This is a genomic window from Micromonospora sp. WMMD708, assembly GCF_049315245.1.
GTDB classification, from domain to species: Bacteria; Actinomycetota; Actinomycetes; order Mycobacteriales; family Micromonosporaceae; genus Micromonospora; species Micromonospora wenchangensis.
On the sequence record NZ_CP186060.1, the window covers coordinates 5,424,202 to 6,346,947 of the forward strand.

828 protein-coding genes, 6 tRNA genes, 1 other RNA gene, 6 pseudogenes and 1 riboswitch (2 of these 842 cut by a window edge) are annotated in these 922,746 nt (G+C 72.8%); of the genes and pseudogenes, 327 read left to right on the top strand and 514 right to left on the bottom strand.

What is annotated here, in order from left to right; translation table 11 throughout:
* The 9 genes from rdgB to ACN260_RS23875 form a co-directional block, all read right to left on the bottom strand.
* Nucleotides 1–185: the beginning of an RdgB/HAM1 family non-canonical purine NTP pyrophosphatase gene (gene rdgB / locus ACN260_RS23835; RefSeq protein ID WP_422753135.1), read on the bottom strand. Its footprint begins 430 nt before the window's first position; only the first 185 of its 615 coding nucleotides appear in the window; its start codon is at nt 183–185; the stop codon falls past the left edge of the window.
* The gene (gene rph / locus ACN260_RS23840) at nt 182–910 is read right to left on the bottom strand and encodes a ribonuclease PH (protein ID WP_422753136.1); all 729 of its coding nucleotides are present in this window, start codon (nt 908–910) and stop codon (nt 182–184) included. Before rph ends, rdgB begins: the two co-directional genes overlap by 4 nt.
* A gap of 46 nt (nt 911–956) precedes the next feature.
* The gene (locus tag ACN260_RS23845; protein ID WP_088641778.1) at nt 957–1,703 is read right to left on the bottom strand and encodes an MBL fold metallo-hydrolase; all 747 of its coding nucleotides are present in this window, start codon (nt 1,701–1,703) and stop codon (nt 957–959) included.
* A 194-nt stretch (nt 1,704–1,897) separates the two neighbouring features.
* The gene (locus ACN260_RS23850) at nt 1,898–2,863 is read right to left on the bottom strand and encodes a PLP-dependent cysteine synthase family protein (protein WP_204927212.1); all 966 of its coding nucleotides are present in this window, start codon (nt 2,861–2,863) and stop codon (nt 1,898–1,900) included.
* An 11-nt stretch (nt 2,864–2,874) separates the two neighbouring features.
* A complete protein-coding gene (locus ACN260_RS23855) occupies nt 2,875–3,240 on the bottom strand; it encodes a MoaD/ThiS family protein (RefSeq protein ID WP_204956644.1) in 366 nt (121 codons plus the stop codon).
* A gap of 61 nt (nt 3,241–3,301) precedes the next feature.
* Nucleotides 3,302–3,790, bottom strand: coding sequence for a Mov34/MPN/PAD-1 family protein (locus ACN260_RS23860; protein WP_421485893.1), 489 nt, complete (start codon nt 3,788–3,790; stop codon nt 3,302–3,304).
* Between the two features lie 55 nt (nt 3,791–3,845).
* Nucleotides 3,846–4,346 (bottom strand): DUF2017 domain-containing protein, encoded by a 501-nt coding sequence (locus ACN260_RS23865; RefSeq protein ID WP_372444630.1) that lies wholly within the window; start codon nt 4,344–4,346, stop codon nt 3,846–3,848.
* A gap of 55 nt (nt 4,347–4,401) precedes the next feature.
* The gene (gene clpS / locus ACN260_RS23870) at nt 4,402–4,692 is read right to left on the bottom strand and encodes an ATP-dependent Clp protease adapter ClpS (protein ID WP_422753137.1); all 291 of its coding nucleotides are present in this window, start codon (nt 4,690–4,692) and stop codon (nt 4,402–4,404) included.
* Nucleotides 4,693–4,822: 130 nt separating this feature from the next.
* On the bottom strand, nt 4,823–6,388 hold the full coding sequence (locus tag ACN260_RS23875; RefSeq protein WP_422753138.1) for a hypothetical protein: 1,566 nt from the start codon (nt 6,386–6,388) through the stop codon (nt 4,823–4,825).
* A 197-nt stretch (nt 6,389–6,585) separates the two neighbouring features.
* On the opposite strand from ACN260_RS23875, the gene ACN260_RS23880 reads away from it, so the two are divergent.
* The 4 genes from ACN260_RS23880 to ACN260_RS23895 all read left to right on the top strand — a co-directional run bounded on the left by ACN260_RS23880 (nt 6,586) and on the right by ACN260_RS23895 (nt 12,507).
* Nucleotides 6,586–9,264, top strand: a complete 2,679-nt coding sequence (locus tag ACN260_RS23880) for a LuxR C-terminal-related transcriptional regulator (RefSeq protein WP_422753139.1) — start codon at nt 6,586–6,588, stop codon at nt 9,262–9,264.
* Between the two features lie 16 nt (nt 9,265–9,280).
* On the top strand, nt 9,281–10,567 hold the full coding sequence (locus ACN260_RS23885; RefSeq protein WP_422753140.1) for a nicotinate phosphoribosyltransferase: 1,287 nt from the start codon (nt 9,281–9,283) through the stop codon (nt 10,565–10,567).
* A 67-nt stretch (nt 10,568–10,634) separates the two neighbouring features.
* Nucleotides 10,635–11,216 carry an isochorismatase family protein gene (locus ACN260_RS23890; protein WP_204927218.1) on the top strand — a complete coding sequence of 194 codons (582 nt, stop codon included), beginning with the start codon at nt 10,635–10,637 and terminating at the stop codon, nt 11,214–11,216.
* Between the two features lie 64 nt (nt 11,217–11,280).
* On the top strand, nt 11,281–12,507 hold the full coding sequence (locus ACN260_RS23895) for an MFS transporter (RefSeq protein WP_422753141.1): 1,227 nt from the start codon (nt 11,281–11,283) through the stop codon (nt 12,505–12,507).
* A gap of 511 nt (nt 12,508–13,018) precedes the next feature.
* On the opposite strand, the gene ctaD is transcribed toward ACN260_RS23895, so the two are convergent.
* Together ctaD and ACN260_RS23905 are read right to left on the bottom strand one after the other, a co-directional pair.
* Complete coding sequence (gene ctaD / locus ACN260_RS23900; protein WP_422753142.1) at nt 13,019–14,776, bottom strand: cytochrome c oxidase subunit I; 1,758 nt, start codon at nt 14,774–14,776, stop codon at nt 13,019–13,021.
* Nucleotides 14,777–14,913: 137 nt separating this feature from the next.
* On the bottom strand, nt 14,914–16,020 hold the full coding sequence (locus tag ACN260_RS23905; RefSeq protein ID WP_422753143.1) for an FAD-dependent monooxygenase: 1,107 nt from the start codon (nt 16,018–16,020) through the stop codon (nt 14,914–14,916).
* Nucleotides 16,021–16,216: 196 nt separating this feature from the next.
* Here ACN260_RS23905 and ACN260_RS23910 point away from each other — a divergent pair, with 196 nt between their 5' ends.
* Both ACN260_RS23910 and ACN260_RS23915 read left to right on the top strand, forming a co-directional pair.
* Nucleotides 16,217–16,996: an IclR family transcriptional regulator gene (locus ACN260_RS23910; RefSeq protein ID WP_422753144.1), complete on the top strand. Its 780-nt coding sequence runs from the start codon at nt 16,217–16,219 to the stop codon at nt 16,994–16,996.
* 155 nt (nt 16,997–17,151) lie between these two features.
* Entirely contained in the window at nt 17,152–18,279 is a 1,128-nt protein-coding gene (locus ACN260_RS23915) for a GH12 family glycosyl hydrolase domain-containing protein (protein WP_422753145.1), read from the top strand.
* Between the two features lie 66 nt (nt 18,280–18,345).
* Here ACN260_RS23915 and ACN260_RS23920 read toward each other — a convergent pair whose 3' ends face one another.
* Entirely contained in the window at nt 18,346–19,128 is a 783-nt protein-coding gene (locus ACN260_RS23920) for an aldo/keto reductase (RefSeq protein ID WP_204927224.1), read from the bottom strand.
* A 115-nt stretch (nt 19,129–19,243) separates the two neighbouring features.
* On the opposite strand from ACN260_RS23920, the gene ACN260_RS23925 reads away from it, so the two are divergent.
* Nucleotides 19,244–20,431: a threonine synthase gene (locus ACN260_RS23925; RefSeq protein WP_422753146.1), complete on the top strand. Its 1,188-nt coding sequence runs from the start codon at nt 19,244–19,246 to the stop codon at nt 20,429–20,431.
* Between the two features lie 68 nt (nt 20,432–20,499).
* Here the strand turns inward: ACN260_RS23925 and ACN260_RS23930 are convergent, their stop codons facing one another.
* Both ACN260_RS23930 and ACN260_RS23935 read right to left on the bottom strand, forming a co-directional pair.
* Complete coding sequence (locus ACN260_RS23930) at nt 20,500–20,892, bottom strand: cupin domain-containing protein (protein WP_422753147.1); 393 nt, start codon at nt 20,890–20,892, stop codon at nt 20,500–20,502.
* A gap of 250 nt (nt 20,893–21,142) precedes the next feature.
* Nucleotides 21,143–21,550 (bottom strand): hypothetical protein, encoded by a 408-nt coding sequence (locus ACN260_RS23935; protein WP_422753148.1) that lies wholly within the window; start codon nt 21,548–21,550, stop codon nt 21,143–21,145.
* A 273-nt stretch (nt 21,551–21,823) separates the two neighbouring features.
* Here ACN260_RS23935 and ACN260_RS23940 point away from each other — a divergent pair, with 273 nt between their 5' ends.
* Nucleotides 21,824–22,513 (top strand): response regulator transcription factor, encoded by a 690-nt coding sequence (locus tag ACN260_RS23940; protein WP_422753149.1) that lies wholly within the window; start codon nt 21,824–21,826, stop codon nt 22,511–22,513.
* 62 nt (nt 22,514–22,575) lie between these two features.
* On the opposite strand, the gene ACN260_RS23945 is transcribed toward ACN260_RS23940, so the two are convergent.
* Entirely contained in the window at nt 22,576–23,913 is a 1,338-nt protein-coding gene (locus ACN260_RS23945; RefSeq protein WP_422753150.1) for a cellulose binding domain-containing protein, read from the bottom strand.
* 217 nt (nt 23,914–24,130) lie between these two features.
* On the opposite strand from ACN260_RS23945, the gene ACN260_RS23950 reads away from it, so the two are divergent.
* Nucleotides 24,131–25,240, top strand: coding sequence for a beta family protein (locus ACN260_RS23950; protein ID WP_422753151.1), 1,110 nt, complete (start codon nt 24,131–24,133; stop codon nt 25,238–25,240).
* 72 nt (nt 25,241–25,312) lie between these two features.
* Here the strand turns inward: ACN260_RS23950 and ACN260_RS23955 are convergent, their stop codons facing one another.
* The 3 genes from ACN260_RS23955 to ACN260_RS23965 form a co-directional block, all read right to left on the bottom strand.
* Nucleotides 25,313–25,717, bottom strand: coding sequence for a hypothetical protein (locus ACN260_RS23955; protein ID WP_422753152.1), 405 nt, complete (start codon nt 25,715–25,717; stop codon nt 25,313–25,315).
* A complete protein-coding gene (locus ACN260_RS23960; protein WP_422753153.1) occupies nt 25,714–26,028 on the bottom strand; it encodes a hypothetical protein in 315 nt (104 codons plus the stop codon). Before ACN260_RS23960 ends, ACN260_RS23955 begins: the two co-directional genes overlap by 4 nt.
* A gap of 97 nt (nt 26,029–26,125) precedes the next feature.
* On the bottom strand, nt 26,126–26,407 hold the full coding sequence (locus tag ACN260_RS23965) for an adhesin (RefSeq protein WP_088641796.1): 282 nt from the start codon (nt 26,405–26,407) through the stop codon (nt 26,126–26,128).
* A 215-nt stretch (nt 26,408–26,622) separates the two neighbouring features.
* On the opposite strand from ACN260_RS23965, the gene ACN260_RS23970 reads away from it, so the two are divergent.
* On the top strand, nt 26,623–27,348 hold the full coding sequence (locus ACN260_RS23970; protein ID WP_422753154.1) for an MIP/aquaporin family protein: 726 nt from the start codon (nt 26,623–26,625) through the stop codon (nt 27,346–27,348).
* A 98-nt stretch (nt 27,349–27,446) separates the two neighbouring features.
* Nucleotides 27,447–29,030: a D-alanyl-D-alanine carboxypeptidase/D-alanyl-D-alanine endopeptidase gene (gene dacB, locus ACN260_RS23975; RefSeq protein WP_422753155.1), complete on the top strand. Its 1,584-nt coding sequence runs from the start codon at nt 27,447–27,449 to the stop codon at nt 29,028–29,030.
* Nucleotides 29,031–29,045: 15 nt separating this feature from the next.
* Here dacB and ACN260_RS23980 read toward each other — a convergent pair whose 3' ends face one another.
* The 3 genes from ACN260_RS23980 to ACN260_RS23990 all read right to left on the bottom strand — a co-directional run bounded on the left by ACN260_RS23980 (nt 29,046) and on the right by ACN260_RS23990 (nt 31,278).
* Complete coding sequence (locus tag ACN260_RS23980) at nt 29,046–29,483, bottom strand: nitroreductase family deazaflavin-dependent oxidoreductase (RefSeq protein WP_422753156.1); 438 nt, start codon at nt 29,481–29,483, stop codon at nt 29,046–29,048.
* Nucleotides 29,484–29,558: 75 nt separating this feature from the next.
* On the bottom strand, nt 29,559–30,461 hold the full coding sequence (locus ACN260_RS23985; RefSeq protein WP_422753157.1) for a hypothetical protein: 903 nt from the start codon (nt 30,459–30,461) through the stop codon (nt 29,559–29,561).
* Between the two features lie 223 nt (nt 30,462–30,684).
* Entirely contained in the window at nt 30,685–31,278 is a 594-nt protein-coding gene (locus ACN260_RS23990) for a pentapeptide repeat-containing protein (protein ID WP_422753158.1), read from the bottom strand.
* Nucleotides 31,279–31,355: 77 nt separating this feature from the next.
* On the opposite strand from ACN260_RS23990, the gene ACN260_RS23995 reads away from it, so the two are divergent.
* Nucleotides 31,356–32,588, top strand: a complete 1,233-nt coding sequence (locus ACN260_RS23995) for a serine hydrolase domain-containing protein (RefSeq protein WP_422753159.1) — start codon at nt 31,356–31,358, stop codon at nt 32,586–32,588.
* A 43-nt stretch (nt 32,589–32,631) separates the two neighbouring features.
* Here the strand turns inward: ACN260_RS23995 and ACN260_RS24000 are convergent, their stop codons facing one another.
* From ACN260_RS24000 to ACN260_RS24010, 3 genes are read right to left on the bottom strand one after another with little or no spacing between them, the layout of a single operon-like run.
* Nucleotides 32,632–33,228: a hypothetical protein gene (locus ACN260_RS24000; RefSeq protein WP_422753160.1), complete on the bottom strand. Its 597-nt coding sequence runs from the start codon at nt 33,226–33,228 to the stop codon at nt 32,632–32,634.
* 7 nt (nt 33,229–33,235) lie between these two features.
* A complete protein-coding gene (locus ACN260_RS24005; protein ID WP_422753161.1) occupies nt 33,236–33,421 on the bottom strand; it encodes a hypothetical protein in 186 nt (61 codons plus the stop codon).
* Between the two features lie 57 nt (nt 33,422–33,478).
* A complete protein-coding gene (locus ACN260_RS24010) occupies nt 33,479–33,688 on the bottom strand; it encodes a hypothetical protein (protein WP_422753162.1) in 210 nt (69 codons plus the stop codon).
* Nucleotides 33,689–33,815: 127 nt separating this feature from the next.
* Between ACN260_RS24010 and ACN260_RS24015 the strand changes: the two genes are divergently transcribed.
* Nucleotides 33,816–34,457: an NAD(P)-dependent oxidoreductase gene (locus tag ACN260_RS24015; protein ID WP_422753163.1), complete on the top strand. Its 642-nt coding sequence runs from the start codon at nt 33,816–33,818 to the stop codon at nt 34,455–34,457.
* Nucleotides 34,458–34,495: 38 nt separating this feature from the next.
* On the opposite strand, the gene ACN260_RS24020 is transcribed toward ACN260_RS24015, so the two are convergent.
* Nucleotides 34,496–34,960 (bottom strand): PPOX class F420-dependent oxidoreductase, encoded by a 465-nt coding sequence (locus ACN260_RS24020; protein ID WP_422753164.1) that lies wholly within the window; start codon nt 34,958–34,960, stop codon nt 34,496–34,498.
* Nucleotides 34,961–34,988: 28 nt separating this feature from the next.
* Nucleotides 34,989–35,624 carry a DUF6642 family protein gene (locus tag ACN260_RS24025; protein ID WP_421485859.1) on the bottom strand — a complete coding sequence of 212 codons (636 nt, stop codon included), beginning with the start codon at nt 35,622–35,624 and terminating at the stop codon, nt 34,989–34,991.
* Between the two features lie 317 nt (nt 35,625–35,941).
* On the opposite strand from ACN260_RS24025, the gene ACN260_RS24030 reads away from it, so the two are divergent.
* Nucleotides 35,942–36,721, top strand: a complete 780-nt coding sequence (locus tag ACN260_RS24030) for a D-Ala-D-Ala carboxypeptidase family metallohydrolase (RefSeq protein WP_422753165.1) — start codon at nt 35,942–35,944, stop codon at nt 36,719–36,721.
* 62 nt (nt 36,722–36,783) lie between these two features.
* On the opposite strand, the gene ACN260_RS24035 is transcribed toward ACN260_RS24030, so the two are convergent.
* From ACN260_RS24035 to ACN260_RS24050, 4 genes are all read right to left on the bottom strand, one after another.
* Nucleotides 36,784–37,275, bottom strand: coding sequence for a hypothetical protein (locus ACN260_RS24035; RefSeq protein WP_422753166.1), 492 nt, complete (start codon nt 37,273–37,275; stop codon nt 36,784–36,786).
* A gap of 88 nt (nt 37,276–37,363) precedes the next feature.
* Nucleotides 37,364–38,245, bottom strand: coding sequence for an ATP-binding protein (locus tag ACN260_RS24040; protein WP_422753167.1), 882 nt, complete (start codon nt 38,243–38,245; stop codon nt 37,364–37,366).
* Nucleotides 38,246–38,694: 449 nt separating this feature from the next.
* Nucleotides 38,695–39,378 (bottom strand): response regulator, encoded by a 684-nt coding sequence (locus ACN260_RS24045; protein WP_422753168.1) that lies wholly within the window; start codon nt 39,376–39,378, stop codon nt 38,695–38,697.
* Between the two features lie 52 nt (nt 39,379–39,430).
* On the bottom strand, nt 39,431–40,672 hold the full coding sequence (locus tag ACN260_RS24050) for a sensor histidine kinase (protein ID WP_422753169.1): 1,242 nt from the start codon (nt 40,670–40,672) through the stop codon (nt 39,431–39,433).
* A 133-nt stretch (nt 40,673–40,805) separates the two neighbouring features.
* Between ACN260_RS24050 and ACN260_RS24055 the strand changes: the two genes are divergently transcribed.
* Genes ACN260_RS24055 through ACN260_RS24065 form a run of 3 tightly spaced genes read left to right on the top strand, consistent with a single transcriptional unit; the run spans nt 40,806 to nt 43,206 of the window.
* The gene (locus ACN260_RS24055; protein ID WP_422753170.1) at nt 40,806–41,705 is read left to right on the top strand and encodes an ABC transporter ATP-binding protein; all 900 of its coding nucleotides are present in this window, start codon (nt 40,806–40,808) and stop codon (nt 41,703–41,705) included.
* 5 nt (nt 41,706–41,710) lie between these two features.
* Nucleotides 41,711–42,484, top strand: coding sequence for an ABC transporter permease (locus ACN260_RS24060; RefSeq protein ID WP_422756812.1), 774 nt, complete (start codon nt 41,711–41,713; stop codon nt 42,482–42,484).
* Between the two features lie 2 nt (nt 42,485–42,486).
* Nucleotides 42,487–43,206, top strand: a complete 720-nt coding sequence (locus ACN260_RS24065; protein WP_422753171.1) for a YqeB family protein — start codon at nt 42,487–42,489, stop codon at nt 43,204–43,206.
* 56 nt (nt 43,207–43,262) lie between these two features.
* Here ACN260_RS24065 and ACN260_RS24070 read toward each other — a convergent pair whose 3' ends face one another.
* A complete protein-coding gene (locus tag ACN260_RS24070) occupies nt 43,263–44,435 on the bottom strand; it encodes a hypothetical protein (RefSeq protein WP_422753172.1) in 1,173 nt (390 codons plus the stop codon).
* A 59-nt stretch (nt 44,436–44,494) separates the two neighbouring features.
* Here ACN260_RS24070 and ACN260_RS24075 point away from each other — a divergent pair, with 59 nt between their 5' ends.
* From ACN260_RS24075 to ACN260_RS24100, 6 genes are all read left to right on the top strand, one after another.
* Nucleotides 44,495–45,427 carry a ParA family protein gene (locus ACN260_RS24075; RefSeq protein ID WP_422753173.1) on the top strand — a complete coding sequence of 311 codons (933 nt, stop codon included), beginning with the start codon at nt 44,495–44,497 and terminating at the stop codon, nt 45,425–45,427.
* Nucleotides 45,424–45,834 (top strand): hypothetical protein, encoded by a 411-nt coding sequence (locus ACN260_RS24080; RefSeq protein WP_422753174.1) that lies wholly within the window; start codon nt 45,424–45,426, stop codon nt 45,832–45,834. Before ACN260_RS24075 ends, ACN260_RS24080 begins: the two co-directional genes overlap by 4 nt.
* Nucleotides 45,835–45,945: 111 nt before the next feature.
* Nucleotides 45,946–46,167: a TM2 domain-containing protein gene (locus ACN260_RS24085; RefSeq protein ID WP_422753175.1), complete on the top strand. Its 222-nt coding sequence runs from the start codon at nt 45,946–45,948 to the stop codon at nt 46,165–46,167.
* Nucleotides 46,168–46,317: 150 nt separating this feature from the next.
* Nucleotides 46,318–47,511 carry an endonuclease gene (locus ACN260_RS24090; RefSeq protein ID WP_422753176.1) on the top strand — a complete coding sequence of 398 codons (1,194 nt, stop codon included), beginning with the start codon at nt 46,318–46,320 and terminating at the stop codon, nt 47,509–47,511.
* A 69-nt stretch (nt 47,512–47,580) separates the two neighbouring features.
* Entirely contained in the window at nt 47,581–48,432 is an 852-nt protein-coding gene (locus ACN260_RS24095) for an aldo/keto reductase (protein WP_422753177.1), read from the top strand.
* Nucleotides 48,433–48,637: 205 nt separating this feature from the next.
* Nucleotides 48,638–49,516, top strand: a complete 879-nt coding sequence (locus tag ACN260_RS24100) for a cellulose binding domain-containing protein (protein ID WP_422753178.1) — start codon at nt 48,638–48,640, stop codon at nt 49,514–49,516.
* 6 nt (nt 49,517–49,522) lie between these two features.
* Here the strand turns inward: ACN260_RS24100 and ACN260_RS24105 are convergent, their stop codons facing one another.
* Together ACN260_RS24105 and ACN260_RS24110 are read right to left on the bottom strand one after the other, a co-directional pair.
* A complete protein-coding gene (locus ACN260_RS24105; RefSeq protein ID WP_422753179.1) occupies nt 49,523–49,885 on the bottom strand; it encodes a globin in 363 nt (120 codons plus the stop codon).
* 33 nt (nt 49,886–49,918) lie between these two features.
* Entirely contained in the window at nt 49,919–51,247 is a 1,329-nt protein-coding gene (locus tag ACN260_RS24110) for an AAA family ATPase (RefSeq protein ID WP_422753180.1), read from the bottom strand.
* 104 nt (nt 51,248–51,351) lie between these two features.
* On the opposite strand from ACN260_RS24110, the gene ACN260_RS24115 reads away from it, so the two are divergent.
* Complete coding sequence (locus ACN260_RS24115) at nt 51,352–51,822, top strand: macro domain-containing protein (protein WP_281900209.1); 471 nt, start codon at nt 51,352–51,354, stop codon at nt 51,820–51,822.
* A 28-nt stretch (nt 51,823–51,850) separates the two neighbouring features.
* On the opposite strand, the gene ACN260_RS24120 is transcribed toward ACN260_RS24115, so the two are convergent.
* Both ACN260_RS24120 and ACN260_RS24125 read right to left on the bottom strand, forming a co-directional pair.
* The gene (locus ACN260_RS24120; protein WP_422753181.1) at nt 51,851–52,810 is read right to left on the bottom strand and encodes an FAD-binding oxidoreductase; all 960 of its coding nucleotides are present in this window, start codon (nt 52,808–52,810) and stop codon (nt 51,851–51,853) included.
* Complete coding sequence (locus ACN260_RS24125) at nt 52,807–53,085, bottom strand: hypothetical protein (protein WP_422753182.1); 279 nt, start codon at nt 53,083–53,085, stop codon at nt 52,807–52,809. The genes ACN260_RS24120 and ACN260_RS24125 overlap by 4 nt, the downstream gene beginning before the upstream one ends.
* Before the next feature lie 425 nt (nt 53,086–53,510).
* On the opposite strand from ACN260_RS24125, the gene ACN260_RS24130 reads away from it, so the two are divergent.
* Nucleotides 53,511–54,272, top strand: coding sequence for a DUF5919 domain-containing protein (locus ACN260_RS24130; protein ID WP_422753183.1), 762 nt, complete (start codon nt 53,511–53,513; stop codon nt 54,270–54,272).
* Entirely contained in the window at nt 54,269–55,117 is an 849-nt protein-coding gene (locus ACN260_RS24135) for an inositol monophosphatase family protein (RefSeq protein ID WP_422753184.1), read from the top strand. Before ACN260_RS24130 ends, ACN260_RS24135 begins: the two co-directional genes overlap by 4 nt.
* Nucleotides 55,118–55,267: 150 nt before the next feature.
* Here the strand turns inward: ACN260_RS24135 and ACN260_RS24140 are convergent, their stop codons facing one another.
* Nucleotides 55,268–56,401, bottom strand: a complete 1,134-nt coding sequence (locus ACN260_RS24140) for a hypothetical protein (RefSeq protein WP_422753185.1) — start codon at nt 56,399–56,401, stop codon at nt 55,268–55,270.
* Between the two features lie 211 nt (nt 56,402–56,612).
* Here ACN260_RS24140 and ACN260_RS24145 point away from each other — a divergent pair, with 211 nt between their 5' ends.
* Nucleotides 56,613–59,675: a DUF3427 domain-containing protein gene (locus ACN260_RS24145; protein WP_422753186.1), complete on the top strand. Its 3,063-nt coding sequence runs from the start codon at nt 56,613–56,615 to the stop codon at nt 59,673–59,675.
* Between the two features lie 127 nt (nt 59,676–59,802).
* Here the strand turns inward: ACN260_RS24145 and ACN260_RS24150 are convergent, their stop codons facing one another.
* The 5 genes from ACN260_RS24150 to ACN260_RS24170 all read right to left on the bottom strand — a co-directional run bounded on the left by ACN260_RS24150 (nt 59,803) and on the right by ACN260_RS24170 (nt 67,774).
* Nucleotides 59,803–60,807, bottom strand: coding sequence for a trypsin-like serine peptidase (locus ACN260_RS24150; protein ID WP_422753187.1), 1,005 nt, complete (start codon nt 60,805–60,807; stop codon nt 59,803–59,805).
* 161 nt (nt 60,808–60,968) lie between these two features.
* Entirely contained in the window at nt 60,969–61,268 is a 300-nt protein-coding gene (locus tag ACN260_RS24155) for a helix-turn-helix domain-containing protein (protein WP_422753188.1), read from the bottom strand.
* A gap of 195 nt (nt 61,269–61,463) precedes the next feature.
* Entirely contained in the window at nt 61,464–65,765 is a 4,302-nt protein-coding gene (locus ACN260_RS24160) for an AAA domain-containing protein (RefSeq protein ID WP_422753189.1), read from the bottom strand.
* 96 nt (nt 65,766–65,861) lie between these two features.
* Nucleotides 65,862–67,022: a phosphotransferase family protein gene (locus ACN260_RS24165; protein ID WP_422753190.1), complete on the bottom strand. Its 1,161-nt coding sequence runs from the start codon at nt 67,020–67,022 to the stop codon at nt 65,862–65,864.
* 50 nt (nt 67,023–67,072) lie between these two features.
* The gene (locus ACN260_RS24170; RefSeq protein ID WP_422753191.1) at nt 67,073–67,774 is read right to left on the bottom strand and encodes a TetR/AcrR family transcriptional regulator C-terminal domain-containing protein; all 702 of its coding nucleotides are present in this window, start codon (nt 67,772–67,774) and stop codon (nt 67,073–67,075) included.
* Nucleotides 67,775–67,890: 116 nt separating this feature from the next.
* Between ACN260_RS24170 and ACN260_RS24175 the strand changes: the two genes are divergently transcribed.
* Nucleotides 67,891–68,109 (top strand): hypothetical protein, encoded by a 219-nt coding sequence (locus tag ACN260_RS24175; RefSeq protein WP_232378507.1) that lies wholly within the window; start codon nt 67,891–67,893, stop codon nt 68,107–68,109.
* A 15-nt stretch (nt 68,110–68,124) separates the two neighbouring features.
* On the opposite strand, the gene yidD is transcribed toward ACN260_RS24175, so the two are convergent.
* Both yidD and ACN260_RS24185 read right to left on the bottom strand, forming a co-directional pair.
* Nucleotides 68,125–68,511: a membrane protein insertion efficiency factor YidD gene (yidD, locus tag ACN260_RS24180; protein WP_422753192.1), complete on the bottom strand. Its 387-nt coding sequence runs from the start codon at nt 68,509–68,511 to the stop codon at nt 68,125–68,127.
* Between the two features lie 109 nt (nt 68,512–68,620).
* Nucleotides 68,621–69,718, bottom strand: coding sequence for a hypothetical protein (locus ACN260_RS24185; protein WP_422753193.1), 1,098 nt, complete (start codon nt 69,716–69,718; stop codon nt 68,621–68,623).
* 242 nt (nt 69,719–69,960) lie between these two features.
* Here ACN260_RS24185 and ACN260_RS24190 point away from each other — a divergent pair, with 242 nt between their 5' ends.
* The gene (locus ACN260_RS24190) at nt 69,961–71,514 is read left to right on the top strand and encodes a gluconokinase (protein ID WP_422753194.1); all 1,554 of its coding nucleotides are present in this window, start codon (nt 69,961–69,963) and stop codon (nt 71,512–71,514) included.
* A gap of 48 nt (nt 71,515–71,562) precedes the next feature.
* Nucleotides 71,563–73,128 (top strand): SLC13 family permease, encoded by a 1,566-nt coding sequence (locus ACN260_RS24195; RefSeq protein ID WP_422756813.1) that lies wholly within the window; start codon nt 71,563–71,565, stop codon nt 73,126–73,128.
* 184 nt (nt 73,129–73,312) lie between these two features.
* Here ACN260_RS24195 and ACN260_RS24200 read toward each other — a convergent pair whose 3' ends face one another.
* From ACN260_RS24200 to ACN260_RS24245, 10 genes are all read right to left on the bottom strand, one after another.
* Entirely contained in the window at nt 73,313–74,092 is a 780-nt protein-coding gene (locus ACN260_RS24200; protein WP_422753195.1) for a hypothetical protein, read from the bottom strand.
* Nucleotides 74,093–74,212: 120 nt separating this feature from the next.
* Complete coding sequence (locus ACN260_RS24205; RefSeq protein WP_204956596.1) at nt 74,213–74,497, bottom strand: putative quinol monooxygenase; 285 nt, start codon at nt 74,495–74,497, stop codon at nt 74,213–74,215.
* A 63-nt stretch (nt 74,498–74,560) separates the two neighbouring features.
* A complete protein-coding gene (locus ACN260_RS24210) occupies nt 74,561–75,319 on the bottom strand; it encodes a MerR family transcriptional regulator (RefSeq protein WP_422753196.1) in 759 nt (252 codons plus the stop codon).
* Nucleotides 75,320–75,449: 130 nt separating this feature from the next.
* Complete coding sequence (locus ACN260_RS24215; RefSeq protein ID WP_422753197.1) at nt 75,450–77,756, bottom strand: putative bifunctional diguanylate cyclase/phosphodiesterase; 2,307 nt, start codon at nt 77,754–77,756, stop codon at nt 75,450–75,452.
* Between the two features lie 83 nt (nt 77,757–77,839).
* Nucleotides 77,840–79,336, bottom strand: a complete 1,497-nt coding sequence (locus ACN260_RS24220) for a hypothetical protein (protein ID WP_422753198.1) — start codon at nt 79,334–79,336, stop codon at nt 77,840–77,842.
* A complete protein-coding gene (locus ACN260_RS24225; protein ID WP_422753199.1) occupies nt 79,333–80,421 on the bottom strand; it encodes a hypothetical protein in 1,089 nt (362 codons plus the stop codon). Before ACN260_RS24225 ends, ACN260_RS24220 begins: the two co-directional genes overlap by 4 nt.
* 246 nt (nt 80,422–80,667) lie before the next feature.
* Nucleotides 80,668–80,901: a zinc-ribbon domain-containing protein gene (locus tag ACN260_RS24230; protein WP_422753200.1), complete on the bottom strand. Its 234-nt coding sequence runs from the start codon at nt 80,899–80,901 to the stop codon at nt 80,668–80,670.
* A 71-nt stretch (nt 80,902–80,972) separates the two neighbouring features.
* Complete coding sequence (locus ACN260_RS24235; RefSeq protein ID WP_422753201.1) at nt 80,973–81,863, bottom strand: S1C family serine protease; 891 nt, start codon at nt 81,861–81,863, stop codon at nt 80,973–80,975.
* Nucleotides 81,864–82,082: 219 nt separating this feature from the next.
* On the bottom strand, nt 82,083–83,420 hold the full coding sequence (locus ACN260_RS24240; protein WP_422753202.1) for a class I SAM-dependent methyltransferase: 1,338 nt from the start codon (nt 83,418–83,420) through the stop codon (nt 82,083–82,085).
* Complete coding sequence (locus ACN260_RS24245; protein ID WP_422753203.1) at nt 83,417–84,799, bottom strand: FAD-binding oxidoreductase; 1,383 nt, start codon at nt 84,797–84,799, stop codon at nt 83,417–83,419. Before ACN260_RS24245 ends, ACN260_RS24240 begins: the two co-directional genes overlap by 4 nt.
* A gap of 191 nt (nt 84,800–84,990) precedes the next feature.
* Here ACN260_RS24245 and ACN260_RS24250 point away from each other — a divergent pair, with 191 nt between their 5' ends.
* Both ACN260_RS24250 and ACN260_RS24255 read left to right on the top strand, forming a co-directional pair.
* Nucleotides 84,991–85,275 (top strand): DUF427 domain-containing protein, encoded by a 285-nt coding sequence (locus ACN260_RS24250; RefSeq protein WP_422753204.1) that lies wholly within the window; start codon nt 84,991–84,993, stop codon nt 85,273–85,275.
* A 58-nt stretch (nt 85,276–85,333) separates the two neighbouring features.
* Nucleotides 85,334–86,053: an RICIN domain-containing protein gene (locus ACN260_RS24255; protein WP_422753205.1), complete on the top strand. Its 720-nt coding sequence runs from the start codon at nt 85,334–85,336 to the stop codon at nt 86,051–86,053.
* 25 nt (nt 86,054–86,078) lie between these two features.
* Here ACN260_RS24255 and ACN260_RS24260 read toward each other — a convergent pair whose 3' ends face one another.
* Nucleotides 86,079–87,377 carry an MFS transporter gene (locus ACN260_RS24260; protein ID WP_422753206.1) on the bottom strand — a complete coding sequence of 433 codons (1,299 nt, stop codon included), beginning with the start codon at nt 87,375–87,377 and terminating at the stop codon, nt 86,079–86,081.
* 70 nt (nt 87,378–87,447) lie between these two features.
* Between ACN260_RS24260 and ACN260_RS24265 the strand changes: the two genes are divergently transcribed.
* Nucleotides 87,448–88,500 carry a GlxA family transcriptional regulator gene (locus ACN260_RS24265; RefSeq protein ID WP_422753207.1) on the top strand — a complete coding sequence of 351 codons (1,053 nt, stop codon included), beginning with the start codon at nt 87,448–87,450 and terminating at the stop codon, nt 88,498–88,500.
* Here ACN260_RS24265 and ACN260_RS24270 read toward each other — a convergent pair.
* From ACN260_RS24270 to ACN260_RS24285, 4 genes are all read right to left on the bottom strand, one after another.
* Complete coding sequence (locus tag ACN260_RS24270) at nt 88,465–88,944, bottom strand: hypothetical protein (protein ID WP_422753208.1); 480 nt, start codon at nt 88,942–88,944, stop codon at nt 88,465–88,467. The two genes, ACN260_RS24265 and ACN260_RS24270, sit on opposite strands and share 36 nt — an antisense overlap.
* Before the next feature lie 82 nt (nt 88,945–89,026).
* A complete protein-coding gene (locus tag ACN260_RS24275) occupies nt 89,027–90,982 on the bottom strand; it encodes a VWA domain-containing protein (RefSeq protein WP_422753209.1) in 1,956 nt (651 codons plus the stop codon).
* 2 nt (nt 90,983–90,984) lie between these two features.
* Nucleotides 90,985–92,475, bottom strand: coding sequence for a magnesium chelatase (locus ACN260_RS24280; RefSeq protein WP_422753210.1), 1,491 nt, complete (start codon nt 92,473–92,475; stop codon nt 90,985–90,987).
* A 65-nt stretch (nt 92,476–92,540) separates the two neighbouring features.
* A complete protein-coding gene (locus tag ACN260_RS24285) occupies nt 92,541–93,038 on the bottom strand; it encodes a hemerythrin domain-containing protein (RefSeq protein WP_422753211.1) in 498 nt (165 codons plus the stop codon).
* 164 nt (nt 93,039–93,202) lie between these two features.
* Between ACN260_RS24285 and mgrA the strand changes: the two genes are divergently transcribed.
* On the top strand, nt 93,203–94,192 hold the full coding sequence (gene mgrA, locus ACN260_RS24290) for an L-glyceraldehyde 3-phosphate reductase (RefSeq protein ID WP_422753212.1): 990 nt from the start codon (nt 93,203–93,205) through the stop codon (nt 94,190–94,192).
* A 172-nt stretch (nt 94,193–94,364) separates the two neighbouring features.
* Here the strand turns inward: mgrA and ACN260_RS24295 are convergent, their stop codons facing one another.
* Nucleotides 94,365–95,345 (bottom strand): lytic polysaccharide monooxygenase auxiliary activity family 9 protein, encoded by a 981-nt coding sequence (locus tag ACN260_RS24295; protein ID WP_422753213.1) that lies wholly within the window; start codon nt 95,343–95,345, stop codon nt 94,365–94,367.
* Nucleotides 95,346–95,470: 125 nt separating this feature from the next.
* Here ACN260_RS24295 and ACN260_RS24300 point away from each other — a divergent pair, with 125 nt between their 5' ends.
* Nucleotides 95,471–97,726, top strand: coding sequence for a DUF4153 domain-containing protein (locus tag ACN260_RS24300; RefSeq protein ID WP_422753214.1), 2,256 nt, complete (start codon nt 95,471–95,473; stop codon nt 97,724–97,726).
* 87 nt (nt 97,727–97,813) lie between these two features.
* On the opposite strand, the gene ACN260_RS24305 is transcribed toward ACN260_RS24300, so the two are convergent.
* The 9 genes from ACN260_RS24305 to ACN260_RS24345 form a co-directional block, all read right to left on the bottom strand.
* Nucleotides 97,814–99,508, bottom strand: a complete 1,695-nt coding sequence (locus ACN260_RS24305) for a condensation domain-containing protein (RefSeq protein WP_422753215.1) — start codon at nt 99,506–99,508, stop codon at nt 97,814–97,816.
* A gap of 44 nt (nt 99,509–99,552) precedes the next feature.
* Complete coding sequence (locus ACN260_RS24310) at nt 99,553–100,860, bottom strand: MFS transporter (protein WP_422753216.1); 1,308 nt, start codon at nt 100,858–100,860, stop codon at nt 99,553–99,555.
* Nucleotides 100,861–102,063, bottom strand: coding sequence for a cytochrome P450 (locus ACN260_RS24315; protein WP_422753217.1), 1,203 nt, complete (start codon nt 102,061–102,063; stop codon nt 100,861–100,863).
* On the bottom strand, nt 102,044–105,451 hold the full coding sequence (locus tag ACN260_RS24320; RefSeq protein WP_422753218.1) for an amino acid adenylation domain-containing protein: 3,408 nt from the start codon (nt 105,449–105,451) through the stop codon (nt 102,044–102,046). The genes ACN260_RS24315 and ACN260_RS24320 overlap by 20 nt, the downstream gene beginning before the upstream one ends.
* Complete coding sequence (locus tag ACN260_RS24325) at nt 105,448–107,220, bottom strand: carbamoyltransferase (protein WP_422753219.1); 1,773 nt, start codon at nt 107,218–107,220, stop codon at nt 105,448–105,450. The genes ACN260_RS24320 and ACN260_RS24325 overlap by 4 nt, the downstream gene beginning before the upstream one ends.
* Nucleotides 107,221–107,292: 72 nt before the next feature.
* A complete protein-coding gene (locus ACN260_RS24330) occupies nt 107,293–115,059 on the bottom strand; it encodes an amino acid adenylation domain-containing protein (RefSeq protein WP_422753220.1) in 7,767 nt (2,588 codons plus the stop codon).
* Complete coding sequence (locus ACN260_RS24335; protein WP_422753221.1) at nt 115,056–123,185, bottom strand: amino acid adenylation domain-containing protein; 8,130 nt, start codon at nt 123,183–123,185, stop codon at nt 115,056–115,058. Before ACN260_RS24335 ends, ACN260_RS24330 begins: the two co-directional genes overlap by 4 nt.
* A gap of 54 nt (nt 123,186–123,239) precedes the next feature.
* On the bottom strand, nt 123,240–123,473 hold the full coding sequence (locus ACN260_RS24340; RefSeq protein WP_204927302.1) for an MbtH family protein: 234 nt from the start codon (nt 123,471–123,473) through the stop codon (nt 123,240–123,242).
* A 206-nt stretch (nt 123,474–123,679) separates the two neighbouring features.
* A complete protein-coding gene (locus ACN260_RS24345) occupies nt 123,680–124,492 on the bottom strand; it encodes a helix-turn-helix domain-containing protein (protein WP_422753222.1) in 813 nt (270 codons plus the stop codon).
* A gap of 782 nt (nt 124,493–125,274) precedes the next feature.
* On the opposite strand from ACN260_RS24345, the gene ACN260_RS24350 reads away from it, so the two are divergent.
* Entirely contained in the window at nt 125,275–129,369 is a 4,095-nt protein-coding gene (locus ACN260_RS24350) for an Ig-like domain-containing protein (protein WP_422753223.1), read from the top strand.
* A 218-nt stretch (nt 129,370–129,587) separates the two neighbouring features.
* The gene (locus tag ACN260_RS24355) at nt 129,588–130,301 is read left to right on the top strand and encodes an EcsC family protein (protein WP_422753224.1); all 714 of its coding nucleotides are present in this window, start codon (nt 129,588–129,590) and stop codon (nt 130,299–130,301) included.
* Between the two features lie 234 nt (nt 130,302–130,535).
* On the opposite strand, the gene ACN260_RS24360 is transcribed toward ACN260_RS24355, so the two are convergent.
* Genes ACN260_RS24360 through ACN260_RS24375 form a run of 4 tightly spaced genes read right to left on the bottom strand, consistent with a single transcriptional unit; the run spans nt 130,536 to nt 134,112 of the window.
* Nucleotides 130,536–131,381, bottom strand: coding sequence for an ABC transporter ATP-binding protein (locus tag ACN260_RS24360; protein ID WP_357931359.1), 846 nt, complete (start codon nt 131,379–131,381; stop codon nt 130,536–130,538).
* Nucleotides 131,382–131,404: 23 nt separating this feature from the next.
* The gene (locus ACN260_RS24365; protein ID WP_145918042.1) at nt 131,405–132,247 is read right to left on the bottom strand and encodes an ABC transporter permease; all 843 of its coding nucleotides are present in this window, start codon (nt 132,245–132,247) and stop codon (nt 131,405–131,407) included.
* Nucleotides 132,244–133,095, bottom strand: coding sequence for an ABC transporter permease (locus ACN260_RS24370; RefSeq protein ID WP_357757954.1), 852 nt, complete (start codon nt 133,093–133,095; stop codon nt 132,244–132,246). The genes ACN260_RS24365 and ACN260_RS24370 overlap by 4 nt, the downstream gene beginning before the upstream one ends.
* A 51-nt stretch (nt 133,096–133,146) precedes the next feature.
* The gene (locus tag ACN260_RS24375; RefSeq protein WP_422753225.1) at nt 133,147–134,112 is read right to left on the bottom strand and encodes an ABC transporter substrate-binding protein; all 966 of its coding nucleotides are present in this window, start codon (nt 134,110–134,112) and stop codon (nt 133,147–133,149) included.
* 523 nt (nt 134,113–134,635) lie between these two features.
* Between ACN260_RS24375 and ACN260_RS24380 the strand changes: the two genes are divergently transcribed.
* Nucleotides 134,636–134,764, top strand: coding sequence for a hypothetical protein (locus ACN260_RS24380; RefSeq protein ID WP_255553766.1), 129 nt, complete (start codon nt 134,636–134,638; stop codon nt 134,762–134,764).
* Between the two features lie 443 nt (nt 134,765–135,207).
* Here ACN260_RS24380 and ACN260_RS24385 read toward each other — a convergent pair.
* Together ACN260_RS24385 and ACN260_RS24390 are read right to left on the bottom strand one after the other, a co-directional pair.
* Nucleotides 135,208–135,280 (bottom strand) — tRNA-Ala (locus ACN260_RS24385).
* 85 nt (nt 135,281–135,365) lie between these two features.
* Nucleotides 135,366–135,965 carry a YqgE/AlgH family protein gene (locus ACN260_RS24390; protein ID WP_088642982.1) on the bottom strand — a complete coding sequence of 200 codons (600 nt, stop codon included), beginning with the start codon at nt 135,963–135,965 and terminating at the stop codon, nt 135,366–135,368.
* A gap of 141 nt (nt 135,966–136,106) precedes the next feature.
* On the opposite strand from ACN260_RS24390, the gene ACN260_RS24395 reads away from it, so the two are divergent.
* Both ACN260_RS24395 and mdlC read left to right on the top strand, forming a co-directional pair.
* On the top strand, nt 136,107–136,910 hold the full coding sequence (locus ACN260_RS24395; protein ID WP_422753226.1) for an S-methyl-5'-thioadenosine phosphorylase: 804 nt from the start codon (nt 136,107–136,109) through the stop codon (nt 136,908–136,910).
* Between the two features lie 154 nt (nt 136,911–137,064).
* Nucleotides 137,065–138,660: a benzoylformate decarboxylase gene (gene mdlC / locus ACN260_RS24400; RefSeq protein ID WP_422753227.1), complete on the top strand. Its 1,596-nt coding sequence runs from the start codon at nt 137,065–137,067 to the stop codon at nt 138,658–138,660.
* A 176-nt stretch (nt 138,661–138,836) separates the two neighbouring features.
* On the opposite strand, the gene ACN260_RS24405 is transcribed toward mdlC, so the two are convergent.
* The 8 genes from ACN260_RS24405 to pruA all read right to left on the bottom strand — a co-directional run bounded on the left by ACN260_RS24405 (nt 138,837) and on the right by pruA (nt 146,563).
* Nucleotides 138,837–139,847: a hypothetical protein gene (locus ACN260_RS24405; protein ID WP_422753228.1), complete on the bottom strand. Its 1,011-nt coding sequence runs from the start codon at nt 139,845–139,847 to the stop codon at nt 138,837–138,839.
* Between the two features lie 325 nt (nt 139,848–140,172).
* Nucleotides 140,173–140,548: a transfer-messenger RNA gene (gene ssrA, locus ACN260_RS24410) on the bottom strand.
* Between the two features lie 105 nt (nt 140,549–140,653).
* Nucleotides 140,654–141,133, bottom strand: coding sequence for an SsrA-binding protein SmpB (gene smpB, locus ACN260_RS24415; RefSeq protein WP_067306250.1), 480 nt, complete (start codon nt 141,131–141,133; stop codon nt 140,654–140,656).
* A gap of 135 nt (nt 141,134–141,268) precedes the next feature.
* Nucleotides 141,269–142,144 carry a permease-like cell division protein FtsX gene (ftsX, locus tag ACN260_RS24420; RefSeq protein WP_204956570.1) on the bottom strand — a complete coding sequence of 292 codons (876 nt, stop codon included), beginning with the start codon at nt 142,142–142,144 and terminating at the stop codon, nt 141,269–141,271.
* Between the two features lie 70 nt (nt 142,145–142,214).
* Nucleotides 142,215–142,895, bottom strand: a complete 681-nt coding sequence (gene ftsE / locus ACN260_RS24425) for a cell division ATP-binding protein FtsE (RefSeq protein ID WP_088642977.1) — start codon at nt 142,893–142,895, stop codon at nt 142,215–142,217.
* A gap of 118 nt (nt 142,896–143,013) precedes the next feature.
* Nucleotides 143,014–144,135 carry a peptide chain release factor 2 gene (gene prfB / locus ACN260_RS24430; RefSeq protein WP_422753229.1) on the bottom strand — a complete coding sequence of 374 codons (1,122 nt, stop codon included), beginning with the start codon at nt 144,133–144,135 and terminating at the stop codon, nt 143,014–143,016.
* A 64-nt stretch (nt 144,136–144,199) separates the two neighbouring features.
* Entirely contained in the window at nt 144,200–144,715 is a 516-nt protein-coding gene (locus ACN260_RS24435) for a PadR family transcriptional regulator (protein ID WP_067306179.1), read from the bottom strand.
* Nucleotides 144,716–144,934: 219 nt separating this feature from the next.
* Nucleotides 144,935–146,563 carry an L-glutamate gamma-semialdehyde dehydrogenase gene (gene pruA / locus ACN260_RS24440; protein WP_422753230.1) on the bottom strand — a complete coding sequence of 543 codons (1,629 nt, stop codon included), beginning with the start codon at nt 146,561–146,563 and terminating at the stop codon, nt 144,935–144,937.
* 494 nt (nt 146,564–147,057) lie between these two features.
* Between pruA and ACN260_RS24445 the strand changes: the two genes are divergently transcribed.
* Nucleotides 147,058–148,044, top strand: coding sequence for a hypothetical protein (locus tag ACN260_RS24445; protein WP_422753231.1), 987 nt, complete (start codon nt 147,058–147,060; stop codon nt 148,042–148,044).
* A gap of 11 nt (nt 148,045–148,055) precedes the next feature.
* On the opposite strand, the gene ACN260_RS24450 is transcribed toward ACN260_RS24445, so the two are convergent.
* A complete protein-coding gene (locus ACN260_RS24450) occupies nt 148,056–148,565 on the bottom strand; it encodes a DUF6912 family protein (protein ID WP_422753232.1) in 510 nt (169 codons plus the stop codon).
* Between the two features lie 195 nt (nt 148,566–148,760).
* Here ACN260_RS24450 and ACN260_RS24455 point away from each other — a divergent pair, with 195 nt between their 5' ends.
* Entirely contained in the window at nt 148,761–148,988 is a 228-nt protein-coding gene (locus ACN260_RS24455; RefSeq protein ID WP_422753233.1) for a helix-turn-helix domain-containing protein, read from the top strand.
* 103 nt (nt 148,989–149,091) lie between these two features.
* Nucleotides 149,092–149,673, top strand: coding sequence for an Rv3235 family protein (locus tag ACN260_RS24460; RefSeq protein ID WP_422753234.1), 582 nt, complete (start codon nt 149,092–149,094; stop codon nt 149,671–149,673).
* 211 nt (nt 149,674–149,884) lie between these two features.
* Here ACN260_RS24460 and secA read toward each other — a convergent pair whose 3' ends face one another.
* Nucleotides 149,885–152,812, bottom strand: coding sequence for a preprotein translocase subunit SecA (gene secA / locus ACN260_RS24465; RefSeq protein ID WP_421485719.1), 2,928 nt, complete (start codon nt 152,810–152,812; stop codon nt 149,885–149,887).
* A gap of 170 nt (nt 152,813–152,982) precedes the next feature.
* On the opposite strand from secA, the gene ACN260_RS24470 reads away from it, so the two are divergent.
* Nucleotides 152,983–154,137 (top strand): GNAT family N-acetyltransferase, encoded by a 1,155-nt coding sequence (locus tag ACN260_RS24470; protein ID WP_422753235.1) that lies wholly within the window; start codon nt 152,983–152,985, stop codon nt 154,135–154,137.
* Nucleotides 154,134–155,267 carry a GNAT family N-acetyltransferase gene (locus tag ACN260_RS24475; protein ID WP_422753236.1) on the top strand — a complete coding sequence of 378 codons (1,134 nt, stop codon included), beginning with the start codon at nt 154,134–154,136 and terminating at the stop codon, nt 155,265–155,267. Before ACN260_RS24470 ends, ACN260_RS24475 begins: the two co-directional genes overlap by 4 nt.
* Nucleotides 155,268–155,357: 90 nt before the next feature.
* Here ACN260_RS24475 and hpf read toward each other — a convergent pair whose 3' ends face one another.
* The 5 genes from hpf to mtrA form a co-directional block, all read right to left on the bottom strand.
* Nucleotides 155,358–155,978 carry a ribosome hibernation-promoting factor, HPF/YfiA family gene (gene hpf, locus ACN260_RS24480; protein ID WP_421485712.1) on the bottom strand — a complete coding sequence of 207 codons (621 nt, stop codon included), beginning with the start codon at nt 155,976–155,978 and terminating at the stop codon, nt 155,358–155,360.
* Between the two features lie 257 nt (nt 155,979–156,235).
* Nucleotides 156,236–156,937, bottom strand: coding sequence for a ComF family protein (locus ACN260_RS24485; RefSeq protein WP_422753237.1), 702 nt, complete (start codon nt 156,935–156,937; stop codon nt 156,236–156,238).
* A gap of 7 nt (nt 156,938–156,944) precedes the next feature.
* A complete protein-coding gene (locus ACN260_RS24490; RefSeq protein WP_422753238.1) occupies nt 156,945–158,768 on the bottom strand; it encodes an LpqB family beta-propeller domain-containing protein in 1,824 nt (607 codons plus the stop codon).
* The gene (mtrB, locus tag ACN260_RS24495) at nt 158,765–160,447 is read right to left on the bottom strand and encodes an MtrAB system histidine kinase MtrB (protein WP_422756814.1); all 1,683 of its coding nucleotides are present in this window, start codon (nt 160,445–160,447) and stop codon (nt 158,765–158,767) included. Before mtrB ends, ACN260_RS24490 begins: the two co-directional genes overlap by 4 nt.
* Nucleotides 160,448–160,535: 88 nt before the next feature.
* The gene (mtrA, locus tag ACN260_RS24500; RefSeq protein ID WP_067306208.1) at nt 160,536–161,225 is read right to left on the bottom strand and encodes an MtrAB system response regulator MtrA; all 690 of its coding nucleotides are present in this window, start codon (nt 161,223–161,225) and stop codon (nt 160,536–160,538) included.
* A gap of 215 nt (nt 161,226–161,440) precedes the next feature.
* Here mtrA and ACN260_RS24505 point away from each other — a divergent pair, with 215 nt between their 5' ends.
* Genes ACN260_RS24505 through ACN260_RS24525 form a run of 5 tightly spaced genes read left to right on the top strand, consistent with a single transcriptional unit; the run spans nt 161,441 to nt 166,584 of the window.
* Nucleotides 161,441–162,286 carry a hypothetical protein gene (locus tag ACN260_RS24505; protein ID WP_422753239.1) on the top strand — a complete coding sequence of 282 codons (846 nt, stop codon included), beginning with the start codon at nt 161,441–161,443 and terminating at the stop codon, nt 162,284–162,286.
* Nucleotides 162,283–162,867: a DUF4129 domain-containing protein gene (locus ACN260_RS24510; RefSeq protein WP_422753240.1), complete on the top strand. Its 585-nt coding sequence runs from the start codon at nt 162,283–162,285 to the stop codon at nt 162,865–162,867. Before ACN260_RS24505 ends, ACN260_RS24510 begins: the two co-directional genes overlap by 4 nt.
* Nucleotides 162,864–164,291 carry a DUF4350 domain-containing protein gene (locus ACN260_RS24515; protein ID WP_422753241.1) on the top strand — a complete coding sequence of 476 codons (1,428 nt, stop codon included), beginning with the start codon at nt 162,864–162,866 and terminating at the stop codon, nt 164,289–164,291. The genes ACN260_RS24510 and ACN260_RS24515 overlap by 4 nt, the downstream gene beginning before the upstream one ends.
* Entirely contained in the window at nt 164,288–165,277 is a 990-nt protein-coding gene (locus tag ACN260_RS24520; protein WP_422753242.1) for an AAA family ATPase, read from the top strand. Before ACN260_RS24515 ends, ACN260_RS24520 begins: the two co-directional genes overlap by 4 nt.
* Nucleotides 165,274–166,584, top strand: a complete 1,311-nt coding sequence (locus tag ACN260_RS24525) for a DUF58 domain-containing protein (RefSeq protein WP_422753243.1) — start codon at nt 165,274–165,276, stop codon at nt 166,582–166,584. The genes ACN260_RS24520 and ACN260_RS24525 overlap by 4 nt, the downstream gene beginning before the upstream one ends.
* A gap of 212 nt (nt 166,585–166,796) precedes the next feature.
* Here the strand turns inward: ACN260_RS24525 and ACN260_RS24530 are convergent, their stop codons facing one another.
* Nucleotides 166,797–167,870: a stage II sporulation protein M gene (locus ACN260_RS24530; protein ID WP_422753244.1), complete on the bottom strand. Its 1,074-nt coding sequence runs from the start codon at nt 167,868–167,870 to the stop codon at nt 166,797–166,799.
* Nucleotides 167,871–167,911: 41 nt separating this feature from the next.
* Between ACN260_RS24530 and ACN260_RS24535 the strand changes: the two genes are divergently transcribed.
* Nucleotides 167,912–168,892 (top strand): RDD family protein, encoded by a 981-nt coding sequence (locus tag ACN260_RS24535; protein WP_422753245.1) that lies wholly within the window; start codon nt 167,912–167,914, stop codon nt 168,890–168,892.
* Between the two features lie 12 nt (nt 168,893–168,904).
* Here the strand turns inward: ACN260_RS24535 and efeB are convergent, their stop codons facing one another.
* The 3 genes from efeB to efeU are packed head-to-tail and all read right to left on the bottom strand — an operon-like array spanning nt 168,905 to nt 172,383.
* Nucleotides 168,905–170,206, bottom strand: a complete 1,302-nt coding sequence (gene efeB, locus ACN260_RS24540; protein ID WP_422753246.1) for an iron uptake transporter deferrochelatase/peroxidase subunit — start codon at nt 170,204–170,206, stop codon at nt 168,905–168,907.
* Between the two features lie 49 nt (nt 170,207–170,255).
* Nucleotides 170,256–171,389: an iron uptake system protein EfeO gene (efeO, locus tag ACN260_RS24545; RefSeq protein ID WP_422753247.1), complete on the bottom strand. Its 1,134-nt coding sequence runs from the start codon at nt 171,387–171,389 to the stop codon at nt 170,256–170,258.
* 31 nt (nt 171,390–171,420) lie between these two features.
* The gene (efeU, locus tag ACN260_RS24550) at nt 171,421–172,383 is read right to left on the bottom strand and encodes an iron uptake transporter permease EfeU (protein ID WP_422753248.1); all 963 of its coding nucleotides are present in this window, start codon (nt 172,381–172,383) and stop codon (nt 171,421–171,423) included.
* A gap of 300 nt (nt 172,384–172,683) precedes the next feature.
* Here efeU and ACN260_RS24555 point away from each other — a divergent pair, with 300 nt between their 5' ends.
* Nucleotides 172,684–172,842, top strand: a complete 159-nt coding sequence (locus ACN260_RS24555) for a hypothetical protein (protein WP_204928231.1) — start codon at nt 172,684–172,686, stop codon at nt 172,840–172,842.
* Between the two features lie 100 nt (nt 172,843–172,942).
* On the opposite strand, the gene ahcY is transcribed toward ACN260_RS24555, so the two are convergent.
* From ahcY to ACN260_RS24620, 13 genes are all read right to left on the bottom strand, one after another.
* Nucleotides 172,943–174,430, bottom strand: coding sequence for an adenosylhomocysteinase (ahcY, locus tag ACN260_RS24560; RefSeq protein WP_422753249.1), 1,488 nt, complete (start codon nt 174,428–174,430; stop codon nt 172,943–172,945).
* Nucleotides 174,431–174,715: 285 nt separating this feature from the next.
* A complete protein-coding gene (manA, locus tag ACN260_RS24565) occupies nt 174,716–175,951 on the bottom strand; it encodes a mannose-6-phosphate isomerase, class I (protein WP_422753250.1) in 1,236 nt (411 codons plus the stop codon).
* Nucleotides 175,952–175,953: 2 nt separating this feature from the next.
* Nucleotides 175,954–176,958, bottom strand: a complete 1,005-nt coding sequence (locus tag ACN260_RS24570) for a cation diffusion facilitator family transporter (protein WP_422753251.1) — start codon at nt 176,956–176,958, stop codon at nt 175,954–175,956.
* Nucleotides 176,955–178,151 carry an SIS domain-containing protein gene (locus ACN260_RS24575; protein ID WP_422753252.1) on the bottom strand — a complete coding sequence of 399 codons (1,197 nt, stop codon included), beginning with the start codon at nt 178,149–178,151 and terminating at the stop codon, nt 176,955–176,957. Before ACN260_RS24575 ends, ACN260_RS24570 begins: the two co-directional genes overlap by 4 nt.
* The gene (locus tag ACN260_RS24580) at nt 178,148–178,333 is read right to left on the bottom strand and encodes a Trm112 family protein (RefSeq protein WP_088642951.1); all 186 of its coding nucleotides are present in this window, start codon (nt 178,331–178,333) and stop codon (nt 178,148–178,150) included. The genes ACN260_RS24575 and ACN260_RS24580 overlap by 4 nt, the downstream gene beginning before the upstream one ends.
* Before the next feature lie 63 nt (nt 178,334–178,396).
* Nucleotides 178,397–179,779: a phosphomannomutase/phosphoglucomutase gene (locus tag ACN260_RS24585; RefSeq protein ID WP_422753253.1), complete on the bottom strand. Its 1,383-nt coding sequence runs from the start codon at nt 179,777–179,779 to the stop codon at nt 178,397–178,399.
* A gap of 69 nt (nt 179,780–179,848) precedes the next feature.
* The gene (locus ACN260_RS24590) at nt 179,849–181,099 is read right to left on the bottom strand and encodes a hypothetical protein (protein ID WP_422753254.1); all 1,251 of its coding nucleotides are present in this window, start codon (nt 181,097–181,099) and stop codon (nt 179,849–179,851) included.
* Nucleotides 181,100–181,240: 141 nt separating this feature from the next.
* On the bottom strand, nt 181,241–181,912 hold the full coding sequence (locus ACN260_RS24595; protein ID WP_422756815.1) for an endonuclease V: 672 nt from the start codon (nt 181,910–181,912) through the stop codon (nt 181,241–181,243).
* 43 nt (nt 181,913–181,955) lie between these two features.
* Nucleotides 181,956–182,153 (bottom strand): hypothetical protein, encoded by a 198-nt coding sequence (locus ACN260_RS24600; RefSeq protein WP_422753255.1) that lies wholly within the window; start codon nt 182,151–182,153, stop codon nt 181,956–181,958.
* Nucleotides 182,154–182,215: 62 nt separating this feature from the next.
* The gene (locus tag ACN260_RS24605; RefSeq protein ID WP_422753256.1) at nt 182,216–182,653 is read right to left on the bottom strand and encodes a hypothetical protein; all 438 of its coding nucleotides are present in this window, start codon (nt 182,651–182,653) and stop codon (nt 182,216–182,218) included.
* Nucleotides 182,653–187,002 carry a toxin glutamine deamidase domain-containing protein gene (locus tag ACN260_RS24610; protein ID WP_422753257.1) on the bottom strand — a complete coding sequence of 1,450 codons (4,350 nt, stop codon included), beginning with the start codon at nt 187,000–187,002 and terminating at the stop codon, nt 182,653–182,655. The genes ACN260_RS24605 and ACN260_RS24610 overlap by 1 nt, the downstream gene beginning before the upstream one ends.
* 21 nt (nt 187,003–187,023) lie before the next feature.
* The gene (locus ACN260_RS24615; protein WP_422753258.1) at nt 187,024–187,368 is read right to left on the bottom strand and encodes a hypothetical protein; all 345 of its coding nucleotides are present in this window, start codon (nt 187,366–187,368) and stop codon (nt 187,024–187,026) included.
* Nucleotides 187,361–187,786, bottom strand: coding sequence for a YbaB/EbfC family nucleoid-associated protein (locus tag ACN260_RS24620; protein ID WP_422753259.1), 426 nt, complete (start codon nt 187,784–187,786; stop codon nt 187,361–187,363). The genes ACN260_RS24615 and ACN260_RS24620 overlap by 8 nt, the downstream gene beginning before the upstream one ends.
* 79 nt (nt 187,787–187,865) lie before the next feature.
* On the opposite strand from ACN260_RS24620, the gene ACN260_RS24625 reads away from it, so the two are divergent.
* From ACN260_RS24625 to gabT, 3 genes are all read left to right on the top strand, one after another.
* Nucleotides 187,866–189,089: an SUKH-3 domain-containing protein gene (locus tag ACN260_RS24625; protein ID WP_422753260.1), complete on the top strand. Its 1,224-nt coding sequence runs from the start codon at nt 187,866–187,868 to the stop codon at nt 189,087–189,089.
* A 307-nt stretch (nt 189,090–189,396) separates the two neighbouring features.
* Nucleotides 189,397–190,833, top strand: coding sequence for a gamma-aminobutyraldehyde dehydrogenase (locus tag ACN260_RS24630; protein WP_422753261.1), 1,437 nt, complete (start codon nt 189,397–189,399; stop codon nt 190,831–190,833).
* A gap of 88 nt (nt 190,834–190,921) precedes the next feature.
* Nucleotides 190,922–192,229: a 4-aminobutyrate--2-oxoglutarate transaminase gene (gabT, locus tag ACN260_RS24635; protein WP_422753262.1), complete on the top strand. Its 1,308-nt coding sequence runs from the start codon at nt 190,922–190,924 to the stop codon at nt 192,227–192,229.
* A 56-nt stretch (nt 192,230–192,285) separates the two neighbouring features.
* Here gabT and ACN260_RS24640 read toward each other — a convergent pair whose 3' ends face one another.
* The 7 genes from ACN260_RS24640 to ACN260_RS24670 all read right to left on the bottom strand — a co-directional run bounded on the left by ACN260_RS24640 (nt 192,286) and on the right by ACN260_RS24670 (nt 198,760).
* Nucleotides 192,286–192,981, bottom strand: a complete 696-nt coding sequence (locus tag ACN260_RS24640) for a hypothetical protein (protein WP_422753263.1) — start codon at nt 192,979–192,981, stop codon at nt 192,286–192,288.
* Nucleotides 192,982–193,269: 288 nt separating this feature from the next.
* Complete coding sequence (locus tag ACN260_RS24645) at nt 193,270–194,472, bottom strand: saccharopine dehydrogenase C-terminal domain-containing protein (RefSeq protein ID WP_422753264.1); 1,203 nt, start codon at nt 194,470–194,472, stop codon at nt 193,270–193,272.
* Nucleotides 194,472–194,675 carry a hypothetical protein gene (locus ACN260_RS24650; protein WP_422753265.1) on the bottom strand — a complete coding sequence of 68 codons (204 nt, stop codon included), beginning with the start codon at nt 194,673–194,675 and terminating at the stop codon, nt 194,472–194,474. The genes ACN260_RS24645 and ACN260_RS24650 overlap by 1 nt, the downstream gene beginning before the upstream one ends.
* On the bottom strand, nt 194,672–195,514 hold the full coding sequence (locus ACN260_RS24655) for an ABC transporter permease (RefSeq protein ID WP_422753266.1): 843 nt from the start codon (nt 195,512–195,514) through the stop codon (nt 194,672–194,674). Before ACN260_RS24655 ends, ACN260_RS24650 begins: the two co-directional genes overlap by 4 nt.
* A complete protein-coding gene (locus tag ACN260_RS24660) occupies nt 195,511–196,413 on the bottom strand; it encodes an ABC transporter permease (protein ID WP_422756816.1) in 903 nt (300 codons plus the stop codon). Before ACN260_RS24660 ends, ACN260_RS24655 begins: the two co-directional genes overlap by 4 nt.
* Before the next feature lie 5 nt (nt 196,414–196,418).
* Nucleotides 196,419–197,570, bottom strand: a complete 1,152-nt coding sequence (locus ACN260_RS24665; protein WP_422756817.1) for an ABC transporter ATP-binding protein — start codon at nt 197,568–197,570, stop codon at nt 196,419–196,421.
* 5 nt (nt 197,571–197,575) lie between these two features.
* Complete coding sequence (locus ACN260_RS24670; protein WP_422753267.1) at nt 197,576–198,760, bottom strand: polyamine ABC transporter substrate-binding protein; 1,185 nt, start codon at nt 198,758–198,760, stop codon at nt 197,576–197,578.
* A 210-nt stretch (nt 198,761–198,970) separates the two neighbouring features.
* Between ACN260_RS24670 and ACN260_RS24675 the strand changes: the two genes are divergently transcribed.
* A complete protein-coding gene (locus ACN260_RS24675) occupies nt 198,971–199,483 on the top strand; it encodes an Lrp/AsnC family transcriptional regulator (RefSeq protein ID WP_422753268.1) in 513 nt (170 codons plus the stop codon).
* 184 nt (nt 199,484–199,667) lie between these two features.
* On the opposite strand, the gene ACN260_RS24680 is transcribed toward ACN260_RS24675, so the two are convergent.
* The gene (locus ACN260_RS24680; protein ID WP_422753269.1) at nt 199,668–199,853 is read right to left on the bottom strand and encodes a DUF397 domain-containing protein; all 186 of its coding nucleotides are present in this window, start codon (nt 199,851–199,853) and stop codon (nt 199,668–199,670) included.
* The gene (locus tag ACN260_RS24685) at nt 199,844–200,608 is read right to left on the bottom strand and encodes a Scr1 family TA system antitoxin-like transcriptional regulator (protein ID WP_422753270.1); all 765 of its coding nucleotides are present in this window, start codon (nt 200,606–200,608) and stop codon (nt 199,844–199,846) included. Before ACN260_RS24685 ends, ACN260_RS24680 begins: the two co-directional genes overlap by 10 nt.
* A gap of 579 nt (nt 200,609–201,187) precedes the next feature.
* Here ACN260_RS24685 and ACN260_RS24690 point away from each other — a divergent pair.
* Together ACN260_RS24690 and ACN260_RS24695 are read left to right on the top strand one after the other, a co-directional pair.
* Nucleotides 201,188–202,537, top strand: a complete 1,350-nt coding sequence (locus tag ACN260_RS24690; RefSeq protein WP_422753271.1) for an aspartate aminotransferase family protein — start codon at nt 201,188–201,190, stop codon at nt 202,535–202,537.
* Between the two features lie 29 nt (nt 202,538–202,566).
* The gene (locus ACN260_RS24695) at nt 202,567–203,943 is read left to right on the top strand and encodes an NAD(P)/FAD-dependent oxidoreductase (RefSeq protein WP_422753272.1); all 1,377 of its coding nucleotides are present in this window, start codon (nt 202,567–202,569) and stop codon (nt 203,941–203,943) included.
* Nucleotides 203,944–204,106: 163 nt separating this feature from the next.
* On the opposite strand, the gene ACN260_RS24700 is transcribed toward ACN260_RS24695, so the two are convergent.
* Nucleotides 204,107–204,487, bottom strand: a complete 381-nt coding sequence (locus tag ACN260_RS24700) for a DUF3499 domain-containing protein (RefSeq protein ID WP_422753273.1) — start codon at nt 204,485–204,487, stop codon at nt 204,107–204,109.
* Nucleotides 204,488–204,641: 154 nt separating this feature from the next.
* Here ACN260_RS24700 and ACN260_RS24705 point away from each other — a divergent pair, with 154 nt between their 5' ends.
* On the top strand, nt 204,642–205,091 hold the full coding sequence (locus ACN260_RS24705; RefSeq protein ID WP_088642935.1) for a metallopeptidase family protein: 450 nt from the start codon (nt 204,642–204,644) through the stop codon (nt 205,089–205,091).
* A gap of 114 nt (nt 205,092–205,205) precedes the next feature.
* Here ACN260_RS24705 and ACN260_RS24710 read toward each other — a convergent pair whose 3' ends face one another.
* The 6 genes from ACN260_RS24710 to ACN260_RS24735 all read right to left on the bottom strand — a co-directional run bounded on the left by ACN260_RS24710 (nt 205,206) and on the right by ACN260_RS24735 (nt 211,867).
* Nucleotides 205,206–205,463 (bottom strand): WhiB family transcriptional regulator, encoded by a 258-nt coding sequence (locus ACN260_RS24710; RefSeq protein WP_007455784.1) that lies wholly within the window; start codon nt 205,461–205,463, stop codon nt 205,206–205,208.
* Nucleotides 205,464–205,938: 475 nt separating this feature from the next.
* Complete coding sequence (locus tag ACN260_RS24715) at nt 205,939–206,232, bottom strand: phospholipase (RefSeq protein WP_088642993.1); 294 nt, start codon at nt 206,230–206,232, stop codon at nt 205,939–205,941.
* Between the two features lie 82 nt (nt 206,233–206,314).
* The gene (locus tag ACN260_RS24720) at nt 206,315–207,712 is read right to left on the bottom strand and encodes a DUF4331 domain-containing protein (protein ID WP_422753274.1); all 1,398 of its coding nucleotides are present in this window, start codon (nt 207,710–207,712) and stop codon (nt 206,315–206,317) included.
* A 197-nt stretch (nt 207,713–207,909) separates the two neighbouring features.
* Nucleotides 207,910–208,188: a hypothetical protein gene (locus ACN260_RS24725; RefSeq protein ID WP_088642933.1), complete on the bottom strand. Its 279-nt coding sequence runs from the start codon at nt 208,186–208,188 to the stop codon at nt 207,910–207,912.
* 126 nt (nt 208,189–208,314) lie between these two features.
* Nucleotides 208,315–210,837: a bifunctional FO biosynthesis protein CofGH gene (locus ACN260_RS24730; protein WP_422753275.1), complete on the bottom strand. Its 2,523-nt coding sequence runs from the start codon at nt 210,835–210,837 to the stop codon at nt 208,315–208,317.
* A 121-nt stretch (nt 210,838–210,958) separates the two neighbouring features.
* A complete protein-coding gene (locus ACN260_RS24735) occupies nt 210,959–211,867 on the bottom strand; it encodes a hypothetical protein (protein ID WP_422753276.1) in 909 nt (302 codons plus the stop codon).
* Between the two features lie 98 nt (nt 211,868–211,965).
* Between ACN260_RS24735 and cofD the strand changes: the two genes are divergently transcribed.
* On the top strand, nt 211,966–212,913 hold the full coding sequence (gene cofD / locus ACN260_RS24740) for a 2-phospho-L-lactate transferase (RefSeq protein WP_422753277.1): 948 nt from the start codon (nt 211,966–211,968) through the stop codon (nt 212,911–212,913).
* Entirely contained in the window at nt 212,910–214,103 is a 1,194-nt protein-coding gene (locus ACN260_RS24745) for a coenzyme F420-0:L-glutamate ligase (RefSeq protein WP_422753278.1), read from the top strand. The genes cofD and ACN260_RS24745 overlap by 4 nt, the downstream gene beginning before the upstream one ends.
* A 142-nt stretch (nt 214,104–214,245) precedes the next feature.
* Here the strand turns inward: ACN260_RS24745 and ACN260_RS24750 are convergent, their stop codons facing one another.
* Both ACN260_RS24750 and ACN260_RS24755 read right to left on the bottom strand, forming a co-directional pair.
* On the bottom strand, nt 214,246–215,247 hold the full coding sequence (locus ACN260_RS24750; protein WP_422753279.1) for an ArsR/SmtB family transcription factor: 1,002 nt from the start codon (nt 215,245–215,247) through the stop codon (nt 214,246–214,248).
* A gap of 279 nt (nt 215,248–215,526) precedes the next feature.
* The gene (locus tag ACN260_RS24755) at nt 215,527–216,564 is read right to left on the bottom strand and encodes a hypothetical protein (protein ID WP_422753280.1); all 1,038 of its coding nucleotides are present in this window, start codon (nt 216,562–216,564) and stop codon (nt 215,527–215,529) included.
* Between the two features lie 39 nt (nt 216,565–216,603).
* Between ACN260_RS24755 and ACN260_RS24760 the strand changes: the two genes are divergently transcribed.
* Nucleotides 216,604–217,236 carry an NUDIX hydrolase gene (locus tag ACN260_RS24760; protein ID WP_422753281.1) on the top strand — a complete coding sequence of 211 codons (633 nt, stop codon included), beginning with the start codon at nt 216,604–216,606 and terminating at the stop codon, nt 217,234–217,236.
* Nucleotides 217,237–217,384: 148 nt separating this feature from the next.
* Here the strand turns inward: ACN260_RS24760 and ACN260_RS24765 are convergent, their stop codons facing one another.
* Both ACN260_RS24765 and ACN260_RS24770 read right to left on the bottom strand, forming a co-directional pair.
* Complete coding sequence (locus ACN260_RS24765; protein WP_422753282.1) at nt 217,385–218,476, bottom strand: mannose-1-phosphate guanylyltransferase; 1,092 nt, start codon at nt 218,474–218,476, stop codon at nt 217,385–217,387.
* 63 nt (nt 218,477–218,539) lie between these two features.
* Nucleotides 218,540–219,685 (bottom strand): glycosyltransferase family 4 protein, encoded by a 1,146-nt coding sequence (locus tag ACN260_RS24770; RefSeq protein WP_422753283.1) that lies wholly within the window; start codon nt 219,683–219,685, stop codon nt 218,540–218,542.
* 151 nt (nt 219,686–219,836) lie between these two features.
* On the opposite strand from ACN260_RS24770, the gene ACN260_RS24775 reads away from it, so the two are divergent.
* The gene (locus ACN260_RS24775) at nt 219,837–220,526 is read left to right on the top strand and encodes a TIGR03089 family protein (RefSeq protein ID WP_422753284.1); all 690 of its coding nucleotides are present in this window, start codon (nt 219,837–219,839) and stop codon (nt 220,524–220,526) included.
* Nucleotides 220,527–220,845: 319 nt separating this feature from the next.
* Here the strand turns inward: ACN260_RS24775 and ACN260_RS24780 are convergent, their stop codons facing one another.
* Together ACN260_RS24780 and ACN260_RS24785 are read right to left on the bottom strand one after the other, a co-directional pair.
* Nucleotides 220,846–222,822, bottom strand: coding sequence for an acetoacetate--CoA ligase (locus tag ACN260_RS24780; protein ID WP_422753285.1), 1,977 nt, complete (start codon nt 222,820–222,822; stop codon nt 220,846–220,848).
* A 744-nt stretch (nt 222,823–223,566) separates the two neighbouring features.
* Nucleotides 223,567–224,082 carry an acyl-CoA thioesterase gene (locus ACN260_RS24785; RefSeq protein WP_422753286.1) on the bottom strand — a complete coding sequence of 172 codons (516 nt, stop codon included), beginning with the start codon at nt 224,080–224,082 and terminating at the stop codon, nt 223,567–223,569.
* A 23-nt stretch (nt 224,083–224,105) separates the two neighbouring features.
* Here ACN260_RS24785 and ACN260_RS24790 point away from each other — a divergent pair, with 23 nt between their 5' ends.
* Nucleotides 224,106–224,777 (top strand): hypothetical protein, encoded by a 672-nt coding sequence (locus ACN260_RS24790; RefSeq protein WP_422753287.1) that lies wholly within the window; start codon nt 224,106–224,108, stop codon nt 224,775–224,777.
* Between the two features lie 82 nt (nt 224,778–224,859).
* Here the strand turns inward: ACN260_RS24790 and ACN260_RS24795 are convergent, their stop codons facing one another.
* Nucleotides 224,860–225,636 carry a GntR family transcriptional regulator gene (locus tag ACN260_RS24795; RefSeq protein ID WP_422753288.1) on the bottom strand — a complete coding sequence of 259 codons (777 nt, stop codon included), beginning with the start codon at nt 225,634–225,636 and terminating at the stop codon, nt 224,860–224,862.
* A 231-nt stretch (nt 225,637–225,867) separates the two neighbouring features.
* Here ACN260_RS24795 and ACN260_RS24800 point away from each other — a divergent pair, with 231 nt between their 5' ends.
* Nucleotides 225,868–226,008 (top strand): hypothetical protein, encoded by a 141-nt coding sequence (locus ACN260_RS24800; RefSeq protein ID WP_422753289.1) that lies wholly within the window; start codon nt 225,868–225,870, stop codon nt 226,006–226,008.
* A complete protein-coding gene (locus ACN260_RS24805) occupies nt 226,005–227,153 on the top strand; it encodes a helix-turn-helix domain-containing protein (protein WP_422753290.1) in 1,149 nt (382 codons plus the stop codon). Before ACN260_RS24800 ends, ACN260_RS24805 begins: the two co-directional genes overlap by 4 nt.
* Before the next feature lie 12 nt (nt 227,154–227,165).
* Here the strand turns inward: ACN260_RS24805 and ACN260_RS24810 are convergent, their stop codons facing one another.
* Complete coding sequence (locus ACN260_RS24810) at nt 227,166–228,329, bottom strand: acyl-CoA dehydrogenase family protein (RefSeq protein WP_422753291.1); 1,164 nt, start codon at nt 228,327–228,329, stop codon at nt 227,166–227,168.
* Nucleotides 228,330–228,578: 249 nt separating this feature from the next.
* Between ACN260_RS24810 and ACN260_RS24815 the strand changes: the two genes are divergently transcribed.
* Nucleotides 228,579–230,006: a UDP-glucose dehydrogenase family protein gene (locus ACN260_RS24815; protein ID WP_422753292.1), complete on the top strand. Its 1,428-nt coding sequence runs from the start codon at nt 228,579–228,581 to the stop codon at nt 230,004–230,006.
* Between the two features lie 156 nt (nt 230,007–230,162).
* Nucleotides 230,163–235,064, top strand: a complete 4,902-nt coding sequence (locus ACN260_RS24820) for an SCO7613 C-terminal domain-containing membrane protein (protein WP_422753293.1) — start codon at nt 230,163–230,165, stop codon at nt 235,062–235,064.
* Between the two features lie 218 nt (nt 235,065–235,282).
* Here the strand turns inward: ACN260_RS24820 and purE are convergent, their stop codons facing one another.
* The 3 genes from purE to ACN260_RS24835 all read right to left on the bottom strand — a co-directional run bounded on the left by purE (nt 235,283) and on the right by ACN260_RS24835 (nt 239,084).
* Nucleotides 235,283–235,774 (bottom strand): 5-(carboxyamino)imidazole ribonucleotide mutase, encoded by a 492-nt coding sequence (gene purE / locus ACN260_RS24825; protein WP_204956508.1) that lies wholly within the window; start codon nt 235,772–235,774, stop codon nt 235,283–235,285.
* Nucleotides 235,771–236,931, bottom strand: a complete 1,161-nt coding sequence (locus ACN260_RS24830) for a 5-(carboxyamino)imidazole ribonucleotide synthase (RefSeq protein WP_422753294.1) — start codon at nt 236,929–236,931, stop codon at nt 235,771–235,773. The genes purE and ACN260_RS24830 overlap by 4 nt, the downstream gene beginning before the upstream one ends.
* Before the next feature lie 65 nt (nt 236,932–236,996).
* Entirely contained in the window at nt 236,997–239,084 is a 2,088-nt protein-coding gene (locus tag ACN260_RS24835) for a thioredoxin domain-containing protein (RefSeq protein WP_422753295.1), read from the bottom strand.
* A 135-nt stretch (nt 239,085–239,219) separates the two neighbouring features.
* Between ACN260_RS24835 and ACN260_RS24840 the strand changes: the two genes are divergently transcribed.
* Entirely contained in the window at nt 239,220–240,254 is a 1,035-nt protein-coding gene (locus ACN260_RS24840) for a phosphatidylinositol-specific phospholipase C domain-containing protein (protein WP_422753296.1), read from the top strand.
* Between the two features lie 174 nt (nt 240,255–240,428).
* Here the strand turns inward: ACN260_RS24840 and ACN260_RS24845 are convergent, their stop codons facing one another.
* The 3 genes from ACN260_RS24845 to mca form a co-directional block, all read right to left on the bottom strand.
* Nucleotides 240,429–242,903: a putative bifunctional diguanylate cyclase/phosphodiesterase gene (locus ACN260_RS24845; RefSeq protein ID WP_422756818.1), complete on the bottom strand. Its 2,475-nt coding sequence runs from the start codon at nt 242,901–242,903 to the stop codon at nt 240,429–240,431.
* A 241-nt stretch (nt 242,904–243,144) separates the two neighbouring features.
* Nucleotides 243,145–243,420 carry a hypothetical protein gene (locus tag ACN260_RS24850; protein ID WP_422753297.1) on the bottom strand — a complete coding sequence of 92 codons (276 nt, stop codon included), beginning with the start codon at nt 243,418–243,420 and terminating at the stop codon, nt 243,145–243,147.
* Between the two features lie 50 nt (nt 243,421–243,470).
* Nucleotides 243,471–244,352 carry a mycothiol conjugate amidase Mca gene (gene mca / locus ACN260_RS24855; RefSeq protein ID WP_422753298.1) on the bottom strand — a complete coding sequence of 294 codons (882 nt, stop codon included), beginning with the start codon at nt 244,350–244,352 and terminating at the stop codon, nt 243,471–243,473.
* Between the two features lie 179 nt (nt 244,353–244,531).
* Here mca and ACN260_RS24860 point away from each other — a divergent pair, with 179 nt between their 5' ends.
* Together ACN260_RS24860 and greA are read left to right on the top strand one after the other, a co-directional pair.
* The gene (locus tag ACN260_RS24860; RefSeq protein ID WP_422753299.1) at nt 244,532–244,966 is read left to right on the top strand and encodes a DUF4307 domain-containing protein; all 435 of its coding nucleotides are present in this window, start codon (nt 244,532–244,534) and stop codon (nt 244,964–244,966) included.
* Nucleotides 244,967–245,107: 141 nt separating this feature from the next.
* Nucleotides 245,108–245,608, top strand: a complete 501-nt coding sequence (gene greA / locus ACN260_RS24865; RefSeq protein ID WP_204928278.1) for a transcription elongation factor GreA — start codon at nt 245,108–245,110, stop codon at nt 245,606–245,608.
* Nucleotides 245,609–245,670: 62 nt separating this feature from the next.
* Here greA and ilvA read toward each other — a convergent pair whose 3' ends face one another.
* The 3 genes from ilvA to ACN260_RS24880 are packed head-to-tail and all read right to left on the bottom strand — an operon-like array spanning nt 245,671 to nt 249,481.
* Nucleotides 245,671–246,891 carry a threonine ammonia-lyase gene (gene ilvA, locus ACN260_RS24870; RefSeq protein ID WP_422753300.1) on the bottom strand — a complete coding sequence of 407 codons (1,221 nt, stop codon included), beginning with the start codon at nt 246,889–246,891 and terminating at the stop codon, nt 245,671–245,673.
* The gene (locus ACN260_RS24875) at nt 246,888–248,324 is read right to left on the bottom strand and encodes an amidase (RefSeq protein WP_422753301.1); all 1,437 of its coding nucleotides are present in this window, start codon (nt 248,322–248,324) and stop codon (nt 246,888–246,890) included. The genes ilvA and ACN260_RS24875 overlap by 4 nt, the downstream gene beginning before the upstream one ends.
* Nucleotides 248,325–248,341: 17 nt before the next feature.
* Nucleotides 248,342–249,481 (bottom strand): cystathionine gamma-synthase, encoded by a 1,140-nt coding sequence (locus ACN260_RS24880; RefSeq protein WP_422753302.1) that lies wholly within the window; start codon nt 249,479–249,481, stop codon nt 248,342–248,344.
* A gap of 113 nt (nt 249,482–249,594) precedes the next feature.
* Between ACN260_RS24880 and ACN260_RS24885 the strand changes: the two genes are divergently transcribed.
* From ACN260_RS24885 to ACN260_RS24920, 8 genes and pseudogenes are all read left to right on the top strand, one after another.
* Nucleotides 249,595–250,008 carry an HIT family protein gene (locus tag ACN260_RS24885; RefSeq protein ID WP_422753303.1) on the top strand — a complete coding sequence of 138 codons (414 nt, stop codon included), beginning with the start codon at nt 249,595–249,597 and terminating at the stop codon, nt 250,006–250,008.
* A 109-nt stretch (nt 250,009–250,117) separates the two neighbouring features.
* Nucleotides 250,118–250,777, top strand: a complete 660-nt coding sequence (gene msrA, locus ACN260_RS24890) for a peptide-methionine (S)-S-oxide reductase MsrA (RefSeq protein WP_422753304.1) — start codon at nt 250,118–250,120, stop codon at nt 250,775–250,777.
* Nucleotides 250,778–250,875: 98 nt separating this feature from the next.
* Entirely contained in the window at nt 250,876–251,160 is a 285-nt protein-coding gene (locus ACN260_RS24895) for a type II toxin-antitoxin system Phd/YefM family antitoxin (protein WP_422753305.1), read from the top strand.
* Entirely contained in the window at nt 251,157–251,447 is a 291-nt protein-coding gene (locus ACN260_RS24900; protein WP_422753306.1) for a type II toxin-antitoxin system RelE family toxin, read from the top strand. Before ACN260_RS24895 ends, ACN260_RS24900 begins: the two co-directional genes overlap by 4 nt.
* Before the next feature lie 44 nt (nt 251,448–251,491).
* A pseudogene (locus tag ACN260_RS24905) lies at nt 251,492–251,566 on the top strand (peptide-methionine (S)-S-oxide reductase); the annotation flags it as partial.
* A 237-nt stretch (nt 251,567–251,803) separates the two neighbouring features.
* A complete protein-coding gene (locus ACN260_RS24910; protein WP_422753307.1) occupies nt 251,804–253,594 on the top strand; it encodes an N-acetylglutaminylglutamine amidotransferase in 1,791 nt (596 codons plus the stop codon).
* Between the two features lie 2 nt (nt 253,595–253,596).
* On the top strand, nt 253,597–255,426 hold the full coding sequence (gene ngg, locus ACN260_RS24915) for an N-acetylglutaminylglutamine synthetase (RefSeq protein ID WP_422753308.1): 1,830 nt from the start codon (nt 253,597–253,599) through the stop codon (nt 255,424–255,426).
* The gene (locus tag ACN260_RS24920) at nt 255,423–256,598 is read left to right on the top strand and encodes an osmoprotectant NAGGN system M42 family peptidase (protein WP_363654202.1); all 1,176 of its coding nucleotides are present in this window, start codon (nt 255,423–255,425) and stop codon (nt 256,596–256,598) included. Before ngg ends, ACN260_RS24920 begins: the two co-directional genes overlap by 4 nt.
* A gap of 117 nt (nt 256,599–256,715) precedes the next feature.
* Here ACN260_RS24920 and ACN260_RS24925 read toward each other — a convergent pair whose 3' ends face one another.
* The gene (locus ACN260_RS24925; RefSeq protein ID WP_422753309.1) at nt 256,716–258,431 is read right to left on the bottom strand and encodes an alpha/beta hydrolase domain-containing protein; all 1,716 of its coding nucleotides are present in this window, start codon (nt 258,429–258,431) and stop codon (nt 256,716–256,718) included.
* Between the two features lie 474 nt (nt 258,432–258,905).
* On the opposite strand from ACN260_RS24925, the gene ACN260_RS24930 reads away from it, so the two are divergent.
* Nucleotides 258,906–259,835, top strand: coding sequence for a ribonuclease Z (locus ACN260_RS24930; protein WP_422753310.1), 930 nt, complete (start codon nt 258,906–258,908; stop codon nt 259,833–259,835).
* The gene (locus ACN260_RS24935; protein ID WP_422753311.1) at nt 259,832–260,350 is read left to right on the top strand and encodes a GNAT family N-acetyltransferase; all 519 of its coding nucleotides are present in this window, start codon (nt 259,832–259,834) and stop codon (nt 260,348–260,350) included. Before ACN260_RS24930 ends, ACN260_RS24935 begins: the two co-directional genes overlap by 4 nt.
* 3 nt (nt 260,351–260,353) lie before the next feature.
* On the opposite strand, the gene ACN260_RS24940 is transcribed toward ACN260_RS24935, so the two are convergent.
* From ACN260_RS24940 to ACN260_RS24950, 3 genes are all read right to left on the bottom strand, one after another.
* On the bottom strand, nt 260,354–261,289 hold the full coding sequence (locus ACN260_RS24940; RefSeq protein ID WP_422753312.1) for a hypothetical protein: 936 nt from the start codon (nt 261,287–261,289) through the stop codon (nt 260,354–260,356).
* A 159-nt stretch (nt 261,290–261,448) separates the two neighbouring features.
* Complete coding sequence (locus ACN260_RS24945) at nt 261,449–262,819, bottom strand: cystathionine beta-synthase (protein ID WP_422753313.1); 1,371 nt, start codon at nt 262,817–262,819, stop codon at nt 261,449–261,451.
* A gap of 75 nt (nt 262,820–262,894) precedes the next feature.
* Nucleotides 262,895–263,251, bottom strand: a complete 357-nt coding sequence (locus ACN260_RS24950; protein WP_422753314.1) for a YkvA family protein — start codon at nt 263,249–263,251, stop codon at nt 262,895–262,897.
* Between the two features lie 182 nt (nt 263,252–263,433).
* On the opposite strand from ACN260_RS24950, the gene ACN260_RS24955 reads away from it, so the two are divergent.
* The 3 genes from ACN260_RS24955 to ACN260_RS24965 all read left to right on the top strand — a co-directional run bounded on the left by ACN260_RS24955 (nt 263,434) and on the right by ACN260_RS24965 (nt 266,768).
* Nucleotides 263,434–264,483, top strand: a complete 1,050-nt coding sequence (locus ACN260_RS24955; protein WP_422753315.1) for an SGNH/GDSL hydrolase family protein — start codon at nt 263,434–263,436, stop codon at nt 264,481–264,483.
* 85 nt (nt 264,484–264,568) lie between these two features.
* A complete protein-coding gene (locus ACN260_RS24960) occupies nt 264,569–265,372 on the top strand; it encodes an SGNH/GDSL hydrolase family protein (RefSeq protein ID WP_204928294.1) in 804 nt (267 codons plus the stop codon).
* A 133-nt stretch (nt 265,373–265,505) separates the two neighbouring features.
* The gene (locus ACN260_RS24965) at nt 265,506–266,768 is read left to right on the top strand and encodes an acetyl-CoA C-acetyltransferase (RefSeq protein ID WP_422753316.1); all 1,263 of its coding nucleotides are present in this window, start codon (nt 265,506–265,508) and stop codon (nt 266,766–266,768) included.
* A 3-nt stretch (nt 266,769–266,771) separates the two neighbouring features.
* On the opposite strand, the gene ACN260_RS24970 is transcribed toward ACN260_RS24965, so the two are convergent.
* The 18 genes from ACN260_RS24970 to ACN260_RS25055 form a co-directional block, all read right to left on the bottom strand.
* Nucleotides 266,772–267,092, bottom strand: coding sequence for a hypothetical protein (locus ACN260_RS24970; protein WP_422753317.1), 321 nt, complete (start codon nt 267,090–267,092; stop codon nt 266,772–266,774).
* 103 nt (nt 267,093–267,195) lie between these two features.
* Nucleotides 267,196–268,017 carry a Bax inhibitor-1/YccA family protein gene (locus ACN260_RS24975; RefSeq protein ID WP_422753318.1) on the bottom strand — a complete coding sequence of 274 codons (822 nt, stop codon included), beginning with the start codon at nt 268,015–268,017 and terminating at the stop codon, nt 267,196–267,198.
* A 108-nt stretch (nt 268,018–268,125) separates the two neighbouring features.
* Nucleotides 268,126–268,209 (bottom strand) — tRNA-Leu (locus ACN260_RS24980).
* A 149-nt stretch (nt 268,210–268,358) separates the two neighbouring features.
* Complete coding sequence (locus ACN260_RS24985; protein WP_422753319.1) at nt 268,359–269,696, bottom strand: NAD(P)/FAD-dependent oxidoreductase; 1,338 nt, start codon at nt 269,694–269,696, stop codon at nt 268,359–268,361.
* Nucleotides 269,697–269,787: 91 nt separating this feature from the next.
* The gene (locus ACN260_RS24990) at nt 269,788–270,348 is read right to left on the bottom strand and encodes a hypothetical protein (protein WP_422756819.1); all 561 of its coding nucleotides are present in this window, start codon (nt 270,346–270,348) and stop codon (nt 269,788–269,790) included.
* A gap of 5 nt (nt 270,349–270,353) precedes the next feature.
* Nucleotides 270,354–271,718, bottom strand: coding sequence for a DUF58 domain-containing protein (locus ACN260_RS24995; protein WP_422753320.1), 1,365 nt, complete (start codon nt 271,716–271,718; stop codon nt 270,354–270,356).
* 5 nt (nt 271,719–271,723) lie between these two features.
* A complete protein-coding gene (locus tag ACN260_RS25000) occupies nt 271,724–272,731 on the bottom strand; it encodes an AAA family ATPase (protein ID WP_422753321.1) in 1,008 nt (335 codons plus the stop codon).
* A complete protein-coding gene (locus tag ACN260_RS25005; RefSeq protein WP_422753322.1) occupies nt 272,731–273,318 on the bottom strand; it encodes a hypothetical protein in 588 nt (195 codons plus the stop codon). The genes ACN260_RS25000 and ACN260_RS25005 overlap by 1 nt, the downstream gene beginning before the upstream one ends.
* A gap of 34 nt (nt 273,319–273,352) precedes the next feature.
* Nucleotides 273,353–274,090: a DUF4129 domain-containing protein gene (locus ACN260_RS25010; protein ID WP_422756820.1), complete on the bottom strand. Its 738-nt coding sequence runs from the start codon at nt 274,088–274,090 to the stop codon at nt 273,353–273,355.
* A gap of 19 nt (nt 274,091–274,109) precedes the next feature.
* Complete coding sequence (locus ACN260_RS25015; RefSeq protein ID WP_357931838.1) at nt 274,110–274,883, bottom strand: uracil-DNA glycosylase; 774 nt, start codon at nt 274,881–274,883, stop codon at nt 274,110–274,112.
* A gap of 19 nt (nt 274,884–274,902) precedes the next feature.
* On the bottom strand, nt 274,903–275,589 hold the full coding sequence (locus ACN260_RS25020) for a dienelactone hydrolase family protein (RefSeq protein ID WP_422756821.1): 687 nt from the start codon (nt 275,587–275,589) through the stop codon (nt 274,903–274,905).
* A gap of 229 nt (nt 275,590–275,818) precedes the next feature.
* On the bottom strand, nt 275,819–276,310 hold the full coding sequence (locus ACN260_RS25025) for an LppU/SCO3897 family protein (protein WP_422753323.1): 492 nt from the start codon (nt 276,308–276,310) through the stop codon (nt 275,819–275,821).
* A gap of 108 nt (nt 276,311–276,418) precedes the next feature.
* Nucleotides 276,419–277,495 (bottom strand): HAAS signaling domain-containing protein, encoded by a 1,077-nt coding sequence (locus tag ACN260_RS25030; RefSeq protein ID WP_422753324.1) that lies wholly within the window; start codon nt 277,493–277,495, stop codon nt 276,419–276,421.
* Nucleotides 277,492–277,824 carry a PadR family transcriptional regulator gene (locus ACN260_RS25035; protein ID WP_422753325.1) on the bottom strand — a complete coding sequence of 111 codons (333 nt, stop codon included), beginning with the start codon at nt 277,822–277,824 and terminating at the stop codon, nt 277,492–277,494. Before ACN260_RS25035 ends, ACN260_RS25030 begins: the two co-directional genes overlap by 4 nt.
* Before the next feature lie 247 nt (nt 277,825–278,071).
* Complete coding sequence (locus ACN260_RS25040) at nt 278,072–278,521, bottom strand: SUKH-3 domain-containing protein (RefSeq protein WP_422753326.1); 450 nt, start codon at nt 278,519–278,521, stop codon at nt 278,072–278,074.
* Between the two features lie 566 nt (nt 278,522–279,087).
* Nucleotides 279,088–279,585, bottom strand: coding sequence for an SMI1/KNR4 family protein (locus ACN260_RS25045; protein WP_422753327.1), 498 nt, complete (start codon nt 279,583–279,585; stop codon nt 279,088–279,090).
* 251 nt (nt 279,586–279,836) lie between these two features.
* Nucleotides 279,837–280,184 carry a hypothetical protein gene (locus ACN260_RS25050; protein WP_422753328.1) on the bottom strand — a complete coding sequence of 116 codons (348 nt, stop codon included), beginning with the start codon at nt 280,182–280,184 and terminating at the stop codon, nt 279,837–279,839.
* A 6-nt stretch (nt 280,185–280,190) separates the two neighbouring features.
* Nucleotides 280,191–286,946, bottom strand: coding sequence for a polymorphic toxin-type HINT domain-containing protein (locus ACN260_RS25055; RefSeq protein ID WP_422753329.1), 6,756 nt, complete (start codon nt 286,944–286,946; stop codon nt 280,191–280,193).
* Between the two features lie 352 nt (nt 286,947–287,298).
* Between ACN260_RS25055 and ACN260_RS25060 the strand changes: the two genes are divergently transcribed.
* A complete protein-coding gene (locus ACN260_RS25060; protein WP_422753330.1) occupies nt 287,299–290,787 on the top strand; it encodes an FG-GAP-like repeat-containing protein in 3,489 nt (1,162 codons plus the stop codon).
* A gap of 52 nt (nt 290,788–290,839) precedes the next feature.
* Here the strand turns inward: ACN260_RS25060 and ACN260_RS25065 are convergent, their stop codons facing one another.
* The 6 genes from ACN260_RS25065 to eno all read right to left on the bottom strand — a co-directional run bounded on the left by ACN260_RS25065 (nt 290,840) and on the right by eno (nt 296,176).
* Nucleotides 290,840–291,775, bottom strand: a complete 936-nt coding sequence (locus ACN260_RS25065) for an exopolyphosphatase (protein WP_422756822.1) — start codon at nt 291,773–291,775, stop codon at nt 290,840–290,842.
* Nucleotides 291,776–291,847: 72 nt separating this feature from the next.
* Complete coding sequence (locus ACN260_RS25070) at nt 291,848–293,089, bottom strand: hypothetical protein (protein ID WP_422753331.1); 1,242 nt, start codon at nt 293,087–293,089, stop codon at nt 291,848–291,850.
* Nucleotides 293,090–293,135: 46 nt separating this feature from the next.
* Nucleotides 293,136–293,642 (bottom strand): amino-acid N-acetyltransferase, encoded by a 507-nt coding sequence (locus tag ACN260_RS25075; RefSeq protein WP_422753332.1) that lies wholly within the window; start codon nt 293,640–293,642, stop codon nt 293,136–293,138.
* The gene (locus tag ACN260_RS25080; RefSeq protein WP_422756823.1) at nt 293,639–294,202 is read right to left on the bottom strand and encodes a DUF501 domain-containing protein; all 564 of its coding nucleotides are present in this window, start codon (nt 294,200–294,202) and stop codon (nt 293,639–293,641) included. The genes ACN260_RS25075 and ACN260_RS25080 overlap by 4 nt, the downstream gene beginning before the upstream one ends.
* Before the next feature lie 34 nt (nt 294,203–294,236).
* Nucleotides 294,237–294,860, bottom strand: coding sequence for a septum formation initiator family protein (locus ACN260_RS25085; RefSeq protein ID WP_422753333.1), 624 nt, complete (start codon nt 294,858–294,860; stop codon nt 294,237–294,239).
* Between the two features lie 32 nt (nt 294,861–294,892).
* Entirely contained in the window at nt 294,893–296,176 is a 1,284-nt protein-coding gene (gene eno, locus ACN260_RS25090; protein ID WP_194821928.1) for a phosphopyruvate hydratase, read from the bottom strand.
* Between the two features lie 223 nt (nt 296,177–296,399).
* Between eno and ACN260_RS25095 the strand changes: the two genes are divergently transcribed.
* The gene (locus ACN260_RS25095) at nt 296,400–297,092 is read left to right on the top strand and encodes a hypothetical protein (protein WP_422753334.1); all 693 of its coding nucleotides are present in this window, start codon (nt 296,400–296,402) and stop codon (nt 297,090–297,092) included.
* Nucleotides 297,089–297,919, top strand: a complete 831-nt coding sequence (nudC, locus tag ACN260_RS25100) for an NAD(+) diphosphatase (RefSeq protein ID WP_422753335.1) — start codon at nt 297,089–297,091, stop codon at nt 297,917–297,919. The genes ACN260_RS25095 and nudC overlap by 4 nt, the downstream gene beginning before the upstream one ends.
* A 16-nt stretch (nt 297,920–297,935) precedes the next feature.
* Here the strand turns inward: nudC and ACN260_RS25105 are convergent, their stop codons facing one another.
* The 5 genes from ACN260_RS25105 to ACN260_RS25125 form a co-directional block, all read right to left on the bottom strand.
* Complete coding sequence (locus tag ACN260_RS25105) at nt 297,936–299,555, bottom strand: DUF885 domain-containing protein (protein WP_422753336.1); 1,620 nt, start codon at nt 299,553–299,555, stop codon at nt 297,936–297,938.
* 106 nt (nt 299,556–299,661) lie between these two features.
* Nucleotides 299,662–300,645, bottom strand: coding sequence for a nucleoside triphosphate pyrophosphohydrolase (locus tag ACN260_RS25110; protein ID WP_422753337.1), 984 nt, complete (start codon nt 300,643–300,645; stop codon nt 299,662–299,664).
* A gap of 2 nt (nt 300,646–300,647) precedes the next feature.
* Complete coding sequence (locus ACN260_RS25115; protein WP_422753338.1) at nt 300,648–301,433, bottom strand: hypothetical protein; 786 nt, start codon at nt 301,431–301,433, stop codon at nt 300,648–300,650.
* Nucleotides 301,434–301,529: 96 nt separating this feature from the next.
* Nucleotides 301,530–305,183, bottom strand: a complete 3,654-nt coding sequence (gene mfd, locus ACN260_RS25120) for a transcription-repair coupling factor (RefSeq protein WP_422753339.1) — start codon at nt 305,181–305,183, stop codon at nt 301,530–301,532.
* 224 nt (nt 305,184–305,407) lie between these two features.
* Nucleotides 305,408–305,752, bottom strand: a complete 345-nt coding sequence (locus tag ACN260_RS25125; protein WP_422753340.1) for a hypothetical protein — start codon at nt 305,750–305,752, stop codon at nt 305,408–305,410.
* 204 nt (nt 305,753–305,956) lie between these two features.
* Here ACN260_RS25125 and ACN260_RS25130 point away from each other — a divergent pair, with 204 nt between their 5' ends.
* The gene (locus ACN260_RS25130; protein WP_145917936.1) at nt 305,957–306,181 is read left to right on the top strand and encodes a FadR/GntR family transcriptional regulator; all 225 of its coding nucleotides are present in this window, start codon (nt 305,957–305,959) and stop codon (nt 306,179–306,181) included.
* Here the strand turns inward: ACN260_RS25130 and ACN260_RS25135 are convergent.
* Nucleotides 306,175–307,215, bottom strand: coding sequence for a S66 family peptidase (locus tag ACN260_RS25135; protein ID WP_422753341.1), 1,041 nt, complete (start codon nt 307,213–307,215; stop codon nt 306,175–306,177). The two genes, ACN260_RS25130 and ACN260_RS25135, sit on opposite strands and share 7 nt — an antisense overlap.
* Before the next feature lie 82 nt (nt 307,216–307,297).
* Here ACN260_RS25135 and ACN260_RS25140 point away from each other — a divergent pair, with 82 nt between their 5' ends.
* Complete coding sequence (locus ACN260_RS25140; protein ID WP_422753342.1) at nt 307,298–308,308, top strand: hypothetical protein; 1,011 nt, start codon at nt 307,298–307,300, stop codon at nt 308,306–308,308.
* A gap of 108 nt (nt 308,309–308,416) precedes the next feature.
* The gene (gene ppc, locus ACN260_RS25145; RefSeq protein WP_422753343.1) at nt 308,417–311,203 is read left to right on the top strand and encodes a phosphoenolpyruvate carboxylase; all 2,787 of its coding nucleotides are present in this window, start codon (nt 308,417–308,419) and stop codon (nt 311,201–311,203) included.
* Nucleotides 311,204–311,350: 147 nt separating this feature from the next.
* Here ppc and ACN260_RS25150 read toward each other — a convergent pair whose 3' ends face one another.
* On the bottom strand, nt 311,351–312,145 hold the full coding sequence (locus ACN260_RS25150; RefSeq protein WP_422753344.1) for a hypothetical protein: 795 nt from the start codon (nt 312,143–312,145) through the stop codon (nt 311,351–311,353).
* 53 nt (nt 312,146–312,198) lie between these two features.
* Between ACN260_RS25150 and ACN260_RS25155 the strand changes: the two genes are divergently transcribed.
* On the top strand, nt 312,199–313,350 hold the full coding sequence (locus tag ACN260_RS25155; RefSeq protein ID WP_422753345.1) for a DNA recombination protein RmuC: 1,152 nt from the start codon (nt 312,199–312,201) through the stop codon (nt 313,348–313,350).
* Nucleotides 313,351–313,512: 162 nt separating this feature from the next.
* On the opposite strand, the gene ACN260_RS25160 is transcribed toward ACN260_RS25155, so the two are convergent.
* Entirely contained in the window at nt 313,513–313,974 is a 462-nt protein-coding gene (locus tag ACN260_RS25160; RefSeq protein ID WP_422753346.1) for a hypothetical protein, read from the bottom strand.
* Between the two features lie 69 nt (nt 313,975–314,043).
* The gene (locus ACN260_RS25165) at nt 314,044–315,027 is read right to left on the bottom strand and encodes a 4-hydroxy-3-methylbut-2-enyl diphosphate reductase (RefSeq protein WP_422753347.1); all 984 of its coding nucleotides are present in this window, start codon (nt 315,025–315,027) and stop codon (nt 314,044–314,046) included.
* A gap of 125 nt (nt 315,028–315,152) precedes the next feature.
* Between ACN260_RS25165 and xseA the strand changes: the two genes are divergently transcribed.
* Entirely contained in the window at nt 315,153–316,367 is a 1,215-nt protein-coding gene (gene xseA / locus ACN260_RS25170; RefSeq protein WP_422753348.1) for an exodeoxyribonuclease VII large subunit, read from the top strand.
* Nucleotides 316,368–316,377: 10 nt separating this feature from the next.
* Nucleotides 316,378–316,590, top strand: coding sequence for an exodeoxyribonuclease VII small subunit (locus ACN260_RS25175; RefSeq protein WP_422753349.1), 213 nt, complete (start codon nt 316,378–316,380; stop codon nt 316,588–316,590).
* 6 nt (nt 316,591–316,596) lie between these two features.
* Here ACN260_RS25175 and ACN260_RS25180 read toward each other — a convergent pair whose 3' ends face one another.
* Both ACN260_RS25180 and ACN260_RS25185 read right to left on the bottom strand, forming a co-directional pair.
* On the bottom strand, nt 316,597–317,334 hold the full coding sequence (locus ACN260_RS25180; RefSeq protein WP_422753350.1) for an alanyl-tRNA editing protein: 738 nt from the start codon (nt 317,332–317,334) through the stop codon (nt 316,597–316,599).
* Between the two features lie 39 nt (nt 317,335–317,373).
* Nucleotides 317,374–318,792 carry a PLP-dependent aminotransferase family protein gene (locus ACN260_RS25185; protein WP_422753351.1) on the bottom strand — a complete coding sequence of 473 codons (1,419 nt, stop codon included), beginning with the start codon at nt 318,790–318,792 and terminating at the stop codon, nt 317,374–317,376.
* A 219-nt stretch (nt 318,793–319,011) separates the two neighbouring features.
* Here ACN260_RS25185 and ACN260_RS25190 point away from each other — a divergent pair, with 219 nt between their 5' ends.
* The 3 genes from ACN260_RS25190 to ACN260_RS25200 are packed head-to-tail and all read left to right on the top strand — an operon-like array spanning nt 319,012 to nt 322,405.
* Complete coding sequence (locus tag ACN260_RS25190; RefSeq protein WP_422753352.1) at nt 319,012–320,073, top strand: serine O-acetyltransferase; 1,062 nt, start codon at nt 319,012–319,014, stop codon at nt 320,071–320,073.
* 12 nt (nt 320,074–320,085) lie between these two features.
* A complete protein-coding gene (locus ACN260_RS25195; protein WP_422753353.1) occupies nt 320,086–321,489 on the top strand; it encodes an EamA family transporter in 1,404 nt (467 codons plus the stop codon).
* Nucleotide 321,490: 1 nt separating this feature from the next.
* Nucleotides 321,491–322,405, top strand: a complete 915-nt coding sequence (locus ACN260_RS25200) for a PLP-dependent cysteine synthase family protein (RefSeq protein ID WP_422753354.1) — start codon at nt 321,491–321,493, stop codon at nt 322,403–322,405.
* Nucleotides 322,406–322,486: 81 nt separating this feature from the next.
* Here ACN260_RS25200 and ACN260_RS25205 read toward each other — a convergent pair whose 3' ends face one another.
* Complete coding sequence (locus ACN260_RS25205) at nt 322,487–323,332, bottom strand: hypothetical protein (RefSeq protein WP_422753355.1); 846 nt, start codon at nt 323,330–323,332, stop codon at nt 322,487–322,489.
* Between the two features lie 183 nt (nt 323,333–323,515).
* The gene (locus tag ACN260_RS25210) at nt 323,516–324,298 is read right to left on the bottom strand and encodes a DUF4245 family protein (protein ID WP_422753356.1); all 783 of its coding nucleotides are present in this window, start codon (nt 324,296–324,298) and stop codon (nt 323,516–323,518) included.
* Nucleotides 324,299–324,456: 158 nt separating this feature from the next.
* Here ACN260_RS25210 and glpX point away from each other — a divergent pair, with 158 nt between their 5' ends.
* A complete protein-coding gene (gene glpX, locus ACN260_RS25215; protein ID WP_422753357.1) occupies nt 324,457–325,488 on the top strand; it encodes a class II fructose-bisphosphatase in 1,032 nt (343 codons plus the stop codon).
* A complete protein-coding gene (locus tag ACN260_RS25220; RefSeq protein ID WP_422753358.1) occupies nt 325,485–326,456 on the top strand; it encodes a DMT family transporter in 972 nt (323 codons plus the stop codon). Before glpX ends, ACN260_RS25220 begins: the two co-directional genes overlap by 4 nt.
* 54 nt (nt 326,457–326,510) lie before the next feature.
* Here the strand turns inward: ACN260_RS25220 and ACN260_RS25225 are convergent, their stop codons facing one another.
* Complete coding sequence (locus tag ACN260_RS25225) at nt 326,511–327,464, bottom strand: NAD-dependent epimerase/dehydratase family protein (protein ID WP_422753359.1); 954 nt, start codon at nt 327,462–327,464, stop codon at nt 326,511–326,513.
* 142 nt (nt 327,465–327,606) lie between these two features.
* On the opposite strand from ACN260_RS25225, the gene ACN260_RS25230 reads away from it, so the two are divergent.
* Nucleotides 327,607–328,293 carry a TetR/AcrR family transcriptional regulator gene (locus tag ACN260_RS25230; RefSeq protein WP_422753360.1) on the top strand — a complete coding sequence of 229 codons (687 nt, stop codon included), beginning with the start codon at nt 327,607–327,609 and terminating at the stop codon, nt 328,291–328,293.
* Nucleotides 328,294–328,367: 74 nt separating this feature from the next.
* Here ACN260_RS25230 and ACN260_RS25235 read toward each other — a convergent pair whose 3' ends face one another.
* The 6 genes from ACN260_RS25235 to ACN260_RS25260 all read right to left on the bottom strand — a co-directional run bounded on the left by ACN260_RS25235 (nt 328,368) and on the right by ACN260_RS25260 (nt 333,704).
* Nucleotides 328,368–329,336: an NAD(P)/FAD-dependent oxidoreductase gene (locus tag ACN260_RS25235; protein WP_422753361.1), complete on the bottom strand. Its 969-nt coding sequence runs from the start codon at nt 329,334–329,336 to the stop codon at nt 328,368–328,370.
* Nucleotides 329,337–329,477: 141 nt separating this feature from the next.
* Nucleotides 329,478–330,131, bottom strand: a complete 654-nt coding sequence (locus ACN260_RS25240) for a rhomboid family intramembrane serine protease (RefSeq protein ID WP_422753362.1) — start codon at nt 330,129–330,131, stop codon at nt 329,478–329,480.
* A 115-nt stretch (nt 330,132–330,246) separates the two neighbouring features.
* Nucleotides 330,247–330,942 carry a transglycosylase SLT domain-containing protein gene (locus ACN260_RS25245; protein ID WP_422753363.1) on the bottom strand — a complete coding sequence of 232 codons (696 nt, stop codon included), beginning with the start codon at nt 330,940–330,942 and terminating at the stop codon, nt 330,247–330,249.
* A 286-nt stretch (nt 330,943–331,228) separates the two neighbouring features.
* A complete protein-coding gene (locus ACN260_RS25250; protein ID WP_422753364.1) occupies nt 331,229–332,644 on the bottom strand; it encodes a PhoH family protein in 1,416 nt (471 codons plus the stop codon).
* A 342-nt stretch (nt 332,645–332,986) separates the two neighbouring features.
* Nucleotides 332,987–333,328, bottom strand: a complete 342-nt coding sequence (locus ACN260_RS25255) for a hypothetical protein (protein WP_422753365.1) — start codon at nt 333,326–333,328, stop codon at nt 332,987–332,989.
* Between the two features lie 31 nt (nt 333,329–333,359).
* Complete coding sequence (locus ACN260_RS25260) at nt 333,360–333,704, bottom strand: hypothetical protein (protein WP_088643976.1); 345 nt, start codon at nt 333,702–333,704, stop codon at nt 333,360–333,362.
* Between the two features lie 265 nt (nt 333,705–333,969).
* On the opposite strand from ACN260_RS25260, the gene ACN260_RS25265 reads away from it, so the two are divergent.
* The 3 genes from ACN260_RS25265 to otsB all read left to right on the top strand — a co-directional run bounded on the left by ACN260_RS25265 (nt 333,970) and on the right by otsB (nt 335,841).
* Nucleotides 333,970–334,410 carry an XRE family transcriptional regulator gene (locus ACN260_RS25265; RefSeq protein WP_422753366.1) on the top strand — a complete coding sequence of 147 codons (441 nt, stop codon included), beginning with the start codon at nt 333,970–333,972 and terminating at the stop codon, nt 334,408–334,410.
* 162 nt (nt 334,411–334,572) lie between these two features.
* Nucleotides 334,573–334,926: a hypothetical protein gene (locus ACN260_RS25270; protein WP_422753367.1), complete on the top strand. Its 354-nt coding sequence runs from the start codon at nt 334,573–334,575 to the stop codon at nt 334,924–334,926.
* 90 nt (nt 334,927–335,016) lie between these two features.
* Entirely contained in the window at nt 335,017–335,841 is an 825-nt protein-coding gene (gene otsB, locus ACN260_RS25275; RefSeq protein WP_204927483.1) for a trehalose-phosphatase, read from the top strand.
* A 41-nt stretch (nt 335,842–335,882) separates the two neighbouring features.
* On the opposite strand, the gene ACN260_RS25280 is transcribed toward otsB, so the two are convergent.
* The 3 genes from ACN260_RS25280 to ACN260_RS25290 form a co-directional block, all read right to left on the bottom strand.
* Nucleotides 335,883–336,653 carry an isoprenyl transferase gene (locus tag ACN260_RS25280; RefSeq protein WP_422753368.1) on the bottom strand — a complete coding sequence of 257 codons (771 nt, stop codon included), beginning with the start codon at nt 336,651–336,653 and terminating at the stop codon, nt 335,883–335,885.
* Between the two features lie 142 nt (nt 336,654–336,795).
* Nucleotides 336,796–337,662, bottom strand: coding sequence for a hypothetical protein (locus ACN260_RS25285; protein WP_422753369.1), 867 nt, complete (start codon nt 337,660–337,662; stop codon nt 336,796–336,798).
* Between the two features lie 40 nt (nt 337,663–337,702).
* A complete protein-coding gene (locus tag ACN260_RS25290; RefSeq protein ID WP_422753370.1) occupies nt 337,703–339,544 on the bottom strand; it encodes a phosphoenolpyruvate carboxykinase (GTP) in 1,842 nt (613 codons plus the stop codon).
* Between the two features lie 139 nt (nt 339,545–339,683).
* On the opposite strand from ACN260_RS25290, the gene ACN260_RS25295 reads away from it, so the two are divergent.
* Both ACN260_RS25295 and ACN260_RS25300 read left to right on the top strand, forming a co-directional pair.
* Nucleotides 339,684–340,439 (top strand): GtrA family protein, encoded by a 756-nt coding sequence (locus ACN260_RS25295; RefSeq protein ID WP_422753371.1) that lies wholly within the window; start codon nt 339,684–339,686, stop codon nt 340,437–340,439.
* A 62-nt stretch (nt 340,440–340,501) separates the two neighbouring features.
* A complete protein-coding gene (locus ACN260_RS25300) occupies nt 340,502–341,227 on the top strand; it encodes a GtrA family protein (protein WP_422753372.1) in 726 nt (241 codons plus the stop codon).
* Nucleotides 341,228–341,268: 41 nt separating this feature from the next.
* Here ACN260_RS25300 and ACN260_RS25305 read toward each other — a convergent pair whose 3' ends face one another.
* Both ACN260_RS25305 and ACN260_RS25310 read right to left on the bottom strand, forming a co-directional pair.
* Nucleotides 341,269–341,841, bottom strand: coding sequence for a PH domain-containing protein (locus ACN260_RS25305; RefSeq protein ID WP_422753373.1), 573 nt, complete (start codon nt 341,839–341,841; stop codon nt 341,269–341,271).
* 116 nt (nt 341,842–341,957) lie between these two features.
* The gene (locus tag ACN260_RS25310; protein ID WP_422753374.1) at nt 341,958–342,833 is read right to left on the bottom strand and encodes a biotin--[acetyl-CoA-carboxylase] ligase; all 876 of its coding nucleotides are present in this window, start codon (nt 342,831–342,833) and stop codon (nt 341,958–341,960) included.
* A 110-nt stretch (nt 342,834–342,943) separates the two neighbouring features.
* On the opposite strand from ACN260_RS25310, the gene ACN260_RS25315 reads away from it, so the two are divergent.
* On the top strand, nt 342,944–344,524 hold the full coding sequence (locus ACN260_RS25315) for an acyl-CoA carboxylase subunit beta (protein ID WP_422753375.1): 1,581 nt from the start codon (nt 342,944–342,946) through the stop codon (nt 344,522–344,524).
* A gap of 36 nt (nt 344,525–344,560) precedes the next feature.
* Here ACN260_RS25315 and ACN260_RS25320 read toward each other — a convergent pair whose 3' ends face one another.
* From ACN260_RS25320 to ACN260_RS25335, 4 genes are all read right to left on the bottom strand, one after another.
* Complete coding sequence (locus tag ACN260_RS25320; RefSeq protein ID WP_422753376.1) at nt 344,561–345,469, bottom strand: hypothetical protein; 909 nt, start codon at nt 345,467–345,469, stop codon at nt 344,561–344,563.
* Nucleotides 345,466–345,963, bottom strand: coding sequence for a SigE family RNA polymerase sigma factor (locus ACN260_RS25325; protein WP_145917901.1), 498 nt, complete (start codon nt 345,961–345,963; stop codon nt 345,466–345,468). Before ACN260_RS25325 ends, ACN260_RS25320 begins: the two co-directional genes overlap by 4 nt.
* Before the next feature lie 72 nt (nt 345,964–346,035).
* Nucleotides 346,036–347,028, bottom strand: coding sequence for a ketopantoate reductase family protein (locus ACN260_RS25330; protein ID WP_422753377.1), 993 nt, complete (start codon nt 347,026–347,028; stop codon nt 346,036–346,038).
* A 125-nt stretch (nt 347,029–347,153) separates the two neighbouring features.
* Nucleotides 347,154–347,897, bottom strand: coding sequence for a M50 family metallopeptidase (locus ACN260_RS25335; RefSeq protein WP_422753378.1), 744 nt, complete (start codon nt 347,895–347,897; stop codon nt 347,154–347,156).
* Between the two features lie 100 nt (nt 347,898–347,997).
* Between ACN260_RS25335 and ACN260_RS25340 the strand changes: the two genes are divergently transcribed.
* Nucleotides 347,998–348,543: a Uma2 family endonuclease gene (locus ACN260_RS25340; protein WP_422753379.1), complete on the top strand. Its 546-nt coding sequence runs from the start codon at nt 347,998–348,000 to the stop codon at nt 348,541–348,543.
* Between the two features lie 163 nt (nt 348,544–348,706).
* A complete protein-coding gene (locus ACN260_RS25345) occupies nt 348,707–349,459 on the top strand; it encodes a GH25 family lysozyme (protein WP_422753380.1) in 753 nt (250 codons plus the stop codon).
* 99 nt (nt 349,460–349,558) lie between these two features.
* Here ACN260_RS25345 and ACN260_RS25350 read toward each other — a convergent pair whose 3' ends face one another.
* Nucleotides 349,559–349,792 (bottom strand): hypothetical protein, encoded by a 234-nt coding sequence (locus tag ACN260_RS25350; RefSeq protein ID WP_422753381.1) that lies wholly within the window; start codon nt 349,790–349,792, stop codon nt 349,559–349,561.
* A 92-nt stretch (nt 349,793–349,884) separates the two neighbouring features.
* Entirely contained in the window at nt 349,885–352,035 is a 2,151-nt protein-coding gene (locus ACN260_RS25355; protein ID WP_422753382.1) for a protein kinase domain-containing protein, read from the bottom strand.
* Nucleotides 352,036–352,126: 91 nt separating this feature from the next.
* On the opposite strand from ACN260_RS25355, the gene ACN260_RS25360 reads away from it, so the two are divergent.
* From ACN260_RS25360 to ACN260_RS25380, 5 genes are all read left to right on the top strand, one after another.
* Entirely contained in the window at nt 352,127–352,339 is a 213-nt protein-coding gene (locus ACN260_RS25360) for an acyl-CoA carboxylase subunit epsilon (protein WP_422753383.1), read from the top strand.
* A gap of 125 nt (nt 352,340–352,464) precedes the next feature.
* A complete protein-coding gene (locus ACN260_RS25365; protein WP_422753384.1) occupies nt 352,465–352,935 on the top strand; it encodes a hypothetical protein in 471 nt (156 codons plus the stop codon).
* Between the two features lie 1,411 nt (nt 352,936–354,346).
* Nucleotides 354,347–355,441 carry a S8 family serine peptidase gene (locus ACN260_RS25370; protein WP_422753385.1) on the top strand — a complete coding sequence of 365 codons (1,095 nt, stop codon included), beginning with the start codon at nt 354,347–354,349 and terminating at the stop codon, nt 355,439–355,441.
* A 10-nt stretch (nt 355,442–355,451) separates the two neighbouring features.
* Nucleotides 355,452–356,108: a Maf family protein gene (locus tag ACN260_RS25375; RefSeq protein ID WP_422753386.1), complete on the top strand. Its 657-nt coding sequence runs from the start codon at nt 355,452–355,454 to the stop codon at nt 356,106–356,108.
* A gap of 9 nt (nt 356,109–356,117) precedes the next feature.
* Nucleotides 356,118–356,771, top strand: a complete 654-nt coding sequence (locus ACN260_RS25380) for an O-methyltransferase (RefSeq protein WP_422753387.1) — start codon at nt 356,118–356,120, stop codon at nt 356,769–356,771.
* A 171-nt stretch (nt 356,772–356,942) separates the two neighbouring features.
* Here ACN260_RS25380 and ACN260_RS25385 read toward each other — a convergent pair whose 3' ends face one another.
* The 3 genes from ACN260_RS25385 to ACN260_RS25395 all read right to left on the bottom strand — a co-directional run bounded on the left by ACN260_RS25385 (nt 356,943) and on the right by ACN260_RS25395 (nt 359,436).
* Nucleotides 356,943–357,698: an ABC transporter permease gene (locus tag ACN260_RS25385; protein ID WP_145917889.1), complete on the bottom strand. Its 756-nt coding sequence runs from the start codon at nt 357,696–357,698 to the stop codon at nt 356,943–356,945.
* 17 nt (nt 357,699–357,715) lie between these two features.
* A complete protein-coding gene (locus tag ACN260_RS25390; protein ID WP_422753388.1) occupies nt 357,716–358,675 on the bottom strand; it encodes an ATP-binding cassette domain-containing protein in 960 nt (319 codons plus the stop codon).
* A 116-nt stretch (nt 358,676–358,791) separates the two neighbouring features.
* Nucleotides 358,792–359,436, bottom strand: a complete 645-nt coding sequence (locus ACN260_RS25395) for a PadR family transcriptional regulator (protein WP_422756824.1) — start codon at nt 359,434–359,436, stop codon at nt 358,792–358,794.
* Nucleotides 359,437–359,581: 145 nt separating this feature from the next.
* Here ACN260_RS25395 and ACN260_RS25400 point away from each other — a divergent pair, with 145 nt between their 5' ends.
* Nucleotides 359,582–361,333, top strand: coding sequence for an acetyl/propionyl/methylcrotonyl-CoA carboxylase subunit alpha (locus ACN260_RS25400; RefSeq protein WP_421485498.1), 1,752 nt, complete (start codon nt 359,582–359,584; stop codon nt 361,331–361,333).
* 80 nt (nt 361,334–361,413) lie between these two features.
* Nucleotides 361,414–362,853, top strand: a complete 1,440-nt coding sequence (locus ACN260_RS25405) for a GuaB1 family IMP dehydrogenase-related protein (protein WP_422753389.1) — start codon at nt 361,414–361,416, stop codon at nt 362,851–362,853.
* A gap of 243 nt (nt 362,854–363,096) precedes the next feature.
* Here the strand turns inward: ACN260_RS25405 and ACN260_RS25410 are convergent, their stop codons facing one another.
* A complete protein-coding gene (locus ACN260_RS25410; RefSeq protein WP_422753390.1) occupies nt 363,097–363,666 on the bottom strand; it encodes a TetR/AcrR family transcriptional regulator in 570 nt (189 codons plus the stop codon).
* A gap of 85 nt (nt 363,667–363,751) precedes the next feature.
* Here ACN260_RS25410 and ACN260_RS25415 point away from each other — a divergent pair, with 85 nt between their 5' ends.
* From ACN260_RS25415 to ACN260_RS25430, 4 genes are read left to right on the top strand one after another with little or no spacing between them, the layout of a single operon-like run.
* Nucleotides 363,752–364,198 (top strand): DoxX family protein, encoded by a 447-nt coding sequence (locus ACN260_RS25415; protein ID WP_422753391.1) that lies wholly within the window; start codon nt 363,752–363,754, stop codon nt 364,196–364,198.
* A gap of 25 nt (nt 364,199–364,223) precedes the next feature.
* Nucleotides 364,224–364,754, top strand: coding sequence for a MarR family winged helix-turn-helix transcriptional regulator (locus tag ACN260_RS25420; RefSeq protein ID WP_422753392.1), 531 nt, complete (start codon nt 364,224–364,226; stop codon nt 364,752–364,754).
* Nucleotides 364,748–366,481 (top strand): ABC transporter ATP-binding protein, encoded by a 1,734-nt coding sequence (locus ACN260_RS25425; protein ID WP_422753393.1) that lies wholly within the window; start codon nt 364,748–364,750, stop codon nt 366,479–366,481. The genes ACN260_RS25420 and ACN260_RS25425 overlap by 7 nt, the downstream gene beginning before the upstream one ends.
* Entirely contained in the window at nt 366,478–368,496 is a 2,019-nt protein-coding gene (locus ACN260_RS25430) for an ABC transporter ATP-binding protein (RefSeq protein ID WP_422753394.1), read from the top strand. The genes ACN260_RS25425 and ACN260_RS25430 overlap by 4 nt, the downstream gene beginning before the upstream one ends.
* Nucleotides 368,497–368,541: 45 nt before the next feature.
* Here ACN260_RS25430 and thrS read toward each other — a convergent pair whose 3' ends face one another.
* Both thrS and ACN260_RS25440 read right to left on the bottom strand, forming a co-directional pair.
* Nucleotides 368,542–369,756, bottom strand: a complete 1,215-nt coding sequence (gene thrS / locus ACN260_RS25435) for a threonine--tRNA ligase (RefSeq protein WP_422753395.1) — start codon at nt 369,754–369,756, stop codon at nt 368,542–368,544.
* 564 nt (nt 369,757–370,320) lie between these two features.
* Complete coding sequence (locus ACN260_RS25440) at nt 370,321–371,724, bottom strand: NAD(P)H-quinone dehydrogenase (protein ID WP_422753396.1); 1,404 nt, start codon at nt 371,722–371,724, stop codon at nt 370,321–370,323.
* Between the two features lie 106 nt (nt 371,725–371,830).
* Between ACN260_RS25440 and ACN260_RS25445 the strand changes: the two genes are divergently transcribed.
* Nucleotides 371,831–372,286, top strand: coding sequence for a gamma-glutamylcyclotransferase (locus ACN260_RS25445; protein WP_422753397.1), 456 nt, complete (start codon nt 371,831–371,833; stop codon nt 372,284–372,286).
* A 123-nt stretch (nt 372,287–372,409) separates the two neighbouring features.
* Here the strand turns inward: ACN260_RS25445 and ACN260_RS25450 are convergent, their stop codons facing one another.
* The 4 genes from ACN260_RS25450 to ACN260_RS25465 all read right to left on the bottom strand — a co-directional run bounded on the left by ACN260_RS25450 (nt 372,410) and on the right by ACN260_RS25465 (nt 375,831).
* On the bottom strand, nt 372,410–373,366 hold the full coding sequence (locus tag ACN260_RS25450; RefSeq protein ID WP_422753398.1) for a GNAT family N-acetyltransferase: 957 nt from the start codon (nt 373,364–373,366) through the stop codon (nt 372,410–372,412).
* A gap of 79 nt (nt 373,367–373,445) precedes the next feature.
* Nucleotides 373,446–374,195 (bottom strand): SCO6745 family protein, encoded by a 750-nt coding sequence (locus ACN260_RS25455; protein ID WP_422753399.1) that lies wholly within the window; start codon nt 374,193–374,195, stop codon nt 373,446–373,448.
* A 31-nt stretch (nt 374,196–374,226) separates the two neighbouring features.
* Nucleotides 374,227–375,198, bottom strand: coding sequence for a hypothetical protein (locus ACN260_RS25460; protein ID WP_422753400.1), 972 nt, complete (start codon nt 375,196–375,198; stop codon nt 374,227–374,229).
* A 3-nt stretch (nt 375,199–375,201) separates the two neighbouring features.
* Nucleotides 375,202–375,831 (bottom strand): MBL fold metallo-hydrolase, encoded by a 630-nt coding sequence (locus tag ACN260_RS25465; protein WP_422753401.1) that lies wholly within the window; start codon nt 375,829–375,831, stop codon nt 375,202–375,204.
* Between the two features lie 121 nt (nt 375,832–375,952).
* On the opposite strand from ACN260_RS25465, the gene ACN260_RS25470 reads away from it, so the two are divergent.
* Nucleotides 375,953–376,972, top strand: a complete 1,020-nt coding sequence (locus ACN260_RS25470; protein WP_422753402.1) for a DUF4349 domain-containing protein — start codon at nt 375,953–375,955, stop codon at nt 376,970–376,972.
* Here the strand turns inward: ACN260_RS25470 and ACN260_RS25475 are convergent.
* Both ACN260_RS25475 and ACN260_RS25480 read right to left on the bottom strand, forming a co-directional pair.
* The gene (locus tag ACN260_RS25475) at nt 376,929–378,191 is read right to left on the bottom strand and encodes an amidohydrolase (protein WP_422753403.1); all 1,263 of its coding nucleotides are present in this window, start codon (nt 378,189–378,191) and stop codon (nt 376,929–376,931) included. The two genes, ACN260_RS25470 and ACN260_RS25475, sit on opposite strands and share 44 nt — an antisense overlap.
* Nucleotides 378,192–378,889: 698 nt before the next feature.
* Nucleotides 378,890–380,473, bottom strand: coding sequence for an acyl-CoA mutase large subunit family protein (locus ACN260_RS25480; protein ID WP_422753404.1), 1,584 nt, complete (start codon nt 380,471–380,473; stop codon nt 378,890–378,892).
* A gap of 230 nt (nt 380,474–380,703) precedes the next feature.
* Between ACN260_RS25480 and ACN260_RS25485 the strand changes: the two genes are divergently transcribed.
* The 5 genes from ACN260_RS25485 (at nt 380,704) to ACN260_RS25505 (ending at nt 386,508) form a co-directional block, all read left to right on the top strand.
* A complete protein-coding gene (locus ACN260_RS25485) occupies nt 380,704–382,893 on the top strand; it encodes a protein kinase domain-containing protein (RefSeq protein ID WP_422753405.1) in 2,190 nt (729 codons plus the stop codon).
* Between the two features lie 86 nt (nt 382,894–382,979).
* Nucleotides 382,980–384,656 carry a phospho-sugar mutase gene (locus tag ACN260_RS25490; protein ID WP_422753406.1) on the top strand — a complete coding sequence of 559 codons (1,677 nt, stop codon included), beginning with the start codon at nt 382,980–382,982 and terminating at the stop codon, nt 384,654–384,656.
* Nucleotides 384,657–385,199: 543 nt separating this feature from the next.
* Nucleotides 385,200–386,060 carry a helix-turn-helix domain-containing protein gene (locus tag ACN260_RS25495; RefSeq protein ID WP_422753407.1) on the top strand — a complete coding sequence of 287 codons (861 nt, stop codon included), beginning with the start codon at nt 385,200–385,202 and terminating at the stop codon, nt 386,058–386,060.
* The gene (locus ACN260_RS25500) at nt 386,053–386,256 is read left to right on the top strand and encodes a DUF397 domain-containing protein (RefSeq protein ID WP_422753408.1); all 204 of its coding nucleotides are present in this window, start codon (nt 386,053–386,055) and stop codon (nt 386,254–386,256) included. The genes ACN260_RS25495 and ACN260_RS25500 overlap by 8 nt, the downstream gene beginning before the upstream one ends.
* Before the next feature lie 48 nt (nt 386,257–386,304).
* On the top strand, nt 386,305–386,508 hold the full coding sequence (locus tag ACN260_RS25505) for a DUF397 domain-containing protein (protein ID WP_422753409.1): 204 nt from the start codon (nt 386,305–386,307) through the stop codon (nt 386,506–386,508).
* Between the two features lie 51 nt (nt 386,509–386,559).
* On the opposite strand, the gene ACN260_RS25510 is transcribed toward ACN260_RS25505, so the two are convergent.
* Both ACN260_RS25510 and upp read right to left on the bottom strand, forming a co-directional pair.
* Entirely contained in the window at nt 386,560–387,243 is a 684-nt protein-coding gene (locus ACN260_RS25510; RefSeq protein WP_422753410.1) for a GOLPH3/VPS74 family protein, read from the bottom strand.
* Between the two features lie 169 nt (nt 387,244–387,412).
* Entirely contained in the window at nt 387,413–388,045 is a 633-nt protein-coding gene (gene upp, locus ACN260_RS25515) for a uracil phosphoribosyltransferase (protein WP_208568623.1), read from the bottom strand.
* A 150-nt stretch (nt 388,046–388,195) separates the two neighbouring features.
* Here upp and deoC point away from each other — a divergent pair, with 150 nt between their 5' ends.
* From deoC to ACN260_RS25565, 10 genes are all read left to right on the top strand, one after another.
* The gene (gene deoC, locus ACN260_RS25520) at nt 388,196–389,155 is read left to right on the top strand and encodes a deoxyribose-phosphate aldolase (RefSeq protein WP_422753411.1); all 960 of its coding nucleotides are present in this window, start codon (nt 388,196–388,198) and stop codon (nt 389,153–389,155) included.
* Between the two features lie 5 nt (nt 389,156–389,160).
* Entirely contained in the window at nt 389,161–390,585 is a 1,425-nt protein-coding gene (locus tag ACN260_RS25525) for an aldehyde dehydrogenase family protein (protein ID WP_422756825.1), read from the top strand.
* Complete coding sequence (locus ACN260_RS25530; protein ID WP_422753412.1) at nt 390,578–391,402, top strand: aldehyde dehydrogenase family protein; 825 nt, start codon at nt 390,578–390,580, stop codon at nt 391,400–391,402. Before ACN260_RS25525 ends, ACN260_RS25530 begins: the two co-directional genes overlap by 8 nt.
* A 53-nt stretch (nt 391,403–391,455) precedes the next feature.
* The gene (locus tag ACN260_RS25535) at nt 391,456–391,938 is read left to right on the top strand and encodes a BlaI/MecI/CopY family transcriptional regulator (protein WP_422753413.1); all 483 of its coding nucleotides are present in this window, start codon (nt 391,456–391,458) and stop codon (nt 391,936–391,938) included.
* 10 nt (nt 391,939–391,948) lie between these two features.
* Nucleotides 391,949–392,854, top strand: coding sequence for a M56 family metallopeptidase (locus ACN260_RS25540; protein ID WP_422753414.1), 906 nt, complete (start codon nt 391,949–391,951; stop codon nt 392,852–392,854).
* 97 nt (nt 392,855–392,951) lie between these two features.
* Complete coding sequence (locus tag ACN260_RS25545; RefSeq protein WP_422753415.1) at nt 392,952–394,202, top strand: cytochrome ubiquinol oxidase subunit I; 1,251 nt, start codon at nt 392,952–392,954, stop codon at nt 394,200–394,202.
* 12 nt (nt 394,203–394,214) lie between these two features.
* Nucleotides 394,215–395,222, top strand: coding sequence for a cytochrome d ubiquinol oxidase subunit II (locus ACN260_RS25550; protein WP_422753416.1), 1,008 nt, complete (start codon nt 394,215–394,217; stop codon nt 395,220–395,222).
* Nucleotides 395,219–396,904, top strand: coding sequence for a thiol reductant ABC exporter subunit CydD (gene cydD, locus ACN260_RS25555; protein ID WP_422753417.1), 1,686 nt, complete (start codon nt 395,219–395,221; stop codon nt 396,902–396,904). Before ACN260_RS25550 ends, cydD begins: the two co-directional genes overlap by 4 nt.
* Nucleotides 396,901–398,778, top strand: coding sequence for a thiol reductant ABC exporter subunit CydC (gene cydC, locus ACN260_RS25560; RefSeq protein WP_422753418.1), 1,878 nt, complete (start codon nt 396,901–396,903; stop codon nt 398,776–398,778). Before cydD ends, cydC begins: the two co-directional genes overlap by 4 nt.
* A gap of 89 nt (nt 398,779–398,867) precedes the next feature.
* The gene (locus ACN260_RS25565) at nt 398,868–399,536 is read left to right on the top strand and encodes a permease prefix domain 1-containing protein (protein WP_422753419.1); all 669 of its coding nucleotides are present in this window, start codon (nt 398,868–398,870) and stop codon (nt 399,534–399,536) included.
* A 39-nt stretch (nt 399,537–399,575) separates the two neighbouring features.
* Here ACN260_RS25565 and ACN260_RS25570 read toward each other — a convergent pair whose 3' ends face one another.
* Nucleotides 399,576–399,917 carry a PadR family transcriptional regulator gene (locus ACN260_RS25570; RefSeq protein ID WP_357765831.1) on the bottom strand — a complete coding sequence of 114 codons (342 nt, stop codon included), beginning with the start codon at nt 399,915–399,917 and terminating at the stop codon, nt 399,576–399,578.
* 151 nt (nt 399,918–400,068) lie between these two features.
* Between ACN260_RS25570 and ACN260_RS25575 the strand changes: the two genes are divergently transcribed.
* The 3 genes and pseudogenes from ACN260_RS25575 to ACN260_RS25585 form a co-directional block, all read left to right on the top strand.
* The gene (locus ACN260_RS25575) at nt 400,069–401,115 is read left to right on the top strand and encodes a DNA primase (RefSeq protein WP_422753420.1); all 1,047 of its coding nucleotides are present in this window, start codon (nt 400,069–400,071) and stop codon (nt 401,113–401,115) included.
* Between the two features lie 41 nt (nt 401,116–401,156).
* Nucleotides 401,157–402,372: pseudogene (locus tag ACN260_RS25580) on the top strand (transposase); the annotation flags it as partial.
* Nucleotides 402,373–403,214: 842 nt separating this feature from the next.
* Nucleotides 403,215–403,733 (top strand): annotated as a pseudogene (locus tag ACN260_RS25585) (transposase); the annotation flags it as partial.
* Nucleotides 403,734–404,084: 351 nt separating this feature from the next.
* Here the strand turns inward: ACN260_RS25585 and ACN260_RS25590 are convergent.
* From ACN260_RS25590 to ACN260_RS25605, 4 genes are all read right to left on the bottom strand, one after another.
* Entirely contained in the window at nt 404,085–404,678 is a 594-nt protein-coding gene (locus ACN260_RS25590) for a GTP-binding protein (RefSeq protein WP_088643912.1), read from the bottom strand.
* Between the two features lies 1 nt (nt 404,679).
* Complete coding sequence (locus ACN260_RS25595) at nt 404,680–405,057, bottom strand: DUF742 domain-containing protein (protein ID WP_088643989.1); 378 nt, start codon at nt 405,055–405,057, stop codon at nt 404,680–404,682.
* A 93-nt stretch (nt 405,058–405,150) separates the two neighbouring features.
* Nucleotides 405,151–405,555, bottom strand: a complete 405-nt coding sequence (locus tag ACN260_RS25600; RefSeq protein ID WP_067304724.1) for a roadblock/LC7 domain-containing protein — start codon at nt 405,553–405,555, stop codon at nt 405,151–405,153.
* Nucleotides 405,552–409,211, bottom strand: a complete 3,660-nt coding sequence (locus ACN260_RS25605) for a nitrate- and nitrite sensing domain-containing protein (protein WP_422753421.1) — start codon at nt 409,209–409,211, stop codon at nt 405,552–405,554. Before ACN260_RS25605 ends, ACN260_RS25600 begins: the two co-directional genes overlap by 4 nt.
* A gap of 322 nt (nt 409,212–409,533) precedes the next feature.
* Between ACN260_RS25605 and ACN260_RS25610 the strand changes: the two genes are divergently transcribed.
* Complete coding sequence (locus ACN260_RS25610) at nt 409,534–410,007, top strand: ATP-binding protein (RefSeq protein WP_422753422.1); 474 nt, start codon at nt 409,534–409,536, stop codon at nt 410,005–410,007.
* A gap of 1 nt (nt 410,008) precedes the next feature.
* Here ACN260_RS25610 and ACN260_RS25615 read toward each other — a convergent pair whose 3' ends face one another.
* Nucleotides 410,009–411,085, bottom strand: a complete 1,077-nt coding sequence (locus ACN260_RS25615; protein ID WP_422753423.1) for an adenosine deaminase — start codon at nt 411,083–411,085, stop codon at nt 410,009–410,011.
* Nucleotides 411,086–411,365: 280 nt separating this feature from the next.
* Here ACN260_RS25615 and ACN260_RS25620 point away from each other — a divergent pair, with 280 nt between their 5' ends.
* A complete protein-coding gene (locus tag ACN260_RS25620) occupies nt 411,366–412,430 on the top strand; it encodes a putative RNA methyltransferase (RefSeq protein WP_422756826.1) in 1,065 nt (354 codons plus the stop codon).
* Between the two features lie 50 nt (nt 412,431–412,480).
* Here the strand turns inward: ACN260_RS25620 and ACN260_RS25625 are convergent, their stop codons facing one another.
* From ACN260_RS25625 to ACN260_RS25680, 12 genes are all read right to left on the bottom strand, one after another.
* Nucleotides 412,481–413,161, bottom strand: a complete 681-nt coding sequence (locus tag ACN260_RS25625; RefSeq protein WP_422753424.1) for a DUF4272 domain-containing protein — start codon at nt 413,159–413,161, stop codon at nt 412,481–412,483.
* Between the two features lie 135 nt (nt 413,162–413,296).
* Nucleotides 413,297–414,577, bottom strand: a complete 1,281-nt coding sequence (locus ACN260_RS25630; protein ID WP_422753425.1) for a thymidine phosphorylase — start codon at nt 414,575–414,577, stop codon at nt 413,297–413,299.
* 52 nt (nt 414,578–414,629) lie between these two features.
* Nucleotides 414,630–415,340, bottom strand: a complete 711-nt coding sequence (locus ACN260_RS25635; RefSeq protein ID WP_088643905.1) for a cytidine deaminase — start codon at nt 415,338–415,340, stop codon at nt 414,630–414,632.
* A 163-nt stretch (nt 415,341–415,503) separates the two neighbouring features.
* Nucleotides 415,504–416,784, bottom strand: coding sequence for an ABC transporter permease (locus tag ACN260_RS25640; RefSeq protein ID WP_422753426.1), 1,281 nt, complete (start codon nt 416,782–416,784; stop codon nt 415,504–415,506).
* A gap of 3 nt (nt 416,785–416,787) precedes the next feature.
* Nucleotides 416,788–418,113: an ABC transporter permease gene (locus tag ACN260_RS25645; RefSeq protein WP_422753427.1), complete on the bottom strand. Its 1,326-nt coding sequence runs from the start codon at nt 418,111–418,113 to the stop codon at nt 416,788–416,790.
* On the bottom strand, nt 418,110–419,729 hold the full coding sequence (locus ACN260_RS25650) for an ABC transporter ATP-binding protein (protein ID WP_422756827.1): 1,620 nt from the start codon (nt 419,727–419,729) through the stop codon (nt 418,110–418,112). The genes ACN260_RS25645 and ACN260_RS25650 overlap by 4 nt, the downstream gene beginning before the upstream one ends.
* A gap of 199 nt (nt 419,730–419,928) precedes the next feature.
* Complete coding sequence (locus ACN260_RS25655) at nt 419,929–420,999, bottom strand: BMP family lipoprotein (RefSeq protein ID WP_422756828.1); 1,071 nt, start codon at nt 420,997–420,999, stop codon at nt 419,929–419,931.
* A gap of 262 nt (nt 421,000–421,261) precedes the next feature.
* Complete coding sequence (locus tag ACN260_RS25660) at nt 421,262–421,603, bottom strand: hypothetical protein (RefSeq protein ID WP_145917841.1); 342 nt, start codon at nt 421,601–421,603, stop codon at nt 421,262–421,264.
* A 92-nt stretch (nt 421,604–421,695) separates the two neighbouring features.
* Entirely contained in the window at nt 421,696–423,561 is a 1,866-nt protein-coding gene (locus ACN260_RS25665; RefSeq protein WP_422753428.1) for a glycoside hydrolase family 13 protein, read from the bottom strand.
* Nucleotides 423,562–423,577: 16 nt separating this feature from the next.
* Nucleotides 423,578–424,456 carry a sugar ABC transporter permease gene (locus ACN260_RS25670; protein ID WP_422753429.1) on the bottom strand — a complete coding sequence of 293 codons (879 nt, stop codon included), beginning with the start codon at nt 424,454–424,456 and terminating at the stop codon, nt 423,578–423,580.
* The gene (locus ACN260_RS25675) at nt 424,453–426,090 is read right to left on the bottom strand and encodes an ABC transporter permease subunit (RefSeq protein ID WP_422753430.1); all 1,638 of its coding nucleotides are present in this window, start codon (nt 426,088–426,090) and stop codon (nt 424,453–424,455) included. Before ACN260_RS25675 ends, ACN260_RS25670 begins: the two co-directional genes overlap by 4 nt.
* The gene (locus ACN260_RS25680) at nt 426,090–427,343 is read right to left on the bottom strand and encodes a sugar ABC transporter substrate-binding protein (RefSeq protein WP_422753431.1); all 1,254 of its coding nucleotides are present in this window, start codon (nt 427,341–427,343) and stop codon (nt 426,090–426,092) included. Before ACN260_RS25680 ends, ACN260_RS25675 begins: the two co-directional genes overlap by 1 nt.
* Before the next feature lie 198 nt (nt 427,344–427,541).
* Between ACN260_RS25680 and ACN260_RS25685 the strand changes: the two genes are divergently transcribed.
* Together ACN260_RS25685 and ACN260_RS25690 are read left to right on the top strand one after the other, a co-directional pair.
* Nucleotides 427,542–428,606 carry a LacI family DNA-binding transcriptional regulator gene (locus tag ACN260_RS25685; protein ID WP_422753432.1) on the top strand — a complete coding sequence of 355 codons (1,065 nt, stop codon included), beginning with the start codon at nt 427,542–427,544 and terminating at the stop codon, nt 428,604–428,606.
* 226 nt (nt 428,607–428,832) lie between these two features.
* Complete coding sequence (locus ACN260_RS25690) at nt 428,833–430,467, top strand: glycoside hydrolase family 13 protein (protein WP_422753433.1); 1,635 nt, start codon at nt 428,833–428,835, stop codon at nt 430,465–430,467.
* A 163-nt stretch (nt 430,468–430,630) separates the two neighbouring features.
* Here the strand turns inward: ACN260_RS25690 and ACN260_RS25695 are convergent, their stop codons facing one another.
* The 6 genes from ACN260_RS25695 to ACN260_RS25720 all read right to left on the bottom strand — a co-directional run bounded on the left by ACN260_RS25695 (nt 430,631) and on the right by ACN260_RS25720 (nt 435,416).
* Nucleotides 430,631–431,086 carry a hypothetical protein gene (locus ACN260_RS25695; protein ID WP_422753434.1) on the bottom strand — a complete coding sequence of 152 codons (456 nt, stop codon included), beginning with the start codon at nt 431,084–431,086 and terminating at the stop codon, nt 430,631–430,633.
* Nucleotides 431,087–431,252: 166 nt separating this feature from the next.
* The gene (locus tag ACN260_RS25700; RefSeq protein ID WP_422753435.1) at nt 431,253–431,621 is read right to left on the bottom strand and encodes a GntR family transcriptional regulator; all 369 of its coding nucleotides are present in this window, start codon (nt 431,619–431,621) and stop codon (nt 431,253–431,255) included.
* Nucleotides 431,621–432,532: a YihY/virulence factor BrkB family protein gene (locus ACN260_RS25705; protein ID WP_422756829.1), complete on the bottom strand. Its 912-nt coding sequence runs from the start codon at nt 432,530–432,532 to the stop codon at nt 431,621–431,623. Before ACN260_RS25705 ends, ACN260_RS25700 begins: the two co-directional genes overlap by 1 nt.
* Before the next feature lie 164 nt (nt 432,533–432,696).
* On the bottom strand, nt 432,697–433,266 hold the full coding sequence (locus ACN260_RS25710) for a 2'-5' RNA ligase family protein (RefSeq protein WP_204927411.1): 570 nt from the start codon (nt 433,264–433,266) through the stop codon (nt 432,697–432,699).
* A 32-nt stretch (nt 433,267–433,298) separates the two neighbouring features.
* Entirely contained in the window at nt 433,299–434,324 is a 1,026-nt protein-coding gene (gene trpS / locus ACN260_RS25715) for a tryptophan--tRNA ligase (protein WP_422753436.1), read from the bottom strand.
* A gap of 33 nt (nt 434,325–434,357) precedes the next feature.
* Nucleotides 434,358–435,416, bottom strand: a complete 1,059-nt coding sequence (locus tag ACN260_RS25720) for a hemolysin family protein (protein ID WP_422753437.1) — start codon at nt 435,414–435,416, stop codon at nt 434,358–434,360.
* A gap of 227 nt (nt 435,417–435,643) precedes the next feature.
* Here ACN260_RS25720 and galE point away from each other — a divergent pair, with 227 nt between their 5' ends.
* The gene (gene galE / locus ACN260_RS25725) at nt 435,644–436,573 is read left to right on the top strand and encodes a UDP-glucose 4-epimerase GalE (protein WP_422756830.1); all 930 of its coding nucleotides are present in this window, start codon (nt 435,644–435,646) and stop codon (nt 436,571–436,573) included.
* Nucleotides 436,570–437,736 carry a galactokinase gene (galK, locus tag ACN260_RS25730; protein ID WP_422753438.1) on the top strand — a complete coding sequence of 389 codons (1,167 nt, stop codon included), beginning with the start codon at nt 436,570–436,572 and terminating at the stop codon, nt 437,734–437,736. The genes galE and galK overlap by 4 nt, the downstream gene beginning before the upstream one ends.
* A gap of 203 nt (nt 437,737–437,939) precedes the next feature.
* Here galK and cysN read toward each other — a convergent pair whose 3' ends face one another.
* The 9 genes from cysN to ACN260_RS25775 all read right to left on the bottom strand — a co-directional run bounded on the left by cysN (nt 437,940) and on the right by ACN260_RS25775 (nt 446,365).
* Nucleotides 437,940–439,235, bottom strand: a complete 1,296-nt coding sequence (cysN, locus tag ACN260_RS25735) for a sulfate adenylyltransferase subunit CysN (protein ID WP_422753439.1) — start codon at nt 439,233–439,235, stop codon at nt 437,940–437,942.
* Nucleotides 439,235–440,149, bottom strand: a complete 915-nt coding sequence (cysD, locus tag ACN260_RS25740; RefSeq protein WP_204927405.1) for a sulfate adenylyltransferase subunit CysD — start codon at nt 440,147–440,149, stop codon at nt 439,235–439,237. Before cysD ends, cysN begins: the two co-directional genes overlap by 1 nt.
* 78 nt (nt 440,150–440,227) lie before the next feature.
* Entirely contained in the window at nt 440,228–441,031 is an 804-nt protein-coding gene (locus ACN260_RS25745; RefSeq protein ID WP_204927528.1) for a 3'(2'),5'-bisphosphate nucleotidase CysQ, read from the bottom strand.
* Nucleotides 441,032–441,151: 120 nt separating this feature from the next.
* Nucleotides 441,152–441,742 carry an aminoacyl-tRNA hydrolase gene (gene pth, locus ACN260_RS25750; RefSeq protein WP_422753440.1) on the bottom strand — a complete coding sequence of 197 codons (591 nt, stop codon included), beginning with the start codon at nt 441,740–441,742 and terminating at the stop codon, nt 441,152–441,154.
* A gap of 99 nt (nt 441,743–441,841) precedes the next feature.
* Entirely contained in the window at nt 441,842–442,531 is a 690-nt protein-coding gene (locus ACN260_RS25755) for a 50S ribosomal protein L25/general stress protein Ctc (RefSeq protein ID WP_088647400.1), read from the bottom strand.
* A 301-nt stretch (nt 442,532–442,832) separates the two neighbouring features.
* Nucleotides 442,833–443,813: a ribose-phosphate diphosphokinase gene (locus ACN260_RS25760; protein ID WP_363657353.1), complete on the bottom strand. Its 981-nt coding sequence runs from the start codon at nt 443,811–443,813 to the stop codon at nt 442,833–442,835.
* 87 nt (nt 443,814–443,900) lie between these two features.
* Nucleotides 443,901–445,400 (bottom strand): bifunctional UDP-N-acetylglucosamine diphosphorylase/glucosamine-1-phosphate N-acetyltransferase GlmU, encoded by a 1,500-nt coding sequence (glmU, locus tag ACN260_RS25765; RefSeq protein ID WP_422753441.1) that lies wholly within the window; start codon nt 445,398–445,400, stop codon nt 443,901–443,903.
* A gap of 74 nt (nt 445,401–445,474) precedes the next feature.
* Nucleotides 445,475–445,545: transfer RNA gene (locus ACN260_RS25770), tRNA-Gln, on the bottom strand.
* A 46-nt stretch (nt 445,546–445,591) separates the two neighbouring features.
* Complete coding sequence (locus ACN260_RS25775; protein ID WP_422753442.1) at nt 445,592–446,365, bottom strand: resolvase; 774 nt, start codon at nt 446,363–446,365, stop codon at nt 445,592–445,594.
* Between the two features lie 120 nt (nt 446,366–446,485).
* Here ACN260_RS25775 and ACN260_RS25780 point away from each other — a divergent pair, with 120 nt between their 5' ends.
* On the top strand, nt 446,486–447,445 hold the full coding sequence (locus tag ACN260_RS25780; protein ID WP_422753443.1) for an acyl-CoA desaturase: 960 nt from the start codon (nt 446,486–446,488) through the stop codon (nt 447,443–447,445).
* A gap of 113 nt (nt 447,446–447,558) precedes the next feature.
* Nucleotides 447,559–448,248, top strand: coding sequence for a TetR family transcriptional regulator (locus tag ACN260_RS25785; protein ID WP_422753444.1), 690 nt, complete (start codon nt 447,559–447,561; stop codon nt 448,246–448,248).
* Nucleotides 448,249–448,256: 8 nt separating this feature from the next.
* On the opposite strand, the gene ACN260_RS25790 is transcribed toward ACN260_RS25785, so the two are convergent.
* The 7 genes from ACN260_RS25790 to ACN260_RS25820 all read right to left on the bottom strand — a co-directional run bounded on the left by ACN260_RS25790 (nt 448,257) and on the right by ACN260_RS25820 (nt 454,317).
* Complete coding sequence (locus ACN260_RS25790) at nt 448,257–448,718, bottom strand: DUF4383 domain-containing protein (RefSeq protein WP_422753445.1); 462 nt, start codon at nt 448,716–448,718, stop codon at nt 448,257–448,259.
* 113 nt (nt 448,719–448,831) lie between these two features.
* A complete protein-coding gene (locus tag ACN260_RS25795) occupies nt 448,832–449,287 on the bottom strand; it encodes a DUF4383 domain-containing protein (RefSeq protein ID WP_422753446.1) in 456 nt (151 codons plus the stop codon).
* Between the two features lie 90 nt (nt 449,288–449,377).
* A complete protein-coding gene (locus ACN260_RS25800; RefSeq protein ID WP_422753447.1) occupies nt 449,378–451,180 on the bottom strand; it encodes an ABC-F family ATP-binding cassette domain-containing protein in 1,803 nt (600 codons plus the stop codon).
* A gap of 235 nt (nt 451,181–451,415) precedes the next feature.
* Nucleotides 451,416–452,369: a 4-(cytidine 5'-diphospho)-2-C-methyl-D-erythritol kinase gene (locus ACN260_RS25805; protein WP_422753448.1), complete on the bottom strand. Its 954-nt coding sequence runs from the start codon at nt 452,367–452,369 to the stop codon at nt 451,416–451,418.
* The gene (locus ACN260_RS25810) at nt 452,366–452,506 is read right to left on the bottom strand and encodes a hypothetical protein (RefSeq protein WP_158224271.1); all 141 of its coding nucleotides are present in this window, start codon (nt 452,504–452,506) and stop codon (nt 452,366–452,368) included. Before ACN260_RS25810 ends, ACN260_RS25805 begins: the two co-directional genes overlap by 4 nt.
* Nucleotides 452,507–452,515: 9 nt before the next feature.
* A complete protein-coding gene (gene rsmA, locus ACN260_RS25815; RefSeq protein ID WP_422753449.1) occupies nt 452,516–453,385 on the bottom strand; it encodes a 16S rRNA (adenine(1518)-N(6)/adenine(1519)-N(6))-dimethyltransferase RsmA in 870 nt (289 codons plus the stop codon).
* Between the two features lie 32 nt (nt 453,386–453,417).
* Complete coding sequence (locus ACN260_RS25820; RefSeq protein WP_422753450.1) at nt 453,418–454,317, bottom strand: TatD family hydrolase; 900 nt, start codon at nt 454,315–454,317, stop codon at nt 453,418–453,420.
* A gap of 107 nt (nt 454,318–454,424) precedes the next feature.
* On the opposite strand from ACN260_RS25820, the gene ACN260_RS25825 reads away from it, so the two are divergent.
* Together ACN260_RS25825 and ACN260_RS25830 are read left to right on the top strand one after the other, a co-directional pair.
* On the top strand, nt 454,425–455,669 hold the full coding sequence (locus ACN260_RS25825) for a hypothetical protein (RefSeq protein ID WP_422753451.1): 1,245 nt from the start codon (nt 454,425–454,427) through the stop codon (nt 455,667–455,669).
* A 65-nt stretch (nt 455,670–455,734) separates the two neighbouring features.
* The gene (locus ACN260_RS25830) at nt 455,735–456,586 is read left to right on the top strand and encodes an alpha/beta fold hydrolase (RefSeq protein WP_422753452.1); all 852 of its coding nucleotides are present in this window, start codon (nt 455,735–455,737) and stop codon (nt 456,584–456,586) included.
* Between the two features lie 62 nt (nt 456,587–456,648).
* Here ACN260_RS25830 and metG read toward each other — a convergent pair whose 3' ends face one another.
* On the bottom strand, nt 456,649–458,451 hold the full coding sequence (gene metG, locus ACN260_RS25835; protein ID WP_422753453.1) for a methionine--tRNA ligase: 1,803 nt from the start codon (nt 458,449–458,451) through the stop codon (nt 456,649–456,651).
* Nucleotides 458,452–458,744: 293 nt separating this feature from the next.
* Between metG and ACN260_RS25840 the strand changes: the two genes are divergently transcribed.
* The gene (locus ACN260_RS25840) at nt 458,745–459,458 is read left to right on the top strand and encodes a hypothetical protein (protein ID WP_422753454.1); all 714 of its coding nucleotides are present in this window, start codon (nt 458,745–458,747) and stop codon (nt 459,456–459,458) included.
* A gap of 13 nt (nt 459,459–459,471) precedes the next feature.
* Here ACN260_RS25840 and rsmI read toward each other — a convergent pair whose 3' ends face one another.
* Entirely contained in the window at nt 459,472–460,311 is an 840-nt protein-coding gene (rsmI, locus tag ACN260_RS25845; RefSeq protein WP_422753455.1) for a 16S rRNA (cytidine(1402)-2'-O)-methyltransferase, read from the bottom strand.
* Nucleotides 460,312–460,403: 92 nt separating this feature from the next.
* Between rsmI and ACN260_RS25850 the strand changes: the two genes are divergently transcribed.
* The 6 genes from ACN260_RS25850 (at nt 460,404) to ACN260_RS25875 (ending at nt 467,698) form a co-directional block, all read left to right on the top strand.
* Entirely contained in the window at nt 460,404–462,185 is a 1,782-nt protein-coding gene (locus tag ACN260_RS25850; protein ID WP_422753456.1) for a dolichyl-phosphate-mannose--protein mannosyltransferase, read from the top strand.
* Between the two features lie 564 nt (nt 462,186–462,749).
* Nucleotides 462,750–464,030, top strand: a complete 1,281-nt coding sequence (locus ACN260_RS25855; protein WP_422753457.1) for a VWA domain-containing protein — start codon at nt 462,750–462,752, stop codon at nt 464,028–464,030.
* Nucleotides 464,030–464,803 carry a peptidase gene (locus ACN260_RS25860; protein ID WP_422756831.1) on the top strand — a complete coding sequence of 258 codons (774 nt, stop codon included), beginning with the start codon at nt 464,030–464,032 and terminating at the stop codon, nt 464,801–464,803. The genes ACN260_RS25855 and ACN260_RS25860 overlap by 1 nt, the downstream gene beginning before the upstream one ends.
* 178 nt (nt 464,804–464,981) lie before the next feature.
* Nucleotides 464,982–465,638 carry a 4'-phosphopantetheinyl transferase family protein gene (locus ACN260_RS25865; protein ID WP_422753458.1) on the top strand — a complete coding sequence of 219 codons (657 nt, stop codon included), beginning with the start codon at nt 464,982–464,984 and terminating at the stop codon, nt 465,636–465,638.
* Nucleotides 465,639–465,691: 53 nt separating this feature from the next.
* The gene (locus ACN260_RS25870) at nt 465,692–466,672 is read left to right on the top strand and encodes a hypothetical protein (protein ID WP_422753459.1); all 981 of its coding nucleotides are present in this window, start codon (nt 465,692–465,694) and stop codon (nt 466,670–466,672) included.
* A 150-nt stretch (nt 466,673–466,822) separates the two neighbouring features.
* Nucleotides 466,823–467,698: a S1 family peptidase gene (locus tag ACN260_RS25875; protein ID WP_422753460.1), complete on the top strand. Its 876-nt coding sequence runs from the start codon at nt 466,823–466,825 to the stop codon at nt 467,696–467,698.
* A 76-nt stretch (nt 467,699–467,774) separates the two neighbouring features.
* On the opposite strand, the gene ACN260_RS25880 is transcribed toward ACN260_RS25875, so the two are convergent.
* The 6 genes from ACN260_RS25880 to ACN260_RS25905 form a co-directional block, all read right to left on the bottom strand.
* Nucleotides 467,775–467,851, bottom strand: a tRNA-Ala gene (locus tag ACN260_RS25880).
* A 223-nt stretch (nt 467,852–468,074) separates the two neighbouring features.
* Nucleotides 468,075–468,872, bottom strand: coding sequence for a hypothetical protein (locus ACN260_RS25885; RefSeq protein WP_422753461.1), 798 nt, complete (start codon nt 468,870–468,872; stop codon nt 468,075–468,077).
* 184 nt (nt 468,873–469,056) lie between these two features.
* Entirely contained in the window at nt 469,057–469,659 is a 603-nt protein-coding gene (locus ACN260_RS25890; protein ID WP_088647614.1) for a GNAT family N-acetyltransferase, read from the bottom strand.
* Nucleotides 469,660–469,750: 91 nt separating this feature from the next.
* Nucleotides 469,751–471,043, bottom strand: a complete 1,293-nt coding sequence (glp, locus tag ACN260_RS25895; RefSeq protein ID WP_204927381.1) for a gephyrin-like molybdotransferase Glp — start codon at nt 471,041–471,043, stop codon at nt 469,751–469,753.
* On the bottom strand, nt 471,040–472,041 hold the full coding sequence (locus tag ACN260_RS25900) for a UTP--glucose-1-phosphate uridylyltransferase (RefSeq protein ID WP_422753462.1): 1,002 nt from the start codon (nt 472,039–472,041) through the stop codon (nt 471,040–471,042). The genes glp and ACN260_RS25900 overlap by 4 nt, the downstream gene beginning before the upstream one ends.
* Nucleotides 472,042–472,050: 9 nt before the next feature.
* Complete coding sequence (locus ACN260_RS25905; RefSeq protein WP_422753463.1) at nt 472,051–474,312, bottom strand: diguanylate cyclase; 2,262 nt, start codon at nt 474,310–474,312, stop codon at nt 472,051–472,053.
* 85 nt (nt 474,313–474,397) lie between these two features.
* Here ACN260_RS25905 and ACN260_RS25910 point away from each other — a divergent pair, with 85 nt between their 5' ends.
* The 3 genes from ACN260_RS25910 to ACN260_RS25920 all read left to right on the top strand — a co-directional run bounded on the left by ACN260_RS25910 (nt 474,398) and on the right by ACN260_RS25920 (nt 476,438).
* Nucleotides 474,398–475,042, top strand: coding sequence for a 5-formyltetrahydrofolate cyclo-ligase (locus tag ACN260_RS25910; protein WP_422753464.1), 645 nt, complete (start codon nt 474,398–474,400; stop codon nt 475,040–475,042).
* A gap of 76 nt (nt 475,043–475,118) precedes the next feature.
* Nucleotides 475,119–475,580: an FmdB family zinc ribbon protein gene (locus ACN260_RS25915; protein WP_422753465.1), complete on the top strand. Its 462-nt coding sequence runs from the start codon at nt 475,119–475,121 to the stop codon at nt 475,578–475,580.
* Nucleotides 475,581–475,889: 309 nt separating this feature from the next.
* Nucleotides 475,890–476,438: a flagellar biosynthesis protein FlgA gene (locus ACN260_RS25920; protein ID WP_422753466.1), complete on the top strand. Its 549-nt coding sequence runs from the start codon at nt 475,890–475,892 to the stop codon at nt 476,436–476,438.
* A gap of 108 nt (nt 476,439–476,546) precedes the next feature.
* Here the strand turns inward: ACN260_RS25920 and ACN260_RS25925 are convergent, their stop codons facing one another.
* Nucleotides 476,547–476,738, bottom strand: coding sequence for a hypothetical protein (locus ACN260_RS25925; RefSeq protein ID WP_372444632.1), 192 nt, complete (start codon nt 476,736–476,738; stop codon nt 476,547–476,549).
* An 846-nt stretch (nt 476,739–477,584) separates the two neighbouring features.
* On the opposite strand from ACN260_RS25925, the gene ACN260_RS25930 reads away from it, so the two are divergent.
* A complete protein-coding gene (locus ACN260_RS25930; RefSeq protein ID WP_422753467.1) occupies nt 477,585–477,713 on the top strand; it encodes a hypothetical protein in 129 nt (42 codons plus the stop codon).
* A 23-nt stretch (nt 477,714–477,736) separates the two neighbouring features.
* On the opposite strand, the gene ACN260_RS25935 is transcribed toward ACN260_RS25930, so the two are convergent.
* The gene (locus ACN260_RS25935; RefSeq protein WP_422753468.1) at nt 477,737–478,219 is read right to left on the bottom strand and encodes a DUF2231 domain-containing protein; all 483 of its coding nucleotides are present in this window, start codon (nt 478,217–478,219) and stop codon (nt 477,737–477,739) included.
* Between the two features lie 166 nt (nt 478,220–478,385).
* On the opposite strand from ACN260_RS25935, the gene ACN260_RS25940 reads away from it, so the two are divergent.
* Nucleotides 478,386–479,243: an oxygenase MpaB family protein gene (locus tag ACN260_RS25940; RefSeq protein WP_422753469.1), complete on the top strand. Its 858-nt coding sequence runs from the start codon at nt 478,386–478,388 to the stop codon at nt 479,241–479,243.
* A 37-nt stretch (nt 479,244–479,280) separates the two neighbouring features.
* On the opposite strand, the gene ACN260_RS25945 is transcribed toward ACN260_RS25940, so the two are convergent.
* From ACN260_RS25945 to ACN260_RS25990, 10 genes are all read right to left on the bottom strand, one after another.
* Nucleotides 479,281–480,117: a RecB family exonuclease gene (locus tag ACN260_RS25945; RefSeq protein ID WP_422756832.1), complete on the bottom strand. Its 837-nt coding sequence runs from the start codon at nt 480,115–480,117 to the stop codon at nt 479,281–479,283.
* 126 nt (nt 480,118–480,243) lie between these two features.
* Nucleotides 480,244–480,858, bottom strand: coding sequence for a MarC family protein (locus ACN260_RS25950; RefSeq protein WP_204927375.1), 615 nt, complete (start codon nt 480,856–480,858; stop codon nt 480,244–480,246).
* A gap of 40 nt (nt 480,859–480,898) precedes the next feature.
* The gene (locus ACN260_RS25955) at nt 480,899–481,765 is read right to left on the bottom strand and encodes a PHP domain-containing protein (RefSeq protein ID WP_422753470.1); all 867 of its coding nucleotides are present in this window, start codon (nt 481,763–481,765) and stop codon (nt 480,899–480,901) included.
* Nucleotides 481,766–481,788: 23 nt separating this feature from the next.
* Nucleotides 481,789–482,979: a hypothetical protein gene (locus ACN260_RS25960; protein ID WP_422753471.1), complete on the bottom strand. Its 1,191-nt coding sequence runs from the start codon at nt 482,977–482,979 to the stop codon at nt 481,789–481,791.
* Between the two features lie 56 nt (nt 482,980–483,035).
* A complete protein-coding gene (locus ACN260_RS25965; RefSeq protein WP_422753472.1) occupies nt 483,036–483,743 on the bottom strand; it encodes a SigE family RNA polymerase sigma factor in 708 nt (235 codons plus the stop codon).
* A 103-nt stretch (nt 483,744–483,846) separates the two neighbouring features.
* Nucleotides 483,847–484,713, bottom strand: a complete 867-nt coding sequence (locus ACN260_RS25970; RefSeq protein ID WP_422753473.1) for a PH domain-containing protein — start codon at nt 484,711–484,713, stop codon at nt 483,847–483,849.
* A 6-nt stretch (nt 484,714–484,719) separates the two neighbouring features.
* Nucleotides 484,720–484,878 (bottom strand): hypothetical protein, encoded by a 159-nt coding sequence (locus ACN260_RS25975; RefSeq protein ID WP_165942702.1) that lies wholly within the window; start codon nt 484,876–484,878, stop codon nt 484,720–484,722.
* 116 nt (nt 484,879–484,994) lie between these two features.
* Nucleotides 484,995–485,696 carry a DUF6758 family protein gene (locus ACN260_RS25980; protein ID WP_422753474.1) on the bottom strand — a complete coding sequence of 234 codons (702 nt, stop codon included), beginning with the start codon at nt 485,694–485,696 and terminating at the stop codon, nt 484,995–484,997.
* A gap of 143 nt (nt 485,697–485,839) precedes the next feature.
* On the bottom strand, nt 485,840–486,463 hold the full coding sequence (locus ACN260_RS25985; RefSeq protein ID WP_422753475.1) for a TrmH family RNA methyltransferase: 624 nt from the start codon (nt 486,461–486,463) through the stop codon (nt 485,840–485,842).
* A gap of 97 nt (nt 486,464–486,560) precedes the next feature.
* A complete protein-coding gene (locus ACN260_RS25990) occupies nt 486,561–487,052 on the bottom strand; it encodes a hypothetical protein (RefSeq protein WP_422753476.1) in 492 nt (163 codons plus the stop codon).
* Nucleotides 487,053–487,719: 667 nt separating this feature from the next.
* On the opposite strand from ACN260_RS25990, the gene trxA reads away from it, so the two are divergent.
* The 4 genes from trxA (at nt 487,720) to ACN260_RS26010 (ending at nt 490,395) form a co-directional block, all read left to right on the top strand.
* Nucleotides 487,720–488,082 carry a thioredoxin gene (trxA, locus tag ACN260_RS25995; protein ID WP_422753477.1) on the top strand — a complete coding sequence of 121 codons (363 nt, stop codon included), beginning with the start codon at nt 487,720–487,722 and terminating at the stop codon, nt 488,080–488,082.
* An 84-nt stretch (nt 488,083–488,166) separates the two neighbouring features.
* A complete protein-coding gene (locus tag ACN260_RS26000; RefSeq protein ID WP_422753478.1) occupies nt 488,167–489,213 on the top strand; it encodes an Rv2578c family radical SAM protein in 1,047 nt (348 codons plus the stop codon).
* A gap of 76 nt (nt 489,214–489,289) precedes the next feature.
* A complete protein-coding gene (locus ACN260_RS26005) occupies nt 489,290–489,697 on the top strand; it encodes a CoA-binding protein (protein WP_422753479.1) in 408 nt (135 codons plus the stop codon).
* A 464-nt stretch (nt 489,698–490,161) separates the two neighbouring features.
* Nucleotides 490,162–490,395 carry a DUF4190 domain-containing protein gene (locus tag ACN260_RS26010; RefSeq protein WP_307821489.1) on the top strand — a complete coding sequence of 78 codons (234 nt, stop codon included), beginning with the start codon at nt 490,162–490,164 and terminating at the stop codon, nt 490,393–490,395.
* Here the strand turns inward: ACN260_RS26010 and ACN260_RS26015 are convergent, their stop codons facing one another.
* Nucleotides 490,396–491,232 carry an SDR family NAD(P)-dependent oxidoreductase gene (locus ACN260_RS26015; protein WP_422756833.1) on the bottom strand — a complete coding sequence of 279 codons (837 nt, stop codon included), beginning with the start codon at nt 491,230–491,232 and terminating at the stop codon, nt 490,396–490,398.
* Between the two features lie 185 nt (nt 491,233–491,417).
* Here ACN260_RS26015 and ACN260_RS26020 point away from each other — a divergent pair, with 185 nt between their 5' ends.
* The gene (locus ACN260_RS26020) at nt 491,418–491,978 is read left to right on the top strand and encodes a DUF4190 domain-containing protein (protein ID WP_422753480.1); all 561 of its coding nucleotides are present in this window, start codon (nt 491,418–491,420) and stop codon (nt 491,976–491,978) included.
* 126 nt (nt 491,979–492,104) lie between these two features.
* Entirely contained in the window at nt 492,105–492,929 is an 825-nt protein-coding gene (locus ACN260_RS26025) for an SDR family NAD(P)-dependent oxidoreductase (RefSeq protein ID WP_422753481.1), read from the top strand.
* An 86-nt stretch (nt 492,930–493,015) separates the two neighbouring features.
* On the opposite strand, the gene ACN260_RS26030 is transcribed toward ACN260_RS26025, so the two are convergent.
* The gene (locus ACN260_RS26030) at nt 493,016–494,164 is read right to left on the bottom strand and encodes a helix-turn-helix domain-containing protein (RefSeq protein WP_422756834.1); all 1,149 of its coding nucleotides are present in this window, start codon (nt 494,162–494,164) and stop codon (nt 493,016–493,018) included.
* 409 nt (nt 494,165–494,573) lie between these two features.
* Between ACN260_RS26030 and ACN260_RS26035 the strand changes: the two genes are divergently transcribed.
* A complete protein-coding gene (locus tag ACN260_RS26035; protein ID WP_357928933.1) occupies nt 494,574–494,795 on the top strand; it encodes a FadR/GntR family transcriptional regulator in 222 nt (73 codons plus the stop codon).
* 192 nt (nt 494,796–494,987) lie between these two features.
* On the top strand, nt 494,988–495,155 hold the full coding sequence (locus ACN260_RS26040) for a hypothetical protein (RefSeq protein ID WP_422753482.1): 168 nt from the start codon (nt 494,988–494,990) through the stop codon (nt 495,153–495,155).
* An 82-nt stretch (nt 495,156–495,237) separates the two neighbouring features.
* On the opposite strand, the gene ACN260_RS26045 is transcribed toward ACN260_RS26040, so the two are convergent.
* The 4 genes from ACN260_RS26045 to ACN260_RS26060 form a co-directional block, all read right to left on the bottom strand.
* The gene (locus tag ACN260_RS26045) at nt 495,238–497,451 is read right to left on the bottom strand and encodes an APC family permease (protein WP_422753483.1); all 2,214 of its coding nucleotides are present in this window, start codon (nt 497,449–497,451) and stop codon (nt 495,238–495,240) included.
* 105 nt (nt 497,452–497,556) lie between these two features.
* Nucleotides 497,557–498,519: a DMT family transporter gene (locus tag ACN260_RS26050; RefSeq protein ID WP_422753484.1), complete on the bottom strand. Its 963-nt coding sequence runs from the start codon at nt 498,517–498,519 to the stop codon at nt 497,557–497,559.
* Nucleotides 498,520–498,636: 117 nt separating this feature from the next.
* Entirely contained in the window at nt 498,637–499,170 is a 534-nt protein-coding gene (locus ACN260_RS26055; RefSeq protein WP_422756835.1) for a hypothetical protein, read from the bottom strand.
* Between the two features lie 61 nt (nt 499,171–499,231).
* Nucleotides 499,232–500,101, bottom strand: coding sequence for a PhzF family phenazine biosynthesis protein (locus tag ACN260_RS26060; RefSeq protein WP_422753485.1), 870 nt, complete (start codon nt 500,099–500,101; stop codon nt 499,232–499,234).
* A gap of 33 nt (nt 500,102–500,134) precedes the next feature.
* Here ACN260_RS26060 and ACN260_RS26065 point away from each other — a divergent pair, with 33 nt between their 5' ends.
* The 3 genes from ACN260_RS26065 (at nt 500,135) to ACN260_RS26075 (ending at nt 503,338) form a co-directional block, all read left to right on the top strand.
* Nucleotides 500,135–501,439: a magnesium transporter MgtE N-terminal domain-containing protein gene (locus tag ACN260_RS26065; RefSeq protein WP_422753486.1), complete on the top strand. Its 1,305-nt coding sequence runs from the start codon at nt 500,135–500,137 to the stop codon at nt 501,437–501,439.
* A complete protein-coding gene (locus ACN260_RS26070; RefSeq protein ID WP_422753487.1) occupies nt 501,432–502,055 on the top strand; it encodes a DUF1003 domain-containing protein in 624 nt (207 codons plus the stop codon). The genes ACN260_RS26065 and ACN260_RS26070 overlap by 8 nt, the downstream gene beginning before the upstream one ends.
* Nucleotides 502,056–502,189: 134 nt before the next feature.
* Nucleotides 502,190–503,338 (top strand): Mrp/NBP35 family ATP-binding protein, encoded by a 1,149-nt coding sequence (locus tag ACN260_RS26075; RefSeq protein WP_422753488.1) that lies wholly within the window; start codon nt 502,190–502,192, stop codon nt 503,336–503,338.
* 130 nt (nt 503,339–503,468) lie between these two features.
* Here the strand turns inward: ACN260_RS26075 and ACN260_RS26080 are convergent, their stop codons facing one another.
* Together ACN260_RS26080 and ACN260_RS26085 are read right to left on the bottom strand one after the other, a co-directional pair.
* Nucleotides 503,469–503,894: a preprotein translocase subunit TatB gene (locus ACN260_RS26080; RefSeq protein WP_204927356.1), complete on the bottom strand. Its 426-nt coding sequence runs from the start codon at nt 503,892–503,894 to the stop codon at nt 503,469–503,471.
* Between the two features lie 73 nt (nt 503,895–503,967).
* Nucleotides 503,968–505,317 carry a S1C family serine protease gene (locus ACN260_RS26085; RefSeq protein WP_422756836.1) on the bottom strand — a complete coding sequence of 450 codons (1,350 nt, stop codon included), beginning with the start codon at nt 505,315–505,317 and terminating at the stop codon, nt 503,968–503,970.
* 325 nt (nt 505,318–505,642) lie between these two features.
* Between ACN260_RS26085 and ACN260_RS26090 the strand changes: the two genes are divergently transcribed.
* Entirely contained in the window at nt 505,643–506,251 is a 609-nt protein-coding gene (locus ACN260_RS26090) for an O-methyltransferase (RefSeq protein WP_204927355.1), read from the top strand.
* Nucleotides 506,252–506,346: 95 nt separating this feature from the next.
* Here the strand turns inward: ACN260_RS26090 and ACN260_RS26095 are convergent, their stop codons facing one another.
* Both ACN260_RS26095 and ACN260_RS26100 read right to left on the bottom strand, forming a co-directional pair.
* The gene (locus tag ACN260_RS26095) at nt 506,347–507,816 is read right to left on the bottom strand and encodes a leucyl aminopeptidase family protein (RefSeq protein WP_422753489.1); all 1,470 of its coding nucleotides are present in this window, start codon (nt 507,814–507,816) and stop codon (nt 506,347–506,349) included.
* A 143-nt stretch (nt 507,817–507,959) separates the two neighbouring features.
* A complete protein-coding gene (locus ACN260_RS26100) occupies nt 507,960–508,127 on the bottom strand; it encodes a DUF3117 domain-containing protein (protein ID WP_007455245.1) in 168 nt (55 codons plus the stop codon).
* Between the two features lie 191 nt (nt 508,128–508,318).
* Here ACN260_RS26100 and ACN260_RS26105 point away from each other — a divergent pair, with 191 nt between their 5' ends.
* Nucleotides 508,319–509,137: a PaaX family transcriptional regulator C-terminal domain-containing protein gene (locus ACN260_RS26105; protein WP_088647021.1), complete on the top strand. Its 819-nt coding sequence runs from the start codon at nt 508,319–508,321 to the stop codon at nt 509,135–509,137.
* A 4-nt stretch (nt 509,138–509,141) separates the two neighbouring features.
* Entirely contained in the window at nt 509,142–509,933 is a 792-nt protein-coding gene (locus ACN260_RS26110; RefSeq protein ID WP_422753490.1) for an enoyl-CoA hydratase/isomerase family protein, read from the top strand.
* A 40-nt stretch (nt 509,934–509,973) separates the two neighbouring features.
* Here the strand turns inward: ACN260_RS26110 and ACN260_RS26115 are convergent, their stop codons facing one another.
* The 5 genes from ACN260_RS26115 to ACN260_RS26135 all read right to left on the bottom strand — a co-directional run bounded on the left by ACN260_RS26115 (nt 509,974) and on the right by ACN260_RS26135 (nt 513,160).
* On the bottom strand, nt 509,974–510,726 hold the full coding sequence (locus ACN260_RS26115) for an SDR family NAD(P)-dependent oxidoreductase (protein WP_422753491.1): 753 nt from the start codon (nt 510,724–510,726) through the stop codon (nt 509,974–509,976).
* Nucleotides 510,727–510,790: 64 nt separating this feature from the next.
* Nucleotides 510,791–511,375: a hypothetical protein gene (locus ACN260_RS26120; protein ID WP_422753492.1), complete on the bottom strand. Its 585-nt coding sequence runs from the start codon at nt 511,373–511,375 to the stop codon at nt 510,791–510,793.
* Nucleotides 511,372–511,968, bottom strand: coding sequence for a DNA-3-methyladenine glycosylase I (locus ACN260_RS26125; RefSeq protein WP_422753493.1), 597 nt, complete (start codon nt 511,966–511,968; stop codon nt 511,372–511,374). The genes ACN260_RS26120 and ACN260_RS26125 overlap by 4 nt, the downstream gene beginning before the upstream one ends.
* 71 nt (nt 511,969–512,039) lie before the next feature.
* Entirely contained in the window at nt 512,040–512,555 is a 516-nt protein-coding gene (locus ACN260_RS26130) for an SRPBCC family protein (RefSeq protein WP_422753494.1), read from the bottom strand.
* Entirely contained in the window at nt 512,552–513,160 is a 609-nt protein-coding gene (locus ACN260_RS26135) for a DivIVA domain-containing protein (protein WP_422753495.1), read from the bottom strand. Before ACN260_RS26135 ends, ACN260_RS26130 begins: the two co-directional genes overlap by 4 nt.
* A gap of 189 nt (nt 513,161–513,349) precedes the next feature.
* Here ACN260_RS26135 and folP point away from each other — a divergent pair, with 189 nt between their 5' ends.
* Nucleotides 513,350–514,219 (top strand): dihydropteroate synthase, encoded by an 870-nt coding sequence (gene folP, locus ACN260_RS26140; protein WP_422753496.1) that lies wholly within the window; start codon nt 513,350–513,352, stop codon nt 514,217–514,219.
* Nucleotides 514,220–514,286: 67 nt separating this feature from the next.
* On the opposite strand, the gene ndhC is transcribed toward folP, so the two are convergent.
* Nucleotides 514,287–514,664, bottom strand: coding sequence for an NADH-quinone oxidoreductase subunit A (gene ndhC / locus ACN260_RS26145; RefSeq protein WP_088647014.1), 378 nt, complete (start codon nt 514,662–514,664; stop codon nt 514,287–514,289).
* 142 nt (nt 514,665–514,806) lie between these two features.
* Here ndhC and ACN260_RS26150 point away from each other — a divergent pair, with 142 nt between their 5' ends.
* The 3 genes from ACN260_RS26150 to ACN260_RS26160 all read left to right on the top strand — a co-directional run bounded on the left by ACN260_RS26150 (nt 514,807) and on the right by ACN260_RS26160 (nt 519,385).
* Entirely contained in the window at nt 514,807–516,204 is a 1,398-nt protein-coding gene (locus tag ACN260_RS26150; RefSeq protein ID WP_422753497.1) for a hypothetical protein, read from the top strand.
* Between the two features lie 306 nt (nt 516,205–516,510).
* Nucleotides 516,511–518,358, top strand: coding sequence for a 2-oxoacid:acceptor oxidoreductase subunit alpha (locus ACN260_RS26155; RefSeq protein WP_422753498.1), 1,848 nt, complete (start codon nt 516,511–516,513; stop codon nt 518,356–518,358).
* The gene (locus tag ACN260_RS26160) at nt 518,351–519,385 is read left to right on the top strand and encodes a 2-oxoacid:ferredoxin oxidoreductase subunit beta (RefSeq protein ID WP_422753499.1); all 1,035 of its coding nucleotides are present in this window, start codon (nt 518,351–518,353) and stop codon (nt 519,383–519,385) included. Before ACN260_RS26155 ends, ACN260_RS26160 begins: the two co-directional genes overlap by 8 nt.
* Nucleotides 519,386–519,495: 110 nt before the next feature.
* Here ACN260_RS26160 and ACN260_RS26165 read toward each other — a convergent pair whose 3' ends face one another.
* The gene (locus ACN260_RS26165; RefSeq protein WP_422753500.1) at nt 519,496–520,512 is read right to left on the bottom strand and encodes a potassium channel family protein; all 1,017 of its coding nucleotides are present in this window, start codon (nt 520,510–520,512) and stop codon (nt 519,496–519,498) included.
* 184 nt (nt 520,513–520,696) lie between these two features.
* On the opposite strand from ACN260_RS26165, the gene ACN260_RS26170 reads away from it, so the two are divergent.
* Together ACN260_RS26170 and ACN260_RS26175 are read left to right on the top strand one after the other, a co-directional pair.
* Nucleotides 520,697–521,224, top strand: coding sequence for a helix-turn-helix domain-containing protein (locus ACN260_RS26170; RefSeq protein WP_422753501.1), 528 nt, complete (start codon nt 520,697–520,699; stop codon nt 521,222–521,224).
* A 142-nt stretch (nt 521,225–521,366) separates the two neighbouring features.
* Nucleotides 521,367–521,963 carry an ATP-dependent Clp protease proteolytic subunit gene (locus ACN260_RS26175; RefSeq protein WP_204928582.1) on the top strand — a complete coding sequence of 199 codons (597 nt, stop codon included), beginning with the start codon at nt 521,367–521,369 and terminating at the stop codon, nt 521,961–521,963.
* A gap of 301 nt (nt 521,964–522,264) precedes the next feature.
* Here ACN260_RS26175 and ACN260_RS26180 read toward each other — a convergent pair whose 3' ends face one another.
* Nucleotides 522,265–523,248, bottom strand: coding sequence for a zinc-binding dehydrogenase (locus ACN260_RS26180; protein ID WP_422753502.1), 984 nt, complete (start codon nt 523,246–523,248; stop codon nt 522,265–522,267).
* A gap of 365 nt (nt 523,249–523,613) precedes the next feature.
* Here ACN260_RS26180 and ACN260_RS26185 point away from each other — a divergent pair, with 365 nt between their 5' ends.
* The 3 genes from ACN260_RS26185 to ACN260_RS26195 all read left to right on the top strand — a co-directional run bounded on the left by ACN260_RS26185 (nt 523,614) and on the right by ACN260_RS26195 (nt 528,115).
* Nucleotides 523,614–525,734, top strand: a complete 2,121-nt coding sequence (locus ACN260_RS26185) for a hypothetical protein (protein WP_422753503.1) — start codon at nt 523,614–523,616, stop codon at nt 525,732–525,734.
* Nucleotides 525,731–526,810: a MupA/Atu3671 family FMN-dependent luciferase-like monooxygenase gene (locus ACN260_RS26190; RefSeq protein ID WP_422753504.1), complete on the top strand. Its 1,080-nt coding sequence runs from the start codon at nt 525,731–525,733 to the stop codon at nt 526,808–526,810. The genes ACN260_RS26185 and ACN260_RS26190 overlap by 4 nt, the downstream gene beginning before the upstream one ends.
* A 111-nt stretch (nt 526,811–526,921) precedes the next feature.
* The gene (locus tag ACN260_RS26195) at nt 526,922–528,115 is read left to right on the top strand and encodes a cytochrome P450 (RefSeq protein WP_422753505.1); all 1,194 of its coding nucleotides are present in this window, start codon (nt 526,922–526,924) and stop codon (nt 528,113–528,115) included.
* A 46-nt stretch (nt 528,116–528,161) separates the two neighbouring features.
* On the opposite strand, the gene ACN260_RS26200 is transcribed toward ACN260_RS26195, so the two are convergent.
* Nucleotides 528,162–528,788, bottom strand: coding sequence for a helix-turn-helix transcriptional regulator (locus ACN260_RS26200; RefSeq protein WP_088647552.1), 627 nt, complete (start codon nt 528,786–528,788; stop codon nt 528,162–528,164).
* 382 nt (nt 528,789–529,170) lie between these two features.
* Between ACN260_RS26200 and ACN260_RS26205 the strand changes: the two genes are divergently transcribed.
* Together ACN260_RS26205 and ACN260_RS26210 are read left to right on the top strand one after the other, a co-directional pair.
* Nucleotides 529,171–529,320 (top strand): hypothetical protein, encoded by a 150-nt coding sequence (locus ACN260_RS26205; RefSeq protein WP_422753506.1) that lies wholly within the window; start codon nt 529,171–529,173, stop codon nt 529,318–529,320.
* Complete coding sequence (locus ACN260_RS26210) at nt 529,317–532,799, top strand: BTAD domain-containing putative transcriptional regulator (RefSeq protein WP_422753507.1); 3,483 nt, start codon at nt 529,317–529,319, stop codon at nt 532,797–532,799. Before ACN260_RS26205 ends, ACN260_RS26210 begins: the two co-directional genes overlap by 4 nt.
* On the opposite strand, the gene ACN260_RS26215 is transcribed toward ACN260_RS26210, so the two are convergent.
* From ACN260_RS26215 to ACN260_RS26290, 16 genes are all read right to left on the bottom strand, one after another.
* Nucleotides 532,789–534,210, bottom strand: coding sequence for a hypothetical protein (locus ACN260_RS26215; RefSeq protein ID WP_422753508.1), 1,422 nt, complete (start codon nt 534,208–534,210; stop codon nt 532,789–532,791). The genes ACN260_RS26210 and ACN260_RS26215 overlap by 11 nt on opposite strands.
* Nucleotides 534,211–534,222: 12 nt before the next feature.
* On the bottom strand, nt 534,223–535,545 hold the full coding sequence (locus ACN260_RS26220) for a hypothetical protein (RefSeq protein WP_422753509.1): 1,323 nt from the start codon (nt 535,543–535,545) through the stop codon (nt 534,223–534,225).
* Nucleotides 535,546–535,671: 126 nt separating this feature from the next.
* Entirely contained in the window at nt 535,672–536,433 is a 762-nt protein-coding gene (locus tag ACN260_RS26225) for a hypothetical protein (RefSeq protein WP_422753510.1), read from the bottom strand.
* Between the two features lie 14 nt (nt 536,434–536,447).
* Nucleotides 536,448–537,869 (bottom strand): hypothetical protein, encoded by a 1,422-nt coding sequence (locus ACN260_RS26230; protein WP_422753511.1) that lies wholly within the window; start codon nt 537,867–537,869, stop codon nt 536,448–536,450.
* Nucleotides 537,870–537,981: 112 nt separating this feature from the next.
* Nucleotides 537,982–539,934 carry an NADase-type glycan-binding domain-containing protein gene (locus tag ACN260_RS26235; RefSeq protein WP_422753512.1) on the bottom strand — a complete coding sequence of 651 codons (1,953 nt, stop codon included), beginning with the start codon at nt 539,932–539,934 and terminating at the stop codon, nt 537,982–537,984.
* Nucleotides 539,918–540,466, bottom strand: coding sequence for a phage tail protein (locus ACN260_RS26240; protein ID WP_422753513.1), 549 nt, complete (start codon nt 540,464–540,466; stop codon nt 539,918–539,920). Before ACN260_RS26240 ends, ACN260_RS26235 begins: the two co-directional genes overlap by 17 nt.
* Nucleotides 540,466–542,406 carry a putative baseplate assembly protein gene (locus tag ACN260_RS26245; protein ID WP_422753514.1) on the bottom strand — a complete coding sequence of 647 codons (1,941 nt, stop codon included), beginning with the start codon at nt 542,404–542,406 and terminating at the stop codon, nt 540,466–540,468. The genes ACN260_RS26240 and ACN260_RS26245 overlap by 1 nt, the downstream gene beginning before the upstream one ends.
* A complete protein-coding gene (locus ACN260_RS26250; protein WP_088643773.1) occupies nt 542,406–542,834 on the bottom strand; it encodes a GPW/gp25 family protein in 429 nt (142 codons plus the stop codon). The genes ACN260_RS26245 and ACN260_RS26250 overlap by 1 nt, the downstream gene beginning before the upstream one ends.
* Nucleotides 542,835–542,842: 8 nt before the next feature.
* Complete coding sequence (locus ACN260_RS26255) at nt 542,843–544,771, bottom strand: phage baseplate assembly protein V (protein ID WP_422753515.1); 1,929 nt, start codon at nt 544,769–544,771, stop codon at nt 542,843–542,845.
* 13 nt (nt 544,772–544,784) lie between these two features.
* On the bottom strand, nt 544,785–545,915 hold the full coding sequence (locus ACN260_RS26260; protein WP_422753516.1) for a phage tail protein: 1,131 nt from the start codon (nt 545,913–545,915) through the stop codon (nt 544,785–544,787).
* Nucleotides 545,915–546,400 carry a phage tail protein gene (locus tag ACN260_RS26265; RefSeq protein WP_088643770.1) on the bottom strand — a complete coding sequence of 162 codons (486 nt, stop codon included), beginning with the start codon at nt 546,398–546,400 and terminating at the stop codon, nt 545,915–545,917. The genes ACN260_RS26260 and ACN260_RS26265 overlap by 1 nt, the downstream gene beginning before the upstream one ends.
* Nucleotides 546,401–546,520: 120 nt before the next feature.
* Complete coding sequence (locus ACN260_RS26270; RefSeq protein ID WP_422753517.1) at nt 546,521–548,866, bottom strand: eCIS core domain-containing protein; 2,346 nt, start codon at nt 548,864–548,866, stop codon at nt 546,521–546,523.
* Between the two features lie 280 nt (nt 548,867–549,146).
* Nucleotides 549,147–549,338 carry a hypothetical protein gene (locus ACN260_RS26275; protein WP_422753518.1) on the bottom strand — a complete coding sequence of 64 codons (192 nt, stop codon included), beginning with the start codon at nt 549,336–549,338 and terminating at the stop codon, nt 549,147–549,149.
* 439 nt (nt 549,339–549,777) lie between these two features.
* On the bottom strand, nt 549,778–550,194 hold the full coding sequence (locus ACN260_RS26280; RefSeq protein ID WP_422753519.1) for a hypothetical protein: 417 nt from the start codon (nt 550,192–550,194) through the stop codon (nt 549,778–549,780).
* Nucleotides 550,181–550,663 (bottom strand): phage tail protein, encoded by a 483-nt coding sequence (locus tag ACN260_RS26285; protein ID WP_088643766.1) that lies wholly within the window; start codon nt 550,661–550,663, stop codon nt 550,181–550,183. The genes ACN260_RS26280 and ACN260_RS26285 overlap by 14 nt, the downstream gene beginning before the upstream one ends.
* A gap of 56 nt (nt 550,664–550,719) precedes the next feature.
* Nucleotides 550,720–552,285 carry a phage tail sheath family protein gene (locus ACN260_RS26290; protein ID WP_422753520.1) on the bottom strand — a complete coding sequence of 522 codons (1,566 nt, stop codon included), beginning with the start codon at nt 552,283–552,285 and terminating at the stop codon, nt 550,720–550,722.
* A 179-nt stretch (nt 552,286–552,464) separates the two neighbouring features.
* On the opposite strand from ACN260_RS26290, the gene ACN260_RS26295 reads away from it, so the two are divergent.
* The 4 genes from ACN260_RS26295 to ACN260_RS26310 all read left to right on the top strand — a co-directional run bounded on the left by ACN260_RS26295 (nt 552,465) and on the right by ACN260_RS26310 (nt 555,747).
* Nucleotides 552,465–553,082: a Pvc16 family protein gene (locus ACN260_RS26295; RefSeq protein ID WP_422753521.1), complete on the top strand. Its 618-nt coding sequence runs from the start codon at nt 552,465–552,467 to the stop codon at nt 553,080–553,082.
* 113 nt (nt 553,083–553,195) lie between these two features.
* Nucleotides 553,196–554,557 carry a hypothetical protein gene (locus ACN260_RS26300; RefSeq protein WP_422753522.1) on the top strand — a complete coding sequence of 454 codons (1,362 nt, stop codon included), beginning with the start codon at nt 553,196–553,198 and terminating at the stop codon, nt 554,555–554,557.
* Entirely contained in the window at nt 554,554–555,321 is a 768-nt protein-coding gene (locus ACN260_RS26305) for a helix-turn-helix transcriptional regulator (protein ID WP_422753523.1), read from the top strand. Before ACN260_RS26300 ends, ACN260_RS26305 begins: the two co-directional genes overlap by 4 nt.
* 33 nt (nt 555,322–555,354) lie before the next feature.
* Nucleotides 555,355–555,747: a PAAR domain-containing protein gene (locus tag ACN260_RS26310; protein WP_422753524.1), complete on the top strand. Its 393-nt coding sequence runs from the start codon at nt 555,355–555,357 to the stop codon at nt 555,745–555,747.
* A gap of 123 nt (nt 555,748–555,870) precedes the next feature.
* On the opposite strand, the gene ACN260_RS26315 is transcribed toward ACN260_RS26310, so the two are convergent.
* Together ACN260_RS26315 and ACN260_RS26320 are read right to left on the bottom strand one after the other, a co-directional pair.
* Nucleotides 555,871–557,562 (bottom strand): choice-of-anchor D domain-containing protein, encoded by a 1,692-nt coding sequence (locus ACN260_RS26315; RefSeq protein WP_422753525.1) that lies wholly within the window; start codon nt 557,560–557,562, stop codon nt 555,871–555,873.
* A 112-nt stretch (nt 557,563–557,674) separates the two neighbouring features.
* Nucleotides 557,675–558,913, bottom strand: a complete 1,239-nt coding sequence (locus ACN260_RS26320) for a hypothetical protein (RefSeq protein WP_422753526.1) — start codon at nt 558,911–558,913, stop codon at nt 557,675–557,677.
* 265 nt (nt 558,914–559,178) lie between these two features.
* Between ACN260_RS26320 and ACN260_RS26325 the strand changes: the two genes are divergently transcribed.
* A complete protein-coding gene (locus ACN260_RS26325; protein ID WP_422753527.1) occupies nt 559,179–559,757 on the top strand; it encodes a hypothetical protein in 579 nt (192 codons plus the stop codon).
* A 52-nt stretch (nt 559,758–559,809) separates the two neighbouring features.
* Here the strand turns inward: ACN260_RS26325 and ACN260_RS26330 are convergent, their stop codons facing one another.
* Both ACN260_RS26330 and ACN260_RS26335 read right to left on the bottom strand, forming a co-directional pair.
* Nucleotides 559,810–560,772 carry a transporter gene (locus ACN260_RS26330; RefSeq protein ID WP_422753528.1) on the bottom strand — a complete coding sequence of 321 codons (963 nt, stop codon included), beginning with the start codon at nt 560,770–560,772 and terminating at the stop codon, nt 559,810–559,812.
* Nucleotides 560,769–561,104 (bottom strand): hypothetical protein, encoded by a 336-nt coding sequence (locus tag ACN260_RS26335; protein WP_422753529.1) that lies wholly within the window; start codon nt 561,102–561,104, stop codon nt 560,769–560,771. Before ACN260_RS26335 ends, ACN260_RS26330 begins: the two co-directional genes overlap by 4 nt.
* Before the next feature lie 245 nt (nt 561,105–561,349).
* Between ACN260_RS26335 and ACN260_RS26340 the strand changes: the two genes are divergently transcribed.
* From ACN260_RS26340 to ACN260_RS26350, 3 genes are all read left to right on the top strand, one after another.
* On the top strand, nt 561,350–562,351 hold the full coding sequence (locus tag ACN260_RS26340) for an NAD-dependent epimerase/dehydratase family protein (RefSeq protein ID WP_422753530.1): 1,002 nt from the start codon (nt 561,350–561,352) through the stop codon (nt 562,349–562,351).
* Between the two features lie 40 nt (nt 562,352–562,391).
* Entirely contained in the window at nt 562,392–563,216 is an 825-nt protein-coding gene (locus ACN260_RS26345; protein WP_422753531.1) for an enoyl-CoA hydratase/isomerase family protein, read from the top strand.
* A gap of 77 nt (nt 563,217–563,293) precedes the next feature.
* A complete protein-coding gene (locus ACN260_RS26350; protein WP_422753532.1) occupies nt 563,294–563,887 on the top strand; it encodes a TetR/AcrR family transcriptional regulator in 594 nt (197 codons plus the stop codon).
* Between the two features lie 50 nt (nt 563,888–563,937).
* Here the strand turns inward: ACN260_RS26350 and ACN260_RS26355 are convergent, their stop codons facing one another.
* Nucleotides 563,938–564,684 (bottom strand): phosphotransferase family protein, encoded by a 747-nt coding sequence (locus ACN260_RS26355; protein WP_422753533.1) that lies wholly within the window; start codon nt 564,682–564,684, stop codon nt 563,938–563,940.
* A gap of 444 nt (nt 564,685–565,128) precedes the next feature.
* The gene (locus tag ACN260_RS26360) at nt 565,129–566,391 is read right to left on the bottom strand and encodes an ATP-binding protein (protein ID WP_422753534.1); all 1,263 of its coding nucleotides are present in this window, start codon (nt 566,389–566,391) and stop codon (nt 565,129–565,131) included.
* A 199-nt stretch (nt 566,392–566,590) separates the two neighbouring features.
* Here ACN260_RS26360 and ACN260_RS26365 point away from each other — a divergent pair.
* Nucleotides 566,591–567,000, top strand: a pseudogene (locus tag ACN260_RS26365) (transposase); the annotation flags it as partial.
* Between the two features lie 402 nt (nt 567,001–567,402).
* Here ACN260_RS26365 and ACN260_RS26370 read toward each other — a convergent pair.
* The 3 genes from ACN260_RS26370 to ACN260_RS26380 all read right to left on the bottom strand — a co-directional run bounded on the left by ACN260_RS26370 (nt 567,403) and on the right by ACN260_RS26380 (nt 571,064).
* Nucleotides 567,403–568,050 (bottom strand): nucleotidyl transferase AbiEii/AbiGii toxin family protein, encoded by a 648-nt coding sequence (locus ACN260_RS26370; protein WP_422753535.1) that lies wholly within the window; start codon nt 568,048–568,050, stop codon nt 567,403–567,405.
* 2 nt (nt 568,051–568,052) lie between these two features.
* Entirely contained in the window at nt 568,053–568,619 is a 567-nt protein-coding gene (locus ACN260_RS26375) for a hypothetical protein (protein ID WP_422753536.1), read from the bottom strand.
* Nucleotides 568,620–568,715: 96 nt separating this feature from the next.
* Nucleotides 568,716–571,064 (bottom strand): TOTE conflict system archaeo-eukaryotic primase domain-containing protein, encoded by a 2,349-nt coding sequence (locus ACN260_RS26380; protein ID WP_422753537.1) that lies wholly within the window; start codon nt 571,062–571,064, stop codon nt 568,716–568,718.
* Between the two features lie 61 nt (nt 571,065–571,125).
* Here ACN260_RS26380 and ACN260_RS26385 point away from each other — a divergent pair, with 61 nt between their 5' ends.
* From ACN260_RS26385 to ACN260_RS26415, 7 genes are all read left to right on the top strand, one after another.
* Nucleotides 571,126–571,437, top strand: a complete 312-nt coding sequence (locus ACN260_RS26385) for a hypothetical protein (protein ID WP_422753538.1) — start codon at nt 571,126–571,128, stop codon at nt 571,435–571,437.
* 6 nt (nt 571,438–571,443) lie between these two features.
* Nucleotides 571,444–572,595, top strand: coding sequence for a hypothetical protein (locus ACN260_RS26390; RefSeq protein ID WP_422753539.1), 1,152 nt, complete (start codon nt 571,444–571,446; stop codon nt 572,593–572,595).
* A 229-nt stretch (nt 572,596–572,824) separates the two neighbouring features.
* A complete protein-coding gene (locus tag ACN260_RS26395; protein ID WP_422753540.1) occupies nt 572,825–573,310 on the top strand; it encodes a DUF6244 family protein in 486 nt (161 codons plus the stop codon).
* A gap of 209 nt (nt 573,311–573,519) precedes the next feature.
* On the top strand, nt 573,520–573,906 hold the full coding sequence (locus tag ACN260_RS26400) for a hypothetical protein (protein ID WP_235437300.1): 387 nt from the start codon (nt 573,520–573,522) through the stop codon (nt 573,904–573,906).
* A 13-nt stretch (nt 573,907–573,919) separates the two neighbouring features.
* Nucleotides 573,920–574,369 carry a SitI3 family protein gene (locus tag ACN260_RS26405; RefSeq protein ID WP_422753541.1) on the top strand — a complete coding sequence of 150 codons (450 nt, stop codon included), beginning with the start codon at nt 573,920–573,922 and terminating at the stop codon, nt 574,367–574,369.
* Nucleotides 574,370–574,530: 161 nt separating this feature from the next.
* On the top strand, nt 574,531–574,986 hold the full coding sequence (locus ACN260_RS26410) for a SitI3 family protein (protein ID WP_422753542.1): 456 nt from the start codon (nt 574,531–574,533) through the stop codon (nt 574,984–574,986).
* Between the two features lie 421 nt (nt 574,987–575,407).
* Nucleotides 575,408–575,480: transfer RNA gene (locus ACN260_RS26415), tRNA-Arg, on the top strand.
* Between the two features lie 159 nt (nt 575,481–575,639).
* Here ACN260_RS26415 and ACN260_RS26420 read toward each other — a convergent pair.
* From ACN260_RS26420 to ACN260_RS26465, 10 genes are all read right to left on the bottom strand, one after another.
* On the bottom strand, nt 575,640–575,969 hold the full coding sequence (locus ACN260_RS26420) for a hypothetical protein (RefSeq protein WP_422753543.1): 330 nt from the start codon (nt 575,967–575,969) through the stop codon (nt 575,640–575,642).
* Nucleotides 575,970–576,015: 46 nt separating this feature from the next.
* Nucleotides 576,016–577,404: a tyrosine-type recombinase/integrase gene (locus ACN260_RS26425; protein WP_422753544.1), complete on the bottom strand. Its 1,389-nt coding sequence runs from the start codon at nt 577,402–577,404 to the stop codon at nt 576,016–576,018.
* Nucleotides 577,401–577,586 carry a helix-turn-helix transcriptional regulator gene (locus ACN260_RS26430; RefSeq protein WP_074474991.1) on the bottom strand — a complete coding sequence of 62 codons (186 nt, stop codon included), beginning with the start codon at nt 577,584–577,586 and terminating at the stop codon, nt 577,401–577,403. The genes ACN260_RS26425 and ACN260_RS26430 overlap by 4 nt, the downstream gene beginning before the upstream one ends.
* A 23-nt stretch (nt 577,587–577,609) precedes the next feature.
* Nucleotides 577,610–579,322 (bottom strand): replication initiator, encoded by a 1,713-nt coding sequence (locus ACN260_RS26435; RefSeq protein ID WP_422756837.1) that lies wholly within the window; start codon nt 579,320–579,322, stop codon nt 577,610–577,612.
* Nucleotides 579,323–579,402: 80 nt separating this feature from the next.
* A complete protein-coding gene (locus tag ACN260_RS26440; RefSeq protein WP_422753545.1) occupies nt 579,403–580,026 on the bottom strand; it encodes a DUF2637 domain-containing protein in 624 nt (207 codons plus the stop codon).
* Nucleotides 580,023–581,399 (bottom strand): FtsK/SpoIIIE domain-containing protein, encoded by a 1,377-nt coding sequence (locus ACN260_RS26445; RefSeq protein WP_422753546.1) that lies wholly within the window; start codon nt 581,397–581,399, stop codon nt 580,023–580,025. The genes ACN260_RS26440 and ACN260_RS26445 overlap by 4 nt, the downstream gene beginning before the upstream one ends.
* Nucleotides 581,400–581,437: 38 nt before the next feature.
* Nucleotides 581,438–581,731 carry a hypothetical protein gene (locus ACN260_RS26450; protein WP_422753547.1) on the bottom strand — a complete coding sequence of 98 codons (294 nt, stop codon included), beginning with the start codon at nt 581,729–581,731 and terminating at the stop codon, nt 581,438–581,440.
* A 97-nt stretch (nt 581,732–581,828) separates the two neighbouring features.
* Nucleotides 581,829–582,257, bottom strand: coding sequence for a hypothetical protein (locus tag ACN260_RS26455; RefSeq protein ID WP_194823255.1), 429 nt, complete (start codon nt 582,255–582,257; stop codon nt 581,829–581,831).
* Nucleotides 582,258–582,371: 114 nt separating this feature from the next.
* Entirely contained in the window at nt 582,372–583,103 is a 732-nt protein-coding gene (locus ACN260_RS26460) for a GntR family transcriptional regulator (protein WP_422753548.1), read from the bottom strand.
* A 76-nt stretch (nt 583,104–583,179) separates the two neighbouring features.
* A complete protein-coding gene (locus tag ACN260_RS26465) occupies nt 583,180–583,395 on the bottom strand; it encodes a DivIVA domain-containing protein (RefSeq protein WP_363656759.1) in 216 nt (71 codons plus the stop codon).
* Nucleotides 583,396–584,443: 1,048 nt separating this feature from the next.
* Here ACN260_RS26465 and ACN260_RS26470 point away from each other — a divergent pair.
* From ACN260_RS26470 to ACN260_RS26485, 4 genes are all read left to right on the top strand, one after another.
* Complete coding sequence (locus ACN260_RS26470) at nt 584,444–585,724, top strand: hypothetical protein (RefSeq protein ID WP_422753549.1); 1,281 nt, start codon at nt 584,444–584,446, stop codon at nt 585,722–585,724.
* Between the two features lie 14 nt (nt 585,725–585,738).
* Nucleotides 585,739–586,284, top strand: coding sequence for a GNAT family N-acetyltransferase (locus tag ACN260_RS26475; protein WP_422753550.1), 546 nt, complete (start codon nt 585,739–585,741; stop codon nt 586,282–586,284).
* 53 nt (nt 586,285–586,337) lie between these two features.
* Entirely contained in the window at nt 586,338–586,706 is a 369-nt protein-coding gene (locus ACN260_RS26480) for a hypothetical protein (protein WP_422753551.1), read from the top strand.
* 77 nt (nt 586,707–586,783) lie between these two features.
* Entirely contained in the window at nt 586,784–587,665 is an 882-nt protein-coding gene (locus ACN260_RS26485; protein ID WP_422753552.1) for a pentapeptide repeat-containing protein, read from the top strand.
* Nucleotides 587,666–588,225: 560 nt separating this feature from the next.
* On the opposite strand, the gene ACN260_RS26490 is transcribed toward ACN260_RS26485, so the two are convergent.
* The 3 genes from ACN260_RS26490 to ACN260_RS26500 form a co-directional block, all read right to left on the bottom strand.
* Nucleotides 588,226–590,673 (bottom strand): DEAD/DEAH box helicase, encoded by a 2,448-nt coding sequence (locus tag ACN260_RS26490; protein WP_422753553.1) that lies wholly within the window; start codon nt 590,671–590,673, stop codon nt 588,226–588,228.
* Nucleotides 590,670–592,253, bottom strand: a complete 1,584-nt coding sequence (locus ACN260_RS26495; RefSeq protein WP_422753554.1) for a site-specific DNA-methyltransferase — start codon at nt 592,251–592,253, stop codon at nt 590,670–590,672. The genes ACN260_RS26490 and ACN260_RS26495 overlap by 4 nt, the downstream gene beginning before the upstream one ends.
* Nucleotides 592,254–593,015: 762 nt before the next feature.
* Nucleotides 593,016–593,378: an AMP-binding enzyme gene (locus ACN260_RS26500; RefSeq protein ID WP_422753555.1), complete on the bottom strand. Its 363-nt coding sequence runs from the start codon at nt 593,376–593,378 to the stop codon at nt 593,016–593,018.
* 224 nt (nt 593,379–593,602) lie between these two features.
* On the opposite strand from ACN260_RS26500, the gene ACN260_RS26505 reads away from it, so the two are divergent.
* The 3 genes from ACN260_RS26505 (at nt 593,603) to ACN260_RS26515 (ending at nt 596,093) form a co-directional block, all read left to right on the top strand.
* Nucleotides 593,603–594,019: a hypothetical protein gene (locus ACN260_RS26505; protein ID WP_422753556.1), complete on the top strand. Its 417-nt coding sequence runs from the start codon at nt 593,603–593,605 to the stop codon at nt 594,017–594,019.
* A gap of 88 nt (nt 594,020–594,107) precedes the next feature.
* Entirely contained in the window at nt 594,108–595,433 is a 1,326-nt protein-coding gene (locus ACN260_RS26510; RefSeq protein WP_422753557.1) for a sensor domain-containing protein, read from the top strand.
* Between the two features lie 15 nt (nt 595,434–595,448).
* Nucleotides 595,449–596,093 (top strand): LuxR C-terminal-related transcriptional regulator, encoded by a 645-nt coding sequence (locus ACN260_RS26515; RefSeq protein ID WP_422753558.1) that lies wholly within the window; start codon nt 595,449–595,451, stop codon nt 596,091–596,093.
* A 107-nt stretch (nt 596,094–596,200) separates the two neighbouring features.
* On the opposite strand, the gene ACN260_RS26520 is transcribed toward ACN260_RS26515, so the two are convergent.
* Nucleotides 596,201–597,508, bottom strand: a complete 1,308-nt coding sequence (locus ACN260_RS26520) for an alpha/beta hydrolase family protein (protein ID WP_422753559.1) — start codon at nt 597,506–597,508, stop codon at nt 596,201–596,203.
* A gap of 170 nt (nt 597,509–597,678) precedes the next feature.
* Between ACN260_RS26520 and ACN260_RS26525 the strand changes: the two genes are divergently transcribed.
* Both ACN260_RS26525 and ACN260_RS26530 read left to right on the top strand, forming a co-directional pair.
* On the top strand, nt 597,679–598,533 hold the full coding sequence (locus ACN260_RS26525; protein ID WP_422753560.1) for a helix-turn-helix domain-containing protein: 855 nt from the start codon (nt 597,679–597,681) through the stop codon (nt 598,531–598,533).
* A 115-nt stretch (nt 598,534–598,648) separates the two neighbouring features.
* The gene (locus ACN260_RS26530) at nt 598,649–599,593 is read left to right on the top strand and encodes an NADP-dependent oxidoreductase (RefSeq protein ID WP_422753561.1); all 945 of its coding nucleotides are present in this window, start codon (nt 598,649–598,651) and stop codon (nt 599,591–599,593) included.
* 197 nt (nt 599,594–599,790) lie between these two features.
* Here the strand turns inward: ACN260_RS26530 and ACN260_RS26535 are convergent, their stop codons facing one another.
* From ACN260_RS26535 to ACN260_RS26545, 3 genes are all read right to left on the bottom strand, one after another.
* Nucleotides 599,791–601,152 carry a glycoside hydrolase family 6 protein gene (locus ACN260_RS26535; RefSeq protein WP_422753562.1) on the bottom strand — a complete coding sequence of 454 codons (1,362 nt, stop codon included), beginning with the start codon at nt 601,150–601,152 and terminating at the stop codon, nt 599,791–599,793.
* Between the two features lie 235 nt (nt 601,153–601,387).
* Entirely contained in the window at nt 601,388–601,780 is a 393-nt protein-coding gene (locus tag ACN260_RS26540; RefSeq protein ID WP_422753563.1) for a PPOX class F420-dependent oxidoreductase, read from the bottom strand.
* 11 nt (nt 601,781–601,791) lie between these two features.
* Nucleotides 601,792–602,424: a TetR/AcrR family transcriptional regulator gene (locus ACN260_RS26545; protein ID WP_422753564.1), complete on the bottom strand. Its 633-nt coding sequence runs from the start codon at nt 602,422–602,424 to the stop codon at nt 601,792–601,794.
* 107 nt (nt 602,425–602,531) lie between these two features.
* Here ACN260_RS26545 and ACN260_RS26550 point away from each other — a divergent pair, with 107 nt between their 5' ends.
* Nucleotides 602,532–603,707, top strand: coding sequence for an epoxide hydrolase family protein (locus tag ACN260_RS26550; protein ID WP_422753565.1), 1,176 nt, complete (start codon nt 602,532–602,534; stop codon nt 603,705–603,707).
* A 137-nt stretch (nt 603,708–603,844) separates the two neighbouring features.
* On the opposite strand, the gene ACN260_RS26555 is transcribed toward ACN260_RS26550, so the two are convergent.
* The 13 genes from ACN260_RS26555 to ACN260_RS26615 all read right to left on the bottom strand — a co-directional run bounded on the left by ACN260_RS26555 (nt 603,845) and on the right by ACN260_RS26615 (nt 617,361).
* Nucleotides 603,845–605,086, bottom strand: coding sequence for a hypothetical protein (locus ACN260_RS26555; protein ID WP_422753566.1), 1,242 nt, complete (start codon nt 605,084–605,086; stop codon nt 603,845–603,847).
* A complete protein-coding gene (locus ACN260_RS26560) occupies nt 605,073–605,606 on the bottom strand; it encodes a SigE family RNA polymerase sigma factor (protein WP_422753567.1) in 534 nt (177 codons plus the stop codon). Before ACN260_RS26560 ends, ACN260_RS26555 begins: the two co-directional genes overlap by 14 nt.
* 144 nt (nt 605,607–605,750) lie before the next feature.
* Nucleotides 605,751–606,479: an ABC transporter ATP-binding protein gene (locus ACN260_RS26565; RefSeq protein ID WP_422753568.1), complete on the bottom strand. Its 729-nt coding sequence runs from the start codon at nt 606,477–606,479 to the stop codon at nt 605,751–605,753.
* On the bottom strand, nt 606,476–607,483 hold the full coding sequence (locus ACN260_RS26570; RefSeq protein ID WP_422753569.1) for an ABC transporter ATP-binding protein: 1,008 nt from the start codon (nt 607,481–607,483) through the stop codon (nt 606,476–606,478). The genes ACN260_RS26565 and ACN260_RS26570 overlap by 4 nt, the downstream gene beginning before the upstream one ends.
* On the bottom strand, nt 607,480–608,379 hold the full coding sequence (locus ACN260_RS26575; protein WP_422753570.1) for an ABC transporter permease: 900 nt from the start codon (nt 608,377–608,379) through the stop codon (nt 607,480–607,482). Before ACN260_RS26575 ends, ACN260_RS26570 begins: the two co-directional genes overlap by 4 nt.
* On the bottom strand, nt 608,372–609,385 hold the full coding sequence (locus tag ACN260_RS26580) for an ABC transporter permease (RefSeq protein WP_422753571.1): 1,014 nt from the start codon (nt 609,383–609,385) through the stop codon (nt 608,372–608,374). The genes ACN260_RS26575 and ACN260_RS26580 overlap by 8 nt, the downstream gene beginning before the upstream one ends.
* Nucleotides 609,382–610,977 carry an ABC transporter substrate-binding protein gene (locus tag ACN260_RS26585; protein ID WP_422753572.1) on the bottom strand — a complete coding sequence of 532 codons (1,596 nt, stop codon included), beginning with the start codon at nt 610,975–610,977 and terminating at the stop codon, nt 609,382–609,384. The genes ACN260_RS26580 and ACN260_RS26585 overlap by 4 nt, the downstream gene beginning before the upstream one ends.
* 77 nt (nt 610,978–611,054) lie before the next feature.
* Nucleotides 611,055–611,312 carry a superoxide dismutase gene (locus ACN260_RS26590; protein ID WP_422753573.1) on the bottom strand — a complete coding sequence of 86 codons (258 nt, stop codon included), beginning with the start codon at nt 611,310–611,312 and terminating at the stop codon, nt 611,055–611,057.
* A gap of 5 nt (nt 611,313–611,317) precedes the next feature.
* Nucleotides 611,318–611,932: a superoxide dismutase gene (locus ACN260_RS26595; RefSeq protein ID WP_204958983.1), complete on the bottom strand. Its 615-nt coding sequence runs from the start codon at nt 611,930–611,932 to the stop codon at nt 611,318–611,320.
* A 226-nt stretch (nt 611,933–612,158) separates the two neighbouring features.
* Nucleotides 612,159–613,478 (bottom strand): cellulose binding domain-containing protein, encoded by a 1,320-nt coding sequence (locus ACN260_RS26600; protein WP_422753574.1) that lies wholly within the window; start codon nt 613,476–613,478, stop codon nt 612,159–612,161.
* Nucleotides 613,479–614,171: 693 nt separating this feature from the next.
* Nucleotides 614,172–615,431 (bottom strand): ABC transporter permease, encoded by a 1,260-nt coding sequence (locus ACN260_RS26605; protein WP_422753575.1) that lies wholly within the window; start codon nt 615,429–615,431, stop codon nt 614,172–614,174.
* Nucleotides 615,428–616,084: an ABC transporter ATP-binding protein gene (locus tag ACN260_RS26610; protein WP_145922537.1), complete on the bottom strand. Its 657-nt coding sequence runs from the start codon at nt 616,082–616,084 to the stop codon at nt 615,428–615,430. Before ACN260_RS26610 ends, ACN260_RS26605 begins: the two co-directional genes overlap by 4 nt.
* 26 nt (nt 616,085–616,110) lie before the next feature.
* On the bottom strand, nt 616,111–617,361 hold the full coding sequence (locus tag ACN260_RS26615; protein WP_422753576.1) for a hypothetical protein: 1,251 nt from the start codon (nt 617,359–617,361) through the stop codon (nt 616,111–616,113).
* An 89-nt stretch (nt 617,362–617,450) separates the two neighbouring features.
* On the opposite strand from ACN260_RS26615, the gene ACN260_RS26620 reads away from it, so the two are divergent.
* The 3 genes from ACN260_RS26620 to ACN260_RS26630 all read left to right on the top strand — a co-directional run bounded on the left by ACN260_RS26620 (nt 617,451) and on the right by ACN260_RS26630 (nt 620,013).
* Nucleotides 617,451–618,017 (top strand): hypothetical protein, encoded by a 567-nt coding sequence (locus tag ACN260_RS26620; protein ID WP_422753577.1) that lies wholly within the window; start codon nt 617,451–617,453, stop codon nt 618,015–618,017.
* Nucleotides 618,018–618,102: 85 nt separating this feature from the next.
* Nucleotides 618,103–618,654 (top strand): hypothetical protein, encoded by a 552-nt coding sequence (locus ACN260_RS26625; protein WP_422753578.1) that lies wholly within the window; start codon nt 618,103–618,105, stop codon nt 618,652–618,654.
* Nucleotides 618,655–618,765: 111 nt separating this feature from the next.
* Nucleotides 618,766–620,013 (top strand): PP2C family protein-serine/threonine phosphatase, encoded by a 1,248-nt coding sequence (locus ACN260_RS26630; protein ID WP_422753579.1) that lies wholly within the window; start codon nt 618,766–618,768, stop codon nt 620,011–620,013.
* Nucleotides 620,014–620,020: 7 nt separating this feature from the next.
* Here ACN260_RS26630 and ACN260_RS26635 read toward each other — a convergent pair whose 3' ends face one another.
* Entirely contained in the window at nt 620,021–620,368 is a 348-nt protein-coding gene (locus ACN260_RS26635; protein ID WP_422753580.1) for an STAS domain-containing protein, read from the bottom strand.
* Nucleotides 620,369–620,704: 336 nt separating this feature from the next.
* Between ACN260_RS26635 and ACN260_RS26640 the strand changes: the two genes are divergently transcribed.
* A complete protein-coding gene (locus ACN260_RS26640) occupies nt 620,705–623,254 on the top strand; it encodes an FIMAH domain-containing protein (protein WP_422753581.1) in 2,550 nt (849 codons plus the stop codon).
* 214 nt (nt 623,255–623,468) lie between these two features.
* On the opposite strand, the gene ACN260_RS26645 is transcribed toward ACN260_RS26640, so the two are convergent.
* Nucleotides 623,469–624,140 (bottom strand): DUF305 domain-containing protein, encoded by a 672-nt coding sequence (locus ACN260_RS26645; RefSeq protein WP_422753582.1) that lies wholly within the window; start codon nt 624,138–624,140, stop codon nt 623,469–623,471.
* Between the two features lie 260 nt (nt 624,141–624,400).
* On the opposite strand from ACN260_RS26645, the gene ACN260_RS26650 reads away from it, so the two are divergent.
* A complete protein-coding gene (locus ACN260_RS26650; RefSeq protein ID WP_422753583.1) occupies nt 624,401–627,394 on the top strand; it encodes a family 16 glycoside hydrolase in 2,994 nt (997 codons plus the stop codon).
* Between the two features lie 85 nt (nt 627,395–627,479).
* Here the strand turns inward: ACN260_RS26650 and ACN260_RS26655 are convergent, their stop codons facing one another.
* Entirely contained in the window at nt 627,480–630,257 is a 2,778-nt protein-coding gene (locus ACN260_RS26655) for an ATP-binding protein (protein ID WP_422753584.1), read from the bottom strand.
* 413 nt (nt 630,258–630,670) lie between these two features.
* On the opposite strand from ACN260_RS26655, the gene ACN260_RS26660 reads away from it, so the two are divergent.
* On the top strand, nt 630,671–631,819 hold the full coding sequence (locus ACN260_RS26660) for a hypothetical protein (RefSeq protein ID WP_422753585.1): 1,149 nt from the start codon (nt 630,671–630,673) through the stop codon (nt 631,817–631,819).
* Between the two features lie 328 nt (nt 631,820–632,147).
* On the opposite strand, the gene ACN260_RS26665 is transcribed toward ACN260_RS26660, so the two are convergent.
* The 3 genes from ACN260_RS26665 to ACN260_RS26675 all read right to left on the bottom strand — a co-directional run bounded on the left by ACN260_RS26665 (nt 632,148) and on the right by ACN260_RS26675 (nt 637,061).
* A complete protein-coding gene (locus ACN260_RS26665; protein ID WP_422753586.1) occupies nt 632,148–634,277 on the bottom strand; it encodes an NB-ARC domain-containing protein in 2,130 nt (709 codons plus the stop codon).
* A gap of 79 nt (nt 634,278–634,356) precedes the next feature.
* On the bottom strand, nt 634,357–634,737 hold the full coding sequence (locus tag ACN260_RS26670) for a hypothetical protein (protein WP_422753587.1): 381 nt from the start codon (nt 634,735–634,737) through the stop codon (nt 634,357–634,359).
* Between the two features lie 1,109 nt (nt 634,738–635,846).
* Complete coding sequence (locus ACN260_RS26675; RefSeq protein WP_422753588.1) at nt 635,847–637,061, bottom strand: PP2C family protein-serine/threonine phosphatase; 1,215 nt, start codon at nt 637,059–637,061, stop codon at nt 635,847–635,849.
* Between the two features lie 136 nt (nt 637,062–637,197).
* Between ACN260_RS26675 and ACN260_RS26680 the strand changes: the two genes are divergently transcribed.
* Together ACN260_RS26680 and ACN260_RS26685 are read left to right on the top strand one after the other, a co-directional pair.
* Nucleotides 637,198–637,587: a DUF1304 domain-containing protein gene (locus ACN260_RS26680; RefSeq protein WP_422753589.1), complete on the top strand. Its 390-nt coding sequence runs from the start codon at nt 637,198–637,200 to the stop codon at nt 637,585–637,587.
* Between the two features lie 228 nt (nt 637,588–637,815).
* Nucleotides 637,816–638,370, top strand: a complete 555-nt coding sequence (locus ACN260_RS26685; protein WP_422753590.1) for a hypothetical protein — start codon at nt 637,816–637,818, stop codon at nt 638,368–638,370.
* Nucleotides 638,371–638,386: 16 nt separating this feature from the next.
* Here ACN260_RS26685 and ACN260_RS26690 read toward each other — a convergent pair whose 3' ends face one another.
* Nucleotides 638,387–639,070 carry a response regulator gene (locus tag ACN260_RS26690; RefSeq protein WP_422753591.1) on the bottom strand — a complete coding sequence of 228 codons (684 nt, stop codon included), beginning with the start codon at nt 639,068–639,070 and terminating at the stop codon, nt 638,387–638,389.
* Nucleotides 639,071–639,181: 111 nt separating this feature from the next.
* Nucleotides 639,182–640,717 carry a glycosyltransferase gene (locus ACN260_RS26695; protein ID WP_422753592.1) on the bottom strand — a complete coding sequence of 512 codons (1,536 nt, stop codon included), beginning with the start codon at nt 640,715–640,717 and terminating at the stop codon, nt 639,182–639,184.
* Between the two features lie 328 nt (nt 640,718–641,045).
* On the opposite strand from ACN260_RS26695, the gene ACN260_RS26700 reads away from it, so the two are divergent.
* A complete protein-coding gene (locus tag ACN260_RS26700; protein ID WP_422753593.1) occupies nt 641,046–641,474 on the top strand; it encodes an ATP-binding protein in 429 nt (142 codons plus the stop codon).
* 154 nt (nt 641,475–641,628) lie between these two features.
* Here ACN260_RS26700 and ACN260_RS26705 read toward each other — a convergent pair whose 3' ends face one another.
* Nucleotides 641,629–642,519: a DUF3152 domain-containing protein gene (locus ACN260_RS26705; protein WP_422753594.1), complete on the bottom strand. Its 891-nt coding sequence runs from the start codon at nt 642,517–642,519 to the stop codon at nt 641,629–641,631.
* Between the two features lie 168 nt (nt 642,520–642,687).
* Here ACN260_RS26705 and ACN260_RS26710 point away from each other — a divergent pair, with 168 nt between their 5' ends.
* A complete protein-coding gene (locus ACN260_RS26710; RefSeq protein ID WP_422753595.1) occupies nt 642,688–643,956 on the top strand; it encodes a DUF2786 domain-containing protein in 1,269 nt (422 codons plus the stop codon).
* A gap of 33 nt (nt 643,957–643,989) precedes the next feature.
* Here ACN260_RS26710 and ACN260_RS26715 read toward each other — a convergent pair whose 3' ends face one another.
* The 5 genes from ACN260_RS26715 to ACN260_RS26735 all read right to left on the bottom strand — a co-directional run bounded on the left by ACN260_RS26715 (nt 643,990) and on the right by ACN260_RS26735 (nt 647,697).
* The gene (locus ACN260_RS26715; RefSeq protein ID WP_422753596.1) at nt 643,990–644,499 is read right to left on the bottom strand and encodes a hypothetical protein; all 510 of its coding nucleotides are present in this window, start codon (nt 644,497–644,499) and stop codon (nt 643,990–643,992) included.
* Between the two features lie 143 nt (nt 644,500–644,642).
* The gene (locus ACN260_RS26720) at nt 644,643–644,816 is read right to left on the bottom strand and encodes a CsbD family protein (RefSeq protein WP_088643694.1); all 174 of its coding nucleotides are present in this window, start codon (nt 644,814–644,816) and stop codon (nt 644,643–644,645) included.
* A gap of 145 nt (nt 644,817–644,961) precedes the next feature.
* Nucleotides 644,962–647,238 carry a heavy metal translocating P-type ATPase gene (locus ACN260_RS26725; protein ID WP_422753597.1) on the bottom strand — a complete coding sequence of 759 codons (2,277 nt, stop codon included), beginning with the start codon at nt 647,236–647,238 and terminating at the stop codon, nt 644,962–644,964.
* Nucleotides 647,239–647,252: 14 nt separating this feature from the next.
* On the bottom strand, nt 647,253–647,474 hold the full coding sequence (locus ACN260_RS26730) for a hypothetical protein (RefSeq protein ID WP_422753598.1): 222 nt from the start codon (nt 647,472–647,474) through the stop codon (nt 647,253–647,255).
* Nucleotides 647,475–647,490: 16 nt separating this feature from the next.
* Nucleotides 647,491–647,697: a heavy-metal-associated domain-containing protein gene (locus tag ACN260_RS26735; RefSeq protein ID WP_422753599.1), complete on the bottom strand. Its 207-nt coding sequence runs from the start codon at nt 647,695–647,697 to the stop codon at nt 647,491–647,493.
* A 93-nt stretch (nt 647,698–647,790) separates the two neighbouring features.
* Between ACN260_RS26735 and ACN260_RS26740 the strand changes: the two genes are divergently transcribed.
* The 3 genes from ACN260_RS26740 (at nt 647,791) to ACN260_RS26750 (ending at nt 650,981) form a co-directional block, all read left to right on the top strand.
* Nucleotides 647,791–648,090 (top strand): metal-sensitive transcriptional regulator, encoded by a 300-nt coding sequence (locus ACN260_RS26740; RefSeq protein WP_422753600.1) that lies wholly within the window; start codon nt 647,791–647,793, stop codon nt 648,088–648,090.
* A 220-nt stretch (nt 648,091–648,310) separates the two neighbouring features.
* Nucleotides 648,311–649,654, top strand: coding sequence for a YibE/F family protein (locus tag ACN260_RS26745; RefSeq protein WP_422753601.1), 1,344 nt, complete (start codon nt 648,311–648,313; stop codon nt 649,652–649,654).
* A gap of 166 nt (nt 649,655–649,820) precedes the next feature.
* Nucleotides 649,821–649,952: riboswitch (cyclic di-AMP (ydaO/yuaA leader) on the top strand.
* 3 nt (nt 649,953–649,955) lie between these two features.
* Nucleotides 649,956–650,981: a coiled-coil domain-containing protein gene (locus tag ACN260_RS26750; RefSeq protein ID WP_422753602.1), complete on the top strand. Its 1,026-nt coding sequence runs from the start codon at nt 649,956–649,958 to the stop codon at nt 650,979–650,981.
* A gap of 88 nt (nt 650,982–651,069) precedes the next feature.
* Here ACN260_RS26750 and ACN260_RS26755 read toward each other — a convergent pair whose 3' ends face one another.
* Complete coding sequence (locus tag ACN260_RS26755) at nt 651,070–651,762, bottom strand: carbonic anhydrase (protein WP_422753603.1); 693 nt, start codon at nt 651,760–651,762, stop codon at nt 651,070–651,072.
* Nucleotides 651,763–652,006: 244 nt separating this feature from the next.
* Here ACN260_RS26755 and ACN260_RS26760 point away from each other — a divergent pair, with 244 nt between their 5' ends.
* Nucleotides 652,007–652,333 carry a helix-turn-helix transcriptional regulator gene (locus ACN260_RS26760; RefSeq protein ID WP_422753604.1) on the top strand — a complete coding sequence of 109 codons (327 nt, stop codon included), beginning with the start codon at nt 652,007–652,009 and terminating at the stop codon, nt 652,331–652,333.
* Nucleotides 652,334–652,430: 97 nt separating this feature from the next.
* Here the strand turns inward: ACN260_RS26760 and ACN260_RS26765 are convergent, their stop codons facing one another.
* Nucleotides 652,431–653,033, bottom strand: a complete 603-nt coding sequence (locus ACN260_RS26765) for a lipocalin family protein (RefSeq protein WP_422753605.1) — start codon at nt 653,031–653,033, stop codon at nt 652,431–652,433.
* Nucleotides 653,034–653,272: 239 nt separating this feature from the next.
* On the opposite strand from ACN260_RS26765, the gene ACN260_RS26770 reads away from it, so the two are divergent.
* From ACN260_RS26770 to ACN260_RS26790, 5 genes are all read left to right on the top strand, one after another.
* Entirely contained in the window at nt 653,273–653,644 is a 372-nt protein-coding gene (locus ACN260_RS26770) for a hypothetical protein (RefSeq protein ID WP_422753606.1), read from the top strand.
* A gap of 264 nt (nt 653,645–653,908) precedes the next feature.
* Nucleotides 653,909–654,706: a hypothetical protein gene (locus ACN260_RS26775; RefSeq protein WP_422753607.1), complete on the top strand. Its 798-nt coding sequence runs from the start codon at nt 653,909–653,911 to the stop codon at nt 654,704–654,706.
* Nucleotides 654,707–654,822: 116 nt separating this feature from the next.
* Complete coding sequence (locus tag ACN260_RS26780; RefSeq protein WP_422753608.1) at nt 654,823–655,173, top strand: hypothetical protein; 351 nt, start codon at nt 654,823–654,825, stop codon at nt 655,171–655,173.
* A gap of 46 nt (nt 655,174–655,219) precedes the next feature.
* Complete coding sequence (locus ACN260_RS26785; RefSeq protein WP_422753609.1) at nt 655,220–655,645, top strand: TIGR03618 family F420-dependent PPOX class oxidoreductase; 426 nt, start codon at nt 655,220–655,222, stop codon at nt 655,643–655,645.
* A 146-nt stretch (nt 655,646–655,791) separates the two neighbouring features.
* On the top strand, nt 655,792–656,394 hold the full coding sequence (locus tag ACN260_RS26790) for a hemerythrin domain-containing protein (RefSeq protein ID WP_422753610.1): 603 nt from the start codon (nt 655,792–655,794) through the stop codon (nt 656,392–656,394).
* A 54-nt stretch (nt 656,395–656,448) separates the two neighbouring features.
* Here ACN260_RS26790 and ACN260_RS26795 read toward each other — a convergent pair whose 3' ends face one another.
* The 3 genes from ACN260_RS26795 to ACN260_RS26805 form a co-directional block, all read right to left on the bottom strand.
* Complete coding sequence (locus tag ACN260_RS26795; protein ID WP_422753611.1) at nt 656,449–656,682, bottom strand: ferredoxin; 234 nt, start codon at nt 656,680–656,682, stop codon at nt 656,449–656,451.
* Nucleotides 656,683–656,702: 20 nt separating this feature from the next.
* Complete coding sequence (locus ACN260_RS26800) at nt 656,703–657,911, bottom strand: cytochrome P450 (RefSeq protein WP_422753612.1); 1,209 nt, start codon at nt 657,909–657,911, stop codon at nt 656,703–656,705.
* Nucleotides 657,912–658,097: 186 nt separating this feature from the next.
* Nucleotides 658,098–658,280 carry an antitoxin gene (locus tag ACN260_RS26805; RefSeq protein ID WP_422753613.1) on the bottom strand — a complete coding sequence of 61 codons (183 nt, stop codon included), beginning with the start codon at nt 658,278–658,280 and terminating at the stop codon, nt 658,098–658,100.
* Nucleotides 658,281–658,502: 222 nt separating this feature from the next.
* Between ACN260_RS26805 and ACN260_RS26810 the strand changes: the two genes are divergently transcribed.
* Nucleotides 658,503–659,669: an AI-2E family transporter gene (locus ACN260_RS26810; RefSeq protein WP_422753614.1), complete on the top strand. Its 1,167-nt coding sequence runs from the start codon at nt 658,503–658,505 to the stop codon at nt 659,667–659,669.
* Nucleotides 659,670–659,786: 117 nt separating this feature from the next.
* Here ACN260_RS26810 and ACN260_RS26815 read toward each other — a convergent pair whose 3' ends face one another.
* The gene (locus ACN260_RS26815; protein WP_422753615.1) at nt 659,787–660,443 is read right to left on the bottom strand and encodes a dienelactone hydrolase family protein; all 657 of its coding nucleotides are present in this window, start codon (nt 660,441–660,443) and stop codon (nt 659,787–659,789) included.
* Between the two features lie 126 nt (nt 660,444–660,569).
* Between ACN260_RS26815 and ACN260_RS26820 the strand changes: the two genes are divergently transcribed.
* The 3 genes from ACN260_RS26820 (at nt 660,570) to ACN260_RS26830 (ending at nt 661,556) form a co-directional block, all read left to right on the top strand.
* Complete coding sequence (locus ACN260_RS26820) at nt 660,570–660,962, top strand: MerR family transcriptional regulator (protein ID WP_422756838.1); 393 nt, start codon at nt 660,570–660,572, stop codon at nt 660,960–660,962.
* Nucleotides 660,932–661,279, top strand: coding sequence for a thioredoxin family protein (locus tag ACN260_RS26825; RefSeq protein WP_422753616.1), 348 nt, complete (start codon nt 660,932–660,934; stop codon nt 661,277–661,279). The genes ACN260_RS26820 and ACN260_RS26825 overlap by 31 nt, the downstream gene beginning before the upstream one ends.
* 97 nt (nt 661,280–661,376) lie before the next feature.
* Nucleotides 661,377–661,556 (top strand): hypothetical protein, encoded by a 180-nt coding sequence (locus tag ACN260_RS26830; RefSeq protein ID WP_422753617.1) that lies wholly within the window; start codon nt 661,377–661,379, stop codon nt 661,554–661,556.
* A gap of 63 nt (nt 661,557–661,619) precedes the next feature.
* On the opposite strand, the gene ACN260_RS26835 is transcribed toward ACN260_RS26830, so the two are convergent.
* The 9 genes from ACN260_RS26835 to ACN260_RS26875 form a co-directional block, all read right to left on the bottom strand.
* Nucleotides 661,620–663,992 (bottom strand): glycoside hydrolase family 65 protein, encoded by a 2,373-nt coding sequence (locus ACN260_RS26835; RefSeq protein WP_422753618.1) that lies wholly within the window; start codon nt 663,990–663,992, stop codon nt 661,620–661,622.
* Nucleotides 663,989–664,738 carry a beta-phosphoglucomutase family hydrolase gene (locus ACN260_RS26840; RefSeq protein WP_422753619.1) on the bottom strand — a complete coding sequence of 250 codons (750 nt, stop codon included), beginning with the start codon at nt 664,736–664,738 and terminating at the stop codon, nt 663,989–663,991. The genes ACN260_RS26835 and ACN260_RS26840 overlap by 4 nt, the downstream gene beginning before the upstream one ends.
* A 59-nt stretch (nt 664,739–664,797) precedes the next feature.
* Nucleotides 664,798–665,265, bottom strand: coding sequence for a DUF4442 domain-containing protein (locus ACN260_RS26845; protein ID WP_422753620.1), 468 nt, complete (start codon nt 665,263–665,265; stop codon nt 664,798–664,800).
* A 135-nt stretch (nt 665,266–665,400) separates the two neighbouring features.
* Complete coding sequence (locus ACN260_RS26850; RefSeq protein WP_422753621.1) at nt 665,401–666,705, bottom strand: ABC transporter ATP-binding protein; 1,305 nt, start codon at nt 666,703–666,705, stop codon at nt 665,401–665,403.
* 135 nt (nt 666,706–666,840) lie between these two features.
* On the bottom strand, nt 666,841–669,015 hold the full coding sequence (locus ACN260_RS26855; RefSeq protein ID WP_422753622.1) for a bifunctional glycosyltransferase/CDP-glycerol:glycerophosphate glycerophosphotransferase: 2,175 nt from the start codon (nt 669,013–669,015) through the stop codon (nt 666,841–666,843).
* Between the two features lie 17 nt (nt 669,016–669,032).
* The gene (locus tag ACN260_RS26860) at nt 669,033–670,997 is read right to left on the bottom strand and encodes a DUF5941 domain-containing protein (RefSeq protein WP_422753623.1); all 1,965 of its coding nucleotides are present in this window, start codon (nt 670,995–670,997) and stop codon (nt 669,033–669,035) included.
* Complete coding sequence (locus tag ACN260_RS26865) at nt 670,994–671,734, bottom strand: ABC transporter ATP-binding protein (RefSeq protein ID WP_422753624.1); 741 nt, start codon at nt 671,732–671,734, stop codon at nt 670,994–670,996. Before ACN260_RS26865 ends, ACN260_RS26860 begins: the two co-directional genes overlap by 4 nt.
* Nucleotides 671,735–672,562 carry an ABC transporter permease gene (locus ACN260_RS26870; RefSeq protein ID WP_422753625.1) on the bottom strand — a complete coding sequence of 276 codons (828 nt, stop codon included), beginning with the start codon at nt 672,560–672,562 and terminating at the stop codon, nt 671,735–671,737.
* Nucleotides 672,563–672,621: 59 nt separating this feature from the next.
* Complete coding sequence (locus tag ACN260_RS26875; RefSeq protein ID WP_422753626.1) at nt 672,622–673,992, bottom strand: L-serine ammonia-lyase; 1,371 nt, start codon at nt 673,990–673,992, stop codon at nt 672,622–672,624.
* A gap of 311 nt (nt 673,993–674,303) precedes the next feature.
* Between ACN260_RS26875 and ACN260_RS26880 the strand changes: the two genes are divergently transcribed.
* Complete coding sequence (locus ACN260_RS26880; RefSeq protein WP_204925876.1) at nt 674,304–674,510, top strand: PspC domain-containing protein; 207 nt, start codon at nt 674,304–674,306, stop codon at nt 674,508–674,510.
* A 183-nt stretch (nt 674,511–674,693) separates the two neighbouring features.
* Here the strand turns inward: ACN260_RS26880 and ACN260_RS26885 are convergent, their stop codons facing one another.
* The 7 genes from ACN260_RS26885 to pdxH all read right to left on the bottom strand — a co-directional run bounded on the left by ACN260_RS26885 (nt 674,694) and on the right by pdxH (nt 680,755).
* A complete protein-coding gene (locus ACN260_RS26885; RefSeq protein ID WP_422753627.1) occupies nt 674,694–675,461 on the bottom strand; it encodes a DUF4230 domain-containing protein in 768 nt (255 codons plus the stop codon).
* A gap of 101 nt (nt 675,462–675,562) precedes the next feature.
* Nucleotides 675,563–676,726 (bottom strand): acyl-CoA dehydrogenase family protein, encoded by a 1,164-nt coding sequence (locus tag ACN260_RS26890; RefSeq protein ID WP_422753628.1) that lies wholly within the window; start codon nt 676,724–676,726, stop codon nt 675,563–675,565.
* 32 nt (nt 676,727–676,758) lie between these two features.
* Nucleotides 676,759–677,064, bottom strand: coding sequence for a type II toxin-antitoxin system VapB family antitoxin (locus tag ACN260_RS26895; RefSeq protein ID WP_145917627.1), 306 nt, complete (start codon nt 677,062–677,064; stop codon nt 676,759–676,761).
* A 179-nt stretch (nt 677,065–677,243) separates the two neighbouring features.
* A complete protein-coding gene (locus ACN260_RS26900) occupies nt 677,244–677,846 on the bottom strand; it encodes a nitroreductase family protein (protein ID WP_422753629.1) in 603 nt (200 codons plus the stop codon).
* A 2-nt stretch (nt 677,847–677,848) separates the two neighbouring features.
* Nucleotides 677,849–678,778, bottom strand: a complete 930-nt coding sequence (locus ACN260_RS26905) for an aldose 1-epimerase family protein (RefSeq protein ID WP_422753630.1) — start codon at nt 678,776–678,778, stop codon at nt 677,849–677,851.
* Between the two features lie 58 nt (nt 678,779–678,836).
* Nucleotides 678,837–680,129, bottom strand: coding sequence for an MFS transporter (locus tag ACN260_RS26910; RefSeq protein ID WP_422753631.1), 1,293 nt, complete (start codon nt 680,127–680,129; stop codon nt 678,837–678,839).
* Nucleotides 680,126–680,755, bottom strand: coding sequence for a pyridoxamine 5'-phosphate oxidase (gene pdxH / locus ACN260_RS26915; protein ID WP_422756839.1), 630 nt, complete (start codon nt 680,753–680,755; stop codon nt 680,126–680,128). Before pdxH ends, ACN260_RS26910 begins: the two co-directional genes overlap by 4 nt.
* A 270-nt stretch (nt 680,756–681,025) precedes the next feature.
* Between pdxH and ACN260_RS26920 the strand changes: the two genes are divergently transcribed.
* The 4 genes from ACN260_RS26920 to ACN260_RS26935 all read left to right on the top strand — a co-directional run bounded on the left by ACN260_RS26920 (nt 681,026) and on the right by ACN260_RS26935 (nt 685,840).
* Nucleotides 681,026–682,132, top strand: a complete 1,107-nt coding sequence (locus ACN260_RS26920) for a citrate synthase 2 (protein ID WP_145917623.1) — start codon at nt 681,026–681,028, stop codon at nt 682,130–682,132.
* Between the two features lie 262 nt (nt 682,133–682,394).
* Entirely contained in the window at nt 682,395–683,522 is a 1,128-nt protein-coding gene (gene serC / locus ACN260_RS26925) for a phosphoserine transaminase (RefSeq protein ID WP_422753632.1), read from the top strand.
* Between the two features lie 188 nt (nt 683,523–683,710).
* Nucleotides 683,711–684,793, top strand: a complete 1,083-nt coding sequence (gene sepH / locus ACN260_RS26930) for a septation protein SepH (protein ID WP_402893600.1) — start codon at nt 683,711–683,713, stop codon at nt 684,791–684,793.
* A 60-nt stretch (nt 684,794–684,853) separates the two neighbouring features.
* A complete protein-coding gene (locus ACN260_RS26935) occupies nt 684,854–685,840 on the top strand; it encodes an aldo/keto reductase (RefSeq protein WP_422753633.1) in 987 nt (328 codons plus the stop codon).
* Nucleotides 685,841–686,017: 177 nt separating this feature from the next.
* Here the strand turns inward: ACN260_RS26935 and thpR are convergent, their stop codons facing one another.
* The 5 genes from thpR to ACN260_RS26960 all read right to left on the bottom strand — a co-directional run bounded on the left by thpR (nt 686,018) and on the right by ACN260_RS26960 (nt 690,620).
* Entirely contained in the window at nt 686,018–686,590 is a 573-nt protein-coding gene (gene thpR, locus ACN260_RS26940) for an RNA 2',3'-cyclic phosphodiesterase (protein ID WP_422753634.1), read from the bottom strand.
* Nucleotides 686,587–687,102, bottom strand: coding sequence for a hypothetical protein (locus ACN260_RS26945; protein WP_422753635.1), 516 nt, complete (start codon nt 687,100–687,102; stop codon nt 686,587–686,589). The genes thpR and ACN260_RS26945 overlap by 4 nt, the downstream gene beginning before the upstream one ends.
* A gap of 92 nt (nt 687,103–687,194) precedes the next feature.
* Nucleotides 687,195–688,499 (bottom strand): MFS transporter, encoded by a 1,305-nt coding sequence (locus ACN260_RS26950; RefSeq protein WP_422753636.1) that lies wholly within the window; start codon nt 688,497–688,499, stop codon nt 687,195–687,197.
* Nucleotides 688,500–688,565: 66 nt separating this feature from the next.
* The gene (locus ACN260_RS26955) at nt 688,566–689,015 is read right to left on the bottom strand and encodes a MarR family winged helix-turn-helix transcriptional regulator (RefSeq protein ID WP_204925864.1); all 450 of its coding nucleotides are present in this window, start codon (nt 689,013–689,015) and stop codon (nt 688,566–688,568) included.
* Nucleotides 689,016–689,141: 126 nt separating this feature from the next.
* Nucleotides 689,142–690,620 carry an NCS2 family permease gene (locus ACN260_RS26960; protein WP_422753637.1) on the bottom strand — a complete coding sequence of 493 codons (1,479 nt, stop codon included), beginning with the start codon at nt 690,618–690,620 and terminating at the stop codon, nt 689,142–689,144.
* An 89-nt stretch (nt 690,621–690,709) separates the two neighbouring features.
* Here ACN260_RS26960 and ACN260_RS26965 point away from each other — a divergent pair, with 89 nt between their 5' ends.
* A complete protein-coding gene (locus tag ACN260_RS26965) occupies nt 690,710–690,967 on the top strand; it encodes a DUF2530 domain-containing protein (protein WP_422753638.1) in 258 nt (85 codons plus the stop codon).
* A gap of 12 nt (nt 690,968–690,979) precedes the next feature.
* Here ACN260_RS26965 and ACN260_RS26970 read toward each other — a convergent pair whose 3' ends face one another.
* Nucleotides 690,980–691,816, bottom strand: coding sequence for a DUF3027 domain-containing protein (locus ACN260_RS26970; protein ID WP_422753639.1), 837 nt, complete (start codon nt 691,814–691,816; stop codon nt 690,980–690,982).
* An 86-nt stretch (nt 691,817–691,902) separates the two neighbouring features.
* Between ACN260_RS26970 and ACN260_RS26975 the strand changes: the two genes are divergently transcribed.
* Both ACN260_RS26975 and ACN260_RS26980 read left to right on the top strand, forming a co-directional pair.
* On the top strand, nt 691,903–693,600 hold the full coding sequence (locus ACN260_RS26975) for an MFS transporter (protein ID WP_422753640.1): 1,698 nt from the start codon (nt 691,903–691,905) through the stop codon (nt 693,598–693,600).
* Nucleotides 693,597–694,247: a futalosine hydrolase gene (locus ACN260_RS26980; protein WP_422753641.1), complete on the top strand. Its 651-nt coding sequence runs from the start codon at nt 693,597–693,599 to the stop codon at nt 694,245–694,247. Before ACN260_RS26975 ends, ACN260_RS26980 begins: the two co-directional genes overlap by 4 nt.
* Nucleotides 694,248–694,301: 54 nt before the next feature.
* On the opposite strand, the gene ACN260_RS26985 is transcribed toward ACN260_RS26980, so the two are convergent.
* Nucleotides 694,302–695,228, bottom strand: coding sequence for a GNAT family N-acetyltransferase (locus tag ACN260_RS26985; RefSeq protein WP_422753642.1), 927 nt, complete (start codon nt 695,226–695,228; stop codon nt 694,302–694,304).
* 712 nt (nt 695,229–695,940) lie between these two features.
* Here ACN260_RS26985 and ACN260_RS26990 point away from each other — a divergent pair.
* Entirely contained in the window at nt 695,941–696,777 is an 837-nt protein-coding gene (locus ACN260_RS26990; protein WP_422753643.1) for a 1,4-dihydroxy-6-naphthoate synthase, read from the top strand.
* Here ACN260_RS26990 and ACN260_RS26995 read toward each other — a convergent pair.
* Both ACN260_RS26995 and ACN260_RS27000 read right to left on the bottom strand, forming a co-directional pair.
* Entirely contained in the window at nt 696,738–697,124 is a 387-nt protein-coding gene (locus tag ACN260_RS26995; RefSeq protein ID WP_088643517.1) for a cold-shock protein, read from the bottom strand. The two genes, ACN260_RS26990 and ACN260_RS26995, sit on opposite strands and share 40 nt — an antisense overlap.
* A 29-nt stretch (nt 697,125–697,153) precedes the next feature.
* On the bottom strand, nt 697,154–697,777 hold the full coding sequence (locus tag ACN260_RS27000; protein ID WP_422753644.1) for an HAD family hydrolase: 624 nt from the start codon (nt 697,775–697,777) through the stop codon (nt 697,154–697,156).
* Between the two features lie 83 nt (nt 697,778–697,860).
* Here ACN260_RS27000 and ACN260_RS27005 point away from each other — a divergent pair, with 83 nt between their 5' ends.
* Complete coding sequence (locus ACN260_RS27005; RefSeq protein WP_422753645.1) at nt 697,861–700,323, top strand: helicase-associated domain-containing protein; 2,463 nt, start codon at nt 697,861–697,863, stop codon at nt 700,321–700,323.
* A gap of 28 nt (nt 700,324–700,351) precedes the next feature.
* Here the strand turns inward: ACN260_RS27005 and ACN260_RS27010 are convergent, their stop codons facing one another.
* Both ACN260_RS27010 and ACN260_RS27015 read right to left on the bottom strand, forming a co-directional pair.
* The gene (locus tag ACN260_RS27010) at nt 700,352–700,585 is read right to left on the bottom strand and encodes a hypothetical protein (protein ID WP_422756840.1); all 234 of its coding nucleotides are present in this window, start codon (nt 700,583–700,585) and stop codon (nt 700,352–700,354) included.
* A gap of 161 nt (nt 700,586–700,746) precedes the next feature.
* Entirely contained in the window at nt 700,747–701,634 is an 888-nt protein-coding gene (locus ACN260_RS27015; RefSeq protein ID WP_422753646.1) for a L,D-transpeptidase family protein, read from the bottom strand.
* A 172-nt stretch (nt 701,635–701,806) separates the two neighbouring features.
* On the opposite strand from ACN260_RS27015, the gene ACN260_RS27020 reads away from it, so the two are divergent.
* Both ACN260_RS27020 and ACN260_RS27025 read left to right on the top strand, forming a co-directional pair.
* The gene (locus ACN260_RS27020) at nt 701,807–703,486 is read left to right on the top strand and encodes a DNA repair helicase XPB (protein WP_422753647.1); all 1,680 of its coding nucleotides are present in this window, start codon (nt 701,807–701,809) and stop codon (nt 703,484–703,486) included.
* Between the two features lie 200 nt (nt 703,487–703,686).
* Complete coding sequence (locus tag ACN260_RS27025) at nt 703,687–703,983, top strand: hypothetical protein (RefSeq protein WP_422753648.1); 297 nt, start codon at nt 703,687–703,689, stop codon at nt 703,981–703,983.
* A gap of 536 nt (nt 703,984–704,519) precedes the next feature.
* On the opposite strand, the gene ACN260_RS27030 is transcribed toward ACN260_RS27025, so the two are convergent.
* Nucleotides 704,520–705,275, bottom strand: a complete 756-nt coding sequence (locus tag ACN260_RS27030; RefSeq protein WP_422753649.1) for a TIGR03089 family protein — start codon at nt 705,273–705,275, stop codon at nt 704,520–704,522.
* Between the two features lie 242 nt (nt 705,276–705,517).
* Here ACN260_RS27030 and ACN260_RS27035 point away from each other — a divergent pair, with 242 nt between their 5' ends.
* The 3 genes from ACN260_RS27035 (at nt 705,518) to ACN260_RS27045 (ending at nt 708,793) form a co-directional block, all read left to right on the top strand.
* On the top strand, nt 705,518–705,781 hold the full coding sequence (locus tag ACN260_RS27035) for a hypothetical protein (protein WP_422753650.1): 264 nt from the start codon (nt 705,518–705,520) through the stop codon (nt 705,779–705,781).
* A gap of 191 nt (nt 705,782–705,972) precedes the next feature.
* Nucleotides 705,973–706,254 carry an SCO0607 family lipoprotein gene (locus ACN260_RS27040; protein WP_422753651.1) on the top strand — a complete coding sequence of 94 codons (282 nt, stop codon included), beginning with the start codon at nt 705,973–705,975 and terminating at the stop codon, nt 706,252–706,254.
* 193 nt (nt 706,255–706,447) lie between these two features.
* On the top strand, nt 706,448–708,793 hold the full coding sequence (locus ACN260_RS27045; RefSeq protein ID WP_422753652.1) for an esterase-like activity of phytase family protein: 2,346 nt from the start codon (nt 706,448–706,450) through the stop codon (nt 708,791–708,793).
* Between the two features lie 70 nt (nt 708,794–708,863).
* Here the strand turns inward: ACN260_RS27045 and ligD (ACN260_RS27050) are convergent, their stop codons facing one another.
* Together ligD (ACN260_RS27050) and ligD (ACN260_RS27055) are read right to left on the bottom strand one after the other, a co-directional pair.
* Nucleotides 708,864–709,775: a non-homologous end-joining DNA ligase gene (gene ligD / locus ACN260_RS27050; protein ID WP_422753653.1), complete on the bottom strand. Its 912-nt coding sequence runs from the start codon at nt 709,773–709,775 to the stop codon at nt 708,864–708,866.
* The gene (gene ligD, locus ACN260_RS27055) at nt 709,768–710,706 is read right to left on the bottom strand and encodes a non-homologous end-joining DNA ligase (protein ID WP_422753654.1); all 939 of its coding nucleotides are present in this window, start codon (nt 710,704–710,706) and stop codon (nt 709,768–709,770) included. The genes ligD (ACN260_RS27050) and ligD (ACN260_RS27055) overlap by 8 nt, the downstream gene beginning before the upstream one ends.
* A gap of 86 nt (nt 710,707–710,792) precedes the next feature.
* Here ligD (ACN260_RS27055) and ACN260_RS27060 point away from each other — a divergent pair, with 86 nt between their 5' ends.
* On the top strand, nt 710,793–711,800 hold the full coding sequence (locus ACN260_RS27060) for a Ku protein (RefSeq protein WP_422753655.1): 1,008 nt from the start codon (nt 710,793–710,795) through the stop codon (nt 711,798–711,800).
* A gap of 64 nt (nt 711,801–711,864) precedes the next feature.
* Here ACN260_RS27060 and ACN260_RS27065 read toward each other — a convergent pair whose 3' ends face one another.
* Nucleotides 711,865–712,257, bottom strand: a complete 393-nt coding sequence (locus ACN260_RS27065) for a PPOX class F420-dependent oxidoreductase (RefSeq protein ID WP_422753656.1) — start codon at nt 712,255–712,257, stop codon at nt 711,865–711,867.
* A gap of 189 nt (nt 712,258–712,446) precedes the next feature.
* Between ACN260_RS27065 and ACN260_RS27070 the strand changes: the two genes are divergently transcribed.
* The 7 genes from ACN260_RS27070 (at nt 712,447) to ACN260_RS27100 (ending at nt 724,337) form a co-directional block, all read left to right on the top strand.
* Nucleotides 712,447–713,094 carry an FKBP-type peptidyl-prolyl cis-trans isomerase gene (locus tag ACN260_RS27070; RefSeq protein ID WP_422753657.1) on the top strand — a complete coding sequence of 216 codons (648 nt, stop codon included), beginning with the start codon at nt 712,447–712,449 and terminating at the stop codon, nt 713,092–713,094.
* A 140-nt stretch (nt 713,095–713,234) separates the two neighbouring features.
* Nucleotides 713,235–714,059, top strand: coding sequence for an SCO6745 family protein (locus tag ACN260_RS27075; RefSeq protein ID WP_422756841.1), 825 nt, complete (start codon nt 713,235–713,237; stop codon nt 714,057–714,059).
* A 318-nt stretch (nt 714,060–714,377) separates the two neighbouring features.
* Nucleotides 714,378–716,165 (top strand): hypothetical protein, encoded by a 1,788-nt coding sequence (locus ACN260_RS27080; RefSeq protein WP_422753658.1) that lies wholly within the window; start codon nt 714,378–714,380, stop codon nt 716,163–716,165.
* On the top strand, nt 716,162–719,644 hold the full coding sequence (locus tag ACN260_RS27085; RefSeq protein WP_422753659.1) for an AMP-binding protein: 3,483 nt from the start codon (nt 716,162–716,164) through the stop codon (nt 719,642–719,644). The genes ACN260_RS27080 and ACN260_RS27085 overlap by 4 nt, the downstream gene beginning before the upstream one ends.
* Nucleotides 719,641–720,615, top strand: a complete 975-nt coding sequence (locus tag ACN260_RS27090) for a hypothetical protein (protein ID WP_422753660.1) — start codon at nt 719,641–719,643, stop codon at nt 720,613–720,615. The genes ACN260_RS27085 and ACN260_RS27090 overlap by 4 nt, the downstream gene beginning before the upstream one ends.
* 5 nt (nt 720,616–720,620) lie before the next feature.
* Nucleotides 720,621–722,546, top strand: a complete 1,926-nt coding sequence (locus tag ACN260_RS27095) for an ABC transporter ATP-binding protein (RefSeq protein ID WP_422753661.1) — start codon at nt 720,621–720,623, stop codon at nt 722,544–722,546.
* 3 nt (nt 722,547–722,549) lie between these two features.
* Nucleotides 722,550–724,337, top strand: a complete 1,788-nt coding sequence (locus ACN260_RS27100) for an ABC transporter ATP-binding protein (RefSeq protein WP_422753662.1) — start codon at nt 722,550–722,552, stop codon at nt 724,335–724,337.
* On the opposite strand, the gene ACN260_RS27105 is transcribed toward ACN260_RS27100, so the two are convergent.
* On the bottom strand, nt 724,328–724,612 hold the full coding sequence (locus ACN260_RS27105; RefSeq protein WP_422753663.1) for a hypothetical protein: 285 nt from the start codon (nt 724,610–724,612) through the stop codon (nt 724,328–724,330). The genes ACN260_RS27100 and ACN260_RS27105 overlap by 10 nt on opposite strands.
* A 423-nt stretch (nt 724,613–725,035) precedes the next feature.
* On the opposite strand from ACN260_RS27105, the gene ACN260_RS27110 reads away from it, so the two are divergent.
* The 5 genes from ACN260_RS27110 to ACN260_RS27130 all read left to right on the top strand — a co-directional run bounded on the left by ACN260_RS27110 (nt 725,036) and on the right by ACN260_RS27130 (nt 728,409).
* Nucleotides 725,036–725,227, top strand: a complete 192-nt coding sequence (locus tag ACN260_RS27110) for a hypothetical protein (protein WP_204925832.1) — start codon at nt 725,036–725,038, stop codon at nt 725,225–725,227.
* A gap of 59 nt (nt 725,228–725,286) precedes the next feature.
* Nucleotides 725,287–725,481: an AlpA family phage regulatory protein gene (locus ACN260_RS27115; protein WP_194821874.1), complete on the top strand. Its 195-nt coding sequence runs from the start codon at nt 725,287–725,289 to the stop codon at nt 725,479–725,481.
* A 68-nt stretch (nt 725,482–725,549) separates the two neighbouring features.
* Nucleotides 725,550–726,206, top strand: a complete 657-nt coding sequence (locus ACN260_RS27120) for an HAD family hydrolase (RefSeq protein WP_421485155.1) — start codon at nt 725,550–725,552, stop codon at nt 726,204–726,206.
* Nucleotides 726,207–726,248: 42 nt separating this feature from the next.
* Entirely contained in the window at nt 726,249–727,385 is a 1,137-nt protein-coding gene (locus ACN260_RS27125; protein WP_422753664.1) for a glutathione-independent formaldehyde dehydrogenase, read from the top strand.
* Nucleotides 727,386–727,395: 10 nt separating this feature from the next.
* Nucleotides 727,396–728,409, top strand: a complete 1,014-nt coding sequence (locus ACN260_RS27130) for an NADPH:quinone reductase (RefSeq protein WP_422753665.1) — start codon at nt 727,396–727,398, stop codon at nt 728,407–728,409.
* A gap of 204 nt (nt 728,410–728,613) precedes the next feature.
* On the opposite strand, the gene ACN260_RS27135 is transcribed toward ACN260_RS27130, so the two are convergent.
* The gene (locus ACN260_RS27135; protein ID WP_422753666.1) at nt 728,614–730,263 is read right to left on the bottom strand and encodes a fatty acid--CoA ligase; all 1,650 of its coding nucleotides are present in this window, start codon (nt 730,261–730,263) and stop codon (nt 728,614–728,616) included.
* Between the two features lie 84 nt (nt 730,264–730,347).
* Here ACN260_RS27135 and ACN260_RS27140 point away from each other — a divergent pair, with 84 nt between their 5' ends.
* Complete coding sequence (locus ACN260_RS27140) at nt 730,348–730,839, top strand: NUDIX domain-containing protein (protein WP_145917586.1); 492 nt, start codon at nt 730,348–730,350, stop codon at nt 730,837–730,839.
* A gap of 191 nt (nt 730,840–731,030) precedes the next feature.
* On the opposite strand, the gene ACN260_RS27145 is transcribed toward ACN260_RS27140, so the two are convergent.
* The gene (locus tag ACN260_RS27145) at nt 731,031–732,704 is read right to left on the bottom strand and encodes an MDR family MFS transporter (protein WP_422753667.1); all 1,674 of its coding nucleotides are present in this window, start codon (nt 732,702–732,704) and stop codon (nt 731,031–731,033) included.
* A gap of 110 nt (nt 732,705–732,814) precedes the next feature.
* On the bottom strand, nt 732,815–733,363 hold the full coding sequence (locus ACN260_RS27150) for a type 1 glutamine amidotransferase domain-containing protein (protein WP_422753668.1): 549 nt from the start codon (nt 733,361–733,363) through the stop codon (nt 732,815–732,817).
* A gap of 122 nt (nt 733,364–733,485) precedes the next feature.
* On the opposite strand from ACN260_RS27150, the gene rfaE2 reads away from it, so the two are divergent.
* A complete protein-coding gene (gene rfaE2 / locus ACN260_RS27155; RefSeq protein ID WP_422753669.1) occupies nt 733,486–735,378 on the top strand; it encodes a D-glycero-beta-D-manno-heptose 1-phosphate adenylyltransferase in 1,893 nt (630 codons plus the stop codon).
* The gene (locus ACN260_RS27160) at nt 735,375–736,247 is read left to right on the top strand and encodes a glycosyltransferase family 2 protein (RefSeq protein ID WP_422753670.1); all 873 of its coding nucleotides are present in this window, start codon (nt 735,375–735,377) and stop codon (nt 736,245–736,247) included. Before rfaE2 ends, ACN260_RS27160 begins: the two co-directional genes overlap by 4 nt.
* A gap of 125 nt (nt 736,248–736,372) precedes the next feature.
* Here ACN260_RS27160 and ACN260_RS27165 read toward each other — a convergent pair whose 3' ends face one another.
* The 3 genes from ACN260_RS27165 to ACN260_RS27175 are packed head-to-tail and all read right to left on the bottom strand — an operon-like array spanning nt 736,373 to nt 738,551.
* A complete protein-coding gene (locus tag ACN260_RS27165) occupies nt 736,373–737,500 on the bottom strand; it encodes a glycosyltransferase family 9 protein (protein ID WP_422753671.1) in 1,128 nt (375 codons plus the stop codon).
* Between the two features lie 8 nt (nt 737,501–737,508).
* Nucleotides 737,509–737,994, bottom strand: a complete 486-nt coding sequence (locus ACN260_RS27170; RefSeq protein WP_422756842.1) for an Hsp20/alpha crystallin family protein — start codon at nt 737,992–737,994, stop codon at nt 737,509–737,511.
* Between the two features lie 50 nt (nt 737,995–738,044).
* Nucleotides 738,045–738,551 carry a DUF2231 domain-containing protein gene (locus ACN260_RS27175; protein WP_422753672.1) on the bottom strand — a complete coding sequence of 169 codons (507 nt, stop codon included), beginning with the start codon at nt 738,549–738,551 and terminating at the stop codon, nt 738,045–738,047.
* A gap of 150 nt (nt 738,552–738,701) precedes the next feature.
* Between ACN260_RS27175 and ACN260_RS27180 the strand changes: the two genes are divergently transcribed.
* Nucleotides 738,702–739,322, top strand: coding sequence for a pyridoxamine 5'-phosphate oxidase family protein (locus ACN260_RS27180; RefSeq protein ID WP_422753673.1), 621 nt, complete (start codon nt 738,702–738,704; stop codon nt 739,320–739,322).
* A 22-nt stretch (nt 739,323–739,344) separates the two neighbouring features.
* Here the strand turns inward: ACN260_RS27180 and ACN260_RS27185 are convergent, their stop codons facing one another.
* The 7 genes from ACN260_RS27185 to ACN260_RS27215 all read right to left on the bottom strand — a co-directional run bounded on the left by ACN260_RS27185 (nt 739,345) and on the right by ACN260_RS27215 (nt 743,287).
* Nucleotides 739,345–739,932, bottom strand: a complete 588-nt coding sequence (locus ACN260_RS27185) for an HAD family hydrolase (RefSeq protein ID WP_422753674.1) — start codon at nt 739,930–739,932, stop codon at nt 739,345–739,347.
* A gap of 149 nt (nt 739,933–740,081) precedes the next feature.
* A complete protein-coding gene (locus tag ACN260_RS27190) occupies nt 740,082–740,234 on the bottom strand; it encodes a hypothetical protein (RefSeq protein ID WP_168222372.1) in 153 nt (50 codons plus the stop codon).
* A gap of 228 nt (nt 740,235–740,462) precedes the next feature.
* Nucleotides 740,463–741,224: an ABC transporter permease gene (locus ACN260_RS27195; protein WP_422753675.1), complete on the bottom strand. Its 762-nt coding sequence runs from the start codon at nt 741,222–741,224 to the stop codon at nt 740,463–740,465.
* Between the two features lie 2 nt (nt 741,225–741,226).
* A complete protein-coding gene (locus ACN260_RS27200) occupies nt 741,227–741,988 on the bottom strand; it encodes an ABC transporter ATP-binding protein (protein ID WP_422753676.1) in 762 nt (253 codons plus the stop codon).
* Between the two features lie 312 nt (nt 741,989–742,300).
* On the bottom strand, nt 742,301–742,606 hold the full coding sequence (locus tag ACN260_RS27205) for a DUF1048 domain-containing protein (RefSeq protein ID WP_422753677.1): 306 nt from the start codon (nt 742,604–742,606) through the stop codon (nt 742,301–742,303).
* 1 nt (nt 742,607) lies between these two features.
* A complete protein-coding gene (locus tag ACN260_RS27210) occupies nt 742,608–742,964 on the bottom strand; it encodes a DUF1048 domain-containing protein (RefSeq protein WP_422753678.1) in 357 nt (118 codons plus the stop codon).
* The gene (locus ACN260_RS27215) at nt 742,961–743,287 is read right to left on the bottom strand and encodes a PadR family transcriptional regulator (protein WP_364316837.1); all 327 of its coding nucleotides are present in this window, start codon (nt 743,285–743,287) and stop codon (nt 742,961–742,963) included. The genes ACN260_RS27210 and ACN260_RS27215 overlap by 4 nt, the downstream gene beginning before the upstream one ends.
* A gap of 252 nt (nt 743,288–743,539) precedes the next feature.
* Between ACN260_RS27215 and ACN260_RS27220 the strand changes: the two genes are divergently transcribed.
* Nucleotides 743,540–743,740, top strand: coding sequence for a hypothetical protein (locus ACN260_RS27220; RefSeq protein ID WP_422753679.1), 201 nt, complete (start codon nt 743,540–743,542; stop codon nt 743,738–743,740).
* Between the two features lie 130 nt (nt 743,741–743,870).
* Here the strand turns inward: ACN260_RS27220 and ACN260_RS27225 are convergent.
* A tRNA-Thr gene (locus tag ACN260_RS27225) sits at nt 743,871–743,944 on the bottom strand.
* A gap of 204 nt (nt 743,945–744,148) precedes the next feature.
* Here ACN260_RS27225 and ACN260_RS27230 point away from each other — a divergent pair.
* Nucleotides 744,149–745,819 carry a metallophosphoesterase family protein gene (locus ACN260_RS27230; RefSeq protein ID WP_422756843.1) on the top strand — a complete coding sequence of 557 codons (1,671 nt, stop codon included), beginning with the start codon at nt 744,149–744,151 and terminating at the stop codon, nt 745,817–745,819.
* Nucleotides 745,820–745,969: 150 nt separating this feature from the next.
* Here ACN260_RS27230 and ACN260_RS27235 read toward each other — a convergent pair whose 3' ends face one another.
* The 6 genes from ACN260_RS27235 to tmk all read right to left on the bottom strand — a co-directional run bounded on the left by ACN260_RS27235 (nt 745,970) and on the right by tmk (nt 751,699).
* Nucleotides 745,970–746,830, bottom strand: coding sequence for a PSP1 domain-containing protein (locus ACN260_RS27235; protein WP_422753680.1), 861 nt, complete (start codon nt 746,828–746,830; stop codon nt 745,970–745,972).
* A 73-nt stretch (nt 746,831–746,903) separates the two neighbouring features.
* Nucleotides 746,904–747,560, bottom strand: coding sequence for a hypothetical protein (locus ACN260_RS27240; protein WP_422753681.1), 657 nt, complete (start codon nt 747,558–747,560; stop codon nt 746,904–746,906).
* The gene (locus ACN260_RS27245; protein ID WP_402893497.1) at nt 747,560–747,865 is read right to left on the bottom strand and encodes a hypothetical protein; all 306 of its coding nucleotides are present in this window, start codon (nt 747,863–747,865) and stop codon (nt 747,560–747,562) included. The genes ACN260_RS27240 and ACN260_RS27245 overlap by 1 nt, the downstream gene beginning before the upstream one ends.
* A gap of 1 nt (nt 747,866) precedes the next feature.
* Nucleotides 747,867–748,196 carry a YbaB/EbfC family nucleoid-associated protein gene (locus ACN260_RS27250; RefSeq protein ID WP_088643476.1) on the bottom strand — a complete coding sequence of 110 codons (330 nt, stop codon included), beginning with the start codon at nt 748,194–748,196 and terminating at the stop codon, nt 747,867–747,869.
* 108 nt (nt 748,197–748,304) lie between these two features.
* Nucleotides 748,305–749,588 carry a DNA polymerase III subunit delta' gene (locus tag ACN260_RS27255; protein ID WP_422753682.1) on the bottom strand — a complete coding sequence of 428 codons (1,284 nt, stop codon included), beginning with the start codon at nt 749,586–749,588 and terminating at the stop codon, nt 748,305–748,307.
* The gene (tmk, locus tag ACN260_RS27260) at nt 749,588–751,699 is read right to left on the bottom strand and encodes a dTMP kinase (protein WP_422756844.1); all 2,112 of its coding nucleotides are present in this window, start codon (nt 751,697–751,699) and stop codon (nt 749,588–749,590) included. The genes ACN260_RS27255 and tmk overlap by 1 nt, the downstream gene beginning before the upstream one ends.
* A 277-nt stretch (nt 751,700–751,976) precedes the next feature.
* On the opposite strand from tmk, the gene ACN260_RS27265 reads away from it, so the two are divergent.
* Nucleotides 751,977–753,185, top strand: coding sequence for an amino acid deaminase/aldolase (locus tag ACN260_RS27265; protein ID WP_422753683.1), 1,209 nt, complete (start codon nt 751,977–751,979; stop codon nt 753,183–753,185).
* Between the two features lie 93 nt (nt 753,186–753,278).
* On the opposite strand, the gene ACN260_RS27270 is transcribed toward ACN260_RS27265, so the two are convergent.
* Complete coding sequence (locus ACN260_RS27270; RefSeq protein WP_204925808.1) at nt 753,279–753,854, bottom strand: TetR/AcrR family transcriptional regulator; 576 nt, start codon at nt 753,852–753,854, stop codon at nt 753,279–753,281.
* 225 nt (nt 753,855–754,079) lie between these two features.
* Between ACN260_RS27270 and ACN260_RS27275 the strand changes: the two genes are divergently transcribed.
* Nucleotides 754,080–755,387, top strand: a complete 1,308-nt coding sequence (locus tag ACN260_RS27275; protein WP_422753684.1) for a D-arabinono-1,4-lactone oxidase — start codon at nt 754,080–754,082, stop codon at nt 755,385–755,387.
* 56 nt (nt 755,388–755,443) lie between these two features.
* Nucleotides 755,444–756,367: a hypothetical protein gene (locus ACN260_RS27280; protein ID WP_422753685.1), complete on the top strand. Its 924-nt coding sequence runs from the start codon at nt 755,444–755,446 to the stop codon at nt 756,365–756,367.
* 61 nt (nt 756,368–756,428) lie between these two features.
* On the opposite strand, the gene ACN260_RS27285 is transcribed toward ACN260_RS27280, so the two are convergent.
* From ACN260_RS27285 to ACN260_RS27335, 11 genes are all read right to left on the bottom strand, one after another.
* Nucleotides 756,429–757,460 (bottom strand): NlpC/P60 family protein, encoded by a 1,032-nt coding sequence (locus ACN260_RS27285; protein WP_422753686.1) that lies wholly within the window; start codon nt 757,458–757,460, stop codon nt 756,429–756,431.
* Between the two features lie 29 nt (nt 757,461–757,489).
* A complete protein-coding gene (locus tag ACN260_RS27290) occupies nt 757,490–757,972 on the bottom strand; it encodes a poly-gamma-glutamate biosynthesis protein PgsC/CapC (RefSeq protein WP_204958716.1) in 483 nt (160 codons plus the stop codon).
* On the bottom strand, nt 757,969–759,630 hold the full coding sequence (gene pgsB / locus ACN260_RS27295; protein WP_422753687.1) for a poly-gamma-glutamate synthase PgsB: 1,662 nt from the start codon (nt 759,628–759,630) through the stop codon (nt 757,969–757,971). The genes ACN260_RS27290 and pgsB overlap by 4 nt, the downstream gene beginning before the upstream one ends.
* A gap of 1 nt (nt 759,631) precedes the next feature.
* The gene (locus ACN260_RS27300; RefSeq protein ID WP_422753688.1) at nt 759,632–761,893 is read right to left on the bottom strand and encodes a hypothetical protein; all 2,262 of its coding nucleotides are present in this window, start codon (nt 761,891–761,893) and stop codon (nt 759,632–759,634) included.
* A 144-nt stretch (nt 761,894–762,037) separates the two neighbouring features.
* A complete protein-coding gene (locus ACN260_RS27305) occupies nt 762,038–763,330 on the bottom strand; it encodes a CapA family protein (protein WP_422753689.1) in 1,293 nt (430 codons plus the stop codon).
* A 50-nt stretch (nt 763,331–763,380) separates the two neighbouring features.
* A complete protein-coding gene (gene topA / locus ACN260_RS27310) occupies nt 763,381–766,236 on the bottom strand; it encodes a type I DNA topoisomerase (protein WP_422753690.1) in 2,856 nt (951 codons plus the stop codon).
* Between the two features lie 445 nt (nt 766,237–766,681).
* Nucleotides 766,682–767,284 (bottom strand): hypothetical protein, encoded by a 603-nt coding sequence (locus ACN260_RS27315; RefSeq protein WP_422753691.1) that lies wholly within the window; start codon nt 767,282–767,284, stop codon nt 766,682–766,684.
* Nucleotides 767,275–767,817 carry a hypothetical protein gene (locus ACN260_RS27320; protein WP_422753692.1) on the bottom strand — a complete coding sequence of 181 codons (543 nt, stop codon included), beginning with the start codon at nt 767,815–767,817 and terminating at the stop codon, nt 767,275–767,277. Before ACN260_RS27320 ends, ACN260_RS27315 begins: the two co-directional genes overlap by 10 nt.
* Before the next feature lie 96 nt (nt 767,818–767,913).
* Nucleotides 767,914–770,274, bottom strand: a complete 2,361-nt coding sequence (locus tag ACN260_RS27325; protein WP_422753693.1) for a sodium-translocating pyrophosphatase — start codon at nt 770,272–770,274, stop codon at nt 767,914–767,916.
* Nucleotides 770,275–770,589: 315 nt separating this feature from the next.
* The gene (locus ACN260_RS27330) at nt 770,590–771,024 is read right to left on the bottom strand and encodes an ATP-binding protein (protein ID WP_422756845.1); all 435 of its coding nucleotides are present in this window, start codon (nt 771,022–771,024) and stop codon (nt 770,590–770,592) included.
* Complete coding sequence (locus tag ACN260_RS27335; protein ID WP_204925803.1) at nt 771,024–771,380, bottom strand: STAS domain-containing protein; 357 nt, start codon at nt 771,378–771,380, stop codon at nt 771,024–771,026. Before ACN260_RS27335 ends, ACN260_RS27330 begins: the two co-directional genes overlap by 1 nt.
* A 132-nt stretch (nt 771,381–771,512) precedes the next feature.
* Here ACN260_RS27335 and ACN260_RS27340 point away from each other — a divergent pair, with 132 nt between their 5' ends.
* The 3 genes from ACN260_RS27340 to ACN260_RS27350 all read left to right on the top strand — a co-directional run bounded on the left by ACN260_RS27340 (nt 771,513) and on the right by ACN260_RS27350 (nt 775,001).
* Complete coding sequence (locus tag ACN260_RS27340; RefSeq protein ID WP_422753694.1) at nt 771,513–773,921, top strand: DEAD/DEAH box helicase; 2,409 nt, start codon at nt 771,513–771,515, stop codon at nt 773,919–773,921.
* A 168-nt stretch (nt 773,922–774,089) separates the two neighbouring features.
* Nucleotides 774,090–774,293: a hypothetical protein gene (locus tag ACN260_RS27345; RefSeq protein ID WP_088643464.1), complete on the top strand. Its 204-nt coding sequence runs from the start codon at nt 774,090–774,092 to the stop codon at nt 774,291–774,293.
* Between the two features lie 129 nt (nt 774,294–774,422).
* Nucleotides 774,423–775,001: a hypothetical protein gene (locus tag ACN260_RS27350; RefSeq protein ID WP_422753695.1), complete on the top strand. Its 579-nt coding sequence runs from the start codon at nt 774,423–774,425 to the stop codon at nt 774,999–775,001.
* Nucleotides 775,002–775,047: 46 nt separating this feature from the next.
* Here ACN260_RS27350 and ACN260_RS27355 read toward each other — a convergent pair whose 3' ends face one another.
* The 7 genes and pseudogenes from ACN260_RS27355 to ssd all read right to left on the bottom strand — a co-directional run bounded on the left by ACN260_RS27355 (nt 775,048) and on the right by ssd (nt 780,107).
* The gene (locus ACN260_RS27355; protein WP_422753696.1) at nt 775,048–775,425 is read right to left on the bottom strand and encodes an Rv3654c family TadE-like protein; all 378 of its coding nucleotides are present in this window, start codon (nt 775,423–775,425) and stop codon (nt 775,048–775,050) included.
* Between the two features lie 305 nt (nt 775,426–775,730).
* Nucleotides 775,731–776,075, bottom strand: a pseudogene (locus ACN260_RS27360) (TadE family type IV pilus minor pilin); the annotation flags it as partial.
* Nucleotides 776,072–776,239 (bottom strand): DUF4244 domain-containing protein, encoded by a 168-nt coding sequence (locus tag ACN260_RS27365; protein ID WP_204925799.1) that lies wholly within the window; start codon nt 776,237–776,239, stop codon nt 776,072–776,074. The gene ACN260_RS27365 and the pseudogene ACN260_RS27360, both read right to left, overlap by 4 nt.
* 25 nt (nt 776,240–776,264) lie before the next feature.
* Nucleotides 776,265–776,990, bottom strand: coding sequence for a type II secretion system F family protein (locus ACN260_RS27370; protein WP_422753697.1), 726 nt, complete (start codon nt 776,988–776,990; stop codon nt 776,265–776,267).
* Nucleotides 776,990–777,805: a type II secretion system F family protein gene (locus tag ACN260_RS27375; protein WP_422753698.1), complete on the bottom strand. Its 816-nt coding sequence runs from the start codon at nt 777,803–777,805 to the stop codon at nt 776,990–776,992. The genes ACN260_RS27370 and ACN260_RS27375 overlap by 1 nt, the downstream gene beginning before the upstream one ends.
* Nucleotides 777,802–779,007, bottom strand: a complete 1,206-nt coding sequence (locus tag ACN260_RS27380) for a TadA family conjugal transfer-associated ATPase (protein WP_422753699.1) — start codon at nt 779,005–779,007, stop codon at nt 777,802–777,804. Before ACN260_RS27380 ends, ACN260_RS27375 begins: the two co-directional genes overlap by 4 nt.
* A complete protein-coding gene (ssd, locus tag ACN260_RS27385) occupies nt 779,004–780,107 on the bottom strand; it encodes a septum site-determining protein Ssd (RefSeq protein WP_422753700.1) in 1,104 nt (367 codons plus the stop codon). The genes ACN260_RS27380 and ssd overlap by 4 nt, the downstream gene beginning before the upstream one ends.
* 431 nt (nt 780,108–780,538) lie before the next feature.
* On the opposite strand from ssd, the gene ACN260_RS27390 reads away from it, so the two are divergent.
* The 5 genes from ACN260_RS27390 (at nt 780,539) to ACN260_RS27410 (ending at nt 785,795) form a co-directional block, all read left to right on the top strand.
* The gene (locus ACN260_RS27390) at nt 780,539–781,381 is read left to right on the top strand and encodes a hypothetical protein (protein ID WP_422753701.1); all 843 of its coding nucleotides are present in this window, start codon (nt 780,539–780,541) and stop codon (nt 781,379–781,381) included.
* 601 nt (nt 781,382–781,982) lie between these two features.
* A complete protein-coding gene (locus tag ACN260_RS27395; RefSeq protein WP_422753702.1) occupies nt 781,983–782,795 on the top strand; it encodes an HAD family hydrolase in 813 nt (270 codons plus the stop codon).
* A 221-nt stretch (nt 782,796–783,016) separates the two neighbouring features.
* Nucleotides 783,017–783,910: a hypothetical protein gene (locus tag ACN260_RS27400; protein ID WP_422753703.1), complete on the top strand. Its 894-nt coding sequence runs from the start codon at nt 783,017–783,019 to the stop codon at nt 783,908–783,910.
* Nucleotides 783,907–785,268, top strand: coding sequence for a methyltransferase (locus ACN260_RS27405; protein WP_422753704.1), 1,362 nt, complete (start codon nt 783,907–783,909; stop codon nt 785,266–785,268). The genes ACN260_RS27400 and ACN260_RS27405 overlap by 4 nt, the downstream gene beginning before the upstream one ends.
* Nucleotides 785,163–785,795, top strand: coding sequence for a TetR/AcrR family transcriptional regulator (locus ACN260_RS27410; protein WP_422753705.1), 633 nt, complete (start codon nt 785,163–785,165; stop codon nt 785,793–785,795). The genes ACN260_RS27405 and ACN260_RS27410 overlap by 106 nt, the downstream gene beginning before the upstream one ends.
* 37 nt (nt 785,796–785,832) lie before the next feature.
* Here the strand turns inward: ACN260_RS27410 and ACN260_RS27415 are convergent, their stop codons facing one another.
* Nucleotides 785,833–786,579, bottom strand: coding sequence for an oxidoreductase (locus tag ACN260_RS27415; RefSeq protein ID WP_422753706.1), 747 nt, complete (start codon nt 786,577–786,579; stop codon nt 785,833–785,835).
* A gap of 214 nt (nt 786,580–786,793) precedes the next feature.
* Here ACN260_RS27415 and acs point away from each other — a divergent pair, with 214 nt between their 5' ends.
* The 5 genes from acs to ACN260_RS27440 all read left to right on the top strand — a co-directional run bounded on the left by acs (nt 786,794) and on the right by ACN260_RS27440 (nt 796,151).
* Nucleotides 786,794–788,758: an acetate--CoA ligase gene (gene acs / locus ACN260_RS27420; protein WP_422753707.1), complete on the top strand. Its 1,965-nt coding sequence runs from the start codon at nt 786,794–786,796 to the stop codon at nt 788,756–788,758.
* Between the two features lie 227 nt (nt 788,759–788,985).
* On the top strand, nt 788,986–791,781 hold the full coding sequence (locus ACN260_RS27425) for an immune inhibitor A domain-containing protein (protein WP_422753708.1): 2,796 nt from the start codon (nt 788,986–788,988) through the stop codon (nt 791,779–791,781).
* 372 nt (nt 791,782–792,153) lie between these two features.
* On the top strand, nt 792,154–794,547 hold the full coding sequence (locus ACN260_RS27430) for an immune inhibitor A domain-containing protein (protein ID WP_422756846.1): 2,394 nt from the start codon (nt 792,154–792,156) through the stop codon (nt 794,545–794,547).
* 160 nt (nt 794,548–794,707) lie between these two features.
* Complete coding sequence (locus ACN260_RS27435) at nt 794,708–795,121, top strand: hypothetical protein (protein WP_422753709.1); 414 nt, start codon at nt 794,708–794,710, stop codon at nt 795,119–795,121.
* A gap of 97 nt (nt 795,122–795,218) precedes the next feature.
* Nucleotides 795,219–796,151, top strand: a complete 933-nt coding sequence (locus tag ACN260_RS27440; protein WP_422753710.1) for an alpha/beta fold hydrolase — start codon at nt 795,219–795,221, stop codon at nt 796,149–796,151.
* Nucleotides 796,152–796,242: 91 nt separating this feature from the next.
* On the opposite strand, the gene ACN260_RS27445 is transcribed toward ACN260_RS27440, so the two are convergent.
* Together ACN260_RS27445 and ACN260_RS27450 are read right to left on the bottom strand one after the other, a co-directional pair.
* Nucleotides 796,243–796,608: a hypothetical protein gene (locus tag ACN260_RS27445; RefSeq protein WP_357757219.1), complete on the bottom strand. Its 366-nt coding sequence runs from the start codon at nt 796,606–796,608 to the stop codon at nt 796,243–796,245.
* Complete coding sequence (locus ACN260_RS27450) at nt 796,605–800,021, bottom strand: SseB family protein (protein WP_422753711.1); 3,417 nt, start codon at nt 800,019–800,021, stop codon at nt 796,605–796,607. The genes ACN260_RS27445 and ACN260_RS27450 overlap by 4 nt, the downstream gene beginning before the upstream one ends.
* Nucleotides 800,022–800,174: 153 nt before the next feature.
* Here ACN260_RS27450 and mycP point away from each other — a divergent pair, with 153 nt between their 5' ends.
* Entirely contained in the window at nt 800,175–801,386 is a 1,212-nt protein-coding gene (gene mycP / locus ACN260_RS27455; RefSeq protein WP_422753712.1) for a type VII secretion-associated serine protease mycosin, read from the top strand.
* Nucleotides 801,387–801,500: 114 nt separating this feature from the next.
* On the opposite strand, the gene ACN260_RS27460 is transcribed toward mycP, so the two are convergent.
* Both ACN260_RS27460 and ACN260_RS27465 read right to left on the bottom strand, forming a co-directional pair.
* Complete coding sequence (locus ACN260_RS27460) at nt 801,501–801,794, bottom strand: WXG100 family type VII secretion target (protein ID WP_088646135.1); 294 nt, start codon at nt 801,792–801,794, stop codon at nt 801,501–801,503.
* Between the two features lie 26 nt (nt 801,795–801,820).
* On the bottom strand, nt 801,821–802,138 hold the full coding sequence (locus ACN260_RS27465) for a WXG100 family type VII secretion target (RefSeq protein WP_422753713.1): 318 nt from the start codon (nt 802,136–802,138) through the stop codon (nt 801,821–801,823).
* Nucleotides 802,139–802,443: 305 nt separating this feature from the next.
* On the opposite strand from ACN260_RS27465, the gene eccE reads away from it, so the two are divergent.
* From eccE to rarD, 3 genes are all read left to right on the top strand, one after another.
* The gene (gene eccE / locus ACN260_RS27470; protein WP_422753714.1) at nt 802,444–804,225 is read left to right on the top strand and encodes a type VII secretion protein EccE; all 1,782 of its coding nucleotides are present in this window, start codon (nt 802,444–802,446) and stop codon (nt 804,223–804,225) included.
* 56 nt (nt 804,226–804,281) lie between these two features.
* Entirely contained in the window at nt 804,282–804,668 is a 387-nt protein-coding gene (locus ACN260_RS27475; protein WP_422753715.1) for a phage holin family protein, read from the top strand.
* Nucleotides 804,669–804,894: 226 nt separating this feature from the next.
* Nucleotides 804,895–805,818: an EamA family transporter RarD gene (rarD, locus tag ACN260_RS27480; RefSeq protein ID WP_422753716.1), complete on the top strand. Its 924-nt coding sequence runs from the start codon at nt 804,895–804,897 to the stop codon at nt 805,816–805,818.
* A 29-nt stretch (nt 805,819–805,847) separates the two neighbouring features.
* Here the strand turns inward: rarD and ACN260_RS27485 are convergent, their stop codons facing one another.
* Nucleotides 805,848–806,549 carry an anti-sigma factor family protein gene (locus tag ACN260_RS27485; RefSeq protein ID WP_422753717.1) on the bottom strand — a complete coding sequence of 234 codons (702 nt, stop codon included), beginning with the start codon at nt 806,547–806,549 and terminating at the stop codon, nt 805,848–805,850.
* Nucleotides 806,546–807,040 (bottom strand): sigma-70 family RNA polymerase sigma factor, encoded by a 495-nt coding sequence (locus ACN260_RS27490; RefSeq protein ID WP_228543438.1) that lies wholly within the window; start codon nt 807,038–807,040, stop codon nt 806,546–806,548. Before ACN260_RS27490 ends, ACN260_RS27485 begins: the two co-directional genes overlap by 4 nt.
* A gap of 237 nt (nt 807,041–807,277) precedes the next feature.
* On the opposite strand from ACN260_RS27490, the gene ACN260_RS27495 reads away from it, so the two are divergent.
* The gene (locus tag ACN260_RS27495) at nt 807,278–809,404 is read left to right on the top strand and encodes a PhoX family protein (protein WP_422753718.1); all 2,127 of its coding nucleotides are present in this window, start codon (nt 807,278–807,280) and stop codon (nt 809,402–809,404) included.
* Nucleotides 809,405–809,591: 187 nt separating this feature from the next.
* On the opposite strand, the gene ACN260_RS27500 is transcribed toward ACN260_RS27495, so the two are convergent.
* Entirely contained in the window at nt 809,592–810,374 is a 783-nt protein-coding gene (locus tag ACN260_RS27500; RefSeq protein WP_422753719.1) for an IclR family transcriptional regulator, read from the bottom strand.
* 158 nt (nt 810,375–810,532) lie between these two features.
* Between ACN260_RS27500 and ACN260_RS27505 the strand changes: the two genes are divergently transcribed.
* Complete coding sequence (locus ACN260_RS27505) at nt 810,533–811,714, top strand: MFS transporter (RefSeq protein WP_422753721.1); 1,182 nt, start codon at nt 810,533–810,535, stop codon at nt 811,712–811,714.
* A 31-nt stretch (nt 811,715–811,745) separates the two neighbouring features.
* On the opposite strand, the gene ACN260_RS27510 is transcribed toward ACN260_RS27505, so the two are convergent.
* From ACN260_RS27510 to mqnC, 20 genes are all read right to left on the bottom strand, one after another.
* Nucleotides 811,746–812,828 carry a polyprenyl synthetase family protein gene (locus ACN260_RS27510; protein WP_422753722.1) on the bottom strand — a complete coding sequence of 361 codons (1,083 nt, stop codon included), beginning with the start codon at nt 812,826–812,828 and terminating at the stop codon, nt 811,746–811,748.
* Between the two features lie 90 nt (nt 812,829–812,918).
* Complete coding sequence (gene nuoN / locus ACN260_RS27515; protein ID WP_204925777.1) at nt 812,919–814,472, bottom strand: NADH-quinone oxidoreductase subunit NuoN; 1,554 nt, start codon at nt 814,470–814,472, stop codon at nt 812,919–812,921.
* A 34-nt stretch (nt 814,473–814,506) separates the two neighbouring features.
* Entirely contained in the window at nt 814,507–816,039 is a 1,533-nt protein-coding gene (locus ACN260_RS27520) for an NADH-quinone oxidoreductase subunit M (RefSeq protein WP_422753723.1), read from the bottom strand.
* A 64-nt stretch (nt 816,040–816,103) separates the two neighbouring features.
* Nucleotides 816,104–818,062: an NADH-quinone oxidoreductase subunit L gene (gene nuoL, locus ACN260_RS27525; protein ID WP_422753724.1), complete on the bottom strand. Its 1,959-nt coding sequence runs from the start codon at nt 818,060–818,062 to the stop codon at nt 816,104–816,106.
* 12 nt (nt 818,063–818,074) lie between these two features.
* Complete coding sequence (gene nuoK / locus ACN260_RS27530) at nt 818,075–818,374, bottom strand: NADH-quinone oxidoreductase subunit NuoK (RefSeq protein ID WP_067300503.1); 300 nt, start codon at nt 818,372–818,374, stop codon at nt 818,075–818,077.
* Between the two features lie 115 nt (nt 818,375–818,489).
* Nucleotides 818,490–819,260 (bottom strand): NADH-quinone oxidoreductase subunit J, encoded by a 771-nt coding sequence (locus ACN260_RS27535; RefSeq protein ID WP_088646150.1) that lies wholly within the window; start codon nt 819,258–819,260, stop codon nt 818,490–818,492.
* Nucleotides 819,257–819,895 carry an NADH-quinone oxidoreductase subunit NuoI gene (gene nuoI / locus ACN260_RS27540; RefSeq protein WP_088646151.1) on the bottom strand — a complete coding sequence of 213 codons (639 nt, stop codon included), beginning with the start codon at nt 819,893–819,895 and terminating at the stop codon, nt 819,257–819,259. The genes ACN260_RS27535 and nuoI overlap by 4 nt, the downstream gene beginning before the upstream one ends.
* 1 nt (nt 819,896) lies before the next feature.
* Nucleotides 819,897–821,246 carry an NADH-quinone oxidoreductase subunit NuoH gene (nuoH, locus tag ACN260_RS27545; RefSeq protein ID WP_088646152.1) on the bottom strand — a complete coding sequence of 450 codons (1,350 nt, stop codon included), beginning with the start codon at nt 821,244–821,246 and terminating at the stop codon, nt 819,897–819,899.
* Complete coding sequence (locus tag ACN260_RS27550) at nt 821,243–823,669, bottom strand: NADH-quinone oxidoreductase subunit G (protein ID WP_422753725.1); 2,427 nt, start codon at nt 823,667–823,669, stop codon at nt 821,243–821,245. Before ACN260_RS27550 ends, nuoH begins: the two co-directional genes overlap by 4 nt.
* Nucleotides 823,669–824,985 (bottom strand): NADH-quinone oxidoreductase subunit NuoF, encoded by a 1,317-nt coding sequence (gene nuoF, locus ACN260_RS27555; protein ID WP_422753726.1) that lies wholly within the window; start codon nt 824,983–824,985, stop codon nt 823,669–823,671. Before nuoF ends, ACN260_RS27550 begins: the two co-directional genes overlap by 1 nt.
* Nucleotides 824,982–826,082, bottom strand: coding sequence for an NADH-quinone oxidoreductase subunit NuoE (gene nuoE / locus ACN260_RS27560; RefSeq protein WP_422753727.1), 1,101 nt, complete (start codon nt 826,080–826,082; stop codon nt 824,982–824,984). Before nuoE ends, nuoF begins: the two co-directional genes overlap by 4 nt.
* A 52-nt stretch (nt 826,083–826,134) precedes the next feature.
* Entirely contained in the window at nt 826,135–827,460 is a 1,326-nt protein-coding gene (locus ACN260_RS27565; protein WP_422753728.1) for an NADH-quinone oxidoreductase subunit D, read from the bottom strand.
* Nucleotides 827,457–828,188 (bottom strand): NADH-quinone oxidoreductase subunit C, encoded by a 732-nt coding sequence (locus ACN260_RS27570; protein ID WP_422753729.1) that lies wholly within the window; start codon nt 828,186–828,188, stop codon nt 827,457–827,459. Before ACN260_RS27570 ends, ACN260_RS27565 begins: the two co-directional genes overlap by 4 nt.
* Nucleotides 828,185–828,862, bottom strand: a complete 678-nt coding sequence (locus ACN260_RS27575) for a NuoB/complex I 20 kDa subunit family protein (RefSeq protein WP_422753730.1) — start codon at nt 828,860–828,862, stop codon at nt 828,185–828,187. The genes ACN260_RS27570 and ACN260_RS27575 overlap by 4 nt, the downstream gene beginning before the upstream one ends.
* 14 nt (nt 828,863–828,876) lie before the next feature.
* Nucleotides 828,877–829,242 (bottom strand): NADH-quinone oxidoreductase subunit A, encoded by a 366-nt coding sequence (locus tag ACN260_RS27580; protein WP_067300536.1) that lies wholly within the window; start codon nt 829,240–829,242, stop codon nt 828,877–828,879.
* A 136-nt stretch (nt 829,243–829,378) separates the two neighbouring features.
* Nucleotides 829,379–830,653, bottom strand: a complete 1,275-nt coding sequence (locus ACN260_RS27585; RefSeq protein ID WP_422753731.1) for a geranylgeranyl reductase family protein — start codon at nt 830,651–830,653, stop codon at nt 829,379–829,381.
* Nucleotides 830,654–830,788: 135 nt separating this feature from the next.
* On the bottom strand, nt 830,789–831,010 hold the full coding sequence (locus ACN260_RS27590) for a hypothetical protein (RefSeq protein WP_422753732.1): 222 nt from the start codon (nt 831,008–831,010) through the stop codon (nt 830,789–830,791).
* Between the two features lie 67 nt (nt 831,011–831,077).
* On the bottom strand, nt 831,078–831,788 hold the full coding sequence (locus tag ACN260_RS27595; protein WP_422753733.1) for a demethylmenaquinone methyltransferase: 711 nt from the start codon (nt 831,786–831,788) through the stop codon (nt 831,078–831,080).
* A 122-nt stretch (nt 831,789–831,910) separates the two neighbouring features.
* Nucleotides 831,911–833,170 carry an LPXTG cell wall anchor domain-containing protein gene (locus ACN260_RS27600; RefSeq protein WP_422753734.1) on the bottom strand — a complete coding sequence of 420 codons (1,260 nt, stop codon included), beginning with the start codon at nt 833,168–833,170 and terminating at the stop codon, nt 831,911–831,913.
* 490 nt (nt 833,171–833,660) lie between these two features.
* Nucleotides 833,661–834,851 carry a cyclic dehypoxanthinyl futalosine synthase gene (mqnC, locus tag ACN260_RS27605; protein ID WP_422753735.1) on the bottom strand — a complete coding sequence of 397 codons (1,191 nt, stop codon included), beginning with the start codon at nt 834,849–834,851 and terminating at the stop codon, nt 833,661–833,663.
* A 291-nt stretch (nt 834,852–835,142) separates the two neighbouring features.
* Here mqnC and ACN260_RS27610 point away from each other — a divergent pair, with 291 nt between their 5' ends.
* Together ACN260_RS27610 and ACN260_RS27615 are read left to right on the top strand one after the other, a co-directional pair.
* Nucleotides 835,143–835,430, top strand: coding sequence for a hypothetical protein (locus ACN260_RS27610; RefSeq protein WP_204958658.1), 288 nt, complete (start codon nt 835,143–835,145; stop codon nt 835,428–835,430).
* Between the two features lie 43 nt (nt 835,431–835,473).
* Nucleotides 835,474–835,983: a hypothetical protein gene (locus ACN260_RS27615; RefSeq protein ID WP_422753736.1), complete on the top strand. Its 510-nt coding sequence runs from the start codon at nt 835,474–835,476 to the stop codon at nt 835,981–835,983.
* Nucleotides 835,984–836,342: 359 nt separating this feature from the next.
* Here ACN260_RS27615 and paaE read toward each other — a convergent pair whose 3' ends face one another.
* The 5 genes from paaE to paaA are packed head-to-tail and all read right to left on the bottom strand — an operon-like array spanning nt 836,343 to nt 840,063.
* Entirely contained in the window at nt 836,343–837,449 is a 1,107-nt protein-coding gene (gene paaE, locus ACN260_RS27620; protein WP_422753737.1) for a 1,2-phenylacetyl-CoA epoxidase subunit PaaE, read from the bottom strand.
* Complete coding sequence (gene paaD, locus ACN260_RS27625) at nt 837,446–837,922, bottom strand: 1,2-phenylacetyl-CoA epoxidase subunit PaaD (RefSeq protein ID WP_422753738.1); 477 nt, start codon at nt 837,920–837,922, stop codon at nt 837,446–837,448. The genes paaE and paaD overlap by 4 nt, the downstream gene beginning before the upstream one ends.
* Before the next feature lie 25 nt (nt 837,923–837,947).
* Nucleotides 837,948–838,673: a 1,2-phenylacetyl-CoA epoxidase subunit PaaC gene (gene paaC / locus ACN260_RS27630; RefSeq protein ID WP_422753739.1), complete on the bottom strand. Its 726-nt coding sequence runs from the start codon at nt 838,671–838,673 to the stop codon at nt 837,948–837,950.
* Nucleotides 838,670–838,981, bottom strand: coding sequence for a 1,2-phenylacetyl-CoA epoxidase subunit PaaB (paaB, locus tag ACN260_RS27635; protein WP_422753740.1), 312 nt, complete (start codon nt 838,979–838,981; stop codon nt 838,670–838,672). The genes paaC and paaB overlap by 4 nt, the downstream gene beginning before the upstream one ends.
* On the bottom strand, nt 838,978–840,063 hold the full coding sequence (gene paaA, locus ACN260_RS27640) for a 1,2-phenylacetyl-CoA epoxidase subunit PaaA (protein WP_422753741.1): 1,086 nt from the start codon (nt 840,061–840,063) through the stop codon (nt 838,978–838,980). The genes paaB and paaA overlap by 4 nt, the downstream gene beginning before the upstream one ends.
* Nucleotides 840,064–840,431: 368 nt before the next feature.
* Here paaA and ACN260_RS27645 point away from each other — a divergent pair, with 368 nt between their 5' ends.
* The gene (locus ACN260_RS27645) at nt 840,432–841,415 is read left to right on the top strand and encodes a hypothetical protein (RefSeq protein ID WP_422753742.1); all 984 of its coding nucleotides are present in this window, start codon (nt 840,432–840,434) and stop codon (nt 841,413–841,415) included.
* Nucleotides 841,415–842,365 (top strand): hypothetical protein, encoded by a 951-nt coding sequence (locus ACN260_RS27650; protein ID WP_422753743.1) that lies wholly within the window; start codon nt 841,415–841,417, stop codon nt 842,363–842,365. Before ACN260_RS27645 ends, ACN260_RS27650 begins: the two co-directional genes overlap by 1 nt.
* A 96-nt stretch (nt 842,366–842,461) precedes the next feature.
* Here ACN260_RS27650 and ACN260_RS27655 read toward each other — a convergent pair whose 3' ends face one another.
* On the bottom strand, nt 842,462–843,313 hold the full coding sequence (locus tag ACN260_RS27655; protein WP_422753744.1) for a menaquinone biosynthetic enzyme MqnA/MqnD family protein: 852 nt from the start codon (nt 843,311–843,313) through the stop codon (nt 842,462–842,464).
* Between the two features lie 110 nt (nt 843,314–843,423).
* On the bottom strand, nt 843,424–843,969 hold the full coding sequence (locus tag ACN260_RS27660; protein WP_422753745.1) for a Uma2 family endonuclease: 546 nt from the start codon (nt 843,967–843,969) through the stop codon (nt 843,424–843,426).
* A 222-nt stretch (nt 843,970–844,191) separates the two neighbouring features.
* On the opposite strand from ACN260_RS27660, the gene ACN260_RS27665 reads away from it, so the two are divergent.
* The 6 genes from ACN260_RS27665 (at nt 844,192) to ACN260_RS27690 (ending at nt 849,922) form a co-directional block, all read left to right on the top strand.
* On the top strand, nt 844,192–846,366 hold the full coding sequence (locus ACN260_RS27665; RefSeq protein WP_422756847.1) for a HelD family protein: 2,175 nt from the start codon (nt 844,192–844,194) through the stop codon (nt 846,364–846,366).
* A gap of 106 nt (nt 846,367–846,472) precedes the next feature.
* A complete protein-coding gene (locus ACN260_RS27670) occupies nt 846,473–847,099 on the top strand; it encodes a transporter (RefSeq protein WP_422753746.1) in 627 nt (208 codons plus the stop codon).
* Complete coding sequence (locus ACN260_RS27675; RefSeq protein ID WP_422753747.1) at nt 847,096–847,407, top strand: transcriptional regulator; 312 nt, start codon at nt 847,096–847,098, stop codon at nt 847,405–847,407. Before ACN260_RS27670 ends, ACN260_RS27675 begins: the two co-directional genes overlap by 4 nt.
* Nucleotides 847,404–848,318: an ABC transporter ATP-binding protein gene (locus tag ACN260_RS27680; protein WP_422753748.1), complete on the top strand. Its 915-nt coding sequence runs from the start codon at nt 847,404–847,406 to the stop codon at nt 848,316–848,318. The genes ACN260_RS27675 and ACN260_RS27680 overlap by 4 nt, the downstream gene beginning before the upstream one ends.
* A gap of 12 nt (nt 848,319–848,330) precedes the next feature.
* Nucleotides 848,331–849,068 carry an ABC transporter permease gene (locus ACN260_RS27685; protein ID WP_422753749.1) on the top strand — a complete coding sequence of 246 codons (738 nt, stop codon included), beginning with the start codon at nt 848,331–848,333 and terminating at the stop codon, nt 849,066–849,068.
* Nucleotides 849,069–849,160: 92 nt separating this feature from the next.
* Nucleotides 849,161–849,922, top strand: a complete 762-nt coding sequence (locus tag ACN260_RS27690; protein WP_422753750.1) for a VOC family protein — start codon at nt 849,161–849,163, stop codon at nt 849,920–849,922.
* Nucleotides 849,923–849,940: 18 nt separating this feature from the next.
* On the opposite strand, the gene ACN260_RS27695 is transcribed toward ACN260_RS27690, so the two are convergent.
* The 4 genes and pseudogenes from ACN260_RS27695 to ACN260_RS27710 all read right to left on the bottom strand — a co-directional run.
* The gene (locus ACN260_RS27695; RefSeq protein WP_422756848.1) at nt 849,941–850,732 is read right to left on the bottom strand and encodes an ABC transporter ATP-binding protein; all 792 of its coding nucleotides are present in this window, start codon (nt 850,730–850,732) and stop codon (nt 849,941–849,943) included.
* A gap of 8 nt (nt 850,733–850,740) precedes the next feature.
* Nucleotides 850,741–851,775, bottom strand: coding sequence for a FecCD family ABC transporter permease (locus ACN260_RS27700; protein WP_422756849.1), 1,035 nt, complete (start codon nt 851,773–851,775; stop codon nt 850,741–850,743).
* A 97-nt stretch (nt 851,776–851,872) separates the two neighbouring features.
* Complete coding sequence (locus ACN260_RS27705; protein ID WP_422753751.1) at nt 851,873–852,814, bottom strand: ABC transporter substrate-binding protein; 942 nt, start codon at nt 852,812–852,814, stop codon at nt 851,873–851,875.
* Nucleotides 852,815–853,172: 358 nt separating this feature from the next.
* Nucleotides 853,173–854,480 (bottom strand): annotated as a pseudogene (locus tag ACN260_RS27710) (M14 family zinc carboxypeptidase); the annotation flags it as partial.
* A 205-nt stretch (nt 854,481–854,685) separates the two neighbouring features.
* On the opposite strand from ACN260_RS27710, the gene ACN260_RS27715 reads away from it, so the two are divergent.
* Entirely contained in the window at nt 854,686–856,062 is a 1,377-nt protein-coding gene (locus ACN260_RS27715; protein WP_422753752.1) for a C39 family peptidase, read from the top strand.
* Nucleotides 856,063–856,437: 375 nt separating this feature from the next.
* Here ACN260_RS27715 and ACN260_RS27720 read toward each other — a convergent pair whose 3' ends face one another.
* From ACN260_RS27720 to mqnE, 3 genes are all read right to left on the bottom strand, one after another.
* On the bottom strand, nt 856,438–856,710 hold the full coding sequence (locus ACN260_RS27720; RefSeq protein WP_088642075.1) for a DUF4229 domain-containing protein: 273 nt from the start codon (nt 856,708–856,710) through the stop codon (nt 856,438–856,440).
* Nucleotides 856,711–856,926: 216 nt separating this feature from the next.
* Nucleotides 856,927–857,367, bottom strand: coding sequence for a hypothetical protein (locus ACN260_RS27725; protein ID WP_422753753.1), 441 nt, complete (start codon nt 857,365–857,367; stop codon nt 856,927–856,929).
* Nucleotides 857,368–857,390: 23 nt separating this feature from the next.
* The gene (gene mqnE / locus ACN260_RS27730) at nt 857,391–858,560 is read right to left on the bottom strand and encodes an aminofutalosine synthase MqnE (RefSeq protein ID WP_422753754.1); all 1,170 of its coding nucleotides are present in this window, start codon (nt 858,558–858,560) and stop codon (nt 857,391–857,393) included.
* 247 nt (nt 858,561–858,807) lie between these two features.
* On the opposite strand from mqnE, the gene ACN260_RS27735 reads away from it, so the two are divergent.
* From ACN260_RS27735 to ACN260_RS27760, 6 genes are all read left to right on the top strand, one after another.
* Nucleotides 858,808–860,385: an NlpC/P60 family protein gene (locus ACN260_RS27735; RefSeq protein WP_422753755.1), complete on the top strand. Its 1,578-nt coding sequence runs from the start codon at nt 858,808–858,810 to the stop codon at nt 860,383–860,385.
* A 132-nt stretch (nt 860,386–860,517) separates the two neighbouring features.
* Nucleotides 860,518–862,362: a hypothetical protein gene (locus ACN260_RS27740; RefSeq protein ID WP_422753756.1), complete on the top strand. Its 1,845-nt coding sequence runs from the start codon at nt 860,518–860,520 to the stop codon at nt 862,360–862,362.
* A gap of 243 nt (nt 862,363–862,605) precedes the next feature.
* Nucleotides 862,606–864,516, top strand: coding sequence for a DEAD/DEAH box helicase (locus tag ACN260_RS27745; protein WP_422753757.1), 1,911 nt, complete (start codon nt 862,606–862,608; stop codon nt 864,514–864,516).
* 127 nt (nt 864,517–864,643) lie between these two features.
* Nucleotides 864,644–865,264, top strand: coding sequence for a putative glycolipid-binding domain-containing protein (locus ACN260_RS27750; protein ID WP_422753758.1), 621 nt, complete (start codon nt 864,644–864,646; stop codon nt 865,262–865,264).
* Between the two features lie 293 nt (nt 865,265–865,557).
* The gene (locus ACN260_RS27755; protein WP_422753759.1) at nt 865,558–866,214 is read left to right on the top strand and encodes a DUF6232 family protein; all 657 of its coding nucleotides are present in this window, start codon (nt 865,558–865,560) and stop codon (nt 866,212–866,214) included.
* The gene (locus ACN260_RS27760; RefSeq protein ID WP_422753760.1) at nt 866,207–866,503 is read left to right on the top strand and encodes a hypothetical protein; all 297 of its coding nucleotides are present in this window, start codon (nt 866,207–866,209) and stop codon (nt 866,501–866,503) included. The genes ACN260_RS27755 and ACN260_RS27760 overlap by 8 nt, the downstream gene beginning before the upstream one ends.
* Nucleotides 866,504–866,511: 8 nt before the next feature.
* Here ACN260_RS27760 and ACN260_RS27765 read toward each other — a convergent pair whose 3' ends face one another.
* Together ACN260_RS27765 and ACN260_RS27770 are read right to left on the bottom strand one after the other, a co-directional pair.
* Nucleotides 866,512–867,603 (bottom strand): PLP-dependent cysteine synthase family protein, encoded by a 1,092-nt coding sequence (locus tag ACN260_RS27765; protein ID WP_302739960.1) that lies wholly within the window; start codon nt 867,601–867,603, stop codon nt 866,512–866,514.
* Nucleotides 867,604–867,685: 82 nt separating this feature from the next.
* Nucleotides 867,686–868,144, bottom strand: a complete 459-nt coding sequence (locus ACN260_RS27770; RefSeq protein ID WP_088642067.1) for an Lrp/AsnC family transcriptional regulator — start codon at nt 868,142–868,144, stop codon at nt 867,686–867,688.
* Between the two features lie 268 nt (nt 868,145–868,412).
* Between ACN260_RS27770 and ACN260_RS27775 the strand changes: the two genes are divergently transcribed.
* Entirely contained in the window at nt 868,413–868,679 is a 267-nt protein-coding gene (locus tag ACN260_RS27775; protein ID WP_084261470.1) for a BldC family transcriptional regulator, read from the top strand.
* Between the two features lie 159 nt (nt 868,680–868,838).
* Here the strand turns inward: ACN260_RS27775 and ACN260_RS27780 are convergent, their stop codons facing one another.
* Nucleotides 868,839–869,465 (bottom strand): UbiX family flavin prenyltransferase, encoded by a 627-nt coding sequence (locus ACN260_RS27780; protein WP_204925733.1) that lies wholly within the window; start codon nt 869,463–869,465, stop codon nt 868,839–868,841.
* A gap of 204 nt (nt 869,466–869,669) precedes the next feature.
* Between ACN260_RS27780 and ACN260_RS27785 the strand changes: the two genes are divergently transcribed.
* Nucleotides 869,670–870,635 carry a terpene synthase family protein gene (locus tag ACN260_RS27785; RefSeq protein WP_422753761.1) on the top strand — a complete coding sequence of 322 codons (966 nt, stop codon included), beginning with the start codon at nt 869,670–869,672 and terminating at the stop codon, nt 870,633–870,635.
* A 217-nt stretch (nt 870,636–870,852) separates the two neighbouring features.
* Here the strand turns inward: ACN260_RS27785 and mqnP are convergent, their stop codons facing one another.
* Together mqnP and ACN260_RS27795 are read right to left on the bottom strand one after the other, a co-directional pair.
* Nucleotides 870,853–871,764 carry a menaquinone biosynthesis prenyltransferase MqnP gene (gene mqnP / locus ACN260_RS27790; RefSeq protein WP_422753762.1) on the bottom strand — a complete coding sequence of 304 codons (912 nt, stop codon included), beginning with the start codon at nt 871,762–871,764 and terminating at the stop codon, nt 870,853–870,855.
* Complete coding sequence (locus ACN260_RS27795; protein ID WP_422753763.1) at nt 871,764–873,224, bottom strand: menaquinone biosynthesis decarboxylase; 1,461 nt, start codon at nt 873,222–873,224, stop codon at nt 871,764–871,766. Before ACN260_RS27795 ends, mqnP begins: the two co-directional genes overlap by 1 nt.
* A gap of 367 nt (nt 873,225–873,591) precedes the next feature.
* Between ACN260_RS27795 and ACN260_RS27800 the strand changes: the two genes are divergently transcribed.
* The gene (locus ACN260_RS27800) at nt 873,592–874,017 is read left to right on the top strand and encodes an alpha/beta fold hydrolase (RefSeq protein ID WP_422753764.1); all 426 of its coding nucleotides are present in this window, start codon (nt 873,592–873,594) and stop codon (nt 874,015–874,017) included.
* A 71-nt stretch (nt 874,018–874,088) separates the two neighbouring features.
* Here the strand turns inward: ACN260_RS27800 and ACN260_RS27805 are convergent, their stop codons facing one another.
* Together ACN260_RS27805 and ACN260_RS27810 are read right to left on the bottom strand one after the other, a co-directional pair.
* The gene (locus ACN260_RS27805; RefSeq protein ID WP_363650076.1) at nt 874,089–874,445 is read right to left on the bottom strand and encodes a ribbon-helix-helix protein, CopG family; all 357 of its coding nucleotides are present in this window, start codon (nt 874,443–874,445) and stop codon (nt 874,089–874,091) included.
* Between the two features lie 235 nt (nt 874,446–874,680).
* Nucleotides 874,681–875,271 carry a carboxymuconolactone decarboxylase family protein gene (locus ACN260_RS27810; RefSeq protein WP_422753765.1) on the bottom strand — a complete coding sequence of 197 codons (591 nt, stop codon included), beginning with the start codon at nt 875,269–875,271 and terminating at the stop codon, nt 874,681–874,683.
* 35 nt (nt 875,272–875,306) lie between these two features.
* On the opposite strand from ACN260_RS27810, the gene ACN260_RS27815 reads away from it, so the two are divergent.
* Nucleotides 875,307–875,783: a MarR family winged helix-turn-helix transcriptional regulator gene (locus ACN260_RS27815; RefSeq protein ID WP_357757107.1), complete on the top strand. Its 477-nt coding sequence runs from the start codon at nt 875,307–875,309 to the stop codon at nt 875,781–875,783.
* Between the two features lie 110 nt (nt 875,784–875,893).
* Here ACN260_RS27815 and ACN260_RS27820 read toward each other — a convergent pair whose 3' ends face one another.
* Nucleotides 875,894–876,082, bottom strand: coding sequence for a DUF397 domain-containing protein (locus ACN260_RS27820; RefSeq protein ID WP_422753766.1), 189 nt, complete (start codon nt 876,080–876,082; stop codon nt 875,894–875,896).
* A complete protein-coding gene (locus tag ACN260_RS27825; RefSeq protein WP_422753767.1) occupies nt 876,073–876,879 on the bottom strand; it encodes a helix-turn-helix domain-containing protein in 807 nt (268 codons plus the stop codon). Before ACN260_RS27825 ends, ACN260_RS27820 begins: the two co-directional genes overlap by 10 nt.
* Nucleotides 876,880–877,177: 298 nt before the next feature.
* Here ACN260_RS27825 and ACN260_RS27830 point away from each other — a divergent pair, with 298 nt between their 5' ends.
* Nucleotides 877,178–877,399, top strand: coding sequence for a hypothetical protein (locus tag ACN260_RS27830; RefSeq protein WP_421489653.1), 222 nt, complete (start codon nt 877,178–877,180; stop codon nt 877,397–877,399).
* Here ACN260_RS27830 and ccsB read toward each other — a convergent pair.
* From ccsB to hemL, 6 genes are read right to left on the bottom strand one after another with little or no spacing between them, the layout of a single operon-like run.
* Nucleotides 877,365–878,378, bottom strand: a complete 1,014-nt coding sequence (gene ccsB / locus ACN260_RS27835) for a c-type cytochrome biogenesis protein CcsB (RefSeq protein WP_422753768.1) — start codon at nt 878,376–878,378, stop codon at nt 877,365–877,367. The genes ACN260_RS27830 and ccsB overlap by 35 nt on opposite strands.
* Nucleotides 878,378–879,994 (bottom strand): cytochrome c biogenesis protein ResB, encoded by a 1,617-nt coding sequence (resB, locus tag ACN260_RS27840; protein ID WP_422753769.1) that lies wholly within the window; start codon nt 879,992–879,994, stop codon nt 878,378–878,380. Before resB ends, ccsB begins: the two co-directional genes overlap by 1 nt.
* Nucleotides 879,994–880,854: a cytochrome c biogenesis CcdA family protein gene (locus ACN260_RS27845; protein WP_422753770.1), complete on the bottom strand. Its 861-nt coding sequence runs from the start codon at nt 880,852–880,854 to the stop codon at nt 879,994–879,996. The genes resB and ACN260_RS27845 overlap by 1 nt, the downstream gene beginning before the upstream one ends.
* A complete protein-coding gene (locus ACN260_RS27850) occupies nt 880,854–881,429 on the bottom strand; it encodes a TlpA family protein disulfide reductase (protein WP_422753771.1) in 576 nt (191 codons plus the stop codon). The genes ACN260_RS27845 and ACN260_RS27850 overlap by 1 nt, the downstream gene beginning before the upstream one ends.
* Nucleotide 881,430: 1 nt before the next feature.
* The gene (locus ACN260_RS27855) at nt 881,431–882,078 is read right to left on the bottom strand and encodes a histidine phosphatase family protein (RefSeq protein WP_088642050.1); all 648 of its coding nucleotides are present in this window, start codon (nt 882,076–882,078) and stop codon (nt 881,431–881,433) included.
* A 7-nt stretch (nt 882,079–882,085) separates the two neighbouring features.
* The gene (gene hemL / locus ACN260_RS27860) at nt 882,086–883,420 is read right to left on the bottom strand and encodes a glutamate-1-semialdehyde 2,1-aminomutase (protein WP_422753772.1); all 1,335 of its coding nucleotides are present in this window, start codon (nt 883,418–883,420) and stop codon (nt 882,086–882,088) included.
* A 170-nt stretch (nt 883,421–883,590) separates the two neighbouring features.
* Here hemL and ACN260_RS27865 point away from each other — a divergent pair, with 170 nt between their 5' ends.
* Nucleotides 883,591–883,926: an STAS domain-containing protein gene (locus ACN260_RS27865; RefSeq protein ID WP_145917415.1), complete on the top strand. Its 336-nt coding sequence runs from the start codon at nt 883,591–883,593 to the stop codon at nt 883,924–883,926.
* 4 nt (nt 883,927–883,930) lie between these two features.
* Here the strand turns inward: ACN260_RS27865 and ACN260_RS27870 are convergent, their stop codons facing one another.
* Complete coding sequence (locus tag ACN260_RS27870) at nt 883,931–885,523, bottom strand: ABC transporter permease (protein ID WP_422753773.1); 1,593 nt, start codon at nt 885,521–885,523, stop codon at nt 883,931–883,933.
* Nucleotides 885,520–886,455 (bottom strand): ATP-binding cassette domain-containing protein, encoded by a 936-nt coding sequence (locus ACN260_RS27875; RefSeq protein ID WP_422753774.1) that lies wholly within the window; start codon nt 886,453–886,455, stop codon nt 885,520–885,522. The genes ACN260_RS27870 and ACN260_RS27875 overlap by 4 nt, the downstream gene beginning before the upstream one ends.
* A 96-nt stretch (nt 886,456–886,551) precedes the next feature.
* On the opposite strand from ACN260_RS27875, the gene ACN260_RS27880 reads away from it, so the two are divergent.
* On the top strand, nt 886,552–887,058 hold the full coding sequence (locus ACN260_RS27880; protein ID WP_422753775.1) for a GbsR/MarR family transcriptional regulator: 507 nt from the start codon (nt 886,552–886,554) through the stop codon (nt 887,056–887,058).
* Nucleotides 887,059–887,061: 3 nt separating this feature from the next.
* Here the strand turns inward: ACN260_RS27880 and ACN260_RS27885 are convergent, their stop codons facing one another.
* Nucleotides 887,062–887,619, bottom strand: a complete 558-nt coding sequence (locus tag ACN260_RS27885) for a response regulator (RefSeq protein ID WP_422753776.1) — start codon at nt 887,617–887,619, stop codon at nt 887,062–887,064.
* Nucleotides 887,616–891,983, bottom strand: a complete 4,368-nt coding sequence (locus ACN260_RS27890; protein ID WP_422753777.1) for a HAMP domain-containing protein — start codon at nt 891,981–891,983, stop codon at nt 887,616–887,618. Before ACN260_RS27890 ends, ACN260_RS27885 begins: the two co-directional genes overlap by 4 nt.
* Before the next feature lie 255 nt (nt 891,984–892,238).
* Here ACN260_RS27890 and ACN260_RS27895 point away from each other — a divergent pair, with 255 nt between their 5' ends.
* Nucleotides 892,239–894,302: a SpoIIE family protein phosphatase gene (locus ACN260_RS27895; RefSeq protein WP_422753778.1), complete on the top strand. Its 2,064-nt coding sequence runs from the start codon at nt 892,239–892,241 to the stop codon at nt 894,300–894,302.
* A 22-nt stretch (nt 894,303–894,324) separates the two neighbouring features.
* On the opposite strand, the gene ACN260_RS27900 is transcribed toward ACN260_RS27895, so the two are convergent.
* Nucleotides 894,325–895,752: an FAD-binding oxidoreductase gene (locus ACN260_RS27900; protein ID WP_422753779.1), complete on the bottom strand. Its 1,428-nt coding sequence runs from the start codon at nt 895,750–895,752 to the stop codon at nt 894,325–894,327.
* 83 nt (nt 895,753–895,835) lie between these two features.
* Here ACN260_RS27900 and ACN260_RS27905 point away from each other — a divergent pair, with 83 nt between their 5' ends.
* Nucleotides 895,836–897,932 (top strand): S9 family peptidase, encoded by a 2,097-nt coding sequence (locus ACN260_RS27905; protein ID WP_422753780.1) that lies wholly within the window; start codon nt 895,836–895,838, stop codon nt 897,930–897,932.
* A 37-nt stretch (nt 897,933–897,969) separates the two neighbouring features.
* On the opposite strand, the gene ACN260_RS27910 is transcribed toward ACN260_RS27905, so the two are convergent.
* From ACN260_RS27910 to ACN260_RS27925, 4 genes are all read right to left on the bottom strand, one after another.
* Nucleotides 897,970–899,481, bottom strand: coding sequence for an FtsX-like permease family protein (locus tag ACN260_RS27910; RefSeq protein ID WP_422753781.1), 1,512 nt, complete (start codon nt 899,479–899,481; stop codon nt 897,970–897,972).
* Nucleotides 899,478–900,203: an ABC transporter ATP-binding protein gene (locus ACN260_RS27915; protein ID WP_422753782.1), complete on the bottom strand. Its 726-nt coding sequence runs from the start codon at nt 900,201–900,203 to the stop codon at nt 899,478–899,480. The genes ACN260_RS27910 and ACN260_RS27915 overlap by 4 nt, the downstream gene beginning before the upstream one ends.
* On the bottom strand, nt 900,200–900,736 hold the full coding sequence (locus ACN260_RS27920) for a PadR family transcriptional regulator (RefSeq protein WP_422753783.1): 537 nt from the start codon (nt 900,734–900,736) through the stop codon (nt 900,200–900,202). The genes ACN260_RS27915 and ACN260_RS27920 overlap by 4 nt, the downstream gene beginning before the upstream one ends.
* A gap of 79 nt (nt 900,737–900,815) precedes the next feature.
* Nucleotides 900,816–901,385: a TIGR03086 family metal-binding protein gene (locus tag ACN260_RS27925; RefSeq protein ID WP_422753784.1), complete on the bottom strand. Its 570-nt coding sequence runs from the start codon at nt 901,383–901,385 to the stop codon at nt 900,816–900,818.
* Nucleotides 901,386–901,416: 31 nt separating this feature from the next.
* Between ACN260_RS27925 and ACN260_RS27930 the strand changes: the two genes are divergently transcribed.
* A complete protein-coding gene (locus ACN260_RS27930; RefSeq protein ID WP_422753785.1) occupies nt 901,417–902,220 on the top strand; it encodes an AraC family transcriptional regulator in 804 nt (267 codons plus the stop codon).
* Nucleotides 902,221–902,406: 186 nt separating this feature from the next.
* On the opposite strand, the gene ACN260_RS27935 is transcribed toward ACN260_RS27930, so the two are convergent.
* From ACN260_RS27935 to ACN260_RS27960, 6 genes are read right to left on the bottom strand one after another with little or no spacing between them, the layout of a single operon-like run.
* Nucleotides 902,407–903,945, bottom strand: a complete 1,539-nt coding sequence (locus ACN260_RS27935; protein ID WP_422753786.1) for a SpoIIE family protein phosphatase — start codon at nt 903,943–903,945, stop codon at nt 902,407–902,409.
* Between the two features lies 1 nt (nt 903,946).
* On the bottom strand, nt 903,947–905,272 hold the full coding sequence (locus tag ACN260_RS27940) for an ATP-binding protein (RefSeq protein ID WP_422756850.1): 1,326 nt from the start codon (nt 905,270–905,272) through the stop codon (nt 903,947–903,949).
* Nucleotides 905,273–905,295: 23 nt separating this feature from the next.
* Nucleotides 905,296–906,312, bottom strand: a complete 1,017-nt coding sequence (locus tag ACN260_RS27945) for a SpoIIE family protein phosphatase (protein ID WP_422753787.1) — start codon at nt 906,310–906,312, stop codon at nt 905,296–905,298.
* Nucleotides 906,309–906,725, bottom strand: a complete 417-nt coding sequence (locus ACN260_RS27950; protein ID WP_422753788.1) for an ATP-binding protein — start codon at nt 906,723–906,725, stop codon at nt 906,309–906,311. The genes ACN260_RS27945 and ACN260_RS27950 overlap by 4 nt, the downstream gene beginning before the upstream one ends.
* The gene (locus ACN260_RS27955; RefSeq protein ID WP_088642033.1) at nt 906,722–907,141 is read right to left on the bottom strand and encodes an STAS domain-containing protein; all 420 of its coding nucleotides are present in this window, start codon (nt 907,139–907,141) and stop codon (nt 906,722–906,724) included. The genes ACN260_RS27950 and ACN260_RS27955 overlap by 4 nt, the downstream gene beginning before the upstream one ends.
* Nucleotides 907,141–908,001 carry an STAS domain-containing protein gene (locus ACN260_RS27960; protein WP_422753789.1) on the bottom strand — a complete coding sequence of 287 codons (861 nt, stop codon included), beginning with the start codon at nt 907,999–908,001 and terminating at the stop codon, nt 907,141–907,143. Before ACN260_RS27960 ends, ACN260_RS27955 begins: the two co-directional genes overlap by 1 nt.
* 158 nt (nt 908,002–908,159) lie before the next feature.
* Between ACN260_RS27960 and ACN260_RS27965 the strand changes: the two genes are divergently transcribed.
* The gene (locus tag ACN260_RS27965; protein ID WP_067310147.1) at nt 908,160–908,516 is read left to right on the top strand and encodes an STAS domain-containing protein; all 357 of its coding nucleotides are present in this window, start codon (nt 908,160–908,162) and stop codon (nt 908,514–908,516) included.
* A 9-nt stretch (nt 908,517–908,525) separates the two neighbouring features.
* On the opposite strand, the gene ACN260_RS27970 is transcribed toward ACN260_RS27965, so the two are convergent.
* Nucleotides 908,526–909,680, bottom strand: a complete 1,155-nt coding sequence (locus tag ACN260_RS27970; RefSeq protein ID WP_422756851.1) for an MFS transporter — start codon at nt 909,678–909,680, stop codon at nt 908,526–908,528.
* A gap of 157 nt (nt 909,681–909,837) precedes the next feature.
* Between ACN260_RS27970 and ACN260_RS27975 the strand changes: the two genes are divergently transcribed.
* From ACN260_RS27975 to ACN260_RS27990, 4 genes are all read left to right on the top strand, one after another.
* On the top strand, nt 909,838–910,521 hold the full coding sequence (locus ACN260_RS27975) for a FadR/GntR family transcriptional regulator (protein ID WP_422753790.1): 684 nt from the start codon (nt 909,838–909,840) through the stop codon (nt 910,519–910,521).
* 39 nt (nt 910,522–910,560) lie between these two features.
* Complete coding sequence (mscL, locus tag ACN260_RS27980; protein ID WP_422753791.1) at nt 910,561–911,031, top strand: large conductance mechanosensitive channel protein MscL; 471 nt, start codon at nt 910,561–910,563, stop codon at nt 911,029–911,031.
* 80 nt (nt 911,032–911,111) lie between these two features.
* Nucleotides 911,112–911,360, top strand: coding sequence for a hypothetical protein (locus ACN260_RS27985; RefSeq protein ID WP_088642027.1), 249 nt, complete (start codon nt 911,112–911,114; stop codon nt 911,358–911,360).
* A gap of 44 nt (nt 911,361–911,404) precedes the next feature.
* A complete protein-coding gene (locus ACN260_RS27990; protein WP_422753792.1) occupies nt 911,405–911,764 on the top strand; it encodes a hypothetical protein in 360 nt (119 codons plus the stop codon).
* A 737-nt stretch (nt 911,765–912,501) separates the two neighbouring features.
* Here ACN260_RS27990 and ACN260_RS27995 read toward each other — a convergent pair.
* The gene (locus tag ACN260_RS27995; RefSeq protein WP_422753793.1) at nt 912,502–913,863 is read right to left on the bottom strand and encodes a benzoate/H(+) symporter BenE family transporter; all 1,362 of its coding nucleotides are present in this window, start codon (nt 913,861–913,863) and stop codon (nt 912,502–912,504) included.
* Between the two features lie 70 nt (nt 913,864–913,933).
* Between ACN260_RS27995 and ACN260_RS28000 the strand changes: the two genes are divergently transcribed.
* Entirely contained in the window at nt 913,934–914,494 is a 561-nt protein-coding gene (locus ACN260_RS28000) for a helix-turn-helix domain-containing protein (RefSeq protein ID WP_422753794.1), read from the top strand.
* Here the strand turns inward: ACN260_RS28000 and ACN260_RS28005 are convergent.
* Nucleotides 914,479–915,513, bottom strand: a complete 1,035-nt coding sequence (locus tag ACN260_RS28005) for an AAA family ATPase (RefSeq protein ID WP_422753795.1) — start codon at nt 915,511–915,513, stop codon at nt 914,479–914,481. The genes ACN260_RS28000 and ACN260_RS28005 overlap by 16 nt on opposite strands.
* Nucleotides 915,514–915,576: 63 nt before the next feature.
* Here ACN260_RS28005 and ACN260_RS28010 point away from each other — a divergent pair, with 63 nt between their 5' ends.
* From ACN260_RS28010 to ACN260_RS28020, 3 genes are all read left to right on the top strand, one after another.
* Entirely contained in the window at nt 915,577–916,296 is a 720-nt protein-coding gene (locus ACN260_RS28010; RefSeq protein WP_422753796.1) for a PP2C family protein-serine/threonine phosphatase, read from the top strand.
* Between the two features lie 50 nt (nt 916,297–916,346).
* The gene (locus ACN260_RS28015; protein WP_422753797.1) at nt 916,347–917,555 is read left to right on the top strand and encodes a GNAT family N-acetyltransferase; all 1,209 of its coding nucleotides are present in this window, start codon (nt 916,347–916,349) and stop codon (nt 917,553–917,555) included.
* Nucleotides 917,556–917,622: 67 nt separating this feature from the next.
* Complete coding sequence (locus ACN260_RS28020) at nt 917,623–918,372, top strand: ZIP family metal transporter (RefSeq protein WP_422753798.1); 750 nt, start codon at nt 917,623–917,625, stop codon at nt 918,370–918,372.
* Nucleotides 918,373–918,396: 24 nt separating this feature from the next.
* Here the strand turns inward: ACN260_RS28020 and ACN260_RS28025 are convergent, their stop codons facing one another.
* Both ACN260_RS28025 and ACN260_RS28030 read right to left on the bottom strand, forming a co-directional pair.
* Nucleotides 918,397–919,479 (bottom strand): NAD-dependent epimerase/dehydratase family protein, encoded by a 1,083-nt coding sequence (locus tag ACN260_RS28025; RefSeq protein WP_422753799.1) that lies wholly within the window; start codon nt 919,477–919,479, stop codon nt 918,397–918,399.
* 55 nt (nt 919,480–919,534) lie between these two features.
* Nucleotides 919,535–920,242, bottom strand: coding sequence for a hypothetical protein (locus tag ACN260_RS28030; protein WP_422753800.1), 708 nt, complete (start codon nt 920,240–920,242; stop codon nt 919,535–919,537).
* 504 nt (nt 920,243–920,746) lie between these two features.
* On the opposite strand from ACN260_RS28030, the gene ACN260_RS28035 reads away from it, so the two are divergent.
* Nucleotides 920,747–922,746, top strand: the 5' portion of a protein-coding gene (locus tag ACN260_RS28035) for a nitrate- and nitrite sensing domain-containing protein (protein WP_422753801.1). The gene runs 409 nt beyond the window's last position; the window shows 2,000 of its 2,409 coding nt (coding positions 1–2,000); its start codon is at nt 920,747–920,749; its stop codon lies off the right edge, out of view.

The following is a 922,746-nucleotide window of genomic DNA, read 5'->3' on the forward strand; positions in this document are numbered from 1 at the left end:
CCCTCCCGCGCCTTGATCAGGGCGTTCTCGCCGAAGGTGAGGCCGGTCTCGGGCAGCTCCGGGTACTCCTCGACGTCGTCGAGACCGAGCAGGGCGATCCGGTGCGCGCCGAGCGCGCCGTCGAGGATGCGCTGCAACTCCACCAGCTTCTTACGGTTGCGGGTGGCCAGCAGGACCTTGTTCATGATGCGAGAGCCTTCCGCTGCGCCTCGGCCAGTTCCAGACAGCCCAACGACGCGACGTCCAGCAACGCGTCGAGCTGTGCCCGGGAGAAGACGCCGTCCTCGCCCGTGCCCTGCACCTCGACGAAATCGCCGTCGCCGGTGCATACGACGTTCATGTCCACCTCGGCGGCCACGTCCTCGACGTAGCAGAGGTCGAGCAGCGGCTCGCCCGCGACGATCCCGACGCTGACCGCGGCCACCGACCGGTGCATCACCTTCTCCGGCTTGCCGGCCAACGACTTGCGGCCGGCAAGCCAGCTCACCGCGTCGTAGAGGGCCACGTACGCGCCGGTGATGGAGGCGGTACGGGTGCCGCCGTCGGCCTGGAGCACGTCGCAGTCGAGCACGATCGAGTTCTCGCCGAGCGCCTTGAGGTCGACGCAGGCGCGCAGGCTGCGGCCGATCAGCCGGGAGATCTCGTGGGTCCGCCCACCGATCTTGCCGCGCACGCTCTCCCGGTCGGAGCGGGTGTTGGTGGCCCGGGGCAGCATCGCGTACTCGGCGGTCACCCAACCGAGCCCGGAACCCTTGCGCCAGCGGGGCACGCCCTCGGTGACGCTCGCCGTGCAGAGCACCCGGGTGCCGCCGAACTCGACGAGCACCGAGCCCTCCGGGTGGGTGCTCCAGCCCCTGGTCAACGTCACCGGTCGGAGTTGGTCGGGCCGCCGCCCGTCAGGTCGTGCCATCCCTGCACCCTATGCGGTCGCATGATCGGCGCATGCCCGGGTGGGCTCAGACGTCGTAGCTGGCGCCGGCCCGCACCACTTCCAGCGGCCCGGTGAACGCCCCGGCCGCCGAGGCGACGGTGTGCGACTCGCTGCCCCAGGCCGCCACCAGGTGGGTCAGCAGCAGCCGACCCACCCCCGCCTTGGTGGCCGTCTCGCCCGCCTCCCGGCCGGTCAGGTGCAGGTCCGGTGGGTTGTCCACCCCGTCGAGGTAGCTGGCCTCGCAGAGGAAGACGTCGGCGTCCTGGGCGAGGCGCAGCAGCGCGTCACACGGTGCGGTGTCCGAGGAGTAGCAGAGCACCCGACCCTCGTGCTCCAGCCGCACCCCGTACGTCTCGATCGGATGGTTGACCCGGTCGACGGTGACGGTGAACGGGCCGATCGGGAAGGTGCCCGGCTGGAGTCCGTAGAACTGGTAGACGTCCTCCACGGTGCTGTCGTCCTGGCCGTAGGCGGTGGCGAGCCGGTCCGGGGCGCCCGGCGGCGCGTAGACCGGCAGCGGCGGGTAGGGGCCGTCCGGGGCGTACCGGCGGACCACGACGTACGACGCGGCGTCGAGGATGTGGTCGCAGTGCAGGTGGGTCAGCAGGATGGCGTCGGGGGCGTGCAGGCCGGCGTACCGCTGGAGGGTGGACAGCGAGCCCGGCCCGAAGTCGACGAGCAGCCGGAAACCCTGCGCCTCGATGAGGTAGGCGGAGCAGGGGGATTCGGGGCCGGGGAAGCTTCCCGCACAGCCCAGGACGGTCAGCCGCATCCGGTCGCCCCACGATTACAGTAAGTAGTCGACACGCCGGAGTCAGCACCGATTATGATCTCTACCGACGCGTACGCCACGGTGGGCAGCCTACGCGCAGCGACCGCAGGGCAAGAATCATCTTCTGGAAGTTGTCATCAACGTGACACCCGCGGGGGCCGATCGACGCCTCCGCCGACCGGCCCCACGAAGGGTCAGGCCCAGAGCTGCCCCTCCAGGGCGCTCTCGGCGTCGGCGAGGGTGCCGCCGTACGCCCCGGTGGAGAGGTACTTCCAGCCGCCGTCGCAGACCACGAAGGCGACGTCGGCCCGCCGGCCGTCCCGGACCGCCTCGTGCGCCACCGACAGGGCGGCGTGCAGGATCGCCCCGGTGGAGAAACCGGCGAAGATCCCCTCCACCTCCACCAACTGCCGGGTGCGCAGCACCGCGTCCCTGGTGCCGACGGAGAAGCGCCGGGTGAGCACCGACGCGTCGTACAACTCGGGGACGTAACCCTCGTCGATGTTGCGCAGGCCGTAGACGAGTTCGCCGTAACGCGGCTCGGCGGCCACGACCTGGATGCCCTCGACCTTCTCCCGCAGGAACCGCCCGGTACCCATCAGGGTGCCGGTGGTGCCCAGGCCCGCCACGAAGTGCGTGATGGTGGGCAGGTCGTGCAGCAGTTCCGGGCCGGTGGTCTCGTAGTGGGCGCGGGCGTTGGCCTCGTTGCCGTACTGGTAGAGCATCACCCAGTCCGGGTGGTCGACCGCGATCTGCTTGGCGGTGGCGACCGCCTGGTTGGAGCCGCCCGCCGCCGGCGAGAAGATGATCTCCGCGCCGTACATCCGGAGCAGTTGGACCCGCTCGGTGGAGACGTTCTCCGGCATCACGCAGACCAGCCGGTAGCCGCGCAGCTTGGCCACCATGGCCAGCGAGATACCGGTGTTGCCGCTGGTCGGCTCCAGGATCGTGTCCCCGGGCCGGAGCCGGCCGGACTGCTCCGCCGCGCGGACCATGAACAGGGCCGCGCGGTCCTTGATGCTGCCGGTCGGGTTCCGGTCCTCCAGCTTGGCCCACAGCCGCACCGGCGGTGCCCCGTCGGGCACCGTCGGCGAGAGCCGCGGCAACCCCACCAGGGGGGTGCCGCCGCAGGCGTCGAGCAGGCTGTCGTACCGCGCCATGACGCCCGCCCTCAGCGGGGGGCGACGGCCGCGCGCCGTGCCGCCACCGCCGCGGTCGCCGCCCGGTGCTGGCTGATCGCCGCCGCGGCGGCGAAGCCGAACGCCCCACCGGCGACGGCCGGCAGGACGGTGACGCTGTCGCCGTCGTTGAGCTTGGCGTCCAGCGCGCCCAGGAAACGGACGTCCTCGTCGTTGACGTAGACGTTGACGAAGCGGTGCAGCGCACCGGCGTCGGTGACCAGCCGGGCCTTCAGGCCGGCGTGCCGGGTGTCCAGGTCGGTGAGCAGGTCGCCCAGGGTGTCCCCGGTGCCCTCGACGACCTTCGCGCCGCCGGTGTAGCTGCGCAGGATGGTGGGGATGCGAACCTCGATGGCCATGACGTACTCCTTGGTCGGGTGTGCCTCGGTGCCGGACGGAACAGGGTGTGCGGAGCTGGGGTCAGCTGCCGGAACACTCGTAGTCGACCGTCGCCGGGCTCTGCCCGAACATGTAGGACTGGACCGCGTGCGGATCCACCCCGGCGTCCACGATCCGCACCGGCTCCTCGGTCACCACACCGTCGACGATCCGGAACGAGCGGATCTCCTCGGTGTCCGGGTCGCGGGTCGAGACCAGCAGGTAGTGCGCGCCCGGCTCACCGGCGAAGGCGACGTCCGTGCGGGACGGGTACGCCTCGGTGGCGGTGTGTGAGTGGTAGATGACGACGGGTTCCTCGTCGCGGTCGTCCATCTCCCGCCACACCCGCAGGTGCTCCATCGAGTCGAACTCGTAGAAGGTCATCGAGCGGGCCGCGTTGTCCATCGGGATGTGCCGGGTCGGGGTGTCGCCGCCCACGGGTCCGGCGACCACCCCACACGCCTCGTCCGGGTGGTCCCGGCGCGCGTGGGCGACGATCGCGTCGACGATCGACCGGTCGATGCTCAGCACGTCGACCAGCCTAGCGCCCACCCGCCGCGCCCGGCGAGGCGGTGACCGTCACAGTTCAGTCGATCATGGCGTTGAGCAGGGATTCCTGCAGATAACCCAGATAGGCGTAGACCGACAGTTGGAACACCCTTGACGACGTGGGGTCGTCGGCGACCGCGTCGTCGAGCTCCTCACCCAGGTCGGTGCCGTCCTTGATCTCCAGCCGGACACCCATCGCCAGCCGCGCGTCGTTGAGCGCCCGCAACCACGCCTCGGCCGCCTCGGCGTCCAGCCGCACCTCCCCGCCGGCCGACTCGGGCAACGCGGCCAGCACCGCGCCCGCCTGGTCGATCTTGGCGGTCTTCAGGTCACCCTCGGTGTACCGGCGGAACTCCGCCGTACCGGCCGGATCGTCCGGGTAGGCGTCGGGGAAGAGCCGCCCGACGACCGGGTCGGTGTGGTCGAACCCGTCGGTGAGCAGGCCGACCACCTCGGTGGCGACCTTGCGCAGCACCCGGACCTCGTCGACGGCGAAGGTCGCCACGTAACAGCCGCCCTGGCGGCGGAACATGCTCACCCCGTCAACCTCCATCGCCACCGCCGGAACCGCAAACCCGGCTCACTCCTCGCGCTCACGAACGGTCCACCGTTGCCCAGAGGCCGTAGGCGTGCAACTGCGACGCGTCGTGCTCCATCCGCTCCCGGGCGCCGCTGGAGACCACTGCCCGGCCCTTGTGGTGCACGTCCAGCATCAGCTTCTCGGCCTTCTCCCGGCTGTACCCGAACAACTTCTGGAAGACCCAGGTCACGTACGTCATGAGGTTGACCGGGTCGTCCCAGACGATCGTCACCCACTGCCGGTCCTCGCCCGGCACCTCGTCGGTGTCCGGCGTCTCGACCGGGGCAACCTGTGGAGCGGCCATGCCCCCCATCGTGCCACCGGAAGTGGCGATCCGATGAACCGGAACGCCGGGGCGGCCCCGATCACCCTCCCGGGCTGCGGAAACCGGGCGGGCTGCGGACACGGCGGGGACAGGCACCGGAACGCTCGGTTCAGGCGAGCAGGATGCCGTGGTCGAGGGCGTCGGTGAGGACCGCGTCGAGCGCGAGCCGGAACGCCTCGAACCGCCGGGACACCTCGCGGGACAACTCCAGCTCGACCTCGCGCAGCGCCCGTTGCACCCAGGAGCGGGCCGCGTTCGGGTCGTCGTTGCCGGGGCTGCGCCAGTGCTGCCAGCACCCGCCGGACAGGGCGACCCCGATCCGGGGCAGCACCTCGGCGCGGGGCGCGCCGGGATGACCGAGCAGGGCGTCCAGGGCACCGGCCCCGGGCAGCACCGCCACCCCGGCGGTGCCGGTGACCAGGAGCACCCGGTCCAGTTCCTGACCGGACGGGTGGTCGGCCAACCCCCACCGGACGGCCGCGCCGATGCGCTGGCGCACCCCCTCGGCCAGCGGTGCGCCGAAGATCCGGGCGGTGGCCCCGTCGAGGATCTCCCGTACGGCCCGGTCCTGCTGCTCGGTCGCGAGCAGGGAGAGCGCCTCCAGCTCCCGGTCGAGCAGTTGCGGCAGGCCCGCGCAGCCCACCCCGAAGACGATCTCCTGGACGGTCCGCAGGTGGATGTTGGCCAGTTCCAGCGCGAGCTGCTGACGGATGCCGCGGGCGCAGAGCCGGCTCCGCCGCTCCAACCCGTCGACCCAGTCGTCCCCGGGCGCACCGGGGGCCACCGGCACCCGCCCGTACGCGCCGGGCGGCACGGGTGGCCGGGAACTCGCCCGGCGCAGCCCCTCGATGGCCGACCAGCCGACCAACGCCCGACGCAGGTCCGGGTGCTCGGCCCGGTGCACGGGATACCAGTCGGCCTCGGCCAGCCCCGGCACCGCGGCCAGCAACGTGGCCCGGTGCGCCGCGACGGTCACCGCCACCGGGTCGACCGGGCCGCCGGCCGGCGGCCCGTCGGGCGGGGACGGGAGCGCCACCCCGGTGTCGTCGGTCGCGGCCGGCTCCGCCGCCGCCCAACCTCCCGCGCCGGGGGTCACCACGAAGAAGACCCGCACCCGGGTACGCGCGACCTCGGTGAGCAGGTGCAGGTCGGCGGCGGTGAAGGTCTGGTCGGCGCCGATCACGAACAGCAGCGCGCCGGAGCGGACGACCGCGTCGAGCAGGACCCGGGCGCCGGCCACGCCGAGGGTGTCGGTGTCCGGGGTGTCGAGCACGGCGAAGTGCCGCAGCAGCCGCTCCGGCAGGCTCAGCTCGACCCGGCGTGGCGCACGGGCCAGCGCCGGGCCGGCGGCGGCCTGGTCCGCGCCGTAGGAGTGCGGCTGCCGGTAGCCCGGCACGAACGCCGCCCGGGTGGCCATCCGGGCGTGCCGGACCAGCAGGTGGCTGCCGGCGGGGGCGACGAGCATCCCGGCGGGGACCCTGAGCAGCGCGGCGAGCACCTCGCGGCGGGCCGCCCCGGCGGGGCCGGCGGCCACCACGGCGAGCGGCTCGTCGGGGTCGACCTCGGCGGCCCGCGGGTGGGCCGGGAGCGGGCCCCGGGGCGGCAGCCCGACGGCGTCGGGATGGTCGGACGGGTCGTCGGTCATGTCGACCCCGGGGAGTGGACCGGGCTTCATTCGGCCTCCGCTCGACGCGGGCGACTGGCTACACCCGCGGTAGGACGTCCGATCGGTGACGATGGGCTTCGGGAAGGTTACGGGCAGCAGCCGGCTTCACCGGAACATCTCGGGTACTCAGCAGTAACTACGACATTACTCAACTTCACAGCGTCACCGGGTGTCTCCGGACCGATTTACATCGATATGCTGCTCGGATGAGTCGGTGGAGTTTCGTCGGCCGAACGGATGAACTCAACCGTCTGTTGGCAGCGGTGCACGAGGGTCAGGGGAACGGGCTCTTCTTCAGTGGCAGTGCGGGCGTCGGCAAGAGCCGGTTGCTCCGCGAGGCGGTGGCCGCCCTGCCTCCCGAGCGGTACGCGCTGTCGTTCGTCGCGGCCAGCACGGCCACCGCGGCGCTGCCGTTCGGCGGGCTCGCCCCGGTGCTGCCGGCCGAGCAGCCACCCGGGCTCTCCCCCGCCGGGGTGCTGCGCTGGGGCGTCGACGTGCTCCAGGAGCAGGCGGCCGGGCGGCGCATCGTGCTCGCCATCGACGACGCCCATCTGCTCGACCCGCCCTCGGCGGCGCTGGTCCACCTGCTCGCCCGCGCCGAGAACACCACCGTGCTGGGCACCCTGCGCAGCGGCGAGCAGATCCCGCTGCCGATCCGGGCACTGTGGACCGACGACCTGGTCGCGCACGCCGAGCTGGCCCCGCTCGGCCCGGGTGAGACCACCGGCCTGCTCGCCGCCCTGCTGGACGGGCCGGTCGACGCCAGCTCCGCCGAGCGGCTGTTCCGGCTCTCCGCCGGCAACCCGCTGCTGCTGCGGGAGCTGGTGCTGGCCGCCACCACCGGGGGCGAACTGGTCCGCCCCTACGGGGTGTGGCGGTGGACCGGCCGGCTGGAGCTGGCCCCCAGCCTCACCGACCTGATCGACACCCGGATCGGCCGGTTGGACCCGGAGGTCCGGGCGGTGGTGGAGCTGGTCGCCTTCGGCGAGCCGCTCGGCCTGCGCCTGCTCGACCGGGCCGCCGACCCGGCCGCCGTGGAGGCCGCCGAGGAACGCGGCCTGATCACCGTCGTACCCGACGACCGGCGGACCGACGTTCGGCTCGCCCATCCGCTGTACGGCGAGGTGATCCGCCGTCGCTGCCCGGTCAGCCGGACCCGCCGCCTGAAAGCCCAGCTCGCCGAGCGGGTGGAGTCCGCCGGCGCCCGCCGCCGGGGCGACCTGCTCCGGGTGGCGGTGTGGCGGCTCGACTCCGGTACCGCCCAGGACCCGGCCCTGCTGCTGCACGCGGCCGTCCAGGCGTTCACCCGGTACGACGTGCCGTTGGCCACCCGGCTGGCCCGGGCCGCGCTCGACGCCGACGGCGGCTACGACGCCGCCGAACTGCTCGCCACCATCCTGATGTTCGGCGACCGGCCGGCCGAGGCGATCGGGGTGCTCGACGCGGTGGCCGACGACATCGTCTGCGAACACCGACGCGGTCGCTGGCTCACCGTACGTGGGATGGTCAGCTACTGGGGACTCAGCGACCGGTCCACCGTGGACAGCCTCGCGGCGGCCGGGCACGCCCTGACCGACCCCGGGCACCAGGCCCGGGTGCGCGCCTTCGAGGCGATCATGCGGTTGCACGGCCTGGAGGTCGACACCGCCCTGCGACTCGGCCGGTCGGTGCTGGACCGGCCGGCGGCCAGCGTCGCCGCCCGCGAGCTGGCCCGGTGCACCATCGCCCACGCCGACGCGGTGCGCGGCCGGTTCCGGGCCAGCGCTGCGGCGATCGACCGGGTGCAGGCGGAGGCGGCGAACTGGCGGGCCGACATGCCGTACCTGCAACTGGCCATGGAACTGGCCCGGGGCACCCGGCTGGCGCTCTGCGGGGACCTGGCCGGCATCGACGCCATCGTGGCCGACGAGTTCGCCGACCAGGCCGGTGCCGGGGACTTCCGGCTCGGCACCGGCTACCTGTCCATCCTCCAGGCGTACGCGGCACGGCTGCGCGGTCGTGGTGACGACGCGCTCAAGGCCAGCCTCGGCGCGTGCGCGGTGCTCGCCACCAGCCGGGTCTTCGCGGGACTGGCGCACGCCGAACGGGCCCAGGCGGCGGTGCTGCGCGGCGACCCGGCCACCGCCGTGGAGGCGATGGCGGAGGCCGACCGGACCCAGGCCCCCGGCATGGCGGTGCTCCAACCGTGGCTGGAGCAGGCGCGGGCCGCGGTGCTGGCCGCCGGGGGTGACCTGGCCGGGGCGGCGCGGCACCTCGGCACGCTGGTCGACCGGTTGCGCGCCGACGGGTTCGCCGGCCACGAGGTGCTGGTGCTGCACGACCTGGTCCGGCTCGGCCGGGCCACCGCCCCGGTCGGGCCGACCTGCACCGACGGCAGCCGGCGTACGGTGGCACAGCGGTTGACCGAACTCTCCGAGACCGTCGACGGGGCGCTGACCCCGTTGCTCGCCCGGTACGCGCGGGCCGCCGCCGCCCGCGACGGGGAGGCCCTGCTGGAGGTGGCGGACGGCCTCACGAAGCTGGACCTGACGGTCTGGGCGGTCGACGCCACGGCGACGGCGCTGCACGGCTGGCGACGGGACCGCTCGACGTCGGCCGCCGCCGCACACGAACGGCTCGCCGCCCTGCTCACCCGCTGCGACCAGATCCGTACCCCGGCGCTCACCGCGTTGCGGCCCACGCTCAGCGGCCGGGAGTTGGAGGTCGCCGCGCTCGCCGCCGCCGGGGTGACCAGCCGGGCCATCGCGGGCCGGCTGTTCCTGTCGCCCCGGACGGTGGAGAACCATCTCCAGCGGGTCTACAGCAAGCTCGGCATCTCCGGCCGGGCCGAGCTGGGTGCGGCGCTGCGGGCGATCCCGGGCCACGGCGACGCTCCGACCGGCTGAACTCTAGGCTGGGCTGGTGAGCCACCTTCGCCCCGCGCTGCTGACCGACCACTACGAGCTGACCATGGTCAGTGCCGCCCTGCGCGACGGCACCGCCGACCGCCGGTGCACCTTCGAGGTGTTCAGCCGACGCCTGCCCACCGGACGCCGGTACGGGGTGGTCGCGGGGACCGGCCGCCTGATCGACATGGTCAGGGAGTTCCGGTTCGCCCCGGAGGAGGTCGAGTTCCTGCTCCGCACCGGGGTGGTCGACGAGCCGGCCGCCCGCTGGCTGGCCGGCTACCGGTTCACCGGCGACATCGACGGGTACGCCGAGGGCGAGCTGTTCTTCCCCGGCTCCCCGATCCTCACCATCTCCGGCGGTTTCGCCGAGTGCGTGGTGCTGGAGACGCTGGTGCTGTCGGTGCTCAACCACGACTGCGCGGTGGCCGCGGCGGCCGCCCGGATGGTCACCGCGGCCCGGGGCCGGGCGCTGATCGAGATGGGTTCCCGGCGGGCCCACGAGGAGGCGGCGGTGGCCGCCGCGCGGGCGGCGTACCTGGCCGGGTTCCGGTTCACCTCCAACCTCGCCGCCGGCCAGCGGTACGGCATCCCCACCGCCGGGACCGCCGCGCACGCGTTCACCCTGCTGCACGACGACGAGCGGACGGCGTTCGCCTCGCAGGTCGCCACGCTGGGCCGGGACACCACGCTGCTGGTCGACACGTACGACATCAGCCAGGGCATCCGGACCGCCATCGAGGTGGCCGGGCCGCAACTACGGGCCGTGCGGATCGACTCCGGCGACCTCGCGGTCATCGCCCAGCAGTCCCGGGAACTGCTCGACTCGCTCGGGGCCACCGAGACGAAGATCATCGTCTCGGGGGATCTCGACGAGTACGCCATCGCCGCGCTCGCCGCCGAACCCGTCGACATGTACGGCGCGGGCACCGCCGTGGTCACCGGTTCCGGAGCGCCCACCGCCAGCCTGGTCTACAAGCTGGTCGAGGTGGACGGGCGGCCGGTGGTCAAGCGTTCCGAGAACAAGGGCACCATCGGGGGCCGGAAGGTCGCGGTGCGCCGGCACAAGCCCACCGGCACCGCCACCGAGGAGGTCGTCGTCTCGCAGGGCGTACCGGACCGGCAGGCCAACGACCGGCTGCTCCAGCACTCGTACGTGGTCGACGGCGAGCCGGTCGACCTGCCGGGCATCGAGCAGTCCCGCGAGCACCTGAGGGAATGCCTGATCTCGATCCCGTGGGAGGGGTTGAAGCTCTCCGCCGGTGATCCGGCGATCCCGGTCACGGTCGTACCGGCCGGTTGAGCCGCCGGGGCAGACTGGGTCGTGCCGCAGGTGGATCACCGGCGGAGAGCGGAGAGGAAGGGCACCGATGGCCAACGCGCTGATCATCGTGGACGTGCAGAACGACTTCTGTGAGGGCGGTTCCCTCGCCGTCACCGGGGGCGCGGGCGTCGCCGCCGGCATCTCCGGTCTGCTGGCCGGGGAACCGCGCCGGTGGGACCACGTGGTCGCCACCAAGGACTACCACGTCGACCCGGGGGCGCACTTCGGCGACCCGCCGGACTACGTCGAGTCGTGGCCCCGGCACTGCGTGGTCGGCACCCCAGGCAGCGAATTCCACCCCGACCTGGTGACCGACCGGGTCGAGGCGGTCTTCCACAAGGGTGAACACGCTGCCGCGTACTCCGGGTTCGAGGGGCACGCCGACGACGGCGAGTGCCTGGCCGACTGGCTGCGCCGGCACGACGTGGACCGGGTCGACGTGGTCGGCATCGCCACCGACCACTGCGTGCGGGCCACCGCCCTGGACGCCGCCCGGGAGGGCTTCGCCACCACCGTGCTGCTCGACCTGACCGCAGCGGTCGCGCCGGCGACGCTGGACGTGGCGCTGCGCGCGATGGACGGCGCCGGGGTGACCCTGCGCGGGGAGCCGGTGATCAGCGCCGCATGAGCCGGTAATCGCTTGCCGATGTCGTACCCCCGGTCCAGGATGACCGCCGGAGGTACGGAGCATCATGACGTTGACGCCTTACCGGCAGGCCCTGGCCCAGCCCGGCCTGCGGGCCCTGCTGTTGGTGGCGGTGCTGGCCCGCATCCCGCTCACCGCGACGGGGGTGACGCTCACCTTCTACGTGGTGCTGGAGCTGGGCCGGGGTTACGGTGCCGCCGGCCTGGTCGGTGCCGCGTCGGTCGCCGGGGCGGCCATCGGCGCGCCCCTGCTGGGCCGGTTGGTCGACAGGCATGGTCTGCGTCCGGTGGTCGCGGTCACCACCGTCGTCGAGGCGGCCTTCTGGGCGAGCGCCCCGACGTTGAGCCTGCCGCTGCTGCTGCCCGCCGCGTTCGTGGCCGGGCTGTTCGCGCTGCCGGTCTTCTCGGTGGTCCGGCAGTCGATCGCCGCGCTGGTGCCGGTCCAGCGCCGCCGACCCGCGTACGCGCTGGACTCGATGTCGATGGAGCTGTCCTTCATGATCGGGCCGGCGCTGGCCGTGGCGTTGGCCACCGCCGTCTCGCCCCGGGTCACGCTGTGGGCGGTGGGCGCGGGCATCGTCGGCGCGGGCATCGTCCTCTGGCTGCTCGATCCGCCCACCCGCAGCGCCGACGAGCCGGTCGGCCCGCAGCCCCGGGTGCCCCGGCGGCAGTGGCTGACCGGCCGCCTGCTCGCCGTGTTCGCGGTGAGCGCCGCCGCGACCCTGGTGCTCGGCGGCACCGACGTGGCGGTGGTGGCGGTGCTGCGGGCCGGCGGCGAGGTCGGCTGGACGGGCGCGGTGCTCACCGCCTGGGCGATCGCCTCGCTGGTCGGTGGCTTCGCGTACGGTGCCGTCCGCCGTTCCTTCTCCCCGCTGACCCTGGCCGCCCTGCTCAGCCTCTGCACCATCCCGGTCGGGTTGGGCGGCGGCCACTGGTGGCTGCTCTGCCTGACTCTGCTGCCGGCCGGCGCGCTCTGCGCCCCCACCATCGCCGCCACCGCCGACGCGGTCAGCCGGCTAGCCCCCGCCGGGGTACGCGGCGAGGCGATGGGCCTGCACGGCTCCGCCACCACGGTCGGCATCGCGCTCGGCGCTCCGCTGGCCGGCGCGGTGATCGACGCCTCGGTGCCGCTGTGGGGGTTCGTGGTCACCGGGGCGGTGGGGCTGCTGGTGACCCTGGTGGTCCTGCCGACGGAGCTGCGTCACCGCCGCCCGCCCACCGCCCCGGCATCCACCCTGTCCACGCCGGCACCAGAACCGGCACCGGCCGCCTGAGCCACCGCCTGCCGACCCACCCGGAGCCGCGTCCCCGTAGCCACGTCACGACCGGCGCCGCGCGGGTGGGTCGGCGACGCGCGGTGCCGGCGGTGTCCGGCCGCCGTGGGTGCGGTGGCCAGCGGTTCGCGGTGGTCGGTGGTGCGCGTGGCCGTAGGTGCGTTGCGGGCGTCACGCGCCCCGGCCCGTCGGCGGGGTGCCATGGGTGGCGGGCACACCCGGAGGTCCGCCGCCGCCCGGGCACATACCTTCACCGTTGAGCGGTATGCCTCAGAGTCATAACTATGACTCTGAGGCATACCGCTCAACCGGGAGTGGGTCACCCCGGCCGGTTCACACCAGTGGGAGGCGCGACCGGAGCATGAGCTCCGCCCGGCTCCCCCGGTCCGTCACCGCGAGGAACAGCGGAGGGCCAGGGACGACGGAAGGCTGGAACAGCGGAGGGCGGGGAATGACGAAGGGCACCGCGCCCCGGTGGGGTGCGGTGCCCTTCGGTGGTTCGGGCCGGGCGTCAGCGCTGGTCGAGGTTACCGGAGGTGTCCTCCTGGTAGCTGGCACCGCCGTTGACCTCGCTGGTCAGCGGCTTGGCGCCACCCTCGGGCGGGCCGGCGAGGCTCTGCCCGGCGGCCAGTTCGGGGAACTTCGCGTCGAACGCCGGGCGCTCGGAACGGATCCGGGGCATCCGGTCGAAGTTACGCAGCGGCGGCGGGGAGCTGGTCGCCCACTCCAGCGAGTTGCCGTGGCCCCACGGGTCGTCCACCTCGACGACCGGCCCGGTCTTGTACGACTTCCAGCAGTTCCAGATGAACGGCAGGGTCGAGACACCGGTGATGAACGCGCCGATCGTGGAGATCATGTTGAGCGTGGTGAAGCCGTCGCCGGGCAGGTAGTCGGCGTACCGGCGGGGCATGCCCTCGGCGCCGAGCCAGTGCTGCACCAGGAAGGTGGTGTGGAAGCCGATCATCGTGAGCCAGAAGTGGATCTTGCCCAGGCGCTCGTCGAGCATCCGGCCGAACATCTTCGGGAACCAGAAGTAGATGCCACCGAAGACGGCGAACACGATGGTGCCGAAGAGCACGTAGTGGAAGTGCGCCACGACGAAGTAGTTGTCGTGCAGGTGGAAGTCGAGCGGCGGGCTGGCCAGCAGCACCCCGGTCAGACCGCCGAAGAGGAAGGTCACCAGGAAGCCGATGGCGAACAGCATCGGCGTCTCGAAGGTGATCTGGCCCCGCCACATCGTGCCGATCCAGTTGAAGAACTTCATGCCGGTCGGCACCGCGATCAGGTAGCTGAGGAAGCTGAAGAACGGCAGCAGCACCTGGCCGGTGGCGAACATGTGGTGCGCCCAGACGCTCATCGACAGGGCGGCGATGGCGATGGTGGCGGCGACGAGGCCCTTGTAACCGAAGATCGGCTTCCGGGAGAAGACCGGGATGATCTCGGTGATGATGCCGAAGAACGGCAGCGCGATGATGTACACCTCGGGGTGACCGAAGAACCAGAAGAGGTGCTGCCACAGCATCGGGCCGCCGGTGGCCGGGTCGTAGACGTGCGCACCGAGCAGCCGGTCCGCGGCCAACGCGAAGAGCGCGGCGGCCAGCAGCGGGAAGACCAGGATCGCCAGCAGGCTGGTGACCAGCATGTTCCACGTGAAGATCGGCATCCGGAACATGGTCATGCCGGGGGCGCGCAGGGTCAGGATCGTGGTGATCAGGTTGACCGCACCGAGGATGGTGCCCAGACCCGAGATGGCCAGGCCGACGACCCACATGTTCGCGCCGACGCCGGGCGAGTGCTCGATGCTGCTCAGCGGGGTGTAGGCGGTCCAGCCGAAGTCGGCGGCGCCACCCGGGCTGAGGAAACCGGCGGTCGCCATCGTGCCGCCGAACAGGTACAGCCAGTAGGCGAAGGCGTTCAGCCGGGGGAACGAGACGTCGGGGGCACCGATCTGCAACGGCACGACGTAGTTGGCGAACGCGAACACGATCGGCGTCGCGAAGAACAGCAGCATGATCGTGCCGTGCATGGTGAACAGCTGGTTGTACTGCTCCGGCGACAGGAACTGCATGCCCGGCCGCGCCAACTCGGCTCGCATGATCAGGGCCATCAGGCCACCGATCATGAAGAACACGAACGCGGTGACCATGTACATGATCCCGATCTGCTTCGCGTCCGTGGTGCGCAGCAGCCGCGCGATGGCCGACCCCTTGACCGGCTCTCGGACCGGCCATGGCCGGGTCACGACCGGCTTGGGTGCGACGGTGGTCACGAATGGCCTCCGGTTCTCGGTTGTCCCGCTCGGCACGCCTCGTCAACTGCGGGCCGTCATCCGAAAGGATGTTAGTCCCCGGCAGGTGGCAGCACCGCTCGGGGTGCTCTGGCACCATGTCCGGTCACCCGGCGCACCTACAGCGGGCCGACCAGGAGCCGGTAGTGCTCGCCGAAGATCCGCCCGCCCCGCCCGCGCAGCAACGGGTCGCGCAGCGCCGGCGGCACGTCCCGGGTGCGGTTGCGGTCGCGGGTCCGGTCCCGCACCCATCGGGTACGCGGACGGCGGCGGCTCTCGTACGCGACCAGGGCGGCCTCGACGCTGCCGGCGGCGCGCAGCGACTCGGCGAGGACCACCGCGTCCTCCAGCGCCATCGCGATCCCCTGGGACAGGGTGGGCGCGGTGGCGTGCGCGGCGTCGCCGACCAGCAGCACCCGGCCCCGGTGCCAGCGGCCCAGCTCGACCTCGTCGGTGAGCCCGACCTGCACGTCGCGCCAGGCGGCCAGCACCGCCGGGACCGGCCCGCCGTAGCCGCCGAAGAGTTCGTCCAGCCGGGCCACCGGATCGGCCGGGGCGACGGTGCCCGCCTCGTCGGCGTAGCAGTAGAGCCGGCCCGCGCCGAGCGGCACCACCAGGAAGCCGGCCCGCCGGCCGAGCAGCGCCGTCCAGTCGGCCACGTCCGGGCCGTCGCGCACCACGCCCCGGTAGACCACCTGACCGGCGGGGCGGGGCGGGCCGCCGAGCGCGGCCAGGGAGCGGACCGCCGAACGGGGGCCGTCGGCACCGATCACCAGGTCGTACTCGCCGCCGGTGCCGTCGGTGAAGGTGACCGCCACCCCGGCGGGCAGCAGCTCGACGGTGCTCACCTCGGCGCCGTGCCGCACGGCGCCCCCGGCACCGCTGAGCAGCACCTGGTAGAGGTCGCGGCGGGGCAGCGCCCGGCACTCCCCCACCTCGGCCCAGAGCGTGTCGAGGTCCACCTCACAGAGCGGGTCACCGGCGGCGTCGAGGAACCGTTGGCGGTGGATCACCTGGCCGAGCGGGCGGACCGGGCCGTCGAGGTCGAGCCGGCGCAACGCACGGGCGGCGTTGCCGGGCAAATAGAGGCCGGTGTCGGCCAGTTCGTTCGGGGGGAGTTTCTCGGTGACGTCCGGCCGGAAGCCGGCCAACCGCAGGGCGCGGGCGACGGCCAGACCGGCGATGCCCGCGCCGACGACGAGGATGCGCAGGGGGGAGCCACGCATGGTGGTGTACGCCTCCGGAGGGGATCGGTACGCGGTGAAGGCAAGACACTACTCCGCGCGATCGGCGCACACCAGAGCCGATGATCCCCCATCCGGCACGCTCCGAACCGGACAGAAAGTTGTCCAGCCCACTGAACGGGGTTCGATCGAAGAATACCCATCGGCCTGATGTCGCTCGTCTCACTACAGTGACCGCGTGACAACGGACGAGTCATACCGCTCGGTCAAGTCGGCGGGTCGGGCACTGGACGTGCTGGAGGCGCTCGCCACCCCGGACGGCCCCCGTTCACCGGTGGAGTTGAGCCGGGCGCTGGGCATCCCCAAGAGCAGTCTGCACGCCATCCTGCGGACCCTGCTGGACCGCGAGTGGGTGGCCGCCGACCCGACCGGTACCCGGTTCTCGGTGGGGTTGCGGGCGCTGGAGGTCGGCGCGACGTTCCTGGCCGGCGCGGACGTCGCCGCCCTGCACGAGGTGACCCTGGACCGGTTGGCCGAGTTCTCCGGCGAGACGGTGCAGCTCTACCGGCTCGACCGGGGCGCGGTGGTGCTGCTGGCGCGGCGGGACTCGGCGCACGTGGTGCGGCCGGTCTGTGCGGTGGGTCGTCGGCTGCCCGCGCACGCCACCGCGGCCGGCAAGGCGCTGCTTGCCGCACGGTCCGACGAGGAGGTGGACCGGCTGTTGCAGTGGCCGCTGCCGGCGGTCACCGGGCGGACGGTCACCACGCCGGAGGCGCTGCGCGCCGAGTTGGCCGCGGTGCGGCGGCGGGGCTGGGCCGAGGAGTGGGAGGAGTGCGGTCCGGGGCTGGCGGCGGTGGCGGTGGCCGTACCGCTGCGGGAGCCTGCGGTGGACGCGATCGCGGTGGCCGCGCCGGTGGACCGGCTGGGGCCCGAGGTACGGACGCGGTTGGCGGCGGTGCTGCGGGAGGCGGCGGGGCAGGTTCGGACGGCGCGCACGCTGCTCGCGCCCAACCTGTAGAACACGGTTCACGTCCGGGGACGAGATCGGCCGCCCACTTAACCGGTTCAGTTGCACAGCAGTTTCAAGTATGTAAATGTGTTCGGGACCGTGGGAGCGCTCCCGGTCATGTCCGACACACCTCCGGCGCCCCCGCGCCGCAGCCTAGGAGCATCATGAAGCGTCCATTGCGGGCCCTCGCCGCCGCCGGCCTCCTGGCCGTCGGCACGATCGTGGCCGTCGCCGTCGGCGGCACCGCCTCCGCCGACACCCAGATCTGCGAGCAGTACGGCTCCACCGTCATCGGCGGCCGGTACGTGGTCCAGAACAACCGCTGGGGCACCACCGCCCAGCAGTGCATCAACGTCACCGGCAGCGGCTTCAGCATCACCAGCCAGCAGGGTTCCGCGCCGACCAACGGGGCCCCGGTGTCGTACCCGTCGATCTTCGTCGGCTGCCACTACACCAACTGCTCGCCGGGCACCAACCTGCCGGCCCAGGTGAAGTCGATCAGCAGCGCGCCCGGCAGCATCTCCTTCAACTACGTCGGCGGGGCGATCTACGACGCCGCCTACGACATCTGGCTCGACCCGTCGCCCAAGCGGGACGGGGTCAACGCCATGGAGATCATGATCTGGTTCAACCGGCAGGGCAGCATCCAGCCGATCGGCTCCCCGGTGGGCAACACGAACATCGCGGGCCGCAGCTGGGAGGTGTGGCGCGGCAACAACGGCGGCAACAACGTCATCTCGTACGTCGCCCCGTCGGCGATCCCGAGCATGAGCTTCAACGTGCTGGACTTCATCGCCGACACCCGCAACCGGGGCGCGATCACCAACGACTGGTACCTGACCAGCATCCAGGCCGGTTTCGAGCCCTGGCAGGGCGGCGCCGGGCTGGCCGTCACCAACTTCTCCCAGACCGTCAACACCGGCGGCAACCCGCCGCCCACCACCGCCCCGCCGACCACGCCCCCGCCCACGGGCGGCGGCTGCGCGGTGAAGTACACCTCCAACTCGTGGAACAACGGCTTCACCGCCGACGTGACCATCACCAACCGGGGCACAAGCGCCATCAACGGCTGGACGCTCACCTACAACCTGCCCAGCGGGCAGCAGGTCACCAGCTCGTGGAACGCCACCGTCAGCCAGAGCGGGTCGACGGTCACCGCACGCAACGCCGCGCACAACGGCAGCATCTCCCCCGGTGGCACCGCCAGCTTCGGCTACCAGGGCTCGCTGAGCGGGACGTACTCGGCGCCGACCAGCTTCTCGCTCAACGGCGTCGCCTGCGCCCGCGCCTGACCCCACACCACCCACCACCACGCGGGGGCGTGACCTGCCGGTCACGCCCCCGCACCCAGTCCGGGCTCAGCCGCCCAGGGCGTCGATGTCGCGCATCTCCTCGGCGGTCAGCGAGAAGTTCCAGATGTCGACGTTGGCGCGGATGCGTTCCGGGGTGACCGACTTGGGGATCACCACGATCTCGTGGTCGACGTGCCAGCGCAGCACCACCTGCGCCGGGGAGACGTCGTGCGCGGCGGCGATCCGGGTGAGCACCGGATCGGCCAGGTCGCTGGCCTTGAACGGGCTGTAACCCTCCAGCACGATCCCCCGGTCCCGGTGCTCGGCGTGCCGCTGCCGGTCGTACAGCGACGGGCTCCACCGGATCTGGTTGACCGCCGGGTTCTCCTCGGTCGCCTGGATCAGCTCGTCGAGCTGGGCGGTGGCGTAGTTGCTCACCCCCACCGCTCGGGTGAGGTCCGCGTCCCGGGCGGCCAGCAGCTCCCGCCAGACCGGAATGCTGTCCGCCGGCGACGACGGCGGCCAGTGGATCAACCAGAGGTCGACGTGGTCGGTGCCCAGCGCCCGCAGGCTCGCCTCGATCGTCTCCCGCTCCCGGCCGACCCGGTCCGGCGGCAGCTTGGTGGTGATGAAGACGTCCTCGCGGCGCAGTCCGCTCTCCCGCACCGCCCGGCCCACCTCCTCCTCGTTGCCGTACATGGTGGCGGTGTCGATGTGCCGGTAGCCGGCGTCCAACGCGGCCAGCACGGCGTCGTAGCCGGCCCGGCCGGTCGCCTGCCAGGTGCCGAACCCGAGCAGCGGCATGCGGACGTCACCGGGGAGCAGGACGGTGGGTTGGTCGAGATCCATGCCGACGGTTCTACCCGTGATCGGCGCGGGCATGCCGGGCGAGCGGCGAACCCGGGCCGATTGCCGGAGAATGCCGGTGTGCCGAGCACCGACCGGGCCGACGGCGAGGAGCATCGTGTACCTGACCCATCTGGAGTGTCCCCGCTGCGGCCGGGAGCACGACGCCCACCGGCTCACCAACCTGTGCGACTGCGGGTCACCGCTGCTGGCCCGCTACGACCTGGCGGCGGTGGCCGCCGCCGTGACGCCCGAACGGTTCGGGCTGCGCCCGGCCGACCTGTGGCGCTACCGGGAGTTGCTGCCGGTCGCCGACGAGCGGCACGTCACCACGTTGGGTGAGGGCTGGACGCCGCTGTGGCGCGCGCCGGCGTACGGCCACGAGATCGGCGTGGCCGACCTGATCGTCAAGGACGAGGGGCTCACCCCGACCGGGTCGTTCAAGGCCCGGGGTGCCGCCGTCGGCGTGAGCCGGGCCCGGGAGCTGGGCGTACGGCGGTTCGCCATGCCCACCAACGGCAACGCCGGAGCGGCCTGGGCGACGTACGCGGCGCGGGCCGGGATGGCGGCGACCATCGTGATGCCGCTGGACGCCCCGACCATCTGCCGTCGCGAGTGCGTGGCCGCCGGTGCCGACCTGCGCCTGGTGGACGGGTTGATCAGCGACGCCGGACGCCGGGTGGCCGAGCTGGTGGCCGACGCGGACGGGGCGGTCTTCGACGCCGGGACGCTGCGCGAGCCCTACCGGCTGGAGGGCAAGAAGACGATGGGGTACGAGATCGTCGAGCAGCTCGGCTGGCAGGTGCCCGACGTGATCATCTATCCGACCGGCGGCGGGGTGGGCCTGATCGGCATCCACAAGGCCCTGCACGAGCTGCGGGAACTCGGCTGGGTGAGCGACCGGTTGCCCCGGCTGGTGGCGGTGCAGTCGACCGGCTGCGCGCCGATCGTCCGGGCGTTCGCCGCCGGTGAGGAGCGGGCCCGGCCCTGGGACGACGCGCACACCGTGGCGTTCGGGATCACCGTGCCGGCCCCGCTGGGCGACGAGCTGATCCTGACCGCGCTGCGGGAGAGCGGCGGGACGGCGGTCGCCGTCGACGACGCGGAGATCCTCACCGACCTGCGGGAGTTCGCCGCCCGGGAGGGGTTGCTGCTCTGCCCGGAGGGGGCGGCCTGCCTCACCGCCGCCCGGCACCTGCGGGCCGGGGGCTGGATCCGCCCCGACGAGCGGGTGGTGGTGCTGAACACGGGGTCGGGGCTGAAGTATCCGGAGACGGTGGACGTCTCCGCCGTACCCGTGGGCTGACCGCCGCCGGCCGGCGTCCCGGTGCGCGGGACGCCGGCCGGCGGCGGCTGCGGTTCAGGGGCCGGCGGTCAGGACGTCGGCGGTTCGTCCTCGCCGGCGGCCTCCGCCGCGTCGGCCTCCTCCTTGGTGTGGTGCACCACCTGGTCGGCGTGCTCCGGCGGGCCGTAGACCGTGTAGAGGACCAGCGGGTTGGGCCCGGTGTTGACGAAGTTGTGCTTCGTGCCGGCCGGCACCACCACCAGGTCGCCCTGGGCGACGTCCCGGGTCTCCCCGCCGACCCGGGCCTCCCCGGCACCGCTGACGAAGGTCAGGATCTGGTCGATCCCGTCGTGGACCTCCTCGCCGATCTCCCCGCCCGGCGGAATGGTCATGATCACCAATTGGGTCTTCTCGCCGGTCCACAGCACCCGGCGGAAGTCCGGGCTCTTCTCGGCGACCGTCGCGATCGTGAAATGCTCCATGTGCCGCTCATACCCGCAACGGCAACGGATCACGCCGGGCTGTGCAGATGAGGCAATTCCCGGCCCTGGGCAGGTTTGACCGCCGTCAGATCGGGCAACGAGCACCCCAGACCGGAGCGGGGGACCGCACCGGTCGCACCAGGTCCCCGCTGGCGTACCGCCGGAATGGCTGCGGTGGTGGGAGACGGTCGGAGCGCGGCGACGGACGGCCGGTGTGCCGTACGGCGCCGTGCGCCCGTATCCGCCGACCTCAGGCCAGGACCGCCAGGTGGAACGGGCGGTCCGAGACACTGCCGTCGGTGGCGAACGTCTTGACGAACACCCCGTTCGGGATTCCCGTCCGGCCGACCACGCTGATCCCGCCGGGCGGCGCGAGCCCGGCGCTACCGGCCAGCCCGATCGTGCCCACGTAGCCGGCGGTGCTCACGTCCTGGTCGAAGACGACCTGGTACATGCCGGAGGCGAGCCGGGTGGCCGACGCCGCACCGAGACCACGGGCCAGGGTGCCGTTGGCGTGCACCACGGCGTAGAGCATCCGGGCCGAGGCGGGCAGGCCCACCCGCCGGTCACCGGCCAGTTGGGAATCGGCCAGGGCCAGATCGTTGCGGCAGGGTACGGGCTGGTTGACCGGGCGACGCCGGGAACCGGTGCTGGACATCGTGGTGCTCCTGCCTGCCGACCACCTGCTCGGGCCGGGAGCGATGGGGGATGGTGATCCGCGCCGACGAGCGGATCCGTACTTCGAAAGTATGTCGGTTACACCTTTTGCGACCACTCGCCCGACTGTCCGTTACCTGACATTCAACCCTCGTGAGCTGCGAAAACGTGCCCGAACGGGCCGCCGCCCACCGACGGCCGGGGTGGCACCGTCCGATCGGCCGGCCCCGCCCGGACGACGGCCGGGGCCACCGACCGGGGCTAGCCTGCTGGGGTGGCCCGCCTGCTGCTCGTCGAGGACGACCTGACCATCCGCGCCCCGCTGGCCCGCGCGCTGCGCGAACGGGGGCACGCGGTGGCCGCCGCGTCGACCGCGATGGAGGGGCTGCGGCACACCCTCGACGACCGGCCCGACCTCGTCGTGCTCGACCTCGGCCTGCCCGACCTCGACGGCGGCGAGCTGCTGCGGATGCTGCGCGCGGTCAGCGCCGTGCCGGTGATCGTGGCCACCGCCCGCGACGACGAACGGGAGATCGTCCGGCTGCTCGACGCCGGGGCGGACGACTACCTGGTCAAGCCGTTCACCGCCGCCCAGCTCGACGCCCGGGTCCGGGCGGTGCTGCGCCGGGGCGGGGCCGAGCGGCCCGACGGCGAGCCCGTGCTGGTGGTCGGCGGGCTACGCATCGATCCGCGCGCCCGCCAGGTCACCCTGGACGGCACGCCGGTGGAGCTGACCCCGCGCGAGTTCGACCTGCTGCACCACCTCGCCGCCCGCCCCGGCGCGGTGGTGACCAAACGGGAACTGCTCACCGAGGTCTGGCAGATCCCCTACGGCGGCGCGGACAAGACCGTCGACGTGCACCTGTCCTGGCTGCGCCGCAAGCTCGGGGAGAGCGCCCAGCAACCCCGCTACCTGCACACCGTGCGCGGGGTCGGGGTGCGACTCACCGCGCCCGGGACGTAGCCGGGTTGCCGTACCACCGGTTGACCGGCCCGCCGCCACGGGCGGACCGGCCAACCGGTGGTTCACCGCACGGCGCAGGTCGCCACCGTCGGCGGTTGGTTGTCGCCGGTGACGACCATCCCCCAACTGGTGGTCGCCCCGGGGATCAGGCTCCCGTTGTACGCCGCGTTGGTCGCGGTGACCTGCCGACCGGACTGGCTGACCGTGGCGCTCCACGACGAGGCGACCTGCTGGGTTCCGGCGAAGGTCAGCGTGGTGGTCCAGCCGGTGATCGCGCTGACGCCGAGGTTGCGCACGGTGACCTCCGCCTGGAAGCCGCCCGACCACGAGCCGGTCACCCGGTAGGCGGCCGAACAACCGGACATCGGGGCCGGGGTGGGCGTCGCGGTGGGGGTGACCGGCGGCGTCCCGGTGGGCGTGGCCGTGGGCGTGCCGGTCGGGGCCGGGGTGGGCCCGTCGGAGGTGGTGTAGTCGACCCGGGTGTACGCCGCCGAACACGTCCCGCCGCAGGAGGCGGGCAGGGCGAACCGGTAGACCCGACCGTTGTTGATCAACGCGCCGGCCGCGTCGCGGACCCGGATCTGGAAGTCGGTGCCCCCGACGGCGGTCGCCCCGATCACGTACGACTGTCCCATGTCGCTGTTCATCGTGGCGGCCGTCCACACCCCACCGGCCAGGTACTCCACCCCGTGGATGCCGTTGGCCAGGTGCGAGACGGCGATCGCCGGCCAGTACCGCTGGGCGCCCTTCATGAAGCCGATCCGGATGTCGCCGGAGTAGTTCGGGGCGGGCACGAACGACCAGGAGACGTGCCGGTTGTTCCAGTGGGTCGGGTTCATGTCCCCCACCGGCGTGCCGTTGCGCACGAAGCGGTTCAGCGAGGCGGTGGAGAGGTCCAGGTGGTAGGGGTCGTCCCGGCACCACGCGTTGCCGTCGCCGCAACTGTCCGCCACCACCATGGTCAGGGTGGCCCCGCTGTACGCGTCGGCGGTCCACGAGCCGTTGCGGCAGAACGGCTGGCCGGGCGCGCCGTCGTTGACGCCGGTGCAGTAGTCACCGACGGTGACCCGGACGAACCGGCCACAGTTGAGGCCGTTGTTCCACAGCCCGATCTTCGCCGCCTGGCTGGCCGGGATCGGCCGCATCGGGTACGACGAGTAGTCGCCGGGCAGGTCGTAGGCGTTGAGCGCGACGAAGTCCGGCGCGTCCAGCTCCGCCTGGGGCAGGCCGCAGCCGCCGTACGGTGCGCCGAGGGCGTCGAAGTGGGTGGCGTTGCCGGTGACCGGGGTGGTCGGCTCGGGTACCGCGAGCGCTCCGGCGGGCAGCGGGACGACCAGCAGCAGCACGGCGGCGGCGGTCAGCGCCGCGAGCAGGCCGGCGCGGTGACGCGACGTTGTCATGAGGGGGTACGCCTTCCGGGCAGCAGGAAACGGGGACTTGGGTCTTCGGATGCCCTTCCACGCCCGGCGTACCGCCCACCCATGCCACCACCGGCACCGACCACTGTCAATGTCCAGGGTGGACCCGATCCGGTCCGGACGGTCGACGGGACCGGGTGGTCGGCGATGCGACCGCCGAACCCCTGTGGCGGGGGCGTCCGGCCCGGTAGATTGAGGTATGGTGCCCGCCCCCGGGGGTCGGGTGGCGGAGCCGGTCTACCGCCCCATCCTCACCAGCAGACGCGGTGAGCTGGAGGCGCTGGGTCATCTGGACAGCGCCCACGCTCCCCTGGTCGTCCCGGTCCTCGACGTGTCCCCGACCGACACCGGCCTGCCCCAGATGCTGCGCCGGCTACCCGCCGGGCTGGTGCCGGCCGTCGACGTGTGCGCGCTGCCCGACGGGCCGGGCGGCGAGCTGGCCCGGTGGGGCGTACCCGTGCAACCGGTGATCGGGTTGACGTGTGCCGACGGGCGGCTGGCCGCACACGGCGCGGCATGCCGGGCGTACGCCCGGGGGGCGGTGGTCCGGTTGCGGCCCGGGCGGGACCGCACCGGCCCGGACGCCACGACGGCGGCGGTGGAGCGGGTGTGGCGGCGCACCGGGCTGGTGCCGGAACAGTGCGACCTGCTGGTCGACGCCGCTGACGTCTGCTGCCCGGCCGATCTGCGCGTCGCCGAGCCCCGGGTACGCCGGGTGGTGGACTGGGCCCGGCGGCACGCCTGGCGCACGGTGACCGTGGCGGCCGGCGGGATGCCGCCGTCGCTGTCCCGGCTACCCACCGACGAACCGGTCCGGGTGGCCCGCTGGGACTGGCTGTTCTGGCGTCGGCTGGCCGACCTGGACGTCGGGTACGGCGACTACGGTGTGTCGCCCGCGCCCCCGGGCGGCGTGGAGTCGGGCGGCGCGGAGCCGGGTGACCGGCTGCCCACGGTGCGGTACACCGCCGAGGACGGCTGGTGGATCTACCGCTGGTCGCGGCGGGGCGGCCGGGGCGACGAACGGTTCGCCGACCTGTGCCGCACGCTGGTCACCGCCGGGCACTGGCCGGCCGCCGGGGCGGGCTTCTCCTGGGGTGACCACGAGCTGCTGCGCCGGGCCCGCCGGGTCACCGGCGCAGGCTCACCGGCGAACTGGACGGCGTGGAGCACGTCGCACCACCTGGCGCACGTGCTGGCGGCGCTCACCGGCCCGGCCGACGGGCGGCGTCGCAGCCCGCCGACGCCCACCGACGACCGCACCGGGTTCACCCGCCCGCACCGGGGCGGTGAGCACCGGCGGGGCCGCTGACCGGGGGTCGCCTGCATCGGCGAGGGGCCTTGCCGCGCGCCCGCCCTACGCAGCGTGGCATCGGCAGGAGGGTCACTGTTGCGGCATGTCGTTGATCGGCAGGACCTCGCCGTAACGGTGGCCCTCCCCGGACAGGATCTGGGCACCATGTTCCAGTGCTGCCAGCACCGTCGTGGCCAGGTCTATCCGACTGGTCACTCCCAGCCAGTACGACAGTTCCAGCCAGTCCTCGCCCCACGTGGGCAGCACCGCGCAGGCATCCATCGTCAGCAGTGTGTGGAGGTCTCCCCGGTCTTTGGAGTTGGTCACCAGCTTCAGAGTTTCGGCCACGGTGACGGCGGTGACGCCGAAACTCTGCCGATCGGTGATGACCTCGCCGACCGGTTCCACGGCGTGGATCGATCCCGCCATGTACGCCAGCAGCGCCGAGCGATCCAGCACGAGCGTGACCGGGGGCAGCTCGTCCTCGGAGGTCACGCGGCCGATGCCGGCTGGTCCCCGCCAGCCTGCTCCTGCTCGATGTGCTGGCGGACCCGCTCGCGGACCGCCGCGAATCGCTCCGCGGGCCACTCGGCCTGCACCGTGTACCGGCGCGCGCGGGCGGCGATCATGCCCTCCGAGGTCAACGTCGCGCCGCGGCGAGCCTGCTCGTCACGGAACTGCTCCCACGCCCGCTGGGCGCGTACCGCCCCGGTCACGTAGGCGCTCGCCTTGCCCGGGCCCTGTGCCCCCAGCGTCTCGGCCACATCCTGGGGTACGGAGATCGACAACTTCTTCACCGTGGTCATACCGTCAACCGTACTCCGGTAGCACCGTGTTTCATGCCGGCGACACGGAGCATGTCCAGCTCAGTACCGCAGGGATGACCGCGTGACGATCACCGGGTCACTCCTGCTCGGTGAACCCGAACTGCACCACGCCCTCGTCGTCGACGGAGGCGTCCACCGAACTGTCGTTGAGCAGTTCGGCGGCCTCGGCGTCGAGGAAGATGCGCGCCCCTTCCGTGTCGACCACCTGGTCGCCCTGTGCCGGCACCGGCACCAGCTCGATGGTGAGCGCGCCGGCCTCGGTGTCGGCGGCGATCCGCAGCCCACCGTCCTGGGCGACGTCCTGCTGGGCCGCGAGGTCACGGATCACGAGCACGGCGTTGTCGGTCATGGTGAGCATGATGGGACTCCTCGGGAGTTGTCGGGCGGAACGTGGCGCGACGACAGATGCGCGCCCTGCGGCGGACCGGTGCCCGCCGGGCGGTTCCGGGGGCGCCGCCGCGCGGCCCTCTCCCCCACCGTGCCCCCTGAACAGGGGTTCGTCAAATAGAGCAGGGTCTGTCGGAGATCCCCGTTTCCGCTGCATACGGCGCTGCGGCTTTCTACCCTGAGCGCATGGACGCTGCCCGACGGTACGCCGCCGAACTGATCGGCACCCTGCTGCTGGTCTTCGTCGGGGTGGGCACCGCCGTCTTCGCCCAACTCCAGGGCGGCGTGGTAAGCGTGGCGCTGGCCTTCGGATTCGTCCTGGTGGGACTGGTGTACGCGATCGGCCCGCTCTCCGGCGCACACCTCAACCCGGCGGTGACGTTGGGGGTGCTGCTGTCCCGCAAGATATCCCCGGTCGGCGCGGTGGCGTACTGGCTGGCGCAGTTCGTGGGGGCCACGGTGGCCGGCTTCGCCATCTGGGGGCTGGTCCGCTGGGGTGGCGTGGCGGACCAGACCGGGGTGCTGGGCACCAACGGTTACGGGGTGCACATCAACCAGGGCGGCACGGCGGTGCTGGAGGTCATCCTGACGTTCCTGTTCGTGCTGGTGGTGCTGGTGGTGACGAGCCGGGTCGAGCACGCCGGCTTCGCCGGCCTGGCGATCGGCCTGGCGTTGGTGGCGGTGCTCCTGGTGGGGATCACCCTGGACGGCACCTCGATCAACCCGGCCCGGTCGTTCGGCCCGGCCGTGTTCGAGGGGGGCGCGGCGCTGCGCCAACTGTGGGTGTTCATCGTCTTCCCGCTGCTCGGCGGGGCGCTGGCCGCGCTGGCCGCCCCGCTGCTGGTGAAGCCCAGCCGGCACTTCCGCGCCGAACCCGACGCGCCCGACCCGGCCGCGCCGGACCCGACCTGACCGGCACCGGTCCACCCCTCGCCCCGGAACCACGGCTTGGAAGAAAATCTTCGACACCGAGGCTTGCCCGACGGAAATCTTCGTGACAGCGTCGGCGCATGCATCGTCGTCTCTTTCCCCGGACGCTCGCATCGGTGACGCTGGTCGCCACCGTGGCCGCCGCCGGTGCGCTGCCGGCAACCGCCGAGTCACCCACCCCGGCGGCCACCCGGCTGCACGCCACCATCGACGCCATCCTCGCCGATCCCCGGCTCGCCGGGGCGCAGGCCGGGGTGGTCGTGGTGGACACCACCACCGGCCGGACCCTCTACGACCGCAACGGCGACCGCCGCCTGGTACCCGCCTCCAGCACCAAGCTGTTCACCTCGACCGCGGCCCTGGCACTGCTCGGCCCCGGGCACCGGTTCGGCACCGACGTGCTCACCGACGGCCGCCGCCGGGCCGGCCTGGTCTCCGGCAACCTCTACCTGCGCGGCGGCGGCGACCCGACGATGCTGGCCGCCGACTACGACGCGCTGGCCGCCCGGGTCGCCGGAAGCGGGGTACGGGTGGTGACCGGCAACCTGGTCGCCGACGACACCCGCTACGACGCCACCCGGCTCGGCCCGGAGTGGGCCTGGGACGACGAGTCGTACTACTACGCGGCGCAGGTCTCCGCGCTGACCCTCGCCCCGGACACCGACTACGACGCGGGCACGGTGATCGTGCGGGCCGCCCCGGCGGGCAGTGCCGGGGCGCCGCCGGTGGTCACCATGACCCCGCCCAACGGCTACCTGCGGATCGACAACCGGGCCGAGACGGTGGCCGACGGCGAGACGACGCTGTCGTTCGAGCGGACGCACGGCGGCAACACCATCGTGGTCACCGGCCGGATCGCGGCCGGCTCGGCGGCGGTCAGCGACTGGATGACCGTCGGGGAGCCCACCGGCTACGCAGCCGACGTCTTCCGGGCCGCGCTGCGCCGCCACGGGGTACGGGTGCTCGGGCGCACGGTGCCCGGCCGGGCCACCCCGGCCGACGCCACCCCGGTGGCCCGGCACGACTCGATGACCCTGGCCGAGCTGCTGGTGCCCTTCCTGAAGCTTTCCAACAACGGGCACGCCGAGGTGCTGACCAAGGAGATCGGCCGGGTCGTCTCCGGGTCGGGAAGTTGGCCGGTCGGGCTGGCCGCGATCAGCGAGTACGTCGCCGACACCGGGGTGGACACCGGCATCCTGCGCCAGCTCGACGGCTCGGGGCTGTCCCGGCGCAACCTGATCCCGGCCGGCGAGTTCGTCGCGCTGCTCGCCGCCGTCCGCCGGGAACCCTGGTTCGACACCTGGTACGCGGCCCTGCCGATCGCCGGCAACCCGGACCGCCTCGTCGGCGGCACCCTGCGCAGCCGGATGCGCGACACCCCGGCGGCGGACAACGTGCACGCCAAGACCGGCAGCCTGTCCGGGGTGTCCGGCCTCTCCGGCTACGCCACCGACGCCGACGGCCGGCTGCTCGCCTTCTCGGTGGTGTTCAACAACCACCTGACCTCGTCGGTCAAGGGGTTGGAGGACCAGATCGCCATCACGCTGGCCGGCTACCGCGAGAGCGACGGCGGGTCGGCGCGGGCCACTGCGCCGGCGGCCCCGGAGGCACCCCGGGTGCCCGAGGGACGGGAGTGTTCCTGGGTCAAGCCGATCGTCTGCTGAGCCGGGCCGACCGGCTCAGCGCCGGTGCAGCACCACCACCGGGATCTTCCGGTCGGTCTTGCTCTGGTACTCGTCGTAGGCGGGCCAGATGGCGGTCATCGTCGGCCACATCCGGGCCCGCTCGGACGGCTCGGCGGTGCGCGCCCGCACGCCGAACGTCTCCGGGCCCACCTGCACCCGGGCGTCGGGGTCGGCGAGCAGGTTGAGGTACCAGGAGGGGTGCTGGGGCGCGCCGCCCTGGGACGCGACGATGAGGTAGTCGTCGCCGTCCCGGCCGTAGATCAGGGCGGTGCGGCGAAGTTTGCCGCTGCGTCGTCCCCGGGTGGTCAGCAGCAGGGTGAACACGCCCGGCTGCCACTCGTGCCCCTCCGCGCCGCCGGTCGCGACGTACCGGCGGATGTGGTCGGCGACCCAGCCCTCGGGGCTGTCCAGCACCTGTTCGTCGGTCGGCATCGGCGTCTCCGGTGGCTCGCGGGCATCAACCCGGACACGCTATCCCGACATAAGCCTCCGAAACGGGCGAACGACTCAACGCACCGCCGCCGCCTGGAGGTTCACGTTGCCGCAGCTGTTGCGGAAGGTCCCCTCGACGGTCCAGCGGATCAGCACCTTCGCGCCCCTCGGCGCCCGGAACTTGATCACGAACTGGGCGGTGTGCGTGGTGTGCGGGTCCTCCAGCCGCAGCGTGCGGGTCGACCCGCCGGTAGACAACCGCACGTCCAGCCGCCCCTGGGCCATCCAGATCCCGGCGAACAGGTGCACCGTACGCGGTTCGCCGTCGCCGGCCACGGACAGCGCGAACCCGTTGCCCGCGCCGCAGACGAACACCCCGGTGGGGGTGGCGGGGACGGCCGACACCGGGGACCCGTCACGCCATCCGAACAGCTCGGGATTGGTGTCGTACCGGTCGCGGGCGCCCCGGCCACCCTCGTCCCGGATCTCGCCGGTGCCGCCACCCTTGCGGACCACGGTCTCCGGCCGGTTGAGCCCCCAGTGCACCCAGTCCCGGGCGCCCAGCGCGGTCAGGTCCACCTCGGCCGGCACGTCGGCCCGGGAGACGCTCAGCGTCGGCGCGGCCGGCGACGAGGACGCCACCGGGGTGGCCGTCGGTGTCGGTGGCTCACTCGGCGGCGGCGGGGTGCGTTCCCGGGGCTGTAGGCCGGGTGCGACGACACCGGCCTCGGCCGACACGCCCACGCCTGCCGCCCCGGTCGGATAACCGGCCGGGGTCGGTGCGCCGGCCGGCAGCACCAGGTCGGGTTCCGACGGGTCCGTGCCCGGGACCAGATAGGTCACCAGCACCCCGAGGCAGGCCAGGGTGGCCACCGAACCGATCGCCCAGCGGCGGCGTTGCCGACGACGGGCCTCCCGCCGCTGCGCGCTGCGCGTCGTCGGGCCCGGCCCGATCCGCCAGGTCTCTTGGTCGTTCACGCGTGTCCCACTCCCCAGCCCGACGCCCGCGACCGGTCGGGGAGGGGGTTCGGCCGCGGCGTGAGCGTTCTCACGTTTTCATTTCAAGGCCGTGATGCGCCATATGCCAGCGGGAGGGCGTTTCCAGTTTGTTACCAAGTGATCCCGATGGAAAGTTTCCTACTTATTGGAAAACCGCAGCTCAGGGCCAAAATGGCGGAGAGATCGACAGACTGCGCTCCGGTCAGCGGATCTCGAAACCCAACGCCTGCGCCAGCACCATCGCCTGCTGCGGGTCGATCACCGCGCCGACCCGTTCGACCGCCGTCGGATCGAGCGCGGTCAGGTCACTGCCCCGCAGGTCGGCCCGGGTGAACCGCGCCCCGCGCAGCTGGGCGGCCGAAAGGTCCACCCGGGCCAGGGTCGAGCCGGTCAGGTCCGCCCCGGACAGGTCGGCCTCCCGCATCCGTACGTCGCTGAACCGCGCGCCGCGCAGGTCAGCGCCGGGCAACCCGACGAACGACCAGTCCCCGCCCGAGACCCGCAGCGGACGCAGCGCGCACTGCTCGAACGTACTGCCGACCAGCTTGCAGCCGGTGAACTCGGCCTCGAACAGGTTGCACCGGCGGAACCCGCAGCGGACGAAGGCCGAGTCGGTGTGCCGGGAGGCGTTGAACGACACCCCGCCGAAGTCGCACCCGGTGAACGAGGCGCCCCGGCTGACCGCCTCGGTCAGGTCGACGTCGGTGAAGACGCAGCGCACGAAGTGCCTGTCGGTCAGTTCCTCGGCGTACCAGTCGGTGTGGCGGAACGTCTCGTCCTCGATGGTCTGCGGCACCACCCCACCCTAGGTGCGAGCACCGACACCACCGCCGGACCTTCCGTCCGGCGCGTACCGGCTAGTAGGTTCGGCGGGTGAGCGTGGCACCCAGCAGCGACCCGGCCCGTACCGGCTTCGACCCGGCCCGGCTGGCCCGCATCGACGAACACTTCGGCCGGTACGTCGACGACGGCCGGCTGGCCGGTTGGCAGGTCGTGGTCACCCGCCGCGGCGAGGTCGCGCACTCCTCGGTGTACGGGCTGCGCGACGTGGAGGCCGGCACCCCGGTCGAGCCGGACACCATCTGGCGGATCTACTCGATGACCAAGCCGATCACCTCGGTCGCGGCGATGATGCTGTGGGAGGAGGGGCGGTTCGAGCTGACCGACCCGATCAGCCGCTGGCTGCCCGAGTTCGCCGACGTCCGGGTCTTCGACAAGGGGTCGGCGCTCAAGCCGTACACGGTGCCGGCGGTCGAGCCGATCCGGGTGTGGCACCTGCTCACCCACACCGCCGGGCTGACCTACGGGTTCGCGCAGACCTCGGTGGTCGACGCGCTCTACCGGGCCGCCGGCTACGACCTCGACGTCCCCCCGGGGCTCGACCTGGCCGGGGCCAGCGCCGGGATGGCGAAGCTGCCGCTGCTGTTCCAGCCCGGCACCGGCTGGAACTACGGGGTCTCCACCGACGTGCTGGGCCGGCTGATCGAGGTGGTCTCCGGGCAGAGCCTGGACGACTTCCTCACCGAACGGGTCCTCACCCCGCTGGGCATGACCGACACCCGGTTCTGGGTCGACCCGGCCGACGCCAAACGGCTCGCCGCGCTGTACACGCCGCACCCGGGCACCGGCCGGGCGGTCCGCGCCGACCAGCTCGGGGCCGCCGCGCTGACCCGCCCGCGGTGCTTCTCCGGCGGGGGCGGGCTGGTCTCCACCGCCGCCGACTACCATCGGTTCACCCAACTGCTGCTGCGCGGCGGCGCGCTGGACGGCGTACGACTGCTCGGGCCCCGCACGGTGCGCTACATGACCCGCAACCACCTGCCCGGCGGCGGCGACCTGGCGTCGCTGCGGCCGCAGGGGTTCGCCGAGACGGTGCTGGACGGCATCGGCTTCGGCCTGGGCTTCGCCGTGGTGCAGGACCCGGTCCCGGCCAAGGTGCCGAGCAGCGTCGGCGAGTACTACTGGGGCGGGCTGGCCAGCACCGCGTTCTGGGTCGACCCGGCCGAGGAGATCACCGCGCTGCTGTTCACCCAGCTGATGCCGTCGAGCACCTACCCGCTGCGCTCCCAGCTCCGCCAGCTCGTCTACGCCGCCCTGGTCGGCTGAGCCGGCGGGCCGTCACCGGCGACGGTGACGGCCCGGTCGCGGCTCAGAGCAGGTGCTGGACGCGGGTGGCCCGTACGGTCGCCGGGCCGCCGGCCGACAGGCCGGAGACGAGGTACGCCCGGACGGTGCCGTCCGGGCGGACGGCCCACAGGTCGGGGACGCCGTCGGCGTTGACGTCGGCCACCGAGATCGTGCTGATCGTCGTGGCGGTGTTCCAGTTGTCGGCGACGTGGTACTGGGTGTGGCTCAGCGAACCGGTGCCGTCACCGTTGTCGACCAGGGTGACCCCGGTCCAGAGGAAGAGGTCGCCGGTGGCCGCGTTGCGCAGGTACATCGCCACTCCGGTGGCCGTCTCGGTGCTGGCGACGGTCCAGTTCTGCCAGTCCGTATCCCCGGTCGGCGTGGCGTCGGCCAGCGCGACCCGGAAGAGGTAGCCGCCGGGCACCCCGAGGTTGGGGTGGTAGACCAGCCGGTGACCGTTGGTGGCGTCGCCGGTGACCGAGATCAGATCCGGGTACTCCGGGTTGACGCCGTCGGCCCCGTAGGCGTTGGCCACCTGCAGCGGCGCGTTGCCGTTGTCGTCGACGAGCTGCCCGCTGCCGACGGACACCTGGTTGCCGCTGAGGTACGGGTTGAGCATGGTCCCGTCACCGGCGCCCCGGGATGCTGGCGTACCCGGCAGCGGCGCCGCCCGGGTAGTAGGCGAGGAAGTCCTGCCGGTCGCCGCCGAAGAAACGCCCCGTGATCACCTGCGCCCCGTCGAACTCGGCGGGCGAGTTGGTGCCGCCGACGCCGTTGCCGGACAGCCCGATTTTGCCGGCCGGCGTGTGCACCCGGCCGGTGCCGACGCCGGTGCGGCGGGACGTCAGGCCGGTCGCTGACCAGACACCTCAACCGAGGCCGGCGGTGCCGCCGACGGTGACCAGGTCCGGCACGCCGTCGCCGTCGAGGTCCCGGTCGACCGGGCCGACGACCGCCGGTGTCGGGTGCCGGTCGGCCGGGGCTGCCAGGGCGGGCGCGGCCGGCACGGTCGCCGCGAGAGCGAGGACCGCCGGAGCGCTCCAGGCGAGCAACCGGCGTGGTGTGGAAAGATCAGCCATGGTGTTTCCCCCGTGTTCGATGGATCGGAACCAGACCGACCGTAGTCGATGTTGGCAACACTCCCCGTACCGGCCGGATCACCTGTTGCCGCACCGCGACGGCGACCCGCTGCCTAGCCTGGACGGCATGGGCAACGTGGTGGTGTACGGCGCCGGGGGCACCGCAGGCTCACGGATCGTCGTCGAGGCGGCCGGCCGGGGACACCGGGTCACCGCGGCGGTCCGCCGTCCGGAGGCGGTCACCTGGCTGCCGGCCGGGGTGCACGTGGTGACCGGGGACGTGACCTCGGCGCACAGCGTCGCCGAACTGGCCCCGGAGGCCGACGTGATCGTGGTGGCGGTCGGCGGCGGTGAGCGGGCGCTGTGGCGTACCGCGGCGGAGAACCTGGTCACCGTCCTGCGGGACCTGCCCGACCCGCCCCGGGTGATCCACGTCGGCGGTGGGGCGACCCTGCTGACGGCGCAGGACACCCCGTTCCTCGACGAGCCGGACTTTCCCGAGGGGTACCGGGAGGCGGCGCTAGGTCAGGCCGACGCCCTGGCCCTGTACCGCTCCTGCACCGACGGGGTGACCTGGACGTACGTCTCACCGCCGCCGGTGGAGTTCCACCCCGGCGAGCGGACCGGCCGGTACCGCACCGGCACCGAACACCCGGTCACCGACGGTCAGGGCCGCTCGGTGCTCAGCTACGAGGACCTGGCGGTGGCGATCGTGGACGAGATCGAGGAGCCCCGCTTCGAGAACATGCGCTTCACGGCGGCGTACTGAAACGGGGCCGGCGGCGGCCTGCGTGGTACCGGAGGGGATCAGCCGGCGAGGCGGGCCGGGAAGCCGCCGGTGGCGATCGGGCCCCAGCCCTCGACGGTGATCCGGATCAGCGACTTGCCCTGCGCCACCATGGCCGCCCGGTACTCGTCCCAGTCCGGGTGCTCGCCTGCGATGCTGCGGAAGTACTCCACCAGCGGGTCCAGCGCCTCGGGCAGGTCGAGCACCTCGGCCACGCCGTCGACCTGCACCCACGGGCCGTCCCAGTCGTCGGAGAGCACGCAGGCGGAGACCCGGGGGTCACGGCGGATGTTGGTGACCTTGGCCCGTTCCGGATAGGTGGAGATCACCAGCCGTCCGGCGGCGTCCACGCCGCAGGCGACCGGGGAGGACTGCGGCCGGCCGTCGGCGCGGGTGGTCATCAGCAGGACCCGGTGCCGGGGCCGGACGAATTCGAGCAGGGCGTCCCGGTCGACCCGGGTGTTGGTTGCGACGCTGCGTGCCATCCCCCGGTTCTACCAGGCCCGGCGGGCGTCAGCCGGACCGGCCGCCGACCCGGCCCGGCTGGGCGGGGACCCGGGGCCGGGCGGTGGGCCGCCAGGCGCGGCCGTTGGCGTAGATCACCCGGAAGCCGAGGTACGCCGCGAGTGGCGCCCAGTGCGCCGAACCCATCCGCAGCTCGGCGGCGTTGTGTCGCTGGCCGTTGGCGAGCACGTCGAGCAGCACCGTCTCGAAGGCGGCCGACTCGACCCAGTCGACCTCACGGGTGAAGCCGCAGATCAGGGCCGCGCCGGTGACGTCGAGGAAGTCCCGCAGGGTGGCGTCGGAGGCGCGCAGCACCGAGCAGCTGCCGAAGTAGAGCCGCCGGCCCTCGCCCCGGCCGGCCATCCGCTCGGCGACGTCGGACAGCTCGACGGAGTCCCAGTCGGTGAGGCAGAGCCGGCTGGGTTCGCCGTGCATGGCGAAGAAGCCGACCCGGTGGTCGGCGTACTGCTTGAGCAGCCACCGGTCGAGGAAGTAGAACAGCTCGTCACGGGTGGCGGCGTCCTTGTGGATGTAGCGGATGCGGCCGAGCCGTTCGAGCAGGTCGAGGGTGGGCAGCACCGACCCGCGCTCGTTGAGGTCGCGGTGCCACTGCCCCTCGACACAGAAGACCCCGCCCCGCGCCACCGCGCCACCTCCCCGTCCGCCGGGTCGACGTTACCGGGTCCGGCTGACGGACCGATGTCACCCTCGATGCCCGGTTGATCCGTTTCGGGGCGCTTCACCGGTGTCGGAATTCCCGTCCCTCCCGTCACCCACTGAAGCCTCCTGCCCGAATTGCCATTCATCTCCATTCACAGGCAATACCCAGCTATCGCCGACTACGAGGACGATTCCCCTTTATTGCCGCGAATCGGCCAGGTAGCTGTCAGGGTGGAAGTTGCAGGACGTCCCGGGCGATGCCCTGTGCACCACCCCATTCACTTCCAATCGGGAGGACTTCTGTGCGCCAGAACACTGTGAAGCGGGCACTCGTCGCGTTCGCCCTGGCTCTGCCGGGAGCCGCGATCGCCACGGTGGCCGCCGCGCCAGCGGCCCACGCCGACGGCTGCTACACCTGGAAACGCGACCTCTACCAGGGGCGCTCCGGAGACGACGTCCGCCAGTTGCAGATCCGGGTCGCCGGTTGGGCGGCCCGAGGGGGAATCGTCCGGATCGACGGCGACTTCGGCCCCGAGACCGCCGCCGCGGTCAAGCGCTTCCAGACCGCGTACGGGCTGCGCAGCGACGGCATCGCCGGCAAGCAGACCTTCAGCAAGCTCTACCAGTTGCAGGACAACGACTGCACACCGGCCCACTTCAGCTACCGGGAGATGGACGGCGGCTGTGGCAAGGGCGGCTGGAGCGGCGGTCCGCTCTCCGCCACCGAGACCAAGGCCAACGCGGTAAACACCATGTGGAAACTGGAGGCGCTGCGGCGTGGGCTGGGTGACAAGCCGCTCTACGTCACCAGCGGGTTCCGGGACGAAAGCTGCAACAAGCAGGTCGGTGGGGCGTCGAACAGCCAGCACCTCTACGGCAACGCCGCCGACGTGACCTCACAGACCAGGTCGCTCTGCGAGATCGCCCGCGCCTCCCGCGACCACGGCTTCAGCGGCATCTACGGCCCCGGCTCCGCCGGGCACGACGACCACGTCCACGTGGACTCCCGGCGGGAGAACAACCGGGACAACCTGACGAACCGCACCAGCTGGGCCGCTCCGGACTGCGGCGTCAGCAACTGAGGCGCGTCGGCCGACGCCGGCCCGGCCCCACGGGATCACCGGGGCCGGGCCGGCGTCGGGGCTCAGCTCGCCCGGGGCCAGCGCGGCGCGACGGCCGGGGGCGTCACCGGCCGGCCGGGGACGCCGGCGCGCACGCCCGGCCGCATCCCCGCCGCGGCGGGCCGCGCCCCGGGCACACCGGGCCGACCGGCCTGGCCACGGGCCGGGTAGCCGGCCGCCGGGGCGGTCCGCGCCGGCGCCGCGCCCGGCCGGGGCGTGGTGTACGTGAACGGGAAGGGCACGTGCACGAACGGGTTGCCGTGCCGGATCAGCGCGTCGATCTGACGCTCGTTCAGCCCGTGGTTCTCCAGTACCCGCCGCCCCCAGCGGTGCAGCCGGCACGGGTACGACGCGCCGTCGTTGCGGCACAGCGGCCCGTTGGGCCACTCCTCGGCGGCGTGCACCACGACCGCTCGCACCGCGAGCCGGACGTCCTCCGGTGTCAACGAGGCCGGCACCGGCACCTCGCCCAGAACCTGATCGATGGGGTCCGTCGACTGCTCACCAACTCGCACGGCAGGCCTCCCGCAACTCGGCAGCGACTGCGGCTGAATCGCCGCAACGCATCCTCGCGCAGTGGTACGGGCGGTGACCGGCGGCGGTTCAATCCCCCCAGGCGGTGAGCAGATCCTCCGGCGTCACCACCCGCACCCCGTCCACCACCGCGCCGGCCCGGGTCACCGCCAACAGCGGCACCCGTTCGTCAGCACCGGGCAGCCGGGACCGGTGCAGAGTGAGCCGTCCCAGGTCGTGCCCGTCGAAGGGCCGCTTCTCCAGCCACTTCACCGAGCCGACGACGGTGATCCGTCGGGCGACCGGTCCCCGGTCCGCCCCGACCAGGTCGATCTCCGGATCGTCGGTCCGGGTCCAGTAGCCGCCCACCACGCCGGTGCCCTCCGGCAGGTGGCCGGCGGGCAGCCGACGCAACGACTCCCGTATCACCGGCTCGATCGCCCGCCCCCGCCAGGACGTCCAGGAGGTACGCAGCCGGGCCAGGGTGAGATCGCCGCGCCCGCGCTCGATCTCGGGCAGGTACGGACCGAGAAAGGTCAGCCAGAAACGCAGGTACGGGTCGGCCACGGTGTAACGGGTTTCCCGCGAGGGGCGGGTGGACAGCGGGGTGGTCACCTCGACGATGCGCTTGTCGACCAGCAGTCGCAGCGCACGGCTGAGCGAAGCCTGGGGCAGATCACCGGCGGCCCGTGCGATCAGTGAGAACGTCCGCTCCCCGGAGCCGATCGCCCGCAGCACCAGTCCGGCCTGCGACTGGGTGGGGAACTCGGCCGCCAGCGCCCGTTCCGCACTGACCAGCAGGGCAGAGGTCGGATCGGTCACCGCGTCGGCGAGGTAGTCGGCGAGGCCGGCCCCGCTGGGCCACTCGTCGAGGATCAGCGGCAGGCCGCCGGAGACGAGATAGGCGTCGAAGGCGTCGGCCGGTGCCGCCCCGAGCATCTCCCGGACGTCGGCGGGACTCAGCGGCGGCACCACCAACTCCGTCGCCCGCTGGTGGAACGGCCGGCCGGTCCGTCGGCAGGGCGGCGACCAGCAGGGTGAGCGCGGCGTCCCAGGTGCCCGGACGCTGAGCGGCGAAGAGGTGCGCGCCGGGCAGGCTGGACCCGACCACCGCCTCGACGAACAGCGCAAGATCGGCAGCCACGGTGGGCTGGGCGGACGCGGTGAAGAACACGTGTGGCACCCCGGCCCGGTCGACGAACTCCTCGACCAGGCGGGACTTGCCGACCCGACGCCGCCCCCGCATCAGCAGTGCCCGCCCGGGGCGGCCGGCCCGCCCTCCCCGGATGACCTTGGCCAGCATGCCGTCGAGCAGGGCGAGTTCCCGGTCCCGACCCACGAAGCCGTGCACACCCTGCTCCCATGCACTCACAGTTGATACTACCAAAAATGAGGGTATCAAGGCTGAGTGCTACAGATCCTCAGACCAGGCCCGCGTCGTGGACCAGCAGCGCCACCTGAACCCGGTTGTTCAGCTCCAGCTTGGTCAGCAGCCGGGACACGTACGCCTTCACCGTCGCCACGCTCATGAACAGCTCCGCCGAGATCTCCGCGTTGGTCCGGCCGTGACCCAGCGCCACCGCGACCTCGTGCTCCCGCTCGGTCAGCCCGGCCAGCAGCCGCAGCGCCCGGTCCCGACGCCGGTCCGGACCCGGCGTGGGCCCCACGGTCAGGTGGCTGATCAACTGCCTGGTCACCGTCGGGGACAGGGTGGCCTCACCGGCGGCCACCCGCAGCACCGCCCGGACGATCTCGGCGGGCGGGGTGTCCTTGAGCAGGAAACCGCCCGCCCCGGCCCGCAACGCCCGCAGCACCTGCTCGTCGGCGTCGAAGGTGGTCAACACCAGCACCTCCGGCGGGTCCGGCAGCGCCCGTAACGCCTCGGTGGCGGCCAGCCCGTCGACCCGGGGCATCCGGATGTCCATCAGCACCACGTCCGGCGTGCACCGGGCGACGGCGGCGGGCACCTCGTCGCCGTCGGCGGCCTCACCCACCACCCGGACGTCCGGCACGCCCCCGAGGATCATCGACAGCCCGGCCCGGACCAACGGGTCGTCGTCGACGATCAACACCCGCACCGGGGCGACGTCGCCGTCCGTCGTCACCGGGCACCGCCCCGCCGCCGGGCGGGCGGGCGGCTCACGGCGGTCGGGCCGCTCATGCCGGCCACGGCAGGCGGGCCGCCAGCCGGAAGTCGCCGGTGGTGCCGTCCCGGCCGTGGGTCAACCGGCCACCGGCCAGGGTGACCCGCTCGGCGATGCCGACCAGCCCGGTGCCGGCGCCCGGCAGGACCGGCGCGGAAGAGCCCACCGGCCAGGGATTACGGATCTCCACCGCCAACTCCCGCCCCGGGCCGCCGGACAGCCGGACGGCGACCGTCGTGTCGGGGGCGTGCTTGCGCGCGTTGGTCAACCCCTCCTGCACGATCCGGTACGCGCTGCGCCCCACCGCCGTCGGCACCCGCGTGGGTTCGGCGACCTCGTCGACCAGGGTGACCCGGACCCCGGCGGCCCGGGACTCGGCGATCAGCGCCGGCACGTCGGCGAGGGTGGGCTGGGGGCGTTCCGGTGCGGCGTCGCCGTCGGCGGTGTCGGCCCGGAGCACCCCGATCACCTCGCGCAGGTCCTGCAGGGCGGCGTGGGCGCTGCCCCGGATCACCCCGGCCGCCCGCGCCACCTCCTGCGGCGGCGCGTCCGGACGGAACTCCAACGCCCCGGCGTGCAGGCTGAGCAGCGAGATCCGGTGCGCCAGCACGTCGTGCATCTCCCGGGCGATCCGGGTGCGTTCCAGCTGGCGGGCCTGGTCGACGCGGAGCTGCTGCTCGGCCTCGGCGCGGTGGGCCCGCTCCCGCAACGACAGCACGAGCTGCCGGCGGGCCCGGACGAACAGCGCCCACGCCACCACGATCCCGACGAACATCACCGTCCAGGCCACCGTCGCCCAGTAGGGCAGCGTCGGGTCGGGGCGCACGACGGTGTAGAGCGGGATGACCGCCAGGTGGAAGCCGACCAGCGCCGCGCCGATCGGCAGCGGCCGGTGGATCAGCACGGTGAACACCACCACCAGCATCGCCACCCCGGCGGTCACCGAGAACAGCGCCAGCGGCAGGCCGGCCACGGCCAGCCCGACCGGCCAGCGGCGGCGCAGCCACAGCGCCGCGCAGTAGCCCAGGCCCGCCGCCAGATCCACCACGACCAGCCAGGACGGCCCGGCGTTGTGGGCGAACTGCGGGTCGGGCGACACCGCGTCGCCGAACGCCAGCAGCGCCCAGCCGACGGCGAGCAGGAAGGCCACCGTGTCGACCAGCCAGTCCCGGGGCGTCCGCCGGGGCGTCCTGGCCTCGGGCGTCAGCGCCCCCGGCAGCAGCCAGGGATGATCGGGTACGACGGCAGCACTCACCCACCCATGCTAGAAAGCCGGACAGCGTCCCGGACACCAACCAAAGTCGAGGTCTGAGCGTAGACCGAGGTAGGGGCGGCCCTCGACCGCCGGCCGCAGCGCCCGGCCGGGTGGCTGCGACAGGCTCGACGGCATGATCGCAGTCGAGCACCTCACCAAACGGTACGGCCCGCATCCCGCCGTCGACGACGTCTCGTTCCGCTGCGAAGCCGGCACGGTGACCGGTTTCCTCGGCCCGAACGGGGCGGGCAAGTCCACCACCATGCGGATGCTGTGCGGGCTGACCCGTCCGACCTCCGGCACCGCCACCGTCGCCGGTCAGCCCTACCGCGAGCTGCCCAACCCGGGCCGCGAGGTGGGCGTGCTGCTGGACGCCTCCGCGCAGCACGTCGGGCGCAGCGGGCGGGAGACGTTGTTCCTGGCCGCCCGGACGATGGGCGTGGACGCCGACCGGGTGCCCGCGGTGCTCGACCGGGTGGGCCTGAATCCGGTGGCGGCGAAGCGGCGGGTCGGGGCGTACTCGCTGGGGATGCGGCAGCGGCTCGGCCTGGCGCTGGCGCTGCTGGGTGAGCCCCGGGTGCTGGTCCTCGACGAACCGGCCAACGGCCTGGACCCGGAGGGGATCTTCTGGATGCGTGGCCTGCTGCGCGACTTCGCCGACCGGGGCGGCACCGTGCTGCTCTCCTCCCACCTGCTGCGGGAGGTGGAGGCGGTCGCCGACCGGCTGGTGGTGATCGGCGGCGGCCGGGTGGTCGCCCAGGGCGGCAAGGACGAACTGCTGGCCGGGGCCGGCACCCTGGTCCGGGCCCGCGACCCGCACGCCCTGCGGCTCACCCTCGACCGGGCCGGGCTGGACGCCACCGCCGGCAGCGACGGCGGATGCGTGGTCCGCGCCGAACCCGACGCCGTCGGGCAGGCCGCCGCCGACGCCGGGCTGGTCCTGACCGAGCTGCGGCCGGCCGGCGGCGGTGGCCTGGAACAGCTCTTCCTCACCCTGACCGCCGGCGCGAGCACCAAGGAGGCCGTGCAGTGACCACCATGACGACCACTCCCCCCGCCACCGTCCGCAGGGCGGTCCCCGGACCGTCCCTGGCCCGGCTGGTCGGGGTGGAGCTGCGCAAGCTCGGCGACACCCGGGCCGGCCGTTGGCTGCTGGCCTCGATCGGGTTGATCGCCGCCGCGATCGTCGCCCTGCAACTGCGCTTCGTGGACGACGCCGCGCAGACCTTCACGAATTTCTTTACCGCGTCGCTGGCGCCGGTGGCGCTGCTGCTGCCGGTGCTGGGCATCCTGTCGATCACCGCCGAGTGGTCCCAGCGCACCGCGCTGACCACGTTCGCCCTGGTGCCGCGCCGGGAACGGGTGATCGTCGCCAAGCTCGCCGCCGTGCTGCTCGCCGCGTTGGCGTCGGTGCTGGTGAGCCTGGCCGTCGCCGCCGTCGGCACCCTGCTGGCCGGGATCACCGGCGGGGCGGGCAGCTGGGACCTCGACTGGACGGCGGTCGGGCACGCCGCCGTGTTCCAGGCCATCAACGTGCTGATCGGCGCGGGGTTCGGGTTGCTGCTGCTCAACACCCCGCTGGCGATCGTCACCTCGCTGCTGCTGCCGACCGTGTGGGGCATCCTGTCCGCGATGATCACGGCGTTGCACGGCCCGGCCCGCTGGCTGGACACGTCGATCACCATGGAGCCGCTGCTCGGCCCGGACATGACCGCCGGTCAGTGGGGTCGGCTCGGGGTGTCCCTGCTGGTCTGGGTGGTCGCGCCGCTCGCCGTCGGGACGGTGCGCACACTGCGGCGCGAGGTGCACTGACGATGCGGGCGCGGGAGCCGGGCGGCGCGACCAGGGTCGGTGGGGACGTCGGGGAACTGCTGGTGATGTGGGTCGGCTTCCCGCTGCTGGGCGGTGCCCTGGGCGGGCGGCTACCCACGGTCGCCGACTGGGTGGCGGGGCTGCCCTGGGCTCCGGTGCAGGGCTGGTTCGAGCTGGTCGCCGGGTTGCCGTACCGGCGGGCACTGGCCGGGGGCCTGCTGCTCGGGATGCTGGTCGGGCTGCTCCTGGCCTACGTCGGCACCCGGGAACGGTTGATCGTCACGGTGGACCGGGGCGGTGCCCGGCTCCGCCGCGACGGCGTCGACCAGGAGCTGGCCCGGCGGACCGTCACCGCCGTCTTCGTCGACGGCAGGGAACTGGTGCTGCTCGGCCCGGCCGGTGCGGAGCTGGCCCGGGAACGCTCCGACCTGAGCCGGCGGCGGCTGCGGGACGCCTTCGAGGGGCACGGGTGGCCGTGGCGGGACGCCGACCCGCACCGGGACGCGTACCGGCGGTGGGTGGAGGGGTTGCCCGACCTGCCGCCGGGGGCGGACCAGCTGCTGCGCGCCCGCCAGCGGGCCGTCGACGCCCACCGGGCGCGCGACGTCCGGGAACTGCGTGGGGAACTGGCCCGGATCGGGGTGGTCGTCCGGGACGAGGGTGGACGGCAGTACTGGCGGGCGGCTCCGCGCCCGGACGGGCAGGCCCCGCCGCAGCCGTAGCCCGGTGTGGTGCCGGCGCTCGGGGTGGTCCTCCCGGTCTGGCTGATCCACGCGTGCTACGGGTACCGGCGCTCGACGCTGGCCGGCCGCGCCGACCCACCGGCCGACGGACCCGGGCGGTGACCGGGCCGCCCCGGGACGCCTGCCGTCCGGGCCAGTGCCTGCGCGGTACCGAGGCCGGCGACCAGGCCGGCCAGCGCGGGGAGCACGTCCGGGTCGCCGCCGCCGACCGGGCTGTTGCCGGCCAGCGCGGTCAACGGCGTACCGGGTGAGAGGGCCGCGCTGACCAGCAACGCGACGTGCCACAGGGCGAGCGGGGCGAGCAGGCCCACCGGGACGAGCACCACGTACCGGCCGGCCGGCAGGGCGGGACGGGTCAGCAGCGTCACCCCCAGCAGCAGGACCGCGCCGAGCAGCGCCGCCGGCACGAGCCGGCCGGCCGGTCCGACGAGCCGGACCAGCGGCAGACCGATCCCGCCGGTCACGGCCAGGCCCACCGCCGCCGCCAGCCGCCGTCGACCCCGGGCGGGGGCGGCGGCAGCCGCGCCGACCACGGTCACCGCCAGCAGGAGCAGGGCGGTGACCAGGGCTGCCGGGTCGAGCGCGGGTTCCCGGCCGGTCGGCGACCGGGTCAGCACGGCGGTCAGCGCCAGCACCGCCGCGACGGCGGCCACCCCGGCCAGGACGGCCCGGTCGCGGCCGGCTGTCCGGTGCGGGCCCCACGGGACGGTACGGTCCGGCCCGGCCGCTCCCACCGCGCCGACCACCGCTGCCGTGCCGGCCCCGGCCGTCCGGCGGTGCGGACCGTCCGCGCCGGTCGCGCCGTCCCGACGTACGGCGAGCAACACGGTGACGCCGACGGCCAGCCAGCCGGCGGCGACGAGTGCCACGGTCGCGCCGGGGCCGGTGGGGTCGGCCCGGTCGACGGCGACGTCGGCGGCCAGCGCGCCGCCGCCGAGCAGGACGGCCGGCACCAGCCACGAGCGCCGGCCGGCACCGGCCAGCACCAGCCCGCACGCGACCGCCGTCAGCGCCAGGAAACGCAGGTCACGGGCCCAGTAGGTGGACGCCTCGGGGAGCCGCTCCGACCACGGGCCGACCGGTTCGGTGAGCGGTTGCCACCAGGTCATGCCGACCGCCCAGAGGGGCACGGCCAGGGCGGCGAGCCCGACGCCGACGGCGGCGAGCCGGCCACCCGATCGCGGAGCGTGACCGGTCGGAATGGGCATCATGGATGGTCAGACGCCATCCGGGCGGTTACGGTTCCCCCTCTGGGGAGGTGCCGTCGGTGTACGTCGTGTCCGTGATCAACTACAAGGGCGGGGTGGGCAAGACCACCGTGACCGCGAACCTCGGGGCCGAACTGGCGAACCGGGGGATGAAGGTGCTGCTGATCGACCTCGATCCGCAGACCAGCCTGACGTTCAGCTTCTACGACCCGGACGACTGGCGGGAACGGCTGCGCGACGGCCGTACCGTGAAACGCTGGTACGACGGCCTGCGCGGGGACACCCCGGCGGTGACGCTGGGTGAGCTGGTGGTCTCCCCCGGCCCGGCCAACGCCCACCTGAGCGGGGCCGGCCGGCTGGACCTGATCGCCTCGCACCTCGGTCTGGCCGACATCGACCTGGCGCTGGCCCGGGGCGTGGCCGACGGGGAGGACTACGACCGGGAGCTGTTCCGGGTCCGCGGCGCGCTGGCCGAGGGGCTGCACGACGCCGCCCTCGACGGCTACGACCTGGTGCTGATCGACTGCCCGCCGAACTTCAACGTGGTCACCCAGTCCGCCGTCATCGCCAGCGACCACCTGCTCATCCCGGCGAAGGCCGACTACCTGTCCACCCTCGGCATCGACCACCTCTGCGGCAGCGTCCGGGAACTGGTGGACCGGTACAACGCCGACGCCCGCCGGTTCGCCACCAGCCGCCGGCACCACAAGGTCGCCCCGGATGTCGCCGGGGTGGTCTTCACCATGATCCAGTTGACCGCGCAGCGGCCGATCGCCGCCCACCAGGGCTTCCTGGACCAGGTGCGGGCGCTCGGGCTGCCGGTCTTCCCCACCGCGCTGCGGGAGAACATCACCCTGTTCGCCGGGAACACCCCGCGCGGCGTCCCGGTGGTGCTGCGGAACCGGGTCACCTCGCCGGTGGTGCAGGAGGAGTTGCGGCAGATCACCACGGAGTTCATCGCCCACCTGCAACCCCGCGAGGTGACGGTGTGAGCGGTCCGGAGTCGACGGGGGACGTCGCGGTCGGCGTCCTGGCCCGGGTGGGGGAACTGCTGGCCGGGCTGTCGGCCGCCGACGCCGCCGCACTGGCGCAGGGTCGGGCCCGGCTGGTCGTCGCCCCGGTGCCGCCGCCCCGAAGCGGCACGGACCGGCCGGCTGCGGCGACGCTCGCCCCGTCGGGCGTCGACCTGGCCGCCGCGTCGGCCACCCTGGACGCCTTCGTCCACCGCCGGGACGGCACGGAGTACCTGACGCCCTGGGCGATGCGGGACCTGCGCGCGCTGGCCGCCCGGCTCGGCCTGCGCGGGGTGACCGGCCTACGCAAGGCGGAACTGGTGGAGCGGCTGGTCGACCGGACGATCGGGTTCCGGGTCGCCTCCGCCGCCGTGCGCGCCCGCTGAACCGGCCGGGACCTGCTCGTCCGTCCGGGCGGAGCCGTCCGTCTCGATCTTGTGTGGGGCCGGGACGGTGGATACGCTCCCGCGGCTGTCTCCACCCGAGAAAGGATCGCAGTGACCGCTCCTGTCACCACTCAGAAGTCCTGGGTCGTCGCCCTGCTGCTCTGCTTCTTCGTCGGCGTGCTCGGCGCGCACCGGTTCTACACCGGCAAGGTCGGCACCGGCGTGCTCCAGTTGATCACCATCGGCGGACTCGGCATCTGGGCGTTCATCGATCTGATCATGATCCTGGTCGGCGCGTTCCGCGACAAGCAGGGCCAGCCGCTGGTCAAGTGAGGCACCGGACGGCGCCGGGGCGCCCGCACGGCCCCGGCGTCGCCCGGCACGCCGGAGACCCGGCCGGTGTCGAGCAGAGGTGGGACGGTCGACGGGAATTCACCCGGCGACCTCCCGCCGGGCGGGTTCCGGCCGATAACATCGCCGGGCATGGATATGAAGAGCAGCATCCGCCCGCGAACCGGGCGGCTGGTCGCCGTGCTCACCGCCGCCGTCACCCTGGCGGCCCCGGTGGCGGTGGCCGCGACGTCGGCGTCCGCGGCGGCCACGTCGACCGTGGCGCAGGCGCTCGCCAGCCAGGACGGCCGGACCGCCACCGTCACCGGGTACGTCATCGGTCAGCCGACCGCCACCAGCACGGTGCTCACCTCCGGCTACACCGCCGACACCGCCATCGCCCTGGCCGACACGGCCACCGAGACCGGCACCAGCCGGATGCTCTACGTCCAGATCACCGCCGACTACCGCAGCACGTTCGGGCTGTTGACCAACCCGTCGCTGCGCGGCCGGCAGGTCACCGCGACCGGGACGCTGACCGCGTACTTCAGTCACGGCGGGTTGAAGAGCCCGACCGCGATGAGCCTCGGCGGCGGCAGCCCGACGCCCACCACCACCGCCTCCCCCACCCCCGGGCCGACCGGCTCCACCGGGCCGTACGACTCGACGTACTACGCGAACGCGATGGGCAAGACCGGCAACGCGCTGCGCACGTCCCTGCACGCCATCATCACAACCCAGACGAAGCTCAGCTACGACCAGGTGTGGGACGCGTTGAAGGACACCGACCAGGACCCGGCGAACGCCAACAACGTGATCCTGCTCTACAGCGGGCGGTCGCAGAGCAAGAGCAGCAACGGCGGCGGGGCCAACGACTGGAACCGGGAGCACGTCTGGGCCAAGTCGCACGGTGACTTCGGCACCGCCACCGGGCCGGGCACCGACGTGCACCACCTGCGCCCCGAGGACGTGACGGTCAACTCCACCCGCGGCAACAAGGACTTCGACACCGGCGGCAGCGCGGTCGCCGAGGCCCCGGGCAGCTACAGCGACGCCGACTCGTTCGAGCCCCGCAACGCGGTCAAGGGCGACGTCGCCCGCATGATCATGTATATGGCGATCCGGTACGAGGGCGACGACGGCTGGCCGAACCTGGAGATGAACAACTCGGTCACCAACGGTTCCGCGCCCTACCTGGGCCGGCTGCCGGTGCTGCTCCAGTGGCACCGGCAGGACCCGCCCGACGCCTTCGAACAGCGCCGCAACCAGCGCATCTACGAGCGCTGGCAGGGCAACCGCAACCCGTTCGTCGACCACCCGGAGTGGGCCACCGCGATCTGGGGCTGAACGGGCCGGTTGTCGCAGATCACCCCGGTCGGGCGGTGAGGAACCCGCCCGACCGGGTAACCCACCGACATGGCCAACACCGTTCCCGACATCAGCCTCAACGACGGCAACACCATCCCGCAGCTCGGCTTCGGGGTCTACCAGATCGAGCCGAGGGACACCGCCGAGGCCGTCGGCCGGGCGCTGGAGATCGGCTACCGGCACATCGACACCGCCCAGATGTACGGCAACGAGGCGGAGGTCGGCGAGGCGGTCCGCGCCTCCGGGCTGGACCGGGGCGAGGTCTTCGTGACCAGCAAGCTGAACAACGGCTTCCACCGCCCCGAGGACGCCCGTCGGGCGTTCGAGTCGACGCTGTCCGCGCTGAAGATGGACTACGTCGACCTGTTCCTCATCCACTGGCCGTTGCCCACCCGCTACGACGGCGACTTCGTCTCCACCTGGAAGACCCTGGAGGAGTTCCAGCGCGACGGCCGGGCCCGCTCGATCGGCGTGTCGAACTTCCAGGTGCCGCACCTGGAGCGGCTGGCCGCCGAGGCCGACGTGGTGCCGGCGGTCAACCAGATCGAGGTGCACCCGTACCTCACCAACGAGCAGGTGCGCGCGTACGGCGGCGAGCACAACATCCTCACCGAGGCGTGGTCCCCGATCGCCCAGGGCCGGGTGCTCGACGACCCGACGATCGTCGACGTCGCCGAGCAGGTGGGCCGCACCCCCGCCCAGGTGGTGCTGCGCTGGCACGTGCAGCGCGGCGACATCGTCTTCCCGAAGTCGACCACCCCGAAGCGGATCGAGGAGAACTTCCGGATCTTCGACTTCACCCTGGACGACACGGCGATGGAGCGGATCAGCGGGCTGGACCGGGGCGAGGCCGGCCGGACCGGCCCGAACCCGGACGAGTTCGACTACATCCCCGCCTGAGCGAACACCTCCGCCGCCCGGATGCGGCGCGACCACGGAGCGGGACCCGGGCCAGGGTTCCGCTCCGTCGCGTCCGGCCACCGGTGGCGCTCCCTGCCGGGACGGCAGGTGGTGGTCGGACGCTGTCGAGCTGACGACGTTGGCGAATCAGCGCCACCATCTCCGTCATTGATGCACGTGCATCGATATCCGTACCATCCGGGGTATGCGTGCCCGTCGTGTCACCGCCACCGCCGCCGCCGCCGCGCTCGTCAGCCTGCTCGCGGTGGGCGCCGCCCGCGCCGACGACACCCCGGCGCTGACCACCCCCGGCGCGCCCGTGGTGGTCGCCAACGAGCCGCACCGGCTCAGCCTGACCTGGGCCCCGTCGACGTGGAAGGGCGAGCCGGGCGGCCCGATCACCTACGACGTGCGCTCGCCGATCGGGCCGAACACCTACCGGGGGCTGGGCAGCACGCAGACCAACGCCGTCACCCTGACCGACCTCGCCCCCGGCACCGACTACCGGATCGCGTTGCAGGCGTACGCCATCGGCGGCTACTCCGACACCTCGGCGGTCACCACCGTGCGCACCGCGTACGGGCGGGCGAAGGTCGACTACCTCAACCTCGACTGGGCACCCACCGACAACCAGGCCCAGTTCCGACTCAACATCACCAACACGGGCAACCGGCCGCTGGACCTGACCACCGTACGGGTCCGCTACCACCTGCGCTTCGAGAACGGCAACGCCGCCCTGACCACCGAGTGTGACTGGGCGACGCTCGGCTGCGACCACATCCGGCGTACCCTCCAGTATTTTCCGCCGCCCGCGCCGCCGCCCGGCCCGACGCCGACGCCGACCGTCTACCCGGTGCCCGGGACCCCCTTCCCCGGCTGGGTGGAGCTGACCTTCGACACCGGCGTGCTGGCCCCCGGCGCGTCCTCCGGGCCGATCCAACTCCGGCTGCACCGGCCCAACTGGACGGCGATCGACGAACGCGACGACCCGAGCTGGCAGGCGGCCACCGGCGCGTGGACCCCCAACAGCCGGATCACCCTCGACGTCGACGGCGTCCGCGAGTACGGCGACAACTGGGGCTGACCGCCGTCAGGCGCGGGCCTCCCCGGCGACGGCGCGCTGGGCCGCGACGATCGTGTCGACCGGCAGGCCAAGGCCACAGAGCACGGCGGCCAGATAGTCCAGCACCCGCCAGTGCTGCTCGTCGGTCAGGCCGAGCCGTCGCCACGCCCCATCCACGATCCGCCCGCCACCCGGGCCGCCCAGGGCAGAGGCCAGTTGAGCGGTCAGGCGACCGGCCAGCCGGGGCCGGTCCAGCCCGATCAGGTACGGCGCCAGCTCGGCGTCCGCCGCGACCAGGCGCAGCCAGCGGATCACCACCGCGCGCACCCCGGCCGGCCCGAGCCAGTCGAACGCGCTCCGGGGGCAGGTGACCAGTTCCGTCGTCCGCACACCCCTCAGTACGGATCGTCGCGTACCGGCAGTTCACCGTCCCGTCGTCGGACGGTGCCCGGCCAGGAACGTCATGGTGGTCTGGTTGGCGGCCCAGCCGTCGGGGAACTTCACCGGCACGTCCAGGTGCACCGACTCCGTCGACGGGTGGGCGTCCAGCAGCTCACCGATGCCGGCGCGGGCCACCACGATGCAGGAGTGCCGGTGCCGGGAGGTCAGCACGCACAGCCGCCCCGACTCCAGGTGGAAGTTCGTCGCGTCCCGCCGGCCGGACAGCGGGTGCAGCACGATCGTCACGTCGTACTCGCGGCCCTGGAGCCGGTTGGCGGTGTCCACCGTGACGTCCGCCCCGGCCGGGCCGAGGTGGGCGCGGATCGCGGCGACCTGGTCGCGGTGCGCCGCGCCGACGGCGATCCGGTCGGCGGTCACCGGCGCGCCGGCCGGGGCGTGCTCGGAGACCGCGACCGCGCCCCGGTGCAGCACCCGCAGGGCGAGCGCGGCGCACGCCGCGGCGGCCTCCGCATCGGTACGCACGGTGTGCCGGGCCGGCAGCTCGTGCAACGCCCAGCCGGTGCCGGCGGCCAACTCCACCACCGCGTCGAGCGCGTCGCCCGGCCCCGGCCGGGTCAGCGTCAACGCCCGGTCGGCCGGGCCGGTGCCGGCGCGGAAGCCGGTGAACGGGTAGAACGCCGCCGCGACCACCGGGGCCGCCGACGCCGGCAACCGCCAGGACACCGGCAGCCGGTGCACCGGTAGCTCCGGGTTGTGCCGCAGCAGCACCGCCACGGCCGCCTGCATCGGGTCCCAGCTCAGGCCCGTCCAGCGCAGCGTCTCGACGGTGGAGAACGGGTCGAGCTGCCCCGGATCGCCCACGAACAGCGCCCGCTCGAACCGCCCGGCCACCCGCAGCAGGGCGTCCGAGCGCATCTGGTACGCCTCGTCGACGATCGCCCACGGCCACCGGCCGTCGGTGACCGTGGCCCACTTCGCCGCCGTACCGATGGTGACGGCCGGATCGCCCAGGTCCGTGACCTTCGACGCGACCCGGACCGTGTCGTGGCCCCGGACCCGCTCCGACGGCCGGTAGTCGGTCGCCGACAGCCGGCCGATACGCAGCTCGGGGTCCTTGGTGGCGAGCCGGTCGATCAGGTCGTCGACCTGCTCGTTGGTCTGTGCCACGATCATCAGCGGCTCACCGGCGGCGGCCAGCTCGGCGGCGGCCCGCACCACCAGGGTCGACTTGCCGGCCCCGGGCGGGGAGTCGACCACCACGCCCCGATGGTCGCCCGAGCGCAGGTCGGCCAGGACGGCCGCGACGACCCGTTCCGCCTCGACGGCGGGCGGCACCTCAAGCCCGAGCATCGGCCTCTCCTCCCCAGCGTTCCCGGCACCCTACCGGCCCGCGCCGACAGGACGTCGTAGTCACACCTTCCTGGTACGACAGCGCTACCAGGAAAGGACGCCAAATGATCATCTTGAGCGACGGTGACCTGCTCACCGCCGATGCCGAAGCGCTCGTCAACGCCGTCAACACGGTGGGGGTGATGGGCAAGGGGATCGCCCTCCAGTTCAAGCACGCCCACCCCGCCAACTACGCCGCCTACCGGGCCGCCTGCGTGGCGGGCGAGGTGCGGCTGGGCAGGATGTTCGTGGTCGACTCCGGCCGGTCCGGCAGGCACCGCTATGTCATCAACTTCCCCACCAAGGGGCACTGGCGGGCCAGTTCGAAGCTGCCCGACATCCGGTCGGGCCTGACCGACCTCGCCCGGGTCGTCCGGGAGCGGCAGATCCGCTCGGTGGCGGTGCCCGCGCTCGGCTGCGGCGCCGGCGGCCTCGACTGGACCGTGGTCGAGCCGATGATCACACAGGCGTTCGCCGACCTGCCCGACGTGCGGGTGCTGCTGTTCCCCCCGGCCGGCGCTGTTGCCCGGTCCTGAACCTACGCCCGGCGGACCTGCTCCTGCCTCACCACGGAGCCTGCGGGGCTGCCGGATCGGGCAGGTGGAGACGATCCACGGGCACCCCGGCCAGGGGCAGCCAGCGGCGGGCGTCGTCGAGCATCGCGGGCGGGCCGCAGACGTACACCTGCTGGTGGGGTTGGTGGTGGCGCAGCGCGGTGGTGAGCGCGTCGCCCTGCTCGGTCGGGTGCGCCTCGGGGTCGTCGGAGAAGACGGGCACGATGGTCAGCCAGTCGTGAGCGCACTGGAGCTTGTCGAGGACGATCGGGTCGTAGAGGTCGAAGAAGGTGCGGGCACCGACGACCAGGGTGACCCGGCGGCCGTCGGGGGCGGCGGCGACCTGCTCGACCAGGGCGCGCAGCGGGGCCAGACCGGTGCCGCCGGCCACCAGCAGCAGGTCACCGTCGCGTAGGTGCTGGCCGGTGTCGCGGGGCGGCCCGAGCCAGACCACGTTACCGGGGTTCATCTCGTGGGCGAGGCTGACCGAGACGCTGCCGGCGGGGATGGCACGAACGTGCAGCTCGACGGTGCCCTCGGTGCGGGGCGCGTTGGCGGGGGAATACCAGCGCCACCGACCGGGATTGCGCTCCGTGCTGACGGCGACGGCCTGGCCGGGCCGGTAGCGCAGCCGCCGCCACGGCCGTACCGTCAGGACGGCGATGTGGTCGCCGGGGATGTCGCGGGCGAGCACCTGGGCGGGCCGCCACGGCGGATCGTCGTCGGCCCGCGCCGCCGCCTGCCGCAGCAACTCCACCGGCACGTCGGCACCGGCCAGCGCGCTGATCAGCTTGGCATGCGGCAGCAACGCGAACCGGCGGAAGGCATGGCCCAACACGGCCAGCGTCACCGCCTGCGCCGCCGGCTCCGGGTCGGTGGCGAGCCGGCGGAGCGTGGCGATCAGCAGCTCGGCATCGTGGGCGGCGAGCCGATCCGGCAGCGCCGACCGCAACTCGTCGGCCTCCCTCACCGGGCCACCGCCCGCCGCACCCGGGCGATCCGCCCTTCGGGCAGGTCAGCTGCCCAGCACACCCCGACCAGGTAGTCACCGATGCGCCGATGCTGCTCCTCGGACAGGCCGAGCCCACCCCAGGCGTCCGCCGGCTCCCCGGCGAGCGCGGCGGCCACGCTCGCCGTGAGGTGCGCGGCCAGCCGATCCCGATCCACCCCGACGAGGTACGGCGACAGCTCCGCGTCCGCCGTCACCAGCCGCAACCACCGGTGGACGATCTCCTGCGGCGTCACGCCTGCCCACCGCCCTCGGGCGTGGCCCGCGCACGATCGGACAACCGACCCGGGTACGAAGTGTGCGCGGCCCCCTCCTCGTCGGTGGCCCGTGTTGGAAGGTTCGTTGCGGTGGTGATCATGGTGTCTGCGGCCCCTGTACGTCGGCGGGAAGGTGACGGGCACCGGGGCGGGCGGGGATGAGGTCGCGTCGTTCGGATCGACACGTCCCCGGAGCCCGGCACCCGCCCCGGGCCATGCATCAACCCTGGTCAGACGATTCCGCTGACGACATGACCACGGACTGCACCTGCGCGGTCACCGCGCTGCACCAACTGCCGATACAGTGCACGTTGACCTAACTCGACATAAGCTGAGGCGGCACCATGACGACCGTGCAGCGATGGAGCGGTCAGGAGAGCAGGACCCTCCGCCATGCCCTCCGCATGAGCATCCGCGACTTCGCGTCACACCTCGGCGTGGCCGAGCGGACGGTGTCCAAGTGGGAAGCCGGCGGAGCTGGCGTCACTCCACGCCCTGAGATGCAATCTGCCCTCGACACCACGCTGGGCAAAGCTCCGGCGGAGGCGCGGGACCGCTTCACGGCCGCACTGCGAGCCGAAACACCATTCCCCACCGACACGCCTGACGTGCCGGTCAGCGACGCGACACAACTCGGTGACCTCGTCGCCGTCTTTTCCAGCCGATCAGAGTTCTCCGCCCGGATCTCACCCGACCATCTTTTGGGCGGCGCGAAGGCGGTTCGCGCTGTCGGACTCTCGCTCAACCTGCTTGCTCAGGGCTTCGCCGACAGCCAGTGGCGTAACCTTCTCGACTCAGGTGGACGGGCCCGCTGCCTGTTCCTCGACCCCGCAGGGTCGGCCGTCCAGGCACGCGAGGCAGAGGAAGGCTTCTCGCCAGGTCAGCTCTCCGGCCTGACCAAGCTGAACATCGAGACGTTGATGCGGGTCCGGGAGCGGCTGCCGGAAGGGCTACGTGACCGCCTGGAGTTGGCCGTCTACGACGACACGCTCCGTTTCAACGTGGTCCTGGCAGATGACCTCTGTGTCGCGCAGCCGTACCTGCCGGTGAGTCGAGGGGTCGATTCCCCGACGTTCGTCGTCAGACGCCAGGAGGACCGGGCCTGCCTGTATCCGATCTTCGAGCAGTTCTTCGAGGCGCAGTGGCAGCGCGGGCGGCGGTTGTGAGCGACTACCGACACCTGCTTCCGGTGGCGGAGGAGGCAGTGGCACGGGCAGCCGAGATGATGCGGCACCGCTCCCCCGGCGCCCTCACCGCCAAAGGTGAGAGGGACTTCGCGTCGCAGCTCGACTACGAGATCGAGCGGGAAGTTCGTGCCTTCCTCCAGGCCGCCACTCCGGAAATCGGCTTCCTCGGCGAGGAAGACGGGGTCCAGGGCACCGGCGAGATGCAGTGGGTGCTCGACCCGATCGACGGGACGGCCAACTTCGTACGCGGCATTCCGCTGTGCGCGGTGTCGCTGGGGCTGTTGCACGGGGATGACGCAGTCCTCGGCGTCATAGAGGTGCCGTTTCTGAGGAACCGGTACGTCGCCGCCCGTGGCGACGGCGCGACAGTCGACGGGAAAGCCATCCGGGTAAGCGACACCAGCAGGCTGAGCGACGCAGTGGTGGCAATCGGTGACTATGCCGTGGGGTCGGACGCAGCCGTCAAGAACCAGGCGCGTCTCGCTTTGACGGCACGGCTGGCCGAGGCGGTGCAGCGGGTGCGGATGACCGGGACCGCCGCGCTGGACCTGGCCTGGCTGGCCGAAGGCCGGATCGACGCGGCACTTACCCTGTCCAACCATCCGTGGGACATGACGGGCGGAACAGCGATCGCCCGGGAAGCGGGTGCCATCGTCGTCGACCGCGACGGAAGCAATCACTGCCCTCGATCCTCGGTAACCCTCGGCCTCACTCCCAGTTTAGCCGAACATATGCTGACGCTGGTTGGTGCAGCCTGTCCGGGTGACTGGTCGTCGGTCCCGTCACCCGGGAACGCCGTCACGTTTGCACGACGGCAAAAGTGACGTCCGCCGCCGGGCAAACGAAGATCAGCTCCTTTTCGCCAGCGATACCCTACTGACAAATCACGCATCATACCGACTAAAAGCAGCTCGAAGGCTACGGTAGTCGCCAGCGGCAAAAGCGCCAGAACCGCCCACATCCAGCCACCCGAACTACCTTGCCCGAACTGAAAGGAACTGCGCCGCAAGTGGGCTATAGTATTCCCAAAGCGCGCTAATGCCGCGCGAAGGAGGATCGTTCGGGTCTAACACTCCTCCGTGTATTTGATTGCGATAGCGTACGATCTTTCTGAACGAAGCCACGTCCTGAGCAGCGCGATGGGGTGCCAGCACTATCACCATCGCACAGAAGCTGAAAACCAAATTTCGATCCGGGTCGCGCCCGTCATCCCTCGATGGCCAAATAAGCTCATGGACAGGACTTTCTTGATCGCCTGGCGCCCCCACAATAGACAACGCTCGAAGCAGGTCTGGTCGACCAGCCTTGGCAATCGCTTTAGAAATAACTTCAATACCTGCAAATTGCCACAGAAACCTTCGAAACGAATCTTCTTCCGCTGCAGCCAACGAATGCCACCGACCAACAGTGGCAAGCTTATCTCTGATATCCCTGGAAACTGAAGACGGCAGCAGCAGTCCCTGCATCCTTTCAACGAGCGAAGTCGAGTCAGACCTACGCACAACAGCCACTGCCCCCATGCCGAACGTTGGAACAGCGCATGGTCGATCACGGTCATACTCCAGCCACCGCAAACTACCCTTCCAACGATGAAACAGCAAGTCACCACCCATCTCAGCCAAAAGCGCCCCAAGCAAAAATTGGGCCACCTCGACGCCGCCTGAATAATGATCAGATAGCACCCGTTCAGCCGAGTTCAGATCGTACCAGCAATAGCGATAGGCGCTCCGCAACGGATCTAAATCAACTTCAACTGACCTCCATACCTCAATGGAGGTAAAAGCTCTTTCGTTGTCATCCCACGGAGCTGCAAGCGCATGATTGGCAGCCGCGTCAGCAATGAGCTGGTCTCTTGCCGCGAATGGGTCTTGCGCATTCACCCAAGGGCGAGGCCCAGTGGCAAACACCCCAGACAAGAGCGCATCAAAAAGCGCTGGGGTTGACGTCACGTGTTCTCGAACTCGCGCCGAAATAGCACCGACAGTTACTCGATAGCTCCACCCATCAACTGAACCTTCTTGATCGAAGATCACGTCCGGCCGATCACCGAACGTATCGTCACTACCCAACAGCAGAGCGGCATGAAATGTGACCGTCAACTCAACCATCCATAATCACAAACAGAATGATGCTCGCGCTATCTCATAATCAAGTACAGGACGAGTCGATTGAACCATTCGCACGCAGACCTTCTACCAACAAATCTAGTCGCGTTACTTGCTCCACAAGACCCCGAATTTACCGACGATCGAAGCATGATCGAGTGCATCCAACTCGTCATGTCGCGTATCGAGCCTGGGCACGCTAACCTCCACCCTCATGAAAGAGCCTGAGTCGGGCATCTACGACCACCTGATCACAGGCCAACTCGCCACCCAACTCCACCATCTCGACCCGGCCCACGTCCAGCACCATCCCCTGGACCCCGCCGACGCCCATCACCCCCTCACCCACCACCTCGCCGCCCTGATCAGCCGTGCCCTGCAAGCCGTTCCCAACGGCGACGACAAGCTGCGCCACCAGGTCGAGCTGACCAACCGGATCGCCGAGGCCATCGCCACCCTCAGCCCTGCCGCGACCGACCAGCACGACCAGATCGCCGACGCCAGAAACCTCCTGCACGCCATCGCAGCCCCACCCACACCTCCGGCGCAGCCGACCTTCCCGCAGCGCCCCACCACCCCGCTCTCCACCGGCGCGCTGCTGGTCAACGGCAAGCACCAGCCGCGCATCGGTCACGAGGTCAACCACGAGATGGCCTCGGCGCAACACGTCGACCTGCTGTGCGCGTTCATCAAGTGGTACGGCCTGCGCATCGTCGAACCGGCGATTCGGGAGCTGATCCGGCGCGGGGGCACACTGCGGGTCATCACCACCACCTACCTGGGCGCGACCGACCAACGCGCCCTCGACCGGCTCGCCGAACTCGGGGCCGACATCAAGGTCTCCTACGAGACCAGGACAACCCGGCTGCACGCCAAGGCGTGGCTGTTCCGCCGTCACCACGGGCTGACCACCGCGTACGTCGGGTCGAGCAACCTGTCGAAAGCCGCGCTGGTCGACGGGGTGGAGTGGAACGTCCGGATCTCGAACGTCGAGCAGCCGCACGTCATCGACACGTTCACCGCCACGTTCGAGGACTACTGGAACGACCCGGCGTTCGAGACCTACGACCCGGGTAGGGACGCCGACCGGTTGCGGCGGGCGTTGAGCGGGGAACGCCGCACCGACGAACCGACGCAGATCGCCAACCTGGACGTGCGGCCGTACCCGTACCAGGCGGAGATCCTGGCCGACCTGGACGCCGAACGGCAGGTGCACGGCCGGCACCGCAACCTGGTGGTGATGGCGACCGGCACCGGCAAGACGGTGGTGGCGGCGCTGGACTACCGGCGGCTACACAGAAACAGGACCGTCGACTCGTTGCTGTTCGTCGCCCACCAGGAGCAGATCCTCCGGCAGAGCCTGTCGACGTTCCGGCAGGTCATGGGGGACGGCAGCTTCGGCGAGACCCTGGTGGCCGGCCAGGTGCCGACGCACTGGACGCACGTCTTCGCCTCCGTCCAGTCGCTGCACCGGCGGGAGATCGACCCGCAGGCGTACGACATGGTGATCGTCGACGAGTTCCACCACGCGGAAGCGCCGACGTACGCCCGGTTGTTGGAGCGGCTTGCTCCGCGCGTACTGCTGGGGCTCACCGCGACGCCCGACCGGGCCGACGGCGGCGACGTGCGGCGGTGGTTCGACGGCCGCGCGGCCGTGGAGCTGCACCTGTGGGAGGCGCTGGAGCGGCAACTGCTCGCGCCGTTCCAATACTTCGGGGTGCACGACGACACGGATCTGTCACACCTGCGCTGGCGGCGCGGCCAGGGGTACGACCTGGCGGATCTCGACGACGTCTACACCGGTGACGACGCACGGGCGCGAATCATCCTCCGGGCCGTTCGGGACACCGTGGACACCGATCGGTTGCGGGCGCTCGGGTTCTGCGTGGGCATCGGGCACGCCGAGTTCATGGCGGACTGGTTCACCAGGCACGGCGTACCGTCGGCGGCGGTGACCTCGCGGGTCGACCGGGCGGAGCGCGACCGGCTGCTGCGGGAGTTCAAGGCCGGGACGCTGCGGGTGCTGTTCACGGTCGACCTGTTCAACGAGGGGGTCGACCTGCCGATGGTCGACACGATTCTGATGCTGCGGCCCACCGAGAGCGCCACCATCTTCCTCCAGCAGTTGGGCCGTGGGCTGCGCCTCGACGACGACAAGCCGTGCCTGACCGTGCTCGACTTCATCGGCGGGCAGCACGCCAACTTCCGGTTCGACCTGCGCTGGCGGGCGCTGACCGGGGTCACCCGCCGGGCCGTCAAAGCCGCCGTCGAGCAGGACTTTCCGTCGCTGCCCAGCGGCTGCCACGTGCAGCTCGACCGGGTCGCCAAGGAGATCGTGCTCGACAACCTGCGCACCGCGCTGCCCACCTCGAAGCGGGGACTGGTGGCCGAGCTGCGGCAGCTCGGTGACGTCAGCCTCGCCGAATTCCTGCGGGAGACCGGCCTGGAGGTCGAGGACGTCTACCGGTCGGCGTCGGTCGGCGGGTGGACCGGGCTGCGGCGGCTCGCCGGCCTCGACACCTCCGCACCCGGCCCGGCCGACCGCGAGTTGGGCCGGGCCATCGGCCGGATGCTGCACCTGGACGACGTCGACCGGCTCGACCTGCTGGCCCGGGTCGCCGCCGGTGACCCGCCGCCGGCCGGGCGGCTGTGGAACATGCTGCACTTCGACCTGTGGGGGCCGCAGGTGCCGCTGACCGCCCGGGAGGAACGGCTCAAGTGGCTGTGGGCGGAGCCGGCCCGCTGCGCCGAGTTGCGTCAGGTCGCCGAGGTGCTGCGGGAGCGCATCCACCGGGTCACCGCGCCGGTCGGCGTGCTGCGGGTGCACGCCCGGTACAGCCGCAACGAGGCGTGCGCGGCGTTCGGCATGACCAACCCCGGATCGTTGCGGGAAGGGGTGAAGTGGCTGGAGGCCGAGCAGGCGGACCTGTTCTTCGTCACCCTGGTCAAGTCGGAGCAGCACTACTCCCCCACCACCATGTACGCCGACCGGGCGATCACCGAGCGGCTGTTCCAGTGGGAGTCGCAGAGCACCACCTCGGAGTCGTCCCCTACCGGTCAGCGGTACGTCCACCACGCGGCACGGGGTTCGACGGTGCACCTGTTCGTGCGGGAGACCCGGGTGCCGGATCGGGACCTCGGCGCACCGGCCTACCTGTACGCCGGCCCGATGACCTACCGGCAGCACAGCGGGGAACGGCCGATGCGGATCGTCTGGGAGTTGGCGACCCCGCTGCCCGCCGACCTGTACGCGGCGGCCCGCACCATCGCCGCCTGAGGGACGATGACAGATCCTCTGGTGGCGGAGGACCCATGGATGGTCTGCCTCGTACGGCTGGGGGAACGTCGTCGGCACCGGGCGCCCACACCCGTGGCGAGGTGGGCTGCCCGGTACCCAGCCCGAATCAGCTGTGTTGCGCCCGCTCGAAGAGTGGGCGGGTGATCGCCGTGCTGAACTGCGGCCCCACCAGGTAACGCTTCCCCGGAATGTAGCCGTGGGAGTTGTCGCCGACGACGGTGCCGAGCCCGGTGTGCCGGTCGAAGTTCGTGAGTCGCGGGCCGCCGCTGGAGCCGCCGCCCATCACGCATGCGGTGCCCCACTGGCCGGGCGGCTCCGGCCAGTCCTCGGTCGACTGCTGCTCCACCGCCCGGCCGGCGCAGTAGGCGAGTCGCTCACCGGTGTATTCCGGCAGCCCCTCGCGGGCCTCGTCGGAACTGGCCCGGGGGTAGCCGAACTGGTGCACCACCCGCGCGCCCGGCACGTCGTAGCCGATCCGCTGGGCGACGCCGACCGCGTCCTGCACCCGGCGTCCGTCGCTGTTCGGGTGGAGCACCACGAACGCCTGGTCGTACGAGTCGTACAGGCTCTCGATCTGGTCGTTGAGCAGCCACGTCGACGGGGCCACCGACAGCCGGCCGACGAACCTGCCGTACGGCGCCCGGCCGTCGGTGTAGCCGGGGACGAACAGCACGTTGGCCGACCACTGATTGTCCTCACCGATCAGGTCGGTGTTGTTGACGCAGTGCGCGGCGGTCACCACCGTGCTGCGGTTGGCGCTGTCCAGCACCGTCGCCGTGCAGCTGGCGTCCTCGCCGTGGTCGGTGAAGAAGAGCCTGCCGACGGTACGCGACACGGCGTTGGCCCGCGTCCAGGGTGCGCCGTCGGGCTTCGCCACGGGCGGCACCTGCGCCGACGGGGTCTTCAGAGCCGCAATCCGCTGCGGCGTCCAGTACGCCAGCACCGCCTGCCGCTCGGCGGCGGTGCCGGCCACGACGTGGGTGGCGACCGGGCCGGGCGTGGCGGTGGCGGGCTGCTGGGCGAGCCCGGTCAGAGTCGCCGTCACGAGCGCGGTGACCGCTCCCGCGACGCCGACGCGTTTACGCAGGCCAAAGGCTGTCTTCGAGGTCATGGCGGGGAGCGTAGGGCGGGAATGTCAGGAAATCGTTGGCGAGTTGCCGGGAGCCGTACCGACCCTGGGGCTGCCCACGATGACCCGGGCTGATCCGACGCACCACTGTTCGACACGCACGTCGGACGATGTCGCCGCCAGCAGCACGCGCCGGGGGTTGATCAGGCCGCATCGGCGTTCGGCGCGAACCTGACTTCCAGCCGCATGTCGAGAGCACCGGCCAATCGTTCCAGGACGGGCAGAGTGGGCATTGTGCCGCCAGCCTCGAACCGCGCCACGGCGGACTGCGTCATCCCGGCGGCTCGCGCCAACTGACTCTGGCTCCAGCCGCCGCGCTCGCGCAGGTGCCGAACCTCCTGGCCCAGCTCGAAAGCGATCCTGGTCGCCTCATACGCCTCGGCCGCTCCAGGCTCAGCCAGTCGACGGTCGCGCAGATCGTTCCAGTCGACGCGATCACTCATCGTTCTGCCCCCTCGTTCACGATGTGCCGCTCCGCCATGCACCGCTCAAGCGCCCGGCGAGCCCGCAGGATCTCCCGGCCATAGCATTGATGCTATAAGCCGAGGTAAATCACACGCCGTCAGCGACGACCGCGTGTCGCGTTACGTGTCCCGCTCGACGTGACTGCGGGGAGGGGCGTCAGCCGGAAGCGGTCGTCAGAACGAGGACGCCTCCGCGGTCCGGCTCCCTCCGATGCCCAACTCCTCGATGAGCTGCCACAGCGGCGTCAGCGCCGCCTCCGGGTCCCGGCTGAACACGCTCCCACGGATCCGGACGAACACGCAGTTGCCGACCCGTTCCAGCACCGCCTGCCGGCGCATGTCGCTCTCCCACTGCTCCGGCCCGTGGTAGGCGTCCCCGTCGCACTCGATCGCCAGCCGCCGCCCGTCCGGCGCGGGCAGCACGAAGTCGATCCGGTACGAGCCCACCCGGAACTGCGGCAACGGCCGCAGGCCCCGGCGCAGCATGCGGCGCAGCACCTCGCGTTCGAAGTCGCTGTCGCAGCGCCGTTCCAGGTCGTCGTACGCCTCCTCGGCGGTGGTGACGTTCTGGCAGTAGCGCAGCAGCAGGCCCCGGGCGTCGTCGGGGCGCAGGTCGTCGGGTTGCACCGAGTGGAACACCCAGAGCTGGTCGCGGGCCCGGGAGGCGGCGACGTTGACCCGGCGGTGGTGGTCGCGTTTGGTGAAGGGGGCGACCGGCCCGTGGTGCGGGGAGACGACCGTCGACACCAGCACCACGTCGCGTTCGTCGCCCTGGAAGGTGTACGGGTCGCCGACGCGCAGCCGGCGGCGTTCCATCTCCTCCTCGCCGATCTCCTCACGCAGCCGGGCCAGCAGGTAGAGGGCCTGCCCGCTGGTGCTGAGCAGGCTGACCACGCCGATGCTGCGGCCCGCGTACGCCGGGTCGGCGACGATCGCGGCGACCCGGACGACGAGGGCTTCGGCCTCGGCGACGTTGACGTTGCCGTACGTGGGCAGGTCCTGGCGGACGCCTTCGGGCACGTGCACGGCGACGACCGGGTCGCCGATGCCGGCGGGCCGGTCGGTGCGCAGCGGTTCGATCTCGCCGCCGTAGTAGGTGTCGCTGGAGAACCCGATGATCGCCGGTACGGACCGGAAGTGCTCGGTGAGCAGGATGCGCTCGGGCGAGCGGCGGACCGCGTGGTCGTAGAGGCTGCTCTCCGGGTCGAAGTGCTCAGCCGAGGGCACGTCGACCAGGTGTGAGTTGATCAGGCCGGTGACGCTGCCGACGAAGGAGAGCTGCGGGCCGATCTGCTGGTCGTCGCCGACCACGACGGCCCGTTCGGCGAGGGTGAGGACGGGCAGGGCGAACAGGTCGGCCTGCGACGCCTCGTCGACGATGACCACGTCGAAGCGCGCGCCCCCGGCGAACTGTTCGATGGCCCGGTCGACGGACATCACCCACACGGGCACGGCGTCCACGGCGGCGGTCATCGCCTTCTGGGCGTGGGCCTGCCACTGGGCCGCGTTCTTCCCCGTCCCCTTGCCGATCTTGCGCAGGGCGGTGGTCCAGTCGGCGAGGGCGGCCCGCCGCCGGTCGTCCAGCGCCAGCGACACCTCCAACCAGGCGGAGGCGACCACGAGTTCCCGGGTGAGCTGGCGGATGCGTTCCCGGGTGCGGTCGACGCGCCGGCCCAGGGCGACCGGGTCGACACTGCCGACGACCTGGTCGAACCAGGTCTGCGCGCGCCGCCACCGCCACCGGTCGAGGCAGTCCGCGCCGGTGCCGTGCAGGGCGACGGCGGTCCCGTCCTCGAGCTGGGCGGTCCAGTCCGGGGCGACGGGCCGCAGCCGCGCGGTGAGCTGGGCGAAGCGTTGCGCCTCGGGGCGCAGGGCGGCGAGCCGGCGTACCTCGTCGAGCAGGGCGTCCCAGCCGTCGAGGTCACCCTGGTAGGCGTGGTCGAGCAGCCGCCACAGGTCGCTGGCGTCCACCCCGGACATGCCGCGTTGGAGCAGCGCGTCTAGCCGGTGCTCCTCGGCCACCAGCTCGTCGTGGACGAACACCGCCGTGGCCCGGCCGAGCAGGGCGATCAGCGCGGTCAGCCGGCGTACGTCGACGGTGTGCTCGGCGCGCGGCAGCACCCGGCGGACGGTGCGCAGCAGCGTCGGCCAGCGCCGCCGGTCCCAGTCCAGGGCGGTGGCGGCGGCGGTGAGCAGCCGGCCCGTCCAGTATTCCGGTTCGTCGCCGACCCCGGCGGGCAGGCCGAGCGGCGCGCGCCACTCCGCCCACCGGATGGCCAGCGCCTGCCGCAGCCGACGCCGGGTGACGTACGCGACGACGATGTCGACGTCGTCGGCGCTGCGCAGCACCTCGCCGTCGATCCGGCAGTCGGTGGCGATCCGGGCCAGGGTGCCCTGGAAGAGCTTGCTGACGCCCTTGCCGGCGGCGAAGCGTTGCCGCAGCTCGTCGAGCAGGGCCAGGAGCCGGCGCGGTTCGGTCAGGTGGACCTCGGCGACGTCGACCTCGTGCCCGGCGATGACCCGGGCGGCGGCGGCCAGGTCGGCGAGCGCCTGTTGGCTGGCGGCGACGTGGTCCTCCCACCGGATCCGCCAGTTGGCGTCGGCCTGCAACAGCGCGCCGAGCCGATCGGTCCACGCGCCCTCCCGCTCGGTGAGCAGGGTCAGCGCCTCCCGGAGCTGCCCGCCGAGCTCCTCCAGGGCGGGCTGCCCGACGGCGCGTACCTCGGCGACCAGCACCCCGGCGTCGGCGAGCCGGTCCAGTTCGTGCCGGGTCGCGGCCAGCTCCCGGCGGTCGTCCCGGATCGCCTCGGCGGTCGGCAGGTCGGCCGCCGTCGGCAACTCCCGCAGCGCCTGCGCCCGGTCGGCGCGTCGGGTACGCCGGGCGATGTCGAGCAGGTCGCTGAACTCCTCCCCGCTCAGCGGGGCGTCCAGGTCGGGGGCCAGCGGGTCGGGGATGTCGCCGTAGCGGTCGGCCCGTTCACGCAGCCACCCGCCGACGTCGCCGGGGGACAGCCGGACGCCGTCGATCTCGTACCGGGCGGATTCGTGTTCGGCGAGGGCGCGCAGGCCGGCCAGGGCGAGCCCGAGGTCCCGCTCGGCCTCCTCCAGTTGCCGGCGCAGCCGGTCGACCCGCTGCTGTTCGGCACGACGGTCCAGGGTGGCGCCCCGGTCGGAAAGTTCCCGGGCGGCGAGCTGGAGTTGCACGAGCTGGTCGGCGGAGCGGCCGAGCACGGCCAGGCAGAGCGGCTGGATCTCCGGCGGCAGGCCGTCGCGCAGCACCCGCAGCGGATCCTCCTTCTGGGCGACGACGAGCACCCGCTTGCCGTGCGCCATCAGGTGGCAGATCAGGTTGCGGATGGTGTGCGTCTTGCCGGTGCCGGGTGGCCCCTGCACGGCGACGTTGCGGTGCTGGGCGAGCCGGCGGGCGATGGACTCCTGCGCCTCGTTGGTGGGCAGCGGCATGAGCAGCCGCTCCCCCAGCGGCTGCCACCGCTGCGGCTGGTCCTGCGGCATCTCCAGCCGGCTCGGCTCGTGGGCGAGGACGGCGGCGAGCGCGCCGATGCCCGTGGTGTCGCCGGCCAGCAGCCGGGCCCGCAGCTCCTCCAGGAAGCGGCGCAGCATCCGCTGCCGGGGCCGCACGAACAGCACCCCGGTGTCGTGCACGTACCCGCCGGTGGGGGCGGGGGCGTCGGCGTCGCGCAGCACCGGGTCGTGGCCGAGGCGACGCAACGCCCGTTCGAAGAACTCCCGCCTGTCGAACTCCGCCCAGACGTCGAGGTCGAGCTGCCCGCCGGCCCCGGCCAGGGCCAGCAGTTGCCGCAGGTACCGTTCGTCGAGGCCGGTCAGCGGGTCGGTCTGCAACCGGGCCGGCCCCTGCGGCACCACCCGCACGACCGACCGGTCCGGGTCGTACTCGACGGCGACCGGGGTCACCACCAGCGGATACCGCACCTGGTGGCCGGCGACCTCGGTGTGGATGACGCCGTGGCCCCAGACGAGTTCGTGGCTGGCGGCGGTCATGTCGACCCGGTGCATCAGGTCGAACAGGGCGCGGTGCAGCTGGCGTACCCGCTCGGTGCGGGCGGCCTGCTCGGCCCAGGGCCGCCAGTCCTGCTCCCGCCACTGCTCGAAGCGGGTTCGCAGCCGCGCGATGGTCTCCTCGTCGCCGGTCAGCCTCGGCTCGGCCGGGTAGGGCGGGGTGTCGGCGAGGTGCGGGACCAGCTCCACCGGGGCCTTGAGCCGACCCGGGGTCGCCGGCAGGCCGACCTGGAGCCAGCTCACCCCGTCGGCCGAGACGCCCACCTGGCAGTCCGGGTGCTCGGGCAGGTCGTGCTGCCAGAACACGTCCGCTGTGGGCACCGCGCGGGCCGGCTTCTCCAGCTGGGCGCGCACGGCCATCAGGTAGTCGACCAGCGCGGTGGTGCGCTCCAGGATCAGCGCGGGCGATTCGATGTCGGACGTGGCGCGGGAGAGCATGCGGCACCTTTGCTGGCTGTGGGGGTCCCCGGCACCCTACCGGCGAATTCCTCCCGGACGGGACCTCCGGTCGGCATTCTTCACCTCCGGCGGCGGTCAGCCGGTTTCGGCGCTCGCCCGCGCCAGGTTCTCCGGCAGGTCCTCGACGTGGTAGACCCGCTCGCTCGGCTCGATGCCGGCGAGGAACATCGCGTACACCGCCGCCATCCGCAGCCACGCCACCGGCCGCAGCAGCGCCACCGCCCGTTCCGGCCGGCAGCCCGGCACGTCGGCCCGCCAGCGGGCACACCAGTCGGCGACGAGCGCGGCGGCCGGCGCGGCGGGCAGTTGCTCGGTCAGCCGGAGAATGTCGAAGGCCGGGTGGCCGACGAACGCGTCGCCCCAGTCGATGATGGTGTGTCGCCGCCCGTCGGCGCGGACGTTGCCGGGGTGCAGGTCACCGTGCACGAGGGTGTCGGGCAGCCCGCACCGGGTCACCTCGTCGAGGCGCGTCCCGACGTCGGCGAGCTGCCGGTGCGCCGGGTGCGGGGCGAGCATCGCGCGCAGCCACCGGGCCAGGGCTGCGCCGCGCAGGTCCGGCACCCCGGCGGCGACGAGCCGGTCGACGGCGGGCAGCGTGCGGAGCTGGAGGGCGTGGTGCCGGGCGGCGATGGCGGCCCGTTCGGCGGGGTCGGCACCGTAGCGGTCCTCCCCCGGCACGTGGTCGAGCAGCATCCGCCCCTCGTCGTCGGCGGCGAGCAGCCTCGGGGTGGCCGGGTCGTCGGCCAGCAGCCGCAGCACCGCCGCCTCGTGCCGGAAGAACACCGGCACCTGTTTGAGCCAGGCGGTGCCGTGCGGCCCGTCGAGCCGCCAGACCGCCGACAGGTTCCAGGTGCGCTCCTGGGCCGCCCCGGTCACCGGCCGGCCCAGCCGGTCGAGCTGCGCGGCGGCCCAGGCCAGGCTCGCCGCCGGCCCGCCCGGCTGCGCGTAGGGTGCGCGCAGCGGGTGCGCCGCCGGCTCCACCGCCTCCGCCGGCAGCAACGGTACGCGCACCGGGCCGGCCGCCTCCGCCAGGTAGCTGACGTGGCCCCCGGGTGGCCGGCCGCGCCGCCCGGCGAGCAGCCGCAGCACCGTCACCTCGACGCCGTACGCGGTGCGGGCCCCCTCGACGACCGCAGCCGCGTCCTGCCACCAGGGCACCGGCACGTCGAAGTCGGGTAGCGCGCCGAGCGTCCGGCCGGTGGCGTCGACCAGGACGAGACGGACGGTGCGGACCATGGCCGGACGGTAACGAGCCGTCCGGCCGGCGCGCGAGCGAATACCGGTGGTCAGCTCTCCGACGCGGCGGCGAGGATCGCGTCGAGACCCCGGACGAAGAGGTCGTCGTCGCTCCACCGGCCGTCGTCGAGGTGACCGGAGGCGGTGAGGGTGGGGTAGGCGGCGGCGTTGGCCTCAAGGTGCCGGCGGGCTTCGACGCGGGCCCCGGGGTCGTCGGTCTGCCGCCAGGTGGCTTCGGTGAGCGCCGCGCCGATCACGTAGTTGGCCACCAGCCGGGTCACCACGGCCAGGTGCCGGCCGGTGAGCCCGGCGCGGACCAGCGCGGCCTGGAGGAACTCCGTCCGGGCGAGGACGTGCGGGCCGAGCATGGGGCGGCCGATCAGGCCGGGTGCCCAGGGGTGGCGGAGCATGGCCGCCCGCCACCCGGAGGTCAGCGTGCGGACGTCGGCGCGCCAGTCGGGGCCGGCGGCCGGCAGCGGCACCTCGCCGAAGATGTGGTCGACCGCCAGGTCGAGAACGTCGTCCCGGGTCGCGACGTGCCAGTAGAGGGCGGTGGGGGTGACCGCGAGGAGTTCGGCCAGCCGGCGCATGGTCAGACCGTCGACGCCGGTGCGGTCGAGCAGGTCGACGGCCGCCGTCACGATCCGTTCCCGGGTCAGCGGGGTGGTCCGGCGGTTGCGGGCCGGCTCCGTCCGCAGCCAGATGGGGGCGGGCCGGCCGGCCCGTCGGCCATTGAATTCGGTCGCGTCCACCCGCAGCAGCCTAGTACCGTGCACATTTAACTTAACGCTGTTAGATTAAGGACCATCGGCCGCGTCCCCGGTGGACGGTGGGTGCTCGCGGAAGGGCGGTGGCGACCGTGCCGCTGATGCGCATACAACTGGACAGCGACAGGTACACCGCACGCCGGGTGGTGGAACTGCACCGGGCCGGGAAGGTGCACCGCGAATCCCGGGACGCCGCCCGCGCCGAGGTGTGGCGGCGGGGGCGCACCCCCGCCGCGGAACCCGTCTTCGTCGGCACCACCAACGGCGAGCCCGTCCGGCTCATCTACGACGTCGAGGTCTACCGGGACGTCGTCGCGTAGACCCCCGCCGGGCGGTCAGCGGACCGGGTCGTGGGTGCCCCGCGGGACGCCCGGCCGGCAACGGCGCAACCGGTCCGCCGCCATGCGCCCTCCGACGGCCAGGCCGTACCGCTCGACGGCGGCCAGCCCGTACGCGCTGCACGTCGGGGTGTAACGGCACCGGCCCGGCCAGCGGTGCGACAACCACCGCCGGTAGCCGAGGATCGCCGCCCGGCCCGCCCGGTCCACCACCGGCGCCCGGCTCACCCGGGCCGCGCCCGCGCCGAGGGTGAGCAGCAGGGAGAACAGGCCGAAGTCACAGCAGGGCAGGCCGTCACAGCCGTCGCAACCGTCGCAGTCGGCGTCACACCAGTCACGCTTCTTCTTGCGCTGCTTACGCTTGAAATGGATCACGCCGTACATGATGCGACGGCCCCGCCAGCCCCGCTTTCAGGCCGGTGGGCCGAGGAAGCGGTGTGGGACCGGGCCTGACACCGCTACTTCGCACCAACCGCGAGGAACAGCCCGGGGTCTAGCGGTGGACGGTACGGCGGACGCCGTCGTGGCCGGCGCACGGCTTCGGCCGGCCACCGGTCAGGCTGACCGCGCCGTCGCGGCACAGCACCAGGTAACCGCGCCCGGCCCAGAACTGTGGCACGCAGTCGAACCAGTCGCAGATCCGGTGGTCGGGTTCCCTGACACGTTCGCCGCCGCAGTAGTCGTACCCCATCGGGTTCGCCGGCGCCCCGCAGCGCCGCTCCCGCACCACGGACGGTGACGGGGATGGCGGTGGCGGCCCGGTACGCGGCCGGGTGACGCCCGGACCGGGCGCGGCGGTGGCCGCCGCCGCCACCTCGGGGGTGACCGGCGGATCGGACTCGACCAGCACCGCCGACACCACCAGGGTCAGCGCGGCGGCCACCGCGACGGTCCGCCGACCGCCGGGGACGCGGGCACTGATCCGGGCCTGCGCGGGGGTGGCGATCGCCGGCCGGAACGGCGCGCTCTCGGCGTGCAGGGCGATCAGCTCGTCGAGCTGGGCGAGGACGGCGGGCCGCTGCTCGATGGCGTCGGCGAAGGCCAGGGTGAGCACGAACCGGAACTCGGCCGCCGCGCCCGGCGGCAGCAGCACGCCGGAGGTCTGCCGCCGGTCCAGCACCTGGATCAGGGTGACCGGGGCCGCCGGGTCGTGCAGCAACCCGGTCATCCTCCCGTACGCCCAGTCGCGCCGGCCACGCCCGCCGAGCAGCACCAGCCGACGGTTGGTGACCACCGCGATCCCGGCGTCGGTGGCCCGGACCCCGTCGGGCAGCCGGTGGCGCAGCGGCCCCGGCTCCGCCTCGACGACCAGGTCGGGGGCGGGTAGTACGGTGGTGTGCCGGACCTCGACCAGCTGCGCGCCGGGCACCGTCGCGAGGACCGCCTCGCCGGGGCCCAACGCCAACGGCAGGCCGACCCCGGCCGCCGCGGTGCCCTCCAGGCCGACGGCGAGGGCCCGTAGCCGCCGCAGTTCGTCGTCGCGGCGTCGCCAGGCCCGCTCGACGGTGCGGTAGGCCCGCCGTCGTCGTTCGTTCTGCTGACGTGCCCAGGTGTAGCGCCAGGTGGAACCCGTCGAATCAGTCATCGCCACGCCGACCCCTCCGCCGTGCGAGCCACCAACCGGGGTGTTCACCCGGCTCAACGGCAGGAACAAGACCGGCGGACCCGGCATTAGGGATTTACCACCCGATCGGGGGATGGAAATCCGTCGGAACACGACGAACCGCACGCCCGCTCACCTTCCGGTTCTCCGCCGTGCGGGGCGCTGCCGACGTCGGTAACGTCAGCCGCAGCCGGGCCGCGACGCCCGCACCGCCGATGCGAGGGGGACCCGTGACCGGTCCGGACCACCGCCGCCGCGTGGTGCTCGGCGTCGACATCGGCACCACCAGCACCAAGACCGTGGCGTACGACACCGACGGCCACCAGCTCGCCAGCCACTCCGTCGGCTACCCCCTCGACGAGCCGCACCCCGGCTACGCCGAGCAGGACCCGCAGCTCATCTTCGACGCGGTGGTGGAGACCATCCGCACCGTCGTCACCGAACTGGGCGACGGCATCGCCGGCCTGTCGTTCAGCACCGCCATGCACAGCCTGATCGGCCTCGCCCCGGACGGCGCACCACTCACCCCGTCGGTGACCTGGGCCGACTCCCGGGCCAGCAGCCAGGCCGAACGGCTGCGCGCCGCCCCGTGGGGGCTGGCCCTGCACCGGCGCACCGGCACCCCCGTGCACCCGATGGCCCCGCTGCCGAAGATCCTCTGGTACGCCGAGCAGGAACCGAAGCTGCACGAACGGGTCGCCCACTGGGTCGGCATCAAGGACTACGTGCTGCTGCGGCTGACCGGCACGCTGGTCACCGACCACTCGGTCGCCTCGGCCACCGGCCTGATGGACATCCACCAGCTCCGCTGGGACGCCCAGGCGTTGCGCGTCGCCGCGATCACCGGGGAGCAGCTCCCCCGGCTCGTGCCCACCACCACCGTGCTGCCGGGGCTGACCGCCCGCGCCGCCATCGCCACCGGCCTGCCCGCCGACACCCCCGTCGTGGTCGGCGCGGGCGACGGCCCGCTGGCCAACCTGGGCCTCGGCGCGGTACGCCCCGGCGTCGTCGCCTGCTCCATCGGCACCTCCGGGGCGATGCGGGTGGCCGTCGAACGTCCCGCCGTCGACCCGCTCGGCGGGGTGTTCTGCTATGCGCTCACCGAGGACCGGTGGGTCGTCGGCGGGGCGATCAACAACGGCGGGATCGTGCTCCAGTGGGCCGGCGACACCCTCGCCCCCGAGTTCGGCGAGCACGGCGAGGAGGAACTGCTCGCGCTGGCCGCCACCGCCCCGGTCGGCTCCGGCGGGCTGATCATGCTGCCGTACCTGCTCAGCGAGCGCGCCCCGCACTGGAGCGCGCTGCCGCGCGGGGCGTACGTCGGGCTGACCCACGGGCACCGCCGCGAGCACCTCGTCCGGGCCGCGCTGGAGGGGGTCTGCCAGCAGCTCGCCCTGGTGCTGGCGTCGGTCCGGGCGGCCGGCAACGAGGTCCGCGAGGTGCGGGCCAGCGGCGGCTTCGCCCGCAGCCCGCTGTGGCGGCAGATGCTCGCCGACGCGCTCGGCATGCCGGTGCGGTTCCCCGCCGGCCACGAGGGCTCCAGCTTCGGCGCGGCACTGCTGGGCATGCAGGCCCTCGGCCTGATCGACTCCATCGACGTCGCCGCCGACCTGGTCCGCATCGACGAGACGGTACGCCCCGAACCGGCCTCCGCCGCCACCTACGCCGCCCTGCTCCCCCTGCACTCCGAGCTGTACGACGCACTGGTGCCCACCTTCGCGTCGCTGCGCCGGCTGGCCCCCAGCCTGCCGGCGGAGCCACCACCCACCCCCGCACCCATGTGACCGCCCGCCCCACGTCGGGTCGGACCCCGTCCGAAGGTCGTGATCGCCGTGTTCACCCTCCTCGCCGCACCGACGGAACCGGCCACCAACGCCGGTGACGCCCAACTCGTCGTGGCCGCCCTGCTGGGCATCGCCGCGGTCGTCCTGCTCATCGCCTGGGGCAAGGTGCACCCCTTCCTGGCGTTGATCCTCGGCGCGGCGGTGCTCGGGGTGGTCGCCGCCATGGCCCCCGACACGATGATCGAGTCGTTCAGCGCCGGGGTCGGCTCCACGGTCGGCGGGGTGGGTCTGCTGATCGCCCTCGGCGCGATGATCGGCGGGCTGCTCGCCGAGTCGGGCGGGGCGGACGGCATCGTCAACCGGGTCGTCGGGCGGGTCTCCGGCACCGCCCTGCCCTGGGCCATGGCCGGGGTCGCCGCGCTGATCGGCCTGCCACTGTTCTTCGAGGTCGGCGTGGTGCTGCTGGTGCCGATCGTGCTGCTGGTCTCGCTGCGTACCGACGTACCGCTGATGAAGATCGGCATCCCGGCGCTGGCCGGCCTGTCGGTGTTGCACGGCCTCGTCCCGCCGCACCCCGGCCCGCTGGTGGCGATCTCCTCGCTCGACGCCGACCTGGGGCTCACCCTCGGGCTGGGCCTGATCGTCGCCATCCCCACCGTGATCGTCGCCGGCCCGGTGTTCGGCAACTTCATCGCCCGGTACGTGCCGGCCACCGCCCCCGCCGCGCTGCTGCCCACCCGGCAGCCGGCCACCAGCGGCGGGGGCCGGCGCGGACCCGGCAGCCCCACCGCTCCCGCCGCCGGCCACGACCGGGAGCCGAACAGCCGGGACGCCGGTCGGGGGCCGGCCGGCGACGACGACCTGCTCACCGACGACGACCTGGTCAACCCGGGCTCCGGCCGGCCGGGTGCCCCGGTCGACGACAGCGGCACCGAGACCGCCCGGCGTACCCCCGGGTTCTGGCCGGCGGTGCTCACGGTGCTGCTGCCGGTGGTGCTGATGCTGCTGCGCGCGGTCGGCGAGCTGACCCTGGCCGAGGGGACCTTCGCCCGGCAGGCCCTCGACATCGCCGGCGCGCCGATCGTGGCGCTGCTGTCCGGGGTGATCGTCGCCATGTTCACCCTCGGCTACCAGGCCGGGTTCAGCCGCAGCCAGGTGTCCTCGGTGCTCGGTGGCTCGCTGCCGCCCATCGCCGGCATCCTGCTCATCGTCGCCGCCGGTGGCGGCTTCAAGCAGGTGCTGGTGGACGCCGGGGTGGGCGATCTGGTCGCCGACGCGGCCAAGGACGCCAACCTCTCCCCGCTGCTGCTGGGCTGGCTGGTTGCCGTCGGCATCCGGGTCGCCACCGGCTCGGCGACGGTCGCCACGATCACCGCCGCCGGCATCGTCGCCCCGCTGGCGGCCACCCTGGACCGCCCCGAGGTGGCGCTGCTGGCACTGGCCGTCGGCTGCGGTTCGCTGTTCTTCTCGCACGTCAACGACGCCGGCTTCTGGCTGGTCAAGGAGTACTTCGGGCTGACCGTGGGGCAGACGATCAAGAGCTGGTCGGTGCTGGAGACGATCATCTCGGTGGTCGGCTTCGCCGGCGTGCTCCTCCTCGACCTGCTCCTGTGAGGCCTCCTCGCCCGCAGGTCGGGTCGGACCGGCGCGGGTCGGTCGGGTCGACGTTGACCAACTTGATGTCGCCACAAGAGCGGTATCGGAGCGCGCGGATACCGCAGTTGTGGCGATATTGCGAGCCTGCCCCGCCGGGCAGGCGGGCAGGGCGGGCCGGGCAGGGCCGCCTGGGCGGGGCGGGTCAGGCGCCGGGGATGTTGCGGGGCGGGTCCTCGCCGATCAGGCCGGCCTCCGGCCGGTCCGCCGACACGGGCAGGCCGAAGTCCGCGTACGTTCCGTCGAGCGCCGAGGTCCTGCCCGGCTCGCCGGACAGCTCGATCCGGTAGCGGACCAGCCGCCCCTGCCCGTCAACGGTCGCGGTGAACGGCACCGTGGCGGCCCGCTCGCCGAGCACCCCACCCACCCCGTCGCCGAGCACCTCGGTGCTGCGCCGCAGGTCCAGGGTCCCGGCGTAGGCCCGTTCGCCGGTGGCGCGTACCTCGGTGGCCGCGCCGAGCGTGCTGGCCAGCCGGGTGTTGTCCAGCCCGGTCCGCTTCGCGGCGGCCGCCTCGGCGGTGCCCAGGTGCCACCAGGTACGCCCGTCCCAGACCGGCACCCGCCGGTCCGGGGCGGTCACCTTCACGTAGACGTCGGTGCCGGTGACGAGCCGCTCGATGACCACCTTGCCGTTGGCCACGGCCAGCGTCGTCGTCTCCCGCCCGCGCCCGCCCTTCGGGTCCCAGACCAGGGTGGTGGTGTCCCCGCCGCCCGCGCCGTCGCCCAGGGTCAGCCGGTAGGACTGCTGATCGACCCGCTGCGCGGCGGCGGCCAGCACGGCGGCCGGCGTGGTCGGGGCCGGTCCGGTCGTGGACGGCCCGGCGGTCGGTGCCGGTCCCGCGCCGCCGTCGTCGGAGGTGCAACCGGCCGCTGTCACCAGCGCGACGAGGGCTGCGGTGGCGGCGGCCAGCTTCGGGTGCTTCACGGCGGTCTCCCCGGGTGGCGCGCCCGCCGGCCGAGCCGATCGACGCTGGTGACAGAGCGGTCGCGCCAGCCTAGCCCGACCGCCCGCCGCCGACCGGTCACCCCCGGACCCGCCGGCCGGTCAGGGGGCCTCGACGGCGGAGATGCGGTAGCGGTGCACCTCCGCGCCACGGATCGCCGCGACCTGCTCCTGCTCCGGGCCGGACCCCCGGAACGCCAGCAGCTCGTCGTCGGACTCCCAGCGTTCGTAGACGTTGATCCGCCCCGGCTCGACCAGGTCGGCGCCGATGGCGAAGTCGACACAGCCGGGCGCCGAGCGGGCCTGCCGGACCACCTCCACGCAGGAGGCCAGGTAGGTGTCCCGCTCGGCGGGGTCGACGTAGAGACTTCCGGCGACGATGAACACGGGGCGACCTCCGGTGGGTGGGCGGGACGAACCCCCATCCTGACCCACCGGAGGCGGCACCGCTCAGGCCCGGCTGATCGCGTTGGCGTGGATCGCCTCGGCCAGGTACTCCGCCAGCCCCGGCGCGATCTTCTCGTAGTGGGCGGTGAACCGGGGATCGGCCAGGTACATGTCGGCCAGCCCGGTGTGCACCTCGTACGAGCAGTCGTAGAACCAGCGGACGATGAGCTGCCGGTGCTCCTCGGCCAGCGCCATCGCCTCCGCCGAGTCGGCAGGCTTCCCGGCGGTCAGCGCCGCCACGATCTGCCGCCCCCACTCCTCCTGCTCCGCCTTGATCCGCAGCCAGTCCTCCTTCGAGTGGCCCGCCGCCCGCCGGGTCGACACCCGGTACGCCTCGGTGTCGCCCCAGCGCTGCCGCGCCTCCTCGGCGTGCTCCTCCGGATCGACGTCACCGAAGACCTCGAACCGCTCCTCCGGGGTCAGGTTGATCTCCATCCGTCTCGCCTCCATCGCGATCTCGATCGCGGCGACCATCTCCTGGAGCTTCCCGATCCGCCCGCTCAGCAGGTCGTGCTGCCGGCGCAGGTGCTCCGCCGGGTCGGCATCCGGGTCGTCGATGATCACCGCGATCTCCTCCAGCGGAAACCCCAGCTCCCGGTAGAAGCGGATGTGCTGCAACCGCTCCAGGTCCGCGTCGTCGTAGCGGCGGTAGCCGGCCGGCGTCCGGCCGCTCGGCGAGAGCAGCCCGATCCCGTCGTAGTGGTGCAGCGTCCGGACCGTCACCCGGGCCACCTTCGCCACCTGACCCACCGTGTACGCCATGGTTTCCTCCCTTCCGGCACCAAGGCTCCGGCCTGCCGCGACGTGAGGGTCAAGCCCGATTCTGCGCCGGGTTCCCCGTCCGGAGCGGCACGACGGCCGGGCCCGCCCGGGAGGGCGGTGGGAGCGGGGGTCAGCGCGGGGCGGCGAGGGCGTGCAGTGCGGACAGGCCGCCGGGACGGCCGTACCGGTAGCCCTGGCCGTGGACGCAGCCGATCGCGGTGACCGCCGCGTGCTGCCCCTCGGTCTCCACCCCCTCGGCCACCACCGCCAGGTCGAACGCCCCGGCCAGCCGGGTGACCATCTCCACCGTGGCGTACGCCCGCGCGTCGGTGTCCAGCCGGGCCACGAACGACCTGTCGATCTTGAGTTCGGTGGCGGGGATGCGGTGCAGGTAGCTCAACGACGAGTAGCCGGTGCCGAAGTCGTCGATGGCGATGCGGATGCCCAGCTCACGAAGCTGGGCGAGCCGTTCCAGCACCGCCTCGCTGCCGTCGATGAGCGCCGACTCGGTCAGTTCCAGGGTGAGCGCGCGGGGGGCCAGGCCGGCGGTGGCGGTAGCCGCGGTGACGGTGGCGATCAGGTCGGGGCGGCGCAGGTGCGCGGCGGCGATGTTGACCGCCACGGTCGCCTCGGGCACCCGGGCCCGCCAGGTCGCGGCGGCCCGGCACGCCTCGTGGATCACCCACCTGTCGATCGGCACGATCAGCCCGGTCTCCTCGGCCAGCGGCAGGAACGCCGCCGGGGCGAGCAGGCCGAGCCGGGGATGCCGCCAACGCACCAGCGCCTCCGCGCTGCGCACCGCGCCGGTGGCGAGGTCGACGATCGGCTGGTACTCCAGGTGCAGTTGCCGCTCGTCGACGGCCCGCCGCAGGTCGGCGATCAGCTCGGCCCGGCTCACCGCCGACTCCCGCAGCGCCGGGGTGCAGGTGCGGTACGCGGACTTCCCGGCGGCCTTCGCCGCGTACATCGCGATGTCCGCGTCGCGCAGCACGTCGGTATGGGAGGCGTGCTGCGGGCCGAACTCGGCGATGCCGATGCTGGCCGACGGGTGGACACCGACGTCCTCCTCGCCCGCCGACGGTTGCAGGGCGGCGAGCAGCCGTTCGGCGAGCCGTTCCGGCACGACCGTCCGGTCCCCGGCGACCAGCACGGCGAACTCGTCCCCGCCGAGCCTGGCGACCGTGCCGTCGCCGCCGACGGCCGCGCGCATCCGCAGCGCGATGCTGGTCAGCAGGGTGTCGCCGGTGGCGTGCCCGAACCGGTCGTTGACCTGCTTGAAGCCGTCCAGGTCGAGGAGCAGCACCGCCACCGGCGGCCCCTCGCGCAGCGCCTGGCGGAGCTGCCGGTTGAACATCAGCCGGTTCGGCAGACCGGTGAGCTGGTCGACGTAGGCGAGTTGACGCAGCCGGGCAACCAGCCGCAGGTTCTCGTTGGCGGCCAGCCCCTGCCGCAGGGCGAGCACCCCGAGCAGCGCCATCATGCCGCCGAAGACCAGCGGCGGGGTCTGCCCGGTGGGGCGGCGGGCCAGCACCACCGCGATGATCGCCCCGCCGACCGGCAGGTAGGGCAGCGCCACCCGCCACCAGGACGGGAGCGGGGCCTCGCCGATCTCCTCGGCCCCGTCGCAGGTGGGCGGCGGTGGCCGGGTGGTGGCGATGCCGATCAGCAGGTAGCTCAGCGGCCAGCAGACGTCGATCGGGTGCCCGGGGGTGTAACTGCCGTGCGCGACCAGCGAGACGTAGACCGCGTCCGCGCCGGCCCGGGTGACCAGGCCCGCCCCGATCAGGGTCAGCGGCGGCCACACCGAGCGGGCCGGGCCGGCCACCGCCACCAGGATGGTGAGCTGCATCAGGTCGATCATCGGGTAGAGCAGGCCGAGGGTGCGCAGCGGATCGTCGAGGTCGGCGGCGGCGACGTCCCGGAACACCACCACCCAGCCGATCGGGATCAGGGCCAGCCCGACGATCACCCCGTCCAGCACGGTGCGGGCCCGGCCCACCGCGCTGCGCGGCGCGGTCAGCGAGGCCAGCAGTGCGGCCGTGCCGGTGACGATGCCGGCGGTGAAGACCGCCCCGATCAGCGGGGTGTGCGGCAGCTCGTCGGCGCGCAGCCGGTCCACCGTCCACAGCAGCCGGCCGGCGGCGGCCAGCCCCATGGTGAGCGCGAGCAGCGCCCAGAACCGGCGCAGCGGGGCGGGGTGCCGGCGCATCGTGCGGACGCAGGCGTAGCTGGCCCAGCTCGCCACGGCGGTGGCGGTGACGTCACTGACCAGGGCCGCCCTGGGCAGCCCGGCGAGCAGCCAGACCAGCTCCAGCACGACGGCCACCGCGGCGACGACCGCACCCACCCGGGGGAGGGTCAGCGGTCGGGTCGGCGCGCCGGAGACGGCGTCCTGGGGTAGCACGGTGATCGCTCCGGCTCTCTCTCCAACGCGCACCTCGACCGTGCGGACGGGTCACGGACGGCGAACCATCGAAGCCTAGCCAGCCGGGCGGGTCACCGCCACACTCACCGGGTCGGCTATCCGACCACTGAGGACAGGGCCTCGGGTAGTTCGCTGGTCGGCGGTCCCCCGTGCGTCCACGGTGTCTCCTCGGCCGTGGGGAACGTCCCGGCGGGCAGGTACGCCTCCGACAGCGTGGTCAGGCAGAGCCGCTCCCCCACCTGCGGCACGCTGCCCGGCGGCGCGGTCAGCCCCCGTCCCATCCCGCCCGACAGCTCCAGCACCACCTCGGTCCGGCCGTCCGCCGCCGGGGTCACGAAGACCACCTTCGCCTTCTGGGCCGGCCGCGCCGTCGACCACAGGGTCGCCCCGACCGGCGTCCGCACCGGTTCGGTGGTCACCACCTGGATCCTCGGCCGCAGCACCGGCCGCCTGCCGCTGTCGTCCACCCGCCCCGGGTCGGCCAGGGTCACGTCGGCGACGAACGCCTCCCCGACCAGCCGGTGCTCGGCCATCACCAGCGGGTCGTCGTAGGCGCGCTGCACGGCGTAGCTGGTCGCGGCGCGTTCCAGCCGGTGCAGCCGGACCGCCGCCGCGACCGCGCCATCGTGCCGGGGCTGCGGCCCGCCGTCGGCGTCGAGGTGCTCGGCGTAGCCGGTGAAGGCGTCCCGGTCGCCGGCCCAGCGGCCCGCCACCCGGGCACCGGGCGGCAGCCCTTCGAGCAGCCCCAGGCCGCGCCACATCAGCTCCCAGGTGGGCGCGAGCTGCCCGCGCAGCAACCGCACCAGCTCCGCGTACGCCTCGTCGCGGGCGGCCGGGTCGTCGTCGGCCGCCGCCCAGGCCGCCATCACCGGGGCGAGCGTCACGTTGTCGAACTCCGGGTCGGTGGCCGGGCCGGCCGGCGGGCACACCTGCGGGTCCTCGGCCCGCGCGGCGGCCTCGACACCGGTCGAGCCGGCCGGCGGGTCGATCCAGCCGAGCAGCGCCGGCAGGTGCTGGTCCTCCACCGCGCTCTGCCCGGTCGCCCAGTGCAGGGTCAACGCGTCGGTCATCGCCAGCAGCGCCGACGAGCCGGGCTGCTCGGCCCGCTCGGCGAAGAACGTCAGCCAGCGGCCGAGCAGCGGGACGGCCGGGTGCACCGGATACTCGCCGTCGGGACGGCGGAACCGGGTGGAGCGGCCCAGCAGCCGTAGGAAGGTGATCCCGGCCGGGTTCGGCACCCACAGCTGCGGGGCGTCGGCGTACCGGTAGCGCACGTCGCGGCCCCGGTCGACGGCCACCGCCTCCGAGACACCCCGGAAGCCGTCGAGCCAGGGCAGCACGGTCGCGGCCAGCTCGGTGACGAACCGGAACCGCTGGTCCCGGTTGCGGGGCTGCGGCACGACCAGCAGCCGGGCGTCGTCGGGGGCGGTGCCGAACAGCGCGGCGAGCGGGGCGTGCGCCTCACCGGCCATCGCCAGCGGCACCAGCACCAGCGGGCGCTGCGCCAGGTGCAGGTGCCGGACGGTGGCGACCGGCTGGGCCACCCCGGCGGCGAGCGCCTGCGCCTTCGCCAGCGCGCGCAGCGTACTCATGCCGGGTGGCCGGCGAGGGCGTCGGCGCGCAGCCGGGCGGCGGCCCGCAGCAGCGCGGCGGCCTCCTCCCGCTCCGGGTCGGCGGCCCGCCCGCCGGCCGCCAGCGCCAGCACCTCGGCCACCTCGGCGATGCCGCCCAGCGCCTCCCGCACCGGCCGGCCCAACGCCCCGGTCTGCCCGCGCGCCTCGTCCCGGCAGAAGTACGCCAGCTCGCAGCCGGCCAGGCAGTCCGGCGCGTACCGGGCCGGCACGGTGTGCAGCGCGGCGGTCAGCGCCACCGGGTCGACGGCCGGGTCGACGGTGAACCCGGCCGGCACGGCGGCGAGCAGGTCGTCCAGCCGGGCCATCCGGTCCAGTTGGCGGCGCAGCACCAGCAGTTGCTTGCGGACGTCGATCAGGCTGGCCACCGGCTGGTTGGCGAAGTCACGCGGGCAGACCAGCACCACGTCGTGCGACACCGACTCCGGGTCCCGCCCCTCGGCGGCGAGCAGGTCGCGCAGCGCCAGCACGTAGACGGCGGACTGGACGGCGGCGGCGGACACCTTCGCCGGGTCGGCCTGCCCGTCGATCACCGGGAACGACTTGATCTCCACCACGTGGAACCGGCCGCCGAGCCGGGCGGCGACCAGGTCCGGTTCCAGGTGCACCCGCTGGCCGGCCACGTCCAGGCCGAGCAGCGGATGGTCGAACAGTGCCGCGTCCGGCCCGGTGGCGGTCAACGCGGCCCGCGAGCGTTCCCGCCGGTCGGGCAGGTCGTCCGCGCCGCCCAGGTCCGTCCAGCTCGCCCGCTGCGGCACCGGTACGCCCAGCCGCTGCGCGACCAGCCGCAGCAGCTCCGCCCCGCCGTCGGCCTTGACCTGTGCCTCGAAGGCGTTGCCCCGGGTGATGGCGAACCGGGACTGGCCGAACCGGGCGGGGAAGCCGACCCGCTGCGCGAGCGCCGACTTGTCCACCCCGGCCCCGTCCAGCACGGCCCGGCGGGCGCAGCCGGGGTTTCCGGTGAGCGCGGCGATGGTCCGGGCGTTGTGCCGTTTCGGGGGCACGTCGCCCCGGATCGCGGCCAGGCGTTGTGCGGTGCTCGTCACGACAGGCCACGATAGCCGCCCCGACCGGCCCCGGCCGGCAGCCGACGCCCACTGCGGGGCGGCCGGGTCAGCGGCCGGCGGACCGGTTCCAGGGCGAACGGGGGGAACGGGCGCCGGCGGTCGGCCGGTGGCGGCGGCGCGACGGGCGACGACCGGGGGTGCAGGGCGGGCGGGAGGCGGTGTGCACCGGCGCGGTCGGCGGACCCGGTGGGCGGCCGATCAGCCAGCAGAGGAAACGGGCCACGGTCAGCCGACCGGGAGGCGACGGGCCGCGTCGGCGTCGACGACGGATTCGGCCCCGCAGAACGAGCACTGCCGCACGTACCTCGTCCGGACCGGGATCAGCGGAACGAAGAACAGGGTGAACTTCGTCGACCGGCGGCTGATCACCTGTGCGGCCTGGTTGCCGCAGTGCCGGCAGACGGCGGTCACCACCCCCGACCGGGTGACCCTGGTGCGGAGTCCGAAGATGAGGAACATCGCCCGGCAGTACCCAGCCCGACGCCCCGGGAACCCCGGACGGAGAATTCCGCCCGCCGTACCGTGCCGGGTCAGCTCGCGGTCAGCCGGGCCACGACCTCGCGGACGGTGTCCACCGGAATGGCGAACCCGAGGCCCACGCTGCCCTCGTCCTCGCCGGTGGTGGCGATGGCGACGTTGATGCCCACCACCCGCCCGGCGGTGTCGACCAGCGCGCCGCCGGAGTTGCCGTGGTTGATCGCCGCGTCGGTCTGTACCAGCCCGGTCAGGCCGTCCACCGACCGGTCCAGGGCCGACACGATCCCGGAGGTGACCGTCCCGGCCAGCCCGAGCGGGCTGCCGAACGCCAGGACGGTGTCCCCGACGGTCAGGGTGGTGTCGCTGCCCAGGGTCGCCGGGGTGAGCCCGGTCAACCCGGTCGCCCGCAGCAGTGCCACGTCCGCGGTGGCGTCCTGGGCGACCACGGTCGCCGGGGCGGTACGGCCGTCGGCGAGGGTCACCGTGACCCGGCCGCCGGAGTCCACCACGTGCTGGTTGGTCAGGACGAGGCCGTCGGTGTCGAGGACGACGCCGGACCCGAGGCTGGACTCCCGCGCCCCGGTCACCTCGACGGTGACGATGCTCGGCGAGACGACGGTGACCACCGTGGCGAGGGAGTCGATGGTGGTGGCGACCGGGGTGACGGCCGTCGTACCGGTGACGACCCGCCCCGGGTCGACGAACCGGTCCACGACCAGCGCCCCGGTGCCGCCGCCCGCGACCATCAGCACCACTGCCGTTCCGGCGGCCACCAGCCGTCGACGCCAGCGCGCCGATGACGGGGGCGACGGGGGCGTCGATGGTGGCGGGGGCGTCGGCGACCAGGGCGGGAGCGACGACGGGGGCGGGGGCGACGACGGGGGCGCAGTCTCGGCGGCCGGGACGGTGGGCGTCGGGTGCGGCATGGTGTCGGGGCGCGGCATGGGGGCCTCCTCGGTACGGCGATGGAGCTACCGTGCCGCGCCGGACTGGGGTCTTCTTGTGGCGTGCCTGTGCGTCCGCCGTGCGGAGGCACAAATGCATCGCCCGGTCGGCAGCCGCCACCCGACGTCCCGCCGGGGCTGACGACGTCGACAGGTCGGTGGACGACGAGAGCCGCACCCCGGTGGCGCGGCTCTCGTCGATGTGGTGCAGCGCTGCGGTCAGGGCGTCCAGTTCGGTCGCAGCGGGTAGCCGTTCACGCCGTCCGGACCGTTGCGGGTGGCCAGCACCTGGTGCAGCTGGATGCCGTTGCGTTCGAAGGCCAACCGCGACCCGGCCATGTAGAGACCCCAGACCCGGGCGGTGCCCAGGCCCACCTCGTCGACGCAGAAGTCCCAGTTCGCCACGAGGTTGCGGCACCAGGCGGCCAGCGTCGACGCGTAGTGCTGCCGCAGGTTCTCCTCGTGGTGCACCTCGAACCCGGCGTCGTGCACCTCGCTGATCAGGCGGCCCGGCCCGGCCAACTCCCCGTCGGGGAAGACGTAGCGGTCGATGAACGCGCCGGACCGGTGCGGGGCCCGGTTGTCGGCCCGGGTGATGCAGTGGTTGAGCAACCGGCCGCCGGGACGCAGCCGTTCCCGCAGCGCCCGGAAGTACGCCGGATAGTTGCGTACCCCGATGTGCTCGGTCAGCCCGATCGAGGAGATCGCGTCGAACTGCTCGCGGGGGGCGTCGCGGTAGTCGAGGTGACGCACCTCGGCCAGCCCGGTCAGCCCCTCCCGGGCGATGGCCTCCTGCGCCCACTGCGCCTGCGCCCGGGACAGGGTCACCCCGAGCGCCTTGACGCCGTACTCGCGGGCCGCGTGCCGGACCATGCCGCCCCAGCCGCAGCCCACGTCGAGCAGGCGCATCCCCGGCTGGAGCGCCAGCTTGCCGGCGACCAGGTCGTACTTGGCCGACTGGGCCTGCTCCAGGGTGTCGGTCGGGCTGTGGTAGACCGCGCAGGTGTACGTCATCGAGTCGCCGAGCACCTTCTCGTAGAAGGCGTTGGACACGTCGTAGTGGTGCGAGATGGCGGTGCTGTCCCGGCTGCGGGAGTGCCGCAGCCCGCCCATCACCCGCCGCCAGCGGGGCAGCGCCTCCTGTGGCGGGGCCGGCGGGGGCCGCAGCCGCTCCCAGCCGAGCCCACGCACCAGGGCCAGCCCCTCGGCCAGCGAGGGGATGCGCAGCCGCAGGTCCGTCAGCACCCGCAGGGCCTCGTACGGGTCGCCGGGGTGCACCCCGCCGAGCCCGAGGTCGCCGCTGACGTAGGCCCGTGCCATGCCCAGGTCGCCCGGGGCGGTGAGCAGGTAGGACAGCCCCCGCTCGGAGCGGATGTCGAGGGTGATCCCGGCGTCGGCCGGGCCGATCGCGCTGCCGTCGTAGCCGGTGATGCGGACCGGCAGGTCCCGCGTGGTGACCGCGCGGACGACGTCGGCGACGGTAGGTGCCCCACGACCCCCCGTCGGCGGGCTGGCCGGGGCGCTCGCCGCCCCCTGTTCTCGGTCGGTCAGGCTCATTCTCGTGCAACCGCCTTCTCGTAGAGTCCGGTGAGCCGATGGTCCGGGTCGTAGCGGTCCTTCACGGCACGCCAGGTCTCCCCGCCGTAGAGCCGGTCGAAGGCCGCCCGGTCGTAGTACGCGTCGGAGTAGAGCGACTTGTGTCCGCCGAACTCCGACACCATCCGCTCGATGGAGCGGTTCACCTCGCCGTCCGCGGCACCCTCCGCGATCGGCACACTGCCCCAGAATCCGATGTTGACGTACGTCTGGCCGGGGCGTAGCGGATACAGCGGCCAGGCGCGGGCGGAGCCGGGGCCGTCGGGCTCGCGCAGCCGCAGCGGGCACAGCCACACCGGGGTCATCCCCACGTTCCGGTCGAACCAGCGTAGGAAGTCGGCCGTGCCGTCCAGCGGGATCTCGACGTCCTGCACGACGCGTTCCCGGGCCGGTCGGCCACGCCACCGGTCCACCCGGGCGGCCACCTGGTGGCGGTGTTCCAGCCGGACCAGCCGGTGGTAGACGTCGCTGCGCCGCCAGCGGGCCGGCCAGAGCCGGCGTACCACCGGGTGCTGCACCCCGAACGCGGCCGAGCACCAGAACCAGTCGGTGTCCCACCGCCACAGGTAGTCGTGGGCGGTGAGGGTGTCGCGCACCCGACGGCGCAGCGAGCGGTAGTAGATGTCCTGGCCGGTGTAGTCGCTGGGCCGCTCGGGCTCGTCGGTGAACGAGCCGAGCACCAGGTAGGACTCGCCGGGGCTGAACATGACGCCGTCCATCGCGTCGACCGGCCGGCCCTCCCACTCGCCCTTGGCGACCACGTCGGCGACGGCGGCGGTCAACTCCTCCAGCCGGGTGAACCGGACGTTGCGCAGGGCCACCGCCCGCCCGACCGGTTGGAGTTCGATGCGCAGCCGGGTGGCGTACCCGAGGCTGCCCAGCGAGTTGGGGAAGGCGGCGAACAGCTCGGCGTCCGGGCCGTCCGGGCGGGCGGTGACGATCTCCCCCGCGCCGGTGAGGACGTCCAGCTCGATGACCGACTCGTGCGGGAGCCCGTTGCGGAACGACGTCGACTCGATGCCCAGCCCGGTGACCGCGCCGCCCAGGGTGATCGTGCGCAACTGCGGCACGACCAACGGCATCAGCCCGTACGGGAGGGTCGCGTCGACCAGGTCCTCGTAGGTGCACATGCCCTGCACGTCGGCGGTGCGGGCCACCGGGTCGACCGACAGGACGCCGTCGAGGCCGCTGACGTCGAGGCCGGGGGCGCCGGTGGCCGACCGGGGACGGAACAGGTTGGAGGTGCGTTTGGCCAGCCGTACGGGGTGGCCGGGGGGCACGGCGGCGTACGACCGTCGCAACGCGTCCACCGCCAGCTCATGATCACGCAGCGCGCGCATGAGATCACCTTACGCGCGAAGCGCCGTCCAGGGGGACCGCATCGCTGACCGTTTCGGATCAGCCGGCAACCTCTCCGGAAGCGTCGTCGCCGGCCTGGTCGGCAGGCCGGCGCACCCCGCCCGGCACCGACGGGGCGGACGGTCCACGAGGGGCCCGCGACCGGTGCCCGCCGGGGGCGTAGCGTGATGACATGCCGAAAGCCGTGTGGAACGACCAGGTCGTGGCCGAGAGCGACGACACCGTCCTGGTGGAGGGCAACCACTACTTCCCCCGAAGCACCCTGCGCGACGACCTGATCACCGAGTCGGCGACGCACACGGTCTGCCCCTGGAAGGGCACCGCCTCCTACTACTCCCTCACCGACGGTGAGCGCACGAGCGCCGACGCCGTCTGGTACTACCCCGACCCGAAGCCCGAGGCGGAGCAGGTCCGCGACCGGGTGGCGTTCTGGAAGGACGTCCGGGTCGTCGACTGACCTCGCCGGCCCGCGGGCCGACTGGCCGTCGGCCCGCCCGGTGGGTCACCATGCTGGCATGGCCGTCCCCGATCCCCACCACGATCCGTCCGGCACCGTGTACGGGGCCCGGCGGGCGGCCCGCCCCGGGCTGCCCGCCGATCCGCTGATGCGGTTCGCGCTGGCCGCCGGCCTGGCGGGCGTACTGCTGGGGGTCTTCTTCGCCACGGGTGTGCTCGGCGGCGGCGACTCCCGGCCGCCGGTGGTGCCGGCCGCCGCCGCGCCGACCCCGGCCGCCCCGACCCCGGCGGCCCCGACGACCAGCCCGCCGGCCGCGACCACGCCGCCGCCCAGCCCGACCCCGCCGCCCACCACCCCGGCCACGGTCACCGGGCCGCTCGTGTTGCGGGCGGTCACCTCCGGCCTCTGCGTCGGCACCGACGGCGCGGGCGAGACGGCCACCGCCGAACTGGCCGTCTGCACCGGCGGCGCGGAGCAGCAGTGGGTCGCCAACCCGGTCGCGCCCGACCTGGTGACGCTCACCAACGCCGGGCACGGCCAGTGCCTCGACGTCGACAGCGGCAGCAGCGACGACGGCGCGCGGCTCCAGCAGTTCGGCTGCCACGGCCAGGCCAACCAGCAGTGGCGGGTGACCCCGGTCGGCACCGGCCCGGTCCTGCTGGTCGGCGTCGGGTCGGGCAAGTGCGCGCAGGTCCGCGACGACGGTACGGCCGCCGGCGACGACCTGGTGCAGGCCACCTGCACCGCCGCCGCCGGCCAGCAGTGGACCCTCGGCTGAGCACGTCCGGCAGGCGGGGGGCCGGTCAGCCCCGGTAGCTCCAGGCCCCGGCGGGCCGGACCGGCGTCAGGACCGGCACCGGTGCCGCGCGCCGACGGCGCAGCAGCAGCGACAGCAGCCCGGCGCCGATGGACAGCGCCCCGGCCGCGTACCAGGCCGGCGCGTAGTCACCGAGCCGGTCGCGGACCAGGCCGGCGGCGGTCGCCGCGAACGCCGCCCCGAACTGGTGTGCGGCGAAGACCCAACCGAAGACCACCGCCGCCGAGTCGCCGAAGTACTCCCGGCACAGCGCCACCGTCGGCGGCACGGTGGCCACCCAGTCCAGGCCGTAGAAGACGACGAAGACCAGCATGCTCGGCCCGGCGCCGCCGGTGAACAGGGCCGGCAGCAGCAACAGCGACAGCCCGCGCAGCCCGTAGTAGCCGGCCAGCAGCAGCCGGCTGTCCATCCGGTCGGTGAGCCAGCCCGAGGCGACGACGCCGACGATGTCGAAGAGCCCGACCAGGGCGAGCAGGCCCGCCGCCGTGGTCTGCGGCATGCCGTGGTCGTGGGCGGCCGGCACGAAGTGGGTGCCGACCAGGCCGTTGGTGGTCGCCCCGCAGATCGCGAAGCCGCCGGCGAGCAGCCAGAACGGGCGGGTCCGGGCGGCGGCGGTGAACGCGGCCACCGCCCGCGCGGCGGCCCCGCCGGCCGACGGCGGCCGGGGCGTCACCGCAGTCGCGCCGTAGGCGGGCAGCCCGAGATCCGCCGGGTGTTCCCGCAGCCACCGGGCCACCAGCGGGACGACCGCGAGCGCCGCCCCGGCCACCACCAGCGCGGCCGTACGCCAGCCGTGGTCGCGGACCAGCACCGCGAGCAGCGGCAGGAAGACCAGTTGACCGGCGGCCCCACCGGCGGTGAGCACCCCGGTGACCAGCCCCCGGCGGTGGACGAACCAGCGCCCGGTGACGGTGGCGACGAACGCCAGCGCCATCGACCCGGTGCCCAGCCCGACCAGGACGCCCCAGCAGAGGATGAGTTGCCAGCTCGCCGTCATGAAGACGGTCAGGCCGCTGCCGAGCGCCACCAGCGCCAGCGCGCCGGCCACCACCCGGCGGATGCCGAAGCGGTCCATCAGGGCGGCGGCGAACGGTGCGGTCAGGCCGTAGAGCAGCAGGTTGACCGAGACGGCGGCGGAGATGGTGGCCAGCGGCCAGCGGAACTCGGCGTGCAGCGGGTGCAGCAGCACCGACGGGGTGGCGCGGAAGCCGGCCGCGCCGACCAGCGCGACGAAGGCGACGGCGGCCACGGTCCAGGCCGGGTGGAGACGACGGGCTCGGGTCACGCTCCGAGTCTCGGGTACGCCCCGGCGGGCGACGAGTGGCCGGAAAGCCATGGTGCGCAATAATCGGGCCATGACCATCAGGCCGCACCGGATCGGCGTGCTCGCCCTCGACGGCGTGGTCGGCCTCGACCTGGGCACCCCGGCCCAGGTCTTCGGGGCCGCCCGCACCGCCGACCGACGCCCGCTCTACGCCGTCGACACCTGCACCCCGGGCGGTCGCCCGGTCCGCAGCTCCGCCGGTTTCCGGGTCCTCCCCGACCACGGGCTCGACCTGCTGGCCACCGTCGACACGGTGGTGGTGCCCGGCCTGCACGGCGGCCCACCGATGACCGACGGCACGATCGACCCGGCGGTCTCCGGCGCGCTACGCGACGCCCACCGCCGGGGCGCACGGATCATGTCGATCTGCACGGGCGCGTTCGCGCTGGCCGCCGCCGGGCTGCTCGACGGGCACCGGGCCACCACCCACTGGGCGCACACCGACCGGTTCCGCCGGCTGTACCCGCAGGTCGACCTCGACCCGGACGTGCTGTTCATCGACTCCGGTCGGGTGCTCACCTCGGCCGGGGTGGCCGCCGGAATCGACCTGTGCCTGCACGTCGTGCGCGGCGACCACGGCAGCGAGGTGGCCAACCGGGCGGCCCGGCGGTGCGTGGTGCCACCCTGGCGCGACGGCGGCCAGGCCCAGTACATCGAACGGCCCGTGCCGCGCACCCCGGCCAGCGGCACCGCCGCCACCCGGGAGTGGGCCCGGCAGCGGCTGCACGAGCCGGTCGCCCTGCGGGAACTGGCCGCCCACGCCCGGATGAGCGTGCGCACCTTCACCCGGCACTTCCGCTCCGAGACCGGGCTGAGCCCGGCGCAGTGGCTGCTCCAGCAGCGCACCGACCACGCCCGGCTGCTGCTGGAGACCACCGACCTGGCCATCGACCAGGTGGCCCGGCGGGCGGGTTTCGGCACCACCGCCGCCCTGCGCCAACACCTGAACACCCGGATCGGCGTCTCCCCCTCGGCCTACCGGCGCACCTTCCGCCGCATCCCCGCCGCCGGGCCGTCCGGTCCAGCCGCCGGACCGTCCGGGACGGAGTCAGGCGGGCTGCGGCTGGTCGCGGAGCATCCGTAGCTGCGCCAGGTGCCGGGGCAGGTGCACCCGGGCGTGCAGGTCGAGGGTGCGGGACCAGGGCAGCGGCTCGTCGACGACCAGGTCGAAACCCTCCCGCAGGTGCGTATCGACCGGGGTGTCGGCCGCCGGGCCGAGCCGGTCCACCAGGCCGCAGAGCCGGCCGCTGGTGGCGCGCAGCAGGGTGGCCAGGCCGGGCAGCCCGCCACACTCGGCGACCAGCGCGTCCAACTCTGGCCGGTGCACCCCGGTCAGGTCGTAGTAGGCGAACGGCGTCCCGGCCAGCACCGCCTCGGTCGCCTCGCTCATCAGCTCGTCGTTGGTGATCAGGTGCGCCACGATCCGCTCCGCGTCCCACCCGCCCGGCGGGGCCGGCCGGAACCCGCCCGCCTCGACCTCGGCGAGCAGGCTCCGGTAGACCCCGCGCAGCTCCACACGCCCAGTCAACCCCGTACCACCGGGGCGGGTGGACGGTTGTGCCGCCCGGATCACCCGGACGGGCGGCCCGATCCCCACCGGCCGGGCGCGGTCAGCGCCCGGAGGCGCGGCGGGAACGGAGGTAGTCGGAAACCACGTACTCGCCCAGGTCACCCAGGTCGGGGGTGAACAGGCGGCCCCGGGAACGGCGGGCCACCGCGTCCATGAACCGGCGCAGGCCCGGGTCCTCACCGAGCAGGAAGAGATTGAGCGTGACCCCGGCCCGGGCCAGCCGGTCCACCTCGTGGATGGTCGCCTCGACCGTCTCCGGCAACGACGGCCAGTGGAAGTACGCCGCACCGTCGTCCGGGTCGAGGTGGGCGGTCGGCTCGCCGTCGGTGACCACCAGCACCACCGGCTCGGCCCCCGGATGCCGCCGCAGGTGCCGACCGGCCAGCCGCAGCGCGTGCTGGAGGTTGGTGCCCTGCCGCATGTCCGGCTCCACCGCCGCCAACTCCTGCTGGGTCAACGGCACCGCCTCCAGGCCGAACCCGACGATCTGCAACGCGTCCTGCGGGAACCGGGTCGCCATCAGGTGCGACAGCGCCAGCGCCGTCTGCTTCATCGGCCCCCACCGCCCCTGCGACACCATCGAGTACGACAGGTCCACGCACAGCGCCACCGCCGCCGACGCCCGCCGTTCCGTCTCCACCACCTCGAAGTCCTCGACGGCGAGTTGCAGCGGCACGGTGGGGCCGGCCCGACGCACCGCCCGGGTGAGCGTGCGCACCACGTCCAAGGGCTGCTCGTCGCCGTACCCCCACTGCCGGGAGGCCCCGCTGACCTCGCCGGCGGCCCCGGCCGTACGCAGGTCGTGCTGGCCGCGCGGGCCGGCGGTGAGGTCGGCGAAGACCCGGCGCAGCGCGGTGCCGGCGAGTCGGCGCAGCGCCTTCGGGCTGAGCGTCAGGCCGTCGGCGTCCCGGGTCACCCAGCCCTGCCGGCGCAGCTCCCGCTCCAGCTCCCGCAACCGGCGTACGTCGTCGGCGGCGTCGCGGCCCAGCGTCCGGGCGACCGCGTCGACGTCCACGTCGTCCAGGGTGGCCCCCGGGTGCTCCTGGTCGAGGGAGTCGAGCAGCTCGTCCAGCTCGGCGATCTCGTCCAGCGCCCCGGTGGCCTCGCCGTAGCCGAGCGGCCGGTCGCCCCGGACCCGCTCACCGCGCTGCCAGTTCAGGTCGGGGCGCAGCGCCCGCAGGTGGTCGTCGAGCGCGGACAGCTCACCGGCGAGCCGGTCACCGAGCGACTGCCGCATCAGCCCGGCCAGCTCCTCACGCTGCCGGTCGGACAGCGACCGCATCAGCCGCTCACCGGCAGCCGCCCGGCGGGCCAGCACGTCGACCAGCTCGTCGACGGTGCGCGGCTGCTCCGGGAAGAACTCGCCGTGCCGGCGCATGAACTCGGCGAACGCGTCGGTGGTGTCCTCCGCGCGGGCGTGCCGGGCCAGCAGGTCGTTGAGGTCCCGCATCATCTCGGCGAGCTGCGCCTGCACGGCCGGGTCACCGGCGGCCCGCGCCGCGTCGCGCAGCCCGGCGAACCGCTGCTCCAGCACCTCGCCGCGCAGCCCGTCGAGGATCCGCTGGTACGCCTGCCGGGCCTCGTCGCTGCTCCACCGGTACCCGGCCAGCTCCTGCACCGCGCGGGCGGTGGAACGGGGCAGGTTGTCCAGCACCGTCTCGGCGAACCGGGCGTCGTCGTCGGTACGCCCGCGCAGCGCGTCCCGTTCCGCCGCGAGGGCCTGGTCGAGCAGCGCCCGGGACCGGGTCACCGCGCCGTCCAGGTCGCCCCGGCGCAGCGCCTCCCGCCGCAGCCGGCGGGCGCGGGCGGCCAGGTCGTCCAGGCCGCCCCGGTTGTTCGGGCCCCGGCGCAGCAGGTCGCGCAGCGCCTCCCGGAGGCTGCCGCCGGCCAGCACCTCCGCCCCGACGGAGTCGACGGCGGCACGCACGTCGTACGGCGGGGCGAGCGGGTCGGGGCCGCCCTGCCACTGGCCGTACCGGAACCGGTTGCCGGCCATCCTCAGCTCCGACCGCCGTAGACGGTACGGCCCGACTCGGTGACGTCCTTGCCGAGCCGGCGGGTCAGGTGCAGCCCCTCCAGCACGAACTCGACCCCGGCGGCGGCCTGCTCCGGGGTGGGCGCGTCGCCCAGCCCCAACCGGTCCAGCGCCTTGGCCAGCCCCGGTACGGTGCCGACCTGGCGCAACAGTTCCGCCGAGGCGACCAGCTCACCGGTCTCGATCACCGCCCCCTCGGCGACCAGCGCGGTGAACCCGGAGAGGTCCAGCCCGGCCAGCCGGGCCCGGAACGTCTCGGCCGTGGCGGTGCGCAGCAGGTGCGCCAGGATCTCGGTCTCCCGCCCCTCCTCACCGCTCTCGAACTCCACCTTGCCGCGCAACGTCGAGGTCACCGACACCGCGTCGCCGACCCGGGCGACCGGCGCCTCCGGCCGTGCCGGGGCGTCGTCCGGTGCGGTGCCGGCGGACGGCCCGGTCCGGGGGCCGGCGGGGCCGGCGAGCAGGCCGGCGCGGCGCAGCGCGGCGGCGGCGACGGTCTCGGCGGCGGCGATGGCGAACCGGGCGGAGACCCCGGAGCGCGGGTCCACCGACGACGACTCGCGCACCGCGCGGGCGAACCGGGCCAGCACCTCCAGCACGTGCTCCGGCACCTCGGCGACCAGGTCGGCCTCCTGCCGGATCAGCGCCAGCTCCAGCTCCAGGTCGACCGGGTAGTGGGTACGGACCTCCGCACCGAACCGGTCCTTGAGCGGGGTGATGATCCGGCCCCGGTTGGTGTAGTCCTCCGGGTTGGCGCTGGCCACCAGGAACAGGTCGAGCGGCAGCCGGAGCTGGTAGCCGCGGACCTGGATGTCCCGCTCCTCCAGCACGTTGAGCAGCGCCACCTGGATGCGTTCGGCCAGGTCGGGCAGCTCGTTGACGGCGAAGATCCCCCGGTTGGTGCGCGGCACGAGCCCGAAGTGGATGGTCTCCGGGTCGCCGAGGGTGCGCCCCTGGGCCAGCCGGATCGGATCCACGTCGCCGATCAGGTCACCGACGCTGGTGTCCGGGGTGGCCAGCTTCTCGCCGTACCGCATCGAGCGGTGCAGCCAGCCGACCGGCAGGTCGTCGCCGGCCTCGGCGACCAGCGCGCGGGAGGCCGGGGTGAGCGGGTGCAGGGGGTGCTCGTTGAGTACCGAGCCGGGTAGCACCGGGGTCCACTCGTCGAGCAGCGCCACCAGCGAACGGATGAGTCGGGTCTTGCCCTGGCCGCGTTCGCCGAGCAGCACCATGTCGTGGCCGGCGAGCAACGCCCGCTCGACCTCGGGCAGCACGCTGTCGTCGTAGCCGACGATGCCGGGGAAACGGTCCTCGCCGGAGCGCATCCGGGCCAGGAGGTTGTGGCGGAGTTCCTGCTTGACGGTCTGGTACCGGTGTCCGGCGGCGCGCAGTGCGCCGAGGGTGCCCGGCAGGTCGGCGGGCGGGACCGGGAGAGCCTGGTTGGGCGCAGTCACCCGACCTACGCTAGCGCGGTCGGGTGACCGGCGGTTGCCTTCGTCGGCCTTCGTCGGCCCGGCCGTCAGCGGTGTTCGGCGACGTACCGCTGCGGGTCCTTGTCGGCGAAGCGCAGATTGCGGCCGGACTTGTGCTCGCCGTAGAAGGTCAGCCAGCGGGCGCCCAACTCGGCCCGCAGCTCGACGGAGGCGTGGCGGCGGAAGTCCGGCAACGCCTCGTCCTCCTCCTCGGCGAGGTGTTCGCTGTTCTCCCGTCGGGCCTGCCACACCGCCGCCCACCACTCGTCGGAGCCGACCGGATGCCGCTTCGACTCGGCGATCGCATCGCGGATCTTGTTGTGGTCACCGATCGCGTCGGCGGTCTCGTCCTCGCCGTCGTCGCCGTGCCGGACCAGGTGCGGGTAGAGGATCGCCTCCTCCGCCTCGGCGTGGACGTCCAGGTGCAGGGCGAGCGCATCCCAGACCGCGAGCAGTTCGGCGTCGTCGCGGGCGTCGTCCAGGCGGGCGAAACCGCGCCGGAAGGCGGCGTGGTCGTCCAGGATCAGCGCGGTGATGTCGTCCATGATCGGTTCACTTCCCCCATGTCGGGTGGCGGGTGGCGCTGCCCGAAGGTACCCCGGCCGACCGGACGGCATGCCCGTTCTGCCGGGCCGGCTGCGGAGCCGACCCGCCCCGGGCTGTCCGGCACCCGGCCGGCGGCCTCCCCGGCCGCACTAGGGTCGAGATCATGACCTACCTCGCCGCGGACGACCGCTACGACCGGATGACCTACCGCCGCAGTGGGCGCAGCGGCCTGCGGCTGCCCGCCCTCTCGCTCGGGCTGTGGCACAACTTCGGCCCGGACCGGCCGTTCGACCGGCAGCGGGATATCGTCCGCCGCGCGTTCGACCTCGGCATCACCCACTTCGACCTGGCCAACAACTACGGTCCGCCGCCCGGCGCGGCGGAGGAGGCCTTCGGCCGGCTGCTCGCCACCGACCTGAAGCCGTACCGGGACGAACTGGTCGTCTCCAGCAAGGCCGGCTACCTGATGTGGCCCGGCCCGTACGGCGAGTGGGGTTCCCGCAAGTACCTGATCTCCTCGCTGGACCAGTCGCTGCGCCGGATGGGGCTGGATTACGTCGACATCTTCTACTCCCACCGCTTCGACCCGGACACCCCGCTGGAGGAGACGATGGGGGCGCTGGACGCCATCGTCCGGTCCGGCCGGGCGCTCTACGTCGGCGTCTCCAACTACGACTCGGAGCAGACCCGGCGGGCCGCCGCGATCCTGCGTGACCTGGGCACCCCGCTGCTGATCAACCAACCGTCATACTCGATGGTCAACCGGTGGACCGAGGACGACGGGCTGCTCGACACGCTCGCCGAGGTCGGGGCGGGCTGTATCGCGTACAGCCCGCTGGCCCAGGGGCTGCTCACCGACCGCTACCTCGACGGCATCCCCGCCGACTCCCGGGTCCGCACCAGCGTCTTCCTCGACGAGAGCGACCTGACCGACGAGCGGCTCGCCACCGTGCGGGGCCTCGCCGGGGTCGCCGAACGGCGGGGACGGACGCTGGCCCAGCTCGCCCTCGCCTGGGCGCTGCGCGACCCCCGGATGACCAGCCTGATCATCGGGGCGAGCAGCGTGGCCCAGTTGGAGGGCAACGTCGCCGCCCTGGCCCACCCCGACCTCACCCCCGACGACCTGACCGAGATCGACCGCCTCCTCGCCTGACCGGCCCCGCCCCGCCGCCCCGCCCCGCCCCGCCCCGCCCGCCCGGGCCGGGCCGGTCAGGGCTGTTGGGCCGGAGTTGCGCCATCCGGGCCGGGTGATGCCGCTGTTGGGCCGAAATCGCGTCGATCTTGCGGCAAAGTCGATCTTGCTGGGCGGGCCGGCGCGGCGAAAGTCACCAGACGCGGCGGCGGCCGGCCCGGTGGTTGCGGACGCCGCAGGGGCGGCCGGGCGGCACGGGTGCCGGGCGGCGTAGCCGGGTCGCCACCACCGCCACCAGCAGCACGGTCACCACCACCGCCGCGCCCACCACCAGTCGGAGGTTGCCGCCGCCGACCTGGGTCACCGACGCCACCGGTACGCCCGCCTCCCCGGAGCCATCGTCGCCGGCCGGAGTCACCCCGGCGGAGGCGGCCTGGTCCGGGCCGGCGTCGGTCGTCGTGCCACCGGTCGGGTCGGTCGCCGTCGGGTCGGTGGCGGCAGGGTCGGCAGCGGCCGGGGTCGGGTCGGCCGGGGTGGCCGCCAGCACGCCGTCCGCCGGGCGGAACAGCACGTCCGAGCAGGAATAGTAGGTGTCCGGAGTATCGGAGTTCTGCCACACCGTGTAGATCACGTGCCGTCCGGTCAACCCGGCGGGCAGCCGCCCCGGGATCTGGTACGACCCGTCCCGCAGCGGCGGATCGGTCACCGACAGGAACGGGATCGTGTCGAGATCGGACCAGCGCAGCGGGGTACGCGGGTCGTACCCGGTGCGGGTCGTGTAGAGCCGGAAGGTCCCCTTGTGCGGGATGGTGCCCCGGTAGCGGAACGTGTACCTCGCACCGGCGGTCAACTCGGTCACCGGCCAGTCCGCCCGCGCCAGGTCCAGCCCCCGGTAGGCCGACAGCCCGCCGCTGCACAGCTCGCCGTCCGGGATGCGCTGCCGGTCCCGGCCGTTGACGCCGTACACCCGGATGTTGTCCCACTCGCGCACCGCCGCGCCGGCCGACACCGCTGCCAGGCAGGCGGGCGTCGAGACGTGCGGCCCCTCCGGGCCGCAGGCCGCCGAGCGGCTCAACGGGCTCGTCGGCGCGCCGTGCGCGGCGGCAGGGGCCGCGTCGAGCAGCACGGTCACCGCCACGACCGCGAGGGCGGCGAACGTTGCGCGTACGGTCATCTGGTCGACCTCCCGCCCTTGGTACGGACGCGGGCGGGCAAAGGTTCGACAGTACGGCGTGCGGGCCGGCGGCGGAGGGCCGGTTGCCTCTACAGTGACCGCACTTCCCGCATCAAGGAGCGTACGTGTCCGAGCCGGAACCGACGTCAGACTCCCCCGGGGGCGGCCCGCCGCCCGCCGCCGGGATGCCGTACCTGTTGACCATGTCCGCCCAGGACGGGATGCCGCCGGCGATCAGGTGGCCCGGGCGGGCGGGTGAGCCCGGCTGGGCCATTCAGGTCCAGGTCCCGGACGGCACCCTCGGGTACGCGATCTTCCTGCCCCTGGTGCCGGCGACCACCGACACCCCGCCCGGCACCGCCGGACCGGTCGCAGCGCCCCTCCCGGCCGGCGACACCAAACCCGGCTCGACGAAGGCCACCCCGACGACGACCGGCCAGGCAACGCCCGGTCCGACGGCGGCCGAGGTGGCACCGACCGGCCAGGCAACGCCCGGTCCGACGGCGGCCGAGGTGGCACCGACCGGCCCGGCAACGCCCGGTCCGACGGCGGCCGAGGTAGCGCCGACCGGCCAGGCGGCCGTCGACGCGGTGGCAGCCGACGGGTCCGGCCGGTCGGTGAGCGTGCCGGCACCGCGCACCGCGGCGGGCTCGGCGGACGACGCCCCGACCCCGGCCGACCGACCCGCCCCCGTCCCGGTCACCGCCCCGGCGACGCCCGGCCCGGGTCGGCCCGTACCCCCCGGCCGGCAACCTCCACCCGGGGCCGGCGTGCCCGCCCCCGGCCGGCCGGGGCCCGGCGGGTTCGGTACCGACGAGCGACCGGTGCAGTGGGGCGGGGCACCCGGGGCCTGGACTCCGGTCCCGCCCCCGCCGTCGTTCCTGAGCACCCGGTGGCCCGGTCCCGGACCGGCCACCGGCTGGGCGGTGCCGGCGGCGGTGCTGGCCGGGGCGGTGGGCGCGGCGTTCTTCGTCCCGCTCAGCCGCACCGGGATCGGCTGGTTCCTCGGCTGGTTGGTCCTCACCGTCGGGGTGGTCGCCGCCGTCCGGCGCAACGCCGACACGCTGACCCGCACCGACAGGCTGATCCGGGGCGGCTGGGCGGCGGCCGCGCTGGCACTGCTGGCCGTACTGGCGTTCCGTAACGCCTGGTGGCTGGTGACCTTCTGCGTCCTCGGGGCGCTGGGCTGCGCGACCCTGGCGATCGTGGGCGGCAGACAGGTCCGGTCCATCCTGTTCAGCCTGGTCGCGGCCCCGTTCGCGGCGCTGCGCGGGCTGCCCTGGGTACGGCGGCACGTGACCGCCACCGGGGGCGGCCGGTTGGTGCCCCGGGTCGTCGGCTCGGTGGTCGCCACCGCCGTGGTGCTGCTCGTCTTCGGGCTGCTGCTGTCCTCCGCCGACGCCGCTTTCGACCAGGTGCTCGGCGCGGTGGTGCCCGAGGTCAACATCGACAGCGTGGTCCGCTGGCTCTTCCTGGCCGCCGTCGGTGGGTCGATCGCGGTCGCCGCCACGTACACCCTGGCCGCGCCGCCGGACCTGTCGACCGTCGACCGGGAGGGCCGGCAGCGGCTGGGCATCCTGGAGTGGGCCCCGGCCATCGCCGCCCTGACGCTGCTGTTCGTCGGTTTCGTCGCGGTGCAGTTCACCGTGCTCTTCGGCGGTCAGCGGCACGTCCTGCGTACCGCCGGCCTGAGCTACGCCGAGTACGCGCGCAGCGGGTTCTGGCAGCTCACCGTGGTGACCCTGCTGACCGTGGCCGTACTGGGCGGGGTCACCCGCTGGGCGCGACGGGAGAGCCGGGCCGAACGGGTGCTGCTGCGGGTCCTGCTCGGGCTGCTCAGCGCGCTCAGCGTGGTGATCGTCGTGTCGGCACTGTCCCGGATGTACACCTACCAGAAGGTCTACAGCTTCACCGGGGAACGGATCTTCGTGATGGCGTTCGAGCTGCTGCTCGGCGCGGTCTTCCTGATGGTCCTGGCGGCGGGCGTGCGGTGGCGGGGTCGCTGGATTCCCGGCGTCACCGTCGGGCTGGCCGTGGTGATGCTGCTCAGCCTGGCCGTGCTCAACCCGGAGGACTACGCGGCCCGCCGCAACATCGCCCGGTACGAGCAGTCCGGCAAGATCGACGCCTGGTACCTGCGGGCGCTCTCCGCCGACGCCACCCCCGCCCTGGCCACCCTGCCGGACCGGATCCGCCGCTGCACGCTGAGCTGGATCGACGACGACCTCGCCGAACCCGACCCGTGGTACGCCTGGAACCTGGGCCGCAGCCGGGCCCGCGCGGAGTTGGAGCGGCTGGGCCCGCGCGCGGTCGGCGGGCAGAAGGACTGCAAGGCCGCCGACCAGTTCGATCTGCCGAAGACCCGGCGCACCCCGCGCTGACCTGCCCGCGTCGCCCGGCCCGCTCGTCCGACCGGGCCGGGTAACGCGGGCGGCGGACCCCGTCGCGGTGACGACGCGGCGGTACGGTCAGCGGCCGGTGCCCGCCGCGCGGATCGGCTGGGCCCGCCACCCGGCCTCGTCCCGGGGCGGGTGCGGCGGACGGGCACACAGGACGTACGACTCGGGGGCCATCGCGCCGTGCCGGCCGCCGAGCGTGGCCATCACCGCCGCGTGCAGTTCCCGGGGGCCGACACGCGGGTCCGCCGGGGCGGCGTAGCCGACGAGCGACCGGGTGCCGCCGGGCCCGCCACGCAGGATGATCCGGGCGGTCGGGTCGCCGGCCGCGGCCCGGAGCACCTGTTCGCTGGCGGTGACGTCGATCCAGGCGGCGTCGATCTCCACCCACTCCGGGCCGCGTACCACCGGGTCGAGGTCGACGAGATCGCCCAGCCGGGCGAGGTCGACGTCCCGGTCGGCGGCGGTCAGCAGGATGCGTTCCATCGACCACAGCAGGGCCGCCGCCTCGTCGGTGGTCACGTGCCGCACGTCGTGGGTGAGACCGACCACGACGGTGGGCCGGGTGTGCAGGATGGTGAGCCGGACGGGGTCGGTGGTGGTGGCGTCCAGGCCGCTCTCCACCTCGGTCCCGTGCACCGGCACCCCCGCCCGCCCGTCGAAGACGCCACCCCGGGTGCTGCTCATGTCGTTGATCACCAGGTCCCGGTGCCGCTGGCAGCCCCGCTGGGAGCCGATCGACTGGACCGACTCCTCCACGGCGGTCGCGTCGAAGTAGGCGTACTGGTAGGCGTTGAAGATCGCCAGGTGGGTCCGGCGCAGGGTCTCGTGGAACGACGGGGCGGGGCTGAACGGGACCAGCGCACTCTGCGCGATGCTGCCGACGAAGTTCTGCATCCGGGGCAGCGCGCGGTTGCTGTAGAGGGCCTCCAGCGCGGCCAGTTCGGTGCCCGTCCACCAGGACAGCAGGGTCGCCGTGGTGGTGACGAGAACGCTGGCCGGGGTGACCCTGGTCCGCCTGGCGACCGCGTCGATCGCCTCGGCGACCGGCCCGGAGCGCAGGGTCGCGAGCCGGAACTCCGCCGGCCCCTCCCGACGGGCCGGTACCGAGAGCAGGCAGGGCGGGATGGTGTGCAGTTGCTGCCGCCAGTAGGCGAGGGTCCGCGCCATCCGACGCCGCGCCTGCGGGGTCCGCTCGTACTCGGCCTGGTCGGCGGGCTGCCAGACCGGGGGTCCCACCGTGCGGTCGGCGGGGGACGCGACGAGCCCGACGAGTTCGTCAAGCACGAGGTTCGCGGCCACCAGGTCCGCGACGGCGTGGGAGAACTCGAAGACGGCCCGGACGGGCACCCCGGCGTCCGTGGTCACCGCCATCCGGACGGGGAACTCGGCACCGTGGTCGAACGGGCGGGGCGGATCACTGATCCAGGTCCGGTCGTACGCCCCCGGGCCGAGTTCGAGCAGCAGCAGGTCGACGTGGCCGTCGCGGGTCACCACCTGGGCCCGTTCCACGCCCGGGCCCACCTCGTACACCGTGCGCAGTCCCTCGTGGCGGGAGACCAGCACGCCGACCGCCGCGCGGACGTCGTCGACGGTACGCCCGGCGGGCAGGTCCGCGTACCCGACGAACACCGCGCCGCTGCCCTCGTACGGCAACCAGTCGAAGACGTTGCTCTGACCGTGGGGCATCGGCCACCGGCCCGAGCGGAGCCCGGCGAAGGGCACCCGCACCGTCCGTACGGCGGTCGACGTCTCGGCTGTGGTCATCTGGCTACCCCCGGGGTCGGGACGGGTCGGGCGGACACGGACGGTCACTCCCGGCGACCGGGCACCACGCCGCCGGGCACCGCGTCCCGGTCGGCTGCCGGTCCGCCGGCCGGTGCCGGGTCCCGGTCGGCTGCCGGGTCCCGGTCGGGTTCCGGGTCGGCGTCGGTGGCAACGGGTTCCGGGGCCGGCTTCGGGTGGGTCAGCAGACGCAGGCCGGCCAGCAGGATCACCAGCGACAGGACGGCGAGCAGGAGCCGGTGGTCGACGACGACGATGAGGGCGGCGGCGACCCCGATGGCCGCCGTCTGCGGGATCGTCACCAGCATCCCCGCCGTGGTGAAGGCCCGCCCCAGCAGCCGCGACGGGGTGTGCCGCTGCAACAGGGTGTTCCAGCCGATCGAGAACCAGGTGACCGCGAGCCCGATGCCCACCGCCCCGCCCAGCACCACCGCTGTCGCGCCGACGGCCAGGGCGGCGCAGCCCACCCCGAGGCCGATCAGGGCGCCGCCGATGGCCCTCGCCTCGCCGACGCGGCGCAGCAGCCACGCGCCGGTGAAGCCGGCGACGATGGAACCGATCCCCTGGACACTGACGATCACCCCGAAGAACGCCGCCGGCCGGTGCAACCCGTCCTCGACCACCACGAAGATGATGGGTTCCAGGAAGCCCACCGCCCCGAACGCGACGGCGCTGACGACGGTGACCTGGGACAGCAGCGGAACCGACCGGATGTGACGCAGACCGGCGAGCAGCTCGGTGCCGAACCGTTCCCCGCTGCGTTCCGGTGGCGACTCGACGACCCGCACCGTGGCCAGCGCGATGATGGCGGCGAGGAAGGTCAACGCGTCGATCAGCGCCAGCAGGTGACCGCCGAACGCGGCGTAGATGCCGGAACCGACGAGCGGCGCGAGAATCCGGGTGAACCCGAACAGGGTGCCGAACGCCGCGTTGGCGGAGCCGAGGTCACTGTCGGGCAGCAGGTCCTTGAGCAGGGCGTTGCGCCCCGCCATGAGTACCGTGGCGACACAGCCGTGCACGATGGCGACGCCGTAGATGATCCAGGTGTGGTCGGCGGTGCGTACCAGCAGCAGCGCCAGCACCGCCAGTCCGGCGATCGCGTTGGTCGCCATCAGCAGCGGCTTGCGGCGTACCCGGTCGATCTGCCGTCCGGCCAGCGGGGCGAACAGCACCGGCAGGCCCATCGCCAGGAACACGGCACCGGCGGCCGAGTTGCTTCCGGTGAGGTCCTTGACCCAGATGCCGAGGGCCAGCAGCAGCGCGGTGTCCCCGAAGCCCGACAGGGCGTCGCCGACGTACAGCCGACGGAACCGGGCGTCCCTGAACGCGGTCACTCAACTCAGCGCCTCTCGGTGGTTGGTGGCACGGCCCACGGGTTCCAGCCGTACCTGCAGGTGGCGGTAGCCGTGGACCAGGTTGGAGCGCAGCGGCACCGGCTCGCCGACCACGGACACCGAGTCGACGAACTCGGCCAGCGCGAGCAGCAGCGCCCGCAGTTCCAGCCGGGCCAGCGCGGCCCCCAGGCAGTGGTGCGGGCCGTAGCCGAACCCCAGGTGGTTGGCCGGGCGGCCGGGACGGAACTCGTCGGCCGCCGCGAAGTGCCGGGGGTCGCGGTTGGCCGCCGGCAGCCAGGCCACCACCGCCTCGCCGCTGGCCACCCGCTGACCGGGCAGCTCGACGTCCTCGGTGGCGACCCGCAGCACGTGCATCGCGGGTGAGGTCCACCTGATGACCTCCTCGACGAGCGGCCCGACGAGGTCCGGGTCGCTGCGCAGCCGGTCCAGGGTGCCCGCGGCGGTGGCCAGCGCGTGGAAGCAGCCGGCGATCGCGTGCCGGGTCGTCTCGTTGCCGCCGACCAGGACGTTGTCGCAGTTGAGCAGGACCTCACGCAGGTCGAACCGGGGGTCACCGGCCAGCGCGCTGATCAGGTCGTCACCCGGGCTGTGCCGCCGCTCGGCCACCAGGTCGGCGAGGTAGAGGATCATCTCCGAGTGCGCCGCGTCCGGCGGCATCCGGTCGAAGGAACTGTCCGCGCCGCCGAAGGCGTGGCTGGTCAGCTCGATCAGCATGTCCCGGTCGGTCGCCGGCACGCCGAGCAGGCGGCAGACGACACTCGCCGGGATCACCGGCCCGAGGGAGGCGGCGACGTCGAGGCCGCCCGCCGACACGGCGTCCGCGACGAGCTGGCGGACCTCCTGCCGGACGACGTCCTCCAGCGACTCGGCCATCGCCCTGGACAGGAACGGCATGATGACGCTGCGCAGCCGGGTGTGCCGGGGGCCGTCGGCGACCACCAGCATCCCGCCGCCCGCCTTGTCGGGGTGGTCACGGTCGAAGCCGATCATCATGCCGTACTCGGAGGTGAACGCGGCCTTCGGCGCCAGCACCGCGCGGCACCCGGCGAGCGAGAAGACCGACCAGAAGCCGCCCGGTGAGGTGCCGGCGTCGCTCCACAGCACGGCGTCGTCGGCGGCGTACCGACGCCACCTGGCGAAGCGGCCGGGGTCGAGGTACAGGTCAGGGTCGCCCAGGTCCATCGCCGTTCCCCCTCTGCTCGGTCCGCACCAGGTCGGCGATCTCCCGGGCCAGGTCGGCGAAGGACGGCCGGCGGAACACGGTGACGATCCGCAGGTCGACACCGAACCGCCGGTGCACCGCGCCGACCAGGTGCAGGGCTTTGATCGAGGTGCCGCCGAGCGCGAAGAACTGGCTGTCCGCGCCGAATTCCGTCACCCCCAGCAGGTCCCGCCAGATGTCGGCGAGCCCGGCGGCGACCGGGTCCCCCGGCGGGGAGGCGGCGTCGGGGACGGGCGGGTCGGCGGGGACGGGCGGTTCCGGGTCCGGGTCGCGGCCGAGCGCCGCCAGCAGCGCCGCCCGGTCCACCTTGCCGTTGGGAGTCACCGGCAGGGCGGGCAGCCGGTGGCACCGCGCCGGCACCATGTAGGGGGGCAGGTTGGCCCGCAGGTACTCCCGCACCTCGGACGGCTCGGCCGGGCCCGTCGACACGGCGACGAGTTCCACCGGTTCCGCGTCGGTGACCGCCACCACCGCGTGGTCACCCACCTGCGGGCAGTCGCCGAGCACCCGTTCCACCTCGCCCAGCTCCACCCGAAACCCACTGATCTTGACCTGGTCGTCGCGGCGGCCCAGGAACACCACGTCCCCGTCGGGCCGCAGCCGCACCAGGTCGCCGGTGCGGTAGAGCCGCTGGCCGGGCGTGTCGGCGAACGGGTCCGCGACGAACGCCGCGCAGGTACGCCCCGGATCGCCCACGTAGCCGTCTGCCAGCCCCTGCCCGCCGACGTACAGCTCACCGGTGCCGCCGGGGGTGACCGGGGTCAGCCGGTCGTCGAGCACCCGCAGGTAGCCGCCGTCGATCGGGCCGCCGATCGGGATGACGCCCCCGTCCAGGTCGGCGGGGACGACCTCGTGCGCGGCGGAGAAGGTGGTGTTCTCCGTCGGCCCGTACGCGTTGACCAGATGCTCCGGCGCACCGGCGGCCAGCATCCGGCGGATCTGCGCCAGCGCGTACTGGTCGCCGCCGATCAGCAGCACCCGCAGCCGGGCGAAGGCGTCGGGCACGTGCGTGACGATCGCGTTGAGCAGGGCGTTCGTGGTGAACATGACGCTCACCCCGGTCCCGGCGAGGAACCGCCCCAGCCGGTACGGCGACAGGGTGACCTCGCGGGGCACCACCACCAGCGTCGCGCCCGCGCACAGCGCGCCCCAGATCTCCAGGGTGGCCGCGTCGAAGGCGGTGTTCGACAGGTGAGCGACGACGTCGTCCGGCCCCAGCCGCAGGAAGTTGGAGTGCGGCACCAGCCGCAGGATCGCCTCGTGCGGAACCACCACCCCCTTCGGCGTACCGGTGGACCCGGAGGTGTACATGACGTACGCCGGGTGCCGGACCGTCACCGGGACGTGCGACGACCCGACCACGGCCCCGGCTGTCGGCGTCCCGGGAGTCCCGGGCAGCTCGATCGTCGGCACCCCGGGCGGCACGTGGTCCTCGCGGCCCCGCTCGCACAGCGCCAGCCGTACCCCGCTGTCCCGCCCGATCGCCCGGCTGCGGGTCGGCGGCTGGGCCACGTCGACGGGCACGTACGCCGCCCCGGCGCGCAGCACGGCCAGGAACGCGGTCACCGCGTCCGCGCCCCGAGCGGCGGCGACCGCCACCCGGTCCCCCGGTCGTACGCCCGCCGCGACGAGCCGCCCCGCGAGGCCGGCGGCGGCGGTGTCCAGCGCGCCGTAGCTGAGCTCCCGGTCGCCGTGCCGGACCGCGACCGCCTCCGGGTGGGCCCGCGCCCGCAGCGCCACCACCTCGTGCACCGGCCGCTCGGCGGGCTGACGGACGTACCCGTGGGCGACGGCCGCCGACGGTCCCGACGCCACCGGGGTGTCCGGGGCGGCGCTGAGCCGGGCGAGGTCGGCCAGCAGGGTGGCGTGCAGTTCCCGGGCCCGGTCCGGGGTGAACAGGTCGGCGGCGACCTCCAGGGCGGACGTCGCCGACGTCGTCCCGGTGGTGACGGTCCACAGCAGCTCGAACTTGGCGGTGCCGGTGGACAGCACCTCCCGCACGGCCGGTGCGCCGGCCGGCGCCCAGCGCCAGTCGCGGTCGTCGACGTGCGAGATGCCGATCTGGGTCAGCGGGTTCCCGTCCGGCCCGGCGGCGTCGGTCAGCTCCGCCACCAACTCCTGCAACGGCGTCCACTGGTACGCGAGCGCCGCAGTGACCCGTCCACGGACCTGGCCGACGAGGTCCCGGAAGGTGGTGTCGGCGTCGATCCGGACCCGGACCGGCAGGACGTTGACGAACATGCCGACGGTGTCCTCGTCGTCCACCGTCCGCCCGCCGAAGGGTGCGCCGACCACCACGTCGGACGCGTGGGTCGTGCCCTCGGGTGCGGCGGCCCGGCTGAGGAAGGCCGTGTAGGCGGCGAGCAGCACCATGAACTCCGACGCCGCGCAGTCCCGCGCCAGGTCGGTCAGCCGGGTGACGAGCGCCGGGTCGAGCGGCGCGGTCACCACCACACCCGCCGGGCCCACCACCCCGGGTCGGGGCCGGTCGGTCGGCAGCGCCAGCCGACCGCCCAGGCCGGCGAGCTGGTCCCGCCAGTGGGCCAGTGACTCCGCCGCGTCGGGTCGGTTGGCCAGGCCCCGGCGGCGCACCGGTGGCAGCTCCCCGGCGAGGCCGACCCGGGCGCCGTACGCCTGCTGGAGCTGGCTGTCGAGCAGGTCCAGCGAGTGCTGGTCGGCGATCAGGTGGTGCAGGGTGAGCAGCAGCACCGTACGGTCGCCGGGCTCGGTGACCAGGCAGGCGCGGGCCAGCGGCGGCACGTCGGTGGGGACCGGGCGGCGGGCCTCCGCGTCGAGGTGCCGCCGGGACTCGACGGCGGCCCGTGCCGGCTCCTCCCCGGACAGGTCGACGGCCGTCCACGGCAGCGTGGCCGCCGTCCGGACCAGCTTCCGCCCGTCCGCCGGGAAACAGGTCCGCAACGCCTCGTGCCGGTCCACCAGTTCCTGGAGCGCGGCCCGCAGCGCCTCGGCGTCGACCGCACCGGCGAACTCGTAGCGCACCGGGACGCAGTACAGCGGCGAGTCCGGGTGCAGCCGGTCCAGGAACAGCAGCCGCTCCTCGGTCGGCGAGATCGGCACCCGGCGGGCCGGCGGCGCGAGCCGGGCCAGGTGCGCCACCAGGTCGACCGGCCGTCGGTAGCGGAACAGCAGGTCCATCTCGACCGGTACGCCGATCCGCCGACGCAGTTCGAGCGCCACCTCCACGGCCTGTAGGGACTGCCCGCCGAGGTCGAAGAAGTCGGCGTCCGGGGCGATCTCCGCCCGGCGGAGCACCTGACCGAAGGCCGCCCGGACGATCTCCTCGTACGGCGGGGTGTCGACCGCCGCCGGCTCGTGGTCGACGCTCACGCGGGCCCCCCGGCGGTGCGGCGGACCAGGTGGCCGTCGAGAACGAGGGCGTCCAGGGTGGACCGGGCGAAGGTGGCGACCGCCTCGGCCGGGGTCCGGACGATGGGCTGACCCCGCAGGTTGAACGACGTGTTGACCAGCACCGGCAGCCCGGTCCGCCGGCCCATCTCGCGCAGCAGCCCCCAGAACAGCGGCGCGTCCTCGCGGTGCACCACCTGCACCCGGGCCGACCCGTCGACGTGCGTGACGGCGGGCAACCGGTCCCGGTAGGGCGCCCGGACACCGGTGACCATCAGCATGTGCCGGAACGCCGCCTCCGTGCCCGGCGGGATGTCGAAGTAGCGGGCGGCGTCCTCCACCGGCACCGCCGGGGCGAACGGGCGGAACTCCTCACGCTGCTTGACCACCGTGTTGAGGTGTTCGCGCATGGTGGGCGAGCGCGGGTCGGCGAGGATGCTGCGGTTGCCCAGGGCACGCGGGCCGAACTCCATCCGGCCCTGGCACACCGCCACGGTGGCCCCGCCCTCGATCAACGCGACGGTCTCGCGGACCAGGTCCGCCTCGGCGTACCGGCGGATCTCGAAGCCCGGACCGAGGTCCCGCAGCGCCGCCGCGACGTCCTCGGCGCTGCACCCGTCCCCCCAGTACGGCATCCGCATCCCGGTCGGCGTCGCCGGCCGCGCCTCGCGCAGCGCGGCCAGGGCCGCCCCGAGCGCGGTGCCGTCGTCCCCGGAGGCCGGCTGGACGAACACCTCGTCGAAGAGGCCGCTGCGCAGGATCACCCCGTTCGCCGAGCAGTTCAGCGCGACCCCGCCGGCCAGGCAGAGCCGACGCAGCCCGGTGCGGCGGCGGTACTCGGTCAGCACGTGCAGCAGGGTGCGTTCCAGCGCGTCCTGCAGGGCGGCGGCCACGTCCATGTGGTGCTGCCCCAGCTCCGTGTCGGGCTCGCGGGCCGGGCCGAGCTTCTCCTCCAGCCGGCGCAGCACCCCCTGGTGCGTCTCGCGTTCCAGCGGGGACTTGTTGGCCGACAGCAGCGGTACGGCGTACCCGCCGTCGGGGTCGAGCCGGACGAACTCGTCGAGGGTGGCCCGGTAGCGCTGCCGGTCGCCGTACGGGGCCAGGCCCATCACCTTGTACTCGTCCATCCCGGGTTGGAAGCCGAGATAGTGGGTGAAGACGCTGTAGAGGATGCCCAGCGAACTCATGATCGGATAGCTGCCGAGCGGGTCGAGCACCGCGCCCCGCCCCGCGAACACCGTCAGCGACTCCTGCTCGCCCATGCCGTCGGCCACCACCACCAGCGCCTCGTCGAACCCGCTGAGGTAGTAGCTGCTGGCGGCGTGGGCGACGTGGTGCCCGACGTGCACGAACCGGGGTTCGGCGACGGCCGGCGGGTAGTTGGCGGCGAAGACCTCCCGCTGGACGCGCTGCGCGTACACCTCCTCGTACCAGCGGGTGGAGAGGTGGTCGAGCTGCCAGACCGGGGACGGTTCGTAGCGGAAGCCGTGCGCGACGACCGCGACGTCACGCATCGTCGCCCCGGCCGCCCGCAGGCAGGCGTCGATCGCGTCCCGGGGGAAGCGGCCGGTGCCCTTGTCACCGTCGTAGCGTTCCTGGGCGGCGGCGGCGATCACCCCGGTCTCGTCGACCAGCGCCGCCGCGGAGTCCAGGCCCTGGACGATCCGTTGTTCCCGCCGCCACCCGTCGCCGAGTATCGCGCGCTTGAGCGCCGTGCCGCGGTCGAGGCCGCTGAATCCCAGCGTCAGCATTGTCGTCAACCTTCGTTCGCAGGGGTGGGGTCGGCCGACGGACGGCCGCTGGTCGGTGGGAGGGCGGCCGGGTCAGTCGGCGGCCGGCACCGGTTCGGGCAGGCGCGCGGCCAGCCGGGCGGGGGTGGGGTGCGCCATCAGCTCCACGACCTCCAGGTCGACGCCGAGCGCCGCCTCGACGCCGTGCACCAGCCGCATCGCGGTCAACGAGTCGCCGCCCAGGTCGAAGAAGTCGTCGTCGACCCCCGCCGGCACCCCCAGCACCTCGCTGAACAGCTCGCACAGCCGGGCCGGCAGCCCGTCGGGCGGCGCGGCGGCGACCGGGTCGGCCGTGGGCGTCGGCGGCGCGGGCAGGGCCGCCCGGTCGAGCTTGCCGGTCGGCCCGAGCGGCAGCGCGTCGAGCGCCACGAACGCCGCCGGCACCTGGTGCGCCGGCAGGCTCGCGGCCAGTTCGTCGCGCAACCGGACCGGATCGAACGGGGCGGCCGGCGTCGGCACCACGTACCCGACGATCCGGCGGATGCCCGGCACGTCCTCGCGGACCGTCGTCGCCGCCGCCAGCACCCCGGCGCAGCGGGCCAGCGCCGCGTCGATCTCGCCCAGTTCGACGCGGAAGCCCCGCACCTTGACCTGCTGGTCGTCGCGCCCGTGGAAGACCACCTGGCCGGCGGGGTCCCAGGCCGCCCGGTCCCCGGTGCGGTACATCCGCTCCCCCGGGCCGCCGAACGGGTCTGCCAGGAACCGCTCCGCGGTCAGCCCGGGGCGGTCCAGGTAGCCCCGGGCCAGACCGACACCGGTCAGGTAGAGGTCGCCCACCACCCCCGGGGGCACCGGTCGCAGGAAACCGTCCAGCACGTGCACCCGGGTGTTCCAGATGGGCCGCCCGATCGGCACGTACGCCGCCCGGCTGCCCGCCGGCACCGGCCAGTGGGTGACGTCCACGGACGCCTCGGTGGGCCCGTACAGGTTGTGCAGCTCCGCGCCGCAGGTGGCGTGGAACCGGTGGGCGAGTTCCGGGTCCAGTGCCTCGCCGCTGCAGATCACCCGGCGCAGGCCGACGCAGTGCGCCGCGACCGGCTCGGCCAGGAAGGCGGCGAGCACCGACGGTACGAAGTGGGCGGTGGTGACCCGCTGCCTGTCGATCAGCCGGGCCAGCCGGGTCGGGTCCCGCTGGTCGTCCACGTCGGCGACGACGACCGCCGCGCCGGTGGACAGCGGCCAGAACATCTCCCACACCGACACGTCGAAGCTGAGGCTCGTCTTGTGCAGGACCCGGTCGGCGGCCGTCAGCCGGTACCGGTCCTGCATCCAGGCCAGCCGGTTGACGATGCCGGCGTGCGGCACGACGACGCCCTTGGGCCGGCCGGTCGAGCCGGAGGTGTAGATGACGTAGGCGGGATGGGCGACGCGCAGCGGCGTGGACCGGTCCCGGTCGGTGGGGGCGGTCGCCGGTTGCCGGGCGAGCAGTTCCCCCACGGCCGGGGCGTCGACGTCGAGGCAGCGGTCGGCGGGGCAGCCCGCGGCGACCCACTGCCCGACGGTCCCCCCGGTCGTCAGCACGCAGTCGGCCCCGCTGTCGCTGACCATCAGGGTCCGCCGCGCGGCCGGATACTCCGGGTCCACCGGCAGGTACGCGGCACCCGTCTTGACCGTGGCGAGGATCGCCACCAGGCTGGCCGTGGAGCGGGGCAGGGCGACGGCCACCACCCGTTCCGGGCCGACGCCGCGGCCGATCAGCAGGTGGGCCAGCCGGTTGGCGGCGGCGTCCAGGTCGGCGTAGCTCAGCTCCCCGTCGCCGTCGTGGACGGCGACCGCGTCCGGGGTGCGTCGTACCTGCGCCTCGAACCGGCCGACCAGCGTGTCCGGGTCGGTCGGGGCCGGCGGGACGGTCGTGTCGTTGGCCTCGGCGAGCAGCCGCCGGTCCGCCCCGGTGAGCGGGGACAGCCGGGCCACCGGGATACCCGGGTCGGCGACGACCGCCCCCAGCAGCGCCCGCAACCGTTCCAGCACCGCGTCGGCGGTCGCCGGGGAGACCAGGTCCGGCTGGTGGCTGAGGCGGATCCGCATCCGGGCCCCGGGGAGCACCACCACGGCGAGCGGGTAGTGGGTGGCGTCGCGGCCCTGCACGTCGGTGATCCGGGCCTCGCCCAGGGCCGGGGTGCCGTCCAGCGCGACCGGGTAGTTCTCGAAGACGTACAGGGTGTCGAAGAGGGTGCCGGGGGTGCCGGCGAGCCGCTGCACCGCGCCCAGCCCCAGGTACTGGTGCGGCACCAGCGCGGACTGCTCGCCGTGCAGCCGGGTCAGCAGGTCGCCGAACGCCTCCCCGGGGGTGGTCCGTACCCGTACCGGCAGCGTGTTGAGGAACAGCCCCACCATCGTCGCGACGCCGGGCAGCTCCGGCGGACGGCCCGCCACCGGCATCCCGAACACCACGTCGGCACGCCCGGTCAGGTAACCGAGCAACACCCCCCAGGCGGCCTGGAGCACGGTGTTCACCGTGACGCCCCGCTCCCGGGCCAGGCCGGTCAGCGCCGCCGTCAGCCCCTCGTCCAGCTCGACGTCGAGGTCGCGGGGCAGCGCCGTCGGGTGGGCGGCACCCGGCCCGGCCAGCAGGGTCGGTTCGGCCAGTCCGGCCAGCGCCGTCCGCCACGCCGCCTCGGCGGCCGGCCGGTCCTGCCGGGCCACCCAGTCCAGATAGGTGCGGAACGGCACCGGCGGCGGCGGGGCGGCGGCCCCCCGGTGGTGCTCGTAGAGCGCGATCAGGTCGCGGACGACGAGCGACAGCGACCAGCCGTCGAGCAGGATGTGGTGGTGGGTGAAGTCGAGACGGTACCGCTCTTCACCCAGGCGGACCAGGCTGAACCGCAGCAGCGGCGGCCGGGCCGGGTCGAAGCGTCGACGCCGCTGCGTGTCGGCGATGCGGGTGGCCTCGGCCTGCGCCTGCGGAGCGGGCAGCGCCGACAGGTCGACCTCCTGCCAGGGCAGCTCGACGCCGTCGCCGATCACCTGCACCGGGGCGCCGGTGAGCCGCTGCCGGAACGCCGCGCCCAGGTGCGGGTGCCGGGTCAGCAGGTCCCGGGCGGCCCGGCGCAGGGCCGCCGGGTCCAGCCGGCCGGTCAGTTCCAGGGTCAGCTGGGCGGTGTAGACGTCCGCGCCGGTCCCGGCGTACGTGGCGTGGTAGAGGATGCCCTCCTGCAACGGGGCCAGCGGCAGCAGGTCGGTCAGCCGGGGATGCTCGGCCGAGATCGTGTCCAGCTCCCCCTGACCGATCGTGACCAGCGGAAAGTCGGAGGGGATCCGGCCCACCGCCGGGGTCGCGGTGCTGTCCGCCAGCACCTGCAGCGCGCGCAGCCACCCGTCGGCCAGCTCGCGGACCCGGGCCTCGGGCACGGCGTCACCGGCCCAGGTCCAGGTGGCCCGCAGCTGCGGACCGTCGGCGAGGTCCACGGTGACGGCGTTCAGCGACACCGCGTGCGGCAGCGGCATGTCCGCGTCGACGTCACCGCCGAGGGCGTCCTGCGGTACGGGGGTCCAGTCCGCCTCGGACGTGCCGCCACCGAGCCGGCCCAGGTAGTTGAAGCCGAGCTGCGGGCGGCCCAGTCCGGCGAGTTCGGGGCCGGTGGCCAGGTTCAGGTAGCGCAGCAACCCGTACCCGATGCCGTGGTCGGGCACCGCGCGGAGCTGCTCCTTGACCCGCCGCACGACGGTGCCGACGGCGGGCCCGGCGGCCCACACCTGCGCCCAGTCCACCGCCCCCGGGTCCAGCCGCACCGGGTACAGGCTGGTGAACCAGCCGACGGTACGGGCGACGTCGACATGCTCGGCCAGCGGTTCGCGGCCGTGGCTCTCGATGTCGACCAGCAGCCCGCCGGGCCGGCCCGACGCGACCGCGACGGTCAGCGCGGCCAGCAGCACCTCGTCGACCCGGGCGTGCAACGCGTCCGGCACCCGGCGCAGCAGCGCCGCCGACAGTTCCACCGGGAGGGTCTGCGCCAGCGAACGGGCGGTCCGGGCGGTGTCCCGGGCCGGGTCCAGGGCGCGGGTGCCGACCGGCGGCGGGGGCGCGGCCAGCATCCCGCGCCACAGGTCCAGTTCGGCGCTGCGGGCCGGTCGGGTCGCCTCCTCGCCCAGCAGCGTCGACCACCGCCGGTACGAGGTGGTGACCGGGGCCAGCTCGGGCCGTCCACCGGCGGACACGGCCGCCCACGCGGCGGCCAGGTCGGGCAGCAGGATCCGCCAGGACGTCGCGTCGACGGCGAGGTGGTGGGCGGCCAGCAGCAGCCGGCCCCGGTGCCCGGGTCCGGCGTCGAACCAGACGGCCTGGAGCATCACCCGCGCGCCCGGCGCTAGCCGGACCTGGGCCGCCGCCGCGTGGTCGGCGACGATCCGGCGGCGGTCCGGCTCCGGCGTGTCCGGGTCGACTGGCACCCGGGTCAGCACCGACGCGGCCGGTACGCTGCCCGGGGCCGCCACGTCCAGCCGCCACGGGCCGTCGGGGCAGGACGGCCGGTCCAGCCGCATCCGCAGCGTGTCGTGCCGGTCGAGCACCGCCTGGAGGGCGGCGCGGAGATCCGGTTCGGTGAGGTCGGCGGGAACCCGGACCACCATGGACTGGTAGTAGCCGTCGACCGGTCCGCCGGCCGCCCGCAGCCACTCCATGATCGGCGTCGGTTCGAACTCGCCCACCCCGTCGTCGGCACTGCTGGCGGCGGCGTCCCGGCTCTGGTCGGCGGCCAGGTCGGCGACGGCGGCGAGCCCGGCGACGGTCGGGTGCGCGACGACGTCCCGGGGCCGGATGGCCAGCCCCTCGCTCTGCGCCCGGCTGACCAGCTGGATCGACGAGATGCTGTCGCCGCCGAGGCCGAAGAAGCTGTCCGTGACGCCGACCGTGGGCACCCCCAGCACCTCGGCGAACAGGTCGCACAGCAGCTTCTCGGTGGCGGTGCCCGGCTGGTCGGCGACGGTCGTCGGCTCCTGGTCGGGTGCGGGCAGGGCCGCCCGGTCGACCTTGCCGTTGCGGTTCAGCGGCAGGGCCGCCAGGGGCACCAGGACGTTCGGCACCATGTACTCGGGCAGGTGGGCGGCGACGAAGGCGCGGACCGTGGCCGGGTCGGGGGCGGGGCCGTCCGGCGGGCCCACCAGGTAGCCGACGAGCTGCCGCCCGCCCGCGCCCACCTCCCGGACGACCACCGCCGCCTGGGCGACCGTGTCGTGCCGGGTCAGCACCGCCTCCACCTCGCCCGGTTCGATCCGGTGGCCGCGCACCTTCACCTGGTCGTCCACCCGGCCGACGAACTCCAGCTCGCCGTCGGGACGCCAGCGCACCAGGTCACCGGTGCGGTACATCCGCTCCCCCGGCCCCGCGTACGGGTCGGCCAGGAACCGGGTCGCGGTCAGCCCCGGCCGGCGCAGGTAGCCCCGGGCCAGGGCCCGGCCGGAGACGTACAGTTCACCGGCCACCCCGGCGGGGACCAGCCGCAGGGCGTCGTCGAGGACGTACACCTGGCAGTTGCGGACCGGGCGGCCGATGGGCACGGCGGCCCCGGACCCGGCCCGGTCGGCCCGCAGGTCGGCGCTCATGGTGGCGCAGACCGTCGTCTCCGTCGGGCCGTACGCGTTGACCATGCGGCGGCCCTCCGCCCAGCGGGTGACCAGTTCGGCGGGGCACGCCTCGCCGGCCAGCACCAGGGAGCGCAGGGTCGGCAGGGGCTGCGCGGCCAGCGGGGTGAGCACCGCCGGTGGCAGCGTCGCGTGGGTGATCCCGTGGGCCCGGACGAAGTCGGCGAGCAGGTCGCCGACGAGCAGCCGTTCGGTCGGCACGACGAGAGCCGCGCCCGAGGTCAACGCCATGCACAGTTCCCAGAACGAGGCGTCGAAGCTGGGTGAGGCGAACTGGAGGACGCGGGCCCGACCGTCCACGCCGAGCCGGTCGGCCTGGGTGGCGGCGAGGCTGCTGACGCCCTGGTGGGTGACGACGACGCCCTTCGGCCGCCCGGTGGACCCGGAGGTGAAGATCACGTACGCCGGGTGGGTCGGCAGCAGCGGGGTGCGGCGGTCCCGGTCGGTGGGGTCGCGGTCCGGGTGGCCGGACAGCTCGGCGAGCAGCGCCGGGTCGTCGAGGTCGATCCGGGGCAGCCCGGCGGCCTCGGCGGCGGCGCGGGCCGTCGGCGCGGCGTCCGCCCCGGCGAACACCACGCCGGCCGGCGCGGCGTCGGCGAGCATCTGCGCGACGCGCGGGCCCGGGTACTCCGGGTCGACCGGCAGGTACCCGGCGCCCGCCTTGGTCACCGCGAGGATCGCGGTGACCAGGTCCACCCCGCGCGGCAGGACCAGCGCGACGAGCTGCTCCGGGCCGATCCCCCGGGCGATCAGCGCGTGGGCGAGCCGGTTCGCCCGCGCGTTCAACCCGCCGTACGTCAGCCGGTCCGCCCCGCAGCGGACGGCGACCGCGTCGGGCGTACCGGCCGCCCACGCCTCGACCAGGGCCGGCAGGGTCGCCACCGGCACCGGGTCGGGGTTGCGGCCCTGGGTGGACAGCCGGAGCCGCTCGGGCACGTCGAGCAGGTCGAGCCGGCCGGTACGCGTCCCGAGCAGGGTGGGCAGTTCGGTCAGCAGCCGGGTGAACCGGCGCAGCAGCCCCCGGGCGAACCCCACCGGGAACAGGTCGGGCCGGTACGACAGCCGCATCCGCAGCCGGGTGCCGGCCGCCGCGTTCAGGCTCAGCGGGTAGTGGGCGGCGTCGGCGGCACCCGCCTCCACCCGCAGCGGCCCGCAGCGCAGCTCACCGGACTCGGGGAAGTTCTCGAACGCGACGCAGGTGTCGAACAGTTCGCCGGTCCCGGCCACCTTCTGGATGTCGGCCAGGCCCAGGTGGTGGTGCTCGATGAGCTGCGCCTGCTCGTGCTGGAGGCGGGTCAGCAGCGCCGACAGGGGTTCGTCGCGGCGCAGCCGGACCCGTACCGGCACCACGTTCATCAGCAGCCCGACCATGCTCTCGGACCCGGGCAGCTCGGGTGGCCGGCCGGAGACCGCCGCGCCGAACGTCACGTCGTCGCGCCCGGTGAGCTGGCCGATCAGCAGCGCCCACGCGCCCTGCACGAGGGTGTTGACGGTGAGGTCGTGCCGGCGGGCGAACGCCACCAGGTCCGCCGTGGCCGCCGGGTCGAGTTCGGCCGGCAGGTCGCCGGGCCAGACCGGGACGCGGGTCGGGTCGGCCGGGGCGACGAGGGTGGGCCCGGCCAGGTCCGCCAGCGCCGTCCGCCAGGCCGCCTCCGCGCCCGGCCGGTCCCGCCCGGCCAGCCAGCCCAGGAAGTCCCGGTACGACGGGGCCGGTGGCAGCACGTCGCCCTGCGCGTAGAGGGCGCACAGGTCACGGATGAGCAGGGCGGTGGACCAGCCGTCGAGCAGGATGTGGTGGTAGGTGACGACCAGCCGGTGCCGGTGGCTGTCGACCCGGATCAGCCGGAACCCGATCAGCGGGGCCCGCCGCAGGTCGAACCGCCGTCCCTGGTCAGCCTCGGTGTGCCGGGCGAGGGCGGCGTCCGGGTCCTCCTCCGGAGCGACGGTGACTTCCGTCCAGGACAGCTCCGGCTGGCGGACGACCACCTGCACGGGTGGGCCGGAGCGGCGTTCCCGGAAACTCGCCCGCAGGTTGGGGTAGCGGCGCAGCAGCGCCTCCGCCGCCGCCCGCAGCGCGGCGACGTCCAGCGGACCGTGCAGGTCCAGGATCAGCTGCGCGGTCTGCACCTCCGGCCCGCTGCTCTGGTGCCAGGAGTGGAACATCATCCCGGCCTGCAGGGGTGCCAGCGGCAGAATGTCCTCGATGCTCGACGTGGTCATGACACCGCTCCCTGTTCCGCCGCCAGTTCCTGCTCAAGGTCGTCGATCTCGTCCTGGCTCAGCGTGACCAGCGTCAGGTCCGACGGCGTGGGACCGCCGCCGGCCGGTGCCGTCGCGCCGGCCACCACCGCCTCCAGGGCGGCGTGCCAGTCGTCCGCGAGGTCGGCCACGTCGGCCTCGGCCAGCAGCTCCGCCGGCCACGACCAGGTGGTCCGCAGGTGCGGGCCGGTCGGGCCGTCGACGGTGACGGCGGCGACCTCCAGCACGTGCGGCACGGGGTGCCGGGGATCGGCCCCGCCCCTCAGCACCGCGCCCTCCTCGGCCGGCCCCCAGTCGTCAGGTGCGGCGGCGGGGAACCGGCCCAGGTAGTTGAAGGCCACCTGGGGGGCCGGCATCCCGGCCAGCACCGGGCCGGTACGCGGGTCGAGATAGCGCAGCACGCCGTACCCGCCGGCGGGTGGCAGGGCGCGGAGCTGCTCCTTGACCCGTTTCACCGCGGCGCTGACCGCCTGACCACCGGAGCGGACCTGCGCCCCGTCCACCGGACCCGGGTCGAGCCGGACGGGGTGGATGCGGGTGAACCAGCCGACGGTGCGGGACAGGTCGGCGTCCGGCACCAGGCCGTCGCGGCCGTGCCCCTCCAGGTTGACCAGCACCCCGTCGGTGCCGCCCCGGCCCCGCCGGGCCAGCCACGGCGGCAGCGCCAGGGCCAGCGCGGTCAGCAGGATCTCGTCCACCCCGGTGCGGTACGCGGCCGGGGCGGTGGTGAGCACGGCCGAGGTGCAGTCCGTCGAGGCGCTGCGGGAGAGGCTGCGCAGCCGGGCGAAGACGTCGACCCGGGGGTCGAGGGGGCGCTCGCCGAGGTGCGTCGCCGGCCGGTCCAGCAGCCGCGTCCAGCCGGCCAGTTCGTCCTCGCGGACCGGTCCGTCGGTGAGCGCCGCGACCTGCCGCGCCCAGCCGCGCAGCGACGTACCCACCGGCTCCAACGTCGGCGGTCTCCCGTCGCCGAGCGCGGTGCAGGCGGCCCGGAGGTCGGCGAGCAGGATGCGCCACGACACCCCGTCGACGGCGAAGTGGTGGACGACCAGCAGCAGCCGGTTGCCGGTCTGCGGGCCGGCCGGGAACCAGACGGCCTGCACGAGCACCCCGTCGGCGGGACGCAACCGGTCCCGGGCGGCCTGTGCCTGGTCGGCGAGGGCCGTCGCGCGCCCGGCCGGGGTGGCGTCGGTCAGGTCGACGGTGTGCAGGCAGTCCCCGGCGCGTACCGCCCCGGCGGGCGGGATCTCCAGCTCCCACGGCCCGTCCCCGGTACGGGCCCGCATCCGCAGCGCGGGATGGTGGTCGAGCAGCGCCTGCAACGCCTGCCGCACCTGGTCGACGGTCGTCGCGGCGGGCACCCGGACCAGCATCGACTGGCTGAACGCGTCAAGTGGGCCGCCCAGCTCCTCCCGGGCCCAGGCCAGGATCGGCGTCACCGGCACCACACCTGTCGCGTCGTCCGGTCGTTCGACGGCCCGGTCGTCCACGGTGGTCGCCACGGCGGCCAGGGCGCGGACGGTGCGCTGCTGGTAGACGTCCTTCGGTTTGAGGTGCAGGCCGGCGCGGCGGGCCCGGCTGACCAGCTGGATGGACATGATGCTGTCGCCGCCGAGGCCGAAGAAGCTGCCGTCGATGCCCACCTCGGGCACGCCGAGCAGTTCGGCGAAGAGGTCGCAGAGGATTCGTTCGGCCGGGGTCCGGGCGGCCGGGCCGGTGACCGCGCCGTCGAGGTCGGGTTCGGGCAGCGCCGAACGGTCGACCTTGCCGGTGGGCGTCAGCGGCAGCGCGTCGAGCACCATGAGCCGGGCCGGTAGCAGGTACTCGGGAAGCTGGTGCCGCAGCCACTCGCGTACCTCGGCGGCGGTGAGGGGGGCGGTGCCGGCCGGCGTGACGTAGCCGACCAGGGTGACCCGACCGGGCCCGTCGGTGCGGGCGGTCACCACGGCCGCGCCGACCGCCGGGTGCCGGGCGAGGGTGCCCTCGATCTCGCCGGGCTCGACCCGGAAGCCCCGGATGTTGACCATGTTGTCGACCCGGCCGGCGTACTCCAGGTCGCCGTCGGGGCGCAGCCGCACCCGGTCACCGGTGCGGTACAGCCGCCCACCGGGCCGGCTGCCGTACGGGTCGGCGACGAACCGCTCGGCGGTCAGCGCCGGCCGGCCGGCGTACCCCCGGGCCAGCCGCGCGCCGCCGACGTACAGTTCGCCGACCGCGCCGATCGGAACGGGGACCAGCATCGGGTCGAGGACGTGGGCGGTCAGCCCGGCCACCTCGCGGCCGATCCGGCTCAGACCGTCCCCGACGTCGTCCGGCCCGAGGGTACGGGCGGTGACGTGCACGGTGGTCTCGGTGATCCCGTACATGTTGACCAGGTGCGGCCGGTCCCAGCCGTGCCGCGCGGCCCAGCGGCGCACCGACGCGTGTTCCAGCGCCTCGCCGCCGAAGATCACCCAGCGCAGCGCGTGTGGCTGGTCCGACCGGGAGTCGACCTCCTCGAACTGGGCGAAGGACGAGGGGGTCTGGTTGAGCACGGTCACCCCGGCCCCGGTCACCAGCCGGTGGAAGTCCTCCGGGTTGCGGGAGACCCAGTAGGGCACCACGACCAGCCGGCCGCCGGTGCTCAACGCACCCCAGATCTCCCAGACGGAGAAGTCGAACGACATGCTGTGGAACATCGACCAGACGTCGTCGGGGCCGGCGTGCAGGAAGTCCCGCCCCCAGTGCAGCAGCCGGGTGACCGAGGAGTGCGGGACGGTGACGCCCTTGGGCCGGCCGGTGGAGCCCGACGTGTAGATCACATACGCCGCACTGTCCCCCGTCACCGCCGGCACCTCCCCGGCCACCTGCGCGGCCTCCGGCTCCGGACCGTCCACACCGATCTCCACCACCCGCCACGGGCCCGACGGCAACCGCCCCGCCACACCCGAACCCCCCAACACCACCGACACACCCGAATCCACCAACATCAACGACAACCGCTCCACCGGATAATCAACATCCAACGGCACATACGCCGCACCAACCTTCAACACCCCCAAACACCACACCACCGCATCCACCGACCGCCCCACACACACCCCCACCAACCCACCACCACCCACACCCAAACCCCGCAACAACCCCGCCACCCGATCCGACAACACCCCCAACTCCCCATACGTCAACACCACCTCCCCACACACCACCGCCACCGCACCCGGCGAACCCACCACCCACCGCCCCACCAACTCATGCACCAGCTCACCAGCGCCCGCGTCCGCCGGGTCGGTCCACGCCACCGGCCCCGCCGGACCGGTGGCCCCCGGGCCCGCCGCCGACACGTCGACCGGTGCCGGCGCGACGGTCGGTGCCGGCGCGACGGTCGGTGCCGGCCCGGTCGCCGGGTCCGGTGAGGGCGTCGGGGTGGACGCGGTCGTCAGCGGTCCGCGCAGGTAGTGACGGTCGGGGGCGGTCACCATGTCCCAGAGGGCGGCCACGAACCAGTCGCGCAGCAGCCGGACCTGCTCGGCCCGCACCGCGTCGGTGTGGAAGTCCATCGCCAGCAGCACCCGGTCGGAGACCGGGTCCCGGACGACCCCGATGTTGAGCGGGAAGTTCGTCGGCTCGGCGCGGACGGTGGAGAAGCTGCCGATCTTGCCGTCGAGGATCTCGGTGCCCCGGTCGGACAGCATCTCGGCCATCACGTGGAAGTGGTTGTAGACGAAGTTGACGTTGACCGGCTGGTCCATGCCGAGCCGGCGTTGCATCTCGGCCATCGGGAAGCGGCGGTGCGGCAACATGTCCCGTTCGGCCGCGAAGACCTCGGCGATCAGGTCGGTCCACCGGCCGTCCGGCAGCACCAGCCGGAACGGCAGCGTGTTGAGGAACAGCCCACGGACGTCGTCGCCGCCACGCTCCTCGGGGCGGCCGTTGGCGGTCACCCCGACCAGGACGTCCGTCGCGCCGGTAGCGTAGCCGACGGTACGCAGGCAGGCGGCGACGAAGAGGGTCTTCAGCGAGGCGCCGCACCGGGTGGCCAACTCCCGCAACGCCGTGCAGAGTTCCGGGCTGAGCACCGTCTCGACCGAGCCGTACCGTTGGCGGGCGTCGGTGGCGTACCACCACTCGCCCGTGAAGCGGGTCTCGGCGGGCAGCTCCGGCACCGACCCGTCGGGCCAGCGCAGCAGCCGGGTGTCCGGCGGGTCGGCCAGCCGCTCACGCCAGAACTGCTCGGTCTCCGCCGAGGTCAGCGCGGCGCGTTCCAGCTCGACGAAGTCGCGGTACTGCGCGCTCAACGGCGGGTCGGTCGGCTCCACGCCGGCACGCAGGCCCTGGTAGACCCGCATGATCTCGCTGAGGGTGGAGTGCAGGCTCCAGCCGTCGAACACGGCGTGGTGCTCGGTCAGCGTCCACTGGAACACCTCGTCGGAGCGGCGGTGCACGTGCATCCGCAGCAGCGGCGGGCGGTCGTGGTCGAACGGGGTGACCCGCTGGTGTTCCAGGTAGGACCGGACGATCTCGTCCTGCGCCGCCTCGTCGAGGTCACGCAGGTCGTCGACGCCGACCGGCAGGACCGCCTCGGCGTGCACCAGTTGCAGCGGCTCGCTGAAATCGGTCAACGACAGCGCCGTACGCAGGATCGGATGCCGGCGTACCACGTGGGCGACCGCCCGGGTGAAGGCGTCCGCCTCGAACGGTGCCCGCACCTTCATGCTGTCGACGTTGTGGTACGGCAGCCGCTCCAGGTCACGGGTCATTTCGTAGACCATGCCCACCTGCAACGCCGTCATCGGGTACGCGTCGACGAGACCGGCCGGCAGGTGCGCCCGGTCGGTGGCGGCGACCAGTTCGAACGGTCGACGTACCGGGGCGTCGGGCAGGTCGACGACCGTGCAGACGGTGGCGAGTTCGGCGACCGTCGGCCGGTGGAACAGCTCCTGCAACGCGAAGGAGATGCCGCTGGCGCGGGCCGCGCCGAGCACCCGGATGCTGCGGATCGAGTCCCCGCCCAGGTGGAAGAAGTTGTCGTGCCGGCCCACCTGGACCGGGCCGAGCGCCTCGACCCAGATCTCGGCGAGCCGCCGCTCGACCGGTCCCTGCGGTGCCACGTAGTCACCGCTGCCGGCGGGACGGGCCTCGTCCGGGTCGGGCAGCCGCCGGTGGTCGGTCTTGCCGCTCGGCGTCAGCGGGATCGCCGCCAACTCCACGAACCGCGCCGGCACCATGTAGTCCGGCAGCCGGTCCGCCAGCCACCGCCGCAGGTCGGCGACCGGCACCGCCGACCCGGCCTCCCCCGACACGTACGCGATGAGCTGCGGTGCCCCGGCGTCGTCGGGGCGGATGGTGACCGCCGCGGCGGTGACGCCGGGGAACTGGTGGGCGGTCGCCTCGATCTCGGTCAACTCCACCCGGAAGCCGCGGATCTTGACCTGGCTGTCGGCGCGGCCCGCGTACTCCAGGGTCCCGTCCGGACGCCACCGGGCCAGGTCGCCGCTGCGGTAGAGGCGGGCACCCGGCTCGGCTCCCACCGGGTCCGCCACGAAACGTCCCGCGGTCAGGCCGGGTTGGCCGAGGTAGCCCCGGGCCACCCCCGGACCGCCGACGTACATCTCCCCGGTGACGCCGACCGGGCAGGGGCGCAGGTACCGGTCCAGGACGTGGATCGCCATGTCCGCCAGGGGACGGCCGATCTGGGTGAGGGCCCGGTCCAGGTCGTCCGGCACGATCTCGCGGAAGGTGTCGTGCACGGTGGTCTCGGTGATCCCGTACATGTTGACCAGCCGGGGGCGGTCCGCGCCGCGCCGCTGCGTCCACCGGCGTACCGAGCCGCGTTCCAACGCCTCACCGGCGAAGATGACGTAGCGCAGCCGCAGCGGGTCACCGAGGCGGCCGTCGACGGCCTCGAACTGGACGAACGCTGACGGCGTCTGGCTGAACACGGTCACCTGCGCGTCCCGGACCAGCGCGTACAGGTCCTCGGGGCTGCGGGAGACCCAGTAGGGCACCACGACCAGCCGGCCGCCGGTGCTCAACGCGCCCCAGATCTCCCAGACGCTGACGTCGAACGACATGCTGTGGAACATCGACCAGACGTCGTCCGGGCCGAACCGGAACTCGCGGGCCGCCGAGGCGAACAGCCGGGCGGCGTTGCGGTGGGTCACCGTGACGCCCTTGGGCCGGCCGGTGGAGCCCGACGTGTAGATCACATACGCCGCACTGTCCCCCGTCACCGCCGGCACCTCCCCGGCCACCTGCGCGGCCTCCGGCTCCGGACCGTCCACACCGATCTCCACCACCCGCCACGGGCCCGACGGCAACCGCCCCGCCACACCCGAACCCCCCAACACCACCGACACACCCGAATCCACCAACATCAACGACAACCGCTCCACCGGATAATCAACATCCAACGGCACATACGCCGCACCAACCTTCAACACCCCCAAACACCACACCACCGCATCCACCGACCGCCCCACACACACCCCCACCAACCCACCACCACCCACACCCAAACCCCGCAACAACCCCGCCACCCGATCCGACAACACCCCCAACTCCCCATACGTCAACACCACCTCCCCACACACCACCGCCACCGCACCCGGCGAACCCACCACCCACCGCCCCACCAACTCATGCACCAACTCGCCGTCGGGAAGGTCCACCGGGGACGGTGTGGTCCAGGACCGCACCAGCTCCCGCTCGGTGTCGTCCATCGCCGCGAGCTGCCCGATCGCCAGGTCGGGCCGGTCGAGGGCGCTGCCCAGCAGGCTCGACCAGTGCCGGAAGAAGTGCTCGACCGTGGCGGGCAGGAACAGGTCCGCGCAGTACTCGATCTCGACGTCGTACCGGCCGGCGACGTCGTAGACGGTGAACGTGAGGTCCAGCTTCGCGGTGTCCGTCGGCACGAACTCGCGGCTCAGGAACGACCCGCCGACCGCACCCGGCCCGTTCTCGTGGAACGCGAACAGCACCTGCACGAGCGGGCCGTGGCTCGGCACCCGCTGCGGCACCAGCCGGTTGACCAGGTGGTCGAACGGCACGTCCAGGTGTTCCAGGGCGGCCAGCACCGACTCCTGGGTACGCGTCACGACGGTTCCGAACGTCGGTTCGCCGCTCAGGTCGGTACGGGACACCATCGTGCCGGCGAACAACCCGACCACGTCCAGGAACCGGCTGTCCCCCCGGCCGGCGACCGGCGAACCGACGACCACGTCGGTCTGGCCGGTCTGGCGGTGCAGGAAGACCGTGAAGGCCGCCAGCAGCACCACGTACGGCGTGACCCCGTGCTGGCCGGCCAGAGCCCGCACCCGGTCGCGGAGCTGCGGCGGCACCGTGAACCGCAGGGTCTCCCCGCGGTAGCTGAAGTCCCGGGGGCGGTTGCGGTCCCGCCCGAGTTCGAGCAGTTCCGGCGCGCCCCGCAACTGCGCCACGCGGCTGTCGAGTTCCTGCTGCGCCTGCGGTCCGGCCAGCCACCGCTGCTGCCGGAGGCAGTGCTCGATGTAGGCCGGCACCGCCGACCCGGCGGCGTCCCCCGACCCGCCGGCGGCACCGGCCCCGACGGCGTTGCCCGATCCGGCGGCGTCGCTCTGCCGTGGGCCGCCGGCGAGGCCGGCGGCGTCGCTGAGGCCGACGGCGAGTTCGCGTTCGATGATCTCCAGGGAGAGGCCGTCGACGGCGATGTGGTGGAAGGTCAGGTGGAGCAGCCGCACCTGGCCGTCGACCGTGAAGACGGCCGCCCGGACCAGGGGTCCGACGCGCAGGTCGAACGGGGCACGGGACACCTCCCGGACCACCTCGGCGCTGCGCGCGTCACGCTCGGCGGCGGGGTGGTCGGTGAGATCGTGGACCGTCAGGGGAACCTCGCGGGTGGACACCAGCCGCTGCACGGGCTCGCCGTCGACCTCGTCGAAGGCCAGGAACAACGCGTCGTGCCGGGCCAGCAGGCGCCCGACGGTGGCGACGACCGCCGGCAGCGGCACGTCGACCCGCAACCGCCACGAGACCGGGACGTGGTAGGCGGCACTCGCCGGCGTCAGCCGGTCGAGGAACCACAGCCGCTGCTGCTCGCTGCTCAACGGCCAGCGCCGATTGTCCTCAGCCATACGAAACTCTCCTGACAGAAGGTGCACCTGCTGCGCCACGGCGAATGGGTGCAATTACTCGGTACGAAGGGCGGCGTCATCGGCCCGGGCCATCGCGAGAGCGAGGCTTCTCGGGCGCATGTCCTGCCAGTTCTCCTCCACGTACCGGAGCGCCCCGTCCCGATCGCCCGGCCCCCATGCCACGGTCCAGCCCGCGGGCACCTCGGCGAATTCCGGCCACAGCGAGTGCTGCGACTCCGCATTCACCAGCACCAGGAACGTGCCGTCCGCATCGTCGAAAGGATTCATGTCCGCCTCCGGTCCATATCGATGGCCGCAGGAGTCCACAAAGCCTCCGGAAGCGGCGTGGAGAATCCTGCCCGGCGGTGCGGACGGCGGCCAGAAATTGCCACTTTCCTAAACTGACAGTTGGGGCCCGTGACCGGCGGGCACCGCAGGCGCCGGACCTGCCGGGGTGCAATTCACCGACGGCGGAGGGGATGCGGGAACGGCGGCTACGCGGCTTCGGCCACCGGAATCAGCGACACGATCTGCAGGTCGCTCGTGCTCGGGTCGGTGAGGGTGACCACGTCGACCAGGGTCGTCCGGTGGTCGCTGGCCAGCCGGATGCCGCGCCGCGACCGCAGGGTACGTCCGGACGGGGGATGGGCGGCCCACAGGCAACGGGCCTCGGGACTGGTCTGAAGGCAGGCGTCGACGAGCGCGGCGATCCCGGTGTCCTGCGGGTGCAGCGCTTGGGCGATGCGCATCTGGGTGAGCAGCGGCGCCGCCCAGTCGGTGTCCCAGTTGACCAGCCGCCGACGGGCGTCCGCGTCGGTGAACAGCCAGCGTGGATAGCTGGGATCGGTGCGCAGCCAGGGATAGTAGGACTCGCATACCTCGTTGTGCAGCACCACCCGCGCGTACCGGTCGAGCACGTAGGTCGCCCAGCGTTGCCCCTCGACGAACTGGCGCAGGGCGGTGCCGAGGACGGTCGGGGAGGTGCCGGCCGGTGCGGGTGAGGGCATCCGGCCGATCGCGAGGAGGTACAGCAGTTCCCGCTCGTGCCGGTCGAGTCGCAGCGCCCCGGCGACGGCGTCGAGGAAGGCGTCGGAGTAGTTGGCGCGTACGCCGCGTTCGAGGTTGCTGTACCAGACGACGCTCACCCCGACCAGTTCCGCGACCTCCTCCTGGGTGACGTTGGACCGGCGTCCCCGACGCCTCCGGGCGACCTGGTGGTCATCCGGCGGAAGCCGGTGCCGCCAGGCTTTGACGCAGGCGGCCAACTCGCTGTTCTGGTCCGCCGAGACGTGCCGGATGGCAACCATTTCTCCCTCGTTCTGGCGCAGCCGCCATGAATGTTTGTTTCCAGATCGGGGCCCGGCCGAATCGGGGCACCGGCCACCGTTCACACGGCTGGGCGGCGAGCCGAAAGCGGGACGGACCGCTCGGCCACAGTTGCCCGGTACCGGGGCCGGCAGATCCTGGGCAGCATTCGACCAAATGGTCGACAGCCACTCGTGACGCCGCCGGCACAATGCCGCCCAACGGCTGTCACGAATATGGATGCTACCGGCTCCGGACCTCGCCACCAATAGTCATGTTTCGATTGCATCACTGTCTGGTAACTCAGCAGGAAAAACCGCGCGGATCGCGCCGGCATATCGGACACCCGTCCGTATTGCGCCCCTTGGTCGCGTCCACGCGGCGGCGCACTAATTGCCCTTGATCACCGCGTTGGGTGGTTAGCAACCCATCCGCAATCCGTGTCGCCGTCACCCCCGGTAGTGCGAAGCCTCCGCTCACCGACAGCGACGGCACCGATTCTCCGGGGCCCGTTCCACCGATGTCCACGACCCCCATCGCGCCCACGCACCCGCCCTTGCGGGGCCCGGAAACGCACCGCGGAGAAGGCCGGGGCCCTGCGTGCCAGAGTTGCCGCGAGAGTGCCGCCGTGGGCACATATCCCCTGGTAGGACTGTATTCGATCAGCCGGAAAACGGCTGTCGACGGAAACCTCGGAGAAACGAGGGCTGGTTAGCGTTCGCGACCGTTGAACGCTCCATCCCGCTCCGAGGAGAGACCTTTGAAGGTACGAACATCGAGGAGCATGCGCGTGCTCCTCTCGGTGATCGTCGCGGTGACGGCCCCGGTGGCCCTGGCGGTGCCGGCCATCGCGGCGTCACCCACCGCGGTCGCGCCGCCTCCGGCGTCCACGACCGACCTGCCCGACCCGACGGCCCGTGGTCCCTTCGGCCACCAGGCCGTCCAGGAGGCCAAACTCGGCCTCGCCAGCATCCAGGAACCGAACTCCTCCGGCGCCGATCCGACGGCCGGGACGGCACAGGCCCCGGAACGGATCGAGATCCGGGGCCAGCTGTACACACCGGACTTCACCCGACGTACCACGCCGTCGCCGGTGCTCGTGCTGGTGCACGGCAACCACGGCTCGTGCGACTCGGGCCAGGACACCGCCCAGCTCACCTGCGCCCAGTTCAAGCACAACGAGAACGGCTACGCCTACCTGGCGGAAAACCTCGCCACCTGGGGATACACCACCTTCTCGGTGTCCCAGGACCAGCTGATGATGCGGCAGGACAGCAACAAGGGCAAGGGCATGCACAGCCGGCGGATGCTCATCGCCGCCACCCTGGACGCGCTGAGCGCGGCGAACCGCCCCGGTGGGCTGCCCGTCGACGAGCACACCACCGTCGGCACCACGCTCGCCGGCCGCCTCGACCTGACCCGGATCGGCCTGATGGGCCACTCGCGTGGCGGTGACGCGGTGTCCAGCTTCATCGACTACAACCGCATCCGCACCGACGGCCCGCGCTACCCGCTGCGCGGGGTGATCTCGCTCGCCCCGGTGGACTACGAGCGCAAGGCCCCGTACGGGATGCCGTACCTGACGATCCTGCCGATGTGCGACGGTGACGTCTCCAACCTCCAGGGCGCGCGGCTGTTCGAGCGCAGCCAGTACGTCAACCCGGGCGACCCGTTCCCCCGCATCCAGGTGGAGCACCTCGGCGCGATCCACAACTGGTACAACACCGTCTGGTACGCCGACGGCGGCGCGGACGGCCAGGCCAACAACGACGCCGCCTGCGGGAACTCGGCACCGTTCGCCACCAACAACATCCACCCGCACAACCTGCGGCTCAGCGGCGCGGCCAGCTACACCGACCCGGACCTGAACTACAAGATCGACAACTCCGACCCGCTGAACCCCGCCGTCAACACCAAGTTCTCCGGCGACGCGGCCCGGATGGGCGACCAGGAGAAGCTGGGGCTGGCGACGATGGCCGCCTTCTTCCGCCGCTACGTCGGCGGCGAGGGCGCGTTCCAGCCCTATATGACAGGTGAGCTGGCGAACACCCCGGGCGGCCTCCAGGTACCGGCGTCGGCCTGCCCGACCAGCCCGTCCGGCACGGCGATCGCATGCAACGAGCGGGTCAACACCAGCTACTTCGCCGCCCCGCAGGAGCGGGTGGACGTGATCCGGCCCGAGGTCAACAACCCGCTCACCCGTAACGCCCTCGGCGGCACCCTGACCGGCACCGGCTTCGCCGACCCGTACGCGCAGGCCGCCGGGGTCACCCCGAAACCGGCGACCACCCCCGGCGGGTACGACTGGTGCAACCCGGAACCGCAGGACTTCGCCCCGGCACAGCTCGGAAAGACCGGGTTGCCGACCGCCGCCAAGCCCTGCCCGCTGCCGGCGGCCGGCGCGCTCGGCGGGCAGAACGGCACCCGGGAGAACAGCCCGGTCAACCACTCCTACGGCCGACAGCTCACCCTCGCCTGGGAGCCGGGCTCGACCGCGTCGCTCACCGCCGCGATCCCGGCCGCGTCCGGTGACGTACGGCACCTGAAGGCGCTCGCCCTCAGCGCCGCCGTGAACTTCTTCGACACCCGCAACCCGGGTGCCGACAACCGGGGCGACAACACCCGGGACACCACCGTCAACGGCACCCCGACCAACCCGGTCTGGCCCAACGAGAAGCCCACGTCGTACGACCCGGCCTCGACCACCCAGCGGTTCGTGATCGCGTTGCGCGACGCCGCCGGCCGGGAGGGGACCGTCGACGCCGGTGACCCCCGCTGGGGCAACGCCCTGCACATGTCGACCGGCACGAACACCCCGAACACCCACATCGTCCTCGACCAGATCCGCGTCCCGCTCGCCGAGTTCGCGGCGCAGGGCGTCGACGTCGGCGCGCTGGCGAAGCTGGAACTCCGGTTCGGGGTGGGCGACATGCCGAAGTCCGGTTCGATCGAGCTGGCCGACGTACGCTTCCAGGAATCCGACGCGGGGGCGCAACTCCTGTCGGACGGCGACCGGGCCGACGGCGCCGGTCACGGCCCGTCCGCCCTCGGCGGCCCCGACCCGGCTACCTATCTCGCCGGCTACGACAACACCCCGGGCAACGTCGCGCTCGTCGACCCGGTGGCGAACCCGCAGGGCAACACCACGTGGACGGTCGACGACGACCGGAAGCAGTGCCCGACAGCGGACTTCACCTCGATCCAGCGGGCCGTCGACTTCGCCTCGCCGTGGGACACCATCGTGGTCTGCGCGGGCGTCTACCAGGAGTCGTCGACGCCGGTGAACCATGCGTCCAACCCGGTACAGAGCGGGGCGCGCAACGGCCTGACCATCACCAAGCCGCTGAAGATCAAGGGGGCCGGCGCGGACAAGGTGACCATCAAGCCGGACCAGTCGCTGGGGAACCTGGCCGGCGACCAGCCGTACCTGCGCGACGGTGGCGGCAACGTGATCACCGTGTCCCGGCAGTCGCTCGGCTCGACCGACACCAACGAGATGTTCCTCGACCTCTCCGGCGTCACCGTCACCTCGGGCGACGTCTGGGCCGAGGCGGGTGTCGCGTTCTTCGGCGCGGCCGGCCGGGTCGCCGACAGCGTCGTCGGCCCGCTGCGGGTGGCGACCACCGACGAGGAGTTGGCCGCGCACCCGCACGGCTGGGGCATCGTCAAGACCGGCATCATCCGGGGGGCGGGCACCGGCACCGTCGAGAGCGAGCTGACCGTCACCGGCAGCGTGGTCAGCGGCTACCAGTCCGGCGGCATCCTCTTCGACGGCGCGCGGGGCCGCGACGGCACCCCCGAGACCACCGTCCGCTCCGGCATCCGCCAGCACGGGTACGTCACCGACACCGTCGTCACCGGCGAGCCGAACAGCCGCTTCCCGCAGACCGGCATCGCGTACACCAGCGGGACGGACGGCTTCGTGAACACCAGCCGGATCACCGGGAACTACTATCCGCCCGCACCGTCGCGGTCGTACGGCATCCTGCTCACCGACGCCGGCACCGAGACGGCCGGGGCGCTCACCGGCTACCGCAACGTGCTCACCGGCAACGGGTTCGCCGTCTACAACGCCAACGCCGACAACACGGCGGTACGCGAGGGCGCCCCGTTCGCGTTGACCGGCAGCTACCTCGGCAGCGGGCCACCGGTGCCGGGCGGACCGGCGGTCCCGGCCACCGGCGTCGAGGCGATCTCCGGCGTGGACGGCACGGGCAGCGCCACGGTCAGCGTCACCAAACGTCGTCCGACGCCGCCACCGGCGGTGCCGACCACTGTGGGCCGGGTCGCCGACGCCGCGCCCTCGGCCGAACTGGCCGACCCGGGACGCGGGGCGGTGTTCCAGGTCGGGTCGACCGTGCACCCGCTGATCCGGGGCACCGACGACTTCGCCATCGCCTCGACGAGCCTGTTCGTCAACGGCACCCTGGTCGGCACCAGCACCACCGCCCCCTACCTGTTCGACTGGACACCGGCGGCGAAGGACGCCGGTAGGCAGGTCAAGTTCCAGGCGATGGTGGTCGACTCGTCCGGGCAGTCGACGCTGTCCAAGCCGGTCATCGGCACGGTCGACCCGGCGACCCCGGCCCCGACCGTACGGATCGACACGGTGGAGGCCGGCCCCACCTCGGGTACGGCGACGCTCACCGCGACGGTCAACACGGCCGGCACCCTCACCCTCAGCGGGGAGAAGGTCAACGCGGTCAGCCGGGAGGTGGCGAAGGCGAACACCGTCACGGTGACCGTGACGGTGGCACCTGCGTACCGGCAGACGCTGGTCAGGACCGGTCGGCTGGACGTGACGTTCACTGTCGGGTTCGCCAACGCGGCCGGCCAGAGCCCGGGTGAGACCGTCCAGGTGACCCTGACCAGGTCGTGACGGCCCGACGCTGAGGGGAGGGGTCCTGGGGGATCCCTCCCCTCAGCACGTGCACCGGCGGGCCGCATCGGACCGGGTCTGTCGGTTAGCCGATCGAACCGACGATCTGGTAACTCCCATCTGGATCATACGTACGTCCGGCGGTCGATGCCTGCACCGGTGCGACCCCGCACCTGGTCACCGGCCGGCTGATCTGTAGGGCCAGGAACGGAGCAACGATGGACGCGGACGAGCACAACGAGGGCCCTTCCAACGCGATAGCCCGCCACTTCCAGAACCTGACCGTGAAGGTCATCCAAGACGGCGTCGGCCCGATCACCGGCTCGATCCCCTATGCGGAGGCCCGCCTCAGCAAGGCCCTCCCGGCCACAGCAGGCTCGATCATCGATCCCGACGGGGTGCCCCTGCGCGACCGTGCGAGCGAAGCGGCGATCGAGCGGGTGATCGATCGACTGGTCAAGGAGTCGGTGGCGGCGGCGTCGACGAACGGGTTCGTCACCGGTCTGGGCGGCTTCGTGGCCATGCCCGTCACCCTCCCCGCGAACATCGCCGGGTCACTGGTGATCAACGCGCGACTCGTCGGTTCGATCGCGTACCTGCGGGGTTACGACATCTCGGATCCGCACCTCCAGACCTTCATCTTTCTCACCACGGCAGGCGGGACGCTGGCAAGCTCGCTCCAGGGGGTGGGAGTCAAGGTCGGGGCGAAGTTGACCGCCCAAATGATCAAGGCGATCCCGATCGCTGTCATTCGGAAGATCAACGCACAGGTCGGCTTCATGCTGCTCGCCAAGTACGGGACGCAGCGTTCGGCCATCACCCTGGCCAAGGGCATCCCGATCGCGGGGGGCCTCGTCGGAGCCGGGATGGATGCCGCCCTCACTGCTCTGGTGGGCCGCGCAGCCAAGGCCAACTTCCCGGCGTCCATCTGAGCCGCCCGCTGCTGCCCGGGGCATCGGTCCGGCCGAGCGAGGACGGGCGGCCGGATCCGCAGGCGCACGGGGAATCCCCGCTCCGGTGCCTGTGAGGTGGGTAGCCGTTGTCGTGGGGCGTACCTCTGTCAGGTCCGTCGCGCCCCGAGCAGCAGAGCAGACGGAAGGCGGGACGGCCTCCCCGAGAGGCCCGTCCCGCCCGTGGGCAGCATCGGCGCGACCCGGTTCACCCGGTCAGCTCGGCTCCCCCGACAGCGATGTCCGTCGCTGCGACGCCATGACCAGGGAGTAGACGTGCTCGCGGAGTTCACCGAAGAGCGGGGTCTGCTTGGTCGCGATCTGGTCGCGGGGCCGGTCGAGGGTGACCGGCAGGTCCGCCACGACCACCGAGGGGCCCTGCGACAGCACGACCACCCGGTCGGACAGGTACACGGCCTCGTCGATGTCGTGGGTCACGAACAGCACCGTCGTACCGGTCTCGGCCCAGACCTTGAGCAGCAGGTCCTCCAGGCTGGCCCGGGTCTGGGCGTCCACCGAGGCGAACGGCTCGTCCATAATCAGCATCTCCGGCCGGACGGCGAGCCCCCGGGCGATGGCGACCCGCTGCTGCATCCCGCCGGAGAGCTGCCACGGGTGCAACCCGGCGGCGTGGGCCAGGCCCACCATCTCCAGCGACTCCTGCACCCGCTGCCGGATCTCGGCGCGGGGCAGACCCCGGTCCCGCAACGGGAGGGCGACGTTCTTCTCGACCGTCAACCAGGGGAACAGCGAGCGGCTGTAGTCCTGGAAGACGACCGCCACGCCGTCGCGGGGACCGGACATGCGTTCCCCCCGGAACATGACCGCGCCGCCGGAGATGGGCAGCAGCCCGGCGATGCACATCATCAGGGTGGTCTTGCCGCAGCCGGAGGGCCCCACCACCGACACGAACTGCCCGGCGTGGACGGCGAACTCGATGCTGCGTACGGCGGGCACGTCGCCCTTGCGGGACCGGTAGGACTTGCTCAACTCCTGCACGTCGAGCACGGGGGTGTCGAGGGCGGCACCGGGCTGGTGCGGTCGGGTCGTCACGGGGTTCATCCGGGGCTCCTACGTGGTGTCGGTCAGTGGCTTTCCGCGCTGTCGGGGCGCACGTTGCGGTGCCACCGCAGCAGCACCCGCTCGACCAGGGCGAAGACGGCGTTGAAGAGGATGCCCAGCAGCGCCAGCAGGACGATCGCCGACCACAGCTGCGGGAACTGGAACAGCCGCTGCTGGCTCACGATGTAGAACCCGAGGCCGGCGGTGGCGGCGTACAGCTCGGAGATCACCATCAGGACCAGCGCGATGCCGATGCTGATCCGCATGCCCGCGAAGATGGCGGGACTCGCGCCGGGCAGCAGCACCCGCAGGAAGTAGCGACGCCGGGTCAGTCGCAGGCTCCGGGCGGCGGTGACCACCGTACGGTCGATGCCCCGGACGCCGTCGTAGGTGTTGATCAGAATCGGCCAGAGGCAGCCCAGCGCGATGAGGAAGACGTTCATCCCGCTGGTGATGCCGAACAGCACGATGGCGATGGGCAGCAGGGCGGTGACCGGCACCGACATGCCCAGTCGGATCAGCGGGTTGAAGAACGCGCCGGCCGGCCGCCACACCCCGATCAGGATGCCTCCGCCGACGCCGAGGACCGTCGCCGCGCCGTAGCCCAGGCCGAGCCGGACGAGGCTCGGCAGGACGTCGGCCCGGAACTGGGAACTGAGGAACAGCGACGACGGCGAGGCGGACAGCCAGGTGTCGACGAACGCTCCGAAGATCTGCGACACCGGCGGTACGAACAGGGAGCCCACCATCCGGGCGGCGACCTCCCACACCACCAGCAGCAGGGCGAGCAGCCACAGTGACCGCACCCCGCGTCCCACCGCCAGCGCCGACGTGACCACCGGCCGGCTCAGCCCCTGCCCGCTCATCGCCCACCCTCCCGTTGTGCCTGGCCCCACGGCACCACCAGGCGTTCGACCAGGTTGAAGCCGTAGTAGAGGCCCATCCCGAGCAGGCCGACGAGCAGGATGCCCGCGTAGACGAAGTCGGGTCGCTGCGCCTGCTGGTACGTGGTGATCACCGTTCCCACCCCGTTGGTGGCGCCGAGCAGTTCGGCGGAGAGCACCACGATGAGCGCCGTCGAGCTGGCCACCCGCAGCCCGGTGGCGATGGACGGGGCCGCCGACGGCAGCACCACCCGGGTCAGCAGCCGGGTACGCGTCCACCCCATGCTGCGCCCCGTGGCCAGCATCAGCGGTTCGGTGTCGCGGACGCCGTACATCGCGTTGAGCAGGATCGGCCAGAAGATCGCGTAGATCGCCAGGGACACCTTCATCTGGGTGCCGAGGCCGAACATCAGGATGGCGATCGGCAGGAACGCCGAGGAGGGGATCGACCGGCCGGCGTGCACCACCGAGGACGACGGCCGGTAGAGGGCGGAGAAGTAGCCCAGGGTCAGCCCCAGCGGGATGCCGACGGCGCTGGCGGCGAGCATGGCGAGCAGCCACGCCCACAGGGTCTGCGCCACCTCGGTCAGGAACGTCGCGTCGACGAGCAGTTCGCCGGCCCGTCGCAGGGTGTCCACCGGGTATGGCAGGGAGTCCACCGAGACCGCCCCGGCCCGGACCACCAGGTCCCACAGCACGAACATGGTCACCACGCCCGCCACTCCCAGCACCCAGTCGGGGGTGGGGCCCCACCGGCGGGCCGCGACGGGCCCGCCGGTGGGCCGGGCGTCCGCCTCGACCTGGTCAATCACGTGGACGTCCGACGCCATGTCACGTCCTCTCCCCTCATGGTGGCCCGCCTTCCGGGACGACAGGACAGGTCAGGACCGCGCGAAGTCGGTGACGAAGGGCCCCAGGTCGGGCTTCTTCTGGAGCATCTTCAGGTCGACCATCTGCTGCGCCATCCGGTCCAGCGCGGCGACGTCGACGTCCGCTTCGAGGGCGTTCTGCGGTTGGGCGGCGAGAGTCTCCGCCGGCACCTTCTGGCACTCGGAGAGCAACCGGAACGCCTCGTCGGTATTGGCCGGGTCGCTGAGCTGCTGCGCGGTCTCGGTGATCGCCTCGTGGAAGCGCTTGGCGGCGTCGCCCTTGCCGACGAAGCTCTTGGCGGCGACGTAGGTCGCGATGTAGATCTTGTCGCTGCTGGCGAAGGGGTCGGCCAGGCTGCGTACGTTGTCGTTGTTGTTACCCAGCAGCGAGTAGCCCAGTTGCGCGGCGTCGACCCGTCCACTGAGCACGGCGGGGACCTGCTCGGCGAAGGGCAGCGCCACGAAGCTGACGCTCTCCGGCTCGACCCCGTTGGCCTTCAGCCAGCTCGCGGTCACGATCTGGTTGATGCCGTTGATCTCGTTGACCGCGATCTTCTTGCCGGCGAGGTCGGCGGCCGCCTTGATCGGGGAGTCCTTGCCGACGAAGACGCCCTGCGCGGGCTTGGCCGGCGGCAGCGCGTTGACGTTCACCCCGGACACCATCTGGATCGGGAAGCCGGTGTTGTAGGCGTTGATCGCGGTGTAGCCGTTGACGTAGCCGAAGTCGGCCGCGCCGGACAGGACCGCGGCGACCGCCGCCGAGCCGCCCCCGGAGCGGACCAGTTCGACGTCGAGGCGGTGCTTGCCGTAGACGCCCTTCCCGATCGCCCAGGTGTTCCAGATTTCGCAGCCGAACGTGGTGACGGAGACCTTCGTGGTGCCGTCGGCGTTGTCCACAGCGCCTTCGGCGCCCCCGCAGGCGCTCGTGAAGAGCAGCGCGGCGAGGGCGACCATCGCACCGGTACGTCGTGTGTTCATCGTGATGCTCCTATGTGCTTCGCGCGTGCCCCCGACGTCTCCCACCGCCGGCGGGGCCGGTGACGGGGGTGAGGGCGTTCGGTGGATACGAAGGGACGGCTCCGCCGCGACGGATACGACCGCCTGGCTGCTGCGGTGCGGTTCCGACGCGAGCTGCATCGACTTGGTGATGGTGCTGAATGCCTGAATTGCCGGTTCGAGGGGATCAATCAGGGCCGCGAGAACCGCAGACGGCGTCACGGCATGGCCGGGCAACGCTGGTCACGGTCGGTTCGGGCGGTCGGGCTGCACCCCAGCAGCACCCTGACGCCTCGCCGACTTGCAGCGAAGGTACGGGGCCCGAAAAACCCTGTCAAGATGCGAAACGATATCTCGCATTACGCCAAGACGCGTGCGCCGGCAACCTCGCGACCCGGGGAACGCGCAGGTCGGCGGGCAGGTAACGATACGTCTCCCCTGGTTGACCGGGCCGGCGACGGCGGCTAGCTTCTCCACCAGATGCCGCCGGCCCCCGGGAGTGGACATGAGCGTGGAAGAGCCCGTCGCGGCCGTTCCCGCCATCACCCGCGCGCCGATCGGCCACTGGAAGGGACCGGAGTTCCCCGCCATCCGCCCCGGCACCGGCGCGGGCAAGGCCCTCGTTCCGTTCTGATCGGCAGCTCCGCGCCTCGGCGCACCCTGCCCGGATCCGGCCACACCGTCCGCGTCGGCCGCTCCTGTCCACCCCGTGGCGGAGCAGCCCGTCGTCGGTGACCCCAGCGCCCCGGAAGCTGCGGCAGTCCGTCGCCCGTACCCGTGACGGCCCCTCCGTCGTCGCGGCCGGCCCCGGCGCAGGAGACCGCCCACCCCCGCAACCCCAGCCGGGCAGGCGGGCCGGTCCCCACACCCCAGCGCGCGGGCGGCCGGCCCGGTACGGGCGGAGTCAGGACGACCGGCCACCCCGCGCCACCGACCCCAGCCGGTGCCGGGGTGTCCGGCATCGTCAGCCCGTCGACGCACGCTGCCCCGGCCCGGATGGTGTGGCCAGCCGGGGCCGGACACGGAAAAGCGGCCCGGTCGATACTCGACCAGGCCGCTGACCTGTTGCCTCAAGGGTGGAGCCGAGGGGACTCGAACCCCTGACCCCCACACTGCCAGTGTGGTGCGCTACCAGCTGCGCCACGGCCCCTTGCTGTCGTCCCCGGTCGCCCGGGCACGGAGAGAACTATACACACGCGGCCGAGCATGGTCATCTCGCGGGGGTCCCCGGCGGATCAGTTCAGCGCCACGTCCGGCGGGAAGTGCGCGACCGCCGCCATCATGCCGCCCTGCCGGCGCAGCACCATCGGCCACAGGTCGTCCGGCCGGTCGACGAAGGCGTCTCCGGGCAGCGCGTCGAGCACGAACCAGGAGCCGTCCTCGATCTCCTGTTCCAGCTGCCCGGAGCCCCAGCCGGAGTAGCCGGCGAACACCCGGATGCCGCCGATGCTGTCGCGCATCCGCTCCGGATCGGAGGACAGGTCGACGGTGCCGACCGCGCCGGAGATCGGCTGGAAACCCTTCAACCGGCGCATCGGATGGCGCATCCGGGCCAGGCAGATCGCCGACTCCGGCTGCACCGGGCCACCCTCGAAGAGCACCGCCGGGTGCCGGGCGAGATCGCTCCACTCGCCGAGGACGTCCGCGACGGCCACCTCGGTGGCCCGGTTGAGCACCACCCCGAGCGCCCCGTTGGCCTCGTGGGCGACCAGCAGCACCACCGTACGATCGAAGTTCGGGTCCTTGAGGGCCGGCGTCGCGACCAGCAGCCGCCCGGTCATCGACTCCACGGCACGACCGCTGATCGCCGGTCCCTCCCCCTGCGTCTCGGACATCGTCAGCCGCGCACCGGGTCCGACAACCGGGCACCACCGACCATCTGTGCTGTCACCGCCATGCCTGGCACCATAGCCTGCACCCGGTGCGGTGGCTAAGGTCTGACCGACAGGTGATCGAGGGCGGTCGAGGGAGGATCGATGGGTCCGACGGCGGACATCGCGGTGATCGGCGGTTCGGGGCTGTACGCGCTCCTCGACGACGCCACGGAACACCAGGTCGAGACCCCTTACGGCACCCCCTCGGACGTGCTCACCATCGCCACCGTGGGCGGCCGGTCGGTGGCCTTCCTGCCCCGGCACGGGCGTGATCACCGCCACCCTCCGCACCTGATCCCGTACCGGGCGAACCTGTGGGCACTGCGCACGATCGGAGTACGCCAGGTGCTCGCCCCCTGTGCCGTCGGCGGGTTGCGCCCCGAGTTGGGGCCCGGCACGTTCGTGGTGCCCGACCAGCTCATCGACCGCACCAGCGGCCGGGTGCAGACCTACTACGACCAGGGCGCGGTGCACGTGGCGTTCGGTGACCCGTACTGCCCGGTGGGGCGGCGTACCCTGCTCGACGCGGCGGCCGGGCGCGACGTGCCGGCGGTCGACGGCGGCACGGTGGTGGTGGTCGAGGGGCCCCGCTTCTCCACCCGTGCGGAATCCCGGTGGTACGCCGCGATGGGCGGCACGGTGGTCAACATGACCGGCCACCCGGAGGCGGTGCTCGCCCGCGAACTGGCCCTCTGCTACACCTCCATCGCCCTGGTCACCGACCTGGACGCCGGGGTGGAGGCGGGCGACTCGGTCACCCAGGAGGAGGTGTTCCGGGTCTTCGGCGAGAACACTGACCGGCTGCGCGGCGTACTGCTGGACGCGGTGGCCGCCCTGCCGACCGACCGCGACTGCCCCTGCGGGCACGCGCTGGACGGCATCCGGACGCCGTTCCCCCTCCCCTGACCTGTCGCCGCACGCCCCGGACGCGTCCCCGCCCCGGACAGGGCAATAGCCGGTAAAGCGCGCGGAACGCCGGCTGCCGCCCGCTAGATTCGGCAGGTCAGGGGTCCGGTCCCGGCGGACACCGGACGGGTCGGGGACACGGAGGCGGAGGGCGATGGCGACCGTCCGGGAGACCACCTACGACCTGCTCCGCGCCCTCGGCCTGACCACGGTCTTCGGCAACCCCGGCTCGACCGAGGAGCCGTTCCTCCAGGACTTCCCGGCCGACTTCCACTACGTGCACGCCCTGCACGAGGCGTCGGCGGTCGCCATGGCCGACGGGTACGCCCAGGCCACCGGCCGGCCGGCGCACGTCAACCTGCACACCGCCCCGGGCACCGGCAACGGCATGGGCAACCTGGTCACCGCGTGGCACAACCGGACGCCGCTGATCGTCTCCGCCGGGCAGCAGAGCCGGGAGATGCTGCTGATGGAGCCCCGGCTGGCCAACCGGCACCCCACCGAGCTGCCCCAGCCGTACGTGAAGTGGAGCCACGAGCCGGTGCGGGCGCAGGACGTCCCGGCGGCGTTCATGCGGGCGTACGCCACGGCGGCGCAACCGCCGAGCGGCCCGGTCTACCTCTCCCTGCCGCTGGACGACTGGCACCAGCCGGCGGACCCGCCGCCGCAGGTGCGGACGGTGTCCACCCGGTTCGCCCCCGACCCGCGTCGGCTGCGGGAGTTCGCCGCGCTGCTCGCCGCCGCCCGCAACCCGGTGCTGGTGCTCGGCGCGGCGGTGGACCGGGCCGCCGCCTGGCCGGTGGCGGCGGCGGTGGCCGAGCGGCTCGCCGCGCCGGTCTGGTCCGCGCCGGCGCCGGAGCGGGCCGCGTTCCCGGAGCACCACCCGCACTACCGGGGGGTGCTGCCGTACGCGATCGCCCCGCTGGCCGAGAAACTCACCGGGCACGACGTGGTGCTGGTGGTCGGCGCGCCGGTGTTCCGCTACTACCCGCACGTACCCGGCGACCACCTGCCGCCCGGGGCCCGGCTGCTGCACGTCACCGACGACGCGGACGAGGCCGCGCGGGCCCCGGTGGGCGACAGCCTGCTCGGTGACGCCGGGCTGACCCTGGCCGCGCTGCTGGACCTGCTGCCGGCGGCCGACCGGCCGATGCCGCCACCCCGCCCGACGCCGGAACCGCCCGGCACCGGCGACCCGCCCGACGCGGACGCGCTCTTCGCCGCGCTGGCCGCCTGCTGGCCCGCCGACGGGGTGCTGGTGCAGGAGTCACCGTCGAACCTCGCCGCGCTGCGTCGTCGGCTTCCGGTGACCCGTCCGGCGTCGTACTTCACCATGGCCAGCGGTGGGCTCGGCTACGGGCTGCCGGCCGCCGTGGGTATCGCCCTCGCCGAGCGGGACACCGGGCGGGGCCGGCCGGTCGTCGCGGTGATCGGGGACGGTTCCTTCCACTACTCGGTGCAGGCGTTGTGGACCGCCGCGCGGCTGCGGCTGCCGGTGGTCGTGCTGGTCCCGGTGAACCAGCAGTACGCCATCCTCAAGGCGTTCGCCGAGCTGAAGTCCACCCCGGGAGTGCCCGGACTGGACCTGCCGGGCCTGGACCTCACCGCCATCGCCCGGGGCTACGGCTGCGCCACCCGCGTCGTCGACGCGCTGCCCGACCTGGCCGACGCGCTCACCGGGGCGCTCCGCGCCGACGTCCCCACCGTGCTCCCCACCCCGATCAGCACCACCATCCCCACCCTCCTCTGACTGTCCTCCTCCCCGTCCGCGTCACCCGCCCGCGTCCGGGGTGATCAAGAGGTTTGCGTCACATCGGCCGGACGAGGGTGACGCAAACCTCTTGATCACCGAAGAGCGGGTGGCGTTCTGACGGGGAGCCCGGGCCGTTCTGACGGCGAGCCCGGGCACCGCGACGGCCGGGCGTTTCAGTGGGCGGTCAGGGTGAGCACCCGGCCGGTGGCGACGTCGAGCACCGGGCGTTTCCCGAGCGGGGCCGCCAACGTCACGGTGACCGGCTTGAGCACCGCCAGGTCGACGCACTCCCCGGTGCCCCGGACCACCCCGCCGCCGACGACCACCACGTCGTCGCTCTCCCGCACCAGGGCGGTGGGTCCGCTGTCGCAGGCCCCCATGCCGACCGTGTACGTCAGCCGGGCCCCGTCGACCCGTCGGAGCTGGTCGGCGCCGGCCACCCCGACCGGCAGGGACCGGTTCGGGGCGCTGGCCCCGGGTGCGGCGGTGACCGCCCGGGACGCCACCGCCAGGCGGGCCACCGGGCTGGTCAGCTCAGCCACGGTGAAGATCCAGGCGGGTACGGCGGCGACCCCCCGGCTGGTACGCACCTCGGCGGTGCCCAGGGTGACCCCGGTGACCGTGAGCGGGATGCAGGCGGCCTGGGTGGAGACGGGATCGTCCGGGCGGGTGCCGGCGGTGGGTTCGGCGGGCCGTGGTCCCCGGGGCCGCCCCTCGCACGGCGGCGGGTCGCCCTGGTCCAGTTGCCGGTACGCCTCGGCGGCGCTGATCAGCGGGACGGTCAGGGCACCGTCGGGGAACCGGATCGCCCCGTCGGCGGGTACGGCGGTCGGCAGCGCGATCTGGTCCCGGTACCAGCCGGCGCGGAAGGCCACCTCGGTGCCGGCGTCGAAGCCGGGCTGACCGGTGAGCACCGTGGCGTCCTGCAACGGCAGGTACCCACTCCACCACTCGGGGCCGGGCCGCCACGCCCCGGCGACCTCGGCGGCCCGCTCGTCGAACGCCTCCCGTTGCCGCCCCGGATCACCTCCGACCGCCCCGCCGTCCACCGCGCTGCCGTCCACCGCGCTGCCGGACGTCGCGCCTCCGGGCACCGCACTCCCGGGCACCGACCCGGCTGCCGCACACCCGCCCACCGCCATCAGGAGCCCCAACCCCCACGTCAGCCCTACGAATCGCCGCATCCCCCTGAGACGCCCACCCGTCCCTCCCGGTTCCCTCTCCTCCCGACGCCTCACCCCACCCACCGACTCCACCCACCGGCTCCGCCCCCGTCGATCAAGAGGTTCAGGTCAAGTTGATCTCCAACTCTGACGTAAATCTCTTGATCAACGCGCGCCACCCGTCAAGGCCGGGTGATCAAGAGATTTACGTCATCCGTCGCGCCGGTTCTGACGCAAAGCTCTTGATCAACGCGGCGAGGCAAGGCGAGGCAGGGCCGGGGCGAGAGGGGCGGGGGGAGACAGTGATGCGCCCCGGTCCTCGGGGGACCGGGGCGCATCATCGAGGTGGTGGAGGTGCCGGGAATCGAACCCGGGTCCTTCGCCGGTTTGTCAGGGCTTCTCCGAGCGCAGCTCGCTATGCCTCTACTCGGCCCCACCGCTCACGCGAGCAAGTTGGTGTGACGGGCCCAGTCGCTGATTGATCTCGCCGCACGGACCCCGCGACCGGGTCCGATTGGCCAGCCTTCTAGCTGATGCCGGCTAACTGGGTCGAAGGCGCTCCCAGGCCGACAGACTCACTACTCGCCTCAGGCGGCGAGAGCGAAGTCAGCGCGATTTTGCTTGGCGCTTATTGGTTTCCGACGACCGATTCTCGAGACGACGTCGGCTTCCTCGGCTCGCTTCCCCTGTCGCTGCGTACGAAGTCGAAACCAGTCACCCCCTCGACGGGCCACCGATGTGGCGGCACTGTCCAGACTAACGCCTGCCGCAACGGGTTTCATCCCGAGCCCCGGCCCGGCACGCCGAGCCGGACAGACGGGTACGAATCAGTCGTCCATCCCCTTGCCCCGGCGACCGGACACCCGGGCGATCTCCCGGTCGGCGTCCCGCTTGGCGAGGTCCTGCCGCTTGTCGTACGACTTCTTGCCCTTGGCCAGGGCGATCTCCACCTTGGCCCAGCCGTCGGAGAAGTAGACCTGCAACGGGACCATGGTCAGGCCACCCTCGCGGGTCTTGCCGATCAACTTGTCGATCTCCAGCCGCTTGAGCAGCAGCTTGCGGGTACGCCGGGGCTCGTGGTTGGTCCAGGTGCCCTGGGTGTACTCCGGAATGTGCATGCCGTGCAGGAACAGCTCGCCGTCGCGTTCCTGGGCGAAGGCGTCGACCAGCGAGGCCCGCCCGGCACGCAGCGACTTGACCTCGGTGCCGGTCAACGCCATGCCCGCCTCGTACGTGTCGAGGATGGCGTAGTCGTGGCGGGCCTTCCGGTTGGAGGCGACCACCTTGCGGCCCTTCTCCCGTGGCATCCGGCGCCACCTCCCTTCCACTACGCGCACCGACCACCCGGCCGGTGAGCGGGGATCATGCTACCCGAACGACAAGGACCCTCCCGCGCCGTTTATTCCGGCGCGGGAGGGTCCTCACGGAGAGCCCTGCGGTGACTAGACCCGCAGGTAGAAGCGGAGCGTGACCCAGGCGGTGGCGGCGCTGATCAGGCCACCGACACCGGCCATCAGCGGGAACATGAGGAAGATGTCCGACCACTGGACCGGCGAGAGCAGCCCCTCCAGCGCCTTCAACGAGCCGCTGAACAGCAGTTGCTTCGCCCCGATCAGCGCGATCAGGCCCAGCAGCGAGCCGATCAGGCCGGCCACCACCGCCTCCAGCACGAACGGCGCCTGGATGAACCAGTTCGACGCGCCGACCAGCTTCATGACCGCGACCTCACGCCGCTTGCTGTACGCGGCCACCTGGATGGTGTTCGCGACCAGCAGCAGCGCGGCGATCGCCATCACCACGGCGGCGGCCAGCGCGATGTTCTGGATCGCGGTGAGCACGTTGAAGATCTTGTCCAGCAGCCGGCTCTGGTCGACGATCACGTCGACGCCCTCGGTGCCCTGGTACTGGTCGTAGATGTTCTTGTACTGCTCCGGGTTGACCAGCTTCAGCCGGAACGACTCGGGGAGCAGGTCCGGCTTCACGGCGTTCACCAGGTCGGGCGCGTCCTGGTACATCTCCTTGAAGGTCTTGTACGCCTCGTCCTTGTTGACGTAGAGGACCTCCTTGACCAGGGGGTCGCTCTTCAGCTTGGCGTCGAGGTCGGTGCGCTGCTGCTCGGTGACGTCGGTCTTCAGGAAGATCGAGACTTCGACGTTCTTGTAGTAGAGGTCCTTCATGTCGCCGACCTGCTTGTACATCAGGCCACTGGCGCCGAGCATGGTCAGCGAGACCGCCATCGTGATGATCATCGCGACGGTCATGGTGACGTTGCGCCACAGTCCGACCAGTACCTCGGACAGGACATACTTCATCCGCATCGGGTGTTCCTCCGGCTCTCCGGCGTGAGGTGTTCGTCGTCAGGTCGTACGGCAGGGGTGGAGCGCCGGCTCACCCGTAGACGCCGCGGGCCTGGTCGCGCACGATGCGGCCGCTTTCGATCTCGACGACGCGACGGCGCATCTGGTTCACGATGTTGGAGTCGTGTGTGACCATCACGACGGTCGTGCCGGTGCGGTTGATCCGGTCCAGCAGGCGCATGATCTCGATCGAGGTGTCCGGGTCCAGGTTTCCGGTCGGCTCGTCCGCCAGCAGGATCAGCGGGCGGTTCACGAACGCCCGCGCCACCGCGACCCGCTGCTGCTCGCCACCGGACAGCTCATGCGGGTACCGGTGCTCCTTGCCACCGAGGCCGACCAGCTCCAACACCTCGGGCACGACCCGGCGGGCCACCGCCTTGGTCTTGCCGATCACCTCCAGGGCGAACGCTACGTTCTCGTAGGCGGTGCGGTTCGGCAGCAGCCGGAAGTCCTGGAAGACGCAGCCGATGGAGCGCCGGAAGTGGGGTCGCTTCCAGGAACGCATCGACGTGACGTCCTTGCCGTTGACGATGACCCGGCCCTTGTTGGGGGCGACCTCGTGCAGCAGCATCTTGATGATCGTGGACTTGCCGGAGCCGGATGGCCCGATGAAGAAGACGAACTCGCCCTTCTCGATCGAGACGGACACGTTGTCGAGCGAAGGCCGGGACGCCTTCGGGTACGTCTTCGTCACTTGCTCAAGCTGAATCACGGGTCGTGAGTCTACGCGGTGTAACCGCAGAGCCAAGTGGCACGCCCCGCCGAAGCGGGGCGCGTCATCGATTCGCCCGGTCAACCCGGCATCGACGACGCGCCCCGTTCACGCTCGATCACGCAGCGTCGTTGGCGAGCTGCTGTTGCTTGCGCCAGCGGATGCCGGCCTCGATGAAGCTGTCCAGCTCGCCGTCGAAGACCGAGGACGGATTGCCGGTCTCCTGCTCGGTTCGCAGATCCTTCACCATCTGATAAGGATGCAGGACGTACGAGCGCATCTGGTCGCCCCAGGAGCTGGTGCTGCCGGTCTTCAGGCCGGCCAGCTTCGCCTCCTCCTCCTGCCGCTTGCGCTCCAGCAGCCGGGACTGGAGCACCCGCATCGCGGAGGCCTTGTTCTGTAGCTGGGACTTCTCGTTCTGGCAGGTCACCACGATGCCGGTGGGGATGTGGGTGAGCCGCACCGCCGAGTCGGTGGTGTTGACGCTCTGCCCACCCGGCCCGGAGGACCGGTAGACGTCCACCCGGACCTCGTTCTCCGGGATGTCGATGTGGTCGGTCTGCTCGGTGACCGGCAGCACCTCCACCCCGGCGAAGCTGGTCTGCCGGCGACCCTGGTTGTCGAACGGGCTGATCCGGACCAGCCGGTGGGTGCCCGACTCGACGCTGAGCGTGCCGTAGGCGTACGGCACCTTGACGGTGAAGGTGGCGGACTTGAGGCCCGCCTCCTCGGCGTACGAGGTCTCGTAGACCTCCGTCGGGTAGCCGTGCCGTTCCGCCCAGCGCAGGTACATCCGCAGCAGCATCTCGGCGAAGTCGGCCGCGTCCACCCCACCGGCGCCCGCCCGGATGGCGACCAGCGCCTCCCGGGAGTCGTACTCGCCGGAGAGCAGGGTGCGGACCTCCATCTCCTGGATGGCCTTGGTCAGCCCGGCGATCTCGGTCTCGACCTCGCCCAGCACCCCGGAGTCGGCCTCGTCCTCGGCCAGCTCCAGCAGCACGCGGGCGTCGTCCAGCCGGGACCGCAGGCTGCCCAGCTTGCTGATCTCGCCGTTGACGTACGACAACTGCGAGGTCACCTGCTGTGCCTTGGCCTGGTCGTCCCAGAGATCCGGCGCGGACGCCTGCTCCTCCAGCCGGGCCTTCTCCTCCCGCAGGCGGTCGAGGTCGAGCACCGACTCGATGTTGCGCAGGGTCGCGTCGAGTTCCTTGAGCTGTTCGGCGTAATCGGCAGCGGTCACGACAGACAAGCGTACTGTGCGTGCGGCGGTCCGCTCACGTCACACCACCTACCAGGGCGGATGATCAACCGACCGGGGCGGTCTTGAGCCAGGACAGCGCGGCCTTGTGGTAGGCGACGGCGAACTCCAGCGCGCTGGCGTCGTACTCGTCGCCCTCCTTCTTGGCGGTCTTGACCTGTTCCCGGACGTACGCGAGGGCCTCGGTGTGGTATTCGTTGGCCGAGGCGTAGAGGTTCTTGAGCTGGCTGGCCGAGTGCAGGTTGCCGAACGCGATCCGCAGGGCGATCGGGTTGCGGATGGTGTCCCGACCGGGATTCTCCGCCAGCCAGCGGGAGAAGGTCCGCTTGCCGGCCGCGGTAATCGCGTAGGGTTGACTCATCCGCGGGCCGGGCTTGCCCAGCCGCACGAAACCACGCTCAGCCAGCACCGGCAACTCACGGTAGACCTGGCTGCGTGTCATCGACCAGTACGGCGCCAGTCGGCGCTCAGCGGCGGCCATCAGTTGGCCACCTGTCATCGGCCCCTCGTGCAACAGACCCAGCAGGGCCGCCGCGGTGGGGTTGACTCCGGAATCCGCCATGCCCTCTAAGCTGCCACTTTGCCGTCCCGGCGTCCAGGATTTCCGGATTTGCCACCCGGGAGGATTTCCAATGTGCACTGTCGGCCGACGACAGTGCTCCCAGGACCACCCCCGACCGCCGCCCCGGACCCGACCGCAGGGCGTGCCGGCCCGTCGCCCGGTCGGGCGGGCCCGGCCGGCGGGGGCGTCGTCGCACGCCACCGCCGGCCGGTCGCCGGTTCAGCCCATGTGCGGGTACGTGTGGTCGGTCGGCGGCACGAACGTCTCCTTGATGGTCCGGGGGGACATCCAGCGGACCAGGTTGTGCCACGAGCCGGCCTTGTCGTTGGTGCCGCTGGCCCGAGCGCCCCCGAACGGCTGCTGTCCGACCACCGCCCCGGTCGGCTTGTCGTTGACGTAGAAGTTGCCGGCCGCGTACCGCATCTTCTCGGCCACCGCGTCGATCACCCGGCGGTCGGTGGCGAAGACGGACCCGGTCAGCGCGTACGGGGCGATCGACTCGGCCTGGGCGACCACGTCGTCGAACCGGGCGTCGTCGAAGACGTGCACGCCCAGGATCGGCCCGAAGTACTCGGTGGTGAACGTCTCGTGGGCCGGGTCGGCGCACTCGAAGAGGGTCGGCCGGACGAACCACCCGACCGAGTCGTCGGCGGTGCCACCGGCCAGCACCCGGCAGCTGTCGTCCCCGCCGATCAGCTCCAGCGCGGCGGTGTGCCTGTCGAACGCCCGGGCGTCGATCACCGCGCCCCCGAAGTTGGCGAAATCGGTCACGTCGCCGTAGGTCAACGCGTCGGCGGTGGCGGCCAGCCGGTCCCGCAGTCCGCCCTCCCACAGCGACCGGGGCACGTACGCCCGCGAGGCGGCCGAGCACTTCTGGCCCTGGTACTCGTAGGCGCCCCGGATCAGCGCGGTGTGCAGGGCGTCGACGTCGGCGCTGGGGTGCGCGACGACGAAGTCCTTACCGCCGGTCTCCCCGACCAGCCGGGGGTAGCCCCGGTAGGAGGCGATGTTCTCGCCGACCGTGCGCCACAGCTGCTGGAAGACCCTGGTGGAGCCGGTGAAGTGGATGCCGGCCAGGTCGGCGTCGGCGAGCACCACGTCGGAGACCTCCTCGCCCCGCCCGGTGACCATGTTGATCACGCCGGGGGGCAGGCCGGCCGCCTCGAACAGCCGCATCGTGAAGTGCGCCGCGAACTGCTGGGTGGGGCCCGGCTTCCAGACCACGGTGTTGCCGAGCAGGGCCGGCGCGGACGGCAGGTTGCCGGCGATCGCGGTGAAGTTGAACGGGGTCACCGCGTAGACGAAGCCCTCCAGCGGGCGGTGGTCGAACCGGTTCCACACCCCCGGCGACGAGTTCGGCTGGGCGGCCAGCAACTCCCGGGCGAAGTGCACGTTGAACCGGAGGAAGTCGATGAACTCGCAGGCCGCGTCGATCTCGGCCTGGACGACGGTCTTGGACTGACCGAGCATGGTGGCCGCGTTGAGGGTGTCCCGCCACGGCCCGGCCAGCAGCTCGGCGGCGCGCAGGAAGACCGCGGCGCGTTCCTCGAACGGCAGCGCCCGCCACATCGGCGCGGCGTCCTTGGCGGCCCGTACGGCGGCGCGGGCGTCGTCGTGGGTGGCGTGACCGGTGACCCCGAGGACGTGCGCGTGCCGGTGCGGCTGGACCACGTCGATCGGGTCACCGCCGGCCATCCGCTGTTCACCGGCGATGGTCATCGGCAGGTCGATCCGGTCGGCGGCCAGCTCGGTCAGCCGCCGCTTCAGCCGCTCGGCGTCGGCGCTGCCCGGCTCGTAGGTGCGTACCGGCTCGTTGCGCGGCTCGGGTACGGAGAACACGGCGTCCATCACAGGCTCCTGGGCGATCTCGACAGCGGCGGCGAAATCGGACCCGCAGGCACCGACCGGACGGCCGGGCGCCGGGCACCGCGCGGGGTAGCCGATCGCGGCGGCGGGACCTCCGGTGATTCTCCCACGCCGGGCTCGCGGGGCTCACGCCCCGCCCGCCCCACACCGTGGATCACGAAGCGGACACCCCCTGCCTGTCGACGAATCATCGTCGAACATCCCACCGGACCGAAGGAAGACCGGACGGACCGGTTGTGACCGGCCGGATCCACCGCCGGTCGCCGGCACCCCTCCGGGCCGCCGGGCCGCGCCGCTTCCGCCTCGACCCGCCCGACCGAAGCCGCACCGGGACGCTGCCACCTCCCGGCCGGGCCGCACCCGGCCGGGAGCCGCCACGCCCAGCCCGGGGTGGTCCGGCCCGTCCGCGTACGCTGGTTCGCGCGAGGGTGAGGCCCGTCCCGGTGCCGGGGTGGCGCGGTGTCGAAGGGGAGACGATGAGCAACCAGCCCGGCAGCTCGACGGCCGAGTCCATCGACCGGTCGCCGGAGCAGCCGGCCGGGCACACCGGGTACGCCCCGGGCACGCCCGTGCTGGCGGTGCTGGCCCTCTGCTGGCTGGCGGCGATGCTCTGGTCCACCCGGGAGGCGATCCACTCGGCGGCGGTCGGCCTCACCGCGATCACGCTGTCCGCATTCGCCCTGCCCGGGGTGATCTCCGCCGCCCTGGTCGCCGGGGCCGCCGTCGCGCTGGCCGCGAGCGAGCTGACCGCCCGCCGGCTCGGCGACCGGGCCGCGCTGCGCTTCGCGGCGGCGATCGGGGCCGGCATGCTGGTCGGGCTGGGCACCGCGCTGGCGATCAACCTGACGTACGCCGACAACGCCACCACCAACACCATCGCCGGCACCAGCGCGGCGGCGGCCATCATCGGTGGGGCGCTCGCGGGTGCGCGTACCCCGGCCCCGGTCGGCGCGGTGGTCACCGCCGCCCTCGGCACGCTGCTGTTCGTGGTGCTGTTCAGCCAGGCCCGGGACCCGCTGTTCGACCTGTTCGGCGCGGGGGACTCCCAGGCGTCGCTGGTCGGCGCGGCGAAGTGGGTCTCCCGCACCGAGTCGCTGCTCGGCGGGCTGGTGGCCGGGCTGCTCGCCTTCGGCTACCTGACCTGGGCCCGCCGCCGGGCCGTCCGGCACGCGCCGGACGCCACGGCCCCGCGCTGGCCCGCCTACCTGCTCGCCGGGGCCGGGCCCGGCCTGCTCCTGCTGCTCACCGAGGTGATCATCCGGATCGGCGGGCGGACCCTGCTGGACCTGGCGGGCGCGTTGAGCGAGGCGGACGCGGTGGCCCAGACCAGCATGGGCACCTCGCGGATCGACAACGGCATCTGGGTGCTCTTCGTGGGCGCGTTGACCACGGTCGTCCTCTTCGGCCGTACCCTCGGCCCGGCCCCGCGCGACGACGACCCGGAGGACCCCGCCGGGGACTGACCCGGCCCCGGTCAGGACGCGGTACGCAGCAGCAGTTCCCACTCGGACGGGTCGTACCACTCCAGCTCGTGGTCCTCGGCCCCGTCGACCGTGAACTGGGCGTCCGGGTCACCGGCGAGCGCCTCGGCCACCACGTCCACGGCGGCGGCCACGTCCCCGACCGCCTCGGCCCCGTCCACGTGCAACGCGGCCACCGCCGACGCCGGCAGCGGGCCGTCGAGGTCCACCACGCTGGAGCCCAGCTCGCCGTCGCCCCGGCCGACGGCCCCGGCGGGCAGGTCCACCGACACCACCACCCGGCGGCGGGGCGCCTCGGGATCCTCCCGCAGCAGTTGCAGGGCGTCCTGGGCGGCCCGGGTGAAGGCGACGTACTCCAGCTCCTCCTCGTCGCCCTCGGCGTACCACTCGCGCAGGGCGGGGGTGACCGCGTGTCCGCCGCTGGCCGGCAGTCCCCGCTCCCGCAGCAGGGCCAGCATCGGCACGGTCGCCGGCACGTACACCCGGACCAGCTCGTCGCCCACCGTCGTCTCCCCTGGTCGTCTCCGCTCGCCGGGGCGGCGGGTGGCCGCCCCGAACGCCGATCATGCCGTACGTCCAGACCGTCATACACCGCGCACCGCCCCGGGGTAAGCCGCCGCACCCGTCGACGGCGGTGCTGGGCGGGGAAGGCTGTCGGTGGCAAACTGAGCCGAACGACGTCAAGCCGGGGGGTTTCCGTGGAGCCGAGGTTTCTCCTGCTCTCCGACGTGGCCGCCGAGCTGAACGTGTCGGACTCGCAGGTCTACCACATGGTACGCAGCGGCGAGCTGCCCGCCATCAAGATCGGCGGACGGGGACAGTGGCGGGTGGAACGGACCCGGCTGGAGGAGTACATCCAGCTCAAGTACGCCGAGACCGCCGAGTGGGTACGCGGTAACCCGCTCACCGACCGCGACCCGGAGTGACCGGGCCATCCCGCTGAGCCATTGACCCTGGGCGTTGCCGTGCCCGACAATCGACGCTGTCGGAAGCAAACGAAGGCAAACGTAGATAGTGAAGGGGGCAGCGATGGCCGACTCCCGCCGTCCGGGGCCGACCCGACCGCCGATCCGGTTACGCCCGGCCCCCGTCGCCGACCCGCCCTACGTCGACGAGGTGCCGGATCTCTGGCCCCGGCCACCCGGCCAGCTCGCCCTCGACCTGTTCGGCACGGGCCGGCCCGCCGTCGGCCGACCGACCGGCCGCCGACCCGATCCCCGACCCCGCCCCGGGCACCCGGCCGCCCCGCCCCTGCCGCCGCCCGCCACCACCACTCCCGAGGCGACCCGGGCGGCACACCGGTTCGTCGGCACCTGCCTGGAGATCCTCAACGGCTACCGGCCACCCGGGCAGATCCGGGCCCTGGTCGAGCCGGGGTTCACCGTCGAGGTGGCCGAGCAACTCGCCCGCGCCGCCGCCCGCACCCCGCAGGCACGCCGACGCTCCACCCGGCCCGCGGTCCACCTGCGTCGGCTGCGGGTGTGCCAGCCGCGCCCGGCGGCGGTCGAGGTGGCCGCCGTGGTCACCGGCGGCGGCCGGAGCTGGGCCATGGCGCTGCGCCTCGAACACCGCCGGGGCAACTGGCTCTGCACCACCCTCCAGGTCATCTGACCCGCCACCCGGCGGGATCGCTCGACCGCGCGGGACCGCTCGACCGTGTTGATCAAGAGGTTCGTGTCAACTTCGAAGATCGAACTGACGCAAACCTCTTGATCACCGAGTCAAGGGTGGGCGACGGCAGCGGTGGGGAGGCGGAACGGGAACGGGGACGCCCTCCCGCTCCGTCGAGCGGGAGGGCGTCCCCGGATCAGGCTGGGACGGGTCAGGCGCCGCCGTTGGGGGCGCCGTGGCAGCGCTTGTACTTGCGGCCGGAGCCGCACGGGCAGGGGGCGTTGCGGGACGGGCCCCCCTCGGCGGCCCGGTCGACCGGGCCGGTGTTCCGTCGGGCGGTGCTGGCCGCGGCGGCCTGACCGCTCGCCCCGGCGGCAGCCGGCCGACGCGACCCACCGGCGGCCGGACGGGCCTGCGACGGAGCCTGCGGCTGCCCACCCCCGATGCCGAGCGCCGGGGCGGACGGCTCGGGCTCGGGCCGCTCCACGGCCACCGCGCCCGCGCCCGCCTCCCCGTCGATCGTGGGGGCGGAGTATTGCAGGCCCTGCTGCTGCGGTGCCCGGTTCAGACCCTTGGCCCGGATCTCGACCGGCTTCTCCAGCAGCTGGACCTCCTCGGCCTCCGGCTCCGGCTCCTGGACCTGCACCTCCAGGTTGTAGAGGAAGCCGACCGTCTCCTCCTTGATGCCCTCCATCATGGTGGCGAACATGTCGAAGCCCTCGCGCTGGTACTCGATGACCGGGTCGCGCTGGGCGTACGCCCGCAGGCTGATGCCCTCCTGGAGGTAGTCCATCTCGTAGAGGTGCTCGCGCCACTTGCGGTCGATGACCTGGAGCAGCACCATCCGCTCCAACTGGCGGGTGGCCTCCTCGCCGAGGCTCTCCTCCCGACGGTCGTACGCGGCGTTCGCGTCCTCCCGGAGGCGGGCGAGCAGGAAGTCCTGGTCGAGGCCCGCCCGGGAGCCGACCTCCTCCTCCAGCTCCTCGATGGTGACACCCACCGGATAGAGCTGCTTGAGGCTGGCCCAGAGCTGCTCGAGATCCCAGTCCTCGGCGTAACCGTCGCTGGTGGCGCCCACCACGTACGCGCCGACGGTGTCGTCGATCATGTTGCGGACCTGGTCGGAGAGGTCCTCGCCGTTGAGCACGCGCAGCCGCTCGGCGTAGATCACCTGGCGCTGTTTGTTGAGCACCTCGTCGTACTTGAGGACGTTCTTACGGATCTCGGCGTTCTGGCCCTCGATCTGGGCCTGGGCGTTCTTGATCTGCCGGGTGACCATCTTCGACTCGATGGGCACGTCCTCCGGGATGTTGAACCGCTCCATCACCGCCTCGACCGCGCCGGCCCGGAACCGCTTCATCAGCTCGTCCTGGAGCGACAGGTAGAACCGGGACTCGCCCGGGTCACCCTGCCGGCCGGCCCGACCACGAAGCTGGTTGTCGATCCGGCGGGACTCGTGCCGCTCGGTGCCGAGCACGTAGAGCCCACCGGCGGCGGCGACCTCCTCGGCCTCCGCCTCGCACGCCTGCTTCCAGGTGGGCAGGACCTCCTCCATCGCCTTGGCGTACTCCTCCTCCTGCTCGGCCGGGTCGAGGCCGCGCTGGCGCAGCTCGCTGGCGGCGAGGAACTCGGCGTTGCCGCCGAGGAGGATGTCGGTGCCCCGGCCGGCCATGTTGGTGGCGACGGTGACCGCGCCCTTGCGGCCGGCCTGGGCGACGATCTCGGCCTCGCGGGCGTGGAACTTCGCGTTCAGCACGGAGTGCGGGATGCCCCGGCGGCGCAGCAGCGTGGACAGGATCTCGGAGTTCTCCACCGAGACCGTGCCGACCAGCACCGGCTGGCCGGCCTGGTGCCGCTCGGCGATGTCCTCGATGACCGCGTTGAACTTGGCCTTCTCGGTCTTGTAGATGACGTCGGCGCGGTCCTCGCGGACCATCGGCCGGTGCGTCGGGATGGTCACCACGCCGACCTTGTAGACCTTGTTGAACTCGCCCGCCTCGGTCTGCGCCGTACCGGTCATGCCGGAGAGCTTCTCGTAGAGGCGGAAGTAGTTCTGGAGGGTGATGGTGGCCAGGGTCTGGTTCTCCTGCTTGATCTCCACCCCCTCCTTGGCCTCGATCGCCTGGTGCATGCCCTCGTTGTAGCGGCGGCCGTGCAGGATGCGCCCGGTGAACTCGTCGACGATCAGGACCTCGCCGTCGCTGACGATGTAGTCCTTGTCGCGCTTGTAGAGCTCCTTGGCCTTGATCGCGTTGTTGAGGTAGCCGACCAGCGGGGTGTTCACCGACTCGTAGAGGTTGTCGATGCCGAGCCGGTCCTCCACCTTGGCCACGCCGCGCTCGGTGACCGCGATGGTGCGCTTGGCGTAGTCGACCTCGTAGTCGCCCTCGCCGTCCTTGCCGGCCTGGAGCCGGCCCACCACGGCGGCGAACTCGCCGTACCAGCGGGCGGAGTGCTCGGCGGGACCGGAGATGATCAGCGGGGTGCGGGCCTCGTCGATCAGGATCGAGTCGACCTCGTCGACCACGGCGAAGTTGTGCCCGCGCTGGACCAGCTCGTCGCGGGACCAGGCCATGTTGTCGCGCAGGTAGTCGAAGCCGAACTCGTTGTTGGTGCCGTAGGTGATGTCGCACTCGTAGGCGGCGCGGTGCTCGGCGGCCGGCCGGTTGGGCAGCACCACGCCGACGGTCAGGCCGAGGAACTCGTGCACCTGCCCCATCCAGGCGGCGTCGCGCTGGGCCAGGTAGTCGTTGACCGTGACCACGTGCACGCCCTTGCCGGACAGCGCGTTGAGATAGACGGCCATGACCGAGGTCAGCGTCTTGCCCTCACCGGTCTTCATCTCGGCGATGTTGCCGAAGTGCAGCGCCGCGCCACCCATCACCTGGACGTCGTACGGCCGCTGGCCGAGCACCCGGGCGGCCGCCTCGCGCACCGTGGCGAACGCCTCGGGCAGCAGGTCGTCGAGGGTCTCACCGTCGGCGAGCCGTTCCCGGTACTGGTCGGTCAGTGACCGCAGCTCGTCGTCGGTGAGGTTGACGTAGTCGTCCTCGATCGAGTTGACGGCGGCGGCGATGGCCTTCAGCCGGCGCACCATGCGGCCCTCGCCCGCGCGGAGGACCTTTTCCAGAATCGACACGGATCAACGCTCCCCTAGACAGTCTCGAACCATCGTAGGCGCTCAGCCGGCGCGATGGTCACTGGTGGCGGCGGTCCGACCCGACCAAACCGACATAACGCTCGGCTCAACCCGCCGCCCGGCGGTTATCCGGTTACGCCCACCGCGAACGATCCGGCACGATGACTCGGATGGAGCCTGTGGAGATCATCGAGGACGGCCTGCTGCTGCGTCCGTGGCTCGCCTCGGACGCGGACGACGTGCACCGGGCTTGCCAGGACCCGGACATCCAGCGCTGGACCACCGTACCGCGTCCGTACCGGCCTGAACACGCCCACGGGTTCGTCACCGGGATGAGCGCCCGCGCCTGGGCCGACGGCAGCGGGGCACCGTTCGCGGTCTGCGACGCGGCCACCGGCGAACTGCTCGGCTCCTGCGGCCTGGTCGCGATCGACCAGGCGGTCCAGACCGGCGAGATCGGCTACTGGACCGCCCCGTGGGCCCGGGGCCGGGGGGTCACCGTGCGGGCCACCCGGGCGGTCGCCCGCTGGGCGTTCGACGCGCTGCCGCTGCACCGGCTGATCTGGCAGGCCGAGGTCGGCAACCACGCCTCCCGGCTGGTCGCCCTGCGGGCCGGCTTCCAGGTCTCCGGTGAGCTGCGGCTCGCCCGACCCGCAGGCGACGGCCGGGTCGAGGGCTGGGTCGGGTCGCTGCTGCCCGGCGAGGTGCCGGCGGTCGGCGCGGACGGTCCGGCCGGGCCGGGCACCCTGGAGGCCCGCCGGGCCGCCGTCTTCGGCCGGCCGCAGCCCGTCCTGTTCGCCACGGCCGGCGACGTCGAACTCCGGCTGCGGCCGATGGAGGACCGCGACCTGGACGGGGTGGTCGCCACCTGCCAGGACCCGGACACCGTCCGGTGGACGAGCGTGCCGCACCCCTACCGGCGCACCGACGCCGAGGGCTACCTGGCCTACGGCGGGCTGGCCTGGGCGCGGGGCAGCAGCGCGTGCTTCGTGCTGGCCGACCCGGACGACGCCTTCGCCGGCACCGTCGACCTGCGGTTGAACCCCGTCGACCCGCTGCTGGCCGAGGTGGGTTTCATGACCGCGCCGCACGCCCGGGGCCGGGGCTGGATGCCGGCCGCGCTCGGCGCGCTCGCCGCCTGGGGCGTCACCGGCCTCGACCTGACCCGGGTCGAGTGGAAGGCCCACGTCGGCAACTCCGCCTCCCGGCGGGCCGCCGAGAAGGCCGGCTTCACCGTCGAGGGCACCCTGCGGGGCGGGGTGTCGCAGCGGGGTCAGCGGGTCGACGCCTGGGTGGGCGCACTGCTCGCCGAGGACCTGACGTGACCCCGGAGGTCATCGACGCCGGCCCGGTGCGGCTGCGGCCGTTCCGGCCGGACGACGCCGAGGACCTCGCCGCCGGCCGCGACGATCCGGTGAACCTGCGGTTCAACCCGGTGGGGATGCCGCATCCCTACACGGTCGCCGACGCGCACTGGTGGATCACCGAGGGCGCCCCGGCGGCGTGGCGCAGCGGCGGCGCGGCGTACGCGATCGTCGACGCCGGGACCGACCGGCTGGTCGGCGGGGCCGGGCTCAGCCAGGTGGTGCCGGGCCGGGGGCAGGCGGAGCTGGGCTACTGGGTGGCACCGCCGGCCCGGCGGCGCGGGATCGCCACCGCCACCACCCGGGCCCTGGCGGCGGCCGCGTTCCAGGCCGGCCTGGCCCGGCTGGAGCTGCTGATCAGGGCCGAGAACCCGGCCAGCCAGCGGGTCGCGCTGGCCGCCGGCTTCCACCTGGAGGGGGTACGCCGGGCAGCCGGCCTGGACCGCGACGGCAGCCGGCACGACCTGCTCGCCTGGGTACGCCTCGTCGACGATCCGCCCGGCCCGGTCCCACGCCTGCTGCCGGACCTGCCCGACGGGCGGCTCACCGACACGGTGGTGACCCTGCGCCGGCTCGCGCCTGCCGACGCCGAGGTGCTGCACCGGCTGCACACCCGCGCCGAGGTGGTGGCGACCCGGGTCCGTCCGGTTCCACCGAGCAGGGCGGACATCGACCGGCGCTGCGCCGTCGCCGAGAGCGAGTGGCTGACCGGCCGGGCGGCCGACTTCGCGCTGTGCGACGCGGTGACCGGCACGATGGTCGGCGGTTGCGCCCTGATCCACGACGAGCCGGCCACCGGCCAGGCGATGATCGGCTACAGCCTGCTGCCCGAGGCGCGCGGGCGGGGGCTGGCCACCCGGGCGGTCCGGCTGTTGGCCGGCTGGGCGTGCGGCCCGGCGGGCCTGGCCCGCCTCTGGGCCGGTACGGCCACCTGGAACACCGCCTCCCAGCGGGTGCTGCGCCGGGCGGGCTTCCACCGGGAGGGCGTGATGCGCGCCCGCCTCCCCGCCCCGACGCCGGACACCCCCCGCCCCGACACCGTCCTCTGGTCCTTCCTGTCCACCGATCCCCGGCCCCTCCCGCTGCGGTGATCAAGAGGTTCGCGTCAGCTGGATCTCCGAAGGTGACGCGAACCTCTTGATCGACACCGCCGGGTGGGCGGAGAGAGCGGGGCGGGTGGGTCAGGTGTCGAGGGAGATGATGCCGTAGTCGTAGGCGTGGCGACGGTAGACGACGCTGGGGCGGCCGGACTCCTTGTCGTGGAACAGGTAGAAGTCGTGGCCGACGAGTTCCATCTGGAACAGGGCGTCGTCGACGGTCATCGGGTCGGCCGGATGCACCTTCGCCCGCGCGATGTGCCAGGGCTGGTCGTCGTGCTCCTCCGGGCGCTCCTCGACGGCGGTGGCCGTGCCACCGGCGGACACGTTCGTGTCGTCCAGGCCGGCCACCGGCAGACCGGCGGTGGCGGCGGCGACCGAGATCGGCGCGTGCCGGCCCCGGTGTACGCGGCGGCGGTCGGCCGCCCGGCGCAGTCGGGTGTCCAGCTTGGCGATCGCGGCGTCCAGTGCGCTGTAGAAGTCGTTCGTGCAGGCCTCGGCCCGGATCACCGGGCCCCGGGAGACGCAGGTGATCTCCACTCGCTGGCAGGTGTCGGACTGCCGGGGATTGCGTTCGTGGAACAGCTCCACATCGACCCGGATGAGCTTGTGATCGTAGCGCTCGATTTTTGCGAGTTTCTCCGCTACGTGTACCCGGTAATGGTCCGGCACTTCGACGTTTCGACCCTTGACCACGATGTCCACGTGACCTCCCTTTTCCGGATGGCCGGCTGATCTTTCGAATCCGGCCGCGCGACCTCGGGAGGGCCCCTGGGAGCGTCGACCGGTCAGGTGCGGCTACGCCTCCTTCCACCGTCGGGGGCTGGTGGGAAACCTTCCTACCCCCGACACGAAAACGCTAACTCCTGTACGGGCGACAGTCACCCCCGGTTGCGGGAAACCCTCAGGGAATTAACAGCAAGCAACACCATGGGGTGAAACGGAAACACGAAGCGTCACCATCACCGCCGTTTTTGCGTTGCACCCAGCACGGCCGCGCCGTATGGCGTCATTCCCGCCGCACGCAAAGTCCGACTCACCGCCGCCAGGGTCGCCCCGGTGGTCAGGATGTCGTCCAGCACCACCACCGCCCGGCCGCCGGCATCCCGCCCGGCCCAACCGGGCCGCAGCCGGAACGCCGACCGGGCCGCCGCGGCCCGCCCCGCCCGGTCCAGCTCCACCGAATCCGGCCGGGGCAACGCCCGCACCGGCACCGCCGTCCGTACGTCCCAGCCGGACCGCCGCAACCGGACCGCCGCGTGCCGGGCCAACCGGGTCAGGTGGTCGCCGTAGCGCTCCCGGGCCGCCGCCGCCCGGTCCGGCACCGGCACCAGCAGCACCGGGCGGGCCTCGCCCACCGAGGCCGCCACCACCTCCGCCAGCAACCCGCCCAACGGCCGGGCCAGCCCGTGCCGACCCCGTTCCTTGTACGCCAGCAGCGCCTCCCGCAGCGGCCCCGCGTACGGGCCGAGGGCGTGGCACGGGGGCAGGTCGGGCGGGGCCGGGGTGGGGCGCGCCGGTACCGGGCGCAGCGCGGTGAGCCCGCGTACGCACTGCGGGCAGCAGCCCTGCCGCAGGCGCGCGTCCCGCCGGCCGCACCCCGCGCACCCGGTCGGGAAGACCAGATCGCTCAGGTCGGCCCAGAGCCCGCCCACGTCCGGCACGGCCGGCTCAGAACAGGAAGAACGGCGCGGTCGGGCTGCCCGCCCGGCCACCGGCGGGCGGGGGCGGCACGTCGAGCACCTGCTCGCCCCGGATCGTCTCGGCCGACGACGCGCGGTAGCGGTAGGCGACCCCGTTGGCCTCGTACATCATCATCACCGTCGGCAGCACGTACGTCGGGTTGCCCGGGTAGACCGCGAGGTGGGTGACCCGGGCGCCCACGTCGGTGACCAGCGCGCTCTCCAGCACCCCGTCCACGCCCACCTCGTACACGGCGGAACGGTTGGTGGAGCCGGCCACGGCCAGGGTGTTCTCCTGCGCCCAGTCCACCGCCGACAGGTCGGTCAGCGTGGTGGCGACCTGACGCACCGGCCCGAGCGAGACCACCCCGCCGTCGAGGCTCGCCGCGCTGAGGAGGAGCCGCCCACCGACGATCAACGCGATGCGGTGCCCGTCCAGCGAGGCGGCCACCGCGCTGACCGGACCCGCCGTGCCCACCGGCACCGGCACCATCCGCGCCCGGTCGTCGAACCGGTAGAGCCGCCCGTCGGCCACCACCAGCCCGTACGGCTGGGCCGCGCCGAGCGGGCGCAACCAGACCGGCCGGCCGATCGCCGCGAAGGTCTGCGCCGCCGGGGTCATCACCTGCACCGGCGCCGCCCCCGACCCGGTGACCAGCCGCTGCCGGCCGCCACCGGCGGTGGTGACCAGGGCGGCGAGGGTCTTCTCGGCGGCCCGCCGCACGGCGGCCGAGACGATGTCGTGGTTGTCCTCGGTGCGGATCGGCACGGTGCCGACCGCCTCGGCCTCGAAGGCGAGCGGACGGATCGCCCCGGCGTAGACGGTGAACCGCTGCGGCCCCTCGGTGAGCGGGTAGACCGGGTTGGCCAGGCGGTGCGCGGCGAGATTGTCGATCGTCACCCGGGACTGGTTGCGGGTGGTGAGCTGGAGCGGCCCGTCCAGGTCGGACAGCGACCAGGCCAGCTGGATGCCGAGCTTCTCCAGCTTGCGCCGGTCGTCGCCGGGCAGGTCGAGGTTGACCTCCCACCGGCCGTCGGTCTTGACCGCGTTGTTGATCAGGGCGGTGCGGTCCGGCAGGCCGCTCACCCCTTGCCGCAGCCACTCCGACGGGCCCCCGATCAGCCACTTGACCGCCTCGCTGACAAGTCGCTCGGACGGCACGGCCGCCGGCAGGTAGCGCTGGTCGGCGACCAGCCGGGTGGCGTCGGAGTTCCAGAAGTAGACCGTACGGGTCTGGTAGTACGCCCGCAGCGACAGCGTGTCCAGCAGCAGCACGCTGGGGGGATCGGTGACGTAGTAGCCGCCGGCCTCGGTGCCCTCCTGGCCCGGTTCGGCCGAGCCGCGCAGCGAGAACTGGTATTCCGTGTCGGTCACCACCGGCGGGCCGAGCACCCCGTTGGCCCGCAGCACCCCCACCTGCTGCACCGGCAGCCGGACGGTGAGCAGCCCATCGGCGTTCTCGGTGATCACCGGCTTCTCGGTCAGCCGGACCACGTTGATCGCGACCTCGCTGCCCTGCTTCTCGGCGAGCCGGTTGCGGTCCTCCCGGGCGATGAACTGCTTGACCCGGGCGTACGCCCGCTCGGGCTCGCCGGCCGCGGCGGCCAGGAAGTTCTGGACGAACGCCTCCCGGTCGGCACCGCTGGCGGTCCGGGTGGGAGGCTCACCGCGACCGAAGCTGGACGAGCCCGCCGACACGGCCGGCCCGGAGCCGTCCACCTGCACGTCGGTGTGGTCGGGGATGCCGCAGCCGGCGACGGCGGCCAGCAGTCCGGCGCAGAGCAGCCCGGCCAGGCCGCGCAGCCGGTTCACGACCGGGCCTCCGCCCGATCGTCGGCACCGGCGGCGGACCCGGGGCCGATGGCCAGCACGCCACCGCCGGCCGGTCCGATGGCCAGCAGGTCGCCGTCGCGGGGGCCGCCGAACGGCAGGGTGGCGTCGGCGGGCACCAGCCGCAGGGGTGAGGTGGTGAGCCGGTCCCCGGAGCGGACCGGCAGGGTGAGCCGGAACTGGGCGCCCTGCCCGGGAGCGCCCCACGCCTCCAGCCAGCCGCCGTGCAGCCGGGCGTCCTCCAGGCTGATCGACAGGCCCAGCCCCGTGCCGCCGGTCTGCCGGGCCCGGGACGGGTCGGCCCGCCAGAACCGGTTGAAGACCAGCTTCTCCTCGCCCGGCTTGAGCCCGACGCCGTGGTCGCGGACGGTGACCGCGACGGCGGTCCGGTCGACGCCGAGGGTGATCACCACCGGCTTCGCCTCGCCGTGCTCCACGGCGTTGCCGACCAGGTTGCGTAGCACCCGCTCGACCCGGCGCGGGTCCACCTCGGCGATGACCGGGGTGGTCGGCACGGCCAGCTCGATGGTGACGCCGACCCGCTCGGCCAGCCCGGCGAGGCGGTCGGCGACCCGGTGCACCACCGGCACCAGGTCGGTCGGCTCGGAGTCGAGCATGGCGAAGCCGGCGTCGAAGCGGCTGATCTCCAGCAGGTCGGTGAGCAACTCCTCGAACCGGTCCAGCTCCGCCTGGAGCAGCTCGGCGCTGCGCGCCACCGCCGGGTCGAACTCGTCGCGCTCGGCGAAGATCAGGTCGGCGGCCATCCGGACGGTGGTCAGCGGGGTCCGCAGCTCGTGCGACACGTCGGAGGTGAACCGGCGTTGCAGGCGGGACATCTCCTCCAGGCGGAGGATCTGCCGTTGCAGGTTGGTCGCCATCTGGTTGAACGAGGCGGCGAGCAGGGCGAGGTCGTCCTCGCCGTCGACCACCATCCGCTGGTCGAGCAGGCCGGCGGAGAGCCGTTGGGCGGTACGTGCGGCGACCCGGACCGGTGTCACCACCAGCCGGGTGACCAGGGCGGCGAGCAGGCCCAGCAGCAGCACCAGGGCCACCCCGGTGGCCAGCACGGTGGCCCGCGCGTCGGCGGCGGTGGCGTCCTGCCGGTTGAGCGGAACGAGGTAGTACAGCTCGAGTTGGCCGAAGCGGGTCGGCACCGGGGAGCCGTAGACCAGGTACTTCGTCCGTTCGCCGGCGAGTCGGCCGGTGCGGATCTGGTGGGCCACCTTGCCGTCGGCGACGGCGGCCCGCAGCTCCCGGCTGACCAGCGGGCGCACGTCCATCGCCGGTGAGGTGCGGGTCTCGATGATGCCGGCGTAGTTGTCGGCGGTGATCGCGACCACCACCCCGCTGGTCTGCTGCGGGTCACCCCCGGCCAGGTAGTTGACCGTGCCCTCGATGGTGTCCTGGAGCTGGGCCTCCTGCGGCTGGCTGTAGAGGAAGAACTGCTTGGCCGAGTAGTCGCTGCCGTTGCGCAGCCGCAGCAGCACGTCGGTCTCGGCGTTGTCGAGCAGGATGTTGGTGATCTTGTCGGCGATGAGGTAGGCGAAGCCGCCGACCAGCAGGCTGGACACCACCAGCGTGATGGTCACCACCCGGACCTGCAACGACCGTCGCCAGGTCTGGCGCAGGCCGGCGGTCACCCGCAGCGCGCGGCCCACCAGCACGCGCCGCAGCGCCCGCGCGGCGGGACGCCAGCCGGCGGCGTGCTCGGGGGTGGGGACGGGTGCACTGGTCACGGTGCAGCCCAGGCTATCCGGTACCCGCCTTGTAGCCCACGCCCCGCACGGTCAGGATGATTTCCGGCCGCTCCGGGTCCGGCTCGATCTTGGCGCGCAGCCGCTGCACGTGCACGTTGACCAGCCGGGTGTCCGCCGCGTGCCGGTAGCCCCAGACCTGCTCCAGCAGAACCTCCCGGGTGAAGACCTGACGCGGCTTGCGGGCGAGCGCGACCAGCAGGTCGAACTCCAGCGGCGTCAGCTTCACCTCCTCGCCGTCGCGGCTGACGGTGTGCGCCGGCACGTCGATGGTGATCTGGTTGCCGGGCGGGCCGATGGTCAGCATCTCCGGTGCGACGTCCTCGCCCCGGCGCAACCGGGCCCGCATCCGGGCCACCAGTTCCTTGGGTTTGAACGGCTTGACCACGTAGTCGTCGGCACCGGACTCCAGGCCGAGCACCACGTCGACGGTGTCGCTCTTGGCGGTCAGCATGACGATCGGCACGCCCGACTCGCCACGGATCGCCCGTGCCACGTCGATACCGCTCATTCCAGGCAGCATCAGATCGAGCAGTACGATATCGGGGCGACTGTCCCGGAACGCGGCCAACGCCCGTTCCCCGTCGGCGACGAAGGAGGGCAGGAAACCCTCACTGCGCAGGACGATGCCGAGCATCTCGGCGAGCGCGGGGTCGTCGTCGACCACCAGTACCCGGGCTCTCATGGGGTTTATGTTTCCATCCCCGTTCAGTTGGTGGGATCGGCGTCTGGATGGCACGGTACTGCCGGAAGAGGTGCCTCCGCACGTCCCACGCGCGATATCTCCCCCGATGACCGCATCGCGTGAGCCGCCCGGTGGATCCACCCGGCCGGTCGTGCCATGTCACCATGATCCCCGGGCAGGTCGCCGCCCGCCAGCCACCATCCGCAGGAGTACGTGTGCCCGACGTCGGCCCGACCGCCGTGCTTCCCCGGCGTCCGCTCACCGTCGGTGAACTGCTCGACTCCGCCGTCCTGCTGCTGCGCGACCAGGGCCGGGTGCTGGTCCCGCTGGGCGTCGCGCTCGCCGCCGGTGAACAACTGCTGCTGTACCCGCTGCGGCGGCTCGCCGACGCGCTGCCCCCGGTCTGGTGGAGCGACAGCGGGGTGTTCCCGCTGTGGTGGCAACTGCTCGCGGTGGGCGCCGCCGCCGAGGCGGTGATCGTCCTACTGCTCGGCAACCCGGCAGCCCGGGCGGCCGGCACGGCGCTGCTCGGCCGCCGGGCCACCGTGGCGCAACTGCTCCGCCCGGCGAGCGCCCGCTGGGGCGTCACCCTGCTGCTCGCCCCGGCGGTGGGCCTGCTGATGCTGGTCGCGGCCCTGCTCGGCCCGGCCTGGCTGGTCGGCTACGGGCTGCTCGGCTCGGTCGCCGCAGCGGTGGTGCTGGACCGGGTGCCCGGGGTGTCGGCGGTGCCCCGGGCGGCCCGCGTCGCGGTACGGGGCCGGGCCGCCGCCGTCCGGCTGCTGGGCTACCTCGGCTGGTGGGTGCTGCGGGTCGGCCTGGCCCTCGGCCTCTTCTTCGGCGTCGAGTCGCTGCACCTGGTCGACCTGTCCGACCCGGGCGTACGGGCCGCCGCCGCCATGCTCGCCTTCGGCGCCGTGAACAGCGTCGCCTACCCCGCCCTGGCCTGCCTGGACGCGGTGATCCACCTGGACGCCCGGATGCGCGCCGAAGGGCTGGACATCCAGCTCGCCCGTACCCCCGCGGGGCTCGTCGCGCCCGGCCTGCCGGCGGTCGGGCGATGAGCCGGTGGTGGACGGAGGCCGTCGCCGCGCTCGGCGACGTGCTGCCGCTCCCGCTGGCGGCGCTGCTGGTGGTGCTGCTGGCCGGGGTGGCGGCGCTCGCCTGGTACCACTTCCCGGCCTGGGTGCCCCGCCGGCTGCCCCGGTGGCGGCTGCCCCGGCTCCGGTTGCCCCGGTGGCGACGACGCACGGCCGACGGGCCGGCCGCGGTGGCGCTGCCCCGCCCCCGTGGCGCCCACGACGACCTCCCGGCCGACGCCGCGCGTTCCCTGGCCGACCGGCTGGCGGCCGAGGGCCGGTACGCCGAAGCCGTCCGGGAGCGGCTGCGCGCCATGGTCCGCCGGCTGGTCGCGGTCGGCGCGGTGGCCCCCCGGCCCGGGATGACCGTCACCGAACTGACCGACGCGGCGGCCCGCGCCCGGCCCCCGGTCGACCCGCCGTTGCGCGCCGCCGGGGCCATCTTCGCCGAGCTGTGGTACGCCCAGCGCCCGGCCGCCGCCGACCACGACCGACGGATGCGGGAACTCGCCGACGACCTGGACCGGGCGCTGTCCGCCCCACCACCGGACGGGGGCGCCCGGTGACCGGCCCCGCCACCGCCACGCTCGGCGCTCCCCCGCCGACCGCGGGCGGCCCGCCACCGGTCGCGCCCGTGCGGCGACGTCGCCGCCGGCACCGGGTGATCGTGCCGTTGGCGCTGGCCGCCGCCCTGCTCGCCGGCACGATCGCCGCCCACGGGCTGGACCAGCCCGACCCGGGCGACCCCGGCTTCCTCTCCCCGGTCGCCACCGACGACGACGGGGGCAGCCGCCTCGCCGACGCGCTGCGCGCCCGGGGGGTCACCGTCGCGCGGGAGACCGACCTGCTGCCGGCCCTGCTCGGCCTCGACCGTGACCCGGCCACCCTGTTCGTCCCGGCGGCGGAGCTGCTGCACCCGGACACCCTCGGCGCGCTGGGTGAGCTGCCGGCCGGCCGGCGGCTGGTCCTCGTCGACCCGTCCCGCCGGGTGCTCGAATCCGCCGGCCTGCCGCTGGTGCCGACCGACCGCCGCTGGGCCACCCGGGCGGTCGGTCCGGAGGCCGGCGGCCGGCCCTGCGCGGTGCCCGAGGCGAACCGGGCCGGGGTCGCCGCCGCCGGGCTCCAGCGGTACGCCGCCGCGCCCGGCACGGCGGCCACCCTCGACCGTTGCTACGCCGACGGCCTGGTCCGGCTGCCCGGCCGGGCCGAGGTGCTGGTGATCGGCGCCAGCGACCCGTTCCGCAACGACCGGATCGCCGAACACGGCAACGAGGCGCTCGCCACCGGCCTGCTCGGCGTCCACGGGCGGGTGGTGTGGCTGGACCTGGACGGCCCGGCACCGGCCCCGACGTTCGGCCGGCCCGGCGGCACCGGCGAGCCCGCCTGGTCACCCACCCCCGGCGGGTCCACCGGGTACGACGGCGACGGCAGCGGCGAGGGCGGCCCGGGTGGCCCCGGAACCGCCACCGGTGACGGCGACGGCGACGGTTCGGGTGACGCCCCCGACTCGGCCGGTCCCCCACCACCCGACGACCATCCACTGCTGGACGCCTTCCCGCCCTGGTTCTGGGCGCTGCTGCTCCAGCTCGCCGTGGCAGCCCTGGTGATCGTGCTGTGGCGGGCCCGCCGGCTCGGCCCGCCGGTGACCGAGCCGCTGCCCGTCGAGGTCCGCTCCGCCGAGACCGTGCTCGGTCGGGCCCGGCTCTACCAGCGGGCCCGTGCCCGGGGCCCGGCCGCCACCACCCTGCGGACCGCCGCGTTGGGCCGGTTGCGCGGCCGGCTCGACCTGCCCGCGACACTCGGGCCGGCGGAGGTGGCGGCCCGGGTGGCCGGGCCGGCCGGCGGGACCCCGGAGCAGATCCACGAGCTGCTCTTCGGCGCGGCTCCGCAGACCGACGCCGAACTGCTGGAGCTGGCCCGGTCGCTGGACCGGCTGACCCGTACCGTGGCGGCAGCGCCCGACCGTCCGACCGAAGGAGACCCCCGGTGACCCGACCCGCCACCACCGCCGAGCCCACGGCCGGCCCGGACGACGCCCGGGCCGCCCTGCACCGGCTGCGCACCGAGGTGGCCAAGGCGGTCGTCGGTCAGGACCCGGTGGTCACCGGCCTGGTGATCGCGCTGCTCTGCCGGGGCCACGTCCTGCTCGAGGGGGTGCCCGGGGTGGCGAAGACGCTGCTGATCCGTACCGTCGCCACCGCCCTGGACCTGGACTCCAAGCGGGTCCAGTTCACCCCCGACCTGATGCCCGGTGACGTCACCGGTTCGTTGATCTTCGACCCGCGCACCGCCGCGTTCACCTTCCGGGAGGGGCCGGTCTTCACCAACCTGCTGCTCGCCGACGAGATCAACCGGACGCCGCCGAAGACCCAGTCGGCGCTGCTGGAGGTGATGGAGGAGCGCCAGGTGTCGGTCGAGGGCGCCCGCCGGCCGCTGCCGGACCCGTTCATCGTGGCCGCCACCCAGAACCCCGTCGAGTACGAGGGCACCTACCCGTTGCCCGAGGCGCAGCTCGACCGGTTCCTGCTCAAGCTGACCGTGCCGCTGCCCAACCGGGACGAGGAACTGGGGGTGCTGCGCGCCCACCACGCCGGGTTCGACCCGCGTGACCTCGGTGCGGCCGGCGTACGCCCGGTGGCCGACGCCGCCGACCTGGCCGCCGCCCGGGACGCCGTCGGCCGGGTGCACGTGGCCGAACCGGTGCTCGGCTACATCGTGGACCTGTGCCGGGCCACCCGGGCCACCCCCGCCCTGGAGCTGGGCGCGTCGCCCCGGGGGGCCACCGGGCTGCTCAGCACGGCGAAGGCGTGGGCCTGGCTCGCCGGCCGCGACCACGTCACCCCCGACGACGTCAAGGCCACCGCCCGGCCGACGCTGCGGCACCGGCTGCGGCTGCGGCCCGAGGTCGAGCTGGAGGGGGTCGGGGTGGACGCGGTGCTGGACACGGTGCTGGCCACCGTGCCGACCCCGCGATGACCTGGCGGGCGGCCGTCCTGCTGCTGGCGGGCGTGCCCACCCTGCCGTTCTGGCCGGACCCGGTGCCCGCCGTCGCCGTGATGACCGCCGTCGTGCTGCTGCTCACCGCCGTGGACTGGGCGCTCGCCGCCCCGCTGCACGGGCTCAGCGTCGACCGGGAGGGCGACCGGGCCGTCCGGCTCGGCCACCGGGCGACCGTCACGCTGCGCCTGGCCAACACCTCCGGCCGTACGCTGCGCGCCCAGGTGCGCGACGGGTGGGTGCCGTCGGCGGGGGCCCGTCCGGACGTCTCCCCGGACCGGGTGTCCCGGGTCGGACCGGGCGGGGTGCTGGTGCTGCCCAACCGGCTCACCCCCACCCGGCGCGGCGACCGGCCGGCGGTGACGGTGACGGTGCGTTCGTTCGGGCCGCTCGGGTTGGCGTTCCGGCAACGGGCCGGGCGGCCCGCCACCCCCGGCTGGACACTGCGCGTGCTGCCCCGGTTCGACTCCCGGCGGCACCTGCCGGAGAAGCTGTCCCGGCTGCGGGTCATCGACGGCACCCAGGTCACCCGGGGACGCGGCCAGGGCACCGAGTTCGACACCCTGCGCGAGTACGTGGTCGGCGACGACGTGCGCTCCATCGACTGGCGGGCCAGCGCCCGCCGCTCCGACGTGCTGGTCCGCACCTGGCGGCCGGAGCGTGACAGGCGGTTGGTGTGCGTGCTGGACACCGGCCGCACCTCGGCGGTACGCGTCGGCGACGTACCCCGGCTGGACGCCGCCATCGACGCGGCGCTGCTGCTGACCGCGCTGGCCGCCCGGGCCGGCGACCGGGTCGACCTGCTGGCCGCCGACGCCGCGATCCGGGCCACCGTCACCGGCACCGGACGGCGGGACCTGCTGCCCCGGCTGGTCGACGCGCTCGCGCCGGTGCACCCGGCGCTGGTGGAGACCGACTTCGACCTGATCGTCGCGGAGATCCTGCGGCGGCACCGGCGGCGCAGCCTGGTGGTGCTGCTGACCGCGCTGGAGCCGGGGGCGCTCGCCGAGGGGCTGCTGCCGGTGCTGCCCCGGCTGGCCGCCCGGCACCGGGTGGTGGTGGCGGCCGTGCACGACCCGGTGCTCACCGCGTTGACCACCGGCCCGCCGGTACGCCCCGAGGACGCCTACGCCGCCGCGGCCGGCTGGCGGGCGCTCGCCGAGCGGGACCGGGTGCGCGCCGCCCTCGGCCGGTACGGCGTGACAGTGGTGGACGCCCCGGCGGACCGGCTCGCCCCGGCCCTGGCCGACACCTACCTCCGGCTCAAGGCCCTCGGTCAGCTCTGACACCCGCTCTCCCCACCCGGCCCCGCCTGCCGCCTGCCGCCTGCCGCCTGCCGCCTGGACATCATGATCGAATTGCCGAAAAGAGCAGTTCTCCCGGCGTGTCGTGTGCATAACGGCAATCTGATCATGGTGTCTCCGTCGCCCCGGTGGGCGCAGAGCAGGAAGGGGTTGGTGGGGAGGGGTGGTGGGGAGGACGCCGTGGGGTGTGGCGGTCAGTGAGGGCGGTGGGTCGGTGGGGGGCGGTGGGTCGGTGGGGGGCGGTGGGTAGGGTGCCAGGCGCGGGTGGGGTCGGTGGAGGGCCAGAGTTCGGCCAGCCACGGGTCGGTCCGCTCGACCGGTAGGCGTTCGACGGCAACCGCCCGCCGGCCGAGCAGCACCACGTAGGCGAAGAAGCCCAGCCAGACCGCCGCGCCGACGCCGACCCGCAGCGCCACCGGCACCGGTGCCGGGGTGACGAACGCCTCCAGCAGCGCGGAGACCGCGAACAGCCCGACCAGACCCACCGCCACCAGGATCGCCGACCGGCCGGCCTCGGCGACCGACCGGCCCCGGCCCAGGTGATCCGGCGGCGAGATCCACGCCCAGGCGGTACGCAGCCCGACCCCGGCGGCCACGAAGACCCCGGTCAGCTCCAGCAGCCCGTGCGGGGTGATCAGTCCGAAGAAGACGTCGGAGCGGCCGTAGGAGACCATCACGCCGCCCACCACCCCGATGTTCAGCGCGTTCTGCCACAGCAGGTAGAGCACCGGCACGACGAGCACCCCGGCGGCGAGGCACTGGGCGGCGATCCAGGCGTTGTGGGTCCACAGGTGGAAGGCGAAGGTCGGGGCGGAGAACTCGGTGTAGTAGCCGGCGAATCCGGAGTCGACCAGGTCGGCGGCGGCGTCCGGGCCGATGAACGCGGCGGCGGTGCCCGGGTTGCCGGCGACGTACCAGATGAGGAAGCCGCTGAGCAGGCTGAACCCGGTCGCCACCGCGCACCACCACGGCCAGGCCCGGTAGACCGCGCCGGGGAACCCGACGGTGAGGAACCGCCCGACGGTCGACCAGGAGGCCCGCTGCCGGCCGGTGATCCGGGCCCGCGCCCGCAGCACGAGCTGGGAGAGCCGGCTGACCAGGGCAGGATCGGGTGCCCGGCTGCGCAGCGCCGACAGGTGGGTGGCGGTGCGCTGGTAGAGGAGGACCATCTCGTCGATCTCGTCGACGTCGAGCCGGCGGCGGTCGCAGAGCAGCTCCAGCCGTCGCCACTGGTGGCCGTGCTCGGCGACGTACGCGTCGAGATCCACTGGTCCTCCCCCGTTCCGCGACCATAGTGTTCACTGTCCGGGTGAGCGCGCAACCACCGGTGCCGGCCGGCACCGTCCCGCCCGGCGTCGACCCGGCGGGGCACTGGGCGGACGCGGGTCTGGTCAGCGGCGAGGCCGTCGCGCTGGACGTCCGGGCGGCACGGCTCGGCTCCCGGGTGTTGGCGTTGCTGATCGACATCGTCGGTCAGCTGTTCTGCGCGGCGTTGCTGGCCCTGACGCTGACCCCGCTGGTGCTGATCGTGCTCCCCGACCAGGTGGTGGACCGGGCGCTGACCGGCGCGTTGGAGACCCTCGGTCTGGTGCTGGTGGTGGTCGGCTACCCGGTGCTGTGGGAACGTCTCAACCACGGCCGGACGCCCGGCAAGCTCGCCGTGGGGCTGCGGGTGGTCAGCGCCGACGGCGGCCCGGTGCAGCTGCGTCAGTCGCTGACCCGGGCGCTGGTCGGGGCGGCCGTGGAGTGGCCGGGGCTGGTGCTGCCGCTGCTGAGCTGGGTGGCCGGGGCGACGGTGATGCTGACCGACCCGCGCGGCCGACGGCTGGGTGACCTGGTGGCCGGCACGATGGTCGTGCACACCCGCACCACACACCCCTGGCGGCCGGCCCCGGCGATCGTCGCGCCGCTGGTCGGCTGGGCCGCCACCCTGGACCTGACCCGGCTGGACGACGCGCTGGCCCTGGCGGTACGCCAGTACCTGACCCGGGGGCAGCAGATCGTCGAGCCGTACCGCAGCCGGCTGGCCCGGGAGTTGTGGCGCGAGGTGGCGGCAGTGACCGCGCCGACGCCGCCGCCCGGCGTACCGGAGCCGTTGCTGTTGGCGGCGGTGCTGGCCGAACGCAACAGGCGCGGGTCGCTGCGGCTGCGCCACCAGCGGGCGCTCACCGCCGCCCTCTGGCCCGACCCGACCCCGGCCACCCCCGCCGTCGTCGCCCCGGCCGCCGTCAACCCGCCGGCCCCGGCCGGGCCGCTGCTCCGGTCGGCGTCGCCGGACCACCCGGCCTGACCGGCACGCCGTTCAGCTGAACAGGGCGCGGCCCCACCAGTCGGCGGCGTCGCGGACCCCGGGCGGGCAGGCGAACAGCCCGCTGGAGACGTGCCGCAGGTACTCGTTCATCGCGTCGTTGCGGGCGAGCCGGGTCTGGATCGGCACGAACTGCCGGCGCGGGTCCCGCTGGTAGGCCATGAAGAACAGTCCGGCGTCGAGCCGGCCCAACCCGTCCGACCCGTCCACGTAGTTGTAGCCCCGGCGCAGCAGCCGGGCGCCGTCGTTCTGCGTGGGGTGGGCGAGGCGCACGTGCGAGTCCACGGCGATCACCGGCTGACCGTCGTCGCCCTTCGCGGCGAAGTCCGGCTCGTCGAACTCGTCGCGGCGGCCCAGCGGCGCGCCACTGCCCTTGGTCCGCCCGACGATCTGCTCCTGCTCGGCCAGCGAACTGCGGTCCCAGGTCTCGATCTGCATCCGGATCTTGCGGGTGACCAGGTAGGACCCGCCGACCATCCAGTCCGCGCCGTCGTCGGGCTGGGCCCAGAGCTGCTCGCGCAGCAGACCGGCGTCCTCGGCCTTGAGGTTGGCCGTGCCGTCCTTGAAGCCGAAGAGGTTACGCGGGGTCGCCTGGTCCCGCGACGTCGACGAGGTACGCCCGAAGCCGAGCTGCGACCATCGGACGCTGACCACACCCATCCCGATCCGGGCCAGGTTGCGGATGGCATGCACCGCCACCTGCGGGTCGTTGGCGCACGCCTGCACGCACAGGTCGCCGCCGGAGATCTCCGGGCGCAGCGCGTCCCCGGCGAAGTGCGGCAGGTCGGCCAGCGCGGCGGGGCGGCGGCCGGCGATGCCGAACCGGTCCCGGCCCTGCGCGTCGCGGAACAGCGTCGCGCCGAAGCCGACGGTCAGGGTGAGCTGCGACGGGGGCAGGCCCAGCGCCTCGCCGGTGTCGTCCGGCGGGGCCTCCGGCATACCGCCGACCGCACCGATGACCCCGGCGTCCTTTCCGCCGGTCATCCGGGCGGCGGCGGCCGTCCACTCCTGGAGCATCGCGACCAGCCGGTCCCGGTCCCTGGTGATCACGTCGAAGGCGACGAAGTGCAGCCGGTCCTGGGCCGGGGTGGTGATCCCGGCCTGGTGTTCGCCGTGGAACGGCACCGCACCGGCGGCCCCGTCGTACGCGGCGGCCCGGTCACCGTCGCGGGCCAGCGCGCCCGCTCCGGCAGCCACCCCGGCCACCCCGGCGGCACCGACCCCGACGAGGGTGATCGCCCGCCGGCGGGACAGCCGGCGGCGTCCCCGGCCGGCGGTGCTGCTCTGCTCGCTCATCGACTCTCCTGGGAGGGACCGGCCGGACGACGGCCGTGCTGACCCGTCGTCACCGGGCGACGGCGGCGGCGACCTTGCTGACCGGCTCGGCGAGGGCGTTGATGCTGTCCGACAGCTCCTTGAGCTCGGTCTTGCTCAGCTGGGTGTGCAGCTTCCAGCCGTCGCCGTCGCGGTGCTTGCCGAGCGCCGCCTCCACGTTGGCGAACTCCTTGTCGAGCTGGGCGACCAGCTCGGGGGCGCGCTGCTCCAGCGCGGGCCGCAGCGCGGCGACGGCGGCCTTGGAGCCCTCCAGGTTGGCGTTGAAGTCCCAGAGGTCGGTGTGCGAGTACCGCTCCTCCTCGCCGGTGATCTTGCCGCTGGCCACCTCGTCGAGCAGGGCCTTGGCCCCGTTGGCGAGCTGGAGCGGGGTGAGCTTCTCGGCGTTGGCCCGGGTCACGATCTCCTTGACGTCGGCCAGCAGCCGGTCGGCGATCGGACCGTCCTTACTGATGTCGCCGGTGGTCCAGAGGTCCTTCTCGATCCGGTGGAAGCCGGTGAACTCCATGCCCTCCTCGATGACCTCCTCCCGCCCGTCGATCTTCGGGTCGAGGTCGCCGAAGCTCTCCGCGACCGGCTCGATCCGCTCCCAGTAGGTGCGGGCCACCGGGTACAGGGCCTTGGCCTTCGCCACGTCGCCGGCCTTGACGGCGGTGACGAACTCCTCGGTCCTGGTCAGCAGGGCGGCGGTCTGACTGGTCACGTACCGCTGGTAGCTGGCGGTGGCCTCGGTCAGCGCGGCGTCCGGGGCGACGGTCGCGGCGGTGCCGCTCACCTTCAGCGCGCCCCGGATGCCCCGGCCGCTCATGCCGGGCTTGCAGGCCGTCTCGTACGTCCCGGCCGGCAGCTCCACCCGCAGTTCCCGGCTCAGCCCCGGGGCGATGTTCTCCACCTCGCCCATCACCCGGTCACCGGCGGCGTAGACGTAGAACTCGTTGACCTTGCTGCCGGAGTTCGTCACCGTGAAGGTGGCCTGGCCGGCGTCCAACTCGGTGACGTCGACCTCGCACACGCTGTCGGTGGCCTTCACCTTGACCGTGTTGCCGGTGCCGGCGTCGGGCTGGTCGTCCTTGCCACCGCAGGCGGTGACACCGGTGACGGCGAGTGCGCCGACGGCGGCGAGCACCAGGAAACGGGTGGTACGCATCGTTGCTTGTCTCCTTGCAGAGGGCGGTGGATCAGACGCGCCGCGACCCGGCCGGCTGCGCGGTGGCGGGGCCGTCCTGCGCGGCGGCGGCGTCGCCGTCGGCGGTGGCGGTGGCGGTGGGACCGTCGGTGGCGGTGGTCGTGTGGCCGTCGGCGGCGGTGGGTGCCGGGGTGGGCTTCGCCGGGGTGGCCGGCCGGCGCAGGAACAGCACCAGCACCGGTACCGCGTACGCGACCCAGGCGACCGTCTCCAGCACGCTCGGCGCGGCGGTGACGTTGAACATCCCGGCGAGCAGGGCGGCGTACCAGGTGTTGGGGTCGAGCACGCCGGTGATGTCGAAGGCCAGGTCGTTGAGGCCGGGCAGCACCCCGGCCTCCTGGAAGTCGTGCACGCCGTACTTGAGGATGCCGGCGGCGACCAGGATCAGCAGCGCGCCCGTCCAGGTGAAGAACGTGGACAGGTTGATCCGCACGGCGCTGCGGTAGAGCAGGAAGCCGATCCCGACGGCGGTGGCGATGCCGCCGATCAGGGCCAGCAGCGGGCCGGAGCCGGTGCCGCCGGTCGCGCTCTGCGCCGCCGAGTAGAAGATCAGCGCGGTCTCCAGGCCCTCCCGGACCACCGCGAGGAAGGCCATCCCGGCCACCGCGAGCGAACCGACCGCGAGCGCCTCGCTCAGCTTGCCGCGCAGCTCACCGGCGATGGTCCGGGCGGCCCGACGCATCCAGAAGATCATCCAGGTCACGAAGACCACGGCGGCGACGGAGGTGACGGCCTCGAACAGCTCCCGGTCCTCGGAACGGGCCAGCAGCGAGGTCGAGGTGTACTCGATCAGCCAGCCGAACAGGACCGAGAGCGCCACGGCGAGCCCGACGCCGACCCACACCTGCGGCAGCCGGTCCCGGCGCTGCGACTTGACCAGGAAGGCGACCAGGATGCTGACGACCAGCGTGGCCTCCAGGCCCTCCCGCAGGCCGATCAGGTACGTGGCGAACATCGGTGCTCCGTGTCGTGGTAAGGCTTGCCTCAGGCAACTTAGGGCAGCCATACCTTCCTCCTGATCGGGGCGTCCGTCAAGTCGTTCTTGACAGCTTCACCCTGGTCGGAAGGGTCGGCCTGACCCGTCGCCCAGGGGGTGCCGACCCACCGCCCGACGTGGCAGGATGCGGCATACCCCCAGGACAGGACGCCCCGTGGACGACGCGCCCCGCAGCCCCACCCTCCGCCCCGCGGACACCCCCGCACCAGGGACTTCCGGCCCGTGTGCGCTACGCCACCGTCGGCCGGGTGGGCACCGGTGAGGGGCTTCGGCCCGTGGCTGGCCGTCCTCGCGCTGGTGATCGTCCTCAACGCCCTGCGGCTACGTCCGCTGGCCGTGGCCGTCTCGCTGGCCTGGCTCGCCTGGTGCGTGTGGACCTGGGTCCGCCCGACCCGCCGCGGCCCCGGCCCGTCCTGACCCGGCCGCCCCACCCTCGTCCCGCCGGCTCCGAGCCCGACCAGCAGACGGGGGAGGGGGCCGGCCACGTGGTGGCCGACCCCCTCCTGCGTCCGGGTGCTCAGTAGCGGTAGTGCTCCGGCTTGAACGGGCCCTCCGGCGAGACGCCGAGGTAGGCGGCCTGCTCCTTGGTCAGCTCGGTCAGCCGGGCGCCGAGCGCGTCCAGGTGCAGCCGGGCCACCTTCTCGTCCAGGTGCTTGGGCAGTACGTAGACGCCGACCGGGTACTCGTCGGTCTTGGTGTACAGCTCGATCTGGGCGATCGTCTGGTTGGCGAACGAGTTCGACATCACGAAGCTCGGGTGGCCGGTGGCGTTGCCCAGGTTCAGCAGGCGGCCCTCGGAGAGCACGATGATCGCGTGGCCGTCGTCGAAGCGCCACACGTCGACCTGCGGCTTGATGTTCTCCCGGGTGACGTCCGAGCGCTTCGCCAGCCCGGCCATGTCGATCTCGTTGTCGAAGTGGCCGATGTTGCCGACGATAGCCTGGTGCTTCATCCGGGCCATGTGCTCGTTGGTGATGACGTCGAAGCAGCCGGTCGCGGTGATGAAGATGTCGGCCTGCTCGACCACGTCCTCCAGGGTGGCGACCTGGTAGCCGTCCATCGCCGCCTGGAGCGCGCAGATCGGGTCGACCTCGGTCACCACGACCCGGGCGCCCTGGCCGCGCAGCGACTCGGCGCAGCCCTTGCCCACGTCGCCGTAGCCGAGCACGACGGCCATCTTGCCGCCGATCAGCACGTCGGTGGCCCGGTTGATGCCGTCGATCAGCGAGTGGCGGCAGCCGTACTTGTTGTCGAACTTGCTCTTGGTCACCGAGTCGTTGACGTTGATGGCCGGGAAGAGCAGGGTGCCGGCCCGGTGCATCTCGTAGAGCCGGTGCACGCCGGTGGTGGTCTCCTCGGTGACGCCCTTGATGCCGGCGGCGATCCGGGTCCAGCGCTGGTTGTCCTCGGCGAGGCTGCGGTGCAGCACCTGGAGGATGACCGCGTACTCCTCGGAGTCGGCGGACTCGACCGGCGGGACCGCCCCGGCCTTCTCGAACTCGACGCCCTTGTGCACCAGCAGGGTGGCGTCACCGCCGTCGTCGAGGATCATGTTCGGGCCCTGCCCGTCCGGCCAGGCGAGCACCTGCTCGGTGCACCACCAGTACTCTTCCAGGCTCTCGCCCTTCCAGGCGTAGACCGGGACGCCGCTCGGGGCCTCGGGGGTGCCGTCGGGGCCGACCACGATCGCCGCGGCGGCGTGGTCCTGGGTGGAGAAGATGTTGCAGGACGCCCAGCGGACCTGCGCGCCGAGGGCGACCAGCGTCTCGATCAGGACGGCGGTCTGGATGGTCATGTGCAGCGAACCGGTGATCCGGGCGCCGGCGAGGGGCTGGGCGTCGGCGAATTCGCGGCGGATCGCCATCAAGCCGGGCATCTCGTGCTCGGCGAGGCGGATCTCCTTGCGCCCGAACTCGGCGAGCGACAGATCCGCCACCTTGTAGTCGCCCTCGGCGAGGGTGGCCGGCCGGGCGTCGCTGGATGACGCCGGGAGGGTGCTGGTCATGAAGGCTCCTGTCGAACGATGGCTGCGCGACCATCCACCTTACGCCCGCCTCCTCGCGGCGCACGGTGGGCCGCCTCGGGACAGCGCACGGGGCGGTCGGCATGGGACGAAACCTCGTCCACCTGCCGGCCGCCCCGTGCATCCCCCCGGTTTGGTTACCCCCGCGCGCCGCCGGACCTTCGTCGCGACAACGCTGCGTACTCATGAGATTACCCTGAGATACGGACCCGTCAAGCAATTCGGGAAAGTCGGACTTGCGGCGTGGCGCAGGTCGCTGCGGTGCCGTCAGCCGCCGCACGTGGCGACGAACGCCGAGCCCGTACCCGAGAGGACCAGCGCCGCGCCCGCTGCCGTGCCCACCGCGGCCTGCCCCGGGCCGAGCATCACCGCGCCCGCCCCGTCGTCCACCCCGACCTTGCCCTGGTGGCAGAACACCACCCGGGGGCCGGGCAGCGGCAGCCGGATCTCCGGCCCGGACGCCTCCACCGTCACCCGGTGCAGCGCGAAGTCGTCCACCGGCACCGGCCAGCAGACCACCCCGGGCGTCACCGGCCGGGCGACCAGCACCGGATCGTCGAGCACGTCGAACCGCAGCACCCGCAGCAACTCGTCGACGTCCACGTGCTTCGGGGTCAGCCCGCCGCGCAGCACGTTGTCACTGGCCGCCATGATCTCCACGCCGGTGCCGCTCAGGTAGGCGTGCAGGTTGCCGGCCGGCATCCAGATCGCCTCCCCCGGCGTCAGCCGCACATGGTGCAGCAGCAGCGCCACCAGCACCCCCGGATCGGCCGGGTAGCGGGCCGCCAGGTCCCGGGCCAGCTCCGTGTCCGGCCCGGTGGCGTCCGCCGTGCGCACCGCCTCGACCAGCCCGGCACGGTCGGCGTCCGGCCAGCTCAGCAACGCGCGTACGGCCTCCCGCAGCCCCGCCGGCCCGGCCCGCAGCGCGGCCACCACCGGCGACAGCTCCGGTACGCCGAACCCGGCCAACGCCGTCGCCGACACCTGCGGGTCCCGGAACCCGCAGAGCGCGTCGAACGGCGTCAACGCGACAAGCAACTCCGGCTTGTGGTACGGGTCGACGTAGTTGCGCGGCCCCCGTGCCCGCCCCGCCACCCCGTCGACCCACCCGTCACCAGCCTGGCCTACCCCGGCCTGCCCGTCACCTGGCTGCCCGACGTCAGCCTGCTCGGCGGCGTAGCCGGCACGGGCCTGCTCGGCGTCGGGGTGGGCCTGGAGGCTCAACGGGGCGTCCGCGGCGAGCACCTTCAACAGGAACGGCAGCCGGGTGCCGAACCGGCCGACCACCTCCTCGCCGAGCCAGTGGTCCGGCTCGGCGACCAGCAGGTCGGTCAGGCTCACCCGCGTGCCGTCCCGGTCGACCGTGGCCGGGCCGCCCGGGTGGGCGCCCAGCCACAGCTCCGCCTCCGGGCCGTCGGTCGGCGCCGGTCGCCCCTGCAACTCGGCGAGCGCCGAGCGGGACCCCCAGGCGTAGTCGCGGATCGACCCGTGCAGCAGTTCCACGGTCAGCCTCCGGCCCGCCCGGCCACCTCACTCGACCCACCCGCCGGTACCGCGGCGGTCGGCGCGGCCGTACCGGTGCCCGCCCGCTCGGCGGCGACGCTGTAGATGTCCGGCTCCAGGTAGATCACCCGGGCGATCGGCACGGACGCGCGGATGCGTGCCTCGACCGCGTTGATGCCCCGGGCCAGTTCCTCGGCGCTCTCCCAGGCCGGCACGCCGATCTTCGCAGCCACCATCAGCTCCTCCGGGCCGAGGTAGAGCGTCTTCATGTGGATGATCCGCTCGACCTCGGGACCATCGGTGACGGCCCGCTCGATCGCCGCCAGGTCGGCCGGGTCGGCACCCTCACCGAGCAGCAGGCTCTTCGTCTCGATCGCCAGCACGATCGCGATGATCACCAGCAGGATGCCGATCATCGCGGTGCCCGCGGCGTCCCACATGCCGTTGCCGGTGATCAGGGTCATCCCCACACCGAACAGCGCGAGCACCAGACCGACCAGCGCGCCGAAGTCCTCCAGCAGCACCACCGGAAGCTCCGGCGCCTTGGCCCGACGGATGAAGTTCACCCAGGACTGGCTGCCCCGGGTGTGGTTCGACTCCTTGATCGCCGTACGGAAGGAGAAGCCCTCCATCACGATCGCGGCCAGCAGCACCGTCACCGGCACCCACTGCCACGAGGTGATCGGGTGCGGGTCGGCCGCCTTGTGCCATGCCTCGTACAGCGCGAACAGGCCACCGAGGCTGAACAGCACGATCGACACGATGAACGCGTAGATGTAGCGCTCCCGGCCGTACCCGAAGGGGTGCTCCGGGGTGGCCGCCCGCTTGGCCCGCTTGCCACCGAGCAGCAGCAGCGCCTGGTTGCCCGAGTCGGCCACCGAGTGGATCGACTCCGCCAGCATCGACGACGAACTGGTCAGCAGGAACGCGATGAACTTGGTGATGGCGATACCGATGTTCGCCAGCAGGGCGGCGATGATCGCCTTGGTACCGCCGTTCGCGCTCACTGGTTCGACAGCTCCTTCATCTCTGTGACGGCCGGAACGGCCATCGGGTCCAGCCCATGGGCCAGGGCAAGGTAGACCGACGCGAAGTCGGGCACCGCGACGAGGGAGGCGAGCCGTTCCAGCGCGGAGCCGCCCTCGGCGGTGACCACGTCGCAGCGCACCCCGCGCCGATCGGCGAGGGTCTGCACGGCGTCGGCGCGCCGCTCCTCGACGGCCAGCGGCTCGTCGGTGTCGTCGTCGGCGTTGAGGCCACCGTCACGCAGCAGCACCAGCCGCAGCCGGGTCGGATCGGGCTCGGCCTCGTCGGGGTCGGCGAAGATGTCCCGCGTCGACTCCACCAGACCGCCGAAGACGCCGTCGAGCAGGCCGACCCGGCCCCGCCCGGCCTCACCCAGCGCCCCGGCGACCACCGGGTAGCGGGCGTTGGCCGACAGCGTGTCACCGAAGCGGCGGGCCGCCACGGTGGCCAGTGGGGACGAACCCCAGACGATCGGGATCGACCCGGCCAGCCCGAGGGCCAGCGACTTCGCCGGGTTGACGAAGGACTCGGCGGTCGGCCGGCACCGGTCGGCGTCGGCGTCCAGCCGGGCCGCCGTCTCGGCCAGATCCGCCTCGTTGACCTTCACCAGGCCGAGCGTACGGGCGGCGAGCAGAACCGGCACGGTGAGCGCCCAGAGGCTGGCCCGGGCCGGGGCCCGACGGGGCACCGGGATGAACGGCGCACGGGCCCGTTCCGCCACCGACTGCAACTGCGAGTCGGGCGCGCCCACCGCGACCAGCCGGGCACCCCGGCGGTGCGCGGCCTCGGCGGCGCCCAACGCCTCCGGGCTACGGCCGGACGCGCTGACCGCGATCACCACGTCGGCCGCGCCGACCCAGCCGGGCACCCCGGCGCTGCGGTGCGGGATCACCGGCACCGGGCAGCGCGGCCCGGCGACCGTGGCCAGCACGTCCCCGGTACGCCCGGCGGTGCCGATGCCGGCGATGACGACCGCACGCGGGCGGCCCTCGTCCTCCAGTAGCGCCAGGTTGGCCTCGGCGGTCAGCGCGGCGGCCTCCCGCACCTGGGCACCTGCCGAGGCGGTGAAGCGCAGCATGCCGCCCGGATCGTGGGCGGCGACCGCGTCCGGGTCGTCCAGGATCGATTCGTCGGCCACCTGCCGACCGCTGACGCCGGCCGTTCCGTCCATCACCGCTGCGCCTCCGGCCCGCCACGAGCCTCGTCCAGCAGCAGCACCGGCACGTCGTCGCGCACCTCGAAGATGCGACCGCACTGCGTGCAGGTGAGGGTCTGGGCCTGAGCGTCGTAGTCCAGCGGTGCGTGGTGTGTGTCCGGGCAGGCGAGGATTTCGAGCAACTGCGGGTCCAGGGCCACGGCGCGGCTCCTTCCACGTGTGTGGTCTGTGCCGGTAGGCGGTGCCGACCGGCGGAGGGGATCTTAGCGGCGAACCCGTTCCAGCACCTCGTCGCGCAGCGAGGTCATCCGCTCCTCGGTCGGGCCCTCGACGTTGAGCCGCAGCAGCGGTTCGGTGTTGGACGCGCGCAGGTTGAACCACGCGCCGTCGGGGAACCGCAGGGTGAGCCCGTCCAGCTCGTCGGCCTCCGCCTGCGGGTACGCCGCCCGCACCGCCGCGACCCGGGCGGCCTGGTCGGTGACCGTGGAGTTGATCTCGCCGGAGGCGACGTACCGCTCGTAGCCGCTGGCCAGCAGGGACAGCGGCTGGGACTGCTCGCCGAGGGCGGCCAGGGTGTGCATGGCGGCGAGCATGCCGGTGTCGGCGAACCAGAAGTCCCGGAAGTAGTAGTGCGCCGAGTGCTCCCCACCGAAGATCGCGTTGGTCCGGGCCATCTCGGCCTTGATGAAGGAGTGCCCCACCCGGGCCACCACCGGCACGCCCCCGTGCTCGCGGATGATCTCCGGTACGGCCCGGGAGGTGATCAGGTTGTGGATCACCGTGGACCCCGGGTGCTTGGCCAGCTCGCGGGCGGCGACCAGGGCGGTGATCGCCGACGGGGAGACCGGCTCACCCCGCTCGTCGATCACGAAGCACCGGTCGGCGTCGCCGTCGAAGGCCAGGCCGAGGTCGGCGGAGTGGGTCACCACGGCCCGCTGGAGGTCGACCAGGTTCCTCGGATCGAGCGGGTTGGCCTCGTGGTTGGGGAAGGTGCCGTCCAGCTCGAAGTAGAGCGGCACGATCTCCAGCGGCAGGGCCGGCAACGCCGCGTCGCCGAGCACGCTCGGCACCGTGTAGCCGCCCATTCCGTTGCCGGCGTCCACCACCACCTTGAGCGGACGGATGCTCGACAGGTCGACCAGCTTGCGCAGGTGGGCGGCGTAGTCGGGGAGCAGGTCACGCCGGTCGACGGGCGCCGCCGGCACCGCGGTGGGCCGGGTGCCGGCGTCCAGCAGCGCCTGGGCGCGGGCCCGGATGTCGGCCAGGCCGCTGTCCTGGCCGATCGGGCGGGCCCCGGAGCGGCACATCTTGATGCCGTTGTACTGCGCCGGGTTGTGACTGGCGGTGAACATCGCGCCGGGCAGGCCGAGCGCCCCGGAGGCGTAGTAGAGCATGTCGGTGGAGGCGAGCCCCAGCTCGATCACGGCCCGCCCCTCGGCCCGCACGCCGTCGGCGAAGGCGGCGGCCAGCCCCGGGCCGGTGGCCCGCATGTCGTGCGCGATCAGCACCGCCCCGTCCGGTTCGCCGGCATCGTCGAGCACCCGGGTGAACGCGGCACCGAGGGCTTCGGCGACCCGCTCGTCCCACTGGTCGGGCACCGTCCCACGGACGTCGTACGCCTTCACGATCTGGGACAGGTCAGACACCGGTTTCAGCTCCTCGACAGGGGTCGTCAACGACCCTGAGCGTATCGGAGCGGTGGCGTCCGTCCCCTCCTAGCCGGGGAGCTCGGGCATGATCGTCGTCGCTTCGCCGCCCTTGGCGGCCGGTGACGCCGGCCGGCCCGGTGCGGGCGGGGCGGCGGCCGGCGGCGCGGGTGGGGCGGCCGGCGGCGTCGGTGCGGGCTCCGGGACGGGTGGCAGGGAGACCGAGCCGCCCTGGGCGGGTGGGGCTGCCGGCGGGGTCGGCGCGGGGGGCGCGGAGACCGGGCCGCCCTGGGCGGGTGGGGCGGTCGCCGGGCGGCTGCCGTACACCCCGCCTGCCGGGCGCGGGGTGGGCGTCACCGTCGGGTAGGCGGCCGGGGCCCCGTACAGGCCACCCGGGCGGGCCGGGGCGGACGGCTGCGGCTGCCCGTACACCTGGCCGGAGGGGGCCGGGGCCGGAGCCGCCACCGCGCCGCCGGAGCGGTAGGTGGTCGGGCCGGGGTTGCGGGGTTGCGGCAGCACCGGAAGGTCGACCGCGTCGGTGGCCCGGCCCGGGTCGACTGCGGCCCGGTCGGCGCGGGACCGGAAGATCAGCAGGGCGATGAGCCCGGCACCCAGGATCACCAGGGCGATGCCGGCAAACATGGTCATGGATCCTCCGGAGGTCTCTGCGGCGGCGGTGCCGGCCGGGCCGGCCGCCGGGGCGGCGAGCGCGGCCCCGGTGGCCGCCGCCGTCGGGGCGGGCGTGGTCGCCTCGGGGGTGGTGGGCGTGGGGGTGGGGGTGGGCTTCCTGGTCGGGGTGGGGCTCGGCGTCGGGGAGCCGGCGGCCCGTCCGCCGACCCGGGACGTGTCGGCACCCCGGCCGATCAGCCGACCGACCGCGGTCGTCGCCTCACCGACCACGTCCAGCCGGCCTGCCGGCGCCCCGGCGAGGAACGCCACCCGGTAGCGGACGGTGCTGCTCTTTCCCTTGCACAACGGTGGACCCGCCGACGAGGTACGGGAGACCTGGAGCACGCCGCCGCCACCGGTGACGGGCACAGTGGACCATCGCCCCCCGACACTCACCTCTACCCGAACCTGGTCCGCGCCAACCCCGGCCAGGCTCAGCCCCAGCGCGGTCCGCAGCAGCACACACCCGTCGGTGCGTTTGCGCACCTCGATCGTGACCCCGCCCGGGGACCCACCGGCGGAGAAGCCACCCGAGGCCCGCACCCGTACCCGGTCCTCGTCCGCATGGGCGGGGAGCGCGCCGAGGGTCACCAGCCCGGCGAGCAGCGCACCGACGGTCACCACCCGCGTCACCTGCCGACGCACGGACATCGCCCACCTCACCCTCCGCCCCGGCGGGGGCCGCCGGCCAGGTTACTACCAGCGAGACAGGGCACCCGGTGACAGATCGCCCCGCCTGTGGGCCGCGTTACCCCTCGACCCGACCGCCCGGGTCCGCCCGGCCCACGCCCCTCAGCCGGCGACGCGGGCCGGACCGGTGGCGGCGGCGAGGGCCTCGCGGCAGAGCCGGTCGGCGGTACGGGTGGTCTCCGGCAGCCGGAACCGCGGGGTCAACGCGAGCACCTGCGCGACGGCGTTGTCCAGGTCCATCCGGTGCCCGACGCTGACGAACACCGGCCTCACCCCGTCCCGGGTCCGCAGCACCCGGCCGACCACCTCACCGGCGTCGATCAGCTCGGCGGCGTCCCCCCGGCGCGGACCCGGCCCGGTCCACCCGCCGACCAGCGGGGTCTTGCCCACCCCGATCGCCGGGAGCCCGGTCACCACGCCCAGGTGGCAGGCCAACCCGAAGCGACGCGGATGGGCCAACCCGTGCCCGTCGCAGACCAGCAGTTCGGGGCGGGTGGTCAGCCGGTCCAGGGCGGCCAGCAGGGCGGGCAGCTCCCGGAAGGCGAACAGCCCCGGCACGTACCCGAACGCGGGCCGGCCCACGCTGACCGCGTGGTCCACCACCGCCAGGGTCGCGGTGTCGAGCACGGTCACCGCCGCGGCGAGCAGGTCGCCGTCCGGCGCGTACGCCACGTCGAGGCCGGCCACCGTCGCGGGCCGGCGCGGACCCGGCCCGACCAGGTCCACCCGGGGTCGCAACCGGTCCTGTACGGCCACCGCCTCGGCGACCGTCAACCCGGGCGAACCGGCGTCCCCGTGCTCCGGCCCTCCCCCGGTCTCAGCCGGGCCCACCGTCGCGTCCACCCTCCTCCTCCTTGTCGAAGGCACCGAAGGCGATGGCGAAGGCGATACCGATGGAGATCCCGAACGCCACACCGACGGCGTCCCGGAACATGATCAGCCCGATGACGATGCCGATGGCCATGCCCGACACCCAGGCGCTCGTCTGACGCTTCTTGGCAGCAGGGTCCGTCATCGCCCCACCCTAATCGGGCACCACCGGTCACACGCTCCACCAGTCACCGACACCGGCGCCCATCAGGCACCGACATGCGGATCAGCGGCGGGATCTCCGGCGGAATGCAGCGCCTCCTCGAACATGACGAAGGTCTTCCGTCTGATACCACGCACCATCGCCTGTTCCCCAGGGGTGGGGTTGCGCCGCTCACGCCGAGCTGAATCGAGAATCGCCGCCGCAGTCTCGTAGAGGGCGAACACGGGACCGTCGCCGGACAGGTAATTCGACCGGTATCTCTCCACATCCTGCACGAACTCCTCAGCCGACCGCTTCGCAACCTCACCTGAAGCGGCGAAGAGCAGTTCGCCGAGGAGGTCATCCTCCCGACTCCAGCCGCCCGTCTCCATCACGACGCGCCACACCTGCGGCACCCCGCCCTCCGCAGCGACGACCTTCACAGGAGAGTCGTAATAGGAGTAGTAGGCGGGCAGATCGATGCCCACACCCGCGCCCGCCATCACGTCTCCCCGATTGTCGACACCAACGCGTGCCAGAACAGCCGTTGCTGCTCACGCAGGATGCCGGTCACGAGGGCCCACTCCACCCCGGTCATCGTCCTGCTGTCCTGCCGAGCAAGGCTGTCCAGGTCGCGACGAACCTCATACAGGGCATGCTCCCAGACCGCAACCTCATCAAGGGCAGCCAGGTGCAGCCGGAACTCGGCGAGATGACCGTTCGACATTTCCAGAATGAGCTGCACGTCCCGGTAGCCGCTCTCCTGAGGGACGACGAACCTGTCGTCGCAACGCACTATCCGAATTCCAGGGCGGTCACACAGGCGATCGAGTGCCCGATAGAGATCACCCAGGGACCGGAACTCGACCTTCGCACCGGCAAGGTCCCGAAGGAGGGAAACGTCACCCCGGTACTTTCTGACCTTGTCCTCGGCCCGTTGGCGGTCTTTGGGATGTCGCCTCCAACCCGCCGAGCCGACGACTGTAGCGCCCTCATGCGCCAAGTCGACGGCGAGCCCGTTCAACTCCTCCTGCGCCACAACGGCGGCGGCATACAGCGAGTCGAGGTATGCGGAGCGGTAGTCAGGGTCCGCCATCCGTCGACGGTCGAACCCTGGTTGCCGCACATTCTCACCAGGCGTAGCAGCACGTTCACTGACCCGCAGCTGCTCCGCAGAGAGCGGTGTCGGCAGCGGCACCGGCGGCTGCTGGTTGGCGGTCCTCTCCGCACCCTGTGCTGCCATCTCGTCGAGCACCGATCCGAGGGCGTCGATCGCCTCCGGATGCGATGCCAGGTGGTGCAGCGTCAACGGACGGGCGGTCAGCGAGTTGGCCAGTTCGGGCGTGGCCAGGATCATGCGGGCAAGGTCCGGCCGACGCGCCAACTGCTGCAAGAGGGTGCCGGCGAGCGCCCGCTGCTGCCCGCTGGAAGGGTCACGCCAGGTCTCGTCCAGCATCCGGACGACCCGCGGATCGCCGAGCAAACTCGCCACGTCCGCCGCGTCCGCTGCGTTCAACTGCGGGACGAGCCGTCGAAGCATCGGGGCGTCGGCGTGCGCGCAGATTTCGGCAGGCGACAGACCGGCATCGAGGAGCCCGCCGAGATCGGCGCCACCGGACAACAGTGCCGAAATCCCGATGGGGCGTTCAGGCGTTGGCCGCTCGGTGGGTCGCTGCGGTTCATCGTCCTGGCGGGAGCCGGCGGGTCCCGGTGACCGACCGAAGTCTTCCGACCCCTGTCGCGGCTGGTCGGCAGATCCCGACCCGTCGAGGAGGTGGACGCGGTTGAGATAGGGGTCGCCGTAGCCCTGCTCGTCGTCCGGCACCGCCGGGTGGTCGGGCAGGTCGGGACGGACGCTGAACCGTCCCCGCGCCAGCCCGCCCAACGGCATCGGTCGACCGTCCCCGCCGAGGATCAGCGCGTCGATGCCGACGACGTTGTCAGGTCGCCGTCGGCCCGCGTGCCCGTAGAGCGGGCGGTCGTGCACCGTGCCCGCCTGTGGGTCGAGATAGAGCACCGTGCCGTTCTGGTTGAGTGCCACCCAGGCGTGCGAACCGCCGTTCTCCCACTCGGTGATCAGGAAGGCGTAGCTGCCGTGGCCGCCGAGGACGAGTTGGTCACGCAGGTTGCGGTAGCCGCGCTCGACCGACGTACGCAGGGCTGCCGGGCCCGGCCGGACGCCCTCGTCGACAGCGAACAGCTTCTGGAACCGCCCGCCGGTGACCTCCTCCACCCGGCCGGGTCCGCCGGTCTCACCGTTGACCGGACGCCGGACGTCACCCTGCAGGTAGCCGTCGAACGTACGGGGTGCGGCCACCCTGGGCCGGCCGTGCAACCACGTCTCGTAGAGGGACAGGGTGCAGTCCAGGCAGTTGATGCCCCGGGTCGGATCGGCCTGCGGCCCCCCGTCGTTGGTCAGCGCGAACCAGCCGCCCTGCCGGGGATCGGCGGTACGCACGACGCCGCCGTCCGGAGTGCGGGGCATCTGCCGTTCGAGGTCGGTCTGGTGCAGCGCGAGGGGAGGGCGTAGCCCGCCGAACTCCCCGTACCGGCGGGAACGGTCGATGGGCGGCGGGTCGTCGTCGCCGGTCAGCGCCGACCTGCCCCCCGTCTCGACCCCACCACCGGCCAACTCGGCCACATCGTCGTTGATGCGGCGGAAGTCGTCTGGATCATCGACAGTGACATCTGCGGGAGAAATTCGGCCGTCGATGATCGCCGAGGCCCGATCCAGTTCCCGATGGCGGTCGGCCTGTGCACGGTATGCGATCTGCTGATACCAGTTGGCCAGGTGGGAGCGGCCTTCGCGGTGGGCCTGGGCGGCACGACGGGCAGCACGATCTGCCCTCGCCTCGTGCTCACGGGCGACCTGTCGTCGGAGGTCGGCATCGTCCGTGCGTCGCCGGTCCTCGAACCAGTGCCGCTGTGCTTCGAAGTAGCCCTGGTAGCGACGCCGCTCCAGCGCCTCCCGCTCGGCCGCCCACCTGGCCGCGTACCACCGTGGGGTCCGGGGGCGGGGTGGTTCGTCGTCCGCCGATGGTCCCGGGTCGTCGGGTCGCCCGGTGGTCGGGGAGGCCACGGGTCCGGGTGCGAGCGCCGCCAGGAGCGGAAACCGCCCGACCCGCTGCCGCCCGACGTCACCGTCGGCGGTGCCCGGTCGCCCCGGGACGGTCGACGGGCCGTGCGGCCCGGTGACCGCCGCACTGCTGGTCGGTGCGACCGTCGTCGGTGCCGGTCCCACCGGCGAACCAGCCGTCGATGCGGGTGGGACGCCGGTCGGCGGGGCGGGTGGAGCACCGGCGGTCGGCGTCGTACCCGCTACGGACGCCGGTGCCGTAGCGGGTCCTGTCGGTGGTCCGCCCGCCGTCGGCACGCTCCCGGCCGGGTTGACCTGGCCGGGGTCGGCAGCGTGGGGCACCGCCGTACTGACCGCCTCAACGGGTCGACCTGCCGTGGCGGGGGAGGCAGCCTGGTCCACCACGATCGACGACAGGGTGGGGCTGTCGGACGCCGGGCCGGCGGTGACCGACGGTGTCGCGGCGTCGACCGCGTGCGGGGCGACGGGTTCGGGTCGGGCCGCAGGTGCCGGCGGGATCGGCCCGGCCGGCTGATCGACGTGGCCTGTGGCGGCGGCCCGGTCCACGCCGGCCGACACCTGCGGATCAGGGGACGGCAGCGGCTCCGTTACCGCACCACCGGTCACCACGACCGGGTCGGCCGGCATCGGTGCGGGGGTGTCAGCGGGCGACCGCACGAGGACGTCGGCGGACGGCGTCACCTGGTCACCGGCCGGCGGCGGGACGGGAAGAGCATCGGGCGGCGGGGAGGAGGAGCCGGCGAGCGCGGTCAGCCGCGCGTCGAGCCGGGCGCGCAGCGCGGCATCCGCCTGCCCGGTCGCCGAACCGGCGACCCCGGACACGGCGGCCCGGCTGGCGTCCTCCAGCGACGGCATCCCCTGGCCGGTGGCCAGACCGGCCGCGCCCTCCGCCAGCACCTCGCCGGTCATCTCGCGGCCGACGTGTTCACCGGCCCGGGCTGCCCGCCCGGTGGCGTGCCGTCCCAGGCCCGCCAGCGGCGCGACCGCCCCGCCGGCCAGTCCGCCGAGCGCCGACGCACCGAGATCGGCGAGGTCCAGGCCGTGCCGCCTGCCGGTGGAGTTCTGGTACGCCTGCGTCGCCAGGCTGACCCCGGCCTCCTGCCCGGCCTCGAACAGTCCCCCCTTGACCGCCCGCCTGCCGAGCCCGCGCATCCCCTCCCTGGCGACTTCCTTCGCGGCCCGCTCGCCGGCCTCCTTGAGGCCCTGCCGGAGCGCCTTCTTGGCCAACTGGGCCAGTAACCGGCGGAAGATCTGTTGGATCACCAGCCGGCTGGCGGTGACCGCCGCGCCTGCTGCGGGTGAGGCGGCCCCGGCGGTGAGCGCGGCGGCGACGGCGAGTGCGAGCAGTTCCGCGACCAGGATGCCGAGTTCGATCCACACTTCGAGCTTGGCGGCCTCGATGTCGCTGCCGCACTCCTCGACCAGACGCCCCAGGTCGGTGCTGACTGCCAGCAGCACCGGCAACGGAGCCTCGTCACCCTCGGCCAGCCGCCGCCACGCCGCCTCGAACGCCTCCGGCACGGCCCCGGTGCCGCCGTAGCCGGCACGTACCTCGGTGGCGGCGGCGATCGCGTCGGCCCGGGGGCCGGTCAGGGCACCCGCCACCGCGTACCACTGGTCGGCGAGGTCCCAGACGGCGCGTTCGTTTCCCTCCGGCCACTCGACCCCGACCACCCAGTCGAGCGCCTCGTAGGCCCACCCCGGCAACTCCCAGGGGCTGTAGTCGAGCGGATGCGGGATCGGACTCGGCAGCACACTCAAGGCTTCCCCCGCAGGTCAGCGCTGATGGCCGCGCGGGTCGGCCACCCCGTCGAGCCGGCGTCCGCTCGCCGTGTCCGTCCGGACATTGGCGTCGACCGAGGTGACCACGTCGGCACCGAGCCGTTCGAGGGACCGGCCGAGCCCGGCCCAGGCGCGCAGCAGGGTCTCCTCATAGGAGCGGTAACTCCTGTCGAAGGCCGCGCCGATGTCGTCCCGACCCCACGGACGGCTGGCGCTGGCCCCGGCGATCTGCCCACCGAGCGCGGCCCGGCGTGCCGACACCGACGTACCGGCCAGGTGCAGGTCTGCCCCGGCCCGTCGGGCCCGGTCGGGATCGAGCCAGAGGTGCCCCTCACCCATGCCGTTCCGCCTCCCGTCGGAGCACCGCGTCGGCGCGCCCGAGCAGTGCGCCGAAATCGCCGGTACGCAGAAACTCCACCGATCCCGAACCGGCCGGCAGGTGCGCGGCGACCAGTTCCTGGGTGGCCGTGGTGGCGCGGGCGCAGGCCCGCTGCACGGTCGTGGTGATCTTCCGGCTCAACGCGTGGTGATCGCGGTCCCGGTAGACGGCGGCGTCCAACTCCACGGAGATCAGCTCGCCGCGCGCCCCCACCGTGGCGGTGACCTGGCCGTCGTCCGAGCGTTCCGTGACCCGCAACCTCGCCAGTTCGGCGCGCAGGTCGTCCACACCGGACCGTAACCGCTGGTACTGGCCGTACACCTCGTCGAACCGCGCCCGGAGCGCCTGGTTCGCGTCCCGGTCCACCCTTTCGGCCAACGTCGCCCTCCCCCGTCACCGTCAGTCAGCCGAACCATACCGGGCGCCACGATCCCGTGGGGTCCGGTAGTTTCGGGCCGTGATCGATCGCCAACTGGCCGAGCAGCTCGCCGACGTGTGGGCGCGGCGGGACTCGCAGCGCCTCGGCTACGAGTGCCGGCCCATGCTCGACGAGTTCGACCTGGGCTACGTGATCCGGTCGAGCGTCGACCGCGCCGTCGACACGCACCCCGGCGACCTGCCGACCACCGTCGTCGACAAGCAGACCGGCGAGGTCACCACCTGGCCCCGGGTGCCGGCGGCGGTGGTGCAGCAGATGTACCGGCGCAGCCGCCCCACCGGCACCCCGGCACCCCGCACGGTCGATCCGGCCGGCCTGCTGCTGCGCGAGATCCGGCGGCTGCCGACACCCGCCACCGTGGCCCACCTGACCGTCGAGGGTCGCACCTACGTCGGGCACGGCGTCAAGGGGGACGTGCCGCTGCGGCACCACCCCCTGGTCCGGGCCTACCTGGACGAACTGCCCCCGGGGCACCTGGTCCGTGGCGGCGACCGGCACGCCGAGCTGGTCGTCGTCTCCGACGTCCTGCACGAGTACGACCATCGACGCGCCGCCGCCGGCCTACCCCCGCTGAGCATGCGCGAGGCGGAGTCGCTGCTGACGGCGACCGGAATCGACGTGTTCCTGGTCCGCGAGCCGGGCGATCCGGACGCCGGCCCGGCGGAACGTCCCTGCGACTCCTGCCTGAACTTCCTGGTGCACTTCGCGGTCGTCGGCTGGTCCGAACTGGCATTCACCAGGCAGTGGCGACCCGACAGGCAAGCCGTGCCAGAGCCGGGACGATTCCTGCCGGAGGTCGCCGACGCGCTGGTCAGCGCCGGATGGCGTCCGGGGCTCGGTGACGACGGGCTCGCCGAGGAGGCGATCGCGGAGGCGAAGGAGATATCCCACCAGCACCCCGACCTCGCCTCTGCGCTGGACGCCCTCACCAGATTCCCGGGGCTGGTGTCCGGCCGGCGCGGGCCCGGTCGGGAGGTGTGGATCTCCCGGTTCTCTGTCGATCCGGTGCACGCCGCGTACACCGCCGACACCCTGGCGGACTTCGGTGCCGTGCTCGGCGTCCGGCTCTTCCCGATCGGCGCGGGGCATCCGGACGCGATCCTGGCCGTGGACGACCACGGCCGGGTCTTCGCGCTGGACCAGGCGGGCGAGTGGTTCCTCGGCGACGACATCGACGCCGCGCTGACCACCCTGCTGCTCGGCCTCGCCCCGCCCCGGGTCCGGGACGACGGCACCTGGTGACGAGGGGGGGTGCCGAAGCTACCGCGGCGTCCCGGTCAGCACCAGCACACCGGCTCGGTGTAGTCATCCATCGCCGACCGCACGCCCTCCCGGCCGACGCCGCTGCCCTCGACACCCCCGTACGGCACCTGGTCGGCCCGGTACGACGGCACGTCTCGGCTGCCCGCCGGCAGCGTAGACGACAGGCAGTCGCACGGAAACAGTCGCCCAAGCCCTTGTCTGCCGCGAATTCAGTAGCCAAAATGGCAGTCGAACTGCGATTACGTCCGCTGACTCCACTCCCGGCCACCCCTGGAGAGACCTCACCATGAGCGACCAGCAGCAGCTCCGCAACTTCGTCGACGGCGCGTACGTCGACCCGGTGGACGGCGGTCACGCCGACCTGATCGACCCCTGCACCGGTGACGTCTTCGCCCGGGCCCCCGTCTCCGGTCCGGCCGACGTGGACGCCGCGATGCGGGCCGCCGCGACCGCCTTCGAGACCTGGCGGGACACCACCCCGGCCGAGCGGCAGCGGGCGCTGTTGAAGCTCGCCGACGCGGTGGAGTCCCGGGCGGCCGAACTGGTCGACGCGGAGGTGCGCAACACCGGCAAGCCGCGCCAGCTCACCGCCGAGGAGGAGCTACCGCCGGCGGTGGACCAGTTCCGGTTCTTCGCCGGGGCGGCCCGGCTGCTGGAGGGCCGCTCGGCCGGGGAGTACCTCGCGGGGCACACCTCGTACGTGCGGCGCGAGCCGATCGGCGTCTGCGCGCAGGTCACCCCGTGGAACTACCCGCTGATGATGGCGGTGTGGAAGATCGCCCCGGCGTTGGCGGCGGGCAACACGGTGGTGTTGAAGCCGTCGGACACCACGCCGGTGTCGACGCTGCTGCTGGCCGAGATCGCCGCCGAGTTCCTCCCGCCGGGGGTGTTCAACGTGGTCTGCGGCGACCGGGACACCGGCCGTACCCTGGTGGCGCACCCGACCCCGCAGCTGGTGTCGATCACCGGCTCGACCCGGGCGGGCATGGAGGTCGCGTCCGCCGCCGCGCCGGATCTCAAGCGGACCCATCTGGAGTTGGGCGGCAAGGCCCCGGTGGTGGTCTTCGACGACGCGGACGTGGCGGCGGCGGCCGAGGCGATCGCGACGGGCGGCTACTTCAACGCCGGCCAGGACTGCACCGCGGCGACCCGGGTGCTGGCCGGTCCCGGCGTGCACGACGACTTCGTGGCAGCGCTGGCCGAGCAGGCCCGCAACACGCGCACCGGGGCCCCGGACGACGCCGACGTGCTCTACGGCCCGCTGAACAACGCCAACCAGCTCGCCCGGGTCAGCGGCTTCGTCGACCGGCTGCCCGACCACGCCGAGCTGCACACCGGTGGTACGCGGGTGGGCGGGCGCGGCTACTTCTACTCCCCCACCGTGGTCTCCGGGGTACGCCAGGCCGACGAGATCATCCAGCAGGAGGTGTTCGGCCCGGTCATCACCGTGCAGCGGTTCACCGACGAGGACGAGGCGGTTCGCTGGGCCAACGGCGTCGACTACGGCCTGTCCGCCTCGGTCTGGACCCGCGACCACGGCCGGGCGATGCGGATGACCCGCCGGCTCGACTTCGGCTGCGTCTGGGTGAACACCCACATCCCGTTCGTCTCGGAGATGCCGCACGGCGGTTTCAAGCACTCCGGCCACGGCAAGGACCTGTCGGTCTACAGCCTGGAGGACTACACCCGGATCAAGCACGTCATGCACCACATCGAGGGCTGATCCCGTGAGCGCGAGGAGTGAGCCGGGTTTGCGAGCCCCGCAGTCGCGAACAGAAGACAGCACCGTGAGCGCGAGGAGTGAGCCGGGTTTGCGAGCCCCGCAGTCGCGAACAGAGGACGGCCCAGCGGTTTCCAGCGCGGAGCTGCACCGGCGGCGGGGTGCCGCCGTCGCCCGGGGCGTCGGCAGCGTGATCGACTCGTACGTGGACACCGCCAGCGGCGGCACCATCCTCGACGTCGAGGGGCGGGAGTGGATCGACTTCGCCGCCGGCATCGCGGTCACCAGCGTCGGCAATGCCGCACCCCGCGTCGTCGAGGCGGTACGGGCCCAGGTCGAACGGTTCACCCACACCTGCTTCATGGTTGCGCCGTACGAGTCGTACGTGGCGGTCTGCGAGCAGCTCAACGCGCTGACGCCGGGCACCTTCGAAAAGCGCTCGGCGCTGTTCAACTCGGGTGCCGAGGCGGTGGAGAACGCGGTGAAGATCGCCCGGCACGCCACCGGACGGCAGGCGGTGGTGGTCTTCGAGCACGCCTACCACGGTCGGACCAACCTGACCATGGCGTTGACCGCGAAGAACATGCCGTACAAGCACCGGTTCGGGCCGTTCGCCGGGGAGATCCACCGGGTGCCGATGTCGTACCCGTTGCGCGACGGCGGGCTGTCCGGGGCGCAGGCGGCGGCGCGGGCGCTGGACCTGGTGGACAAGCAGGTCGGGGCGGAGAACGTGGCCGCGCTGCTGATCGAGCCGATCCAGGGCGAGGGCGGTTTCGTCGTACCGGCGACGGGTTTCCTGCCGGCGCTGCGCGAGTGGGCGACGGCGGCCGGGGTGGTGTTCGTCGCCGACGAGATCCAGACCGGCTTCTGCCGTACCGGCGACTGGTTCGCCTGCGACCACGAGGGTGTGGTGCCGGATCTGGTCACCCTGGCCAAGGGCATCGCCGGTGGGTTGCCGCTGGCGGCGGTGACCGGCCGGGCGGAGCTGATGGACGCGGTGCACGTCGGCGGCCTCGGCGGCACCTACGGTGGCAACCCGATCGCCTGCGCGGCGGCCCTGGCCAGCATCGCCACGATGCGGGAGCTGGACCTGGCCGCCGCCGCCCGACGGATCGGGTCGGTGCTCGCCGACCGGCTGCGGGCAATCGCCGTCCGCGACCCCCGGATAGCCGAGGTACGCGGCCGGGGCGCGATGCTGGCCGTGGAGCTGGTCCGGCCGGGCGGCCTGGTACCCGACCCGGGTGCCGCCGGCGCCGTCTCGGCGGCCTGCCACGCCGCCGGCCTGCTCACCCTCACCTGCGGCACCTACGGCAACGTGTTGCGGTTCCTGCCGCCGCTGGTGATCTCCGACGACGAGTTGGCCCGTGGGCTGGACATCCTGGACGCTGCCTTCGGCTGACGTCCAGCCCTCTGACGTCCGGGACTCCGGCCGCCGCCGGGTGGCCGCCGGTGCGCTCAGCGCACCAACTCGACCACGTTGCGGCGGATCACGTTCTTGCCGGGCTCCCGCAGCATCTCCATCGCGGCGGCGTTGAGCAGCACGCAACTGCCCGACGGCCCGCTCACCGACACCGTCGCCACCTTCCCGTTGTCCAGGTTCGTCACCCGCAACCGTGTCCCCAGCGGGAACCGGTCACTCGTCGCGGCGGGCGCACCGGCCTCGGCGGAGAAGGTGACCGGGCCGCTACACGCGGTGGGCCCGGCCGCCACGCCGGTCGCCGGTGTCGTCGGCCGCTGGGAGGCCGGAGGCTGGGCGGCACCGGGCCGGGTCTCACCGGGATCCGGGGCAGCCGGTGCGTCGGCACCGACCCGCTCGACCACGTTGCGGCGGATCACGTTCTTGCCGGGCTCCCGGACCAGTTCCATCGCGGCGGCGTTGAGCAGCACGCAACTGCCCGACGGCCCGCTCACCGACACCGTCGCCACCTTCCCGTTGTCCAGGTTCGTCACCCGCAACCGTGTCCCCACCGGGAACCGGTCACTCGTCGCGGCGGGCGCACCGGCCTCCGCGGAGAAGGTGACCGGGCCGGAGCAGATGCTCGGCTTGGCGGACGTGGTGTCGGCGAACCCGAACCCGGTCCCCACCGCGACCACCGCCGTGGCGACCACCGCCACCCCCGCCGCCAGTACGTGCTTGCGCTGCACCTTCACCACGCCTCCCGTCGTCGCCGTTGCCTGTACCGCCTGATACGGCCCGGACCCGCCCCCCGTTCAACCCAACCCGTCGCCACCCCGCACTTCCGCTGTCGATCAAGGAGTCGTGGGGGCCTTACCGTCCCTTTGATGACGATTCCCGCCCACCCCAACTCCATGATCGACTAGTCAGGTTCAGGTCAGGCGCGGGCGACGGGTGGGGGGTGGCGGCGGATATGCGCGGGGATGAGGGGGCGCGGAGCCCGGGCGGGGTGGGGGGCGCGACCACAAGGGGGCGGGTGGGGGTCAGCGTTCTTCCATCGCCCAGGGGGAGCCGTAGGTGGTGAGGAGGTTGAGGAAGGGGCGGGGTGGCAGGGCCTCGGGGCCGAGTACCCCGACCCCGGACCAGCCGCCGGTGGCGAGCAGTTCCAGCGCCACCACCGGGTTGACCGCGGTCTGCCAGACCACCGCCTGGTGGCCGTACTCGCGCATGGACCACTCGTTGTCGACCACGTGGTAGAGGTAGACCTTCCGGGGCCGGCCGTCGACGCCGGTGCCGGTGACGTACGTGCCGGCGCAGGTCTTTCCGCGCATCCGGTCGCCGAGGGTGGCCGGGTCGGGCAGGCTGGCGGCGACGACGTCACGGGGGGAGACCCGCACACCGCGCACCGACACCGGGGTGGTCGAGTCGAGGCCGACCTTGTGCAGGGCCCTCAGCACCTCGATGAACTCGTTGCCGAGGCCGTACTTGAAGGTGACCCGGCGGGCATTGACCCAGCGCGGGATCAGCAGCACCTCCTCGTGTTCGACGTTGACGCACTCGACCGGGCCGATGCCGGCCGGGAAGTCGAAGACCTCCGGTTCGCTGAACGGTTCGGTGGTGAACCAGCCCCGGTCCCGCTCCCAGATCACCGGCGGGTTGAGGCATTCCTCGATGGTGGTCCAGATGGAGAACGACGGGGCGAAGTCGTAGCCGTCGACGGTGAGGTTCGCGCCGTCACGGATGCCGATCTCGTCGATGTCGGTGAACAGTTCGTCGGCGGCGTACCGGGCGAACACGTCGGACAGGCCCGGCTCGATGCCGATCCCGCACAGCGCCAGCCGACCGGCGTCCGCCCAGGTGGCGGCGGCGGCGAACTGCGCGTCACCGAGCTTCACCCCGGTTTCGGCGTACGGCCGGGCCGGGTGCGGGTGGGACAGCGACATCGCCATGTCCAGGTAGTCCGCCCCGGCGGCGAACGCCCCGTCGAAGATCGGCATGACGAAACGCGGGTCGACGGCGTTGAGCACGTGGGTGATCCGGTGCTCCCGGCAGAGCGCGGCGACCGCGTCCGCCGAGGAGGCGTCGAGCCGTACGGCGACGAACCGGTCGCCGTACCCGGCGACGGCCCGCTCGGCCCGGACCGGGTCGTAGTCGGCGACGACGACGGTGTCGAAGAAGGAACGGCGGGCGGCGATGGCGACGGCGGCGGAGCCGACCCCGCCGGCACCGACGAGCAGGATACGCATCAGGAATCGAACCCCAAACCAAGACGATCGAGCGTACGGAGCCAGTGCTGACGCCGGTCGTCGTGCGCGTGCGCGTCGGCGCGGGCCGGCGACCGGCGGGTGAGGTTGATGTCGGCGGCCGGACGGGGCAGGTCGGGGCGGTGGTACGCATACCGGCCGGGCGTCGCCTCGACGAGCGCCCGGCCGGTATGCGGGAGGATCATGACGGGCCGGTCGCCCGTCGGGCGGTCGTGTCGGCGACCGGGAGCGCGGCCCGACGGGCCCGTCGACCGCGCAGCATGCTCAGCCCGACGAGCAGAAGGGCGATGCCGAACATCGCCGTGCCGATCACGTTGACCTGCGGTGGGATGCCCCGCTGGGTGGCACCCCAGACGTACATGGGGAAGGTGACGGTGGTGCCGGCGTTGAAGTTCGTCACGATGAAATCGTCGAAGCTGAGCGAGAAGGCCAGCAGGGCGGCGGCGACGATGCCGGGCAGCACCAGGGGCAGGGTGATCCGCCGGAACGTCTGCCACTCGCTGGCGTAGAGGTCCATCGCGGCCTCCTCCAGCCGCCGGTCCATCCCGGCGAGCCGGGCCTTGACCGTCACCACCACGAACGACACGCAGAACATCACGTGCGCGATGACGACGGTCCAGAAGCCCTGCGGCACCCCGGCGGAGACGAACAGGGCGAGCAGCGAGGTGCCCAGCACCAGCTCCGGCGTCGCCATCGGCAGGAAGATCAGCAGGTTGATCCCGCCGCGCCCCCGGAACCGGTGCCGGACCAGGGCGAACGCCATCAACGTGCCGATCACCGTGGACCCGACGGTGGCGAGGAAACCGATCTGTACGCTGCGGACCACCGCGTCGCACATCTCGGGGGTGGCGCAGGGCTGCCGCCAGTTGTCCAGGGTGAACTCGTTGAAGTCGTACGACAGCCGGCTGGACGGGCGGTTGAGGGAGAGGCCGGCGACCACGGCGATCGGCAGGAACAGGTAGCCGAGCACCAGCAGGGCGACGATCATCACCCACCGGTCGGCCAACCACCGCGAAACCCTCATAGAACTTCCTCCGTGCCGGCCCTGCGCAGGTAGACGAAGACCACCGCGAGGATCGCCGCCATCAGCAGGAACGACAGGGCGGCGCCCTGCGGGTAGTCCAGCCGGACCAGGAACGCCGAGTCGATGACGTTGCCGATCATGTACTCGTTGGGGGTACCGAGGAGTTCGGCGTTGATGTAGTCGCCGGTGGCCGGGATGAAGAACAGCAGCGTGCCGGCGATCAGGCCGGGCATCGACAGCGGCAGGGTGACCGTGCGGAAGGCGTGCAGCGGGCCCGCGTACAGGTCGCCGGCCGCCTCCAGCAGCCGGTGGTCGAGCCGCTCCAGGCTCGCGTACAGCGGCAGCACCAGGAACGGCAGGAAGTTGTACGTCAGCCCGAGCACCACCGCGACCGGGGTGGCGAGCAGCCGCCCGTCCGGGCCGAGCAGGTGTACGTCGCGCAGCAGCCCGACCAGTGCCCCGTTGTCCGACAGGATGGTCTTCCAGGCCAGGGTACGCACCAGGAAACTGGTGAACATCGGGGCGACCACGCAGACCAGCAGCAGGTTCTTCCACCGGCCGGCCTTCTGCGCGATCGCGTACGCCAGCGGGTAGCCCAGCAGCAGGGCCAGCACCAGCGCCGCCCCGGCGTAGCCGAACGACCTGGCGAACTGCGGCGCGTACGCCTGCAACGCCTCCGGATAGTTGCCGAACGCCCAGGTCAGCACGTACCCGGTGGACAGCGATCCGGTCGGGTCGTAGAGGCTGGCGGCGGCGAGTTGCACCAGCGGTACGACGAAGAACAGCACCAGCCAGGCAGCCCCCGGCAACAGCAGCAGGTACGGCAGTAGCCGGTGCCGGCCCGGCCGGGCCGGTGGTGCCGCCCCCGATGCGGGCACCCCGCCGCCGAGCTGCGCCAGGGCGGTCACGACGGCACCTTGACCGGCTCGTCGAGCAGCGGGGTGGTGCGGTCGTCCTGGCCCGGCTCGCGGGGCAGCAGGAAGGCGTGCCGGGGGTCCCAGTGCGCGACCACGGACACGCCGACCGGGTGCTGCCGGCCGACGCCGCTGTTCGCCGCGAACGCGGACAGTTCACTGCCCCACCCGGTACGCACCAGGTACTGCGTGCTCACCCCCACGTACGACGCGTCGGTGATCACCCCCGGCACGTGCTGGTGGCCGGCCGGCACCTCGTCGGCGGCCTCGGCCAGGTGCAGCTTCTCGGGGCGTACCCCCAGGTAGGCCGGACCCCGGTCGACGCGGGCGCGGTCGACGGGCACCGAGAAGCGCGTGCCGTGCGCGGTGACCGGCACCTCGGAGCCGGCCGGGCCGGCGGCCTCGGCGGCGAGCAGGTTGGACTGGCCGAGGAAGTTCGCCACGAACGCGGTCGCCGGGTACTCGTAGAGTTCGGCGGGCGCGCCGAGCTGCTCGATCCGCCCGGCGTTCATCACCGCGACCGTGTCGGCCATCGTCATGGCCTCCTCCTGGTCGTGGGTGACGTGCACGAAGGTGATGCCGACCTCGGTCTGGATGCGTTTCAGCTCGATCTGCATCTGTCGGCGCAGCTTCAGGTCGAGCGCGCCGAGCGGCTCGTCGAGCAGCAGCACCTGTGGGTGGTTGATCAGGGCGCGGGCCAGCGCGACCCGCTGCTGCTGGCCGCCGGAGAGCTGGGCCGGGCGACGCCGTTCGTAGCCGTCGAGCTGGACCAGCGACAGCATCTGCCGGACCTGGCCGTCGACCTTGCGGATGCCGCGCCGCCGCAGCCCGAAGGCCACGTTCTCGGCGATGTCCAGGTGCGGGAAGAGCGCGTAGCTCTGGAAGACCGTGTTGACCGGCCGCTTGTACGGTCGCAGTCGGCTGATGTCCCGGTCGCCGAGGAGCACCTGCCCGCTGGTGGGTTCCTCCAGCCCGGCGATCATCCGCAGGGTGGTCGTCTTGCCGCAGCCGGACGCCCCGAGCAGCGCGAAGAAGGACCCCTGCGGGACGGTCAGGGTGAGCTCGTCGACGGCGGTGAAGATGCCGAACCGTTTGGTCAGGTCGACCAGCCGCAGGTCACCGGCGGGTGCCTCGTTCGCCATCCCGCTCACGCCCCGATGACCTGCTGGAACTTCGACTCGTATTCCTTCTCCTGTTTCTCGTCCAGGGCCATGAAGACCTTGGACTTCGCCAGCAGGGCGTCGTCCGGGAAGATCAGCGGGTTGGCGGCCAACTCCGGGTCGATCTTCTCCATCTCGGCCTGGGCGCCCTTGACCGGGCAGATGTAATTGACGTACGCGGCGAGCTTCGCCGCCACCGCCGGCTGGTAGTAGTAGTCGATCAGCGCTTCGGCGTTGCCCCGGTGGGTGGCCTTGTTGGGCACCAGCATGTTGTCGCTGAACAGCATCACCCCCGAGTCCGGCGCGACGAACTTGATCTTGGGGTTGTCGCCGGCCAACTGGATCACGTCGCCGGACCAGCCGACGCACGCGGCGATGTCGCCCTTGGCCAGGTCGGGGGCGTAGTCGTTGCCGGTGAACCGGCGGATGTGCTTCGACTCGACGGCCCTACGCAGCTTGGCGAGGGCGTCGTCGAACTGGGCGGCGGTGAAGTTCGACGGGTCGTGCCCGTTGGACTGGAGCAGCAGGCCCATGGTGTCCCGCATCTCCGACAGGGCGGTCACCTTGCCCTTGAGGTCGGAGCGGGTGAACAGCTCGTCGACGGTGCGGATCTCCCCGGTGACGCTGCCGTTGTAGGCCAACCCGGCGAGGCCGGACTGCCACGGGATCGCGGTCCGGTTCTCCTGGTCGAAGGAACGGCCACGCAATGACGGCAGCAGGTTGGCCGCCACGTTCGGCAGCTTGGCCGGGTCGAGTTTCTGGATCCAGCCGAGCCGGATCATCCGGGCGGCCATCCAGTCGGTCAGGACGATGATGTCCCGCCCGGTGCTCTGACAGCCGGCCAACTGGTTCTGCACCTTGCCGAAGAACTCGTTGTTGTCGTTGATGTCCTCGGTGTAGGTCACCTTGATGCCGCTGGCGGCGACGAACGCGTCGAGGCTGGGGCGCTTGGCGGCGTCCTTGTCGTCCACGTCCATGTACTGCGGCCAGTTGGAGAAGGCGAGGGTCTTCTCCGTCGCGGACAGGTCGTCGCTCGTACAGCCGGCTTCGGTCTGGGTGGCCGCCTTGGTGCCGCAGCCGGTGAGGATGCCGCCCGTGGCGAGCAGGGCGGCCGATCCGAGGGTGCCGGTGAGCAGTCCACGCCGGGTGAGGGGCCGGAGGGGAGTACGCATCTGACGACTCCTAGGGGGTCGTCCGTCGGCGGCGGGGACGGGGGTGCGGCGCCGGCGGGGGGTCGGGTGCCTGAGACGAATGATCCTGGCATGGGGTCACCGCCCCCACAAGGGATTCCGTTGCTGGAATAGGCTGCGACGACGAATTACGCCAGCCTGCGCAGGTGGCACTAAGCTCGACCCGGGGGAAACGGACATGGGGAGCGAACGATGACGATCCGGCAGCAGGAGCACGGCACCGGGGGGCGACGCGTCGCGGTGCGTGAGGGTGCCAGCCACGCACTGTTGGACGACGTGGCGAAGCAGATCATCGAACAGTTGCAGGAGGACGGCCGCCGGCCGTACGCGACGATCGGCAAGGCGGTCGGGCTCTCCGAGGCGGCCGTCCGCCAGCGGGTGCAGCGACTGCTCGACGCCGGGGTGATGCAGATCGTCGCGGTGACCGATCCGCTCCAGCTCGGCTTCCCCCGCCAGGCCATGATCGGTCTGCGTACCGACGGCGACCTGGAGGCCGTCGCCGACCGGCTGGCCGGGTTCGACGAGATCGACTACGTGGTGATCACCGCCGGCTCGTTCGACCTGCTCGCCGAGGTGGTCTGCCGCAACGACGCCCACCTGCTGGAGATCCTGCAACGGCTGCGCTCGGTGTCCGGGGTGCTCGCCACGGAGGCGTTCGTCTACCTCAAGCTGCGCAAACAGACCTACACCTGGGGTACGGCCTGAGCCGCGTTGATCCACTCCCGTGAGCCGACGTAGCGGCATCCCCGCCCGGGGACACCGCTATCCGGCCGACATTGAGTCGATCACCCCGCCGTCCCGACGAGTGCGTCCGGGGCGGGGCCGCCCGGAGTGGGAGCAGATGCGGGGCCGCCCGGGGTGGGGGCAGGCGCGGAGCCGCGCGGGGCGTTCAGCGGGCGGTCGCGGCGACGAAGGCGCGCCAGGCGTCAGGGGCGAAGCTCAGCGTGCCGCCGGCCCGGTCCTTGCTGTCCCGCACCAGCACCTGCCCCGGCAGATTGTCCGCCACCTCGACACAGTCGCCGCCGTTGCTGCTGCTGCGAGTTGCGGTTCGCCAGCGAGCCTCGGTCAGGTCCATCTCTTCACCGCTTCCCGAATCAGGCCGGTCGACTGGCGGGCGGACAACGCCTCGCCAGCCACGCTCTCCCACCTCCTGCCCAGGCTAGCAACGTCGATGCTCTCGGTCACCACCTCGCCACGGAGCTGATTGTCCAGATAGGCCACCTCGGCTCCGTCCGGCAACCGGGCCAGCATGAACGCACCCGCCAGACCGGTGTGCCAGGGTCCGTCGGCCGGAATCACCCGGACCTGCACATGCTCCCGCTCGGTGGCGGTCGCCAGCTGGCTCACCTGGCGGGCCATCGTCACGCGATCGCCGACCAGCCGGCAGAGCACGCCTTCGTCGATGACTACGACCAGTTGGGGTGGAGGCTCACGGTCCAAGACGGCCTGCCGCGCCAGCCGACTGGCGACGAGCTGTTCAACCTCGTCGGAGGCGTGCCCTCCGGCACGGAGCACTGCTCGGGCGTACTCCTCGGTCTGCATCAGACCAGGCAGCACCAGCGGCTGGTAGGAGCGGATCGAGGTGGCGTCCTGTTCCAGTTCCGCCCACGGGCGGAACCAGGGCAGGTCGCGGCGACGGTAGGGCTCGGGCCAGAGTTCGGCGGGTTCCCGACCGAGAATCCCGGCCACCGCGACCCGTGTTCGGGGGTGCGGCACCCGCCCGGCGCTGAGCCACCGGCCGGCCGTCTTCGGATCGACCCCGACCCGGTGCGCGAGGGATTCGGCCGTCTCCCCGCGTTCCGCCATCGCCACGCGAAGCACCTCGTTCACCGGCAACTCCTCCCGCCCGATCGACACGCTCCGGCGCACCCTAGCGACAGTGCGTGTCGATGTCCGCCCGGCATCGGCGTGTTGGCCCGGGACCTCTCCGAAAGCCCCCGAGGTGCACCGGAAGTGCATCGGAAGTGCCCCACCCCGGTCCACCCATCCCACCTCAACCACTCCGGGATGCCGGAGTAGCGCTGCCCCACGCCCGGACGCCACCGTCCACCCCGCAGGCTCGCTTCATCCACCCCCGCGGGCCGGAATAGCGGCATCCCGCACCCCGGACGCCCCATGCGCGGCCCCCAGGATCGCTTGATCCACTCTTGTGGGCCGAGGTTGCGGTGTCCCGTGACCCGGATACCGCAACTTGGCCGATGTTGAGTCGATCATGAAGCCGGCGGAGGTCGAGTCGGGCGCACCGTCGCAGAGGGTGTGCGGATTCCGTTGCCAACTACCCAGAGCCGCGCTGAATCCGTCGCCTTGAAGGCGAATTGGTCTTGCATTTCGCGGTTCGACTGTGGGATAACCGAGAGCAGAGCGGCCGGTTTCCCCTCCTGACCGGCCCGAGACCCGATGGGGCTGACAATGGCTGCCGACGCCACCGACCACCTCTGGATGCACTTCACCCGGATGGCCAGCTACTCCGCCGGGGAGGTGCCGACCATCGTGCGCGGCGAGGGCGCGTACGTCTGGGACGCGCAGGGCCGCCGCTACCTGGACGGGCTCGCCGGGCTGTTCGTCGTCAACGCCGGCCACGGGCGCACCGAGCTGGCCGAGGCCGCCGCGAAGCAGGCCGGCGAGCTGGCGTACTTCCCGCTGTGGTCGTACGCCCATCCGAAGGCCGTGGAACTGGCCGAGAAGATCGCCTCGCTGACCCCCGGCGACCTCAACCGGGTCTTCTTCACCACCGGCGGCTCGGAGGCCGTCGAGGCGGCGTGGAAGCTGGCCCGCGCCTACTTCAAGCGCGTCGGCAAGCCCACCAAGCACAAGGTGGTCAGCCGCTTTCTCGCCTACCACGGCACCTCGATGGGCGCGCTGTCGATCACCGGCCTGCCCGGCATCAAGACCGACTTCGAGCCGTTGGTGCCCGGCGGGATCAAGGTGCCGAACACCAACTTCTACCGGGCCCCCGAGCACGGCGACTCGCCCGAGGCGTTCGGCGCCTGGGCCGCCGACGAGATCCGCCGGGCCATCGAACGGGAGGGGCCGGACACCGTGGCGGCGGTGTTCCTGGAGCCGCTGCAGAACTCCGGCGGCTGCTTCCCGCCGCCGCCCGGCTACTTCCAGCGGGTCCGCGAGATCTGCGACGCGTACGACGTGCTGCTCGTCAGCGACGAGGTCATCTGCGCCTGGGGCCGGCTCGGCGAGTACTTCGGTGCCGCCCGGTACGGCTACCAGCCCGACATCGTCACCACCGCCAAGGGCATCACCTCCGGCTACGCCCCGCTGGGCGCGATGATCGCCAGCGACCGGCTGATGGAGCCGTTCCTCACCGAGACCGGCATGTTCGCCCACGGGGTGACCTTCGGCGGTCACCCGGTCTCCTGCGCGGTGGCCCTGGCCAACCTGGAGGTGTTCGCCCGGGAGGACCTGGTCGGCCACGTCCGGGCCAACGAGGGTGCCTTCCGGGCCACCCTGGAGAAGCTCACCGACCTGCCGATCGTCGGCGACGTCCGGGGCGACGGCTACTTCTACGGCATCGAACTGGTCAAGGACAAGGCGACGAAGGCGACCTTCGACGAGGCGGAGTCGGAGCGGCTGCTGCGCGGCTTCCTGTCCTCGGCACTGTTCGCGGCCGGGCTCTACTGCCGGGCCGACGACCGGGGTGACCCGGTGGTCCAGCTCGCCCCGCCGCTGATCGCCGGGCAGGAGCAGTTCGACGAGATGGAGCAGATCCTGCGCGCCGTCCTCACCGAGGCGTGGTCCCGCCTGTAGGGCACCGGCCCTCTCCCCCGGAGCCGCACATGCGCTACCAGGAACTGTCCCACTGGCTGTCCACGGTGGACGATCCGTTGACCCCGCGGCCGGCGTTGCCCGGCGACACCGACGCCGACGTGGTGGTCGTCGGCGCCGGCTACACGGGGCTGTGGACGGCGTACTACCTCGCCCGCGCCGACCCGACGCTGCGGATCGTCGTGCTGGAGGCCGAGATCGCCGGGTACGGCGCGTCCGGGCGCAACGGCGGCTGGTGCTCGGCGCTGTTCCCGACCGCGCTGCCGGCGCTGGCCCGGCGGCACGGCCCGGCGGCGGCGCTGGCGATGCACCGGGCCATGCGGGACACCGTCGCCGAGGTCGGTCGGGTGGTCACCGCCGAGGGGATCGACTGCGACTGGCGGCACGGCGGGACGGTGGTGGTGGCCCGGACCGACGTGCAGCTCGGCCGGGCCCGGGCCGCCGTCGGCGAGGCCCGGGAGCACGGGCTCGACGCCGACGACCTGGTGCTGCTCGACGCCGCCGGGGCCGCCGCGCGGTGCGCCGCCGAGGGGGTACGCGGCGGCACGTACACCCCGCACTGCGCCGCCGTGCACCCGGCGAAACTGGTCCGGCGCCTGGCCCGCGCGGTGTGCCGGCTCGGGGTGCGGCTGCACGAGCGTTCCCCGGTCACCGCGATCCGACCCGGCGCGGTGCTCACCGCGCACGGCACGGTACGGGCGGAGGTGGTGGTGCGGGCCACCGAGGCGTACACCCCGGCGCTGCCCGGCCACCGCCGCACCGTCGCCCCGGTGTACTCGCTGATGGTGGTGACCGCGCCGCTGCCCGGGCACACGTGGGAGCGGATCGGGCTGGCCGACCGGGAGACCTTCTCCGACTACCGGCACCTCATCGTGTACGGCCAGCGCACGGCCGACGGGAGGCTCGCCTTCGGCGGGCGGGGCGCCCCGTACCATTTCGGCTCCCGGGTCTCGCCCCGCTACGACCGGGAGCCCCGGGTCTTCGCCGCGCTGCGTCGTACGCTGGGGGAACTCTTCCCGGTGCTCGGCCCGGACGTGCCGGTCGAGCATGCCTGGGGCGGTCCGCTCGGGGTGGCCCGGGACTGGTCCGCCTCGGTCGGGCTGGACCGGTCGACCGGGCTGGCCTGGGCCGGCGGCTACGTCGGCGACGGGGTGGGAACGAGCAACCTGGCCGGCCGTACCCTCGCCGACCTGGTCCGGGGCGTGGAGTCGGAGCTGACGGCGTTGCCGTGGGTGGGCCACCGCTCGCCCCGCTGGGAGCCGGAACCGCTGCGCTGGCTGGCGATCAACGCCGGCCTCCGGGTGATGTCCTCCGCCGACGAGGTGGAACGCCGCACCGGCCGACCGGCCCGCCGCGCCACCGCCCTCTCCCCCCTCCTGGGCCACTGACCCCACCCGCTCGCCCGCGCCGACGCCCGGTGCCCACTAACCCGCCGCCGGCGCCCGGTGATCAAGAGGTTTGCGTCATTGTCGATCTTCAGACTGACGCAAACCTCTTGATCACCGGGGAGATCCGGGCGGGGAGGGGGCGGGAGGGGAGGGAGCCGGCGGGTCAGTGGTTGGGGGGGATCACCCGGAGGTGGCCTCGGCGGCCGGTGGGCGGGGTCTGGGGGTTGGGGTGGTGGGGGTCGTGGTCGTCCTGGGGTGGGCGGGGGGCGACCGGGCGGGCCGCCTCGCGGACGGCTTCGGCCAGGGCGACCAGGTCGTCGGTGGTGGGCGGCGGCGGTTCGAACTCGCCCTCGTGCCGGACGACCTCCCAGCCCCGCGGGGCGGTCAGGCTCCGCGCATGCTGCTCACACAGGTCGTACGTGTGCGGCTCGGCGAATGCCGCCAGCGGGCCCACCACCGCCGTCGACTCGTTGTAGACATAGGTCAATGTGGCGACCGCTTGCCGGGGGCAGCCGTTACGGGAGCAGCGCCGTGGTGACCTCACGTGCGGCAGGGTATCCCCATTACCGGGTCCGGCGCACCGGTTCGCTTTGCGACACGCCCGTCACCGTGATCACAATTCGCACCTGGTGCTCCCGCCGCGCCCGTCGACGCGCGCCGCCACGGGCCGGGGCGGGTCGAGGGCTACCCTTTGGCTCATGACGAGCCCGGAACACCGCCGCCCCGGCTCCGGCCGGCGCAACCACCGCGACCGCCACGGCCGTGGCCTGCGCGGGCGGCTGGTGCCGGCGACCGTGCCGCTGGCCCGGACCAAGGCCGAGATCTTCGACGACCTGGTGCTGGACACGGTGGAGACGCTGGAGCGCCGGTTCGCCACCGAACTGGCCGGCGTCGAGTTCGCCGTCGAGGACGTCCCCCCGGACCTCAACGTCTACGACTCCGACGTGCTGGAGGACGGCGAGGTGCCGCTGGCCCGGCTGCTGCCCGGCCGGCCCGGCCGGCAGGAGGTGCCACCCCGGATCGTGCTCTACCGCCGGCCGCTGGAGTTCCGCGCGATGGACCGCGAGGACCTGGCCGACCTGGTCCATGACGTGATCATCGAGCAGGTGGCGAACCTGCTCGGGGTCGACCCGGACGAACTGGCCTGACCTGCGGCCTCCCGTGCCCCCGACCCCGCTCCGCCGGCCCGACGTCGGTCACCCCCGCGACCCCCGTCGGGCGTGAGCCGGGCGGCCCCCACCGCCCCGGCTCGACCCGTCGACTCAGGCGGCCCGCCGCTTGAGCTTGCGCCGCTCCCGCTCGGAGAGCCCACCCCAGATCCCGAACCGCTCGTCGTGCCCGAGCGCGTATTCCAGGCATTCCGTCTTGACCTCGCACCGCGAACAGATCCGCTTCGCCTCGCGGGTCGAGCCGCCCTTCTCGGGGAAGAACGCTTCCGGGTCGGTCTGCGAGCACAGTGCCCGCTCCTGCCACTCCGGCGCGTTTCCGAGCAGGTCGGCCACCTCAAGCTGGCCGTCCATCAGATGCCTCCTTGTCGCGCACCGACGTCACCGCCGCTGCAACCCCCCACGCGAAAGGCGTGCTTGTCCGTCCGGTCCCTATTTGTTGCGTTCCGCGCGAACAACCCCATCGAAATTACACGCGTGTAATGCGTGCGCCGTCAAGCCGAACTTGATAATGGAGTCGCCCTCCCGACACGCCGCCGGACGGTCGCCGGACCACCCGGCCCTCGCAACCTGCCCTATCGATTCAGACCCCGGACGAGTAACGCCCTCTCCGGCGAGTTGCCCCAGATTTCTGCTGTGGCGTCGCCGCCCCGGACGACACCCGGGAACGCCGTCGGACGCCCTGTCCGACCGTCTCGCCAAGATCATGAGCATGGTGGGGGACAGGTTAACGCGGTTGGCCCCGGACCGCCCGTCGAGCCCGAAATGCCGACAGCGCCCCGTCCACAATGTGGACGGGGCGCTCGGATCGGTACGCCTGTCGTGGCGCTCAGGTCGACCGGGGTGGGCTGCTCGGCCAGACGAATTCGGCGATCGCCCCACCGTTGACGGAGATCGTTCCGGCGGGTGTCTCCTCGTCCCACCAGACGGTATAGAGACCCGCCGTCAGATCCGGGTAGACGGCACTGTGGAACACCCCGTCCCGGACGATCCGCTCCCGGACGGCGGAGTGTGTCCGCACCGCGCCGTCCTGGTCGACCCGGCTGATCTCGATCTCCCGACCGTGCAGGTCGCGTCCGGTGTAGATGATCAGGGCACCCATCTCCCCGCCGACGTCGAGCATCACCGTGCCACTCTCCGTCGGCCCGTACTGATGATGATGGTGGTGGTGGTGGTGGTGTCCGGTCACGCCGCGCTCCGTCCGGTCAGGAGTCCGCCGCGGGCGGGTTGTTGAACCCGTCGTACGGCGTACCGAGGAAGGGGAAGTCCCGCAGGAACGGCGCGGTCACGTCGGCGGCGCTCAACCCGGGGGTCACCGCGCCGGCCGCCGCGTCCGGCTTGAACTTCTTGTCCACCAGCGGCACGGTCACCCCGGCCACCGCCCGCAGCGCGATACTCACCACGTCGTCGACGACCCGACGGCCGTTGGGGAAACCGGCCAGGTCCCCACCGAGCAGACCGAACTGGTTCGGCTTGCTGTTCGGCCTGATCGCCGTGTTCAACCGCAGCATGTCGGCCTGCACGTCCCCGGTGAGGTTGGTGAAGCCGTCGATCAGCCCGGACGGGATGCCGGTCAGCAGGATGGCGAGCAGGTCGGCCCGGGGCTTCTTGGACTTGTTCAACGCGTCCAGGTTGGGGAACACCCCCGGGTAGAGCACCGGCAGCAGCGCCGCCAGCTCCGGCTGCTCGACGAACCGGGCGAACCGCTTGTCCTCGGTCGGGGGCAGCGTGTTCCACAGGTCCTTCTTGGACATCGGCACGATGACCTCGTTGAACAGCGGGTTGCCCAGCCGGGACACCTGGGTCCACGGGCCGACCGCCGCGTCCGCCGCGACCTTGTCGCCGAGCACCCTCACCTGCTGTCGGGAGGCGGTCGTCCACACCCCGATGGTCGACGCCCGGTCGTCCACGCCGTACCGGTTGGCCCGGCGGCGCACCTTGCTCAGCGGCACCTGCACCGCGATGCTGTGCACGTTCATCCGGTCCACCGCGTTGACCGGCTCACCCTCGGCCTTGAACAGTTTCTTGCCGGCCACGTGCAACTGCTGGAACGGCCGCAGCGTGCCCAGGTCGAAGATCGCGCCAAGGTCGACGAAGAAGCCGTCCGCGCGCTGCCCGGCGAACACCTTCTCCCCCGTCGACAGCTTGAACGTCGCCTGCCGGACCAGGTCGTTGTACTTCGGGATGGACAGCGGCCCGACGTTGCACGGCGGGCAGGGCAGCTTGTGCGCGAGCACGTGCTCCTTGCCGTCGGTGACCCGGGTCAGCTTGTAGAACTGCCGCCGGTTCCAGTTCTTGCTGTCCAGCGAGTCGATCGGGCCGGTGTTGTAGAGAAAACTGTTCTGATTCGTGATCTCGGTACGGAATTCGAACCGGTAGGTCACGTCGGGATGGCCGTCACCGTCGTTGTCGATATGGATCTCGTACCGCACGTCGTCGCCGAACTCGAAGAAGTTCGGGCCGCCCGAGGGGAGCTGCAACGGCACGTAGTTGGCGATCAACGTCACCGAGTCGGGCCGGTCGGGGCTGACGAAGGCGTACAGGTCGGAACTGTCGGCGACCGGGTCCTTGCTTATTTCCGGTGCTTCGCGGTGGGACGACATGGCGGACCAACCTTTGCGGGATCATGAGGAATCGGGGCATGACGGACCGGGCGCGGGACCTGCGCCTGGCGGTGAAGGGGAAGAAACGCGGGCGGTCGACGCCGCGCGGCGGAAGCGGACGGGTCAGGCCGCCCGCTGACAGCGGTCGGGGCGACCCGCCCGGACGACGGACAGGTCAGCCCGGCCCGACGGACAGGTCAGCCACGCCCGGCGGCACGGCGAAGCCGGTCGGCCAGCCCCCGGTCGCGTACCTCGATCCGGGACGAACCGACGAAGACGTCCATCGTCCCGGACCTGGCGTCGCGCAGGTGGACCACGATCGGGCCGTCCGCGCCGGCCGCCGCCGGGGAGTTCTGCGCCACCGACACACCGGTGACCGTCAGGGCCGCCGCACCCAGCGTGGCGCTCGCCGCAGCGGTCAGTGTCTGCCGGCGGGTCAGTCGCGGCCAGGAACGCTTCCGCACTTCGCTCGTCATGGGGAACCTTTCCTCCGGCGGCGCGTGAGCGCGCGCGGTGTGGAGCGCGAGGTTGCCGGCGGCGGCCCTCGCCTCAACCGCCGCCGACGAACACTGGTACGGCCCGCGCGCGCGAAAGGTTCGATGTCATCGCGACGGATGACCGTACGCCGTCGTCCGTCTGCGCGCCGGCCGTCCGGCGGCGGCGGCGATCGCCCGCAACTGCTCCTCGGTACGCGCCGAGCCGTTACCCGAACCCGCCATCCGGGAGATGGTCTCCTCCATCAGGGTGCCGCCCAGGTCGTTGCAGCCGCCCTGCAACATCGCCACGGTGCCCTCGTCGCCGAGCTTCACCCACGAGCACTGGATGTTGTCGATCCGGCCGTGCAACAGCAGCCGGGACATCGCGTGCACCACCCGGTTCTCCCGCCAGGTCGGGCCGGGTCGGGCGATGCCGGCAAGGTAGATCGGGGCGTTGGTGTGCACGAACGGCAGCGCCACGAACTCCGTGAACCCGCCGGTACGGTCCTGCACGCCGGCCAGCACCCGGAAGTGCGCCAGCCACTGCCCGGGGTGGTCGACGTGGCCGTACATCATCGTGGAGCTGGAGCGGATGCCCAGCTCGTGCGCGGTGGAGACCACCTCGACCCAGGCGGCGGCCGGCAGTTTGCCCTTGGTGAGCACCCAGCGCACGTCGTCGTCGAGGATCTCGGCGGCGGTGCCCGGGATGGTGTCCAGGCCGGCCTCGCGCAGCATCGACAGCCACTCCCGCACCGGCACGCCCGCCTTGGCGGCGGCGGTGGCGATCTCCATCGGGGAGAAGGCGTGCACGTGCATGCCGGGCACCCGGGCCTTGATCGCCCGGACGATGTCGGCGTACCCGGTCACCGGCAGCTTCGGGTCGATGCCGCCCTGGAGGCAGACCTCCCCGGCACCCGCCGCCCACGCCTCCTCGGCCCGGTCGGCCACCTGCTCCACCGACAGCCGGAACGCGTCGGCGTCCCGCTCCCGCTGGGCGAACGCGCAGAACCGGCAGCCCACGTAGCAGACGTTGCTGAAGTTGATGTTGCGGTTGACCACGTAGGTGACGTCGTCGCCGACGGTGTCCCGGCGCACGTCGTCGGCGAGCCGGCACAGCTCGTCCAGGGCCGGGCCGTCCGCGCCGAACAGCGCCAGCGCCGCGTCGGCGTGCCGGGGCTCCAGCAGCGCCGCCGGGTCGTCGGCCGCCAGCCGCAGCCCCGCCCGCAGGTCGCCGTCGCCGACCGGCACCGGTCCGCCCGACGCGGCGGGGCTCACCTTGCCGGCGACCTGCGCCCAGTCGCCGTAGACGCTGTCGAAGTCGCCCCGCCGGTCGTCGGTGCGGCCGGTGGTGTCGATGGTGGTGTGCAGGTCCACCCGGCCGCCACCGAAGACCTCCTCCGGCTCCTGCCACGGGCGGCCCACCGGCCGCGCCGCCTCGACGGCCAGCCCGGTCGCCGGGTCGGCGAGCGCGCCGACGTGCGGCGACAGCCGGGGGTCGAGCCACGGGTCACCCGCCCGCACGTACTCCGGGTAGATGGTCAGCCGCTCGCGCAGGGTGAAGCCGGACTTCTCGGTCTGCCGGGCCAGCTCGTCGAGCTGCGGCCAGGGCCGCTCCGGGTTGACGTGGTCCGGGGTGAGCGGGGAGACCCCACCCCAGTCGTCGATGCCGGCCCGTAGCAGCAGGTCGTACTCGTCCTCGATCAGGTTGGGCGGGGCCTGGAGCCGGGCCCTCGGACCGAGCAGCAGCCGGGCCACCGCCACGGTGGCCGCCAGGTCGTGCAGCTCGGCGTCGGGCAGGCCGCCCATCGCCGTGTCCGGCTTGGCCCGGAAGTTCTGCACGATCACCTCCTGGAGGTGGCCGTACTCCCGGTGCGCGCGGCGGATCGCGAACAGCGCGTCGACCCGCTCGGCGGGGGTCTCGCCGATGCCGATCAGGATGCCGGTGGTGAACGGCACCCCCACCCGGCCCGCATCGTCGAGCACCCGTAGCCGGACCGCCGGCTCCTTGTCGGGCGAGCCGAAGTGCGGGCCGCCCGGCTCCGACCAGAGCCGGGTGGCGGTGGTCTCCAGCATCATCCCCATGCTCGGCGCGACCGGCTTGAGCCGTTGCAGCTCCGACCAGGAGAGCACCCCCGGGTTGAGGTGCGGCAGCAGGCCGGTCTCCTCCAGCACCGCCACCGCGCAGGCCCGCAGGTAGTCCACGGTGGAGTCGTAGCCCCGCTCGTCCAGCCAGGCGCGGGCCGCCGGCCAGCGCTCCTCCGGCCGGTCACCGAGGGTGAACAGGGCCTCCTTGCAGCCCAGCGCCGCGCCCTGCCGGGCGATCGCCAGCACCTCGTCGGTCTCCAGGAAGGCCGCCGGCAGCCGGTGCGGCACCGTGGCGAAGGTGCAGTAGTGGCACCGGTCCCGGCACAGCCGGGTCAACGGAATGAAGACCTTCTTCGAGTACGTCACCACGCCGGGCCGACCGGCGTCGCGCAGCCCGGCGTCCCGGACCTCCCCGGCGATCCGGAGCAGTTCGTCCAGTTCGGGGCCCCGGGCGGTCAGCAGCGCGGTGGCCTCGTCGACGTCGAGTGCCCGCCCGGTGGCGGCCCGGCGCAGCGCCCGGCGTACCGCCGCCGGGGTCGGGCCGGAATCGGTGCGGTCAACCATCCGCCCAGCCTAGGCGCTTCCGGCGGCGATCCGGCAGGCACGCGAGCCGGGTGTGACATCTCCCCGACGCCGCGCCGGCCGGGCCGGCGCCGCAGCGCGTCGACCGACCCGGCCGGGCGGCTCAGCGCGGGGCGTCGGGGTCGTCGCGGCGGAAGGTCCGGGTACGGTCGCCGTCGGTGTCGGTCGTGCCGGTGGTCGGCTCGCCCGGCTGCCGGGGGATCGCCTGGGTCGGGTCGGCCGACGGGGGCTGCCCGAACGGCGGAGCCGGCTGCGGGGCACCGAACGGCGGAGCGGACTGGGGCACACCGAACGGCGGAGCCGACTGCGGTGCCGCACCGGCGGGCGGGGCCGACTGGGGCGCACCGAACGGGGACGCCGACTGCGGGGTGCCGAACGGCGGGGCGGACTGTGGCGGGGCGAAGCCGGGCTGGCCGTACTGCCCGGCGCCGGGCTGACCCGGGTAGCCGGCACCCGGGTAGCCGGCCTGCTGCTGCGGCCAGCCGGGCTGGGGCTGCCCGTAGACGCCGGGCTGCGGCTTCGGCTTCGGCACGTGGTAGAGGGTGCGCCAGATCCGGTAGACCACGAAGGCGGCCACCCCGAACAGCGCGAACCAGGCGGCCCGGGTCAGCATGCCGAGCAGGGCGTCCAGCACCTCCGCCTCGGCCAGCCGGCCGACCAGCCAGATCAGGAAGGTCAACACGCCGAACAGGGCGGCGAAGGCGTACTCGCCGATGGCGAGCTGGGTGAACTGCCGGGCCCGGCCCGACACCGGCGCGAGGTGGGTGACCAGCAGCACGGCCAGCAGCGGCAGCACCGTCGACTCGACGCCGACGAAGGCGAAGAACTCGCTGCCCGCCCGCCCCGAGAAGGTGCTGTAGTCCGACGTCGGCACGAGCAGCCGGACGAACCCGACGAAGAGCAGCACGGCGTTCGCGCCGAGCAGGACGAGCGCGGCGAGTTCGCGCAGGGGTGCGGTGATCTGGCGGGCCTGCGACGCGTCGTGCGACGCGGGCTCGGCGGGGCTGGTCACGAACTCTCCCTCGGGGCGAAACGGACAGAGGCCGACGTGAGCCTAGTCTCCCGGGCCGCCCGGCGGCGGGTCACGTCCCGTACGGGAGGATGGACGGCATGCGCATCGTGGTTCTGACCGGCGGAATCGGGGGTGCCCGATTCCTGCTCGGCGTCCGGGCGTACGCCCGCGAGGTGGGTGCCGAGGTGACCGCCGTGGTCAACGTCGGCGACGACCTCTACCTGCACGGCCTCAAGGTCTGCCCCGACCTGGACAGCGTCCTCTACACCCTCGGCGGGGGCGCCGACCCGGAACGCGGGTGGGGGCGGGTCGGCGAGAGCTGGACGATCAGGCAGGAACTGGCGGCGTACGGGGCCGAGCCGGGCTGGTTCAACCTCGGTGACAAGGACGTCGCCACCCACCTGGTGCGCACCACCATGATCAACGCCGGCTATCCGCTGTCGCAGGTCACCGAGGCGCTGGCCGCCCGCTGGCAGCCCGGCGTACGGCTGCTGCCGGCCACCGACGACCGGCTGGAGACGCACGCGGTGGTCGACCTGGACGGCGAGCGGCGGGCCATCCACTTCCAGGAGTGGTGGGTCCGGTACCGGGCGGGCGTGCCCACCGACCGGTTCGTCTTCGTCGGCGCGGACACGGCCAAGCCGGCCCCCGGGGTGGCCGAGGCGCTGGCCGCCGCCGACGTGGTGCTGGTCGCGCCGAGCAACCCGGTGGTGAGCATCGCCCCGGTGTTGGCGGTGCCCGGCCTGCGTGACGCGGTCGCCACCGGCCCCGCCCCCGTCGTCGGGGTGTCCCCGATCATCGGCGGCGCACCGGTGCGCGGGATGGCCGACCGCTGCCTGGAGGTCCTCGACGTCGAGTGCAGCGCGGCCGGGGTGGGCCGGCTCTACGGTGGGCGCAGCGAGGGTGGCCTGCTCGATGGCTGGCTGGTCGCGCCGGAGGACGACGGGGTGGCGGTGCCCGGGGTGACCGTCCGCGCGGTCCCGCTGCGGATGACCGACGAGGCGGCGACCACGGCGATGGTCCGGGCCGCGATGGAGCTGGTGTGAGACTGGAGATCCTGCCGGTGCCCGGCATCGGCGACGTGACCGAGGGCGACGACCTGGCGGTGCTGATCGGCACCGCCGCGCCGTGGCTGCGCGACGGCGACGTGCTGGTGGTCACCAGCAAGATCGTGTCGAAGGCGGAGGGCCGGCTGGTGGACGTGCCGGCCGACGGGCCGGAACGGCTCGCCGCCCGGGACGAGGTGCTCGCCGCCGAGACCGCCCGGGTGGTGGCGACCCGGGGGGCGACCCGGATCGTGCAGACCCACCACGGCTTCGTGATGGCCTCCGCCGGGATCGACGCCTCGAACGTGGACAAGACCCGGCTGGTGCTGCTCCCGGTCGACCCGGACGCGTCGGCGCGGGCGCTGCGCGCCGCCCTGCGGGACCGTTACCGGATCGACGTCGCCGTGATCATCAGCGACACGATGGGCCGGCCGTGGCGCAACGGGCTGACCGACGTGGCGCTCGGGGTCGCCGGGATGCCCGCGATCCGCGACCACCGGGGCGAGGTCGATCCGTACGGCAACGAGCTGCAACTGACCCAGATGGCGGTGGTCGACGAACTGGCCGGCGCGGGTGAACTGATCAAGGGCAAGTGCGACCAGGTGCCGGTGGCGGTGGTCCGCGGCTACCTGCCGGTGATGTCGCCGGCGGCCGACGGTGTCCGGGAGCACCCGCCGGCCGGGGGCGACGGCGTGGACCTCCGGTCGGCCGGGGGCGACGGCCGGGACGACCGGCCGGCGGTCCGACTGGTCGACGACGGGGCCGGGGCCGCCGCCCTGGTGCGGGAGAGCGCGCTGGACCTGTTCTCGCTCGGCACCGCCGAGGCGATGACGGCCGGGCTGCGCGCCGCCGCGACGCTTGCCGACGGCCCCGGCGAGGCACCTGTCGACCCGGCGGCCGTCGACCGGGCGATCGCCGCGGTGGCCGAGGTGGTCGCCCTCGGCACCACCTTCACCCACGTCACCGACGACGAGGTACGCGCCGGCCTCGTCGCGACCGTCGACGGCTGGCCGGCCGGGGCCACCGGGCTGGTGCTCGGCGCGGCACCCACCCCGGTCGACCAGCCCGACCTGGTGCGCTTCGGTGCCGACCTGTACCGGCTGCGGATCGCGCTGGCCGCCGAGGGGGTCCCGTCCACCCTGCTGCCCCCGCCGACGGGCAGCATCGCCAGCGCCTGCCTGGCCCTCTGACCGGCCGGTGGCCGGGCCGACGGCCGGTGATCGGGCCGAGGACCCGGCGATGATCGACACGCGGTCGCCGAAGTTGCGGTATCCGCTCCACGGGATACCGCAACTTCCGCACCATTGCGCCTGACAGCCGCCCCGCCGGCGGTCAGGCGTCGAGCATGGCCCGGCCGAGGGGGGTCAGGGTGTGCAGGACCGTGTTGCGGTCCCGGCGGCTGACCAGCAGCCCGGCGTTACGCAGCACGGCGGTGTGCTGACTGGCCGCGGCGGCCGAGATGTGCAGCCGGCGGGCCACCTCGCCGGTGGTCGCGCCGTCGTCGCTGGCTTCGAGCACCGCCGCCCGGGTGCGGCCGAGCAGCGCCGCGAGCGCCTCCCGGCCGCCGTTCCCGGCGGGCCGCCCACCCTCCCCCGGTAAGGGGTCCAACCCGCCGAGCCGGTCGGCCGGGTAGACCAGCACCGGCGGCAGCGCCGGGTCGAGCAGCGCGACCGGGGTACGCGCGCAGAAGAACGACGGCACCAGCAGCAGCCCCCGACCGTCCAGGTGCAACTCCCGCCGGTTCGGATAGTCCACGACCTGGAGCACGCCGGAGTCCCAGCGCATGCCCGGTCGCAGGCTCGCCAGCAGCCCCTCCGCGCCACCGTCGAGCAGCGCCCGGGCCCGTACCGCGCGGTCGGCCTCCACGGCGGCCCTGATCCGCCCCCAGTACGGGTCGATCGCCACCGACCGGTACTGCGTCATCGACTCGGTCAGGTGGCGCAGCACGTCCGGCTCGCCCCGGGCCAGCGCGGCGGCCGACGACGGCAGCGGGTTCGCCTCGGCCAGCAGGTTCAGGTCGCGGCGCAGCAGCTCGGTCGGGGTGGACCGGACGGCGTCCAGGCCCGCCTCGAATCCGTCGAGGCTCTGGTAGGGGGTGAGGAAGTCGGGGAAGTAGCCCCGGGGCGGGTTCAGCGCGAACAGCAGCCGGAACTGGTCGGCGGCGGTGTCCCGGCGCAGCCCGGCGGCGACTCCCTGACGCCAGCGCGCCATCAGCGGGTCGCGGGTCCGGCCCTGGAGCAGGTGCAGGCTGAGGACCAGCTCCCAGACCGGGTCGGCGGCGGGGGCGACCCGGGTCCGGAGGATGTCCTCCCGGGAGAAGTGGATGGTCAGCATGGAGCGCTCCTGGGGCGGGGCAGGGGGAGGCCGCCGACCCACTGAACTGTACCGGGCGGCACTTATCTCCACTTTTAAGCGTGGGCTGAAAGACCTCGACGCCCGTCCCGCCGATTGGCATGCTCCTACTGCCCGGTACGACACGCGGGGTTCTTCCCGCTGCCGGTCGGGCGGGTCGGGGTCCACCGAAGGTGGCGCCCGGGAGGCACTACGAGGGTCTGCGGCCCTGGTTCCGCAGAAGTGTCACCCGGGCCCCACCGCCCCTGTCGGCGGGTGGGGTCAGCCGATCCAGAGCGCCACCCGGTGGTCCTCGTCGGTGACGTAGAAACTGCGTCCGTCCATCTCGGCCACCCCCTCGACGTTCCGGAACGGTGCCAGCTCGGCCGCCACCTCGCCGGCGATCCGGCCGTCGTCGGCCGGCTCCCACCGGAACCGGACGTGCCGCGAGGTGACCTCGCCGCCCGTGGGGTGGTCGTCCAGCAGCACCGATCCCTTGCCCAGCGCGTCGATCGAGCCGACCACCGCCGCGTACCCGCCGTCGGCGGTCGGGGTGACCGCGCGGAAGCCGACCAGCGCACCGGGCGGGGTCACCCCGGTCAGCACGTACGCCCGGCCGGCGCGCGGCCAGCCGCCGCCCGGGGTGAACATCTGCGGCACCCCGGCCAGCTCGACCAGGACCGGTTCCCCGTCCACGGTCACCGGGAAGCGCAACCCCAGCAGCACCGTCCCCTCGGGGGTGAACGCCGCCGCCTCCACGTTCAGCGGCAGGTCGTCGTCGGCGAGCCGGCGTACCCAGGACTTGGCCCGCGCGGTGCCCCGGGCCACCGTCTCGCCGATGAACCGCTGGCGCACCCGGTCACCCGGCGGCAACGGGGTGAACGCCGCCTTCACCAGCGCGTCGTTCACCGCCCGGTGCACCCGGAACCGGTTGCGGACCACCTGCACCGGCAGCGTCCCGGTGGCCGCGTCGTCCTCGCGGAAGCGGGCCACGAACGCCCGCCGGGGGCGCAGCGGGCCGGCCTTGGACCCGAAGTGCGACCCGAAGACGTACACCCAGCCGTCGTGTGCGGCGAGCGCCTCGCCGTCCTCGGTGCGGCCGTTCTCGACCCCGGCGTCGGCCGGCACGTGGTGGGCGACCCACTCGCCGTCGGTACGTTCCAGCAGCAGGGCGAGGCAGTGTTCGACCGGCCCCTCGTCGAGCACCGTCCAGAAACCACGTACGGCGTCGTGTGCCCGCAGCAGGGACCGGGAGCGGACCGGCAACAGGTCACTGGCCTCGTTGCCGGCGACCACGAACTCCAGAAGTCTCAGGTTCACCGCGCCAGGGTACGGAGCACGCGCTCGTAGAGTGTCGGAATGCCCGACGCCCTGCCCGCCCCTCCCCCGGCCGCCTCGACCACCCCACCCCACCCCACCCGGCCGGTCGAGGCCGGCGGGAACAGCGCACTGCACGCGGACGCGGTGGCGGTGCTGACCGGGTGGACACCGACCGGGCCGGACGCCGCCGGGGCCCGGGACCGCACCCTCGGCCTGCTCGCCGACGGCCCGGTCGCGCTGACCCGCCACCACCTGCCGGGTCACCTCACCGCCAGCGCGCTGATCCTCGACGCGGCCGGGGAACGGGTGCTGCTCTGCCTGCACGGGAAGCTGCACCGCTGGGTGCAGTTGGGCGGGCACTGCGAACCGGGTGACGGGACGCTGGCCGGGGCGGCGCTGCGCGAGGCCACCGAGGAGTCCGGCATCGCCGGGCTGGTCATCGACCCCGTACCGATCGACGTGGACATCCATCCGGTGCGCTGCCAGGGCGGCTCGCTGCACCACGACGTCCGGTTCGCGGTCTTCGCCCCGCCCGGCGCGGTCGAGCAGGTCAGCGACGAGTCGGAGGCGCTCGGCTGGTTCCCGACCGACCGGCTGCCCGAGCCGCTCGCCGGGGGGACCGCCAAGCTCGTCGCGCCGGCCCTGGCCGTGCACGCCCGCCGGAACCGCTGACCGCGCCGACCGGCTCCCCGCCGACGACGCTCCGGCCCGACGGGGCACGTCCCCGGCCCGCTGACCGCGCTGCGGCCCCCGCCCGGGGCCGGGCCGTCCGGCGGTCGGAGCGTGCCGCCGCCGGGCGGGGGTCAGGTCGTCCGGTGGTTCAGACCAGTCCGTCCTCGCCCCGGGCCTTCAGCTCGTCGACCAGCGCCTTGACGTCCTGCGCCCGGTCACGCGGGCACACCAGCACCGCGTCGGGGGTGTCCACCACGATCAGGTCACGGACCCCGACGGCGGCCACCAGCCGACCCGACTGCGGCACCACCACCAGGTCGTGGGCGTCGTGCAGCAGCACCCCCGGCTTGGCGTCGGCCCCCAGCACCACGTTGCCGTCCGGGTCGGCCGGCAGCACCTCGCCGAGGGTGTGGAAGTCGCCGACGTCGTTCCAGCCGAAGTCGCCAGGCACGGTGGCGACCCGACCGGCGGTGGCCGCGCCCTCCATCACCGCGTAGTCGACGGAGATCTTCGGCAGCGTCGGCCAGACCGTGCCGAGGACGTCGTCCTGCTCGGGACCGCCCCAGGCCGCGGCGATCGCGGTCACCCCGGCGTGCAGGTCCGGCTGCTGGCGGGCCAGCTCGGCGAGGAAGACGTCCACCCGCCAGACGAACATGCTGGCGTTCCAGAGGTGCCGGCCCGAACGCAGGTACGCCTCGGCGACCGGCGCGGCCGGCTTCTCCTTGAACTCGGTCACCGGGCGCAGCGGACCGTCACCGGTCGGCTCCCCGGTCTCCAGGTAGCCGTAGCCGGTCTCGGCCCGGGTCGGGGTGATCCCCACCGTCATCAGCAGACCCTGCTCGGCCCCCTGGACCGCCGCCCGGACAGTTTGCACCCAGGCGGCCGGGTCCCGGATCAGGTGGTCGGCGGCGAACGACCCCATCACCGCCGACCCGTCGCGCCGCGCGATCACCGCCGCCGCCAGCGCGATGGCCGCGCAGGAGTCCCGGGGAGACGGCTCCACCAGGATGTTCTCCTCGGGTACCCCGCGCAGTTGCCGGGCCACCGCCGCCGCGTGGGCGACGCCGGTGACCACCAGGACACGTTCCGGTGTGGTCAGCGGCGTCAGCCGGTCGACGGTCGCCTGGAGCAGCGACGCGTCGGTGCCGGTGAGCGGGTGGAGGAACTTGGGGTGCCCCGCGCGGGACAGCGGCCACAACCTCGTGCCGCTGCCACCCGCCGGGATGACGGCGTAGAGCATCAGCACATCATGCCCGAACCGTCCCAGGTCGGATGGCGGCTCGGCCGTACCGTCAGCGACCACTCAGGAACGGGCCCGGCTCCACGCGGCGATGTGCACCTCGGCGCTGGACGCCCAGGTGAACTCCTTGGCCCGGTCGAAACCGGCCTTGGCCAGCGACGACCGGCGCTGCTCGTCGTCGAGCAGGGCGGCCAGGTCGGTGGCGATCTGGTCCGGGTCCTCGCTGGTGTAGGCGACCGCGTCACCGCCCACCTCGGGCAGCGAGAGCCGGGGGGTGGTGAGCACCGGCGCGGCGCAGGCCATCGCCTCCAGGATCGGCAGGCCGAACCCCTCACCGTACGACGGGTAGGCGGCGACCAGCGCGCCGCCGAGGAAGCCGGGCAGGTCGGCGTAGCGCAGGTAGCCGGGGCGCAGCAGGCGCAGGTGCGACGGGACCTCGGCCACCGCGCGGTCGATGTCGTCGTCGTGCCCCTGGCCGCCGGCGACCACCAGGGCCGGCGGGTCCTCCCGGTCGGCCACCGCCCGCGCCCAACCCCGGATCAGATTGGGTACGTTCTTGCGCGGTTCCTTCGCCCCGAGGAAGGCGACGTAGCTGCTGCCGCCGAGCCCGAGCCGGGCCCGTACCCGCGCCTTCTCCTCCTCGCCCGGGGCGTGGAAGGCCTGCTGGTCGACCCCGTGGTAGGCCACGTCGATCCGGGTCGGGTCGGCGTCGAGCAGCCGGATCAACTCGTCGCGGGTGGCCTTGCTCGGCACGATCACCCGGTTGGCCCGGCGCAGCGACGTCTTGATCGCGCTGCGGAAGAACGTCCGGCGGGACTTGTCGTAGTGCTCCGGCTCGGTGAAGAACGTCGCGTCGTGCACGGTCACCGTGACCGGGCAGCCGGCCCGCAGCGGGCAGGTGTAGAACGGCGAGTGCAGCACCTCGGCACCGACCTGCTGGGCGAGCAACGGCAGGCCGGTCTGCTCCCAGGCGAGCCGGGCCGGGCGGTGGGCGACGGCGGCCGGGGCGGGGATCACCTCGGCCCCGGGCAGCATCCGGGTGTAGCGCTCCAGATCGGTGCGGAGGCTCACCACGACCAGGTCGACCGTCTGACCGCACACTGTGCCCAGGGCGCCGAGCAGGCCATCGACGTATCTACCGACGCCGCCTCGGTCGGCGGGGACACTCGTGGCGTCGATGAGCACGCGGGGCGGGCGACCGGCGGTCACGGGGCGACTCCTTGCAGTGGCGGGTCTGTGGGGAACAACACTCCGGGCAAGCCTACGCCGGAGCGCGGCGCGGACGCTGACTCCGACCCGACCGTACGCCGACTTGTCATCGCCATCGGATACGGACGGCGGGGGCGTATCGTTCGCGCCGATGGCCGACAACATTGCCCGGGTGTTCGCCGCCGCAATCGCGGCCGACCCCGCCCGCCCCCTGCTGACCTGGTACGACGACGCCACCGGCGAGCGCACCGAACTCTCCGGCGCGACCCTGGCGAACTGGGTGGCCAAGACCGCCAACCTGCTGGTCGACGAGCTGGCCCTGAGCCCCGGCGACCCGGCCGGGGTGCTGCTGCCGCCGCACTGGCAGACCGCCGCGGTGCTGCTCGGCTGCTGGTCCGCCGGGTTGACGGTGCGTGACGAGCCGGGCGCCGTGGACGTGCTCTTCGCCGCCGTCGACCGGGTTGCCGAGGGGGACGCCTGGCCGGCCGGCGACCGCTACGCCCTGGCGCTCGCCCCGTTCGCCGCCCCGCTGCGCGAGGTCCCCGCCGGGTACGCCGACTACGTGGTCGAGGTACGCACCCAGGGTGACCACTTCACGCCGTCCACCCAGGGCGGTCCGGCCGACGCGGGCCTGCTGGCCGAGGCGGACGCCCGCGCGACGGCCCTCGGCGTCTCCCCCGGCGACCGGCTGCTCGTCGACGCGGCGGTCCACCCCGACCCGCGCGACTGGCTGCTCGCTCCCCTGCTCCGCCGGGCGACGATCGTGCTGACCGGCAACGCCGACCGGTCCCGCCTCGCCGGCCGCGCCGACACCGAACGCACCACCCGCACCCTGGCCTGACCCCGGTCCTGCCGCGCGCCCTGCCCCACGGCGCGCCCCGCCCTGTCCCAGCCCCGGCCCCTGCCTGGCCCCGGCTTCTGCCTGGCCCCGGCTTCTGCCTGGCCCCGGTGATCAAGAGGTTCGCGTCAACTGTTCGCGGCCTGTTGACGCAAACCTCTTGATCACCCAGCTCGGGCGGGGTTGGGGTGCGGTGATCAAGAGGTTTGGGGCAGGAATGGCGGGTGGGGTGACGCAAAGCTCTTGATCAGCGGGGCGAGGCGAGGCGAGGCGGGGCCGGCAGGGGCGGGACGGGGCGGGTGGGCAGGGCGGCGGGGTGGGGTTACGGGGTGGTTCGGGTCTGGGCGAAGGCGGCGAAGGCGGTCAGCGACTCGGGGTTGGCCAGGGCGCCCTTCGCGGCGGCCGACTCGACCGGGGTGCCGGTGAGGATCTTCTTGACCGGCACCTCCAGCTTCTTGGACGACAGGGTGCGCGGCACCGCCCGGACCTGGTGGATCTCGTCGGGGATGTGCCGGGGCGACAGGGCGGTACGCAGCTCCCGGGCGATCTTCTTCCGCAACGCGTCGTCGAGTTCCAGGCCCTCGGCGAGCACCACGAACAGCAGCAGCTCCCCCGCGCCGCCCTCGTCGTCCTCCAGGTGCACCACGACCGAGTCGACCACCTCGTCGAGGCCCTCCACCACCGAGTAGAACTCGGCCGTGCCGAGCCGTACGCCGCCCCGGTTGAGGGTGGCGTCGGAACGGCCGGTGATCACGCAGCCGCCCCGCTCGTTGATGGTGATCCAGTCGCCGTGCCGCCACACCCCGGGATAGACGTCGAAGTACGCCTCGGCGTAGCGGCTGCCGTCCGGGTCGTTCCAGAACCCCACCGGCATGCTCGGCATCGGCGCGGTGATCACCAACTCGCCCAGTTCGCCGAGGACCGGTGTGCCGTCGGCCGAGCGGGCCTCCACCTTCGCCCCGAGCGCCCGGCAGGTGATCTCCCCGGCGTGCACCGGCAGCAGCGGCACCCCGCCGACGAAACCGGTGCAGACGTCCGTCCCACCGGACAGGGACTGGAGCTGGAGGTCGGTGCCGACCGTGTCGTACACCCAGGTGAAGCCCTCGGCGGGCAGCGGCGCGCCGGTGGAGCCGACCCCGCGCAGCGCGGACAGGTCGGCGATCTGCTTCGGCACCAGGCCGGCCTTGCGGCAGGCCAGCAGGAACGGCGCGGACGTCCCGAAATAGGTGGTGCCGGTCTCCTCGGCCAGCCGCCACAGCGCGCCCAGATCGGGGTGGCCGGGGTTGCCGTCGAACAACACGATCGTCGCCCCGACGGCCGGCCCGGAAACCAGGAAGTTCCACATCATCCAGCCGGTGGTGGTGAACCAGAAGAACCGGTCGGCCGGGCCGAGATCGTGGTGCAGGGCCAGCATCTTGAGATGTTCGAGCAGGATGCCGCCGTGCCCGTGCACGATCGGCTTCGGCAGCCCGGTGGTGCCCGAGGAGTAGAGCACGTAGAGCGGATGGTCGAACGGGACCGGGGTGAAGGTCAACGGCTCGTCGGTCTCCGCCGCCAACTCGGCCCAGCTCAGAGCATCCTGCGGTACGTCGTCGGAGCCGGTCGCGTGCAGGTAGGGGACGTGGACGGTGTGGGTCAGCGACGGCAGGGCGGCCCGGATGGCGGCCACCTCGGCCCGCCGGTCGACCGGCTTGTCGCCGTACAGGTAGCCGTCCACGGCCACCAGGACCTTCGGGGCGATCTGCTGCCAGCGGTCGACGACACTACGGGTGCCGAACTCCGGGGCGCAGGACGAGAAGATCGCCCCGAGGCTGCTGGTCGCCAGCAACAGCACGTACGTCTCGGGGATGTTGGGCGCGTATGCGGCCACCCGGTCCCCGGCGACGACGCCGAGCCGGCGCAGCCCGGCCGCCACCCGGCGGACCTGCTCGCGCAGCTCGGCGGCGGTCAGGGTGACCGGCGGGCGGGTCTGGGAATGCGCGACCACCACCGGATCGTCGTCGGCCCGGCCGGGCATCCGCAGCACGTTCTCGGCGTAGTTGAGCGTCGCGCCGGGGAACCACCGGGCACCGGGCATCGCCGCATCGCCCAGGGTCGCCGTCTGCGGGGTGTGCGCCACCACCGCGAAGTGATCCCAGATCGAACGCCAGAAGGCGTCCAGGTCGGTGACCGACCACTGCCACAGCGCCTCGTAGTCGGCGAAGTCCAACCCCCGGTGCTCCCGCAGCCACCGCAGGTAGCCCCCGATCCGGGACCGCTCGCGTACGTCCGCCGGCGGCGTCCACAGCACGTCACCCACCGCTCCACCCTCCCTGAGGCCCCACACGGCACTGTGCCCGGCCATGCCGCCATCTTGCCTACCTCGCAGCGCCATCATCCACACCGGGGCCCGACACGGAAACGTGCCCCGCGCACACAATCCGTCCCCACCTGCACACACAGCCCTTCACCACAGGGGCCGGCCTCGGGCTGGAGGCCGGACCGGGCCGGACTGGGCGTGGGCCAGCCAGGGCTGGGCTGGGGCTGGAGGCCAGGGCGCAGCCTGGGGCTGGGGCTGAGCCGGGCCCGAGGCCACAGCCGCGCTCAGGCTCGGCCCGGCTCAGGCTCGGCCCGGCTCAGGCTCGGCCGGGCTCAGGCTCGGCCGCGCTCAGGCTCGGCCGGGCTCAGGCTCGGCCGGGCTCAGGCTCGGCCGGGCTCAGGCTCGGCCGGGCTCAGGCTCGGCCGGGCTCAGGCTCGGCCGGGCTCAGGCTCGGCCGGGCTCAGGCTCGGCCGGGCTCAGGCTCGGCCGGGCTCAGGCTCGGCCGGGCTCAGGCTCGGCCGGGCTCAGGCTCGGCCGGGCTCAGTGATCAAGAGATTCGAGTCAGCTTTCAGCCTGAAGTTGACGCAAACCTCTTGGTCACCGACCCACTCCCCGTTGATCAAGAGGTTGGCGTCAGTCTCGCGCCGCACACTGACGCCAACCTCTTGATCACCGGGGCGAAAGCAGGCGGGACGAAAGCGGGCGGGGCGAAAGCAGGCGGGCGGGGTCAGGAAGCGGACGGGGTCAGGAGGCGCGGTGGGCTTGGATGGCGCGGCGTTTGGCCAGGCGGTGGGCGCGGCGGATCTCGGCCTCCTTGTAGCGGCGCTCGTCCTCGACGGTCTCCGGAAGCACCGGCCGGACCGCCCGGGGCGCGCCGCCCACGTCCACCCCCACGAAGACCAGGTAGGCGGTGGCCACCCGGACCGGTTCGTCCTCGGCCGAGTCCCACCGCTCGGCGACCACCTTCACGCCCACCTCCATCGAGGTGTTGCCGGTCCAGTTGACCTGGGCGTGGGCGTGCACCAGATCGCCCACCCGGACAGGCTCGGAGAAGACGATCTCGTCGATCGAGGCGGTCACCGCCGTACCGCCGCTGTGCCGGGCCGCCGCCGCTCCGGCCACGTCGTCGACGAACTTCATCAACACCCCACCGTGCACGGTCCCGTACAGATTGACATCGACAGCGGTCATGATGCGACTCAGCGTGACCCGGGAGTACGACGTCGGCTTGCCGGCAGGGGTGGTGGGGTGCTCGGTCATGGCAGAAACGGTACGGTGCGCCAATGCGACATCTCTGGAGCTTCCTCGCCGGGTTGGTGGTGGCGCCCGTCACGTGGGTGTTGATCACTCTCGGGCAGGACGGGTCGGGCCGGACCGTGGACCGCTGGGTGGAGATCGGCACGTACAGCACCGCCAACCTGATCGAGCCGGCCGTCTACCTCGGCGTCGCCGGCATCCTGCTCGGCCTGGTCGGCACGCTGCGCACCTCGCCGGTCGGCCCGCTCGTCGCCGGGCTGCTGCTGGTTACCCCGTACGTCGGGATGTTCATCGCACCGTTCACCGTGCTCGACCGGATCCCGGGCGACTGGAAGGTGCTCGGTGACCCACTGCCGCTGCGCCAGCCGGTGCAGGACGGCACCCTGTTCCTGATCGGCCTGCTGCTGATGATGGCGGTGTTCAGCGCCCAGCGGTGGCGGCGCTGGCCGCAGCCGGCGACCGGCGCGGAACCGGCCCCGGCCTACGACGACACCCCGCCGCCGCCCAGTTTCGCCACGAGCGACTGGCCGCCGCCCCCACCGCCCCGCAGCGAGCCGGACACGGCCCCGCTCACCCTGGGCTACCCCGATCTGGACACCCCCACCGAGCCACTGCCCCGGCGGACCAGCAGCGAGTCGCCGTGGTCGGCACCGCCGCGCTACGGCGCGAAGCCGGAGAACAGCCCCGACAACCGTTGACACCGCCGGGTGGGCCGGACCGGAGCCGGCCCACCCGCACCCGGCCCTTCCACAACCGGGCCACGGTCAGGCCGGTTCTGGTTCAGTCGGACGGCGACCAGGGGTCGACGGGCAACTCGTAGACGAGTCGGTAGCGGTCACCGGGGAACACGATGTCGGCGGTCTCCACTGCGGTCTGCCCGGCGAAGTAGGTGCGCTCGACTTCGATCACCCACCTGCCGCCACGCCTGTCGAGTTCGAGGGCGGCAGCCTCGTCCGGCATAGCCGGCCGGGTCGTCACCTCTTCCACGAACCGGTCGATGGCCACGCCGATGGAATCCATCCGGGCGATCACGCCGATGATCGGCCCCCGCTCGGGATACTCGATCGGCGTACCGCCGGTGACGGCCAGCGGCTCGTACGAGTCGGCGAGCTGTATCGGCACGCCGTCGGCCAGGTAGCGGTATCTGGTGTGCATGATGATGTCGCCGGGCTGGATGCCGAGCCGTTCAGCGGTACGGGGCGTCGCGGGGATCTTCCTGCTCTCGGCATCCCAGCTCGGTTGCTTGCCTACGGCTTCGCTGTCCCGGGCGAACGGTGACGTGCTGCCGATGCGGTTGCGCAGGTCCCGAGAGTGGGCGCGACGCACGAGCGGTGTGCGACTGCGGACGTAGTTGCCCGACCCTCGTCGACCTTCGATGAGCCCTTCGCTGCGGAGCATGGTGAGGGCATGCTTGATGACGGTGCTGGAAAAGCCCCAGCGCTGCTGGAGTTCCCTCTCGGTGGGCAGCTTGTCCCCAGAGGACAGTTCACCGCCAAGGATCTGCTGACGCAGGTCATCCACGACGCGCTGATAGTTGGGCCGCTCCCTGCCGGTCATGGATGACCCCTCCACGTTGACGCGCCTGCTCGCGGTCAAGTCGACCACGTCTCCGCAGGCGCAGCAAACAATGTCGAACGTTCATGATCTAAAAGTTAGCACAATTAAATCCTTTACCGACCCAAAGTTAGTGCGCTAACTTTCAGTAGCGGTACAGGAGCTCTCACTCAGGGCCATCTGCGCAGCTCTCCGCCCCGCTTACCCCAAGTAAGAGTGATCATGAGGTCTGAAGTGGTATCGATTGTGTTCGGTGGCCTGGTGCCGGGGTTCCTGGTCGGGTTGCTGGTGTTCCGGGTCAAGTCGAGGTGGTGTCCGCGTTGCGGCGAGTCCACGACCGTGGCCGTACACCCGCCGCTGGAGCGGGACCGGTGAACCGGCCGACGCTGACTGACGTCGACGAGCTGCCGATCGGCCGGCGGGTGGCCCGTTGGCGGGTACGCCGCCGGATGACCCAGCAGATGCTCGCCGACCGGCTCGGCAAGTCGAAGAGCTGGGTGGACAAGGTCGAACGCGGCGTACGCAGCCTCGACCGGTACTCGACCGTCCAGGAGATCGCCGAGGTGCTGCGCCTCGACCCGACCACACTGCTCGACCCCCGCAGGCCGCTACCGGCGGCGAACGCCGGTCTCGACGGGGTGGACGCGGTCCGCGCCGCGCTGGCCCGCTACCACCAGCGACCCGCCCGCACGGTGTCGCCCGCCGAGTTACAACGGCACGTCGCGCATGCCTGGCTCAGCTACCAGCACGCCCACTACACGCAACTGCTCCGGGCCCTGCCCAGCCTGCTCGACGCCGCCCATGCCAGCCCGGGACCGCTGGTGTCCGCGTACCGGATCACCGCATCGGTGCTGGTCAAGCTCGGTGAGGCCGACCTCGGTTGGCTCGCCGCCGACCGGGCCGTCGCCGCCGCCGTGGGCGACCCCGTCCGCGCCGGCACCGCCACCATCGCCGTCGCCCAGGCGCTGCGCGCGCTCGGCCGCGACCGGCTCGCCCTCACCGCCGCCGTCGCCGCCGTCGGCACCGCCACCCACGACACGGTACGCGGGACGCTGTTCCTCCAGGCCGCGCTGGCCGCCGCCGGCTATGGTGACGGCCGTCGCGCCGACGACCTGATCGACCACGCCACCGTTCTCGCCAACCGGTGTACGAGTGGCGACGACCCGCACCACACCGCGTTCGGCCCCGTCGCCGTGCTGCTGGCCCGGCTCCTGACCGCCCTGCGCCTCGGCGACCCGGCCGAGGCGGTCTACCGCCATGAGAAGGCCATCGGGCGCGAGGACTGGCGTCGGCTCCCCGTCGAGCATCGGGCCGCGCACCTCGTCGACGCCGCCCGCGCCTACCTCGAAGCCGGTGACCTCGCCGCCGCCGGTCGTACGCTGGTCGACGCCGACACCATCGCGCCCGCCGAGGTCCGCTGCCGCCCCGCCGCGCGTACCCTCGTCGCCGAGATCGCCCGCAGTGGGCCGCCGGCCGCCGACGTAGCCCGCCTCGCCACCACCGTCGGCCTCACCCGCTGACCGTCAGGGCGGTCAGTCCTTGAGGAGTTGGCGGGCCATGACGATGCGTTGGACCTGGTTGGTGCCTTCGTAGATCTGGGTGATCTTGGCGTCGCGCATCATGCGTTCGACGGGGTAGTCGCGGGTGTAGCCGTAGCCGCCGAGCAACTGCACGGCGTCGGTGGTGATCTCCATGGCGGCGTCGGAGGCGAAACACTTGGCCGCCGCACCGAAGTAGGTCAGGTCGGCATCGCCGCGTTCGGACTTCCCGGCCGCCGTGTAGGTCAACTGGCGGGCGGCCTCCAACTTCATGCCCATGTCGGCGAGCATGAACTGGACGCCCTGGAACTCCGCGACCGGTTTGCCGAACTGCTTACGCTCCCGCACGTAGCCCTTGGCGTAGTCCAGCGCCCCCTGGGCGATGCCGACGGCCTGGGCGGCGATGGTGACGCGGGTGTGGTCCAGGGTCTTCATGGCGGTGGCGAATCCGGTCCCCGGCTCCCCGACGATCCGGTCAGCCGGAATCCGCACGCTGTCGAAGTACACCTCGCGGGTGGGGGAGCCCTTGATGCCGAGTTTCTTCTCGGGTGCGCCGAAGCTGACCCCGGGGTCGGACTTCTCGACCACGAACGCGGAGATGCCCCGGGACCGGGCGGCCGGGTCGGTCACCGCGAAGACCGTGTAGTACTCCGAGACGCCGGCGTTGGTGATCCACCGCTTCACGCCGTTGAGGATCCAGTGATCACCGTCACGGACGGCCCGGGTGGTCATGGAGGCCGCGTCGCTGCCGGCCTCGGGCTCGGACAGGCAGTACGAGAACATCGCCTCACCCGCCGCCACCGGCGTCAGATAACGCCGCTTCAACTCCTCCGACCCCGCCAACAGCAGGGGCATCGTGCCCAGTTTGTTCACCGCCGGGATCAGCGACGACGAGGCACACGCCCGCGCCACCTCCTCGATGACGATCGCAGTGGCCAGGGCGTCCGCGCCCGCGCCGCCGTACTCGACGGGGATGTGCGGGGCGTGGAAGTCGGCGGCCCGCAGGGCGTCGTACGAGAACGTGGGGAACTCCCCCGTCTCGTCGGCCTCGGCCGCGTGCGGGGCCACCTTGGCGGCACAGACCTCACGGACCGCCTCGCGGACCGCGTCGTGCTCCTCGGGCAACCGGTAGACGTCGAACGTCTGTTCTGCGGCCATGTCGGCCCTCCCCTTTCACCGCTATCATGCGCAGTCTGTGTGCCGTCTCCAGGCCGCCGACTGCCGCAGACTGAAGGATAGCCATCGTGGTTCCCCACCACGTTACCGGCCGGTAGGATCGTGCCGGGCAGGCGTCGACAGCGCACAACTACGCTGACCGAACGACAGGTTTTCCATCGGTGCCCGGCCAGGCGCCGCAGCCGATTGCGACGCAGTGAAGCGCCGCCAGTGCGAGCGGAGAAGACAGGCGTGACGATCCCGTACCCGAACATCCAGCCGGCGCCGACCATCTCCCCGGTGGCGCCCCCCTCGGGTGCGCCGCGTCCCCGGGTGACGTTCCTGGGCACCGGCTACCTCGGCGCGACGTACGCCATCTGCTACGCCGAACTGGGCTACGAGGTGCTCGGCTTCGACGTCGACGCCGACAAGATCGCCAAGCTGAACGCGGGCGAGGTGCCGATCCACGAGCCGGGCCTCGACGAGCTGCTGCGGCGCAACCTGGCCGCCGGCCGGCTGCGGTTCTCGACCGACATCGCCGAGACCGCCGACTTCGGCGACGTGCACTTCATCTGCGTCGGCACCCCGCAGCGGGCCGACGGCATGGGCGCCGACCTGTCGTACGTCGAGGCCTCGGTGACCGCCCTGGCCCAGCAGCTCACCCGCAAGGCGCTGATCGTCGGCAAGTCCACCGTACCGGTCGGCACCGCCGAGTGGGTGGAGCAGCTCGTCGGCAAGCACACCCCGGACGACCTGGGCGTCGAGGTGGCCTGGAGCCCCGAGTTCCTCCAGGAGGGCTTCGCCGTCGACGACGTGCTGCGCCCCAACCGGATCGTGGTCGGCGTCAAGACCGAGTGGGCCAACGCCATGCTCTACGCCGCCCACAAGGGCGTCTTCGACCTGGCCGCCACCGAGGACCGGGAGGTCCCGCTGGTGGTCACCGACTTCGCCACCGCCGAACTGGTCAAGGTCGCCGCGAACGCCTTCCTGGCCACCAAGATCTCCTTCATCAACGCGATGGCCGAGGTCTGCGAGGCGAGCGGCGGCGACGTCACCCAGCTCGCCCGCGCCATCGGCTACGACCCCCGGATCGGCAACCGGTTCCTCCAGGCCGGACTCGGCTTCGGCGGCGCGTGCCTGCCCAAGGACATCCGCGCCTTCCAGGCCCGCGCCCAGGAGCTGGGCGCCGGTGAGGCGCTGCGCTTCCTGCACGAGGTCGACCTGATCAACCTGCGTCGTCGCACCCGGGTCCTCCAGCTCGCCGCCGACCTGCTCGGCCGCCGCTCCGGCCCGGCCGGCCCGGACTTCTCCGGCACCCGGATCGCGGTGCTCGGCGCGACCTTCAAACCCAACACCGACGACGTCCGCGACGCCCCGGCCCTCGCCGTCGCCGCGCTGCTCGCCAAGGCCGGCGCCGACGTGCACGTGTACGACCCGCAGGGCACCGAGAACGCCCGCCGGGTCGCCCCCGAACTGGTCTACGAGTCCAGCGTGAACGACGCCGTCTCCGGGGCCGACCTGGTCTGCGTACTCACCGAGTGGGCCGACTTCCGCAACGCCGACCCGGTCGCCCTCGGCGAGCTGGCCGCCGGCCGTCGGGTCGTCGACGGCCGCAACTGCCTCGACGCCGCACTGTGGACGCAGGCCGGCTGGGAGTACCGGGGCATGGGCCGCCCCTGACGACACCGCGACGCGCCGGCGCGGGAGGTGATCCTCCCCGCGCCGGCGCGTTTTTTGTACCCCTAACGGAGCGGCAGGTGTCGAAATCCACGCCCGCTCAGGGCATGCTGCGTGGGGGCGGCGTCCACAGTGCGTCCGGCCGGGTGGAGGGATGTCGTGGAGAGCTTCCAGTGCTCCTCGTGCGGGCGGCAGATCAAGCCGGCGGCCCGCTGCCCCAACTGCGGGGCCGAGCAGCCGCAGTGGCGCGAACACCTGGCCGAGATCGAACGCTCCATCGCCGAGATGAAGGCCCGCGACGCCGAGATCGCCCGGGAGCAGCGGCAGATCGCCGCCAAGATGCAGGCCGCCCTGTTCCAGCGGGACATCCTCGCCCACGCCGGTGAGGAACGCATCAAGCAGGCCACCCGGCCGCGTCGGGTGCTGCGCCGCAAGGCGGACCGGCGACCACCCACCGCCACCACCGGGGCACCGCCCCGGGTGCCCCGGCAGGGTGCCCCCGCCGGCCCGGCCGGCCCCGACGAACCGCCGCTCCCACCGCCGTACCGGACCGCCACCTGGCTGGGCGCGGACAACCCGGAACACCCGGCCGAGGCCTCCTCCCGGGAGGTGCAGAACATCCCGCTCGGGCTGGGCGCGCTGGTGCTGGCCGTGGCCGCGGTGGTCTTCGCCGGCGTCGCGACCAGCTCGATGGACGCCCTGGCCCGGCTCGGCATCCTGCTGGTCGCCACCGTCCTGCTGCTGCTCGCCCCGCCGGTGCTGGCCCGCCGGGGGCTGACCTCCACCGCCGAGACGATCGCCACGGTCGGCCTGCTGCTGGTGCCGCTGGCCGGGTACGCGCTGTGGGCGGTCGACCGGATCGGGGCGTCCGGGGCGGTCTTCTCCGGGGTGATCTTCGCGCTGACCACCGGCGTCGCCCTCGCCTACGCGCTGGGCACCGGCCTGCGGGCACCCCGGTTCGCGGCGGTGCTGGCCGCCCAACCCGTGGTGCCGCTGCTCGTCTACGAATGGATCAGCGGCCCGACCGGCTGGGCGGTGGTGCTCACCGTGGTGGCCGTGCTCGACCTCGCGCTGGTCCGCTCCGGCATCATGCGGGAACGGCCGGCCGCGCCGGAATCCACCCCCGACCGGCCGGCCGGGCCGCCCCGGCAGCGGGTCGCCCCGGACGGCCGGCCGGAGGGGGCACCCGAGGAGTCGGGCGAGGTGCTCGACGGCTCGACGGCCACCCCGGGCGGCGCCCCCCGGCCGGTGCCGTGGCTGGCCCAGACGACCTGGCTGCTGCACGGGGTGGCGGTGGCCCTCGCCCTGGCGTACGCGGTCACCGCGCTGCTGCGGGCGCAGACCGTACCGGCGGCCACCGCCGCCGGCGCGGCGCTGCTGCTGGCTGCGGCGGTGGGCCTGGCCGGCACCCTGCTGCTGCGCCGTCCACCGTTGCCCGACGTGGGCGCCGGCATCCTCACCCTGGCCGTGATCGGCGCGCTGGGACGGGTCGCCTCGGTGGCCTTCCCGGGCCGGGCGCTGCTGCTGATCGCCGCGGTCATCACGGTGACCGGGCTGGCCGTGCGGGCCGTACCGGAAGCCGCCCGGCGGGGGCCGCAGCTCGCCTCCGCCGCAGCGCTGACCGTCAGCGGCCTGGTGGTGGCCGGCGGTGCGCTGCGGGCCGGGCTGGCACCGGTCCAGGCGGCGCTGCCCGCCTGGCGGGCCGACCTGGCCGCGTTCCCCGGCGAGGTGGCGGCGGCGGCCGGTCCGTCCGCCGGGCAGCTCGCCGCCGGTGCCCTGCTGCTCACCGTCGCGGCGGTGCTCGCCCTGCCGCCGGAGATCCGCCGCGAGTTCGCGGTGGTCGGCGCGGGGCTGACCGCGCTGGCGGTGCCCGCCTCGCTGGGTCTGGGCTGGGCGACGGCACCCTGGCCGATGGTGCTGGCGGCGGTCGCGATCGGCGTGGCCGGGCTCTGGGCCGGCACCACCCGGGCGGCGGTGGTGCACGCGGGGTCCGCCACCGTGGTCGGGTTCCTCGGGGCCGGTGCCGCGCTGAGCCGACCGGCGCTGACCGCCGCCGCTCTGGCCGTGCTGATGCTGGCCGGCGTGCTGGTGGCGCTCGCGCCCCGGGTCCGGATCGCCCCGGCCGCCGCCGACGTCCTCTCCGGCTGGGCCGCCGGCGGCGCGGCGTTCGCGCTGCCCGGCGCGGTCGCCGCGTTCGTCGCGGCCACCGAGCCGTCCGGGCCGGTGCTCACCCCGGCGGTGCTGCGGGAGCTGACGGTGCCGATCCTGGCGGCGGGGTTCCTCGCCGTCTGCGTCACCCTCGGCTATGCGGCGGTGATGCAGGTGTCACAGCGGCACCTGAGCCTGCCGCACGCCGTCGGCACCGGGCTGGGCGCGCTGGCGGTGATCGGGGCCGCCTTCTTCGCCCCGGGCCGGACGGCCGCCGACGCCTGGCTCGGCGGGCTGGTGCTGGTCGCCACCCTGCTGCTGCTCTTCGCCGGCCGGATCGACGCACGTCGCCCTTCGGATCTGGCGTTCGACGGTGCCGACCTGGCCGCCGCCGCCGTCACCACGGCGCTGATCGCCACCCTCGCCCGGATCACGGCGGTCATCTCACCCGGCGGGCAACTCGCGGTCGCCGCCGTGCTGGTGCTGGTGGTCGCCGTCGCCGCGCGGGCGATGCCCGAGGAGTGGCGGCGCGGGCCGGTGCTCGGCATCGCCGTCGGCGCCGCCCTGATCGGGGTGCTGGCCGGCTGGTCGGCGCTGCGCGGCGGGGTGGGTGTGCTGGCCACCCCGGGTCCGATCTGGGCCGGTGACCTCACCGGTTGGCCGGCCGCGCCGACCGGCGGCTCGACCTGGCAGGCCCCCGTCGCGCTGGCGCTGCTCGCGCTGGCCGCCGCGATCCTGCTCCCCACCCCCTGGAAGTACGACGTGGCCGGGGTCGGCGTGGTGCTGGCCACCGTCGGCGTCCCGGCCGCCTTCGACCTGCCGTGGTGGTCGCCAGTCCTGGTGGGGCTGACCGTCGCCACCGTCTTCGGCACCGCCGCGGTGGCCTCCGCCGACCCGCGCGCCGGGCTGTCCCGGGCCACCGTGGCCGGGGTGGTCGCGCTGCACGCCGCCGGGGCCGGGCTGGTGCGCCCGTGGACGACGGCGCTCGCCCTGGGCGGCATCGCACTGATCGGCCTGACCGTGGCGGCGATGGCCCGGTCCCTGGCCCCCTCCCTGGTCGAGGACGTCGAGACCGAGGGGATGCCGCCGCACCTGGTGCAGATCGGTGGCCTGGCGACCGCCGCCGCACTGCTCGCGCTCCCCGGCGCGGTCGCCGCGCTCGCCGCCGAGTTCGGCCACGGCGCGCAGGTGGTGCTGACCGCCGCGCTGGCCGCGTCCAGCTTCGGGCTCGCCGCGGTGGCCGCCGTCCGCCGGCAGGTCCCGCAGTATCTGCCGTACGCGAGCGCGGCGGTCGCCGGCGGGGCGACCGTCAGCGCCGTGGCCGCCATCTTCGTCGACCTCCCGTCCGGGGTGTTCGCCGCCGCGGCGGCGCTGCTCGGGGTCCTCGCCGAACTGGTCCGGGCGGCGACCGTGCCACCGGTCGGGTCCGCCCGGCCGGTACGCCGCTGGGCGGTCCTGCTGGACGGCGCGCTGCGCCGGCTGCCCGACGACGGCACGCAGCGACGCTGGCGGATCGACCCGGCCGCCGGGGCGCTGGCCGCGGCAGCCGTGCCCACCGTGCTGGCCCTGATCTCCCTCGCGCCGCTGCTGTTCGTGGCGCTGGTGGAGCCGCACCGGATGCTCGCCCACGTCTGGCAGGGGCCACCGCCGCAGTTGCGGACCCCGCCACCGGAACTGGTGGACCCGACGCACGTGCTGACCGCGCTACTGCTCACCGGCACCGCCGCGCTGGCCGCCACCGGGCTGGCCGGTGGCCGCCGGTCCCGGGCGGTGCCGGTGGTGCTGCCCGGTCTCGCGGTGACGCTGCTGATCACCCCGATCGCGTTGGGGATGGCCTGGCCGCAGAACGCCCTGGCCGCCCTCGCCGTCTTCACCATCTCGATGCTGGGGCTCGCGTTGACCCCGCCGCCCCCGCTGGCCGAGCGGGCCCGGTCGCTGCGGCTGGCCCGGGTGCTGGTCTTCGTCATCGGGTTGGCCGGTGGCGGCGCGGGGCTGGCCGGCAGCCTCGCCAGCGAGGGGCTGACCCTGTTCACCCTCGGTGGCGCGGTCGGCGTCGGGGTGGTGGCCGCGCTCTTCGGCACCACCGGGCGGGCCCGCATCCTCGGCTGGCTGTTCGCCTCGCTGATGGCGCAGCTCTTCGTGCTCACCGCCGGTCTGGTGGCCGGCTTCCCCGCCGTCTGGTCGGCGTTCGGGGTGCTCGCGGTGGGCGCGGCGTTGCAGGTGTTCGCCGCGACGCTGCCCCGGCTGCGGCGGCCCGAGGCGCAACGGGAGGCCGCCACCGTCGAGTGGAGCGGGTACGCCGCAGCGCTCATCGCCCTGGCGCTGGCGTTCGACTCGCCCCGGCACATCGCCGCCCTGCTCGCCGCCTGGGGTGCCGTGCTGGGGGTGGCCGCCGTCCGGCCGGGGCGGCGACCGGTGGAACGCCGCATCCTGTTCTGGGCGGTGGTCGCCTGCGAGATCGTCGCCTGGTGGATCATGATGCGGGTCGCCGACGTGGCGCTGCCCGAGGCGTACACGTTGCCGTTCGCGGCACTCGCCCTGCTGGTCGGCATCCTCGAACTACGCGACCGCCCCGACCTGTCGAGCTGGGTGGCGTACGGCCCGGCGCTGGTCGCGGCATTCGTGCCGACGCTGGCGATCGTGCTGGCCACCGACTCCAGCATGCTGCGTCAGGTGCTGCTGCTGCTCGGCGCGGTCGCGGTGCTGGTGTACGGCTCGACCAGCCGGCAGCAGGCCCCGGTCATCGTCGGCGCGGCGGTGACCGCGATCGCGGCGGTGCACGCCCTGTTCAGCCTCGGCCCGTGGCTGGTGCTCATCCCGGTCGGCCTGGTCCTGCTGGTGCTCGGGGCGAGCAACGAACGCCGCCGCCGCGCCCAGGACAGGCTCCAGACCGCCCTGCGTTCCATGCGGTGAATCGGAGGGTCACGGCGGGGTCGGACGTGGTCAGGCCCGGTGAGCCGGGTGGTCGTAGGCGGGCGCATCGCGGCCAGGGGTGGACCGGGCGGTCACGCCCCGGCCGGAACGGCCCGGGGCCGGCCACGGTGATCGACTCGCTTGGGGCGACGTTGCGGTATTGACGGGGCCGGATACCGCAACATCGGCCCCATTGCGCGGGCTGCCCCTGGCGGGCATCAGGTCAGGGAGGCGCGGAGGGCGGCGTCCTTCTCGGCGACCAGGTCCTCCAGGTCGGCCTGGAAGGCGGTCATCCGGGCACGCAGGGCCGGGTCGGTCGCGGCCAGGATGCGGACCGCGAGCAGGCCGGCGTTGCGGGCGTTGCCGATCGACACGGTGGCCACCGGGATCCCCGCCGGCATCTGCACGATGGACAGCAGCGAGTCCATCCCGTCCAGGTGCTTGAGCGGCACCGGCACCCCGATCACCGGCAGCGGGGTGACCGAGGCGACCATGCCGGGCAGCGCGGCCGCCCCGCCCGCCCCGGCGATGATCACCTTGAGTCCCCGGTCGGCGGCGTCCCGGCCGTACTCGATCATCTTGACCGGGGTGCGGTGCGCGGAGATCACCGCCACCTCGTACGGGACGTCGAACTCGTCCAGGGTGGCGGCGGCGGCCTTCATCACCGGCCAGTCCGAGTCGCTGCCCATGATCAGCCCGACGGTGCTCACCCGTGCCCCTCCTGCAGCCAGCGGGCGGCCCGCGCCGCCCGCGCCCGTACGTCGTCCAGGTCGTCGCCGAGCACCGTGACGTGCCCGATCTTGCGGCCGGGCCGGACCTGCTTGCCGTACAGGTGGACCCGGGCGCCCGGCTCGGCGGCGAAGAGGTGGTGCAGCCGCTCGTCGAGGGAGATCCCGCCCGGCTCACCGCCGAGCACGTTCGCCATCACCACCACCGGGGCGGCGAGCGAGGTGTCCCCCATCGGGTAGTCGAGCACCGCCCGCAGGTGCTGCTCGAACTGGGAGGTCCGGGCCCCCTCGATGGTCCAGTGCCCGGAGTTGTGCGGGCGCATCGCCAGCTCGTTGACGACCAGCCCGGTGTCGGTCTGGAACAGCTCCACCGCCAGCAGGCCGACCACGCCGAGCGCGGTGGCCAGGTCGATGGCGAGCTGCTGGGCGGCGACGGCCGACTCCTGCGCCAGGCCGGGCGCGGGGGCGAGCACCTCGACGCAGATCCCGTCCCGCTGCACGGTCTCCACCACCGGATAGACGGCGACCTGCCCGAACGGCGAGCGGGCCACCTGCACCGCCAACTCCCGGCGCAGCGGCACCCGCTCCTCGACCAGCAACGGGGTGCCCCCGGCGAGCAGGGTCGCGGCCAGTTCGGCGGCCTGGCCGGCGTCGTCGACCAGCCACACGCCGCGCCCGTCGTAGCCGCCCCGGGCCGCCTTGAGCACCACCGGCCAGCCGTGTTCCGCACCGAAGGCGAGCAGGTCCGCCGGGTCCTCCACCGGCCGCCACGCCGGGTTGGGCGCACCGAGCGCGCCGAGCCGTTCCCGCATCACCCGCTTGTCCTGCGCGTGCAGCAACGCGTCGGCGGGCGGGAACAGCTTCACGCCCTCGGCGGCGAGGGTGCGGATGTGCTCGGTCGGGACATGCTCGTGGTCGAAGGTGACCACGTCGCAGCCCTTGGCGAAGGTGCGCAGCGCGGCGACGTCGGTGTGGTCGCCGTACTGCACGTCGGCGGCGACGAGCGCGGCGCCGTCGTCGGGGGCGAGCGCCAGCACACGCAGTGACTGGCCGAGGGCGATGGCGGCCTGGTGGGTCATCCGGGCCAGTTGGCCGCCACCCACCATGCCGACGACGGGCAGACCGGTACGGGAGTCCATAGCGCCGCCAGCCTAACCGGGCCGGGACCGCCGGCCGACCCGAGGGCCACCCCCGGCGGGCCGGCTCAGCCGAGCTGGGCGAGCAGGTCGTCGACCGAGGTCACCGGGCGCTGGCAGACGAACCCCCGGCAGACGTACGCGGTGGGCCGCCCGTCGACCGGCGGCCGGTCGGCGAGCAGCGGCACGCCGGGCTGGTCGGGCCGGCCGGCGACCACCACCGCGCCGGGTGGGGCGTGCCGGTGCGCGGCGGCGACCAGCGGGTCCCCGGCCGGGTCGTCGGTGACCACCGCGATCTCGTACGGCCCGGACAGCAGCGCCTCCCCGGTGGTGGCGGCGTACCCGGTGAACCGGGCGTGCCGACCGACGATCGGCGCGACCGTGGACAGGGCCGCCTCGGCCGCCTCCCGGTAGCGGGTCTCCCCGCTCAACGCCGCGTACGCGGTCAGCGCCGCCGCGATCGCCGACCGGCCCGACGGGGTGGCGTTGTCGGTCGGGTCGGCCGGCCGGGCGACCAGCCGTTCGGCGTCGTCGGCGGTGTCGTAGAACCCGCCGTCGGAGGCGGCGAACCGGGCCAGCGCGACGTCGAGCAGGCCGCCGGCCAGTTCCAGCCAGCGTCCCTCGCCGGTGAGCTGGTGCAGCGCGCAGAACGCCTCGGCGACGCAGCCGTAGTCCTCCAGCACGCCGGCCGGCTCGCCGACGACGCCGTCGCGGGAGGCCCGCCGTAGCCGGCCGTCGACCAGGTGTACCCGGGCCAGGTGCTCGGCGGTCTCCCGCAGCGCCCCGTCGGCGACGATGGCGATCCCGTCCATCAGGTTGGCGTCCTCGTCGTCGGGGGTCACCCGGATCGCGACGACCTGGAGGAACTCGACGAGCGCGGTGATCGCCAGGCCGTTCCAGGCGGCCACCACCTTGTCGTCGCGGGCCGGTTGGGGGCGGGTGTCCCGGGCGGCCAGCAGCCGGCCCACCACGCTGCGCCAGCGGTCCCGGATCTCCGGGTCGGCGTCGTCGACGTCCCGGGCCAGCCGCAGCACGCTGGTGCCGGCGGTGCCGTGCCCGGCCGCGTCCGCGTCGTCCGACCCGGCGGCGGGCCGGGGTTCGAAGGTGCCGACCTCGGTGACGTCGAACAGGTCGGCGGCGAAGCGGCCGTCGTCCTCGCCGAGCACCGCGACGAGCTGCGCCGGGGTCCAGACGTAGGTGAGGCCCTCCACCCCGTCGGTGTCGGCGTCGAGCGCGGAGGCGAAACCCCCGCCGGGGCGGTGCAGTTCGTCGGCGAGGAACCGGGCGGTGTCCCGGGCCACCCGGCGGGCCAGCGGGTCGCCGGTGAGCCGCCACAGCTGGGTGTAGACCCGCAGCAGCAGGGCGTTGTCGTAGAGCATCTTCTCGAAGTGCGGCACCGTCCAGTGGGCGTCCACCGAGTAGCGGGCGAATCCGCCGGCGAGTTGGTCGTGCAGGCCGCCCCGGGCCATCGCCTCGGCGGTGTGCCTGACGATCTCCAGGCTGCGCGCCGAGCCGGTGCGCTGGTGGTGCCGGAGCAGGAACAGCAGGTTCATGTGCGGGGGGAACTTCGGTGCGCCCCCGAAGCCGGCGTTGGTCTCGTCGTACTCGGCGGCGAGCTGGTCGGCGGCGGCGTCGAGCAGTCCGGCGGTGAGCGGGGCGGTGGGGCCGCCGACGGCCTGGGCACCGCCGATCGCCTCGACCACTGCGGCGCCCTGCCGCAGCACGGCCTCCCGCTGCTCCCGCCACGCGGTGCCGACCGACTCCAGCAGCCGGACGAAGTTGGGCTTCGGGAAGTAGGTGCCGCAGAAGAACGGGGTGCCGTCGGGGGTGGCGAAGACCGTCATCGGCCACCCGCCCTGGCCGGTCATCGCCTGGGTGGCGGTCATGTAGACGGCGTCGACGTCGGGCCGTTCCTCACGGTCCACCTTGATCGCCACGAAGCCGGCGTTGACCAGCGCGCCCACCGTCTCGTCCTCGAACGACTCGTGGGCCATCACGTGGCACCAGTGGCAGGCGGCGTAGCCGACCGAGATGAGCACCGGGACGTCGCGCCGTTTCGCCTCCGCGAACGCCTCGTCGCACCACGGCCACCAGTCGACCGGGTTGTCGGCGTGCTGGAGCAGATACGGCGAGGTGGCCTGGGCGAGTCGGTTCACCCGACGACCCTATCGACCCCCGCGCGCACCCGCCGGGGCAACCGTCCCGCCGAAACCGGGCCTTCCCCCGTTCACATTCATCGTCTTTGATCTGTGCGGGTGCGGTGACCGGCACCGCCCTGCGAGGAGGTACCCATGCGCGGTTCCCGTCTCCTGTCGGCGCTCACGTCGGTCGCGGTGGTCGCGGCGGTGTTCAGCACCGCCGCCCCCGCCTCGGCCGCCGTGGACCCCGGCACCCGGGTCTCGGCGACCACCACGGTCGGCACGCACAACGCGTACGAACGTGGGACGTACACCTATCTGGCGCAGGCGCTCGACGCCCGCCCCGGCCTGATCGAGCTGGACGTCTGGCCGGACATCATCACCAAGCAGTGGCGGGTCAGCCACTCCAACCCGCTGGGCAACGACAACAACTGCGTCGCCGCCACCACCCCCGCGCAGCTCTACACCGGCACCCGCAACAAGAACCTGGAGAACTGCCTGGACGACATCCGGCTCTGGTTCGACGCCCACCCCGACGCCGGGCCGCTCCAGCTCAAACTGGAGCTGAAGACCGGCTTCAGCAGTCGTACCGGGCAGGGGCCGGTGCAGCTCGACGCGGTGCTCGCCGCCCGGCTCGGCAGCCGGGTGTTCCGCCCCGCCGACCTGCGCGGCGGGTACGCCACCCTGGACGCCGCCGCCCGCGCGAACGCCTGGCCGACCCGGGCACAACTCGCCGGCAAGGTGATCGTGGAGCTGATCCCCGGCACCGTCGAGGAGGGCAACCCCACCGACACCCTGTGGACCGACATCGAGTACGCCCAGCACCTCGTCGGCCTGGCGGCGGCCGGCACCCTCGGCCAGGCGCAGGCGTTCCCGGCGGTGCACCGGGCCCAGTCCGGCGACCCGCGCACCAGGTACGCGGACGCCGGCCTGCGCCCGTGGTTCGTGCTGTTCGACGGCGACGCCAGCGCGTACGTCACCGGCGGCATCGACACCTCCTGGTACGACACCAACCACTACCTGCTGGTGATGACCGACGCGCAGAACGTCCCACCGGCGGTCGGCAACACCGACCCGACGGCCGCCCGCGCCCGGCTCGCCCAGCTCGCCGCCGCCCACGCCAGCGTCGCGTCGGCGGACTGGGCCGCGATGCCGTCAGTCGTCGGCGAGGTGGTCTCCCGGGGCTGACCGACCCGCCACGCCCGCCCCGGACCGGCCGGCGTTGCTCACCATGTCGTCGATGTAGCGGTATCCCGGTGCCGGGATACCGCTACATCGACACCCTTGAGTCGATCACGACCGACCGACCGACCGGCCGTGCCGGCGGGCGGGGCCGCGCCGGGCCTGCGGGGTGCGGCGCGGTCAGGAGACGCCGTCGGCGCGCAGCGGGAAGACGTTCGACTCGGCGGAGTCACGCAGGGAGCCGAGCACCGCGCCGATCTTGTCGGCGGGCATCGGCTTGAAGAAGTGGTAGCCCTGGGCGGCGGTGCAGCCCAACGCCACCAGCGCGGCCCGCTGCTCGGCCGTCTCCACCCCCTCGGCGACCACCCGCAACCCCAACTCGTGGGCGAGCCCCACGGTGGCCCGGACGATCGCCGCCGCCTCCGGCGAGTCGGCCATCCGGATCACGAAGGAGCGGTCCACCTTCAGCTCGTCCACCGCGATCCGGGTCACGAACGACAACGACGAGAAACCGGTGCCGAAGTCGTCGACGGCCAGCTGGACGCCCATCCTGCGCAGGTTCGCCAGCACCTCGTCGATCACCTCCAGCTCGCTCATCACCACCGTCTCGGTGATCTCCAGGACCAGCCTGTGCGGCGGCACCTGGTGCCGGCGCAGCGCGTCGGCGATCTCCGCCGGCAGCCGGGGGTCGAGCAGGCTACGCGCCGAGAGGTTCACCGAGATCGGCACGTCCAACCCGTCCCGGGCCCAGCCGGCGGCCACCGACAACGCCTTGTCCAGCACATACCTGGTGAAGGTGCCGAGCTGTTCGCTGTTCTCCACCGGGCGGATGAAGTCGGACGGGCCGAGCCAGCCCCGCCGGGGATGCTGCCAGCGGATCAGCGCCTCCACCCCGGTCGGTGCGCCGGTGGCCAGGTCGACCGCCGGCTGCAGGGCCAGCACCAGCTGGTCGTCGGCCTGCAACGCCTCCCGCAGCTCGGCCAGCAGGGCCAGCTGGTCGGTGCTGGCGGCGTCCCGGGTGCTGTCGTACGCGGCGACGCTGCCGCCGCCCTCCTTCGCCTGGTACATGGCGATGTCGGCCCGGCGCAGCAGCTCGGTCAGGTCGGCGGTGCCCGCCCCGGCCACCACCACCCCCACCGAGACCTCCACCGACATCCGCACCCCGGCCACCTCGGTCGGCGCGGCCAGCCGCTCGGCGATCTCCCGGGCCTGCCGCAGCGCGTACGCCATCGGGGCGGCCCGGTCACCGATCACCGGCACCGACGTCAGCAGCAGCGCGAACTCGTCGCCGCCGAGCCGGGCGAGCAGGTCACCGGGACGGGCCAGGGTGCCCAGCCGGTTGCCGGTGAGCCGCAGCAACTGGTCACCGGCGGCGTGCCCGAGGGTGTCGTTGACCTCTTTGAACTGGTCGATGTCGAGCAGCAGCAGGGCCACCGGGTGATCGTGGGCGAGCTGCCGCAACGCCTGGTCGCCCTTGGTCAGCATGGCCGTGCGGTTGGCCAGCCCGGTCAACGCGTCGTGCACCGCGTCGTACGACGAGCGGGCGCTGACCAGTCGCAGCTCCCGGTGGGTGGCCGCGTCGTGCAGGGCGGCGGCCAGGGCGTCGGAGTAGGCCGCCAGCGCGTCGCGTTCCCGGTCGTCAGGCGGCCCCGAGACGGGGAACCGGACCCGGATCTGCCCGACCTGAACGTCCCCGACGACCAGCGGCCGGACGAGTTCGTGCGCGTCCGGGGCCGCCCCTGCGGGCGGTCCGGCCTGCCGGTCACGGACGCGGCCCGACGAGTCACCCCGGTAGCGCCGCCACCGGCCGTCGGCCCGGGCCACGTCGACGTCGACCAGTTCCGCACCGAACAGGGCCAGCGCCCCGGTCACCGCGGCGGTTGCCACCCCCCGCTCGTCGAGCTGGTTGAGGGCGGCGGTGGCGTCGGCGAACGCGCGCCAGGTGCGCTGCTCCTGGTCGGCGTGCAGCCGGTGCCGGTAGGTCTGCTGGAGCAGCCAGAGCAGCGGCGGGAGCAGCAGCAGCCAGCGCGGGTCGATCTCCAGCAACGCCACGACGACCAGCCCGACCAGCACGTTGCCGACGAACATGAGCACCTTGCCGCGCAGCGCGACGAGCAGCGCCGGGCCGACCGCCACACCGTGCCGCAGGGCCAGGGTGGCCCCGCCCAGCCCGGCGGTGGTGAGCAGGTAGGTGACCGCACCGGCGACGAGGGCGGGCACGAGCGTCGGGGTGGGACCGGCCAGGAACGGCTCACCCAGCGCGGTGGCGACGACCACGGCGAGCGCGGTCGCCGCGGTCAGCGCGGCGGCGATCCGGACCAGCTCCACCGGGGGACGGCGGTCGGCGGCCAGTGACATCGCCGTCCAGGCCGCGCCGGTGCCGAGCAGCGCGGCCGCCGGCAGCCAGCCGGCCGGCGCCAGGTAGAGGCAGACGATCAGGGCGGCCTCGCCCCAGGTGATGCTCACCATGCCGGTGGCGGTGCGGAACCGCAGCCGGGCGAGCTGGGCCAGGGCGAACACGGCGGTGACGATGCCGAACCGGGCGACGGCCGGGAGCGGGTCGTCGGCCGGCAGTACGGTGGGCAGGCGCAGGCCGACCAGCACCGCCACCAGGGCGGTCACCGCCACGGCGAGAGTGAGGACACGCACCCGCAGCGGAGTCTCCGGTGGCGTCGACCCGTCGTCGGACGCGCCGGCCCTGCCGGAGGTCACCGCCCGGCTCCGTCCGCGGGGCCGTCGACGGCACGACGGATGAACGCGGCTACGACGGTCATGGCACCCCCTCCCGCGCACGGCTCAGGGACTTACGTCCCCCGGCGGAAGGCTAAGCCAATCCGGGTGGCCGCAACAGGGGGCGACGACCCGGATCGGCGTGATTCACGCTTCGGCACCCCTCTCAGGGCTGCTGGTGGCCGCTGGGCGGGTTCGCACGTGATTCCTGCCCCGTCGTCCCGTCCGACGGGCCGGTGGCCGACGAATCGGCCCCGACCGGACCACCCTGGTGGGGGAACCGCTCGGGCAGCCGGCGCAGCCGGGCGTTCATGTTGCGGATGAGCAGGACGGTGGCGGTGCCGAGGAGCACGATGAGGAAGAGACCCATCGGCCCGGCCAGGCCGCCCGTGCGGGTGTCCCCGAAGTTGTTCTCCGCGAGCACCTGGACAGCGTTCAGCATGGTGTCTTCTCCGATGTGCGGTGGAGTGTCAGCGTAGCCCCGCATCCCGGTCACCCGGCACGGACGGCTTCGCGCACCCCGGCGAACAGGTCGGATTCCGGCAGCGGGGAGTCGACCGTCGAACGGACGAGCTGGAAGTCCTCGGTCGGCCAGGCGCGCTGCTGCAACTCCATCGGCACATGGAACCAGAAGCCGTCCGGGTCGACCTGGGTGGCGTGGGCGCGCAGCGCGTCGTCACGGACCGGGAAGTACTCGGCGCACTCGACCCGGGTGGTGATCCGGGGACCCTTGTCCGGCCGCTCGTCCCACCGCTTGAGCCACTCCTCGTACGGCGAGGTGAGGCCGGCGGCCAGCATGCCCTCGTGCAGGGCGGTGATCTTGCCCTTGGAGAAGCCGATGTCGTAGTAGAGCTTCATCGGCTGCCAGGGGGTGCCGAGCTCGGGGTAGCGGTCGGGGTCGCCGGCCGCGTCGAACGCCGCCACGCTGACCTTGTGGCACATGATGTGGTCGGGGTGCGGGTAGCCGCCCTCCTCGTCGTAGGTGGTCACGACGTGCGGACGGAACTCCCGCATCAGCTTCACCAGCGGCCCGGCCGCCACCTCGACGTCCTGGAGGGCGAAGCACCCCTCGGGCAGCGGCGGCAGCGGGTCGCCCTCGGGCAGGCCCGAGTCGACGAAGCCCAGCCAGGCCTGCTCGACGCCGAGGACGGCCCGCGCGGCGTCCATCTCGGCCCGCCGGATCTCGCCGATGTTGGCCCACACCTCGGGACGGTCCAGCTTGGGGTTGAGCACACTGCCCCGTTCACCGCCGGTGCAGGTCACGACAAGCACGTCCACCCCCTCGGCGACGTACTTCGCCATGGTGGCGGCGCCCTTGCTGGACTCGTCGTCCGGGTGTGCGTGCACGGCCATGAGACGCAGCTTCTCTGCCAACGTGGGCGCTCCTCGTCTGTGCCCGTCGGCGGCCCGCTCCGGGTCGCTCGCCCGACCTGCCGTGGTGACCTGCCGGCGCGGTTGCCGACCTGCCGGGCCGGGCTCGGCCCCGGGCTGGGAAGATGGACCCTGTCATTCTTGCCGATGCCGCCGACAACAACGCCAGGAGATACCCGCCGGTGACCGAGACGCACGCCACAGTTCCCTCGGCCGCGCCGGTGTTCCCGCCCGGCCGGTACGGACGCCGGCGGGAGCCCGAGCGCCGTCGCCCCCTGCTGCGCTGGGTGCTGGCGGGGGTCCTGATCGCCGGGTTGGTGCTGGCCTCGACGCAGCTCTACCAGCGCTACGGCGACCCGGAGTACAAGCCCGAGGTGATCACCTACGCCGACATCGACGACACCGGCGTCCGGGTCGACTTCCGGGTGACCCTGCCCGCGGGCGGCGCGGCGGTGTGCCTGGTCCGGGCCCGCTCGCACGCCGGGGCCGAGGTGGGCCACGGGGAGGTCACCGTGACCGCGGCCCCCGGCCAGCGGCACGTCACCACCCGGCACCGGGTCAGCACCACCGAACGTCCGTTCATCGGCGAGGTCGTCCGCTGCCGTCCGGCCGGCTGAACGGCGACGGGACCAGGCCCCGCGTCGCGGCGGGCCGCCGGCCGTCCCCCGACCGGGTGATCAACGACGCCCGGGAGTGCGGGCCACTGGTAGGTTGGTAAGTCACCTGTCAGCCAGCACGCACATCCGAGGAGTACGCCTGTGTCCACCAATGACCACAAGGCGCCCGCCACCTGGCTGTCCCAGGACGCGCACGACCGCCTCCAGGCCGAACTCGACGAGCTGATCGCCAACCGGCCGGTCATCGCCGCCGAGATCAACGCCCGGCGGGAAGAGGGCGACCTGCGGGAGAACGGTGGCTACCACGCCGCCCGCGAGGAGCAGGGCAAGGCCGAGGGCCGCATCCTCTACCTCAAGGAGCTGCTGCGCACCGCCCAGGTCGGCGAGGCGCCGACGGCCGACGTGGTGTCGCCCGGCATGGTCGTGACCATCTACTTCGACGACGACGAGGGCGACACCGAGACGTTCCTGCTCGGGTCGCGGGAGATCGCCGCCACCACCGAGCTGACGGTCTACAGCCCCGAGTCGGCGCTCGGCAAGGCCATCCTGGGCGGCCGCCCCGGTCAGGCGTGCACCTACACCGCGCCCAGCGGGGCGGACATCAAGGTGACCATCGTCAGCTTCGAGCCGTTCTCCGGCTGAGCCGCGCCGCCGCCGGGTCCACCGGACCCGGCGGCGTCCCCCGGGGCAGGGCCGCCTGCGGCTCACCCCTCGGCCGTGAGGACCACCTGGTAGCCACTGGCCCGCAGGGCGCTGATCAGCGTGTCGGAGTGTTCGACCCCCCGGGTCTCCACCGACAGGGCCACCTCCACCTCGCCGAGCCGCAGGTGCGGGTTGGCCCGCTGGTGCTCCACGTCGACCACGTTCGCCCGGTGCTCGGCGATCTCGGTGAGCAGCGAGGCGAGCTGACCGGGCCGGTCCGAGCAGCGGACGGTGACCCGCAGGTAGCGGCCGGCGGCGGCGAGACCGTGCTCGATCACCCGCATCATCAGCAGCGGGTCGATGTTGCCGCCGGAGAGCACCGCCACCGTCGGGGTCCGTACCCGCACCGCCCCGGCGAGCAGCGCGGCCACCCCGACCGCTCCGGCCGGCTCGACCACCTGCTTGCCCCGTTCCAGCAGCATCAGCAGCGCCCGGGAGATGTCCTCCTCGGCGACGGTGACCATCTCGTCGACCAGCTTGCGGACGTGGTTGAAGGTGATCTCCCCGGGCCGGCCGACCGCGATGCCGTCGGCGATCGTGGCGAACGCCGGCAGCCGGACGGGTTCCCCGGCGGCCAGGGAGGGCGGGAACGCGGCGGCGCTTTCCGCCTGGACGCCGATGATCCGCACGTCGGGCCGCAACGCCTTCGCGGCCACCGCCATCCCGGAGATCAGGCCGCCACCGCCGACCCCCGTGATGATCGTCTCGACCTCGGGGCACTGTTCGAGGATCTCCAGCGCGACGGTGCCCTGCCCGGCGATCACGTCCGGATGGTCGAACGGGTGGATGAACACCGCGCCGGTACGCTCCGCGAAGGTCTGCGCGGCCACCAGCGACTCGTCGACGGTGTTGCCGATCAGCTCGATCCGCGCGCCGTACCCCTTGGTGGCGGCCACCTTCGGCAGCGGCGCGTTCACCGGCATGAAGACGGTGGCGTGGGTGCCGACCAGGCCGGCGGCGAGCGCCACCCCCTGGGCGTGGTTGCCGGCGCTGGCCGCGACCACGCCCCGGTCCCGCTCGGCCGCCGACAGCCGGGAGATCCGCACGTACGCGCCGCGCACCTTGTACGAGCCGGCGCGTTGCAGGTTCTCGCACTTGAGCCACACCGGCCCGGCCAGCGCCGCGCTCAACGGCCGGGACGGCTCCAGCGGGGTGGTCCGGGTGACCCCGGCGAGCAGCTCCCGGGCGGCCCGTACGTCGGCGAGGTCGACCAGTTCCGTCATGCCCCGATCGTGCCACCCGACCTCGGCCCGACGGCCGGGGAGGGCGTGTCGACCCGGGGATAGCCGGGGGCGTGCCGGGTCCACGGGGCCTGCATCTCGAACTGCCCGGCGACCCCGAGCAGCAGCAGTTCCGAGCCGGGCGGGCCGACCAGCTGCGCGGCGACCGGCAGGCCGTCCGGGCGGCGACCCACCGGCACCACGATCGACGGCAGGCCGGCGACGTTCCACGGCGCGGCGAACGGGGCGTACCGGATGTTGGTCCGCATGTTCGCCAGCCAGGAACGGCCGGACCAGGAGGTGGCCTCCGGCGGCGGCCCGGCCAGCGCCGGGGTGAGCAGCAGGTCGACCCCGTGGTCGGTGAAGAAGCCGACGGAGCGGTCCCGCCAGGCGGCCCGCTCGGCCTCCCGCACGTACCCCCGGCGTTGCGCCCACTCCCCCAGCGCGACGTGCCGGCGACTGCGCCGTTGCAGGCCGCGCCGGTCGATGCCGGCGGCCCGCACGTCGGACGCGGCGGCGGCGAGCCAGGTGGCGATGCCCTGCAGGCCGAGCGCGGTCGGGTACACCGGGTCGGCGGGCACGGTGTCGTGGCCGGCGGCGGCGAGCAGCCGGCCGGCGGCGGCCACCGCGTCCCGGTTGGGGGCGTCCGGCGCGACGCCGCGCACCGGGGAGCGCAGCGACACGCCGACCCGCAGTCGGGGCGGCGGGACGAGCTTGTCGGGGCGACGCCCGGCGAGCACCTGGAAGCCGACGGTGGCGTCGGCGACCGTGGTGGTGAGCATGCCGTGCTCGGTCAGCCCGAACCAGTCCTCCGCGCCGAGCTGGCACGGGACCACGCCCCGGCCGGGCTTGAGCCCGACCAGACCGCAGCAGGCGGCCGGGATGCGGATCGAGCCGAGCCCGTCGTTGCCGTGCGCGATCGGCACCAGCCCGGCCGCGACCGCCGCGGCGGCCCCGCCGGAGGACCCCCCGGGCGTGTACCGCAGGTCCCACGGGTTACGGGTGACGGCGGTGGCGTCGTCGGTGATCGCCCAGAGTCCCAGCTCCGGCATCCGGGTCACCCCGAGGATCACCGCGCCCGCGCCGCGCAGCCGGCGCACCACCTCGTGGTCGGCCTCCGCCACCGCGGTACGCGCGGCGGCCGACCCGTTCCAGGTGGGCAGGCCGGCGACCGGGGTGTTCTCCTTGACCGCCACCGGCACGCCGGCGAGCGGAAGGTTCGCCAGCTCCTCCTGCTCGTCGACCTTCTCCGCCTCGGTGATCGCCTCGCCGCCCCGGACCACCCGGAACGCGGAGAGGGCACCGTCGACCCGGCCGACGTGGTCCAGGTGGTCGGCGACGACCTGGGTGGCGGAGACGTCGCCCCGGCGTACCCCCCGGGCGATCTGCTTGGCGGTCGCCCCCACCCAGGTCGGCATGATGTCCTGCACGGCCACCTCTTCCCAGCCCGCGGTCAGCCCAGCGCCTGCTCCAGATCGGCGAGCAGGTCGTCGACCGTCTCGATGCCGACAGACAGTCGCACGAGATCGCCGGGAACTTCAAGCGGCGAGCCGGCGGCACTTGCGTGTGTCATCCGGCCCGGGTGCTCGATCAGGGATTCCACCCCGCCGAGCGACTCGGCGAGGACGAACAGCCGGGCCCGGTTGCAGACCTGTACGGCGTGCTCCTCACCGCCGACGGCCCGGAAGGAGATCATCCCGCCGAACCGGCGCATCTGCTTGGCGGCCACCTCGTGCCCGGGGTGCGACGGCAGGCCCGGGTAGATGACCTGGGCGACCTTCGGGTGCCCGTCGAGGAAGGCGGCGATCCGCTCGGCGTTGTCGCAGTGCCGGTCCATCCGTACCCCGAGGGTCTTGATGCCGCGCAGGGTGAGCCAGGCGTCGAACGGGCCGTTGATCGCGCCCATCGCGTTCTGGTGGTAGCGCAGCTCGTCGCCGAGGGTCGGATCGGCGACGACCAACGCGCCACCGACCACGTCGGAGTGCCCGCCGACGTACTTGGTGGTGGAGTGCACCACCACGTCCGCGCCGTGCGCGAGCGGCTGCTGCAGGTACGGCGAGGCGAACGTGTTGTCGACCGCCAGCAGCGCCCCGGCCTCGTGCGCGACCCCGGCCAGGGCGGCGATGTCGGCGATGCCGAGCAGCGGGTTCGTCGGCGTCTCCACCCAGACGATCTTCGTCTCGGGGCGGATCGCCGCCCGGACCGCGTCGACGTCGGAGACCTTCGCCGGGGTGTACGTGAGCCCCCACCGCTCGGCGACCCGGGCGAACAGCCGGTAGGTGCCGCCGTACGCGTCGTCGGGGATCACCACGTGGTCGCCGGGCGAGCAGACCGTCCGCAGCAGGGTGTCCTCGGCGGCCAGGCCGCTGGCGAAGGCGAGCCCGACCCGGCCCCCCTCCAGCGCGGCCAGGCACTCCTGGAGGGCGTCGCGGGTGGGGTTGCCGGAGCGGCTGTACTCGTAGCCCTGCCGGGGTGCGCCGACGGCGTCCTGGGCGTACGTGCTGGTCTGGTAGATCGGGGGGATCACCGCGCCGGTGCGGGCCTCCGGGTCCTGGCCGGCGTGGATGGCGAGCGTCTCGAAGCCGTGACTCATCCCGCAGACGTTAGTCCGCCGCACCCACCGGTCGACCGGAACCCGTCCCGGCCCACCCCGCACCTGCGCCCCGGTGCGTGGTGGATGGGCGCGCGGGACCTTAGGCTGCGCGGGTGAGCGGGTGCGTGTTCTGTCAGATCGTGGCCGGGGAGGTGCCGGCGTTCCGGGTGGCCGACGAGCCGGACGGGGTGGCGTTCCTGGACACCCGCCCCGTGTTCAAGGGGCACGTGCTGGTGGTGCCGCGCACCCACCTGGTCACCCTGACCGACCTGCCGGCGGCCGATCTGCCCGGCTACTTCGGGCTGGTGCAGCGCCTGGCGGCGGCCGTGGAATCCGGTCTGGGGGCCGGTGGGACGTTCGTGGCGATGAACAACCGGGTGTCCCAGTCGGTGCCGCACCTGCACACCCACGTGGTGCCGAGGACCAGGGGCGACGGCCTGCGCGGCTTCTTCTGGCCGCGTACCCGCTACGCCGACGACGCCGAGGCGACCTCCTACGCCGGGCGGGTCGCCGCCGCCCTGGCCTGAGCCCCGCCGGCATTCGGCGGGGCCCGGAGGCGAGAGCCGGGGCGCAGCGGGTAAGGAAGCCGGGCCCGCCGGTGTTGCATGCGGGGAGAGGTACGAGAGGAGTTCCACCGTGTTCCTTCGCCGCATGAAGGCCGAGATGATCAGCCCCGACCAGGCCCTGCCCGGCCGTCCGATCGCGATGCCGATCGGGGACCGGCACGAGGTGCTGCCGTCGTCGCTGAAGGGCCCGTTCCCCGAGGGCTCCCGGGTCGCCGTGTTCGGCATGGGCTGCTTCTGGGGTGCCGAGCGGCTGTTCTGGACCCTGCCGGGGGTGCTCACCACCTCGGCCGGTTACGCGGGCGGCTACACCGCCAACCCGACGTACGAGGAGGTGTGTTCGGGGATGACCGGGCACGCCGAGGTGGTCCAGGTGGTCTACGACCCCGCCGTGATCAGCTACGAGGACCTGCTCAAGGTGTTCTGGGAGAACCACGACCCGACCCAGGGCATGCGCCAGGGCAACGATGTCGGCAGCCAGTACCGCTCGACGATCTACACCACCAGCGACGAGCAGTTGGCCACCGCGCAGGCGTCCCGGGACGCGTTCGCGCCGATCGTGGCGCGGGCCGGCAAGGGTGAGATCACCACCGAGATCGCCCCGCTGGGCGACTACTTCTTCGCCGAGGACTACCACCAGCAGTATCTGGCCCCGACGAAGAACCCGAACGGCTACTGCAACCACGGCCCCAATGGCATGACTTGTCCGGTTGGTGTCGCCAAGACGGCCTAGAACCGCAGGCCACCGGGCTTACGGCCCGGTGGCCTGCGCTGCCGCCGACCTTCAAGATCTGCACAGACTTCACGCCAGTGACTGCCTATACTTCGAGCATGACTGTCGTGCCGTTCACCGACGCCCGCAACCGCCTCTCGGAACTCATCGACGAGGTGACCTCGACCCACGAGCGGATAGAGATCACCAGGCACGGCCATGCCGCCGCTGTGCTCATCTCCGCCGACGACCTCGCCGCCCTGGAAGAGACCCTGGAGGTTCTCTCCAGCGCCGAGGCCATGCGGCAACTTGCCGAATCCAAGGCCGCCGTCGAAGCCGGTGACGTCCTCGACGCCGACGAACTCGCAGCGCTGATGGCAAAGCGATCGAAGCAGGCGAGGTGACCGGCCCGGACCCCGGCCGCTACCGACTTCAGGTCACCGGCCCGGCCGCACGCGCCATGGCCGGACGGCTGCCAGAGAAGATCTCCGCGGCCGTCTACGAGTTCATCACCAACGCCCTCCTCGACAACCCGCACCGCGTCGGCAAACGACTGCTTCTGCCGCCGTTCGAGGGGACCTGGTCGGCCAGGCGCGGCACGTACCGCGTCCTCTACGAGATCGACGAGGACGACCGCGTCGTGACCGTGACGGCAGTCGAACACCGCGCCGACGCTTACCGGTCACGTTGATTGGAAGGCGGGAATCAGTAGTACATCGTCCGCCAGGGATCTAGAACCCGAACGGCTACTGCAACCACGGACCGAACGGGCTGAGCTGCCCGGTCGGGGTGGCCCGTACCGCCGGCTGAGCGACCCGGACACCGAGACCGGCCGTCGGGCGACCTCGCCCGGCGGCCGTTTTTCGGGCCTGCGGTGTTTGTCACATCCCGGGCCCGGGGCGAATCGGGCACCGGCAGCGCCCCGGGCAGGAACGTCGGCCCACGCGGGGCCGTCACGGTGAGTGGCGCACATCCTAGCAATCCCGTAACACGGTCGACATCGGCTCAACAGGCGAAGTGCAACAACCTCTGGCAGCATTGGCTGGCATGTGCGGACTTGCGGGAGAGTTCCGCCGTGACGGTTCCCGGGCCGACGTGTCGGCGGTGGAACGCATGGCGGCCACGATGAGTGACCGGGGGCCCGACGACAGCGGAGTGTGGTCACAGGGGGCCGTCGCCCTCGGACACCGCCGCCTCAAGATCATCGACCTCTCCGCCGCCAGCGGGCAACCGATCGTCGACCCGGCCGCCGGGCTCACCGGAGTGTTCAACGGCTGCATCTACAACTACCGCGAGCTGCGCGAGGAGTTGCAGGCCCTGGGACACCGCTTCTTCTCCTCCGGCGACAGCGAGGTCGTGGTCAAGGCGTACGCCGAGTGGGGGCTCGACTTCGTCGACCACCTGATCGGCATGTTCGCCGTCGCGATCACCGAACGGGACACCGGCCGGCTGGTGCTGGCCCGCGACCGGCTCGGCATCAAGCCGCTCTACCTGGCCGAGACGCCGGGCGTGGTGCGGTTCGCCAGCACCCTGCCCGCCCTGCTGGCCGGCGGCGGGATCGACACCGGCATCGACCCGGTGGCGCTGGCCCACTACCTCAGCTTCCACAGCATCGTGCCGCCGCCGCGCACCATCCTGCGCGGCGTCGCCAAGCTCCCGCCGGCCACCGTGCGGGTCTACGAGCCGGACGGCCGTACCTCCGAGCGGGTCTACTGGGACCCGTCGTTCACCCGGGACGCGTCGCGCGCCGACTGGTCGGAACGCGACTGGCAGGATGCCCTGCTGGAGTCGCTGACCACCGCGGTACGCCGCCGGATGGTCGCCGACGTGCCGGTGGGTGTGCTGCTCTCCGGCGGCCTGGACTCCAGCCTGGTGGTGGCGCTGCTGGCCGGCGAGGGGCAGACCCGCTCCGGGCTGTCCACCTTCTCCATCGGCTTCGACGCGGTCGGCGGGCGCGAGGGCGACGAGTTCGTCTACTCCGACCTGGTGGCGCAGACCTTCGGCACCGACCACCACCAGCTCAAGGTGGCCGCCGGTGACCTGGTGCCGCCGCTGGAGGCGGCGGTGGCCGCGATGAGCGAGCCGATGGTCAGCCACGACTGTGTCGCGTTCTACCTGCTCAGCCAGGAGGTTTCCCAGCACGTCAAGGTGGTCCAGTCCGGCCAGGGCGCGGACGAGATCCTCGGCGGCTACCACTGGTACCCGCCACTGGCCGGCATCGACCGGGAGCAGGCCCTCGACTCGTACGCCAAGGCGTTCTTCGACCGGGACGCGGCCGGGCTGGCCCGGGTGCTCAACCCGGCGTGGCTGGCCGACGGCGACCCGGCCCGCGAGTTCGTCGCCGCCCACCTGGGCCGGGCCGGGGCGCAGACCGCCGTCGACGCCGGCCTGCGGATCGACACCCAGGTCATGCTCACCGACGACCCGGTGAAGCGGGTCGACAACATGACCATGGCGCACGGCCTGGAGGCCCGGGTGCCGTTCCTCGACCACGAGTTCGTGGAGCTGGCGGCGAGCTGCCCGCCCGAGCTGAAGCTGGCCCAGGGCGGCAAGGGAGTGCTCAAGGAGATCGGCCGCCGGGTCCTGCCGCACGAGGTGATCGACCGCCCCAAGGGCTACTTCCCGGTGCCCGGCCTGACCCACCTGGAGGGCAAGCTCCTCGACCGGGTCCGCGACGCGCTCACCGCGCCGCAGGCCCGCCGCCGCGACCTGTTCCGTGCCGACTACGTCACTGCGCTGCTCGCCGACCCGAACGCCGAACTGACCCCGTTGAACGGAAACAAACTGTGGCAACTGGGACTTCTGGAAATGTGGCTCCAGAGCCACGGAATCGACTGACCGTGAACGAGACCCTCGCGACCGGCACGGCCCGTACCGACCGGGAGCGGGTGCTCGGCCGCCGCCGGGAACGCATCGGCCCCGGCGGTGACCCGGTCGCGCCGGGCACCGCCCCGGAACCGCGCCGGGAGCCGGCCGGGCCGTCGGACGTGGTCCTGGACTGCGGCTGGGGGCGGCTGGTGTTCGGCCAGACCTTCCACGAGCAGGTCGCGGTGGCCCAGGTGCTGCGCTCCGAGGCGGCCGGCGCCCGGGACATCTGCATCTACCTGCGCGACCCGCACGTGCTGGTGTCCCGGCTGCCCGACGAGCTGTTCATCGACCCGTCGCTGACCTACCGGCTGCCGCTGGGTGAGCGCCGCCCGGAGGCCACCGGGCGGATGGAGATCCCGGGGCTGGTCGTCCGGCCGCTGCGGGACGCCGACGACGCGGACGCGGTGAACCGGATCTACGCCCGCAACGGCATGGTCACCGCGCCGGTGGAGGTGCTCGTCGACAACGCCGGCACCGACCGGTTCCTGCACCTGGTGGCCGAGGCGAGCACCGGGGAGATCGTCGGCACCATCACCGGCGTCGACCACGTGGCGGTCTTCGGCGACCGGGAGAACGGCGCGAGCCTGTGGTGCCTGACCGTGGACTTCAACACCGCCCCGCCCGGCACCGGTCAGGCCCTGCTCACCGAGCTGGCCGACCGGCTCGACGAGCGGGGTCGCGCGTTCGTCGACCTGTCGGTGCTGGCCGAGAACTCCGGCGCGATCCGGCTCTACGAGCGGTTGGGCTTCCACCGCACCGGGACGCTCTGTGTCAAACGGAAGAACCCGATCAACGAACGGCTGTTCCTGCCGTCCGCCCCGGCGGGCTACGACGAGCTGAATCCGTACGCGAAGATCGTCGCCGACGAGGCGATGCGACGCGGCATCCGGGTGGAGGTCACCGACGCGCACTGGGGTGAGCTGCGGCTGACCAACGGCGGCCGGACGATCGTCACCCGCGAGTCGCTGTCCGAGCTGACCTCGGCGGTGGCGATGAGCCGCTGCGACGACAAGCGGGTCACCCGGCGCATCCTCACCGAGGCGGGCCTGTCGGTGCCGCGCGGCCGGACCGCCACCGGCGAACCCGACGACCTGGCCTTCCTCACCGACGTCGGCCCGGTGGTGGTCAAGCCGGCCCGGGGGGAGCAGGGCAACGGCATCACCGTCGGGGTACGCACCGCCGAGGCGCTGGCCGCCGCCGTCGAGCTGGCCCGCCGGTTCTGCCCCGACGTGCTGATCGAGGAGCTGCGCGCGGGCGAGGACCTGCGGGTGATCGTGATCGACCACGAGGTGGTGGCCGCCGCCGTACGCCGACCGGCGCAGATCATCGGCGACGGCGTGCACGACGTCACCGAGCTGATCGAGCGGCAGAGCCGGCGGCGGGCCGCCGCCACCGGTGGCGAGTCCCGCATCCCCATCGACGAGATGACCCGCGAGGTGGTGGCCGAGGCCGGGCACCGGATGCACGACGTGCTGCCCGAGGGGCAGGTGTTGGCGGTGCGCCGGACGGCGAACCTCCACACCGGTGGCACAATCCACGACGTGACGGCCGAACTGCACCCGGCGATCGCCACTGCCTGCGTGGCGGCGAGCCGGGCCCTGGACATCCCGGTGACCGGGCTGGACCTGCTGGTCCCCGCCCCCGACCAGCCCGAGCACGTGTTCATCGAGGCGAACGAGCGGCCGGGGCTGGCCAACCACGAGCCCCAGCCGACCGCCGAGCGCTTCGTGGACCTGCTCTTCCCGGGCACCCGGGCCCCGCAGCGCCTCTGGAGCCCGGCCGGGCCCGGAGGGGTCGCGTGAGCCTCAAGCCCCTCGACATCGATCTGGACTACCTCCGCCAGGTGCTGGTGGAACTGCTGGACATCCCCAGCCCGTCGGGGCGTACCGACCACGTGCAGCAGTACGTGGGGGAACGCCTCTCCGCGCTGGGCATCCCGTCCACGCTGACCCGGCGGGGGGCGCTCAGCGCCTGCCTGCCCGGCCCCCGGCAGACGGGTGCCGACCGGGCGATCGTGGTGCACACCGACACCATCGGCGGGATGGTCAAGCGGCTGAAGGAGAACGGCCGGCTGGAGCTGAAGACCATCGGCACCCACTCGGCCCGGTTCGCCGAGGGTGCCCACGTACGGATCTTCACCGACGACCTGGACCGGGTGGTCACCGGACAGGTGCTGCCGTTGAAGGCCAGCGGGCACCGCTACAACGACGACGTCGACCTGCAGGGCGTCGGCTGGGAACACGTCGAGGTCCGGGTCGACGAGCCGGTCGAGGACATCGCCGGCCTGCGGGCGCTGGGCATCGACGCGGGCGACTTCGTGGCGTTCCTGCCCAACCCGATGGTCACCCCGTCCGGCTACGTGAAGTCCCGGCACCTGGACGACAAGGCCGGGGTGGCGGCGGTGCTCACCGCGTTCAAGGCGGTGGTGGACGCCGGCATCACCCCCACCGTCACCGCCCACCTGCTGGTCACGGTGACCGAGGAGATCGGCCACGGGGCCAGCCACGGCCTGGACCCGGACGTCGCCGAGATCGTCTCGGTGGACGCGGCGGTGGTCGCGCCGGGCCAGCAGTCCCGGGAGAACGCGGCGACCCTGGCGATGGGCGACGGGGTCGGCCCGTTCGACTACCACCTGACCCGCAACCTGGCCACCATCGCCCGGGAACACGGGGTGGACCTGGTCCGCGACGTCTTCGACTACTACCGCTCGGACGTGGCGGCGGCGGTCGAGGCGGGCGCGCACGCCCGGGTGGCGCTGCTCGGTTTCGGGGTGGACGCCACCCACGGTCACGAGCGCACCCATCTCGACGGGCTGCGTCACCTGACCCAGTTGCTCTGCCTCTATCTCCAGAGCGACCTGGTCTTCCCCGAATGGGACGCCGAGCCGGAGGGCGACCTGGCCGACTTCCCGTCGCTGGCGGTGCAGCCGGCGGGCGGGGACGGCCCCCGTGAGGGCCCGATCGGCATCGACTGACCGGTCGGTGGCCGCACCGCCGGGCACCGCTGAACGGCGGGCACGACGTCGCGCGTCGTGCCCGCCGCCCACCGGCCGCCCCGGCCCCTCACCGTGGCGTCGGTCCTTACGGTCGGGTCACCGGTTGCGGCGTTCCGCCGCGTCGAGCAGGGCGATCAGCGCCTCGGTCACCCGCAGCACCGCGTCCCGGGCGGCCGGGTCGGTGATCCGCTGCCGCGCCCGGTCGGCCAACTGCCCCAGCAGTTCACCGGCGCGGGCCGCGTTGCCGGCGGTGCCGGCCTGCTCGGCCCGTTGGAGCCGGTCGGTCAGCCGGGCCGCCACGTACTCGGTGATCCGGCCGGCGGCGACGTGCTCGGTGATGAGGTCACGCAGGTCGGAGTACCAGGCGGGATCGCGGGTGAACGACGCGGGCAGGTGGCCGGCGTCGGCGGCGGCGAGGGTGGCCGCGACGCTGGCGTCCACGTACGTTCCGACGGTCGGGTAGCGGGCGGCGAGTTGCGCGTCGGTCAACGGCACCGAGCTGCCGTCGAGGAAGCAGAAGCCGGGCCCGGTGTTGCTGCCGCTGTTGACCCGCAGCGGCACCTCATGCTGGGCGAGCCGGATGCCGCCGAGGGCGAGTCCCAGCTCGTCGCGGGCGACGGCCGGCGGGGTCGTGGTGGTCGTCCGGATCGGCGGGGCGCCCGGCGGGGCGACCCCCTGGGCGACCCAGGCGACGGTGTGGTCGTAGACGGCGTTCTGCACCATGTGCTGCGGGACCCGCGACAGCGAGGGCAGCGTGCAGGTCTGCGGTTCGCCCGGGTAGCCACCCGGGTAGCTGCCGATGTCCCGCTTGCGCAGCGGCCCGTAGTCGGTGATCAGTTTCCAGTCGCCGTGCGACGCTCCGGCGACCTCCCAGGAGCGCAGGACGGGCGAGTCGGCCTGGGCGCGGGCCGCCGCGGGCAGGATGCCGCTGGCCACGTCCCCCTCGGAGTTGATCCGGAACACCGGCGTCGTCAGGTCGGTGCGCAGCACCCCGCCGCCACCGTGCAGGACGACCGCGTCGAGCACGTTCGCCGACTGCTGGACCCCGTTGTAGTAGTTGGCGAGGCGACCGGCCGACTGCGAGTGGCCGGTGGCGATCACGTACTGCGGGGCGGGCAGCTTGCCCAGCGGGTCGACGCCGGTCGGGTTGCGGACCGCCTTCACCGCCTGACTGAAGATGTCGTACGAGAGGCTGTCGTCGGTGACGGTGCCGCCCACGGTGACGTCGAGCGGGCCGTACCGGGTGGGGCTCCACGCCTTGAGTCCGGTGGCCGAGTGCAGCCCGGCCCGCTGGGCGGAGACCCCGACCCAGGCGTACCCGGAGCGGATCAGGTGCTCGTGCGACTGGAACCAGTCGACCTCCTGGTCCCACTGGTTGCTGACGTTGTTCCACTCGGCGATGACGACGCCGTTGAACTTCTTGGTGTTGGCCGGCCGGCGGACCACCAGCCGGGTGCCGTACGGCTGGTCGGTGGCGATGGTGGTCGCGTTCTGGGTGCCCTGCACGGCGTACCGGGTGGCGGTGCCGAAGAGGAAGAACTCCTCCTCGACGTAGCCGGCGGCGGCCAGGTTGACGTCGGTGGCGAGGAACGGGTAGCCGTGGCCGGGGTCGCCGACCGGGGTGGTCCGGGCGATCGGCCCGGCGACCACCGGGTTCGCCACGGTTGCGCCGGTGGCGGTGGACGGCCGGGTGGTGGCCGGCGCGGCGGCGCCCGCCTCGGGGACCGGGCCGGCGGCGACGGCCAGCGCGCCGACCAGTCCGAGGGTCAGGGATCGTCGGGTGTTCCTGCGGGTGGTGGACGAAACGGGCACGGTTCACCTCACGGGGGAGCGACCGAGGGGACGACTCGGGCGGGCAGCGGCGGGAGGTGGCCACTGTGGGGCAGACAGTAATGCTCACTTCAGGCGAAAGATAGGCCAGATGAGCACGAACTTTCACTTGACCCGACAAAAGTCCGCCCGGTCGACCGGCCGGCCGGGGGAGGCCCCCCGGCCGCAGGATCGCGCGAAAAATCACTACCGGCACCCGGGGCGCAGTGGGTAGCGTGGCGGTACACGGGAAAGGAGGTGGTCCAGACTTGTATAGCAATCGGACTCGTGAGGTGGCTGTCCGCTAGCCGCTGTCCTCGACAGTGAACGACCAAGCACGATCGTCGAGACCGTGTGGCAGCGGTGCGGCGAATCCACGACAGCCACCCGACCCCCGGGGTGCCGACCCAGTCCAGTCGGCCCGTGCGCGAGCACGGAAGCCCCGGGGGTCGCTTCGTCTCCGGGAGGAGGCCGGCGGTGTCCATGCGTGAGCTGACGGTGCTCGGCACGGCCAGCCAGACCCCCACCCGGCTGCGCAACCACAACGGCTACGTGCTGCGCTGGGACGACGAGGTGATCCTCTTCGACCCCGGCGAGGGCAGCCAGCGCCAACTCCTGCACACCGGGATCACCGCCACCGACCTCACCCGGATCTGCGTCACCCACTTCCACGGCGACCACTGCCTCGGCCTGCCCGGCACCATCCAGCGGCTCTCCCTGGACCGGGTGCCGCACCCGGTGGCGGTGCACTTCCCCGCCGGTGGCGCGGAATACTTCGCCCGGCTGCGGCACGCCAGCTCGTTCCACGAGACCGCCGAGCTGGCCGTCGAGCCGGTCACCGCCGACGGGCAGCGGATCACCCTGGGCGTCGGCACGCTGGAGGCCCGCCGGCTACGGCACCCGATCGAGACGTACGGCTACCGGCTGGTCGAGCCGGACGGCTGCCGGATGCTGCCGGAGCGGCTGTCCGCGTACGGCATCGGTGGGCCGGCGGTCGGGGAGCTGCTGCGCGTCGGGCACCTGGACGTCGGCGGACGCCGCGTCACCCGGGACGAGGTGAGCGTCGTCCGGCCGGGGCAGCGGTTCGCCTTCGTGATGGACACCGGCCTCTGCGACGGGGTGTACGCCCTCGCCGAACACGCCGACCTGCTGGTCATCGAGTCGACGTTCCTGGCGTCGGAGGCCGCGCTCGCCGCCGAGGTCGGCCACCTGACCGCCGGCCAGGCCGCCCGGGTCGCCACCGAGTCGGGGGTACGCACCCTGGTGCTCACCCACTTCTCCCAGCGGTACGCCGATCCGCGCCGCTTCCACGACGAGGCCCGCGAACACTTCACCGGGGAACTGGTGATCGCCGAGGACCTGACCACCGTGCCGGTCCCGCCCCGGCGGGTAGCCTCGGCCGGGTGACCGTCATGCTCCGTCCCGCCGTCGCCGACGACCTGGTGCCGGTGGGTGCCCTGCACCAGCGGTCCCGGGTCGCGGCGTACTCGTCGTTCCTGCCGCCTGCGGCGCTGGCCGACCCGACGCCCGAGGCGATGGGGGCGTACTGGGTGCAGCGGTGGACGTGGGAGCGCGACGAGCACCTGATGACCGTGGCCGAGCGGGACGGCCGGCTGGTCGGGTTCAGCTACCTCGGCCCGGACGACGAGGGCGACCCGGCGACCGGGCTGCTCAACGCCATCCACCTCGACCCGGCCGAACGGGGCCGGGGCACCGGCCGGGCGTTGATGGTGGACGCGCTGGACACCATGCGGGCCCGGGGCTGGCGTCGCGGGGTGCTGTGGGTGCTGGAACGCAACCTCGCGGCCCGGCACTTCTACGAGCGCGGCGGCTGGCAGTCGACCGGCGACCGCCGGGAGGAGCGGATCGGGCGCACCCCCACCGCGCAGCTCCGTTACGCCCGGCAGTTACCGGGCTGCTGACCGTCAGGTGCCGTCCCGGTCCGCGTCGACCGAGAAGTTGATCACCGAGAGGTAGCCGTCGCCGTCCTCGACGACCTTCATCAGCATCGTCTCGGCGTAGATGTTGTCGTTGTCGTTGAACGTGTCCCGCCCGGTGTGCGCGGCGTACGGCGCGGCGGCGTACACCTTGCTGTTGAGGGCCTCGTCGAACATCATCTGGGTGGTGAGCACCCGGTTGTCGCCGACGTGCACCATCGCGTGGATGTGCGTGGTGCGGCCCCGGTACCAGCCCGGCCAGATGGTGGTGAACTCGACGATCCCGTCGGCGTTGGTGACCTGCGCGCCGCGCAGGTAGCGCTTGTCGTCGGTCGGCGTCAGGTCCGCCGTCGACCCCTCGGCACCGCCACCCGGGGCCGTGCCACCCCCGGGCGGGTTGCCGGTGGGCGGGTTGCCATCGGGTGCGCCGCTGGGCGGGGTACCGCCGGGCGCGCCGCTGGGCGGGGTGCCACCGGACGGCGCGCCACCGCCGGACGTGCCGGACGACTGGGCCTCGGCCCCGGAGTAAAGGCCCGCCGCGTCACAGTGCCAGATCTCCACGACCGCGTCGGCCAGCGGCCCGCACTGCTCGCTGTCCTGGACCCGGATCGCCACCCGCAGCCGGGTGCCCGCCCGGTCCTCCCGGATGTCGCTGCGGATCTTGTCGGCGTCGAAGTAGTACGGGCCCTGGGTGGTGCTCGCGGTCAACGTGCAGGTGTTCGCCGTGCCGAACAGCGCGGCCAGGTCGGCCGACGTGCTGGCGGTCGCCTGCGGGGACACGGTCTGGCCGGTCGACGTGGTGACCGTGCCGCCGTCCCGGCCACAGGCCGCGAGCAGACCCGCCAACCCGATCGAGCCGACTCCGGCGATCAACCGGCGGCGGCTGACCCGCTGCCCCTCGTGGTGGTCCAGGTCGTGGCGCATGTCGTTCCTCCCGTGGGTCGGTGCCTCTCGGCTGACCCCGACGGTAGGCAGGCTGCACGGACGCCCTCTGTGCCGCTCCTGTCCCCCTGCTGTGAATGGTCGCCCCGGACACGCCGCGGGGCCCCTCCCACCGGAAGGGGCCCCGCAGGTGATGTCGGGTCAGTGCGCGCCGAGGTGGGCGAGCAGGTCCTGCCGGGTCAGCACGCCCTTGGGCTTGCCGTCGACCAGCACCAGCGCCGCGTCGGACTTCTCCAGCAGGGCCACCGCCTCGCTCACCGGCTGACCGCCACCGATCATCGGCAACGGGTCGGCCATGTGCCGCTCGATGGTGTCGTGCAGGTGCGCCTGGCCGGTGAACAGGGCGTCCAGCAGATCCCGTTCGGCGATCGAACCGGCCACCTCGCCGGTCACCACCGGCGGCTCGGCCTTGAGCACCGGGAGCTGGGAGACGCCGTACTCGCGCATGTAGTCGATGGCGTCGCGGACCGTCTCGGTCGGGTGCACGTGCACCAGCTCGGGCAGGCCGCCCGGCTTGCCCGCCAGCGCGTCGGCGACCGTCGGCTCGGTGCCCGAGTGGTCGAGGAAGCCGTACCGGGCCATCCACCGGTCGTTGAAGATCTTGGACAGGTAGCCCTTGCCGCTGTCCGGCAGCAGCACCACGACCACGTCGTCCGGGCCGGCGGCGCGGGCCACCTCCAGCGCCGCCACCACGGCCATCCCGCAGGAGCCGCCGACCAGCAGACCCTCCTCCCGGGCCAGCCGCCGGGTCATCTCGAAGGACGCCTTGTCCGAGACCTCGACGATCTCGTCGGCGATCCCCCGGTCGTACGTCTCGGGCCAGAAGTCCTCACCGACCCCCTCGACCAGGTACGGCCGGCCGGTGCCGCCGGAGTAGACCGACCCCTCCGGGTCCGCTCCGATCACCTTCACCCGCCCCTCGGACGCCTCCTTGAGGTAGCGGCCGATGCCGGAGATGGTGCCGCCGGTGCCGACCCCGGCCACGAAGTGGGTGAGCCCGCCCCCGGTCTGCTTCCACAGCTCCGGCCCGGTCGTCTCGTAGTGCGAACGCGGGTTGGCCGGGTTGCTGTACTGGTCGGGCTTCCACGCGCCGGGGATCTCCCGGGCCAGCCGGTCGGAGACGTTGTAGTACGACCGGGGGTCCTCCGGGGCGACGGCGGTCGGGCAGACCACCACCTCGGCCCCGTACGCCCGCAGCACGTCCTGCTTGTCCTGGCTGACCTTGTCGGGGCAGACGAAGACGCAGTGGTAGCCCTTGAGCTGGGCCACCAGGGCCAGCCCGACCCCGGTGTTGCCGCTGGTCGGCTCGACGATCGTGCCGCCGGGCCGGAGGATCCCGGCGGCCTCGGCGTCCTCGACCATCCGCAGGGCGATCCGGTCCTTCACCGAGCCGCCCGGGTTGAGGTACTCCACCTTGGCCAGCACGGTCGCCCGGATGCCCGCGGTGACGTTGCGCAGCCGCACCAGCGGGGTGTTACCGATCAGGTCGACGACGTTGTCGTAGTACTGCACCTCGTTGTGCCCTTCGTTGCGGCGCCGGGGACGGCGGCCTGGCAGACGGTCCTTCGTCGCTCAGCGTACGTGCCCTCAGAGGGTCACATGACCGGGGATGACGGAGGCCCGACGGGCCTCCCACTCCAGGAAGCGCTCGGTCTCCGACAGCACGCTGCCGGCCAGCCAGGTGACCATGACCGCGTCGTCCACCAGGCCGAGCACGGTGAGGAACAGCTCCGGCACCAGGTCGACCGGCGACACGACGTAGACCGTCGCGGCCGTCATCATCGCCAGCCGGAGGCCGCCGTCGTACTCGCCCTTGGCAGTGGCCCGGATCATCCGGGGCAGCGCCGCCAGCCGGGTGCCCAGCGACGGACCACCCCGGGCACCGGCCGCCAGCGACCGGGCCAGCGCCGTGAAGGCCGCGGTGCGCTTCAATGTCCTACCCATCTCATCCAGCCCCTCTCCACCGACCAGCGTGACTGGCCCGTGCAAGCCGTCGCGACCTGCGGCGCGACGCCCGCGGGTGCCGTCGCCACCGGATCAGGTACCCAGAACCGTCGCCGCCCAGCCCCGAAAACCGGCCGTCCCGACGGAGGCGGGGTGACGCTGCGGCGCGATAATGTCGCGGTATGGGGGTGGCAGGTTCCGTCGTACCGCCCGGTCCGCGCTGGCACCGCGCCCGGCAGGTGGCCCGGCTGGCGGCGATCGGCACGGCTGCCACCGCGGCGGCCGTCGCCGCGACCGGCGGCGTGCTGCTCGGGCAGGCCCGGCAGGCCCGGCGCACCATCCCGATGGCGCAGGCCCCGCCGCCACGCTGCGACGGCGTCTACGGTGCCAAGATCCCCGGCCCACCGCTGACCATGGTGATCCTCGGTGACTCCTCCGCCGCCAGCTACGGGGTGGCGCGGCGGCGCGAGACCCTGGGCTCGCTGCTGGCCACCGGGCTGTCCCGGCGGCTGCACCGGGCCGTACGGGTGCACCGCTTCGCCGTGGTCGGCGCGCTCTCCGCCGGGCTCCGGCCGCAGGTCGAGGCGGCCCTGGAGTGCGCGCCGGACGTCGCGGTGATCCTGGTCGGGGGCAACGACATCACCAACCGCACGCCGTACTCCGTCGCGGTCCGCCACCTGGTCGACGCGGTCCGCACGCTGCGCGCCGCCGGTTGCGAGGTGGTCGTCGGGACCTGCCCCGACCTGGGGGCGATCCGGCCGATCCAGCCCCCGTTGCGCTGGCTGGCCCGCCGGTGGAGCCGGCAGCTCGCCACCGCCCAGACGGTCGCCGTGGTCGAGGCGGGCGGGTGGACGGTCTCCCTCGGTGACCTGCTCGGCCCCCGGTTCGCCGCCGAGCCCACCCGGATGTTCGCCTGGGACCGGTTCCACCCCTCCGCCGAGGGCTACGCGACGGCCGCCGCCGCGCTCCTGCCGACCGTGCTGTCGGCGCTCGGTAGCGGGGAGCGCCGGCCGACGCTGGCCCCGGGCGAGGGCGTACGGTCGCTGCCCCAGGCGGCCCACGAGGCGGCCCGCAACGCCGGCACGGAGGTCAGCGGCACGCAGGTCCGGGGCCGGGACCACGGCCCGGCCGGCCGCTGGGCGCAGCTCCGGCGGCGGGCCTTCTTCGGCGTCGGCCCGGTGCCGCAACCCGGCACCGCCGCCGACTCACCCCAACTGGAGGGACTGGCATGAGCGAGCGGAGCGAGCGAACCACCGGGTGCCGCGGGTGCCCCGCCGGGCCGGTCAACGCCGCCGTGGGCACCCGGGCGGTGACACCGTGACGGGCCGCTCGCTCGGCGGCGAGCTGGCCGTACGCCTCGGCAAGGCCGCGGCGGTCTCCCTGGTCGCCGGCACGATCGGTGGTGCGGCGGTGCTCGCCGGTCAGGCGGTGGCGGCCCGCAACCGCGACTACGCCCAGCCGGAGCTGGGGCTGGCGCTGCGGGCCACGGTCGGCCGGGTCGGTGCGCCGCTGCTGCGGCTGGTGCTGCTCGGTGACTCCTCGGCGCTCGGCGTCGGGGTGGCCCGCTTCGACGAGACGGTCGGCGGTCAGCTCGCCCACCTGCTGACCGAGGGGCCGACCGGCCGGCGGGTGCACCTGTCCAGCGTGGGGGTCTCCGGGTCCCGCTCCACCGACCTGTCCACCCAGGTGGCCCGGGCGCTGCTGGGTGACCGGCCGGACGTCGCGGTGGTGCTGATCGGGGCGAACGACGCAACGGCGATGAGCCGGCCGGCGGAGGCGGCGGCGTACCTCGCCTCGGCGGTACGCCGGCTGCGGGAGGCCCGGGTCGAGGTCGTCGTCGGCACCTGCCCGGACCTGGGCGCGGTGCGCGCGGTGGCCCCGCCGCTGCGGCAGGTGATCGGCTGGTCGGGCCGGCGGGTCGCGCGGGCGCAGACCGCCGCCGTGCTGGAGGCCGGCGGTACGGTCGTCGACCTGGGTACGGAGACCGGCCCGGTGTTCCGGGCCGACGCCGGGACGCTCTGCCACGACGGCTTCCACCCGTCCGCCGACGGGTACCGGGTCTGGGCGCACGCCCTGTTGCCGGCGGTCGTCGCCGCCGCGAACGTCGCCTCCCGGCACTGACCGGCCTCGATCCCGCCCTGCCGGCTGCGCCGGGTCGCGGCCGGCGGGCGGGGCCGGCCGGTCCGGCACGGGTGACATTTCCCGCTGGTCGGCGTCCTTCCGCGCCAAGTTACCGTCAAGTTAACGTTGGTTCATGCCGATTGAGTCGTCCCGCGACGCCGTCATCGTCGCCACCGCCCGGTCCCCCATCGGCCGCGCGTTCAAGGGTTCGCTGCGTGAGGTCCGCCCGGACGACCTCGCCGCCACCATCGTCCAGGCCGCGCTGGACAAGGTTCCCGGGCTCGACCCGACCACCATCGACGACCTCTACCTCGGGTGCGGGCTGCCCGGCGGCGAGCAGGGTTTCAACCTGGCCCGGGTGGTCGCCACCCTGATGGGCCTGGACGGGCTGCCCGGTGCCACGCTGACCCGCTACTGCGCGTCGTCGTTGCAGACCACCCGGATGGCGATGCACGCGATCCGGGCCGGGGAGGGCGACGTCTTCGTCTCCGCCGGGGTCGAGATGGTCTCCCGGTACGCCCGGGGCAACTCCGACACCCTGCCGCCCGAGGCGCAGGCGCTGGTCGGCGGCGGCTGGGAGAACCCGCGCTTCGCCGAGGCGCGGCAGCGGTCGGCGGACCGCGCGCAGGGCGACGCCGAGGTGTGGACCGACCCGCGCGAGGCCGGTCAGCTCCCCGACATCTACCTCGCGATGGGGCAGACGGCGGAGAACCTGGCCCAGGTGTACGACGTCACCCGGGAGGAGATGGACGCGTTCGGCGTCCGCAGCCAGAACCTCGCCGAGAAGGCCATCGCCGACGGCTTCTGGGCCCGCGAGATCACCCCGGTCACCACGCCGGACGGCAGCGTCGTCGACACCGACGACGGGCCGCGCGCCGGGGTCACCCCGGAGGCGGTGGCCGGACTGAAGCCGGTCTTCCGCCCGGACGGCCGGATCACCGCCGGCAACTGCTGCCCGCTCAACGACGGGGCCGCCGCCGTGGTGGTGATGAGCGCCCAGCGGGCCGACGATCTGGGGCTCATCCCGTTGGCCCGGATCGTCTCCACCGGCGTCACCGCCCTGTCGCCGGAGATCATGGGCCTCGGCCCGGTCGAGGCGTCCCGGCAGGCGCTGCGCCGGGCCGGGATGACCGTCGACGACGTCGACCTGGTCGAGATCAACGAGGCGTTCGCCGCTCAGGTGATCCCGTCGTACCGGCAGCTCGGCATCCCGCAGGACAAGGTCAACGTGATGGGCGGGGCGATCGCCGTCGGCCACCCGTTCGGGATGACCGGCGCCCGGATCACCGGCACCCTGCTCAACGCCCTGCAGTGGCACGACGCGACCATCGGCCTGGAGACCATGTGCGTCGGTGGCGGTCAGGGCATGGCGATGGTGCTCGAACGGCTCAGCTGAGCCCTACAGCGCGCCGCGGGTCGCCGTCACCAGGGCGGCGGCCCCGGCCAGCACCGCCTCCGGCGGGCCGGCGGCGGCCAGGTCCGCCGCGACCACCCGGAGCTGGTCGGGCAGCGCCATCGGGTGCGTCAGCCGGGGTACGTCCCGCCGGGGCTCACCCTCCGCGTCGGCCGCCAGGTCGGCGACCTCCTGCACCAGTCTGTGCACCAGGTCGGCCCGGGACACGTTGCCGCCCGCGGCGACCGCCGCCCACCGTGGCTGCTGCCAGTGGTCCACCTGACGGACCAGCGACGTCACCGCCCGGTCCAACTCCGCTGCGCTCATCGTCGGCGAGTCTACGCACCACCGGCCGGCCCCGGGCCGGCCGCGCAGACGACGACGCCCGCCACCGCAGGATCGCGGTGGCGGGCGTCGGGTGCGAAAACCGTCAGTCGTCGCCCTGGAAGTAGCTGATCAGGCGGAGCATCTCCAGGTAGAGCCAGACCAGGCTGACCACGATGCCGAACGCCGCCGTCCACGAGTAGCGGGCCGGCAGCCCCATCCGGACGCCGTCCTCGACCTCCTTGAAGCTGAGCACGAAGCTCAGCGAGGCGACCACGATGCAGACCAGGCTGAACCCGATGGCCAGCGGGCTGCTGTCGCGCAGGCCGGTGTTCACGCCGAACAGCGCGAGCACCAGGTTGATCAGCATGACGGCGAACAGGCCGGCCATCACGGCGATCATGCCCTTGACGAACTTGGGGGTGGCCCGGATGACACGCGCCTTGTAGAGCATGGTCATCACGAAGAAGACGCCGAAGGTGGCGACCACGGCCTGGAGCACGATGCCCTGGTAGGCCGTCTCGTAGACCTTGCTGACCAGGCCGACGAACGCGCCCTCGACGATCGCGTACGCGACGACCAGGGCCGGGTTGGCGACCCGGGAGAACGAGATGATCAGGCCGAGGACCAGGCCGACCATCGCGGCACCGATCCAGGCGACGCCGAGCACCGAATCCGGCACCACGATCCAGGCGGCGGCGGCGGAGACGCCGAGGATGGCCAGGAGCGCGACGGTCTTGACGACGACGTCGTCGACGGTCATCGTGCCGGACACCGTCGGGGCGACCGGGGAGCCCGGCTGGCCCGGGTACTGCTGTGGAATGCCGGGCTGTCCGTAACCGTACGGCCCGGGCTGGGCGTACCCGGCGGAACGCTCCCGCTCGGCCGCCTGGCCGAGCCGGGCGAGCACCGGGTTCGAGGTCTTCACTGTCTCAGGCCTCCCTCAGGGGGTCAGTCACACGCAAACGTGCCCTTCCAGGGTAAACGGCGGGGCCCGGCCGCCGCCGGCCGGGAGGCTGTGGGAAAGCTGAGAGTGTGGTGCCCGGGGCGGGTCTCGAACCCGCACGCCTTGCGGCAGCCGCTTTTAAGGCGGCCGTGTCTGCCGTTCCACCACCCGGGCGGGGGCGTCCCGTCGATGCGCGACGGTGCAGTCTCACGGTAGCCGTTCCGCGTCGCCCCGGCGTACCCTGTCCGCCCCCTGCGGAACGGCGAACGCCGGTCGCCCCCACCCGGGAGCGGGCGGGGGCGACCGGCGGGCCGGTACGGCGGTCAGGCCGCCTTGCTGGTGATCGGGATCGGCTGCGACGCCTCGGCGAACTCTTCACGCGGGTCGTGCAGCTGCCCCAGCGCGACCACCTCACGCTTGAGGAAGAAGGCCAGCGACCAGTCCACCACGACCCGGACCTTGCGGTTGAACGACGGGATCCGGCTCATGTGGTACGTCCGGTGCATGAACCAGGCCGGCCAACCCGTCATCTTGATGCCGTACACCTGGGCGACGCCCTTGTGCAGGCCGAGGCTGGCCACGCTGCCGGCGTGCTTGTGCTTGTAGTCGACCGGCGGCCGGCCCCGCACCACCAGCGCGATGTTGTCGGCCATCCGGGCGGCCTGCCGCACCGCGTGCTGGGCGCTCGGCGAGCAGTAGTTGCCCGGCTCCTTGGTGAGGTCCGGAACGGCCGCGCAGTCGCCGGCGCTCCACGCCCCCTCCACCACCCGGTCGCCGTCGACGACCTGGAGGGTGGGCAGGCAGGTGACCCGCCGCCGCTCGTCGCGGGGGAAGTCGGTGCGGTCCAGCATCGGCGACGGCTTCACCCCGGCCGTCCAGACGATGGTGTCGGAGCGGAAGCTGTCGCCGTCGGAGAGCTTCACCACACCGTCGACGCAGGACTCCAGCCGGGTGTCCAACCGGATGTCCATGTTCCGCTTCAGCAACTGCTGCACCGTGTACGCGCCCATGTCCCGGTCGACCTCGGGCAGCACCCGCTGGGTCGCCTCGACCAGCACCCAGCGCATGTCGTCGGGCTCCAGCTCGGGGTAGTAGCGCAGCGCGTCCCGGGCCATGTCCTCCATCTCGGCCAGCGCCTCGATGCCGGCGTAGCCGCCGCCGACGAAGGTGAAGGTCAATGCGGAGCGACGGACGTCGGGGTCCGGCGTGGCGGCGGCCACGTCGAGCCGGTCCAGTACGTGGTTGCGCAGGTAGATGGCCTCGCCGATGGTCTTGAATCCGATCCCGTGCTCGTGCAGGCCGGGGATCGGCAGGGTGCGGGACACCGAACCGGGGGCGACGACCACGTGGTCGTAGGGGATCTCGCGGGTCGGGCCGGAGATCGGCTGCACCACGGCGGTCTTACGGCTGTGGTCGATCCGGGTCACCGCGCCCGCGACGACCTTGCACTTGCGCAACTCCCGCCGCAGCGGCACGACGGAGTGCCGGGGCGAGATGTTGCCGGCCGCCGCCTCGGGCAGGAACGGCTGGTACGTCATGTGCGGCTGCGGGTCGACCACGACGACCTCGGCCTCACGGGAGCTCAGCTTCTTGGACAGGCGCAGAGCGGCGTACAGGCCCACGTGCCCGGCACCCACGACAAGGATCCGCTTCGGATTCACGTATCCATCTTTCCCCGGGCGGCTGCGGTAATACCCCTCGAGACCCCCATCTGTGACGGAGCACAACACCTGTGAGCTGCGCAACGTCGCGCTATCTGCGGCGCAGCAGCCAGCCCAGCAACCCGGTCAGACCCACCGCCACCAGCAGTCCCACCACCGTGGCCGACTGGAAACCGTCATCGGGGCCGAGTTGCCCGGACCGGGTCAGCAGCACCCCGATCACCGCCGACGCCAGCACCACCGCGCCGGCCCGGGTGAGCCAGCGCAGCACGACGTCCGGGTCGATCGCCCCGTCGTAGGGCAGCACGGCCAGCAGGGCGCAGAGGGTGTGTCCGAGGTAGAGCAGGGTCGCGACCGCCAACAACCGCCACAACGTGATCGGCCGGTCGTAACCGGCCGAGGCGAACACCCAACCGCCGACCGTGACCAGCGCGGCGAAGGTCGGCCAGATCCGGCGCGGGGCCACCGCCGGCAGCACCGCCACCACCGTCAGCGCGAGCAGCGACCGGGCCTGGAACAGCTCCACCGGGTACGCCAGCAGCAGCCCGGCCAGCACCACCAGGAAGGTGAGCCCGCGCACCAGCAACGGCAGCAGGGCTACCCGGCGTACCGCCGTGCGCGCCGCCCGGACCCGTTCCCGGACCGCGTCCACCGGGCTCACCGGCCACCCACCCGGGGTGCGGTCGCCAGCCGGGCGACGTCCCGCAGCACCTGGTCCAGGCTGCCCGCCCCCGCCCAGCCCACCACCGGCACGCCGTGCTCCCGCAGTTGCGTGATCATCGTGTCCCGGTCCAGCCGCCACAGCCGGTACGCCACCGGCGCCCAGCCCTGCTCACCGGGCGGGGCGAGGTCGGTGGGCAGGGTGTCCACCGCCACCACGAACCGGCCGCCCCGGGCCAGCCGGGCCAGCATCTGCGCGGACCGCTCGTCGAGCAGCGGGGTGAGCACCACCACCAGCGCGTCGGCGGAGAGCACCTGCGGGCCGAAGACCTGGTCGTACGGCTCGTGCGGGGAGGACTCGGCGTGCACGTCGAGCAGCCACTCCAGGACGGTCAGGTACTGCCGGCGTCCGGTGGCGGGGCGCAGCCGACGGGCCGCCGGACCGTACTCCAGCAGGGCCACCCGGTCACCCCGGTGCAGGTAGTGCTCGGCGATCGCGGCGGCGGCCCGGACGGTGGTGTCCAACACGGACGCCGCCCCGGCCACCCCGCCGGAACGCCCCGCCTCGGCCAGCACGTCGAGCAGGACGACCACCTCGGCGTCCCGGTCGGACAGGGTCGACGCCACGTGCAGTTGCCGGGTCCGCAGCGACACCCGCCAGTCGATGCGGCGCAGCCGGTCCCCCGGCCCGAAGACACGTACCCCGGCCAGTTCGCCGCCCTCCCCCGGCCGCCGCGAGTGGTGCGCGCCGACCAGCCCGGCGGCCCGGGGCATCGCCTCCACCGCCTCGAACGGTTCGGTCTTCGGGTACACCCGCATCCGCACCGGCTCGGTGAGCACCGCCCGGGAGACCAGCAGCCCGTCGGCGGCGGCGGCACGGGCACCCGCCGGCCCGATCGGGTGCCGCCCCCAGCGCAGCGCGGTGCCGGTCAGCTCCAGGTCGACGGCGGTGCCCGGGGACAGCGCGGTGACGAACGGGCGGTCGGCCCCGCCGGCACGGCTGACGTCCAACCCGATGCCGCCGAAGCCGGCCCGGCGTACCGACAGCCACGGCGAGATCCGGGTCCGGACCACCACCACGTCGTACGGCACCGTGTCCGGGTTGCCCACCCCCACCGCGCCGGCCAGGTCGCCCCCCTCGACCAGTTGGGCGTCCCCGGCGGTGATCTCCAACTGGGGGGCGGCGGTGGGCCGGCGGCGCAGCGCGTACGCGGTGCCGAGCGCGAACGGGGTGGCCAGCACGACCAGGTCGACCCGGCCGAGCAGCACCGCGGCGATCAGCAGCAGCCCGGTGAGCAGCACCGCCCGGCCGAGCGCCCAGGTGGGCGACCAGCCCGCCGCAGGCTCCTGACGGTCAGGCACGACGATCAGCGCCCGGCCCGGCCGGCCGCGTAGCTGGGCAGCGCACCACTGGCCGGCGCCGGGGTCTGCTCCAGCACCTCACCGACCACGAACGACGGGTCGACCCGGCGCAGCCACATCTCCGGGCGCAGCGTGATCCGGTGCGCCAGCGCGGGGGCCGCCACCTCCTTGACGTCCTCCGGCACCACGTAGTCGCGGCCGGCGAAGACGGCCCGGACCCGGGCCAGCAGCAGCAGCGCCAGCGAACCCCGGGGGGACGCCCCGACCAGCACCGACGGGTGTTCCCGGGTGGCCGCGGTGAGGTCCACGATGTACTTGCCGACGGAGTCCTCCACCACCACGTCCTCCAGCGCGGCCTGCATGGCCCGCAGGGTGCCGGCGTCGACCACCGGCTCGATCTGCGCCTCCTCGCGGCGGCGGTCCATCCGGCGGCGCAGCACCTCCCACTCCTCCTCGCGCTGCGGGTAGCCGAACGACACCCGCAGCAGGAACCGGTCGAGCTGCGCCTCGGGCAGCGGGTACGTCCCCTCGTACTCGATCGGGTTGGCGGTGGCCAGGACGTGGAACGGCTCGTCGAGGCGGTAGGTGACGCCCTCGACGGAGACCTGCTTCTCCTGCATCGCCTCCAGCAGCGCCGACTGGGTCTTCGGCGGGGTCCGGTTGATCTCGTCGGCGAGCAGCAGGTTGGTGAAGAGCGGGCCGGCCCGGAAGGAGAAGTCGCCGCTGCGCTGGTCGTAGAGGAACGATCCGGTGACGTCGGCGGGCAGCAGGTCAGGGGTGAACTGGAGCCGGCGGAAGTCCAGCCCGAGGGCCTGGGCGAAGGAGCGCGCGGTCAGCGTCTTGCCCAACCCGGGCAGGTCCTCCAGCAGCACGTGCCCGCCGGCCAGGATGCCGGCGAGCACCAGTTCCAGGGCCTCCCGCTTGCCGACCACGACCGTGCCGACCGCGTCCAGCACCGCCCGGGCCAGGTGGCCGACCTCCGTGGCGGGAATGCTGCGGTCCACGTCGTTCATCAGATCTTCTCCAGTTCGGCGACGATCGCCGCGAGGTCGCGCGGCGACGGGGGACGGCGGGAGGGGGTGTCGAGGAAACTCCACAGCGGCTCCCCGAGCAGTGCCCGCGCCCGGGTCGGGTCGGACTCCCGGGTCAGGCCGTGGTGTTGGCGCAGCCGCTCGTCGGCCAGTTCGCCGAGGCGGGGCAGGATACGTTCGGTGAACCGCCCCGCGTTGTCCGAGGACCAGTCCAGCGGGCGCTCCCAGCCGTTGATGGCGGCCCGCAGCGCGTCCCGGGCCGCCCAGTTGTAGGTGCCCGGCTCCTCACCGGCGGGGGCGCGGGCACCGCCCCGGGGCGGGGGCGGTGGGGCCAGCGCGGCGGTGACCCGGCGGACGGCGAGCACCGCCAGCACCCCGGCCACCACGATCCCCAGCGACAGTTGCAGGCCGACCGCGCGCAGCCCGACCACGACCACGGCGGTCACCCCGGCGGCGGTCAGCAGCAGCCGGAACGCCTGCCGGGCGCGCCCGCCCCGGGCCCGGCCCGTACGGGCCGGCGGCTCCTCCTCGAAGGAGAACAGGTCGTCGAGGCCGGTCGACTCGCTCACCGTGCCACCTCACCGGGTGCGTCGTGGCGGGCGGTCACGCCGGCACCTGCGGGTCGGCCAGGGCGGTGAGTTCACCGCGTAGCCGGCGCAGCGCCCCCCGGGCCTGGTCGCGCATCCGGACGTCGACGGCCCGGGTGGCGTAGCGGGCCTCGCGGTAGACGTGGGCGAAGCCGTCCAGCACGTCGGCGCTGGCGATGGCGGGCACGCCGGCCGCCGGGTCGCCCCGCAGCAGCCGGGTGACCAGGTCGGTCGGGGTGTCCCCGGTGAGCCTCGGCACGCCGGCCTCGGTGGCGGCCTCCTCCAGCCGTACCCAGCAGGCGATGACGGCGGTACGCGGGTCGGTGTCGGCGTCGTCCAACTCCTCCAGGCCGGCGTCGAGCGCGGCCACCACCTCCCGCGCGGTGCCCTCGGCGGTACGCCGGGCCCGCGCCACCGGAACCGCCCGGGTGGTCCGCCGCAGCGCGCCGCGCAGCAGGGTGAAGGCCAGGTAGCCCAGGGCGGCCAGGATCGCCGCGGCGAGCAGCCCGATCGCCGCCGTGGCGATCCACTGCGGGACGCTCGGCCGGGTCTGCGCGGCCTCGGTACGCGGCTCGACCGGGATCGACGCGGCCGGTTCGGCGGAGGGGTATTCCGGGACGTAGGGGATGTTGTCGGCGGCCGGCGGGATGCGGCTGGCCCCGATCGACGAGTGCCCGGCGGCGAGCGCGGCGGCCAGCAGCAGCAGCGTCACCAGGGCGACGGGCCACCACCTGCGCAGTACGCCGAGGTCCATCGCCACCGTCCCACGCTGCTCAGTCCACCCCCGCGAGCTGTTTCGCCCGGGCGAACACATCGTCAAGCATCTGTGTGGTCAACCGCCCGGTGAAGGTGTTCTGCTGGCTGACGTGGTAGCAACCGAGCAGATCGGGAGCGGCCGACCCGGACCAGTGTGCCCCATGGCCGAAGACCGGTCGCGGGCTGGGCGGCCGGACGCCGTACACCTGGCGTAGCACCGGCCACCACGCCGCCCAGGCGAACGCGCCGAGCGCGACGACCACCCGCAGGGTGGGTCGGATCAGCGCCACCTCCCGGTGCACCCAGGGGGCGCAGGTGTCGCGCTCGGCCGGGGTGGGCTTGTTGTCCGGCGGGGCGCAGCGCACGGCGGCGAAGATCCGCACACCGGTGAGGGCGAGGCCGTCGTCGGCGGCGACGCTTGTCGGCTGGTTGGCCAGCCCGGCCCGGTGCAGGGCGGCGAAGAGCACGTCGCCGGAGCGGTCGCCGGTGAAGACCCGGCCGGTCCGGTTGCCGCCGTGCGCGGCCGGGGCCAGGCCGAGGATGCCGATCCGGGGTTCGGACACCGGGCCGGGCGGGGTGGCCGGGGGACCCGCGCCGCCGCGCCCGGTGCGGTTGTCCGGGGCGCCGAAGCCGGGCACCGGGCGGCCCCAGTAGTCCTGGTCGCGGAACGCGGCCCGTTTCGTGCGGGCGACCTCCTCCCGCCAGTCGACCAGGCGGGGGCAGGCGAAACAGTCGCTGACCGCCGCGTCGAGGTCGGCCAGGCCGGTCGCCCGCGCGGCGCGGGCGACCACCTCGGCAGGGGTACGGGACTCAGCCAAGCTTGGCCCGGAAGAGTTCGAGGGTACGGGCCCAGGCGGTGGCGGCGGCCCGCTGGTCGAAGTTCTCCGGCCGGTCCTCGTTGAAGAACGCGTGCGCGGTGCCCGGGTAGTCGTACGTCTGACAGGTGCCCCCGGCGCTCTCGACGGCCCGACGCACCGTCTGTACGCCGTCGGCGGCGGACAGCCCGTCGGCCTCGGAGCAGTGCACGACCGCGGCCTTGCCCGCGTAGTCGGCCCACTCGGTGGGCATCCCGTCCCACGGCAGCCGGGGGTAGAAGGCGGCGGTGGCGACGATCCGCTCGGCCCGGGTGGCCGCCCACAACGCCAGGCTGGCCCCGGCGCAGAAGCCGGCGCACCCCACCTTGCCGGTCACCTCGGCCCGGCCGGCGAGGTACTCCGCCGCCACGGCGATGTCGGCCGCCGCCTCGTCCATCTGGGCGCTGTTGAGCATCTGCCGGGGCTCGCTCGGCTTGCTGGCGGGCTGGCCGTGCCGGAAGTCGGGGGCCAGCGCGACGAAGCCGGCGTCGGCGAACCGGTCCACCACCGAACGGATGTGCGGGACGAGGCCCCACCAGTCCTGGATGACGATGACCGCCGGGCTGGCCGTGCCGCTGGGCGGTATCGCGAGATACCCTTCGCCGGTCCCCGCGTCGCGGCGGTAACGCACCATCTCACCCATCGGCCCGTCCTCCTGTCGGTCAGTCATCGTTGGCTGGTCGCAGGGCGTTCCTACGTGTCGGTAGCCTGCCACGCCGTACGCGTGCCGGGAAGATGCCGGAACAGTGGCATATACCTCCCGTTCACCGGACGGTGGCGTGCAACACGCCGACGGCGGCGCGGGATTCCCGCGCCGCCGTCGGCGGATCGTCGTACCGGCTGGTCAGACCCTGTCGGTGACGCCCTGTCGCTCAGGCCTTCTTGGTCAGGCAGAGCAGGTAGCCCTTGCCGCCCGGGGCGATGTTGTAGAAGACGTAGCCGTCCTCACCCTCCTTGATGTACTGCTCGCACGCCTTGCCGGTCTTGGCCTGCGCCTCGGTCTGCTCCTCCACCCGGCCGACCACGTTGTAGACGGCTTCCGTCGAGGTGCACTTGACCACCTTGGCGTCGCTCACCGACTTCTCCTGCGTGCCGGTCACCTCCGGCAGTTCGGCGATGCAGTCGCCGGCCTTCGCCTCGGCCGTCTCGTCCGGGTTGAGGAGGTTGCCGATGGCGTTGGCGACGCCGAACTTCAGCGCCGCGATCACCAGGAAGGCGACGATCGCGCCGATGATGCCGAGCGCCTTCTTCGCGCCGCCACCCTTCGGTTCCGTCGGCTGCGCGGCGGGGGCCGGGGTCACCGGTTCGGGCTGGCCCACCTGCTCTGCCTGCGGCGCGGGGGACGATGCGACCTGCTCTGACACTGAATTTCCTTCCGAGGGGAGAATGAGCAGACGACAACGTAGCGACGAAGATCAGCGCGTGCTGCCCCGTTCCCATCGTCCGTTCAGCCATTTCCCAGGAACGACAGGTCAACCGGTGGTGGTGGGCAGGGGTGCCCCCGCCGGCCCGGACACCGACGGCGACGCGGCCGGCACCGATCCGTTGGGCACCGGGGTGCCCGGTGCGGTGGCCGTCGGCACCGGAGTAGCAGGTGCGGTGGCCGTCGGCACCGCACCCGCCCCGGTCGGTGACGGCGACCCGCCGGGGGCGACGTCGGACCCGGGCGGCAGCGGGACGACGGCCGGCGGGCGCGGCCGGAACGGCGCCTGCTGCGGGCAGTACGGGTAGGCGCGCTGCACCGGGTTGACGTCCGGCAGGGCGGGATCGTCGCAGGCCGGCCAGCCCAGCCGGATCGGGGTGCCGTTCTGGTCGAAGAGCCGGGCGTTCTCGACCAGCCGCCCCTCGCTGTCGTAGACGTAGACGTCCTGCACCTCGTTGTACGGGTTGTCCACCGAGGTCGACTCGTAGCCGTAGTCGTAGCCGGAGCGGGCATGGTCGTCCACCTCCGCCACCGCGGCGATCGCGAACAGCGCCAGCACCGCCGAACTGGCGTGCAACGCCCAGCGCCGCCAGGACCGCAGCTCCGGGGTGCGCCGACCCAACCAGACGGAGCCGTACAGCAGGCCGACGAACATCAGCAGGCCGACGAACGCGTGGCCGTCGAGCCGGGGCAGCAGGCCGAGCGGGCCGTCGGTGCTGATCGCGGTGAGCAGCATCGCGGCCAGGTAGGCGCGGGCCACCCACCAGGCCGGGCGCAGCAGCCGCAGGAACTCCCCCGCCGTGGCGTGACCGAACACGGGGCCGAACCGGCTGTCGAGCCGGTCGATCCGGGCCCGGGCGCGCCCCAGCACGGTGGCGATCCGCCGTTCCAACGCCCGCCGGCCGGCCGCCGGGTCACCCGCCCCGGCGGCGGCCCGCAGCTCCGCCGCGTACGCCTCGGGGGTGCCGAGCCGGTCGACCAGGGAACCGTCGGCCTCGGCGGCAACCTCGGCGAGGTGTTCCGGAAGATCCTCGGTCAACTCCTCGCGGGTCTGCGGTGGCAGGTCGGCAAGCGCCGTCCGCACCCGCTCGACGTAGTCCGTGATTTCCTGCCCAGTGACGGTCATGCCGCCATCCCCCGATCGTCGAGCAGCTGGTCCATCGTCGTGGCGAACGCGCGCCAGGTCTTGCCGGAGCGGGTGAGCTGATCACGGCCGGCGGCGTTGAGCGCGTAGTACTTGCGGTGCGGGCCGGACTCGCTCGGCACCACGTACGTGGTGAGCAGGCCGGCGGCGAAGAGCCGACGCAGGGTGCCGTAGACCGAGGCGTCGCCGACCTCGTCGAGGCCGGCCTCGCGCAGCCGGCGCAGGATGTCGTAGCCGTAGCCGTCGGAATCCCGCAACACGGCGAGCACGGCCAGGTCGAGCACACCCTTGAGCAGTTGTGTGGTGTCCACGCATCACACACTACTACGCAGTGCGCACTACCGTCAACAACGCCATACCAAACCTCCACCCCACCGCACCCCTCGGCCCGTTGATCAAGAGGTTTGCGTCATCCTCGATGAGATCCTTGACGCAAATTTCTTGGTCAACACCACAACCTCTTGGTCAACAGCACCACGCCGGGCGACCTGGGGCGACTTATCCACCCCGGCGTCAAATGGCACCAAGGAGCGGAGGCGCTCGACAGCGAGAGCTGCTTCATCGACCAGCCGGATAGGAGTCGCAGACAACCTCGGGGGCCACTCCGAGAATCAGTGACTCGAGACCGTGCATCCCCTCTCCAAAATGACCTAGCCAGTCGGCCACCAGATAGATCGACGAACTCTCGTCGATACCGACGAAGTAGCGCCCGTCATCCAACTCGCCCAGCGGAAATATGCGCCGACCGACCAACTGTCCCCATTCGAGGAAGAGATCCTCTTCGTCGATCGCGAGCAACGGATCCAGTTCGACCGATGCACGGGATCGGGAGATTCCACCCCCAGCGTACGGGAATGTGAGGCCGCCGAACTCCGACAGGAAGGAGTTCGCCGCCGAGTGCATCGGCAGGCCGGCGTGCGCGAACAGCGACTGCCATCGCCCGATGTCCACCTGCCGCCCAGAGATCCATCCTGCGTTGAGCAGGGCGCGCCGCAGTTGGTCATCCATCCGCTCTGCCGGACGGGAGAGCTCCGACTTCAGCAACCCTCTCGATGCCGGGGACACATTTCCCACATTTCCCGGAAAAGCAGGGACAGACATCCACACACCAACCCTCCCACGCCGATGCTCACCGGCGGTGAGGCCAGGACGACCTGCCAACCGCTCGACGTCCGGCCGGTGAGGCTGCGGGGACGCAGTGTCGCCCCCGCAGCCTCACCGGATCCTGCCGTACTCGCTACCGGTTGGCAGCCCAACCTTTGGCAGTCTTCCCCATCCCATCGCCACCCAGGTGACGCAATGCCTCGAACCCTGCCCCGCCTCAACAGGTTGAGCAACTATCGGCACTGCCGGAGCCTGGACGTCGAGTCACCCCACAACCGAACGAACGGACTCATCGCCGTTCCCAACTCGGACTTGACCGACGCCCCGGCCGGGCTCGCCGTTTCCACCGCGTAGAGGATCTCCAGTTCCTCGTCTGACTCCTCGGGCTCACAGACCGCCGCCCGCCGACCGGAGACCACGTCAGGCGGCAACAACGAGACCGTCAACCATTGCCACATGTTGGGAAGGAACTAGATTCCCAGCTCTCCACAATCCTCCCTGGCCTGCTGGGTAAGGAACAACGAGAACGAATCCCAGTGTCGAGCGGGCCAGAAGTCATTCTCGGTCCACAGCCAAACTGGCGGATCATCAGAACCGTCTCTCATCCAATAGACCTGATAGCCCTGGTGCATGGCAAAGGCGACAGCGTCCGAGGGCACCCCGGTCAGTACCTCGTCCTCCAGCACGAACTCTGCAATCCGGTCCTGAAGATCAAGGATGCCGGGAAAGAACGCGTCAGTTCCTCGAAGCAGCCCGCCCGCCTCCCGCCCCATCAACGACAGGAATTCTCTGTACCGGGCCGGCAGCGAGCTTCGACCCCACCGCACAGCGAGCAGCCCGACCTCATCAGCGCTCAGACCACTGACCGTCGCTGTACGGCAAGCACGCAGGGCGGTTGCCAGATCTTCCAGAATTATCATCACCCAGCCAGCAAATTTTACGTGAACGGATTGGTGATGGACTCTCATGCCACCTTTAACTGGACGTACGCCCGCCGGACCCACAGCCGTCGACCTCAATCGAGCTTGAGCGTCCGGCAGAAATCCAGCTATTCGATGCAACTGTCTTCACGCGGAGGACTGATGACGATGACAAGACGCGCACCAACCCACCGGAGACGCGAAGACCGAGTCGGCAGAATGGACGGGGGCGGGGGCACACGCCCCCGCCCCATCAATCGATTCGACCCCTATCGCATAGTTCGTTGCGGACGGCGATTTCAGGACCTGAGCGCAAAAACCCTGATATCACTCAGAGCATTTGGGACGCGCAATCGCAGTTCAGGGTCTTCCGCCAATTCGCGCAGTCGCGTGACCACCCGCGGTGAGATCGTCCGATGTAATCGCGCCACATGACCCAAGCAGGTGACCGCAAGCTCTCTCACCTGGCGATCGACAGGCGCATCGAGGAGGCGCAGCAACACCTCTTCGATCCACTCACGATCGGGCTCATCCAAGGACAGCGCCAGCAGAGCGTCGGTAGCCTCCCGAACGTCATAACCGTAGATAATTTTCAGCAAGGATGAGCGCCAACGCTCATCCTCCTCCCGGTCGGGATCCTCAGTCACCGCGACTCACCCCCGCACCTTTCCCTTACGGTTGACGAGACCGGCTTTGATAAGCGCAGATTGTTCATCCTGCTCGAACTCACGCCACTCCCGAACATGGCCATGCCAGATGTTATTGACGCCACCTTCTACTTTGCCACACCCACAGGGCACCTGCTGAGTTCGGTCGAGCATGACGCGTTGCCCGTTGGAGACGCCAATCCGTCGTGGCGCTTGCCCAGGCGCCTCGGGAGTGATTTCGACCGAATTGTTCAATGCAGCCTGTCCGTCGATCGGTTCGGCACCGCTGGTGCCTCGAGAGGTCGAGCGCGCTTGCTTACCATGCTTGGTACGCCCTTGAGTGTCGTAGATGTCCTCACCACAGTTGTGAACCAGGACCGGGGTGCCGCCGGCCACCACGTGGTACGTGTGGATGCCCTCGACGGTGAGGTTGTGGACCCGGCGCTCCTGGGTGAACGCCCGTACCGCCTCGACCTGGACGTACGTCCCCGCCGAGGTGCGCAGCCACTGACCCGGTTCCAGTTCGGCGGCCGGCACCCACTTCTCGAGGTCGGCGACCCAGAACGGGTGCCCGTCGGTGGCGATCACCGAGCCGGACTCGTCGCCCTGCGTACCGTCGGTGTCGACGGTCACCTCGACAAGGTTCTTGTAGCCGTCGCCGACGATCAGGCCGACCACCGTGCGGGACTCGGTCTGGCCGGTCTCCGGGTCGGTGGCGAGCACCTCGTCGCCGAGGGCGATGTCCTCGATCGCCCGGGTCGAGCCGTCGGCCAGCACCACCCGGGTGTCGGGGGTGAAGCTGTTGCCGATCTTGCAGGAACTCCCGGCCGACTCGGCGACGTCGTCGCCCTGCTTGGCCGCCGTGGCCGCCGCGTCATCCGCCTGTTTCGCTGCCGCCGCTGCCGCCTCGTCCGCCTGTCTCGTCGCCAGCGCGGCGGCCTCGTCGGCCTGGGCCAGCACCCGCTGCGCCCACTTCATCTCGTCGAACCAGGACAGGACCGCCTTGCCGGCCCGCACCGCGGCCTCGCCGATCTTCTTGGCCTTGAATATCTTGCCCCAGGGGAGCGCACCGACCACCGCCATCGCACAGGCGCCGATGTCGCCCTTCATCACGCAGTCGCGGATGTCGTTGATCCCCAGGACCTCCAGCAGGATCTGCCCGCCGGCCTGGATGACGATGTCGAGGAGCTTCTTCTCCTTGACCGACTTCGCCTTGTTGACCTCGTCCTGGCTCGGGCCACTCGGGGTCTTGGTGCCGCCGGCCGGTGGGGTGGTGTTCGTCGGCTTCGGCGGTGGGCCGGTACCGGCGACGCCGCCGCCGTTGCCACTACAGTCGTCGTCGGCGCAGAACCGCAGGCCCGAGGCGTCCGAGAAGCTGACCGGCGAGTTGTTGGCGTAGGCGTACCCCTGCATCTGCTGGGGGTCGGTGAAGTCGACGATCGGGTCGACCGAGATGAACCGGCCGGTGCCCGGTTCGTACTCCCGGGCCCCGAGGTGGGTCAGCCCGGTGGAGGGGTCGATGGTGCCGCCGACGAAGCCCTGCTGTCCCGGCCACACCGACGGCTGGGTGCCACGCGCCTGGCCGTACGGGGTGAACTTGCGCCGGGTCGAGGCGAGGGTGCTGGCGTCGATGGTCTCCTGGGCGGTGCCGTGGTGGTCGCCGATCAGGAAGTTCACCTTGTTGGACGGGGTCCGGACCGCGGCGACCCCCTGGTAGTAGCGGGTGCCGGTGACCGAGGTGGTTGCCTTGGTCAGGGTCAGCTCGGTGCCGCCCAGATAGAGGGTGACCGTGGTCGGGTCCCGCCGGATCATCCGGTTGCCGTCGGCGTCGTAGAGGAACTCGGTGACCTTGGTGCCCTCGGTCACCTTCGCCAGGTGCCCCTCGTTGTCCCAGTCCAGGGTCTGGGTGGTCCCGCCGATCTTCCGGCTGATCATGTTGCCGGCGTCGTCGTAGAGGTACTCGTCGAGACGCTGGCCACCGGGCAGGCCTGGGGTGGGCGAGCCGACGGTGTTCACCGTCCGCAGGGTGTGCGGCTGCGGCGTGCCCGCCGTCGGGTACGCGTAGGTGGCGGTGACGTCGTTGGCCGGGTTGCCCGAGGTGTCGTGTTGGACCTCGGTCTTCCGGTTGCTGGTGCCGTCGTGGAACGTGTACGAGTGCCAGTACGGGTCGGGTCCGCCGACCGTCGCCGCCGACGGGGTCTTCGCCGCGCAGTCGTCGTTGGCGGTCCACGCCTGCGTCATCCGCCGCAGGTGGTCGTAGCCGAAGCACTGGGTGTCGGTGGTCGTGCCCTGCTCGACGCCCTTGATCTTCGTGACGTTGCCGATGGCGTCGTAGTCGTAGCTGATGTCGTCCAGCCGGGTCGGCGCGACGGCCCGGTCGACGATGGTCTGCGCCAGCCGGCGGGTGCCGTCCTGGTACTTGAAGGTCTGGTAGACCTCCTTGCCGACCGCCCCCATGGTGAGCCGCAGTGGCTCGCCGTACTCCGAGTAGGTGGTGGTCTGGAGGTATTTGCTGAGGCCGGTGACGCTGACCGGCATGTCCAGGCCGTTGTACCCGTAGCTGACCCGTTCCTCGGGCAACCCCCCAGCGAGCGGGTAGGTGGTGGACTTCGGCAGGCCGGTGATGTCGGTGTAGCTCTGCGCGAAGCTGTAGCTGCCGGCCAGGGCCCCCTCGCTGGCCGGGATGGTGTACTTCGTCCCGGTCGGCTGGTTGCGGACGTTGTAGCCGGTCACCTCGCTGACGTACGCGTTGTCGTCCACCCACCGGGTCGACGAGGTCGGCTGTCCGATCTTCAGGGTGTCGTACGTCCACTCTGCAGCCAGCGTCCCGGTGGACGTGCCGTGCCGCAGCGCGGTGGGACGTCCAAGATCGTCGTAGCTGTAGGTGAGCGTCTTCTGTCGGGCGTCGGTGGTGGATACCAGCCGGTCGCCGTCGTCGAAGGTGCTGGTCGTCGTGCCCTTGTCCGGGTCACTGGCGCTGGTCTGCCGGCCCCGCAGGTCGTAGCCGTACGTCCACTTGTTTTCGCCGGTCGGATCCTTGACCTCCTTGAGCCGGCCGAACCGGTCGTAGGAGTAGGTGGTCGCCTCGTACGCGCCGGTGGGCGTCTCCGCCTGGTACTGGCGCAGCTCGGTGAGGCGTCCCGACCCGTCGGTGATCTTCGTGGTGGCGGTGCCGCCCTGCGGCGGGTCCACGTCGATCCGGTCACCCCGGTAGGTGGTGACCGTCCGCCACTTCTCGACGCCGAAGCTCTCGAAAATCTCGTTGGTCGGCCGGCCCATCCCGTCGAAGCGGTAGACCATCTGGCTCGGCACCAGGTTGTCGCCGACGCCGTCGAGCAGGGTCGCCGACGGTGCCGAGGAGTTGTAGTACGCGGCCCGCTTCTTCCAGGCCAGTCCCCGGGTGTCGTAGAAGACGTCGGTCAGCACCCGACCGCCGCCGTTGGCCGGCTGCTGGGTCTGCCGCAGCCGCAGCATGCCGTCGTAGATCTCGTACCCCGTCCGGTACGAGCCGTCCTCCTTCAACGTCTCGGTGGTCACCACCACCGGAGCGGACGGAGTCACCTGGTAGGTGAACCGGCTGTTCGGGGTGTTCGGGTAGGTCGCCTTGTCCCGGCCGGGCAGCCAGACCTTGGCGAGCCGGCCCAGCGGGTCGTAGCTCAGGTCGGTCCGCGCGCCGTTCGGGTCCACCTCGGCGACCGGGACCCCCCACGCCGGTTCGAGGTACCGGGTGGTCTTGTGCAGCTTCGGGTTGGTCGTGTCGACCTGGGTGACCAGGGCATCCGCCGCCGGGAGGAAGGCGGTCTTCGTCTTCTTGCCGTAGACGTCGGTCGACTCGGTGACCCGGCCGTAGTCGTCGTAGACCGACCGGCCGGTGACGGCGTAGCGCGGTCCACCCGCCGGCCACTCCATCAACTCCTCGACCTGGGTGACATTGCCCTCGGTCGGCGCCGCGCCGAGGGTGGTGGAGTCGTCGTAGTACATCCGGGTCTCGGAGACCACGTCGGCCGGGCGGGACGGGGTGGCGGCACAGGACACCGCCACCCTCTCCACCCGCTTGACCTTCGTCATCAGCCAGTTGGTGGTGTTGCGGGCGTACTCGTGCCGGGTGCAGCTGTCGTCGTCGGCGCGGGACAGGTCACCCCGGTCGTTGGTCTGGGTCGGGATGCCGTAGGCATCGAAGCTGTGCTGTACCTCGGTGCGTCGCCAGGTGCCGTCCGCCACCCGGGTCCGCGACTTCACGCTCGCCGTCTGGGTGACGTACGACTTCAACGCACTGGTGCCGGGTCGCAGCCGGGTCGCGGTGGCGGCGCTCCGCCACGGGGTGTTCAGGGTGGTCGACTCGATCACCCCGCCGTCACCGGAGTAGTAGATCGACTCACGGATCATGCCCTGGAACTCGGCCACGTCGGGCGTGGTGCCGCCCTCCGAGTCGGTGACCGAGGCGTCCCGGGTGCCGGTGGAGGTCTTGTCGCCGTCGAGGCCCTGGAAGTAGCGGGTCTCGGTCAGCGACAGGTTGTCCGGTGCCTTGCCCACCCGGGTCCGGACCTTGCCGTACCCGCGCCACTGGCTCCAGGTGCGGTGCGCGGCCTTGGTGAACTCGCCGTCGTCGTAACCCCAGGCCGGGTTGAAGAACTCGTAGTTCGTCTCCTTCGGTACCTGGCCGCCCAGGCGGTCCTGCTCCACCACCTGGTTGACCACGTACTTGTGGAACCAGTCCAGCACCGGCTCGGTCTCACCCTCCGGCTGCCAGTAGGTCGGGTAGCAGCGCATGGTGTTGGTCTCGTTCGGCGCCGGCAGCACCACCGGGGTGAACCGGCTGCACTGCCGGGGCAGGTAGCCGACGCCGATGGTCGACCCGGTCTCGGTGTCGATCCGGGTCATCCGCTGCCGGGTGATCGCCGGGACACCCTCCAGGCCGTCGACCCGGTTGGGCAACATCTGGCCGGTGAACGTCACCGGCGGCATGCTCACGCTGCCTCCGACCTTGCCGGTCCGGGTGATCGAGGCGAGCCAGAGCGACGGGGTGGTGCCGTCCGCGGTCGTCGGGAACGCGTGGTTCAGCGTCCACAGGTTGACGTCCCGGTACGCCGTCCCCGAGCGGACCTGGGTGGTGATCGAGGTCAGGCGCTTCCGGGTCCAGAACGTCGGCGAGAACCGGTCGGTGCACGCCTCGTCCTTGACGCAGTTCTGGTCGACCGGGGTGTCCGGCCACCGGTTGGCGTTGGCCTTGGTGAACTTGCCCGGCGCGCAGTCGAAGTTGGCGTCCGGCAGGCAGCGTTCGTCAACGCCGAAGAGCACCCGTGACGGGGCCGGCTTGGCGTACTCCTGGCCGTTGCGCTGGCCGTACTCGATGCGGTTGAGGTAGCCGCCGCGCTCGTACTGCACCCCGGCGGTCTTGATGTTGCGGCCGTAGTAGTTGCTCTCCGGCGTGTAGTAGTACGCCATCGAGTTGCCGTTGGTGTCCACGACGTGGTCGAGGTTCCACCGCCAGCCCTGCTGGCACCAGGCGGCGTCGAAGTTGGTGTTGTCGCAGGGCTCGTCCGGGTTGTTGCCGAAGACGGGAACCGTCCAGGTCGACTTCGTCTCCGGGCTGCCGTCGACGTAGTTGGGCAGCCGGTTGCGGCCGAAGTAGTACTGGGTACCGTCGGTGGTGGTGACGCGCCAGTGCTCACCGTTGTCGTCGCCGTTGTTCGCACCGGTCAGCGCTTCGATCCGGGAGCCGTCGTCCTCGGCGGTGCGCCAGCCGCCGGTGCTGTCGTCACGCACCAGCTCGGTGGTCCGGCCGTTGAGCGACAGGGTCACGTTGTTCGACGCCCAGCAGAGGTCACCGGTCTTGACCGTGTTGACCGCGTTGCCGCCCATGTCCTCGGCGCACGACTTGTAGCGGCGTTCGACGAAACCCGGCCAGTAGTCCCAGCCGTCACCGACCCAGGTGGGCTGGTTGTTGGTGGAGACCATCCGGCCGTCGACGCTGCTGGACGAGTACCCCAGGCCGATCGTCGGGCTCGGTCCGCCGAGTGACGACGGCAGCTCCATCGGGTACGACCAGGAGAAGTCACCGGCCGAACCGCCCGCCGACCAGGAGCCGCTGGGGCTCAGGCTGGTCGCCGAGTAGCTGCCGCCCGGCCCGGAGGCACCGGCCGCGGCGGCGAGCACCGTCGACGCGGCAGTTCGCCGGCCATCCGCCACACCAGCCAGGTCCACCTCGGCCACCAGGGTCGAGGTGGTGACGTCGTTACGGGTGGGCAGCACGGTGGTCCGGGCGCACTCGGCCCGTCCCGGAGTGGTCAGCGCACACGCCGGTAGCTGGACCAGGCGCAGCCGGGAGGCGTAGTCCGCGCCGTACGCGGTGCGGAAGGCCCGGTAGTTCACCTCGACGGAGACCCGTCCGGCGGTGCCGTCGTCGCTGCCGACGCGGAACAACATCCCTCGTACGCCGGTCCGTTCGGTGGCCGCCCGGTCCTCGACCTGCACCCGTACCCTCGCCGGGACGCCCCTGCCCCGTACCGTGGCACCGGCGGGCGGTCCGACCCGGATCGGGGCGGTCCCGGCGGCGGCACGGCCGGGGCCGGCCAGGTCGACGGTGCTGCTGGAGGCGGCCGGCCAGGTCGGCCGGGCCAGCGGCGGATCGAACTTCCTGACCCTGGGCGATGCCGCAGGCGTCGGTTGGCTGCGGCCGGGAACGGAGCGTTCCTTCTGCACCGCCGGCAGGTCCACCTCGACCGCCGCGCTGGCCTGCACCGGTGTGAGCGCGCTGGTCACCATGACCAGGCTCAGGATGCCGGCGACCCGTCTCAGGCGTCGGCGTATGGACGGTCCACGTCGTCTGGACGCGCGCAGCATGAATCGACCCGTGGCCATGATGGCCTCCCCCGTGCAAGTGACGACCGACGATCGACGGCCGTGGTGTGACGGCTACCGTAGGCAACGGTGCCGCCATAGACAAGCAAGGATTTCTCACAGCCACCTCTTTGCCGGTACTCGCCGCAATAAGTCCTCTTTGGGCTTCGTCGCGCCGGCCGTGAACTGCTTGTGCCCGGTGAATCGGCCTGGTTGACTCACGCCTCGCCGCCCGGGGCATCGACGACATCAACCGGGCCTACGGGGAGGTAACATGTCGTATCGACGAAGGCTGCCCAGATTCCTGGCCGCGCTCACCGCCACCGCCACGGTCCTGACCGTGGCCGCCGTGGCACCGGCCTCGGCAGCACCCGTACCGAAACCCACCACCGGCCGGTCCGCCAAGGCTCCGGCCGGTGATGCGGCGTGGTACACCACCGAGGCCGAGGCGATGGTCGCCGCCCGGCGCTCCGGCAAGCGCATCGAGGTCGACGCGCTGACCACCGAGACCCGGCAGGTCTTCGCCAACCCGCGTGGCACCTTCACCCTCGAACAGCGCGTCCGGCCCGTGCGGGTCAAACGGGACAACCGGTGGGTGCCGGTCGACCCGAGGCTGCGCTTCGGTGCCGGTGGACGGGTCACGCCGCGCGCCACCAAGGTCGGGTTGAGCTTCTCCGGCGGCGGGGACACCGTGCTGGCCAGGGTCGTCCGCGACGGCAAGGAACTGGAATTCGGCTGGGACAAGCCATTGCCCCGACCCACCCTGGACGGGGACACCGCCACCTACCCGAACGTGCTGCCCGACGTCGACCTGGTGGTCAAGGCGGACGTGGAGGGCTTCTCCGAGGTCTTCGTGGTCCGCACACCCGAGGCGGCGGCGAGTCCCGCCCTCACGACCGCCGACTTCGCGCTCCGCACCAAGGGGCTCAACGTCACCACCGACGCGGCCGGCAACATCAAGGCACTCGACGCCGACGGCCGGATGGTGTTCACCGCGCCGACGCCCCGGATGTGGGACAGCGGTGGCACGGCGGAACCAGGGCTGTCGGCCGGCGAACGGACGTTCCAGAGCAACGAGGGCGCCCGCCAGGCGGCGATGAAGCCGACCATCAGCAACGGGACGCTCTCGATCGCCCCCGACCGGACGATGCTCCGGGCGGCCGGCACCCGCTACCCGGTCTATCTGGACCCGAGCCTGGTCAGCGGCAGCCGGTTGGCCTGGACCTCGGTGTGGAAGTCCTTCCCGAACTCGAAGTACTGGAACTCCAGCGACATCGCCCGGGTCGGCTACTCGCAAACCGACAACCTGACCAACCGCTCCTTCTTCCGGATGGACACCAGCCGGGTCAAGGGCAAGAACATCATCCGGGCCACCTTCCAGGCGTACGAGACCCACTCGTGGTCCTGCAACGCACGGTCGGTGGAGTTGTGGCGTACCGGCGCCATCAGCTCGGCGACCACCTGGAACAGCCAGCCCAGCTGGATCGCCAAGCTCGACACCGTCAGCGTGGCCCGCGGCTACAGCTCCTCCTGCCCGGACGGTGGGGTCGACTTCGACGCCACCGCCGGAGTGCGGACGGCAGCGGCGGCCAAGGCCGGCGACGTCACACTGGGCCTGCGGGCCACCAGCGAGACCGACACGCTGGCTTGGAAGAAGTTCCGTAACAATCCGACGCTGAGCATCGAGTACAACTCGACACCGTCGGTGCCGACCGCGCTCAGCACCAGCCCCGGCACCCCCTGCACCGGCGGCAAGCTCGGCAACACCGACGTCTACCTGCGGGCCACACCGAGCGACGCCGACGGAGGCAACGTCATCGGCGAATTCAGCTTCTGGCCCACCGGCGGAGCCACCACCGTGCGCAACGTGACTATCTCCAGCGGAGTCCAGGCCCGCACCCTACTCCTCAAGAGCAGCCTGACCGACGGTGCGACCTACAACTGGAGGGTCCGCACCAAGGACAGTGACGGCGCGGCGTCCGGATACAGCGCGACCTGCTCGTTCACCGTCGACAAGACGCTGCCCACCGCCGACGTGGACGTCACCTCGACCCAGTATCCCGCCCAGGACCCGACGGGCACCATCGTCAGCACGGTGCCCGCCGGCATTCCCGGCCAGTTCACCATCAACGCCAAGGGCAACACGGACGTCGTCGGCTTCTACGTCGGCATCGACACCGACACGCCGAGCCGGTACGTCGCCGCGAACACCCCGGGTGGCACCGCGACCGTCACGTTGACCCCCACCCGCAACGGGCCGGGTTTCGTCGCGGTCAAGACCTGGGACGGGGTGAACCCGTCCGCGTCGGTCGACACCGACCACGCCTTCTTCGCCACCGCCCCGGCCGGTCCGCAGGTCGGCCGGAACGACCTCAACACCGACGGCCACGGCGACCTGATCGGCCGTAACGCCAACGGCGACCTCTGCCTCTACCTGGGCAACGGCGCGGGTGGCTTCATCGACGGCAGCGCCTGCTCGGTGAAGATCGACAGCAACCGCAGTGGTTGGCTGCACGTGGTCCGCCCCGGCGACTGGGACGGGGACGGGTGGACCGACCTGGTGGCCGTGGAGGCGGACGGCGACCTGGTCTACTTCACCGGCAACGGCGCAGGCGGTTTCCTGCCCGACGCCAACGACGTGATCATCGACTGGGACGCCGACGACAACCCGATCAGGACCACCGGCTGGAACCAGTACAACCTGGTCGTCGCCCCCGGGGACTGGGACGGCGACGGGTATCCCGACCTGATCGCCCGCAAGTCCACCGGTGAGATCGTCCTGCACCGGGGCAACGGCTTCGGCGGCTGGGCCGACGACGCCGCACCGGTCCGTCTCGGCTGGGGCATCTGGCAGGGCTTCGACAGCATCGTCGCCCCCGGCGACGTCGACGGTGACGGCAAGGCTGATCTCTTCGCCCGCAGGGCCAACGGCGAGCTGACCCTGTTCCGGGGCAACGGCAAGGCGGGATTCCGCAGCCCGGGTGGGGTCAGGTACGGCGTCTGGCAGACCGGGGTGAACGTCCGCGCAGCGAATGCCACCTGCGACGCCTCCCCCTCGGTCGCCAACTGCCCCACCGTCGTCGACACCCTCAACCCCGGTGACCTGATCCTGCCGATCTGCCAGAAGCGGGGCGAATACGTCGGCGGCAACCCGTACTGGGTGTACGGGACCACGCCCCGCGGCAAGACCGGATGGGTGCACGGGTACAACATCGACTACACCGAGAACCAGCTGCCCGACGTGCCGAACTGCGCCCGTCCGGCGCAGACCACGTACACGGTGTGGACCGACGGGGTGATCGTCACCGCCACCAACGCCACCTGTGAGGGAGCCCCGAGCACCACCAACTGCGCCACCGTGGTCGACACGCTGTTCACCGGGTCGATGTTCACGCCGATCTGCCAACGCACCGGGCAGACCGTCAGCGGCAACCCGTACTGGGTCTACGGGATCAGTTCCAACGGGCAGACCGGCTGGATGGCGGCCTGGTGGATGGACTATCCGGACAACCGCCTACCCAACCTGGCGCTCTGCGCCAACTACAACGGATCATCGGTGGGGACCGGGTGGAGCACCTACAGCGCGGGTCTGTTCGCCGCCGGTGACTTCAACGACGACGGCCGCAACGACCTGATGGGCGTCAAGTCCACCGGGGACCTGCACGTCTACTACGGCACCGGCAACGGCACGAACCTGTTCACCAACGGCAACGGCGGCACCAAGATCGGTACTGGCTGGAACGGCTTCAACAAGGTCTTCTGACCGACCGGCGAACCGGTGGGGCCCGCTCGTCGGGCGGGCCCCACCGGTGCCGTCAGCCGGGCTGCTGGCTCCAGGCGATGCCGTCGAGGATGTCGTGTTCGGAGGCGACCACCGAGGACATCCCGGCCCGCTCCATGATCACCTTGAGCACCAGCGCGCCCGCCCCGATCACGTCCGCCCGCCCCGGGTGCATCACCGGGATCGCCAACCGCTGCGCGGCGGTCCTGCCCAGCAGGTCGGCGGTCACTCCGGCCACCCGCTCGTACGGCACCCGGGCGTGGTGGATGCGCTGCGGGTCGTACTCCTGGAGGTCCTGGGCGATGGCGACGACGGTGGTGACCGAACCGGCGAGCCCGACCAGGGTGGCGGCCTCCCGGCCGGGGACGACGGCGAGCGCCCGGTCGACGGCGGCGGCGATGTCGGCCTGGGCGGCGGCGACCTCGTCGGCGGTCGGCGGGTCGCCGTGCAGGTGCCGTTCGGTCATCCGGACGCAGCCGATGTCCACCGAGATCGCCGCCTGCACCCCACCGTCACGGGTGCCCACCACGAACTCGGTCGAGCCGCCACCGATGTCGACCACCAGGTACGGCGGCTCCGCGTCGGCGGGCAGCCCCCGCACCGCGCCGGTGAACGACAGCCGGGCCTCCTCGTCGCCGCTGACCACCTCGGGCGCGACCCCGAGGGTCTGGGTGACCATGGCCCGGAAGTCGGCCGCGTTGCTGGCGTCCCGGGACGCCGAGGTGGCGCACATCCGCACCCGGTCGACGCCCAACTTGTCGATCTCGGCGGCGTACCCGGCCAGCGCCACCCGGGTCCGTTCGATCGCCTCCGGGGCCAGCCGGCCGGTCCGGTCGACGCCCTGACCGAGCCGGACGATCTCCATCCGGCGGGCCAGGTCGACCAGTGGGGCCTGCGGCCCGGCCGACGGGTCGGGCAGGTCGGCGACCAGCAGGCGGATGGAGTTGGTCCCGCAGTCGATGGCGGCCACACGCGTCGTCACGGCAGCAACCCTACGGCAGCCGCCGACCGCGCACGGCGGCACCGACCGGACCGGCGGCGGTCACCGACGCCGGGACAGCCGCCGCAGCAGCAGCCACGGCACCCAGGACAGCACGGCGAGCAGCACCAGCAGCGCCACCAGCGGCGCGCGCCACCACGGGTCCACCGTGGCCGGTGGCGGGTCGGCGGGTGCGGAGACCCACGGGCGGGCGGTCTTCGACCAGGCCAGGAAGGCGTCGCCGATCGGGAGCAGGCCGAAGGCGTACCGGCGGGTGTGCGGGGTGTCCAGCGGAAAGCCGACCAGTTCGCCGTAGTTGGCCAGCGCCCCGGCCAGCGCGTCGTCGCCCTGCACCTGGGCCGCGCCGAGGGTCACCACGGTGGCGGAGAAGCTCACGCCGAGTGGCAGCGGCCCCGAGTCGACGTCCCCCGGGCCGTCCAGCCCGCGCGGATACTCCCGCACGGCCGGCCCGAGCCCCAGCGGCGACACCACGAACCCGGTGCGGAAGCGCAGGTACTGCTCCCGGGCGAAGGTCGGGTCGATCTCCGGCAGGAACCGCTGGATGACGCTCTGCGAGGTGCCCCGGGCCACCTCGGCCGGCGCGCCGGTGCCCGGATCGACCCGGTGCGGCAGCAGGCCGGTACGCGGGTCGAGCCGCTGGCGGACCCCGTCCAGCCAGCGTGCCGTGGTCCGGGCGAACCGGGGCGGCAGCAGGTGGTCGTGCAGCCGCAGCGAGGCCACCGCCACCGTCGAGTCGACCGGCCACGCCTGCCCCGGGTAGGCGGCGAGGTACGGCGTGGCCGAGGCGTCGAACGCGGCGGCCAGGGTCGCCGACGTCTCGGCGAACCGCCGCATCTCCGCCGGGTCCCGACCCGACGTCGGTTGCAGGGCGAGCACCCCACCGCGCAGCCAGTTCGTCCAGCCGGCGTGGAAGACGCCGTACGCCGGGGTCAGGTCGGCGCTGAACGGGGCAGTGCCGGCCGGGGACTCCAGCCGGGCCAGCGCCCACCGGGCCTCCCGCAGCGCCTCGTCGCGCTCCTGCGGCGGCTGCCGAAGGCCGGTCTCCACCCGGGCCAGCCCGTACAGCGCGTGGGCGAAGAACCAGCCCTCCGGGAACATCGCCTGGGCGTCCTCGCCGGCACCGTCGTCCAGCTCGGCGCGCAGGTAGTCGAGTTGCCGGTCCACCCCGGGCGGCTGGCGGTCGACGCCACCGGTGGCCGGGGCGATCAGCCGGGCCACGCCGACCAGCGCGAACAGGGTCACCAGGGCGGCGGGCAGGGCAACCAACCGGCGCAGGATCGTCACCGGCCCAGGGTGCCGGGCCGGGTCAAGACACCGGGACTGCCACCGGCTAGAGGCGCAGCAGCATCCGGGTGTTGCCCAGGGTGTTCGGCTTGACCCGTTCCAGGTCGAGGAACTCGGCGACGCCCTCGTCGTAGGAGCGCAGCAGCTGCTCGTAGACGGGCTGCGGCACCGGGGCGCCGTCGATCTCGGTGAACCCGAACGCGCCGAAGAACGCCGTCTCGAAGGTGAGCACGAAGATCCGGGCGATGCCCAGTTCCCGGGCGGCGTCGATCAGCTCGGTGACGATCCGGTGGCCGAGCCGCCGGCCCCGGCAGGCCGGGTCGACGGCCACGGTGCGGATCTCGGCGAGGTCCTCCCACATCACGTGCAGCGCCCCGCAGCCGACCACCCGCCCGTCGCCGGTCACCGCGACCCGGAACTCCTGCACGTCCTCGTAGAGGGTGACGGTGGCCTTGCTGAGCAGCCGCCGGTCGTCGGTGTAGGTGTCGACCAGCCGCCGGATGCCGCGTACGTCGCCGGTGCGGGCCCGGCGTACCTCGATCCCGTCGGTCATTTCACCCGGGGCGTCGGCACGTCCACGCAGGGCCCGGCCGTCCACCACTTCTCCACCAGGGCGAGCGTCTCGTCGCCGAACGGGTTGACCCCCGGACCGGCGCCGAGCGCGTGGCCCAGGTGCACGTGCAGGCACTTCACCCGGCCGGGCATCCCACCGGCGGAGATGCCGGCGATCTCCGGCACCTCGCCGATCGCGGCCCGGCGGGCCAGGTAGTCCTCGTGCGCCGCCCGGTACCGGTCGGCCAGCTCCGGGTCGTCGGCGAGCCGCTCGGCCATCTCCTTCATCAGCCCGGCCGACTCCAGCCGGCTGCACGCCGCCGTCGCCCGGGGGCAGGTCAGGTAGAACAGCGTCGGAAAGGGGGTGCCGTCGGCGAGCCGGGGGGTGGTCTCCACCACGTCGGGTAGGCCGCACGGGCAGCGGTGGGCCACCGCCCGGGTGCCCCGGGGCGGGCGTCCGAGCTGCGCGGCCACCGCGGCCAGGTCGGCCTCGGTGGCCGGCTGGTGCTCCGGCGGGGGTACGGAGTCCGCCGCCGGCTCCTGCGGTGGTACGACGTTCACGGTGCCCATCTCTCGTTCGGTACGCGGGTGCTGCTCACTGGTCGGCGGCTTCGCCGTTCGCCGCCCGGACGCTCGACCACAGGGTGTCGTACCAGGGGGCGGGGGCCTTGGGCGGGGCCGGCGGCCGACCGCCGTTGGCGTCGCGGGCCGCGCCGTCGGCGTCGTTGAGCACGATCACCGGGGTCTCGCCGGGGGCCACCATGTAGAACCGTTCCCGCGCCTTGATCTTGATGTATTCGGGGTCCTGCCACTTCGCCGCCTGGGCGGACAGCTCGGCGATCTCTTCGCGCTGGGCGGCCTGGCTGGCCTCCATCCGCTCGATGTCGACCTGCTGGTCGAGGTAGACCCGGACCGGGTAGGTGTAGGCCAGGGCGAGCGCGAGCAGCACCGCGAACAGGACGGTGGCCCGCCCGGTGAACCGTCGGGGGTGGGGTGCGGTGAGCCGGCGGATGGTGCCGCCGGCCGCCGTCCGGCGCGCCGCCGCCGGGCGGTTGGCCGACCGGACACCATCGACACCGCGCGAGCGGGCCGCGGTGGTCCGCGCCTCGGCGCGGACCCCGCCGTCGCGCAGCGGCGTGCGGGCGCCCCGGGCCCCGCCCGGCCGGCCGGTCGGCCGGCGGGCCGGGCGTTGGCCACCCGGTGTGCGGCGCTGCTGCATCGTCACACCCCTCCCCCCGAGGTTCGCCCGGGTCAGGCCGAACGGTAACGCGGGAACGCGCCGACGCCGGCGTACCGCGCCGCGTCGCCCAGCTCCTCCTCGATCCGCAGGAGCTGGTTGTACTTGGCGACCCGGTCGGACCGGGCCGGGGCACCGGTCTTGATCTGGCCGCAGCCGGTGGCGACGGCCAGGTCGGCGATGGTGGTGTCCTCGGTCTCGCCGGAGCGGTGGCTCATCATGCACTTGAAGCCGGCCCGGTGGGCCAGGTCCACGGCGTCCAGCGTCTCGGTCAGCGAGCCGATCTGGTTGACCTTGACGAGCACCGCGTTGGCGGCCTTCTCGGTGATGCCCCGGGCGATGCGCTGCGGGTTGGTGACGAACAGGTCGTCGCCGACGATCTGGATCCGGTCGCCGACGGCGGCGGTCAGGGTGGCCCAGCCGCTCCAGTCGTCCTCGGCCAGCGGGTCCTCGATGGAGACGATCGGGTAGTCGCCGATGAGCTTGGTGTAGTAGTTGCTCATCTCCTCGGCGCTCTTGGCCGCGCTCTCGAACGTGTAGGTGCCGTTGTCGAAGAACTCGGTGGCGGCCACGTCGAGGGCGAAGACGATGTCGGTGCCCAGCCGGTAGCCGGCCTTCTCGACCGCCTCGGCGATCAGGTCCAGCGCGGCGGCGTTGCTGGGCAGGTTGGGGGCGAAGCCGCCCTCGTCGCCCAGGCCGGTGGAGAGGTCCTTCTTCTTCAGCACCGACTTCAGCGCGTGGTAGACCTCGGCCCCGGAGCGCAGCGCCTCGCGGAAGCTGGACGCCCCGATCGGCGCGATCATGAACTCCTGCACGTCGACGTTCGAGTCGGCGTGTGCCCCACCGTTGAGGATGTTCATCATCGGCACCGGCAGCAGGTGTGCGTTGGGGCCGCCCAGGTAGCGGAACAGGCTCAGCTCGGCGCTGCCGGCCGCGGCCTTGGCCACCGCCAGCGAGACCCCGAGGATCGCGTTCGCGCCCAGCTCGCCCTTGTTGTCGGAGCCGTCGAGGTCGAGCATCTTCTGGTCGATCAGCCGCTGCTCGCTGGCCTCGTAGCCGATGAGCTGGTCGACGATCTTGTCCTCGATGTTGGCGACCGCGTTCTCGACGCCCTTGCCCAGGTAGCGGCCCTTGTCACCGTCGCGCAGTTCGACCGCTTCGAAGGCGCCGGTGGAGGCGCCGGAGGGTACGGCGGCGCGGGCGATCGTGCCGTCGTCCAGCCCTACCTCGACCTCGACCGTGGGGTTGCCCCGCGAGTCGAGAATCTCCCGGGCGACGATTCCCTCGATGGTTGCCACTGAGTCGCTCCTCGTTCGTGTGTGCGAATCCGGTTCGGGCCGCGACGGTGCGGCTGAGGCAGGTGTGTTGAACGCAGCGTATCGGGCGGCGTCCGGCCGCACGGCGTCCGGGGACACGTAGCCCACCCCTAATCGGTACGCCGGGACGGACATTCCCGGATTCTCACCCCTGAACCGGCAACCGGTTTGCGCCGGGTGGACCCGATCGACCACGCTGGTCGCCATGCCCGCCGTCTCGACCACCCTCCGCGTGCTCGCCGTGTCGGTCATCGCGTCGCTCACCGTCACCGGCTGTCAGACCTTCGACGACGCCGGGCGCACCCTCGGCCGCGCCGATCTGATCAACGATCTCGCCACCCGGCTCGACGAGTCGCTGGTGCGGACCTGGACCGCCGAGTACCGGCTCGCCGGTGGCCGGGACTTCACCATCGCCCAGACGAAGGAGCCGGCCCGGTCCGCGTACACCTGGACCGCCGGCAAGATCACCGTCTCCGAGCAGGCCATCACCCGGTGCGGGACCACCGCCGGGCGGACCACCTGCACGGTCGAGCCGCCGGTGCTGATGTCCGGCAAGGCCGCCGTGCCGCTGTTCACCGAGGCCCGCAAGGCCGGCCTGGTCACCCCGCCGGCGGTGATCGGTCTGCTCACCGAGGCCGCCCTCGACCCGGCGGCCCAGATCAGGCAGACCGACACCACGATCACCGGGCACCACGCCACCTGCGTCGAGGTCCGCCGGGCCGCCGGGAACTTCGACACCTGCGTCACCAGCGAGGGTGTGCTCGGCAGCTTCACCGGGGTGCTCGACGGCCAGCCCGTCGAACTGACCCTGGACCGCTACACCGACTCGGTGACACCGACAGCGTTCGACCTGCCCGCCGGCGCCGGGGTGACCGACCGCCGGCCGGCGACGTCGTGACCGTCCCCCCACCCGCAGACCCCGCCCCGGCCGGCGCTCCGTCGCCCGCGCCCGGCGACCTGGGCCTGCTCGTCGCCGGCCACCGGCTCCTCACCGGCCCCGACGGGGGCCTGCCCCGGGTCGGCGAGCTGCCGGATGCGACCGGCTGGGTGCCGGTGGGCACGCTCGACGGGGTGCCGGCCTGGGCGGCGGCACCGGACGACGCGACCCGGCCGGCCGGGCGCTGGCGCAGTTGGCGGGCGCTCGCCGCCGAGCTGCCCGAACCGCTCGCCACGCTCGCCGGGCGGGCGGTGGCCGTGGTCACCTTCCGGCGTACCCACCGCTGGTGCGGGGCCTGCCGGGCGGAACTGGCCGACGTGCCCGGCGAGACGGCCCGGCGTTGCCCCGCCTGCGACCTGTACGTGCCGCTGCGGCTCTCCCCGGCGGTGCTGGCGGCGATCACCCGCCCCGGGCCGGCCGGCGGCCCCACCGAGCTGCTGCTGGTGCGGCACGCCTCCGGCCCGACCGGGCTGTGGGCGCTGGTCGCCGGCTTCGTCGAGGCCGGCGAGTCGTTGGAGACGGCGGTCCGCCGGGAGGTCACCGAGGAGGTCGGGCTGGCCCTCGGCAGCGTCGACTACTTCGGCAGCCAACCCTGGGCGATCTCCGGGCCGGGGGTGCTGCTCGCCGGTTTCACCGCCACCGCCGCCGACCCCACCGCCGAGCCGGAGGTGGACGGGCGGGAGCTGGTGCGGGCCCGCTGGTTCCCGGTGGACGCGCTGCCGGCCGAGCTGCCCCCGGCGTACTCGATCTCCCGCTGGCTCATCGACGCGGTCGCCGCCCGGGGCTGAACCCGGCCCGGCCCGCTCAGACGCCGAGCAGGGTGCGCAGGTGGCGCGGCGGCGGGCAGTCGTGGGCGAGCATCGCGTCGTGCCACCCGCGCAGCGGCACCCCGGCCGGGCGGGCGGCGGCGATGTCGGCCATCTCGCTGTAGCCGACGAAGTACGTGGAGAGCTGGGTCGAGGTGAGCAGCGCCCGCCGCCACTTGCCGGCCGCCTCGCCCTCCTCCTGGAAGCCGCGTTCGGTCATCAGCGCCAGTGCGTCCGCCTCGGTCATCTGGTCACAGTGGACGAGCTGGTCGAGCAGGGCGTTGATGGTCATCCGGAGTTGCATCTTGAGCTGCTGGAGGCGGACCGGCAGGCCGCCGAAGCCGAGGCCGGCCATCAGCTCCTCGGTGTAGACCGCCCAGCCCTCGATGAACACCCCCGACTCGGTGAGCGCCCGGACCCGGGTGGGGCCGGCGTACCGGCGGGCGTGGGCGAGCTGGAGGAAGTGCCCCGGCATCGCCTCGTGCACGGTCAGGTTGCGGATCATGTGGTCGTTGTATTCGCGGTAGAACGAGTCGACCCGGTGTGCGGGCCAGTCCGCCGGGGTGGGTGCGATGCAGTAGAAGGTGGGCAGGTCGGCCGGTTCCAGCGGGCCGGGCGAGTCGCAGTAGGCCACCGCGACGCCCCGGGCGAACTCCGGCATCTCCTGGATCACGCACGGGTCGTCGACCAGGCTGACCAGGTCGTGCGCCCGGACGAAGTCGACTGCCTCGTCGAGGGTGACCGAGGCGAGGTCCACGATGGAGTGGTCGTCGGGGTGCTCGGCGGCGAGCAGGTCCAGCGCCCGGCGTACCGTCCCGTCGTCGGCCGGTCCACCGACCAGCTCGACGGCGGCGGCGCGGATCTCGGCGGTGACCCGGTCGAGGTTGGCCCAGGCGCGGCGCTGCACCTCGGCCGCACCCAGCTCGGTGTCGAGGGTGTGCCAGAGCCGGGCCTCCCAGCGGCGGCGGCCCAGCCGGGGGTCGCGGCCCGGCCCGGCGTCGGCGGCCAGCCCGGCGCGCAGCCAGCCGACGAACTCGTCGAGCGCGGCGATCGCCGCCGTCGCCGCCGGCTGCACCGTGCCGGCCAGCGCGGGAGCCTGAGCGAGCAGCAGCGGCACCTCGTCGCGGATCAGCGCGGCGCTGCCGGCGAACTGCCCGACCGCCGTCTCGGCGTGTACCCGGGGCATGTCCCGCAGCGTCGCCCGCGCGGCCGCCAACGCGTCGGGTACGGCGGTCAGCCGCCCCACCAGGTGCGCCAGCCGCTGCTCCACCGGCGCGTACGGGCGGGCGAGCAGGGCGTGCAGCAGCGGGCCGGGGTTGTGCACCAACGGGTCCCACTCGAAGGCCCGGATCTCGCTGCGCTCGAACAGTTCCCGGTCGACCAGGGCGGCGAGCAGCGCGTGGTCGACCTGCTCCTCGACGTCGAGGGAGTCCGCGTCGACCTCGGCGAGCGCGTCGGCGGCCTCCCGCAGCATCGCCTGGTCGGCGGCGACCGCCGGGGCGGAGAGGTCGGGCAGCCGGTCGTCGTAGCGGTGGTCCCCGGCCGACGTGGCGAACCCGGGTCGGCTCTCCAGCACTGCCTCGACGATCCGCTCCGCCAGCGGCACGAATGCACCCATCCCCCGACCCTACCCACCCCACCGGTCCCCCACCGGCCGCGCGCCGACCCCGTCGATCAAGAGGTTCGCGTCACTGGAGCGCGCGGATCTGACGCGAACTTCTTGATCAACTCGACGGGGTGGGGGGTTCGGTGGTGCGGAGGGTCCGGGTGAGGGTGAGGGTGGCGCGGCGCAGGGCCGCCTCGGGGTCCAGGCCGGCGTGGCGGGCCTCGGCGACCAGGGCCAGCAGGGTGGCACCCAGGCGGGACTCCGGGTCGGGCTGGGCGTCGGGGGACGGCAAGGGCACGGCCAGCCCGGCCCGACCGGCGCGGTCCAGCACCTTCGCCGCCAGGGCCAGGGCGGGCTGGCTCAGCGCGATGCCGTCGAGCACCGACGCGCGGGCCTTCTCGGCCTGCTTGATCCGCTCCCAGTTCGCCTCGATCTCGGCCAGCGAACCCGCCTGCGCACCGGAGAAGACGTGCGGGTTGCGGCGGACCATCTTGTCGACCAGGGTGCCGGCCACGTCGTCGACGCTCCACCGCTCGTCCTCGGGCAGGTTCTCCGCGAGGCGGGCGTGCAACAGCACCTGGAGCAGCACGTCGCCCAGCTCCTCGCGCAGCGCGTCAGTGTCGCCGTCGCTTATCGCGTCGTACGCCTCGTAGCACTCCTCGATCAGGAAGCCGGCGAGGCTGCGGTGGGTCTGGGCCCGCTTCCACGGGTCACCGCCCGGCGAGGCGAGCCGGTCCATCACCTCGACCGCGTCGAGCAGCCGGGCCCCCGGCGGGTCCCACGAGCCGTACATCAGCTCCAGCTCGGCCAGCCCCGGCTGGCGGGCCAGCCGCAGGCCCACCTCCCGGGCCAGGGACTCGTCGCCGGTCGGGCCGGCAAGCCAGACCGCCGTGCCGTGCGCCGCCGCCGCGTCCAGCAGCGCGTCGCCGGCCCCGGCGGAGACCACGGTGACCTCGACGCCGGCCGCGCGTACCGCCGTGACCTGGGCACCCTCCGCGCCGGTCAGCACCGGTGCGGAGCGCAGCGTGTCCCAGGCGGCGGCGGTCAGCAGACCGGCCGGCAACCGGGGTGAGGTGACCAGCAGGACGATCCGGTCGGACATGCTCAGGAGGCCGCCGGCCCCTGCTCCGGGGTCGGGCTGGCGACCGGCTCGGGCGTCGACACGTCGGTCACCGGGCCACTCGCGTCGATGTACGGCAGCGCGTAGAAGACCAGCTCCTGGCCCTTGTTGACCCAGGCGGGGACGCCGAGCGGCCGGTACCGGGGGTTGACCTCGACGTCGACCTTGTCGGCCTGCTCGCCCAGCGCGGCGCTCAACGCCGAGGAGGTGCGCACGAAACCGCCGTCGCCGAAGAGCTGCCGCACCTGCGCCACCGACAGCCCCCGGTCGATGCCGCCGGTCTTCTCGATCGCGTGGTAGACCGCCATCACCGACTCGTCGCTCAGGTCGGCGGGCGGCAACTGCTGGCTGAGCACCACGAACAGGTCGGCCCACTCGCCCCACAGCTTCGCGAACTCCGCCTGCGGCGGCATCTGGAGCTGCTGGGCCAACTGGTCCGGGGTGATCTGGTCGGGGACCTGGATGTTCTTCTCGGCCGCGACCCGCTTGCCCAGGTCGATGCTGACCAGCAGGTTCACCACGTCCTGCCGGGTCAGCCCGGCCCGCAGCTGCTCCGGGCTCAGGGTCTGGCCGGACTGGGCCGCGCCCTGCCGCACCGCCTCGGCGTACCTGGTCTGCGCGTCGGTGTAGATCGCGTCCACGCGGGCCACCGAGTAGCGACTGTCGCCGATGTATGCGGCCACATCCGGGGATGCCTTGCCGCAGGCGGTGAGGGAGAGGACACCCAGGGCCGCGACGCTGGCGGCGGCGATGAGACGGCGTGCACGCATGACGGTCACTCTCTCATGCCTGCCTGTGTACGGTGACGCCGCCCACCGTGCGCCGCAGGCCGCCCGACGCCCCGCGCCCGGCGGGCGACCGCCCCCTCATCCCCGCGCCCCCGCCAACGCGGCCGGTTCGCCGAGGACGTCGGAGAGGAGCTGGGCGCACCACTCCAACAGCGCCTGGTCGCGCAGCGGCTCGCCGCCGACCCGGCGGGTGCTCGGCCGGGGCACGCTGACCTGGTCGGTGGCCGGCTTGTAGACCGAGTCCGGGTGGTAGCGCTTGAGCCGCAACTGCTTCGAGTCGGGCAGCGGCAGCGGCCCGAACCGGATGTGCTTGCCCTGCATCGACACGTCGGTCAGGCCGTACCGGCGGGCCAGCAGCCGGAACCGGGCCACCGCGACGAGGTTCTGCACCGGGGCGGGCGGCTCGCCGTACCTGTCGGTCATCTCGGCCACCACCTCGCGCAGCCGGGCGTCGTCGCGCGCCTCGGCGAGCTTGCGGTACATCTCCAGCCGCAGCCGTTCCACCCCGACGTAGTCGTGCGGCAGGTGCGCGTCGATCGGGAGGTCGATCTTGACGTCGGTGTCCTCCTCGGTGCTCTCGCCCTTGAACGCCGACACCGCCTCGCCGACCATCCGGACGTACAGGTCGAACCCGACGCCCTCGATGTGCCCGGACTGTTCGCCGCCGAGCAGGTTGCCGGCACCCCTGATCTCCAGGTCCTTCATCGCCACGTACATGCCCGCGCCCAGCTCGGTGTGCTGGGCGATGGTGGCCAGCCGCTCGTGCGCGTGCTCGGTGAGCGGCTTCTCCGGCGGATAGAGGAAGTAGGCGTACGCCCGCTCCCGTCCCCGGCCCACCCGGCCCCGGATCTGGTGCAGCTGGGCCAGGCCGAGCAGGTCGGCCCGCTCCACGATCAGGGTGTTGGCGTTCGGGATGTCGATGCCGGACTCGACGATGGTGGTGCAGACCAGGACGTCGAACTCCTTCTCCCAGAAGCCGACCATCACCTTCTCCAGGGCCTCCTCGCCCATCTGCCCGTGGGCCACCGCCACCCGCGCCTCGGGCACCAGCTCGCGCAGCTTCCGGGCGGTCCGGTCGATCGACTCCACCCGGTTGTGCAGGTAGAACACCTGCCCGTCGCGGAGCAGCTCCCGGTGGATCGACGCGGCCACCTGCCGGTCGTCGTACGCCCCGACGAAGGTCAGCACCGGGTGCCGCTCCTCCGGCGGGGTGGCGATCGTCGACATCTCCCGGATGCCGGTGATCGCCATCTCCAGCGTCCTCGGGATCGGGGTGGCCGACATGCTGAGCACGTCGACCGAGGCGCGCAACGTCTTGAGGTGTTCCTTGTGCTCGACGCCGAACCGCTGCTCCTCGTCGATGATCACCATGCCGAGGGACTTGAACCGGGTGGCCGTCTGGAGCAGCCGGTGGGTGCCGATGACGATGTCGACGGTGCCGTCGGCGACCATCTCCAGCGTCCGCTCGCTCTCCTTGGCGGTCTGGAACCGGGAGAGCTGCCGGATCGTCACCGGGAACTGGTTCATCCGCTCGGCGAACGTGTTGTAGTGCTGCTGCACCAGCAGCGTCGTCGGTACCAGCACCGCCACCTGCTTGCCGTCCTGCACCGCCTTGAACGCCGCCCGGACGGCGATCTCGGTCTTGCCGTAGCCGACGTCGCCGCAGATCAGCCGGTCCATCGGGACGGTCTGTTCCATGTCCCGCTTGACCTCCTCGATGGCGGCCAGCTGGTCGGGCGTCTCCTGCCACGGGAAGGCGTCCTCCAGCTCCCGCTGCCACGGGGAGTCCGGGGCGAACGCGTGCCCCTTGGACGCCTTGCGGGCGGCGTAGAGCTGGATGAGCTGGGCGGCGATCTCCCGGACCGCCTTGCGGGCGCGGGCCTTGGACTTCTGCCAGTCCGAGCCGCCCATCTTGTGCAGGGTGGGCTGCTCGCCGCCGACGTAGCGGGAGAGCTGGTCGAGCTGGTCGGTGGGGACGAACAGCCGGTCGCCGGGCTGGCCGCGCTTGCTGGCCGCGTACTCGATGACGAGGTATTCCCGGGACGCGCCGTTGACGGTGCGCTGCACCAGCTCGACGTACCGGCCGATGCCGTGCTGCTCGTGCACGACGAAGTCGCCGGCCTTCAGCTCCAGCGGGTCGATGGTGTTGCGTCGCCGGCTCGGCATCTTGCGCATGTCCCGGGTGGTGGTGCCCCGGCCGCCGGTGACGTCGCTGCCGGTGAGCAGCACGAACCTCGACGCCTCATCGACGAAGCCGGCGGTCAGGCGGCCGCAGGAGACCAGCACCTCGCCGGGGGCGGGGGCGGCCGGCACCTGCTCGGTGAGCCGGGCGCCCAGGCCGGCGTCGCGGAGCACCTCGACGGCCCGCTGGGCGGGACCGTGCCCCTCGAAGACCAGCGCCACCGACCAGCCCTCACCGGTCCAGCGCTTGAGGTCGTCGACCACCCGGTCGGTCTCACCGTGGTAGAGCGGGGCCGGCTGGGCGGCCAGGCTCACCGCGATCGCGTCGTCGGGGGTCACGTCCGCCCCGGTCGGCGCGTCCTCCCAGGGCTGCCGGGCCGGCGCGGCGGCGTCCGCCTCGACCAGTCCGAACGGGGCGAGGGTCCACCAGGGCTGGCGCAGGGCGCGGGCGGCGGCGCGGACCTCGGCCAGGGACTTGAAGGCGGCGGCGCCGAGGTCGACCGGGGCCTGGCCACCGACGGCGGCCGCGGCCCAGCTGGCCTGGAGGAACTCCTCCGAGGTACGCACCAGGTCGTGCGCCCGGGTGCGGATCCGCTCCGGGTCGCAGAGCAGCACGTGGGTGCCGGCCGGCATGGTGTCCACCAGCAGTTCCAGGCTCTCGTCGCCGAGCAGCGCCGGCACCAGCGACTCCATTCCCTCGACCGGGATGCCCTCGGCCAGCTTGTCGAGGATCTCGGCCAGCTCCGGGTGCTGCCCGGCGAGCGCGGCGGCCCGCCGGCGTACCGCCGGGGTCAGCAGCAGCTCCCGGCACGACGGGGCCCACAACTGCGGTACGCCTTCGATGGTGCGCTGGTCGGCGACGGCGAAGGTGCGGATCTCCTCCACCTCGTCGCCCCAGAACTCGACCCGGGACGGGTGCTCGTCGGTGGGCGGGAAGACGTCCAGGATGCCGCCGCGTACCGCGAACTCGCCGCGCTTGGTGACCAGGTCGACGCGGGCGTACGCCAGGTCGGTGAGCCGGCGGGCGATCTCCTCCAGGTCGGCCTCCTCACCGGCGGAAAGCTGCACCGGCTCCAGATCGCCAAGGCCCTTGAGCTGCGGTTGCAGCAGCGAGCGCACCGGTGCCACCACCACCCGCAGCGGGCCGGCGTCGACGTCGGCCCGGACGGTGTGCGGACCCGGGGCGTCCGGGTGGGCGAGGCGGCGCAGCACGGCCAGCCGTCGGCCGACGGTGTCGGAGCGGGGCGAGAGCCGCTCGTGCGGCAGCGTCTCCCAGGACGGGAAGACCGCGACCTGCCCGGCCGGGAGCAGGCTGTCCAGCGCGGCGGCCAGGTCGTCGGCCTCCCGGCTGGTGGCGGTCACCGCGAGCACCGGCCGGCCGGCCCCACCGACCGCCTCGTCGGCGGCGACGGCGGCCACGGCGAACGGGCGCAGCGCGGTCGGGGCGGTCAGGTCCAGCCCGTCGACCTGGGCGGCACCGGAGCGCGCCAGGTCACGCGCCCGGGTCAGCCCGGGATCGGCCAGGGCGGCGGAGAAGAGTCCGGTGAGCATCAGTGATCACTTCCAGAGGAGTCGACGCGCACGACTGCTGCCCCTCGTCCAGCCGGACGGGGGGTGCACGTCGACCAGCCTATCCCCGCCCACCGCCCTATCCCCGCCCACCCGAGGAGCCCCTCACCCCACCCAAGATCATCTTAATGTCGCGGATGTAGCGGCATCCCCGCTCGCAGACACCACTACATCCATGACATTGCGACGCCCCACCCGGGAGGTGTTCAGGCGGCGCGGGTCAGGCGCGGGTCGAGCTGGTTGATCAGGTGGTGGGACAGGCGGGCCAGGCGGCGGGACTGGGCGAGGCCGATCGGCCAGCGGTCGACCTCCTCGCCGGCCGAGCACTCCAACAGCAGCCCGGACGGCGGGGTCGGGCCGATATCCATGCGCCACAGGCCGAGCCGGACCTGGATCACCTCGTCGCCGTGTACGGCCGCGTCGAGGAGTCGGGACAGGTGCAGATCGTTCGGGCCGGCGCAGTCCGGACCACGCAGGCACCACGGCGGATGGCCGGAGCCCGACGGTCGGACGGGACTCACCAGGTGCGGGGGATTCGGTAGGTTGCCCATGGGCCAGGGTCCTTTCCTGGTCAAGGCCCGGGGAGCGGAGTGCCACCTCCACCCCGGGCCGCCCTGTTGGTGATGCTCAACCGGTTGCGAGCCAGGTCAGCGAGGTCAGCTTATAGCCGGACGTCGACATTGTCGACACTGTCGACGTTATAGACGCTGTCAACTTGTGGTGATCTACTTGGCCCTGCGAGCCAGGGAGACACCATGAACACACCCAAATATGAGCAGGTGGCATCAGCCATCCGCGATCAGATCCGCGCCGGAAAACTGATACCGGGTGATCAGCTACCCACGACCAAGGGCCTCATCGAGACGTACGGCGTCTCCTACGGCTCGGTCCGGACCGCCCTGCTCATCCTCAAGGCCGAAGGGCTGATCGAGGGAAGACAGGGCGAGGGCGTCTACGTCCGGGACCCGGCCGCTCAGTAGCGGACCATGATGCGGCGTTCGACCGCGTCGACCACGATCTCCCCGCCGTACGGGATGATCAACTGCGGGTCGGTGTGGCCGAGGTCGACGTCGAAGACCACCACCGCGTCCGGGCGGTACGCGGTCAGCGCCCGGATGATCGCGCCACGCTGCGCCGCACCCCACGCCAGCCGGTCCGCCACCGGCAGTGGTCGGGCGAAGTCCCACGCCTTGGGCCGGCCGACGACGACCGCCGGGAAGGCCGCGAGCAGCCCCCGCTCGCCCATGTTCCGGACGATCCGGAACACCTCCTGCGCGTCGGGCAACTCGTTGGAGGTCTCGACGACGAGCACCGAGCCGGCCAGTTCGGCGGCCGACGGGACCCGGTCGGCGGCCATCAGCCAGTGCAGGATCTCCAGGCAGCCGCCCCAGGTGCGGCCCTCGACCACCGTCGACGGGCCCCGCCAGCGCCAGCCCTCGCCGGGCAGCATCGGCGGTTCGACCGCGAGCGTGGCGGGGTTCCGCCAGTCGCCCGGTTCGTCACCCCACTGCGACGCGGGGGTCAGCTCGTGCCAGCCGGAGGTGAACAGGGCGGCACGCAGCGAGTCGAGGGTCAGCGGGTGCGACGCGCCGGGTCGACCGAGGTGCACCAGCACCGAGCCGCCGTGATAGGACACCATCCCCAGCCGGTACAGGTGGTTGAGGACGTTGGTGTTGTCCGAGTAGCCGAAGTAGGGCTTCGGGTTGGCCCGCAGCACCTCGTCGTCGAGGTGCGGGGTGACCGTGATCAGGTCGTCGCCGCCGACGGTGGCGAGCACGGCGGTGACCGTCGGGTCGGCGAAGGCGGCGGTCAGGTCGCGTGCCCGGTCCCGGGGGTCGGCCCGGGTCTGCCGGGTGGTGGGGTACTCCACCGGCTCCAGACCGAGCTCCTCGCGCAGCCGGCGCAGGCCCAGCTCGTACACGTGGGGGAAGAGACCCGCCAGGCCGGCGGAGGGGGACACCACCGCGACCCGGTCGCCCGGCTTCGGCTTGGTGGGGTATTCGGGAAGGGCCACGAGCGGAACCTACCGCCCACCACCAGCGGTTTTCGCCCGACAAAGCCCTACAGGTCGGGCATTGCGGCCATAGGCTGGGCCGGTGGACGAGGAGCCGCGGACCCGGGACTGGCTGCCCCGCACGGCGGCGCTGCTGGTCGGCACGCTGGTGCTGGCCACCGCGTTCATCGCGGCCTACGTCGGCGCGTTGCACCAGCCGCGCCCCCGGGACGTGCCGGTCGGGGTGGTGACCGGCGACCAGCACGCCGAGTCGCTGCTGACCGCCGTGCGGGCCCGCACCGACACCATCGAACCCGTCCGGTACGCCGACCCCGGCGCGGCCGACGACGCCCTCACCGCCCGCCAGGTGTACGCCGTGCTCACCTCCGCCCCCGACGGCACGCTCACCCTGGCCACCGCCAGCGCCTCCGCCCCGGCGGCCACCGAACTGGTCACCGGGGTCCTCACCCCGGCCGCCCGACAGGCGGGGGCGCCGCTCACCGTCACCGACCAGGTGCCCGTCTCCCCCGACGACCCGCGTGGCCTGGTGCCGTTCTACCTGGCCGTCGGGCTGGTGCTCGGCGGCTACCTGGCCTCGACCGCGCTCGGCGTCTCGCTCGGCACCGCCCCCCGCGGGCTGCGCCGGGCCGGGCTGCGGATCGGTTCGCTGGCCGTGCACGCGGTGCTGCTCGGCACCATCGGCGCGGTGCTGGTCGGCCCGGTGCTCGACGTCTGGGACCACGACCTGGTCGCGGTGGCGGCGGTCGGGATGCTCACCGTCTTCACCGCCGCGATGGTGGCCGCCGCCGTGCAGGGCTGGCTGGGTCTGCTCGGCACCGGGCTGGTGATCCTGCTGCTGGTGGTGCTCGGCAACCCCGGCTCGGGCGGCATCTACGCCCCCGAGTTCCTGCCCGCCGCGCTGCGTGGGATGCACCGCTGGAACGTCCCCGGCCTCGCCACCGACCTACTCAAATCGGCCGTCTACTTCGACTGGCGGTCGGCCCGCTGGCCGCTGGCCGGGCTGCTGCTCTGGACCGTCCTCGGGCTGTCCGGCCTGCTCACCGCCGCCCTGTTCCGGGGACGCCGGGCCGGGGCCGGGCGGGGCGGGCGGTGATCGTGGGGAAGGTGACACACCGAACCCCTTCCTCCCGGACCGGGCCACGCAGATACCATCCAGGGAGTCGGACAGCGCTGTCCTTCGTACTCACGTAAGGAGCGCACGGTGACCGACCAGCATGATCACGACGGGCCCGACGCCGCACTGCGGGCCGACATCCGTCGACTCGGCACCCTGCTCGGCCAGACACTGGCCCGGCAGGAGGGTCGACCGCTGCTCGACCTGGTCGAGGAGATCCGCGCCCAGGTCCGCTCCGACGCCCCGGCCGCCGCGCAGCGCCTCGGCGGGCTGGACGTGACCACCGGCACCAAGCTGGCCCGCGCCTTCTCCACCTACTTCCACCTGGCCAACATCACCGAGCAGGTGCACCGGGCCCGCGACCTGCGCCGCCGCCGGGCGATCCAGGGCGGCTGGCTGGACCAGGCGGCCAAGATGATCGCCGAGCGCGGGGTGCCGGCCGAGGAGATCGCCGCCGCCGCCCGCCGCCTCGCGGTACGCCCCGTCTTCACCGCCCACCCCACCGAGGCGGCCCGCCGGTCGATCCTGTCCAAGCTGCGCGCCATCGCCGACGAGCTGGACGCCGAGACCGCCAACGCCATCCTCTACGGCGCCAGCGACGAGGGCCCGGCCAACCGTCGCCTCGCCGAACTGCTCGACCTGATGTGGCAGACCGACGAGCTGCGCCTCGACCGGCCCGACCCGACCGACGAGGCCCGCAACGCCATCTACTACCTGCGCGACCTGTACGCCGAGGCCGCCCCGCAGGTGCTCGACGACCTGGCCGACACGCTGCGTACCCTCGGCGTGGAGACCTCGCCGACGTCACGCCCGCTGACCTTCGGCACCTGGATCGGCGGCGACCGCGACGGCAACCCGTTCGTCACCCCCGTGGTCACCCGGGAGGTGCTGCGCATCCAGCACGAGCACGGCATCACCGCCACCGAGGCGGCGATGGAGCACCTGGTCAACGAGGTCTCCGTCTCCCGCCGGCTGCGCGCCGTGTCGCTGGACCTGTCGGCCAGCCTCGCCGCCGACCTGGACGCGCTGCCCGAGGTGGCCCCCCGGTTCCGCCGGGTCAACGCCGAGGAGCCCTACCGGCTCAAGGCCCGCTGCGTGAAGGCGAAGCTGGCCAACACCCGGGAGCGGCTGCGCGCCGGCACCCCGCACGTGCCGGGCCGGGACTACCAGGGCTCCGGCGAGCTGATCGCCGACCTGGAGCTGCTGCGCGCCTCGCTGGCCCGCAACTCCGGGCAGCTCACCGCCGTCGGCCGGCTCGCCTCGACCATCCGTACCGTCTCCGCGTTCGGCCTGCACCTGGCCACCATGGACGTCCGGGAGCACGCCGAGAAGCACCACGAGGTGCTCGCCCAGCTCTACGCGGCGGTCGGCGAGGTGTCGGACTACCCGTCGCTGACCCGGCTGGAGCGCACCAAGCTGCTCGCCGACGAGCTGACCGGCCGCCGGCCGCTGTCCGCCCTGGACACCCCGCTGACCGAGGGGGCGCGCAAGACGTTCGACGTGTTCGGGACCATCCGCGAGGCGCAGGACCGGTTCGGCGGCGAGGTCATCGAGTCGTACATCATCTCGATGACCCTCGGCGTGGACGACGTGCTCGCGGCGGTGGTGCTGGCCCGGGAGGCCGGCCTGGTCGACGTGCACACCGGGCGGGCCCGGATCGGCTTCGTCCCGCTGCTGGAGACCCCGGCCGAGCTGAACGCCGGCGGCGAAATGCTCAACGAACTGCTCTCCCTGCCGGCCTACCGGGCGCTGGTCGCGGCCCGGGGCGACGTGCAGGAGGTGATGCTGGGCTACTCCGACTCCAACAAGGAGGCCGGCATCACCACCAGCCAGTGGTCCATCCACCGGGCCCAGCGGGCGCTGCGGGACGTGGCCGCCCAGCACGGCGTGCACCTGCGGTTGTTCCACGGCCGGGGCGGCACCGTCGGGCGTGGCGGCGGCCCCACCCACGAGGCGATCCTGGCCCAGCCGTACGGCACCCTGGACGGTGCGATCAAGGTGACCGAGCAGGGTGAGGTCATCTCCGACAAGTACACCCTGCCGGCGCTGGCCCGGGAGAACCTGGAGCTGACCGTGGCCGCGGTGCTCCAGGCGACGCTGCTGCACACCGCGCCCCGGCAGCCCGCCGAGCAGTTGGAACGCTGGGACGCGGCGATGGACGTGGTCTCCGAGTCGGCCTTCCGGTCGTACCGGGGCCTGGTGGAGGACCCGGACCTGCCGGCGTACTTCTGGGCGTCGACGCCGACCGAGCTGCTGGGCGCGTTGAACATCGGGTCCCGGCCGGCGAAGCGGCCGAACACCGGGGCCGGGCTCGGCGGGCTGCGGGCCATCCCGTGGGTGTTCGGTTGGACGCAGACCCGGCAGATCGTGCCCGGCTGGTTCGGGGTCGGCTCCGGCCTCGCCGCCGCCCGCGCCGCCGGCCTGGAGGACGTGCTGGCCGAGATGCACCGCAACTGGCACTTCTTCCGCACGTTCCTGTCGAACGTGGAGATGATGCTGACCAAGACCGACCTCAGCATCGCCCGCCGGTACGTCGAGACGCTGGTCCCCGAGGAGCTGCACCCGATCTTCGACAAGATCCAGCAGGAGTACGAGCTGACCAAGCAGGAGGTGCTGGCGGTCACCTCGTCGCCGGCCCTGCTGGAGAACTCGCCGGTGCTCCAGCGCACCCTGGCGGTGCGCGACACCTACCTGGAGCCGCTGCACCACCTCCAGGTGGCGCTGCTGCGGCAGTACCGGGACTCCGGTGCCGCCGGCCGGGCGGTCATCACCGCGCCGGGCGGCCGACGCGCCCCCAGCGACGGTACGGCCCTGGAGCGCGCCCTGCTCACCACGGTCAACGGCATCGCCGCCGGGATGCGCAACACCGGCTGACGACCCCGCCGCTGCCGCCGCCACAGGCGGTGGCAGCGGCCGTTGCGACAGGCTCTCGTGGCAGGGCCCTTCATGGCGGTGCCGGCCGGGACGGCCACGAAGGCCCCGCCGCGCGGGGCGGGCCGCCCACCGACCGGCGGCGCCGGATCAGAAGTCGCCGCCCCCGAAATCCCCACCACCGAAGTCGCCGCCCCCGAACCCACCGCCGCCGAAGTCACCCCCGCCGAAGTCACCGGCGGTGCCGAAGTCGCCACCGGGGTCCCCGGCGGTGCCGAAGTCGCCGCCGAAGTCCGCGCCGTCGCCGAAACCCTCCTGGTAGCCGGCGTCGTACCCCGGGTCGGCGAAGGCCGGCGAGAAGAGCGCGTCGGCGATCAGCATCCCGCCGACCACCCCGACGCCCGCCCCCAGCGCGGTCTTCCACCACGGCGTCGAGTACCAACCGGCCGGCACCGGCCGGCCCTGGTAACGGCCGCCCGGGTAGTAGTACGGGGTGTCCCGGCCGGGCTGCGGGCCGGCTCTGAACGTCTGCCCCTGCACGTCCACCTGACGCTCCCGGGTGATCTCCCCGGCCCCCTGCGCGGCGGCCAGCGGGGGCAGTTCCGGGCCCGGGTCCAGGCCGAGCGCCACCCGGGCCGCCCGCGCGTAGGCGAGCCCCTCCAACGCGGTCTCCCGGGCCAGCCGGAACTGGTGCACCGTACGGGCCTGCTCCAGCTGGCTGCCCGCCGCGTTGTACCGCTCACCCGCGTCGACAAGCGCCTGGCGTACCGCCGGGTCGTCGCCGTGCAGGTTCATCACCTGGCCACCGAGGCGCTCGTACCAGCGTTGGGCGTCGGCACGGACGTCGGCGAGGCTGCGCGCCTCCCGGGCCGCCTTCTCCCGCCGCCACCAGACGAGACCACCGGCCAGCATGGCGACCAGGATGAGCACGAGCAGAAATTCCATCCTCCGAACGTACCCGGGGGCGTCGAGTCGTACCCGTTTGGCAAGCTCTGGTGATGGACTTCTCGACGCTGGCCGTGGTGGTGGTCTGCCTCGCCGCCGGTGGGGCGGTCGGCTGGTACGCCGCCCGCGCCCGGTCGGCCACCGAGATCGCCCGGCTGGAGGCCACCCTCGCCGCCACCCGGGAGGGCGAGGGCCGGCTGGAGCAGTCGATGCGGGCGCTGAGCTACGAGGCGACCGCCCAGTCCCAGGAGGCGGTGGCCCGCGCGGTCGCTCCGCTGCACGACACCCTGCGCCGCTACGAGCAACGCGTCGGCGAGCTGGAACGCGACCGCGTCGACGCCTACGCCGAGCTGCGCGAACAGGTCCGCTCGATGGGGATCGTCTCCGGTGAGCTGCGCACCGAGACCAAGCAGCTCGTCGCCGCGCTGCGCGCCCCGCAGGTACGCGGACGCTGGGGCGAGCACCAGCTCCGCCGGATCGTCGAGGCGGCCGGCATGCTGGAGCACTGCGACTTCAGCGAGCAGGTCACCGCCGCCACCGACCACCAGGGGGTCCGCCCCGACCTGGTGGTCCGGCTGCACGGCGGGCGGACGGTGGTGGTGGACGCCAAGGCACCCTTCGACGCCTACCTGACGGCGATGGAGGCCCGCGACGAACGCAACCGGGACACCCACCTCGACCGGCACGCCAAGCACCTGCGCGGGCACGTCGACGCGCTGGCCGCGAAGACCTACTGGGCCGCGTTCGACGACAGCCCGGAGTTCGTGGTGCTGTTCGTACCGGCCGACCCGTTCCTGGACGTGGCGTTGCAGCGCGACCCGACGCTGCTGGAGCACGCGTTCGCCCGCAACGTGGTGCTCGCCACCCCGGCCACCCTGGTCGCGCTGCTGCGTACGGTGGCGTACTCGTGGCGGCAGGAGGCGTTGGCCCGCAACGCGGTGGCGGTGCACGCGCTCGCCCGCGAGCTGTACGGCCGGCTGTCCACCCTGGGCGACCACGTCGGTAGGCTCGGCAGCTCGCTCGGTGGCGCGGTGACGGCGTACAACCGGGCGGTCGGGTCGCTGGAGGCCCGGGTCCTGGTCAGCGCGCGCAAGCTGGCCGAGCTGGGCGTCTCCGACCAGGAGCTGACCGTCCCGGCCCAGGTCGAGCTGGCCCCCCGCCAACCCCAGGCCCCCGAACTCCTCCCCACCGACGACCACCCCTGACCCACCCCACCCCGCCCCAGCGGCGGAGGGCGCAATGTCGGCTCAATGGCGGTATCGGAGCGGCCGGATACCGCCATTTCGGCGAAAGTGCGTCGACCCGCGAGCCCCGGACGGGCGCGGGTCGACCGGTGGCCAGCCGGGCGTGCGGATCCAGGGGGGTGGTCAGGAGCGGCGGGCGGATTCCACCAGGAACGGGACGCCCTGCTGGCAGGTGCTCATCAGGTCGGGCTGGGCCCGGCCGACGACGGTGACCCTGGCCCCGGCCACGAGCACGTCTTTCGGGCCGCCGACCAGTTGATGACCGTCGAGCAGCAGGCACCCCGGCTCGACCCCCGCCTCGACGGTGCCGGTCAGCTCCGTCGCGCCCGGACCGGGCGGCAGCCGTGGGCCGCCAGGTGGCGGCTTCAACCCACCGGGCGGCACCGAACCGGCGGGCGGCGTCGAACCGGCGGGCGGGGCGGACGGGGACACCGAGACCGGCGGCGCGGACGGCGGCACGGTGGCCGACGGGGTGACCGTGGCCGACGGGGAACCGGTCGGCGTGGCCGGCGGGCCGGTGACGTCGGCACCGTCGCCGCAGCCGGCGAGCACCACACCGGCGGCCAGCAGCACGACGACCACCATCCGAGGAGTTCTCATACCTACTCGGACGCGCCCCACCCGTGATCCGTTCCGTCCGACGGGAATCCGGGGTCAGCCGCGCGCGGCGGCCTTCATGTCGCGCTTGAGTTCCTGCGGCAGCGAAAAGGTCAGCCGCTCGTTGGCGGTGACCACCTCGTCGACGTCGGTGAAGCCCCGCGCGGCCAGGTGGGCCAGCACCTCGTGGACCAGTTCGTCGGGCACGCTCGCGCCGGAGGTCAGCCCCACCGTCCGGGCGTCGGCCAGCCAGGCGTCGTCGATCTCGTGGGCGAAGTCGACCAGGTGCCCGGCGCGCGCCCCGGCGTCCAGGGCCACCTCGACCAGGCGTACCGAGTTGGACGAGTTGCGCGAGCCGACCACGATCACCACGTCGCAGTCGGGGGCGATCTCCTTGACCACGTGCTGCCGGTTGGAGGTGGCGTAGCAGATGTCGTCGCTGGGCGGCGACTGGAGCAGCGGCAGCCGGGTCTTGAGCCGGGCCACCGTCTCCAGCGTCTCGTCCACCGACAGCGTGGTCTGGGACAGCCAGACGACCTTGTTCGGGTCGCGCACGGTGATCCGGTCCACGTCGTCGGGGCCGTCGACGAGCTGGATGTGGGCGGGGGCCTCCCCGGCGGTGCCGATGACCTCCTCGTGCCCCTCGTGACCGATCAGCAGGATGTCGTAGTCCTCGGCGGCGAACCGCTTGGCCTCCTGGTGCACCTTGGTCACCAGCGGGCAGGTCGCGTCGATCGCCCGCAGCGACCGGGCTCTGGCCTGCTCGTAGACCTCGGGGGCGACGCCGTGCGCGGAGAAGATGACGGTAGCCCCCTCGGGCACCTCCTCGTTCTCCTCCACGAAGATCGCGCCCCGCGCCTCCAGGGTCTGCACCACGTGCTTGTTGTGCACGATCTGCTTGCGGACGTAGATCGGCGCGCCGTAGAGCTTCAGCGCCTCCTCGACGGTCTGTACCGCCCGGTCCACCCCGGCGCAGTAGCCGCGGGGCTTGGCCAGGAGCACGCGCTTGCCGGTCTTTGGGGTCGCCTCAGGCTCGGTCACCCGCCCATCGTACGTGTCGACATCTCCCCCGGCAGGAGCTGCGACCCGTACCACAGCGGGGGTACGGGTCGCGGCGGGCGGCCCGGCAGCGCCGGGTCGTCGGGGGCGGACCGTAGGGTGGGCGGGTGACCGACGCCCCCCGCAGCACCCCCGAGGAACCCTGGCCGGTCCGGGTGGTCAGCCAGAAGGTCGGCGCGTGGATCGCCAAGCTCGGCTGGGTCTGGGTCGACGGGCAGGTGGCACAGATCAGCCGTCGCCCGGGGGCGGGCACGGTCTTCCTGACCCTGCGCGACCCGTCGGCCGACCTCAGCCTCACCGTCACCACCAACCGGGACGTCCTCGACTCGGGCGCACCGGAGCTGCGCGAGGGCGCCCGGGTGGTGCTGCACGCCAAGCCGGAGTTCTACGCGGCGCGGGGCACGCTGAGCCTGCGCGCCGACGAGATCCGCCAGGTGGGGCTCGGTGAGCTGCTGGCCCGGCTGGAGAAACTCAAGAAGCTGCTCGCCGCCGAAGGGTTGTTCGACCGGGCCCGCAAGCGCCGGCCGCCGTTCCTGCCGCAGCGGATCGGCCTGGTCACCGGCCGGGCGTCCGCCGCCGAGCGGGACGTGTTGACCAATGCCCGGCGGCGCTGGCCGGCGGTGGAGTTCCGCACGGTCAACGTAGCGGTGCAGGGGCCGGGGGCGGTGTCGCAGATCGTCGACGCGCTGCGGGTCCTCGACGCCGACGAGAGCGTCGACGTGATCATCCTGGCCCGGGGCGGCGGCGGCATCGAGGATCTGCTGCCCTTCTCCGACGAGGCGTTGTGCCGGGCGGTCTTCGCCTGTCGTACCCCGGTGGTGAGCGCGATCGGCCACGAGACGGACGCGCCGCTTGTCGACTACGTCGCCGACGTCCGCGCCTCCACCCCGACGGACGCCGCCAAGCGGGTCGTGCCCGACCTGGCCGACGAGGTACGGCTGATCGGCCAGGCCCGTTCCCGGCTGGAGCGGGCGGTCCGCAACCTGGTCGACCGGGAGTCGCACCGGCTGACCCTGCTGCGGTCCCGGCCGGTGCTGGCCCGCCCGCAGGTGATGGTCGAGCAGCGGGCGGCCGAGGTGTCCGCGTTGCGGGACCGGGCGGGGCGCAACCTGCACCACCGGCTCGACGCGGCCACCGACGACCTGCGGCACACCCTGGCCCGGCTGCGGGCGCTCTCCCCCGCCGCCACCCTCGACCGGGGCTACGCCATCGTGCAGCGGGCCGACGGGCACGTCGTGCGGGCGGCCGGCGAGGTGGCCGGGGGTGACCCGCTGCGGGTCCGCCTCGCCGGGGGCGAGCTGACCGTGACCGTGGACGCATGAGGAGGACGAGATGACCGACCGGAAGCCCGAGGAGCAGCTCAGCTACGAGCAGGCCCGCTCCGAGCTGGCCCAGGTGGTGGAGCGGTTGGAGGCCGGCGGCACCTCGCTGGAGGAGTCGCTGGCGCTGTGGGAGCGCGGCGAGTGGCTCGCTGCCGCCTGCCAACGCTCCCTCGACGGCGCCCGGGCCCGGATCGACGCCGCCCGGCCGGCCGCCGACGCCTGACCCGGGTCAGCTGACCAGGCGGATACGGACCCGGCGGTTCTGCTTGCCCTTGCTCTCCACCTTGACCACTTGGATCCGCCCGACCTGCCCGATGGACGCGACGTGGGTGCCGCCGTCGGCCTGCACGTCGAGACCCTCAATGTCGACGATCCGGACCTCCTGCTCGTCCGGCGGGATCAGGTTGGTCTGGGTGCGGACGATGTCGGGGATGGCCAGCGCCTCGTCGCGGGGCAGCACCCGGACGGAGACCCGCCGGTCGGTGGCCAGTTCCTTGTTGACCGCCTCTTCGAGCAGGCCCTTGAAGCCCTCGGGGGGCTGCGGCAGGTTGAAGTCCATCCGGGCCTCGCCCGGCTCCATGTTGCCGCCGGTCACCAGCGCGCCGAAGTCACGGAACACCACACCGCAGAGCACGTGCAGCCCGGAGTGGGTGCGCATCAGGGTGAACCGACGCTCGTCCTCGATCGCGCCCCGGACCTCGGCCCCGACCGGCGGCACCGGGTCGCCCTCGGCGGGGATCAGGTAGAGGTCGTCACCCTTGTGGGTGCCGACGATCCGGGTCTGCACCCCCTGCCACAGCAGCACGCCGTGGTCCGGCGGCTGGCCGCCGCCACCGGGGTAGAAGGCGGAGCGGTCCAGCACGATGCCACGTTCGGGATCGACGTGCACGACTCGGCAGGTCCACTCGCGCAGGGACGGGTCGGCGAGGTCGAGACGCTGGGTGCGTCCGTGGTGGGAGATGCCCATGGGGGCGCAGCGTACTACCGATCGTCGCGCACCGTGAGACTAGCCACGCCCCGCCTCGGCCCAGTAGCCGGCCAGCCGCCGGACCACCTCGACCAGTTCCGGCTCGTCGAGGGTGAAGGGGAGGCGGACGTGGTCCAGGTAGGAGCGTGCCCCCACGGCGAAGTGCGAGCCGAGCATCAACTGCATGCCGTGACGCTGGGCGACATGGTTGAGCTGTTGCAGCGGCCGGGGGGTGGCGCACCAGACGCTGAGCCCGCCGTGGGGTGGCTCGTGCCGCCACTGCGGCAGGTGTTCGGCGAGGGCGGCGAGCAGGGCGTCGCGGCGGCCGAGCAGTTCCCGCTGCCGGTCGCGGCGGATCTGCGGCAGGTCGTCGAGGAGTTCGACGGCGAGCAGTTGGGTGGGCAGCGGGCAGCCCAGGTCGTACATGGCCCGCAGGTGCACGATCCGTTGCAGCTCGCGGCGGGGGCCGATCAGCCAGCCGGTCCGCAGCCCCGGCCAGCAGACCTTGCTGAGGCTGCCGACCGTGTAGATCTGCGCGCCGGGGGCGTACGCACCGATCGGGGGTGGCGGGAGCGGGCCGTCGATCCGGGTGTCGGCGAGGGTGAGGTCCTCCACCAGCGGCACCCCGTACCGGCGGGCGATGGAGGCCAGCGCCGCCCGCCGCCGCTCGGTCATCGTCCACCCGGTCGGGTTGTGGTATGTCGGGATGACGTAGATGAAGGAGGGTTCGTACCGGCGGACGGCCGCCTCGACCGCCTGCGGGTCGGCACCCTCCCGCTCGACCGGCACGACGACCAGCCGCAACCCGGCGGTACGCAGCGACGCCAGCACCGTCGGGCAGGTCAGCTCCTCGACCAGCACGGTGTCGCCCCGCCGGGTCAGCACCCCCGCCAGCAGGGACAACGCCTGGGTCGCACCGTTGGTGACGATCACCTCCTCGACGGCGGTGACCCGGCCGTCGGCGGTCAGCTTGCCGGCGATCCGCTCCCGCAGCGCGGGGTAGCCGGCCGGTTCGTACACCCGGCTCGGCAACGCGGCGGCGGCCAGGGCGGGCAGCCGGGACATCGCCGCCATCAGCCACGGGCCGGGCGGCGGCGACGGGACCGTCAGGTCGACGGTCCGCACCCGGTCGCGGACCACGTCGGCGATGAAGCCGCTCGCCGCCGCGCCGTAGTCGGCGGGGGGCGCGACGGCGGGTTGGGCGTGCGCCACCCGGGTCCCGCTGCCCTGGATGCTGACCAGCCAACCCTCGTCCTTGAGCAGGCTGTACGCCTGGGCGATGGTCGTCCGGCTGACGGCCAGCGCCACGGCGAGCCGGCGTTCGGGGGGCAGTTCACTGCCCGGGGGCAGCGATCCGAGCCGGATCAGCAGCCGCAGCTGCTCGGCCAACCCGCGGTAGAGCCGGGTCTGGTCGTCCTTCCACGCACCGATCTGAGCGGCCAACTCTTCCGCGTTCATGCTCTCCCCCCAATGGACTGAGGATTGGCTATTTCCCTCAGCCACTGACTTGAGCAATATTCCATCGTCACGTTAGCGGGGGGCTGTGACTACGATCTGGCACCGCACCTGCCCGCTCTGCGGCCAGGTCCGCTTCCGACGCGTGACGTCGCACCGAGTGTCATCTCACTCGAGCCGCCGAGGGAGACGGGTCCAAGCAGAACGGGGAGCGGGAGCCGCATGGAGTCGTCGTTGCAGGCAGCCGCAGGCTCGGACGGCACGGGGCAGCGCGTACCGGCCCCCCGTGCCGCGTCCGGACCGGCCACTCCCCCGGGCGGCCCACCGCAGCCGGTCGACCCGGCGTCGACCGAGGCCCTGACGCCGCTGCTGCGCACGGAGATCGTCCGCCTCGTCGAGGCCGAGGCGTCCCCGGCGGTGACCCAGTCGCTGTTGACCCCGCAGCGGCTGCGCGCCATCTGCGAGGTCGCCTCGGAGGACCTGCTCGCGCTGGCCCGCCGGGACCCGGCCGCCGGCGGCTCGTGGCAGTACGTCTGGGACAGCTACATCGCCTACCGGGCGACCCTCGCCTACCGGGTGGCGCACGCCATCCACCGGGCCGGGGACACCCCGCTGGGCGCGGACGTCCGGCTCGCGGTGGCCCGCCGGGTCTCCGAGGCCGCCAAGGTCCGCACCGGCGTGGAGATCCACCCGGCCGCCAGCATCGGGCGGCGGCTGATCATCGACCACGGGCTCGGCACGGTGATCGGCGAGACCACCGAGATCGGCGACGACGCGTACATCCTCCAGGGGGTGGTGCTCGGCGCGCGGGGCATCGCCGACAACCCCAGCGGCCGGCGGCACCCCCGGCTCGGCGACCGGGTCGAGGTGGGCGCGTTCGCCCGCATCCTCGGCGCGGTGACGGTCGGCGACGACGTGCTGATCGGGCCCGGGATCATCGTCACCACCGACGTGCCGAGCCACCGCCGGGTCCGGCTGCTCAACCAGTACCAGGGCACCTCCGGCGAGTGCAACGTCCGGGTCTTCGGCGTCGTCCCGGTCTGCGAGGGCGTGGTCGAGGTGCACGGCACCGGCCTCGCCGCGATCGAGGTCGACCTGGTGACCAGCACCGGCCAGCACCGTCCGGTGGTGGTCCTCGAGCGCGACGACCGGCGGGTCCGGTGCGCGGTGAACCGTCCCGGCACCGACGAGCGGCTCCGGATCATCGACACCTGCGGGAACGAGACGGTCCTCTACAACCTCCAGCAACTCTGGCGGGCGCTCGACGAGTTCGGCTTCGCGTGACCAGGAGATGAGATGACGAACCACACCGGCGCCCGCGCCGGCCGCTGGCAGCTCGGGCTGCTCTACCTGCTGGTGTGCCTGATCTGGGGCACCACCTGGTACGGCATGAAGATGAGCGTGGAGACGCTGCCGCCGATCACCGCGGCCGGGTTGCGCTTCCTGGTGGCCTTCCCGTTCCTGCTCGCCGTCTGCCTCGCCGCGCCGGGGGTGTCGCTGCTGCCGCCGCCGGGCCGACGCTGGGTGGTGCCGTTCATCGCGGTGGTCTACATCGCCGTCCCGTACGCGCTGATCAACTACGGCGAGCAGCACATCAGCTCCGGCCTGGCCGCGTTGATCTTCTCGTCGGTCGTGGTCTTCCTGCTGCTCTTCTCGGTGCTGATCTCGCGGATCTCGGTGAGCTGGACGCAGTGGGCCGGTGTGGTGGTCGGGCTCGGCTGCCTGGTCGGCATCGTCCAGCTCACCGCCGGGATCAGCGCCCGGGGCGTGCTGGCACCGGCCGCCGTGCTGCTCGCCGCGGTCATGCACGCCCTGACGTACGCGGTGATGGCCCGCTACGGCGGCACCGTGCACGTGCTCACCCAGGAGACCCTGCCGATCGGGCTCGGTGCGGTGGGGCTGGTGGTGCTCGGGGCGTTCGTCGAGCGGCCCGACCTGGGCGCGATCTCCGGCCGCTCGCTGACCGGGGTGCTCTACCTCGGCCTGGTCGGCTCGGTGATCGGTTTCGCCGCCTACTTCTACCTGCTCCAACACGTCGACGCGGTCCTGGTGTCGTACGTCTTCGTGCTCTTCCCGGTGGTGGCGCTGTTCGGTTCGGCGCTGCTGGAGAACGCCACGCTGCCGGCCCTGGCGGTGGCCCTGGCGGTGGTCATGCTCGCCGCGTTCGGGCTGACCAAGAAGGCCACCGGGGGCGGTTCGGCGGCGACGCCCGCGCCGGTGGTCCCGGACGACGGGGCGACCCTCGACGGGTCCACCCTCGACACGGTCTACGAGCACGCCCGGGTCGCCTACCCGGGCGAGGCGTGCGGTTTCGTGCACGCCAGCGGGCGGGTGCACGAGGCCCGCAACATGGCCGACGAGATGCACCGCAAGGACCCGGTCCGGTTCCCGCGCACCGCCGCGACCGGCTACGTGCTGGCCCCGGCCGACCTGATGTACCTGGAGGACAACCTCGACGGGGACGACCCGGTGGTGGTGCTCTACCACTCGCACCCCAACGGGCGGGCCTACTTCAGCGACGAGGACCGGCGCAACGCCCTGGTCGACGGGGTGCCGCTCTATCCGACGCTGGAGCAGCTGGTGGTCGGCATCGACGACACCGGCGTCCGGGAGGCCCGGTTGTTCCGGTGCGTCGACGGTGAGTACACCGAGCTGCGTTTCCTGCCCGGCCCGGACCGGCGTACGGCGGAGGTGGGTTGAGATGGGCATCCGTGACTCGATCCTGGACACCGTGGGGGGCACCCCGCTGGTGCGGCTCAGCCGGCTCACCGCCGACCTGCCCGGGGAGATCCTGCTCAAGCTGGAGCTGAACAACCCGGGCGGCAGCCACAAGATGCGCATCGCGCTGAACATGATCCGGGCGGCGGAACGCGAGGGTCTGCTCAAGCCGGGCTCCGGGCAGACCATCCTGGAGCCGACCGGCGGCAACACCGGGATGGGGATCGCGATCGCCGCCGCGGTGCTCGGCTACCGGGTGGTGCTGGTCATCCCGGACAACTACAGCGAGTCGAAGCGTCGCCTGCTGGCCAGCTTCGGGGTGGAGGTCCGGCTCTCGGACAGCACCCGGGGCAACAACTCGCACGGCGAGCTGGCCACCGAGATCCAGTTCGAGCACCCCGAGTACGTGATGCTCAACCAGGCGGCCAACCCGGCCAACCCGGAGATCCACCGGCTGACCACGGTCCGCGAGATCATCGCCGACCTGGACGGCACCCGGGTCGACTGCTACGTGGCGGGCATCGGCACCGGCGGGCACCTCACCGGCATCGGCGAGGTGCTCCGGCAGCACCAGGGCGGGCTGCGCATCCTCGGCGTGCAGCCGGAGGGCTGCGACATGTTCGCCGACGTCTTCGTCCCGCACCGCATCCAGGGGTTGTCCATCGGCATGATCCCGCCGGTGCTCAACACGGAGATCATCGACGAGATGGTCACGGTGAGCGAGGCGGACGCGATCGACGGGATGCGCCGCCTGATGGAGTGCGAGGGTATCGGCGCAGGGCCGTCGACCGGCGCGAACATCGCCGCGTGCCGCCGGCTGCTGGCCGCCTCGGACGAGCCGCTGACGCTGCTGACGGTGGCGTACGACCGGGTCAACGACTACCTGGAACTGCTCTGAGCCGGGGCTGACCGCGGCGCGGGGCGGACACGACGACGGAGGGGTGGCCCCGGGGCCACCCCTCCGTCTCGGTACACACGCTCAGCTGAACAGGTTGTAGAACTCCTGCGGGGCCTCGACCACCTGGTCGGCGGCGGGCTTCTGGGCGGCGGTGGCGTTGCCGTAGTCCGAGTAGGTGATCTTGATGTCCTGCGCGGCACTCTGACCGGCGGCCGGGATCTGGACCACCAGCTCGCTGAGCCGGCCCTGCGGGTCCAGCTTCGCGGTGAACGGCACCGACTGCGCCTGCGCGCCCAGCGCGCTGATCACCGTCTGGTCGACGGAACCCGCCTCGGCGGCCTTCGACACGTCCAGGGTGCCGGCGTAGCTGCCCTCACCGGTCTGCCGGACCTCGGTGATGCCCTGGGTCAGCACGGCGCTGCCGGCCGGGTCGACCTTCTCGAAGTCGAACCCGAGCGACTTGTTGCCCTTGATCCTGGTCTGGTCGAGGTGCTGGTACTTGCCGAGGTTGAGCTTCTGCGCGCCCGGGATGCTGCTGGCGGACTTGCCGCCCAGGTCGAGCTTGACCCAGCTGTCCGGCTTGGCGTGGATCAGATCCAGGTTCATCATCAGGTCCGACGACGCGTCCCCGATGCTCAGCTTCATCTGGGCGCTCTGGCTCGGCTGGTGCACCTGCCCCTCGGCGGTCGACCCCACCCCGCTCATGGTGAACCGGAAGTTGCCGTTGCGGATCTCGTTGGTGGAGTTCAGCAGGGCCTGCTTGGCCTCGGAGGTGCCGGGCGAGGCGCTGCCCGGGGCGACACTGCCGGAGACCGACGGGGACGCGGAGGACCCCGCCTCACCGGTGCCGGAGTTGTTGCAGGCGGCCAGGCCGGGGGTGAGCAGCGCTGCGGCGAAGACCGCCGTACTGAAACGTCGAATGGTCACGTCGGGTTCTCCAGTCGGGTCGTCCGACCCCCGGCGGGTACCGGGGGCGTGCCGGCGCGGGCGTGACACTTCCCGCGCGGCGCACGGTCCCCGCCCGGTCGGGCCGGCCCGGGGTCGTGTCCCTTCTGTTCCCGGACGTCGCCTTCCGCAATCCCCCTCGGCACGGTCCACCCGCGCCGCCGGTCAGCGCAGCGCGCCGGCCAGCTCACGCAGCTCGTTGTCGCGGGCGTCGCCCACCACGATCACCGTACGGCCCGGTTCGAGGAGCACCAGGGCCTGCTCGTTGCCCCGCCCGGTGTACCGCTGCCAGTTCGCCCCGCCCAGGTCGGCCGGCCCCTGCGGCTGACCCTCGGCGGTCAGCTCGGCGGGGATCAGCCGCTGCGGCGGCACGGTGCTCTGCACCAGCTGGGCGCCCCGGCCCTCCGGAGTGAGATACCCCACCCGCAGCGTCGCGCCGTCCTCGACGGTACGGAAGCCGGCGCTCACCGTACGCCAGCCGTCGCCCAGCCCGGACGGCTCGGCGACGGGGAAGACGTTCGCGGCGCGGGCCTGCTCGTAGGCGGGGGCGGCGTCGACCGTGGTGGGCTGCTCGCCGCCGAGGAAGCCCCGGTAGAAGGCGAGCAGCAGGGCGATCGGCACCAGCAGCACCAGCAGCGACAGGGCCATGTCCTTGGGCGAACGCTCGGAGCGGGGCCGCTCCGGGCGGCCGGGAGGCGCCGTCGCCGCCCGGTCCGGCGACCCGTCCCCGGCGACCGGCGCCGACTCGGGCTCCCCGGCGACGGGTGCCGGCTCGGGCTCGCCGCCGGCGACCAGCGCCGGCTCGGGCTCGCCGCCGGCCGGCGTGCCCGCGTCGCCGCCGGGCGCGGACCCGGTGGGTGCGTCGTCGGCGGCCGGGGGCACCGGCGGCCGGCCGTCCGGCGGGGTCGGGTCGGCGGGTACGCGGTCGGCAGGCTGTGCGGCTTCCACCGGCCCATTCTCGCAGCCGCCCGGTGGGGCGATCCCGCCCACCATCGCCCCGCCCCGCCCCCGGACCTGGCATCGTGTGAGGATCAGCGACACAGCCGGCAGGGGGCGACCTGCGTCCCCGCCTGCCCACCCCGCACCGTCGCGAGGAGGAAGCCGCCATGACGAACACCAGGACGCGGGTCCCGCAGGACCTCGACCGTAACCTCGCCCTCGATCTGGTCCGGGTCACCGAGGCCGCGGCGATGGCCGCCGGCCGGTGGGTCGGCCGGGGCGACAAGGAGGGTGGCGACGGGGCAGCCGTCGACGCCATGCGCAAGCTGATCAACTCGATCCAGATGCGCGGCGTCGTGGTGATCGGCGAGGGCGAGAAGGACAACGCCCCGATGCTGTTCAACGGCGAGCAGGTGGGCGACGGCACCGGCCCCGAGGTGGACGTGGCGGTGGACCCGGTCGACGGCACCACGCTGATGAGCAAGGGCATGCCCAACGCGCTCGCGGTGCTCGCCGTCTCGGAGCGGGGGGCGATGTTCGACCCGAGCGCCGTGTTCTACATGGAGAAGCTGGCCGTCGGCCCGGCGTACGCCGACGTGGTGGACATCGAGGCCGGGCCGGCGGAGAACATCAGGCGGATCGCCAAGGTCAAGGGCACCGAGGTCGCCGAGGTCACCGTCTGCGTGCTGGACCGCTCCCGGCACGACGACCTGGTCGGGCAGATCCGGCGGACCGGGGCGGGCATCAGGTTCATCTCCGACGGCGACATCGCCGGGTCGATCGCCGCCGCCCGGGGCGAGTCGGGCGTCGACGTGCTGATGGGCATCGGCGGCACCCCGGAGGGGATCATCTCCGCGTGCGCGCTCAAGTGCATGGGCGGGGCGATGCAGGCCAAGCTCTGGCCGCAGGACGCGCAGGAGCGGGAGAAGGCGCTCGCCGCCGGCCACGACCTGGACCGGGTGCTCGGCACCGACGACCTGGTCACCGGGGACAACTGCTTCTTCGTGGCGACCGGGGTGACCTCCGGTGACCTGCTGCGCGGGGTGCGGTACCAGGCGGGCGGGGCGTACACCCAGTCGATCGTGATGCGCTCCAAGAGCGGCACGATCCGGGTGATCGACTCGTACCACCGGTTGGAGAAGCTGGCCCTCTACTCGGCGGTGGACTTCGACGGCAGGCCCCTGGCAGAGCAGGAGTGACCGTTTCCGGCACCGCCGCCCCTCCCGTCCTGTCCGCCACCCGGCGGATCGCCGGCATCGGGTTGGCCACCGCCGCCGGCGTCGGCGTGGCCGTGCAGTCCCGGATCAACGGCGAGCTGGGCGTACGCCTGGCCGACGGCATCGCCGCCGCGGTGGTCTCCTTCGGCCTGGGGCTGCTGGTGCTGCTGGTGCTGGTCCCGGCCCTGCCCGGGGGGCGGCGCGGGCTGGCCGAGCTGCGCGGGGCGCTGCGGTCCGGAGCCCTGCGTCCCTGGCAGTTGCTGGGCGGGGTGTGCGGGGCGTTCCTGGTCGCCACCCAGGGGCTCACCATCGGTGCGCTCGGCGTGGCGGTGTTCACCGTGGCGGTGGTGGCCGGGCAGTCGGCCAGCAGCCTGGCGGTGGACCGGGCGGGCATCGGGCCGGGCGGGCGGCAGCCGGTGACGCGCTCCCGGCTGGCCGGTGCGGTGCTGACCGTGCTGGCCGTGCTGCTGGCCGTCGGTGACCGGCTCGGCGACCCGGGCACCCTGGTGCTGGCCCTGCTGCCGTTGCTGGCCGGGTTGGGGCTGGCCTGGCAGCAGGCGGTCAACGGGCTGGTCCGGGCGGCGTCGGGCAGTGCCCTCGTCGCCACCGGAGTCAACTTCGCCGTCGGTACGGTGGCTCTGCTTGTCGCCTTCGGCGTGGACCTGGCGGTCCGGGGTGCTCCCGGTGGTGCGCTGCCGACCGAGCCGTGGCTGTACCTGGGTGGCCCGATCGGCATCGTCTTCATCGCGGTCGCGGCGGCCATCGTCCGGTTCACCGGGGTCCTGCTGCTGGGGCTGGCCACCATCGCCGGCCAGGTCGTCGGGGCCGTCGTGCTGGACGTGGTGCTGCCGACGTCGGCGTCGCACCCGGGCCCGGCCACCCTGGCCGGCGCGCTGCTGACCCTGGTCGCGGTGCTGGTGGCGGCGCTGGGCCCGGCCCCGCGCCGCTGACCCGCCCGACCCCGACCGTCCGTGTGGGTGGGTGGGTGGGCGGGCCGGCGGCGGTCAGCGGGCCGCACCCGCCCGGGTGGGCGTCCCGTGGGTGGCGGTGAGGGTGCGGACGGTGTCGGTCAGCGCCTCGTGAAGCGGGGTCGGGGTGATGCCGAGGACGGCGGTGGCCCGGGTCGAGTCCATCACGAACGGCCTGGCGAACTGGTGCGCGGTCTCCCGCAGCTCGCGGGCGAAGGGGTCGGTCAGGCCGCCGAGCCAGAGCAGCGGGTAGGGCAGCCGGGTCAGCTTCGGCGGCGGCGCGTCGGCCAGTTCGGCCGCCCGGACGGCCAGCTCACGGACGCTCGTCGGCGCGGGGCTCGGCACGTGCCAGGCGTGCCCCCAGGCCCGCTCGTCGGCCGCGGCGGCGACCAGGGTACGCACCACGTCCCCGACGTACGTCCAGGTGTGCGGGGCGTCCCAGTTCACCGGCAGGAGGACCCGCCGGCCGGCGAGCACCTTCGGCAGCACCAGCGGCAGCAGGGAGTTGCCCTCGGCACCGAGGTAGTCCGAGCCGCGTACCTCGGTGGTCCGGACCCGGCCGGCGCGGTGGGCGGCGAGCGCCTCGGTCCACATCCGGTTGCGGACGCGTCCCTTGGTGCCGGTGGCGGCGAGCGGGGTGTCCTCGGTCATCGGCGCGTCGACCGGGCCGTAGCCGTAGAGGCAGCCGACGGTGGCGAGCACCGCGCCGGTGCGCCCGGCGGTGGTGAGCAGCGCGTCGGCCAGCGGCGGCCAGTCGGTGGCCCACCGGTGGTAGGCGGGGTTGGCGCAGTTGTAGAGCGCGACCGCCCCGTCGGTGAGGGTGGTCAGCCGGTCGGTGTCGGCGGCGTCGGCGGCGATCCGCTCGATCGCCGGGTCGGCGGGGCCGGTGCCCCGCCGGGTGACGAGCCGGACCTGTTCGCCCCGCTCGGCGAGGTGGTGTGCGGTGGCGGAGCCGACCGGGCCGGCACCGACGATCACGTGCAGCGACATGGGAGAACCTTTCGAAGCAGTAGACCGGATCGAGAGCACTGCTCTCGTTGAGCTGCGTCCAGCATGGCCGACCCGATCCCCCAGAGTCAAGAGCAGTGCTCTCTATTTTGATTGGCGCTCTGCCGCGTGGCAGAGTAGGTGCATGCCGGCTTCCTCGATCCGCGCCCGGGTCCGCGCCGAGATGATCGACGAGATCAAGGCGGTGGCCCGCCGACACCTCGCCAGTGACGGAGCCGACCTGTCACTTCGGGCGGTCGCCCGGGACATGGGGATGGTCTCGTCGGCGATCTACCGCTACTTCCCCAGCCGGGACGACCTGCTCACCGCGCTGATCATCGAGGCGTACCAGGCGCTCGGCGACGCGGTGGAGGCCGCCGACGCCGCCGTGGACCGGGCCGACCTGCGCGGCCGCTGGCACGCCGTCTGCCGGGCCGCCCGCACCTGGGCGCTGGCCCACCCCGCCGAGTACGCCCTGCTCTACGGCAGCCCGGTGCCCGGGTACGCCGCCCCCGTCGACACCGTGCTCCCCGCGCAGCGCCCGCCGCTGACCCTGCTCGGCATCCTCCGCGACGGGGTGGCCGCCGGCCGGATCACCCCGCCCGAGGACGACCTGCCCGAGCCGGTCCGGGCCGACCTGGCCGAGATCGCCGACGGTCTCTTCCCCGGCCTGCCCGAGGCCCTGCTCGCCCGGGGCATGGCCGGCTGGACCCAGCTCTTCGGGCTGATCAGCTTCGACCTCTTCGGCCGCCTCGACCCGGTCGTCCCGCACCGGGACGCCTACTTCGACCACCAGACCGCCCTGATGGCCGACCTCGTCGGCCTGCCCTGACCAGGCATGCCCTGACCAGACCCGCCGGGCCGGTGCCCCGGGCCGGCCGCACCCGGCCGCGGCTGGTCGACCCGTCAGCCGGCGTCGGAGGAGTGGCCGGGGAAGAGGTGGGCCGCCGGGTCGATGGCGACGGCGGCGTTGTTGACGGCGGTGGCGGCCTCGCCGAAGCCGGTGGCGATCAGCCGCACCTTGCCCGGGTACTCGGTGATGTCACCGGCGGCGAAGACCCGGGGCAGGTTGGTCGCCATCGCGCTGTCCACCACGATGTGCCGGCGGTCCAGCCGTAACCCCCACTCGGCCAGCGGCCCCAGGTCGGCGGTGAAGCCGAGCGCCGCGACCACCGTGTCGACCGGCAGCGTCTCGGCCGCCCCGCCCCGGACGGTGATCTCGGCGGCGGTGACCGTGTCGTCGCCGTGCAGCCGGGTCACCTCGGCGTTGACCACGACCCGCACCGGCAGTGACAGCACCCGGGCCACGGTCGCGGCGTGCGCCCGGAACCGCTCCCGGCGGTGCACCAGGGTCACCGAGCGGGCCAGCGGTTGCAGGGTGGCCGCCCAGTCGAACGCCGAGTCACCGCCGCCCACGATCAGCACGTCCCGGTCGGCCAGCGCGGTCGGTTCCGGTACGAAGTAGACGATCCCGCCGCCGACGAAGCTGTCCGCGACCGGCAGCGGGCGCGGGGTGAAGCTGCCCAGCCCGCCGGTGACCAGCACCGCACCGCAGCGCAACTGCTCGCCGCCGGCCAGGCCCAGCACCGGCCGGCCGTCGGTGTGGGCGAGCTTCTCGGCCCGGGTGCCGAGCAGGTACTCCGGGTGGTAGGGCGCGGCCTGGGCGAGCAGGTTGGCGACCAGGTCCCGGCCCTTGACGGCGGGGAAGCCGGCGACGTCGAGGATCAGCTTCTCCGGGTACATGGCGGTGATCTGCCCGCCCGGCTCGGGCAGCGCGTCGACGACCGCCACCGACAGCCCCCGGAAACCCGCGTAGTACGCGGCGAACAGCCCGGTCGGGCCGGCTCCGATCACGGCGACATCGACCTCGCGCATGGGCGTACCGTCGCTTTCCGCTGGCGATCAACGTGCGCCGCGCCGGTGGCGGGCGACGCGTGCTGCTGCCGACGGTAGGCCCGACGTGCGGCCCGGGCAAGCATGACCGCCACCGCCACGCGGGCCGGGCGGGTCGCCCGCTCAGGGCGTCAGGGTGGACTCCACCCGGTACTCCTGGTACGGATCGTACGGGCGGCGACGCCGGAACAGGATCGCCGCGACCACCCCGCCGAGCAGCCCGAACAGGTGCCCCTGCCAGGAGATCCGCTCGTCGGTGGGGAGGATGCCGAGCAACTGCCAGCCGTAGAGCAGGCCGACCAGCAGCACCACCCCGAAGTTCCACCAGCTCCGCTCGACGATGCCCCGGGTGAACAACAGGCCCAGGTAGCCGAAGATGACCCCGCTCGCCCCGACGACCACCGAGTTGGGCGAGCCGGTGAACCAGACGCCGAGCCCGCTGACCAGGACGATGACCAGGGTGGACCAGAGGAACCGGCGGGTGCCGGCGGCCAGCACGAAGGTGCCGAGCAGGATCAGCGGGATGCTGTTGCTGTAGAGGTGGTCGAAGCCGTGGTGCAGGAACGGCGAGAAGAACACCCCGTCGAGCCCCTGGATGCGCTGCGGGATGATCCCGGCGGCCACGTCGAGCCCGAAGCCGAGCCCCTGGTCGAGGGCCTCGATGAGGAAGAGGAACGGCACCACCGCGCACATGGCGACGAAGGCCCGGCCGAGCGACGCGTAGAACGCCTCGGTGCCGAACCGGTCGGGGTCGCCGCCCGTCGGGTGCAGGGTCACCCCACCATGGCTATCAGCATTCTCCGCCGACCGCCACCCGGGTCCCGTGCCGGGCGGGGCTACGCAGACGGCGGGGCGGGTGGTCGCCCACCCGCCCCGCCGTCTGTGTCGTCGCTCAGTACCAGCCTTCGCTCTGGCTCTTGGCCCAGGCGCCGCACGGGTTGTCGTACCGGCCCTCGATGTAGCCGAGGCCCCACTTGATCTGGGTCACCGGGTTGGTCCGCCAGTCGCTGGCGACCGAGCTCATCTTGCTGCCCGGCACCGCCTGCGGGATGCCGTACGCGCCGGACGAGGAGTTGCTGGCCTTGGGGTTCCAGCCGCTCTCCTTGTTCCAGAGCTTGTCCAGGCAGGGCATCTGGTCGATCTTGAAGCCCGCCTGGAGGAGCATCGCGCAGCCGGTCTTGCGGTGCCCGCTGTACGAGCTGCACGAGGCGGGGACCGGGCCGGCGTACGCCTTGATCTTCCCGTCCTCCGCCTTGGCCTTGGCCTCGGCCTCACGTTCCTTCTTGCGCGACGCGGCGGCGGCCTCGGCGGCCTTGGCCCGCTGGGCGGCCTCCTTGGCCGCCGCGGCGGCCCGCAGCTTCGCCTGGTACTCGGCGGCCCGCTGCTTGGCGGACTCCCGCCGGTGGTCGGCCTGCCGGTCGCGTTGGTAGTCGTACTCGACCTGGTCGACCTGGAGGCCGACCTGCGCGGTCAGGCCCTGTTGCTGGGTTTCCCGGTCTTCGCCCAGATAGAAGCCGCCGGCAACGCCCACGGAGAGCAGTGCGACGGCGGCCGTACGGGCACCGAACCGGCTCCACAGCCGACTCACGAAGTGTCCCTTCGTCGGGGGCAAGGACGCGGCGCGGACCGGCCCTCGACGGGCGCGGTCGTGCCGCGAGCGCCCCGACCTGAGCCGGTCGCCACCGACGCACCGGCGGGGGGTGGCTGCCCGTCCCAGGAGGGGACGAACGGTCACCAACACCCCCACCGGGACGTGGACGCTCGTGGGACACGATTGCGCACAGTGAGGCTGATGGGAAACCCACCGGCCATTTTGTGACCTGTGCCACAAAGTGAATGCGGACGATGAGGGGCGGACCTCGCCCCCACGACGGTCAGCCCGGGATGTCCTCCAACAGATCCGTCACCATCGCCGCGATCGGGGACCGCTCGGACCTGTTCAACGTGACGTGCGCGAAGAGCGGATGACCCTTCAACGCCTCGATCACCGCCGTCACCCCGTCGTGCCGCCCGACCCGCAGGTTGTCCCGCTGGGCGACGTCGTGGGTGAGGACCACCCGCGAGCCCTGCCCGATCCGGGACAGCACGGTGAGCAGCACGCCCCGCTCCAACGACTGGGCCTCGTCGACGATGACGAAGGCGTCGTGCAGGCTCCGGCCCCGGATGTGGGTCAGCGGAAGGACCTCCAGGATGCCCCGCGAGGTGACCTCCTCCAGCACGTTCTCGTGCACCACCGCCCCGAGGGTGTCGAACACGGCCTGCGCCCAGGGCGACATCTTCTCCGACTCGGACCCGGGCAGGTAGCCCAGTTCCTGCCCGCCGACGGCGTAGAGCGGCCGGAAGACCACCACCTTCTTGTGCCGGCGGCGCTCCATCACCGCCTCCAGCCCGGCGCACAGTGCCAGGGCCGACTTGCCGGTACCGGCCCGGCCCCCCAGCGACACGATTCCGATGGACTCGTCGAGCAGCAGGTCCAGCGCGATGCGCTGCTCGGCCGAGCGGCCGTGCACACCGAACGCCTCACGGTCGCCGCGCACCAGCCGGACGGTCTTGTCCGGCAGCACCCGGCCCAGGGCCGAGCCCCGGGTGGAGTGCAGCACCAGGCCGGTGTGGCAGGACAGACCGGCGGCGGCGTCCAGGTCGAGGCAGTCCCCGGCGTAGAGCCGGCCGATCTCGTCCTCACCCAGTTCCAGCTCGGCCATCCCGGTCCAGGTCGGATCGCTGGCCTGGCCGTGCCGGTACTCGTCGGCCCGCAGCCCGACCGAGGCGGCCTTGACCCGCAACGGCATGTCCTTGCTGACCAGCGTCACCTCCCGCCCCTCGGCGGCCAGGTTCAGCGCCACCGACAGGATGCGCGCGTCGTTGGACTCGTTGCGGAAGCCGGGTGGCAGGACGCCGTCGTCCGAGTGGTTCAGCTCCACGGTGAGCGTGCCGCCAGACTCGTTGGCGGGCACCGGACGGTCCAGTCGACCGTGCCGGACCCGCAGCTCGTCGAGCATGCGCAGGGCCTGGCGGGCGAACCAGCCCAGCTCCGGGTGGTGTCGTTTGCCCTCCAACTCCGAGATCACCACGAGCGGCAGGACCACCTCGTGCTCGGCGAAGCGGTGGAAGGCCGCCGGGTCGGACAGGAGCACCGACGTGTCCAGAACGAACACCTGGCCGGCTGGGCCGGGCTCCTCGGGGCCGGGCGGGGCGGCGGCCGCCGGGCGGCGGCTCCGGGTGGCTCGGCGGGTCGTGGCAGTCGCGGCCGGGATCTGGTCGACACCGGCGGGCGTACGGCGAGTCGTCACAGGCCTGCTCCGACGGACGGGCATCCGCCATCCGCGTTCCGCCTCCTCCGGTGCCCGGGGACACGGGGTCGGATGCGGAACCCCGTGCGCGAGGTCGCAGATCCGGGCGGCCGGCTGACCCGGGAAAACCCCGGGTCATGCCTAGACGCTAGCGGCGCCGGGCCGCCTCGGCTAGAGGGCGGACGAGGATCTCCCCCGCAGCGGGCGCGCCCCGCCCGGTGGGCGGCGCGGACCGGCCGGGATGCCTGCCCCCTGCGCGCATCCCGGCCGGTGGACCCGCGTCACCGGGCGACGCGGGTCGGTGTCGGTACGCCGTACCGACGGCTGTCGGCTCCCGCGGGTTCAGCCGGACCGGCGGACCAGGGTGCCGGTCGGGTGCCGCCCGGCGACCGGGCCCGGCGGGCTGGCGAACGAGGAGCCGGTGTAGGTGGTGCCCCGGCGGACCGCGGGGGTGGGACGCCACCCGGCGTCGGCCGGCACCGCCGGGGCGGTGAGCGCCGAGGCGAGCACGGCCTGGGCGTCGCGCCGCCGCCGGTTCCAGGCGCCCCGGTCACCGTCGAAGTAGCCCTGCCGGTAGCCGAAGCGGTACCCGATCCGGTAGCTGAGCTGGCCGTGCAACCGGCCGGCGGCATAGCTGGCCGCCCCGAGGACGAGGACGAGGAACAGGGCGAGCAGGGGGCTCATCGGGCGGCTCCGGTGGGCCGCGGCGGCCTGGTCACCGGTCCTCCGGCTCGGCCGGGCTCGGGTCGACGACCAGCAGCCGTTCCAGGTCCTCGGTGCTGACCTCCTCGACCAGTTCGACGCTGATCCGGCAGCCGTCCAGCACGACCTCGGCCATCGAGGAGCGGCGGATCTCGCCGCCGGCGTCGTAGACCCGGACGCTCATCTCCGGGCAGCCGAGATGGGTCCGCCAGGCGTTCCACTCGTCGCGGTCGCCGACGCTCAGTGACAGGTAGCGGCAGCCCCGGGCGAGGTAGAGCCGCCACGGCGCGCTCAGCCCGGCGGCGACCCCCTCCGCGATCAGGCCGAAGGCCTGGGCACGGGTCGCGAGTTCGGTCACCGGATCCCCCTCGCACCGGGAGCGTGACGCATGTGAGCACTGATCGTCTCAAGCACGTGACACACCGTAGGTTGTCCCATGAGCGTGACAGTATCAGCTTTTCGTCCGGTTCCCGACCGCCTCGCCTGGCGGTATTATGCCCAGGTGAGACCCCTTCGTACCGGTCCCCGGGCGGGCAGGGTCGACCCGGCGAGGCCGTCTCATATGCGTTACAAAGATCCGCCCCGGGCAGCCCGGACGGGCACAACGGTCGTACGGTTTCGGGGTGACCGAGACCGCCCCCGCCCGGAAGATCGCATTCGCCACCTTCGTTCGTCGGGCGCTCGACGATGCCCGGGCGATGCGCGCCTGGACCGGCACCGAGGTCTCCCGCCGCACCGGCGTCTCCCGCCAGACGATCAACAGGTGGGTCCGCGGCGACTGGGCCAGCGACCCGGAGGCCGAACGGGTGGTGGCGTTCTGTGAGGGGCTGGGTCTCAACCCGGCCGCCGCCTTCGCCGCCCTCGGCTGGGACCGCGCCGCCACCCCCCGGGGCGCCCCCGGGGCTCCCCCGATGGACCCGGACGTCGAGGCGCTGCTGCGCCGGCTGGTCGACCCCGCCGTGTCGGACGCGGAGAAGTTCCACATCCGGGAAACCATTCGTTACCTCGCATACCGCCCCACTCTCCCGCTCGATGCCCGAAAGGGCGGAGAGCAGGCCGGGTAGTTCCTCAGATGGCGAAAGAACGCCTGAGCAGACCCGATCGTTTCGCTCCGGGCCGGCAACGGGCACGCTAGCGTCCCTATTCGTACTGCTTGGGCTCGTCGTCGGCGGGGGGACGGGACAAGGCCGAACTCAGCCCTGCGGGACAGAAGGAGGGGTCTGTCCATGACCCTGAAGTGGTGGGCAGTCGTGGTCGCGGCAGTCTCCCTGACCGCGTGCGTGACCGCGAACCTGGTGGTCGGCGTGGGCGGGAACGGGCAGATCCCGCTGGTGTTCAACCTCTTCGCCCTGACCGTAGCCGGCACCGCCGTCGTCCTGGCGGTGGTCGCCGAGTTGCACGACCGGCTCGACGACCGGGTCAGCGCGCTCACCGAGTTCCTGGTGGCGCGGCTCAACGAGATCGAGACCCGCACCGGCGACCGGAACACCGGTTTCGTCGAGGGTTACCTGCTCAACCAGGGCCGAGAGGCCACCGTGGTGCCGTTGGGACGGCGGGGGCGGGGAGCCGCCGAACGCTGAGCGATATTCGGAGACCACACACCCCGGCGGTGTCAAGAAGCCACTCCGAAGCCACGAACCAGCCGCCGCCCCCGGGGTACGCTTTCGCGCGTGCCGCCGTTGAATCTGGGTAACCAGCAGCCGCAGACCCCGCTGGATGCTGAGCACGCCTGGCGTACCACCGCCGAGCGGGCCGCCGACACCGTCCTCTTCTTCGACTTCGACGGCACCCTCGCGCCGGTCGACGACGACCCCACCGCGGTACGCCCCGCACCCAAGGTGCTCGCCGCCCTGGAGGCGCTGGCCCCGGTGGTGCAGCGGGTGGCGATCGTCTCCGCCCGGCCCGTCGACTTCCTCCGTGACCACCTCGGCGGTCTCACCGGGATCGACCTTTACGGACTGTACGGACTGGAGCACAGCCACTCCGGCGGCGAGACCGTCACCGAACCCGCCGCGCTGCCCTGGGTGCCCACCATGGCCGAACTGGCCGACCGGGCCCGCGCCGAACTCCCCGCCGGGGCGCTCGTGGAGTTCAAGCGGCTGAGTGTTGCGCTGCACTGGCGTACCGCGCAACAGCTCGGCCCGGCGGTCGAGCAGTGGGGGCGGGCGCAGGCCGAACGGCTCGGGCTGCGGGTGCAGGCCGGCCGGATGGTGCTGGAACTGAAGCCTCCCGTCGACCGGGACAAGGGTCTGGTCATCGGCGAGGTGGTCCGGGACGCCGGTGGCGCGTGGTATTTCGGCGACGACGTCTCCGACATCAAGGCGTTCGCGGCGCTGCGCGCCCGGTCCGCCGCCGACCCGGGGTTCCTCGGCATCTGCGTGGCGGTGGCCAACCCGGAGACCGGCCGGGAGGTGGCCGAGGCCGCCGACCTCACCATCGACTCCCCCGCCGCGCTGGGCGACTTCCTCACCCGGGCCGTGGACCACCTGACCTGAGCACGCGGCCGGCGACCCGGGGGCCGGGCCACCCCGGCCGGTCAGGTGCCGTAGCGGCGTTGCCGGGTGCCGTAGGAACGCAGGGCGCGCAGGAAGTCGACCCGCCGGAAGTCGGGCCAGTTCAACTCGCAGAAGTAGAACTCCGAGTGCGCCGACTGCCAGAGCATGAAACCGGACAGGCGTTGCTCGCCGCTGGTCCGGATGATCAGATCCGGGTCGGGCAGGCCCCGGGTGTAGAGGTGCTCGGAGATGTGGTCGACGTCCAGCGTGCCGGCCAGTTCCTCGATGGTGCCGCCCTTGGCCGCGTGCTCCACCAGCAGCGACCGCACCGCGTCGGTGATCTCGCGCCGGCCGCCGTAGCCGACGGCGATGTTGACCTGCGCGCCGCCGGTGCGTTCCCGGGTGCGTTCCTCGGCGGCCTTGAGCGCCTGGGCGTGCTGGGTGGGCAGCACGTCGAGCGCGCCGACCATCCGCAGCCGCCAGGGGTTGCCCTCCTCGGCCAGCTCGGTGGTGAGATCCTCGATGATCTGGAGCAGCGGGTCCAGTTCCTCCGCCGGCCGGGACAAGTTGTCGGTGGAGAGCAGCCAGAGCGTGACGTGGCCGACACCGGCCGCGTCGCACCAGCGCAGCAGCTCCTTGATCCGCTCGGCACCCATCCGGTGCCCGTCGTTCGGGTCGACGAAGCCCATCTCCCGCGCCCACCGGCGGTTGCCGTCGCACATCACGCCGACGTGCCGGGGCACCGGTCGACCTGCGAGCCTGGCCGTCAGCCGGCGCTCGTAGACGGAGTAGAGGAGTTTCCGCAGAGTCATCACCTTGCAGGGTAGCGACCCGCACCGAACATCAGTGCCTCGGTGGCGCACTCCGTACGTGATCAAGAGAAATACGTCGTCGGCGGGCCGTCCACTGACCGAAATCTCTTGATCACCGGGGCTGGGGGCGGGGGACGCGTGGTCAGCGGGGTGGGGCGGTGGAGGCCGGGGTGGCGGGGGCACGGTGCAGGGCGTAGAGGGCCAGGGTGGCCGCGGCCAGCAGGGGCGCGCCGTCACGGACCAGGCCGTCCAGGCCGAGCAGCCACCAGCACAGCGGCAGGTTCACCGCGAGCACGCCGAGGGTGATCGTCACCAGCAGGCGGCGGGCCCACCGCCTGCCGCGCAGCAGGAACGCCGTACAGAACAGCACCAGATAGCTGACCACGATGCCGGCGGCGAACCAGGCCAGCACCACCGGCACGACGGCGAGCCGGCCGTCCAGTACCGCGCCGCCCGCCACCAGCGCCGGCACCAGCATCAGCGGGCTGTACGTGAACGCGGCCACCCGGCTGGTCAGCAGCCAGCCGGTCACCTGAGGACGTTTCGGGGCCACCTCCCGCCAGCTGATCGTGCCGCCCTCGACGACCAGGCCCCGGCGGTGGCGCACCAGGTGCCCGGCGACCGCGTCGCTGCGGTGGAGCAGCACGACCACGGCGACGCAGAGCGCGGTGAGCACGGCGAAGCCGACCAGGCCGGGCAGCGGCGGGACCCCCTGCCGGGGCACCACCAGCCGGCCGACCGCGAAGACCGTGGTCACGGCGAGGATCAACCCGAACGGCTTCGCCCCGGCCCGCCCCCGGTTCACCTGCCCGATCAGCACCAGGAAACCCAGCGACCGCAGCATCGCCCAGCCGGTGCGGACCGCCAGGCCGAACTCCTGCTCCGGGGCGTACCACCAGTTGAGCAGCTCGACCGCGACGGTGGCGGCGGCGGTCGACGCGAGCAGGGTGGTGAGCGCCCGGACGGCGGACGGCCGCCGGACCGGTGTGGTCACGGCGGCCGTCCTCATGGCTTCCGGTCTTGCCCGGTACGGGCGACCGGCACACCTGCTACCGGGTCTGCTCCGCGTCGAGCCGGGCGCGCAGCGCGTCCAGCTCCGACCAGAGGACGGCCGGCAGCTTGTCACCGAACTTCTCGAACCACTCGGTGACCAGCGGCAGTTCGTTGCGCCACTCCTGCGGGTCGACCTTGAGGGCGATCCGGACGTCCTCCGGGGTCATGTCGAGCCCGTCGACGTCCAGCGCGTCGGCGGTCGGGACCATGCCGATCGGGGTCTCGACCGCGTCGGCGGTGCCCTCGATCCGCTCGACGACCCACTTGAGCACCCGCGAGTTCTCGCCGAAGCCGGGCCAGAGGAAGTTGCCCTCGGCGTCCTTACGGAACCAGTTCACGTAGTAGATCTTGGGCAGCTTGGCGGCGTCGCCGTCGACGCCCTTGCCCATCTCGATCCAGTGGTTGAAGTAGTCACCGGCGTGGTAGCCGATGAACGGCAGCATCGCCATCGGGTCGCGGCGCACCACGCCCACCGCGCCGGACGCGGCGGCGGTGGTCTCCGAGGACAGCGTCGCCCCCAGGTACACCCCGTGCACCCAGTCGCGGGCCTCGGTGACCAGCGGGATGGTGTCCCGGCGACGGCCGCCGAACAGGATCGCGTCGATCGGCACCCCGTTCGGGTCGAAGTAGTCGTCGGCCAGGATCGGGCACTGGGTGATCGGGGTGCAGAACCGGCTGTTCGCGTGGGAGGAGAGGTTCTCGCTCTCCGGCGTCCAGTCGTTGCCCTTCCAGTCGATGAGGTGGGCCGGCGGCTCGCCCATGCCCTCCCACCAGATGTCGCCGTCGTCGGTGAGGGCGACGTTGGTGAAGATCGAGTTGCCCCGGTCCAGCGTCCGCATCGCGTTGGCGTTGGTCTTCCAGTCGGTGCCCGGGGCGACGCCGAACAGGCCGTACTCCGGGTTGACCGCGTAGAGGCGGCCGTCGGGGCCGAACCGCATCCAGGCGATGTCGTCGCCGATGGTCTCGACCTTCCAGCCGGGGATGGTCGGCTCCAGCATGGCCAGGTTGGTCTTGCCGCAGGCGGACGGGAACGCGCCCGCCACGTGGTAGACCCTCCCCTCCGGCGAGGTGATCTTGAGGATCAGCATGTGCTCGGCGAGCCAGCCCTCGTCACGCCCCATCACGCTGGCGATCCGCAGCGAGTAGCACTTCTTGCCGAGCAGCGAGTTGCCGCCGTACCCGGAGCCGAACGACCAGATCTCCCGGGTCTCCGGGAAGTGCGAGATGTACTTCGTCTCGTTGCACGGCCAGGCGACGTCGGACTGGCCGGGGGCCAGCGGGGCGCCGATGGAGTGCAGCGCGTGCACGAAGTCGGCGTCGTCGCCCATCGCGTCGAGCACGCTGGCACCCATCCGGGTCATGATCCGCATCGAGGCGACCACGTACGGACTGTCGGTGATCTCGACGCCGAACATCGGGTTCTCGGCCTCGACCGGGCCCATGCAGAAGGGGATGACGTACATCGTCCGGCCGCGCATCGCACCCCGGTAGAGCTCGGTCATCGTCCGCTTCATCTCGGCGGGCGCCATCCAGTTGTTGGTGGGGCCGGCGTCCGCCTCGTCCACGGAACAGATGAAGGTGCGCTCCTCGACCCGGGCGACGTCCGTGGGGTCGGTGCGGGCGTAGAAGGAGTTCGGCTTCTTTTCCGGGTTCAACCGGACGAGGGTGCCGTTGTCGACGAGTTCGTCGGTGAGACGCCGCCACTCCTCGTCGGACCCGTCCACCCAGACCACCCGGTCGGGGGTGGTCAGTTCCGCGATCTCCCGGACCCAGGCGAGCAGCTTGGGGTGGGTCGTGGGGGCCTGATCGATCCCCCGCACAGTAGCCGGAGCAACCATGACTCATCTCCTTGTGGTCGACGCTGACCGATTTATGGGATGCACGAGTCTCGGCGGACGCGGGCCGCGTCGCCTTCGTGGAAACCTGGGATTGGCCTCAGCGTAAACCGGGCGGACCCGCGAGTCAGTGGGACTGGTTGTGAAGAACTGCACAAGGTACGGCCCGGCTGCGGTAACACGAGCTGATACCCGCTTTCACGCGCACTTTCACGCAAATCCTTCGACGAACTGTCGGCGGGCGCGGGACCGCCCCAGGGACAACGGGGGACCCGGGTCGACCCACGGCGCGGCGACGGCTCGCCGGTGGCACCCCGTCCGCGTCGCCGGTTACCGGTACGCTCGCGAGGTGGCCGCGACGATGACCGGGGACCAGCCGGGTGCCCCGCAGACCCGCCCGGGTCTGGTTCGTACGCTGCTGGACCGGTTCGGCCACCTGCTGCGTGAGTTGAGCAAGTTCGCCACCGTGGGCGGGGTGGCCTTCCTGGTCGACTTCGCGCTGTTCAACTACCTCACGCTGGGGCGCGGCGTCGAGCCGGTGACCGCGCGGGTCGTCTCCACGGTGATCGCGGCGACCGTCGCGTTCGTGGGTAACCGGTTCTGGACCTGGCGGCACCGGGTCCGCTCCAACCCGGCCCGCGAGTACGCGCTGTTCTTCTTCTTCAACGCGGTCGGCCTGGGCATCGCGGTGGCCTGCCTGGCGGGCAGCCGTTACGGGCTGGGCAGCATCTGGCCCGGCGTGTTCCGCACCCCGCTGGCCGACAACATCGCCAGCTACGTGGTGGGCACCGCGCTCGGCACGCTGTTCCGGTTCTGGTCGTACCGACGGTTCGTCTTCGTCGAAGCGGGAACTCCCGCCGTCACGGAGGCGACCAGCGACCCGTCGTCCGGGTCGTGACCGGTCGCCCATCCCGTCCAGCCGGAGTTCCCGGCACCGTCCTCAGCCCTAAGGTGTTGCGCATGCGTCTTGTCCGTCTGCTGCCCGAGCGCTGGCAGAAGTTCATCCGCGAGGCGCTCAAATTCGGCATCGTCGGGGGCGTCAACACCGTCATCAATTACGCGGTGTTCAATGCCCTGGCACTCACCGTTTTCGTCGACGGTCAACTGAAGGCGACGGTCGTCGCCACCATCGTGGCGACGATCACGTCGTATCTGATGAATCGTCACTGGACGTACCGCGATCGACCCAAAGCGGCGCTCCAGCGCGAATACGCCCTGTTTTTCCTGTTCAACGGCGCCGGTCTGATCATCGAACTCGGTGTCCTCGCCGCCGCCAAGTACGGCCTGGGGTTCAACAGCCTGCTCGCGCTCAACGTGGCCAAGACCGGCGGCGTGCTGCTCGCCACCCTGTTCCGGTTCTGGTCCTACCGGACGTTCGTCTTCCAGCCGGTCCCCAAGCACGCCGAGGAGACCTGGCACTCCATCAAGCGGGACGAGTGGGACACGATGGCCGAGCTGGACCCGGTCGCCGAGCTGGCCGAATCGGTCAGCGAGCTGGAGGAGGCCCAGAGCCGGGCCGAGGACCGCACCACCCCGGCGACCGGCACTCCGGCCCCGAGCGTCGAACCGGTGTTCAAGCAGGGTCGGGGCGGCACCCTCGGCCCGGCCGTCGCCAGCGGCGACCTGGAGGCGGAACTGGCCGCCGAGCTGCACGCCGGCACCACCCCCCGCACGCCGCGCCCCTGACCGGCCCGGGGACAACCGGGGCCGGCGGGCCGGCCCGGGGATCAGCCGCTGGTGTCCCGCAACGGCTTGCCCTCCCGCATGTCGGCCAGGATGTCGCGCATCTCCCCGTCGCCCAGCGTGTGCTTGTCGTGCTGCGCCTCCACCAGCTCGTAGAGGGTGGTCTGCACCCGGTCGACCCGGGGCACGTCGACGAGCACCGACTGCCCCCGCTCGCCTGCCGACTCGATGGTGAGCGTGCCGCAACCCAGCAGCCGTTCGGTGAACCGCTGGGTCATCGAGTGGTCGTTGATCCGGGCCAGCGGCAGGTCCCGCCGGTGCCGGGAGAAGACGCCCTCCTGGAGCAGCACCCGCTCGTTGGTGAACAGGTAGTGCGTGCTGCGCCAGACCAGGAACGGCCACAACCCCAGCCAGAGCACCGCGATCAGGAACAGACCGGCGACCACGGCGAGCACGAGCGCGCCACCGTCGCCGTCGGGCAGCAGGAGCCAGCCCGCCACCACCGCCGCGACACCGAGGACCAGCACCAGGACCGGCCGCAGCAGCGCCTTCGGGTGCGGGTGCAGGTGCAGGACGACGTGCTCGTCCTCGGTGAGCACGTCTTCGGGGAACGCCACGGGAACCTCCTCGGCGACAATCGGACGCGCTGACCGTAACCGGTCGGGGCGACCCACCGGATCAGCCGGGCGGCCCGCCGTGCACCCCGCGCACGAACCGACCGTGGTCCACCCGGTCACCGCAGGTGCAGCACGTCCCCGGCGGCCAGCCGGCGCTCCCCGGCAACGGTGTCGACCAGCAGGTGCCCGTCGACGTCCACCCCGGTGGCGAGCCCGGTCAGGTCGGTGCCTTCGGGCAGCAGCACCCGCACCCGGCGGCCCACCGTGACGCAGGAGGCCAGGTACGCCTCCCGCAGGCCGCACGCGTCGGCGTCCCCGCCGGCCAGCCGCCACCTGTCGTACCAGTCGGCGAGGGCACGCAGCAGGGCCCGCAGCAGCGGGTCCCGGTCGGTGGCGGTGGCCCCGGCCAGTTGCAGCGAGGTCGCCGGCAGCCCGGTCGGGTTCTCCGGCAGCTCGTCGGCGCGCAGCGTCACGTTCAGCCCGATGCCGAGCACGATCGCGGGGGGCTCCGCCGCACCGGCGGCCGGCACCGCCTCGGCCAGGATGCCGGCGCACTTGGCGTCCCCGATCAGCAGATCGTTGGGCCACTTCAGACCGGCGTCCAGTTCGGCCAGCCGGGAGACCGCCTCGACCAGCGCGACCCCGGCGAGCAGCGGCAGCCAGCCGTACCCGGTGGGGGCGGCCGGCGGCCAGTCGCGGGCGGTGACTGCCTCGCCGGGCCGCAGCAGCACGCTCGTCGCGAGACCCGCCCGGGGCGGCGACTGCCAGGCCCGGCCGCGCCGGCCCCGGCCGGCGGTCTGCCGCTCGGCGACCACGACCAGGCCCTCCGGTTCGCCGGCCCGCGCGGCGTCGGCCGCGTCGGCGTTGGTCGAGCCGGTCTCCGGCCGCAGGTCCAGCCGACGCCAGGGGCCCGACGGCGCGGTCAACGCCCGGGACAGCCGCGCCGCCGACAGCGGCGGTCGGTCCAGATCGGTGTACGGCGAACCCGGCATCCCGCCAGCCTACGGCCCGGGTCGACACCGCCGCCCGATCCGCCTCCGGCGCAGGCCGGTGAGGCGTACTGCACAGCGGCGTCGGCCTGAACCATCGTTATATTCCCAGGGTGACTACCGAGACCGGGACCAACATCCACAGCACCGCGGGCAAGCTGGCGGACCTGGAGCGCCGGGTCGACGAGGCGGTGCACGCGGGCGCACACGGCGTCGAGAGGCAGCACGCGCGGGGCAAGAAGACCGCCCGGGAGCGGATCGACATGCTCCTGGACGAGGGCTCCTTCGTCGAGCTGGACGAGTTCGCCAGGCACCGGTCCACCAACTTCGGGCTGGACCGCACCCGCCCGTACGGCGACGGGGTGGTCACCGGCTACGGCACCGTCGACGGCCGGCAGGTCTGCGTCTTCGCGCAGGACTTCACCGTCTTCGGCGGCTCCCTCGGCGAGGTCTTCGGCTCCAAGATCGTCAAGGTGATGGACCTGGCCATGAAGATCGGCTGCCCGGTGGTCGGGATCAACGACTCCGGCGGGGCACGCATCCAGGAGGGCGTCGTCTCGCTCGGCCTCTACGGCGAGATCTTCTTCCGCAACGTCCGGGCCAGCGGGGTCATCCCGCAGATCTCCCTGATCATGGGCCCGTGCGCGGGCGGCGCGGTCTACTCCCCGGCGGTCACCGACTTCACCGTGATGGTCGACCAGACCTCGCACATGTTCATCACCGGCCCGGACGTCATCAAGACGGTCACCGGCGAGGACGTCGCGATGGAGGAGCTGGGCGGCGCGCGTACCCACAACACCCGCAGCGGCAACGCCCACTACCTGGCCACCGACGAGGACGACGCGGTCGACTACGTCAAGGCGCTGCTGTCCTACCTGCCGTCGAACAACCTCGACGAGCCGGTGGTCCTCGACGCGCCGGCCGACCTCGACGTCACCGACGCCGACCGGGAACTCGACACGCTGATCCCCGACTCGGCCAACCAGCCGTACGACATGCACCGGGTCATCGCGCACGTCCTCGACGACGGCGAGTTCCTGGAGGTGCAGCCGCTCTACGCGCAGAACATCGTGGTCGGCTACGGCCGGGTGGAGGGCCGTCCCGTCGGGGTGGTCGCCAACCAGCCGATGCACTTCGCCGGCACCCTGGACATCGCCGCCTCCGAGAAGGCCGCCCGGTTCGTACGCACCTGCGACGCGTTCAACATCCCGGTACTGACCTTCGTGGACGTTCCCGGGTTCCTGCCCGGCACCGGCCAGGAGTGGGACGGCATCATCCGCCGGGGGGCGAAGCTCCTCTACGCGTACGCCGAGGCGACCGTCCCGAAGGTCACCGTGATCACCCGCAAGGCGTACGGCGGGGCGTACGACGTGATGGGTTCCAAGCACCTCGGGGCGGACCTCAACTTCGCGTGGCCGACGGCGCAGATCGCGGTGATGGGCGCGCAGGGTGCGGTGAACATCCTCTACCGGCAGGAACTGGCCGCCGCCGAGGACCCGGCCGCCGTCCGCGCCGAGCGGATCGCCGAGTACGAGGACACCCTGGCCAACCCGTACGTCGCCGCCGAACGCGGGTACGTCGACGCGGTGATCCCGCCGCACGAGACCCGGACCCAGATCGTCCGGGCGCTGCGGGTGCTGCGGACCAAGCGGGAGACGTTGCCGCCGAAGAAGCACGGCAACATCCCGCTGTAACCGCCCCGTCGCGCGGGGTCGGCGCGTGTCCGCGCATCAGCAGGGGGCGTCGGCGGCCGGGCAGAGGCGTTTCGCGGCGGTCCCGCCCAGCCCGAGCAGGTCTTGCTGGCTCATCCCGGTGTCGTCGACCTCCTCGGCGACCGTGTCCGGGGCGGGCACCACCACGGTGACCAGGTCACCGACCCGGACCACCAGGGTGGTCTCGATGCTCGCCGCCTCGCCGACCGGTCGTCCGCCGGCCTGCGCCCGGGGTTGCCCGGCCACGTGCCGCAGCAGCACCGACTGGTCACCGGCGAAGTCCCGCGCCGCCGGCTCCCAGCGGTGTTCCTGCTCGGTGGCCACCGGCTGCTGGTCGGCGGCGAGCGTGGACGCGTTGAGGGTCCACTCGGCGCAGGCGTTGAGCAGCCGGTCGATCTCGCCGAACAGCCACCGCCCCCGGGCCGGCTCGATGCGGTAGACGTCCTGGCTGAGCACGGGCGTGGCCGGCTGGCCGGCCCGGGTCGTCGGGCGGAGCAGGGTCTGCGACCGGGAGGCGCGGGACACCGACAGTTGGGCCCTGACGTCGCGTTCCCGCCCGCACGATTCGAGCAGCGGATCGATCCGGACCATCTCCCCCAGGCCGGTGTCGCCGAGCCGCTCGCCGGTCTTCGTGGGCAGGTCGGCGGGGGCCAGCAGGGCGTCGAGGGGGATCTCCGTCCGAACCGGGACCGACGCGGGGGCGGACCCGGGGGCCGCGACCGGGGCGGTGGGCGTCGCCGGCCCGGTGGGCCGCTGGCGTACCGCCACGGCGACGCCGGCCAGCACGACGAGCACCGTCGCCGCTGACAGCACCGCCGTACGACGGCTGCGGCGGCGGGCGCGGGCCCGCAGCTGCGCCGGCTCGGGCCAGCGGACCTCGCGCAGGTCCCGGTGCAGCCGGTCGACGAAGGTCAGCTCCTCACTCATCGGACCTCCTCCAGGTCGCCACCGGCGAGCAGCCCGGCGAGCGCGGCACGCCCCCGGGAGAGCCGGGCCTTGACCGTGCCCACCGGGGCGGCGGTCTCCCGGGCCACCTCGGCCACGGGCATGCCGAGCAGGTAGTAGAGGGCGAGCGCGGTGCGCTGCTCCTCGGGCAGTTGCCGCAGGGCGGCGACCACCTCCAGGGTTTCGGTGCCGGGGCCGGGCACGCTCTCGGTCGTCACCCCGTGCCGCAGGTAGGCGCGGGCCCGGCTGCGCAGGCTGCGCCACCGGCTCACCGCGATCCGGGAGGCCACCACGCGTACCCAGGCTTCCGGGTCGTCGTAGCCGCTCACCGTCGACCAACGTTGCCAGGCCCGGATGTACGCCTCCTGCACTGCGTCCTGCGCCTCGGCCAGGTTGCCGGTGAGCGCGTAGACGAACCCGAGCAGCCGTTGCCGGCTACCCCGGTAGAACTCGTCGAAGCCGTCGACGTCCGGCACCCTGGTTACCTCCCCCGTGGCGGTCAGAGGTGACACGCATGCCGCGCCCCGGTGGGTTGCGTGCTCAGCCCGTCATTCTGCCCGGTCGAGCAGGTCGGTCAGCTCGGCGAGCGGGAAGCTGCCGGCGGGGAGGCGGTCCCGGGCCAGCCGCCGGACCGCCGTCTGCACGGCGGCGTTGGCCGGCGTGGGCACGCCGAGCCGTCGGCCGAGCAGCACGATCTCGCCGTTGAGGTGGTCGACCTCGGTGGTGCCGGCCGCCCGGGTCAGGCTCTGCCAGGTGGAGCTGCCACTGCGCGGTTGCCCGTCGACCGGCCGGGTGCCGACCCGGTCCCCGCGTTCGGTGCGTTCCTCCTCGTCGGTGGGGTGGGCGATGCCCGCGGCGGCGAGCACGGCGACGCCCTCGGCCCGGACCCGGTCGAGCAGCCAGGCCGGCAGGCCAGCGCCGAACAGGGCCTGCACCCCGTTGCCGAGGTTGTTGAGCAGCTTGCCGTACTTCCACCGCATCACGTCGTCGCGGACGGGGGCGAGGAAACCGGCGGCGGTCAGGTCCGCCGCCACCGCCGCGTCGATCTCGTCGGCACCGCCCGGGTAACGACCCACGTGCAACATCCCCGGGTACGGGTGGCCGCTGGCGATCACCACGCCCGGGTCGAGGTGGGTGGCCGGCAGCCACACGCAGACCGGATGGACGTGCGCGAACAGTCGTAGCGCAGTGGGCTCGTTGGCCACCCCGTTCTGCGCGGTGAACAGGGGCAGCCGCTGTCCCGCCGTACCGCCGCCGGCGACCGGGGCGTCCGCCCAGGTGTCCAGGGCCGCCCAGGTGTGCTGCGACTTGACCGTCAGCACCAGCACGGTGTCGGCGGGCAGCGGCTCGGGCCCCGGCCCGTCGGTGGCCGGCCCCCGCCAGGTCACCGCCCGGTCGGGGGTACGCAGGGTGAGCCCGTCACGCCGGATCGCCGCCAGGTGCGGTCCGCGCGCCACCAGCGTCACGTCCCGGCCGGCCTCCCCCAGCAGTACGCCGATGGTGCCGCCGACCGCGCCCGCTCCGATGATCAGGTATCGCACCCGACCGATTCTGCCCGCATCCGCCCAGGTAGGCGACCCGACGTCGGGGTGCCACCGGTCACCCGGCCCGCTCTCGGTCAGCGCGCAGTGGCCGCCCGGTCGAAGCGGGACACCCCGCCCCGGGGTCAGAGCGGGATGCCCGCCTCGGCGAGCAACGGGCCGGCGAGCAGGACCGCGCCGACGGCGAGGGCGAACAGGTTGACCAGCCCGAAGACGACCACCCAGAGCAGCGCCGGGAAGGGCGTCAGGTGGGCCAACTGGTCGGCGTCGGACTCGGGCATCCGGCCCCGGCTGCGCAGCCGTTGCAGCTCGAAGACCGGCCGGACGCCGCCGAACAGCAGGAACCAGACCGAGGTCCAGGCGAACACGGCCTGCACCTGCGCGGTGGCGTACCAGGAGACGACGAGCACCACCCCACCGGTGACCAGCAGGGAGAGCACCCCGAAGACGTTGCGGACGAGCAGCAGCATGGCGAGCAGCAGCGCGACCGCGACCCAGAGCAGCAGGGTGATCCGGTTGCCACCGAGCAGCCAGGCGCCGCCCAGGCCGACCAGCGAGGGCGCGACGTATCCGGCGAGCAGGGTGAGGATCATGCCGGGGCCGGTGGGGCGGCCGGCGCTGAGGGTGAGGCCGGAGGTGTCCGAGTGCAGCCGGATGCCGTGCAGCCGCCGTCCGGTGAGCAGCGCCGCCAGGGCGTGACCGCCCTCGTGGGCGATGGTCACCGCGTTGCGGGCGACCCGCCAGGACGACCGGACCGCGACGACCACCAGAGCGGCTATGGCGGTGAGCACCACCAGCAGGGGCGGCGGGTCGGGTTGGGCGCTGAACAGCCGGTCCCAGAGATCGCCCAGCCCGTCGATCGACACCATGGCCGGGGAGCCTACCCGGCCGGATCGTGTCGCTCGACGGTCGTCGCCTCGTATCGTGTGAAACTGACCGGGCGGCGAGCGGAGCGGGAGGTGAGGGCCGGTGAGCGCGGCTCCCCTGGAACACCACGTCGGCCTCTGGACCGAGGCCGACTACCTCGCCATGGGCGACACCCCCAACCGGATCGAACTGCTCGACGGGAGCCTGATCGTGAGCCCTGCTCCGAGCAAGCGGCACCAGCGGGTGTCCCGCCTGCTGGCCAACAGCGTCGAGGCCGCGGCAGGTCGGCTGCTGGTGTTCGAGGCGGTGAACGTGCGGCTCGGGGTGGACCGGATCGTCATTCCCGACGTGGTGGTCGCCGACACCGACGACGAGGGCACGGTGGTCGAGGCCGGTGAGGTCGCGCTGGTCTGCGAGATCGTCTCCCCGGGCAACGCCGCCGCCGACCGTCTGGTCAAGATGCAGCTCTACGCGATCGCCGGCATCCCGTGGTACCTACTGGTCGAGCAGGACGGTGACGCCCACTCGTTGCGGCTCCACCGGCTCGACGGCACGCACTACGTGGAGGACCAGGTCGCGAAGGCCGGCGAGACGCTGACCCTGGCTGAGCCGTTCCGTTGGCAGCTCGACCCGGCCGCGCTGCGCTGAGCCGATCGGCTACCTGATACCGCCGCTGGCCTGCCCTGACCGGTTCGGATCACCAGACGTCGACCCGACCCTTGTCGATGAAAGTTTCCTTAGGCCCCCTTGCGATCAAGGGCAGGAATCTCCAAAGATTGGCGTCAATCGATTGGCGTCCCTGGAGGAATCCATGACCCGTACCAGATTCTCGTTGCGCCGGCTGTTCGCCGCCGGTCTCACCGTGGCCGCCACCGCGGCCACGGCCCTCGTCGCCACGGCCGGACCCGCGGCCGCCGCCACCACCGCCGGCGTCGACGTCTCCCACTACCAGGGCTCCATCAACTGGACCAGCGCCCGCAACGCCGGAATCGAGTTCGCCTTCATCAAGGCCACCGAGGGTACGAGCTACAAGGACCCCAACTTCAACACCAACTACGTCAACGCCTACAACGCCGGGGTGATCCGGGGCGCGTACCACTTCGCCCGGCCGAACATCTCCTCCGGCGCAACCCAGGCCAACTACCTCGCCAGCAACGGCGGGGCCTGGTCGGCGGACAGCCGCACCCTGCCGGCCGCGCTCGACGTCGAGGCCAACCCCTACAGCGGTGGCACCTGCTATGGGCTGACCACCACCGGGATGCGCAACTGGATCCAGGACTTCCTCAACACCTACCGCTCCCGCACCGGCCGGTACGCGGTCATCTACACCACCACGAGCTGGTGGAACCAGTGCACCGGCAGTTGGACGGGCCCGTGGGCCAACCACCCGCTCTGGGTGGCGCGCTGGTCGAGCTCGGTGGGCACCCTGCCCGCCGGCGCCTCGGTCTGGAGCTTCTGGCAGTACACCAGCACCGGCAGCGTCTCCGGGATCAGCGGTAACGTCGACCGCAACTACTGGAACGGCACCCGGGCCCGGCTGGTCGCGCTCGCGAACAACACCTGACCACCCCCGCAGACGGCTCGGCGGCAGCGGGACCGGTCATCACCGTACGGTCGATGGCTGGTCCGGCTGCCGCCGTCGCGGTCGTGGACCGGCGTCGGGTCAGGCGCTCTTCCGGCTGGTCAACGGCATGGTCACGGCATCCGTGGCGGTGGGCACCGCAGTCCGTCGGCTCAGTCGCCAGGCGGCGACCCCGGCGGCGGCGACCGTCACGACGGCGATCGACACGACCAGCGCGGCCACGCCGGCGCTGAGCAGCAGCAGGACGACATCGCCGAGGGCGACGAGCATCCACAGTGCCAGTCTCGGCCGGGCGTCCCTGCGTCGGTAACTCATCTCGCTACCTCCTTCCGTCGTCCCGGGTCAGATACCCCGTACGACGGAAAGTCATGCGAAACGATTTCACCCCTGGCGGGAATCCCCCGGGATCAGTTCCTCCGGTCCGGCACGAACCGGCTGGTGATCAGGGCGAAGTTGGCCAGGTTGGCGTTCCAGTCCTTCGCCGCGACCTCCCACCTGATCGCGTAGCCCCGGTTGGTGGCGGTGACGAAGCCCCGGTTGCGGACGTGGATGCGGGTGTTGTCCCGGGTCTCCAACCAGTCCCAGTCGGCGCAGGTGCGGTAGCCGCCGCACGCCGTGATGTCGAGGTACTGGTAGTTGTTGACGAGGTTGCGGCGGTTCGGTTCCTGGGCCTTCCAGTCGACGACCGCGTCCTTCTTCGGACTGGACGTCCACTGGATGAGCAGTTCCCGCACACCGTTCGGCTCGGTGATGACGACCGAGTCGGAACGGACGCTGCGCCGCCAACCCTTCGGCACCGGGACTGTGAACGTCGGCCCCTGGTACATCTCCCAGCCCTCAGGCAGCGCGTTCGGGTCGGTGGAGGGGGTGGCCGACGGCGTCGGGCTGGGCGCGGCGCTGGTCGGGGGCGGGGGTGCCGGAGCCGACGTGGGGGCGGCGGAGGACGCGGCGGCGCTCGTCGGGTCGGCGGCCTGCGGGGTGCCGTTCCCCGGGTCGTCGGAGCGGGTGAGCAGCGGCACAGCCAGTGCCAACCCCACCAGCAGCACCGCGACCAGCGCGCCGATCAGCAGGTTACGGCGCTTGTGGTCCGGTGGCGTCCCGTCGTACACCGGGACGGAGGCGACCCCGGCGGACCCGGCGGGCGGGCTGACCGGCGCGTCCAGCACGGCGGTGGGGTTGGCCGGAGCGGGCTGGTCGGCCCGGACCGGCGGGGCGATCTTGCTGGTCGGTGCGGCGTCCGCGTCGGCCGGTACGACCGTCTCGCCGGTCGACCCGGCGTCCTTGCCGGTCGCTCCGGTGCCCTTGCCTGTCGACTCCGCGTCTTTGGCTGTCGACCCGGCGTCCCTGGCGGGCGCAAGAGCGTCGACCGAATCGGCCGGGCCGGTCGGCGCGGCGTCGGCCCCGGTCGGCGGGGTGACCTTCGTGGTGGGTCCGGCGTCCACCCCGGCCGGAACCGTCGCGGTGGCGTCCGCACCCGCGGTCGCCGCCCCGGTCACGACCGTGGGCTCCGCCGCGCCACCCGTCGCGGTGCCGCTGTCCGCCGCCGCCTTGGCGGCTGCCGCCTTCGCGGCCGCGGTGCCGGTGGCGGCTCCCGCTGCGGCGGCCAGGGACGACGAGGTCTTCGCGCCGGTCCCGCCCTGCGCCGGCCGGGGCACCGGCACCACCGGGGTACGTGGCTCACGCGGACCGTTCGGCCCCGGTCGGCGTACCCCGTCGAGCAGGGAGATGCCCCTGGCCCGCTTGCCGGCGGCCCGGCGCAGCATGCGCTCGGCGACCTCGGCGGTGATCCGCTCGGCCGGGTCCTTGCGGAGCAGACCGGTCAGCACCGGCTTCAACGGGCCGGCGTTCCTGGCCGGCGGCAGTGGCTCGGTGGCCAGCGCGGCCAGGGTGCCGATCGCCGACGGCCGGGCGTACGGCGACTTGCCCTCCACCGCCGCGTAGAGCGTCGCCCCCAACGACCAGAGGTCCGCCTCCGGCCCGGCGGTGCCGTCCCGGGCCCGCTCCGGCGCGATGTACGCCGGTGAACCGAGCACCATGCCGGTACGGGTGACGTTCGGGTCGCCGGGGATGGTGGCCAGTCCGAAATCGGTCAGCACCACCCGGCCGTCGGTGCCGAGCAGCACGTTGCCCGGCTTGACGTCCCGGTGCATGACACCGGCCTTGTGGGCGGCCTTCAACGCGCCGAGCACGCCCAGGCCGATCTCCACCGCGCGGGCCGGCGGCACCGGGCCGTCCTCGGCGAGGGTGTCCTGCAACGACTTCGACGCCACGTACTCCATGACGATCCACGGGTCGCCGTCGGTGCGCAGCACGTCGAAGATGCGGACCACGTTGACGTGGTTGAGCCGGGCGATCGCCCGAGCCTCACGCAACGACCGCTCACGCATCTCGCGGCGCTCGTCGTCGGTCAGGCTGGGCGGCGGAACGAGTTCCTTGATGGCGACGTCCCGGTGCAGCACCTCGTCGCGGGCCTTCCAGACCCGGCCCATGCCGCCCTGACCGAGCGGCGAGAGCAGCCGGTACCGGTCAGCGACGAGTTGGGAAGGTACGTCAGACATCGGTGAGACGGTACCCGGCCCCACCAACGCGTACACCGCCGGCACGCCACTGTGCGACGTGGGTCAACTTGTCGACGCGTACCCTGGCGGCATGTCTGCCGAAGAGCCGCTGTTCCGGGTCGTCCGGGGGGTCCCGACCGCCGAGGAACTGGCCGCGCTGGTGGGTGCGATCGCGCTCCGTTCCCGGCCGGCCGACCCGCCTGGGCCGGTGGCGAGATCCGCGTGGGCGCGCAGCGCCCGCCCGGCCGGCGCGGCCGCCGCGCCCGGGCACGGTGCCTGGCGCGCCTCCGGCCTGCCCCGCTGACGCTCACCCCCGCTGAGCGGCTCGGGTACGCGCAGCCGGAACCCGGCTCTGACGGGGCTGCCGAGATCGACGCGTTGCCACTAATCTCACTCTGGGAGATGGCGTCGTGACGTTCGGGAGGGCCAGTGATCCCAGAGGAGGGCCGCCCGGCTTCCGGGGTGGGTGACTACAGTGGCATCGAAGCCGACATCCGGCAGATGCGGGAGTTCGCCGACCGGCTCCAGGACGAGGTCGACCGGAACTACGCGCCGCACCTGCGGTACATCGCCGACGACATGACCGCCGCCGTGCCCAATCCGTGCGACGCCTTCATCGAGCTGGTGCACTTCCTCCAGGCGCACTGGGAGACCCAGCAGGCCACCTCCGACCTGGTGCACGGGCTCGCCGGCAACACCGGCCGGCTGGCCGCCGCAGCGCACCGGATCGCCACCGACTACCAGGGCTCCGACGCGTTCGCCGACGCCCGGGTGGCCGACGTCGAACGCGCCCTGCACAACCCGCAGATCGCCGCGTCCGCCCTGCTCACCGACCGTTCCTCGTGGACGGCCCCCGAACCCAACAGTTCCGAGAACCCGGGCCCGGTGGTGCTGCCGTGATCGAACGGGGCAGCGGCCGGACGTCCGGCCTCACCGACTGGCAACTGATGGACGTGCTCAGCATGTGGGCGTGCCTCCAGGATCAGGAGACGCCGGGGCACTGGAAGCACGTCGCCGGCTGGCGCAAGGTCTGTGAACTCGCCCAGAACCACCTGCGGCAACTCCGGCAGTACCGCGCCGGCCTCGCCGAGGCGTGGCCGCCGGCCACGAACGCCGCCGCCAGGACGTACCTCGGGGAACTCGACGATCTGATCAGCAAGGTGCAGCGCACCCACGACACGGCGGCTGCCAACCACGACGCCCTCGCCGCCGTCGCCCGCGCCATCGACAGCACCAGACCGGAACTCAAGCGGATACGCGACGACTACGCCGAGAAGCTCGCCCGCAAGCGCGGGTACGAAGCGACGTTGGCCGACCCCAGGGCGGCGGCGGGCAGCCGGGTGGTGGACCCGCCGGTGACCGACGCGGACCTGGAACGGCTCAACGTGCAGGCACGGGGGTTGATGTTCGGGCTCAGCGGCGAACTCCAACAAGCCCAAGCCATGCTCCAAAAGCCCCCTGTTGCACCTAGACCGGGCCCTCGCATCGAACAAACCGGCTCTGACCCTTACGGTAGCCAGGCTCCAACCATTCCACCGATCATGCCCTTTCCGATTGCAGCTTCGCCGAATTCGAATCAGCAATCGAAGGAGCTTAGATCGCTTCAAACGACAAAGCCCGCAACAGTTGGACCAATCATCGGTGATGGACCGATCCTCGGAGGTACAGGGCCAAGCTCACCGCCATCCACAATCACCCCCGCGCCAAATACGCCGTCGACATCCGATGCCGGCATGAGAATACCGCCCATCCCCCCGCCAACACCCATTACGCGAGCACCCAACCCATCAAATCGAACCAGCTTCTGGAATAGCAGCGGGGTCGACGCTCCCCCAAAAGGAGGGTCTATACACCCAGCTACACCTAGTGGGTCAATAGGCGGAGCGCCGGGCCTCGGAGTCGGACAACCCGGAGAAACCCCAACTCGAAGGGTCAACCCTATCGGGGGAGTAATCGGCGGAGGGGCTGCCGGCACTGCACCGTCTGGAGCCGCTGGATCTCGGCCTGGAACTGGACGCACTTTAAATGGCCTGTCACCAATAGGCGGTGCACCTGTGGCGGGATCCGCATCGAGGATAGGGGACGGCATCAGGAACCTCCACAATCCGGAGAAGAGGCGGTGGGATCCCGACCACCCGTGGGACATGGACCGTGGAGTCACGCCTATCATGCTCCCACCCGAAGATGATGGGCCAATTGATCCTGGGCCTGCAATCGGCTTTCCCCGGTGAACCGAGCCCTAAGAGCAGCGAGACGTCTCTCTAGACTCACAACCATCTCACTAACCTTCGTTGCCCTAGTATCACCTTCGGTGCTCGTCGAGAACACCCCGAACACCAACGGTTCAGAACGCGTGCGCAGCGACCAATGGCACCTAAACTATCTTCGAGCGCAAGATGCCCATGCGCTGAATCGCGGCAAAGGCGTAGTCGTGGCAGTTCCCGACACAGGAGTCGATCCACACATCGATCTACGCGGCAATCTTCTCTCAGGATTGGATATCATACCGGGGGGCCGCGGGGATGGCCAAAAAGACAGCAATGGCCACGGCACATGCATGGCAGGGCTCATCGCCGCCCACGGGAGAGCGAGAAGCATCGGAGCGCTGGGCATAGCACCGGAGGCCAAGATACTGCCAATTCTTGACACTCCAGCAAATGGCCTTGGCGAACCAGATGATCTAGCCAAAAGCATTGATTACGCCACGCGGAATGGCGTCGACGTAATTAGCATATCGGCTGTTAGCTCGCCTACCGAGAAACTGCAACGCGCGATTTCCGCCGCCACGGCCGCGGACATCGTGATAGTTGCAGGGGTCGGAAACACCCCTCGCGATAGCCGCGTTAGCTATCCAGCCTCCGCAGAGGGAGTGCTAGCAGTCGGCGGAATCGATCGCAGCGGAGAGCACGCAAAGGTATCAGTGACTGGACCCGAGTTGGACTTGGTCGCACCAGCGGTTGACATCTACTGCACCAGCATCAACGGCAGGTACCGCAAGGGGACCGGGACGTCCGATGCCACCGCCATTGTGGCCGGGGCGGCGGCGTTGGTCCGGTCGAAGTACCCCTACCTCCCCGCCGCCGAGGTCGTCCACCGGCTCACCGCGACCGCTGTCGACAAGGGTCCGCCCGGCCGGGACGACGAGTACGGCTACGGCGTCATCGACCTGGTGGCCGCGCTCACCGCCGACGTACCGCCGCTTGGTTTCGAGGGCACCACGGTGACCCCGCCGAGCGGTGCGACGAGTGCCGCCGCGCAGCCTGCCGGCACTGACGGCGACGGCGGTGCCACCGTGCGGGGGTGGGTCACGTTGGGGGTGATCGTGGCAGCCGGCGGTGGATTCCTGATGTGGCGTCGGCGTCGGCGTCGATGTGCCGGCGACCCGCCGCCGAGAATCAGCCGGTAGCGTCGGCCCCGTGTCGAACTCCCTGCCGCTCCGTCTCGTGCTCGCCTCGCAGAGCCCCGCCCGCCGCAAGTTACTCCAGGCTGCCGGGATCGAACCCGACGTGCTGGTCAGCGGCGTCGACGAATCCCTGGTGGTCGCGGAACGGGCCGAGGATCTGTGCCTGGAGTTGGCCCGGCGCAAGGCGCAGGCCGTCGCCGACCGGCTGCGTTCCACTCCGGACGCACGGACGCTCGTGTTGGGTTGTGACTCGGTGCTCGCGTTCGACGGTGAGATCCTCGGCAAGCCGGCGGACGCGGCCGACGCGACCCGCCGTTGGGAGCGGATGCGCGGACGCAGCGGGGTGCTGCACACCGGCCACCACCTGGTCGACGTGGGGCACGAATCGCGGGTCGGGGCGGTGGCCTCGACGGTCGTTCACTTCGCCGACGTCACCGATGCGGAGATCGCGGCGTACGTGGCCACGGGCGAGCCGTTGGCGGTGGCCGGCGCGTTCACCATCGACGGGTTGGGTGGGGCGTTCCTGACCGGGATCGAGGGTGACGCGGGCACGGTGGTCGGGCTGTCGTTGCCGCTGCTCCGTCGTCTCCTGCACGATCTGGGGCTGAGCATCACGGACCTGTGGTCGAAGGTCGCGCCGGGAGCCCAGGAGGTCGAGCCGCTCGGCTAACGTCCGGTCATGACCACGAAGCCGTTGCCGCTGACGCCGGAACTACAGGCCTACATCGTCGCCCACGGTTCTCCGCCGGACGAGATCATCCGTGACCTGGCGGAGGAGACGCGGGCGGTGCTGCCGGCGCACGCCGAGATGCAGGTGGCACCGGAGCAGGCGGCGTTCCTCACCTTCCTGACCCGGTTGCTGGGCGTACGGCAGGCCGTCGAGGTGGGCACGTTCACCGGGCTGTCGTCGCTGGCGATCGCCCGGGGGATGCCCGAGGACGGCCGGTTGACCTGCTTCGACATCTCGGAGGAGTTCACCGGCATCGCGCGGTCGTACTGGCAGCGGGCGGGGGTGGCCGACCGGATCGAGCTGCGGATCGGCCCGGCCGCCGAGACGCTGCGGGAGTTGCCGCACGAGCGGCACCTGGACTTCGCCTTCATCGACGCCGACAAGGTCGGCTATCCGGTGTACTGGGCGGAGCTGGTGCCCCGGATGCGGGCCGGCGGGGTGATCGCGGTCGACAACACGCTGCGCGCCGGCCGGGTGCTCGCCCCGCGCGACGAGGCCGACCGGGCGATCGCCGCCTTCAACGACGAGGTGCTTGCCGACGTACGCGTCGACGCGGTGCTGCTGCCCCTCGCCGACGGCGTCACCCTCGCCCGGGTGCGTTGACCGGCCGGTCAGGGGAGCCCGGCACGATCGACTCCCCTGGGCCGATGTTGCGGTGTCCACCTAGCACCGATACCGCTACGTCGGCGACATAAAGTCGATCACCTCCCCGGAACGGGGCACCGGTCCGACGCGACGGGCGCGTGACCGGGCCCCGTCCGGGGCGGGGACACGTCAGCGGACGCTGCGGGCGAACTGGCGGGCGGCCCAGAAGACGCCGGCGGCGGCGAGCACCGCGATGATGGCCAGCCCCTGCCACACCTTGTCGTTGGCGAGGTCACCGGCGAACAGCGCCCGGGTGCCGTCGACCGCCCAGGAGAACGGGTTCCACTCGGCGACCCCCTGGAGCCAGCCGGGGGCGAAGGTGAGCGGCAGCAGGATGCCGGAGAGCAGCAGCACCGGCTGGGCCACGGTGTTCATCAGCGGGGCGAGCGCGTCCTCGCTCTTGACCTTGAGCGCGACGCCGTACGAGACGGCCGAGGTCATCAGCGCGATCAGGGCCAGCATCAGGTACGCCAGCAGCAGGTCCCCGATGAAGACCCGCAGGTCGAACAGGAGCGCCAGCAGGGTGATGATGACCGCCTGCACGATCAGCGAGACGACGTCACGCAGGGAGCGGCCGAGCAGCAGGGCGAGCCGGCTGATCGGGGTGACCCGGGACCGCTCGATGACCCCGGCACGCAACTCGGCGATCAGGCCGAAGCCCTGGAACAGCCCGCCGAAGATGGCGAGCAGCACCAGCAGGCCGGGTACGAAGATCTTGTACGCGGCGGCCTGGGTGGGCGCGTTCAGCGCCGGCTTGAGCAGCGGGGCGAAGAGCAGCAGGTACATCACCGGCTGGAACACTCCGACGAAGACCCAGACCGGGTTGCGCAGCAGCAGTTGAAGTTGGCGTTGGAAGATCAGCCAGGTGTCGCGGGCGAATTTCATCCGTGGTCTCCGGTGTCTCAGGACTCGCGCAGCGAGCGGCCGGTCTTGGTGAGGAAGACGTCGTCGAGGCTGGGGCGGTGCAGCTCGATGGAGCTCATGACCAGCCCGGCGTGGTCGAGCCGGCGCAGGACCTGCGGGATGGCGGTGGCACCGTCGTCGACGTAGAGGCGCAGCCCGCCCTCGTCGACGGTCTCCAGCTTGTTGAGGTAGTCCTCGCCGTCGAGGAGTTGGGCGGCCTGCGGGGTGCTCGTCACGTCCAGGCCGACCAGCACCACGTCGCCGGAGATCTCCCGCTTCAGCTCGGCCGGGGTGCCCTCGGCGACCACCTCGCCGTGGTCCATGATCGCGATCCGGTCGCAGAGCGCGTCGGCCTCGTCGAGGTAGTGCGTGGTGATGAAGACGGTCATCCCCTCGGTGCGCAGCCGGCGGATCTCGTCCCACATGTGCGCGCGGCTCTGCGGGTCGAGGCCGGTGGTCGGCTCGTCGAGGAAGACGATCTTCGGCTCGTGGATGATGCCGAGGGCGATCTCCACCCGTCGCCGCTGGCCGCCCGAGTAGGTCTTGCACTTGCGGTCCGCGTACTCGGTGAGCTGGAAGGCCTCCAGGGCGCGGACGGCGCGGCGGTGCGCGTCGGCCTTGCCGATGCCGTACATCCGGGCGTGCAGGACGAGTTCCTCGCGGGCGGTGCACTCGTCCCAGGTGCTGCCGCCCTGGGCGACGTAGCCGATCCGGCGGCGTACCTCGGCCGGGTCCTTGCGCAGGTCGGCACCGGCGATGGTGGCCTCGCCGCCGTCCGGCTCGATCAGCGTGGCGAGCATCCGCAGGGTGGTGGTCTTGCCGGCGCCGTTGGGGCCGAGGAAGCCGAAGATCTCTCCCGCCGGGACCTGGAGGTTCACCCCCCGGACGGCATCGACCGTTTTCGTCTCCCGACCCTGCCGGGAGCGGAACGACTTCCGCAGCCCTCTGGTCTCGATCATCTCTGCTCCTGGTCGTCCGGGCCGGGTGGTGCCGGCCGTCGTCTGCCCCCGTGACGCCATGCGGCGCGCTCCCGCCAACGGGCCGGAAGCAGGCTAACGCGATATAACTCTTGTAGTCAACGTTGATTATTGCTTTTCCCGGGCAGTGAAGCGCCGTCGGTCGTGTCGCCCTGCGGAGCGCCATCGGTCCAGCCGGGCCACACGTCCGCCCCCGTCAGCCCAGCAGGCAGGTACGACACCCCGGAGTCGATCCGCTCGGCGATCCGCCCGCACCAGGCCATCTCCGCCTCGGACCGGGCCAACCACAGCTCGAACATCCAGGTCACGTGCACCGGTTTGCTGTTGCGCACCCAGTCGGAGTCCAACGAGGCACGCATCGCCTCGACACCGGCACGCAGCAGATTCGCCCGGTTGCGCAGCGCCGCCGCCGCCTCCTCGCGGGGCATCGCCGGCAGGAACGAGAAGGCCGACGCGAACGGGTCCGGCACCTCGTGCAACTGCCACCACTGCGCCCGCAGCAACGTCTCGAACTCCTCGTCCCCCTTGGGCGTCACCTCGTACGTGGTGCGCGCCGGACGGGCGCCGACCTGCTCGGTGGCGACCGTCCGCAACAGGTCCTCCTCGGTCAGCTTGCGCAACGCGTGGTAGATCGAGCCGGGCTGCACGTTCGCCCACTTGTCGGCACCCCAGCTCAACAGCTCGCGGCGCACGTCGTAGCCGTGCACGGGCTGCATCCACCGGACCAGCCCCAGGATCATCAACCGAGTCGCAGACACCACACAAGCGTAATAACCAAGTTTGACTAGTCGACGGGCCCACAGTGCGACATCCCACACTGAGTGATCGTTAGGGGGCCTCCGGGCTGCCGATACACTCCCGAGGCAACGACCCCGGGAGGAGCACCAGGTGCGCAAGGTACTCATCGCGAACCGTGGCGAGATCGCCGTCCGTGTCATCCGGGCCTGTCGCGACGCCGGTCTGGGCAGCGTCGCCGTCTACGCCGACTCCGACCGGGACGCCCTGCACGCCACCCTCGCCGACGAGGCGTACGCCCTCGGTGGCGACACCGCCGCCGACAGCTACCTGCGCATCGACAAGCTGATCGAGGTGGCCCGGCGGGCCGGCGCGGACGCCGTACACCCGGGTTACGGCTTCCTCTCCGAGAACGCCGACTTCGCCCAGGCCGTGCTGGACGCGGGCCTGACCTGGATCGGCCCGACCCCGCAGGCGATCCGCGACCTCGGTGACAAGGTCACCGCCCGGCACATCGCCCAGCGGGCCGGCGCGCCTCTGGTCCCCGGCACCGCCGACCCGGTCGCCGACGCCGACGAGGTGACCGCCTTCGCCGTCGAGCACGGCCTGCCGGTCGCCATCAAGGCCGCCTTCGGCGGGGGCGGGCGGGGGCTCAAGGTGGCCCGCACCCTGGAGGAGATCCCGCACCTGTTCGAGTCGGCCACCCGGGAGGCGGTCGCCGCGTTCGGTCGCGGCGAGTGCTTCGTCGAGCGCTACCTCGACCAGCCCCGGCACGTCGAGGCACAGGTCCTGGCCGACCGGCACGGCAACGTGGTCGTCGTCGGCACCCGGGACTGCTCCCTGCAACGACGGCACCAGAAGCTGGTCGAGGAGGCCCCCGCGCCGTTCCTCACCGACGCGCAGCGCCGCCAGATCCACGACAGCGCCAAAGCGATCTGCCGGGAGGCCGGCTACCACGGCGCGGGCACGGTGGAATACCTGGTCGGCGCGGACGGCACCATCTCCTTCCTGGAGGTCAACACCCGGCTCCAGGTGGAACACCCGGTCACCGAGGAGACCGCCGGCGTGGACCTGGTCCGCGAGCAGTTCCGGATCGCCGACGGCGAGAAGCTGCGGCTCACCGCGGACCCGACCCCGCGCGGGCACGCCATCGAGTTCCGGATCAACGGCGAGGACCCGGGCCGCAACTTCCTGCCCGCCCCCGGCACCATCACCGCGCTGCGCCTGCCCACCGGCCCCGGCGTCCGGGTCGACACCGGGGTGGGCGCGGGCGACGTGATCGGCGGCAACTTCGACTCGCTGCTGGCCAAGGTGATCGTCACCGGCGAGACCCGCGCCGAGGCGATCGAGCGGGCCCGCCGGGTGCTCGACGAGATGGTCGTCGAGGGGATGGCCACCGCGCTGCCGTTCCACCGCCTCGTCGTCCGCGACCCGGCGTTCACCAGCGAGCCGTTCACCGTGCACACCCGGTGGATCGAGACCGAGTTCGACAACACCGTCCCGGCGTTCACCCCGACCGCCGGCCCCGCCGAGGCGGCGGCGGCGCGCGAGACCGTCGTGGTCGAGGTGGGTGGCAAGCGGCTGGAGGTCACCCTCCCCGCCGGCCTCACCGGGGGTACGACCACCGCCCCCACCGCCGCCCGCCGGCCGGCCCGCCGGGGTGGCGGCACCGGCACGGGTACGGCGGTCAGCGGCGACGCGCTCACCTCCCCCATGCAGGGCACCATCGTCAAGATCGCCGTCGCGGACGGGGACACCGTCGCCGAGGGGGACCTGGTCGTCGTCCTGGAGGCGATGAAGATGGAACAGCCGTTGCACGCCCACAAGGCGGGCACGGTCGCCGGGCTCGCCGCCGAGGTCGGTGCGGTGCTCACCGCCGGCGCGGCGATCTGCACCATCTCCTGAGCCGTACGCCCGCCGCAGGGGCAGGGTGGTGTGAGCCACCGACGGCGGCGGGACGGGCCGGAAGCGGGAATGATGGCGGGGTGAGGTTCCTTCATGGCGCGGTGCCCGCGCACGACCTGACCTACAACGACGTCTTCATGGCTCCGGCCCGGTCCGAGGTCGGTTCGCGGCTCGACGTCGACCTGTCCACCGGTGACGGCACCGGCACCACCATCCCGCTGGTGGTGGCGAACATGACGGCGGTGGCCGGTCGCCGGATGGCCGAGACCGTGGCCCGGCGCGGCGCGATCGCGGTCATCCCGCAGGACATCCCGATCGAGGTGGTCGCCACGGTGGTCGAGTGGGTCAAGCAGCGGCACCTGGTGCACGACACCCCGATCACGCTGGGCCCGACCGACACCGTCGGCGACGCCATCCACCTGCTGCCCAAGAAGTCGCACGGCGCGGTGGTGGTGGTCGACGAGGCCGGCCGCCCGGTGGGGGTGGTCACCGAGGCGGACACCCACGAGGTGGACCGGTTCGCCCAGCTCCAGCACGTGATGTCGACCGAGCTGCACACGGTGCCGGCCGACGCGGACCCGCGTACCGGATTCGAACGGCTCAACGCGGGACGGCGGCGACTGGCCCCGGTGGTCGACGACGACGGCCGCCTGGTCGGGGTGCTCACCCGGCAGGGTGCGCTACGGGCCACCCTCTACAAGCCGGCCGTCGACGACCGGGGGCGGCTGCGGATCGCGGCGGCGGTCGGCATCAACGGTGACGTCACCGGCAAGGCCGAGGCGCTGCTCGCGGCGGGGGTCGACACCCTGGTGGTGGACACCGCGCACGGGCACCAGGAACGGATGATGTCCGCGTTGCGGGCGGTCCGCAAGCTCGACCCCCCGGTCCCGGTGGCGGCCGGCAACGTGGTCACCGCCGAGGGGGTACGCGACCTGGTCGAGGCGGGCGCGGACATCATCAAGGTCGGGGTGGGGCCGGGCGCGATGTGCACCACCCGGATGATGACCGGGGTCGGCCGGCCCCAGTTCTCCGCCGTGCTGGACTGCGCGGCGGCGGCCCGCACCCTCGGCCGGCACGTCTGGGCCGACGGCGGGGTGCGCCACCCCCGGGACGTGGCGCTGGCGCTGGCCGCCGGGGCCTCCAACGTGATGGTGGGCTCCTGGTTCGCCGGCACCTACGAGTCGCCTGGTGACCTGTACACCGAGCCGGACGGGCGACGCTACAAGGAGAGCTTCGGGATGGCCTCGTCCCGTGCGGTCAGCGCCCGGACCGCCGAGGACAGCGCCTTCGACCGGGCCCGGAAGGCGATCTTCGAGGAGGGCATCTCCACCGCCCGGATGTACCTGGACCCGGCCCGTCCCGGCGTCGAGGACCTGATCGACGAGATCATCTCCGGGGTACGCAGCGCCTGCACCTATGCCGGCGCCCGCACCCTGGACGAGTTCCACGAGCGCGCCCTCGTCGGCGTCCAGAGTCACGCCGGCTACACCGAAGGCATGCCTCTCCCCACTAGCTGGTAACTCCCCCGGTCCCCTCCTGCCCTGCCCGGCCCCCGCCCCGGTCTCTGCCTCGCCCCGGCCTGGCCCCGGTGATCAAGAGGTTTGCGTCATCTGCACCCCGCCGGTCGACTCTTTTCTCTTGATCACCGCCCCGGGGTCGGCGATCAAGAGGTTTGCGTCAACTCGGAGCGGTGATCTGACGCGAATCTCTTGATCACCGGGGTGAGAGGGGGCGGGGCGTGGGGGGCGGGGCGCCGGTGGGGGTCAGGGTGGGGGGAAGAGGCGGCGGATGACGGTGCGGGCGGCGGTGCGGGGGTCGGCCTCGACGTCGGGGGGTAGCGCACCGGAGAGCCACAGGGTGGCGAAGCCGTGCACGATCGACCAGGCGGCCAGCGCGTCCGTGCGCGCCCCGGCCGGCTCGGCCCGGTCCGGCGGCAGGGTCGCCACACCGATGTGCAGCGCCGCACCGGCCCGTTGCCGGGCGGCCCGGAGCTCGGGGGCGTCGGCCCGGTAGAGGTCGGGTCGGAACATCACCTCGAAGTGCGCCCGGTGGCGGACGGCGAAGTCCACGTACGCCACGCCCACCTCGAGCAGGTCGTCGCCGGCTGCGGTCAGAGCGGCGGCGAGCAGGTCGAACCCCTCGACAGCGAGGGCGGTGAGCAGTCCCGCCTTGTCGCCGAAGTGGTGGGTCGGGGCGGCGTGGGAGACGCCGGTGCGGCGGGCGAGGTCGCGCAGGCTCAGGGCCGCCGGCCCAGCTTCCTCGATCGCCGTCACCGCTGTCTGGAGCAGGACGCGGCGTAGGTCGCCGTGGTGGTAGGGCCGGGTGACGGTCATGACACCAGGATAACTTTGCATTGACAAGAAGGCCATCGGCGATCCAATCTTGTCGGCATAAAGATTTGCGACCGAGGAGGTATCCATGGTTCCGTTCATCGCCCTGTTCGTCGGAGCCGCCGTCGCACGCCTGGCCGGACTGGCCGGCGTGGACGCGCTCGACGGCTGGCACCCCGCACTCCGTGTCGGGCTGGCACTACTGTTCGTTATGACCGGTTTCGCTCACTTCGTGTCACCCCGTCGGGAGGATCTGATCGCCATGGTCCCGCCCCGGCTACCCCGACCCGGCATGCTGGTCGCCGTCACCGGGGTGCTGGAACTGGCCGGCGCGGTCGGGCTGCTGATCCCGGCCACCGCCCGTCCGGCCGCCGCCGGGCTGGCACTGCTGTTGCTGGCGATGTTCCCGGCGAACGTCTCGGCTGCCCGGCGACACCTCACGCTGGCCGGCCGCCCGGTCACCCCGCTGGGCACGCGTACGGCGATGCAGATCGTGTACGTCGGCACCGCCCTGACCATTCTCTTTGGCCCCTGACGGTTCGGGGGCTAACATACTCAGCGTGCAGAGGGAACCACTGATCGTCTTTCCCGCCGTGCTCCGTGACGTGCCGCTCGGGCGGCTGCTGTCGGTCGCCGGCCACCTCGTCGACCAGCACTGGGGTCGTTACCTGGCCGAACACCACGGCCTGACCCCGGCCGGGATGCGGGTGCTGTTCACCCTGAACCACCTCGACGACGCCACCCACCGGGACGTCGCCGACCGTTGCTTCGTCCGGCCGGCCACCCTCACCGGGATCGTCGACACCCTCGAACGGGACGGCTTCGTCGAGCGTCGCCGCGACGAGGCCGACCGGCGCAGCGTGCGACTGGCGCTGACCGACAAGGGGCGCGAACACACCCGCTCCCTGGTCGACCGGATGCGCACCGACACCCCGCTCACCTCCGTCGACGCCGATCCGGCCCGACGCGAGGTGATCCGGGATTTCCTGATCGAGGTCATCACGACCATGTCCGACGGGGAGGACAAGAGGTTGACAACACAGCACCAGGACACGACCGACCACCCGAGGCCCGGGAGCCATCCGTGCTGATCAGCCTGCTGCGCCGCTACCTGCGGCCCTACCACCGGCCGCTGGGGGCGGTGGTGCTGCTCCAGTTCGTCGGCACGATGGCCTCGCTCTACCTGCCGAGCCTCAACGCCGACATCATCGACCTGGGGGTGGCCCGGGGCGACACCGACTACATCATCCGTACCGGCGGTTGGATGCTGCTGGTCAGCCTGGTCCAGATCGCCTGCGCGGTGACGGCGGTCTACTTCGGCGCGCGGACCGCGATGGCCTTCGGCCGGGACGTCCGGGCGGCGATCTTCGGGCAGGTCAACCGGTTCTCCGCCCGCGAGGTGGCCCGCTTCGGCGCGCCCTCGCTGATCACCCGCAACACCAACGACGTGCAGCAGGTGCAGATGCTCGTGCTGATGAGCTGCACCATGCTGGTCGCCGCGCCGATCATGAGCGTCGGCGGGGTGGTGATGGCGCTGCGGGAGGACATCGGCCTGTCCTGGCTGATGCTGGTCAGCGTGCCGGTGCTCGCCGTCGCGCTCGGCCTGGTCATCCGCCAGATGGTGCCCGGTTTCCGGCTCATGCAGACCCGCATCGACACGGTCAACCGGGTCCTCCGCGAGCAGATCACCGGCATCCGGGTGGTCCGGGCGTTCGTCCGCGAGCCGTACGAGACGCAGCGGTTCGGGGTGGCCAACGCCGACCTGACCGCCACCGCCCTGCGGGTCGGCCGGCTGATGGCGCTGATCTTCCCGGTGGTGATGCTGGTGCTCAACGTCTCCAGCGTCGCCGTGCTGTGGTTCGGTGCCCAGCGGGTCGACTCCGGGCAGATCCAGATCGGCGCGTTGACCGCCTTCCTGGCGTATCTGATGCAGATCCTGATGGCCGTCATGATGGCCACCTTCATGCTGATGATGGTGCCGCGCGCGGCGGTCTGCGCCGAGCGCGTCACCGAGGTGCTGGACACCGAGTCCTCGGTGGTCCCGGCGGCGAACCCGGTCACCCGGGTCGACGGCCACGGCGAGCTGGAGCTGCGCGGCGTGGCCTTCCAGTACCCGGGGGCCAGCGCACCGGTGCTGCACGACATCTCGTTCCGGGCCACCCCGGGGCGGACCACCGCCGTGATCGGGTCGACCGGTGCCGGCAAGACCACCCTGCTGGCCCTCATCCCCCGGCTGGTCGACCCGACCGCCGGCACCGTGCTGGTCGACGGGGTCGACGTGCGCGAGCTGGCCCCGGAGGAGCTGTGGCGGCGGATCGGCCTGGTGCCGCAGAAGCCGTACCTGTTCACCGGCACGGTGGCCAGCAACCTGCGCTACGGCAACCCCGACGCCACCGACGAGGAACTGTGGACGGCGTTGGAGATCGCCCAAGCCCGCGACTTCGTGGCCCAGATGCCCGGTGGCCTCGACGCCCCGATCGCGCAGGGCGGCACGAACGTCTCCGGTGGGCAGCGGCAACGCCTCGCCATCGCACGGGCGCTCGTCCGTAAGCCGGAGATCTACCTGTTCGACGACTCGTTCTCGGCGCTCGACCTGGGCACCGACGCCCGGTTGCGAGCCGCGCTGCGCCCGGTCACCGCCGACGCGGCAGTGGTGATCGTGGCCCAACGGGTCTCCACGATCATCGACGCCGACCAGATCATCGTGTTGGAGGACGGAGGCGTGGTCGGGATGGGCCGACACGACGAGCTGCTCGACACCTGCCCGACGTACGCCGAGATCGTGGCGTCACAGCAGACGGCGGGGGTGCCGGCATGACCGCCGTACCCGAGCAGAAGAAGGCCCCGGAGGAGACCACGCCGAAGCGGCTGCCGGCGGCCGGCCGGCGCGGCGGTGGGCCGCCGTGGATGTCCGCCGGCATGCCGGCGGAGAAGTCGATGAACTTCGGGCCGTCGGCCCGCCGGCTGCTCGGCCGGCTGCGACCGCACCGGGTGACGCTGACCGGCATCATCGCCCTGGCGGTGACCAGCGTCGGGTTCAGCGTGATCGGGCCGAAGATCCTCGGCCACGCCACCGACATCATCTTCGCCGGGGTGATCGGCCGGCAGCTTCCCCCCGGCACCACCGTCGACCAGGCGGTGTCCGGGATGCGGGCCGCCGGCAACGACAACCTCGCCGACATGGTCGCCCGGATGGACGTGGTCCCCGGGGCGGGCATCGACTTCGACGCCCTCGGCCGGACGCTGCTGTTCGCCCTCGGCCTCTACGTGGCCGCCAGCCTGCTGATGTGGTGGCAGGGCTGGCTGCTCAACGGGGTGGTCCAGGCCACCGTGCTGCGGCTGCGTGCCGAGGTGGAGGAGAAACTCAACCGGCTGCCGCTGCCCTACTTCGACAGGCAGCCGCGCGGCGAGCTGCTCAGCCGGGTCACCAACGACATCGACAACATCTCGCAGACCCTGTCGCAGACGCTGAGCCAACTGCTCACCTCGCTGCTGACCGTGGTCGGCGTGCTGGCGATGATGTTCTGGATCTCGCCGCTGTTGGCGCTGGTCGCGCTGGTCGCGGTTCCGCTGTCGGTGATCGTGACGCAGCAGATCGCCAAGCGGTCGCAGCAGAAGTTCATCGCCCAGTGGACCCACACCGGCGAGCTGAACGGTCAGATCGAGGAGGCGTTCACCGGCCACGAGCTGGTGAAGGTCTTCGGTCGCTCGCCGGAGGTGGAGGCCAGCTTCCACGCCAAGAACGAGGAGCTGTTCCGGGCCAGCTTCGGCGCCCAGTTCATCTCCGGGATCATCATGCCGGCGATGATGTTCGTCGGGAACCTCAGCTACGTGGCGATCGCCGTGGTCGGTGGGCTGCGGGTGGCGTCGGGGGCGATGAGCCTCGGTGACGTGCAGGCGTTCATCCAGTACTCGCGGCAGTTCACCCAGCCGCTGACCCAGGTCGCCTCGATGGCGAACCTGCTCCAGTCCGGGGTGGCCTCCGCCGAACGGGTCTTCGCCGTGCTCGACGCCGACGAGCAGAGCCCCGACCCGGCCACCCCGGCCCGGGTCGACGTACCGCACGGTCGGGTCGAGTTCGAGAACATCTCCTTCCGGTACGACCCGCAGACCCCGCTGATCGACGACCTGTCCCTGGTCGCCGAGCCGGGTCACACGGTGGCCATCGTCGGCCCGACCGGTGCCGGCAAGACCACCCTGGTCAACCTGGTGATGCGCTTCTACGAGCTGGATTCCGGGCGGATCACCCTCGACGGGGTGGACATCACCACGCTGCGCCGCGACGACCTGCGCGGCCGGATCGGCATGGTGCTCCAGGACACCTGGCTGTTCGGCGGCACCATCCGGGACAACATCGCCTACGGCCGGCCGGACGCCACCGAGGAGGAGATCCTCGCCGCCGCTCGGGCCACCTTCGTGGACCGGTTCGTCCGTAGCCTCCCCGACGGGTACGACACCGTCATCGACGAGGAGGGCAGCAACGTCAGCGCCGGGGAGAAGCAGCTCATCACCATCGCGCGGGCGTTCCTGGCCGAGCCGTCGCTGCTGATCCTGGACGAGGCGACCAGCTCGGTGGACACCCGTACCGAGGTGCTGCTGCAACGGGCGATGGCGGCGCTACGGTCCGACCGGACCAGCTTCGTCATCGCGCACCGGCTGTCCACCATCCGCGACGCCCACCTGATCCTGATGATGGAGAACGGACGGATCGTCGAGCAGGGCACCCACCAGCAACTGCTCGCCGCGCGGGGCGCGTACCACCGGCTCTACCAGGCGCAGTTCGCCGCGGCGGTGGTCGACGACGGGGCCGCGCCGGCACCGGTCGGGGGCTGAGCGGCGCACCGGGGGCCGGGGCGTCGTCCCCCGGCCCCCGCACCGTCAGCCGGCGGGGAGCAGTTGCGCCGAGCGGGCCGCCACCACCGCGCCGACCAGCCGCACCGCGTCGGCCGCCGGCATCGGGTCGAGGCTGCGGCCGTCGCGCAGCCGCAGGGCGACCGCGTCGGCGGCGGCCTCCCGGGCACCGACCACCCCGACGTACGGCACCCGGCGGCGGGCCGCGTCGCGGACCCGGGCACCGAGCGAGCCACCCGCATCCACCTCGACCCGCAGCCCGGCGTCGACCGCCCGGCGGGCCACCCGGTCCACCGCGCCGGCCTGCCCGGCGTCGACCGGGAGGAGCAGCAGCTGCACCGGGGCGTACCAGGGCGGGAAGGCACCCTCGTGCTCCTCGATCAGGTAGGCGAACAGCCGCTCCATGCTCCCGACCAGGCTGCGGTGCACCAGCACCGGCCGTTGCCGGGCACCTGCCGCATCGGTGTACGACAGGTCGAACTTCTCCGGCTTGTCGAAGTCGATCTGCACGGTGGAGATGGTCGACTCCCGGCCGGCCGCGTCGACCACCTGGATGTCGATCTTCGGGCCGTAGAAGGCGGCCTCGCCGGGCGCCTCCTCGTGCTCCACCCCGTCGAGCGCGGCGCGCAGCAGTTCCTCGGCGCGGGCCCAGGACGCGTCGTCGCCGACGTACCTCGCGCCCGGCCCGCGCAGCGACAGCCGGAACCCGGCCGGGCGGACGCCGAGCGCGGCGTGCGCCTGGCGGATCAGCCGCAGGATCTCCCGGACCTCGTCGCCGACCTGCTCCAGGGTGCAGAAGTTGTGCGCGTCGTTGAGCGAGATCGCCCGTACCCGGGACAGCCCGCCGAGCACGCCGGACCGTTCCGCCCGGTACATCCCACCCAGCTCGCCGACCCGCAGCGGCAACTCCCGGTAGGAGCGGCCCCGGGCCCGGTAGACCAGGGCGTGGTGCGGGCAGAGCGCCGGCCGGAGCAGCAACTCGTCGCCGCCCAGCCGCATCGGTGGGAACATCTCGTCGGCGAAGTGGCCGAGGTGCCCGGACAGCGCGAACAGCTCGCGCCTGCCCAGCGGGGGTGAGTAGACGTGCTGGTAGCCGGCCCGGCGCTCCAGCTCGCGGACGTACTCCTCGACGGCGTGCCGGGCCGCCGCGCCGGCCGGCAGCCAGATCGGCAGTCCGGCGCCCGCCAGCGGGTCGGAGACGAACAGGTCCAGTTCGCGGCCGAGCCTACGGTGGTCGATCATGTCACGCTCCTTGATCGGGTACGACCCGGAGGCGACCGTGCCCGCGACGCCACGAGGCCCCGGGCGGATCGCCCGGGGCCTCGTCGACGGTGAACGTCAGTGCGGCACGCCGGGATCTCCCGGCGTCGTGGTCACCACAGCACTGCGCATGTCGTCACCGTACGACCTGCGCGACGCCCGGCGCGACCGCATTCTCCGCGCTGTCCGGCGCGGGCGTGCAGCACGGGCAGTGACGCGTGGCACCCGTCGGTACCGGGAGAGGGGAGGGTCGCCGGCACGGGACCTGCCGGCGACCCTCGGCGGCCCGCTCGTCAGGAACGGGGGACCCGACGGTGTGGGGGCCGCGTACTCAACGGTACGCCGACGCCCTCCGCTCCGCCGTCCCCCTCCCGCCGGCCGCGCCGGGCGGCACCCGCCGTGCGGCAGGCGGCACGGCGGGTGCCGCACGCGCACCCCTGCGATCACCGACGGTGCCTGTGGGCTGATGTAGCGGCATCCCGGCCTTCCGATACCGCTACATCGGCCCACGTGCGCCTTGACCGGTGCCCGACCCGGGTCAGGGGGTCATTCGAGTTCGTGGAGCATGAGCTGGCGGGCCGCCTCGGTGATCGAACCGGACAGGCTCGGATAGATGGTGATGGTCTGGGCCAGCTCGTTGACGGTGAGGTTGTTCTCGATCGCCATGGTGATCGGCAGGATCAGCTCACTGGCCTTGGGAGCCACCACGACGCCGCCGACCACCTGACCGGTGGACGGGCGGCAGAACAGCTTGACGAAGCCGTCCGCCAGGTCGTCCATCTTCGCGCGGGCGTTACCGGTCAGCGGCAGCATCACCTGGCGGGCCAGGGTACGGCCGGCGTCCGCCTCGTCCTGGGAGACGCCGACGGTGGCCAGTTCCGGGTCGGTGAAGACGTTCGCCGCGACGGTACGCAGCCGCAACGGCCGGACCGCCTCGCCGAGGGCGTGCCACATCGCGATCCGGCCCTGCATGGCCGCGACGCTGGCCAGCGGCAGGACCCCGGTGCAGTCGCCGGCGGCGTAGATGCCGGGGACGTTGGTACGCGACACCCGGTCCACGGTGACGTAGCCGCCCTTGGCCAGCTCGACGCCGTACTCGGCGAGGCCGAGGTCGGCGGTGTTCGGGATCGAACCGACGGCGATCAGGGCGTGCGAACCGGTCACCACCCGACCGTCGGAGAGGACCACCTCGACGCCGTCGCCGACGCGTCGGACCGCGTCCGCCCGGGAGTTGTTGAGGATGGTCATGCCCCGGCTGCGGAAGACGTGCTCGATGGCCATCGCCGCGTCGGCGTCCTCGTGCGGCATCACCCGGTCCCGGCTGGAGACCAGGGTCACCTCGACCCCCATCGCCAGGTAGGCGCTGGCGAACTCGGCCCCGGTGACCCCGGAACCCACCACGATCAGGTGGGCGGGCAGCTCGGGCAGGTCGTACACCTGCCGCCAGGTGAGGATGCGTTCCCCGTCGGGCAGCGCGGTGGGAAGCTGACGCGGGGTCGCGCCGGTGGCGATCAACACGGTGGAGGCGTCGATCGTGTACTCCCCGCCGCCGTCGGCGGGGGTGACGACGACCCGGTGGGTGTGACCGAGAGTGTCCTCACCCATCCGGGCGGTGCCCGCGACGAAGGTCACGCCCGCCTTGATCAGCTTGGCGTGGATGTCGGCGGACTGGGCCAGGGCGAGCCGCTTCACCCGCGCGTGCACGGCCCGCGCGTCGACCGTGACCGCCTCCAGGCCGTCGGAGTGGATGCCGAACTCGTCGGTGTCCCGGTACCCGGTCACCACCTCCGAGCTGGCGATGAAGGTCTTCGACGGGACACAGTCGGAGAGCACGCACGCCCCGCCGGCGCCCTCGGCCTCCACCACGGTGACGTCGGCGTCCAGCTGGGCGGCGACCAGGGCCGCCTCGTAGCCGGCCGGCCCCCCGCCGATGATCACGATGTGGCTCACAGCCCTCGCCCTTCCTCGGTGCTCACAGTGACTTTCTTCTCCCGAACCCGTCCGACACGCACTGTCGTATTCTCCCCCACCCGTCCGCCGGGCTATCGTCATCGCCGTGCGTCACTACGCGGCCTACGGCTCAAACATGGACCCCGCCCGGATGCGGGCCTACTGCCCGCATTCGCCCATGGTGGGCGTCGGCTGGCTGGAGGGGTGGCGGCTGACCTTCGCCGGTGAGGACGTGATCGGCTGGGAGGGCTCCGTCAGCACCGTGGTCGAGTCCCCGGGTGACCGGGTCTTCGTGGCGCTGTACGACATCGACCCGTACGACGCCGCCCAGCTCGACGAGCTGGAGGGCGTCACCGCCGGCACGTACCGCAAGCTCACCGTGCGGGTCTCGACGCTGGACGGGGACGTGATCGCCTGGGTGTACGTCTTCGACGGCTACGAGGGCGGCCTGCCGACCGCCTGGTACCTGTCGGAGATCGCCAACGCCGCCGAGAAGGCGGGCGCGCCCGACGACTACGTCTCCGAGCTGCGGTCCCGCCCCACCGGCACCGCCTCGGCGTAACGCGTATCGCACCCGTCCAGTGTGCTCCCGGCGGCGGGGCCACCCGACGGCGACCCCGCCGGGCGTCACCCGGCCCACACCGGGCGGGCCCACGCCGGCCCACCCGATACCCGGGCGGCCCGCTCAGGCGGCGGTCACGCTGCGCTCGTACAGGTCGATCCAACGGGTCTCGTGCAGCCCGACCGCCCGGTAGAGGGTGACCGGGGTGGTCGGGTTGGCCAGGTCGAAGCCGAGCCCGGCGTGACCCCGGCCCTTGGCCGCGTAGACCGCGAACGCCCGCCGCAGCAGCGCCGCGCCCACCCCGCGCCGCCGGTACGCGGGCAGCACCGACAGCGTGCGTACCCAGCCCATGTCCTGCTCCAGCGCCTGGTCCGACGAGTTGAGCGCGCCGGCCGGCTCGCCGTCGACCTCGGCGATGAACCACTCGTCCCAGACCCGCCCGCCGTCGGTGAGCCGGTCCCGCCAGCCCTCGAACCCGACCGACTCGTAGTCCGGGGTGTCCCGGAAGGCGGTGTCGTGGATGTGGTGGAACAGCCTCAGGTCGGCCTCGTCACCGGCCCGCACCGGCCGGACGGTCGCCCCGGGCGGGGGTGGCGGCTCGGCGGGCAGGTCGGCCAGCGACCGGCTCATCCGCACGTACCGTTTGGCCCGGGTGAACCCGGCGGCGGTCAGCTCGCCGGCCCAGCGGGTCTCCGGCGCGCAGACGGCGGCACGGACGGTCAGCGCGGGCCGGCCCCGCTCGGTGGCGCGTTCGGCGACCCGGTGCAGCATCCGCTCCAGCAGCACGGTACGCAGCGCCGTCGCCCGCTCCGGGTCGACGAACACGTCGACGTACTCGCGGCCCACCCCGGTCGGGTTGTCGACCACGCTCCAACCGACCACTCGCTGATCAGGATCGGTCAGCACCCACGAGTCGTGCTGCGGGTCGAAGAACGGCGCGGTCAGCGCGGCCCGGACGTCGTCGGCGTCGAAGTCGGGGTGGCCGATGGCGAACGTGTCGGCGGCGTGCACCACGGCGAGCAGCGCGGGCACGTCGTCCAGGGTGGGGCGGCGGGCGGTCCAACCGGCGGGAAGTGTCACGCCGCAGATCCTGGCAGCCCCGCCCGCCACCCCGCCGCCGATTTTCCGGGCCACCGGCCGGTCGGTCAGCCGGGTCGGGTCAGCCGTCCGCGTCGGCGCGGAGCCTGGCCCGTACGTCGGTGAGCAACTCGATCAGCTCCCGGCCCTCCGCCGGGCGCAGCGCCCGGAACCCGGCCGCGGCCAACCGGTCGGTCACCGCCTCGGCCCAGAGCCGACGCCGCACCAGCGGCCCGACCGGCGGATACGGCGGGGACCAGCCGCACGCGGCCGCCCCGGCCTCCCCCTCCGGCCCGGCCAGCACCGCCTCCAGTGGGGTCATCCCGGCGGCCCGCACGGCGAGCAGGTAGGCCCCGGTGAAGTGTTCCCGCAGCAGCAGCAGCGCCACGGCGGCGCGGGCACCCTCGGCGTGCGCGGGCAGCGGCATCGCCCGCCAGGCGGCGAACAGCGGCATGCCCGTCGCGTCGGCGGCGGCCACCACCCGTTCCAGCAGGGCGGTCAGCCGGGGTGTGCCGGGCAGGTCGTCGAGATGCTGGGCACCCCACCGGCAGCACTCGGTCAGGTGGGCGGTGGCCACCTCCAACGGCCGGACCAACCGCACGGCGGTGTCCCATCCGTCGGCGACCGCCTCCGGGGCGAGGAAGCCGAGCGCCGCCGCCACCGTCTCGGCCCGGATGTCACCCAGCGCGCCGGCCCGCCCGGTGACGTAGAACGCCCAGCCCGGGATGCCCATCGTCCTGGCCCGGCGCAGGGTCCCCGGGCAGCGGGTGAACAACTCCCCCAGCTCCAGCACGGCGGGTTTGCACCCGGCGGCCACCTGTTCCGGCGTCATCCCGCACGCCCGTGACACGCATTCATCGCGTTCAGTCTGCCTTCTCACCGCCTTCCGTGGGGTCCCCCTCTTCGGCGTCCACCGCCTCGATCGCGCCCTGCACCTCGCCGGTGCGGCGGCGGGCCGCGGTGAGCGCCCGCTCGGCCGCCCGGCGGGCCAGTTTCGCCCGGCTCAACTCCTGTTCGGCGACGGCCCGACGTCGCTCCAGTTCGGCCAGTTCCCTCTCGATCCGGTCGAGCGCCGCGACGCCGTCCCGCTCGGTCGTCGTCGTGCCGTCCAGGTCCCGTTCGGCCTGCCGCTGGGCGGCCCGCGCCGCCGCCAGCTCACGCTCCAGGGTCCGGCGGCGCTTCGCCCGTTCGGCGCGCGCGGCCGCCTGCGCGTCCCCGGCCCGACGCGCCCCGCCCCGGTCGGCCTCCCGCTGCGGTACGACGTCCGCCTCCCCGCCGCCGGCACGCTCCATCCCGCCACCGGCAGCCGCCCCTGCGCCGCCGGTGACCAGCCTGAGCTGCGGGCGGGGTACCTCGCCGAAGCCGGAGTGGTGCACCGCCTTCAGCAGCCGTCCGGCGCGGACCTGCTCGGCGACCGCGGTGTCGGCGAGCGCCGCGTGCAGGGTGGCCTCGACCTCGGCCAGCGGCAGTCGGGCGGCCGGTGGCGCGTCGGGCCGGCCGGCGGCGATCCGGCGTACCTCGGTGACCAGGGCGGCGACCAGTTCCCGCCGCTGGGCGGACAGCTCCCGCAGCCGGGGGCCCTTGAGGTCACGCTGGGCGGTGCGCAGCGCCTCGGCCAGCGGCCCGAGGTCGGCGACCAGCTCGGGACGGTCCAGGGCGAGCAGGTTCACCAGCCAGGCCGCCACCGTGGGCCGTTTCCAGCCGGCGATCCGCCGGGCGGTGGCCGGATCGCCGGCCCGGCGGGCCTCGGCGACGGCGGCGTCCCGGGCGGCCACGAACCGGTCGGGCGGGGTGCGGTAGAGCTGGCGGGCCAGTTCGGACTCGTCGACGGCCACGGTTCAGGCGTCGATCCGGCTGCCCGGCTCCAGCCGCTGGTAGTCGGTGCGGGACAGCGCCGTGTACTGCCGGTCGAGCACGCCGTGGCCGTTGTCGTTGAGCAGCGCGTCGTGCAGGGCGTACGCCCGGCGCGGGGCGACCGCCCGGATGAAGTCGACCACCTCGGAGAACTTCGACCAGGGCGCGTGGATCGGGGCGAAGAGGGTCTGCACCTCGACGTCGGTGGGGACGTGCAGCGCGTCGCCGGGGTGGTAGACCGTGTCGTCGAACAGGTAGCCGACGTTCTCCACCACCGGGATGTCGGGGTGGATGACGGCGTGCCGGCCGCCGACGGCACGCACCGGGATGCCGGCGGCGGTGAACGTGTCGCCCGGTGCGACCGGGGTGAGGGCCGGGGCCGCGTCGCCGAGCACCGTGCCGAGCGCGGCCGGCCCGTACACCGGCAGCGGCTCCCGGTCCAGCCGCCTGGTGAGCGCGGCGACGTCGACATGGTCGGGATGTTCATGGGTGACCAGCACCGCGTCCGCCCCGTCCAGCGCCGCCGCCTCGCTGAACACGCCGGGGTCGACGACCAGCACCGCCCCGTCGCGTTCGATGCGGAGGCAGGAGTGCGTGTACTTGGTGAGCCGCATCGTGACTCCTCGAATATAGAATCGTGATGTCCTCAGCGCAGTCTGCCGGAACCGGAGCGGCCGTGCGCCGCGTCCGAGCTATCGCCCCGGAACCGGGGGACGGACGACGACGGGAGCGGGGATGACACTGAGGACGGCGGGAACCGGGGCGCGGGCCCTGGCGGCGACGGGGTTGGCGGCGCTGCTGCTGGCCGGGTGCGGGACGGCCGACCGCGACGGCAGTTCGGCCGGTTCCGCACCGCAGGAGAAGGCGCCGGTGCAGGGGGCGCCGGGCGGTGCGGCCCCGGACCGGGACGCGGCGGCGGGACAGGCCGGTACGGGTGCCCCGGACCTGCGCGTCGACCAGCGGGCGATCATCTACACCGGAACGATGCGGGTGCAGGTGGACGACGTGGAGGCGGCGGCCCGGCGGGCGGTGGCGGCGGTCACCGCCACCGGCGGGTTCGTCGGCGGGGACCAGCGGCGCAGCGTCTCGGCATCCGCGCAGGCGGAACTGGAGCTGCGGGTGCCGGCGGCGAAGTTCACCGCGCTCGTCGACGAGCTGGCCACCTACGGACGGCAGCAGCGCCGCGAGATCCGTACCCAGGACGTCACCGAGGAGACCGTCGACCTGGACGCCCGGATCACCACCCAGCGGGCCCGGGTGGACAGCGCCCGGCGGCTGCTGGCCCGGGCCAACACGGTGTCCGAGCTGGTCTCGCTGGAGAACGAGGTGAGCCGCCGGGAGGCGGATCTGGCCTCACTGGAGGCGAAGAAGCGTCGGCTGGCCGACCTGACGGCGCTCTCCACGGTCACGGTGACCTTCGTCGGCCGGGACGCCTCGACGGCCGACGAAGGGCAGGAGGAGGACCGGACCGGCTTCATGGTGGGCCTGCGCGGCGGCTGGACCGTCTTCCTCGCCTCGATGGGCGTGCTGCTCACCGTGCTGGGGGCGTTGCTGCCCTGGCTGCTGCTCATCGGGGTGCCGGTGACGGTGGCCGTGGTGCTGTTGCGTCGGCGACGCCGCCAGCGGCGGCCCGCGCCGCCGGTGGGACCGGTCGGCGGGGGCCACCCGCCGATGCCTGGTGGACCGGTCGGCGGGGGCCACCCGCCGGTGCCTAGCGGACCGCCGCCAGTGCCCGCAACGCGGTCTGCACCATGAGCCGTACCCCGACCGGGATGGCCCGCTCGTCGACGTCGAACGACGCGCGGTGCAGGTCGACGGTGGGGCCGCCGACCCGGCCGACGCCGAGCCGGGCCAACGCGCCGGGGACGTGTTCGAGGTACCAGGAGAAGTCCTCGCCGCCCATGCTCTGCGGCGTCTCCGCGATCCCCTCCGGGCCGAGCGCGGCGGCGGTGGCGGCGGTGAGGATGCCGATGGCGCGGGCGTCGTTGCTGACCGGCGGCCGGCCCCGCAGGTATTCCAGGTCGACGGTCGCGCCGGTGGGGGCGATGACGTCCCGGACGACCTGAGCGACGATCTGGGGGGCCCGCTCCCAGGTGTCGCGGTCCATCACCCGCAGGGTGCCGGCCGCGCACGCCTCGGACGGGATGACGTTGTACCGGGTGCCGGCCGAGGCGTGGCCGAACACCAGCAGCAGGCCGCTGTTGGCCGGCACCCGGCGGGTGACCAGGGCCGGAACCTCGGTGACCAGGCGGCCGAGCGCGTCGACCAGGTCGACGGTCAGGTGCGGGCGGGCGGTGTGCCCGCCGGGCCCGGTGAGCTTCACGGTGACGTTGTCGGCCGCCGCGGTGATCGGGCCGACCCGCAGCCCCACCTTCCCCACCGGCTGGTTGGGGTCGCAGTGCAGCGCGAAGATCTGGACGACGTCCTCCAGGCCACCGGCCTCGATGACCTCCAGCGAACCGCAGGGCAGGATCTCCTCGGCCGGCTGGAAGATCAGCCGGACCCGGCCGTCGAGCTGGCCTGAGTCGGCGAGCTGGGCCAGCAGCATGCCGACGCCGAGCAGCACCGCGGTGTGCACGTCGTGGCCGCAGGCGTGGCAGACCCCCTCCACGGTGGACCGGTAGGGGACCTCCTTGGGGTCGGTCAGCGGCAACGCGTCGATGTCGGCGCGGAGTGCGACGACCGGGCCGTCCGGCCGCCCGTCGATGTCGCAGATCACCCCGTTGCCCTTGGGCAGCAGTCGGGGGTGCAACCCGGCGAGGGTGAGTTCCCGGGCGATCAGCGCGGCCGTCTCGAACTCCTCCCCGGACAGTTCCGGGTGGGAGTGGAGGTGGCGGCGGGTGGCGATCAGACCGGGCACCCGCAGCGCGAGCAGGTGATCCAGATCGTGGGGCAGGGGCTGGGACCCGGACGGCGCCTCCGGCCAGGACGACGCCAGCTGGCTGCCGTTCGGCAGCGTCAACGCACTCGTCACGTCGAATTCTCGATCACTAGAAATGGATGGATCTTCGGGGAGGACAGCAGACAGCCTAGACCTCCGATGGTGACGCTGCGCAACCTCGTTACGGTAGCGATCAGAGCGCACAGCGTCACGTAAGCCCTGGTGGGAGGGCTCGAATATCTGCGGGACAGCAGGTAGATCGCGGTCGGACGCCGTCATCTGCCCCCCACCTCCTACAACGCGTAACCGATTGGGCGGTCGCGAAATCGGCGTCGATCCGGGGCCGTCGTATCCGAATTGTCGCATTGGTCGCCCCGGTTGGCCGCCGGTCGGACAATTAGCCGACGCCGCCGGGTGGTCAGCCGGTTCCCGACGGTGACACGGCGTCCCCGGGCCAGCCCGGACATGCTGTCCGTCCCGTTCACCCGCTCGGGTTTACCCACGAACCCCGCACCGCACGCCCCGACCCGGCGGACCGCCCACCAGCCGGACGACCCGACCGGCACACCACCGCCAGATTGTCACCGACGGTAGCCCCGCCCACTTCACCTGGCGACCCCTAGCGGCCCCGACCGGACGACGACGGCGACCCCTGCCGGCAGCGGACTGCCGGCGGAGGTCGCCGTGCGGATCAGCGACGGGAGTCGCCGTGCTGGTCGACGTCGCGGGTCGGCCCGCCCGCCGGGTCGCGGGCGGCGCACCGACCGGGACCGCGACGGTCGGCCCGAAGATCAGAAGCGGTCGCTCGGGCGGTACGTCCCCCAGACCTGGCGCAGCGTGCCGCAGACCTCGCCCACCGTGGCGCGGGCCCGCAGCGCCTCCTTCATCGGGTAGAGCACGTTCTCGTCGCCCTCGGCGGCGGCCCGCAGCTCGGCCAGGGCCCGTGCGACCGCGTCGCCGTCCCGCTCGGCCCGGAGCCGGGCCAGCCGCTCCGCCTGGGTCGCCTCGATCGTCGGGTCCACCCGCAGCGGCTCGTACGGCTCCTCGGTGTCGATCTGGAAGCGGTTCAGCCCGACGACGACCCGCTCCCCCGCGTCGATCTGCTGGGCGAACCGGTACGCCGACTGCTCGATCTCCCGCTTCTGGAACCCGGCCTCGATCGCGTCCACCGCCGAACCGTGGTCGAAGACCCGGTCCATCAGGTCGTTCACCGCCGCCTCGATCTCGGCGGTCATCGCCTCCACCACGTACGACCCGGCGAACGGGTCGACGGTGGCGGTCAGGTCCGTCTCGTACGCCAGCACCTGCTGGGTACGCAGCGCCAGCCGGGCGGCCTTCTCGGTGGGCAGCGCGATCGCCTCGTCGAAGCTGTTGGTGTGCAGCGACTGGGTGCCGCCGAGCACCGCGGCGAGCCCCTGGATCGCCACCCGGACCAGGTTCACCTCGGGCTGCTGGGCGGTGAGCTGCACCCCCGCCGTCTGGGTGTGGAACCGCAGCATCATCGACTTCGGGTCCTTCGCGCCGAAGTCGTCGCGCAGCAGCCGGGCCCAGATCCGCCGGGCGGCCCGGAACTTCGCGACCTCCTCCAGCAGTGTGGTGCGGGCCACGAAGAAGAACGACAGCCGGGGGGCGAAGTCGTCCACCGCGAGCCCCGCGGCCAGCGCGGCCCGGACGTACTCCACCCCGTTGGCCAGGGTGAACGCGATCTCCTGCGCGGGCGTCGCACCGGCCTCCGCCATGTGGTAGCCGGAGATGGAGATGGTGTTCCACTTCGGCACCTCCTTGCGGCAGTACGCGAAGGTGTCGGCGACCAGCCGCAGCGACGGCTTCGGCGGGAAGATGTACGTCCCCCGGGCGATGTACTCCTTGAGGATGTCGTTCTGGATGGTGCCGTTGAGCGCCGAGCCGGACAGGCCGTTCTCCTCGGCGACGAGCTGGTAGAGCAGCAACAGCACCGAGCCGGGCGCGTTGATGGTCATCGAGGTGGAGACCTTGTCCAGCGGGATGCCGTCGAACAGCAGCCGCATGTCCTCGATGGAGTCGATCGCCACCCCGACCTTGCCCACCTCGCCGTGCGCGATGGCGTCGTCGGAGTCGTACCCCATCTGGGTGGGCAGGTCGAAGGCGACCGACAGGCCCATCGTGCCGGCCTTCAGCAGCTGGTGGTAGCGCGCGTTGGACTCGGTGGCGGTGCCGAAGCCGGCGTACTGCCGCATCGTCCACGGCCGGGAGGTGTACATCGTGGGGTAGACCCCCCGGGCGTACGGGTAACGACCCGGCTCGCCCAGGCGGGAGTCCAGCTCCGGGGGGAGGTCCGCGGCCGTGTACACACCCTTGATGGGGAACCCCGACTCGCTCGCCCGCGCTTCACTCATCCCCGGATGGTAGGACGCGCGGGGCCGTCGGTGGGGTGAGGGATGGCGCACATCTCGGTTCGGCATCGGTCGACGCGAGGTGAACGGCCAGGTACACACCGTTCGACCCGACGCTCGGTACGGTCGGACAGCACAAAGGTCCGCCGCGTCGGGTTTCGCATCGGGCGTCGGAACCAGCAAGATAGAGAGGTTGTGTCCCAGCCCCCTCGACTTTCCCGGTGGCTTTTCCTGTGACTCAGATCCCGACGTGGAGCGGCGGACCAGTGAGTCCTCCCAACGGACGCGCAGCACCCGGCACCACCATCGGCGGCCGGTACGAGTTGCGCTCCTCGGTGGGCAACGGCGGCATGGGCACGGTCTGGCGCGCGACAGACACCCTGCTGCGACGTGACGTGGCGGTCAAGGAGGTCGTCCTGCCGCCGGGGCTGGCCCCCAGCGACCGGGACGCGATGTACGAACGCACCCTGCGCGAGGCGCGCGCCGCCGCCGCGATCCAGCACCCGGCCGTGGTCCAGGTGTACGACGTGGTCACCGAGGGTGGCCGGCCGTGGATCGTGATGGAGCTGCTGGACGCCCGCAGCCTCGCCGACATGGTGATCGAGGACGGCCCGGTGGCCGGGCGCGCGGTCGCCAAGATCGGCATCGCGCTGCTCGGCGCGCTGGAGGTGGCGCACGCCAACGGGGTGCTGCACCGCGACGTCAAGCCGGCGAACGTGCTGATCTGCACCGACGGCCGCTGCGTGCTGACCGACTTCGGGGTGGCCCGGATGCCCACCGACGTCCAGCTCACCACCCCCGGGATGGTGCTCGGCTCGCCGCACTTCATCTCCCCCGAGCGCGCCATGGGGCAGGATTTCGGCCCGCCCAGCGACCTGTTCTCGCTCGGCGTGACCCTCTACACGGCCGTCGAGGGGCGTCCCCCGTTCGACAAGGGCGACCCGATCGAGACCATGCACGCGGTGGTCGAGGACCCGCCGGCCACCCCGCAGCGCAGCGGCCCGCTGACCCGGGTGCTGATGGGACTGCTGGAGAAGGACCCGGCCCGCCGGCTCGACGTGCACACCGCGCGGGCGATGCTGCGCGAGCTGCTCGCCGGCCCGCTGACCAGCACGGCGACGGCGGTCAACTCGATCACCGACCCGTACTCGGTGGTGCCGGTGCAGCGCCCGACGACGCCGCCGGCCATCGCCGCGCCGCCGGCCGAGTCGAAGCCGGGCGGGCAGATCGGCGGCCGGGCGATGCTGGCCGCCGGCGAGTCGCTGACCGACCGGCTGGCGAAGCTGCGCCGGGGCGAACGTCCCGAGCCGGTGACGACCTCCTCCGCCAGCGCCCTGGACGACACCAGCGCCGACGCGCTCGCCGGCCCGCTGCACACCCCGACCGGCGCGATGCCGCCGCCGACCGGGCCTGCCGCCGGCGCGTTGCCGACCGGCCCGACCGCCGGGACGTACGGCAGGACCGAGGCCACCCAGCGGATCATTCCCGACGCCACCCAGCGCATCGCCCCGGGCACCCCGGAGGCCACCCAGCGCATCGGTGGCGGCACCGCCGACGCCACCCAGCGCATCGGCGGCCACCCGGACGCCACCCAGCGCATCGGCACGGACGCAGGGCGGTCCGGTTACGGGGCGGCGGAGCCGACCCAGGCCATCTACGGCGGCGGCGGGAACGCCGAGCCGACCCAGGCGGTGTACGGCGGGCAGTGGTCCATCCCCGGCACCGGCCAGTCGTGGACGTCGCCGCCCCCGCCGCCGGGCGGGGCCGACGGCGGCGCGCTCGGCCGGGCGAAGGGCGCCGGCGGTCGACTGGTGGGCACGGTGAAGGGCTGGCCGCGCAAGCTCCAGCTCGCGGCGGCCGGCGGCCTGGCCGTGGTGCTGCTGATCGGCGCGGTGGCCCTGTTCAGCGGCGGCGACCCGGAGTCGACCCCACCCCCGCAGGCCGGCCCGAGCGCACCCACCGCCGGAGGCGGTGCGCTGCCGCCGATGCAGGAGCACAGCGCCCGGGGCATCCGGGTGAACGTGCCGAAGGGCTGGCAACGGGCGACCGGCGGGGTCTACATCGACTACGTCGACCCGCAGGACAAGGGCCGCAAGGTGCGCATCCTCACCGAGAAGTTCGGCAGTTCCTCGACCCGCTGGGCCGAGGTGGCGGCGGACAACCTCCGCAAACCGAAGAGTTCCTGTGCCAAGCCCTACGAGCAGCTGGCGATGGGCGAGAAGGACCTGGCGGGCAAGTCGGCCGCCGAGTTCGAGTACACCTGCGGGGACGGCGACGACAAGCGGCACGGGGTCTGGCGCGGGGTGGTGCACGAGGGGAAGGTCTACTCGTTCTACCTCACCGCGAGCGACGCCAAGTTTGCCGAGAGCAAGCCGATCTTCGACGAGATGGTCAAGTCGTTCCAGCTCACCGGCTCAAGCTGAGCCTGTTCCCGGGGCGGCCCGGCCCGGCGGACGGGGTGATCCGGGTCGACCGGACCCGGTGATCCGCCGCCGTGCTATCAAGGGGCATGGCGGCGGAAAGCACTGACCTCGACCGGATGCGCGACCAGGCTCGACGCTGGCTCGACGACGACCCCGACCCGGCCAGCCGGGACGAGCTGCGGGCCGTGCTCGACCGGCTGCCGGCCAGCGCGCCGGAGCTGGCCGACCGGTTCGCCGGCCCGCTGACCTTCGGCACGGCCGGGCTGCGCGGCCCGCTGCGCGCCGGGCCGAACGGCATGAACCTCGCGGTGGTCACCCGGGCGGCGGCCGGGCTGGTCGGCTGGCTCGCCGCCGAGGGCGGCGAGGGTCCGCTGGTCATCGGGTACGACGCCCGGCACGGTTCCCGGGAGTTCGCCGAACGCACCGCCCGGGTCGCCACCGGCGCGGGCCGGCCGGCGCTGCTGCTGCCCCGGCCGCTGCCCACCCCCGTGCTGGCCTACGCGGTGCGCAGGCTCGGCGGGGTGGCCGGGGTGATGGTGACGGCCAGCCACAACCCGCCGCAGGACAACGGCTACAAGGTCTACCTGGGTGCCCAGCTCGGTGGGGCGCTCGGCGCGGGGGCGCAGATCGTGCCGCCCGCCGACGCCGGTATCGAGGCGGCCATCCGGGCGGTCGGCCCGCTGGCGCAGGTGCCGTTGGGGCCGCCCGGCCAGGTGCTCGGCGACGACCTGGTCGCCGCGTACGTGGAGCGGGCCGTCGCGGTGATCGCCCCGGGCGGGCCGCGTGACCTGCGGGTGGCGTACACCCCGTTGCACGGGGTGGGGGCGGCGGTGCTGACCGCGGCCTTCGCCCGGGCGGGTTTCCCGACCCCGGGGGTGGTGCCCGACCAGGCGGAACCGGACCCGGCCTTCCCCACCGTCAGTTTCCCCAACCCGGAGGAGCCCGGCGCGATGGACCGGTTGGTGGCCCTCGCCCAATCCACCGACGCCGACCTGGCGGTCGCCAACGACCCGGACGCCGACCGCTGCGCGGTGGTGGTCCGCGAGCCGGCCGGCACCGGGACGGGATGGCGGATGCTCCGCGGGGACGAGGTGGGGGTGCTGCTCGCCGACCATCTGATGCGCCGTGGCGTCGACGGCCTGTACGCGACCACGATCGTGTCGTCGTCCCTGCTGCGGGCGATGTGCACGGCCCGGGGCCGGGCGTACGACGAGACGCTGACCGGGTTCAAGTGGATCGTCCGGGCGGGGGGCGGGACGCCACCGCTGGCATACGGCTACGAGGAGGCGCTCGGCTACTGCGTGGCCCCCGACCACGTACGCGACAAGGACGGCATCACCGCCGCGCTGACCGTCGCCGAGCTGGCCGCCGGGCTGAAGGCGCAGGGGCGCACGCTGACCGACCGGCTGGACGAGCTGGCCGCCGAGTTCGGCGTGCACCACACCGACCAACTGTCGGTCCGGGTGGACGACCTGCGGATCATCGCCGACGCGATGGCCCGGGTCCGGGCGGCCACCCCGACCACGCTGCTCGGTGCGCCGGTCACCGAAGCGCAGGATCTGCTGCCCGACGCCGACGTGGTGATCCTGCGGACCGCCGCCGCCCGGGTGGTGATCCGTCCGTCGGGTACCGAGCCGAAGCTCAAGGCGTACCTGGAGGTGGTGGAACCGGTCGCGGAGGGGGACGTGCCGGCGGCCCGGACCCGGGCGGCGGCGGCGCTCACCACGCTGCGCGCCGAGGTCGCCACCGCCCTCGGCATCTGACCCCGGCCCGCCGCGTCTCATGCCGCGCGGTTCGCCGCGCGGCGAGCGCATGATCAACTCAATGTCGCCGATATAGCGGTATCCGGACGGGGTGGATACCGCTATATCGGCGACATCGTGCGGCCTTATCCAACGAATCGGCCGACCGCGATAGGGCGGTCTCGGCCGGGGTGCGGTGCGCCCGGCCATGCGGTCAACCCGATGTGGGTTAAATAGCGGTATCCGCGCCCGGGGATACCGCTGTATCGGTGACATGGCGCAACTCTTCCCCGAATTCGCCCGATCCCACCCCGGGTTGGTTAGGCAGCCTGCCGAGGGTGGCGGGGCAGGGCACGGTAGGGCCAGCGACCTGGGACCAACAGCGGCATCACCGGGTGTCACCTCTTGCACACCAACCGCTTGGGTGATTAGCATCAGCGCATCGATCTCGCCATTTCCTGACGTCACCGGCATGCGTTCTCTCTGATGTTGCATCGGCGGCGATCCGTTGTTTCATTTCAGCCGGAAAGGTGTTGCACGGTGCGTGAAACAAACAGTTCGACCGTGCCACGACGGCAGCTCGGCAGGCTGCTCACCCAATTGCGGGAGGATGCCCGGCTGAGCATCGAAGCAGCGGCCGGAGAGCTGGACTGCTCACGACAGAAGCTCTGGCGCATCGAGCGGGGCCTCACGTCGGCCAAGACGCCTGACGTCCGGGTGCTCTGCGAGCTTTACCGGGCCACCCCCGACCAGACGAGCGTGCTGCTGGGGCTGGCCGAGGTGAGCCGGGCCGAGGGGTGGTGGCACGCCCACGGGAGTGCCGTGCCGGCCTGGTTCTCGCTCTACGTCGGCCTGGAGAACGTCGCCAGCAGCATTCGTCATTACAACGCCGAACTGGTGCCAGGGCTGTTGCAGACCCCCGGCTACGCCACCGCGCTCTTCCGGCACAACCGGCCCGAACTGGGCGAGGAGGAGCAGAAGAGAGCGGTGAGCTTCCGCCTCCAGCGGCAGGGGCTGCTGGCCCGGCGGCTCCCACCGGCCCCCACGCTGACGGTGATCCTCAGCGAGGCGGTGCTGCGCCGCCCGGTGCCGGGCCGGTCGGTGATGACCGACCAGCTCCGGCACCTGGTGGCCGTCGGCGAGCGGCACAACATCATGGTCCGGGTGTTGCCGCTGGCCGCCGGGCCGCCACTGGCCGCCGAGGCCGGCACCTTCGTGCTGCTCGATTTCCCGCCCTCGGCGCTCGGCAGCCCGAGCGAGCCGCCGACCGTCTACGTCGAAGGGCTCACCGGCGCGCTCTACCTCGACCAGCCGGCGGAGATCGCCGCCTACGAGCGGGTCTGGAAGGGGCTGGATTCCCTCGCCCTCGACGCGGGACAATCGACCGAGCTGATCGACGCGATCCGGGGAGAGTGCCATGAGTGACCTGACCGGCGCCCGCTGGCGCACCAGCACCCGCAGCGGCACCAACGGCGGCGACTGTGTCGAGGTGGCCGACAACCTCCCCGGCATCATCGGCATCCGGGACAGCAAGGACCCGACCGGCCCGGCCCTCACCGTCCCACCCACCGCCTGGTCCGCCTTCGTCACCGACCTCAAGGCCCACCGGATCGCCCCCTGACGGCACGACAATCGACCGAGCTGATCGACACGAATCGGGGAGAGTGCCATGAGTGACCTGACCGGCGCCCGCTGGCGCACCAGCACCCGCAGCGGCACCAACGGCGGCGAGTGCGTCGAGGTGGCCGACAACCTCCCCGGCATCATCGGCATCCGGGACAGCAAAGACCCGACCGGCCCGACCCTCACCGTCCCACCCACCGCCTGGTCCGCCTTCGTCACCGACGTCAAGGCTCACCGGCTCACCCCATGACGGCGGTCCGGTCAGCCCACGGTGCGCCTGCGGAACCGGTCCACATGGCGGTCAGCCCACGGTGCGCTTGCCGAGCGCCTGGTCGACGGCCTGCCCGAGGGCGGTGACCACCAGGGCCACCGACGGGCGGACCACCGACTCCTCCAGGCTGATCGTGCCGGAGAAGCCGGCTCCGCCCGCGATCTCCTCCAGCCGACGCCGGGCGTCCTGCGCGGCGCTGCCGGTCAGGCCGAGCGCCGGCTCCATCCGCAGCACCGCCACCAGCGTCGCCAGCGCGGCCGTCCGCTCGTCGGGAAGCTGCTCGCCGCCCAACGCCTCGGCCAGCCGCCGCCGGCTGTCCTGCTCCACCGACGGGTCGGTGGTCGGGTAGCGGTGCACCACGATGAAGTCCAGCTCGGTCTCCTCGACGTCGCGCACCACGCCCCGCTCGACGAGGTCGCCGAGGATGCGGTCACGCAGGCCGTGCCGCAGCCGCTGCACCCAGGAGGAGGGGCTGTGCGGGGTGTCGGCGGCCATCCGGCCCAGCACCCCGTCCAGGATCGGTTCGCCGACCGGCGTCGGGTCGGTCACCGCCAGGTTCCCATCGACGTACGCGATCCGGCCGGCAAGGGCCAGCTCGACCAGGACGGCGGCGGCCATCCCCAGGTCGAGGCTGATCCGGGGCATGGTCGCCTTGCCGGTCTCATCGTCATACGCGAGGAGCAACAACTCCTCCGCCAGCGCAACACCAGTCATGGCCCGAGACGGTAGCGCCTGAACGCACCCCGCGCTCACCGACTCGCTCTGGGTGGGAAGGCGACCCCCACGGCCGACCCGACCACTCCCCCACGACCTGCCGGCCGGCCGCCTGCCCACGCCGGTCGCACCGGCGGCGGGCAGGTCAGTAGCACCGGCGGCGGGCAGGTCAGAAGCGCGGCATTCCGCCGAACTGGCGGTCACCGGCGTCGCCGAGACCGGGAACGATGAACATGTTGTCGTTCAGCCCCTCGTCGATCGACGCGGTGACCAGCCGCAGCGGCAGGCCCGAGCGTTCCAGTCGGGCGATGCCGACCGGCGCGGCGAGCACGCAGAGCACGGTGATGTCGGTGCAGCCCCGGTCGGCGAGCAGCCGGCAGCAGTGCTCCAGCGAACCACCGGTGGCCAGCATCGGGTCGAGCACCAGCACCGGCAGGCCGGCGAGGTCGCGGGGCAGCGACTCCATGTACGCACGCGGCTCGTACGTCTCCTCGTCGCGGGCCAGGCCGACGAAGCCCATCGACGACTCCGGCAGCAGCCCGAGCGCCGCGTCGGCCATCCCGAGGCCGGCCCGCAGCACCGGCACCAGCAGTGGCGGGTTCGCCAAGCGGGTCCCCTCGGCACCGGTGACCGGGGTCTGCACCGGGTACTTCTCGACGGGGAAGGTGCGCGCGGCCTCGTACACCAGCATGGTGGTGAGTTCGTGCAGCGCGGCCCGGAACGACGACGAGTCGGTCCGGGCGTCCCGCATGGCGGTCAGCCGGGACTGGGCGAGCGGGTGGTCAATGACGTGTACGTCCACGATCGCTCAACCTACCGGTCCCGGTCGGCCCGCAGTACGGGTGCGCGGCGGGCGGCGACGTCGCTCACCCCCGGCCCGGTGGGTCAGCCCGGTCACCCCGAGGCGCTGTGACCAGGATCACCCGACTCGCGGCTGCGTAGTATTCGGGGCATGACGGCGACAACGACGTCGGCCCGGTCGGACCTGTCCGAGCTGGGGCGATCCGAGACCGCTTTGCGGACCTTCCTGCACGGCCTGCCCGGGGTGGACCAGGTCGGCGCGGAGCAGCGGGCGGCACAGCTCGGCACCCGCTCGATCAAGACCACCGCCAAGGCGCAGGCGATCGACCTGGCCATCCGGATGGTCGACCTGACCACCCTGGAGGGGGCCGACACCCCGGGTAAGGTGCGCGCCCTGGCCGCCAAGGCGCTGCGGCCGGACCCGGCCGACCCGACCTGCCCACACGTCGGCGCGGTCTGCGTCTACCCGGCGATGGTGCCGCACGTGGCCGAGGTGCTGCGTGGCAGCGCCGTGCACCTGGCCAGCGTGGCGACCGCGTTCCCGTCCGGACAGGCGCCGCTTGACGTCAAGCTGGCCGACACCCGGGCGGCCGTCGCCGCCGGGGCCGACGAGATCGACATGGTGATCAACCGGGGCGCGTTCCTGGCCGGCCGCTACGCCGAGGTCCACGACGAGATCGTGGCCACCAAGGAGGCCTGCGGGGACGCCCACCTCAAGGTGATCCTGGAGACCGGCGAGCTGGCCACCTACGACAACGTCCGGCGGGCCTCCTGGCTGGCGATGCTGGCCGGCGGCGACTTCATCAAGACCTCCACCGGCAAGGTCCCGGTCGCCGCGACCCTGCCGGTGACCCTGGTGATGCTGGAGGCGGTCCGCGACTTCCGGGCCGCCACCGGGCGGCAGGTCGGCGTCAAGCCGGCCGGCGGGATCAAGAACACCAAGGACGCGATCAAGTACCTGGTGATGGTCAACGAGACCGTCGGCAGCGACTGGCTGGACCCGGACTGGTTCCGGTTCGGTGCGTCCAGCCTGCTCAACGACCTGCTCATGCAGCGCACCAAGCTGACGACCGGCACCTACTCCGGTCCCGACTACTTCACCCTGGACTGAGCATGATGTTCGAATACGCCCCTGCGCCCGAGTCGCGCGCGATCGTCGACATCAGGTCGTCCTACGGGCTGTTCATCGACGGCGAGTTCGTCGACGGCGAGACCCTCGACAAGACGGTCAACCCGGCCACCGAGGAGGTGCTCGCCGAGGTCACCTGGGCCGGCACCCGGGACGTCGACCGCGCGGTCCGCGCCGCCCGCAAGGCGTACGACAAGGTGTGGGGTCCGATGCCGGGCCGGGACCGGGCCAAGTACCTGTACCGGATCGCCCGGATCGTCCAGGAACGTTCCCGCGAGCTGGCGGTGCTGGAGTCGCTGGACAACGGCAAGCCGATCCGGGAGTCCCGGGACGTCGACCTGCCGCTGGTCGCCGCGCACTTCTTCTACTACGCCGGCTGGGCCGACAAGCTGCCGTACGCCGGATTCGGCGCGGACCCGCAGCCGGTCGGGGTGGCCGCGCAGGTCATCCCGTGGAACTTCCCGCTGCTCATGCTGGCCTGGAAGGTCGCACCGGCGCTCGCCGCCGGCAACACGGTGGTGCTCAAGCCGGCCGAGACCACCCCGCTGACCGCGCTGCTGTTCGCCGAGATCTGCCAGCAGGCCGACCTGCCGGCCGGCGTGGTCAACATCGTCACCGGCGCGGGCGACACCGGCCGGGCGCTGGTGGAGCACCCGGTCGTGGACAAGGTCGCGTTCACCGGCTCCACCGAGGTGGGCAAGGCCATCGCCCGGTCGGTGGCCGGCACCGGCAAGAAGGTCACCCTGGAACTGGGCGGCAAGGCCGCCAACATCGTCTACGACGACGCGCCGGTCGACCAGGCCGTCGAGGGGATCGTCAACGGCATCTTCTTCAACCAGGGCCACGTCTGCTGCGCCGGTTCCCGGCTGCTGGTCCAGGAGAACGTCGCCGAGCAGGTGCTCGACGCGCTCAAGCGGCGGATGGCGCTGCTGCGCGTCGGTGACCCGCTGGACAAGAACACCGACGTGGGGGCGATCAACTCGGCCGCCCAACTCGCCCGCATCCGGGAGCTGTCCGACGCCGGGGCCGCCGAGGGCGCGCAGCGCTGGTCGCCGCCGTGCGAGCTGCCCGACCGGGGGTTCTGGTTCGCGCCGACCGTCTTCACCGGGGTCACCCAGGCGCATCGGGTGGCCCGCGAGGAGATCTTCGGCCCGGTGCTGTCCGTGCTGACCTTCCGCACCCCGGCCGAGGCCGTGGAGAAGGCCAACAACACGCCGTACGGGCTGTCGGCCGGGATCTGGACCGACAAGGGCTCGCGCATCCTGTGGACCGCCGACCGGCTGCGCGCCGGGGTGGTCTGGGCCAACACGTTCAACAAGTTCGACCCGACCTCGCCGTTCGGCGGTTACAAGGAGTCGGGTTACGGCCGCGAGGGTGGCCGGCACGGGCTGGAGGCGTACCTCAATGTCTGAGCGGGTCGCGGTACGCAAGACGTACAAGCTCTTCATCGGCGGGAAGTTCCCGCGCAGCGAGTCGGGACGGTCGTATCTCGTGCAGTCCTCGAACGTGTCACTGGCCTCCCGTAAGGACGCGCGGGACGCCGTCGTCGCCGCCCGTGCCGCCGTGAAGGGCTGGGCCGGCGCGACCGCGTACAACCGGGGTCAGATCCTCTACCGGGTGGCCGAGATGCTGGAGGGCCGGCGCGAACAGTTCGTGGCGCTCGGCGTCCCCGGCGACGAGGTGGACGCGGCGGTCGACCGCTGGGTCTGGTACGCCGGCTGGGCCGACAAGCTCCCCCAGGTGTACGGCGGCGCGAACCCGGTCGCCGGGCCGTACTTCAACCTGTCCGCGCCCGAGCCGACCGGGGTGGTGGCCGTGGTGGCCCCCGAGGCCCCGGCGCTGCTCGGCCTGGTCAGCGTGATCGCCCCGGCCATCGTCACCGGCAACACGGTGGTGGTGGCGGCCTCCCCGTCGGCTCCGCTTGCGGCGGTGACCCTGGCCGAGGTGCTGGCCACCTCGGACCTGCCCGGCGGGGTGGTCAACCTGCTCACCGGCCGGATCACCGAGACCGCGCCGACGCTTGCCGCGCACCTGGACGTCAACGCGATCGACCTGGCCGGGGTGGCCGATGCCGAGCTGGCGACCGACCTGGAGGCCAGGGCGGCGGAGAACCTCAAGCGGGTGCTCCGGCCGGTCCCGGCCGACCACGACTGGACGGGCGACCCGGGCGTGGGCCGGATGACCGCGCTGCTGGAGACGAAGACGGTCTGGCACCCCAAGGGAGTGTGATCACGGGTGTCCTGCCCCCGGAGGGGTTCTACTACCGGGGGTAGGATTACCTGGTGACTCGGTTGGGCGATCTTGAGCGGGCGGTGATGGACGTGCTCTGGGACGGGGTCCCGGGCACGTCGGACGGGGTGACCGTGCGCGAGGTCGCCGAGGCGCTGGACGGGCGCGAGTTGGCGTACACGACGGTGATGACCGTGCTGGACCGGCTCGCCGGCAAGGGCATGGTGCAGCGCGAACGCGAGGGGCGGGCCTGGCGCTACCGGGCCGCCGCCAGCCGCGAGGCGCACATCGCCCAACTCATGCTCGACGCCCTCGACCTCGGTGGCAGCCGGGACGCCGCGCTGGTGCGTTTCGCCCGCTCGGTGACCGGCACCGAGGCCGAGGTGCTGCGGGCGGCGCTCGGCGCGGAGGCGGGGCTGACCGGCCCCGCCCCGGCCGGACCCGACGCCGGGTCGACCGGGGCCGGGCTGACCGACCGGGTCGGGGACCCGCGCGCCGGCCGGGCCAGGGCCGTCGACGAGGCCACGGACCGGTAGGGCGACCGCCGTGGCGTACGCCGTGCACTTCGCCGGGGCGGTCCTGGCCTGCTGGCTGACCGCCCAGGTGCTGGCCCGCGCCACCTGGACGTGGCGGGCCCCCCGGGTCGCGATCGTCTGCTGGCAGGCGGTCGGCCTGGCGCTCGGCCTGTCCGCGATGGGCCTGCCGATGGCGCTGGGGTTGGTCGCGTACGACCGGCCGACCGGCGGGGCGCTGCTGGCCCTCGCCGACGACCTGACCCACGGCACCCTGCCGGCCGGGGTGACCGCCGTCCACCTGGGCCTGGTGGGGGTCGGTTTCGGCATCGGTGCGGTGCTGCTCGGCACCACCGTCCGCAGCGTGCACTCCACGGTGCGGGCCCAGCGCCGGCACCGGGACCTGCTCACCCTGGTCGCCCGCCGGGACCCGGCGATCCCCGGCGCGCTGGTGCTCGACCATCCCGGCGCGGCCGCGTACTGCCTGCCCGGGGTGCGGCCCCGGGTGGTGGTCAGTGCCGGCACCCTCAGCCTGCTGGACCGGGCCGAGTTGGCGGCGGTGCTCGCCCACGAGCGGGCGCATGCCCAGGAGCGGCACGACCTGGTGCTGTTGCCGTTCACCGCGTTGCGCCGGGCGCTGCCGTGGTTCCGCTGGGTCGGTGCCGCCCACGAGTGGGTTGCCCTGCTGGTCGAGATGCGGGCCGACGACAAGGCCCGGGCGCTGCACGCGGAGGCTCCGCTGGCGGGTGCGCTGCGCCGGTTCGCCGCCGCCGGGCACCGGATCGCCCCGGCCGGCACGCTCGGTCTCGGTGACCGGGACCTCGACGTGCGGGTGCAGCGGCTGCTGGTCGCGGACCGGCCGCCCCGGCTGCTGGGGGCCGCCGCGCTGGCGGTGACGACCACCCTGGCCGCTCTGCCGATCTCGCTGTTCCTGAGCTGAGGCCCCGCTGACCGGGCGACGGTTCCGCACGCACCTATAGGTAGGCAAGCTACGTGTAGCATCGCTACGACAAGCGGGACTACCTCCGGAGAGGTCCATGGACACGCTGCTCCTCGCGCGCCTCCAGTTCGCCACCACCACCTCGATCCACTTCCTCTTCGTGGCGGTCACCCTCGGCCTGGTCACCCTGCTGGTCGGCCTCCAGACCACCTGGGTGCTGACCGGGGACCCGAGGTGGGAGCGGCTGACCCGGTTCTGGGGCCAGCTCTACGTGATCAACTACGTGCTCGGCATCGCCAGCGGCCTCGTGCTGGAGTTCCAGTTCGGACTGAACTGGAGCGGGCTGTCGCGCTACGTCGGCAACGTCTTCGGGGCCCCGCTGGCGATCGAGACGCTCGTCGCGTTCTTCCTGGAGTCGACGTTCCTCGGCATGTGGATCTTCGGCTGGCACCGACTGCGCCGCGGCGTACACCTGGCGCTGCTCTGGGGGGTCGCGCTCACCGCGTACGCCTCGGCCTTCTGGATCATGGTGGCGAACGCCTGGCTCCAGCACCCGGTCGGCTACCGGGTGGACGACGGGGTCGCCCACCTGACCGACTTCGGGGCGCTGCTCACCAACCCCACCCTCGGCATGGCGCTGGGCCACGTGGTCGCCGCCAGCCTGCTCACCGGTGGCATGCTGATGGCCTCGGTCAGCGCCTGGCACCTGATCCGGCGGACCGCCGACGTCGCCCTGCACCGCACCGCGCTGCGGATCGGGCTGGTCACCGCCGCCCTGTCGGTCAGCCTGGTACAGGGGTTCGGCTTCGCCCAGTTCGGGCCGGTCGGCGAGCTGCAACCCACCAAGTTCGACGCCGGCCCGGCCGCCGACGCCCGGATCGCCGAGTGGACCACCCGGTTCGGCCCCGGTGACTACACCCCACCGGTGCTGTCCAACGTCGGGCTCGGCTTCATGATCCTCATCGGGTTCACCCTGGGCTGCGTCTGGCTGCTGCTGCCGCTGCTCTGGCGGGACCTGGTGATCCGGCTGCGGTTCCCGCTCTGGCTCGTCCTGATCGCCCTGCCGCTGCCGCTCGTCGGGGTGATCCTCGGCTGGCTCGCCCGGGAGGTCGGCCGGCAGCCCTGGGCCGCGTACGGGCTGCTCCCCACCGACCAGGCCGTCTCCCGCGTCGACCCGGGCCTGATGCTCACCTCGCTGATCGGCTTCAGCCTGCTGCTCGGCGCGCTCGCCGTCACCAACTGGACGCTGCTCGCCCGGCACGCCGCCCGGGGCGCGGTCGACCCGGCGCTCGGCCGCCCGCCCGGCACGCCCGACGACGCGCTCCGGCCCACCCCCGCCTTCGTCTGACAGGACCCACCGATGCCCCTGCTCTGGTACGCCCTGCTCGGCCTCCTCTTCGCCGGCTACCTCGTCCTCGCCGGCTACGACTACGGGGTGGGTCTGCTGCTCGCCCGGTGCGACACCCCGGCCGCCCACCGCGCCCGGCTCACCGCGCTCGGCCCGTTCCTCCTCGGCAACGAGGTGTGGCTGGTGGCCGCCGTCGGCATCCTCTTCGGCGCGTTCCCCACCCTGGAGGGCGAACTCCTCTCCGGCCACTACCCCGCCGTCGCCGGTGCGCTGGTCGGGGTGATCCTGGTCACCGTCGGGGTGCAGCTGCGCAGCCGGCCGACCGCCCCGGCCGCCCGCCGGGGCTGGGACCGGGTGATCGTCGCCGGCAGCGCGCTGGCCACGTTCGGCTGGGGCGCCCTGCTCGCCGGGCTGCTCCAGGGCCTGCCGATCGACGCCACCGGCCACGTCACCGGGCAGACCCACCTGGCCACCCCGTTCGTCGCCGCCACCGGGCTCGCCCTGCTCACCCTGGCCGCCGCGCACGGTGCGACGTTCCTCACCCTGCGCCTGCCGGCCGCCGACGCACCGGCCACCGCCCGGCTGGCCCGCCGGCTGCTCGTCGGGGCGCTCGCCGCGGTCGCCACGGCCACCGCGCTGGGCCTGCTCTCCGACCGGGTACGCGCGGCGACCCACCAGCCGCTGCCCGCCGTACTGCTGGTGGTGGCGCTGGTCGGGGCGCTGCTGGCGGCCCGCGCGGCGCTGCGCCGGGGTCGGCCCGGGGTGGCCCTGGCCGCCACCGGCGCGACCCTCGCGCTACCGGTGGCCCTCGTCGGCGCGGCCCGCTGGCCGGCGGCGCTGGTCTCCACGGTCGACCCGGCGGCGACGGTGACCGTCACCGGGGCGGCGGCCAGCGGGCCGACGTTGCAGCTGCTGGGCTGGCTGCTGCTGCCCCTCCTGCCGGCCCTACTAGGCTTCCAGGCGATGTGCTGGTGGGTGTTCCGGGGACGGACCGACGGCAGGGCACCGGTGTACTGGTGAACCGCCGTCCCTTCGACCCGCGTCTGCTGCGCCGGGTCCCCGCGGCCCGGCGCGACCTCGCCGTGCTCGCGGCCCTCGGCGGGCTCACCGCGCTGCTGGTCGTCGGGCAGGCCACCGCCCTGGCCACGGTGCTCGCCACCGCCATCGGCGGCCGGCTGGACACCGGCGCGCTGGCCGGCTTCGTCGCCGCCGTCGGCGGCCGGGCCCTGGTCACCTGGGGGCAGGGCACCGTCGCCGCGCGGGCCGCCGCCACCGTCAAGGCGACGCTGCGCGCCGACCTGCTCGCCGCCGTCGGCCGGCACGGGCCCGGCTGGGTCGCCGGGCAGCGGGCCGGGCAGCTCGCCACCCTCACCGGGCGCGGCCTCGACGCCCTGGACGCCTACTTCACCGGCTACCTCCCCCAGCTCGTGCTCAGCGTCACCGTGCCCGCCGCCGTGCTGGCCCGGCTGGTCTTCGCCGACTGGAGTTCGGCCCTGATCATCGTGCTGACCCTCCCGCTGATCCCGGTCTTCGGCGCGCTGCTCGGCTGGCAGGCGCAGGCCGCCACCGAACGGCAGTGGCGGCGGCTGTCGATGCTCGGCGGGCACTTCCTCGACATGGTCGCCGGGCTGCCCACCCTGCGGGCGTTCGGCCGGGCCCGGGCGCAGACCGGGGTGGTCCGCCGGATGGCCGACGGGCACCGCGTGGCCACCATGGGGACGCTGCGGATCGCCTTCCTCTCCGCGCTGGTGCTGGAGCTGGTGGCCACCCTGTCGGTGGCGCTGGTCGCGGTGCCGGTCGGCATCCGGCTGCTCGACGGCGGGATCACCCTGGCCACCGCGCTGCTGGTGCTGCTGCTCACCCCGGAGGCGTACCTGCCGTTGCGGGCCGCCGGCAGCCGGTTCCACGCCAGCATGGAGGGGCTGACGGCGCTGGACGAGGCACTGACCGTCTCCGCCGTACCGGCCGGCCCGGTCGGTGGCGGCCCGGCTGCCACCGGCCGCGCCCGGACACCGTCCGGCGACGGCGAGATCGTCCTCTCCGGCGTCACCGTCGCCTACGAGCGGACCACCGCCCTGCGGGACGTCACGCTCACCATCCGGCCCGGCGAACGGATCGCCGTCGTCGGGCCGAGCGGCGCCGGCAAGAGCACCCTGCTCGGCCTGCTGCTCGGCTTCGTCACCCCGACCGCCGGCCGGATCACCGTGGCCGGGGTCGACCTCGCCGGGGTCGACCCCGACGACTGGCGGCGGCAGATCGCCTGGGTGCCGCAGCGCGCCCACCTGTTCGCCGCCACGCTCGCCGACAACATCCGGCTCGGCGCGCCCGACACCCCCGACGTCGACCTGGCCCGCGCGGTCACCGACGCCGCGCTGGACGAGGTGGTGACGGCCCTGCCCGACGGGCTGGGCACCCTGCTCGGCGAGCGCGGCCACGGGCTGTCCAGCGGCCAGCGGCAGCGGGTCGCCCTGGCCCGCGCCTTCCTCCGGGACGCCCCGCTGGTGCTGCTCGACGAGCCGACGGCCCGGCTGGACACGGCGAGCGAGACGACCGTCCTGGACGCCACCCGGCGGCTGGTCGCCGGGCGCACCGCCCTGCTGGTGGCGCACCGGCCGGCCCTGCTGGCCGACGCCGACCGGGTGCTGCACGTCGACGCCGGCCGGGTCACCGAGCTGACCCCGACCGCGGAGGCCGGCCGGTGAGCGCCCGCCCGGCCACCCCCGATCCCGGCGCGGGAGGCCCGACCGTGCGCACCCGGCCCGCCCCCGCCGCGCGGCCCGAGCGGGTGGTGCTGCGGCTGGCCAGGCCGTACCTGGGCCGGCTGGTCGGGGCCGGGCTGCTCGCGTCGGCCACCGAACTCGCCGGGCTGGCCCTGATGGCCACCGCCACCTGGCTGCTGATGAGCGCCGCCGGCCAGCCACCGCTGGACCGGCTCACCGTCGCCATCGTCGCCGTCCGGGCACTGGCCGTCAGCCGGGGCGTACTGCGCTACACCGAACGGCTCGCCGGTCACGACGCCGTGCTCCGCATGATCACCGACGTCCGGGCCCGGGTCTTCGCCAGCCTCGCCGCCCGTTCCGGTCCGGCCGGCCAGCGCAGCGGGGACGCCCTGAGCCGGCTGGTCTCCGACGTCGAGGCGGTGCAGGACCTGCTGCTGCGGGTGCTCGTGCCCGGGGCGGCGGCCGCCCTGGTCGGGGTGCTGGCCGTCGGCGGGGCCGCGCTGGTCTCGCTGCCCGCCGCCGGGGTGCTCGCGGTCGGGTTGCTGGTCGCCGGGGTGGCACTGCCGGTGCTGGCCACCGCGCTGACCCGCCGGGCCGCCGACGAGGTCGCGCCGCTGCGCGGCGCGCTCGCCACCGACGCCGTCGACCTCACCCACGGTGCCGCCGACCTGGCCGCCTTCGGGGCCACCGAGCAGGCGCTGCGGACCGCGACCAGGCGCGCCGACCGGTTGGCCCGGCTGGAGCGCCGGCTCGCCGCGACCGGGTTCGCGGTGGACGCGGCCGGGGTGCTGGTGGCCGGGCTGACCGCCGCCGGGGTGGTGCTCGCCGCGCTCCGCGCCGACGTGTCCGGGGTGCTGGTGGGGGTGCTCGCCGTCGGCACCCTGGCCGCGGTGGAGATCGCGTTGGCGCTGGTGGGCGCGGCCCGTCAGCACACCCAACTCCGTGCCGGCCTGGCCCGGGTGGCCGCCCTGCTCGACGACGCCCCCACCGCCGACGCCGACGGCGACCCCGGGGCCGGGCCCGGTCGGCGACGGCCGACGCCGGAACCCGCCACCGACGCGGCGGACGGTGTCCCGGTGGACGCGACCACGACGGGGCTCGACGTGCGGTTCGAGGGGGTCGTCGTCCGGTACCGGGAGGGGGCCGCGCCCGCGCTGGCCGGGTTCGACCTCGACCTGCCCGCCGGACGCCGGATCGCGGTGGTCGGGCCGAGCGGCGCGGGCAAGAGCACCCTGGCCGCCGTGCTGACCGGGGCGGTACGACCCGACGCCGGCCGGGTCACCCTCGCCGGCCGGGACGTCTCGACCTACCCGCCCGAGGCGTTGCCCCGGGCGGTCGGTGGCCTGCTCGCCGAGGCGTACGTGTTCCACGCCTCGGTCCGGGAGAACCTGCTGCTCGGCCGGCCGGACGCGGACGAGGCGGAACTGGTCGACGCGACCCGCGCCGCCGGCCTGCTGGACTGGGTACGGGAGCAACCGGACGGCTGGGACACCGTGGTCGGCGAGGAGGGCGGCCAGCTCTCCGGTGGGCAGCGGCAGCGGCTCGCGCTGGCCCGGGCACTGCTCGCCGCGCCCGGCGTGCTGGTGCTGGACGAGCCGACCGAGGGGCTCGACCCGGTCGCCGCCGACGCGGTGCTCGCCGGAACGCTGGCGGCCACCCCCGCCGGACGCACGGTGCTGGTGATCACCCACCGGCTCAGCGGCCTGGCCGGGCTGGACGAGATCGTGGTGCTCGACGCCGGGCGGGTCGTCCAGCGGGGGCGGCACACCGACCTGGTCGCCACCCCCGGCTGGTACCGGGACCAGTGGCTGCTCCAGGCGGCCGCCGAGCGCGGCTACCTGGCCCTGACGCCCTGATCCGGCGCAGCATCCGGGGCCGGCCCCGGAGCGCGGGTCCGGGGATCTCCCCGACGCGCGGGCGCACCGGCACGTGACAGGGTGGGGCCATGCGTGCCTGCGACGGGACGGGGATCGACGAGCGGCTACGGGATCTGGGGTCCCGGCTGCGGGGTCCGGCGCGGCTGCGGGCGGAGCTGCTCCGCGAGGTACGGGACGCGCTTGACGACGCCACCGAGGCGTACCGGGAGCGGGGGCTGCCGGCGCCTGAGGCCGAGCGGCGGGCCGTGGCCGACTTCGGGACGCCTGCCGACCTGGCCCCGGCGTACCAGGCGGAACTGGCCGCCGGGGCGTTACGTGGGCTGTCCCGGCGGGCGCTGCTGATCGCCGTGGTGCTGACCCTCGGCGGCGACCTGACCTGGCGGGGGTCGAGCTGGAGCGGCGGGCCGCCCCCGCCGCCGGGCTACCAGGTGCTCGCCGCCTCGATGAACGGGATCTGGCTGGTCGTGGCCGGGTTGGCGCTGGCGGCCCTGCTGGGCGGGCGGTGGGCGGCACGGCGGGGCCGGGCCACCGCGCCGGCCGGGCGGCTGCTCGGGCTCGGGCTGGCCGGCGCGCTGGTCGTCGGCGCGGTCGCCGGGGTGGCGCTGTTCGCCTGGTCGGTCGGGCTGTGGGACGCGGCCCTGACCTGGCCGCCGATGATCATCGGTTCGGTGCTGGCCGGCGCCGCCTACTTCACGCTCTTCCGGGCCACCAGGCTGTGGCTGGTGGCCGCCCGTTGACGGCGCATGGCCGGCGGCGACCCACCGGCCGGCCCGGGGTCAGGCCGGGGCCGGGGGTGGGGCGGCGGGGTCGAGGAACCGACCGACGGTCGCGCTGAACTCGCGCCAGCCGGCCCGTTCGCCGGCCAGCGATGCCCGGCCGGAGTCGGTGAGCCGGTAGGTACGCCGCTCCCGACCGTTGACGGTGCTCCAGGAGCTGGCCACGTGGCCGGCCCGCTCCAGCCGACGCAGCGCGGGATAGATGGTGCCGGTCGGCAGGTCGAGCTGACCGTCGCTGCGGACGCGCAGTGCCTCGATGACGGCGTAACCGTGCAGCTCCCCCTGCTCGAGCACGGCCAGCAGCAGGGCGTCGAGGTGACCGTGCAACGCCTGGGCCTTCATGTGTAGTTACGCTACTTGTCGGCCCGCCGGACCGCCAGCGGGACACGTCCACCGAGCGCCGTCGAGGTGCGGGTTCGCAGTGCCGTCGAGGTGCGGGTTCGCGGCGCCGCCGGGGTGCGGGGTCCGCCGACGCAGGGACGCCCATTAGGGTATGTGCCCAGAGTCACTCGGCGACCGCGCGGCCGCCGGGTGGGTAAACCCGACGCACACGGAGGTCAGCGTGGCCCGCCAGTCGCCCCAACGGCCCGACGCCGACGAACCCGAGCTCGGCGACACCGATGGGCCGGCCGGGCCCGACGTGGAGCCCGGCCCGGTCGACCGCTCGCTCTGGGACGAGCTGAACATCGATCCGGTCGAGATCGCCCTGCCCGCCGGCACCGGCTTCACGCTCCGGGCGTACCGGCCGGCACGCGAGCTGACCCCGACGGACGTCGTCGAGCGCGACGAGGACGACCCCTTCCTGGCCCGGCGTCAGGTCGTCGAAGCCGAGGACGACGACGAGGTGATCATCCTCGACGAGGAGTTCGCGGCCCTCACGGCCGAGGACGACGAGGCGGACGCCAAGGCCGAGGGCGACGGCAAGCGGGCCGATCGCAAGCGCGACACCGCCGACGCGGACACCGACACCGACACCGTCGACCCGGACGCCGACGCCACCGACGACGACACGGACACCGACGGCGACGACGAGGAAGCCGACGCCGAGGGCGACGAGGAGGTGCCGGTCTTCCTGAGCCACAAGGGCCGGCTGCTGCTGTTCAAGACGCCCGAGTCGTTGGTCAGCTTCATCCGTTCCGGCGCACCCAACGACATGTCCCAACTGGACGGTTGGAATGAACTGTCCGAACGGGTGGAGCCCGCCGACATCGCCCCCCGCGACGAGGACACCTACGAGCTCGACCTGGTCGTGGAGAACCTGCGCGGCGGGCACGACACGTGGGATCCCACCCTCCTCATCGAGGCCGGCGAGGTCGCCCGCGACCTGTCGTACGCGCTGCGGCTACCCGCCGTGCTGGACATGCTCTCGGCCGGTTCCAGCCTGGACGACCTCGACGAGGCGCTGCGCGCTTCTGTCAACGGCGGAGTCGGTGGTTTTCTCGGCCGTAGGCGGCTGAAAAAAATCGGGGCCCAGACCGCAAGCTTGGGATGGCGCACCATTGTCGGCAAGATCTCTGCCGTCGTGGACTGGCGCGACTGACCCCGAGCGGGGAGCATCAGTGGCTGGCAGTGAATAGACCGGTGTCCCGGGAGGAGGACGACGCCTTGGCGCTCGTGCGCGTGTACTGCGGTCTGGCCTCGGCAGATCCGGCCGACCGACCGGCCTCGGCCGGATCGACGCTGACGTCCGCCGTGGTCGACGACGCAGGCCGTCTGCTGCATGTCCACGAGATCAGCGACGACGCGGCCGGTTACGCCCGGCTCGTCACGCTGTTCGTGGAGCGGTCGGGCGGGCCGAGCGGGGTGGCGATCGCGGCCGACAGCGACGACCACGCGGTCACCTCACTGCTGAGCGCGGCCGGCCGTCCACTCGCGATCGCCGACGACGACTCGGTCGACGACTTCGCCGAGCGGTTCGCCGACGACGACTCCCTGGAGGAGATGCAGTCCGCGCCGGCCGAGCGGCGGGCGGTGGGCCTGGCCCGCGCCCTCCAGGCCGGCGCGCTCTCCGCGGTCACCCTGCCGGCACCCCGGGACCTGGCCGGTTTCAAGCAGGTCCTCTCCGCCCACGCCGCACTGTCCAGCGGCCGGCACTCCGCCGCCGTGGCCCTGCGCGAGGTGCTCCGCGAGCTCTATCCGGCGGCCCTGCGGGCCTACCCGGATCCGGCCGAGCCGGTGGCGCTGGCCGTCCTCGACGCGTTGCCCGAGCCGAACATGCTCACCGGCACGTCGGCCCGGGGCCGGGACATGTCGGTGGCCGCCGAGGCGGTCACCGCACGGCTCACCGCCGACGGGGTCGCCGAGGCCGGGGAGATCGAGGCGGCGGTCACCGCGCTGCGGGTGGCCGTCTCCGAGACCCCGCGCCGGGCGACCGTCAACCGGGCGCTCACCTCCGCCGTCGCCGAGACCGTCCGGCAGTCGGTCGCCGCGGTGCGCGCCTGCGACGCCGGCTGCGACGCCCTGGTGGGTGCGCTCGCCACCCGGGTCAGCGCCCCGAGCCCGTTGCCCGGTCGCCGCGCCGCCGCCCGTCGGGGCGAGCAGGTCGCCGAGCTGACCGGGATCAGCGGCACCGGTCCCGGGCTGCGTCCGGTCCGGCCCGCCGAGCCGACGCCACCGGTACCGACCGGTCGTCGTAGCCGTCCCGAGCCGGTCCCGGGCAGCGGCATGCCGGCCGCGCCCCGACCGCTCGGCCCGCCGCCGGTGGCACCCGCCCCGATCACGCCGCCGCCGGTGGCCCCGGCACCGGTCACCCCTGCCGCCGCGGCCGGTCTGCCGACCTCGGTGCCGCCCGCGCGCACCGACCAGGGCATGCCGGCGGCCCACCGCGGGTCGGACGCGCCGACCACCATGATCCCGCCGATCCGTCGCGGGATGGACGCCCCGACGAACCGGCCGGTCTCGGCCCCGCCGCCGCCTCCCCCGGGGATCACCCCGATCGCCCCGGCACAGCGTGGCACCGTGCCGCCTGCCGAGGCCGGTGAGCCGTTCCGGCCGACGCTGACCACCGCCGCGATCAACAACGCCCGCGCCGAGCGGCAGCGCACCGTGATCCCGCCCCGGCCGAAGACCGCCGGTGCGCTCTCCACCCCCACCGGCGGATTCAGCGCCACCGACCTGAACGTCCCGGTGCCGGTCGGGCGGCCCGAGCCGGAGCAGCCCACCGCACCGCCCGGGTCGCGGGCGAACTGGCCGCTGGTCAACAACCCGGAGGACCCGGCCGACAGCTCCGCCAACAACCCGGTCGTGCCGGCGTACGGCGAGCGGGGCGGCCGGTCGGCCGACGCGCCCACCGACGCCGGTGCCGGCCGACGCATCACCCCGCCGTGGCTCGCCGACGACCTGCCGCAGGAGCCGCCGATGTTGCGGCTGGTGGAGCCGCCGCCGCTGGCCGACCGGGCCCTGCGGGACGGGATGGACGCCCCCGCCGACCCGCACCTGGACACCCCGCCGCTGCGGCTGGTGGACCGGGACGAGGCCGGCCGGTCCGGACGACCCCACCGCAGCGACCGGGCAGAGCAGCTGGACCGCCCCACCCGGGCCGATCGTCCCGGTCGGCTGGACCGGCCCGCCGACCGCCCCGAACGGCTCGACCGTGCGGAACGGCCGGAGCTTCTCGACCGGGTCGAGCGACCGGCACGCGGCGACCGGCCGGCCCTGGAGCGGCGGCCGGAACCGACCGAACGCCGCCCCGCCCCGATGGAGCACCGCCCGCCGCCGGTCTCCGACGAAGGCGACGGCGACCTGCTGATCTTCGCCCAGGCGAAGTCCGCCTGGTTCGTCGGGCACGGCGACGAGAGCGACCTGGAGTGGTCGTCCACCGCCGACACCGGTTGGCAGGCCGCCGAGAAGGTGGCGCAGCCGGCCGTCGGCGCGGAGACCTCCGCCGGGCTGCCCAAGCGGGTGCCACAGGCCAACCTGGTGCCCGGGTCGCCGCTGCGCGAGGAGCGTCCGCTGCGGATCGTCCGGGACGCGGCGAGCCTCGCCGAGAACACCACCGGCTACTTCCGTGGTTGGCGTCGCGGCCAGGAGATCGGCGGTTTCGCCGTCGGCGGCCGACCCGGCCGGGAGGCGGCCGGCGGCTGGGACTTCAGCCGCGACCCGACCGAGCGGGACGACGATCGGGAGTACGAGTTCCGCTCCGCCGGCTACCGGTCCTGACCCTCTGACGGCTCACCGCTGGCCCGACCGGTTCATCCGGTCGGGCCAGTGCCGTTGTACGGGCCGAACCGCACCGCCCTACCCCCGTGTTGACCTCTCCGGCCGCCGACCCGCCCAGCGGCCCGCAGAGCCGGCGTACCGGCTGGGACACCAGACTTCTGCGCCCGCGCCCAGGCATCTCCACGCCATGCGGACACGACCACCGGGGACCTGCCTCTCGTGACGCGCGGGCCGCCAGCCGCGCGGGGCACGGCGGCGTAGGGCAGCCGGCCGGCTCTCGGCGTACCGGATCGGGAAACACGGACGCGCCCGGTCGCGGCCGGAGCCGCCACCGGGCGCGTACGGGGTCGGTCAGGCCGGCGCGACCGCGCGCGAACGGCGCATGGTCAGCACGTACTCGACCAACGAGATCAGCACGTGCTTGGTCGACTCCCGGTTACGGGCGTCGCAGGCGACCACCGGCACGTCGGTCGAGATCGCCAACGCGTCCCGGACGTCCTGCGGGTCGTGGTACTGCATCCCGTCGAAGCAGTTGATCGCCACCAGGTACGGCAGCCGCCGGTGCTCGAAGAAGTCGATCGCCGCGAAGCAGTCGGCCAACCGGCGGGTGTCGACCAGCACCACGGCGCCGATGGCACCCCGGACCAGTTCGTCCCACATGAACCAGAACCGCGTCTGACCGGGCGTACCGAACAGGTACAGGATCAGATCCCGGTCGATCGAGATACGGCCGAAGTCCATCGCCACGGTGGTCGTCGTCTTGCCCGGCACCTGCCGGGTGTCGTCGACGCCCACACCGGCAGAGGTCATGATGGCCTCGGTGGTCAGCGGCGTGATCTCCGAGACCGAGCCGACCAGCGTCGTCTTGCCGACGCCGAACCCACCGGCGATAACGATCTTCGCCGACGTCACGCGCCCGTTCGGGGCAGGCGGCCGCTGCGACATGTCAGAGCCTGCGAAGTCCACTCAGCACCCTCTCCAGCAGTTCAGTGCCCACCGCGTCGTCCGAGTCGTCCAAGATGGTCGGCTCGTGGACCGCGACCAGGCCGTCCGTCGCCATGTCGGCGATGAGCACCCGGGCCACGCCGAGCGGAAGCTGCATCCGCGCCGCGATCTCGGCGAGCGACTGCACACGTCCGTCACACAGCGCGGCGATGTACTGGTGCTCCCGGCCCTGACCGCCGTTGCCACCGGCAGCAGCGCGACCGCGCACCGTCGTCTCGACGAGCGCCTCCAGGGCGATGTCGAGCCGGGGACGGGTACGACCACGGGTCACGGCGTACGGTCGGACCAACGCACCTGTCGGTTCGTCACGATCGACCATGTCGCCGCTCACCTCCTTCGTCCCCGGCACCGGCTCTCACCCGGTGGAACCCGTCGTTCTTGTCGTCCCGTGCCGACCAGGCGGTCAGCCCGGTCAGCCCATCATCCCGACAGCCGTACGGGCCTGCGGGGTGAGCGCGTCGCCCACCCGGTCGACCAGCAGCGCCATCTCGTATCCGACCTGACCGACGTCGCAGCTGCGCGCGGCCAGGACGGCGAACGACGACCCGTCCGAGATGGACATCAGGAACAGGAAACCGTTGTCCATCTCGACGACGGTCTGCAACACCGCGCCGCCCTCGAAGCAGCGGGCCGCGCCCTGGGTCAGGCTGACCAGGCCGGACGCGATCGCGGCCAGCTGGTCGGCCCGGTCCCGGGGCAGGTCACGCGACGAAGCGAGGAGCAGGCCGTCGGCGGAGACCGCGACCGCGTGCGCGACACCCGGCACCCGGTCGGCGAAGTTGGCCAGCAGCCAACCCAGATCCTGCGTAGTTGTCATCGTTCATGCTCCTTCTGCCCGCTCCCGCCCGCCAGGCCGGAGCCAGACGACGAGGATTGCTGCCCGCCCGGAGTCGCGTCCGGGTTGGTGGGGTTGTCCGAGGTGGTCCGGCCGCGTTGCACACCTCGATGGTAGGCCGAGAGCAGACCCCTGACCGCTTCCGGCGTCCGCCGCTGCACCGACGTGGCCGGCTTCTCGATCGCCCCCGGCACGAGCTGCGCCATCGGCGTCCGCTTCGGCAGACCGGTCTGGGTGGTGCCGGCCACCGGTGCTTCGGTCGCTGCCACCGCGGCCCGCCAGCCCTCGTCGGCGGCGGTCTGCCAGCCGGCGGGCTGCGCGGCGGAACGCCGGTTCGCCGGGCCCTCGCCCGGACCGGGGAACCCGCCGCCGTTCACTGTCGACCCGTTGTCACGCGGCACGCCCCCGGCCGGCGCGGTGTCTGCCATCGGTGCGCTACCTGTCGTCCCTGGTGCGGTGTACTGGGCCGGGTGACCCGCGGTGTCGACGGCCGCGTGGGTGGCCGTCGTGCCGTTGGCCGCCTGCTTGGCACCGGCCGCGTCCTCGGGGCCGGGCTTACGGGTGCGGAACCAGGCCGACTCCAGCTCCCGAAAGATCGGCAGCTCCATCGTCTCGTCCGCGTACCGCTGCTGGGGAACCTGCTGCGGTGCCGACGGGCGGTTGGCCGGCGTCGTCTGGGCGGCCCGTACCGGCGGAGCGGGCTGCCGCGTGACCGGGGCCGCCGGCTCGGAGCGGGGCACCCGGGGCAGCTCGGTGGTCATGTCCAGCGCGGCGGCGAGCCGTTCGGGAACCGGCGGGGTGGCCGTGTCCCGGTCCGGGTTCGCAACCGGCGGCCAGGCCGGCGGGGCGGCGGCACCCGGCGCGGCCCCGCCCGAGGTGGGCCGGGACGGCAGCGGACCGGTGGGCGACCCGGAGACCGGCGCGACCGGGCCCGGCTGACCGGCGTACGGGGACGCCGACACCGGGTAGCCCGGGGCGGGCTGGCCCGACACCGGGTAACCGGACACCGGCTGACCCGAGACGGGCTGACCCGAGACCGGCTGACCGGACACCGGGTAACCGGAGACCGGCTGGCCCGAGACGGGTTGGCCGGACACCGGGGCGACCGGGTACGCGGGCGGCAGCGGCGGGGCCGACACCGGCGGTACCGACGGCACCGGCGGGGAGCTGTACGGCCGGGCCTCGGGGCTGCTCGGCAGCTGGCGCGGGATGACCGGGTGCTGGCCCGTGCTGTCCGGGTCGTCGGTGCTCCGCCGCTGCGGCAGCGGGTCGGTCGCGTGCCCGTTGGTGGCCCGTGGGTTGGTGAAGCCGTCGCCACCGTTGATCCCGCTGGCCCCGGTGAGGTCGGACCAGGCGGGCATTGCGCGCCCGCCGTTGGCGGGGGCGGCCGAGCCGTTGCGCGGTGCCGGGTCGAAAGGCCGACCGCCGAGGGTGACCTGGTTTCCGGAGTCGCCCGACCGGGGGGACGGCGGTTGGCCGTTACCGAGGGCGGGAAGCGCGCCGAAGGCCGGTGGGGTGCCGGCACCGCCGAAGGCCGGCGCGGCACCCGGGCCGCCGAAGGCCGGGGCGGCGCCACCGAACGCCGGGGCGGACCCGCCCCCGAACTGTGGGCCGCCGGCCGGCAGGCCCGGCGTGCCGGGGGCCCGGCCGCTGAGCGCACGGGGTACCAGCACCGACGTGGGTAGGACGACCTCGGCCACGGTGCCCCGGTCGCTGCCGGGCCGCAGCTCGACCTTGACGCCGTGCCGGGACGCCAGCCGGGCCACCACGACCAGGCCCATCATCCGGGAGACGGCCACGTCGACCTGGGGTGGCTTGGCGAGCCGCTCGTTGAGGTCGGTCAGCTGCTCGGCGCTGATGCCGATGCCCCGGTCCTCCACGTAGAGCGACGCGCGGTCGCCGACCCGACGGGCCTCGACCATCACCTGGGAGTCCGGCGGGGAGAACGCGGTCGCGTTGTCGAACAGCTCGGCGACCAGGTGGACCAGGTCGTTGACCGCATGCGCGGAGACCTCGATGTCCCGGTCGATGACCCCGAACTCGATCCGGGTGTAGTGCTCGACCTCGGACTGGGCGGCGCGCAGCACGTCGATCAGGGCGGCCGGTTCGCGCTGCACGCGGGTCGAGTCGGCACCGGCGAGAACCAGCAGGTTCTCGTCGTTGCGGCGCATCCGGGTGGCCAGGTGGTCGAGCTGGAACAACTCGGCCAGGCGGTCGGGGTCCTCCTCGCCGCGCTCCAGCCGGTCGAGGTGGCCGATCAGCCGGTCGACCAGGATCTGCGAGCGACGGGCGAGGTTGACGAACATCGTCGCGACCGACGAGCGGAGCGCAGCCTGCTCGGCGGCCGTCCGGACGGCCTCCAGGTGGACGGCGTTGAACGCCTCGGTCACCTGGCCGAACTCGTCGCGGCTGCGGACCGGCAGCGGCTCGGCGATCTGGTTGGCCAGCTGGTCCGGGGACTGTTGGCCGGTGAACTGCGGGTCGCGCAGCCGGGCCACGGCCTGCGGCAGGCCGAACTGGGCGATGGACAGGGCGCCCTGGCGCAGCTCCCGCAGGGAGCGGGCCATCGACCGGGCGACCAGGTAGGCGAAGAGGATCGCCAGCAGCAGCATGCTCAGCAGCAGGCCGGTCTCCAGGAAGACCTGACGCTGCACGTCGGAGCGCAGCTCGTCGGCCTTGGCCACCACGTCGCTGTCGAGGCGCACCTCGACGGCCCGGTTGAGCTGGGCGTACGCGACCATGGCCGCGTCCCACTGGTCGGTGCTGAAGGTGATGCCGTCGAGCTTGTCGCTGTTGAGCGCGCTGACCTGACCGGCGTAGATGTCGGCCTGCCGCCGGTCGGAGCCGGAGACGGTCTGGTCCTGGAACTCGCGTTCGGCGCGGCTCGCCACGGCCTGGAAGCTCTGCAGGGCCTGCTGCTCACCGGTGTTGCTGGAGATGTACAGCTCGCGCAGGGCCGGGGTGTACGCCTTCTGGAGCAGCACCTGGTGCACCGCGATCCGGCGGACGGAGGCGTACTCCTTGGCGCGGGCCATCGCGGCGGCGGCGCGCATCTGGTCGCTGAGGTCGTTGTCGCCGGCGAGCTGGGTGGCCGAGTCACGGATGGTGATCAGGTTGTTGATCAGGCCGGTGTACCGGCTGACCGCCTCGCTGAGCCGCAGCTTGCCGTTGTAGACCTGGCTGCGGATGCCGGGCATCTCGGTCAGGTCGCTGTCGATCCGGTCGAGCTGCGTCTCCAGGCTGGCCGGCAGACCCTCGATCTCGGCACGCTGCTGCGAGTACGGCGCCTTGGACTGGTCGACCCGCTGGTTGACCCGGTTGTACGCCTCCTGGTATTGGGCGCGGGCCTGCCCCTTGGGCGACCCGAGCAGGAGGACGGCGTTGGTCCGCTCGTCCTGGAGGGTGTTGACGAGGTCGCCCGAGTAACCCACCAGGTTGGCCAGGTCACCGGCCCGGTTGGCGTTGTTGAGCGTCTGCAGGTGGTCCACCAGCCCGCTGGTGCCCACGACGACCGTGGCGATGGTCGGCACGATCATGATCAGCCCGAGCTTGGACCAGATCGGCATGTCGCGGAGCCGGCCGGCCGGCCGACGCAGACGCGACAGGAAGGAGTTCGCCGTCGTTGGCCGTTTGCTCACGTCACCGCCCTCGCGATTACAGCGTCTCCGCGTTGCCACGGGCAACGCCCAGCGGCCGACCCGGCGGGTCGGACCTCCGAGATTCCATCACGCCTCCCCTGAAAGAGAAAGCCCAGGTTGTCGGTCGCCGGAGGTGTGATGAGATGTTGATGCAATTTGATCGCAATCCGTCTTTCCGGAGTTACCCAAAGTAATGGAATATCGCCACCGCGTCGTGCTCCTCGCCGGCCCCTCCGGGTCCGGAAAGTCGTACATAGCGCAACGAACCGGCCTTCCCGTGCTCTGCCTGGACGACTTCTACAAGAACGGTGATGACCCTACGTTGCCGCGACAGAACGGACTGGTCGACTGGGACGCGCCCGAGTCGTGGGACGCGGGAACGGCGGTGGAGACAATTGCCCGACTGGCCCAGCAGGGCCGGGCCGATGTGCCGGTCTATGCGATCGGTGCGGATCGACGGGTGGCCACCCGGCCATTCGAGGTGACCGGATCGCCACTCTTCATCGCCGAAGGGATTTTCGCCGCCGAGATCGTCGCCGAATGCCGCCGCCGGGGGCTGCTCGCCGGGGCGTACGCGCTGCGCCGGCCGCGCGGGGCGACCTTCGTCCGGCGGCTGACCCGGGACCTGTCCGAACAGCGCAAGGCACCGAGGGTGCTGATCCGGCGCGGGCTGGCGCTGCTGCGCGCCGAACCGGCGGTGCTGCGTCGGCAGACCGGCCTCGGCGCCGAGGCGGCCCACGCACGGGAGTTCCTGCGCCGGGTGGCCGACCTGGTCGCCGGCCACCCGCACCGCTGAGTCAGCCGATCAGCTTCGCGTACGCCGGCTTGATCACCTCGTCGATGATCGCCAACCGCTCGTCGAACGGGATGAAGGCGCTCTTCATCGCGTTTACCGTGAACCACTGGAGTTCCTTCCAGCCGTAGCCGAAGTTCTCCACCAGCAGCGCCATCTCGCGCGACATCGAGGTGCCGCTCATCAGCCGGTTGTCGGTGTTCACCGTCACCCGGAACCGCAGCTCCCGCAGCAGCCCGATCGGGTGCTCGGCGATCGACGCCACCGCCCCGGTCTGCACGTTCGACGACGGGCACAGCTCCAGCGGGATGCGCTTGTCCCGCACGTACGCCGCCAGCCGGCCGAGCGTCGGCACCGGGCCCGGGGTGATGTCGTCGACGATCCGCACCCCGTGGCCGAGCCGGTCCGCCCCGCACCACTGGATCGCCTGCCAGATCGACGGCAGCCCGAACGCCTCACCGGCGTGGATGGTGAAGTGGAAGTTCTCCCGCTGGAGGTACTCGAAGGCGTCCAGGTGCCGGGTGGGCGGGAACCCGGCCTCGGCACCGGCGATGTCGAAGCCCACCACCCCGGCGTCGCGGTGCCGGACGGCCAGCTCGGCGATCTCCTGCGACCGGGCGGCGTGCCGCATCGCGGTGAGCAGGGTGCCGACCCGGATCGGGGTGCCCGCCGCAGCGGCCTCCGCACTGCCCTCCACGAAGCCGGCGACGACCGCCTCGACCACCTCGTCCAGGGTGAGGTTCTGCTCCAGGTGTTGCTCTGGGGCGAACCGGACCTCGGCGTACACCACGCCGTCGGCGGCCAGGTCGAGCGCGCACTCCCGGGCCACCCGACGCAACGCCGGGGCCGTCTGCATGACCGCGACGGTGTGCGCGAACGTCTCCAGGTAGCGCTCCAGCGAACCGGAGTGCGCCGCCTCCGCGAACCACCGGCCGAGCGCGTCGGGGTCGGTGCTCGGCAGTTCGTGCCCCACCTCGGCGGCCAGCTCGACGACCGTCGCCGGCCGCAGGCCGCCGTCGAGATGATCGTGCAGCAGCGCCTTCGGGACCTTGACGATGTCCTCGTATCGGATTGCGACCATCCCCCGACCCTAGTCACGCCCCCCGCCCGCCCGCGATCAGGCTCGCGCGCCGCAGGCCCGGACGCGGGCCGGGCCAGGCCCGGACGCGGGCCGGAGGCGCTATGTGGCCGGTAGAGCGGCATCAGCGCGAACGGATGCAGCTACGTCGCCCCACCTGCGTCGGGCAGGACTCCCGCGGCCGGGAGGCATCCCGTCGGTCCGGTCGGGGGTGCGCCGTAGGCTGCTGCGGGTGACCGCGCCGCACCCGTTCGAGCAGCCCGTCGACGCGACGCACCCGCAGATCGTGGCGCGGCTGCGCTGCCCGGTCTGCGCCCTGCCGCTGGCCGCCGCCTCCGACACCCGCGCCCTGCGCTGCCCCCGCCGGCACAGCTTCGACCTGGCCCGCCAGGGGTACGTCACCCTGCTCGCCGGCCGGGCCCCGCACGTCGGGGACACCGCCGAGATGGTCGCCGCCCGGGCCGACTTCCTGGCCGCCGGGCACTACGACGTGATCTCGTCCGCCCTGGCCGAGGCGGCGGCGTCCGCCCTGACGACACCGACCGGCCCCGCCGGGGCGAGCGCGCCCGCCGGGGCGAGCGGACCGACAGCGGCGGACAGCCAGGCGGCCCCGACCGGACCGGCAGTCGCCAGCGGCCCGGCCGAGGCGAGCGCTCCGGCAGCCCAGACCGCACCGGCCGAGGCGAACGCACCGGCCGAGGCGAGCGCACCGGCCGAGGCGAGCGGGAACGCGGACCGGGCGGCAGATCGGCCGGAGCGGGCGGGCTTCGGGGCGTACCCGCTGGTGGTGGAGGCCGGGGCGGGCACCGGGCGGCACCTCGCGGCGGTGCTGTCGGCGTGGCCCGACGCCGTCGGCCTGGCCCTGGACGTCGCCAAGCCGGCGCTGCGCCGCGCCGCCCGTGCCCACCCGCGCGCCGCCGCCGCGCTCGCCGACACCTGGCAGCGCCTGCCGCTGGCCGACCGGTCGGTGGCCGTGCTGCTCGACGTCTTCGCCCCGCGCAACGGCGACGAGTTCCACCGGGTGCTGCACCCGGCCGGGGTGCTGCTGGTGGTCACCCCCACCGACACCCACCTCGCCGAGCTGGTCGACGTCCTCGGGCTGCTGCGGGTCGACCCGGCCAAGGCCGACCGGGTCGCCGAAAGCCTCGCCGGGCGGTTCACGCCGGAGCACACCGCCGTGCACACCACCTGTCTCACCCTCGACCGGGCCGAGGTCGCCACCCTGGTCGGGATGGGGCCGAGCGCCTGGCACACCGACCCGGCACGGCTCGCCGCCGCGATCGACGCGCTGCCCACCCCGGTGACGGTGACCGCATCGGTACGTCTGACCACCTGGCGTCCCCGCTGACCACGGCGTGCCGGGACGCGGGAAGGCGACGCCGCCGGACGCGGGCACACTCAGGTGGAGAGGTCGACCTCTTCCCAGCCGGGCGGTTCGTCATGGTAGGGGCCGCGCAGCACCACCGCCCACTCCAACGCCCACCGGCGCTGGCCGATCGCGTTCGCGTCCACCAGGCCGGGCAGCCGACGCCCCGACTTCTCCACCTCCAGGTACGCCCAGTCAAGGCAGTAGTGCAGGTCGAGCAGGGCGGCGGCGTCCGCCGGGTGCTGCGGGGCGGCCAGGATGCGGGCCCGCCACTGGCCGAAGGTCTCCCCCCCGGCCAGGTACGGCATCCGCTCCACCAGCCGTTCGTCCACCGGGATGGTCGGGTCGAGCTGCTTGCTCAGGCCCAGCACCCAGGACAGCGAGAAGAGCGCGTCGTGGTGCAGGACGAAGGAGCGGTGGTCGCCCTTGCCGCCCACCACGAACTGCCACTCCGGCGGGGTGACCATGTCGACCAGGTGGGATTCGAGCAGCCAGCTCATCGCCGTCTGCGCCGGCATCCCGAAGCAGCGGGCCAGGATCAGGTGCAGCACCGCGATACGCGCCTCGATCTCCACGGTGGGACGCAGTTCGATCTCGTCGCCCGGCTCCCAGACCAGGGGAAACTGGGCCGGCGGCAGGGGCAGGCGCAACCGGGACAGCTCGTCGAGGCTCGCCTCGCGGACCTCGCGGGGATCGGGCGCGGCTACCAGCACGATCGGATTCCCTGTCTGCTCACGCGGCGTCACCGCCGTTCGGTCCCCCTGACCAGGGAGGATAGCGTTCCGTCGCGACCGGCACCACGTCGGCCGGCACCCGTCGGGCCGACCGGTGGCCGGTGCCGCCGACCGTCAGCCGATTCGCTCGATGACCAGCGGCGACGGCGACGGCGCGGTGGCCGACACCCGGACCGCCAGGGCGGCCTCGGCGCGTGCGGCCGGCAGCCGCACCGTGTCGTCGGCACGCAGCTCGTACAGCGGTTCGCCGACCCGGACCGGGTCGCCGGGCCGCTTGTGCAGCACCACCCCGGCGGCGGCACTGACCGGGTCCTCCTTGCGGGCCCGCCCCGCGCCGAGCCGCCACGCGGCCACCCCGATCGCGTACGCGTCGACGGACTCGACGAAGCCGTCGGTGTCGACGCGGACCACCTCGACCTCGTTCGCGGTGGGCAGCTTGGCGTCCGGGTCGCCGCCCTGGGCGCGGATCATCGTGCGCCAGGCGTCCATCGCCCGCCCGTCGCGCAGCGCGGCGGCCGGGTCGGCGTCGGGCAGGCCGGCCGCGTCGAGCATCTCCCGGGCCAGGGCCAGGGTCAGCTCCACCACGTCGGCCGGGCCACCGCCGGCGAGCACCTGCACCGACTCGGCCACCTCGACGGCGTTGCCGACGGTCAGGCCGAGCGGGGTGGACATGTCGGTGAGCAGGGCGACGGTGCGCACCCCGTGGGCGTCGCCGAGCGCCACCATCGTCCGGGCCAGCTCGCGGGCGTCGGCCACGGTCTTCATGAACGCCCCGGAGCCGACCTTGACGTCGAGGACCAGCGCCCCGGTGCCCTCGGCGATCTTCTTGCTCATGATCGAGCTGGCGATCAGCGGGATCGCCTCGACGGTGCCGGTGACGTCGCGCAGCGCGTACAGCTTGCGGTCGGCCGGGGCGAGCGCGGCACCGGCCGCGCAGATCACCGCGCCGACGTCGCGGAGCTGGGCGATGAACTCGTCGTTGCTCAGCGAGGCCCGCCAGCCGGGGATCGACTCCAGCTTGTCGAGGGTGCCGCCGGTGTGCCCGAGCCCCCGACCGGAGAGCTGCGGGACCGCGCCGCCGCAGGCCGCGACCAGCGGGGTGAGCGGCAGGGTGATCTTGTCACCGACGCCGCCGGTGGAGTGCTTGTCCACCGTCGGCCGGTCCACCGCCGACAGGTCCAACCGCTCGCCGCTGGCGATCATCGCGGCGGTCCACCTGGCGATCTCCGGCACCGACATGCCGCGCAGCAGGATCGCCATGGCCAGCGCCGACATCTGCTCGTCGGCCACCAGCCCCCGGGTGTACGCGTCGACCACCCAGTCGATCTGGCCGTCGCTGAGCACGCCCCCGTCCCGCTTGGTCCGAATGACGTCGACTGCGGTAAAAGCACTCACCGTTGAGTTCCCTCTGAAGTCGTTGCAGTGACCGGCACGCGGGCCGGACGGGTCAGGAGGCGGCCCAGCGGGCCGGGATCTCCACCGGCGGCTCGCCCTCGCCGGCCCAGAAGATGGTGCCCTCGGCGTCCACCACCACGACCCTGGGCGTCCGGGCCAGCCCCCAGGTGATCGCCTCCGCCGGGTCGCCCCAGCTCGGGCCCTCCTCCAGCACCCCGGGCCCGGCCTCGTCGCTGTCGCCCGCCGACCGTTCCCAGTACGCCGTCCAGATCTGCTGCCCGGCGGAGAGGTCCGGGTGCACGAAGACGGTGCCGCGGCCCCGCCAGGCGGCCAACCGGTCCGGCACCACCGGCACCGGGTTCTCGCCGACGACCGCCTCGATGTCGGCCACGTCGAAGGCGTGCGGCAGCAGCTCCGCCATCCGCAGCGGGCCGGTCCTCGACTCGACCAGGCACTCCGGGCCGCCGTTCTCCCAGAGCAGTTGCCGGCACCGGCCGCACGGCATCAGCGGCTCACCTGTCGCGTCGACGCAGGACATCGCGACCAGCCGGCCGCCGCCGGTGGCGTGCAGCGCCGAGACCACCCCGCACTCGGCGCACAGGGTCACCCCGTATCCGGCGTTCTCCACGTTGCAGCCGACCACCACCCGGCCATCGTCGACCAGGGCCGCCGCGCCGACCGGGAACTTCGAGTACGGCACGTACGCGTGCCGCATCACCTCGGTCGCGGCGGCCCGCAGGCGCTCCCAGTCGATCTCGCTCATCCCCTCATTCTGCCCAGGTCACCCCGCACGGGTGCGGGAAGGGTGCCGGTCGGCCGTCCGTCGCTTCCGGGCCGCCGGCCCGGGACCGTACCGGACGTCGCCCGCCGGGGACGGTGCGGGCCCGGTGGGGAGATCCCCGCCGGGCCCGCACCGTGGGCCGCGTTCAGCCCTTGACGTACGGCTTGCCGTCGGCGGCGGGCGCCCGGACCCGACCGACCAGCCCGGCCACCGCCAGGATGGTCGCCAGGTAGGGCAGCATCGCCAGGAACTGGTTGGGGATGCTGCTGCCGATCGCCCCCAGGTAGGTGGCGAGCTGGTCGGCGAAGCCGAAGAACAACGCGGCGAGCAGCGCGCCGGTCGGGCTCCACCGGCCGAAGATCAACGCGGCCAGGGCGATGAAGCCCTTACCGCCGACCATGTTCTTGGTGAAGCTGTAGAGCGCCAGCGTGTACGACGCGCCGCCGATGCCGGCCACCACGCCGGCCAGCAGCACGTTGCGGTACCGCAGGCCCAGCACCTTGACCCCGAGGGTGTCGGCGGCGGTCGGGTGCTCACCCACCGACCGGGTCCGCAGCCCCCACCGGGTGCGGAACAGCGCGAGGTGGATGATCAGCACCAGCAGCAGGCCGAGGTAGAGGAAGATGTTGCCGCGGAACAGCGCCGGCCCGAGCAGCGGGATGTCCTTCAGCAGCGGGATCTCCCAGTTGCCGAAGCGCGGCGCGCTGTTGTATTTGTCCGCGTCGGTCTGCATCAGCCGCTCGTAGAGGAAGCCGGTGACGCCGACCGCCAGCAGGTTGAGCACCACCCCCATCACGACCTGGTCGACCAGGTAGCGGATGGCGAAGACGGCGAGCAGCAGCGAGATGAACGCGCCGCCGACCGCCGCCGCCACCAGACCCACCCAGACGTTGCCGCTGAGGCTGCCGAAGAGCGCGCCGCTGAACGCGCCCATCAGCAACTGCCCCTCGATGGCGACGTTGACCACGCCGGACCGCTCGCAGAGCACCCCGGCCAGCGCACCGAAGATCAGCGGCAGGGCCAGGACGAAGGTGCCCCGGACGATGTTGACCATCGGCATGAAGTTGCGGCCCTCGGGGGCGGCGGAGACCTGCCAGCACAGGAAGCTCAGCACGAAGCCGACCAGTCCCAGCCCGAGGACCAGGGTGAACCAGCGCTTCGGGACCCCGGCCAGCAGCGCGCCGCCGGCTGCGGCGGCGACCACCCCGAACAGGATCGCGCCGAGGGTGCCCTGGATCTCCAGCGCCGCGCCGCCCTCGGTCTCGCTGAGGGTGAACCGGGCCTGTTGGCCGGTGGCCAGCGCACCGAACAACACGGTGGCGAGCACGCCCAGCGCCAGCAGGACCAGGCCGACCTTACGGGGGCGGGTCCAGAAACCCTCGTCGACCGCGGCCACGGCGACGTCGGGGACAGCGGTGGTGGACATGCCTCACCAGCCCTTCGCGAGGCTCGTCTGCAACCGGGCGGCACGGGCGGCCCGGAGCTGGAAGATCGCCTTCACCAGGGCCGGCGCGGCGATGAAGATGACGATCAGCGCCTGGAGCACGGTGACCAGCTCCAGCGAGATGCCGGAGTACGACTGCATCCGGTTGCCGCCGGCCTGGAGTGCGCCGAACAGCAGCGCCGCCAGCAGCACCCCCCACGGCTTCACCCGGCCGAGCAGCGCCACCAGGATGCCGTCGAAGCCGATCTGCGCGATCACCAGCGGGGTCAGCGCGTTCGCGGTGGAACCCAGCACCATCTGGCTCCCGCCGAGGCCGGCGAGCATCCCGGCGATCACCATCACCAGCACGTACGTCTTGGTGACGCTGATGCCGGCGGTCCGCGCCGCGTCCGGGCTGGCCCCGACTGCCCGCAGCTCGAAGCCGAGCGTCGACCGGTTGAGCAGCCAGGCGATGGCCCAGGTGGCGAGCACCGCGAGCAGGATGCCGGCGTGCACCCGCAGGTTGTCGCCGAGCAGCCGGGGCAGCGCGGCGGAGGAGTCGACCGGGCGGCTGATCGCGTCCGCCCGGTCCGGGTTCTGCACCCCGTTCTGCACGATGATCCACGACAGGAAGTAGACGGCGACGTAGTTGAGCATGATCGTGTTGATCACCTCGTGCGCGCCGGTCCGGGCCTTGAGGATGCCGGGGACGAAACCCCAGACCGCACCGCCGACCGCACCGGCGATCAACGCGACGACCAGGTGCACCACCGGCGGCAGCGGCAACGCGAAGCCGGCCACCGCGGCCAGGACCACGCCGATCGTCGCCTGCCCCTGGGCACCGATGTTGAACAGGCCGCCCCGGAAGGCGAGCGCCACCGACAGGCCGGTGAACACCAGCGGCGCGGTGTAGGTGAGGGTCTCCGAGATCGGGCTGAGCGCGGCGGTGAAGCCGGACGCCTCCGGGTCGAAGACCGCCCCCTTGAACAGGTTGGCGTACGCCTCGCTGACCACCGTCCAGCTGGCGTTCAGGGCGTCGGTCGGGCGGGCGGTGATGTAGCCGTAGGTGGCCAGCACGTCCGGGTCCGACACGATGATCAGGACCGCGCCGACCAGCATCGCCAGCACCAGGGCCAGCACGGTCACGGTCACCGTGTTGGCGGCCCACAGGTTGTCCAGGAACAGCCGGCCCAGCGTGGGCCGGGGCCCCGGCGCGGGCTGCTTGGGTGAGGTCATCGTGGCGCCCCGGTCGGCCCTGCCGGTTCCGGCCAGCTCCGCCTCGGTCGCCGGTTCCTTGTCCGGGGAGCCGGACACCGGGTTGGGGTTGCTCATGCCTCGTCCTCGTTACCAGGGCGTTCGGGGGCGGGCGTCGCGCCGCCGGCCGTGCCGCCGGTCGCCTCGCCCGGGGTGGCCGCGCCGTCGGTCGGGGCCGGTGCGGGGGCGTCGGGGGTGATGCCGGCCATCAGCAGGCCGATCTCCTCGCGTGGGGTGTCCGGGCCGACGATGCCGATGATCCGTCCCCGGTACATCACCGCGATCCGGTCGGCGAGGCCGATCACCTCGTCCAACTCGCTGGAGACGACCATGACGGCGGTGCCGACGTCGCGCTCCCGGATGACCCGGCTGTGGATGAACTCGATCGAGCCGACGTCCACCCCCCGGGTGGGCTGGGCGGCGATGAAGAGCTTCAGCGGCCGGGACAGCTCCCGGGCCACGATCACCTTCTGCTGGTTGCCGCCGGACAGGGTGCCGACCGCCGCGTCCGCCGACGGGGTACGCACGTCGAACTGCTCGATCCGCTCCTTCGCCGAGGCGGCGATCGCGTCCGGCCGCAGCGCCAGGCCCCGACCGAACGGCGGCCGGTCGTAGATGTCGAGGACCAGGTTCTCGGCGACGCTGAACTCCTTGACCAGGCCGTCGACGCTGCGGTCCTCGGGGACGTAGCCGACCCCGGCACGGAGCACCTTCTTGGTGGACCAGCCGTGGATCGGCTCGCCGTCGAGGGTCACCGTGCCGGCGAGCGTCGGGCGCAGCCCCATGATCGCCTCGATCAGCTCGGTCTGCCCGTTGCCCTGCACGCCGGCCACGCCGAGCACCTCACCGGCGCGTACGGTCAGGTCGACGCCGTCCACCGCGCGGATCTGCCGGTCGTCGTCGACGACCAGGCCGGCGACCTCCAGGATCGGCCGGCCCGGGGTGGCGGGCTGCTTGTCGACGGTGAGCCGGACGTCGCGGCCGACCATCAGCGCGGCCAACTCGTCCCGGCTCGCCTCGGGGGAGGCGGTGCCGACGGTCCGACCGCGCCGGATCACGGTGATCCGGTCGGCGATGGCCTTGACCTCGCCGAGCTTGTGGGTGATGAAGACGATCGACTTGCCGGCCGCCTTGAGCGACCGCATGACCGTGAGGAGTTCCTCGGTCTCCTGCGGGGTGAGCACGGCGGTCGGCTCGTCGAGGATCAGCAGGTCGACGTCGCGGGTGAGCGCCTTGACGATCTCGACCCGCTGCTGGATGCCGACCGGCAGGTCCTCGATCACCGCGTCCGGGTCGACCCGCAGGTTGTACCGCGCGGAGACCTCGGCCACCTCGCGGCGGGCCCGCCGCCGGTCGAGGAAGCCGACGATGCCGCCCCGGACCTGCTCCGCGCCGAGCATGATGTTCTCGGCCACGGTGAAGACCGGCACCAGCATGAAGTGCTGGTGCACCATGCCGATCCCGGCCCGGATCGCGTCCGAGGGGCCCTTGAGCTTCAGCGGCCGGCCGTCGACCAGGATCTCGCCCCCGTCGGGCTGGTAGAGCCCGTAGAGCACGTTCATCAGGGTCGACTTGCCGGCACCGTTCTCGCCGAGCAGGGCGTGGATCTCTCCAGGCTCCACCGTCAGGTCGATGTGATCGTTGGCGACCAGATCACCGAACCGCTTGGTGATGCCGCGCAGTTCGAGTCTCAGCGCAACCTCCTGGAGTGCGAGCGATGGTGCAGCCTAGCTGCCGGGTCGGCCGGTCACCGGGGTGCCGGCCGACCGGTGCGCGGACCGGCCGCCCCGACGCCCGTGGGGTTGCCCACGTACGCCGGGACGGCCGGTCGTCATGCCTGGTGCCCGCCGGCCGCCGCTGCCGATGATCCCATCGCGGCGGCCGGCGCGGCGGTCACTTGGTCGGCTGGGCCTTCGAGGTGACCGTGATGGTGCCGGCGGCGATGTCCGCCTTGATCTTCTCGACCTCGGCCTTGAGGTCCGCCGGGACCTTGCTGTCGAAGTCGTGGTACGGGGCGATCGACACGCCGTTGTTGGCGAGGTTGCCGACGAAGCCCGGGGTGGCGGCGAGCTTCTCGCCACCGGCGGCCTTGAGCACGGCGTCCTTGACGGCGTCCGGGATGTTCTTGACCACGGTGGTCAGCAGCGCCGCGCAGTCCGGGGTGCTCTCGCAGCCGTCGACGTCGACCCAGACGACCGAGTACTTGCCGCCCGACGCCTTCGCCGCGGCGGTGGTGCCGAGGCCCGCGCCACCGGCGACCGGCATGACGATGTCCGCGCCCTGGGCGACCAGCGCGTCGGAGACCTTCTTGCCCTCGTCCTGCTTGGCGAAGTCGTTGGTGAAGGAGCCCTTCTGGGTCTCCTTGTTCCAGCCCAGCACCTGGACGTTCTTGCTCTTGGTCTTGTTGTAGTACGCCACGCCGTCGGCGAAACCGTCCATGAAGATGGTCACCGGCGGGATCGGCAGGCCACCGTAGGTGCCGACCTTGCCGCTCTTGCTCATCCCGGCGGCCAGGTAACCGGCCTGGAAGGCGGCCTGGGCCGTGTCGAACTGCATCGGGTAGACGTTCGCCGTGGCCGGGTTCGCGTCCACGATGCCGAACTGCTGGTTCGGGTTGGCGGCGGCGATCTTCTTGGTGGCGTCGGACATCAGGCCACCGACGGCCAGGATGAAGTCGCACTTCTGGTTGACGTACCCGGTCAGGTTGACCTCGTAGTCCGCCTCGGCCTTCGACGCGACGTACTTGATGTCGATGTTGTCGTTGGCCTTCTTGGCCTCCTCCAGGCCCTTCCAGGCGGAGGTGTTGAACGACTTGTCGTCGATGCCGCCGACGTCGGTCACCATGCAGGCGCTGTACTTCTTGTCGCCGCTGCCACCGGCGTTGTTGTCGTCGTCCGGGGCCTCACCACACGCGGCGGCACCCAGCACGAGCCCACCCGCCGCGATGGCAGAGGCGATCCGCATCCCACGCACAGAGCGCAAGACGTCTCCTTCCATTGCTCACCGCCTCGTGCGGTGGCAGCCCTTGAACCGACAGGCGTTGTGCCGCCGGCATCCCACGTTACGGACGGGAGCGTAGCCCCGCGTCCACCCACCGGCCGCCAATCGTGCACGACTGTTGAACGCTCGTTATCCCGGCGTAACCCTGGCGTGGGGCACATCACTCAGCGTGCCAGTGCCGACCGGTCCGGTGTCACGAACATCCGTTTCCGGCGACCTCCGCCGGCTACCGCCAGAACACCGCCACAGCGGCCGTGACCAGGGTCAACCCGATGATCGCCAGGAAATGGCCACGGGCCACCTGCGCCCGCTTCCGGGAGAAGAAGACCATGACGAAGATGAGCAGGGCCAGCACCAACTTGGTAACAAGCTTCGCGGGGGCCGGCTCGTCGCCGTCGCGCAGCGGCGCGGACAGGCCCACGCCGGTCAGCAGCTGGATCACCGAGCCCCAGAGCATGGCCGCGTTGATCCGCAGCCGGCCGCTGACGTACTGGGCGACGGCACCGCCGAGCAGCAGCGCGAACCCGATCAGATGGACGTAGAGAAGGACCAGTCGGAGAGCTTCCACGCCGGCCATCCTCCCCCATCAACGACAGTTTGTAGTAGGTGGCCCGCCGGCTGAGTTCAATCCGTGATCTCGCCGCCCCCGCCGGCCGCCCGTCAGAGCCGCCAGACCTGGAAGGTCGGGCCGTCACCGGGCAGGGTGACCCCGCCGTCGGGGGCGGGGCGCAGGGCCGGGGCACCCCCGTGCAGGTTCTCCCCCGCCAGGCCGGAGCCGACGCTCCCGGTGGTCGGCAGGCCGGTCAGCCGCACCGGTGGGCCGGCCGCCCGGCGGGCCAGCACCAGCACCGTGCCGGTGGTCGCCTCGCGCAGGAAGACGAGCGTGTCGGCGTCGGCGTACACCCAGCGCAGCCCGCCGTGCCGCAGCTCCGGCGTGCCCCGGCGCAGCGCGAGCAACGCCCGGTATGCGTCGAACGTCCCGGTGTCCCGGCGCTCCGGCCGGTCCCACGGCATCGGGGTACGCGAGCCCTCGCCGTTGCCGCCGGTCAGGCCCCACTCGTCACCGGCGAAGATCACCGGGGTGCCGGGCAGGGTGACGAGCAGGCCGGCGGCGACCTCCTGCCGGGCGGCGTCGCCGACCACGGTGCGGATGCGGGCCGAGTCGTGCGAGCCGAGCAACTGCCACGAGTGGACGTACGACCGCCAGGAGACCAGCGACCGGAAGCTGTTCATGGTGGCGAGCACCGCGTGCGCGTCCCGCCGCCGCACCCCGCCCGGGGTGCCGAGGAAGTTCGGCAGCGGCACCTCGTCCCCGGCGTCCCCGGGCCCGGTGCGCAGCCAGGACCAGACCGGGTCGGTGAAGCCGACGTAGTTCATCGTGCCGTGCCAGCCGTCGCGGTCCAGGTCACCGGTGTGGTCGTGGCCGTGCTCGGCGAGTAGCAGCCCGTCGGCCCGGGTCTGCGCGACCACCTCCCGCAGCAGCCGCGCCACCTCGTGGGTGTACGCGTCCGCGCCCCGCCGGCCGGTCATGTTGGCCACGTCGACCCGCCACCCGTCCAGCCCGTACGGCGGGCGCAGCCAGCGGCGCAGCAGCGAGTCCGGGTCGGTGGCGAAACGGCGGCGCAGCTCGGCGCTGCCCCAGTTCAGCTTGGGCAGCGACCGCACCCCGTTCCACGACTCGTACGTCGGCTCCCCGCCACCGGTCGGCACGTCGAAGTAGTACAGCTCCCGTTCGGGGGCGTCGGCGTCGGCCAGGGCGCGGGTGAACCACTCGTGCGCGTCACCGGTGTGGTTGCTGGTGATGTCGCCGATCAGCCGCCAGCCCCGGGCCCGGACGGCGTCGGCCAGCCGGACCAGGGCCGCGTCCCCGCCGAGCAGCGGGTCGACGGTGTCGAAGCCGGCGGCGTCGTAGCGGTGGTTGGAGCGGGCCGGGAAGATCGGCGTCAGGTAGACGGTGTCGACGCCGAGCCGGTCCAGGTGGTCCAGCCGTCCGGTGATGCCGTCCAGGTCGCCGCCGTAGAACTGGCGGGGGGTCTGCGGGCCGTACCCGATGACCGGGGTGTCCCAGTCGCAGGGGACGGCCCAGTCCGGCGGGGTGCGCCCGTCGGCGGCGGCGGACCGGGCGAACCGGTCGGGGAAGATCTGGTAGATCAGCGCGTCCCGGGCCCAGGCCGGCGGTGGCGCGTGGCTGACCAGCCTGAAGTCGCCGTGGTCGGGCACGTCGTGGTCGACCTGCCCGGCGGCGTTGAGCCAGCGGTAGCCGGTCGCCCCGGTGAGCAGGAACCGGTAGTTGCTGACCGGGTTGCGGACCTCGACGTCGGCCCGCCACCACACGTCGTGGCCGTCCCGGCGGTCGACGGTGGCCTCGACGAAACGCGGCTCACCGTCGCCGGTGGTCCGGACGTGCACCTGCCGGACGTCGGTGCCCTCGGGTACCCGGACGAACACCGGCACGGTCTGCCCGAGGGCGGGTTCCTGCTCGGGTACGTACAGGGCCGAGCCGTCGTGGTGCGGCGACAGGGACATGGCGTGGCCTTCCGATTCATCCCTTGACGGCCCCGGCGGTGAGGCCGGAGACGATGTAACGCTGGAGGAGCTGGAAGACCAGCACGGTGGGGACCGCGGTGAGCAGGGTGCCCGCCGCGAAGATGCCGAAGTTGTTGTTCCGTTCCCCGGCCACCAGGCCGAACATGCCGACCGCGAGGGTCTTGGACCCGGTGTCGGTGAGGAACACGTTGGCGATCATGAATTCGTTGATCGTGCCGATGAACGACAGCAGCGCGGTCACCGCCAGGATCGGCGCCACCAGCGGCAGCATGATCCGGAAGAAGACCTGGGCGTGGCTGGCGCCGTCCATCGTGGCCGACTCGTCCAGCTCCCGGGGCAGGGTGTCGAAGAACCCCTTCATCAGCCAGGTGTTCATGCCCAGCGCGCCGCCCATGTAGAGCAGGAACAGGCCCCACGGGGTGTTGAAGCCGATCGACGGCCACAGGTCGGTGACCCGGGTGAAGATCAGGAAGATCGCCACGATCGCCAGGAACTGCGGGAACATCTGGATCAGCAGCAGCGTCAGCAGCCCGATCCGCCGCCCGGCGAAACGCATCCGGGAGAACGCGTACGCCGCCAGCGAGGACAGGAAGATCGACGCGAAGCTCGCCCCGCCCGCGATGAGCAGCGAGTTGAGGAACCAGCGGCCGAACTCCGTCCGCTCGAACAGGTCACCGAAGTTCGCCAGTGACGCCCCGGTGGGCAGCAGCTCGGTCGACGAGAGGGTGCCGAGCGGGTTGAGCGCGGCGGAGAGCACGAACAGGATCGGGAAGAGGCTGAACGCCACCGCCAGCAGGCCGACCACGTGCCGCCAGCCGACCTGGGTGAGCCACCGGCTCCCGCCTCGACCGGCGGCGTTCTGACGGGTCGTCACGAGTAGACCTCCTCCTGCTGGCGGGTGCGCCGGAAGCTGACCGCCGAGACCGTGGCCACGATCGCGAAGATGAAGATCGACACCGCGGCGGCCAGGCCGAACTCGGCGCCCTGCGCGCCGAAGGCCAGCCGGTAGGTGTACGTGATCAGCAGGTCGGTGGCCCCGTTCGTCGGGTTGTCCGGCGCGAACGGACCACCCTCGGTGGTCAACCAGATCGCGTTGATGTTGTTGAAGTTGTACGCGAACGACGCGATCAGCAGCGGCGAGAGCGCGACCAGCAGCAGCGGCAGGGTGACCGCCCGGAACGACTGCCAGGGCGACGCGCCGTCGACCGAGGTGGCCTCGGTCAGCTCCTTCGGGATCGCCTGGAGCGCGCCGGTGGTCACCAGGAACATGTACGGGTACCCGAGCCAGAGCTGCACCAGCAGCACCGCCAGCCGGGCCGACCAGGCCTCGCCGAACCAGTCGACGCCGAGCCCGAACAGGTTGTTGACCAGGCCGAAGTCGGTGTTGAACATGTCCCGCCAGACCAGCAGCATGGCGAACGACGGCATCGCGTAGGGCAGGATCAGGAAGACCCGGTAGAGGTTGGTGCCCCGCATCCGGGGTGAGTGCAGGGCCAGCGCGATCGCCATGCCGAGTACGAAGGTGAACCCGGTGGAGCCGATCGCGAAGGCGAAGTTCCACAGCAGGGTGCCGAAGAACGGGCCGGAGATGTTCGGGTCGGTGAGCACCCGGGCGAAGTTCTTGAACCCCACCCCGACCTGCCAGCCCTGGGCGAGCCGCTCGCCGTCGGCGGCGACGAAGGCACCGGTGTCCGGGTCGGCCGTCCAGGTCCTGCCGGTCTCGCCGTCGGTGACGCAGTCGCAGCCCCGGTCGTACGTCCGGACGGCTTTGCCCTCGTAGGCGCGGGACAGGCCGTTGGAGCGCACCGCGCCCCCGGAGGTCGGCACCACCAGGGCGGTGATCTCCTCGCTGCGGACGCTCGCCTGGCCGACGTTGAGCACGGTGTAGCCCTTGGCGGCGGTGACCCTGCCGCTGCCGGCGACGGTCACGTCGGCGGCGTCGAGCGGACGTAGCCCGTCGGCGTCCCCGGCGGAGACCCGGCCGGTCCCCGGGTCGGTGAGCAGGAAGACCAGCGGCCCGGTGGCCGGGTCGCCGGTGGTGGCGATGGCGAGGGCGTACTCGGCGGAGCCGGGGACCTGTTTGACCGAGGAGGTCTCGATGGCGACGATCGCGTCGTCCTTGGAGCCCCGGTGGCCGTCGCCGAAGTTCGTGAACGCGGTGCTCGCGGTGTAGAGCACCGGGAAGACCTGGAAGGCGATCAGGAAGATCGTTCCCGGCACCAGGTACTTGGCCGGGATGTGCCGGCGGGTCAGGTAGAGGTAGCACAGGCCGACGGTGGTGACCGCCAGGACGGCGAGACCGACCCAGAGCCGGGCGGCGACGAGCGGGAACGCCGCCCAGATCGCGATCCCGGCCACCAGGCCCAGCAGGACCACCTTGACGGCGAGACCGGTCGCGGTGATCGGCGCGTGGTGGCGCACGGTACGGGAGGTTTCCGGGGGCCCGGAACGCGCGGGCCCCCGGCCCGGGGCCTGCGGGGCAGGTCCCGGGCCGGACAGCGTGCTCATTACTTGATCTGACCCGAGATCGTCTTGCCGGCGGCGGTGACGGTCTTCGCCGGGTCGGCGCCACCGATGACGGCGGCCTCGGCCTTGCCGAACGGGTCCCAGATCGCGGCCATGGCCGGGATCGCCGGCAGCACCTGGCCGTCCTTGCCCGCCTCGGAGAACTTGGCCAGGTCCGGGTCGGTGCCCTTGACCTGGTCGAACGCGGCGGTCAGCGCCGGCGGACGGGGCTCTGCCTGGTAGAGCGCCACGGCCAGCTCGGGGGTGGTGACGTAGTTGGTGACGAACTCCTGGGCCAGCGCCTTGTTCTTGCCCTTGGCGGCGACGTAGAACGCCTGGACGCCGACGAACGGCTGGGCCGGCTTGCCACCGGCGAAGCCGGGGACCGGGGAGATGTCGTAGGAGATGCCTGCCTTCTTGGCGTCGGCGATCGCCCACGGGCCGGAGACCAGGAAGGCGCACTTCTTACCGGTGAAGGTGGCGATGGAGTTCTCGCCGGTGATGGAGCGCTTGAGCGCGCCGTCGCCCTTCTCGCCGAGCTTGCCGATCTTCTTGAACGCCTCGATCGACTCCGGCTTGCCCACGCCCAGGTCCTTCGGGTCGTAGTCGCCGTTGGCGGCGGTGCCGAAGAGGTAGCCGCCGGCCGAGGTGTACAGCGGGTAGATGTGGTACGCGTCGCCGTTCTGTCCGGACTGGAGGCAGAGGATCTCGCTGGCCTTCTTGTCGGCCTTGAGCTTCTTGCCGGTGGCGACCAGGTCCTCGATCGTCTTGGGCGCCTCGGGGGCCAGCGCGGTGTTGCGGATCAACGCGACGTTCTCGGTGGCGTAGGGGACGCCGTAGAGCTGCCCGTTGAAGGTGACCGCCTTGATCGCGGTCTCGTTGAAGCCGGACTTCTGCTCGGCGGCGAGCTGCACCGGGTCGATGGCCCCGTTCTGCACGAGGTTGCCGATCCAGTCGTGCGCGCCGACCACCACGTCCGGGCCGCTGCCCTGCTGGGAGGCGGTGACGAAGTTGGTCTGGAGGTCCTTGGAGACGGCCTGCACCTCGACGGTGACGCCGTTCTCCTGGCCGAACTTCTCGGCGAACGGCTTGAGCGCCGCGGTCCGCTTGTCGTCCGCCCAGATGACGAGCTTGCCGCTCGCGGCCGGGGAGGTGGCCTTGGCGGCCGGTTCGTCCTTGCTGTTGTCGCCGCCGCAGCCCGAGGCGGCGAGCGCCAGGCCGAGAACGGTGACCACACCCGCGGTACGGATGCGCATCGGTACTCCTGTCGTCATGGCGGGTCGCCGGGGGACGGGCGACCACACCGGGGAAACGCTGAAAGTTCTTGCCAACCGACGCCGGGAAGGCCGCGTCGCTGCTGTCACGTGTTGCCGGGACGTTAGCAAGAGGTTGCATACAATGGAAGGGCTTGCAGAGGCGTACGCAAGAACTTGCCCGTGAGCTAGAGTGCCGCCATGCGCGCTCGACTGTCCGACATCGCCCAACAGGCCGAAGTCAGCGAGGCCACGGTGTCGCGGGTGCTCAACGACCGCCCCGGTGTGGCCCCCGAGACCCGGCAGGCCGTACTGACCGCCCTCGATGTGCTCGGCTACGAGCGTCCGGCCCGGCTGCGCAAGCGCAGCGCCGGCCTGGTCGGGCTGGTGGTGCCGGAGCTGGACAATCCCATCTTCCCGGCGTTCGCCCAGGTGATCGAGTCGACGCTGGCGCAGAGCGGGTTCACCCCGGTGCTGTGCACCCAGACCCCGGGCGGGGTCACCGAGGACGAGTACGTGGAGATGCTGCTCGACCGGCAGGTCTCCGGCATCGTCTTCGTCTCCGGCCTGCACGCCGACACGGCCGCCAACCACGACCGGTACCGCGCGCTGATCGCCCGGCCGCTGCCCGTCGTCATGATCAACGGGTACGCCCCCGGCATCGCCGCGCCCTTCGTCTCCTGCGACGACCGGGAGGCCACCGAGCTGGCCGTGGCGCACCTGGTCGCGCTCGGGCACCGGCGGATCGGCCTGATCACCGGGCCGGACCGGTTCGTGCCGGTGCAGCGCCGGGTGGCCGGCTTCCGGGCCGCGATGACCCGGCTCGGCACCACCGGCGGCGACCTGGACGCGCTCGCCGAGCTGTCGCTGTTCGGGGTCGAGGGCGGCGAGGCCGCCGCCGGACGGCTGATCGAACGTGGGGTCACCGGGATCGTCTGCGGCTCCGACCTGATGGCGCTCGGCGCGGTCCGGGCCGCCCGGCAGCGCGGCATGTCCGTGCCCGGCGACCTGTCGGTGGTCGGCTACGACGACTCGCCGCTGATGGCCTTCACCGACCCGCCGCTGACCACGATGCGACAGCCGGTGGCCGCGATGGCGGTGGCCGCGGTCCGGGCCCTGGTCGACGAGATCAACGGGCACGCCGCGCCGCACTCGGAGTACCTGTTCCGCCCGGAGCTGGTGGTCCGCGGATCGACCGCGGTGGTCCGACCGGCGGACGCCGGCCGGCAGCGCCCGGCCCCGCCCGCCCTCGCCGTCCCCGCCTGAACCCCGCCGCCTTCCGGGCCGCGCCTGCCCGTCGACCGGGTCCACCTCCCGGTGAGCGGGACGCGCCCACCAACGGCCTGCCCTGGCCACCGGTGACGGACGTCATTTCTTGCGCAAGGCATGCTTGACTCTTGCAGCCTGTGGCCGGCATTCTCTCCACACCCGCGTCCGTCAGCGTCCGCCGCGCGGGTGCCGCCGTCCCGCCACAGAACGGGGATCTCCGCCGATGACCGCCACCGACCCCACGCCGCTGGACTCCGACGACGACTGGTGGCGCGCCGCGGTCGTCTATCAGGTGTACGTCCGCAGCTTCGCCGACTCCGACGGTGACGGCGTCGGCGACCTCGGAGGCATCCGGCAGCGGCTGCCCTACCTGCGCGACCTCGGGGTGGACGCGCTCTGGCTCACCCCGTTCTACACCTCGCCGCAGATCGACGCCGGCTACGACGTGGCCGACTACCGCGACGTCGACCCGCTCTTCGGTGACCTCGCCGACTTCGACGCCATGATCACCGACGCGCACGCGCTGGGCCTGCGGATCATCGTGGACCTGGTGCCCAACCACACCTCCAGCGCGCACCCCTGGTTCACCGCCGCCCTCGCCGCCGGCCCCGGCTCCCCCGAGCGGGAGCGTTACCTGTTCGCCGACGGCCGGGGCGGCGACGGCGAACTGCCCCCCAACGACTGGGAGAGCATCTTCGGCGGCCCCGCCTGGACCCGGCTGCCCGACGGCCAGTGGTACCTGCACCTGTTCGACCCGGCGCAGCCCGACCTGAACTGGCGGCACCCGCAGGTACGCGCCGAGTTCGAAGACGTGCTGCGGTTCTGGCTCGACCGGGGCGTCGACGGGTTCCGCATCGACGTGGCCCACGGGATGATCAAGGCCGAAGGGCTGCCGGACGTCGGCTTCAGCTCGATGACCACCGGCCGCCGCCAGTCGGAACTGCTCGGCAAGGGCCGGCTGCCCTACTTCGACCAGGACGAGGTGCACGACATCTACCGCGCCTGGCGACCCATCCTGGACAGCTACCCCGGCGGCCGGATGGCGGTGGCCGAGGCGTGGGCGGAGACCCCGCAGCGACTCGCCCGCTACATCGGCCCGGACGAACTGCACCAGGCGTTCAGCTTCGACTTCCTCGACGCCACCTGGTCGGCCGACTCGTTCCGCAAGGTGATCGACACGGCGCTGGCCGAGGCGACGATCGTCGGCGCGCCGACCACCTGGGTGCTGTCCAACCACGACCGGCAGCGGCACGTCACCCGGTACGGCGACGGCGATGTCGGCCTGCGCCGGGCCCGGGCCGCCGCCCTGCTGATGCTGGCCCTGCCCGGCTCCACCTACCTCTACCAGGGTGAGGAACTGGGCCTGCCGGAGGTGCTGGACCTACCCGACGCGCTCCGGCAGGACCCGGCGTTCCTGCGTACCGGGGAGAGCCGCGACGGGTGCCGGGTGCCCATCCCGTGGGGCGGCGAGCTGCCCCCGTACGGCTTCGGGCCGCAGGGCAGCGAGCTGAGCTGGCTGCCGGCCCCGGCCACCTGGCGGGCCCTCTCGGTGGCCGCCCAGGCCGGGACACCCGGCTCGACGCTGGAGCTGTACCGGGCCGCGCTGCGGATCCGGCGTACGCACCCGGCGCTGTCGGCCACCGCCGGTCCGGTGCGCTGGCAGCAGACCGAGCCGGGGGTGCTGGCGTTCCGCCGCGACGGGGACAGCGCAGCGCTGACCTGCGTGGTCAACCTCAGCGGCGCGCCGGTCCGGATCGACGGGTACGGCCGCCCCCTGGTGGCCAGCGCCGACCTCACCGGGCAGGACTCCGGACACGTCCTGCCGGTGGACGCAGCCGCGTGGTTCGAACGGCGCTGAGCCGGGTAACCCGCCTTTGACCTGGTCGTCCGTTGTGCCCCGCGCCGACGGGCGGCTGGGCTGCCGACCCCTTGTGGTGGGGGGTGAAGGTGGCACCGGCGTCCCGGGAGGTCCGCTTCCCGGGGTGCCGGTGCACCACCGCGTACCGGCGTCACCCGACCCGTCACCGCCCGCGCAGCAGCCCCGCGATCCGTCCGAAGCCCGCCCGCACCTGCGCCTCGGTCGGTACGGGCGGCGGCTGCGGCCGGTCCACGCCTGCGGCCGCCTCGTCCTCCTGCTCGTCACGGATGTCCTGCTCGTCGAGGACGTCGTCGAAGTCCCCGTAGAGGTCGGCCGAGGAGATCCGGGCCTCCTCGTCGGTGGCGGCCCGCTGCGACGCGGCGATCTCGCCCCGGATCTCGTCGGCCGACAGCGCCGGCACCAGCGGCTCGACCACCGCCATGAACCGTTCGTCGGCCACCACCGCCTCGGCCAGGGCCAGCGCGTGCGGTCGCTCGTACGGCCCACAGACCACGGGTTCCCACTCGGCCGGATCGGCGAGCGGACCGAACGTGATGATCCAGGGCAGGGTGAGCAGCGGCGAGTCGTCCGGCAGGTCCAGCGTCACGAGTGCACCCACCGGCTCATCATGGTCGGTCCAGCCGGCACGACGGGCGGCATTTGCCCCATTCATCTTTTCCGACGACTGTCGGCATCCCGCTTTCCCTCCGGGCGGCCCCACCGTCGACCACCCGACCGCCCTCCCCGACCCCAGCGCCGGCAGGGCCGGGAGCGACGACGCGGGCTCACGCCGGGGGTGGACCGTCCAGGGCGGCGCGGACCAGGGCCAACGCGCGGTCCGCCGGCACGCCCAGCCGGGTCGCCTCCTCGGCGTAGCGGGCCGCCGCCCGCTGCAACCGGTCGACCGCGTCGTCCCGCCCCGGGGCGACGAAGCTGCCGTGCCGGCCCCGGGTCTGCACCAGCCCGGCCGACTCCAGCTCCCGGTAGGCGCGGGCCACCGTGTTCACCGCCAACCCCAGCTCGGCGGCGAACTGCCGGACCGGGGCCAGCCGGGTGCCGACCGCCAGCCGGCCGTCACCGATCATCGCGGCGAGCTGCGCCCGCACCTGCTCGTACGGGGGCACCGGGGAGCCCGGATCGATCTCGACAGACATCAGCCCGCCCCTCCCGGGGTACCCGGATCGGTCTCGGTGTCGACGTCGGCCTCGACGTTGACCTGCCGCATCACCGCCCCCTCCGACAGGTCGACGACCCGCCCGTGCCGGCTGGTGGCGGCCAGCGCGGCACCGAAGAGCACCAACTGGTTGAGCAGGTAGAGGTAGAGCAGCACGGCCACCGCACCGGCCACCACGGCGTACGCCGGATTGCGCTCGGTCCGCACGATGTAGAACCGGCCGACCGTGTTGAGCAGGGTGATGCCGACCGCGACCAGCAGCACCACCGGGCGCAGCCGGCGGCGACTCATCCGCAGCCGGGGCACCGCCACCAGCAGCGCCGTCGCCAGCACCGCGTTGACCAGCACGCTGAGCACCGCGCTGACGGTGGTCAGCCCCACGGAGCCGGTGGACCTCAGCAGGAACCGCAGCACCGACTCCAGCGCGTCCACCGCCGCCACCGAGATGCCCAGCATGACGAAGACCAGCAGCAGCACGCCCAGGTCCACCAGCCGGCGGACCACCAGGTTGCCCGGCTGCTGGTTGAAGCCGTACATCAGCCGCTGCGACGACCGGATCGCCTCCACCCAGCCGATCCCGGTGAAGAACAGGATGACCAGGCCCACCACGCCTACCGCGTTGCTGCTCTCGGCGATCTGTCGCGGGTCGAGGAAGGGCAGATTGTCCCGCAGGAACTCCGCCACCGCGTCGGAAACCTCGTCGTTGTCCTCCAGGATCGCCCCGAAGACCGAGTAGGCGACCAGGGCGAGGGCGAACACGGCGAAGAACCCGTAGTAGGCGATGGCGGCGGCCAGCCGGCCACCGAGCACCTCGCCGTAGAGGTCGACCGCCCGCCAGAGGTGGTCGAGCCGGGGCCACCGGTGCCGGGCCACGGTGAACCGGCGGTCGATGCCGGCCGTCCACCGGCCCCACGCGTCCACCACGTCATCCTCGCCGATCTGTCGTCACCGGTGCCGGCCAACCGGCGGTCGGCGGGAGCGGGTGCCGGCCACCAGCGTGCCACCGGCGGGCGGGCCGCCGCACCGGGGGCCCACCCGACCGGCCACGGGGCGGGTCAGCCGCCGAGCCGGAAGTCCCGGCGCGGCTGCCACCGGGTCGCGCCGCTGTGCGAGAAGAGGGTGAAGCCCTCCACCTCGAACATCGCCGAGAAGTCGGCCAGATCCTCGTACGCCCGGTCCAGCGCCTCCGGGGCGACGTCCTGCGCCACGGTGACGTGCGGGTGGTACGGGAAGCGCAGTTCCCGGTGCAGGTGTGGGGCGGCGCTGATGGCGGCCGCGAGCAGCTCGCATTCGCTGATCCCGGCCGCGACCGCGACGAAGACCACCTGGGTCACCGGCCGGAACGTGCCGGTACCCCGCAGGTGCAGGGTGAACGGCAGGTGGGCGGCGGCCACCTGCGCCAGGTGCGCCTCGACCGACTCCAGCGCGGCCAGCGGGATCTCGGTCGGGCCGAGCAGGGTCACGTGCGCGGGGACGACCTGTGGGTCACCCGTCTGCATCCGGCGTCGGGTCAGTAGCCCACCCCACGGCTCGGGGATGTCCACCGCGATCCCGATCTGGATGGTGTCGCCGGCCACCGGTATCCCGTCGCTGCGATCCACGCTCCGCGCCACCCCTCCGGCCATCGTCTCGACCCGTACCGCCGACCCGCCCACCGTTACGCCACGGGCGCCGACGCCAGGAACCCGACCCGCTCGTACGCTGTGCGCAGCGTCGGCACGGTCACCGCACGGGCCTTCTCCACCCCGACGGCGAGCAGCTTGTCGAGCTGCGCGGGGTCGTCGAGGTAGGCCCGGGTGCGTTCCTGGATCGGGGTGACGAACTCGCGGACCACCTCGCCCAGCTCCTTCTTGAGATCGCCGTAGCCCCGGCCCGCGTACGCGGCCACCAGGTCGTCGATGCTCCGGCCGGACAGGGCGGAGTGGATCGTGAGCAGGTTGGACACCCCGGGCTTGGTCTCGGCGTCGAAGACGATCTCCCGGCCGGTGTCGGTGACCGCCGAACGGATCTTCTTGGCCGAGCGGGCCGGGTCCTCCAGCAGGTCGATGATGCCGGCCGGGGAGGACGACGACTTCGACATCTTCGCCGTCGGCTCCTGGAGGTCTGTGATCTTGGCAGTGTCCTTCACGATGTGCGGGGCGGGCACCGTGAAGGTCGGCCCGAACAGCGAGTTGAACCGCTGGGCCAGATCCCGGGAGAGCTCCAGGTGCTGCCGCTGATCCTCGCCGACCGGCACCACGTCGGCCTGGTAGAGCAGAATGTCGGCGGCCTGGAGGATCGGGTACGTGAACAGGCCGACGCTGGAGCGGTCGCTGCCCTGCTTCTGCGACTTGTCCTTGAACTGGGTCATCCGGCTCGCCTCACCGAACCCGGTGATGCAGCCCAGCACCCACGCCAGCTGCGCGTGCTCGGGCACCTGCGACTGGACGAACAGGGCGCTGCGCTCCGGGTCGATGCCGACCGCGAGGAGCTGGGCGGCGGCCACCCGGGTGCGCTGGCGCAGCACCGCCGGATCGTGCCCGGCGGTGATCGCGTGCAGGTCGACGACGCAGTAGAACGCCTCGTGGGTGTCCTGCAACGCCACCCAGTGCCGCACCGCGCCCAGGTAGTTGCCGAGGTGGAACGAGTCGGCCGTCGGCTGGATGCCGGAGAAGACGCGGGGGCGGGTGGGAGCGTCGGACATGCCGGCAATTCTGTCAGCAACCCCCGGCGTCCGTCATGACGGGCCGGCGGGTCGACTCGCCGCCGGTCGCGCCGGGGCGGTGACCTCGCGTACCGACGCCCGCGCCGCCGCGACGTCGGCCGGTGCCGCGGCGGCGGTCTCCCGGCGCGGCACCGGCAGCCGGGCGGCGGACACCGCGACCCGGGACACCCGACGCCCGTCGAGGGCGAGCACCCGCAACAGCCACCCGTCGGCCGGGGACGGATCGTCCCCCTGGGTGACCGGCACCTCGTCGCCGGCCACCGGGAGCCGGCCGAGCGCCGCCATCACGTACCCGCCGACCGTCTCGTACGGGCCGGCGGGCAGCGGCACCCCGGTCCGCTCGGCGAAGTCGGCCAGGTTGAGCCGACCGTCGACCACGGCGGGCAGGCCGGCCGACGCCGGCTCGGGTGGGCCGGCGTACTCGTCGTGGATCTCCCCGACCAGTTCCTCGATCAGGTCCTCGCAGGTCACGATGCCTGCGGTGCCGCCGTACTCGTCGACCACCACGGCGAGGTGGTGGCCCTCGCGGCGCATCTCGGTCAGCGCGGCGAGCACCCGCTTGCTGCCGGGCAGCCGCTTGACCTCCCGGCTCAGCCGGCCCACCGTGGTCGCCGGGTCCAGGTCGGGGCGCATCAGCACGTCGCGCAGGTGGACGAAGCCGACCACGTCGTCGTGGGTGCCGTCGACCACCGGGTACCGGGTGTGCGGGTCGATCCGGACGAGGCGTTCGGCCTCGGCGAGGGTCAGCCCGGCGGCGAGGAAGACCACCTCGGTGCGGGGCATCATCACCTCGCGCACCAGGCTGGCCCCGGCGACCAGCACCTCGTCGATGATCCGCCGTTCGTCCGGGTCGAGGACGGTGTTCGCGGCGACCAGGTCGCGCAGCTCGTGCTCGCTGATCCGTTCCCGGCCGGCGGCCGGGCTGGCGCCGAGCAGGTCGGTGACGAGCCGGGTCGCGCCGTCGGCGGCCCGGACGACCAGCCGCGCGACACTGCGGGCCACCGGCCCGGGTACGCGTCGGCTCCGCCCCGGCGCGCGTCTCCGGGGCCCGGGACCACCCGCTTCCCGCATGGAAGTGATGGTAGGGCCGGCGGACCCGACCGGTGGGCAATGTGCGGATCTGTTCAATCATGAACGTTCATGATGGAATGAGGGTGACCCCACGACGCACAGCGCGGCGACAGCACCCGGCCGTAGGGTGATCACGAACGGCCGCAGCGGGCGCGCCAGGCAGGAGGACCGACGTGAAACTGCTCGTCACCGGCGGTGCCGGGTACATCGGCAGCGTGGTGACCCGGATGCTGCTCGACGCCGGCCACCGGGTGACCGTCCTGGACGATCTGCGCACCGGGCACCGGGCGGCGCTGGCCCCCGACGCCACCCACGTCGACCTGCCCGTGCACGAGGCCGCCCGGGTGCTCACCCCCGACGCCGGCTTCGACGGGGTGCTGCACTTCGCCGCGCTGATCGCCGCCGGCGAGTCGATGGTCCACCCCGAGCGGTACTGGCACGCCAACACGGTCAGCTCGATCGCGCTGGTCGACGCCGTCCGGGCCGCCCGGGTGCCACGCCTGGTCTTCTCCTCCACCGCCGCCGTCTACGGCAACCCGGTCGAGCTGCCCATCCCGGAGACCGCCGTCAAGGCCCCCACCAACACGTACGGCGCCACCAAACTCGCCGTCGACCTGGTGCTCACCTCCGAGGCGACCGCACACGACCTGGCCGCCGTGTCGCTGCGCTACTTCAACGTCGCCGGGGCGTACCTGCGCGACGGCCTCGCCATCGGCGAACGGCACGACCCGGAGACCCACCTCATCCCCATCGCCCTCGACGTCGCCGCCGGCCGCCGGGAGAAACTCCAACTCTTCGGCGACGACTACCCCACCGTCGACGGCACCTGCGTGCGCGACTACATCCACGTGGCGGACCTGGCCCGCGCCCACCTACTGGCGCTCACCGCCGCCGTGCCCGGCCGGCACCGCATCTACAACCTCGGCAACGGCAGCGGCTTCACCAACCGGCAGGTCGTCGACGTGGTCCGCGAGGTCACCGGCCGGCCGGTGCCGGTCGAGACCGCCCCCCGCCGCGAGGGCGACCCGGCCGAACTCGTCGCCTCCTCGGAACTGGCCCGCCAGGAACTGGGCTGGGTGCCCGAGAAACCCACCCTCACCGACATGGTCGGCGACGCCTGGGCGTTCTACCGCGCGCACGTGCTGGAGCAGTCGTGACGGGCCGCCCGGACGTCGCCGACCGCGCCACCGCCGGCTTCTCCGCCGGGTACGACGCGACGCCGGCCGGACGCTGGGCGGCACCCGGACGGGTCAACCTGATCGGCGAGCACACCGACTACAACGACGGGTTCGTGCTCCCCTTCGCCCTGCCGCTGCGTACCGTGGTCGCCGCCGACCCGCAGCCCGGCGAACGCTGGACGGTCCGCTCGGAGATCGCCGACCGGCCCGTCGACTTCGGGGCCGCCGAGGCCGACTCCCCCGGCCGGGTCACCGGCTGGGGCGGCTACGTCGCCGGGGTCGTCTGGGCCCTGCGCGAGGCCGGGTACGCCGTCCCCGGCGCCCGGCTGGCCGTCGCCTCGGACGTGCCGCTCGGCTCCGGACTCTCCTCGTCGGCGGCCCTGGAGGCGGCGGTGCTCGCCGCCCTGGCCGACCTGGGCGGGTTGGACCTGCCCGCCGAGCGCAGGCCCCGGCTGGCCCAACGTGCCGAGAACGGCTACGTCGGCGCGCCCACCGGCATCATGGACCAGTCGGCGGTGATCCGCTGCCGCGCCGGCCACGCCCTGTTCCTCGACTGCCGGGACGAGTCCGTCGACCACGTCCCGTTCGACCTCGACGCCGCCGGCCTGGCCATCCTGGTGATCGACAGCCGTGCGCCGCACCGGCACGCCGACGGCGAGTACGCCTCCCGTCGCGCCGCCTGCGAACGGGCCGCCGACCTGCTCGGCGTGCCCGCCCTGCGCGACGTGCCGGTCGCCGACCTCGACGCCGCCCTGGCGCGGCTGCCCGACGACGAGACCCGACGCCGGGTCCGGCACGTGGTCACCGAGAACCAGCGGGTACTCGACACCGTCGCCCTGCTGCGCGCCGGCCGGGTCGCCGAGATCGGGTCACTGCTGACCGCGTCGCACGCCTCCATGCGGGACGACTTCGCGATCACCGTCCCCGAGGTCGACACCGCCGTCGAGGCGGCGCTCGCGGCCGGCGCGCTCGGTGCCCGGATGACCGGCGGCGGCTTCGGCGGCTGCGTCCTCGCCCTGGTCGAGGCGGCGGCTGCGGAACCGGTGGCGGCAGCCGTCCGGGACGCCTACGCCGGACGCGGCTTCACCGCCTCCGACACCCTCACCGTCCTGCCCGCCCCCGGCGCCACCCGCCTCCCCTGACCGTCTCACTCCACCCCGGTCCCGGCCCCACCCCGCCCGGTGCGGGTCCCGCCCGCACCCCCGCTCCGCTCCCGCGCTCTGCTCGTGCTGGGCGGCGGTGATCAAGAGCTTTGGGTCATCCGTCGGGCGGGAACTGACGCAAAGCTCTTGATCACCGAAAGCCGACGAGGCGGGCCGGGGCGGGTGGGGTGGGGTGGGGTGGATCAGGCGGTGTCGACGATCATGCCGGCGGCCACGGTGCGGTTCGTGGCCTCGTCGATGACGATGAAGCCACCCGTGGTGCGGTTACGGCGGTACTCGTCGGCCAGCAGCGGGACGGTGGTCCGCAGCCGCACCCGGCCGATCTCGTTGAGCCGTAGCTCGCTGGCGGTCTCGTCGCGGTGCAGCGTGTTGATGTCGAGCCGGTAGTACAGGCCGCGCACGATCGTCCGCGCCGAACGGGTGGTGTGCTTGATCGTGTACTTGCCACCGACCTGGAGCGGACGGGTCTCGTCCATCCAGCAGACCATCGCCTCGATGTCCTGCGAGACGGTCGGGGCGTTGTTCGGCCGGCAGATCATGTCGCCGCGCGAGATGTCGATCTCGTCGTCGAGGCGGACGGTGACCGACATCGGGGGGAACGCCTCGTCGACGGGGCCGTCGGCGGTGTCGATGGCGGCGATCCGGCTGGTGAACCCGGACGGCAGGACCATCACCTCGTCGCCGGGCTTGAGCACGCCGGAGGCGACCTGCCCGGCGTAGCCCCGGTAGTCGGTGACCGTGGTCGACTGGGGGCGGATCACGTACTGCACCGGGAACCGGACGTCCACCAGGTTACGGTCCGAGGCGATGTGCACACGCTCCAGGTGGTGCAGCAGCGACGGCCCCTCGTACCACGGCATGTTCTCCGACCGGGTGACGATGTTGTCGCCACGCAGCGCCGAGATCGGCACGACGGTCAGGTCGGGCGCGTCGAGTTTCGCCGCGAAGGCGGTGAACTCGTCGGCGATGCGTTCGAAGACCTCCTGGGAGAAGTCGACCAGGTCCATCTTGTTGACGCACAGCACCAGGTGCGGCACCCGCAGCAGCGAGCACAGGAACGCGTGCCGCCGCGACTGCTCCACCAGCCCCTTACGCGCGTCCACCAGGATCAACGCCAGATCTGCGGTGGACGCACCGGTGACCATGTTGCGGGTGTACTGGGTGTGCCCGGGGGTGTCGGCGATGATGAACTTGCGCCGGGGCGTGGCGAAGTACCGGTACGCCACGTCGATGGTGATGCCCTGCTCCCGTTCGGCCCGCAGGCCGTCGGTGAGCAACGCCAGGTTGGTGTACTCGTCACCCCGGGCCGCGCTGACCGCCTCCACCGCCGCCAACTGGTCGGTGAACAACGACTTCGTGTCGTACAGCAACCGACCGATCAGGGTCGACTTGCCGTCGTCCACACTCCCCGCCGTGGCGAACCGCAACAGGTCCATCGGCCGGGCCTCGACCTCGGGCGACACCGTCTCGGCGCTCATCAGAAGTAGCCCTCCCGCTTGCGGTCCTCCATGGCGGCCTCGCTGACCCGGTCGTCACCCCGGGTCGCCCCCCGCTCGGTGATCCGCGTCGCGGCCACCTCGTCGATCACCTTCTCCACCGTGTCGGCGTCTGAACGCACCGCCGCCGTGCACGACGCGTCGCCCACCGTCCGGTACCGCACCCGGGCCTTGAACTGCTGCTCACCGGCCCGGGGCCGGAAGAACTCGTTGACGGCGTAGAGCATGCCGTCGCGTTCGACCACCTCACGGTCGTGCGCGTAGTAGATCGACGGCAACGGCACCCGCTCCCGGGCGATGTAGTGCCAGATGTCCAACTCGGTCCAGTTCGACAACGGGAACACCCGGATCGACTCACCCGGATGATGCCGACCGTTGTACAACGACCACAACTCCGGCCGCTGGTTCTTCGGATCCCACTGCCCGAACTCGTCCCGGAACGAGAACACCCGCTCCTTCGCCCGCGCCTTCTCCTCGTCCCGCCGCGCCCCACCGAACAACGCGTCGAACCGGTGCTTCTCCACCGCGTCCAACAACACCGGCGTCTGGATCCGGTTCCGCATCCCGTCACCCGACTCACGGACCGTTCCGGCCGCCAGGGCGTCGGGCACGCTCGCCACGACGAGGTGCAGGCCCAGCTCCGCGACCCGCTGGTCGCGGTAGTCGAGCACCTCGGGGAAGTTGTGCCCGGTGTCGACGTGCATCACCGGGAACGGGATGTTGGCCGGGGCGAACGCCTTCTGCGCCAGCCGCAGCATCACGATCGAGTCCTTGCCACCGGAGAAGAGCAGCACCGGCCGCTCCATCTCGGCGACCACCTCACGCATCACGAAGATGCTCTCCGCCTCCAACTCGTCGAGGTGGGAGACCTGGTAGAAGCGGCCGGGGGCGGTCATGCCACGGGCTCGATCGGCGCGGATCCGTACATGGATTCCAGACCTTTCCGGTCGGACAAATCAAAAACAGCGCTCAGGCTACCCGGAATGCCTCTGCAGCGCTGCAAGCAACCGGCTGGCGAGATCCTTGCGGCAGACCAGCAGGTCAGGCAGGCGCGGATCCGCCTCGTTGTATCTCAGCGCAGAACCGTCGATTCGGGAAGCGTGCAGCCCGGTGGCCGTCGCCACAGCGATCGGCGCCGCCGAGTCCCACTCGTACTGGCCGCCCGCGTGGATGTAGGCGTCCACGTCACCGGTCACCACCGCCGCGATCTTCGCCCCCGCCGAACCCATCGGCACCAACTGGGCACCCACGTCCTCGGCCAGCGCGGTCAGGAACGCCGGCGGCCGGCTCCGGCTCGCCGCCAACCGCAGCGTACGGTCACCCGTCGTGGCCGCTTCCACCGTCATCGGCGGGTACGCCGGCGGGTAGTCCGTGCCCAGCACCCGGTGCTGCGCCGGCAATCCCACCGCCCCCGCCACCAGCCCGTGCGGCGTCGGCGCGTTACGCGCCCAGAGCGCAACGTGCACCGCCCAGTCGGCGCGGCCCTCCTCGGAGAACTCGCGGGTGCCGTCCAACGGGTCGATGATCCACACCCGGTCGGCGGTCAGCCGGGACACCCCACCTGTGGTGTCCACCAGCCGCGACCCCTCGTCCTCCTCGGAGAGCACCGCGTCACCGGGCCGCCACTTCGCCAATTCGCTGCGGATCAGGTCGTGCGAGACCTTGTCCCCGGCCGACTTCAACGCCGCCGCGTCCGCGAACCCCATCTCGGCGCGCAGCTCCAGCAGGGCCTGCCCGGCCCGGTCCGCCAACCAGCGGGCGAACGCGCCGTCGATCATCGGAGGACTGCCCACGAACTCGCTCCCGTCGCCTACCACGGCCCGCGCGGGGTCGCGCGCCACGCCAGAACGCGCAGACTACCGCCAACGCGAGCGCGCCACGAGTACGCCCCCCGCGACTCAGACCCCGTGGTAGGCGTTCTGGGTCGGCTCGACCCCCTTGGTGACCACCGACTCCACCACGTCAGCGGCCCGGTCCACCAGGAACTCCAACTCCTTACGCTCCGCGGTGCTGAAATCCGACAGCACGAAGTCCGCCGGGTCCTGCCGTCCCGGCGGCCGACCGATGCCGAACCGCACCCGCACGTAGTCCTTCGTCCCCAGCGACTTCGACATCGACCGCAGGCCGTTGTGCCCACCCTCGCCGCCGCCCAGCTTCACCCGCAACTGCCCATACGGGATGTCCAGCTCGTCGTGCACCGCGATCACCCGCTCGGCCGGGATCTTGTGGAACTGCGCCAGCGCGGCCACCGGCCCACCCGACAGGTTCATGTACGTCTGCGGCTTGAGCAGCACCAGCTTCGGCCCACCGAAACCGACCCGCCCCTCGGCGACGTCCGCCACCACCCGCTTGTACCGCCCGAACCGCCCACCCAGCCGTACGGCGAGCAACTCGGCGACCATGAAGCCGACGTTGTGCCGGTTCCCGGCGTACTCCCGACCCGGATTGCCCAGGCCGACCACCAGCCACGGCCCCGTCTCGTCCGTCACGACCCGTACCTCCCGCTCGCCGTCTGCGCGCCGACCGTGCCCCGATACGCCGGCAGGCGCCCCCGCGACGGGAGCGCCTGCCGTGAACGATGCGACCGGTCAGGCCTCGGTCTTCGCCTCGGTGCTCTCTTCGCCCTCGGCAGCCGGAGCCTCGGCGCCCTCGGCGGCCTCCGCACCCTCGGCCTCCTCGGCCTCCGCAGCCGGGGTCTCGACCTCCGGCAGGGTGGCCTCCAGCTGCTCGGCGGTCGGGGCGGCGGTCACCGAGGCGACCGTCTGCTCCGCGTCGGCGGCCAGCTCGACACCGGCAGGCAGCTCGACGTCGGCGGCGGTGACCTGGCTGCCGGCCTCCAGGCCCTCGATCGACGCCTCCAGGTGGTCCGGCACCTTGGTGGCGTCGGCGGTCACCGAGAGGGTGTCGTGGTCGTGCACGATCAGGGTGTCCCGCGCGGCCTCACCGGTCAGCTGGACCGGGACCTCGACGGTGACCTTCTCGCCCCGACGGACCAGCAGCAGGTCCACGTGCTCGAAGCTGTCCCGGATCGGGTCACGCTGGATCGCCTTCGGCAGCGCCAACACCTGGGTGCCGTCGCTGACCTCGATCGCGAAGAGCTGGTTGGCACCGCCCTTACGGATCGCGGCGGCGAACTCCCGCGCCGGGAGCGCGATGTGCTTGGGCTTCTCGCCGTGACCGTACAGCACGGCGGGCACCTTGCCGGCCCGACGGGTACGACGGGCACCACCCTTGCCGAACTCCGTACGGGGCTCGGCGCTGATCTTTACCTCGGACACGGGGAAACTCCTGATGCTAACGCTACGGCGGCTTGTCGTCTGGCGGTGCTGGGGCGAGGGGCTCGCTTGGGGCTCATGCGTCATGAACGACTGCCCGGAGCACCGCGTCGATGACGGTGCCTCCGTGCGGCGCTCGATCAGCGGCCCGCCGGGCACCCTCGCCGTGGCAACCGCACCAGTCTACCCGAGGTCTTTCCGCGCCTTCCGGCAGTCCCCGCCATGCACCGCCGCCCCGCGCGTCGGACCCGGCGACGCCGGGCCGGTCGCACCCGACCGGCCCGCGCGTTCGCCGGGACGGGCGTCAGCTCAGGCCACCGAAGAGGGTGGTCACCGACCCGTCGTCGAAGACCTCCCGGATCGCCCGCGCCAGCAACGGCGCGATCGACAGCACGGTGAGCTTGTCCAACTGCTTCTCCGCCGGCAGCGGCAGCGTGTTCGTCACCACCACCTCGGTGATCGGGCTGTTCTTCAACCGCTCCGTCGCCGGGTCGGACAGCAGGGCGTGGGTGGAGGCCACCACGATCTCCGCCGCACCGGACTCCTTGAGGATGTCCGCCGCCTTGGTGATCGTCCCACCGGTGTCGATCATGTCGTCGACGATCAGGCAGACCCGACCCTCGACCTCACCGACCACCCGGTTCGCCACCACCTGGTTGGGCTTCAACGGGTCGCGGGTCTTGTGGATGAACGCCAACGGGCAGCCACCGAGGCGGTCCGTCCACCGTTCCGCCACCCGTACCCGGCCCGAGTCCGGTGCCACCACCGTCATCGGCCGGCCGGCGAACTTGTGCTCCACGTACTCGGCGAGGATGTCCATCGCGAACAGGTGGTCCACCGGGCCGTCGAAGAAGCCCTGGATCTGCGCGGTGTGCAGGTCGACGGTGAGGATGCGGTTCGCCCCGGCCGTCTTGAGCAGGTCGGCCACGAGCCGCGCCGAGATCGGCTCCCGACCGCGGTGCTTCTTGTCCTGCCGGGAGTACGGGTAGAACGGCAGGACCACGGTGATCCGCTTCGCCGAACCCCGCTTCAGCGCGTCGATCATGATCAGGGTCTCCATGACCCAGGTGTTGACCCCGTGCGTGACGGACTGCACCACGAAGGCGTCCGAACCACGCACCGAGTCCCGGAACCGTACGAAGATCTCACCGTTGGCGAACTCGTACGCGTCGGAAGGGGTCGGCGCTACACCGAGCACCTCACCGATCTCCTTGGCCAACTCCGGAAAGCCACGTCCGGAAAAGAGCATCAGGCTCTTGCGGTTTTCGGCGACGATGCTGCCCATGGGCCCGTCTGCTCCCGTTGGTCGGTGGTGCCCGGCGGCGGTGGGCCGGGGCTGCTCGGTTGCAGTATGCCCCGACCACGGCGACCCTCACACCGTCTCGGCACCCCCGTGGATTGCCTCACCTTCACTTGCCGACGCAGGCCCACCCGACGCATCCTCACCGGCCGTCCGGGCCTGCTCGGCGGCCCGCGCGGAGACCGTGCCCGGCCGGTTACGCAGCACCCAACCCTCGATGTTGCGCTGCGGCGCCCGGGTCACCCCCAACGCCCCCGGCGGCACGTTCTGACTCAACGCGCTACCCGCCGCCACGTACGCCCCCGCACCCACCTCGACCGGCGCGATCAGGTTCGTGTCGCAGCCGACGAACGCACCGTCACCGACCACCGTGCGGTGCTTGTTCACCCCGTCGTAGTTCACGAAGATCGTCGCCGCGCCGATGTTCGCCTTCGCCCCGATCGTCGCGTCCCCCACGTACGACAGGTGCGGCACCTTCGCGCCCGGCCCGACCTCGGAGTTCTTCACCTCGACGAACGTGCCCACCTTCGCCTTCTCGGCCAGCCGCGCCGCCGGCCGTAGGTAGGCGTACGGGCCGACGCTCGCCCCCGCGCCCACCTCGGCGCCGGTGGCGTGGCTGCGCAGCACGGACGCCGCCGGTCCCACCACCGTGTCGATCAACGTGACGTCCGGCCCGACCACCGCCTCGGCCCCCACCACGGTGGTCCCCCGCAACTGGGTGTTCTGGTCGAGCACCGCGTCCCGTTCGACGATGGCGGTCACGTCGATCCAGGTGGTCGCCGGGTCGAGGATCGTCACCCCGGTCCGCATCCACGCCTCGTTGACCCGGTCGCGCAGCAGCCGACGCAGCCCGGCCAACTCCACCCGGTCGTTGCAGCCCAGGGTCTCGACGTGGTCGGCGGCCACGTGCACCCCCACCGGCTCGCCGGCCGAGACGAGCAGCCCGAAGACGTCGGTGAGGTACTCCTCGCCCTGGTCGTTGTCGGTGGAGAGCTTGCCCAGCGCGGCCCGCAGTCGGGCCAGGTCGAAGGCGTAGATGCCGGCGTTGATCTCCCGCAGCGCCCGCTGGGCGGGGCTCGCGTCACGCTCCTCGACGATCTGCTCCAGCCGGCCGGCGTCGTCCCGGACGATCCGGCCCAGGCCGGTCGGGTCGGGCACCTCGGCGGCGAGCACCGTGGCCGCCGCGCCCTCACTCTCGTGCGCCGCGACCAGCGCGTCCACCGTCCCGGTGCGCAACAGCGGCACGTCCCCGTTGATCACCACGACGGTGCCGGCGGCCTCCGGCACCGCGTCCAGCGCGATCCGTACGGCGTGCCCGGTGCCGAGCTGCTCGGCCTGGAGCACGGCGGTGGCGTCCGGGGCGACCTCGGCCAGGTGGGCTCGGACCTGATCGGCCCCGTGGCCGACCACCACCACGGTCCGGTCCGCACGCAGCGGCCCGGCCGCGGCCAGCACGTGCCCGAGCAGCGTCCGGCCGAGCAGTGGGTGCAGCACCTTGGGCAGCGCCGACTTCATCCGCTTGCCCTCCCCGGCGGCGAGCACGACGACGGTACGGCGGTGGGGCTGGGACACGGGTGGGCTCCCGTCGGGGAAGGCGACAGTCTCGCCGCCATGCTAACCAGACTTCGGGGGCGGATCAGCGGAAGCTCCCGGGAGAGGACTCGAACCCCTACAATCAGGACCAAAACCTGACGTCCTGCCATTAGACGACCCGGGAAGGTCTAAAACGGGCAAATCGAATTGCTTGGCAGACCTACTACACCTTAGCGCCCCTCGCCGCCCGCGCCATCGCCCATTCCCTTCATGATCCCCTCTATCCGCCAGTACAACTGCCGGGACCTGGGCACCTCGACAATCAGACAACCTCGATAGTCCTCGCCCGTGTTGCGCCGCACCGTGGTCGGCCGATGGTGCTTGAGTGACGTCGGGCGGAACGTCTCGGCCGGAACGGCCACCCGCCCGGCCCACCACCGCACGGCCGCCTCGGCGTCCGCGCTCTCGTGGATGCTCACCCGGAACCGCAGGCCCTCCCGGGGTACCCCCATCGCCTCGACGAAGCGGACGAAGATGTCAACCAGCCCGGGATCGCTGTTGATGAACCTGACCCGGCACTCGTGGGGCCGCCAGGGCTTGGCCTTTTCCCCCTCCGCCCAGTAGAGCACCGCCCCCACCATGATCAGCTCACGGTGCCCCATCGATCCGACCCAGGCCGCTGCGTCCGCCACGGCCGCCGCCCGGGCGGCGTCCCGGGCCTGCCGGTGGGCCGACCACCGGGCATCCGTCATCGCCTTGGAGTGCGCCCGTCGGCGCTCGCGGGCGACCTCCTCGTCCGGGTCGAGGGGGAGGTGGCGCACCCAGAGGTAGGCGGTGGACTTCGCGACGCCCAACCGGGCTGCGATGTCGCCGACCGAGCAGCCCTCGCCGCGCAGTGCCACCGCCGCCGCGCGCAGGTCGTCGCGGGCGACGGGTCGTCGGGTGCGGGCCGGGGGCGCACCGTCGCGCAGCCGGCGCACCTCGGCGGCCGTCGGATCGGTCATGACCGGCAGGTTAAGACAACCGTATGACACTTCACTCATTCATGTGCGCCACTGTTCACTCCACTGTGGCCGGACCGTAGGTTACGGTGACGTAGGCGTATCCGACCGCTGCGAGGTGCCATGTCGACCACCCTGCGGGACGCCGGTGCCGCCGGCCCGAAGCCGCTCACCCAGGGCCCCCAGTCGCGGGGCATCCTGATCGCCCTCTGGGCGTTCGTGGTGGTGCCGTTCCTCGCCCTGCTCGCCGCCGTGCCGGTGGCCTGGGGCGGCTGGCTGCACCCGACCGACGTACTCGTCGCTGCCCTCTGGTACGTGGTGTCCGGGCTCGGCATCACCGTCGGCTACCACAGGTACTTCACCCATGGCGCGTTCAAGGCCCGCCGCCCGGTCAGGGTGGCGCTGGCGGTCGCCGGGTCGTTCGCGGTGCAGGGCGAGATCATCCAGTGGGTGGCCGACCACCGGCGGCACCACGCCTTCGCCGACCTCGACGGCGACCCGCACTCCCCCTGGCGGTACGGCGAGAGCGTGCGGGGTCTGGCCAAGGGCCTGTTCCACGCGCACCTGGGGTGGTTGTTCGGCCGGGAGTTGTCCAACCGGGAGCGGTTCGCGCCGGATCTGCTCGCCGACCCGGACACCCGCCGGGTGGACCGGCTCTCGCCGCTGCTGGTGGCCGTCTCGCTGCTCGGCCCGGCGCTGATGGGCGGGCTGCTGACCTGGTCGTGGGCCGGCGCGCTGAGCGCGTTCTTCTGGGGCGGGCTGGTCCGGATCGCCCTGTTGCACCACGTGACCTGGGCGATCAACTCGGTCTGCCACGTCTACGGTGAGCGTCCGTTCGCGATGCGGCCGGGCGACCGGGCGGCCAACTTCTGGCCGCTGGCCCTGCTGTCGTTCGGGGAGAGCTGGCACAACCTGCACCACGCCGAGCCGACCAGCGCCCGGCACGGGGTGCTGCGCGGGCAGTGGGACCCGTCGGCCCGGGTGATCTGGTTGCTGGAGCGGGCCGGCGCGGTGCACGACGTGCGGTGGCCGAAGCCGGAACGGGTGGCGGCCAAGCGGGTACGGGAGCCGCTGCCGCGCTGAACCCGGCGGTGCCCCGGGGCGTCACCTGGCAGGATGGCCGGGTGACCGAGACAGACGGGCACGACCGGAGCATTCCACGACAGGGCGTCACCGAGCGCCGGCGAGGTGACGAGATGGCGCAGCCCCCGGGTGGGGAGAACACCGGCACACGACGGGCGGCGCCTTCGGCGGGCGCGAAGCCGGCGGCGCGGGTACGAATGTCGGCCGCGCAGCGGCGCGAGCAGTTGATCGCGATCGGCCGGCAGGTGTTCGCCGAGAAGGGCTTCGACGCGACCTCGATCGAGGAGGTGGCGACGCGGGCGCAAGTCTCCAAGCCGGTGGTCTACGAGCACTTCGGCGGCAAGGAGGGCCTGTACGCGGTGGTCGTCGACCGGGAGGTGCGGGCCCTGCTGGACCGGATCGCCGCGGCGTTGACCGCCGGTCATCCGCGGGAGTTGCTGGAGCAGGCGGCGCTGGCGCTGCTGGGCTACATCGAGGAGGAGACCAGCGGGTTCCGGGTGCTGGTGCGGGAGTCGCCGCTGATGTCGGCGGCGGGCAACTTCAGCAGCGTGATGAACGACGTGGCGCACCGGGTGGAGCACATCCTGGGTGCCGAGTTCTCCAGCCGGGGTTACGACCCGAAGCTGGCCGAGCTGTACTCGCAGGCGCTGGTGGGGATGGTGGCGTTGACCGGGCGCTGGTGGTTGGAGGTCCGCCAGCCGGGCAAGGAGACGGTGGCGGCGCACCTGGTGAACCTGGCCTGGAACGGGTTGTCGCACCTGGAGGCGGGGCCGGGCCTGATCACCTCGCGGTCGGGTGGCTGAGCGTCGGGTCAGCGGGCCGGGTGGAGCCGGTCGGCGCGTTCCCGGGCGGCGTGCTCGTCGGTGCCGATCTTGTCGTAGAGACCGGTGGCGAGCAGCAGCAGGCCGAACAGCAGCGAGACGATCACCGTCGACATCGAGAAGTTGAGGATGTTGGCGCGGGTCTGGAGCACGCTCATCATCGCGAGGCCGGTGACCATGAAGACCACCCCGGCGGTGAGGTTCATGATGTGCCCGAGGTTGCCGCGCCGGGACGCCCCGATGATCAGGACGACCCCGAAGACGACCGAGACCAACGAGAACGCCAGGTTGGTACGCAGCCCCAGGGCCCAGTGGCTGCCCCGGGCGAACAGCGGTTCACCCCAGGTCTGTACGACGCCGAAGGCGCCGAAGACCAGGATGTAGAGGCCGACGAGGCCGGCGAAGACCCGGTACAGCGGGCGGGCCGGGTGGTTGACCGGAAAGTGCGCCATGGCCCCTCCGTGCGCGGACGACGTGTCGGGACGATTGTCTCCCGTCCCGCCGTCCGTTGTCGGAGAAACGCCAGGTCACGTCACGTCGCGTCCCGGCCCGCGCCGCGAGCGGGTCAGAGCACCAGGCGGGCCTTCTGCCAGGCTTCCTTCTCGTCCTCGGTGCCGACCTTGCCGTACATGCCGACCATCAGCAGGACGAGGCTGAGGGTCATCAGCACGATGACGGTGAGGATGCTGAAGTTGGCGACGTTGGCGTCGGTCTGGAGGAAGGCCAGGCCGGCGAGGCTGATCACCATCAGGGTGTAGGCCAGCCACTGGTTGATCGCCACGTCGAGGTTGCGGCCGATCACCGTGCCGACCAGGATGACCACCCCGAACAGCACGGACAGCAGCGAGAACCCGAGGTTGGTGCCCTGGCCGAGGACCTTGGTGTCGTCCTGGGCGAAGAAGTCGTTGCCGGCGCTGGCGATGACGCCGAGCGCGCCGAAGACCACGAGGTAGAGACCGATGAGCCCGCCGATCGCCCGGTAGACCGGCCGCGCGGGGTGGTTGACGGGGGTGTGGGCCATGACTGTGTCTCCAACGCCGTTCGAGGTGAGGGTCGTCGACGATTGTCCCGTACGGCGGGGTGTGACGCCGCACACGGGGTCGTCCCCGGTCTACAGGGGCGGGATCTCGTCGGCGAGGGTCAGCCAGGTCTCCTCGGTCCGTTCCCGTTCGGCGCGTACCTCCTTGAGCTGCGCGTCGAGGTCGGCGACCCGGGCGTAGTCGGTGGCGTGCGTGGCGAGCTGGTCGAGGAGGGTGGCCTCCTTCTGGTCGAGCTTGCCGATCTGCCGTTCCAGCCGGGTCAGCTCCTTGCGGGCCTGCCGGGCCTCGGCGGCGGACATGCCACCCGTGGCCGGGGCCTCGGGGCTCGCGGCCGGGCCGGCCGTGGTCCGGGCCGGACCCGGGCCGGCGGCGCGGGCCAGGTACTCGTCGACGCCGCCGGGCAGGTGCACCAGCCGGCCGTCGCCGAACATCCCGTATGCGGCGTCGGTGACCCGTTCGATCAGGTACCGGTCGTGGCTGGCCACGATGATCGTGCCGGGCCAGGAGTCGAGCAGGTCCTCCAGGGCGGCGAGGGTGTCGGTGTCCAGGTCGTTGGTGGGTTCGTCGAACAGCAGCACGTTGGGTTCCCCGGCGAGCAGCCGGAGCATCTGCAGCCGGCGGCGTTCCCCGCCGGAGAGGTCACTCACCGGGGTCCAGAGCCGCCGGTCGTCGAAGCCGAACACCTCGGCGAGTTGGGCGGCGGAGATCTCCCGGTCGCCGAGCTGCACCCGCCGGGCGACCTCTTCGACGGCCTCCAGGACGCGCAGGTGGCCGGGGAGTTCGGCGAGTTCCTGGGAGAGGAACGCCGGCTTGACGGTGGACCCGGTGTGGAACCGGCCGCCGTCGGCGCGGGTGATGCCGGCGAGCAGCCGCAGCAGGGTGGTCTTGCCGGCCCCGTTGCGCCCGAGGATGGCGATCCGGTCGCCGGGGCCGACCTGCCAGGTGGTGTCGTGCAGGATCTCCTTGGGGCCGGCGTGCAGCCGGACGTGCTCCAGGTCGTACACCTGCTTGCCGAGCCGGGCGGTCGCCATCCGCTGCAACGACATGGTGTCGCGCGGCGGCGGCACGTCGTCGATGAGCGCGTTGGCCGCGTCGATGCGGAACTTCGGCTTGGAGGTGCGGGCGGGCGGGCCGCGCCGCAGCCAGGCGATCTCCTTGCGGAGCAGGTTCTGCCGGCGGGCCTCGGTGGCGGCGGCGACCCGTTCCCGTTCGGCGCGGGCCAGCGTCCAGGCGGCGAAGCCGCCCTCGTAGGCCCGGACGGTCTGGTCGGCGACCTCCCAGGTGGTGGTGCAGACGGCGTCGAGGAACCACCGGTCGTGGGTGACCACGACGAGCGCGCCCCGGCGGCCGACGAGGTGCCGGGCGAGCCAGTCGACGCCGCCGACGTCGAGGTGGTTGGTGGGTTCGTCGAGGATGAGCAGGTCGGATTCGCGGACCAGCAGGGCGGCCAGGGCCACCCGGCGGCGCTCGCCACCGGACATCGGGCCGACCGGCTGGTCGAGGCCGAGATGGGGCATGCCGAGGCCGTCGAGGATGGCGCGGACCCCGGCGTCGCCGGCCCACTCGTGTTCGGCGCCCATCCCCTCGGCGAGCCAGGCGGTGCCGAGCACCACGTCCCGCACGGTGGCCTCGGGGGTCAGGGTGAGGGCCTGCGGCAGCCAGAGCACCCGCAGGTCGCGGCGGTGGGTGACCCGGCCGTCGTCGGGGTCCTCCTGCTTGGTGAGCATCCGCAGCAGGGTGGACTTGCCGGCGCCGTTGAGGCCGACCACGCCGATCCGGTCGGTGTCGTCGAGGCCGAGCGAGACGTCGGTGAGCAGCGGCCCGGCGGCGCCGTACCCCTTGGACACCCGGTCCAGGTTGACGATGTTGGCCACGGTCCCACCTTTCATGATCAAGGCGTCCCGGTGCCGGCGGGCACCTCGGGACGCCTGGGGCAAGGGTACGCGGACACCCGCGCCGCCCCACCCGCCCGTGCCGGAGCCGGGGCCGGAGCGCCCCGCACAGCAGGTCGCGACGGGTTGATCAACTCATCGGGGCTGATGGTGCGGGTTCCCGGTCGCCGGATACCGCAACCCCGGCCCACGGGAGTCGATCTTCAACCGGGCGGACTCAGCCGACACGGGCCCCGGGCACCGGGCCGTGGGCGACCCGGGTCTCCCGGCACACCCCGGCGGCCTGCACCTCGGCGGCGATCCGCTGCGCGTCGGCGGCGTCACGGGCGAGGAAGACGCAGGTCGGACCGGAACCGGAGACGATCCCGGCGAGCGCGCCGGCCACCTGCCCGGCCTTCAACGTGTCGGCCAGTGCCGGGCGCATCGACAGGGCGGCGTCCTGCAGGTCGTTGCCGAGGCAGCCGGCGAGCACCCGGGGGTCGCGTTGGCGCAGCGCGCCGAGCAGGCCGTCGGTGCTGCCCAGCGGTGTACCGGCGGTGCCGGCGGCACGCAGCCGGTCGAGTTCCCGGTAGGCGGCGGGGGTGGACAGGCCGCCGTCGGCGACGGCCACCACCCAGTGCCAGGAGGTGGGGCGGGCCAGCACCGGGCTGACCGCCTCGCCCCGGCCGGTGCCCAGCGCGGTGCCGCCGTGGATCAGGAACGGCACGTCGGAGCCGAGGTCGGCGGCGATCCCGGCCAGTTCGTCGCGGGACAACCCGGTGCCCCACAGGGCGTCACAGGCGACCAGCGCGGCGGCGGCGTCGGCGCTGCCCCCGGCCAGTCCACCGGCGAGCGGGATCTGCTTGCGCAGGTGCAGCCGGGCGTGCGGCAGCACCCCGGCGTAGCCGGCGAGCGCGTGGGCGGCACGGATGGCCAGGTTGGAGTCGTCCAGGGCCAGCTCACCCGCGCCCTCACCCTCCATCGTCAGGGTGAGGGTGTCGCCCCGACGGGCGGTCAACTCGTCGTAGATCGAGATCGCGTGGTAGACGGTGTTCAGCTCGTGGTAGCCGTCCCGGCGCAACGGGCCCACCCCGAGGTGCAGGTTGACCTTCGCGGGCACCCTGACCCGCACCGGGCCACTGCTGCCGCGGCGCTGGTCGTCATCGTCGTCCGGTCGCCATGCCTCGGTCACCGGGTGACGTCCCACCGGCACGGGCGGATGTCGAACGGCATCTCCACGATCAGCTCCTCGGCGGCGTCGGCGGCCGGCGGCGTACCGGCCGGCAACCAGGTCGTACGCGCAGGTGCGGCGTGTCCCTCGGCGGGCACGGCGTCAGCCTACTGTGCGGTGGTGGCGACGGTCGGAGCCGACGCGGCGATCGCGGCGAACTGCTCCACGGTGAGTGACTCCCCGCGTGCGCCGGGGTCGACCCCGGCGGCGGTGAGCGCCGCGGCGGCCCGGTCGGGGCCACCCGCCCAGCCCGCCAGCGCGGCCCGCAGCGTCTTGCGGCGCTGGGCGAAAGCGGCGTCGACGACGGCGAAGACCGCCTGTACGGGCACGTCGTCGCGGGGTGGTTCGCGGCGGGTGAACGCGACCAGTCCGGAGTCGACGTTCGGCACCGGCCAGAACACGTTCGGTGGCACCCGACCGGCGGCCCGGGAACGGGCGTACCAGGCGAGCTTGACCGACGGGATGCCGTACACCTTGGAGCCGGGGCCGGCGACCAGCCGGTCGGCGACCTCCTTCTGCACCATCACCAGCCCGTGCCGCAGGGTGGGCAGCTCGGCGAGCAGGTGCAGCACCACCGGGACGGCGACGTTGTAGGGCAGGTTCGCCACCAGCGCGGTGGGCGGCGGGTCGGCCAGGGCGGCGGCGGTGATCCGCAACGCGTCGGCCCGGTGCACGGTGAGCCGGGCGGCGTCCGGGCCGGCGTGGGCGGCGGCGGTCTGCGGCAACGCGCCGGCCAGCACCGGGGCGATCTCCACCGCGTGCACGTGCGCGGCGGCCGGCAGCAGGGCCAGGGTGAGCGAGCCGAGCCCGGGGCCGACCTCCAGCGCCACGTCGTCGCCGGTGAGCCCGGCGGCGGTGACGATCCGGCGGACGGTGTTCGGGTCGTGCACGAAGTTCTGGCCGAGCTTCTTGGTCGGGTTGACGCCGAGTCGCGCGGCGAGTTCCCGGATCTCCGCCGGGCCGAGCAGGCCGGTCACGCCCCGAAGCGTAGTCGCGGGTCGCGGGTCGGTCACCACGGCCCGAAGACCCGGTCGCCGGTGGCGGAGATGGCGGCGCACAGCTCGTCGAGGTCGGCCCCGGTGGTCTCGGCCAGCGACCGGACCGTCAGCGGGATCAGGTACGAGGCGTTGGGCCGGCCCCGGTGCGGCATCGGGGTCAGGTAGGGCGCGTCGGTCTCGACGAGGATCTGGTCGATCGGGGTGAGCGCGGCGGCCTCGCGCAGCGCGGCGGCGCTGCCGAAGGTGACGGTGCCGGCGAAGCTGAGCAGGTGGCCCCGGCGGACGCACTCGCGGGCGAAGTCGGCGTCGCCGGAGAAGCAGTGCAGCACCACCGTGTCCGGGGCGCCCTCGTCGTCGAGGATGCGCAGCACGTCGGCGTGGGCGTCGCGGTCGTGGATGACCAGGGCCTTGCCGTACCGCTTGGCGATGGCGATGTGCGCCCGGAAGCTCTCCTCCTGGGCGGCCCGGCCGTCGTCGCCGGTGCGGAAGAAGTCCATCCCGGTCTCGCCGACGCCCCGGACCCGGTCCCGGGCGGCCAGCGTCTCGATCTCGCGCAGCGCGGCATCCAGGTCGGCCAGCCGGGGTGCCTCGTTGGGGTGCAGCGCCACGGTGGCGAGCACCGCCGGGTACCGGTCGGCGACGTCGGCGCCCCAGCGGGACGAGTCGACGTCCACGCCGACCTGCACGAGCCGGTCCACGCCGACGGCGGCGGCCACCTCGATCGCGGCGGCCACCGGGTCGGCGGCGACGCCCCCGCCGGGCACGCCGGCCTCACTGACGGTGATGTCGAGGTGGGTGTGGCTGTCCAGCACGGGGCGGGGCAGCGGCGGCGGGGCGGGCGGGAACTCGCCGGCCCGGCGGGCGGCACGCTGCTTGCGGGATTCGGTCCGTTCGGTCATCGCGGCCAGCATCACACACCGGGGGCGGCCGGGGGCACCGACCCGTGCGGGGTGGGGTGTTCCCGGGCGGCCACCGGACGTTCACCGGGGCGGAACCTGACCGGCCTACTCTCGCCGGGATGAGCGTCACCGATCGGGCCAGCGGCGCGGCCTCCGGGCGGACCGCGTTGCGCGTGACGTACGGCGGGGTGGTCCACCCGGCGGAGGAGCTGGCCCGGGGCGCGGCCTACGAGCTGTTCAGCGCCGAGGCGGCACCCGGTTTCGAGTGGGCACCCAGGCCGGGCGTCAGCTGGCCGTGGCGGCGGTTCGTGCACGTGACCGAGGTCACCGAGGTGAGCGGGGGCGGCCCGCCGGTCGAGGAGCCGGAGGCGGCGCTGCTGATGCCGGTGCACCGCGACCGGGGCTGGTCGTACGTGCACCAGCTCAGCCAGCAGCCGACGGCGGCCGGCGATCCGACGCTGGCCGCGGTGCGCGCCTCGGCGGCGCTGCGGCGCGGCACCCGGATGGTCAAGGTGCTCTCCGCCCGGCAGCTCGCCGGGTACGTGCGGGGGTGGTTGCCGCACGGGTTCTGCTACCGCGAGCACGACGTGGCGCACCTGCGCACGCCGGCCGCGCTGGCGGTGCTGCGTGGCGACGGTACCAGCGGCGACGGCACCGACGTCGGGTACGCGCTGCGCTGGCGGGTCGCCGACCCGGGCGACTACGACGTGCCGGTCGGCGACGCGCACCGGGGCCTGCTGGAGCTGCCGCCCCGGGACCGACTGGGCCCGCCAGTGCTGGGTACCGGGTTCGTGCCGAGTTCGGCGCAGTTGATCCCGGAGTTCGTCACCCGGGACTTCGCCGACCTGCCGATGCCCGCCAACGCCAGCCTGCTGGCGTACACCGCCGACGGGGCCGAGGTGGTGCTCTACAGCTACCAGGCGGAGCAGCGGGGCTGGTTGCGGATGGTGGGGCCGCAGTGGCGGCACCTGCTGGCCGCGGTGCCGGGGCTCTCCCCCGACCAGGAGTACGTGCCGACCGGCGAGGTGCCGCGGTCGACGCAGCTGGTCGGCGGGTTGGCCGGCGGGGAGTACGAGGCGGTGGCGGACCTGCCGGGCGGGTTCCGGGTACTGGCGATGACCCGGGCGGCCCGCTATCCGGTGGAGTCGGTCAGCCGGCGGCTGCGCCACGCCCGGTGGCGGGGCGTGGCGTGCCTGGTGCTCCGGGAGGAGGCGGGCTGGCTGCGGCTGCGCCTGCGGCAGCCCGATCCGGACGGGGTGCGCGACACCGGGGCGCAGTGCCATGAACGGGGCGTGTACGAGACGTGGGCGCCGGTCGCCGAGGTGACCGACGACCGGGTGGTGGACCTGCCGTACGTGCTGTGAAGGCATGAGGGTGGCCGGCCGGGGAAAGCGCGACGGGTCCGACACCGACGGATCAGGAGAAGAGCATGCCCTTCATCACCGTGGGTACGGAGAACTCCGCCCCCATCGACCTGTACTACGAGGATCACGGGCAGGGTCAGCCGATCGTGCTGATCCACGGCTTCCCGTTCAACGGGGCGACCTGGGAGAAGATGTCGGGTCCGCTGCTCGCGGCCGGGTACCGGGTGATCACCTACGACCGGCGGGGCTTCGGCAGTTCGGCCCAGCCGGCCATGGGCTACGACTACGACACCTTCGCCGCCGACCTCGACGTGCTGATGACCGAGTTGGACCTGCGTAACACGATCCTGGTGGGCCACTCGATGGGCACCGGTGAGGTGACCCGCTATCTCGGCACGTACGGGTCGGGCCGGGTGGACCGGGCGGTGCTGATGGCGCCGCTGGCGCCGTACCTGTTGCAGACGAAGGACAACCCGGAGGGCGTCGAGAAGAGCCTCTTCGACGGGTTCCAGCAGGCGATCCTGGCGGACCGGTTCGCCTACCTGACCCAGTTCTGCGACGCGTTCTTCAACTACAGCGAAAACAAGGGCAAATGGGTCAGCGAGGAGGCGTACCGGGCGCACTGGCAGATCGGCGCGCAGGCGTCGGCGAAGGGCACCCATGACTCGGTGGACGCCTGGCAGACCGACTTCCGGGGCGACGTGCCGAACATGGACGTCCCGGTGCTGATCATCCAGGGCGACAAGGACAACGTGCTGCCGTTCCCGAAGACGGGTCAGCGGTTGGCGTCGATGCTGCCCAACGGCACGCTGGTCACCCTGAAGGGGGCGCCGCACGGTATCCCGTGGACGCACCCGACCGAGGTGAACCGGGCGCTGATGGAGTTCATCGGCGCACCGGCGATGGCCCGCGCCTGACGTACCACGCAATGCGGCCCCGGGGGGTTCCCCCGGGGCCGCCCCCGTCGGGTGCCGGGCGGTCAGCCCTCCAGCCGGGCGAGTTCCTCGTCGACGATCGACGGGTCGAGCTTGCGGAAGACCGGTTTCGGCGCGGCGAGCGGCCGGCCGGCCGGCAACGGTACGGACTCCCAGCGCGCGCCGACCGTGTAGTCCCCGGTGAGCACCGGGTAGCCGGGGCCGCCGTCGAGGTCGTCGACCTCTTGCAGGACCGGCATCGGGGCGTGCACGCCGGTGCCGCCGAGCAGTTCGTGGATCTTTTGCGCGGAGTGCGGCAGGAACGGGGTGAGCAGGGTGTTGGCGTCGCTGACCACCTGGAGGGCGACGTGCAGGATGGTGCCCATCCGGGGCTTGTCGGCCTCGGTCTTGAGCTTCCACGGGGCCTGCTCGGACAGGTAGCGGTTGGCCTCGGCGACGACCTTCATGGCCTCGCCGATGGCCTGCTTCTGCCGGTGCCTGGCGATCAGGTCGCCCACCGTGGCGAAGCCGGCGCGGGCCACCGCGAGCAGCGCCTCGTCGGCCTCGGTGAGCCCGGCCGGGTCGACCGGTGGGATCGCGCCGAAGTTCTTCGCCGCCATGGAGACCGACCGGTTGACCAGGTTGCCCCAGCCGGCGACGAGTTCGTCGTTGTTGCGGCGGAGGAACTCGGCCCAGGTGAAGTCGGTGTCGTTGCTCTCCGGGCCGGCGACGGCGATGAAGTAGCGCAGCGCGTCGGCGTCGTAGCGTTCCAGGAAGTCCCGGACGTAGATGACCACCTTGCGGGAGGAGGAGAACTTGCGTCCCTCCATGGTCAGGTACTCGCTGGAGACGACCTCGGTGGGCAGGTTGAGCCGGCCGAGGTCGCCGGGCTGGCCGTCGCGGCTGCCCGCCCCGGAGTAGCCGCCGAGCAGGGCCGGCCAGATCACCGAGTGGAAGACGATGTTGTCCTTGCCCATGAAGTAGTAGCCCGGGGAGTCCTTGCCCTCCCCGTCGGCCGACCACCACTTCCGCCAGGCGTCCGGGTCGCCGGTGCGCCGGGCCCACTCGATGGACGCGGAGAGGTAGCCGATCACCGCGTCGAACCAGACGTAGATCCGCTTGTCGCCCCGGTCCTGCCAGCCTTCCAGCGGGATCGGCACGCCCCATTCGAGGTCCCGGGTGATGGCCCGGGGCTGGAGGTCGTCGAGCAGGTTGCGGGAGAAGCGCAGCACGTTGGGCCGCCACCCCTGCCGGGTGTCCAGCCACTGGCGCAGCGCGTCGGCGAGGGCGGGCAGGTCGAGGAAGAAGTGTTCGGTCTCCACGAACTCCGGCGTCTCGCCGTTGATCTTGGACTTGGGGTTGATCAGGTCGATCGGGTCGAGCTGGTTGCCGCAGTTGTCGCACTGGTCGCCACGGGCGCTGTCGTAGCCGCAGATCGGGCAGGTGCCCTCGATGTAGCGGTCGGGCAGGGTCCGCCCGGTGGACGGGGAGATCGCGCCGGTGGTGACCTTGGGGACGATGTAGCCGTTGCGGTGCAGCCCGGTGAACAGCTCCTGCACCACCGCATAGTGGTTGCGGGTGGTGGTGCGGGTGAACAGGTCGTACGACAGCCCCAGCGCCAGCAGGTCCTCGGCGATCACCCGGTTGTACCGGTCGGCCAGCTCGCGCGGGGTCACCCCCTCGGCGTCGGCCTGCACCTGGATCGGGGTGCCGTGCTCGTCGGTGCCCGAGACCATGAGCACGTCGTGACCGGCCATCCGCATGTACCGGGCGAAGACGTCGGAGGGTACGCCGAAGCCGGACACGTGGCCGATGTGGCGCGGACCGTTGGCGTAGGGCCAGGCGACCGCGGCGAGAACGTGACTCATGACCAGCAAGCCTAGTGACCCGGGTCGGCGACCGGCGAACCAATAGGGTCACCGCGCCACGCCGACGTCGAATCGCCGTTCGCGGGAATTGCCCACCGACACGCGGAGTCAGCTCACGGACACCGAACGCCACCCGGTGTCCAATGGCTGACGTGACGGGCAGACGATCGGGGCACGACGAATCGACGGCCGGCACCCGGCGACCACGCCCCGGCCCCGGGGACGGTCCGGCGGCACGGGGCTCGGCCGTCGCGCCGCAGCCACGCCCCGGTCCCGGCCCGGACGACGCGACCGTGGAGGTCGAACCGACCACGGGCGCGCCGGTCGACGCGGTGCCCCGCCGGGTGCCGGTCCGCCAGCCGCGGGCCCTCCGGCGGGACGGGGAGCAGCCGGACGAGGACGGGTTCTTCTGGGCGCCCATCGAACAGGTGCACTGGGACGGCACCCCGCTGCGCAAGGAGCCGAAGCAGCGGTTGCGGACCCCGCGCCGACGTCGCCCGACCCGCGCCCCCGCCCCGCCGGACCCGATCCGGGGGCTCGCCGTGCTGCTGGCGTTGAGCCTGGTCGCGGCGTTCTTCGCCTGGGTGAGCGCGGGGCCGCTCTGGCTGGCCGTCGGGCACTCCACGGCGGGGACGGCGGTGGTCACCGACTGCTCGGGCGGCGGGCTGACCCAGCGCTGCCGGGGCATCTTCACCGCCGACGACGACCGGTTCCGCACCCACGGGGTACGGGTCAGCGGGGTGCCGGCCGAACGCACCGCCGCCGGCTCGACCCTGCCTGCGCGGGTGACCGGACCGGACGCGGACACCGCGTACGCCGACACCGGGGTGGGTCGGCACCTGCGCTGGCTGCTCGGCCTGCTGGCGGTGGCCGGCTGCGCGGCGGGGATCGTCAGGTGGACCGGGGCGACCCTGCTGGCCGACCCGCGGCAGCGTCGCTGGGCGACCGGCGGCGGCTACGCCGGGCCGGTGCTGATCACCCTGGGTTTCCTGGTCGCCGCCTGGTGAGCGGCGGCCCGGCCTACCGGTGCACGACGGCGTAGACGTCCCGGCGGCGAAGCCCGTACCCGGTGGCGACGTCGCTGATCGCGTCCCGGCGGGACATCCCGGCGGCCTCCCGGTCGGCCACCTGGGCCCGCAGGGTGTCGTCGTCGGGGCGTTCGGCGGGGGTCTGCGGCGCGCCCCCGACGACGAGGGTGATCTCGCCGCGCGGTTCCTCCCGGGCCGCCCAGTCGGCCAGCTCGCCGAGCGGCCGGCGGACGACCTCCTCGTAGGTCTTGGTCAGTTCCCGGCACAGCGCGGCCGGCCGGTCAGCGCCGAACGCGGCGGCCAGGTCGGTCAGCGCGGCGGCGATCCGGTGCGGGGCCTCGAAGAAGACGAGGGTGCGGGGTTCGGTGGCGAGGGCGCGCAGCCGGGCCCGCCGGCCGCCGGGCGAGCGGGGCAGGAAACCCTCGAAGCAGAACCGGTCGCAGGGCAGCCCGGACAGGGCTAGGGCGGTGGTGACGGCGCTCGGGCCGGGGGCCGAGGTGACCGGCACCCCGGCGTCGAGGGCGGCGGTGACCAGCCGGTAGCCGGGGTCGGAGACGCTGGGCATGCCGCCGTCGGTGACCAGCGCGACCCGGTGGCCGGCGCGGAGCACGTCGACCAGTTCCGGGGTACGCCGCTCCTCGTTGCCCTCGAAGTAGGAGACGATCCGGCCCTCGACGGTGACGTCGAGGTCGCGGGCGAGCCGGGCGAGCCGGCGGGTGTCCTCGGCGGCGACCACGTCGGCGGTGGCGAGGACGTCGCGCAGCCGGGCGGACGCGTCGGCGGGGTTGCCCAGCGGCGCGCCGAGCAGAATCAGGCGCCCAATGTCGGACATTTCACCCACGTGGCGCGCTCCTTCATCGATACTCGTACCAATCTCGGGGACGACGGGCGCCACCGGGCACCTTCGCAGCCTACGATCGCCGGGTGACGAGTGCGTCGACAGCACAGAGCGCGAGCGCGGACCGGACCGACCCGGAGGCACCCCCTCCCGAGGGCGGAGGGGGCGGCGTGCCGGCGATCGTCCGACGACGACTCGCCACCGTCGATTCCCGGCTCGACGTGAACTCGTGGATCGCCACCGCCGTCGTGGTGACGATCGCCGCCGTCCTGCGGCTGCTCGGACTGAGCAGCCCCAAGGGCAAGATCTTCGACGAGATCTACTACGCCCGTGACGGCTACGGCCTGATCGACAAGGGCGTCGAGTGGAACTACAAGGACAACGGCCCGTCGTACGTGGTCCACCCGCCGCTGGGCAAATGGCTGATCGGGCTCGGTGAGTGGGCCTTCGGCTACCAGGACGCGGAGACCAACATCTCCGTGCCGGGCCACCTGATGACCACCGCACCGGAGTTCGGCTGGCGGATCGGCTCGGCGATCGCCGGCATCCTCACGGTGCTGATGATCACCCGCATCGCCCGCCGGCTGTTCCGCTCCACCACGCTCGGCTGCGCCGCCGGCCTGCTGCTCGCCCTGGACGGCTTCCACCTGGTGCTCTCCCGCACCGCGCTGCTCGACATCTTCCTGCCGCTGTTCATCCTGGCCGCCTTCGGCGCGCTGGTGCTCGACCGGGACGCCCGCCGACGGCGCTGGGCCCGCGCGCTCGACGACGGCCTCGACCCGACCGCAGCCGGCCGGGCCGGTCGCCCCGCCGGTGGCTGGCGGAACTGGCCCTGGTGGCGGCTGCTCGCCGGGGTGCTGCTCGGGTGCGCGTGCGCGGTGAAGTGGAGCGCGATCTACTTCGTGCCGGCCTTCGCGCTGCTGGTCCTCCTCTGGGAGGTCGGCCTGCGCCGGTCGGTCGGGGTCCGCCGGCCGTGGCGCGACGCGCTCCTGGACGAGCTGCCCTGGCTGGTGCTCGCCGGGCTGCTGGTGGTCGGCACCTACCTGGCCACCTGGTCGGGGTGGCTGCTCTCCGACGAGGGTTACTACCGGATCGCGTCCCGGTACCCGAACGTGCCGGGGCTCAGCGACACCCCCGTCATCGGCGCGCTGACCAACCTGTTCCAGTACCACAAGGCGGCGTTCGAGTTCCACACCGGCCTGGAGACCGCGCACAAGTACCAGTCGTGGCCCTGGCAGTGGTTGCTGCTCGGCCGGCCGGTGGCGTTCCACTGGTCCGGCGACGGCGCGTGCGGCGCACCCACCTGCGCGTCGGAGATCCTGCTGCTGGGCACACCGCTGCTCTGGTGGTCGTTCCTGCCGGCCCTGGCCGCCACGCTGTGGCTCGGCATCGCACGCCGCGACTGGCGGGCCGGGGCGTTCCTGGTGGCCGTGGCCGCGGGCCTGCTGCCCTGGTTCTGGTACGCCCTCGACGGCCGGACGATGTTCTCCTTCTACGCCGCCCCGGCGCTGCCCTTCCTGGTGCTGAGCGTGGTGTACGTGCTCGGCGCGATCGCCACCCCCACCGTCGCGGAGCGCGCCGCCCCGGTCGGTCGGGCCGGCACCGAACCGGACGGCACGGCGCGCGACGGCACCGCACCGGACACCGGCGAGCCGGCCGATCCGAAGGCCGTCGTGGTCGTCGCGGAGGCCGATGCGGCGGCGGCGGAACAGCTCGCCGACCGGCGACTGGTCGGCGGGGTCATCGTCGGCGCGTACGTGCTGCTGGTGGCACTCTGTTTCGCCTACTTCTACCCGATCTTCGTGGGCAACATCCTGCCCTACGACGACTGGTCCGCCCGGATGTGGCTGGACGGCCGCTGGATCTGACCGGCCCCGCATCCACCGTCCGCCCCACCGTCTGCCGCCCGGGTTCCGAACCCGGCGGCGGGAGACGGTGGGGCGGACGTCTGTCGGGCGTCCCGCGCCCGTCGATGCTCCCCAGTGGATGCGGCGCGGGTTGCCGGCACGACCCGGGCCCGGGTGGGGAGCAGGGGCGACGCCGGCCGGGGTTCGCAGCGGACCACGCTGACGGGGCCGACCGTGGCGGTGGGGATCGACGACGTCGGGAGGTGTCCCACACGTGTGCCGGGACAAAAGGGCGCGCCCCGATCGCCTGCCACGGGGGAAGCGGGCGATTGGGGCGCGCAAGGAGAGCTTAACCACGTTGTGCCACCGGCACAACGGGTCGACTTGGGTCAGATTTCCGACCGATGCATCGCGCGGCAAATGGTTTACATCTAGCATCTAACGGACGGTCATCATGTCTCGCCCGGCCCACCGGCCGGGTGGTCGGCCGACCACCCGGCGTGCCGGCCGGGCAATCCCGTGGTCGAGACTCCCGCCGCCGCACCCCGGTGAGGCTCCACTGTGGATCTCACTACACTTCGCCCGGTGATCAACACGAGACGACGATCGACGGCCGTCCTGATCGGAGTGTTGGCGGCGACCACGCTGACCGGCCCCGCACCCGCCCGCGCCGAAGGCGAGGAGCCCACCGAGCCGCCCAAGGTCGAGCTGGTGCTCGACGTCAGCGGTTCCATGCGGGCCAACGACATCGACGGACGCAGCCGGATCTCCGTCGCCCAGCAGGCGTTCAACGAGGTGGTCGACGCGCTGCCCGAGGAGACCCAGCTCGGCATCCGGGTGCTCGGCGCGACCTACCGGGGCAAGGACAAGAAACAGGGCTGCCTGGACACCCAGCAGATCGTGCCGGTCGGTCCGGTAGACCGGACGACGGCCAAGGCGGCCGTGGCGACGCTGCGACCGACCGGTTTCACCCCGGTCGGGCTGGCCCTGCGCTCCGCCGCCAGGGATCTCGGCACCGGCACGACCGCCCGCCGGATCGTGCTGATCACCGACGGCGAGGACACCTGCGCCCCGCCCGACCCGTGCGAGGTCGCCCGGGAGCTGGCCGCCCAGGGCACCAAGCTGGTGGTCGACACGCTCGGCCTGGCCCCGGACGAGAAGGTCCGCCGGCAACTGCTCTGCATCGCCACCGCCACCGGTGGCACCTACACGGCGGCGCAGAGCGCCGACGAGCTGACCGGCCGGATCAAGCAGCTCGTCGAACGGGCGAAGGACACCTACACCGCCGCCCCGACCGTCGTCACCGGGCGGGGCGGGTGCGCGGACGCGCCACTGCTCGCCCCCGGCGTCTACGCCGACCGGGAGGCGTTCTCCGAGCACCGGTGGTACCGGGTGCCCGTCCGGCCGGGCCAGGAGTTGCGCGCGTCGGTCAGCGTGGCGCTCGACCGCCCGGTGAACCCCGACCACGCCGTGCTGCTGCGGGCCACCGCCACCGACGGGCGGGAACTGGTCCGGGGTGTCGACGCCGGCAGCGGCCGTACCGACGTGGTGTCGGCGGGGCTGCGCTGGTCGCAGACGGAGGACGGGGCGTCGCCGAGCCCGTCGGCGACCGACACACCGGTACCGGCCACCACCGTCTGCCTGGTGGTCAGCAACGCCTTCGCACCGCGTCCGGGCACCCGGGCCGAACCCGGCATGCCGGTCGAGCTGACCATCGACGTGGTCGCCTCGTCACCCGCACCGGCCGCTCCGGACCTGGGGCGCGGCTGGGTGCTGCTGCTCCTGCTCACCCTGGCCGGCCTGGTCACCGGCCTGGTCGTCGGACTGCTCACCCGCTGGTGGGTGGCGACGTGGAGGACGAACTGATGCGTACCCCGATCATCCGGGGCGGCGCGGCGCTGGCCGCCGTCGGCCTGACCCTGCTCGCCACCCCGGCCACGGCGGCGCCCACCCCCTCCCCCGGGGCCACCCCGGTCACCCGGGCCGGGACGTCGTTCCTGACCGCCACCGGCATCACGGCCGGCCAACCGGTCCGGGTCGACGCCTCCACCGGCGACTTCCTGTACTGGTCGTTCCCCGCCTCGGCCGGGCAACGGCACGAGATCGCCGCGACGGTGTCGCTGCCCAAGGCCCGCAGCGGCGCGTCCACCTGGACGGTGGAGGTGTTCGACGGACTGCGCCGCCGGCAGGCGTGCACGGCCGGGGCGCAGACCCCGACGGTGGCCGCCTCGGCGGGCAGCGTGGCGCTCGGCTGCACGCTGCGGCAGGTGCGCTCGTGGGCGGAGCCGTGGTCGGCCGACCCGCTGCCGGGCACCTACTACGTCCGGCTGTCGGTGACCGAGCTGCCCGAGGCCGACCTGGGGCAGCCGGTCGACGTCGAACTGCTGCTCTCGGCGCAGGGCGAGGGTTCCCGCGACGACGGTGAGCTGAAGGCGCCGCTGGTGCCGAACACCCGGGCCGGTGCGGTGCTGACCGGCGACCCGGCGGCGGCCCCCGCCGAGGCCGACGACGACTGGTTCGACGGCGACTGGCTGCCCGCGCTCGGCTCACGCTGGGCGTGGAGCACCGTGGGTGGCGCGCTCGCCGCCGTCGCCGGGGTGGTCGGTTTCGCGCTGACCCGCCGGCCCCGCCGCCCCTGACCCGCCCCTGACCCGCCTGGTGCCCGGTCCCGTCGGGCGTGGCCGCCGCCGCGCCCGAGGGGACCGGGCCGTCACGGGACCCTGCCGTGTCGCCCGTTTGCGGTACGTTCACCAGCCATGGCCGTTGGTCCGCGCACCGGGCGGACCGGGCGTGGTCGTACCGGAAAGGGGTGGGTTCATGCGTGACCTGCTGCCGGCGGCCGTCTCGGTGGCGGTCGCCGGGACCGCCGACTGGGTGGGCGAGCTGCTCCCGGAGGAACGGGCCGGGCTGGGCGAGCGGGCGGTGGAGCGCCGGCGCCGGGACTTCACCGCCGGTCGGGTCTGTGCCCGGCGGGCGATGGCCGCGCTCGGCCTGCCGGCCATGCCGGTCCCCACCGCACCGAGCCGGGCACCGGTCTGGCCGGCCGGGTTGATCGGCACCATCACCCACACCCGGGACTACTGCGCCGCCGCGGTCGCCCGCAGAAGCGACCTGCGCGCGGTCGGCATGGACGCCGAACGGCAGCGCGACCTCGACCCGGGGGTACACCGGATGATCCTGCACCCCGAGGAGAAGGACCGGCTGGCCCGGCTCCCCGCCGGGGTGAACTGGCCGATCGTGGTGTTCAGCGCCAAGGAGACCGTCTACAAGGTCTGGCATCCGGTGGTGGGCTCCTGGTTGGACTTCCTGGACGCCACCGTCGACCTGGACCCGGACGCGGGGGTCTTCACCGCCCGGATCGCCCCGGCCCGGGTGTCGGCGGCCACGGTGGCGGACCCGCCCACCGTGGTCACCGGCCGGTTCGCGGTCGAGGACGACCTGGTCCGTACGGCGGCCGTGCTGCACCTGCCCTGACCCGTTGCCGCCACCCAGCTTCCCCGAGTGCCGACCGTCGAACGAGGAGTACGGTGAACCAGCCCCAGCCCCCCTACGGGCCCCAGGACCCGCACCAGCCGCCCCCCGGGCAGTACTACCCGGTCGACCCGACCGCCCCGCCGCCCCCGGCCCCCGAGCCGCCCTACTCCGACCCGTACGCCCCGCCGTCGCCGTACGCGCCGCCGCCGGTGTCGGGGGCGCCGCAACCGTCGTACGAGCCCGGGGGCACGCCGCCGGTCTCCGGCGCGGGCTACCCACCGGTGTCGGGCGCGGGCTACCCGCCGGTCTCCGGTGGGGGCTATCCACCGCCCGGCGGGGGTTACCCGCCGCCCGGCGGGGGCTATCCGCCGCCACCCGGCGGACCCGGCTATCCGCTGGGTCCGGCGAAGCCGGCCGGGTCGTCGAGCAGGAACGTCTGGATCGTCGTCGGCCTGGTGGTCGCCCTGGTGGTGCTGCTCTGCTGCGGCGGCATCATCGCCCTGATGGTCGCCGGCAGCAGGCAGACCGACGACGCGGCCCGGGAGCCCCAGCCCTCGCTGCCCACCCCCGGTGTCACGGCGGTGCCGGGGCTGCCCGGTGACCCGCCGTCGGCGGCGCCGTCGTCCACCGACCAGGCGTTCAACCTCAGGGCCGGCCAGACGCTGGTGATCAGCGACGACGACGGCACCATCGAGATCACCCTGCGGAGCTTCAGCACCTCGACCAAGGGCTGCCGCTCGTTCGCGCCGCCACCGAACAAGGGCATCTACCTGATCGCCGACGTCACCGCCACGGTGACCAAGGGCACCTCGTCGATCAACCCGTTCTACTTCCAGTGGGTGGCCGACGACGGGACCACGGTCAACGGCCTCGCCGGCGCGTTCTCCGGCTGCGGTGGCGACCTGCTCGACTCGGGCAGCGGCATCCCGGCCGGCAGCAAGCGTGCCGGCTCGGTGGTGTTCGACGTGGCCGACAAGAACGGCGTCGTCGAGTACCAGCACAAGTTCAAGGCGGCCGGTTCCTGGAAGCCCTGATCACCGATCCGTCCGGCGGGCCGGTCCCCGGTACGGGGGGTCGGCCCGCCGGTGTCGTGGAGGCCGGGATCGCTGCCGTGCCTTGAATCGGGTCCGGCACCGGCGGATGCTTAACGCATCGACCCCCAGCGATCGATTTGGAGGTGGGGGATGCGTCGTCTCTCGCTCGTCGCCCTGGCCCTGGCCGTCACCCTGCTGCCGGCGGCCCCGGCCGCCGCGTACGCCGGCGTCGACCACCCGGCCGCCACCCACCCCGGCGTCGAAGGCCCAGCGGTCGCGGCAGGGCTGGCACAGGTACGCACCGCCGGCACCGCGTGGGGCCCGGACCCGACGACCGGGCGGCCGACGCTCACCGTCGACGACACCGTCGCACCGGAGCAGCTACGCGCGCTGCGTGCCCTCGCCGCGCGGGAAGGCGCGGACGTGCGCCGTGAACCCGGCCGGCTGCGCCTGCTCATCGCCGGTGGGCAGAGCATCTACGGTGGCGGGGCCAAGTGCTCACTGGGCGCGAACGTGCACAGCGGCAGCACGTACTACTTCCTCACCGCCGGCCACTGCACCGCCACCGCCACCACCTGGTACGCCGACAGCGGTCAGACGACCGTGCTGGGCACCCGGACCGGCAGCAGCTTCCCGGTCAACGACTACGGCCTGGTCCGCTACACGGGCAGGGTCAGCCACCCGAGCGCCGTCTACACCTATCCGGGGCTGCTCACCCTCAACGGTGTCGGCACCGCGTACGTCGGGCAGGCCGTCTGCCGCAGCGGCTCCACCACCGGGGTGCGGTGCGGCACCGTCACCGCCCTCAACCAGACGGTCAACTATGCCGAGGGCAGCGTGTCCGGGCTGATCCGTACCAACATCTGCGCCGAGCCGGGCGACAGCGGCGGCCCGCTCTACGTCGCCGCGACCGGGGTGATCATCGGCATCCTCTCCGGCGGCAGCGGGAACTGCACCAGCGGGGGCACCACCTACTACCAGCCGGTCGCCGAGATCCTCGCCGCCTACGGGGTCACCCTCCCCTGAGCGGCCCCGCCGACCCGGGTCACATGATCAAGGGCGGGCCTCCCGCTCGGAGACCCGCCCTTGATCATGAACTTCCTGGTGGAGCTGAGGGGATTCGAACCCCTGACCCCCTCGATGCGAACGAGGTGCGCTACCGGACTGCGCCACAGCCCCTCCGCCGGCGGACCGGCATCGGTCCCACCCGGCTTTCACCGGGCGGGCCGGCGCCAAGACTAACAGCCCACCCGCCCCCCGGGCGAATCACCCCTCCCGCCGTGCCCGCCCGCGGCCCGCCCGCGCCCGTGGGCCCAGGTAGCGGCCTCCGACCGCCCGGAAGCCGCTGTTTCGGCCCAAACGAGTCGATCGCCGGGCGGGCCGGGATCAGGGCGGGCCGGGATCAGCGGGGGTCGCGGCCGGACTGGTAGGGGCGGCCACGCAGGCCGCCGGAGCGGCGGTAGGACACCGAGCCGCCCCCGCTGGCCGCCGCCGGCAGGTCGGTCGGCCGGTCCAGGCCCATCGCGGTACGGCGTACCGCCTCGCGTTGGGCGGCGAGACGGCGCTGCGCCTCCCGGCGGGCCGCCGCCCGACGGGCCTGCTCCCGGCGTACCTCGGCCTGCCGGGCGGCCAGCCAGGCGGCCTCCCGGGCGCGCAGCCGCCGCCGCCGACGCTCGGCCAGCGCCCGCCGCCGCAGGTGTACGACGTACACCGCGAGCAGGGTGGCGGTGACCGAGAAACTGATCCAGAAGCCGGGGCTGACCACGATCACGCCGACCAGCTCGACGAAATTGAGCAGCAGCAGTGCGGCGAGCACCCGACGTCGCCGGTAGACGGCCGGGGTGTGGGGCCGGGGCGGACGGCGGCGGGCCTGCCGGGCGGCGGGCGGCACGGCCCGCAGGCGACCCGACCGACGCTTGGCGGACGGGGCGGCGCGGCGGGCCGGCGGCGCGGAGACAGGGACGCCGAGGTTTCCGGTGGCGGCGTCCTCGGCCAGGGTGACCACCAGCGCCCGGGGCTGGTTGACCGGCCGCCGCCCGGGGACAGTACGACGGCGCCGGCGGCGCTGGAGCACCCGCGCCGTCGACTGCGCCCGCTCCGCCACCAGCCGCTCGGTGGCGTCGTACCGGCGGACCAGTGCCGGCGCGAGGGCGAGCAGACCGGCGGCGGCGAGGACGGCGAGGAGCACCGAGGTCGGCACCCTCACCCCTCCCGTCACCGAATTCGGGGCAACCGCCGGTCGACAGCAGGATCTTCCCCGAAATCTCGTCCTGGGCGCAGATCCTGCGGCCGGGCAGCGCTTGCCGCAGCTTGCAGTTACTTGAGGTTACGGGCCACCGACCGGGATGCCGACACGCCGCGCCGCATCCCACGCGTGGGACGGTTCACCCGGCGTCGTGACGCATCCGGTGCCAGCGGGCCAGCAGACCGCCCTCGGCGGCCACCTCCTCGCTGGTCATCGCGTATCCGATGTGGTCACGCCAGGCCCCGTCGATGTGCATGTAGCGGACGTGGTACGCCTCCTCGCGGAAGCCCAGCTTCTCCACCACCCGCCGGGACGGCTTGTTCTCCGGCCGGATGTTCACCTCGACCCGGTGCAGTCCACCCGGGCCGAACGCGTGGTCGACGGCGAGCGCCATCGCGGTGGGGATCACCCCGCGCCCGGCCACCCGGGAGTCCACCCAGTAGCCGACGTACCCGGAGCAGAACGCCCGCCGGACGATGCTGCCCACGTTCAGGTGCCCCACCAGCCGCTCCCGGCCGTCCTCACGCAGGCATACCGCGAACGGCATCCCCTCGCCGGTACGCGCGGAGCGCCGCTGGTCGGCGTGCACGTAGCGGAACGCGGCAGGCGAGTTCGTCTCGTCCCAACTGCCCGGCAGGTGCGATTCCCAGGGCGCCAGCCAGGCCCGGTTCGCCCGGCGCACCGACGACCAGGCACCGGCGTCGGAACGGCGGTACGGCCGCAGCACCACCGGACCGTCCATCAGCACCACCGGCCAGCCCGGTGCCCGCCCGAACCAGCTCACCGCGCCGACCTCCCGTCCGCGCCCGGGGCTTCGGCGCGCCCGGACCGGCTCACCGCCGCCGGTCCAGCAGCAGCACGTCCACGGTGGAGCCGGCCGCCGCGGTGGTCACCCGCTCGCCGAGCACCATCAGGCCGTTCGCCTCGGCCAGGCCGGACAGGGTGTAGGGGCCACCGCTGAGCGGCTGCACCGTGTAGCCCCCGCCGCGCCGCTCGGCCACGTGCGCGGGCCGGAACTCCCGCAGCCCGCCGGGCGACGAGATGGTCTCCAGCAGGTGCGCCCGTACGCTCGGCCGGAACACCGGCTCCGCACCGGCCAGCAGCTGGATCGCCGGCCGGGCCAGCACCTCGAAACCGATCAACGCCGCACCGGGCTCACCGGGAAGACACACCACCGGCACCTCCTCGGCGCCGACGGTACCGAACCCGAGGGCCGTACCGGGGTACAGCGCCACATCGGTGAACGTCACCGGCCCGGCCCGGCCCCCCTCGCGACGGGACAGGATCCGCCGGACCATGTCACCGGGGCCGGTGCCGGTGCCGCCGGTGGTGATGATCAGATCGGCCCGCAGGGTCTGGTCCTCCAGCAGGCCGCGCAGCCCCTCCGGGTCGTCGTCGCAGATCCCCACCCGGTACGCCAACGCGCCCACCTCGGCGGCGGCGGCGGTCAACGCGTGCGAGTTGGCGTCCACCACCTGACCGGGCTGGCTGCCCCGGCCCACGTCGACCAGTTCGTCGCCGGTGGCCACGATGACCACCCGGGGGCTGGGCCGGACCACCACGTGCCCGATGCCGGTGGCGGCGAACACGGCCACCAGCGCCGGGGCGACGTACGTGCCGGCCCGGGCGAGGACGGTGCCGGCGGGCAGCTCCTCACCGGCGCGGCGGACGCCGTACCCCCGCTTGGGGGTCCGGAAGATCTCCACCGCGGCCATGCCCTGGTCGGTCCACTCCACCGGCACCACCACGTCGGCGGCGATCGGCATGGGCGCGCCGGCGGCCACCGAGAAACACGAGCCGGGGGTGAGCCGGACCGGCCGCCAGCTCGCCGCCCCGAGGTCACCGACCACGTTGAGGCGTACCGGACGGCCCGGCCCCTGGGTGGGGACCGGGCCGTACCCGACGAGGTCCTCCCAGCGCGCGGCGTACCCGTCCACCGCCGCCTGGTCGAAGGCGGGGAACGAGTGCGGGGCGACGACGTCGGACGCGAGGACGTTGCCGTACGCCTGGGTGAGGTCGAGGTCGAGCGGAGGCAGCGCGCGCAACCTGCGCAGCACGCTGCCCAGGTAGTCGGCGAGCGGCGTCAACTCGTTCGCGGCCGCCTCGGCGTCGGCCGTCGAGGTCATGTACCGGAGCCGCCCGCCGCGTCGCGTACCCCGTTGAGGATGGCCGCCGTGACCGTCTCGTCGCCGTTGTTGACGAACTCGGTCAGCCAGGCGCGGAACTCGGTGCCGAGGTCCTCCCGCTCGGCGGCGATCTGCACGACTGTCTGGAGGTAGCCCAGCGGCATGCCGGTGTCGTAGCGGGTGCCCCGGTAGACGATCGCGTGCACCGGCACCCCCTCGCTGCGCAGCAGTTCCATCGCGTCGGTCAGCTGGATCTCCCCGCCGCTGCCCGGTTCGGTACGCCGGATCGCGTCGAAGATCCGCCCCGGCAGGACGTACCGGCCGAGGACGGCCAGGTTGCTCGGGGCGTCCTCCGGCTGGGGCTTCTCCACCATGCCGGTGACCTTCACGACCTCGCCGATGTCGGTCAGCTCGGCCTCGGCCGGGGCGACCGAGGCGATGCCGTACCGCTTGGTCTCGGCCGGGTCGACCTCGAAGAAGGCCAGCACCACCCCGCCGGTGCGGGCCTGGAGCTCCAACATGGCCGGCAGTAGCGGCTCGGACGGCTTGACGAACTCGTCGCCGAGGAGCACCGCGAAGGGCTGGTCGCCGACGTGCGACTCGGCGTACCCGACGGCGTGGCCGAGGCCGAGCTGCTCCGGCTGGCGGCAGGTGTAGATCTCGGCCAGCTCGCTGGGGCGCTTGACCGCGGCGAGCCGGTCCGCGTCGCCCTTGGCCTCCAGCCGGGCCTCCAGGTCGGGGCGACGGTCGAAGTGGTCCACCATCGACGTCTTGCCCCGCCCGGTGATCAGCAGCACGTCACCGATGCCGGCCTGGGCGGCCTCCTCGACGATGTACTGGAGCACCGGTCGGTCGATCACCGGTAGCAGCTCCTTGGGCACCGCCTTCGTGGCCGGCAGGAACCGGGTGGCCAGGCCGGCGGCCGGGATCACGGCCTTGACCGCGCGGGCGCGACCGGTCGCGGCGGTCGTTGAGGGGTTCGCTGAGTGCTCCGACATGCCGCGAGACTATCGGCCACGGCTCTGCCGCGGCGGGTGAGGACCGGAAGACGCGCCGCCCGGCTGCGTCACACCGGGAGCGCCGACCGCGTGCCGACCGGTCGGATCGTCGGCCGGCAGGTCGTCGACGGGCCCCCGGTCGGGGGACGGCCGGTGGACGGGCGGCCTTTCGACGGGGGGCGGCCCGGCGCGGGGCAGGCCGTCGTCCGGGCTGGTCGCCCCCGCCGGCACGGCGATCTCGGCCGCCGGACCGTCCCCGGACGGGACCGGGCGGGGGCGGGCGGTCGCCACCCGGTAGCCGTCACGGCCGGCGCCCTTGGCCGCGTACAACGCCTCGTCGGCGGCGTCCAGCACCTCCACCCCGGTGCTGGCGTGGTCGGGATAGACGGCGATGCCGATGGAGACCGACACCGCGATCGTCGTCGGGCCGCCCGCGTGACCCGGCACCACGACCGGGGTGTCCCGCACCGCCGCGCCCAACCGCTCGGCCACGGTCGCCGCGCCCCGGGCGTCGGTCTCCGGCAGCAGCACCACGAACTCCTCGCCGCCCTGCCGGAAAGCGAGATCCACCTCGCGGATCTCGCCCCGTACCCGGCGGGCGAACTCGGCGAGCACCGCGTCCCCGGCGGCGTGTCCGTAACTGTCGTTGACGGCCTTGAAGCGGTCCAGGTCGAGGACGAGGATGCTGAGCATCCGACCGAACCGGCTGGCCCGCTCCACCTCCCGACGTAACGACTCACGCAGGTAGCGGTAGTTCCACAGCCCGGTCAACGGGTCGGTCAGCGACAGCCGCTGCGCCTCCTCGTGCACCCGGACGTTCTCCACCGCCACCGCCGCGTGCCCGGCGAAGGTCCGCAGGGTGGCCAGGTCGTCGTCGTCGAACTCGTCGCCGCCCAGCCGGTCGTAGAGGACCAGCACGCCGACCGCCGGCTGCCGACCGGTGGCGTCCCCGCCGGGTGCGGTGAACGGCACCGCCACGTACGTCTCGCACCACGGTTCGCCGGGCGGCGTCGCCCCGGGCGGCACCCGGCCCCGCTGCGGTTCGCCGGTGGCGGCGACCGAACCGACCACCCCCGCGCCGACCGGCACCCGCAGTTCCTCCGGCTCGGTGCCCGCCGGGCAGCGCCCGGCCAGCCCTTCGGCGCACTGCCCGACGAGCGTCGCCGCGTCGTCGCGCAGCAGCACCGCCCCGGCCCGCGCCCCGGTCGCCGCAATGGCGCTGTGCAGGATCACCCGCAGGATGCGTTGCAGGTCGTGGGTGCTGGCCAGGGTGTCCCCGAGCACCCCGAGATGCCCGCGCAACTGGTCCCGGCTACTGGTCAGCGCGGTCACGTACCCGGCGGTCTCCCGGATCATCCGGTTGAACGCGGCGGCGAGCCGGCCGATCTCGTCCCGGCTGCGCACCGGCACCCGGGTGGTGAGGTCACCCCGGGCCACCCGGTCCACCGCCCCGGCCAACTCCACCAGCGGCCGGGTGGTGACCCGGGCCAGCCGCCACGCGGTCAGCACGGCCAGTACGGCGGCCAGCAGCACCGCCCCGACCAGCACCGCCGGCAGACCCGACGGCTGTTCACCGGCGACCGAGAGCACCAGCGGCAGCGGCTGCCCGGGGGCCGGCCCGAGCCGCCTGACGTACCGGCCGTCCGGGGTCTCGGTGACCCGGTCGCCGTCGAGGGATCCGGCGGCGGCGAGCACCGCCCCGCGTACCCGACGGGTCTCGGTGGTGTGGGTGATCCGGTCGGTGCCGGCGGTGTCGTCGAGCAGGGTGACCGCGACGCCGGTCGCGGCGGCCAGCCGGGCCACGAACGCCGGGTCGACCACCTCGGCGGCGGCCACCGTGCCGAGCGGCGTGCCGGCCGGGTCACGCAGGTCCACCCGGGCGCTCAGCGCCCGCACCGGTCCACCGCTGCGGGCCGTCCCCGCGCAGTCCTGCCAGGGGGTCGCCGGCCCGCCCGGGGTGGCGTACGTGGTGCCGCCGGCCACGTCGGTGACCAGCACGGCGGCGGCCAGGCCACGGCTGACCACCTGACCGGCGGCGCCCGCCCGGGTCGCCGGGTCGGGGCGCAGGGCCACCGCGTCGGCGGCGGCCCGCAACTGCTGGCAGAGCGCGTCGATCGAGGTACGCACGGCGGACGCGGCCAGACCGAGGCGCTCGGTGGACCGGCTGCGGTCCACGGTCGACAGCGTGGTGCCGACGAAGACCGCGCCGAGCAGCACCGGACCGAGCACCACCGTGAGGAAGGCCGCCGTCAACCGCCCGCGTAGCGTCAACGCTGTCCCCCCGGAAGTTCCAGGCCCGTTCCTGCGATGCTGACACAGAGCGACGGTATTGACAGCGTTGCGTCAGGAGTGTTGCGTGCCCGATTTTTCTGATGAAGCGGAAGCCGTCCACGCGGCAAAACGCGAGATACGGGTCGCGCTGCTCGCCCGCCGTCGGGCACTCACCGCACCCCGGCGGACCGCCGCCGCGGCGCGCGTCCAGGCCGAACTGACCGCACTGGTACGCCGGCTGCGGCCGGCCCGGATGACCGGGTACGTGCCGGTCGGCTCCGAGCCGGGCGGCCCCGACCTGCCCGACGTGCTGCGGGCCGCCCTGCCGGCCGGGGCGGAACTGCTGCTGCCGGTGCTGTGCGACGACCTCGACCTGGACTGGGCCGCGTACGCCGGGCCGGGCTCCCTGGTCGCCGCCGGCCGGGGCATGCGCGAGCCCGCCGGCCCCCGGCTCGGCCGGACGGCGATCGGCGGAGCCACCCTGGTGGTGGTGCCGGCGGTGGCGGTGGACCGGCACGGCCTGCGGCTGGGCAGGGGTGGCGGCTCCTACGACCGGGCCCTGGCCCGGGTGCCGACGGCCACCCTGACCGTGGCGCTGCTGCACGACGGCGAACTGCTCCAGGCGCTGCCCGGCCAGCCGCACGACCGGCCGGTGGGCGCCGCGCTGACCCCGTCGGACGGGCTCCTCGCGCTTCCGCCGCCCACCTCCGTTGATCATTCGGCGGATTGACGCTGCGGTCCGGGGACACCCGGTGGGCGGATGACGATCACGCCCGCTGGACGAACCCGGGTCCGATGACGCACCATTGGCACTCGAATACGTCGAGTGCCAACCGGCCGTACCAGATCCGGAGGAGAACGTGCCCACGTACCAGTACGCCTGCACCGCGTGCGGCCACCAGCTCGAGGCGGTGCAGTCGTTCTCCGACGAGCCGCTGACCGAGTGCCCCGCGTGCGAGGGGCGGCTGCGCAAGGTCTTCAACTCGGTCGGGGTCGTGTTCAAGGGCTCCGGCTTCTACCGCACCGACTCCCGGGCCTCCGGCAGCGAGGGCAAGGGCGGCGCGGCGAAGCCGGCGAAGTCGGAGGGTTCCTCGTCCGGCGGAGACTCCTCCGGCTCGTCGTCCGGCTCGGGCTCGTCGTCCGGCTCGGGCGCGTCTTCCGGCTCGGGCGCGTCTTCCGGCTCGGGCGGATCGTCCAGCTCGGGCGGATCGTCGGCGTCCGGCTCGTCCAGCTCCACCAAGTCCCCCGCCACCAGCACCTCCTCCTGACCCCCACCCGACCTCCCGCACCCACCCCCGCCCGCCCACCCGGGTTGATCAAGAGATTTGCGTCAAGTGGATCTCTGCGGATGACGCGAACCTCTTGATCACCCGGCCGGGCGGGGCCGGGGCTGGGGGGCCGGGGCTGGGGGGGCCGGGGCGGGGGCCGGGCCGGGGCGGTCGGGGCGGGTGGGTTTTCCACAGGGCGAGCCGTTGTCCACAGGCTGTGGACAACGGCTCGTGAGGGGCGCGGTTTCCGCCTAGCCTGCTGAGCCGGGACGCCACCGGGGCATCCCGGTGGACAGGCGGAGGTGGGCCATGGCGGCCACGGGCGCGAACGGCGACGGCTCGCTACGACCGTTGCGCTGGCCGCGCCGGCCGGGTGGGGTGACCCTGCTGCGCGCGGTGCTGGTCGCCGTTCTGCTGGGGCTGGCGGTGATCGTCCTGGACACTGGCCGGCCTGCACCCACCACGTCCCACAGAGGTACGGGTGCCGACGGGATCGCCACCCCGCACGGGCAGGACGATGACCGGTCCGCTCCGGCTCGCGGTCGAGCCGCCGACGGGGAGACTCCGGCCGCGCTGCCGCTGCCGAGCGGCTTCGTCGGAGTGCCCGTACGCCTGGCCGAGCCGGCCGCCCTCGCGGTCCTGCGCCCCGGCGCGCGGGTCGACCTGCTCGTGCTCCCGGCGGGACGGAACGCCGGTGAGACGGTCCTGTTGGCAGCCGACGCGCTGGTGCTCGACGTGGTGGGTGGGAACGCGGTCGACGGCTCGTCCGCGCTCTACCTGGCCGTCCGACCCGATCAGGCGCAGCGCTCGGTCGGCCAGCCGGAAGGCAGCCGATTCAGCGTCGTCATCCGGGGATGATCTACTCGTCGGGGCCGACATTGCGGTATCGCCCACCTCGGACACCGCACCATCGACCCCATTGAGTGGATCTTGCCGAAGGCATGCCCGGTCGGGCGGCCCCGGGGGTCAGCTCCAGTGCGGGGGGCGCTCGGCGAGCAACCAGTCGTCGTTGCCGCCCCGGCGCTCACCCCAACCGAAGTCGGTGTCGTCGGTGGTCTGCTCCGGCAGCACCACGAAGTCGTCGCTGAGGTCGACCGTGCGGTCGTCGTCGCCGGGCACGCCATGCCCGGCCGGGTCCTCGGGGATCACGATCGGCAACACTACCCCGCGCCGGCCACACCCCGGCGCACCACCGAAGGCGCTTCTCCGGCATCCACCCGGACCGCAGCAGGCGGGTGAAGCCGACCGCACCGCACCGGCGTACGGCGTGCGCCGGTCGAAGATCGCCGCGTCGAACCTGCTGACGGGCTCCTCGCGTTGGTAGCGTCGGACGGCGTGACGACGCCCAGCGGTGCCAGCCCCGAGGACGAGTACTGGCGACGCCCGCCCACCCCCTCCCCCACCGGACCGATGCCCCCGCCGAGCGACGCGGGTACGGCGGAACAGACGGACGCCGACCCGGGAGAGGGAACGGGGGCCGGGTCCGCAGCCGCGACGGACGCGGGATCCCCGCCGGCACCGTCGCCCTGGGCCGACCCGGCCGACGGGTCGGCGTCGGGCCTTCCGGCTCAGTCGTCCGCTCCACCGCCCGACCAGCCCTCCGCACCGCCCGACCAGCCGAGCCCGGTACCCGGCCAGCCCGACCCGACGCCCGGCCAGCCTGACCCGACGCCAAGCCAGCCCGACCCGACGCCAAGCCAGCCCGACCAGCCCGGCCCGATGCCCGGCCAGCCTGCTCCGGGCCCGCCGTCCGACGCGGGGTCCGGCCCGGGGACGTCCAGACCGGCAGCCGGCCCGGCGGCACCGGAAACGGGTGGACCCCTGCCGAGGACGGGCGGGCCGGTACCGCAGTCGGGTCGGCCTGCACCGGGGACGGGCAGGGCGGCGTCAGGGCCGGGGTGGGCGGGCGCGGCTGGTTACGCCGGGCCGCCGCCGACCACGCCCCCGCCGCCGGGCTGGCGTCCCCCCGTACACCTGGCGGCGACCCCGGCCCGCACCCTGCCGGTGCAGGACATGGAGGCGATGGACGCCGCGGAACAGCAGGCGCAACGGATCACCTGGGGCGTCGGCGCGGTGGTCGGGGTCGTGCTGCTGGTGTTGCTCTGCCTGCTCTGCTCACGGGCGCTGTTCTGACCGCCGACCGACGGGGTCACCGGTCAGAAGGTGTTGCTCCACACCGAGGCGGCACCGCTGTCCCCGGTGAGGTAGACGTAGACCAGGGCGAACACGGCCAGCACCACGGTGATCGCGGTCAGTACCCAGGTCGTCCAGGCGGGCAGGTCCGGGGTACGCACCCGGTTGCTGGTCACCGCCAGCAGCAGCAACGCCGCCACGGCCAGGCCGATGGTGAACCACTGCAGCGTCTCGCCGTACTCGGAGTGCTCGTGGATCTTGGCGAGCAGTTCGGGCGAGTAGCCCTTCGCCCGCAGCGCCGCCTCGAAGGCCTCCCCCGACTCGGTCGCCACCCAGGCGAGGACCGGGGTGACCACGGCCAGGATGGCCACCGCCCAGTCGAGCCGGGGCCGCCAGCGGGGCATCAGCCCGTACGCGCTGGCGAGCAGCGCGAGCAGCGGCACGAAGACCACCACGGCGTGGACCACCAGGACATGACCGGGCAGACCGTTGATCTCCTTGAACACCGACACCTCCGAGCGTGGAATGCGGGTTGCGGCAGACAGCGTACGTCGCGACCTGCCCTTCAGGCGTACACGCGGCTAAGACCGTTCCGGTTCACCCCACCCGGCGGCGTCCCGGGGGGCGCTCCGACGGCCGGCGGTTCCCGGCGGGGCGTGGCACTGTTGACGGGTGGACACCGACGATCTCGGCCTCTTCGGTCCCGGTTCGGTCACCTGGAAGGTGCACGACGAGCCGATCCTGATCGTCGCCGGCCTGCGTTCCCTCTACCTGCAGGCCCTGCACCCCCGGGCGATGGCCGGGGTGGCCCAGAACAGCAACTACCGGTCGGACGCCTGGGGCCGGCTGGTCCGCACCGGCACGTACGTCGACACGGTCGTCTACGGCACCACCGCCGAGGCCGAGCGGGCCGGTCGGCGGTTGCGGGCCCTGCACGGCCGGCTGCGCGCCACCGACCTGTTCACCGGGGAGCGGTTCCGGATCGACGAGCCGGACCTGCTGCGCTGGGTGCACGTCACCGAGGTCGAGTCGTTCGTCGGCACCGCCCGCCGGGCCGGCCTGCCGCTGACCGATGCCGAGGTGGACGGGTACTACGCCGAGCAGCGGCGGGCCGCCGCGCTGGTGGGGCTGGACCCGGCGGGGGTGCCCGGCAGTGCCGCCGAGGTAGCCGAGTACTACCGGGCGGTCCGGCCCGAGCTGCGGATGACGAAGGAGGCGGCGGAGACCGCCCTGTTCCTGACCGCCCCGCCGATCCCGTGGAAGCTCAGCCGACCGGCCCGCCTCGGGCTGAGCCTGGGGCCGCCACGCTGGGCGTACTTCGGGGTGGCCGGCACGGCGCTCGGGCTGCTGCCGCCGTGGGCGCGGCGGCTCTACGGCGGCCTGGGGCTGCCCACCACCGCGCTGTCGGCCGACCTGAGCGTCCGGACGCTGCGGCTGGCCCTGACGGCGCTGCCGCGCAACTGGCGGGAGAGCCCGATCCAGCAGGCGGCGAAGGCCCGTGCCGCCCGCCTCGCCGCCGTCGTCGCCTAGACCACCCCGGACGGGTCGGCGCGACGCGGGAGGCCGGTCAGTCGGTCACCGGAGCGGCGGGACGGTCGATCGCCGACCACGGCTCGCGGCCGGGGGTCTGCGCGCCGACCGGGCAGGTACGGCGGTAGTCGCACCAGCCACAGCGGGGCCCGGCCACGGTAGGGAACGCCTCGTCCGGGTCGGCCCCCTCGGTGACCGCCCGCTCGGCGGCCATGATGTCCCGTGCGGTGTCCTCGGCGCGGCTGAGCTGCCGGGCCAGCGACTCCTCGCTGTGGTCGTGCCCGGCGACGGTGCCGGTCGGCAGGTGGTGCAGCTCCACCCGGCGGCAGGGCCGGCGGAACGTCCGCTCGGCGGCGTACGCGTAGAGGGCGAGTGCCTGCGAGCCGCGTGCGTCGTCGGCGTCCAGCCCGGTACGGCCGGTCTTGTAGTCGACGATGACCAGTTCGGGGCCGTCCGGGCCGGGGCGGAAGTCGATCCGGTCGGCCCGCCCGTTGAAGGCCAGCACGGCGGTCTTGACGGCGACCACCCGTTCCACGCCCAGCGGGTCGTCGCCGGGGTCGAGGGTGGCGACGTAGCCCTCCAGCCAGCCCAGCGCCCGCTGGTAGGCCGCCCGTTCCTGCTCGTCGTCGCGGTAGCCCTCGCGGACCCAGGTGCCCTTGAGCAGGGCAGGCAGCGCCTCGGGACGCCGCCGGTCAATGGGCAGCGCATACCAGTTCTTCAGGGCGGTGTGCACGCTCGCGCCGAGCGAGTTGTGCGCCCACGGCGGGCCCTTCGGCGGGGCGGGCCGGTCCAGGTAGGCGTAGCGGTAGCGGCGGGGACAGTCGGCGTACGCGCCGAGTTTGCTGGGTGTGCAGGTGAAGAGCCGTTCGGGCATGCCGGCGAAGCCGAGTTGCTCGGGTTGGCCGGAGCGGGGCCGGGGGGTGCCGGCGGAGGAGGCTCGTCGCACCCCCGTGATCCTGCCAGCCCGGTACGACAGCCCGACGGCGGCACGACGGGCGGATCAGCTCATGTTCACGTACTGGGTGACGAAGGCGGCCACCGCGTCGGCGATGAGCTGCACGGCGATGGCGGCCAGCAGCAGGCCGGCGATCCGGGTCAGCACCTCGATGCCGCCCGGTCGGAGGATCTTGACGATCCCGCCGGAGAACCGCAGCACCACCCAGACCGCCAGCATCACCGCGACGATCGCGGCGGCGATCGCGGAGACCTGCCCGACACCCTCGGACTGCTGCACGAACAGCATGGTCGCCACGATCGCGCCGGGCCCGGCCAGCAGCGGAGTGCCCAGCGGCACCAGGGCGATGTTGGAGGTGGCCTGCTGGCTGGGGTCGTCGGCCTTGCCGGTGAGCAGTTCCAGCGCCACCAGGATCAGCAGCAGGCCACCGGCCGCCTGCAACGCCGGCAGGTCGACGTGCAGGTAGGCCAGGAGGGTCTGGCCGGCGACGGCGAAGACCACGATGACGCCGAGCGCCAACGCGACCGCCTGCCAGGCGGCCCGGTTACGGTCACGGGCCGGCAGCGGTCCGGTCAGGGCGAGGAAGATCGGCATCATGCCCGGCGGGTCGACGATGACCAGCAGGGTCACGAAGACCTCACCGAAGAGCTTGAGATCCACCGGACGAGGGTAGCGGTGCCGCTGGCAGGCGAAACGCGGATCAGCCGGAAGCGACGCCGGTCACTCCGGAGGACGCCGCGACGATCCGCTCGTACGCCCCCACAGCGGTGGTGTGCGCGCCCAGCCGGACGCTCTTGTGGCTGCCGTGGAAGTCCGACGAGCCGGTGACCAGCAGGCCCAGGTCGGCGGCGAGCCCCCGGACGTGCGCGGCCTCGGCGGGGGTGTGGTCCTCGTGGTCGGCCTCCAGGCCGGCGAGCCCCGCGTCGGCCAGCTCGGCGATCAGCGAGTCGGGGACGATCCGCCCCCGCCGGCTGGCCCGGGGGTGGGCGAACACCGGCACGCCACCGGCCGCCCGGACCAGGGCGACGGCCTGGAACACGTCGATGTCCTCCTTGGGCAGCCGGTACCGCTGCCCCAGCCACTGCGGGCCGAACGCCTCGGTGGTGGTGGCGACCAGGCCGGCCCGGATCAGCGCGGCGGCTATGTGCGGCCGACCGACCGTGCCCCCGTCGGCGGCGGCCATGATCTCCGGCCAGCTCACGTCGATCCCGTCGGCACGCAGCAGCTCGACGATCCGTTCCCCGCGTGCCTCCCTGGCCTGCCGTACCCGGGCCAGCTCGGCGACCAGTTCGGGGTGTTCCGGGTCGAACAGGTACGCCAGCAGGTGCAGCGGGAGCGCCGGTTGGGCACCCTGCCAGCGGCAGGACAGTTCCGCGCCCCGCACGAGGCTGAGCCCGGTGGGCAACGCGTCGACCGCCGCCGCCCACCCGGCGGTGGTGTCGTGGTCGGTGATCGCCACGACGTCCAACCCGGCGTCGGCGGCGGCCCGGACCAGGTCGGCAGGGCCCAGCGTGCCGTCGCTGGCGGTGGAGTGGGCGTGCAGGTCGATCAACGGGCGCGCGGGCATGATCCCGACGCTACCCGGGCAGGTCACCCCGGGTCGGTGCCGGTCACCAGCACCGGCCGGACGCCGTCGCCGACCCCGGCGACCGGGGTCGGGGTGGCCCGCTGGCCCGCCAGCGCCTCGGCGGGACGCAGCCGGACCAGCGCGCCGTCCCGGTCGACGTACTCCGCCGTCCGGGTGTCCGTCCAGGTCACCCCGCCGTCGATCAGCGGGCCGGCGGTCCGCGCCGGCGGGTCGGTGCCGGTCAGGTCGACCAGGACCGCGCCGTCCGCCCCGGCGACCCGGCCGTTGACCAGCAGCCAACGCCCGTCGGGGGAGACCGCACCCCGACCGTCGGTGGCGGGCGTCGGCGCGCACCGGGTGGTGGCCGGGATCAGGTCGGGGGCGAGCACGGCCAGGCAGCTCCGGGCCCCGGCGCGTACCCGGGCGACCAGCCGGCCGTCCGGCCTGGTCCCGTAGACATCGAGGACGTCCGGGGCGACGGGCCCGGGTGACCCGCCCGGCGTCGGCCGCCACCACCGGTGACCACCTGCGGAACCGGCCCGCAGCAGGACCCGGTCGCCGACGAGCCGGACCGGCACCGCGTCGGCGGGCGGTCCGGTCACTAGGGCGACGAGTTGACCGGCGACGATCCCGGCGGCGAAGAGCCGGCCGTCGTCACGCCAGGCCACCTGACGGCCGTCCGGCGAGAGGGCGATCTCGTCCGCCCCGGCGAGCAGAGCCCGGGGCTCACCCCCGGCGGGCACCACCCAGAGGGTACGGCCGGCCGCGGTGACCGCCCCGGTCAGCATCCAGCCACTGTGGTCGGGCAGCCGTTGCGCGCGTTCGACCGGCCCGACGCCCAGCTCGTACCGCTGCCCGGCGGCGGTGACCAGGGTGCCGGCGACGATCAGGTCGACCCCGCCGTCGGCGGGTTGCCGCGGCGGGGCGGGCGCGACCGGTCCGGCGGACAGGCTGGCCACCCCGCGCGGGTCGCCGAGCACCACGGTCGGGGTGGTGGGGCGGTCCGCCTGCCCGCCGAGCTGGGTCATGCCCCCGGTGACCAGGGCGGTCGCCACGCCGGCCAGGGCGAGCCCGGCGACGGTACGCCGTCGTCGCGCCCGCCGGGCCCGCCCGAGCGCCACTCCGGCCGGGTCGACGGGCAGCCGGTGCGGTACGGCGACCCGCTGGACGAGGGTCTCCCGCAGCGCCTGCTCCAGCGGCTCGTGGTGCGTCACGGCGAATGGACGCTCGGGGGCGCCGGTCCGGTTGTCCGACCGGGGTGAGGAGGGTTTCATCGGCTCTCCGCAGCGAGCGCCGTGGTCGGGCTCGGTCGGGTGCCCGCACCGGCCGGGGCCTGACGCGGCGCGGGTGTCCGGGTGCCCCCGGTGGCCCGGTCGGGCGACGGCGTACGGGCGGCGGGTGAGGGCCGGGCTGCGGTGGCCGGGCGGGCCGTCGGGGCGGCCGGGGTGGGGCGGCCGGTCGGGTCGGCGGCGAGGTCGGGCAGCCCTTCGGCGGCCAGCCGGCGGCGCAGGGTGTTCAGGGCGCGCGACGTCTGGCTCTTCACCGTGCCGGGGGAGATCTCCAGCAGTGCCGCCGTCTGGGCCTCGGACAGGTCCTCGTAGTAGCGCAGCACCAGCACCGCCCGCTGCCGGGCCGGCAGCATGCGCAGGTGTCGCCAGAGGGCGTCCCGGTCGAGTTGCTGCTCGATCTCGTCCACCCCGGCCCGCTCGGGCAGCACCTCGGTGGGGCGTTCACCGTGCCACCGACGCCGCCACCAGCTGGTGGACGTGTTGACCATCACCCGTCGGGTGTACGGCTCGACCGCCTCGATCCCGCCCAACCGCCGCCAGGCCAGATACGTCTTGGTCAGCGCGGTCTGGAGCAGGTCCTCGGCGGTGGCCCAGTCCCCGGCGAGCAGGTACGCGGTACGCAGCAGGGCGCCGGAGCGCGCCGCGACGAAGTCGCGGAACTCGTCCTCCAGCGGATCCCGGTCGGCCACCGCTCACCTCCGCACCCCGTCCTGTCTGGCAGGCTGTCACGCCGGACAGGGTCCGGTCGACGGCGGAAGGTGGGCAGTTCGCCCGACGTACGGACGAAAGCGTTCAGGCGCCGTCGTCGGCCTTCGCCTCGTCGGCCTCCTTGCCCAACCGGGCCTCGACCGCCTGCGGCTCGTACATCTCCTCGACGACCCGCAGGTAGAGCTCGTTCGGGTTGGGCAGGTTCTTGATCTCCCGTAGCGCCTGCTCCTGGCCGGCGGACTCCAGCACGAAGGTGCCGTAGTTGAGGGCCCGACCGGTGGGGGTCTGCTCGTACTTCATGTCGGTGACCCGGGCCAGCGGCATCATGGCGACCTTGCGGGTGACGATGCCGTTGACCACCATGACCCGCTTGTTGGTCAGGATGAACCGGTCGTACCACCAGTCGGCGACCTTCCACGCCACCCAGCCCATCACCGCGAACCAGAGCAGCACGGCGATGGTGGTGAGGGCGCCGACGTCCTGCCCGGCGAGGAATCCGGAGAGGTAGCCGAGGACGAAGGTGGCCGCCACCCCGACGACGATCGGGGTGCCGAGGTGGATCCAGTGCCGCTTCCACTCGCCCCGGTAGCGCTCGGTGGGGAAGAGGTAGCGGGCGACCAGGGAGCTGGGCTCGTCCTCCAGGGGGAGCACCCGGCGGGGTGTCATGCCCTGGGCGTCGGACCGCAGGCCGGCCAGTTCCTCTTCCGAGATGACCGGCGGCTGGTAGCCCGCCTCCGGGTCGCGGGCCCAGGTCCGCCCCGGTCCACCGAATCCCGGGGCGTCGCCGTAGCCGGCGTCGTCCGAGAAGGACGGTCCACCGGTGGGCCCCGCCCCGGACCCGTAGGCCGGCCCGTCGTCGGGTCGGTACCTGGGGATCGGCTCGGTGTCCCGCTCCCGGCGGTCCCGGCCGGGATCGTCCGGGTCGAACGGGGGTCCGGAGGGGCTGCCCATCGGGGGTTAAGCCACGAGGCTCGTGAAGAAGTCGCCGAAGCCCTGGGCGATGTCCACGATGCCACCGCCGAGTGACTTGAAGACGTCCGCTGCCGAGTTTGGCCGGTAGGCAACGAAAAAGATCAAGAATGCGATACCGGCCCAGGTGAGGACCTTCTTGACCATAGCGGGCCATCCTCTCGCGCGGCGCCGGGTCCGTTTACCGCAGCGGCACCCAGAGTATCAGCATGATGTCGTAGCGTGAATATCTGCGTCCCATCTCCGACTCACCCGGAGGACCGTCAGGCCCCTCCGTGCAGGTACGGGGACGGAGCGCCGTACACGAGCTCGGGCGGAGTCCACTCGGTGAGGTCGTGCAGGACGACATCTTCCGCGAGGAGGTGACCCGCGCTCGCCGGCCAGGCTATCGCATGGAGCCACATTCCCCGAGCCTCACCGGCGTACGCGCTTCGATCCGTTGCCGAATTGATTAACCACAGTGGAGTCGGATGGCCGCCGACCCTGATCCGCGCCGGCTCGACATGCTCGGGGTGACCAGGGCCGGGACCGGGCCCGGCCAGCACCTCCGTCAACTCTGGACCGGGGTCCGGACCGGCCACCCCGGCGAACCGGGTGCCCAGCCCCACCCCCGGCTCCTCGGCCACCAGGACCAGCTCGGCCGGTCCACCACCGAGTGGCGCCGGCCCGGCGCACGCGACGGCCGTGGCGCGGACGCCACCGGGCTCGTCGCCGGCCCAGGCCACCCCGGTCACCGTCCAACCGGACGGCAGCGGCCACGGGCACCACAGCGGCAGCGCGGGCCGCCGCGGGTCGCTCTCGGCGGCCAACCGGTCCACCACGCTCGCCACGATGTCGGCGTCGATGTGCTCGGGCACGTGCAGCGGGGCCACCGGTCCGCACCTGACACAACGCGACTCACCGTGCATCAGGTCCGGTGGGCGTACCTGACCCGCGCACCTCGGACAACTCACCACGACACTCACATCCCCACCGTGGCCCGGTGACGCGCCCGGCGTCAAGCCGCCGCCACGGACGTGCCGCCCATTTCCCCACTCAGCGACCGTACGGCGATTTCCTGCGGTCGGCGGTGGGGGTGCCGGCCCGGTGCGGGTCGGGCGGGACGGGGTCAGGCGGGCGGGGCGCCGGCGTGGGCGCGTACCCAGGCGTGCATGGCGATGCCGCTGGCCACCCCGGCGTTGATCGACCGGGTCGAGCCGTACTGGGCGATCGAGAAGAGCTGGTCGCAGGCGGTGCGGGCGGTGGCGGACAGCCCCGGCCCTTCCTGTCCGAAGAGCAGCACGCAGCGCCGGGGCAGCGTGGTGGTCTCCAACGGTCGGCTGCCGGGCAGGTTGTCGATGCCGACCACCGGCAGCTCCCGCCCGGCGGCCCAGCCGACGAACTCCTCGATCGTCGGATGGTGCCGGACGTGCTGGTACCGGTCGGTGACCATGGCGCCCCGGCGGTTCCACCGGCGCAGCCCGACGATGTGCACCTCGGCGGCGAGGAAGGCGTTGGCGTTGCGGACCACCGTGCCGATGTTGAAGTCGTGCTGCCAGTTCTCGATGGCCACGTGGAACTCGTGCCGCCGGGTGTCCAGGTCGGCCACGACGGCCTCCCGCCGCCAGTAGCGGTAGCGGTCCACCACGTTGCGCCGGTCGCCGGCGGCGAGCAGCTCCGGGTCGTAGCGCGGGTCGTCCGGCGGGTCGCCCGGCCACGGTCCGACACCCACGTCGAGCTGGTCCTCGGTCACGGTTCCAAGAGGGTACGGCCGCCGCGGCGGGCCCCGTGCGCCACCCCGACCGATGCCCTCCGGGGCGCCCGCCCGGGTCCGCCGGACCGTCGCGCCCTCACCGCCCGCGCAGGCCCAACGCGTCGCCGAGGCGGTCCAGGAACCGCTGGTCGGTGGGGTCGGGGACACCGGTACGGCAGACCCGGACCGCCACCGACTCCACCCACTGCCGGTACGCGGCGGAGTCCGCGGGGTCGGCCCGGCGGCGCAGCACCCGCACGGCGGCCCGGCAGGCCGGCGGCAGGTCCGCCGGGCCGGGGGGCCCGCCGACCGGAGCGGTCGCGCCGTCGTGCCGGGCGTAGATCGCGGCGACCACGGCGCGGACGAGGTCGCTGTCGGAGGCCCGGCCTGCGGCGAGCGCGTCCAACCCGACGAGGCCGGCGGTGACGTCCCGGGGCGGGCGCCCCGGACCGGGCGAGGCGGCGGCCACCAGCACCCGGCCGGGCAGGGTGGTGAGCAGGTCCCACTCGGTGGCGGAGTAGACGGCGCTGGTCAGCGGTGCGGCACGCCGTCCGGCAGAGGGCGGCTCTCCGGCGAGGGAGTGGCTCATCAGGACCTCCGCCGTCAGCATAAGCCCGCCGGACGGGTGCCGGGCCCGTCCCGGCACGATCCGCCGGCCGGCTGCCGGCGTCGCGGTACGGGCACCCGCGCGCCGCCGCCGTCGGGCAGCGGTGGGCACGACCCGACACGCCTTGGCGGTGGTGGACTCGACCTGCCTTACCGGTGGTTAAGGAGACACCGGGCGGCGGGTGACGGCGAAATGTCACTCCCGGGCCCACCCGGGGGGAGACGCAATGAGCGGCGGGGCCCTCCCCGGCACCCGCCGCCCACGCTCTGATGTCGAAGATTCTGCCCCACCGCGACGATGAACGGACAGAGACAGAGGTCACATTTATCTTTTCGTAACAATACTCAGAGTCACTAACGATCAACGAGAGAGCGATCTCCGCAGGTGGAGTAGTACCTTGTCAGGCGACAAGTTTGCGCATGTTCGCAGCTCCGGGCGGCGATCTCCCTGGAAACGCTCCCATCACGGGCCGTCACGCAAATGCGTCGTGCAAGTGCATTCCGCATGCGCGCATCGACAGATGCAGCTCGATGAGCATGATCGGGGCACCGGAGCGGGCCGGTTTCGGCGCGTCCCACCCGGGAATTTGCCGGGGTACCACCTGGTTCTACGGGACGGAAAAAGCAATCCGCGCTGATCGGAGAGTCCAATGGCAACCGTTGAGCTGACCACGGCCAACTTCGACGAGGTGACCGAGAGCAGCGGCATCGTGCTGGTCGACTTCTGGGCCGAGTGGTGCGGCCCGTGCAAGCGGTTCGCCCCGGTCTACGAGCGCTCGTCGGAGAAGCACCCCGACATCACCTTCGGAAAGGTCGACACCGAGGCGCAGCAGGAGCTGGGCGCCAAGTTCGACATCCGCTCGATCCCCACGATCATGGCGATCCGGGACGGCGTGATCGTCTTCGCCCAGCCCGGCGCGCTGCCCGAGTCGGCCTTGGAAAACCTGATCGAGCAGGTCCAGGCGCTGGACATGGACGACGTCCGCAAGCAGCTGGCCGACCACCAGCACTGACCACCGCGCCGGCGGTCGGGCCCGGCGGCCCGGCCGCCGGCGTTTCACTTGCGCCGCACTCGCACACATGTTCGAATGAACGGCATGCGCTGGGACCACCTCTCCGCTCCCCCGGACGAGGAGCGTCCCGACCGGGCAGCGCCAGCGACGCCACCCCTGCCGCTGGCGCTGCCCGGAGCGGTCACCCGCACGTTCGACACCCCCGACTTCGCCGGCATGACCTTCTACGAGGTGCAGGCCAAGTCGATCATCAACCGGGTGCCGGGCGGGTCGCAGGTGCCGTTCAGCTGGACGATCAACCCGTACCGGGGCTGCACCCACGCCTGTGTCTACTGCTTCGCCCGCAACTCGCACACCTACCTCGACCTAGACGCGGGCGCGGACTTCGACCGCAAGGTGATCGTCAAGGTCAACGCCGGGGAGCTGGTCCGCCGCGAGCTGGCCGCTCCGCGCTGGCGCGGCGCGGCCATCGCGATGGGCACCAACGTCGACTGCTACCAGCGCGCCGAGGGCCGCTACCGGCTGCTGCCGCCGATCCTCACGGCACTGCGGGACTTCGCCAACCCGTTCTCGATCCTCACCAAGGGCACGCTGATCCTGCGCGACCTGCCGCTGCTGCGCCAGGCCGCCGAGGTCACCCGGGTCAGCCTGTCGTTCTCGGTGGCCTTCGTCGACGAGGCCCTGTGGCGGGCGGTGGAGCCGGGCACCCCGAGCCCGCGCCGCCGGCTCGACGCGGTCCGCCGGCTCACCGACGCCGGCTTCGCGGTGGGAGTGCTGATGGCGCCGATCCTGCCCGGCCTCTGCGACGACGACGCGTCGATCGACGCCACCCTCGCGGCCATCGCCGCCGCCGGTGCCACCAGCGTCACCCCGCTGGCCCTGCATCTGCGCCCCGGCGCCCGCCAGTGGTACGCGCACTGGCTCGGCCGGGAGTTCCCGCACCTGGTCCCCCGATACCGGGAGCTGTACCGGTCCGGGGCCTACCCGCCGCAGGCGTACCAGCGGGAACTGACCGCCCGGGTGCGGATCGCGGCCCGCCGGCACGGCCTGCACCGCGGCGAACCCGGCGACACCCGCCGCATGCCGCCCCCACCGCCCGCACCCGTCCCCGAACAGCTCGCCCTGCTCTGAGCGGGCCGGTCGGGCGAGCGGCGGCGGACAGAGCCGGGCCGGTCCCACCCGCCCGGAATCGGGCTAGGCTCGGCAGATGCGGACCGCACAGCAGCTCCTCGCCGACTCCGCCGTGATCGCCGTCGTGGGCGCGTCCCGCGACCCGGGCAAGGCCGCACACCGGGTGCCGGCGCAGATGCAGCGGTACGGCTGGCGGATCATCCCGGTCAACCCGACCGTGGACGAGTTGTTCGGTGAGCGGGCCTACCCGTCGCTCGCCGACATTACGCACCCGGTGGACCTGGTGAACGTCTTCCGCCCGGCCCGGGACGCCGTCGAGGTGGTACGACAGGCGGCGGCGATCGGCGCGCCGGCGGTCTGGCTCCAGCTCGGCATCGCCTCCGCCGAGGCGCAGCGGATCGCCGAAGCGGCCGGCATGGACTACGTCGAGGACCGCTGCCTGATCATCGAGCGGGCCGCCGCAGGCCTGTCCCGACTGCCCTGACCGGTCCCCGACGAGGTGACCCGGCGTCAACCGGGTGAAAAGCCGCGCCGCGCGCCGGTAGCGTCCGCCGGAGAGAGGCCACTGACCTGCGGCGGAGGGCGGGCACCGTGAGTACGCCACCGGGCGAGCCGGAGCAGCCACCGTCACCGTACGAGCCACCCGGCGAGCCGGCCACCCCGCCCGCGCCCGTGCCGCCGCAGGGGCCGTGGAGCCCGGCGGAGCCCGGGCCGTCGGCATGGGCCCGACCATCCGAGCCGTCCCCCTGGGCACAGCCGTCCGAACCGTCGGACCGGGAACGGCCGGCGGAGGCGGCTGCGGCCGGTGCGTCCCCGGGCATCGGCCAGCCGGGCGGGTCAGACCCACCGCCCGGGTCACCCGGCTGGACCGGGCCCCCGTGGGAGGGACAGCAGTGGGGCCACCCACCACCCGGGCCGTACGGACCACCGGGTGGCGGTGGGACCAACGTGCCGGCGATCCTGTCCCTGGTGTTCGCCTTCGTCTTCGCCCCGGCCGGCATCGTCCTCGGCCACCTGGCGAAACGGCAGATCCGCCGCACCGGCGAGGACGGCGACCAGCTCGCCACCTGGGGGCTGGTCCTCAGTTACGCGTTCACCGCGATCGGGGTGCTCGTCTGCTGCGGCTGGCTCGCCCTCGTCGTGGTGGCCGGCGTCGGCAGCAGCACCGGCACCGGCTACTGATCAGCGGAACTGCGCCTCCCGGACGCTGTTGCCGCCGTCCACCACCAGCATCTGCCCGGTGATGTACGACGCCGCGGGCGAGCAGAGGAAGCTGATCGCGGCAGCCACCTCGTCGGGGGTGCCGGGGCGGCCGACCGGGGTGCCGAGCCCCTGCTTGATCTCCGCCATCGTGGACGCCGCCGTATAGATGGTGCCGGGGGCCACCGCGTTCACCGTCACCCCGTCGGCGATCATCTCCATCGCCAGGGCCCGGGTCAGCCCGACCACCCCCGCCTTGGCCGCCGCGTACGCCGCCTCGGTGGGCAGGGCGTTGACCGGGCCGGCGGTGGCCGAGAGGTTGACGATCCGCCCCCAGCCCCGCTCGGCCATCCCGCTGATGAAGGCCCGGCTGCACAGGAACGCGGTGGTCAGGTTCCGGTCGATCTCGCCGCGCCACTCGTCGTAGCTGAGCTGGGCCACCGGGCGGAGCACCTCGGGGCTGGCCCGGCTGGCCAGCCCGGCGTTGTTGACCAGCACCTCGACGTCACCGAGCTGCTCGGCGACCGCGTCGGCGAGCGCGCCGACCTCGGACTCGTCGGTCAGGTCGGCGACGAAACCGGTCACGCCCAGCTCACCGGCCCGCTCGTGGATGCGCCGGGTGGTGGAGACGATGGCCACCCGGGCACCCAGGTCGGCCAGTCGGCGGGCGGTGGCGTACCCGATGCCGTCGGCGCTGCCCGCGCCGGTGACCAGGGCGACCCGGCCGTCCAGCCGCATGGTCACCGGGTCCGGCAGCGGCACCGGCTCGTCCTGGCCGGGTTGGCTGCCACCGGTGGTGACGCGGGTGCGCCGGGCCAGGCCGGGGCGGCTCACGTCCCGCCTCGGTCGGCTGCCGGATCGGTCGGCCCCACGTGCGTCGATAGCCATTCCGGCATCCTGCCCGCTCGACCGGACGCGGGCAACGAGCCACCACGGGGCCGACCTCGCCACTGTGCGGTCCTGGCTACCCTGACGGCGCACCTACATGCGACGGAGAAGATCAGATGACCTATCCCCCGCCCTCCGACGGCTGGTCGGACCCGGCCTGGTCGGCCCAGCAGCCCGACCCGACACTGCCGGCCAGTGGCCCGCCCATGTCCGCCCCGCCGGTCGGCAAGGACCCGTACGCCCCGGCCGACCCGTACGCGGGCGCGCCGCACATCCCCGCCCAGGCCGCCCCGGTCGACCCGTACGCCGCCGCTGCCGCCTACCCGCAGCCCGGCTACCCGCAGCCGACGGGGTACGCCGGCTACGGCGGTTACCAGCCCCCGCCGCCGCAGAACGGCCTCGCCATCGCCTCGATGATCGTCTCGATCATCGGTGCGATCGGGCTGTGCGGCTACGGGCTCGGCGGCTACGTCGGCCTCATCGGCGCGATCCTCGGCCACGTGGCCCGGCGGCAGATCCGGGAGCGGGGGGAGGGCGGTGCGGGCTTCGCCACCGCCGGCATCGTCGTCGGGTGGATCTCCACCGTCATCGCGGTGCTGGCCACCATCGCCATGGTGGTCTTCTTCGTCTGGCTGGCCAACCAGGAGTCGACGACCGGCTACGGCACCTCGTACTGAGCGGTGGGGCCGCCCAGGGCAGCCTGGGCGGCCCGCCCGGTCACCCGCACGTGACGAGAACCCGACGGACCCCGTGGGGTGGTGACTCCACGGTAACCTCGTGCCGTGACCGGGGTGGATGGACCTGTGGAAGACGTCGCCGGGCGGCGGACCGTGGTGGTGACCGGGGCCAGTTCGGGCATCGGCCTGGCCGCCGCGGTGGCCCTGGCCCGACGCGGCGACCGGGTGGCGCTGGTCGGCCGGGACCCGGCCCGCCTCCAGGCCGCCGGTGACCGGGTACGCGAGGCGTGCGGCGAACGCCCCGAACTGTTCCGCGCCGACTTCGCCGTGCTCGACGACGTACGCGGGCTCGCCGAGCGGCTGCGCGCGACGTACGACCGGATCGACGTGCTGGCGAACAACGCAGGGGCGATCGTGTTGGAGCCGCTCACCACGGTCGACGGATTCGAACTGTCGATCCAGGCCAACCACCTGGCCCCGTTCCTGCTGAGCAACCTGCTGGTCGACCGGGTCGGGCGGCTGGTGGTGACCGCCTCCGGCGCGCACCGCAGCGGGACCCTCGACCCGGACGATCTCAACGCCGCGCTGCGCCGCTACCGGCCGATGCGCGCGTACGGCACCAGCAAGCAGGCCAACATCCTGTTCGCCGCCGAGGCGGCCCGGCGCTGGCCCGACGTGCGGGCGTACTCGTTCCACCCGGGGGTGGTGCGGACCCGGTTCGGCGCGGACAGCCGGCTGGTCGCCCTCGGCATGCGGGTGATGCCGTTCCGCAGCCCGGAAAAGGGCGCGGAGACGCTGGTCTGGCTGGCCAACCAGCCGGCGTCCCGGCTGGTCGACGGCGGTTACTACGCCGACCGGCGGCTGCGCCGGCCCTGGCCGCGCGCCACCGACCCGGCGCTGGCCGCGCGCCTGTGGGCCGCCAGCGCCGCCGCCGTCGGCATCACCGCCTGACCGGCCCCCGCACCAACTGCTGCGCCCCGGGACCGACGTGGCCATCGCGGGATGTTCGGGCACCCCTCCGCTGGCATTCCGCCGGGTCACCGGGTCAAGCCGACGATGGAGGCCAGCCGGGTTACGCCGGCCGCCGCCGGGCCGCCGCGGGCGATCTCGGCGATCACGGTACGGGCGTACGGCCGGTATCGGACCTCGGCGGGGGCAATGGTGTCGGCATCAAGGAGGGTATGCCCGGCGGCAGCGAGGTTGCCGGTCTGGAGATAGGCGCGGGCGGCATCGATGAGGTGGGCGGCCCGGTGCTCAGCCGGTAGTTGAGGCCAGTCGATACGACGGATGGCCCGCTCGTGCAGATAGATCGCTTCCTCTGTGTCGCCGAGGGTGAGAGCGGCGAGGGAAGATGCCAGCAACACGGCTGCGAGGCCGAAGCAGGCGTGCTGCGGATCGTCGTCGGCCAACCGGCGGTCGGCCAGGTCGGCGGCGTGTTCGAGCAGGTCCTCAGCGTTGCGGCGATCGCCGCTTCCAGCAGCGCCGAGACCCGCCTGCACCAGCAGCATTCCGCGTACGGCGTCGTCTTTGGTGGTGTCGGCCGCCGCGACACAGGCGGTCAGGGCCAGCCGGTCGCGGCCGAGGGCTCGCAGTGCCTGGGCCACCGCGATGGTAGCGGTTCCGGTGCGGGTGGGGTCCGCTTCTGCGGCGGTGACCGCACGGTCGGCGGCGAGCCAGGCAAGGTCGGCTTCACCGAGCTTGACCAGCACCGATGCGGTGATCCGATATGTCGGCACCAGCAGCATGGGGGCACCGTGGGCGGTGTCGAGCAGGTCGGGGAGGGATCGCAGTAGCTGTGCGTGATGGGCGTGCTGGTAGGTCAACCAGGCGTGCGCTAGGTGCCGCTCCATCTGGTCGCCCTGAACAGCCCGGGACCGTGGCCGGTGGTAGCGGGCCAGCGTGGCACGGACCGCGTCAATCCCGTCCAGGCTGGTCGCCGTCGACGGCGGGGGCTGGCGGGGGCCCAGCAGGATCGCCGGGTCGACGTGGAGCACCTCGGCGATCTCCTGGATCACCGAGTATCGGTCCAGCGCACGGACGCCGCGTTCTACCTTGTCCACCCAACTCTTCGACTTGCCGAGCCGGTCGGCGAATACCTGCTGGGTCATCCGGCGGCGTACCCGCCAGCGGGCCACCTGCCGCCCGATCGGCAACTCGGCGCGGTCCCGCTGCCCCGGGCAGGTCATCTGTCCTGCTCCGTGGACCGACAGAGGGCCTCCGTGGACTCGCCGCAGCGCGGGCACCAGCGGGACTTGACCCGGAACCCAAGCAGCCCGACCAGGAAGCCCGGAAGCAGTCCCCCGAACACCATCGACACCACTGCGGGAACCGCAAAATCTCTCATCCTGGCCTCCTCCGAGAGACATCAAGTGGCCTGGGCCAGCCCAGACGGTGGGTTCATCAGGTCCGGTGCCTGCTGCAATCCGGCCCGAGAGGACAACTGAGCAGGCACCGGACGTGTGCCCTTCCCGGTGCGACCCGAGGATGAACACGACGGCAGCTTAATCAACTATGTCTACTTGGTCTAGCTTGCTCGACATAGTTGATGCAGGTTTCTCAAAGTGATCTACTCGGGGTGCGACCCGAGGAGTGCAGATGCCCGCCAAGTACGAGCGGGTGGCCGAGGCCATCCGCGAGCAGATCCGGACCGGCCAACTCGCCGTGGGGGACAAACTTCCGTCCACCACCGAACTGAAGGCCGAGTACGACGTGTCCTACGGATCGATCCGTGGAGCAATGCTGGTCCTCAAGACCGAGGGCCTGGTCGAGGGGCGCCAGGGCGAGGGCGTCTACGTGAAGGCAGTGCCGGCAGACTGATCCTGCCCGTCGAAACAGGCAGGCCCTCGGAGACGCCCTGTTTCTGTGGAGATCTGTTGCTGCTGGAGCGACAACAAATCTCCACGATCCTGATGTTCTCCCAGGCAGGCCGACGACGCGTTGCTCGACGGTCAGCCGGGGACCCGTTCGCGCGGCGCGTTCGGCAGTGCCGTCGATCGCTACGGTCGAATCATGGCGCGTTCTGTGCGGATTGCGTATCCAGCGGCACTGCTGATCCTGGTCGTTGTCGGATCGATCGCGGATCTGCCGGTCTGGCAGGCGGCCCTCATGGGGGCGGCCGCGATGACGCCGATCCTCGTTGTCGACCTCGTCCTGACGCGCACCGACAGGAGTGAATGATCGGGCGTGGGCAGTAGCCGTCATCCCGCCGGACCGCCATCGGTGGCGTGCCGCCGACCGCCCTGCGCCGTCGGGGTCGCCCTCAGTCGGGGACGTGGACGGGGACGGTGGTGACCACCACGCCGGGCAGGGCGCGCAGGGCCCGACGCAGCCGCTGGCCGGTACGGCTGTGCAGCAGGCGGTGCCCCGGTCGGCGCAGCACCACCTCCGGCACCACCACGGTCAGCACCAGTTCCGGCGCGGCGGCGTGCAGCGCCTCCAGGTAGTGCGCCAGCGGCCCGACCACCGCCCGGTACGGCGAGACGATCGTCTCCAGCCGGACGTGGTCCCCCCAGGCCCGCCACTGCTTCCGGAACCGGTCCGCCTCGGCGTCCTCCGGGGCGAGGTGCACCGCGAGCGTCGGCCGCCCCAGCGACACGGCGTACGCCAAGGCGCGCATGGAGGCGCGGTTGAGGCGTACCACCGGGACCACCACCAGGTGGCGCAGCTCCTGCGGCAGTTCCTCGCCCTCGACGGGCCGGGCGGCCGGTGCGCCGGGCGGGCCGGCGGCGGGCTCGGGCGGCCCGGCGGCGGCCGGCGGGGCGGGGACGGGAGATGGAGGGCGCAGGGCCAGGGCGGCGTGCAGGATGCGGTAGTGCCGGTGGATCCGGTGGAAGAGCAGCACCAGCAGCGGCACGGCGACCACCACCACCCAGGCACCCTCGGTGAACTTCGCCACCGCCGCGGTGAGCAGCACCAGACCGGACAGGACCGCGCCGACGCCGTTGACCGCCGCCCGCCGCCGCCAGCCACCGCCGCGGTGCCGCCGCCAGTGCACCACCATGCCGCTCTGCGACAGGGTGAAGGCGAGGAACACCCCCACCGCGTACAACGGGATCAGTTTCTCCGTGTGGCCGCCGAACGCCACGAACACCACGATCGCCGTCCCGGCCAGCGCGACCAGGCCGTTGCCGAAGGCCAGCCGGTCGCCCAGGTGCAGGAAGCGGCGGGGGGCGTGACCGGCTCGGGCCATGAAGAACAGCAGCCGGGGAAAGTCGTTGAACGCGGTGTTCGCGGCCAGTAGCAGGATCAGCGCGGTGGTCACCTGGACGACCGCGTACCAGGGGCCGGTGGGGAAGGTCACCCGGGCGAGCTGGGACAGCAGCGTCTCGCCCGGTCGGGGCACCAGCCCGGCCAGGTGGATCAGCAGGGTCAGCCCGGCGAACAGGACCACCAGCATCGCCACCATCCAGGTCAGCGTGGTGCGCGCGTTGCGCCACTCCGGCGTATGGAACGCGGGCACCGCGTTGGAGACGGCCTCGATGCCGGTCATCGACACCGCCCCGGAGGCGAACGCCCGCAGTACCAGCAGCAGCCCCAGCCCCTGGGTCGCCGGCACCACCGGCGGGGCCACCGGCGCGAAACCCCGGCCCGCCGCCCGCAGGTAGCCGACCACGAGCAACCCCACCACGGCGGCCACGAAGGCGTACGTCGGCAGGACGAACAGGTTGCCGGCGGCGCGTACCCCGCGCAGGTTGCCGGCGAGCAGCAGCAGGATCACCAGCACCCCGAGCGGCACGGCGAACGGCGTCAGCCCCGGCAGCGCCGAGGTGATCGCGTGCACGCCCGCCGCGATCGACACCGACACGGTCAGCACGTAGTCGAGCATCAGCCCGGCGGCGGCGGTCAACCCCGCGCCGACCCCCAGGTTGTCCCCCGCCACCAGGTACGACCCGGCACCGTGCGGGTACGCCGGGATGGTCTGCCGGTACGAGATCCCGACGGCGACCATCAGCAGCACCAGCCCCGCCGACAGGGGCAGCGCCAGGCCCAGCGCCCCGCTGCCGGCCAGCACCAGCACGGTCAGCAACGCCTCCGGCCCGTACGCGACCGAGCTGAGCAGGTCGGAGGAGAGCACCGGCAGGGCCACCAGTTTGCGCATCCGCTCGTGCAGCACGGCGGCGCTGGCCAGCGGCGGGCCGAGGAGCACCCGGCGGACCCGGCCCAGCCGCCGGCCCAGGGGGGAGTCCGGCTGGTCGGCCGGTTCGGCGGCGACCAGGCCGTCCCGTCCGGCCGGTGCCCCCGGTGCCGGCCGGAACAGCGCGATCGGGGCCAGCCGGCTGAACCGGCCCGGGGTGGGGCGGTTCCGGTAGCGGTCCAGGGTCGGGTCGACCGGCAGGGCGGGTGGCGCGCCGACCCGCCAGTGCGCGCCGACCCGGCGCAGGGCGTCCAGCTCCGCCGACGTGAGCGGCGGGAACTCGGCCGACGGGGTGACCACGGTGCCGCCACGGTCGTCGTCCGCGCTGCACCCCGCCATCGCCCACCTCCCCCCGCACTCTCACGCGCGGACGGGTCCCGTGCCCGCCGTTCGGGCGGAATCGCGACGAACGGACCGCGCCGGGTAACCGGGCCGGACGGGCGGTCAGGGTGCCGGTGGGGCGGCGTCGGCGGGCAGCGCCGCCGGGGTGGCACGCCGGCCCGCACGGGCACCGCCGAGCACCACCACGACCACCCCGGCGAGCAGCAGCGTCAACCCGGGCAGCGCGTACGGGCGGGGCAGCTGCCCCAGCCAGGCCCAGGCGATCAGCGCGGCCCCGGGGGCCTCCAGCAGGATCAGCACGCTGATCGTCGTCGCCGACACCCGGCGCAGTGCGTGGTTGAACATCGAGTGGCCGAGCAGTTGCGCCCCCACCACCAGCCCGACGATCGCCACCCAGGTGCTGGTGCCCCAGCCGTGCAGCCGTACCCCGCCGACCAGGCAGACCAGCAGCAGGATCGCCGCGCACACCCCGTAGCAGATGGTGGTGTAGGTGGTGGTGCTGATGGTGGCGCGGGCGCGTTCCCCGAACGCGGTGTAGACGGCGGCGAACATCCCGCCGACGACCGCGAGCAGGTCACCGGCGAGGGCCCGGCCGGAGACCCCGACGTCCGCGCCGGTCGCCAGCACCGCGCCGGTCACCGCCACCCCGATGCCGACCCAGACGGGGTACGACAAGCGCCGGCCCTGCCAGCGGGCGATCAGCCCCTGCCAGACCGGTTGGGTGGCGCCCAGCGCGGTGGCCGCCGCGACCGAGGTGAGCTGGGCGCTCGGCATCCAGGTGGCGAAGTGCGCGGCCAGCGCCACCCCGGACAGCACGCAGTACCAGCCCTCGCGGCGGCCCGCCCCCACGGTCAGGGCGCGCAGCTCAGCGCGGCGGCGGGCCAGCGTGAACGGGGCGAGCACGGTGACCGCGAGCAGGTTCCGCCAGCACGCCACGGCCAGCGCCGGTGCCGCCGCGAAGGCGATCAGCGGGGCCGACGACGAGACCGAGGCGACGGCGAGCACGAGGACGCCCACGGTGAGCGGGTCGACGGGCGGGCGCGGCGGCGGTGCGGCGGAGGACACGGTGGGTCATCCTCACACGGGCGGCGACGGTCGGGGGGACGCCGGGCGGCGGGTCGACCCTGCCGGGCGGTGCTCCGGGGCGCTGGTCGGCGGTGCCCGGCGGCGACGGCCGGCGGGTCAGCGGCGGCGCACGCGGTGCAGGCGGAACGGCTTGCGGGTGGCCCGGACCACGGCCGCGCCCCGGGGTTCGGCCGCCAGCGAGGTGTCCGGCAGGGCGTCCCCGGCGTCCGGCGGGCCGTCCGGGGCGAGCCGGGTCAGCGCGCAGCCGTCGGCCGCCCAGCGGGCCACCAGGTCGGCGGTCGGACCGGAGGCGTTGAGCCGCTTCGCCGCCACCAGCGGTGCGGAGGTCTCCCACTCCGGGCTGCCGGGGGCCAGCCGGGTCACCCGCGCCGGCCAGGTCACGATGCGCCCGCCGTGGTCGCCGCGCAGGGTCACCCGGGCGGTGGCGGCGTCGGCCAGCCCCGGCGCGGTCTGCTCCCCCGGCCCACTGACCACGAACAACGACCCCTCCAGGGGTACGCACCACAGCGCGACCGCCGGCCCGTCGCCGACCCCCACCCAGGCCACGGCGGCCTTCTTGATCGCCTCGTCGACCAGTGGCGTCGACCGGGGAGCGTCCACCTCGTCCGTCACACCCGCATCCTCTCGCAGCTCCCACCCGGTCGGCACCCGACCGGCACCGCCGCCCCGGACGGTGACGGCGGTGGCCCGGTTACCCGACGAACGGCGGGACCAGGATCTCGCCCCGGGCGACCGGCATCACCTGACCGGTCACCGTCGTGCCGACCGCCGTGCCGTCCTCGGCGGTCACCGTGCAGGCCAGGGCGGACGGGCGGCCGATCTCCACGCCCTGCCGGACGGCGTACCCGCTGCGGCCGACGCCGGGGAGCAGGCCGCTGGCGACCAGCCACACGCCCAGCCCCAGGGCGGCCGAGCCGGTTGCCGGATCCTCGGGCACCCCGAGCCCCGGCACGAAGACCCGGGCGTGGGCGGTACGCGTGTCGGCGTCCCAGGAGAAGACGCTGACGTGCTCCACCCCGTACCGCTGGGCGGCGGACGTGTTGACCCGGGCGCGGGCCACCGCGTCGGGGTGCACCGGCAGGTAGGGGAACTCCAGCCCGCAGCCGGCCACCCGGGGGGCCGGGCCGGCGTGGTCGGCCGCGGTGAGCCCGGCCATCTCCAGCAGCGGTTCCGGGTCGAGTTCCGGCCCGAGGGTGGGGGTGCCGCCGGTCAGGGTGGCACCGGTCGCGGTCACCTCGATCGGCAGCACCCCGGCGTGGCACTCCTGGCTGACCGACCCGGCGGGGAACAGGCCCCGGCGGCTGGCGGTGACCGCCGCGCCGACGCTGGGGTGACCGGCGAAGGGCAGCTCCCCGGTCGGGGTGAAGATCCGGGCCCGGTAGGTGGCGCCCACCTGGGTCGGCGGCAGCACGAAAACCGTCTCCGACAGGTTGAACTCCATCGCCAGCACCTGCATCTGCTCGGTGGCCAGCGCTTCGGCGCCGAACACCACGGCCAGGGGGTTGCCGGCGAACGGGCGGTCGGTGAAGACGTCCACGATCTCGTAGGCCAGGGTCGACATGGTGATAAACATTAGGCGCTTAGGCTGGTGGCCGTGAGCACGCCGAACCGGGTCTACATCGCTCGACTCGCCGGAGTCGCCGTCTTCGACCCGAACGGCGACCAGGTGGGGCGGGTCCGCGACGCCGTGGCCCGGATCCGGCCGACCCAGCGTCCGCCCGAGGTGGTGGGGCTGGTGGCCGAGATGCCGATGCGCCGCCGGATCTTCCTGTCCATCAACCGGATCACCTCCATCGACGCCGACGCGATCGTGCTCGGCAGCGGCACCCTCAACCTGCGCCGCTTCTCCAAACGCCCCAACGAGTTGCTGGTCCTCCAGGAACTGCTGGACCGGCGGGTGCAGCTCGAACCGGGCGGCCAACCCGGCGCGGTCGTCGACGTGGCGATGGAGTGCAGCCGGGGCGGCGAGTGGTCGTTGTCCCGGGTCGCCGTCCGCGAGCAGACCAGCCGGTTGACCCGCCGGGGCCACCTGCACCAGGTGGACTGGGACCGGGTACGCGGGCTCAGTGGCATCGCCGACAACCGGGGTACGGCCAACCTGCTGGCCGTACTGGAGGACATGCGCCCCGCCGACCTGGCGAACGCGCTGCAGGATCTGCCCGACGCCCGGCGCAACGAGGTCGCGGCGGCCCTCGACGACGAACGTCTCGCCGACGTGCTCAGCGAACTGCCCGAACGCGACCAGGTGGAGATCCTCGCCGCGCTGGACCGGGAACGGGCCGCCGACGTGCTGGAGGAGATGGACCCGGACGACGCCGCCGACCTGCTCAACGAGCTGCCCCCGCCCGAGCAGGACGTGCTGCTCGACCTGATGGAGCCGGACGAGGCCGACCCGGTCCGTCAGCTGCTCAAGTACACCTCCGGTACGGCGGGCAGCGTGATGACCTCCGAGCCGGTGATCCTGCCGCCGGACGCCACGGTCGCCGAGGCGCTGGCCCGGATCAGGGAGGAGCAGCTCTCCCCGGCGATCGCCGCGCAGGTCTTCGTGACCCGTGCCCCGATGACCACGCCGACCGGCCGTTACCTGGGCATCGTGCACTTCCAGCGGCTGCTGCGCGAACCCCCGGCCGACCTGCTCGGCGGGGTGGTGATCAACGACATCGACCCGCTGCGGCCGACCACCCCGCTGCCGGAGATAACCCGCCGGATGGCCACCTACGACCTAGTGGCGATGCCGGTGGTCGACCGGAACAACCGGCTGGTCGGCGCGGTCACCGTCGACGACGTGCTCGACCACTCGCTGCCCCGGGACTGGCGGGACCGCGACGCCGTGTCCGCCCCGGGCGCGGACGAGGCGGAGCCGCACACCTCACCGGTAGGCGGTGACTCCGATGGCTGACCAGCGGCGGACCGAGCGGTTGGACCAGCCGCGGGAGCCCCGGGGCGTCACGCTGCCCCGGTTCGACCCGGAGGCGTTCGGCCGCTGGTCGGAGGGGATCGCCCGGGGCATGGGCACGGCGAACTTCATCGTCTACATGACGGTGGTGATCGCGCTGTGGTTCGGCTGGAACACCCTGGCCCCGGCGGACCTGCGCTTCGACCCGTACACGTTCACGTTCCTGACCCTGGTGCTGTCGTTGCAGGCGTCGTACGCGGCCCCGCTGATCCTGCTCGCGCAGAACCGGCAGACCGACCGGGACCGGGTTGCGCTGGAGGAGGACCGTCGCCGGGCGACCATGCAGAAGGCGGACACCGAGTACCTGGCCCGGGAGGTGGCCGCGCTGCGGATCGCCCTGGGTGAGGTGGCGACCCGGGACTTCCTCCGTTCGGAGCTGGCCCGGCTGGCCGAGGAGCTGGACGCGGCGGCGCAGCGGCGGCAGAAGCGGGAGGCGCGGCAGCCGGAACGACCGGTCGCGCGGGGTGAGGGCCGTTCCGGGGGCGAACCACCGCTCGACGAGCCGCGCGACGATCTGGACGGCGACTACGCCCGCGACGGCCACCGCCCGGAGAGCTGAGCGGGCCGGGCTGACATACCTGATCGTCCGGCTTTGTCCGGTAGGGCGGGGCGGCCCCGGTTGGTCGATCGATTCGCTCACACCCTGCCCCGCTGTTGGCGGACGCCCCGGCCGCCCGACGTAGCATTGCCCGCATGTCAGCTCCCGTCAGCACCCTCTCCGACGCGATCCAGGCCGCGCTGGCCACCGTCAACGACCCGGAGATCCGTCGGCCCATCACCGACCTCGGCATGGTCCGCTCCGCCGAGATCGGCGAGGACGGCGTGGTCCGGGTCGGGCTGCTGCTCACCGTGGCCGGCTGCCCGCTGAAGGACAAGCTGCGCGGGGACATCACCGCCGCCGTCGGCGCGGTGCCCGGGGTGGCCGGCGTGGAGATCGAGTTCGGGGTGATGAGCCCGGAGCAGCGGCAGGAGTTGCAGGGCAAGCTGCGCGGCGGCAGCGGCGGTGCCGAGCCGGTCATCCCGTTCGCCCAGCCGGGCTCCCGTACCCGGGTCTACGCGGTGGCCAGCGGCAAGGGCGGCGTCGGCAAGTCCAGCGTCACGGTCAACCTGGCCGCCGCGCTGGCCGCCCGGGGCCTGTCCGTCGGCGTGGTCGACGCCGACATCTACGGCCACTCGGTGCCCCGGATGCTCGGCGCGGAGGGCAAGCCGACCCGGGTCGAAGACATGATCATGCCGCCGCAGGCGAACGGCGTGAAGGTCATCTCGATCGGCATGTTCACCCCGGGCAACGCGGCGGTGGTGTGGCGCGGCCCGATGCTGCACCGGGCGTTGCAGCAGTTCCTCGGCGACGTCTACTGGGGTGAGCTGGACGTCCTCCTGCTCGACCTGCCCCCGGGCACCGGCGACATCGCCATCTCCGTCGCCCAGCTGCTGCCCAACGCCGAGATCCTGGTGGTGACCACCCCGCAGGCGGCGGCGGCCGAGGTCGCCGAGCGGGCCGGCGCGATCTCGTTGCAGACCCACCAGCGGATCGTCGGCGTCATCGAGAACATGTCCTGGCTGGAGTTGCCGGACGGGTCCCGGATGGAGGTCTTCGGCGCAGGTGGCGGCGAGGCCGTGGCCGAGTCGCTGAGCCGGACCATCGGCGCGCAGGTGCCGCTGCTGGGGCAGATCCCGATGGACACCCGGGTCCGGGAGGGCGGCGACGCCGGCACCCCGATCGTGCTGTCCGCGCCGGACGCGCCCGCCGCGAAGGCGCTGCACCAGGTGGCCGACCGGCTGGCGGTACGCCGCGAGTCGCTGCTCGGCAAGTCGCTGGGCCTCAAGCCCGCCGGACGCTGACCGCCGGGCCCGGCACCCCCGGGCCTGATCCACTCACCTGAGCCGATGCTGCGGTATCCCCAGCCGGGGATACCGCCATCGTCGCTGCATTGCAACAGCCCACCCGACGGTGGTCCGGACCGGACGCGGGTCAGGTGGCGTCGTCGTAGCTGGGGCGGGGGGCCGGGGCGGGCGCGGAGGCGGTGCTCGTCGCGGTGCCCTTGCGGGCCGCCGCCCTCGGGTCGATCCGGTCGGCGACACCCTTGAGTTCCTCGTGCACCCCGGTGACGTCCGCCCGCAGGTCGTCGTAGACGCTCTGGAGGGGCTTGCGGATCGCCTGCTCGTCCTCCTCGCTGAGCAGGTGCTTGCGGATGAACGCCTTCGGGTGGAGGTCCTCCAGCTGGATGTCGGTGCCCAGCTCACGACTCAGGTCGCCGGTCGCGTTGCGGGCCATCGCACGCAGGTTGCGTACCAGCCGCAGGCCGTCGCTGATGACGTTGGGCAGCCGGTCCCCGAAGATCAGCAGTGCCAGGAGCAGCAGGACGCCGATCTCCCACCAGTTCAGGTTGTCGAGCACCGCGGGGCCTCCTCGTCACGTCGACCCAAGCCTACGCACGTCAGGGCCCGGTCCGGGAGGGGGTGAACGGCCCTCACTTGGCGTCCGCGGCGAGCGTCACCGAGGCGTTCTGCCGGGTCGACCCGCGCCGGTACTCCACCGTCACCACCGACCCGGGGGCGAACTTGCGGACCAGGGCGATCAGATCGGTCGGCTCGTTCATCGGCCGGCCGTTGAGCCGGAGCACGACGTCCCCGGCCTTCAACCCCGCCCCGGCGGCCGGACCGGCCGGCTCCACGGCCGCCAGCCGCACCCCCACACCAGCCCGGGTGGCCGTGCCGGTGCCGGCGACCTGGGCCCCGATCACGGTACGCCGGGCCTTGCCCGTGCCGATGATGTCCTGGGTGATCCGTTTCGCCTGGTTGATCGGGATGGCGAAGGCGAGCCCGATGTTCCCCGCCTCCTGCCCCTCCGCCACCAGCGACTTGATCGTCGAGTTCACCCCGATCACCCGACCGGCCGAGTCGACCAGCGGGCCACCGGAGTTGCCGTGGTTGACCGCCGCGTCGGTCTGGATCGCCGCGTAGTAGCGGACCGGCCCGCCCGGCTCCCCCGCCTGCATGGTGCGGTCCAGCGCGCTGATGATGCCGGCGGTGACCGTGTTCGCCAGGGACAGCGGCGAACCGATGGCCAGCACCGGGTCGCCCACCGCGAGCGCGTCGGAGTCACCGAACTCGATCGGCCGCAACCCCGTACGGTTCACCTTGATCACCGCGATGTCCGACTCCGGGTCCTGCCCGACCACCGTCGCCGCAGAGCTGCTGCCGTCGTTGAAGGTCACCGACGCCCGGCCGGTGCCGTCGGCGACCACGTGGTCGTTGGTGACCACGTAGCCGTCGGTGCTGACGATGAACCCGGACCCCTCGCTGGTGCCGGCCGGACCGGCCACCCGGATCGTCACCACGCTGGGCAGGACCCGGCCGGCGACCCCGGCCAGCGAGTCCGGGCGACGCTGGGCCAGCGCGGGCCCCTCGGCCGGGCCGGCCCCCAGGGTGACCCCGCCACCGACACCGCCACGCACCGCGAAGGCGTACCCGAGGGCACCACCCAGGGTGCCGGCGAGCAACGCGACGATCAGCGGCACGAGCAGCAGTTGGCGCAGCCGTGGCCCGCCGGGCGCATCCGGGTCGGTGACCGGCTCCGGCGCGGCCCCGGTGGCCGGCACGCCCGGCAGCACGACCGCCGCCGGGGCGTACGGGTCCCGCCAGGGGTCGGCGAGCGCGTCCGACCACCATGGCGACGTCGACCCGCCGTACGGTGCAGCCGACCCGCCGTACGGCGTCGTCGGGGCCGTCTGCGGCGGACCGGGCGGCGGTCCCGCCGAACCCGGAGTCCCGCCGGGCGCTCGCCACTCCCAGCCGTCGGTCACGTCGGTGCCTCCCAGTCGTCCCCCGGTGCCCCGGGCCACGACCGGGGGTGGCGGTCACGGCGCAGGGGGCACCCCGTCCAGGATTGCACGGATGCGCCGGGCGGAGTCAGCTCTTGTCCGCCCGTACCCGTCCACCGCCCGGCTCCGCGCCACCCGGACCGGCGCCGTACCCCGTCGACTCCGGCGCCGCGGCGTCACCGGGGCCGGCACGGGTGGACTCGCGGCCGAAGGAGCCTCGCCTCTAGGCTCATAGCGCCCACCCGCTCCGCGTACCATCGCCACCGCCCGGAGGTGTCCCATCGCCACGGTCGCCAGTTCCGGCAGCCCGACGGCGCAGTCGTTGCAGTTCGCCGAGTCGTACGTCGGCGAGGACATCGTGCTGGCCACCGCCCGCAGCCTCGCCCGGGAGGTCGGCCTCGACGCGGTCACCCCCGGCGCCGGGGCGGCGCTGCGCCTGCTCGCCGCCGCCGGCAACGCCCGCGCGGTGGTGGAGATCGGCACCGGCACCGGGGTCAGCGGGGTGTGGCTGCTGCGCGGCATGCGCGCCGACGGGGTGCTCACCACCATCGACGTCGAGGTCGAGCACCAGCGGATCGCCCGGCGGATCTTCGTCGAGGCGGGCTTCCCGTCCGGCCGTACCCGGATCATCACCGGCCGGGCGCTGGACGTGCTGCCCCGGCTCGCCGACGGCGCGTACGACCTGATCTTCGTCGACGGTGAGACGACCGGCTCGGCCGCGTACGTCGACGCCGCCCTGCGGCTGCTGCGCCCCGGTGGGGTGCTCGCCCTCAACGGCGGCTTCGCCGGCGGCCGGATCGGTGACCCGGCCGCCCGGGACGCCGAGACGGTGACCATGCGGGAGACGGTCAAGGCGATCCGGGAGGCCGAGCAGTGGATTCCGGCCCTGCTCCCGGTCGGCCACGGCCTGCTGGCCGCGGTCAAGTGCTGACCGCGACCGGGCGCTGACCGGCGGCCGGGTGCCGGCCACGGCCGGGTGCCGACCGCGTCGGGACGCAGGGCGCGGGCACCCGGCCCGGTGGCGGCTCAGTCCAGCGTCGCCAGCCAGCGCAGCAGGCCCCGGACGCCCCAGCCGGTCGCGCCCCGGGTCAGCTCCGCGTCGTCGCCGTCGGCCCAGGACGGCGCGGACATGTCGATGTGCAGCCAGCGGTCCCGCAGCTCGCCGGTGAACTCGCGCAGGTAGAGCGCGGCCATCACCGACCCGGCCCCCCGGTCCGGGGAACTGTGCCGGTCGGCCAGGTCGCTGCCGAGGTGTTCGAGGTAGTCGGCGGGCAGCGGCATCCGCCAGGCCGCCTCGCCCGCGTCGGCCACGGCGGCCAGCACGCCGGCGGCCAGCTCGTCGTTGTCGCTGTACAGCGCGCCGGTCCGCTTGCCCAGCGCCACCGCGTTCGCGCCGGTCAGGGTGGCCAGGTCGAGCAGCAGGTCGGGGCGGAGTTCCCGGGCCGCGTAGCCGAGCGCGTCGGCGAGCACCAGCCGCCCCTCGGCGTCGGAGTTGGTGCTCTCGCTGGTCGTCCCGTCGTAGTGCCGGATGACGTCGCCGGGGCGGAACGCCGAGCCGCTGACCATGTTCTCGGCCAGCGGGGTCAGGGCGGTGACCCGGACGGGCAGCCGCAGCGCCGCCGCGCCCAGGGTGGCCGCGACCACCGCCGCCGCGCCGGCCATGTCCTTGCGCATCAGCTTCATCGCCGGCACCGGCTTGATCGAGATGCCGCCGGTGTCGAAGGTGATCCCCTTGCCGACCAGGACGACGTGCTGCCGGGCGTCGGCGGGCCGCCAGTCCAGCTCGACCAGCCGGGGACCGTTGGCCGAGCCGGCGCCGACGGCGAGGATGCCGCCGAAGCCCTCGTCCGCCAGCTCCTGCGGCCCGCGTACCCGCAGGTGCAGGTCGGGGTGGTCGGCGGCGGCGTCGGCGACCTGGGCGGCGAACCACTGCGGGGTCTTCACCGCCGAGGGGGTGTTGGTCAGGTCCCGGGCGAGGCGGGTCATCGCGGCGGTGGTCCGGGCCGTCTCGACGGCCCCGGTGTACGCCTGCGGCGTGCTGGTCAGCAGGGTCACCCCGGTCAGCGCGGGCGTCGTCCCCGCCTCGGTCAGCCGGAACCGGTACGAGGCGAGCAGCAGCCCCTCCACGACGGCCCGGACGGCCCCGGCGGATGCGTCGACCGGCACCGCCAACGTGACATGTGTCTCAGCTACGGCAGCGCGGGCCAGCGCGGCACCGGCCGTCCGCCAGGCCCGTTCCCCGCCGTCGCCCACGCCGAGCAGCAGCAGCCGGGCCGGGGAACCGCCGGGGCGGAGGTGGGTCAGCGTCTCGCCCGCCCGCCCGGTCAGCCGGGCGACCGGCAGCAGCGCCCGCGCCTGTGCCCGCACCTCGTCGGTGGGCGGCGGCGCGGTGGCGACCAGCGCCGGTGCGGCGTCGTCCGGGTCGGTGGCGGCGCGGACGGGCAGGACGAGGACGTCCGACCCGTCGGGGGCGGCGGCGAGACTGATGGCGAGCACGCTGGACCGTACCTCCGGAAGAAGTTGGCGGTGCGGGACCTCGACGACCCGCTGGGGACAGACGAAGTCCCTGAGTCACCGGCGGTGCCGGTGACCCAGGGACCAGGGACCTTCCGCGCGGCACCGCGCGGAGCGTCGGCCGATCAGCCGGCAGCCGCCTTCAGCGCGTCACCGAGCGCGTTGGCCTCGTCGGGAGTCATCTCGACGACGAGCCGGCCACCGCCCTCCAGCGGGACCCGCATGACGATGCCCCGACCCTCCTTGGTGACTTCCAGCGGACCGTCGCCCGTCCGCGGCTTCATCGCCGCCATGTTGTCTCCCCTCAGACCTATACATCAGGGTCGGTGTACTGCCCCACAGCCACTTCGTGTCGACCACCCGCAAGGTACGCGGGGGCGTCGACCACGATTTTCCCTGATGAACACCGCCGGACCCAAACCGGAGCAGCATTGATGTAACAGCATCTAGCTTATCTTGAGAAGGCCTGTCACAATGTGCGGTCATGCAGGCACGGTCGGCACTCTTCGACCTGTACGGCGACCATCTCCGCACGCGGGGTGGGCGCGCACCGGTCGCCGCCCTGGTGAAGTTGCTGGCCCCGCTCGGCGTCGCTCCGCCGGCCGTCCGGACCGCCGTGTCCCGGATGGTGCGCCAGGGCTGGCTGGAGCCCCTGCGGCTCGCTTCCGGCCCGGGGTATTCGATCACACCGAAGGCGGTCCGCCGGCTCGACGAGGCCGCCGCCCGCATCTACCGCACCGGCCGGATCACCTGGGACGGGCGTTTCGACCTGCTCGTCCTGTCCACCCCGACCGCCCGGCGCGACCGGCAGCGGCTCGCCGCCAACCTCAGCTTCCTCGGCTACGGCACCCTCGACGAGCACACCTGGGTGGCGACCCGGGCCAGCGAGGACGTCGACCTGCTGCTGGAGGAGGCCGGGGTGCGCTACGAGCGGTTCACCGCCGCGCACGCCGCAGGCACCCCCGGGGCGATGGGCGTGGTCCGCCGCGCCTGGGACCTCGGCGAGATCGGACACGCCTACGAACGGTTCGTCGCCGAGCAGCGCGCACAACTCGCCGGGGTGACCGTACGCAGTGGCGACGAGGAGGCGTACGCGGCCCGGTTCCGGCTGGTGCACGCGTGGCGTACCTTCCTGTTCCAGGACCCTCAACTCCCTCCGGCACTGCTCCCCGAACGCTGGCCCGGCACCGCCGCCGCCAGCTTCTTCGACCGGCACGCCGCCCGGCTCCGGCCGGCCGCCGACCGGTACGTCGAGCAGTGCCTCGACGCCGGCAACCGGGTCCCCCGACAGAAGGGCCGTTAGAGACGTGACCGAGCCGCTGCTCGTCGACCGCACCGATGGCGTGGTCACCCTGACCATGAACCGCCCCACCGCGATGAACGCCCTCGACGTGGCGCTCAAGGAGGCGCTGCGGGACGCGCTGGCCGCGCTGGAGACCGACCGGTCCTGCCGGGCGGTGGTGCTGGCCGGGTCGGGCGGCTCGTTCAGCGCCGGCCAGGACCTGCGCGAGCACGTGCAGATCCTGGAGTCGCCGGGCCGCGACCCGCTGGACACCGTCCGGGCGCACTACAACCCGATCGCCGCCCGGCTGGCCAACCTGCCCAAGCCGGTGGTCGCCGCCGTCCGGGGCATGGCCGCCGGGGCGGGTGCCTCGCTGGCGTTCCTGGCCGACTTCCGCATCGGCGGGCCGAGGACGAAGTTCCTGATGGCGTTCGCCGGGGTGGGCCTGGCCGCCGACACCGGGGCGTCCTGGACGCTGCCCCGGCTGGTCGGCCACGCCAAGGCCGTCGAGCTGCTGATGCTCGCCGAGCCGGTCGCCGCCGACGAGGCGTGCCGGCTGGGCCTGCTCACCCGGCTGGTCGACGACGACGAGCAGGTGCTGCCCACCGCGCACGAGCTGGCCGCCCGGCTCGCCGCCGGCCCGACCGTCGCGTACGGGGCGATCAAGCGGCAGCTGTCCATCGCCGACGCGGGCACCCTCGCCGACGCCCTCGCCGCCGAGGCGCAGGCCCAGTCGATCTGTGGGGGCACCGCCGACCACCGGGCCGCCACCGTCGCCTTCGTCAACAAGCAGAAGCCGGTCTTCCAGGGCAGCTGAGCCGGGTGGGCCGGCCGGACGCGCGACGACATGCCGGCCGTCAGCGGGCCACGTACCCGCCGTCGATGGGCACCGTGTGGCCGGTGATCCAGGCCGCGTCGTCGGAGCAGAGGAAGAGCACCACGCCGGCCACGTCGTCCGGGCTGGGGATGCCGGGTTTCGGGTTGAACGACTCCATCCGGGCCCGCATCTCCGCCGGGTCCGGCGCGCTGTCGATGAAGTGCTGCACCAGCGGGGTCATCACCACCGTGGGGGCGACCGCGTTGACCCGGATGTCGCGGGCCGCGTACTCCACCGCCGCCGAGCGGGTCAGCCCGACGATGCCGGCCTTGGTGAAGGTGTACGGGGAGATGTTCTCCTGCGCCGCCAGACCGGTGGTGGACGAGGTGTTGACGATCGCGCCCCCGCCACCGCGCAGCATCGCCTCGATGCCGTACTTGAGCACGTGGAAGACCCCGTCGCCGTTGATCCGGCGGACCTTCTGCCAGTTCTCCACGTCCATCTCGTGCAGGGGCTGCTGCCGGCCGTCGATACCGGCGTTGTTGAAGATCAGGTCGATCCGGCCGTAGCGCCGCACCGCTTCGGCGACGCCCTGCTCCACCGCGTCGGCGTCACCGGTGTCGACGGTGACCGCGAGGGCGTCGGGCAGGTCGGCGGCGAGCCGTTCGGCACCCTCGGTGTTGATGTCGGCGACCACCACCCGGGCGCCCTCGGCGGCGAACCGCCGGGCGGTGGCCTCGCCGAGCCCGGAGGCACCACCGGTGACGAATGCGACCTTGTCCTGGAACCGCATCGGCCCTCCCTCGACCGGCCGACCGGGCGTCGGCACCGGTGCGCCATACCCGGTGGGCGGGCGGCTAGTCGTCCTCCTCCGGGTCCTGGTTGGCCTCGACACCCAGCACGAACGCCTGCATGGCCAGCTCGTCGCCGCTGGGCGAGACGTACGCGGGCAGCTCGGCCGGGCCCAGCTCCTGCACGTACGACCAGAAGAGCCGGACCGCCTCGGCCCGCGACTCGGCCTCGATCGGCAGGTCGAGGCTGACCAGCCAGGTCCGGCGCGACGGCGGCGGGCCGAGCCGGTCGACCAGCTCCCGGTAGGTCCCCGGGTCGAGCGGGGTGACCGGGCCGGCTGGGGACACCTGCCCGGCCGGCACGGGCGCATCGAACGACCGTCGGGTGTAGGTCACCAGCAGCGCCCGCCCGTCGTGGCGGGCCACCCGGCCCAGCGCCACCAGCCGGGGCGGCCCGTCGGCCAGCACCGCCACCCGGTCACCGGGACGCGGGGCGGGCCCACCGGCCGGGACGGCCAGCTCCAGGGTGTCGTGGTGGACGAGGCGTTCGGCGTCGTGCCGCCCGGCCGGGAGCAGCACCGCCCAGGTGTCGCCGCCCGGCCCGCCGTCGACGCCCGTCGGGTCGGTGCTGCGGTGGTCGGTAACGGTCATGCCCCCATCCCATCACGGGCGACGGCGGTGCCGGCGTGGCAGCCCGCGAGATGGTCGTCGACCATGCCGGTGGCCTGCATCAGCGCGTACGCCGTGGTGGGGCCGACGAAGCGGAAGCCCTGCTTCTTGAGCGCCCTGGCCAGCGCGACGGACTCCGGGGTCGACGCCGGCACCTCGGCGAACGACGCGGGCCGGGCCGGCCGGGGCGGTGGCGCGTACGACCAGAGCAGCGCGGAGAGCCCGTCGGGCAGGGTCAGCGCGGCACGGGCGTTGGCGATCGCCGCCTCGATCTTGGCGCGGTTGCGGACGATGCCCGCGTCGGCGAGCAGCCGGGTCACGTCCGCGTCGCCGAACGCGGCGACCCGCTCGATCCGGAAGCCGGCGAAGGCGAGCCGGAACGACTCACGTTTGCGCAGGATGGTCAGCCAGGACAGCCCGGACTGGAACGCCTCCAGGGTGAGCCGTTCGTAGAGGGCGTCGTCGCCGCGCAGCGGGCGGCCCCACTCGGTGTCGTGGTAGATCGCGTAGTCCGGGGTGCTCGCCCCCCAGGCACAGCGGGGCAGGCCGTCGGGGCCGGTCACCAGGTCAGTCACCCGTCACACGCTAGGCCAGGGCCCTGACATGCGGCGTCGGGGCAGGGGGTGGCGTGGCCCGCGCCGGGGCGTCAGGGGGTGGGACGGGGCAGCCGGCCGGACTCGACCAGCCGGGCGAAGCGTTTCAGGGCCAGCGTCAGGCTGGCCTTGGAGCCCGGCCAGAGCAGCGGCCAGGCGACCCGGCCGGCCGCGCCGCCGGGCAGGTGGAACCATTCGTGCCAGACCACCTGGGTGCGGTCGTCGGCCAGCGGGGTGCAGCGCAGCACCCCCGGGCCGCGCAGGAGCCGGCCGCAGTGCACCACGCCCACCTCGTAGGGGGCGTCGACCCGGACCACCCGCATCTCGTCGCGCAGCGCCGCCGGGCCGAGGGCGGTGACCGCCTCGATGAGGCTGCCCTCGCCGCCGTCGCCCTCGACCACCCGGACCCGGGTCAGCGGGATCCAGTCGGACTGCCCCTCCCAGTCGGTGAGCGCGGCGAAGACCCGTTCGGCGGGGGCGTCGACGATCACCGTGGCGGTGAACTCGCCGGCTCCGGGCTGGGCTGCGTCGTCGGCCAGCCCACCGCCGGCCGGGTCCGGTCCGGTCACACCGGCTCCGAGCGGACCGCCGGGCCGCCGGGACGGTCGGCGTCGGTCTTCCCGGCCGGCTCACCCGCGCGGTCGTCCCCGGGACGGTCGTCGGTCGGGGTGACGTCGTCGGTGGCGGCAGCGGGCGGGTCGGCGTCGGCGGACGGGCGGACACCTGCGGTCGCCGGCTGCGTCGGCGCGGCCCCGGTGGTCGGCCCGTCCGGGTCGGCGGGCACGTCGGCGGGCGTCGGGGAGGAGTCGGACGCGGTGCTCGCGGCCTCCTCCCGGGTGCGGCGCAGCGCGTCGGCGTCGGCGGTGCGGCCCTCCCGCAGCGCGGCGATCTCGGCCTCCAGCACCCCGATCAGCTCGGTCTTGTAACCGATGTCGTAGCCGGCCCGGCGCATCGCCTGGTCGACCTGGTCCATCCGGTAGCCGCGCAGGGCGGTGTCGAAGCGCAGCGCACCGACGTCGGACTCCCGCAGCGGGCGGCCGCCCGGCAGCGGGACGGCTCTGCCGTCGGGCTCGGCGGGCACGAGGCCGTCCCGACCCGAGATCAGCACCGTCACGCCGAACACGACCGCCGCCACGGTCAACGCGACGACCAGAATGAGCAGAGTCTGACCCATACAGAGATCGTGGCACGGGGACACCCTCCGGAGCGACCCCAACCACCATCATCGTCGCCGATCTTTCGGCCGGGACGGCCCGGCGACGGGCCGGGCCGTCGGGGTCGTACCGCCCCGGGGGCGGTCCGGGCGACCGGATAGCGTCGGCGTCGGCCGGGTTGTCCGGCCGGTGACCTGCGGGAGGCGGAATTGGCCGGGGCGCTGCGACTCGGGGGGCGGAGCTTCGCCCCGGGCGAGCCGGTGGTGATGGCGATCGTCAACCGGACGCCGGACTCGTTCTTCGACCGGGGCGCGACCTTCGCCCAGGACAGCGCCCTGCGCGCGGTGGAGCGGGCGGTCACCGAGGGCGCGGAGATCATCGACATCGGCGGGGTGAAGGCCGGGCCGGGCGACGAGGTCGACGTGGCCGAGGAGATCCGCCGGACGGTGGACACCATCGCCGCCGTCCGGGCCGCGTTCCCCGAGGTGGTCATCTCGATCGACACCTGGCGGGCCGAGGTGGCGGTGGAGGCGGTGGCGGCCGGCGCGGACCTGCTCAACGACACCTGGTCCGGGGCCGATCCGGCGCTCGCCCGGGTGGCCGCCGAGAGCGGCGTGGGGCTGGTCTGTTCCCACGCCGGTGGGCTGACCCCCCGGACCCGGCCGCACCGGGCCGCCTTCACCGACGTGGTCGCCGACGTGGTCGCGACGGTGACCGGGCTCGCCGAGCGCGCGGTGTCCCTGGGGGTACGCCCCGACGGCATCCTGATCGACCCGGCGCACGACTTCGGCAAGAACACCAGGCACTCGTTGGAGATCACCCGCCGGTTGGCCGAGCTGGCCGGCACCGGCTGGCCGCTGCTGGTGGCGTTGTCGAACAAGGACTTCATCGGTGAGACGCTGGACCTGCCGGTGCCGGAGCGGTTGGAGGGCACCCTGGCCGCGACGGCGGTGTCGGCCTGGCTCGGCGCGCGGGTGTTCCGCGCCCACCAGGTGCTGCCCACCCGGCGGGTGCTGGACATGGTGGCCTCGATCCGGGGCGACCGGCCGCCGACGCTCACCCGCCGTGGCCTGGCCTGACCGGTCACCGGTGACCCGGCCCGGTGACCGGGCCCGGCCGGCGCGGTGGTCGGGCCGGCGCGGGGGGTCAGGTCCAGTGCAGGATGCGCTTGCGCCAGGCGTAGAGGATGCCGAGCGCGACCACGGCCACGAAGACGCCCATCTCGGCGACGGTCACCGCGCCGAACCCGGGCCGGTCGAAGACCATCGCCCAGGGGAAGAGGAAGACCGCCTCGACGGCGAAGAGCACGTAGAGGTACGCGTACACGTAGTAGCGGATCTGCATCTGTGCCCAGTCGCCGCCGACCGGATCGAGGCCGCACTCGTAGCCGGCCCGTTTGCCAACCGGATCGGCCGGCCGGCGGGGACGTAACACCCGGTTGGCCGAGAACGCCGTAACGAAGAAGAGGACGGCAGCGAGCAGCAGCAGCCCGAGCGTCGCGTACGAGCCCAGGTAACCGGTCACGGTGGCTCAGCCTACCGGGCGGCGGGCCGCACCGGAGGAGGCGAGGGCGGGCCGGCCGTCACCGAATATTTTCCGCTGGTACTAGTGCCCCGCCGCAACTGTTGCCGAATAATGAACTCTCACCCAGGGTCACGGAGGTCAGATGCCCGGCGTGGACGCGCGTACCGTCCGACGGTCCCTCGCCCGGCGTACCCCCGCTATGGTCGTGGCGACCCTGGCGGCCGGGCTGGCGGTCGCGCTCGGAGTGGCCCCGGGCCTGGCGGCCCCACCCACCGTGGCCCTGACGGTGACCGACCCGACCGACGCCGGGACCCCGGGCGGTGACCCGACCGACCCGACCACGCCCCCGGTCGAGCCGACGACGACCGGTGCCGGCCCGACCAGCGCGCCACCGACGCTGCCGCCGGATCCGCAGCCGACCACCGCCGCCCCGGAGCCGACCGGCACCCCGGCGGCGACCACCGCGCCCCCGCCGACGGCCACCACCGCGCCGCCCGCCCGGCCGCCGCTGCCCGGCCGACCCACCCGCCCCGGCCAGCCGGGCGGCGACCGGGTCGGGGTCCGGGTGGGCACCGGGGACGTGACCCTCGACGACGGTTACTGGGCGGCCGGCGGCACGGTCACCGCGCTACGGGTCACCGTCACCAACACCGGGGGCGTGCCGGCCCGGCTACGGCTGGCCTACACGCTGCCGGCCGGGCTCACCGACGCCGGGACGCCGGGCTGTGCGGCCAGCGGCGACGGCGGGTGGCACTGCGGCGAGTGGGCCACCGCGCCGGGTGACCGGTTCGACAGCATGATCCGGGTACGGGTCAGCGGCACCGCCTGGCGGCAGATGCCCCTCAGCGGCGCGGTACGGGTCACCGCCACCGGCCCCGACGGCGGCACCGCGCAGGACGACGAGGGGTTCGCGGTGCTCTTCCCACCCGGCCCGCCGGTGCCCGGGATACTGCTCGACGCCGACGAGGTGGCCTTCGACATCAGCGGCGGACCCGCCGTGCTGACGGCCCACCTGGGCAACACCGGCCGGGTGCCGGCCGCCGGGCGGGTCGAGGTGACGCTGCCGGAGGGGCTCAGCGTGCTGGCCCCGCCGGCCGGCTGTGCGCCGCTGGCTCCGACGCGTACCCGCTGCGACCTCGGCGTGCTGCCGGCGGGGCGGACCCGGACGCTGCGGTTCACGGTCGCCGCCACCCCGGACGCCCAGCGCGAGGCCCCGCTGGCCGGGGCGCTGACCGGCCGGTTGACCCCGGAGAGCGGGCCGGCCCGGCAGGTCCAGATGAGCTTCCGGATCACCGCCGCCGCCGCGCTGACCACCCCGCCGGTGGGTACGCCCGCGCCGACCGGTTCGCAGGGGTTGATCGCGGCGCAGGGCGGGACGGTCGCGCTGAGCGGGATGTCCTCCGCCCAGCGAACCGCGCTCGCGCTGATCACGATCTCCGTCCTGCTGGTGGTGCTGGCCCTCGTGCTGGCGACCGCTGCGCTGCGTCGACGCTCGGCCGAGGTGGCGGGGGACCTGCCGCCGACGGGGCGGCCGGACTGACCGCCCGGCGGTCGGGGCGGGTCGCGGCCCGTCCGGACCGTCGCGGTGATATCGATTACGGCGTGCACCGCAAATCGCCGCATAGCCGTACAGATTTCGTCGACCCGGTTCCCAGGTGTCGGACCTCCACCAAGGATGCCCTAAGCCCGGGACGTAGGCTCGGAGGCGAGAGATGACAGCGGTCCGGCCCGCCACGGGCGGACCGGGCGCAGCGGCGCATCAGGGAGGTCGCGTGGCCGGGCAAGGCGGGGTCACCATCATGTGCAGCCGCACGCGCGGCGGGGCCGAGCGAAGCGAGGTGCAGGCGTGACCAAGCAGATCCGTCAGTTGGACCGGGTGGTGATCCGGTTTGCTGGTGACTCGGGTGACGGGATGCAGTTGACGGGGGACAGGTTCACCTCGGAGACGGCGCAGTTGGGTAATGATATTTCGACGTTGCCGAATTTCCCGGCGGAGATTCGGGCGCCTGCGGGGACTCTGCCGGGGGTGTCGAGTTTCCAGGTGCATTTCGCGGATTACGATATTTTGACGCCGGGGGACGCGCCGAACGTGTTGGTCGCGATGAATCCGGCGGCGTTGAAGGCGAACCTGGCGGATCTGCGTCGGGGTGCGGACATCATCGTGAACACCGATGAGTTCACGCGCCGGAATCTGGTCAAGGTGGGTTACGCGGTGTCGCCGTTGGAGGACGGGTCGCTGGAGGGGTTCGTGGTGCATCCGGTGGCGTTGACGTCGATGACCGTCGGGGCGTTGGCGGAGTTGTCGGTGTCGAAGAAGGACGCCGAGCGGGCGAAGAACATGTTCGCGTTGGGGTTGTTGTCGTGGATGTACTCCCGCCCGTACACCTCGACGCTGCGGTTTCTGGAGCGGAAGTTCGCCAGGCGGCCGGATCTGGTCGCGGCGAACATCGCGGCGTTCAAGGCGGGTTGGAACTACGGCGAGACCACCGACAGTTTCTCGGTGCGGTACGAGGTGAAACCGGCGAAGATGCTGCCGGGCACGTACCGCAACATCACCGGTAACGCCGCCCTGTCGTTGGGCCTGGTCGCCGCCGGGGTGCGGTCCGGGTTGCCGGTGTTCCTGGGGGCGTATCCGATCACCCCGGCGTCGGACATCCTGCACGAGTTGTCGAAACACAAGAAACTCGGTGTGGTCACGATGCAGGCCGAGGACGAGATCGCCGCGGTCGGCGCCGCCCTGGGCGCCTCCTACGGCGGCGCCCTGGGAGTGACCACGACCAGCGGCCCCGGTGTTGCCCTGAAATCCGAGACGATCTCCCTGGCCGTCGCCCTGGAGTTGCCGCTGGTCATCGTGGACGTGCAACGCGCCGGCCCGTCCACCGGCCTACCCACGAAAACCGAGCAGGCGGACCTGAACATGGCCCTGCACGGCCGCCACGGTGAGGCACCCGTGGCGGTGATCGCCGCGAAGTCACCGTCGGACTGTTTCCACGCCGCCCTCGAGGCCGCCCGCATCGCCCTGACCTACCGCACCCCGGTGATCCTGCTGTCGGACAACTACGTCGCCAACGGCTCCGAACCGTGGCTGCTGCCCGCCGTCGATGATCTGCCCGACCTGCGCGTGGACTTCACCACCGCCCCCAACGGCGACGACGGCGTCACGTTCCTGCCCTACCTACGCGACCCGGACACCCTGGCCCGCCCCTGGGCCGTGCCCGGCACCCCCGGCCTGCAACACCGCATCGGCGGCCTGGAGAAAGCCGACAAGACCGGCGACATCTCCTACGACCCGGCCAACCACGACTACATGGTCCGCACCCGCGCCGCCCGCATCGAAGCCATCACCGTGCCCGACCTCGACGTCGACGACCCCGACGGCACCGCCCGCACCCTCGTACTCGGCTGGGGCTCCACCTACGGCCCGATCGGCGCCGCCTGCCGCACCCTGCGCCACCGCGGCCACCCCATCGCCCAGGCCCACCTACGCCACCTCAACCCCCTGCCCGGCAACCTCGGCGACGTCCTGACCGCCTACGACCGCGTCGTCATCCCCGAGATGAACCTCGGCCAACTCGCCCAGGTCATCCGCGCCCGATACCTCATCGACGCGATCACCTACAACCAGGTCCGCGGCCTACCCTTCACCGCCGCCGAACTCGAGACGATGCTGGAAGAGGTCTGCAAAAATGCCTGAACCCGTCGCCCTCAAACTCACCGGCAAAGACTTCAAATCCGACCAGGAAGTCCGCTGGTGCCCCGGCTGCGGCGACTACGCCATCCTCGCCGCCGTCCAACAATTCATGCCCGAGTTGAACATCGCCCGCGAGAACACCGTCTTCATCTCCGGCATCGGCTGCTCATCCCGCTTCCCCTACTACATGAACACCTACGGGATGCACTCCATCCACGGCCGCGCCCCCGCCATCGCCACCGGCCTCGCCGTCACCCGCCCCGACCTGTCCGTCTGGGTCGTCACCGGCGACGGCGACGCCCTGTCCATCGGCGGTAACCACCTCATCCACGCCCTACGCCGCAACGTCAACCTGAAAATCCTGCTGTTCAACAACCGCATCTACGGCCTCACCAAAGGCCAGTACTCCCCCACCAGCGAAACCGGCAAAATCACCAAATCCACCCCCGCCGGATCCGCCGACGCCCCCTTCAACCCGCTGTCGTTGGCCCTAGGCGCCGAAGCCACCTTCGTCGCCCGCACCATCGACTCCGACCGCAAACACCTCCAAACCGTCCTCCGCGCCGCCGCCGAACACCACGGCACCGCCTTCGTCGAGATCTACCAAAACTGCAACATCTTCAACGACGGCGCCTTCGACCCACTCAAACAACCCGACACCCGCGACGACTACCTCATCCGCCTCGAACACGGCCAACCCATCACCTTCGGCCGAGACAGGCAACACTGCATCGTCCACCCACCCCACAGCTTCGGCCTCGCCATCCGCGACACCGCCACCACCCCACCCGAAGACATCATCACCCACGACACCACCATCACCGACCCCGCCTACGCCTTCGCCCTCACCCGCCTCCCCCAACCCGACCACCGCAACACCCCCATCGGCATCCTCCGCCAAACCCAACGCCCCACCTACGACACCACCGTCCAACACCAAATCACCACCGCCAAAAACACCACCACCGACACCCCCGAACAACAACTCACCAAACTCCTCCACACCGGCGACACCTGGACGATCAGCTAGTCGACCGAGCAGCGCGACGTGGCCGTGCCCCGGGGTCGGGGCACGGCCACGTCGGCGTCGGCGAACCGCCGGATGGCGGTGGCGGAGGCCCGGAAGACGGTACGGGTCGGTCAGGAGGGGGTGGGGGTGGCGGTGGGGCGGTCGTCGCGGACGTGCACCAGCATGTCGCCGGTCTCGATCACCGCGCCGGCCCGGTCCGCCAGGGTGACCACCTTGCCCCGGCGTACCAGGGCGATGACCAGGGACTCCAACTCGCGGGGGGACTTGCCGACCTCGTGCCGCTCGGCGGAACGCATCGCCAACGCCATGCCCTGCCCGGGGGTGAGCAGATCCTCCACCACGTCGATCAGGGGCGGCGCGGAGGTCGAGAGACCGAGCAGCCGACCCGCGGTCGCCGAGGACACGATCACGTGGTGCGCGCCGCTCTGCCGCAGCAGCGGGGCGTTCTCGGCCTCCCGTACGGCGGCGATGATGCGTACCTGACCGGCGGTGAGCTGCCGGGTGGTCAGCGCCACCAGCACCGAGGCGTCGTCGCTGTCGGTGGCGATGATGACCGCCTTGGCGTTGCGGACGTGCGCCTCCTCCAGCACCGACGAGCGGGTGGCGGAGCCCTCGATGGCGACCAGTCCGGCCGAGGTGGCCTGCCGCAACGCCGTCCCGTTGCGCTCCACCACCACGATCCGGGACTTGTCCAACCCGTTCTCCAGCAGGGCGGAGACCGCGCTGCGACCCTTGGTGCCGTAGCCGCAGATGATGACGTGGTCCTTCACGGTTCTCCTCCACCGCCCCAGCCGACGGCCGGTCCGGTACTGCTCGGTCAGGACTTCCAGGGTGGTGCCGACCAGGATGATCAGGAAGATCACCCGGGCCGGGGTGATGAACAGGACGTTCACCAGCCGGGCCGACTGCGTGAAAGGGGTGATGTCGCCGTACCCGGTGGTGGAGAGGGTGACCACCGTGTAGTAGAAGCAGTCGAGCAGGGTCAGCCCGTTCTCGTCCGCGTCGCGGTAGCCGTCGCGGTCGAGATAGACCACGGCGACGGTGAGCAGGACCAGACCGAGGGCGGCGGCCAGGCGGATACTCAACGCGCTGAGCGGACCCCGCCGCTGCGCCGGGAAATGGATCACCGTCGGTCCTGCTCTCCCCGGGTCGCCTGCACGAGCACAACATAGCGGTTGGCGGACGGATCGACCGGGCGGGTCGTGACCCTACCTGCGGTGAACGCCCCCTCACCCTCGCGGCGGGCGGTGCCGGGCCCGGGAAACCGGCATGATGGGAGGGTCCCGGGACACCGGCCACGAGGAGGCCCGCATGTCGCTGCTGCGTCGGGTGATCGGTGGCGTGCTGCGCCGGGTACGCCTGCGTCAGGGCCGTACCCTGCGCGAGGTGGCCGCCGCGGCCGGGGTGTCCCTGCCCTACCTCTCCGAGGTCGAGCGCGGGCGCAAGGAAGCCTCCTCCGAGGTGCTGGCGGCGATCTGCCGGGCGCTCGGGATCAACCTGTCCGACCTGCTCGAAGAGGCCCGCGACGAGCTGCGCCGGGTCGAGCGTCGGGTGCCGGTGCCGCCGGGCGGCAGCCTGGCCCGGCTGGACCGGGTGCCGACCGCCCGCCGCGACGGCACCACCGCCCACCTGTCAATCGGTCGGCCCGCCGTCGGGTTCGGCCGTCCGGGTGGCGGGGTGCCGTCGACCGTCGGGGGCACCGGGTTGGCGGTGACGAGGGTCGCCACGCCCGTCCGGGTGGTCGCCGTGGCGTCGGCTGTCCGCCCCGCTGCGCGTACCGCCAGGGTGCCGGCGCGGCGGTGGGCCCGGACGGGCCGGCGGCGGCTGCCGGTCGGGTAGGCCCGGCCGGGTTCTGCCGACGGCGGATCTGCCGGGGGCAGAAAGGCTGGGGCGGTGACCGCCCGGCGGCGCAGGCTGGACCCGCCGGTTCCCGGGGCGGGGTGAGGTCGCCCGCCCGCCGGCGACGCGGAGGGTGGTCACCATGATCGGGTACGACGTACGCATGCTGGACGGCGGGCAGCCGGCCTTCGGCGACCAGGTCTTCGAGCGGCTGCTGCGCGAACGCATCATCTTCCTGGGCACCGAGGTCACCGACGCCTCGGCCAACCAGATCTGCGCGCAGATCCTGCTGCTCGCCGCCGAGGACAGCGAGCGGGACATCTACCTCTACATCAACTCGCCGGGTGGTTCGGTCAGCGCCGGCATGGCCGTCTACGACACCATGCGGTACGTCCGCAACGACGTGGCCACCCTGGCGTTGGGGCTGGCCGGCTCGATGGGGCAGTTCCTGCTCTGCGCGGGCGCCGCCGGCAAGCGGTTCGCCCTGCCGCACGCGCGGATCATGATGCACCAGCCGTCCGGGGGGATGGGCGGCACCGCCGCCGACATCACCATCCAGGCCGAGAACATGCTGCACGTGAAGCGGACCATGCAGGAGCTGATCGCCCGGCACAGCGGGCGCACCCTCGACGAGATCCAGGCCGACTGGGACCGGGACCGGTGGTTCACCGCCGAGCAGGCCCGGGAGTACGGCCTGATCGACGAGGTGCTCACCCGGGTCGACCAGCTTCCCGGCTGACCGTCGCCGGTCGGGGTATCGCGTGCCGACGGCCGGCGGCCGTCGTCCGTGCGTCGGGTCGGGGTTCCCGGCGGAGGTCCGCCGGGAACCCCGCGCGCTGCCGGTGGTCCGCCCGGGCCGGTGGCCGTGAGCCGGCGGCGTCCACGGTCGTCGGACCCGCCCCCTCGCTCGGGTCCGACACCCGTCGGTCGCACCGCGACGGACGCCCGTCGGCACGGCAGAGCGTCAGCGGTACGAGCTTTCCCGCACGGGCCAATTCAGCAGGGCGCATTTCCCACAAACATCGTTGCATCGATGCGGCTCATCGACCACCACTGGTCAGCACCACCTTGCCCAGGGCCCGCCGCCCCTCCAGGTCGGCGTGCGCGGCAGCCGCCTGCGCCAGCGGGTACGTCGACACCAGCGGACGCCACCAGCCCCGACCACCCAGCTCCACCGACCGGGCCGCCAACCCGGCGATCCCACCCGGCCGGTCCCGCAGCCGCTGCCCGAGCCACCCGACGGTCAGGCTGCGCCCCACCAGATCCGCCGTGCCGACCCGGGTCGGCTCCCCCGCCGACCACCCGAACATCACGAACCGGCCGCCCACCGCCGTCGCCTCCAGGGCGGCCCGGCCCACCGCGCCGCCGACCCCGTCGTACACCAGGGTCGGCCCGCCGGTCCGGGCCCGGACCAGGTCCGTCCAGTCCGGCCGGTCGTAGTCGACCACCACCACGTCCGCACCCAGCTCACCGAGCCGGGCCGTCCGGCGGGCACCCCGGGCCGCGGCGACCACCGTCGCGCCGGCCGTCCGGGCCGCCTGCACCAGCAGCCAGCCCATCCCCCCGGCCGCCGACAGCACCAGCACCACGTCGTCCGCCGTGGGCGGCTCCGTCTCGACGACACCGAGGGCGGTCCGGCCCGTCCCGACCAGCGCCACCGCGTCGGCGAACGTCATCCGCTCCGGTACGGCGTACAGCGACTCGACCGCGGTCACCGCCTGCTCGGCGTACCCGCCGGGGACCATACCCAGGTGGGCGACGACCCGCCGGCCCCGCCACGCCCCGTCGACCCCGGCCCCGACCAGGTCGACCGTGCCGGCGACCTCCCGGCCCGGCACCGTCGGCAGCGCGGGCAGCGGCAGCGGGCCACCGGCCTCGCCCCGGCGCAGCGCGGTGTCGAGCAGGTGCACACCGCTGGCCGCCACCGCGATGCGCACCTGGCCGGGGGCCGGGGTGAGGTCGGGCAGGTCGTCGAGGACGAGGTTGGTGGCAGGTCCGAACTCGTGAAGGCGAATCGCACGCATGCCTCATCTGACAACCTGCACCGCACGTGAGGTCAATGGTCTTCGGCGGATCGGGCCGCTTGCCGGCTCAGGGGCAGGGCTCCGAGGTGGTCTCGTAGAACGCGGTGTAGGCGCCACAGTGGTAGCTGGGGTCGCCCAGGGCGCTCCAAGCCGTACCACCTCGGACGGCGCGCACCACGCATTCCACGGCACAGACAACCAGCCTTGACAGAGTGCCCTTACCACCGAGACCGGAGCAGAGCCGCCGATAACGTCGGTCGCGAGAAACAATCGCGTCGACAATCTGCGTGCGAAAGGCGCGAAGAACCGGGCGCGTCGTCGCGCACCCGAATCGACTGTCGACGCCTCCCGAACAGGAGACGACCATGGCGGACCAGGCCATCGCGCAGATCTACGACAAGCTGGTGCAGGTCCTCGGCGGGACCAACGACAACCAGTTCTTCACCATGATGATGCCCGGCTCGATGCTCAACCAGAGCGACTTCATGTACGACCCGACCGGCCCCAAGCCGGCGGCGGTCGCCGAGGCCGAGTCCCGGCTCGCCGACCAGATGTTCGACATCGTCAAGGTCGCCGGGGGAAGCAACGGTCAACGGGTGTCCTCCCAGTACCTGCAGGCGCTCAGCGTCCTCGTCCCGAGGTTCAACCCGACGATGCCGATCATGAAGAGCCGGCTGAGGGCGCTCCTGGCCACGCCGGCCTACCCGGACGCCAAGGTCGACGGCAGGCCGTTCACCGGCTCCCTGCAGGAGTGGTACTTCGCCCTCTACGAGTCGTGGCTGGCGAAGAAGGCCGCCTGGGACAAGCAGGTCGTCGACAACAGGCAGCGGTTGTCGAAGGAGAAGTTCCTGGAGTGGTACGAGGAGGTCGCCGAGGGGCAACTCGCCCTGATCGACGCCGCCGAGGGCCGACTGGTCTCGGTGTTCTCCCCGGCCGATATGGACGCGATCATCGGGGCGCTCAACGCCGGCCCCGGCGGCGAACTCCAGGAGGCGCGCGACCAGGTCCTCGACGCGCGGGTCCCGGCCCCCGGCGGGGGCTTCACCTACCCCGTCGAGCTGACCCCCAGCGACTGGTTCCTCGAACTGACCAGCGACCAGGACCCGGTCGACCTGCTCGACGAGCCGCAGTTCGTCGCCCTGACCCTGGCCGGCCGGCGGCGCGCCCTGCTGACGACGATCAGCCAGGTCCAGGCACAGCTCGGTCAGATGCCGACCGGGGGCACGCTCGCCGGTGCCGCGGCGGCTCTGAGCAAGGCGGAGGCCGCACACGTGGCGGCGCAGAACGACCTCGCCAACGTGTACGCCGAGAACACCGTCACCGCCGTCGAGATGTACCTGGCGGCCGAGAGTGGTGGCCTCACCGAACTCGACGGCGACAAGCTCAACGGGCTGGTCCACAAGGCCAGCACGGCCCTGGGGGAGAATCCGGTGCAGGACAAGGCGACCAAGCGGGGCAACGGCGGCGCCCTGAACTCCGACGATCTCGGCAAGCTCCTCGAGGGGCAGAAGAAGCTGGTGGCCGCCCAGTCGAACCTGCTCACCAGCGCCACGACGCTTGCCACCGCCGGCCGGGAACTGGCGGCGGACCAGGCCCGGTCCTTCGGTGACCTGCCGGCGGTCCTCGCCCGCCTCCAGTCCCAGCTCGATGAACTGACCGCCCTGCAGTCACAGTTCGCGCTCGTCGCCCAGCGGCAGCCCGCGAGCCGGAGCGCCGGAGCAGTGTCCGGGCAGACCGGTGCGACCGCCGCCCCCTCGCCCGCCGCCGACCGGTGGATGGACCTGCGGTTCTCGTTCAGCCACGACGACATGCGCTCGTCGTCGAGCCAGACGAGCAGTTCCGCCCAGGCGAGTGTGCAGGTCCACCCCTTCCTGTGGTCCGCGGGCGGCACCGCGTCGTCGTCGGGCTCGGACTACGCCAGTAGCGCGCTGAGCAAGAACAGCCACGTCGAGGTGGGGCTGAAGGCGTCCAGGGTGGAGATCTCCCGGGGCTGGTTCGACCCGGGGGTGTTCCGACTCTCCAAAGGCATGCACCGGCTGACCGACGCCCCGGTCTCGACCGGCCGCAACGACCTGGCCCAGCTCGCCGACCGGGCGAACGAGGCGATCCTGCCGTGCTTCCCGGTGGCGTTCGTGGTCGTCAAGGACGTCTCCATCCGCTTCGAGGCGGCCGAGGGGCAGATGTCGGCCGTCAAGTCGGTGCTGGACAGCCGGGCCGCCGTGGGCGGCGGCAACCTCTGCTTCAGCGCGTCGGCGTCGGCCGCGGTCAAGAAGGAGTCCTCGTCGCTGAGCACCAGGACCGAGGGGAACACCGTGACGATCAACATGCCGGGCGCGCAGATCCTCGGCTGGTTCTGCGAATTCGTCCCGGAGGACCGCAGCACCACCATGTCCTCTCCGCAGGAGCCGGCGGGAAACGGCATGGACATCGTCCAGTTCGCCGAAGCGCTGCTGCGACTGGAGCAGGGCACCCCGTTGCTTTCTTGACAGAAGCGCTTCTCCGCCGGTCGACACAGCGCGGACAACGTCGGGAACGACGAGCACCAGCGGAATCTGGTCGAGGCGCTGCTGATGACACACCTACCGGTGGTGGTGGTCGCCGTCGGCACCCCGTACGGCTCGACGGCGCGCGGTTCGCCGACGAGCACGGCTTCACGGCGGTCTGGACGCCGGAGCGGCACTTCCACGGTTTCGGTGGCCCCTACCCGAATCCGGCGGTGACCGGTGCCGCCGTCGCGGCGGTCACCCGGCGGGTCGGCGTCCGCGCCGGCAGTGTCGTGCTCCCGCTGCACGACCCGTTGCGGGTGGCCGAGGAGTGGGCGGTGGTGGACCGGATCTCGCACGGCCGGGCCGGGCTGGCGTTCGCGTCCGGCTGGCACGCCGTCGACTTCGTCCTCGCCCCCGACCGGTACCCGCACCGCCGGGCGGAGCTGCCGGAGCTGATCGACCAGGTGCGCGCCCTGTGGCGGGGCGGCACGGTCGCCCGCACCGACGGCACCGGCAGCCGGGTCGACGTCGCGGTCTTTCCCCGGCCGGTGCAGGCCGACCTGCCGGTCTGGATCACCAGCGCCGGTGACCTGGCCACCTTCGAACTCGCCGGGCGGCTCGGCGTCGGCGTCCTCACCCACCTGCTCACCCAGAGTCTCGACGAGCTACGACCCAAGATCGAGCGGTACCGACGGCTGCATCCCGGGCGCGGTCAGGTCACCCTCATGCTGCACACCCTGGTCGGGCCGGACGACGCGGGCGTGGCCGCGCTGGCCCGGGAGCCGATGACCCGGTACCTGCGGTCCTCGCTCGACCTCGTGGCCGGGATGCTGCCGGGTCCGGCGTTCCACGACGGCACCGTCACCGACGACGAGGCGGACTTCCTCATCGGCCGGGTGCTCGACCGGTTCCTCGCCGAACGCGGGCTCTTCGGCTCGGTGCCGACCTGCGCCCGTACCCTGCGCCGGCTCGCCGACGCGGGCGTCGACGAGGTCGCCTGCCTGATCGACTTCGGCGTGCCGGCCGAGGCCACCCGGTCCGGCCTCACCCACCTGGCCCGGCTGGTCGGACGGTGACCCCGGCGGCGGACCCCCGTCCCGCGCGCACCGGCAGCGCCCGCGTCAAGCGGTGCCAATCCCGACCCCGACCGCTGCCCACACCCGCGTCCGCCGACCGAAGGAGCGCTGATGGACGACGACGACCTCCCCGCCTTCCCGCTGCCGCCCACGTCGGGGCTCGCCCCTGCCGCCGACTTCGCCCGGCGGCGTGAGCAGTGCCCGTTCGGCCGGGTCCGCCTGCCCAGCGGCGACAGCGCGATCCTGCTCGTCCGGCACGCCGACGTCGCCGCCGCCGTCACCAGCCCGGCGCTGTCCCGCAACCACCTGCTCACCGACGCACCGAGGCGCAGCGGCGAGCCCAACTTCCTCTACGACCCGGACCTGCTGATCAACCAGTCCGCGCGGTCGCACGCGGCGGTGCACGGGGTCGCCACCCGGGCGATGAACCACGAGCGGGTCGCCGCCCACCTGCCGGTGGTCCGGCAGGTCGCCGACGCCCTCGTGGACGCGATGACCGCCGACGGCCGCCGTGGGGGCGACCTGGTCGCCGGGTACACCGACCGGCTCCCGCTGCTGACGATCACCCGGCTGCTCGGCATCCCGGCCGACGACTGCGACCGGATCCGCCGCTGGTCGGGGGCGTACACCCACTCGCATGCCGGCACGCCGCAGGAACGGGCCCGGCTCGTCGCCGAGTTCGGCGAATACGTACGCGGGGTCGTCACGGGCGGGTCGGACGCCGCGCTGCTGGCCGACCTGGTCGACCCGCCGGACACCGGCACCCGGCTGTCGACCGACGAGTTGGTCAGCCTGACCCGGCTGATGCTGTCGGCGGGGGTCGAGGCCCCGGCTACCGTGCTCGGCCGGGCGATGCTGCGCCTCCTTTCGGACGACGCAGCCGACTGGCGGGCGTTCGTCAGCCGGCGGACCGATCCCGCGGCCATGGCCGACGAGTTGCTCCGTCTGGTGTACGCCGGCAACGTGGCCGCCCTGCGGACCGCGACCACCGACCTGGCGCTGCCCTCCGGGACCGTGCCCCGGGGCACGGCGGTGCTCCTCGCCTGGATCTCCGCGCTGCACGACCCGGCGGTCTACCGGCAGCCGGAGGCGCTCCTGCCGCACCGCGACGGCCCGAGGTTCGTCGGGTTCGGCGGGGGCCGCCACTACTGCCCGGGTCGGCGGCTCGGCCGGGTGATCCTCGCGGTGGGGCTGGACCGGCTGCGGTCCCGGTTGCCCGACCTGCGCCTCGCCACCGACGGACCGTTCCCCATCGTCGAGCGGGAGGTGGGCGGGATGGTCACCACGCTGCCGGTGCGCTGGTAGCGCCGGCTGCCGCTGGCCCAGAACACCACGTCCGCCCTCCCGGGCGTCAGATCAGCCCCTCCCGGACCGCGTACGCCACCGCGTGGGTGCGGTTGCGGAGCTGGAACCGGCTGGTGATGTCGTGCAGCACGTTCTTGACGGTCCGCTCCGAGTAGCTCAACCGGGTCGCCACCTCCCGGGTGTCCATCCCGTCCGCCACCAGCCGCAGAATCTCGCTCTCCCGCACCGAGAGCCCGTTGACGTCGATGCCGCGCGGGGCGAGCACCGTCTGCTGGAGCCGGGTCACCTGCTTGACCAGCAGCCCGAGCACCTCCGGGGGCATCGCCGCGCCACCGGAGGCGGTGCTGACCACGAGCTGGGCCAGCCGGTGACCGGTCGCCTCGGTGCGCGAGGCGAGGGCGCGTACCCCCAGTTCCACGGCGGGGATCAGCGCCGAGTCCGACTCGACGGCGGCGACCAGCACGAACCGCCGGCAGCCCAGCCGGCGTACGGCCCTGAGCACGTCGAGCGTGCCGTGGTCGAGGGTGTCGGCGGCGACCACGCCGACGGTCTCGGCGGTGATCATCTGCGCGGGCACGACCTCGATCTCGGCCCGGCCCCGCAGCGCCGCGGTGATGCCGGCCGTGGAGATCGGGTCGGGGGTACGGATGTAGGTCTGGGCACGTCCGTTCATGGCGGTTCCTTAGCTTCCGGGCTGAGTCGAGCGTCAGCTGCCAGGCTGCCGTTCAGCAGGGGGACAGATCGGTGGTCCGGAGGCCGGTGCCGTGCGGTTCCGTGACCGGGGCAAGTCGCTTCGCCGAGGTGGACACCGGCCGACGGGTGGTGGCGGTGTCCGTCGTCCACGGTAGAGACGGCGGTCGGCCGGGCACTGGAGGCCGACTGGACGCCGTCGAATCGACATCCTTGCCGAGTGACAACGTTTTGAGCTGCTCAAATACACGACCGTCCAAAAGTGAGCCGCCGGAGCACCGGCAGAACCGGCAGAACCGTTGCCCCCACGGGCGACCGCTGCTGCCCGATCGGCAGGTTTCGGCGGCGTGTCACCCGGTGAATGAGTGTGGAAGATCATGGTCATCCGGCCGGCCAACCGGCAGAATCATGTGCTGGCCGCGCTGGTGGGAAGGACGCGCAGCCATGACAGGGAGGCCGGTCGATGGCCGACGGCGGTGCTGAGATCCGACGACGACGACTGGGTGCCGGGTTGACCCAGGAGCAGCTGGCCGAACGGGCAGGAATCAGTGTCCGGGCGGTGCGCGACATCGAACAGGGCCGGGTCCGCAACCCCCGGGCCGAATCCCTCCGACGCATCGCCGACGCCGTCGGGCTGCCCCACCCGCAGCCACCCGGCCCCGCGCCACCCACCGTCGCGCCGGCACCCGCCCTCCGCATCGACGTGCTCGGCCCGCTGCGCATCCAGATCGGGGACGAACCGGTCGCGCTCGGCGCCAACCGGCAACGGATGCTGCTCGGCCTGCTCGCCCTGCACCCGGACACGATCGTGTCCCGCCACGAGATCGTCGACGTGCTCTGGGGCCACGACCCGCCGGACAGCTGCCTCAACCTCGTCCACACCTACGTCGCCCGGCTGCGCCGGGTGCTGGACCGGCCCGGGAACACCGGCACCACCATCACCCACGTCGGTGGCGGCTACCGGCTCCGGGTCGACCCGGCCCAGCTCGACCTGAGCGAGTTCGCCACCGTGATCGAACGGGCCGAGGGCAGCGTCGCGGGCGACCTGGCCAGCCTGGACCGGCTGGCCGGCGCACTGGCGCTGTGGCGCGGGCCGGTCCTGGCCGACGCGGCGGCGAGCCTGGCCCAGCACCCGACCGCCGTCGCCCTGAACCGACGCCGCATCGCCACCGCCGTCACCTACGCGACGCTCGCCGTCGACCTGGGACTGCCCGACCGGGCGGTCCGGGAGCTACACGCGGTGGCCCGCCACGAACCACTGCACGAACAGGTGCACGCCCGGCTCATGCTCGCGCTCGCCGCCTGCGGCCAGCAGGCCCGCGCGCTGACCCTGCACCGTAAGCTTCGGGACCGCCTCGCCGAGCAGCTCGGCGTGGAACCCGGCCCGGAACTGCGCGAGGCGCAGCTGCGCATCCTGCGTCAGGACCTGCCCCGGGTGGTCGCCCGCCCGGCCGCCGGTGACGCCCCGGTCGTACGCCCCGCACCGCACCGGCCCGAGGTGTCGCCGCCGGCCCGCCCGCCCAGCCATCGCCCGCCGGCACAACTGCCCCCCGACGTCGCCTACTTCACCGGGCGCGACACCCAGATGGCCGCGCTCGACGCGCTGCTGGCCGGCGGGACGGCGACCCGGGGGCCGGTGGTCATCTCCGCCATCACCGGGATGGCCGGGGTCGGTAAGACCGCCCTGGCGGTGCACTGGGCGCACCGGGTGCGTCGGCACTTCCCCGACGGGCAGCTCTACGTCAACCTGCGCGGCTACTCGACGGCCAGCCCGGTACGCCAGGAGGAGGCCCTCGCCGGGTTCCTGCACGCGCTCGGGGTGTCGGCCGAGCAGGTGCCGGTCGACGCCGGCCAGGCCGCCGCGCTGCTGCGTACCATGCTGGACGGTCGCCGGATGCTGGTGGTGCTGGACAACGCCGCCAGCGCCGACCAGGTGCGCCCGCTGCTGCCGGGCAGCGCCGGCTGCCTGGCTTTGATCACCAGCCGGGACCGGCTCAGCGGGCTCGTCGCGGTCGACGGCGCACGCCGCATCGACCTCGACGTGCTCACCGCCGCCGAGGCCGGCACCCTGCTCACCCGGATCATCCCGACCGAACGGGTCGCCCGCGCCACCGAGATCGCCGAACTGGCGACCGTCTGCGCCCGGCTGCCGCTGGCCCTGCGGATCGCCGCCGCCAACCTGATCGACCAGCCGGACCAGTCGATCAGCGCGCACACCGCCCGGCTGACCGCCGGCAACCGGCTCGCCGACCTGCGCATCGAGGGCGACGACCAGGCCGCCGTCCGGGCGGCGTTCGACCTGTCGTACGCCGCCCTGCCCGCCCCGGCGCGGCGGCTGTTCCGGCTGCTGGGCACGGCGCCCGGGACGGACGTCACGGTGGCCGCCGCCGCCGCGCTGGCCGGGATCGACGAGCCGGTGGCCGCCCGCGAGCTGGACCGGCTCGCCGCCGCACACCTCGTCGGGCAGGTGGCCCCCGGCCGGTACACGTTCCACGACCTGCTGCGGCTCTACGCCCGGGAACGGGCCACCGCCGAGGACCCCGGGCCGCAGTTGCGGGCCGCCACGCAGCGCTTCTACGGCTGGTACCGGCAGCGCGCCGAGGCCGCCGCCGTCGCCGTCTACCCGCACCTGGTGCGGTTGCCGCCCGACGGGACCGGACCGGTCGCCGGGGGGTCGCCGTTCCCCACCTCCGCCGGGGCGATGGCCTGGCTGGAGGCGGAGCACACCAACCTGATGCGGGTGATCGCGCACGCCGCCGAGCACGACGCCGACCCGGCCGCCTGGCGGATCCCGGATGCGCTGCGCGGCTACTTCCAGTTTCGCCCGCACAGCGACGGACTGGTCGCCGCGACCAGCGCGTTGCGCACCGCGCAGCAGGCCGGCGACCACGCCGGTGAGGCCGCGAGCCGGCTCGGGCTGGCCAGCCTGCACCTGCGTCGCGGCGAGTACGCCGTGGGCCTGTCCCACGCCACCGCGATGATCGACGCGGCGCACCGGGCGGCCTGGCCGGAGGGCCTGGCGGCGGCGTACGGCACCTGCGGGCTCGTGCACCTGCGGGCCGGCCGGCTGGCCGAGGGGGCCGAGCTGACCCGGCTCGCGGTGAGCATCCACGAACGTCTCGGCGGCCCGGAACGGCTCAGCACCAGCCTCGGCAACCTCGGGGTGATCTACCGGGACATGGGACGGCTCCGCGAGGCCGCCGAGGTGTTCCGGCAGGCGTTGGCGTTGACCCGCAGCACCGGGATGTGGATGAGCACCGGGATCAGCCTGAGCAACCTGGGCGAGGTGCAGCACGCCCTCGGCCAGCACGACGAGGCCCTCGCCCACCTGCGGGAGGCGCTGGAGCTGAGCCGGCGCACCGGCTACCGGCCGACCGAGACGGAGAGCCTGCGCCGGCTGGCGGCGCTGCGCGCGCAGACCGGTGACCTGGGCCCGGCGGCCGAGCTGGCCGACGCCGCGCTGGCCCTGGCCGACCTGATCGGCGATCCCGCCCAGCAGGCCGCCGCCCGTAACGTGCTGGGCGCGATCCACCTGCGCAACGGTGACCCGGCCGCGACGACCGAGCACCGTCTGGCGCTCGACCTCGCCCGCTCCGGTGGGGCCCGGGGTGAGGAGGTCGAGGCGCTGATCGGGCTGGCCGAGGTGCACCGGGACACCGATCCGACGGAGGCGGTCGCGCTGGCCCGGCAGGCCCGCGCGGTGGCCCGCGCCGCCGGCTACCGGGTGTGGGAGGGGCACGCGCTGATGGTGGCGGCCGAGGCGCTGCGGGCCACCGGTCCCGTGACCGCCGCCCGCACCGCCGAGGAGGCGTTGGCGACCCACCGGGAGACCGGTCACCTGCTCGGCCAGGTCCGCGCGCTGCGGCTGCTGGTCGCGCTCGGCGCGGACGGCGGCGTCGACGCGGCCGCGCAGGCGACGTACCGGCGGGAGATCGCCGGGTTGTCCCGGCGGCTGCGGCCCGCCCGCGACGAGGACCTGCCGGTCAGCCCGTGACGGTGAACCGGCGGCGGCTCTCGTCGTCCAGCGGGGTCAGGGTCGGCCGGCCGGCGGCGTCCACGTCGAACGCCAGCCGGCCCTCGACCGGGGCGGTGTCGTCCTGGTGCGACGCGTGCCAGCCGATCCGTAGTCGCGGCGCGTGGTCGTCGCCGCCCGGTTCCCAGTCGGGGGTGAGCACCAGCCGCGTCCACGCTCCGGTGCTGTTGCGCACGGCATCCGGGCCGGGCCCGCCGCCGGCCCCGGATACCAGGAGCGCGACCTGGAGCAGGCCGGTGTGCCGCCGCCCCCGGTGCCACAACACCGGCCACGCCTCCCGGTTGGCCGTCGGGTCGTCGCCGTAGTAGGCGTCGACGTCCGCGCCGTCCTCGGGGGGCCGGGGGCCGGTGCCGCGGTCGACGCCGGCCGGAGCGACCAGGAAACGGTGCATGGTGAACCGGAGCCCCAGCAGCAGCCGGACGCCACCGGCCCGCCCCGGTCCCCGGTCGGCCCGGTAGGCCAGCAGCAACGCGCCGGGTTCCGGGGCCGTCTGGTCCAGCATCGCCGTCCGCTGTTCACCGGCCGCGTCGCGGACCGCCAGCGTCTGCGGGCCGTCCAGCCCGTCGAAGCCGGTCACCACGACCGTGTCGTCGGCGTACGACGTCAGCCGGGGCGCTGCCAACTCGGCCGGGGCGGCGGTCAGCCCGGTCGCGTGCCACACCGGGCGGGCCGCGTCGGGTCGCCCGGCGGCGGACGTGGGCACCGGCGGCCGGTCGTGCACCCCGGCGTCGACAGGCGTGACGAGGAAGTGGGTCCGGGTCGCCAGTGACCGGTCGGCCACCTCGAACAGCCCGTCGCTGTGCACCAGGAACGACCCCACCTCGTCGTGTTCCGGGGTCAGCAGCACCCCGTCGACGGTGGTCCGCTCGTGGTGCACCCGGTAGCCGACCCGGACCGCCGGCATCGTCCCGTGGCCGGCTTCCAGCCGGGCGGTGAACACCAGCGAACCCACCTCGTTGAACTTGTTGAACGGGTTGCGGCCGGCCGTGACTGCGTGCGGCGACACGCTCAGGTCGGCGACGCCCCAGCAGGGGAAGGACGCCAGCGCGGCCTGCCGGGACGACGCCGGGCCGGACCCGGCGTCGGCGGCCACGTAGTCGAAGGTGGTGAACCGGACCAGCAGGTCCACGCAGACCCGCTTCGGGCCGGTCGGGCCGCCCCGCCGACGCAGGTAGCGCAGCCAGTACGAGTGCCGCCGCTGCTGCTCGCCCCGGACCATCCCGGTGCCGGCGAGGTAGGGCTGGGCCGGGGTGACCAGGTCCCGCAGGGTCGCCTGCTCGGGGAAGCCGGCGCCGGCGAACCCGGTCACCGTGAACGCGTCACCCACCGGCGGGTCGGTCCGGTAGCCGACCAGCCGCATCCGACTCGGCACGGTGTCCTCCGCTCAGTTCGTCACGGTCAGGTGCCGGTAGGTCTGCTCGTCGCCGAAGCGGACCAGCGGCCCGCCGGAGGCGTCCACGGTGATCAGGAACGCGCCGCCGAGCGGGGTGCCGGGGGCCGTGGCCGGGGCCACCGCCACCTCGGACCAGCGGACGAGCAGGCCCGGCAGGTCGCCGTCCGGGCCGTCGTACCACTCGGGGACGAACCGCAGCCGCGAGCCGACCGTCCCGGGTGGGGCGGGGTCGGCGTCGTCGGGCAGCGGGCGCAGCGACACGTCGGCGAACCCGGGGTGCCGGCGGCCGTGGTGGAAGACCACGGCGTCGGCGAACTCGTTCGACTCGACCAGGTACGAGCAGGTGAGCAGGCGCAACGCGAGGCGGGCCCGGACCCGGCCGGCCCGCTCCCCCTCGGCCGGGTCGCCGGGCCGGGCGTACTCCACGATCATGCCGTCGTCCCGGGTGTCGACGCCCATCGACGCGCGGTACCAGCGCGGATGCCCGTCGTGCCACACCTCGATCTGCGGCGGCCCGGCGACCCGCTCGAATCCCTGCACCTCGACCGCGCCCCGGCGGGCCCGCCCGGTCAGCACCCGCATCGCGATGACCGGCGGCGGGACGGTGACGCCGGTCGCCCGGTAGACGGTGAGGCTGCGGGTGGGCGGCGGGTCGGCCCCGACCAGCGGTCGCCCGTGCACCGCGCCGCTGACCGGGACCAGCCGCCACGACGACGGCCCGGACGCCGGTTCCAGCGTGACCGCGCCGTCGCTGTGCACGGTCAGCGCCCCGGTCTCCTGGTGGCCCGGGGCGACCGCCGGGCCGAGTACGGGATTCTCCGCGTGCCGGACCCGGTACCCGATCCGGATCGCCGGCACCGGGGTACCGGTGCCGGCGGCGGGGGCGAGCACCATCGTCGGCTCGAAGATGAGGTGGCCGGGGTCGTTGAACTTGTTGAACGGGTTCCGGCCGTCGGCACCGGTGTCCCGCAGCGAGATGCTCAGGTCCTCGATCCCCCACAGGCCCGGCGGCGGCGCCGAGCGGGGCGAGTACCGGTCGGTGCCGGGGCGGGGCTGGTAGGGGAAGGTGCCGAACCGGATCAGGAACTCCGCCGCGACCAGCTTGCGGCCGCCCGGCCCCCGGTGGCGGTAGCGCAGCCAGTAGCAGTGCCGGTGGGTCCGGGTGCCCCGGTCCAGCCACACCGCGCCGTCGAACTCCTCGGGCCACAGTTCGTCGGCGAGGAACTCCCCGACCGGCAGGCCGGCGTCCCGGAAGCCGGTCACGGCGAACCGGTTGCCGGACAGTTCCTCCGGCTCGTACCCGATGCTGGTCACGAGGTGACGTCCCTGCTCGACCGGTCGACGGACGTCGGGCGCGACGATGGCCGGTCGGTCCATCGGGCCCGCCGGTGGCGGGCCGGGAGCCGCCGGCGGCGCGGTCCCGGTCCGGCACCGGTCGGGTCACACCAGGTCGTACTCGCGGGCCAGGTACTGGAACTTCTCGACGGTCAGCACCGTGGCCAGGACCCGCTGGTCGGCCACGGAGAGGTCGTCCACCTCGTCGTCGACCACCCGGTCGAGCACCTCCCGGGCGGCCTCCGGATCGAGGTCGACGAGCGGCTCCGGCGTCGGCCCGACCGGCTCGCCCTGATCGGTCGGCCCGACCTGGTCGCCGGGTTCCGGTTGCCCGCCGGGGTACGCCGACCCGTCCGGCCCGTGGTCCTGCTGGTCGTAGCCGTGCTGTTCGTAGCCCTGCTGGTGGTCGTAGCCCTGCTGGTGGTCGTGGTCCGGCTGGTGGTAGGACTGCTCGGCCTGGTCGTAGCCGTGCTGCTCGTAGCCGTGCTGCTCGTAGCCGTCCTGGTGGTAGCCGTCCTGGGCGGCGGCCTGGTGCGCGGCGGTGATCCAGTTCTGGGTCACCGAGTCGATCACCCGGGCCATCTCCGTCGCCGGCTCACCCATCTCGTCGACGGCGAAGATCTGCACCGGCGGGAAGGCGCCGGCGTGGTGGTAGACGGTGTCGTAGAAGTCGGCCAGCCAGCCGTTGCGCTGGTACCAGCCGGGGTCGCCCCAACCCTGTCCGAGCAGGTCCGGCACCTGCTCCCAGCCGGCCTCCGGCTGCTCGGCGAGGATGCCGTGCGCGCTGACCGCCGCCCAGCTCAGATAGGCGTACGCGTCGTCGAGGCCGGCCGGGCCGGTGGTGTCGAAGGTCTCCGGATAGTTCATCGGTCGTCTCTCCCTCAGCCCGTGACGGTGAAGTACTTGTTGCTGTCGGCGTCGAGCAGGCGGAGCACCGGGCTGCCGGACGGGTCGGTCCCGAGGCGGAACTGCCCCTTGTTGCTGTGCTGGCTGGACCGCCCGTCGGCACCGGCGTGCTCGGCCGTCCAGTCGATGCGGAGCTGCACCCCGACCTGCCCCGGCACCTGTTCGACGTACGGCCCGAAGAACAGCGTCGACTCCTCGTGGTGCCGGTTCTTGACCGCGTCGACGTCGTACTGCCGGCCCTTCTCGCCGACCACCACCGGATCGCCGCGCCCCACCTCCAGCACCCGCAGCGAGACGTTGCGGAAGGCGGTGAAGCGGACCCCGCCCACGTAGACGATCTGCCGGTGGCCGTCGTCGGGCGCGGTGACGTACGGGACCATGGTGAACCGCAGCAGCAGCAACGTTCTGATCTTGGTGCGGACCTTCCGGCCCAGCACGGCACCGTCGCGGACGTACTCCAGCCGCAGCGACGTCTCCTGCCCCTCGTCGTCCGCCGCAGTGGCGACCACCGGCGGTTGACCCTCGTTGAGGACGGTGACGGTGTTCGGGCCGTCCATCCGCTCGAAGCCGATCACCTTCATGCCCTTGTGCTCGTGCGGGTCGAGCATCCGGCCACCGTGGTCGATCCCGCCCAGCTCGATGCGTTGGGCCCTGAGCACGCCGGTCGTGACCGGCTGGCCGTCCTCGTCGTCCGGCACCACCCGGGTGGGGCGGTCGTGCACGCTGCCGCTGAGCGGGGTGATCCGGAAGTGCTTCTCGGTCCGCCCCTCCCCGGGGTTGATCTCGAAGCTGCCGTTGCTGTGCACCAGGAACGCGCCGACGTCGTTGTGGCTCAACCCGAGTGGCGCGCCGAGCAGGTTCTTCGCCTGGTGCTGCACCCGGTAGTTGATCCGCAGGTGGGGCATGCCGTCGTTGACGGCGGTCACGTCGAAGGTCAGGCTGCCGGACTCGTTGAACTTGTTGAACGGGTTGCGCCCCCGGCCGGTCGCCATCAGCGACACGCTCAGGTCGGTGATCCCCCAGAGCGGGTAGTCGCGCAGGATCGCCCGTTCCTGCGCGGTCGGGCCGGCCTCACCGTCCTTCGGGACGTAGTCGAAGGTCGTGAAGCGCACCAGCAGCTCCACACAGACCCGCTTCTTGTCGGTGATCCCGATGCCCCGGCGCAGGTAGCGCAGCCAGTAGACGTGCTGCCGGGACTGGCTGCCCTGGACCATGACGAGCTGACCGTGGGCGATCGGCACCGGTGAGATCAACTGGTTCAGCGGCACCTCGGTCCGGAACCCGGCGTTACTGAACCCGTTGACCTGGAACACCCCGTCCGTCAGGCCCTTGGCCTGACCCTGCGCGAACCCGATCATGTTCGCGGTGGTGTTCAGGGCGATGGCGACTTCTGTCACGGATACACCTCCGACGTCAGACCGTCGGGCCGGTCGGCCGACGGTGGTGGTGGTTGTCGGGTGCCGCCGCCGGGGCCCGGTGCCCCGACGTCACCCGCCGCCCGGCGACCGCTCACTCCCGGGCGAAGAACTCGAACTCGCTGACCGTCACGTCGGTGCCCTTCTCGGCCCGGTGCACGTCGGTGACCTGGATCTGCACGCTGGTGACCCCGTCGGCTTCGTCGAGGCTCAACGTCTGGGGCTCCCCGGTGTCCTCGACGGTGAGGGTGTCCGACCGGTTGGTGGAGTAGACGAGGTGCAGGGTCATCGGCCGGTGGGTCGCGGTGTAGTCCTCGGCCGTGCCGGCGGTCACGATCAGCCGCTCCAGGTCGACCTCCGCCGCGAAGCGCAGGGTGACCGTCGGCGGTTTCTCCTTGTTCCAGCGCACCTGCCAGTGCGTGTTGCGGTACTGGTCGACGCTCAGCTCCGGCCCGTGGTCGCGGACCGACGCGCCGCCGGTCACCTCCACCGGCCGGACCGCCACGAACCGGGGGTTGATCTTCCGGTCGGCCCAGTCCCGCGCCCCGGTCACCGGCCCGGACACCGCCGCGTTGATCCGTTCCCGCAGCGGCGGATAGATCAGGTACGCCACCCCGATCGCGAAGAGCAGCACCGCGGCGACCGCGTTCGACCGCTGGTAGATCGCGTGCAGCACGCCGCCGACCCCACCGGGCCGGCCACCGCCGGGTGCGCCCGGACGGGTCCCGGCCGCGGTGACCCGGGGGCCCCGGCGCGGCAGCAGGCGCTGCCACCAGCGCCGACGCACCACCTGGGCGGTCCGCAGCGAGTCGCCGCACCGGCTACAGAACCGGCGGGTCGGCGCGTTGCCCTCGCCGCACTCGCCGCAGATCAGGTCGCCCGGTTGCCGTCGCCGGGTGGACGCCTTCGCGCCGACGGTGGCCACCCGGGGCCGGACCGCCTGCGGGCTGACCTCGTCGGGCTCGACGGCGGTGGCCCGGGAGCCGACCCGCCCGCCGGTGGCCGGCGCGCCGGGCAGCACGGAGTCGACCGACCCGTCGGCGGCGACCAGTGCGCTGGTGTGCGCCGCGGCACGCGTGTCGCGTCGGGGCGGGGACGCCGGACGACCGGAGACCGCGGTGGCCCCGTCGGCCGGCGCGGCCGGTGGTCTCGGGGCGGTCGGCAGCTTCGCCCCGGCCACCCCGGGCGGCGGGGGCGGCAGCCGGCGCGGCGTCCCGGCGGCGGTCGGGACGGTGTCCGGCGCACCGGCCGGGGCCCCGGACCCGTCGCCGGCCGCCGGGTCCAGCTCGGACGGACCGGGGCGCACGCCCGGCGGGACGGTGCGGGCCGCCCGGTCCGGCAGCCGGGCCGCCGGCACCCCCGGCGGCGGCGGTGGCAGCCGGCGTGGCGGCGTCGACACCTGGACCGGGCCACCGTCCGGCGCGGCCGTCCCGGCCGACGTGCCGACGGCGGACCCGTCCGGCGTCGTCCCCGGCGACGCGGACCGTACCCCCGGAGCACCGGTCCCCGGCGGACCCGGCCGGACACCCGGCGGGCCGGACCCGGGCGGACCCGGCCGCGTCCCGGGTGGACCGGACCGGACCCCCGGCGGCGTCGCCCCCGGCGGACCGGACCGCACGCCGGGCGGCACGGCACCGGGCGGACCCACGCCGGGCGGCCCCGGCCGTACCCCCGGCGGACCCACCCCGGGCGGACCCGGGCGCACCCCCGGCGGACCCATCCCCGGCGGACCCGGGCGCACCCCAGGCGGGCCGGGACGCAGACCCGGCGGGCCGCCGGGCAGGCCGGACGCTCCCCGGCCCGTCCCGTCGCCGACCCGCACCACCCCCTCGTTCACCGGCGAGCCGCCCGGCGCGGGCGCGATCACCCCGGCGATCCGTTGCAGCAGCGTGGGCTTCTGCCGAAGCTCCTGCTCCGCCTCCTGGACCGTCTCGACCGGGATCTTCGGCACGGTCTTCTCGCCGGTCCACTCCAGGAAACTGCCGCAGGAACCGCAGAAGGTGTCCGCGTCACCGTTGTGGTTGCCGCACTCACGACAGATGATCACGGTCGAGCACCTCCAGGGTCGTCGTCACGTGCGCCGGTACGACCGCGCGGCACAGCTCGTCGAGGGCGTGCCGGGCCACCGCCGCCGGGTCGTCCACCCACGCCCGGACGTGCACCCGGGCCGGTGGCAGCAGGTCCGGCAGTGGCTCCGGCCGGGTCGACCAGGACACCCCGGTCGAGTCGAGGACCTCCACCTCGCCCCCGGTGGCCAGTTCCACGGCCATCCGCAGCCCGGCCACGGTCCCGCGCAACCGGTGCGCGGCGACCGCGCCGGCCACCATCGCGCGCTGCCGCTCCACCGGCCAGTTCTCGTCGAGCTGGGCACCGACCCAGTGACCGAGCCAGAGCAGGAAGTCCGGCGGGGTCAGCTCCGGGTCCAGGTACGCGTCGAGACAGTCGAGGGTGGACACCACCGGTGCGAGCACCTCGTCCAGGCCCTCGGTCCAGCGCACCAGCAGGTCGTCCTCCTGCAACAGGGCGGGCAGGAAACCGGCGATCGGGTACGGCATCGCCACGTCGACCGGGCCGCGCATCAGTTCTCCTCCACCCGGAGCTGGTGGTCGAAGGAGAAGACCAGGCTGTCCGGCTCCAGGTCGATCCGGCCGGCCTCGGTGCCGCGCTCACCGGTCACCGGGTTCGCGGTGAACAGCCGCAGGTCCTCCACCAGCTCCACCCCGCGTACCCGCTGCAACACCGCGAAGAGTTCGCCGGCCTGCACCGGACGCCCGAACGGCCAGCCCCGACCGTCCGGGCCACCGCCGGCCAGCGGGCTGAGGAAGCCGTACAGGGCGGTCAGGCCCTCCTCGCGGACCCGCTCGACGACGACCCGGGGCCGGGCGACCACCCGGGCCACCACGGTCACGCCCCGGTAGCGGGGCGGCTCGACGACCACCCGGGTGCCGATCAGCCGGGTGGCGTCCAGCCGCCCGGCCACCCGGGCGAGGCTCGACTCGGCCGGGATCAGATCCTCCAGCCGCAGCCGTCCGTCCTCGGCGGGCGCCGCCGGCACCACCAGCAGCCGCGCCACCGGCGGCCCGTCGCCGTTGCTCGGTACGCAGCGGACCCGGGCCAGTTCCGGGGCGGCCTCCCGGGCCAGCACCTCGTGGTCCTCGGCGGTCACCGCGCGACTGCGGCTGCGCAGGGTCAGCGGGCCCCGGCGGCGGGCCTCGTCAAGCGTCTCGCCGTCCACCCCGCCGCTGGCCGGGTGCCGGTTCTCCACCCCCGCGACGTACGGGATCGAGGTCCGCAGCGCGGTCACCGCGCCGACGCCGACGTTGCCCCGGCTGCCGCCGCCGACCGCGTACCGGCGCAGCCGCAGCCGACCGCCCCGGGGCGGCACCGCGCCGTAGCGGCGCAACGTGCCGTCGGGTTGCCGGACCGCCGGGCCGAACACCACCTCGCCAGCCACCCCGTCGAGCAGGAAGTGCCGGTCCTCGGGGCCGCTGCCGGCGAAGTGCTCGACCGGCGACCACCGCTGCCAGCCGTCGTCGGAACTGACCTCCAGCACCGGGTCGCCGAAGCCGGCCAGCACCGGCCGGCGGGTCAGCGCGAACCGCTGACCGGGCACCCCCTCGGAGTCGCCGAGTTCCTCGTCGTCCACCAGGTCGGCGTGCACCGCCCCGGTGGTGCCGCCGACGGTGTTCGCGGCCAGCCCGAGGACCACCGGGGAGGCGCTGTAGCCGGGCTGCCCCTCCTGCGGGGTCACCACCCGGGCCCGCAGCCAACCGGCCAGTTCGCCGTCGACCAGGGTCGCCTGGTGCCCGGCGGGCACGTGCAGCAGGATCGCGCCGGGACGGTTCAGCGCGCCGGTCTCGTCCAGCCCGACCTCGCAGTCGAGCCAACCGTCGGCACCGCGCGCCTCCCAGCGCAGCGGCGGGTGCAGCGGGTTGACCCCGACGCCGTCGACGCGTCCCTCGAACTCCAGCCGCACCGCGCAGCCGCCGACCGCCCGGTCCAGCCCGATCAGCAGCTCGTCGCCGGGCTGCGGCACCGCGGAGAACGCGGCCACCGGGCCGCCCAACTCCAGGGCACCGGTCTGGTCGGTGATCCCGTCGGCGGTCCGGACCCGCAGCCGGGTCAGCGTGCACGGCGGCACGGTGAGGTCGTCGAGGGTGGCGAAGACCAGCGGGTCACCGCCGTCGGCGACGGTCACCGCCCGCGTCCCCGCCGGCACGACCTGGGTGGCGCGGGCCGGGGTGGACAGCCAGAAGGTCAGCGTGGTCCGGGCGGCCGTGGGCGGCACCAGGCGTACCCCGATCAGCTCCAGGAACTTCACGTAGAGCCGGTCGGGCACCCGGTTGAGCCGGTAGATGAGCTGGTCGGTCAGCGACGCGAACGTCTCGATCAGGGTGATCCCCGGGTCGGCCGGGTGCAGGTCCGTCCACTCGGGGCAGCGGTCGGCGATCAGCCGGCGGGCGTCACCGACCAGGTCGTCGAAGCCCCGGTCGTCGAGGTCGGGGGCGGGCAGCGCCATCAGCCGAGCACCCCCGTACCGGTCAGTTCCCGGTCGCCGGGCAGGGTCCGCAGGTTGAGCCCGAGGGTGCCGGGCTCGTCGGTGTCGCGTACCCGGTAGCGGATCTCGATGTGCAGCAGCCCGTCGCCGCCGGCCGGGTCCTCGGTGACGGTGACGTCGTCGATCTCGGCCCGGGTCTCCCAGCGTTCCAGCGCGGCCCGCACCTCCACCGCCACCGCCCGCCGGGTCTGCCCGGTGACCGGCTCGAAGACGAAGTCGCGCAGCCGGGAGCCGAACTCCGGCCGCATCGGGCGCTCCCCCGGGTAGGTCGCCAGGATCACGCACATCGCCTGCTCCAGCAGGGCGGTGCCGCTGATCGTGGCGAGCCGGCCGTTGGGCTGGACCCGCAGCGGAAAGGCACACCCGGTGCCGATGACGTCGGCCTGCATGGCACTCCTCAGTTGAGCTGGATGGGTTTGCCCTTGATGGCGGTCGACGCGGTGCCACTGATGTTGACCTGCGTACCGCTGATGTCGACCGTCTTGGCTTTGAGCTTCAGGCTGGTGCCGCCGTCGAGGGTGAGGCTGCCGCCCGGACCGGCCTTGATCTCGACGGCGGTCTGTCCGGTGCACTCGATCAGCAACTTGCCGGGTTTGTCGGGCGCGCAGCGCAGGGTCACCGTGCCGGCCACCTGGTCCATCGCCAGCGAGAGCTTGTCGCCTTTGGTACCGAGGACCACGTCGGCGGCGGTCGGCTGCCCCTTGCCGCCGGGCGGCACCTCGTCGTGGAAGACCAGCCGGCTGCCCGACGGCGACAGCAGGCCCCGCCGGATCACCGAACTGGTCTGCCCCACCGACTTCACCCCGCTCGCCCCCGGCTTCGTCGACGACGTCTGGCCGCCGTCCAGGCCGTAGCCGGTGTGCCGGCTGGGCAGGCTGCCGAGCACGTACGGGCGGCGTACGTCGCCGAACTCGAAGGCGACGAGCACCTGGTCACCCGGCTCCGGCACGAAGAACGCGCCACCGGTCGGGCCGGCGAAGAGCTGCCCCACCGGCGCCCAGTCGGTTTCGTGGTCCGGCGACAGCCAGGGCAACGCCAGGGTGACCCGGCCCAGGTTCTGCGGGTCCTTGACGTTGCTGACCACCCCGCAGACCACCCCGTCGATCCGGGCCGGACCGCCCGGGTCACCGCCGCCGCCGACGTTCGCCAGCCCGAGCAGTGAGCGGTCCTGCGTCCCGCCGACGGTGAACTCGGTGCGGTAGCCCTCCCCGGCCTCGTCGAAGACGTGCCGGGCGGCGCTGAGCGTCCAGGTGCCGGCGAACGGTGCCGGCACCCCGTCCACCTTGACGGCCTTGCCGGCGACCAGCCGGGCGTCGCCCAGGGCCTCCCCCTCCGCCTCGGCGAACCCGCCACCGATGCTGGCGGCGAGCCCCTCGGCGACCTGGGTGACCGCGCCGTCGGCCCGGCCGGGCACGGGCAGTCCCCGGCCGACCAGGACGTGCGCGCGGGGTCCGGGGGCCGGCCCGACGTCACCGACCGCACTGTTGCCGGCCCGGGGCGGTGCCGCCGCGCCCCGGGGGACGAACGTGTCGGCGGCGGCGGTCGGCGACCGGCCGGCCAGGCTCACCCCGTCGGCGGTGGTCGCGGTACGGCTCGCCACCGTCGTCGCCGCGACCGGGTCCCAGGCGCGCACCTCGACCTCGGGGGCGAGGTTGCCGGCGCTGACCCGGGGCAGGAAGCGGCGCAGGTTGCCCCGGAACGTCAACGGCACCGGGCTGCCGGCCCGGCGGGCGGTGGCCGCCCGGCGGAAGTGGAACCGGTCCCCGTCCGCGCCGATCTCGTAGCCGATCTCCCGGGCGCGGGCGCTGAGGAACTCCCAGTCGGTCTGGGCGACCTGGGACAGGTGGGCCAGCCGGCCGGTGGTGGCGTCGATCGTGCCGACCGACAGCTTCGCGGCGGTCGCCACCTGCCGGGCGACGTCGGCGTCCGACTGGTTGAGGAAGGTACGGGTCCGCCGTACCCGGTGCAGCCGGTGGTCGTGGGTGTAGCCGCGCACCACCACGTGGGCGCTGAGGTCCACGAAGTGCCCCTCCACGGCGGTCACCTCGCCGCTGATCAGCCGGTGCTCGGCCGAGCCGTCCCCGGTCGGGCCGAAGACCTGCACGGCGGTACCCAACTCCAGCCCGGCCGTACGCAGCACACTGCCGTCCAGGTCGGCGAAGGTCAGCTCGAACATGTCCGGCAGGGCGGCCTGGGTGTCCACCACCACCCGTACCAGCTGGTCGGCGGCGGCCGTCGGCAGCGCCCGGCCGGCGGTGCCGACGGTGACCCGGGGACGCAGGGTCGCCGTGCCCCAGAGCAGGCCGTGCCGGTCGATCGCGGTCATCGTCGCGCCCCCACTACCGCCGCGCCCCGACGGACGCGCCCCGGGCCTGCGCCCGCATCGGGTCGTCGAGCCCGCTGGCCAGCGCCCGCTGCCGCCACTGCGCCGGGTCGGTCCGCACCGACCGGGTCGGCACCGGGCCACCCCGCTTGGGGAAGATCTCCCCCTCGATCACGATCAGGTCCAGGGTGGCCTGGGCCCGCACCGGCTGCCCCTCACCGTCGAACCGGGTCAGGTTGACGTTCAGCGTGCTCAGGTTGACGGCCATCGACAGCTTTCCCCAGGTGAACGTCAGCCGGGGCAGCTCGATGCTGGACGCGCTGCGGCTCTGCTCGTCGACGCTCGGCGGGCCGGAGAACGCGATCAGCTTCTGCACGTCCTGGGCCACGCCGGCACCGACCAGCAGCACCTCGCCGGCCATCACCCGCAACGCGGTGTCGGAGGTGAGTTCCACGCCCCGGCCCCGGCCGACGAGCTGACTGGCCCGGGAGGAGCGGGTGATGCCCATCTTGGCCGGGTTGTAGGAGAACGTGACCCGGCCCAGCGTCGGCGACGACAGGGTGGCCGTCTCCGCCTTGGCCTGCAGGTCGGGGAAGAACCCCTCGTGCACCAGCTCCAGCCGTTCCACCGCGACCTGGTTGCTGTCCGAGGAGAGGTCCGGGCCCGTCCACGACGACGGCCGTACGCCGTAGAGCAGCCAACTGTTCGCCGGTTCGCCGTCGGCGTCGAGCAGGGTGATCCGGGCGGTGGTGCGGGTGTCGTCGCCGGTGCCGTCCTGCCACGAACGCAGCACCCCGACCAGCCACTGTTGCAGTTGCGCCGAACTCTCCCGGTGCACCGCCCGTTCCAGCACGATCGGCGCGTAGCTGACCTCGCCGGGCAGGTGGTACTGGCCGACGTAGTCGCCGGTCACCCGGACCACCTCGGGCCGGAAGTCGGCCCGCAGACCCCGGCAGGAACGCCACAGCCCGATCTGGACGTCACCGATGGTCACCTGGAACCGCATCGCCAGGCCGAGCTTGAGGGTCCGCCTGACCCCCGGCCCGTCGCGGAACATCTGGAGCAGGCCGCCTGCGGCGAGGCCCTGCGCGGTCTGGCTCGGGTCGCCCAGCATCCCGCCGAGCTGACCTGCGGAGATCGCGGCCATCAGAGCGAGAACTTCACGTCGTCGTGCAGGAAGCCGGTGTGCGCCAGTTCCAGGGTCTCGACCGCCACCCCGCTGTGGCTCGGGTCGAGTTCCGACACCGACCAGCCGACCGGGAAGAAGTGCTTCAGGTCCCAGCCGACGATCTTCAGGCCGACGCTGTCGACGAGTTGGATCGTTCCGCTGAGCGGGCGGTACCGGTTGGCCTGCTGGCAGAGCCACTCCTGGACGACCTGCGAGTCGAAGCACACCGCCCGGCTGAGCCGGATCCGGCTGTAGGTCGGCTCCCCCACGTACGTGAAGACGTCGTTGCTGTCCCCGGCGCGGTACTCGCAGACCTGCCAGGTCACCCCCAGCCCGGAGACCCGCGACCAGGAGCCGAGGTTGTACCGCTCGTCGTCGATGACCACGAGGTACCGGTGGTTGACGCCGGTGACCTCGAAGAAGCCGCCCATCAAGCGGGCCGCGGTGGAAAGACCGCCTGCCATCGTTTCGCCCTCCTCGTCGCCTCGTCCTGGACCCGCGTCCGTGCGGTCGTGCCACCTGCCGTGCCTCGTGCCACCTGCCGTGCGTCCTGCCACCTTGCGTGCCCGTGCCGCCTGCCGTGCTCAGCGGAACTGGGTCAGCCGTCCGCTGCGCTCCCGGTCGACCAGCAGTTCCTGCCGCAGCCGTCCGCGTAACCGCCCGTACAGGCGGCCGGCCAGTTCCTCCAGGTCGTCGGGGTTCTCCAGATCCACCGGCCGGCCCGGCGACCGGTCCGGCACCCGGTCGGCCTCCTGGTCCAGCCGGGCGGCAGTGGCCCGTCCCCGGTCGGCCACCGTGCGCAACTCGGCCCGGAGCCGCTCCACCGCGTCGCGTACCTCGGCGATCCGGCCCGCGCTGCGGTCGATCGCGGGTGCCGCCGTCGCGGCGGCCACCGAGGCCCGCAGGGCGTCCGGCGGTGGCCCGGCCGGCGGGTCGGCGGCCCGGTCCTGCTGCTGGTCGAGTTCGCCCCGCACCAACGCCCGCAGGTCGTCGAGGGTGGCCGCCGGGGTGTCCATCGACGCCCGCTGGAGCGGGTGCGCAGCGGCCGGCGGGCCGGTCGGCGCGGCCGGGGGTACGCCTCCCGCACCGGGCTTCGCCTGCCAGGTCAGCCCACCACCGGGGGTGGTCCCCCAGGTCCCGGCGGTACCCGGGGCCGTCGGCACGGTCCCGGCGGCGCCGGTCAGCGGGACGACGGATGGTGGGCCGGCACCGACGAGCCCGGCCCCGGTGCCGAAGGCGTGCTCGGCGGCGAGCGCCCGCGCCTCCAGGTCCCGGCCGGTGACCGTCGACTCGGCCGGTGGTGTCGCCCCGAACGCCCGCTGCTGCACGACGTGGGCCAGCTCGTGGGCGAGCAGCGCGCGGGCGGGCGGCGCGTCCAGCGGCCCGGCCGACGCCGGCAGCAGCACCTCGCCGCCCCGGGTCGCCGCCCGCGCCCCGGCCTGCTGCACCACCTCCGTGGCCGCCGCGCCCCGCCACACCGGCACGGCCGCGACGTCCACGCCGTACTGCTGCCGGAAACCGTCCACCAGGGCGGCCGGCACCTGTTCCGGCAGCTCGGGGCCGCCCACCGCAGTGGGCGGCGGCCCCGCGTGGTGCGTCGGCGGCCCGGTCGGGTCCACCGTGGTCGCCGCCGGACCCGACGGTCCGTCCGCCATTACCGGCGCGGCCGTGACGACCCCGATGGGGTACGCCGGGACCTGCACGTCCGTGGGTGCGGCCGTCGTCCACGGCTCCGGCCGGTCCACCCACCCGGCCCGCTCCGCCGACGGTACGGGCGGATGCGGCACCGCTTCCACCTGTCCCCGGCGCGGCGGCCCCTGACCGGCCCGGCCGTGTTCCCGGTCCACTCCCGACGGAGACCCGGCCGGCGGGGACTGCTCCGGACGCCGGGTGAGAAAGAAGGCCGACGGCGGGGACACCTGCTCGGGGTGGTACGCGTCGCGCCCCGCCGGCAGGCCTGGCAGCTCGTCCGCGATGTCGGCCCGTGCCGCCGAAGCCGGCCGGTTGTCCGTGATGTCGCGCCCCGCCGGGCCCGGCCGGCGCTCCGGGGCCGGCCGCTCGGAATGGTCCGCGATGGGCCGGCCCTGCGACGGCGGCTGCCCGGCCGGGTCCGCGTCCCGGCTCGGTGCCGTGGCACCCGTGGCCGGCGTCACGCCGTCCGGAGTCCGGCCGGCCGGCTGCGCCCGCTGCGCGGGTGCCGGTCCGACCACGGCACCGGCCTCGTCGAGCGTCCCGCCCCGGTGCTCCGCCGGCCCGGTCGGCTGCGTCGGGTCCTCCGGGCGGTTGCCCACCGGCCGGTCCTGCCCGACGCCCGCCGAGCCGTCCCGCCGACGGGCCCGGTCGGTGCCGGTGGCATCGTCCAGGACGGCCCGGCTACCCGGTTCGGCCTGCTCCTGGGCGGCGGACCCGGCGAGCTGTTCCGTGGCAGCGGTGGGCGGGGCGGTCGCGCCAGCCTGGTCGGCTGGTCCCTGTGCCGCCGGCTCCGGTACCGGTCGGGTGTCGGCTCGCCGGCCGGTGCGGCCCCGGCGGCCGGCGAAGGCCACCTCGACGGGGCGCACCTCACCGGCCGACGGCGGCGTCCCCTCCGGGTCGCTCCGACCGTCGTGACCCGGGGCGGCGGTGGCCGCGCCCAGGCCGGTGTCCGGCTGCGCCGGCCGGGCACTCCCGCCGCCGGCCGAAGCCCGGGACTCCTCGGCGGCCCGGGTGGCCTCCGCCGCCAGGTAGGCGACCTCGAATCCCGGCGGCGGCCAGACCTGCGCGGTGGGCAGACCGGCGGCGGCGAACTGCGCTGCCGTCCGGGCGGCTGCGGCATCCGTCCCGGCCCCGTCGGATCGCCCGGCGGACGTCCGTCCCTGCGGTTCCTGCCACCCGTCCGGCGGGCTCGACGCCGGGAAGGCTTCCTCTCCGCCGGGCCTGTGGTCGGGAGTCATGCCTTGGTTCGGTGCCGGGCCCTGCATCGCGGTCGGGCCGTATGTGTCGGTCGGAGCCCGGAACGCAGTCGGGTCCGGTGCCCGGGGCACGGCCTGCAACGGCCGGTCGGGCTCGCGGACGGCCCCCGGCGGCGGGCCGCCCCACCAGGTCGGATCGGCGGGCGACGGCGTCCCGATCGCCGGACCGGCATCCTGAAGGTGGCCGTCCGCCCAGGTGAGCCGCGACGCGTCGTCCCCGCCCAGCGGTGCCCGGTACGCCACCGGCCCGACCGGCCACGGGTCATCCGGACCGGTCAGCACCGGCCGGGCCGAACCGGGCAGCGTCCACCCGGCCGGAACGGGCTGCGTCCACCCGGCCGGAACGGGCTGCGTCCATCCGGTGGGAGCAGAAGGCGTCCACCCGGCCGGAACGGAAGGCGTCCACCCGGCCGGAACGGAAGGCGTCCACCCGGCCGGAACGGAAGGCGTCCACCCGGGCGGAGCGGTGGGCGGGTGGTGGGGCGCAGCGGTGTCGTACCGGATCAGGGTCGGCTCGGTGGCCGCAGCCGGCCCGACGGACGGGCCGGAGGGTGCCGGGGCCGGGCCGGCGAACGCCGGCTGAGCGGCGGCGGTCGGGGGCCACGACGGGTCGTCCGGGGCCGTCCCCGGCGGCGGGATGGTCACCATCGCCGAGGCGGGTGCCACGGTCAGCAGGGGCAGGCCCGGGAGGACCGGGTACCGGTCGGTGGGCACCGGCGACGCGACCGGAGCAGGTGCCGCGACCGGAACAGACGCGACCGGAACCGGCGGCGGTCCCCCGACCGTCCGGCGGCGACGCGGCCAGAACGGCTGTCCGGGCCGTAACGACCAGGCCATACCCACCTCCTTCAGATTCCGGTACGGGTGTGCGGCGTCGGGCCGCCGGAACCGGGTCAGGATTCGCCCGGCCGACCGCCGGCCAGGTCCACCGCGAAGCGCCCCCCGCAGCGGGGGCAGGCGACCTCGGCCCCGGTGTGCCCCTGCTGGTTGATCCGCCGGTAGAGGTCCTGGAGGAAGGCCATGTCGGAGGCGAAGAGGTGCTCGATCACGTCGACGTCGACGGCCTGCACCCCGCCGATGCGGGTCACTGTCCGGGCGAGCAGCAGCACGGTGAGGAACGCCGGATTCTGGCGTACCCGGGGATCGCCCTGGGGGGTGATCTCGTCGCGGGCGGTGGCCAGCCGCATGGTGCCCTCGCGGTGCACCCCGCCCCGGTCGTCGACCAGCCCGCGCGGCAGCACGAACGGGTACTCGGTCCGCAGGCCCGCCGCCGGTCCGGCGGCGGGCTCGGCGAGGCTAGATCCGCGCATTGAAGTCGAACAGGTCGTCGCACATCAGGGTGACCGTCTGGTAGACGATGTCGGTGGCCCCGGCCTTGACCCCGCTGACCTCCACCCGCGACGGCCAGGCGTTGGTCATCATGTACGTCAGCCGGGCGTCGCCGTTGAGGTCGTCACCGGGGCCGTACAGCTTCAGGGCGCAGTCCCGGTAGGCGTCGTACATCATGTTGCGCACCTTCTGGTGCCAGAGCCACAGGTCGCCGTTGAGGTCGAGGCCCCGCTTGAGGGTGACCGTCGGCGGCTTGGTCCGACCGAAGTGCCGGGAGAAGATCGGCCCGGTCGTGCCGGCGGCCATGTACTCCGCGTTCTCCACCTCGCTGCTGATCCCGACCAGTTCGGCGAAGTTGATCGCCGACATGCCCGGCACCTCCAGCCGGAAGACGGCGGCACTGATGATCTGGGTGTTCTGCTTCGGGTCCTGGGTACCCTGACCGGCCATGCTCGTTTCTCCTGGTCTCGTCGTCGCTCAGGTCGGGTGCTCGCCGCCGGGGCCGGTCAGTCGCCGGAGCCCTGGGAGAGCTGGGAGAGTCGGAACACCACGAACTCGGCCGGCTTGACCGGGGCGATGCCGATGTCGACGGTGAGGATGCCGGCGTCGAGGTTCTCCGGCGGGTTGTTCTCGGCGTCGCACTTGACGAAGAACGCCTCGGACCAGGTGTCGCCCATCAGCGCGCCGCTGCGCCAGACCCGGCGCAGGAACATCGTGATGACCCGGCGCACCGCGTCCCACAGGCGCGGGTCGTTGGGCTCGAAGACCACCCAGTTGGTGCCGAGCAGGATCGACTTCTCGATCCAGTTGAACAGCCGCCGGACGTTGAGGTAACGCCACTCGGCGTCGCTGGACAGGGTGCGCGCGCCCCAGATCCGGATGCCCTGTCCGGGGAAGGCCCGGATGCAGTTGACCCCGATCGGGTTGAGCTGGTCGTGTTCGCCCTTGGTCAGCCCGCTCTCCAGGGCCAGCGCACCCCGGATGATCTCGTTCGCGGGTGCCTTGTGGACGCCCCGGGTGTCGTCGTTGCGGGCCCAGACACCGGCGACGTGCCCGCTGGGCGGCATGAACACCGCCCGGCCCTGCGCCGGGTCCATCACCTTCACCCAGGGCCAGTAGAGGGTCGCGTACTTGGAGTCGTAGCCGGCGACGTCCATCCGCCACTCCTTGAGGCGCTGCGGGTGCAGGCCGGGCGGCGGGTCGAGGATGGCCACCCGGTCACCCATCAGCTCGCAGTGCGCGATCATCGCCAACTGGACGGCCTTGAACGCCTCGTCGTCGATGGCCCCCTGCTGGTGGGCGGCGGCCAGGTCGGGGACGCAGAGCATGGTGATGTCCTCGATCGCCTCCAGCCCGGCGAAGCCGGTCCGGTCGCTGACGTCGCCGACGTAGTCCTCGGCGCGTACCCGCAGGTCACCGGTGCCGGTGGTGGTGGCCGGCAGCGCGGGCGCGGCGAGGGTGATCTCGGCGCCGCGTCGGGGCGGGGCGAGGGTCGCGCCCTTCGCCTCCTCGATCTGGATCAGCTTGGACTGCTGGCGGACGGCGGTGACCACGTTGCCCGCGCCCCGCTTGGTGGTCAGGTTGTCAAGCGTCTCGACCGGCTTGCCGGCCTGCTTGACGACGAGCTTGAACGCGTCGTCGCCGCCCTCGGAGGCGTCGGCGACCTCGACGGAGAGGTCCTGGCCGGCCGGGCCGGGCAGGGCCGCCCGGACGGTGAAGGAGAGCCGGCCGTTGTCCCCGGCCGCCGGTACGGCCGCAGCCGCGTACGACCCACCGGCGGCGGCACCGTCGGCGGTGGCGTCCGCCCCGGCACCACCCACCCGGACCACGTACGCGGAGCCGCCGCCGTTGAGGAAGTAGCCGTAGACCGACAGCGGCAGGAAGCTGCCCGCCACGAAACCACCGAAGGTGCGGGTGTACTGCGTCCAGTTCGTGATCAGCGTGGGCTCGTCGACCGGCCCCTTCTCGGCGAAGCCGACGAACGCGGCGACGGCCGTCCCGACCGCCTCGATCGGCCTCGACCCGGAGGAAACCTCCTCCACGTAGACGCCCGGCGACAGATACGTCGGCATCGAACCTCCTGTACGACGGTGTGATGGGGCCGAGCCTGCCAACGCCGACCGGCCCTCAGGGCTGCCCGCCGGGACGCCGCCGGGGTAGCCACCACTGCCCCCAAGGGCAACCGATCCGCCCCGACGGCCTGCCCGGCCGCCGCCCGCGGTCCCGTTCGGGCAGCCGGCAGGGTGGACGGATGATCTGGGATGTCGACCTGTCGGTCCGGGCCTGGTTGGGCCACTACCTGCCGGCGGACGTGCCTGTCGTCTTCGACCCGCCGGACCGGTGCGCGCAGCGCACCGACGGCGACCTGGTCTCGGCGTTCCTGCTGGACGTCGAGGAGGACTCGGCGGGCGTCTCGGCGACCTGGGACGAGCTGCGCGACGCCGACGGCCAGCTCGTCGGGCGTCGCCCGCCGGGCCGGCGGTACCGGTTCAGCTACCTGTTGACCGCCTGGGCCGCCGACACCGAGCGGGAGCACCGGCTGCTGGGTGACCTGCTGGTGGGCTGCGCGAGCTGCACGGCCCTGCCGTCGGGGTTCCTCACCGGCGCGGTGGCCCGCGCCAACCAGCCGGTGGTGGTGCGCAGCGCGCCCCGGCGGGAGGGGGACGCCGGTTCCGCCTGGGTGGGGTACGGCGGGACCGCCCGGACCGGGTTGCACCTGCAACTGCTCGTGCCGTTCGTGCCCGAGGCGCAGACCGACCTGGCCCCGCCGCCGCGCGAGGTCAGCGTCAACAGCGGCGGCGGCCGGCCCGCCGGCCCCGGTCGGGTGTCGGGCCGGCGGCCGAGGGGCGGGATCAGCGAGCCGCGCTGACGGCCCGCTGCCCGATCAGGCGTTCCGCTGCCCGTTCAGGTAGCCACGGCTGCCCCTTGGTGTTCCTCGTTCGTGGTTCTGCCGGCCCCACCCGCGCGGCCACACTGCCCCGCATGAGTGTCGCTGTGGGACTTGTCGAGACCGACCTCACCGTCGCCGCGGGCGGCACGGTCGGCTGCACCGTCCGGGTGCGCAACACCGCCGCCGTCGTCGACCAGTTCACCCTGGACGTGGTCGGCGACGCCGCACCGTGGGCCGAGGTCGAGCCGGCGACGATGAACCTGCTGCCCGGCACCGAGCAGGAGGCTCGGGTGACGTTCACGCCGCCGCGTGCGGCGACCGTGCCGGCCGGCAGCGTCGCCTTCGGGGTACGGGTCCGGGGGCGGGAGAACCCCGAGGGTTCGGTGGTCGAGGAGGGCACCGTCACCGTGCAGCCCTTCGTGGAGCTGGCGACGGAGCTGGTGCCCCGGACCTCCCAGGCGCGGCGCGCCGCCCGGCACCAGTTGGTGATCGACAACACCGGCAACGTGGAGACCACGGTCGAGGTGCTACCCGCCGACCCGGACCGGTTGCTGACGTTCCGGGTGCTGCCGGCCGCGCCGGTGCTGCGGCCGGGCACGGCCACGTTCGTGAAGCTGCGGGTACGCCCCCGCAAGCGGTTCCTGCTCGGCCCGGACCGCAACCTGCCGTTCCAGGTGGCGGTGACCCGTCCCGACGCCGAGCCGATCACCAGCGACGGCCTGCTGGTGCAACGGTCCGTCCTGCCGGCCTGGTCGCCCCGGGTGGTGCTGGTGGCCGCCGCGGTGGCGGTGGCCCTGGTGGGGCTGTGGTTCGCGGTGCTCAAGCCCACCGTGCAGTCCACCGCCAAGGAGGCAGCCCAGGTGGAGACCAAGGAGTTGTCCCAGGAGGTCGCCGAGGTGAAGACCCAGGCCAGCGAGGCGGCGGAGACCGCCGAGCAGGCCGAGAAGGTGGCCATCGTCGCGGCCGGTGCCAGCCCGAAGCCGAGCGCGGCCCCGAGCCCGACGACCGACACCGGGAAGGGCAACGGCAACGGCAACGGGCCGGGTGCCCAGGGCGGGACGCTTGACAACGCAGACCCGGAGACCGCCGCCGACTTCCGGGTGGCGACCAGCGCGTCGCCGACCACCGGCAACGAGTTCACGCTTTCCACCTACCGGCCGGCCGAGAAGAAGGTGCTGTGGGTGACCGACATCGTGTTGCAGAACCCGCACGGCGACGCCGGCCTGCTCCAGGTGCGGCGGGGCGACACGGTGCTGCTGGAGACCGGCCTGAACAACTTCCGGGATCTGGACTACCACTTCGTCCAGCCGCTGCGGTTCTCCGCCGGCCAGCCGGTGACCGTCGCGGTGAAGTGCGCGAACCCGGGCACCTCGGCGTGCACCCCGGCCGCCTACTTCGCCGGTCAGCTCGTCCCGGTCGCCGCGCCCACCCCGAGCCCCTCCCCCAGCCGATGAGCGACCCGCACCCCGCCGCCCGGCACGCCCCCGGCCCGCGCCCCGCCCACCCGGTCGACACCGCCGACCCGACCGACACCGGCCATCCCGCCGACACCGGCCATCCGACCGACACCGGCCATCCGGAGCCGGTCCGCGCGGCGGTCCGGTCCCGTGACCCGATCTCCCAGGCCGGGGTGACGGCCCAACTCTGCACCGTCGGGGCGGACGAACCCGCCGGTGCGCGGCCGGTCGTGGTGGCCGGCCCCGACGACGACCCGGACATCCTGGTGATCGTCGCCGACACGGTGGACGGGTGGCTGCTGGCCCAGCTCGAAGCCCTGACCGGGCGGCCGGCCCCCCGACCGGTGCTGGTGGTGGGGCAGCTCGACGACACCGCCGGCCTGCAGGCGATCGAGGCGGGCGGCCTGAGCCTGGTACGCCGTTCGGAGAGCACCGCCACCCTGCTGCGCGAGGTGGTCCGGGCCGCCGCCCGGGGCGAGGCGAGGCTCCCCACCGACCTGCTCAGCTCGCTGCTGATCCGGGTCGGCCGGGCACAGCGGCAGGTGTTGGCGCCCCGGGGGTTGACCATCCTGCCGCTGTCGCCGCGCCAGCTGGCCGTGCTCCGGATGATCGCCGCCGGGGCGGACATCGCGACGATCGCCCGGGAACTGTCCTACTCGGAACGCAGCATCAAGAACATCGTGCACGAGATCACCACCCAGTTGGGCGTGCGCAACCGCACCCAGGCGGTCGCGCACGCCATCCGCGAGGGGCTGATCTGATCCCGTCCCGTCGGTTCAGCGGAGGTTGTCATCGTGGGCGTACCCGCGGCGAAGCTCGGTGACAAGGTGGTCGGCACCGACACGCACATCATCATGGTGCCCTCACCGACCGGGCCGGTGCCGACACCCACCCCGATGCCGTTCGCCGGGACGATCGCCAACGGGTGCAGCACCGACGTGCTGATCGAGGGCAAACCGGCCGCCGTCGTCGGCAGCGTCGCGGTGAACGCCCCGCCGCACGTGCCGACCGGTGGGCCGTTCCAGACGCCGCCGAACAACCAGGGCACGGTCATCGCGGGCAGCCCGCTGGTGCTGATCAACGGCAAGCCGGCGGCCCGGCACGGCGACAAGGTCAACACCTGCAACGATCCCGCACCGCTGCCGGCCGGCAGCATCGTCGCTACCGGTCAGGTGCTGGTCGGCTGAGCCGGGTCGCATGCCCCGGGCGACCCCCACCGGGGGGTGGCCCGGGTCCCGGTGCGCCCCGCCCATGGACCCGGTGCGTTCCGGCCGTGGCCCGGGTCCGCGCCGGTCAGGCGGGTGGGCCGGTCAGCGGCGGCGGGTGAAGGGCCCCGGCTGGGCGGTCGCCGACTGCACCAGGAACGTACCGCTGGTCACCTGCCCGACCGCCGGCACCGAGGCGAGCGCGGCGCGGGGGCCGGCGAGCCCCTCCTCGAAGACCACCATCGGCACCGCGAACCGGCCGGACGCGTCGGCGACCGCCGTCACCGTGCCGGCGCCGTCGACCCAGCCGACCAGCACCTCGGCACCCGCCGGGAAGCCCTGGCCGAGGGCGGTGACCACCTGGCCGGGACGGCCGACGCCCGGGTTGAACTGCAACGTCGGGCTGCGACCCGAGACGCTCAGGGCCAGCGACTGGGCGGCGACCCCGCCGGTGTCGGTGGCGCTGGCGAGGCTGAGCGTCGACGTGGCCGCGCCGATCGCCCGGGGGGTGGCGGTGAGCGCCATCGTGCAGGACCGGGCGACGGCCAGCACCCCGGCGCAGGTGGAGCCGGTGACCGCGAAGACCGCCGGGAGGGGCTGTTCGGCGAGGGCGGCGGCCACGGTCAGCGGGTAGTCGCCGGTGTTGGTGAGGGTCACCGTCCGGGCCGCCGAGGGCACCCCGAGCGGGGCCTCCCCGAGGTCGAGCGTGGCGGCGTCGGAGTGCAGCACCGGTACGTCGGGTGCCGCGCCGCTGACGGTCACGGTCAGCCGTTCCGGCTCGCCCTGCACGATGCCGTCCACTGACACGTCGAGCCGGCAGGCGTACTCCCCGTTGCGGGCTGCGGGGTCGACCGCGACGGCGACGGTGAGGTCGACGGTGCCGCCGCTGTCGACGGTCTGCTCGGTCGGGGTGACGGACGCCGTGAGCTGCGGGTCACAGTCGGTGACGCGGGCGGTGACGGTGCTCTGGATGGCACGCACGCCGGCCAGGATGGCGTTGGAGACCTCGGACGGGCCGGCGGCGTTGAGCAGCACGCCCCCGGTCCGCCTGGTGATCTCGGTGTACTGCCCGGTCTGGTCGAGGGAGTAGCTGCCCGGGTTGCCGACGTCCACGGCCACCACCCGCACGCCCCGGGTGGTCAACGCCCCGATGGTGCCGGCGAGGTCGTGGCCGACGCTCGGGTCGTGCGACGGCGCGTCCCCGAAGATCACCACGATCGGGCTGCTCTCGGTCCGCAGGCTCACCGCTCCGGTGGCCACGGCGTGCAGGGCGTTCAGGCCGGCCTCCGGGTCGTCGCCACCGCCGTCGGCGGTCCAGACGTTCACCGCGTCCTGCACCTCGGACGGCACGGCGGTCAGGTCCCGGTCGAGCCGGAAGACGAACTCGTCGCCCTCGTCCCGGAACTCGGCGACCGCGAACCGGGCGTCGGGCTGGACGCCGCTGATGTCGTCGACGATCCGCTTCGCGTTGATCCGGACGTCGTTCAACGCCGCCTGCATGCTGCCGGTCGTGTCGGCGAGCAGCACCACGTCCGGGCGGGGCGGGATGGTCGCGGTGGTCACCGTGCGGGTGACCACCGCCGAGCCACCGGGGGTCAGCCCGAGGGTCGTCCCGGCCGGTTCGCCGACCAGGGGGGCGACGCCGTCGCCCACGCTGATCCGCAACGCCGGGCCACCCGCCGGTCGCGGTGCCGCGAGGAACCCGGCGTACGCGGCCGGCGGTGCGCTGGCCACCAGGAGTGCCACCACCGCGATCGCCGACGCGGCGCGCAGGGAACGGGACGCTGACGCTGCCATGGTGGACAGTGAACGCGGACCGGACCGGCCGACCGCGACCGGGTGGGAAGTTCTGTGGGCAGTCCCGCCTGCCCGTTCGGGCACCGGCCCGGCGCCCCCGCCGGCGGTCACCCTACTGCGGGCGGGCCGACAGCACCCGGACGTCCAGCCCGCCGGAGCAGCGCCGGACGACCGCCGCCACGCTCTGCTCGTGGCTGGTCCGCACCGGGTCGACGGTGAAGTGCGCCTTGCGGCCCCGGCCGTGGCGCACCACGTAGCTCTCGGCCGTGCCACCGGCCCACGGGTCCCCGAACGTCTTGAGCACGTTGTAGATCGGGGTGTCCATGTCGCTCTCGTCGGTGTAGAACATCACCAGGTCCTTGAACTGCACGTAGTGCGCGTACGCCCCGTCGTCGGTCAGGGTGGCGATGATCCCGGTGTTGTGCGCGTTGAGGGCCGAATCGATCGTCACCGTGATGAAGATGTACTGCGGGAAGACGTGGATGGTCACCCGGTCGTCCCGGTACATGCGGGGCATCCGGTTCATCGCCGTCCCGATCATGGTGGCGAGTTCGTCCACGTCCACCCCCCACGGGCTGACCAGGGCCTGGGTCTGCGCCCAGGAGTAGTGGCCGGGCAGGTTCGAGTTGGCCTCCGGGTTCAACGTGAAGGCCACCCCGATCTTGAACTCGTTCTGCTGCCACTCCGGCGCGTCCTTCCCCTCCACCAGCGGCTCCGCGAACCGGACCGACTTCGCCGGGGCGGGGGGCACCACCAGGTCGTCGTCGGACGCGATGTGGCCGAACGCCCGGTCGTAACCGGAGTAGTCGTAGCTCTCCTCCTCGCTCTCCCGGTCGCTCTCCTCCTCCTTGCCCCGGCCCTGCTGCCGGAGCGCCTCCTCCGCGAGGGCCTGGCAGGAGGCCACGAAGGCGGGCATCACCTCGGGGACGGACAGGGCCATGACCGCGGCCTGCTGCACCTCCTCCCGCCAGAGCGCGAACAGCTGCTCGTCGTCGCGCAGCAGCTCGGCCAGCGTGGCGAAGTCGTCGTCGTCCCGGAGTTCGACGGGCACGTCCGGGTACCGCCGGGCGGTCTCCGCCAGCGCGGTGCCCATCGCCCAGTCGTCCCACGGCCGGGGTAGCTGACGCTCGAACGTGTCGAGCGTCGCCCGCACGTCGTCGCCGTGCCGGTAGGTGACCAGCAGGTACTCCAGGCTGCGGATCAGGTCGTGGCGGTCCGGGTGCGTCTGCTCGATCCACCGGCCGAACATCCGGGTGCCGTAGTCGCCGTCGAGGACGGTGGCGAACTCGACAAGCTGGAAGTAGTCCGGGCTCTGCGTGGCATCGTCCCAGTAGTTCTCTTGCCAGGTCATGACCGCTCTTTTCGGATCGGCGACAGTCGACCCGGCCACCCTCTCCCGGCCCCGGCCGCCGCGGTACGCGGGCACCGGCCGTCTTAGGGGCAGTCCCCCCTGCCCCCGCGGGCAAGCCGCCCGGGGCCGGCACGGTGGTGGCCCGGTCGTCGTCGGGGTCGAGCGCGACGACGGTACGCCCGGCCGTGGGCAGCACCGCCCGGAGCCCGTGACCGAATGTCCACCCCGGATGACGGGGAACGTGGTGACAGGCCACCATTCGTCCATGCGCTTCGCTGTCCCGCACCACCTGCACGGCCGGCTCCTCCGCGCACCCTGGTGGGAACGATCCGTCGCCGTGCTCGGCCTGCTGCTGCTCGTTGACAGCTTCCTCCCCTGGTACCGGTTGAGCTGGACGGTCAGCCGGTACGGCAGCGGGCAGGAGACCCACCACGTCGTCACGGCCACGGCATGGCACAGCTCATCGGCCTGGTCGCTGGCCGTGCTCCTCGGCGTCACCGCGGCGGTCGGCCATGCCACCTGCGGCGCCGCCACCACCAGGTGGCGGACGCGGCTGCACTGGCTGTTTCTGCTCACCGCGACGACGGGTCTGCTCGTGGCAACCATCTCCCGGCTGGCGATCCCGTCGGTGGACGCGCCGGGCGGGTTCGGCCTCGTCGCGGCGGACGAGGTCGCGGGTGGGGTCCGGCTCGGCGACATCGTGCGTGACCGGCTCCTCGGCAGGGAGGTGAACGTGGCCTGGGGCTTCTACCTCGCGGTGTTCCTCATGATGGCGCTGGTGCCGCTCATGCTCCTGGACGTCGTCCGGCGGGCCGACCGCCATGCTGCCGCCGTCGCCGGATAGGGGCAGGCGGCAACGACCTCCCCGCGCTGGTGTTCGCCGTGGGTCCGTCCGGTCAGAAAGTGGGGCGGCGGATCCGCCAGAAGACCAGGGCCAGCAACAGCACGGCCAGCCCGACGAACGTGACGGTCTCGATGGCCTGGAAGGTCCAGTAGCGTTCGATGGGTTGGTAGACAGCCCAGCGTCGGACGCCGTGGTCGTGGAGGTAGATGGCGGGGTCACCGCCCCCCTCCCGCGCCCTCCCCTCCATGATCACGGCTTCGAGACCGGTGATGTGGCGGCCGTCGGCGTCGACGAACCCCTGGTCGAGGATCATGTCCCGGGCGTTGGTCGTGCCGTCGGTGAGGTCGCCCGCTCCCGGTACGAATGCCTGGACGCTGGTGACCGGCGTGCGGAAGTGCGGGCGGATCCAGCCGGCGATGGTGACGCGTACGGCCAGGAACGCCACGAATGCCACGGCGGCGGCCGGCAGGCTGCGGCGCAGCACCGGTCCGGCGGCGACACCCAGCGCGAACGCGAACAGGGTGTGCGCCATGGGCACGACCCCGGTCAGGTCGAAGCCGGTGATGTCGAACCCGCCCAGCAGGTCGAGGGGCTGCCGGTACCAGGCGACCACCGCGGACAGTCCGGCGGCGAGAAGGACGCTGACGGTGCCGAGCACCAGGATCTTGACGGTCAGCCAGCGCCGGCGGGGCACCGCCTGGGTCCAGGCCAGCTGCCAGGTGCCCGCCTCCAGTTCCCGGGCGAGCAGCGGCGCGCCGAGGAAACCGCCGATCGCGTACGGGACGAAGTTGAGCAGGATCAGCACGGTGGTGCTGTAGCCGTGGTCCTGCTGAAGCCGGGCCAGTGCGGACCGGCACCCCTCGTCCAGCGGCGGCACCAGGCAGTGGGTCGGGCCCATCGGGAACAGGGCGTGCATCGGCCGGCCTACCGCGAACAGCGCCACGGCGATGACGCCGACGAAGACCGTCAGTGCCATGACCTCGGTACGGTGCTGACGCCACATCATCCAGGTCATGCGGTCTGCCCCCGGTCTCCGGCGTCGAGGTCGGCGGGTAGGCGCAGGTAGGCCAGCACGAGCTCGTCCAGCCCGACGGGGTTCGCCTGCCAACCGGGTATGACCGGCGTTGCCGCCTGGCGTACCAGCATGGTGGTGTGCCTGTCGCTGTGCCTGACCTCGATCACTGACGGGCCGCGGTGGTCCGCCCCGACCCGTGGACCGACGAGCACCCGGTGTTCGGCCAGCAGCGACTCGATGTCGCCGGCGAGCACGACCCGGCCGTGGTTGATCACCACGAGGTGGTCGCAGACCCGTTCCAGTTCGTGGATGGCGTGGGAGGAGAACAACACGGTCAGCTGGCTGTCGGCGACCGCACCCGTGCCTTCGCATCTTCGCCGGGACGTTCGGCGGCGGACGTGGCGGCGGCGTCCGCCATCCCGCTGATGACAAAGTCATCCCAAAACGTTGACGGTGTCATCTCGACTGCCTACGCTGATTGTGATGACGCCGTCATCTTGCCGGGCCGAGGTCCTCGGCCTGCAGGGGTCGACATCCGTACGCGCCGCAGGCGTCACGCAATCGTCGAGGAGCATCAATGAAAATCTTTCTCACGGGCGGATCGGGCTTCGCCGGAGGAGCAATCCTCCGGCGGCTGGTCGACGACGGGCACACGGTGCACGCGCTCGCGCGGTCCGCTGCCGCCGCGGACGCGATCACCTCGGCCGGTGGGCTCCCGGTCAGCGGTGACCTGTCGGACCTGGTCACGTCCGGCATCGGGCCCGGATGGTCGCCGGTTCTCGGCGAGGTCGACGCCGTGGTGCACTCGGCGGCCTTCATGGCCTTCTGGGGACCCGACCAGCTTTTCGTCGACCGCAACCTGCTGCCGACCCGCGCCCTCTACCAGGCCGCCGTGGACGCACAGGTCAAGCGATTCATCCTGGTGTCCGCGGCCAGTGTCTCCACCGGCACCAACCACGACCACACCGTCGACGAGAACTCCGACACGGGCACGGCGAACATCGCCTACAGCCGCGTGAAGCTCCGCACCGAGCAGGAACTGCTTGCCCTGCCGCACGGGACCACGTCCCTGGTCGTCGTCCGGCCGCCGTTCCTGTGGGGCCAGGGCATGACCCACACCCTGCAGGGGTTCATCGACTCCGTCGAAGCCGGCCGCTTCTCCTGGATCGACGGAGGACGGCACCTGGTCGACTTCTGCCACGTCGACAACCTCGCCCACCTCATCACGCTGGCAATCGACCGTGGGGATCACGGCTTGGTCTGCTACGTCACCGACGGCAACCCCCGCCCCGCCCGTGATTTCTTCACCCCCCTGCTGGCCACCCGCGGCGTCGACGTCAGCGCGGCCAACAGCGTTCCCCGGGCAGTCGCCTCACCGCTGGCCACACTCCTGCAAACCGTCGCGAAAGCGCGTCGCCGTGCCACCGCACCACCGCTCACCCCGTGGATCGTCTCGTTCATGGGCCGCGACCGCGTCTACGACATCACCCGGGCACGACGTCGGCTGGGCTACCAGCCGGTGATCACCGTGGAGGAAGGACTCCGACAGATGACGCCATCCCCCACCGCAGGCCGTTGAATCTCGCGCCCACGCCACCCGGCCAGCGGAAGGAGTCTCCATGAGCCAGTTCACAGTGGTCGACCAGACGCCGAAGGTGCGCCGGGTGACCTTCTCCAGTCCACCGTTCAACCTGATCGGCGCGGACACCGTGGCGGAACTGATCGACATCGTCGACCATCTGAGCGGTGCCGAACAGGTCCGCGTCGTCATATTCGACAGCGCCACGCCCGGGTTCTTCCTCAACCACGTCGACAGCGACCAGATCCCGGCCATCGCGGCCCTGCCCGGCAGCGGTCCCCTGCCCGGGTTCGTCGAACTCGGCGTACGCCTGGCCGCCGCACCGTTCGTCAGCATCGCGTCGATCCGGGGGCGCACCCGTGGCGGCGGCGCAGAGTACGCCGCCGCCTTCGACCTGCGCTACGCCAGCCGGGAGCAGGCGATCTTCTGCCAGCCCGAGGTCGGCTTCGGTCTGATCCCCGGCGCCGGTGGCACCGAACGCCTGACACACCTCCTCGGCCGCGACCGGGCCCTGGAGGTGCTCCTGACCGGTGAGGACTACGACGCGGACCGCGCCGCACAGTACGGCTGGGTCACCCGGGCGATTCCCGACGCCGAACTCGACGACGTCGTCAACGCCGTGGCGCGGCGGATCGCCAGCTTCGACAGACACGCCGTCATGGCGGTCAAAGCCCAGGTGAACCGCTCCACCCTGCCGCCGGAGGAGAACCTGCTGGCGTCGTTCGTCGAGTCCGTCCGATCCACCACGGGACCCGGCGTAGAGGCGCGAGGGCGGGCCGTCGGCACACTCGTCGCCCGGATCGGGATCGACGACCTCGAACGGAACCTGGGCCAGCACCTCGGTTCACTGGCCGAACAGGCATAACACCCTCAGGGGCCGGTAGCCACGACCCCTCGCCCACGGTCGGCAGAGGCGTCCTGACCCGGCCATAGGATGAGCGGATGATCCGGGCTGAAACCGCCGCCGCGACACGCCAGGCCCTGCTCGAAGCGGCGGCCGAACTGCTCGACCACGGCGGCCTCGAAGCGGTGACCCTGCGTGCCGTCGGGGCGCGGGCAGGGGTCACCCGCGGAGCACCCTACCGGCACTTCCCGGACAAGGAACACCTCATGATCGCGGTCGGCAGCCAGGCCTGGGACGAACTCGGTCAACGGATCGGCGCCATCCGTCAAGACCCCGCCCTCGCACCGGCCGCAAGGCTGCGGGCCCTCCTCGCCGCTTTCATCACCCTCGCCCGCCGCCGACCCCATCTCTACCGCCTGATGTTCAGCAGCCCCGCCAGCGATCCCACCGCATTCGCCCGGGCCGCCCAGCCCACGCAGGACGAGTCCCTTCGGGTAGTCGCCGCCGTGACCGGCGAACACCACGCCCGCCGGTACGCCGCCCTCCTCCTCGCAGGCGCCGACGGCATCGCCGGCATGGAACTCACCGGCCAACTCGCAGGCGAGAAATGGCAGACCACCGCCGAAGAGCTGATCGACACCCTCGTCACCATGGTCGCCGCTCAAACCACGGAAACGGCAGGCGGTTCCTGACACGCTCGCTGAGCCTTTCCGCCGCCCGCAGCCGTCGGGCTCGCGCGGCCTCACATCCGGGATCGCAGTACGTCGAACTCGCAGCCCGGCGAGGACGGGTCGAATCCGTGTTCGATCAGCCAGCGGGACGCCAGCAGGCTACGCAGCGACCACCAGGCGCGAATCACGTCCCGGTCGACGTCGGTGCCGTAACCGGCGAGGAGATCGTCGAGCCGTTCCTCGTGCCCGAGGGTCAGCACGGCGAGGTCGTACAGCGCGTCGCCGGGCGCCGCCTCGGACCAGTCGATCACGCCGGTGACCTCGTCGCCGTCGGTGAAGATGTGGGTGATCTGCAGGTCGCCGTGCATGAACACCGGCGTCCACGGCCGGATCGCCGCCTCGGCTATCGCGCGGTTGCGGTCGACCAGGTCGGCCGGCAGGACGCCGCTGTCGACGAGCCAGGCACATTCGCGTTCGAGTTCCGCGTCCAGCCCGACGAGCTTCCTGCCGACCCACGGCGGCGGTGGTGAGTCGTGCAGCGTGCGGATCGCAGCGCCCGCCGCAGCCCACGCCGCCGGTGACGCGGGCGACGGCTCGCCGAGACAGCCGAGTGCCTGGCCGGGGACGGCGGCGATCGCGAGGACGGGCGGCCTGCGCCACAGGACCTCGGGGGTCGGGACGGGCGCCAGCCGCATCGCCTCGACCTCGACATCGATACGCGCCTGGTCGCTGTCAACCTTCAGGAACACATCGCCGACGCGCAGGGTCGCACGCTCGCGATGGGCGACGACGACCGACACCTCCTCCACGCCGGCCATCATCGCGGGCTGGTCAGCTACGCCGCTGCGGGTTACCACGTGCGAGTCGCATGCGGTACCTCGTACCGGCAGGCGGGCTGACCGACTCGCTCATGTCGCATGATCGGACGCTCGGCGGGGCCGTCGTGGTCGGTATGACGGCAGGGTGCGAGCGACGCGGTCCGAGGGCTGCGGGGGAACGTGGGCTGCTCCCTGCCACCCCAGGTGAACCCGCAGGTCGCGAGACTAGGCCCTCGCGCCCTCGTAGCTCAGGGGAATAGAGCATCGGTTTCCCAAGACTGGCCTCCGCCGGTGTCCACAGGCCGATGACCTGCGGATTTCCTGTCGTCCCCGCTACGTGCCGGTCGCCTCGCGGGCTCGCTGCGATCCCTTGCCGAAGATCAGCAGACCAGCGCTTCGGTCGTCGGTGGCCATAGACGGCTGGGGAGCAGCCTGGGAGCGAGGTCAGTCTGCTGTCGGGGCGGGAACCTGCCACAGGGTACTGACCGGCATGGCGCGGAGCCTGTCGCCGAACGGCAGCGTGGCGGCGCCGGTATAGAGGACGATGCCGGCGACGAAGTCGTCGCCGAGGCGCTCGGCGAGCCGGCGTAGCCCGCGGAAGTCGTCGGGTCCGACGGTGCTGGCTGCCTTGACTTCGATCCCGACCACCTGACCAGCTCGGTTCTCGAGCACCGCGTCGACTTCGTACCTGCTCTGGTCGCGGTAGTGAGACAGGTCGACGGGCTGCTCGGACCAGGTGAGCTGGCGGGACAGTTCGGACAGGACGAATGATTCGAGCAGCGGGCCGAACGGTGCGCCCGGCCGGAGCAGCGCCCGGGCGTCGGTCGCGATCTCGTTGGCGGCGATGCCCGAGTCGACGAAGATCAGTTTCGATGCGGCGGTGGCCCGGGTGCCCAGGTTGCGGGACCAGCCCGGGATCCGCTTGATCAGGAAGATCTCTTCCAGGGCCTGGAGGTAGCGGGCGATCGTCGGTCGACTGAGCCCGAGGGCGGATTCGAGGGAGTTGGCGGCGATGATGGTCGCGGACCTGGCCGCAAGCAGGCGTACCAGTTTGCGTAGCTCGCCCTTGTGCTGGATGTCGGACAGTTGCCGGACGTCGCGGTCGATGAGCGCCTGGACATAGGCGTCGAGGAACCGTTGGCGGCGGCGCGGGTCGGTACGGGTGGTGGCCTCGGGTAGGCCGCCGCGCACTATCCTGGCCGCGTAGTCGGCACGGGTCACCTCCGACTCGTGTCGCAGGTCCGGACCGAGCGTGAAGACGGCGTCGATGAATCCGTCCGGCTCAGCGTCGAGTTCTCCCTGGGAGAACGGCCAGAGTTCCACGGTCTCCATCCGGCCGGGCAACGCGTCCGGGGCGGCAACCATGCCGAACAACCGTGACGAGCCGGTGAGCAGATACCGGCCCGGACGAGGGTCCTCGTCGACTGCTGCCTTGATGGCCAGCAGTAGTTCCGGAGCACGCTGGATCTCGTCGATGACCAGGAGTTCGGTGGAGTCCACGAACCCGACCGGGTCGGCGATCGCCGCCGCCCGGTCCTGCGCCCGATCAAGATCGCGGCGCTCGGCCAGACGATCGCCGGCAACGAGGCGAACCAGGGTGCTCTTGCCTGCTTGGCGTGCTCCGCTGATCAAGACGACGCGGGTGTCCCCCAAGGCAGCGTCGACCTGCGCGGCAGCGCGGCGGGGGATCAGATGCGGTGTGGGCACGGCATCATCATAACGACCGCGTTTTCGATCTGCGAGGATCCCGGCTTTCGATCTGTGAGGCAAGGTGCATTCGGTACGCGGCTAATTGATGTTCGATCTGCGGGCCACGCGGGCGGGCCGGTTCGTGGAAGGAGTCCACGGCTACGTCGCGTTGCTGCGGGTAGCGGCGAGTTCGGGGAAGGCGTCCTCCCAGCACTGGCGGATCGTCACCAGCCTGCCCGGCATCGGCACCACCCTCGCCGAGTTCCTCGCCCACGCCGGCACCCTCACCACCTACTCCAGCCCCGCGGCGCTCGCCGCGCACGCGGGGCTTGCGCCGACCTCCCGCGACTCCGGCCGTCGGCAAGGCCAACAGGTCCGGCCCCACCGCTACCACCGTGGGCTACGCCGGGTGTTCAGCATGTCCAGCTTCACCGCCCTGACCCACTGCCCACGATCCCGCGCCTACTACGACAAGAAACGAGCCGAAGGAAAGACCCACCGCCAAGCCACCGCACCCCTGTCCAGACAACGCCTCAACGTCCTCTTAGCCTGCATAGCGCCAAGACCCTCTACCAGCCGAGACCAGAAAGATCAGCAGATGTGGCGCTGTGTGCCGAACTCGCGTAGAGACTCCGCCAGCGGATGCCAACCCGGGTCACCCGGTGCCGACGCGCGCCACCGCAGCCGCTCGTGGTCGCAAACGGGGGTTCGTCTGCTCCGGTTGTGGTCCTGGGCTGGGCGAACACGGGTCCGGGTGCTGCGGGTGGACGTGGGCCACTCCCTGCCACCTCAAGTGAACCCGCAGGTCGCTAGACTAGGCGCTCGCGCCCTCGTAGCTCAGGGGATAGAGCATCGGTTTCCTAAGACTGGCCTCCGCCGGTGTCCACAGGCCGATGACCTGCAGATTTCCTATCGTCCCTGTTGCGTGCCGGTCGCTTCGCGGGCTCGCTGCGATCCCTTGCCGAAGATCAGCTGGAACGTTGTGGGCCCTGTGGTGTCGGCATGACGTAGCCGTGAGTCGGGGCCGAGTCATCGTTCCTCGTCGTCGAGTAGTTCGCGGCGCCACTCCGCGAATCGGCTTCGGAGATCGTCCAGCGCTGGGCCGGTGACGCCGTACTGGGCGAAGTCGTCGGGGTCGAGGTGGGTGGCTTGTCCGAGGGCGTCGGCGAAGATGCGCAGGTCGAAGCCACGGTCGGCGCGCTGGGCGAGGGCGAGAAGGGCGTTACGGGTGTATCGGCCGGATCGGAGGGTGGCGTCGATGTCGATGAAGTCCCGGGCGAACGCTCGCCCGTAGAGGGCGCTCATCTTGTTCGCTACTGCGTCGTCGGGGTGGAGGACGGGTCCGATCGCCATGAGGATCGGTTCGTTGGCGCGCCAGTCCACGCCGAGTTCGACCTTTGAAACCCGCGCGCCATCGGTGACGGCCAGCCGGGCGAAGGTGTCGTACTGGCGCTCGGTCTCGACGGTGAGGCCGTCGCCGCGATAGGCGTGCACGACGGCGGTGACCGCGGAGGTGAACTCGTCGCGGCGGTCCCAGGCGGTGAACAGGTCGACGTCCTCGCTGGGCCGCTCGACAAGCCCGGCAGCCTGGACCGCGTAGCCGCCGGCCAGCGCGAAGCCGTATCGATCGGCCGCCGCGAGCCCGGTGCGGGCGAGGCGTTCGTGGAAGGGGTCCACCGCTACGCCGCGTTGCTGCGGGTCGCGGCGAGTTCGGGGAAGGCGTCCTCCCAGCGCTGCCGGAGCTGGGGCGGCAGCCAGAGGCTGGGCCAGAGCCGCCGGAGCAGGTCGGCGTCGAGCCAGGTGTTCAGATCCTCGACGGTGCTGGCTTCGGTGAGCACCACCTTGTACATGCTGGCCAGGCGTGCGGGCCGGTCAAGGTCGTACTCGGCGTGCCCGGACCAGTCGAGGTGACGCGGAAGCGTCACCATGCCGCCAATCGGGCCGTGCAGCGCGGCCAGGGTTTCAGCCACCACGTAGGGCTTCCGGTCACCGTAGGGTCGGTAGTCCGCCGGCGGCTGGGGTGCCGTCCTGCGTCGGCTGATGTTGGTCGCCCGTCGGACTTCTGGTCGGAGCGCCTGACGGATGGTCTCTCGGCTGTATCCGGTGACCCGCTGCAGATCCACCGGCCGCCAGCCAGCCGCGTGGAACGCCCGCAGTTGCTCGTCCCGCTCGGTCAACGCCTGCGACCGCGTCGCCTCGTACCTGGAGACAACCGCCTGCAGCTCATCCTCGGAGAACCGGCCCATGGCCATCAGCCTACTACGCTAGGCCCAGCAAGCTTGGCCTTTCATTCGCACCCTGTAACCGGCGGGCCCAGGCGTGGTGATCGCGTCGGGATGCACTCACGTTCTGGTGAAGCCGAGGGCCCGGTATCCGGGCATGCGGCGTGGGAGTGAGGCGGCAAGGATGGGTGTGGCCGGGTCGTGGTAGTCGTGGGCTTCGGCGAGGTCCTTGCCGGGTGCGGCGCGGATGACTCGGCCGGCGCATTGGACGAGTAGGCCGTCGTAGGAGATCGGGCCGGCGAGGAACAGGGTGTCGAGGGCGGGGGCGTCGAAGCCTTCACCGATGAACGGTGTGGTGCCGATGACAAGCAGGCCGTCGCCGGCCTTGGCGCCGTCGAGCCGGTCAACGACGGCCCGCCGTTCGCGGGTGCTCATCCCGCCCTGGAGCACGAGCGCCTGATGTCCGCGTGCGGCGAGCAGAGCGGTGAGTGCCTCGACCTGGGCGACGCGTCGGGTCAGCACGAGACAGTTACGGCCGCGGGTCAGGGCTGCGGCGACGTCATCGGCGATCTGGGTGTTACGGGGCTCGTCGAGGGCGAGTCTTCGGTGGACCTCGGCGAGCGCGCCGGGCGTGTCCAGGTCGATGTCGCCGGGTTGGAAGGTGGTCTCGTGGATGAACAGCGCTCGCCGGGGTCCGGCGTCGGTGTGCATCGCGGCTGCGAGGGTGCCTGGTTCCTCGTCGGTCAGGGTGTGGCGGACGGGGCCGAGTTGCCAGGTGACGAGTTGGCCGAGGCCGTCGCGTCGGGTGGGGGTGGCGGTGAGGCCGAGCCAGAACTGCGCGGCGATCCGTTTGACCGAGTGCTCGTAGGCTGCGGCGCCGAGGTGGTGGCATTCGTCGACGATGACGTGCCCGTACCCCTGGGTCAGGGTGGCGACGTCGTCGCGCCGGGAGAGGGAGGGCAGCAGCGCGATGTCCACCGTGCCGGTGAGCTTGCGTCGGCCGCCGCCGAGTTGACCGGGCTTGATGCCGAGGAACTGTTGGATGCGGGTGCGCCACTGGTCGGCGAGGGCTTTGCGGTCGACGAGGACGAGAGTGGAGGTGTTGCGTTCGGCGATCACGGCGCAGGCCATGACGGTCTTGCCGGAGCCCGGTGGCGCGACCAGGATCCCGTCGTCGTGGGCGAGAAGCGCGCCGACCGCGTTGGCCTGCCTGCTGGTGAGTTCGGCGGTGAACGCCGCGTCGATCTCGCTCCCAGAGTTTCGTGCGTCCGTGACGGCCAGCCGGGATCCGGCGCGCTCGACGATGGTGGCGATGGTGTGCCGCAGGCCCCGTGGGAGGACCAGGTGGTCATCGAGGGTGAGGTCGTAGCCCTGGATGAAGCGTGGGGTGTCCCAGGTGGACTTGCGGAGTCGCTGCAGTTCGTAGAACTTCGGGTTGGCCATGGCGGCGGCGTGCTTGAACGTCGCCAGGGCGGCGGGGGTGAGCTGTCCGGTGTCGATGCTCAGCCCGGCACCGGCCTCCGCGTGGACCACCGGAGGTGGCGGTGGATGGACCTGCGTCGCGGCGGACCGGCTCATCGTGGCGACGTCGGCACCGGTGACGGCTTGCTTCGCCTGCCGGGCGATCCGTTCGGCGTCGCCGGGGCTGAGCCGGTCCAGCGTCGACAGGAACGCCCACTGGTCGGCGTGCGGCTCGAGGGTGCCGAGGTCGAGGAAGGTGGTCAGCCCGTCCTTGCGGCGGCGTCCCTGTAGGGGTGCGGCGATGAGGTTGCCGAAGCCCCCCTCGGGCAGGACGTCCTGGTTGGGGAACAGCCGGTCGTACGAGCGCAGATCCATCGACCCGCTCAGCACCATTGCCTCACGCAGCAGGACGGTGCCGACGGCCCGCGCGGTGGCCGCGGAAACGGTGCCGGTGAAGAAGACCCACACGTGGGCGCCGCGGCCTGACTGGGAGATCTCCAACGCGGCGGGCACCGAGCTGGCCCGTGCCGCCTTCACGTACGCGAGGGCGTCGAGCATCGCCGTCGGCCCGTCGAAGTCGGCTACGACGAAGTGGCAGGTGTTGCCGGGCATCAGCGGATACAGGCCCATGAACACGTCCCCGACCAGATGCGCCGCGACGACCTCCGCCGTGCGGGGCAGGTAGGAGGCACCCCGCCGGTCCATACCCCTACGCCAACCACCGGCGACCGCAGGCATCCACCCGGCAGCGCCGGTACGGGCGTTGTCCCACCGCACGGCGTACACGTCGACCCGGGCCCGGAACCGGTCGGCGAACAACGCCAGCTTGTCCCGGGTCGGCGAAGCCATGGTGACCAGCCCCGGCGGCTCCACCGGAGCGGACAACTGTTCCGGCGCCGCAAGCGTGTCCTGGCCGCGCAATTCCAGCAGACGCGCCAGGCGGGCGTTCTCCGCCCGTAACCGCTCCACCTCCCGGCGCAGATCAGCGAACTCGGCCGCCGAACCCATGCCGACCATCCTCGCGTATCGGGCTCCCAACACCCCGACACCGGTCCGCTATCCTCCGCCGATGGCATCGAAAGGCAACGCCGCGCTGGAGGCGATGATCGAGGAAGCCACGGTCGACACGGACGGTTGCGAGGACGAGCTCGCCGGTCTGTTCACCATGATCGAGGAGCATCTGGCGGTGCCGTTCACCACCACCGTCCTCGGCGTCGAGGTCGCCGTGCGGAAGGTCGAGCTGGCTGCGGGCAGCATCGTCGCGGTCTGCGTCCGGGGCCGCCACCGGCAGCAGGTCGGCCTTCTCGACCTTCCGCTGCCCACCCCCGCGCCGGACGGTGCTGGGTGGATCGACGCCTACCGGCACTGGGCCGGACGGTAGGCCACGGTGAGCGAGTACCAGTACTACGAGTTCACCGCCGTCGACCGGCCCCTCACCGGCCGGGAGCGGGCCGAGCTGCGGTCGCTTTCCACCCGGGCCGACATCACCGCCACCAGCTTCGTCAACACCTACGAGTGGGGCGACTTCAAGGGCAACCCGCGGAAGCTGATGGAACGGTACTTCGACGCGCACCTCTACCTGACGAACTGGGGCACCCGCCAGCTCATGCTGCGGCTACCGAACCACGTGCTCGACCCCGCCACCGTCTCCCAGTACTGCCAAGGTGACAGCGCATCCGCGTGGACCGCAGGCAAGCACGTCATCATCGACCTCCACGACGAGGACGAGGACGGCACCGACGAGTGGGACCTCGACGGCCACGGCCTGCTCACCTCCATTATCCCGGTCCGGGCCGGCCTCGCCGCCGGCGACCTGCGCCTGCTCTACCTGGCCTGGCTGCGCTGCATACAGTCCGAGGACATCGCCGACGACGAGCCCGAACCGCCCGCCCCGGCCGGACTGGGCAGCCTCGACGCGTCCCTCACCGCCGTGGCCGAGTTTCTGCGCATCGACCCCGATCTGATCACGGCTGCGGCGGCCGGGTCGGCGCCGGTCGCCTCCGGTGAACCGACAGCTGCGCAACTACGGACCTGGGTCGTCGGGTTGCCCGCCCGGGACAAGGACGCCATCCTGACCGACCTGATTACCGGCGGTGACAGCCACCCACGCAGCCGACTGCTGCGCCGCTACCGCGACGCGCATCCCGCCGACGCGTCCACCCCGACTGCCGCCCGCACCGCCGGAGAGCTACTCGCCACCGCCGCCGACCTGCGCGCCGAACGGGAACGCCTCGACGCCGAGCGGCGTGAACGCGACCGGGTCCGCCGGGAACGGTCCGCGGCAGCAGCCCGGCAACGGCACCTCGACACCCTCGCGAGCGACCAACCCGCCGCATGGCAGCGCGTCGACGAACTCATCGCCACAAAGAAACCCCGCGAGTACGACAGCGCTGTGCAACTCCTCGTCGACCTGCGCGATCTCGCCGAACGCGACGGAGACAGCGGGCTGTTCCAACAGCGGCTGGCCGAACTGCGGGCGGTGCACGCCCGCAAGCCCAGCCTGCTCGAACGCCTCAACCTCGCAGGCCTCGGCACCTGACGCTTGGATCGCGGCCCGGTGAGTTGGCCACCGTCGCCGACGCGCGGCGTGGCCGGGTAAGCGGGATCAGCCAGCAGATCGTCTCCCGCCGCAGCCGGCGCCCACTGCGCTTGGGGTTTCCTACCGATCCTCCCGACGCGAACACCTGCATCGCCGTTCCTTCGATCGTCTGTGCGAATGCTTACTGACGGCGGCTGCCGAGAAGATCGCCGGTGAACTCCGCGCGTTGATGGCTGGAGTCGAACGCGCGCAGGGGTTGGCAGCCGTCGCCGACAGTCAGGCGCAGGAGGTGGCGTTGCGGGCCGCCAGCGCGGGCTTCCTCGCGGTGGCGGCGGGTGTGGCGCGGGTGCGCAACGCGATCACGGGCATCCAGGGCGGCCTGGGAAGTCTCGCCGGTTCAATCGGTGAGGCGACGAAGGCCACCGCGGCGGTGCCGAACGAAGCCACCCCGCAGGAGACGATCGCCGGGCTGGCACCGGTGCAGAGCGCCGTGGACGCCGTTCGTGACGCGGCGACTGGTGCCATCACCGGAGTCGGTGAGGCGCAGCAACTCGTCGCCGTGGTCCTGCAGGGCGGGCAGCCCGGGCCGCTGTTGCAGGCCTTGGAGGCCATCAAGCAAGTCTTGGTGCTGGTCGTTGCGCGCACCGGCGGGGCCCGGCAGGCCGTCGAAGGGGCGATCGCGCAGGCCCGGCAGTTGGGGTCGTCGGGAAACTGACGGGGGCTGGCGGTCATCCACCGGCCAGCCCTACCCCTGCTACCACCGGCGGCCCATCCCCGACGGCCCCCACCCTGGGCGGCACCGTCTCCACCGACGCTGACGCAGTAACCCCGTGGGCCAGGCGTCCCACCGGCGTCGCCGGCGGGTCACCTACCGGACGTCGAACTCGCATCTCGCCGAACGAGAAGCCTCGGGAGCGGCGTGCCCTGGAGTTGGAGAACGAGTGTGCCGACAGGGTCGCCGGCAAGGGGTACCGGGTTCACCAGAACCCCACGAGGCAGGAGGTCGCGGACGCTCGACGCGAGACCGGGGATTCGGGGAGGCCGGAGAAAGCACCCGATTTCCTCATCGAGGGGCATGTGTTCGACTGCTACGCGCCCACTGCTCCTGTGCCGGCCCGCGCCGTCTGGAGCGCCGTGTCCAGGAAGGTTGACACGGAGCAGACCCAACGCGTGATGTTGAACCTCCACGACTGGCGAGGAGACCTCGCCGCCCTGCACAAGCAGTTCCACGACTGGCCCATCACAGGGCTGAAGGAATTGGCAGCGGTAACGCGCGACGGTGCGATCATTCAGATCATCCGGCGAGACTGATGAAGGGGTGCAGATGGCTGTCGAGTACCGGCTGACGCTGGCGGGCGACATCCCACTCGAGCAGGTGGCGGAGCTGGCTGCTCCCGAAGCGGTCGAGACGGTAACGGCGTCCGGCGGCCGGAGGCTCAGCGCCGACCTGAACGACGAGCACGGGTACGTTGTGGACATCACCGGCGGAAGGCACGGCTACTACAGTGCCGAGGGCGACGGGGGTTCCCTGTGGGAATGGGAGCCGGAAACCTACGTCGACGTCAGCTTCTACATGCGCAAGGACACCATGGTCGACAAGGGCAAGCCCCACATGCTGGCGACCGTGGCCAGGATCCTCGCCGGCAGGGCCGAGGACGCGGCCCTAACCCTGAACGGCGACGTGCTGATACTGACGCGCGTCGCGGGCACCCTTCAGAAGCACAACACCGACGGGTGGTACGACGAAGATTACGACAGAATTTTCCACCTCTGACGCGCCAATAAATCGATTCGGCGAGGGCGTGTTCTGGCTCGCCACCGTGAGAGGCGTCGTCTGCAGCAGCATCGCGCGTAACCGCGAAGGAACTCAGAACGGTAACGCTGAGTGAGCGCGACCATGCAGATCTTTTGTCGAGGCTGAGGAGAGGCGTCAGGGTGGCTGTCGAGTTCAGGTTGACCCTGGCGGGTGACCTCCCTCCGGAACAAGTGGTTGACCTCGTGGCGGCGGGACCCGCCGAGAGGCCGAGACCGAGCGCCACCAACCGGCGGCTGTTCAGTGCTCGCCACTACGAGACGCGCGGGTACGCGCTGAGCGTCTACTCGGGGAACCAAGGCCACTTTGATGCCGAGGGCGACGACGGTGCCCGCTGGGAGTGGGAGCCGGAGACATACGTCGACATCGACTTCTCCATGCGGGCAGACGACCTGGTCGACAAGGGGATCCCGAACATGATGCAGGCCGTGGCCCGGGTGTTGGCCGCCCGGCAGGAGGACGCGGCGCTGGTCCAGAACGGCAACTGGCTCCTGCTGACCCGCGTCGGGGGCACACTCCGCAGACACCGGCCTACCTGGTGGAGCCACTACGGCATAGACGACCTCATCACCCCATGAGCCAGCCGAGCGCGGGTGACCCGCTGTCGAACGACGCGACGTCGACCCGCCGTCCGTGCACGACGTCGATGTCGCCTCTCTCGACCCTACGGACCTGACCCGCGACAACGACGACCAGCACCGCGCGGCTGATCGCGACCTGGCCGGAATCCCCCGTGGGAGGCGGCGCCCAGCCGGGGGAGCGGGGCAGCCTCACATGATCTTCGATGATGTGCGCGGTGTGTGCTCTCCAGCGGATGTCAACCCGGGTGAACCGGTGCCAACGCGGGTCACCGCGGCCGACCGCCGGTCGCAGCCCGGGGTTCGTGTGCTCCGGGTGTGCTCCTGGGCTGCGACAACGGCGGTCCGGGGAACGTGGGTGAACGTGGGCCACTCCCTGCCACCCCAGGTGAACCCCCAGGTCGCTAGACTAGGCCCTCGCGCCCTCGTAGCTCAGGGGATAGAGCATCGGTTTCCTAAACCGTGTGTCGCAGGTTCGAATCCTGCCGGGGGCACCTCGAAGATCAGCAGAAAGGCCACTTGAGCAGCGGATACGTTCCCGCATCGATCGCTCGACCTGTGCAGCCGGATGTCACCCGGAGTCGCCGTTTGCAGCCCTCCGTGCAAAGTACGTGCAATGATCTTGGTCGCCTGGGGGTCCTCGTATCCGCAGGTCACAGGTTGTCCCCGGCGTTCGGGCGACCCGCCTCGCCGTGGCTTGCCGACCGCTCGCGCTGCATGAGTCGGCGCTCCTCGACAAAGTGCTCTCCCAGACTGCCGAGCAGACGGGCGCGGGCAGCGTTCAATCGCTCCGCGTAGTCGGGGCTGAAGACCTCGGCGAGTGAGGTCCTCAGCGCACCACTCAGGGCGTACAGCGGCGACCAAACGGCAGCGTCCCCATCCGCAATGGCATCGAACGGCGTTGTACCCATGACGCTGTCCAACCAATCTGACAGTACGAGTGCCTGGTCCTGGCTGAGCTTGATCGTCAAGTTGTCCATCACCGCTTGAGAGTATTTCGAGAGCCGATCGCACCGGAGCATGCTCGGTCTAGACATGCGGCGCAAGCACTGCCTCGATTCGCTCGTTCATCCGGCTACGGTCCCCGTCGAGGCACTTCGCGTACACCTTGAGCAGCACGTCGACGGAGTGCCCGGCCCGCTGCGCGACCTCGGGTGCCGGCAGCCCGGCGTTGAGCCAGAGCGACACCCCGGCGTGCCGCAGGTCGTACGGGCGACCGGCCAGGGGAGAAGCCACCCGGTCCGGCGGAAGGCTCAACCGCCGCGCCTCCTCCCAGACCCGCGAGTACGTCGACGACGCCACCACGTTGCCCCGGTCACTGCGGAACAGCCGCCCGTCGACGCCCACCCCGAACCGGTCGACGTGCTCCCGCAGGATCGCCACCAGCTCCGGCGGGATCGGCACCTCCCGCGCCTCCGTCTCGCCCCGGTGCTTCAACCCCCGGTCGTCGTGGACCTCGCCGCTGTCGGTGTACCGCTTCCCCGCCGCCGGACGGGACTTCTCCACCGTCAGCAGCCCCCAACCCGTCACCGGAAGATGGCAGTCCCGCTCCCGCAGGCCCAGCGCCTCACTCGGCCGCAGCGCCGCGAAGTACAGGCAGGCGTAGAAGGCGACCAGGCGCTCACCACGCCGGCCGTTCTTCCCCCGCTGGCCGACGTACGTCACCCCGACCAGCAGCTCCCGCGCCTGGCGAATGTTCACCACGACGCGCCGGTCCACCTCGCCGGACATCTTCCGCCGGCTCGACCGCACCCGCAGCTTGTCGACCGGGTTGAACTCCAACAGCTCCAGCTCTACCGCGTACTGAAGGACGTTGTAGAAGACCGAACGCCGCCGCCTGGTCGTCGATGCCGCCGCCGGCCGCCCGTCCAACGTCAGTCCGAGCGCGTCCAACGCCGGCCGCACGATCGCAGCTTCTGCCAACGCCGACAGCGGCAGCGAAGCCCGGTCCAACCAGCGCAGCGCCGCAGCGACATCGGCCGGCCGGTCGAGTTGCCGGGACGCAGGCGGGAACTCCCACTCCCGCAACGCCCGCCGCAGCACGCTCGGATCAGGACGCCCGGCCACCTCGCCGACCAGCGCGTCCGTCACGGTCGCCAGCGCGTCCGTCGTACTCTCCCGGGACTTGGCCGCCGCGCCCGGCCATTTCATGTCGATGTAGCGGCGGACGAACCCGAGCCAGCTCACCGATTCCTTCGGTGCCATCATCGACTCCGGCAAACCAGAGCCGCCGTCGAATGCCTCGCCCCGGTTCGCCGCTTGCATCAGGTCAGACCGGAAGTTGTCCGCCAGCGCCCGGGTGGCGAACGTCCGCGACTTCGGCCCCGTCCCCACCACCCATCGGACGGTGTACGACTTCTTTCGGCCCGCCAGCGCGTTGACCTGAATGCCTCGAATCCGCACCTCACGCGACTTCACGCCGCCTCCCGGTGCTGTTCCAACCAGGCCCGCAGGTCCCGCCGCTCGATCCGCAACTCCCCGTTGGGCAGCTTGATGCACTCCGGGGCGATGCCCAGCTCACGCCAGCGGTAAAAGGTTCGCCGCGACACTCCGTTGAGCACGGCGAGGACTTCCGGAACGGTCAACAACTCGCTTTCCATGAGGGGTGCCTTCCTCCAGATGATCAAGCGGCAGGGGCGAGAGGAACTGCCGTTGCCGGTGCGGCGGAGGCTGTTCGTATCCGGGCGGTGTCGAGGTCTGCGCGCCAGCGGATGCGGGCCGATATCGCGCGCAGGAGCCGGTGTTCCAGGGGTGGGACGTCGGGGTCTTCGGGTCGGGCGAGTTCGAACCGGTACCGCTTCGACCCGTCCGGGTCGTCGGCGGCCTGGTCGTGGTCTTCGGTGTCGGCCATGCCGCCGGCGAGGATGGCCCGGACCCAGGCCCGGTTGTCCGCCCGGTGGTCGGCGAGGGTCTTGCCGGACCACTGTCGGGAGACGAGCACGCGGCGGCCGGTGAAGCCGAGGGTGGAGCGTTGGTGGACCTTCCCGGTGCACCGGCCCGGGGTCAAGCCCGCCTTGACGCCGTCCGGCTGGACGCCGTAGAGCAGCCAGTTGGCGCACGTCGGGGAGCACGGCAGCACGGACAGTTCCGCGTGCAGACGGTCGAAGTGTGCCTTCTGCACGTCGGAACGCGGCTTGGCCTGGTCGGTCAGGTCCTTGGTGACGTACTTCGTCACGTAGCGGATAGAGCGTTCGGCGTCGCGGGTGCCCTGCTCGATGCCCCGGGCATCGATGCGACCGAGGCGGGCGACGTAGGCGGGTCGACTGTCGGGTTCTTCGAGCGCGTCCAGGGCCTCGCCCCAGGTGGGCAGCGGCTCGCGCGTCTTGGGGTCGACGTACGCCTGTCGGTCGACGTCCCAGACCGGCGGCTTGTCGACCGGGTAGACGAGGTGGTCGAAGCGTGGCCACCACACCTGGTGGTACGTGCCTGCCGCGATCTGCTTGAGCAGCCGGCGGGGCAGCGTGCCCCGGATGGCGAAGTGGGCGTGTGGGGCGAGTCGGCGTTGCAGCTCCACCGCGCCCGCGTATTGGACGTTCCAGCCGGCGGCGCGGCGGACGTTCTGCCACCACCGGTCGAGAACCCGGGCGAAGTGGATCGCGTCCAGGGCTGCCCGGCGGTAGTCGTATCCGGCCGGATCGACGGGGGTGCCGAGGACGTCGTCATGGGGGCCGTGTCGCTGCCCGCACTCGCACGGGGCGACGTAGGCACCCCGGCGTAGGTGGGAGTGGACGGGTCCGTGTGAGCCGAGGGTCAGCGTGATCAGCATCGACGGCCGGTAGGTCTTGCCCGCCCTGCCCGAGTAGGCGCGGCCGACGGTGCGCGGGTCGACGGGCAGTCGGGGTAGGTCGGGGGTGTCCTGCCGCCGTCGGGTGGAGCGCTTGCGGCGGGGTCGTTCGTCGCGGTCTCTCGGGGTGAGGTGTCCGCGCAGGCTGGTTTCGCCGAGGGCTTCGTCTAGTTCCGCAATGGCCGCGTCGATCTCGGCTACCTGAGCGGCCCGTTCCTCCGGGGCCATGGGCTGGTACTGGATGGCTTCGCGTTCGAACTCCAGATGCGCCCGGACCCGGACGAGGGCGAGCACGTCCTCACCCGGCTTGTCGGGGCGGACGGCGGGTTCGTCGGCGAGGTGCCAGCCTTCCCGGATCTGCTGGATACGCAGCCGCCGGCCCCGTTCCGCACACGGCGTGCACTTCGCCGCCAGGGTCGCCCCGCAGGGCACCTCCACCACCTCGGTCAGGCCGGTGGTGGTGTCCGTCCGTCGCAGCGCCAGGGGGCGGACGCAGACGCCGTGTTGTTCGGCGAGCTGCTTGAGCGCGTCCTTGGCGAGGGGCTTGCGCATCCGGTCCGCCCGCGACCCCGGCCGAGGCTGCTCGACCTTGGGCGGGGTCGGGGGCGTGGTGGGAAAGAGCTGCTGTTGGGTCACCGGTCACGCTCCGCACCATTGGCACCGTTGCGGGGTGCGAATGCCGCCGCTGGCACCGGCACGAGGCCCGGCCGTTGCGCCACCGTCGCGGGTCGGGCTGGTTCGACGTTCGCCGCCTGGTCGACGTCGACCAGGCGCAGGGACGGCCGCTCCTCGGCCCGGTCGTCGTCGGGTTGCCACTCGCCCCGGTCGGTGGTGTCGGCCAACGTGTCGCCGGCCGCCGGGACGGTAGGGGTGGGGGTGGTGGAGAAGACGAGCTTCGACAGGCCCAGGAACGCCAGAGCGGGGACGGCCGACAGCAGCCACCCGGACAGGCTCGGATGAGCCACGGCCAGTTGCGCGGCCAGGGACAGCGCGACGGCGCAGACGAGCAGGAACAGCGGGTAGCCGACCGGGCCCCCGGTCCGGCGGCGACGGCGGATGGTCAGCAGCGCCGCCAGGGGGAGCAGTTCAGAGATTGCGGCGTTGGCCCAACCGAACCAGTCCCCCGTACCGGTGGGAGAGTTGGCCATGGTCCAGTCATGGACGTGGGTGAACGACGCCGCGCCGGCCAGCCCGCCCACCGTGAGGACGATGAGCACCAGGACCACGCCCTCCACCCGGTCTGCGTTGGACTTCACGAGGTCACCCCCTGATCGGTGTCGCCGAGGCGGCGGTAGTCGCGGCCGAGCTGCCGGATGTCCTCATCGGTGAGGTAGGCGAAGCGAACCCGGAGGGGTTCGCGGACGCCGTCGAGGACCACGAACCCCACCCCAGGCGACGATTCGGGGATGCGGTCGCAGAGGGCTCCCCGGTCGCGGGCGCTGTCACCGAGGACCATGTCCACCTGCTCGGGTTCGGTCAGGCGTAGGCCGATGCGGGTCGGGAACAGGTCGCGGAACGGGAGTACGTCCTTGCGCGGGTCTTGGAGTGCAGCGACCACGTGCACGCCGACCGCCCGCCCCTGGGACAGCAGCAGGCCGAGGGATTCCTTGATCCGGTCGCGGACCTTCCGATCCGTGATGTACGCCGTCAACGCCGCCAACTCGTCGACCACCAGGACGAGCAACGGATCCTCGGGCGTCGGCGTGTGTTGGCGGGTGACCCCGCGCAGTCGGGCCGCCCGTACCCGCATCCGCTTCACGGCCTCTTCCAGGACGCCGGCCATGCTGTCGGGGTCGTCATAGGCGAACCGGGCGAACAGCGGCACCCCCGCCGCCAACTCCATCCCGCCCTTCGGGTCGAACGCCCACACCTCCACCAGGCCCGACCGGATGCCGCCGGCCAGGGAGCGGATCAGGGACCACAGCACCGATCCCTTGCCCGACCCGGTCGCCCCGGCGATCAGCACATGCGACCCCGACAGACGCAGCCGATACGGCCGCCCGTCCTCGCCGACCCCGAGCGCGAGCCCGTCGAAGTCCGGTACGTCGGCCACCGGCAAGGGCCCCACGATTCCGGCGAGGGGGTCACGGCGCATGAGGCGCAGCACCACCCGATCCGGGCGGTCCGTCGATCGGGCTTGGCCGGTGCGCAGGCGGAAGGCGTAGGCGAGGCGTTCCGCGGCCTGCCCCCAGTCGTCCGGGATCTGCCCCGGTAGCAACCGGACGGTCAACTCATCGCCGTAGCGGTCGCAGCGCACCCGCAGCAGTTGCGGCACGTACCGCTCACCGGCGAACGCGGTCGCCAGGCCACAGGTGGCCATCACCGACGCCCACCGGCGTCGGTAGATCACCAGCGCGCGGACCCGGGCGACCAGCGGATACCAGCCGAACCGCAGCCATGATGACGGATGCCACCGCCACCAGCCGAGACAGCCGCCGGCAACAGTCAGGGCGACGCCGGTCAGGACCAGGCCGCCGAACTCCGCCCGTACCCACAGAGCCAGCGCGGCCGGGGTGGTCAGCCACCAGTAGCGGATGGCGAGGACGGTGAGGCGGAACAGGCCCCGGGCGAGCCACCAGAACACCAGCAGCCAACCCGGAATCCGCCACGCCGGAAGGCGCACGTTCATCGGCGCCATGGGGACCTTGTCCCCGGGAATGACGTTGATCAGAGGCACAGGTCACCACCCCGGCCCGGACGCGCCAGCGTCGAGATGCACGAGCGGCAGGACATGCGGCGCAGGTCGAACCGTCGCGGCTTCACCCACCGGCAGCAGTACGGGCAGCGGATCGCGCACACCAGCCCGGAAGCTGGCGGCAACCGCAACACCGACCGCAGAACGGCCTCCGTCTCCCGGTAGGCATGCCGCAGCCCAGCCAGCCGGAAGCGGGTGAGGATGAGGGCCGCGCCGACGAGCAGGGGCACGGCGATGATCAGGGCAGGGGGAACTACGGTGGGCATCACGCCCTCCTTCACCAGATGAGGGATGGGAGAGCGCGGGACGGGTCGGGACTCTTGGCGGGGAAACGACCCGTCCCGCGCGCACAAGCAAGTGCGGTCAGGCAGCCACCGAGCCGGGAACGGCCGACGCCGGACGGATCGCGGTCGCCCGCAGCGAGTACGCCATCCGCGACCGGCAGTCACCCGACGACCGGCCCGGCTTGCACCGCTGCGAATCCACGTACGGGGTCAGGGTCAGGCCCTCGAACTCCACGGCCGGCGGGTACCCCGGCACGGTCGACGGCGGCGGCACCGGCTGCTGGGCCGCGACGACCTTGACCTTCGCCTCCGTCGACCGGCCGAACTTCCCGGCCTCCGGGTCCAGGTCCATCACCCGCACCACCCAGACCCGCTCCCCGGTCTCCTTGTCCCGCGCCTGGTTGTCCGCCTCACCCCGCCGCTCGAAATCAATCTGCGGCGACACGCCGAGGCAGAGCGCACCAGCGGGGAACACGTACTCGGACGGGACCGGCACCTTCAACGTCATCGGAACCACGACGAGACCTCCAGTTCCACAAGGCAACTCGACTAGTTGACTTGTTAAGTGAGATCGAAGGTAGAGAGTGCCAACTTGACTTGTCAAGTGGCTAATCCACTTTGGTCAGTCGAGCGGGTACACGTCTTCCAGGTCGTGCCGCGAGGCGGGAAGGAGCACGTCCACCGCGAGCAGCGGCGTGGCGCTGCGGTCGCAGATGACCAGCAGCACCGTCAGCACCGGATCGCTCTTGCGCACCTGCAACAACTTGGCCTCTTCCACGCTGGGCAGCCGCGCCGAGATGCGTTCGGTCACGTGGTCAAACTTGAGCCGCTTGCGGGAGGCCACATGTCGAAGCAGCCCTTCGGGCATCGTGTCCTCGGAGCCCACGCCGGTTCCCTCGGCCAGCTCGACGGAGAGGAACGCCGTGCCCAGCTCTACGGGTCCGACACCGTCAACGGTGATGAGCCGCCGACGTGCCACGACCGGTGTCCCCGGTTCCACGCCTAAGGCGACGGCCGCTCGCGGCGGCGCGGGCACGGTGCCGGCTGCCAGCAGCGTTGATTCGGCCCGTTCGTCGTCGTCGAGCAGGCCGTACCGGCGTGCCCCCGAGCGCTGCTCCTTGCCGCCCGGAGGGCCAAGGACGAAGCGGCCCTTGCCCTGGCGACTCTCGATCCAGCCGTCCTGTCGCAGCAGATCCAACGCTCGGACTACGACGGGCCGGGACGCGCGGAACTCGCGGATGAGTTCGGTTTCGCTGGGCAGCATCGCGCCTAGCGGGTAGGTGCCATCCTCGATGCGCTGTTGCACCGCGTTGACGATCACCACGTACTTCGGCGGCGCAACCTCGATCGGCACCGTTTCACTCCAGACGACAACTCGGCTTGTCAACAGGCTATCTGTGCTGCTGATCTCCTGTCCATGTGCTGTCGGCTCAGCGACCGGGCTTCGGCGTGAACTGGCTCTGCCATTCACGGAGAGTGTTCTTCAGTCGGGCGTTCTCTTCCCGAAGGCTGGCCTCGACCGCGTCCCTCGCCATCAGCTCGTCAACGACGCGATGCAGGAAGGCATAGACGTGTTCCTCGGACAGCCCACGCCGGCCGAACCGGGTACGCCGGAACCGCAGGCGTCGTACCTGGTCGGGGATCATCGGAGCCATCCGTAAGGCCGATCGAACGATTGCCACTGCCATCGAGCCCTCCCATCGAAGCCGCCGCATGTGCTCACCGCCGGAGTGCGTTCCTGTGCGCGGTACGAGCCGCTGGTTCGGGCTGCCGGACCACCGCTGGCGGTGTCGCCGCCTGCTGAAGGCCCGCCTGCCGGACGTAGATCTCTCGGCGAGCCAGAGCGTTTCCCTTCCGGTCGAGTACGTAGCCCGTGAGCCAGGCCCAGCCGTAGTAGGTGGGCCGATCACAAACCTTGATGACCCGAAAGACCAATGCACGGTCGCCGCTGAACTGCACCGACGCGTCCCGATTGACGTACAGCACGTCTCCCGGCTTCGGCACCATGAACGCCCGCCTTCCGTACGTCGAATGAGATGGCACCGGGACGGGCGGGTTCACGACCCCGGCCGACACCGCAGGTCTACCGGCACCCGTCCCGGGCCCTCTCGGGACGCAGCCGCGAGGCCGCGTAGTAGTCGGAGGGCGGCGGCCGTCACCTCTAGGCGACGGCCGCCAACCCCGCCCGCTGTCCCTGTGTGCCGGTGCCTGCACAGTCGAGACAGCCGCGCCGTTGCAGCCGGTTCGGGTCGCCCGGAGACCGGAGCGAGCGTCGAGGACTGGCCACCTTCCAGCCCCGTCCCTCGCATGCGGGACACGCAACCGGCGCGGACGGCGAGGACCGATGTGGACCCCGCTGCGGGCGCGACCCATCCACACAGCGCACGACCCGAACCCCGGTTTGCTCAGCGCCCCTCCTCGCCGAGCACCCCTCCCGGTATTCACGCCGATACGGCTGCCCATGTGCATCAACGGGATGCACATGCACAATTGCGGTGGGTGAGCCGTCCATGCAGGAAAGACTGCCCGGGGTCTGCGGGACCGATCGAGGACCCGCAACTACACCTCTGGCGGACATCGAGCGGACACCACGAGGACCTTCATTGCCGCAAGGACCTCACCCGGGCGAGCGTGGAGACAGCCCCATCAGGAAGGCGTAGACGGATGGCACGAGAACGCCGCGAACCTCGCACGATGCTGGAGCACCTGATCCAGCAGAGCGACCGCACGTACGAGGAACTGGCCGACGAGTTCTCCCGGATGGACGCCCGGGCGGCGATCAGCGCCCGGCACCTCGGGCGACTGGCACGCGGCGAACGCGACCTGGCCTCATCGACTCCCGCCACCCGGCGGGCACTACAGGCCATGTTCAACAAGTCCATCGACGAACTACAGCGCCCCTGGGCTACCCACCAGTTGACCCCTGCGCCGGAGCGACACCTTGTTGTCGACCCCACCGGTGCCGGCCCGGAAAGGAACCTCCTCGCCATGGCCGCACAACGCGCCCGCCAATACGCCATGCTCGCCGCCGAGTCCACCAGCCCCGCCGCCATCGAACAGCTCGCCGAGGACGTGCAGCGCCTCGCCCTGGCCTATCCGCAGCGCCCCGTCAGCCATGTGCTGCCTGACCTGGTCGAGACACAGGACACCCTGTTCACCCTCCTGGAGCGCCGCCAGGCCCCGAACCAGTCCAGGGACCTGCACTTCCTCGCCGGCATCACCAGCGGCCTGCTCGCCAAGGTCTCCCACGACATGGCCGACCCGCACTCGGCGATGCTCCAGGCCCGCACCGCCGTGCTCTGCGCCGAGCAGGCCGGACACCCCGGACTACAGGCGTGGCTGCGCGGCCTGCAATCCCTCGTCGCCTACTGGGCCGGCCGTCACGCCGAGGCGGTCCGCTACGCCGAAGCCGGCCGCCAGTACGCCGCCCAGGCCGGCGGTACTTCCGCCGTCTGGCTGCCCGCCAGCGCCGCCCGTGCCTACGCTGCCCTCGGTAACGCCGAGCAGGCCAAGGCCGCCATCACCGAGGCCGAGGACGCCTGGTCACGTGTCCGCCCCGACGAGATGGACGAGATGGGTGGCATCTGCACCTTCAACCAGCCCCGCACGCTGTACTACGCCAGCGACGCCCTCGCCTGGCTGCCCGGCGAGGCCGCCAACACCGAGCGGTACGCCCTACGCGCCGCCCAGGCGTACGCCGACCCCAACGATCCCGCATGGGCGTTCGGCGACCAGGCTGGCTCACACGCCAACCTGGCCATTGCCCGTGTGGCCAGCGGCGACTTGGACGCCGCAGCCGAGGCCCTGGCCCCGGTGCTCGACCTTCCCGCCGACCAGCGCATCAACGGCATCATCCACTCGGTGCGCCGCGTCCACCAGGCCATCACCCGCGCCGGCCACGCAGGCGACGCCCGCGACCTCATCGATGGCATCGAGCACTTCACCCACACCCCGGCCAACGCCCTACCTCGATGAGGCACCATCTGGTCATGGACCCGATCACCATCCCCGGCCGCGTCATCACCCTGCGCGACATGCGCTCCGATGACGCGGCCGACGCGTGGGCAATCGTCGGCGACGACCGCGTCACCCAATGGCTCTCCTTCGACAGCCGGGACCAGGCCGCCGCCGTCACCATGGTCGAAGGCACCATCCAACGCGCCCAGCACACCCCCCGCACCGAGTACTACCTAGCCGTCGCCGACGCAGACGATCGTATGGTCGGTTTCGCGCGACTCGGCCTCACCGGCCACCAGGCCGCCAAGCTCGGATACGCCATCAGCGCCGACCACTGGGGCAACGGCTACGCCACCGACGCCGCCCGCACGATGCTGGGCTTCGGCTTCCAGACGCTGAAGCTTCACCGCATCACTGCGGCCATCGGCCCCGACAACGCCGCCTCCATCACCGTTGCCGAAAGGCTCGGCATGCAGTACGAGGGCCGGCTACGCGACCACGTCTTCACCAACGGCGCATGGCGCGACTCCCTGCTCTACTCCATCCTCGCCCAGGAGTGGGCCCCCGCCGCCGGCTGACGTGACGTCCGGGGCGCGGAGCCGCCCGACAGCGCGCCGGTACGATCGCCGCCATGCGCGACGCCGACACGCCGCCGCAAGATCCCGCCGACGACCGATCGCACCCCGCAGCACTCACACCCCAGCAGCGCGCCGACCTGATCCGCGCAGCCGCCGCCGAGGTGCGCGAGCGTGTGCAGGCGTGGCGCGACAACCCGAACTGGCGCAACACCCCAGCCAACAGCCACCGCTACGAGACAACCGTCGGCGCGATCGGTGTCCTCAACGAGCTACCTGAGCCGGAAACCGAGGAAGCCGTAGCCAGCCTGGCGGATGCCGTCCGCCCGGTCGTCGCGGAGTGGCGCCCCAGCCGGCCAGGTCCGGAGCAGTCGATCTATGCAGCAGTGGAAAGCCTCTGGCGGACGATCGACGCCAGCACGTAGGAGCCGATGTCATTGAAGGACACTCCACTGCCGGGACAACTGGTTCAACGTGGCCCCCGGCGGGCCGGTTATACCGGTTGACAGAGCGCGCGGCCAGTCGCTCCGCGTGTGCTCCACACTGCCGCACCCGAGGGCTCGTTGATGGCCACGACAGGTTCGACGGGGCGAGGTTCAGCGGCGACGCCTGGTTCGACGGGGCGAGGTTCAGCGGCGTCGCCTGGTTCGGCGAGGCGACGTTCAGCGGCGACGCCGGGTTCAGCGGGGCGAGGTTCAGCGGCGTCGCCTGGTTCGACGGGGCGAGGTTCAGCGGCGTCGCCTGGTTCGACGGGGCGACGTTCAGCGGCGACGCCAGGTTCGACGGGGCGAGGTTCAGCGGCGTCGCCGGGTTCGACGGGGCGACGTTCAATGGCGACGCCGGGTTCGGCGGGGCGAGGTTCAGCGGCGACGCCTGGTTCGACGGGGCGAGGTTCAGCGGCGTCGCCTGGTTCGACGGGGCGAGGTTCAGCGGCGTCGCCGGGTTCGACGGGGCGACGTTCAGCGGCGACGCCAGGTTCAGCGGCGACGCCAGGTTCAGCGAGGCGACGTTCAGCGGCGACGCCAGGTTCGGCGAGGCGACGTTCAGCGGCGACGCGAGGTTCGGCGAGGCGACGTTCAATGGCGACGCCGGGTTCGGCGGGGCGAGGTTCAGCGGCGTCGCCGGGTTCGACGGGGCGACGTTCAGCGGCGACGCGAGGTTCGGCGAGGCGACGTTCAATGGCGACGCCGGGTTCGGCGGGGCGACGTTCAGCGGCGACGCCGGGTTCGGCGAGGCGAGGTTCAGCGGCGACGCCGGGTTCGACGGGGCGACGTTCAGCGGCGACGCCAGGTTCGACAGGGCGAGGTTCAGCGGTACCACGAGCTTCGATGGGGCCACCCTCGACGGGGTGAGGTACGACGGACCGAGGCCAGTTGCCGAATAGCATTGCCGAATTGACCTCTACGGGATCAAGCGCGCTCCGCGCGGCGCGGGCCGGGGCGGAAAAGTCAGCCGGCCCGAACCCCACGCCCCGCCCCGCGCGTCACTCCTGGGTCAGTGAGGTGACCCGGTGACGAGTCCCGAAGAACGACCAAGGCCAGGCGGACACGCTCTCACCCGTTCCCGACTATCCAGAGACCCACGAAGACCGGGGCCACCACGGACGGACGGAGTTGCCGAACAACCGCGGTTGGCCGCCGAAGCCCAAGGAGGGGAAGGGGTGAAGGTGGTGAGAGGGGGTGCGGGGTGCGGGAAGGGGCGGGGTTAGAGCTGTGCCTCCGGCGGGGGCCAGACGACTCCGAGATGGAGTTGCCGAACAGCTCCGGTGGGTGGGTGGTTGAGGTGGGATGCCATCCCGCCAGCCACCGACCCAGGCAAGCCGAGCAGACCAGGGCCAGGGCGACAAGGTCGTTCGTCCGGTAGGGCGCTCCACCTTGTCACCCTGGCCCTGGCCCGCTCCACGGAGTGTGGGTCGGCGGCAGACGGGATGGCGAAGGGACGTCCCTATCGCTCGGGGCGCGTTCGCACCAGCAGCTCTTCCCAGCTCTTCGACTGCTTGATATGCGTCTCCGTTGCGAACACGTAGTGCCACGCACCGAATCGTCCGTCGTCACGCACGGACCTGGCCCACTCCTCCCCGCTCCTCTTCTTGTCCAATACATCGACATCCCGAGCATCCCGGTCCGACTTGCCTTCGATTACCCAGTAGGCACCGTCAGTGTCGAGGACAATGAAGTCGGGGTAGTACTTACGTCCGTTGTCGCGCTCGATCCAAACCTCGCCCGGTTCGTACACCCGGATCCACCATTGAATAAGACCTGAACGGTCAAATAGATGCGCAAGTGCCCACTCGGTCGTCTTCGCATCAAAACTGGCTACGGGCTGGATGGAGCGGTCCCAACCCTCATACCAGCGTCGCTTGATAAACTCGTCCCACATGCTTGCAACATCGCTCGGCATCGGACGGCGGATAGGTATCTCCACCGGCCGGAATGCGTACTGCGGCTGAAGTTTGCGCATGTTGTAATTCGTCCGGATCAGGTCTGCGATAGCGCGCGCCGCTTGCTGGGCCCGGCGCTCGCTCCAAAGAGCCTCATCATCATCGTCCACGACGTCGGCACCAAGCAGGAACTCGCGAGTAATTCGCTGAGCCGCGTTAAGCTCCGGGAGGGTCTGCTCGACCAGCCCAAGAGCCCAAATTCGATCCTCTAGGTCCTTGCGGACCTCTGGGACCGGAAGGTAGCGCTGGGTCGCATCCTCGTCTTCCATTCTCTGTTCTCTGACGACGACCTTGCCCAGCATGTCCCGCTCTGCGATCAGGGCTTTCCGCGAGAGATGTACAGCGAATTCATGGCGGAAGCCCGCGCCCTCCGCCTGGGCGTCGGCGTTCCGGATCGCACTTAGCGAGAAGTGGACCGGCAGAACTTCCCTTTCCCGTCTTGGGAACGTGATCGACGGTGCGCCCTCTACTTTGTAGAGAATCTTGTGGCTAGTCTGTTCATCGCGACTATGCTGCTCGATCGCCGCTTCAATCGATGCCAATTGGAGCATGAGGGAGCCGTCGAGGTGCTCTCCCCCCGCAATTCTGGCAGGACCGACGAGGTTGAGAGTACCTTGGCTTTCGATCTCCTGCACCTCTGGAAGGTCAGTGGCCTTGCTGAGTGGAAGGGGTGGTTGATGCGGACCTTCGGACGTGGTCGGCGAAGCAGCAGACGGAGGCAGTACCTGCTGTAGCAAAGCATTCTTCTGTGCCAGCAACTGCCGGTAGGAATCGTGCGCCACGAGGTCCACCTGGTCGATCGCAGGCACGCCAACGCGTTCACCAAAGGGCAGGCGCAGACCTCGGCCCAAAATCTGCTCAGTCAGCGTCTGCGAGGCAAGCGCGCGATGTCCAACGATGACGCCGATGTTCTTAACGTCCCAGCCTTCCTTGAGCTTGTCGACCGACACAACGGCGCGGACCGGTGATTCCGCCGCCTCGACGGACGCCAGGGCGCCGAGGGCTTGATCGCTGGACTGGGACGTGATGAGGAGCACCTGTCCCTGGCCGGGGAGGAAGCCTTCTTGCGTCAGGGTTTCCGCAACCGCCTCCGCATCTGAAATCGATTGACAGACAACAAACAGAACGGGCGTAACCGAGTCTCGGCCATTCTGTTCAGCCCACGATCGCCAGACCACCTCCTTCCGAGCGCGGAGGTGGCATGCATCCGCGAGCTGCGTCCTGATGTCCTTGATTCCATCTTCGCGGTATACGATTACCGGAATCTTGACCCATCCGTCAGCGATAGCCTCTGCAAGCGTGTACTGATAAACAACTTTCGGAAGGTCAGCCTCATCGGGCGTAGCCGTAAGCCCTACGAGCGCGCGAGGGTTTAGCTCGCGTACTGCGGATCCGAACGCTCTGGCGCTTGACCGGTATACGTGATGCTCATCCGCGAGAATGACCAAGTCGTCCGCGTTTTCGAGGTGCTCATAAAGCCCTGACCCGATAAACTCATCTGTCTCCCGCACCCTGCGCGACGTGAGGACTGTCGGCTTGATGAGCTGCTGAACATTGAAGACAAAAAGCTTCAATACCGTGTCATCGTGGAGGGCGTCGCCCACCTGGCCTCGCGCAAAATTCTCCGAGGTTATGAGAATCGGCTGGTATTCTGACCCTGGGATGTATTTCGGATGGCCAGGTGTGAAGTTGGCAATGGTCTTATCCTGAATCGTCTTTCCGGGGGTGACGATCAGTACGTTGCGGATTCCCTTTGCTGCTAGGTAGTCAAGGAAGGCTGCGGCAAGGTAGGTCTTACCCACGCCAGTCGCCAGATCGCAGACCACTTCTCGTCCATCGCCTGCCTCGATTTTCTGTGCGACGGTCTTTAGCGCCTCCGCGTTAGGGCGTCGTAGCGCCATACGTGCGGCAATCTCGTCAACAAGTGACTCGTCGTAGGGTAGCCAGCTCATCGGACGACTCTCCCACGAGGAGTCAAGTCGGCGGGGGCCTTAAGGAGGCGGGAACCCTTTGAAACCTTGGTTAGTGTTTCCACTGCCTCCGGGCTTGCGCCTTTCGCCACGATTGTCACACGTTCTTCCTCTTCTAGGTGTGACACGACAGACCGCACGACAACGTCGTCTGCTACGCCGTCAATCACGGCGAGGCGAGTCCGCCCCTTGCTTCCACAGAATGGGCCGTCTGCTTTATATGTGAAGCGGAGCTGCGCTGCCACGGCCCGCGAAAACTCCTCACCCTTCGCCCAGTCAGCGAGCAGGAGTCTTTGTCCGAACCTTTCGTAGAGCGAGGGACCGACCTCAAGTACCCGAAAGCCGCCTCCGCCATCCCAGGCGGCATCCTTAGTAATGCCTCCCTTGTCATCTCCGCTTACGACCTTCTCCAGTCGTGGCTTTGTGAACCTCTCAACGGTTATTGGTGACGCCTCAACTAGGACCCACTTCCGGTTGAGCTTCTGCGCAACTGCGCCAGTAGTGCCAGAGCCGGCAAAGCAGTCCAATACGACGTCACCGGGCCGGGTAGCAATCTGGATTACCCTTTCAAGAAGCCGCTCGGGTTTGGGGGTCGCAAAAACGTCCCCCACAAGAGCCCGGACTTCCTCCTTGCCGTTGCGGACGAAACCCACCTCTTCGGGATGCCAGACCGAGGAGGGCACACGGCCGCCCCTGACCTCGGACAGATATCGCTTGAGATAAGGCCTGCTGCTCCCGTCAGGGCCCCAGTAAATGCGGCCATCCTCGTCCAAGCGCTTGAGTTCGTCCTCCGACACCCGCCAGTAGCTTCCCGATGGCGGGCCGGAAATGAGACGGCCGCTAGGCGTAGTTACAGGGTATAGGCCCTTAGAATAGAAGTTGCGAGCGGCCAGGTCTCCCCGCCTCCACGGGCCACGTGAATCTCCATCGGGGTTGACGTAAGCGGAGTCCATGGCCTCCGTCCGAGGCAACTGTTGGAACTTGGTGGCACCCAGATCCTTGGCATAGCAGAGAATGAAATCGTGATCGGCCGAAATGTGGGTAGCGGTATTTCTGGGATCATTGCGACGCTTCCAAATGACGGTAGCAATGAAGTTTGCTCGTCCGAAGATTTCGTCCATTAAGACTCGGCAATAGGCCACCTCGGCATCGTCGAGATGTACCCATACGGACCCGTTATCGGCCAGAAGGTCTCGGACGAGTAGAAGGCGCTCGCGCATCATTCCGAGCCAGACGGAATGCTCCAGCGAGTCTTCGTAGTCGTCAAATGCCTGTTTGGTATTGAATGGCGGGTCAATGTAGACGAGGTTGACCTTGCCCCTGTAGTGAGCTGCGTATTCGGGCGTTCGGGCCAGCGCATGGAGGGCGTCATAACTGTCCCCGCGGATGAGGAGATTGTCCTCAGGGCCGTCTGTGACATCGCCGACCCGCTCCCGCTGCTGAAGCAGGCGAACCTCAGTGACGAGGGGATCATCGCGCTCAACCCACTGATAGCTGCCATCGTCTGTTGGTATAAGTGCCTTGTCCTTGTTGACCCATGACAGAGTCAGACGGCCGCTCATGTTCTACTCCACTCTCTGCGTCTTGCGAGCCTATCGGCAGGGCAACGCGCGACAGAAGGCCGTGTTTGACCCTCGTTGGGGCTTTGCGTGGGCGTGCCCCCGGCCAGAGGTCCTGACCGGGCGAGTTGACGCTGTGCGATGCTGGGCCTGCTTGCCGAGGGGAGCGCGCGACGAGTCCGCTTCCGCGCGGTGCCGGCCATGCCTAGTACACGGGCCGGTGGGACCAGTACAGCAGCGGAGTACAGCAACCGATCCGCCTGTAGGAGCCGCAGCGCATCTCCTGTTGGCGGTGTGACAGCGCAGACGGACGCACAAGACCGCGTTGCCCGGAGCTACGGATCAGAAGGTGGCTGTACAGCCATCCGTACAGCCAAGCCGACCGACGGACGCCGTCCGAGGTCGACGGGAGCCGACACGGCGAGCAGGTCTACGGCAGTAACCGACGCTGACCGACACGAGTCTTGATCTTTACAAGGCGGGGTAGCCGTCGTGCTCGCGGCCTGCCCTGCGGGCGGCCTCCGGCCGTCCTCGGGCGTCCGCAGCGCTGAGCGCAGAGTATGTGCAATGATCTTGACTTTCGGAGCCGGCGAGCGGTCGGTCCGCCCAGGTCACGGCCGAAGTGGCCAGACTGTCGCTGTCGCCTTCCTAAACCGTGTGTCGCAGGTTCGAATCCTGCCGGGGGCACCTCGAAGATCATCTCGTACGCGAGAGGGCCCGGTCGCTGCACGGCTACCGCATACGGCACACCTGGGGGCTACCCGCTCACAACCAGCGCATGATCTTTCCAGTGGCGGATCGTGGGATGTGGTCGACCGGCTCGATGGATCGCGGCACCTCGACCGGGTTCAGCTCGGCGGCGCACCATCCGTGCAGGCGTCCGACTGACGTTCCCGGGCCCAGCACGACCCGACATGCCGGCACCTCGCCCCGGGCCTTGTCCTCCATCCCGAAGACTTCCGCATCGTGCATGCCCGGGAACCGGAGCAGCACGTCGCGGATGCGTGCGCAACTCACCCGGGTGCCGGCTACCTTCAGCCGCTCCCCCGGTAGCCGGCGCAGCAGCGCCAGCCACCGGCGCGCCGACCGCCACTCCGAGCGCACCGCGTTGGTGGTGACGACCAGCAACCACGGCAGCGCCGATCCATCGACCAGTCGGGCGTCACGCCAACAGCGCCACGCGACGACGAAGAACGCGTGGTTGTAGACCGGACGGGAGTACCGGTCGAAGAGCCGACCGAATGCCCACTCGTCACCGGTGGCGATCGAGGACGTTCGCCGCCGTGCCGCGGCGTCGGACCGTCCTTTCGGCGAAGGCCGCCGTGTGTGGTGGAGCGGCTCTCGCCGTGGGCATGACCGGGACGTCCGCCGGCTACCTGGGCGGACAGCTCGCGATCCGCGGCACCGCCATCCCGACCGCTTCCCTCGGGGATCCGGCGGTCCTGCGGGCGGTCCTGCTGACCGGCGGCTATCTGGCCGCCACGGCGCTGATCGGGGTGGGTGTCGGGGCGTTGGTACGGCACTCGGGGGCCGCGATCGGGACGTTGTTCGCTCTGATGTTCGTCCCCACGATAGTGGTCGGGCTGTTCGGCGAGCACGGCGTCGTCGTCGGACGCTTCATGCCGCTGCTGATGCTGCTCAACTCGGTGGCGGTGCTCTCGCCCGGGTCCGGACTGTTCAACGGGTGGGTCAGCGTGCTGCTGATGTACGGGTACGCGGCGGTGGCGATCGTGTGTGGTGGCGTCCTGCTCCGCTCCCGGGATGCGTGACCCACGGGCCGACGACGGCGGAGCCGGCCACCACCGGGCCGGTCACAACGGAGCAGGCCGCAGCGCGGTCATCGGCCAGAATGGGCCGATGACCGCGCTGCGCGCACCGTTCAGCGGACCGGTCCTGCGTCAGGCCGTGTTCTGCCTGGTCGGGGTGCTCAGCGCGGTCGCGGTCCTGGCCGTACCGATGCTCGTGCCCGCCGTGGGTGCCCTCGTCCTGTGGGCCACCGGGGCCATGTCCCGTGAGCCCGCCCCCACCGTCGCGCCGCTGTTCCTGGTGCTGTTCCCGCTCACCGTCGCGCTGCTGGTCGTGTTGGCCGCCCCGGCCGGGCGCGCGACGGGAGCGGTGCACCGCCGGTTCGCGTCCCGGCTGCTCGGCGTACCCGTGCAGGCTCCGCCACCCCGGCCGTCGCGGCGGCCCGGTGCGCTGGTCACCGACGGACCGGGCTGGCGGGCCTGCGGGTACGCCCTGCTCAAGGTGCCGCTGGCCGTGCCGCAGGGCTACGGCCTGTTCTGTTACGTGTTCGGGCCGGTCAACCTCAGCTACCCGCTGTGGTGGCCGCTGTTCCGCAACCATCCGCCCGGCACCCGCCTCGGGCCGGTGTGGGCGCTGACCCCGTTCGGCCCCGTCGGGGCGCGGACGATCGCCGGCACGTTCCTCATCGCGGCCGCCGGTCTCGCCATGCTCCTGGTGGCACCGACGCTGCTGCGGATCGGCACGACGGCCGACCTGGCCGCGATGCGGTGGCTGCTCGGTCCGCGCCGGCTCGCCGAACGGGTGCGGCAGCTCCAGGTCAGCCGGGCCCAGGCCATCGACGACGCGGCCACGATGATGCGCCGGCTGGAACGGGACCTGCACGACGGCGCGCAGATCCGGCTGGCGACGCTGGCCATGAACCTCGGCATGGCCACCGAGAAGCTCGGTGTCGACGGCCCGCCGCCCGACCTCGTGCAGGCCCGCGAGCTGGTCGCCCTCGCCCACCGTGGCGCGAAGGACGCCCTCGCCGACCTGCGCGACCTGGTACGCGGCATCCACCCGCCGGCGCTCGACAACGGCCTCGGCGACGCGTTGGCGACCCTCGCCTCCAGCAGCGCGCTCCCGGTCACGGTGACGGTCGAGCTGCCCGACCGGCCGGCGCCGGCGATCGAGACGATCGTCTACTTCTGCGCGGCCGAACTGCTCGCCAACGCGGCGAAGCACAGCCACGCGACCCGGGTCCGGCTCGGTGTCGTCGGCACCGGTCGGAGTCTGACGCTCGGGGTCACCGACGACGGCACCGGCGGCGCGGACCCGGATGGCCCCGGGCTGACCGGGCTGGCCCGCCGCATCACCGTCGTGGACGGCCGGATGCGGGTGCACAGCCCGGCCGGCGGGCCCACCCGGGTCGAGATCGAGCTACCCACACAGGTGTGAAACGGAGGCGACGGCATGCGGGTGGTGATCGCGGAGGACGCCGCGATGATGCGCGAGGGGTTGGTCCGGCTGCTCACCGATCGGGGCTTCGAGGTGTGCGCGGCGGTGGCCGACGCGGACTCGTTACGGTCGGCCGTCGCCGACGCCCTGCCGGACGTGGCCGTGGTCGACATCCGGATGCCGCCGACGCACACCGACGAGGGGCTGCGTGCCGCGATCGACATCCGCCGCGACCATCCCGGGGTCGGGGTGCTGGTGTTCTCCCAGTACGTCGAGACCCGCTACGCGACCCGCCTGCTCACCGACCGGCCCAGCGGGGTCGGCTACCTGCTCAAGGACCGGGTCGCCGACGTCGCCGACTTCGTGGCGGCGCTGACCCGGGTGGCGGCCGGCGGCACAGCGCTCGATCCGGAGGTGGTCGGTCACCTGATGCGGGCCGGGCGGGACGTGGCGGGGCTGGCGTCGCTGACCCCCCGCGAGCGTGCGGTGCTCTCGGCGATGGCCGAGGGCCGGTCCAACGCCGGTATCGCGGCGGCGCTCGCCATCACCCCCGGGGTGGTGGAGAAGCACGTGGCGAACATCTTCGCGAAGCTCGGGCTGCCGTCCTCGGACGGCGACAACCGCCGGGTGCTGGCCGTCCTGCGTCACCTCGGCGGCTGACCCCGCCCGGTCCGACGCCGGCCGGCGTGCGTGCCCGTCGGCCGGCGACCGACACGAACGCCGGCCGGCAACTGACACGGCTGCCGGCCGGCGGGGTGGATCGCGGGTCAGGGGATGAAGGTGACGCCGGGCAGTCGTGGCGACGGACCGTCCAGCAGGTGCCCGTCCCGGTCGCGCAGCCACCTGTCGAAGAAGGCGGTGACCAGAGTTTCCTGGGTGCGGATGGCGCGGGCCGGGTCGATGGTGCCGATGGTCCCGGTGACGAAGCTGTCGGGCAGGCCGAGTTGCCTGGCGATCTGCGGGAGCAGCGGTACGACGTCCTTGTAGGCGTCCTCGCTGGGCGCGCCGTCGAGCCGCAGGTCGACCCGCCAGCCGGTGCTGTTGTCCCACAGCATCCGCCAGGACGGCGTCTGCCGGTGGTCGGTGCCGGAGTCACCGACGAACATGAACGGCCGGTCCAGGCCGGTGCGGGTCACCGGCCACAACCGGAGGGCGTCCGGGACGATGGGTGACTCGATGCTGCCGTCCATGTCGATCGCGGCCCTGATCCGGGGGTCCTCGCTCATCACCTGCAGAGCGGTGATCCCGCCCGCCGAGACGCCGAACATGCCGGTCCGGCGCAGGTCCAGGCCGCCCGCCACGCCCCGGGGCAACGGTCGGCCCTCCGCGTCGGGGTTCACGCCCCGGTGCAGGGCCGCCAGCTGGTCGAGTACGAAGCGGGTGTCCGCGACCCGGGTGTCGAACACGCGGGCCGCGAGTCGCTGGAAGTCGTCGGGCTGCTGCGCCTGCTCGAAGAGCTGCGGCAACACGGTGGTGAGGACCCGGCCGTCGGGGAACTCCACCTCGGACGTCTCGTAGGTGTGGTCGATGGTCACCACCACGTACCCCCGGCTGGCCAGGTCCTGCACCACGGTGGTGTTCCAGGTCCGTGGGTCGCCGGCCCCGGGTGAGTACAACACCACGGGGAACGGTCGCGCGTGCCGCGCCATCGGCGCACCCCGGTGACCGCTGGTCCGGGTGGCGGCGAAGTCCACCGCGCCGGCCGGTATGCCGTACAGGCTGACTCCGACCCCGTCGGCGCTGCCGAAGTGGGCCGCCGCGCCGGACAGCATGTGGGGTGCCCGGGGGAAGCGGGCCACGTCGGTGGCCGGGTACCAGAGGCTGACCATCAGCTCGCGGGAGGCGGGGGTGGTCGCCCACGGGTCGGTGCGGGTGCGGTCGACCAGGTGCAGGTCGACCGTACCCACCGGATAGGGCCCGGTCGGCGTCGGCAGTCTCAGCCGGGCCGGCCCGTCGCCTCCCTTCAGGGTTGACGGCGCGACGGTGCCGAAGGCGAAGGTGGGTGCCGCGTTCGCCAGGGTCAGACAGCCGGTGACCAACGCGGCGAACAGGGCTGTGCGGATTCCTCGTGCCATGAGCGGGCTCCTCGGGAAACCGGGGCTGCGCCTGCGGCCGCCCTCGGTCGTTCCCACGCTAGGAGCGCGACGGGGCCGGTAGAAGGCGGCTTCCACCCGCACCCGTCCCGGGGATAACCCCCGGGACCACCCGCGACCTGCGGTCCGACCGGGCGGGGCACACTGGGGCCGTGGAACGTCACGAGTTCGGCGTCGCGGTGCGCCAGTTGCGGGAGGGCACGACGCCGGCGACGGTCGGGCTGCCGGTCGGCCGGCGGCGGGTGCAGGGGTTGCGGCGGGAGGAACTCGCCGACCTGGCGGGAATGTCGGCGGACTACGTACGCCGGCTGGAGCAGGGGCGCAGCCACCCGTCGGCCGGGGTGGTGCAGGCCATCGCCCGTGCCCTGCGCGTCGGGCGGGCGGAGTACGAGCGGCTCTGCGCGCTTGCCGGGTACGCCGCCGCCGACGGGCGGGTGCCGAACGAGATCGGTCCGGGCGCGATGCGGCTGCTGGAACGGTTCACCGACACCCCGATGTTCGTCTCCGACGCGGCGATGAACCTGGTCGCCGTGAACAACGCGTTCCTGGCCCTGGGGCACTGGGACCTCACCGGGGACCCGTGGGAGTGGAACGTCGCCTGGCGTACGTTCTGCGACCCGTTCCTGGGTTTCCGGCAGTCGGCGGCCGAGGCGACCGATCACGAGGCGGTCCTCGTCGCCCGCCTGCGCAGCGCCGTGTTGCGCTACCCGACCGATGCCTCCCTCGCCGCGTTGGTGGACGAGATGCGTAGCCGCAGCGGCCTGTTCGACACGCTGTGGCGCACGCCGCGATCGGTGGCCGCCTACGAGAGCAGTGCCGCGTTCGTTCATCCGGACGGTGGCGTCGTCACGCTCGTCGGGAGCCTGCTCACCATCCCGGGCGACGATCTGTCGGCCCTGATGCTCACCGCGGCACCACGGTCGGCCGATGCGGCGCGCCTCGCCGAGATCGTCGACGACGCCGGTGGGCCGGGCATCGTCAGGGTGGGCCAACCTGGCCCAGGCTGACCACGCCGGTTCCTGCCAGATTGGGTGACGCATCCAGCATCGAGCGATGCCGCACCCGTACTCCGCCGCACGGCCGAAACCCGTCGGCGGCGTCCACCCGAAGGTAGGTCCAGCAATGAAGGCAGTGCGTTTCCACGAGTTCGGTGGTCCCGAGGTGCTGCGTTACGAGGACGTGGAGCAGCCGGCCCCCGGCGTCGGCCAGGTGCGCGTCCGCGTCGCCGCCACGTCGTTCAACGGGGTCGACGGCAACATCCGGGCGGGCTACATGCAGGGCCCGATCCCGGTCGAGCTGCCCCACACCCCCGGCCTCGACGTCGCCGGCACGGTCGACGCGGTCGGCGACGGTGTGACCGACGTCGCGGTCGGCGACCGGGTCATCGGCTTCCTGCCGATGACGGGCACCGGAGCGGCGGCGGAGTACGTGATCGCCCCGGCGGAGATCCTGACGGGGGCGCCCAGGAACATTCCGCTGGCCGACGCGGCGGCGCTTCCGCTGGTGGGCCTGACGGCGTGGCAGGCGCTGTTCGACCACGGCAGGCTGACCGCCGGTCAGCGGGTGCTCGTCAACGGGGCCGGGGGTGCGGTCGGCGGCTACGCGGTGCAGTTGGCGAAGGAGGCCGGTGCCCGGGTGATCGCCACGGCCAGCCCCCGCAGCGCGGACCGGGTCCGGGCCGCCGGGGCCGACGAGGTGATCGACCACACCGGCACCGACGTGGCGGCTGCGGTGACCGAGCCGGTCGACCTGGTGCTCAACCTCGCCCCGGTCGCCCCGGAGCAGCTCGCCGCGTTGGTCCCACTGATCCGTGACGGCGGGGCCCTCGTCAACACCACCGTCTGGATGCCGGCACCCTCCGACGACAAGCGCGGCGTACGCGGCATCGACCTGTTCGTCCGCAGTGACGCCGACCAGCTCGCCGACCTGGCGGCGCGGGTCGGCACCGGCGAGTTGCGGGTCGAGGTCGCCCGACGGGTGGCGCTGGCCGACCTGCCCGCGCTGCACGCCCAGGCCGGCGCGGGTGAGTTGTCCGGCAAGATCGTCATCCTCGCGCCTGCGGCCTGATCCGCTCGCAGCTGGGTCGGTCAGGTCGTCGGCCCCCGCAGTCGACGCCGCTCTCACCGGCATCGCCGCCCGGCGACCGGGTCCGGGTCCCGGGTGACCGCACCGGCGTAGACGTGCGAGCCGGAGCGGGGGACGCCGAACGGCGACGGCCCGGCGCGGAAGGGTTCTCCGCGTCGGGCCGTCGCCGTCGGGTGGGATCAGTTGGCCGCGCAGGTGGCGGTCGCACCGGGGCCGGTGCCGGTGCCCTGGAAGCCGAAGTTGGTCGACTGCCCGGCACCGACCTGCCCGTTGTAGCTCACGTTGGTGAACCGGACGGTCCCGCTGGTGCCGCTGGACTGCGCGCTCCAGGTGCTGGTGACGCTGGCACCGCCGGGCAGGTTGATGCTGACGTTCCAGCCGTTGAGGGCGGTGGCGCCGGCGGTGACCGTCACGCTCGCCGTGAAGCCACCGTTCCACTGGTTGACCACCACCGACGCGGTGCAGCCGTTGCCGGCCGGCGGCGGCGTGGTGGGGGGCGGCGTGGTCGGCGGAGCCGTGGTGGGCGGCGGGGTCGTCGGCGGAGCCGTGGTGGGCGGCGGCGTGGTCGGCGGGGTCGTCACGGGCGGGTTGGGCGCGCCGTTGGCCAGGCTGAAGGCCAGGTCCGGCTGGAAGGAACCGGCGGTGTAGCGGCAACCGTCGGCCTCACCCGGCGGCTTCACCCAGAGGTACGCGTCGATGTTGTTGTCGCCGGTGTTGGTCGTCGGGTACTGCCCGATGCGGCGGTCGGTGTTGTCGTCGCCGCACCAGTCACCGCTGGCACCGCCGTTGCGGCTGGTGTCGATGACCTGGCGCTTGCCGGAGATGCCCATGCCGTTGAGGGCGTTGATGACGTTCCGGCCGAAGTTCGCCTCGCTGGAGGTGGGGTTGAAGTTCGACACGTTGGTGAAGAAGCCGTCGGCGTACTGCACGCCGGCCGCCCGCAGGCGGTTGGCCGTCTCGTTGGCGCTGTTCCAGGTGGAGTGACCGCCGTCGAGGTAGACCTTGGCGTTGGGGTTCGCCGCCTTGAGGGTCCGGGTGGCCGTGGAGATCGCCTGGTTACGGGCGTTGATCTCGTTGCTGTTCAGGCAGGTCAGCAGGGCGAGCGAGTCGGTCTCCAGGATGATGATGACCGTCTGGTTGCCCAGCCCCCGGGCGAAGTTCGACACCCAGGTCTGGTACTGGTTGAGGTCGGGTGCGCCACCGGCGCTGGCCCCACCGCAGTCCCGGTTGGTGATCTCGTAGATGGAGAGCACCGGGATCTGCCGTGCGGAGTTGGCGGCGCCGATGAACGACGCGGCCTCGGACTGCGCGGTCGACGGGTTGAAGTTGGCGAACCACCGGGCCTGCGGCTGGCTGGCGATCTTGTCACGGATCACGCCGACCCGCGAGTCGCCCGGGTTCGCGGCGACCCAGCGGACGACGGCCGTGGTCGGGTCGCGGTAGAGCGGTCCGGATATCGTCCCGGCGGAGGCGGTGCCGCCGGCGAGGCCTACGCCGGCGGCGGTGACGCCCGCGACGGCCGCCACACTGAAGGCCGCCACCGATCTACGGCGGAGCGAGGAGAGGGTAGCCACGACGTGTTGCCTCCTGATCACATAGATGTTTCTACATGGGAGCGTTCCCACGACGGTAGCCGAGGCATGCGTCGCTGCCAAGACGTACGGCCCACCCATTAAGACATCGACCAACTTCACCGGCCAGCGGGCCGGACGGCAGCGTAACGCCGGTGCGGGGTGCGGCGACCGGAACAGGGAGGCGGCAACCCCGCTCACCGGGTCACGGTGTGTGCACCCGATCGACCTTCACGGTGAGCAGGACCCGCTGCTGCCCGCCACCGCCGAAGCCGGGATAGGGGCGACCGAGGTACCTCCGGGACAACTCGTCGATGTGCTCGCGGGCACCGGCGGCGGAAATGTCCACCACGCTGCCGCGTAGCGCCCAGTACCGGGCCGGGGCGGCGGGGTCGGCGACGCCGATGGCGACCCGCGGGTCGCGCCGTACGTTGCGGGTCTTCTGGTGGGTGTCCACGGTGTTGACCAGCACGTGCTCGCCGTCGGTGCCCACCCAGGTCTGGGAGATCTGCGGCGACCCGTCGGGCATGAGCGTGGTCACGAAGCAGATCGCCGTACCGTGCAGGACCGCGACCAGGTCGTCGGGGAGAGTCGTCATGGGCTGCGCCTTCATCTCGGGGTGTGGTGGTAGAGCCGGCCGATGACCGACTCCTCCGGCGGGTCGTCGGACAGGTCGGCCCCGCGCAGGCCCGCCAGGGCGATCCGCAGCGCGCGCCGCCACAGCTGCGGGGCGAAGTCGCGGGAGGCGTCCATGACGCTGCCCACCATCAGGTGTGCCGCGGCGAAGTCGGCAGGGGTCGCGCCGGCCGGGAGCTGCCCGGCCCGCACGGCCCGGTCGACCAACCCGGCCACCAACGGGGTCATCCGCTCGTGCGCCCGCCGCACCAGGGCGGTGGCCTGGTCACCGCCCCGCAGCAGCTCCCCCAGCCCCCGGCTCTGCGCCTCGATCTCCAACTGCTGTTCGAGAAACCAGGTGAGCCCGGCGAGGGCGTCGTCGTGGCGCGCGGCCTGTTCGGCGAAGCCGATGACCCGGTCGATGTGCTCACTGAACAGGGCGTCCAGCAGGTCCTGCCGCTGCGGGAAACGGCGGTAGACGGTGCCCATCCCGGTGCCGGCCGCCCGCGCGATCTCCTCGTACGACACCTCCAGGCCGTTGCTGGCCATCAGCGCGTACGCGGTGCGCAGCAGCAGTTGGCGGTTGCGCTCGGCGTCGCGGCGCAGGGTGGGAGGCGGAACGCTCACCTGCCGCAGCCTAACCAAGTGGAATCCAAATTCCAAGTGGAAAAAATATTCCACTTATGGGTTACGCTGACCCCCTTCCACGACCCGACCACCCTCAGGAGCCCCCGATGACAGCCACTTCCCCCAGCGACCTGGTGCAGCCGTTCACGATCGACGTCCCCGACGCCGACCTGCGCGACCTGCGACGCCGCCTGGCCGACACCCGGTGGCCGGACCGCGAGACGGTGCCGGACGGGAGCCAGGGCCCGCAGCTGGACCGCATCCGGGCGCTCTGCGACCACTGGGCGACCGGCTACGACTGGCGGCGGGCCGAACGCGACCTCAACGACCTCGGCTCCTCCCGTACCGTCGTCGACGGGATCGACATCCACTTCCTGCACGTCCGCTCGGCCGAGCCGGACGCGGTGCCGCTGCTGCTGTGCCACGGCTGGCCCGGTTCCGTCCTGGAGTTCCGACGCCTGATCGGCCCGCTGACCGACCCGGTCGCCCACGGCGGCGACGCCGGGGACGCCTTCCACGTCGTGGTCCCCTCCATGCCGGGCTTCGGCTTCTCCGGCCGGCCCACCGGCACCGGCTGGAACGTCGCCCAGGTCGCCGACGCGTGGGTGACCCTCATGGGGCGGCTCGGCTACGACCGCTGGTTCGCCCAGGGTGGGGACTGGGGCGCCGCCGTCGTCGAGCAGATCACCCGTACCGCCCCCGAGCGGTGCCGGGGCGCGCACTTCAACCTGCCGCTGGTGTTTCCCACCCCGCAGGAGATGGCCGAGGCCACCGACGCGGAGCGGCAGATGATCGCCCGCGCCGGGCGGTACCGGACCGAGCTGGACGGGTACGCCCGCGAGCAGGCCACCCGGCCGCAGACCATCGGTTACTCGCTCGCGGACTCGCCGGCCGGGCTCGCCGCCTGGATCTACACCCTCTTTCAGGACGTCACCGACAGCGACGGCGACCCGGAGCAGGTCGTCGACCGCGACGAGATCCTCGACGACATCATGCTCTACTGGCTGCCCAACGCCGCGACGTCCGCCGCCCGGCTCTACTGGGAACAGCGGCGCGACGACGCCGGTGCCGCCGGGCCCGGGGAGCCCAACCCGGTACCCGCCGGGTTCAGCATCTTCCCCGGCGAGGCCGTGCAGGCGTCCCGGCGCTGGATCGAACGACGCTACGCGACGGTGGTGCACTACGCGCAGCTCGACCACGGCGGTCACTTCGCCGCACTGGAGCAGCCGGCCGTCCTCACCGAGCAGATCCGGACGACCTTCCGCGCGCTGCGGGCCCGCTGACCGTACGGGGGCCCTGGAACGGCGACAGCGGCACCGCCGTCGTGCGCGGTGCCGCTGTCGCCGGTGGCGGCCGGTCCCGATCGGCCGCCGGAGGGGGCGGCCGGTCCCGATCCCTGCCGCCGGAGGGGAAGGTTCCGTTACGGCCGGAGAGCCTGCGCGGCCGGGGTCCAGGTCGACTCGTCCCTGACGTCGGCGACCCTGATGCCCTTGGCGACCTTCTCCAGCTCGGCCAGCGGCAGCTTGTTGCCCAGGCCCATCCCGCTGACCTGGAGGACGACCGTGCCGTCGGCGTTCCAGATGTTGCAGAAGCCGCCGCCTCCGGCACCGTCACCCGGGGCCCGCCGGTCCGAGCCGGGGTAGCACTTCGTCACACCCGGCTCCGGGGACTGGTTCGAGCTGCCGGCCGGCGTGACGAAGATGTGGAAGCCGTCCTTGATGCCGTTCTCGGCCTGGTCGTAGGGCGCGGTCAGGCCCGAGGTGGGCGCGGCCGGCCGGGTGTACGTCGCGCCGCCGAAGTCACCGGCGCGGGCCGCGGCGATGCCGCTGAGGCCGGGCATGGCGTGCGTGCCGGACTGCAACGGCCGGTAGCCGGCCGGCACGTAGCCGACGGTGAACGGCACCGTGGCCGGCTTCGGCCGGCTCGGCTTCAGACCGCCGACCAGGCCGCCGAGGTCCTGGAAGCTGGGCGAGGCCACGGAGCTGGAGATGGACGTCACCGCCGCCCACGCGTCGGGGGCGTACTCCCACGCGAGCAGCTTGTTGCCCTCGTCGACCGGCTTGCTCGGGTCGAGGCCGACCGGCAGGGTCGCCTGCACGGCCCGGTGCCCGGCCACGGTGACCTTCCGGCCGTTCCTGATCCCGGCCGGGTCGAAGACGCCCGGCCGGTAGACGGTCAGGTACGCCCACAGGCTGGGCTTGCCCCCGGTGGCCCGCTTCTTGCGCTCGATGGCGTCGCCGCCCGCCTCGATCTCGTCGGCGGTGACCGGCTTGTCGTTCGAGACGTGGCCGTCGGAGTAGACCGAGGCGATCTGGTAGCCGACCGAGGCGACGATCGGGTCCTGCACGTGCAGCGGGCCCGCGTCGTACCCCTTGAAGGTGAAGGTGAACGGCGGGGCGTCGGACCAGCGGGCCTCGGCGGGTGCGGCGGCCGCCGCACCCGCCGAGGGCGGCGCGGCGGTGGTGTCCCGACCGGCGCCCAGGGTCGGCAGCGCGAACGCGCCGGCGACCGCGACCACCACCAGGCCGGCCGCGCCCGCCGAGGCGAACCCGGCCCGACGACGCCGCTGCGCCCGTCGCCCCGCCGCGACGATGTCATCGGCGGTACGGGTCATCGGTGGCTCCTGACCGGTCACCGCGTCCACGAATTCATGCAACTGCACTGGTCCACTCCTCGATCGAATTCCCGGTGAGATTGATGCGTTCGGCGGCGAGCGACTCGCGCAGCTTCGCCAGGCCACGGGAGACCTGGCTCTTGGCGGTGCCCACCGTGCAGTCGAGGACGCCGGCCGTGTCCTCCAGGCTCAGGCCCAGGTAGTGCCGGAGCACGACGGCGGCCCGCTGCCGCGCCGGCACGGCGTCGAGCGCGGCCCGCAGCCGCATCCGCTCGTCGGTCGCGTCGGCCGGGTCCCGCAGCGCGACGTCCGGCAAGGCGTCACCGGACGACCGCTCCCGCCGCCACGGCCGCCGGGTCTCGTCGACCGCCGCCCGGTAGACCATGGTCTTGACATAGAGATCGGGTCGATCCAGCTTCCGCCAGCGGGGATAGAGCTTGACCAGGGCGTTGGCCACGGCGTCCTCAGCCGCGTGCCAGTCACCGCAGGTCATGTACGCCAGCTTGCGCAGCGACGCCATCTGGGACGTCACGAACTCGCGGAACGCCTGTTCGTCTTCGGCTCTCACGTCGGCTGCCTCCTTGTGCCGGAGGTAGAACGGAGGCACCGGCCCGGGGAGTTGCACGGCCCGGTCAAGTAGTTTCCGAGTCACGCTGCGTAGGCGACCCCGGGGGTGGCCGCGACACCGTCGGCCCGACCCGGTGACGCCTCGTCAGCGGGGCGGCGCGGGTGGGTCGGCCGCCGGCCCCGGCAGGTCCACCACCCGGGACGCCCAGCGGGCCAGCAGCGCCGGATCGTGGGTGATCAGCAGCACGCCCGCGCGGTGCCGACGCTGGTAGTCGGTGACGACGGCGGCGACGTGGGCCTGGGTGGAGGCGTCGAGCATGGCGGTGGCCTCGTCGCAGAGCAGGTGGTCGGGGCGGTGCACGAGGGCGCGGGCCAGGCAGGCGCGTTGCAACTGCCCGTCGCTGACCGCGTGCGGACGCCGGGTGAGCAGGTCGCGGGTGAGCCCGACCTGGTCGGCCAGCTCGGCCGTCCGGGCGGCCACCTGCCCGGCCGGCGTACCGGTGGCGCGCAGCGGCTCGGCGATCAGGTCGGCCAGGCTCAACCGGGGGTCGCTGGCGGCGCGGGGGCTCTGGAACAGGATCGCCACCCGGGTCCGTACGGCGGCGGGCAGCCGGTGCCGGACCCCGGCGACGGGTTCGCCGTCGAGGGTGATCCGGCCGCCGTCCGGGGCATGCAGGAAGGCCAGCACCCGGGCAAGGGTGGACTTGCCGCTGCCGGAGGGGCCGCGCAGGCCGACCGTCTCACCGGGAGCGACGTGCAGGTCGACCCGGTCCAGGACGCGCTGCCGGCCGTAGTGGACGGTCACCTGGTGCGCGGCGAGCCCGGCGGGCGCGGTCGGCCGGGGGCCGGTCGGGTCGTCGAGCGTGGTCGTCATGCCGGTGCTCCGGGGGTGAGCGGGTGGTGGCAGGCGACCTGCCCGGTGCCGGCGGCCGTCGGGCGGGGCGGGGTACGGCAGGTGTCGGTGGCCCGGGGGCAGCGCGGGGCGAACGCGCAGCCGTCGGGCAGGTCGGTGAGCATCGGCGGGTGACCGGGCACCGGGGTGAACGCCCGGTCGGGCAGGGCGTCGAGCAGCCCGGCGGTGTACGGGTGGGCGGGGCTGTCGAACAGGTCCGGGGTGGACCGGTGTTCGACGACGCGGCTGGCGTACATGACGGCGACGGTGTCGGCGACGCGGCGGGCGGCGGCGAGGTCGTGGGTGATGAGCAGGACGGCGGCCCCCGCGTCGCAGCGGCGGCGCAGCAGGTCCAGGGTGTGCTCCACCAACGGCCGGTCGAGGCCGCTGGTGGGTTCGTCGGCGAGCAGCAGCGGCGGGTCGGGGGCCAGCGCCAGGGCGGTGGCCAGCCGCTGGGCCATCCCCCCGGACAGCTCGTGCGGATACCTGTCGAGGTCGGCGGGGTGCAGGCCGACGTCGGTGGCGGCCCGCCCGGCGGCCTCGGCGACGTCGCGGCGGGGGTGCCCGTGGGCGCGCAGGGTCTCCTCCAGCAGCCGCCGGCCGGTGCGCACCGGGGTCAGGGCGGTGGCCGGGCTCTGCGGGACGAGACCGACGACCCGGCCCCGGACGTGCCGGGCGAGATGCCGTTCGCCCGCCGCGACCAGGTCGACCGGGATGCCGTCCGCCGGGTGCAGGTGGGCGTGCCCGGTGACGGTGGCGTTGCGGGGCAGCAGGCCGAGCAGGGCGTGCGCGAGGACGGACTTGCCGCAGCCCGACTCGCCGACCACGGCCAGCAGCTCGCCGGGGTGCAGGTGGAGGCGCAGGTCGGTGACGGCGTGCACGACGGCGTCGGGGAGCCGGAACCGGACGGTCAGCCCGTCGACGGTCAGCAGCGCCGGCCGGGGGCCGGCGTCGGTGGGCACGGTGCCGGTTGCGCTCGCGGTCACAGCTGCAACTCCGCCCGTACGCGGGGGTCGAGGCGGTCCCGCCAGCGGCCGGTGAGCACGGCCAGGGCGAGGGTGACGGCGACCAGGGCGAGGCCGGGGACGATGCTCGCCCACCACGCGCCGGTGAGCAGGGACCGCTGACCGTCGTTGATCATGTTGCCGATCGAGGCGAGGTGCGGCGGCAGGCCCAGGCCGAGGAAGGACAGCGCGGTCTCGTGCCAGACGGCGTGCGGCACCATCAGCGTGGTCGCCAGCGCGAGCCGGGGCAGCACGTGCGGCAGCAGGTGCCGGGTGAGCACCCGGGCCCGGCCCGCCCCGCCGGAGATCGCGGCGTCGACGAACGGCCGGGACCGCAGGCTGAGCAGTTCGGAGCGGACGATGCGGGCGGTGGACAGCCAGTGCGTCAACGCGATCGAGGCGACGACCGCGCCGAGGCTCGGCCGCAGCATCGCCACGATGAAGATGCCCAGCAGCAGGTGCGGCAGGGCGGCGACGGTGTCGACGGTCCGCATCAGCACCCGGTCGACCCGCCCGCCGACGCTGCCGGCGACCGCGCCGACGAGGCCACCGATGACGGTGGCGACCAGCGCGGCGACCACCCCGACGAGCAGCGAGACGCGCAGCCCGTAGAGGCTGCGCAGGGCCACGTCCCGGCCCAGGTCGTCGGTGCCGGCCAGGTGTTCGGGCGAGGGCGCGAGCCGGGTCCGGGCGAGGTCGACCGCGCTCTGGTCCAGTGGCCAGAGCAGGGGCGCGAGCAGGCAGGCGACGACCGCGACGACGAGCACGGCGACGGCCACCCCCGCGCCGGCCCGTCCTGCCCGCAGCAGGGTGGGCGGCCGGCGCGACGGCAGGCGTCGGGCGGGTGGGGCGACCGGCGGTGGGGCGAGGTCAGTCATCGAGGCGTACCCGGGGGTCGGCGGCGGCGTAGCCGAGGTCGGTGGCCAGGTTCGCGGCCAGCACCACCACGGTGGTGGCCAGGGTGGTGGCGGCCAGCAGCGGGAAGTCCGCGCCCAACGCCGCCGCGACGGTGACCGCGCCGAGACCGGGCAGCGAGAACACGGTCTCCACCAGCACCGCGCCGCCGACGAGTTCGGGCAGGTGGGTGCCGACCAGGGTGAGGAAGGGCAGCAGCGCGGTACGCAGCGCGTGACCGAACAGGACGGTACGGCCGGGCAGCCCCCGGGCGCGGGCGGCCAGCACGTGGTCGTCGCGCAGGCTCTCGGCGACGGCGTCCCGCACGAACAGCACGAACCACGGGGCCTGGGAGATCGCCAGCACGGTCACCGGCAGCACCAGGTGCCGGGCCACGTCGGCCGGGTCGGTGCCGGTCGCGGTGAGGTCGGTGAGCCCACCGGCGGGCAGCCAGCCCAGGGTGAGGGCGAACACGGCGATCGCGGCCAGCCCGAGCCAGAACACCGGCATCGACTGCACGGCGTACGCGACGGACCGCAGGGCGCGGTCGAACCAGCCACCACGCCGGTACGCGGCGAGGGTGCCCGCCAGCACGCTCGCCACCAGGACGAGGGCGAGGGCCAGGCCGACGAGCAGCAGGGTCCAGCCGGCGCGGGCGGCCAGCACCGAGGTGACCGGCTCGTGGCGGCTGGTGGACCAGCCGAGGTCGCCGCGCAGCAGGTTGCCCACCCAGCGGGCGTACTGCACCGGCAGCGGGTCGTCGACGCCCCAGTTCGCGCGGAGCTGCGCGAGGTTCTCCTCGCTGGCGGTGAAGACCGCCGCGCCCGCGTACTGCTGGGCCGGGTCGATCGGGGAGGCCGCGCCGAGGGCGAACATGCCCATGCTGGTCGCGGCGAGCACCGGTACGGCGACCAGCAGCCGGCGGCGGATCATGACCCCGGCCCCGGCCAGCCGGCGACGGCGGACCGATGGCGGGGCCGGTGCGGTCACGACCTCTTCTCCCAGGTGTGCACGTTCCACCAGAGGCTGTTGGCGACGTCGTGCTCGTGCGGCTCGCCCCGGGGGGTCACCCCGGTCACGGTGTCGCGCACCACGTAGGTGTGTTGCAGGTAGGTGAGGAACACCCACGGCACGTCGGCGGCAAGCTGCTTCTGGAAGGTGGCGTACGCGGCCCGTCGGGCGGCCGGGTCGGTGGTGTCCCGGCCGGCCTGGAGGGCGGCGTCGACGGTGGCGGACCGGTAGGAGCCGGGGTTGAAGAAGCCCTGCCCGGCGAAGGCCGAACCGAACAGCTTGAACGACACGAAGTCCGGGTCGTACGGGGTGCCGTACCCCATGATCAGCGCGTCGGTCTTCATCCGGGGGGTGATCGCGTCCCAGGTGAGGCCCTGCGGGGTGACCGCGATGCCGATCTTGCGGGCGTCGGCGGTGACCGCCAGGGCCAGTTCCTTGCGCAGGCTGTCGGTGGCCGGGTACATCAGCGTGAACGCGGCCTGCCGTCCACCCTTGGCGCGGATGCCGTCCGGGCCGGGGGTCCAGCCGGCGGCGTCGAGGATCGCGGTGGCGGCGGCCCGGTCGGCGGTGGGCCGTCCGGTGACCGACGGCTCGGCGAACTCGGAGGTGGGCGGCACCGGGCCGAACGCCGGCTCCCCCGCCCCGCCGAGCACCCCGGTCACCATGGCCTGCCGGTCCACCGCCGCGTGCAACGCGCGGCGGACCGCCGGGTCGGCCAGGACGGGGTTGCCCATGGGCAGCATCACGCCCCGGTAGTCGGCGGTGGGGACCTTGTGTACCTGCTGACCGGCCTGGCCGTCGAACCCGGTCGCCAGCTTCGGCGGCAGTTCGGCCGCGTCGAACTCGCCGGCCCGCATCCGCTGGGCGCGGACGTTGTCGTCGGCGACGAACGCCACCACCACGCCCGGGTTCGCCGGTTTGCCGCCCCAGTACCGCTCGTTCGCCGCCAGCACCAGCCGGTCCCCCGGCGTCCACGACGTCATCCGGTACGGCCCGGTGCCGATCGGCCTGCGGTTGAACTCCGCCTTGTTGACGTCCTGCCCCTCGAACGCCTTCGCCGGCACGATGCCCAGCGCCAGCCGCTGCACGAACGGCGCGTACGGGTGTTTCAGGGTGAACACCACGGTGGACGGGTCGGGGGCGGCGACGGAGGCGAGCATGTCGAGGTCCGAGCGGAGCGTCGAGTCGACCTTCGGGTCCAGCACCGCCTGGTAGGTGAAGACGACATCCCCGGCGGTGAGCGGGCTGCCGTCGTGGAACAGCACCCCCTCACGCAGGGTCGCCGTGACCGTCCGGCCGTCCGCCGACACCGTCGGCAGTTCCCGCGCCAGGGCCGGCACGAGCTGGTTGCGGGCGTCCCGGGCGACCAGTCCGTCGAAGATCAGCGACGCGCCGTCGGGGCCGTAGTTGAGCACCGGGTTGAGGGTGTCGGGCTCACCCGCCGTGGCCACCACGACCGGGCCGTTGCCGGTGCGGCCGGTCGACGACGGCGTCGGGGACGCGCAGCCGGCGACGACGGCCAAGGCGATACCGAGCAACGCCGGCACGCGTACGGACCGGGACTTGACCATGAAGTTCTCCTGGGATGTCGCGGTGCAGCACCGCCGCGTCGACGCTCGACGCGGCGGTGCTCCGGGCGGCCGGCGGATCAGGGAGGCGGCGGGGAGGTGTCGGCCACCAGCAGGGTGAGCTGCCGGACCAGGGCGTCCAGGGATTCTCCGGTCTGCGCGCGGACCAGCCCGAGGGCGAGGTCGGCGAGCAGGTAGAAGCCGAGGGTGCGGGCCTGGTCGGTGTCGAACGAGGCCAGCAGCGCCTCCGCCCCGGCGAGGTCACCGCGGTGGCGGGCGGCGATGACCCCGGCGGCACGCTGGACGAGGTCGGCGGCGACCGGAACGGGGCCGGTCACGCCGGTCAGAGCTTCGGGGCGGTCGCGCGGGCGGCGTCGAAGCGGGCGGTCACGTCGGCCCAGTCGACGAGGTTCCACAGCCGGTCGACGTAGTCCGGGCGGACGTTGCGGTACTGCAGGTAGTAGGCGTGCTCCCAGGCGTCGAAGACCAGCAGCGGCGTCGAGCCCTGCCCGACGTTGCCGTGGTGGTCGTAGACCTGCTCCACGATCAGCCGTTGCCCCAGCGGTTCCCAGGCCAGGACGCCCCAGCCGGAGCCCTGCACGCTCTTGGTCGCCGCCGACAGCTGCCCGGCGAAGCCGTCGAACGAGCCGAAGTGCTCGTCGATCGCCGCCGCCAGCTCCCCGTCGGGGCGGTCACCGCCGTCCGGGGAGAGGTTGTTCCAGAAGATCGAGTGCAGCACGTGCCCGGACAGGTTGAACGCGAACGTCTTCTCCAACCCGACCAGCGCCGCGAAGTCGCCCTTGTCCCGGGCCTCGGCGAGCTGTTCCAGGGCGTCGTTGCTGCCCTTGACGTACGCCGCGTGGTGCTTGCTGTGGTGCAGCTCCAGGATCTCACCGGACATGGCCGGCTCCAGCGCACCGTAGTCGTACGGCATGTCGGGCAGCGAGTAGAGGCCCACCAGCAGCTCCTTGAATCGTGGGTCGACAGCGGGGCGGGCACTCAGGCCAGGTCGGATCATCGCAGGCCCGGGTACCCGCCACTGCTGCCACTATCGCGTAATTGCCAGTTCTTGGCAATAAGCGCGGCCGCACGTCACCCGGACGGCACGCCCGCGATACCGACCGGGCCCGGAACGGACGGCGGGCCCGGAGCCGGGTGGCTCCGGGCCCTGAGGGCGTCCGTGATCAGGAAATGGCGCAGGTGATGTTGCCGGGCGGCGGGGTGCCGTTGCCGGTGGCGGTGAACCCGAACGTGGTCGAGCCGTTGGGGGCCAGCGCGCCGTTGTAGGCGGCGTTGCGGACGGTGACATTGCCGGTGGTGCCGGTGTTGACACCGTTCCAGACGCTGCTGAGCGCCTGGCCGCTGCCCAGGCTCAGGCCCACGGCCCAGCCGGTGATCGCGCCGGAGCTGGTGTTGGCCACGGTGACCTCACCCTGGAAGCCGCCGGGCCAGCTGTTGACCGCCTTGTAGGTGGCGGTGCAGCCGCCGGGCCCGCTGGTGGGCGGAGGCGTGGTCGGCGGAGGCGTGGTCGGCGGGGCGGTGGTGGGCGGCGGGGTCGTCGGCGGAGCGGTGGTCGGCGGGGGCGTGGTCGGCGGCGTGGTGGACTGGAACTGGCTGAAGAAGCGCCAGATCTCCCCCGACGTCCACGTCCGCGAGTCGTTGGGGGTGCCCGACCCGTCGACCGGGCTGGGGGTGTGGTCACCGTCGAACGCGGCCCACTGCACCGGGAAGCCGGAACGGCAGCCCGAGTAGACGGTGGTGATGTGGGTGAAGGTGTTCAGGCCCGGCTCACGCGGGCTCTGCGCGGTGCACCCGTTGTTCCGGACGAACGTGTCGCGCAGCGAGCGGCCCATCGAGATGTTCAGCACGCTGTCGTGGGTGCCGTGGATGCCGAAGTACGGCACCGGCTGGGTGCCGCCGTTGCAGCCGCTGAGCTGGGCGCCGGACAGCACGGCGACCGCGCGCACCACGGTGGGCCGGGCGCAGGCCACCGCGTAGCTCATCGCCCCGCCGTAGCTCCAGCCCAGCACGAACCGCTGGGTGGTGTCGACGCACAGGTCGTTCTCGACCTGCCGGAGGATGTCGTCGAAGAGGGTCAGGTCCCGGCCGTTGGTGTTGGCCCAGCCGGCGTCGATGCCCTGCGGGGCGACGAAGATCGTGCTGTTGTTGGACAGTGGCAGCAGGCCGTAGTAGCCGGCCGAGGAGACGTTCTGCGCCGAGCCGTTCAACCAGTGGAAGCCGACGACCAGCCGGTACTGGCGGTTACGGTCGTAGCCGTCCGGAATCCGCAGGATGTAGCTGCGGTTCTGCCCGCTGCTGGTGATCGTGCGCGTCCCGTTGCTCAACGTGGGGGCCTTGCCGCAGCCCGCCGTCGCCGCGAGGGTGCCGTTCGTCGCCGCCTCCGCCGTCGCGGAGAGGCCGCCGTTCAGCGCGCCGCCGACGGTCGCCGCGAGCAGGACGGCCGCGGCGGCGATGGTCGGGAGTAGGTGTCTGTGTCTGACCATTGCTTGGCTCCTTGCCATGGGTCTGGTGTCCCGGTGGTGATACGCGGAGTCGACCCGGCGATGGCCGGCGGGGACGGCAGGATGCGGTGGACACCCGCAGCCCGTCTCCTCGCCCGGGCGGGCGACTCGGGTGGGCGGACGCGCCCGTTCGGCGCGGACGGCACGACGGCTCGGTGGAGCGGCCCGGATCTGGTCGTCGACCGGCAGGGCGGCGCGAGGGGTGCCCTCGTGTGCCGCTGCCAACGGACTGTGACGACGGGAAGCGTGCCCTTCGCTCCCGGCCGAAAGATAGCAGGTTATCGATAACATGCTCAACCGGACGGGCAGCGTCGGCTGCCGGAGCGGGTGGGTCGCCACACCGCGGGGCCACCCGCATCCCCGTCCTGCCGTGCCGGCATACCGGGGCCCGGTCCACCCGTGACGGTCCGCCCGCCGCCGGCCCGGCCGTCACGTTCCCGCTGTTCAGCGGCCTTGTTACCGAGGACCACCAACGGATCCGCAGGCACCGGGCACCCCGTCGACCGCCCCGCCGACGGCGGGGGCCGACCTGCGCCGGGACGGATCGACCGGACCCCGAACCGGCAGCCGTTGTCGAAACTATCGGAGGGGAAGCTCGTAACTTTCCGGAGCCGGCCGGTCGACGGATGTGACCGTTAACGGCAGGACGGTGGCCGGACCCGCCGCCGGCCCGGCTCAGATGCTGGCGAGCGCCTCGGTCGGCGGCAGGGCGGCGGCCCGCATCGACGGGTAGACGCCGGCCACCACGCCCACCACCGCCGCACCGGCCAGCCCGGCCAGCGTCGCGGCGAGCGGGATCACCACCGGCCACTGGTGGTACGCGGCGTAGCCGGCGGTGACGGCCAGCCCGAGCAGCGTCCCGACGACCCCGCCCAGCGACGCCAGGGCCACCGACTCGGTGAGGAACTGGCCACGGATCTGCCCCCGGTGGGCGCCGAGCGCGCGTCGCAGACCGATCTCGGCCCGCCGTTCCAGCACCGAGATGACCATCGTGTTGGCCACCCCGATCCCACCCACCAGCAGCGCCACCGCCGCCAGGGCCAGGAACAGCGACGAGAAGGCGTCCTCGGTGGCCCGCTTCGCGGCCAGCGCATCGGAGGGGCGGCTGACCAGCACGTCGGCCGGGCTCTGCGGGTTGACCGTCTCGGGCAGCACCGCCCGGACCTGCTCCACCGCCGGCTCCAGCGACCGGACATAGAGCACCGTGGGGTGCCCGTCGAAGCCCAGCTCGGACTGCGCGGCCGGCCAGCCGACCAGCACCGACCGGTCGATGTCCGGCAGCAGCGGGACGGCGGCCAGGATACCGACCACGGTGAACCACCGGTCGCCGATCAGCACCTGCTGACCGGGCCCACCCCCGGCGGGCACGTCGCGGACGCCCAGCCGGGCCGCCGCGACCGCGCCGAGCACCACGGCGGGGAAACGCTCCGTCGCCGGGGTGAGCCAGCTGCCGTGCTGTACCCGGGCGTTGATGATCGGGAGCAGGTCGAGTTGGCTGGCCAGCACGGTCAGACCCGAGCCGTCGTCGGGGTCGGTACGGTCGGAGCGGCGGACCAGCCGGTGCGTGTTGGCGACCGCGCTGACACTCGTCACCGGGCCCACCCGCCGGACCATGGCGGTCGACTCCGTCGGCAGCAGCGCCGGCGGGTCCTGGTCGGGCAGCGCCCGCACCTCCAGCATGTTCGTGCCGAGCGCGGACAGTTCCCGCATCAGCTGGGCCTGGCTGGAGGCGGGGATGCCGGTCACCACGATCATGGTGGCGATCCCGATGGCGATGCCGAGCGCCGACAGCGCGGCCCGGGTGCGCCGGGTACGGATACCGAGCAGCCCCAGCCCGAGCAGGTCGGTCACGGCCAGCCGGACCGGCCGGGCGGCCTCGCGGGCCGTACCCGGATGCGCCCGGTGCGGCGTCCCCCCGGTGGTGGGTGTGCTCATCGGGGCGTCACCACCCGGCCGGAGTCGGCGACCAGGTGGCCGTCGCGCAGCTCCACCCGACGGGGCAGGCGGGCGGCGATGTCCCGGTCGTGGGTGATCACGGCGATGGTGGTGCCCTCCGCGTGCAGCCGGTACAGCAGCTCCAGGACGGCCTGGCCGGTACGGGTGTCCAGCGCGCCGGTGGGTTCGTCGGCGAGTAGCAGCGCGGGCTGGTGGACCAAAGCGCGGGCGATCGCCACCCGCTGCCGTTCCCCGCCGGAGAGCTGGTGCGGCAGGTGGGTGACGCGGTGCGCCAGGCCGACCCGGTCCAGCGCGGCGAGGGCCAGCGGCCGGCGGTGCCGGCGGGGCACCCCGGCGTAGAGCAGGCCGGTGGCGACGTTCTCGGCGGCGGTGAGCCCGGCGGTGAGGTGGAACTGTTGGAAGACGAAGCCCAGCCAGCGCCCGCGCAGCGCGGACAGCTGCCGGTCGGAGAGCCCGGCGACGTCGAGGCCACCGAGGTGCACCGTGCCGGAGGTCGGCCGGTCCAGCGTGCCCATGATGTGCAGCAGCGTCGACTTGCCGGAGCCGGACGGTCCGACGATGGCCAGCATCTCACCCCCGGTGATGTCGAGCGAGACGCCGGCGAGGGCGGTGACCCCGCCCGGGTAGCGCATGGCGGCGTCGCGTACGGCCAGCACGGTCACGAGGCGGTCACCACCGCGAGGTCCTCGGTGATCCCGTCGCCGGAGACCTCCACCATGCCCTTGGCGAACATGCCCGTGGTGACGGCGACGAACCGTCCACCGTCTGCCAGTTGCAGCGCGTAGCCGCCCTCGCTGAGCGCCACCAGCGCGCCGACCGGTACGGCGAGGACGCCCTCCCGGGTCTCGCCGGCCAGGTCGACCTGCACGTCGGCGGCGTCGATCCCGCTCAGGTCGTCGTCCACGGTCACCGTGACGGCCCGCTTCGGCGTGCCGGTCGGGCCGGCGTCGTCGTCCTGGGTGACGGCGGTGGCGACCGCCGAGACGGTGCCGTCGACTGTCTTGTCGCCCGGCAGCGTCACCGTCACCCGGTCGCCCCGCTGGATCGTGCCGGCCTCGGCCGCCTCGGCCCGGACGGTGATCACCTTCGCGGTCGGCGTGACGGTCAGCAGCGGCGTCTCTGCGGGGTCCCCGCGCAGCGCGGTGACGGCGTCGACCCGGACCGCGGCGGGCAGCACGGCCACGTCGCCGACGGCGATCCGGCCGGTCACCGGCAGTTCGGTGTCCTGCTGCCAGCGCTTGATGGCCCGCATCAGCGAGCCGGTCAGCACCCCCTCGCCCTTGCGGACGACGACCCGGGCCGGGGTGGCAGCCGTCGGCGTGGGGGCCGCCGCGCCCTGCCCGGAGGTGCCCCTGCCCGCCTCCGGTGCCGTCTTCTGCTGCCCGGCGGGCGGGGCGGAGGGACCGGACTTCACCGGTCGGGAGACCTTCTCCCCCGGTACGGGCTGGTAGCCGATCTCGTACCCCAGGGCCTTGAGGTTGGTGGCGACGATCCGCACGTCGCGGCCCACCGTGCCGGGTTCGGCCAGGTCGCGGTAGAGCGGCAGGCCGCCGTAGAACAGCGGCACCGGCTGGTCGTCGATCCGGTAGAGCTGCTCTCCCCGGGTCACCGTCGCGCCGGCCGGCGGCAGCCAGGTGACCGTCCCGCTCCGGCCGCCCTTCACCGGCTCCGCCCGCCCGTATCCGAGGGTGCCGGTCAGCGACACGGTGGTGGCGAGGTCGGTCCGCACGACGGTGGTGGTCCGCACCGGGACCGGCGGGTCCCCGCCGGCCGTGGCCGGACCACGGTGGACGGACCAGACGACGCCGCTGGCGACGACCGCCACCACCAGGGTCAGCACGGCCGGGACGACCACGCGTCGGCCGGTACGGCGCGGTGGGCTCTGCGCTGGTGACTGTTCTGTTGACACGCCGCGAGCATGGCGACGGTTCTTCAGAAACCTGTCAGGTCCGCGGAATCCACACGGGTTCCTGACATCCCGCCCCGACCGTGGGATGCATGTCGCACACGTTCCTCACCACGGCCCGTCGCTTCGGCCTACCGGCGCTGGTGGTCGGTGGCCTGCTCGCCGGTTGTTCCGCCGCCCCGACCGACGACCGGGCCGACGACTCACAGGTGGCCTCGGTGCAGAGCCCGGGCACCCGCGCCACCGGTCCCGCCGACGTCGAGGACCGACGCCCGCTGATCCCCCTCGACGCCACCAACGACGAAATCGAGGCCCTGCGGGCGGTCTGGGGGCGGTGTGTGGCCAAGGAGGGCGGCCCCGGCTACGAGGACGGCCGGATGGTGATCTGGAAGGAGAGCCAGAACGACCCGAAGGCGAAGCGGGTCCGGGCGGCGTGCCGGTCGACGGAGCCGGAGTTCTTCGAGGAGCGTCAGAAGCGTACGGACAACGCGGCGTTCCGGGACAACCAGCACGAGTGGTACCAGTGCGCCAAGCAGGCCGGTTACCGGTTGACCACGCCCGACGAGGACGGCGAGTTCGGGATCACCGAGGTCGGCCCGAACGGTGACTTCCAGTCGCCTAAGATGACGGCGTGCCGGCGGGAGGCGTTCAGCCGGTGACCCGTCCGGCCGGTCGCCGGCCACGCGGCGCGACCGGGCCGCCGCGAGGGTGCGTACGGCGGGCGGCCACGGGTAATCCGCGCCCATGGCGCGCTACACGAAACCCGAGCTGCGCGAGCAGCTCAAGGAGGAGATCCGGGCCGGCGACCGGGGCGGACGACCGGGGCAGTGGTCGGCGCGCAAGTCGCAACTGCTGACCCGCGAGTACCAGCAGCGCGGCGGCGGCTACCAGGGCCCGAGGGACGAGCGGCAGCAGTCCCTGCGCCGCTGGGGCGACCAGAAGTGGCGGACCAGGCAGGGCACCACCCGGGCCCGGCACGACGGTGAGACCGACCGGTACCTGCCCGACAAGGCGTGGAAGCAACTCTCCCCGCAGCAGCAACGGGCCACCGACGCGCGCAAGCGCCGGGCGTCGACCTCCGGCCGGCAGTACGTGGCCAACACCGGCCCGGCCCGGCGCGCACGCCGCAACGTCACCTCGGGTGGTTCGCTGACCGAGCTGACCGTGGCCGAGGCGACGAAACACGTCCGCGATCTCGACACCGCGCAGCTGCGGGCCGCCCTGCGGGCCGAACGCCGGGGCAAGGGCCGTAAGACGCTGATCAGTCGGCTGGAGTCCGCGCTGGCCCGCCGCTGACCGGACCGGGCGGTCCGGCCACCTGGCGGCCGGTACGGCGGCCGGGAGCGGGAGCGCCGCCGCCCGCTCGCCCGTGAGGCGGCCGGCACCGGGAGTGCATATGCTCCAAAGATGGAGGACAGCGAGCAGGTCGTGCTGGCCGAGATGCTGCAGTCGGCCGAGGACGCCGCGCCGGTCGAGGCGGTCGAGGCGGTCACCGGGGCGATCGCCACGGCGTTGAACGCGCTCGCCGTGTCCCTGCTGATCGCCGATCTCAGCGGCCGGGCCCTGGTCCGGCTGAGCCACCAGCCGGGCGTCGCCGGGCCGGGTCGCCTCCAGGGCGAGGAACTCGCCGAGGTGGTGCCCTTCGACGGCGGCCCCTACGAGCAGGCGGTCCGCCACCAGGCACCCCGGCTGCTTCCCGGTGACGGCCGGTGGACGCTGCTCGCCCCGGTCACCGAACGCGGCGAGGCCATCGGCCTGCTGGAGATCGACCTGCCCGACGAGCCGGACGCCGGGGTGATCGAGCGGGTCGCCCGTACCGCGCACGCGCTGGCGTTCGTGGTGATCGCCAACCGGCGGCACACCGACCTGTTCGAGTGGGGGCAGCGCAGCACCCCGTTCACCCTCTCGGCCGAAATCCAGCGTCGACTGCTGCCCGCCTCGTTCACCTGCGAGGCCGGGGCGTTCGCCCTCTCCGGCTGGTTGGAGCCGGCCGCCAGCGTGGGCGGGGACACCTTCGACTACAGCGTGGCCCGGGACGTGCTGCACGTCAGCGTCACCGACGCGATGGGCCACGGGGTCGCCAGCGCGTTGACCGCCACCCTCGGGGTGGGCAGCCTGCGCAACACCCGTCGTCGGGGGATGGGCCTCACCGGGCAGGCCGAGGAGGCCAACCGCGCCATCGCCGCGCACGCCAACGTCCGTGGCGCGTACGTGACGGCGGTGCTGGGCCGGATCGACCTGGCCACCGGACGCTGCGAACTGCTCAACGCCGGGCACGTCCCGCCGATGCTGGTCCGCGACGGCCGGACCACGGTGCCGGAGCTGCCCGGCAACTTTTCGCTCGGCATGTTCCCCGAGGCGGGGTTCCGCAGCGGGGAGGTCGTGCTGCGGCCCGGTGACCGGCTGGTCGTGGTGACCGACGGGATGCGCGAACGCAACGCCGCCGATCTCGACCTGCCGGCCGCCCTGCACGACATCGCGTCGTTGCACCCCCGCGAGGCGGTCCGGGCGCTGTCGGACGCGGTGCTGGCCACCGCCGGCCCGACCCTGGCCGACGACGCCACCCTGATGATCATCGACTGGTACGGCGACCACGGGCCGCGCCGCAGCACCGCCGGTGCGGACACCGACCGGGCCAGCGCCCCGTCCCGGTGAAGGACGCTCACGCCGCCCGGGTCGCCGCCTCGGCGTCGCGCACCGTGTCGAAGATGTCGATGACCTGGTCGACCGAGGTGATCGACAACACCGTGCGGACCGACCGGCGGACCCCGGCCAGCCCCAGCCAGCCGCCGCGTTCCCGCAGCTCGCGGTAGGCGACCACCAGCGCGCCGAGGCCGCTGGAGTCCATGAACCCGACGCCGGTCAGGTCGACCACCACCACCCGGGCACCGCCCTCGATCACCTCGCGTAGCCGTTCCCGCAACTGGGGGGTGGTGCCCATGTCGAGGTCGCCGACGACTTCGACCACCGTGCCGGCCCCCTCCTGGCGGGTCGACAGCGTGAATTCCACCTGAACCCCCTTCGTCACGGCGTACCGGTCGTCCGGTGCGCGGTATGTCGTACCCACGGTGCCAGATACCGAACACGAGCGCCCGGAGACGTCCACCGGATGACCGGGCGCGGGTGGCGACTCGACGAGTGGCGTAGGGACCGGGGCGGCGGCTCCTACGACTGTCGTGGCCTGCGTGGCCGCCCGGGAGCAATTGCGTACGGCTTGCCGCGCAAACGCGTACATAGCTCACATGGACGTCTTGACCAGCACCGCACGGTCGGTACGGTCCTTACTCACGCGGCGCGTTTCTCCCGATGTGGACGTCGCGGCTGGTCTTCGATCGGAAGGCGACACATGACAACTCCCCCAACCACCAGGGCACGCCGGGGTCGACGGACCCTCGGCCTGATAGCCGCGGGGCTGCTGCTGGCCGGCGCGCTCCCCGGCACCGCGTCGGCGGCGGACCCCGATCCGCGCGTCGGCCTCGGCGGCGGCTGGCTCGACGCACAGTCCGCGATCAGCAACCTGGAACACGTCGCGCACCGCGACAAGCCCGCCGGGTTCGTCGACCCGACGAACCCGGGCAACGGCGGGTACTACAACTCGGATCTCGCCTTCGGCGGCCGGTACGCCTTCCAGGGCAACTACAACGGGTTCACCGTCGTCGACATCGCCGACCCGGCCGAGCCGACGCTGGTCACCAGCGTCGTGTGCCCCGGCGGGCAGGGCGACCTCTCGGTGCACGGCAACCTGCTGTTCATGTCGGTCGAGGAGAGCCGGGGCCGGGTCGACTGCGGCACCAACCCCAACGTCGGTACCCGGTTCCAGGGGGTACGGGTCTTCGACATCAGCGACGTCCGCAACCCGGTGCAGGTGGCCGCCGTCCAGCTCTGCCGTGGCTCGCACACGCACTCCGTGGTGACCGACCCCCGCGACGCCGACAACGTCTACGTCTACGTCTCCGGCACCACCTCGGTACGGCCGGCGACCACGATGGAGGGTTGCAACAACAACGCCGCCGACGGGGAGAACCCGTCGCGGTGGCGGATCGACGTCATCAAGGTGCCGGTGGCCGCGCCGCAGGACGCCGCCGTGGTGAACCAGCCGAGGCTGTTCCAGGACCCGGTCACCGGTCGGGTCGACGGCCTGCAGAACGGCCCGGTCACGCCCCGGCACCCGTCCGGGTCGACCTGGTCGCCGACGCCGAACACCAACGCCTGCCACGACATCACCGCGTACCCGGCGATCGGGCTCGCGGCCGGCGCGTGCCAGGGCAACGGCATCCTGATCGACATCTCCGACCCGGCGAACCCGAAGCGGATCGACGAGGTCGCCGACCCGAACTTCGCGTACTGGCACTCGGCGACGTTCAACAACGACGGCACCAAGGTGATCTTCACCGACGAGTGGGGCGGTGGCAGCGGCGCACGCTGCCGCGACACCGACCAGCCGCAGTGGGGTGCCAATGCCATCTTCGACATCGTCGACAGGAAGATGACCTTCGCCAGCTACTACAAGCTGCCGGTGCCGCAGTCGCTGCAGGAGAACTGCGTCGCGCACAACGGCTCGCTGATCCCGGTGCCGGGCCGCGACGTCATGATGCAGGCCTGGTACCAGGGCGGCATCTCGGTGTTCGACTTCACCGACTCGAAGAACCCGCGCGAGATCGCATACTTCGACCGGGGCCCGGTCAACCCGAACGCGCTCGTGCTGGGCGGCTTCTGGTCGGCGTACTGGTACAACGGCAACCTGTACGGCAACGAGATCGCCCGCGGCTTCGACGTGTTCGCGCTGAAGCCCAGCGCCCACCTGTCGGCGGCCGAGATCGAGGCCGCCGCCCAGGTGAAGCTCGCCGGGTTCAACGCCCAGGGGCAGCCGAAGATCAGTTGGACGCCGAGCTTCGCGCTCGTCCGCGCGTACCACGACCAGGGGGTACGGGCCGGCACGATCGACCCGGCGTTGAGCGCGGAGGTCGACACGACCCTCGGCCGGGCCAGCGGGTTCGCCGCCGAGGGCAGGCGGTTCGCCGCCGAGGCGCAACTGCGGACGCTCGCCGACCGGCTGGACGCCGCAGCGTACGGGACGCTCCGCCAGGCCGTGGTGGACCTCGCGGACACCTTCAACCCCCGGGTCTCCGCCACGGTGGGCCCGGCCGAACCGACCGGTAGCAACGGCTGGTACACCGGTGCCGTCACGCTCACCCTGACCGGCCTTATCCCCGGCATGTGGACCGGCCAGTACTCCGTCGACGACGGCGTGACCTGGGTGGACGTGCCGGCCAGCGGCGTCGCGACGATCAGCGCCGAGGTCAGGGGCTCGGTGCGGTACCGGGCGGTCGACGCGGCCGGCAACACCTCCCGGCAGGGCAGCCAGTGGCTCAAGATCGACCGGACCGCCCCCGAGGTGCGGGTGTCCGGCCTGACCGACGGCACGGCGTACGGCGACTCCGGCACGGTGACGGTGGACTGGACGGTCACCGACACCGGCTCCGGGCCCGGCATCAACCCGGACAGCGCACTGCTGGACGGCAAGCGGATCGCCCGTGGGGCGACGGTCACCCTGTCCGGCCTCCCGCTGGGCAGCCACACCCTGACGGTGACCGCGAAGGACAAGGCCGGTAACACCACCAACCGGTCCGTCACGTTCACCACCACGACGTCCTTCGCCGACCTGCAGGCCCTCGTCGACGGTTACCGGTCAGCCGGTACCGTCAGCGCGGGCAACGCCGACAAGCTGACCACCAGCCTCGGCAAGGCCGGCGCGGCGGCCTCCGCAGGCCAGCCGGCGGAGGCAGTCGGGCACCTGACCGCCTTCCTCGACCAGGCCGGCGCGCTCAACGCCGTCGGGGCGCGCAACCTGCTGGTCCGCGACGCCCAGGCGCTGATCGACCAGTTCGACAGGTGACCCGCCCGGCCCGACCGGGCCGCCGGACCGCCTGAACCCGGGGCCTGCCCAGTGATGCTGGGCAGGCCCCGGCCGTTCCCCGGCCGCTCCGGCACCGGCCGCCGGGGCCTGCACCGGCGACCGGGCCTGCAGCGGCGACCGGGCCTGGACCAGCGACCGGGCCTGCGCCGGCGACCGGGCCTGCGCCGGCGACCGGGCGCGGTCGGCGACCCGGTCAGCCGAGCTTGGCCAACATCTGCTGCATGCGCTGGATCTCGATGCCCTGGTCGGCGTTGACCTCGCGGGCGAACTGGTCGCTCGCCGGTTCCAGGCCACCACCGGCGGCGTACAACTGCTCCACCATGGTCAGAGCGCCCTGGTGGTGGCGGATCATCGCGGTGAGGAAGAGCCTGTCGAACTCCGTCCCGCGCGCCTGCTTGAGCTGCTCGAACTGGGCGGCGGTGAGCATCCCCGGCATGAGCGCGTCGTGCGCCGCACCGTCGTGGCCGCCGGTGGCCGGCACGTTGCGCTCGGCGAGCCAGGCGCGCATCCGGGCGATCTCGTCGCCCTGCGACACCTCGATCCGCTTGGCCAGCAGCGTCACGTCGGGGCTGGTGGTGCGCCCGGGCAGCAGCGCGGTCATCGCCAGGGCCTGGGTGTGGTGCGGGATCATGCCCTGCACGAACCGGCTGTCGGCGGCGGTGAACCCGGGCGGCGAGACCTGCGCCAGGTCGGTGCCGGACAGTTGCCGGCCCGGCTGCCCGGGTGCGCCGGGCTGTACCACCCGGGACGTCGGCGGTTGGTACGCCGGGTCGTCCCGGCCGGCCCAGACGGCCACGCCCACCGCCGTGCCGAGGACGGCCGTGGCGACCACACCGGAAACGACCACGCGACGGGGCAGCGGCACGGTTCACCTACCAGTCCTGGCTTGAGCTGCGTGGATTCCATGGGCATAGTGCCTCACCCCCGACCCCGCCCACCAGCCCACGAGCCGGTGGATCCGACCCACCCACCTCGACTTTTGTTCAAACATCGAAAAGTTTCCCCAATTCGATTCAAAGTGCTAGTGTCTGCGATCAATCTTCGGTGTGACGCATGCCATACCGAACCGCCATCGGGAGAAAGTGGCGCGGTCCCCCGGCCGGGCCCACCACCACTGGAGGCACCATGACCACCCCGCACCGGCGGCGCAGATCCGCGCTCGTCGCCGCCGGCACCGCCCTGGCGACCGCGCTCGCCACCGGGTCCGTCACCCCGGCCACCGCCGCCCCCGCCGCCGACCTCCCGCCGCAGGAACCCGGCGTCACCCTGCGCACGTACGACATGGGCACCCCGCTGTCGGCGCTGTGCACCCTCAAACCCGCCCAGACGCCCAACGTCGACAAGCTGATGCCGCAGGTCAACTGGAGCAGCACCGACGACTTCGGGCTCGCCGACCGGTTCGTCAGCCACGTCACCGGCAACCTCGCCGCACCCGTCGACGGCACCTACGCCTTCCGCCTCACCAGCGACGACGGCTCCCGACTGAGCATCGGCGACACCGTCGTCGTCGACCACGACGGGTTGCACGGGGAAACCGCCAAGGAGGGAACGACCACCCTCACCGCCGGCCGGCACCCGCTGCGCATCGAGCACTTCGACGACGGCGGCGGCCAGGTGCTCCGGCTGGAATGGCGTCCACCGGGCAGCGCCGACTTCACCCTCGTGCCGACCTCCGCGCTGAGCACCGACGCCGGGGTCGTCCGGGTCACCGCGCCCGGCTGGAAGTACTGCGAGGGGGCCACCGACTCGGCCGGCGACGGCCTACCGCTCGACCGGGTGCACCCCGGCTACACCCTCACCGACCTGCGCCCCGACGGGTTCCGTCCGCAGGTCACCGGGATGGCGTTCCGGCCCGACGGCGCGCTCGTACTGAGCACCTGGGGCGGCACCGACAACGCCACCGGCGAGATCTGGGTGGCCACGGGCGCGACCGGCGCGACCGGCCCCGACCAGGTCACCTACCGCCGGTTCGCCGACGGGCTGCGCGAGCCGCAGGGCGTCGCCGTGGTCGACGGCACCTTCTACGTCAGCCAGAAGCACGAACTGACCGCGCTGCGCGACACCGACGGCGACGGCGTCGCCGACGACCGGCGTACGGTCGCCACCTGGCCATGGGGCGGCAACTTCCACGAGTTCGCGTTCGGCCTGCTCTACCGGGACGGGTTCTTCCACCTCAACCTGTCGGTCGCGATCAACCAGGGCGGCGCCACCACCGTGCCGCAGCCCGCGCCCAACCGGGGCACCTCGATCAAGGTGAACGCCCGGACCGGCAAGATCACCTACGTGGCCGGTGGGCTGCGGACCCCGAACGGGATCGGCTGGGGGCCGCGCGGCGAGGTCCTCGTAACCGACAACCAGGGTGGCTGGCTGCCCGCGTCCAAGCTCGTCCAGATCCAGCAGGGGGCGTTCTTCAACCACTACACCAGCCCCGACGGGCCGTACGACGACAAGCCGGTGACCCGGCCGATCGTCTGGCTCCCGCAGAACGAGATCGGCAACTCCCCGTCCAGTCCGGTGCTGTTGACGCAGGGCCCGTACGCCGGGCAGGTCGTCGTCGGTGACGTCACCTACGGCGGCCTGCAGCGGGTGTACCTCGACGAGGTCGAGGGCCAGTACCAGGGGGCGGTGTTCCGGCACACGCAGGGCCTGGAGGCCGGCGTCAACGAGGTCACCCTCGGCCCCGACGGTGCGCTCTACGTGGGCGGCGTCGGAGCCGGCGGCAACTGGGGCCAGGAGGGCAAACTCAGCTACGGGCTGCAGAAGCTCACCCCCAACGGCACCTCGACCTTCGAGGTCAGGCAGATGCGGGCCACCCCCAACGGGTTCGACCTGGAGTACACCGAGAAGCTGTCGCCGGAGACCGCGCAGCGGCTCGCCGAGGCGTACCAGGTGACGCAGTGGCGCTACGGGGCGACCAGCCAGTACGGCGGTCCCAAGCTCGACCTGGAGAAGCTCACGGTCACCAGGGCGGTGCTGGCGGCCAACGGGCGGACCGTCCGGCTGCGCATCCCCGGTCTCAAGGAGAACCGGGTGGTGCACGTCCGCTCGCCGCGCCCGTTCTCCGCCGCCGACGGTGAGCAGCTGTGGAACACCGAGGCGTGGTACACGCTCAACGAGATCCCCGGCCGGGTGGCCCAGCCGCAGACCTTCTTCGAGGCCGAGGAGGGTCGTACCGTCGGCGTCGGGATGGCCACCGACCACGCCGCCTACTCCGGCGCCGGCTTCGCCGCCGGGTTCGCCGACGACGGCTCGTCGACCCGGATCTCCGTCGACGTCGCCGAGGCCGGCAACCACGACCTGGCGATGCGCTACAGCAACGGCCCGAACCCGTTCTCCGGCCCGAAGCAGCTCAGCCTGTACGTCAACGGCAAACGGATCGAACAGACGGTCTTCCCGTCCACCGTCACCTGGGAGGAGTGGGGCACCGTCAGCACCAGGGTCCACCTGCGGCAGGGGCGCAACACCGTCGAGTACCGCAAGGAGAGTGCCGACTCCGGGCACGTCAACCTCGACGTGCTCGCCGTCCGGCCACGCGGGGAACGGATCACCCTGTTCGACGGCGGTGACCTCACCGAGTGGCAGCACACCGACGGACGCGAACCGGAGTGGACGCTCGACGGCAACACCATGACCGTACGCGGCGGCGACCTGCGTACCGTGCAGGCGTTCGGCGACTTCCGGCTGCACGTCGAGTTCAACCTGCCGCTCTACCCGCCGGAGGTGACCGGCCAGCAGCGCGCCAACAGCGGCGTCTACCTCCAGGACCGCTACGAGATCCAGGTGCTCGACTCGTTCGGCGTCGACCCGCCGCAGAACAACGACGCCGCCGCCATCTACACCCAGAAGGCGCCCGACGTGAACGCGGCCCGACCGCCGCAGACCTGGCAGACGTACGAGATCGAATACCGCCAGGCCCGCTACGACGCGGCCGGCGTCAAGGTGGCGAACCCCAGGGTCACCGTGGTGTGGAACGGCGTCACCGTGCACGACGACGTGGAGATTCTCGGCCCGACCGGCGGCAGCCGGCCTGAGGGCCCGGCGGCCGGCGCGATCCGGCTCCAGGACCACGGCAACCCGGTGCAGTACCGCAACATCTGGATCAAGCCGCTGGCCGGGTGACCCCGCCGCCGGCCGGGGACGTGACCGGGGACCGCTTCGGCGGCCCCCGGTCGCGCCGCCAGCGCCGCCGCGGGCACGGCGTGCCCTACCGCCCCCGGTGATGGTGGTACGCGGAGAGTCGGTCCCGGATGGCCTGCCGTTGCGGGTCGTTGGTGTCGTCGAGGATGTCGAGGGCCTCCCGACCCCGGCTGGCGGCGCCCTCCTGGTCGCCTGTAGCGCTGAGGGTGTCCGCCAGGACGGCGAGGGCCCGCGCCGTACGCACCGGGTCAGCCAGCTCGTCGCCGACGGCGCGGGCGATGGTCGCTTCGGCCAACGCGTCGTGGTGCCGCCCCCGGAGGAGCTGGGCCTCGGCCGAGATGGTGAGGGCGTCACAGCGGATCGTGTCGTCGGTGACGCGGTCGTGCAGGTCAAGCGCCACCCGGCTCTGCGCGAGCGCAATCTCGGGCTCGCCGGTGTCCAGGCCGAGCTCGGCGAGCCGGACATGGTTGAGGCTCTGCCCCCGCAGCGAGCCGATCCGGTCACAGATGACAAGAGCCTGCTGGTAGAGGCGGCGGGCCTGCCCGTAGTGCCCAAGCTGACGGTAGGCGTCGCCGAGGTGGTACAGGGTGAGTGCCTCACCGGTCGCGTGGCCGGCTGTCCGGCAGTCGGTCAGGACCTGCCGGAAGGTTTCGATGGCCGTGCTGGTCGCGCCGGACCGGAGCTGAACCGAGGCGAGATTGTGCCGGCAGACCATCTGCAACTCGGTGAAGCCCTTCTCACGGGCGAGGTGCAGCGCCTGCGCGAACAGGGCACCGGCACGCGAGTGATCGTGGCTGGTGAAGTAGGTGGCACCGAGGTTGATAAGCGTGCCCACCCGGGCCAGGTCATGGCCGTCGACGGTCGCGGCTTCGAGGGCGATCTGCAACATCTCCCGCATGTCCTCCTGGCTGCCGGACCGGTCGAAGACCTCATGGACCGTGTCGACGAGCTGCCAGGCGTGCCGGTGGAAACCCTCCCCCGCCGCGCTGCGGACCAGGGCGAGCAGGTTGGTCCGTTCCGCTTCACACCACCGCAGGGCGGCGGCGTCGGAGGTGAAGGTCATCGGTGTCACCGCGCCCGGCTCGGGCAGGTCAGGGACCGGCGGTCGGTCCGGTTCCAGGTGTCTGACGGCGTGGTAGGCCGTGAGCAGGTACCACTCCCACAGCCTGTGTAGCGCCGCCCGCCGCTGCTCGGCGGACACGTCCGCCCGGGCCCGGTCGGCGGCGTACCTGTGCAGCAGGTCATGCATCCGGTAGCGGCGGACGGCGTCGTGGTTGACCAGGTGCGCCCGGGCCAGTCGGTCGAGGGCCCGTTCCGCCTCGGCGGTGTCCACCGCCAGCATCGCCGCCGCCGCCTCGACGCCGATGGTGCTGCCCGGGCAGAGGCCGAAGAGGAGGAAGAGCCTGGCGGGCAGCGGGGCGAGCGCGTTGACCGACCAGGCGAAGACAGTCCGCAGGGTCAACTCGTCGGTCTCGTCACCCTCGATGTCGAGTAGCCGGTTCGCCAACTCGTCGGCCAGGTCGCCCAGTCGGACCTCGGGCCGCGACCCGACGTGCTCACCGATGACCCGCAACGCGAGCGGCAGCCCGCCCGACAGCCGGGCCAGCGTCTCCAACGCCGCAGGCTCCGCCTCGGCACGCCCGGGTCCGATGATCCGGCTGAGCATCCGGTGGCGTTCGGGACCCGACATCGGTGCGACGGTGAGGCTCCGGATGCCGTGTCGGACACTGAGCCCGCGAAGCCGGTCACGGCTGGTCACGATCGTGAGGCTGGTATCGGAGCGGGGAAGGAGCTGCTGCGCCTGGTCGGAGTCGATGACGTTGTCCAGCACCACGAGCATCCGCCGGCCCGTCATCAGCCGGTGGTAAAGCGCGACACGTCGGTCAGGGTCGTCGGGTACCCGGTCGGCCGGGACACCGAGGGCGACCAGAAAGCGGTGCAGTGCTTCCTGCGGGCGTACCGGCGGCACCGGGCCGTGCGCCTCCGCGTTGAGGCACAGCTGCCCCTCGGGAAACCAGCTCTGCCGGCGATGTCCCCAGTGTCCGGCAAGGGTCGTCTTACCCACCCCGGGCATCCCGGTCAGCACGACCACCTTTGCCTTACCACCGTCGGCGGCGAGGGCGTCCAGCTCGTCGAGCAGCCCGACGTTCCCGGTGTAGTCCGGCACGTCGTTCGGCAACTGCCGGGGCACCGACACCGCTTCGTTCACAGCGGACAGTCCATTGTTGCTCGGGAGAGCCGGCAGCAACTCCGCGACATCCAGCGCCGGCTCGGATCGCATCGTGCGGCGATAGCGGCGGCGGTAACCGGCAAGAAAGTCCCGGGCATCATAGGTGCGCCCGGCTGCGTGCAGCGCGGTGACCCACAATCTGGCCAGCCCTTCGTCGAGATGGTTCTCGATCAGCAGCGGTTCCAGTCGGGCCAGCACCCGATCGTATCGACCGACTGCCAACTCGCTCTTCGCCAGAAGTTTTATCGCCCTAAATTGCTTCTCCCGCATATCCCGCCGAAGATGTTCGCACCGCGCTCCGCGCAGGTCCGCGAGCGGATCGCCCCGCCACAACTCCACTGCCCGGATGAGCAGTGCGATCGACCGGTCGTGCTGGTCACGATCAATTGCCTGCTCTGCCTCGGCGGTCAACCGCAGGAAACGGTGATAATCGACCAACTCGGGATCAACGGTCAGCCGGTAGGCACCAGTGCCGGGCACCCGCACCAGGGCGTCCTGCAGACCGACGACACGCAAGGCCGCCCGCAGCCGGCTGGTCAGGGTGTAGAGCAGCGGCCGGCGAGCATCGACGGCAGAGTTCTGCCATAGAAATTCCACGATCGTCTCGACCCGCACAGGGTCTCCGGCGTGATACAGGAGGACGGCGAGCAGGCCCCGCTGCTTAGCCGCCCCCAGCGGGACCGGCCGCCCCTCGAATCGAAGTTCAGTGGGACCCAGAATCGTGAACTCCACCAGCTCGACCCCCACCCGATCTTGATCGACTCTCGCCTATTAGATTCTTGTTCCAAAGGGCCGACCACTTCAAACCTTTCTACGTGAAGTCTAAAATCGGACATTCCCCTTCCCAGCTCATTGCAAGCCCGCTGCAAGGCGATCAGCAAGGTGATCCACAACAGGCTCCGCAACGCTGAATCCCGTCCACATTCAGCGCAGGAGGGATACCAATGACGTCGCTGGAATGGCCACCCGCCCCCGTCGGGATCGATGCAAGTCGCTGGGTAAGTCGGGCAGGCTGCCGAACAGTGCTCGTGGCGACCCATACGATCGCAAGCTGCCACCGGCTGCTCGACGTGGTCGAGTACATCGAGAGCGACCCCCGTGTGCAGTTGGTCTTCACGGTGGCCCCGGATGTCTTCAACCATCAGGTGAAGCGGTTCCTCGACCGGCTGGGCGCGTTCGTCCTGCCCTGGCACCAGGCCATCCGGGAGCACTTCGATCTCGGTCTCGCCGCTGCCTACGGCGGGCTGCACCAACTGCACACACCCCTGCTGCTGATGGCGCACGGAGCCGGACACGGCAAACGGGTCAGACCCGGGCCGTATGGCGGACCGGTGCTCGCCGAACCACCGATTTACGGCCTCGACGCGCAGCGGCTGACCCACGGCGGCCGGGTGCTCCCGACCGCCCTCGCTCTCTCCCACGACCACGAGGTGGAGGTGTTACGCAGGCAGTGCCCGGAAGCAGTCGAGGCGGCGGTGGTCGTCGGCGACCCCTGCATCGACCGGCTTGTTGCCAGCATTCCCTGGCGACCGGAATACCGACGCCACATGGGGGTGGACGAGCAGCACGAACTCGTCCTGGTCTCCTCCACCTGGGGTCGGGACGGCGTCTTCGGGCACTGGCCCGATCTGCTTCCACAGTTGATGGCGCAGCTACCACCGGACCGATACCGGATCGCCGCGCTGCTGCACCCGGCGGTCTGGGACGCGCACGGCCACCGCCAGGTGCGGGCCTGGCTCCGGGACTGCCTCGACGTCGGGTTGCTACTACCCGATCCGACCGAGGACTGGCGCGGACCGGTGGTCGCAGCCGACCACGTCATCGGCGACCACGGTTCCGTCAGCGCCTACGCCGCCGCCATCGGACGACCGGTACTGCTGCTACCCGGTCTGCGGTCGCTGCCCGCCGCCGGCACGCCCCAGCACCTGCTCGACGCCACCGCCACCCGACTGGACCCGCACCGCCCGCTGGCACCCCAACTCACACTGGCCTGCGAGATCGACAGGCAGGCGGTGCAGGCCGCGCTGACCGGCCGTCCGGGGGAGGCCGGAGTGCTGCTAAGGCGCACCATGTACCAACTGCTCCAACTGGAAGAGCCCGGTCGGCACCGGCAGACCGGGCCGGTGCCGGCACCTCAACTGAATTGTGGGAGGCTCGGCCATGACCTCGCCAGCTGAGCCCGTCGTCGTGGCGCTCCTGACCGGTCGGCCGGTACCTCGCTCGGCGCGGCTGGCCGACATCGTAGTGACCGTCATCGACTCCGAGAGCCCGACCGAGGTCGGCACGGCCCTCCTCACGGCGTACCCCGGGATAGCTCTCGCCATCGTCGGCACCCTCTCGGGCGACGTCACCGTCGGCGTGCGCAACGGCCCGCCGCTCCGCCTCGGCCAAGTCGTCGCCCCCGACCTGCTGACGGTCGGACTGCTCACCGCCACAGCTCGGTTGCTCCACACCCGCTGGGTCGCCGGAACGCTGTACCAACAGCACACCATCCTCGACGCGCTACTACTCGCCCACGCCGCCGGCCAGTTCGTCGAGTCGACGGAGCACGTCGGGCAGACGGGGCGAGTCGAGCGCGGCGAAGATATCGGCTGCCTCCCGGAAGTGCCGGCGTGCGGCGTCAACGTCGCCGCGCCGCTGGGCGACACGGCCGAGCAGGCACACCGCCTCTGCCCGCTCGTTGTCCGCGCCGAGCTCGGCCAGCCGGAACACAGCCGCGTCGGCGGACTCCTCAGCGGCGTCCAGATCACCGGTTCCGAGGTGGGCACCGGCCAAGGCGACCAAAACCCGGGCGGTGTTGTAGGGGTCGATCTCGGTCAGCTCGGCGAAGATCTTCCGCGCCTCCACCAACAGCGGTAGTGCGTCGTGCGGGCGGCCGGTCCGGGTCCGGAGTGTGCCTAGGTTCAGACAGGACAGCCCCACGCTGCGCACGTCCGGCAACGCCCGCCGTTCGGCGAGCACCCGGGCGTACACCTCCGCGGCCAACTCCTCCCGGCTGGTGTCGGCATAGAGCGTGGCCAAACCCTCCTCTGCGTCAATCACACCCTGAACGTCGCCGGCCTGTCGATACCGGTCGACCGCCGCCAGCCCGTGCCGCTCGGCTGCCCCCTGATCACCGACCCGGCTGCACGCCCGGCTCAGTCGTTTGAGCATGTCCGCCTCGGCCCACACATTGCCCCAGGCCCGTGCGGCCTGGACACCACGCTCGTCGATCTCCAGCCGATCCCGATAGTTCTTGACGTAAAGCAGAAGAGGCCACATCACGTCACTGAGCTGCCAGGCCAGCTCGTGGTAATCGAGGCGGAGGGCGGTCCGACCGGCCTCCATCAGGTTGATCCGCTCCCGCTCCAACCAGCCGAGCGCAGCGGCCCGGTCGGTGAACTCGGGCGGCCCGTCCAAGGGCTGCAGATAGACGTACGGCAGCCGCCGCCGGTAGGGAGTCACCACCAGGTCCGCGCGGCGGGCGGCGGCGAGGTAGAACTCCAGCATCGCGCGTACCGTCGCCTGCCGGTCCTCTGGCGTGTCGTACTGCTCCGCCAGTTCACGAGCGTGCAGCTCTATCAGGTCGTGGTATCTGAACCGATCCTCGGAGACCTCCTCCAGCAGGCTCACGTTCAGCAACTCGCCCACCGCCGCACCCACCCGGGCCCTTTGGCCCCGGTCCGGTCCGGCCACCGCCACAACCAGGTCCAAACCGAATTCCGTGCCCGGGTGCAGCGCCAGTCTCCGGTACAGCGCCGCCGCCCCCGGCGTCAGAGCCTGGTACGAGAAGTTGAACATCGTCCTGACCGACATGTCGTCCTCCAATGACAGACCGGCGAGTCGCTGTGCCTCGTCGGCCAACTCGGCGACCATCCGACGAACTGTCAACTTGGGACGGGAGGCCAGTCGCCCCGCCGCAACCAGCAGTGCGATGGGCAGACCGCCACAGATTCCCGCCAACTCCTCAGCCGGCTCGGACTCGCTGACGATCCGCTCCCGGCCGACCATCCGGCCCAACAGCGCGACCGCCTGTCGGGCCGGTAACGGACCCACGTCGAGCAGGCGCGCACCCTCGGGTATCAACCCGGTCAACCGGCGGCGGCTGGTCACCATGACCATGGCGGACGTCGAGGCGGGCAACAACGGTCTGACCTGACCCGCCGAGAAGGCGTCGTCGAGCAGCACCAGCAGCGCTCTGTTTACGGTCAACGTGCGATACAGTGCGACCTGCTCGGCCAGGTCCAGCGGAATCCGCTCCGGCGCCACCCCCAGGGCACGAAGGAAGGCCGTCAGCGCCACCCCCGGGTCCAACGGCTGATCATCACTGAACCCACGCAGCCCGACGTACAACTGCCCGTCAGGGAAACGGGCCTGCCTACCATGTGCCCACTGCCTCGCCAAGGCCGACTTACCCACGCCGCCCTGCCCACACAGCACGGCGACGACATTTCCTCCCTCAGCGAAAAGGTCGTCCAACTCCGACATCTCCCGCGACCGGTCGGTGAAGTGCGGCGACGGAGCAGGTAACTGTCGCGGGGTCGGCAGAGGCTCGGCGGCCACGCCGGTGAAATGCACACCACCGTGAATGGCACCGGCCTGGACACTCAGGCCGGTCACGCTGCCCGATAGTTCGTTCGAGGTTCCGAACGGCATCACGCCTTCGGCTCCGTATGAATCCGTTCCCAATCGTCCGCGCCCCCACCCGCCCCGCCGTGAATCCCATCGACGAAAGCTAGAAAACGATGTCCCCCCGCACGTCGCGCGCCTGGACGACCTTCTCGGCCGTTCCGCTGAAGTGGTTAGTCACCTGCCCCTGCGCATCGCTGACACTCGACCCGGTGAGCCTGCGCCATTCGTCGTTGAGTGCCCTGGCGAACTGCGGGTCCCGAGCCATCACGTCAGCCAGGACTGAGGCGAGCGCGGTGTGCCGCCACTGCTCCTGCGGGTGCTCCACCGCGCCGTCGAGCACCGCCGATTCCGGGGTGCCCGAGCCGAACCGGTTTCGGACCATACGAACCAGGGAGCCGATCGCCTCCCGCGCTCCTGCTCCGAACGCCTCGGCACCCTTGGTCGCCAGCGTCGTCGCCACCGCAAGGACTAGCTGATCCTCCACGCCCGGCCTCCCATGCCCCACGTATTCAGACATAGACGATGCACATTGCCCCTGCCGCCGAGGCTGACGCCTTTAGGCGGCCTGGCCAATCCCACAATAGAGGGCTCAACGAAGTTCGCGGTGGTCCGGGCGGTCGTGGGTTTGTCGGGTAATGGCGCAGCGTGTGCGTAGGCAACGGTTGACAGGCTGCGGACGCCTTAGGCGTCGCGGCCACCGGTCCTGATCACCCGGTGGACGCCTTCGGAGTCGGCGTTGGTGATTCCGGTGCGGATGAACGCGAGGATCTGCGGCAACCAGGTGCCGATCATGGAGGCCTGGAGGGTGGAGTCCGGGCTGCAGCGTGACACGTTCCCCGGCCCGCGCTGGTATGGGCCAACGCGAGTCGATCGAGCAGGTCTCCCGCTCCGCGACCGTCTTAATCATCAGGGAAATCGTACACGATCCCCACGGCGGGGGTGATGGTTCCACAGCCCCCTGCAGGCCCTGACCATTCACGATTGCCAGAGTGTCGACTGGGCGAAACCGCGACAGTGCGGGGGCAAGGCTGCCCGTTCCGCAACGCCACTACGAGCAACCGTCGCGTGTCGTCAACCGCAGAACCCACCGAAGAGATCCGGCCGTCAAGAGCGGTCAACACGGCCAAGGCCCCGACGCCTCACCCGCAAAAACACCAAGTCAGCAGAAGTTCATTACTCGTGATTTCATATTAATAAGCCCAAAAAGGATATATATACCGCAAGTAGTTGCAGAATGCTTATACGAGAATACTCATCCCACTATTTGGCGACTGATCGACCGATCAGCACCGACGGGATACTGTTCCGCCGTGTTATGGATCATCATCTGGAGCAGGGTCGCCGTTGACCTCGCCTCCTCAGCAAACCTCCCCTCCCCCGACTCGCTGGCCGGCACCATGCTGGACTCACTGCCAAAATTGTCACTAATGTGGGTGAAATGGGTCGCTTGAGTAGCCTCGCAATTACTTAACGTTTACATTGACCCTGCGTTACGTGTCGCCGCCGGTCCGTCAGGCCGGCGGCGACACTGTTGGCCACATCATTTCGGCGCGGCTGGGCAGCTATCGATCCAGAATTCCGGCGACGGCCGACTCAGAGGGCTGTCATCCGCCGGTCGGGCAGGTGGGACAGCGGCGCGTGCGGCGGACGCCACTCCAGCAGCAGCGCCGTCGCGTCGTCGTCGAGCTGCCCCTCCTGGTACGCGACCACCGCACGCACCAGCCGGCGCATCGTCTCCGGGGTGGCCAACCGGTCGTTGAGGGCCCGGTCGACGAAGTCGACGAGCCGCGTCAACCCGAACCGTTCCCCGTCGCCGCCACGTGCGTCGGTGATGCCGTCGGTGTAGGCGAGGATGCGATCGCCGGCGTGCAGCTCCTCCTCGTACACCTCGGGGCGGCGGGTCGCCAGGTGGCCCAGGCCGAGCGGGAGCGCGGTCGGGCCCGGTAGTTCCCGGATCGCCTTGCCGTCGCGCAGCAGCAGGGCCCCCGGGTGACCGGCGTTGATCACCCGGAGCCGCCCGGTGTTCGGCTCCAGCTCGGCCAGGAGCGCCGTGGCGAACAGGTGCGGATGTTCGGAGCGTACCCACTTGTCGATGCTGAGCGCCGTGTCGACCAGGTCGAGGCCGCACCGGCGGGCGTTGCGGTAGGCGCTGACCACCAGTGATGCCAGGGTGCTGGCCTTGATGCCGTGCCCGCAGGTGTCGAACAGCCCGACGCTGAGCACGTCGCCGTTGAGCGCGTAGTCGAAGACGTCGCCGCCGACGTCGTAGCACGGTTCGAGGATGGTGGTGAGCACCATGTCGTCGGTGGCGAAGGTCAGCGGCGGCAGCAGCCCCCAGACGATCTCGGCGGCGACCTGCATGGGTAGCCGACGCCGCAGCCGTTCCACGACATCGCCGTACGGTCGGCGGCCGACCACCAGTTGACCGACACAGCTCGCCAGCTCCCACGCCGGCTCCTCCATGGTCTGATCACCGGCGACCGGTGAGACGATCTCCAGGACGCCCATCCGTTCGCACCCGACCAGCAGTGGAACCCAGATCCGGTCCGGATTGTCGGCCGCGCGCTGCACGTCGAGACCGGTGAACGCCCGACCGGCGAGGGTCGTCTCGATCGCCAGCTCACCACGGTCGAGACCGGCACCGGGCATCGGTACGAGGCTGGCCTGCTGGTAATCCGCCAGGTAGATCACGATCTCGGTGGCGGCCACGGCCGGCGCGACCCGGTTCACCAGCAGCGGCAGGTCGTCCGGCCCGCCCCGGGGCGCGGCGAGCTGGAGCCAACGCACCGCGTCACCCGCGTCGACCAACCTGAGCCTCCCCCACGTCTCCCCCACCGTAGGAGGCCGACGGCAAACCGCCAACACCTGGTTCGGGGAGCACGACGGGCAGGGAGAATGCCGGTGGCGGACATCTCGCGTCCGCGCGAACGAAGGAGGCAGCGGCGTGGTCGTCGCGGGACTCGTCCTGGCCGGCATCGCCGGCCTCATCCACGTCTACATCTTCTACCTGGAGTCGGTGGTCTGGACCAGCGCCCGCGCCCGCGCGGTCTTCGGCACCAGCCGCGAGGAGGCGGAGGCGACCCGGCAGCTCGCCTTCAACCAGGGCTTCTACAACCTCTTCCTGGCCGTCGCGATCGTCGTCGGCATCGTCGCCTACGCAGTCGGCGCGCACACCGTCGGCGCGACCCTGGTCTTCGTCGGTGCCGGGTCGATGGTCGCCGCCGGGCTGGTGCTGCTGATCTCGGCACCCGACAAGGCGGGCGCCGCGCTCAAGCAGCTCGTACCACCGCTCCTCGCCGTCGTCGCCCTGGCGGTCGGCCTCAGCCTCGGATAAGGAAGAGCGACGCTCGGTGATGTCTTCGTACGATGTTGCATCCGGTACGACTGACAGGAGCGTTCCATGTCCCCTGCACGCCCACGGTGGGCCGTAGCCGTCCTCGGCGGCGTCGCCCTCCTGATCACCGCCTGCGGTGGGAACGGTCCGGCGACGTCAGCTCCGTCGGGCGCGACGCCGACGACCGTGACCGGCACCACCCCGGCGTCCCCGACCCCGACTGCCGTCGTGCCGGATCTGCCGGCGTTGCAGAAGCAGGCGACCGCCGCGCTGATCGCCCCGGGGGATCTGGTCAAGATCGATGGCGCGCGTAAGCCGTCGCGGGACGTCAAGGAGACCTTCTGGGTCACCGACGTGTGCGGCCGGAACATCGCCGCCGACGTCGGCCCGCCGCACGCCAGCCACTCCCGCACCTGGTCTGCCGACGGTCTGTGGGTGCGCAACACGACCCACGCCTACACCGTCCCCGGCACGGCCGTGCTGGCCCAGGTGAAGGAAGCCGTCGGCAGTTGCAGGAAGTACCGGTCGCAGGGCGAGTCGATCACCATCCTCGGGCCGGCGACCCTGCCGAGTTACCGGGGCACGGAGGCCCGCTACGGGTACTGCTACCGCACGGAGCGGGCGAGCGGAACGGACTTCGTCGCCTGCGAAGCCTTCCTCGCCCGGGGCAACCTGGTGTCGGCCCTGATGGTGATCCGGGGGTCGAGCCGCAAGACCAACACCGACGGCCTGGTCGTCGTCGGGGCGGTGGCCGCCGAGGCGCTCGGCGGGAGCGCAGCCTGAGACCGGGCCGCACCGGTCAGGGGCGGTAGCGGTAGCCCGTACCCGGCTCGGTGATCAGGTGCCGGGGCCGGGCCGGGTCGTCCTCCAGCTTGCGCCGCAACTGCGCCAGGTACTGCCGCAGGTAGTTGGTCTCCTGCTGGTACTCCGGCCCCCACACCTCGAGCAGGAGCTGGCGTTGGCTGATCAGCTTCCCGGGGTGGCGCAGCAGCCGTTCCAGCACCGCCCACTGGGTGGGGGTGAGCCGGATCTCGACGCCGTCGTCCCGGGTGACGGTGCGGGCGGCCAGGTCGACAGTGTGCCGTCCCACCCGGGCGGTGGCGGTCGCGTCGACGGGTGAGGCGGCGAGGCGGCGGGTGACGGCGCGGATCCGGGCGAGGAGTTCATCCACCCCGAACGGCTTGGTGACGTAGTCGTCGGCGCCGGCGTCGAGGGCGGCGACCTTGTCCGCGCTGCCGGCCCGCCCGGAGAGCACGATGATCGGGATGGTGGTCCAGCCCCGCAGACCCCGGATGACCTCCACGCCGTCGAGGTCGGGCAGGCCCAGGTCGAGCACCACCAGGTCCGGCGGGTGGCCGGCGGCCGCCTTCAGCGCGGCCGTGCCGGTTTCGGCGACCTCGACGTCGTACCCCCGGGCGCGCAGGTTGATCCGCAGCGCGCGGAGGATCTGTGGTTCGTCGTCGACGACCAGGATGCGGGTCACCGGTCCGGCCTCTCGTCGTCGGCGGCGGGTAGCCGCCGCACCATGGTCAGCCCCCGCCCGGGGGTGGTCTCCGGGGTGATGCTGCCACCATCGCCTCGGCCAGTCCCCGGGTCAGCGGCGGATGGCCCGCCGGATCGACTCGGGCACCCGGCGGGCCACCGCCCGCCGCAGCCGGAAGCGCAGGCTGCCCAGGTACGGCACGGAGACCGGCCGGGCCCCGTCGGTCGCGCAGCGGAAAGCCACCGGGAGTACGGCGTCCTCGGTCCAGCCGCAGCAGGTGACCCGGGCCTTGAGGTCCCAGGTGCCCCTGCTCCGGCCACCGTTGAGGGCACCGACGTCGAGGCGGGCGGTGCCCCGCTGGACCAGCCGCAGCTCGCCGTCGGCCGCCGGGACCAGCTCGACCGTGCCGGTGACCGGCACGAAGAACTCCTCCCGGGTGTCGCGCCGCCGGGCGATCACGTCGAGCTTGGACTGTTTGATCCGGGCGGTGGCGTCCCGCAGGTCGGCCGGCACGTCGTCCACCGGTACCACCAGCAGCCGCTGCTCGCCGTCGGCGGTGAGGGTGAGCGGCCGGTCGCCGAAGAACAGCTCGACGGTGAGGGTGACGGTCAGGGTGCTGGCGTCCTGCTCGACCCGCTGCACGGTGGGCACGGCCCGGACGGCCGCCTCCCACCCGGCGAGCCGGCGCAGGTCCGGGGTGCGCCCCTGCTCGATGAGCCGGGTGATGATCCGTTGCAGCGGCGGCAGGCCGGCCGCGACACCCGGGGCGAACCGGTCCCGGATCGTCCGCTGCGCCTCGCCGACCAGCTGGTCCACCCAGTCGGCGGGGGCGTCGAGCAGCCGCCGGCCGCGCACCCGGGACACCATCTCGTTGCGCAGCCAGCGCCGGTGCAGCCGGTCGCGCAGCGGGCCGGGCTCGGTGTGCGCGTCGACGATGTCCAGCGCCTCGCGCAGGTTGACGAAGTAGCCGGCCGGCTCCAGCGCGGTGGCCGTGACGTTGCCGGCGTCGACCCGCCGCTGGTGGTGGTAGCAGACGTAGTCGGCCAGCACACAGGTGCGCTTGGACAGGAAGTACGCCCGGGTGACGAAGACGTGGTCCTCCAGCCGGCGCTTGCCCTCGGGGAAGCGCAGGTCGTGCTCGACGAGGAAGGAGCGCCGGAACAGCTTGTGCGCGGTGAGGCTGTCGATCAGGGGCGCGTTCTCCAGCGTGGCGTCGAACCGGTTGCGCCGGAACAGCTCACGCGGCACCGAACGGCGGTGCCCGGCCATCTTGCCGATCACCAGGTCCGCGTCGTGCTCGGTGGCGCAGGCGTACAGGCGTTCCAGCGCCTCCTCGCCGAACCAGTCGTCGTCGTCGGCGAAGAAGACGTACTCGCCCCGGGCGTGTTCGACGCCGAGGTTGCGGGGGCGCGACGGCCAGCCGGAGTTGTCGATGTGCAGCACCCGGAAGTGCGGATGGGCGGCGGCCAGCTCGTCGAGGCGGGGGCCGGTCGAGTCGGTCGAGCCGTCGTCGACGAACATGACCTCGAACTCACCGGCGGGCAGCGACTGGCCCAGCAACGAGGTGACGAGCTTCTCGATGTGCGGCCCGGAGTTGTACGCCGGGACCACGACGGTCACCTTGGGGGTCTTCGTACTGGCGGTCATGGCTCTTCCTGAGGCGGTCCGTGAGCCGGCGCGGGGATGCGCCCAACCGTGCGGACGGGCACCCGTTCCCGGGGCGTTCCGTCGCCGACATGGCCCGTTCAGTTTGCGGACTTTACGCGACCGCGGGGGCGGATGCAGGCCCCGAATCGGATGATTTCTGCGATCCCCGGCGGGACGCCGGAACCCCACCCACCCCTGCCTGGCCGACCACCCTGGACAGTGGCCCGAAGCACACTCCGCGCGCCGCTGGCGGGGGGCGTGGCGTGTCGACGAATCCCCGACACCGGGAGCGGGCATAGCGGGCCGCTACGCAGGGTAAACCGAGATCATGGCACAGCTTCTCACCTCGCCTCCCCCGCCACAGGCCGCCGAGTTGCGCCGGTGGGAACTGGCCGACCCCGCCGACCTACGCTCCCTGCGCGCCTCCCTGCACGAGGCCCTCACCGGTGAGCAACTTCTCGACGGTCAACGGATGGACGAGGTCCCCGAGTTGATCGTCCTGGTAGCTACCGAACTCGCCACCAATGCCCTCAAACACGGCATTCCACCCACAATCGTCCGGTTGCTGGCCGTGGACGACTCGCTCATCCTCGACGTGGCCGACCACGACCTCAGCACCATCCCCGAGCTGGCCGACACCCGCCCGATGGGGGCCGGGGGCCGGGGGCTCCAGATCGCCATGGCCGTCTCACTCAAGGTCGGCTGGTACGCCACCGACCGCACCAAGAACATCTGGGCGTCCTTCCCCCGCCGGTGACCGGGAAGCGCGACGGGGCGACGCGCGCTTGATCGCCGCAACGGGGCCGATGATGCGCCTTCGCCCGCCCGGGACAGCGCATCATCGGCCCACCCGGGTCGATCAACGTCCGCCCGGAGGCAGGGCGTCGATCAACGTCCGCCGGAGGCCGGGCTCAGTCGTCGGAGGGGATCGGGTCGTCGTACTCGCCGGCCGGGCCGGTGAGCAGGCTGCCGCCCACCATCGGCCAGGCGTTCGGCCGGCAGCCGTGCAGGCCGAGGGTCTGCTGCTGCATCACCGGGGCCGGCCCGCCCGCCGCCGGACACCGTTCGTGCCCCCGGCCCAGCCGGTGCCCCACCTCGTGGTTGAGCACGTACGCCCGGTAGGTGCCGAGGTCACCCCGGAAGTCGGGAACGCCCCGGGCCCAACGCGCCACGTTGATCACCACCCGGTCGCCGTTGCGGCAGGAGGTGTACCGGTCGGAGGTGTCCCCGCACAACTCGCCCCGGGTGACCGGGGTGGTCAGCAGCACGGTGAAGTCGGCCGGGGTGTCGCCGCCGACCCGTTGCAGCCGCCACCGGCCGTCGGCGGTCCAGCCCCGGCGGTCGGCGAGCACCACCGCCACCTCCCGCCCGAACCGCTCCGGGTCGACGTCGTCGATGCCGCCCTCCACCGCCACCCGGTAGCGCAGGAGCTGCCCGCCGCGCCCGGCCACCGCGCCCTGGGCGGTCGCCGTCCGCCAGGTGCCGGTCCCCCGCTGCGGATAGCGCAACGCCGCCGGGGCGGGCTTGGCGGCGGGGGGCACGGCGGAGGAGAGCGGGGCGGGTGCCTGCGCCCCGGGCGGTGCCGGCGGCACCGCCGCGTTGGCCGGCCGGAGCGGTTCCCGGCGTACGTCGCCGACGAGGGCACCCAGGTCGACGCCCTGCCGCTGGGCCACCACCGCACCACCGGCGGCCAGCGCGGCCACCACCAGCACCGCCGTCAGGACGCCGGCCGGGGTCACACCCCGCCGTCGTCCCCGGTGCCGGCCGCGGTCAACGGACTCGCTCACCGTCAGGGTGCTCACCGTTCGCCTCCTGTGTCCACCCGGGTCCACTCCGGGCAGGAGTACGGGCGCGGGCGACGAACGGATGAGTGGCGGGGACGGGCAATCCGGGCCCGGGTACCGTTGCCGGGCAGACACTCCCGACGATCCGGACACCAGCCGGCCGTCGTCCCCCAGGAAGGACCACAGGTGCCGGACGCCGACGCCCTCATCACCGCCGCGGTCGCGGCGGTGCGCGGCACCGACGTACGCGACGCGGAGCGGAAGCTGGACCGGCTGGTGGTCGGCAGCGCCCCGGCGCGGGCCGACGACGACGGCGGCCGGGACGTTCCCGCCGGGCCGGCGGCGGTGGACGCCGCGCTGCTGCGCCGGCTCGCCGCCGCCGTGCACCGGCTCTGGCCCCGGGGCTGGCAGCCGGCCGACGTGGCCCGGATCGTGGCCCGCCGGCTCGGCGCGCGCCCCGGCCGGCTGGTCGTCGACGCGCTCGCCGCCGACCGGGCGGCCCAGCCCGGCCCGGTGCCGCAGTGGTGGGACGACCAGTTGACCGACCTGGACGCCCGGGTCCGCTGGGACGACGACGCGGACTGGCTGGGCGGATGGGCGGCCCGCGAGGGCACCGACCGGATCGCCGCCCTGCGGGACGGGGTCGAGGTGCTGGCACTGCTGGCCGGCCTGCCGCCGGTGGCGGTGCTACGCCCGCCGCCCGGCGGCGTGGGTGCCGCGACGGTGGCCGGGGCCCCCGGGCCGTCCGGCTCCCGCGTCCTCGACCGGGTACGGGCGCTGCTGGCCAAGGCGGAGTCCACGACCTTCCCCGCCGAGGCGGAGGCGTTCACCGGGAAGGCGCAGGAGTTGATCGCCCGGCACAGCCTGGAACGGGCGCTGGTCGAGTCGACGGCCACCCACCCGGACCAGCCCGGCGGGGTCCGGATCAGCACCGACGCCCCGTACGCGGGCGCGAAGGCGCTGCTGGTGCAGGAGGTGGCGGCGGCGAACCGGTGCGAGTCGGTCTGGTCGGACGATCTCGGCTTCGCCACCGTGCTCGGCTTCCCCGCCGACCTGGAGGCGGTGGAACTGCTGCACACCTCGCTGCTGGTGCAGGGCACCGCCGCGATGCTGCGCGGCCGGCGGGAACGGCGCGGCGGCGGCCGGCGGACGAAGGCGTACGACGAGGCTTTCCTGCACGCCTTCGCCAGCCGCATCGGTGAGCGGCTGCGGGCCGCGACCGACGCGGCGGACCGGCAGGCGGCGCAGGACGCCGGGGCGGACCGGCTGCTGCCGGTGCTCGCGGCCCGCTCCGGCGCGGTACGGGAGCGGATGGACACCCTCTTCCCTGGTGTCACCCGGGCCCGGCTGACCGTGCGGGACGCCGAGGGCTGGCAGTCCGGCACCTCGGCCGCCGACCGGGCCTCGCTCGCCGGCGGCACGTCGCCGTCGCGCCCGCTGCCCGGTCGACGTTGAGCCGTAGCGGTCGATGCTGAGCCGTGGCCCGGCTCAGACGTGGCAGTCGCGGGTGAGCCGGGGCGGGATGTCGACGAAGTCGGTGCCCATCCAGCTCGCCGGGCTCTTGGCCGCCGCACCGGCGTCGATCTTCGTGGCGGTCTCCTCGACCAGCTTTCTGATCCGGTCGTCCTTGGCCTTGCGGGCCTGCGCGCGGACGTCGTCGGCGAGCCGGCTCAGCCGCCCCTTGAGTTTGCCGTTGAGCTGTTCCGGGGTGAGTTCCTCCCGGGTGGCGTCGGCCGAGTCGGCGGTGATCTGCCGACTACCGTCGATGATCAACTGGTCGACGGCGCGGCAGACCTGTGCGGTGTTCGCGGCGGTGCCGGTGGTCGGCGCGGTGCTCTCCGGGGCGGGGGTGGCCGTCGCCTCCGGTGTGGGTTGCCCGGTGGTGGCGGTGGCCGACGGGCCGGGTGCGGCGTCGGTGCCGGTTTCACCGTCCGAGCAGCCGGTGGCGAGGACGGCGAGGACGGCGAGGGTGAGTGCGGTGGCGGAGCGGCGATGCATCGGCTTTCCCCGTTCGGTGTGACGGCCGTACCGCGACACGATGCCGCACGTTCGGGCGGGAAATCGAATCGGCGGTCACCGGCGGGCCCGGACACGCGTCACGCCGGCCCGACGGGGTCGGTCCGGCGTGACGGCGGTGCGGTTCAGCTCTTGAAGGCGTCCTTGACCTTCTCGGCGGCCTGCTTGAGGCTGGACTTGGCCTGGTCGTTGCGGCCCTCGGCCTCGAGGCGCTCGTTGTCGGTCGCCCGGCCGACGCCTTCCTTGATCTTGCCGGCGGTGTTCTCGGTCGTGTTGCCGATCTTGTCGTCGAACCCCATGAGAGCCTCCCGAATTAAGCATTTCCTCCAACGCCACCCAGATACCCCCGCCTCCCCTCCCCAAAACACCTCCACCACCGGCCCCAGCCCGTTGATCAAGAGGTTTGCGTCACCCGCCGGCTCGCGGGTGACGCAAACCTCTTGATCAACTCGATCGTCCGGGGTGGAGGGTGGTGGTGGAGAAGCGGCGGAGGCGGAGGCTGTTGGCGACCACGAAGACCGACGAGAAGGCCATCGCCGCGCCCGCGATCATCGGGTTCAGCAGCCCGGCGGCGGCCAGCGGGAGGGCGGCCACGTTGTAGGCGAACGCCCAGAACAGGTTCCCCTTGATCACCGCGAGGGTGCGCCGGGAGAGCCGGATCGCGTCCACCGCGGCGGTCAGGTCGCCCCGGACCAGGGTCAGGTCGGACGCCTCGATCGCCACGTCGGTGCCGGTGCCCATGGCCAGCCCCAGGTCGGCCTGGGCCAGGGCGGCGGCGTCGTTGATCCCGTCACCGACCATCGCGACCGTGTGACCCTGTGCCTGGAGCCGGCGTACCACGTCGACCTTGTCGGTCGGCAGCACCTCGGCGGTCACCCGGTCGATGCCGACCTCGGCGGCCACCGCCCGCGCGACCGTCGCGTTGTCCCCGGTGAGCAGCACCGGGGTCAGGCCCAGGGCGCGCAGCCCGGCGACCGCCTCCCGGCTGGTGGGTCGGACCACGTCGGCGACCGCGAGGACCCCCCGGGCCCGCCCGGACCAGCCCGCCACCACCGCCGTACGCCCGGCGGCCTCCGCCTCGGCCACCGCCCGGACCACCTCCTCCGGTACGTGCAGACCCCGCTCGCGCAGCAGCCTCGGCCGCCCGACGACGAGATCGTGGCCGTCGACGGTGCCGGTGACGCCGAGCCCCTCGGTGGCGGCGAACCCGGTGACCGGCGGCAGTTCTCCGGCCTCGGCGGCACCGGCGGCCACGGCGCGGGCGATCGGGTGCTCCGAGCCGGCCTCCACCGCCCCGGCGAGCCGGAGCAGCTCGGCCCGGTCCTGCCCCTCGGCGGGTCGGACGTCGACCAGGGTCATCCGGCCGGTGGTGACCGTGCCGGTCTTGTCCAGCACCACCGTGTCGACCTGCCGGGTGGACTCCAGCACCTCCGGCCCCTTGATCAGGATGCCGAGCTGGGCGCCGCGCCCGGTGCCGACCAGCAGCGCGGTCGGGGTGGCCAGGCCGAGCGCGCACGGGCAGGCGATGATCAGCACGGCCACCGCGGCGGTGAAGGCGGCGGTCGGGCCGGCACCCGCCCCCAGCCACCAGCCCAGCGTGCCGACGGCCAGCGCGATGACGATCGGCACGAAGACCCCGGAGATCCGGTCGGCCAGCCGCTGCACGGCGGCCTTGCCGGTCTGTGCCGCCTCCACCAGCCGGGCCATCTGGGCGAGCTGGGTGTCTGCGCCGACCCGGGTGGCGGTGACGATCAGCCGACCGCCGGCGTTGACGGTGGCACCGGCCACCGTGTCGCCCGGCCCGACCTCGACCGGCACCGACTCGCCGGTGAGCATGCTGGCGTCGACCGCCGAGGTGCCCTCGTCGACCCGCCCGTCGGTGGCGATCTTCTCGCCGGGCCGGACCACGAACCGGTCACCCACGACGAGTTGGTCGACCGGAACCCGGGTCTCCGTGCCGCCGCGCAGCACGGCGACGTCCCGCGCGCCGAGTTCGAGCAGGGCGCGCAGGGCCGCCCCGGCGGTCCGCTTGGACCGGGCCTCGAAGTAGCGGCCGGCCAGCAGGAACACGGTCACCCCGGCGGCGGCCTCCAGGTAGATGTTGCCGGCCCCGTCGGTGCGGACGATGTCCAGCCGGAACGGGTGGGTCATCCCGGGCATGCCGGCGTCACCAAGGAAGAGCGCCCAGAGCGACCAGCCGAACGCCGCCAGGGTGCCGAGCGACACCAGGGTGTCCATGGTCGCCGCGCCGTGCCGCAGGTTGGTCCAGGCGGCCCGGTGGAACGGCAGCCCGCCGTACGCGACCACCGGGGCGGCCAGGGTCAGCGACAGCCACTGCCAGTAGGTGAACTGCCAGGCCGGCACCATCGCCAGCACGATCACCGGCACGGTGAGCACGGCCGACACCCGCAGCCGGGTCCGCAGGGCGTCCAGCTCGTCGACCGGCGCACGGGCCGGTTCCGTCCCGGCGGGGGCGGGCGGCGGGGGGACGACGGCGGTGTAGCCGGTCTTCTCCACGGTGGCGATCAGGTCGTCCGGGGTGACCCCGTCGGCGTACCGGACGGTGGCCTTCTCGGTGGCGTAGTTGACGCTCGCCTCGACCCCGTCGAGCCGGTTGAGCTTCTTCTCGATCCGGGCGGCGCAGGAGGCGCAGGTCATCCCGCCGATGGCCAGTTCGATCAGGTGGGGTGCGGTGGGCGGGTTGTGCGTGGTCGGGGTCATCGCGGCACCTCCGGTCAACCGTGGGTGTGACCGGCCCCGCCGGTGACGGTCGGCGTCGGGTCGGTGGTGGGTTCGGGGACGACGGTGCCGCGGGCGGGTTCCGGGATGTGCGTGGGGTCGTGGCGGGTCTCGGCGGGCGGGGTGACGGGGCCGGTCAGCTGGCCGACCCCGTACGCCGCGCCGAACACCGCCGCGAGGGCGAGGGCGAAACCGCCGAGCCTGGTCGGTGTGTTCATCGGTCGCCCCGGACCGTCACGCCTCGACGAGGTCGTAGCCGGCCTCGTCGACGGCGGCCCGCACGGACGCGGTGTCCAGCGGACCGTCGCTGGTGACGGCGACCCGGCCGGTGGCCAGGTCGACCTGGACGTCGGTGACGCCGTCGAGGGCACCCACCTCGGCGCTGACCGCGCTGACGCAGTGCCCGCAGGTCATGCCCGTCACCTGGTAGTTCGTGATCATGTGGCTCTCCCCTCCCTCGTCCAACATACCCCCCAGGGGTACGTTGCCCTGCGACCGTAGCATACCCCCAGGGGGTACGCTATCGTGGTTGCCATGACCTCACCGAGCACCCCGGTCCGGGGCTACACCGCCAGCAAGGACCAGCTGCTCGCGCGGCTGCGCCGCGTGGAGGGGCAGGTCCGGGGCATCGAGAAGATGGTCGACGACGACCGGTACTGCATCGACGTGCTCACCCAGATCTCCGCCGTCCAGGCCGCCCTGGACAAGGTCGCCCTCGGGCTGCTCGACGGCCACGCCCGGCACTGCATGCACGAGGGGGCCGCCGAGGGCCGCGCCGACGAGATGGCAGCCGAGATGATGGCGGCCGTCGGCCGCCTGATGAAACGCGGCTGACCCGCCCCGAGGGGATGTGCGTCGCGGCGGGCCCGGCAGCATGCCGACGACCACGGGCAGCCGCCCGGCCGTACGGGTGGGTCGGCGCGTGGGCAGGCCGAACCGGGCGGACGGGCCGTGGTGGTGGCTACCATCGTCCGACGATGACCCGCCGCCCGTGGTGAACCGGCTGGCCGGCTGACACGTATCCCGTCCCGGATCGTTGGGAGAACTCGCACGCATGGGCGCCGATCACACCCGTCCCACCCCGTCCACCCCGCCGCGGGTGCGGCGGCTCCTCGTCATGACGGTGGTGCCGCTGATCGTGGTCACGGTGATCGCCACGCTGGTCCTCTGGCCCGGCACGACCCCCGAGATCGACCAAGGTGAGCAGGTGCCCCGTCACCACGGCACGGTGACCCGGGTGGTGACCGAGCCGTGCCCGCCCGCCCCGCAGACCCCCGACGGCCCCTCCGGGGTGGCCGAAGGGCCGTGCGGGACGGTGACGGTCGCCGTCGAGCAGGGGCCGGACGCGGGCCGGGAGGTGCAGACACCGGTACCGTCCGGGCCGGGAGCGCCGACGGTGGCGGTCGGCGACGAGGTGGTGCTCGTCGCGTTGGCCGACCCGAGCGATCCGTCGGCGAGCAGCTACCACATCGCCGAGCACCAGCGGGGCATGCCGCTGCTCTGGCTGGTCGCCCTGTTCGCGGCGGCGATCGTGGCGTTCGGCCGGCTGCGCGGGCTGGCCGCCCTGGCCGGTCTCGGGGCGAGCTTCGCCATCCTGTTGACCTTCGTGGTGCCGGGCATCTCCGCCGGGGGTGCACCGCTGCCGATCGCGGTCACCGGTGCCGCATTGATCATGTTCGTGGTGCTGTACCTGACCCACGGGATCACCGCGCAGACCTCGGTGGCGGTGCTGGGCACCCTGGGCAGCCTGGTGCTGACCGGCGTACTGGGCACGCTGGCCACCGCCGCCACCCACCTGACCGGGTACGGCAGCGAGGAGGCCACCACGCTGTCGATGTACCAACGTGACGTGGACCTGCACGGCCTGCTGCTGGCCGGGATCATCATCGGTTCGCTGGGGGTCCTGGACGACGTCACGGTCACCCAGGCGGCCACCGTCACCGAGCTGGCGCACGCCAACCCGGGGCTGTCCCGGTTGCAGCTCTACCGGGCGGCGACCCGGGTCGGCCGGGCGCACATCGCGTCCACGGTCAACACGATCGTGCTGGCGTACGCGGGCGCGTCGCTGCCGTTGCTGCTCCTGCTCACCGCCGACAGCCGCCCGGTGGGCCAGATCCTCACCAGCGAGTTCCTGGCCCAGGAGATCGTCCGCAGCGCGGTGGCGACCCTCGGCCTGGTGGCGGCGGTGCCGCTGACCACCGGACTGGCCGCACTGGTCGTGACCGCCGGACGGGGGCCGGCCGACGCCGGTACGGCCGGGCCGCCGCCCACCCCACGTCCGGCCCCCGACCGCGCCGAGGCGCTGGAGGCGTTGAGCGCGCCCCGGCACGGCGATCCGTCCACCCCGGCCGCCGCACGGTGGCCAGACCCGGAAAGGAGCACGGACACCGCATGGTGACACTGCGCTGCGTGACCGGAGGCGAGGTCGCGGCTGTCGGTCGCGTCACTGATTACCCCTCGCTATCGGGAAAATACTCATTTGGTCGGGTTGCGGGCGTAGATCCCCGGGACGACTCTCGGGTAACCTCGCTGCCGGTCACCGCCGAAGGCGCCCACCGGCGCCAGCGGTGCCACCGCCCAATCGCCGTACGGCGAGCCGGGGAACCGAGCACCCGGGGTGAATCCGCGCCAGCGGTAGGGGCCACTTCCGTCCCGAACCCGTCAGCTAACCCGGTCGGCGGTCGACGGAAGGGAAAACTGTGACGGCACCCCTACGCCGCTGGTTGACGCCGGCAGTGGCCGTACTCGCCGCCCTGGCGATCGTCGCCGGACCGGCCGCCGCCCCCGCGACGGCCGCGCCCAACGCGCCCACCCCCTCGGGGCACGAGGAGGACGACGAGCCGAAGCTGCTCACCGACGTCATCGAAGCCACCAACCGGGAGTACTCGGCGGCGAAGACCCGGCTGGAGAAGTCCAAGAAGCGCCAGCTCGAATACGCCATCGAGGTGGAGAAGGCGGAGCAGGAACTGGCGGCGCTGGCCCCGCAGGTCACCGAGATCGCCGCCCAGTCGTACCGGACGGGTCGGGTCGGCGCGGTCGCCGCGCTGCTGGAGAGCGACGCCCCGGACGCTTTCGTCCGCCGGGCCGCCGCCCTGGACGAGCTGAACATGGTCAACGCCGGCAAGCTGGCCGAGGTCAACAAGGTCAAGACCCGGGCCGAGCAGGCCAAGCTCGCCGTCGACGCCGAGGTCCGGGAGCAGCAGAAGCAGACCAACCTGATGGCCAAGAAGAAGACCGAGGCCGACAAGGCGCTGGCCCTGGTCGGCGGTCGGGGCTTCACCGGCGGCCTGGTCGACGCGACGTCCCCGGTGGCCCGCGTCGCCCCCGGCCAGAGCGCCAACGGCGATTGGCGCGGCGAGTCGTGCAGTGAGAACGACCCGACCACGTCCGGTTGCGTCACCCCGCGCACGCTGCACATGTACAAGGAGGTCAAGCGGGCCGGGTTCAACCGGTTCGTCGGCTGCTACCGCCCCGGTGGGCCGTGGGAGCACCCCAAGGGCAGGGCGTGCGACTGGTCGTTGCAGAACAGCGGGTTCAGCCCGTGGCACAACAACGACACCCGGATGTACGGCAACAACCTCGCCGCGTTCCTGATCCGCAACTCGGACCGGCTGGGCATCTACTACGTGATCTGGAACCGGCAGATCTGGTTCCCGGCCAACGGCTGGAGTTCGTACTCGGGGCCGTCCGACCACACCGACCACGTGCACGTGTCACTGCTGTAGCGCGGTGATCAGCCCCATCGGGGTCGATCGAGCAAGCGACGAAGGCCGCCCGGTCCAGCCGGGCGGCCTTCGTCGTGCCTGGGGCGGTTCAGCCGGGGACGGCCGCCGGGGCGGGGTCGACACCCGTCGGCACGGCGGGCCCGGGTACCGCGACGGCGGACGCCTGAGCGGTGGGCTCCTCGGCCGGGGCGACCTGGCGGACCTCGCCGGCGGCGAGCCGGTAGGACATGCCGACCACCGCGCACCGACCGGCGGCCACCTCGGCGGCGATCACCGGAGAGTTGCCGAGCAGCACTTCGACGGTCTGCGCGATGTGGATGTCGACGATCCCGTCGATGTCGTGCACCCCCTGCTGGGCCGCGCGGCGCAGGCTCGGCCCGACGGCGGCGACCACCGAGTAGAGGTGCCCCGGCGGCTGGGTGCCGGTGCGGGCCGTGTCCCGGGCAGCCTGCACGGCACCGCAGGAGTCGTGCCCGAGGACCACCACCAGCGGGGTGCCGAGCACCGTGACCGCGTACTCGACGCTGCCGAGCACCTCGGGCCCGGCGGTGTGCCCGGCGGTCCGGACCACGAACAGGTCGCCGAGACCCCGGTCGAAGATGATCTCGGCGGCGAGCCGGGAGTCGGAGCAGCCGACGATGACGGCGAAGGGATGCTGACCGTCGGCGACGGCGGCGCGGTGCCCGGCGTCCTGGTTGGGATGACGGGGCACACCGGCGACGAACCGCCGGTTGCCGGCCTGCAACTCGGCCAGCGCCTGGGTCGGAGTGATCGGGGCCATTGCCTCACCTCGGTCCGGAATCGCGCCTGGTCACGCCGGCCGGCGGCGACGACGGCCGTGTCCCCACGGTCACACGCAGCTAAAGGTACGTCAAGATTTCGTGATACACGTTTCAGGCGTCGGTCGGCGCGGTGTCGACGACGTGTCGGCCCCGGGGCGCGCACCGGACCGGTGGGCGACGCGTGGGCCCGGGTGCGACGCGTCGGGGCGGCCGGCGACGGGTCTCCCAGGAACGGGCCATACCATGACCGTCATGGCGACAGGCGGCACGGGGAGCACCCGGAACTGGACGTTCCTCACCAACCACGGTCACGTGCTGCTCGCCATCGCCCGCAACCCCACCGCCCGCCTCCGGGACGTCGCCGACGAGGTCGGGGTGACCGAACGGGCCGCCCAGGCGATCGTCGCCGACCTGGAGGCCGGCGGTTACCTGCGGCGTACCCGGGTCGGCCGGCGCAACGAGTACACGCTCAACCCCAGCGGCCACTTCCGGCACCCCGCCGAGGCCGACCGCCAGGTCGGTGCCCTGCTCGCCCTCTTCAGCCCCGACCCGACCGACGCCGGGTCCTGAGCCGACCGGCCCGGACGCCGGGGCCCGGCCGGACACCGCCGACCCGGCACACGTCGACGGCCCGCCCCGGCGGGGACGGGCCGTCGCGCGTGGAGGGTCAGCAGAAGCTGCCGGCTCCGCCGCCACCGTCCTGCCGGGTGGTGCGGAAGTCACACAGGTCGTAGCCGTTGGCGGTGAGCACCGCCTTCGCCGCCGCCGTCTGCGCCCCGGTCAGCGCCGGCTCCCGGGAGAGGACGAAGCCGGTGCTGCGGTCCGGGTCGCCGACGACCGCCCACCGGTAGTCGGGATCGAGCCCGATCACCACGTAGTTCGGCCCACCCAGGTAGATCCACTTACCGCCGAGCTTGAGGAAGGACACGGTCAACGCCGAGTCGGCCGGCGGGTTCTCGCTGCGGGCCCGCCCGGTGACCGCGCTGGTGGTGCCGAGGATGGTGCGGCAGGCGTTGCGGACCCCGATGGTGCCGTCGGGCTGGACGTCGTACCGCGCCGTCACGTTCTTGTAGCACTGGATCTCGAAGATCGCCGGGATGGCGGCGATCTGGTACCAGTCGCCCGCGTAGCGCTCGACGTCGACGTCGGCCACCGGGGTGAGCGGTCCGGTGTCGACGGCGGTCGGCGCGGCCTGCGCGGGTGCGGCGGTGGCCAGCACCGCCGCGGCGGCCACCGCGACGGCCGCGGCGACCTGACGGCGTACTCCCATGGTGTCTCCTCCGATTTGTCGGTCCGGCGCGACGGAGCGTCACGCCGCCGGCGGAATTGCCCGGACGCACCAGCCGGAAACTGTCGGCATTCTCATTCCCGTCGATGCATCCAGGCGCAGGCCAACGGCCGTATCCCTGGTGGGAACGGTCCGTCCACACGGCACACCGTGGCCCGACTCACCCCTCCGGTCGGGTCACCGCCGCTGCGCGGACGGCCGGTCGGGGATAGGTTGGACGGGTGATCCGCGTAGCCTCCACCCCGCCGTTCTGGGTGTCGAGGCTGCGCGACCTGACCCGGCTGGCGGTCACCGCGCTGGTGCTCGCCGCCGGCCTCGGCGGGTTCCTCGCCGTCACCGGTGGGCCGGCCGCCGTCGCCGCCCGACCGGCCGTGGTGACCTCGCGGGTGGCGACGCTGCCCGCCGACACCCGGCCGACCGGCGACCGGGCCGAGGCCCGGCCCGGTGACGAGCGGCCCGACGACGGGTCCCGCCGACCCCAGCCGCCGACGCCCGCCGTCGAGGCCGCCGCCCGGCCCGTCGCACCGGCCGCCGGGGCGACCCCGGACCCGGTCCGGGACGCCACCGGCCGGCGCGGCCCGCCCCGGAGCTGATCCGCGCGGCACCTGCGCCGCCCGTCCGGCCACCACCGGACCCCTGCCGACCGCGGCTCCGGGGTGCCCCGGCCGGTCCGACCGCGATCCGGAAAGGTCCGGTCCGGCAGATCCGGTCCGAACCGATCCGACCGGCAGGTCCGGTCCGACCGGCAGGTCCGGTCCGACCGACCCGGTCCGCCCGCCGCAGGACGCGCCGCACAGCTCCCGCCCGCTGCCGGGCCCCCGTCCGTCCACATCGTTGTCCACCGTGAGGTGTTGGTGATGCAGACCGTCTTCTCCGCCGTCCTGCCCGATGTCCCCGCCGCCGCCGCGATCTGGCTGATCCTGCTCGCCCTCGCCGCTGTCGCCGTCGCGGCCCTGGTGGTCCGGCCCGGCCGGCTCCGGCTGGCGGTGGCCGGCCGGTTCCGCGACGCCGCCCTGCCCGACGACCCGGAACGTGCCGAGCAGGACCGGGAGCACACCCGGTACGCCGAGGAGGTCGCCGTGGCGGCCGACCGGGCCGGCACCACGGCGAGCCGGCTGCGGGCCGAGTGGCTCGTCACCCAGGACGAGGTCGAGTCGGCCTGGACGGCTCTGGAGGCGGCCGAGGCGCACCTGCGCCGGCTCGCCGCCGCCGCGGTCATGCCCCTGCCGCACACCGGTCAGACCCCCGCCGAGTACGCCGACCGGGAACGCTGGCTGCACCGGGCCGCCGAGGAGGCGCATCGGCGGGGTGAGCTGTCGGACGCGCAGCTCGCCGACGCGCTCGCCCACCGGGCCGGCTGGGACCCGCGCCGGCACCCGGTGGAGCAGGAACTCGTGCTGCGCCGCGCGACCCGGGACCACCTGGCGGCCCGGCACCGGGCGGCGGTCGCCCGGGAGCAGGCGGCCTGGCGGGCCGCCGACCTGGCCGGCGCGGCGGCCCGCAGCCTGCGCGACGAGGCGTTCGCCGCGCGGGAGCGCCGCCCGGAGCGGGCCGAGTCGGTGCTGCCGATGCCGGAGGCTCCCCGCCCGACGGCGGACACCACCCGGGAGAACCCGGTCGTGGCGCGCGGCCGGGCTGCCGTCGCCGCCTACTGACCCACCTCCCGACGACGTCGCCGCCACCGGGCCGGGCCGCGCCACATGCCGGTGACGGCGGCGCGTCGCGTTCCGGACCGCGGCAGGCGGGCTGCCGCTGGACTAGCGTTGCGGGCATGTCCCGGGAGATGTGGGCGCTCGTCGTAGTCGGCGCGATCCTGGCGCTGGCGACACTGGTCGGCGCGGTCCTGCTGGCGGTACGGGTGGTCCGCACCCGGCGGCTGCTCGGCACGCTCGGCGTGAGCGGCAAGGTGGCGTTCTACGGCGCGCTGATCTACACGATCTGCCCGGTCGACCTCCTGCCCGACCCGATCTTCCTGGACGACATGGGCGTGCTGGCCGGGGCGTTGATCTACCTGACCCGGCTGGCCCACCGACGCCGGGCCGCCGGGCGCAGCCTGCCCGGTCAACCCGGTCGCACGGGTGTCCCGCCCGGTCCGGGCCGGTCCCGCCGGATCGTGTCATGATCGGGGCCGAGCCGGGACCGCGCCGGCCCTGGGACGGGGGACGGACATGGCCGGCAGGCATCGGTTGGACCCGCACGACGAGCGGGTCCTCACGTTCTGCCGCGAGCGGCACCTGGCCACGCTGACCACTCTGCGGCCCGACGGCACGCCGCACGTCGTACCGGTCGGGCTGACCTACGATCCGGCTGCCGGGCTGGCCCGGGTGATCACGTCCGCCGGTTCGGCCAAGGCCCGGTACGTCGCCGCCGCCGGCGCGGCGGGGGTCCCCGTGGCGGCGTGTCACCTCGACGGCCGCTGGTGGCTGACCGTCGAGGGCCGGGCGGTGCTGCGGACCGACGCCGCCGCCGTGGCCGAGGCCGAGCGCCGGTACGCCGAGCGCTACCGCCCGCCGCGCCCCAACCCGGAGCGGGTGGTCATCGAGATCGGCGTGACCCGCCTGCTCGGCTCGCTCCCGCCGCCCGCGTCCGAATAGGACCGGCGCGACGGGTCGCTGACCGTCGCCGGTGCGGGCGGGGTCCACAGGTGGTGGCCCATCGACGGTGATGGGTTCGGAGGGCCGGCGGTGGGTACAGGCCCCGCCAGGAGCCGATCCGTCCGCAACCGGTTAGGGGCACCGAGATGAGCGACCTACAGGCCACCACGGCTCGGGACGTGGTGGACGTCCTGACCGCCGACCACCACGAGATCGAGGCGATCTTCGTGGAGCTGGAGAACCCGCAGGGCACCGCCGGGCACCGCCGCCGGCTGGCCGACGTGCTGATCGCCGAACTGGTCCGGCACGCGGTCGCCGAGGAGATGTACGTCTACCCGACCGCCCGCCGGGCCCTGCCCGACGGCGACCAGCTCGCCGAACACGAGATCGCCGAACACGCCGCCGCCGAGCGGACACTGAAGGAACTGGAGCCGCTGGACCCGTCCGACGCCCGCTTCGAGCCGTTGATCAGCCACCTGGCGAAGACCATCCGGCACCACGTACGGGAGGAGGAGTCGGAGCTGTTCCCCCGGCTGCGGGCGGCGGTCGCCCACGAGGAGCTGGTGGAGCTGGCCGACCGGGTGCTGGCGGCGAAGGGGCACCTGCCGACCCGCCCGCATCCCGGCGCACCGGACCACCCACCGGCGAACCGACTGCTCAACCCCGGCGCCGGGCTGATCGACCGGATCAGGGACACGCTGAGCGGGCGACCGACCAGCCGGGCCGAGCTGCACGACGGGCAGGACTGACCGTCGCCGGTGGTCACCTCCGGGCACCCCGCCGGAGGTGACCACCGCGTCCGGTCACGGTTGCGGGGCGACCCGGCTGCCGTCCGCCGCGTCGGACACCACGATCGCCTCCATCGGGCAGGACTCGGCGGCGTCCAGCACCGCGTCCGCCGGGTCGATCCGTTCGGCCACCGGCCGGGACAACCCCCCGTCCACCAGGACGAAGTGGGCCGGGGCGTAGCTCGCGCAGATCCCCGCCCCGATGCACCGGGTCGGGTCCACGTGCACCCGCCAGCCGCTGTCCCCCATCAGCTCCACCGTTCCTTTCGCTACCAGTTGACGGGCAACGCCGTCAGACCCCGGACGAGTAGGCCGCTCTTCCAGGTCAGTGCCGCCGGGGGCACCGCCAGCCGCAGGCCCGGGGTGCGGGTCAGCAGCGTCTCCAGGACCACCTGGAGTTCCATCCGGGCCAGTTGGGCCCCGATGCAGTGGTGCGGGCCGTGCCCGAAGGCGAGGTGCGGGTTCGCCTCCCGGTCGAGGACGAGCCGGTCGGCGTCGGGGAAGACGGTCTCGTCCCGGTTGGCCGAGTGGATGGAGACCAGCACCGGTTCCCCGGCGCGGACCAGCACCCCGCCGAGTTCGACATCCGTCAGGGCGTACCGGGCGAACGCGGAGGTCGCGCCGAGCGGGATGAACCGCAGCAGTTCCTCCACGGCGGACGGCACCAGGGACGGCTCGTCGAGCAGCCGCTGCCAGACGTCGGGCTCGGTGAGCAGGACGTAGACCAGGTTGGGGATCTGGGTCACGGTGGTCTCGTGGCCGGCGGCCAGCAGGCCCGCCGCCAGCCGCACCATCTCGTCCTCGGTGAGCCGGTCGGCGTTCTCGTCGCGGGCCCGGACCATCGCCCCGATCAGGTCGTCGGTGGGGGTCACCCGCCGCTTCGCGACCAGCCCCGCCATGTACGACAGCAGTTGGTCGAGGTAGCTCTCGGCCACCTCCGGCCGCAGCGAGGTGGTCGACACGATCGCCTCGGACCAGGTGTGGAACCGGTCCTGGTCGGCGACCGGCACCCCGAGCAGGTCGCAGATGACCCGGATCGGCAGCGGGGTCGCGAGGTGGGCGACCAGGTCGGCCGGTGACCCGGCGGCGATCATGCCGGCGACGAGTTCGTCGGCCAGTTCGCGGGTGCGTGGACGCAGTTCCTCGACCCGCCGGGCGGTGAACGCCTTGGCCGCCAGCCGACGCAGCCGGCTGTGCTCGGGCGGGTCCATCCCGAGGATGCCGGACTCCCGCTGGTAGGGGACGCTGCGCGGCTCGTCCCGTCCGACGGCGGCGGCCCGGCTGAACCGCGGATCACCCAGCACGGTCCGCACGTCCGCGTGCCGGGTGGCCAGCCAGGCCGGCTCCCCGAACGGGAGTTGCACCCGCACCAACGGTTCGTCGCGGCGCAGCCCGGCGTACCGGGGGTCGACGTCGAGCCGGTGCGGATCGCTGAACGGATACGGCCGGGCCTGCGTGGCGTGCGTTGTCTCGGTCACCGGGGATGCTCCCTCTCGTCGACGGCCCGCGGGCTCGCGCGCCGACCCACTCCACACGACTCCACGGTGAGTCATGCCCCGAGTGCGGATAGTAGCGAGAGTCCTCGATGGTTACCAGAGGTGATCAGTCCTTGACACGACGCTGCCGGGCCGCCCCGGTCGGGCGGCCCGGCAGTGAGGAACCGGTCAGCGGCCCTGGTCGCCCTCACCGGTGTGCGCCTGGATCGCGTCGACGCCCTTGTCGATCTGCTCGTCGTACCTGCCGCCGGTCCGCTCGTCGGCGTAGTCACCGGCCTTGTCCAGACCCTGGTCGACCTGCTTGTCGTGCTTGTCCGCGAAGTCCTTGACCTTGTTCAGGAAGTCGCTCATGATGTCCCCTCCTCGTCTGCTGTCCGCTGCGTTCCCCCACCACCCGGGCGCAAACACCGCAGCGCGGCCGCGGTGGGCGGACCGGGGCGACGTCCTGCCGGCGGCACCGTCCGGGGACGACCGTCCTGAACGGAACCCGGTGGCCGGCACGGCGTTGAGCCACCGGGTGTCGCGGCCGACCCGGTCGGGTATCGACCCCGCCGAGACCGAGGAGGAACCGACGTGGTCGAGGACGGTGCCGGGCGGACGCCCGAGGTGACGGCTGCGGGTGCCCGCCCCAGCCCACGGCAGGCCTGGGCGGCGCTGCCCTGGCTGGTCCGCACGGCGGTGGTGTGGAGCGCCTGCCTGGTGGTCGTGGTGTTCGGCTGCTACCTGCTGGGCCGGGTGGCGGTGCTGCTCGCGCCGCTGGCGATCGCGGTGGCCGTCACCCTCTTCCTCACCGCGCTGCTCGACCCGGTGCTGCTGGCCCTACGCCGGCTGCGGGTTCCGGCCGCGCTCGCCGCGCTGTTGAGCGTCCTGCTGCTGCTCGGGGTGCTGGTCGGGGTGGGGGTGCTGGTGTGGAACCTGACGGCCGCCCAGTTCGGTGAGCTGAGCCAGCAACTCGACGAGGGGCTGCAACGCTCCCGCGACTTCGTCACCGGGACCCTGCCGGTCAGTGACGCCCAACTCGACAAGCTGATCGGGCAGGTCCGCGACGGGCTCGGCGGCAGCGCCCCCGACCCGGTCGGCGGGGCCCGTACGGCTGCCGAGGCGCTGGGCTCCACCCTGCTCGCCCTGGTGCTGCTGTTCTTCCTGCTCAAGGACGGCCGGTCGATGTGGCACTGGGTGCTGCGCCGGATGACCGGACCGAACCGTACGGTGGCCGCCGAGGCGGGCCGGGTCGGCTGGCGCACCCTCGGCTCGTACAGCCGGGGCACGATGATCATCGCAGCCATCGACGCGATCGGGATCGGGCTGGCGCTGGTGCTGCTCGGGGTGCCGTTGGCGCTGCCCCTGGCCCTGATCACCTTCCTCGGCGGGTTCGTGCCGATCATCGGGGCGACGGTGGCCGGCGCGGTGGCCGTCCTGGTGGCGTTGGCCGCGAACGGGCCGACCACGGCGCTGCTGGTGCTGGCCGCGGTGATCGCCGTCCAGCAGGTCGAGGGCAATCTGCTGGAACCGTTGGTCATGAAGCGGCAGGTGCAGTTGCACCCGGCGGTGATCCTGGTGGTGGTCACGGCGGGCACGCTGATCGCCGGCATCGCCGGGGCCTTCGTCTCGGTGCCGATCGCGGCGGTCGCCTACCGGGTGGTCGACACCGTCCAGCGGCACCGGGAGCAGGTCGCCCCGACCCCGCCTTCCGACCGCCCCCACCACCGCCGCGACGAGCCCCCCGCCACCCCCGCCTGAGCCCCGCCCCGTCCGCCCGCCCGCCCGTCCGTCCGTCGCAAGGGGGGCGATGTTGCGGTGTCTGAGCGCTCGGATACCGCAACATCCCACCCCTTGCGCGTCGCCCTGCCGAGCCGGTCAGGCGGGGACGGGTAGGTGGTGGGTGAACCAGTCGGCGGCGGCGTCGGCCACCTGGTCGAGCGTGCCGGGTTCCTCGAACAGGTGACCGGCGCCGGGCACCACGCGCAATTCGTGCGGGGCGACGAGCACCTCGGCGGCCTGCTCGTTCACCGTGATCACCTGATCGTCGAGGCCACCCACCAGCAGTAGCGTCGCCGCGCGTACCCCGGACAGGGCGGGGCCGGCCAGATCCGGCCGGCCACCCCGGGACACCACTGCGGCGACCCGCTGCGGGCGGGCGGCGGCGGCCACCAGGGCGGCGGCGGCCCCGGTGCTCGCCCCGAACAGGCCGACCGGCAGCCGGCCCAGCGCGGGTTCGGCGGCGAGCCAGTCGAGGGTGCCGGTGAGCCGGTCGGCCAGCAGGTCGATGTCGAAGCGCCACTGCGCGGTCCGGGCGTCGACCTCGTCCTCCTCGGCGGTGAGCAGGTCCACGAGCACGGTCACCAGCCGGCGACGCTGGAGCACCCGGGCCACCGCCACGTTGCGCGGGCTGTGCCGGGAGCTGCCGCTGCCGTGGGCGAAGAGCACCACCCCCGTCGCGTCGTCCGGCCCGTCGACGTCCGCCGGCAGCCTGACCTGCCCGAGCGACACCGTCGCCTCCGCACGTACCCCCATGGTGGTCGCCCCTTCCCGCTCGCCGGCCGGTGGCGGTTACCCGCCCGGGGGCCACTCTCACCCGTTGCCTTGACACCGGCGACAAGGTCTAGCGTGACGCCGGGAGACGCCGCCGGGGAGGTCGGGATGCTGATCGGCGAACTGGCGCAGCGGGCCGGGACGAGCACCCGCACGCTGCGGTACTACGAGACGCACGGGTTGGTCCGGCCGCGCCGCTCGGCCAACGGCTACCGGGTGTACGACGAGGCCGAGCTGCGGGTGGTGCACGAGATCCGGGCGCTGCTGGCGGTCGGCTTCGGCCTCGACGACATCCGGCCCTTCGTGGCCTGCCTGCGGGCCGGCCACGCCTCCGGGGACGTCTGCCCCGACTCGGTGGCGGTGCTGCGCCGCAAGCTGGCCGAGGTGGACGCCTACCTCGACCGGCTCGGCACGGTCCGCCGCCGGTTGCACGACCAGCTCACCCAGGCCATCGCACAACGGGAGGAAACATGCCTCAGGACACGGCGGCGCACCGGTTGACAGCCGTCACCGACGCCACCTTCGCCGAAACGGTGCTGGCCGCCGACCGGCCGGTGGTGGTCGACTTCTGGGCCGACTGGTGCCCGCCCTGCGTCGGCACCTCCCGGCACCTCGCCGAGTTGGCCGAGGAGTTCGGCGACCGGCTGCGGGTGGTCGCCCTGGACACCGACGCGAACCCCGACACCACCCGGGCGTACGGGGTGATGTCGCTGCCCACCATGCTGGTGTTCGTCGGCGGGCAGGTGGCCGGCTCGATCGTCGGCGCCCGCCCCAAGAACCACCTGCGCCTCGCCTTCGCCCGCCACCTCGACACCTGACGCCACCCGCGCCCGGCGGCGGTTTGCGGTGGTTTCCGGCGGGAAGACGCGCGGGACACCGGCGCAGCCGCGCCGCGCACGGATCACGAGGTTCGCCATGGCCAAGCGGAAGGCACGTCAGCAGACCCGGACCATCGAGCAGGACCGCCCCGAACCGGACGCCGGGCACGAGCCCGACTGGGCGGACGAGGCGGCGCAGGCGCGTACCCCCGAGGACCCTCGGGCCGTCGCCCCGCGCGACGCCGTAGGCCGGCCCTCCAACGGTCCCCAGTTCTGACCTGCGGCTCAGTCGGGGGCGGCGGGTCGTCGTCGCGGGTGCGACGGCGACCCGCCGGCGGGGTCAGCCGGGGGACTCGGGCAGGCGCAGCAGCGGAGCCCGGCCGGGCGGCTGCTCCGGTGCCGGGCCGCTCCCGTGGCGCTGCGGCACCGGCACGGTCACCGGCGCGGCGGAGGTGACCCGCACGGTCTCGCCGTGGTGGCGCAGCTCCACCACCGTGTCCGGGCCCCCGTTACGCAACGAGTACGTCGTCTGGTGCGGCCGGACGTCCACCCGCAGCCGCATCCCCCGCCACTGCAACGAGAACTCCAACCGGCTCAACCGGCTGGACAGCCGGGGGGCGAACGACAGCTCGCCGTCGTGGTCGCGCAGCCCGCCGAACCCGGCCACCAACGCGATCCAGGCCCCCGCGAGCGACGCCATGTGCACGCCGTCGCGGGTGTTCTCGTTGAGGTCGTGCAGGTCCATCAGCGCGGCTTCCCGCAGGTAGCTGTGCGCCAGCTCGGGCTGGCCCACCTCGGCCGCGAGCACCGCCTGGGTGCACGCCGACAGGGACGAGTCCCGCACGGTACGCCGCTCGTAGTAGAGGAAGTTGCGCAGCTTCTGCGCGTCGGTGAAGGCGTCCCCCCGCCAGTGCATGGCCAGCACCAGGTCGGCCTGCTTGACCACCTGCTTGCGGTACAGGTCGAAGTACGGGTAGTGCAGCAGCAGCGGGTACTTCTCGGTGGGGGTGTGCGCGAAGTCCCACTCCTGGAGCCTGGTGAACCCCTCCACCTGCTCGTGCACGTCGAGCCCCTCGTCGTACGGAATGTGCATGGCGGTGGCGGCGTCCCGCCACTCGGCCGCCTCCTCCTCGGAAACCCCCAGGTCGAGGGCTTCGTCACGCAGGCGCATCGCACAGTCGGCGGCGGTGAGCAGGTTCCGCTGCGCCATCAGGTTGGTGTAGACGTTGTCGTTCTTGACGGCGGTGTACTCGTCGGGGCCGGTCACCCCGTCGATGTGGAACCGGCCGTACCGGTCGTGGTGGCCCAGGGAACGCCACAGCCGGGCCGTCTCCACCAGCAGTTCCAGGCCGATGTCCCGTTCGAGCTGCTCGTCACCGGTGACCAGGACGTAGCGGCGCAGCGCGTCGGCGACGTCGGCGGCGATGTGGAAGGCGGCGGTGCCGGCCGGCCAGTACGCCGAGGACTCCGGCCCCTCGATGGTGCGCCACGGGAAGGCCGCGCCGGCCAGGTTCAACGTCCGGGCCCGCTCCCGGGCCTGTTCCAGGGTGGCGTGCCGCCAGTACAGCGCGTCGCGGACCGCGCCCGGCTGGGTGTACGTCAACACCGGCAGCACGAACATCTCGGTGTCCCAGAACGCGTGCCCGTCGTAGCCGGGACCGGTCAGCCCCTTGGCGGAGATCGGCCGGCGTTCCGCCCGCGCACCGGCCTGGAGCACGTGGAACAGTCCGAACCGGACGGCCTGCTGCACCTCCGGGTCCCCCTCGACCCGGACGTCGGCGGCGTCCCAGAACCCGTCGAGGTATTCGCGCTGCTCCCGGTGCAGCCCGTCCCAGCCGGTCAGCCGGGCGGCGGCGAGCGCCGCGCCGACCTGGTCGCGCAGCGCGGGCAGCGAGCGTCGGCTGGACCAGCCGTACGCGAAGTACTTGACCACCCGCATCGTCTCGCCGGGCTGGAGCACGCAGCCGATGGTGGTCCGGACCCAGTCCTCGTAGCCCTCGGACTCGAGGGTGGTCCTGCCCGGGGCGTGCACGTCGTGGCCCATCCCGGCGGCCACCCGCAACCCGCTGACCTTGGTGCGGTGGATGAGCAGCCCGCCGTCGTCGGTGGTCAGTTCCTCCTCGGCCTGCAACGGGGATTCCAGCACGGCGGCGACCCGGGGGTCGCGGCTCTGCGCCGGCAGGTTCTCGTTGGCGACCAGCTCGGACTGGAGGATCAGCCGCAGCGGGCCGCTGACCGCCTCCACCTCGTAGTGGATCGCGGCGACCGACCGTTGGGTGAAGGAGACCAGCCGGGTGCTGCGGACCTTCACCTCCCGGCCGGCGGGCGAGCGCCAGTGCATCTCCCGGTGCAGGGTGCCGGCCCGCAGGTCGAGGACCCGCTCGTGGCTGAGCAGCTCGCCGTAGCGCAGGTCGAGGGGTTCGTCGTCGACCAGCAGCCGGATGAGCTTGCCGTTGGTGACGTTGACGATCGTCTGCCCCGACTCGGGAAAGCCGAACCCGGCCTCCGCGTACGGCAGCGGACGCAGCTCGTAGAACGAGTTGAGGTAGGTGCCGGGCAGTCCGTGCGGCTCACCCTCGTCGAGGTTGCCGCGCAGCCCGATGTGGCCGTTGGAGAGCGCGAACACCGACTCGGACTGGGCCAGCACGTCCATGTCGAGGCGGGTCTCCCGGATGTGCCACGGCTCGACCGGATAGGCGCGTTCCCGGATCATGCGGCCGGCCCGCCCAGCAGCTCGGCGAGATCGGCGACGACCACGTCGGCGCCGTGGGCGCGCAGCTCGTCGGCCTGACCGGTCCGGTCCACCCCGATCACGTGCCCGAAGCCGCCGGCCCGGCCGGCGGCCACCCCGGCCAGCGCGTCCTCGAACACGGCCGCGTCGGCGGGGTTCACCCCGAGCAGCTCGGCGGCGGCGAGGAAGGTGTCCGGGTGCGGTTTGCCGCGCAACCCCTCGGCGCGGGCGACCAGCCCGTCGACGCGTACCTCCAGCAGCGGTTCCAGGCCGGCGGCGGCGACCACGTCGCGGCAGTTGGCGCTGGCCGAGACCACCGCGCGGCGCAGCCCGGCCTGCTCGGCCGCCTTCAGGTAGGCCACCGACCCGGGGTACGCCTGCACGCCGTCGTGGCGGATCCGGTCCAGCAGCACGACGTTCTTGCGGTTGCCGACCCCGTTGACGGTCTCCGCGTCGGGCGGGTCGTCGGGGCTCCCCTCGGGCAGGGTGATGCCCCGGGAGGCGAGGAAGGAACGCACCCCGTCGGCACGTGGTTTCCCGTCGACGTAGCGGCGGTAGTCCGGGCCGGGGTCGAACGGCCGGAACGGTTCGCCGCCGGCGTCGGCGTGCCGGCGCAGCAGGTCGTCGAAGGTCTGCTTCCAGGCGGCGTTGTGCACCTTCGCGGTCGGGGTGAGCACGCCGTCGAGGTCGAAGAGGCAGGCGGTCACATGAGCAGGTAGGCCCAGCACGCTACGAATCTATCCACCGCCCGACCCGGCCAAACCCCTTTACCCACCCGCCACGCGGGTCAGCGGTTGGGGCGCAGCGTCCACAGGACGGTCATGGTGGCGGTGACGGTGCCGTCGGGGGTGCCGATCTCCACCGCCACCGGGAACTCGGGGCGCTGCCCGGCGTCCAGCTCGGCGAGCACCTCGGCCGGGGGACGACCGAGCCGTGCGGTGGCCCGCACCTCACCCATCGCCACCCGCCGGTAGGCGATGTCGGCCCGGACGGCCAGCGGCACGGCCCGGTCCAGGACATGCCCGAACGCGGCCATCACCACCGCGCCGGAGGCGGTCTCGCCGAGGGTGAACATGGCCCCGGCGTGCGGGCCGCCGACGTGGTTGTGGGTGGCCGGCGTGTCGGGCAGCCGGACGACCGCCCGGACCCCGCCCTCGGCCTCGGGCGCGACCTCGACGATCTCGAAGCCGAGGGTGCGGGCGAACGGGACGGCCCGCAGCACCCCGGCCGCCACCTCCCGGGAGTCAACGGTCATACCCCCGACGTTACCCGTGGGTAAACACCCCGCCAAGCCCCGGCACAATTCCCGCAATGTCGCTGGAATTGCGGCATCGGGACCTGTTGATACCGCAATTCCAGCGACATTGCGTCGCACCGGGCAGGGACTCGATCAGCGCCAGCCGACGTCGATCCGGTCGCCGCGTTCGTCGAAGAAGTGCAGGGCGTCCATCCGGACCGCGACCGCCATCGGGTGCCCCGCCGAGATCGCCGGGTACGGGGCCAGCCGGACCGCCAGTTCGGCCGGGCGGCGGTGGTGCCGGCCGGGGTCGTTCAGCACGCTGGTGCGGTTGCCGCCGGGCGTCCGGTCGACCTCCGCCGGGTCGGTGGCCCGCCCGGTGAGCCGGGACATGACCTGGCCGAACCGGCGCAGCCCACGCTGACCCGGGACCGCGTCCTCGGCGGGGGCGCTCATCTCGTCGACCATGATGGCGGTGGCGCCGATGTCGAGGAAGGCCAGCGACTCGTGCCCGTGGTGCTCCAGGTAACGCACCCGGCCCTGGAGCACGTCGCCGGGGGTGTCCGGGGCGACCGGGGTGAGCGCCTCGGCCCGCATCCCGACCACGATCCGCTCGCCGTGGTAGTGCGCCACCGCCCGGCTGCGGATGTCGTCCCAAGGCAGGTAGAGCGCCTGGTCACCGAGGGTCAGCGTGACGTACCGGTCGAGGTGGACGTAGACCGACGCCTCCAGCAGGTTCATCCGGGGGCTGCCGAGGAAGGCGGCCACGTAGAGGGTCGCGGGCCGGCCGTACACCTGGGTGGGGGTGCCGACGTCCTGGAGCACGCCCTTGCGCATGATGGCCACCCGGTCGGCCATGGTCAGCGCCTCGGCCTGGTCGTGGGTGACGTAGATGGTGGTGACGCCCAGCTCGCGGGTCAGCGCGGAGATCTCGGCACGCAGCTCGGCCCGCAGCCCGCTGTCCAGGTTGGACAGCGGCTCGTCCATCAGGAACAGCCCCGGACGGCGGACGATCGCCCGACCCATCGCGACCCGCTGCCGCTGGCCGCCGGAGAGCTGGCTCGGCTTGCGGCCGAGCACGTCACCGATGCCGAGCGCGCTCGCCACGTCCTGCACCCGCTCACCACGGGGCACCGGCTCGACCCCGGACAGCTTGAGCGGGAAGCCGATGTTGTCACCGACGGACATGTGCGGGTAGAGCGCGAAGTCCTGGAAGACCATGGCGATCTTCCGGTCGCGCGGCGGCAGGTCGTTGGCGACCTCACCGTCGAGCATCACCGCGCCGGAGGTCGGCTCGGCCAGGCCCGCGATCATCCGCAGCACGGTCGACTTCCCGCAACCGGACGGGCCCAGCAGGACCATGAACTCCCCGTCGACGACGTCGAGACTGACGTTGTCGACGGCAATTGTCCCGTCCGGGAATACCTTTGTGACGTCCTTCAGCGCGACGGTGGTCACCGTCTCCTCCCCCAGCTTGGCCGAACCCCGGGGTTGACTGTGACGAGCATCATCGGGTTAGCACATCGGGTAAACGTGCCATGTTCGGCTGATGACAGCCCTATTACGGGCCAGTACGGCGATCCGCCCGGATCCTCACCCTGATTCGCCGAGGAACACCCGCCGGACCACCCGTTCCGCCGCGTGCCCGTCGTCCCAGCCGCAGAACCGCTCCCGGAACGCCCGACGGGCCCGCTCGGCCGACTCCCCGGTCACCGCGCCGGAGCGGAAGACCTCCCGCAGTTCCTCGAAGGTCAGCGCGACCGCGCCCGGTGGCTCGGCGGTCACGTCGAAGTAGACCCCCCGGGCCAACCGGTAGGCGTCGTGGTCCGGCGCGTAGATCACGATCGGCCGGTCCAGCACGGCGTAGTCGAACATCGCCGACGAGTAGTCGGTGACCAGCACGTCGGCGGCCAGGTAGAGGTCCTCCACGGTGCCGACGTCACTGACGTCGACCACCCGTCCCCCGGCCCGCCGCCGGACCCGGCCCTCCCGGTCGTGGAAGTAGTGGCTGCGCACCAGCAACCGGCCGGCCGGCCCGAGCACGTCCAGCAGCCGGTACGGGTCGAACGGCGGCCGGTAGCCGGGCAGGTGCTCGCGGTGGGTCGGCGCGTAGAGCACCACCCGCTCGTCCGGGGCGATCCCCAGCCCGGCCCGGACCGCGCGCACCTCCTCGGCGGTGGCGGTGACCAGCCGGTCGTTACGCGGATAGCCCACCTCCAGCCGGACGTAGTCCGCCGGGTAGGCGCGGTCCCACATCTGCGTGGAGAAGGCGTTGGAGGTGATGCTGTAGTCCCACCGGTCCACCCGGCGCAGCAGCCCGGCGAAGTCCATCCCGACCGCGCCGAGCGGATACCGCTGCTGGTCCAGCCCCATCACCTTGACCGGGGTGCCGTGGTGGGTCTGCACGTGCACCTGGCCGGGACGCTTGCGCACGAAGTCCGGGAAGTTGACGTTGTTGACCAGCCAGCGGGCCCGCGCCAGCGCCCGCTGGGCGTCGCGGGTGCCGGCGACGACGTACTCGGTGCCGGGCGGGAGGGTGTCGACCCGGTCCCGCCGGACGATCCACACCCCCCGTACCTGCGGGGCGAGCCGGCGGGCGGCGGCGTCGATGGCCGCCGGGTTGCAGGCGTAACCCCGGTACCAGTAGGCGGCGTAGACGGCCAGCGTCGGGTCGATCGGCCGGCGCAGCTCGGCCCGGTAGTACTCGTGCAGCAGCGCGTCGCGGGCCAGCCGGGCGGTCCGCCGGGCCACCGGCCGGACCCGCCGGCCGGTCACCCGCGCGGTCTCCCGCGCCTGGTTGACGGCGCGCAACGCGCTGAAGGTGTGCCACCGGCCGGCGGCGACCAGCCGGTGCTTGAGCCCGTCCCCGCCGTCCGGCACCGGGTAACCGCCGGGCGGGCGCAGGCGCCGGTGGTCGGCGGTGATCCGCTGGAAGAACGCCTGCCGCAGCGCGGGCGCGATCCGGTCGCCGTTGCCGAGCACGGTCAGGTAGTGCCAGATCATCCGCTCGAACACCAACGGGCGCAGGCCGGCCAGGTCGGGTCGCCCGTCGAGGAAGGCGAACACCCGGTTCCACTGGTCGAAGACCTCGAAGTGCCGGCCGTCGAGGGTCCGGGTGATCGCGCCCGCCCGGCGCTGCCGGTAGTGCACGCAGACCCGGTCGAGCACGCCGATCCGCCCGGCGGCCAGCAGCACCGGGTAGCTGAACGCGACGTCCTCGTACCAGCCGGGGGCGAAGCGCAGCCCGAGACCGGTCAGGAACTCCCGACGGACCACCCGGTTCCAGGCGGTATGCAGCAGGCGCAGCGCCTCGGGCCGCTCCGCCAGCCGGAACGTCGCCGCGCCGGGCGGGTCGCCGAAGACCTCCGGCAGGGCGCTGCGGGTGGCGCGCTCGTCCCAGTGCACCCGGACGTGGTCGACCAGCAGCACGTCCGGGCGGGTGCCGGTGAGCCGGTCGGCTACCTCGGGCAGGCAGTCGGGGGCGAGCCGATCGTCGCCGTCGAGGAACCAGACGTACTCGCCGGTGGCCCGGTCCAGCCCGACGTTGCGGGCCGGACCGAGCCCGACGTTGCGCGGCAGGCGTACCGCGCGGACCCGGGGGTCACGGGCGGCGTACTCGTCGAGGATGTCGCCGCAGGCGTCCGGGGAGGCGTCGTCGACCCCGATCACCTCGATGTCCCGGTACGGCTGGTCGAGCAGCGAGTCGAGGCACTCGCGCAGGTAGCCCTGCACCCGGAAGGCCGGTACGACGAAGCTGATCAGCGTCATCCGCCCCGCCCCCGTCGTCAGCCCGGCGAGGCACCCCGCACGGGTACGGCCGCCGCCCGGCCCGCGCGGGCCGGCAGGACGACCCAGGCCAGCACGACACTCGCCACGAACACCACCAGAAGGTACGTACCGATTGTAGCCATGGCAGGAGCGGCAAATCCGGCGATCGCCGCCACCGCCAGCAGCACCGAACGCCCCTCCCAGCCCAGCGTCCAGGCGTGCAACGGCGGGGCCGCCTGCCGCTTCTCCAACCGGGCGGTCAGGTCGTAGTGGTGCACGGTCAGCACGAAGACGTACCCGAAGACCAGCCAGGCCGGTACCCCGCCGACCACCCCGACCACGGCGGCGAACAGGTACTCGCCGGCCCGCAGCGCCGCCGGCACCAGCCAGTCCAGCGGCCCGTTGTGCGCCGCGCCCGCGCCCAGCCCGGCGACCAGCAGCACCACCAGCGCCACCGGCAGCCACCAGCGCAGACCCCCCGGGTCGCCGTCGCCGGCCGCCCGGAACAGCCCCACCACCAGCAGCACCGCCGGCCCGAGCACCCCGAGCACCGCCAGGGTCAACGGGCCCATCGGCCGGACCACCGGCAGCCGGGCCGCCAGCGGCCCGTCGTCGCGGTGCAGCGTCGCGTCGACGGTGTCCAGCACCGGCACCCACATCCAGCGCGCCCGCAGGGTCCGCAACGCGCCCGTGTAACCGAACGCCAGCACCCCCCACACCAGCACCGAGACCAGGCTGACCAGCGGCCCGAACAGCGCGGCGGTGACCGCGATCAACGCCCACCGCTCGCCGATCGGGAAGACCACCGTCCGCTTCAGCCAGTACGACACCGAGCCGGTGTCCGCCTGCACCCGGGTCGAGGCGGCGTTCAGCTTCCCGCCGATCCCCCCGGCGGCCGGGCCGGCCGGGCGGGGACGCCGGGCCGCCTCGTCGTGCAGCACCCCGTACCAGGCGTCGGTCATGTGCCTGACGGTCTGCAACGTCATCGCGGCGATGGCCAGCGCCCAGCCGTACCGGAACCCGGCGTGCGTCGCGCCGTAGCCCAGCCCGGCGTAGACCAGGTACTCCTTGGCCCGGTCGGCCATCGTGTCCAGCCAGCCGCCCCAGGCGCTGAAGTGCCGGGTGTAGCGGGCCAACTGCCCGTCCACGCAGTCCAGCACGAACCCCAGGTAGAGCAGGACCGCGCCGGCCACCAGGGCGGGCCGGCCACCCGCGCCGAAGAGCACCGCCGCGACCACCGCGAACAGCACCGAGATCATGGTGACCCCGGTCGGCGTCAGGCCCAGCCGGGCACACGCCTTCGTCACGTACGGCGACCAGGTGCTGACGAAGTAAGTGGTGAAGAAGTCGTCGCGTTCCTTCACCGACAGCCGCAGCTGCGCCCGGTCCTCGTCCACCCCGGCCAGGGCCGCCTCGGCGGCGGCCAGCCCGGCCGGATCGGCGATCCGGTGCGCCACGAGCAGGCGTACCCGGTGGGCGAAGGTCAGGGTGCCGAGGTCGGCCAGCGCGGCGAACAGCCGGTCCACGGCGACGCCGGCCGCCGGGGCGACGGCCGCCGAGCGGGCGGCGGCGGCCAACGCCGGCAGGTCGTCCGCGCCGACCCGCAGCGCGCCGCCGAAGACGCCGGTGGCGTCGGGCAGCTCCGGGCCGGCGTCGACCACCTGCCCGCGCTCCTCGCGGACCAGCGTCGCGCCGGCGGCCGGCGGGTCGGTGAGCACCAGGGCCACCGTCGGGCCGACCGGGCTGGTGGCCAGGTGCCGCAGTACGGCCGTGTGCGCGACCAGGTCGCCCCCGGTGACCAGGACCGGGCCGGTGACGGTGTCCACCAGGGCGGCCAGCGCGGGCAGGTCGGTGACGGTGTGCACCCGGTCCGCCCCGGCCCGGCGCAACTGCCCGGCGAGCCGGTCGGCAAGCGGTTCGCCCGTGCCGGTGGGCAGGCCCGCGGCCGGCGCACCGGCGGCGAGCACGATCGCCACGGTCATCGCGGCACCGCGGCGTGGTACGCGTCGAGCGCCTCGGCGACCGTCCCGTCCACGGTCAGCCGCCCGCCGTCGAGGTAGAGCCCCCGACGGCAGAACCGGGTCAGGTCCTTCTCGTTGTGTGACACCAGCACCAAGGTGCGCCCCTCCGCGAGCAGTCGGTCGATCGTCGAGTAACACTTCTTGCGGAACTCCGCGTCGCCCACCGCGGTCACCTCGTCCATCAGCAGGATCGGGTGCGGCAGGTGCGAGATGATCGCGAACCCGAGCCGCACCTTCATCCCCGACGAGTAGTGCCGCACCGAGGTGTCGATGGCCCGTTCCACCTGCTCACCGGCGAACCCGACGATGTCGTCGAAGTGCCGCCGCAGGTAGCCGGTGGAGAGTCCGTGCAGCCCGCCGACCAGGTAGAGGTTCTCCCGGCCGGTCAGGTCGTTGGAGAAGCCGGCGGAGAGTTCCAGCAGCGGCGCGACGTCACCGGAGACGGTGATCCGCCCCTCGTCGGGGATGAGCACCCCGGCGATCAGCCGCAGCAGGGTGCTCTTGCCGGTGCCGTTGCGCCCGATCACGCCGACCGTGTCGCCCGGCGCGACGGTGAACGAGACGTCCCGCAGCGGCCAGAACTGGCCGGTGGCGGCCCGGCCGCCCCGGTGGATGAACAGTTCCCGCAGCCGCAGCTGCCGACGCCGGTTGCGGACGAACCGGATGCCGAGCCCCTGCGCCTCGATGATCGGCGGCACCTACAGTTCCTTCAGCACGGCCGGTTCGAGCCGGCGGAACGCCCACCAGCCGGCGGCCAGCACCAGCAGGCTCCCGGCGATCGTGGTGGTCAGCAGCCGGGCGTCCGGGAACTCGTCCGGGTACCAGATGGCGTGCTGGAGTTGGAAGATGCCGACCAGCGGGTTCAGCTCGTACGCCATCTTGACCCAGCCCGGCATGCCCGACTCCCGGACCAGGCTCAACGGGTAGATGATCGGGGTGGCGTAGAACAGCACCCGGATGACCAGCCGCATGAACCGTTCCACGTCGCGCATCAGCACGTTCACCGCGGACAGCAGCAGGGCCAGTCCGACCAGCAGGGTGCCCTGCACGGCGACGGCCAGCGGCAGGCTCAGCAGCGACCAGCCCAGCGTGACCCGGCCGTTGGCGGCGTAGACGACCGCGACGGCCAGCAGGATCGGCAGGCCGGCGACGTACTCGGCGAACCGGCCGGTGACCCGGCCGATCGGGAAGACCTGCCGGGGCACGTTCATCGTGGTGATCAGGCGGGACTGCCCGGTCAGCGCGTTGGTCGCCTCGCTCAGCGCCGAACTCGTCCACATCCAGGCGAAGATGCCGGTGATCAGGAACAGCGGGTACGACCCGGCGGCCTCGCCGAGGTGCCGGTTGGTCGGCCCGGAGTAGAGCACCCCGAAGACGAAGAAGTAGATCGCGCCCATCCCCAGCGGCTCGATCAGCGACCAGAGGTAACCGAGCACGGACTGCCGGTACTTCACCGCGAGATCGCGTCTGACCAGGATGCGCAGCGAGTTGCGGTGCGACCACAACGCCGTGACGCCTGCGGTCACCGTCGCCTCCCGCCTGACAACAACGGACGACAGGTTAGCAGTCGGTGAACGAACGCCCCTCAGCACTCGATCACGTTGACGGCCAGGCCGCCGCGTGCCGTCTCCTTGTACTTGACCTTCATGTCCGCCCCGGTCTCGCGCATGGTCTTGATGACCTTGTCGAGCGAGACGTGGTGCACCCCGTCGCCGCGCAGCGCGAGCCGGGCCGCCGTGATCGCCTTGATGCTAGCCACCGCGTTGCGCTCGATGCAGGGGATCTGCACCAGCCCCCCGACCGGGTCGCAGGTCAACCCGAGGTTGTGCTCCATGCCGATCTCGGCGGCGTTCTCCACCTGCTCGGGGGTGCCGCCCAGCGCCTCGGCCAGCCCGGCGGCGGCCATCGAGCACGCCGACCCGACCTCGCCCTGGCAGCCCACCTCGGCCCCGGAGATCGAGGCGTTCTCCTTGAACAGCACCCCGATAGCCCCGGCGGCCAGCAGGAACCGCACCACCCCCTCGTCGGAGGCGGCCGGCACGAACCGGGTGTAGTAGTGCAGCACCGCCGGGATGATCCCGGCCGCGCCGTTCGTCGGGGCGGTCACCACCCGGCCACCGGCGGCGTTCTCCTCGTTGACCGCGAGCGCGAACAGGGTCACCCAGTCCATCGCGCGCAGCGGGTCGGCCGCGCCCGCGTCGGCCTCCAGGCTGCGGCGCAACTCGGCGGCGCGCCGCCGGACCCGCAGCCCACCCGGGAGTACGCCGTCCCGCCCGCCGCCCCGGGCCACGCACTCCCGCATCACCCGCCAGATGTCCAGCAGCCCGGCCCGCACGTCCGGCTCGCTGCGCCAGGACAGTTCGTTGGCGAGCATCACCCCGCTGATCGACAGGCCGGTGCCGGCGGTGACGTCGAGCAGTTCGGCACCGGTCGAGAAGGGGTGCGGCACGGCGGTGGTGTCCACGCTGATCCGGTCCGCCCCGGCCGCCGCCTCGTCCACCACGAACCCGCCACCGACCGAGTAGTAGGTCCGTTCGCGGACCTGCGCCCCCGCCGCGTCCCAGGCCGAGAAGACCATCCCGTTCGGGTGGTACGGCAACGAGCGGCGGCGGTGCAGCACCAGGTCCCGGTCCGGCTCGAAGTCGATCTCCTGGGTGCCGAGCAGGGCGAGCCGGCCCCGGGCGCGGATCTCGGCGACCCGGGGGTCGACGCTGTCGGTGTCCACCGTCTCCGGGCTCTCACCGGCCAGCCCGAGCAGCACGGCCCGGTCGCTGCCGTGGCCGTGGCCGGTGGCACCCAGCGAGCCGAACAACTCGGCCCGGACCCGGGTGACGGTGTGCAGCAGCCCGTCGGCCTTCAGCCCGGCGACGAAGGTCCGCCCGGCCCGCATCGGGCCCACGGTGTGCGAGCTGGACGGGCCGATGCCGACACTGAAGAGGTCGAAGACACTGATCATCGCTGCGCTTCCTCGCCGTCGCCCGGCTGGTGCCGGGCCCGGCCGGGTCCGTGGCCGCCGGGGTCGCCGGTGACCTGCTGATCCCGCCCGGGATGGGGGCGGTGTCGACCGGCGAGCCTACCCGCCCGGCCCACCGCACCCCGTCGTCCGCACCCCGTCGTCGCCGCCGGCAGGCGTCGGCCGGGGTCGACTCGGGTAACCACCTACGGGTACGGGGTCACCGGATCACCCTCGGGACGGAGGGCACGGTGGCCACCCCTTCCTACCGTGGAATGCAGCGCGGCGGATCGCCGCAGAGTGGGAGTACGACGATGAGTCGCAAACTGGTCCGACCCCGCGAGGGGCGCATGCTCGCCGGTGTCTGTGCCGGCCTGGCCCGCCGGTTCAACACCTCGGCCACCCTGGTCCGGCTGCTGTTCCTGCTGTCGCTGCTGCTGCCCGGCACCCAGGTGATCGTCTACCTGGTGCTGTGGATCCTGATGCCCAACGAGGACCGCTACGCCACCACCAGCCACTGACCGCCCCCGGCGGGCTTGCCCCGGCGGGCTTGCCCCGGCGGGCTTGCCCGGTGATCAAGAGGTCTGCGTCAACGTGAAGATCAAGAATGACGCGAACCTCTTGATCACCAAGACCGCCGTCGCAATCCCCCTACAGCGCCCTGCCCGTGCGGCACCGGTGCCGCACGGGCAGGGCGCTTCGGGTCAGGGGGCCGTGTAGGTGATGGTGATCTTCTCGTAGCCGAGCGAGCGGAGCAGGCCCTCCAGCATCTTGCGGGTGTTCTCCTCGGCGCGCTTGGCCAGGCCGCTGTCCCGGGCCGCCGTGGTGATCCGCTCCTCGGCCATCCGGTAGACCTGCTGCTGCCGGTTGGGGTCACCCTTGACCAGGTCACCGATCCGGTTGAACAGGCCGCGCTCCTCGGCGAAGACGTAGCTCTTGTCCATGTCGAGGTTGGTCTCGCCGAGCTGCGGCGCGGGCAGCTTGATCTCGACGGACTTGCCGTCGGCGGACGGCACCACCGCCCCCTCGCCGATCTTGCCGAAGTCGACGTACGCCTCGACGCTGCCCGCCCCGACGAACAGCGTCCGCTGGTTGAGCAGGAACTCCGGCACGTTGTTGCGGTCGTTCTGGAGGTCGACCACGACCTGGAAGTTGCCCTCGGCCGCCACGTAGCGGCTCAGATCCTGGATCGACTTGAGCAGCGGCGGCTGGCTGCGGTCGGTCTGTTCCTTGGCGAACGGGTTGCGGAAGTCCGGGAAGATCCCGGTCACCTGCGTACCGAGCAGCACCACCACGACCAACGCCGCCGCGCCGAGCACCCAGAGCAGCCCCCGGGCCGGGCCGCCGCCCGAGCGGGGCGGGTCGGCCGGTGGGGTGTCGGGGTCGTCCGGGTCGCCCGACCGGGTGCGCAGTGTGTCGGCGGTCGGGTAGCCGGGGAACTCACTCTGGGGGGTTTCACCGTCGCGGGCCATCGCCCTCACCGTCCTCGTCAGACACGTGCCTCTGTCGATGACGGTACGGCCACCGTACGACGCGCGCGCGGCGAGCGACCCGAACGGGTGACGGGCGGTCGTCAGCCGAAGGCGGACAACCCGGTGAGCCGCTGCCCGACGACCAGTTGGTGGATCTCGGAGGTGCCCTCGTAGGTGAGCACGCTCTCCAGGTTGTTGGCGTGCCGCATCACCGGGTACTCGCCGGAGACCCCGTTCGCGCCGAGGATCGTCCGGCACTGCCGGGCGATCGCCAGCGCCTCCCGCACGTTGTTCAGCTTGCCCACGCTGACCTGGTCGGGTCGCAGCGTGCCCGCGTCGGCCAGCCGGCCCAGGTGCAGGGCGAGCAGCAGGCCCTTGTTCCACTCGACGGCCATGTCGGCGAGCTTGGCCTGGGTCAGCTGGAAGCCGGCCAGCGGGCGACCGAACTGGGTCCGGGTGCCGGCGTAGGACAGCGCCGTCTCCAGGCAGTCCCGGGCCGCGCCGAGCGCGCCCCAGACGATGCCCTGCCGGGCCTCGGTCAGGCAGCTCAGCGGGGCCTTGAGCCCGACCGCGCCGGGCAGCAGGGCGTCCGCCGGCAGCCGCACCCCGTCGAGGGCGATCTCGCCGGTCACCGAGGCCCGCAGCGACATCTTGCGGCGGATCTCGCGCGCCGTCACCCCGGGGGTGTCCATCGGTACGAGGAAACCCCGCACCCCCTCGTCGGTACGTGCCCAGATCACCCCGACGTCGGCGACCGGCGCATTGGTGATCCACATCTTCGCGCCGTCGAGGACCCAGTCGTCGCCGTCGCGGCGGGCCCGGGTGGTCATCGAGGCCGGGTCGGAGCCGTGGTCGGGCTCGGTCAGCCCGAAACAGCCGATCGCCTCACCGGCGGCCATCGCGGGCAGCCAACGCTGCTTGTGCTCCTCGTCGCCGAAGCGCCAGACGGCGTACATGGCCAACGACCCCTGCACCGACACCAGGGAGCGGACGCCGGAGTCGCCGGCCTCCAGCTCCAGGCAGGCCAGCCCGTACGCGACCATCGAGGCGCCGGCGCAGCCGTACCCGGTCAGGTGCATGCCGAGCAGGCCGAGACGGCCGAACTCGCGGGCCAGTTCCCGGGCGGGGACGTCGCCGTCCTCGTACCAGCCGGCGACGTGCGGGCGGACCCGGTCGTCGACGAGGCGGCGGACGACGGCCCGGATCTGACGCTCCTCCTCGCTCAGCGAGGCGTCCACGTCCAGCAGGTCCAGCGGGGTGCCCATGGCCGCCACCTTAACGACTACTCAGGCGGGCGTCACTCGGGCTGGCCGTTGTAGACCAGCACCCGGGCGTGGATCTGGTTGCGCTGCTGCAATGCCGCGCGCAACGCCCGGTGCAGGCCGTCCTCCAGGTAGAGGCCACCGTTCCACTGCACCACGTGCGGGAACAGGTCGCCGTAGAAGGTGGAGTCCTCGGCGAGGAGCTTGTCCAGCGCCAGCTCGCGCTTGGTGGTGATGAGCTGGTCCAACCGCAACGGGCGGGGCGGGATCTCCGCCCACTGCTTCAACGTCAGGTTGTGCTCCGGATAGGGACGCCCGTCCCGGACCGCCTTGAAGATCACGGCACGCTCCCCTCCCCGTGGTCGGGCCGACCCTCGGCGTGGTGCCGGGTCACGCCGAGCTGCCGCACCGTGCGGCACCGATCACGGTGCCAGCCTATCCGCCCCCGCCACACCACGTTCCGCTCCCCGTTGTCGCTTCCCGTCGCCCCGACACCCGCTGCGGATGGTACGAACCAGCATCAACTCCATCGGCCACGCCGGACCACCTCGTCCACCGGCCGACGCCCCCGCCGCAGCGAGGGTGACCGATGGTCGACCGCCCGGTAACCTATCGTGATCGCGCCGATCGGGTGGTACTCCCCCGGCACCCCGAACGCCTCCCGGTAGGCCGACAGCCGGTCCGGGGGAATGCCGAAGAAGCACGCCCCCAGCCCCTCGTCCACGGCGGTGAGCAGCATCAGCAACGCGGCGAAGCCGGTGTCGACGTACCAGTAGGGCACCGGCCAGCGGTCCTCCGAGCGGTCCACCCAGCCCTTGTCCGGCTCGGCGTACCGCTCCAGGTAGGCCGAGCGGTTGGCGTGCGGCACCACGATCAGCGGGGCCCGGCGCATCCCGGCCAGCCACCGCTCCCGCCCACCACCGCCGGGCGTGGCCGCCGCCCAGAACCGGTCCCGGTCCGCCGGCTCCTCCAGCACCAGGAAACCCCAGCCCTGGGCGAAGCCGGCCGACGGCGCCCGGACCGCATGGTCCAGCAGCCGCTGCACCACCTCCGGTGGGACCGGACGGTCCGGGTCGTAGTTGCGCACCATCCGGCGACGCCGGACCACCTCGCCGAACTCCACGCTCAGACCCCGGGCCGGATGCCCCAGGTGCCCCGCCAGGTCTCCCCCGGGGCCAGCGCGATCACGTCCCGACCGGACCGGAACGCGTCCGGCGGGCAGGTCATCGGCTCCACCGCCACCGACCGGCGGTGCCGCTCGCCGGTCAACGCGTCACCGGTGAAGACCTGCCACCAGCCGAACCGGTGGTCGGCCCACAGGCACACCCCGTCCGCGTCGTCCGGGGCGGTCAGGGTCACCGACGAACCACCGTCGTCGTCCCGGATCACGTCGCCGAAGCAGAGGTCGAGCTGCGCGTCGCCGATCGGCCGGGCGGTGGTCCAGTCGTACTCGGTGCCGGCCACCGGGGTCGCCCCGATCGGCAGCAGCCGGGCGTCGACCTGGAGCCGGCTACGGGCCGGCAGCCGCATCGTCAGGTCGTCCACCGCGACCCCGGCCAGCCGCAGGTACGGGTGGACGGAGAAGCCGAACGGCGCGGCCTCGGCACCGGTATTGGTCACCTCGTGCTCGCCGCGCAGCCCGTCCGCGCCCACGCTCCACCGGCTCCGCAGCCGCAGCGACCACGGGTAGCCGGGGGTGGGCGGCAGGTCGTAGCCGAGGGTCACCGCGTCGGCCGACTCCTCGACCGGCTGCCAGCGCACCCAGTTGACCAGGCCGTGCAGGGCGACCCCCCGGGCCGGCTCGGTCAGGTCGAGCTGCAACGACCGGCCGCCGAAGGAGTACTGCCCGTCCCTGATCCGGTTCGGCCAGGGCGCCAGCACCTGCCCGGCGCTACTGGGGGTGATCTCGTCCTCGGCGTACCCGTCGAGGTAGTCGACCCCGTTGCGCCGGTAGGTCCGAACCCCACCGCCGACCTCGACGATGACGGCCTCGTGGCCGTCGGCGGCGATCGTCCACTGTGTCCCCGAGGGCGGGCGGTGCGCAGCGTTGTCCATGCCGTGACCTTAGTCCGTGCCCTGTCCGGCCCGCCGGACCCGGCGCACCCGTCCCACGTCAGCCACGGCCCTGCGCCGTCGTGCCCGCCCGGTAGCGCAGCAGGGCCGGGAAACCCACCACCAGCAGCACCGCCAGCCCGGCCGAGAGCAGCCCGCCGGCCACCCAGGCGACCGAGCCGCCGAACCCGGCGGCCATCGCCCCGGCCCGCAGGTCGCCCAGCCGGGGCCCGCCGGCCACCACCACCGTGTTCACCCCCTGGAGCCGGCCGCGCATCCGGTCCGGCGCGTAGATCAGCAGCATCGACTGCCGCAGTACCGCGCTGACCAGGTCGGCCGCCCCGGCCACCGCGAGCAGCAGTACCACCAGCCAGAGCTGCCGGGCCAGCCCGGCCGCCGCGATGGCCAACCCCCAGCCGACCACCGCCACCACCAGGGCGAGCCCCTGCCGCCGCAGCCGGCCGATCCAGCCGGAGGTCAGCCCGCCCAGCATCGCGCCGATCGCGATGGCGCTGTAGAGCCACCCGACCGCCGCGCCGCCGCCGAACCGTTCCTGCGCCACCTCGGGGAAGAGCGCCCGGGGCATGGCCAGGATCATCGCGATCAGGTCGATGGCGAACGAGGAGAGCAGCACCGGCGTGGTGGCCAGGTAGCGGAACCCGTCGAGGATGCCCGCCAGGCCACCCCGGCGCGCCTCACCCTCGGCCGGTGGGGCCGGGGGCATCGCGGGCAGCCGCACCGTCGCCACCACCAGCCCGGTGAACAGCAGGGCGTCGGCCGCGTAGGCGACCGGCAGCCCGGCGTCGGTGCCGAACGCGGCGAAGACCAGGCCGGCGGCGAGCGGGCCGGCCACCGCCGCGGCGGTGAAGGTGGTGTAGTTCAGGGTGCTGCCCGCCGGGACCAGCTCGGGCGGGAGCAGCCGGGGCAGGATCGCCGACCGGGCCGGCGAGCTGATCGCGAACGCGATCGAGTGCACCGTCACCAGCGCCAGCAGCAGCACCGGGCTGCCGAGCCCGGACAGCGCGTGCCCGAGCAGGCCGAGCATCGACAGCCAGAGCAGCGCCGAGCCGGCCAGCAGCACCCGCCGCCGGTCCCGGGCGTCGGCCACCGCCCCGCCCCACAGCCCGAAGACCAGCAGCGGCAGGAACCCGGCCACCCCGAGCAGCCCCACCCAGAAGGAATCCCGGGTCAGCGCGTACATCTCCACCGGTACGGCGACCGCGGTGAACTGGAACCCGAACATCGCCACCGTGTTGCCGAGCCACATCCGGCGGTACGCGGGGACCCGCAGCGGACGCAGGTCGATGGCCAGCCGACCGGCCCGCCCCCGCCGGGTCGGTGTGACGGCGGTCACGGGGCCAACCGCTCGACGGCCCAGCCGTCCCCCTCGACCCGGCGGAACCGCAGCCGGTCGTGCAACCGGCCGGCCCGACCCTGCCAGAACTCCACCGTCTCCGGGTGCACCCGGAACCCGCCCCAGTGCGGGGGCGCCGGGACCGGCGTGCCGGCCGGGAACCGCTCCGCCACCTCCCGGTACGCCTCCTGGAGCGCGGCCCGGTCCGGCACCACCGCCGACTGGGTGCTCGCCCAGGCCCCGAGCTGGGAGCCACGCGGCCGGGACGCGAAGTACGCCTCGGTCTCACCCCGCCCGACGTGCGCCACCCGACCGGTCACCACCACCTGCCGCTGCATCGGGAACCAGGGGAAGACCAGGCTGGCCCACGGGTTGTCGGCCAGTTCGGTGCCCTTGCGCGAGCCGTGGTTGGTGAAGAAGACGAAACCCTGCGGGTCGTACTCCTTGAGCAGCACGGTCCGGCCGCTGGGCCGACCGGCGGCGTCGGCGGTGCCGAGGACCATCGCGTTCGGCTCGGGCAGGCCGGCGGCGATCGCGTCGGCGAGCCAGCGGCCGAACTGGGTGGGCCAGTCGGCGGCCAGGTCCGTCTCGGAAAGCCCCAGGTCGGCGGCGTACTCGTGCCGCATGGCCGCCAGAGCTGGTGTGTCGCCCGTCACGTCGTCCTCCTCGCACCGGCCGTCCGCGTCCCGACGACGCCGGTCAGCCCACAGACCAGTCTCACGGAGCGCACCCCGGCGTCCAGCGGCGGGGATGTCGCGTGCAGCACAGTCGCAGCGGGTCGCGCGCTTGGTTACCCACCAGGCAAGATGACGAGAAGACATCCCTGAGGGTCGCCGTAGGTACCGGGCCGGACCGAGCCCGTAACGGGCGCACCGAGCCAGAAGCCAGGAGACGACATGGCCGACTTCAAACCGGGCCTCGAAGGCGTCGTGGCCTTCGAGACCGAGATCGCCGAACCGGACCGCGAGGGCGGCGCGCTGCGCTACCGGGGCGTGGACATCGAGGATCTGATCGGCCAGGTCTCCTTCGGCAACGTCTGGGCCCTGCTGGTCGACGGGCGTTTCGGCCCCGGCCTGCCCCCCGCCGAGCCGTTCCCGGTGCCGGTGCACTCCGGTGACATCCGCGTCGACGTGCAGTCCGCGGTCGCGATGCTCGCCCCGTACTGGGGGCTCAGCCAACTGCTCGACATCTCCGACGCCCAGGCCCGCGCCGACCTGGCCCGGGTCTCGGTCACCGCGCTGTCCTTCGTCGCCCAGTCCGCCCGTGGCCTGGGTCTGCCGGCGGTGCCGCAGAAGGAGATCGACAAGGCGGAGACCATCGTCGAGCGGTTCATGAAGCGCTGGCGCGGCGAGCCCGACCCGCGGCACGTCAAGGCTGTCGACGCGTACTTCATCTCGGCCGCCGAGCACGGCCTGAACGCCTCCACCTTCACCGCCCGGATCGTCGCCTCCACCGGGGCCGACGCGGCGGCCTGCATCTCCTCCGGCATCGGCGCGCTCTCCGGCCCGCTGCACGGCGGCGCGCCGTCGCGGGTGCTCACCATGCTGGAGGCCGTCGAGCGCAGCGGCGACGCCGAGGGGTACGTCAAGGGCGTCCTCGACCGGGGCGAGCGGCTGATGGGCTTCGGCCACCGCGTCTACCGGGCCGAGGACCCGCGCGCCCGGGTGCTCCGGCGCACCGCCCGGGAGCTGGGCGCACCGCGCTTCGAGGTCGCCGAGGCGCTGGAGAAGGCCGCCCTGGCCGAGCTCCAGGCCCGCCGCCCGGACCGGGTCCTCGCCACCAACGTCGAGTTCTGGTCGGCCGTGGTGCTCGACTTCGCCGAGGTGCCGGCGCACATGTTCACCTCGATGTTCACCTGCGCCCGGATGGGCGGCTGGTCGGCGCACATCCTGGAGCAGAAGAAGCTCCAGCGGCTCGTCCGGCCGTCGGCCCGCTACGTCGGGCCCGGCACCCGCAAGCCGCAGCAGGTCGAGGGCTGGGACGCCATCCCGCACGGCGTCTGAGCACACCTGTTCGCAGGGGGCGTCGACCGGCCGGTCGACGCCCCCTGCGCGTGGCCGGCCACCCGCCCCCGGTGTGTCCGACGCCTCAGCCCCGGGCCTGGGACCAGCCGGCATCCGGGCCGCCACGGGTGCGAGGATGAAGGCCGGCAGTGTCGCCGGACCAGGCCCGGACCCGGCCACGACGTGCGCCAGCGCGCGTCCGCCGCGGCTCCGCGCCCGTTGAAGGGCCCGCCCTCGCCCATGCGGAAGGATCGAGAAAACCGTGGCTGACGCACCGACCATCCGGATTCCCGACGACATCAAGCCCGCCGACGGGCGGTTCGGCTGCGGGCCGTCCAAGGTCCGTCCGGCGGCGGTCTCCGCGCTCGCCGACGTGGCGACCAGCTTCCTGGGCACCTCGCACCGGCAGCAGACCGTCCGGGCCGAGGTCGCCCGGCTCCGCCGGGGCCTGGCCGAGTTCTTCTCCCTCCCCGAGGGTTACGAGGTGGTCCTCGGCAACGGCGGCACCACCGCCTTCTGGGAGGTCGCCACCTTCGGGCTGGTCCGTGACCGGGCCCAGTTCGCCAGCTTCGGCGAGTTCGGCGCGAAGTTCGCCAAGTCCGTCTCCGACGCGCCGTTCCTCGGCGAGCCGACCGTCCGCAAGGCCGAGCCGGGCAGCGCCCCGAGCCTGGTCGCCGAGGCCGGAGTGGACGTCTACGCCACCCCGCACAACGAGACCTCCACCGGTGTCGCGGTGCCGATCGGCCGGGTCGCCGACGCCGACCCGGGCTCGCTGCTGCTGGTCGACGCCACCTCCGGAGCCGGCGGTCTGGACGTCAACGTCGGCGAGACCGACGTCTACTACTTCGCCCCGCAGAAGTGCTTCGGCTCCGAGGGCGGCCTCTGGCTGGCCCTGATGTCGCCGGCAGCGCTGGAGCGGGCCGCCGAGATCAAGGGCTCGGGCCGCTACATCCCGGCCTTCCTCGACCTGGTCACCGCGATCGACAACTCGCGGCTGGAGCAGACGTACAACACCCCGGCGCTGGCGACCATCTTCCTGGCCGCCGAGCAGACCGACTGGATGAACTCGCAGGGCGGCCTGAGCTGGGCGGCCAAGCGCACCGCCGAGAGCGCCGGGATCGTCTACGGCTGGGCCGAGCGGTCCGCGTTCGCCACCCCGTTCGTCACCGATCCGACGCTGCGCTCCAACGTGGTCGCCACCGTCGACTTCGCCGACGGGGTCGACGCCGCCGTGATCGCCAAGGTGCTGCGGGCCAACGGGATCGTCGACACCGAGCCGTACCGCAAGCTCGGCCGCAACCAGCTGCGGGTCGCGCTCTTCCCGGCGGTGGAACCGTCCGACGTGGAGGCGCTCACCGCCGCCATCGACTACGTCGTCGAGCGGCTCTGATCACATCCGTCACGGTGGGTGGTCGCAGCGGCTGCTGCGGCCACCCACTGTGATCATTGCCGCAGCTCAGTCGCGACATGCGGATTCACCTCCCCCACCTGTGGGCAGATGGGCGTACGGTGGTGCGAGGACGCCCGGGTGGCCGGCTCGTGGCGTGACGGCCAGCGAAGCGGGACGGAGGCTACGCCATGCGCCCAGTACGCTTCGTCGCCCTCTCCGAGGACGGCCAGGCGCTGGTGCTCGCCGACGAGGTCGGGCGCCTGCTCGCCCTCCCCATCGACGAACGCATCGCGACCGTGCTGCACGCGGAGCCGGGCACGCCGCCGCTCGCCGTCGTCCCGGTCGGGGCCGATCCGACCCCGTCGCTGTCCCCCCGGGACATCCAGGCCCGCATCCGCTCCGGCGAGTCCGCCGAGGACGTCGCCCGGATCGCCGGTGTCCCCGTCGACCGGGTGCTGCGCTACGCCGGCCCGGTGCTCCAGGAGCGGGCCATGCTCGCCCAGCACGCCCGGCGCACCCGGCTCAAGGGCGCCGAGAAGGCCACCCCGCTGGCCGAGGTGGTCAACGGCCGGCTGGCCCAGCACGGCATCGACACCGAGAAGATCTCCTGGGACGCCTTCCGGCGCGACGACGGCACCTGGCGGATCATCGCGACCTGGCCGTCGGGCAAGGCCACCGCGCAGGCCGTCTGGGATCTCGACAAGCTCCGGCAGAACGTCACCCCGCACGACGACATGGCGCAGTACCTGTGCGCCGAGCGTCCCACGCCGATCCTCGGCCAGGAACCGGCACCGGAGCGGGGCGGTCACGCGCTGCCCGGCCCGTCGCGCGGTGAGCCGAGCCGGGGCGGGCACGGCCTGCCGGCCGCGGGCGAGCAGGCCCGACCGGGCCGGGACCCGATCCGGGCCGGCCGGGACGCGCTGCTCGCCTCGCTGGACCGTCCGCTCGGCGGCACCTCGGGACGGGGTCTGGACCCGCGCTCCCCGGCCGCGCTGGCCGGTGCCGACGCCCCCCGCCAGCGGGCCGTCGGCGGTGGCGCCGCCGCGCTGCTCGGCGGTGGGCAGGGTTCCGCCTTCGACGACGACTCGGACGCGCCGAAGGAGGTCCCGGCCGTGCCGTCGCTGGCGGTGCTCCGGCCGCGTCGCACCGGCGCGGCGGCTGCTGCCGCCGGTGGCGAGTCGACGGACGCCTCGGGCAAGCCGCGTAAGCGCCTGCCGAGCTGGGACGACGTCCTCTTCGGCAGTGGCCCGGCGGCCCGCGAGTCCTCCTGACCCGGGGCTCCACCCTGGCGGCGCACGGCAGTGTGCTGCCGCACGTGCCAGGGTGGGGTCATGGAGTACACGAATCTGGGACGCACCGGCCTGTCGGTGAGCCGGCTCTGCCTCGGCACGATGAACTTCGGGCCGCAGACGTCCGAGCCGGACAGTTTCGCCATCATGGACCGGGCGCTCGAACACGGCATCAACTTCTTCGACACCGCCAACGTGTACGGCTGGCAGACCGGTGAGGGGATCACCGAGCAGATCATCGGCCGCTGGTTCGCCCAGGGTGGGGGCCGGCGGGACAAGGTCGTCCTGGCCACCAAGGTCTACGGCAAGATGGGCGAGTGGCCCAACGACCAGGGGCTGAGCGCCCGGCACATCGTCCGGGCCTGTGAGGACTCGCTACGCCGGCTCCAGACCGACGTGATCGACCTCTACCAGATGCACCACGTCTCCCGCAGCACCCCGTGGGAGGAGATCTGGCAGGCGATGGAGACCCTGGTCGCACAGGGCAAGGTGATCTACGTCGGGTCGTCCAACTTCGCCGGTTGGCACATCGCCCAGGCGCAGGCCGCCGCCGCGGGGCGCAACTTCCTCGGCCTGGTCGCCGAGCAGTCCCTCTACAACCTGCTCACCCGGCACGTCGAGCTGGAGGTGATCCCCGCCGCGCAGCACTACGGGCTCGGGGTCATCCCGTGGTCGCCGCTGCACGGCGGGCTGCTCTCCGGGGTGCTGCGCAAGATGGCCGAGGGCGGTGCCGCGCGGGGCACCGCCGGTCGCGCCGCCGACGGGCTCGCCGCGCACCGGCCGGCCATCGAGGCGTACGAGAAGTTCTGCGCGGAGCGGGGTCAGGACCCGGCCGACGTGTCGTTGGCCTGGCTGCTCTCCCGGCCCGGGGTGACCGCCCCGATCATCGGCCCGCGTACGGTGGCGCAGCTCGACAACACCCTGGGGGCGCTCTCGGTGGAGATCGACGAGGCGACGGAGCAGCGGCTCGACGAGCTGTTCCCGCCGGTCGGCAACGGTGGCCCCGGCCCGGAGGCCTGGGCCTGGTGACCCACCCGCCGGGGTGATCGGGCTGTTCGATCGCGCCGGGCCGATGCTCCCACCGGGCGCCCCCGGCTCGTGATGATCAACTCAACGGGGGCGATGTGGCGGTTTCCGAGCGCCAGGTCACCGCTATGTCGCCCCCGTCGCGCCGGGGCAGCGCATCCGGCGGGACAGGCGGCGCGGTCACAGAGGCCAGGTGGTCAGGGGGGTGTGGCGGGGGCCGGGGCGGCTGTGGACGAGCACCAGGTCGGTGGCCGGCCACGACGGGCCGCGGTGGGCGTCGAGGGCGAGCCGGTCGGCCTCCACCTCGGCCGGGGTGAGCCGGCCCCCGGGGCGGGCCACCGTCAGGTGCGGGCGGAACGGCTTCCCGTCGTACGGCAGGCCGGCCCGGTCCAGCTCGGCACGGATCAGCCCGGCCAGGGTACGCAGCGCCGGCACCTCTCCCAGCAGGTCCACCCAGAGCACGGTGGAGCGGCCCTGGCCGAAGCAGCCCCCGCCGCCCAGCCGCAGCCGGGGCGGATGCGTCCAACCGGCACGGGCGGTGGCGGCCGCCGCCGCGAGGGCACCCTGGACCTCGGGTAGTCGACCGGGTGCGACCTCGCCGAGGAAGGCCAGCGTGACGTGCAGGTGCGCCGGCCGTGCCAGTCGTACGTCGAGGCCGGCGGAGGTGGCCGCGCCCACCCGCAGCCGGACCGCCCGGGCGGTGAGGTCGGCGACGGCGGACGGCGGCGGGTAGACCGCGACGAAGAGTCTCACGCCCGCCGGTCACGGGAGCGGCGATCGGCGCGGGTGGCCGGCAGCCCCAGCCCCGCCCCCGCGAGCAGCCCCTCGACCCGGACCCGTTCGATCTCCCGGTCGACCCCGGACAGTTCGGCCAGGTGCTCGGCGATCCCCAACGCCCGGCAGGCGGCGCGCAGCCGGTCGTCGTACGCCTCGATCACCGAGCTGTGCCAGACCACCGAGCGGCCACCCGCGGCGAGCCGGTGCCGGCCGAGTCGGCGCAGGTCGGCGGCGAGGAGTTCGAGGGGGCGGCGGTCGGCCCGGTCCAGCTCGGTCAGGTCGAGGTCGCCGGTGACCGGATCGGTGGCGAGGGCCCGGTCGAGCCGGGCGATGGTGCGGCGTTCCCGGCGGCGTTCCCGCCACTCGGCCCAGCCGCAGGCCACCCGGTCGAGAATCTCGTCATAGCAGAAGACCAGGGCGAACGCCGCCGGCAGGCAGGCCACGGCGAGGATAGCCAGTACCAGCGTCAGTGCGCTCTCGCCTGCCACACCTCGACGCTAAGGCCCGCCGGGGCCGCGCGCCACCGCTTTGTTGCCATCTGAACGCTGTGCGTGGCCGCCCCCGGGGCGCACGGCACCGCTCACCGCCCGCTGGGGGTGAGCAGCCCGGTGCGGGACACCACGTAGAAGCGGGGCATGGGCAGCACCCGGAAGCGCAGCCGGGCACCGGAGCGGCGGAGCTGCCAGGTGAGCGCGAGCAGGGCGGTGGCCAGGGAGATGAGCCCACCCATCCAGATGCTCGCCCCGGCACCGAAGGTCTCGGCTACCCAGCCGACGATCGGCGCGCCGACCGGGTTGGTGCCCAGGAACACCAGCACCCACAGTGCCATCACCCGCCCCCGGAAGGCGGCGTCGGTGCCGAGCTGCACCCGCTGGTTGGCCGCCTGCGCGAAGAAGACCATGAAGAAGCCGGTCGGCAGGAGCAGGGTCACCACCAGCCAGTACGCCGGGGCGAGGCCGACCAGGGTGCCGAAGACCGCACAGCCGACGGCCGCGCCGAGCACCAGCCAGACCGAGGGGCGGCTGCGCCGGCCGGTCCCGGCGAGCGCCCCGACCAGCGCGCCGACCGCGAGTGCGGTGCTGAACAGGCCGAACGAGGCGGCGCCGGTGTGGAAGACCGTCTTGGCCAGCGCGGCGAGGGTGAGCTGGAAGTTGAACAGCGACATCCCGATCACCGACATGACCACCATCGGCAGCAGCAGGTCGGGGCGGCTGCGGACGTAGCGCAGCCCGTCGACGACCTTGGCCGAGTCCCGTTCGCCGAGCGGCGGGAGTTCCTTGCGGTACAGCTCGGCCGGCCGCATCCGGACCACGTTGGCCAGTGGCGCGACGGAGCTGACGGCGGTGAACAGGAAGACCGGGCCGACATCGAAGGCGGCGATGGCCAGGCCGGCGACGGCGGGGCCGATGATCCGGGCCGAGTTGAACACCGCCGCGTTGAGCGAGAGCGCGTTGGGCAGCAGGGTGGTGCCGACGAGTTCACTGACGAAAGCCTGCCGGACCGGGGTCTCCACCGCGTTGGCGATGCCGAGCAGGGCGGCGAACGCGAAGACGTGCCACAGCTCGACCAGGCCGGTGAGCACCAGCAGGCTCATCCCCAGCGCCAGCACCGTCCAGAAGGCGTTGGCGACGAAGAGCAGCATCCGCTTGTCGTACCGGTCGGCGAGCCGGCCGGAGAGCAGGGTGAGCAGCAGGACCGGGGTGAACTGGAGGGCCGTCACCACCCCGAGCGCGGTGGCGGAGTTGTCCGAAAGCTCAAGGACGAGCCAGTCCTGGGCGATGAACATCATCCAGACGCCGATCAGTTTGATCAGCTGTCCGGTGGCGAAGAGTCGGTAGTTGCGGACTCGTAGGGACTGGAACATCGTGCTCAGCTTCGCCTGCACTCTTGGTGCGCCTCCTCGGGCCAGGTACGCGTCATCGACGGCGGACGGCGCGGACCCGGTGGGGCGTCAGGCGCGGGCGAGCTGCTGGAGGATGTCGGCGGCCCGCCGTAGCGTGTCGCGTTCGTCCTCCGTGAGCGCGGCCAGCCGGCTCGCCAGCCACTCGTTGCGGGCCCGCTCGAACTGGTCGAGCACGGCCCGGCCTCCCTCGGTGGCCGCCAGGATGACCTGCCGGCCGTCGGTCGGGTGGGGGGTGCGCTGCACGAGGCCGCGCTCCTCCAGCTTCGCGACGATCTTGGTCATCGTCGGTGGCTGGACCCGTTCGACGTCGGCCAGTTCCCGGGGCGTCAGCGCGCCCGCCAGCCGGAGGCTGGTGAGCGCGGAGAGCTGGGTGACCGTCAGGTCGCCGACCGGGCGGGCCTGCCGGACCCGCCGGTTGAGTCGGGTGATCGCATCACGCAGCTGGGGTGCCAGCTGCGCCGGTGGCACGCGGTTCGCCGTCACCGTCCGCTCCGTCACAGTCGTTAGCCTAACTAATGAGCCTGGCTAATGACATGCCATATGACCATGCTCACGAGGGGGAATGCCGCCGCCCCGGGCCGGGCATCCCGAAGGGTCACCCGGCCCGCAGGCCGACGGGTGGAGCTACATCAACGCCGACTCGATCGGCCCCCGCAGGAAGTAGAGCACGAACAGCACCGCCACCGCGTAGAGCAGCGGATGCACCTCCCGCGCCTTCCCCCTGGCCAGCTTGAGCACCACGTAGCTGATGATGCCCGCGCCGATGCCGTTGGAGATCGAGTAGGTGAACGGCATCAGGGTGATGGTGAGGAACGCCGGGATCGCGATCTCGTAGTCGGTCCAGTCGATCGTCCGCACCGCGGTCATCATCAGGAACCCGACCACCACCAGCGCCGTCGAGGCCGCCTCGAACGGCACCACCGTGGACAGCGGCGACAGGAACATCGCCAGCAGGAACAGCGCGCCGGTGACCAGGTTGGCCACCCCGGTCCGGGCACCCTCCGCGACCCCCGAGGCACTCTCGATGTACGACGTGTTGCTGGACACGCTCGCCGCGCCACCCGCCGCCGCGGCGATGGAGTCGACCAGCAGGATCTCCTTCGCCCGGGGCGGGGTGCCCTGCCCGTCGAGCATGTCCCCCTCCTGGCCGATCGCGACCATCGTGCCCATCGTGTCGAAGAAGTCCGTGATCAACAGGGTGAAGACGAACATCAGCGGGATCAGCCAGCCGGCCCGGCTCCACGAGCCCAGCACGTTGAAGTTGCCCAGCAGCGACAGGTCGGGAATGTCGACGAGCCGCTCGGGCAGCTTCGGCACGTTCAGCGACCAGCCCTCGGGGTTGGGCTTGCCGTCGACGAAGGACGGGCCCACCTTGGCGACCGCCTCCACGATGATCGCCAGCATGGTCGAGGCCAGGATGCCGATCAGGATCGCGCCGCGTACCCGACGTACCACCAGCACCAACGTGACCAGCAGGCCCACCACGAAGACCAGCATCGGCCAACTGACGATCTTGCCGTTGATGCCGAGGCCCACCGGCACGGTGCTGTTCGCCGCGTCCGGTACCCGCCTGACGAAACCGGCGTCGACCAGCCCGATGATGGTCAGGAACAACCCGATGCCGACCCCGATCGCGGTCTTGAGCTGCGTCGGGACCGAACGGAACACCGCCGTACGCAGGCCGGTGAGCACGAGGATCGCGATGAGCACACCCTCGATCACCACCAGCCCCATCGCGTCCGCCCAGGTCATCTGCGGGGCGATCTCGAACGCGACGAGCGCGTTCACCCCCAGACCGGCGGCCAGCGCCATCGGGAACCGCCCGACGACCCCCATCAGGATCGTCATCAGGCCCGCCACCAGCGCGGTCGCGGCGGCCAGGGCGGGGATCGAGAGCTTCTTGCCGTCACCGTCGGCGGCCCCGCCCAGGATCAACGGGTTCAACACCACGATGTACGCCATCGTGAAGAAGGTCGCCAGGCCACCCCGTACCTCGCGGCTCATCGTCGAGCCACGGGCGGAGACCTCGAAGAACCGGTCGAAACCGTTCCGGGGTTGAGCGGGATCAGAGGGAATGCCGTTGTCCGGCGGCGCAATGGCCATCAGGTCCTCGCAAATGATCTACCGTTGTCGCGCGCATCGTCCCAGATCAGCGGCGGGCCGGGAAAGTACTTCGCGGTACGCTTCTGCCCGTGCCGCAGGAGCAACCACCCCGACCCGAACCACTCGACCCGCCGATGGTCCCGTTCGCCGTCGCCGGGCTGATCGCCTGGGCGGTGGCCGGGCTCCTCCTGCTGGTCTTCTTCCGTGGGTGGCTCACCGAACACGGCCACCAGGACTGGCTCTGGACCTGTCTGGCCGGGTTCCTGTGGGGCTTTCCCGGTCTGGTGACGATGATGCGGCACGACGCCCACCGGCGTCGGCGTCGGGAATCCGCCCCCGGGGGCTGACAGGCAGGCCGATCAGGCGGGGTCGGTCGACTCCACCGGCGCCGGCTCGTCGGCCGTGGGCGCGACGTCCACCGTCATCGACTCGACCGCACTGTCGTCGTACACCGTCGGAAGCTCGTCGACCACCGGCTCGGGAGTCTCCACCAGGGTCTCCGAGTGCGCGCCGCAGCCGTGGTCGGCGCTGACCACCCGACCGTCGTCCGGGGCGTAGAAGTTGCCGCAGGCCCCGAACGCCTGCCGGAGCGCACCGGCCAGCGGCAGGTAGAAGCCGCACGTGCCGCAGCGGGCCGACGCGGGGGCGGCGGTGGAGATCGGCGCCGACGGGCCGTGGTCGCCGTCGTACCAGCGTTGGGCCGCCTCGGCCCGTCCCTCGCGGGACAGCACCCGGGGGCGGCCCAGGCCCAACTCCCAGGAGGTCTCCTCGACGGCAGGGTCGTCGGAGAGCAGGTAGCCGGGGGCGAGCCGGTCGTCGTCCGACGGGGTGGGCAGCAGGTCACCGGGGCCGAGGTCACCCGGCTGGAGGCGTTCCTGCCAGGGCAGCCAGCCCGGCGCGAGCAGCGCGTCGGAGCCGGGCAGCAGCACCGTCTCACAGACGGTGACCTGCCGGCTGCGCGGCACCCGGGTGACCGTCACCGCCCAGCGCCAGCCCCGGTAGCCACCGAGCAGACACTCGAAATAGTGGGTGACGACCCGGTCGCCCTCGGCGACGGCCCGCAGGTGGTCGCCGATGTCGGAGGGCTCCACCTCGGTGATCGCGTCGCGGGCCACCTCGACGGCGGCGGCGCAGACCTGGTCGAGGCGGGCGGCACGGGCGGGAGCGGGCCTGGTCACCCGACCATTGTTCCCCATGCGCGCCGCGCGCCGACAGGCACTCCCCGAGTGAGTCTTCCCCTCAGGTGCGGCGTAGCTGGAGCAGATGGGCAAGGATGGTGCACATGCCGCTGTTCTCCCGCTCCGGGTCGTCCGTCCTGGGACGGACCGTCGGCACCGGCATCCGCGCCACCCGCCTGCTGCTACGCGGCTCGGTCAACGGCGGACGCTGGGTGACCCGCCGCGCCGGCTCGGCCCGCGCGCGGGGGGCCGGCGGCGAGGCCGGCATGGTCCGCCTGTTCGACCTGCACGCCGTCTCCTGCGCCGGGGACACGTTGATCGCCATCGGCCTGGCCGGGACCATCTTCTTCGACGTCCCGCTCGGCGAGGCCCGCAGCAAGGTCGCGCTCTACCTCCTGGTCACGATGGTGCCGTTCGCGATGCTGGCCCCCGTGGTCGGTCCGCTGCTCGACCATTTCCGACACGGCCGCCGGTACGCGCTCGCCACCACCATGCTCGGCCGGGCCTTCCTCGCCTGGCTGATCTCCGACTACCTCGGCAGCCTCGGGCTCTATCCGGCCGCGTTCGGCGTGCTGGCGCTCTCCCGGGCGTACGGGGTGGCCCGGTCCGCCGCCGTACCCCGGCTGCTGCCGGAGGGGCTCGGGTTGTCCCAGGTGGGGGCGCGGGCCAGCGTCTACGGCACGGTGGCCGGGGCGCTGGTGGCCCCGCTGGGGCTTGCGGCGTTCTGGTTCGGGCCGCAGTGGCCGCTGCGGGTCGCCTCGGTCATCTTCCTGGTCGGCATGGTGATCGCGCTGCGGCTGCCGCCCCGGGCGGACTCCGAGCCGCCCGAGCGGGTGCCCCGACCGCTGCGGGCGCTGCGCCGCAAGGGCGACCGTCCGCTGGGCCGGGGGCGACCGGCGGGCCGGCTGGTGATCGCCACTCTGATCGGGGCGGCGGGGCTCCGCGCGCTCTACGGCTTCCTCCTGCTCTTCCTGGCGTTCGCGCTGAAGAAGGGGGACCTGACCAACGACCTGTTCGGCCGGGAACTCAACGACCAGGCGGCGCTGGGCCTGATCGGCGGGGCACTGGCGGTGGGCGGGTTCCTGGCCACCGCGGTCGGCACCCGGCTGCGCATCCACCGGCCGGCGGCCATCCAGTCCAGCACGATGATCATCGTGGCCGGGGTGGGCATCCTGACCGTGTTGAAGTTCTCGCTGCCGATGGTGGCACTGTTCTGCCTGGTCGCCGCCCTGTCCAGCGGGATCGCCAAGCTCGCCGTCGACGCCTCGATCCAGGAACGGATCCCCGAACGGCTGCGGGCCAGTTCCTTTGCCCACTCGGAGACCGTTCTGATGCTCGCCTTCGTCGCCGGGGGTGGGCTCGGTCTCGTGCCGTTCGAGGGTCGGATCGGCATCGCGGTCGCCGCCGGGGTGGGTGTCCTCGCCGCCGTCCGGGGGGTCGTCGTGGCCGGGCGGCTCCGCGCCCAGCGACTGCTCGGCCGGCCGCTCACCGACGAGGAGTTGGCCGCCCACGACCAGGCCGACACCGCCACCGACGAGGCCCGCCGCGCCCGCCCCGACCCCGTAGATCCGACCGACCCCGCCGACGGTACGGGCGGGGCCGCCGACGACGCGGCGGCCGAGGCGGCGGCCCGTGCCGCCCCCACCTCACCGGCACCGAGCGGGGCGGGCGACTCCGGGCATTCCGCCGACGGGCTGGCCCCGCCGGGGTACCACATCTACCGGCCGTCCTCGGCCGTGACGGGCAGCGGCAGCGGTGTCGACGACGACCAGCGACGGCAGTCGCCGGGGTCGGTGTCGTGACGGGCCTGCTGGTGCTGACCGCCGTACCGGCCGAGGCGGAGGCCGTCCGGGCCGGGCTTACCGATCCGACGGTGACCGTCCGCACGATCGGTGTGGGTCCGGCCGTGGCCGGTGCCACCACGGCCCGGATGCTGGCCCTCGCCGAGGCTGCCGGCCGCCCTTACCGCGCGGTGGTCAGCGCCGGGATCGCCGGCGGTTTCGTCGGCCGCGCCCCGGTCGGCGCCACGGTGCTCGCCTCCCGCAGCGTCGCCGCGGACCTCGGGGCCGAGTCGCCGACGGGCTTCATCCCCGTCGACGAGTTGGGCATGCCCCCGGAGCTGCTCGGTGGCGGTCCCACCATCGACGTCGATCCGACACTGCTGGGCGCGCTGCGCGCCGCCCTCCCGCGGGCGGTCGTCGGGGCGGTGCTGACGGTCGGCACGGTCACCGGCACGGCCGCGAGCACCACCGCCCTGACCGACCGGCACCCCGACGCGGTGGCCGAGGCCATGGAGGGGTACGCGGTGGCGGTCGCCGCCACACAGGCCGGCCTTCCCTTCGCCGAGCTGCGTACCGTCTCGAACCCCGTCGGCCCCCGGGACCGCGACGGCTGGCGGATGCGGGAGGCGTTCACCGCCCTGACCGAGGCGGCCCGCGCGCTGTCCTGAGACGCGCCCGAGAGCGGCCGGGCGGTTGCATCAGTCTGGACGGCCGGACGGTGGCTACGGCGGTCGGGATGGCCGGGGCGCAGGACCGGCCGGGCGTTCCAGGGCCATGGCGAGGGGGCGGGCGGGCCCCACCCGGAACCCGCAGGCCGACAGGAAGCGGATGGCGATGTGCTCCTCGACCACCGTGCGGACCAGGCCGATGCCCGTCTCGTCCATCCGCTGAGCCATGGCCGCCACCAGCCGGTCACCGATGCCGATCCGGCGGTGCCCGGCCGCGACCAGCACCCCGTCGAGTACGAGTTCACGCGGCCAGTCCCAGTCGTCCCCATAAACCAGGTGCAGGTCCCGCTCGTGGGCGCGCAGCTCCCCCAGAAGGGTGCCGTCGGGCAGCTCGGCCACGAACCGCCATGCGGTCGCCGGCCGCCCGTCACCCTCCACCCACCGGACCCTGACGTCCCGTCGGACCTGCTCCGCCGCCCGCCGCCGGTCCCGGTGTCTCCGGTTCCGTTCGTACGCCGCCGGCGGCAACCGCAGCGGCCACAACGGGGGCGGCAAGTTGTACCAGTCCGCCCACCAGGCACCCGGCCAGTCCTTCGGTTCCCGCACCGGCCAGACGTCGAGGTGGGCCGGATAGCGCCGCCCGGCGGTGTCCCGCATGTCGTCGTGCGGCACCGGCGGCAGCGCACAGGTCACCCCGGCAGCCGACGCCACGGTCGGGGCGGTGGTCGGGGCGGTGGTCGGGGCCACCGACGACGCCGGCTCGACAGGCAGTGCCACCGTCAGGGTCCCGCCGACCGCCCGCACCAGGCGCTCGACCGTGTGGAACCGTGGGTCGGTCGCCCTGCCGGACTCGATCCGGGCAATGGTCGCCTGGGGCACCCCGGCACGCCGGGCCAGTTCCCGCTGGCTAAGGTCGGCCACACGGCGCAGCGCGCGGACCGTCCGGCCCAGGTCGGCCAGCGGGGCATCCTCCGTCGTCACCCCGCCATGCTCCCGTTGCGTCGGCGCTGTTTCAACAGCCCTTCACCGACCTGTGGATAACCCTGTGGAAACCCGCTGGAGCTGGGGACAAGGTATCGAGGTCGCATCCTTTCGAGCTGATGACCTCACCGAATCACCAAGCCCACCGGGGCACCTGGACCACCGGGGCACCCGGACCACCGCGCCACCCGAACCACCCAGGCACCCGGACCACCGCGCCACCCGAACCACCCAGGCACCCGGACCACCGCGCCACCCGAACCACCCAGGCACCCGGACCACTGGGCCAACCATCCGGCAGGGCGGATGCCCAGACGCGGGAGCCGGTTCCTGAATCGCTGACGCCGTCAGATCGAAAGGACGCGTAGGAGTACTCCGACCCCGCCTGGGTCTGCCCGGAAACTCCGACCCCGACCGACCCTGCGGAACGATCGGAGCATCCGGCCAGCAGCCCCGACCCGCCGAGCCGGGCCGAGGCCGGGGCCGGGGCCGGGCCGGGCCGGGGCCGAGCCGGGCCGGGCCGAGGCCGGGGCCGAGCCGGGCCGGGCCGAGGCCGGGGCCGAGCCGGGCCGGGCCGGGCCGAGCCGAGCCAGGGCACAGCGGCTCCGACCACAGCGGGCCGCCGACAGGACGAATGTCATCGGCAGGGGGCGGGATCACATCGGGGCGGGCGCGACGGGAGGACGGTCGGGAGCGGGGTTACCGTGGAACCGTGGCGCTCTCCCTGGCGATCTCGCCCTGCCCCAACGACACCTTCGTCTTCGACGCGCTGGTGCACGGCCGGGTGCCGGGTGCGCCGCCGGTCGAGGTGACCTTCGCCGACGTCGACGTCACCAACACCGCTGCCGAACGGGGCGCCTTCGATCTGGTGAAGGTCAGCTACGCCGCTCTCCCCTGGCTGCTCGACGACTACCACCTGCTGCCCTGCGGCGGCGCGCTCGGCCGTGGCTGCGGCCCACTCGTGCTCACCCGTGGGGAGGCCGACCGGGTCGACCTGGGCGGGGCCACGGTGGCGGTGCCCGGTGACCGGACCACGGCGTACCTGCTGTTCCGGCTCTGGTCGGCCGGACGGCCGCCGGCCCGGATCGAGATCGTCCCGTTCCACGAGATCATGCCGGGCGTCGCGGCCGGCCGGTACGACGCCGGGCTGGTGATCCACGAGGCCCGGTTCACCTACCACCGGCACGGGCTGACCGCGCTGGTGGACCTGGGCGAGTGGTGGGAGGCCGACACCGGCCTACCCATCCCGCTCGGGGCGATCCTGGCCCGCAAGGGTGTGGTGGACCCGGTGGCCGCCGCCGGTTGGGTCCGCGAGTCGGTACGCCAGGCGTGGGCCGACCCCTCGGCCAGCCGGGGGTACGTGCTCGCGCACGCGCAGGAGATGGAGGCCGACGTGGTGGACCGGCACATCGGCCTCTACGTCAACGAGTTCACCGCCGACCTGGGGGACGCGGGGTTCGCCGCCGTGGAGGCGCTGCTGGGCCGGGCCGCCGACGCCGGGCTGGTGCCTCAGACCTCCAGCTCGCGGGCCACCGCGTGGACCAGTTGAGCGATCTTCTGCGCGGTCTTCTTGTCGGGGAACCGGCCCCGGCGCAGATCCGGCTGGACCTTCGCCTCCAGCACCTTGATCATGTCCTCGACCAGGCCGTGCAGTTCCTCGGCCGGCCGGCGGCGCAGCTCGGCCATGGACGGTGGTGCGTCCAGCAGCTTGACCCCCATCGCCTGGGCGCCGCGCCGGCTGTCCACCACGCTGAAGTCGACCCGTTGCCCACCCTTGAGGTCGGTGACACCTGCCGGCAGCGCGCCCTTCGGCAGGAACACGTCGCCACCCTCGTCGCTGGTGACGAACCCGTATCCCTTGGCCGCGTCATACCACTTCACTCGCCCCGTCGGCACCTTGGAGACCCCTGCTTCACTCGATACGACTACTGCTCCAAGGCTAGCCCGATGATCCGGTCGAGCGCCGCCGGGAATCCGGTGAGGTCGTCGAGCACCACCTGCGCCCCGGCCGCGCGCAGGTCGTCCGCCGGGCAGGGGCCGGTGGCCACGCCCACGCCCGGGATGCCGGCCGCCCCGGCCGCCACCATGTCCGCCACGTGGTCACCGACGTAGAGGGCGGCACCGTGCTCCCGCAACGAGGTCGCCTTCTGCTCAGCGAAGAGGTCACCGGCCAACTCGTCGACCGCCAGCCCGAGGTGGTCCAGGTGCAGCCGGGCCAGCCGCCCGATCTTGGAGGTGACGACCATCACCCGTCCGCCGTGCGCGTGCACCGCCTCGACGGCCTCCCGGGCCCCGGGCATCGGCACCGACGGGGTGATCGCGTACGCCGGGTACAGCTCCCGGTAGAGCGTCACCGCCTCCTCGACCTGCTCGGCCGGAAACCAGTGGGCGAGTTCGGTGCGCAGCGGCGGGCCGAGCCGGGAGACCGCCAGCTCGGCGTCGACCGGCACACCCGTACGGGCGGTGAGGGCGCGGTAGGCGGCGGCGATGCCGGGGCGGGAGTCGATCAGGGTCATGTCGAGGTCGAACCCGACCATCAGCGCGGACATTCTGCGAAGGTACCCGGACAGGTCGCCCGGGCCGGACGTCCGGGCGGCGCGATCGGGCGCCAGCGGGCTAGCGTGGAACGACGATGACCACCTCACTCGCCGACCAGCTGCGTGCGCTGCCCGACGAGGCGCTCGCCGCGCTGCTCCAACTGCGGCCCGACCTCGTCGTGCCGGTGCCGGCCGACGTCTCCGCGCTCGCCCTGCGGGCCGAGTCGCGGGTGTCGGTCGCCCGCGCGCTCGACGGGCTGGACCAGTTCACCCTCCAGATCCTCGACGCCGCCCGGCTCACCCGGGACCCGTCGGAGGGCACCACCTCCACCGAGGCGGTCCTCGCCCTGGCCGCCGCCGGGCCGCACCCGCCCGCCCCGGCCACGGTCCGTGGCGCGGTCGACCGGCTCCGCGCCCGGTTCCTGCTGTACGGCCCGGAGCATGCGCTGCGGGTCACCGGCAGCGTGGACGAGCTCGCCCCGTACCCGGCGGGGCTGGGTCGACCGGCGGAGGAGCTGGACCTGCGGGCGGCGGCACTCTGCGCGGACGCCGCGAAACTGCGCCGGACGCTACTCGCCGCGCCCCCGTCGGCGCGGGCGATCCTGGACCGGCTCGCCGCCGGTCCACCGGTCGGCAGCGTGCCGCCCGGATCGCTGCAGGCGCCGGCGCTCGGTGCGGAGGACGACGTACCGCCCGACCCGACCAACGGTGGCGCCCCGACCGGGTCGCCGGTGCGCTGGCTGGTCGAGGCCCGGCTGCTGGTGGCGGTCTCCGCCGGGACGGTCGAGCTGCCCCGCGAGGTGGGACTGCTGCTGCGCCGGGACACCGGCCCGCTCGGACCGCTGCGGATCGACCCGCCGCCGGTCGCGGCACCGCCCCGGGAACCCAAGGCCGTCGACTCCGCCGGGGTCGGGCAGACCATGGAGGTGGTACGGCACACCGAGGCGCTGCTGGAGGCGCTGACCGCCGAGCCGGCACCGGTGCTGCGTTCCGGCGGGATCGGGGTACGCGACCTGCGCCGGTTGGCCCGTACGGTTTCCCTGGACGAGTCGACGACCGCGCTGCTGGTCGAGGTGGCGTACGCGGCAGGTCTCCTCGGCGAGCTTGATCTCCCCGCCGCCGCGAGCAGGTACGGCGGCGAACAGCAGGTGCTGCCCACCGGGGCGTACGAGGTGTGGCGGGCGGTGTCGCTGGCCCACCGCTGGGAGCAGCTGGCCCGCGCGTGGTTGACGATGAGCCGGCAGGCCGGTCTGGTGGGGCAGCGCGACGACCGGGACCGGCCGATCAGTGTGCTCTCCGCCGAGGCGGAACGGGCCGGCGCGCCGGCCGCCCGCCGGGCGGTGCTCGGGGTGCTGGCCGAGTTGGAACCGGCCACCGCCCCCACCGCCGAGGAGGTGCTGGCGCTGCTCGACTGGCGGGCACCCCGACGCAGCCGGGGGCGCGAGGCCGCACACCGGGAGGTGCTGACCGAGGCGGCCCGGCTGGGGGTGACCGGCCTCGGCGCGCTCACCTCGTACGGACGGCTCCTGCTCGCCGACGTGACGGACACCGACGATCGGGGTGGGGACGACCCGCTGGGGCTACGCTCCGACGTCGACAGCGGTGACCCGTCGGGCACGGTACGGGCGCTGGACGCCCTGCTTCCCGCGCCGGTCGACCACTTCCTGGTGCAGGCCGACCTGAGCGTGGTGGTGCCCGGCCCACCCGACCCGACCCTCGCCGCCGAACTGGAGACGGTGACCGAGCCGGAGTCGGCGGGTGGGGCCAGCGTCCACCGGGTCACCACGGCGAGCGTCCGGCGGGCCCTGGACTCCGGCTACACGGCCGACGATCTGCACGACCTGTTCCGCCGCCGGTCCCGTACCCCGATTCCGCAGGGGTTGACCTACCTGGTGGACGACGTGGCCCGTCAGCACGGTGGGCTGCGGGTCGGCTCCGCCGGCGGGTACGTGCGCAGCGACGACGAGGCGCTGCTCGCGGAGGTGCTGGCCGACCGGCGGTTGACGGCGTTGGCGTTCCGCCGGTTGGCCCCGACGGTGCTGTGCACCCCGTACCAGGTGGGACGGATGCTGACCGCGCTGCGTGACGCCGGGTATTCCCCGGTGCCCGAGGACGCCACCGGCACCACGGTGCTGGCCCGGCCCCGGGTGCGGCGGGCCCCGGCCCGGGTGCCGACCGGACGGGCGGTGGATCCGCTGGCCACGCCCCGGTTGGCGCTGCCCCGGCTGTTGGGTGTGGTGGAGCAGATCCGGCGGGGCGAGGCGGCGGCGCGGGCGGCCCGGCGGGCCCCGGCGGTGGTCCGCGGCGGTGCGGCCCGCGCGGCGGCCGGACCGATGCCCGCACACGGTCACGCCGAGGCGCTGGCGGTGCTCCAGCAGGCGGTCCGGGACAAGGCGCTGGTCTGGGTCGGCTACGTCGACGCCCACGGGGCGACGCTGTCCCGGCTGCTGCGGCCGGTGTCGATCGGTGCCGGCTACCTGCGTGCCGAGGACGAGCGGACGGAGATGCTGCACACCTTCGCCCTGCACCGGATCACCGCGGCCGTCCGGGAGAACTGACCGCCCGGCGGCGTCCGCCGCTGCGGCCTCAGCGGCGGCTGCGGCGGACGGTGCCGACGACGGAGACGACGAGCAGCAGGGCGAAGCCGGTGCCGGCGGCCTCACCGACCGAGTCGATGAAACCCTGCCGCTGCACCAGCCACCCGAAGAGGAACCACCCGACGACGGCGATCCCGGCGACGGCGTACCCGACCATGGTGGCCGTGGACACCTCGTCGGTCGGTGTCACCTGCTCGCCGTTCGCCGCGTCCTCGGCGATCATCTCGTGGTCGACGCTCATCCCAGCCCTCCCACCCCGTCCGGCCCCCGGCTTCCAGGGTGGCACCCGGTCGCCAGGACGGACAGGGGGAAATACCCCCGATCCGGCCCCTATGGACAACTGTCGAGGGGCCGGAGGCGAGACGGGCAGGGTGGACGGAAGGCTCAGGTGCCGGGGCGACGACCGACCAGGACCACCCGGGAGCCGACCTTGCCCAACTCCCACCAGCGCACCGCGTCGGCGTGCAGCAGGTTGACGCAGCCGTGCGAGCCGATCCCCGAGTTGTGCAGGTAGGTGGTGGTCTCGTGGAAGCCGATCCCGCCGTTGAAGCGCTGCCAGTAGGGCAGCCACACCTCGTACGGGTTGGACCACTCCTTCAGGTTGCGCAGGTTCACCTTGTACGTGCCGGCGGGGGTGGCGTACCCGGCCATCCCGGTCCGGGTGACGGTGGGCTTGGCGACCACCTTGCCGTCGCGCATCACCCAGGTGGTCTGCCGGGTCAGGTCGACGCAGAAGGTGGTGCCGGAGCCTGCGGAGCAGCGCTTGACGTCGGTGGTGGCCAGTCGCTTCGCCACGTCGAGCGTCAACGGGCCGGCCCGACCCTCGGCGGGGCGGATGTCGTACCGCTGCTGGAACTTCTTGATCGCGGCGCAGTCGGCGTCGGTCTGCCGGCCGTCCACGGTGACCGTGCCGAACCCGCCCAGCCGGGCCAGGTACGTCTCCACCTCACGCTGGTGCTCGCCCAGCTGGCAGCGGGTCTGGTTGGACTTCTGCGGGACGCGCGGGCGACGCCCGGTCGACGCCTTCGGGGTCTTGGTGGCGCGGACCTTCGGCTGCGGCTTCTCCCGGTGCCGGGGCTTCGTGCCGGACCCGGTCAGCTGGTCGGGCAGGGAGGAGGCACCCGCCCCCGTTACCTGTTCCGCACTGCCGACCGGGGCGAGCCCTCCTCCAGTGCCACCCGGATCGGCCTGCGGCACGGACGCACACCCACCGGCGCCGACCAGCATGACCATGGCCAGGGCGACGACCCGGGCTCTGTGGCGGACCTGCATAGTGTGCCTCCCCGGATCGGTCGTCCCACTGGTAGACGTGTGTCCCCCGGGAAACGTTGCACCCATTGCGAAGATTTTCTGGCAGTCTCCCACCCCCGTGCAACACTGGATGGTCGACCTGCGGCGGGATTCGCCGTCGGTCGGGGCATCCGGCCGAGGAGGGGGACCTGGCGTGAGCGGTGGACCACTGATCGTGCAGTCCGACAAGACGCTGCTGCTGGAGATCGACCACCCGGACGCGCAGTCCTGTCGGATGGCCATCGCGCCCTTCGCCGAGCTGGAGCGTTCCCCGGAGCACGTGCACACCTACCGGCTCACCCCGCTGGGGCTGTGGAACGCCCGCGCCGCCGGGCACGACGCCGAGGCCGTGGTCGACGCGCTGCTGAAGTTCTCCCGCTACCCGGTGCCGCACGCCCTGCTGGTGGACGTGGCCGACACGATGGACCGGTACGGCCGGCTCCAGCTCGCCAACGACCCGGCCCACGGCCTGGTGCTGCGGGGACTGGACCGGATGGTGCTGATCGAGGTCGCCAAGAGCAGGAAGCTCGCCGGGATGCTCGGTGACAAGATCGACGACGACACGATCCGGGTGCACCCGTCCGAGCGGGGTCGGTTGAAGCAGGCGCTGCTCAAGCTGGGCTGGCCGGCGGAGGACCTGGCCGGGTACGTCGACGGCGAGGCGCACCCGATCGAGCTGACCGAGGCCGGCAAGGACGGCGGCAAACCGTGGACGCTGCGGTCGTACCAGCGGGAGGCGGTGGAGGCGTTCTGGGCCGGCGGGTCCGGGGTGGTGGTGCTGCCCTGCGGGGCGGGCAAGACCATGGTCGGCGCGGCGGCGATGGCCGAGGCGAAGGCGACCACGCTGATCCTGGTCACCAACACGGTCGCGGGCCGGCAGTGGAAGCGGGAGCTGATCGCCCGCACCTCGCTCACCGAGGACGAGATCGGGGAGTACTCGGGCGAGCGCAAGGAGATCCGTCCGGTCACCATCGCCACGTACCAGGTGCTCACCTCGCGGCGCGGCGGCGCGTTCACCCACCTGGACCTGTTCGGCGCCCGCGACTGGGGTCTGGTCGTCTACGACGAGGTGCACCTGCTGCCCGCGCCGATCTTCCGGTTCACCGCCGACCTCCAGGCCCGCCGCCGGCTGGGCCTGACCGCCACCCTGGTCCGCGAGGACGGCCGGGAGGGTGACGTGTTCAGCCTGATCGGCCCCAAGCGGTACGACGCGCCGTGGAAGGACATCGAGTCACAGGGCTGGATCGCTCCGGCCGAGTGCACCGAGGTCCGGGTCACCCTGACCGACACGGAGCGGATGTCGTACGCGACGGCGGAGGCCGAGGAGCGTTACCGGATGGCGGCGACCGCCCGGACGAAGCTGCCGGTGGTTCGCGCCCTCGTGCAGCGGCACCCCGACGACCAGGTGCTGGTGATCGGGGCGTACATCGACCAGTTGCACCAGCTCGGGGAGTATCTGGACGCGCCGATCATCCAGGGTTCCACCACCAACAAGGAGCGCGAGCGGCTGTTCGACGCGTTCCGCTCGGGTGAGCTGCGCACGCTGGTCATCTCGAAGGTCGGCAACTTCTCCATCGACCTGCCCGAGGCGGCGGTGGCGATCCAGGTGTCCGGCACGTTCGGCTCCCGGCAGGAGGAGGCGCAGCGGTTGGGCCGGGTGCTCCGCCCGAAGGCCGACGGTCGGCAGGCGCACTTCTACACGGTGGTCTCCCGGGACACCATCGACACCGAGTACGCGGCCCACCGGCAGCGCTTCCTCGCCGAGCAGGGGTACGCGTACACGATCGTCGACGCCGACGACGTCCTCGGCCCGAAGCTGCCCACGGTCGACTGACCCGGCTCCGGCCTCGCTGCTCCGGCCCGGCCGGTGTCTTCGGGTCTGCGGGTGTGGATGGTCGCTGCGTGTCCTTTCGAGCTGATGACGTCGACGACTCAGTGGACGGCCCCGCCGCCCCGCCCGACCGGCAGCCACGCCCCCCGGCAGGTACGGTGTCCACAGTGGACAGTGACACCGACACGTCGAAGGGATTCCGAGTGAAACGCCGAAATCTGCACGCCCTGGCGGTCGCGCTCGTCGTCGCCCCGGTCACCGTCGTGGCCGCCACGCCGGCCTCGGCCAGCGACGCGCCCGGCTTCGTCTGCAACCTCACGCAGAACACCTGGCTGCGCACGGCACCGCACGGCCAGGTCCTGCGCACCCTGACCGCCGGTCGCGGCTTCCGCTGGCACGGCCAGGGCTGGTCCGAGGACAACGACACCTGGATCTACGGCCACGGCGCCGAGGACCCGTCCCTGGACGGCTGGGTCCCCGCCGGCAACACCACCTGCTGACCCACCCGCCGGGTCACCCTCGTCATGATCATCTCGGAAGGCGAGGTAGCGGTATCGGATCTGCTTCGACACCTCCACCTCGCCTTCCCCGATTTGATCACAGGGCGGAAGGCTCAGTTCCGGGGTAGGAGGCCGATCTCCTCGATCCAGGCCACGATGGCCGCGCCGAAGGCAGCGAATCGTGCGCCACCTGCTCCGCCGGCACCGCGCCCCACCAGCACAGACCCACCACATGATCGGATTGCCGAAAGGGAGACGACACGCCGGGGAAAGTGCTTCTTATCGCGATCCGATCTTGACGCCCCTGACAGTTCCGCCCCGGGCGGGCGGAGCGCGGAGCAGTCGGAGCGCCCGTCCCCGCCGCACCCCTGGCAGATCCGCGAGCGGTGCTTCAACCATCGTCGGCGTGGCGTAGACCCTGCCGAGATCCGCGCCTTTCTGCACCGGATCGAAGTAGGCGCAAATCTCTTGATCACCGGGGCGCGCAGGAGCGGAGGGCGCAACGCCGACGCGGGGCGGAGGCGGGGCGGGCAGAGTCAGAGCACGTGGGTGACGTGTTCGGTGGAGATGCGGGCAGCCAACCCGGCGGGGTCGAGGTTGGCACAGATGACTGTGGACGCGCCGACAGCCAGGGGGGCGAGCAGCCACTTCACCGGTTGTTCGTGTTCGGCGGCGTCGACCAGCAGGCGGTCGCCGGGGCGCAGGTCGAGCTGTGCGGCGACCTCCTTCGCCAGGCGTCCCCAGTTGGCGTAGCTCGTACCGTCGGGGGTGGCCGGTGCGGCCGGGTGGACGGCGGCGTGGTCGGGTGGGGTGTCGGCGTGCCGGAGCACCTCGGCAGACCAGTCGAGCCAGCCCACCGGCACGTCGGCCAGCGACCCGGGGCCGGTGCCCACCAGGTAGCGGTGCACCCCTTCGGGCACGTCCTCCAGCCAGTCGTCGAGACGCTCCGGAGTGACGAACACCGCGTCGTACGGCCGGTCGCCGCCCGGTTCGAGGACCGGCAACCCGGCGGTGGCACGCGGTCGGAACGACACCGCCATCCCCACCGACCAGGCCCCGAGCAACACCGCAGCGGTACGCCAGTGCGGCGGCAGCAGCACCGCGACCCGGCTGCCCGGTCCCAGCCCGCACCCGTCGCGCAACAGCCCGGCGGTGCGCGCCGCCCAGCCGCCGAGCTGGCCGGCGGTCAATGCGGTCCGCTCGCCTGTCGCGTCGTCGTGGTAGGTCAGCAGCGGCCGTTCGACCTGCCCAGGCGCATCGATCGGCGGGGTGACGGCGAGCGGGGCAGCCATCGGGCCTCCTGTCCGGACGGATCGCCTCACCCTACCGGGCCCACCCGCCACCGAACGGCCCGGCGACGGCCGCCACCAGAGCCGGGTCGCCGGGTTGGTGAACAGTTCCGCCCCCGGCGTACAGCGACGGGGAGACCCCCCGACACCGACCGTTCCGGGCTGCCCGAATGGCGGACCACCGATCGGTGGACGTAGATCTATGATCGTCGGGCAGGCTCCTCACCACTCCGGAAGGACTCGCCATGCCACAGCCGTTCCGCCGCAGGCTCACCCGCCTCGCGGTGGTCGCCACCGCCGCCGCAGCCGTCAGCTTCACGGTCCAGCCGGCCCCGGCCGCCGCCGTGCCATTCGATTGGAACGGCGCTTTCGCCACCTACGACGAGTGTGAAGCCTCCCGCCAGGATGTCATCAGCATGGGTGGCGAGGTCCTCGGCGGCTGCGTCTACCGCACCCTGCCCGACACCCAGTACAACGGCTGGTACTTCCGGGCCTGGCAGCCCGGCTAGGACCACCGGGCGAGCGGTTCAGGTCGCGGCAGCGGCGAACCCGAGGAACCGTGCCCGCGTGAATCGTCCCCGCGTGCGAGGGAGCAGGACCGGACCGACAGGGACGCCCCTCGCACGCGCGGGATCTCCGACCCCCGGAGTTGAGTACGCGTGCGCATGACAGCGGCGCCCGCCGCCACGAGACTCGACCCATGCGTACGCGGATCATGATCGTTCTTGCCGGTGTGGGCCTGGGCGGCCTGCTGTTGACCAGCGGCTGCGGCTACCGGGAGAGCATCTGCAGCGATGGCGAGTACCCGGCGATCGCGGTGGGCGGGCAGGGCGGCAGCGCCTGCTTCCCCGACGGCCAGGAGCCGACCGCGCCGTACGTCCGGTATCCGCAGGGCAAGGTCCCGCAGCACGTCGACGACGAGTGGGACGTCTACTGGCGTGACCACGGCATCGACGCGAACGGTGCCATCATCGAGCGCTGACCGGATCGGCCGTCGTCGTGCGGTGACCGGCCCGGGCCGCCCGACCACCCCTTCGACCAGGGAAGAGGAACCGAAACGACGAGGCCGGCGAGCCAGCTCACCGCCGGCCCGTCGCCGGCCGTTAACCCGCTGGTCGGCCGGCGCTCGGTCACGCCTGCCAGCCTCCGTCCGAATCGAAACGTTCGGAGGAGCAGTGACAGCGAGAAGAGTGTTCGCCTCGACGGTGGCGGCCGGCCTGGCGCTGGCCACCCTGACCGCCCCGGGCGGTGCGGTCGCCGCCCCGGACCACCCCGCCCCGGGCGGTACGGCGGCCGGCCGGGGATACCCGGACCGGAAGCTCAACTTCGACCGCACCGCCACCTACCCGGTGTTCCAGAACCGGCCCGCCGGCGAGGACCCGACCACCGCCACGGTCGCCGAGATCTCCGCGGTCAGCCCGAACGGCCGTACCCTGGTCTACACCGACGCGGCGGCCCGGCGGATCGGCTTCCTCGACATCGGGCGGCCGGATCAGCCGCGCGGCCTCGGCACCCTCTCCCTGGCGCAGCTCGGCGACGCCGAGGACGAGCCGACCTCGGTGGCGGTCGTCGGCCGCTACGTGCTGGTCGTGGTGAACACCAGCGCCAGCTACACCGCCCCCTCCGGCCGCCTCGACGTGATCGAACTGGCCACCCGCCAGCGGGTCCGCAGCATCGACCTCGGCGGGCAGCCCGACTCGGTCGCGATCAGCCACGACGAGCGGTACGCGGCGATCGCCATCGAGAACGAGCGGGACGAGGACGCCACCCCGCCCGGTCGCAAGAAGGGCGACCTGCCGCAGGTGCCCGCCGGTTTCGTCCAGCTTCTCGACCTCGACGGCAAGGCCACGCCGCAGCGGTGGAAGCTGCGTACCGTGCCGTTGACCGCGCCCGACGGCGGGGCGCTGCCGGTGCTGGCCGCCGCCGGGATCACCGAGCCCACCGACCCGGAACCCGAGTACGTCTCGATCAACGGGCGTAACCAGCTCGCGGTGACCCTCCAGGAGAACAACGGGGTCGTGCTGGTGGACCTGCCGACCGGCCGGATCACCAGTGCCTTCAGCGCCGGCACCGCCTCGGTCGACGGCATCGACACCGTCAAGGACGGCCGGATCGACCTGACCGGATCGATCACCGACGTCCCCCGCGAGCCCGACGCGGTGGCCTGGATCAACGACCGCTACCTGGCCACCGCCAACGAGGGCGACTGGCAGGGTGGCACCCGCGGCTGGTCGGTCTTCGACAGCCGGACCGGGCAGGTGGCCTGGGACGCCGGCAACACGTTCGAACGGCTGGCCGTCCGCCACGGGCTGCACAACAACGACCGGGCCGCCAAGAAGGGCACCGAGCCGGAGGGCGTGGCGATCGCCGAGTACCACGGCGTGCGGTACGCGTTCGTCGGCTCGGAACGGAGCAACTTCGTCGCCGTCTACGACCTCACCCGGCCCACCGCCCCGGTGCTGCGCCAGGTGCTGCCCACCACCAACGGCCCGGAGGGGCTGCTCCCCATCCCCTCCCGTGACCTGCTCGCGGTATCCAGCGAGACCGACGACGCCTCGGTGGGCGTCCGCGCCTCGGTGTCGCTCTACCGGCTCGGTGAGCAGAAGCCGGCCTTCCCGGGCATCGTCTCGGCCGACGACGCGCAGGGCGCGCCAATCGGCTGGGGGGCGCTGGGCGCGCTGTCCGCCGTACCGGGCCGGCCGCAGCAGCTCCACACCGTCACCGACGCCGCGTACACGCCGACCCGGCTCCTGACCGTCGACACCCGACGCTCGCCGGCCGTGATCACCGACGCGACCACCGTGACCGACGCCGCAGGCACCCCCGTCGGGTACGACGCGGAGGGGATCTTCGCCCGACCGCAGGGCGGCTTCTGGCTGGCCGTCGAGGGGGCGAAGGGCAGCGAGAACCGGCTGGTCCGGTTGAACGGCGACGGGCGCACCGAGCAGGTCGTGCCGCTGCCGGCCCAGGTCGCCGCCGGGCTGGGCAAGCAGGGCTTCGAGGGGGTCACCGCGAGCACCGACCGGCACGGCCGGGAGATCGTCTGGGCGGTGCTCCAGCGGGAGGTCGCCACCGACCCGACCGGTGTCGTCCGGATCGGCCGGTACGACGTGACCGCCGACAGCTGGAGCTGGTTCGGCTACCGGCTGGAGGGCACCACCGTCCCCGGGGACTGGATCGGGCTCTCCGAGATCACCGTGGTCGGTGACCGGCTCGCCGTGATCGAGCGGGACAAGCTCAACGGCCCGGCCGCCGCCGTCAAGCGGATCTACACCGTGCCGCTGCCGACCGGCCCGGCCGCCGCCGGCCCGCTGACCGTGCTGCCCAAGACGCTCGCCGTCGACGTGCTGCCGGCGCTGCGGGCCACCAACGGCTGGACCCAGGAGAAGCTGGAGGGGCTGACCATCGGCGGCGACGGCCAGGTGTACGCGATCACCGACAACGACGGCGTGCTCGACGCCACGGGCGAGACGGTGCTGCTGCGCCTCGGCACGTACCGGAAGGTCTTCGGGGGCCGCTGACCCGACGCCCCGGCCGACCCGCCACAGCACCCGGGTCGGCCGGGGCGGCCGCGCGGTGACAGGACGCGGCTCACGCCGTCGGCAGCGTCGGACCGCCGTCGAGCAGCGCGGCGAGCAGGTCGCCGGACTTCTCCACCCGCCGCAGCACCTCCCCGGCGGTGTACGGCTTCGCCGAAGGCCGCTTCCCGGCCGCCCCCGCCTCGACCTCGTCCCAGGTCAGCGGGGTCGACACCGCCGGGGTCGACTGCGCCCGCAGCGAGTACGGCGCGACAGTCGTCTTCGCCGCGTTGTTCTGGCTCCAGTCGATGAAGACCTTCCCCGGCCGCAGGTTCTTCGCCATCCTCGACACGACCAGCTTCGGGTGTTCCCGTTCGAGCTCCTGGGCGATCCGCTTCGCGTAGTCGGAGACGAGATCGGCGTCCTGGGTGGCGCTGACCGGGCAGCAGAGCTGCATGCCCTTCTTACCGGAGGTCTTCGGGTACGCCGTCACCCCGTCGCGGGCGAGCCGGTCGCGCAGCAGAACCGCCACCCGGCAGCACTGCCGCAGGCTGGCCGGCGGCCCCGGGTCGAGGTCGACCACCATCAGGTCCGGGTGGGTGCCGATCCGCCACTGCGGGGTGTGCAGTTCGAGGGCGGCGAGGTTGGCCAGCCAGACCAGGGTGGGCAGGTCGTCGGCGACCACGTAGTCGATGGTCTCCCGACCCCTGCTCGACCCGGGCACCGGCAGCGTCTCGGTGCGCACCCAGGCGGGGGTGGCGGCGGGGGCGTTCTTCTCGAAGAACGAGCCGCCGGTGACGCCGTTGGGGAACCTGATCCGGGTCAGCGCCCGGTCGGCCAGGTGCGGCAGCAGCACCGGGGCGATCCGGGTGTAGTAGTCGATCACCTCGCCCTTGGTGAAGCCGGCCTCCGGATAGAGCACCTTGTCCAGGTTGGACAGCTCCACCGTCCGGCCGTCGACCTCCACCTTCACCCGCTCAGGCATCCTCCACCTCCCCGGGTGGCTTGTCGGGGCGCAGCCGCAGCACCCGGGGGAAGCGCAGCCGCCCGTCCGGGGTGCGCTGGCCGTACCTGACCTCCACCACGATCCGGGGGGTCACCCAGATCGCGCCCCGGGCGTCCTCGCGCGGCACGTCCCCGGCGAACGGCGACCCGTCGACGCGCAGCGGTTCGAGTTCGCGCAGCAGTTCCCGTTCCAGGGCCGCGCCGATCCCACCACCGACCCGCCCCCGGTAGGTGAGCCGCCCGTCCGGGCCGGGTACCCCGACCAGCAGCCCACCGACCCTCCGCGCGCCGGGCCGCCAGCCGCCGATCACGAAGTCGGCTGTCACCTCCAGTTTGACCTTGACCCAGTCCGGCGAACGCACCCCGGGCCGGTAGACCGAGTCGGCCCGCTTGGCCAGCACCCCCTCCAGGCCGTGTTCCCCGGCCGCCTGGTAGGTCGCCGCGCCGTCGGTGAAGCAGGGGGGCACCGTCCACCGGGCCGCGCCGAGCCCCAGGCCGTCGAGCGCCGCCCGCCGCTCGTGGTACGGCCACCCGGTGAGATCCTCACCCCGCAACCGCAACAGGTCGAAGATCATGTACGTGACCGGGAGGGTCGCCGCCAGCCGGGCCGCCTTCGCCCGGTCCCGCACGTGCATCCGCTCGGCGAGGGCGGTGAACGACGGCTGCCCGGCCGGGTCGAAGAGGACCACCTCCCCGTCGAGCAGCGCGTCGTCGACCTGCTCGGCCAGCGTCACCAACTCCGGGTAAGCGGCGGTGATCTCCACGCCGGAGCGGGCGAACAGGTGCGGGTGGCCACCGGCCAGGTCGGCGAGCGCGCGCACCCCGTCCCACTTGAACTCGTACGCCCAGCCGGCACCCACCGGGAGCGGCCCGGTCGTCGCGAGCATCGGCTTCAACGGCGCGCCGGGCACCTGTCCGACTGTAGTTGCGCACGGAAGCACGTGCGGGGGCTTCGATCGTTTGCGATCCTGGTCGGGGCGGTGAGAGGAGCAGCGGCATGCGGGCGATCTGGAAGGGAGCCGTGTCGTTCGGGCTGGTCTCGATCGGAGTGAAGCTCTACTCGGCCACCGAGGAGAAGGACATCCGGTTCCACCAGGTGCACCGCGACGACGGCGGCCGGATCCGCTACAAGCGCACCTGCTCGGTCTGCGGCGAGGAGGTCAGCTACGACGACATCGCCAAGGGCTACGACCTGGGCGGCGGCGAAATGGTGATCCTCACCGACGCCGACTTCGCCGACCTGCCGCTGACCAGTTCCCGGGCGATCGACGTGCTGGAGTTCGTCCCCGCCGAGCAGGTCGACCCGATCCTCTACAACAAGGCGTACTTCCTGGAGCCGGAGGGGACCGCCACCAAGCCGTACGTGCTGCTGCGTGACGCGCTGGCCGACTCGGAGCGGGTGGCGATCGTCAAGGTGGCGCTGCGCCAGCGGGAGCAGTTGGCCACCCTGCGGGTCCGCGACGGGGTGCTGCTGCTCAACACGATGCTCTGGCCCGACGAGGTGCGTACCCCCGACTTCGGCTTCCTCGACGAGGACCTGAAGGTCCGCCCGCCGGAGTTGGCGATGGCCGCCTCCCTGATCGACTCGATGGCCGGCGAGTTCCAGCCGGACGCCTTCACCGACGACTACCGGGCGGCCTTGCAGGAGGTCATCGACGCCAAGGTGGAGGGCCGCGAGGTGGTCCAGCCGGCGGAGGAGGAGGCCGCGCCGGCCGCCGCGGTGGACCTGATGGCGGCGCTGAAGGCGTCCGTGGAACGGGCCCGGGTGGCCCGGGGCGAGACGCCCTCCGGCGGGGCCGGTGAGCCGACGCCGATCTCGTCGGCCCGGTCGGCCAAGCAGGCGGCGAAGAAGACCGCCGGCAGGACCACCGCGAAGAAGACCACGGAGAAGAAGACGGAGCCGGCGAAGAAGACCGCCGCGAAGAAGACCACGGAGAAGAAGGCCACCAAGACCCCGGCCAAGAAGACCGCCGCGAAGAAGGCCGCCCCGCGGCGCAGCGCCTGAGCGGCGGACCCGCCCGACGCCCCGGCGCGACGGTGGGCCGTCCCGCCGGAGGGTCGTGCGTCGGTCAGCCCCGGCCGAGTTTCTCGGTGGGGGTGATCCGGACGATCACCCGCTCCTCGTCGGGCCGCCGGAACGGGTAGGTGTCCTGCCCGAGGTACTTCTTCGCCAGCCGGTCGATGTGCGCGTCGGCGCCCTCGGTGACGAACTCGGCGGTGCCCTTCACCCAGAGGGTACGGAAGTCGTCGGCCCGGTCGACCACGGAGACCGCGACCACCGGGTTGCGGGCGATGTTGTGGTACTTCTGCCGTCCCTTGGCGGTGTTGAACAGGATGTGCTCGCCGTCGACGTCCACCCAGACCGGGGTGACGTGCGGGGTGCCGTCCGCCTCGATGGTCGCCACGTGGGCGAGCTGCGGCTCGGCGAGCAGGGCCTTGTCGTCGTCGGTGAGGATCGCCATGGTCGAGAACCTACCGCCGGACGGCCCCCGCCACCCGGGAAGACGGGCACGAACCGGGAGGCCCGGCCCGTTCACTGGACACGACGGGCGGGCGACGGCCCACCCTCGGCATCGATCCGGGTACCGTGTGCGCTGGCCACGGAACCGGTCGCCGGGCCGGCCACCCCACACCAGCAGGGAGTCGAGGACGTGAGCGAGCGTACGGAGAACCGTTCGGCGGGCCAGGGTCAGGCCCCGGAGACGAAGGCACAGCGGCGACTCGCCGCCCAGTTGGCGGCCCAGAAGGCCGCCGAGAAGCGCAAGCGCCGGCAGGCGTGGCTGGGTGCCGTCGCCGGCGTGGCCGTCATCGCGGTGATCGTCGGGGTGTTCGTGGTGGTCCGCGACGGCGAGAAGGACGACCCGAAGCCGGCGGCGGCTCCGGCCGGCTGCGCGGGTGACTTCCCCAAGCTGCCCGAGGGTGCCGACCAGGCGCTGTGCACCAAGCCGCAGGCCGGCAAGGGCGAGGGTGAGCTGACCGGGCTCAAGGCCACCCCGCTGATCCGGGGCACCGGCCCGGCCGCCCAGGCCGGTCAGCAGATCACCGTGAACTACGTGGGTGTGTCGTACAAGACCGGTGAGGAGTTCGACGCCTCCTGGAAGCGGTCCGAGCCGTTCACCTTCGGCCTCGGCCAGGGCAACGTCATCCCCGGTTGGGACCAGGGCATGCAGGGTCAGACCGTGGGCAGCCGGGTCCAGCTCGACATCCCCGCCGACCTGGCGTACGGCGACAAGCCGCAGCGTCCCGGCGCGCCCGCCGGCCCGCTGCGGTTCATCGTCGACGTGCTGGCGGTGCAGTAGCCCACACGGGTCTTCCGGCCGGCACCTACCGGCAGTAGGTTCGGGGTCACCGTGGGCGGCCGGTCCGCGCCACGGTGACCCCCACCGACCCGGAGGTGCGCGTGCCGCCGCTGGACGACCCCGGGCGCACCGCCCGGTCGATGTGGACGCACGTCGAACCCGTGCACGCGATCACCTACTTCCATCCCCGGGCCCGCGCCGCCACCGAGGCGATCGGGCTGCGCGGCTACTGGCGGGGTTACTTCGCGGGCCGGGCCGCCCCGCTGGGGGCGGTCGACGCCGCCCCGGTGACCGCCGTCTTCTTCACCTTCGCCCCGCCGATGGTGGGCCGGGCGCTGCCGGCGGTGTGGCAGCTCGCCGCCCCCGGGGAGGCGTTGCGCGCCCGGCTCACCGGGGCCGTGCAGGCGCTCGCCGAACTCACCTACGAGCTTCCCGAGGCGCACCTGGCCGAGGCGGCCGAACTGCTGGAGGTCGCGGCGGTCGGGGCGGACACCGCCGGCCGGGTGCTCGGCGCGGCGAACGCCGCCCTGCCGCGCGGGGACTACCCGCTGGCCCGGCTCTGGCAGGCGGCCACCACGCTACGCGAGCACCGTGGTGACGGGCACGTGGCGGCCCTGGTCGCCGCCGGTCTCGACCCGGTCGAGACGTTGGCGTTCCGGGTCGCGCTGGACCGGCCGGAGGAGCACCTGCTCGGCCGGGGCTGGACCGGGGACGAGTGGGCGCAGGCGCGGGCCCGGCTGGTCGACCGGGGGTGGCTGACCGACGACGGCGCGCCCACCGAGGCGGGGCGGGCCGGCCTACGCGCCGTGGAGGACGCGACGGACCGGGCCGCCGCCCGCCCGTGGCTGGCCCTCGGCCCCGACGGCACGGAACGGCTGCGTGAGCTGCTGGTCCCGGTCGCCCGCGCCTGCCACACGGTCATCCCCCCGGACAGCCCGATCGGGCTCCCCGCACTCGCCTCCTGAGCACACCCCGGCCCGGGTCGCCCGGGGTGTCGGACCACGGTGCCGTACCGGGCAATCACGTCGTAACAGGTCGTCGGTGGTCGACACATGTTGTTGACACATGTTTCATCGTCGGCAAGACTTCGTGATCGGGAGCGCTCCCACACCGGGGTGGAGTGTCGTCTCCTTCTCGCCGTGGCACTGCCACGGGAGCCTTCCACCCTCCAGGTCGGCTGCCGGCCGCCGCATGCCCTGTCGTCACTGCGCGGCGGTGGCCGTCGTCGTACGAGCCTCATCGTGCGAACGCCGCAGCCTGCCCTGGTCGAGAAAGGCGGGACCGTGCGACGTACGAAATTCGACCAGTGGAGCCAGGAACTGCGCGACGTGCGCGACCCTGTCGAACTGTTCGACGGCAGCGCCCAGACGGCCGTGCTGCGTCTGCTCACCATGGCCGGCAAGGTGCCCTTCCGGTCCGCCTTCGACGGCCTGACCCTGCGTGAGCAGGCGATCGTCCGGCACCTGCTCGGCCGGCAGCACCTCCGGCTGACCGCGCCGGGCACCGACGCCACCACCGCCCGGTTCGTGCTGGCCCACTCGGCGCTGGGCAAGCTGACCATCCACGAACCGGCGCGCGGCGACCTGCCGGCCGAGGAGGTGGTGGCCGAACTCGCCCTGCCCGGGTGGATGGTCGAGATGATCGACGAGGAGTGGCTGCCGGCCCAGGTCGAGGAGGAGCACCAGCGCCGCGAACTCGACCAGATGCTGCACACCTGGCACGCCGAAGGCAGCCTGCCGGAACGGCTGGAGGAGGTCATCGACTGGGTCGAGCGGGTCGAGACCGTCCTGATCTTCATCGAACGCCGGGTGTTCTCCCGCTCCGACTCCGGCTCCAGCACGCTCATCCGCGACGGCGTGCTGCCCGCGTTGCGGGACCGTCCACCGGCCGACTGGAGCCCGGAGGAGCGGCTCTTCGTCGCGTCCATCCAGTTGCTGTTCCGCACCGGCCGGGCGGTCCGGTTCGAGGAGTTCAACGGCCGCCAGCTCAACGCGGTCAGCCTCCGCAAGGTGCTGACCGGCCGCTGCGCGACGTACCTGCGCGCGCTCGACGGGCAGGCCACCCGGGAGCTGAGCACCGCGACCCTGACCGAGTTGGCCACGCTCGCCGGTGAGCTGGTCGAACTCGTCGACGGCAGCGGTCACATCCGCTACCGGCGGATCAACGGGCTGACCTACGCCAAGGACGAATACCTGCTGCCCTGGGACGAGGAGCAGCGCAGTCAGGCCGAGCTGCCGCCGACCCTGCGGACGTCCGCCGGCGTCCGGCCCGAGCCGGTCGACGGCGAGGACGCCGCCTCCTGGGTGCGCCGCGCCACCACCGCCGCCCTGCGCAGCGTGCACGCGGGCGGCGACGAGCGTGAGCTGACCGGCATCCTGGAGGGCATCGTCCTGGGCGCGGTCGTCGACAGTCACGCCGACTACGGCATGTCCAGCGGCATCCGCGACCTGTCCCGCCTCGACGGCCCCGCCGGGCGGTACGACGAGGAGGTGGCGGGGCTGAAGAAGCCCGACTTCTTCTGCTGCGTGCTGCCCAGCCCTCAGATGGCCGCCGACCTGCCCGCCCCCGCCGTCACCGACATCCTGTGGCAGGTCGCGCAGCGGATGATGTACAACCGCTGGCACTTCGTGCCCGGCAACTTCGACCGGGTCGAGGTGCCCCGCCAGCGGCACTACTTCTTCCCACCGCTGGTACCCGACATCGCCGAGTGGGGCGACCTGCGCCACGGCGGGCACAGCACCTCCCGCGTCCGCTACACCCTGCGCGCCCCCGGGGCGGCGATGTGGAAGCAGCCGTTCACGGTCGGTGGCCGGCAGTACCGGGGGGCGTTCGACATCCGGCTGGTCCGCATGGACGGTCCGCCGTTCACCCTGGCCGAGCTGCGCACCGCCTGCCGGTACTCGGCGCTGGTGGACGTGTTCTGGCGCGAGATCGCCGGCTACGCCGACGCGCACGACGGCTGGGCCCCGACGATCACCGCGTTCAGCGGCGACTGGTACACCAAGGAAGCCTGGCGGGAGCCCGTCGAGCGGCTCGACGCGGCACCGCAGGCGGTCGGAGGGCTCGCGTGAGCGTCGACCCGCAGCAGGTCGTCGTCAACGGCGAGGACCAGTACTCCCTGTGGCCGGCGGACCGGCCGCTGCCGGGCGGCTGGACGACGGTGTTCACCGGGCCCGTCGAGGCGTGCCTGGAGCACGTCGCGGCACACTGGACCGACCTGCGGCCGGCTTCGCTGCGTACCGCCGGGGAGGCCGGCACCGGCGCTGCCATCCGGCCGGCACCGGCCACGGTGGACCCCGCGTCGTCGGTCGCCACCGGCCCCCGCCGACCGTTCGGCGACACCCCGCTGCACGTCCTCGTCGACCGGGCGCTGGCGGCCGACCCGGAGCGCGTCGCGGTGCGCTGCGCCGGGGTCGCGGTCACCGCCGGGGAGCTGCGGGCCCGGGTCCGGCACGCCGCCCGGGTGCTGCGGGGCCACGGCGCCGGGCCGGAGACGCCGGTCGCGGTGCTGCTCCCCCGCTCGGTGGACGCGGTGGTGGCGATCCTCGCGGTGCTGGCGGCCGGGTCGGCGTACCTGCCGCTGTCGGTGCACGACCCGGCGGACCGGCGGGCCCGGATCCTCGCCGACGCGGGCGATCCGGTGCTGCTGACCGGCCCGGAGCACCGGGGCCTCGTGGACGCCGGCTACCCGTCGACCGTGCTCGACGTGACCGACCTGCCGGAGCCGGTGGGTGACGACGGTGACGGCGGCTGCCGGATCGAGAACCTGGCGTTCATCATGTACACCTCCGGCACCAGCGGCGCCCCCAAGGGGGTGCTCGGCACCCACCGGCAGCTCGTCAACTACGTGCACTGGTGCGCCGGGGAGTTCGCGTTCCAGCCCGGGGAGCGGGCGGTGCTGCACGCCCCGCTGTACTTCGTCGGGTCGGTGATGACGCTGTTCACGGCGCTGGTCGCGGACTGGGAGCTGGAGGTCGCGCCCGAGCCGGTCGCGTTCGACGACCTGATCGCGTTGACCGCCGCCGCCCCGTGCGGGTTCCTGAAGCTCACCCCGTCGCACGTGCGGGCGATGACCGCGCTCGGTGGCGTCGACGACGTCGCCCGCCAGGTGATGATCGGCAGCGAGCCGCTCTACCTGACCCCCGAGTTCGACGCGTGGATCAGCGGCAGCCCCAAGTCGGGCTTCGGCAACCACTACGGCATGAGCGAGACCGTCGGCGCGACCTGGTACTGGATCGGCGCGAACCGGACGGTCGGGCGGCGGCTGCCGGTCGGTGCCCCCATCCCCAACGCCGAGGTGCACATTCTCGACGAGCAGGGCCGGCCCGCGCCGCCGGGGCAGACCGGCGAAATCTGCCTCGGCGGGGCGGTGATCGGCCGGGGCTACCACGGCCAGCCGGTGCTGACCGCCCAGCGGTGGATCCCGCACCCGGATGGCGACGGGCGGCGGCTGCTGCGCACCGGGGACCTGGGCCGGCTGGACCCGGACGGGGTGCTGGACGTGCTCGGCCGCGCCGACCGGCAGGTGAAGATCCGGGGCCAGCGCGTCGAACCGCCCGCCGTCGAGGACGCGCTGCGCCGCTGCCCCGGCGTCGCCGAGGCGGTGGTGATCGCCGAACCCGACGGCCACGACCTGCACCTGGTCGCCTACCTGCGGTCCGAGGACGAGCCCCGGCCGACCGAGGCGCAGTTGCGCGCCCACGCCGCAGCTCTGCTGCCGGAGGCGTCCGTCCCGAGCCGGTTCCTGTACGTGGCGCAGTACCCGCTCACCCCGAACGGCAAGGTCGACACCCGCCGGCTGCCCACCACGCCGACGGTACGGCCCGCGCTGAGCACCGCGTACGTCCCGCCCTCGGGTGACCTGGAGACGGCGGTGGCCGGGGTGGTCGGCGCGGTGCTGCGGGTGGACCGGCTCGGTGTCGACGACGACTTCTTCGAACTCGGCGGCGACTCCATGCAGGTGGTCGAGGTCGTCACCCGGCTGGACGAGGAGCTGGGCCTGCCGGTGGGCATCGCCGATCTGTTCGACAGGCGCACGGTGCGCGCCCTGGCCGCCGGGATGCCCGACCACCAACTGCCGGCCCCCGTGGCCACGGCGACGCCCGCCGGGGAACAGCCGGACCGGTCCCCGCACGCGGACACCGGCCGGCCGGCGGTCGGGGACACGGCGGTGCTGGCCCGGTTCTCCGGCGCGCCCACCGGTTCCGCGTCGCTGACCTGGGGACAGACGGCCATGTACCGGCCGATGAAGTGGTTCGGTGAGGCCAGCCGGGACTTCAACATCCGGCGGGTGCTGCGGCTGGCCGCCCCGGTCACCACCGAACGGGTCACCACGGCCTGGTCGGAGCTGGTGCTGCGGCACCAGGTGCTGCGCACCCTGATGACCGAGGACGCCGACGGGCCCCGCCAGCACCTGCTCGCCGACGGGTCTTACGCGCCGCTGGTGCGGGACACCACCGCCGCCGACCTGCCGGAGGTGGCGGACGCCGCCGCCGCCGAACTGGCCGGCACCGCGTTCCGGCTGGACCGGGAGTGGCCGGTCCGGTGGGCGTTGCTGCGCGTCGACGGCCAGGTCGAGGCCGTGGCGGTGGCCGCCTCGCACGTGTCGCTGGACGGCTGGTCGCTGGAGCTGCTGCTGGCGGAGCTGCGCACCCTGATCGAGGGCGAGCGGACCCTGCCCGCACCGGGTTGGCAGCCGCTGGACCAGGCGGGCTACGAGGCGTCGCCGGCCGGGCAGCGCCGGGCCGACCGGTCCCTGGCGTACTGGCGGGAGCGGCTGCCCCTGGTGCCGCAGCGGATCTTCGACGGGCCGGAGCAGGACGCCGGCCGGCTGCCGGTCGTCACCTGGCGGATGGAGTCCGCCGCCGTGGCGGCGGCGGCCGGCGCGCTGGCCGAGCGGACGGGTGCGTCGTCGTCCACCGTGGTGCTGACCGCCGCGCTGCTGGTCCAGGCGGCGTTGACCGGACGGGACCGGGCCGTGGTGAAGCTGATCGCCGGCAACCGGAACACCCCCCGCCAACGGCAACTGGCCACCGGTATAGCCCAGAACGCGCTGCTGGTCTTCGAGATCGGCGACGGTGACGTCGACGACGCCGTGCGGCGCTGCTACCGCGACTCGACGGAGTCCTACTTCCACGCCACCTACCCGCCGGACGCCCTGGACGAGCTGATCGCGGCCGAGGGCGCGCAGGCCGACCTGTCGGTGTACTTCAACGACGCCCGGCTGGGCCGCGACTTCGACGTCCCGGCGCAACCGCCCGACCGGGCCACGCTGACCGCCCTGGCCGCGCACACCACCGTGCGGCAGGTCACCGCCGTGGCCCGCCACGACATGACCTTCTTCCTGGCCATGCCCTACCTGGCCGGTGGCTGCGCGCTGCAGTTGCTGGCCGACACCCGGCGGGTGCCCGCCCCCGTCTGCGAACGGGTGCTGCGGGGCGTCGAGACGCTGCTGTGCGAGGCCGCGCTGCGCCCGGTGGCCCTGCGGGACGTCGCCGCGCTGCTCGACCTCGGCAGCACCCGCCCCTCCGACCACCGGGAGTCCCGATGACCGACCCCTATCCGCTGCTGCGCCGGCTGGCCGCCACAGGCGACGACGCGCTCACCACCGTCGCGCTGCCGCCCGACGGCCGCTACCAGGTCGTCACCACCACCGTCGACGAGGTGACCGCCCGGATCGTGGCCACCCTGCGGGACGGGTTCGCCGGTCGCAGCCCGGACGACTACCCGCTGCTGGTGCTCGGCTGGGGACGCTGCCGGGTCGGTTCGACCGCCGTGACCAACCTGTTCGGCATGGCGCGGGCGGCGGCCTACTACCAGCCGGTGAAGACCATCGGCCGGTTCGCGCTGACCGGTGGCGAGGGTTCGCCGTGGAAGCTGCCCGACGGCGAGCCGGTGCTGTTCGCCAAGGAGATGGCCGGGCCGTACGTGCCGTTCGAGGCGCTGTTCAACCCGGCCCGCTGCCTCGTCGAGGCCGGCTGGCCGGTCGACCGGCTGCGCCTGCTGGTGCTGGACCGGCAGCCGCGCGCCTCGCTCGACTCGTGGATGGCCAAGTGGGAGGGCAGGATCGGGCGGGAGCGGGTGGTGGAGAACTTCGTGCTCAGCACGCTCAACTACGCGCGGATGCGCGCCTGGGCCGCCGCCGAGGGGCTGTCGGTGACGCACTTCCCGTACGAGTGCAGCCGCGCCCCGCAGGAGACGGTGTCCCGGTTGTTCGACCGCCTCGGCATCGGCCACCTGTACCAGCCGGAGATGCTCACCGGGTGGGGTGCGGCCGGCGACCTCAACTCCGACCAGTCCAAGATCCACAATCCGGTGGAGCCGGAGCCCTACGTCGTACCCGGGCTGCACGGCAACGCCGACGAGTACCGCTTCCGGCCCCGGTCGGTGACGGTGCTGACCGACGCGGAGCTGGCCGTGGCCGACAGCGCCGAGGTGGTGGAGTCCTACCAGGTGTCGGTGCGGTCCTGCGCGCAGGAGCTGGACCTGCCCGCACCCCTGCGGGACGAGATCTTCGGCTGACCGCGATGACCGCCTCCCCCTCCGGCGTCGGGCAGTGGCGTGCGGCCGCCGCCGCCCGGCTGCGCATCGCCCGGCAGTGGCCCGCCGCGGGGGCCGGGTGGAGTGCCGTCGCGCTGGCACTCAGCGTGTCCCGGGGGGTGCTGCCGGTGGTCTTCGCGGTCGCCGTCAGCACCACCGTCGGCCGGATCGGCCCGGTGCTGCACGGCACCGCCGCACCGGCCGGGGTGTGGTGGCCGCTGGCCGTCGCCGGGGCGGCGCTGATCGCGGCGCAACTCGCGGAGGCGGCGCAGAAGGCCGTCGCCGAGCAGCTCAGCCGCCGTGTCGACGGGCACATGTACCGGCGGCTCATCCAGGCGTCACTGTCGACCCGGGAGATCACCCCGCTGGAGGACCCGGCGGTGCTGGACGAGCTGGGCGAGGCCGGGCACGAGCTGCGGTTCGCGTTCCGCACCCCGGGTGCCGCGTACGCCGGGTTGATCGCCCTCGTCGGGCCGTACACCCAGGTCGCCGGATTCACGGTGGTGGTGGCGGTGGTGCTGGGGCCGTGGGCGGCGGCGGTCATGCTGGCGGTGGTGCTGCTGTTCCGGCACGGCCAGCGCGGCGGATTGCGCCGCTACGCCCTGGTCATCCGCGACGTGGCGGCCCTGCGCCGGGAGAGCCGCTACCTGCGGGGGCTGGCGATGGGTCCGGCCGCCGCCAAGGAGCTGCGGGTCTTCGGGCTCACCGGCTGGCTGACCGAACGCTACCGGCAGGTCTACCGCCGGGCCCTGGCCCCCGTCTGGGCCGAGCGCCGCCGGATCTACCTGCGGCCGTACCTGGCGTACACGGCGGTGGGGCTGGTCGGTGTGGCGGCCGTGCTGGCGCTGGCCGGGGTGCGTGCCGCCGACGGGGCGTACGACCTGGCCGCGCTGGCGCTGGTGTTGCAGGCGGTGCTGGCCCTGATCCGGCTGGGCGAGTTCTACCCGGACTCCGACACCCAGACCCAGTACGGCATGAACGCCGAGACCGCCATCACCGCGTTCGAGCAGGCCATGGCCCGCTACCCGGAACCCGCCGACCGGGGCCGTGCCGGGCCACCCGCCACCGCCGCCCCGGCCATCGACTTCGCCGGGGTGCGCTTCGGCTATCCGGGCTCTGCCACTCCGGTGGTCGACGGTCTGGACCTGCACATCCCCGCCGGACGCTGCACCGCCCTGGTCGGGGTGAACGGCGCGGGCAAGACGACCCTGGTGAAACTGCTGGCCCGGCTCTACTCGCCGGACGCCGGTGCGGTACGCGCCGACGGCGTCGACCTCGCCGACCTGCCGGCGCGGGACTGGCAGCGGCGGATCGCCGTGGTGTTCCAGGACTTCGTCCGCTACGAGCTGTCGGTGGCGGCCAACATCGGGTTCGGCGCGGTGGAACATCTCGACGACCGGGCCGGCATCCGTCGGGCGGCGGAGGCGGCGGGGCTGCTCGACACCCTCGACGCGCTGCCGGACGGCCTGGACACGCTGCTGTCGCGCGCGTACGACGGCGGGGTCGACCTGTCCGGCGGGCAGTGGCAGCGCATCGCCATCGCCCGTGCCCTGTTCGCGCTCTACCACGGCAGTACGGTGCTGGTGCTGGACGAGCCCACGGCGGCGCTGGACGTACGGGCGGAGGCCGAGTTCTTCGCCCGGTTCGCCGAGCTGACCCGGGGCCGCACGACGGTGCTCATCTCGCACCGGCTGTCCAGTGTCCGGCTGGCCGACCGGATCGTCCTGCTCGACGGGGGGCGGGTCGTCGAGCAGGGCAGCCACGACGAGCTGATGGCGGCGGGCGGCCGGTACGCGACGATGTTCACCCTCCAGGCGGAGCGGTTCGCCGAGGACGACGCGGACCGGGACACCGGCGGGGCCGACCGGGAGACCGACGAGGGCGCCGGGCCGCTGGCGCAGCGGGTGGGCTGAGCGATGCTGCGGGCGATCACCGGGCTGCTGCGGCTGTCGTGGCGGCAGGACCGGCGCAAGATGGCCGTGGCGCTGGCGTTGATGGCGGGCAACGCGGTGGCGGTGCCGGCGAGCGCGGTGGCGCTCAAGCACCTCACGAACGCGGCGGCGGCCGGCCGGGCCGGGGCGGCGGCCTGGGCCGGGCTGGCCGTCGCGGTGGCCGCGATCGCGGCGCTGACCTGCGCGCACTTCGCCCACATCGGGTACTTCGAGGTGTCCGAGCTCAACGTGCTCAGCACCGACGAGCAGCTCATCGAGATCAGTAACGGCACCCCGTACCTCGACCACCACGAGCGGCCGGAGCACGCCGACCGGATGGCGTTGGCCCAGGACGAGCTGCAACGCATCGGCGAGGGCCTCCAGGCGCTGCTGACCGGGGGGTCGCTGGCGGTCGGCCTGCTGCTGACCACCGTGCTGCTCACCCTGACCCATCCGGCGCTGGTGCTGCTGCCCCTGCTGGCCGCGCTGCCGGTGCTGGCCGGTCGCCGGGCCGAGGCCGCCGCCGACCGGGCCCGCGCGGACAGCGTCGTCGACACCCGGCAGGCCCGGCACCTGTTCGAGCTGACCACCACGGCGGCCTCGGCCAAGGAGCTGCGCCTGCTGGGCCTGGTGGGGCATCTCCAGCAGCGCTACGCCACGCACTGGCAGCGGGCCACCGCCCGGCTGTGGCGCGGCGAGCTGGCCGCCGGTCTGTGGCGGGCCGCCGGGCAGGCAGTGTTCGCCCTCGGGTACGTCGCCGCCCTGGTCCTGGTCGTCCGGGACGCCGTACGCGGCCGGGCGGACGTCGGCGACGTGGTGTTGGCGATCATGCTCGCCTCGCAGCTCAACCACCAGGTCGCCGCCGCCGTGACGATCACCCAGCAGTTGGCGCGCAGCGGCCGGTCCCTGCAACGCCTGGACGAGGTGCGTGAGCTGGTGCCGACGCCGGTCACCCCGCCCGACGCGCCCGCCACGCCGCTGCTTCCGCCCGCGCGTCTGCTGGAGGGCATCCGGCTGCGGCAGGTGACCTTCACCTACCCGGGCGCGGCGGAACCGGTGCTGCGCGACGTCGACCTGCTGCTGCCCGCCGGCAGCACCGTGGCGGTGGTGGGCGAGAACGGCGCGGGCAAGACCACGCTGGTCAAGCTGCTCAACCGGTTCTACGAGCCCGACCGGGGTGCGATCCTGGTCGACGGGGTCGACCTGCGGCACCTCGACCTGGCCGCCTGGCGGGCGCGGACCACCGCCGCGTTCCAGGACTACGCGCGACCGGAGCTGACCGCCCGGCTGGCGGTCGGTATCGGGGACCTGCCCCGGGCCACCGACGACGACGCGGTCCGCACCGGCCTGGCCCGCGCGCACAGCGAGGTCGCCGACAGGCTGCCGTACGGGCTGGACACCCGGCTGGGGCGCAGCCACGCCGACGGCGGGGTGGACGCCTCCGGCGGGCAGTGGCAGCAGTTGGCGCTCGGCCGGGCGATGATGCGCGACGCCCCGCTGCTGATGGTGCTGGACGAGCCGGCGTCGGCGCTGGACGCCGAGGCCGAACACCGGTTGTTCGCCAGGTACGCCGACGGGGCGGCCCGGGTCGCCGCCGACAGCGGCGGGGTGACGGTGTTCGTGTCGCACCGGTTCTCGACGGTCCGCACCGCCGACCTGATCATCGTGATCGGCGACGGCGGGGTACGCGAGGTGGGCACCCACGACGAGCTGATCCGCCTCGGCGGCGTCTACGCCGCCCTCTACGGCACCCAGGCCGCCGCCTACCGCTGAGTTCGGGGCCGCACGGTCGAGCCGGACCGCCGCTGCTGCCCGACCGGAACGGGGGCGGTCCGTCGGTGGACGACCAACCCCGCCGGCCGTACGAAGATCGACCGTCGGGCCACCGCGTCGCCCTTGTCGTCCAGTTGGTAGACATCGAGCCAGCACCACCCGTCGTAGGTGATCCAGTCCAGCACCCGGATGACCCGGCACCGGATGGGCTTGACGAACTGCACGCTGGCAGCCCGGCCCACCTGGATCAGGTCACCCGCGCGGAGTGTGGTCATCGCAGGTCCCTCACCCGCCGCCTCAGCACCTCGGGTCTGATCACGACCCACCACCCGGCCATCGCCTTCGGTTGATCACCAATCGGCGGTTCGACTGGTTGGTCCTGGGCAGCCAACCGAGGAATCTGCGGTGGAGAGCGCCGGCCGGAGCCCAGCCCATGTCGTGTGTGGCGGACACCAGATGCGCGCCCATGTAGAGGGCGAGGGACGCAGGAGCGCGGTCGAACTCCGCGAGCAGTTCCCGGCGGCGGGTGGGACACGGCCAGGGCGAATTACACCCGGCACACGTCCAGACAGGCATAACAGGTCCGTGGCTCGTCATCGGTCCACCACATCACAAGGAGTTGTACGAGGGCAACCCCTTAGGGGATTGCCTTGCCCACTACTCCCTAATGCAAGTCCGCCAGACCATAGCGTCAGGTCGTGGAGTTGCTCGGGCTGGATGAGATCCGCGACCTGCTTGGCGGGATCAGCAAGCAGCGCGCCACGATCATCGTGGGCCGCAAGGGCTTCCCCGATCCCCTGGTCACCCTGAAGATGGGTCGCGTCTGGGATGGCAAGGCCGTCCGGGCCTGGATCGCCACGAACCGCCCCAGTCCCGCCGACGAGGACTGACCCCGCCGGGGCCACCACACTTCTCCGTACAAGACATGGACCGAGGGCCGGGCGACTTGATGGGGCCCTACGAGATCGCCCAACGCCTGGGCGTCTCCCGGTCGCGGTTTCAGCAGATCGCGAACCGGCGCACCTTCCCGAGGCCGTACCGGGAGCTGCGTGGCATGAAGGTGTGGTTGACCGAGGACGTCGAAGAGTGGATCAGGGAACACCGCCGCCCCACGCCGCCAGCGGACGAGGACGACCAGAACTGACCCAGCCGGGGCCACCACACGCCGACACCGGGCGACCGCAGTCGGGCGGGGTCGGGGAGGATGGGGCGGTGACGGTGGATGCGGTGGTGTTCGACCTGGACGGCGTGATCGTGGACTCGGAGCCGGTCTGGGAGGAGGTGCGCCGGGCGTACGTGGCGGCGCGGGGCGGCACCTGGCAGCCCGACACCCAGCGGCGGCTGATGGGGATGAGCACCGGCGAGTGGGCCGAGTACCTCAGCGGTGAGCTGGGCGTCGACCGCAGCGCCGAGCAGGTCGCCGTGGACGTGGTCGAGGAGATGGCCCGGCGGTACGCGGTGCGCGTACCGCTGATCGACGACGCCGACCTGGTGGTGCGCCGGCTGGCCGCGCGGTGGCCGCTGGGGCTGGCCAGTTCCTCGCCGACCCGGCTGATCGCGGCGGCGCTGACCGCCGCGGACCTCACCGCCGAGTTCCGGGTGACCCTGTCGACCGAGCGGACCGCCCGGGGCAAGCCCGCGCCCGACGTGTACCTGGCCGTCGCCGAGCGGCTCGGGGTCGACCCGGCCCGGTGTGCCGCCGTGGAGGACTCCTCCAACGGGGTCCGCTCGGCCGCCGCCGCCGGGATGCGGGTGATCGCGGTGCCGCACGGGTCGTACCCGCTGGACCCGGACGCGGCGGAGCTGGCCGCGACGGTGCTCTCCTCGGTGCACGACCTCACCCCGGAGGTGGTGGACCGGCTCGGCTGAAACCGCCTCCGCGACCCGGCCGCGCCGCCTAGCGTCGGACCCATGAGAGCTGTGGTTTACCAGGGGCCGCACGAGGTGACGGTCGAACAGGTCGAGGACCCGCGCATCGAACACCCCGACGACGTCGTCGTGCAGATCACCACGACCGCGATCTGCGGCTCTGACCTGCACATGTACGAGGGGCGCACGCTCGCCGAGCCGGGCATCGTCTTCGGCCACGAGAACATGGGCACGGTGGTCGAGGCCGGCACCGGGGTACGCGGGATCAGGGTCGGCGACCGGGTGTCGATGCCGTTCAACGTGGCGTGCGGGTTCTGCCGCAACTGCCGGGAGCAGAAGACCGGCTTCTGCCTCACCGTCAACCCCGGCTTCGCCGGTGGCGCGTACGGCTACGTGGCGATGGGGCCGTACCGGGGCGGGCAGGCGGAGTACCTGCGGGTGCCGTTCGCCGACTTCAACTGCCTCAAGCTGCCGCCCGGCACCGAGCACGAGAACGACTACGCGATGCTCGCCGACATCTTCCCCACCGGCTACCACGGGGTGGCGATGACCGGGCTACGGCCGGGCGAGAACATCACCGTGATGGGTGGCGGGCCGGTCGGGCTGATGGCCGCGTACTCGGCGGTCCTGATGGGTGCCGCCGAGGTGTTCCTGGTGGACAAGGTGCCGGACCGGCTGCGGCTGGCCGAGTCGATCGGGGCGACCCCGATCGACTTCTCGGCCGGGGACCCGGTCGCCCAGATCCTCGACCGGACCGACGGGGTGGGCACCGACCACGGGGTGGACGCGGTCGGCTACCAGGCCACCGGGTCCGGTGGCGCGGAGCAGCCGGCGGCGGTGCTGAACAGCCTGGTCGAGGTGGTCCGGGCGACCGGCGCGATCGGCGTGGTCGGCCTCTACCTGGCCAACGACCCGGGTGCGCCGGACGAGCACTCCGGCAAGGGTGAGCTGCTGTTCAAGATGGGCAAGCTGTTCGAGAAGGGCCTGCGGATGGGCACCGGGCAGGCCAACGTGAAGACCTACAACGAGTACCTGCGAAACCTGATCATGGCGGGGCGGGCCACGCCGAGTTTCGTGGTGAGCAAGGAGTTGCCGCTGGACGCGGCGCCGGACGCGTACCAGCGTTTCGACCGCCGCGAGGCGGGCTACTCGAAGGTGGTGCTCAAACCGGCGGCCTGAGGGAGACGGCATGCAGACGATCGTGTACGAACGCACCGGTGACCCGTCGGTGCTCCGGCTGGTCGACCGGCCGGTGCCCGAGCCGGGCCCGGGTGAGGTGCTGGTGCGGCTGGCGGTGGCCGGGGTGAACCCGACCGACTGGAAGAGCCGGCGGCAGCAGCCGCTACCGGTCGGCTGGCAGACCCCGGGGCAGGACGGGGCGGGCGTGGTGGAGTCGGTCGGCGCGGGGGTCGACCAGGGTCTGACCGGGGAACGCGTGTGGGTCTGGGAGGCCGCCTGGCAGCGCCCGTGGGGTACGGCCGCCGAGTACACGGTGGTGCCGGTCCGGCAGGTGGTGCCGCTCGGGGACGCCTCCTTCGAGCTGGGGGCCTGCCTGGGCATCCCGTTCCTCACCGCGCACCGCTGCCTGACCGTCGGGGAGTACATGCCGGACACCCTGCACGCCGGGGCGCTCAGTGACCATGTGGTGCTGGTGCAGGGCGGGGCGGGGGCGGTGGGCAACGCGGCGATCCAGCTGGCCCGCTGGGCCGACGCCTGCGTCATCGCGACGGTGAGCAGCCCGGAGAAGGCGCAGCTCGCGGCGGCGGCCGGAGCCTCCTTCGTGATCAACTACCGGGAGCAGGACGTGGTCGAGGAGGTCCGCAAGGTCTCGCCCGACGGGGTGCACACGATCGTCGAGGTCTCCGCCGCCCGCAACGCGGCCACCGACGTGCAGGTGCTGCGGCCCGGCGGGGCGGTCTGCGTCTACGCCGACGACGGTGGCGGCGAGGTTACCCTGCCGATCCGGCCGTTGATGGCCCCGAACGCCCGCTGGCAGTTCGTGCTGGTCTACACCGCGCCGAAGGCGGCCAAGGCGCAGGCGGTGACCGATGTGGCCGCGGCGGTCGCCCAGGGTGCGGTACGGGTGGGCGCGGAGGCCGGCCTGCCGCTGCACCGCTTCGGCTTGGCGCAGGCCGCCGACGCGCACCGGGCGGTGGAGGACGCGGTGGTGGGGAAGGTGCTGCTGGACACCGCCGAACAGTAGATCCGGACAACGCCGACCGGTAAATCTGAGGACATTTCGCAATCGCCCGGACAGACGCGAGTAATTCTCGCAACAATGACATGGCGGGTCACCCCGCGAGGAGGGGCGGCCCCGGCGCGGTGCGAACGCCGGGGCCGCCCCGTGGGGAGGGATGTTTCAGGAGTGACGTCCCTACCCCTATCGGCGACGGAGCGCCGAAAAGTGTTACGGCCCCGCCAGCTCCCGCACCTCCAGGTCACCGGCGGCGTACCGCGAACGCACCACCTTCTTGTCGAACTTGCCCACGCTGGTCCTGGGCACCGCGTCGATGACCGCCCAGCGTTCCGGCAGCTGCCAGTGTGCCACCGAACCGGCGAGGAACGCACGGAGCTGCTCCACACTGGTCGACGCGCCCTCGCGGACCACGACGGTGGCCAGTGGACGCTCACCCCAGCGCTGGTCGGGCACCCCCACCACGCAGGCCTCCTGCACGTCCGGGTGGGCCATCAACGCGTTCTCCAGCTCCACCGAGGAGATCCACTCCCCACCGGACTTGATCACGTCCTTGGCCCGGTCGGTGAGGGTGATGAACCCGTCCGGCGAGAGCGTGCCCACGTCACCCGTACGCAGCCAGCCGTCGCGGAACTTCTCCGGGTCTCCGGCGTCGTCGCCGACGTACCGGGCGGTCACCCACGGGCCGCGTACCTCCAGCTCCCCCACGGACGTCCCGTCGGCGGGCAGCGGCTCGCCCAGCGGACCGACGATCCGGGCCGCCACCCCGGCCGGCACCCGCCCCTGCGTGTAGCGGTAGCGCCAGGCGTCGTCGCCGGTCACCCCGGCCGGCGCCCGGGACACCGACCCCAGTGGGGACATCTCGGTCATTCCCCACGCGTGGATCACCTCGATGCCGTGCCGTTCGGCGAACGCGTGCATCAGCGCGGGTGGGCAGGCCGAGCCGCCGACGATCACCTCCTTGAGCGACGAGGTGTCCACGTCGTTGGCGTCCAGGTGGGCCAGCAGGTCGTTCCAGATGGTCGGCACCGCGCCGGCCAGGGTGGGCCGCTCGGTGGCGATCATCTCGGCGATCGGCGCGGCCTGGAGGAACCGGTCCGGCATGATCAGCGACGCGCCGGACAGGAACGCCGCGTACGGCAGCCCCCAGGACATCGCGTGGAACATCGGTACGATGGCCAGCTCCCGGTCGCCCGGCCCGAGCCCGAACCCCTCCGGCAGGCACACCTGCAACGAGTGCAGGTAGATCGACCGGTGCGAGTAGGCGACGCCCTTGGGGTGACCGGTGGTGCCGGAGGTGTAGCAGAGCGCGGCGGCGTCCCGCTCGTCGACCTCGGGCCAGTCGTAGTGCTCGGGCCGGCCGGCCAGCAGCTCGTCCCAGTGGTGGAAGGTGACCCGGTCACCGGCGACGGCCCGCAGCGGCCCGGGGTCACCCCCGCCGACCACCACCACGTGCCGCACCGTGGTCAGCTCGCCGAGCACCCGGGCCAGCAGCGGGATCAACGTCGAGTCGACGAGCACCACCCGGTCCTGGGCGTGGTTGGCGATGTAGACGACCTGGTCGGGAAAGAGCCTGATGTTCAGGGTGTGCAGCACCGCGCCCATGCTCGGCACGGCGAAGTACGCCACCAGGTGCTCGGTGTTGTTCCACATGAAGGTGGCGACCCGCTCGTCGCCGGTCACCCCGCACTCGTCGCGCAACGCGTGGGCCAGCCGGGCCGCCGTCCGCCCCACCTCGGCGTACGACATCCGGCGCGGCTCGGCCCCCGTCCAGGTGACCACCTCCGCCGTGCCGTGCACGGTGGCACCGTGTTCGAGGATCCGGGCGACCTGCAGCGGGGCGTCCATCATCGTGCTACGCATGGGTGACAAGCTAGTGTCGCCGGTCACACGTTGGGAACCCCCGGAACGCCGGACCATCCCCCGACCGGTGCGTAGGTTGTCCGGGTGAGTATCTCCTGGGCCGACTCGTACGTGGGACAGCTACGCGCCCTGGCCGGTGACCGGACGCTGATGTTCGTCGGTGCCCGGGCCGTGGTGCGCGACGACGACGGGCGGGTGCTGCTGATCCGCCGCTCGGACAACGGCCAGTGGGCGCTGCCGGCGGGCGCGATGGAACTCGGCGAGTCGATCGCCGACTGCGCGGTGCGGGAGGTACGCGAGGAGACCGGCCTGCGCGCCCTGCGGGTCAGCGCCTTCGCCCTCTACACCGGCCCGGACCGCACCCACACCAACATGTACGGCCACACCTACCAGATCTTCACCACCGCGTTCCGGGTCGACGAGTGGGACGGCGAGCTGGCCCGGGTCACCGACGAGACGACCGACGCCGCCTTCCTGCACCCGCACGAGTTCCCCGCCCCGCTCTCCCTCTCGGTCCCGGAAACCCTCGCCGACCTCGACGTCTTCACCCAGACCAACCGCCTCATCCTGAAGTAGCCCCCGACCCGGGTCGACCTCCCCGCTGAGTGCCCGCCTCCCGCCGCCACCCGACTCCGCCGCCCTTTTCGCCCCTTTTCCCTCCGGTGATCAAGAGGTTTGCGTCAGAAATCGCGCGGAGGCTGACGCAAACCTCTTGATCACCGGGGCGGGGCGGGCGGGGCCGTGCCGGCCGGGCCGGCCCGGGCCGGTCAGAGCATGGTTTGGGATTTGGCGTTGAGGTCGGCGGCGGCTTCCTCCCTGGACTCCCGGGTCAGGGGCTTGCCGCCGGGGGCGGGGGCCTTGCCGCCGAGCGGGTCGGTGCCACCGGTCGCGCCCTGCGGGCCGGCACCCCGGAGCTGGTCGTTCGGCAGGGCCAGGGTGACCAGCACGGCGAGCAGCGCGATCAGGCCGGTGGTCAGGAACACCAGGTGCAGCGCGTCGACGAAGGACGCCTGGATGGCCGCCCGGACCGGACCGGGCAGGGCCAGGATCGTCGCCGGGTCGTTGATCGAGATGTTCGTGCCGCTGCCCGCCACCGCGGCCCGCTGCTCGGGCGGGAGCTGGGCGATCGCGCCGGGCAGCCGGTCGGCCAGGCCACCGGCGAGCCGGGAGGAGAGCACCGCGCCCAGGATGGCCACCCCGAACGAGCCGCCCAGCGACCGGAAGAACGTCGCCGAGGACGTCGCCGCGCCCAGGTTGCGCACGTCCACCGCGTTCTGCACGCCGAGGATGAGCGACTGCATGCACAGGCCCAGCCCCACGCCGATCACCACCATGTAGCCGAACGCCGCCCAGAGCGAGCTGTCCACCTGGAGCCGGGTGAACAGCAGCATGCCGGCGACCAGCACCACCGAACCGGCCACCGGGAACCACTTGTACCTGCCGATCCGGCTCATCGCCCGGCCGGTCACGATCGAGGTGACGATGATGCCGGCCATCATCGGCAGCATCAGCAGGCCGCTGCGGGTGGGCGAGGCGCCCTTGACGATCTGGAGGTAGAGCGGGATGAAGATGATCGACCCGAACATCACCAGGCCGAGCACGAAGCCCGCCGAGTTGGCCAGCGCGAACGTCGCCGAGCGGAACAGCCCCAGCGGCAGGATCGGCTCGCCGACCCGGGCCTCCTGGAGCACGAACGCCACCCCGAGCACCGCGCCCGCCACGAACAGCCCGACGATCGTCGCCGAACCCCAGGCGTACGAGTTGCCGCCCCAGCTCAGCGCCAGCAGCAGCGCGCTCACCCCGGCGACCAGCAGCGCCGCGCCCAGCCAGTCCACGGTGTGCTCCCGCCGCTCGAACGGGATCAACCGCAGCACGTGGTAGCAGACCACGATCGCCAGCAGCGCCAGCGGCACGTTCAGATAGAAGATCCACCGCCAGTTGGTCTCGGCGAAGTAGCCGCCGACCAGTGGCCCGGCCACCGAGGAGACGCCGAAGACCGCCCCGAACAGCCCCTGGTAGCGACCACGCTCCCGGGGCGAAACCACGTCCGAGATGATGGTGAACGCCAGCGTCATCAGGCCACCCGCGCCGATGCCCTGCACGCCCCGGGTGACGATCAGCTGGGTCATGTCCTGCGACAGGCCGGCCAGCAGCGAGCCGAGCAGGAACGTGCCGATCGAGAAGAGGAAGACCGGGCGGCGGCCGTACAGGTCGGCCATCTTGCCGTAGAGCGGGGTGGAGGCGGTCGAGGCGAGCAGGTAGGCGGTCACCACCCACGAGTAGTGGTCGATCCCGCCCAGCTCGCCGACGATGGTGGGCAACGCCGTACCGACGATGGTCTGGTCCAGCGCGGCCAGCAGCATTCCGGTCATCAGGCCGAACATCAACAGGCGGAGCTGGCGGGCCTGGAGCACCGGCTGGCCGTGGGTCTGGGCGGTCATCCCGCCTTCTTTCCCGCTCCCCCGCGAACATGCCTGAACACCGGGGAAACCTGACCCGACCGGACACCGACGGGCACGCGGGCGGACCCCGCGTGCCCGTCGGGTACGGCTCAGCCACCCGAGGCGAACCGGTCGACGATCGCGGCGCAGAACGCCGGCAGGTCGTCGGGATTGCGGCTGCTGACCAGGTTGCCGTCGGTCACCACCTGCTCGTCGACCCAGGTCGCGCCGGCGTTGGTCAGGTCGGTACGCAGGCTCGGCCAACTGGTGATCCGGCGGCCCGCCACTACGCCCGCCTCGACCAGCGTCCACGGGCCGTGGCAGATCACCCCGACCGGCTTGCCGGCGGCGAAGAACGCCTTCACGAACCGGACCGCGTCCGGGTCGGTACGCAGGAAGTCCGGGTTGGCCACCCCGCCGGGCAGCACCAGCGCGTCGTAGCCGTCGGCGTCCGCGTCGGCCGCCGTCACCGCCACGTCGTACGTCTTGGCCTGGTCGAGGTGGTTGAAGGCCTGGATGGTGCCGGGCTTGAGCGACACCAGCTCGGCGGTCGCGCCCGCCTTCTCGACCGCCTCGCGCGGCTGCACGTACTCGACCTCCTCCACGCCGTCGGTGGCGAGGAACGCGATCCGCTTGCCCTGCAATGTCGTGGCTGCCATGTCGGTTTTCCCCTCTCCGGATACCTCTGGTCGGTTCCCGGGGCGCGGGGTGCGAAACGTGACCCCGGTCGCCGGCCGGGGCGGAGGGTTTGGCCAGGTCAGGTCGGGGGACCCCGGTGGGCATGGCAGGAGCAGCAGCGGAACAGCGCCGGCTCGCCACCGTCGTGGAGAGCTGGCGGGAACGCGCCGTCCTCGTCGTCGGCGACGCCATGCTCGACGAGTGGCGCTTCGCCGAGTCGGAGCGGCTGTGCCGGGAGGCCCCCGCGCCGATCCTCACCCTGCGCCGACGGATCACCGCCGCCGGTGGGGCCGCGAACACGGCGGTCAACATCGCCACCCTCGGCGGGCGGGCCCTGCTCGTCGCCCCGGTCGGCGCGGACGTGGCCGGCGACGAGCTGCACGACTGCCTGGACCGGGCCGGCGTCTGGGACCGTACGGTGAGCGAACCGCACCGGCCGACGCCGGTGAAACGCCGGATGCTCGCCGGAAACCAGATCCTGCTCCGCGAGGACTCCGGCGACCCGGACGACGCACTCGACGACGACGGGATCGGCCGGCTGCTCACCGCCCTGAGCTGCGCCACCGAGGAGCTGCGGGCGGTGGCCGGTGGGGTCGCCCCCACCCTGGTGGTCTGCGACTACGGCCTGGGCGCGCTGCCCGCCCCGGTCCGCGCCTGGCTGGTCGCCCACCGGCACCGGTACGCCACCGTAGCCTTGGACGCCCACGACCTCGCCGACTGGCGGGGGCTGAACCCGACGGTGGTCACCCCCAGTTTCGCCGAGGCGACCCGGCTGCTGGCCCGCGCCGCCGCCGGCTTCGGCGCACCGCCCGCCCCGACCCGTACCGGCGGCACCGGCCTGCATCTGGACCACCCGCCCAACGACCCGGCGGACGGGCCGTCGGAGCTGGTCGTGGGCACCGCCCCGGGCGGCGTCGGCCGGGCACCGACCGGCCCGACGGGGGAGCCGACCCCGGGCGAGGGTCGGGTCGCGATGACCGGGGACGGGTTGAGCGTGACCGGGGCCGGGGTGACCGTCAACGCCACCGTCGGCGAGGGGGTCGACCGGGCCGGGCTGGCCCGGGCGCGACTGGCCGAGCTGCGGGCGCACACCGGCGCGGACGTCGTCGCGGTGACCCTGGACACCGAGGGCGCCATCGTCGGTGGCCCGGACGGCGCGCCCCGGCGCAGCCACAGCACCCCCGTCCCGGCCAGTCACGCCGTCGGCGCGGGCGACGCGTACCTGGCGGCGATGACCCTCGCGCTGGCCGCCGGGGCACCGCTGCCGACCGCCGCCCAACTGGCCCAGCTCGCCGCCACCATCACCGTCTCGGACACCGGCACCTGCGTGTGCCGGCGGGAGGACCTGCTCGACGCGCTCGGTGGCACGTCCGGCGGCGGCACCCATCCGACGCTCGTCGGCACCGGGGAGCTGGACGCGATCGTCACCGACCACCGGCGGGCCGGCCGGTCCGTGGTGTTCACCAACGGCTGCTTCGACGTGCTGCACCCCGGCCACGTGCGTTACCTGGAACAGGCCCGCGCGCTCGGTGACCTGCTGGTGGTGGCGGTCAACTCCGACTCCAGCGTCCGGCGGCTCAAGGGGGCCGACCGGCCGGTCAACCCGGTGGAGGACCGGATCGCCCTGCTCGCCGCGCTGTCCTGCGTGGACCACGTGGTGGTCTTCGAGGAGGACTCGCCGGCCGACCTGATCGAGGCGGTCCGCCCCGACGTGTACGTCAAGGGCGGCGACTACCCGCCGGAGATGGTCCCCGAGGCACCCCTGGTACGCCGGCTCGGCGGCCAGGTGCGCACCCTCGGCTACGTGCCGGACCGGTCCACCTCGGCGATCATCGACCGGATCCGCGCCCAGGCCGCCGTCGGCCCGACCGCCGGCCGGGCCACCGCCGCCGACCGGCCCGACACGGTGCCGTCCGGCATGGATCGGCAGACCGCACCCGCGCCGGACCCGGCCGCCCCGACCCCGACCGCCGAGCACCTGGGTAGGACCACGTGAACCGACCGCTCGACCTCGGCTCGGCCGGGGAGTTCCGCCGACCCCGTCGGCTCGACGTGCTGATCCCCACCCGCAACCGGCCGGCCGAACTGGCGGTCACCCTGGCCGGGCTGGCCGCCCAGGTCGAGGTCCCCGACTTCGGGGTGGTGGTCAGCGACCAGTCCGACCACGACCCGGCGTACGCGCACCCGGCGGCGGCCACCATGGTCCGGGCGTTGCGCCACCGGGGGCACCCGGTGCTGCTCACCCGCCGGCTGCCCCGGCGCGGGCTGGCCGAACACCGGGCGTACCTGCTGGACCGGTCGGTGGCCCGGTACGTGCTCTGCCTCGACGACGACGTCTGGCTCGAACCGGGCACCCTGGACCGGCTGGTCACCGCGATCGGGGAGCTGGGCTGCGGGTTCGTCGGCAACGCGGTGCACGGCCTGTCGTACGCCGACGACGTCCGCCCCGAGACGCACCGGCACTACGAGGAGTGGGACGGGCCGGTGGTGCCGGAACGGGTCCGCCCCGACACCCCGCAGTGGCAGCGGGCCGCCATCCATCCGGCCGCGAACCTGCTGCACGTCCAGCAGAAGCTGGGCCTGCCGGCGGGGGCGTGGCGGGCGTACAAGGTCTCCTGGATCGGCGGTTGCGTGCTCTACGACCGGGCGGCGCTGGTCGACGCGGGCGGCTTCGGGTTCTGGCGGCGGGTGCCGGAGAACCACCAGGGCGAGGACGTCGCCGCCCAGCTCGCGGTGCTGGCCCGGTACGGCGGCGCGGGTGTGCTGCCCAGCGGCGCGTACCACCTGGAGTCGCCGACCACGGTGACCGACCGTGACGTCGAGGCGTGGGAGATCGTCGTCGCCGACACCCCGCAGCCGGCCTGATCCGGCCACCGACCCGCCGGGGTCGCCCCGGCCCGGGACCGCCGACCGGCCCTGTCCGGCCAGGGCCGTGGACCGGCGTGACCGCCCAGGGGGCCGTGGACCGGCGTGACCACCGGCTGAGGCCGTCAGCCGGCGGCGCTGCCCGGGTCGGGGCGGAGCAGGTCGGCGGCGGCTTCGAGCACCTCGGCCACCGGCACGTCGGCGACGAACGAGTCCCGGTGCGGGCAGTTGCCGTCGCCGGGCCGGTGCGGATAGATCCCGGGCGTGCAGTCGACCCCGCAGACCGGGCAGCGCGTCGTCCAGGCGGCGATCGGGCGGTGCCGGGCGCGCAACGGCGTCGCCCCGTTGATCATGTTGCCGACCCAGTAGACGCCCACCGTCGGGGCCCCCACCGCGCCGGCCAGGTGCAGCGGGCCGGTGTCGTTGGAGACCACCAGCGCGCATCCGGCGTACGCGGCGGCCAGCCCGCCGAGGCTGAGCGTGCCGACCTGTGGCCGGACCGGCACCCCGGCCGCCGCGACCACCTCGTCCACCACCGCCCGCTCGGTGGGGGTGCCGGTGACCAGCACCTCGTACCCGTCGTCGTGCAGCGCCCGGGCCACCTCGGCGAACCGCCCCGCCGGCCAGCGCCGCCGGGTGTCGGTGGCCCCCGGGTGCAGCGCCACCCGCGCCCGCTCCGGTTCGCCCAGCACCGCCCGCGCCTGTGCCCGGTCCGCGTCGGTCACCGCGAGTGTCGGTACGACGGTGACCGCGTCCGCCCCGACCAGACCCACCACCTCCAGGTAGCGGGTCACCTCGGGCTGGTAGTAGACGTAGCGCAGCCAGCGGTCCAGCGGTGGGGCGTCCTCGGCGCGCAACCCGGCGGTGACCCGGGCCCCCAGCCGGCTCATGACCGGGTTCGAGTTGGCCCCGCCGCCGTGCACCTGCAACGCCAGGTCGTAGCCCTCCCGGGCGGCGGCGGCCAGGAAGTCGTCGAGCGATCCGGGCGGCTCGTCGGGGCCGGGCTCGCGGATGCCGGGGGCCGGCGGGACGACCAGCACCCGGTCGACCGGGCCGGGCCGGTCCCGCCAGAACGCCGCGTGCCACGGCGCGCCGAACAGCACGATCTCCGCCGCCGGGTACGCCGCCCGCAGCGAGTCCAGGGCGGGCAGCAGGAAGATGAGGTCGCCGAGCGCGTTGGCCCGCAGCACGGCGATGCGGGTCACGTCGGGCACCCGCTCCCCCAGCGGGCCACCCAGGGCGGGACTGGTCATCGGGGGTCCTACGGCCGGTCGAGCGGGTCGACGGCGGTGTCCGGGTGGTGCAGTTCCCGATCCGCCGCCGGGTCCGAGACTGTGGGCGTACCGGTGCGGGTGGGACCGGGCGGGTAGCCGGCGCGGCCGACGGTGATGGTGCGCGGCGCGGGCCGGGCCGCCCGGGGCAGGTGGACCCGGAGCAGGCCGTGGTCCATCACCGCGTCGATGGTGTCGGGGTCGACCCGGGACGGCAGATCCACCCGGTATTCGAAGCCCCGGGTCTCGAACCCGCCGGGGATGCCCTGGTCGGCGTTGACCTCGGCCTCGGACCGGGCCCGGACGCAGAGTTCCCGGTCGTCGAGTTCGACGGCGACCTCCTCCGGCGCCACCCCGGGCAGCCGGACGACCACCTGCCAGCCGTCGGCGACCTCGGTCAGCTCGACGTCAGGCGACGCGCCCCGGCCGCCGACCAGCCGGCTCAGCTCGGCCCGCAGCGCCTGGAGCTCGCCCATCGGATCCCAGCCCTGCTGGCGGCTGCGCCAGCCCCGGCCCGGCTGCTCGCTCACCGCACCTCCCCCACCGGTCGACCGGTCGCGGCGGGCCGCAGCGAGCTGGGTGCGTCCAGGCCGGCGTCGGCGTCGACGCCCACCCCCAACCGGTCGACCAGTTCCCCACCGAGCCACGCGCTGACACCGAGGATGGCCAGGCCGACCACCTCGATGGCGATCAGCGCGCCACCGGCCGCCCGGGATCCGGCGTTCAACCGGACCGCCCAGACGGCCGCGAAGAGCAGGATCACCGCGACGTTCGCCGCCGCGTGGGTGAGCGCCACCCGCTTGGCCCGAGTGCCGGCCGGGATGGCCAGCAGGTCGAACGCGCCGGCCCCCGCGGCCAGCAGGCCACCGACCAGGCCGACGGTGATGTTCCAGTACGCCACCTCGGCGAGGAAGTCGGGCCCGCCGACGGTGTCCACGATGTCGAAGAGGGTGCCGGTGACCAGCAGCGCCACCGGGAACATCACCAGCATCGGGTGCACCGGGTGCCCGAGCACCTTCAGTCGGCTCTCCATGGCGGCCCCTTCACTGCGTCGTCGCGGACGGGCGGAGCCGGTGCCCGCCGCCGTCCGGGGCGGACCCGCTCGCCACGCCCGCCTAGGCTGGCGTACGGCGGCCGGTGTGCCACCGCCCGCCACCGGGACCAACGGACGGGGGAGGCGGACGTGACGGCGGAGATCACCTCGCACGAGGAGTTACGCGCGCTGCTGGGGGCACCGATGCCCCGCGCGGCGGCCAAGGAACGCACCGTGCTGCACGAGCGGGACCGGCAGTGGCTGGCCGCGTCGCCGTTCTGCCTGGTCGCCACGGCCGGCGCGGACGGCAGCTGCGACGTCTCGCCCAAGGGCGACCCGGCCGGCTTCGCGCTGGTGCTCGACGACCGGACGATCGCCATTCCGGAGCGGCCGGGCAACCGGCGGGCCGACGGCTACCGCAACATCCTCGACAACCCGCACGTCGGGCTGATCTTCCTGATCCCGGGCCGGACGGACACCCTGCGGATCAACGGCCGGGCGAAGCTGGTGCGCGACGCGCCCTACTTCGACGACATGCTGGTCAAGGGGCACCGGCCGGTCCTCGCCGTCGAGGTGGCCGTCGAGCAGATCTTCTACCACTGCGCGAAGGCGTTCCTCCGCTCCGAGCTGTGGCAGCCGGAGACCTGGCAGCCGGACGCGCTCCCGTCGCGGGCCCGGCTGATCAAGGAGGTGGAGACGCCGGCCGAGAGCCTGGCCGACCTGGAGCACTACTACGGCCCGGCGTACGCGGAGAAGCTCTACCGGGGGTGACGGCTCCCGGCCCGGCCGGGGTTCAGCGCTGCCAGGGCGGCGGGACCCGTACCGAGGCCATACCCGCCGCCGTCGCCGCCGCGACCCCCAGGTCGGTGTCCTCGAACACCAGGCACCGCTCCGGCGGTACGTCGAGCAGCCGCGCCGCCATCAGGTAGCACTCCGGGTCCGGCTTGGCCCGCACGTAGTCCTCGGCGCAGACCAGCACGTCGAACCGGTCGAGCAGGTCGAGCGCGGTCAGCGAGGCGGTCACCGACTCCCGGGTGCTGCCGGACACCACGGCGAACGGCACCTGCCGGTGCGCCCGTTCGATGTGCGCCAGCACCCCCGGCACGGCGGTGAGCTGCGGCAGGAAGCTCTGGTAGGCGTCCTCCCGGCGACGGGCCACCACGTCGACGGGCATCGCCAGCCCGTGCCGCGCGTTGAGGTCGACGACGATGTCGGCGACCGGCCGGCCACCCCAGGCGTAGAACAGGTCCTCCGGCAGGTCACAGCCCCACTCGTCGAGCGCCGCCCGCCAGGCCAGGTGGTGCACCGGCATGGAGTCGACGATGGTGCCGTCGCAGTCGAAGAGGTAGGCCCGGAAGTCGCCGGGCGGCAGGGGCAGCACGGGCCCAGGATAGCCACGGCGGGAACGTGCCTCCGGTGGCCGGCGCTCCTGCGGGCCGCGTGATGGCCGGCACTCCGTCGGGCGGGGTGCCGGCGGCGCTCGGCCGGGCGGCGTGTGGCCGGCGCTCCGCCTGGCGGCGTGGAGGGCGGTCAGCGGTCCGGGTCGGTGCGGGTCAGGTCGCGCAGCGCGTCCTGCGGGGCGGCGCGGCGCAGGTAGTCGCGGCGCATCCGGCGGCGGTCGCGCCGGCACCGGCCGCACGCCCAGGGCAGCGGCCACCACCGGCCACAGAAGGCACATCTCATCGAGGGGTCCCATCCTCGCATGCGTACGGTAGCCGACTGCTGACCTTAGCCGTACCAGACAATGGGCATCGACCGGTGCCGTTGCGGCGGCTCCGGGTGCCGACGTCGCCTCCCGTCCCGCCGACCCACACCGGGACGGAGAGCCCAGGTCGGGTGACCTGGGCTCTCCCACCGGACCGCCGGACGGGGTCGGGACGTCGACCGCGTGCGGGCGGGCAGGCCCCGGGTTCAGGCGATCCTGCGGCGGTAGGCGACCATCGCGAACGCGTAGGCGACGACGAGGATCGCCGAGCACCAGGCGAGCGCGATCCAGATGTCGTTGCCGACCGGCTGTTGCCCGAACAGTGCCCGGATGGCGTCGACGATCGCGGTGACCGGCTGGTTCTCGGCGAAGGCCCGCAGTGGGCCGGGCATCGTCGCGGTGGGGACGAACGCCGAACTGACGAACGGCAGGAAGACCAGCGGGTACGAGAAGGCGGACGCCCCGTCCGGGGTGGACGCGGTCAGGCCGGGGATCACCGCGAGCCAGGTCAACGCGAGTGTGAACAGCGTGAGCACGCCCGCCACGGCGAGCCAGGCCAGCAGCCCGGCGGAGGAGCGGAAGCCGATCACCACTCCGACGCCGATGATGACCGCCACGGAGATCGCGTTGGACACCAGCGAGGTCAGCACGTGCCCCCACAGCACCGACGATCGGGCGATCGGCATCGAGTGGAACCGCTCGAAGATGCCGCTCTTCATGTCCATGAACAGCCGGAATCCCGTGTACGAGATGCCGCTGGCGATCGCGATCAGCAGGATGCCGGGCATCAGGTAGTTGGTGTAGTTGTCGGTGTCGGCCTGGATCGCGCCACCGAACACGAATCGGAACAGCAGCAGGAACGCGATCGGCATGATCGTGACGGTGATGATGGTGTCGAGGCTGCGGGTCACGTGCTTGATCGAGCGGTCGAGCATCACCGCGGTGTCACCGAGGACGTGTCTGGTCACGGTCAGGCCTGCTTTCCGACGACGGAGAGGAACACTTCCTCGAGGGTGGGCTGCTGTTCGACGTACTCGACCCTGGCTGGCGGCAGCAGTTTTCGCAGCTCCGCCAGGGTGCCGGAGACGATGATCGTGCCCTCGTGCAGGATCGCGATCCGGTCGGCGAGCTTCTCGGCCTCTTCCAGGTACTGCGTGGTCAGCAGCACCGTCGTCCCGCCGCCGGCGAGCTTCCGGATCTCGTGCCACACCTCGATCCGGCCCTCGGGATCGAGGCCGGTGGTCGGCTCGTCGAGGAAGATGACCGGAGGGTCACCGATGAGGCTCATCGCGATGTCGAGCCGGCGGCGCATGCCCCCCGAGTAGCTCCCGACGCGACGCCCGCCGGCGTCGGCCAGTCCGAACCGGTCGAGCAGGTCGTCGGCGGTCCCGCGCGGGTCGCCCACCCGGCGGAGCCGGCCCACCATGATCAGGTTCTCCCGGCCGGTCAGGATCTCGTCGACGGCGGCGAACTGCCCGGTCAGGCTGATCGATTCGCGTACCCGCAGCGGCTCGGACCCGACGTCGAAGCCGTGCACGCTCGCCGTACCGGCGTCCGGCCTGAGCAGGGTGGAAAGGATGCGTACGACAGTGGTCTTGCCGGCGCCGTTCGAGCCGAGCAGCGCGAAGATGCTGCCGCGCGCCACCTCGAAGTCGACGCCCCTGAGCACGGATAGTTTCTGGTAGGACTTGCGCAGTCCGTTGACCCGGATCGCCGGGCTGGCTGTCGCCATGTGCCGCCTCCTGTACGTGAGCGTGGGTCATCGCCGGACGGCGTCGTCGGCGCCGTCCGTGACGTGGGGACGTGGGTGACCGACGGACGGGCCGGCGGCTCGTCCGTGGCTGGTCAGGCGTGGATCAGATGTCGAGGTCCTCGATCGTCGGTTCGGGCACGGCGTCGGGAACCAGGGTGTGGAGTTCGGCCGGGACGATCCCGCGCAGCGCGTCCAGGTCGTCGGCGATGCGCGGGCCGGAGTCGGCGGGGATGCGGGTCCAGGGCCGGTCGGCGCTCCGGCCGCGCGTTGCCGGTCCGCTCCATCTCGGTGTTACCGGTCGCGGGACTCCTGGTAGATGTCCGCGAAGGTGCGCGAGTCCTTGATCAGTTCATCGCAGAAGGCCGCGACATCGGTGCCGGTGACCTCCAGGACGCCCTTGCCGGCCGCGACGCCCTCCTCGAAGAAGTCGACGATCCCCGGAAGCAGATCCCCGTCGAGCAGATCGGTCGGCCCGACCTTGAACAGGTAGCGCTGCATCTCCTGGTAGACGATCCGGTAGTCGGGCGGGAGGGCCTTGACCCGGGCGACGTGCGCCCGCCACTGCTTCTTGCCCTCGATGATGTCCCTGATGCTCACGTCAGCCTCCCAGCCGGGCCAGTTTGCGTGCGACGTTCCGGTTCAACTGCTCCCGCCAGCGGTCGCGGTAGCTGCTGGCTCCCGTTCCACCGGCCAGTGCCGTCGCGAAGCCGGCGACGTCGTCGCCGAGTACCTCGTCGATGCTCTGCCCCTCGGCCGCCGCCTCCTCCAGCAGCCCGAGGGCGGCATCGGCGAGAGGGGTCAGGTTGCGACCCGTGAAGCTTCCGTACGGGTAGAGATGAGTGACGATCTGCTTCCATGCGGCCTGGTAACCGGCCGGCAGCGCCCGTGCCCGAGCGTCGAACGCTTTCCACTCCCGGGTCAGATCACTGCCCGTGATGGTCTCCCAGAAGTTCATGCCCCACCCTCCCTGAGCTTGTCGATCCGTGAGGAGACGTACTGCCACTTCGTCCAGAACGTCGCAAGCTCCCTGCGCCCGGCGTCGTTGAGCGTGTAGAACTTGCGCGGCGGCCCCACCTCGGACGGCCGCTTCGCCACCTGGACGAGCCTGTTGCGCTCCAGACGCAGCAGGATGGTGTACACCGTGCCGTCGATGACGTCGGTGAAGCCGAGTTCGTTGAGCCGGCGCGTGATGGCGTACCCGTAGGTCTCCTCGCGGCTGATGAGTTCGAGCACGCAACCTTCGAGCGTGCCCTTCAGCATCTCTGTCAGATCCTCCATCGCAGTTCCCCTCCAGCCGGTATTCGGTATCACCGGGTACCGGTATACCGTAGCACCGAGTACCGGTAGGCGGTAGTACCGAGTACCGGGGACTTCCGCCGACCGGGAGCGGGGCGGAGCACACCACCTCGGCCACGCCCGCCCGCCGCCTCCCGAGAAATCGAGCCTGAGCAGGAGTTCTCGAACGTGTGGGCAACGGCGGACAGACACCCGTGCAGTCCCCCTCCGACCGCCGCTACCTAGACTGGCCGCATGAGGCAGGCGATCAAGGATCTGACCTACTCCGAGCACTCCGAGTGGTTCAGCCTGGGCCCGCTGGCGGTTGCCGTCATGGCGGGCATCCGCGCCCTGGTCGCCGACGAGCCCTTCGCCCGCTGGGCTTGGACCACCATCGCCGTTCTCATGCTGATCCTCTGCGCCGTCTACGTCATCTGGACGAAGAAGCGCTCCTGAGACCCGAACGGCGGAAAGCCACCGCCGTGGTCGGGTCGGGTCCACCGCAACGGGCGAGCTGATGTCGGCGGCAACGTAAAGGCCCCGCGACCTGGCGTTTCGCCTGATCGCGGGGCCTTACGGTTACCCGAGCCGCCTGACGGAATCGAACCGTCGACCTACGCATTACGAGTGCGTCGCTCTAGCCGACTGAGCTAAGGCGGCAACGACCGCCAAGTGTACGGTACGACCCCCGGCGCGACCGAGGGGGTTCCCCGCCGGAGGACCCGGACATCAAGGGACATCCGTGTCGGGCGGGACGGCTAGGCTGCCCGGGTGAGCGACGACCCCGCCACCCCCGAGCGCCCCGCCACCCCCGACGGCCCCGCAACGGACCCGGACGCCGAGCACGCCCCCGGTGAGCGGGCCGTGCGCAGGCCACGCGGCACCGATCCGGTGGAGCTGGGTTTCACGCCCCGCAAGCCGGTCCCCTGGCTGGCACCGTTCCTGCTGATCAGCACCGGCATCCGTACCCTGCTGGCGATGCTGTTCGGGGCGTACCTGGACAAGCGGGAGCTGCAGAACGCGCTCGACGCCAGGATCGGCACGCAGGTCGGCCCCGACGGTGGGCTCTGGCTGGACTACGTGGCCGACCTGGGTGACGGCTTCGACGCCACGTACTCGGTGGCGTACCTGCTGGCCCAGCCGGAGCTGACCGTGGACGGGCACCGGCTGCCCCGGGCGCAGACCCTGGTGATGGGCGGCGACCAGGTCTACCCGTCGGCGGCCTACGAGGCGTACGAGGACCGGTGCAAGGGGCCGTACCAGGCGGCGCTGCCGGTGGCCCCGCCGCAGCGGCCGATGCTGTTCGCCGTGCCCGGCAACCATGACTGGTACGACGGGCTGACCGCGTTCCTGCGGCTGTTCGTCCGCTCCCGGGACCGTAACTTCGGCGGCTGGGGCACGGGCCAGTCCCGGTCGTACTTCGCGGTGGAACTGCCGGCCGGGTGGTGGCTGCTGGGGCTGGACGACCAGTCGGGCTCCTACCTGGACGACCCGCAGCTGTCGTACTTCGACGAGGTGGCCAGCCGGCTCGGCCCGCAGTCCCGGGTGATCCTGGCGGTGCCGGCACCGACCTGGGTCAAGTCCGTCGACCATCCCACCGCGTACGACTCGATCGACTACTTCGTCCGGACGATCATCGCGCCCACCGGCGCGCACGTACGGCTGCTGGTCTCCGGCGACCTGCACCACTACGCCCGGTACGCCGGCCCGGAACGCCAGCTCATCACCTGCGGCGGGGGCGGGGCGTACCTGTATCCGACGCACACCCTGCCCGAGCGGATCGAGGTGCCGCCGAAGGACACCCTGTCCCGCCGGGCCAGCCGCACCCGGGCGTACGACCTGGTGGCCCGGTTCCCGGACGCGGCCCGCTCCCGTCGCTACGGCTGGGGGATCTTCCACCGGTTGCCCCGACGCAACCCGGGTTTCGGCACCCTGCTCGGCACCCTGCACACGCTGCTGATGCTCGCCATGGCCGGGGTCGCGGCCAACCGGACCGGCACCGAGCAGCGGCTGTTCAGCGTGCCACTGGTGATCATGTTGGGGGTGACGCTGCTCGGCGCGGCATTCTTCGCCAAGCCGCCCAGCGCCGGCGGGAAACGGCACGTCCGGCACTGGCTGCTCGGCATCGGTCACGGCCTGGCGCACGTGGCGCTCGCGGTCGCCGGCACCTGGGTCTGGCTGCACCTGCCGTTCTACCACTGGCCGTGGCCGCTGCCGGCGGTCGCCGCCGCCGTGGTCTACGGCCCGGTGATCGGGCTGGTCGCCACCCAGGTGGTGGCCGCATACCTGCTGGTGGCGGGGGCTTTCGGGGTCAACGTCAACGAACTGTTCGCCGGGCAGGGCATCGAGGACTCGAAGTCGTTCCTGCGGCTGCGGATCGACCCGGACGGCACGCTGACCGTCTATCCGATCGCCGTCGACCGGGTCTGCCACGACTGGCAGCTCAACCCCGACCAGTCCCCGACCGCCTCCTGGCTGACCCCCCGCACCCCGCTGACCCTCCGCCTCGCCGAACCCCCGGTAACCCTCACCTGACCGCCCCGTCACCGGCCGTGCCACGCCCGCCACCCGCTTGCCCATCCATCGATGTTGATCAAGAGGTTCGCGTCACCTGCCGCGCCCACACTGACGCAAACCTCTTGATCACCCCGACGGGAGGGGCGGCCGGTGAGCGCCCCGGGGGAGTCAGGGGGTGGGGGTTGCGGGGCCGGCCAGGTTACGGCTCTCGTAGGCGCTGCGGGAGCCACAGACGTCCGCGCGGGAGCACATGGAGCGCGAGCCGTCGGCGTCCAGGCGGACGGTCACCGCGTCCCTGGGGACGCTGTGGCCGACCACCCGGCCGTCCCCCTCGGGCGTGCTGACCCGGCTGCCGACCGCCGGGGCGGACTCGGCGAACCTGGCGTACAACGGGTGCTCGTACTTCAGGCAGCACATCAGCCGGCCGCAGGCACCCGAGATCCGCAGCGGGTTCAGCGGGAGGTCCTGGTCCTTGGCCATCCGGATGGTCACCGGCTCGAAGTCGTTGAGGAAGGTGGCGCAGCACAGGTCCCGGCCACAGGAACCGATGCCCCCCTGCACCCGGGCCGAATCCCGAGCGGAGAGCTGCCGCAGCTCCACCCGGCAGTGCAGGGTCGCGCCCAGGTCCCGGACCAGCGAGCGGAAGTCCACCCGGTGCGGGGCGGTGAAATAGACGGTCGTCCGGTCCCCGGCCCCCTCGGCGGCGGCGAGGACGTGATCGACCGCGACCACCTTCATCGGCAGGCCGTGCTCCCGGATCAGCCGCTTCGCCGCCACCTTCGCCTCGGCCTTGCGCCGCCGCAGCAGCTCGTCGCGGCGCAGGTCGTCGTCGCCGGCCAATCCGGCCAGCTTCGGGAAGCCGTCGGTCTCCTCGGCGACCCACTGCGCCGCCCAGACGCACTCCGCCACCTCGGGGCCGTCGTCGGTGGGGACGAGCACCCGGTCACCGACCTGCGGGCTGAACTCCCCCGGGTCGAGGTAGTAGAGCCGCCCGTACCGGTTGAAGCTGACCGCGCAGAGCATGCCCATGCCATCAGCCTACGACGGATCGACGGAACCGGTCCGGTGCGGCGGGCGGGCCCCCGCCGGGTCGGTCGGTCCATCAGCCGATCCGCACCGGGCCGCCGTGGTAGGACGGCCCGCCGGTCGGCCGCCAGGTCGACTCGGCGAGGCTGGGCGACCACTGGCGCAGCAGCGTCTCCGCCCCGTCGTAGGCCACCCCGAGCACCGCGAGCACCCGGGTGGCGATCTCGGCCGCCGCAGCCGCCCCGGCGGGCCCGACACCCGCCCCGGCAGCCGCCCGGACCCGGACCGCCTCGGTGGAGCCGAGCACCTCGGCCAGCACCCGGGCCACCGCCAGCCGGCTGCCCTCCACCCAGTCGGCCAGCGCGTCGGCATAACCGGCGGTGGACTCCAGCCGGCCCACCAGGCTCTCCGGACCCTCGTCCAGGTGGCGCAGCAGGGCGGTGCGGGCCTCGTCGTAGGACGCCCCGGCCGGGCCCGACCAGATGCCCGGGTCGGTGAGGGCGGCGCACGCGTCGTCGTACCCCCGCACGAGCCGGCGCACGGCGTGGCCGGCGGTCGCCAGCGGCGCGGGATGCAGGTCGAGGAAGGCGCGCAGGGCCTCCCCCGGCAGCAGTTGCATCCGGCGCAGCAGCGGCCAGACCGGGTGTGCCTCGGGCGCACCGGCGGCGAGCAGCGTGTCGACCCGGGCGAGCAGGTCCAGGCCGGGCTCGGCGAGCCGGTCCAGCGGGTCCATCACGCCTCCCCGGCCAACCGGCGGCGGGCGGCCTCGTCGGTGGACGTGTAGCGGTCGGCGGCGCTGCGGACGGCCGACGCGGCGGCGGCCAGCCGGGCGGCGGCGGCACCCGCCTCGCGGGCCCGGCCGTCGGTGGCGGTCGTCCACTGCCGGTGCAGGGCCCGGCCGACCTCGCCGGGACGGCCGGCGGCGTGCGCGCCGAACGCCGGGTGCGGCGGGTCGGTGGCGGTGACCGTCCGGGACAGCGCGGTGAGGGTGGCGCTGGCCTCGTCGAGGCGGTCGGCGAGGGCGCGCAGGGCGTCCATCTCACGCCCCCGCGAGCGGACGGTAGGCGGTGAACGTCTCGTTGTGCAGTTTCTCCCGGGCCCACTGGGCGGCGTCGGCGGCGGCCGTCACGGCGGCCTGCACCGAGCCGGCCACGTCCCGGGGGTGGCGGTTGTGCAGCGGCCCGAGGAAGCGCACGTCGGTGATCCGCCCGCCGGCGGTCACCACCACCTCGACCAGCCCGTCGGGCGAGCGGACGGTCACCTCGACGGTCTCCACCGCCCGGTCGAACTCGGCCTGGAGGGACTCGATCCGGCGGTACCGCCGCACCGCCTCCTCGATCCACGCCTCGTCGATCTCGCCGCGCGGCATCCGATCTCCCCCCAGGTAGACCTCACCCTGCGTGCCACCACGATCACCGCGGCCCACCGGGACCGTACCGCACCCCGTCAACACGTGTCGATGGGCGGGAACCGGGGGTCAGCCGCGCCAGAGCGAGAGCATCATCGCCTCCACGGCGATGCGGGGTTTGACGTTCGCCTCGATCGCGGCCCGGCACTCCAGCACCGCCTCCAGCCGGCGCAGCGCCCCCTCCGGGGCCCACTTCTGCCCGCCCGCCTCGGCCAGTGCGGCGGTGTCGGTGTGCACCGGGGCGACCGGCGCGCGCAGCGCCGAGGTGAGCGCGTCCCGGTAGAAACCGGCCAGGTCCACCAGGGCCCGGTCCAGGGCGTCCCGCTGGGCCCGGGTGGCCCGCGACTTCTGCCGCTTCTCCAGGTCCTTCAGCTGGCCGGCGGAGCCCCGCGTCGCGCCCGCCGCACCCCGGCCGGTGCCGCCCGCGCCCAGCGCGGTCTGCAACGCGGCCCGCTCGGCCGCGTCGGACTCCGCCACCGAGGCCGCCGCCTCCGCCTCGGCCGCCTCGATCAGCGCCGACGCCGCGTCCAGCGCGGTGCCCACCCCGGTCAGCCGGCGCGGCACCGCCAGCACCGCGTCCCGGCGCTGACGCGCCTCGGGGTCGCGGGCCAGCCGCCGGGCCCGCCCCACGTGGCCCTGGGCGGCGGCGGCCGCCCACTGCGCCACGTCGGGTGCGATGCCGTCCCGCGCGACCAGCACGTCGGCGACCGCCGCCGCCGAGGGCTGCCGCAGCGGTACGACCCGACACCGTGACCGGATCGTCACCGACACGTCCTCCGGGTGGGTGGACGGGGCGCAGAGCAGGAAGACCGTCCGCGGCGGCGGCTCCTCTACCGCCTTGAGCAGCGCGTTGCCGGCCGCCTCGGTGAGCCGGTCGGCGTCCTCGATGATCACCACCTGCCAGCGTCCGCCGGACGGGGTGCTCGCCGCCCGCAGCACCAGGGCGCGCATCTCGCCGACGCCGATGGAGAGCCCCTCGGGGGCCACCAGCCGGACGTCGGCGTGCGTGCCGGTGAGCGTGGTGTGGCAGCCGGGGCAGGTGCCGCAGCCGGTGCCGTGCACGCACTGGAGGGCGGCGGCGAAGGCGCGGGCGGCCACCGATCGGCCGGAACCGGGTGGGCCGGTGAAGATCCAGGCGTGGGTCATCCCGGCACCCGGGTCGACGGTCGTCGCGGTTCCCCCGTCGACCTCGTCGGCCTCGGCCAGGGCGGCCAGGTCGTCGTCCGGGTCGTCGGCGGTGGCGGGTGCCGGGAGGTGGGCGGCGCGCAGTACGGCGGCGGCCGACGCGGCGGCCCGGCGCAGGGTGGCGACCGCGTCGTCCTGGCCGACCAGTTCGGCGAAGACGTCCGGCATCAGGTCCGGTGCTCCATCCCCACCAGCTCCGTGTCGGATAACTCGGGCTGGACCGAGGTGTCCGGCCCCTGCGCGGGACGTGGGTGCACGATGCCGGCCGGGTCCACCAGGAACTCCTGCACCCGGCGGCCGACCTGACCGGCGATCTCGTCGACCGGGCGGGCCGCGTCGAGCACCAGGTAACGCTTCGGATCGTTGGCCGCGAGGTCGAGGAAGGCGTAGCGGACCCGCTCGTGGAAGGCCACGGACTCGGCCTCCAGGCGGTCGGCCCCCTGGTTGCGGGCGGCGGCCCGGGACAGGCCGGTGCGCGGGTCGACGTCGAGCAGCACCACCAGGTCGGGCTTGAGCCCACCGGTGGCCCAGGAGGAGAGCCAGGAGACCTCGTCGACCGGCAGCGTACGACCCGCGCCCTGGTAGGCCAGGGACGAGTCGACGTACCGGTCGCTGATCACCACCGCGCCCCGGATCAGCGCGGGACGTACCACGGTGGCGACATGGTGGGCCCGGTCGGCGGCGTACAGCAGCGCCTCGGCGCGCGGCGACGGGGCGTCCGCGCCGGAATCCTCAAGCACCAGGGCCCGGATCCGCTCACCCACGGCCGTGGCACCCGGTTCCCGGGTAACCACCACGTCCCGGCCCTGCTCGCGCAGGCGGGCGGCGAGCTTCTCCAGCTGGGTGGACTTGCCGGCCCCCTCACCGCCCTCGAAGACCACGAAGAGACCGTTGGAGACGAACGGCTCGGCCGGCATCAGCGGCCGGCCGCGCATCGAGCCCCACAGATCGGCCAGGACCGGCACGCCCTTCTTGTCGTCCATCTGCCCGAACGCGCTGATCCCGGCGAAGATGCCGGCCAGGCCGGCGGCGAGCAGCAGCAGCCGGGTGGAGGAGACCGAGATGCCGAGGTCGGCGATGGTGAGCTGACGCGAGCCGCCGACCCCGACCAGCAGGCTGCTCAGCGCGATCGCCAGGATCAGCACGAGCCGGGTGCCGATCTGCACCACGGCGAAGACCCGGCCGCGTACCTCGTCGGCGACCTCGCCGCCGAGCAGCGTGGTGCCGGCGAGGAAGGCCATGCCGGCACCCGCGCCGACCATGATCGCGCCGAGGATGGCCATCGACAGGTGGATGGCGAAGGCCAGCACCAGCACGGACGCGCTGGCCAGCACGATGCTCATGCCGAACCAGCGGCGGCGGGACATGTCCCGGACGATCATCGGGCCGAGCCCGATGCCGACCGCCAGGCCGATGAAGATCGCGCCGAACAGCATGTAGAAGGCGGCGTCGCCGGCACCGAGCGAGGCGGCGAAGAACTTGGCGGTGCCGATCACGATGCCGCCACCGGCGAACGCGCCGAAGATGCCGAGCACCAGGCCCCGGACCAGCGGGGTCTGGCCGATGAACTTCCAGCCCTCGGTGAACTGGCTGAACATGCCCTGTTCGGCGCGCTCGCCCCGCTCCCGGGCCTGGGCCTGGCTGATCTCCTTGATGCCGAAGGCCACCACCAGCGCGGTGGCCAGCCGGGAGAGGGCGTTGAACCAGAGGGCGAGCTGGGCGGGCTCGGCCCAGCCCGGCATCTCGCCGCCGGTGACCCCGCGCACGCTGCGGTCCAGCACCGCCAGGGCGATCGCGGCGGCGACCGGGGTCAGGCCGTACGTGGTGATCAGGGTGAGCTGGTTGGCGGTCTCCAGCCGGGCGCGCGGGATGAGGTTGGGGACCGCGGCCTCCTTGGCCGGAATCCAGAGCAGGGTGATCGACTCGATCAGGAAGGTGGCGACCGCCGCCCAGGTGACCACCACGCCGCCCCGGACGCCGAGCAGCGCGACCAGCGGGATCGAGGCGAACAGCAGGAACCGCAGCAGGTCGCAGATGACCATCGTCCAGCGCCTGTCGAACCGGTCGGCGAGCACGCCGGCCACCGGCCCGAGCACCAGCGCCGGGAGCAGCCGGATCGCGATCACACCACCGAACACGGCCCCCTGGGCGGTGCTGCCGGAGACCTGCGCGGCGGCGAAGACGGAGGTGGCGAGCAGGCCGAGCCAGTCACCGAAGGAGGCCGCGCCGAGCACGATCCAGAGCCGCCGGAACGGCCGGATGCGCAGCACCGACCGGATCGCCGCAGCTCCGGAGCGGTCGGTCTGGGCGGCGGCTCCGGCGGGGCCGGACGACGACGCGCCGGACGACTCGCCGTTCTGCTGGCTTTCGATGGCCGTACCTCCACGCGCCGGCCCAACTCTGGGCAGTCCCGGTGCAACACTCTAGACCCGGTGGGGGCCTCCCCACCGGCGACATTCTCCTGCTCGCCGAGCCTAGGCCGCGGATGCCACCGGCCGCAGCCCGGTAGGACGTGAGGGTATTTCGCATTGCCGTCCGGACAGTTAGCGTGCATTCGTGGCCATCGACAGCGACACCCTGCGCGAACGCCTCGACAAGGCGACCGCCCACCTCGACCCGCCCTACGCCGTGGTGGACCTCACCGCCTTCGACGCCAACGCCGCCGCGCTGGCCGCCCGCAGTGCCGGCAAGCCGGTCCGCGCCGCGAGCAAGTCGATCCGGTCCCGCGACCTGCTCGACCGGGCGCTCGCCCATGCCGGCTGGGCCGGCGTGATGGCGTTCACCCTGGCCGAGGCGAACTGGCTGGTCCGCTCCGGCGCGACCGGCGACGCGCTGGTGGCGTACCCCACCGCCGACCGGGGGGCGCTCGCCGCCCTGGCCGGTGATCCGCAACTCGCCGCGGCCGTCACCCTCATGATCGACAGCACCGAGCAGCTCGACCTGGTCGACTCGGTGTGCGCCCCGGGTCGCCGACCCGAGATCCGGGTCTGCCTCGACCTCGACGCCTCCTGGCGACCCCTGCGCGGCCGGGTGCACGTCGGGGTCCGCCGCTCGCCGGTGCACAGCGCCCGGGCGGCCGGCGCGCTCGCCGCCGCCGTCGCCCGCCGCGCCGGGTTCCGGCTGGTCGGCCTGATGTCGTACGAGGCACAGATCGCCGGGCTCGGCGACGCCCCGCCCGGACAGGCCGCGCTCAGCGCCGCGATCCGGATCGCCCAGCGCGGGTCGTACCGGGAACTGCTGGCCCGCCGGGGTGCGGCGGTCGCCGCCGTCCGGGAGCACGCCGACCTGGAGTTCGTCAACGGCGGCGGCACCGGCAGCGTGGCCGCCACCAGCGCCGACCCCTCGGTCACCGAGGTCACCGCCGGCTCGGGGCTGTACGGCCCGACGCTGTTCGACGCCTACCGCGCCTGGCGGCCGACCCCGGCGGCGTTCTTCGCCTGCTCGGTGGTCCGCCGCCCGACGCCGGAGATCGCCACCGTGCTCGGCGGCGGCTGGATCGCCTCCGGACCGGCGGCGACGAGCCGGCTGCCGCGGCCGTGGCTGCCGGCCGGGCTGGAACTCGTCGGCACCGAGGGCGCGGGCGAGGTGCAGACCCCGCTCACCGGCGCCGCCGCAGCCGCCCTGCGGATCGGCGACCGGGTGTGGTTCCGGCACGCCAAGGCCGGCGAACTCTGCGAACGGGTCAACGACCTGCACCTGGTCGACGGGGACAGCGTGGTCGCCACGGTGCCCACCTACCGGGGCGAGGGCCACGCCTTCCTTTGACCCACCCGTCGTGGCCGGTTCCCGGGCCACCCACGGACGGCACTGAACCGGCTGCGGCCGGTTCCGGGGCGGTTCGTGGGCCCGGCCGGCCGGTCAGGGCTGGGCGGCGGGTTCGGTCGGAGCCTCGACGTGGCGGTGCAGGTACTCCCGGATGAGCGCCTTGGCCTCGGCGAGCACCCGTTCGTCGCCCTCCTGCTTGCGGCGGAACGCCAGCTTGATCAGAGCGTCGGCGGCCTCGACGGCGATCTCCAGGCAGAACCGTAGGCGTGGCTCGTCGACCATGCCGAACCGCTCGGTGAGCACCCGGGCCAACTGGTCGGCGATCACCCCGTTGTTGTCCCGCTGCTCGTCGAGCAGGTGCAGGTCGACGACGTCACCGAAGTGCAGGGTCCGGAAGCCCGGGACCGTCCGGTGCATCGAGATGTACTCGTCGATGCCCGCGTCGACGCCGTCCCACCAGTGGGTCAGGTCGTCGGAGGCGAAGCGCTCGTCGAGCCGCTGGAGGTAGGACTCCATGGTGCGCAGCGTCAACGCCTGCACGATCGCCCGCTTGTCCGGGAAGAACTGGTAGACCGACCCGATCGCCACCTCGGCCCGCTCGGCGAGCAACGTGGTGGTCAACCCCTCGTACCCCACCTCGTCGACGAGCTCGGCACAGGCGTCCAACATCCGTTGGACGCGCGCGACACTTCGACCCTGCACCGGAACGCGGCGCAGCGGCCCGGTCGTGGCGGCTGGTGTGGACACTCGACGCCACCCCCCTTCGACGGAAGAACATATCCACATGTCACGAGGCCGTGACTACCGGTACAACGAGCGGACCTCGATTGCGGTATTTACCAGGCACAACGTTCCTGATATGAAGTCAGTTCACGTTCATGTCGAGGAGCGCCGATGGCCGGTACCACCACCGCTTGGTCCAACTGGGCGGGCAACCAACGCAGCGTCGCCACCGCCATCCTGCGCCCTACCACCGTCGAGGACACAGCCGAGGCGGTCCTCGACGCGGCGGGCGCGGGAGAACGGATCAGGGTGGTCGGCAGCGGGCACTCGTTCACCCCCATCGCCCTGTCCGACGGCCGGCGGATGGAATTGTCCGCCCTCGACACCGGCGTCCGGGTCGACCGGGACGCCCGGTTGGTCACCGTGCCCGCCGGGATGACCCTGCGGGCGCTCAACGCCCTGCTCGCCGGGCACGGCCTGGCCATGCCCAACCTGGGCGACATCGACGCGCAGACCATCGCCGGGGCGATCTCCACCGGCACCCACGGCACCGGCGCCGCGTACGGCTGCCTGTCCACCTTCGTCGAGGCGCTCACCCTGGTCACCGGCACCGGCGAGGTGTTGCACTGCTCGGCCGGGGAACACCCGGACATCTTCGCCGCCGCCCGGGTCGGCCTGGGGGCGCTCGGCGTGCTCGTCGAGGTCACCCTGCGCTGCGTCGACGCGTTCACCCTGCGCGCACACGAACGCCCCGCCCCGCTCGACGAGGTGCTGGGCGACCTGTCCGGTCTCATCGGCCGGCACGACCACGTCGAGTTCTACTGGTTCCCGTACACCAACCGGGTGCAGCTCAAGACCAACGACCGGGTGCCCGCCGACGACCGGCCGCTGCCGCGCTGGCGGGGCTGGCTGGACGACGACTTCCTCGCCAACACCGTCTTCGCCGGGGCCTGCCGGCTGGGTCGGGCCGTACCGACGCTGGTGCCCACGATCAGCGCGGTCTCCGCCCGCGCGCTCACCGAACGCACCTACACCGGCCGCTCCGACACGGTCTTCTGCACCCCGCGCCGGGTCCGCTTCGTGGAGATGGAGTACGGCATCCCGCGCGCCGCCCTGCCGCAGGCGCTGGCGGAACTGCGCCGCCTCGTCGACCGGCTGCCGTTCAAGGTGCTCTTCCCCGTCGAGGTGAGGTTCACCGCCGCCGACGACATCTGGCTGTCCCACGGCTACGGCCGCGACTCCGCCTACCTCGCCGTCCACCAGTACGTCGGCATGCCCTACGAGCCGTACTTCCGGGCCTTCGAGGAGGTCGCTGCCGGGCTGGGCGGCCGACCGCACTGGGGCAAGATGCACTACCGGGACGCCGCCTCCCTGGCGACCGTGTACCCGAAGTTCGCCGACTTCCAGGATCTGCGGGCCCGCCTCGACCCCGGCCGGGTCCTCACCAACCCCCACCTCGACCACATCCTCGGCCCCTGACCCACCCGCCGCCAGGGGTGACGATGACGGCGGGAAGGCACGGTAGCCTGCCTGCGATGCTCCGAACCTCCACCCGCCGTAACGGTCTCCTGGCGTGCTGCGCGGCCCTGTCGCTGTGGCTCGTCGCGTGTGGCGACCCACCCGACGGGCCCACCGCCGCCCCGACCGCCCCGGCAGCCCCGGACACGGTGCTGACCGACTTCGTCAGCCAACTCAAGCCGACCGATCCCTACCGCGACCCGGACCCGACGGAACGGCAGACGGCCCGTCGGGCGGTGGCACTGCTGGTGGCCGAGGACCACTCGGGGCTGCCGGAGGCGAGCGGACTCCTGGCCGAGCTGGGCTTCACCGCCAGCAGGGGCCGCGATCCGCAGACCGGGCGCGACTACGCGCTGTTCGTCACCGAGGCCGGCGCGGAGCGGCCCTGGGGCCTGATCATGGTGGACCTGTCCCGGCCGGTGCGGCTCGCCGTCGAGGTGCCCCACCCCAACTCGGACCTTCACACGGAGGACATCGGACTACGGTTGTTCCGGGCGACGCCGGGCAGCATCATGCTGGTCGCCGGCGCACACCGCCGGGCCGGCGACGGGCGGGCGGACGCGGCGCACAACTCCCAGGGACTGTTCCAACTGGCCAGCGACCGGTTCGCCCGCAACCGGATCAACCAGATCCAACTGCACGGCTTCGCCGAGCAGAGCCTCCCCGGCGAGGACATGGTGGTCTCCAACGGGCAGAAGCGCTCCACCCCCGCCCTGCGCCGCACGGCCGACGCGCTGGACACCGCCGGCTTCGTCGCCTGCCGGGCCTGGACCAGCAGGTGCGGTGAGTTGGAGGGCACCACCAACACCCAGGCCGAGGCGGCCCGCAAGCAGGGCGCGGTCTTCGTCCATCTGGAGATCACCTGGGCGGTACGCCGTACCGAGGACCGCCGGGCGGACCTGGTGGCGGCACTGGTGGCCGCCGACCTTCCCCGCCGCTGACACCGGCGGCCCGCGGTCCCGGCGCCCGACCACGCCACCCCCGCTTGCCGGCCGGCCGGTGTCAGACCCTACGCGCGGACAGGAACCGGCCCGACCAGTAGCCCGGCCCGTCCAGCAGCGACTCACCGCCGAAGTCACCGAACGTCGGGCCGTCCGCCTTGACCCGGCTGGAGAAGAACCGGTGGTGGCCGGCATCGTCGACGCCGAGATAGATGCCGGAGTGCTCGATGCTCGGGCCTGCGTTCGCACCGTGGTTGAAGAAGACCAGGTCGCCCTCCTGGAGGACGCCGTAGTCCCGGGCCGCCCGACCGGTGTTCGGGATCAGCAACGCGCCCGGACCGAACCCGGCCATCGCGTACGCCCGGCGGGGCAGTCCGGCACCCTTGGTGTTGGTGCCCCGCAACGGGTACTTCATCCGGTAGCCGTAGACCATCCGGATGAAACCCGAGCAGTCCAGGCTGCGGAAGTGGTCCTTGGCCGGCCGCTCGTGCTTGCCGTCCGGGAAGTCCCACTCCACTCCGAGGTAGTCGTAGAAGTCGGAGTTCTCGGCACGACCGTCCGGGTCCGCCGCCGAGAGCGGGCCGAAGGAGGCGTCACCGGCGAACTGGCGGCCCTTGGCATCCTTGCGGGCGGGCGCGTCGTCCAGGTAGTCCATCGCGATGGCGAGGGCGTCCGGACTGTCGTCCCCCACCGCCTTGTCCAGCCAGGGGCGGAACCATGCCGCCTTCTCCTCACCGGCCTTCCACGGGGTCGGGGCGAGCCGGATCCAGGCGTCGGTGGTCACCGACGACTTGGTGAAGCGGGGCTCGGTGAAGGTCCGTTCGGGGCCGGAGACGCGTACCGTGCGGGCCTTGTCGGTGAACACCGCCAACACCCGCCCGGCCCCGTCCCGGACCTGGGTCCGCGCCGGTTTGGCCAGCCGGGTGAAGGTCAGCTCGGCGGACGCGACCGACACCGCACCCGGGCCGGCCGCGCCGCCCGGCGGGGTGGTCGACGCGGACCGGTCGGGACGGAGCGCCACGACGACGATCACACCCGCGGCGATCAGGACGACGGCCAGCGTCGCCCAGATCCCGTTCCTGCTCTGTGACACGGGGGGATGCCTGCTTCCGTAGTCTCGGCTCAACTCACCGGCACCAGGCCGGCCAGGATGCCACTGAAGATGATCAGGTACGAACCCACGGAGACCGCCCCGGTGGCCAGGATCGTCGCCAGCGGTGGTTGACGGACCAGCTGGTAGGCGATCAGGCCGGGCGCCACGAAGCCGAGGGTCTGGTGCGAGAACAGCAGCGGGAAGTCCTGCTGGATGATCAGGAAGAGGGTGGTCTGGAGCAGCACGCTGAGCAGCACGATCGCCGCGAACAGCCGCTTGCCGTAGAGGATGACCACCCGTTGCATGAGCCGGGTGAGCCCCCAGGTCACCCCGGTCATCGCGACGATCACCAACACCTGGCGGTATTCCTCGACCAGGGCCAGCGCCAGCCAACCCGGCGTGATCATGCCACCGGGGGAGAGATTGGTGGTGAGGTAGCAGGCCAGCGCGAGTACCAGCCCGACGCCCAGGCAGAGCGTGGACAGCTCGGGCGTCAGTTCTCCGTTGATCATGAGGAACTCCGGTAGACGGACGGCCGCCTCTGCGACGACTGCGGATCGGGGTCGGGGTACGTCGGACCGGCCCCGGCGGCCTGCGGCCGGCCGCGCCGGGTCGGCGGCTCCTGCTCCGCCGGGCCGAATAGGTCCGGCTGGCCCGGGGACCGGGCGTGGTACCGGTCCAGCTGCTCGGGGGCGAGCGCGGCGTACCGGTCCGGACGCCCGGGGGCGGGCGCGCCGGGGCGTTCCGGCCCGTCGTACGGCCGGGGCGTCGGGGCGCCGGGCCACGCCGCCGGGGGCGCGGCGGGCACGGGCGGGTCGCCGTACGTCGTCGCCTGCCGCCGGGAGGCACCGGATGCCGGTACGGGCGGAGTGCCGCCCCTCGCTGCGCCGTACCGACCGGCCGGGGCCTCGCCGACGGGCCGGACAGCTGGCCCCGGCGGCACGGCACGCACAGCCGGACCCGGCGGCACGGCACGGGCAGCCGGGTCCTGGGATGCGGGACGGTCCAGGCGGCCGAGCTGCGCGAGCAGGATCTCGCCCTGACCGTGGATGTTGCCGATCGCCAGCACCGAGGCGAACCCGTCGATGCTGCCGAGCACCCCGTCGAGCAGTTCCCCGGCCCCGATCCGGCCGCCCAGATCGACCACCCGGTCCTGCCAGCTCTCCTCGATCTTGACGCGGGCACTCCGGGTCGGCTCACCGATCAGGATGACCTTGTCCGGGTCGATCCGGGAAACCAGCGCACCCATCTGGCCGTTCCGCTCCACCCGGTCCGGCCGGCAGTTGATCAGCACGTGCAGCGGTCGGGGGATCGACCCCTGTTCCTGCAACTGCTTGATGTTCATGAACGTCGACTCGGGGTCGTTGGCGGCGAAGATGTTCGCGAACCGCAGCGACGTGTCGCCCCGGCGGTACTCCTCGACACTGAGCACCCCCGGATCGGGGGGCGCCGTCCACATGCCGGTCAGGGCGGCCTCCCGGGGCACCCCGAGCAGTTCGGCCACCTTGAGGGCGATGGCCACGTTCTCCTTGAACGTGGTCCAGGTGAAGCCCGCCATCTCGTCGTCGGTGACCGACTCCGGGTCGACCGGGATCAGCTTGCAGGACCGCTTGTCCGCCTCCGCCTGCAGGATGTGCAGCCGGTCGGACTCGGCGGTGACGCAGATTCCGCCGACCGGCATGGAACGGCTCAGTGAACGGGCCACGTCGTCCAGGGTCGGCCCCATCTCGGCGAGGTGGTCCTCCCGGACGTTGCAGAGGATGCCGATGGTGGACTGGATCAGTTTGGTCTGGTTCAGCTCCTGCAGCGGCGGCATGACCGCCATGCACTCGATCACCAGCGCGTCCGGGTAGTAGGCGGCGGCCCGACGGACGATGCCGATCTGCTCCACCACGTTGGCGATGCCGAACTTGCGGTAGACCGGCTCCTCGCTGGCGTCCGGGAAGATGAACCGGGCCGCCGTGCCGGTCGTCTTGGCCACCACGACCAACCGGCCACCACGCAGCGCACCGGCGGTGAGCCGGGTGATCGAACTCTTGCCGCGGATGCCGTTGACCAGCACCCGCTGCGGGATGCGGTGCAGACTGCGGTGATGGTTGCGCTGCTCGATGATGCCGCCGGCCAGCAGCCCGAGGCACGCGAGGAGAAACACCAGATAGAGGAAGAGCATCTCAGTCGCCCCTGCGGGACGACCGGACACCACGGCTGCCCGCCTTCCGCCGTGGCGGGATCTTCGTCATGATCGCCGTGGGCATGCCCTCGGTGCCGCGCAGCCGGGCCGCGCCCCCGAGCCGCTGCTCGCCGTGGACCGCCGCCTGACGACACACCTCCAGGCAGACCGCCACCGCGCCGATGTCGTCGTGCCAGCGCGGCGAGATCACCCGACTGCTGTCCCCACCGGCGAGCGTCGCCGCCTCCCGGGACAGGTTGCGCAACGGCCGGAGCTGGAAGAAGTAGTACCAGCTGAACAGCAGCAGGCCGATGCCCGCCGCGACGACCGCCACGAGGAGCGCACCCTGACGCATCTCGTTGCCGGGCAGCGCGTAGTCGGTGACCGGGCGCTCGGCCACCACCGTCCACTCCAGGTGCGCCGCCGAGCCCTCCAGCGCGACCGGCGCGGCGATCAGCAGCTCACGGTCACCGTCGACCTCCGCCACCCGGGCGTACGGCTTTCCGATGAGCGCCTCCGCCGCCGCGTTCCGCACCTGCCGGCTGGAGACCTGCTCGAAGGCGAGGTAGCCGGCCGAATCCAGGATGTCCCGCTGGTCCACGTCGACCACCCGCAGTCGCCCGTCGACCCGCTCCAACAGCCGGGTCAGGTAACGCACGTCGAACTCGGCGACCAGCGACCGCCCGTCCGCCAACTGCGTGTACGCGTAGACGATCGGCAGTCGGCCCTGCACGTCGTGCAGCACCACACCGCCCTCACCCGGCAACGGACCACCAGGTCGCAGCGGAGTCCGGCCCACCCTGGTGACCACGCTGCCACTCGCCGACACGAGGTAGCCGCTGCGGAACCTGCGGTTGTCGTCGAGCAGTCGGTCGAGCGCCCGGCGAAGTTCGCCGGTGCCGGCGGTGCGGTTGTCCGCGCCGACCAGGGTGAGCTTGGTGTAGCCACCGTCCAGGGTGTCGTCGACCGCGCCGGCCACGGCGGCGACCTGGTTCTCCGAGTCCCGCACCACCTGGGCCGGGAGGTCGTCCTCGTGGGGGGCGAGGGTGGCCAGGATCCCGCCTGCGGCCAACAGCACCGCGACGACCGCCGCGACGACCGTCAGACCTGCCGGGACGCCACCGGCCGGGTCGTCAGAGCCGCGCCGCGCCGGGATCGTCCGCTGCTGGGCGGCGAGCGTGCCGAACGCGGAGGCGATTCGGTTGACCTGGGCGTTCGCAGTCCTCGGCGGCACCTGCGTCGGGCTACCCGAGGCCACCGCCTTGGCGTGGACCAGGAGCAGCCGCACCGGCCGGACCAGTCCGAACTGGAGGATCAGCAGCACCGCACCGGCACCTGACAGCAGGACGAGCGCGGCCAGCAGGGGCTCCCGGGTGACCGCAGCGGCGGTGACCGGGACGTACACCAGGGAGACCACCACGACACCGACCTTGCCGACGGCGTCGGCGGTGGCCACCGGGGCGGCCGGCACGGTCGGGTCCCGGTCGGCGATGCCGGTGGCCGGTGCGCCGGTACGGGTGGCGGTGGACGCCCCGGACGACGCGCCCACCGCCCCGGCGATCAGCCCGTCCAGCGCGGGATCGGCCGGCACGGGGGCGCCCTGCACGAGGGACCGCCCACCTCCGGGCACGGCGATCAGGACGGCCTGCTTCGCCTTCGGGTCCAGCCGGAGGGTGCGGATGTGCAGGTTCAGCTCGGCGACGAGCAACCGGCCGTCGGACAACGGCTCGACCAGGAGCAGCCGGGGGTCGTTGCCCTCGACCACCGGCACGGCGATCCGGCCGGCGGCGGTGCCGGGCGGCAGCGCCACCGGCTGACCGACAGCGGCCACAGTGGACTTTCCGCCCGCTTCGAGTACGCCGACGCCCCGCCACTTCGGCTGGTCTCTGGTGAGCGCGGCGAGTTGCGTGGCCACCCCGGCCGGCCGCGCGTCGTAGGCATCCGCCGTGCGGGCCAACTCCTCCCGGCTACGGGCGACCGAGCTGTCGAGGCCACGGGCGACCGCCCTGACGAGGTCCCGCTGCGATTCGGTCACGGCCCGGGGCACGCCGGACTCGCTGTCGCGGCCCAGATAGGCGAAGGCGAAGACGGCGAGCAGGGTGAGCAGCAGGGCGGCAACCAGTGCCGGCGTACCGACCCCGGTCAGCAGACGGGGCTGCGGAAGCTGCTTCTCCAGGCTGATCAGACGCCAACGGGCCAGCTCTGCCTGCCCGTCGCCGGGGAGGTGGAGGCCCGCCCGCACCGGCGGTGGCGGATGGTTCATCCACACACCCGCAGCAGACAGTCGTCACCCATGTAACCGTTCCTCCCCGTGGCCCAGCCGGCGTGCGAGGCTAACAGCGCTCACCGCCGGCCGGATGGCGCGATTCGCCAGCTATCGAGCGAATCGGATATTCAACCGCGTGATTTAGCCGTTCGGCGTAGCCGAACTACCGGGCGGGCCAAGAACCTCAAGACCATTTGCTTCTCCCCCACGGGCCAACAGGTAGCCCCGGATGCGGACCGAAGCAGCCAGGTAGATCTCCCGGCGGTGCGCCGGGGTCGTCGGATCCGCCAGCGCGGTGGGCAGATCCACCAACCGGATGTCCGGATTCAGGTCGATCCAGGTGGGGATGGCCTCCGCCTGCGTCACCTTCCACCTACCCTTGGCCGTCTCGGTGAAGGTGAACCGCGCCATCACCCCCTCCCGGTTGGCGAAGACCGGTTCGGCGTGCCGGGCGACCTGGTTGCCCATCCCGAAGACGACCCACTTCTGGCCGATCTTCTCGATCGGCTGCACCACGTGCGCATGGTGACCCAGGATCAGATCGATATCCGGGGACGCGATCAACACCTTCGACCACTCCTCCTGCCTGGCGTCCGGCAGGTTCTCGTACTCGGTGCCCCAGTGCAGACTCAGCACCACGATCTCCGCGCCCGCCGTGCGCAGCTTGCGCGCCGCCGCGAGGATCCTGGGCGGCTCGATGAGGTTGGCGATCCAGTCCTTGCCCGCCGGCCGGCGCAACCCGTTGAAGTGCAGGCTGTAGGCCAGGTGCCCGACCCGCACCCCGTTCTTGGTGTAGATCCGTGGGGTGAGCGACTCCCGCTTGGTCCGCGCGCTGCCGGCGTGCCCGATCTTCGCCGCGTCCAACGCGTCCAGGGTGCGGACGACCCCCGCCTCACCCTGGTCGATGGTGTGGTTGGACGCCGTCGAGCAGGCATCGAAGCCGGTGCCCCGGATCGCGTCCACCACCTGCGGAGGGACGTTGAACTTCGGGAAACCGACGAACGGCCCGTCCGGCTTGGCCAGCGGGGTCTCCAGATGGCAGATCGCCAGGTCCGCGCCCTCGACCGCCGGGCGGGCGTGCCGGAACAACGGGTTGAAGTCGAGCGCACCGGAACGCCCCGCGCGCTTGGCGTCCCGGGCGGCCTGATGGGTCAGTTCCGGGTGCACCAGCACGTCGCCGGCACCCAGAATGGTGAACAGCCGGCGGCCTGAGGAGTCCCGGCGTACGGCCGGGTCGGGCGGGGTGACCACCGGCCCGACCTCGGCGACCGGCGTACCCACGACGGTGCCCGGCGGGTCAGCGGGCGAATCGCCCCGTGTCCCGCTGGTACGCCAGACGATCAGCCCCGCTCCGGCCAGCACCGTCCCGACGAGGGCGACGATGCCCGCCACCTTCAGCGGCCGGCCGCCACCCGCACTCTCCGATTTGGACACCGCGACAGAGTAGGCCATCACGCACCGAACGTGAGGCCCTTTTCAGCGGCTCACTCACCGTCGGCAGCCACCGTGGCCTTGCGGGGGGCGGCCTTCCTGGCCGGGGCCTTCTTCGCCGTCGTGGTCGTGGCGGTGGTCGTCTTCCTGGCGGCCGTGGACTTCGCGGCGGCGGTCTTCTTCGCCGTCGCCTTGGTCGCCGTGGCCTTCTTGGCCGCCGTCTTCTTGGCGGGGGCCTTCTTCGCCGCCGCCTTCTTCGGGGCCGCGCCCTTCGCCCGCTTCTCGGCCAGCATCTCCGACGCCTGCTCGATGGTCAGTTCCTCCGGGGTCTGCCCGCGCCGCAGCGACGCGTTGAACTCCCCGTCGGTGACGTACGGCCCGAACCGGCCGTCCTTGATCACCAGTGGCTTCTCGGTCAGCGGGTCGACGCCCATCTCGCGCAGCGGGGGCGCGGCGGCCCGACGCTGGCGGGTCTTCGGGGCGGCCAGCAGGGCCAGCGCCTCGTCGAGGGTGACGGTGAACATCTTGTCTTCGGAGTCCAGCGAGCGGAACTCGTCACCGCGCTTGACGTACGGGCCGTAGCGGCCGTTGTTGGCGACGACCTCCGCGCCGTCCGGGGCGACCCCGATCACCCGGGGCAGGCTGAGCAGCTTCAACGCCTCGTCGAGGGTGAGCGAGTCGGGGGTCTGCGTGCGCAGCAGCGACGACTTGCGCTCGCCGCTGGCCACGTACGGACCGAACCGGCCGGACTTGAGCACGATCGGCTCCCCGGTGGCCGGGTCGTCGCCGAGCTTGCGCTCGCCGCCCCCACCGAGGAACAGCTCGTGCACCTTCTCCGGGGTCAGCTCGTCGGGGGCCAGCCCCTCCGGGATCGGCGCCCGGTCGCCCTGGCTACCGCCCTCCTCACCGTCGGCCTTCGGTGCCGGCTGCTCGCCGGGCAGGGCCCGTTGCAGGTACGGCCCGAACCGGCCGACCCGGACGACGACCTCGCGCCCCTCGTCGTCGGTGTGCAACGGGATCGAGTTGACGCTGCGCGCGTCGATCTCGCTGAGGTTCTCGGTGACCAGCTTCTTCAACCCGCCCGCGTGGGCGATGGCCTGGTCACCGGTGCCGTTGCTGCTGCCGAAGTAGAACGCGGTGAGGAAGTCGACGGCGGCGTGGTCGCCCCCGGCGATCTCGTCCAGCTCGTTCTCCATGCTGGCGGTGAAGTCGTAGTCGATCAGGCGCGGGTAGTGCCGTTCCATCAGCCCGATCACCGCGAACGCCAGGAAGGTCGGGATCATCGCCTGGCCGCGCTTGGTGACGTAGCCCCGGTCCTGGATCGTCTGCATGATCGACGCGTATGTCGAGGGACGCCCGATGCCCAGCTCCTCCAGCGCCTTCACCAGCGACGCCTCGGTGTAGCGCGACGGCGGCTGGGTGTGGTGGCCCTGCGCGGCCAACTCGTCGGCGGTCAACGGCTGGTCCTTGACCAGGGTGGGCAGCCGGCGCTCGGCGTCCTCGGCCTCGGCGTTCTCGTCGTCGCTGGACTCGACGTACGCGCGCAGGAAGCCCGGGTCGGTGATGGTCTTGCCGGTGGCGCCGAAGTCGGCCTCCTCCTGCGCGACGGAGACCGCCCGGATACGCACCGAGACACTGGAGCCGACCGCGTCGGTCATCTGCGAGGCGATGGTACGCCGCCAGATCAGCTCGTAGAGCTTGAACTCCTCGCCGGACAGCTCCTTGGCCACGTCGCCCGGGGTGCGGAAGTTGTCCCCCGCCGGGCGGATCGCCTCGTGCGCCTCCTGGGCGTTCTTGACCTTGCCGGTGTAGCGGCGCGGCTCCGGTGGCACGCTGCGCTCGCCGTACAGCTCGACGATCTGTCGGCGGGCCGCCGCGATGGCCGTCTCGGAGAGGTTCACCGAGTCGGTACGCATGTAGGTGATGTAGCCGTTCTCGTAGAGCCGCTGCGCGGTGCGCATCGTCTGCTGCGACGAGAACCGCAGCTTGCGGGCCGCCTCCTGCTGGAGGGTGGAGGTGATGAACGGCGCGTACGGGCGGCGGCGGTAGGGCTTCTCCTCGACCCGGGTGACGGTGAACGGCCGCCCGTCGAGGCGGGCCGCCAGGCCCCGCGCCCCGCTCTCGTCGAGGTGCACCACGCCCGCGCCGGGCCGTACCCGGCCGGTGGTCGGCTCGAAGTCCTTGCCGGTGGCGACCCGGTCACCGTTGAGCGCGACCAGGGTGGCGTTGAAGGTACGCGGGCCCTCGCCCGGGTTCGCCACCGCGAGGGTGGCGAGGATGTCCCAGTACTCCGCGGTGCGGAAGGCCATCCGCTGGCGTTCCCGCTCGACCACGATCCGGGTCGCCACGGACTGCACCCGGCCCGCCGAGAGCCTCGGCATGACCTTCTTCCACAGCACCGGGGAGACCTCGTAGCCGTAGAGCCGGTCGAGGATGCGCCGGGCCTCCTGGGCGTCGACCAGGTCCCGGTCGATCTCGCGGGGGTTCGCCACCGCCGCCTGGATGGCCGGCTTGGTGATCTCGTGGAAGACCATCCGCTTGACCGGCACCTTGGGCTTGAGCGTCTCCACCAGGTGCCAGGCGATCGCCTCGCCCTCGCGGTCCTCGTCCGTGGCCAGGAAGATCTCGTCGACCTCCTTGGCCAGCTTCACCAGCTTGCTGATCTGCTGCTTACGGTCGGCCGAGACCACGTAGAGGGCGTGGAAGCCGTTGTCGACGTCCACCCCCAGCCGGGCCCACGACTCACCCTTGTACTTGGCCGGCACGTCGGCGGCGTTGCGGGGCAGGTCCCGGACGTGGCCGAAGCTGGCCTCCACGACGTACCCCGGGCCGAGGTAGCCCGAGATCGTCTTGGCCTTCGCCGGTGACTCGACGATGACCAGACGGGTGGTTCCAGCTCTGCTCGGCACGTCTCTCCCCGACCTCGCTCCTGCTCCAGGCCCGTTTCGGGCCGTGTTGCGCCCGCCGGACCACCGTCGGTCCGGATGTCCAACGTAACGCGCCGCCCTGGTTCCGGGTCCCGGGGGCGGCAAACAGCGTCCGCGCGGCGGCACCGCCGGCACCGCGCGGCCTCAGTGACCGGACGGCGCCACCGTACACCGTGGGTAGGCCCCGAAGTGGGCCACGGTGACGACGCCGGCCCTCCGACCTGGGCGAACCCGGGTGTTCACGGATTGAGACGACCAGCATACTCTCCGCGATACCGTCCATGATCGGACGCCCGGCCGGTCTCGGCTGATCGACTCCAGTGGGCCGAAGTGGCGGCATCCGGTCGCTCCGACACCGCAACATAGCCCCCGTAGAGTCGATCACCACCGGCCCACGGGCTGCGGGCTGCGGGCCCGGGCGGGGCGGTCACGGCCAGAGGCCGGCGGGGGCGGCCGGCGGGCGGTCGCCGACCAGTTCGGCCAGCCGGGCCAGCCGTCGCCCACCGATCCGGTACGCCGGGCCGCCCGCCTCCGGCTCCACCAGCGCCGCCGGCAGGCCCACCACCGCGAGCGCCGCCCGCACCACCGGCCACCACGGCTCGTCCCGCCGGTCGAGACGCAGCAGCAGCCCGGCGTCGTCAGCCGCCCCGGCGGCGGCCAGCCACAGCCGCAGCCGCCGGCCGTGCAGGTGGAACCGGGGCGGCGGTCGCTTGACCCCACCGGCCAGCCAGGCCGTCGCCAACGGCGCCAACGTGGTCAGGTACGGCGTCCGCACGACGTAGCGCTGCTCCCCGGTCGACTCCCAGCCCGCCGCGAGCCCCCGCCGGGCCAGCTCGTCGACGAGCACGTGCACCCGCCAGGCCGCGTCCACCCCGACGGACAACCGGGCGGTACGGCCCATCCGGTGCACCTCCCCCGGGCCCGCGAGCAGCCCGGCCAGGTCGGCGACCGACGGATCGGCCGCCTCGGTGCCGAACAGCGACAGCTGACGCCCCGGTTCCCCGGGCGGGTCGGCACGCCTCAGCGACACTCCGGAACCTCGTCGAAGGCCTGTTTGAGCTCTGTCGAGTTGAGCCGCCCGGTGTCCAGCGCGCTCGCGTCGTACTCCTGGTTGAGCGTGTCCACCGCGGCCTGGACTCCGTCGTAGAAGGCGGCGGCCCGCGTGGTGTCCAGGGCGTCGATGGTGTCCCCGGCGCGGCCGTAGGCGTCCCTGATCTTCGCCAGGGAGGTGCGGAACCCCTTCGACACCTCGTCGCCGTGGTCGGTCTCCGGTATGCCCGCGTCGGCGATCCGGCGGCGGGCCGTCTCGCTCGCCTGTTCGGCGCCGCCGAATAGCCGCACCAGGTTCTCCTTCGCCTGCGCCGGGGTGGTCTGCGCGGTCATCTGCTGGTGGGTGCTGCTGGTGAGCTTGCTGATCTCGGCCCGCCACGGGGTGAGCGCCTCGCAGACCGACGCCGCCCAGGCCCGGGGGGTGGGCCCGCCGCCGCACCCGGCCACGACGAGTACGACCGTGACGAGGACCGCCGTGAGCTTCCCGGCGTCACCCGCCCGACACGTACGCATGCGTTGCAGCGTACGGCCTCGGGGCGATTGCGCCAGCGGCCAGGTTTCGTGACGCAGCGGGTCCCCGACCCTGCCGGGGACCCGCTGCGTCACGACTCAGGCGTTGGCGGTTTCGACCCGCTTCGGGTCGTTGCCCGTGCCGGTGCCGCCACCGTCCGGGGTGGAGTCCATGGCGACGCCCTTGCGCTTGCTGAACACCACCGCCGCGACCACGATCAGGGTGGCGACCACCGCGATCGTCAGGCGCAGCGGGGTGTTCCGGTCGTCGCCGACGCTCCAGGCCACCACGGCCGGCGCGATCAGCAGCGAAACCAGGTTCATCACCTTGATCAGCGGGTTGATCGCCGGGCCGGCGGTGTCCTTGAACGGGTCGCCGACGGTGTCGCCGATGACCGTCGCCGAGTGCGACTCGGAGCCCTTGCCGCCGTAGGAGCCGTCCTCGACGAGCTTCTTGGCGTTGTCCCACGCGCCACCGGAGTTGGACAGGAAGACCGCCATCAGGGTGCCCGCCCCGATCGCCCCGGCCAGGTAGGAGGCCAGCGCGCCGGGGCCGAGGCCGAAGCCGACCGCGATCGGGGCGAGGATGGCCAGCAGGCCGGGGGTCATCAGCTCGCGCTGCGCGTCCCGGGTGCAGATGTCGACCACCTTGCCGTACTCGGGGCGCTGGGTGCGGTCCATGATGCCGGGCAGCTCACGGAACTGCCGGCGGACCTCCATGACCACCGCGCCGGCCGAGCGGGACACCGCGTTGATGGCCAGCCCGGAGAAGAGGAAGACCACCGCCGCGCCGATGATCAGACCGACCAGGTTGCGCGGGTTGGCGACGTTGAGCGCGTTGAGGATCTCGCTGCCGACGTCACCGACGCCCGCGTCGGAGTACGCGGTGCGCAGCGTGTCGGTGTACGAGCCGAACAGCGCGGTGGCCGCGAGCACGGCGGTGGCGATCGCGATGCCCTTGGTGATCGCCTTGGTGGTGTTGCCGACCGCGTCCAGCTCGGTGAGGATCCGCGCGCCGTTCTCGTCGATGTCGCCGGACATCTCGGCCACGCCCTGCGCGTTGTCGGAGATCGGGCCGAAGGTGTCCATCGCGACGATCACGCCGACCGTGGTGAGCAGGCCGGTGCCGGCCAGCGCGACCGCGAACAGCGACAGGGTGATGGAGCTGCCGCCGAGCAGGAACGCGCCGAAGACCCCGGCACCGATCAGCAGGGCCGAGTAGACCGCCGACTCCAGGCCGACGCTGATGCCGGCGAGGATGACGGTGGCCGGGCCGGTCTGCGAGCTCTTGCCGATGTCCTGCACCGGACGCCTGTTGGTCTCGGTGAAGTAGCCGGTCAGCGCCTGGATGGCGGCGGCCAGCACGATGCCGATGACGACCGCGCCGATGGCGACCACCCGGGGGTTCTGGTCGACGTCGGTGAGTCCGCCCTCCAGCTCGCCGAAGCTGGCCGGGAGGTAGAGGAACGCGGCGACCGCGACCAGCACCGCGGAGAGCACGGCGGAGAGGTAGAACGCCCGGTTGATGGCGGTCAGGCCGTTTCGGTCGGAGGTGCGCAGCCGGGTGATGAAGACCCCGACGATGGCGATGAGCACCCCGATGGTGGAGATGATCAGCGGGAAGACCAGGCCGTCCTCGCCGAACGCGGCGCGGCCGAGGATCAGCGCGGCGACCAGCGTCACCGCGTACGACTCGAAGAGGTCGGCGGCCATGCCGGCGCAGTCACCGACGTTGTCGCCCACGTTGTCGGCGATGGTGGCGGCGTTGCGCGGGTCGTCCTCGGGGATGCCCTGCTCGACCTTGCCGACCAGGTCGGCGCCGACGTCGGCGGCCTTGGTGAAGATGCCGCCGCCGACCCGCATGAACATGGCGAGCAGGGCGGCGCCGAAGCCGAAGCCCTCCAGCACGGTCGGCGCGTCGCCCTTGAACAGGATGACCACCAGCGCCGCGCCGAACAGACCGAGGCCGACGGTGAGGAAGCCGACCACGCCGCCCGTGCGGAAGGCGATCTTCATGGCGGCTTCCCGGCCGCCGGCCGCCTCCCGGGCGGCGGCGGCGACCCGCAGGTTGGCCCGGGTGGCCAGCCACATGCCGGCCCCACCGATGAACGCGCTGAACAGGGCGCCGACCACGAAGAACGCCGACCGGCCGATCTTCACCGCCAGTTCGCTGCCGTCGGTGTCGTGCACCGGCAGCAGGAAGAGCAGCACGACGGCGACGACCACGAAGATCGCCAACGTCCTGAACTGCCGGAGCAGATAGGCGGAGGCGCCCTCCTGCACCGCGCCGGAGATCTCCTGCATGTTGGTGGTGCCCTTACCGGCTGCCAGCACGGCCTTGGTCAAGGCGGCGGCGAAGACGAGTGCCACCAGCGCGATGACCGCGGCGATGACGACGTACGTCACGTTCTCTCCGGTGAGGGACAGCGCGCCGCCTTCGGCGGCCAAGGTCCCGGACATCTATGTCCTCCTGTACCGAACACTGTCGCGCCGGCCAGTGGACGTATGACCGACGCCTGGATGCGGTGGCGCACGTGCTCCGACCCGCCCCGACGGAAGATGATCAACATCCATATCCGCTGGCTGCGGGAACGATCACGTACTGACAACCCACAGACTGTAGCCCCGGCCAGTGTTGGAGGTCACACCTGGGGGACACCGTGTCCGGATGATCTCCGTAACTGTGTTATGAGGAAAAATCTGATATAGGAGGCCATCAACACTACGAGGCCGCGACCCACCAAGGGTCACGGCCTCGCATACGCACAGTGACGGTCAGCGACCGACCGGCCACACCATCCGGACCTCGGTCCCGATGCCCTCGGCCACCGGCCGCACCTGGAGGTCCTCCACGAAACCGGCGAGCAGCGCGAAGCCCACCCCTGTGGTCAGCGCCTCGTCGGTCAACGCCTCGTTGGCCAGATCGTCGGCGTTCAACGCGGCCAGGCCCAGCCCCGCCTCGATCGGCGCCCGGTCGACCACCCGCACCGAATACGCTCCGGAGTCGGACATCTCCACGAGCACCGGATCGGTCAGCCCGTACTGGTGGTGCAGGGCGACCGCCCGGGTGCACGCCTCACCGATCGCCAGGCGCACCTCGTCGAGCAGATCCTCCCGGACCCCGGCCCGACGGGCCACCGCCACACCGACCAGGCGGGCGGTGCGCACGTGCACCGGCGCCGGCGAGAAGGAGAGCCGGACCGTGGCCATCACGCGCCGGGGACGGTGGGGTCGGCGGCGATCGCCGCGTCCACCGTCGGGTGCAGGGGGAAGACCTGGTCCAGGGCGGTGATCCGGAAGATCTTCAGCAGCGGCTCCTTGTCGCAGACCAGGGCGAACGAACCCCCGGCCGACCGCAGCCGCTTCAGGGCACCGACCAGCACACCCAGGCCCGTGGAGTCGAGGAAGTCCACCCGCCCCAGGTCGACGACCACCCGCCTGGCACCGCCGTCGATCAACTCCAGGAGCCGTTCGCGCAGTCGGGGTGCGGTGTAGACGTCCACCTCACCGCCGACCTCGAGCACCGTGTGTTCCCCCACGGTGCGGGTCGCCAGCGACAGCTCCATCAGTCCTCCTCCGAGAGCCGTAAACTCTCCTGGGCATCTAACCATCCCCGCCGGACGGCCCGACGAGGTCACCGGCGGCGCCTCCTCCATACCCACCGGCCCGGTTGTTCAGCACCGAACACCAGTGCGAGAGTGCAGGACGTGAACCCCGCAGCCACCGCCACCGCAGGCCCCGGCACCGGGCGAGGCCCGGCCGAGCTGCTGCACCGGCTGCGCACCCGGCATCCGGCAGACCCGGTCACCCACGTCGAGCGGGTGCCGGCCCGCGCCGGGCAGCAGGCGCCGTGGCCGCAGTGGGCCCCCGAGGAGCTACGGGCGGCGTTCGCCCGACGCGGCGTCACCGCCCCCTGGCGGCACCAGGCCGAGGCCGCCGAGCTGGCGTACGCCGGGCAGCACGTCGTCGTGGCCACCGGCACCGCGTCCGGCAAGTCCCTGGCGTACCAGTTGCCGACCCTGGCCACGCTGCTGGCCGACCCCCGGGCCACGGTGCTCTACCTGGCCCCCACCAAGGCCCTCGCGGCCGACCAGCTCCGCGCCGTCGCCGGCCTCGACCTCGACGGGGTACGCCCCGCCACCTACGACGGGGACACCCCGCGCACCGAACGGGAGTGGATCCGCCGGCACTCCCGGTTCGTGCTGACCAACCCGGACATGCTGCACCACGGCCTCCTCCCCGGGCACACCCACTGGTCGGGGTTCCTGCGCCGGCTGACGTACGTGGTCGTCGACGAGTGCCACACCTACCGAGGCGTCTTCGGCTCCCACGTGGCGCACGTGCTGCGGCGGCTGCGCCGCCGGTGCGCCCAGTTCGGCCGTACCCCCGTGTTCCTGCTCGCGTCGGCGACGTCGGGCGATCCGGCGGCGACCGCCGGGCGGCTCACCGGCGTGCCCGTCACCGCCGTCACCGAGGACACCTCGCCGCGTGGCGGGGTCACCTTCGCGCTCTGGGAGCCGCCGCTGCTGCCGCCGCCCGCCGACGTCGGGGCCACCGCCGACGTTGCAGCCGCCGCCGACGACCTGACCCAGGTCCGCAGGTCAGCGCTGCGGGAGACCGCCGACCTGCTCGCCGACACCGTCGCCGAGGGGGTACGCACGCTCGCCTTCGTCCGGTCCCGACGCGGCGCGGAGGTGGTCGCCGCGAACGCCCGCCGGGCGCTGGACGAGGCGGTGCCCGGCCTCGGCGAACGGGTCGCCGCCTACCGGGCCGGCTACCTGAAGGAGGAACGCCGGAAACTGGAGCGGGCCCTGCTCCACGGCGACCTGCTCGGGCTGGCCTCCACCAACGCGCTGGAACTCGGCGTCGACCTGGTCGGGCTGGACGCGGTGCTGATCTGCGGCTGGCCGGGCACCCGGGCGTCGCTGTGGCAGCAGGCCGGTCGGGCCGGGCGCTCCGGCGACGAGGCGCTCGCCGTGCTGGTGGCCCGGGACGACCCGCTCGACACCTACCTGGTGCACCACCCGGAGGCGCTGTTCGGCCGCCCGGTCGAGGCGACGGTGCTCGACCCGGCCAACCCGTACGTGCTCACCCCGCAGCTCGCCTGCGCCGCCGCCGAGTCCCCGCTCACCCCGGCCGACCTGGAACTGTTCGGCGACGGGGCGAAGGAGGCCGTCGACGAGCTGGTGCAGGCCGGTGACCTGCGGCAGCGGCCCACCGGCTGGTACTGGCGGCACCGGGAACGGCCCGAGATCGACCTGCGCGGCGAGGGCGGGGCACCGGTCTGCGTGGTGGAGGCGTCCACCGGGCGGCTGCTCGGCACCGTCGACGGCGGATCGGCGCACTTCCTCGTCCACCCCGGGGCGGTCTACCTGCACCAGGGCGTCTCGTACGTGGTCGACGCCCTGGACCTCGACGACGGGTGCGCGCTGGTGCACGCCGAGGAGCCGGACTGGTCCACCCACGCCCGGGACGTCACCTCGCTCTCGGTGGTGTCGGTCCGCTCGTACCGGGACGCCGGCCCGGTCGGGCTCTTCCTCGGCGAGGTGGACGTCACCAGCCAGGTGGTCTCGTACCAGCGTCGCCGGATCGCCTCCGGCGAGGTGATCGACACCCGGCCGCTGGACCTGCCGGCCCGGGAGCTGCGGACCGTCGCGGTCTGGTTCACGCTCTCCCCGCAGTCGCTGGCGGCGGCCGGCGTCGAGCCGGCGGACGTGCCGGGGGCGCTGCACGCCGCCGAGCACGCCGCGATCGGGCTGCTGCCGCTGATGGCCACCTGCGACCGGTGGGACATCGGCGGGCTGTCCACCGCCCTGCACCCGGACACCGAGGCACCCACCGTGTTCGTCTACGACGGCCACCCCGGCGGGGCCGGCTTCGCCGAGCGGGCCTACCGGACGGCGGCGGCCTGGTTGGGTGCCACCCGGGACGCCGTCGTCGAGTGCGGCTGCGAGTCGGGCTGCCCGTCCTGCGTCCAGTCCCCGAAGTGCGGCAACGGCAACAACCCGCTGTCCAAGTCGGGCTCGGTCCGGGTCCTCGACGTGGTCCTGGCCAACCTGTCCGCAGTCGCCACCGCGCCCGCCCAGCCGGGCCCGGCCGACCGGTAGCGGAGACCCGGCCGGCGGTCACCGCGGGGGGCGGTCGCCATTGACTGCCGGGATCGTGCTTGAGCGGAACGACATCTGGGCATTGATGCATGGGAGCGCTTCCATCGATAATCGGAAGTGCCATCCCAGCGCCGACCCCGCCGTTCATGCCGACCCGGAGGAGAAGCCGTGGCCGACACCATCGCCGAGACCGTCGACCTGCTCTACACGATCGACCAGGACAACCTCACCCCCGACCAGTTGATCGCGCTGGGGGCCGCCCTGGCCAGCCTGGCCCAGGCGGAACGCCTGGACCAGATCAACGAGCGGCTGCGGGGCATCCACCAGGTGCTCAACACCTGGGCACTCAAGGCGACCGCCGACGGACGCTGACGGCGGGCACTGCTCGCGGGGCGGGCCGACCGGTGACGCCGGGTGCTGACGGAGGGCGGCCCGCCGGCTACAGCAGGCGCTGGTCATGGGGTTGTGCGAGACTCCGGCGCACCCTTCGGAGGAGTTCTCATGCAGTTGGACAGTTTGCAGGCACAGCACCAGTTCCACGTCCGGCAGCGGATCCGGATGATGGTCAACCAGTACGAGGTCCGGGCGGTGGCGGCGGACGGCACCGAGGGCGAGTTGCTGGCGTTCGCGCAGCAGAAGCGGCTCGCCTTCAAGGAGCAGGTCACCATCTACTCCGACGACTCCAAGCAGCACCCACTGCTCGGTTTCAAGGCCCGTCAGCGGCTCGACCTCGGTGCCGCGTACGACGTGACCGATCACGCCGGCACACCGATCGGGCTGTTCCGCAAGGACTTCGCCCAGTCGCTGCTCCGCTCGACCTGGCACGTCGAGCAGGCCGGTCTGCCGCCGATGACCGGCCAGGAGCGCAGCATGCCGGTGGCACTGCTCCGCCGGTTCGTCGACTCGCTGTCCTGGCTGCCGTACCACTTCGACTTCACCGCCGGTGGTCAGCCGGTGTTCTCGGTGATCAAGAAGTGGGGGCTGCGGGACCGTTACGTCGTCGAGGTGCCGCACCCGCAGATCGACAGGCGACTGGTGATCGCCATGGCCATCGGCCTGGACGCGCTCCAGGGCCGCTGAGCCGCCCACCGCCCGGTTCGGGGTCGGGCCGGTCAACCACGGACCGTCAGCCCCGGACCGGGCCGGCGCGGGCTGTGGCGGTGGCGTACCGCCGCAGCCCCGGCAGCGGGGTGACCGCCACCTCGACCGTCACCAGCACGTCGAGCCCGTCCGACCGGCAGGTGACCAGGCGGGCGGCATTGGCGCGGACGAACTCGTCGACAGTCGCACAGGCCGCTCCGGCACCCTGCTGGGCCGCACCGGCTCCTGCCAGCGCACCGAAGTCGGCGGCGACCCGGGCCTGGTGCCGCGCCAGCCGGGCCGCACCGATCGCCGCCCCGAACAGGCCGACCAGTACGAAGACCAGGCCGATGGCGAGCAGCAGCACGGTGGCCCCACCGCGGTCGGCGATGCCACCGGGCCTCTCCCCCTCGGAACCCGGCACCCCGACTCGACGGGTAGCGCGCTGGGGCCGGCAGGCGCGGCTCACGAGCCGGTTCCCCACTCGCCCGCCGCAGGTCCACGCGGAACGGACGCATCCGGGACGGGCGTATGCGGGATGCGCGCGTCCAGGACTGGTGTGTCCGGTTCCCGTGCGCCAGGTTGCGGCATTCCTGGCTGGGATACGCCAGGTCCCGGCGTGCCCGGCCGGGGTGCCTCCGGTTGCGGAGGGCCCGGCTGCGGTGCACCCGGTTGCGGTGGGCCCGGTTCCGGTGCGCCCGACTGAGGTGCACCCGGCTGTGGCGCGCCGGGTTCGACGGCGGCGACCGTGCTGGCCTCGACGGTGAGTCGGGGCAGCCGGGCACCGAACGCACCGACGGGGGCGCGGACCGTCGCGGTGACCCGACCCTCGTGCACCACGATCGACACGACCGCCGACCCGGGCGCGATCCGGGTGCCCGCGCCGGTCCCGTCCTCGCCCCGGGAGGCGGCGAGCGCCGCCTCCCGGGCCGCGTCCAGGCAGGCCGCCTTCGTGGTGACCGCGTTGACGGCGGTGATTCCGGCGAACAGGAGCAGGAGCAGCGCCGGCAGGCCGGTCGCCAGTTCGGCGGTGAACGAGCCCCGGTCCCGACCGGCCCGCCGGCGCGGTCTCACTTCAACGCCCGGTCGATGACAGCCGTCAGCGCCGCCTGCACATTGCCCGAGGTGAGCACCTTGAGCAGGATGCCCGCGAAGGCGACGGCGGCGAGGGTGCCCACGGCGTACTCGGCGGTGTTCATCCCCGCGTCCCCGCGCAGCCGGCTGAGGAGTTTGCGCATCGTTCGTTCCCTTCTCGATGTTGGGTCACAGCACGTCGCCGAGGACGGCGACGATCACCGGCACCAGGCCGGCGAGAATGAAGGCCGGCAGGAAGCACAGGCCCAGCGGCAGCACGATCAGCACGCCGGCCCGCCGGGCGGACGCTTCCGCCGCCGTGGAGCGGTCGGCCCGCAGGTCGTCGGCGACGCGACCGAGAGCACCGGCCAACGCCGCCCCGCTGCGGGACGAGCGCAGTGCGGCGGCCACCATCCGATCCGCCCCGGGCACCGGGGCCAGGTGGGCCCACGCCTCCGACGGCTCGCCGCCGAGCAGCAGCGTCCGCCCGATCCGAGCGAGTCGGACGGCCAGTGGACCGTCCAACGCGTCGGCCACCGCGAGCACCGACCGGTCCACCGGGGCGCCGGCCCGCATCGCCGCCGCCAGCAGGTCGGCGGCGAGGGGCAGGTCGGCGGCCTCCCGTGCCCGGCGCTCCCGCACCGCGGGCGGGGTGATCCGTCGCAGCATCCGGTCCGCCACCGGGGCGGTCAACGCGCCGCCCAGCACCCCGGGCCAACCGCCCACCAGCAGCAGGACCGCCACACCCGCCAGCGCGGCCCCGAGTCGTGTCCGGTCCGGCCACCAGTGCGGCCGTTTCCGGCCGACGCCCCGGCCGGTCACTGCGTTCCACCGCCGGCCGGCCTGGTTGCCGCGCACCGCGACCAGCAGCGCGGCCAGGACCAGGCAACCGGCCGACAGGTGCGCCGGGGACATCAGTCACCCCCGCCGGGGACGGTGCCCAGCCGCTCGGCCCAGAGCAATCCGCCGGCCTGCAGGCCCATCGCGGCGAGGGCACAGCCGGCCCCGACCGGGGTGTGCAGCAGCACCGCCAGCGGATCGATGCCGATGCCGTAGCCGAGGGCGATGCCGCCGAGCGGGAGCACGGCCAGCAGCAGCGCGGTGGCGTTGGCCCCTGCCGCCTGGGCGGCGGCACCGGCCAGTCCCCGGTCGAACGCCCGCGCGTCGGCCTCGACGCGTTCCAGGAGTTCGGCCAGGGGCGCTCCGGTGCGATCGGCGAGCCGGACCGCCGACCGGGTCAACCGGGCGAGCCGGTCCGTCCTGGCCGGGTCGTCGCCGGGTCGCGCCGCCCCGGGTTCCAGGCTCGGCCCGGTGTCAGCGGGAACAGGCAGGCCGGCCCGCAGGTCAGCGGCGAGTGCCCCGAGCCGGTCCAGGTGGCGGCGACGTTCCCGGCCGACCCGCCCGGCCAGCCGCCTCCGGTGTACGGCACGCGCCCCGAGCATCCCGTAGCCGGCCACAAGGATGGCGGCGACCGGCCCGGCGGCAAGTCCACCCGTACCGGCACCGACGAGGCCGGCCAGCAGCAGAACCCGCCTCGGCGGGCCGGACACCAGTCGGTGCAGCAGCCGTAGGCCGGGTGCCTGCGGGTGGGGGCCGTCCGGCTCCGGCCCAGGGTGTCGCGGTGCGGTGAGCACACTGCGGCTACGGCGTCGACTGCCGCGTACCGGCCAGGCGACCACCAGGGCCGCGCCGGTCAGGAGGGTTGCGACCAGCCACAACGGCGGTGTCATGCCCGCCCCGTCGGACCGGGTCGGGGGGCCCGCAGCAGTGGCGGCACCGGCACTCCCCGATCGCGGAGGAGGAGGGCGAGAGCGGGCCCGGCCGGGCCGACGCCCTGACCGCGTACCCAGGCGGGCACCACCGTCACCAGCCGGTCGGGGCCCTCGGCCAGCAGCAGGCAGATCGACTCCAGCAGCCGGCCGTCGGGGCCCCGACGCACCTGGACCAACACCTGGAGCGCGGCGGTGACCTGCGCGTGCAGCGCCACCCGGGGCAGCCCGCCGAGCAGCCCGAGCGCCTCCAGCCGGGCCGGAACGTCAGCCGGGGTGTTGGCGTGCAGGGTCCCCGCCCCTCCGTCGTGGCCGGTGTTGAGCGCGGCCAACAGATCGACGACCTCGGCACCCCGGCACTCACCGACGACCAGCCGGTCGGGACGCATCCGCAGCGCCTGCCGGACCAGTTCGCTCAGCCCGATCACCCCCGCGCCCTCCACGTTGGCCGTCCGGGCCTGGAGACCGACCACGTGCGGGTGCACCGGGTGCAGTTCAGCAGCGTCCTCGACCAGCACGATGCGTTCCGTCGTCGGCACCAGGCCGAGCATCGTGTTGAGCAGGGTGGTCTTGCCCGAGCCGGTGCCACCGGTGACCAGATAGGCCAGGCGGGCGGCCACCACCGCGGCGAGCACCGGGGCGACCTGCTGCGGCACGGTGCCCTGCCGGACCAGTTCGTCGAGGGTGAACGGCCGGTGCCGGAAGGTGCGCAGCGACAGGTAGGGCCCATCGGTCGCCACCGGAGGCAGCACCGCGTGTAACCGGGTGCCGTCGGGTAGTCGGGCGTCCGCGCAGGGCGATCCGTCGTCGAGCCGACGCCCGGCGGCGGCGGTGAGCCGTTGGGCCAGCCGGCGTACGTCGTCGACCGCGCCGAGCGGCACCGCCACCTGGTGCAGCCCCGCGCCCCGGTCGACCCAGACCCGGAGCCCGTTCACGAGCACGTCGGTGACCTGGGGATCGGCGAGCAGCGGGGCGAGTGGCCCGGCTCCCACCAGGTCGTCGTGCACCCGGTCCGCGATCCGCAGCACGGCGGTGTCACCGAGGACGGCGGCGGACGGTTCGGCGCGTACGGCGGAGACAATCGCCGCCGGGGTGACAGGTGTCGTCGTGTCGGCCATCCGCTGCCGGACCCGGGCGGCGAAATCCTCGGGTCGCCCGGTCACGCCGCACCCGGCACGGGTAGCCCGGTCAGTTCGGTGACCAGTTGGCGGCAGAGCGCGGCGAGCGGTCCCCGACCGGCGGCGGCCGGTGCCTCGCCGCGTTCCAGACCCCGGCACAGGGCCGGTTCGGGGCGCAGCGTGCCGGCCAGCGGCAGCCCGAGGGCACGGGCCACCTCGGCCGCCCGCAGCCGGCCGGGGGCGGGGCCCCGGACGATCACCCCCAGGGCGGCGCAGTGCGGGGCCGTCGCCGCGACCACCCGGGCCGCCGCGGCGGTCGCCCGCAGCTCGGCCGGCACCACCACGTACGCCTGGTCGGCGGCCTGGAGGGCGAGCACGGCCGCGTCGTCGAGCTGGCGCGGCAGGTCGACGACGACGAAGTCCCGACCCCGGCGGGCGGCGTCGAGGGTGGCGGCCATCGCCGGGGCGGGCAGGGCCAGCGGCTCGCCCCGGTCCCAGGAGAGGACGACCAGGTCGCCCCGGTGCGGCAGGGCGCGGACCAGGGCGGGCGGGTCGACCCGACCGTCGGCGTCGGTGAGCGACGGCCAGCGCAGTCCGTCCAGGTCTTCCCAGCCGAGCACCAGGTCGAGCCCGCCGCCGAGCGGGTCGGCGTCGACCAGGAGGGTCCGCAGTTGGGCGCGGGCGGCGGTGACGGCCAGGCCGCCCGCGAGGACGCTCGCGCCGGCCCCTCCCCGGCCGCCGAGCACGGCGACCGTCCGGGCCGGGGCCGCCGGTTCACCGCCGGGCGCGCACTCGGTGAACCGGTCGACCAGCCATGGTTCGGCGGCGGGCAGGGTCGCGACGTGCTCGGCACCGATCAACTCGGCGATCTCCCAGCCAGGGTCGAGCTCCCCCGCCCGTCCGACCAGCACCGTCCGGGGCCGTCGGGGTAGCCGGGCCCGCAGGCAGGCCTGGGCCTGGTCGTTGCCGACGAGGACCAGGGGCGCGGGGAGCCAACGGGACCGGGCGGCGGCCGGATCGGCGGCCACCTCCACCTCGGTGCCGCCTGCTGCGGCGAGCCGCAGCAACTCGTCCAGGAGGTCACCGTCGGAGGTGACCAGCAGCGGCAGTCGCCGGTACGGCGGAAGGGAGGTACGGGGTGGCATCACGGCCTCCAGCGCTCGGGGTTGCTGGCACCGACCCTGCGCCGTCGTCGCCGGTCTGCGCCGCCCGCGTCACCTCACCTGTGGACAACGGCAGGGGCTGTGGACAACCTCCACCACCGCCGGTGATCTGTTATGCCGCCTCGGTGGTGAGATTGCGGCCCATGCTGGTCGTCGGGGTGCGCCGGTCAGCCGTTCGACGTCTCCGTCGACCCGGTAGGAGGGCGGTGAGCTGCACCGCAGGCATGTCGAGCGCATCGTCCGGAGCGCCGGGACGACCGAACGACGCCGGCGGCAGCGGTACCGCCCCGACGAGGAACGCGAAAAAATGTCCTGTTCACCCCGCCGGAGTGATTGACGGCATACCGCCTCGTACGCCGATAATCGTGACCGCCACCGCGAAGGTGGCATCCGCCGCTCTCGGAAACGGGGCCATGGCCGACAAATCCGACGACACACTCCCCACCCTGCGCATCGGTGGCTGGCTGCCGGCACCCCGGTATCACCAGACGCTGCCGCCGTACCTCGTCCCCACGGCCGGTCGGCATCTGATCGACGTGCCGGCGTCCGGCTCACCGGGCGACCCGTCGCCGTCCCCCGTGCACGCCGTCGAGCCCACCGGCATCGGACGGACCCTGCTGTTGGCCGCAGCGGCGTTCGGCCTGGTCACCAGCCTCATCCTGGCCCTGTCACCATTGTGGTCCGGGCCGAAGCGGGACGACCTCCCGATGACACCCTCGTGGATCGCCGACCGCCCGGGTCTCGCGGCGGTGGAGAGTCCCACCCCGGTCGCCGACTACTCGCGTGCACCGGCCTCCCTGGCCACCCGCGCCGCGACCCCGGCCGCACCGCCCCCGGCACCGCCCCGCCAACCCCGCCAACCCGCCACGGGTACGACGCCCCGCCCCGCCGCGACGACCACGCCGCCCCGGCCGGCCCCGACGACCACCCCGCCCCGCCCCACGCCGAAGCCGCCGACGAACCCGCCCGCACCGGCCGAGTTGACCCCGCTGCCGGGCTGGCAGGAACATTCGCTGCGGTCCAGCTCGAACGGTCCCTCGACCTACGTCGAATTCGTCAACGCCCGCAGTTCGCGGGTCGTCGTCTACTGGCTCGACTATCACGGGCAGCGCCGGCAGTACAAAGTGCTCGACGCGGGCCGGTCCTACCGCCAGCAGACGTACGTGGGTCATCCGTGGGTGGTCACCGACCGGCACGGCCGCGCCCTGGCCTGTTTCCTGCCCGCCCGCACGACGATGCGGGCGGTCGTGCGGTAACCCGGCCCGCTCCCGGAAGGAGTCGGCTTGACTGCAACCCGTCGGGGCGGGACTTTGAAGGGCCGGACGGCGGGGGCGACGAGGGCCACGGCCGCGTCGACCCGGCGTACGCGCCGGAGCCCGACCGCGTACCCATCGTCGCCGGATTCGCCGCCACCACCGGATCGGCAATTCGCTGGCGAAGCAGCCCCGTTCCCGCGACAGGGACGGGGCGGTTTTCTTCCGATCGACCGGCCACCACACGGATATTCGCCGGTCGAACAGCCACCGGAGATCTCCGGAAAGGGACGACCCCCGTCGGGGGGAGACGGGGGTCGTCGAAAGGTTCGGCTCCGGGGGGGTTGAGCCGAACCGGCCCGACGGTCACGGGGGGTGCGACCGCCGAGGGTCTCTCAGATTTCCGGCACATGAATCGTTGTCGTGGGGACAAGTCTGCCCGAGCGGACTGTTCACGTCGAGTGCTGTCGACCCCACTCATTGCGAAATTATGATCGGAGCGTGTGACTGCGATCACGTTGAGCATTCGCGGCCGGAGTGCTCCCGCAGGTCGAGGCCGTATTCACCCAGGGGTGCCCGCCGACCCTGCCGCATCGGACTAGACTTGCGCGCCGTGGGCCGAAGTGCCGCTTTTTTCGATCTGGACAAGACCGTCATCGCCAAGTCGAGCGCCTTGGCATTCGGTCGGCCGTTCTACCGGGACGGGCTGATCACGCGACGGGACGTCGTGAAGTCGGCGTACGCGCAGCTGATGTTCCGGCTGGGCGGCACCGACGAGCAGACCATGGCCAGGACCAGGGATTACCTCGCCGCACTCTGCAAGGGCTGGCGGGTGGAACAGGTCCGCCAGATCGTCGCGGAGACGCTCCACGAACTGATCAACCCCTACGTGTACGCCGAGGCCGCCGCGCTGATCGAGGAGCACCAGGCGGCCGGCCGGGACGTCGTGCTGGTATCCGCCTCCGGTGAGGAGATGGTCCGGCCGATCGGCGCGCTGCTCGGGGTGACCGACGTGATCGCCACCCGGATGAGCGTGCAGGACGGCCGCTACAGCGGCGAGGTCGAGTTCTACGCGGCCGGTCCGAGCAAGGTCGAGGCGGTCAACGAGTTGGCCGCCACCCGGGGTTACGACCTGGCCGACTCGTACGCCTACTCCGACTCGTACAGTGACCGGCCGTTGCTGGAGTGCGTGGGGCACCCGAGCGTGGTCAACCCGGACCGGGCACTGCGCCGGCTCGCGGTGGAGAACGCCTGGCCGGTGCTGGAGTTCCGGCACCCGATCCCGCTGGGTCGGCGGCTGCGGGAGCGCCCGGCCGTCCCGGTTGCCGCGGCGGCGCTCGGCGTCGGCGTCGGGGTGGCGATCGGCATCGCCTGGTACGGCCGGCACCGCCGCACCCGCGCCGTCCAGGCCGCCTGACGCTCCGACCCTTCGGGTACCCGACCAGCCCCACCCTTCGAGCCTCCAGCCCCGGCCAACCGGGGCCACCCGACCGGCCCCGCCGTCCGGGTCACCCATCCGGCTCAGGCGGGCCACCCGCCCCACCCCGCTGTCCGAGCCCTGCACACCCCCCGATTGAGCGATCGCTCAAATCAGCCTATGCTCGATTTTGAGCAACTGCTCAAAATTGGGAGGTAGGGATGAACGAGCAGGATCGACCGCCCCGACGGACCGCCGCGAACTGGGTGCTCGCCGGCCTGATCTCGGCCTTCGGCATGGTGGTGTTCGTCGCCACCGTGCTCGACGGGCGGGCCGACAGCGCCCTGCTCTTCGTGCTGCTCCCGACGGCCCTCGCCGCCACCCTCGCCCTGCTGCCCGGTCGCACCGCGCACGGCCGGGTCTTCGTGATCACCACGATCGCCCTGCTGCTGGCGGCGGTCGCGCTGCACGAGGGGGCGGTCTGCGTCGTCCTCGCCGCCCCACTGGTCTACGCGGTGTCCCACGGGACCACCGCCCTGATCCGGGCGCTGCGCGACGCCTCCCGCCCGTACGCCGTCATCGCGGTGCCGTTGCTCCTCCTGCCGGGGCTGGAGGGCACCGGGCCGGCTCCCCGGATCGCACCCGACCAGTCCGTCGAGGTGGCCCGGGTGGTGGCCCTGCCGGCCGACCAGGTCGCCGCCCGGCTCGCCGCCGGTCCCCGCCCCGTACCGGTGCGCTCGGTCCCGCTGCGGCTGCTCGGCGTGCCCACGCCCGGCCAGGTCAGCGGGGACGGGCTCGACCCGGGCGACAGGTGGATGTTCGGCTACCACGGCAGCGCGCACGGCCCCGGTGGTCACCTGCTCGCCGAGGTGGAGACGGTCGGGGTGCAGCGGGTCGGGTTCCGGTTCGTCGAGGACAGCTCGATCACCGCGCGCTGGTTCCGGTGGCGGCACGCCACGCTGAGCTGGCGGGCCGTCGACGGACGGCACACCGAGGTACGCATCCGGGTGGACTACACCCGGGGCCTGGACCCCTCCTGGTACTTCGGGCCGATCCAGCAGGTCCTGCTCGGCGCGGGGACGGGACACCTGCTGGACATGATGGCGTTGCGATGATCGCCGCCCGCTACCTCAGCCTGGCGGTGCCGTTGCTGGCCGTGCTCGCCGCCGCCCGGGTCGACCGCAGCCGCGCCGGTCGGGCGGGGGCACTGTTGGCCTTCCTCGCCGCCGGCATCGGCATCGCCGCCCTCGACGAGGTGGCCCGGCGCACCGGCTGGTACGCGTTCACCCCGGTCCGGGGAAGCTACCGGGGCATGCCTGTCGACCTGTGGATCGGCTGGGCCGTGCTCTGGGGTCCGCTGCCCGTGCTGCTGCGCCGGACCCTGCCGTTGCCGGTGGCACTGGGCCTGCTGCTCTGGATCGACGCGCTGGCCATGCCGGCGCTGCACCCGCTGGTCCGGCTCGGCCCGCACTGGCTGGTCGGCGAGCTGGTCGGGCTGCTCGTGGTGGCCCTGCCGGCGCAACTGCTCGGTCGCTGGTGTGCCGACCGCCGGCACCTGGCGGCCCGCACGCTGCTCCAGGTCGGGGTGTTCACCGCCCTGCTGCTGTGGTTCGTCCCCGGCCTGGCCTTCGAGGTCGGCGACGGGTCCTGGGCGGCGGTGACCGGGCTACCCCGGCCCGTCCTGCTGTTCCTCGCCCAGGTGGCGCTGGTGCTGGCCGCCCCGGCGCTCGCCGCGGTCCGCGAGTTCGTCACCCACGGCGGCGGCACGCCGTACCCGTGGGACCCGCCCGTACGGCTGGTCACCACCGGGCCGTACGCCTACCTGGCCAACCCGATGCAGACCGCCGCCGTGGCCCTGGTGCTACTCACCGCCGCGCTCACCCGCAGTTCCGCGCTGGTGCTGGCGGCGGTGGTGGCGGTCGCCTTCAGCGTGGCGGTGGCCCGCCCGCACGAGGAACACGACCTGGCCGACCGGCACGGCGGGGCGTGGCACGCGTACCGGCGGCAGGTCAGGGACTGGTGGCCGCGTGGGCGGCCGTACCACGTGGGGCCGACGGCGGTGCTGTTCCTCGACGACGACTGCGGTCCGTGCGCCGCGACCTGGCGGTTCGTCGCCCGTCGCCGCCCGGTGGGTCTGCTGGTCCGTCCCGCCGCCGAAGCCGACGGGGTGCTGTGGCGGGCGGCGTACACCGACGGCGGCAGGTCGGAACGGGGGGTGGCCGCCGTCGCCCGCGCCCTCGGGCACCTGCACCTCGGCTGGGCGGTGGTCGGCTGGCTCCTGCGGCTGCCCGGGGTCGGCTGGCTGGCGCAGCTGGTGACCGATGCGATGATCGCACCGCCGCATCCGGCGGGCCCACGAGGAGGACGATGTCCGGCACCAAGCAGCGCCTCCTGGACGGCGCCATCACCGCCATCCGTACGCACGGCATCGCCGGTGTGTCCGCCCGCACCATCGCCGCCGCCGCCGGGGTGAACCAGGCGCTGGTCTTCTACCACTTCGGCACGGTCGACGACCTGCTGACGGCGGCCTGCCGGGCCAGCACCGCCGACCGGCTCGCGCACTGGTCGGACCGGCTGGCCGGAGTGGGCTCGCTGCGGGAACTGCTCGCCGTCGGGCAGGAGCTGCACGAGCAGGAACGCGAGCTGGGCAACGTCTCCTTCCTGGCCCAGATGCTGGCCGGGGCGCAGACCGACGAACGGCTCGCCGCGCCCACCGCCGCCGCGCTGCAACTGTGGGTGGACGAGATCGAGTCGGTGCTGCGCCGGCTGCTCGCCGGGTCACCCTTCGCCGAGATCGCGGACGTGCCCGGCCTGTCCCGGGCCGTCTGCGCCGCGTTCGTCGGGCTGGAACTCTACGACGGGGTGGACCGGGCGGGCGTACGGCAGGCGATGTCGGCGCTCGACCAGCTCGCCGTGCTCATCGAGATCGTCGACGACCTCGGGCCGATCGCCAGGCGGGCGCTGCGTTCCCGGGTGAACCGGGCCGCCCGCCGGGACTGACCGCGCACCGGTCGGGTGGCGCGCGGACGGCCACCGGTCAGGCGGCGGCGATGATCTCGTCGCCGACGACGGTGAGCTGGTCCGCGCCGACCTCGACGGCGGTCAGGTAGTGCCGCAGCCAGGAGCGCAGGCCGTCGGGGGTGCCGGTCGCGAAGGCCCCGGCCGCGCCGACGTACTCGGGTTGCCGTTCCCGGTGGCCGACGTCGACGGCGACCAGGCCACGCGGGTCGAACCCCCGGGACATCAGCACCAGCCGGGCGGCGGCGCGGGCCACCACCCCGGACGGGCCGGCGAAGGGCCGCAGGTTGAGCAGTTCACCGTGCACCACGGCGGCGAGGACCAGCGGGGAGACCGTCGTCCCGCCGGCGACCAGCCCGGCCAGCCCGTCGAGCCGGGCGGCCACCACCGGGTCGGCGACCGGACGCCCCAGCTCGGCCTCGGCTACCACGTCCCGGGCGGCGAGCACGTGCAGCCGGGCCAGCGCCTGCCGGGGGGCCTTCGGCCACAGCTCGGTCAGCCCGGGCAGCGCCCCGGCCACCCGCAGCGCCCCCTGGAGCACCGGTTCGGTGACGGTGCCGGCGCGGACCGCCTCGCGCTCGTGGTCGTACCCCTCCAGGGCGGCGCTGGCCACCGCGGTGCGCAGGCCGACCTCGGCCGCGACCTGGCCGCCGTGGCGGCGCAGCGCGCGGTGCCGCATCGCCTGGTCGACCCGCTCGCGGGCCCGCTCGACGGCGGGGGCGATGTCGGCGAGCGCGAGCAGCGGGGCGAGCGGATCGGTGGTCACCCCGCCACGCTAACGACCGGGTGACGCCGGGGCGGACGCCACCCACCAACGGGGCGTCGGGTCCGATCCTGATCAGGGCGGCAGGGGTGGGCCGCCGAGCGCGCCGGGACGGCCGCTGAGCGCGCCGGACGGCACCGGGGGTGTCGCGGTCCCGCGCGGCCCGGACTAACCTCGGCCGGGTAGAGACGCAGGTCACCGACGAAGGAGTCACCGCATGAGCGAGGCCTTGGCCAACCTGCTGAACGAGACGCGCCAGTTCCCGCCGCCGGCCGCACTCGCCGCCCAGGCCAACGTCACCGCCGGCGCGTACGACGAGGCCGGCGCGGACCGGCTCGCCTTCTGGGAGCGGCAGGCCGGCCGGTTGGCCTGGGCCAGGCCGTGGGACGAGGTGCTCGACTGGTCGAACCCGCCGTTCGCGAAGTGGTTCGTCGGTGGCCAGCTCAACGTGGCGTACAACTGCCTGGACCGGCACGTGGAGGCCGGCCTGGGCGACCGGGTGGCGATCCACTGGGAGGGCGAGCCGGGCGACACCCGCACCCTCACCTACGCCGACCTGCACCGGCTGACCTGCCAGGCGGCGAACGCGCTGACCGACCTGGGGGTGGTCGCCGGTGACCGGGTGGCGATCTACCTGCCGATGATCCCCGAGGCGGCGGTGGCGATGCTGGCCTGCGCCCGGATCGGCGCGACCCACAGCGTGGTCTTCGGCGGGTTCTCCGCCGACGCGCTGAGCAACCGCATCTCCGACGCCAGCGCGAAGGTGGTGATCACCGCCGACGGCGGCTACCGGCGGGGCAAGCCGTCGGCGCTGAAGCCGACCGTGGACGAGGCGGTGGCGAACTGCCCGTCGATCGAGCACGTGCTGGTGGTCCGGCGCACCGGCGAGGAGGTCGGCTGGTCGGCGAAGGACCACTGGTGGCACGAGACGGTCGAGACGGCGTCGGCCGAGCACGTCGCGCAGCCGTTCGACGCCGAGCACCCGCTGTTCATCCTCTACACCAGCGGCACGACCGCCCGCCCGAAGGGCATTCTGCACACCACCGGCGGCTACCTCACCCAGGCCGCGTGGACGGCGCACGCGGTGTTCGACCTGAAGCCTGCGACCGACGTCTACTGGTGCACCGCCGACATCGGCTGGGTCACCGGGCACTCCTACATCGTGTACGGGCCGCTGGCCAACGGCGCCACCCAGGTGATGTACGAGGGCACCCCGGACACCCCGCACAAGGGCCGGTTCTGGGAGATCGTCGACAAGTACAAGGTCAGCATCCTCTACACCGCGCCGACGCTGATCCGCACCATGATGAAGTGGGGCGAGGACATCCCGGCGGGCTTCGACCTGTCGTCGCTGCGCCTGCTGGGCAGCGTCGGCGAGCCGATCAACCCGGAGGCGTGGATGTGGTACCGCCAGCACGTCGGCCGGGACGAGCTGCCGATCGTGGACACCTGGTGGCAGACCGAGACCGGCGCGATCATGATCTCCCCGCTGCCCGGGGTGACCGCGGCCAAGCCGGGTTCGGCGATGACCCCGCTGCCCGGCGTCGTCGCCGACGTGGTGGACGACCAGGGCCAGTCGGTGCCTAACGGCGGGGGCGGCTACCTGGTGCTGCGCGAGCCGTGGCCGTCGATGCTGCGCACCATCTGGGGCGACGACAACCGGTTCATCGAGACGTACTGGTCCCGGTTCGAGGGGATGTACTTCGCCGGGGACGGCGCCAAGAAGGACGACGACGGGCACATCTGGCTGCTCGGCCGGGTCGACGACGTGATGCTGGTGTCCGGGCACAACATCTCCACCACCGAGGTGGAGTCGGCGCTGGTGTCGCACCCGGCGGTGGCCGAAGCGGCGGTGGTCGGCGCGACCGACCCGACCACCGGGCAGGCGATCGTCGCGTTCGCCATCCCGCGTGGCACCGCCGACACCGCGGGCGAGGCGGGTGAGCAGCTCATCGCCGAGCTGCGCAACCACGTCGCGAAGACGCTCGGCCCGATCGCCAAGCCCCGGCAGATCATGCTGGTGCCGGAGCTGCCGAAGACCCGCTCCGGCAAGATCATGCGCCGGTTGCTGCGGGACGTGGCGGAGAACCGGTCGCTGGGTGACGTGACGACGCTCCAGGACTCCTCGGTGATGGAGCTGATCTCCTCCGGACTCAGCGGTGGGAAGTCCGACGAGGACTGACGACAGCCGTACCCGACGGTGGGTGCCGGTCCGTGAGGGCCCGGCACCCACCGTCTTTTTAGGGGTACGAATCGGTCGGTAGGCCGAGCCGGCTCGGGCTGAACGGGCAGAGGCGGCGTCGCCCCCTTCCGGGTGAGAACCCTTCTCATTTAGGTTCAGCGATATCGACTGGGCTCGACAGAGGTCTCACCGGCGATCCCTTTCCCATGCCCGAGAAACGGAGTGGCATGAACATTCTCCCGTCCACCAGGGCACGTCGACGGCTCCTCGTCGCGTTGCCCGCCCTCGCTCTCGTCGCCTCGTCACTGACCGTGACCGGCAGCGCGGCGGCCAAACCTGCCGGGCCGGCCACACCGACCCGGATCGGGGCCGACGAGCACTACCTCAACTACGCCGAGCCGGAGGTGCAGCCGGACACCGCGGGTAAGGAGGTCCGGGGCGCCGACGGGATCCGCACCCCGGCGGCGGACGAGGCCCGCGCGTACGACCGTAAGTTCGCCGGCGGCAATCCGCTGGCCGCCCGGGAACTGGCCCGCAACGAGGCGCGGGCGATCCGGACCGGGCAGAGCCCGCGTGCGTTCAAGAAGGCCAAGAGCACCCAGACGGCCAAGCTGCTCACCCTGCTTGTCGAGTTCAACGACCAGGCCAACGACGACTTCACCGGGGTGATGGTCCCCAAGACGGTCTTCGAGGACCGCACCTGCGTGCCCGGCACCGTGCAGAACGGCCCGAAGCACAACAACATCCCCGACCCGGCGACCCTGCCGCACGAGGACAACAACTCGATGTGGGTGCCGGACTTCTCCCCCGCCCACTTCGACAAGATGCTCTACACCAAGCAGGGCATCACCGAGCGGGTGCGTAAGGACCTCAAGGGACCGGACGGCAAGAAGGGCATCGACCTGTCCGGCCGCACCATGCACAACATGTACCTGGAGATGTCCAAGGGCGCGTACACGGTGGACGGGCAGGCCAGCCCGTGGATCACCGTGCCGCACTCGGAGGGCTGGTACGCGGCCTCGCGCTGCTTCCAGGACGAAACGGGCGCCTGGGTCGCCGGCCGGCAGCAGGCGATGAACGGCCACCCGGACAACCCGCAGGGCGCGGGGCGGCTCGCCACCGACGCGATCGACGCGCTGGCCGCGTCCGACCCCGACTTCCCGTGGGCCGACTACGACATCGAGGACCAGGGCGACCGGGACGGCGACGGCAACGTCAACGAGCCGGACGGCGTGATCGACCACCTGGTGCTGGTGCACGCCGGTCAGGGCAAGTCCCGGGGCGGTGGCGACCAGGGCGTGTACGCGGTCTGGGCGCACTCCTCGACGGTCGCCGGCGGCTACACCATCCCCGGCACCAACCTGAAGGTGTCCAACTACATCGTGCAGCCGGAGGACGCCGGGGTCGGCGTCTTCGCCCACGAGTTCGGTCACGACCTGGGTCTGCCGGACCTCTACGACACCTCGGGCAACGCCGACTCGGACGTCGACTTCTGGGACCTGATGGCGTCCGGCTCGCACACCGGTGAGATCTTCCAGGCCCTGCCCACCCACATGGGCATCTGGGACAAGTGGGTGCTGGGCTGGGCCGATCCGCTGACCATCGCCCCCGGCACCCGGACCCGGACGGCATCGCTCGGGCAGACCTCGCGGACCCCGGTGGGCACCCAGGACGGCATCAAGATCGACCTGCCGGACAAGGTGGTCACCCTCGCCCAGCCGCACAGCGGCACCGGCATGTGGTACAGCGGCGCCGACCAGGCGTGGGCGGACGTCAAGCTCAGCCGGCAGGTGGCCGTCCCGACCGCCGGTGACGCGAAGTTCTGGATGTGGAACAACTACGTCATCGAGGAGGACTGGGACTACGGCTTCGTGGAGGTCTCGACCGACGGCGGGGCCACCTGGGCCGAGCAGAAGGTCTACGACGAGGCCGGCGCGCTGGTCTCCACGAACGACGGTTACGCCGACCCGAACGGTCGCATGGTCGACTTCGGCAACAAGAAGTACGGCCTGACCGGCAGCACCGCCGGCTGGCGGCACGACTGGGTCGACCTGTCGGCGTACGCCGGGACGACCGTGCAGGTTCGGCTGCGGTACGCCACCGACGAGGCGTTCCAGGAGCGGGGCTGGTTCGTCGACGACCTGTCGGTCACCGGCGGCGGGGCCACCACGTTCAGCGACGACGTGGAGGGCGGCACGAACGGCTGGACGCAGACCGTCGGCACCTTCACCGACACCACCGGCGCGGGCTGGCACATCGACCCGGGCACCCAGGTCAAGGCGCAGTACTACCTGGCCGAGTGGCGCAACTTCGACGGTTTCGACATGGGCCTGAAGTACGCCTACGACACCATCTACTCGCACGAGGCGTGGAAGGTGGACCGGATCTCGTACAACGCGCCGGGCATGCTGGTCTGGTACCGGGACACGATGCTGGGCGACGTCAACCACGTCACCGGGCAGATGACCGCACTGCCCAGCTACGGGGCCAAGGGCGGGCTGCTGATCGTGGACTCGCACTACGACCCGCTGCGGCGTACCGGTGAGGCGGCGGCGAAGGACCCGTCGGTCCTGGACAACCTGCCGAGCCGGCCGCAGTCGGCGAACGCGGCGTTCTCGCTGAACCCGACGTACCCGTTCACCGAGTGCCTGGAGGCGGCGGACGAGCCGTACAGCGCGTACTGCACGAAGTTCGGGCGGCAGCGCCCGGTGTCGGGCTTCAACGACGCCAAGGGCTGGTACCCGGGCATCGAGATCCGCGACGGCTCGCCGTACGCCCGGGACAACGACGCCTCGGTGGTCGTCCCGTCGCGGGGCAACAAGCCGTACACCACCCGGGTGGTGAACCCGGACGGCACGCCGGCCACCGAGTTCTACGGCGTGACGCTGGGCGGTGGGGCGATCGTGCTCGGCACCGGCAACCCGTCGGACTCGAAGGTCCGCAACGGCGTCTCCATCAAGATCGAGTCGGCCGCGCCGGACAACTCGTACGCGGTCGTCCGGATCACTCCGGCGAAGTACTGAAGTCGCGCGTCGGGTACGCCCGGCGATGCGGTGGTAAGGGTCAGTAACTGACTGATTCGGTGAACGGTGGGCCGTCGGCGGACATGCCGGCGGCCCACTGTTTCCCGCATCCCGGCAACGGAATCGAAATACATCACTACGATTCCCAACCGGGCCGTCCGCGCTGCTCATGACCGTTGGTGAACACCCGGTGTGTGACGGTGAAAAGCGTTCCCATCAAAATCTTGCAACAAATCGACGCGGACATCTTCCCACCCGTCCCAGCAGTGTCTATGTTCACCATGGGTCCCACTAGTGGGACGTCCCATGCCGGCCCGTACCCCCGTTGGGCCGGTTCCCTCACACCGGAGGTACCACGTGCGCAAAGTCGCAGTGGGTCTGCTCGGGCTCTCGCTGACGGCGACAGGTCTGGTGACGGGTACGTCCGCCAGCGCCGCGCCGACGCCGAAGCTCCCGACGGCGGCCCCGTCGGTCGCGGAACCCGCTCACGCGGACCACGATCTGCCCAACCCGCTCGAAACCAAGCGGCGGGCACTGCGCCAGGAGGGCCTCAGCGAGGTCCTCTCCGGCAAGGCCAAGGCGCAGAAGATCAACGGCAGCACGGTCGTCAAGGTCGGCAAGACCCAGGCTGCGGGCAAGAACAACGCCCGGACGACGGCCTCGGGCGTCGCCCAGACGCAGGACCAGTACGTCGAGCTCGGCCGCGAGCAGACCGACAAGATCTTCGTGATCCTCGCGGAGTTCGGCAACGAGCGGCACCCGAGCTACCCGGACCAGGACACGGCCCCGGCCGTCCCCGGCCCGACCCGGTTCGACGGGCCGCTGCACAACGAGATCCCGGCCCCCAACCGGGCGGTGGACAACTCCACCGTCTGGCAGGCCGACTACAACGCCGACTACTACCGGAAGCTGTACTTCGGCACCGGGCAGGGCGACGAGTCGCTGAAGCAGTACTACGAGGCCCAGTCCTCGGGTCGCTACAGCGTCGACGGCGAGGTCACCGACTGGGTCAAGGTGAAGTACAACGAGGCCCGGTACGGCCGTTCCAACGGCTACCCGTGCGCCTCGAACGTCTGCAACAACACCTGGGCCCTGGTCCGGGACGCCGCCAACCAGTGGGTCGCCGACCAGAAGGCCGCCGGCCGCACCGACGCCCAGATCGCCGCCGACGTCAAGTCGATGGACGAGTGGGACCGGTACGACTTCGACGGCGACGGCAACTTCAACGAGCCGGACGGCTACATCGACCACTTCCAGATCGTCCACTCCGGCGGCGACCAGGCCGACGGCGACCCGATCCAGGGTGAGGACGCCATCTGGAGCCACCGGTGGTATGCCTTCGCCAGCGACCAGGGCAACACCGGCCCGGCGAACTTCCCGGCCGGCGGCACCCAGATCGGCAACACCGGCGTCTGGATCGGCGACTACACGATCCAGCCGGAGAACGGTGGCCGGAGCGTCTTCTACCACGAGTACGGCCACGACCTCGGTCTGCCGGACGACTACAACGTCATCAACAGCGGTGACAACAACAACGAGCACTGGACCCTGATGGCCCAGAGCCGGCTCGGTGCCAAGAACGACGGTGGCATCGGCGAGCGCGGCGGCGACCTCGGCGCGTGGAACAAGCTCCAGCTCGGCTGGCTCGACTACGAGGTCGTGGTGGCCGGCCAGCAGAAGACCCTCAACCTGGGCCCGCAGGAGTACAACTCCGACAAGGCGCAGGGTGCCGTGGTCGTGCTGCCGCAGCGGGAGTACAGCTTCCAGAACGGCAAGCCGTTCGAGGGGACGAAGCAGTTCTTCTCCGGCAACGACGACGACCTGAACACCACGATGACGCGGACGATCGACCTCACCGGGAAGACCAGCGCCGCGCTCACCATGAAGGGTCGTTACTCGATCGAGGCGGACTACGACTACCTCTTCTTCGAGGCCAGCACCGACGGCGGCCAGACCTGGGCCACCCTGCCGGGTACCGCCAACGGCAAGGCCCTCAAGGAGATCTCCCCCGGGCGCTTCGCCCTGGACGGCTCCAGCAACGGCCAGTGGGTCGACGTCAACATCCCGATGAACGCCGCGGCCGGCAAGGTGGTGCAGTTCCGGCTGCGCTACCAGACCGACGGTGGTGTCTCTGAGGGCGGCTTCTACGGTGACGCGATCACCATCACCGCCGACGGGCAGACCGTGCTCACCGACGGTGCGGAGGCCGGTGCCGCCGGTTGGACCCTGAACGGGTTCAGCATCGTGGCCGAGACCTACATCCGCAAGTTCGACAACTACTACATCGCCGGCAACCGGTCGTACGTGTCGTACGACCAGTACCTCAAGACCGGCCCGTACTACTTCGGTTACGCGAACAGCCGCCCGGACTACGTGGACCACTACGCGTACCAGGAGGGTCTGCTGATCTCCTACTGGAACCTCCGGTGGGCCGACAACGACACCTTCGACCACCCGGGCGAGGGTCGGAACATGATCATCGACGCGCACCCGGAGCCGCTGTACAACCTGACCGGTGCCCCGTGGCGGGCCCGCGTCCAGGTGTACGACGCGCCGTTCAGCCTGAAGAAGGCGGACTCGTTCACGCTGCACATCAACAGCGTGCCGCAGTACGTCCGCGGCCAGGCCGCACAGCCGCTGTTCGACGACACCAAGCAGTACTGGTACCCGGAGCTGCCGAACCACGGCGTCAAGCTCCCGGCCACCGGCACCAAGATCCGCGTTGTGGAGCAGAACGGCACCTCGCTGAAGGTCCGCTTCTCCTGATCCGCTGATCAGCCGCACCACCTGCTGTGACCCGATGCCCGGGCAGGACTCCTGCCCGGGCATCGGCCCGTCCGGGGCCGGCCGGATGCCGGTCCGCCGCCGCCGTGGCAGGCTGGCTCTGCGCGTACCCGTGACGGGTACGCCGGGAACGGAGGCGACCGTGACCGACGACCCGACCCCGACCACCGACCCGCCGGCCGGCACCCGACCGCCGGCCCACCGCCCACCGGCACCGCCCACCGGCCGCGCGGCGACGCCGGGCCCGCCCGCCGGCCGACCGGCACCGCTCTCCGCCGCACCGCCGCCCGCCCCGCGCCGGCCCGCCGCACCCCCACGGCACCCCACCGACCGACGCCGGCCGGACCGGCTCGCCGGCCGGATCACCCGGGGCGGCGACGGCCCCTGCTATGGCCTGGTCACCGACGACGGCCACGAGTACGCGCTGCACGGCCCCGGCCTGGGCACCGTCGCCGCCGGCAGCACCGTCGTGGTCACCGTCGACCCGGCCGCGCCAGCGGCCGCCTGCGGCCCCGGCACCCCGGTCGGCGTCGTCCGGATCAGCGTCGTCCGCTGAGTCCGCTCAGCCCGCCGACAACCGGTCCGAGGCGCGAGCGGCCGTCCACGCGGGTCGGCGGGGCGATCGACAGGCGCCGAGGTCCTAGGCTGTGGCCATGACCGAGCAGCGTGGCGGGCCCACCGACGAGTCCTGCGTCCTCACCGAGGGGCCGTGGACGCACCGGTTCGTCGGCGCGAACGGCAGCCGGTTCCACGTCGTGGAGGCGGGCACCGGGCCGATGGTGCTCTTCCTGCACGGCTTCCCCGAACACTGGTGGGCCTGGCACAGGATGCTCCCCGCCGTCGCCGACGCCGGCTTCCGGGCCGTCGCGGTGGACCTGCGCGGTTACGGCGCCAGCGACAAACCACCCCGGGGGTACGACGGTTACACCCTCGCCGCCGACGTCGCCGGCCTGATCCGCGCGCTCGGGGAGCGGTCCGCCACCGTCGTCGGCACCGGCTCGGGCGGGCTGATCGGCTGGACAGCCGCCTCGTTCCACCCCACCCTGGTCCGCCGGCTGGTGGTGCTCGGCGCGCCCCATCCGCTGCGGTTGCGCGCGGCCATCTTCGCCGACCCGCGCGGTCAGTTCGCCGCCTCCACCCCGGCGCTGAAGTTCCAGCTCCCCCGGTACGAGCACGTACTCACCCGCGACGACGCCGCCGAGGTGCAGCAGATGCTGAGCCGCTGGGGCGGCCCCCGCTGGGTGACCGGCCCCGACTTCGCCGGGTACGCGCAGCGCTGCCGGGAGGCGATGCTGATCCCGCAGGCCGCCTTCTGCGCGCTGGAGGGCTACCGGTGGGCATTCCGCTCAGTGCTGCGGCTGCACGGCTACCGGTTCGTCCGGCTGATGCAGAAGCCCCTGGTCACCCCCACCCTCCAGCTGCACGGGGCGGCCGACGTCGCGTCCCTGCCGCGCACCGCTCAGGGCTCCGGCCGGTACGTCAGCGCACCCTACGAGTGGCGGCTACTCGACGGGGTGGGCCACTTTCCCCACGTGGAGGCCGGCGACGTGGTGCTCGGCGAGATCCTGCGCTGGACCAAGTCCTGACCGTCGCGTTCCCGGTCGACGGTCCCCTGTCGACGGTGACGAACGTGTCGGGGCCGGGTCTCCGGGACCCATTTCCGGCCGGGGCCGACGGTCAGACGCGCTGCTCGCGCAGGTCGGCGACCTCGCCGGCCGGTGCCCAACCCTGGTAGACGCCGAAGTCGAAGACCTCCAGCCCCATCGCCTGCGCCACCGGCCAGCGACCACCCGTGTACTCGACCCGCAGCCACCCGTCGTGCTCGCCGAGCACGATGAACGGCTGCCCCTGCCAGGTGCAGGTGGTCCGCACGTACGCCAGGTCCTCGACCTCACCGGCCGGCACGACCCGCACGTACCGGCCGGGGCGTACCTCCTCGAAGCCGTCGGCGGGTTCCGGCTGGTAGATCCGTACGTGGTCGCCGTCCGGGCTGACCTGGTACTCCCGTCCCTGCCAGCGGGCGACGTAACCGTCACGCATCACGGCTCGCCCACCCGTCGCCAGACCAGCGCGTCGGTGTCCAGGATGGCGATCACCCGTTCGCTGCCCTCCGTGCCGATCCGCCAGAGCTGTGCGCCGTGCGGCAACCGGGCACTGTCCACCTTGAACTCGGCCACCACGTCGCTGCTCTCCCCGGGGGCGAACCCGTTGCCCCGGAACGGCCCACGCTCGATCACCCAGCCCTCCATGGCCCGCATCGCCGCCTCGTTCTGCCCGCCGTACGGGATGCGGTAGAGACTCGGGCGGTACGCGGGCCAGCGCAGCACGTAGATGGCCTCGGCGTCGCGGGCGAAGGGTGAATCGGGGTATCCCAGCCCCAGGGCGTCGTGCAGTTCCGCCGGGGTGGTCAGGTGGGCCAGTTCGCCGGCCCGGTGCACGAACCCGGAGACCCGGTCGTAGCCGCGTTCCAGGTAGTAGGCGAGTTGGCTCGGGGCGACCGCCTTCTGCATCACCACCGGACGGGACGGGTCGGTGGCCGGTGGGGCGTACCGGGTGCGTTCGGCGGGTGCCTCGGCGGCGGCCACCGGCTCGACCTCCGCCTCGTCACCGAGCCCGACCTCGGCCGCCCAACTGGCCAGGGCCACGATCTGCTCACCGGGGAGCTTGGCCCCGACCGGGGTGCCCGGATTGACGGCGAACGCCCAGCTCGGGTCCGGCCACCGCCGGATCAGCTGTACGAAGCGCACCTCGATCGTTTCGACAGGCGGCACGTCGTGCTCGGCCAGCCGCTCCGGTGAGGTGTAGACCACCACGTACGTCTCACCGTCGGTCGTCCCGGTACGCCACTGGAAACCGGGCTCGCCGGGACGGCTGCCGGCCACCGAATCGGGGTTGACCGGGAGCAGCACCCGGGCCAGCAGCAGGGTGGAGAGGAAACCGTCGGTGCTGCCCGCGCCGACCGCGTCCAATAGGTTCTCCTCGACCTCGTTGGCCGGCAGGAACGGCTCGTCGGCGGTCGTCGGGGTGTCCGCACCGGCGGACGTCGACGGGGTCCCGGGTGGCGTGCTCCCGGTCGCGGCCGGGGTGGTGGCCGGGCCCGGTGCCGCCGGGGAGGTCGGAGCGGCCGGAGAAGTCGGCGCGGCTGGGGAGGTCGGCATGGCGGTGCCCGGTGCCGCAGGGGAGGTCTGCGCGGCCCGTTCGGCGGCCGGGGTCCACAGGTCGACCGGGGTGGAACGCGGGTCGGCACCGTCCGCTGCCGGCGCGGTAGCCGTCGGGACCGCTCCGGCGGCAGGCCGTGCCGGCGCACCGTCGGTGACGGCACCTGCGGCGTGCCCCGTCGGGGCGGGGGCGACTGACCCCGCCGCCGGGCTCCCGGCGGGCGCGCTGCCCGCCGGTACGGCATCGGCCGTCGGAGCGGTCCACGCCTGCGCCTCCGCAGCCGGTCCGGTGACCGGCACCGCCGGTGCGGATGCGGACGGTGCCGGGGTGGGCGGTGCCGCCGGTGCGGAAGGTGCCGGTGCCGACGGTGCCGAAAGGACGGTCGGAGCGCTGACCGGCGGGGTCACCGACATCGGCGAGGCTGCCGCGTCCGGTGGGGCCGCCGTCACCTCCCCGCGGACCTTCGCGGCGGCCCGCTCGGCGGACGGGGTCCACAGGTCACCCGGGGCGGGGCGGGACCGGGTGACCGGTGGCGGGCCGGCGGGCGACGGCGGAGCGGCGGGCGACGGCGGGGGAACCGGTCCGGGTGCGGACGGACTTGCGGGAGCGCTGAACGACCCGCCCGTCCCGTTCAGGTTGACCGTGTCCTCGGCACCCGGCCCCCCGGCCGGGGGCGCTGCGGGCGCGGGTGCCGACGTCGGCACCTGCGGCGGCGCGGGAGCAGCGGCGGGCACGAACGGCGCGGCGGCCGGCCGGGGGACGACCGGCGGCGCGGAAGCCGCCGGGGGGACGACCGGCGGGCCCTGGGCGGCGGGCGGGGCCGGCGCGGGGACGACCGGGAGGTCGCGGGACTCCAGGATCACACCCTCTATCACGATGGGCATGAACCCCCGGCGGGACACCGGCGGCGCGGAGACCGGCTCGGCGACGGAGGGCGGCAACTCCTCCGCCTCGCCCCGGGCGGGCCGGGCCGGAGCGGTCGGCCCGCCCGGGCCGGTCGGAGCAGCCGGGCCGGTCGGAGCAGCCGGACCGGCAGGTCGGGCGGCGAACGGGTCGACCGCCGGGTGGGGCTGACGCACCTCGGAGGAGGACCCGTCGGGGGTGGGCTGCCGGCGGGGCAACGCCTGGGTGGCGTCCGCCGTCGGTGGTGGCGTGCGGAAGGCCCGGGTCGCCTCCTGCGCCGCCGGGCCGACGTGGAAGGCCCGGGTGGGTTCCCCGCCGGGCGGGTCCACCCGGAAGGCGCGGGTCGGCTCCTCGGCCAGCGGGTCCGGGGAACGGCCGGCCGGGGGCGTTCCGTTGCCCGGGCCCGACGGGGCCGGCGGGTCGGTCACCCGGAACGCGCGGGCGGCTTCGTCCTCACCCGGTTGGGTGGGTGCGGGGCGACGTCGGGGGAAGGGTTGACCGCCCATCCCGGGCCGGGTCGGAGGGACCGCCCGCTCACCCGAGCGCAGCGGATTGTCGCGGGGTGACCGGGCGGCACCCCGGGTGCTGGACGGCTCGAAGAACGAGGTGCGTCCGTTGGCCGGGCCGGCGGGCTCCTCGCCCAGCAACCGGCGGCGGGGAACCGCCGGCCAGCCGGCATTGGTCGTCCCCGGCGTGGCGGAGGGCTCGGGGAAGGCGGGTCGCCCCTGCTCGGGCGGGCCGGCGGTGGTGGTACGCGGGCCACCACCGGGCGGGCCACCACCGGGCGGGGTGACCGGATGCCCCCGCTCGTCGGTCAGCGACGCGCCCGTAGCCGGGCGGATGCCACCCCCGGCGGGTGGCGCGGCGGCGGACGACGCCGGCCGGGGCTGGGCCCAGCCGGTGGACAGGTCGGCGGTCGGCTCGACGTCGGCCGGCCTGCCGGGCGTGGGCCGCACCGGCGGCTGGTCGACCTCCCCCCGGGACCGCGCTCCCGGGGCGCGGCCGGGCAGCCGGACGTCACCCCGGGAAAGCTGCGAGACGAACCAGGCGGGCAGGTAGCCCTCGATCGGCAGCCCGGGGTTCACCGCAAGCCACCACTCGTGGTTGGGCCACTCGGCGGCCAGGTCGGCGTAGCGGCTGCGCCGGTAGGGGCCGGCGGAGGACCCGAGACAGGCGTGCATCGCGGCGGCCGAGGTGAAAGCCAGCACGTGGGTGCGGCCACCGGTGGTCCAGGTGCCCCAGCCCATCGGCGTCGCCCCGGCGAGGGCCTGACCGGAGACCGGGAGGAAAAGCTCCGAACCGGCCAGAATCCGGAAGTAGAACTCCTGGTCAGCGGCGTGCAACGCGTCCCGCATCGCCTTCTCGGCCTCGGTAGCCGGCTCCCAGTCGGTCACGGCCACCTCTCCTCCCGGATCAGGCCACAGGCGTCGCGTACAACCTACAAGGTGAAAACAAGATCACGATAAGTCGGTCACCGGCCGGGCAGCCTGGTAGCAGACCGGGCGCTAACATCCCGTTGCGGAGTCGACACGATACGGAGGCGGTCGATGTCCCGATCCGGCAGCCGACGACCGTTCGTCACCCTGGCAGCGGCCCTGCTCGCCGTGCCACCGACAGCCGTCGTGGCGTCGGTCACCCCGGCCCGCGCCGCCCCCGCCTGCACCGCGTCGCCCGCGCCGGCCCGTCCGGTCGCCGCCACCCCGTGGCCCCAGCGACGGTACGCCCCACAGCGGCTCACCCCGTTGGCCACCGGGTCCGGCGTCACCGTGGCGGTGGTGGACTCGGGCGTCGACCGGCGGCACCCCCAACTCCGGGGGCGGGTGCTCGACGGCGCGGACTTCCTCGATCCGGGCGGCGACGGCACCCGGGACTGCGCCGGTCACGGCACCGGGGTGGCCAGCATCATCGCCGCCGGGGAAGGCTCCGGGGTGACCTTCCGGGGGCTCGCACCCGACGCCCGCATCCTGCCGGTACGGGTCAGCGAACAGCAGGTCGTCGAGGGGCGGGAGTCGGGGCGTACGGTCAACGCCGCCGGTTTCGCCCTCGCGGTGCGGTGGGCGGTGGACCACGACGCCGACGTGCTCAACCTCTCCGTCGTCCTGTACGCCGACAACCCGGCCGTCCGCGAGGCGATCGACTACGCGCTGCGGCGGGACGTGGTGGTGGTGGCCGCCGCCGGCAACCTGCACGACGGCGGGGACCCGCTGCCCTATCCGGCGGCGTACGACGGGGTGCTCGGCGTCGGCGCGGTCACCCCGGACGGGGTGCGCGCCCCGTTCTCCCAGGTCGGCCCGTACGTCGACCTGGTCGCGCCGGGCGGCGACGTGCTGATGGCCGCGCCGGGGCAGGGGCACCGGCGGGCCGAGGGCACCAGTTACGCCGCCCCGTTCGTGGCGGGCACCGCAGCCCTGCTGCGGCAGTACCGCCCGGAACTCGACGCCGCCGAGGTGGCCCGCCGCATCGTCGGCACCACCGATCCGGCACCGGGCGGCCGGGAGGGCGGTTACGGTGCCGGGGTGCTCAACCCGTACCGGGCGGTGGTGGAGACCGGTGGTGCTCCCCGGCCGGTCGCCCGCCCGACGACGGTCCTGCCGGTGCCGCAGGCCGACCCGGCGTCGCTGGCGCAGGGGCACCGGCGGGCGGCGGCTCGGCACCGGGCGTTGCTGGTCGCCGCGGCCGCCGGCGCGACGGTGGTGGTGGCGGTGCTGCTGGCCGTGGTGGTGCCCCGGGGCGTCCGCCGCCGTTGGCACCCGGCCTGACGGTGACGCCCGGCCCTCGACCGGCCGGGCGTCACCACCGGGAGCGTCACCCTCGCAGAGCCGCCGGAGCAGCCGGAGCAGCCATGGCCGCCGCAGATCCGCCGGGTGGCCCGCTCACTGGAACAGACCGGTGTTGCGTTTCTCGGTGTCGAGGTAGTCGGCGGCGGAGTCGTCCACGGCGAGTTTGATGTCCCGCAGCATCGCCTGGAGATCCTGCGACGCGGAGCGCCACCGCGCCTGCCGCTGCTCGTACGCGCGGCGGGCCTCGCCGTCCCAGCCGGCGACCAGCGGGGCGGCGTCCCGTTCGAGCTGGCCGAGCTGCGCGTCGAGGGTGTTCAGTGCCTTCTGGATGTCCGCGCCTGCCTGGTGCAGCGCGGCGAAGTTGACGACCAGCACACCGTGGTCCATCGGATCGTTCCTCCCCGGGGATCTGGTTAGAGCGGCAGTTGGATGCCGCGACTGGTACCGGCGACCCGGCCGGCGGCCTCGGTGTCCGAGGCGTCGTACTGGCGGCCGGCGGTGCGGATGGCCGCCGCCGTCTCCCGCAGGGCCCGGTGCAGCGCGGCCTGGTCCCGCCCCCACTGCTGTTTGACCTGCTCGAAGGAGCGCCCACCGGCGCCCCGCCAGGCCTGCTGCAACACCTCCAACTCGGCCATCAGGCCGGTCAGCATGGCCTGCAACGACTGGTCCACCTGCTCGAACCTGGTGGCGGTGTGGTGCATCACCGCCGCTTCTGCCTGGGTCTGGGACACCCGGACGTCACCTCGTCTCCCCGGTCGGGGCCGACCGCCGGCCGTCCACCACGGACGCGCCGTCCGTCGGCATGGGACCGGACGGACCTGGTCGGCGAATCAGTCGCTGACGGTAGTCGCACCGTCGCCATTGTGCTACCCCGCCCACCTCCCCTGTGGACAACCCGCCCCGACGCCGGCCGGCAGGACCCCACCGGGCCGGCCGGGCCACTACGATGGGTCACATCCCCGTCGCTTTCCGGTCCCGGCCGGAGGTTCCTGACGGGCACCCCGGTCGGTGGCGATGGGCACACGGAGGAGATGCGGTGACGGCGAGCACGACCGACCGACCGCTCCGGCGGGCCACCGAGAGCCCGCCCCGGCCCCGCAGCGGCACCGCCGTACACCCCGGTCAGGTCGTCGCCACGCAGGTGGCGCTCGCGTTGCCGGTGGCCGCGTACGGTCGCGGGCCGGTGCCGGCGGTGCTCGCCGCGGTCGGTGCGGTGGTCCTGGCCGGTCTCGGCTGGGGGCGCTGGCGCGGGCGGTGGCTGTTCGACTGGTGGGGCACCGCCGCCGGGTTCCTCACCCGCCGGCACGCCCTGCCCGCCGGCACCGCCCCGGAAGCCCTCCTGGGCCTGCTGCTCCCCGACGCCGCGCTGGCCGGCGTCGAGCTGGCCGACGGGCCGGCGGGGGTGGTCGACGACGCCACCGGGCTGACCGTCCTGCTCGACCTGGGCGACCCGGGCGATCTGCTCGGCGACCGGTCCCACCCGCTGCCGGCGCCCGGCACGCTGCTGCCGCCGGCCGGGCCGGAGCAGCCGCCGGTGCGGGTGCAGGTGCTGCTGCACGCCGTGCCGGCCCCGGCGGCGGCCGGTGGCGCGGCCGGCACGTCGTACCGGCAGTTGACCGAGGGGCGGATACCGGGTCAGGAGCGGGCCCTGCTCGCCGTCCGGGTGATGCGGGCACCCGGCTGGTCCGACGCGGACCTGCGCCGGGCGCTGGCCGGCACGGTGCGTCGGATCGTCCGCCGGGTGGGGCCGCTGCCGGCCCGTCCGCTGGGCGGGCACGCCGCGCTGCGGGTACTGGCCGAACTCGCCCACCACGACCACGACCGGCCGGTGCGCGAGAGCTGGTCGACGCTGTGCGCCGGCGACCAGCACCAGGCCACCTTCCGGTTGGTCCGCTGGCCGGACGCCCGGGTCGATCCGGGCCGCCGGTTGGTGTCCCGGCTGCTGGCCCTGCCGGCGACCGCCACCACCGTCGCGCTCGGGGCCGGCCCGCGCGTCGGCGACGCCGCACCGGCGACGTGCCTGACGGTACGGCTGGCCGCCACCACGCCGGTCGCGCTGGAACACGCCGCCGAGGGGTTGTCCCGGCTCGTCGCCGACGCCGGTGGTGAGCTGCGTCGACTCGACGGGGCGCAGTTGCCCGGCCTGACCGCCACGTTGCCGTTGGCGGTGCCCGGGGTGGCCACGCCGGGGGTCGAGCCGCCGGAGCTGACCCTCGGCGGGGCGGGGCTGATGGTGGGGGCCAACCGGCAGGGCGGCGCGGTGACGGTCCGGCTGTTCCGCGCCGGGGGCACCCGGCTGGTGCTGGTCGGCGGGCTGGCGGCGGCCCAGTTGCTGGTGCTGCGGGCGTTGGCGCTGGGGGCCGGGGTGCTGGTGCAGACCGGTCGACCACGCGCCTGGGAACCGTTCGTACGCGGGGTCGGCGGTCAGCAGGGCGGGGTGGTGGTGGTTCCCAGCGGGCGGGCGGTCGGCGTCACCGGCTCCCCGCTGCGTCCGCTGCTGGTGGTGGTCGACGCGGGTACGACGGCCGGCGAACCGCCGCCCGGGGCGGGGTGGGTGTCCACCCTGGTGGTCCGGGACGGGCTGACCCCGGCGGACGTCGACACCCTCGGCCGCGCCGACCTGGCGGTGCTGCAACCCCTCGACCCGTCGGAGGCCGCCCTGGCGGGGGCCGCGCTGGGGCTGGGCGGTGCGGCGGAGTGGTTGACCCGCATCCGGGACGACATGGTCGCGGTGGTCAACCGGCGGGCGCTGCGCTGGGCGCTGCTCTCGCCCACCCCGATCGAGTCGCAACTGGTCGGTCGGCCCGGCCGGCGCTGACCCGCACGGGTCACCGTGGTTTCCCCGGCTGGACGGCACGTGACACGATCCCGGCCATGGATTTCCTGAAGGGCCTTCTGATCCGGCTGGGCTCCACGGTGGTGGCCTTCTGGCTGGCGACGCTGCTCATCCCCGGTATCACGCTCGACACCGGCTCGGCCGGCGAGGCGATCGTCACCCTGGTGCTGGTCTCGGTGATCTTCGGCGTGGTCAACGCGGTGCTCCAGCCGGTCATCAAGACCGTCGGCTGCGGCTTCTACCTGCTCACCCTCGGGCTGATCGCGCTGGTCGTCAACGGGCTGCTGTTCCTGCTCACCAGCTGGATCGCCGGGCAGGCGGACCTGCCGTTCCACGTGGACGGGTTCTGGCCCGAGGCGGTGCTGGGCGCGCTCCTGGTCGGCATCGTGACCTGGATCCTCGGGGCGATCCTCGACCGCGACTGACCCGGTCGCCGGCCACCGCCCCGGACGGGGGTGGTGGCCGGCCGGTTCGATCCGCGACCATCTCGCCGGGTACGGCGTACGCCGAATCGCGCCGACGCCCACGGGGTGTACGCGAAGCTGGGTTTCACCCCGGCTTCCCCGGACCGGTGGACGGAGTGGGTGGACCAGCGGTGACCCCGCTCACCGGAAAGGAGCCTGATCCGCCCGCACCCCTTACGGTGGGATCGTGACTCCGCTGCGGCTCGGCTACCTCTACGGCTTTGGTGCGTACCTGATCTGGGGTTTCATCCCGCTCTACCTGAGGTTGCTCCGCCCGGCCGGGCCGATGGAGATCCTCGCCCACCGGATCATCTGGTCGGTGGTGTTCGTCGCGCTGCTGCTCGCCGCCCTGCGCAACGTCGGCTTCCTGCGGTCGCTGGCCCGCCGCCCCCGGACACTGGCCGGGATCGTCGTCGCGGCGGCGCTGATCGCGGTGAACTGGGGCACCTACATCTACGGGGTGGACTCCGCCCGGGTGGTGGAGACCGCCCTCGGCTACTTCATCAACCCGCTGGTGTCGGTGCTGCTCGGGGTGCTGGTGCTGCGCGAGCGGCTGCGCCCGGCGCAGTGGGTGGCGCTCGGGGTGGGCGCGGCGGCGGTCGCGGTGCTCACCGTCGACTACGGCCGGCTGCCCTACCTGGCGTTGATCCTGGCGGCCAGTTTCGCCGGCTACGGGTTGGCCAAGAAGCAGCTCGGGCTGCCGGCGGCGGAGGGGCTGTTCGTCGAGTCGGCGGTGCTGGCGCTACCCGCCCTGGGCTACCTGGGTTGGTTGGCGAGCCGGGGCGGGTCGACGTTCGGCGGGATCTCGGCCGGGCACACCGCGCTGCTGGTGGCGGCCGGGGCGGTGACGGCCGTCCCGCTGCTGCTGTTCGCGGGCGCGGCCAACCGGCTGCCGCTGACCGCGCTCGGCATGCTCCAGTACGTGGCCCCGGTCCTCCAGCTCGGCTGCGGCGTGCTGATCTTCCACGAGCCGATGCCGCCGGCCCGGCTGGCCGGTTTCACCCTGGTCTGGCTGGCCCTGGTGATCTTCAGCCTGGACGCGTTGCGCAACGGTCGACGCACCCGGGCCGCCGCCCGCGCCGCCGATCCGCTGCCCGCCGCCGCCCACTGAACCACCCGACCGCCGCGCGGCCCGCAGGATCAGCGGACGTCGTAGCTGAGCACCAGTGTCCCGTCGGCGCGCACCAGTTCGAGGCGGACCAGTTCGGCGTCGGTGAACCGGGTCGCCCCGCGCAGGTTCACGTCGTCGCCGGGGGCGGCCAGCCAGGAGGCGATCTGCTCGGTCGCGTCGTCCGGGCCCCGGGCCACCAGCCGGAACGTGTACGCCTTGCCGTAGCCGGCCGTCGCGTCGTACCCGCAGTGCATGGTGACCTCGGTGCCCCACTTGGTGCCGCTCAGCCCGATCTCGGCGTGCACCGCAGGGGTCTTGGCCGCGACCGGCGCCATCGACACCATCCGTACCGCCTGGGTGGTCGGCGCGGGCGTCGGAGCCGGACGCAGGGCGGACGCTCCGGCGACGCCCAGCACCAGGGCGAACCCGGCGGCGACGAGGGCGGTCAGCGCGTACCGTCGGCGGTTGCGGGCCCGTTCGCGGCGGCGGCGCTCCCGCGCGGTGGCGATCAGGTCGGGCACCCGGCTGACCTCGGGCGGTGGCGGAAGGAACTCCTCCAGCGTGGTCGGGTCGAGCCGGCCCAGCAGGCCCGGCAGCACGGCGATCTCGGCCACCGCGTCCCGGCACGCCGCGCACCCGGCGAGGTGCCGTTCGTAGGCGGCCCGGTCGGCGGGGGCGAGCGCACCCAGCACGTACGCGCCGTCGTCGTGTGCGAACTCGCAGCGGGTCATCCGGTCACCCCCATCTCGGCCAGGGCCAACCGTAGTGAACGCAGCGCGTAGTGGGTGCGCGACTTGACCGTCCCCGGGGGCACCCCCAGCCGGGCCGCCGCCTCGGCCACCGAACGGCCCTGGTAGAAGCATTCGACCAGCACCTCCCGGTGGGTGGGGCTGAGCCGGTTCAGCGCCTCGGCGATGGTCCACGCCTCCACCGCGCGCTCCGCTTCGTCCACCGTCTCGGGCGGCTCGGGCAGGTCGTCGGTGAACACCTCGCCGACCCGGGTCGACCGTCGCCGCCAGGCGTCGATCGCCAGGTTCCGGGCGGTCGTGAAGAGCCACGCGCGGACCGAGCCGCGACGCGGGTCCAGCGACTCGGGGTGCCGCCAGGCCCGCAGCAGGGTCTCCTGCACCAGGTCCTCGGCCCGGGTGCGGTCCCCGTTGACCAGCCGCAGCGCGTGCGCGTAGAGCGCCTCGGCGTGCTCGTCGTGCAGGGCGCGCAGCAGTTGGGCGTCGTGGTCGCTGATGGTGATCCCCTCGCTTCCCGCCCGACGGGTCCGGCGAACGTGTCCGCCGGTTATTACGCGCCGTGACCCCGAACGGTTCAGCGGTGACTGCTGTTCACATCCGGTTCACACCGAGTCCGGTGGCCGCTCACCCCGTCCTGGCAGCGTCCGGCCGGTACGCACGTCGCGCAGGTGACAACGGCGTGCCACCGACCTGCTTCCAGGAGGCTTTCTTCCATGAGCGACCGTCCCCGGCTGCTCCCGCTGCTCGGCACCACCCGGCACGGCAGCCGCGATGCGATGACCTGCCTGTACCGCTGCGGCAACGCCTGCGACCACCCGGTACCCAACACCTCCGGCAACACCTACTTCGGCGACCTGGTCGAGGGGGAGGTGACCCGGCGGGGCGTGGTCCGGGCGGGTGCGGTGGGCGCGCTGGTGCTCGGCTTCGGCGGTGCCGCCGCCGGTGCGTTGGCCGGGGCCGCCCCGGCCGGTGCCGCGCCGGCCACCCCGGTGGTGCCGGAGGTGGCCGACCCGACCGCGCCGCAGCGCGGCGTCGGCACCGGCGCGCTGACCTTCAAGCCGATCCCGCCGAACCAGCTCGACACCCTGGTCGTCCCCAACGGGTACGACCACCACGTCGTCATCCGCTGGGGCGACCCGGTGCTGCCCGGTGCACCCCGGTTCGACCTGCACGGGCAGACCGCCGCCGCCCAGGCCAAGCAGTTCGGCTACAACAACGACTTCGTCGGGGTGCTGCCGCTGGACCGGCGGGGCAGGCGGGCGCTGCTCGTGGTCAACCACGAGTACACCAACGAGGACCTGATGTTCCCCGGCTTCACCGGCCTGGACAACCTCACCGTCGAGCAGCTGCGCACCGCGATGGCCGCGCACGGCATGTCCGTGGTGGAGCTGGAGCGGGTGGACGGCACCGGGCAGTGGCGGGCGGTGGGCCAGGGGCGGCGGCCGTACAACCGGCGGGTCACCGCGCTGGCCACGAAGTTCGAGCTGACCGGCCCGGCCGCCGGCTCGGCGTGGCTGCGTACCGCCGCCGACCCGAAGGGCCGCACGGTGGTCGGCACCCTGAACAACTGCGCCGGTGGGGTCACCCCGTGGGGGACGGTGCTCTCCGGCGAGGAGAACTTCAACCAGTACTTCGTCGGGGCCGACGCCGCGCCCGCCGAGCTGAAGCCGAAGTTCGACAGGTACGGCATCACCACCACCGCCCGCTACCCCAGCGGCAGCCGTAGGTGGGAGCGGGCCGACGAGCGGTTCGACCTGGCGAAGCACCCCAACGAGGCGCACCGGTTCGGGTGGATCGTGGAGATCGACCCGTTCGACCCGGAGAGCCGCCCGCGTAAGCACACCGCGCTGGGCCGCTTCAAGCACGAGGGCGCCAACGTGATCGTGGCCCGCGACAAGCGGGTGGTCGCGTACATGGGTGACGACGAGCGCTTCGACTACCTCTACAAGTTCGTCTCCGACAAGAAGTTCATGCCGGGCGACTCCTGGGTGGCCCGCAAGAACAACCTGACCCTGCTGGAGTCGGGCACCCTCTACGTGGCGCAGTTCGGCCAGACCAGCGCCGCCGAGATCGACGGCTCGGGCAGGCTGCCCGCCGACGGCGCGTTCAACGGCACCGGCCGGTGGATCAGGCTGGTCAGCGGCAACCGCTCGTACGTCGACGGGATGACCGCCGCCGACGTGCTCACCTTCACCCGGCTCGCCGGGGACAAGGTCGGCGCGACGAAGATGGACCGGCCGGAGGACGTCGAGCCGAGCCTGCTCACCGGCAAGGTGTACGTGGCGCTGACCAACAACTCCGACCGGGGCAAGGCCGGCAAGCCGGCGGCCGACGAGATCAACCCGCGCAACCTCAACAAGCACGGGCAGATCCTGGAGCTGGTCGAGGACCGGGGCGACAACACCGCGGAGTCCTTCACCTGGTCGCTGCCGATCGTCGCCGGTGACCCGGCCGACCCGTCGACCTACTTCGCCGGGTACGACAAGACGAAGGTCTCGCCGATCTCCTGCCCGGACAACGTCGCCTTCGACGCCACCGGCAACCTCTGGATCTCCACCGACGGCAACGCGTTGGGCAGCAACGACGGCCTGTTCGCCACCGCCGTCGAGGGGCCGGAGCGGGGGCACCTGAAGCAGTTCCTCACCGTGCCGCTGGGTGCGGAGACCTGCGGGCCGTTCATCACCGGCGACAACCGGTCGGTGTTCGTCGCCGTGCAGCACCCTGGTGAGATCACCGGCGCGTCGGTGGAGAAGCCGGCGTCGACCTGGCCGGACGGCGACTACGCCAAGCCGGGCGTGGTGGTCACCTGGCGGCTCGACGGCGGCCCGATCGGCAGCTGACGCGCCCACCCCGGGCCGGCCCCGCCGGGCCGGCCGCGAAGGCCCTCTTCCGCTGCGGTCCGGGAGGGGGCCTTCGCCCGCGCGCCGGTGGGTGCCTTCGCCCGCGCGCCGGGCGTTGCCTCAGCCTGCGCGCGCCGGACGGTGCCCCCGGTGGGCCGGGGCCTCCGCCTGTGCGCCGCCGGGCGGGTCAGAGGTCGGCGGCGATGCCGTCGGCGACCGCGCGGGCGGCGGTGAGCAGCTTGGCGCGGACCACCCGGGCGGAGGTCATCATCTCGCTGGCCGGCAGGGCGCAGGCCAGCACCACCCGTCGTTCCATGTCCTTGTCCGGGGTGACCAGGACGGCGGCGCACGCCACCCCCTGCCGGAACTGCCCCAGCTCCAACTGCATGCCCCGCCGGTCGCCGGCGGCCAGATCCGCCTCGAACGCCTCGGGGGTGGTCAGGGTGGCGGTGGTGAACGGCCGCATGCCGTAGTCGCGCAGATAGCGCAGGCGCTGCTCGGTGGTGAGGGTGGCCAGCAACGCCTTGCCCAGGGCGGTGGCGTGCGCGCCCTCGTCGAAGCCGGGGACCATGTCCTCCAGGTACGGCGAGCGGGCCCCCTCTGCGACGGCGGTGACCGCCACCTGGCCGCCGACGAACCGGCCCAGGTAGTGACTCCACCCGGTGTCGACGGCGGCCCGCCGCAGCGACTCACCGACCGCCGCCGGGCCCCGGAAGGCGGTGACCAGTTCCCGGTACCGGTCGGCGATCTCCAGGCCGACGATGTAGGTGCCGTCCTCCCGCCGGATCACGTAACCCTCGTAGGCCAGGGTGCGCACCAGGTGGTACGTGGTGGCGACGGTCAGCTCGCACCGCCGGGCGATCTGCTTGACGGTCAGGCCCTTCGGGGCACGACCGACCGACTCGAGCACGCGTAGCGCGCGGGACACACTTCGGATCAGATCCGAAGGTTCCGCCAGGGGGTCACGCACAACCACCTCCGCAGCCGGGGACTTACACCATATGAAAAACCCGGCCGAGACGGAACGCCCGTTCGGGTGGAGGACGCCAGATCAGGCGGTATACGGCGGGTTCCCAGGCGACACGCCGAGCGTTGTCAGGAACACGACTCGCGTAGGTTGGGCCCACGATGACCCACACCGCCCCCAGCCGTACGCCGGCACTACGTCCCCTGCGGGTCGGCGGCGGCGCGGTCGCCACCACCGTCGCCAGCGTCCTGCCGGTCTTCCTGGTCGGCGGGCTCGCCGTGCAGATGGGCGACGATCTGGGTTTCTCCCCCGCCGGGCTGGGCCTGGCCGTGTCGGTCTACTTCGGCGTCAGCGCGCTCGCCTCGGTGCCGTCGGGCCGGCTGGTGGAGCGGATCGGCCCGGCCGTGGTGGCCCGCGCCGCCATCGGACTCGCCGCCGGCTGCCTGCTCGCCATCGCCGGCCTGGCCCGCTCGTACCCGGTGCTGGTCGGCCTGCTCGCGCTCAGCGCCGCCGCCAACGCGCTCGGCCAACTCGCCAGCAACGCCGCGCTGGCCCGGCACGTGCCCGCCCGGCGGCAGGGCCTGTCGTTCGGGGTGAAGCAGGCCGCCATCCCCGCGTCCACCCTGCTGGCCGGGGCGGCGGTGCCGACGATCGCCCTCACCGCCGGCTGGCGCTGGGCGTTCGTGGCCGCCGCCGGGGCCGCGTTGGCCGCGCTGCCGGCCGTACCCCCGCAGCCGGCCGGACCGGTACGGGAGCGCGCGGCGCAACGCGGCGGCGGGGCCACCACGGCGCTGGTGGTGGTCGGCGTGGCGGCCACCCTCGCGGCGGGGGCAGCCAACGCGCTGGGCACCTTCGTGGTCGACTCGTCGGTGCACCGGGGCCTCGCCCCCGGCCCGGCCGGGCTGGTGCTCACGCTGGGCGGCGCGGTCTGCGTGGCGGCCCGGATCGGCGTCGGTTGGCTGGCCGACCGCCGGGACACCGGTCACGTCGCGCTGATCGCCGCGATGCTGGTGGTCGGGGCCGTCGGGTTGGGGTTGCTGGCGGTGGCCGGGGCGGTGCCGCTGACCGTCGGGGTGGTGCTCGGCTTCGGGTTGGGCTGGGCGTGGCCCGGCCTGATGAACTTCGCGGTGGTCCGGCTGCACCCGCAGGCCCCGGCCGCCGCCACCTCGATCACCCAGACCGGGGTGTACGCCGGCGGCTGCCTCGGCCCGCTCGGGCTCGGTGCGCTCGCCGGGGCCGGCGGCTACCCGGTGATGTGGCTGACCGCCGGGGCCGCCATGCTCCTCGCCGCCGTCCTCATGCTCACCGGCAGCAGGTTGCTGCGCCGCTCCGCCACGCCCTGAGCGGGCCGGACCGACCCGGGTGGCGCGGGGTTCAGCCGGTGCGGTCGGCGATGTAGTCGCAGAGCGATTCCAGCGCCTGCCGGGCCGGAATCCGGGGCAGCGGCGTCAACTGGGCGCGGGCGTCCTCGGCGTAGCTGCGGACGGTCTCCCGGGCCCGCTTGAGCGCCGGGGACTCCCGGAGCAGGCCGAGCGCCTCGGTGTGCAGCGCGTCGTCGACCAGCGGGCCGGTGGCCAGGATCTCCCGCAGCCGCACCGAGGCCGCGTCGGAGTCGTCGCCGGCCAGCGCGTAGAGCACCGGCAGGGTCGGCACCCCCTCCCGCAGGTCGGTGCCGGGCGTCTTGCCCGACTGCATCGACTCGGAGGCGATGTCGAGCAGGTCGTCGGAGAGCTGGAAGGCCACCCCGATGGTCTCGCCGTAGCCGGCGAGGGCCTCGGTGTACGCCTCGGCCGCCCCGCCGAACATGCCGCCGAACCGGGCCGAGGTGGCGATCAACGAGCCCGTCTTGTCGGCGATCACCCGCAGGTAGTGGTCGACCGGGTCCTGGGTGCGGGGGCCGACGGTCTCGGCGATCTGCCCGTGCACGAGCCGGGCGAAGGTGCGCGCCTGGAGCCGTACCGCCTCCGGACCGAGGTCGGCGGCGATGTCGGCGGCCCGCGCGAAGAGGTAGTCGCCGACCAGGATGGCCACCGAGTTGGTCCAGCGGGAGTTCGCGCTGGGTGCGCCCCGCCGCACGGCGGCCTCGTCCATCACGTCGTCGTGGTAGAGGGTGGCGAGGTGGGTGAGTTCCATCACCACGGCCGCCGGCACCACCTGCCGGCCCGCCGGGTCGCCGAACTGCGCGCCCAGCGCCACCAGCAACGGCCGGAACCGCTTGCCGCCCGCCTCGACGAGGTGCCGGGCCGCCTCGGTGACGAGCGGGTCGGCGCTGGACACGCTGGCCCGCAGCTCCACCTCGACGTCGTCCAGCAGGCCCAGCACGGACGCCTCGACCCGCGGATCGGCCAGGTGCACGCCGAGCGCGCCGACCTGACCCGTGCCCGCCCGGCCCCGACGACCACCGGAGCCGACGGCACCTGAACGCTCCCCCGTCGGAATCACCACGCCATCAACCATGCCACACCCGTTCGACCTGCTCCGGACGGGGGATACGGCCGTGGGGCCGGCACGCCTGAGCGCACCGGCCCCACGGCCGAACGGAACGGATCACCTGACGAACGCTGCGGCATCCGTCGCCAGGTCGAGCAGGGGCGCCGGCAGCACGCCGAGGATCAGGGTGGCGGCCACCCCGATCATCAGGGCGGTGGCGGTCAACCCGCCCGGCACCGCGACGGTCGGGGTGCTCTCGCCCGGCTCGGAGAGCCACATCATCACCACGACCCGCAGGTACGGGAAGGCCAGCACCATGCTGGTCAGCACACCGGCCACCACCAGCCAGGCGTGCCCGCTCTCCAGCGCCGGGCCGAAGACCGCGAACTTGCTCATGAAGCCGCTGGTCAACGGGATACCGGCGAAGGCCAGCAGGATGAAGGTGAAGACCCCGGCGTAGAACGGCGAGCGGCGACCCAGCCCGGCCCAGCGGGACAGGTGGGTGGCCTCCCCGTCGGCGTCGCGGACCAGGGTCACCACGGCGAACGCGGCGAGCACCGAGAAGCCGTACGCGGCCAGGTAGAACATCGTGCCGGAGACACCCGCGCCGGTCGGGGCGAGCACCCCGACGAGCAGGTACCCGGCGTTGGCGATCGACGAGTACGCCAGCAGCCGCTTGATGTCCGTCTGGGTGACCGCCAGCACCGCGCCGATCAGCATGGTGAGCACCGCCACCACCCCGAGGACCGGGGTGAAGTCCCAGGCCGCCTGGTCGAACGCCACGTGGAAGACCCGCAGCAGGGCACCGAACGCGGCCACCTTCGTGCAGGCCGCCATGAAGCCGGTGACCGGGGTGGGCGCGCCCTGGTAGACGTCCGGGGTCCAGACGTGGAACGGGGCGGCGGCGGCCTTGAACAGCAGGCCGATGGCGATCAGCGCCATCCCGGCGAACAGCAGCACCTCGCTGGCCGGGGACTCGTTCACCGCGGCGTGCACGGTGGCGAAGTCGACGCCGGCGGACCGGCCCGGGATGCCGGCGGTGAAGCCGTACACCAGGGCCACGCCGAACAGGAAGAACGCCGAGGCGTACGCGCCGAGCAGGAAGTACTTCATCGCCGCCTCCTGGCTCAGCAGCCGCCGGCGACGGGCCAGCGCGCAGAGCAGGTAGAGCGGCAGGGAGAAGACCTCCAGCGCGATGAACATGGTCAGCAGGTCGTTCGCCGCCACGAAGATCAGCATGCCGCCGATCGCGAAGCTGGTCAGCGGGTAGACCTCGGTCGCCCCGTTGCGTCCCTCGGCCTGCTGCCGGTCGTCGGCCGACTCGGCGGTGACCGCCGCCTGGGCGACGAACGCACCGCCGCGCTCCACCGACCGCTCGCCGATCAGCAGCAGCGCCATCGCGGCGAGCACCAGGATGGTGCCCTGCAGGAACAGGGTGGGACCGTCCACCGCCAGCGCCCCACCCGCCGTGACCCGCCGGACGTCGGCGCTGAGCACCACCATCACCAGCGCGGCGAGCACCGCCAGCAGGGACAGCGAGAGCTGCACCAGGTGCCGGCGGCGGCGCGGCACGAACGCCTCCACCAGGACGCCGAGCAGAGCGACCCCGAGCATGATCAGGATCGGGGCGATCGCCGCGTAGTCGATCGACGGCAACTTGAGTTCGGTCACTGCGGATGCCGCCTTTCGTTCGCGACTGCGGGGCTCACTTCGCAGCCTCCTGGACGCTGCCGACCTCTGGGGCGGGATCGGTCTTGCCGACGTCCTGCATGGTCGCCTGGACGGCGGGGTTGATCACATCGGTGACCGGCTTGGGGTAGAAGCCGAGCAGCACGATCAGGGCGATCAGCGGAGCGACCACGGCCTTCTCGCGCAGGGTGAGGTCGCGGTGCATCGCCTTGACCTCGGTCAACTCCGGGTTGAGCGTGCCCTGGGTGGTGCGCTGCACCATCCACAGCACGTACGCGGCGGCCAGGATGATGCCCAGCGTGGCGATCACCGCGACCGGCTTGTTCACCGTGAAGGTGCCGATCAGCACCAGGAACTCGGAAACGAACGGCGCGGTGCCGGGCAGCGCCAGCGAGGCCAGACCGGCGAAGAAGAGCACCCCCGCCAGCAGCGGGACCAGCTTGCCCGCCCCGCCGAAGTCGGAGATCAGCGACGATCCGCGGCGGGCGATGAGCATCCCGACGACCAGGAACAGCAGGCCGGTGGCGAGCCCGTGGTTGAGCATGTAGAGCACCGCGCCGGTGCCCGCCTGGGTGGTGAAGGCGAAGATGCCGACCCCGATGAACCCGAAGTGCGCGATCGAGGTGTACGACACCAGCCGCTTCAGGTCGGACTGGCCGACAGCCAGCAGTGCCGCGTACAGGATGCCGATCAGCCCCAGCGCCAGCGCCCACGGGGCGAACCACTTCGACGCCTCGGGGAACAGCGGCAGGCAGTACCGCAGGATGCCGAACGTGCCGACCTTGTCCAGCACGCCGACCAGCAGCGCGGCGGCACCCGCCGGGGCGGCCCGACCGGCGTCCGGCAGCCAGGTGTGGAACGGGAAGAACGGCGCCTTGATCGCGAAGGCGAGGAAGAAGCCGAGGAACAGCCAGCGCTCGGTGCCGGTGGAGATGTCCACCTGGGTCAGCGCCTGCCAGTCGAAGGTCTTGCCGCCGACCACCCACAGGCCGATCACGGCGGCCAGCATGAACAGCCCGCCGACCAGCGAGTAGAGGAAGAACTTCACCGCCGCGTACTGCCGCTGGTGGCCGCCGTAGCTGCCGATCAGGAAGTACATCGGCACCAGCATGACCTCGAAGAACACGTAGAACAGGAAGACGTCGGCGGCGGCGAAGACGCCGATCATCGTGGATTCGAGGACGAGCAGCAGGGCGAAGTAGGCAGGCACCGACCGCTTCGACGCGTCGGCGTCGTGCCAGGACGCCAGGATCACCAGCGGCACCAGCACCGCGATCAGCATCAGCATGACCAGCGCGATGCCGTCGACGGCGAAGGTGAACCTGACGTCCCAGGTGGGGATCCACGGGTACGACTCGCGGAACTGGAGCCGGTCACCGTCGGCGGAGAAGGTGACCCACATCACCACCGACAGCGCCAGCACCAGCAGCGACCAGCCGAACGCCACCTGCTTGGCCAGGTCGGGCCGGCGACGCGGCAGGAAGGCCACGACCAGGGCGCCGACCAGCGGTGCCACGGTCAGCACCGAGAGGAACGGGAAGTTGGACATTATGCGGCCTTACCTCCGTCGTGGATGCGGGGCCCGCCGGCGGGGGCGGTCGCATTGAGGTCGATCACGCCAGCCACCCCGCCTGCACCGCCAGGAACGCCGCCACCACGAGCAGCGCGCCGGTCAGGATCGAGGTGGCGTACGACCGGACGAAGCCGGTCTGCCACCGCCGGAGCCGACCCGAACCGCCCCCGACCCCGGCGGCCAGGCCGTTGACCAGCCCGTCGACGCCCCGGTTGTCGAGGAAGACCAGCGCCCGGGTGAGGAAGATGCCCGGCTTCTCGAAGACCACCTCGTTGAAGGCGTCCGTGTAGAGGTTGCGCCGGGCAGCGGTGACCAGCACCCCGGCCGGCTGCGGCGCGGTGGCCGTGCCGTTGCGGAACAACGCCCACGCCAGCCCGGCGCCGAGCACCGTCACCACCAGCGACAGCGCGGTCAGCAGCCAGTGCGGCAGCACCGCCGCGTGCTCGGCGTGCTCGCCGCCCAGGCCGGCGGTGGCGGTCAGCCAGTCCGGAACGGAGGTGGCGAGCAGGAAACCGGCACCGACCGAACCGATCGCCAGCAGGATCAGCGGGATGGTCATCAGCTTCGGCGACTCGTGCGGGTGCTCGATGTCCTCGGTCCACCGCTTCGGGCCGTGGAAGGTCAGCACGAACAACCGGGTCATGTAGAAGGCGGTCAGGCCCGCGCCGAGCAGCGCCGCCCCGCCGAACAGCCAGGCCGTCCAGCCCTCCCGCTCGAACGCGGCCACGATGATCGGCTCCTTGGAGAAGAAGCCGGAGAACGGGAACATGCCGATGATGGCGAGCCAGCCCATCATGAAGGTGATCCAGGTGATCTTCATGTACTTCGCCAGTCCGCCGAAGCGGCGGATGTCCACCTGGTCGTTCATGCCGTGCATGACCGAGCCGGCACCGAGGAACATGTTGGCCTTGAAGAAGCCGTGCGCCAGCAGGTGCACGATGGCCAGCGCGTACGCCGCGCCGCCGAGGCCGACGCCGAGGAACATGTAGCCGATCTGGCTGACCGTCGACCAGGCCAGCACCCGCTTGATGTCGTCCTTGGCCGCGCCGATGACGCAGCCCATCAGCAGGGTCAGCGCGCCGACGCTGACCACCACGAGCTGGAGGGTCTCGTTGGCCGAGAAGATCGGGTTGGACCGGGCGATCAGGTAGACGCCCGCGGTGACCATGGTGGCGGCGTGGATGAGCGCCGACACCGGGGTCGGGCCCTCCATCGCGTCCGGCAGCCACGCCTGGAGCGGGAACTGACCGGACTTGCCGGCCGCGCCGAGCAGCAGCAGCAGGCCCAGCACCAGCACCGTGCCGCTGGCCAGCCCGCCGACGGAGGAGAAGACCTCGTCGTACTGGGTGGTGCCGAGGGTGGCGAACAGGATGAAGATGCCGATCGCCAGGCCGGCGTCGCCGACCCGGTTCATCAGGAACGCCTTCTTACCGGCGGTGGCCGCGCTCGGCCGCCCGTACCAGAAGGAGATCAGCAGGTACGACGCCAGACCGACGCCCTCCCAGCCGAAGTAGAGCATCACGTAGTTGTTGCCGAGCACCAGCAGCAGCATCGCGGCGACGAAGAGGTTGAAGTACGCGAAGAACCGTCGCCGGCCCTCGTCGTGCGCCATGTACTCGACCGCGTAGAGGTGGATCAGGAAACCCACCCCGGTGATCAGCAGGACGAAGACCGCGGCCAGCGGGTCGAAGAGCAGACCGAAGTCCACCCGCAGGTCGCCGACCGTGATGAAGTCCCAGAGGCTCAGCTCGACGGACTTGTTCTCCAGCCCGCGCAGCTGGAAGAACGAGGTGAGCCCCAGCACGAACGCGGCGCCGATCGCGGCCACGCCCAGCCAGTGCCCCCAGCGGTCGGCCCGCCGGCCGAGCAGCAGCAGGATCGCCGCGCTGGCCAACGGGATCGCCACCAGCAGCCAGACGCTGCTCAGCAGGCCGTCCGCCGCCGCGTAGGTGACGGCGCCGGTCGGCTCTGCCTGGGCGTACGTCAGAATCTCATCCACCGCAGGGCCCCTTTAGTACTTCAGCAGGTTGGCGTCGTCGACGCTCGCGGAGCGTCGGGTCCGGAAGATCGACATGATGATCGCGAGCCCGACCACGACCTCGGCCGCCGCCACCACCATCACGAAGAACGCCATGATCTGTCCGTTGAGGTCACCGTTGATCCGGCTGAAGGTGACCAGCGTCAGGTTGGCCGCGTTGAGCATCAGCTCGACGCACATGAACAGCACGATCGCGTTACGCCGTACCAGCACGCCGACCGCGCCGACGGTGAACAGCACCGCGGCCAGGATCAGGTAGTAGTCGGGGGTCACCGGACCGACCTTTCGTTCGCGACTGCGGGGCTCCGCTTCGCTGCACTCCTCGCGCTCACCGGGGCCACTCCGCCGTTCGCGACTGCGGGGCTCCGCTTCGCTGCACTCCTCGCGCTCACCGTTCCGTCCCCTTCAGGGTGGTTTCTTCGGCGGTCAGCTCCCGCTGCGGCAGGATCGCCGGGGTGCTGCGGTCGGTCAGCCGACCGTCGGGCAGCCGGGCCGGGGTGGCCACCGAGGAGGAGGTGGCGAAGACGCCCGGACCGGGCTTCGGGCCGGGGTAGTTGCCGGGGCGGAACCGGGCCTTCATCGTGGCGACCTGGTCCATCTTGTCTTCCTTGCGCCGCTCGATGTGCGCCAGCACCATCGCCCCGATCGCCGCCGTGATCAGCAGCGCGGAGGTCAGCTCGAAGGCCAGGACGTACTTGGTGAACAGCAGCCGGGCGATGCCCTGCACGTTGCCCTCCGCGTTGGCCTGGTCCAGGCCGACGGCGGTGACCCCGTTCAGCGCCCGGTACAGGCCGGTGCCGACCAGCCCGGCGAAGCCGAGCCCGAGCACCACCGCGGCGACCCGCTGGCCGCGCAGCGTCTCGATCAGCGAGTCGGAGGCGTCCCTGCCGACCAGCATCAGCACGAACAGGAACAGCATCATGATCGCGCCGGTGTAGACGATGATCTGCACCATGCCGATGAACGGCCCGGCCTGGAGCACGTAGAACACGCCCAGGCAGAGCATGGTGAGCACCAGGAACAGCGCCGAGTGCACGGCGTTTCGCGCCCAGACCATGCCGATCGCGCCGATCAGCGCCAGCGGGGCGAGGATCCAGAAGGTGACCTCCTCACCCCCGGACACCTGGCCCGCCGCGGCGAGCACCGTGGACGTGTTCATGCTCCGGCTCCCTTGCCCGCCGCCCGCTGGGCCGCCTGCTCGGCACCCGGGAAGGTCACCCCGGGGTGCTCCTCGACCTGGTAACGGCCGGGCCCCATCGGCGACTGCTCGGCACCGGCCGAGGTGCCCGGGTTGGTCAGCGCGCCGACGTAGTAGTCCTTCTCGCTGTCACCGAGCCGCATCGGGTGCGGCGGCTGCTCCATGCCCTCAAGCAGCGGAGCGAGCAACTGCTCCTTGGTGAAGATCAGGTCCTGCCGGTTGTCCCGGGCCAGCTCGTACTCGTTGCTCATGGTCAGCGAACGGGTCGGGCAGGCCTCGATGCAGAGCCCGCAGAAGATGCACCGGGCGTAGTTGATCTGGTAGACGCTGGCGTACCGCTCACCCGGCGAGAAACGCTGCTCGTCGGTGTTGTCGCCACCCTCGACGTAGATCGCGTCCGCCGGGCAGGCCCAGGCGCACAGCTCGCAGCCGATGCACTTCTCCAGGCCGTCCGGGTGCCGGTTGAGGATGTGCCGCCCGTGGTAGCGCGGCGCCGAAACCGGCGGCTTGAACGGATAGTCGGTGGTGACGACCTTCCTGAACATGTGCGAGAAGGTGACCCCGAAGCCCTTGAACGTTCCGGTGATCGCGCCCACGTCACACCTCCCTGGAGTCCGAGCCGGTGGCGATGTTGGCCGGCTCCCGCTCGGCGACCACGCGCTTGGTGCGCGGGCTCGGTGGTACCTGTAGATCCAGCGGGGGCAGCGGGAAGCTGCCGTACGGCCGGTTGTCGGCCTGTTCCTGCGGGGTCGGCTTCGGGGCCGGCTTGCGGCTCGGCCACAGCAGCGTCGCCAGCAGCAGCACGCCCGCACCGATGGCGGTGGCGAGCAGCCGGTCCCGCGACTGCCAGTCCTCGATGGAGCGCAGCCCGGAAAGGACGAGGATCCAGACCAGGTTGATCGGCAGCAGCACCTTCCAACCGAAGCGCATGAACTGGTCGTAGCGCAGCCGGGGCAGGGTGCCCCGGAGCCAGACGAACACGAAGACCAGCATCAGCACCTTGCCGAAGAACCAGAGCATCGGCCACCAGCCGGTGTTGGCGTCGCCCCACAGGGTGATCGGCCAGGGGGCCCGCCAGCCGCCGAGGAACAGCGTCGTGGTCACCGCGGACATGGTCACCATGGCCACGTACTCGGAGAGCATGAACAGCGCGAACTTCAGCGAGCTGTACTCGGTCATGAAGCCGGCGACCAGCTCCGACTCCGCCTCGGGCAGGTCGAACGGCGCCCGGTTGGTCTCGCCGACGGTGGCGATGAAGAAGATGATGAAGCTGGGCAGCAGCAGGATCGCGTACCAGCCCGGTGCGGGGATCTCGACGCCGCCGATGGTGAGCCGGGTGGCGTCCCCCTGGGCGGCGACGATCCCGCTGGTGGACATGGTGCCGGCGGTCATGAACACCGCGACGATGCTCAGCCCCATCGCGACCTCGTACGAGATCATCTGGGCGCTGGAGCGCAGGCCACCGAGCAGCGGGTACGTCGAGCCGGAGGCCCAACCGCCGAGCACGATGCCGTAGACGGCCAACGACGAGCAGGCCAGCAGCACCAGCACCGCCACCGGCACGTCGGTGACCTGCAACGGGGTCCGGTGGCCGAAGATGCTCACCATCGGGCCGAACGGGATCACCGACAGCGCGGTGACCGCGCAGACCACCGAGATGACCGGGGCGAAGAAGTAGACCACCTTGTCGGCGGCCTTCGGGAGGATGTCCTCCTTGAAGGCCATCTTGAGGCCGTCGGCGAGGGTCTGCAGCAGGCCGAACGGGCCGACCTGGTTGGGGCCGGGCCGGACCTGCATGTAGCCGACTACCCGCCGCTCGAACCAGACGCCGAGCAGGGTGGCGAGCAGACCGAAGACGAAGGCGAAGACGATCTTGATCAGGACCAGCCACCACGGGTCCCTGCCGAAGTCCGCCAGTGTCGGGTCCTGCGCCAGGAGGGTGTTCACTGTGCACCTCCGGAGATCCGTACCACCGTGCCGGACGCGACGCCGAGGCTGCGCCGTACGGTCGAACCGGGCGAGTTGGTCGGCAGCCAGACGACGCCGTCGGGCATCTCGGTGATGGCCGCCGGCAGGGTGACCGCACCCCGGTCGGTGCCCACCGTGACCGGGTCACCGTCGGCCACACCGAGCGACTCGGCGGTGCCCTTGCCCAGCCGGACCACCGGCGGGCGGGCGGTGCCGGCGAGGTGCTCGTCGCCGTCGGTGAGGCTGCCCAGGTCGATCAGCTGGTGCCAGGTCGCCAGCACCGCCTCGCCAGCACCCGGCTGGGGCACGGTCGCCGGGGCGACCGACGGGCTGACCGGCCGGTCCGCCCGGGTCGGCGGCAGCGCGCCCAGCTCCCGGCGGATGCTCGACACGTCGCCGGTGCCGAGCCGGACGTCGAGCTGCGCGGCGATCGCGTCCAGCACCCGCGCGTCGGTCATCGCGGCGGTGTGCAGCACCGCCTCGAAGGTCCGCAGCCGACCCTCCCAGTCGAGGAAGCTGCCGGCCTTCTCGACCACCGGGGCCACCGGCAGCACCACGTCGGCCCGGCGGGCCACCGCCGAGTTGCGCAACTCCAGGCTGACCAGGAAGGGCACCGCGTCGAGCGCCTGCTCGGCCAGCCTCGGGTCGGCCAGGTCGGCCGGGTCCACGCCGGCCACCACCAGGGCGCCGAGCTGGCCGTTCGCGGCGGCGGCCAGGATCTGGCCGGTGTCCCGACCGGCCTGGCTGGGGATCACCCCGGCCGGGATGTCCCACGCCTCGCCCAGTTCGGCGCGGGCCGACGGTTCCGTCACCGGACGCCCGCCGGGCAGCAGGTTGGGCAGGCAGCCCGCGTCGACCGCACCCCGGTCGCCCGCACGCCGCGGCACCCAGGCCAGCTTCGCACCGGTACGCCGGGCGACGTCCGCGGCGGCGGAGAGGCCACCGGGCACGCCGGCCAGCCGCTCGCCGACGAACAGGATCGCGCCCTCGGCGCTCAGCGCCTCGGCCACCGTGTCGTGCTCGGCGAGTACGCTCGCCTCCTCGCCCGGCACCACCCGGGCCAGCTTGGCCCCGAGCTTCTCCAGGCCCCGGGTGGCGAACGGGGCGATCGCGTAGACCGTCAGCTTCTTCTTCAGGTACGCCTTGCGCAGCCGCAGGAAGAGGATCGGGCACTCCTCCTCCGGCTCCAGCCCGACCAGCACCACCGTGGACGCCTTCTCCACGTCGGCGTAGGTCACGTCGGTGACCCCGGCGACGGTGCTGGCCAGGAAGTCGGACTCCTCGCGGGAGACCGGCCGGGCCCGGAAGTCGATGTCGTTGGTGTTCAGGGCGACCCGGGCGAACTTCGCGTACGCGTAGGCGTCCTCGACGGTCAGCCGGCCGCCGGTCAGCACCGCCGTGCCGCGACCCTCGTCGCGGGCGGCCCGCAGCCCGTCGGCGGCCCGGGTCAGCGCCTCGCTCCAGGACGCCTCCCGCAGCTCACCGGACTTCTCGTCGCGGACCAGCGGGGTGGTGAGCCGGTCGAAGGCGCGGGTGTACTGGAAGCCCCACCGCCCCTTGTCGCAGTTCCACTCCTCGTTGACCTGCGGGTCGTCCCCGGCGAGGCGGCGCAGCACCTTGCCCCGCCGCCAGTCGGTGCGCTGCGCGCAGCCGGCCGAGCAGTGCTCGCAGACGCTCGGGCTGGAGACCAGGTCGAACGGGCGGGCCCGGAACCGGTACTGCGCCCCGGTGAGCGCACCGACCGGGCAGATCTGCACGGTGTTGCCGGAGAAGTACGAGTTGAACGGGACGTCGCCGGAGTCGCCCTCCGCGCCGTACGCGTCGTCCCGGTAGATGTTGATCTCCTCGGCGGACGACCGGCCCATCAGGTCGATGAACTTGTCGCCGGCGATCTCCTCGGAGAACCGGGTGCAGCGCTGGCAGAGCACGCAGCGCTCCCGGTCGAGCAGCACCTGGGTGCTGATCTCCATCGGCTTCTCGTACTCCCGCTTGTGCTCGTGGAAGCGGGAGTCGGTGCGGCCGGTGGACATCGCCTGGTTCTGCAGCGGGCACTCACCACCCTTGTCACACATCGGGCAGTCCAGCGGGTGGTTGACCAGCAGCAGCTCCATCACCCCCTCCTGCGCCTTCTTGGCGACCGGGGAGGTGAGCTGGGTGCGGACCACCATGCCCTCGGCGACGGTCTGGGTGCAGGAGGCGACCGGCTTACGCTGCCCCTCCACCTCGACCAGACACTGCCGGCAGGCGCCGGCCGGGGCCAGCAGCGGGTGGTCGCAGAACCGGGGGATCTCGGTGCCCAGCTGCTCGGCGACCCGGATCAGCAGCGCCCCCTTGGGGGCGGTGACCTCGACGCCGTCGATGGTGAGCGTTACGGTCTCGGCGGCCTTCGCCACGTCAGTCATCAGTGGGCTCCAACCAGCTGCTTGTCGGAGAGCTTCGGCGCGGTACGCCCCTCGATGTAGTCGAGGTAGTCCTGCTTGAAGTACTGCAACGACGAGGTCACCGAGCTGGTCGCGCCGTCACCCAGACCGCAGAACGAGCGGCCGAGGATGTTGTCGCAGGTGTCGAGCAGGGTGTCCAGGTCCTCGTGGGTGCCCTGGCCGGCCAGGATGCGCCGGTAGACCCGGACCATCCAGTAGTTGCCCTCCCGGCACGGGGTGCACTTGCCGCACGACTCGTGGTGGTAGAACTCCAGCCACCGGTAGGTCGCGTAGACCGGGCAGTCCTGGTCGGAGAAGATCTGGGTGGCCGTGGTGCCCAGGATCGAGCCGGCCGCCGCCACCCCCTCGAAGTCCAGCGGCACGTCCAGGTGCTCGGCGGTGAGCAGCGGGGTCGACGAGCCACCGGGCGTCCAGAACCGGAGCTGGTGACCGGGCTGCATCCCGCCGGCCAGCTCGATCAGCTCGCGCAGGGTGACGCCCAGGCCGCACTCGAACTGGCCCGGGTTGGCGATCCGACCGGACAGCGAGTAGATCATCGGGCCGGACGACTTCTCGGTGCCCATCGACTTCCACCAGTCCGCACCGCCCAGCACGATGTACGGCACGCTGGCGATGGTGCCGACATTGTTGACCACCGTCGGGCTGGCGTACAGGCCGTGGGTGGCCGGGAACGGCGGGCGGAGCCGGGGCTGGCCCCGGAACCCCTCCAGCGAGTCCAGCAGCGCCGTCTCCTCGCCGCAGATGTACGCCCCGGCACCGGAGTGCACCACCAGCTCCAGGTCGAACCCGGTGCCCAGGATGTTGCGCCCCAGGTAGCCCTTGGCCTGCGCCTCGGCCACCGCGTTGCGCAGCCGGCGGGCGGCGTGCACCGCCTCGCCCCGGATGTAGATGTAGGCCCGGCTGGCCCGGATCGCGTACGAGGCGATGATGACCCCCTCGACCAGCGAGTGCGGGTCGTGGGTCATCAGCGGCAGGTCCTTGCAGGTGCCCGGCTCGCCCTCGTCGGCGTTGACCACCAGGTAGTGCGGCTTGCCGTCGCCCTGCGGGATGAAGCCCCACTTGAGGCCGGTGGGGAAGCCCGCGCCACCCCGCCCGCGCAGGCCGGAGTCCTTGATCAGCTGGATCAGGTCGTCCGGGTGGGCCTTGAGGGCCTTGCGCAACGCGGCGTAGCCGTCGAGCTTCTCGTAGGTGCCGATCCGCCAGGCGTCCGGGGAGAGCCAGCGGCGGGTCAGCACCGGGGTCAGCTTGGCCAGGGTCTCCGGCCGGGGAGTGGTCACTTCTGGGCCCCCGTCTCGCTCGCGACGGCGGAGCCCGCGCCGGCAGCGCCCGTTTCCGCCTCGGCTTCCTTGAGGTTGCGCTCCTGCGCGCCGGCTTCGTCGCCGGCGGGCTTGCCGTCACCGGCGGGGGCGTTCGCGGCCACCCCGGCCGCCTGCGCCGCCTGCGCGTCGCGGCCGGCCGGTGGCGCGCCGTCGGTCGGGACCCGGGTGCCGGGGGCGTCCGGCACGGCGGTGGCCGCGTCGGGCTGCCGGGTCTCGGCGGTACGCACCTGCGGCGACTTGTCGTCCGGGGCCTTGACGTCCGGCGCGGTGCTGCCGGTGACCTGCTCCGGCTTCGCCGCCGGGGTGGCCGGCGCGGGGGCCTTGGCGGCTTCGGCCTTCGCCTTGGCCTCGGCGGCGGCCCGGTCGGCCTCGGCCTTGCTGCGGATCGGGGTCTTCGGGTCGTAGCCCGGTGCCGTGATCCCGTGCTGCTCGGCCAGGCGCAGGCCACGCAGGGTGGCCTCGCCCGGTCCGCCGTCGGCGACCGCGCCCTCGCGCTCGTCGGCGAAACCGGCGAGCTGGACGGCCATCTCCTTGAGGGTGCAGAGCCGGGCGCCCCGGGTCGGCATCGGCCGGCCACCGGCGCGCAGCTCGTCCACCACGCCGACGGCGCCCTGCGGGTCGACGCCGTCGAAGAAGTCGTAGTTGACGGTCATCACCGGGCCGTAGTCGCAGGCCGCCAGACACTCGGCGTGCTCCAGGGTGATCTTCCCGTCGGCGGTGGTCTCGTCGTGCCCGACGCCGAGGTGCTCGGCGAGCGTGTCGTAGACCTCCTGCCCGCCGAGCACGTTGCACATCGTGTTGGTGCAGACGCTGACCAGGTAGTCACCGGTGGGCCGGCGCTTGTACATGGTGTAGAAGGTGGCCACCGCGCCGACCTGGGCCTTGTTCAGCCCCAGCACCTCGGCGCAGAACGCCACCCCGGCCGGGGAGACGTAGCCCTCCTCGGCCTGTACCAGGTGCAGCAGCGGCAGCAGCGCCGAGCGGGACCGGTCGGCCGGGTACCGGGCGATGATCTCCCGCGCCCGGACCCGGGTCTCTTCAGTGAAAACACTCATCGGCGTCGCCTTCCGTTCGCGACTGCGGGGCTCGCAAGCTCACTCCTCGCGCTCACCTGTCACAACCACCCATCACGGGGTCAAGCGAGGCGCCACCGGCGATCACGTCGGCGATCAGGCCGCCCTCGGCCATCGCCGGAAGGGCCTGGAGGTTGACGAAGCTCGGCTCCCGGTAGTGCACCCGGTACGGCCGGGTGCCGCCGTCGGAGACCGCGTGCACGCCCAGCTCGCCCCGGGGCGACTCGATGCCGACGTACACCTGGCCCGGTGGGACCCGGAAGCCCTCGGTGACCAGCTTGAAGTGGTGGATCAGCGACTCCATCGACTGACCCATGATCTTGGCGACGTGCTCCAGCGAGTTGCCCATGCCGTCCACGCCGATGGCGAGCTGCGCCGGCCAGGCGATCTTGCGGTCGGCCACCATCACCGGCCCCGGCCGCAGCCGGTCCAACGCCTGCTCGACCAGCTTGAGCGACTCCCGGATCTCGGCGAGCCGGACCAGGTAGCGGCCCCAGACGTCGCCGTCCGGGTGGGTCGGCACGTCGAACTCGTACGTCTCGTAGCCGCAGTACGGCATGGTCTTGCGCAGGTCCCAGGCGAGGCCGGCGGAGCGCAGCACCGGGCCGGTGACGCCGAGCGCGACACAGGCGGTCACGTCGAGCACCGCGACACCCTGGGTGCGCTCGGTCCAGATCGGCTGGCCGGAGAGGAGATCCTCGTACTCCTTGAGCTTCTTCGGCATCATCTTGAGGAACTCGCGGATCTTGACGATCGCCGCGTCCGGGACGTCCTGCGCCACCCCGCCCGGCCGGACGTACGCGTGGTTCATCCGCAGGCCGGTGATGGTCTCGAAGATGTCGAGGATGTACTCCCGCTCGCGGAAGCCGTACAGCATGATCGAGATCGCGCCCAGCTCCATGCCGGTGGTGGCCAGCCAGACCAGGTGCGAGGAGATCCGGTTCAGCTCCATCATCAGGACCCGGATCGTGGTGGCCCGCTCGGTGATGTCGTCGGTGATGCCGAGCAGCTTCTCCACCGCGAGGCTGTACGCCGTCTCGTTGAAGATCGGGGAGAGGTAGTCCATCCGGGTCACGAACGTCGAACCCTGCACCCAGTTGCGGTACTCGAGGTTCTTCTCGATGCCGGTGTGCAGGTAGCCGACGACCGAGCGGGCCTCGCGGACCGTCTCGCCCTCCAGCTCCAGGATCAGCCGGAGCACGCCGTGCGTCGACGGGTGCTGCGGACCCATGTTCACGACGATCCGCTCGTCGTTGATCGGGTCGGTGCCGGAGACGACCTGGTCCCAGTCCCCACCGGTGACGGTGAAGACCCGACCCTCGGTGGTCTCCCGCTCGGTCGCGTAGTTGGACGTGGTCATTGGTACGACCTCCTGCGGTCCGGCGGCGGAATCTCGGCGCCCTTGTACTCCACCGGGACGCCGCCGAGCGGGTAGTCCTTGCGCTGCGGGTGGCCCTCCCAGTCGTCCGGCATGAGGACCCGGGTCAGGTTGGGGTGGCCGTCGAAGATGACCCCGAACATGTCGTACGCCTCGCGCTCCTGCCAGTCGGCCGTCGGGTAGACGGCGGTGACGCTGGGCAGGTGCGGGTGCTCGGCGGAGACGGCCGCCTCCAGCCGGACCCGACGCCGGTAGGTCATCGAGGTGAGCTGGTAGACCACGTGCAGCCGGCGCTCGTCGGCGCCGAGGTAGTCCACCCCGGACACCGACGAGCACAACTCGAAGCGCAGCGCGAGGTCGTCCCGCATCACCTGGCACACCTCGGCGATCCGCTCCGGGCGCACGTGCAGGGTCAGCTCGCCCCGGTCGACGACGACCTTCTCGATCGCGTCGCCGAACTGCGGGTACGCCTCCTCCAGCGCATCCCGCACCTCGTCGAAGTAGCCACCGTACGGCCGGGGGGCATCCTCGACCGGGGTGCGGTGACGGACCAGGCCGCCGTAACCGGACACGTCGCCGGTGCCCTGCATGCCGAACATGCCGCGCCCGGCGGGGCTGGACGGCGGCAGCTCGGCGGGGGCACCGCTCGTCGCACCGGCCGGGGTGACCGGTACCGGCACCCCGCCGTCGTTGGTGCGGTCGTCGGTCACTTGGGACCCCCCTGTGCCTGGAGGTGGTTCTGGGCGTTCATCCAGTTCTCGATCCGCAACTGCTCCTCGCGCCCCTCGCGGACCGCCTTCGTCCACTCGGCACGGCGGGCCTTGTCGTTGCGGTACGACGACGGCATCGAGCCGTACGGCACCACGGGCACGTCGCCGCGCTCCAGGCGGGCCGCCTGCATCTTGCGGCCGTTCGGGCCCAGCGGCTCGTACATGATCTTCTCGCGGAGCTTGAGGATCGCGTCGATGAGCATCTCGGGGCGGGGCGGGCAGCCCGGCAGGTACATGTCGACCGGGACGATGTGGTCGACGCCCTGGACGATCGCGTAGTTGTTGAACATGCCGCCGCTGCTGGCGCAGACGCCCATGGAGAGCACCCAGCGGGGCTCGGCCATCTGGTCGTAGATCTGGCGCAGGACCGGGGCCATCTTCTGGCTCACCCGGCCGGCCACGATCATCAGGTCGGCCTGACGTGGCGAGGCGCGGAAGACCTCCATGCCCCAGCGGCCCATGTCGTAGTGCGGGCCACCGGCCGCCATCATCTCGATGGCGCAGCAGGCCAGGCCGAAGGTGGCGCCCCAGACGGACGACTTCCGCGACCAGTTGACCAGCTTCTCCACGGAGGTGAGCAGGACGCCGGCGGGGAGTTTCTCCTCGATGCCCATCTGACGTTCCTCCCTCAGTCCCAGTCCAGCCCGCCGCGCCGCCACACGTAGGCGTACGCGACGAAGACCGCGACGATGAACAGGACCATCTCCACGAAGCCGAAGATCGGCAGGGCGTCGAAGGAGACCGCCCAGGGGTAGAGGAAGATGATCTCGATGTCGAAGACGATGAAGAGCATCGCCGTCAGGTAGAACTTGATCGGGAACCGTCCCCCGCCCACGGGCTGCGGGCTGGGCTCGATCCCACACTCGTACGCCTCGAGCTTGGCCTTGTTGTAGCGCCGGGGACCGGCGAAGCGGGCGGCGGCCACGGAGAACAGCGAGAACGCCGCGGCGAGGGCGAACAGCCCGATGATCGGTGCGTAAGGCGAGAGCGACATCTTTTCTCCTGCTCGTCCTTCCCCTGCCCCAGGTGCTTGACAAAATTCACACTATTCACGTCCCTCGTGACTTCCGTCAGCGGGGGTCGATCCCTGCCCGTGCCGGTGCCGCCGTTGGCCCCGGCCCGGTCACGCCTCACACGGCCGGGGCCGCCTTCGTCATCGCGTTGATGACCCGGTCCATCGCGTCCCCGCCGCGCGGGTCGGTCAGGTTGGCCAGCAGCTTGAGCACGAAGCGCATCAGCATCGGGTGCGGCATGCCGTGCTTGGTCGCCATCCGCATCACCTCGGGCCGGCCGATCAGCTTGACGAAGATCCCGCCGAGCCGGTAATAGCCGCCGAACCGGGCCTTCAGCTCCTGCGGGTACGCGGTCAGTGCCCGCTCCCGCTCCGGGCCGGCCGGTCGGGCCAGCGCCTGCACGATGACCTCGGCGGCCAACTCGCCGGACTCCATCGCGTACGCGATGCCCTCACCGTTGAACGGGTTGACCATGCCGCCGGAGTCGCCGACCAGCAGGACCCCCCGGGTGTAGTGCGGCACCCGGTTGAAGCCCATCGGCAGCGCCGCGCCGAGGATGGGGCCGTCGGCGTTCGTCTCGTCGGTCATCCCCCAGTCCGCCGGGGTGTTGGCCAGCCAGTCGGTGAGCAGCCGCCGGTAGTTCGTCTTGCCGAACGCGGAGGAGGAGTTGAGCACGCCGAGGCCGACGTTGACCCGGCCGTCGCCGAGGCCGAAGATCCAGCCGTAGCCGGGCAGCAGCGCGTCGCTGTCCTTGCTGCGCAGCTCCAGCCAGGACTCCAGGTAGTCGTCGTCGTGCCGGGCGGGCGAGCGGTAGTAGCGGCGGACGGCCACGCCGATCGGCCGGTCCTCCCGCTTGGCCAGGCCCAGGGCGAGCGGGAACCGGCCGGAGACGCCGTCGGCGGCGACCACCAGCGGGGCGTGGAAGGTGGCCGGCTCCTTGTCCGGGCCGACCTCGGCGGTCACCCCGACCACCCGGTCGTCGGCGTCGAGCACCGGGCCGATGACGTTGACGCCGGTACGCAGCTCGGCACCGGCGGAGACCGCCCGTCGGGCGAGCAGGTCGTCGAAGTCCAGCCGGGTCCGGACCAGGCCGTAGTTGGGGAAGCTGGCCAGGTCGGGCCAGTCCAGTTCGAGGCGTACCCCGCCGCCGATCACCCGCAGGCCCCTGTTGTGCAGCCAGCCGGCCTCGGGCGAGGTGTCCACGCCCATCCGGATGAGCTGCCGGGTCGCCCTGGGGGTGAGCCCGTCCCCGCACACCTTCTCGCGGGGGAACTCGGTCTTCTCCAGCAGCAGCACGCGTACGCCGTGCCGCGCCAGGTGGTACGCCGTCGCCGATCCACCGGGACCGGCGCCCACCACGATCACGTCGGCGTCGTTCTCCACCGATGTCATCTGCGCCTCCTCCCGCACGCTCGTGAAATGCTTCACAAGCCCGATCGGGTTGGAGTCTATGACCGTGGTTACACAGCTGCCGGGTGAGGCATACCTAACTTCCTGGAAACATGCGGGTCGGGGTGGGTTCGTCCCTCAGTTCCGGGCGATGTCGAGCCCGTCGTCGGCCCGGACCGCCGCCGGCAGGTGGTCACGCAGCGCTCCGCCGGCCGCCCGGTCGAGGGCACCCAGCACCTCGGCGACCACCTGACGAACCTCGGTCGGGTCCGCGCCGGCCAACTCTCTGAGCTGGGCGACCAGCGCGGCGGTATCGTCGCCGCCGGGGGGCGTCGGGTCGTTGGGCACTGCTCCGGTCATGCCCGGGAGCTTACGCGCTAAAAAGCAATAAATATGGACATCAGGGAAATACGTCGTTCACCCTCGGTCACGTCCGGACGGCCCGGTGCAGGGCCACCACCCCGCCGGTCAGGTTGCGCCACGCCACCCGGCCCCAACCGGCCGCACCGACCCGCGCCGCCAGGGCCGCCTGGTCCGGCCAGGCCCGGATCGACTCGGCCAGGTAGACGTACGCGTCGGGGTTGCTGGACACCGTCCGGGCCACCGCCGGCAACGACCGCATCAGGTACGACAGGTAGACGGTGCGGAAGGCCGGGTTCACCGGCGTGCTGAACTCGCAGACCACCAGCCGGCCGCCCGGCCGGGTCACCCGGGCCAGCTCCCGCAGCGCGGCGTCGGGGTCGTTGACGTTGCGCAGGGCGAAGGAGATCGTCACCGCGTCGAAGGAGGCGTCGGCGAAGGGCAGCCGCAGCGCGTCCCCGGCCAGTAGCGGCACCTCCGGCCGGACCCGCTTGCCGGCGTGCAGCATGCCCTGCGACAGGTCCGCACCCACCGCGTACGCCCCGGAGCGGGCCAACTCCTGCGTCGACACCCCGGTGCCGGCGCCCACGTCCAGCACCCGCTCGCCGGGGAGCAGCCCGAGCGCCGCCCGGGTGGCCCGTCGCCACGACCGGTCCTGCCCGAAGGACAGGACCGTGTTGGTCAGGTCGTAACGGGCGGCCACCCCGTCGAACATCGCGGCGACCTCGGGTGGCGACTTGTCCAGGCCGGCGCGCTGGCCCTGCGGGGTACGGCTCACCCCTCCACTCTGCCAGCCTGATCCCACCCGCCCGGCGTGGGGTGGCTATCCCGGACACGCGGCGGGCGGGGTGGTCGCCCACCCCGCCCGCCGGTTGTCCTACGCGAAAGACCTGCCTGCGGTCAGCTCCGCGGCTTCTCGTCGCCCGGGGTCACCAGCACGAGCCGACGCCGACGGGCGAGCATCAGCAGCGCGCCGCCCGCGAGCAGCACGACGGCACCGATGCCACCGATCAGGGTGGCCTGCGCGCCGGTCACCGGCAGACCGCCGTCGCCGCCGCCGGTGCCACCACCGGTCGTCGGGCTGACGCTGGTGCTCGGGCTCGGCTGACCGCTGGTGCTCGGGCTCGGGCTCGGCTCACCGGTCGGGCTGGGGCTCGGGCTGGGGCCGGTGCTCAGGTCGACGAACACGTCGAACAGCGACGTGTTGTCGATGTCGTCGGTCTCGGTGAAGATCTTGCGCTGCGCCTTGCTGGCGACCTGCGGCTCCTCCTCCGGCGTGCCCTCGGCCTCGGTCAGCCCGGCGGCGAACAGGACGCCCGGGGTGAGCACCTTCTCGGTGACGCCCGCGCCGACCTTGACCCGTACGTCGGCGGTGTAGAACTCGCCCGGCCGCAGCACCGCGCCGGCGTCCTCGCAGTACGCCACCACGCCGCCCAGGTCCTGCGTGACGCAGCTCTCCGGCAGGTCGACGAAGCTGGCGCCGTCCGGCAGGGCGATTCCGTAGAAGACGCCGGTCGCGCGGCGGCTGCCGCCGTTGTAGACCGCCCAGTCCAGCGGGGCGGTCCCGCCGGGCTTGACACCGGTCAGCCCGCTCTCGCCGGCCTCGTCGCCGTCGACCACCACGTCGGCGTAGACGTCCTGCACCCAGGTGGTCAGGTCGTAGCCGGGCTTGACGACCATGATGTCGTGGTCGACCGAGTCCGAGGTGGTGTTGGACCCGCTCACGGTCACCTTCAGCACGCCGCCCTTGCCACGCGTGTCGGTGCCGAACAGCGGGATGCCGAACTCCTCGGTGGTGCCGGCGGCGATGCCGTCGGTGGTGCCGCCCAGGTCGGACAGGGAGCAGGTGAAGGCGGTGCCGCTGACGGCGCAGCCGTCCGGCACGAGCACCCCTACCTTGTTGGGCCTCAGGCCCGCGGTCTCGACGGTGACCTTCACGTCCTTGGCGTCGACCGTGCCGCGGACGTTCTGCACGGAGAACTTGAACGGCTTGGCCTTGGCCTCCTTGACGCCCAGGGCGAGCTGGGAGCTGAGCGGGACGAGGTCGAGCTGCGCCTGGTCGGCGGCGCTGGCCGGGGCGGCGACGGTGGCCAGGCCACCGACGGCGAGCAGGGCCACGGCACCGACGCGGGCCAGGGCCGAGCGGTGGAACAGAGTCATCGATCCCCCGGGGGGCTAGGGACTGCTGGGAAAGGTGGGGCTGATGTGGCGAACCGAGCGGACGTTATCCGAGATCGACGTCGGTACGCCAGCCGTGACGTGCGATTTTGTCCGAGACGGGGCCGAACGGACGAGGAGCGGGGGCGGGACGGTCACCCGTCCCGCCCCCGTTTTATATGAACGGCCCTCCCGGGCCGATGGAGGACGTACGACACTCGTCATCCGCTCGCCGCAGGCGGTCAGCGGAGGTACGTCGGGCGCACGTTAGCGGGCACCGCCACGCGACGCCAACCCCCGCGCCGCAGCACCGGGAGCGGGATATCCGCCCAGCGTGCCGCAGGCCGCCCCAATTGCCGCGTCTTGTGGGGGCTGGTCCCGCACCGCCTCGGCCGAACGGCGACCACGAATATCCCCGGGGCCGACACCCGGACCCGTTCAGCCAGTCACCATTCCAGCCCGACCGGTAACTCCCCGTGACAACCGGCAGGGCTCAGCGTGCCTCGACGAGCGGCAGCGTACGACCGGCACCACCGCCGGGCATGGCGATCGAGGAGAAGTGCGACACCACCCGGTCGTCGGTCGGGTCGTCGGCGGGGGTGTGGTGCACCGCCAGTCGACGGTAGAGGGTGTCCCGCTGGGCCGGAATCCGGTCAGCCGAGCGGATCATGCCGATCAGCTCGTGCAGGTTGGAGCGGTGCCGCGCGCCGGCCGAGGAGATGACGTTCTCCTCCAGCATGATCGAACCGAGGTCGTCGACGCCCATGTGCAGGGCGAGCTGGCCGACGTCCTTACCGGTGGTCAGCCAGGACGCCTGGAGGTGCGGCACGGTCTCGAAGAACAGCCGCGCCACCGCCACCAGGCGCAGGTACTCCAGCGCGGTGGCCTGGGTGCGGCCCTTGAGGTGGTTGTTCTCCGGCTGGTACGTCCACGGGATGAACGCCCGGAACCCCCGGGTGCGGTCCTGCACGTCGCGGATCATCCGCAGGTGCTCGATCCGCTCGGCGTTGGTCTCGCCGGTGCCCATCATCATCGTGGCGGTGGACTCCAGGCCCTGCCGGTGGGCCAGCTCCATGACCTCCAGCCAGCGCGCGCCGGACTCCTTGAGCGGGGCGATCGCCCTACGCGGCCGGTCGGGGAGCATCTCGGCCCCGGCACCGGCGATCGAGTCCAGCCCGGCGGCCTTGATCCGGGCGATGGCCTCGTCCAGGCTGACGCCGGAGACCTTCGCCATGTGCAGGATCTCGCTCGGCCCGATCGAGTGGATCGCGAGCTGCGGGTACGCCTTCTTGACCGAGGAGAACAGCTCCTCGTAGTACTCCACGCCGTAGTCCGGGTGGTGGCCGCCCTGGAGCATGACCTGGGTCGCGCCCAGCTCGACCGCCTCGCCGCAGCGGCGCAGGATCTCCTCGGTCGGGTGGGTCCAGCCCTCGGCGTGTTTGGGGGCGCGGTAGAACGCGCAGAACTTGCACGCCGTCACGCAGACGTTCGTGTAGTTGATGTTGCGGTCGATCAGGTAGGTGACGATGTTGTCCGGGTAGCGCCGCCGGCGTACCGCGTCCGCCGCCTCGCCCAACGCGTGGAAGGGCGCCTCGGTGTAGAGCAGCAGCGCCTCCTCGGGCGTGATCCGCCCGCCGTCCGCGCCGCGCTGCAGGATGTCGTCGATCTCCCGGTTCGCCGTCACGTCCCGAGCGTACGCCGACCGCGGTTTGCTGCCCGTGGGGGTGCGCCGGGGCGCGCTCCGCTCGACCAGGGAGCTGTCATATTGTCAAGATCATGACAACTTGTATGCCATCCCTTGACAACCTGTGATGCCAATACACAACATGATGGCCGGACTGCGTGGCGACGATTGTTGAGGAAGATGGAGCAGACACCCGGCACTGCCGCCCGATGCCGAGCGGACGGAGGACTAACGGAAGCGAGCCTCGGAGAGTTACGAGAGGAACTCGGCTACCGGAAGCTGGGGCGTTGGGTGCTGGCAGAGATCGCAGAAGCGCTCCAGGCCACCGGGCTCGGCTACTTCCCGCCAGAGCGCTTGGACCCGGACCAGAACACCGAACCGCGACAGAACCAGACCGTGTGGATCTACTGCCGCGACGGCGGGCCGCGGGCTCGCGTCATCGATGCCGTCCTGCGTCCCCAGGAGTGCGACGTACGTGCCGTTCTTGACGGGATCGGGGGTGGCAACCTGGCCGCCCTCGGCCCTCAGGACCGCCTTGAACTCATCCGACAAATCGTCAATGCCGGAAACAACGGGTGACCGCCACGGCAGAGGGGCACCCGGGTTGAGGAGCCACATCTTCGTGGACGAGACCAAGGAACGCAGCTTCCTCCTGGTCGCCGCCGTCGTGCTGCCTTCCGACCTGATTCGCGCCCGCAGGGCAGTGCGGAGTCTCGTCCTGCCCCACCAGCGCCGGATCCACTTTCACAAGGAAAGAGATGACCGGCGGCGGCAGATCGTGACCGCGATCACCACCATCGGGGTTCAGGCCACCGTGTTCGATGCAGTCGGCCACCGGACCACGAAAGCTGCCCGGGATGCCTGCCTCGCCGGGCTGGTCGAATACGCCGCGAAAACCAGTGCAGCGCGTCTGGTCATCGAGCGGGACGACTCGACGCTCAAGGCCGATCAGCGGCTGCTCTTTGAGGAGGTTCGCAGAGCCGGAATCGCCGGACAACTCCGCTACGACCATCTGAAAGCGCACGAGGAGTGCCTGCTGGCCATCCCTGACGCACTCGCCTGGTGTTGGGCGAGAGGAGGACACTGGCGCACGGCGGTGCGGGCCGTGGTCACCGAATCACACCGGGTCTGACCGGCCCGAGAAACGCGAGACCCGGCCCACCCACCGTCCGGAAGGCTGCCGGGTCCACTTCCAGGGGGCTACTGCCCCCGGCGATAGCCAGGCTACCTTCGTCCGGAGCATCCGGACAACTCATTGCCAGTATGTCTGGCCGGGGACACCCGGAGCGAAGTCTCGGCACTCACTCACCCGTCGAGCACCACTCCGACCTCACCTACCGGACCGCCCACCTCCGCACCGACTGAGCGGTCGCCAGGATGGCGAAACCGGTGCAGATCGGTCGATCCCGGGTGAGTCGCTGACGTCATCAGCTCGACAGGACCCGCAACAGACAACAGGCCCGCCGACCGGGCGGGACGCAGCCGACGACGCTACCCGTCGTAGTCGACAGTAAGGGTGTCGGTGGTGGGGGTGGACTGGCAGGTCAGTACGTACCCGGCGGCCACCTCGTCCGGCTCCAGGGCGTAGTTGCGGGCCATCGTCACCGCACCGGAGACCACCTTCGCCCGGCAGGTCGAGCAGACCCCGCCCTTGCAGGCGTACGGCAGTTCGCCGCGCACCTTCAGCGCCGCGTCCAGCACCCGCTCGCCCGCGCCCATGGTGAACCGCGACGATCGGCCGTCCAGCACGATCGTCACCTCCGCGCCGCCTGTCGACTCGCCGCTGCGGCGTACCGGCTCCGGTGGGGCGTCGACGTGGAACAACTCGGTGTGCACCGCCGACTCCGGCAGGCCCCGGCCGGTCAGCACCGCCTTCGCGTCCAGCACCATCTGGTACGGGCCGCAGAGGAACCACTCGGCGATGGCGTCGCCGGGCACGATGGTGTCCAGCAGCCGGCCCAGCCGGTCGGCGTCGATCCGGCCGGAGAGCAACGGCGACTCGCCCGGCTCCCGGGAGAGCACATGCACCAGGTGCAGCCTCGTCGGGTAACGGTCCTTCAGGTCGGCCAACTCCTCGGCGAACATCACCGTGTTCGCCGTGCGGTTGCCGTACACCAGGGTGAAGGTGCTGGCCGGCTCGACGGCCAGGGCGGTCGCGACCAGCGCGAGCACCGGGGTGATGCCGGAACCGGCGACCACCGCGCCGTAGTGCCGCACCCGCTCCGGAACGAACGCGGTGGTGAAGTGCCCCAGCGGGGGCAGCACGTCGACGGTGTCGCCGTGCCGCAGCGCGCGGCAGGCATAGCTGGAGAACGCGCCGCCGGGGATCTCCCGCACCCCGATCCGCAACCGGCCGTTGCGGGCCAGGTCGTCAGGCGTCGAGCAGATCGAGTACGACCGCCGCACGTCCACACCGGCGGCACCGGGCAGGCGGAGGGTCAGGTGCTGGCCGGCGGCGAACGCGAACGTCGCCCGCAACTCCTCGGGCACCGCGAAGGTGATCGCCACGGCGTCGTCGGTGAGCCGGTCGACGGCGGCGACCGGCAGCGGGTGGAAGGACGGCCGGCGACGGACCGGGCGGGAGATCGTGACAGTCACAGCGCCTTCAGGTGGTCGAAGGGTTCGGAGCAGGAACGACAGCGCCACAGTGCCTTGCACGCGGTGGAACCGAACCGGCTGACCTGCTCGGTCTCCGGCGAGCCGCAGCGCGGGCAGCGCACCGCCAGGGTCACCGGCACCGCCGTGCCGTCGCCGCGCGGGGCAGGCGGGGCGATACCGGCGGCGGCGAGTTTCGCCCGTCCACCCTCGGAGATCCAGTCCGTACTCCAGGCGGGGCTGAAGACCGTGCGGACCTCGGCGTCGGGATACCCGGCGACCGCCAGCGCCCGGCGGATGTCGGCCCGGATCACGTCCATCGCCGGACAGCCGGTGTAGGTGGGGGTGATCGTGACGACCACCCGGCCGGTCTCCCGGTCCCGGTCGACCGCCCGCAGGATGCCCAGCTCGTCGATGGTGATCACCCGGATCTCCGGATCCACCACCGCCGCCGCGGCCGCCCTCGGGTCGGTCACCGCTGCCACCCCAGGCCCGCCCGGCTCACCACTGCGCCCCGGGGTGCGCGCGGTGCAGCACCTGCATCTCGGCCAGCAGGAAGGACAGGTGCTCGGTGTGTACGCCGTCCCGACCACCGCCCGGGGTCCAGCCGGTCTCCGGCCGGGTCAGGGTGGCCTCGGCCAGCACCGGGTGCACCACCGCGTCGAAGTCGGCCCGCAGGCCGGCCGGGTCGACCGGTGCCGCCGGGTCCGCCGTGAACAGCTCGTGGTGGTAGGGCCAGAGCTGGTCCAGCGCGGCCTGGGCGCGGCGGTGCGACTCGTCGGTGCCGTCGCCGAGCCGCTTCACCCACAGCGCGGAGTGGTCCAGGTGGTAGGCGGACTCCTTGCGCGCCTTGGCCCCGATCGCGGCGAGCCGCTCGTCGCCGCACCCGGCCAGCGCGGTGTAGAGCGGCACCTGGTAGGCCGCGAGCAGCAGCAGCTTCACCATGGTCACCGCGAAGTCGCCGTTGGGCAGCTCGACCAGGAGACAGTTGCGGAACTCCCGGTCGTCGCGCAGGAACGCCAACGCGTCCTCGTCCCGGCCGGCGCCCTCCAGCTCACCCGCGTACGACAGCAGCAGGCGGGCCGCGCCGAGCTGGTCGAGGGCGATGTTGGCCAGCGCGATGTCCTCTTCCATCTCGGGCGCGCGGGTGGCCCACTCGCCGAGCCGTTGGGCGGCCACCAGCGCGTCGTCGCCGAGGGCGAGGGTGAAGTCGACGGGGCCGTTCACAGGTGCGCCACCCCGTCCGGCACCTCGTAGAAGGTGGGGTGGCGGTAGACCTTGTCGGCGGCCGGGTCGAAGAAGGCGTCCTTCTCGTCGGGGCTGGACGCGGTGATCGCGCCCGCCGGCACCACCCAGATGGAGACGCCCTCCTGCCGGCGGGTGTAGAGGTCCCGGGCGTTGCGCAGGGCCAGCTCGGCGTCGGGGGCGTGCAGGCTGCCGACGTGGGTGTGGGACAGGCCCCGTCGGGCCCGGACGAAGACCTCCCACAGCGGCGAGGTCACCGGGGCCCGGGGCGGTTCGCTCTGCTCGCTCACGCGGCCACCTTCTCCCGTTGGTCGGTGGCCCGGGTCTGCGCGGCCCGCTTCGCGGCGTACGCCGTGGCGGCCTCGCGTACCCAGGCGCCGTCGGCGTGGGCCCGCCGCCGGTGTTCCATCCGTTGCCGGTTGCAGGGGCCCTCACCGGAGATCACCCGCATCAGCTCGTCGTAGTCCGGCTGGGTGAAGTCGTACGCCTGCCGGTCGTCGTTCCAGCGCAGGTCGGGGTCGGGGATGCGGAGCCCGAGGACCTCTGCCTGCTGCACGCACATGTCGACGAAGCGCTGCCGCAGCTCGTCGTTGGAGAACCGCTTGATCTTCCAGGCCATCGACTGCGCGGAGTGGGTGGAGTCACCGTCGGGCGGGCCGAACATCGCCAGTGACGGGTACCACCAGCGGTCGAGCGCGTCCTGCGCCATCGCCCGTTGGGCGGGGGTGCCGTGCGCCAGGGTGTGCAGGATCTCGTAGCCCTGCCGCTGGTGGAACGACTCCTCCTTGCAGACACGGATCATCGCCCGCGCGTACGGCCCGTAGGAGCAGCGGCACAGCGGGACCTGGTTGACGATCGCCGCGCCGTCGACCAGCCAACCGATCGCGCCCACGTCGGCCCAGGTCAGGGTGGGGTAGTTGAAGATCGAGCTGTACTTCTGCCGCCCGTCGAGCAGCAGCTCGACCAGTTCGTCGCGGCTCACGCCGAGGGTCTCGGCGGCGGCGTAGAGGTAGAGGCCGTGGCCGGCCTCGTCCTGCACCTTGGCCAGCAGGATGGCCTTGCGCTTGAGCGAGGGGGCCCGACTGATCCAGTTCCCCTCCGGCTGCATGCCGATGATCTCCGAGTGGGCGTGCTGGGCGATCTGCCGGACCAGTGTCCGACGGTAGGCGTCGGGCATCCAGTCGCGGGGTTCGATCTTCTGATCGGCGTCGATGACGTCGGCGAAGTACGCCGCCGGGTCCGCGCCGGGCGTGGGGGCACCCTCCCGGCCGCGGGCCGCCGCCTCGCGCAGCGCCGCCTCGGCGGCCTCGACCTGACCGAGCAGGCCACCGCCGGGCGCGTCCTGTTCCGGGGCGAAGTCGTTGCCATACATTCGTTAAGTGTTACAGCTCGCCTCCACTGGCACCAGAGGATGTAACAGGATTTGAGTAGCCCCCTCCGTCACCAGGCGGATGCGTTCGGTCGACACCAGGATGCCCGGCTGACTATGACTTGGGTCACTGATCAAAGATGAATACCCACAAGAGGCGCAAACCGTGCCTTTATCTCGACTTACCGGCAGTTTGCCGTGCGTCGGATTCTGGCGAGTCGGCTGTCCGGACGTAGACTTCCCCGGTCACCACCGATCGGCTACCGACGATCGCCAGCGAGACACAGGCCATTCCCCCGGCCTCGGCGGTCGAGCCGACACCCGCGGAAGCAGCCGGTCCCCCCGGCCTGACATCTGGAGTTCACCCACGCATGCGATCTCGCGTGATCATGGTGCTCGCCGTCATGGCGGTGCTGCTCGGCACCGGCCTGCTGGTGCCGACCGCCTACGCCAAGCTCGCCGGCGACGACCCGACCGGCGGCACCGGCGGCGGCACGGCGGAGGAGGTACCCGCGCCCACGCCCACCGCGCCACCGGCGCCCACCCTGGCCGCCGGTACGGTCACGGTGAACTTCAAGGGGGAGTTCTTCGCCTGGGCCCTGCAGGACCGCAAGACCGGCGAGGTCTCCGGCTCGAAGAACATGACCTCGACCAGCTCCACCGAGTCGATGCTCAAGGTCTGGATCGTCTCCGACTACCTGCGCGAACTCGGCGACGACAAGCCACCGGCATCGATGTTGAAGAACGCGAGCCTGGCCATCCGGGACAGCAACGACGACGCCACCAACCGGCTCTACGCGAAGTCGGGAGGCTCGTACCGGGCGCTGGACAACGGCCAGCCCGGCCCGGTACTCAAGCGGGCGATCGAGATCTGCGGCCTCAAGGACACCAGGCCCGGCAACGTCCCCGGCTACGAGGGCTGGTGGAGCTTCACCCGGATGTCCCCCCGCGACGCCGCCCGACTCGGTGACTGCGTCGCCGACGGCAAGGCCGCCGGCCCCCACTGGACCAAGTGGGTGCTCAACGAGATGGCCCAGGTCCGGGGCAGCGTGAGCAAGCAGTCCGCCCGCTCCGGCGGCGGCCGGTGGGGCATCATCGACGGCCTGCCCGAGGAGATCACCAAGCAGGGCCCGGTCGCGATGAAGAACGGCTGGACCCCCCTCAGCTACGACGGCAACTGGCACGTCAGCTGCCTCGCCGTCACCGACAAGTGGAGCCTCGCCGTGATGATGCGCTACCCGATACGCCAGCAGTTGACCTACGGTGCCAAGGTGTGCGCCAGCGTCGCCACCCAACTGGTCACCCCGCAGCCCGGTGCCGCGCTCAAGGTGCCGCAGCCGCTCGGGAAGCTCTGATGTCGGGCAGCCGGCGGCCCGGCCGCTCCGCCCGACGGGACCACCGACCGTTGAAGATCGCCGCGGTCGCCGCGGTCCTCACCGGTCTGGTGCTCGTCTCGCTGCGACTGCTCCCCGGCTCGCCGATGGAGTCCACCGCCGCCTCGCGCTGGGGTGACGCGTCCACCGAGTCCCGGTCCACCGGGTCGGCCGTCGACCGCCGCAGCCGGCCGACCCCGGCGCCGTCGCCGACCCCCTCGCTCGCACCGCTGCCCTTCGCGGACCGGGACCTCGACCTCGACATCAAGGGCTGGTACGCCTGGAGCGTCCTGGATCGCCGCACCGGCGCGATCATCGGCTCGGACAACATGGCCGAGACCAGCACCACCGCCTCGCTGATCAAGTCGTGGATCGTCGCCGACTACCTGCGCCGGGCGGCCGAGAACGGGCAGACCCCGAGCGACGCCAAGCTCGCCGACGCCACCCGGATCATCCGGGACAGCGACAACACCCGGGCCGAGCAGTTCTACAACGGGGTCGGCCGGTCCGCCTCGATCAAGCGGCTGCTCTCGCTGTGCAAGCTCACCGACAGCAGCGTCGCCGCCGACGGTGGCTGGAGCCGGACCAACCTCTCCCCCCGCGACGCCGCCCGGCTCGGCAACTGCATCGCCGACGGTCGCGCCGCCGGCCCCAAATGGACCAAGTGGCTGCTCAACGAGATGCGGCTGGTCCGGGGATCGGGTGACTTCGGCATCCGCAAGGCGTTCCCGGCGGCCCAGCAGAAGAAGATCGCCATCAAGAACGGCTGGATCGACCGGACCCGCGAGCAGGAGATGCACATCAACTGCCTGGCCATCGGCGACACCTGGACGATGGGCGTGATGGTCCGCTACCCGATCAACATGGGCTACGAGTACGGCATGAGGAACTGCCAGAAGATCACCGAAGCCCTGATCGGCCCCAGCACCTGACCGGGTTGATCGACTCCGGGTTGATCGACTCCGGATCGCCGATGTAGCGGTATCCACGGCCGGGGATACCGCTACATCGCCACACCACCGGCTGGCTCAGCCGGCGAAGAACTCCGGACCGCCCTCGGGCAGGGCCGGAGCCTCGCCGGTCGCCGCCGCCCGCCGGGCGAACTCGCGCAGACCGGCGACCTGCCGCCCGCCCAACGAGAAGTCGAGGGCGCGGAAGTACGTGGCCAGCGTCGCCGCGTCGAACGGCTCCCACCGGGCCGCCGCCTCCGCCACCTGGTCCAGCTCGGCCAGGCACAGGTCACGGGAGCGCAGGAACGCCTCGTGCACCTCCTTGACCAGCCCCGGGTGGGCGGCAGCGAAGTCCCGGCGGACCGCCCAGACGGCGAACACCATCGGCAGCCCGGTCCACTCCCGCCACGCCTGACCGAGGTCGGTCACCGCCAGCCCCCGACCCGGCGCCTCGTAGAGGGCGCGCAGCGCCACGTCCCCGATCAGCACCCCGGCGTCGGCCTCCAGCAGCATCTGGGTCAGGTCCGGCGGGCAGCGGAAGTACTCCGGGTGGACGCCGTACCGGTCGGCGAGCAGGAGCTGGGCCAGCAGCACCCCGGTCCGCGAGGTCGAGCCGAGCGCGACCCGCCGGCCGTCCAGCTCGGTCAGCGGCCGGGTGGAGACCACGTTGACCGAGAGCACCGGCCCGTCGCTGCCCACCGCCAGGTCCGGCAGGAGCAGCAGCTCGTCGGCGTGCCGCAGGTACTCCACCTGGGAGATCGGGCCGATGTCCAGGTCACCGGCGACCAACGCAGCACTGAGCCGGTCCGGCGAGTCCTTGTGCAGGTCGACGTCGAGCAGCGCGCCGGAACGCATCAGCCCCCAGTAGATCGGCAGGCAGTTCAGGAACTGGATGTGCCCGACCCGGGGACGTGCCACGCGCTCAACCATGCCCCGACCGTATCCCCGCCGACCCGTACCGGCTCACCGGGAGGCCCGGACAGTGGCCAACCCCGCACCGCCGGCCAGCGCCCGGGGCCGCCCCGTCAGGGGCCGTCACATCACCGGCGACGCAGCAGGGCGCGGGTGTCGATCTCGAACGGAAACGGGCCGTCGGCGGTCAGCGTCTCGCCGCCCTTCGCCACCACATGTTCGACATAGCGCCCACCGTCGAGGCGGAACAACCGCAGCGTCACCGAATCCGGCTGCTCGGATTCGACGAGTAGGTACCACCCGATCCGCGCAGCGGCGTAGAGCTGCATCTTCAGTAACCGGTCAGCGCCCGCATTGCCTGGTGAGACCACCTCACCGACCAGCACCACGTCCGAGGCGTCGATGATGGTGACGTCGTCGATCGGAGTCACCACGAGGTCGGGGATGAAGATCCGACCGGTGGCGAGGCGGACGCTCACCGCTTCGTAGACCCAGAGGCCGACCTCGTCGGCCGACGGGTCGATCAGATTGGCCAGCCGTCGCGAGATGTGCTGATGGCGTGTGGTGGGTGCCGGACTCACCAGCAGACTCCCGTCGAACAGCTCGATCCGATCGGCGGTCTCGCCGAGCGCGAGATACTCGTCCTCGCGCCACGGACCCACATGCTCAAGCACGGCTACGCCTCTCGACGACTCACCTCCTGACAAATCCTGTCACAAGGGTGCCACGCGGACCGGCGCAGACGGCCGGAAACCGGGTGGAGCGGGAGGGCGGGCGGGGCGTAGTGTGGTTGACCGCTCGACGGCCGTGGTGAGGTAGCCACCGCAGCGGACGTCCCCACGCGCCAGGAGACCCTTCCTGGATACGCGGGCGAGCCGATCGAGACCGTCAAGAGGATCACCGTGCCCGCAACCGAAGAACGCGGCAGGACCCACCCCGAGCCCACCCGCCTCGAAGCGGAACTCAGCGCCGAGCAGGCCCACCTGGAGACCTCCCGGCAGGCGCTACGACGGATGCGCGACCGCGCCGAGTCGCTCTTCGCCACCGGTGACAAGGTCGCCGGGGACGCGTACACCGCCGAGCAGCTCGGCCGGCATCTGGCCCGGCGGGTCGCCGAGCTGGCCGACGACCCGACCACCGCGCTCTTCTTCGGCCGGCTGGACTTCGGCCCCGCCGACCCGGAGCACGCCGGCCGGGGCTACCACGTCGGTCGGCGGCATGTCACCGACGACCGGGGCGAACCGCTGGTGCTGGACTGGCGGGCCCCGGTCTCCCGATCGTTCTACCGGGCCAGCGCCCGGGACCCGCAGGGCGTCGCGGTACGACGGCGGTTCGGGTTCAGCGCCGGGGTGCTGACCAGCTTCGAGGACGAGCACCTGGACCGGGGCGAGGAACTGGGCACGGCCAGCCGCATCCTCACCGCCGAGATCGAACGCCCCCGGGTCGGGCCGATGCGGGACATCGTCGCCACCATCCAGCCCGAGCAGGACGAACTGGTCCGGGCCGACCTGGCCGACTCGATCTGCGTCCAGGGAGCGCCGGGCACCGGCAAGACCGCGGTCGGGCTGCACCGGGCCGCGTACCTGCTCTATCTGCACCGGGAGCGGCTGCGTCGGGCCGGGGTGCTGATCGTCGGTCCGAACCGGGCGTTCCTGTCGTACATCGCGGCGGTGCTGCCCGCCCTCGGCGAGGTCGAGGTGGCCCAGGCCACCGTGGAGGACCTGGTCGCCCGGGTGCCCGTCCGCGCGGTCGACGAACCGGCGGTCGCCGCCCTCAAGCACGATCCCCGGATGGCCGGGGTGCTGCGTCGGGCGGCGGACCAGCGGATCACCGCGCCGACCGAGCCGATCATGGTGTCGGACGGGTCGTTCCGCTGGCGGATCGGGCTGGAGCCGCTGCACCGGGTGATCGAGGAGACCCGGCGGGAGGGCCTGCCGTACGACACCGGGCGGGAGCGGGTCCGCGCCCGGGTGGTCGGGTTGCTGCAACGGCAGGCCGAGGCCCGCCGGGCCGAGTCGCCGGGCGACGCCTGGCTGCGCCGGATGGGCAGGGCCCGCCCGGTGACCGCCTTCCTCGACGCGGCCTGGCCGGCGCTCACCCCGGAGGGCCTGGTGCACTCGGTGCTCGGTGACCCGGCCGTCCTCGCCGCCGCCGCCGACGGCCTGCTCACCGCCGACGAGCAGGCCCTGCTGCGCGGCGAGGCGCCTCCCACCGACCCGACCGGTGCCGGGCCGACCGGCGCCGGGCCGGTCAGGAGCCGGTCGGGGGCCGGCGCGGCGGGCACGAAGCTCGGCCGGACGCCGAAGGCGACCCGGTGGACCGCCGCCGACACGGTGCTGATCGACGAGGCGGCCGGGCTGATCGAACGGCCCGTCGGGTTCGGGCACGTCGTCGTGGACGAGGCGCAGGATCTCTCGCCGATGCAGTGCCGGGCCATCGCCAGGCGCAGCGAGCACGGTTCGATCACCCTGCTCGGCGACCTGGCCCAGGGCACCGCGCCGTGGGCGGCCACCGACTGGCGGGGGTCCCTGGCCCACCTGGGCAAGCCGGACGCGGTGGTGGTGCCGCTGAGCGTCGGGTTCCGGGTGCCGGCCGTGGTGGTCGCGTTCGCCAACCGGCTGCTGCCGGCGCTGGCGGTCGACGTGCCACCGGCGGTGTCGCTGCGCCGCGACGGCGCGCTCGACGTGCGTACCGTGACCGATCTGGCGGCGGCGACGGTGGCCGAGGTGCGCACGGCGCTCGGGCACGACGGTTCGGTCGGGGTGATCGCCGCCGACGACGCGGTGGAGGGGCTACGATCGGCGCTCGCCGCCGCCGGGATGCCGACCGCGACCGCCGACGACCCGGCGGCCCCGGAGCGGGTCACCGTCGTCCCCGCGACCCTGGTCAAGGGCCTGGAGTACGACCAGGTGGTGGTGGTCGAGCCGGCCGCGATCGTGGCCGCCGAGCCGCGTGGCCTGCACCGCCTCTATGTGGCGTTGACCCGGGCGGTGTCCCGGTTGTCGGTGCTGCACACCACCCCGCTGCCCGCCCCGCTGGCCGATCCCCCGGACGGCCCGACGCCGGCCTGACCGCACCTGCGCCGGACGGCCCACCGGACGTCGCCGGGCCGAGCCCTGCTGTCCGGTGGCCGACCCGACAACCGGCGGATCGACTTTGTGTTTTAAAGTAGTTTGCATGACCCCCGAAGACGACGCCCCGATCGACGCCGCAGCCGCGATGCGGTTGATCCGCGAGCAACGGGCCGACACCGTCCGCCGGCTGGAACCCGACCCCCGGGTGCACTACTGGCCGTGGGGGTTCGCCTGGCTGATCGGCTTCGGGGTCTACTTCCTGCGGTTCTCCCCCGACGGCCGCACCATCGTCCCGATGCCCGCCTGGCTGCCGCTGACCGTGCTCTTCGTGCTGCTCGCCGCCGCCGCAGTGGTCTTCGGGGTGGGCAGCGCCCGCGCCTACCGGCACGTCGCCGGCGAGTCGGCCCTGCGTGGCAGGTGGTACGGCACGGCCTGGGGCCTCGGGTTCTTCGGCCTGTCCGTGGTGGTCGGCCGGGTCACCGACAGCCTGCCGCCCCAGCTCGCCGGGCTGCTCTGGTCGGCGCTGTCGGTCGGGCTCACCGGTGCCCTGCACATGGCCGGCGGCGCGATCTGGCTCGACCGCACCCTGTACCGCCTCGGCGTCTGGCTCACCGCCGTCAACATCGTCGGCGTCATCGCCGGCCCCGGCTGGCACGCCCTGGTGGTGTCGGTGGCCGGCGGCGGCGGGCTGCTGGTGGCCGGCGCACTCGCCCGGCGGCGGCACGGATGAGCGAACTCGACCCGGTCATCCACGCCCAGGCCCGGCTGCGGGTGGTGGTCACCCTGGCCACCCTCGCCGACGGCGACCGGATCGCCTTCCCCCGCCTCCAGGAACTGCTCGCGATGACCGCCGGCAACCTTTCGGTCCACCTGCGCAAGCTGGAGGACGCCGGCTACGTCGAGATCGACAAGACCCACCGCGGACGCACCCCGACCACCCTGGTCCGGCTCAGCCGGCGCGGACGGCGGGCGTTCGAGGAGTACACCGAGAACATCCGCGCCCTGCTCGACCCCGCCGACCCCCGGGAGCCCCGATGATCCTCGCCCATGCCGACCAGGCCACCCGCCGGTACGGCGACGTCCTCGCCCTCGACCGGGCCGACCTGACCGTCTCCACCGGCGAACTCGTCGGTCTGCTCGGGCCGAACGGCGCCGGCAAGAGCACCCTGATCAACCTGCTGGTCGGGCTGCGCCGACCCACCGCCGGGCGGGTCGAACTCTTCGGCGACGACCCCCGCCGGCCGGCGTCCCGACGCCAGCTCGGGGTCACCCCGCAGGAGACCGGCCTGCCCGGCACCCTCCGCGTCGGCGAGGTGGTCGACTTCGTCTCCGCGCACCACCCCGACCCGGTGCCCCGCGGCGAACTGCTCGACCGGTTCGGCCTCACCGACCAGGTACGGCGGCAGACCGGCGGGCTCTCCGGCGGCCAGCGGCGTCGGCTCGCCGTCGCGCTGGCGTTCGTCGGCCGGCCCCGGCTGGTGGTCCTCGACGAGCCGACCACCGGGCTGGACGTCGAGGCCCGGCACACCCTGTGGGAGGCCATCCGGTCGTTCCACGCCGACGGCGGGACGGTGCTGCTCAGCAGCCACTACCTCGAAGAGGTGGAGGCGCTGGCGCAGCGGGTCGTGGTGCTCGGGCAGGGCCGGGTGCTCGCCGACGACACCACCGACGCGATCCGGGGCATCGTCGGCGTCCGCCGGGTCAGCCTCGTCGCCGACGAGCTGCCCGCGCTGCCCGGGGTGGTCGCCACCGAACGCACCGACGGACGCACCCACCTGCTCACCACCGACGCCGACCAACTCGTCCGCGACCTGGTCACCGCCGGGGTGACGTTCCGCGAGCTGGAGGTCCGCCCCACCTCGCTGGAGGAGGCGTTCCTCGCCATCACCGCCGACCCGGCCACCCCCACCGTCACCGGCGCCGTCGTCGGCGCCCGACCCACCGCCTGAGGAGTCGACGCCGTGCCGCTCACCCTGGTCCACGCCCGTTACCAACTCCTGGAGACCATCCGCATCCCCGTCGCCGTGGTCGGCAGCGCTTTCTTCCCCGCCGCCGCGATGCTCTTCTTCGTCGTCCCGTTCGCCGGGGACGATCCGACCGGCGCCACCTACGCCACCGCCGCGATGGTCACCTTCGCGGTGATGAGTGCCAACATCTTCCAGTACGGCGTCGGTGTCGCCGAGGACCGCGACCAGCCGTGGAACCCGTACACCCGGACCCTGCCGGCCGGGCCGGGACCCCGCCTGGCGGGGCGGATCCTGGCCGGGCTGGTGCTGACGTACCTGTCGATGCTGCCCGTCGTGGTCATCGCGGCGGTCGCCACGGCCGCCCGGATCACCCCGGTCGGGCTGCTGCTCGGCGCGGCCACCGTGGCCGTGGTGTCGGTGCCGTTCACCCTGCTGGGACTCGCCATCGGCTACTCGCTGCCGAGCAAGGCGGCGATCGTCGTCGCGCAGGTCATCTTCTTCCCGCTGGCCTTCGGCGGCGGCCTGCTCTCCGCGCCGGGCGACGCGCCCGGCTTCATCCAGGCGGTCGCCCCCTTCCTGCCCACCCGGGGCGCGGTCGAACTGATGTGGGCGGCGGTCGGCGACTGGCGACCCGACCCGCTCGCCCTGGCCATGCTCGGCGTCTGGATCGTGCTGCTCGCCACGGTCTCCGGCTGGGCGTACCGCCGGGACGAGGGTCGCCGGTTCAGTTGACCTGGGTGCCGGTTCGGCCCGGTGGCGGCCGCCCGGTGCCACGATGCCGGCAGGGCGGCCACCGGCCCGCCCCACAGCCGAGAGGGGTCGACGTGCGCACCGTCGCCGCGGGCACGCCCTGCTGGACCGACCTGGCGACCCCCGACCTGGACGCCGCCCGGCGGTTCTACCCGGAGCTGTTCGGCTGGACCGGCCGGATCGCGCCCGAACCCGACAGAGCCGGCTACACCACCTTCCACCGGGACGGTCGGGCGGTGGCGGGCGCCGGCCCGCCGGCCGACCCGGGCCGGGAGCCGGTCTGGTCGACGTACGTGGCGACCGACGACGCCGACCTGGTCACCACCCGGGTCGAGGCGGCCGGCGGGCAGGTGCTGGTCACCCCGTTCGACGTCCTGCACGCCGGGCGGATGGCGGTCTTCGCCGACCCGGCCGGCGCGGTGTTCAGCGTCTGGCAGCCGATGCGGACGCCCGGCGCGGAACTGCTCGACGCCCCCGGGGCGATGTGCTGGAACGAGCTGGTCAGCCCCGACCCGGAGGGCGCGAAGGTCTTCTACGAGCTGGTCTTCGGCTGGCACCCGGAGGAGCAGCCCGCCGGAGGACCCGGCTACACCGGCTGGCGGTGCGGAGCCCGGATCGTGGCCGGGATGCTGCCCACCCCCGACCCGGCGCAGCCGGCGTACTGGTCGGTGTTCTTCGCGGTGGCCGACGTGGACGCGACCACCGCCCGCGCCACCACCCTCGGCGGCACCATAATCACCCCGCCCCGGGACACCCTGCTGGGCCGCCGCAGCACCCTGCGCGACCCCGCAGGTGCCCGGTTCTCCCTGCTCCGCCCCGCCACCGATCCCGTCTGACGGCGGTGACGCCGCAGATCAGTGGCGTGGCGGGCCGGGGCGGCTGGGCACCACCAGCGGGCCGTGGTCGCCGGGGACGACCCGGACCCGGGCCCGGTAGTGGCGGGACAGCAACTCCTCGGTGAGCACCTGGTCGGGCGGGCCCGCCGCGACGACCCGGCCGTCGGCGAGCAGCACCATCCGGTCGGCGTACTCGCCCGCGACGGAGAGGTCGTGCATGGTGGCCAGTACGGTCAGGCCGTGCGTGCGGCGGAGCTGGTCGACCAGCTCCAGCACCTCCTGCTGGTGGCCGATGTCCAACGCGCTGGTCGGCTCGTCCAGCAGCAGCAGGGTGGCACCCTGGGCGAGGGCACGGGCCAGGAACACCCGCTGCCGCTCCCCGCCGGAGAGGGTGGCCAGCTCCCGCCCGTGGAACCCGGTCAGGTCCAGCCGGTCGAGGACGTCGTGCACGACGGCCAGGTCGGCCGCCGACTCCCGGCCCAGCGGCGCGATGTACGGGGTCCGCCCCAGCAGGACGTAGTCGAACACCGACATCCCCGCCGGTACCACGGGGGACTGCGCCACCGTCGCCACCACCCGGGCCCGTTCCCGGCGACGCAGCGCGCCGGACGGCGTACCGAAGAGGGAGACCGCGCCCGGGGCGGGCAGCAGGCCGCCGACGGCGCGCAGCAGGGTCGACTTGCCGGCGCCGTTCGGCCCGATCACGGTGACCCACTCGCCCGCGGCGACCGTCAGGTCGACGCCGGCCAGGATCACCGCCCCACCGAGCCGCACGTGCAGCCCCTGCACCTGCACCGCCGGCACGCTCACGGAACCGCTCACGGGAAGACCCGGCGGGCGGTGCGCAGGACCAGGACGAAGAACGGGCCGCCGAGCAGGGCGGTGACCACGCCGATCGGGATCTCGGCGGGGGCGGCGGCGGTCCGGGCGACCACGTCGGTCAGCGCCAGGAACGCCGCGCCGAAGAGCAGCGACAGCGGCAGGACCACCCGGTGGCTCGACCCGGCCAGCAGCCGTACGGTGTGCGGCACGATGATCCCGACGAAGCCGATCAGCCCCGAGGCGGAGACCGCGGCGGCGGTGCCCAGCGAGGCGGCGGCGATCAGCAGGTAGCGGGACCGTTGCGGGTGCAGCCCGAGGCCGCTCGCCTCGTCGTCGCCGACGGAGAGCACGTCGAGTTCGCGCCGGTGCAGCAGCACCACCACGGTGGTCAGCACGAAGTACGGCAGGATCAGCCGCACGTCACCCCAGCCGGCGGTGCCGAGCCGGCCGAGCAGCCAGGAGTAGACCTGCTGGATGCTGTCGGAGTGCCGTTGCAGCAGGTACGTCTGCCCGGCGGCGAGGAACGCGGACACCGCGACCCCGGCCAGGATCAGGGTGGCCGGGGAGCGGTCCCGCCCGCCGGCCGCCCCGAGCAGGTACGTCAGGGCGACCGCGCCGAGCGAGCCGACGAACGCGGCGAGCGGGATGGTGACCGGCATCCCGGTCAGCGCGCCGCCGGCCCCGACGCCGCCCAGGGTGATCACCGCGGTCACCGCGAAGCCCGCGCCGGCCGCCACCCCCAGCAGGTACGGGTCGGCCAGCGGGTTGCGGAACACCCCCTGGTAGCAGCCGCCGGCCAGGGCGAGCAGACCGCCGACGAGCAGGCCGAGCACCACCCGGGGCAGCCGCAGCTCGGTGACGATGGCGATCTCGCGTTCGGTGAGCCCGCTGTCCAGGCGTACCCCGGGCAGCAGGTTGAGCAGTTCGGCGGCGACGCTGCCGGGCGGCAGGCTGACCGGCCCGAGGGACACCCCGGCGACCAGGGCCACCAGCACGGCGAACACCCCGGCGGCGAGCCAGCGCTTGCGCAGGCCGGCCGGCCGGGGCGTACCGGTGACGCGGGCCGGCCGGGACGCGTGACGCGTCCCGGCCGGTGCGGGTGTGGTGGACCGCACGGTCACCTGACCGTCACGCCGGCACCTTGGCGGTGGCGTCGACGATCGACCGGAGCAGGTCGACCACGCGCGGGCCCCACCGCGAGGCGACGTCGTCGTCGAGCGCGACGATCTGGTTGTTCTTGACGGCGGTGACGCCGGCCCAGCCGCTGCGGGCCTTGACCGTGTCGGCGCTCTGCTGGCAGCACTTGACGTCGGCGAGGAAGACGAAGTCGGGGTTCGCCTTGACGATGACCTCCTGCGAGAGCTGCGGGTATCCGCCGTTCTTGCCGTCGGCGTCGGAGGCGTCGGCGATGTTCTCCAGGCCGGCCAGCGCGTAGATCGAGCCGATGAAGGTCTTGCTGGTCGCGCTGTACAGCTCCGGCCCCAGCTCGTGGTAGTAGGTCAGCTTCGTCGACCGCTGCGGCAGGTCCTTGGTGAGCTTGCCGATCTCGTCCTTCATCCGGGCGGTGACGTCGGCGGCCTCGGTCGGGTGGCCGGTGAGGGTACCCAGGTCGGCGAGCTGCCGGTAGGTGTCGTCGAGGGTGGTCGCCGCCGGGGTGAGCAGCACCGGCACCTTCAGCGCGGTGAGCTGGGCGATGATCTTGTTGGTGTCGTTGGCGAGGACCACCAGGTCGGGGTTCTTGCCGGCGATCGCCTCGGCATTCGGCTGGAAGCCGGACAGCTCGCTCTTGGGCGCGTCGGCCGGGTAGTTCGACTGGTCGTCGACGGCGGTGACCTGCTTGCCCGCGCCGATGGCGAAGAGCATCTCGGTCGCCGTGGGCGACAGCGAGACGATCTTCTCGGGCCGCTTGTCGAGGGTGAGGTTGCCCACCGTGGCCGGGAAGGCCGCCGCGCCGGAACTACTGCCGCCGGTGGCGGGGGTGTCGTCGGAGGTCTTCTCGGCGCACGCGCCGAGGGCGAGGGCGGCCACCGCGAGGGTCGCGGCGAACAACCGGGGGGTACGTCGGAACATCTGGCCTCCTGTCGGTCGAGGAGCGTGCTTCGCCGACAGGGAGCGTGGTGCGTACCCGTCCGCGAGGCGCCCTTCCTCGAGAGCGCGTGTCGCGACCGACCGCAGGCGACCTGGCTCGTCCCCACACACGGCGACGCCGGCCACGTCGGGCCGGGCGTCGCGGCGGCTCCGGCGCGGGGCGGGGAGCCTCGGTGGGTCATCACAGTTGCGGGACAGCGCCGGTTTCGCACCGGCTTCGCTGCGGTCGATCGGGTGCCACGGTAGCGCACCACCAGCAAAGATCGTCCGGACGGGAGGGGTGGGTGGGGCCCCGCCGGGGGCTTACGGGACCCCACCCGGAATCACGTCCGGTAACTCAGCAGTACGTGCTCTGCTTGTTGATCACCCGGTAGGGGCAGTCGGCGTACTCGGACAGGAGCAGCACCGCCTCCTTGTTGCGGGAGGTCTGCGCGGGAATCACCTCGTCGGGCGGGTAGAAGCCGCCGCCGGCCCCGGACGACCCGGGGTACATCTCGAAGGTGTACGCCCAGATCTTGTGGGTCGCCCACATCCAGTCGAGGCTGTCGCCGTCGGTGATGTAGAGGTCGCTGGACTGCTCGGGGGTGTAGCCGTTGGTGGCCGCCATCCGCTGCCCGAGGGTGGCGAAGGTGTTGTACTGGTCGGCGGTCATCCCGCTGGGGGTGTTCGCCGTGGTGTAGCCGAACGGCCAGAGCACCAGCTGCGAGTAGGTGTGCCAGTCGATGTTGGCCTTGATCTGCTGCACCCCGCCGACGACCCGGCTGTTGACGAAGTCCCGCAGCGCCTTCGTCTCCGGCGCGGAGAACGCGGACGGCCCCCGGTAGGTGCTCGACGACGGCGCGCCGGACGAGCCTCCGCAGCAGCCCCAGTTGTAGCCCCAGTTGCGGTTCAGGTCGGTGCCGACCGCCGCCGCACCGCTGTTGGGCTGCCGGTTCTTGCGCCAGGACCGGTAGGAGCCGGTGGCGATGTCGTACTCGCTGCCGTCCGGGTTGACCGTGGGCACGATCCAGATCTCCCGGGAGTTGACGATGCTGGTGATCCGCGAGTCGCTGCCGTAGCTGTCGGTGAACAGGTTCAGCAGGTAGATCGCCATCTCGACGGTCAGGTGCTCGCGGGCGTGCTGCTGGGAGTTGAACAGGATCTCCGGTTCGGCCTCGTCGGTGCCGACGTTGTCCGAGATCTTCACCGCCATCAGGTCGCGGCCCTCGTACGACCGGCCGATGCTGATCTTGCGGGCGATCGCCGGGTGGTCGGCGACCACCTGGTTGACCACGGTGGTCAGCTCGGCGTAGTCGTGGTAGTTCGAGTCGGCCGGCGGGAAGGCGTTGGCGCGGGCACCCTCGGCGGGGGCCGGCTCGACCTCCCGTTCCAGCCGGAAGCCGAGCCGGGTGATGGCGGCGGCCTCGGACCGGTTGGCCGAGACGTACAGCACGCCGTGCTCGGCGGAGTCGATGGCCGCGCCGGTGCGGGCGACCGCGTTGCGGTCGGCGAGGGTACGCGGACCGAGCACGCGGTAGCTGACGGCGGTGGGCTCGGGCTCCGGGGCCGGGCGGGCGGAGACCGGCCCGGTGGCGACGGCGGTGAGGCCGAGACCGGCGACGACGGCGAGCGCCAGGCGACGCCGGAAGGGGGAGGTGCGGAAGGCCATGGACGTCCTCCTCGGGGTACGGGGTATCCCGTTGTGCGCCCACTCCACCAGCAGTCACATGGTCATATCAATATCTGTGACTATCTCCAACCATCCCGACCGGATCGTCATATCGGCAATGGTTTTCCTGATGTCAACCACTGGCGAAACTTCCTGCCGGGCGGGACAGTGAACGGCAACGATTCCCCACCCCTGCGGAGTTGCCATGTCCAGCAGAGTCCTGCGCACGGTCGCCCTGGTCGGCGTCGCCACCCTCACCCTGCTCGCCAGCACCGCACCCGTCCGGGCCGGCGGCCCGTCACCCACCCGAACGCACCCGCCCGCCGGGGACCGTCCGCCCGCCGGTGGGCACGACGAGCAGATCACCTTCCAGGAGTGGTCCCGGTACCCCGACTGGCAGGCCGGCACCCACCGGGGCACCCACGCCGTACCCGGCCACCGCGCCGGTCTCACCATCGGCCGCCCCGCCGGCACCACCGAGTTCACCGACGAACACACCGGCACCACCCGCACCTGGGAGTACGCCACCTGGACCTCGCCGCCCACCCCGATCGGCTTCGACGCCACCGAACTGGTCGCCTCCTGGAACGCCGACACCCCCGCCGGCACCTGGCTCCAGGTCGAACTCCAGGGCACCTACTCCACCGGCGACCACACCCCGTGGTACGTCATGGCCCGGTGGGCCTCCGGCGACCGGGACATCGCCCGGGCCACCCTGGACGGTCAGGGCGACCCCTGGTCCAGCGTGTGGACCGACACCTTCGCCATCGACGACGCGGACGCCGGGGTGCTGCTGCGGTCGTACCAGCTCCGGTTGACCCTCTACCGGGCGCCCGGCCAGGCCGCCGCGCCCCGGGTCCGGATGCTCGGCGCGATGAGTTCACGCGTGCCCGACCGGTTCACCGTCCCGCCCAGCCGGGGCCGCATCGCCTGGGGCACCGAACTGCCGGTGCCGGCCCGCTCCCAGATGATCCACCGGGGCAGCTACCCCGAATGGGGTGGCGGCGGCCAGGTCTGGTGCAGCCCGACGTCCACCACGATGGTGCTGGAGTACTACGGCAGGCTCCCGTCGGCGGCCGACCTGTCCTGGATCGACCCGGGCCACCCCGACCCGCAGGTCGTCCACGCCGCCCGGATGACCTGGGACAACGAGTACGAGGGCGCGGGCAACTGGCCGTTCAACACCGCGTACGCCGCCAGTTTCCCCGGCATCGAGGCCCGGGTGACCCGGCTGCACTCCCTCGACGAGGCGGAACGCTTCATCCGCGCCGGCATCCCCGTGGTCACCTCGCAGTCCTTCCTCGACACCGAACTGGACGGGTCGAACTACGGCACCTCCGGGCACCTGTTCGTGATCGTCGGTTTCACCGCCGACGGCGACGTGATCGTCAACGACCCGGCGTCCGCGTCGAACGCCGAGGTGCGCAACGTCTACCGACGCGACCAGTTCGAGCAGATCTGGCTACGGACCAAGCGGCACCGGGCCGACGGCACGGTGGCCGGCGGATCGGGCGGCATCGCCTACCTGATCAAGCCGACCGACCGCCCCTGGCCGGTCGTCCCCGGCTCGACCAACTGGTGACCCCCACCCACCCCGGCCGAGACCCCCGGCCGGGGTGGGCACGGTCAGACGGACCCGGGCGGACGGGATGATCGACTCTCGTGGGCCGAAGTAGCGGTATCACTGCCCGGCGACACCCCTACTTTGCCACCCTTGAGTGGATCTTGGGCCGACCAAGCCCAGACCTGCCCCGGTCGAGCGGGAGATCCACTCAGGTGAGCCGAAGTAGCGGCATCACCGGGCGGCGATACCGCTACTTCGCTGATCTGGAGTGGATCTCAGGGTCGGTCGGCCGGGCAGCGGGGCGCGCGACCGATACGGGCCGGCCAGGGCGCGAACGCGCAGGGTGTGAATGCGTGCGCGGGTCGGGCGGGGGTCAGGAAAGGGGTCAGGGAGTCAGGGGCGGGGGTCACCCTCGGCGGGGTGGTCGTCGCCGGCCAGCGCGGAGCGCAGCCGCTCCTTCTCCGCCCGACGTCGCTCGGCGGCGGCGGCCACCTCCTCGGCCATCTCGTCCCGCCAGCCCCGGAGCAGGAAGAACGACGCGGCGGCCGAGAAGATCAACGCCACCATGAGCTTGAGGAACAGGTTCATCCCGACCGGCCACAGTGCCACCACGACCAGCAGGAACAACCCGATCCGGGCCAACGTGTACTTGACCGCCGCGCTCACCGGGCCGCCTCGACTCGCGGCTGCGGGGCGCGCGCAAGCCGCTCGTTCCTCGCCCTCACCGAACTGTCCCGGCTCGTGCCCGCGCGGCTCGCACGACCCGCCCTATCCTGACCGACCAGTCACTTCGCGACTGCGGGGCCCGCACGGCCCGCTCGTTCCTCGCGCTCATGTCTTCCCCTACCCCCTGCCTCTGTGCCGGGACCCGACGTCGATGGCTCAGCCCGTGCGTCGGGCCAGCCAGTGCACGCCCTGGAACCAGAGCACCGCGTAGCCGATAGTGAACGCGAGTGCGGCCAGCCCGCCGGTGAGCAGCGGCGCGAGCCCGGACGCCAGGCCCGCCACCAGCAGCCCGGCGAGCACCGCGACCACCGCGGCGGACACGGCTGCCACCACCCGGGCCGCGCCGAAGTCCCAGGCCCGGAAGTCGTCCCAGAACAGCCAGGCCGGCAGGATCACCGCGAGCCAGCCGTTGGTACGGCCGAAGTCACCCGCGCCGGCCACGGCGAACGCCCAGTCGAAGAGCACCAGAGCCAGCACGCCGATCACCCAACCGGCCAGGCTCACCCCGAGCAGGTCACCCAGGGTCAGGATGCGTCCCTCGGCGTCCCGGCGGGGAAACCCGCTGCGCTGCTGCGCGGTCGGCTGCTGTCCGGTCATGGTGTGACGAGCATACGGCCGGGTCAGGCCCAGACCTGCTGCGGCTCGGCACGCCGGGACGAAAGCGACGGCGCCCGGTCGTACTCGCGGACCACGTTGTAGCGGGTGTCCCGCTCGACCGGCTGGAAACCGGCGTCCCAGATCAGGTTGAGCAGGTCGTCACGGTGCATGGTGTTCGGCGTGCCGTACGAGTCGGCGTCATGGGTGATCTTGTATTCGACGACCGAGCCGTCCAGGTCGTCCACGCCGAAGTTGAGCGAGAGCTGGGCGACCGACAGGCCGTGCATCACCCAGAAGTTCTTCAGGTGCGGGACGTTGTCGAACAGCAGCCGGGAGACCGCGAACGTCTTGAGCGACTCGGCCGGCGACGCCATCGTGGTGCGCGCCTGGATCCGGTTACGGATCTTGCCGTCCGCCGAGTCGACGAAGTCGTGCTGGTAGCGCAGCGGGATGAAGACCGCGAACCCGCCGGTCTCGTCCTGCAGCTCGCGCAGCCGCAGCACGTGGTCGACCCGGTGCCGGGGCTCCTCGATGTGGCCGTAGAGCATCGTCGCCGGGGTCTTCATGCCCTTGGCGTGGGCCAGCGCGTGGATCCGCGACCAGTCCTCCCAGTGGCAGTCGTGGTCGACGATGTGCTGGCGGACCTCCCAGTCGAAGATCTCCGCGCCGCCACCGGTCAACGACTCCAGGCCGGCGTCCATCAGCTCGTCGAGGATCTCGTCGGCCGGCAGTCCGCTGATCTTCTCGAACCACTGCACCTCGGTCGCGGTGAAGCACTTGAGCTTGACGTTGGGCAGCGCCGCCTTCAGCTCGCGCAGCACCTTGGGGTAGTAGCGCCAGGGCAGCGTGGGGTGCAGGCCGTTGACGATGTGCAACTCGGTGAGCTGCTCGTCCTCCATCTCCTTGGCCTTGCGGACCGCCTCCTCGATACGCATCGTGTACGCGTCCTTCTCGCCCGGCTTGCGCTGGAACGAGCAGTACGCACACGACGCGGAACAGACGTTCGTCAGGTTGAGGTGCCGGTTGACGTTGAACATCACCCGTTCGCCGTTCAACTCGGTACGCCGGTGGTGGGCCAGCCGGCCCAACCAGGTCAGGTCGTCGCTCTCGTAGAGGGCGATCCCGTCCGAGCGGGTCAGTCGCTCCCCCGCGTACACCTTCTCTTCGAGCTCACGCTTGAGTCCGGCGTCCATCGAAAAGCCACGTCCCTTCCACCTGCGGTCCCGATCGAGCCTACGTCGGACGACCGACAGGTCGGCAGGACGGGCACCGCCAGCGACCTACCTCACCCGCACTCCCAGGGTTCTCCAAGCCGCCACCGCATCGACATCGTTGTCCCGGTGCGGTAAGACAGGATGGGACGCGGCGCACACCGGCGGCGTTCCGGGTCGCCGCGCCCCACCTCACGCGGTGGCACCATCACGCGGCACAGGGAGCGGAATGGTCGACAGCGGGCACAGGCGACGGCAGCGACGACGGGTTCCGGTGATCTCCCCGGTGCTGCGTCCGGCGCTCTGGTCGGCCCTGCTCGGCGCGGTCGCCGCGATGGCCCTGGCCACCCCGGTCTACGCCGACCCGGCCCTGCCCAACACCGTCCCGGACACCGGTTCCCGGCCGGTGGCGACCGGTACGCTGCGGCTGCCCGGCGCGGCGAACCCGGGCTACCCGACGGCCGGCCAGCCCGGCAGCCCGACCGCGCTGCCCGTCGGCAGCCTGCCGACCAGCCCGTTGCTCTCCCAGATCGACACGCTGACCGCGCAGAACGGCCAGCTCGCCGACCAGCTCCTCCAGCTCGAGAAGCAGCGCGACGACGCCCGGGTGCAGCTCACCAGCGTGCAGGGCGAGCTGACCCGGGCCCGGGGCGCGCTGACCGTGGCCGAGCAGCGGGCCAACGCCGTCGCCGCGGACGCCTTCAAGGCCGCCGCCGCCCTGCCGCCCGGCGAGTTCGCCCGCGACCTGCACGGGCTGAGCGTCCTGCAACGGATCTCCCGGGGCGAGCAGGCCGACGGCGAGACCACGGCGGCGGCTGGTGAACTCTCCCGGGCCCGTACGGCCGAGCAGGTCGCCGCCCAGGCGGTCACCGCCGCCACCGACCGGGTCCGGCGGGCCGAGGAACAGTTCGCCGCGGTGCAGAAGGCGCTGCGCGACAACGACGCCAAGATCGCCAAGCTGCGGGCGGACAACCAGGCCCAGCTCATCGCCCTGGAGAAGCAGCAGGAGGCCGCCGAGCAGAAGCTCGGGTCGGCGTACGTCGAGGGGCAGAGCAGCAGCGGCCTGAACGCCAGCCCCCAGGCGCTCGCCGCCGTGCGGTACGCGCTGGCGCAGCTCGGCGACCCGTACCTCTGGGCGGCCGAGGGCCCGGACCGGTTCGACTGCTCCGGTCTGATGTGGGCGGCCTACCGGTCGGCGGGCTACTACGACCTGCCCCGGGTCGCCCGCGACCAGTACTACGCCACCCGCGGCCGGACGGTCTCGCAGAGCGCCCTGCTCCCCGGCGACCTGCTCTTCTTTGCCTCGGGTAGCAGCTGGACGACCATCCACCACGTCGCGATGTACATCGGCAACGGCCGGATGGTGCAGGCGCCCCGCAGCGGGGACGTGGTCAAGATCTCCCAGGTGCGGTGGTCCAGCCTCTACGCCTCCACCCGGGTCGTCGGCGCGGTGACCAGCCCCGGGGCCCCGGTCACCCCGCCTGCGCCGCCCACGCCGAAGCCCACCACGGCGTCACCGAAGCCGACCACCCCCACGCCGAAGCCCACCACGGCGTCGCCGAAGCCGACCACCCCCACGCCCCGGCCGACCGCAGGGTCGACCACCGGGCCGACGAAGCCGCCGACCACCCCGAGGCCGCCGGTCACCTCCGCGCCGCCGACCCCCACGCCGACCAGGACCGCCGACCCGACGCCGAGCCTCACCGGTTCCGGCACCCCGGACCCGGAGGACAGCGGCACCGTGGAGAGCAGCCGGTCGGCGTCCGCCCCGGCGTCGGCGGGTGCCTCGGCCAACACCGGGAGCTGACCGGCCGGCACCGTCCCGACCGTCCCATCGGCACTCCGGCTGTGCCGACGGGACGAGATGTGGCACGGTGACACGAGGCACATCCGGTCACCGTTCGCGGGACGCGGGTGCGAGGGTGCGCGGAGGGCGAGCATGGGCGAGCAAGAGGTTCCGGTGGGGCACGTCGGCCAGGGACCGGTGCCCGACCCGGCCGAACCCGCCGCCCGCACCGACGCCGGGCGGGCCGACCCGGAATCCGTCGACGCCCCGCCCCGCCCCGACCGGGTCTCCAGCATCCCGGTCCGGCCCGGTCCGCCCGTCGACGGCACGGCCCGCGCCACGGCCAGCGTACGTACCGTGACCGCCCCGCCCGAGGGCGGCGACCTGCCGGCGGGGCCGGCGACCGCGACCACCTACCGGGCCGGAACACCGGCCGTTGAACCTGCGGTTCCGGCCTCCCGAACACCCGAACCGGGCGGCTCCGCCAGCGGCGGCACGGCCCAAAGCGACCCGACACCGGGCGACCCGGTCACCGCCCCGGCCTCCCGGGCGACCGGCCCGGACGACGCCGCAGACGGCAGCCCCGCCCCGGCCGGACCGGCGACCGTTCCCGGGCAGCGCGACAGCTCGGACGGCGGCCCGGCACGGGCCAGCGTCTCCGTCCCCGGGCTCAGCCGGGTCTCCGCCGCCGAGGCGGAGGGGGCGGCTGCCGACGCGGGCACCCGACCCGGGGACGCCGCCGCCGGGGTGTACCGGTCGACGCCTGTCAACCCGGAGCCACCCGAGCCCGCGCGGCCCCCGGAGCCGGTCCAGCCCCCCACCCCGCCGACGCCGGAGCCGGAGCCCGCCCCCGAACCGTCGCCGGCTCCCACACCCGAGCCGGCTCCGAGTCCTTCCGAGCCGCCAGCGCCCGGCCCGTTCCCCGCGCCGGTCCCGCCGCTGCCCGGTCCACCGCCGGGTCCCGTTCCGGTCCCACCCGGCCCGGTCCCACCCGTGCCGGGGCCGCCGCTGCCGCCCCCGGGTCCGGCGGTGCCGCCGCCCCCACCGCCGCCCGGCCCGATGCCGGCACCACCGTTCCCCCCGCCCCCGGCCGTGCCGGCCACCCCGACGACCTTCCGGGCCAGCGCGTCCGTCACCGCGCCCCCGACCGGCGGCACCGTCGCCCCACCCACCTCGACACCCACGGCCGGCAGCATCCCGGCCTCGGCACCCCCGGCTTCCGCACCGCCGGCCCCGACATCCCCCGTCTTCCGGCCGCCCACCTCCGCACCCCCGGCCGCGACTCCCTCGGCACCGGCCAGCCCCACCCCGCCGGCCTCCGCACCCCCGGCACCCGCCAGCTTCACCCCGCCGGCCTTCGGGACGCCCTCCGCGTTCACCCCACCGGCCGCTGCATCCCCGGCACCTTCCGCCTTCGCCCCGCCGACCTCGGCGTCCCCGGCACCCTCCGCCTTCACCCCACCCACCTCCGCGCCTCCCGCCCCGGCGGGTACCGGCCGGACGGATGCCGGCGGCCCGGGGGCGGGCAGCTCGGCAGCAGGTACGGCGATGCCGACGTTCCGGGCCCCGGCGGTGTCCGACGCGGGGGGCGACGGCGCGACCTCGGTGCTGCCGGTGGTACCGGCTCCCGCGCTTCCCAACTGGCCGGCGTCCGGGTCCGCACCGCGCCGCACGGCGGGCGGCACGACCCGCCCCTCCTCCGGTACGCCCTACCAGGGCGGCCCGGACCTGGCCAGCGTCGGCTACGGCGGCACCGACGGCCCGGCGCACGCCACTGTCGCCTTCCCGGCCGGCAACCCGGTGGAGAACTCCGGCTCGCTGACCGGGCACATCCTCGCCCAGGGTTGGTCCGACACGCCGGCCCCACGGTCCAGGACCACCCGGGTGGTGATCGTGCTCGCCGCCTCGCTGGGGCTGCTGGTGGCGATCAGCGTGCTTGTCGTCCTGCTCGCCAACGACGTGATGGACGGGCTGGTCGGCGGCATGCTGTCCCAGTGAGGCCGGCCGTCGGCGACTCCGGTGGAGCGGACGCCCAGGCAGGTGGGGGGATGCCCGGAACAGGTGAGTCCGCCCACTACCGGCTCGGGGCACACTGGCGACGTCAGCGGAGCGCCGTACACTTGTCGGGATCACTGACCCGGCACGCGTGGCGTGCCCCTGGGCGATCTTGCGGGCGATTCGGCGGCGTACCCATGCTGCGGCGGGCCATCGCGAAGATGCGCCCCGCTCGAAAGGCATTTCTTGACCACCTCCGTTGACCCCGGCACCAGTCCGTCCGCCCACGACCTTCCGACCGACGACGTCACCCCGGCCACCCCCGTCGGCTTCGCCGACCTGGGTCTGCCCCGGCAGCTCGTCGACGCCCTCGCCCGGCAGGGCATCACCACCCCGTTCGAGATCCAGCGGGCCACCCTGCCCGACGCCCTCGCCGGCCGGGACGTCCTCGGCCGGGGCCAGACCGGCTCCGGCAAGACCCTCGCCTTCGGCCTGCCCATCGTCGCCCGGCTGGCCGAGCTCAACCGGGCCCGGCCGCTGCACCCGCGCGCCCTGGTCCTCGTCCCCACCCGCGAGCTGGCGATGCAGGTCAACGACGCGTTGCTGCCGCTGGGCAAGGCTGTCGGGATCTTCCTCAAGACCGCCGTCGGCGGCGTGCCGTACGACCGGCAGATCGACGCGCTGCGGCGGGGCGTCGAGATCGTCGTGGCCACCCCGGGCCGGCTCGGTGACCTGATCAACCGGGGCGTCTGCGTCCTGGACGACGTCGAGGTGACCGTCCTCGACGAGGCCGACCAGATGGCCGACATGGGCTTCCTTCCCGAGGTCACCGAGCTGCTCGCCAAGACCCCGGCGGGCGCCCAGCGGCTGCTGTTCTCGGCCACGTTGGACGGTGACGTCGACGCCCTGGTCAAGCGGTTCATGACGGACCCGGTGACGCACTCCACCGCGCCGTCGACCGCCTCGGTGTCCACGATGGACCATCACCTGCTGCTGATCCCGCCGCACGACAAGTTCGCCGTGGCGGCGTCGATCGCGGCCCGGCCCGGCCGGACGATGCTCTTCGCCCGTACCCAGCTCGGCGTCGACCGGCTGGTGGAACAGCTCGGCGCGGTGGGCGTCCGGGCCGGTGGGCTGCACGGCGGCAAGACCCAGCGGATGCGTACCAAGACCCTCGCCGAGTTCCGCGAGGGACGGATGGACGTGCTGGTCGCCACCGACGTGGCGGCCCGGGGCATCCACGTCGACGGGGTGTCCCTGGTGCTGCACATCGACCCGCCGAAGGACCCGAAGGACTACCTGCACCGGGCGGGGCGTACCGCGCGGGCCGGCGAGTCCGGCGCGGTGGCCACGCTGGTGCTGCCCAAGCAGCGGCGGACCACGCTGGCGATGCTGGAGAAGGCGGGCGTTGAGCCGGCCGAGACCCGGGTGCGGGCCGGCGACGCGGTGCTCGCCGAGCTGACCGGTGCCCGCGAGCCCAGCGGTGTCCCGGTGCGCGAGGAGCCCGAGCCGCGCCGGCACGGCGACCGCCCGCGCCGCTTCGGCGACCGGGACGCCCGGGGCTACGGCGGCGACCGGGGCCACGGCGGCAGCCGGGACGGCCGCGGCGGCTACGGCGGGGAGCGGCCGAGCGGCGGCTACGGCGGGGAACGGCCGGCCCGGGAGCGGAGCTACGACCGCCCCACCGGCGACCGGGGATACGGCGACCGGACCGGGAGCAGCGACCGGGGATACCGCGACCGCACCAGCGGCTACCGCGACCACAGCGGTGGTGAGCGGGGCTACCGCGACCGCCCCACCGGCGGGCCCGGCTACGGCGGGCGGACCGGCGGCGGGCAGGGCTACGGCGAGCGGACCGGCGGCGGCGACCGCGAGCGGCCGAGTGGCGAGCGCGGCTACACCGAGCGTCCCCGGACCGACCGGGGTTACGGCGACCGGGGTTACGGCGAGCGGCGCTTCGGCGAGCGCGGTGAGCCGCGTTTCGGCGACCGGGACGCCCGGGGCGAGCAGCGGTCCGGTGAGCGCCGGTTCGGCGGCGGCGAGTCGCGTGGCACCGACCGTCGGGGCGGGTTCCGCACCGAGGGGCGGGTCCGTGACGACCGGCCGCGTGACGACCGGCGGGGCTTCGGCGGCCGGCCGCCTGCGCGTACCCACTGACCGGATCGGGAGCGGGCCGACCCGGCCACGGTCCCAGCGGTTTCCGACGCCGCCCCGGAGCACCCGCTCCGGGGCGGCGTTCGCACATGCGCTGCCGTGAACGCCCTGCTGGCGTAACGTCCGGACCATGCCGAGGTCACTTTTCTGGAGCCGTACCGACACCGCCGGGGCCGAGCACGCCGTCCTCGACGACGGGGCCGGATTCGCCGCGCACGGCACCCTGCTGGCCGTCGACCCGGTCCCCTACACCTGCCGCTACCGGCTGGTGACCGGCACGGACGGGGCCACCACCTCGCTCGCCGTGGAGGTGGAGGGGGCCGGCTGGTCGCGGAGCGTACGGCTGGAACGCGGCGCGGACGCCTGGCAGGTGCGCACCGGCGAGCAGGGTGACCTGGACGCGGCGCTGCGGGCGGCCGGGCAGCCACCGGCCGGCCTGCCCGGCATCGAGGACACCGAGCGGCTGCACGCGGCGCTCGACGTCGACCTGGGCGGCTCGGCCCTGTTCAACAGCCTGCCGATCCGTCGGCTGGGGCTGGCGGGGGCCACGTCCAGCACCGAGCACCGGATCACCGTGGCATGGGTGCTGGTGCCCAGCCTGGAGGTGGTGGCCGGTGAGCAGGTCTACACCGCGCTCGGGCCGGGGCGGGTGGGGTTCACCAGCGACACCTTCCGCACCGAGCTCGAGGTGGACGGCGACGGGCTGGTCCGGCACTACCCCGGGCTGGCCGACCGGGCTGACCTGGGCTGACCGCACCAGGATCGGGCTGGGAGCGGGGTACCGGTCGGGCAGGTGCCGACCCCCGCGGCGTCGACGACGGCCGGCGTGCCATGGGACGACAGGCCACCCCACCGTCCACAGACTGTCGGGCGGTTTCCCCCGTGGGAACGATGGCACCACCATTTCCGGTATCACCTTCCCTCTTATCGGAGCCCGCCGGTGGACGAAAAGGTGATCCGCACCCGTAAACAATTTCCAGGGCCGCTGCATGACGCAGGGGCGGCACACCCGCACCCCTGTCCAAATGCCGACAGGTCTCACCCGTGGGACTCTCAATCAATTCTGGAGTAACATTCGCGTCGCATGCGGTGCAGGCTATTGAAGCCCCAGGAAAACATCTGCACCGTCAGGCCGGACGGCATCCGACAGAGTTGCGAAGAGAGGGCACCGACTTGGCAAATCACGGCGGCATCACCCAACTCCGGATCAACCGCGCCACACTGTGGATCGGCAGCGACGTCTATCAACTCCGCAACATCGCGCGTGTGCAGTCACTCGTTTCCACGCCCGACCGGGCCGGGGTAACCCGCGCCATCGTGAAGACCATCGGCTGGCTGTTCGGACTGATGCTGGCGGTCTGCTGCGCCGCCCAGCCCGACGCGCCGAGCACGGTCGGCGTCATCGCGGCGCTGGTCTTCCTGGCCCTCGCCGGGTACAGCGGCTGGACCGCGTTCCGCATCGCCAACCAGGCCACCCAGTACGCCCTGGTACTGGAGACCAACGGCGCACCGAGTGCCGGTCTGGTCAGCACGGACGGCGCCATGGTCGAGGGTCTGGTGGGCCTCATCGCCAACGCCATGGAGAATCCGCCGGCACGGGAGATCGTCCAGAACATCGACAATCGGAAGTTGGTCTTCGGTGACGAGATCAACATGAAGGGCAGCGGCCTTCAGATCGGAAAGGTGGTGCGCGGTGGGTGACCACTACGGTGACCAGATCAACATGTACGGCGGAAACATCCAGATCGCCAAAATCGTCGGCCGGGATGCCGCCGAAGAGCTGGGCGCCTTGATCTCCCTGCTTCAGAGGAAAGGAGCTACCGACGCCCAGGGAAACGTCATCGACGGAGCGGCGGTGACCGAAACCGTCAATCAGGAGAGGGGGCGTCTGGCGAATCTCCGGGAAGCGGTCCGCAATGGACTCGGGCCCGTCGTGCAGGCCGCGACCGCGGGTACGGTCGCGCAACTCATCGTTCAGTCACTGAAGTAACGGCACCGTCAGCCGGGCCAGCTCCCGGTGCTGAGGAACCGGTCGATGGTGGCCAGGTGCGGGGCGAGGTCGAGGCCCTGCGCGGCCACCCAGTCGTCGTCGTAGTAGGTGTCGGCGTACCGGTCCCCGGCGTCGCAGATCAGCGTCACCACCGAGCCGGGCCGCCCCTGCGCGAGCAGTTCGGCGATCAGCCCGAACGCCCCCCATAGGTTGGTACCGGTGGATCCGCCGACCCGCCGGCCGAGCACCGCCGAGCCGGCCCGCATGGCGGCCAGCGAGGCGGCGTCCGGCACCTGGGTCATCCGGTCGACCACCGAGGGCAGGAAGGACGCCTCGACGGTGGGTCGGCCGATCCCCTCGATCCGGGAGCCCCGGCCGGTGCGTACCGACCAGTCGGCGGCCTGCCAGGCCGGGTAGAACGCCGAGTTCTCCGGGTCGACCACGCAGAGTTTGGTGGGCAGCCGCTGGTAGCGGGCGTACCGGCCGATGGTGGCGCTGGTGCCGCCGGTGCCGGCGCCGACCACGATCCAGGCCGGCACGGGGTGCCGTTCCAGGGAGAGCTGGGCGTAGATCGACTCGGCGATGTTGTTGTTGCCCCGCCAGTCGGTGGCCCGTTCGGCGTAGGTGAACTGGTCCATGAAGTGCCCGCCGCTGTCCTCGGCGAGCCAGCGCGCCTCGACCACCACCTTGGCCGGGTCGTCGACCAGGTGGCAGCGCCCGCCGTGGAACTCGATCTGGGCGATCTTCTCGGGTGAGGTGGAGGCGGGCATCACGGCGACGAACGGCAGCCCGAGCATCCGGGCGAAGTACGCCTCGGAGACCGCCGTGGAGCCGGAGGACGCCTCGATCACCGTGGTCGCCGGCCCGATCCAGCCGTTGCAGAGCCCGTAGAGGAACAGCGAGCGTGCCAGCCGGTGCTTGAGGGAGCCGGTGGGGTGCACCGACTCGTCCTTGAGGTAGAGGTCGATCCCCCACTGCCGGGGCAGCGGGAACGGCAGCAGGTGGGTGTCGGCGGACCGGTTGGCGTCGGCCTCCACGGCGGCGATCGCCTCGGTCACCCACACCCGGCTGGCCTCGTCGCACCGGTCGAGATGAGTCACGTCGGCAACGGTACAAGCGAGGTCAGCTCGGGTACGGGCCGGCCCGGCGTCGTCGCCGCCCGCACCAGCCCCGGTCGGCCGGTCAGGAGGCCGGCGGCTCGATCGGCTGGGGCCGGTTCTCCCACTTGGTCGACAGGGCGATGCCGGTGCGGGTGGAGGCCACCCCGGGGGTACGGCTCAGCCGCACGATCAGCTGTTCCAGTTCGGCGATGGTGCCCACCCGCGCCTTGAGCAGGAAGGATTCGACGCCGGCCATGAAGTAGCAGGATTCGATCTCGGGCATCTGCCGGAACGTCTCCAGCACGTCGTCGGTGTCCCCGCCGGAGTCCTCGACGATGCCGATGAGCGCGGTCACGCCCAGGCCGATCGCCTCCGGCTCGACCTCGGCCCGGTAGGCCCGGATCACGCCACTGGACTCCAGCTTGCCGACCCGTTCGTGCACGGCCGGCGCGGACAGGCCGACCTGCCGGGCCAGCTCGGCGTACGACAGGCGGGCGTTACCCCGCAGTAGTTCGACGAGGCTCCGGTCGATCGCGTCCACGGAGGGTGAGCCTATCCGTTGGGGCGTAACGTCCGGCGACCGGCATCCGTTGGATCTGACAGCAGGTGACAGTTCGCAGACCGACGGTCAAGGGAGTCCCGCGCCGGTACCATTTACTAACTTCCCACTCCGTGCGTTTTTCGCGTTTGGCGGACAGGCCAGTTCGCTGGTGCTGTAATTGCCATACGTCCCTCATGACGGCTCTGGGCTCGCACCGGCCGGGGGCAGTGTGTTCAGCCGAGGGCTTCGTCGACGCGAGGAGGGGGCTGTGGACACTGGAGATCGCCTGCTGACACCGGGTGAGGTCGCCGCACTGTTTCGGGTGGACCCGAAGACTGTGACGCGGTGGGCGGCGGCCGGCCGGATAGGCAGCATCCGGACTCCAGGCGGGCATCGCCGGTTTCGGGAATCCGAGGTGCGGGCCCTGCTGGAAGGGGAGGGCATGTTGGACGAGGCGGACGACATGGGCAAGCCACGCAACGTGGGCCCGGCCGCCTCGACCGGGCCGGGTCCGGCCAATGCCGGAATGTACTGAATGGTGCGAGACGGACGCGCGGGCCGGCCGACGAGGCCGGCCCGTCGCCGCTTGAACGGCTCCCGGCGGCGCGACCTGCCCGCCGTCCGGGCCCTGCGCCAGGTGCTACCGGCAGCGACCCGCGTGGGCTGACCACGGGCGGCCAGCCGTCGGGGTGGGTCAGCGTTCGGCGGCCAGCTCGCCCGACCAGCGGCGGAACAGGGTGTGCGGCACACCCAGGGCGTCCAACACCTTGCCGGCGACGAAGTCGACCAGTTGCTGCGCGGTGGCGGACGCCCCCGCGCCGTAGAAGCCGGGGCTGGCCGGCAGCACCACCGCCCCGGCGTCGTGCAGCGCGATCAGGTGTTCCAGGTGGCTGCGGGTCACCGGGGTCTCCCGGGGCACCAGCACCACCGGGCGTCGTTCCTTGAGGTTGACCTCGGCGGCGCGTTGCAGCAGGTCCTTCGACAGGCCGATGGCGATGCCGGCGCAGGCCGCCGTGCTGGCCGGCACGACCGCCATGCCGCGTACCCGGTAGGAGCCGCTGCTCGGGCCGGCGGCGATGTCGCCGGCCGGCCAGTGCCGCACGTCGTCGCCGGTGAGGTCCCGGCCCAGCCAACCGGCGAGGTCCTCGGCCCAGTGGCCGTCCCGGAACGGCCGGCCGGTCTCGTCGAGGACGGTCAGCCGGGCGGCCCGGGACACGATCAGGTCCACCGGATGCCCGGCGTCGAGCAGGCCCCGGACGACGGCCGCCGCGTAGGGGGTGCCGGACGCCCCGGAAACCCCCACCACCCATGGTTCGCGCATACGCCCAGCCTGCCTGGTGTACGCCGACCGCCGACGCCCGCCCCCGCAATCGCCCCCTGTCAGCACGGTGCGGGGCCGGCCGGTCGACCCACCGTCGCCGTACCGGTGGTCCGGGCGGCCCACCGCAGGCCCGGACGGCACGTCGACGCCGGACCTGCGATGCTGCGGACGAATGATCCACACGGTACGGGGGAGACATCGGTAATGGTCGACGAGATCCTCTGGTCGTTACGGTCGGCGTGCCCGATCCCGCCCCGGCTCTCCCCGTACGCCGACGGGGTGCAGGAGTGGTTGCTGGAGCTGCTGCCCCGGCTGGGTCTGCCGTTGGGCGCCGAGGCGTTGCACCGGCTCGACCGGGCCGGCTTCGCCCGGTACGCGGGCCGCCTCTACCCCGACGCCAGCGAGCCGGACCTGCGTACCGTGTCGGCCCTGTTCACCTGGTTCTTCCTGGTCGACGACGCCTGCGACGGGCCGGACCGGCTGCCCTCGGAGCAGATCCGGGCGCTGCGCCGCGGGGCGCTGACCCTGCTGCACGACGGTCCCCGACGGCGGCACCCGGGATTCGGGGGGCCGCTGCGCCGGCTGCTGGTCGAGGCGTGGCGGATGCCCCGTCGCCGGATGCCGGCGCGCTGGCGGCTGCGGTTCGCCGACGCGGTCGGCGACCACCTCGACGGCAACTGGCGGGAGGCGGTGGCGAAGGAGAGCGGCCGGACGCCCGGCGTGGCCGAGTATGTCGCGCTGCGCCGGGCCACCTCGGCGGCGTACGTGTCGTACCCGCTGATCGAGTTCGTCAGCGGCCGGGCGCTGCCGGACGCGGTCTACCACCATCCGCTGCTGCGTCGGATCGGTGAACTCGGCAACGATCTGCTCTCCTGGTACAACGACCTCGCCTCGATGGAACGGGACCGGACCACCTCGGGCGGGCACAACCTGGTGCTGGCCCTGGCCGACGAGCGGAACGTGCCGGTGGAGCGGGCCGCCGAACTGGTCGCCGACCGCTGGCGGGACACGATGACCCGGTTCCGGATGCAGTGCGGGGCCGTCCCGTCGTTCGGCCCGGCGCTGGACGACGCCGTCGCCGCCCACCTCGACGGCATCGCGAACGCCGTCCGGGGCACCATCGACTGGACCCTGGAAAGCGCCCGCTACCCCGTCCACCCCCACCCCTGACCCATCCCCACCCACCCGACCCGCCGACCCCGCCCCGCCCTGGCGATCCCCGCCCCGGTGATCAAGAGCTTTGCGTCAAGTTTGATCTTCGAGTTGACCTGAACCTCTTGATCAACTGACGCAAACTTCTTGATCATTAAGGACAACGGGCGGGGCGGGACAGTGCGGGGCGCAGGACGGTGCAGCGCCGGAGATGAGCAGCCGGAAGGAGGCGGGATCAGGGGCGCAGGTCTAGGCGGATCACCAGGTCGAGCAGGGCGAAGACGAACAGGGCGATGCCGACGAAACCGTTGGCGGTGAAGAACGCCCGGTTGACCCGGCTCAGGTCGGTCGGGGTGACCACCACGTGCTGGTAGCCGAAGGCGACAGCGGTGAGCGCCAGCCCGATCCACCAGAGCCAGCCGAAGCCGACCAGCGCACCGAACCAGATGAACAGCGCGAACGTCACCACGTGCGCCACGGTGGAGGCGTGCAGGGCGAACCGCCGGCCGTAGCGGGCGGGGACGCTGCGTACCCCGATCCGCCGGTCGACCTCGTCGTCCTGGCAGGCGTAGATCAGGTCGAAGCCGCCGATCCACAGGCCGACGGCCGCGCCGAGCAGCCAGGCCGGCCCCGAGCCGGCGAAGGTGCCGGTGACGGCGAGCCAGGCGCCGACCGGGCCGACGGCCTGCGCGACCGCCAGGATGGCGTGCGGCCAGTCGGTGAACCGCTTGCCGTAGGGGTAGACCACCAGCGGGATCACGGCGAGCGGGGCGAGCACCAGACAGAGCGGGTTGAGCAGGGCGGCGGCGGCGAGGAACACCACCAGAGCGACGACCGCGCCGGTCCAGGCCGTCCGCACGCTCACGGCCCCGGTGACCAGTTCCCGCCCGGCGGTACGCGGATTCCGGGCGTCGATCCGCCGGTCGAGGATGCGGTTGGCGGCCATGGCGAACGTCCGCGCGCCGACCATCGCCACGGTGATCAGCAGCAGGTCGGCCCAGCGCACCCGACCGCCGTTGACCTGCATCGCGGTCAGCGCCGACAGGTACGCGAACGGCAGCGCGAAGACGGAGTGCTCGATCGCGACGAGCTTGAGGAAGGACTTGACCCGGCCGGGGCGGGCGGCCGGGGCGACGGCGGTGGCCATCAGATGCCGTACTCCTTCCAGCGCTTGTCGACCAGGGAGGTGACCTCCGGCGACATGGTCATCTCCTCCGGCCAGCCCCGGGTGTAGCCCTCGGCGGGCAGCTTGCGGGTGGCGTCGACACCGACCTTGCCACCCCAGAACTGCTGGTAGGAGGCGTGGTCGAGGTGGTCGACCGGGCCCTCGGTGAGCAGCAGGTCGCGGGCGTAGTCGACGTTGCCGAAGGCGCGGAACGCGACCTCGTTGTAGTCGTGCACGTCGCAGTCGTCGTCGACGATCACGATCAGCTTGGTCAGCGACATCAGGTGCGCGCCCCAGATCGCGTTCATCACCTTCTGCGCGTGCTTGGGGTAGCGCTTGCGGATCGACACGATCGCGCAGTTGTGGAACACCCCGGCGGCCGGCAGGTCGTAGTCGACGATGTCCGGGATCAGCAGCTTGAGCAGCGGCTGGAAGATCCGCTCGGTGGCCTTGCCGAGACCGTGGTCCTCCTGCGGCGGCTTGGACGTGACGATGGAGTGGTAGACCGGGTTGCGCTGCATGGTCATCGTCTCGATGTGCAGCACCGGGAACGGCTCGACCGGGGTGTAGAAGCCGGTGTGGTCGCCGAACGGCCCCTCGGGCAGCCGCTCGCCGGGTTCCAGGTAGCCCTCCAGCACGATCTGCGCGTGCGCCGGGACCTGCAACGGGACGGTCAGGCAGTCGACCATCTCGACCCGTTCGCCGCGCAGGAACCCGGCGAACAGGTATTCGTCGATGTCACCGGGGAGCGGCGCGGAGGCGGCGTAGCTGACCACCGGATCGCAGCCGATGGCGATGGCGACCGGCAGCCGCTGCCCGAGCCGCTCGGCGACCGCGTGGTGGGCGGTGGAGTCCTTGTGGATCTGCCAGTGCATGCCGAGCGTGTTGCGGGAGTGCTGCTGGAGGCGGTAGAGCCCCAGGTTGCGCTTGCCGGTCTCGGGGTGCTTGGTGTGGGTCAGCCCGTAGTTGTGGAAGATGCCGCCGTCACCGGGCCAGACCTGGAGGCCGGGCAGCCGGCCCAGGTCGACGTCGTCGCCGGAGTAGACCACCTCCTGGCAGGGGGCGGTCTTGACCTTGCGCGGCGGCACCGACTTGAGCTGCATGACCTTGCCCAGCCCCTCGCGGATGCCGGACCAGCCCACCGGCAGCTCCGGCTTGATCAACGCGCCGATCCGGTCGCCGATCTCGTCAAGCGATCCGACGCCGAGCGCCATCGCCATCCGCTTCTCGGTGCCGAACAGGTTGATCGCCACCGGCATCTCGCCCCGGGTGGGCCGCTCGAACAGCAGCGCCGGCCCGCCGGCCCGGACCGTCCGGGTGACCACCTCGCTGATCTCCAGCGTGGGGTCCACCGGGACGGTCACCCGCCGCAGCTCGCCCGCGCGCTCCAGCGCCACGAGGAAGTCCTTGAGATCGGTGTACGGGAAGCCACGAGCCGCCATACGGCCAGTCTCCCGCACCCCCGACGGCAGCGCCCACGCCGGGTACGCCCCAGCGGTGTGCGCCTCCCCACCCGGACCGGTACGCCTCCCCGCGCCGGCGGACGGCCGCCACGCTCAGAGACACGCGGAGGGACGGCCCTCATGGCGGCCACCGTCCACCGGCGTCTCTCCCGCCGACAGTTGCTCGTTGCACGGGTGACGGTGGGGCGGGTGCCAGCCGTCGGCGTCGGGACGGGGCGGGGATGGGCGACGGACGGGTTCCGGCGGGGTTCACCGAGCAGCGGGCGCAGGTCGGTGACGTGACGGTCACTACGTCCGGGGGCGGTCGCGGGCCGACCCTGGTGCTGCTGCACAGGCCGGGCCGGCGGTGTGGAACTACGGCTTCTTCAGCCTCACCAAGGGCCTGCCGGAGGAGCTGGTCGCCGGCCGGGAGGCACGCTGGGTGGACCGCTTCACCGACTCGATCATGGTGAACAAGGGCAGCATCGGCGCGGACGACATCGAGGAGTACGCCCGGCACCTGACCGACCCGGCGCACCTGCGGGCCAGCTTCGACTATTTCCGGGCCTTCGCGCAGGACGTCAAGGACAACACCACGTACCGGAAGAATCCGCTGCCGATGCCGGTGCTGGCCGTCGGCGCGGCGGCCAGCCTCGGCGGCCAGGTCGCCGACCAGGTGCGCCGCTACGCCCGCACGGTCGACGGCCGGGTGGTCAACGACAGCGGCCACTGGCTATTCGAGGAGCGCCCCGCCGAGCTGACCGCCCTCCTGCTCCCCTTCCTGCACGACTGACAGCCCTCGGTCTGGCGAGATCAGGTCGACCCAGAGATGTCGGCGATGGGGCGGAGGCGTTCGTCGAAGGGTTATGCCGTCTCCGTCCGGCCTTCGGCGGTGCGGGCGGTGACGATACGGCGCAGCACGTCGAGGGCGTGTTCGGCTTCTGCGTGGCTCACCGGCTCGGTGCGGGTGGTGACGTACCTGGTCAGAGTGTCGCGGATGATGTCAGAGCGACGGACTGCGGTCTGCTCGGCGAGGCGGTCGAGTTGCTTCACCAGCGCCACCGGCAGCCGGGTGCTGACCAGCGCCATCGGTGTCTCAGGTGCGGTGCCGGAGGCTGGCGTCGCCGTCATGGACCTGATGACCGGCGCCAGGCTGTCGGTGTGCTGGAACCATGCCACGACCTCGTCTTTGGTCATCCGCTCAAAGTCCGGCTCGGTCAAAGGACTCGCCTCCTCCATTCGTCGAGGTCTGCGCCACGCAGGGCCCGAGCCCCGATGATCTTGTATGTGCTCGTCGCACCGATGCGGTCACACAGTGCGGCGATCACTCGACCACTGTCGGCGCCGAAACCGTTGCGGCTGGCGTTGTCCAGACCTTCGTCGGTCCAGACATACTCGCCATCCGATACCTCTCACGCGTAACACGTTGTAATACGACCGCTCAGGATCACTGCGGTCAGGCCACCGGCTCCCAGGCGTACGCGGCGAGGGACGGGTCGAGCGGGGCGCGGGTGAGCCGGTTGGCGAGGGTCGAGATGGTGTACGTCCCGACCCCGAGCACCACGTCGAGAGCGTGCCGGGGCCGGTAGCCGGCGTCGAGGAAGACGGTCAGCTCGTCGTCCGGCACGTCACCGGCGTGGTCGAGGACGGCGAGGGTGAACCGGCGCAGCGCCGCCAGCCGGGGTTCGGGCAGCTCGGTGCCGTCGCGCAGTGCGGCGATCAGGTCAGCAGCGACACCCAGCCGGTGCAGGGTGGCGGTGTGCATCGCCACGCAGAGGTGGCACCGGTTGCGGGTGGCGACGGTCAGCACCACCACCTCCCGTTCGACGGGCGCGAGGTCGGTGGTCTCGAAGGTCGCGGAGGCGGCGAGGAACCCCTTGAGCAGTTCGGGGGATTCGGCCATCAGGCCGACCGCGCCGGGCAGATGGCCGAGTTTCCGCTGTACGCCGACCATGGTCGGCCGGGCGGCGTCGGGCGCGGTGTCGAGGGTGTGCGTGGTGAAGCCGGGTCGGGACATGGCGGTGTACCCCTCACGTACGATAGTCAACGTGGTTGTCGAAACAGTAAACCAGGTTGTCGAACATGTCGACTGGTGACCCCGAGCGCCGCGGTTTCGTGTTGCCGCTGCTGCTGCTCGCCGGGTTCCGCAGCCTCGTCGACGAGCTGCACGCCGAGCTGGCCCGACAGGGGCACCCCGAGCTGCGACCGGCACACGGCTTCGTGCTCCAGGCCGTCGGCGTCACCGGAACCACGGCGTCCGACCTGGGCCACCACCTCGGCGTGTCGAAGCAGGCCGCCGGCAAGACCGTCGACCGGCTGGTGACCCTCGGCTACCTGGAACGCGCCGACGACCCGGCCGACGCCCGCCGCAAGCTGATCCGGATGACCGAAAAAGGCGTCGACGGGCTGCGCCGCTCGGCGACGATCTTCGACGCGCTACGGGAGCGGTGGGTGGGCCGGCTCGGCGCGGAGCGGGTGGCCGCCCTGGAGGACGACCTGCGGGCGGTCACCCCGCCGGATTCCTTCCGCCTCGACGTCCCCGGCTGGTTCGGTAGCTGAAACGCCCTCCGGGCACACCTGCCCGACGACCGACGCGGACGTCAGGAACGCGCCCGGAGTCACCGGTGGGCCGGCCTGTGCGACGGGAGTGCCCGGCAGCCGGCGGAGGGTCAGTGGCGGCGGGTCTGCGCGACGAAGGCCCGCCAGGCGGCCGGGGCGAAGGTCAGCACCCCGCCGTCGCGGTCCTTGGAGTCCCGGACGTGCACCCGACCGGGCAGGTTGTCGGCGACCTCGACGCAGGCGCCGGAGTCGTTGCCGCTGCGGGTGGGCTTGCGCCACCGGGCGTCGGTCAGATCCATGGCCTCACGATCTCCTCAAGCAGGTCGATCGACTGCTGTCGGGGCAGCGCCTCACTGCGCAGAGTTTCCCATCTTCCCAGCAGGGTCGCTACCCCGTCGATGTCGTCCACCACCGTGCCGCCGGTCTGCGTGTCGAGAAAGCCCACCCAGTCGCCGTCGGCCGAGCGGCCGAGGATGAACGGCCCGAAAAGACCCGCGTGCAATCCGACCGTAGCCGGCAGGACGTGCACGTTGACGTATGGCCGGCGGGCGCACTCGATCAGGTGCCGGAGCTGACCGGCCATCACCTCGGCGCAGCCCTCGGCGAACCGGCAGAGCGCGCTCTCGTCGATCACGGCGGTGAGCTGCGGCGCGTGCTCCCGGTCGAGGATCTCCTGCCGGGCGAGTCGGGCTGCCACCAACTCCTCGATCCGCTCCGCGGTGTAGCTGAGATCGAGTCGGAAGCCTGCCCGCGCGTAGTCGGCGGTCTGCAACAGGCCCGGCACCATGGTCGCGCCGAAGCAGCGTAGCTGGGTCGCCGTCCGCTCGGCCTCCAGCCACGGGCGGAACCACACCGGCTCACCGTCGCGCCGCCCCAGTTCGCGCAGGGCGACGAAGAGGCCACCGCTGTCGAGGACGTCGTCGGCGCGCTTCAGGTAGGCGTGGTTCGGCACGACCTGTCCCAGCTCCACCGCCGACACCGTCGACGGGGAGTAGTGCACCCGGCGGCCGAATTCCTCCTGGGTCAGCCCGGCGGTCGCCCGCGACCGGCGCAACTGGGCCCGGATCAGCTCCGCCGTCGACACCTGCTCGCTCATCCGGCACTCCTATCGGGACGGCGACCGTCCACCCGGCAGCGGACGGAATCACCGTGTCGCAGAGTAGTCATCAGGAAGCTCCCTGTCAGACCCCGCCGCTCCACAGTCCCGCCAGTGTTCCCCGGCCCCGCTCCGGCACCGCTCCCGAATCCCCGGCATCCAGGGGAGGTCCGGCGGCGCCCGCTCACCGATTCCGGGCTCTGCAATTCGTATAACTACACTTCTAAGAACTGTAGTTATACGTTCCGCAGGCCGTGGGGCGTCGACACAGCCCGCTTCTCCGGCGGAGGATGGGCGCATGGACGACGCGTACACGGTGGGCGATCCGGACGGCCTCTCCCCGCTACAGCGGGAGATCCGCGACGCGGTGGCCCGGGAGCTGCACGCCCAGCTCGCCCTGCGGGCCGAGCACCTCGACCTGGCCGACGTGCCGGAGGTCGCCTACCAGGTGACCCTGGGTGTCGACCGGGTGCTCACCGGCCGGCTCACTCCACCCCGGCGTACGAGTGCAGGCCGGTGAAGAAGAAGTTCACCCCGAACAGGTTCATCAGCACGGTCAGGAAGCCGAGCACCGCGATCCAGGTCGCCACGTTGCGCCGGACGCTGGGCGTGGCGCGGGCGTGCAGGTAGCCGGCGTAGACCACCCAGGAGATGAACGCCCAGGTCTCCTTCGGGTCCCAACCCCAGGCCCGGCCCCAGGCCGCCTCGGCCCAGATCGCGCCCGCGATCACCGCGAACGTGAAGATCGGGAACGAGAAGGCGTGCAGCGCGAAGGTCAACCGCTCCAGGTCGGCCGCCCCGGGCAGCCGCCGGGCCAGCGTGTACGGGAAGCTGCGCCGCCCCTGCTCGTAGCCGTTGCGCAGCAGGAACGACACCGCCGGCACCACGCCCAGCAGGAAGATGCCGGAGGAGAAGACGATCGTCGACACGTGGATGATGAACCAGTACGACTGGAGCGCCGGCATCAGCGGCACCACCGGGACGTAGAGCTTCAGCTCGGCGAAGGCCAGCAGCAGCACCATGACCAGGGTGAGGAACAGCCCGAGCCGGCGCAGTGACGGCCGCTTCCAGAGCACCACGAGCCAGGCGGCGGTCCCGATCCAGGTGACCGTCAGCACGAACTCGTACATGTTGCCCCAGGGCATCCGGTCGGCCGCAATGCCCCGGGTGACCAGCGCGCAGAGGTGCAGTGCGGCGGCGAGGACGGTCAACCCGGCGGCGATCCGCCCGGCCAGCCTGGCCCGCCCCGCCGAACGGCTCGGCCGGGCCGACGGCGGCGTGCCTGCGGGGGCCGTGGTCGCGGTGGCGTCGGCCACCGGCCCGTCGACCTTGTCGACACCCGCGCCACCCACGCCCGCGCCGACCAGTTCCCGCGCCGGGGTGACCCGGGCGGCGACGGCACGGACGTTGCCCAGGGCGTACTCGACGGCGTGGCTGATCATCGCGACCAGGTACACCAGGATCGCGAACGTCACCAACTGGTCGGAGACTGCGGACATCACTCGACTCCCTCTCGCGCCCGCCGGTCGGGCCGCCCGTCGTCGCGTACCGCGGCGACGAGAGACGCGAACTCCTCGGCGAACCCCGGATGCTCGGTGCGCGGCAGCCCACCGGCCGACACCAAGCTACTACCGCCCGTCGGAGATCCACTGTCGGGGGGCGTCACCCGGAACCAGACCCGCCGCCGCCGGCCGAACAGCGAACCCATCAGCCCGACCAGCAGCACCACGCAGGCGCCCAGCATCAGCTCCTCGCCCGGGTCGTGCCGGACGGACAGGGTGACGTACCGCTTGGTGCCGAGGAACTCCAGCTTGCTGCCGTCGTCCAGGGTCCACGTCTCGCCCGGGGCGAGCTTCCTGTCGCCGACCTGCTTGAGCTTGCCGTTGGTCACCTGCCGCTGGTCGAGCTGGTAGACCGAGCCGGGGATGCCGGCGTCCAACCCCAGGTTGCCCCGGTAGGCGGCCAGCACCACGGCCGGGTTGCGCTCCTCGGGGAACCGCGACGAGACGAACGGCGCGGTGTCCGGGGCGGTCGGCAGGTACAACCCCTCGAAGGCGACCTGCTGGTCGGCGTCCCGGCGGCCGGTCGCCGGGTCGACGTTGGCGTCCGGGAAGGCGGCCACGCCCTCGCTGGTGAGGTTGGCGTCGCCGCTGGTCAGGAACGGCACCGTGCTGGTCTGGCTGCGGCCGTACCGGTCGGTGTATTTCAGGATCGGGGCGTAGCCGTGGCCCAGCAGGTAGACGTTCGCCGAGCCGAGCCGCAGCGGCGAGTTGACCGAGAAGTCGGCGGTCCGCCGGTCCGAGCCGTCCGGCCGGTCCACGGTCACCGTCGCGCGGTAGCTCTCCGGCTGCCCGGACGGCAGGAACCGGGCGTCGAAGTTGTCCAGGGTGAGGCAGAACGGCGGCAGGTCGGCGCTGTCGACGCGCGGGCCGAGCTTCGCCTCGGCGTACTGCTGGCGGGTGTTGCAGAAGGCCTCGTCGGCTACGAGCAGGCGGTTGCCGTGCCAGCCGTACCACGAGCCGAGCGCGACGCCGATCAGCACGGCGACCAACGAGGTGTGGAACAGCAGATTGCCGGTCTCCTTGAGGTAGCCCTTCTCGGCGGAGACCTCGTTGCCGCGCACCTGCACCCGCCACCGGCGGCGACGCAGCACCGCGGCGATGGCCTGCGGGTCGGCGGTCCCCGGCGACTCCAGCACGGTGTGCTGCGGCAGCCGGTCCATCCGCTTGGGCGCGGCCGGCGGCCGGGCCCGCAACGCCCGCACGTGGTCGCGCATCCGGGGCAGGATGCAGCCCACCAGCGAGGTGAACAGCAGCAGGTAGATGGCGGAGAACCAGACCGAGCCGAACACCTCGAACGCGCCGATCCGGTCGAGCTGCGGGGCCAGCTCGGGGTGCTCGACGAAGTACCTGTCGACGTTCTCCGGGTTGACCCCGCGCTGCGGCAGCACCGAGCCGGGGATCGCCGCGACCGCGAGCAGGAACAGCAGGATCAACGCGGTACGCATGCTGGTGAGCTGCCGCCACGAGTTGCGCAGCAGGGCCAGCAGCGGATTCGGCCGGCGGCGGGGGGCCTCGGCGGGCGGGCTGGCCGGGCGGTCCTCGACGGTCGTCATCAGATGCTCACCTCGCCGGGGCCCACGGTCGTCTGCAACCAGATCACGAAGTTCTGCCAGCCGCCGGTGACCAGCGCGAGGCCGATCAGGATCAGCAGCACCCCGCCGATCCGGGTCACCCACCGGCTGTTGCGCCGGACCGCGCGGAACACCCCGAGCAGCCGGTGGAAGCCCAACCCGAAGACCACGAACGGCAACCCCAACCCCAGGCAGTACGCCACCGCCAGCACCACGGCCCGGTCGGTCTGCCCACCGGTGGCGGCCATCCCCAGCACCGCACCCAGCGTCGGACCGGTGCACGGCATCCAGCTCAGCGCGAACACCGCGCCGAGCACCGGCGCACCGAGCAGCCCGGCGGCGGGCAGCCGCCGGATCCGCAGCTCCCGCTGCATGCCGGGGAGCACCCCCAGGTAGCTCAGCCCGAGCAGGACGATCAGCACGCCGATGACGACCTGGAAGGTGCGTTCGTAGTCGAAGAAGATCCGGCCGAACCCGGCGAAGAGGATCGCGGTGGCGGTGAAGACGACGGTGAACCCGGCGATGAACAGCAGCGTCCCGGCCAGTACCCGGCCCTTGACCGCCGCCACCGGCCGGGCCTCCGCCCGGGTCGCCGTCGCCACCGTGCCGTCCGCCGGTGCCGGCCCGCCGTCGCCCGGGTCGGGTCCGCCGCCGGCCGGGGTGGTCGGCCGGGCGCGGCCCTCCAGGTCGGTGCCGGCCAGCCCGGTCACGTACGACAGGTAGCCGGGCATCAGCGGCAGCACGCACGGGGACAGGAAGCTGACCAGCCCGGCGAGCGCCGCCGCGCCGATGGCCAGCAGCAGCGGGCCGGACTGGGCGAGTTCGCGGAACGTCTCGCCCATCAGCGGGAACCGGTCGACGCCGGCTCTTCGGCGGCGATCCGCTCGACGATCGGGCGCAGCCCGTCGGTGGTGACGGCGGCCCGGATCACGGTGGCGATCCGGCCCTGCCGGTCCAGCACGACGGTGGCCGGGATGGTGTTCGGCGGGATGTCCAGGGCCAGCGCCAGCCGGCTGGCCGGGTCGAACAGGCTCGGATACGTCACCCGGCCCTCCTCGAAGGCGATCGCCTTGTCCCGGCTGTCCTGCACGTTGATGCCGAGGAAGGTCACCCCGGATGCCCTGGTGGCCTGGTAGGTGGCCTCCAGGTCGTCGGCCTCGGCGCGGCAGGGCGCGCACCAGGAACCCCAGAAGTTGACCACCACCACCTGGCCCCGGGCCTGGGAGGTGTCATACCGACCGCCGGTGAGCAGGTCACCGGCGATCGTCGGGGCGGCGGAGCGTTGGTCGGGGGCGCACTCGACGATGCCGCCGTTGTTGGCGCAGCGGCTCTCCCCGGTGTCGGAGGAGCAGCCGACCAGCGCCGCCCCGGCGGTGACGGCGGCGAGCAGGACGGCCAGCGGCCTCCGGGAACGCATCTCAGGCCCCCTTGGCCGTCCGGGCTGTCGCGGACATGGCGATCAGGTGGGCGGCCGGTTCGGAGTACCCGATGCCGACCACCTTCGCCCCGTCGAAGTGGAAGGAGGTGAGGCTGGCCAGCCCGCACTGCCGGCGGCGCGGGTCGTGCCAGAGCCGCTTGCGTTCGACGTAGCGGCGCAGCGTCCAGATGGGGAGCTGGTGGGAGACGATGACCGCCTCGCGCCCCTCGGCGGCCACCCGGGCGGCGTGCAGCCCGGCGAACATCCGCTCGGCGATGGCCCGGTACGCCTCACCCCAGCTCGGGGTCACCGGGTCGCGCAGCACCCACCAGTTGCGCGGGTCGCGGAACGAGCCGTCGCCGGGCGAGACCTTCTTGCCCTCGAACCAGTTGGCGCTCTCGATCAGCCGTTCGTCCACCCCGACCGGGAGCCCGAACTGGCCGGCGATCGGCTCGGCGGTCTGCTGGGCGCGTTCCAGCGGGCTGGCCACCACGTGCACGATCTCCCGTTCGGCGACCGCCTGGGCGGCAGCCTTGGCCATCTGCACGCCCAGTTCCGACAGCCGGAAGCCGGGCAGCCGGCCGTAGAGGATCTGGTCCGGGTTGTGCACCTCGCCGTGCCGCAGCACGTGGACGACCGTCTTACTCATTGGTGTTCTACCCCCCGCTGCCTGCCGCTGCCGCTGCCGCCGCGGCCGGCAGGGCGGCGGCGATGTGCTCCAGGGCGGCGTCGTCGAGCGCCGCCGACACGAACCACGACTCGAACGCGCTCGGCGGCAGGTAGACGCCGGCGGCGAGCATCGCGTGGAAGAACGCCCTGAACGCGGGCACCTGCTGGGTGCGGGCGCTGTCGTAGTCCACCACGTCGGCGTCGGTGAAGAAGATCGAGAACATGCTGCCCGCGTACGACAGGCGGTGCGGGACCCCGGCGGCGGCCAGCGCGTCGGCGGCGAGCCTGCCCACGACGGCGGCCGTGTCGTCGAGCCGGCGGTAGAGGGCGTCGTCGGCGAGCCGCAGGGTGGCCAGGCCGGCGGCGCAGGCCAGCGGGTTACCGGAGAGGGTGCCGGCCTGGTAGACCGGGCCGGCCGGGGCCAGCCGGGACATGATCTCCGCGCGCCCGCCGAAGGCCGCGGCGGGCAGCCCGCCCCCCATCACCTTCCCGTACGTCCACAGGTCGGCATCCGACGGGTCGAGGCCGTGCCAGCCGGAGCGGGAGACCCGGAACCCGGTCATCACCTCGTCGACGATGAGCAGCGCGCCGTGGGCGTGGGCGATGGCGGCGAGCCGGGAGTTGAAGCCGTCGCGGGGGGCGACCACGCCCATGTTGCCGGCGGCGGCCTCGGTGATGACCGCCGCGATGTGCGGCCCCTGCGCGGCGAACGCCGCCTCGACGGCGGTGAGGTCGTTGTAGGGCAGCACGATCGTGTCGCCGGCCGCCGCGCCGGTGACCCCGGGCGAGTCGGGCAGGCCGAGGGTGGCGACGCCGGAGCCGGCGGCGGCGAGCAACCCGTCGGAGTGGCCGTGGTAGCAGCCGGCGAACTTTATAATCTTGGAGCGGCCGGTGAAGCCCCGGGCCAGCCGGATCGCCGACATGGTCGCCTCGGTGCCCGAGTTGACCAACCGCACCTGCTCGACCGGGGTGCGGTCGACGATCTCGGCGGCCAGCTCCACCTCACCCGGGGTGGGGGTGCCGAAGCTGGTGCCGAGGGTGGCGGCCTCCCGCACCGCCTCGACCACCTCGGGGTGGGCGTGGCCCAGGATCAACGGCCCCCAGGAGCAGACCAGGTCGACGTAACGTCGCCCGTCGGCGTCGTACAGCCAGGGGCCCTCCCCCCGGACCATGAAGCGCGGGGTGCCGCCGACGGCACGGAACGCGCGCACGGGGGAGTTGACCCCGCCCGGCACGATGGCCCGGGCGCGGTCGAACAGGGCCTCGGAGGCCGGCGCGTCGGCGGGGTAGCGGCCGCTGCCGGCGGAAAAGGTATCGGTCACGATGCGGCCCATTGTGTCAGCGCCGGCCGGGGAATCCGCAGCCACCCCGGGGCCGGGTTACCCGGCTCACCCCACCCGACGCCGGTCGGCGGAGCTGCCGCCCGCACGGTGATCGGCACGGCGGATCGTCTCACCGGGCCGGGTTGGCGGGATCGCGATAGGCTGACCCGGTGGATCGTGCCGAACTGTCCATCACGGTACACCGGACGGGCGACGAAGTGGTGCTGCGCCTGGCCGGTGAGATCGACATGCTCACCGCCGCCCAGCTGTCGACCGTCGTGAACGAGGTGCTCGCCGATCCTCCGCCGCGCATCGTGCTCGACCTGGCCGGGGTGACCTTCTGCGACTCCCAGGGGCTGGGCACGCTGGTGGTGCTCAGTCGCAAGGCCAGCCACTCCCAGTGCCTGCTGATCCTCAGCAACGTGGGCGACTTCCTGCTCCGCGTCCTCGACATCACCGGCCTCCGTTCCGCCCTGATGATCCGTAACGAGACCCCCTCCGGCTGACCGGTCAGCCGACCGGGGTGTCGCGGCGGCGGAAGGACACGAAACCGGCCGCGCAGAGCACCCCGGCCAGCGCGGTCAGCGCCAGCAGCGGGGTGACGCTCCAGCCCGCCCGCAACACCTGCGGCGTGTGCGTGAACGGCGACAGGTCCAGCAGCCACTGGCTCAGCTCCAGCACCGCGCCGAGCTGACCGAGCAGCACCGCCAGCGCCAGCACCGCCCAGGCCGTCGCGGTGAACCGGGGCAGCAATCCGTACAGCAGCACCGCCAGGCCGGCCAGCACCCAGGCCGCCGGCACCTGCGCCAGGCCCGCGCCGAGCATCCGGGGCAGCTCGCCCGGCACGTCCCCCACGCTGACGCCGTAGGTCAGGCCGGCCGCCAGCCCGGTCAGCGCCAGCGCCACCACCGGCCCCAGCAGGGCGAACACCAGGTGCGCGGCGAGCCAGGCCGACCGGTGCACCCCGGTGGCCAGCACCGGCTCGACCCGCCCGGCGGCCTCCTCCGACCGCATCCGCAACGCCGCCTGGACGCCGTAGCCGGCGGCGGCCAGCCCGGCCACCCCCAGCGACGCCCCCAGGTACGCCTCGGCCAGCCCTGACGCGCCACCCAGCCGGGCCATCACCTGCTCCAACGCGGCATTGCCGGCGACCGACCGGCCGGCCGCCTCGGCGGCACCGCCGACGACCAGCCCGAGCAGGCCGAAGCCCACCGACCAGCCCAGCAGTTGCCCCCGGTGCAGTCGCCAGGCCAGCCCGAACGGCCCGGACAGCGCCCGCCCGGCCCGCGCCGGGCCCGGCCGCGACGGCAGCATGCCGGCCCCGAGATCCCGCCGCACCGACACCGGGTACGTCACCAGGGCCAGCAGCACGGTCAAGGCGACCGGCAACGCCAGTACCCACCAGCGCTCCCCCTCGTAGGCGCGGATGCGCGGCGCCCAGCCCAGCGGGGAGAGCCAGCTCGGCCACTCCTGCTCGGAGGTGTCCCCGACCAGCCGCAGCGCGAACGTCACCCCGAGCACCCCGACGGCGATCCCGCGTGCCCCGGCGGCCGTCTGGGTGAGCTGGGCGGCCAGCCCGCCCACCGTGGCGAAGACCACCCCCACCAGCGCCGCCGACAGGCCGTAGGCCAGCGAGCCGGCCGCCGGCAGCCCGGTGGCGGCCAGCCCGGCGGCGGTGAGCAGGCCGAGCACCAGACTGGCCGCGTACGTCACCAGCAGCGCGGCGGTGAGCCCGGCGTGCCGGCCGAGCACGGTCGCGCCGAGCAGTTCCCGCCGGCCGGCCTCCTCCTCGGTGCGGGTGTGCCGGATGACGGTGAGCAGGGCGGCCAGTCCGACGATCACCTGGAGGAAGCCGCCCCGCTGGGCGGTCAGCGCGCCGACGCTGTCGCCATAGACCGGTCCGAGCAGGGCCACCACCGACGGGCTGCGGGCGGTGCCGTCGGCGTACGCGGCCCGCTCGGCGGCGGTCGGGAACAGCGCGAGGAAGCTGCCCGCGTAGGACACCGGCAGGACGGTCAGCAGCAGCACCCACAGCGGCAGGACGATCCGGTCCCGGCGCAGGATCAGCCGGGCCAGGTGACCGGTGCCGGTGAGGGTGCTCATCGCCGTACCCCCGTCGGCTGGTCGACGCCCGACGCGGCGGCGGTGGCCGGGGGCGTCTCGTAGTGCCGCAGGAACAGCTCCTCCAGCGTCGGCGGCCGGCTGACCAGGCTACGCACGCCGATCTCGGTGAGCCGGCGCAGCGCGGTGTCCAGCGCGACGGTGTCGACGGCGAACCGGACCCGCCCGGCGTCGACCCGCAGGTCGTGCACGCCGGGCAGGTCGGCCAGGCCGTCGACCGGCCCGGCCAGTTCGGCGTCGATCGCGGTGCGGTGCAGGTGGCGCAGCTCGGTCAGGGTGCCGGTCTCGACGTCACGGCCGTTGCGGATGATCGTCACCCGGTCGCAGAGCGCCTCCACCTCGGCGAGGATGTGGCTGGACAGCAGCACCGTGCGGCCGTCGCGCCGGGCCCGGTCGATCCAGTGCTGGAACACCTCCTCCATCAGCGGGTCCAGCCCGGAGGTGGGTTCGTCGAGGATGAGCAGTTCGGCGTCGGAGGCGAGCGCGGCGACCAGGCCGACCTTCTGCCGGTTGCCCTTGGAGTAGGTGCGCCCCTTCTTGCGGGGATCCAGCTCGAACGACTCCAGCAGTTCGGCGCGGCGCTTCGGGTCGAGCCCACCGCGCATCCGCCCGAGCAGGTCGATCACCTCGCCGCCGGAGAGCTGCGGCCAGAGGGTGACGTCGCCCGGCACGTACGCCAGGCGGCGGTGCAGCGTGACGGCGTCGCGCCACGGGTCGCCGTCGAGCAGTCGGACGACCCCCGCGTCCGCCCGCAACAGCCCGAGCAGCACCCGGATGGCTGTCGACTTGCCGGCGCCGTTCGGGCCGAGGAAGCCGTGCACCTCGCCGGAGCGCACGGTCAGGTCGAGCCCGTCGAGGGCCCGGGTGCGGCCGAAGGTCTTCACCAGGCCGGTCACCGCTATCGGGGTTTCCATAATTCGGAAGCTACACTCGTTTCACAAACTTGTGAAGAATCTGTCCGGTGCGGCACCATCGCTTGCACCACCCCGAGCCCAAGGAGCACCGACCAGATGCCTGACGACCGTCGACCCGGCCACGACGACGAGGTCCACCTCTTCGTCGAACGGATGGCGATGGCCTTCGCGGACGTCGGCTTCCCCCGGATGTCCGCCCGGGTCCTGTTCGCCGTGATGAGTGCCGACGGCCCGCTGACCGCCGCCCAGATCGGCGAGCGGCTCGGCGTCAGCGCGGCAGCCGTCTCCGGTGCGGTGCGCCACCTCACCCAGGTCAGCATGCTGGTGCGCGAGCCGGTCCCCCGCTCCCGCCGGGACCACTACCGGCTGCCCGACAACCCCTGGTACGAGGGGACCATCACCAAGACCGGCCTCTACAAGAACTTCATCGACATCGCCGACGCGGGTGTCACGGCACTGGGCGGCACCGCCACACCGGGCGGCGGACGGGTGGCCGAGATGCGGGACTTCTTCTATTTCATCCAGGAGGAGCTCGACTCGCTGGGCGAGCGCTGGCGGGCCCGCCGGGCGGCCACCGGCCACGCCGGGCCACCCGCCGCCTGACCGTCAGGCGGTGCTGCCCCAGCGGGCCTGCTCCAGCACGTCCAGGGCGCGCTGCCGGGCCTCCGGGTCGTCCCCGCCCCGGAGCAGGGCGCTCGCCTCGTCGACCGCGTCGGTGAGCACCCGCCACTGGGCGTCGCGCTCCCGCACCACATCGGACTGCGCCGCCAACTGCCGGGTCTTCACCCACAGCTCCACGAAGACCGACACCTTGGCCCGCAGCACCCACGGGTCGAACGGCTTGGTGAGGTAGTCCACCGCCCCGACCGCGTAGCCGCGCAACGCCAACTGGGCGTCCCGGTCGGCGGCGGTGAGGAAGATGATCGGCACGTGCCGGGTCCGTTCCCGGCGCTTGATGTGACTGGCCGTCTCGAAACCGTCCATGTCGGGCATCTGGGCGTCCAGCAGGATGACCGCGAAGTCGTCCACCAGCAGTTGCTTCAGCGCCGCCTCACCGCTCTCCACGGCCACCGACTGGACCGGGAGCCCCTGGAGGATCGCCTCCAGGGCCATCAGGTTCTCCCGACGGTCGTCGACCAGCAGCGCCTTGGCCGTCTGCGTCACGAATTCTCCCTGTCTCGGCGGCCGCTGATCCAGGACGCCATCCGCTCGATCAGCCCGTCCAGGTCCACCGGCTTGGTGATGTAGTCGCTACCCCCGGCCGCCAGTGCCGACTCCCGGTCACCGGGCATCGCCTTCGCGGTGAGGAAGACGATCGGCAGGTCGGCGAAGCGGTGGTTGCGGCGGATCTGCCGGGTCGTCTCGTAACCGTCCTGGTCGGGCATCATGGCGTCCATCAGTACGATGTCCACCTCCGGATGCTCGGCCAGCACGCGGACCCCGTCCGCGCCGTTGTCCGAGTACAGCACGGTCATCCCGTGCAGTTCCAACGCGCTGGTCAACGCGAACACGTTGCGTACGTCGTCGTCGACGATGAGTACGGTGGCACCGTCCAACTGCCGGGTGGCCGGGGCCTCCGGCGCGGCCAGCAGCTCCACCGGCGGCATCAGCAGCGACGCCGGCAGGCCCGCCCGCTGCGGCGACGGCGTCTGCGGGGCCACCACCGCGTCCGGCGCCAGCACGTCCGGTACGAAGAGGGTGAACGTCGACCCCTGCCCCGGCGCGGACGTCACCGTGATCGTGCCGCCGATCAGCCGCGCCAGGTCCCGGCTGATCGACAGGCCCAGCCCGGTGCCGCCGTAGCGCCGGCTGGTGGTGCCGTCGGCCTGCTGGAACGCCTCGAAGATGATGCCCAGCTTGTCGTCGGAGATGCCGATGCCGGTGTCGATCACGGTGAAGGCGATCACCTGCCGGGCGTTAGTCAGCGCCGGCACGTCGAAGACCGCGTTCTCCGCCGCCGGGGCGATCCGCAGGGTGACCGCACCGTTGTCGGTGAACTTCACCGCGTTGGAGAGCATGTTGCGCAGGATCTGCTGCAACCGTTGGGCGTCGGTCACCAGCGCCGGGGGCAGTTCCTTGGCCACCCGCACCTGGAAGTCGAGGTTCTTCTCCTCGGCCTGCGGGGCGAACGCCTGCTCCACGTAGTTGCGGATCTCGGCGAACCGGATCTCCGTCGGCTCGACGTCCATCCGACCGGCCTCGATCTTGGACAGGTCCAGGATGTCGTCGATCAGGCGCAGCAGGTCCGAGCCGGAGCCGTGGATCGTCCGGGCGAACTCGATCTGCTTCGGGGTGAGGTTGCGCTCCGAGTTCTCCACCAGCAGCCGGGCCAGCAGCAGCAGCGAGTTCAGCGGCGTCCGCAGCTCGTGGCTCATGTTCGCCAGGAACTCCGACTTGTACGCCGACGCCCGGGTGAGCTGCTGGGCCTTCTCCTCCAGCCCCAGCCGGGCCAGCTCGATCTCCCGGTTCTTGGTCTCGATGTTGCCCTTCTGCTCGCTGAGCAGCTTCGCCTTGTCCTCCAGCTCGGCGTTGGTGCGCTGCAACTCCGCCGACTGGTCCTGCAACTCCAGCGCCAGCCGTTGCGACTGGGCCAGCAGTTCCTCCGTACGCCGGTTGGCCTGGATGGTGTTGACCGCGATGCCGATGGTGAGCACCAGCCGCTCCAGGAACCCCAGGTGCAGATCCGAGAAGCGGGCCACGCTGGCGAACTCGATCACCCCGAGCAGCTCGCCCTCGAACAGGATCGGCAGCACCACCAGGTCGGACGGGAGCGTGTCGGCCAGCCCGGAACGCAGGGTGATCCGGCCGTCGGGAAGCGCGTTGAGCCGGATCGTCCGGCGGGAGAGCGCGGCCTGACCGACCAGCCCCTCACCGGGCCCGAAGGTCACGTCGTGCCCCCGTGCCACGTAGCCGTACGACGCGGTCAGCCGCAGCCGCATCACCCCCTCGGACGTGTCCGCCAGGAAGAACGCGCCGAGCTGCGCGTCGACCAGCGGGGTCACCTCCATCATGATCATGCGGCAGACCTCGCCCAGGTCCCGCTGGCCCTGGAGCAGGCCACCGATGCGGGCCAGGTTGGAGTCCAGCCAGCCCTGCTCGGCGTTCTTCTTGGTCGTCTCCCGCAGGGTGACGATCATCTGGTTGATGTTGTCCTTCAGCTCGGCGACCTCGCCCTGCGCCTTGACCGCGATCCGCTGGGTCAGGTCGCCCCGGGTCACCGACGTGGAGACCTGGGAGATCGCCCGGAGCTGGGTGGTCAGGGTCGAGGCGAGCTGGTTCACGTTCTCGGTGAGATCCCGCCAGGTGCCGCTCACGCCCTTCACCTGGGCCTGGCCGCCGAGCTTGCCCTCGATGCCGACCTCGCGACCCACCCGGGTCACCTCGTCGGCGAACGAGGAGAGCTGGTCCACCATCGTGTTCACGGTGTTCTTCAGCTCCAGGATCTCACCCTGCGCGTCGACCGTGATCTTCTGGCCGAGGTCGCCCTTGGCCACCGCCGTGGTCACCGAGGCGATGTTGCGCACCTGGGAGGTCAGGTTCGACGCCATCGAGTTCACGTTGTCGGTCAGGTCCCGCCAGGTGCCCGAGACGCCCTTCACCTGCGCCTGACCGCCCAGCTTGCCCTCGGTGCCCACCTCACGCGCCACCCGGGTCACCTCGTCGGCGAACGACGACAGCTGGTCGACCATCGTGTTCACGGTGTTCTTCAGCTCCAGGATCTCACCCTGCGCGTCGACCGTGATCTTCTGCGACAGGTCACCCTTCGCCACCGCCGTCGAGACCTGCGCGATGTTGCGCACCTGACTGGTCAGGTTCGACGCCATCGAGTTCACGTTGTCGGTCAGGTCGCGCCAGGTGCCGGCGACCCCGCGCACCTGGGCCTGACCGCCGAGCTTGCCCTCGGTGCCCACCTCACGCGCCACCCGGGTCACCTCGTCGGCGAACGAACTCAACTGGTCCACCATCGTGTTGACCGTGGACTTCAGCTCCAGGATCTCGCCCCGGGCGTCAACCGTGATCTTCTGACTCAGGTCACCCTTGGCCACCGCCGTGGTCACCGAGGCGATGTTGCGCACCTGGGAGGTCAGGTTCGACGCCATCGAGTTCACGTTGTCGGTGAGATCCCGCCAGGTGCCCGACACACCCTTGACCTGCGCCTGACCGCCCAGCTTGCCCTCGGTGCCCACCTCACGGGCCACCCGGGTCACCTCGTCGGCGAACGACGACAGCTGGTCGACCATCGTGTTCACGGTGTTCTTCAGCTCCAGGATCTCGCCCTGCGCGTCGACCGTGATCTTCTGCGACAGGTCGCCCTTCGCCACCGCCGTGGAGACCTGGGAGATGTTGCGGACCTGACTGGTCAGGTTGCCGGCGAGCTGGTTGACGTTCTCCGTCAGGTCCCGCCAGGTGCCCGAGACGCCGCGCACCTGGGCCTGGCCGCCGAGCTTGCCCTCGATGCCCACCTCACGGGCCACCCGGGTCACCTCGTCGGCGAACGACGAGAGCTGGTCCACCATCGTGTTCACGGTGTCCTTCAGCTCCAGGATCTCACCCTGCGCCGCCACCGTGATCTTCTGGCTCAGGTCACCCCGGGCCACCGCCGTGGAGACCTGCGCGATGTTACGCACCTGACTGGTCAGGTTCGACGCCATCGAATTGACGCTGTCGGTGAGGTCCTTCCAGGTGCCCGCGACGTTCGGCACGTCGGCCTGCCCACCGAGCTTGCCCTCGGTACCCACCTCGCGCGCCACCCGGGTCACCTGCTCGGCGAACAGGCGCAGCGTGTCGGTAAGCGAGTTCATCGTGTCGGCCAGCTCGGCGACCTCGCCCCGCGCCCCGACCGTGATCTTCTGCGACAGGTCGCCCCGGGCCACCGCCGTGGCCACCTGGGAGATCGACCGCACCTGGCCGGTCAGGTTCGACGCCATGGTGTTCACCGAGTCGGTGAGGTCCTTCCAGGTGCCGGCGACGCCCCGTACGTCCGCCTGACCACCCAACTTGCCCTCGGTGCCCACCTCACGGGCCACCCGGGTCACCTCGTTGGAGAACGACGAGAGCTGCCCGACCATCGTGTTGACCGTCCGGCCGATCCGCAGGTACTCACCGCGCAGCGGGCGACCGTCGATCTCCAGCTCCATGTGCTGGGAGAGGTCACCGTCGGCCACCGCCATGATCACCCGGGCGATCTCGGTGGTCGGTCGGCCCAGGTCGTCGATCAGCGAGTTGACCGCCCGCTGGCCCTCCGCCCAGGAGCCGTCCAGGCCCTCCTCGTCCAGGCGTTCGGTCAGCCGGCCGTCGCGGCCCACCACCCGGCTGATCCGGCGCAGGTCCAGGTGCTGCCGCTCCTGGAGCGACACCACCTCGTTGAAGGCGTCCGCCACCTCGCCGGCCGCACCCGCCCGCCGGGGCAGCCGTACCTTGAAGTCGCCCCGGCCGACCCGTCGCAGCGCCTCCGACAACTCACCGAGGAGCGCGTCATGCTCGGAAGCGGACCCGTCCGCCGTCACCGACTGTTTCGCGGTCATCATTCCTCGCTCGACTCGGAGGGCTCCCGACGTGCCGACACGCCGACTTCCCCTCATTGTGCCCGGGTCGCCGCCGGACCCCCGGATACGACGTGCCCGGCGACGAAGCGGCACCCGTTCCACCGCGCACCGGCGTGGTCCGGCAGGCCGCCCGCCGACGGGTCCGGGAAGGGTCACCGCGCCGACGGACCGGTGCGGCGGGTGTGACGGTACGTGGTGCGGCTTGGCACCCGGCCGGTGGCGGTAGAGGATACGGGGGTGTCAACGGAGCCGGGGGCCGGGGCAGACGCGGGACGGGACGAGCACGTCCGGCGCGTCCGGCTGCCCGCCGACAACCGCACCCCGGCCGCCGCCCGCGCCGTGGTCCGCTCCGTGCTCGCCGAAGCCGACCTCGACGAACTGCTCAACGAGGCGCTGCTGCTGACCACCGAACTCTCCACCAACGCCGTCGAACACGCCCGCACCGAACTGGACATCGAGGTCGTCGCCGACCGGATCGGCCTGACCGTCACCGTCTCCGACTTCGCCGCCGGCCCGGTCGACGAACTGGTCGTCGGCATCCGCAACGACACCGACCAGATCGGCGAGGTCTCCGCGCGGGGGCGTGGGCTGCTCCTGGTGGACCACTTCGCCAGCCGCTGGGGCACCACCTACCTGCCCACCGGCAAGGGGGTGTGGTTCCGGCTCGACCGGCACGGCACCCGAGGCGACACGCCCCCCTCCCCGCACCCGCCACCCGGGCGGACCGACAGCGAACCGGCGACCAGCGCGCCGAGCGCCGCCGCGATGAGCGAACTCACCCAGACCCGTCCCGACCCGTACGCCGACGAACCGCTCACCGAGTTCGCCACCGACCTGCTCACCCGGGTCGCCGACATGGTGGGCGCGGCCGGCGGGGTGATCCGGCTGGACCGGGGCGAGGGGGAGGGCCCACAGGTGCTGGCCCGCTACGGCCGGCAACCCCGCCCCGGCAACGAGCTGCTCCGGGTGCCGCTGGCCGTGCACCGGCCGTACGTCGGGGAACTGGAGCTGGACGCGGCACCGTCGGCGTACGCCAGGCCGTTGGCCGTCCTCGCCGCCGAACGGCTCGCGCTGCACCTGGAGAACGACCGGCTGCGCCGGGCCGACGTCCGCCGCTCGGCCTGGCTGACCTTCCTCGCCGAGGCGAGCGAACTGCTCGCCCAGTCACTCGACGTCGACCTGACCATGGCGCTGATCCCGCAGCTGGTGGTGCCCCGGCTCGGCCAGTGGTGCGCGGTGCACACCACCGACGAGTGGGGTCGGCTCAGGCTCGCCGCGTCCAGTCACGCCGACGAGTCGGTCCTGCCCCAACTGCACAAGGTGCTGGAGGAGTCCGGGCCGGACTCGATCCAGGCCCGGCTGCGGGAGGCGTCGCGGACCGGCTCCCAGGTGCCGCTCGGCGGGCCGATGGAGGGTTTCGCCGTGCCGCTGATCGCCCGCAGCCAGCGCCTCGGCACCCTGGCCGTGGGACGGCACCAGCGGCACCGCCACGACCCGGACGAGGTCGCGGTGCTGGAGGATGTCGCCCGGCGGGCCGGTCTCGCCATCGAGAACGCCCGCATCCACGCCGAACGGCGTCGGGTGGCGCAGACCCTCCAGCAGTCGCTGCTGCCGCCCGTGCTCCCGGTCGACGAGCGCATCGGCTTCGCCGCCGAGTACGTCCCGACCAGTGACGAGGCCGAGGTCGGCGGCGACTTCTACGACGTGGTGCCGCTGCCGGACGGACGCTGGCTGGTGGTGGTCGGCGACGTGTCCGGCAAGGGCGTGCAGGCGGCGGCGGTGACCGGGCTGGTCCGGGACGTGATCCGGGTGCTGGTCGGGGACGGCAAGCCGCTGCCCGAGGTGCTGGCCCGGCTCAACGACACACTTGTCGAGCGGGGTGGCGGGCGGTACTGCACGCTGGCCCTGGCGGCGGTCGGGCCGGGCGACGGCGACCGGCTCGACGTCTCGTTGCACCTGGCCGGGCACGACCGGCCGGTGCTGCTGCACGGGGCCGGTGGGGCCAACTTCGTCGGCATCGGGGGCACGGCGCTCGGTCTGCTCGACGCGATCACCTCCCCGGCGGCGGAGATCGTGCTCGCGCCGGGTGACGCGCTGATCTTCTATACCGACGGGGTGACCGAGCGGCGGCGCGGCCGGGAACTCTTCGGCACCGAACGCCTCCGGGAGGCCGCCGCACCGCTGGCCGGCTACTCCGCCGACGTCGTCGCGGCCCGGTTGCGGGCCACCGCGATCAACTTCTCGGTCGAGGCACCCCGCGACGACATCGCCATCCTGGTGCTGCGCAACGACGCCCTCTGAGCGCCGGGCGCGCCGCTTGCGGTCAGAGGCCGCCGGGAAGGCGGCCGGGGGCGAGCCGGCCGTGCGGGTCGAGGTGTTCCTTCGCCTCACGCAGCCGGGGAATCACCGCCGCCTCACCCCACACGTCGATCTCATGACGCACCGCCGGGGGCGCGGCGACCACCACGCACCGGCCCCGGCGGGTGAACAGCACCCCGCGGACGGCGGCGAGGATGCCGGCCACCCGGTCGACCGGGAGTGACCCGGGCAGCGCGGCGTGCACCACGCCCAGCCCGGCGGAACCGCGCACCGACAGCGGGGTGCCGGCGGCGTCGCGGAGCGCGTAGACGGCGGCGTGCAGGTCGGTGGCCGGGGCCTCGACCCGCAGCGCGGTGTCGCCCGGGGCGAACGGGTAGCGCCGCCACCAGGCCGGGGCGTCCGGGGCAAGGCTCGCCGTGCCGCCGAACAGGGCCAACAGGCGCTCGGCCCGCCCGGCCACCTCGGACCGGCCGCCCTCCAGCAGGACGGCCAGCTCACCGGCGCTGCCCCGGGGAGGCGGCCCGGCGGCCCGGCGGCCGGCCATCGCGGGATGGTTGGCGCGGGCCGACGCCTCGGCGGCCGACATCGGGCGACCGCCGGGCCCCGACGTCGCGCCCGCCGCCGGGGCGGCGGGCGGGCGGGGCGGTGATCCGGCGGCCGGCAGGTCCAGTTCGACGGCCGCCGGGTCGAGGTCGGCCGCGAGCACCGCCCGGACCAGGTCGTGCACCTCCAACGGGCTCCACACCGGCCGGGTCACCCACACCCGGCTCGGCGGCAGGGCGTGTGCGCGCAGCGTCGCCGAGACGAGCACACCCAGCCCGCCCTGCGAGCCGCAGAGCAACCGGCCCAGATCGAGGCCGACCGGCGGAGCCACCCCGGACAGCTCGGCCGCGCTGCGCCCGGAGCTGACCAGCTCACCGTCGGCGTCCAGCCAGCGCAGGCCGACCAACTGCTCGCAGGCGGTGCCGTGCCGGTGCCGCAGCGGGCCCGACTCGTCGGCGGCGAGCACCCCACCGAGGGTCGCCCCGGGCGACGGCGGGTCGAGGGCAAGCCGGCGGCCGGTGCGCTCCAGGGTGGCCTGCACGGCCCGTAGCGGGGTGCCGGCACCCACCTCGACGACCGGGGAGGCCGCCGGCCGGTGGCCGACCCCGGCGAGCCGGCCGGTGTCGAGCATGATGTCGACCCGGGCCGGTGCAGCACCCCAGTCGATCTTCGTGCCCGCGCCCCGGGGGACCACCGACAGATCGTGCCGGGCGGCGAGCCGCAGCACCTCGGCCGCCGCCCGGGGCCCACCGGGGACGGCCACCCACCGGGCGAGCCGGCCAGCGACCTCGTCGGCCGCGCCCGCGAACCGGGCGAAGGAGGGGCCGCAGATCGCGGCCAACCGCCGGGTGATCTCCGTTGCACCGACCGAACCCGCTGGCGTCGACATGGCAGTCATCGTACACATGTTCTAAAGCGGCGCGTGGTGGTTCGACCGCGCGGCGGAGCGCGACGGGCCGGTAACGTGACGCCGTGACCACCGAGACCACCCCGCCCGTCGCCCGACAGGTCCGCGCGGAGCGCACCCACCACGGCGACACCGTCGTGGACGAGTACGCCTGGCTGGCCGCCAAGGACGACCCGGCGACCATCGCCCACCTCACCGCCGAGAACGCCTACACGGAGCAGCGCACCGCGCACCTGGAAGCGTTACGCGGCACGCTGTTCGCCGAGACGAAGCAGCGCACCCAGGAGACCGACCTGTCGGTGCCCACCCGCAAGGGCGGCCACTGGTACTACACCCGCACCGTGGAGGGCCAGCAGTACGGCGTGCACTGCCGCCGCCCCGTGCGCGACGGCGAAAACGATCCGCCGGTCAGCGTGGACGGTGCCCCGCTCGACGGCGAGGAGGTGCTGCTCGACGGCAACCAGCTCGCCGAAGGGCACGACTTCTTCTCCCTCGGCGCGTTCGACGTCAGCCCCGACGGGCGCTGGCTGGCCTACTCGACCGACTTCTCCGGCGACGAGCGCTTCACCCTGCGGATCAAGGACCTGAGCACCGGTGAGCTGCTCGGCGACGAGGTGCCCGACACCTTCTACGGCACCGCCTGGTCGGCCGACGCCAGCGTGCTGTTCTACATCACCGTCGATGAGGCGTGGCGGCCCAACCGGGTGTGGCGGCACACCGTCGGCACCCCGTCGGGCGAGGACGTGGTGGTGCACCTGGAGGAGGACGAGCGGTTCTGGGTGGGCGTCGAGCTGACCCGCTCCGAGCGGTTCGTGCTGATCGACAGCACCAGCAAGGTCACCAGCGAGGTCCGGGTGATCCCGGCCGACAACCCGACCGGTGAGCCGGCGGTGATCGCCCCGCGCCGGCAGGGCGTCGAATACAGCGTCGAGCACCACGGGCACCGCTTCCTGATCCTGCACAACGACGGCGCGGAGGACTTCGCGCTGGCGTACACCTCGGCGGACGCCCCCGGCGACTGGGTGCCGCTGATCCCGCACAGCCCCGGCACCCGGCTGGAGTCGGTCGACGCGTTCGCCGACCACCTGGTCGTCTCGCTGCGCAGCAACGGGCTGACCGGGCTGCGGGTGCTCCCCGTCGGCGGCGGCGACGGCCACGACATCGAGTTCCCCGAGCCGATCCACAGCGTCGGCCTGGACGCCAACCCGGAATACCGCACCCGGCAGCTCCGGTTCCGCTACACCTCGCTGGTCACCCCCGACTCGGTCTACGACTACGACCTGGTCACCCGGGAGCTGACGCTGCGCCGCCGCAAGCCGGTGCAACCCGGGCCGGACGGTCGCGCGTACGACCCGGACGACTACGAGCAGCACCGCGAGTGGGCGCTCGCCGACGACGGCACCCGGGTGCCGATCTCGCTGGTCTGCCGCCGGGACATCCCGCGCGACGGCTCCGCCCCCGCCGTGATCTACGGGTACGGCTCGTACGAGGCCAGCATGGACCCGTGGTTCTCGATCGCCCGGCTCAGCCTGCTCGACCGGGGCGTCGTGTTCGCCGTCGCGCACATCCGGGGCGGCGGTGAACTGGGCCGTCGGTGGTACGACGAGGGCAAGATGCTGGCCAAGAAGAACACCTTCACCGACTTCGTCGCCTGCGCCCGGCACCTGGTCAAGTCCGGCTGGACGGCGGCCGACCGGCTGGTCGCCCGGGGCGCCTCGGCCGGCGGCCTGCTGATGGGCGCGGTGGCCAACCTCGCCCCGGACGCGTTCACCGGGATCGTCGCGCAGGTGCCCTTCGTGGACGCGCTCACCTCGATCCTCGACCCGTCGCTGCCGTTGACGGTCACCGAGTGGGAGGAGTGGGGCAACCCGCTCGCCGACCCGGAGGTGTACGCGTACATGAAGTCGTACACCCCGTACGAGAACGTCGCCCCCGTGGACTATCCGGCGATCCTGGCGGTGACCAGCCTCAACGACACCCGGGTCCTCTACCACGAGCCGGCCAAGTGGATCGCCCGGCTGCGGGCGGTGGCCCCGCAGGGCGACTACCTGCTCAAGACCGAGATGGGTGCCGGCCACGGCGGGCCCAGCGGCCGGTACGACGCCTGGCGCGAGGAGGCGTTCATCAACGCCTGGATCCTCGACCGGCTGGGCCGGGCCTGACCCTACGGGACGGCAGCTCCGCACCGGCTGGCCACGGTCAGCCGGTGCGGAGTTCCTCGACCGCGGTGCTCGTCCGCAGGAAGAGCAGCCCGACGCCGACCGTGACCAGCACGGCGGCCAGGGCACCCGCACCGACCCCGGCGAGCTGCCCCCACGGCAGCTCGGGCGTCACCACGGATTCGGGCACCCACACCTCACGCAGGGCCGACGGGTCGGCGCAGCCGTCGGCACCGCCGGGGCAGACCTGGATGGTGTGCCCACCGTAGCTGCGCGGGCGGCCACCGGTGATCCAGCTGAGCAGCAGACCGACGGCGAGCGCCAGCGCCGTGGCCGGCACCGCCGGGGCCAGCGCCTGCCAGACCACCGACCGGCCGATGACGCTGCGGGGCACCCCGGAGGCGACCAGCGCCGCGTACGTCCGGCGGCGGGCGACGATGCCCTCGACCAGGGCGACGACCAGGCCACCGGCGGCCAGTGCCACGGCCACCTGGACGGCCCGGTCGACCAGGTCCATCGTGTTCAGGTAGAAGTCGTCGCCGGCGGCGAAGCTCTGGCCGGTGGCCCGGTTCGCCGTCATGTCGGCGATCATCGAGGCCCGCATCCCGGCCGCGCCCGCTCCCACGATCACCGCCGCCAGCAGGGCGGCCAGGGTCCGGCTGCCGGCCCACGGGTCGGCGGTCAACCGGCGGGCGGCCAGCAGCGCGGCCGGCCCGCCACCCCACCGGTGCAGCAGCCGCCCGGCCGTGTACGACAGCCAGCCGGTGCCGACCACCACCCCGACCACGGCCGCCAGCGCTCCGCCGAGCATCAGCAACGGTTCCAGTACCGCCGGAGGGTCCTGGCCACGGTCGGCGTACCACCGGCCGACCGGGGCGAGCAGGCCGAGCGCGGCCAGCCCGGCCACGATCAGCAGCCCGGCCCACGGCCCCGGGGCACGTTCCCGGCGGACCCGCCGGACCACGCCGAGCGGGGTCGCGGTGACCCGGCGCAGCAGGACGACGCCGACCAGCCCGGCCAGCACCGGCAGGCCGAGCACGACTGCCGCGATCACCGGCGTCGACGGCAGCACGTCGGTGGGCAGGGGCAGCAGCCCCCGGGCGTCGGGCCGGTGCAGCAGCACCCGGCCCACCAGGTACGCACCCAGGCCGACGAGGGTGCCGAGCAGGCCGGCCAGCCCCGTCTCCACCGCGACCAGCGCGGTCACCTGCCCGGGGGTGGCCCCGGCCAGCCGGAACGCGGCCAGCCGCCGGTCCCGGGCCGGCGCGCCGAGCCGGACGCACTGCCCGGCCAGGGCGAGCACCGGGACGGCGAGCAGCAGCAACGCGACCGCCGTCCCGCCGCGCAGGCCGGGCTCGCGCAGCAGCGCGTTGGAGTACTGCTCGGCGTCGTTGGCACCCCGCCCGCCAGGTGGGGTGGGGATGGCCAGCACGGTGAGGGCGGCCAGCGCGGCGAGCGCGGCCAGGGCGGCGCTGAGCGCGGTGAGGACGACCCGGACGGTGTCGGTGCGGTTGCCGGCCAGGGCGAACCGCAGTGCGACGGCCGGGGTCACCGGGGGTCCGCACCGGGGCCGGCCGACGGGATGGGGACGAGGGGCTCGTCCAGGCCGAGGCCCGTCGGGTCGACCACGCCGTCGCGGAGCATCACCTCGCGGTCGGCGTACGCGGCGATCCGGGGTTCGTGGGTGACCAGGACGATGGTGGTGCCCTGTTCCCGGGCGAGCCGGACGAGCCGGGTGAGGACCTCCTCGCCGCTGAGCGTGTCCAGCGCGCCGGTCGGCTCGTCGGCGAAGAGCACCCGGGGCCCGGTGACCAGGGCGCGGGCGGTGGCACAGCGCTGCTGCTGCCCGCCGGACATCGCGCCGGGGCGTACGTCGGCGAGGTGGGCGACGCCGAGCCGGTCCAGCCATTCGCGCGCCGCCCGCCCTGCTCCTCGCCGCCCCGTGCCGGCGAGGAGCAGGGGCAGGGCGACGTTCTCCGCCGCGGTCAGCTCGGGGACGAGCTGGCCGAACTGGAACAACACCCCGAATTCGCTACGACGCAGCCGGGACCGCGCCGCCTCGGGCCAGGTGTCGATTCGCTCACCCCGCCAGTGCACCTCACCCTCGTCGGGGCGCAGGATGCCGGCGAGGCAGTGCAGCAGGGTGGACTTGCCGCAGCCGCTGGGCCCGGTCACCGCGACGATCTCCCCCTCGGCGACGTCGAGGCTGATGCCGCGCAGGGCCGGGGTCGGGCCGTACGACCGGACCAGGCCGCGTGCCTGGAGTCCGCTCACGGATGCACCTCCCGGTGCCAGTCGGCGACGCGGGTCAGGGTGGTGCGCAGCCACCGCAGGTCGGCGTCGAGATGGGCGATGACGTAGTCGACGGCGACGACGTCGGCGAGGGTGGACGCGGGCGCCGTCTTGACGGCGGTGAGTTCACGCAGCCGCTCGGTGTGCGCCCGCGCCTGGGCGATCAGGTAGGACCGGGCCGCGTTGAGGTCGGCCACCAGCAACGCCACCGCCACCTTGGTGAAGAGCGCGCTCGTCACGTACGGCATGGGTGGCTCGACGGCGGCGAGCCAGCCGGTGAGCGCGGCCCGGCCCTGGTCGGTGAGGGTGTAGGCGGTCCGGTCGGGGCCGGCCTCGCGATCCTGGCCGGCGCTGACCACCAGGCCGTCGCGTTGCAGGCGACCCAGGGTGGCGTAGACCTGCCCGAAGGCGAGAGGTTTGGCCCGGGGCAGCCGAGTGTCGTGGGCCCGCTTCAGCTCGTAGCCGTGCCGGCTGCCGGCAGCCAGCAACCCGAGCAGCACGTGCGACGTGGACACCCGGCTAACTATTCATTCAGCGAATAGCCGATGTCAAGCAGCCTGGCCGATGCGCCGCCGCGTCCGACCGGTGGCGAGGTCAGCCCACCCAGGCCGGGTCCCGGCCGGTACGACCGAGTAGCCGGTCCAGCTCCGGCCCGGCCGCGTCGACCGGCACCTCCGGGCCGAACGCGCCCATCTTCCGGCCCGTCGGCCCCATCTCGTCCATGAACCGGTGCAGCGCCCCGACGCACTCCGGCGTCGGCTCGTACGGCTGGCCGGTGGCCCGCGCCAGGTCCCAGCCGTGCACCACCAGGTCCGCCACCCCCATCAGGCCGAGCGTCGACCGGGGCAGCCCCATCGCCGGCGCGACGCCCTCCTCGCTGGCCGGGTCCGCCCAGGCCACGACGAGCCGGTCGGCCTCGACGGCGAACCGGTCCCGCCATCCCGGCTCGGCCACGTGGTCGGTCGTGACCGACCAGTCCGTCTCCTGCCCGGCGGCAAGCCGCTGGAAGTTGACCGCCACGTCGTACACGTGGTTGATCAGGCCCCCGACGGTGTAGTCCGCGCACGGGGTGGGCAGGTCGAGCTGGTCGTCGCCGACCGCCCGGACCAACGCCACGGTCCGCGGGACGGCGGCGGCCAGCAGCTCACTAGTCTTCGTTGCCATACGGCCAGCGTATGAAGGTGGTCTTGAACGAATGCGACAGCCACGCGGGGATCATCGGGGCATCCTCGATCCGGTCCGGCTCCGCCGGGAGCTGCGGTTCCGGCGGCGCCTGCCGGACCCCGCGCTGCGCCCGTGGGTGGAGCACTACTGGCTGGTCGACTGGGCGCTGACCACGCCGTTCACGCAGCAGGTCGTGCCGCACCCGGCCGTCAACGTGGTGTTCCGCCGCGACGCCGCCGGCCCGGAGACCGCCGAGGTGGCCGGGGTCGGCCGCACCCTGTTCACCGTCACCCTGGCGGGCACCGGAGCGGTCAGCGGCATCCAGTTCCGGCCCGGGGGTTTCCGCCCGTTCTGGGATGGTCCGGTCGCCGCTCTCACCGACCGGCACGTCCCGCTCGACACCGACCCGGCCGCCGCCCGCGCCGCCGGGGCCGCACCCCGCTGCGAGGGTACGGACGACGAGCGTCGCCGCGCGTTGGACGCGTTCCTGCTCGGCTTCGCGCCGCAGCCCGACCCGGCGACGGCCGAGGCGATCGCCCTCGCCGAGGCGATCCGCACCGACCGCAGCGTGCTGCGGGTGGACGACCTCGCCCGCCGGCACGGCCTGTCCGTACGGCGGTTGCAGCGGCTCTTCCTGGACCACGTCGGCGTCGGCCCCAAGTGGGTGATCCGCCGCTACCGCCTGCTGGAGGCGATCGAGCAGGCCGCCGCCGGGCTGCCCGACTGGGCCGCCCTCGCCGCCGACCTCGGCTACAGCGACCAGGCCCACCTGGCCCGCGACTTCGCCGCCGTCACCGGTCACACCCCCACCGGCTACGCCCGCTCCCTGCGCTGAACTCCCACCCACCCCGGGACCGACGGCTCGCACCCCGGGCGACGTCGGCCCGGGGAGCGCGGAGGATCGGCGGCCGGCACCGCCGTCGAGCGTGCCCGCCCGGGTGACGGGGTCGATGCCCCCCTGCCCTGGGTCAACGGGCCGGGAGTCGAGGCACAGCGACGAGCCCGGCGCACGAGGGCACCATCAGCGCCGGCGGACCGCCACCACCGCGACGTCGTCGTGGATCTCCGGCGGGGCCAGCTCCACCAGCAACCGCTGGCAGAAGCCGTCCAGGTCGTCGTCGACCACCGTCGCGCAGGACGCCAGCGCGGCCAGGCCGTCGTCGATGGTGGTGTCCCGCCGTTCGATCAACCCGTCGGTGTAGAGCACCAGCGTCGCCCCCGGCGGCAGGGTGAACTCCAGGTCCTCGGGACGGTCCGCGCGTACCCCGAGCAGCGGGGCCGACTGCTGGACGAACTCCACCCGGCCGTCCACCGTCACCAACGCCGGCAGGTGCCCGGCACTGGCCAGCCTGATCCGGCCCGTCGACGGATGCAGCAGCAGGATGCACAGGGTCGCCAGTTCGTTGCGCAGCAGCGTACGCATCAGCACGTTGAGCCGGTCCACGATCACCCCCGGCTGGTGCCCCTCCACCGCGTACGCCCGCATCGCGTGCCGCAGCTCGGCCATCACCGTCGCCGCGTGCAGCGAGTGGCCGGCGACGTCGCCGATCGCCACCAGCAGGTGCCCGTCGAGCATCACCAGCTCGTAGAAGTCTCCGCCCACCTCGGTCTGCGCACTGGCCGGCTCGTAGCGCACCGCCAGGTCGAGCCCGGCCACGTCGGGCAGCCGCCGGGGCAGCAGGCTCCGCTGGAGGGTGACCGCGATCCGGTGCTCCTCGTCGTAGGAGCGCTGCGCCTCCACCGCCGAGGCGACCGCCTGGGCGAGCTGCACCAGCACCGGCGTGCGGGCGGTCTGGGTGGCGGTGGGCACCACCACGTACAGCGGGGCGCGGTCCTCCCGCAGCTTCGCGGCGGCCACCGTCACCGTGTCGTCGGCCGGCCACCGCACCAGCGCCCACCCGTCGGGGGCGTCCACCCGGACGGTCGCGCCGGTCGGCACGCCGGTGTCGTCGACCACCCACGGCACGATCTCCGCCACCGCGCCCGGCCCGGCGGCGACCCCGGCCAGGCACTCCCCGTCGAAGGTCTCCGCCACCACCGCCGCCGGGCTGCGGAAGATCTGCGCCGCACCGGCCGCCGCCTCCTGCAACAGGCGGGCGAAGGTGGACGCGGCGTGCACCGCAACGGTGGTGTCGGCCAGGCCGGTGAGCCGTTCGGCGAGCAGTTCCGCCCGCTGCCGCGCCTGGTAGTAGCGCAGCACCGCATGCGCGGTGGCGACCAGTTCCTCCGGCTCGATCGGCTCGGCCAGGTACGCGTCCGCACCCCGGGTCAGTCCCTGGGTACGGTCCACCACGTCGACCGCGTGCGCGGACACGTGGATCACCGGAATGGCCGGATGGTCCGCCTTGATCCGCTCGCAGACCTCGAAACCGCTGAGATCCGGCAGCCGGACGTCGAGCACCACCAGGTCGATCGGATCCACCCCGACCCGGGCCAGCGCCTCGGTGCCGTTCTCCGCCTCCCGCACGGTGAAACCCGCCCGGGTCAGCCAGCTCACCAGGAGATAGCGCTTGGTGGGACTGTCGTCGACCACCAGGATCGTCGCCGCGCCGCCGGCCACCTCACACTCCCGCCACGGGCAGGTCCACCGTGAAACTGCTGCCCCGGCCCGGCTCGCTGGCCAGCGTCAGGGTGCCGCCGAGCAGCGTCACCAACCGCCGCGCGTACGGCAGGCCGAGGCCGGTGCCGCTGCGCCGGCTGGTGCCGGGCACCTGGTAGAACTCCTCGAAGACCCGTTCGTGCAGCTCGGCGGGGATGCCCGGGCCGGTGTCCGAGACGCAGACGCGGATCCGGTCGTCGGCACGTTCGGCGCGCATCCGCACCTCACCCCGGTCGGTGAACTTCACCGCGTTGTGCAGCAGGTTACGCAGCACCTGCGCCAGCAGCACCTCGTCCGAGCGGAGCACCGTGCCCGGGGGCGGCTCCTCCACCACCAGCTCCACCTCGGAACGCAGGGTGAGCGCACGCAGCGTCCCGCGCAGCTGCCCGAACACCGCCCGCAGGTCGACCTGCGCCCACTCCGGCTCGATCCGGCCCGCCTCCGCCTTGGCCAGGTCGAGCAGGTCGTTGACCAGCGAGAGCAGGTCGGCGGCCGAGGACCGGATCAGCTCGACCTGCTGGGCCTGCTCGTCGGTGAGCGGGTCCGACGCCGAGTCGGTCAGCAACCGCCCCAGCCCGATGATCGCGGTCACCGGGGCCCGCAGCTCGTGGCTGACGTTGGCCAGGAACCGGCTCTTCGACTCGCTCGCCGCGCGGAGCTGGGCCGACTTCTCGTCCAGCTCGGCGTAGAGCGCCACCACGCCCCGGTTGGTCTCCTCCAGCTCCTCGGAGAGCTGGGTGTAGAGCGCCATCACGCCCCGGTTGGTCTCCTCCAGCTCGGCGTTCAGCACGGCCAGCTCGTCGCGCTGGCGGCGTACCTCGTCGAGAGCGGCGATGAGCTGCCCGTTCTGGGCGGCCAGCTCGTCCAGGGCGCTGGCCGGCGCGCTGGCGCCCAGCTCGGCGCGTAGCTCCGCCAGGCGCTGCGGAGTCAGCGCCGCAGCGGTGGGCGGGACGCGTCGGGACATCCTCACGACGGTATCTCCCTGCGCGTCCGCCAGCCCCAGGGTGTCCACCAACCGCGCCACCGTGCCGGACTGCGGCTCGTACCGGTTGCCCGGCAACTGGCGCAGCGGGGCGAGGTCGACGCTGAGCAGCCGCCGACCGTCCGGCTCCGTCACCCAGGAGAAGGTGACGTCCGCGCCGTCCACCACGCGCAGCAGGTCCCGGGCCACCTCGCTGAGCGCGGTGGCGAACCGGACCTGGTCCTGGTGCTCCAGCCCGACCGCCGCGGCGACCTCCCGGCCCCGCTGGCGTACGCCGAAGATGTCCTGTTCCACCCGCAACGCCATCCGCAGCAGAGGTTCACGGGCGGTCACGACGGGATTCTCGCGACCAGCACGCAGGCGTCGTCCCGGCGTACCCCGGCGTCACGCAGCAGGGTCGCCGCGACGACGACGGGCGCCCGCCCGAACAGCCCCGGATAGTCCTCGGCGCGCCACCGGTCCACCACCCCGTCGCTCTGCATCACCAGCGTCGCGCCGGGCGGGAACGGGTAGTCGTACCCGCGTACCGTCGGGCGCTGGTGACCGGCGATGCCGGGCAGCGACACCAGTCCCCGCCGGGTGCCGTCGGGGGTGAGCACGGTCCCGGTGATGTTGCCCAGGCCGGCGTAGCGCAGCAGGCCCGCCGCCGGGTCCAGTTCCGCCACCGCCACCGCGGCCCCCCGGGTGTGCGACATCGCCCGGTGCAGGTGCGTCACCACGGCTGCGGGCGACCCGTCCGGCGCGGACCGGAAGGCGGCCACGGCCGCCTCGGCTGCCACGTTGGCCAGCGGCCCGTGCCCCAGGCCGTCGCAGACGAGCACCTGGCGCCGGCCCTCCCCGGTACGCACCGCGTGGCTGTCGCCGCTGACCTGCTCGCCGGTGATCGGTCGGGTCAGCCCCGCCGCCCAGGCCGGGGTGACCGCGACCTCCTTCGCCCACACCTGCACCGCGAACACGGTGCCGCGTCCCGGCCGGGACCAGGCGTCGTACCAGCTGGCCTGCCGGGTGATGGCACCCAGCCCGATGCCCAGCGTGCCGGTGGTGGAGTGGCCGTCGCGGGAGGACACCGTCAGGTCGGCCATGCCGGGGCCGGAGTCGACGGCGACCAGTTCCACCCCGGCGGCGTCGGCGGTGCGCACCGGCCGCAGCAGCAGGACACCCTCCTGGGCGTGCTTGACCAGGTTGCTGGTCAGCTCGGCGGCGACGATGGCCAGTTCGGCGAGCCGGTTCCCGCCGAGGCCGAGCTGACCGCCGAGGCGTTCCGCCGCGCGGCGCACGGTGCTGGCGGCGCTGCCGCTCTCCACCCGGTACCAGTGACCCGCGTCCGGCAGCACGTCGTGGCTCATCGGGACCACTTGGTGATGGTGATCCGGGTGCCCTCGCCGGGCGCGGTCCGGATGTCGAAGTCGTCGACCAGCCGTCGGGAGCCGCTCAGACCGAGGCCGAGGCCGCCACCGGTGGTGTAACCGTCGGTGAGGGCGAGGTCCAGGTCGACGATGCCCGGCCCGGAGTCGGCGAAGACGATCCGCACCCCGCGCCGCCGGCCGTCCTCGACGACCGTCACCTCGGCGGTGCCGCCGCCACCGTAGATGAGGGTGTTGCGGGCCAGCTCACTTGCGGCGGTGACCAGTTTCGTCTGGTCGACGAGGGAGAGCTTCGCCGCCACCGCCACGGTACGCACCAACTGACGTACCCGGACGACGTCCTCGTCGCTGCCGATCGCCTGGGTCTTCGGGCCCAGGTCGACTCCCGCGGTCATGGCGATGTCGCCGCCGTCCCGGACTCGACGCCCTCGGGGTCGTCGTCGTACCCGGGGTCGTCGTCACGGGTAGCCGCGATCAGCTCCATGCCCCGTTCCACGTTCAGCGCGGTACGGATGCCGTTGAGCGACAGGCCCAGCTCGACGAGGGTGATGGCGACCGCGGGACGCATCCCGACGACCACCGTCTCGGCGTCGAGCACCTTGGAGATCGAGGCGATGGTGGAGAGCATCCGGCCGACGAACGAGTCGACGATGTCCAGCGCGGTGATGTCGATGATGACGCCGTGGCAGCCGGTCGCCACGATCCGCTCCGCCAGGTCCTCCTGGAGGGTCACCGCCGTCTGGTCGGACATGTCGATCTGGATGGAGACCAGCAGGATGTCGCCGATCTTCAGGATCGGCACCCGTTCCATCACGCCTCCCGGCGCGGGTGGCGACGGGACGTCTCGACCCCGGTGAGCCGCAGCACGTGCCGCAGGGCGTCGGCCAGGCTCGCCTTGGTGGCGATGTCACCGAACTCGATGCCGAGCGCGACGATGGTCTGGGCGATCTGCGGTCGGATGCCGGAGATGATGCAGTCGGCGCCCATCAGCCGGGCGGCCACCACCGTCTTGAGGATGTGCTGGGCGACCTGGGTGTCGACCGCCGGCACGCCGGTGATGTCGATGATCGCGTACGGCGAGCCGGTGTCGACCAGGGTCTGGAGCAGCCGTTCCATCACCACCTGGGCGCGCGCCGAGTCGAGGGTGCCGACCAGCGGCACGGCGACCACGCCGTCCCAGATCTTCACCACCGGGGTGGAGAGTTCGAGCAGCTGCTCGGCCTGGTCGGCGATCAGCCCCTCGCGGGTCTGCACGTAGGTCTCGAAGGTGAGCAGTCCCATCCGGTCGACCAGGCCGGTGAAGTCGACGACGTCCCGCAGCGACAGCTCGACGCCGTCGGTCTCGGCCAGCTCGACCAGGACGTCCTTGAGGGCGTAGATGCTGATCGCGGTCTCGGTGGCGGTGAAGCTCTGCCGGGCCCGGCTGCGGGACAGGTCGGCGAGCACCGCCCGCAGCTCGCCCGCCGCGGGGTCCTGGAGGTCGGCCAGGCCCGCGCCGCCGGCGTTGATCATGCTAGCGTGCAGTTCCTGCACCTGCAGGCGCAGCTCGGCCTGACTCAGCCGACCGCGCAGCGAGGCGGTGACGAGTTCGGTCCACCGCTGCACGACCCGCTCACCGTGCTCACTCAGCAGCCCGACGAGCCGGTCGCCCCCGTCTGCGGTCAACGCCATGGTTACCTCCTGTGAGCTGGGCCGGCCGGACTCTATCACCGGAGGCGGACCCGGTAGTTGCCGCGCGGCAAAGGAATGATCGCTCCCACCGGAACCGCTCCCGTTCTGCGGGTCCCCCCGTTCGTGGGATACCGTTCCACCGATAACAGGAGGTCTGAATGTCCCTGACGGTGCACACGGAACAGCGCGGCGACGTGGTCGTCGTGTCGGTCGCGGGCGAACTCGACATGGCGACCGCACCGCAGCTGCAGGACCAGATCACCGACCTGCTCGACAAGGGTCGCAGCCGGCTGGTGTTCGACCTGGCCGAGGTGTCGTTCTGCGACTCGACCGGGTTGTCGGTCTTCGTCCGGGCCAAGAACAGCTGCGACGAGGCCGGCGGCGTGGTCCGGCTGGCCGCCCCGCAGCGCGGCGTGCTGCGCATCCTCGAGGTCAGCGGCCTGGTCGAGGTGCTGCACACCTATCCGACGGTCGACGAGGCCGTCGCGGGTGACCCCACCCCTGCCTCGTCCTGACCGGTCCGCTCAGCGCTCGTCCTCGATGAACCGGGGACGAGCGATCACCATGCCCGCGGTCGTCTGCACCGCCAGCGCGGCGAGCAGGAAGCCCATCGGCGCGGTCCACCCGCCGGTCGCCTCGTAGAGCACCCCGACGAGCAGCGGGCCGAGCGCGGCGATCACGTAGCCGGTGCTCTGCGCGAAGGCGGACAGCGCCACCGTGCCGTCGGCCGTGCGGGCCCGCAGGCCGATGGTGGTCAGGATCAGCGGGAACGCGCCCTGACCGAAGGCGAGCAGCAGCACCCAGAGCAGCGCCCCGCTCCGGGGCGCGAACGCCAGTCCCAGGTAGGCCGCCGCGGAGAAGGCGGTCAGCCCGAACACCAACGGGCGCAGCGTACGGAGCCGGCCGGCCAGGGTCGGCATCAGCAGGGCCACCGGCACCCCGAGCGCGGTGACCCCGGCGAGCAGCAGCCCGGCGCTCTCCGGCCGGAAGCCGGCGTCCCGGAAGAGCTGGGCCAGCCAGCCCATCACCGCGTACCCGCTGAGCGACTGCGCGCCGAAGTAGACCGCCATCGCCCAGCCGAGCCGGGTGCGGGCCGGCCGGACCCGGGTGCGGGCGGCCGGGACCGCCGTCGGGGTCGCGGCGCGTCGGGCGGCGCGGGCCCGCAGCGCCAGCGGCACCCACGGGAGTACGGCCAACGCCGCCAACGCCGCCCACACGCCGAGCCCGGCCCGCCAGGAGCCGAAGGCGTGCGCCACCGGCACCGCGGAGGCGGCGGCCACCGTCGTACCCGCGGTCAGCGCCATCGTGTACGCCCCGGTGACCAGCCCGGTCCGATGCGGGAAGTGCTGCTTGACCAGCATCGGCAGCAGGATGTTCGCCACCGCGATGCCGGCCAGGGCGAGTGCGCTGGTGAGCACGAAGACCGTCGCCGAGTCGGTGACCACCCGGAGCACCTGACCGACGGTGAGCGCGAGCATCGCGACCACCAGCACCCGGGCGGCCGGCCAGCGCCGGATCAGCCACGGGGTGAGCGCGCCGAGGCCGGCGAACGCGATGGTGGGCAGGGTGGTGACGAACCCGGCCATCGCGCCGGAGAGCCCGAGTCCGGTGCGTACCTCGTCGAGCAGTGCGCCGAGGCTGGTCACCGCGGCCCGCAGGTTGAGCGCGACCAGCAGCATCCCGACCAGCACCAACGCGCCGCCGGTGACCGGTGGCGGGATGCGGTGGGCCGGCCGGTGGGCGAGCGGTTCGGGTGCCTCGACGGCGGGAGCGGTTGGCGGGGTCATGACCTCGAACCTACAATCATGGGATGAATTTCGGCAGCTGGTGTAACCGGTGACACCGTCGGTCGATTCCCCGCCCGTGCCCCCGCGCGGTCAGCGGGTGCAGCAGACCATCGAGCAGCTCCGGGGCCGGATCCTCGGCGGCGAGTGGCCGGTGGGCGGGCGCATCCCCACCGAGCCGCAGTTGGTGACGGCGCTCGGGGTGGGGCGCAACACCGTCCGGGAGGCCGTCCGGGCGCTGGTGCACGCCGGGGTACTGGAGTGCCGGCAGGGCTCCGGGACGTACGTGGTGTCGACCGACGAGCTGGCCCCGGTGGTGGCCCGCCGGCTCACCGACGACCGGATGGCCGAGGTGGTCGAGGTCCGCCGGGCGTTCGAGGTCGAGGCGGCCCGGTTGGCCGCGCTGCGGCGTACCCCGGAGGACCTGGTGGCGCTCGACGGCGCGCTCGCCGCCCGGGAGGCCGCCTGGCGGTCGGGCCTGGTCGCCGAGTTCGTGGAGGCCGACGTCGCGCTGCACACGGCGGTGGTCGCGGCCGCGCACAACGGCATGCTGGCCGAGCTGTACGCCTCGGTCGGCGCGGCGCTGCGCAGCACCGTCGCGTACGTGACGGGTGACACCCTGCATCCCCAGCGGTACGTCGACCACAGCCGGCTGGTGGCCGCGATCCGGGACGGCGATCCCGGGCGGGCGGCGATCGAGGCCGGTGCTTTTCTGGAGCCTCCGTCCGGGGCATAGGTTGTCCCCGACGGAGAATCGGACGGCACAGGAGTAGGGATGCTCAAGGGCTTCAAAGACTTCATCATGCGCGGCAACGTCGTCGACCTGGCGGTCGGTGTCGTCATCGGTGCCGCGTTCACGGGCGTGGTCACCCAGCTGACCAAGTCGTTCCTCGAACCGCTGGTCCGGGTCATGATCGTGCTGATCACCGGCAACAAGAACGGCCTCAGCGGCTCGACGCCGACGTTCCGGGGCGTCCCGTTCGACTGGGTGGCCTTCGTCAACGCGGCGATCACCTTCGCGCTGACGGCGGCGGCGCTGTACTTCCTGGTGGTCTATCCGATGAACCGGCTCGCCGAGCGGCGCAAGCGGGGCGAGGAGCCGCCGCCCGCCGCGCCGAGCGAGGAGGTCAAGCTGCTCACCGAGATCCGCGACGCGCTGCTCGCCGGCGGGCACGCCACCCCGGGGCAACGCGGCGCGCTGGACGACGTGCTGGGCCGCCACCCGGAGCCGCCCGCCCCGCGCTGATCCGACCGCCGCACATCGGCCCCTGCGGAATTCCCGCGGGGGCCGATTTTTGTCGTACACATGTTCGATAGAGTCCGGCCATGGAGCAGCGTAGGCACTGGTGGAACGGCAAATGGGGACGACTGGCCCGGCGGGACGTCTTCCTCCGCGTCGACGCCGACCGGTGGCACGTCGAGCAGCGGGCCGGCGGCGCGGAGGGCGTCTCCCAGTTCTACGAGTACGGCAGCGTCGACGAGGCCGAGGAGACCGTCCGGGCCCTGCTGGAGGGGACGGACGCCTGGCGGGAGTTGTCCCCGCGCCCGCCCGGTGCCTGGGGCCCGGCGGTTTAGCGGTGGGTGGGGCAGGGAACCGCCCGGGGATGGAGCAGCAGGGCATGGCAGAGCAGGCGGTCATCTCGCGGATCACCACCGGTATGCGGGTGGTCGACACGGTCGGGGTCGAGATCGGCACCGTCGACCTGGTCCAGCGGGGCGATCCCAACGCGGTGACCGTGCAGGCGTCGACCGCCGATCCGGGCGGCAGCCTGGACGAGCTGATCGAGTCGGTGGCCGTCGGGGAGCCGGACGTCCCGGCCGACCTCGCCGCCCGCCTGCTGCGCACCGGCTACCTCAAGGTCTCCACCGAACTGGCCCGCACCGGCGCGGTGTACGTGCTGGCCGACCAGATCGCCACGGTCACCGACGACCAGGTACGCCTGCACGTCCCCGTGGGTGACCTGCCTCCGGAGGAATGACCCACCCACCCCGCACCAGCGGCACCGAACCGCCCCGGCACCGACGGCGGCCGGGTCGGCCGTGCCGTGGCCCCGGTGTGCCGGCGGCGTCCACGCCGGTGCGCGGAACCCGCACCGCTACAGCGCGCCCACCGGGCGTCGGTGCCGGTGCCGGCGGAACGCAGTCGAGGCGGGTGCTCGGAGCACACCTCGACAGCGGCGCCCCCGGGCCTCGGTGTCGAGGTCGACGGGAACCCCCGGTCCAGGCGGGTGCCCGAAGCCGCACCTCGACAGCGGTGCCCCCGGGGCACCAGTACCTGTTGCGCGTCCTTTCGAGCTGACGGCGTGAACGAATCACCGGCATGAGGCACGACGCGCAGCGGAGTCGCCCGGCGGACGGGCAGGTGGTGGCCAGCGAACGGGTGAGTGGCCAGCCGGGCGGCGAGCCGGCAGCCGGGCGGCGAGCCGGCAGCCGGGCGGCGAGCCGGCGAACGGGCAGCCAGGCGGCGAGCCGGCATCCGGCAGCCGGGCGGCGAGCCGGCAGTCGGCAGCCGGCGGGGATGCGGATGAGTCGTTGACGCCGTCAGCTCGAAAGGACACGCAACAGGTAGTTCCACCCCTGGTGGAACGGTGGCCGAGAAGGCCCGGCACCTGCACCCTCCCGAGGCGGGTGCAGGTGCCGGGAAGGCAGGCGGACCCGCGTCGCGTCCCGCCATCCCGGCCGGGGGCGGCGATGGGGCGGTCGGACCGGTCGACCGTCAGGCGGCAGGGACGGGCCTACGGCGACGGAAGAGCAGCATCATCAGCCAGCCGGCGAGCAGTCCCCAGAACGCCCCACCCACGCCGAGCAGGCTCACCCCCGAGGCGGTGACCACGAAGGTGACCACGGCGGCCTCCCGGCTCCGGGGATCGGGAACGACCGACGGCACGGTGACGGACTCCGGCAGAGCGGCGGACGCCGGCGCCGGCAGGACAGGGGTCGCGGGTGCCGGCAGAGCGGCGGACGCCGGGACGGAGGTCGCGGGAGCGGGGGGTGCGGGAGCGGAGGTCGCGGGAGCGGGGGGCATGGCGGCAGCGGGGCGCGTGGCGGGCGCGCGGGGCGTGGTCAGGGCTGCGGAGAGGGCACCGGCCAACGCGCCCAGCAGCGCCAGCCCGGCGACCGCCTCGATGAGCACCGGCGGGGAGAGCAGCACCAGCGTGGTCGCCGCGCCCGCGCCGAGCCCGAGCAGCGCCAGGCCGATGCCGGCGGTCACCGAGGCGATCCAGCGCCGGTCCGGATCGGGGTGGGCGTCGGGGCCGGCCGCGAGAGCGGCGGTGATCGCGGCCAGGTTGACCGCGTGCCCGCCGGTGGCGGCACCGAGCGCACTGGCCAGCCCGGTGGCGCGCAGCGCCGGGGCCAGCGGCGGCCGGTAGCCGAAGCCGCGCAGCACCGCCGTCCCGGGCACGTTCTGCGCGGCCATGGTGACCAGGAACAGGGGCAACGCCAGGCCGATCACGGCGGGCAGGGTGAACGCCGGCACGGTCGGCGACACCACCGGCCGCAGGTCGCCGGGGGTGACCCCCACGCCGGTCGTGGTCAGGCCGATCACCACCGCCGCCGCCACCAGCGCGGCCGGGACCGCCCACCGGGGGGCGAACCGGTGCAGCACCAGCCAGGTGACGATCACCGGGGCGGCCAGGGCCGGGACCTCGACCAGCGCGCGTACCGGGGCGGTGCACAGCGGCAGCAGCACCCCGGCCAGCATCGCGGCCGCCACCGGGGCAGGGATGGCGGCCACCGCCCGGCCCAGGGCGGGGAAGAGGCCGGCGGTGACGATGAGCAGCCCGCACAGCGCGAACGCGCCCACGGCGGCGGGCCACCCGCCGGGGACCGGCCCGGTGGCGACCAGCAGCGCCGCGCCCGGCGTGGACCAGGCGATCGCGATCGGCATCCGGTGCCGCAGCCCGAGCCAGGTCGCACAGATCCCGGCGGCGACGCTCACCGTGAGCAGCCCGGAGGCGGCCTGTGCCTCGCTGGCGCCGACCGCCCGCAGCCCGGCGAGCACGACGGTGAACGAGCTGGCGAAGCCGACCACGGCGGTCACCACGCCGGCCAGCAGCGGTTGCAACCGATCCCCCACCACGTTCCCCCTCGCACCCGGTCGCCCGTCGTTCCGTTTACGGAACAGCGGCGTGTAGCACCATAGCCGGATGACCCCGTCCCGCCCAGCCCGCCGGCCCGCGCTCGACACCGACGCCGGGGCGGTCGGGCACCGGCTACGCGCGCTGCGGATGGAACGCGGGGTCTCCCTCTCCACGCTGGCCCGTACCGCCGGGGTCGGGAAGGCCACCCTCTCGGCGCTGGAGAACGGCACCCGCAACCCCACCCTGGAGACGCTCTACGCGATCACCGCCCAGCTCGGCGTACCCCTGGCGGCCGTACTCGCCGGGCCCGCCGCCACCCCGACCGTGCGGGGCACCACGGTCGTCGCCACCCTGCTGGAGTCGTTCACCGACACCGACGCCAGTTACGAGCTGTACCGGCTGCGGGTCCGCCCCGGCGGGGAACAGGTCTCCCCCGCCCACCAGCCGGGGGTCACCGAACACGTCACGGTCTTCGCCGGGGTGCTCCGTGCCGGCCCGGTCGACACCCCGCTGACCGCCGCCGCCGGTGGACACCTGCGCTGGACCTCCGACGTACCGCACGGCTACGCCGCCCTCGGCGACGAGGAGGTCGCCGCCAGCCTGCTGCTGCGCTACCCCCGCACCTGACCCGCGCCGGGCACCCGGTGCTGCACCGCCCAGAGCGCCGCCTCGGTACGCGACGCCGAACCTGTCTTGCGCAGCAGGTTCGACACGTGCACGGTCACCGTCCGCACCGAGATGCCCAATGCCCGCGCGGCCTGCTTGTTGGACATCCCGGCGACCAGGCAGCCCAACACCTCGACCTCCCGGCCGGTCAGCTCGGCCTCGGGCGGGGCGGCGGCCCGGGGCGACGGCATCCGCAGGTGCTCCGGCAACGGTTCCCGGACCAGCGCGTCCAGCCCCCGGCCGGCGTGCACCGCCAGCAACTCGGTGAGCGCGTACGGGTTGCCGCCGGTGCGTTGCCAGACGTCGGCACAGACCCGCGCCGGGGGTGGGCCGTCGCCGTACACCTGGGTGAGGATCTCGGCCACCTCGGCGACGCCGAGCGGGCCGAGATGCTGGCGCACCGCGCCGCGTACCCCGCAGAGGCGGGCCAGGACGCGGCGGGTGAGGTCGGGTGCGACCGCGTCGGCCGGCGGCCGGCTCGCCACCACCAACAGCGCCCGCAACTGCGGCGCGGTGGCCAGCTCGACGACCAGGTTGAGGCTGGCCGGGTCGAGATCGTGCAGGTCCTCCACCACCAGCACGGCCGGGCCGGCACCCACCAGCGACCGGACGGTACGCACGGCGAGCCGGAGCAGCGTGCCGGGGGCGTACCGCTCGCGCGGCGCGGCCGGGTGCTGGGCCAGCCAGGCGAGCGCGTCGGACGGCAGGTCGAGCGCGCCGACGTCGCGGACGCTGAGCACCGCCGCCAGCCAGTCGTAGGGGGCCGGATCGTGCACCCGTGCCGTCCCGGTGAGGATCACCGCCGGCCGGGGGGAGAGACCCTCGACGGCCGCCGCGACCAGCCGACTCTTGCCCACCCCGGCGGCCCCGGTGATGACCGTGACGGCGGGGGCCGACCGGCCCGTACCGGCCACGGTGGACCACGCCCGGTCGAGCTCGGCGAGCTCTCCGACGCGACCCACCATGGACACCGGGATCATTTCTCCCACCCTACGTACTAGTGCGTAGAGACGGAGCGAGGGTGTATCCGGCAAGCTTGTCCCATGACGCTGATCCTCCGCTCGGCCATCCTCAACGACGTCGGCCTGGTCCGCACCAACAACGAGGACTCGGCCCTCGCCGGTGAACGCCTGGTCGCGGTGGCGGACGGCATGGGTGGGCTCCCCGCCGGCGAGGTGGCCAGCGAGATCGTCATCCGCATCCTGGACGAGCTGGTCCCACCCACCGGCACGGACGAGGCCGCCGAGGCGCTGCGGGCCGTGGTCTCCACCGCCAACCGGCGCATCCGGGCGGCGATCTCCGCCGACCCGGCCCGCGAGGGCATGGGTACGACGCTGACCGCCGCCCTGCTCGCCGGGGACACCCTGGTCCTCGCCCAGGTCGGCGACTCCCGGTGCTACCTGCTGCGCGACGGGGAACTCACCCAGCTCACCCGGGACGACACCTTCGTCCAGGCTCTTGTCGACCAGGGCGCGCTCTCCCCCGACCAGGCCCGCCACCACCCGCAGCGTTCCCTGGTCACCCGGGCGGTGCAGGGGGCGGACGCACCCCCGGCGATCGGGGTGCTGACCGTGTTCCCCGGGGACCGGGTGCTGCTGTGCAGCGACGGGCTCTCCGACTACGTGGCCGACGAGGCGATCCACGGGGCGCTCGTCACCTACCAGGACCGCCGGCACTGCGGTGAGCAACTGGTGAAGCTGGCCCACCAGGCCGGCGCGCCGGACAACGTCACCGTGGTGGTGTCCGACGTGACCGAGGGCTGAACCCGGCCAACCGGGTTGCGGCCGACCGCCGGCCGGGTTGGGATGGACGGATGCTCATCCGTCGCCTGGCCGCCGAGGAACGACTGACCACCAGCTTCCCGCTCCAGGCGTACGCCTTCGAGGCGACCCCGCCGAGCCGGGAGCGGGTCGACGCGTTCCACCGCTACCTGCCGTACAACAAGGGCAACCGGACCCTGGTGGTGGAGGAGGGCGGCGAGGCGCGGGCCACCGCCAGCGCGGTGCCGATGCGGCAGAACCTGCGCGGCGCGGTGCTGCCGATGGCCGGGGTCGCCGGGATCGCCACCCACCCGCTGGCCCGCCGCCAGGGGTACGTCCGCGCCCTGCTCTGCCAGCTCCTCGACGAGATGCGCGACGGCGGACACCCGGTGACCGCGCTGTACCCGTTCCGGGCCAGCTTCTACGAGCGGTTCGGCTACGTGGGGCTGCCCCGGGCGCGTACCGTCCGGTTCTCCCCGGCCGACCTGGCCCCGCTGCTGCGTGCCGAGCTGCCCGGCACGGTGGGCTGGGAACGGATCGGCGTCGGCTATCCGCACTACCGCTCGTTCACCGAACGGTGCCTGCGGGAGCGGCACGGTTTCGCGATCTTCCCCGACTTCCGGGACGTGGGGCTGCGGGACCGGGACGACAGGTGGCTGATCACCGCGACCGTCGACGGCAGCGTGGTCGGTGCGCTCACCTACCGGATCGACGACCACGGTGGCGAACTGGTCGGCGACGACCTGCTCGCCGCCGACCCGTACGCCCGGGCCCTGCTGTTGCAGTTCCTCGCCCGGCACGTCGACCAGGTGGAACGGATCAGTCTCCGGGTGCCCGCCGACGAGCTGCCCGAGCTGTGGCTGACCGACCTGGCCGTGCACGTCGAGGCCCGGGTGTCCCGACCCGGGTCGCCGGCGCCGATGGCCCGCCTGCTGAGCGTGGACGCCCTCGCCGGATTGCCCGCCGGGCCGGGCCGGGTGCGGGTGGACCTGGTCGACGACCGGTGGCTCGCCGGCACCCACCTGCTCGACGGGGTCGACGGGCGGTTGGCGTTGGCTCCCGGCGGCCGGACGGCGGTGACCGGCGGCGGCCCGGTGCCGACCGCGACGCTCACCGCCGCCGGGTTGTCCGCGCTGGCGTACGGGGTGCTCGACCCGGCCGAGGTGCACATCCGGGGGCTGGGCGAGGTCGGCCCGGCGGCGGCGGACGAGTTGCGTCGGCTGTTTCCCCGCGCGCTGCCCTACCTGTTCGCCGACTTCTGAGCGGCCGGCCCCGGCGGGGCTGCCGGGGTCTGGTTGACGCGGTGCGGGGGCGGGTACGGTCCCCGGAATGCCGCAGTGGTTGCAAGCCGGGGCGTGGGGCCTGCTGGCCGGTTCCGCGCTCCTGGTCGGGGCGGCCGTCGGGTTCTTCCTGCCGGTGCCCCGCAAGGTCGTCGCGTCGATCATGGCGTTCGGTGCGGGGGTCCTGCTCTCCGCCGTCTCGTTCGAGTTGATCGCCGAGGCGCACGAGCAGGGTGGACTGCTGCCGACCGCGATCGGGGCGGCGGGCGGGGCGTTGGCGTACACGGGGGCCAACCTGCTCCTCGCCCGACGGGGTGCCCGGCACCGGAAACGCTCCGGCGCGGAACAACCCTCCGAGCGGGAGCAGCCCGGTTCGGGTTCGGCGATCGCGGTGGGTGCGCTGCTCGACGGCGTACCCGAGTCGGTGGTGATCGGCGCGAGCCTGCTGGCCGGCGGCCCGGTCAGCCTGGTCACGGTGGCCGCGGTCTTCCTCAGCAACGTGCCGGAGGGCCTGTCGAGCGCCGCCGGCATGCGCCGGGCCGGCCGTTCCCGCCGGTACGTCTTCGGCCTCTGGACGGCGATCGCCCTGGTCAGCGGGGTCGCCGCGCTGCTCGGCAACACCCTGCTGGGTGGTGCGCCGCCGGAGCTGCTGGCCACCATCACGGCGTTGGCCGCCGGGGCGATCCTCGCGATGATCACCGACACCATGGTCCCGGAGGCGTTCGAGGACGCCCACCTGCTGGTCGGCCTGATCACCGTGCTGGGCTTCCTGACCGCCTTCGCCCTCTCCCACGCCTGACGGCTCGGCCGCCGGTGGCGCAGGTCAGTAGGGGTCGCCCTGGCCGGGGACGCGGCCCCGGAGCAGGCCGGCGGCCCGGCCGGGCAGGTCGGCGACGCCGGACATCGGCGGGCCGGCGGTGTGCGCGCCGTCGGCCATCCCGGCGAACAGTTCCCGCAACGCGGCCACCGCGTCGACCTGCGGCCGCCAGCCGAGTTCGGTCTCGGCCCGTTCGCTGGACATCAGCGGCGCGGCGAGCCCCAGCCCGACCCAGCCCGCGTCCACGGGTTGCAGCCGGCACCGCCAGGTCAGCGCGGCGGCGGCGCGCAGCACCGGGGCGGCCACCGGCACCGTCCAGCCCCTGAAGTGCCGGGCCACCAGCTCCGGGGTCAGCACCGGGTCCGCAGCGACGTTGAACGCGCCGCGCGCCTCGCCGAGGACCGCCCGGGCGTACGCGTCGGCGACGTCGTCGGCGTGCACCGCCTGCACCCGCAGCCGCCGGTTGGCCGGTACGAGCGGGATCCGTCCGTACCGCAGCAACCGTACCGGGGCCAGCGGCCCGAGGAAGTACCTGGTGATCTCGGTGCCGGCGTCCCGTTGGAAGATCAGGCCGGGGCGCAGCCGGACCACCCGGAGCTGCGGGTGGGCGGCCTCGACGGTGTCCAGCATCGCCTCCACCTCGGCCTTGTCCCGGCTGTACGAGGAGCCGGGTACCCCGGTCGCCGGCCACCGCTCACTGACCGGGTGGTCCTTCGGGCCGGGCGCGTAGGTGCCGACCGACGAGGCGTACACCAGGGCGGGCACCCCGGCCCGGACGGTGGCTTCGGTCACCGCGCGACTGCCGCCGACGTTGGTCCGGTGCAGGGTGCGCTGGTCGTGGCTGGGCTGGATCTGCCAGGCCAGATGCACCACCGCGTCGGCCCGCGTGAAGATCGCGGTGAGCTGGTCGACCGCGCCGGGCGCGCCGATGTCGCAGGAGTGCCACCGCACCCCGGCGTAGGGCGCGCCGGCGTCGGGGCCGGGCAGCCGGCGGGCGACGCCGACCAGGTCGAGTCCCGGTTCCCGACCCAGCCGGCGCAGCACCGCCGTGCCCACGTTGCCGGTGGCCCCCACGATCACGATCCGCATGCCGGGTCCGGTACCCGCTGGGCCGTGCGCCAACCCCGCCGGGGCGGATCGTGGGTCAGCCGCCGGCCGGGGTACGGGCCGGACCGTTGTCGACCAGCCGGAACGTGCTGCGCAGCGGCGCGTCGCCCAACTCTTCGAGGATCAGGCCCCGGCTGGGCGAGAACTGGAGGAACGCCGAGTCGTTGCTGATCGCGTACGCGCCCTTGCCCTTGCTGACGATGCTGAACAGCTGCGTGGGTCGACTCTTGTCGCAGGCCGTCCCCTCGACGGTGAGCGGCTTGCCGTTGCCGGGGTTGAGCACCTGCCAGCAGGCCGGGTCGTCGTTGGCGGGGTGGCCGTCGCGCCGGCCGTACGCCTTGATCAGGTACTTGCCGCCGCCGGCCGGCGTCGGGACGAACAGTTGGCGTCCGCTGTCGTCGTCGACCTCGACGAGCGCGCCGCCGTCGAGGGCCACCCCGGACTCGGCGGCCTGCACCCGGACGATGGTGACCTCCCGCCTGCCGGACAGCACCCCGCCGGCACCGGCCGTGGCCGACGGCTTCCCGGCGGGCCGGGACGGGCTCGCCGACGTCGACGCCGGGGGCGCGGTCGGGTCGGGTGCCGTCGTGGCGGTGGGCGTCACCGCGTCGGAGGGCGTCACCGACCCCGACGGCGTGGCCGTGGCCGACCCGTCGGCGGCCGGCGTGCCGCCGTCCCCGCAGGCCACCAGCGCCCCGGAGCACGCCAGCACCGCGACCCCGGTGACCCACTTCAGCTTCGACATCCCCTGCTCCTCCACCGGCGACCCCGCGCGGGTGCGCGGAGTGTCCACTGCGCTCCATCCGGATGATGGACGCGCCACAGCATCGAACGTGACGCCGGTGACCCCCCGGCGGTTTCCCCGTACCCGGGGGAACCGGAATCTATCTGCGCCACCGCGCCCCGGGCCGGCTCCGGCGGCATCCACAGTGACCCGGGTCACGTCAATGCCGGGTTCTTCCATCGACCGTGACCCCTGCCAAATGGCTGACCAGTAAGAACGGCACGACCGTCCACTGTCGTCGAATCGAGGGCGGGTGCGGGCCCGGATAGACGGTAGGGTTGGCACACATCGGCGTCGACCAGTGGCGTAGGACCGCCGCTGTCTGTGGCTTGACCAGGATTGGATACGACGACTTTGGTGCACAAACAGGCCGACCGCGAAGAACCGCGCCGCGCCTCAGACGACCAGGCCGCACCGACGACACCGGGTCGCCGTGCCGGTCGACCGCAGTCGATCAAACGACGCGTGATCAGGCTGGTGCTCATTCCCAGCGTCGTCGCCCTGGTGGTCTGGCTCGTCGCCTCCGGTTATCTCATCTTCCAGGGCTTCTACAACCGCCAGGTCGCCAACAGCGTCCGGCAGGTGTCGATCCCGGCGGTCTCCGCGTTGTCCTCGATCCAGCAGGAACGGCGGCTGAGTGTCAGTTACCTCACCCAGCCGTCCCGGGATCTCAGCCGGCTCATCGAGCAGCGGCAGCAGACCGACCAGCGGGTGGCCGCCCTGCGCCCCGCCGCCGACGCCGCGCTGGGAAACGCCCCGGACTCGATCGTGACCCGGTGGGAGACGCTCGCCGGCCTGCTCGACGAATTGGCGAGCGTGCGGAGCACCATCGATTCCCGGTCGGCCAACGGGACGGGTGTCTACGATTTCTACAACCGTCTGCTCGACGCCGCGACCGACCTCTTCGACACCCAGGCGAGAATCGTCCCCGACGCCGCCGCAGCCCAGGGCGGTATCGCGGCGACCGAGGCCTTCCGCGCCAGTGACCTGATGTCCCGGGCCGGTTCCACCATTGACGGCGCTTTCGGTGCCCGTACCCTCAGCCCGCAGGACCATCTCGACTTCACCAACCTGGTCGGGGCCTATCATGCCGGCCTCACCAACGTGGCTCCGCACCTCGAACCTCAAGCCCGGGAACGCTTTGCCGCGATCACCGCGAGCGACTCCTGGAAAGAACTCGTCGTGGCGGAAAACGCCCTGGTCAGCAATGGGCCGTGGCGTTCCGGCACACCGCGTGCCCTGTCGTTCAACCGGGCCCGGTGGGAAGCCCTCACCCGGCAGGTGTCCGACGATCTGATCAGCCTGACCGTGGTGCAGGCCGACACGGTCTCGGCGCGGACCCTGCGCACCGGCAACACCCAGCTGTTCACCGCCTCCCTGGGCAGTCTGGTCGCGCTGCTCGTCGTCATCGCCGCGATCATCTGGGCGATCCGGCAGTCGCAGATCCTGGTGGACCGGGCATTGTCGGTACGCCTCGCCCAGCTCGGCCGGGACGCCGAGGCGGTGGTCGACAAGCAGCTGCCGGCGATGATGGACCGGCTACGCCGACGGGAGAAGGTCGACCTCGCCTCCGAGCTGCCGCTGCCGGACTACGGCAGCGACGAGATCGGCCGGGTGGCCGAGGTGATCAACCGGTCGTTGCAGGCGGCGGCGGGGGCGGCGGTCGACGAGGCGAAGACCCGGGCGGCGGGTATCGCGATGCTGATGGGTGTGGCCCGCCGTCCGCAGCGCCCCCTGCAACGCGGCCTTAAGGTCATCGAGGACCTCCAGAACCGGATCGGCGACGAGAAGCTGCTGGCCGAACTGTTCGACATCAACCACCAGCTCACCCAGACCCGCCGGTTCCTGGAGAACCTCGTCATCCTGGCCGGCGGTCAGATCGGCCGCCGCTTCCAGAACCCGGTGCCGGTGCGCCGGGTGCTGCTGGCGGCCTTCGCGGAGGCCCAGCAGTACCAGCGCATCACCCTGCGCAGCGCGCCGGACGTGGCGGTCGCCGGGCCGGCGGTGGCCGGTACCGTCCACCTGATCGCCGAGCTGCTGGACAACGCGCTGGCGTTCTCGCCGCCCGAGACCACGGTCTGGGTGACCTGTATCGAGGTCAAGCGCGGCATCGCGGTGGAGATCGAGGACGCCGGCGTGGGCATGCGGGCGGACGCGTTGGAGCGGGCGAACGACCTGCTCGCCAACGCGCCGACCCCGGACGTGACGGCGCTGAAGGACGGCGCGCAGGTCGGCCTGCACGTGGTGGCGGAGCTGGCCAAGCGCGACGGCGTCCAGGTGAGCCTGCGGGCGTCGGCGTACGGCGGCCTGCTGGCGATCGTGCTGCTGCCCGACCGGGTGATCGTCACCGAGTCGTACGCCACCGAACTGGACCGTACCGACCCGGGCGTCCTGCCGCTCGGCACCGTCGCCACGGCGATGTCGCGGCCCGGTGTCGGCGCGGTGCTGCCGGTCGGCGGCGGCCG

Bases quoted from the DNA above. Each gene is read 5' to 3' on its own strand.
- ACN260_RS27005 (WP_422753645.1), top strand. From the start codon at position 697,861: ATGACCACCTCACTCGCCGACCAGCTGCGTGCGCTGCCCGACGAGGCG.
- glp (WP_204927381.1), bottom strand. From the start codon at position 471,043: ATGACCTCGACGGCCGACGCCGAGGCGGCCGCGAACGAGTTGACGCCG.
- ACN260_RS27090 (WP_422753660.1), top strand. From the start codon at position 719,641: ATGACCGACCCCTATCCGCTGCTGCGCCGGCTGGCCGCCACAGGCGAC.
- ACN260_RS25000 (WP_422753321.1), bottom strand. From the start codon at position 272,731: ATGAACGACGTGGACCGCAGCATTCCCGCCACGGAGGTCGGCCACCTG.
- ACN260_RS27350 (WP_422753695.1), top strand. From the start codon at position 774,423: ATGCAGTTGGACAGTTTGCAGGCACAGCACCAGTTCCACGTCCGGCAG.
- ACN260_RS26505 (WP_422753556.1), top strand. From the start codon at position 593,603: ATGACCGGGACGTCCGCCGGCTACCTGGGCGGACAGCTCGCGATCCGC.
- ACN260_RS25185 (WP_422753351.1), bottom strand. From the start codon at position 318,792: ATGAACGCGGAAGAGTTGGCCGCTCAGATCGGTGCGTGGAAGGACGAC.
- dacB (WP_422753155.1), top strand. From the start codon at position 27,447: ATGCATCGTCGTCTCTTTCCCCGGACGCTCGCATCGGTGACGCTGGTC.
- ACN260_RS24110 (WP_422753180.1), bottom strand. From the start codon at position 51,247: ATGCTCGGGCTTGAGGTGCCGCCCGCCGTCGAGGCGGAACGGGTCGTC.
- smpB (WP_067306250.1), bottom strand. From the start codon at position 141,133: ATGCCACGGGAGAAGGGCCGCAAGGTGGTCGCCTCCAACCGGAAGGCC.
- ACN260_RS26260 (WP_422753516.1), bottom strand. From the start codon at position 545,915: ATGGCCGCGATCTCCGCAGGTCAGCTCGGCGGGATGCTGGGCGACCCG.
- ACN260_RS25155 (WP_422753345.1), top strand. From the start codon at position 312,199: ATGGACTTCTCGACGCTGGCCGTGGTGGTGGTCTGCCTCGCCGCCGGT.
- ACN260_RS25075 (WP_422753332.1), bottom strand. From the start codon at position 293,642: ATGACCGACGGGATCGAGGTACGCCGGGCCCGCACCGGCGACGTACGC.
- ACN260_RS27440 (WP_422753710.1), top strand. From the start codon at position 795,219: ATGACCGAGCAGCGTGGCGGGCCCACCGACGAGTCCTGCGTCCTCACC.
- ACN260_RS27275 (WP_422753684.1), top strand. From the start codon at position 754,080: ATGGCCGGTACCACCACCGCTTGGTCCAACTGGGCGGGCAACCAACGC.
- ACN260_RS27705 (WP_422753751.1), bottom strand. From the start codon at position 852,814: ATGTTCCGACGTACCCCCCGGTTGTTCGCCGCGACCCTCGCGGTGGCC.
- ACN260_RS24100 (WP_422753178.1), top strand. From the start codon at position 48,638: ATGCGTGCCCGTCGTGTCACCGCCACCGCCGCCGCCGCCGCGCTCGTC.
- ACN260_RS25790 (WP_422753445.1), bottom strand. From the start codon at position 448,718: ATGGCGCACTTTCCGGTCAACCACCCGGCCCGCCCGCTGTACCGGGTC.
- ACN260_RS27825 (WP_422753767.1), bottom strand. From the start codon at position 876,879: ATGAGCGAGCAGGTGTCGACGGCGGAGCTGATCCGGGCCCAGTTGCGC.
- ACN260_RS26170 (WP_422753501.1), top strand. From the start codon at position 520,697: ATGTCGCTGCTGCGTCGGGTGATCGGTGGCGTGCTGCGCCGGGTACGC.
- ACN260_RS24690 (WP_422753271.1), top strand. From the start codon at position 201,188: ATGGCTGCCGACGCCACCGACCACCTCTGGATGCACTTCACCCGGATG.
- ACN260_RS26395 (WP_422753540.1), top strand. From the start codon at position 572,825: ATGGCTGGAGTCGAACGCGCGCAGGGGTTGGCAGCCGTCGCCGACAGT.
- ftsX (WP_204956570.1), bottom strand. From the start codon at position 142,144: ATGCGGATGAAGTATGTCCTGTCCGAGGTACTGGTCGGACTGTGGCGC.
- ACN260_RS26455 (WP_194823255.1), bottom strand. From the start codon at position 582,257: ATGACGTTGAAGGTGCCGGTCCCGTCCGAGTACGTGTTCCCCGCTGGT.
- ACN260_RS27875 (WP_422753774.1), bottom strand. From the start codon at position 886,455: ATGGAAACCCCGATAGCGGTGACCGGCCTGGTGAAGACCTTCGGCCGC.
- ACN260_RS26075 (WP_422753488.1), top strand. From the start codon at position 502,190: ATGTCAGCTCCCGTCAGCACCCTCTCCGACGCGATCCAGGCCGCGCTG.
- ACN260_RS25710 (WP_204927411.1), bottom strand. From the start codon at position 433,266: ATGGCCGGAGGGGTGGCGCGGAGCGTGGATCGCAGCGACGGGATACCG.
- ACN260_RS27235 (WP_422753680.1), bottom strand. From the start codon at position 746,830: ATGGGCATGCTCTGCGCGGTCAGCTTCAACCGGTACGGGCGGCTCTAC.
- ACN260_RS28010 (WP_422753796.1), top strand. From the start codon at position 915,577: ATGACGCTGATCCTCCGCTCGGCCATCCTCAACGACGTCGGCCTGGTC.
- ACN260_RS25320 (WP_422753376.1), bottom strand. From the start codon at position 345,469: ATGAGTGAGGAGCTGACCTTCGTCGACCGGCTGCACCGGGACCTGCGC.
- ACN260_RS25195 (WP_422753353.1), top strand. From the start codon at position 320,086: ATGACGAACCACACCGGCGCCCGCGCCGGCCGCTGGCAGCTCGGGCTG.
- ACN260_RS27220 (WP_422753679.1), top strand. From the start codon at position 743,540: ATGAGGCAGGCGATCAAGGATCTGACCTACTCCGAGCACTCCGAGTGG.
- ACN260_RS27130 (WP_422753665.1), top strand. From the start codon at position 727,396: ATGCAGACGATCGTGTACGAACGCACCGGTGACCCGTCGGTGCTCCGG.
- ccsB (WP_422753768.1), bottom strand. From the start codon at position 878,378: ATGTCCGCAGTCTCCGACCAGTTGGTGACGTTCGCGATCCTGGTGTAC.
- ACN260_RS27845 (WP_422753770.1), bottom strand. From the start codon at position 880,854: ATGGGCGAGACGTTCCGCGAACTCGCCCAGTCCGGCCCGCTGCTGCTG.
- ACN260_RS27170 (WP_422756842.1), bottom strand. From the start codon at position 737,994: ATGGGCGAGCTCCAGGCGCTGCGGGCCGAGCTGAGCCGGCTGGTCGGC.
- ACN260_RS26830 (WP_422753617.1), top strand. From the start codon at position 661,377: ATGGCCAAGCGGAAGGCACGTCAGCAGACCCGGACCATCGAGCAGGAC.
- ACN260_RS24775 (WP_422753284.1), top strand. From the start codon at position 219,837: ATGGCCGACAACATTGCCCGGGTGTTCGCCGCCGCAATCGCGGCCGAC.
- ACN260_RS25955 (WP_422753470.1), bottom strand. From the start codon at position 481,765: ATGCCCGCGCGCCCGTTGATCGACCTGCACGCCCACTCCACCGCCAGC.
- ACN260_RS26805 (WP_422753613.1), bottom strand. From the start codon at position 658,280: ATGAGCGACTTCCTGAACAAGGTCAAGGACTTCGCGGACAAGCACGAC.
- ACN260_RS26790 (WP_422753610.1), top strand. From the start codon at position 655,792: ATGAGCGACCTACAGGCCACCACGGCTCGGGACGTGGTGGACGTCCTG.
- ACN260_RS27200 (WP_422753676.1), bottom strand. From the start codon at position 741,988: ATGGCGACAGCCAGCCCGGCGATCCGGGTCAACGGACTGCGCAAGTCC.
- ACN260_RS25230 (WP_422753360.1), top strand. From the start codon at position 327,607: ATGCCGGCTTCCTCGATCCGCGCCCGGGTCCGCGCCGAGATGATCGAC.
- ACN260_RS26835 (WP_422753618.1), bottom strand. From the start codon at position 663,992: ATGATCCGGGAACGCGCCTATCCGGTCGAGCCGTGGCACATCCGGGAG.
- ACN260_RS24710 (WP_007455784.1), bottom strand. From the start codon at position 205,463: ATGGACGGCCAGCTTGAGGTGGCCGACCTGCTCGGAAACGCGCCGGAG.
- ACN260_RS27965 (WP_067310147.1), top strand. From the start codon at position 908,160: ATGTCCCTGACGGTGCACACGGAACAGCGCGGCGACGTGGTCGTCGTG.
- ACN260_RS26380 (WP_422753537.1), bottom strand. From the start codon at position 571,064: ATGGGTTCGGCGGCCGAGTTCGCTGATCTGCGCCGGGAGGTGGAGCGG.
- ACN260_RS27880 (WP_422753775.1), top strand. From the start codon at position 886,552: ATGCCTGACGACCGTCGACCCGGCCACGACGACGAGGTCCACCTCTTC.
- ACN260_RS25060 (WP_422753330.1), top strand. From the start codon at position 287,299: ATGTCGTATCGACGAAGGCTGCCCAGATTCCTGGCCGCGCTCACCGCC.
- ACN260_RS27105 (WP_422753663.1), bottom strand. From the start codon at position 724,612: ATGACCACACTCCGCGCGGGTGACCTGATCCAGGTGGGCCGGGCTGCC.
- ilvA (WP_422753300.1), bottom strand. From the start codon at position 246,891: ATGACGGAACTGGTCGACCTCGCCGACGTACGGGCCGCCCGGGAGCTG.
- ACN260_RS26225 (WP_422753510.1), bottom strand. From the start codon at position 536,433: ATGAACTATCCGGAGACCTTCGACACCACCGGCCCGGCCGGCCTCGAC.
- efeB (WP_422753246.1), bottom strand. From the start codon at position 170,206: ATGAGCGAGCAGAGCAGCACCGCCGGCCGGGGACGCCGCCGGCTGTCC.
- ACN260_RS24705 (WP_088642935.1), top strand. From the start codon at position 204,642: ATGACGAGCCCGGAACACCGCCGCCCCGGCTCCGGCCGGCGCAACCAC.
- ACN260_RS25415 (WP_422753391.1), top strand. From the start codon at position 363,752: ATGGTTCCGTTCATCGCCCTGTTCGTCGGAGCCGCCGTCGCACGCCTG.
- ACN260_RS26405 (WP_422753541.1), top strand. From the start codon at position 573,920: ATGGCTGTCGAGTACCGGCTGACGCTGGCGGGCGACATCCCACTCGAG.
- ACN260_RS26475 (WP_422753550.1), top strand. From the start codon at position 585,739: ATGGACCCGATCACCATCCCCGGCCGCGTCATCACCCTGCGCGACATG.
- ACN260_RS26605 (WP_422753575.1), bottom strand. From the start codon at position 615,431: ATGAGCACACCCACCACCGGGGGGACGCCGCACCGGGCGCATCCGGGT.
- ACN260_RS28015 (WP_422753797.1), top strand. From the start codon at position 916,347: ATGCTCATCCGTCGCCTGGCCGCCGAGGAACGACTGACCACCAGCTTC.
- ACN260_RS26620 (WP_422753577.1), top strand. From the start codon at position 617,451: ATGTCGCACACGTTCCTCACCACGGCCCGTCGCTTCGGCCTACCGGCG.
- ACN260_RS27405 (WP_422753704.1), top strand. From the start codon at position 783,907: ATGATCGCCGCCCGCTACCTCAGCCTGGCGGTGCCGTTGCTGGCCGTG.
- ACN260_RS27795 (WP_422753763.1), bottom strand. From the start codon at position 873,224: ATGGCGGCTCGTGGCTTCCCGTACACCGATCTCAAGGACTTCCTCGTG.
- ACN260_RS24460 (WP_422753234.1), top strand. From the start codon at position 149,092: ATGGCCGACTCCCGCCGTCCGGGGCCGACCCGACCGCCGATCCGGTTA.
- ACN260_RS27535 (WP_088646150.1), bottom strand. From the start codon at position 819,260: ATGAACACGTCCACGGTGCTCGCCGCGGCGGGCCAGGTGTCCGGGGGT.
- ACN260_RS25875 (WP_422753460.1), top strand. From the start codon at position 466,823: ATGCGTCGTCTCTCGCTCGTCGCCCTGGCCCTGGCCGTCACCCTGCTG.
- ACN260_RS26825 (WP_422753616.1), top strand. From the start codon at position 660,932: ATGCCTCAGGACACGGCGGCGCACCGGTTGACAGCCGTCACCGACGCC.
- ACN260_RS24255 (WP_422753205.1), top strand. From the start codon at position 85,334: ATGGCCGTCCCCGATCCCCACCACGATCCGTCCGGCACCGTGTACGGG.
- ACN260_RS27330 (WP_422756845.1), bottom strand. From the start codon at position 771,024: ATGGCCACGGTCCGGCTCTCCTTCTCGCCGGCGCCGGTGCACGTGCGC.
- ACN260_RS26150 (WP_422753497.1), top strand. From the start codon at position 514,807: ATGCCCGGCGTGGACGCGCGTACCGTCCGACGGTCCCTCGCCCGGCGT.
- ACN260_RS27300 (WP_422753688.1), bottom strand. From the start codon at position 761,893: ATGAACCATCCGCCACCGCCGGTGCGGGCGGGCCTCCACCTCCCCGGC.
- mqnE (WP_422753754.1), bottom strand. From the start codon at position 858,560: ATGGACGCCGGACTCAAGCGTGAGCTCGAAGAGAAGGTGTACGCGGGG.
- ACN260_RS26575 (WP_422753570.1), bottom strand. From the start codon at position 608,379: ATGACTGACCTCGCCCCACCGCCGGTCGCCCCACCCGCCCGACGCCTG.
- ACN260_RS26760 (WP_422753604.1), top strand. From the start codon at position 652,007: ATGACCGTCATGGCGACAGGCGGCACGGGGAGCACCCGGAACTGGACG.
- ACN260_RS27585 (WP_422753731.1), bottom strand. From the start codon at position 830,653: ATGACATCGGTGGAGAACGACGCCGACGTGATCGTGGTGGGCGCCGGT.
- ligD (WP_422753653.1), bottom strand. From the start codon at position 709,775: ATGCCTGAGCGGGTGAAGGTGGAGGTCGACGGCCGGACGGTGGAGCTG.
- ACN260_RS25590 (WP_088643912.1), bottom strand. From the start codon at position 404,678: ATGTCGCAGCGGCCGCCTGCCCCGAACGGGCGCGTGACGTCGGCGAAG.
- ACN260_RS27135 (WP_422753666.1), bottom strand. From the start codon at position 730,263: ATGCGTAGCACGATGATGGACGCCCCGCTGCAGGTCGCCCGGATCCTC.
- ACN260_RS27580 (WP_067300536.1), bottom strand. From the start codon at position 829,242: ATGTCGCTCTCGCCTTACGCACCGATCATCGGGCTGTTCGCCCTCGCC.
- ACN260_RS26515 (WP_422753558.1), top strand. From the start codon at position 595,449: ATGCGGGTGGTGATCGCGGAGGACGCCGCGATGATGCGCGAGGGGTTG.
- ACN260_RS25720 (WP_422753437.1), bottom strand. From the start codon at position 435,416: ATGCGGGAAGCGGGTGGTCCCGGGCCCCGGAGACGCGCGCCGGGGCGG.
- ACN260_RS25390 (WP_422753388.1), bottom strand. From the start codon at position 358,675: ATGATCGAGACCAGAGGGCTGCGGAAGTCGTTCCGCTCCCGGCAGGGT.
- mtrA (WP_067306208.1), bottom strand. From the start codon at position 161,225: ATGAGAGCCCGGGTACTGGTGGTCGACGACGACCCCGCGCTCGCCGAG.
- ACN260_RS24695 (WP_422753272.1), top strand. From the start codon at position 202,567: ATGCGCTACCAGGAACTGTCCCACTGGCTGTCCACGGTGGACGATCCG.
- ACN260_RS25825 (WP_422753451.1), top strand. From the start codon at position 454,425: ATGAGCGTCACCGATCGGGCCAGCGGCGCGGCCTCCGGGCGGACCGCG.
- ACN260_RS26640 (WP_422753581.1), top strand. From the start codon at position 620,705: ATGACAACTCCCCCAACCACCAGGGCACGCCGGGGTCGACGGACCCTC.
- ACN260_RS27250 (WP_088643476.1), bottom strand. From the start codon at position 748,196: ATGCCGCGCGGCGAGATCGACGAGGCGTGGATCGAGGAGGCGGTGCGG.
- ACN260_RS26435 (WP_422756837.1), bottom strand. From the start codon at position 579,322: ATGCGCAAGCCCCTCGCCAAGGACGCGCTCAAGCAGCTCGCCGAACAA.
- ACN260_RS26890 (WP_422753628.1), bottom strand. From the start codon at position 676,726: ATGGGCACCCCGCTGGACCTGCTGGACGTGGACGCCTCGCTGAGCGAG.
- galE (WP_422756830.1), top strand. From the start codon at position 435,644: ATGCTGCTCGACGCCGGCCACCGGGTGACCGTCCTGGACGATCTGCGC.
- ACN260_RS27290 (WP_204958716.1), bottom strand. From the start codon at position 757,972: ATGATCAACGGAGAACTGACGCCCGAGCTGTCCACGCTCTGCCTGGGC.
- ACN260_RS24910 (WP_422753307.1), top strand. From the start codon at position 251,804: ATGTGCGGACTTGCGGGAGAGTTCCGCCGTGACGGTTCCCGGGCCGAC.
- ACN260_RS27850 (WP_422753771.1), bottom strand. From the start codon at position 881,429: ATGCGTTCCCGGAGGCCGCTGGCCGTCCTGCTCGCCGCCGTCACCGCC.
- ACN260_RS24065 (WP_422753171.1), top strand. From the start codon at position 42,487: ATGCGGGCGCGGGAGCCGGGCGGCGCGACCAGGGTCGGTGGGGACGTC.
- ACN260_RS27400 (WP_422753703.1), top strand. From the start codon at position 783,017: ATGAACGAGCAGGATCGACCGCCCCGACGGACCGCCGCGAACTGGGTG.
- ACN260_RS24665 (WP_422756817.1), bottom strand. From the start codon at position 197,570: ATGGCGAACGAGGCACCCGCCGGTGACCTGCGGCTGGTCGACCTGACC.
- ACN260_RS23855 (WP_204956644.1), bottom strand. From the start codon at position 3,240: ATGGCCATCGAGGTTCGCATCCCCACCATCCTGCGCAGCTACACCGGC.
- ACN260_RS25795 (WP_422753446.1), bottom strand. From the start codon at position 449,287: ATGGCCCACACCCCCGTCAACCACCCCGCGCGGCCGGTCTACCGGGCG.
- ACN260_RS27970 (WP_422756851.1), bottom strand. From the start codon at position 909,680: ATGCTGCTGGTCGCGCTCAACCTGCGGGCCGCGGTGACCAGCCTCGGC.
- ACN260_RS25490 (WP_422753406.1), top strand. From the start codon at position 382,980: ATGGCGGCGGAAAGCACTGACCTCGACCGGATGCGCGACCAGGCTCGA.
- ACN260_RS24370 (WP_357757954.1), bottom strand. From the start codon at position 133,095: ATGGCGTCGGACGTCCACGTGATTGACCAGGTCGAGGCGGACGCCCGG.
- ACN260_RS25310 (WP_422753374.1), bottom strand. From the start codon at position 342,833: ATGCCGGGTTCGCCGTACACCGATCTGGACCGACCGCCGCTGTCGGCG.
- ACN260_RS26120 (WP_422753492.1), bottom strand. From the start codon at position 511,375: ATGACCGTTACCGACCACCGCAGCACCGACCCGACGGGCGTCGACGGC.
- ACN260_RS27740 (WP_422753756.1), top strand. From the start codon at position 860,518: ATGGGCGAGCAAGAGGTTCCGGTGGGGCACGTCGGCCAGGGACCGGTG.
- ACN260_RS23965 (WP_088641796.1), bottom strand. From the start codon at position 26,407: ATGCTCACCATGACCGACAACGCCGTGCTCGTGATCCGTGACCTCGCG.
- ACN260_RS25820 (WP_422753450.1), bottom strand. From the start codon at position 454,317: ATGCTGGCCGCGATGACCGAACGGACCGAATCCCGCAAGCAGCGTGCC.
- ACN260_RS26540 (WP_422753563.1), bottom strand. From the start codon at position 601,780: ATGACGACTCTCCCCGACGACCTGGTCGCGGTCCTGCACGGTACGGCG.
- ACN260_RS26740 (WP_422753600.1), top strand. From the start codon at position 647,791: ATGACCTCACCGAGCACCCCGGTCCGGGGCTACACCGCCAGCAAGGAC.
- ACN260_RS26385 (WP_422753538.1), top strand. From the start codon at position 571,126: ATGGCATCGAAAGGCAACGCCGCGCTGGAGGCGATGATCGAGGAAGCC.
- ACN260_RS24245 (WP_422753203.1), bottom strand. From the start codon at position 84,799: ATGCGCGCGCTGCGTGATCATGAGCTGGCGGTGGACGCGTTGCGACGG.
- ACN260_RS26855 (WP_422753622.1), bottom strand. From the start codon at position 669,015: ATGACGCTGATCAGCTTCGTCGTACCGGCCTTCCGGGTGCAGGGCTAC.
- ACN260_RS25225 (WP_422753359.1), bottom strand. From the start codon at position 327,464: ATGTCGCTGCACGTGATCGTCGGTGCCGGCCCGGTCGGCTCCGCCACC.
- ACN260_RS26355 (WP_422753533.1), bottom strand. From the start codon at position 564,684: ATGGCCGGCGTGGAGGAGGTGTCGGTCGTCGTCGCCCATCGCGAGCGT.
- ACN260_RS27165 (WP_422753671.1), bottom strand. From the start codon at position 737,500: ATGACCAGTCCCGCCCTGGGTGGCCCGCTGGGGGAGCGGGTGCCCGAC.
- ACN260_RS25785 (WP_422753444.1), top strand. From the start codon at position 447,559: ATGGCGCAGCCCCCGGGTGGGGAGAACACCGGCACACGACGGGCGGCG.
- ACN260_RS24250 (WP_422753204.1), top strand. From the start codon at position 84,991: ATGCCGAAAGCCGTGTGGAACGACCAGGTCGTGGCCGAGAGCGACGAC.
- trxA (WP_422753477.1), top strand. From the start codon at position 487,720: ATGGCAACCGTTGAGCTGACCACGGCCAACTTCGACGAGGTGACCGAG.
- ACN260_RS25085 (WP_422753333.1), bottom strand. From the start codon at position 294,860: ATGCAGCAGCGCCGCACACCGGGTGGCCAACGCCCGGCCCGCCGGCCG.
- ACN260_RS27655 (WP_422753744.1), bottom strand. From the start codon at position 843,313: ATGGTTGAGCGCGTGGCACGTCCCCGGGTCGGGCACATCCAGTTCCTG.
- rph (WP_422753136.1), bottom strand. From the start codon at position 910: ATGGCACGACCTGACGGGCGGCGGCCCGACCAACTCCGACCGGTGACG.
- ACN260_RS23980 (WP_422753156.1), bottom strand. From the start codon at position 29,483: ATGCCGACCGACGAACAGGTGCTGGACAGCCCCGAGGGCTGGGTCGCC.
- ACN260_RS27985 (WP_088642027.1), top strand. From the start codon at position 911,112: ATGGAGCAGCGTAGGCACTGGTGGAACGGCAAATGGGGACGACTGGCC.
- ACN260_RS26880 (WP_204925876.1), top strand. From the start codon at position 674,304: ATGAGTCGCAAACTGGTCCGACCCCGCGAGGGGCGCATGCTCGCCGGT.
- ACN260_RS25640 (WP_422753426.1), bottom strand. From the start codon at position 416,784: ATGTCCACCACCGCTGTCCCCGACGTCGCCGTGGCCGCGGTCGACGAG.
- ACN260_RS24150 (WP_422753187.1), bottom strand. From the start codon at position 60,807: ATGACCTCGAAGACAGCCTTTGGCCTGCGTAAACGCGTCGGCGTCGCG.
- ACN260_RS27785 (WP_422753761.1), top strand. From the start codon at position 869,670: ATGGTCGACGAGATCCTCTGGTCGTTACGGTCGGCGTGCCCGATCCCG.
- ACN260_RS23920 (WP_204927224.1), bottom strand. From the start codon at position 19,128: ATGGATCTCGACCAACCCACCGTCCTGCTCCCCGGTGACGTCCGCATG.
- ACN260_RS27955 (WP_088642033.1), bottom strand. From the start codon at position 907,141: ATGGAACGGGTGCCGATCCTGAAGATCGGCGACATCCTGCTGGTCTCC.
- ACN260_RS26135 (WP_422753495.1), bottom strand. From the start codon at position 513,160: ATGGGTCAGACTCTGCTCATTCTGGTCGTCGCGTTGACCGTGGCGGCG.
- ACN260_RS25545 (WP_422753415.1), top strand. From the start codon at position 392,952: ATGGACACGCTGCTCCTCGCGCGCCTCCAGTTCGCCACCACCACCTCG.
- ACN260_RS24235 (WP_422753201.1), bottom strand. From the start codon at position 81,863: ATGCCGCGCCCCGACACCATGCCGCACCCGACGCCCACCGTCCCGGCC.
- ACN260_RS25645 (WP_422753427.1), bottom strand. From the start codon at position 418,113: ATGAGCAACCCCAACCCGGTGTCCGGCTCCCCGGACAAGGAACCGGCG.
- ACN260_RS26565 (WP_422753568.1), bottom strand. From the start codon at position 606,479: ATGACGACCACGCTCGACGACCCGACCGGCCCCCGGCCGACCGCGCCC.
- ACN260_RS25775 (WP_422753442.1), bottom strand. From the start codon at position 446,365: ATGACCGATCCGACGGCCGCCGAGGTGCGCCGGCTGCGCGACGGTGCG.
- ACN260_RS24395 (WP_422753226.1), top strand. From the start codon at position 136,107: ATGGGTCCGACGGCGGACATCGCGGTGATCGGCGGTTCGGGGCTGTAC.
- ACN260_RS24350 (WP_422753223.1), top strand. From the start codon at position 125,275: ATGCGCGTGCTCCTCTCGGTGATCGTCGCGGTGACGGCCCCGGTGGCC.
- ACN260_RS25470 (WP_422753402.1), top strand. From the start codon at position 375,953: ATGACACTGAGGACGGCGGGAACCGGGGCGCGGGCCCTGGCGGCGACG.
- ACN260_RS23950 (WP_422753151.1), top strand. From the start codon at position 24,131: ATGGTGCCCGCCCCCGGGGGTCGGGTGGCGGAGCCGGTCTACCGCCCC.
- ACN260_RS26960 (WP_422753637.1), bottom strand. From the start codon at position 690,620: ATGGCCATTGCGCCGCCGGACAACGGCATTCCCTCTGATCCCGCTCAA.
- ACN260_RS25760 (WP_363657353.1), bottom strand. From the start codon at position 443,813: ATGGGCAGCATCGTCGCCGAAAACCGCAAGAGCCTGATGCTCTTTTCC.
- ACN260_RS26195 (WP_422753505.1), top strand. From the start codon at position 526,922: ATGGACGACGACGACCTCCCCGCCTTCCCGCTGCCGCCCACGTCGGGG.
- ACN260_RS24670 (WP_422753267.1), bottom strand. From the start codon at position 198,760: ATGCGTACTCCCCTCCGGCCCCTCACCCGGCGTGGACTGCTCACCGGC.
- ACN260_RS24315 (WP_422753217.1), bottom strand. From the start codon at position 102,063: ATGGACCTGGGCGACCCTGACCTGTACCTCGACCCCGGCCGCTTCGCC.
- ACN260_RS27065 (WP_422753656.1), bottom strand. From the start codon at position 712,257: ATGGCGATCCTCACCGACGACGACAAGGCCCTGCTCGCCGAGCCGCAG.
- ACN260_RS23890 (WP_204927218.1), top strand. From the start codon at position 10,635: ATGGCCAACGCGCTGATCATCGTGGACGTGCAGAACGACTTCTGTGAG.
- ACN260_RS25690 (WP_422753433.1), top strand. From the start codon at position 428,833: ATGACCGCCACCGACCCCACGCCGCTGGACTCCGACGACGACTGGTGG.
- ACN260_RS27715 (WP_422753752.1), top strand. From the start codon at position 854,686: ATGTCCAGCAGAGTCCTGCGCACGGTCGCCCTGGTCGGCGTCGCCACC.
- ACN260_RS25355 (WP_422753382.1), bottom strand. From the start codon at position 352,035: ATGTCTGACGTACCTTCCCAACTCGTCGCTGACCGGTACCGGCTGCTC.
- ACN260_RS27900 (WP_422753779.1), bottom strand. From the start codon at position 895,752: ATGTCGACGCCAGCGGGTTCGGTCGGTGCAACGGAGATCACCCGGCGG.
- ACN260_RS27960 (WP_422753789.1), bottom strand. From the start codon at position 908,001: ATGGCGTTGACCGCAGACGGGGGCGACCGGCTCGTCGGGCTGCTGAGT.
- ACN260_RS26820 (WP_422756838.1), top strand. From the start codon at position 660,570: ATGCTGATCGGCGAACTGGCGCAGCGGGCCGGGACGAGCACCCGCACG.
- ACN260_RS26970 (WP_422753639.1), bottom strand. From the start codon at position 691,816: ATGGGGAACAATGGTCGGGTGACCAGGCCCGCTCCCGCCCGTGCCGCC.
- ACN260_RS27650 (WP_422753743.1), top strand. From the start codon at position 841,415: ATGTCGGGCAGCCGGCGGCCCGGCCGCTCCGCCCGACGGGACCACCGA.
- ACN260_RS25975 (WP_165942702.1), bottom strand. From the start codon at position 484,878: ATGGTCAAGAAGGTCCTCACCTGGGCCGGTATCGCATTCTTGATCTTT.
- ACN260_RS24940 (WP_422753312.1), bottom strand. From the start codon at position 261,289: ATGCGCCACGACCTGGACCACCACGAGGGGCAGCGGGTCAGCCGCCGC.
- ACN260_RS24615 (WP_422753258.1), bottom strand. From the start codon at position 187,368: ATGGGTGAGGGGCACCTCTGGCTCGATCCCGACCGGGCCCGACGGGCC.
- ACN260_RS26005 (WP_422753479.1), top strand. From the start codon at position 489,290: ATGCGGACCGCACAGCAGCTCCTCGCCGACTCCGCCGTGATCGCCGTC.
- ACN260_RS26200 (WP_088647552.1), bottom strand. From the start codon at position 528,788: ATGAACGGACGTGCCCAGACCTACATCCGTACCCCCGACCCGATCTCC.
- ACN260_RS26045 (WP_422753483.1), bottom strand. From the start codon at position 497,451: ATGGCGGGGTGCAGCGCGGACGACGACCGTGGCGGCACCGTGGTCACC.
- ACN260_RS24655 (WP_422753266.1), bottom strand. From the start codon at position 195,514: ATGAGGGTTTCGCGGTGGTTGGCCGACCGGTGGGTGATGATCGTCGCC.
- ACN260_RS27820 (WP_422753766.1), bottom strand. From the start codon at position 876,082: ATGGATCTGACCGACGCCCGGTGGCGCAAGCCCACCCGCAGCGGCAAC.
- ACN260_RS24390 (WP_088642982.1), bottom strand. From the start codon at position 135,965: ATGTCCGAGACGCAGGGGGAGGGACCGGCGATCAGCGGTCGTGCCGTG.
- ACN260_RS25565 (WP_422753419.1), top strand. From the start codon at position 398,868: ATGCGTGCCTGCGACGGGACGGGGATCGACGAGCGGCTACGGGATCTG.
- ACN260_RS26175 (WP_204928582.1), top strand. From the start codon at position 521,367: ATGATCGGGTACGACGTACGCATGCTGGACGGCGGGCAGCCGGCCTTC.
- ACN260_RS26160 (WP_422753499.1), top strand. From the start codon at position 518,351: ATGCCTGAACCCGTCGCCCTCAAACTCACCGGCAAAGACTTCAAATCC.
- ACN260_RS24970 (WP_422753317.1), bottom strand. From the start codon at position 267,092: ATGAGCGCAGCGGAGTTGGACCGGGCGGTGACGTCGCTGGTCCGTCAG.
- mfd (WP_422753339.1), bottom strand. From the start codon at position 305,183: ATGCTCACCGGACTCTTCTCCGCCGCCCTGGCCGATCCCGGGCTGACC.
- ACN260_RS23880 (WP_422753139.1), top strand. From the start codon at position 6,586: ATGAGTCGGTGGAGTTTCGTCGGCCGAACGGATGAACTCAACCGTCTG.
- ACN260_RS26935 (WP_422753633.1), top strand. From the start codon at position 684,854: ATGGAGTACACGAATCTGGGACGCACCGGCCTGTCGGTGAGCCGGCTC.
- ACN260_RS24810 (WP_422753291.1), bottom strand. From the start codon at position 228,329: ATGGCCGCAGAACAGACGTTCGACGTCTACCGGTTGCCCGAGGAGCAC.
- ACN260_RS26875 (WP_422753626.1), bottom strand. From the start codon at position 673,992: ATGATCAGTGTCTTCGACCTCTTCAGTGTCGGCATCGGCCCGTCCAGC.
- ACN260_RS25700 (WP_422753435.1), bottom strand. From the start codon at position 431,621: ATGTCTGTCGAGATCGATCCGGGCTCCCCGGTGCCCCCGTACGAGCAG.
- paaA (WP_422753741.1), bottom strand. From the start codon at position 840,063: ATGTATGGCAACGACTTCGCCCCGGAACAGGACGCGCCCGGCGGTGGC.
- ACN260_RS25665 (WP_422753428.1), bottom strand. From the start codon at position 423,561: ATGTCCCTGTCGCCGCACCACGACGGCTCGGCCCTGTACGTACCCGAG.
- ACN260_RS25865 (WP_422753458.1), top strand. From the start codon at position 464,982: ATGCGTGACCTGCTGCCGGCGGCCGTCTCGGTGGCGGTCGCCGGGACC.
- ACN260_RS27245 (WP_402893497.1), bottom strand. From the start codon at position 747,865: ATGGACGCCCTGCGCGCCCTCGCCGACCGCCTCGACGAGGCCAGCGCC.
- ACN260_RS25990 (WP_422753476.1), bottom strand. From the start codon at position 487,052: ATGAGCCACTCCCTCGCCGGAGAGCCGCCCTCTGCCGGACGGCGTGCC.
- ACN260_RS27675 (WP_422753747.1), top strand. From the start codon at position 847,096: ATGAGCGAACTCGACCCGGTCATCCACGCCCAGGCCCGGCTGCGGGTG.
- mdlC (WP_422753227.1), top strand. From the start codon at position 137,065: ATGGCGACCGTCCGGGAGACCACCTACGACCTGCTCCGCGCCCTCGGC.
- ACN260_RS25110 (WP_422753337.1), bottom strand. From the start codon at position 300,645: ATGTCCGACCGGATCGTCCTGCTGGTCACCTCACCCCGGTTGCCGGCC.
- ACN260_RS26245 (WP_422753514.1), bottom strand. From the start codon at position 542,406: ATGGCGCTGCCCGCCCCCGACCTCGACGACCGGGGCTTCGACGACCTG.
- ACN260_RS26585 (WP_422753572.1), bottom strand. From the start codon at position 610,977: ATGGTCAAGTCCCGGTCCGTACGCGTGCCGGCGTTGCTCGGTATCGCC.
- ACN260_RS24840 (WP_422753296.1), top strand. From the start codon at position 239,220: ATGCGCGGTTCCCGTCTCCTGTCGGCGCTCACGTCGGTCGCGGTGGTC.
- ACN260_RS25830 (WP_422753452.1), top strand. From the start codon at position 455,735: ATGCCCTTCATCACCGTGGGTACGGAGAACTCCGCCCCCATCGACCTG.
- ACN260_RS24730 (WP_422753275.1), bottom strand. From the start codon at position 210,837: ATGGTTGACCGCACCGATTCCGGCCCGACCCCGGCGGCGGTACGCCGG.
- ACN260_RS24295 (WP_422753213.1), bottom strand. From the start codon at position 95,345: ATGACCGTACGCGCAACGTTCGCCGCCCTCGCGGTCGTGGCGGTGACC.
- ACN260_RS24305 (WP_422753215.1), bottom strand. From the start codon at position 99,508: ATGACCACAGCCGAGACGTCGACCGCCGTACGGACGGTGCGGGTGCCC.
- ACN260_RS27040 (WP_422753651.1), top strand. From the start codon at position 705,973: ATGCGTACGCGGATCATGATCGTTCTTGCCGGTGTGGGCCTGGGCGGC.
- ACN260_RS24325 (WP_422753219.1), bottom strand. From the start codon at position 107,220: ATGCTGACGCTGGGATTCAGCGGCCTCGACCGCGGCACGGCGCTCAAG.
- pruA (WP_422753230.1), bottom strand. From the start codon at position 146,563: ATGGACGCCGTGTTCTCCGTACCCGAGCCGCGCAACGAGCCGGTACGC.
- ACN260_RS23850 (WP_204927212.1), bottom strand. From the start codon at position 2,863: ATGGCGCGGTACGACAGCCTGCTCGACGCCTGCGGCGGCACCCCCCTG.
- ACN260_RS25045 (WP_422753327.1), bottom strand. From the start codon at position 279,585: ATGAGAGTCCATCACCAATCCGTTCACGTAAAATTTGCTGGCTGGGTG.
- ACN260_RS24880 (WP_422753302.1), bottom strand. From the start codon at position 249,481: ATGAGTCACGGCTTCGAGACGCTCGCCATCCACGCCGGCCAGGACCCG.
- ACN260_RS24650 (WP_422753265.1), bottom strand. From the start codon at position 194,675: ATGATCCTCCCGCATACCGGCCGGGCGCTCGTCGAGGCGACGCCCGGC.
- ACN260_RS26320 (WP_422753526.1), bottom strand. From the start codon at position 558,913: ATGACCTGGCAAGAGAACTACTGGGACGATGCCACGCAGAGCCCGGAC.
- acs (WP_422753707.1), top strand. From the start codon at position 786,794: ATGAGCGAGGCCTTGGCCAACCTGCTGAACGAGACGCGCCAGTTCCCG.
- ACN260_RS25550 (WP_422753416.1), top strand. From the start codon at position 394,215: ATGCCCCTGCTCTGGTACGCCCTGCTCGGCCTCCTCTTCGCCGGCTAC.
- ACN260_RS26105 (WP_088647021.1), top strand. From the start codon at position 508,319: ATGCAGGCACGGTCGGCACTCTTCGACCTGTACGGCGACCATCTCCGC.
- ACN260_RS25455 (WP_422753399.1), bottom strand. From the start codon at position 374,195: ATGACGCCGGAACAGGTGGCCGCCGGGTGCAAACCCGCCGTGCTGGAG.
- ACN260_RS27930 (WP_422753785.1), top strand. From the start codon at position 901,417: ATGCGACAGCCACGCGGGGATCATCGGGGCATCCTCGATCCGGTCCGG.
- ACN260_RS27815 (WP_357757107.1), top strand. From the start codon at position 875,307: ATGTCGACTGGTGACCCCGAGCGCCGCGGTTTCGTGTTGCCGCTGCTG.
- ACN260_RS26765 (WP_422753605.1), bottom strand. From the start codon at position 653,033: ATGGGAGTACGCCGTCAGGTCGCCGCGGCCGTCGCGGTGGCCGCCGCG.
- ACN260_RS24965 (WP_422753316.1), top strand. From the start codon at position 265,506: ATGCCGATTGAGTCGTCCCGCGACGCCGTCATCGTCGCCACCGCCCGG.
- ACN260_RS26665 (WP_422753586.1), bottom strand. From the start codon at position 634,277: ATGCCGTTCGGAACCTCGAACGAACTATCGGGCAGCGTGACCGGCCTG.
- ACN260_RS24380 (WP_255553766.1), top strand. From the start codon at position 134,636: ATGAGCGTGGAAGAGCCCGTCGCGGCCGTTCCCGCCATCACCCGCGCG.
- ACN260_RS24645 (WP_422753264.1), bottom strand. From the start codon at position 194,472: ATGCGTATCCTGCTCGTCGGTGCCGGCGGGGTCGGCTCCGCCGCCGTC.
- ACN260_RS26465 (WP_363656759.1), bottom strand. From the start codon at position 583,395: ATGATCCCCGACCAGGTACGACGCCTGCGGTTCCGGCGTACCCGGTTC.
- ACN260_RS25430 (WP_422753394.1), top strand. From the start codon at position 366,478: ATGACCGCCGTACCCGAGCAGAAGAAGGCCCCGGAGGAGACCACGCCG.
- ACN260_RS27890 (WP_422753777.1), bottom strand. From the start codon at position 891,983: ATGATGACCGCGAAACAGTCGGTGACGGCGGACGGGTCCGCTTCCGAG.
- ACN260_RS26480 (WP_422753551.1), top strand. From the start codon at position 586,338: ATGCGCGACGCCGACACGCCGCCGCAAGATCCCGCCGACGACCGATCG.
- efeO (WP_422753247.1), bottom strand. From the start codon at position 171,389: ATGCGTACCACCCGTTTCCTGGTGCTCGCCGCCGTCGGCGCACTCGCC.
- ACN260_RS26795 (WP_422753611.1), bottom strand. From the start codon at position 656,682: ATGGGGGACAGCGGCTGGCGGGTGCACGTGGACCCGACCCGGTGCATC.
- ACN260_RS27565 (WP_422753728.1), bottom strand. From the start codon at position 827,460: ATGACCACGTCCAACTACGCGACCGAGCGGGAGACCACCGAGGGTCGG.
- ACN260_RS24760 (WP_422753281.1), top strand. From the start codon at position 216,604: ATGCCCGACGCCCTGCCCGCCCCTCCCCCGGCCGCCTCGACCACCCCA.
- ssd (WP_422753700.1), bottom strand. From the start codon at position 780,107: ATGCCACCCCGTACCTCCCTTCCGCCGTACCGGCGACTGCCGCTGCTG.
- ACN260_RS25525 (WP_422756825.1), top strand. From the start codon at position 389,161: ATGTTCGAATACGCCCCTGCGCCCGAGTCGCGCGCGATCGTCGACATC.
- ACN260_RS24335 (WP_422753221.1), bottom strand. From the start codon at position 123,185: ATGGCTGAGGACAATCGGCGCTGGCCGTTGAGCAGCGAGCAGCAGCGG.
- trpS (WP_422753436.1), bottom strand. From the start codon at position 434,324: ATGTCCGACGCTCCCACCCGCCCCCGCGTCTTCTCCGGCATCCAGCCG.
- ACN260_RS26785 (WP_422753609.1), top strand. From the start codon at position 655,220: ATGGCCGGCAGGCATCGGTTGGACCCGCACGACGAGCGGGTCCTCACG.
- ACN260_RS25290 (WP_422753370.1), bottom strand. From the start codon at position 339,544: ATGGTTGCTCCGGCTACTGTGCGGGGGATCGATCAGGCCCCCACGACC.
- ACN260_RS26780 (WP_422753608.1), top strand. From the start codon at position 654,823: ATGTCCCGGGAGATGTGGGCGCTCGTCGTAGTCGGCGCGATCCTGGCG.
- ACN260_RS24680 (WP_422753269.1), bottom strand. From the start codon at position 199,853: ATGGACCTGACCGAGGCTCGCTGGCGAACCGCAACTCGCAGCAGCAGC.
- ACN260_RS26250 (WP_088643773.1), bottom strand. From the start codon at position 542,834: ATGCAGGCCGACGTCATCGGCACCGGGTGTGCCTTTCCGCTGCGGGTC.
- ACN260_RS25465 (WP_422753401.1), bottom strand. From the start codon at position 375,831: ATGCGGCTCACCAAGTACACGCACTCCTGCCTCCGCATCGAACGCGAC.
- ACN260_RS25255 (WP_422753365.1), bottom strand. From the start codon at position 333,328: ATGAGCCCCCTGCTCGCCCTGTTCCTCGTCCTCGTCCTCGGGGCGGCC.
- ACN260_RS24725 (WP_088642933.1), bottom strand. From the start codon at position 208,188: ATGACGAGCGAAGTGCGGAAGCGTTCCTGGCCGCGACTGACCCGCCGG.
- ACN260_RS26300 (WP_422753522.1), top strand. From the start codon at position 553,196: ATGAGTGTCGCTGTGGGACTTGTCGAGACCGACCTCACCGTCGCCGCG.
- ACN260_RS27095 (WP_422753661.1), top strand. From the start codon at position 720,621: ATGACCGCCTCCCCCTCCGGCGTCGGGCAGTGGCGTGCGGCCGCCGCC.
- cysD (WP_204927405.1), bottom strand. From the start codon at position 440,149: ATGACCGCCCCCGGCCGCTTCTACCAGGTCTCCCACCTCGACGAGTTG.
- ACN260_RS24115 (WP_281900209.1), top strand. From the start codon at position 51,352: ATGATCATCTTGAGCGACGGTGACCTGCTCACCGCCGATGCCGAAGCG.
- cysN (WP_422753439.1), bottom strand. From the start codon at position 439,235: ATGAGCGCCGAGACGGTGTCGCCCGAGGTCGAGGCCCGGCCGATGGAC.
- ACN260_RS26060 (WP_422753485.1), bottom strand. From the start codon at position 500,101: ATGTCGACCCTGGCCTACGAGATCGTGGACGTCTTCACCGACCGCCCG.
- ACN260_RS24795 (WP_422753288.1), bottom strand. From the start codon at position 225,636: ATGACCGGCAGGGAGCGGCCCAACTATCAGCGCGTCGTGGATGACCTG.
- ACN260_RS24830 (WP_422753294.1), bottom strand. From the start codon at position 236,931: ATGGACTCCCGTACCGGTCTGCCCGTCGTCGGCATGGTGGGTGGCGGC.
- ACN260_RS25095 (WP_422753334.1), top strand. From the start codon at position 296,400: ATGCCCGCCGTCTCGACCACCCTCCGCGTGCTCGCCGTGTCGGTCATC.
- ACN260_RS28000 (WP_422753794.1), top strand. From the start codon at position 913,934: ATGACCCCGTCCCGCCCAGCCCGCCGGCCCGCGCTCGACACCGACGCC.
- ACN260_RS27215 (WP_364316837.1), bottom strand. From the start codon at position 743,287: ATGGAGGATCTGACAGAGATGCTGAAGGGCACGCTCGAAGGTTGCGTG.
- ACN260_RS27115 (WP_194821874.1), top strand. From the start codon at position 725,287: ATGGGGCCCTACGAGATCGCCCAACGCCTGGGCGTCTCCCGGTCGCGG.
- ACN260_RS27010 (WP_422756840.1), bottom strand. From the start codon at position 700,585: ATGATCGCCGAGGACGCGGCGAACGGCGAGCAGGTGACACCGACCGAC.
- ACN260_RS23875 (WP_422753138.1), bottom strand. From the start codon at position 6,388: ATGAAGCCCGGTCCACTCCCCGGGGTCGACATGACCGACGACCCGTCC.
- ACN260_RS24765 (WP_422753282.1), bottom strand. From the start codon at position 218,476: ATGCTCTACGCCGTCATCCCGGCGGGTGGCAGCGGCACGAGGTTGTGG.
- ACN260_RS27035 (WP_422753650.1), top strand. From the start codon at position 705,518: ATGCCACAGCCGTTCCGCCGCAGGCTCACCCGCCTCGCGGTGGTCGCC.
- ACN260_RS25280 (WP_422753368.1), bottom strand. From the start codon at position 336,653: ATGACTCTGCGGAAACTCCTCTACTCCGTCTACGAGCGCCGGCTGACG.
- ACN260_RS23945 (WP_422753150.1), bottom strand. From the start codon at position 23,913: ATGACAACGTCGCGTCACCGCGCCGGCCTGCTCGCGGCGCTGACCGCC.
- mycP (WP_422753712.1), top strand. From the start codon at position 800,175: ATGTCCCGATCCGGCAGCCGACGACCGTTCGTCACCCTGGCAGCGGCC.
- ACN260_RS24895 (WP_422753305.1), top strand. From the start codon at position 250,876: ATGACTGTCGTGCCGTTCACCGACGCCCGCAACCGCCTCTCGGAACTC.
- ACN260_RS23845 (WP_088641778.1), bottom strand. From the start codon at position 1,703: ATGCGGCTGACCGTCCTGGGCTGTGCGGGAAGCTTCCCCGGCCCCGAA.
- ACN260_RS24790 (WP_422753287.1), top strand. From the start codon at position 224,106: ATGCGACATCTCTGGAGCTTCCTCGCCGGGTTGGTGGTGGCGCCCGTC.
- ACN260_RS24210 (WP_422753196.1), bottom strand. From the start codon at position 75,319: ATGGCGTACACGGTGGGTCAGGTGGCGAAGGTGGCCCGGGTGACGGTC.
- ACN260_RS27645 (WP_422753742.1), top strand. From the start codon at position 840,432: ATGCGATCTCGCGTGATCATGGTGCTCGCCGTCATGGCGGTGCTGCTC.
- ACN260_RS26350 (WP_422753532.1), top strand. From the start codon at position 563,294: ATGATCCGGGCTGAAACCGCCGCCGCGACACGCCAGGCCCTGCTCGAA.
- ACN260_RS25410 (WP_422753390.1), bottom strand. From the start codon at position 363,666: ATGACCGTCACCCGGCCCTACCACCACGGCGACCTACGCCGCGTCCTG.
- ACN260_RS25945 (WP_422756832.1), bottom strand. From the start codon at position 480,117: ATGCCCGAACGGCTCTTCACCTGCACACCCAGCAAACTCGGCGCGTAC.
- ACN260_RS25300 (WP_422753372.1), top strand. From the start codon at position 340,502: ATGCGTCTTGTCCGTCTGCTGCCCGAGCGCTGGCAGAAGTTCATCCGC.
- ACN260_RS24955 (WP_422753315.1), top strand. From the start codon at position 263,434: ATGGGGGTGGCAGGTTCCGTCGTACCGCCCGGTCCGCGCTGGCACCGC.
- ACN260_RS27495 (WP_422753718.1), top strand. From the start codon at position 807,278: ATGAGCGACCGTCCCCGGCTGCTCCCGCTGCTCGGCACCACCCGGCAC.
- ACN260_RS25115 (WP_422753338.1), bottom strand. From the start codon at position 301,433: ATGCGTGCACGCCGTCTCATCGCCGCCGCCAGCGTCGCGGCCCTGGGT.
- ACN260_RS26375 (WP_422753536.1), bottom strand. From the start codon at position 568,619: ATGGGCCGGTTCTCCGAGGATGAGCTGCAGGCGGTTGTCTCCAGGTAC.
- ACN260_RS27060 (WP_422753655.1), top strand. From the start codon at position 710,793: ATGCGGGCGATCTGGAAGGGAGCCGTGTCGTTCGGGCTGGTCTCGATC.
- ACN260_RS26860 (WP_422753623.1), bottom strand. From the start codon at position 670,997: ATGACCGTGGCGATCGTGCTCGCCGCCGGTGCGCCGGCCGCGGGCCTG.
- ACN260_RS28025 (WP_422753799.1), bottom strand. From the start codon at position 919,479: ATGCGGATCGTGATCGTGGGGGCCACCGGCAACGTGGGCACGGCGGTG.
- deoC (WP_422753411.1), top strand. From the start codon at position 388,196: ATGACGGCGACAACGACGTCGGCCCGGTCGGACCTGTCCGAGCTGGGG.
- ACN260_RS25385 (WP_145917889.1), bottom strand. From the start codon at position 357,698: ATGAAATTCGCCCGCGACACCTGGCTGATCTTCCAACGCCAACTTCAA.
- ahcY (WP_422753249.1), bottom strand. From the start codon at position 174,430: ATGACCAGCACCCTCCCGGCGTCATCCAGCGACGCCCGGCCGGCCACC.
- ACN260_RS26000 (WP_422753478.1), top strand. From the start codon at position 488,167: ATGCGCTGGGACCACCTCTCCGCTCCCCCGGACGAGGAGCGTCCCGAC.
- ACN260_RS24360 (WP_357931359.1), bottom strand. From the start codon at position 131,381: ATGAACCCCGTGACGACCCGACCGCACCAGCCCGGTGCCGCCCTCGAC.
- ACN260_RS27000 (WP_422753644.1), bottom strand. From the start codon at position 697,777: ATGTCCGCGCTGATGGTCGGGTTCGACCTCGACATGACCCTGATCGAC.
- ACN260_RS24590 (WP_422753254.1), bottom strand. From the start codon at position 181,099: ATGTCCGTGCGTCGGCAGGTGACGCGGGTGGTGACCGTCGGTGCGCTG.
- ACN260_RS24630 (WP_422753261.1), top strand. From the start codon at position 189,397: ATGAGCGACCAGCAGCAGCTCCGCAACTTCGTCGACGGCGCGTACGTC.
- ACN260_RS27370 (WP_422753697.1), bottom strand. From the start codon at position 776,990: ATGTCCCCGGCGCACCTGTCGGCCGGTTGCCTGGTCCTGGCCGCGCTG.
- ACN260_RS23960 (WP_422753153.1), bottom strand. From the start codon at position 26,028: ATGACCACGGTGAAGAAGTTGTCGATCTCCGTACCCCAGGATGTGGCC.
- ACN260_RS25655 (WP_422756828.1), bottom strand. From the start codon at position 420,999: ATGCGGATCGCCTCTGCCATCGCGGCGGGTGGGCTCGTGCTGGGTGCC.
- ACN260_RS26920 (WP_145917623.1), top strand. From the start codon at position 681,026: ATGGCCGACTTCAAACCGGGCCTCGAAGGCGTCGTGGCCTTCGAGACC.
- ACN260_RS26815 (WP_422753615.1), bottom strand. From the start codon at position 660,443: ATGGGGGTACGTGCGGAGGCGACGGTGTCGCTCGGGCAGGTCAGGCTG.
- ACN260_RS24720 (WP_422753274.1), bottom strand. From the start codon at position 207,712: ATGTCGTCCCACCGCGAAGCACCGGAAATAAGCAAGGACCCGGTCGCC.
- ACN260_RS25380 (WP_422753387.1), top strand. From the start codon at position 356,118: ATGACCACGAAGCCGTTGCCGCTGACGCCGGAACTACAGGCCTACATC.
- ACN260_RS24340 (WP_204927302.1), bottom strand. From the start codon at position 123,473: ATGAATCCTTTCGACGATGCGGACGGCACGTTCCTGGTGCTGGTGAAT.
- ACN260_RS24095 (WP_422753177.1), top strand. From the start codon at position 47,581: ATGGCCAACACCGTTCCCGACATCAGCCTCAACGACGGCAACACCATC.
- ACN260_RS25860 (WP_422756831.1), top strand. From the start codon at position 464,030: ATGCGTACCCCGATCATCCGGGGCGGCGCGGCGCTGGCCGCCGTCGGC.
- ACN260_RS27855 (WP_088642050.1), bottom strand. From the start codon at position 882,078: ATGAGTAAGACGGTCGTCCACGTGCTGCGGCACGGCGAGGTGCACAAC.
- ACN260_RS27175 (WP_422753672.1), bottom strand. From the start codon at position 738,551: ATGGAGAGCCGACTGAAGGTGCTCGGGCACCCGGTGCACCCGATGCTG.
- ACN260_RS24355 (WP_422753224.1), top strand. From the start codon at position 129,588: ATGGACGCGGACGAGCACAACGAGGGCCCTTCCAACGCGATAGCCCGC.
- efeU (WP_422753248.1), bottom strand. From the start codon at position 172,383: ATGTTCGCCACGTACCTGATCGGCCTGCGGGAGGGCCTGGAGGCCACG.
- ACN260_RS26775 (WP_422753607.1), top strand. From the start codon at position 653,909: ATGCAGACCGTCTTCTCCGCCGTCCTGCCCGATGTCCCCGCCGCCGCC.
- ACN260_RS23895 (WP_422753141.1), top strand. From the start codon at position 11,281: ATGACGTTGACGCCTTACCGGCAGGCCCTGGCCCAGCCCGGCCTGCGG.
- rsmI (WP_422753455.1), bottom strand. From the start codon at position 460,311: ATGTCCGACATTGGGCGCCTGATTCTGCTCGGCGCGCCGCTGGGCAAC.
- ACN260_RS25480 (WP_422753404.1), bottom strand. From the start codon at position 380,473: ATGAGTGAAGCGCGGGCGAGCGAGTCGGGGTTCCCCATCAAGGGTGTG.
- ACN260_RS27925 (WP_422753784.1), bottom strand. From the start codon at position 901,385: ATGGCAACGAAGACTAGTGAGCTGCTGGCCGCCGCCGTCCCGCGGACC.
- sepH (WP_402893600.1), top strand. From the start codon at position 683,711: ATGCGCCCAGTACGCTTCGTCGCCCTCTCCGAGGACGGCCAGGCGCTG.
- ACN260_RS24330 (WP_422753220.1), bottom strand. From the start codon at position 115,059: ATGACCACGTCGAGCATCGAGGACATTCTGCCGCTGGCACCCCTGCAG.
- ACN260_RS27365 (WP_204925799.1), bottom strand. From the start codon at position 776,239: ATGCGCAAACTCCTCAGCCGGCTGCGCGGGGACGCGGGGATGAACACC.
- ACN260_RS25285 (WP_422753369.1), bottom strand. From the start codon at position 337,662: ATGAGGACGGCCGCCGTGACCACACCGGTCCGGCGGCCGTCCGCCGTC.
- ACN260_RS24285 (WP_422753211.1), bottom strand. From the start codon at position 93,038: ATGGACGACATCACCGCGCTGATCCTGGACGACCACGCCGCCTTCCGG.
- ACN260_RS25890 (WP_088647614.1), bottom strand. From the start codon at position 469,659: ATGGACGGTCCGGTGGTGCTGCGGCCGTACCGCCGTTCCGACGCCGGT.
- ACN260_RS25675 (WP_422753430.1), bottom strand. From the start codon at position 426,090: ATGAGCACGCTGTCCGGCCCGGGACCTGCCCCGCAGGCCCCGGGCCGG.
- ACN260_RS25600 (WP_067304724.1), bottom strand. From the start codon at position 405,555: ATGACAACTACGCAGGATCTGGGTTGGCTGCTGGCCAACTTCGCCGAC.
- clpS (WP_422753137.1), bottom strand. From the start codon at position 4,692: ATGGCCGCTCCACAGGTTGCCCCGGTCGAGACGCCGGACACCGACGAG.
- ACN260_RS24525 (WP_422753243.1), top strand. From the start codon at position 165,274: ATGACCTGGCGGGCGGCCGTCCTGCTGCTGGCGGGCGTGCCCACCCTG.
- ACN260_RS26035 (WP_357928933.1), top strand. From the start codon at position 494,574: ATGCCCGCCAAGTACGAGCGGGTGGCCGAGGCCATCCGCGAGCAGATC.
- ACN260_RS26755 (WP_422753603.1), bottom strand. From the start codon at position 651,762: ATGGCCCCGATCACTCCGACCCAGGCGCTGGCCGAGTTGCAGGCCGGC.
- ACN260_RS26290 (WP_422753520.1), bottom strand. From the start codon at position 552,285: ATGCCGACGTATCTGTCGCCGGGCGTCTACGTGGAGGAGGTTTCCTCC.
- ACN260_RS26265 (WP_088643770.1), bottom strand. From the start codon at position 546,400: ATGGCAGGCGGTCTTTCCACCGCGGCCCGCTTGATGGGCGGCTTCTTC.
- ACN260_RS24275 (WP_422753209.1), bottom strand. From the start codon at position 90,982: ATGGCCGGCAACCGGTTCCGGTACGGCCAGTGGCAGGGCGGCCCCGAC.
- ACN260_RS24165 (WP_422753190.1), bottom strand. From the start codon at position 67,022: ATGGTCCGCACCGTCCGTCTCGTCCTGGTCGACGCCACCGGCCGGACG.
- ACN260_RS27590 (WP_422753732.1), bottom strand. From the start codon at position 831,010: ATGACCGGAGCAGTGCCCAACGACCCGACGCCCCCCGGCGGCGACGAT.
- ACN260_RS27940 (WP_422756850.1), bottom strand. From the start codon at position 905,272: ATGGCGTTGCGGGTGGAACAGGACATCTTCGGCGTACGCCAGCGGGGC.
- ACN260_RS27125 (WP_422753664.1), top strand. From the start codon at position 726,249: ATGAGAGCTGTGGTTTACCAGGGGCCGCACGAGGTGACGGTCGAACAG.
- ACN260_RS24175 (WP_232378507.1), top strand. From the start codon at position 67,891: ATGCGCATACAACTGGACAGCGACAGGTACACCGCACGCCGGGTGGTG.
- ACN260_RS27030 (WP_422753649.1), bottom strand. From the start codon at position 705,275: ATGGCTGCCCCGCTCGCCGTCACCCCGCCGATCGATGCGCCTGGGCAG.
- ACN260_RS26650 (WP_422753583.1), top strand. From the start codon at position 624,401: ATGACCACCCCGCACCGGCGGCGCAGATCCGCGCTCGTCGCCGCCGGC.
- ACN260_RS24070 (WP_422753172.1), bottom strand. From the start codon at position 44,435: ATGCCCATTCCGACCGGTCACGCTCCGCGATCGGGTGGCCGGCTCGCC.
- ACN260_RS26240 (WP_422753513.1), bottom strand. From the start codon at position 540,466: ATGCGCGGCCCGGTCGACGTGGCGATGCCGTACCCGATCGCCGGTTTC.
- ACN260_RS24145 (WP_422753186.1), top strand. From the start codon at position 56,613: ATGAAAGAGCCTGAGTCGGGCATCTACGACCACCTGATCACAGGCCAA.
- ACN260_RS26450 (WP_422753547.1), bottom strand. From the start codon at position 581,731: ATGCCCACCGTAGTTCCCCCTGCCCTGATCATCGCCGTGCCCCTGCTC.
- ACN260_RS27750 (WP_422753758.1), top strand. From the start codon at position 864,644: ATGCCGAGGTCACTTTTCTGGAGCCGTACCGACACCGCCGGGGCCGAG.
- ACN260_RS23935 (WP_422753148.1), bottom strand. From the start codon at position 21,550: ATGTCCAGCACCGGTTCCCGGCGTCGCCCGGTCAACCAGCCCGTACCC.
- ACN260_RS26445 (WP_422753546.1), bottom strand. From the start codon at position 581,399: ATGAACGTGCGCCTTCCGGCGTGGCGGATTCCGGGTTGGCTGCTGGTG.
- ACN260_RS25780 (WP_422753443.1), top strand. From the start codon at position 446,486: ATGTCGACCACCCTGCGGGACGCCGGTGCCGCCGGCCCGAAGCCGCTC.
- ACN260_RS24435 (WP_067306179.1), bottom strand. From the start codon at position 144,715: ATGGCGGATTCCGGAGTCAACCCCACCGCGGCGGCCCTGCTGGGTCTG.
- ACN260_RS24265 (WP_422753207.1), top strand. From the start codon at position 87,448: ATGACCATCAGGCCGCACCGGATCGGCGTGCTCGCCCTCGACGGCGTG.
- ACN260_RS25685 (WP_422753432.1), top strand. From the start codon at position 427,542: ATGCGCGCTCGACTGTCCGACATCGCCCAACAGGCCGAAGTCAGCGAG.
- ACN260_RS26315 (WP_422753525.1), bottom strand. From the start codon at position 557,562: ATGGCAGCGTCAGCGTCCCGTTCCCTGCGCGCCGCGTCGGCGATCGCG.
- ACN260_RS25180 (WP_422753350.1), bottom strand. From the start codon at position 317,334: ATGGGCATCTCCCACCACGGACGCACCCAGCGTCTCGACCTCGCCGAC.
- ACN260_RS26720 (WP_088643694.1), bottom strand. From the start codon at position 644,816: ATGGGGTTCGACGACAAGATCGGCAACACGACCGAGAACACCGCCGGC.
- ACN260_RS26285 (WP_088643766.1), bottom strand. From the start codon at position 550,663: ATGGCCGGTCAGGGTACCCAGGACCCGAAGCAGAACACCCAGATCATC.
- rfaE2 (WP_422753669.1), top strand. From the start codon at position 733,486: ATGGCAGGAGCAGCAGCGGAACAGCGCCGGCTCGCCACCGTCGTGGAG.
- ACN260_RS25900 (WP_422753462.1), bottom strand. From the start codon at position 472,041: ATGTCGGAGCACTCAGCGAACCCCTCAACGACCGCCGCGACCGGTCGC.
- ACN260_RS25360 (WP_422753383.1), top strand. From the start codon at position 352,127: ATGTCTGCCGAAGAGCCGCTGTTCCGGGTCGTCCGGGGGGTCCCGACC.
- ACN260_RS27670 (WP_422753746.1), top strand. From the start codon at position 846,473: ATGACCCCCGAAGACGACGCCCCGATCGACGCCGCAGCCGCGATGCGG.
- ACN260_RS27735 (WP_422753755.1), top strand. From the start codon at position 858,808: ATGGTCGACAGCGGGCACAGGCGACGGCAGCGACGACGGGTTCCGGTG.
- metG (WP_422753453.1), bottom strand. From the start codon at position 458,451: ATGAGTCACGTTCTCGCCGCGGTCGCCTGGCCCTACGCCAACGGTCCG.
- ACN260_RS26040 (WP_422753482.1), top strand. From the start codon at position 494,988: ATGGCGCGTTCTGTGCGGATTGCGTATCCAGCGGCACTGCTGATCCTG.
- pdxH (WP_422756839.1), bottom strand. From the start codon at position 680,755: ATGCGGCACGAGTACGCCGCCGACCTGGGGCTTTCCGAGACGGACCTG.
- ACN260_RS24055 (WP_422753170.1), top strand. From the start codon at position 40,806: ATGATCGCAGTCGAGCACCTCACCAAACGGTACGGCCCGCATCCCGCC.
- ACN260_RS24600 (WP_422753255.1), bottom strand. From the start codon at position 182,153: ATGACGGACCCTGCTGCCAAGAAGCGTCAGACGAGCGCCTGGGTGTCG.
- ACN260_RS25160 (WP_422753346.1), bottom strand. From the start codon at position 313,974: ATGGTGGTCGTCGTGCTGCTGGCCGCCGGTGTGGTGCTCGCCGGCTGC.
- ACN260_RS23930 (WP_422753147.1), bottom strand. From the start codon at position 20,892: ATGGAGCATTTCACGATCGCGACGGTCGCCGAGAAGAGCCCGGACTTC.
- ACN260_RS27505 (WP_422753721.1), top strand. From the start codon at position 810,533: ATGACCCACACCGCCCCCAGCCGTACGCCGGCACTACGTCCCCTGCGG.
- ACN260_RS27100 (WP_422753662.1), top strand. From the start codon at position 722,550: ATGCTGCGGGCGATCACCGGGCTGCTGCGGCTGTCGTGGCGGCAGGAC.
- ACN260_RS26180 (WP_422753502.1), bottom strand. From the start codon at position 523,248: ATGCGTGCGATTCGCCTTCACGAGTTCGGACCTGCCACCAACCTCGTC.
- ACN260_RS25350 (WP_422753381.1), bottom strand. From the start codon at position 349,792: ATGAGTTACCGACGCAGGGACGCCCGGCCGAGACTGGCACTGTGGATG.
- ACN260_RS26550 (WP_422753565.1), top strand. From the start codon at position 602,532: ATGACAGCCACTTCCCCCAGCGACCTGGTGCAGCCGTTCACGATCGAC.
- ACN260_RS23970 (WP_422753154.1), top strand. From the start codon at position 26,623: ATGGACGCTGCCCGACGGTACGCCGCCGAACTGATCGGCACCCTGCTG.
- ACN260_RS24020 (WP_422753164.1), bottom strand. From the start codon at position 34,960: ATGGCACGCAGCGTCGCAACCAACACCCGGGTCGACCGGGACGCCCTG.
- ACN260_RS25615 (WP_422753423.1), bottom strand. From the start codon at position 411,085: ATGGTCGCAATCCGATACGAGGACATCGTCAAGGTCCCGAAGGCGCTG.
- ACN260_RS24220 (WP_422753198.1), bottom strand. From the start codon at position 79,336: ATGAGTACGCTGCGCGCGCTGGCGAAGGCGCAGGCGCTCGCCGCCGGG.
- ACN260_RS27280 (WP_422753685.1), top strand. From the start codon at position 755,444: ATGCTCCGAACCTCCACCCGCCGTAACGGTCTCCTGGCGTGCTGCGCG.
- ACN260_RS24950 (WP_422753314.1), bottom strand. From the start codon at position 263,251: ATGGGTAGGACATTGAAGCGCACCGCGGCCTTCACGGCGCTGGCCCGG.
- ACN260_RS27325 (WP_422753693.1), bottom strand. From the start codon at position 770,274: ATGTCCGGGACCTTGGCCGCCGAAGGCGGCGCGCTGTCCCTCACCGGA.
- nuoE (WP_422753727.1), bottom strand. From the start codon at position 826,082: ATGAGTGTTTTCACTGAAGAGACCCGGGTCCGGGCGCGGGAGATCATC.
- ACN260_RS25920 (WP_422753466.1), top strand. From the start codon at position 475,890: ATGGCGGCCACGGGCGCGAACGGCGACGGCTCGCTACGACCGTTGCGC.
- ACN260_RS24240 (WP_422753202.1), bottom strand. From the start codon at position 83,420: ATGAGCCTGACCGACCGAGAACAGGGGGCGGCGAGCGCCCCGGCCAGC.
- ACN260_RS24470 (WP_422753235.1), top strand. From the start codon at position 152,983: ATGGAGCCTGTGGAGATCATCGAGGACGGCCTGCTGCTGCGTCCGTGG.
- ACN260_RS28020 (WP_422753798.1), top strand. From the start codon at position 917,623: ATGCCGCAGTGGTTGCAAGCCGGGGCGTGGGGCCTGCTGGCCGGTTCC.
- ACN260_RS25505 (WP_422753409.1), top strand. From the start codon at position 386,305: ATGAGTGACCTGACCGGCGCCCGCTGGCGCACCAGCACCCGCAGCGGC.
- ACN260_RS24010 (WP_422753162.1), bottom strand. From the start codon at position 33,688: ATGGCTGATCTTTCCACACCACGCCGGTTGCTCGCCTGGAGCGCTCCG.
- ACN260_RS26975 (WP_422753640.1), top strand. From the start codon at position 691,903: ATGCCGCTGTTCTCCCGCTCCGGGTCGTCCGTCCTGGGACGGACCGTC.
- ACN260_RS27725 (WP_422753753.1), bottom strand. From the start codon at position 857,367: ATGACCGGACAGCAGCCGACCGCGCAGCAGCGCAGCGGGTTTCCCCGC.
- ACN260_RS25175 (WP_422753349.1), top strand. From the start codon at position 316,378: ATGACCGACCGGAAGCCCGAGGAGCAGCTCAGCTACGAGCAGGCCCGC.
- ACN260_RS23905 (WP_422753143.1), bottom strand. From the start codon at position 16,020: ATGCGTGGCTCCCCCCTGCGCATCCTCGTCGTCGGCGCGGGCATCGCC.
- ACN260_RS27145 (WP_422753667.1), bottom strand. From the start codon at position 732,704: ATGACCGCCCAGACCCACGGCCAGCCGGTGCTCCAGGCCCGCCAGCTC.
- ACN260_RS26625 (WP_422753578.1), top strand. From the start codon at position 618,103: ATGGCGCGCTACACGAAACCCGAGCTGCGCGAGCAGCTCAAGGAGGAG.
- ACN260_RS26270 (WP_422753517.1), bottom strand. From the start codon at position 548,866: ATGACTCCCGACCACAGGCCCGGCGGAGAGGAAGCCTTCCCGGCGTCG.
- ACN260_RS27945 (WP_422753787.1), bottom strand. From the start codon at position 906,312: ATGAGCCACGACGTGCTGCCGGACGCGGGTCACTGGTACCGGGTGGAG.
- ACN260_RS25680 (WP_422753431.1), bottom strand. From the start codon at position 427,343: ATGCGCATCCGTACCGCGGGTGTGGTCACCGTTCTCGGCCTGGCGCTC.
- ACN260_RS26700 (WP_422753593.1), top strand. From the start codon at position 641,046: ATGGCACAGCTTCTCACCTCGCCTCCCCCGCCACAGGCCGCCGAGTTG.
- ACN260_RS24445 (WP_422753231.1), top strand. From the start codon at position 147,058: ATGAGCAACCAGCCCGGCAGCTCGACGGCCGAGTCCATCGACCGGTCG.
- ACN260_RS25530 (WP_422753412.1), top strand. From the start codon at position 390,578: ATGTCTGAGCGGGTCGCGGTACGCAAGACGTACAAGCTCTTCATCGGC.
- ACN260_RS26330 (WP_422753528.1), bottom strand. From the start codon at position 560,772: ATGACCTGGATGATGTGGCGTCAGCACCGTACCGAGGTCATGGCACTG.
- ACN260_RS27780 (WP_204925733.1), bottom strand. From the start codon at position 869,465: ATGCGCGAACCATGGGTGGTGGGGGTTTCCGGGGCGTCCGGCACCCCC.
- ACN260_RS25190 (WP_422753352.1), top strand. From the start codon at position 319,012: ATGGAGTCGTCGTTGCAGGCAGCCGCAGGCTCGGACGGCACGGGGCAG.
- ACN260_RS27410 (WP_422753705.1), top strand. From the start codon at position 785,163: ATGTCCGGCACCAAGCAGCGCCTCCTGGACGGCGCCATCACCGCCATC.
- ACN260_RS26305 (WP_422753523.1), top strand. From the start codon at position 554,554: ATGAGCGACCCGCACCCCGCCGCCCGGCACGCCCCCGGCCCGCGCCCC.
- ACN260_RS24140 (WP_422753185.1), bottom strand. From the start codon at position 56,401: ATGGTTGAGTTGACGGTCACATTTCATGCCGCTCTGCTGTTGGGTAGT.
- ACN260_RS25125 (WP_422753340.1), bottom strand. From the start codon at position 305,752: ATGGGCAACCTACCGAATCCCCCGCACCTGGTGAGTCCCGTCCGACCG.
- ACN260_RS24060 (WP_422756812.1), top strand. From the start codon at position 41,711: ATGACGACCACTCCCCCCGCCACCGTCCGCAGGGCGGTCCCCGGACCG.
- ACN260_RS26520 (WP_422753559.1), bottom strand. From the start codon at position 597,508: ATGGCACGAGGAATCCGCACAGCCCTGTTCGCCGCGTTGGTCACCGGC.
- ACN260_RS26115 (WP_422753491.1), bottom strand. From the start codon at position 510,726: ATGCGGTTCCAGGACAAGGTCGCATTCGTCACCGGTGGTGCCTCCGGG.
- ACN260_RS27460 (WP_088646135.1), bottom strand. From the start codon at position 801,794: ATGGACCACGGTGTGCTGGTCGTCAACTTCGCCGCGCTGCACCAGGCA.
- ACN260_RS27510 (WP_422753722.1), bottom strand. From the start codon at position 812,828: ATGGTTGATGGCGTGGTGATTCCGACGGGGGAGCGTTCAGGTGCCGTC.
- ACN260_RS26280 (WP_422753519.1), bottom strand. From the start codon at position 550,194: ATGCGCGGATCTAGCCTCGCCGAGCCCGCCGCCGGACCGGCGGCGGGC.
- ACN260_RS24345 (WP_422753222.1), bottom strand. From the start codon at position 124,492: ATGGTTGCCATCCGGCACGTCTCGGCGGACCAGAACAGCGAGTTGGCC.
- ACN260_RS26845 (WP_422753620.1), bottom strand. From the start codon at position 665,265: ATGACCGTTGACTCCCGGGAGGTGGCGGCCGGGGTGCTGCGGGCCGTC.
- ACN260_RS26185 (WP_422753503.1), top strand. From the start codon at position 523,614: ATGGCGGACCAGGCCATCGCGCAGATCTACGACAAGCTGGTGCAGGTC.
- ACN260_RS25020 (WP_422756821.1), bottom strand. From the start codon at position 275,589: ATGGGTGAGATGGTGCGTTACCGCCGCGACGCGGGGACCGGCGAAGGG.
- ACN260_RS26345 (WP_422753531.1), top strand. From the start codon at position 562,392: ATGAGCCAGTTCACAGTGGTCGACCAGACGCCGAAGGTGCGCCGGGTG.
- ACN260_RS25030 (WP_422753324.1), bottom strand. From the start codon at position 277,495: ATGACCGTCACTGGGCAGGAAATCACGGACTACGTCGAGCGGGTGCGG.
- ACN260_RS26100 (WP_007455245.1), bottom strand. From the start codon at position 508,127: ATGGCGGCGATGAAGCCGCGGACGGGCGACGGTCCGCTGGAAGTCACC.
- ACN260_RS27210 (WP_422753678.1), bottom strand. From the start codon at position 742,964: ATGAACTTCTGGGAGACCATCACGGGCAGTGATCTGACCCGGGAGTGG.
- ACN260_RS24130 (WP_422753183.1), top strand. From the start codon at position 53,511: ATGAGCATCCGCGACTTCGCGTCACACCTCGGCGTGGCCGAGCGGACG.
- ACN260_RS27375 (WP_422753698.1), bottom strand. From the start codon at position 777,805: ATGACACCGCCGTTGTGGCTGGTCGCAACCCTCCTGACCGGCGCGGCC.
- ACN260_RS25570 (WP_357765831.1), bottom strand. From the start codon at position 399,917: ATGAAGGCCCAGGCGTTGCACGGTCACCTCGACGCCCTGCTGCTGGCC.
- ACN260_RS27390 (WP_422753701.1), top strand. From the start codon at position 780,539: ATGGCCGACAAATCCGACGACACACTCCCCACCCTGCGCATCGGTGGC.
- ACN260_RS23915 (WP_422753145.1), top strand. From the start codon at position 17,152: ATGAAGCGTCCATTGCGGGCCCTCGCCGCCGCCGGCCTCCTGGCCGTC.
- ACN260_RS26730 (WP_422753598.1), bottom strand. From the start codon at position 647,474: ATGAACACACCGACCAGGCTCGGCGGTTTCGCCCTCGCCCTCGCGGCG.
- ACN260_RS27015 (WP_422753646.1), bottom strand. From the start codon at position 701,634: ATGCAGGTCCGCCACAGAGCCCGGGTCGTCGCCCTGGCCATGGTCATG.
- ACN260_RS27075 (WP_422756841.1), top strand. From the start codon at position 713,235: ATGTGGACGCACGTCGAACCCGTGCACGCGATCACCTACTTCCATCCC.
- thrS (WP_422753395.1), bottom strand. From the start codon at position 369,756: ATGATCGACCACCGTAGGCTCGGCCGCGAACTGGACCTGTTCGTCTCC.
- ACN260_RS24510 (WP_422753240.1), top strand. From the start codon at position 162,283: ATGAGCCGGTGGTGGACGGAGGCCGTCGCCGCGCTCGGCGACGTGCTG.
- ACN260_RS24160 (WP_422753189.1), bottom strand. From the start codon at position 65,765: ATGCTCTCCCGCGCCACGTCCGACATCGAATCGCCCGCGCTGATCCTG.
- ACN260_RS24375 (WP_422753225.1), bottom strand. From the start codon at position 134,112: ATGAACACACGACGTACCGGTGCGATGGTCGCCCTCGCCGCGCTGCTC.
- ACN260_RS26030 (WP_422756834.1), bottom strand. From the start codon at position 494,164: ATGACCTGCCCGGGGCAGCGGGACCGCGCCGAGTTGCCGATCGGGCGG.
- ACN260_RS26885 (WP_422753627.1), bottom strand. From the start codon at position 675,461: ATGGCCCGCGACGGTGAAACCCCCCAGAGTGAGTTCCCCGGCTACCCG.
- ACN260_RS27990 (WP_422753792.1), top strand. From the start codon at position 911,405: ATGGCAGAGCAGGCGGTCATCTCGCGGATCACCACCGGTATGCGGGTG.
- ACN260_RS27520 (WP_422753723.1), bottom strand. From the start codon at position 816,039: ATGTCCAACTTCCCGTTCCTCTCGGTGCTGACCGTGGCACCGCTGGTC.
- ACN260_RS24090 (WP_422753176.1), top strand. From the start codon at position 46,318: ATGGATATGAAGAGCAGCATCCGCCCGCGAACCGGGCGGCTGGTCGCC.
- ACN260_RS26610 (WP_145922537.1), bottom strand. From the start codon at position 616,084: ATGCGCTACCCGGGCGGGGTCACCGCCCTCGCCGGCGTCTCGCTCGAC.
- ACN260_RS26745 (WP_422753601.1), top strand. From the start codon at position 648,311: ATGGGCGCCGATCACACCCGTCCCACCCCGTCCACCCCGCCGCGGGTG.
- mgrA (WP_422753212.1), top strand. From the start codon at position 93,203: ATGACCTACCTCGCCGCGGACGACCGCTACGACCGGATGACCTACCGC.
- ACN260_RS27485 (WP_422753717.1), bottom strand. From the start codon at position 806,549: ATGACCCGCTGCGAGTTCGCACACGACGACGGCGCGTACGTGCTGGGT.
- ACN260_RS27680 (WP_422753748.1), top strand. From the start codon at position 847,404: ATGATCCTCGCCCATGCCGACCAGGCCACCCGCCGGTACGGCGACGTC.
- ACN260_RS24405 (WP_422753228.1), bottom strand. From the start codon at position 139,847: ATGCGGCGATTCGTAGGGCTGACGTGGGGGTTGGGGCTCCTGATGGCG.
- ACN260_RS27335 (WP_204925803.1), bottom strand. From the start codon at position 771,380: ATGGAGCTGTCGCTGGCGACCCGCACCGTGGGGGAACACACGGTGCTC.
- ACN260_RS24605 (WP_422753256.1), bottom strand. From the start codon at position 182,653: ATGGCGGGCGCGGGTGTGGGCATCGATCTGCCCGCCTACTACTCCTAT.
- ACN260_RS27240 (WP_422753681.1), bottom strand. From the start codon at position 747,560: ATGGACCCGCTGGACCGGCTCGCCGAGCCCGGCCTGGACCTGCTCGCC.
- ACN260_RS24155 (WP_422753188.1), bottom strand. From the start codon at position 61,268: ATGAGTGATCGCGTCGACTGGAACGATCTGCGCGACCGTCGACTGGCT.
- ACN260_RS24715 (WP_088642993.1), bottom strand. From the start codon at position 206,232: ATGCTCGACGTCGGCGGGGAGATGGGTGCCCTGATCATCTACACCGGA.
- ACN260_RS25270 (WP_422753367.1), top strand. From the start codon at position 334,573: ATGACCCTGAAGTGGTGGGCAGTCGTGGTCGCGGCAGTCTCCCTGACC.
- ACN260_RS26070 (WP_422753487.1), top strand. From the start codon at position 501,432: ATGGCTGACCAGCGGCGGACCGAGCGGTTGGACCAGCCGCGGGAGCCC.
- ACN260_RS25745 (WP_204927528.1), bottom strand. From the start codon at position 441,031: ATGATCGACGGCGCGTTCGCCCGCTGGTTGGCGGACCGGGCCGGGCAG.
- ACN260_RS25200 (WP_422753354.1), top strand. From the start codon at position 321,491: ATGGGCATCCGTGACTCGATCCTGGACACCGTGGGGGGCACCCCGCTG.
- ACN260_RS27150 (WP_422753668.1), bottom strand. From the start codon at position 733,363: ATGGCAGCCACGACATTGCAGGGCAAGCGGATCGCGTTCCTCGCCACC.
- ACN260_RS24675 (WP_422753268.1), top strand. From the start codon at position 198,971: ATGACGATCCGGCAGCAGGAGCACGGCACCGGGGGGCGACGCGTCGCG.
- ACN260_RS27320 (WP_422753692.1), bottom strand. From the start codon at position 767,817: ATGCGTACGTGTCGGGCGGGTGACGCCGGGAAGCTCACGGCGGTCCTC.
- pgsB (WP_422753687.1), bottom strand. From the start codon at position 759,630: ATGCTCTTCCTCTATCTGGTGTTTCTCCTCGCGTGCCTCGGGCTGCTG.
- ACN260_RS25010 (WP_422756820.1), bottom strand. From the start codon at position 274,090: ATGGACCTCGGCGTACTGCGCAGGTGGTGGCCCGTCGCCCTGGTGACG.
- ACN260_RS26295 (WP_422753521.1), top strand. From the start codon at position 552,465: ATGATCTGGGATGTCGACCTGTCGGTCCGGGCCTGGTTGGGCCACTAC.
- ACN260_RS27475 (WP_422753715.1), top strand. From the start codon at position 804,282: ATGGATTTCCTGAAGGGCCTTCTGATCCGGCTGGGCTCCACGGTGGTG.
- ACN260_RS25510 (WP_422753410.1), bottom strand. From the start codon at position 387,243: ATGACTGGTGTTGCGCTGGCGGAGGAGTTGTTGCTCCTCGCGTATGAC.
- ACN260_RS26725 (WP_422753597.1), bottom strand. From the start codon at position 647,238: ATGACCCCGACCACGCACAACCCGCCCACCGCACCCCACCTGATCGAA.
- ACN260_RS24785 (WP_422753286.1), bottom strand. From the start codon at position 224,082: ATGACCGAGCACCCCACCACCCCTGCCGGCAAGCCGACGTCGTACTCC.
- ACN260_RS27550 (WP_422753725.1), bottom strand. From the start codon at position 823,669: ATGACTGACGTGGCGAAGGCCGCCGAGACCGTAACGCTCACCATCGAC.
- ACN260_RS25345 (WP_422753380.1), top strand. From the start codon at position 348,707: ATGACCCGTACCAGATTCTCGTTGCGCCGGCTGTTCGCCGCCGGTCTC.
- ACN260_RS25500 (WP_422753408.1), top strand. From the start codon at position 386,053: ATGAGTGACCTGACCGGCGCCCGCTGGCGCACCAGCACCCGCAGCGGC.
- ACN260_RS27600 (WP_422753734.1), bottom strand. From the start codon at position 833,170: ATGACTCTGTTCCACCGCTCGGCCCTGGCCCGCGTCGGTGCCGTGGCC.
- ACN260_RS26630 (WP_422753579.1), top strand. From the start codon at position 618,766: ATGGAGGACAGCGAGCAGGTCGTGCTGGCCGAGATGCTGCAGTCGGCC.
- ACN260_RS25595 (WP_088643989.1), bottom strand. From the start codon at position 405,057: ATGGTCGATCGTGACGAACCGACAGGTGCGTTGGTCCGACCGTACGCC.
- mscL (WP_422753791.1), top strand. From the start codon at position 910,561: ATGCTCAAGGGCTTCAAAGACTTCATCATGCGCGGCAACGTCGTCGAC.
- ACN260_RS27425 (WP_422753708.1), top strand. From the start codon at position 788,986: ATGAACATTCTCCCGTCCACCAGGGCACGTCGACGGCTCCTCGTCGCG.
- cofD (WP_422753277.1), top strand. From the start codon at position 211,966: ATGCGCATCGTGGTTCTGACCGGCGGAATCGGGGGTGCCCGATTCCTG.
- ACN260_RS27190 (WP_168222372.1), bottom strand. From the start codon at position 740,234: ATGAGATGTGCCTTCTGTGGCCGGTGGTGGCCGCTGCCCTGGGCGTGC.
- ACN260_RS24850 (WP_422753297.1), bottom strand. From the start codon at position 243,420: ATGCTGAACGCTGTCCAGGTGCTCGCGGAGAACAACTTCGGGGACACC.
- ACN260_RS25235 (WP_422753361.1), bottom strand. From the start codon at position 329,336: ATGCGCGAGGTCGATGTCGCCGTGATCGGAGCCGGCCCGACCGGGCTG.
- ACN260_RS26735 (WP_422753599.1), bottom strand. From the start codon at position 647,697: ATGATCACGAACTACCAGGTGACGGGCATGACCTGCGGGCACTGCGTC.
- ACN260_RS26325 (WP_422753527.1), top strand. From the start codon at position 559,179: ATGCGCTTCGCTGTCCCGCACCACCTGCACGGCCGGCTCCTCCGCGCA.
- ACN260_RS25040 (WP_422753326.1), bottom strand. From the start codon at position 278,521: ATGGATGACCAACTGCGGCGCGCCCTGCTCAACGCAGGATGGATCTCT.
- ACN260_RS26255 (WP_422753515.1), bottom strand. From the start codon at position 544,771: ATGACCGCGATCGACCGGCACGGCCTGCTCTGGGGCACGGCGACCCTG.
- ACN260_RS26695 (WP_422753592.1), bottom strand. From the start codon at position 640,717: ATGACCGCCAGTACGAAGACCCCCAAGGTGACCGTCGTGGTCCCGGCG.
- ACN260_RS28030 (WP_422753800.1), bottom strand. From the start codon at position 920,242: ATGTCGAAGCTGAAGTGGGTCACCGGGGTCGCGGTGCTGGCGTGCTCC.
- ACN260_RS26470 (WP_422753549.1), top strand. From the start codon at position 584,444: ATGCTGGAGCACCTGATCCAGCAGAGCGACCGCACGTACGAGGAACTG.
- ACN260_RS27950 (WP_422753788.1), bottom strand. From the start codon at position 906,725: ATGACCGCGGGAGTCGACCTGGGCCCGAAGACCCAGGCGATCGGCAGC.
- ACN260_RS28005 (WP_422753795.1), bottom strand. From the start codon at position 915,513: ATGATCCCGGTGTCCATGGTGGGTCGCGTCGGAGAGCTCGCCGAGCTC.
- ACN260_RS27575 (WP_422753730.1), bottom strand. From the start codon at position 828,862: ATGGGCATCGAGGAGAAACTCCCCGCCGGCGTCCTGCTCACCTCCGTG.
- ACN260_RS24000 (WP_422753160.1), bottom strand. From the start codon at position 33,228: ATGCTCAACCCGTACCTCAGCGGCAACCAGGTGTCCGTCGGCAGCGGG.
- ACN260_RS25575 (WP_422753420.1), top strand. From the start codon at position 400,069: ATGTGCCCAGAGTCACTCGGCGACCGCGCGGCCGCCGGGTGGGTAAAC.
- ACN260_RS24015 (WP_422753163.1), top strand. From the start codon at position 33,816: ATGGGCAACGTGGTGGTGTACGGCGCCGGGGGCACCGCAGGCTCACGG.
- glpX (WP_422753357.1), top strand. From the start codon at position 324,457: ATGACGAACACCAGGACGCGGGTCCCGCAGGACCTCGACCGTAACCTC.
- ACN260_RS25635 (WP_088643905.1), bottom strand. From the start codon at position 415,340: ATGAGCGAGATCGACTGGGAGCGCCTGCGGGCCGCCGCGACCGAGGTG.
- yidD (WP_422753192.1), bottom strand. From the start codon at position 68,511: ATGTACGGCGTGATCCATTTCAAGCGTAAGCAGCGCAAGAAGAAGCGT.
- resB (WP_422753769.1), bottom strand. From the start codon at position 879,994: ATGACGACCGTCGAGGACCGCCCGGCCAGCCCGCCCGCCGAGGCCCCC.
- ACN260_RS24230 (WP_422753200.1), bottom strand. From the start codon at position 80,901: ATGTTCCTCATCTTCGGACTCCGCACCAGGGTCACCCGGTCGGGGGTG.
- mqnP (WP_422753762.1), bottom strand. From the start codon at position 871,764: ATGGCCACCGCCGTCGCCCCGGCCGCCCGCCCCGGCCGGGTCAAGTCC.
- ACN260_RS26530 (WP_422753561.1), top strand. From the start codon at position 598,649: ATGAAGGCAGTGCGTTTCCACGAGTTCGGTGGTCCCGAGGTGCTGCGT.
- ACN260_RS25970 (WP_422753473.1), bottom strand. From the start codon at position 484,713: ATGGGCAGCCCCTCCGGACCCCCGTTCGACCCGGACGATCCCGGCCGG.
- ACN260_RS26905 (WP_422753630.1), bottom strand. From the start codon at position 678,778: ATGGACAACGCTGCGCACCGCCCGCCCTCGGGGACACAGTGGACGATC.
- ACN260_RS26490 (WP_422753553.1), bottom strand. From the start codon at position 590,673: ATGAGCTGGCTACCCTACGACGAGTCACTTGTTGACGAGATTGCCGCA.
- ACN260_RS26340 (WP_422753530.1), top strand. From the start codon at position 561,350: ATGAAAATCTTTCTCACGGGCGGATCGGGCTTCGCCGGAGGAGCAATC.
- ACN260_RS27270 (WP_204925808.1), bottom strand. From the start codon at position 753,854: ATGTTGGACGCCTGTGCCGAGCTCGTCGACGAGGTGGGGTACGAGGGG.
- ACN260_RS27870 (WP_422753773.1), bottom strand. From the start codon at position 885,523: ATGAGCACCCTCACCGGCACCGGTCACCTGGCCCGGCTGATCCTGCGC.
- ACN260_RS26430 (WP_074474991.1), bottom strand. From the start codon at position 577,586: ATGGAAAGCGAGTTGTTGACCGTTCCGGAAGTCCTCGCCGTGCTCAAC.
- ACN260_RS26715 (WP_422753596.1), bottom strand. From the start codon at position 644,499: ATGCATCGCCGCTCCGCCACCGCACTCACCCTCGCCGTCCTCGCCGTC.
- ACN260_RS25130 (WP_145917936.1), top strand. From the start codon at position 305,957: ATGAACACACCCAAATATGAGCAGGTGGCATCAGCCATCCGCGATCAG.
- ACN260_RS27830 (WP_421489653.1), top strand. From the start codon at position 877,178: ATGGACGACGCGTACACGGTGGGCGATCCGGACGGCCTCTCCCCGCTA.
- ACN260_RS26495 (WP_422753554.1), bottom strand. From the start codon at position 592,253: ATGAGCGGCCGTCTGACTCTGTCATGGGTCAACAAGGACAAGGCACTT.
- ACN260_RS25335 (WP_422753378.1), bottom strand. From the start codon at position 347,897: ATGGTGTCGATCGACGGGCTGGGCGATCTCTGGGACCGGCTGTTCAGC.
- ACN260_RS24365 (WP_145918042.1), bottom strand. From the start codon at position 132,247: ATGAGCGGGCAGGGGCTGAGCCGGCCGGTGGTCACGTCGGCGCTGGCG.
- ACN260_RS25105 (WP_422753336.1), bottom strand. From the start codon at position 299,555: ATGGGTGCATTCGTGCCGCTGGCGGAGCGGATCGTCGAGGCAGTGCTG.
- ACN260_RS24750 (WP_422753279.1), bottom strand. From the start codon at position 215,247: ATGCTGACCATCCACTTCTCCCGGGAGGACATCCTCCGGACCCGGGTC.
- ACN260_RS26600 (WP_422753574.1), bottom strand. From the start codon at position 613,478: ATGGTCAGACACAGACACCTACTCCCGACCATCGCCGCCGCGGCCGTC.
- ACN260_RS26020 (WP_422753480.1), top strand. From the start codon at position 491,418: ATGACCTATCCCCCGCCCTCCGACGGCTGGTCGGACCCGGCCTGGTCG.
- ACN260_RS26510 (WP_422753557.1), top strand. From the start codon at position 594,108: ATGACCGCGCTGCGCGCACCGTTCAGCGGACCGGTCCTGCGTCAGGCC.
- ACN260_RS25150 (WP_422753344.1), bottom strand. From the start codon at position 312,145: ATGGAATTTCTGCTCGTGCTCATCCTGGTCGCCATGCTGGCCGGTGGT.
- ACN260_RS27255 (WP_422753682.1), bottom strand. From the start codon at position 749,588: ATGCCGGACGTCTTCGCCGAACTGGTCGGCCAGGACGACGCGGTCGCC.